The following is a 922,746-nucleotide window of genomic DNA, read 5'->3' as shown; positions in this document are numbered from 1 at the left end:
GAGCGGGGCTGGGAAAAGTACCTTGGTTCGTACGTTGAATCTACTGCAGGTGCCCTCTAGCGGTCAAATTCTGATTGATGGTCAAGACATCACGCAAGCCAAAGGCAAACACTTGCGTGAAGTACGACAAAAAATCGGGATGATCTTTCAGCATTTCAATCTGATCCATAATCGAACCATCAAGGAAAATTTAGCCTTTGCTTTGCGCGCTGGGCATTATCCGAAAGATCAGCAAGAAGCGAGGATCAAGGAACTGTTGGAAATGGTGGATCTGCCTCACAAAATTCACGAGTATCCGAATAATTTGTCTGGGGGAGAAAAGCAACGGATCGGCATTGCACGAGCGATTGCCAACGAACCTGAGATTTTGTTGTGTGACGAAGCTACCAGTGCGTTAGATGTTGAAACGACTGAAGAAATTTTGAAATTATTGATCCGAATCAAGGAACAGACAGGCATCACCATCGTCTTTATCACCCATGAATTGGATGTTGCTCGCAAGTTTTTTGATCGGGTAGCAGTGATGGAAAAGGGTCGCATCGTTGAAGAACAAACGACCTACGGCTTGTTCAGTCAGCCTAAACAGCCTATTACGAAAAAACTGGTAGGTCGCTACTTGGATCTGACGCTTCCCGAGGAGATTCTAGCATCCTTCACGGAAGGCGACTTGCTGGAATTGCGCTATCAAGGTGAGTATACGTTAGAACCGCTGATTTCGACTGTAGCCAAAGCCTATGATGTGTCGATCAATATTATCCACGGAAAAATTGAGTATATCAAAAAAGATGTGATCGGTATTTTGTATATCTATTTGACCGGACCCGCCGAAGAAGCAGCAAAAGCCCAAGAACACCTAGCTGCGAACGTCTTTTCTCTAAGAAAGATAGGTGAAGAAAATGGCTGATACGCTTGAGATTTTAAAAACAAATCTGCCCCAAGCACTATGGGAAACATTCTTCATGGTGGGAACTTCAGCAATTATAGGAGTAGTTTTCGGCTTATTGATTGGATTAGTCCTGTTTTTAGTCGGCAGTAACCTTTTTCATAAAAATGTTTTCTTGCATCATCTGGCCGATTTTGTCGTCAATGCAATCCGTTCGCTACCATTTTTGATCTTATTGATTACGTTGATTCCGTTATCAGCGGTGCTGATCGGTGATCCTTATACCCCGGCGGGCGGAGCGATTGCTTTATCGATTGCCGCGATTCCTTTTTACGCCCGAATCGCTGAATCCGCATTTGCCGAAATCGACTATGGCGTCCTTGAAGCTAGTGTCGCTTCCGGAGCATCGACGGGGCAAGTTATTCGCGAAGTGATTTTACCAGAAAGTCTGCCAGCTTTGATTCGCGGATTTGTGTTAACTTTGATCAGTCTTTTAGGCTACTCGGCGATGGTGGGAACGATTGGCGCAGGCGGCATTGGCGATTTAGCGATTCAGTATGGTTATTATCGCTATGAAACGGCGATTTTGATTGTGGTGATTCTCTTGTTGATCCTTTTGGTACAACTCATCCAATGGATCGGCGATGCTTGTGCAAATTATTTCTCGAAATAAAAATGAATTCTGTGTAGTTCCTTTTCGGATACACTTGAATTATCGCTTCTGTTATTACTCTACAGAAGCGATTTTTTTGCTTATCGGTCACTGATTTTTGGTTGCGCCACTAGTGGTTTTTCGGTATGCTGATGGTGAGTTGTTTTTTACAGCGAAAATTATATTTTAAAGGAGCAACACTATGACTCAAATTCCTAATTGTCCAAATTGCCAATCTGAATACGCTTATGAAGATCGCGGGCTGTTTGTTTGTCCTGAATGCGGAAACGAATGGCAAGAGCAACAAGCGGCGGAAGAAGCACCCGTATACAAAGATGCCAATGGCAATATTTTAGTAGATGGTGATACAGTAACGGTCATCAAAGACTTGAAAGTCAAAGGCGCATCTGGCGCCATCAAACAAGGAACGAAAGTGAAAAACATCAAATTAGTCGAAGGCGACCATAACATTGATTGCAAGATCGATGGCTTCGGCCCAATGAAACTAAAATCAGAATTTGTAAAAAAAGGTTAAAAACAAAATCTTCCAGTCATCTTCATAATTTTTTCACCACTTTAATGGTAAAATAAGGTCAAAGATTAAAAGGGGGAATTTTATCGTGTATGGTATGGGCGGATACGGGTTCGGCTTTTTTTATGACCCGACTTTCATTCTCGTAATTATCGGTATGGTGATTTCGCTAGCAGCGTCAGCGTATGTCAAAAGTACCTTTAACAAATATGACAAAGTCAGAAGTAAAAATAATATTACCGGCACAAAAGCGGCGCAGTACATCTTGCAGAGCCAAGGAATCAATAATGTTGGTGTGCAAGCGATCGCTGGTGATTTGACGGATAATTACAATTCTGGCAACAAAATGTTGAGTTTATCGCAATCCACCGCACAATCAACTTCGGTAGCAGCAATCGGTGTTGCGGCCCATGAGTGTGGTCACGCAGTCCAAGATGCCAAAGGCTATTTTCCTTTGCGCTTGCGTCATGCGATCGTACCGATCGCCAATATCGGAACCAGCATCTCGATCCCGTTGATTTTGATCGGGGTACTATTACGAGGCTCGTTTCTGATCAACTTAGGTTTGTTGGCTTTCTCATTGGCGTTTATTTTCCAATTAGTGACCTTGCCAGTCGAGTTCGATGCCTCAAAACGGGCGATCCGTATTTTGGCAGATGGTGGCTTGTTAACAGAAGAGGAAGTACCACAAGCGAGAAGAGTGCTCTTTGCCGCAGCGTTGACCTATGTCGCAGCTGCCGTAGCAACCTTATTGCAACTCTTACGTTTGATTATTTTATTTGGTAATAACAACCGTCGGAATTAATCGACAGTGTGACAGAAAAAAGACCAGCTCAGCATCCTGAACTGGTCTTTTTTCGTTATTCTACTATTAAGTAAACGTAATAGACATTTTCAACGCTTTTTAAATTTTCTTCAGATAGATTGTTTTCCATTTCAGCATATAGTTTGACGTCACCGCCCTTGGCAATATAAAGCAATGGAATTTCTTGTTTTTTCTCAATGTTAAGCTCGTTATTGGGAATACTAGTGCTAGCTCCAGTGGGAGATAAACTATCTTCTCCAAGGGACGTATAGTGGAATTTAGATAAGTCGGTCATTGTATTTGATGAGGAACCATTTGAAAATAAATCAACGAAGAGGAGAGAATCGCTCTTAGTAATTCCTATGTTCAAATAGCCATTATAATCACTTCTTGGCTCTGTTGTCAGGGAAGCGACTATTTTGTGTTCTTTTATCTCCCCTTTTTGATAACAATCAAAGTAAACCGTCATGGACTCAGCCACTGTGTTAAATTTCAGTTGTGAGCCAAAATCCAACAATAAACTAGAAAGGTCCATAGGGTTCTTTAGCTGAACAAGGTGATTATTGGGAACGCCAGCTACTTTTTTACTAGGGAAAGGACTGTAATTATAGTAATAACAATAAAGCATGGTAGGTAGCCCTATCACGAGCAAGAATGCGAAAAAAATCTGTAAAGGATTTCGAGGCCGGATTAGTGTCTTGACAGTATCTGGTGCTTTTTGGTTTTTAGCAGTCATTGTCTTCTTCCTCCAAAATTGTGGCTTCTATAGAATCTCTTTTGGGAGACAACAGAATTTGATTGTTTCCTTATCGGTAAATGATTACCGGAAGATGCTATAAAAAAATAATTTAAATATATATCTATAATCTCAAAGATAATCAAAAAGCGCAATCAAATTTTGGTATTTATTGAGGGCACTCCTTATTGGGGAATAATCATTCAGAGCACATTACTTGGCAGACAAAAATAGCAGAATAGTTAGCTCTATCCTGCAAAAGAAAAATTATCTTAGCGTAGAAGGCAGGAATCGAACCTGCACCTCGTCTTTGCCAAAAATAACCAGAAATACGTTCCGATCATTTTTACCAAAACGAGTAAAGCGCCAGACTTCATCTACACTTTGTATTATGCCAAAGAGAGTTCAACGATTTCGTAAGAAGCAATGAAAAAATTGCAAAAAGTTGTGCAGAAAACATGAAGGTTGTTTAAGAAAGAATAACCATAGAACTTAGTCGTGAAAAAGAAGAAACCAGCTGCAACGAAGCGTAAAGCGCTTCGTTTGGAAACCTCCGTTTTTTCTGAAAAAATCAGATAAAGTTTTCTTGACATTTGTGAGGTGAGAATGTATCATTCTGTTTGGGCACTCTTTACAAGAGTCAGAAAGTGATTTAGAATTTTCGCTCCCTATTCATTTATGGATAGGGAGCTTTTATTATTTTCTAAATGCTTTTCCTGTAAAATAGATTAAAGGAGTTTTTCAGTTTATGACAAAATATATTTTTGTAACCGGCGGTGTGGTTTCTTCTATTGGTAAAGGGATCGTAGCAGCATCATTAGGACGTTTGTTGAAAAATCGCGGCTTGAAAGTAACCATTCAAAAATTCGATCCGTACATCAACGTCGATCCAGGAACGATGAGCCCATATCAACATGGTGAAGTATTCGTAACCGATGATGGAGCAGAGACCGACTTAGACTTAGGTCACTATGAACGCTTTATCGATATCAATTTGAACAAATACTCAAATGTAACAACTGGAAAAATCTATTCAGAAGTTTTGCGGAAAGAGCGTAAAGGAGAATACTTAGGCGCGACTGTTCAAGTGATCCCGCACATCACCAACGAGATCAAAGAAAAAATCATGCGGGCAGCCAAAATGACTGATTCAGATGTGATCATCACAGAAGTCGGCGGAACAGTAGGGGATATTGAATCATTGCCGTTTCTAGAAGCTTTGCGTCAAATGAAGGCAGACGTAGGTGCGGACAACGTGATGTACATCCATACGACGCTGATTCCTTATTTGAAAGCAGCAGGCGAAATGAAAACAAAGCCGACACAACATAGTGTGAAGGAACTGCGCGGCTTAGGGATTCAACCAAATATCTTGGTCGTTCGGACAGAACAACCCGTAGGACAATCAACGAAAAACAAATTGGCCCAATTCTGTGACGTGGCACCAGAAGCCGTGATTGAATCTCGTGACGTTGAAACACTTTATTCGATCCCATTAGCACTGCAAGCGCAAGGCATGGATCAAATCGTGTGTGATCATTTGAAACTGACTGCACCAGTTGCTGACATGACTGAATGGCAAGCATTGGAAGAAAAGGTACTGAATTTGAAGAAAAAAGTACGCATCGCATTAGTCGGAAAATACGTGGAATTGCCAGATGCTTATCTATCAGTTGTCGAAGCCTTGAAACATTCTGGTTTTGCCTTTGATGCAGACATCGAGATCGATTGGATCAAAGCCCAAGAAATCACACGAGAAAACGTGGATTCTTACTTAGGTGAAGTAGACGGTATTCTTGTTCCTGGTGGATTCGGTGATCGCGGGATTGAAGGAAAAATCGAAGCGATCCGATATGCTCGGGAAAACGATGTGCCATTCTTAGGGATTTGTCTAGGGATGCAAATGGCTTGTGTGGAATATGCCCGCAATGTCGTTGGCTTGGAAAATGCCAATTCCGCAGAAACAGATCCTGAAACAGCCAACAACATCATTGATTTGATGGCTGACCAAGAAAACATCGAAAACTTAGGTGGGACATTGCGCTTAGGCTTGTACCCATGTAAAGTGAAGAAAGGCACCAAAACAGCTGCAGCTTATGACGGAGAAGAAGTTGTTCAAGAACGTCACCGTCATCGTTATGAATTCAACAACAAATACCGTGAAATCTTTGAAGCAAACGGGATGGTTTTCTCAGGTGTGTCACCAGACAATCGTTTGGTTGAGATCGTTGAGATCCCAGAAAACAAATTCTTCGTGGGTTGCCAATTCCACCCAGAATTGATTTCTCGTCCAACTCGCCCACAACGCTTGATCAAAGCCTTTGTTGGAGCTTCATTAGACAACCGCCAAGCATAATAATCGCTAGCGGCAAACCAAGGAATGAATGTGCGAAACTCCTCATCTCAAGATGGGGAGTTTTTTTGAGTTACGCCATCCCAGTAATCCGTAAAAGGTTGAAACTTGTTTGAGCATTGGTAGAAGGTATCTGTTTCTGCACACAAAAAACTTCCGTCAAAACGACCGGAAGTTTCTGGCTGATGCATTATTTTTTTCGCTAGCAGTTTGAATGAAATCCGCCAGCGGTAACGCATGTTGATTTGCTGGTGCCTAGAGAGGATTATTCTTTTAGCTTATACCCTTGATCCAAGAGCATTTCCTCTGTACGTTCCATGCTGATCCCATTTTCGGTGTTTCCTTCGAAACTAACCCCAGGCAATTGTTTCGCTGAATCATAATCCAACTCATCATAATTGATGGTCAAGGATTCAGTCGCTTCACTATCTGTATAGTCGAGGGAATAGTCCAATCCTTTGACTTGCTGATACTGCTCTGCGATCGGATCAAGTACCGTCTGTGCTTCTTCTTTGGTCGTTACCCCAATCGCTGAATACGGCATGACATTGTTCGCAGTCTGGGTTTTTACTTTATCGCCTTCATAAGTGAAGACCAGTTCCATCGAAACCCCATTTTGATCCATTGTGAATGTTTTGGTTTCTTCTTTGGCCCCCGAGCTGCAACTTGCCAAGAAAAGAACCCCGATGACTGCCAAAAATCCAATAAGCGCTTTTTTCATTTTATCCCTCCTTTTTTACATAATAATATAGCCGCTTTCACAAGGCTATTCTTATGCTCAGAGGAGATGAAGGAAGGATTTACTGGAAGATTATGATAAAATGACGAAAAAATATGTGAAATTTTTCTCGAATTTTCACATTCCGATTTGTTATCTAACGACCGCAGACAGAAGAGAAAAACCTTACAGAATCGTAGACTTTCAGAAAAGATGATGAAAATGCTGGATTTTTATATTTGTGCAATCTTTTTTTGAAAAGAGAAATTCCTCTTTTTAGTAGCAAATACCGCAAATCTTTGCTAAAATAGCATTGTCGGTTAAGCATTGCTTAACAAATAAAGTTTTTCAAAACTTAGGAGGAATTTTTTATGCCAGTAGTATCAGGAGCTGAATTCTTAAAAGCTGCTCGTCAAGGCGGATATGCAGTCGGCGGATTCAACACAAACAACTTAGAATGGACACAAGCGATTTTAAAAGCTGCTGAAGCGAAAAAAGCGCCAGTTCTAATCCAAACTTCAATGGGTGCTGCCAAATATATGGGCGGATACAAAGTTGCTAAAGACATCGTTACAAACTTGGTTGATTCAATGAACATCACTGTTCCAGTTGCAATCCACTTAGACCATGGTGATTACGATGCAGCAATGGAATGTATCGAAGTTGGTTACACTTCTGTTATGTTTGATGGCTCTCACTTACCATTTGAAGAAAACTTGAAATTGGCTAAAGAAGTTGTCGAAAAAGCACACGCAAAAGGCGTTTCTGTTGAGTGTGAAGTTGGTTCAATCGGCGGAGAAGAAGATGGAATCATCGGTTCTGGCGAATTAGCTGACATCGAAGAATGTAAACAAATGGTTGCAACTGGTATTGATTACCTAGCTTGCGGAATTGGTAACATTCACGGTCAATACCCTGAAAACTGGAAAGGCCTTGCTTTTGACCACTTACAAGCAATCGCTGATGCAGTAGGTTCTGATGTACCATTAGTATTACACGGTGGTTCTGGTATTCCTCAAGACCAAATCGAAAAAGCAATCTCAATGGGTGTTTCTAAAGTAAACGTAAATACTGAATTCCAATTATCATTTGCTAAAGCAACTCGTGAATACATCGAAGCTGGCAAAGATAAAGAAGGCAAAGGATTCGACCCTCGTAAATTATTAGCACCAGGTGTTGCTGCAATCGTTAAAGATGCAGAAGAACACATCGACTGGTTCGGTTCAGCTGGTAAAGCTTAATCTTAATCAAAGATCAAAACTCTTAGAATCACTGATTCTAAGAGTTTTTTTGTTTTCTAAGAAAATATTCTTGATGCGGGGATCAAAAATATACTGCATCTTTTTTCTTTGTGTAATCTGTGCTAAAATTGGAATGATACACATAAATTAAAAAAGAGTATAGGTGGAATTCAATGAAAAAAATTGTCATCAACGGCAATCGTCCCTTAAAAGGTGAAGTCACCATTAGCGGAGCAAAAAACAGTGCAGTCGCATTGATCCCGGCAGCGATCTTAGCTGATTCACCGGTCATTTTAGAAGGAGTGCCCGACATCCAAGATGTGCACTCATTAATTGAGATTATCGAAATCATGGGCGTGAAGACCCATTTTGAAAACAATACGCTAGAGATCGATCCAACCAATATCGTTTCGATCCCGATGCCTAACGGAAAAATCAATAGTCTACGGGCTTCGTATTATTTCATGGGGGCATTATTGGCGAAGTTTGGTGAAGGTGTCGTTGGGTTGCCTGGCGGCTGTTTCTTAGGCCCGCGACCAATCGATTTGCATATCAAAGGCTTCGAAGCACTTGGCGCAAAAGTCACCAACGAGCATGGCGCCATGTATTTGCGTACCGAAGAAGAAGGCTTGACTGGCGAACGGATTTTCTTAGATATGGTCTCCATCGGAGCAACCATCAATGTAATGCTGGCAGCAGTAAGAGCCAAAGGCAAAACGATCATTGAAAATGCTGCACGGGAACCTGAGATCATTGATGTTGCGACCCTTTTAAATAATATGGGGGCGAAAATCAGAGGTGCAGGTACCAATGAAATTCGTATCGAAGGTGTGGAAGAATTGCACGGTTGTCGCCATTCCATCATTCCAGACCGGATCGAAGCAGGAACCTACCTTTCTTTAGCCGCAGCAGCGGGGGAAGGCATTACTGTCAAAAATGTGATTTATGAGCATCTAGAAAGCTACATTGCGAAATTGGAAGAAATCGGCGTGCGAATGGATATCAGTGAAGATGAAATCTATGTGCATCCCTCAAAAGACTTGAAACCAGCGACTGTGAAAACCTATCCTTATCCGGGATTTGCCACAGACCTGCAACAGCCGATCACACCATTATTGCTAAAAGCAAAGGGAACATCGGAGATTATGGACACGATTTATGCCAAACGGGTCAACCATATTCCTGAATTAGCACGGATGGGCGCACAAGCAACGACAGAAGGCAACATGATTTTTGTCAGCGGACCGAGCCAATTGCACGGAGCAGAAGTTGTCGCTTCTGATTTGCGGGCAGGGGCTTGTCTAGTTATTGCCGGATTGATGGCGACTGGCACGACTAGCGTCTTTAATGTCGAGTACATTTTGCGCGGCTATGATCATATCATCGAAAAACTAACGGCTCTTGGAGCTGATATTCAAATGATAGAGGAGTAATTATGAGCGATTATCTTACGATGGCAGAGTTGGAAAACAAAACCTTAAAAGAGATCTACACCTTTGCCAAAGAGTTTCGAATTCCTTATTACAGCCAAATGAATAAAAAAGAATTGTCATTGGCTGTGATACGGGCGCAGGCGGAAAAACAAGGCTTCTTTTATATGGAAGGAATCTTGGATATCGTAGGCCAAGAAGGCTATGGTTTTTTACGTCCAATCAACTATGGACCGAGTGCAGAAGATATCTATATTTCTTCTTCACAGATTCGTCGGTTTAGTTTGCGTAATGGCGATAAAGTCGCCGGTAAGGCGCGCCCGCCTAAGGAATCTGAACGCTATTATGGATTGATGCACGTTGAGTCTGTTAACGGCAAAGATCCAGAAGATGCCAAAGAGCGCCCGCATTTTCCAGCGCTGACGCCCCTTTATCCGAACCGTCATTTAAAATTAGAAACAACGTCAGGACGTCTTTCGACTCGGATGATCGATATGCTGGCGCCAGTGGGTTTTGGTCAACGGGGACTGATCGTTGCCCCGCCTAAAGCTGGGAAAACCAGTATATTGAAAGAAATTGCCAATGGGATTACGGACAACTATCCTGAGGTGGAATTGATCGTACTTTTGATCGACGAGCGTCCAGAAGAAGTAACTGATCTAGAACGTAGTGTCAAGGGTGACGTGGTTTCTTCAACCTTTGACCTACAGCCTAGCAATCATACCCGTGTTTCAGAATTGGTACTAGAACGGGCGATGCGCTTGGTGGAAGACAAGCGTGATGTCGTGATTTTGATGGATAGTATCACTCGTTTGGCGAGAGCTTATAACTTAGTCGTTCCTCCAAGCGGACGTACACTAAGCGGCGGGATCGATCCAGCTGCTTTGTACAAACCGAAGAAATTCTTTGGCGCTGCCCGCAATATTGAAGAAGGCGGTAGTTTGACGATCCTTGCCACAGCTTTGGTAGATACCGGCAGCCGCATGGATGATGTCATCTATGAAGAGTTTAAAGGAACCGGCAATATGGAGCTGCAGCTTTCTCGCAGCCTCGCAGAACGCCGGGTCTTCCCAGCGATCGACATCAAGAAATCTGGTACCCGTAAAGAAGAATTGCTGATGAGCAGTGAACAATTGGAAGAAACTTGGCGCTTACGCAACAACATGTTGGGGGATTCCTTGGAGTTCACAGAACAATTCATTCAATTCTTGCGCAAAACGAAAAAGAATGAAGAGTTTTTAGCGGCTTTTCATGATGTCCATTTCGGAGACAAGCGGCCAAAAAGAAATATAAAAAGATAATTGCATCTAAAATCCAAACATGGTAAGATAGTCATGTTGTAAAATCGACAAATCAACTCTGGTGAAGCAAATGAGCCAGGGCAAAGGAGAGAAGAAGAAATGAAACAAGATATCCATCCAGATTATCATCCAGTTGTATTCATGGACTCAACTACTGGTTTCAAATTCTTATCAGGTTCTACAAAGAATTCTCAAGAAACTGTTGAGTGGGAAGACGGCAACACGTATCCATTGATCCGTGTCGAAGTAACTTCTGATTCACATCCATTCTACACTGGACGTCAAAAATTCACACAAGCAGACGGACGTGTGGACCGTTTCAACAAAAAATACGGTCTCAAAGACAACAACGCTGCAGAATAAGACAAATAAATGTAAATGTTGTTTCGATAACATTTCTGAGGTTTCCCTTTTACGAGGGAAACCTTTTTTTGTTTTTATAGGTAATAGACACTCAACTGCTAAACCGAAAGAAACCATTCAGAATCTGTTACAAACAAAGTAAAAGGAATCAATAAATCTGTAGGCAAGAATGTTGAAATTAGCACTGTAACGAATCCTATCTAGTAATTTTCGAAATGGAGCAATGATCAAGAGTGGTTTGATTTAATCATCGATTATTATTGAATATTCAAACTTCAATTGACATTTATCTTGAATAAAATTATCATTAAATTAATAATATTCCGTTATAAGTTTCTTATTTTTGACTTATTTTATCGAGTTCACACGATTTTTATTGAGAAAAGTAGATAGTTCTCTCTTTAAGAACCAGTTTCTATTCTACATAATTAAAGACCACTCACTAGCTATGCTTTAACGAATCACATCCAAAACAATCAAGAAAGGAAGAGACATGTTTTCATTTAAGAAAAAGAAGGAAGTCATTAATTTCTCAGAACTAAGCAACCATAATGAACGTACATACCCGAAAAAATTGAAAAAGATTGTGGCTCAATTAGAAACCTGTAAATCAGAGGATTTGAATTATATTGCTGAATGTATTTTACAAAAGATGGGATATACCGTCCAAAACATCGATGGTTACAAAGATGGTGGTATTGATGTGTATGCTTTTTCTAATAATAAAAAGGCAATAGCGGTCCAATGTAAAGCCTGGAATCCGCAAAAGACAACGGAGCGGATCAGTAAGCCACTCGTTGCCGCATTTAAAGGGATTTTTCCAGACAAAGGGTTTCCCAATGGGCTTTTCATCACTACACATTTTTTTACAGATCAAGCATTAGAAATAGCCGGTGATAATCTACTGTTGGTTGATAGAAAAAAACTGATTGAGCTTCTTGCACATTTTTATCCAGAGATGATCAGTGAGTTGTTTTATTATAAAACCTTGACGGAATTAGAAGAATGCAAGAGTTGTAAAAATGGGAAGAAGTTGAAACTCTACAATAAGAAGAAGCGCAATTATTACTATATCTGCGAAACGTGCGGTGAGTATAGCTCTTTTAATTATTCGTCATGAGAAAAAGAACAAGAGAATAAGCAATAAAAAACAGACATTCCATTAATGAATGTCTGTTTTTTATTAAGTGAAAACGCCAAAAAAAGGCGGGAACATAGTTTTATTCCTATTTTCTAAAGCTTTGTTTTTCACCCACCCAGTCACTCAATAAACGATCTGTTTCGGATTTGCATGGGCCAAAATAAATTCTTTGAAATTGCTGACTACAGGTGGTAAGTAAGTCTCTTTATTGTAGGCTAAATAAAAGTATCGCTCCCAACTGATGCCATTAAGTTTGATTCGCTTAAGGGGCAAAGAGTCAAGCATCGTCATATTGGGAATGATAGCAATCCCCAATCCTTGACTGACTAGTCCAGCGATCACTTGATCGATCTTGACTTCGTAGGCTACTTGATAGCTGACGTTGTTACGCTGATAAAGGTCATCGATGATTTCACGTAAGGCACTTTTTTTGCTGAAAATAATCTGGGGATATTCTGCTAAGTCGTCCAAAGAGACTTCATCAAATTGTGCGAGAGGATGATCCAACGCGGTGATCACGACAAGTTCTTGACTTGCAATCGGGACGAATTCAATGGTTGGTTCATTGGTGATGTAGGAACAAATACCGAGATCATAGCGCAAGGTTTTTAGTCCTTGGACTGTTTCGGTACTGACGCTATCTGAGTGAAATTCAAATTGAATCTTTTTTTCAGGATTTGCTTCAAGAAATTGTTTAGTGATTTTTGGTACGTAAGATGTACCGAGGACTTGCAAAAAAGCAAAGCTGATATGCCCAAAGCCTTTGCTGATTTTTGTTACTGTATCGATACCCGAATCTAAGTTTTCTAACGTTCGTATAACATGTTCATGGAAAATTTTTCCAGGCTTGGTTAGGATCACATTTCGTCCGTTTTTTTCAAAGAGTTGTACACCTAGCTCATCTTCTAAAAGTGAAATGGCATTACTGAGACTTGGTTGTGTGATGTTGAGCAATTTACTCGAACGTGTATAGTGTTCTTCTCTAGCAAGGATATCAAAATATTTTAAATGCTGAAGATTCATTGAAACCTCCTCTAAAATCCTTCTTTTTTTATCAGTATATCACAAGACTTATATCTTTTATCTATAGATCCATAAAGAAAAAACAATTAGAAGTACGGAGAGGGAAAAGCTATAATAACGGTAATAAACATTGTGAATAAAAACACAATTACTGCGGCCGCTTTTTAGTTCGTGTTTTTATTTCCAGCTGTAAACCAAGTAGTAGTTGTTTACAGACTTTTAAAGGGGGAAATAACATGAGAAACATTCCATTGACGATTAGTTCTTACACATTAGGGACAGAGATTAATTTTGAAGACAGAGTGAAGATCGCGAAAGAGGCAGGATACGACGGGATCGGTTTACGTGCGGAGACCTATATGCTTGCTGTGAAGCAAGGCTATTCTGATGAGCGGATGCTTGAAATTCTTGCAGAACATGACATGAAAGTAACCGAGGTCGAATATATCACCTTGTGGGCTGATCCAAATAAAACGATGGAAACACCGGAAACACTGCTGCAACAATTTAAAGAGCAAACGATCTATCATATGGCACGTTTGTTTGGTGTTGGGCACATCAATTGTGGCTTAATGGAAAAATACCCAGCAGAGGTTCATATCCAAGCCTTTAAAGAACTATGTACACGAGCAAAAGAATTAGTCATTGGGTTAGAATTCATGCCTTATAGCGGTGTTCCTGATCTAGCTAGTGCATGGAATATTGTCAAAGAGGCAGATTGTGAAAATGGGATGCTGATCCTAGATACATGGCACTGGGCGAGAGCCAACATGACAGCAGCTGACTTGGAAGGGGTCCCAGCGGAGAAAGTTGTTTCGATCCAAATTTGTGATGTTTTAGAAAGACGATATCCTGATACGATCTTACGGGATGAGTCGATGCACGATCGCTTATGTCCAGGAACAGGATGGGGTGATACCGAAGGCTTCTTACGGGCACTAAAAGCACACGGCATCAAGCCTCGTGTTGTAGGCACGGAAGTGATTTCTGATCCGATTTTAAGTCAAGGCTATCAAAAAGCAGCAGAGCAAAATTACAAAACGAGTATTGAAGTGATCCAAAACGCATGGCCAGAATTGCTTGCGTAAAAAAAATCAAATAGAAAAGAGGAAATAGGATGAGCGAAAAAATTTCGGGAAAAACGAAGCTCTTAGGATTGATCGGAACACCTGTTGGGCATTCTGGTTCGCCAGCCATGTATAATTATGGCTTTGACCAGCTTGATATCGATGCAGTTTATTTAGCTTTTGACATTAAAGAAGACCAAGTCGCCCAGGCGATCGAGGCATTTCGAACCTTCAAAATGAGTGGAAATGTCACGATGCCTTGCAAGACGGCAGCGGCAGAATACATGGATGAATTGACACCCGCTGCAAAAATGGTTGGTGCCATCAATACTATCGTCAATGATGAAGGCAAGCTCGTCGGCCATATTACCGATGGTGTCGGCTTTGTTGATAATCTGCAAGCACACGATGTAAAAATGAAAGATCAAAAATTTGTTGTGATCGGAGCTGGTGGAGCTGCCACCGCGATCCAAGTCCAATTGGCGATCGAAGGCGCAGCCTCCATTGCGATATTCAACATCAAAGATGCGTTTTATGAAAAAGGCAAAGAGACCGTTGCTCGCATTAAAGAATATTACCCTGATCTAGTAATTGATATTTATGATCTGACGGATCAAGCGTTACTTGCTGAAAAAATAAAAGGAGCTGATTGTTTAGTGAATGCAACGACTGTTGGAATGGGTGAAGGAAATACAGCGACACCGATTGCAGACACAGAGGTACTGCATGCAGATTTGACGGTGGCTGATGCGATCTATAACCCACCAATGACCCAGTTATTGAAAGATGCCAGCGCAAAAGGTTGTAAGACCGTGGGTGGAAAAGGAATGCTGGTGGGACAAGGAAAAGCCGCCTTTAAACTGTTTACTGGCAAGGAACTGCCTGTCAGAGCAAACTAACTAGGGACCGAGTATCCCTTTCCTACGAAATACCATCAGGGAAATTTTCGTAGGAAAGCTGGATGTTCTTTTATAAGGAGCGTACAAATGAGAGCAAAAAAGTATATTTTGTCACTGGCAACTGTCTATATGTGTTATTTCACTCATGGGATCCAAGCTATTATTTTAAGCCAAAATGCGACTTATTTTTCGGATAAATGGGGCTATACCGATGCTTCTGCAGGAGCCGCTGCGGTATCGTTGGCCATCACTGCGACCGGATTAGGGAAATTCTTGACCGTCTGGATTGGTGGAGAAATTTCGGATAAAGTGGGACGCAAAAAAATGGCGGTCATGGGGGCTGTTTTGTATACGCTATGCTTTTTAGGTCTGTTACTGACGACGAATATGGTGATCGCGTCTGTCTGTGCCTTTATCGCAGGGGTGGCGACTTCTGGTTTCTGGGATGCTGCATTGTATCCCGCTTCTCAAGAAGCAGCACCGAAATATGCGGCTTCAGCAATGATTGGGATCAAGTTTTTTGTTTCTTTGTCAGGGGTTATCTATCCCTTACTTGTGGTAAATTTCATCCGGTCTGGGAATCAGTCGATGGGGATTATTATTCCATTAGTCCTATCGATCGTCTGCACGATTTTAGCAGCTATCGCGCCATTCGCCTATGATGACATGATGAAAGAAAAAGCGGCAACCGTTGATGGAAAAGAAACGAATGCGGTTCAAGAAGAAATTGCGGCGATGAAGGCCAAAATGCTTGTTAAGCCGAATATAATCGTTAACTTCTTCACAATGTTCTTTGGTTTTATCTGTATGTTCATCATGTACGGCGCCCAACAGTATACCAAAGCGTTTGGTTTGACGAATGCTGGTTTGACTGAGATGCAGTCAGCGGGGCTAACATCGATCTATACTTTTGGCTCAATGGTGGCTGTTTTGTTTTGGGCAGTAATGATGGGGAAATTGCGTTGGAATCCCTTAAAAGTCTTATTTATTGATACGGTATTCATCGCTCTTGCGTTAGGGATGGTATTAGTGATCCAACATGTCGTAGTGATTTATATCAGTATCGCCTTCTTGGGTTTCTTTGCTGCCGGAGGGGCGTTGCAAACTGGGCTAGGGGTACGACAAATGTTTTGCCCTGGACCAAAAGGTCGAAATACCGGGATCTACTATACTTGGATGGGCTTAGCAAGTACCTTTTTACCTTACATCGTTGCTTCCATGACTCGGTCAGTAGGAGAAACGCAAGCGATTTTTCTGATGATGGGCTTATTACTCGCAGCTGCGGTTTTAGCGATCGTCATGATGGTTTATTTGTTACTGCAACACAAAAGAGTATTTGGCTACAGCGCATTTGATAAATTAAAGGACTAAACGTCCTGGAGGATAGTGGCCAACCACTTCCTCCTTTTTCGCTTTTGTTAAACGGCGGCTTTCGCGTATCTGGCTGCAGGTTCAAACGGCGTAATTTGTATGGAGGAGAAGAAGAATGGATAGCTTGATTGGCTTATTACTAGTAGTGTCATTTGGTGGCATGGTTTTTTATTGTATCAAAGGATATAACCTGATGATTGGTTTTATCGTTATGGCAACATTATGGGTGTTGTTGCCGCTTATAGGGAATGTCATTTCACCCAATCCGGCATTTGAAAACCTCCCTTTTACCGAGATGCTGGCACAGGTCTATCAACAGGCGCCAGAACGCTGGGGGGCTTCACAAATGAATATTTTTGTAGGAGCATTCTTTGGTAGGATCTTGTTGGAAACGGGCATTGCGGCAACTATCATTCGTAAGAGTGTGGAACTAGGTGGGGATAGCCCAGCGATTATTCTAGTAATTGTCAATTTGATTACCGGCTTTATCTTTTCATCCATGTCAGGTGCCGGATCTGTCATCGCGATCGCCGTGATCGTATTGCCAATTTTATTTTCGATTGGTATTCCTAAAGTCGTGGCATTCTTTAGTTTTTCGGCTTCCGTTGCAGCAGGTGTTTTCTTAAATCCAATCAATTTCACACAGTATCAAGCCTTTTTTGGCAATGTGAATGGTGGGGTTGATTACACCTATAATGATTATTTTTCGTTTGGATTATTGGCTTTCTTTGTGATGATTCTGGTTTCTTCGATTTTTGCTATTGGGTATTTGAGAGTAGAAAGTTTGACCTATGCTTGGGCGGTTGGAGAAGAACCGAAAGTTCAAGACGTTCCTAGTTTGGCGTTACTTACCCCTTTTATACCGGTCGTAGGAGTCATCATCTTTCAATTTCCAGTGATCTTTTGTTTTATTGGTGCGAGTCTTTATGCCTTGTGGATTTGTGGTGTTTTAAAGGATGGGTTTAGAAAAGATTCTCAGATTTTGACACGTATTTTTGCAGATGGGGTCAAAGATACTGCGACCTTAGTTGCCTTTTGGATGACCCTTGCGATGTTCAATGCAGCTGCAACCTTCGCTGCACCTTATTTTGAATCATTGCTAGGAGGAATCATTCCGACGCATCCCTTAGCGCTTTGTTTGCTTTTTGGTTTTTTAGCTCCCTTGACCTGGTTTCGCGGGCCACTTTCTTTGATTGGTTGTGGGGCAGCGTTATTAGCAGTAATCAGCAATCAAACCAATTATCCTGTGACGTTTTTATATCCGTTGTTCATTTCTAATATGATCGGTATGGGTCATTTTGATTTGACCATTTCTTGGAATGCTTGGGGATTAGGCTTCAATAATATCAATACGAAAGATTACATGAAGGTTGCTTTTTTACCAGGAGTCGTCATTTCGCTGGTTCTTGAAATTGCGACGTTCCTGTTATATAGCCCGATTTAAAAAAGTAGGTGAAAAAAATGAGAAGAAGTGTCCGAATTGGCATTGATGTGGGTGGAACCCATACAAAAGCTGTCGCAATCAACAATGACACGCAAGAGGTGATTGGAAAGTCATCTGTAAAAACGACCCACAAAAGTGAGCAAGGGGTTGCAGAAGGTGTAGTGGCCTCTTTTATTAAGTGTTTAGCCGAAAATCAGATCCAGCCAGATGAAGTGGTCTTTGTCGCTCACAGCACAACCCAAGCCACCAATGCACTCTTAGAAGGAGATGTAGCGAAGGTCGGCATTATCAGTACAGCAAAGGGCGGCGTCGAAGGTTGGCTGGCAAAGTGGCAAACGGCATTAAAAGACATTGATTTAGGTACGGGAAGAAGTATTGAAGTCGTTGCTCGCTTTATTCTTAAAAAAGAGCTTTCAGAAGCAACAATCGAAGCGGCATTAGCAGAACTACAACAGGCACAAGCTCAGGTCATCGTGACTTCAGCAGCTTTTGGTGTAGATGATTTACAAACAGAAGAAAGAATCGCTGAAGTAGCCAAACGAAAGGGCATCGAAGTAACCTTGGCGTCGGAGATGACCAAACTATATGGGTTATCCCGGAGAACCCGTACCGCAGCAATCAATGCATCGATTTTGCCAACGATGCTGGAAACGGCAAATTCAACAGAAAATAGTGTTCGCCAAGCAGGTGTGGATGTACCACTGATGATCATGCGGGGCGATGGTGGGTTGATGGACATTGTTGAAATGAAAAAACGACCGGTGCTAACGATGCTTTCTGGTCCAGCAGCCAGCGTGATGGGAGCATTGATGTATCTGCGAACGTCGAACGGTATTTATTTTGAAGTAGGGGGAACTTCGACGAATCTTGGCGTTATCAAAAATGGTCGGCCAGTCATCGATTACTCAGAGATTGCAGGCCATAAGACGTATGTCAATTCATTAGATGTTCGCGTCCTAGGTGTGGCTGGCGGCAGTATGGTTCGAGTGAACAAAAAAGGCGTGATAGACGTCGGCCCAAGAAGTGCCCATATCGCTGGGTTAGAATATAGTACGTATCTGCCAGAAGAAGAGATCGTTGCACCAGAACTGGAGCTTTATGCGCCAAAAGAAGGTGACCCAGCAGATTATGTTGCAATCAAACTTGCTAACGGGAAACGAATTACGATCACGAATTCTTGTGCAGCGAATGTCTTAGGATATGTCACAAAGGATGATTTTTCCTATGGCAATGCCCATTCGGCCAGAAAAGCCATGCAGCCTTTAGCGAAGTACTTAGAAACGACGGTGGAGGATGTCGCACAGCAAATATTGGATCAAGCAGTCCAAAAAATAGCACCTGTGATTCAATCTTTTGCCCGCAAGTATCAATTAGAGCCTAACCAAATGACTTTAGTAGGTGTAGGAGGAGGCGTCTCTTCACTGATCAAACATGCAGCGAAACAATTGTCGTTGAATTATAAAATACCTGAAAATGCTGAAGTGATTTCATCGATCGGTGTGGCGTTATCCGTCGTTCAAGACGTGGTGGAACGAATTGTCCCGAATCCAACAAAAGCGGATATTGCAGCAATCAAGCAAGAAGCAGCTACTTTGGCGATCGAGAGTGGGGCAACGCCTGATAGTATTGAAGTCTATATTGAAATCGATCCTCAGACGCAAAAAATTACTGCGCGAGCCTCCGGTGCCACAGCTGCTCAAGCCGCTGAGCGTCAAAACCAAATTAACCGTGAAGAAGCGCAAGACATTGCCTATGCTGAGCTGCAAGTTGCTAAAGAAAACGTGGTTTCTTGTGCTACGAGTGAACATTTTTATATTTATGGCGCAGCGACAAAAAAAGGCGATCGTGTTTGTGTCATTGATCATCGAGGCTTTATTCGCGTGCAAAGAGACCATGCAGATGTCGTGAAAACGACGATCCAAAGTTATAGTGAACAAATCGCTCGTCTTTGGGAAAGTATGGCGAACTACCAAAGTGATCTAGTCATCCGGCCAGATTTTTATATTTGTGCTGGACCGCGTCTCTTTGATTTTAGTTCGACAGATTATACCCAATTGATGATGTTGATCGATATTGAATTAAGTCAGTTGATTGGTACAGAAGAGATTATTATTATTGCTGCGAACCGCTTGCAGTAGGCCAAGGAAGGAATGAGATCCGTGAAAGTAGAAGAATTTTGCCAACAATTTTTACACCTATGGTCTCGAGCAACCAATCCTCACCTGCAGCTGTTCAAACAAGACCCCCTTCACGCCAAAGTTGATCCTGCGCAGGCAGAGTCCTTTATTGAAACTGCTGAAAGCATAGGTAAGCAAGAAGCCCGCTGGTATCGAGAGCATCCTCAAGAATTGCAAGGAATCATTGATTCATTAAAGATCAATGAACTGCCTGAAGCGCAAGCGCAACAGGAGCGCTATACCTTTGCTGTCTATAAAAAAACAGATCATATTATGATTGATCGCAATTTCTTGGCGCAAGCGCAGCATTTTATCGAAGCACAGCAATTAAGCCGATTACTTCCTGCGACGACACTTACGGAATTGGTTTTCATGCATGAAGTGTTTCATGTATTGGAATATCGTAAAAATCTCTGGACCATTCAAAGACAACTGCACTATCAGATAGGTTTTTTGAAAAAACAGGCACGTCTCTATTCCTTGAGTGAGATCGCTGCTGCATCTTTTGTACAGACGTTTTATCAGCTGGAAAATTCCCCTACATTGCTTGCTAGCTGCATAATCTATTGTAAAAATCCTGAGCTCGCTCAAGCGCTCGTTACGACTGCGTTAAAGGAACAAACCATTCACAGAAGCTATTGATCAATGGAAAAAAAGAATTAGTTTCTCTGCTCATATCAAGGTATATTGTTAGTGAAGAATATAACAATATTAGAGGTGGTATAAATGATGGAGCAATCTTGGTTGAATCTTAAGAATGAAGTCGTAGTTATTACTGGCGCTTTAGGTGGTATGGGGAAAAAAATCGCACAGGACTTTGCTGATCAAGGCGCACAAATTGCATTAGTTGATTTGCATGAGGAAAACCTTGCCAACTATGCTGTACAGCTAGCAGATCAATTCGGTGTGAAAGTAAACAGTTATGTCTGCAATTCGACGATCGAAGCGCAGGTAGATGCATTGGCAGAAAAGGTCAAAGAAGATTTTGGCCGCATTGATGTTTTGGTAAACACAGCGGCTATTTTGAAATTTTCATTGCTTGAAGATCTACCATTTGAAGAATGGAAACAAGTGATCGACGTCAACTTAAACGGCTACTTCTTGGTTTCTCAAAGAATCGGGCGAGTGATGATCGCACAAAAATCAGGGCGGATGGTGCATGTCTCAACGATCGCCTCAATCAGCCCTGAAACATATTCTGGTGCGTATAGCCCAAGTAAGGCTGGAGTTAATATGATGTCGAAACAAATAGCTGCAGAGTGGGGGCAGTACGGCCTTCGCAGCAATTGTGTCTTGCCATGCTTTGTGAAGACACCTTTATCCGCAAGCTTTTATGCAGACCCAGAAGTTGAAGAGGGGCGGAAACGCTTAACTGCCAATAAGCGAATCGGCGATGTGCAAGACATTGCTAATGCAGTCCTTTACTTAGCCAGCGAACGTTCCGATTATACGAACGGGCACGAATTACGTGTTGAAGGCGGTTTTGGGATCATGATGGGGGATCAAGTACCAAAACCTGGTGGGCGTAAACAGTATGCCATCAATTCTCGGCCGGAAAACCAAAAATAAATGGGGAAATGAAGTAAGTAATAACTGAATAGGGGAGACACTCATCTTTTCGACTTGTTCGAAAAAGATGGGTGTCTTTCGTGATGCCTTAATACATGCGGTCTGACGAAGCAAGCTATTTGAAAGGAACTGATTTTTATGAAAAAAGAATTATTTGAACCGATCAAACTATCTTCTGGCGTTGAACTTAAAAATCGACTCGTTATGGCACCTATGACAACTCAATCTGCTTTTTACAATGGTGAAATAACGGAAGAGATCATTGAATACTATCGCTGTCGTGCCGGTGCAGCTGCGGCAGTGATCGTAGAAAGCTGCTTTATCGAAGAACATGGGCGTGGGTTTCCGGGAGCACTCGGGGTAGATACAGACAAGAAAATTGCTGGGCTCACTAGATTAGCAAAAACCATCAAAGAAAAAGGCTCGAAAGCGATCCTGCAAATTTATCATGCTGGACGAATGGCATGGCCTGAGTACAATGGTGGAGTACAACCGATTTGCGCAAGTCCCGTCGCAGCGTTACGACCAAACGCACCTGTTCCGAAAGAAATGAGTAATGATGAGATCCTAACGATGATTCAACGATTTGGAGACGCGACTAGGCGTGCGATCAAAGCTGGTTACGATGGTGTGGAGATACATGGTGCGAATACCTTTTTGATCCAACAATTTTTCTCGCCCCATTCAAATCACAGAAACGACCATTGGGGAGGCAGTCTGGAAAAAAGAGCGCACTTTCCATTAGCCGTATTAAAAGAAGTACAGCGGGTCCGTCAAGAAGAATCGGTTGAAGACTTTGTTATCGGTTATCGTTTTTCGCCAGAAGAAATGGAAAATCCTGGGATTTGTTTTGAAGAAACGATGTACTTGTTGAATCAACTAGCGAAAAGCAAGCCAGAGTACCTTCATTTTTCAATGGGAACGTACCAACGAAGCTCTATTATTGATAACGAGAGCAGCGAGCCATTAATTGTGAAGTTTTTAACAATGCGTTCGCCTGAACTTTCGACTATTCCGATTATAGGAGTGGGCTCTATCTTGCAACGAGAAGACGCAGAAGCAGCACTGAAAATTGGCTACGATTTGCTTGCCATCGGGAAAGGATTTTTAGTCGAACCTAATTGGGTTCAGATGATCGCCGAGAAGAAAGTTGTTCGTCATTTTGCTCTTAGTCATGCGCAAAGTGAGTTGAAAATCCCAACACCATTGTGGCAGTTTATGGAAGATATGGTCATTGATCCAGAAGAGGAGAAACAAAAGCATGAACGCTTGAAAGAACTCCAAAAGCGGAAAGTCGCTTACCAACCAGGGACATATCTTGTACAAGCCCAAGGACACAATAGTCCGATTGAAATGCAAGTGACTTTTTCAAAGGAAACGATTGAAAAGATTACGATTGATAAAGGCAATGAATCTGAAGGTTTATCTGATTTAGTCTTTACGAGAATTCCGGCACAGATCATTGAAGGACAAACGCTGAATGTCGATGCTGTTTCTGGTGCTTCTGCTTCCAGTCAAGGGGTGATCGCAGGGGTGGAAGAAGCGGTAAAACTTGCAGGCGCCGATGTAGAGGTCCTCAAAGCACGGCCAAAGCCAGTCGTGGCTTGGTCAGAAGAAGTGGTTGAAGAAGCAGTTGATGTAGTGATCATTGGCTCAGGCGCTGCTGGGCTTGCTGCTGCATTGCGAGCGGATCAGTTAGAACGAAAGGTCATCTTACTGGAAAAATTAAGTTTTGTGGGTGGAGCGATCTCTATTAGTGGTGGAAACCAAATCGTGACTGGTTCGAAACTACAACAGATTGCTGGTGTAAAAGATGATACACCGACAGCAATGGTGGCTGATTTTCTGGAAAACGGGAATGGGCTGAACGATCGAAACCTTTTGACCCTTTTCGCTGAGAACGTAGGAGAAACCACAGATTGGGTCCATGAATACTTAGGTGTAGCCTACGATATGAAGCAAGGGCTGCACGTCCTACCAGAATATCAAAAAAATCGCGAACTTGCTTATCAAGGGGGCGGCGCTGGATTTGCCCAGACCGTCCGTAAAACACTACAGAATAGTGGGGTTCGGGTCTTGCTCCAAACGAAAGCCCAACAGCTACTAGTAGATGATCAAAATAATGTCATAGGCGTCAAAGCCCTTGAAGAATCAGGGAAAACACATATGATCTATGCCTCAACAGTCATTATGACAACCGGTGGCTATGGGAATAATGCCTCTTTACTCAAGGAAAGATTCAAGCAAATTTTGTATTATGGACTAAAATCTGCCACCGGCGATGGTCTGTTGATGGCAACCATCCCTGCTTTAAAGGCACAAACACGAGCGATGGATCAAGGAAAAATCTATCCCAATGGATTGGAAGTTTCTCAAGGTGTGGCGAAATCAACGATTGGCGGCAATCTGATCGTGTTGAAAGAAAACGGTATTCTAGTGAATCAACTTGGAAAGCGGGTAGTCAACGAACGAGCTAGCAATAAGTTAGTATTAGAAGCATTATTAAGACAACGCTCGCCAATGCTTTATTTATTGCTAGACGGCAAACATTTTGAGCATTTCAGCCAAGGCGTAGCAGAAGGCGGAATCACCAGTGAAGAGCTGGCTTGTTGGATTGCGCAAGAAGGAAAGGCCACGCCTCGCATCCTTAAAGCAGCCACATTAGAACAGTTAGCCATCAAAGCGCAGATGCCTGTAGAAAAATTGATCGAATCAGTGGGTAAATTTAACTACTGGGTAGCGCAAGGAAGAGATGAAGAATTTCACCGTGCACCAGAATACTTGCAAGAACCGATTGGTGCAGGTCCCTATTATCTTATCGAACAAAAGCCTCGGTTTGCGACTACGCTTGGTGGGTTAGCGGTCAATCGTTCGTTGCAAGTTTTGAATCAGCAAAACCAGCCCATTAAAGGGCTCTATGCTGCAGGTGAAGTAGTTGGAGGCGTCATGGGATCAGACTCTCCATCTGGTGCCAATAATGCCTGGGCATTGACTTCTGGGAAATTAGCAGCAGAAGCTGTTTGGGAAGTGACGAAAGGACCGAAAAAAGCGTAGAATCCGCTTTTTCGCTTTATTGTTAAATTGAGAAAACAGCGCCGATGACGGATCAGCTAGGAGAATCCTTCTATAATTATCTTTCAGAAATTTGGCTAGAATCAGAGTGATTTAGGTCGTTTCTCTAGATAATCAAATCAGCAAAAAAACCAGAACGATCCTTTCGGAGGTCCTGGTTTTTTCGTGTGATTTTAATAAACTTGTCGTATACGACTGATTGGTCGCCTGTAGCCACTGTCAATCTACTTTGCAAAAAAACATAAGTGGTACATCGTTCTACCTCGGACTTGGAAGAGTGATCGGCGAACGCACGGCATCCACAAAGGTTGCTGCGAAGATGGGGACGATATCACCGACATCAAAGGTGCATATGTTGCTTTCGCTAGACTTGATAAAGAGCAAAAGAACAGCGATTTGTTTGAAGGTGGACACAAATTGTGTGTGTCCAATAGCTTCTAAATCGGGTGTAATGACTAAAACAGCCTCGTTTGTTTCGGTAGGTTCGTAGCCATCTCCCCGTGTTTTTGACAACTTAAAGTGTATTTGAATAGAAGAAAACGTAAGAAATGGCAATCAAGCAAACCAACAATAAACCAGAGAGTGACAGAAAAAGCAGCATGATTCGTTTCTTCTTCAATCCAAGTACAAGTATCACTACATTCAGTAGAAAGAAAACAAGTAAAATCGCTAAATATTCCATAACTGGTCCTCTTTTACGTTTTTATTTATCTTACCAGAGATTGCTTGCTTTTCCTAGCCAGTTTTTGTCTTTAAGGGGATAAATATTTACAGTATATCGGTGACGTGATTGCTCGAATAAAAAAGCGACTGAGCAATTTTACAATTATCGAAAAGAAAAAGAGCACCAATCATTAGAGGATGCGTCTTCAATGATTGATGTCTATAAGGGCTTCTTGCTTGTTCTACGAACCCGTTGAAATATAATTCTTCAAACCTACTCGCCAAAAGAAGAAGGCGGGAAAGGCAAAGAGCAGACAAACCAACGGTGATAAGATCCACCAAGGATTAGTTACCCGACCAATGACATACAAGAATGGATAATACTGAAACCAAGCCATCGGCACGACGTAGGTCAACAAACGCAAGACGTGTTTTCCGTAGATACTAAATGGGTAGCGGCCAAATTCTCGGGCACCATCGGTAAAAATATTCATAAATTCAAGTCCTTGGATCGTAAAGAAGGAAATGGCGGCATACACTAAGAACAATAGGGCGAAAAAGAGGGCGCCGCAGACGATCATTAGAAAAAGAGTCAGGACATTTCCAAAATGCCAAGTAATTCCACTATTGGGAATCGCATAAGCAAACAACAGCAAGGCTTGAATAAAACGACCGAGACGAGAGAACTCCATTTTGGAAGCTAAGACTTGAAAGATCAAGGAGCGAGGGCGCACGAGTGCCCGATCGAACTCGCCATTACTGATCATTTGTGGAAAAAGATCGAACCCGCGAAAGAAGCATTCCGCAATCGAAAAGGCAAACAAAACCGTCGCAAAGGAAAGCAAGACTTCTTCAAAGGTGAAGCCATCCACTTGATGAAACCGGGTAAACATAAACCAAATGCCTAAAAAAGCGGTAAAGGAACCTAGAAATTGTCCCAAAGCAGTTAACACAAAGGAAACCTTATACTGCATCTGACTTTTGAGATGAATACAAAAATAATGCCAATAAACCATATTCCTTAACCTCCTTGCACAACGACACGTTTGAGTGCCTGCTGCAGCCAAATTTTTCCGATCGCGATCAAAAGTACGAGCCAAAACGCTTGTAAGAGCAATGCTGAAACAAGCGCAAAGCCAGTCAGATCCCCGTTGTAAATTCGCAGCGGGACGTTTTGCATGGAAGCAAAAGGCAATAGTTCCACGAATTGGCGAAAAGGCTGTGGAAAGAAAGGCAGAGGAATGACCCCGCCAGCTAAAAATTCACCGATGGAGCTGATGACGATCCGCACCCCGATGGAGGATAATGTGTAAGAAGTCGAGATATAGACCAGCTGCGACATAGCGATCACTACACCTAAACTCAGCGCCATAGACAAAAGAAACAAGAACAGGGCAACGATGTTTGCTGGCAGAATCAAGCGATAAGGTGCTGGCAGTAAAAAGGCAATCACAAAAATCGGTCCGCAACGCAAGAGCGCTTTTGCTAAGCGATTGGCAGCCGATTGGCAAAACCAGCGGTTGTATAGATCCATCGGCCGCACAAGTTCGTAGGCGATCGTCCCTGTGGTGATGGTATTGAAAATTTCTGCCTCAAAGAACCACAACATAAATAAAGACAAAAAGGCTTGCTGGAGCCAAACATAGGAGACGGTTTGTTGAAAGGTCATGGGAAAGGCACTAGGATCTGCTTGGTAAAAGGCGTGGAATGCCAGAATTTCCATCAAGCCCCAAGCTAGTTGCGTAGCCATCCCGGCAATTGCCGCCGAGCGGTATTGCAAGGTATTGATAAAGCGAATGCGGAAAAATGCCTGATACTTCCTCATATTTGATACTCCTGATACAGCTTAGCGACCATTTCTTCGGCGGTGATACTGGCAACGGCCAAATCGGTGATCTCGACTTGATTGCTGAGCAGACTGAGCAGCTGAGCGACCGACACTTCTTTGGGATTAAGTTTCAGAACAAGGCGACCAACGTCTTTTTGAAGCAGCTGGACGTTTTCTGGCAGATGAGGTTCATTCCCTTGATAGTCGATCTCCAGCGTTTTGACATCAGAAAAACGATGCTTTAGTTCATCGAGGCGACCATCCAGCAAAATTTGTCCTTTGCCGATCAACAGAATTCGCTGTGTCAGCGCCTCGATATCTTGCATATCGTGGGTCGTCAGGATGACTGTGGTGCCTTTTTCTTGGTTTCTTTTTTTAATAAACTGACGCACGGCAATCTTTGATACAGCATCTAAACCGATGGTGGGTTCATCAAGAAATAAGATTTTGGGGTCATGGAGTAAGGAGGCGGCGATCTCACAGCGCATACGCTGACCGAGACTCAAGGACCGAGCAGGGGTTTTTAAGATCTCACCTAAATCTAGTAAGGTGACTAATTCTTCTAGGTTGCGCTGATAACTAGCAGCGTCGACTTTGTAGATATCACGGATCAAATCAAAGCTGTCATTGACGGGGACATCCCACCAGAGTTGACTGCGCTGCCCGAAGACGACGCCGATGTCTTTGACATGTTGAATACGTTCTTGCCAAGGCGTACGACCATTGATGTGACAAATGCCTTGATCAGGGGTCAAAATCCCGCACATGATTTTTATGGTGGTACTTTTTCCAGCACCATTAGGCCCGATGTAGCCAACCATTTCGCCTTCATTGATGGTAAAGCTGATGTCTTGCAACGCATGGACGGTGGTGGTTTCACGAGAAAGAAATGCTTTGGCTGCTTGGCGAAAGCCGCTTTTTCGCTTGGACACTTGGAAGGTCTTGCTGAGGTGTTCTACTTGTATCATTTGGATTCACTCACTTTCTTTTGACAAACGCGACAAAAAGAGCATTCGAAATCGAATACTCGCAACGAGTTGGTCCAAACGAACATGGTTGGGGCAGCGGTTCGTCAGCCAAACAAAAGTAGGAACAGTGTAGCATAAGAGAGCGCTTTTTTCAAACACTACTTATATTTTTTTGAGGGCAGCGAAAGAAAAAACGTGGTTTGTTGGATAAAATACGCAAAATAACTGTTTTTATTTTTTATTTGTTGTAAATACTGAGGAAACTCAGTATCATTAGAAACAAGCCGATAGCGGCTAAGCAGTTTCTGGATATATGGGGAACCAAGTGATGGACTGTGTCATGATTTGTCGTAACCCAATCCTGCAAAATGCAATGAGCAAACAATGGAGGAGAGCATGAAAGCAGTAAAGAACTTATTTATTTTGATTGGCTTATTCTTACTAAGTCAAGTAGGGATGACCGTATTCAGTGTGGTAAAAATCTATTATTTGGAAGCAGGAGAGCCGAGGATTCCTGCGATGATGAGCTACGGGTTGATTGCCTTGCTTTTGGCAAACATTGGCCTACTGATGTATTTGGCTCGGAAGCTAGGACTTGCCACCTTTGACTTTGGGTGGTCAACGAAGCGCAACTGGCTATGGATCATCGGTGGTTTTGTTTTAGGTCGAGTCGTTGCTGTTGGTGGTACCATGTATCTGCAGCATATATCCGATCAAGAGGCGACCGCGAATGATGCATTGTTAGGGGAACTGTTTACAGGCGAAAATCCGCTTTTGATCTTCCTATTGATCGCTGTGGCGGCGCCAATCATGGAAGAAATCGTTTTCCGTGGTGGGTTTATCGGCCTTTTATTCAAGAAATACCCGATAGTCGGGATCATTTCAAGTGTAGCCGTTTTTAGTATCATCCATTCCGTCACCAATCTGGTCGAGTTTTTGATCTACGGTGCTATGGGGCTGATCATGGCGTTGATTTATGTAAAAACCAAGCGCTTAGAAACAGCCATCGCCATGCATTTTCTCAATAATGCCTTGGCGGCGATCGCAATGATCTTGTTAGGTTAAGAAGTCAGCAAAAAACCACCGATCAAAACGATTCGGTGGTTTTTGTTTAATCTGGCAGTTGTCCTTGTTCAAAGGGTAATTGTTCCAGTTCTTCTGCAGTAAAGAGGAGATCGCCTTCGTCTTCGATAGAAAATGCGTCACCTGCTGCAGATTTTTGATAGGCGCGCGCTTTATTCATATTACGAAGATAAAGATCCTTGTTTGCATTTAATTCTGGTGCAGCTAAATTGTCTTCGCGATTGCTGCGAATGACGATTTTGCTTGTTTGCGTGCCAAAATGAAAACCGTGATAACCCGAAACTATTAATTGGCTGGCATTTTCGCTGCTGTATTCTTTATAACCCGACAGACGGCCCGTTTTTACCAGTGGCCGATCGATCGTATAAGTGATCAAGTATTCCGTATCTTCAGGCAGCTGAATCACTTGTCCGGTTTCCTGATTCGTTATCTCAGTGGCAGGCAAGTGGTACTTTTTAATAGAAGTGATCGTTAGGTCTTCTTTTGTGAAAAAGACTGGATCGATCCAAAATCCTGCCAGCAAAATCGTACTTAAGCTAATACTGAGAACAGTCAAAAGGGCGATCAATACGAGGCCAATTCGTTTGCGGTGGGTGGTCAAATTAAGTTCTTGGACCATCTGCTGATCTTCTTTTAATAAATAGTCCAAGGTCAATTCAAAATAGTTGCTCAGCTTGACTACTTGATCTAGATCAGGATAGCTCTTGCCATTTTCCCATTTTGAAATCAGTTGCCGAGTGACAAAAAATTCCTGCGCCAATTGTTCTTGCGTGAGATTTCGTTTGGTGCGTTCTTCTTTAATAATTTTCCCAATATCCATGTGTCTGTTTTGCCTCCATCATTCTTCTCATATTATAGCAAACTCTTTTCTATGCGAACGAGGATCTTTGAAATTAGTGATGCAACAAAGGGTAACATCCTTTATTTATCAATGTTTCTACTTGTTGCACTGTCTTTCTATCCTGGAAGCTTTCAGTGCTGGTCATAAAAAGAAAGGGCCAGTAGAGTGAAGTATGTTTGATCAAATTTGACGGAGAAAGGAGAAACGATCGAATGAAGACAAAACAACCTATGGTTCCAATTGGCTATACCCAATTCTTCGCTTCCTTGCTGGTGATTCTCGTTCACTGTGGTCGACTGGCAGAAAACAACGGGCTTCATTTTTTGTTAAAGAGTCTCTTATGTCGTTTGGCGGTTCCTTTTTTTCTCCTGCTGAATGGCTATTTTTTTCAAAAGAGCACCTGTTCATGGCAGCAATGGTGCAAACGACAACTCAAGCTTTATTTGCGTTGGTCGATCGTGTATCTTCCCTTAGGTTGGTTTTATTTAGGACAGCAAAATCTTGCCGATCCATTACGGGTCATCGGTTTGGCTGCTGGCTTTTTAACAGTAGGGGTCTGGTACCATCTTTGGTATTTTCCAGCGTTGCTCTTTGGCATGTGGTTAGTAAGGAAAACCCGTTTTCTTGGCTATCGGTGGCAGTTTTTACTGGCGATCAGTTTGTATTTGATCGGCTGTCTTGAAACGTACAGCAGTTATTTAAGTGGACCTTTATTGGTATTTTATCAAAATTATCGGACCCTATTTTTTACAACGAGAAACGGTCTTTTTTATGGGTTTCTTTTTTTGCTGTGCGGGTTTTGTTTAGGTGAACACCAGAAACGTCCTTTTTTCACGAAGCATCTTGGCAGAAAATTTGCGGTCTCTCTTTGCTTATTAGGCATTGAAGGTCGACTGGTGTATCTCAATCAGGGGGACGATAAGAATTTCATGCTGTTCTTTGTGCCGACGACTCTTTTTTTCCTTGCTTGGCTGATCAAGCAGCAACCACAAAAGCGGACTTGGCAAGAAAAACAGGCAGCTGAGGCTAGTCGATTGATCTTTCTGAGTCACCCGCTGTTTCTGGAATCCGGGAAAGTCTTTTTTTCACTAGGAGGGTTTCCGTTGTTCTTTTATACGATAGTTTTAACGGGAGCCTTTCTCGGCTTGAGGAAAGTGGGCAGTCATTTCAAATCCTACGCTGTTGGTTTTGCAAAAAAAACAGTTGATGAAAAGAAAAGCGTCTAAAGTATTGCTGTACCAAGGATAATACCAAATTGCGCCTTTTTTAAATAGCAGCAGAGTTCTAAGTTTTTCTTCATTTCAGACCCTAGACGTAGGCTTTGCAAGAAAACCTATAGTACAATAACAGCAGTAAGAGGGAAAAATCCCTGAAAAAGAGATCAACACTTGGAGGATATAGTGATGAAAAAACAGACTCGAAAACCAGCGATGATTTTAGCGACTCTCTTGGTATCTAGCCAAGTTTTATTAGCAGCACCACAAGTTTTTGCTGACGAAACCAATTCAACGACGAGCAGTTCCACTGCAACAAGCAGTTCTACCGCAACGACAGCCACTACCGACAGTCAAACAAGTACCTCTGACAGCAGTTCAGATCGTTTGCAAGTCAATGCCGTGGCGATCGGAAATGCCTTGACGAAAGCACAAGAAGACTACACACTTGAACGTCTGGGCATTCAAGGCGAAACACCGATTTATACGACAAACGGTGCTGACTTGATGAAATACATTCCCGATGGTGGCTTTACCGCAGATTGGGCGGTCTATAGCTCGGTCAGAATGCAGACGCTAGAAAGCGGGGCAGGAATCACTGTCGATATCGCGACACCAGATAACATTACCCGCATCACCGCAGCCCAGTATCAAAATGCGGCGCTGACGGCAGGGATCACTGATGCGAAGTTAACGGTTGCTTCTGCTGTACCGATCGACGGTTCCGGTGCTTTAGCTGGGGTTTACAAAATCGTTGAAGAATCAGGCGGCGTCATCAATCAGAATCGAGTAGCTGTAGCTCAAGATGAGATGGATGTGCTTTCTACGATCACCGAAGAGAACAAAGACAAAGAAGGCTATTCCGATGAAGCTTTGAATGCTGCGCAAGAACAAGCGAAAACCGATTTGGCTGCTCAAACCGCAGATGGTACGGAATTGACTCAAGCAGATATTCAAGAGACAGTAGAAAAAGCCTTGAAGGACAACGGACTGGAAGGAATCGTTACGGAAAATCAAATTTCTGAATTGACCTCTTTAATGAGCGACATGCGAGACAACAATATCTTCGATGACTTCATCAAAGAATTGGATCTGTCAGAAGCTCGCAAGCAAATCGAAGAAACCTCTAAGGGCCTTTGGGAAAATATCAAGAGCTTCTTTAGCGGCATCTGGTCTTCGATCACCGGTGTCTTCGGCAATGACTCAAATGAATCAAATAACAGCAGCGAATCAACGGTTGATTCTGGACAATAAGCATTTTACAAAATAACGTATTTCGCTTGTATTAAGAAAAAAGAGAAGAGCGCAGGGGAAGGAGCAGGGACGCTAGTGCACATCTGAGTGCTAACGATGTCCTCTGCTTTCTTTGCTAAAACAGGAGCAGTCTTTATTAAAAAAGAAGGAGGGCAATCAGATGAATTTTTTAGGCAACGTGATTTGGTTTGTCTTTGGCGGCTTGATCGGTGCGATCTCATGGTTTTTGGCTGGGTGTTTATGGTGTATTACCATCATCGGCATTCCCATTGGTCTGCAATGTTTTAAGTTTGCGACTTTGTCATTAGCACCATTTGGGAAAGACATCGTTTACCGTGGCGGTGGCGTGTCCGTGATTCTCAATATTTTATGGTTGATTTTTTCTGGTATACCACTGGCTTTAGGACATTTAGCTAGCGCAGTCCTTCTAGCCATCACGATCATCGGCATTCCATTTGCGGCGCAATCATTGAAAATGGCGCGCTTAGCGTTGATGCCCTTTGGAGCAGAGATTGTGTCTAGTCGTTATTGATTTACCCCAAAAAATAGTCTTAAAAAACCACATTACAGAGCGGATAGCTTTGTGATGTGGTTTTTTTGCGAATATCAGCAAGAGTAAGGGACAAGATTTTTGGCAGGCTCACCGCAGTTGAATTTCAGAACTGAAAAAGTTGTTAAGAAACCAAAGAAGAGGACAGGAAAAAACACACAAGTTTTTTTGCATATCAACCGTGATTCACAAAAGATTTAGCGAAACACAGAAAAATGTTAAGTTTTTTTCTTCCCTTCTCAGGGTTCTTTGATTTTTGAAATGGAGCGCCGAATTTTGGCAATCGATTGTTGCGCTTTGTCTCGATTAATAAACATTAAGATGACATAAAGGGAATCCATGATGCTCAGTTGAGCGATTCTGGATGCCAATGCCTCTGAGCGAAACTCAGTTTCTTCGGAAATAGAGATGAAAACCACGTCGCCTAGTTTGGCTAAAGGAGAAGCAGCATGGCTAGTAATGACGATAATTTTGGCACCATTGTTTTTGGCAACTTGAGCTAGTTCAATGGTTTCTCTTGATTTTCCAGTATGAGAGATAAAAATGCCGCAATCATTTGGCGTCAACAATGAAGCCTCCATCAGTTGGATGTGATAATCACTGCTGTGGAAAACAGTGATCGGCGAGCGCAAAAATTTGTGATAGGCATCGGTTGCCACGATTTCTGAACCACCAACGCCGAAGAAAAAAAGTCGTTTAGATTTATTGATCATTGCAGCAGCAAGCTTTAAATCTTCTTCTTTTAAAAGATTTTTGGTATCAGTCAGTGTGGTCATATTAGAATCAAATACTTTTTGAGCCATAGTCAATTCATTATCAGACTTCTGGATATTTTCATGGATCGAAATGGCAGAAAAATCATTTTCCTGCATCAGCATTGCCATTTTGAAGTCTTTAAATCCGTTGTAACCGAGTTTTTTTGTGAATTGAAAAAAGGTCGAATCAGCGATGCCTAATTCATTGGATAAATCACTGATTGAACTGTGGCTGACTTTACTAGGATTTTCCAAAATGTAGTCGGCAATCGCTTGTTCTTTGAGACTTAAGTCTTTATAAAGCGTTTTTATTTGCAGTCGAATCGAAACAGTCAAAGACGGTTACCTCCTTTATATGAACATTATCATCTTTGTATTGTTACGTTACCTCTTTTAAAGAAAAAAAGCAAATAAAAATTATTTTTATTTTTATTGTTTACAAAAAAATATTTTTTTGTATAATGAAAGTATGAAATGGAGGCGCTGTCATGGAGGTAGGAATTATCGGACTTGGAAAAATGGGATTGAACTTAGCCCTCAATTTAAAAGATCAAGGTTATCAAGTAAAAGGGCTGGATCTTTCGGTACATGCGCAGAAAACAGCGCAAGAAGCTGGAATCACACTCTATCAAACGCTAGCTGATTTGACGAATTCCTTTAGCGGCCGACGGATTTTATGGTTGATGCTTCCTGCGGGAACGGTGACTGAGGGGGTTCTTGAAGAACTATGGACCCTTGTATCAGCGAAAGATATCGTGATTGAAGGCGGAAATTCTAATTACAAAGATTCGATTCGCCGAGCAGCCTGGTTTAAAGAAAAAGAGGTGCATTACTTTGATTGTGGGACTTCTGGTGGGGTTTCCGGAGCTAGAAAAGATGCATGTTTGATGATTGGCGGGAATGAGATCGCTTTTTTAGAGGTGGAATCTTTGTTTGCAGATGTGGCTGTTTTAGGAGGCTACCTTTACGCAGGGGAATCAGGAAGCGGTCATTTTCTAAAGATGGTCCATAACGGTATCGAATACGGAATGATGCAAGCGATCGGTGAAGGCTTTCAATTGATTGAACAAAGTGCCTATGACTTTGATTTGGCTTCCGTCGCAGAGGTATGGAATCATGGATCGGTTATTCGCAGCTGGCTGATGGAAATCGCAGCGGCCCAATTTAATGAGAGCCCCAAGTTGGAGGAATATCGCGGGGTTGTTGCAGCTTCTGGTGAAGCTAGGTGGACAGTGGAAACGGCTTTGGAGATGAATGTTGCTGTACCGACGATCGCTATGAGTTTGTTTATGAGAAATTTGTCCCAAGAAGAAGACAGTTTCTCAGCAAAAGTCGTCTCTGCGCTAAGGAATGGTTTTGGTGGTCATGAGATTGTTGCAAAAGAGTAAGGAGGAAGAATATGGAACAGTTTAAGATCGCTATAGTGAATTCCAGCAGCTTTGGAAAAATCTTTCCGCAACATATCGAGCGGTTGAAAGCAATCGGAACTGTCAGTCCTTTCACGTTCGATAGCGAAATCAACGGGAAAGAATTGGCAGAAAAGCTTAAGGGATACAACATCATTATAGCAAGTGTTACCCCATTTTTTACCAAAGAATTTTTTGAGTACAAAGATGAATTGCTACTGATCACACGCCACGGGATCGGCTATAACAATATTGATTTAGAAGCAGCGAAGGACCACCAAACGATTGTTTCGATCATTCCAGCTTTGGTCGAGCGTGATGCAGTAGCAGAAAATAATGTGACCAATCTATTGGCGCTTCTGCGCTGTACAGTTGAATCGAATACAAAAGTCCGCGAAGATCAATGGGAAAAACGAGCGAACTTTGTCGGACGCGCACTATTTAACAAGACAGTAGGCGTGATTGGTGTCGGCAATACTGGAAGTTGTGTAGTAGAAATATTGAGAAATGGTTTCCGCTGCGAGATTTTGGCATACGATCCATATAAGTCCGCTTTGCATATTCAAAGCTATGGCGGAAAAAAAGTCGATCTAGACGAGCTGCTAGCAAAATCAGATATTATTTGTCTATGTGCTAACTTGACGGAGGAAAATTATCATATGATTTCCTTTGAAGAAATTTCAAAAATGAAAGATCAAGTGTATCTCTCCAATAGTGCCCGTGGCGCACTTTTGAATGAAGAGGCAATTGTAAGCGGATTAAAAAGTGGGAAAATCGCTGGTCTTGCCACCGATGTCTTAGAGGAAGAGCCTGGTCATAAAGATCATCCGTATTTAGCTTTTGAAAATGTAGTTATGACACCGTATACATCAGCTTATACTATGGAATGCTTAGAAGAGATGGGAAACAAATGTGTAACGGATATTGAACGAATCGTTAAGGGACTGCTGCCAGACCGTGCTGTTCAAGCGGAAAGTCGGTTTTTGGCTGTATAAAGGAGAGTGAAGCTCGTGCTAACGGATTTAAAAGTAAAGATTGGACCGCAAGTTTATCGTTACCATGAAGGCGCGATCGACTATGTGCCGGAAGTATTAAAAGAGTACAAAGTAAAACGACTGCTGCTCGTACATGGAACGGTTTCATGGGAAAAAGCGAAACCAAAATTACCCTTTTTAGAAGATGCGCATTTGGAAATTTTTTATCATCGCTACACAGGAGAATGTAGCTATTATGGCGCTGGACTGATTGCTGATCTTGTTGAAGAACTGGCGATCGATTTTATTCTGGGGGTTGGTGGCGGGAAGTTAGCCGACTTAGTGGGATATGCAGCACATGTAGTCAATCGACCCTTTGGACTGATCCCAACATTGGCCAGTAATTGTGCACCATGGACACCCTTGTCTGTCATGTATAAAGAGTCGGGAGAATCTGAAGGGAAGTCGGAACACTATTTAAGACAGGCTGCTTTTTTGATTACCGATCCGACGTTAGTGATCGATGCACCAGTCTCCTACTTTATCGCCGGTTTAGCGGATACGTTGGCAAAGTGGATTGAATCGGAAGCAATCTTAGCCCAACCACATTTGAAAAATGAGCCTTTCTTGCAAATGGCAGGCTATACAGCAAAATTATGCGAAACAGCTATTTTGACACAATCGAAACAAGCGATTGAAGATATGAAGCGACAGGAAGTGACAGACGCCTTTTGTCATTTGTCGGAGATCGTTATTGCAGTTGCTGGAATGGTAGGCGGGCTAGGCGATAAATATGCCCGCAATGCAGCGGCGCATGCGATGCATGATGCCATCAGTAAATATCTGCCTGAGAGTCATCGTTTTCTTCACGGGGAAAAGGTTGCCTATGGGATGTTTTATCAATTAGCGCTTGAAGAAAAATGGACGGTCATCGATCAGTTGATCCCCTTTTATCAAGAATTGCACTTACCAATGAGTTTACATCAAATGGGTATTTTTCCTGAAGATGCACAAGTCATTGATCAGTTGGTGCAGTTCATAGATTCAAAAGAAAAAGTACACTTGATTCCAGTCTTAATCACCAAAGAACGCTTGAAAGAAGCTGTTCTTGATTTAGAAAACTATTTGAAAGAAGTTTAGGAGGAGGAAAAATGGATACATTAAGTGTTACACAAAGTTTACTGATTGCGCTATGGGTTGCAGCAGTCATGTCTCGTTGGCTCGGCGGAGGCGCCACACTGACTTTACGTTTTTCACCGTTGATGACGGGATTAGTTGTCGGACTGGTGATGGGAAATGTGCCTCAAGCCATGATCGTCACTGCCGCTTTACAAATGATTTACATGGGGGTATTTTCTCCCGGCGGATCCATGCCGGCGGAACCTTCGATTGCAGCGGCGATTGCCGTACCGGTAGCTTTGCTAGGAAATCTGCAACCAGAAGCAGCGATTGCTGTTGCCGTACCTGTTGGTTTGCTAGGGAGTTATTTGTATCAGTTCCGTTTCTTTATCAATACCTTCTTAGGAAAATATACGGATAAAGCAGTGGAAGATCTTAATGACAAAGCAATGACTCGTTCAATTATTTTATACCCAACGCTGGCTTCATTTATTTTATTTGTTCCGCTGGTATTTATTGCACTTTATTTAGGCGCTCCACTGATTGCTGATGTCATCAATGCTCTTGAGGGGACAGTCGTTATCCATATTTTAGAAGTAGTCGGCGGCGGATTGGCAGCGATCGGGATTGCAACTACCGTCTATGTGATCGGTCGAAAAGATTATATGGTCTTTTTCTTCTTGGCCTATTTCATGAGTGTAGTTTTCAGTTCGCTAGAAATTACCATGGTCACCTATGCGATATTTGGTATTTTGATCGCGTTGATTTTTGTTCAGTCACAAAAAGGAAAATTGGCCCCAGCCCCAGAAACGAATACAGCATCACCATCCTTTGATGATGACGATGACTATGATGACGGGTTCTAATCGATAAGGAGGAGCAGTAATGACCGAAATAATTCAAAAAGCGCAAGGCGCACCGGAAGAAATCACGAAGAAAGATGTCACAAAAGCATACCTAAGATGGCATTTCGCCAATGAGATCCCGCATTCGTTTGAACGGTATTTATCACCATCGCTTTTATACGCCATGATGCCGATTTTGCGCAAACTTTACAAAGACGATGAGGCACTGAAAGCTGCCTACAAACGCCAACTGTTGTTTTTCAATACCCAGCTAAGTTGGGGTGGCGGTGTTATTACTGGGCTGATGTCATCAATGGAACAACAGCGAGCCGAGGAAGAGCATGAGAAAAAAGAGATCTTGATGCAGGATGATCTAATGTACAACACGAAAGCTGGTTTGATGGGTGCTTTAGCAGGAATCGGGGATGCCATCGACTCAGGAACCGTTCAATATATCTTTATTGCGATTGCCGTCCCTTGGGCACAGCAAGGAAGTCCGCTAGGTGCGTTGTTTCCGTTCATTTGCTTTGCACTGTATCAAGTTTCTCTAGGAATGTTTTTTGCCCGCCAAGCGTTCTCAATGGGACGCAACGCAACTGGCTTGATGCAGAGTACAGGTGTTCAAACTGCCATTGAAACACTGTCGGTTCTCGGTTTGTTTATGATGGGGGTTCTGGCTGGAAACTATGTCAAAGTCAGTTCTTCGCTGCAGTTTGATATTTCTGGACGAGAATTTATTATCCAAGATATCCTTGATCAGATTGTACCAGGGATCTTGCCGTTAGCAGTTGTAATTGGCGTCTACTGGTTCTATACAAAGAAAGGATTAAAAGTCACGCAAGCATTGCTATGGCTGACTTTGATTCTGATTATTTTAGCCGGTGTCGGTATTTTATAAGAAAAGGAAGTGTCAACAATGGGTGTAGTAAATTTAGCACGAGTAGATGAACGATTGATCCATGGGCAGGTCATGATGACCTTGTCGCAAAAAAGCGGAGTCAACTCGATCTTTGTAGTGGATGAGGTAGTAGCTAAGGATAAGTTCATGCGGGAATTATACAAAAATGCCGGTAGCCGCACAGGGCAAAAAACGATCGTCGTTACACCAGAAAAAGCCAAATTTTACTGGGATGAATACAACTTCAAAGATTACAACTGTATTTTGATCGCTAAAACCGTCAGTGTGATGTACGACTTAGTCAAACACGGCGTGCCAATGAAAGAATTGAACATAGGCGGTATCGCCCAAAAAGATCCCGAGAAAGATCTCTTGGTAACAAAATCTGTTTATTTAAATCAAGCTGATGCGCAAAAACTCAAAGAAATGAACGAAGCGTACGGTGTGGAATCAATCTATTTTCAAGCAACACCTTCTGCACCGAAATCAACCCTTAAAGATGTGTTGAAGCAGTTCAATTTGTAATCATTGAGCCGTTCGTCATCTGTTGAAGAGGAAGGCGGAGGGTCTTATAAAAATAGAGTTCCTCCTTCCTTGTCAGTAATTTGTGAATAGGAGAATCCGCCATGAATCAAACAGAAGCATTTCGTGATTGGCTTTTTCGTTATCGATATGTCTATCGGTCGCGATCAACGGATAAAAGCAAACAAAGATTTTTGAAGGCACTCATCGCGGATATCATTCCATTTCGCAAAGACCTTCAGGTGATCGAGTATGATCACACGAAAAAAAACGCCTCACGCAATTTGTATGTTGGTGATCTGACCAAAGCAAAACGGATCATCTGCACATATTATGATACACCGCCAGAGCATTTTGGCGATTACCATTTTTTTGATCGGCAGGAGCAAGGCCGTAAAACAAATCAATTTATTCTGACTGCTTCAGCAGTGATGATTCTTTTAGGGTTGTTAGGTACCTGGCTTTATATCCACTTTGCCTCAGGGAGATTTCCCTTATTGTCTTGGCAAACAGCGCTTTTTGCTTCAGGGGTCGGTATTTATTTTCTGATATTAAATCGCGTAAGCCGCGGGGCAGGATTTCAGCAAAATCTAACCCGCAATACCTCCTCTATCTTAGCGCTGCTGTCCCTAATCAGTCAAAACAGTCAAACAACGACGGCCTTCGCATTTCTTGATGAAGGAAGTTACGGAGAACGCGGGTTGGAAGTGTTACGTGATTCAGCAGGGCCGAATGCGAAGATTTATTATTTAGATTCTATTGGTGCCGATGCTCCGATTCGAGCTATCGGCAAGCAATTCAATGAAGGGCAACTCCAGCAGTTGTCAATCGAACACAGTAGTGAAGCAATGGGCAGCATCAACTATCTGTTTTGTGCAGAAAAGCAACAGGATCAGACGTATGTGTTGCCTAAAAAACAATTAAAGCAAAAAGAGCTGAATAGTAGGAATATGCAAAAAGTCCTTGCGTTATTTGGTTAGGAAGCGAAAAAGGAGGAACAACATTTGTTAGGAATCGTATTGGCAACTCACGGACAGCTGAGTACTGGTTTTAAAGATGCCGCAGAGGTGATCATGGGCAGTGTCGAAAATATTGCGGTCGTTAATTTGAACCACGGAGAGGATATTCAACTTCTGGGAAACAAAATCCATGAAGCGATCCATGAAACAGATCAAGGGGACGGTGTCGTGGTGTTTGCTGATCTATTGAGTGCCAGTCCCTACAATCAGTCGGTTATAACGATCAATCAATTAGATGAACCACTTCAGGAAAAGACGTATGTGATCGGCGGAGTGAATCTACCGATGGTATTAGAAGCAATCAATCATCAATTTTTGGCGACACCGATTGAACAGGCGGTGGCAGCAGTGATCCAGCAAGGAGAAAACAGTGTAGCGATTTGGCACAATTCTTCAGCAGGTGATAGTAGCGAAGAAACTGATGAGGACGATGATTTTTAAAAACGAAAGGGTGACAGCAAATGCAATGGGGGTTTCGATGGTACGGGGAAGGGGATACGATCCCGTTAACGAATATTCGACAAATTCCAGGAATGCACGGCATTGTAGGAACACTTCTGAATAAAATGCCCGGAGATGTCTGGGAGATTTCCGAAATCAACGCACTAAAAGCATCAATTGAAAAAGAGCATCTTTCGCTATTAGGGATTGAGAGTGTCGCGATCCACGATGCGATCAAAGCTGGAACAGAGGAACGGGATCACTACATCGATCAATATATTCAAACGATTCGGAATTTAGCAGCTTGTGATGTACATATGATCTGCTATAGCTTCAAACCGATCTTCGGCTGGGCAAAAACAAACCTATTTTATCAAAACGAGGATGGCAGCTTCTCCTTGCTCTATGATCAAGCCGTTGTGGATGATATGGAACCTAGTGAGATGTATACGCTGATCCATAGCCAATCAAAAGGCTTTAAATTGCCAGGCTGGGAAGAAGAACGACTGAAAAAGTTCCAGCGTTTGATGGCAACTTATGAAGGGGTCACTCAAGAGATCCTCTTTGATAACTTAAGCTATTTCTTAAAGCGGATCATTCCTGTGTGTGAAGAAGTAGATGTGAAAATGGCGATCCATCCGGACGATCCACCTTGGGAAATTTTTGGTTTGCCACGGATCACCAAAAATTTAGAGGACTTGAAAAAAATCATGGCCATCGTGGATTCGCCTTATAATGGGGTGACGTTGTGCACCGGTTCGTTAGGTGCCGATCCAGAAAACGACATGGTGGAGATCGTTCATGGCTTAAAAGGCCGCATCAACTTTGTTCATTTTCGCAATGTGTTGTTTATGGGGGAACGCAAATTTAAAGAATCTGCCCATCTTTCCACTGAAGGATCGTTAGATATGTATGCCATTATGAAAGCCTTGGTTGAGGTCGGTTTTGATGGTGTCATCCGTCCTGATCACGGGCGGACGATCTGGGGGGAAGTGGCGATGCCAGGCTATGGTCTGTATGATCGCGCGATTGGTATCAGTTATCTTCAAGGGCTTCATGAAGCCGTCTTGAAAGAGCAAATGCAATCGAGGGGAACGAAGGGAGGAGAGAGTGTATGACACTCTATGAACAATTGGCAAAAACAAGGGTGTTGCCCCTTTACACGGCAACAGACCTTACCTATTTGCCAGTAGTAGAATCACTGCTGATTGAGCATGAACTGTATTTTATTGAAGTGACCTTCCGCAGTGCCCTTGCTTTAGAAGCGATTGAAAAACTCTCTCAATCGGGCAAATTGATCGTAGGCGCAGGCACGGTACGCACCTTAGAACAAGCAAAAGCAGCAGTTGAGAAAGGGGCGCGCTTTATTGTTTCCCCTGCTCTTGTACCTGATGTGGTGGAATTTTGTCTTGCCGAAAACATTCCAGTGTTTCCAGGGACAGCTACCCCAAATGACATTCAACGGGCAACGGATTATGGCTTATCAGTTGTGAAATTTTTCCCTGCGGATATCTACGGGGGCTTACCGGCAATCAAAGCCCTCAGCGGTCCGTTTTACGATATTCGATTTGTCCCAACTGGTGGGATCACTCTCGAAAATGTTCAAGACTATTTATCTGATCCGCAAGTATTAGCGGTTGGCGGCTCCTTCATTCTGTCAGAAGCGCTAGTAAAAGAAGGGCGGGAAAAGGCTGACAGCCATTTGGCGCATGTAAAATCATTGCTAAGTTGAGCAGTCAGCTGTAAATAAACAAGATGAAGCAATGGGTGCCAAAGGATTTTGGTACCATTGCTTTTTTATTCGCAGAAAAGCAAAGGAGGCCATAGGATGGAGAAGATAAAACTGGTGATTTTTGATATGGACGGTTTGATGTTTGAAAGAGGTCGGTTAGTTTACCGCGCCTATTTAAGAGCCGCGGAGGAGTATGATTTTGAAGTTTGCCAAGATGTTTATTATTACCTGACTGGCAGAACGGAAGCAGATATTCGTAAAGGGATGCAGGAACTTTATGGCAGTACGGTACCAACGGATCGGTGGCGAGAAGCGATGAATCGTCAGAAAGAAGTGATTTTAGCTGAAGAAAAGCGGGTGTTCAAAAAGCCCGGCCTTCTTGAACTATTGGAAGCATTAAAAAAACAAGATTGCTTGATAGCCGTGGCGTCCTCTTCGTCGAAAGAAAAAATCAAGGCGTATTTTGAAATGGAACAGATGCCAGATTGGTTTGATACGGTGGTTTCTGGGGATCAAGTGCGAAAGGGCAAACCTGATCCAGAAATCTTTCTGACAGCATGCCAACAATTAGGCGTAAAGCCTGAAGCAGCCTTGGTATTAGAAGATTCTCTAGCCGGCATAAGAGCCGCAAAACAAGCCAAGATCCCAGCTTTTCTGATTGCGGATGATTTAAGTGTTTTGCCAGTCAAGAAAAATGGGAAGTATCCTTTGCTTAAACAGCCAAAACTTGAGCAAGAAGTAGCTGCACAGGTGAAAACTTTTTCTGATCTGACGGAAGTCAGAGACTGGCTAGTCGTGAATCATTTTTCTTGGGCTTGATCGATGTTCCAAGAAGCTTCGATAAAGCAAACGGCATTAAGCAAGAACATACGGTGCTGTAAATCAGGCATAGCGTTGCGGAATCGGTAAAACAACAAAGGTTGATTTTGGCAATTGGTTTTTTCCTGCTCATTTCTCTATGAAGAAGGGGAGCGTTAGAACGTTTTTCACTACTTTCTGGGAACGTGGCAAAAGGCTGACTAGAATAACGAGTAAGATTGTAGCAGCTCACTTTATAGGTAAGTGAAGCTGCTTTTTTGTTTTACTATTCCTTCAGCAACGAAAAATGAGCATTGTGTGTTAAGCGGTATTCTTTCGGAGTCAGTGAGGTCAATGCTTTGAAATTTCGATTGAAGGTTCGCACATTTTGAAAGCCAGCCTGTTCTGCTACTTCCGTAATCGGCAAGAGACTATGGGTCAGCAAAAAAGAGGCATGGCGAATTCTTGCTTGATTCAAAAGCCGAGGAAAGGTGCTTTTCAATTTCTCAGTGATCATTCTGGAAACGTAGACGCTACTATAACCGATACTGCTGCTTAGTTTTTCGAGCGTCAGCTCTTTTTTGAAGTGTGACTCGATATAGGCAAGCAGCTGGATCAGGATATCCTCTTGGTTTTTGGCTGGTAGTAAAGTCGTTTGGTGCTCAAAAAGGTAAAGGACTTGATACAGTGCCGATTTTCGTAAATAGAGGGAATCCGTTTCAAATAAAGGATAATACAGCTGATTTGCGACAGACGGATCAATGGTGATAACGGGATCTGACAAAGCGAAATCTTTGGTTTTAGCATAAAAATCTGGAATAAACTCCGGCGAAAAAACCAGAATATGCAGTTGTGATTCCTTAGGGGTTTCGATGGCATGGGTCTGGTAAGGCATGACTAATAACACTTGGCCAGTTGTAAGGACATAGGGACTTTCTTCGATTTTGACAACCGCTTCGCCGTCACTACAAAAAAGCAATTCAAAGGAACGATGAAAATGTTCCATGTAATTAAGCGAGTAGGGATGGTAACTGGAAACGCCTAGGTATTCGCCAAAATGATATTCTTCTAAAATGGTCACGCAATCTTTCCTCCATTTTTTGTCTATCGATGTGTGGAAATCGTCCTGTGAATGATAGCGATTTCATTTTATAATTATGACAGTTCAGCTGAAGAAAGTAAATAGAACAATGATTAGTGAATATTTTTAAAATGGACTGCAGTAACAAGTTTCTTTTTTTAGTTAGGTATATTAGTAAAGAAAACTTACTAACTGAAAGAAGTTCATTCCTACTGACTCTCAGTTGAATCATAAAATGCCAAAAAGGGAAAGAGGAGGAAATTTTTTTGATTACCAATCCGATACTAACAGGCTTTCATCCAGACCCGAGTATTTGTCGTGCAGGAGAAGATTATTACATTGCTACGTCGACCTTTGAATGGTTTCCAGGTGTGCGCATCTTCCATTCGAAGGATTTGAAGAACTGGCGCTTGATCAGTACACCAGTCAATCGTGTCAGTCAGTTGAATATGCTGGGAAATCCTGATTCTGGGGGCGTTTGGGCGCCAAACTTAAGTTACAGTGATGGTCGTTTTTGGTTGATTTATTCAGATGTCAAAACACAATCCAATAGCTGGAAAGATGTGAACAATTATTTGATCACCTGTGAAACCATTGATGGGGATTGGTCAGAACCAATCTATATGAATTCTTCTGGTTTCGATCCCTCTTTATTTCATGACGATGACGGCAAAAAATATTTTCTGAACATGGTCTGGGATTATCGCCCGACAAATCATTCCTTTTATGGGATCGTTCTCCAAGAGTTTGATTGGCAAGCCAAGAAATTGGTGGGGCAGCCCAAAATTATCTTCAAAGGAACAGAGCGCAAATTGACTGAAGCACCGGTCATGTATAAAGTGAACGGCTATTATTATTTATTAACGGCAGAAGGTGGCACCCAGTTTGAACATGCAAGTACCATCGCTCGTGGGACACACATCGAAGGCCCCTATGAAGTTCATCCTCAAAACCCTCTGATTAGTTCATGGGGACAGCCAGAGATCCCGCTACAAAAAGCCGGTCATGGTTCATTTGTGAAAACGCAGACCGATGAATGGTATTTTGTTCACTTAACAGGACGAGCGCTGAAGTATCCAGAAACGCCCCTCTTAGAAAATCGCGGCTATTGCCCGCTCGGACGAGAAACAGCGATCCAGTCTGTTTACTGGGAAAATGATTGGCCGTATATCACAGGCGGAAACTTTCCAAAAGCGGAGGTCCCACAGCCACAGCTGCCCGAACATCCGTGGGAAACAGAATCAGGCTTTGATGATTTTGAAGAGGTGTCGTTGGCACCAGTGTTTCAAACCTTGCGGATTCCTTTTTCTGAGGAGATCGGTAGTTTGACCGCACGACCAGGGTACTTGCGCTTGTATGGCCGAGAGTCATTCAATTCCTTATTCCATCAAGCACTGGTGGCAAGGAGATGGAGCGATTTTCGTTTTGAAGCAACGACTGCCGTCGAATTTTCGCCGACCTCGTTTCTACAGTTGGCAGGCATGACGAATTACTACAATACACAAAATTGGTCGGCGATCTACATCACTCATGATGAGAGGAAAGGAAAAATCATCACTGTATTGGCAAGCGAAAAGGGCCAACTGAAGAGCCAAAAAGTATCAAAAGTTGTGATACCAGCCGATGTACAAACAGTCTACTTCAAAACGATCGTTAATTATGCCCACTATCAATACGCGTACTCCTTTGATCAAAAAGAGTGGCAGGTCATCGATCAGCTATTTGACAGCTTGCAATTGTCTGACGACTATGTGGCAGAACATTACGGTGGGTTCTTTACGGGGGCTTTTGTGGGGATGTTTGCGATCGATACGACTGGCAATCGTTTGGCGGCTGATTTTGATTCATTTGACTATCAAAAAATCGAGGAGGAAGAAAGATGAAAAATTGGAAACGGGTCTTACAAACAGCGTCAGTGGCGGGCTTAGCGGCTTTTATGCTTAGTGGCTGCGGGAATGGTTCAGGAAACAGCGGCTCGGATAACAGCGCATCAGGAAGTAGTGGCAAGGATGAACTCGTGGTTTGGACCTTTACTTCAGAATTGTCAACGATGATCAATGATTACTATTTGCCGGCGCATGACGATTTGGCCTATGACATTCGGATCGTGGAGATTCCTTCTGACCAATTCGAGACCAAGCTCGATCCGATTCTCGGTTCCAAAGATGCACCAGATGTGATTGCTTTAGAATCTGCCTTTGTCAAAAAATATGTGGAATCAGGGATGATGGCAGACCTTGGTTCACTGGGACTTGATGAAGCCGCGGCAGATACGTATCAATATGTCAAAGACGTAGGAACTTCAAAAGACGGGGTTCTTCATGCCTTGGCTTGGCAAGCTGCTCCTGGCGGGTTTTATTACCGGGCGTCGATGGCAGAAGAGCTGCTAGGGGTCGATGATCCAGCGGCTGCGCAAGCGGCCTTGTCAGACTACGACAAGTTCTATGAGGAAGCCAAAGCAGTCAAAGAAAAAAGTGGTGGAACCACCTATATGATCTCTAGTGTCCAAGATTTGGCGAAGCCTTTTTATGGTCAACGCGAACATGGCTGGGTTGAAGACGGTAAATTAGTGATTGACGACAGTTTGTATGATTTGTTGGATATATCACGAAAATTTGTAGAAGAAGGCCTGACACAAGATACAGAAGGACAATCAGAAGCTTGGTTTGCTGGAATGAATAGCGACAATGTATTCGGTTATAGTTTGCCGACATGGGGGCTGCACTATTGGTTAAAACCAAATGCGACAGCTGCCGATAACTCCAGCTCAACAGAAGGGGACTGGCGCATGATCCAAGGACCGTCGTCGTGGTTCTGGGGCGGCACATGGATCGGTGCTACGGCAAATTCTGAGATGCAAGAAGAAGCGGCGCAATTGGTGGCTTACTTGACCACAGATCAAGCATTTTTAAAACAATGGGCCGAAGATACCGGTGATTTTGTATCGAATGAGCGAGTCGTTGAAGAAATTAAAAGCGAATACCAAGAGGAATTTTTAGGCGGTCAAAACCACTATGCAGAATTTGCCGATATGGTTCAAGACATCAACGCGAAAATTCTGACCGAGTATGACCAGACGATTGAAACCCTCTTTACGGATAGTTGTTTGACACCATATTCAAAAGGTGAAGTGGATCAGGAAACGGCGATCCAAAACTTTAAAGATGCGGTCGTCAATGCTTATCCAGATGTTCAAGTAGATTAGGTGTTGTTGAAACCGGCACCGAAGACGGGGTCGGTTTCAATCTTTTCTAGGTACTACGCGCTGCTTAAAGGGCTTGTCTTTACAGGCAGAAGTTGACAGTGGAAGAAAAAAATATCAGGGGGATTACGATGCAGAATAAGAGAAGATTTGAACAGTATCATCGCTATGGGCTATTATTTATCGCACCATTTTTTCTAGCATTCTTGGTTTTTCAGCTTTATCCAATTCTCTATACGATTTACCTGAGCTTTACAGATCTAAAAGGGTGGAATCCAGCTGCCAATCTTGTCGGACTGGATAACTATTTTGCGATTTTTCGCAACCCGTTATTTTTAAAATCGATCAGCAATACCTTTATTTTGTGGGGCGTAAACTTTGTCCCTCAAATTGGCTTGGCTTTGTTGTTGGCGGCATGGTTTACCAATATCAAGCTGCTCTTGCGAGGGAAAGGCTTCTTCAAAGTCGCTTTTTACTTACCCAACATCATTACTGCGGCTTCAGTAGCAATCTTATTTTTTGTTTTGTTCAGTTTTCCGTTAGGTCCGATCAACCTAGTCTTGCAGCATTTCGGTGTTTTGGACCAGCCCTATGACTTTTTCCGTAGTGAAACGGGCACTCGGCTGATCGTTTCCTTTATCCAATTTTGGATGTGGTATGGTCAGACAACGATCGTTTTGGTTTCGGGCATTTTGAGCATTGATGATGCTCTTTTTGAATCAGCAATGGTCGATGGAGCCAATGATGGTCAAATTTTCCGCAAGATCACGCTGCCTTTGTTAAAACCAATCTTGCTTTATACATTGGTGACGTCCTTGATAGGCGGCTTGCAAATGTTCGACATTCCTTTTTTGCTGACAAACGGTAATCCCAACAATAGTGTCTTAACAATCACGATGTTCATCTACAACCAGGCCTTTACCGGGAGTCGGAATTTCAACGTTGCCGCAACCGCGTCGGTACTATTATTGGTACTTTCAATCGTATTAAGCACGTTATTGTTTCAATTTTTCAAAGAAAACAGCAAAGTGGGGCGAAAATAAATGGAAAATAGCTATCGAGCAAAACGATTGTTGATCTATGTCTTTTTGGTGTTGCTGACCATCCTAAGTATTCTGCCCTTTTGGGTCGTCTTAGTCAATGCAACCCGTTCAGCGGACCAGATCCAGCAAGGGCTGTCCTTGTGGCCCGGCGGTAATCTCCAATACAACTGGTCCGTCTTAATGGGCAGAGGCTTCAATGTTTTCAATGGGTTTAAAAATAGTTTCCTGATTGCTGCTGGTGCTACCGTTCTCAATGTGTATTTTTCGGCGCTGACGGCTTATGGCGTGATCGCCTATGAATTTCGTGGCAAGAAAGTCCTGTTTGCTGTCATTCTTGGGCTGATCATGATTCCTCAGCAAATCAGCATGATCGGTTTTTATCAATTTATGAATCGCTTAGGGCTCTTAAATAATTTTCTGCCATTGATTTTACCAGCGATCGCATCACCCGCGACCGTTTTTTTCTTAAAGCAATACTTAGAAACGATCTATCATCCTGATTTGGCAGATTCTGCTCGTCTAGACGGAGCCGGCGAAATCAAAATTTTCCATCGCATCATGTTGCCCTTGATGAAACCGGGCTTAGCTACCATGGCGATTTTCTCGTTCGTGACCTCGTGGAATAATTTCTTGATGCCCTTGATCTTGATCAACGATACGGAAAAGTATACGTTGCCGATGCTGGTCCAATTGTTGAAAACTGATGTTTACCGTACTGAATTTGGCAGTATGTATCTAGGGATCTCATTAAGTATTATTCCTTTACTGCTGATTTACCTGTTTCTATCGAAATACATCGTGGGCGGTGTGACGGCTGGCGGAATCAAAGGATAGCGAGACCCTTTTACCAAAAGAAAACACTGGACTGAGTTTTCAGTCCAGCATTCATTTACATTTAACGGATCGCACGGGAGAGATCAAGTGCCGCAAAGCGCAAATCGTTGATATTCAAGAAATGTTTTGCCACTAGAACGTTGCCGCCAAACAGCGGGGCTTGATCGCCTAATCGACTGTTTTTGATCTTCGTGTTTTTGGTGAACTGACTGGTCAATTTTTGCTGCAGCGCCAGTAATAAATCAGGAATTTTGCGATAGACTGAGCTGTTGATATAGACTTCTTCGGGATCAGAAAAAGTGATGACATTGTTTAGCCCAATACTAAGAAACTCAACATTTTGTTGCGCCAATTCGACTGCTGATTTTTCTCCGGCATGATAGGCTTGTGCAAAGGTATCCGAATTAACGAACGCAGTTTTTGTATAGTGACTGTAGGTGTCAAACAAGACTTTGTTCGACGCATATTGCTCTAAGCAGCCTCGATTGCCGCAAGGGCACAAGTTGCCGTGAGGAAAGAGCGTAGAATGACCAACTTCCCCCGCCATGCCGTGAGTACCGGTTTGCAGCTGCCCATCAACGATGATTCCGACACCGATCCCACTATGGACGCTGACGCTCAGTAAATTCGTGGAATCAGAAGAAAAACAGTACTCGCCTAAAGCCGTCAGATTGGCTTCGTTCTCTATATAGACCGCCGTATTGTATTTTTGGCTCAAAGGGGCGATCAAATCAAAGTGTTCCAAGTCGTAGTAGGGGGCAAAGGTGATCGTCTGATTGTGAACGATACCGTGGATCGCCAAACAGATTCCTACTAATCCATGAGTGGTTTGCGGCATTTGCGGCCAAAATTCTTTCATCATGGAATCGATCGTCGCCAGTACATTTTCTTTGGTGATCAATTCATGGGAATGGTCGGCGGAGGCGATCATCTCGCCATTGATATAAGAAAGCATTCCACGAACATAGTTATAGCCGATGTCAAAGGTAACAGCTAAGCTGCTTCGGTGATTGAATTGCAATTGAATCGGTTTGCGACCACCGATCGAAGTGGAATCCCCAATGCCGACTTCGCGAACGAAGTCCGTGTCGATCAGTTTTTTGGTTATTTGAGAAACAGACGCTTTATTGAGATGGGTCAAATTTGACACTTCCGCTCGTGACACATTTTCATTGTCAATGATCGTCTTCAATACAGCCGCTTCATTTTGTTCGCGTATGCCCATTTTATTGATAATCATGTGTTCTCCTCTTCATAGATGTGATTAGTGTTAGTTTACCGTGCAAATTAATATTGTGCAAGCTGAAGAATAAAGAAAAGAGGAAGAATGCAAGATCAGCAGTTTGAGAACGAAAAACCATGAAAGATTCGTTGAAAGCGCTTGACAGAAATGCGAGAATCGTTTACTATCCAATTAGTTAGTTTTGAATGCTAATTAACCGATTGAGAGGCAATGGTTAACTGCTTCAAACAGAGGAAGGAGAGAAGAGATGGCTTATTTTTTAGGGTTGGATCTAGGAACAAGTGCGTTAAAAGGCTTAGTTTTTGATCAAACCGGGGAACTCCAAGGAACAGCAAGTGTTGACTATCCATTGTCATCCCCTAGACCGGGGTTCAGTGAGCAAGAGCCGGTGCATTGGCAAGAGGCGGCAGATAAGGTAATCAAAACCTTGATCCAGCAGCTTCCAAAGCTGCAGAAGGAATTGATCGGCATCAGCTTTTCCGGGCAAATGCATAGTCTTGTTTTATTGGATGAAGAAAACCGAGTCATTCGCCCGGCAATATTATGGAATGACGTTCGAACCACCAAACAATGTCAAGCGATCATGGCATCCTTTGGAGAGGAAATAAAAGCAATCACCAAGAATGTTGCTTTGGAAGGGTTCACCTTACCCAAAATTTTATGGGTCCAAGAACACGAGCCTGAACATTGGCAACAAGTTCGTCACATGATGCTGCCAAAAGACTACTTGGCTTTTTGGCTGACTGGTAACTATTCGATGGATTATTCTGATGCGGCGGGTACGTTACTGCTGGATATCGAAAAGAAGTGCTGGTCTGAAGCCATTCTAGAAAAATTCGCAATCGCATCGGATATACTGCCGCCGCTTTTTGAATCAGCAGCGCCTGTAGGGCAAATGCGAAAAGAACTGCAAGAAGCCTTTGGCTTTGAACAAGAGGTGACGATCTATGCAGGTGGCGCAGACAATGCCTGTGCTACATTAGGTTCAGGGATCATCGCCGAAGGTGTCGGCATGGTGTCGATAGGCACTAGCGGTGTGTTCTTATCCTTTGAAAAAGCGCAAGAGGTTGATTATCAAGGCGATCTACACCTTTTCCGTCATGCGATCAAAGACAAGTTGTATTCAATGGGGGTCACGTTAGCCGCTGGAAATTCCTTAAGCTGGTATCGTGATACGTTTGCCCCAAACCAATCGTTTCAGGAATTGCTTTCAGCGATCAGTGAGGTAAAACCGGGGGCAGAAGGCCTGCTGTTTACGCCTTATATCGTGGGCGAACGCACACCACATACCGACAGCCAAATCAGGGGAAGTTTTATTGGTATTGACACACGGCATCGCGAAAAGCATTTCAGTCGTGCCGTCTTAGAAGGGATCACCTTCTCTCTGAAAGATTCCCAAATGATCATGGAAGAACGAGCACAGCGGAAATTCACCCAGATCGTTTCTGTGGGGGGCGGTGCGAAAAATGCCGAATGGCTGCAAATGCAAGCCGATATTTTTAATGCAGAAATGCTGACTTTATCTACTGAACAAGGTCCAGGTATGGGCGCAGCAATGCTGGCAGCAATCGGCAGCGGCATTTATCCAGATGCGGCCGCTTGTGTTAACGCCTTTGTCAAATACAGCAAGGCCATTGCACCGATTCCTGAAAATGTCGCCAAATACCAAGAAATCTATGCGATCTACCGGACCGTCTACCAGCAAACCGCGCCTATCTGCCATGCGTTGGCGCAGATCGAATAGCATAATGGCAGCAGAAAATCTGCTTGATCAAAGCGAGGAATCGTTTTTGGTTCTAAATGATTGGAACTAAGTAAGTTAGTTTATTACACTAAAAAACATAAAATGGAGGCAACAACAATGACTTATTTCCCAGAGATCGAAAAAATCCGCTACGAAGGTCCTAAAACAGACAATATGTTTGCATTTCGCCATTACGATGCCGAAGAAGTTGTTTTAGGCAAGAAAATGAAAGATCATCTACGTTTTGCAATCGCCTATTGGCATACGATGACGCAAGACGGCTCTGATCCTTTCGGCGCACCCGTCAACAAACGGACGTGGATCGGTGACACCGAAATGGAAACGGCGAAAAATCGAGTAGAAGCTTTTTTTGAGATTTGCGAAAAATTAGGGGCAGAGTTCTTCTGTTTCCATGATGTTGACGTGGCACCTGCGGGAGAAACGTTAGAAGAATTTTTCCAAAACTTAGACGAAATCACCGATTTGATCAAAGAAAAAATGGAACAAACGGGGATCAAACTATTATGGAATACAGCAAATATGTTCTCACACCCTCGTTTCAACAACGGCGCTGCTTCCACCAATAATGCGGAAGTTTACGCGTATGCAGCAGCCCAAGTTAAAAAAGGCTTAGATATCTCGAAAAAATTAGGCGGTGAAAACTATGTCTTCTGGGGCGGCCGTGAAGGCTATGAAACCTTGTTGAATACAGACATGAAATTTGAACAAGACAACATCGCCCGTCTATTCAAAATGGCGATCGCTTATGGCGAAAAAATCGGTCATAAACCGCAGTTCTTATTAGAGCCGAAACCAAAAGAACCATCAAAGCACCAATATGATTTTGATGCAGCGACAACGATGGCCTTCATTCAGCACTACGGCTTAGAAGGAGATTTCAAATTAAACCTAGAAGCCAATCATGCAACATTAGCTGGCCATACCTTTGAACATGAAATCGCCGTTGCCCGTAGCTATAACGCATTAGGATCACTGGATGCCAACCAAGGAGATATGCTGTTAGGATGGGATACGGATGAATTTCCAACCAACGTTTTTGACTCGACACTCGCTTTATACGAAGTCTTAGAAAACGGCGGCATCGCACCGGGAGGAATCAACTTCGATTCTAAAGTCCGTCGTTCGTCATTTGAAATGGAAGATCTGTTGTTAGCCCACATCGCTGGTATGGATACATATGCCCGAGCGTTAAAAGCAGCAGCGAAGCTGAAAGAAGACCGCTTCTTAGACGAGTTGAAGGAAAAACGGTACGCCTCGTTCCAAGAAGGCATCGGAGCGAAGATCGTTGCTGATGAGGAAAACTTAGAAACACTGACAGATTACGCATTGGCGCATGATCAAATCGAATTAGAATCCAGCCACATTGAATATGTGAAATCTCGTTTGAATGATTACCTGTTTTAATAAGAAACGACTGTCGTTCTGAGGAGCGACAGTTTTTTCACCTAAAAAATATCTTTTGGCAATTGTTACGAATCAACCAAATTATGATACGATAAAATGTAACCGATTTAACTCGGTTTAGGAATTGAAGGAGGCAACTTGATGTTTCACACAAACTTAGATCCTTTCCCAGAAAACTTCTTATGGGGGGCGGCTTCGGCGGCCTATCAAATTGAAGGTGCATGGGCAGAAGACGGCAAAGGTCCGTCGATTTGGGATACCTATGCCCAAATTCCCGGCAATACCTTTGAGGAAACCAACGGCAAAGTGGCGATCGATCACTACCATCGATACAAAGAAGATGTTGCCTTGATGAAGCAAATGGGCTTGAAAGCCTATCGCTTCAGCGTGGCGTGGTCGCGAATCGTGCCTGATGGCGAAGGTGCGGTCAATGAAGCTGGTGTGGCGTTTTACGAAAAGCTGGTGGACGAATTGCTTCGGCAAGGAGTAGAACCGATTTTGACGCTGTATCATTGGGATCTTCCTCAGGCTTTGCAAGACAAATACCAAGGATGGGAGGGACGAGAAACAGCAGCGGCATTTGAACGGTATTGCCGAATCCTTTTTGAACGCTTAGGAAAGAAAGTCACCTATTGGGTCACCATGAATGAACAAAATGTCTTCACTTCTCTTGGGTACCGTTGGGCGGCACATCCACCGGGCTTGAAGGACTTAAAACGGATGTATGCAGCCAATCATATCATCAACCTTGCCAATGCAAAGGCAATTAATTTGTTCCATGAGCTGGTTCCACAGGGCAAGATTGGTCCAAGTTTTGGCTATGGTCCGATGTATCCGTTTAGCTGTGACCCAGAAGATGTGCTGGCTGCAGAAAATGGCGAAGCCTTCAACAACGCGTGGTTTTTAGATGTCTATTGCAAAGGCGAATACCCGAAATTTGTCTACAAGCAATTAGCCAAAGTCGGTCTGGCTCCTGAAGTCACTCCAGAAGATCAAGCACTATTAAAACAGGCAAAACCTGACTTCTTAGGGATCAATTACTATCACGGTGGAACGGCCCAACAAAACAATTTGCAAAAGCAGTCAGCTGAAAAGAAAGAATTTTCTAAAGTCGATCCGTATTTGATGCAAGCGGCAGCTGGCGAGTTCTCACCAGAAGAAACCATGTTTGCGACGGCGGAAAATCCCCACTTGAAAAAAACAGATTGGGGCTGGGAGATCGATCCCGTTGGTTTCCGTGTAGCCTTGCGACGTATCCAAGCCAATTATGACTTGCCGATTTTTATTACTGAAAATGGGTTAGGCGCCATCGATCAATTGACAGAAGACAAACAGATCCATGATCCATACCGCATTACCTATTTGCAGGAACATCTGGTGGAACTGCAAAAGGCTATCACGGATGGGGTTGAGCTGATCGGCTATTGTGCTTGGTCCTTTACAGATCTACTAAGTTGGTTGAATGGATACCAAAAACGCTATGGGTTTGTTTATGTCGATCGCGACAATCAAAACGAACGTCAGTTGGCGCGCATCCCGAAGGATAGTTTTTATTGGTATCAAGAGGTGATTCGCACCAATGGGGCAAGTTTGACAAGTGAAACATGATGTAACGAAGGAGTAGCTGAAAATGGAGGTTGGAAAATGCGTAAAGTGTTGATCGTTGATGATGAAGCATCGATCCGAAATGGACTGCCTCTGATCATCGATTGGGAACGTCTGGGGTATCAAATCGTCGGGTCGGCGGAAAACGGCGAAGCTGGCTTGGCAATGATCCGCGAATTGAAGCCAGACGTTGTGATCGCTGATATCCGTATGCCGGGAAAAAATGGTCTTGAGATGGTGCAAGCAGCATCGGAGGAAGGGCTTTTGTTTTTTGCCATTATTTTGTCCGGCTACTCAGATTTTGACTATGCCAAGCAAGCGTTGCAACTGGGCGCTGTGACCTATTTGCTGAAACCAGTTGATGAAGAAGAGCTGATCGGTATTTTGACGAAAATCGATCAAAAAGCCAAGACCGATCAGCAGAAAAATCAGAAGAGTCAGTTGATGGAGAAATTGTTTGGCGGGGATCAAACGGGGATCAAAGACGCACAAGCCATCAAGCTATTGCGACTTTCCGAGGAGGCAGATGCCCAAAAGCTGGTTGAGAAATTGCAGGAGCAAGTGGCGCAAGTCATCACCTTGATCCATCGGCATCATCGGTATTTGGTTTTGTTAAACGAGGAACGCTTTCCCGACGAGGCGATCGATGCGTGGTGCCGCAAAAAAATGGCTCATCAAGAGATCTTGATCTCCCGCTGGTTTGCGGCGCAAGAGAACTTGAAGCCATTGATGATCGATATCCAGACATTAAGTAAATTGATTTTCTTATTTCCCAATCAAGTCATTTCTCACCATGTTTTGGATACGACCCAAGAAGCAGAAGAACGAAGCGATTTGCGTGAAGAATTAGTAAAAGCGATTTTGGCAAACGATCCGTTGGAACAGCCGTTATTCCGCTATTATCAAACCTTTTATCATTTATTGGCATTGGAAGAAGAGATCAAATGGCAAGTCAATGGCGACATCGAATGGCTGCAGCATCAAATCAGTGAAAAAGTAGCATTAGCGATCGAATGGTCAACAGACGAAGTGCATCAGCAGATTTTTCTCGCCCAAACGTTTCCGATGCTACAAGAGGTGATCACCGAAAAACTAGCAGACTTGCAAGCAACAGTCGCCAGCAGTTTGAACCAAATCGATATCATTGCAGAATTGATCCAATACACAAAAAAGCATTATCAAGAAGATTTGACCTTGAAAAAAATCGGGGAACGTTTCAATTACAATAGTGCCTATCTAGGCAAGAAGTTTCGCAAAGAAACCGGTAAAAATTATTTGGCGTTCTTGGATGAAGTACGAATGGAAAAAGCGGTGGAAATCTTACGTCATTCCAATCTAATGGTCTACGAAGTTGCTGAATTGGTGGGCTACAGCAATGTTGATTATTTCTATAAAAAGTTCAAACAATACCATCGGGTTTCACCGAATGAGTTTCGGAAAAATGAATAACCACAAAGATGTCCGTGATTTTCTACGGACATCTATTTTTTAGGGTAACGATGACTAAATTGCTTGGTAGGCTTTCTTTTTTTTCTTTTATATAATTTAAATGAAACTGTAAGCGCTTTTTGAACGGAGGAGGAGAAATGACAGATGTACGCCTGTGCTTTGATGTAGGCGGGACCTATATCAAATTCGGGGTTTTTACCGAGAAGAATCAATGGCTGGATCGAGGCAAAATCAAAACCCCGAGTAATACGCGGGATGAATTTTTTGCTGCCTTAGCTGCCAAAATACAAGAAGTCGAGCAAGCGCATGTTATCGAAGGGATCGGGCTGAGTTTTCCTGGTTTCATTGATTCAGTCAATGGCCGAGCGATCATGGCGGGGGCGTTGGCTCCTTTACACGGCTGTGCTGTCGTACAAGAGCTACAGCAGCGTTTAACCAAGCCCTATCCGATCTGGATCGAAAATGATGCGAAATGTGCTGCTTTAGCAGAACTTTCGACCGGAAATGCTGCTGACGTACAAGATTTTGTCATGATCACATTAGGCACCGGTATTGGTGGCGCGCTCGTTCATCAGCGCCAGTTGATTCACGGAAATGGGTTTCGGGCAGGAGAATTCGGAATGATGATCACTGATTTTCAAGCATCTTCTTTTGCGACCCTCCATGATCTAGCTTCAACGAGAGGGCTGATTGCTGCCTATCGACGAGCAAAAGCGATTCCTGAATCAGAGGAGATTTTAGGAGAAACCATCATGCAGCAGCGGTCGAGTGATCCTGAAACGCAGGAGATTCTGAAACAGTGGGCACATTATGTCGCACTTGCGATTTACAATCTAGCTGTCACGATGAATCCCGAAAGAATACTGATCGGCGGCGGCATCAGCCAAAACCCTGATCTATTAGCTATAATCAAACAAGCAATCAATGAGAACCCCCATTGGCCGGACTTCCAAGTGCCGATCGAGACTTGTCGTTACTATAATGATTCTGGTCTGTTAGGGGCGTTGACATTGATCCAACAAGGAGGAAAAAAATGAAATTTTCAGATGGCGGTTGGTTATTTCGTGAAGGATTTGATGTGAAATTTGCGGTGCATGTCTACGATGCCCGTAAAGAAGAAAACAAATTGGTCTTATATCTGCCTTATAGCTATGTCGGGCATAAAGGGGCAACACTGGATGGCGGATTGTTAACGATGGAAGTCACTACCCCTAGAACCAATATCATTGGGATCACCCTCTACAATTATAAAGGGGTCCAAGCCAAAGCCCCCAACTTTGAATTGATGACAGAAGAGATCACTCCTGGTATTTCAGAGGATGAGCAATCATATGTTTTTCGCTCGGGAGACTTGCAAGTCGTGATCAGCAAAGAGGAAAATGTGACAGTTTCGTTTTATTACAAAGAACAGCTGATTACCCAAAGCAAACCTCGCAGCAAAGCCTTAGTGATTGATCCGCAAGCAAATACCCATATCAGCGAACAGTTGACCCTGGATGTGGGAGAAACGATCTATGGTTTAGGGGAACGCTTTACTAATTTCGTGAAAAATGGCCAAAGTGTTGATATTTGGAATGCCGACGGGGGCACTGGTACGGAGCAAGCTTACAAAAATATTCCGTTTTATGTAAGTAATAAAGGGTATGGCGTCTTTGTCAATTCACCCGACCGGGTGCAATTTGAAGTGGGGAGTGAAAAAGTTTCTCGTGTTCAATTCAGCAATCCAGGACAAACGCTGCAGTACTTTGTGATCGCCGGTGATGAGTTAAAACAAGTGATCCAGCGCTACACTGATTTGACGGGGAAACCGTCGCTGCCACCTGCGTGGTCCTTTGGGTTGTGGCTAAGTACCTCGTTCTTGACGGATTATGATGAACAAACCGTAACATCTTTTGTAGACGGTATGGCAGAACGTGAGATTCCCCTTGAGGTCTTTCATTTTGACTGCTTATGGATGAAGGAATACGAGTGGTGCAACTTCACGTGGGACGAACGAACTTTCCCAGAACCGGAAAAAATGCTGCAGCGCTTGAAAGCCAAAGGATTGAAAATCTGTGTCTGGATCAATCCTTACATTGGGCAAAAATCACCCTTGTTTGACGAAGGGATGGCCAATGGCTACTTTTTGAAACGCGCCAATGGAGATGTCTGGCAATGGGACAAATGGCAAGCAGGTTTGGCGATCGTCGACTTCACCAACCCTGAAGCGGTCGCTTGGTACAATAGCAAGCTGCGTACCTTATTAGACATGGGTGTGGATTGCTTCAAAACGGATTTTGGTGAACGGATTCCCACCGATGCGGTGTACTATGACGGCTCTGATCCAGAAAAAATGCACAATTATTACGCCTACCTATACAATAAAGTCGTCTTTGACTTGCTGAAAGAAGTCAAGGGAGCAGAAGAAGCCATCGTTTTTGCGCGGGCAGCTTCGGTTGGTTCGCAACGCTTGCCTGTACACTGGGGTGGCGACAGTACCTCAGATTATCCATCAATGGCAGAGTCACTGCGGGCAGGTCTGTCCTTTGGGTTAGGCGGCTTTGGATATTGGAGCCACGATATCTCAGGGTTTGAAGCTGGCTCAACCCCAGACCTTTACAAGCGCTGGACACAATTTGGTCTGCTGTCTTCCCATAGCCGTTACCATGGCAGCTGGGAATACAAAGTGCCTTGGGTTTATGACGACGAAGCCGTGGCGGTAGCCAAAGCCTTTACCAAGTTAAAATTGTCCTTGATGCCTTACTTACAAGCTCAATCGGTGCTAACCGCCCAAACGGGGATTCCGATGATGCGGGCGATGGTCTTAGAGTTTCCTGAAGACGAGATGACCCATCATTTGGATCGCCAATACATGCTGGGGGAACACCTTTTAGTTGCGCCCATTTTTAATGATCAAGGAACGGTCTCCTTTTACGTACCGAAGACGAAGGGGCATTGGATCGACTATTTATCTGGCAAAGCTTACGAGGGCGGACGTTGGTACCAAGAAACCTATGATTATTTCCACTTGCCACTGTTAGTCCGACCAAATCAACTGATTATCGAAGGCCATGAACAAACCAAAGCAGTCTATGACTATGCCGAACATCCAACGATCCATCTCTTTGATCCGCAAGACAAGACCGCTACGGCTATCTATGATCACCACGGTGAGTGGATTGGCGAGGTGGCTGTTGAAAGAGTCGATCAAGAACTGATCGTCAAGCTGACAGGGATCCAGCAAGCATCCTTGCAGATTCACACGACTGCTGGAAAAACGATCCATAAGCTGACGGCTGACCAAACCACGATAAAGGAGTTCTAGATGCCGATGCGAACCATCACGAATCCAATTTTACCTGGATTTCATCCAGATCCCAGTATTTGCCGTGTCGGTGAAGACTTTTATCTGGTGACGAGTACTTTTGAATATTTTCCTGGATTACCAATTTATCACAGTAAAAACTTGGCAGACTGGCAGCTGATTGGTCATGGACTTTCGCGACCTGAGCAGCTGCAGTTATCGACGAAAAATCCCAATGCTTTTGGTCTGTATGCCCCAACCTTGCGTTTTATCAAGGACCGCTTTTACCTCGTTTGTACCAACGTTGGGGCAAACGAAGGAAGAGAAGGCAACTTTCTGATCTGGACAGATGACATCGCCGGTGAATGGTCTGACCCGATTTGGCTGGACACCCCTGGGATCGACCCGACGATTTTCGCAGATGACGATGGGCAGACCTATTACTTAGGCACCCATAAGGAGATCTATCTGCGGACGATCAATTTGGCTTCTGGAGAATTAGGTCCGCGCCAAAACATTTGGACAGGCAGCGGAGCGGCTGATCCAGAAGGCCCCCACTTGTATAAAAAAGACGGCTATTACTACCTGTTGATCTCCGAAGGTGGAACGTCCTATGGTCATATGCTGACCATGGCCCGCAGTCGTTCCTTGACGGGCCCCTATGAAGCATGCCCCAACAATCCAGTGATGACCAATCGCAGCACGAATCTGCCGCTGCAAGCTACAGGGCATGCGGACCTCGTGCAAGATACCCAAGGCAACTGGTGGGCAGTTTGTCTGGCAGTACGCCCCATCAGCTATCCTTTGAGGCATTTGCTAGGTCGGGAAACATGCCTGCTACCGGTGGACTGGTCAAACCCATGGCCGGTGTTTGGCGAGGAAGGTCACTTGCCAGAAATCATTCAGGTAGACACAGCGGCGGCACCAAAGGAAACACAAAAGAAGAGCAGCAAGCCTGATTACGTGACTTTATTCGAATGGGACCCGACGTTGATTGAAGAAGAGCCATATGGCTTCTTGCTGCATCCTAATCAGACGGGTCTGTCCGATCAAGGCAAACTCGCCGCAGTGTTCCAACGGCAAACCGCCTTTGAGCAACAATTTCAGGCAACCTTTGATTGTCGGCAACTAACGGATGGGCAAGCAGGATTGACGGTTTTCTTAAATGCCACCCATCACTATGAGGGATACCTAGAAAAAACGGCGTCCAGTCAGCAGCTAGTTTTCCGCCGACAAATCGGTTCCTTATGGAAAGTGGAAAAGAAACTGCCTTATGCAGCGGATACAGTCACCTTGCAGCTGAGCGCCGATAAAGAAACCTATCGTTTTTCTGTTCTTGATGAACAAGGACAAGCACAGCCTTTAGGCAGTGGAGAAACAAAATATCTGACCACTGAGGTCGGTGGTGTCTTTACTGGAATCATGGTGGGCTGTTACGCCAGTGCTTCTTCACCACAACAAACCGTTCGTGTGCGGGATTTCTAATCAATCAAAAGCCCCCCTTCGATTTCTGAAACAGGAATCGAAGGGGGGCTTTACTGTTTTAGCGAGGAGAAAATGAATCTTGGCTTAGATCGTGGATCCGCAAGGTAACTTGTGTGCCACTGCCCAGCACACTCTCGATCGTCAAGCCGTATTCAGGTCCATAAAACATTTTGACCCGATGATTGACGTTGGCTAGCCCAATGTTCTTTTTGGCATGGGTGGAGGGCGTCTTGATTTTTTGCTGCAAGCCTTCGAGTTTTTCTGGCGGTATCCCGCTGCCGTTGTCTTGTACCACGATCACCAGATCATGGCCGTCTTTGGTGATCGTCAAACGGACAAACCCTGGATAGGTGATGCCTTCCAAGCCATGGGAGATGGCGTTTTCCACCAATGGTTGAATCAGGAGGGGCAATATTTGGACTTCTTTTTGGTCGATCTCATTGGAGACTGAATAGGAAAAGTTGACTCGATCGCCAAAGCGCATCCGCTGGATCTTGACATATACGTGAACGGCATCTAAGGACTCTTCTAAACTCGTTCGCTTGGTTCCGTGGGCTTCTAGCGTATAGCGCATCGATTTTGCCAGTAATTTGATGGCGTAAACGACGTCAGAATTGCCGGAAGTCAGCGCCATCATGCGAATCGTTTCTAACGTGTTGAACAAAAAGTGGGGATTGATCTGCCCCGCTAAGATATTAAATTCCATTTGCTGTTGTTGAGTCAACAGCTCTTGCTGCGCCAGACGCGAACGGTAGATCTCTTCTTCTTTTTTCTTGATTCGTTGAATGATCTTATGGAAATCAAGAGAGATCTGAGAAATTTCGTCTTCGCCACTAATATTTTGAAAGAAATCATAATCCTCGATCGAGGCAAAGTAGACCGCCTGCTGCAGTTGAGAAATTCGTTTGGTAAAGAATCGAGCAAACAGAAAGACGATGATGAAAGTAGTGATCAAAATCACCAAAACGATCGTGCTCCAACGGATCAGATTGGCGCGTAGATTGCTATAGGCATTTGTATCCGCACTATAAATTGTGATGATGTCTTCTTTGTTACTCATGGGTAAGGTGCTTTTGGTGAGCATCACCTTGGTACCATCATCTTTTAAAAAGGCAGCACTCGTTTGCGGCTCAGAAAGAGTCGTAAGCTGTCCCGGTTCACCGACTTGATTGATTTTGTCGCTATAAAAGATGACATCATCATTTAACTGTAATTCCAATTCATAGGATGAATTACGAAGTCGGTTGCTGAGATAATTATAATCGACTTGGATCTCCAAAACGGCAGTTTCTTTTGATAAAGGCAAAGGCAACGTTTTATAAAGACTCAAACGATTTGCTTTGTAATCCTCTGGCATCGTCATCAAAAAAGCATCGGGTTGCTTGAGGGCTCGTTGGTACCAGGCGGTCGCTTGAATTGTGTCATCTGCCTGTTGAAAATATTTATAGTTCGGAATGGTTTGATTCGTCGTATAGATAGTTAATTTCGCAATCGAGGTTTGAAGATTTCTGATCTCATCTAGCTGATCATAGCTATTGATGTCCACGATCGCTTCTTGGTCGTCAAGGTAATTTGCAGTTAAAAGCTGACGTAGATGAGTATCGTTTGATAAGGAACTCGCCGTGTTGGTCAGCGTGTTTGTTGTATCAAAAAGAACAGATTTGACACGCTGAGCATTCAACTCTGCCAAGTGTTGGTAATTGCCTGTCAGCTGCTTGGTTGAATCGTAGACCAATAAGAGACCAATAGTCACTGTGGATAAAAAAACAACAGGCAGATAAAGAATGAATAATTGTCGCCGAATGGAAAACTGACTCAGACGACGAAAAAGTGAGAGATGACTGATTTTTTTCATGCTTGCTGATTACGAAAGATGGAAAGCAACAGGAACGAACTACAATAAATAACGAAAGAAAAACCAAAAATCAACAAGAGGAATTTAAACAACGGAAATAAAACAACAAAACAAAACGCAGCGATAGGAATAAGCGCGAGGGCTAACGAACGGATAGGGTCCGCGATCGGTAACAGAAACGCGTTTTTTAATGTTTGCCTAAAGCTGTTTTCATAACGTCCAATTAACGCGAGGCAATAGACTAACACAATAAACAGATAAATAGCTGTAACAATTAGAACGAAGGCAAAAATACTGGCAAGAATGGTTTTTGAGGAAAACCAAAACAAGCTACTATACAGTAGTGCTACCATGGGCAATCCAAGAAGGAGAAAACTACCGGTGGCTTTCATAAAGTTTGCTCGTAGCGCTCGGACATAGCCCACGATCAATTCACCACGCTCTTCATCCGCATAACGAATCGTCACTTCATAAAGGGCAGCTGTCGCAGCTCCAATCGTAATAATTGGCAAACAGCTAATGATATATAGTAAATTTAACAATGTGAATTGTGAAAAAACGGTGGTTATTTTGTACAGTTGACCATCAGGATTGTACTTCATTTTTATCCCTCCAAAATTGATATATTCCTATAGTACTCGCAAAAAACAAATTTTGAAAGCCTTACCATTTAGGTGTCTTTTATCTGAAACCTTGATATATCAGTATTCTTTATAAATAAAAGAAAAATAAAGTCTAAAATGTACGGATTGACCTCTATTTTTAACAGGTGGCAAATAAGATTTCAGGTGCTAGTATTAAAAATGTAAAAGCGGTTACAAAAAAGGGGGAGGAAAATGGAAAGTAAATTAAGCAGTGTCCCAAGAAAAAATAAGCGGGTGACACGAGAAGGGAAGATTTTGTTTTTATGTATCGTTCCCTTCCTGATTCTCGTGTTTTTGTTCTCTTATTTTCCTTTGCACGGATGGATTTATTCACTTTATGATTACAAACCAGCATTAGGTTTAGCGCGCAGCGAGTTTGTAGGCTTCAAATGGTTTCGACTTCTTGTCTCTAGTCCAACACAAGTGGATCAGATCGTACAAGTAATGAAAAACACCTTTGCCATGAGTTTTTTAGGGATCACCACTTCGATCCTACCAGTAGGCTTCGCCATTTTACTGAACGAAATCAAGTGCAAATGGTTTAAAAACTTGGTCCAAACGCTGACCACGCTGCCAAATTTTATCAGTTGGGTTTTGGTGTATACGATCGCCTTTAGCTTGTTTTCTTCAACAGGGCTGGTAAACACGTTGCTGCAAGAATGGGGCTTCGTTACTGATCCAGTCAAATTTTTGGATAGCGGCAATCATACATGGCTGATGATGTGTCTTTGGAATATTTGGAAAGGCTTGGGCTGGGGTGCCATCATGTATCTGGCAGGCATTTCAGGAATTGACCCCGAATTGTATGAATCGGCACGAATCGATGGGGCGAATCGTTTCCGTCTGATGCGTCATATCACACTACCTGCCTTGATGCCGACGTTCCTTGTGATGCTGATGCTGTCTATCGCCAACTTGCTGAACAACGGGATGGATCAGTACTTTGTTTTCCAAAATGCATTCAATCGAAATACGATCCAAGTCCTCGATTTGTATGTCTACAATTTAGGGATGGGCGGAAATAGTCTATCTCTGGCTACCGCGATCAGTATGCTAAAAAGTGTCATTTCTGTTGCCTTGTTAGCCATCGTCAATATTGCTTCGAAAAAAATTCGGGGGACTTCCATTATTTAGGAGAGGAGGATATCTATGGAACTATCGATTAGTGAAAAGAAAAAGGCGAAAAAAGTACCCAAACGTGAAAACCTGACGTTTAGTATCCTCAATTATACCTTTTTCTTTCTGATTACGTTGATTTGCGCGTATCCTTTTTATTACTTGATTATTAATTCAATCAGTAATAATGAGTTGAGTGCGTTAGGACAAATTCGCTTTTTTCCACAAGAGATCCATTTTGAAAACTACAGTCAAGTGTTACAACTAAAAGGGTTGCCATTAGCCGCAACCGTTTCGGTGGCTAGAACGGTGATCGGAACAGCAGCAACCGTCTTAGCTTCAGCCTTCTTAGGCTTTATGTTTACCCAAGAAAAAATGTGGAAACGAAAATTTTGGTATCGCTTTGTCGTGATTACAATGTATTTCAATGCAGGGCTGATTCCATTATTCATCACGATGAAGACATTAGGTTTAACGAATAATTTTTGGGTCTATATTTTGCCGGCTGTCGTTCAGCCTTTTAACATCATCTTAGTGAAAACCTATATTGAGTCAATCCCCAAATCGTTGCAAGAAGCAGCTGAAATGGATGGAGCTGGCATCATTCAAGTATTCTTTCGGGTAATTTTACCCAACTGTACGCCGATTTTAGCAACAGTCGCGATCTTCTCGGCAGTTGGTCAATGGAATTCTTTCCAAGATACACTGATTTACATTACGGATCAAAGTCTCTACTCCTTGCAATACCTTCTTTATACGTATATCAATCAAGCCAATTCGTTGGCACAAATGGTCAAAAATACATCGGGATCACTTTCCAGTATCGCTTCAGCTGCAACAACGCAGACACCGACTTCGATTCGCATGACCGTTTCAGTCATTGTTGTTTTACCAATCATGTTTATTTATCCGCTTTTCCAGAAATATTTTGTCAAAGGAATTATGTTGGGTGCGGTGAAAGGTTAATAAAAAGAAAGAGGGAAGAAAATGAAAAAAATGTCGAAATATGTAACAACAGGTTTGTTAGGCATGACATTGCTAGGTAGTTTAGCCGGCTGTGGAGGAGCGGCTGACTCTGACACAGACGCTGCTTCCAGCGAAAGTGGCTACGATGAAACGATCACGATCGATGTCTATAATGGGCTAGCCAACTATATGGGGATGCAAGAAGGTTGGTTTGCCAAAATCGTGCGGGATAAATTCAATATGGAATTGAACATCATCGCACCAAACGTTGCTGGAAACGGAGACACTCTTTATCAAACGAGGACGGCAGCAGGTGATTTGGGCGATTTGATCATTGTTGATAATGGCCAACAATACAACGAATTGGTTGAAGCTGGTTTGTTGACCGATGCGAGCGAGTATTATGAAACTATGGAAAATGTTCAGCGCTTCGATGCGGCTGTTCAAAATCTAAACAAAGATGCCGATGGTCTATATGGCTTTCCAACTTCCGTTTCTACATTAAAAGCCACCGATCCTTCAGAAGGATTAGATCCTACATTTGGTGCTTATGTGCGTTGGGATCTTTATGGGGAGCAAGGATATCCAGAAATCGGTACATTGGAAGACCTGCTTCCTGTGATTCAAAAAATGCAAGAAGACAATCCAACAACAGATTCTGGGAAAAAAGTTTATGGGTTTTCTCTATTCAGCGATTGGGACGGCAACATGATGAATGCAGGCAAACAGCTGGTCACCTACTATGGGTACGATGAATCAGGTTTTGTCTTGGCAAAAGCGGATGGTTCTGATTATCAAAGCATTCTCGATAGTGATTCTGAATATATTCGCGCACTTAAGTTTTATTTCCAAGCCAATCAAATGGGCTTAGTGGATCCAGAATCAACGACGCAAAATTACGATACACTTTTTGCCAAATTCCAAGAAGGACAAGTCTTATTCTCATGGTGGCCTTGGTTAGGTCAAGCGGCTTTTAATACGACTACGAACTTGAATGAAGGAAAAGGCTTTATGTTGGCACCGATTCAAGACCAAAAAATCTTCTCTTATGGTGCGGAAGTTTACGGTGGCAAACAATTTATCGGGATCGGTTCAAATGCCGAAGACCCAGAGCGAATCGCAGCCTTCATTGACTGGCTCTACTCTTCAGAAGGCGTGTTAGCAAATTCTTCTCAAACAAGCGGTAGTAGTGGCCCTGAAGGCTTAACTTGGGAAATGAAAGATGGCGAGCCTGTCTTAACTGAGTTTGGGAAACAAGCGTTGCTAGATGGCGATGGGGATGTGCCAGAAGAATATGGTGGCGGAAGTTACAAAGATGGTGTATCCGCGCTAAACGTCAATACGGTATTACCGATCGATATCAATCCTGATACCGGCTTCCCATATGCTTATACGATGTGGGAAAGCTATCAAAATGAAACAACCGATCCTGTAAAAGAAGATTGGTCAAAAAATATGGGTGGTGCAGAATCGACCATTGGCTATTTAGAGGAGAACGACCAATTGTTAGTTGCCCCTGGTGCCAGCTATGTAGCGCCAGAAGATAGTTCGGAGATCTCTACGTTGCGGAACCAAGCCAAAGCGACAATCATCGAGTACTCTTGGCGAATGGTTTTTGCCAAAGATGAAGCAGAATTTGACCAATTGCTAAAAGAAATGCAAGAAACAGCAGACGGCTTAGGCTATCAAACAGTGCTAGAATTTGACATGAATAATGCGAAAGATCAAAACGAAAAACGGGTAGAAGTAGCGAAAGAATTTGGGGACTAATCAAAAACAAAGAATCATAAAAATGGTTGGTCAACGGTTCCTTGACAAAAGTGAGTAAACAGCGTTTGGTTAAGCAATCACTTAAGAAGATTGATCCAGCACCAGCGGATCAGTCTTCTTTCTTTAAGGAGGAAAACAATGATAGTGGATAAAAAAGATCGTCTGCTTTTTATGGGGGATTCGATCACAGATAGTAATCGAAATTATCAAGCGATACCTGCGGGATGGTCGTCATGGGGGGACGGCTATGTTCATCTGATCAACGCCTATACCACAGCATTACTCCCACAAATGGAATTAATGATCGTTAACCGAGGCATCAGTGGAGATACAGTCGTCGATTTGAAGAAGCGTTGGAAGGATGATGTATCGGCATTTCAACCAGATTGGGTAACGATCATGATCGGTGTAAATGATGTGTGGCGGCATTTTGATGGCACATTTGCTCAAACGGAACTGGTGGGGATTGAAAGATTTGAATCAGAGTTGCGTGATTTGATCGCTCAGACATTACCGAGTGTCAAAGGAATGATTCTCTTGACCCCGTTTATGGTTGAAGCCAACAAAGAAGATCCACTAAGAAAAATGCTTACCAACTACCAACACGTGCTTGCTAAAGTAGCGCAAGAGTATGGTATCCTTTTAGGAGATACGCAGGAAAAGTTTGATGATTTTTTGCTTTATCAGTCATCCTATGTCTTAAGCAGTGATCGTGTGCATCCGTCGACTGCAGGACATGTGTTGATTGCAAAAACATGGCTGGAAACAGTCGGTATTTTGGAGGAAAGACCATGATCACAGTAGAAACGATCCACCAAGTCGCGCATCAAGGCCCCTTTTTCCCAAATTGGCAATCTTTGGGCGCTTTTGTTCTACCGGAATGGTTCCCCAAAGCAAAATTTGGGGTCTTCATTCATTGGGGATTGTATAGTGTTCCTGCATTTAATAACGAGTGGTACTCCAGAAATATGTACATCAAAGACCATCCGGAATACGATCACCATATCAACACCTACGGTCCGCAAAAAAACTTCGGCTACAAAGACTTTATTCCCATATTTACTGCAGAAAAATTCGATGCAAATGAGTGGATTCGACTGATCAAACAAGCCGGTGCCAATTATCTTTTTCCCGTTGCAGAACATCACGATGGGTTTCAGATGTACAAAAGCGAGCTTTCTGAATGGAATGCGGCAGTTATGGGACCGAAAAAAGATATTCTTGCGGAATTAAAAGAAGCAGCTGAGGAACAAGGCCTGCATTTTTGCACCTCATCTCATCGTGCCGAACATTGGTTTTTCATGGGACATGGTAAGGAATTTGACAGCGACATCAAGGAACCGTTAGAAAAAGGCGACTTTTATTGGCCTGCTATGCCAGAACCTGATAATCAAGATTTGTATAGCGAGCCATATCCCTCAAAAGAGTTTTTAGATGATTGGCTACTGCGAACCTGTGAACTCGTCGACAACTATCAACCAGAGCTGCTGTATTTTGATTGGTGGATCCAACACGAAGCCTTCAAGGAGCACCTGCAAGTTTTCGCTGCTTACTATTACAATCGTGGGGCTGAATGGGGCAAAAAAGTTGGTATCTGCTACAAACACGATGCCATGATGTTTGGTAGTGGTATTGTGGAGATCGAACGGGGAAAATTTGCCGAACCACAACCTTTTTACTGGCAAACAGATACAGCGATCGCTCGCAATTCATGGTGTTATACCACAACGTTGGATTACAAAACAACGCGTGAGATTTTACAGGATTTGATCGAAGTCGTCAGTAAAAATGGCAATCTTCTTTTGAATATCGGGCCGAAAGGGAATGGTTCGATCCCAGAAAAAGATCAAACGATCTTAAAAGAAATCGGTGCGTGGCTGGATGTAAACGGTGAAGCCATTTATGAAGCGAAACCATGGCGCAAAGCCGGGGAAGGACCCACGACCGTTGTCTCAGGCCAATTTCAAGAGGCACAGGCGACGACATACACGAGCCAGGATTTCCGCTTTACGGTTCAGGGGGATTCGTTGTATGCTATTGGCATGGCAAGTCCTGAGAATGGACACGCAAGGATCCAAGCACTGGCCCAGTCTAAAGATCAAAATTTGCCAGAATTTCACGGCATCATCCAAACCGTGACGATTCTAGGACACGAAGAACAGCCTATTGATTGGCAAGTGACCGATGAAGGCTTGCAACTAACTTTTGAACCAATTGAAACCGACCAACCAATCGTCTATAAAATTACAATGAAATGAGGCGCAATCCGTGATACATGAAAAAAGAACCGCACTTTTACCAGAAAGCCAAGCCAGTTTAACCACGTATGTCATGGAAAATTCTCCTGAAATGGAACCAGATCGTGTTCGACCAGCGGTCATCATCTGTCCTGGCGGCGGCTATGAAATGTTGTCTGATCGCGAAGCGGAACCCATCGCCATCAAAATGATGAGCTTTGGTTTCCAAGCCTTTGTGTTGCATTATAGTATCAAACCGGCTGTCTATCCGTTAGCCTTAAAGGAATTGGCGGCTGCCGTTCGTCTTGTCCGCACCAATCATGAGGTCTGGCACGTCGATCCTGAAAAAATCATTGTTGCCGGTTTTTCAGCTGGCGGTCACTTAGCTGCTAATCTGGGTGTGTCTTGGCAGCAACCTTTTCTAGCAGAGGCTTTACAAGGAGCCAATGAAGAATGGCGACCTAACGGGTTACTGTTGAGTTATCCGGTCTTATCTAGTGGTGAACTTGGGCACCAAGATTCCTTCCGTTCATTATTAGCAGATCGCTATGAAACAGAAAAAGCGGCTTTGTCTTTAGAGACTTTAGTCAATGAACAGACACCGCCGACGTTTCTTTGGCATACGTTAGAAGATGGATTAGTCTTGGCGGAAAACAGCCTCCTTTTTGCCGAACAGCTGCGCAAATTTAATATACCTTATGAGCTGCACATTTTCCCTCGCGGTGGTCATGGACTAAGTTTAGGAACACCGGAAACCGCCAACGGCAATCAACACGGGATCGAAGCATCGGTTGTCCGTTGGCCAGAATTGTTTGCTGATTGGGTGAGGTGGAACATCTAAGAGGAATTCAAAAAAACAGTATAATCTTTAATCAATCATCTTTGTCTAATTCTCAAATCCATTTTTTCAGCAGTATAAAAAGGATTTACTGAAAACACAAGATTGAGTGCTTGGTTCATTTACAAAATTAGGAAAGTGAAAGGAGTATTCAGTGAAAGTCAGATTAAAAGACATTGCAAAAGAAGTAGGTGTATCGATCGCAGCCGTTTCTCAAGTGTTAAATGACAAACCGATTCGGATCACAGAAGAAAAAAAACAGCAAATCAAGCGCTTGGCGGCAGAAAACAATTATACGCCGAATGCTGCGGCTAAAAGCCTGGTTTTGAAAAAAACCAATACGATCGGACTGATCATCCCAGATATCAACAATCCTTTTTTTGCCAACTTGGCCAAGGTCTTAGAAGATTTGCTGCGAAAACAGGGGTATCTGCTGATTTTGGTCAACTCAGATGATAAAGTTGACGTTGAGAAGGAATTGATTCAGCTCCTGATTGACCGCAACGTTGATGCGTTGATCATCGCCCTTTCAACCGAATCCTACGCGGATGAGGTACAAACCAAAGAACGATTGAAGAATCTTTCGGTTCCAATCGTTTTGGTTGATAGAGGAATAGATAACTTTGAGGTCGATCAAGTCTTTTATAATAATCGGCATGGGGGATACATTGCTACCAGTGAGCTAATAAAAAAAGGACACAAAAAGATTGGTACGATGATGAACCCTGATAAAAATATCAATTGTGTGTATCGATACCAAGGCTATTTAGATGCGCTGAAGGAATTCAATCTCCAACGAAAAGACAGTTGGCATGTGGTAACAAAGTTCCAATTTGAAGACGCCTATGAAAAAGCAGACATTCTCTTAAAAAACCGAGATGTAACCGGCATTGTTGCTGGCAACGACTTGATTGCATTGGGAATTATGAAGCGTGCCAAAGAACTAGGAATCAAGGTTCCAGAGGATGTTTCGATCGTAGGATACGACAATCTTGTTTTGAATGATCTTTTAGAAGTATCTCTAACGTCTGTGGAACAAGATGTAAATGATTTAGGTGAAAAAACGGTTCTTGCCTTGATGAATGCAATCAGCGGACAGAAGCCACGTTACGTCCAATTGACACCTAGATTGATAAAAAAGAACAGTGTGACTGAAAGAGTTTCCTAGCGAAACTCTTTTTTTACTATTGACAGCGCTTTAAAACGATGCTATTCTTTGTGTGAACATTAGATAAAACGCTTTATCAGATGTTCGCTTTTTTTAGAAAAATGATAAAACGTTTTATCAAAAGTGAGAGGAGAATACGTATGTCAAAAAAAGAAGTCATTATTGATACGGATCCGGGGATCGATGATGCAGTTGCGTTGGGAATTGCTCTATTTAGTGAAGGCTTGGAGGTCAAGTTGATCACGACAGTGGCCGGAAATGTCGGTATTGAACATGTCACCAATAATTTACTGAAACTGCTTTCCTTTTGGGATTTGTCGATTCCAGCAACACAAGGTGCATCTCAGCCACTAACGCGAGCAGTCAAAGATGCCAGCGATGTTCATGGGGTCACAGGAATGGCCGGCTATTCATTTCCAGAACCAGATCGTTCATTGCTGCTGGAAACTTCAGCTGTGGAAGCGATGTATCAAACGATCAAAAAGAATAAAGAAAAAATCACAATTGTCGCATTAGGTCCTCTAACGAATATTGCTCTTTTGCTTAAGATTTATCCAGAAGTCAAAGAAAAAATCGATGAGATCGTTTTAATGGGCGGAGCCTTAGGCAGAGGAAACTTTGGTGTATTGTCAGAGTTCAATATTGCGATTGACCCCGAGGCTGCAACGATTGTTTTTGAGAGCGGCTTACCACTTTCTGTAGCACCATTAGATGTGGGCGCAAAAGCGCTTGTTTACCCAGAAGACAGCGCAAAAATCAAAGAAATGAATCAAACCGGAGATATGATGGTTCAATTATTCAAAAAATACCGTGGTGGCAGTTTTGGCACGGGGCTGAAAATGTATGACAGTTGTGCGATTGCTTATCTTTTGTGTCCAGAGATGTTCACTGTTCAAGAGACTTTTGTTGCGATCGAAACACAAGGAGCCTACACAGCAGGTGCGACAATTGTCGATCTCAACAATCGTCTGAAGCAGAAAAACAATTGCCGTGTTTGTGTCGATATCGATGAAGCGCTCTTTAAAGAATGGTTTTTACAGGCAATCAGCAAGTGTAAATAGGAGGGGAAAGAAATGATAGAAGCGATTTTAGTACTCGTTGTTTTGGGGATCGTCGGATATTTTATTATTAAGAGTTATAATCCAGCATTGATTTTGATTATTGGGGCACTTGTCTTGCTTTGTGCATCCGTTGCTTTAGGAAATCCGCTTTACCCAGAAGGCGAAGGGACTGGCTTGGCCTTATTCGATATTTTTTTAAAGCTTAAAGATACGATCATCTCTCAAGTAAGTTCTGCTGGTCTAGTGATCATGATCTTATTCGGATATTCAGGTTATATGAATCTCATTGGTGCCAATCAAAAAGCTGTCAATATCCTGGTTCAGCCAATGACCAAAATCAAGTCTAAGGCATTATTTATTCCGATCGTTTTCTTATTAGGGAATTTGATGTCGTTAGTCGTCCCAAGTGCATCTAGTTTGGCAATAATTTTGATGGCAATCCTTTATCCACTGCTTCAAGGGATTGGTATCTCTTCCTTAACAGCAGCCGGTGTTATCGCAATGACTGCCACGATCATGCCGACGCCATTAGGTGCGGATAATGTGATTGCGGCTCAGACATTGAATTACAACATCTTAACTTATGTTCTGTACCATGCGAAAATTTCCATCCCAACATTGCTGATCATGGCCATTGTTCATTACTTTTGGCAAACGTATTGTGATAAAAAAGAAGGCAAAGATGCCTTTGTAGAACTAAAAGAAATTGAAAGTAAGTCAGAAGAAACGGCTGTTCCTGGATTTTATGCAATTTTACCACTCCTTCCTTTGGTGTTGATCATTATCGTTGGTATAATCGGTATATTCAAAGAAGGTGTAACAATGGATATTTTCGTCCTAACGATGATTTCCTTTTTTGTCGCATTACTGATTGAATGTTTGAGAAAGAAATCTTTCAAAATCGCGCAAGAAAGTGCAGTGGAACTATTCAAAGGAATGGGACAAGGGTTTAGTCAAGTAGTCATGTTGGTTGTGGGTGGATCATTATTTACCACAGCTATCCAAAGCTTAGGAGTGATTGATTCACTAATGAGTGCGGTAGAAAATTCTCAATCTGCTGGCGTGTTAACGGCATTGATATTCAGCGGCGCAACCGCATTGTTCGGTATTTTGAGTGGCGGAGGATTGGCGATGTTTTACGCTGTGATTGAACTGATTCCCGATATTGCCGCTAAAGCGGGAATTGACGGGATTTTGATCGCCTTGCCAATGCAGATGATCGCCAATCTTGGCAGAACGATCTCACCAGTTGCCGCTGTAATTATGATTGTGTCTTCTTCAATCGACGTCAGCCCTGTTCGGTTACTGAAACGAACCAGCGTTCCAACGATCGTTGGGATTATAGCAGTGGTCATTTTGTCGTTGGTATTGCTCCCTTACTAGAGTCATGAATGAACTTCAAAGGGCGTCACGACAAGAATTAGCAGAGATTTTTCAAATGTTCATCGAAGCAAAGCAGCAGATGAATAGAAGGAAAATCTACCAGTGGACTGATACTTATCCCTCCCTAGAAATCTTAGCGAAGGATATCGAGAAAAAGGAACTGTTTGTGTTGAAGGATGAAAATAAAAACATTGTAAGTGCCGGTGTTTTGTCAGTTGACTCATTGTCAAATTGTAGCAAAGAATATCATGGGATAAGAACGATTCAGCGACTCGTTGCGAGACCATCTCAAGCGGGGCAAGGCTTTGGCCGCCAGTGGATCAGAAGCTGTTTGGAACAACAGTGTGATGAAGGGGAAACACTTCTTTCAATCACAAATCATACCAATCTGCCCATGCAGCGATTATTTGTAAAAACAGGGTTTTTAAAGGTTGGTGAAACGACCATTGAGGGTCGGGAAGCCTTTGGTCCTTTTTATATATTCAAGAGAAATAGGTGATTTTTTGAGTAAGATAACGATTTTAGGTAGTGTGAACATGGATATCGTGATCACGACAACACGAATGCCGAGGATCGGCGAAACGATCATTGGGGAGCAAATTGATTATTTTGTCGGGGGCAAAGGAGCAAATCAAGCAGTGGCAGCTTCTCGTTACGGTGCATCATCAAAATTTTTAGGGAAAATCGGGGAAGATACTTTTGGGGAAAAGGTTCTTCAGCACCTCAGCAGAGAAGCTCTCGATTTATCGGCTGTTTCCCGTGAAAAAAATATGTTCACAGGAATTGCGAGTATTTTTAAATTAGCAGAGGATAATTGTATCACTGTCGTCCCCGGTGCGAATGGACTGATCGATGAAGCCTACGTTCAGCAAACAATCAGTGAACTTTCACAAGGGGATATCTTACTTACTCAACTGGAAATTCCTGTGGAAACAATCAAACAAGCATTGATTCTTGCCAAGAAAAAAGGAGTTCTAACGATTTTGAATCCTGCTCCTTACAATGAAATCGTACCGGAACTCCTGCCGTATATTGATATTTTGACACCAAATGAAACGGAATTTGCCGCTTTGATCGGTAAAGAGGCCATTTTGGAAGACGAAATTGAGCAGGTCATTGCTGATTGGCAAAAAAAATATGCCACGCGAATCGTTGTCACACGAGGAAGCAAAGGGGTAACATTTGTAGAAAAGTCACAAGTTGTGACGATTCCATCGAACAAAGTTTCAGTTGTAGACACTACCGGTGCGGGGGATACCTTTAATGGCATCTTGGCAGCAGCTTTAGGGGAAGGAGCCGATTTTTATGAAGCCGTTTGTATGGCGAATAATGGAGCTAGTCTGTCCGTTCAAAAGCTGGGGGCTCAAACAGGAATGCCACTAAAAAGTGAAATAGAAGAGTTTATGAAGCAGCAGGTTGATTCATTTACCTGAAAGACTATGTACAATTAGCAAACGACTATTCCTGAAAAAAGGCATCTGCGCCTCTAAAAAGAAGCGCAGATGCCTTTTATATAGGTAAGATTTATGCGGTGAAAACAACTGTTCCTTGATAAAAGCTTTTGCTGACGAAGCCTTTACGGGCAACGAATTCTGCCGTACAAGTAGCTGGTGTCAGTAAGAAATCAGCCGAATCACCAACCTTAGGCCATTGCTGCACACCGTTTTTATCCAACGGGACTTTGCCATCCGTGACTAAACCTAATGCTTGCGTCAAGTCTTCCTGACTTTTGACGGCAAAAATCTCTAAATAGCGGGCCAGTTTTTCTTGTAAAGAACCATCTCCTAGAGAAGACCAAGAATCATAGACGTTGTCGCAACCAATATGAACAGCAACGCCATAGCTTTGCAATTCCTTAAGCGGTGGAATCGTGCCAGGGCTGATGGGAATACTTGAAATGATGTGGATCTCTAAATCTGCTAAGGCTTGAAAGACTTCTTTGCGTTCTGTGCCTTCAAAGTCATTTAGACCAAAGGCGTGACTGATCGCCACATTTCCTTGCATATTGAATTCCTTCGTCAAACGAATCATTTCTTTGACGGTCGCTCTGCCAGCTTCTTGCCGATCGTGAAGATGGAGGTCAATCCCGACATGTCCTTTTTGAGCAAGTTCAAAAGTTGTCCGTAAGGAAGCCTGGTAATCTTGATCGAGTGTATAAGGATCAACACCGCCAATAAAAGATGCTTTGCCCGTTGCTAAGGCTTCTTCAATCAAAGAAGCAGCATTTGAGCGCAATAAGCCATGTTGTGGGAATAAGACCAACTCCGAGCCAAAAGGTTGTTCGGCAACTAATTCGGTAATCGCATCAAAATAACGCAGCTGAGTCATTGGTTCAATATCAATATGTGAGCGGAACATCACCGCACCATGAGGCAGTTCTAAATCGATCAGCGCTTGTCCGCGTTCTTTGATCGATAACGGCAAGGCATCTAATTGGGGAATCTCAGTTTCAAATCGTTCCACCAAGCTAGCTGCCGGCGTTACTGGACGCCAAGGAGTACCTAATTTACTTTTGTCCAAATGACAATGTTTTTCGATCAATCCTGGCAACAATAACTGATTTCCCCCATCAATGATCGTCGCTTCGCTTGATGCCTGCCATTCGGTCATCGGCACGATCTTCGCTATTTTTCCATCATTGATTCCGATTGCTGTATTTTCTGTTTTGGTTCCATAAGACCAATCGCCTTCTTTTAAATAACTCGTCTCAAGTTGTACATTTGTAAGCCATAAATCCAAGAAATCGCCTTCTTTCGTATTTGCTTCATGGTATCACAAGTAAAGCTGGTTCCCAACCAAATCGCTTGCAAAAAAACAGACAATCTAAAACGTTTTAGTATTTACGCGATTTTCCATTAGGAAATCGGAAAAAATAAACATTATTTTTTATGAAAACGCTTGAATAGAGAAAAGATGTCTGGTAATATGTGAATGTAACGAAAAGGTTTTCGAAAAAAGGGGGACAAATATGCTGTTACTAAGATTGCTAGCATTTTTGATTGATTGCATGATCATTTTTTTACCAAGTACCATGCTTAGCTATCTCCTAATGGTACCTGCTGGAGTAACGATTGTCTTGCCACAACTTCTCTTTGTGGTCTACAACATGATTTGTTTGAGTAGTTTTGAGGGGAAAACGATTGGCAAACATTTTGCGAAACTCGTTGTTTTTACGAATCAACGTAATTTATTAACTGTAGGAATGAGGGAAGTAGCAAAATTGCTCTACTTTTTACCAATGATCGGTTGGTTGTTTTTCACTGGTTCTTTCTTCCTCTATCTAGGTACGAAAAAAACGTTACACGACATTTTAGGACAAAGTGTAGTGGGGTTCAATAAGAAACAGGGGAATGATCAGTATGAACGAAACCTCCTTCGATGAGTTGTTAACAGGGAATCCTTTATTGGAGATCAATACACAAGCGCTACTTTTGTTAGTTATTTTTGCTTGGGCTAGTGCTAGTCTTATTGCTTGGAAGTGGCGAAACGAATACCAAGCCGCAAAAATAATTAGAGATTATGCTTACTATGCGCCACTCCACTTGATCGTAGGATGGGTGTTTCTTAACGCAGCAATTGTCCTAGTAATTGGTAGTTATTTCATGGGCTTGATTGTACTTTTGTTTCGGTCCAATAACTATTTTTATAAATAAAAAATTTTTGAAAGAAACTAAAACGTTTTCTGAAGAAATAGGAGGAAAAAATGGAGACAGCGATGCAGTATTTAAAAGAAGACCCTTGGAAAATTACGGAAAAGACCTTTGATACAAAATGGTTAGGCAAAGCAGAAGCCATCATGTGTTTGGGCAACGGGTATCTGGGGATGCGCTCTGTGACAGAAGAGAAATATGTTGGCGAAACGCGTAATCTTTTTGTTGCAGGAACCTTTAATAAATTCGACGAAAATGAAGTGACTGAGCTTCCTAATGTGCCGGATATGATTGGAATGGAGCTCCTTTTTGATGGCGAACGATTAGATTTATCAAAAGGCAAATATTCAAACTATTCACGTGTCTTAAATTTGAGAACTGGGGAACTCACGCGCTCCTTTCAATGGAAACATGGTCAGATTAATGTCGAACTGACCTTTAAGCGATGTGTTTCCTTTGCCCAAAAGCATGTGTTTGCGCAACAAGTGCTGGTCGAAAATTTAGGAAAAGAAGTCACGTTGGAAATTATTTCTGGTATTGACGGACAAAAGACAAATAGCGGCTCACAGCATTTTACTGAAGGTGACAAATCATTAACAGAAAATCGTTTCTTACAAATGATGCCAAAGACCACTCAATCTAAGATCGCCTTTGTTCTTTCGACAGCACATAATCTAGAAAAAACAGAAGATTGCTATGATGGAACCAAGAAGCGGATCGAGATGGGAAGACGGAAAATCTACAATCGTTACTGGCAAACCTTGGCACCTAATGAGACGTTGAAGCTTGAGAAGTTTTCTTCTGTTTATACCACGATCGATAAAGAGCATTTAGGAAAGACACCACAAGATTTGAAGAAGATTGCCCTTGAAGAGCTGAAAGAGATTCGCAAAAACGGCTATCAGGAATTAGCAAAAGCTTCAGCAGCGGCATGGGACAAAGAAGTCTGGTCCGTCTTTCCAATCAAAATCAAGACAGAGAACACACTAGATCAATTAGCGATTCATTTTGCAAAATATCATCTACATGTGATGACACCAGCCCATGACGAACGCATGAACATAGGTGCCAAAGGCCTATCTGGGGAAGGGTACAAAGGACATACCTTTTGGGATACAGAGATTTTTATGCTGCCATATTTTACCTTCACACACCCAGAAATCGCCAAAAAATTAGTGACTTATCGCTATTTAGGTTTGGCTGGTGCCCATAAAAAAGCTACTGAGAACGGCTATCAAGGCGCCCAATTTCCGTGGGAAGCTGCTTGGCCTGAAGATGGTGAGACTACGCCAGTTTGGGGCGCTGCGGATATCCTTACGGGCTTACCAACGAAAATTTGGTCAGGATTTATTGAACAGCATATTACCAGCGATGTCACCTACGGCATCAAACAATTTATTGATGTAACGAATGATCAACAATTTGCATGGGAAAAAGGCTATGAAGTGATTTTTGATACGGCGATCTTCTGGGCGAGTCGTTTAGAGTGGTCCGAAGAAAACCAGCGCTTTGAAATTTTAGACGTAGTCGGACCAGATGAATATAAGGAGCATGTCGATAATAATGCTTTCACGAATCTTACTGCGCACTGGAACATTCAATTAGCTATTTCATTGTATGAAGAGTTGAAAAAGAACCAGCCAGAACAATTTACGAAACTAGCTGAAAAATTACCATTAAATGAAGCTTATCAAGAATGGCAAGCAAAAGTAGCTGCTATTTATTTACCGCAACCGAATGAAGCGGGAATCATCCCGCAAGACGATACCTATTTGACGAAAAAAGAGATCGATCTCACGAAATATAAAAATGATTCGCAAGTAGGCACACTGTTCCATGAGTATAACTTAGAACAGGTCAACGAGATGCAAGTTTCGAAACAAGCGGATGTTCTTTTGCTCTTGTTCTTATTTGAGAACCTTTTTCCAAAAGAAGAGAAACGGTTGAATTGGGATTACTATGAGCCGAAAACGTTGCATGATTCTTCCTTATCCTTATCGACACATGCCATCCTCGCTGCTGATTTAGGGGAAATAGCACTTTCTTATGATTTGTTTCAACAAGCAATCAACATTGATATGGGAGAAAATATGCTGTCTTCCAATGAAGGGATTCATGCAGCATCACTCGGCGGTATTTGGCAAATGACGGTCTTCGGCTATGGTGGTGTCCGTTGTTTAGACGGCCAGTTAAGAATCGAACCACATTTACCAAAGGCTTGGGAAGCACTTGAATTTGGTATTATGTGGCACCAACAGCCATTAAAGATTGAGGTCACACAGGAAGGTTTTACGGTCACCAACCATGGGGAGCAAGCGATTGAGTTTATCGCTTTTGATAAGGTTTATCTGCTTGAAGAACAAATCAAAATCACTTTTTAGGGGGAAATAAAATGACTGGATGGAAAAAAGTAGTAGGAACAGGGCTTCTATTGTCTGCAGCAGTGGTGCTGGCAGCTTGTGGGGGAAACGAAGACACCAGTAGTTCGACAGATCAGACGGATTTCACAGGGGATTCGTTAACGATCGGTGTTTGGGGTGGCAACGAGGCAGAAGAAAAATCGTTGGATGAGATGATCCAATCTTTTGAAGAAGCAACGGGTGCAACAGTTGAAAAGAAAGTATATACCGATTATAATACCCAAATTCAAGCTGACATGGCTGGTAGAACGGCACCAGATGTCTTTTACGTGGATGCCTATATGTTCCCATGGTTCTCAGAGAATGGCACACTTGCAGAACTGGATCCGGCTAATTTTGAAAGTGAGCAGTTTTATGATAGCTTGATCGATGCTTTTACGACTTCGGATGGACAACTGCAGGCTGTTCCCAAAGATATGTCAACTTTAGCACTCTATTTCAATACAGCGATTTTTGAAGAAGCGGGTGTGTCGATCGATGAAGTGCCAGACACACTTGAAGCGTATGTTGAGTGGCTGCCGTCGTTCCAAGAAAAAATCAATGAGGCGTATGGTGACGGAAATGTTTTTGCCATGAGCTATAACCAAGATATGGCTCGCAACTATCATCTTGCAACGCGGGAAAATGCTCAACCAATCAATGAAGATGGGATGGCTAATTTGGCTGATCCAGCAGTAGTTGATAATCTTTCTATTTTAAAAGAGTTGGTCGATACGAAAGCAGCTGTTACACCGCAAGATATCGGAACAGGTTGGAACGGCGAAGCTTTTGGTTCTGGAAAAATTGCGATCATGGATGAAGGAAACTGGGTGTATGAGACACTTAAGACAGAATTTCCTGATATTCCTTTTGTTGTAAAAGAAATGCCAACGTATAAAGGAACGGAAGGGTCAATGATGTTTTCTGTCGGTTGGGGAAAATATGTTGGGACTGAAAAAAGTGCCTTGGCAGATAAATGGATTCAACACGCTACTGGTCAAAGCGGTATGCAAGCATGGGTTGAAGGAACCGGGACATTACCTAGTCGTCAAGATGTAGCAGATGCGGCCAAAATCACAGAAAACAGTGACTTGAATGTTCACCTAGAGGCTTGGGATTATGCAACGATTTGGCAAAAGGGCACCACTTTAGATACGATCAACAAAGCCTATCAAAACTTTTTACCGAATGCTTTAAATGGAAACATGACCTTTGAAGAAGCAATGGAAGCTGCTGATGAACAAGCGAACGCAGATATTACAGCAAACTAGTCTGAATTTGAACGAGGGAGAGGAACTCCTCTCTCTTTTCTTTTGGGAAAGGTGACAACATGATGGAACGAAAAAAAACTAACTATACAAAAAGCCAATGGCAAGAAATCCGACAAGCGTGGCTCTTTCTGGCTCCAGCAATCATTGTCGTAGGAATCTTTTTCGTCTTAGCTGTTCTCTTTGCTTTTTATCTATCTTTCAACGACGTCAATTTGTTTACCAATACATTTTCTTTTAAAGGGATAGAAAACTATTTACGTATCTTCACCGATCAAAAAGCGCGAATCGCTCTTAGAAATACGGCCACGTTTGCCTTGGTCGTCGTTCCGTTACAAACGATTTTTGCTTTGATTATCGCGTATATTTTAAGCAGCAAAGGAATCAAGGGGAAGAAACTGTTTCGGATGGTTTATTTTTTGCCAACTTTAACTTCTAGTTCAGCATTGACGATCATCTTTATGTTTATTTTTAATATTTACGGTCCAGTCAATGACTTATTTATGAATTTAGGATTTTACTCAGAACCAATCAATTTTTTACAAGAACCGGCCTATGCGTTGAAAGTGATTATGGTAATGAATATCTGGTCGACCGTGCCTTATTATATGACGATCTATTTGGCTTCTTTAGTTGATCTGCCTCATTCTTTGTACGAAGCAGCAGAGATCGATGGTGCGACAACCGTGGATAAATTACGGTATATCACGATTCCTTATCTACGCCCAATCACTACCTATGTACTGCTGACGGGGATCATTGGTACCTTTCAGATGTTTGACCAGGCGTATATCTTCTCGAACGGATCAGGGGGACCCAACAATTCGACTCTGACCTTGTCACTAATGATTTACCAATACGCCTTTGGACAAATGAACACGATGGGGTATGCGGCAGCATTAGCGATCGTTTTAGCAATTATTATCTTTATCACGTCACTTTTAGCAGAAAAATTGAACAAAGAAAGAGGGTAACGTCCGTGAGAGGAAAAGAGAAAACAAAAATTTTAAAGATTTTGCTTTATACGATCTTGATTCTTTATGCAGTACTGACCTTTTATCCTTTTGTCTGGGCAATTGCTGCATCTTTCAAACCCTATAGAGAAATTGTTTCTGGGGATATGAGTTTGATCCCCAATGAGTTTACTTTAGACAATTTTCGATATGTCTTGGGGCGCTCTTCTTTGTTTATGCGCTGGTTTCTAAACTCCGTGATTATATCCGTTATTGGAACGACCATCAATATTTTATTAAATACGATGGCAGGTTATGCCTTAGCAAGATTAAATTTTCCGGGGCGTGAACGAATTTACTATGGATTTTTGGCATTGATGATGGTGCCAGCTCAGGTTTTGTTGATTCCAAATTACTTAATCTTGATGAATCTAGGAATGTTAGATAGTTTTTCAGCGTTGATTTTACCAGCTGCGATCAACATCGGGAATATCTTTATGATGCGTCAATTCTTTTTATCTTTTCCAAAAGATGTGGAAGAAGCTGCGGCAATCGATGGTCTCGGCAGATTTCAAACATTCTTTCGTATCGTGATGCCATTAGCAAAACCATCCATCGCAACACAAGCTGTCTTTATTTTTATGGGCTTTTGGAATGAATTCATGAAACCAATGCTCTATTTGACCACACCAAGTAAATATACTTTGACTCTAGGGTTGCAGACTTTCCAAAGTCGAAATGGTGGTGTACGATGGGATCAGACGATGGCGGCAAGTGTGATCACGATCATTCCCATTGTGATCATTTACTTGCTGTTCAACAAATATTTCTTACAAGGAGTGCGAATGGATGGCGAAAAATGATTCATTTAAAGTAAGAGCACAGGAACTTTCTCATCAAACCCCTGAATACTTAGAAACATTGTTTGCAGTTGGCAATGGTCAAATTGGCGTGCGGGCAGGGCATCCTTTAAAAGTTAATGAGCTTTACGGGGGAAATCCGGGCTCCTTTGTTAACGGTTTTTTTGATAGTGAGCCGATTCAATACGGTGAATGGGCATACGGCTATGCCAAAGAGCATCAGACGATCATCAAGCTGCCGAATCTAAGAGGCGTACGTTTACAGATTGGTGACGAGGACTCTAGTGCTTCAGAATGGCAAGTAAAGCCTATACAAATGACTTTGGATTTGGAAAAAGGCGTGTTGGATGAATCCTATAAAGTAGTAACGCCACTAGGTAAAACTTTTGAATTGGTGATGCAGTCGTTTGCCTCTGTGACACGAAGTGAACTTTATGTCTGTCAGTATCAAATTAAGAACACCAATTTCTCAGAGCCAATTTCCATAACACATCCGTTAGAACAAAAAGCAGCAATTGTTCAAACAGATGATCCTCGGGTTTCTAGTAAAGCACATCACTTACGAAAAGCTGATTATCAGGATTATGCGATTTGGACTGCTGAAAATAGTCAACGAAGTATAGCAATTCGAGTGATCAATGGCGAAAAGCAATTACAAGCAGAGGAAACGCTTACGACGGTTTTCCAAATGAAACTACTTGAAGATAATCAAAATCACGAAACACCTTTTAACCAAGAGTTAGCCGATTTTGAAGTTCTCTTGCAAGAGCAGCAACAAAGTTATCAGCAATTTTGGGCGGCAAGTGATATCCAAATCGAAGGAGATCCAGTTCTTCAAAAAGGCATTCGGTTCAATTTGTTTCATTTGAATCAAGGTGCGGGGCGAGACGGCAGAACAAATTTCGCAGCCAAAGGATTGACTGGCGAGGGATATGAAGGGCATTACTTCTGGGATACGGAAATGTATCTGTTGCCGTTTTTTATTTTCACGAACCCTGAAATAGCCAAGGCATTGCTTTCCTATCGCGGGAAGATCTTGCCGCAAGCCAAACAACGGGCGCAGGAGCTAAGCCAAGAGGGTGCTTTGTTTGCTTGGCGAACAATTGATGGAAATGAGACGAGTGCTTATTATCCAGCGGGAACTGCCCAAGTCCATATCAATGCGGATATCGTTTATGCATTCCAATTGTATGAACGAGTGACTGGCGACCAGGCATTCATCGAAACGGTTGGCAGTGAAGTTGTTTTTGAAACGGCGAAATTCTGGTTGAGCTATGGCGATCTAGTAGAAAAAGAGGGCAAACTTGCCTTTTGCATCAATGGAGTGACTGGACCTGATGAGTACAGTGCCCTTGTTAATAATAATTTTTATACGAATAAAATGGTTCAAAATAATCTATATTATGCCATTGAGTTAGCACAGCGGTATGGTAAATACCAAGAAACAATTAGTGCTTGGCAGCAAGCAGCCGACTTAATGTACTTTGGTTACGATGAACAGCGAGGGATTACGAAGCAAGACGATGGATTCTTAGAACAAGCAGTCTGGCCATTTGAGACTACACCTGCTGAAAAGTATCCTCTCCTGCTGCATTATCATCCAATGGTCATCTACAAACATCAAGTCTGTAAGCAAGCCGATACGGTTTTAGCCCAAATGCTCTATACAGGAGACTTCAGTCTTGAGCAATTAAAAAAAGATTATGACTATTACGAACAAGTGACGACGCATGATTCCTCCTTGTCTCGTTCTATTTTTAGCGTGATGGCGAGTCGAATTGGGGATTCTGAAAAAGCCTATCGTTATTTTATGGATACGGCTTTGATGGATTTAACGGATCTCCAAAAAAATGTTGTCGATGGCATTCACGCAGCAAATATGGGGGGAAGTTGGCTGAGCTTGATTTACGGTTTTGCAGGGTTGTATTACGATCAAGGCCTGCGATTAGCGAATCATTTGCCACAGAAAATAAAAGAACTAAAATTTACGCTCTTTTATCAAGGAGAACCTGTTAAAATCAGTTTAAAGGATCGCGATATTGACTGTCAGTTAGCGGAGACAACCCAATTGCTCGCTACGAAGACTGATGGTGGTATTTGGATAAAGGAGAGATAGCAAATGCGAACAACGATTCGCGATGTGGCAAAGGCAGCCGGTGTATCAATAGCGACTGTATCCAAAGTTTTTAACGGGTATAGTGATATCAACCAACAAACCAAGCAAGAAATTTTAAAAATAGCGAAAGAATTAGACTATTCCCCAAACATGGCAGCAAGGACACTGTCTTCGAAGAAACAACAAACCATCGCCTTGATTTTAAATGAGTTGAATTTCAACCGAAAATCAACGATGCCTTTGGAAGTGTTGAATGGGGTCTATCGTTATACGGATCAGTCAGATTTTGAGTTTGTCTTTTATGGGACAAGTACTGAGAAACAAAAGCAAAAGACGTTTAGTCAGTTCTGCAATGAGCACAATATCACTGGTGTAGTGATCCAAGGGTTAAAAACCACCGATCCTTACTACCAGGAAGTACAGCAAACCTCTTTGCCGACAGTTCTGATTGATATGGAAATCGACAATCCTAAGATCGGCTTGGTTTCGATTGACAATGAAAAAGCGGCGCAAGAAGCTGTGGATTTTTTGATTGCCAATAATCATCGACAAATTGGCATGATCAACGGGAGTCGTGATGCCAATGTCAGTGAACTTAGAGAAAAAGGCTACCGCGCTTCTTTGGCAGCGCATGGCTTGTTAGTGAATGAGTCGTATATCCAGTACGCCAACTATGAAGAAGAAATTGCCTATTTGATTTGTAAAAATCTGTTAGAAAACAATCAAGAAATCACTGCACTGTTCTGTGCTAGTGATATTATGGCAATCGGAGCGATACGAGGAATCAAAGACATGGGCTTGCGGGTTCCTGAAGATATTTCGGTCATCGGGTTCGATGATATTATTTTGGCTAGCTACGTAACGCCTGAATTAACAACCGTTGCCCAAGATATGGAACGAATCGGTTATGAAGCAGCTGAATTACTAGCAGACATCATCACCAATCAAGCAGAAACGAGCCATCGAAAAATTAGTCCCCATCAATTAAAAGTGCGACAGTCGGTAGAGAAAATCAGCGAGGTTCGCTAAATAAAAAAGACATGACCTTCATTGAGTGAAGATCATGTCTTTTTTTGGCTCTTTGTCAATAAGGACTGATGAGTTGCGTAAAATCAAATCTGGGTCAGAATGAACCACATTCTGGCTCAGATTTTTTGTTATCTTACATTGATTAATTGATTGATCAAAAAGATTCTAATTCTCATGTTCTCGAATGATTTAAATCCGTAGGATACTCGTTTCATTGTCTTTATGTGGGTATTCTTCGCTTCAATTTTTCCATTGGAATAAGGATAGATCATTGCGTTGGTGATACCTTCTTCATAGGTGAGAAGGTTTTGAAGCTTCTCCCGAAAGCCGTCATCTAACGTTTCAGGAAGTTCTGCCAATAAGGAGAAAAATAAGTCAGGGTCTTTGTCTCGAAAGGCTTCGACTAATTCATGAAAAAAGGGATACGCCTCCTTTAGGGGCGCAGAAAACTCAAGCAATCGATCAATCATCATTGCTTCAGTGAGAAATGGGTATTTTGGTGCTCGGAAACTTTTCCATGTTTTGTACTCATAATGGTTGATGCTTGCACGATTTTTTAGCAAAAAGCGCCAGTTCTTTTTCAGTTTTTCTGCCTGGCTTTTCTGTCCTGCTTTACGAAGTTCATTCATTTCACGGATACGCAACTCATTGAACGCTTGATTCATGTGTTTGACAATATGAAACCGATCAATCACTATTTTCGCATTTGGCAGAACACGTTTGGTGAGCTGGAAGTAGGCAGCGTTCATGTCTGTAACCAAGAATTCTACTTCTTCTGGATTGGTACACCCTAAGAAATAGCTTGTTAATCGGGGTAATTTACGCGTAGGCAAAACATCAATTAATTTTCCTGTTTCGCCATCTGCACAAATAAAGCTCATTTTATCTTCTATGGAAGCGTGCGAACGAAATTCATCAACCATCAATACTCTGGGGAGAATCTTCTTAGATTGCTTTGGCAAATAGCTTTTAAACTCTTTCAACGTACGAATAACGGTGGTCAAAGATACCTGACAGCTTTTCGCAATAAAAGATAAAGATACTTTTTCAGTCAGTAAAGAAGCAATTTTATATCTAACATGATTTGCGATTGAATGTCTGGGTTGGACAAAATAACTTTGAGCCGTCCAATGGGTGCGACAGTTTTTACAGGTATAGCGTTGCTTTTTTAGGCGCATAACCAAAGGCATCTGATTGTATTGTTCAAAACGGACAATCGTTTCCTTTTTTCCATTTTTCACTATAATTGCTTTCCCGCTTCCATCTACCACAGTAGAACCACAACTTCTACAAGCACGAGGAGTAGGCGAGAGAACAGCATCGACGACCAACGTCTTTTTCTTCTGAAGGGTCTCGTAAGAGACCTCTGTAATCATCAAATCTTTCTCTATTATTCTCAGCATTTTTTTGATAGAATCATTCATATAGCATATCGTCCTCTCAGTTGTTTATTTTGTGGTGATTTAATCATACTAGAGAACGATATGTTTTTTAATACCTAAAATGAAAATGGGGCTGAAGAATCAATTCTGATTCATCAGTCCCATAAATTATAGAGCCCTTTTTTTGTGGAGAAGAAAACTCAAACAAATTGGTCGGTCATATGTGGCAACAACAAAGTGAAAGTCACGACCATTCGTTTTTTTGATAAGAAGCAAAGCACAAGGCAAGCAACTTCTTGTAGAAATTTCCCTTAATGAAAGGGAAGATATACCTATGGAGGTTGCTTGGGTTTGACTCTAAACTAGTAAGCGAGGGAGAGAGAGATGGAAAAATTAAGCCTATTGTTGTTAAGAACACTTTCGGAGCATGACGGTTTTATGACGAGTAAAGCGGCTGCTGCCGAGTTGGGTGTTAGCAGAAAAACCGTTCGCCGTTATGCAGAAGAAATCAACCAGCATCAAGAACGATACGGTTGTATGATTCAAGCGAAAAAAGGGAGTGGGTTGTATTTACAAATAACGAACGAAGAAGCTTTTCAGCGAAGGAAAGAACAAGCGTCCCACAATGACGACTTTGTTTCTAGAATTATTGAATTCTTTATTCAAGAAGAAACGTATATTAAATCCGAAATGCTTTGCGAACGCTTATTCATTTCTCAGAGTAAGCTATCTCAAGAATTGAAAAAGCTGCGACGGATACTAAGCCATTACCAGCTCTCCATTCAAACGAAGCCGTATTACGGAATGAAACTTAGCGGTAGCGAATTTGACTTGAGACGGTTTATGGCTAGTAATTATTTGCAAAGAACCCATATCAAGCAGTTAGAAGAGGGCACAATCAGCGAAGATACACCGTCGCTTCTTCACCAGCAGATAAAAGCGATCGTTTCGTCGGAGTTTTCGCAAAAAGCCTACCCCATGTCGGAGGCTATTTTGAACAATCTGGTGAATCATTTAGCGATCGCTGTCTTACGCATGCAAAGCGGCCGCTACTTAGATCGAAACCTACCGATCAGCGGCAGGACCAATGATGAGCAGACATTACTAGGAGAGCGAATCATCGCCAGAATTGAAAAAGAGTGTGCTGTAGATTTTACCGAATACGAGCGAAATTATGTTTTAGGGCAAATCGTTGGCAAACGAGTAGTCCCTAGAAATGAAAAGATGACTGTTTCAGATGAAGCAGCAGAATTGGTCAGCAAAATTTTAAAAGCGATCAAGGAAAGCCGCCAAATCGATTTCAGCAAAGACTTGGATCTGCAAACGATGTTGATGTTGCACTTTGCTCCGCTGATCGATCGGATCGAATTGGGGATCGAGCTGAAAAATCCTTTGTTGAATGAGGTGAAGGTACACTGTAATGTCGCTTATGATTTAGCCATCATTGCCGGTCAAGTCATTGCAAAGCAATTTGAAAAGACCATCAGTGATCATGAACTCAGCTATTTGGCGATGCACTTTGATGTGGCTTTAAATAAGAAAAATTCGCAAACACAGCGCAAGTATATTTTAGTGGTCAATGACCTAGGCCGAGCGGCCAATACCTTCCTTAAAGAGAAATTTGAGTTTTATTTTCGCAATTATATCAAGAAAGTCACGGTATGCAATCAATATGAATTTTTGCAAATGATCGAAGAGCAGGAGTTCGATTTTATCTTTTCTTCGATTCCACTTCCTTACGAAGGAACGATTCCTGTTATGAGTGTTGATTATTTTATGCAACCGGATATGATCAAAAAGATCGAAGCCGCATTGGCCGCTGTCTTCACAGAAGAAGTGCTTTTGAACTACTTTAAGGAATCGTTATTCATCTGTGAACAAGAATTTGAAACAAAAGAAGCGGTGTTGCATTTTTTATGCCAACAAATCAAAGAACAGTATTCAATGCCTGAGAATTTTGAAACGTTGGTTTTTGAACGAGAAGCCTTTTTTGGAACCGATTTCTTACCGTCAGTCGCTTTCCCTCATCCCAATGCGCTGATTGGTGCAGAAACGGTGATTGCCGTTGCAAACTTGAAAAAGCCAGTGTTCTGGTACAAACAGACGGTTCGTCTCGTTTTCTTATTAGTGATTGCTGAACAAGATCACTTAAAAGTGAAACCGCTGAATGATCATTTGATCAAACAATGTTCTTCGTTGGATAAAGTAAACAAACTAGCTGCGACAACGGACTTTATGACGTTCATTAATTATTTAAAGGAGTAGTGTATGACAAATGAAAAAGTAACCTTAGAAGGTGCGTATAATTTTCGCGATTTTGGCGGCTATCGGACCAAAGAGGGCAAATACGTAGTGACTGGAAAACTATACCGCTCAGACGAATTGAGCAAATTGACAGAAGCTGATCAGAAAAAATTAGCAGCTCTGGGAATTGAGAAAATTATTGACTACCGCAATGCCCAAGAAAGAGCAGACAATGAAGACAAACCCATTGGGAATGCTCAGATACTTTATTTGACGCCAATTGCTGATATTGCTGCTTTAGCTTCTTCAGAAGAAGGGGAGCTAATGGCGCTTTCTGCAGAAAAAATCACCGCCGAAGTTGCAAAAGAATTGATGATTCGGCAAAATTATGAATTTGTTGAAAACAGTCAATGCAAGACCGTTTTTAAAGAAGTATTGGCCATTCATTTGGAAGCTGAAGGTGCAGTGGTTCAGCACTGCCGTGGTGGCAAAGACCGCACCGGGTATGGGGTTGCCCTGATTCAGTTACTGTTGGGTGTCAGTTATGAAGAGGTCATGGAAGATTACCTGCTGACCAACGAGTACAAAAGGGAGAAAAATACCAAGAGTCTCAAGCTGATACAAGAAGAAACGAACAACCCCGATTTTGTGGCAGCAATGCGATACTTCAAAGAAGCTGATCGGTGTTTTTTACAAACCGCTTTGGATTTGATTGAGGCTCATGGGGGGATTGAAACGTATGTAAAAGAAGAACTGGGTTTTTCACAGCAGAAAATCCAGCTGCTTAAAGATAAATACTTGCGGGATTAAGTGAAGGAGGACCTTATGAATACACTGAAAGATAAAATACTAGCTGCAGCCGTTCAAGTACAAAACAATATTTATATGAAAGCCATTGCCAATGCAATGATGGGCTTAATGCCCGTCATGATGATCAGTTCCATTGCTTCCTTGATCAATGCGATCGACATTGGGGCAACGCAACAGATAATGGAACAAATTGGTTTGAAAGCATTATTAACCCAAGTCAACGCGATGACGATCGATGTCGTTTCCGTTTATGTCGCCTTTCTAGTTGGCTATAAATTAGCCGAGCATTTAAATGCGGATCAACTAAATGCCGGTATCATGAGTTTGGTATCATTTTTGATCTTGAGTCCGATTTCGACTTTAGAAGAAACCCGTACGATGGAGTTGTCGACCCTTGGCTCCGGTGGGATGTTTGTCGCCATGTTTGGCGGTTTGTTGGGTGCCAGAATTTACATTTTATGTGTACAGAAGAATTTGATGATCAAAATGCCGGATTCGGTACCGCCGATCGTCAACAAATCCTTTGCAGCGATCGTGCCAGCAATTATTGTTTCAGCCATTATGGGCATCATTTATGTGGGCATGGCGGCAACTCCTTACGGCACGCTGACAGATATGATCTATACTTGGGTACAAGCTCCATTGACCTTGCTAGGAGCGAATATTTTTGCTTGTATGATCATTGTGGCGTTTATCGAATTTCTTTGGTTCTTTGGCATTCACGGAGTGTTGGCTGTTTATCCGATCTTGATGTTGGTCTTTTACCAACCAGGGCTTGATAATCTGGCGGCGTACAGTGCCGGCCAAGCATTACCACATTTGTTTACGATTGGGTTTATTTTGAACAATCGCGGGGCTCGTTCATTTGCAGTCGCTTTACTGGCTATTTTTGGTTGCAAATCAGAGCAGCTAAAAGCTGTTGGTAAAATTGGATTGATCCCTTCCATGTTTGGTATTTCTGAGCCAATCAAATTTGGGATTCCTCAGGTGATGAATATCAGAATGCTGCTTCCCTTGATGGTAACACCGGCTGTTTCCGTGTTGTCAGCATATCTCTTAACAATTGTCGGCTTTTTGCCTTATCACAATGGAGTCAATATCCCAACTGGATTTCCGATTATTTTCGGTGGCTTCTTAGTGAATGGCTGGCAAGGGATCATTGCACAATTGATCCAATTTGTCTTATGTGTCATCATCTACATCCCTTTTATGCGTCTGCAAGACAAAGCAGCACTCGCTGAGGAGCAAACTCAAGCGGCAGTCGTTGAGTAACAAATAACGAGAAAATGGAGGAACAATGATGAAAAAAATAGTATTAGTTTGCGCTGGCGGCATGTCTACTGGCGTCTTAGTAAATAATATGAAAAAAGCAGCGCAAGAAAAAGGAGAAGCGGTGGTGATCGATGCGTTCTCCATTGAATCGGTCACGACTGCAGCAAAAGATGCTGATTGCGTACTGTTAGGACCGCAAGTTTCTTACCGATTAAATGAAGTCCAAGGCTTAGTTGCTTGTCCAGCAGCCAGTATCGACATGCGCACCTATGGCATGATGGATGGAAAAAAAGCATTGGAACAAGCACTTGAACTAATAGGAGAGTAGAATGGAAGAAAAAGAACAAATTTGTTTTCAGATTATCTCGCAAGCGGGTATGGCAAGAAGTTGCTTTTTTGAAAGTATTCAAAAAGGAAGAGAAGCCCAGAATCTGGCTGCACTGCAAGCAATCGAAAAAGGAAAAGAACACTATCATGAAGCCCATTTGGCACATCGGAAGTTAGTTCAACAAGAAGCACAAGGGGACAAAGTTTGGATGTCCTTACTATTAAGTCATGCGGAAGATCTTTTGATGAGCGCAGACATCATGAGTGAGCTTGCAAAAGAGTTTCAAGGGTTGTATGAAGAAATTCAGGCAATTAAGCAAACAATTCAGGCTACTGGCTCCTAACCGAAAATCGCAATAAGAAAAAGAAACGAAGTGTCAGTCCTTTGACAACACACTTGGTTTCTTTTTGCTTAAATTTGACACGCAAGTTGACAGGATTGCTTGAAAGTGTAGGATAGAAGAAAGATGGAACTTTAAATCAAGGCAAGGAGTCGGACGATGAAAGCTTTAAAATCCCATACCGCACTTTTGATCATCAGCAATACGATCACGATCATCCCGTATCTTTATTTCTTATCTTTGAGCAAAGAGCAATCGCTAAGTGCAGCATTAGCCTTTGCGCTCTTTTATACCTTTCGCATGACAGGGGTCTTTTTCTTACAGACGCTTACGGCGCTTTTCGCACCATCGCTTTTAGCAGCCAGTGTCTTGATCGGCGGCGCCGGCGCATTGGTAGGTATCTTGAGCACTTGGTGGAGCGCTGCACTCTTGCCAGCTGCTGGTTTGTTGGGGATCAGTGCTTCTTGGTTGCCGCCAGCTGACCTGATGGTACGCCAAAAAGCCAAGCTCACTGAACAGCCGCTGAAAAATGATTGGAAGGAGGCGCTGTTCTTTCTTTTCGTTTTATTGTTTGCCTTACGGTTGCCTGATGACCTTCAAGGCATTGGTCTATTTGGCAGTTATCTTGCACTCTTTGTGCTTGCGGCTAAGAGTAGTCAAACCTTCAAAAACCTACCGAAAAGACCGCTGATGCAGCGCAACCAGTTATTCAACAAGCAATTTTTGTTGTATTTCTTTTTCTTTCTCTTACTGTTTGGCTTGCGAGCAGCCAGGCTGATCAAGTCGAATGCCCTGTTTGAGTGGGCGATTACTGGCTTCTTGTTTCTCTTTGCTTTGCTGCTGATCACTTTAACGAAACGCAGCCGCTCGTGGAAACAGCCGCTTCACTTGAACATCCTCACCTTTATTCGGGGAGTGATCGGTAACTTTCTTTTTCTTTTCGGCTCGGTCTATGTTACCGGTCGATTTGGGGCACAAGCGCTCAGTACTCACGTTTACTTGCCTTATGCACTGGGCCTTTTTGGCGCAATGTTTCTCGGAGAAAAACTCGCACGCTTGCTAGAAAAACAGTTAGTACCGGCGTATTTGCTTGGATTGATGGTTGGTGTTCTTCTATTTAGCAGCGATCTTTTGATCCCAATAAGTTTATTTGTCATTAGTTTCTTTAATGCGGGATTGAATCAATGGCTCACGAAACAGTATTTGGCGGCAAAACCGGAAGCAATTGAACAGCAGAGTTTAGCCAAGTATGCCACACAAAGCAAAGGGAGTCTGGTACATCAATTTCTTTTGATGACACTCCTGTTTGTCATTCTTCGTTTTGAACATCAGCCGTTGGCTTTCTTGTTTCAGCTATCAGGAACGACGGCAACGAATCAGACCTCAAGGATCCAAAGCTTTTTAGAGCCAGCAAAATGGGGCTCGATTGCAGGATTACTGTGTTTGCTAGTAGGTGGATTGGTGGTATTTCGCCGACAATCAAAGAAAACAAAAGAATAAGCGTCTTTAGCAGTCACTATCTTGATTCAAGACAGTGGCTGCTTTTTTTTGAAATCGCATAAAAACCGAACGTTCAGCGTTTTATCTTCCTTTATGATAGTGAATTTTATTGCACTATTTTCGAATAGCGTTAAAATAAGAACATCGTGTTAGTGAAAAAGGAACATTAAATGAACGGCTTTTTCCTGACAATGTCTTAGAGAACGGGGGAAATCAAACAAATGGCAACCATTCACTATTTTAAAGGAGATGTTTTCCATACGCCAACTGATGGAAAACTAGAATATATAGAAGAAGCTTTGATTCAAGTCGATGACGCAGGGATCATCGTAAAAGTGACTGCTAAAACAGATCAAGGGTATGAGTCAGAGCTGGCGAAAGCATCAGAGAATCTGCAGGCATTATCTGCAGGCCAGTGTTTTTTACCTGGGTTTGTTGATCTGCATGTCCATGCACCGCAATGGCCGCAAGCAGGAATCGCGTTAGATGAACCGTTAAATGTTTGGTTAGATGAATGCACGTTTCCGCTGGAAGCAAAATATGCCGATCCGGCATTTGCCAAAGCTGTCTATCAAGATTTGGTGGCACAGCTATTGGCAAGAGGAACGACAACGGTTCTTTATTTTGCAACGATCCATCTAGAAGCGAGCCTTCAATTGGCGAAGACTTGTGCCGCTCTTGGTCAACGGGGATTAGTCGGAAAAGTCGTTATGGACGATCCCAAAGCCAATCCTGTTTTTTATCGGGATGCGTCAACAGAAGAGGCATTAGCGGATACAGAACGTTTTATTCAAGAAGTACAAGCAATCGCAAAGACCGCACCTCAAGGCGTTTATCCTGTGGTCACTCCGCGATTTGTCCCGAGCTGTACCGATGAAGGCTTGGCAGGCTTAGGCGCATTGGCTCAAAAATATGATGTCCATGTTCAGACCCACTGCAGTGAAGGGCAATGGGAACATGACTTTGTTCAAGAACGATTTGGCAAAACGGATACCGAAGTGCTGCAAGATTTCGGCTTGTTGCGTGACAAAGCAGTGATGGCTCATGGCAATTTCATCAGCCCAGCTGACGGCGCCCGTTTTGTCGAAACCGGCGCCGCAGTTGCGCACTGTCCCATCTCAAATGCCTACTTTGCCAATGGCGTGATCCCAATCAAGCGCTTGAAAGAACAAGGAGTCACGATTGGTTTAGGAACGGATATCTCCGGCGGTTTTTCACCGAGTTTGTATGACAACATCAAACAAGCTGTGATGTCTTCGAGAATGTTAGAAGATGGCGTAGATGTCACGCTTCCCCAAAATACACGAGGAGTAGCAGATTCTCGTATATCCGTGATCGATGCGTTCTCATTAGCGACAAAAGGCGGCGGTGAGGCACTGAAATTACCTGTAGGTGTCATCAAAGAAGGCTATGCGTTTGATGTACAAGTGATCGATACGCGACAAAAAGAAAATCCTTTGCCTGACTTCGGTGTGTTCACCTCACCCGAAGCAAGATTACAAAAAATCCTGTACTTAGCAACGATGCAAAATATTCGCCAAGTCTGGGTCCAAGGAAAAAAAGTACACGAAAAACGAGGAGAATGAGACAGTGGAATCAACGAAAAATAAACATTTAACGATCGGAATGAATGAAGACATTCCCTTTGGTCAAGCAGTACTTTTAGGGTTGCAGCATGTGTTGGCAATGGACGTGTATGTGCCGCCATTTATTATCGCAACGGCGGTGGCGATGTCCTCTTCAGATGCATCAGGTTTGATCCAATCGACCTTTTTAGGAGCAGGGATCGCTTCTTTGATCCAAGTCCTCTTTTTCTTGAAATTACCCGTATGTCAAGGGCCATCCTTTGTGCCCGTTGGAGCGATCATCGGTATTTATTTTGGTGCCAACGGCATGGACACGGTGTTAGGTGCCAGCATCGTTGGTGCCGCAGCAGTCATTTTACTAGGTTTTACGGGCATTTATAAGTATATCGTTCGTCATTTTATTCCTACGATCGTCAGTGGAACGATCATTATGATCGTTGGGTTGACATTGCTGCCAACGGCCTTTACCAGCAATATCTATCCTGCCACTGAAACGCTAAGTGCCAATCAAAACATGTTGTTAGCTGCGATTACTGCGGCGATTTTGATTTTGTTTTCCATGCTAGGCGATTATTTTCCGGGAATGGGAAAATATTTCCGAATCAGTTCGGTCATTATTGCTTTGGTTATCGGTACCGTGATTGCTTCCTTTATGGGGGGCGTTGATTTTCAGTCGGTGGCGGATGCTTCTTTCTTTAGTCTGCCAAAACTGGTATTTCTAAACTATGGCCTGCACTTTGATGTTTCAGCGATCTTAACGATGCTAGTGATCTATATGGTACTCCTAGCAGAAACAACAGGTACTTGGTATGCGGTCAGTTCCGTGACAGAAGAACCTGTTACGGATGAACAGATCAATAAAGGCGTGATCGGCGAAGGATTAGGCTGCTTGGTTGCCGCCTTAGTAGGAACGACCCCTGTGACTGGTTATTCTACCAATGCAGGGATCATTTCGATCACCGGGGTTGCTAGTAAAAAAGTCTTTGTGATGGCATCCGTCTGGTTTATCCTATTGTCCTTCATGGGGAAACTTTCAGCCTTGATTCACGCAGTACCTTCTGCTGTCATCGGCGGCGTGTTCGCGGTCGTCTGTGTCATTATTTTGTTGAGCGGCTTTCGGGTCATTAAGAATGAAGAGTTTTCCGAGCGTGAGTTGTATATTATCGGGGTACCATTGATTATTGCCATCGGCTTGTTGTTTATGCCAGCAGAAATCAAAGAATCTGCGCCTCAATTCTTACAATATTTATTAGATTCACCGATTGCTTTAAGCGCTATTGCGGCGATCGTCATGAATAAATTGATCCCAGTGAAGAAAAAATAGGAAGTAAATGAGGAATGAGACCTTGTCTCGTTCCTTCTTTTGTTACAAATCTGTGTAAAAAGAGGGTTTTTTGTAATATAGGAAAGGTTTTCTAAGGTTAACTGGTTTACCTAGAAACAAAATAACTGTAATGTTAAAAATTACAGCAGAGAAAAGCTTGATATGATAGTCTTTTTCAATTCTTACGAAACGTAAGGCAACTGTCGTTTTCGTAATCATCTGTAATGATTTCTTTACCTATGAAATATTCTTCGGTGTTAGACTTGTTTATGCGCTTGAGTCATCTCAAATGACGCAAAATGAGTTTCAAAGAAGGAGATTTAATTATATGAAGTCTTTAAAAACTGTTTTACTTAGTACAGCTGTCCTTGCCGGTTTCGGCCTTTTCTTAGGTGGGAAAGACGCCTTTGCAGACGAACAATACACTGTTCAATCTGGTGATACATTATCAACAATCGCTACTAACTTTTACGGTTATAGCTCTGATGATACGATCAATGCGATCGTTGAAGCAAACGAGATTGCTGATAAAAACTTGATTTTTGTTGGGGAAGCATTGATCATCCCTACAGATGGCACTGCCACTTATACAGAATCTGCAAACACGACTGCTGCAGCAAGTGTACAACAACCAAGTGAACCAGCAGCTTCACAATCAAGCAACACACAATCTGCTGCTGCAAGCACACAAAGCAGCTCAAGCTACAGCTCTTCAGCTAGCGGCTCAGAAGCTTCAGCAAAAGAATGGATCGCAAACAAAGAATCTGGTGGTTCTTACACAGCGACAAACGGACAATACTACGGCCGTTACCAATTAACCAACTCTTACTTAAATGGTGACTATTCAGCTGCTAACCAAGAAAAGGTTGCCGATGAATATGTTGCATCACGTTATGGTTCTTGGTCTGCTGCCAAAGCATTCTGGGAAGCAAATGGTTGGTACTAAGATTCTAAAATGAATCTTGTCCATGACATCTAGTAATCAATTGCCCTTATTGGCGAGTACATCTTACTCGCTGATAAGGGGTTTTTTTGTATCTTCTGAGACAGATGAATGAATGTAACGCCGCATGCAGCTCTCAAGAGTCATTTTCAGGCGACATGTTATTGATAAAAAATCCCTTTTTACACGGCAACCATGTATAATAGTAGGAAATAGAGCAGAAAGCGATTCAATCTGTCAAAATTGAGACAGAAAATGACGGTTTTGATAGTAGAAAGTGAGGGAAACACAATGAGTACATCGATTGAAGAAAAAATTGCACAAAAAATGCAGCGATTTCAAGCATTTGGGGAAGGCTTGCCGGGAGCCAAAGTCTATTACCGCGAAGATTGGGATGCAATCTACTTTGATTTAGTAGGAAAACAGTTTGGGATCATGAGTCCGCAAGCAGAAGAAACAGCATTTTTGACTTTGAAAAATCTGCCCGAGGTCAACGAAACGCTGCGAGAGCAATTTCCTGACGTCATCATTCCGGGGTATTATGCCAATAAGACCCATTGGAATACCATCAAGTTGGCATCTGATGCCTTGATGGAAGAAAACATCGAACAAATGATTTTGGTTTCCTACGATCTAGTCAAACAAAAACTGACAAAAAAACAAAAAAGTGAGCTGGAAAACAGCGAATCGTAAGTCAAAGATTTAGCGACAGAAAATAAGGAAGACCCTCTTGAGGATCATCATAATCCCTTTATTATTCGTTATTTTCGCCAACATTTATGCAATATTTTCAAAGAGCTTTCATGAAAGCTCTTTTTGTTTTATTTGTTCGCTTGTTTCTAGTCGTGATCCATGGTAAATTGTTGTGCAACCGAAATTTTTTGGCAGTCTTTTCTGCTAAACACAAAGGAGTGGTACGTATATGGATCTGGTCTTACGCCATGTCAAAAAGTACAAAGCGGCAACTGGCATTGCCTTATTATCGGTCATTTTAATGGTCGTTGCTGCATTATGGCAGCCAAAGCTCTTGCAGCAAGTGCTAGAATCAATTATTACTGAAAACAATGATGAAATGAAAAAAATTGGTGTGCAGTTGATTGGGCTAGCATTGCTAGGACTTGTTGCAGGGATCATCAACACGGTTTTTTCTGCGAAAGTGGCGCAAGGCGTTAGTGCCGATATTCGAGAAGAGATGTTTCGGAAAATCCAGACATTCTCATTTGGAAATATCGAAACCTTCTCAGCGGGAAATCTTGTGGTGCGCTTGACCAATGACATCACGCAAATTCAAAACTTAGTGATGATCTCGCTACAATCGTTGTTTCGGATCCCGTTCTTATTTATCGGTGCCTTCATTTTGGCGATGACAACCATGCCGCAACTGTGGTGGATCATCGTCTTACTGATTATCGCTGTCCTAGTGATTACGGCACTATCCTTTACACGGATGGGCAAACACTTTATGATCATCCAGAACTTGATCGACAAAATCAATGGGATTGCCAAAGAAAATTTGATGGGGATTCGTGTGGTGAAATCTTTTGTTCAAGAAGACAACCAACTGCAAGGCTTTTCTAAAGTCAGTGAAACGTTAACGAAGCATAACATTATTGTAGGAACCCTGTTCTCTGTAATGATCCCCTCCTTTATGCTGGCGGCCAACTTAGCAGTGGTCGGCGCGATTTTCTTTGTCAGTGATCTAGCGAAAGATGACCCAACCTTGATTGGGGGAATTGCCTCATTCATGAATTATTTGATGCAAATTATGATGGCGATCATTATCGGCGGCATGATGATGATGATGACTTCACGGGCTGCAGTTTCGCTAAAACGGATCAAAGAGATTCTAGATACCGAACCGGATCTGCAATACCAAGATGTCCCAGAACAAGAATTGTCTGGAAGTGTCGCTTTTGAAAACGTCAGCTTCCGTTACCCTGGGGATGAAAAAAATGCCCTAACGGCTATCAGTTTTACCATCAAACCTGGCGAAATGATTGGGATCGTAGGGGCGACTGGTGCCGGCAAATCAACACTGGCGCAACTGATTCCCCGTTTGTTTGACCCAACGGAAGGTGTCGTGCGGGTTGGCGGCGTTGACTTGAAAGAAGTCAATGAACAAAGCTTGCGTAAAACGGTCGCTTTTGTCTTGCAAAAAGCGATCCTCTTTTCAGGAACGATTGCCCAAAACTTGCGGCAAGGGAAAAAAGATGCCTCAGAGTCTGAGATGTCTCGCGCAACAGAAATCGCTCAAGCCAGCGAATTTATTCAAAAATTGACAGCGGGTTTTGAAGCGCCGGTCTCCGAGCGCAGCAGCAATTTTTCTGGAGGACAAAAGCAACGCTTATCGATTTCTCGAGGCGTGATCGGTGAACCGAAAATTTTGATTTTGGATGATAGTACGAGTGCATTAGATGCTCGTTCGGAAAAATTGGTTCGCGAAGCGTTTGAAAAACAATTAAAAGACACGACAACAATCATTATCGCGCAAAAGATTGCCTCTGTTGTGAAAGCCGACCGCATCTTCGTTTTAGATAATGGACGTCTGGTTGGTGAAGGAAGCCATGAATTTTTAGCCAATAACAATGCCATCTATCAAGAAATCTTCGCAACACAGAAAGGAGAGGAGTAACCATGACAGATTTGTTCAAAGCGAGTAAATTTTTCTATCATTACTTAAAACAATACAAGTGGTCGTTTCTATTCATTTTTGTAACGGTGATTCTGGCAACGTATCTGCAAGTGCAAGCACCAGTTTTTGTCGGAGAAGCGTTCCAAGAGTTGGCGAATTATGTTGGTGGTTTGATGCAAGGGGTCGATGATAAATCGGCTTTTCTATCGATCATTTGGAAACTGTTGATTTTTTATGTCTTAGCCAGTGCAGCCAATTTTGTTTATAGTATCTTGTTCACGCAAGTGGTGGGAAAATCAACCAACAGAATGCGGATCGGCTTATTCAATAAACTGGAAAAATTGACGATCAAATTCTTTGATTCCCATCAAGACGGTGATATTTTGAGCCGTTTCACCAGTGACTTGGATAACATTCAAAACAGTCTGAACCAAGCATTGTTGCAAGTGCTGACCAATGTAGTCTTAATGGTGGGAATCTTGATCATGATGTTCCGTCAAAACGTTGAATTGGCATGGGCAACGATTGCTTCTACCCCGATTGCGGTATTAATCGCGGTGATCGTGATCCAAAAAGCCCGCAAATATGTCGATCTACAGCAAGATGAAGTCGGAAACTTAAACGGCTATATCGATGAAAAAATCAGTGGTCAACGAATCATCATCACCAATGGACTGCAAGAAGAAACCATCGATGGTTTTCTGGTCCACAACCAACAAGTCCGCGAAGCTACCTACAAAGGGCAAGTCTACTCTGGGCTGCTTTTCCCCTTGATGCAAGGAATGTCTTTGTTGAACACGGCAATCGTGATTTTCTTTGGTGGCTGGTTAGCATTGAACGGTGACTTAGAACGTTCCGTTGCTTTAGGATTAGTTGTGACCTTTGTCCAGTATTCGCAGCAATATTACCAACCATTGATGCAGATCTCTTCTGGTTACAGCATGATTCAGTTGGCGATCACCGGTGCGCGCAGAATCAATGAAATGTTTGATGAACCCAATGAGGTCAAACCAAAAGACGGGATCAAAGTGAAGGGCATCAAAGAGGCGGTTGCTTTGAATCATGTGGACTTTGGGTATGACAGTCAAAAATTGGTCCTAAAAGATGTCTCGATCACAGTCAACAAAGGCGAAATGGTCGCATTAGTCGGGCCGACGGGTTCAGGAAAAACGACCATCATGAACCTGTTGAATCGCTTCTATGATGTGAATGGTGGTTCTGTGACCTTTGACGGCATCGATATCCGGGAGCTAGATTTGGATCTGCTGCGTTCTCAAGTGGGAATCGTTTTGCAAGAATCCGTGTTGTTCTCAGGGACGATTCGCGAAAACATTGCTTTTGGGAAACCAGAAGCGACTGAAGCCGAAGTCATTGCAGCAGCGAAACAAGCCAATATCCATGAGTTTGTTATGACGTTGGAAAAAGGCTATGACACGGAGATCACCGAAGAGAATAATCTTTTCAGTACTGGTCAAAAACAATTGATGAGTATTGCCCGAACGATTTTGACCAATCCAGAATTGTTGATTTTGGATGAAGCCACCAGTAACGTTGATACCGTGACTGAAGCGAAAATTCAACGAGCAATGGATGAAGCAATCAAAGGACGAACCAGTTTTGTGATCGCCCATCGCTTGAAGACGATTTTGAATGCCGATCGCATCGTTGTTTTGAAGGACGGCGAAGTCATTGAAGAAGGCAATCACCATCAATTGGTGGCGGCTGACGGCTTTTATGCGGAACTATATCACAATCAATTCGTTTTTGAATAAACGCAAACCAACGTAAACTCATTAAGAAGACACTAGCAGGACAGCCCGCAATTTCGTCAGCCAATCGACGAAACAGCGGGCTGTTTTTTAGGTTAAAGCAAGCGCTTCTTATGACGACAATGTCTATGAGCAGTTAGTGGTATAAGAGATCCGTTGATCTGATAACAAAAAAAGACCAGCCTGAAGCATGGTCTTCTTTGGTTTTTTAGTGATACGCAGCGGTTTGAGTCAACCACTCAATAAAATGGTCTGGTTGTTGCGTATCCTGCGCCACGATATTCCATTGCTGGTTTTTGCAGCGGGTGCATTCATGCAGCAGCTGATAGCCTTTTTGGGAATGTTGGCGATAGTCGATGGGACGCATCAGGCCATGGCAAGTATTTTGACGATCACCTGGGCGAATATCCACGTGTAACGAGTAGAGACACTGGGGACAATGGTTGCGGTAAGAACCATTGGTCAAGGGGGCAACAGGCGTACTGCAGTTTTTACAAACAAAGGTCGTGTTTTCTTCTTTTCTCATTTTGCTTTCCTCCAAAAGAATGATTTCTTTTGAGAGAAAAGGGTTCCGTTCGTTCTTCATCAGGCTTCTTTGGCTAGGGACACATTCACCGTCCGTAACGATTACTTCTGCTTCCAGCTTCATGCGATTTCGCAATCCGTACCACGCTTAGTTTTTTTGTTTTGTGCTAAGCACTGTGTTGCGGCAGCCCACAACCCAGCAGTAAGTGTAGTCCAAAGTCACTGTCATTGGCGTCGTCCCCTAGAAAGCAATTGAGGAATGCTTTTTCATAGAGTCCCTCCTATGTGTTTATGAGGGGATTATAGCAGAAATAGAGTTGGAATTCTATGACAGAGAAAATCCGATCGTAATTTACCTCCTTTTTTATCTTTAAAAACAACAAAATGTAGATTATAATGCTGTTTTATGACAAAATGTTCGTATGTAGGTTTCTCTCAATTTTATTTTGGTCACTGAAGAAGAGACACGGAATCACAAAATGGAGGAAGGATGACCTAACGAAAGGAGAACAAAAATGTTTGGTACGAACAAGAAATCTGAAAATTCGAATGGCACACAAGGCAAGAAACGAAAAAAGCGTTTGACTGTAGAAGACCTGATCAACCAGTATATTGTAGAAAAAGAGGTTCATGAATTGAGTGAGGGTCTGTCTGTTCAGATTTTTAATGACTTAGCTGCTCACCGCGGACTGTTCATGGAGATCCCCAAACTCAGTTACAAAGACCTTGGAGCAGCTATCCAAATCGATCAAAACTGGATTAAAATCAAGCAACAAGATACGATCATCAAACAACAGGCACAGATCATTCAGCTTTTGAAAGAAACACGATAGAAGAAAAGTATTTTTTTCTATTGAAAAACCGAAGAACGAGCTGAGCGTTTTTCCTTGAAAAGGAGGGCCGTTAGCTGGTTCTTCGGTTCTTTATTGACGATGAAAGATTAATAATACTCCCCGTGGCGATAGTCCCATGAGTTGAAGTGATCAGAAAGGTACATTTGGATTTTTTCAACATCGAGTCCTTTACGGATCAAGACAGGTGCTGGCGTGATGGAGCGTTGGTCTCCTTGCTCTGGAATCAAGTTGCCGTCTTGGTCAACGAAAGAAACCATGACTCCTTGCTCATAGCGGGTTTCCAGCGTTTTGTCTGGTTGGATCGATGCAACATAGTCGTTGCCTTCGATGATCAGATCGGCTTCTTGCGCGATTTGTTCGCCGATCCCTTCAACAAGTCCGCGATTTCCTTTGCCTGAAGGGTTCGCTGAGCTGGCGAAAAGCAATTTCTTTTTTTGATCCCAAAGTTCTTTTGAGATCTGCTCACCAGGGACACCGAATTTGATCACGAAACAGCTGGTTCCCCGAACGTCCGTCATCAATTCTTCTGAACCATCTTTTGGGATATAGGCTTTTCCTGATTCTTTCCAAGGCAAAATCGCACCGAATAACACGTCATTGTTCCAACACGTTTCATAAACGGCGGCGGTTTCCGCATTTAATTCGGCTAATTCATGTAGCTGCTCCAATGAGCTGCAAAGAACGACGCCTGGTTTGTTACGCTTGCGATTCTTTGCTGAAAACTTGCGTTCCAGCCCTTTTTTATCAGAGACGGCAATGATATAGCCGACTTTGGTTGGGCAGACGATCACTTTGCCTTCTTCATTCAAATAGTTGATCGCTCGTTGGTTTGGTTCTCCTGTCCATGGGACTTGTTTTGCTTCATTCACTCTCTTCATCCTCCCTGTCTTCCAATGAATCGCCGTTATGAAAAATATAGCGGAATATTCTGAAAATTCTGATTGAATATGGTTACCCTTGATGATAAGGGAATCAATCCGCGTAGTCAAGGGGATTTACACCAGAATGTAAAAAGAGTGGAATAGAAAGATCGAATATGCATCACTAGAGAATAGAGTGAATGATTGACAGCAATACTATTTTTTTCCGCTTTGTATGAAAAAATTGACTGTTTTTTATGTTATTTATATGGGAAGATAGGCTTATAGATAGAAGAATGCAATCAAATTGATAGTTTTTTTGAAAAAAAGAAAGAGGAGTATCATGAGTGAAAAGAAAAAAATACGCAAGCTTTTGTTGGCATCGATTGTCGCTGGGAGTATTTATGGCGGCGGTGCCTTGCTTTTTGGGTTACTGGTCAGTTATAACGTCCTCTTGTTAGATGGTGTTTATACATTGATTGGTGCAGTGATGTCACTGATTGCTTTGTATGTGGCAAAATATATCCAAGCCCAAGACTTTGAACGTTTCCCATTCGGCAAAGAAGCGTTGATGCCGTTGGTTGTTTTTATTCAATATAGTATCATCTTGCTGATCTCAATTTATGGAGTCATTGAATCTGCTTTTAGTTTATTACACGTCAGTGATGGCATGATTGATCCAATCGGTTTGTATTTCTCGCTGATTGGTACGATCTACTGTTTCTCTTTTTACTTGTACTTAAAAAAGAAACCACTGACTCATCCCTTTTACTGGGTAGAACTAGAACAATGGCGTTTCGGCTTTTTCTTTAGTCTGGGTGTCGTCGGTTCATTTCTTGTGTCATGGCTGATTCAAGCCAGTCCCTATGGAAATTTCGCGATGTATGTCGACCCAATCATCTCCATCGGGATCACCTTGTTCTTTATTCAGCTTTCGATTAAAGAGTTGAAAGCGGCCATTCTGGAATTGACTTCTTCAACTCCGAAAGAAGAACTACGAGAGTCCATCATGACGATCGTTGAAAAAGAACTGCGCGCAGAAGAAGTGGTGGACTTTGTGTTACGTACCGCCAAAGTCGGCAATCAAGTCATTGTGGAATTAGATGTGGTGATTTTACCTGCAACACCTCTCGATACAGTTGGGCGGCAAGATCCCTTGCGAGAACGATTGAATCAAGCAATCAGCCAACAGATTTCCGGTTATTCCCTCTGGCTAAACATAAATTTTGTCGGTGACATCAAATGGGCGTATAGTGAGGAGTAAGAATGGCTGCAAAGCGGCTTGAATAAACCGTGAAAATGACAGAGAAAAGAGGAAACAAATGACAATTCTGAAAACCTATGGAAAAATCACCGCAGCACTTTTCTTGTTAGCGGCAAGCATCAATTTATTTTTAGGCCCGCATCATGTGGCAGCTGGCGGTGTCAGCGGAATCGGTATTTTATTAGAGTCAGCCCTCGGTTGGGATCGAGCGGCTGTGATCATGGTCTTGAATATTCTCATGCTTATTCTTGCCTATGCCTTTTTAGGGAAGGGGCCTTTTTTGAAAGTCCTCTATGGTAGTTTTGCTTTTCCAGTAGCAATTGCTTTAGTCCCAGAATATATGGTGGCTGAAGATCGGCTGCTTTCCGTGATATTTGGCAGTGCGATTTTTGCTTTAGGAGTAGCGATTTTGTACAAAAATCAATCTTCTAGCGGTGGCACAACGATTCCACCGCTGATTTTCAAGAAATACTTTAATTTGAATCCAGCGATTGGCTTGCTGGCGACCGATGCGATCGTGGTCTCCATGAACTTGTTCGTTTTCGGGTTTGAAGAGTTCTTGTTTGCGATATTATCGATCGTGATCACCTCTGGTGTGATGACCTACATTGAAACGGGCTTTAACCGGAAGAAATCCATCATGATCTTAAGTGAGAACCACGTGAACGAGATTCGAGAAGCAGTCTTTGATAAAACAGCTCGTGGTGCCACACTATTGGCTGCCCAAGGCGGCTACCAGCAAGCAGACAAACAAGTACTGTTGATCGTGGCCAGCGACCAAGAATTTATGCAGATCAGACAAATCATTGAGACCATTGACCCAAAAGCGTTTGTGATCGTCAATAATGTCTCAGAAGTACTGGGCCAAGGCTTTAGTTATCACCCAATCGAATGAGCGTATTCTCGCTTGTTCAGCGTATGAAACCACTCTCGTCAAGTAGGCAATCTACTCGACGAGGGTGGTTTTTAAGGTCCATGATTTTCAAATAGCTTTACTCCGTAAAGTAATCGGGAAAGGCCTTTTCCACAAAAATCAAATCGTTATCAATGACATCAATGTGTTGTCCGACCAAGGGAGCAATTTTGGCTTGGTCTTTTTCTTTTAAAGTGGCTAAGATTTCTTCGTGATCCCGCAAAATAATTTCCCAAGACAATTCCTCCACCTCTAAACGTAAGAAGCGGAAGCGATTTAAAGGCAGATTGATCGTTTGTAGCCAATTCCAGACATTTTCTTTGTCGGCGATTTTATAAATCAACTGATGGAAGGCCTCGTCGAGTTGGAAAAACTCGATTTCATCCTTCAATTGGGCATAGGTCCGCTGCAAAATAACGAGTTTTTCTAGTTCTTTCAGCTGCTCTTCTGTAATGGCTTGGCAGGCCGCTACGAATACTTCTTTTTCAAGCGTCTCTCTGACAAAACGAGCTTCTTCAATTTGTTTGATACTGATTTTAGAAATATAGGTGCCGCTTTGGGGAACGACATGGATCAGTGCTTCACGGCGCAGACGAATAATTGCTTCACGGATCGGCGTCCTGCCAATGGTTAGCCGTTGCTCCAATTCCTTTTCAGATATTTTTTGACCGGGAATCAGTTTGGCGGTTAAAATCAACTCTTTGATTGATTCATAAGCTTGTGATTGAAAATTTGTAGGGTTCAACATAAACGCTTCTTTCTGTATCAGGCATTCAATTACCTTCTAAAGAAAAACTCTGAAGGAAGGTGCCTAGGGATAGTTTTGAGTAATAAAACTAGTATATAAGTTGAATAACCTTTTGTAAAGGCTTGCAATTCAGTATAGAATGAACTAGAATACTAATATATCAGTTTTAAGAAAAAGGAGGAAGTAGGATGTTTGATTTTGCTGCCTTGAAGCAGGCAGGAGTTACGATGCCGATCGTTCCCAAAGAAGTGACGGATCAATCAGATACTCAGTTTCAATGGTTACACTTTGGTGGGGGAAATTTGTATCGGGCATTTCACGCAGAAGTAGCCCAAACGTTGATCGATCAACAAGCGCTGACAAAAGGAATCGTAGTTTGTGAAACCTTTGATGAACAGGTGATTGATCAAGTATATGCCCCTTACGAGAATGATATTTTAGAAGTGGTCATGCATGAAGGGGGACGGTTGGAGAAAAAATTGCTCCAGTCAACGGCGGCTAGTTATTATTGCCATCCTTCCCGTGCTGCGAGTTATGAGCAAATACGCAAAGTATTTCAGGAGCCGTCACTACAGTTGGTTACCGTAACGATCACAGAAAAAGGCTATGGCTTAAAAGACAGTCAGGGGAAATTTTTACCTGTCGTACAAGCGGATCTCGCTGCGGGTCCCCATCAGGTCAACCATACAATGAGCATTTTGGCTAGCTTTTTATGGGATCGTTTTCAATCAGGGGCACTTCCGATCGCTATGGTTTCCACCGATAATTTTTCGCAAAATGGGCTCCGTTTCCAAACGGCGATTGTCACCATTGCAAAAGAATGGCAAAAGCTGGGGCATGTTTCAGAAGCGTTTGTCCGATACTTAGAAAACAACGCGCAGGTGACGTTTCCGTGGTCAATGATCGATCGGATCACGCCAAATCCTTCAACAGCAGTTGCAGAAGAATTAGCAGCAGCTGGGATCGAGCAGCTGCCAGTCATCCGTACCGATAAAGGAACGAATATCGCTCCGTTTGCTAACACAGAGACGACTCATTACCTGGTGATTGAAGATGATTTTCCAAATGGTCGCCCGAATTTGGATAAAGCGGGGGTGATCTTGACGAGTCGAGAGATCGTCGACAAAACCGATAGTATGAAAGTCACAACTTGTTTGAATCCACTGCATACCGCAATGAGTTTGTTCGGCTGTTTACTCGGTTATACATCTATTGCTGCGGAAATGACCGATCCAGATATTGTTGCTTTGATCAAAGGAATCGGCTATCGTGAAGGCTTGCCGGTAGTGGAAGATCCTGAGATCATTCAGCCAAAGAAATTTATCGATGAGGTGGTGGGCCTTCGTTTACCCAATCCCCTGATTCCTGACACTCCACAGCGGATCGCCGCAGATACCTCACAGAAAATCGCCATCCGTTTTGGCGAAACCATCAAAAAGTATGTGAAGAAAGAAGGCTCGGCTTCTGAGCTGACTTTCATTCCCTTAGCGATTGCAGGCTGGTTGCGTTATCTATTAGCGATCGATGATGAAGGCCATCCATTTGGCCCAAGTCCTGATCCCCTCTTAGCAGAATTACAAGAGATTTTACGTGAGTGTCAGTTAGGGACAGCCGCCGATGTTCAAGGGATCATTCGACCAATCTTAGCAAATCCGCAGATTTTTGGTTTGGATCTCTATCAAGCAGGAATCACTGAAAAGGTGGGTCACTTGTTCGCTAAGATGCTGGCAGGAACCGGCGCAGTCCGTAAAACATTACATGAAACAGTAGAAGGGATCGAATAAAAAATGGAAATGACATTTCGTTGGTATGGAAAAGACTACGATAAAATCAAGTTAGCAGATATCCGTCAAATTCCTGGAATGAAAGGCATCGTCGGCACACTCTTTGATTTGCCTGCTGGGGCAGTTTGGCCGAAAGAACGGATCAAGGCGCTCGTGGAAGAAGTCGAAGCAGTTGGCCTTTCCCTGAAGGTGATCGAAAGCGTCAATATTCATGATGACATCAAGATTGGCTTGCCTTCGAGAGACCTGTATATCGAAAACTACAAAAAAACGATTCGTAATTTGGCAGCATATGGGATCGAAGTGATCTGCTATAATTTTATGCCGATTTTCGATTGGATCAAAACGGATCTCGATTATCGCTTAGCCGACGGTTCTTCTACGATGGCATTTGAAAAAGCAGGGATTGACAAAGACCCAGAAGAGATCGTCAAAGAAGTTGAGGAGTCAAGCTCTGGCTATACCTTGCCAGGCTGGGAACCAGAACGTTTGGCACATGTCAAAGAATTGTTTGCTGCGTATAAGGATGTCGATGATGACAAATTAAGAGAAAACTTTGCTTACTTCCTAAAAGCCATTATTCCCACCTGTGAAGAGGTCGGCATCAAGATGGCTGTTCATCCAGATGATCCTCCCTATTCGATTTTTGGTCTGCCGCGTATCGTTAAAAACCGCGATGATTTGGATTGGGTCTGCAACGTGGTCGACAGTCCGTCAAATGGTATCACACTTTGTACTGGCAGTATCGCCGAAGACCCAGCCAATAATGTCTATGAGATTTTGGCTGAGTTTTGTCGCCGGGATCGGATTCCTTTTGCCCATGTTCGTAACATTCAATACTTGGGCAATGACAAAGACTTTTATGAAGCACCGCATCTCTCCTCTGAAGGCTCATTAGACATGTATCAGATCCTAGAAGCGATGTACAAAAATGGCTTTGACGGCTACATTCGACCAGATCATGGGCGAATGATCTGGGGAGAAACGGGACGTCCAGGCTATGGCTTGTATGATCGGGCGATCGGCGCTTCCTACTTATTAGGGTTGTGGGAAGCCATCGACAAGAGCGTGGGGCGTTAAGAAAAGGAGCGAAGAAATGTTTTTAACTGACGATTTTATTTTGAAAAACAGCTTTGCCAAACAGTTGTACCATGAGTATGCAAAAAAGCAGCCGATCATTGATTACCATTGCCATTTAGAGCCGAAAGAGATTTTCGAAAACCAAAACTTCACCAATCTCACCCAAGCGTGGCTGGCGGGGGACCATTACAAATGGCGCTTGATGCGTGCCAATGGTGTTGCAGAATCTTTGATCACTGGCGATGCTGACGACTACGAAAAATTCTGTGCTTGGGCGCAGACCTTGGAGGCTTGCATTGGCAATCCATTATATGTCTGGACCAATTTGGAATTGAAGCGAATCTTTGGTATTGATGAGCGATTGACACCAGCCAATGCAGCAAGCATTTGGGAAAAAGCCAATCAACAGCTGCAAACGAAGGAATTTTCACCACGAGGGCTGATCAAAAAGATGGCTGTTGAGGTGATCTGTACGACGGATGATCCCATTGATTCGTTGACGTATCATCAAAAGCTGGCAGAAGAATCCTTTGACGTGTATCCTACCTTTCGTCCTGACAAAGCAATCAATCTGCAGAATCCAGAATTTCCAGCGTACCTTAAGCAATTGGCTGCAGCTGCGAGCAAAGAAATCACTAGCTATCAAACGCTGGTTGAAGCATTGACAGTGCGTATTTCCTACTTCCAGCAACAAGGTTGTCGTTTAGCAGATCACAGTCTGTCACGTCTTGGAGAGGAAGCTTATGATGGCGCTGCACTTGAAGCGATTTTTCAAAAGCGTTTGACCACTGAGACACTGACTAATGAAGAAATCAGACAGTTTCAAACCGGCTTGCTGATTGACTTGATGCGCCAATATGCGAAACAAGGCTGGACCGCGCAATTGCATCTGATGGCGACTCGCAACAACAGTCAAAAACTTTTCCAACAACGAGGACCTGATAGCGGCGGTGATGCGATGGGGGACGACCGTCTAGCGAACGGCTTAAGTCGGACATTGGCGCAGCTTCAGGCGGAAAGCTTACTGCCGAAGACAATTTTGTATTCACTGAATCCCAAAGATTATCCGGTGTTGACTGCGCTGATGGGGGCGTTCCAAGAAGAAAGCAAAGGTAAGCTGCAATTAGGCTCTGCTTGGTGGTTCAATGATACGTATTCTGGCATGCGGCATCAGTTGACGACCCTAGCAGAAGGCGGGATTCTCGGAAACTTCGTCGGCATGCTGACGGATTCTCGCAGCTTTTTGTCTTATCCACGCCACGAGTATTTCCGGCGGATTTTGTGTCAGGTGATCAGTGAATGGGTAGAAGACGGACAACTGCCAGCAGATGAAATATATTTAGGGCAGATCGTCGCAGACATCTCCTATCACAATGCGAAAACCTACTTTGATTTTCCAAACTAATGACTACTCGATTCGTTCTTGGCTTGCTAGAGAAGGAATCGAGTGTTTGGATGGCTATTGCTAAAGTTGCGTCTGGTCATTTACTATTGGCAGGGAATCCAGTACTATGATAGAAAGAATCAAAGAAGGAGCGAGTAGTATGAATCCATTCTATGAAGAAGTCTATGCGCTGGCGCGGCAGATCCCTTTTGGTAAAGTCGTCTCCTATAGTCAGATTGCGTGGAAATTGGGACAAATCAACGGCGCACGGGCAGTCGGTCGAGCGATGCGCTTGAGCCCTCAGGATGTCCCTGCTCATCGAGTCGTGCGGGCAGATGGCGTCTTAGTTGGTCCCTCCGCCAATGTGCGAAAAGCAGCCCTCGTCGATGAAGGGGTGGTCTTCAAAGCCAGTGGTCGTATCGATATGAAGGCTTGCAGTTGGTCCATGAGCGAGATCGCTCCCGCTCAAATGAAGGAGCCATTATGAAAAAACGTGAATTTATCGTGCAAGATCTGTTGAGTAAAATCTATCAGGAAGAATTTTCTGCCGGCAAACTACCCAACCAAAGAACCCTTGCGCAAACCTATGGCGTTTCTCGGTTTACGATCCAGCAAGCAATCAAAAACCTTGAAGAGATCGGGATCGTCAAAGTGGTTCAAGGTTCAGGGATTTTTATCCATGAAAAATGGGTCAAAAACCCAATGATCTTTAATTCCTTGACCCGCACCCCTTATGACCGCATCCATTCCAAAATGATTTCATTGAGTAAAGCGGCAGCAACGTTGGATGAACAGCAGATTTTCCAAATAGGCCCAGAAGAGGAAGTCTGGACCTTTGAACGAGTGCGGATCGTTAATTACAAAATCGAACAGCTGGAAACCTCTAAATTGCCCGTCAGCCTATTTCCCGAATTGACACAAGAAATCGTGGAGCACTCGATCCAACGCTATGTCGAAAGCTGCGGGTACCGCATTTCCCACTACATCACCAGCTATACCCCCATCACCACATCGACTGCGCAGTCGGGCATTTTATTGTGCAAGCGGGGGACGCCGGCAATGCAGATCAGCAATCGGGCAATTTTAGAAGACGGCCGCGTGTATGAGTTCAGTAATATCGTTGCCATTGATTATGCCGTGACCTACATCCGTCCCTTTGACCGTGAGATCCATCGCTCACGCATCGATTGATTTGGAAAAGCAAATGTGCCAGTTGCGTCGTCTTTATCCACAGAGAACAAAAGACATCCCCTGTCGGTTGGACAGGGGATGTCTTTTGTTGTGTTTAAGGAGTGATCAATGTGCCGTCTGGTGTACGGCTCTGGGTCCATTCATGAGGACGGTAAACCACGGGAAATTCCGCAGCTGCTGCTTCATCGAACGTGATTCCGATCCCACTTTTCTCGATAGGATAAAAATAGCCGTTTTCAGGTTGCGGACTGCCACCAAAGACCGACTGGGTATTTGCTGGGATCGCAATCGTTTCTTGGATCGCGGCATTGTGGAGATGGATATTTAGATGGGTGTTGACGGCTAGGCCGACAGGGCTGATATCAGACGGCGTGTGCCAAGCGATCCGAATGCCCATCGCATCGCAGAAGTGAGCCAATTTCAATGCTGGCGTGATCCCACCGATTTGTGAGACATGGGCACGCATAAAGTCAATCTGTTGATTTTTGACTAGCTCTTGCCATTCCATCGGATTATTGAACAATTCGCCGGTCGCGATCGGGGTCGCCGACTGGCTGCGGAGTTGCTGCAACCACTTGTTTTGATCCGGCGGCAAAATATCTTCTAGGAAAAAGAGATTAAAAGGTTCAGCGGCTTTTGCAAATTGAATCGCTTGGTTTGGATGCAGCCGTTCATGCACGTCATGCAGCATTTGAAATTGATTGCCGTATCGTTCTTGGATCGCAGCAAACATTTTCAGTGTTGTGTCCATGTAGTCTGTTTGATCAAAATAGGAACCAGCGATGGGCTGATCGGGTGTTTGCAGTTGGCTAGGATTTCCACCATAAAAGCCTAATTGGCAACGGATATAGCGATACCCCTCAGCCAAGAAGCGATCGATTTCTTGATAAAGGTCTTCGAGATTATCTGCCACGGCATGGGTATAGGCGGGAATCGCCGTACGCGCTTTTCCACCTAACAGTTGATACAATGGCATATCGGCTAATTGTCCTTTGATGTCCCACAAAGCCATGTCAACTCCTGAGATGGCATTGTTGGTGATTGGACCATTCCGCCAGTAAGAATTGACATTCATCACTTGCCAAAGATCTTCGATTTGATTGGCATCGCGGCCAAGTAAGAGGGGGCGTAAATACTCGTCAACGACGGTTTTTACGGCTAGTGGGCGAAACTGGAAGGTTGCGCAGCCTAACCCAGATACGCCTTTGTTCGTTTCTACTTTAACGACAACAAGGTTATGGCGATCAGGTTTGATCGCAAAGGCTTTGACGTCGGTGATGATCGTTGGTGTCATTTCATTCACTCCAATTTTTGTCTCTAGTTGCTATAGCCATTGAAACATGCTTGGCAACCGCTGTCAATTTGGTCTAATAAAAACTAGATATACACCATAAAACCAGTCCAATTTTTTACTGTTTTATAATGAAACGTTGATATATAGCGTTTTTATTCTGTTTTTATCAAAAAAGGACTGGTTTTACAAGTCTGTGTGAGCATGCTACTATGTGTGTGAAAACGGAAACACCTGAAAGGGCGCCCGTCAAAAGGATCAGGACCGTTAGCAAACAACAGGGGGAAAAAAAGATGACCAAAGAAGACATCGTAAAACAGATTATTAAAGATGTTGGCGGATCAGAAAATATCAACAATGCATGGCACTGTATGACTCGCTTGCGTTTTGATTTAAAGGATGAGAAGAAAGTCGACTATGCGGCGTTAGAAAAAACACCCAAAGTCGTAGGAACAAAATATCAAAGCAATCAGCTGCAAGTAGTGATAGGAACGGATGTTGCTGATTATTATGCACCTTTAGCCAAAGAATTAGGTCTTGATGAAGCGAACCAAGGGGGAACATCAGAGAAAAAAGGGGCTGTTTCCTTATTTATGGATACCGTTTCTGGCGTTTTTGGTCCGATCGTTCCAGCTATCGCTGGCGCAGGAATGATCAAAGGATTAATGGCTGGATTGGTGGCTTTGAATGTCATCTCTAATCAAACAGACACCTATTTAGTGATCGACATGATCGCGAGCGGCGTATTTACATTCTTGCCATTTTTTGTTGCTGCCTCAGCCGCTCGGATTTTTAAAACCAATCAATATTTAGCGATCGCAATCGCGGCAACGCTGCAATTTCCAACGATGACCAATGCGGTAGCCGAAGGAAGTATTTCCGCCTTTCGCTTGTTCGGCATACTGCCAGTACCCGTCTTTAACTATGCAGGAACAGTGATTCCCATTATCTTTGCCGTGCTGGGGCTCAGTTATATTTATCGTTGGGTCGATAAACTCTTACCACAAGTGCTGCGTACCGTGTTTACACCGACGATTTCGTTGTTTGTCGCTGGTATCTTGACATTAACGGTCATTGGCCCAATCAGTATCCATCTAGGAAACTTACTGGCTGCTGGCGTGGCTGGTTTATTCACTATCTCGCCTGTCTTAGCAGGAATTGTGGTAGGGGCGATTCGACCAATTGCAATCTTCACGGGACTGCATCATGCCATGACCCCGATCGCTTTGCAAAACTTCGCCAATCAAGGGTATGACATGTTGATGCCAATGATGTTTATGGCAAATATGGCAATCACCGGCGCAACAGCAGCTATTTATTTCAAAGTCAAAACCAAAGAAGAAAAATCGATCATTCTATCTTCGGCTGTTTCGGGCTTGTTAGGGATCACAGAACCTGCGTTATTCGGGATTTTGTCGAAGTATAAAAAAGCCTTCATCGCAGCAACAGTTGGTAGTTCTGTGGCGTCTGCCTTCATCAGTTTCTTCGGTGTTCGGATTTATGGATATATTCTTTCAAGTATCTTTAGTTTGCCAGCCTATATTGGGGAATACTTTATCTATGCTGTTTTAGGGATCATCTTGGCAATCGGCTTATCCTTTGCAATGAGCTGGTTCTTGGTACCAAATCAAGCAGCCGAAGGCGATCGTTACACCAACGAAGTGGATCTGCATGCCGTGACCCATGGAGAATATGTCCCATTAGAAGATGTACCAGATGAAGTTTTTTCAACGAAAATGATGGGAGAAGGCTATGCCATCGAGTCACAAGATGGGCAAATCTTTGCACCGGTCAGTGGCGAAGTCACCACTGTGTTCCCTTCAAAACATGCCGTCGGGATCAAAACCCAAAACGGCGTTGAAGTTCTTGTGCATATGGGGATTGATACAGTCTCACTTGGCGGACAAGGCTTTGATGTCTTTGTCAAAGCTGGGGAGCAAGTCACTCCGCAAACCAAACTGGCACAAATGGATCTACCTTATATCAAGCAGCAAGGCAAAGAAACCATGGTGATCGTTTTGATCACCAACATGGATCGCGTGCAGCAATTTTCTGGAAGTACTGATTTAGAAGGCAGACACCAAGCCGGTGCATTGCTGGAAAAAGTCGTTTTGAATGCCTAATAAAAGAAAAAAGATGAGCTTCATTAATGAAGTTCATCTTTTTTTTATTGCAATTAACTACGCAGCCCGCGGCCTTTTTGGATCAAGTACCAGCATACGCTGTATAAGACGACAATGAACAAGACCAAAATACCGATGGATAGGAAAATCGGGACATCGATGGTGCCCAAAAAGCCGTAACGGAAACCAGAGATCATATACACAATCGGGTTGACTTTGGAGATCGTTTGCCAAATCGGCGGCAGCATGCTGATGGAGTAAAAGACGCCTCCAAGATAGGTCAATGGTTGTAAAACAAAGGTTGGCACGATGGAAACATCGTCAAAGGATTGGGCGAAGATCCCATTTAGCAACCCTGCTAATGAAAATAAGATGGCGGTCATGACTAGGGTTAAGACAACGATGACCCAAGAATAAACATGTAATGGGACGAAGAAAAGGGAAATGATGGTCACCAATGTGCCCACCAAGATACTACGGCCAAGTCCGCCAAAGACAAAGCCCCAAATAATGACGTGAGTAGGAACCGGTGCCACTAAGAGTTCCTCAATGTTTTTTTGAAACTTCTGTGAAAAGAAGGAAGAAGACACATTGGAGTAAGAGCTGGTGATCGTCGACATCATGATCAACCCAGGAACGATAAATTCCATATAAGAAAAGCCGCCCATTTCGCCGATGCGGCTGCCAATCATTTTCCCAAAGATAATGAAGTATAAGGAAGTAGTGATGACGGGTGGGACGAGGGTCTGCACCCAAATCCGTAGATAGCGGTTGGTCTCTTTGACCGCTAAACTTTTTAAGGCTGTAAAATAAAGACTAAACATGGTTTTCCTCCGCTTCGTGTGCTTCTTCGGTGATTTTCAAAAATAGTTCTTCCAAGCGATTGGATTTGTTGCGCATGGAGAGGACATTGATCCCTTGCTGGCTGAATTGAGCAAAAAGATCGTTGACGCCTTGGTCCCGAGCGACTTCAACGGCAATGGTCTGTTCATCTTCCATTTGGATCGGATACCCATTGATCGTTGGTGCTTGTTTGATCGGTGCGATATCAAAAAGAAAGGTTTCAAATTGCAGTTTTGCCAACAAGGACTTCATGCTGGTGTTTTCGATCAGTTCACCAGATTGGATGATCCCGATGTTGCGACAAAGCATTTCGGCCTCTTCTAAATAATGGGTCGTCAAAATGATCGTTGTGCCATTTTGGTTCAGCTCCCGCAAAAAGCTCCACATTTCCCGACGCAATTCGATATCGACACCTGCCGTCGGTTCATCCAAAATCAATAGCCGTGGTTCATGCATCAGGGCACGAGCAATCATCAAACGGCGTTTCATCCCGCCCGACAGCATCCGCGCACGAACATTGCGTTTTTCCCACAAATTCGACTGCTTCAAGTATTTTTCGCTGCGCTTGATGGCTTCGTTGCGGGGGACACCATAATACCCAGCTTGATTGACAACAATCTGCTGGACCGTTTCAAAGGGATTGAAATTGAATTCTTGGGGAACCAAACCAATCTGTTGTTTGACTTGGACCAATTCTTTGTCTAAATCGTAGCCGAAGACTTTGACGCTTCCGGAAGATTTATTGACAAGAGAGGTGATAATGCCGATGGTGGTGGACTTTCCAGCGCCGTTGGGGCCTAACAAGGCATAAAAGTCGCCTTCTTCCACCGTCAAATTTATGCCCCGCAACGCTTCAACGCCGGTGGCATAGACTTTGCGTAAATCGGTTAGTTCTAGTGCATAGGTCATGTTTGTTTGAACTCCTTCTATGTATGATGGTTTATTCTATCATTTTTTTTCAAGAAGAACCGCATGATTTGATTTTTTTCATTTGATTAGATAACAATTGTTGCTAATCGATGAAAAGTGGGAAAGAGGCAAAAGAAAAAACGACCATTTGATCGTTTTTTCGATAAAGTCGATTGTTAGCATAAATACCGTTCTGGTCGTTCTGTCTGTCCTAATAAGTAATCGACAGAAACATTATAGAGGGAAGCTGCGTGTAGCAGCGTCAATACATCGGGTAAGCGATCGCCTGCTTCGTATAAGGTGTAATCGGGGTAAGACACATCGAGATGCTGGCATACTTCTTTTGGGCTCAATCCGCGTTCTTCTCTTAAAAATTTGAAGCGGCAACGCAAGGTGTCTAATAAAAAAGCTTCTTCTAATGTCACTTTGCGGTCCTCCTTAAAAAATAGCGCTTTTTTTCGCACTGTTCTCTTTTTATTGTACCAACAAAAGCAAAATATGCGAAGTGATTCACATGAAGGGCGATCGGTTTTTGTCAAAAAGTGAAACAAATGACTTGCTCTGAGACGCGTTTCATACAGTATGCTTGATTTATAAAAAGGAAGGCGGGATGGAAACATGAATACATACATGAAAAAAAATGGTGCGGAATGTTGTTATGTGACGTTGGCATTTGATGGACAACAACTGGTATTGACGAAGCCAAAAGGGTTCTTTCAAGAACGGTTAGTAGAAATTCCTGTGGATGAGATCAGTCACTTGACGTGTGATGAACACTTCGGGTCTCAGCGCATCGGATTTATCCATCACAACGATTACTATGAATTTTATACATGTGGGTTAAGTGTGATAGACTATATGAAAGAACAATTATTCGTTTAAGGAGCAGTGAGTCATGGCAAACATTCGGGATATTGCACGCTTGACCGGTTATTCGGTCTCCACAGTTTCACGAGTCATTAACAACAATCCGTATGTCAGTGAAGAAAAGCGTCGCAAGATTCTGGCTGTCATGAAAGAGGTCAACTATATTCCAAATTACACCGCGCGGGCATTGAGTGTTGGCAAAACCCAAAATATTGGTGTGATTCTGCCATTTGTCAATCATCCGTACTTCGATCGCTTGTTGAGCGGCATCACAACAGCAGCGTTTGCTCGGGGTTATAAGGTGACGCTTTTAGCCACGAACTATGATCCGCAAGTAGAGGAAGCGTATTTGCAAGAATTTGCGGCGAAAAGCTTTGATGCCTTGATCATTGCCTCGCGGGCGAATCCGATCGAAACCTTATTGCCCTATCGTTCCTACGGTCGCATCGTCTTTTGTGAGAATATCCCGTATTTGACTGACGGCTGCACCTATATCGATCGAGAGGAATCGATCAAAGAAGTCTTTACGTATTTTAAGGAACAAGGTATCCAGAAAATCGGCGTGACATTGGGACGTAGCCGCAAGCTAAGCAGCAATTCAAAAATCACGGTCCGTTTGGCTCATGACTATTTTCCGACCTTTTCCGAAGACTTGATCTTTTGGGATTGTTTGACGGAAGAAGATGGCAAAGAAGCAGCTGCTTATTTTGCAGATAAAGGGGTCGAAGCGATCTTCACCAATGGGGATCATGTTGCTGCTGGGATCCAATCGCAGGCGCCGGGAGAATGGCTTGTGATTGGACGGGACAATTTATACATCAGCGAGCTGCTGCAGCTTTCAACGATCGATCATCACTTGCAAGCTTGCGGGGAGACTGCCGTCCAATTGGCGATAATGGAAAAAAGCGGCAACTATCGCATGCCCTATGAGTTCATCAAACGATAGCATAGACGAAACGATGCCCAAACAAAGCCCCTGAGTGGGCAGTGCTTGCGCATCGTTTTTTTAAAGGGATTCGGTGTAATGGTCAATGATCTCTTTCAACAGCTGGGCGCTACCGACGCCCGCTTTTTGATCGTAATAGGCGGTAAAACGCTCGTCTTGAACGTACATTTCCCCTAAAGATCGGTGATATTCTACTGAGTAAAAGGGCGCTGCTTGTTTAAGCCATGCTTGATGCGCAGCAAAAGCCATTTGGGCTTTGTCAGAAGGGATTCGTTTCCCTTCCTTTTCATTCAACAGCTCTTTTAATAGCTGCAATAAGCGGTTTTCGTTGTCGGTCAGTGCTTGATAATCGACTTGGGTCATCTGCTGCCACTTTTGGTTGCTTTGTTCGATGATTTCCTCACCGTAGGCTTCTCGTAATTCGGCACCGTAGTTCGCTTCGTTTTCACGAATTTTTTGTTCCTTAAAATAACTGAATTTCTCTTGATCGGTCATCGTCTTTTCTCCTTCATAATAATCAATTGTTTGCGCTAAGGTGGTCAAAAGACTGTCCAGGGCTGCTCGCTCTTGTAAAAGCTGTTGGTAATGCTGCAACAAGACCGTTTGGATCGATGCTTGCGGCTCATCCAAGATCCCGCGGATCGTTTCTAATGACAGCCCAAAAGACTTAAAATATAAAATCTGCTGTAGGCGATCGACTTCCTGCCTCCCGTAGATACGGTAACCAGCTGAGTTGGTGCGTTGCGGTTGTAACAACTTGATCTGATCATAATACCGCAGGGTACGGCTGCTGACTCCTGACAGTTTGGCTAAGGCACTGATCGTATATTCCATCGGCTTTTCCCTCCTTACACCTGTATCCTAAAGGTTGACGTAACGACAAAGTCAAGAAAATTTTTTTGCGTTTTTTAAAATGTGCTATAATTATAACAAAGAAAGGAAGATAAGATGCAAATAGTTTTTTCTGATATTGATGGGACGTTCCAAGAAATGGGGCACCCGATTCATGAGATCAATAAAGAAGCCATCCGTTGTTTGCAAGCCCAAGGGGATCACTTTGTGTTTGTCACAGGGCGAGGATTTGAGCTTGTTCAAGATATGATGGCGGAAGAAGGCCTTTCCTGCGATGTGATTTTCGGAAACGGCGCCGGTCTGATGGTAAAAGGAGAAGCGCCTGTTTTGACGCATACCTTGCCCTATAAGACCTTGGCGCAAGTGATTGGTATCTTAGAAACAGAAGAGGTTTTTTATTTCTTACATACTGACCATGGCATCATTTCCCCACAAGCGCATTTGTATGAAGCGCAATTTCAAGAAAGCCGCAAGCAGTTACTCGCGGATTTAGGGGAGCGAGGGCAAATCATCGCTGACTACAAATACGAGTTCTTCTACAACGAATGCCTTCATAAAGACGACGTGTTGCAGTTTACGAAGGAACATCCAGAGATAAAGGTCATCAAAATCGAACTGATGGAAGCGTCAGACGAAAAAAGAGAACGGCTGCGGGCGATGATCCAATCAGAAACGGCAGCGATTTTTCAATCCTTTGTCCAAACACTGGAGATCGTTGATCCATTGGCGACCAAAGGTGCGGCGATCCGTAGCTTTTTAGAAGCTTTTCCCGCTGCCAAAAGCTACGGGATCGGTGATGGTGAAAATGACCTTGCGATGTTTGAAGCGGTGGATGTTTCTTTGGCGGTAGCAAATGCCAGCCCAGCGATCAAAGCAGTTTGTGATCGAACCATTGAGCGCGCGGAAGACGGCGGTGTTGGCCGCTTTATTTTAACAGAATTAGTTTCGAGAGAGGATGTTGTGCATGAAGTTGATTGAAACCCCAGTAAACCAAAATCTAAATATGGAAACTTTTTACCCGAACATCTCCAAGTACCTATTCGACAAAATAGCGATCAAATACTATAAATTGTACTCGCTTGATCGGACGCAGATTCTCTATGTGGATAGTTTTGATACGATTTCTTTAGTATTGATCAACAATAAAAAGAAAATCAGTCGGGAAGAAGTCGACACAGCGATTCATCGTTTGCTGAAGGTCGATCGCAAAGACGTGACCGTCAACGTTAATATTCGTAAAGAAATGGAAGCAAGAGGCATCACCTTTTCTAAACCGAGAAAAGATGTCATTCTTGTTCAATTGCCTGTGAAAGAACACTAGTTGAAAGAAGTTGGGACATGCACGTTGCAAGAGCAATCAAACGTTGAACAAAGGGGCGACCTTATACGAGCGCGTAAATAATGCGCAATAAGTAGGAGGTTGACCCATGCTTTTGAGCAATTTGTTCTCAGATGGATTGCCTTGTACTGGCAAAAACCCAACTTTTTTTTGAAAAAAACAAGATTTTCTGTCTTTTGTGTTTTTTTTGCTATAATGAGAAGAAGTAAGCTAGAGGGAGTAAGAACATGCAGAAATTATTTAAAGATGACAGCTTGACGCTACACACTGATCTCTACCAAATCAACATGATGCAAACCTATTGGGAGTTAGGCAGAGCCGATCGTAATGCGGTGTTTGAATGCTATTTCCGTGACATGCCTTTTGAAAACGGCTATGCGATCTTTGCCGGTCTGGAACGATTGATCGATTATTTGAACGATTTATCCTTTTCAGAAACGGATATTGCCTACTTGCGAGAAATCGGCGGCTACCCAGAAGCCTTTTTAGAGTATCTAAAGGAGTTCAAGTTTGCTTGTACCGTTCGTTCAGCGTTAGAAGGCGATTTGGTCTTCAACAATGAACCGATCATACAAGTAGAAGGGCCGTTGGCACAAGCGCAGCTGATCGAAACGGCGTTACTAAATATGGTCAATTTCCAAACCTTGATCGCCACGAAAGCTGCCCGCATCAAATCCGTGATCGGCACGGATCCCTTGTTGGAATTTGGTTCACGGCGGGCACAAGAATTGGATGCAGCCATTTGGGGGACTCGAGCGGCCTATATTGGCGGAGCGGATGCGACGAGTAATGTGCGGGCAGGGAAGATTTTTGGCATCCCAGCCAGCGGAACCCACGCCCATTCCCTCGTGCAATCCTACGGCAATGACTATGATGCATTTATGGCATATGCCCAAACCCACAAAGATTGCGTATTCTTAGTCGATACCTATGATACATTGCGTTTAGGTGTGCCAAATGCGATTCGTGTGGCCAAAGAGATGGGGGATAAAATCAATTTCTTAGGTGTGCGGATCGACAGCGGCGATATGGCCTATATCTCGAAAAAAGTCCGTGAACAGTTGGATGAAGCGGGATTCACGGAAGCCAAAGTCTATGCTTCCAATGATCTAGACGAAAATACGATTCTAAGCTTGAAAATGCAAAAGGCGAAAATCGATGTATGGGGTGTCGGCACCAAGCTGATCACCGCTTACGATCAACCGGCATTAGGTGCGGTTTATAAACTGGTTGCCATCGAAAATGAGCAGGGAGAAATGATCGACACCATCAAATTATCCAGCAATGCCGAAAAGGTTTCGACCCCTGGGAAAAAACAAGTCTGGCGGATCACCCGTAAATCGGACGGCAAGTCAGAAGGCGATTATGTCACGCTATGGGAAGAAAATCCGCAAGCAGCAGACGAACTGTTCATGTTCCATCCTGTTCACACTTTTATCAACAAAACAGTGACGAACTTTGATGCGCGACCATTGTTGCAAGATATCTTTGTAGATGGCCAGCAAGTGTATCAAGTACCTGACTTAGAACACGTCAAAGCCTATGCGACGAATTGCTTGGATTCCCTTTGGGATGAGTACAAACGTGATTTGAATCCACAGAAGTACCCAGTTGATCTCTCGCAAGAATGTTGGGATCATAAAATGCGGACGATTGAAAAAGTACGTAAACAAACCAATGGCGCGATTTTGTAATCCGCAACTGCGCTGGTCCTAGGATCAGTCAGCTGCTTCAAAAAATAAGAGGAGGCGTTTCTATGACCATGCAACAAGAAATTATCAAAGAATTAGGAGTCTTACCGACCATCGACCCGAAAGAAGAAGTTCGTAAGAGTATTGATTTTTTAAAGGCGTATCTGCAAAAGAATTCGTTCTTGCATACGTTTGTCTTGGGGATCAGTGGTGGGCAAGATTCGACATTAGCTGGCCGGATCGCGCAATTGACGATGGAGGAAATGCGCAGTGAAACCGGGAATCCCAACTATCAGTTCATAGGGGTACGCTTACCTTATGGGGAACAAGCAGATGAAGAAGATGCAAAAAAAGCCATTGAATTTATCAAACCAGATATTGAGCTGCGGGTAAACATCAAAGCCGCCGTCGATGCCCAAGTGCAAGCGGTGGAAGAAGCAGGCTTAGCGGTTTCTGACTTTAATAAAGGCAATATCAAAGCCCGTCAACGGATGATTACGCAATATGCCATTGCGGGTGAAAAAGCAGGAGCTGTTCTGGGTACGGATCACGCTGCTGAAAATATCACCGGCTTCTTTACGAAATACGGCGATGGCGGTGCCGATATCTTACCACTGTTTCGTTTAAACAAACGCCAAGGCCGCCAACTCTTGCAATACTTAGGCGCACCAGAAGCATTGTATACCAAAGTCCCGACTGCGGACTTGGAAGACGGCAAACCTTTAGTTGCAGATGAAGCAGCTTTAGGAGTGACCTACAACGACATCGATGACTATTTAGAAGGCAAGGAAATTGCGGCTGAAGCCCAACAAACCATTGAAAACTGGTGGAACAAAACGCAACACAAACGCCACTTGCCAGTCACGATTTTTGATGATTTTTGGAAATAAACGAAACCAGTGATTGAGTTCCATTCGGATAGAAAGAAGAGTCTAGGGGGCAAGAAACCTTAGACTCTTTTTTATGAGGGTTGCTTTCTTTAAAAATAACAAAAGCTTCTTACCTCGGCTTTACTTTCTTGCCTCGAAAGCATAAAATACGAGGGTACCTAGAATGTGTAGAAAAGGAGGAATGTTCCTTCGTGAAAATAAATAGCCATCCTTATCTGAAGATCGCATTAAAAGGCATCGCCATCGTCCTGTTGATCATTTTCAGTAATTTATATTTGCAATGGTGTCAAAACAATCTTTCCGTTGAATTAGCTCTGAAATTTGCCTTTTCGTGGCATACAGCAAAGTTTTTCTTGGCTTGTGGGGTGCTACTGCTGGTGTATGGGGTGTTTGCCAGCTTGGCAGGTTCGGTACTGATCGGGGGCATCTTTTATAGTGTCGTCATCGGAATCTTAGGGTATGCCAACCACACGAAGATGGTCTATCGCCAAGAACCAATCTATCCCGATGATTTAAAGATGGTCACTCAATTCGACCTTCTACGAACTATGATCGGCAATGGCGCCTTTTTCTTAGCCATCCTCTTCGCTCTGGTGGCGATCGGAGCGATCGGCTGGAGTATCTATCGCAGCCGCAAATTAAACCGGCGTTTGCAAGTGATGCGAGGAGCGGTGCTGGTCGTATGCTCGCTGGGCTTAGTCTATGTTTCTCACTTCAATGACAGCAACAACCTTTTACGCAAAGCCTACAATCAGACGGCGCTCTGGATTCCGTATTCACAAAAAATGAACTACTACAATACGGGATTTATCGGTGGTTTTTTGTACAACCTGCGGGTAGATGCCATGACGAAGCCTGAGGGGTATTCAAAAGAAGCGATCCAAGCGATTGCGGACACCTACAATGCACAGGCTGCGGAGAAAAATCAAGACCGTGAAAGTGAAGCACCAAATATCGTCTATGTGATGAGCGAGAGTTTTTCCGACCCGAGCCATTTAAATGGCTTATCGATCACCGGCGATCCGTTGAAAGACTATTACCACGTCGCCGATCAAACCATCAGTGGAAAAATGCTTTCGCAAAATTATGGAGGCGGTACGGCAAACATCGAGTTTGAAGCGTTGACTGGTTTTGCCATGGGCCTATTGAATCCACAGATGACAACGCCTTACACGATGCTAGTGCCGAAATTGACGCAACTGCCATCCTTGGTTTCTTTCTTGGAACAATCAGGGTATACGGCAGCGGCGATCCATCCTTACGATACATCGATGTACAAACGCAAGGATGTCTATGGGGTGATGGGGTTTGAACAGTTTATCGATCAAGATACGATGACCTATACCGACAAAATCGAAAATAATCCTTATATCTCTGATGAGGCGGCCTACAAAGAAGTGCTGGCTTTGTTGGAAAACGATCAGCAACCGCAATTTGTCCATTTAGTGACGATGCAGACCCATATGCCTTATGCTGGCAAATACGATACGTTGAATTACCAAGCGAGCGGTCCTGGCAATATGGCTTCTTTGGAAAACTACCTACAGGATATCTCTTATAGCAGTACAGCGTTGAAAAACTTTGTGGCTGAATTAGAGCAGCTGGATCGGCGAACGCTGGTCGTCTTTTGGGGAGATCATTTACCAGGCATTTATGCCGATGAGATCAAGGATCAAAATGAAACGGCTGCCCTGCATGAAACCGAATTTTTGATGGTTGATTCGCAAGGGAATTTTGCGCCAGAAGATGTACCAGTAACAAGTCCTTTTTATTTTGCGCCGAACCTATTAGAAGCCAGTGATCAACCAACCAGCGGGTTTTACCAGTTGTTGTTGGCCTTGCAAGATGAGTTGCCGGCTTTTGAACTGGGTCAATATTATCAAGAGGGACAATGGCAGACGACTCTTGCGTTGGATCAAGAAGCCCAAGAAATCTATGATGCCTACAATTTGATCCAATATGATGTGCTACAAGGAGAGCAATACAGTTTAACGACTGGTTTGTTTGACTAAATGAAACATAAAATAGCGCCTTATCCTGTGACTGACACTGGGATAAGGCGCTTTTGTTTGTGTGAAGTTATAATTCCTGCCATTTACGATTTTGATCAAAATCATTGGCGGCGGCGTAGGCGTCTTGAACGATCGTTTCAGGGTAGCCCATGACTTTTAAGAGGGCGATCGCGTTGCGGCTCAAGGCAGGACCGGATTTGACCTTATAATCAAAGGAGATGCCGTCATCTTCCGTGACTTGTTCAGAAAAATGAATGTTGCGGCAATCATTTTTCAAAATTTCAGTCAGCTCAATATCATGGGTAGCGACAAAGGCCAATGATGGGTAGGCTCGCAACCAATGGATGATGCTAGCAGAAGAAGCGATTCGTTCCACCGTATTTGTTCCTTTTAAAATCTCATCAACAAAACAGTAGCAGCGCTGTTTCGTGGCAACGGTATCTAGCAGGCGTTTGATGGATTTGATCTCCGCCACGAAATAGCTGTCGCCTTCAAATAGATCATCTTCGACAGCCATCGAGGTAATGACGTGACCAGGAACCATCGTAAAGGTTTCAGCTACTGCTGTCTGGATGGTTTGTGCCAAAATACAGTTGATGGCGACACTTTTGACATATGTCGATTTGCCTGAGGCATTGGAGCCAGTTACAAGGGTATTGTGGTTCCAAGTGACATCATTCATGACTGCTTCACTCAGAAGGGGATGATACGTACCCGTTGCTTCTACACCTCCGCTTGTTTGGAAGGTCGGTAGGCAAGTGATGGGCATATACGTGCGAAAATTTAAAATGGCGGCTGCGACTTCCAATTTTCCCAGCAAATTCCACAGATCGATGGCTGCTTGTTGGTGTTTGGCCAGAGTAGTGGTGACCGTTTGATAGGAAATAAACGGCAGCATAAAAATGATATTGATGTATTCAAACAACATGTCTCCTTCGCTGCCGTTTTTGGCACGAAACGAGAAAGCGAAACGAGTGATCTTCTTTAATGGTGACAAAGATTGTTTGATCTCATCTTGGAGGGGCGTGTTGATTTTAGCGATCTGACTGCCACAGGCAATCGTTTGAACCAAATAGCGCATGCTGTTCAGTTCTGTTTCCAGCTTGGCTTTTTTGATGGAGTAATAGATCGTATTGAAAACGACACTAATCAACGTCAACAGGAGACCTTGGACAATCCCCAGCAGGAGCAGCAAGATGCCGACTAATGGCAGCACACCTAAAAAGACAAAGAACGGCAGAGAACCGATCGATTGCGCCGCTTCATTGGCCAAGTAGGCTTTCGAAAAATTATCATCTTGTTTTCCTAAACGAGCAAACGTATATTGGGATTGTTCGCGTGCGGCACTGTCAGCAGCAAAAAAGTCGATCAATTTGGTCAGCTGTTTGTCCGGCTTGAAGTGGAAATTGCGTAATTGCTGGTACAACGCTTCTGAACCAACACTGGAAAACGTCAGATTAATGGACTCAAACAACGAAAAGCCATCCAAGTCATACCAAGTGATGTCATCGACCTCGCTATCAAAATCGTGAAACTTCTTCTCAGTCAGCCAAGCTTTTTTCAAACTCGCTTCTTTATCAAAGCGGGGCTGACGGGGAAGTTTTCCCCAAGCAAGCCGAACGTAACGACGTACTTTGTATCGATTCCAGATATCTAGTGCGGTCAAGATGAGAATGCTGGCGAGTATGATCAAAATGACCATCGTTTGTGGTTCCATATGCAAAAGTCCTCCTAATGGCTAATGAATGCTGGCTAAAGCTAAGTGTTGCTGTGGGCAGGATCGATTTCTTTTAAACAAGCATAGATCCGTTCAATATCTTGGGTCGTGCCTCGCAGCTCGAAATCCGCTAAGAACGGAATCGAAAATTGTTCCGCATATTGCTTTGCGGTCAAGCAATATTGATAATTAAAGTTTTTGTTGCCGCTGCCGATCACGCCTAAGCAAAGAGCGGCGTTGTTTTCATAGTCAATGTATTCCCGCATGGTTTCTGTAAGGATCTCCTGATCGCCGTTATCGACGCCGTTTCCACCTTCTAAATAGGTAGGGACAAAAACCACATAAGGTTCGTCTTCTTGTTCAAAGACACTATTGTCATGAATTTCTTTGGCTTCCCAAGTGCTCGGTGTGTCTTGCTGATCTGCATAGGCCAACAAGCGGTTGACGAATGCACGGGTATTTCCAGAGATTGAAATATAAAGTAGTTTCATTTTTTTATCACCTTCCGCTTTCTAGTATAACAGAAACCATTTATGAAAAGAGGAGAACTTCGGCAGTCTTTTCTAGTAAAATGCAGCCAAAGGCTTTAAACTGAGAGAGGAGTCCAATACAAAGGAGTGGCAATAATGTTTTCAAAAATGCATCATGTGGCGATCATCGCTAGTAATTACCAACAGACCAAAGAGTTTTATGTAGAAAAATTAGGCTTTGAAGTGATTCGTGAACATGCGCGTCCAGAAAAGAAAGATGTAAAAATCGACTTGCGCTTTGGGGAATCAGAAATAGAACTGTTTGTGGTGGAAAACCCACCAGCAAGACCAAGTTTTCCCGAAGCAGCCGGCTTGCGACATTTGGCCTTTGCGGTGGAAAATATTGAAGCAGTCGTAGCGGAGTTAGCCACTAAAGGGATTGTGTGCGAACCGATTCGTTTTGATACCTTCACCAATAAGAAGATGACCTTTTTCCAAGATCCAGACGGCTTGCCGTTGGAATTACATGAATAAACAAGGAAGACTTTGTGTTGATCCTTTGTCGATTCAACTTGGTTTTTCTTGAGAGAATTGTTATTCTATGTATAGAAGCAAGGAGGAAAAAACGTGATAAGATTTGCAAAAGAAGAAGATCGTTTTGTCATGGCTGAACTCGTTTTAGTCATTTTAAAGGACATGGAATTGCCGTTTGTCAAAGAGATCGGAGAAGCCAAGACCTTAGAGATCTTGGCAGATGCCATGCTAGAACCCGATTATCGTTACGGCTTTCGCCGTGCGCTAGTCAATGAGATCGACGGAGAAGTTGCTGGCGTCGCCTTTGGATATCCAGACAAAGAAGAGGCGACGATCGATCAGCCTCTAGATAAAGTGCTGGAACAGTACGGTTTGAGTAAAGACATGAAGCTGTTTATCGATGAAGAGACTTTACCAAATGAATGGTACTTAGATACCATCTGTGTGGCTGAGAAATTTCGGGGCAAAGGCGTCGGCTCAGCCTTGTTAGAAGCATTGCCGAAAATTGCTTCTAGAGATGGTTATGAGGTGATCGGCTTGAGTGTTGACCGAGCAAATCCCCATGCGAAGCGGCTCTATGAAAAGCACGGATTTGAAGTCGTGGCCCAAAGAGAGATCAGTGGCCATCTTTACGACCATATGCAAAAAAGAACCAGCTGATTTTTCAGCTGGTTCCATTTGTTAGTCGAAGCTCAAGAGGATGGTCTTTTTTGCGGTGCCGATTGTACAGCCAGTAATCCATGACGGCCGCAATACAGATGCAGACCGGCGCATCCCGGTCATCGACAACATCCAGTACATAATAATCCCCCGTCAACAAGGTCGCTTTGTCCATCTCCATAATCTTTTTATTGAAATGATGGATCCCATAGCGATGATTATAGATATCGCCGTGGACCGCCCAGTGAAGCTGCTGGATATAGTAGAAATCACCTGGCCAGTTAAAGATTTTTTGCAGTGTACCGACTTTCTCAAAGTCTTTGTAGATCTCAAAGCGTGTACCAAAAGTAAAGCTGATTTGTTTGATACTAGCGACCATTTGCCCATTTAAACGGTAAAGGGAGAGGGCATCGCCCTTGGTTCCCCAACGTCCCACCATCAAAAATAGTGATTTGCCTGTTTCATCTTTGACAATGGTTCGTGTGACTCTGCTAAGTTGCCTATCTTGGATGAAAAATTCTGACATACTTACGCCTCCTCATGTATCCCCAAAAAGCTGCGTGGTTTAAAGATTTTCATCAATTGCCCGAACGATTGCTTTGCCGACACCAGCCTCAATATTGGTGTCCGTCAAATACTTCGCGACTTCTTTTACCTCTAACTCGCCATTTCCCATTGCAAAACTAACGCCTGCCAGTTGCAGCATACTTACATCATTTAAGTTGTCACCGATCGTCATCACTTCCGCCAGTGAGATCATCCGATCTTTGGCGACATGTGCCACTGCGATTCCTTTTTGCGCGTTTCGGTGGTTGATCTCAATATTGTTTTGTCCAGAAGAAGTCACCACTAGATCGCCGTACCCATCGATGATTTTCGTGATAGGACCCAATACCCGGGCACCGTCTTGGTGGAAGCAGATCACTTTCAAAAATTCTAATTCTTCGATCGAAAACAACTCACTGAAATCATCGACATAATTGATCGGTAAAAATTCTAAACGGGCAGCTGTCATAGCAATCGCCATCTTATGGGTTAAATGGGGCATTGCTTCTGCCGTATGGATCGCAAAATTTTCGATCCGACGTGTCTGACTTTCCGAATAGATCCCATTGCTCGTTGAGATCTCAAAATAGATGTCGTTTTCTTTTAGTAGGTCGATCAACGAACGAGTTTGTTCATGGCTGATCGGCACAGTAAATAATGAATTACCCGTTTCGTCATAGACTTGGGCCCCATTCAAGGTGATCATTGCACAGTCGATCCCGGCTTCTTGCAGCGGTGGCAATGCCTCTTTACGGTTACGGCCAGTTGCGACCATAAATTCGATTCCTTTGGATTGGGCATATTTGATTGCTTGGATATTTTCTTCTGAAATCTGCATACTGGCATTTAAAAGCGTACCATCCATATCAGAAGCAATTAATTTGATCATTGTCAGCGTCCTTTCTTAATCGTTTCTACAAATAGTGTACCATAAATCACGGATTTTTTTTCTTTCGAAGAGTAATTCTTGTTTCTAATGGGCGGGATTTGTTATCCTAGAAGAAAACAAAGGAGATTCGCCATGAAACGACTATTGGACAATGATTGGCAAGAGCAATTGCAGGAATCATTTGAGCAACCCTATTACCAACAACTACGGGCTTTCTTGAAACAAGAATATGCCCAGCAAAAGATCCATCCAGCGATGGACCATATTTATGAAGCACTTAAACTGACACCATACCATGACGTAAAAGTTGTCATCTTAGGTCAAGATCCTTATCATGGCCCTCACCAAGCCCACGGACTGTCGTTTTCCGTGCAGCCGGGGGTCAAAATACCGCCTTCCTTACGCAATATTTACAAGGAATTAGCCGATGACTTAGGGATTGCACCTGTGTCCCATGGCTATCTTGTGCCATGGGCGCAGCAAGGGGTCTTATTGTTGAATACCGTATTGACGGTACGTGAGGGACAAGCCTATTCACATCACGGGCATGGCTGGGAGCAGCTGACAGATACGATTATCGAAAAATTGAATCAACGAGAAAAACCGGTCATTTTTGTGCTTTGGGGCAAACCCGCTCAAAAGAAAGCCGCTTTACTAGATACCAGCAAACATATTATTATAACAGCGCCTCATCCAAGTCCGTTGTCGGCACATCGAGGATTCTTTGGTTCAAAGCCTTTTTCTAAGATCAATCAAGCGTTGCTGGCATTAGGGGAAGAACCGATTTCTTGGGCGTTACCGGAAAAAATAACACAGTTGTAAAACTGTGTTATTTAGAACTGATGATTTTGTGAAAAAGGTAACGATATTTAAAATAATCGACTAATACAGGATTTTTATCTGTTCTTTTTTTCGCAGTTATTGTACAATGGAAGGGTATAAAAAAACTGGAGGTCTTTACCCGTGGAATTATTCGAAAGTTTAAAATTTAAAATCGTGCGTCGTCATATCAAAATCGTTTTTCCAGAAGCAACAGATCCTCGTATCTTAGGTGCTGCTAGCCGTCTACGTTCAGAAGAATTGATTGAACCCGTTTTGATCGGTAACCCGGTTGAAATCGAAAAAGCAGCAGAAGCTCGCGGAATCAACGTATCAAACTTTGAAATTTTAGATCCTGAAAATTATGATCGTTGGGATGAAATGGTTGAAGCTTTTGTGGAACGCCGCAACGGCAAAGCAACGAAAGAACAAGCAGAAGAAATCTTAAAAGATGTCAACTATTTCGGTACAATGTTGACTTACATGGGCATTACTGAAGGAATGGTTTCCGGAGCGATCCATTCTACGGGTGATACAGTAAGACCCGCTTTACAAATCATCAAAACAAAACCAGGTGTGAGCCGTACAAGTGGTGCTTTCTTAATGGTTCGTGGTCGTGACCAAGAAAAATACTTGTTCTCAGACTGTGCCATTAATGTAAACCCAAATGCACAAGAACTAGCAGAAATCGCTGTTGACTCAGCGAAAACCGCTGAATTATTTGAAATTGATCCAAAAGTTGCTATGTTAAGCTTCTCAACGAAAGGTTCTGCGAAAGCACCGGAAGTAGATAAAGTCGTTGAAGCAACAAAAATCGCCAAAGAATTGGCACCAGAATATCAAATCGATGGAGAATTGCAATTCGATGCTGCGTATATCTCAGCAGTCGCGCAATTGAAAGCTCCTGAATCTGAAGTAGCAGGTAAAGCAACCGTCTTTGTTTTCCCCGATTTACAATCAGGAAACATTGGCTACAAGATCGCCCAACGTTTCGGTAACTTTGAAGCGATTGGACCAATCTTACAAGGGTTGAACAAACCAATCTCTGATTTGTCCCGTGGTTCAAATGAAGAAGATGTCTACAAATTATCAATCATTACTGCGGCACAAACATTAATGGAAAAATAAGCAGCCAATCGCTGCACTTATGAAAAACTGATCCCTTGAGGGTCAGTTTTTTGTTTTGCTTTTGGAAAGTTGAGGGCAGCAAAGCAGGGGGCGTCCGTATGAATCAACGATCCAGTGGTCGTCGGGAAATTTTCCTTAAGCTCCTTCTTTACAATTCCTTGAAAAACAAGCTATACTAGCAACTAGTAAATTAGATTGATCAAAGGATGGGGACTATGTTTACCATTAACGACTTAGAAGCAACCGCAGCATTTGCAAAAATCATTGGAGAAGTAGCCGAGCCAGGGGATAATCTGGTATTGACGGGCGACTTGGGTGCTGGCAAAACAACATTGACGAAAGGCATCGCCTTGGGGTTAGGGATCGAGCAACTGATCAAAAGTCCGACCTATACGATCATTCGTGAATATACCAATGGGCGGCTACCCCTGTACCATATGGATGTCTATCGGGTGGAATACGGTGCAGAAGATTTAGGACTGGATGATTATTTCGAAGGAGATGGCTTGTGTGTGATCGAGTGGGGCAACCTCTTAGAAGCCTCCCTGCCAGAGGATTATTTAGAACTGATTTTGGAAAAAGATGATACAGATGAACAAAAACGTCTTGTGAAATGTCATGCATATGGCTCCAAAGCAACCGCCTTTTTGCAACGGATCACAACCAAATGGCAGGCAGCCCATGAGTGAGATCCAATTACAGATCAAAGAAGCCACGGGTGCTGATGCGAAAGCCGTGTTAGCAGTCAGTCAACAGCTAGGAGAAGAAACGGATTTTCTCTTAATGGACGAAAGCGGCTTGGCGTTGCCAGAAGCCCTATTGGCAGAACAGTTGGATGCTATCTATGAACGGGAGGACTATTTGCTGTTGTTGGCATTTGATCAAGAACAATTGATCGCCATGGCATCAGTCAAAGGCAACGAAGAGTGGCAATTAGCCCATGTCGGGGAGATCGGTATCTCGATTTTAAAAGACTATTGGGGCTTGGGTTTAGGTTCGCTCCTGATTGAAGAATTACTGGACTGGGTAGTAGAAGTTGGCGAATTGACCCGCATCGAGTTGACCGTCCAAGCGAGAAATCTACGAGCGATCCATCTGTATCAAAAATTTGGTTTTTTAACAGAAGGCTGCATGAAAGAAGCAGTGCAAACCCGCGAGGGGCAAAAAGTTGACGTCTTGATGATGGCACGTCTTTTTGAATCATAAAAAAGGAGTGAAGGAAATGGAGTTTCGGGAACCGACGATCGCAGACTGCGATCAAATCGAAGCGTATCGGCAAGCGTTTGAGAAGAATCAAGAAGTCATCCACGGTGGGGCAGGACTTGTAGAAAGTCCGACAGCCAAAGACTGGCTAGAGGGATTGGCGGATTTTAAAACAGCAGAAACGGTACCAGAAGGATTCGTCCCCGCCCGTACCTATCTGGCTATCCAAGATCAAAAAGTGGTCGGTCTCTTGAATCTGCGTCTGACACTTAATGCGTATTTGCGCCAAATTGGCGGACACATCGGGTATTCGGTGCACCCAGACCATCGAAAGCAAGGCATCGGCTCGGCAATGCTGGCACAGTCATTGGTAAAGGCCAAACAATTTGGCTTGAACAACGTGTTAGTAACCTGTGAAGAAGCCAATCGCGCCTCCGCCAAAGTCATTGAAAACAACGGAGGTAAATTGACAGAAAAAGCCATTGATCCTGAAGATGGCGCTGTAATCTGTCATTATTGGATCGACCTGACCTGAAATGAATGCTTCCTTAAATGAAAACGTGCGTCCTAAAGTCAGCATTGCGCTAGACTTTAGGACGCACGTTCTTATTTATTTGACTAAAACCAATTTTTTTAATGGATCGATGCCAAATTCTTCTTCTTGACGCAATAAGATTTGGGCACATGCCCGGCTATCTTCCAAGGCATCATGGTGGTTTAGTAAAGGAATCTGCAATTGCTCACAAACCGTATTTAATTTGTGGTTCGTAAATTCTGGATACAGTTTGCGGCTTGTTCGTACCGTGCACAAGGAAAGATAGTTTGGTTGTGACAACCCATAATAGTCAAGACACCCCGCCAAAACGCCGGTATCAAAACCAGCATTATGCGCAACGATCAGACTGTTTAATTGATAATATTGTTGGATTTGTTTCCATACGTCAGGAAACTTAGGCGCTTCTTGCACATCTTCTGGACGGATGCCATGAATTTGAATGTTTTTCCAAAAAAATTCCGTTTCCGGTTGGATCAATGTGTAATATTCGCCCACGATTTTGCTGTCTTGTACCATGACTAGTGCAAGGGAACAGGCACTATGCTTTTGATAATTTGCTGTTTCAAAGTCCATTGCGATAAAATTCATCAGACTCACCTCATTGCCATTCTAGCACAAAATCAAAGAATGAAAAGCGAACAAACGTTAAGAAAAACTGAAGTTTTCCTACGGTTAGTTGAGATCCAGTTCCACCGGACAATGGTCACTGCCGATGATATCTGTATGGATCTTGGCGTCTAGCAAGCGCTCATTTAAGTCATCCGAAACGACAAAGTAATCGATGCGCCAGCCGGCATTGTTTTTGCGAGCGTTGAAACGGTAGCTCCACCAAGAATAAATGCCTTCTGCATCTGGATAGAAATAACGGAACGTATCGGTAAAGCCAGCAGCCAAAAGAGTTGAAAACTTTTCCCGTTCTTCAGGTGTAAACCCAGCACTTTTTTGATTGGTTTTCCAGTTTTTGATATCGATATTTTTATGGGCAACATTCAAATCACCACAGAGAATCACTGGCTTTTGTTGTTTCAATTCAGTCAAGTAAGCCAAAAAGGCATCTTCCCAAGTCATGCGATAATCCAAGCGGCGCAATTCATTTTGGGAATTCGGTGTGTAGCAAGTAATCAAGAAAAATTCAGGATACTCCAGCGTGATGACGCGACCTTCCGTATCATGTTCTTCGATTCCTAATCCATAACGGACGGATAGTGCAGGTTCTTTTGCGAAAATCGCCGTGCCAGAATAGCCTTTCTTCTCCGCATAATTCCAGTATTGATGATAGCCTGGTAAATCCAATTCGATCTGACCTTCTTGCAGCTTTGTTTCTTGTAAACAAAAGAAATCAGCATCGAGGGCTTCAAACACTTCAGAAAAATTTTTTTTAACGATGGCCCGTAAACCATTCACATTCCAAGAAATAAATTTCATTAAGACTCCTCCTTATTTTCCACTACGCCTCCCATTTTACCTAAAAAAGCCAGAAGCGCAAAGCAAGTGAGCGGAATAAGGAAAACAAGGAGGAAGAATGAGGATTAAATTTGGATGCTAGAGAAAATTCGTTTGTGGTACGAAAAAGGATTAATAAATCCTTACTTTTCCTTACGTTCTATGTTACAATCATTTTGAAAAGGGGGCAGTTCACATGACGATCAAAGCGCAAGTTTCAGCGAAAATGACTTCGAAAAATCAAATAACTATTCCAAAAAGTGTGCGGCAAAAGTTAGGCTTAAAAGAGAATCAGCGAGTAATTTTTGAATTTACTCCAGAAGGCGAGATCAAGGTAACAGGCGAAAAAGCAGCACCTTCCTTTGAAGATTTTTGGAAACAAGAATTAGCGATCGTAGAAGAAACGGGGAAATTTGATACAGGTGAGATGTTTTTTGGAGAAGATTTAGGTGAGGAGAATATTGAATGGTAAGACAAGGAGATATTCTTTTTATTGACTTAAATCCCACCAAAGGAAATGAAATGGCAAAAAAAAGACTGTGTGTGGTGGTTAGTAATGATTATTATAACAAGAGTTTCAATACCGTCTTAGTGATGCCAATCAGTAGCTCAAAAAAATATGTAGAAGAAAAATTCGCTCGATCGAATGCGTTTCAAACAGTTACCGAAACACAAAAGAGTAAAGTTCAAGGGACGATTCTTTGTCAGCATATTCGCAGTGTGGACCTCTTGCATCGCAGCAACTTAGAAGTAGTCGATAAAGTCACTACGGAGATGAAAGAACGATTATCTGAAATAACAAAACACTTTTTTTGAAGTTTACTCTTTATTAATCAGGTCATTCGATTATTAAGCTTTTCTTTGATTCACCAGAGGTAGCAACTTTTCCTTGAACATGCTAAAATAAGTGAGATGTTTATTGTGAAAGGAAACCTTCTCGTGAATAAAGACTTGATGATTGCGCAATTCCCTGAAATTGCCTTATTAAAAGATGAACCCTTATTGAACTATACGTATACAAAAACTGGTGGACCGGCAGACATTTTGGCTTTTCCCAAAACAGCAGAAGAGGCTAAACAGCTGCTTGATTATTGCCGAGAACAAGCGATTCCTTGGATCGTCTTAGGAAACGCCAGCAACTTGATCGTCCGTGATGGTGGTATTCGTGGCGTGGTGATCATGCTGTCGGAAATGAACCAAATCGTTGTAGACGGCACTTCTTTGATCGTCGATGCTGGAGCAAAGTTGATCGATACGACCTATGTCGCTTTGCATGAATCCTTGACTGGTTTTGAATTTGCCTGCGGGATTCCCGGCAGTGTCGGCGGTGCCGTCTTTATGAATGCAGGCGCCTATGATGGCGAGATCCAAGATGTCTTTGCGTCCTGCGACGTTTTGCTGGCTGATGGTCAAATCGTGACATATACCAATGAAGAAATGGAATTTGCTTATCGTCATAGCAAGTTGCAAGAGCAAAAGATGATCATTTTGAGCAGTCGCTTTGATCTAGCAAAAGGCGATCAAGAGCAAATCAAAAAGCGAATGGATGAACTGACAGAATTGCGGCAATTGAAGCAACCGCTAGAATACCCCTCTTGTGGGAGTGTCTTCAAACGCCCAGTCGGTCATTTTACCGGCAAGCTGATCCAAGATGCAGGCTTACAAGGATTGAAATGGGGCGGTGCCCAAATTTCGGAAAAACATGCGGGCTTTATCGTGAATGTCGATCAAGCGACAGCCACGGATTACGTTGAACTGATCGCTCATATCCAACAAGTCATCAAAGAAACTTTTGATGTCACCTTAGAAACAGAAGTCCGAATCATCGGCGAAGAATAGATTAGCGAAAAGATTGTCCCGCGGGGCAATCTTTTTTTCATGAGAGCTAATAAAAAGAGCTTAGGATTGTAAGCTTTCGCAGTCTTCGGTACAATAAACGAAAAGGAGTGAGCAGGATGAAAAAGTGGGGACGCATCATTTTGTTTGTTGGGTTCGCCTTTCTTTTCGGTGGCTGTACGAAATTACCGCAAGAACAGTTTGCCGAACAGTTGACGAATCAGCAAGCAACGAATGCTGGTGAATTCCAAGCGACGATCGATACCTTTGAGATAGGCAACAGCAGCGAATACGGTCAAGAAGCCGATAGGTATGCCTCTATGTTGATGTCACAGTTAGTCGGCTCGTCATTTAAAGGGGACTTCGTCCAAGACAAGGAAACCAAAGCGATTTTACTCAATCTGGCAGTCGCTTATGGGGGGCAGGAGCTGCCGATCAAGCTGATCGTCGATCCTGAAAAACAAGAAGCGTATGTGTCAGCTGAAATCTATGAAACACTGCAAGGGTATATCAGCGCATTTGGTGATGACAGTTATGGAACAACACCAGACGCTGGGGAATATGAGGGCAAGTACCTGCGCATCGATCAAGAAACCTTAGATTCTTACTTTGAAGGAACTTTTGCAGAGGACGACGAGGAGACAACCGAAGCAGAAAAAGCGCCTGAAAACCTCTTTACCATGAACAGTCTTTTTCATAATGAGACGTTTGCAGACTATTTGAAAACCTTCGAACCGGATGCTTTCAAAAGAGATGGAGATACGATCAGCCATACGTTTACCAAAGAAGAATTGGCAGATTATGCAACCTATGCCCAAGAACACGGTGCCGATCAAAAGCAAGTCGCCGAATTAGAAACGATGCTGGAAGAAGTCGAGCAGTTTGACTTAGCTATGACCGTCAATACGAAAACAAATCAGCAGAAAATGGCTTTTCACTTCGTGCAAGCGGATGAGCTGCAAACGACTATCGGAGCTACGGTGACTTTTACAGGAAAGAAAAGTGATACTGCCGTTGCGATCCCCACAGCGGAAGAATTGATTGACCCAGAAGAATTGTTTTCTCCCTATGATTATGGCTGGGATGACAGCTATGACGATGGGTATGAGAATGATTATGATGATGAGTACTGGGATAGCTATGATGAAGCCGATGATTGGTCTTCTTATATGCTGACGGATGAGGAGTTCGAGGAACTGCTACTGCAAATCAAGCAAGAGCTGCCTTATTTGACCCAAGCAGATATCGATGATTATCTGACATTTTATGAAGAGTATTTGACCCAAGAGCAGTATCAAGAGCTTGTCGAAGCACTCCAGATGACACAAAGTTTATGAGTCACTCAAAAGGGAAGCGACCGCCTAAGTTAGCCAAAAAGCTAACTTTAGGCGGTCGCTATTTTTTAGATTCGATTTTTTTTGCGGTTCATGACTAAGCGCAAAAGAACGGTTCCAACTGCCATCGTGGCGATTCCCGCTACAATGGCTTCAGGCACGCCTTGGGCGAAGATCACACCCAAAATCGCTGCGTAAACAGCATTGCCGGCTTTTCCCACAACCTCCGCATATTCTTGCTGGAACAAGAAGTAGATTAAGTTCATTACCAGGATCGTATTCGTCAAACCTCCGGCAACACCAGCAATCAGTAGCGAAAGACTTTGCTGTTTGTTTTTCCAGATTTTTTGACAGCCTTTATAAACAAAATAAGGAACGACACCAATCAAAATACGGGGAATCAGCGCTACGAGGATCGCTTTCCAACTTCCTTGATCACTCCCATAAATCGGTACGAAAGGAGAGAAGACAAAAGAAAGCGGGGTGATGATCCACGTCGAACGTACCATACTGATGATCCCAAAGGCACCGCCTAAAAAGCCGCCGATCCGAGGGCCCAATACAATGGAAGCAATGATGACAGGAATGTGCATCGTTGTCGCATTGATTGGTCCTAAGGGAATAAATCCAAGAAAGGGTACCGATGCTAAAAGAATCAAGATTCCTAAAAAGAAAGCTGTTAAGACAAGTTCAAAAGTTGATATTTTTTTCATTGTTAGACACTCCGTACTTCCAAAGCAGTCAATGCTTTTTCGAGAATCGTTTCTGTTGCTGCTAATGCGCCTCTGCCGAAATCACCGCAAGCCAGTAACGCTTCACGGGGTTCAATCTCTTGGAAGCCGACTTCTTTCAAAATCCCCAAATTTCTTTGAACAATCGGGTTTTCGTACATGACGGTATTCATGGCTGGTGCAATCAAGCGGGGCACGGATAACGGCAACGCTAAGGCAACTGTTGAGATCAAATCATCGGCTAACCCATGCGCCAGCTTGCCAATACTGTTAGCACTGGCTGGGGCGAGCAAGAAAAGATCGGCTTGTTTGGCTAGTTCAATATGATTGATCCGATCTGGTTGGCGCTCTTGCATAACATCCACATGGATCGGGCGTTTGGATAATGACTGTAGAGTCAAAGGCGTAATAAATTGTGTGCTATTTTGAGTCATTAAGACATCCACTGCATAGCCCTTTTTGGTTAATTCATTGGTTAGGTCGGCTGCTTTGTATGCAGAGATACTGCCGCTGACGCCAAGCAGAACGTGTTTTTGTTTCATGTTTCTTTCTCCTTTTCTAAAAAACATCTAGCTAAGCACGCAGGTCATTGCGTAATGTGTCAACGATCAAGGTTGCGATCTCAGCTTTTGTGCGGCCAGTCCCGATTTGTCCTTCTTGTGTCAAAAGGTGTCCGACATGCTGGTTTCCAGAAATTTGCGTCAAGTCGTTGGCCAACACATAATCCGCTTGGCTAGCCAGCAGACTTTTTCGTGCGACCGCAAACAACTCGGCTTCCGCTACGTCTACTAATAATTTGAATCCGACTAATAAGGTTGTCGGCTGTAATGCTTTGATGGTTTGGATCACTTTCGGGGTTTTCTTCAACACTAAAAACAAATGATCAGTATTGGAAGAAACTTTGCCTGCCGTTGATTCAGATTGTGAGAGCACGTGTGCCATCAATGCCGGAGTGACCTGGTTGTCATAAGCTGGTAGGGCATCGTTGATTGCTTCATAAAACGCTGCTTCTGAAAAATGAGCAGCAGGGGTGAAATCACTGACTGCCATACTGTGGATCACAGCAGCATACGAATGGGTCGTCAATAAATCGGTCAACTGCGTCAATAAGTCCGTGGTCCCTTCAATGAAATGACAGGTAACGCGTGGATCGGTCGGCGGTTGTTTGGCAGTTTTCGTCGTAACGTAATCGATGGCCACCTCAGGGTATTGCAGCCATTCCTTGGCAATGGCTTGACCAAGTGAGCCCGTGGAATGATTCGTGATTGCACGGACATCATCGATTTTTTCGGAAGTACCGCCAGCCGTAATCAAAATTCTCATTGCGCTTGTGACACCTCAACGATCGTCCGTCCTTGGTGCGTACCAGCTAATAAAGCTGCCAATGTTTCTGGCAAGTCTTCCAAAGTGATGGCTTTCGTGTAAAGCTGATCGATCACATTCCACTCACCCGCTAATTTCTCCCATAATGCCGAGCGGATCTCATGGGAAACATTGACCGAATCGATCCCAATTACGCGAATCCCACGCAAAATAAAGGGTAAGACAGTCGTTTCGATTTTGATCCCACCAGCATTGCCGCATAAGAAGGCACCGCCCCCATAAGCGATTTGCGGAAGCACTGCCGCAAGCAATGGACCGCCAACAGTATCGATGACCGCTGCAAACGATTGTTTTGCTAATGGTTTGCCCTTTTCGGGTACCACTTCATCCGGACGGACGATTTTCGCTGCGCCTAGGTCCAACAACCATTGCGCATCGGTTTTCCGAGATAGCGCCACTATATTTGTATAGCCCAGTTTTTTCAATAAAGCAATGCTGACACTGCCGACGCCACCGCTAGCACCTGTCACCAAAATAGCAGCGTCTTTTGCTAAGTGCAGCTGTTCTAATTCTTGCACCGCTAAAGCTGCTGTGAACCCAGCCGTGCCATAGGTCATACTGTCTTTTGCTGAAAAACCAGCAGAACGTTTCACGAGCCACTCGGCTGGGACCCGTTGAAATTGACTGTAACCGCCTGGGTGAGAAACCCCTAAGCCATAACCTGTCACTAAGACTTGGTCGCCTGGGGCAAAATCAGCAGACTGACTGTCCACGACTTCCCCTGCTAAATCGATTCCCGGCGTCATCGGATACGTGCGGATCACGCCGCCATTTTCTTTTGCTGCCAAGGCATCTTTGTAATTGACATCTGAGTAATCAACACGGACAAGCACATCGCCTGCTGGCAGCTCGTCAAGGGTTGCAGTTGTGAGTGAAGCAGTAAAATTTGGTTCATTCATGACACGAAAGGTAGAGAAATTCGTCATTTCAGACACTCCTTTGATGGTTTGTACTCATAATACCATAAGTTTTATTTTTTTAACCAGCGAAGCAAGAAAAGGTAGGTCTTCTTATCAAAAAATCAGCAAAAACAGATCATTATTAAATCTACCTTTTCTTCGTTAAAATAGAAGTTGTTCTTTTAAACCTTTGAAAAGCGAAAATGACGGGACCGCCACTCCTTTCCTTTATAATACAAGCGTTTAGCGTCACTCCTTTTTTTGATCAGAGAGAAAAGATTTCAAAAAAATGAAGAAAAAAGGCTTGTGTTTTTTGCAATTATTTGTATACTAGAAAAAGTGAAATTAAACATGAAGTTTACTTATAGCAAACTTTTTTATTTGAAGTTGTGTCAATCAAAGGGGGAATGAACATGGAGATTGGCGAGAAGCTGCGCAATTTGCGCGTTCAAAAGAATTTGACCCAAGAAGAATTAGGCGAGCGGACCGATTTGACGAAAGGCTATATCTCACAGTTGGAGCGTGATTTGAGTTCGCCTTCTATGGAAACTTTTTTTACGATCTTAGAAGTTTTAGGCGTGACACCAGAGGAATTTTTCCGAGAAGAAAATGCGCAGCATCAAGTGGTTTATCGCGAAGAAGACAGCACGCTTTATTATGATGAAGAAAATGGCTATGAATTGAAGTGGCTGATTCCCGATTCCAATGAAAAAGAAATGGAGCCAGTCTTGCTGACCTTTGATAAAGCGGGCGAATACAAGACCTTTGAACCATCGTTAGCAGAAACATTTATCTATGTCTTAGAGGGCAGTGTGGCCTTGACACTAGGAGAAACGCAGTACAAGGCTCGTAAAGGCCAATCGATTTATTATCAGGCGACTGAGCCGCATCAATTAAAAAATATTGCGGGCAAAAAAAGCCGTGTGCTTGTAGTCGTGACAGATTCTTATTTATAGTACAGGAGGAAAGAGTGTGGGAAAAACAATAATTTCATTCAACAATGTGGTGAAGCGATTTGATGATGATGAAACAGTTTTGAAAAAAGTGAGTTTTGATATTGAAGAAGGTCGCTTTTATACATTGTTAGGTCCTTCAGGTTGTGGAAAAACAACCATCTTACGCATCATTGCGGGTTTTTCGGACGCAACAGAAGGCGACGTTTATTTTGATGGACAAAGAATCAATGACGTTCCTGCCAATCAACGGCAAGTGAATACTGTCTTTCAAGATTACGCCTTATTCCCACATATGAACGTTTTTGAAAATGTGGCATTTGGTCTGCGAATCAAAAAATTACCAAAAGATGAAGTGAATAAAAAAGTCTTAGAAGCGTTGCGGCTAGTGCAGCTTCCTGGTTATGAGAATCGTGAAATCAGCGAAATGTCTGGAGGACAACGCCAACGGGTCGCAATCGCACGAGCGATCGTCAATGAACCCAAAGTATTGCTTCTTGATGAACCATTGTCCGCATTGGATTTGAAATTGCGAACTGACATGCAATACGAACTGCGGGAATTGCAGCAGCGACTAGGCATCACCTTTATTTTTGTCACCCATGACCAAGAAGAAGCGTTGGCGATGAGTGATGAGATTTTCGTTATGAACAAAGGGAAGATCGTCCAAAGCGGCACACCGGTGGATATCTACGATGAACCAATCAACCATTTTGTGGCGGATTTTGTCGGTGAAAGCAACATCGTCACAGGTACGATGATCGAAGACAACTTAGTGGAATTTGTCGGCAAGCAATTTGAATGTGTCGATGGCGGGATGCGGCCGAATGAAGCCGTTGAGATCGTGATCCGTCCAGAAGATTTGAATTTGACGACGGCGGAAAAAGGCAAGCTGGTCGTTGAAGTAGACACGCAATTGTTCCGAGGCGTGCATTACGAGATCATTTGTTACGACGAACAAGGCAACGAGTGGATGGTTCACTCTACAAGAAAAGCCACTGAAGGAAGCAAGATCGGTCTTTCCTTTGAACCAGAAGACATCCACGTCATGCGTTTCAATGAGTCCGAAGAAGATTTTGATGCTCGTTTAGAGAGCTACGAAGATTAGGAGGGAAAGCTAATGACGAAAATGCGTCGTTTTTATGCGATACCCTATGTCTTTTGGTTATTGCTATTTGTTATTGCACCAGTCTTATTGATCATCTACCAATCTTTTTTTGATATGAACGGCAACTTTTCGCTGGTCAATTATCAAAGCTACTTAGGTTCGGGAAAATATTTGATCATGACCTTAAACTCGGTTTGGTATGCCTTTTTGATCACCTTGATTACCTTAGTGATCAGCTACCCGACAGCGTATTTCTTAACTAAGCTGCGCCACAAAGATTTGTGGCTGCTGTTGATCATCTTACCAACGTGGGTCAACTTATTGTTAAAAGCCTATGCGTTTATTGGGATTTTCGGCATTCATGGCAGTGTCAACAACTTCCTAGAAATCATGGGGGTTGGACCAAAGCAGATTTTGTTTACTGACTTCAGCTTTTTGACGGTTGCCGTCTATATCGAACTGCCCTTTATGATCATGCCGATTTTTAATGCCTTAGAAGAAATGAATCCCTCTTTGATCAGTGCCAGTCGCGATCTAGGGGCAAACAGCTATGATACTTTCCGACGAGTGATTTTCCCTCTTTCGTTAAACGGGGTAAAAAGCGGCGTCCAAGCCGTCTTCATTCCATCGCTCTCCCTCTTCATGTTGACCCGTTTGATTGGGGGCAATCGCGTGATCACGCTTGGTACGGCGATCGAGCAGCACTTTCTCGTTACCCAAAATTGGGGCATGGGTTCGACCATCGGCGTCATTTTGATCATCGCCATGTTCCTCGTGATGTTGTTTACGGGAGAAAAGAAAAAAGGAGGGCAACGTAAATGAAAAAATTTCGCTGGTCGAATCTTTATCTGATCGTCGTCTTTATTCTTTTGTACGTGCCGATCTTTTATTTGATTTTCTATTCCTTCAATGAAGGAGGCACCATGAATGCTTTTACGGGTTTCACTTTTGAACATTACCAATCCGTCTTTCAAGATACCCGCTTGATGATCATCGTGTTGAACACCTTTATGCTGGCATTTTTATCAGCATTACTGGCAACGATCATTGGCACATTTGGTGCGATGGGCATCTACTATACCCGCAAGCGCCGAACGAGAACGGCCTTGTTGAGTTTGAATAATATTTTGCTGGTTTCACCAGATGTCATCATTGGCGCCAGTTTCTTGATTTTCTTTACGATGATCGGCAACTTGTTCCGTGGGTTTAGCTTAGGCTTTTTCAGCGTGTTGCTTTCGCATATCGCCTTTAGTATCCCGATCGTGGTATTGATGGTCTTGCCGAAATTGCAAGAGATGAACGATTCAATGATCGATGCTGCCCGTGATTTAGGCGCGAATAATTTTCAAGTCATCAAAAATATCATTTTGCCTTTCTTGACACCGGGCATCATCGCCGGCTATTTCATGGCCTTTACTTATTCACTTGATGATTTTGCCGTGACATTCTTTGTGACGGGCAATGGCTTTAGTACCTTATCAGTAGAGATCTATTCTAGAGCACGTCAAGGAATCAGTTTAGAAATCAATGCATTAAGCACACTTGTCTTCTTATTCTCCATGATTCTGGTGGTAGGCTATTACTTTATCAGTAAAGAAAACGGCTCGAAGAAATTACGTAAAAACCGCCGTGTGGAGGTGGCAAATCTGCGATGAAACGACTACAATCTCTGATTATCGGTATTGTTGCGATCGTCCTGATCTTGCTCTTTGGTGTCCGTGAATTGGAACGCACCTCTGGTATGGCAGGTGCTGAGGTCGTCAACATCTACAACTGGGGCGACTACATCGACCCTGATTTGATCAGTAAGTTTGAAGAAGAGACTGGCTACAAAGTCAATTATGAAACCTTTGACTCAAATGAAGCGATGTTCACGAAGATCCAACAAGGCGGTACGTCCTATGACATCGCCATACCGAGTGAATACATGATTGAGAAAATGATGGAACAAAATCTTTTAAAACCATTGGATCACAGCAAAATCAAAGGGCTAGACAATATCGACCCTCGCTTTTTAGACCTGAGTTTTGATCCGGGCAATCAATATTCGATCCCTTATTTCTGGGGAACACTGGGGATCGTCTATAACGATAAATTCTTTGATGAAGGTGAGATCACCCAATGGGACGATCTTTGGAAACCCGAATTAGCAAACAGCATCATGCTGATCGATGGCGCGCGTGAAGTAATGGGATTAGGTTTGGACAGCTTAGGCTATTCTCTAAACAGCAAAGACGATGATCAGCTGCAAGAGGCATTCAATAAGCTGCGGACCATGACCCCAAACATCAAAGCCATCGTCGCAGATGAAATCAAGATGTACATGGCCAATGAAGAAGCATCGGTTGCGGTCACATTTTCTGGGGAAGCAGCCGACATGATGTACGAAAACGAACACATTCATTATGTGATCCCTTCGGAAGGCTCCAACCTGTGGTTTGATAATATGGTCATTCCTAAGACCTCACAAAACGAAGCCGGTGCTTACGCCTTCTTGAACTTTATGCTAGAACCCGAGAATGCTGCACAAAACGCAGAATACATCGGCTATTCCACACCTAACCAAGAAGCCATGGCCTTACTGCCAGACGAGATCACCGAAGACGAACAATTCTACCCATCCGATGAATTGATGGAACACCTCGAAGTCTATGAAAACTTAGGTGCTGAGTATCTTGGCATCTATAATGATTTGTTCTTGGAATTGAAGATGTATCGGAAATAAGCAAACTGCCATTAAGCAGGGAATGAATCCTGTTTAATGGCAGTTTTTTAGTAATGAATAGTCTATTTCAGCACTATACGAATATAATCATCAAAAAATTAAGTGTCTATTGATCCAAATCATTGGTAAAATATCTTCATTCAAGTTCTATTCCGCAATACTGCTTCCTCCTCCCAAGTTGCCGGATTCAATGGATCGTTAGAAGCTGTTTTCTGGTTGATGAGCTCTTGATAGGTATTGCTTTTCTTTTCTAAATAAGCGACTCGTTTTTGCGCTTCTGTAAGTTTAACGAGCGCTTTTTCTTTTTGCGATTGAATGATGTCGGCTCTTTCTTTGATCGTCGAATCGCCAAGGAGGCAAAGCGAAATATAATGCTTAATGGCTTCTAAAGACATGCCTGTTTCGCGCAAATTCTTGATACCAGTTAACCAATTGATGGAAGTCTGATTAAAAACCCGTCTGTTGTTTTTGTCCCTGATCAAACTAGGAACCAAACCCATATCGGTATAATAGCGAATCGTGTGTTCAGACAATTCAGTGATCGTGGCTGCTTCTTTGATAGAGTAAATGTTGGTCACGCCTTTCATAATTTGCTGAAGTCAAGCAAGTCGTTTGAACGTATTAGTAAAAACTGTTGTAGATCATTTTCTTTTTATATCGCGTATTATAGCACAGATAATTTTGTGGAGAAAAGTAGCTTCCTATTTGAGAGCCTCAAAAAGACAAAAGGTGGAAGAAAAATGATTGTTAGAAACTCCTTGACTTCGAGTGACTCGAAGATGCTAAAGTTTAGCTAGCTTAACGAGTGCATAAGGTATCGATGAAGGAGGGAATTGTAATATGAAGAATAGAAAAATCAGAAGTTTAGCAGTTTCGCCAATCGGAATGGGGTGTATGGGGTTTTCTCACGGATATGGAAAGGTGCCAGAAGAAAAAGAGAGTATTGCATCTATTCGCAAAGCTTACGAATTTGGCTGTACATTTTTTGATACAGCAGAAGCTTATGGAAAAGAAATGTTTTATTCTGGACATAATGAGGAGTTGGTGGGTAAAGCACTGTCGCCTTTTCGAAACAAAGTTGTTCTTGCCACCAAGTATCATCTCGACGAAAAAGAAGTGAATGAAAGCACAACTCTTTACACAGCCATCCGTAACCATTTGATTGCTTCAATGGAAAAATTGCGCACCGATTATGTTGATCTCTATTATCTTCATCGAATCAATGAACAGCTTTCTTTAGAAGAAATAGCTGATGTGATGGGACGATTGATCAAAGAAGGTATGATCAGAGAATGGGGACTCTCACAAGTTTCCGTGGAGACACTTGCTAAAGCACATGGGATTACCCCCGTTGGTGCTGTGCAAAATCTCTATTCAATGGTTGAGCGTGATTGTGAGCGAGAGATTTTCCCCTATTGTCTTGAGAACGAGATCGCCGTCGTTCCTTTTTCACCAATCGCTAGTGGGTTTTTATCTGGAAAAGTCACACCAGATACATCCTTTGAAGGGGATGATGTTCGCAAATTCGTCCCTCAGCTGGCTAAAGAAAACCTCGTAGCCAATCAACCGATTTTAAATATGCTAGCAGAAGTCGCTCAAGCAAAGCAGGCGACAAATGCCCAAATTTCATTGGCGTGGATGCTTCACAAGTACCCGAATGCAGTGCCGATTCCTGGATCAAAAAATCGAGGCAGGATTTTGGAAAATCTAGCTGCTTGGGATGTACAGCTTACAGATACCGAGTTTCAAGTAATTGAAAACCAATTGAATCAAATACCTGTATATGGCCATCGAGGACATATCGAATCACAACAACAATCTTTCGGAAAACAGTGGGACAAACACTAAATTAAGAAAAAGTTGGAAAAGCAGACTGCATGACAAATGTAGTCTGTTTTTTTGCGTATAGTTCATTAACAGAAATTTTTGCCATCTTACTTCTCGCAATAAATGATTCTTGTTTCACCCACTAAAAAAGCTGATCAAAATATTGCGCGATGCTTAAAAAAGAATTATGATGTGCTTATCTATTATATCTATCAAGATCCTTTTATTGCTTGGAATTATACGAAGCAACGTGAAAAAATAGAAGGACGCTTTGTTCCTAAAGAACATTTTATAAATGCTTTTTTTCAATCAAGATATAACTTGATTAAAATGAAGGAATTGTATAAAGAAAATGTGACCGTTAATATTTTTATAAAAGATTTTCAAAATCGCCATTCTCATACGTTGATGGCAGTTGACAATGTATCGTTCGCTTTGCCATTAACATACACAAAGGAAGAATTGGAGGAGAAGCTCAATGACTGAGAAAGAAAAAGTAGAAACAATCATGATAAAATATCATCGAAACTTCTCGATCTTACAGAAAAAGGCAACGCCTAGCGAATTGAAAACAGTTTTAAACTTTGTTGCAGAAGAATCGAACCGTAAACAGCGAGTGCTTGTTGGCTTAGAGAAAGAAGAATAAGTGGTCAATGAAAAAATTTAGGTTTCTTAAGAATGACCATTGAACAAGTAAAATCCGAGATAAGAAGCAAGCGCTTCTTATCTTTTTTTTGTATCATTATGGCGGGCATGCAGTAAAGATAGGATCAAAATAGAATAAATTCACAAAAAGTGCTTGACCTAAAGTGAACTCTAGGTGGTATCTTTTTAGATAGAAGAAATGAGCAGCGATTGTTGAAACTCAAAAAATCACGATTTCCCTTTAGGATAACTTGCTATTTCTAGGTTTGACAGGAATTCTAAAAAGAGCGTCTAGCTCCGATGGCCACGTTTTTCATTCTAGAGAACGATCCACTCATTTCGATTTCGTGTCTTTTTCCTTGTGAGTAAACGCACGAATCATTCGAATATTTTTACAGGAGGTACGTACATGTTATTAGAAAAAATCAAAAGCCCCAAAGCGTTAAAAGAATTGACCAGTGGGCAACTTCAAGAACTGGTAGTAGAAGCACGAACTGCTTTATTGGAAAAAATCAGTCACCATGGGGGGCACAATGGCCCCAATCTGGGGATGGTTGAGATGACGATTGCGTTGCATAAAGTCTTTGATTCCCCCACAGATAAGCTGATTTTTGATGTGTCCCATCAGACCTATATCCATAAAATGTTGACGGGACGCGCCCATGCCTTTCTTGATGCTGCGCAGTATGATGCGGTTTCTGGTTACACGAATCCGAAAGAAAGCGAGCACGATCTCTTTACGGTCGGTCATACCTCCACGTCAGTTTCGTTGGCAAATGGTGTGGCGAAAGCCCGTGACCTAAAAAATGAAACGTATAACGTCGTTGCCGTGATTGGTGATGGTTCTCTATCAGGCGGGTTAGCGTTTGAAGGCTTGAACAATATCGTGGAATTAGGCACCAATACCATCGTGGTCCTCAACGACAATGACCAATCGATCGCAGAAAACCATGGGGGGATGTATCAGAATTTGCGAGTATTGCGGGAAACAAAGGGGCAAGCAGCAGACAATCTGTTCAAAGCGATTGGTTTTGAGTACCACTATTTGGATGAAGGAAATGACCTCGCTGCATTGATTGCTTTATTTGAAAAAGTGAAAGATGTTGATCATCCTGTTTTATTACACATTCATACGATCAAAGGCAAAGGCTTCAAGTTTGCGGAAGAAAATCGTGAAAAGTTTCATGCAGGCGGTCCCTTTCATTTAGAAACCGGCGAATATATTTCTACTGGCGGCAATCAAGTAACGTACAATAGCTTAACGACGGATTATTTATTAGAAAAAATGGCGTCAGATCCTAAAGTCGTGGCAGTAAACGCTGGTACACCGATGCTGCTTTTTTCTCCGGAACAAAGAGAAAAAGCAGGCAAACAATTTGTAGATGTAGGTATTGCAGAAGAACATGCGGTATCGATGGTTGCTGGGTTAGCAAAAAATGGAGCAAAACCTGTCTGGGCCGTTTTTTCTACCTTTATGCAACGTAGTTTTGATCAAATTTCCCATGATTTGGCCTTAAATCATCTGCCTGGAACGATTCTGGTATATGGTGCATCGATTCACGGCATGAATGACGAGAGCCATTTGGGAATTTTTGATATTCCATTTTTGGCACATATTCCCAACCTTATTTATCTTGCGCCAACCTCTAAAGAAGAATATCTGGCAATGTTGGATTGGTCGCTGGAACAAACCAACGCACCAGTTGCGATCCGGGTACCGGTTGGACCTGTCAACGAAATGGCAGTGACAGTCTCTACTGACTACAGTGATCAAAAAAATGAAGTGACTCAAGCTGGCACGCAGGTAGCCATCGTCGGTGTCGGAAACTTTTATGCGCTAGCGGAAGAGATCGCAGAACAATTGAAAATGCAACATGGAATTACGCCAACGGTGATCAATCCTAAGTTTATTTCAGAGGTCGACAAAGAGTTGCTGGATGCTGTGGCACGATCGCACAAACTCGTTGTCACGTTGGAAGACGGCATACGAGAGGGCGGCTATGGACAAATGATTGCCAGCTATCTTGGTGATCGTGAGATTGCCGTCAAAAACTATGGCTTAGAAAAGAAATTTTATGATAATTACCGGGCAGCAGACGTTTTATCTGAACTTGGTATCACTGCTGAGGCAATTACGAAAGACGTTATGGAACAGTTACAGCAATCAATTCACTAAGGCGTTTTTGAGTAATTACAGTCGATTTATGAAAAGAAGGAAACCTAGCAGAAAACATACTGCAAGGTTTCCTTTTTTTAGACAAACATAAATGAGTTCCAGCAATCGCCATAGAAACCTAGCAAAATACAGAAGACCAATGCTTTTCAAGCATAAAGCCCAAGCGCGTTAAGCATTGGTCAACGAGGTTAATCTAGCGAATAATAAGGTAGTGAAAGGATCACTTTGTCATCTTGGACTATTGGGTTCAGATACAAGGAAGAAAAGGTGTTTTTAAGGAAAGGGGTATTTATGAAATTTTTTTCTATGAAGTTGCTGGCACTACTATCGGTGGCAATGGTCGTCTATTCGGCACCGGCGATTTCTGCCAATGTTCCAGCGATTGCGGCAAGCTTTCCAGAAGTTGAAGCGGTCTACATTGGGTTACTGACCACAATTCCGTCATTGTTTCTTTTACTGGGGATTTTTACTACCAGCATGATCGAAAAAAGGATCGGCAAAAAATACACGATGGTCACCGGCTTGGTCATTGTGGCAGTTTTTGGCACGCTGCCGGCATGGTATCAGGGGAGCTTTCCCGTCTTGTTTCTTTCTCGAGGGATTCTTGGCTTCGGGATCGGCTTATTCAATCGTTTGGCGATTCAAATGATTAGTTTGCTGTTTCAAAATGAGCCGCAAAAGAAAGCCAAAGCCCTTGGATTAGAAAGTGCCGTCGGTGGTTTAGGTGGTATCTTTATGACTTTGCTGGTTGGGCAGCTAGTGAAAATCAGTTGGGAAATGTCCTTCTTGGTTTATGGCTTTGCCCTGATCAGTCTCTTCTTTGTCCAGCTATTTATTCCAAACGAAACACAGGCTGTGACTAATGAGATGTTATTGGCGAACGTCACGGTTTCAAAAGAACGGAAACAGCGATCATTCATTCTGGGTGTGCTCTTGTTTCTAATCGTTGTCTTGTTTATCAATTACAATTTACAGATCACACCATTGTTATTGGAAAAAGGAATCGGGGACGCCACCGAAGGCAGTAACATGATCGCCGCCATTGCGACGGGGGCATTTATCGCCGGCAATGCCTTTGGCTTGATATACAGTCGCCTACATCGCTGGTTGCTGCCCATTGCGGCATTGCTTGCAGGAAGCAGCATCTATTTGACCTATCCCTTGCAGACGGTGGGGCTACTCTTGGGTTGTTCTTTACTATTAGGTTTTGCCTTTCGTAGCATCATGCCATTTTTCACTCACTTACTGACAACTGGTGGTGAAGCAGAAGCTAAGTTTGGCACGATCGTTTCGATCGTTGCTTACAATTTAGGGGTCACGTTAGCACCTTATGCATCACGCTTGCTGATACTAGTCAGTGGCAATGAAACAGCAGGGATGCAGATGATCTTATCAGGGGGCATGCTATGTCTGATTGGTATGATCGCCCTTTTAGGAAATAAATTCTTTTTGTATTTTGAACGAGGGTAGGCATACGCTGGCGTGCTCCACGCTTTTTCGTCTTCAATTCATCACCTTCATTGCTTTTAATAGAAAGAAACGTGAATGAATGGGACGTGTAAAACTAACAGCAGCAATCAGAGGGGAGAACCAGATGTATCTTTTTCAAAAAATTGAAGAAGCAGCGTTTAAACAAAATGACGCGAGACGAACGATCGGTGACTTTTTATTAAGCAATCGAGAAAAAGTTAGTGAGTATAGCATGGAAGAAATCGCAAAACTGACCCATACTTCCAAGCCGACGCTGGTCCGTTTTGCAAAATATTTTGGCTTTTCTGGTTGGAAAGAATTTGTATATGCCTTCATGCACGAATTGGCTCATTTTGATGATGGCTCAGCAACGATCGATGTGAACATTCCTTTTGGTGAGGCGGCAGATACATTAGAAATCATTGAAAACTTGGCGAACTTGCGCATACAGACGATTAAAGAAACAGCTTCACTTATGACAGTGAAAGACCTGAATCAAGCCGCTCGGCTCATCAATGGAGCTCAAACCATCGTCATCTATGGGCGCAGTCCAAATTCTTATTTCGGACAGCTGTTTAAACGCAACTTAAACACGATCCATAAAAAAGCCTTTCTTGCAGATGCGGATGAATCTGGCTTGATTTCTAATACGCTGACCCCACAGGATTGTGCCATTCTTATCTCTTATTCTGGTAATAATTCAGAAACGTATCCTATGAAAAATGTGAAAACATTGTTGAAAAATGGTGTGCCGATTATCAGTATTACGAGTGGTGGAGAGAACTATTTGCGGGACTATTCGACGATCGTCTTAACGATTGCTAGCCGAGAAAAACTGTATTCTAAAATCGGAAATTTTTCCACAGAAGAATCGATTCAATTCCTTTTGACAGTTTTGTTTGCTAAGATTTTTTCCCTCGATTATCAGGAAAATATCCAAATGAAAATCACCAATGCTCGTTTTTTAGAGACGAGCCGAAAAACGACGTTTAAAGAGATGGCAGAAGAATAAAAGGACCACACCAAAAACGGTGTGGTCCTTTTTCCCTATTCTAAATTGTTGAAAGTGGTTAATTTCAATTCAATCGGCTCACCGGCAGCGACAAGACGAATCCGCTTTGGATTGACGATCCGATCGTACAAAGCTTCAGGATCCCCATTAAAGGCATCGATATGCGGAGCATCCACTGTACCCCAGTGGGAGAGGATCAAGTCAGCATGAGGATAGGTATTTGCCAGTTTCACGGCGTTTTCAAAGCCGATATGCCAAGCATTGTCGTTAAAGTCGAACAAGATCGCATCTGGTTGAGGCATCTCTAATTGCTCTGGTAAAAGACGAGAATCGCCAGGAATCCATAAGGAACCATCCGGGGTATCGATCCAAAAGCCGCAATAGTCCTCAATTTGGAAGACACGGTCAAATTTTGTCGTCTCATTTTGCCAAAGGTGATACGCCTTTGTTAAAGAAATCTCCAAATTTTTAACGGTGAATGAATCATAGATTTCGTGACCTTGGGCAGCAACTTGAAAGTGCTCTTGCATAAGTTCGGCGACATACTTGGGTCCATGAAAGCTGTCGGTAACAGAAACTAGTTTGTCAATTGTCGGAATGCTGTAATGATCGTTATCCGAATGGGTGATCAATACCGCATCTAAGTGAGGAACTGCCGACGGTTTGGTTGGCAGATCGATCAGTAACGGCAGGTCAAATCCTTCTAGGACCGGATCGACCATGATACAAGTACCACGGCTGTTTAGAAGAATACCAGAGTTTCCTAACCAGCGAATGATCGTTTGATCTGTTTTTTGAAAAGCGTCTTCATGAAAAAAAATCGTTTTTGGAGGCATTGCTTGTTTCGCATTTGTCATTTTCCGTCGTTCCCTTCGCCTGTTTTTTATAAAGCCAACGCAAAATAGCCGTTCATAACCGGTAGATCAAATCGGTGATTCAATAAGGATTGCTTCAATGGTTGGGGGAAGAAGCAGTGGTTTGATCCGTTGTTGCGGGATCATCGGGGTGTTCTTTTTGGTTGGTAGATCCATTACGTTTAAAAGCCTATTATGATCGCAGTAAATCAAAAGTAACACAATCATCTAGTAAATTATATCATTGTTTCTAGTGGCTTCGTCAAGGCGATGTTTGGTCTTTTAATGGAATAAATTTCGAAAAAAGAGCGGTATTTAATGAAAAGGTGAAATCCATTTCGACTTTAGGAAAATGTATTGGAACCGCTATCTAAAAATGGTACATTGCTGGCAGAAAGAACAGTATGTTTTACCGGTGAGCACATACAACATAGATTTTCTTTGAAATTTATCTAGGGGTGGAATGTATGAGTGGAAATTATCAATCATTAGCAAAAAAAATCGTCCAGTATCTGGGGGGACAAGAAAATATCACGGATGCCTATCATTGTCAAACACGATTACGCTTTAAAGTCAAAGATGAAAAGCGGATAGATCAAGGAGAACTAGAGGCACTCGATGGGGTTGCCAAATACATCAATAACGCAGGGGTACATCAAGTCGTGATTGGAACACATGTCAAAGATGTCTATGAAGAAGTCACAAAATTGGTTTCGCTTCAATCATCAGGGGCGTCGGAACCTGGGGAGAAAAAAGGACCGGCAGCTGCAGTGATCGATTTTGTGGCAGGAACGTTTCAACCAATTATTCCGGCATTGTCCGGTGCTGGAATGGTTAAGGCAGTTTTGGCTTTGTTGATTGTCTTTGATGTGATCACCGCTGATTCGCAAACCTATTACATGCTGAATCTTTTTGCAGATGGTGTTTTCTTCTTCTTACCAATGATCCTGGCCTTCACTGTGGCACAAAAATTGCGATGCAATCCGATTTTAGCCGCTTCAGTGGCTGCTATGATGATGCATCCTAATTGGGGTGCCTTGGTCACAGCAGGCGAACCCGTTCACTTTTTTGGGGTTATTCCTTTTACATTAGCAAACTATACGGGATCAGTCATTCCGATCCTGATCGTGATTTTTTTCCAATCGTATGTCGAAAAGTTTTTGAACAAAGTGATTCCAAAATCAGTAGAACTGGTTTTTGTTCCAATGCTAACATTCTTGATAATGGGTACATTAGCCTTCTCGCTATTTGGACCGATCGGTAGTATCTTGGGTGGCTATTTGGCAACTTTCTTTACCTTCTTAAGTGTCCATGCTAGCTGGGTACCAGCGGTTTTGATTGGGGGCTTTTTACCAATCATGGTGATGTTTGGATTGCACAATGGGATTGCTCCTTTAGGGGTGATGCAAATGGCAGAACTTGGGTATGACAGTATTTTTGGTCCAGGGGCATTGGTCTCAAACATTGCTCAAGCAACCGCAGTAGCAGTTGTTGCGTTGCGTACGAAAGAGAAAAAAACTAAGCAGTTGGCGGTATCAGGGGCGATTACTGCCTACATGGGGATTACCGAACCCGCTTTATATGGCATCAATTTGCCCAAAAAATATCCGTTGGTTGCGGCAATGATTGGTGGGGCTTCTGGTGGTTTGTATGCTGGCTTGACCAATACGCATCGCTTTGCGACCGGTTCGTCTGGTCTCCCAGCAGTCTTACTATATATCGGTGATGATACGATGCGCTATTTTTGGAACATCATTCTCGCATTGGTGATTGCTGCTGTGGTGAGTGCGGTCGTTACCTATGCCTTAAGTTTCAAATATGAAACAAAAGTGACAATTGATGTTCCGGAGATGAAAGCAGTAGTCTTAGAAGATACCCAATTGATCAATCCTGTACCAGGAAATGTGATTCCACTGAATCAAGTCAAAGATGACGCATTTGCTTCTGAAGCACTCGGAAAAGGATTTGCGGTCGATGAACCCATCGGTGAAGTCATTGCGCCGTTTGATGGAAAAGTCGCTGCTGTTTTTCCTACCAAACACGCGATTGGCTTGGTTTCAGACACCGGAATTGAATTGTTGATCCATGTCGGTTTAGACACAGTGGAACTAAATGGTCAGTATTTTGATGCGTTAGTAGAAGCAGAGCAAAAAGTTACAAAAGGGCAGCGATTGCTGACGTTTGATGTGCAGCAGATAAAAGCTGCAGGATATCTCACACAAGTACCAATCATCGTTACCAATACACCACAATATACCACAGTCGAACTTGTGAAAGAAGGATTGGTAGCTAAAGAAGAGGAAGTACTTGTAGTCAAAGTCTAGGAGGAAATAACATGGGATTGTCAGATGATTTTTTATGGGGTGGTGCAACGGCTGCCAATCAAGCAGAAGGTGGCGTATTAGCAGGAGGACGTGGCTTATCAAATGTCGACCTCTTACCAATTGGTCCTGATCGCGCAAAGGTCGCTGCGGGTGAACTGGAAATGTTGGAATGGCAGGAAGATTCTTTTTATCCAGCCCAAACGGCCATTGATATGTACCACCATTATATGGAAGATATTGCCCTTTTTGCCGAAATGGGTTTTAACGTGTACCGGATGTCACTTTCTTGGTCACGGATTTTTCCAAATGGCAATGACGAAGAGCCCAACGAAGAAGGATTGCTTTTTTATGAGAAAATCTTCAAAGAATTGAGAAAACATCAAATCGAGCCATTAGTCACGATTGCCCACTTCGATGTTCCGCTGCATTTGATCAAGGAATTTGGGGGCTGGAAAAATCGCCGCCTCATTGATTTCTATGTGACCTATGCGGAAACCGTCTTCCAGCGCTATCGCGGGTTGGTCAAATATTGGCTGACAATCAATGAAATCAATATTTTGCTGCATCAGCCCTTTGTAGGTGGCGGGATCGTCTTTAAAGAAGGGGACAATCGTCAAGAAATCAAATACCAAGCAGCGCATCACCAGTTAGTCGCCAGTGCCTTAGCAACCCAAAAGGCTCATGAGATCGATCCGACCAATCAAGTTGGTTGTATGCTGGCTGGTGGCAGTCATTATCCTTATACTTGCCGACCTGAAGATTACCAAGAAGCAATCAATCGTGATCGCGAAGGCTATTTCTTTATCGATGTGCAAGCCCGAGGCAAATACCCCAATTATGCCTTGAAAAAATTTGAACGAGAAGGCTTAACGATCAAAATAACACCTGAGGACGAGGCGATTTTAGCGGCTTCGCCGGTTGATTTTGTCAGTTTTTCTTATTACTGTTCGCGAACGGTCAGTGCCCATTCAGAAGACTATGCGCAAGCGACAGGGAATCTCTTTCCATCAATTAAAAATGAACATCTACCATCGACTGAGTGGGGGTGGCAGATTGATCCGTTAGGACTGAGAAATTCATTGAATCAATTGTATGATCGCTATCAAAAACCGTTGTTTATCGTAGAAAATGGGTTAGGGGCGATCGATACCCCTGATGAGAATGGGTTTGTCGCAGACGATTATCGAATCGACTATTTAAAAAAACATATTCAAGCCTTTAAAGATGCGGTGACGATCGATGGTGTGGAACTACTTGGTTATACTACTTGGGGTTGTATTGATCTTGTAGCAGCCAGCACCGGTCAAATGAGTAAACGCTACGGCTTTATCTACGTGGATCGAGACGATCAAGGCAAGGGCACCTTGAAACGAACCAAGAAAAAATCCTTTGAGTGGTATAAAAAAGTGATCGCTTCAAATGGGGAAGTTTTATAATATACAAAAAGAATGACACGAGAAAATGTGTCATTCTTTTTGTATTGTGTCATGTAATTTCAGGATAGAGAAGCAGGAACTCTTTTTTTACACGAGCCAATGGTGGACGCTTTTCATCTGCTTGCTATTTTTTTCCTGCAAAATGTGTAAAACGGACAAACTGATTTTGGGCTTCTTCTTGTAAAAACTCTTTAGGTGTCAGCTGAAATTCTTGTTTGAAGCAGCGTAAAAAATGGGTATAGGAGTTGAAGCCGCAAGCTTCGAAGGTGGCGGTGGCGCTTCTGGTTTTACGTAAAATTTCTTTGCTCTTTAAGAGTCGTTTCTTGACGACATAGGCATGAAAGGCGACGCCAGTTTCTTTTTTGAAGGTCCGAGAAAGCGAGTATGGACTCATGAAAAGGGCTTTGGCGACGGTCTCTAAGGAGAGATCAGCGGTCAAATGCTGATTGATATAGGTAATGGCAGCCAAAATATCTTTATTTTTATAGAGTGAGTCGGATAAAAACAGCGGTTCTTTTTCCTGATAGGCAATCGTATTGATGGAAATCAAAAACGCAATCAAATGATTTTGATAAAGTAAGTCGGCACCATAATTGCTATCCATTTTTTTGCGCAAAGGTCGCAGTAGCCGGTCTAGTTGGTCAGCATCGATCGATAAAATACGACTGTTGATGCCGCCGTTGCTACGAAAACAGGCAGTGAGATCTGTTTGGGTAGTGGAGAGGGCAGCGAGATAACTAGGATTGATATACAGGTAGGTTCGCTCGAAAAAATCAGAAGTTTGATGGACGATTCGATGCAAGACGTTTGGAGGAATCAAGATGATCGTACCAGGTTCTAGAGGGAATTCTCCGCCATCGATAAAGAAGACCGCTGATCCTTTTAAGGTACAGTGAATCTCATAAAAACTATGGTAATGATAAAGGGTATTGTTTTCTTCTACGATGTCTCTGATATGAAAGGCCTCAAAGCGATCGTTGATCATCGTATCCGCACTTTGCTTCTCCATGAGTGGCTCCTTTCGTACTCGGTTGTTTTCATCATACAAGAATAGATAGTAAAGTGTCAATAACTGCTATTTTTATGCAAATGTAAGCGTGTTACGATCAATCTATCAAAGAGAAATGAGAGGATGAACCCAATGGTGATTTTAGAACAGTTATTTGTGGAAAAACGTGTCGTAGAAGAAAAAATTGATCGCATGATCGAAAATTTAACGACGATCAAGGATGACAATGGTGAATTTCTATTAGACTTTGACGGCTTGATCGTTGATGATAAAAGCTGGGGGATTTGGAACTGGCCGCAAGGGGTGGGACTATACGGCATTTATAAAAACTACCAAATCACCAAAAATCCCAAAGCGCTCCAAGTTGTGGAAGAATGGTTTGAGCAGCGGATGTTAGAAGGCGCGCCGCCTAAAAATGTCAACACGATGGCGCCGCTTTTGGCAATGGCGTATCTTTATGAAGACACCAAGGATTCTCGTTACTTGTCGTACCTTGAACAATGGGCGGAATGGGTCATGCATGATATGCCGCGAACCGATGAAAATGGTCTGCAGCATGCGACCTATGGACCAGAAAATCGCAACCAGCTTTGGGACGATACCTTGATGATGACCGCTTTGCCTTTGGCGAAAATTGGCATGTTGCTGAATCGTCCGGCTTATATCGAAGAAGCAAAACAACAATTTATGATCCATATCAAATACTTAGTGGATAAAAAAACTGGGCTTTGGTTCCACGGCTGGACCTTTGAAGAACGCCACAATTATGCACAAGCGCTTTGGGCAAGAGGCAACTGCTGGATCACCATTGCGATTCCTGAGATCATTGAAATTCTCGACTTGCGAGAAGGAGATGCGTTACGTAGCTTCTTGATCAATACCCTCTTAGACCAACTAACTGCCTTGCAAGAAATGCAAGATGAAAGTGGCCTGTGGCACACCTTGTTAGACGATCCTAGCTCGTATGTGGAGGCTTCCGCGACGGCTGGTTTTGCCTATGGGATTTTAAAAGCCGTTCATAAGCGTTACATTGACAAAGCTTGGGAAGATGTTGCCTATAAAGCGTTAGCCGGTTTGATCGAACAAGTCGCAGAAGATGGAGAAGTCCAAAATGTTTCCATCGGCACTGGAATGGGAGAAGACTTGGAGTACTACAAAAACATTGCGATTACGGCGATGCCTTACGGGCAATCACTGACAGTCTTAGCATTTACTGAACTATTGGTTTCATTTTGTTAAGTTAAACACCTTACGCAATAAAGAGAGGAGCAAACAAAGATGATCAAAAAAGCGATTCGGATGAAGCTACATCCTGGTTATGAAGCAGAATATGAAAAACGGCATAGCGAACTATGGCCAGAACTAAAAGAGCAGCTCATAGCACACGGGGCGAAAAGCTACCAGATTTTCTTAGATCCAGAAACCCTTGCGTTGTTTGGCTACCTTGAGATTGAAGATGAAACCCGCTGGCAGCAGTTAGCGGCAACCGAGATCAACCAAAAATGGTGGCATTACATGGCAGAACTCATGGAAACAAATTCGGATGATTCGCCAGTGACACAGGAGTTAAAGGAAGTCTTTACGCTGTAAGCTAGACAAAAATGCTCATTCCTTAAAACGAACACGGTCGCATCAGTTGTTTGACATCAATCACTGGTTAGCCAAAGAGGTAGTTCGCTCACATTCGTGAGCGGACTACCTCTTTTGTTGAAATAGCAAAACAATGCTTTCGTTATTGAAGAAACGTTAAGAGAGAAGGGCTTTTTCTTGTTGCTTCAAAAATTTCTTTGGTGTCATACCAGTAATCTTTTTGAACGTTTGAACAAAATATTCAGGCGCATTGCTAAAGCCCGTCATCGCTGCCACTTCGTATACTTTGTAGTTTTTCTTCAGCAGTTCTTGTGCTTTTTGGATGCGGTATTCGGCTAATTTTTGATTGAAGCGAATCCCGGTTTCTTTGTAATAGGTTTTTCCTAAGTATTCAGGATTTAAGTACAAAAGATGGGCTGCGATCCATTTCAATGACAATGCTTCATGGTCATAATATTCTTCGATGATCAGGTTGACCTTTTGGGACAGCTGCATGTTCTCGCTATCATCTAAGCTGCCCCGCATCAAATCGATACAGTGAAGCAGCATAAACTGGAGTTCATGCCAATTATTCAAGAGCATGATCTTTGGGGAATAGTCATCAAAGTAAATGTCTTTTTTGATGCGATGGTTTTCAAAAATTGCCGATAACAAATCGTTGACCTGCAGCCGCAATAGTTGGACAGGGTAAAGCTCCATGCGACAGGTAGAAAAAAAGTTTTCCGTAAGAACTTGGGCTAAAGTCAGTTCGCCTTTGTCGATCAATGCCAAAAGTTTTTCACGGTATTCCATATAGAGACTATTTTCATAGACATTTTCTTGTGAGATTTGGGCTTCTTGGATGACTTCAAAGGTATCAAAATAAAACTCCTTATCCAAGTTCCGCTTGCCTAAATGATAACTGAGTAAAAATTTTTCGGGAGTTTCGACCCAGCAATTGATGGCGATCCCTTTTCCTAGATGCGCAGCCTGTACCTTCGTTTTAAAAAAGAGATTAAAGGTATTTTCCGTACTGAAGTTCAGGATATAGCCAACTTTGTTTTGATGACCGATCACCAACTCGTGATGGTTCTCATAGCTTTCGATCCGCTTAGCGATGGCGTGATAGAATTTCGAATCAAATAAGTACATACAAAATGGAAAAACGAACGATTCAGGCAGCGGTTCTTCTCCGCAGCTATTGATGTATTGTTCAATTTGTTGTTTTAAATAGAGGGTAGATTCCATTTGGCGACGTTCAGAGCGTTCGATCGTCTCAGCCAACGCTTCTGAAAGCTTGCTCGGAAAAACAGGTTTTTCAAGGAAAAATTTGACCCCTAAAGCCATCGCTTCTTTGGCAAAGGAGAAGCTGCCAAAGCCTGTCAAAATAATGATTTGAATCGCAGGATTGATGGCTTTTAATTTTTTGATCAAGGCAAGTCCATTGACTTTAGGCATATTGATGTCGGTAATCACGATGTCGATGGTGTTTTGCTGACAAAATGCCAAGGCTTCTTCACTGTCTGTGTAAATTCCTTTGACCACTAATGGGAAATCAAAAGAAGCAACGAGGTTAGCCACACCATTTGCTATCAAGGGTTCATCGTCAACAACGAGGATATTTTTCATGTTTCACTCACTCCTTTTAAGGGGATCACAAAGCGCACCGTCGTCTTTTTGAAGGGAATCGAGGAGACGATGGCTAACGACGCTTGATCACCATAATGCAGTTGCAATCGTTTTTGAATATTGGTCAATCCGATGCCGCCTTCTTTTTCAATAGAGAAGTTGGCTTTAAAACCAGGGCCATTGTCAGAGACACTGACTTGGAGAAAGGTTGCTTGTTGTTCAATCGTGAGGATGAGTCGACACGTTTCCTTCATATCATTGACGGCGTATTTAAAGACATTTTCAATCAATGGTTGAATTAGTAACTTAGGAATCTTAAAGGACAGGTCATTCACCAAAATTACTTCGATATACTCGATCCGTTTCCCGAAGCGAACGTTTTGAATATTGATATAGGCATGCACGATATCTAACTCATCTTGCAGCGTCGTGAAGTCAGACTTGGTATCGATTTTTTTACGAAACAAATAGGCAAGGGAGGTGACCATCTCTGAGATCTGCCACTGCTGATTTTCAATGGCGATCCAGTTGATCGAGTCTAACGTATTGTAGAGAAAATGTGGATCTAATTGCGCTTGCAATCCCTTAAATTCGATTTCTTGGGACAAAATACGCATTTCATAATTGTCCTTGATCAAGGCATTTAATTCATCGATCATCGTATTGTAGCTTTCGTAAAGGACCATGATCTCTTCTTGACTATTTTCTGGGACAGCGAGGGTCTTTAAAGAGGCCAGTTTTTTCGTTTTCCGCAGAACGGCCATTTGCGAAGCCAAGTCAGCTAAAGGTCGGGTCAGCTGATTGCTTATTTTCCGAATCACAACAATAATCAAACATAAAAAAGGCAAACTCACAGCGATGGAAAGGCCTTGTAGTTTATAAAGATCCGCTAAGACTTGGTTTTCAGGCAGTAAATAAATGAAGGTCATATTCGGCATCGTCTTCCGATCCATTGCATAGTAGTACTGGCGATTATCAAACGTCATGGAGCCGATCGATCGCTGGAAGGTTTCCATTTTCTGCTGCAAGGTATTTTGATCCGCAGCGAGGGTTTGCTCGTCATTTGCGGTACTATAAAATTGGTTCTGATACGCCATGAAAAATTGGTTTTGTTCAGAGACAATGGGAAGACTTTCGATCTCGTTACGAAAGAAGGACGTATTGACTAGAAATATCACCGTACCAATATAGGTCAAAGAAAGATCGGCTGTTGAATAGATTTTTCGCAGGTAGACACCTTGAGAAAGGTCCTTTGCAAAAAACCAACTCCCTTTGGCAGGCTTATCGGGCAAAGTCTCGATCATATCTTTGATGGTTTGGCCATTAAAGATATGGTCGGTCTCGGCTAGAAAGTTGATCATGTTTTCGTTCGTTGGGGTAAAGAGATAGACGTTTTGAATCGTTGATTCATTGCGTACGAGGGCGTTGATTTCTGCACTTAAGGCATTCTTTTGGTCGATCGCCTCTAAGGATTGCAAGGAATCTTGTGCCAAGATCCTTTGTAGGCCATTTTGGATCGGTGCACTATCGATAATGCGAAAAGAGAGGGTTTCGACGGCAGTTAAACGTTTGGCGATATTTGTTGAAATGATCGAGACATCTTTATACGCGGCTTCTTTCAGCTGCGCCATGTAGACTTGTCGCCAAACTAAGGTCAGGAGAACAGCCAATGAGACGATAATTGCCACCGTCGCAAAAAAGACAAAATGTAACTGTCGCTCAAAAGGCTGCTTTTTAAAGTGATTGATCAGCTTCTGGGACTTCATGGACACTGCCTCGCTTTGCTTGCAATTGTTTGGTTTTTTCAATCATCTGACCATGAAAAAATTCAGCGAAAAACAAGAAAATCACTAGTCCAAAGACGAGTAACAAGGAGGTTTTGGCAGTCAATAAGAGAAACAATAAATACCAGGTAAACAACAAGGCAAGGCCTTGCAGTGGGTAGCGAAAGACTAGAAAGATACTGACGTACAAGGTCTGTTTCCAAGCGTGTTGTTCGGCTTTGGCATAGGTCATAAAGCTGATGAATGCAGTGTAAAGGAGGAGAATCGTTAAAAGTAAATAGACAGGACGCAGCCAAGCCATTTCAGTCGGGAAAAAATGAGTAATCCGTAAGTTAAACAACAACAGGAGTACTGTACTTAATAGCTCAATGCCAAAAAGGGAAAAGGTGCGAAAGGCTTGCTTGTAGGCTTGCCAGAAGGCAACAGCTGAATAGTCATGACCAGTTTTACGAAAATCATGTAAACATTTGATCGTGACAGCGGTGGCAGGACCGAAGCCAAAAATCCCCAACCCTAAAAGGGTAAAGAAAAGCCATAAAAGGTTTAATTTAGCAAAATAAGCTGTTACCGTAAAAAGACGAAACAGTCCGGTTTGTATTTTTTTCATTGTTTCCACCTACCTTGTTTTTTGAAAAGTAAGCCTTTTCAACGCTAGTATAGCATAGTATATTGGAAAAAATAGAGCATGTCTGTTTTTTTACATTTTTCATCTGTTTTTCTATTTTTTTCTAGCTATTGCCCGTGAAGGCTTAGCCTTCAGCAAAAACGGCAGTCTAGTTTTTCACATATTTGCTCTTGTTTTTTCATTTTTATTAACGAGGATTTCCATTACAATCACCTTGTAAGCGCAAACAAAAAAGGAGTGTAGAAGAATGAAGAAAACTTTTTTAAAAGCAGCGAGCTTGTTGTTTCTTGGTGCGACCTTAGCAGCTTGTGGCAACAACGGCAATAGTAGCGGAAGCTCAGAAGCTGATGCAGATGGGAAAACGACGATTTCCTTTACCTGGTGGGGCTCAGAAGTCAGACACGAGAAGTATATCGAATCGATCAAAGAATTTGAGAAGCAAAATCCTGACATCAAAGTTGAATATGAATATGGTTCTTGGGATGACCATTGGAAAAAACTAGCAACAAAAGCGGCTTCTGGAGAATTACCTGATGTGATCCAGATGGATGTGCAGTACATTGCGCAATATGGAACGAAAAATCAATTAGCAGATATGTCGGAATTTATCGGCAATGAGATTCAAACCGATGATATCAAAGAATCGATTTTAGCAACTGGCGAGTTAGATGGAAAAGTTTTTGGCATACCAACTTCTGTCAATACGATGGCGATGCTCTACAATCCATCATTGGTAGAACAAGGGGGCACTGGGATCGACTTTAGCAATTATACCTTCGATGACCTTGTAGAAAGTACGGCAGCGATCGCTGAAGCAACCGGTGATTATGGTTGGAATGATAACAATGACAACAGTACGATTTTACAATACTTTTTACGTACTAAAGGCGAAGATCTATACCAATACGATGCAGACGGCAAACCAGAGATCGGTTTTTCCAAAGAAAACTGGGTTGAATTTATGGGGGCTATCGCGGACCTTACGGAAGCCAAAGCAATGCCAACCGCAGAAGTGACTAGCAATGCCAACAGTATGGATCAATATCCGTTTTCACAAGGAAAAGCAGCCTATATGATGACTTGGTCCAATCAATACTTGACCTATAAGGCCTCCGCCGCAGAAGATGTCGAAATCAACTTGGCTCGTCCATTCGACTCAGAAAACGGGGCGATGGCGTATCGACCAGGGTTCTTTTATTCGATCGCGAATGCTTCTGAATCAAAAGAAGCAGCTGCGAAGTTTGTTGACTTTTTAGTGAATAGTGAAGAAGCCAATAAGATCATCGGTACTGAGCGGGGGATTCCTTCCAATGATGCCATCAAAGAATTGCTTTATGCCGACATGACACCAGAAGAACAAGAGTCCTCTGATTTCTTAGATGATATTGCAGATATCGTTGGTGATCCATCCCCAATCCCACCAATTGGGTTTGCTGAAATCAACACGTACTTTAAAGAGCTGTACGCAGAGATCACTTATGGCACGATGACACCAGAAGAAACCTATGATGCCTTTACGCAACGCTGCGAAGAAATTTTTGCAGAAAACTATCAATAAGCATAGCTGCGGCGCCTTTACTGACTTTTTCAGTAAAGGCGTTTTTTTAGGAGAAACAATGGAGGCAAAAAATATAGGTCCTCTAGTTTTTCACATTTCTGTGCTTTTTTTTCTATTCATTCTTAAGAAGCACTTCGTTAAAATCAACTTGTAAGCGTAATCAACTATAGGAGGTAGGAAGTGAAAATTATGGAACTACAATCAAAATCACCCACGGCCAAAGAACCTGGGAAACTCAAAAGCTGGTTTAATCGATTACCAGAATCAAAACAGAATATGGTTACAGGCTACTTATTTATCTCACCCTTCATCATTGGCTTTTTTGCTTTTATTATCGTCCCGATGGGGATTTCTCTTTTTATGTCTTTTCATGACTATGATTTATTGACAGAGGCGCAATTTGTTGGCTGGAATAACTTTAAAACGATTTTTACGAATGATCCCAAGTTTGTTCAGTCACTGACTGTTACGCTGAAATATGTTGTGTTGGCAGTTCCTTTACGGCTGATCGTCGCATTAGCAGTGGCAATGCTGATCAACCGCCCATCGAAATTAAGCGGCGCTTATCGGGTATTATTTTATATCCCTTCGATTTTAGGTGGGAGCGTGGCGGTCTCGATCATGTGGCGGAATCTTTTTGGCGATTCAGGATTGATCAATGGCGTGCTAGCGGCGATCGGCTTAGACCCCATCTACTTCTTTAAAAGTCCTGGCTTAGCGTTGATGACCTTGATTTTATTAGCAGCGTGGCAATTTGGCTCGTCGATGTTGATTTTCTTATCCGGTTTGAAAAATATTCCAAAAGATTATTACGAAGCGGCGGAAATTGATGGGGCAGGAAAAATCAGACAGTTTTTCAATATCACGGTCCCAGTCCTGACACCAATCATCTTTTTTAATCTGATCTATCAAACGATCATGGCCTTTTTGACGTTTACACCTGCGTTTATCATTTCGAATGGGACGGGTTCACCCCGTAACGGCACGTTAGTCTATTCCTTGTACATGTATCAACGAGCCTTTACCGATTTCAAAATGGGCTATGCTTCAGCCTTAGCGTGGATTTTACTGGTCATCGTTGGGTTGATTACGATTCTGTTGTTCGCAACATCGAAATTTTGGGTGTTTAAAGAAAACGAGGAGGTTTGATTGATGCGTGAACAAAAACAAAATTATTTCTTTGATGCCGTGATCTTAGTTGCTGCATTACTGATGCTTTATCCGATTTTCTGGCTGCTGTTTAGTGCCTTTAAACCTAGTAGTGACATTTTTCGAACGGCAACAGAGTTGATCCCCCGAAGCTGGACGTTAGAAAACTTTACCAAAGGGTTTGAAGGGATCGCAGGGATTCCCTTCATTCGCTATATTTTCAACTCGTTGCAAATCGCGTTGATTTCAATGGTAGGGGCGGTCTGTTCTTCGGCTGTCATTTCTTATGGATTTGGTCGGATTCCTTTCAAAGGAAAAGGCTTTTGGTTTGCTTGTATCTTGGTCACGATGATGCTGCCGCAAGAGATCATCATGGTGCCTCAGTATCTTTGGTTTAATCAATTAGGCTGGCTTAACTCGATTCGTCCGGTAACCGTTCCTTCATACTTCGGACAAGCCTTCTTTATTTTCATGATGGTCCAATTCGTCTCTGCGATCCCGACAGATTTAGATGAAGCAGCAAAAATGGACGGCTGTGGACGGGTCGGTATTTTCTTCCGCGTGATTCTACCGTTGATGAAGCCTTCCTTGGCAAACGCTGCGATCTTCTCTTTCTATTGGAAATGGGAAGAACTGATCGGACCGATGCTGTACCTCACACGTCCGCAAAACTACACGGTATCGATTGCCTTGAAGCAGTTCCTGGATGCTAGCAGCACCTCCAATTGGGGAGCGATGTTCGCGATGTCTGTGGTCTCCTTGCTGCCTGTGTTGATCATCTTCTTTATTTTCCAAAAATACATTGTTGAAGGCATCAGCACGACGGGTCTTAAATAAGTGTGGAAAAAGATATTCGCTGTTTTGGAATATCTTTTTTCTATTGAATGAATTCGTTGAAGAAAGGACAAACCGATGGAACCATTTCAAGTAATTGATTTTCATGTCGTACCAAGCACGATCGGCGCTCATCAAGCGACCCTTATTTGGGAGAAGCCGCTGCACGCTCAAGCTATTTTTGGTTATCAATTGTTTTTAGACAACGATTTGATCCAAACCAGACCAACAAACAAGACGCATTGGACGTTGACAAACTTATCTGCCGATCAAACGTATCAAGTAACGATCATCTGCCTCGATCATCAGGGGTGCCTGCTTACAAATACCCCAGCCACGACGACCTTTCGTACAAAGAAAAAAAGTGTTGTGTTAGATGTTACGCAAGCACCCTACCATGCTGATATCAAAGGCAAAGAAGATAGTACCGCCATTCTCCAGCAAGCGATCAACGATTGCCCTAGCAATGGCACTGTCTGGATCCCAACAGGGGCGGTGATCCTTTCTGGTGCGTTGGAGCTAAAAAGCAATATGATTTTTCAAGTAGATGGCACATTGCAAGCAAGCCCCGACATAGAAACGTATCGGGTTGCCCCTCACGAGTATTTAGGAAGCGTGAATCAAGAGGGCTTACCATTAAGCCGTTATGAAGGCTGGGAATTATTTTGCTTTCGTTCATTGATCAACATTGGGTATATCGATCAAGGCGATCGAGGGCGTATCGTTTGTGAAAATGTCCGTCTTTGTGGCAAAGGGACGATCATTGGTGGCGGGAATCCATTAGGACTAGCGATGCGAAACCCTTATGCAGATCGTGAACAGTATCCAGAATATGTTTCTGATGGAAAACCTGGAAGACGAGTAAGGGGACGTTTGATCTGTATGATGCAGGCCAAAAACATCCATTTGACAGAGCTGACGTTGATTGATCCACCATGCTGGACTGTTCATATGATTTACTGTGACACCGTTGTGACCCATGGGGTGACTATTCAGTCCAAAGGCATCGACAATGGCGATGGTTGGGACCCAGATTCTTCGCAAAATTTGCTGATTTTTGACACCGTTTTTGATACGGGCGATGATTGTATCGCAATCAAATCTGGCAAAAATCCAGAAGGAAATCAGATCAATAGACCAGCGAAAAATATTCGGCTGTTTGATTTGGCTATTCGAGGGGGACATGGCATCGCGATTGGTAGTGAGCAATCTGGTGGTGTTGAAAATATCGCTTTTCGAGATTGTCAAATGACCAATACGCTTTATGGGCTAGAATTGAAAGCGCAGAATGATCGTGGTGGCTATATTCGTCAAGTGACGATCACCGATTGCCTGTTGGATCGTTTCATGGCTCATCCTGTTGCTTACAATGCCGATGGTCAGGCAGCACAACAGTTACCGATCATTTCGGATATTTTGGTCAAGAATACCCGTATCGTAGGGCAGAACCCTTTGGTCGAGCTAAAAGGGTTTGTCGATGAACAAACACAGCAGGTTTCACCGATCCAACGCGTTACTTTTGAGTCAGTTGCCTTTGAATCAGCTAAAGGGCAAAAGAAAATGATTTTTGAACAGTGTCAGGAGGTCAGCTTTAAAGAGGCAGCGATCATTGATCGAGCGGCCATAAGTGACGCAATAAGTTGCCAAGAAACAGTCGAACTATCCATGGTGGGGCAAAAGAAACGCACGTAGAACAAGCTTTTGGAAATGATCTGCGTTGGTTTTCCCAATGAGAAACAGTTAGTTAAGCACCTTATTTCCTTCCTTGACAGGTTGCGCCTTTTTGCTTTTGTAGACAAAAAGGCGCATTTTTCTAACAAGAAAGGACGTTACAAAAAAAGACGATCCTCAGAAATCAAAAAGAACTTTCTTTTGCCGCTAAGGGGACTATAGTAAAGAATGTAGGAAAAAAGGACACCAGAAAGCACATGGGAAAAGACAACGAGATGTGGCAAGAGGAACGCTTTACTTGATGGACAGCGCCAGTAAGAAGCACTTAGTTCTATCCAAATAAACGATAGATGAAAAAAGGTTGGCGATGCGCAAATTTTTAAAAGTCATGGATATCGACAAACCTATTTGTAGCGTAAAACAAAAGCGTAGGAGGCAAGCAAGAATGGAAGACATCACGCAATTATTGCAACGAGAAATTGACCAAGCATCAACTGTACAGGGAACAGTGATTACACCACCCGGCGCTTATCAAATCGGCGCATTGTTTTTAAAAAGCAATGTGCACTTGATTGTCTCAGAGGATACGATTCTGTATGGTAGTCAAGAACTGGCCGATTATCCCGAAGTAGATAATCGGGTCGCAGGGATCAATATGAAGTGGCCTGCAGCGATGATCAATGTTTTTCACGCAGAAAATGTCATGATCTCGGGAAAAGGGAAACTTGATGGTCGTGGAGAAACATGGTGGCAAACGTTTTGGGGAACAGATGAAGCCAGCGGGATGATGGCGGATTATGCAAAGAAAGGCTTACGCTGGGCAGCAGATTATGATTGTAAGCGCCCACGAAATATCCTTGTTTATGAAAGTCAGCAAGTAACCATCAAAGATATTTCGTCGCTACAGTCGGGTTTTTGGAATACCCAAATCACATATTCTCACCACATATTGATCGACGGCATCACGGTAGACAATCGAAAAGGGCCTAGTACTGATGGCATCGATATTGATTCCTGTGAAGAAGTCGCGATTCAAAATGCCTACATTTCCTGCAACGATGACAATATCTCGATCAAGGCGGGACGTGGGGCAGAAGTCTTAGCCCAGCAAAGAAGCTGTCGGAAAATCACGATCAAAGACTGTCAGTTAGGGTACGGTTCAGGAATTGCCATTGGTAGTGAAACTTCGGGTGGGATCGAAGAGATCAAAATCCAAAAAGTCGTCTTTGAGCAAACTGGCGCAGGGTTTCGGATCAAATCCGCCAACAATCGAGGTGGATTTATACGCAAGGTCACTGCTTCGGATTTAACGATGAAGGATGTTGGCTTTCCTTTTCTCTTACAAACAAATTGGTACCCAGATTATAGTTATCCAGAACTGCCAGCTGATTATGCGGAAGAGATTCCCGACTATTGGCACAAATTGATGGCACAACCAGCTATTCCAGTAGGTCCAGCAAAGGTCTGCGACATTACTATTGAAAACGTGCAAGCTACCAAAACAGGACAACAAAGCGTGCGTGCTTTTTTCATCGAGGCCAGCCCAGCAGAACCGATCCGCAATCTAACATTGAAAAATCTTTTCATTCATGCCGATGAGTTCGGCAAGATTGCAGGGGTTGAGAACTTAAAGATGGTGGAAACGATCGTCACTGCGTTAGCGCCAACCTTGGATCAAAATGATGTGTATGAGCGGTAGTACTCTTTCTGTCAAATATGAATAAGTGGTGATCCGCTTAGTACTACAAAACTGATGAATTATCAACGAAGACCAATGAGTTGGTCTTTTTTTCATGATAAGGTGTTTCCAAATCTCTCACAAATAAGAACATCAGTACTTAGGCTACCCTTTCTACAATGAGAATTTAAGAATGATAGGAATCAGAAAAACTGCGATAATTAAATTGATTGAGCGAACTAAGAACACGAAGAACTATCTATTCTTTTTTCCTATAATTTACGATACCTGCAAATGTAGAGCAAAACTCCCTACCCAGCCATATATCAACGATTAACAAAAAATGTCAATTGCTGGAAATCCTGCTTTTCGTTATGCTTTTGGTATTGAAAGCGGTTTATTTAATCGAGCTCAACAACAAAATCTAAGGAGGAAAAGTAGTGAAAAAATTAAGTACGATTCTTGGTTTGGGGTTACTATCGGTCGCCTTTTTGTCGGCATGTGGGAAGGAGGAAGCAGGTTCCACAACAGATTATGATACGATTTCGATGTTATCGCCGTACATTGAAACTGAACCACCTGCAAGTGACAATGAGATTTTGAAGCAATTAGAAGCTTACACTGGCAAAAACATTGATATTACCTGGGCACCCAATACATCCTACGAGGATAAAATGAATATTACGTTAGCTTCAGATGATATTCCAGAAGTGATGGTCATTCAAGGAAAATCAGGAGGATTTATCAAGTCAGCAGAAAATGGGGCTTTTTGGGATTTGACCGACTATTTAGCTGATTATCCTAATCTCTCTCAGTCTAACGAGGATGTTTTGCGTAATTCTTCTGTGAATGGCAAAGTGTACGGAATTTATCGGAAACGTGATGCGATGCGGACGGCGGTGATCATCCGAAAAGATTGGTTAGAAAACTTAAACTTAGAGGTACCAGAAACGATCGATGATCTCTATGAGGTTGCCAAAGCATTTACTGAGAACGATCCCGATGGGAATGGTGAAAATGATACGTTTGGTTTGATTATTCCCCAATGGCCTGGCTCGATCAATTCAAATAGTCCTTACGATGTGTTAGCTACTTGGTTTGGGGCAGGAAATGCTTGGAAAGAAATAGACGGCACTTTAGAGCCATCCTTTATGCAACCAGAATACCTAGAATCAATGCAATTTGTTAAAGATATGGTGGAACAAGGCTATGTCAATCGTGATTTTGCAACTATGGCAGCAGATAAATGGGATGAGCCGTTTATCAATGGACGTGGTGGGATCATTATTGATACGTATTCACGAGCAGCACAAATCAGTAATAAATTATTGCAAGCTGGAGAAGAAGACCTCGTCGTCTTTACAGGGAATTTAAAAGATAATAACGGTACGATGAATGCGTTACCGACAGATGGCTATTCTGGTTTCTTGGCGATTCCTAAGTCGAGTGTCCAGACAGAGGAACATCTAAAAGAGGTGTTGACGTTCCTTGATAAATTAAATGATAAAGAAGCACAGGTATTGCTGAACAACGGAATTGAAGGAATCAATTTCGAAGTAGTGGATGGAATGTCCGTCGCACTAGAAGGATCAGAAGCTGAAGCGCTAGCCAATGCGGTCAAAGGGTACTCACAAATTGGGATGAATGTAACGGAAGATACCCTGTACTATATTGCTAAACCTGATACAGAAGCGGCTACTGAAAGCTATGAAAAACGATTGTCACTGATGGAAGCTGATTTAGAGCACGCTGTCTTTAACCCAGCAGCCTCCTATAATACAGATACGTATGTAACAAAAGGGGCACAGCTTGATCAGATCATTAGTGATGCACGGGTTCAATTTATTGCAGGACAAATCGATGAAGCGGGTTGGGAAGCTGCGATCGAACTTTGGAAGAATCAAGGAGGCACGCAGCTGATGGAAGAAACGAATGCCCTTCATCAAGCACAATAACGACAGTCGAAGAAGGTTGAGTGGATCTTGCTCTCAACCTTTTTCTTTTTCAATGATTTTTTTCAGCTAATAAAATGGAGTAATAGTCAAGTGAGACGAGACAGGTAGTAAGAAATCAGAAAAGAAAAAATGGAAACAAGCAAATGAAAACCCTAATCTAACGCTTGATATCAAAGAATTCAAAAAAAGTCAATTGTTAGAAATGTAGGTCAAGTTTACTATGAAAAGAGAAAAGCAGCTCATATACGCATAAAAGGAGAAGAAATGTTAGCGAAATTGATCTATGAAAATCCGCTGAATCAAGCAGCAGATATTCAACACTTTATTGCTGAAGGAGAGCCCAAAATTATTTTCCAAGACGGGATGATTCTGGCAAATACGTATTCTGAAGAATCAAACAAACAACCACATTTTGTTTTATGGCTGCCTCAACAATTTCCAGCGGACCTACGAATCACCTGGCAGTTTCAACCACTGGCTGAACCAGGCTTATGTATGCTCTTTTTTGCAGCAGCCAATCGCAAGGGTGGCTCGATCTTCGATTCTGGAGTACCCAAACGAACCGGGGCATATCCCGAGTATCATTCTGGAGGGATCAATGCTTACCACCTTTCTTATTTTCGAAGAAAGTATGAGGAGGAACGGGCGTTTGAAACGTGTAATTTGCGCAAAAGCCATGGGTTTCATCTGGTCGCCCAAGGCGCAGATCCACTTCCGAGTGTAGCAGATGCCCGAGGGTTTTATCACCTAAGAATCGATAAGGTAGGTGCAACGATCTCCTTTTGGATCAACGACTTATTGGTGTTAAGGTACCTTGATGAGGAACAGTTTGGTCCCGTATTAACCAAAGGAGCGATCGGATTTCGGCAAATGGCGCCAATGAAGGCCCGCTATAAAGACTTAAAGGTATATTCCTTAGAGGAGGAACGGTGATGAATTGGCAGAAAGCATATCAAGCAGCAGATTTTGTCTTTTATTGTTTGCTGATAAATGTAACCGTTATTATAGGTGCGCTAGTAGGTGGGATCATCTTTGGACTGGCGCCTAGCGTACAAGCAGGATTCCACGTAGCAAAGAAAACCCTTAAACAGGAATCGCCGCCTTTTTTTCAAACGTTCTTTGGGCATTACCGCAGGAACTTTTGGCGATCGAATCGCTTGGGCTTACCGATCATTCTCTTTTATTTGTGCCCCATGGTAGTGATCCAGCAAGGATTTTTAGCGGCATTGACTCAAACAGGCTTGATCTTATTGATCGTTAGCCAATGCGTCGCGATCGCTGTGATCAATACATTGCTTAGCATGTACGAATATTATGTGCTCCCAACGAAGAAGTACCTAGGCGCTTCGCTACGCTTTCTTTTTTTTCAACCTATTGGCACCTTTTTAGGCGTCCTTTGGTTTGGGATTTGTAGTACGATCAGTTTTTTTCTCCCCGGTCTCCTGCCATTTTTAAGTATTGGGATGTGGATCATTGGCACAATGGGGATTTACTTGAAATTATTTGATGAAAATGAACAAAAGCTAAAGCAACAAAAAGATGCAGGTCAACCTGTAGAGAGGGAAGAGGAGGAAATCGAACATGGCATTGAAATGGCTCAAAAATAAACCTAAGGGAAAACGTGGGCTGAGTTTTGGGTATCCATGGGAAAAAGGAGCTTTACAACCTGAGGCTCTAAGTGAGGAAATTTTTTTGCTGGGTGAGGAGCCGCTGCAAACGAAAGTACTGGCTTACTGGCCAGATGGCAGTGTGAAATGGACAGGACACAGTGGTCTGGTGGCAGAAACGACGCAGTTACTTTTTCAAAGAAAACAGCGTGTCCAGAAGAAACAGGCGATTGCTAGGGAAGCTTACAACGGTATTTATTTTGACAACGGTACGATCAAAGGCTTCTTCCCGAAACATGGGGAAGGGAAAAATGTATTGGACTGGGTAGCGGTCAATGGGCAGAAAAAATTGCAAGATCTTCACGCAATCCTGCAATACCAAAACAAAAAGGTGCAGTCCAAAGTAACGGACTTGATGTTGGAAGAAAATGGTTCCGAGAAAGCCGTTATCAAAGTATCGGGCGTCATCGAGATCGATCAAGAAGTGGTGCAAGAGTTTATTTTACGGTTCCGCATCTTTCGCAAAATCAGCAAATTGGAAATCATTCATACGGTCATTATCATCAAACCACTTGCTTATGAAGGCATGGGGATAGCATTTGATTATGCGTTGACAGGTGAAAATTGGAATCGACAAGTCAAATTTATTGCAGATGCTGTGTATCATGAAGCGGCGCAATTGTTACTTTCACGTCGACACTATCAGCAAAACATTCCCTATCAAGAACAAGCCAGTGGACAGCTCGTTTCATTGACCCCAGCGGACGAGCCGATGCTGTCTCATGCGGTGGAAAATGCTATTTGGGACAATTTTCGGGTCAATCAAATCAATCATCGGTCATTTGAATTAGAAAAACAGACCGAAGCTGGGTACTGTTGGTTGCCCATTGGGGATGGCGAGCATTATTCAGGTACCTTTTACGCTGGGGGAGAAACCGGCGGCGTTGCTTGCAGCATGGAGAAATTTTGGGAAAAAGCACCATCTGCGATCGAGGTGGCAGGCATCACCCAAAAAGCAACCCAAATCACGATGTGGCAGTGGTCACCGAATGCCAAGCCAATGGATTTTCAGCACTATTCCAAACGGGATCATATGCTTAGCGGATACGAAGGAATGGAAGAGATTCGTTCGACGGCAGTTGGTGTAGCAAATACGACGCGTTGTTGGTTGGATCTTTATGAAGAAGCCCCGTCAGAAGAAGTGTTGCTGGGCTTAGCTCAAGAAAACCAAGAACCTGCCCAGATCGTTTCATTGCCTGAGCGTTATCAAGAGACGAAGGTTTTTGGCAGGATCAGTTTACCAGACGAATCAACGAAAACGAAACAATTGCTGGAGCAACAATTGGCTAAGATGCGGCAATTCTATTTAGCAGAAGTCCAACAAAGAGGTTGGTATGGCTATTGGAACTATGGTGATGTCATGCATACCTATGATCAGTTTCGACACCAATGGCGCTACGATCTTGGTGGGTACGCTTGGCAAAACACTGAATTGGTCCCCAACATGTGGCTTTGGCTAGATTTCTTACGGACTGGTGATCCAAGCGTCTACTATCTGGCTGAAAGCATGACGAGACATACTTCAGAAGTCGATCAGTATCATGCTGGTGAATACAAAGGATTGGGGTCTCGGCATAATGTCGTTCATTGGGGCTGCCAAGCCAAAGAAGTTCGAATTTCAATGGCGGGTCTGCATCGCTACTACTACTATTTGACAGCGGATGAACGTATTGGGGAGGTCATGGAACAAGTCAAAGACAATGAAACCTATGCTTTTGATGCGTTACCACCGATGCGCGAGTTTTATGAACGAGAAACGAAGCGGATACCGATCCGAATCGGACCAGATTGGGCTGCGCTAGTCTCGAACTGGTTTACCCAATGGGAACGGACGAATGATCCTGTTTACCTTGAAAAAATTCGCACAGGAATCACCTGCATCAAAGCCATGCCCCAGCGCCTTTTGTCTGGTCCCACAGTGTTATTTGATCCGCAAGACAAAACCTTGTCTTATATGGGAACAGGGAATTTTGGCGGCTATCACATGGTCATTTCCTTTGGGGCGCCGCAAGTTTGGTTAGAACTTGCTCAAGTGCTGGAAGACCCCGAGTGGACAGAGATGTTAGGGGAGTTTGGCTGGTTTTATAGCTTGAGTCCTGAGAGAAAAGCAGAAGAGTCAAACGAGGTACTGACGGAACCTCATTTTGCCTGGCCAATGTTTGCGTCGACGATGATGGCCTTTGCTGGGCGAGTGCGTAACGATCGAGCAATCAGTCAAAGGGCTTGGCAGTTATTGCTTGATAATGACAAATCGGGTGTTCCATTGCCGATCGAAGCGACCATTGAAGCAGCGACAACGTGGAAAAAAATAAAAGAAATGCCGTGGGTATCGACCAATGTGTTGTCACAGTGGGGACTAAATACGATTTGTTGTTTAGCACTGATCGGAGCGGAATTAGAGGAGGAGAATGAATGGAAACAACAATAAAAAAAGTGCCGAAAACGAAAGAGCAATGGGGGAGTTTTCTCAACCATTTTAAACAAAATAAATGGCTCTATATTTTGACGATTCCCGGGATCATCTATTTTGCAGTATTTCGTTATGCACCGATGTATGGGTTGATCATTGCTTTCAAAGATTATGTACCTTTTTTAGGAATCGCAGATAGTCCATGGGTCGGAACACAAAATTTTATGGATTTCTTCAATAATCCTGATTTCTTTCGGATCTTGTGGAACACGTTGATGATTGCCTTTTTAAACATCTTCTTTTCGTTTCCAGCACCCATCTTTTTGGCACTGTTACTGAATGAATTGCGCAACAAGCTGTTTCAGCGGACCATTCAAACCTTCGTCTATGTACCACATTTTCTTTCATGGACGATCGTCGTTAGTCTTTGGCATATCTTATTCAACATCGATCATGGAGCGATCACTCAATTTATCGCTTCGTTGACAGGCGTTGAAATCGACTTTCTCTCAGACCCGCAATGGTTCCGCCCCATGATCGTGATGCAATCGATTTGGAAAGAGATCGGTTGGGGGACTATTATTTATTTAGCTGCCTTATCAGGTGTGGATCAGGAGCAATACGAAGCCGCAATCATGGATGGTGCAGGACGTTTCCGACGTGTGTGGCACATCACTTTACCTGCGATTCGTTCGACGATCATCATTATGCTGATCATGCGGATCGGGTCGATTTTGTCTACTGGGTTTGATCAGATTTTCTTGATGACCAATCAGTTGAACCGAACAGTAGCAGATGTTTTTGATACGTATGTGTATATGATGGGGATCACCAATGGCGCTTACAGTTACTCAACAGCCGTCGGATTATTTAAATCGATCGTTGGGATCATCCTCGTACTTTGTACCAATAAATTAGCGAAACGCTTTGGCGAAAGCGGCTTATACTAAGGAGGAAAAAGATGGCTACTTTACACAATACGAAAGCAGGGAAAATATTTGATATTTTTAATGCGCTATTTTTGGCATTAATTGGGTTATTCATGGTGATTCCTTTTATTTATGTGATCGCCGGTTCATTTGCTACGGAGTTAGAATTGACCACACGTTCGTTTTTCTTATGGCCAAGCGAGATCAGTCTCGACTCCTATCGCTTTATTTTTTCAACCAACACCTTTATCCGTAGTTTGCTTGTAACGGTCGGCGTTACCATCGTTGGCACGCTGGTGCAGCTTTTCTGTACCTTCACCTTTGCCTATCCTTTATCACGTAAGCACCTAAAAGGACGGAACACCTTGTTGAATCTCGTGATTTTTGCAATGCTCTTTTCAGGTGGGATGATCCCAACGTTTATCGTGGTTAAAAATTTAGGACTGATCAATTCTTATTGGGCATTGATTTTGCCAATCGCGATCAATCCGTTCAACTTAATGATCATCAAAAACTTTTTCCAAGAAATGCCGATCGAATTGGAAGAATCCGCCAAGATGGACGGCTGTACGGAACTAGGGATCTTATGGAAAATCATTTTGCCTTTATCAAAACCAGTGATCGCGACCTTCACCCTTTTTTACGCCGTTGGTATCTGGAACGACTTCATGAGTGGATTGCTCTATATCAACGATTCAGCAAAATGGCCGATTCAGTTATTGTTAAGACAGATCACGATGGCGTCCAGTGGTGCCAATGCGTTAGCAAGTATGGACCCCAACTATGTGCCGCCTGAACAAGGAATCAAATTTGCAGTCATCATTGTGGCTACTTTGCCAATTTTGATCTTCTATCCGTTTTTGCAAAAACATTTTGCCAAAGGAATGCTGATTGGATCCGTCAAAGGATGATACACTTCAATAGTTGTGGATAGGTTGTCATGCATTTTTTCGCATGACAATTTGTCACATAAAATCTATTACAAGGGTGTTTGGGAATGAAGTACTTTAAAACAGGCGGTTTTCATCGAAAACTGCAGCTAGCCAGTCTATGGATCGTCGTGCCGCTATTAGCCGTTGCAATCTTTTTGCATGCCTATTTGATCGGACCATTACAACGATCGTATCAAGAACTAAATAATCGCCAAGTCGAAGGAATCGTTAGTAACATCAACCAACAGTTCTCGCAGCTGGAAGTGACTTTAAGCGTTTGGGGGCAATCGTTTCAAAGACGCTACCAAGAAGATTTACTGGAAACGACAAATTATCAGACGTTGATCCAGCTGTCGGAAGAATTGTTTTACTTAACAAATAGCTCCAATTATGTCAATCGAATCGGTATTTATTCACTAGGCGAGACGCCTTTTGGGATTGAAAGTGGCGGCACGTATGAATTAACGCTCGAGCAAACCAAAACAGCATTTGAACGCTATCGGATCGATAATGGTAGGCAGTATCAGTGGAAGATCATTGAAGAAGAGGATGAATTGATTTTTGTACAAAACATTGATGGCCAAGGCGAAGATCAGCCTAAAATTTTTTTAGTTGCAACGATCGACGAGCAATCATTGTTAAAGTATTTTTATGATACCCAAATTGAAAATGGACTCGCAGCGATTTCCTTTAATCATGAGAGTTTTCGTTTTATTGGCGATCAGAACTTAGCGAATGTTATCCAACCGCTGAGTGAGGAGCATCAAGGAACCTGGGTCGAATCGATCAATGGCAATGATTATAGCATGATCGCCGTAAACAGTACGCGACTCAACCAAATATGGACGTTTTATACCGTCGTTCCCTTAGCATTGATTACCGAGCCAGTCACTCATTTGGCTAGAGTGCTGATCGTCGTAAGTATTCTTTTTATTGCTTGTGTGGCAGTCATGAGTCTCTTTTTGGCAAAAAAACAATACCAACCTTTTGAAAAAACGATGGATCAGCTCTTTGGTAATACCCAATGGAAAAAAGAAAACGATCTGGAGTTTTTGGTGGACCGTTGGCAACAATTAAGTCGTGAAAAAGGATTGCTACAAAATCAGGCGGAACGCTTTCAAGATTCGCTCAAGCGGCAAGTGATCCAACATTTGATGGAAGGGTATTATGGCTATTTATCAGAGGAAGAATCGCAACAATTACTGCAGCAAAAAAACTGGCGCTTAAGTGACCAAGGGTATCGCTTGTTTTATTTCCAACTCAATGATCTATTAAGCAATCAAGCAAATTCACAAGATGAAACCCACATTTTGTTTGCGTTAGAAAACATTATAGCGGATGTCACAGCCATGTTTTTCCCAGAATCAACCATCGTTTCGTCAAATGAAGGACGGATTTTGGTTTTTGTGGTCAATCAAGAGCAACAACTGACAGATTACTTCACGATGGTCACCAAGCAAATCAATTTGATCGTCTGCCGTTATGTCACCATCGTTAGTTCGCAACAAGAAACTGAGATTCGCAAGTTGCCTGAAGTTACCCAACGTCTCAAAAAGCAAATCCATCTGCAACAGTTGATTCCCGAAAATCAAGTGCTTCAAGGAGAGAACATGCGCCCGCTGCCGAAGTATTCTCTTTCGCAAGAAAATTTGATTTTAACAGCGCTGAAAAGTGGCTATCATGAAGAATTGCAACGAAGTGTCCAGCGGTTTTTAGAACAGGTCGTGGCAGAAAACAATCAACAGGCCGCGGTGATCTATGTGGTCAATCGAATGTACGATCAAGTCGATTACCTTTTAAATGAAAATGGGGTCTCACGAACGGATTATGTATCGAAAACGGTTGTGTTAGAGCGAATCGAACGACTTTTGGACATCAATCAGATCCAAGCCTTTTTGTACCATCATTTCTTAAAGCCCGTTTCCATCCTCTGGCAAGAAAATGTCGCTAATTCTTATAGTGAAATGATCCAAAAAGTAGCGGAGTACATCCAATCTGATTTTCGCAATGAACAAATTTCCTTAGAATACGTTGCGGATCGTTTCGAAGTCGACCCAATCTTTTTGAGTAAGGAGTTCAAGCGTGCCAAGCAGGTCAACTTTATTGATTATTTAACTAATGTTCGCATCGTAGAAGCAAAACGGCAGTTGCTCGAAACCGATCACCAAATCAATGAAATCGCCGAAAACCTTGGGTATAATCCCAGCTACTTCAATCGTTTATTTAAAAAGTGCACGGGAATGACCCCAGGACAATATCGAAAAGGTCAGAGCTGATCACTGTTGGTTGCTGCGGAAAAGCTCGTATTTTCGCAGCTTTTGCTCTGATTTTTCCATGTTTTCATCAGCGAATGTTTTGTATAATAGAAAAGAAAGCGATTTCCAATGCAGCTTATGTTCAGCAAGAAAACCAGTGGACTTGTCGAAGCTGTTGGAAATCTGATAGTAAATAGATGGAGGAAGAAAAGAAATGAAAATCGTTCTAGGCGGAGATTCAACCGTGGCGGATTATCCCCTTGATCAACAGCCAATGATGGGCTGGGGACAAGCTTTACCAAGCTATCTGTCCCCAGAAGTAGACGTACACAATTTTGCGAAAAACGGCAGTACGACTCGTTCGTTTATCGAAGAAGGGTTGTTTAAGCAGCTCCTGCAAGAAGTCGAACCGAATACAGTCGTCCTACTGCAATTTGGACATAATGACCAAAAAGAGAAAAATCATGTCACGATGGAGGCGTACATTGCTCATTTGACAGACATGATCCGTCAAATCAAAGAAAAAGCAGGAATCCCGATCCTGTGTACACCTGTTGAACGACGTGTAGGGGAAGAGGGACGACTGGCGCATACGTTGTCAGCATTTTTACCTGTCTTAAGAGAACTTAGTCGAACGGAAGAAGTGGATTTGTTTGATTTAAATCGCTATACCTATCATTATTATGACACATTAGGACTAGAAGCTTCCAAAGCGCTCTTTGTTTGGTTAGCACCGGATGAGCACCCCAATTATCCTGCAGGTCTCGCAGATGATACCCACTTTTCAAAGGTCGGGGCGCATATGATCGCTCGCTATGTAGCGATTCGTTTACAGGCGTTTTTCCATGAGCAACCACTGTTTCCTGATATTTATTACGGCGCCTGCATGTATCCAGAAGTCTGGTCGGAAGAAATCATGCAAAGTGATAGTCAAACGATGAAAACGTTGGGCATGAATTTTGCTAGAATTGGGGAATTCATGTGGCGTGACTTGGAGCCTCAACCTGGAGAATATGATTTTGCGTTGTTGGAACGTGCGCTAGAACAGTACCAAGCAAATGGCATCGATGTTTGCTTATGTATTCCAACGCCAACTCCGCCCCGCTGGTTTACAAAACAGTACCCAGAAGCTTTAATCACTAATCAAGATGGGACGAAGATGCATCATGGCTCAAGACAGCATGTCTGTACCAACAACGAGGACTTTCGCCGCTATGCCTATCGTTTGACGAGAAAAATCGCTGAGATTGCCGAAAAACATGAAAATGTCGTTATGTTGCAATTGGACAATGAGTTTAAATGTCATGTCGATCTATGTTACTGTACGACGTGCCAAACGCGTTGGCATACGTATTTAAAAGACAACTATCAATCCGTGACCAACCTCAACGAGTGTTGGGGCAGGAAGGTGTGGAGTGAGTGGTATGACGCATTTGAGGATGTCGTCTTGCCACTAACGACCCCGTTTTTGCATAATTCTTCCCTGATGAATGCCTTTCGCCGCTTTACCACCGATACGTTGAATGAGTTTGCGCATGATCTTTGTCATTTTATCCGAATGGAGACCGCGTTACCCATTACCCATAACTCCGCTTTTGGTTTTAACTTGCAAAATGATGAGCTATTTGCTGATTTAGATATTGCCGGTTTTGATACGTATGCACCGGCAGACAACTACCCAGCGTATACGATGAACTTGGATCGTTGGCGGAATGTCAAACCGCGCAACAAAGAAATGTTATTGTTAGAAACTTGTACTGCCAATGCTGGTCATATTGAAAATTATGCGACTCCTCGTCCTCATGGGTTTGTCACAAGTGAAGCGTTCATTGGCTATGCTGGTCATTTGAAATCCTTCTGCTTTTGGCATTTTCGTGGACATCGCTATGGTGTGGAGCAACCCCATAGCGCCGTGTTAACTGCTTGGGGAGAGCCAGATCGTGGGTATGAAGAGGTAGTTCGGATTGGTGAACTAAGACAACAGATCGCACCACTTTTAGCGGAAACGAAGTATGTATCTGCAAAAATAGCCATCATCTACTCGGACTACTCGAAACGCTTTTACACGATCGATCATGGGGGGATTTATGATTATCGCAGCCTGTTTACCGAATTTTACGGCAGTCTGATTCGCCAAGGGATTCGTGTAGAAATCATTCAAGAAAATAGTCCGTTAGAAGAGTATGATGTTGTTCTTGCCCCATTTGTTCGTTGGATCAGTCCGACCTTGCTGAAAAAATTTTCCGCCTTTACTGAAGCAGGAGGCAAGCTGATTTTAGGCCCGATGACGGGGGATCGGACAAAAGAGCTGGCTTGGCCAGCGACGAATGGCTTAGATCGTTTAGGAGAATGGCTCGGGTTTGACCAAATCCAGCAGTTTACGGTGAAAGGACTGACTTATCAGCTAATCTATGACGGCCTAAAAGAACCTTTGGATCATTTGGTCACAGTTTTTCACTGCCCAGAAGATTGGGAAACGATCGGACGAGGGAATGACCAAACGCTACTAGCTAAGAAACAACTGGCTCAAGGAGAGATCATCTATTTAGGTGCGCTACCTAGCAATTTACCAGACAGTTTGATATGGCAGTCGTTTTGTCACAAAGAACTTTTCCCTTATGAATCAGAGCGCCAGTTGATCAAATGTTCGGAAGGTGTGATGAAGTATCGCCGAGAGTCAGCGACCCATGTCCAACTTTGGATCAGTAACTTAGGGCTGACGACAGCTGACTTTACCTTGCATCTCCCCGGTTTCGAACGCTTATCAGGGGAAGCGCTGGCGCGGGGTAACCATAGGCTAGAACCTTATGAAAATTTGATTATTGAATGGGAAAAAATAGTAGAAAGCGAGGAGTCAGATGATTCATTTAGCCATCCGAGGGCATGACCTCTCAGGAGAATATACACCCAAGCAGCTAGCACAAGCGGTAGGAGCAAAGAAAATAAGAAACGTTCAGTTTGCCTTGAATGCGTCTTTTCCCGACCTAAGTGCTCCTGAAAAAATGAGTCCAGGTATGGGGACCTTCTTCAAGAATGAATTCCAAGAACAAGGCGTTCAAATCGCTTTGTTAAGTTGTTATAGTAACTTGATTCATCCCGAACCAGAGGAACGAGAGAAAATCTTACAGAAATTTGAGCGCTACTTATTCCATGCCCGTTATTTTGGTGCCAGCATGGTGGCTTCAGAAACAGGCTCAGTCATTGCCGCGCTGGGATATAGCGAAGAGAATTTTTCGGATGAGGTTTTTGAAGACTTGATCCATGTGATCCAGCGACTCGTTCGAGTGGGAGAAAAACATAAAACCATGGTAGGGATCGAAGCAGGACTGAATCATCCGTTGTATTCGAATCAGCGCATCGCCGAGCTGATTGAACGTGTTCCTTCTGATTATCTAGGGATCATTTACGATCCAACGAATTTGATCACCGCAAAAACGGCTGCTGATCAAGTTGCATTGGTAGAAGAAGCGTTTACTCTTTTTGGCGAGAAAATCGTCTGCTTGCACCTAAAGGATTTTCAACTCTCGGGAGAAGAAGTGATCCCTGTCCCATTAGGTGAAGGACAAATACGGTATCCAGAAATTTTACAGCTTCTGATCAAACACAAGCCATACTGTTATGTGGTATTAGAAGAAACAAAAGACGCTGGGATCGATCGTGCGGTGGCGTTGATTGAAGGCTTAGATTTAAAAAATTAGCTGGGTGCTTTTGTAAATGATTGTTTAAGAGAACACGGGAGTGATTTTCTTGTTTTCTTCAAAGACGCTGACATTAATGCAAACTTTTATCGAGCATAGAAAAGTTGTTTATGGTGAGATTTCATCTAAACAGCTTTTTTATTTTCATAAAAACAGAAAATATGATGCAAGGTTTGTTATTATAGAATAAAAAGAAAGCGTTTTAGAGTGTTGCATTCGGATAATAGATCAAATGGAAAAGGATTTAACAATTACGAGACATGTAAAAGAGAGAAAGGAGGGACCAATGGCAAACATGCAAGACGTAGCAAAACTTGCCAATGTATCCGTGACTACCGTCTCACGAGTGATCAACAATAAAAAATACGTGAATGAAGAAACAAAGCAGATTGTGCTAGAAGCAATTCAAGCACTTGATTATGTACCAAATGAATTAGCACGGTCCTTTTATTACAATTCCTCAAAGATGATCGGCTTGCTGATCTATGATTTGAAAAATGATTTTTATAATCAATTTATCACCCGAATCGAGTCGCAACTGATTGAGAAAGGCTATAGTTTGATGATTGGTACCACACAAGGGAATCCTGAAAGAGAAACCTATTTTTTGAACTTGTTTCTCGCAAATAATATTGATGGGGTAATTTTATGTACCAACCTTTGTACGCAAGGTCCATTGTTGCAAAAGGTTCTCAAATTACCTCTAGTGAGTGTGGGTAGAGTCCTTAGCGATGAAGTATCCTCCGTTTCTGCGGATAATACCTCAGGTGGACAGTTGGCAGCACAGATCTTAATCCAAAATCGTTGTCGCGAGATCCTCTTCGTTAATGGACCAAAGACATTACATTCCGTTCAAGAAAAATCAGCTGGTTTTTATCAAGTGATGGACCAATACCCAGAGATCCATGTTCACGAGGTCATACTCGATTTTGTAAATGTCACGCAAACTTCCTTTGATCAACTTTTTCGTCAATGGCCTTCTATCGATGGCATTTTTGCGGCAAGCGATTTTTTGGCAGCCTGCGCTTTACGTTCCCTTCATTCACTGGATAAAAAGGTTGGTGAAGCGATTCAAGTGATTGGTTATGAAAACACCAATGTTTGTCTTTGTACTAACCCTTTGCTTTCGTCCATCGCACGACCTTTAGAGGAGATGGTGGATTGGACGACCCAGCTACTTTTTCAAGAGGTACAAGGAGACAAAACCGCACCAAGACACGTCCTCTTGAAAAATTCATTTGTCCCAAGAGAAACGACTCAATGGAAGTGATGGGAAAAGAAGCAACCGTTTGCAGCTTTCTTTTGATTGTCTTGGGATAGCCGCAATTCTATAATGAAATGGACTGGAATAAATCTAGAATGAGGAAGTTGCTAAGTGATAGGTGTTGATAGCTAGGAATATTTTTTTAAAAAATGGTTCCGCTTACAAAACGTTCTGTAAAATAGCGAACGGCTTGAAGGATAACGCCTCAAGAAGAGCGTACCTAAAATGCGATCACAAGAACAAATTAACCTAAATGTAATATGAAGGAGTGATTAACCATGTGGAAAGCAAACTATCATACCCACACAACTCGATGCAAACATGCACGGGATTCTGATGAAGACTATGTGATCAAAGCCATCCAAGCTGGCTTTAAGGAAATTGGCTTCGCTGATCATTGTCCCTGGCCCTTTGAGGATGGGTATGTCTCCCCCATGCGGATGGATGTTGCGCAATTGGAAGATTACGTTTCATCGGTGAAAAGCTTAAGGGAAAAATACCAAGGACAAATCGATGTGAAATTAGGATTAGAGTGTGAATATTTTGAAACAATGATCCCTTGGCTAGTTGCAGAGAAAGAAAGGCTGTCGATCGACTATTTGATTTTTGGCAATCACTTTCCTGAAATCGAAAGCAATCACTATTACGACCATACACCTGGGGATTCGGTAAAAGCGATCAAAGATTATCTTCGAGTCTCCCTACAAGGGATCGAATCAGGGATCTTTGCTTATATGGCACATCCAGATGTGTTCATGCGGGGCTATAAAACCTTCGATTCTCATTGTGAAGAAGTTGCCTACCGCTTATGTGAAAAAGCCAAAGAGTATCAGCTGCCGTTGGAGTATAATTTGGCAGGCTATACGAACGGTGGCTATCCGCATCCTGAATTTTGGAAGATCGCCAAGGAAGTCGGCTGCTCTTGTATTATTGGGATCGATGCCCACGAGAGTGCGGCTTTCACGAATACAGAAATTTACGAAAGAGCTCTTTTAGAAATCGATGCCTTGGGGTTAACACGGATCGATCGGCTCTTCTTTGCATGAAAGAAAGTTGATCGTTTCGGAAATAAAGAATGGACGCAAGTGGGGATCACTAGCGTCCATGTTTATTAGAATTGCCATTCTTGAATTTTTTTCAAGAGTACCGCTTTGTCGGAAGCTTTCGCAAAGGAATGCTGAGCGGCAGTTACGTTTAAGAAGCGCATCTCTGATTCGGTCATGTCGCAATGATGAGCCATTTGCAGGTATTCATTGGTCAATGTCGTATTTGAGACCGTTCGGTTATCGGTGTTCAAACAAAAAGGGACCTTGGCTTCCAGCCATTCTCTGAATGGGTATGCCGAGTATGTGGGAATCGCACGCGTATGAACATTGCTGGTAGGACAGCCTTCGATACAGCGATTTTGTTCTCGAACAAACGCTTGGGCAGTGTGATCTCCTTTTAAGGCGATGCCGTGGCCAATCCGCTGAGCACCGCTTTCGATAGCTTGATAAATGTTTTGCACACAGCCGCATTCGCCTGCATGTAAGGTCAGCTGGACACTTTGGTTCTTGAGGAACACTTGATAGCTAGCAGCTAAATCAGGGACGTACCCGTCTTCTTCTGGACCTGCTAGATCAATACCGACTACTTTTTCATCGGTAAGAGCGATCGCTTCATCAAAAATCGCCGTAATAGCTGGTAGGTCTTCTTGACGCATCCCAATGACCAAAACATTGCCTTTGATTGGGTAGCGTTTTTCTGCTCGTGCGATGCCTTCGATCACGGCTTGGATGGTCTGGCTGCAAGTGAGTCCTTTGTCCATCGATAAGCTGGGGGCAAAGCGGATCTCAATATAAGCGACCCCATCTTGAGCGGCTTGTTCCATCACGTCATAGGCAGCAGCTGCTAACGCTTCTTGTGTTTGCAAATACGGCCGAACGAAATCAAAGCAGCTAAGATAATCCCTCAGGTCATGACAATCTTTGGGGGCTTGCATCTGTGCTTTCACAGCTTCGATGTCTTGCTCGATCGGTAGTTCTTGCTGATTGGCGATGGCGATCAATGTTTCTGGACGAATGGAACCGTCGAGATGGCAGTGAAGTTCTACTTTGGGAAATGCTTGGATTTGTTGTTGAGTAAGCACAGTGTTCCTCCTGTCTAGGTCGAATTTTTTTAAGTATGAATATAGCATACTTCCAAAGCCCATGCTACCCAAAAAAGGAAATTCTCATAGAAAGCAAAACAGCAACCGCGAATTACTTGTGCGGCTGCTGGTTTTATTGTGGGAGAGTGGCTCAAATCAATTCCGATAGATCGGTAAAAGGCAATGACAGATCGTGCGCAGCTTCTTTTGAAGTAAATGCGCCCTCATAGGCGATGACCCCTTTGGCAAGGGCCTCGTTTTCTCGCAACGCTGCTAAAGGGTTTTTCGCTAGCTGCTGGGCATACGGTAATGTGGCAATGCTCAATGCGATGGTTGCCGTTTGCGGCACAGCTCCCGGCATATTCGCCACTGCATAGTGAATAACTTCTTCCCGGATATAGGTTGGCTCGTCGTGGGTGGTGACTTTGTCTTCAGTCTCGAAAATTCCGCCTTGGTCAATGGCAATATCGACGATCACGGATTTTTCAGGCATCTGTTTCACCATGTCGCGGGTCACTAAGCACGGGGCTTTTTGTCCTGGCAATAAAACTGCTCCTACCACCAAGTCTGCGGATTGGATCGTTCGCTCGATATTCAAACGATTGGAATACAAAGTTTGGACTTGACCAGAAAATTGTCGATCCAGCTCTTGTAAGCGTGGGATTGAAACGTCTAAAATTGTCACTTGTGCGCCTAGACCTACGGCGACTCTCGCGGCATTCTCGCCGGCAACGCCACCACCAATGATCGTTACCCGACCTTGACGGACGCCGGGAACACCCGAGAGCAGGATCCCTTTTCCGCCATAAATTTTTTCGAGAAATTGCGCGCCAATTTGAACAGACATTCTTCCAGCGATCTCACTCATGGGAGACAGTAAAGGCAGGGTGCCGTTCGCCAGCTGGACGTTCTCATAAGCAACAGCGATCACTTTGCTGTCGATCAACGCTTGAGCAAGCTGTTGATTGGCGGCTACGTGGAAATAGGTGAATAAAACCAGTCCCTCATGCAAAAAGGGGTATTCTTCTGGTAAAGGTTCTTTGACTTTCATAACCAATTCAGAGGCCCAAACCTCTTCAACGGTAGCAATCGTAGCGCCGACTTCCTGATACGCTTGATCAGAAAAGGTTGATCCTGCACCAGCGCCTTGTTCAACGAAGACTTCGTGTCCGTCTTGGACTAACTCATAGACTCCGGAGGGCGGCAATGCCACACGATTTTCATTGTTCTTAATTTCTTTGGGGATACCGATTTTCATAGATTTCACACCTTTCTTTCTTCCATTATAATAGAAAGCGGATTCCCAAAGGGAGAAAAAAGGGTTTTTTTATTAAAAAATAAGATCCAGTTGCTGCTTTCGGGACGACAAAGAAAAAAGCCCCACAATGGGACTTTTTTCGAACAATCAGCTGAAGGTCCAAAAGCGTAAGCTTTGATCAGCGATTTCATCTAGTGTGTAGTAAGTAGCGTAGTGGGATTTTTCCGGATCATCATTGGGATCTAAGACAAACACTTGATCGCCCATCATTCCACCTAAGACCATGATATGGCCGCCATCTGTAAATTCCCCTGGGGTCATAGAAACGATGACGGGATGATTTTGTTGCAAGTAGGCTTCAACGCTAGCTAGGTCAGTACTAAGATCATAATAGTTGTAGCCGTTTGCATCGGCAAAGTCAGAAAAAATCCGCCAGTCCGTTCCTTGGCCGTCAACGTAATAATGATCTCCTGCCCAATCAAGGACTTCCGGTGGCGTAATGTAATAGCCTTCAAGATAGGATTGAACCATCGCAAGAGAAGCGATCGCACAGCCGTTTTCTGCTAAGGTTTGGCTGCCGTCATTGCCATAGGATCTATCGGCCCATTCTTCGTTCGTCTGCAGGAAAATCGGTGTTGTGATGTCCATTTCCCCTAAGTAAGCATTGATATCTTCACTAAAAATAGCTTGAGAGTAAATATATTCGTCGTCATAACTCTCATCATAGGCAACGACGGTGTGCACGTGTTCGGACAACTCTCCGTACAACACGTGATGAGAGATTCGATTGAACCCTATCCAAATCAACACCAATCCTGCTAAAACAATCATTGGCCGACGCTTTCGATAAACATCTGTCTGTTTTTGCATTTTTCCCTCCTTGTTTTACGAATCGTACGTATTCATCCTGTTCTTTTAAGTAAAACAAAGGAGGGGGAGCTTGTCATCGGCCTACAGACCGATTCCACGATCAACTTTCAAATGCCTCTAGTTCTAAGCTAGTATTTTCCCATGCTTCTAATAGGGCTTCATGTTCAGTGCGGGCTTGTTCTAACGCTTGATTCAACGCGGTCAATTTTACATGATCATTCAACGCTTCTGGTGCGGTCATGTCTTGTTCCAGTTGCTGGATCGTTTCTTCTATCGTGGCAAGCTCTTCTTCGATTTGGGCGACTTTTCGCTGTAAGGTTCTAACGGCTTTTTGCTGTTCTTTGCTTTGGACAAAGTTTTGCTTGCCCGCTGAGATGGTGGTTTCGGTTGTTTTTGCTTCCAACATTGCTGCGATCTCAGCTTCTTCTTGTTTCTTTTCTAAATAATAATCGTAATCGCCGAGATAGAGCTTGCTGCCGTTTTCAGACAGTTCCACGACCTTGGTGGCGATTCGATTGATAAAGTAGCGGTCATGAGATACGAAGAACAACGTGCCTTCATAATCGATCAGGGCATTTTCTAAGACTTCTTTGCTGTCGATGTCTAAATGGTTGGTTGGTTCATCCAAAATCAAGAAATTGTCATGGTCCATGGCTAATTTTGCCAAAGCGACACGGGCTTTTTCGCCACCGCTTAACAGCGTGATCGGCTTTTCAACATCTTCTCCCGAAAATAAGAAGCTGCCTAATATATTGCGAATCTCGACTTCAGGTGTGGAACTGTGGTCATCCCAAAGCTCATGGAGGATCGTTTTGGTTGAGTGCAGATCGGATTGAGTTTGGTCATAGTACCCGATTGAGACATTGGCGCCAAAATGCACCTTTCCTTGAATAAAGGGGATTTTATGAATCAGTGATTTCAGTAAGGTTGACTTGCCGATCCCATTCGGTCCTACTAAAGCGATCGCATCTTTGCGCCGAACATCTAAGTCGATGGGCGCCGATAAGACTTCTTCTTCAGAATAACCGATAGCGGCATTTTCTACTTGCATTACAACATTTCCTGAAGGTTTTTCAATGGAAAAAAGGAAGTGGGCGGATTTTTCATCTCCTTGCGGGCGATCCAACCGGTCCATTTTCTCCAATTGCTTACGGCGACTTTGCGCGCGTTTGGTGGTAGAGGCACGGACAAGGTTGCGGGCAACAAAGTCTTCCAGTTTATTGATTTCTTCTTGCTGCTTTTCAAAGGCTTTCCATTCACTTTGCAGCTGTTCCGCTTTCAGGGTCAAATAGCGGCTGTAATTGCCTTTGTAGTGGCGCATTTTTTGGCGACTCAGTTCGTAGACTTCGTTGACAACTTTGTCTAAGAAGTACCGGTCATGGGAAACGATCAGCAACGCACCGGCATATCCTTGTAGATAGTTTTCCAACCAAGATAACGTTTCGATGTCTAAATGGTTGGTCGGCTCATCCAGGATCAAGATATCAGGTTTTTGCAGCAGCATTTTTGCTAATGCCAAGCGGGTTTTTTGACCACCGGAAAGTGTATCGATCGGCTGTGTGTAAAAAGAAGGATCAAACTGAAAACCGTGCAAGACGGAGCGAATCTCATTTTCATAGCCATAGCCGTTTTTTTCTGCAAATTCATGCTGCAACTGGTCGTATTCTTTCAGGAGATTGCCAGAGTCAGCAGCAGGATCTGCTTCGGAGATGGCGATCTCTAAGGTACGCATGCGCTGCTCCATCTGTCGAACCGTTGCAAAAGCCCCTAGCATTTCTTCCCAAACGGTGGCCTGACTAGCAAGTCCGGTATCTTGAGCTAAGTAGCCCATCGTAGCGGTCTTGTTTTTAGCGATCGTTCCTTTATCAGGACTTTCGAGTCCAGCAATAATTTTCAGTAGCGTTGATTTACCAGCACCGTTGCGCCCAACAAGCGCGATTCGGGAATTGCTGGCAATCTCTAATTGGATATTTTCAAATAAAACCTCGGCTCCGAAAAGACGGGCGATTTGGTTGGCTTGTAATAAAATCATGTGTATGTCATTCCTATCTTTAAGAAACTTGTCTGTATCAAGGTTGCAATACTACAAGTCTATCATATTTTATGAAAAACAGCGATTGGGAAAAAGTTTGATTTTACCATTATAAAATTTATATTTCAAATTATGAGCATTCAAATTGATTTTTGAACAATGTATTTGTTATGATAGCTTCATCACAAGTGAATTTTTCACAATGGGGGAGTATTCTTTGAAAGATCATCAAATTCCAAAGGCAACAGCGAAGCGATTGCCTTTATATTATCGTTACTTGCGTATTTTGCACCAAGCTGGCAAATTAAAAGTTTCTTCGACCGAACTAAGTGAAGCTGTTCAAGTTGATAGTGCGACGATCCGCCGCGACTTTTCCTACTTTGGTGAATTAGGAAAACGCGGCTACGGCTATGATGTTGAAAGCTTGATGCAGTTCTTTGCGAAGACATTGAACGAAGACCACATGACGAACGTAGCTTTAGTCGGTGTCGGAAACTTGGGGAGCGCCTTGTTGAAATACAAATTTCACCAAAGCAACAGCATTCGGATCAGTGCCGCATTTGATGTCAACGAAGATCTAGTTGGTCGAATCGTAGATGGTGTGCCGGTCTATCCAATGGATGACATGAAGGAACAAGTGAAGATCCAGCAGATCGATGTGGCTATTTTGACGGTTCCCGCACAACATTCACAAGATTTAGTGAACGAGCTTGTGAAAGCTGGCATTAAAGGAATTTTGAACTTTACACCTGCGCGAATCACTGCACCAAAAGGCGTGCTGATTCAAAACGTTGACTTAACCAATGAATTGCAAACATTAATTTATTTCTTGCATTCAGGCAACGTCTTGTCCCATGAAGAACCAGTAGAAGAACCATCACTAAGCGAATAATCGCATCACATAAATAGGAACCAGCAAAACAGCTGCCAGATTGTAGTATATACAAGGATCTGACAGCTGTTTTTTGCTTTCATTCACTGAACTTACTCGTCTAACTGGTCAAAAAGTGATTCGTAGGAATCTTGCTCTTCAACGCTTGTGAGCGCTTCTTGATACCGCAAGATTTGTTGAGTCAAACGTGTGAAATCGATGATGCGGGCTTCGCGATGCACTTCTTTCCCATTTGCGAACAAGAGGACGACGGGAACCGTCAAGACCGAAAATAAACTGGCTGCTTCTGGCTCTGCCAGCGTGTTGATGGTAAATAGTGGGAGTTGTTGGGTTTGTGCCAGTGTTTGGATGCGTGGTTTGTCCGCAACACAAATACTGCAATTTGGTTGAGAGAGATAGAGTAGTGCCAACGGATGTTGGGCGAGCCTCTCTTGGATCGGTTGATTTTTTTGCATAAGTCATTCCTCCATGGAAAATGTACGCTGTTCTTGAGGAAAAGTCAAAATATCTGTTAGTAGCTGATCATTTAGGTGAACAAGAAGGATTTAAAGATAAGGAAAATCTAAAGCAACGATTAAAAAAACAGACTGCTTTAAAAAAAACGTTGTATAAAAAAAGGAAAAAACGTATAGTAATTCCAGCGTTTCGAATTTATTGATAAAGAAGGTTAAAGTTATGTTTCAGGCATTACCGAATTCTGTCCTGCAAATGAGTGTTATTTTTTTATCTATCGTCATTGAAGCCTTGCCCTTTGTCCTATTGGGCTGCTTGATATCAGGTGCTTTACAAGTCTTCTTGACGCCAGAAAGAGTCACGAGACTCTTACCAAAAAACAAATTGGCATCGATCACTGTTGGTTGTGGTCTGGGGGTCTTTTTTCCTTCCTGCGAATGTGGGATCGTACCGATCGTTAATCAGTTCGTAAAAAAAGACGTGCCAGTGTACACGGCATTTGCCTTTATGCTAACTGCGCCGATCATCAATCCTATCGTGATTTTTTCGACATTCATTGCCTTTGGAAATTCCGCGAAGTTCGCCTTTTTGCGTGTGCTGGGCAGCTTATTGGTCGCAATGGTCGTGGGGATCTGGCTGGCGTATTTTAACAAACAAGAGGTCTTAAAAACACGGCTTGCCAATCAATTAAGTGAGGGGAATGAGCAAGCAGCTCATTCACAACATCACGGGCATGACCACGCACACCATCAAACAGAAAAGACCAGTCATCCGCTTCTTCGGCAGATTCGTCATTTGCTGCAGCATAGTTTGGATGAGTTTTTCGATACTGGGCGTTATTTGATCATTGGTGCGTTGATCGCTTCAGCGATGCAGACCTATCTGCCAACTGGCTTGATGCTGACATTAGGCTCCACGAAGCTGTTAGCGGTTTTCGTCATGCTGCTGTTGGCACTGACATTATCCCTATGTTCCGAAGCAGATGCCTTTATCGGCTCTTCGTTGTTGAGTTTATTCGGCACTGGACCAGTCGTCGGTTTCCTGGTTTTTGGTCCAATGGTAGATATTAAAAACCTGTTGATGATGAAGCGGTACTTTTCGGGGCGTTTTATCGCTTCTCTGGTTGGTTTAGTCGCAATCGTCGTTTCAATTTATGCATGGGTGGTGTAAAGAATGATTCGTTTTTTGATCTTATCAGGCTATTTTGAATTAATGATGTATTTGCAAGTGACGGGCAAACTCAATCAGTTTATCAACATTCATTATCGCTATCTCGCTATTTTATCTATGATCATTTCTTTATTGTTGGCTTTGGTCCAGCTGTACTTTTGGGTCAAACAAGAGCCCGAGCATCATCATGACGACGAGCACCAGCATGGATTAGAGAAAAAATACCAACGAGTGATTGCGTATTTTCTATTAGCCTTACCGATCATCGTGGGTCTCTTTTTTCCCACCGTTAGCTTGGATACGACGATCGTTGAAGCAAAAGGGTTTAATTTCCCCCTAAGTGAAGAATCTGTGGGGGATCCAGAAATGACGACCCAATATCTGAAACCCGATACAAGTCTTTATTTTAACAAAGAAGATTATGACACTCAGATGGATGCAGCCTTGGCACGTTACGCCAAAGATGAGACGATTGCGGTAACGGAAGAAAATTACTTGGAAGTCATGGAGTTGATCTATACGTACCCGAGTGAATTCATTGGTAAGAAAATCACCTATGATGGATTTGTGTACCATGCAGATCAAGATGATGCCAATGAAATCTTTTTGTTTCGTTTTGGCATTATCCATTGTGTGGCTGATTCAGGCGTTTTCGGTTTACGGGTGGAATTGCCGCAGCAAGCGACTGCAGAAAATAACCAGTGGCTCCACGTGGAAGGGACGATCCAATCGAAGTACTATCAACCCTTCAAACGAGACTTGCCGATGGTGGTAGCAGACCAAGAGAAGACGATTGAAGCACCAGAAAACCAGTATGTCTATCGCGCTTTCTAGCTTTTTTTAAGAAAGTTCATAGAAACATCATAAACCTTTGTTATAATGAAGAAAATCTAAGCATATGTTTGTAGTTTTATCAAACGTTTAGTACAATAAAGTAGGAACATATGCTAAAATCTATACAAAAGAGAGGTGTCGTGAAATGGGTTTTACAGATGAAACAGTTCGCTTTGATTTTGATGATAGCCGTAAAAAAGAAGTCAGCGAAACATTAGCTATCGTCTACCGAGCATTAGAGGAAAAAGGATACAATCCGATCAATCAAATCGTCGGTTATCTCCTTTCTGGCGACCCGGCTTACATTCCTCGTTATCGGGATGCCCGGAATTTGATTCGTCGTCACGAACGGGATGAGATCATGGAAGTTCTGATCCGTTATTATTTAGGCAATCACGGGATTAACCTATAATGAGAATCATGGGATTGGATGTTGGTTCGCGGACAGTCGGCGTGGCGGTCAGTGACCCAATGGGCTGGACAGCACAAGGGATCGAGATCATTCGCATCAATGAAGATGAAGGCAATTTCGGTTATGATCGACTTGCTGAATTGGTGAAAGAATATGAAGTCTCACGTTTTGTGGTAGGACTACCTAAAAATATGAATAATACGATCGGACCTAGAGCGGAAGCTTCTATGGCTTACGGCGCAGCGATCGAACAGCAATTCGGTTTGCCTGTCGTTTACCAAGACGAACGTCTGACGACCGTTCAAGCAGAACGAATGCTGGTAGAACAGGCGAATACATCGCGTGCCAAACGAAAAAAAGTGATTGATAAATTAGCAGCAGTCATGATTTTGCAGAATTATTTAGATGGTGCTGGGAAACAGCTGTTTTAATTTACAGAAAAGAGGAAAATAAATGTCAGAACATACACACGATCATAACCACGATCACGATCATGAAGGACATGAACACATTACTTTGATCGATGACCAAGGAAATGAAACCTTATACGAAATTCTATTAACGGTTGACGGTACGGAAGAATTCGGCCGCAACTACGTCTTGCTTTATCCAGCAGGCGTACCGGAAGAAGAAGACGTTGAATTACAAGCGTACGCTTATATTGAAAACGAAGACGGTTCTGAAGGTGAATTAGAACAGATCGAAACAGAAGCAGAATGGGATATGATTGAAGAAGTCTTCAACACATTCATGGCGGAAGAAGAAGAATAACAAGCTGCAAGTGCTGATCCTTTCCATAAGGGATCAGCACTTTTTTTGATTTTTAACGACTGTTTATTATAGAAGCAAGCCTGCTTTTTTGAAAGGAATGAGTAAAATGAATCACGTAACGATTTTTGAGCTTGAAAAGATCGCAGAAGAGCAGCTAGTTTTTGCGGTGATCATCAGCAAGTATCAAGAAAAGCTCGTCTATGTCAAACACAAAGAACGAGACACATTAGAAATACCCGGAGGTAAGCGAGAATCAGGAGAAAGCATCACAGCGTGTGCTGCCCATGAATTAAAGGAAGAAACAGGAGCCAAGCACTTTACTCTAGAGCCGTTATTTATCTATGGGGTAGAAAAAGACGGGGAGACCGATTACGGCTTGGTGTTCGAAGCCCAGATCACGGACTTGGAGGATGAGTTGACCTCAGAGATCGAAGCAATCTATGTAAGGGCAAAGCCGCCTGTCAGTTGGACATATCCAACGATTCAGCCGTTGTTATTGGCAGAATATCTTAAACGAACAAAACAATAATTCAGCTAGTTCAAATGGAGGGCTGTCTTGAGTGGAAAAGTAAAGTAAGCCTATTTGACAGGAGTGAGCGAATGAGTTGCGTGATCCTACAATCAGGCGTAGGATAAAAATGTAAACGTTATCTTATCGGAGAGTAGGGAAAGGCATGGAAAAAATCTATCAAGCAAGTACAGCAGAAGGAGCAATTGATTTTATCAATATGCGCGATTTGGAGATCGCCGCAGAGGAAGTGATTCCTAAAGGTGGGTATGGCTATATCAGCAGTGGTGCGGGGGATATTTTTACCTATCAAGAAAATGAACGCGCCTTCAATCACAAATTGATCATTCCTCATGTCTTAAAGGACATTGAATTACCGGACACAACGTTGTCCTTTGGCGGTGACACGTTGTCAGCGCCAATCATTATGGCGCCTGTGGCTGCCCACGGCTTAGCAAATGTTGCGGCAGAGCAAGCGTCAGCCAAAGGTGTGTCACGTTTTGGCACGATCTATACGGCGAGTTCGTATGCCTCTTGTACGTTGGAAGAAATCCGAGCGGCTGGAGGTCAAGAAGCGCCGCAGTGGTTCCAGTTTTATATGAGTAAAGACGATGGTATTAACAAAGACATCTTGGCGATGGCAAAACGCAATGGCGCCAAAGCGATCGTTTTGACCGCAGATGCAACCGTGGGGGGCAATCGAGAAACGGATCGCCGCAATGGCTTCACCTTTCCGTTGGCAATGCCGATCGTTCAGGCTTATCAATCAGGGATCGGACAAACGATGGATGCCGTTTACGGCTCCTCAAAACAAAAATTAAGTCCTCAGGATGTCGCTTTTATCGCCAAAGAATCTGATTTGCCGGTTTATGTCAAAGGGGTGCAATCAGAAGAAGATGTGGAACGAGCATTAGGGGCAGGTGCACAAGGGATTTGGGTCTCAAATCACGGGGGACGCCAATTGGATGGTGGTCCAGCTTCCTTTGATTCCTTGCAGATCGTGGCTGAAGCAGTAGCAGGTCGGGCGCCGATCATCTTCGATAGCGGGGTACGGCGAGGACAGCATGTCTTTAAAGCGATTGCTTGCGGAGCAGATCTGGTGGCAATCGGTCGACCAGTGATTTATGGGTTGGCTCTAGGTGGCGCCACCGGTGTTCAACAAGTCTTTGATTTCTTCAAAAAAGAATTGGAGATGGTCATGCAGCTTGCGGGGACGCAAACGGTGGCAGATATCAAAAAAGCCGTCTTACGGGACAATCATTATTTATAAGCAATCCCTCAAAAAGCACTCGAGTCGTTGACTCAGGTGCTTTTTTCAATGATCCTTTCTGATCCTGAAGAGCAGAGCCAACAGTTCTTTTCGCCGTAAAAAGTGTATATGATTTTGAAACAATTGCAAAATCCGCTACACTTAAAAGAGACCAATAAACTAAAGGAGAGAGATTGATGATTCCAAAAATTATTCATTATTGCTGGTTTGGCGGCAATCCATTAGGTGAACAAGAAAAGAAATACATGGATACCTGGAAAAAATATTGTCCGGATTATGAGATCAAACGTTGGGATGAATCAACGATCGACCTTTCAAAATTCGGTCCTTATCTAAAAGAGGCCTATGACCAAGAAGAATGGGCATTTGTGTCAGATGTGGTTCGTTTGTATGCGTTAGTGACAGAAGGCGGTATTTATATGGATACTGATATCGAGGTGGTCAAACCTTTAGATGAGCTCTTGACACTGGAGGCATTTATGGGCTTTGAGATCGAAACCAAGATTTCTACTGGGATCATTGGAGCGGTTCCGCACCATCCCTTTATGGAAGAATGGTACCACGATTACGATGACCGAAAATTTGTCCGGGCAGAAAAAACGGAAGATGTCGTCACCAATGTGATCCGAGTGACGAAACTGCTGCAAAACCACGGATTAGAATTGAATAATCAACGACAAACCGTTAAGGGCGTAGAGATCTTCCCGCAAATGACGTTTTCACCAAAAAGCTATATCACGGGTGAGGTCGAGGAAGATCCGAGTACGATGGTGATCCATCAGTTTTCTGGCTCTTGGTTATAAAAGAGTAAGTCTATGAAAGGACGGACAGTGGGGAAAGCTGTCCGCCCTTTTTGCTTTTGCAAGGGATAATGGAGATGTGATAGAATAGCTTGATAAAAAAGGAGGCGTTTTGATGGCTATCAAACGATGTACTTTGGCAGATTTAGAAGAATTGGGAGAAATCAGCGTATCCACCTATTACGATACATTTGCTCCTTTCAATACGGAGGAAAATACCCGCATCTATCTAGAAGAAGCCTACAATCTGCCGAAACTGACCCGAGAGTTAGAAAATCCGCAATCGGCGTTTTATTTTTTGCAAGAAAATGATCAAACCGTAGGGTATATCAAACTTAACTGGGGGGAGGCACAGACGGAAGCGATCGCCCCAGAGGGGTTGGAAATTGAACGGATCTATATCAAAAAAGAACATAAGCGGATGGGCTATGGCAAAACACTGCTGCTGTTTGCCCAAGAGACCGCCAAAGAGCTGCAGAAAAAGTCGATCTGGTTAGGCGTTTGGGAATTTAACGACAATGCGTTGGCTTTTTATCATACGATGGGCTTTGAAAGAGTTGGCAGTCATTCCTTTTTTATGGGGGATGATGAGCAGACGGATTTCTTGATGCTGAAAGAGCTTTGAGTGCCGCCTTGTATGAGGAATTAGAAATTACTTTCCATTTTTTTGGCAATCAAGTATAGTTAAAGGGATTGATGAAAAAAGAACGATTGGTGAAAACCATCGCTAAGGAGAGCAATTGTAAATGGAAAAACAGAGAAACGAAAGTATTTTGTCACGTTTTCTTAAAGGCGTGGTGATTGCCTTGGGCTTTATCTTGCCTGGTGTTTCAGGTGGCGTATTGGCAGCCATCTTAGGCATTTATGAGCGGATGCTGCGCTTTATGGCACATCTGACGAAGAATTTTAAAGAGAATTTCCTCTTTTTCCTACCAGTAGGGATCGGGGGAATCGTAGGGATCGGTCTTTTATCGAAGCCATTAGAGTGGTTGCTGCAAAATTATCAAATCATCGTTTTGTGGGGCTTTGCGGGGGCAATTATTGGGACATTACCGGCACTTGCCAAAGAATCTACTTTAAAAAGCAAACGAACAACCGGTGATTTGATTTGGTTCTTCGGCAGTATGGTCATCGGCTTCTTGTTCCTCTATTTTATGGGCGATATCTTAGGAACGATCCCTGCCAATTTCATAGGTTTTGTGATCGCCGGCGGTCTGATCGCGTTAGGTGTTTTGGTTCCCGGCTTGAGTCCTTCAAACCTTTTGCTCGTTCTGGGCCTTTATGATCCGATGTTGAAAGGCTTTAAGAGCTTTGACATCATGGGTGTCTTTCTACCGATCGCCATTGGCGGCTTGGCAGTGATGCTGTTGTTTTCGAAATTGATGGAGTGGCTATTGACGCATTATCATTCAAAAGTCTATCACTTCATTTTAGGGATCGTTATTGCCTCAACGGGTTTGATCGTGATTCCTCCGGTGGCAAACTATAGCGGCTTTACTTGGGTAACGGCCGTCATCGGAATTATCTTGTTTGTCTTGGGGGCTTGGTTAGGTCTTTGGATGAGCAAGCTGGAAGAAAAATACAAGTAAATCAAAACGGCACATCGTTTGGCGATGTGCCGTTTTTGTTAGGTTATGATTCGGGCAGCTAAGAGAAAGCGTTGGTGGACAGCCAGTAGTAAAAAGATGGGAACGTTTGATAACGATGTGATACAGGTTTAAAAACTGTTATATTTTTGTTGAAAGATTTCCTAGTGTTTGGTATATTGTAGTCTATATAAAGAAGAATTTCCCATGTGTTACAGTTTAGATAATTGTTTGAGGTTATTGAGAAAAAGGAGGGACAAGCATGCAAGATGCGACCTATTGGGCGGAACAATTGCGGCAAGGACAAATCAGCTTTGCCGAGCGGGTGGCGATGATCGAAGAAAAAGTCAATCAACAAAATTCGCTTTTGAATGCGCTTGTAACATTTGATCCGCAAGCAGCGATCCAGCATTACGAGCAGCATCTTCAAAAAACGGTTTTTGGTGGACAACCCATGCCGTTAAAAATACTCGGCCAAACCAAAGCAGGGTGGCCAGCAACGTCAGGAGCCAAACTGTTTGCAAAAGCACGAGCCAGCCGCACGGCTCATTTTGTCTCTCGTTTAGAAGAGGCGGGCTTTGTGCCGTTAGGGCAAACCAATGCACCAGAATTTGGATTCAAAAATATCACTGATCCAACATTGTATGGACCTACACGTAATCCGTGGAATCCTGCCTATTCAGCTGGTGGTTCCAGTGGTGGTGCGGCAGCGGCAGTGGCTTCGGGGATGTTTCCGATTGCAGGTGCCAGTGATGGCGGCGGATCGATCCGCATTCCAGCTTCCTTTAGCGGATTGATCGGTTTGAAGCCAACCCGTGGCACGATGCCAGTGGGTCCTAGTGAATGGCGCAGCTGGCAAGGCGCTTCCATCAACTTTGCGTTGACGCTTTCTATGCGTGATACGGAACAGTTGTTTTATGCGTTGCGGACGTCACAGCCGGCAGCCCCTTATCAGGCACCGCAAGTAGAATGGCATCATCAGCAAGCAAGTCAAAAACCGCGGTTGAAGGTTGCTTTTACTACCGCATCGCCGACCGGTGGACAAGTGTCTGAAACTGCCATCCAAGCAGTCCGAAGTGCAGCCGCATTTTTAGAAAAGCAGGGGCACGAAGTCATTGAAGTGGGCTATCCAGTGGATGGTCAGCAAATGATGACCACTTATTACGCCATGAATGGTGGCGAAACAGCTGCGATGTTTGCTGAGATCGATGCTGCTCGTCAGGAACCGGTCAGACGGGAAGAGATGGAATTGATGACCTGGGCACTTTACCAATATGGCAAAAAACTGCCGGTCGCCGATTACGTTCTTGCCTTGCAGTGGTGGGATCAGCTGGCAGAAAAAATGGAAGAAGTCTTTTCGACCTATGATCTCTTTTTAACACCGACGACAGCTTTTCCAGCCCCTTTGATCGAGGAAGACTTACAAAGCGATAGCATACGCCAAAGACTGCATGAGATCGAGACGCTTGGAAAAAGTGCTGCGGGTGAGTTGATCGAAGAAATGTTTGCCAAGAGCTATGCTCTGACACCTTACACTCAATTAGCCAATTTAACCGGGCAGCCAGCCATCAGCTTGCCAACTGCTCTCAGTGAGGAAGGGTTGCCGCTAGGGATCCAATTTATGGCGTCTAAAGGCAGAGAAGATCTGCTTTTCCAAGGCGGCTATATATTTGAAACACAGCAACGATTTCTGTTGCCAAAACAAGGAAACTAAGAGGAGGATATTATGAAACAAGTTAGAAAAGGGAAAATCGTTGCAATGGTTGGCTTTTTAGGTTTATTTACGGGGGTCCTGTTAAGTGCCTGCAGCAAACCAACGGAAGAAGACTCAAGTCTAAGCAAGGTGGAAGAAGCCAAAACATTGGTTGTTGCTACTTCGGGAACCTTGTATCCATCGTCTTACTATAACGATAAAAATGAATTAGTGGGCTATGATGTCGATGTGGCAAAAGAAGTCGCCAAACGATTAGGCGTAGAGATCACATTTAAAGAGTACAATGTCGATGGACAAGTTTCTTCTTTAACACGTGGAGAAGCCGATTTTGCTGCCAACGATTTTGGTTTGACGGATGAACGGGCGGAAAAATTCAGTCTCTCAACGCCTATCAAATACTCGTTCGATAGTATGATCGTGCGTAAAAGTGATGACTCAGGGATTGCTTCTTTAGAAGATTTGGATGGCAAAAAAGCTGCTGGTGAACCGAATACCAGCTACATGCGCTTAGCCGAATCTTATGGGGCAGAATTAGTGACTTACGACAACGCAACGAATGATCAGTATTTGACAGATGTTGCGAATGGTCGAACGGATGTGATCTTGAATGATTACTATTTGCAAAAAATGGCGGTTGCTGCTTTGCCAGATATCCCTGTAAAAATTTTAGAAGATGTCTACTTTAATCCGAATGAAACGGGCTTCTTATTTGTGAAGGATCATAAAGCATTGCAGGAAAAAGTGGATGCTGTTTTAGCAGAAATGAAAGAAGACGGCCGTTTAAAAGAACTTGCAGAAACGTATTTTCAAACCGATATTTCAGTAAAATCTGATCAAGCGATCCAAACGGTTGAAACAGACTAATGTATATTCCAACCCTTGATTTGCCGTTGATGTGGGACTCATTGCCCTATTTGCTGTCGGGCTTGTCCTATACGGTCGGCATTGCTGTCGTTTCTTTTCTAGGTGGCAACCTCTTAGGGATCATGCTCACCTTCTTAGGGATGCTGGAAAACCCCATCATTAGAGGGTTCGTGCGGGGCTATCTCTCATTTCTAAGAGGCGTCCCAGCGTTGGTCTTGTTGTTCCTACTGTATTTTGGCTTGCCCTATCAATTGTCGGCGCTTAGTGCTGCGATCATCTGTTTTACATTGACCAGCAGCGCATTTATCGGGGAAATATACCGAGGATCAATTGCTGGAGTGGATCGTGGGCAATTTGATGCTGCCTATGCGTTAGGGTTATCATTTACGAAAACGATGCGTCTGATTATTTTGCCGCAAGCTTTTCGTATATCTGTACCGGCATTGAGTAATGTGGCAATGGATTTGTTGAAAGGAACCTCCTTGGCAGCAATGATCACGATTCCTGATATTTTTCAAAAAGCCAAGATCGTTGGCGGACGAACTTTTGATTACATGTCCATGTACGTGCTAGTTGCCATCATCTATTGGTTGTTGTGCATTTTGATTGAAGCCGGGCAAAAGCGATTAGAACAACATTTTTCAAAACGCTTTGCTGCTAATGAGGCTGTAAGACAATAAAAAAAGAGCTGAGGCTCGATCACTGCAGAAATCACTCTCTTCTTGAATTGATTTCTGCAGTTTTTGTATTTGAAAAGATAGAAGAAAGGAGATTGCCATAGTAAAACAATGAGCGAAGGCAAGGAAGATAGAGAAATTTCTGTAATGTCAAACTAGTTTCAGTATGAAAATGGTGCTGACCAAGTTATTTTCCTTCACTTAAACAGTCTATATTTCATTCGTTCGGCTCAAGTGATTCATGGTAAAATAAAGAAAAGCAAATCGAGGAGGGTCCTTATGAAGTATGAATGGCGCAAACTAGAAAAAGAGCTCTATCTTCCCAAAAAACCAACAGTGATCGAGGTGCCAACGTATCAATTTATCAGTTTAAGCGGCAGCGGCAATCCGAATCGACCTGAATTCAGCGAAGAGATCGCCGCTTTATATACGATTTCTTATTCACTCAGGATGGGGTTAAAAAAAGGGGCTTTTGGCAATGAACCCTTTGAATACACGGTCTTTCCTTTAGAAGGTGTGTGGACCTCTCTGAAAAAGCCAGACGGTGCCGTCAACAAAGAAGAATTGATCTACAAAATCATGATTCGCCAACCAGAACCAGTCACGGAAACACTGTTTCAAGAACAGCTCTTGGCCGTCAAAGAGAAGAAAGACAATCCAAATCTAGAAAAGCTCATCTTTGAGCGCTATGAAGAAGGATTGTGTCTGCAAGCAATGCATACAGGCTCTTTTGATACTGAAGCGGAAACATTTGCGCAAATGAAGGAGCTGTTAAAACAAGAACAGTTAGTGATCCGTCCAACGATGGACACGTTCCAGCATCGAGAAATCTATTTGTCTGATCCGCGAAAAGTCTCACCAGATAAAGCCAAAACCGTCCTGCGATGGGCAGTAGAAGTAGAAGGTGGGATTCAGTGAATAAAAACTATTTAAGCATCGACATCGGTGGCACGAAAATCAAATCGGCTGTCATTGATCGTTCGGGGAATATTCTGACACGAGGACGGATGGATACGCCGAAAAGTCTTGCGGAATTTTTGACGGGGATTGAAACGATCGTTGAGGACGTTCATGGAAGCATTCGGGGCATTGCGGTTAGTACCCCGGGAAAAGTCAACCCAGAGACAGGGACAATCTCGTTTGGCGGGGCATTGCCTTTTTTAGATGGGGTCTCCTTAAAACAGCTGCTGGCAAAGTATCAAATGCCGCTTGCTGTGACCAACGATGGCAAAGCAGCCGCATTAGCTGAATGGTGGCTAGGAAACCTTAAAGGGATTCAAAACGGAGCTGCCATAACATTAGGTACTGGTTTGGGCGGTGGCGTAATCGTTGAGGGAAAACTGATCCAAGGTGCACATTTTCAAGCCGGGGAATTAAGTTTTCTACTAAATGCCACTAAGAGAAGTGACACTCAAGAAAACGCTGAGCAACCAGTCAATCAGGGATTGACCCTGCAGCAATTGGCAGGTTTTAGCGGTTCAGCGGTCGCCATGATTCGTCGCAGCGCCCAACTGCTAGGCTTAGCTGATCTTGCGGATGGTGAAGCAGTTTTTGACGCCATCAATCAGAAACAACCACAGGTCTGGGCGCTGTTTACAGCGTATTGCCGAGAAATCGCGTGTGTCATGCTCAATGTTCAAGCCGTGATCGACTTAGAGCGCTTCGTGATTGGCGGGGGCATCAGTGCCCAAGCGATCGTGGTGGAAGAAATCGACCGTCAGTATCAGCAACTGCTAGCTAGTTTACCGATTTTGCAGCAGACTTTGACGAAGCCGGAGATCCAAGCGTGCAAATTTCAAAACGATGCCAACTTATTAGGGGCGCTCTATCATTTCTTTTTGGAACATGAGATGAAATAAAATAGACCAAAAAACTGTCGCGAACCAACGATTCGCGACAGTTTTTTTAGGTTTTTTTCTTGGGGTCTTTGTCTTCGTCACCTAGGTAATCTTTGCTAGTGAAGGCACTGTGGAAGTATTTGCCTTCTTGACCGTAATAGCGGTTATAGCGCTGCTTGAATTTGCGGAACACGTAAACGACAAGAACTTTTAGCAGACAATAAATTGGGATCCCGAAAATCACCCCAACGATCCCCATCAAATCACCCATCACTAATAAAACAACCAGAATCGTAATAGGATGAATTTTCAATCGGTCACCCATCACACGGGGCACGACTAAATCCCCATGAAGCAACTGTACAGCAAACCAAGCAATCAAAAATTTAACCAACATCCCGGTGGAGTCTTGTGCGGCAATGAAAAGTCCCGGGAAAAAGACGATAAAAGGACCAATATAGGGGATGATGCAAAGCAGACCAGCGGCGATCGCCAGAATACTGGCATACTCTAAGCCAATCAATAGGAAAACGACCCAATAGATCGCCCCTAAAATCAAGGAAGAAATGATTTGTCCTTTCAAAAAGGCACCGACTTGTATGTCAGAGATCTTGACGATTTCATTAAAGTCTTTGCGAAAACGTGGTGGCACTAACGAGAGAACCGAAAAATAAAACTTGTTGGGGTTGCGCAATAAGAAAAAGGCAATGATCGGTCCCGTAAACAAAGCGATGAACAAGGTCGATATCGTTGAAAACAAACTGCTGAGCCCAGCAGCACCAGTTTCCCAATAGTCCCCAATAAAACTCATGATGTTGTTGGTGATATTTTGCAATGTGTCTGTAATTTGTGCCATCTCATCTTGAAACGGGGTATTTTCTAAAAAGGCGGTCGCGTTTTTCTCAAAGTCACTGACCAAACTTGGTAAGCTGTTGATCAGATCGGTGGTTTGCTGCTCCAAAATCGGGTAAAGCTGGAAACCAGCAAAGACGATCAACAAAAGAATCAAAAGATAGATCCCAGCAATCGAAACACTGCGGGGAATTTTTTTCGATTCCAATTTATCGACCACCGGGTTAAACAGATAGTAAAGGATCAGCCCAAATAAAAAGGGGGGGATAATAGCTGTAAGTATGGCTGAAAAGGGTGTAAATAAAAAAGAAATCTGATTTAGCAAAAAGACAGCAACTGCCGACAAGATAATCAGTCCTAAGACATAATAGCTTGTTTTGCCGCCTAAAAAGTGGATCAATCGGTTATTTTTCATAATAAGCCTCGCTTTCTTAGCTACATTATAACGAAAGACCCCTATTCTGTAAAAAAACAACGTACCTTTTGAAAAAACTACGCTCATATTCTCAATATCTTTATAATGAAAGAATATCTTTGATAAAGGGTTAACTGGTGGCATCTTTCTTCAAAGCAGGCCAAAAATGCTCCCGTGTTTACAACACAGGAGCGAAAAGAATTATTTGCGCACTGTCGTCAAGGTACAGCGACCAACGGCAGTTTTTAACCCGCTAGCTAACCAAATAGTGGCTTGCCAAGTTTGGATACGAGCGCCGATACGATCAGGACTAGCTTCTACGATCAGGGTTCCTTCTTGAGCGGCGGCTAGATGGTTGACTTGTAGGTCAACGCCGGCGGCGAAGGCTTCTTCTTGAGCCAAAGCTTGATTGGCGCCGATGCTGCAGGCAGTCTCGATCAAAACGCCGTTAATGCCACCGTGAACGAGACCAAAAGGCTGTTTGTGCTGTTCTTTGATGGGCATCCGTAAACGAACAAAATCGGCTGTTGCTGCTTCTACTTCGATTTCTAAGGCTTCTAGTAAGTTCATTTTTTGCTCCTTTTTCTAAGAAAGTTACCATGATTATAGCACGAGTTTTGTTAGAAATAGCCGAAGTTCTCAGAAAGTCGGCAACAGGGGGAGAAGTCTTAAGAAATTCCCTTAACCAAAGCAATTTCTAACGAAAAGCGACTAGATATGTGTATAATAGAGCTATGTGAATTGAGGAGGAACAAGTAATGAGAGAATGGAAAACCTTAAAGGAATATGATGAAATTTTATTTGAACAACATGGAAAAGTGGCGAAGATCACGATCAACCGCCCAGAAGTCCACAATGCGTTTACACCAAAAACGGTGTTTGAAATGATTGATGCGTTTTCAATCAGTCGCGATGAACCAGGCATCGGGGTGATTATTTTGACAGGCGCCGGCGACAAAGCCTTTTGTTCAGGCGGAGACCAAAAAGTCCGTGGTCACGGTGGCTATGTTGGGGAAGATCAGGTTCCTCGCTTAAACGTATTGGATCTGCAACGCTTGATCCGAACGTTGCCAAAACCGGTGATCGCCATGGTTAAAGGCTGGTCGATCGGCGGCGGAAATGTTTTACAATTGGTTTGTGATTTAACGATTGCCGCTGACAACGCTAAATTTGGTCAAACAGGACCAAATGTCGGTAGTTTTGATGGTGGCTATGGGTCGGGCTATCTTGCACGGACGATCGGACATAAAAAAGCCAAGGAAGTTTGGTTCATGACAAAACAATATACTGCCGAAGAAGCATTGGCGATGAACTGGATCAATACAGTCGTTCCTCTTGATCGAGTAGAAGATGAAACGATGGAATGGGCCGAAACGATGCTGCAAAAGAGCCCGTTGGCGTTACGTATGATCAAAGCATCAATGAATGCCGATACGGATGGATTAGCTGGCATTCAGCAATTAGCTGGCGATGCGACCTTATTGTATTACACGATGGATGAAGCCAAAGAAGGTCGTGACGCGTTTAAAGAAAAACGTCAACCAGACTTCGACCAATTCCCTAAATTCCCATAATGACTGGGAGTTGGCTGCAAAGGCAAGCACAACTTCATCCAGAACGACCAGCTTTTTATTGGCATGAAAAAAGCTGGTCGTTTGCTGCCTTGCAAAAAGAGGTTTATGCTTATGCTGCTTATTATCAAGCCCAATTCGTTGTTCTGCCAAACCGGGTAGCCCTTTTTAGCAATAACTCCCCTGAATTGGTTTTTACGATCCTTGCGTTGTGGGAGTTGGGGATCGAAGTCCAGCTGTTGAATACGCGATTGACAGCCGCTGAAATCACCTTCCAATTGCAAGATGCCCACTGCGACTGGGTGATCACGGCAGATAAGATTGCGGTCTCGGGTGTTCGCAGCATGACCTTTGGACAAGCGATGGAACAGGCGAAGGCTCTTGCCAGTTCTATTGATCCTTCGTTTGTTCCTAATAAAGCAATCTATCAAGCAGAACAAGTAGCTTCGATTATGTATACATCCGGTACGACGGGCAATCCTAAGGGTGTGCCGCAAACCTTTAGGAATCATCTAGCAAGTGCCGAAGCGACTCAAAAGAACTTAACGATCACTAGTGAGGATTGTTGGCTTTGTGCAGTTCCGCTGTATCATATCAGTGGATTATCAATTCTCTTGCGTTCCTTGCGACTTGGAATGAGTGTTCGTTTGTATGAGCGCTTTGATGCTGGAGAAATGGCGAAAGATCTTGAGGCAGGAAAAGGGACGATCGTTTCTTTGGTGGCGAAAATGTTGACAGATTTGCTGCCATTGGTGCCCCAACAAGGCTTTGATTCGTTGCGTTATGTACTGCTAGGCGGCGGGCCCATTGCCAAAAGTATATTGGAAAAATGCCAGCAAAAACAGCTTTCTGTGATCCAATCCTATGGGATGACAGAAACCTGTTCACAAGTGGTGGCATTGCCGCCAGAAAAAGCTTCAGAAAAAATCGGCTCCTCAGGGGTTCCCCTGCAAGGTGTCCATCTACGAATTGCGGTTGATGCGAAAATGGCAGATCATCGGACTGCTGAAAGTACCCAGTCGATCGGAGAGATACAACTGCAAGGACCGGCGATCACGACCCGTTACTTAAACGATCGCAGTCCACAGCAGTGGGACCAAGAGGGCTGGTTTGCCACAGGAGATCTAGGGTATCTTGATCAAGAGGGCTTTTTGTATGTAGTCAGTCGTGCAAGCGAACTGATCATATCTGGTGGAGAAAACATCTATCCCGCAGAAGTGGAGCAAGCCTTGTTGCAGCATCCAGCGGTCAAAGAGGCAGCTGTGGTGGGGGAACCAGACGAGGAGTGGGGACAATCTGTCGCGGCTTATTTAACGTTAAATGAGTCCGTCCGACTCCAAGCGTTGTTGAATACATTAGAAGGGCAGATCGCCCATTATAAATTTCCGCGCCGTTTTTATCACGTGCGAGAAATGCCGCGCACAGCAAGCGGCAAACTTTTAAAACGGCTATTGCTGAGTGAAGAAAGAGTGAACTACATTGAACAGCAAATCATCAAGTAATTATGAAGCAGCGATCGCTGCCGGGAAAACCTATTTGAGTGAGTATCAGCCTTTAAAAAGGTGTGACTTACTGGCTCTTTATGCAGCGGCACAAGAATATCAAGGGGAACGCTATTTCTGGCGTACCCCTGATGAAACGACTAGTCTGGTAGGGTTGGGTTGGTTAGCCACTTTTTCGCAACCTAAACTTGCAGACTTTTCAGAAGTCCGCTCTCTCTTAAAGCAAGCCCACTATCAACCAGAGGCACCTTTTCAGGCGCAGTTAGTTGGCGGCTTTGCTTTTGATGAACAGGCAGAAGTCAGTCAGGATTGGGCTGAGCTAGGTGCCGGTCTCTTTGCGTTGCCAGAAATACTGGTCAGCAAAACTGATGATCAGTGTGGCGTCGTTTATACAGTAGCCGCTTCTTCCGAGGAACAACGACAACAAAAAGTCGCTGCCTTACAGGAAAAAGTCGCAAGCTGGTTGAATGCCAACCCGGACAAGAGTCTTGTAGCAGAAACGCCTGCTTTTCAGGCACAAGAGGAACTAGAGGTGCCCCAATGGCTGCAAGCGGTCGAAGAGACAGTGGCAGCCATTCGCTCGACTGAAACACCGTTGAAAAAAGTGGTTCTGGCCAGGAGAATGAAGATAGAAACGAAGCAGTCGATCATTAGTGCTGCGGTGTTGCAACGGTTGGCGCAACAGCAGCCGAATACCTATCTTTTTGCCATCGAACATGGGGGACATGTTTTTGCTGGTGCGACGCCAGAACGCTTGCTAAAAGCGACTGTCGATCAATTTGAAACGGTAAGTATCGCAGGTTCCGCGCCAAGAGGCAAAACCAAAGAAGAAGATGAGGCACTGGCACAAGCCCTCTTAGCGGACGCAAAAAATACCCATGAACATCAAGTAGTTGTCGATCGCTTGGAAACGGCATTGGCTACTTTGTTAGCTGACGGTTTTCAATCAGAAGCCCGCTCCGTCATCAAGAATCGTGACATTCAGCATTTGTTTGTTCCTTTAGCAGGGCAAAGAAAAGCAGGAGTCAATTTTCTGAGCGCCGTGCAAAAACTACACCCGACCCCAGCATTGGGGGGAGAACCGAAAGAAGCAGCCGTCTCATGGATTCGTACCCATGAACCAGCCAGCAGAGGGATGTACGGTGGACCGATCGGTTGGTTGGGTATTCAAGAAGATATTGGCGAGTTTGCTGTGGCGATCCGCTCAGGATTCTTTAGCGGCAATCAAGCAACGCTGTATGCAGGCTGTGGGATCGTTGCCGATTCAGATGCGGAATCCGAACGTCAAGAAACACGGTTAAAATTTCAACCGATGAGGAGAGGGATCTTAGGAGATGAATAACCAGACAGTCATGACAGACTATTTATTAGCGGCAATCCAAGGACTAAAAGCAGCGGGTGCGAAGCGAGCGGTTATTAGTCCCGGTTCACGCTCAACGCCATTGGCGCTACTATTGCATCGTGATCCTGAGATCACCTGTATGGTGGCTGTCGATGAACGTTCGGCTGCTTTTTTTGCTTTAGGGATGTCCAAAGTTGATCTCCAACCGACAATCTTACTGTGTACTTCTGGAACTGCAGCAGCCAATTATTATCCAGCAATTTGTGAAGCAGAGGCCACCAACTTGCCATTGATCGTCTTAACGGCTGATCGTCCACCAGAACTGCGGGGCGTTGGGGCGCCACAAGCGATGGACCAACAGAATTTGTATGCCTCTCACGTCAAAAAGATGGTAGAGATGACCGTGCCAGAAAACGATCCTGCTTTGTTGCGTTATAGTTTTTGGCAAGCTGCAACTTGCACGATCGAAGCGCAAAAACAGCCGAAAGGCCCGGTCCAAATCAACTTTCCATTACGGGAGCCGCTGTTGCCTGACTTTAGTCGCCAATGCAGTATTCAGCAAGACGTGAGCTATCTGGCACCACAACAAGAGCTGTCAGCAGAGATGATCACCCAGCTAGCCCCTTACTTTGATAAAAAAGGTATTCTGATTGCTGGAGAAAGCCTTACGATCGAAGAAGCGCAGCAGTTGCTGGCTTTTTCAGAGAAATTAGGCTGGCCGATTGTCGGCGATCCATTGACCAATTTGGCGACAGCCGGTACCAAAGTAGGAACATTTATCAGTCAAGCCGATCTTATTTTCCCGCAATTGACTTCTGCCTTCCAACCAGAGGTGGTCGTGCGTTTTGGTCGCTTACCAGTCACTAAAAATGTCCTGTTATGGTTGAACAAAGCAGCGGATACGACGACGTGGCTCTTTGTTGATCCATCGGGGCAGTGGCAAGACCAGTTGCATCGGGCAAACTATTTGATCGAAGCAGCGATCAGCACTTTCGTGGTGGCCATCACCCAGTTGCCGATCGTCAAACATACGGCGTGGCAACAACAATGGCAAGCACTTCAAGCGCGGGCAGATCAGGTGATTGCTGCAAGTCCGCAGTTGAAACAATGGGATGAGAGCAGCGCTGTGCGCATGCTCCAACAATGTCTACCTGAAGAAGCGCAAATTCTTTTGGCAAACAGCAATGCGATCCGTTTCTTTGATCGCTACGGCAGCAAAACTTCCTCCACTTATCGAGTGTATGGAAATCGGGGCGTCAATGGGATCGACGGCCTTGTCTCGACCGTAGCTGGGATTGCTTCAGCCAGTCAAAAGCCTACCTACTTGTTGATTGGTGATTTAGCGTTGTACCATGATATGAACGGCCTACAACTACTGCGTCAGTATCAATTGCCAGTAACGATCATTTTACTGAATAATAACGGTGGTGGGATCTTTTCCTTTTTGTCACAAAACACCTTAGAACCAAACGACTTTGTCCCGCTCTTTGGCACGCCGTTAGACCTTGAGTTTCAAAAAGTGGCGGCCTTATATGAGGCAGATTGGCACACACCGACCTCTTTGCTAGAGTTTCAAACGATTTTAACGGAAACAAGCCAACAGCCGCGTTTTCAAATAATCGAAGTGAAGGGTGAGCCAAAAGATCCGGTTGATACTTGGCAAGCACTGCAACAGCAGTTTAGCGAGGCGGGAGCACAGCAATGAGGGACACGATAAATGGCGTCAGTTATTTTTATCAGTGGTTGCAACCGTACCGACCAGCCTTACCAACCCTTGTGGCATTGCATGGCTTCACGGGTTCTTCGGAAAGTTTTCGACCGCTTTTTGTAGAGGAAGGTTCTTATAATGTATTGGCAGTCGACTTGATTGGACATGGACGGTCATCGATTTATGTCCATCCCATGCGTTATGAACTTCCTTTACTGGTGAAGGATCTCGCACAGCTTTTAGCGAAGTTAGGGATTGAACGCTATGGTCTTTATGGCTACTCGATGGGGGCACGAATCGCACTTGTCTGGGCAGTCAAGGAACCAGCTGCAGTGACCCATCTTTTGCTTGAGAGTGGTTCCCCCGGGTTGGCTGATCCAGCAGAACGACTCGCTCGTCAGCGGCACGATCGCCGCTTAGGATTGCGCTTACTAAGGGAGCCTTTTGTCGATTTTGTCGATTACTGGCAAGAACTGCCGTTGTTTGCTAGTCAAAAGGAGCTGCCCTTAGTGCAGCAGGCTGCTGTACGCCAAGGACGCTTGCAGCAAAATAAATTTGGCTTGGCAGTAAGCTTGGTTTACGGTGGTACTGGCAAACAGCCAAGCTGTTGGTCGGCACTTCCGCAGCTAGCTTGTGAAATTCTTTATTTAGCGGGGGAAAAAGATTTAAAGTTTCGGAAAATCGCCCACCAAATGAAGCAGCTGCAACCAGAGATGACCATCAAAGTCGTTGCTAATGCTGGACATTGTATCCATTTAGAACAGCCGACACAGGTTCGTCATGAAATCGATCAATGGTTTGTAAAAGGATCGAGGCCACAGTCAGCTGATTGACAAGGAGAGAACGCAATGAAGATTGAGAAAATTGAACGCATCGCCTGTCGCTTGCCCCTCAAACAACCTTTTGTGACAAGTTACGGACAATTAACAGAAAAAGCCTTTGATCTTTATTTGGTGACTGCAGAGGATGGAACGGTTGGCATCGGTGAATTGGTCGCTTTTGAGCAGCCAGATTACATTGAAGAAACCCTCTTTTCTGCTCGACAAGTGATTGAAACAGCACTGATCCCATTATTGATTGACCAAGAGATCGAGCATCCGCAAGAAGTTTGGCAATTGTTTCAAACGGTCCAAGGAAACTACATGGCAAAATCGGCTTTAGAAACAGCAATTTGGGATCTATATGGCAAACAAATAGATAAAAGTGTGAAAGACCTGTATACCGCCACCCGACCGAGTGTCGCTGTTGGCGTTAGTATCGGCATGCAAGACTCTGTCGAAAAACTAATGGCTCTTGTTGCCGCTTATGTCGCCCAAGGGTATCAACGAATCAAGTTAAAAATCAAGCCGGGGCAAGATGTGGCACCCTTGCGAGCGATTCGACAAGCCTTTCCAGAATTGCTTTTGATGGCCGATGCGAACGGGGCCTATCAAAATGAGCCTGAACGCATTTTGGCACTTGATGACTTAGGCTTGGTGATGATCGAGCAACCCCTTAAGGTACGAGATCTGGTGGGGCACAGTCAGCTACAGCGACAGATGAAGACGCCTCTATGTTTGGATGAAGATATTCGAACGGCGGAAGACGTCGATACAGTCGCAGCACTGGACAGCTGCCGTGCGATCAACCTGAAAATCCCCCGTGTCGGTGGAATCACCGAAGCTTTGCGAATCCTTGATCGATGTCAAACCCATGGACTGCTTGTTTGGTTAGGCGGCATGTTTGAGTCTGGTGTAGGACGAGCCATGAATTTGCAATTTGCGAGTCAAGATATTTTCCATTTTCCCGGGGACCTTTCCGCTTCTGACCGTTACTTTTATGATGATGTCATTACACAGCCTGCAACTTTGCATAAAGGAAAGCTGCTGGTACCTGATGGAGAGGGCTTTGGTATCACGTTAGCTGAAACAAAGCTAAGTCAATATGGGCAACCTAAAGAACGTATCTACTCAAGAAAAGGGTCAGCGAAAGAATAACATCAGCCAAAGAAAAACAGCGAAAGCAAAAGAAACGGCCAGCAGGGAAATCTGCTGGCCGTTTCTTTTGTTTTATTCTGCGTTTTTGAATTCTTTTTCAATTTGTAGTCGTTGGACTTTCATGGTTGCTGTTCGTGGGATATCTTCGTAGTCGCGTAAAATTGGCTGATTGAGGTGAGGGAGATCTTCCACCATTTTCCACCAAGCATCCCAATCCATTTCACGATTTGGCGCTAAAGCAATGATAGGTTGTGGTGAGTTCTCTTTGTCGCGAACGATCACAACTTCGGCAAGGAAGTCTAAATGATCCAGCAAAAGGTCTTCCAAAGCAAGATTGCTTTCAATATTTTTGATCAAGTCCACTTGACGGTCTTTTAAGTAAAGATGTCCCTGATCATCCATCATGCCGTAGTCTCCACTGTCCCACCAAGCGCCATAGACATTGTCAGCAAAACGCTGATCTTCTTTATAATAGGTCAACGCGCGTCCTTTTGAAAGGAAATGGATGTGCCCATCGGTATTGGCTGGCAGCTCGTTGCCCTCTGCATCGGCGATCCGTGCTCTCGTTAAGTCCTCGAGACCCACACCCATATCACGGGCATCGTTGGTAGCGATGCTTTCTAAGGTATGTGCTTTTAGGATCATTGGCCCGCATTCACTTTGACCATAGACTTGCAAAAAGATTGCTTCTTTTGTTGCTGAAGTATTTAAAAAAGTGGCCATTGTTTGGTTGTTGATGGCATCAAAGGTTGAATGGTAATAGCGAATATTGGCGAAAGCATCTGGTTGTTCTTTTGCCACAAAGCTCCATTGGACAAAATTGTTTGGATGAGTTTCCAAAGCGATTGGTGGATATTCTTTTAGCATGCCTACGACATGAGCGCCGTTGGCATTGGCTAATGGCATCATCGGAAAGCCCATCGCCATCAAGGATGAGATGCCGATATTGAAGCGGGAGTGCACCGGTGAAATATGGAACGCCACTAAATCAGAGTCTGCATTATCAGAGTCTGCCTTGGTGCGATCAATCTTGGTGAAGATCGTTTTTTGCCATTTTGTCCGCCAGCCCATGGAGTTTGCCGAATGACAAATCAATTTTGGAATACCCGTTGTTCCAGAAGTGTGGGTCATATAGGAAATTTGATCCACCGGTAACTCAGTTTGTGCCACGGGTTCCGCTGGTTGTTGCAGCAGACGACGAACAGCAATCTGTTTGTCAGTACTGCTATTTTTCACTTGTGCGACGCGGCCTTCGGTTTCTTCATCAAATAAGATGAATGGATCTTCTAAGCGATCCACAAACACTTCGATGGTTTCAGCAGGGAAATGATAAGAGATCATAGCAGGCACTGCGCCAAGGTAAGAAGCAGCCGTTGCTAATAAATAGGTATCGAATTTTGAAGATTTATAAAGAATGATTTTATCGCCGGCTTGCACGCCAAGTGCAGCAAGTTGGTAAGCACGTTTTAAAATCATTTCATGGCTCGAACGGTAGGTACTACGATAGCCAAGTTCAGGAAATGCTGGTAGCACTTCATCGTGGATGATGGTTGTGTCAGGAAATGCCTCGGCGGCTTCGCGGTAATTGGTGTAAAGATTTAATGGACGATAGTCTAAAATGGTCAAATAGAACACTCCTTTAAAAGTTCGTGAAAAACTTCATTTGATTTCTCCATTTTAGCACAGGAATTTCTCGATACAATAGATTTTCAGTGTTTTTTATTTATTTCTAAAAAATCCTTCCCTCAAAGACTTTCGAAGAATGAATGACTGTGATGTGTTATCATTCATTCCTCGTACTAAGCGGGAAAAGCGCATAATCAACGGGTGTATTTTACTATAAAATCTTCGATTGGGAGCCGGAAATCCAGATAGCGTGCTTCTAATTCTGCACGACTCCAATTCCACCAAGCGATTTCTTGTAAAGCAGTGATCGTTTCTGGATCAAAGCGGTATTTGATCACTTTTGCTGGAACCCCGCCGACGATCGCATAAGGCGGCACATCTTTGGTTACGACTGCGTTTGAGGCGATCACGGCACCATCACCGACGGTCAAACCAGATTGGATCACGGCACCGTGGCCGATCCAGACATCATTGCCAATGACGGTCGTTTTTGCTTTGCGTTTTTCTAAGAAGGACTCGTCCTTTGGCGCAAATCCATAGCCTTCGCCATTATAGGCAAAAAGATGCTGACTAGGGCGTTCATAGGGATGATTGGTGGGGCCGATGCGGACCATCGCTGCGATACTGATAAAACGTCCTAATTGACTGTTCTGAATAAAGCAATATTGCCCCGTATAGGTATAATTGCCGATGGAAGAATGATCAATGTGATTGGCTTCGCCAATTTCGACATAGTCTCCTAAAGTTGTGTCTTGAAGTTGCGAGTCTTTGCCAACGATCGGCTGTTCATCTGGAAAATTTGTGATCGATAGGTGCATAGTAATCATCCTCTCTTGCGTATTGCTATCATTTTACCGCACTTTTTTGTACTATTTGACTAATACGCACTAAAGACAAAAGGAGGTCTGCTTTATGGAGACGATTTATCAGTTAGATAAGATGACCGAAACGATAGGTAAGCGAGCAATCAAAAAAGGATACTCGTTAAAAAATCAAGCGGCCCCAGAGGCGCTGTTTGTGCGCAGTTCAACGGTTCCTAACGAATTGATCACACCAGAATTAGCTGTGATCGTTCGCTCAGGAACAGGCACCAATACGATCGATTTGGCACGGTGTACTCAAAATGGCACAGTAGTTTTCAATAGTCCTGGTGTCAATGCCAATGCAGTCAAAGAGTTGGTGCTATCCAATTTATTTCTCAGCGTTCGCCCCTTATTCAAAGCGATCCAGACGGTAGCCGATTTGCAAGAAGAGGTAACGTCAGGTCAAATTGAAGCAGAAGAGGTGTTGAAGGTAGCTGAAGAACGGCGAAAAGAAGTGATCGGCGAAGAATTAGCTGGAAAAACCATCGGTATTTTAGGCTTAGGAGAGATCGGTGAACGGGTGGCAAAAGCCTGTCATCAGCTAGGGATGGAAGTCCTCGGCTATGCCCGTACGAAAAAAGCGGCACACGATTACGAACAAGTCAGTGACTTGCACGTACTGTTGGCCGAATCAGATTTTATAGTGGTTTTGCTCCCTTTAAGTCAGGAAACCAAAGGCATGCTGAATCGACAAACGATTCAGCAGATGAAAAAAAATGCAGTGTTAATGAATTTTGGGCGCGGGGAGATCGTGGAAGAAGCAGCCGTCTTAGAAGCACTAGCCAAAAATCAGCTCAAACAATACATCACCGACTTTCCTAGTGCCGGCTTGATCGGACAACAGAAAGTGTTGTGTTATCCGCATATCGGCGGCAGTACTACCAATGCCTTGGAAAAGGGGGATCACGTAGTTTTTGATCGCATGCATGCCTATTTGCGCGCTGGGACGATTCAAGAATCGGTCAATTTTCCTCATGCAGAGTTGCCTTTTTTGGCACCGTATCGCTTGGCGCTGTTTTATCACGACAAGCCTGGTGCTTTTGCCCCGCTATTGCGGATCATTTCTGAAGCAGGCGTAGATATCGATAATTTGGCGAGTGAGAGAAAAGCCGGAGTCGCCTATACCTTGATTGATCTTGATGAGACAAATGAAATACTGCTGCAAGATCTACAGAAGCAGATACAGCAAGAAACAGCGGTCATCCGTGCCCGCTTGATCAAAAATTCGCGAACCAGTGAATAGTTGCCACCAACAATGTTTCTTGTTATGATGAAAAAAAAGTAAAGGAAGTTCATCATGACGAATAAGTTTCAAGATAAAAAGAAGGTCGCTTTGCCTCGTTATCAGCAGATTGCCGTGGCGATCGCGGAACGAATCGTTGAAAATCGCTACCAAGTTGGGCAAAAGATCCATGCGCGCTCAACGTTAGCCAGCAATTTCAATGTCTCTCCTGAAACAGCCCGCAAAGCGATCAATGTATTAGTTGATTTAGAAATCATGGATGTCCGTCATGGCAGCGGCGCCTATATTGCTTCAAAGGAAAAAGCACAGGCCTTTGTTGAACAATACCAAGATGTGCAGTCGATCCAAGAAATCAGACAAGACATTTTAGACAGTGTGGAGCGGCAGCAGCAAGAGCTGGATAATTTTTCTGACTTGTTGAACACGTTAGTGCAGCAGACCAAAAAGGTACACCATATGAGTCCGTTTGTGCCCTTTGAACTTCAGTTGACGGAACAAGCGCAGCATTTGGAAAAAAGTATCAATGAATTGAATATTTGGCAAGCCACAGGGGCGACGATCATCGCAATCCAAACAACCGAAGAATTGTTGTTGTCACCAGGACCTTATGCGAAATTCAGTGCAGGCAATACGATTTATTTTGTCGGAAATGAACTGGCGTTGCAGCGCATGACCAATTTCTTCTATCCAACGGACCATTCAGCGTAATTCTTTTTCCTGATTCCCATGCTTTTTTTGCAAAAGAAAAAGCATTGGGAAATTTTTTTTGACAAAGTGACCACATCTTGTTAAGATAGTATGGTCACTTTCGTGAAATTTTTCAGAAAAAGGAGTATTAATCATTTGAGTAAAGTTAAAGTGGAACACTTAACCAAAATCTTCGGTAAGAAAAAGCAGCAAGCTCTTGCCATGGTCAAAGAACAACGCAGCAAAAACGAGATTTTAGAAAAAACGGGTGCCACCGTCGGGGTCTATGATGTGAACTTTGAAGTCAACGAAGGCGAGATTTTCGTCATCATGGGCCTTTCTGGAAGCGGGAAGTCAACATTGATTCGACTATTGAATCGATTGATCGAGCCGTCTGGCGGAGATATTTACATAGATGGCGTGGATGTTGCCAAAATGAGTAAAGAGGAACTACGAGAAGTTCGCCGTCACAAAATCAACATGGTTTTCCAAAGCTTTGGCCTTTTCCCTCATCGGACAATTTTAGAGAACACAGAATACGGACTAGAAGTCCGTGGGGTCTCGAAAGAAGAACGAACAGCGAAAGCGGAAAAAGCGTTAGAAAACTCAGGATTGCTTTCTTTTAAAGACCAATACCCTGACCAGCTGTCTGGAGGGATGCAACAGCGTGTGGGACTTGCCCGTGCGTTAGCCAATGATCCAGAGATCCTCTTGATGGATGAGGCCTTTTCAGCATTAGATCCGCTGATTCGCCGTGAAATGCAAGATGAACTTTTAGAATTGCAAGCCAATGTTCAAAAAACGATTATCTTTATCACCCATGATTTGAACGAGGCCTTGCGGATCGGTGACCGGATCGCTTTAATGAAAGATGGTCAGATCATGCAGATCGGTACAGGAGAAGATATTTTGACGAATCCTGCCAACCAATACGTGCGTGATTTCGTGGAAGATGTCGATCGTTCCAAAGTCTTGACTGCGCAAAACATCATGGTTCCAGCATTGACGACGAACATCGAGATCGATGGACCAAGCGTAGCATTGAACCGGATGCGGAAAGAAGAAGTCAGCATGCTGTTAGCCGTCGACAAACGTCGTCACCTAAAAGGAAGCTTGACAGCCGAGTCTGCTCGTGAGGCACGGAAAAACAATCTGACCTTGAAGGAAGTTATTGATAAAAATGTTAAAAAGATCGATAAAGATATGCTGGTAACGGATATCTTCAATTTGATCTATGATTCGCCTACACCTTTAGCCGTGGTAGAAAACGATCGTTTGATCGGAGTCGTGATCCGCGGAAGTGTGATTGAAGCATTGGCTGAGACTGATTCAGCCGCTCAAGCAGAGGAAGGGGTAGTGACAAATGGATAATTTCTTACAACATACGATTCCGGTGGCTGATTGGGTCGAAAACTTTACTGATTGGCTAACAGGAACTTTCAGTGGATTGTTTTCAGCCTTACAGTCTTTCGGACAATTTATCATGGACGCTATTACAAATGTATTACTGTTTGTACCACCGTTATTAATGATCGTCTTATTGACGGCTGCTGCCTTTTTCGTTTCACGCAAAAAATTCGGCTTGCCAGCTTTTACTTTTGTCGGGTTGCTGTTCATCTATAACCAAGGGTTATGGACAGACTTGATGAACACCGTCACGTTGGTCTTATTGTCGAGTTTGGTTTCGATCATCATTGGGATTCCACTAGGAATCTTAATGGCGAAAAGCGAAAAAGCGCAAAGTATCGTGACGCCGATCTTAGACTTTATGCAAACGATGCCTGGTTTCGTTTATTTGATTCCTGCGGTTGCTTTCTTCGGGATCGGGATGGTTCCTGGGGTCTTCGCCTCAGTGATCTTCGCTCTACCACCAACCGTTCGGATGACGAACTTAGGGATTCGCCAAATTTCTCGTGAATTGGTGGAAGCCTCTGATTCCTTCGGTGGGACTGGCTGGCAAAAACTGATCAAATTAGAATTGCCACTAGCCAAAAGCACTATTTTGGCTGGGGTCAACCAAACCACGATGCTGGCATTATCAATGGTCGTGATCGCGTCAATGATCGGTGCTCCTGGGTTAGGGCGCGGCGTCTTGTCCGCCTTGCAACGAGCACAAGTCGGTAACGGATTTGTCAGTGGGGTATCCTTAGTTATTTTGGCGATCATCATGGATCGCTTTACCCAGAATTTGAATCGTTCGGCACATCAAAAAGCAGCCAGCAAGACAAGTCGCAAACAAAAACGTCTTTTTGGCGGGATTGCTGCAGCGGCAGTCGTTGCTTTGATTGGCGCATCGTTTGCCTTTGGAAATGTTTCTGACAGCAAAGGCACGGTGAACTTGGCGTATGTCGAATGGGATACGGAAGTCGCATCTACCCATGTGGTGGCAGAAGTCTTGTCGCAAATGGGCTACGAAGTCAACACGACGCCTTTGGATAATGCCATCATGTGGGAATCGGTGGCAAAAGGGGAAGTTGACGGGATGGTTGCTGCTTGGCTGCCATCTACGCATCAATCCCAGTATGAACAGTACCAAGACCAAGTCGAGAACTTAGGTCCTAACTTAGAAGGGGCAAAACTGGGGATCGTTGTACCAAGTTATATGGATGTAGATTCCATCGCAGACCTTTCTGACGAAGCTGGAAAAACCATCACTGGTATCGAACCAGGCGCTGGTGTCGTAAATGCAGCGGAAAATACGGTTGCAACGTATGACAACCTTTCCGATTGGAATGTCGCTACCTCTTCTTCTGGAGCGATGACAGTGGCATTGGGCCAAGCCATCAAGAACCAAGATGAGATCGTTATTACTGGTTGGTCTCCACACTGGATGTTTGCGAAATATGATCTGAAATATCTGGATGATCCAGAAGGAACAATGGGTGAAGCAGAAAGCATCAATACTGTTGTACGTCAAGGATTAGCAGATGACATGCCAGAAGTTTACGAAGTACTTGATCGTTTTAACTGGACACAGGAAGATATGGAAGAAGTCATGTTAGCAATCAATGACGGAACATCAGCCGAAGATGCAGCCAAAGATTGGGTAGCCAATCACCCAGAAGAAGTTGCTGCATGGACGAACTAATGTCTAAAAAAAGAACGACCGCAGATTGAAGCGGTCGTTCTTTTTGTTGTTTAAAATACTTAGGTTCATAACGAAAGACGAGGGGATGATTTTTGCAAAAGACGGAGCTTTTGTGCAGGTTAAGCAAAACGATGAAAAATCGGCTGCATCTGTTCAAACGTACAGAGTTCAGTAAATCCTAATGATCGTAAAAGATCTTGTCCCTCTTTGATTTGAAACCCGAGCTGCTCTGGTTTATGACTATCGCTGCCGATGGTTAGCACGCTTTCCCCCAAGTCACGATAAAGCTTGAGGATCTCGATCGATGGCGTATACCCATTGATTCCGTAACGGTGGGAAGAGGTATTCAGTTCAATGCCTTTGCCATCTTTGATCACGACTTTCAAGATCTCTGCGATTTGTTCTTTCGTTTGTTTAAAAGCGTCCTTCTCTTTATCTAAATAACGACGAATCAAATCCATATGGGCTAAGACGGAATACTCTTTATATGTCGTGACTAGTTGATACATTTCATCATAATAGCGCTCGTAGCATTCCTGTTGGCTACGCCCTTTTTGAAATTCTCCGGTCCAAAATTCTTGATCGTCTACCTGATGAACGGAAAGTAAAATGAAATCAAAGGGATGCGAACGATAAAGACGGGTAAATTGTGGGATCGTGTGCATTTGCATCCCAAATTCCAGCCCAGTTTTTAGCTTGATTTGGTCACTGTATGTTTCCTTTAAGCGTGCCAGTTCGTTCAAATACAAGTCGTAGTAGACATTTTTTACGACTTTATTGGCTCCGACGAGGTACGTATCCGTCGCTTGCCAGTCTTCTTTGACCCCATAATCCACATGATCGGTAAAGCAGATTTCTGCTACGCCTAGTTTAATGGCGTCTTTGACTACATCTTCCATCAAATACCAAGAATCATCGCTGTAATCACTATGAACGTGATAGTCTGTAAAAATCATGGCGTCTCCTTTTGTTTCGTCATTTTTGCTGCTTCTGCCAGTCTGCTCGTTTTTGATGATAGAGCTGGGCGGCAGTCTCCCAATGTTCTTTGTCAGCCGGCTGAATCTCACGGATCACACGGGCTGGATTGCCGCCGACGATCGTATTCGGCGGCACATCTTTTGTGACGACGGATCCAGCAGCGACGATGGCATGTTTGCCGATCGTGACACCTGGTAAAATCGTACTATTACCCCCGATCCAAACGTAATCTTCGACGGTGATCGGTAGGCCAAATTCCAAATCTTGACTGCGGATCACAGAATCGATCGGATGGCCGGCGGTATAGAAGCTGACCCGTGGTCCCACCATCACATAATCACCAATCAGAATCTTATTGACATCTAAAAAAATGCAATCCATATTGGCATAAAAGTGATCACCAATCTCAACATGGCGACCATAATCAACAAAAAGGGGTGGCTGGACAAAGCAATGCTGCCCAAATTTGCCAAAGAGTACTTTTTCTTTGGCGATGATTCCTTCTCGGTTATCGACTGGTAAATGGTTGATTTCCTGGACCCGTTTTTTTCCCTCCGCTGAACTATTCTCAGGGAGAATGCCGGCAGCTTGATACAGTTGACCAGCCAACATCGCTTGATAATCAAAGTCTTCTTTCATTGCAAAATCCTTTCTAAGACGGTAAATCGTCGGTGGTTAATTCAATCAAATTGCCTTCGGGGTCTTGGACAACTGCTTCATAATAGCCATCGCCTGTCGTACGAGGACCATTTAAAAGAGGGTAGCCATCTTCAACAAACCGTTGAGCGTATCGATCAACGTCAGCTTGATCACCTACTGCAATCGCAAGGTGAGTGTAGCCTAAGCTCTCACTGACACGAGGGCTTAAAAATTTCTTGGTCGTTAATTCTAACCGACTTCCAGAATCAAAGGTCAAAAAATAGGACTGAAAGCCTGTTTTCGGATTATGATATTTTTGGTTGCTGACCGCCTGAAAGTAGGTTTCATAAAATGTTCTCATTTTTTCTAAATCATTGACATATAGTGCGATGTGTTCAATTTTCATTATTGACAACTCCTTTAATACGCAACATGCGTCGTTCTTTCTTCGTTCCTTTTTGAACTTAGTAAACTTTGTTTAATAAGTTGCTTCTATTATACCTTTGTTAACAAAATTAATAAAGGTATATTCCCAGCTTTTTATCTGTTAAAATAGGAGCGTTGAGGGGGAGAAAAATGAAAGCTTATCAGCCAACGACCATTAAATTACATAATCAGGCAGTATTGCTGGATTTGCTAAAACAGCAGCAAGCGCCTATGACCAAGCGCCAACTGGCAGATGCCTCTCAATTAAGCGTGGTAACGATCAACAAGCTGCTTCCTGAATTGATAGAAAAGCAGTTGCTTTTGACGACGGATCAACCGCAACGAACGGGAGGACGTCAAGCTGCGGCTTACCAGTACAATGCGCAACGGACACTGTTGTTGATCATTCAGTTTATCGAAGAAGACCAGCAGATCGTGATTCGTTTTTCGGTCGTCGATCTCGTCGGGAACATTTTGCATCATGAGCAGTCAGCAGAGGGCCGATTGCCGCAGTTCTTGCAAGTGATTCGTCAGATAAAACAGGAATACCCGAAAATCAGCTTGGCAGTCGTGGGAATTCCTGGTGTGGAAATTGCTGGAAGACTGAAGATCATGGATGCTCCAGCATTTAAGGACATGGCGCTAGGGGAATTGATTGAAAAGGAGATCGCGGTAAAAACGCTTATTGAGAATGACGTGAATGCAGCGGTATTCCATTTCAAAGAAGAGAAAAAAATCGTGGCTGGCATTTATTTTCCGAAAAATTATCCGCCAGGTGCGGGACTGGTCATCGACCAACAGCTCTTTAAAGGAGCCAACCATTTAAGTGGCGAAATCAAGCATTTGCCGCATCTTTACAAAGTTTCTTACCCTTTGGCAACAGAGGCGATCCAAGAGCAAGTGACTGCCACTCTTCAAGCGATCGTGGCAGTCACGGACCCGCATCAAGTCATTTTGTTTTTGCCCTCTGAGTGGCAGGCGCTTGTGCCGCGCTCTTTTTTGGAAAAGCAGCTGGCAGCAGTGTTTCATTATGGCGTCTTACCAAAGTTACACTTTTCAGATCGGTTTTCAGAAAACTATTTGGCTGGGTTGATCACGATGGGAATCGAAGCAGCGGGCTTAGGGCTTTGATTCGCAGCATTCAACTGGTACTGAGGACAAAAACTGCCACTGCTTCCTTTATCAGAAGCAGTGGCAGTTTTTTTGAAAATACGAGAACTCACAGTTTAGCGAGTTTCTGTGCTTTTTCGGTATTCGCAAAATGCAGTTTGGCATATTTGCCCAATAGTGCTATGCCACCTTGCTGCAGTAATTTTGCGGCAACTTGGTCAGCAGCTGCGTGGGCGCCAGAAGGCAAGCGCAAACCGACTTCTTTAGAGGCTGCATCTAATTCATCCAAAAAGACTGTACGACATAAAATAGAGGCTGCCGCTACTGCTAGATGATATTGTTCACCTTTCGTCGCAAAATAGAGCTTTTCGGTAACCGCTGCTTGTTCCGACTTTAAATAAGTGCGATAATTTTTTTCGCTTGTGAACTGATCGATCAAAATGGCATCTGGTGTCTCAGGAGCAATCTTTTGCAAAAGCAAACGAATGGCTTGATTATGCAAAGCAACTTTCATTCGGACTGTGTTGTATTTTGGTTGGATCTCGTTGTATTTGCTGGGCGTGACGGTGAGCAATTGGTAAGGAACCAATTCTTTGATTTTCGGCGCCATCTTACGGATCTCTGGATCTGTCAGCATTTTTGAGTCCTTGACTCCTAAAGCTTTCAGCTGTGGTAATTGCTCTTTTTTTGCATAGACGGCACAGACCACCAAAGGACCGAAATAACTGCCATTACCGACCTCGTCACTGCCGACGACGCTTTTTTCGCTAAATCCTGCTGGCAACGCAGTGGATGAAACAGTCGCTTTTTTCTTATCTGGTACAGCACTTGCCGTATCGCCCCATAAGGAAGCTTCTTTTTCAGCAGTCGCTCCTTGGAACATGACTTTTCCTGACGTATAAGCAGTGATCGTCGTTGGCCCTTTTTTGGCGACAAACACTGTATAAGGAACTTTCTTAGCTAGCAAATCTCGTTGGTAAAATTGCTGCATCTTTTGGATAGTTGAAGTTGGTACTTTGATAACGATCGTACTCATTTGATTCCTCCTGATTTTTTGTCTTTTTTTAGGTAGACAAAAGGATACATTAAGATTTTACCATACTTCTTATTCTTTTTTACTAAGACGATCAGCAAACAAACGATTGGCATGGAAATTCATAAGAAAATCACGTATAATAGTTAAGAGTTTGCGACACATGTTCAATAAGTGATAGAATAGAGCAGAATGTAAGCAATGGGAGGAAATATTCCTATGACGGAGCAAAAGAAACGTTATAAAGCAGTTATCGCGAATCAAAGTTACACGATTATTGGACGCGAAAGCAAAGAACACATGGATATGGTGACAAGATTGGTCAATGACCAACTGCTTGAGATCATGCAATTATCGCCACAAACCGATCAAGAACAAGCGTCGATCTTATTAGCGATCAACGCTGTTTCCGACCAGCTGAAAAAACAAGAACAGCTTTTGGTCCTACAAAAAAAGGTGGACGAGCTGCGAGGACAAGCCATTAAAGCAACGGAGCTTGAGAATCGCATTAAGCGGATCGAAGCGATTGAATCCGAAGCACGGAAAGTTCTCGATGAGACAGGTCGCAGTGATGTGGAGATCCATAATCATGTGGAAGCACAACAGATCTTAAATGAACAAAGGAAACGAAAAATTCAAGAAAAGACAGCCCATGGGTAGTGCGGCGTAGAAAGGATACCTAAATGATTGGATTATTTGTCTTGGTTTTGTTGTTGGCAGCCTTTTACGGCGGCGCACGGCGCGGAACCAGTTTACAATTGGTCTCAGTTTTGGGCTATTTGATCTCTTTTTTCTTTGCAGTTGCAAATTACCAAGAAATTGCGAAGAAAATTGAGCTCTATGTTCCTTATATGTCAGTAACGGCGGACTCAAAGTTAAAATACTACGATATGGAACTGGCTTTAAATTTAGACAAAGCCTATTATGCAGCCATTGCTTTTGTGATGGTGCTCTTTGCTGGATGGCTGATCACAAAACTAGTGGTGATTTTTGCAGACAGTTTGCGTTACAAACGCCTACGTTTTTTAGGTGGTTATGACTGGGCAGTTGCGGGTGTTTTGAATGTTATCTTGATGTATATCAATTTGTACATGTTTTTCATGATTCTCTCAATGATCCCGTTTGCCACGATTCAAAATCTGTTTGAAACGAGCGGAACTGCGAATTTCATCGTTGATCGGTCGCCGATTCTCTCAGATTACTTCTATCGATTGTGGATCACAGATGTGATTGGGTAAAAAGCAGGCAGATGGTTGCAGAGCCATTCTGCCTTTTTCTTAGGAACAAAAAGTTAAAACAAAGCAGGTGAGAAAAGAATGAATACTAAGATCCTTGATGTTTTAGGATTTGAACAAGTAAAGAGTCAAATCGGTCAGTATATTGTAACAGCCCAAGGAAAAGAAGCCTTAGCAAAGCTTGCGCCATCAAGTGATGCGCAAGTCATTTCCTCTTGGCTAGCAGAAACAGAAGACGCGATCAAGATCCAACGTTTAAGAGGCGGAATCCCTGTACCAAAGATTGAGAATATTCGTCCCCAAATGAAACGGATCGAAATTGGCGCCGATTTAAACGGCATTGAGTTGGCACAAGTTGCCCGTGTCTTATCAACTACGCAGGAATTGAAACGCTTTTTTGCTGATTTGTCTGAAAGCGAGATTGAATTTTCCCGCTTGTATCACTGGGAAGAACAGTTGGTGTCTTTGCCAACCTTGAATCGACGCTTGAAAGAAGCTATCGATGAGGATGGCCGAGTCACAGATGATGCCTCTCCAGCACTACGTGGAATTCGCCAATCGATCCGACGAGCAGAACGGACGATTCGCGAGACATTGGATGGCATCGTCCGAGGTGGCAATGCAAAGTATCTAAGTGATACGATCGTAACCATGCGAAATGAGCGTTATGTGATTCCAGTCAAACAAGAGTACCGAGGTGTTTTCGGCGGGGTAGTCCACGACCAAAGTTCCTCTGGTCAAACCTTGTTTATCGAACCGAAACAAGTAGTGGAACAAAATAACCGTTTGCGCCAGCATCAAATTGCGGAACGGGATGAAATTACACGTATTCTAGCAGAATTGTCAGCAGAGTTAGCCCCATATCAGAGAGAGATTCTCCATAATGCGTATGTGATCGGGATCATGGATTTCATGAATGCCAAGGCTCGTTTTGGAAAAGAGATGAAGGCAATCGTACCAGCGATCAATCAAGACAACCATGTCTTTTTTAAGCAAGCACGTCATCCATTGATCGATCAAGAAAAAGTCGTTCCTAACGATATTACGATTGGAAAAGACTATCAAGCCGTTGTCATTACTGGGCCGAATACCGGTGGGAAAACCATCACCTTAAAAACATTAGGGCTATTGCAGATCATGGGCCAAGCTGGTTTACCAATTCTGGCAGAAGAAGAAAGCCAAATGGGTGTCTTCAATGAGATTTTTGCGGACATTGGGGATGAACAATCCATTGAGCAAAGTCTATCGACCTTTTCTTCTCATATGACAACGATCGTTGAAGTGTTGAAAAAAGTCGACGAGACAAGCTTAGTTCTCTTTGATGAATTAGGCGCAGGAACCGATCCTCAAGAAGGGGCGGCACTAGCGATTGCGATTTTGGACGAACTTGGGGCTAAGTCGGCTTATGTCATGGCGACGACCCATTATCCTGAATTGAAGGTTTATGGCTATAACCGATCCAATACGATCAATGCCTCTATGGAATTTGATGTTGATACCTTAAGTCCGACCTATCGCTTGTTGATCGGGGTTCCAGGACGAAGCAATGCGTTTGAGATTTCGAAAAGACTTGGCTTGCCAGATACGATCATTGATCAAGCCAAAGAGATCATGGATGGAGAAAGCCAAGACCTGAATGAAATGATCGCTGATTTAGAAAATCGAAGAAAAATGACGGAAACCGAGTATCTTGAAGTCCGTCATCATGTAAAAGAAGCGGCCCGCTTGCACCAAGAGCTAGAAGCAGCCTATAGTTATTTCTTTGAAGAACGTGAAAAAGAATTGGCGAAAGCTCGGCAAAAAGCCAATCAGATCGTTGAAGAAGCCAAAGAAGAATCTGAAAAAATCATTGCCGATATTCGTAAAATGCAGTTAGCCGGCGGTCAAACGAAGGTCAAAGAACACGAGCTGATCGACGCGCGCACCAAGTTATCAGGACTGCAACAAGAAGAACATCTGCAAAAAAACAAGGTTCTGCAAAAAGCCAAAGCAGCCAAGACGCTGAAAGAAGGAGACGAAGTGCTTGTAACATCTTATGGGCAGCGCGGGGTCTTATTGAAAAAAGCAGGCAAAAATCAATGGCAAGTCCAAATCGGTATTTTGAAAATGAATTTGCCAGAAACAGATCTCCAACCAGCAGCGCCAGTGAAGGAGCCTACACAGCGTATCGTCAATACGATTCGTTCTGCTGACAGCAGTCCAGTGGTCAATCAGTTGGATTTACGCGGTAAGCGGTACGAAGAAGCCCTCAATGAAGTGGATCAGTATTTAGATGCAGCGATTTTGGCAGGCTATCCGCAAGTGACGATCGTCCACGGAAAAGGAACCGGCGCATTGCGTCAAGGGATCACTGACTACCTAAAAAATCATCGCTCGGTGAAAAGTTTTGAATTTGCGCCAGCAAATCAAGGGGGCAATGGGGCGACCATTGTGAAGTTTAACTAACCTTTAAGAACCCTTACCTTTTGTAAGCAGACGATTTTAAAAAACTTCCGATACGTGGTATACTTTTTTTAGTTTTAAAAATGGAGGGGAAGTACGATGGCAAAAGAAATTACTGATAAAACTTTTTCAGAAGAAACCGATAAAGGCTTAGTCCTTATTGATTTTTGGGCAACTTGGTGTGGTCCATGTCGGATGCAAGCGCCGATCTTGGAACAATTAGCGAATGAATATGAGGAAGACGAATTGAAGATCGTGAAAATGGATGTGGATGAAAATCCTGAAACACCAGCTTCATTCGGGATCATGTCTATTCCAACTTTGTTGTTGAAAAAAGACGGCCAAGTCGTTGATAAAGCAATTGGGGTGCATACAAAAGATCAATTGAAAGCTTTAGTTGCGGAACATATGTAATAGAAGAAACGTTTTTGAAGCAATAGCCGAAAGTGGCTATTGCTTTTTTTATTTTGGGGACGTTTTTTTCAAATTTTCTATTAGGCAGTGGTATACTTAAAGTGGGGAGTGGCACTAAAAAATATCTTGTTAATATAGTAAGAAAGTGATACCAAAATAGGATTAAAGGGGGAATAAAAATGAAAAAGTTGAAACGTGGGTTGCTTCAAGGCGTTGCGATTGTTGGGGTACTGGTCGCACCCATCGTAGGAACGATCACACAAGTCTATGCAGCAAATGAAGGAGATTCGACAACAGCTTCTTTCGCTGCGCAAGAGACTACGTCAGAAAGTTTCTCAGAAGAAAGCGCAGCATCATCTCAAGAGGCCAGCACTGAAAGTATAGAGTCAAGTTCGACAACAGAGTCCTCATCAACGTCTACCTCTTCATCAGAAACAACGTCAAGTACTGGCACGGCTACGACTGAGACCAGTCAGACCGAGGCCACCCAAGACTCATCTACTCAATCGACGGAAGAAACTTCGGAAGAACCAGAACTTGGGAACATTGATGTTGAACCAGTTGCAGATAAAAACCAATATGTAAAAATCAAGCCGGTCGTAGCAACGGATCCAGAAACACACAAAATCCTTTACCGTTTAGAAAATGGCCAATTGATCGAACAAGGAACGATCGATGAACTAGCTGGCAAGGTATACCGTAGTGTCAAACGGTATCAAGATAACGATAAGCAGACCTATCTTGAAATTCGCGACGATCAAAAGGTTATCGGTGTCGTAGCAGAAGCAGCAGTGAAAGTTGCCGGCGGAACCTTCAAAACCGAGAAGAAATATGCAACCATCACAAGTGCGAAAGAACCGATTTGGCAAGATGTGTTTTTAGATAAAAAAACGAGCACCTCTTTAAGCATTAATGGTCAAACCTTTGAAATCAAAGAAATATTCACGACGAATAATAACGTAGCCTATTACGCATTGTATTCAAATAAAAATGTTCTCATCGGTTGGATAAAAGCCGCCGGTGTTAAGTTAGCGACAACTCCTGGTGGTGCATGGCAGTCTGAATCAAAATATGCCACGATCATCAGCGGGAATTATACGCTATGGCAAAATTTTAATTGGACAGCGAAGAAAGGAACGACAGCCGCTTTAAATGGCAAAACAGTCAAAGTTACTGGGAAATATCGTCACTTGAATGGGTCGACGTACTATTCCCTTTATACAAATAACAATAAATGGCTAGGCTATATCAATGCCTCGGGTGTTAAGCTAACGACGGATGCACAAGGTGCCTATCAATCCTACGGAAAATATGTGACATTGACCAAGAAAAATTACACGATTTGGGGGAATTTCCGTTGGTCGAGTAAGAAAAATACTACAACGAAATTAGCGGGAAAAACCTATCTTGCAAAAGGAAGATATAACCATGTCAATGGCGGTGTCTACTTGTCCCTTTATGATGCTAACGGAAAATGGATCGGCTACTTAAATGCCGATGCAGCAACGGTTGCCAACAATCAAGGCGGTACTTGGCAAAGTGAAAAACGCACAGTCCGCCTAAAAAGTAAGAATTATACCTTATGGCAAGATTTAGCTTTTGCGAAGAAAAAAGGCAGCAGCGCTGATTATATGAACAAGAATATTCAAGTTACTGGGAAATATCAACATTTCAACGGCTCCACCTACTATTCACTTTATCTCAATAACAAGTGGCTGGGTTACATCAATGCAAGTGGGGTGACTAATGCCCATACGATCACCTCTCAAAGCAACATTAGCCGCTACGTGGTCGTCAAGAATGGGGATGGCAATTTCTTTGAAAAAGCTGATCCAAATAGTACGAAACTTGGGAAAAAGAGTGCCTACAGAGGGTATATGGCACAAGCGACCAAACTAGCAAAAACGAGTGATGGCAACTACCTGTATCTCGTTTCGCCAGCCGGTCGAATCGGTTGGGTCAAGGAAAATCAAACCACAAATGTAAATAGTAACTTTTGGATGTATACTACTGGAGGAAAATATCCTTCATTAAACGTTCAAAACTTAAATATTGAAGTATCCATCAGCAAACAGCGGGTTTATATCAAATCAGGGAATAAAGTAATTTATACGATGCTTTGCTCGACCGGTGCCTTCAATACACCAACACCTTTAGGGAATTTTCGCATCCAAGCAGAAAAAGGCTTAGCTTTTTCAGGAGCCGCCTACTACCGTTCCTTTAAAGACCATGGGGTCTATTTATTCCATACGATCCCAACGAGTATCGCTTGGTCCACCAATGCTTTTAGTTCCGTTGAAGGACGAAAATTAGGCACTCGGGCTTCTCATGGCTGTATTCGATTAGCAGTGCCGGATGCCAAATGGTTTTACTATAACATGCCTTATAATACGCCTGTCAAAATTGCTAATTAATGATCAAAAGTCGTTTCCGTCAACGGAGACGGCTTTTATTTTCCAAAAAAAAAGATTGACGCTGGCTATATCATTCGATAATATATCATTAAGTGATATAGTTAGTGGGATGGAGGAATCAAATGGATGAGGCATTGACAGATTCAACCTATTTGATTTTATTAGCGCTTTTAAAGCCAAAACATGGGTATGTCATTATGAAACAAATCCATGAGCTAAGCCAAGGAACATTTGAGATTGGCCCCGCGACGATGTATACGATTTTGAAAAAGCTGACGAAAAAGGGGTGGATCGATTTAGAAGAAAGCGTCGATCGAAAAAAAATCTATCAGATTACACCAGAAGGAAGACAGGTTCTGGAGAAAGATATTCAGCGACGCAAACTATTTTATCAAATCGGAGAACAGGTCTTCGAAGCGTTAGGAGGGGAACAAGATGGGCATCAATAAGAAATATCTTCTTTCTCTTGGAGTCGCCTATTATCCGGAAAAGGAAATGGTTCGTTTACAAAAACAAGCGTCAATGGGCTGGCATTTTGTGAAGATGAATCGGTTAGGGTTTTTGAAGTTTATCAAAGGAAAATCGGAAACGACCAAATATGCAGTGGACTTTTTCGAAGGAGATCCTTCTGAGATCGTTGATTACCTAGCGATGTATCAAGCTGGGGGCTGGACCTATATCAGCAATTATAAAGATCGGTATTTTTATTTTAAAGCATCTCCGGATACACCAGCGATTTTCAGCGATCAAGAAAGCTATCAAGAACGAATCGATAATGAGACGCGCTATTTGATGAAAAAATCGATTCTGTTTTCAGTGGTCAGTTTAGCAATTTTAGCAGTGATTTATTTTTCCATTCGTTATTTCAATATTCGTACAAATCCCTTTTGGTCCTTTGGGCTAGGATTGATTACTGGGCTAGTATTTATTCCGATAGGGGTAGGATTGACCACGATTTTGATGAAATTTTTATACAAAAATCGAGCAAGTTATTACAATGAACCAGAGAAACTGGCGAAACGTCAACGGGTGATCCGCGACTCTATCATCTTGATGGTTGCAGGAGCAATCGTTGGTGCCATTATCGGTTTTTTCTTTAGTGACATATTTTATTAGACAGGGAAGGTGAGCATGTGTTAGAAGCAAAACAGCTAGTAAAAACATTTGGGGATTATACAGCAGTCGATCAATTGTCTTTTACCATCAATGATGGTCAGATTATGGGATTAATTGGTCAAAACGGAGCAGGAAAAACGACGACATTCCGATTGATCTTGGATTTTTTGAAAGCCGATCAAGGAGAAGTATTATGGGATGGTCACAAAATTAGTGAAAAAGAATACAATCTTATTGGCTATCTGCCAGAAGAACGCGGCTTGTATCCAAAAGTCACGATTGAAGATCAATTGATCTACTTCGCGCGTTTACGTGGCAAAAAGAAAGAAGACATCGTACCCAAAATCGACTATTGGATGGACAAGTTTAAAGTCAAAGGCAAGAAAACTGATAAAGTCAAATCTTTATCAAAAGGAAATCAGCAAAAAGTTCAGCTAATTTCAACGTTGATCCATGAACCAAAATTAGTGATTCTAGATGAACCGTTTAGTGGCTTAGACCCAGTCAACGCGGAACTGTTGAAAAACGGGATCATTGAACTGAAAAAAAATGGCTCTTGTGTCATCTTCTCCAGTCATAATATGGATAACGTAGAAAAAATCTGTGACCACTTGATTATGCTAAGGGATGGTCAAACTGTCTTAAACGGAAAGGTCCATGAAATTCGTGAATCCTTTGGACGAACGAAAGTTTATTTGGAGTCTAATTTGACGAAAGAACAGCTTTTGGCAGTGGCAGGTGTTGAGGAAGTCATTGCCAGAGAAGACGGCAGCTATGATATTACGATCGCTGATCCTGCAGTAGGAAAAACCTTATTTGATTTAGCGACGGCGGATGGTTATATCCCTATGTTCAATCAACAACCGCCAACGTTAGAAGAAATCTTTAAGCGGAAGGCAGGAAAAACAAATGAATAAGTTTTGGGTAATCGCATTAGATGTTTATAAGAAAAATATCAAATCAATTTCGTTTTTGATTATGATATTGGTTCCATTCATTGCAATGGGCGGATTTTATCTGATTAGTTACTTTGCCGATGGTATGAGCAGTGTGGATAAAATTGTCGTTTATGCGAATGAACCAGCCATTGCGCAGACCTTTGTGGAGCAAAGTAGCGATGATTATGAATTTGAAGTTGTGGAAAGCGAAGAACAAGGACAACAACAGTTGGCTGACAAAGATGCTGATGCCTTGTTAGTTATTACTGCTTCAGGGGATACGCTGCAAGGGGAATTATTAAGCGAGTCCTCAATGGGGCAAGCTTTAGAGCTGACGATCCAACAATTATTGACGGGCTTGCAGTCATCCTTTCGAGCTAGCGAGCTTGGTTTGACTGCTGAGCAAGTGGCAGTTCTTAGTGAAGTTGCACCGCTTGACCGGCAAAAAGTTTCCTTCAGTGAAGGTGGCGAAATGACCTATGGAGAAGATAATACCGCGATGCAAGCAGCAGTTAGTACCATCGCAACAATCGTTCTCTTTTTCTTTATCATCACTTACGCACAAATCATTGCGCAAGAAATTGCTTCTGAAAAAGGAACGCGCATTATGGAAGTCATTTTGTCTAGTACGCGTGCACAAACCCATTACTACGCCAAATTAACTGGGGTGATCATGGTTGCAGCGACCCAGCTAGTTGCGTATGTTGCGATTTTTGGCGGGAGTTATTTCTGGATCAAGGACAACTCCATGGTAAAAGACTTATTGGCAAGTTTTTCATCAGATGGCATTTTTGGTCCTTTCCTCGTGTTTGCGATCGTTTTCGTCTTCTTAGGAATCTTGATCTATTCTGTCTTGTCAGCCCTTTGCGGGTCGTTAGTGAACAAAGCAGAAGATACGGCGAAAGCCATTATTCCAGTGACGTATCTTTCGTTGGGCGGGTATATGCTAGGAATCGTACTAGGCGGTATGGATCCGCATAACGTTGTTTTACGAGTAACTTCTTATATCCCATTCTTGTCCTCGTATATTATGCCAGTACGGCTTGCTAATGATACAGTGGGGATTGGCGGAGCGTTGATTTCAGTAGGGATCCTTGCTGTTACCACGATCGTCCTGATGCTGGTTTCTGCAAAAATGTACAAATCAAATGTCTTGATCTATAACGACAATGGCATCTTGGCAACGTTGAAACAATCACTGGTGTTAATGAAAAATGAGAAATAAAAAAAACGCCCGATCCTTTTTGTGATCGGGCGTTTTTTATTGGCTAGAATCTAGAAAACAAGGTGCAGGCCTTTAGAATTCCTGCACAAAAAAGTCGAAGATCGATTGCTCAGAAGGCAGCTTGTGAGCGGCTAGCTCAGGATGCCACTGAATGCCTAAGATCGGTGCGCCATAGGCGGTGGATTCTATGGCTTCAACAACACCATCAGGAGCGGTGGCGGTCACATTGAAATCATCTGCAACTGTTTTGACTGCTTGGTGATGAAAAGAATTGACTTGATAGGTTGTGCCTAAAAGAGCAGCCAAACGACTGTCTGCCTTGATTTCCACCCGATGTGTAGGGAATTGAAAGAACGTTGGTAATTGCACGTGTTTGATCGTTGGGTGATCGATCAAAGAGAGATCTTGGTACAAACTCCCACCAAATGCGACATTTAGTAACTGCATGCCGCGGCAGATTCCAAAGATGGGTTTGTTTTGAGCCACTGCTTCTTTGATCAATGCCAATTCAAAGACATCACGATCAGGATGAATGCCTTGAATCAAAGGATGAGGATCTTCGCCATAATGATCAGGGGAGACATCATGACCACCGGCTAACAAGAGTTTATCGATTTTGCTGATGTAAGTCGCAGCATCTTCCACGACACCCATTGGTAATATTAGGGGAATGCCTTGGGCTTGTTGGATATGGGTGACAAAATTTTTGGGTGTATAGGACAACCAATGTTCTGCTTCTTCAATCATTGGCCGTTCATTAGCAGCGATGCCGATAATGGGTTTCATTTGATCAAACCTTTCTATAAGTAAATGGAACGAAAAGAAAAAAGGACACGAGGTCCTTTTTTCGAGCATCTTCGCTTTATTTTTCGCGAATAACTTCGATTTTATAACCATCAGGATCTTTCACAAAATAGTAAGATGGAGAAGTCCCTGGTAGTCCTTTCAAGTCAGTGACGTCAAATCCGGCAGCTTGGTGCTTCTCATGAAGCGCTTCTAGATCATCGGTACTGATGGCGATGTGGCCATAGCCGTCGCCTAACTCATAGCCAGGATGGTCATAGTTATATGTCAACTCTAGCTCGTAGTCATCTCCAGGCAATGTTAAGTAAACCAAAGTAAATTGATGTTCAGGAAAATCACGACGGCGAGATTCTTCAAAACCAAAGGCAGTTTGATAAAAATCTAGAGAAGCCGTTAAGTCTTTGACGCGGACACAAGTGTGAGCCATTTTCATGGGTAAATCATCCTTTCGATCTTGATAGTTGTATGATAACATATTTTCTCATTTTATAACGAATAAAAGACAACAGAGCGTTATTTCCAGCTTGTCCAGACTATTGGCATAGGGTAAAATGGAAAGAAAGTGTTGGTGGAGGGAATCATGCCAGAAAAGGAAATTGTGTTCGGGGAAAAAGAAGCGGGGAAACCATACAAATCAAGATATGGCGCGTATGTCGTTCTTCCAAATGAAAAAAATGAAGTGATCTTGGTACAAGCACCCAATGGCGCCTATTTTTTACCAGGCGGTGAAATTGAACCAAATGAGACCAAAGAAGAAGCGATCCAGCGAGAATTAATAGAAGAACTTGGATTTGAAGGGGAGATCGCTGCCTATTTAGGGGAGGCAGTTGAATACTTCTATTCACGCCATCGCGATACATTTTACCATCATCCCGGCTATTTCTATTTAATGACCAAATGGAAAAAAGTCTGTGAACCGACAGAAGAAACCAATCAGTTGTCATGGCATACGCCAGAAGAAGCGATTCAGCGATTGAAACGCGGCAGCCATAAATGGGCAGTTGAACAATGGTTGGCAAAATAAAAAAGGCAGGCTTCCGATAAAAAGGAAACCTGCCTTTTACACTTAGTTATTTGCTAAAACATACTTGTTGATTACTTCTGCCACACCGTCTTCTTCGTTTGATGCAGTTAGGACATCTGCGGCATTTTTCACGTTTTCAGTGGCATTGGCCATCGCCACACCGATACCAGCGTATTCCACCATGGTTAAATCATTTTCGTTATCGCCGATCGCCATGACTTCTTCTTGTTTGATGCCTAAGTGCTCCGCCAATTTTTTGACAGCAGCCCCTTTATGGGCTTGTTTATTTAGAACTTCCAAGAAGTAAGGAGCACTTTTGACCACATTGTAATTGTCCGTCAAACTGCTCGGCAATTGTGGGATGATCTGATCAAGTATTTCGGGATCATCGATCATCATCATTTTGATGATATTCAAGTCAGCAGTCATTTCTTCTGGTGTCCGATATTTCAATGGCATGTTGACTAAGAAGGCTTCATAAATCGTATAAGGACTGATATCGCGGTTAGCGGTATACATGGTATCTTCGGTTTCTACATGAAGATGAACCCCTAATTTTCTCGCAGTCATCTCAACAAAGAGATAGTCATCTTGGGACAAGCCGAATTCAGAGATGATCTCTTGGTTTTTGGTTTTTTGAACCAAAGAGCCATTATAAGTAATAACGAAATCATTGTCCGTAAATAAGTCTAGTTCCTTTAATAAATCTTGGACACCAGTTAAAGGGCGTCCCGTACACAAAACGATGCGTACACCTTGCTTTTCAGCGTCTTTCAATGCCTTGTAAACGGCTGGGGTGATCTTGCGGTCGTTGTTCAACAGGGTACCATCGATATCGATGGCGATCAATTTGATACTCATAAGTTCCTCCTAGTGGCTTGGTTTGATCAAAGCACCATTGCGAATGTGCTTGGCAAACTCTTGATACGTCTCTCCAAATAAATCATAGTGATTTTGGATGTTGGGGTCAATCATTTCTTTTGGAAAATAAAAGCGTTGGTCACCTTGGGTTTGTCCCGCTAAAGCTGCAACTAGCTGACTGGCTTGGGATAATTCCACAAGGGAACCATCTTTTTCCTGTAATTCGATTTGTGTCCGATGTTTGCCTGAAGTCGGCCGATAAAAATCATAAGGCAGATCGAAGCTTGAATTGATGGCAGTATAATAGCGGGGATTGAAGCCGACTTTTTCCACCAGTCCCTGCATTTCTTCAATCATCGGCAACTGCGTCTCATCGTCAAAGCGGGCGGATTTCAACGGTTTACGATTTAAGAACCGCTTGGCCAAATCGCTGAGGATCGGATCATTTTCTTCCGTCCATTGGGTAAAGTAGGTATTCAGAACGCCATCGTCGAGTTTCAAGTATTCATCTAAGGTGAATTCTTGTTTTAAAAATGGGAGAAGCAGCTGCGAATGGCCTTGAAACAATTCTGAATCCACTTGATACAGTTCTGCAGCTCGATCCAGCAAATGGGCTAAGATCACTTCCATCCCTCGAGAACTCGCATGGAAATAAACTTGCACATACATCTGGTAACGACTGACGATGTAGTCCTCCACAGCGTGCATGCCATTCATAGAAAAAGCAATACCGCCTTCGTACGGACGAATCACTCGTAAAATTCGGGTCAGATCAAACGTGCCGTATTCAGTGCCGGTAAAATAAGCATCGCGCAGCAAGTAGTCCATCCGATCAGCATCGATTTGACTAGAAATCATTTGAACGACTTGAGGATTTGGATAAGTTTTAGTGATAACACTTGCGACTTTCTCAGGAAATCCAGCTTCCACTCGGTTCAATATCTGATGAACTTCCGTTTCAGGAGAAGTAATGATCGCCACTGTGATGGCTTCATGGTCTGTATGGAAAATGTGCTCAAAGGTGTGGGAGTATGGTCCGTGGCCCACATCATGAAGCAATGCTGCACACAAGGTCACTAAACGCTCTTTATCATCCCAGCCGTTTGGTCCGACTTTTTCAAGGGAATAATTGCGTTGGAAAATATCGCAAATGCGACGGCTGATTTCATAAACGCCCAAGGAGTGAGAAAAGCGGCTATGTTCTGCTCCGTGAAAGGTAAAGGAAGCAGTTCCCAGCTGTTTGATGCGCCGCAAACGCTGCACTTCTTTGGAATTGATCAAATCTAAAATCACTTGGTGCTGTACATGGACATAGTTATGAACAGGATCACGAAATACTTTTTCTATCGCTAAGGTTTGATATTTATATGGTAGGCTCATCGCTAAACTCCTTTATTGGTTGGTTTCGCTTTTCCATGCCAGCTAAGCGTTGCTGCATTTGTTCGCTAAGGTTATTTTCTGTCAGCCATTGATCCAGTGATTCAAGCGGATATAGGGATTGGTCTGTGATCAAGGAAAGCAGGGCTTTTTGCAAGCGGTCAGTCACCTCGTGTGTGGTAAACTTACGGCCGAGGGCCGCTTCTAAAGTGGTCATGCTCGCAGGATTGACGACTGGATAGCCATCTGTACCAAAGCGCTCTTTCAAACCTGCTTGGTAAAAACGACGAACGAGAGAGCCGCGGGCTGGTTGGTCGCCGTTGACACTCAGATACATCATGACAGCCACGCCGTCTTTGATTCGTCGTTGTGCTGTACCAGCAATTTTTTTCCCATCAATACTCAGGTCATAGGTGCCTGGGCAATACGAGTCAGCAATTTCATAAGCCAAAATTGTCCGCTCAGGAAAGGCGGTTTGCAGCAATGTCGCCATCATTTCATAGGCTGCATCTGTGGTGGCAGCCAAATGTTTAGGGAAGATGAGGGAGACATTCAAAATACCGGCATCATTAATTACGCCAAGCCCCCCTGAGTTGCGGATGATCGTGGCATAGCCAGCTTCTTTCAAAACCTGCAGACCATCTGTCAAAAAAGGCAGCCGGGTATCTTTCATGCCTAAAATCATCGTATCGGACAACTGCCAAAAATGACAATAAACTTGTTCCTGTTTGCCAGCAACTTCGGTGGCAACATCGGTGAAGGCAAACGGCTCATAAGGATTGTGGATACGTGGTAAGGTTTGATCCATTACATAGATAGTCAAATCGGTTAAACTCCTTTAAAATACCTGTTATCCTTATTATATACGATTCTTGGAAAATTACTTGGAGAAAAGAATGAAAACTTGCTATTGTTTTCGTTTTTTATTTTCAATGAAGAAATAGACTAAGGAGAATCAACTGAAATGATTGACAAACGAATGAAAAAAAGCAAGAATGAAACTGAAATCTTCAAAGGAGGCACACGTACATGCAAGAATTATCAAAAGGAATCCCAATCTCGATTCATTTAACAACCAATGTACGTCAAGCAGGGGAAACAGAGAACTTTCTGTTTGATCTGCAAGGACAAGCAGTCAAGATCGGTGATACCTTATATCTCCGTTACAAAGAGATCCAGCCAGACGGCACCGACATTCCCGTTACGATGAAAATTATGCCAGACGGATTGATTCAATTGATTCGCTCAGGGGAAATGCGCATGCGCTTGAAATTTTCTTATAAGGAACGTTTAGAGACGAGTTATCAAACCCCGTATGGCTTGATGATGTTCCACACCTTCACCAATCACTTGCACGTTAGCTTGAAAGACCGTCCATACTCGGGAAAGATCGATATCGATTATGACTTGTTCATGGCTGCTGACAAAGTCGGCGAATACAAACTGTCTTTAGAATTTACCGCTTAATCAAAGGGAAATTGAAAGAAAAAATTGCAATTTGAGACGTAATTTTGTATGATTAGGAGTAGACTGTGAAAGGACGTGTCCCGTTTGGAAATTAATGTATTTGAAGGTGTAAATAAAAACGAATTGTCGATGATTGAAGTTGCCCATGCGATTTTAGAGCAGCGCGGTGACGTGATGGATTTTTCTGATTTGGTCAACCAAATTCAAAACTATCTTGAAACTTCAGACAGCGAGATTCGTGATTCATTGGCGCAGTTTTATACAGACTTGAATATCGACGGTAGTTTTATTTCTTTAGGCGACAATCGTTGGGGCTTACGTTCATGGTACGCCATTGATTCGATCGATGAAGAAGTCAACCATGGCATCGAAGACGAGGATGAAGATACACCACGTCGTCGCAAACGTAAAAAAGTCAATGCCTTTATCAACGATGATGAAGATGCAATCGATTATAACGATGATGATCCTGAGGATACTGATTTGTCAGATGACGAAGAAGATGATCTCTTTGATGATGATGATGACGAGGATGAAGAAATCTCGGCATACAATTCAGACTTGCAAGAAATCGGCGCCGACAATAGCACCGATGATGAAGAAGAATTACCTGACAGCATTGAGGAAGATCTAACCATTATCGATGACGATGATGAAGATGATTTTGCGGATGAAGAGGAAGAAGAGGAGTAATCCTCTTCTTTTTTTCGCCTTATGGCTGTAAGCAGCTTTTAATCGTTGAAGGACGAGTTCGCCTTCTTACATAGATACAAATAAAAAAGGAACCGCATCAGCGGTCCCTAAGTGCTTTTGAATTATTGATTTGAATCGAGTATACTTGTAACGAAAAGAAAAAACGCGCCTTGAGGGAATCGAACCCCCGTCTCAAGAACCGGAATCTTACGTGATATCCACTACACTAAAGGCGCGAAGCACAAATATTAGTTTAACCAATTTCAGTGAAAAAAACAAGAGGTAGAATGATGAAATTTCAACAGCAATTTTCACAACAACAAAAACAGACGCAAAAGCTTGCTATGACGCAGAAATTACAGCAATCGATCCAAGTGCTGCAATTTTCTGCAGATGAATTATTGTCCTTCATAGATAACCAGGCATTAGAAAATCCGTTGATTGATCTGGGGGAATATGATTCGCCCATCACACCAAGCAAGAGCAGCGGCTCGTCAGAACAATTGATGGATTACTTAAGCCAGATCCCTGATCAGCACACGTCTTTATTCGAACACCTCATTGATCAAGTTCATTTAAATTACCGCGACACCTTTTTGCGGACGATCGTTTTATTTTTAGTCGAGTACATTGATTTAAACGGCTTTTTGACGATTAATTTGGAAGAAGCTGGGAAGCTTGTCGGGGGGACGCCGATCCAAATGCTTGATGCTTTAACCTTGATCCAGCAACTGGATCCGGCAGGAGTCGGTGCTCGTGATCTAAGAGAGTGTTTGATGCTGCAAACGGAAAGAGATGACTATGCGCCGCCAATGGCTTATCTCATTTTAGAAGAATTCTTCACGGAAATGGCAGAGCGCAAGTGGGACAAAATCAGCAAAGCGCTGCAGATTCCATTAACTGAGATTCAAAAGGTCTTTGATTATGTTCAAACATTGACCCCCACACCAGGGGCGGCGTTTGGGTCGACCGATGGGCTTTACATCGTTCCTGACCTGCGAGTGACGGTTGAAAAAGGACAACCGATCGTTAAATCAAACAAACGCGCCTTACCAGAGGTTCGCTTTCAGCAGCAGTACTTTGACCAATTGAAGCAAAGCGGTGATCCAGAAGTCTTAAGTTATTTAGACAATAAAGCCCAAGAGTTCGAGTGGTTAAAGAAGACCTTGCTGCAACGAGGGGATACCATCTATCGTGTCGGGGTGCAGATCGTTGCGCGGCAAAAGGAGTTTTTCACTCAACCAGATCGACCATTAAAGCCATTGGTTTTAAGAGAAGTTGCCGAAGAATTAGGAATTCATGAATCAACGGTCAGCCGGGCAGTCAATGGGAAATACTTGGAGACCTCCTTTGGGGTGTTTGAATTAAAACTATTCTTTGGACAGAAAGTTTCGACGCAAGAAAGCGGTGATGACCTGACGACGGCATCGATCAAACAGCAGCTAAAAGCACTGATCGATGAAGAAAATAAAAACAAACCATTGTCAGACCAAAAGTTGACAGATGCCCTCAAAGCCCAAGGCATCGATATTTCTAGACGAACGGTGGCAAAGTATCGTGAAGCCATGAATATCCCTGGTTCTTCCAAGCGGAAACGATTCGAGTAAAGCAAAACTTACTATTAACGATGAGTAGGGAAGGCAGCAAAGCCTTTCCTTTTTTTATCGATCCTTTCCTCTTTTTCAAATTATGACGATTTTATGAAAAGCAAGATTTTGTGACTGAAATAGTTGCGTATCAAGGCGATAAGTGCTACTATTATTGGTGTAGGAAACAGATTTAAATTTTTTTTGCAATCGATGGGTCATTTTAAGTCATTGTAGGACGAAAATTGTCCAACGGGAGGATATAAAATGCTCGATGAATTAAAATTGATTGAGGCAATCACCCCGGATATTCTCGCTGTACTCCAGGAACGTTACCGTATCTTAAGAAATATTTATTGGATGCAGCCCGTTGGCCGCCGGACACTTTCGGAAAGTTTATCAATGACGGAACGCGTGTTGAGGACGGAAACAGATATCCTTAAAAAGCTGAAACTGATCGACTCTTCAAAAAGCGGCATGCAATTGACCGCCTACGGAGAAGAAGTGTACACGAAGATTGGTGCACTGATGGATCAGCTGTTCGGAATGCACCAAATCGAGAAACGATTATCAGAGACCTTTGGCATCGAACGTTGTTTGATTGCGAGCGGCGATGGTGATCGACAACCGAAAGTTATTGCTGAATTTGGCCAGTTGCTGAATGAATCGTTGGATCTCTTATTGCCAGAAGGCAAAAACACCATCGCAGTAATGGGAGGGACGACAATGGCGAAAGTTGCCGAGGAATTGGGTAACTTGGAAACCGCCAAACGTCATAACTTGTTTGTTCCAGCCCGTGGCGGTATCGGAGAATCAGTCAACGTGCAAGCAAACTCTGTCAGCTCAGTGATGGCAATGCAGACAAATGGCGATTATCGCTCCTTGTTTGTACCAGAACAATTAAGCATGAACACCTACGAGTTCCTCTTGAAAGAACCCGCCATCGTTGATGTCTTAAACTTGATAAGTCAAGCAAATTGTGTTATTCATAGTATTGGACGGGCGTTGCATATGGCGGCTCGAAGAAAAATGTCAGAACAAGAAATTCTGATGTTGAAACAAAAAAATGCAGTTGCAGAATCCTTTGGGTATTTCTTTAACGAAGCAGGCGAGGTCGTTTACAAAGTTCCTCGAATCGGACTTCAATTAAAAGATTTACAAAAAGTCCCAATCATTTTTGCGGTCGCTGGCGGACAATCAAAAGCCAAAGCGGTCAATGCATACATGAAAAATGCACCAAAACAAACCTGGCTCATCACCGATGAAGCTTGCGCAAATGAGATTTTAAAAGGGGCAACCCTTTAAAATAAATATTTTTATGATTTTCATAAGGAGGAAATCTTAAATGACAGTTAAAGTAGGTATTAATGGATTTGGACGTATCGGACGCTTAGCATTTCGTCGTATCCAAGAAGTAGAAGGAATCGAAGTTGTGGCTATCAATGACTTAACAGACGCTAAAATGTTAGCTCACTTGTTAAAATATGATACAACACAAGGACGTTTCAACGGTACAGTTGAAGTTCACGAAGGTTCATTCAATGTGAACGGAAACGAAATCAAAGTTTTAGCTAACCGCAACCCTGAAGAATTGCCTTGGGGCGAACTAGGTGTTGAAATCGTGTTAGAATGTACTGGATTCTTCACTTCTAAAGCAGCTGCTGAAAAACATTTAACAGCTGGTGCAAAACGTGTAGTTATCTCAGCTCCTGGTGGAAACGATGTTCCAACAATCGTTTACAACACAAACCATGAAACTTTAACAGGTGAAGAAACAGTTATCTCTGGTGCTTCATGTACAACAAACTGTTTAGCTCCTATGGCGAAAACATTGAACGACAAATTTGGTGTGATTGAAGGATTAATGACTACAATCCACGCTTACACAGGTGACCAAATGACTCTAGACGGACCACACCCTAAAGGTGACTTCCGCCGTGCCCGTGCTGCTGCTGCAAACATCGTGCCTAACTCAACTGGTGCTGCTAAAGCGATCGGCTTAGTAATCCCAGAATTGAACGGCAAATTAGATGGTGCTGCTCAACGTGTTCCTGTTGCAACTGGTTCATTAACTGAATTAGTTACTGTTCTTGACAAAGAAGTAACTGTTGATGAAATCAATGCAGCAATGAAAGAAGCTTCAAACGAATCTTACGGTTACAACACAGACGAAATCGTTTCTTCTGATATCGTTGGTATGACTTTCGGTTCATTATTTGATGCAACTCAAACAAAAGTTATGACTGTTGGCGACAAACAATTAGTTAAAACTGTTGCTTGGTACGACAATGAAATGTCATACACTGCACAATTAGTACGTACTTTAGAATACTTCGCTAACCTATAAGAGTTGCGAACGACTTTAATTTAAACCATCGCAAGAGAAAGCGGGGAAGCATCGCGCTTCTCCGCTTTTTTTAACAATTATGCTAGGAGGAATCTGTTCATGGCTAAAATGACAGTTCAAGATATCGATTTAAAAGATAAAAAAGTTCTTGTACGTGTGGACTTCAACGTTCCATTGAAAGATGGAGTGATCGGAGATGATACACGGATCAAAGCAGCATTACCAACAATCAATTATGTGATCGAAAACGGCGGAAAAGCAATTCTTTTCTCACACTTAGGTCGTGTGAAAGAAGAAGCAGATAAAGCTGGAAAATCTTTAGCGCCAGTTGCGAAACGTCTTGGCGAATTATTAGGCAAAGAAGTAACTTTCATTGATGAAACCCGCGGCGAAAAATTAGAAACAGCGATCAACAACATGCAAGATGGCGATGTCGTTGTTTTTGAAAACACTCGTTTCGAAGACATCGATGGCAAAAAAGAAAGCAAAAACGATCCTGAACTAGGCAAATACTGGGCTTCTTTAGGCGATGTTTTTGTAAATGATGCCTTTGGTACCGCACACCGCGCACACGCTTCAAACGTAGGGATCGCTTCAACAGGTATCCCAACAGTTGCTGGTTTCTTAATGGAAAAAGAAATCAAATTCATCGGGGAAGCAGTCGAAGAACCAAAACGTCCAATGATCGCGATTCTTGGTGGAGCAAAAGTATCTGATAAAATCGGCGTAATCGAAAACTTGATTCCTAAAGCAGACAAAATCTTGATCGGCGGCGGAATGACGTATACGTTCTACAAAGCAAAAGGCATGGAAATCGGTAATTCTCTTGTGGAAGCAGATAAAGTAGAATTAGCAAAAGAATTGATCGAAAAAGCTGGCGATAAATTAGTATTACCAGTTGATTCAATCACTGCTGCTGAATTTTCAAATGATGTCCCAACAGAAGAACATACTGGTGATGTTCCTGAAGGACAAATGGGCTTAGATATCGGACCTGAAACCATCGCTTTGTTTGCTGAAACATTAAAAGGCGCAAAAACAGTCGTTTGGAACGGACCTATGGGTGTGTTTGAAATGTCTAACTTCGCAAACGGTACGATTGGTGTTTGTGAAGCAATTGCCAACCTTGAAGATGCAACAACGATCATCGGTGGCGGTGACTCTGCAGCTGCAGCAGAACAATTAGGGTTTGCTGACAAATTTACCCACATCTCAACAGGTGGCGGTGCCAGCCTTGAATTGCTAGAAGGAAAAACACTTCCTGGCCTAGCTGCGATCAACGATAAATAATCAATGACAAGCCGTGCAAAGAATCTCCTTTGCACGCTTGATAACGAAAAGGAGTGCCAGAACATGCGCAAACCAATTATTGCCGGAAACTGGAAAATGAACAAAACTGCGAAAGAAGCAAAAGAATTTGCTGAAGCAGTCAAAACAAAAATTCCTAGCAACGAGACAGTTGACTCTGTGATCGGTTCGCCAGCTTTATTCTTAGAAACATTAGTGAATGCTGCTGAAGGAACAGAATTAAAAATTGCTGCTCAAAACAGCTACTGGGAAAATGAAGGTGCCTTTACTGGCGAAACTTCACCAGCAGCTTTAGCAGATCTAGGTGTTGACTATGTCATCATCGGCCATTCAGAACGTCGTGAATACTTCCATGAGACAGATGAAGACATCAACAAAAAAGCCAAAGCAATCTTTGCAAACGGCATGATTCCAATCCTATGCTGTGGTGAATCTTTAGAAACCTATGAAGCTGGCAAAACAGCGGAGTGGATCGAAGGACAAATCACTGCTGGCTTAGACGGTTTAACAGACGGTCAAGTAAGTAATCTTGTGATTGCTTACGAACCAATCTGGGCAATCGGTACTGGTAAATCAGCGGATGCAAACATCGCAGACGAAATTTGTGGCGTTGTCCGCAAAACCGTTGAAAAATTATACGGCAAAGAAGTTTCAGATAGCGTGCGTATCCAATACGGCGGTTCTGTAAAACCTGAAAACATTGCTGAATACATGGCAAAAGAAAATGTTGACGGAGCATTAGTTGGCGGCGCAAGCTTGCAAGCTGATTCATTCCTAGCATTATTAGATGCTGTAAAATAATTTCATTTTCATGAAAATAACATTTGCAGAATCGTGATTTTTTCACTACAATTAAGTTGTTCGCAAGGGGTATTCCCCTTAAGATAAAACAAACTCAAAGGAGAGACAAAACATGTCAATTATTACTGATGTTTACGCACGCGAAGTCTTAGACTCACGTGGTAACCCAACTATCGAAGTAGAAGTCTACACAGAATCAGGTGCTTTCGGCCGCGGAATGGTTCCTTCAGGAGCTTCAACAGGTGAACACGAAGCAGTTGAATTACGTGATGGCGACAAAGCTCGTTATGGCGGTAAAGGTGTAACGAAAGCAGTTGACAATGTAAATAACATCATTGCAGAAGCTATCATCGGCTACGATGTCCGTGACCAAATGGCTATCGATAAAGCAATGATCGCTTTAGACGGAACTCCTAACAAAGGCAAATTAGGCGCAAACGCGATTCTTGGTGTTTCTATCGCTGTTGCTCGTGCAGCTGCTGATTACCTAGAAGTACCTTTATACCACTACTTAGGCGGATTCAATACAAAAGTATTGCCAACTCCTATGATGAACATCATCAACGGTGGTTCTCACTCAGACGCACCAATCGCTTTCCAAGAATTCATGATCTTGCCTGTAGGCGCACCTACATTCAAAGAAGGCTTACGTTGGGGTACTGAAGTATTCCACGCTTTGAAATCAATCTTGTCTAAACGTGGTTTAGAAACTTCAGTAGGTGACGAAGGTGGTTTCGCTCCTCGTTTTGAAGGAACTGAAGACGGTGTTGAAACAATCTTAGAAGCAATCAAAGCTGCTGGTTTAGAACCAGGTAAAGATGTATACCTAGGATTTGACTGTGCATCATCAGAATTCTACGAAAACGGTGTTTACGACTACTCTAAATTTGAAGGCGAAAACGGCGTAAAACGTACTGCTGCTGAACAAGTTGACTACTTAGAAGAATTAGTTAACAAATACCCAATCATCACTATCGAAGACGGTATGGATGAAAACGATTGGGATGGTTGGAAACTATTAACTGAACGCTTAGGCGACAAAGTTCAATTAGTAGGGGATGACTTGTTTGTTACAAATACTGAAATCCTTGAAAAAGGAATCAAAAACGGTATCGGTAACTCAATCCTTATCAAAGTTAACCAAATCGGTACATTGACTGAAACATTCAATGCTATCGAAATGGCGAAAGAAGCTGGTTACACTGCAGTAGTTTCTCACCGTTCAGGTGAAACAGAAGATTCAACAATCTCTGATATCGCTGTTGCAACAAACGCTGGCCAAATCAAAACTGGTTCTCTTTCACGTACTGACCGTATTGCAAAATACAACCAATTACTACGTATCGAAGACCAACTTGGTGAAGTTGCTGAATACAAAGGCTTGCAAGCTTTCTACAACTTAAAAAATAAATAATCTTTCGATTATTGCTTTGCTCTGAAAGAGCAGCGGTTGATTTAACAGTCAGCTGCTGCGATTTCAGAGCTTTTTTGTTGTCTCGATTCATTCAGTGCAGACAATGACCAATCATTTAAGATAACAGAAGGTAGTCATTTCTTCTTTATTTTCTTTTTCAAAAAAAAGAAATTATAGTTCTGACTTATCAAAATCCTATAATAGAAGAAAATAGTTTTTAGGAGAAAAAAATGGCTTATGATTATTTGATCGTTGGTACAGGTCTTTTTGGCTCAGTTTTTGCTCATGAAGCAGCGAAACGGGGACATACAGTCAAAATGTTGGAAAAACGGACACATATTGGCGGTAATTGTTATACAGAAAAACAAGCAGGAATCGACGTGCATAAATATGGTGCGCATATTTTTCATACATCGAGTAAAAAAATTTGGGACTATATCAATCAGTTTACTGAATTCTATCCCTACATTCATGCTCCTATTGCAAACTATCAAGGCGAGCTATATAATCTTCCTTTTAATATGAACACATTTTACCAACTATGGGGAACCAAAAATCCTGCTGAAGCTCGTACCAAAATAATGACTCAAATTGAAAAGACAAGAATAAAAAGACCACGAAATTTAGAAGAACAGGCTCTTTCTTTAGTCGGACCAGACATCTATCATAAGCTGATCAAAGGCTACACTGAAAAACAGTGGGGACGAGAATGTGATCTTCTTCCTTCTTTTATTATCAAAAGGCTGCCGATCCGGTATACCTTTAACAACAATTATTTTACGGATATTTTTCAAGGAATACCTAAATTGGGTTATACACAAATGATTCAAAAAATGCTTACACATCCACTGATTGATGTTTCTTTAGAGACTGATTTTTTTGCAGATCGCACACGACATGAAGCCTCTTCTAAGAACATTGTTTATACTGGAATGATTGATCAATATTTCGATTATTGTTATGGCGAGTTGGCCTATCGGTCTTTACATTTTGAAACTGAAGTCTATAACACGGATAATTACCAAGGAACAGCCGTCATGAACTTTACAGACAGTCAAACGCCCTATACGCGAATCATTGAGCATAAACATTTTTGTCCAGTGGTGTCAAAAAGAACAGTTATCACTAAAGAATACCCGAAAGAGTGGAAGAAAGGAGATATTCCTTACTACCCAATTAACGATCAAAGCAATAATGCATTGTATCGCAAATATGAAAAATTAGCGCAACAGCAAAAAAATTGTTTGTTTGGTGGGCGCCTAGCCAGCTATCGCTATTATGATATGGACGATACGATCGCAGCTGCTTTAAAGCTTGTCCAACAGGAATTTCAAGTGGAGTAACCTCTTCTATTGGAGAGGTTGCTTTTTTTTGTCCCGATTCTGGGACAAAACGTAACTTTTTTACTAGCTATGAAATAATTAGTTATCCTATCTTCTAAATAAATAGGACTTGGGGAAGTTTATAAAACATTTTTACGGAAGGGGAGAAAAATAAACGTAATGAGTAAAAAGAATAATTATCGAAAGTTGTTACGCTCCAATAAAAGTGAACGCTACAAGATGTATAAAAGCGGAAAACATTGGGTCTATGCAACGATCACTTCTTTTACTGGCATTGCTGGATTGAGTATCGCGCCAATCGTGGCACATGCTTCAGAAATCACACCGCCATTAGATGCAAGTAAAGAAGCAAATGCCGAGAATGTCTTGGCAAATAAAACGACGACCAAAATACCGGCTTCATCGACACAAGAAAGTGAAGCTACTTCTCAATCTGAAAGCACACAGCCATCGGATAGTTTTTCTGAATCCGAAAGTATTACCCAGTCACAAAGTGCAACAGAGTCAACTAGTTTAACCGAATCACAGAGTGTGAGTGATTCAGAAATTGAAAACAATGTTACCACTATTGAAGAATCCCAAAGCACTTCTGAATCAATGAGCCTTTCCGAGGAGGAGAGTGTGTCTGAATCAGAGAGTTTGAGTATCTCAGAAAGTACCTCGATTTCAGAAAGTGGTTCGTTGTCGTCAAGTGCATCAGAATCGACTAGTCTATCGATGTCACGATCTACCAGCGTCTCTCATTCAACGTCAGTAAGTCAAAAGAACCCACCAAAACAAACAGTCTCCGAAAAAAATAAAGTAGAATCGCAAAAAGCACAAGATCTATTTGATCAATTAGTGCCGAAGAAAGTACAAGCGTCGGTTGACACTACAACGAATTCATTAGAGATAGTAGTCAAAGATGGCAATTCACCAAGTACATCTTTGATACGGGCAGCGCAACAATATGCTAGTGCCAATAATTTGATTGCAAGTTTTGCAATTACCACCCAATCGGGGCAGATCATTAAAATCAATGTTTCTGCAGATCCGGATATGGGTCGAGAAGAATTTGAGCAGGCAATCAATGATGGAAATAAAACCAATTCACCTTCTGGGGTAACAGTTGATGTGCCAGACCAAGTGAAGAATAAAGATTTATATAAGCAAACCGCTATTGCTAATGGCACTTATGCCGCAGTTACTGACTGGGCTACCTTAAAAGCAGCATATGGAAATTCTTCGATTACCTATATCGAGGTAACCGCCAATATTACAGCGGCTACCAATGTGGCAACTCGTGATTTGGGTTGGCGCGAAACGAGTGTGATTATTGACGGGAATGGTTTTACAGTCAATATGGCAGGAGCAGCGTTTAATGTAGGGGCAAGTTCTACGGTTCGCGGTTCTATTTTTACGATCACAAATATTAACTTGATTCATTGGCAGTCAGGCACCAACTCAGGAGACAGTGGGACAGGTACAGCGGACGCTGTGATCGATTCAAGGTCGGCAACAGGTGGTTATGGATACTGGTACTTCAATATCGATAATGTCACTCTCGAAGGACGAGATGGTGTTAGCGGAACAGATACTGCTTATCAACCACGACGACTACTGGATGCTGAGGATAGTCAAGTGACTTTATCAGGCAAAATCGTTGCCAATGTAAAACAAGAATTGATGCAAATTGGGGAAGTAGCTATCGCTAACGGATCCCATGTAGAGTTGAATCGAACAGCTGGTACCACTGGTTATTCCATGTTTTACTATATGGCCATCCGAGGGAACAATGCGAGTGATACAGGATTCAACCATACCTTTAAAGTAGGTGATGGAGCGACAATTATTGGGAACGAACTTAGTACCTATAATAGTAACAACTATCCCCTTGTCTATTATGGATTTAACTCAATCACTGTTGGAGATGACGTAACCTGGAAACAAGACGGCTTCCAAATGCTCCTTGATTTTTCTCGTTATTCAGGAAGTCAATCAAATGACCGAACTGCAACTTTTGGACAAAATTTACAAATGACGGCTACGCGTACAGTAGGTTCTAACTCGCTGAATGTCACAAATAGAGCGGTTGTTACATTTAATGCAGGAACGGTACTTGATTTGCAACAATGGAATGCCAATACTGTTGTAAACGTTGATTCTGGCGCAACCATTCGCTTTATTTCACCGCGAGCATTGCACTTAGCACGTTTAACTTCTTCAGGAGCTGTTTCGGCTGGCCGATTGATTACAGGTTCGGGAACATTTGTCATGAATAATTCTCAGATTAGTACATGGCAAGGCAGCAGTAGCCAAACCGCTGCTCCAGAAGGAAACCGTAACTTAAAATTCGTAGAGATGACTATTTCAGGTACGACAACCACCATTAAAGATACGGCTGGAAATGTTACTACATCTAATATTGTAGATACTTCTACCCGTGAATTAGCGACTGTTGCTATTGCACCAGGAACTGTAACTGTAAACTATGTTGATCAGTATGGCAATATTATCAAAACTGTTGATATGCCAATTGATCCAGACGTTAATTACATTGGTGAGTATCTTGATTTGCAAACGTTGGAGTATGCCAATGATCTAATGCCTGATAATTATATGTGGGCAATTGGTACTCAAGTCGCTAGTTCTGCGAAAAACGATGGCCAAAGTGGCGGAGATAGTACGACTAATGCCGATAATGGGGATAGTTATGGACAAGCGACAGTTGCGATCGTTCCGATGGAAAACACCAATTATACCTATAATATTTATGTATACGGTGTTGCTAATAATTCGGTTCAGTACCAATATGTTGACGTTAAGACAGGTCAAGTGATTTCTTCTGAGTACATGAATGCTGGTACCGAAGCTTCAGGAACAGATAGAGTTCCTGCAAACTACGGGAATGTTATTGATTGGACCAATAGTTACTATACTTCGACGAATTTACCTCCTGGTTACTATTATGCAACAGGTGCAGTATTAAATGGCAATGTACAGCCTGGATCTACTACAGTAGGAACAAGTGCGAGTCTAACCACTATTTACGTTGTAGCAGATACACAAACAGTCAATGTAACATTTGTTAATTCAGATGGTCGTCCATTACAAAACCAAACTGGCACAGTTGCCATCAATGGGACGACCGGCCAAGAAATAAGTTATGAGGATTTAATTGCGGATTACCTCACTCAAACCGGTTATTATGCAGATCAAACAGGGACATTTGTTTTTGATAATACTAGCAATAATGGTAGTACGACAGATAGTGATCAACAGTTTATTACGATCACTCTCTATCCGTCTTATCAAGAAGTCGGTGTCGTTGGAAATAATCAACCGGAATCAGATCCTGCTACAGGGGAAGCATTTGAGCAAATCCCGGGAACAGTCACTGTTGGAAAATATGGTACTTCTGGCGTTTCAAACGAAAGTATCACTCTTGGTGTAACAGATGCAGATTTAGAGAGAAATGGATATATTTATACGGTTACAGGACCAGATGGAGTAGTCTACAATACATTAGCGGAAGCTATGGCTGCCAATCAAACTTTTGATACCACCAGCAATGGAGCATCTCAAATGGATTCTTCACCTCAGATGTTCACGGTCAATTATGGACAAGATCCGGTATCTTTGTCTACTTCAGAGTCTGTTTCGGGAAGTGAATCATTATCAGAATCCATTATTACTTCTACTTCAGAATCAGAAAGTGTTTCTCTTTCTCAATCGATTTCAGAAAGTGACTCTTTATCAGAATCGATCTCTGTTAGTGATTCAGAATCAATGTCTACATCAATGAGTGAGTCTGTTTCAGTTTCAGAATCAGAGAGTGACTCATTGTCATCGTCTATTTCAGAAAGTGAATCTGATATGAATGATTCGACATCTGAATCATTATCAACATCAATCTCTACTTCAACTTTTTTAAGTGATTCAGAATCGGTTTCGATCTCATTGAGTGACTCAGAATCAGCGTCTCTTTCAACAAGTGAATCTATTTCAGTGTCGGACTCAGAGAGTGACTCGTCATCGACCTCTATCTCAGAAAGTGAATCAATGTCTCTTTCAATTTCGCTTAGTGATTCAGAATCTTTATCAGAATCCCTGTCTGAAAGTATTTCAACATCGATTTCATTGTCGGATAGTGATTCAATGTCAGAAAGCCTTTCAGCATCAGAATCGTTATCCATATCAGCTAGTGTTTCTGAGTCAGATTCAGAAAGTGATAGTTCTAGCTTTAGTGCCTCTGTTTCTGGATCATTGAGTAACAGTACAAGTGATTCTGAAAGTTTATCTTTATCTGAGTCAGTATCAGTTTCACTCTCGCAATCACTCAGTGAATCCACTTCACTGTCATTGTCAGAGAGTGATTCAGTATCAGAAAGTATTTCAGCATCAGAATCATTATCGGTCGCAATTAGTGAATCTGATTCTTCTTCGCTTAGTGAGAGCATTAGTTTCAGCGAATCTATTTCTGATTCATTGAGTGCCAGCATGAGTTTATCAGAAAGTTTATCGGAATCAGACTCGATCTCAAATTCAATTAGTACGTCGATGTCATTGAGCATTAGTGAAAGCAATAGTGAGTCTACTAGCGAATCAGCAAGTTTCAGTGGCAGCACAAGTGTAAGTAACAGTGATTCCACAAGTGTAAGTACGTCAGCTAGTGCATCAACATCTGTAAGTATTAGCGAGTCAATCAGTACCAGCACATCAGTTAGCGATTCATTATCATTAAGTAACAGTGAGTCAATGAGTTTGAGTACCTCGCTTAGTGATTCATCCTCATTGAGTGCCAGCATTTCGACATCATTAAGTGCAAGTGACTCTGCAAGTTATAGCGGCAGTACGAGCGTAAGTAATAGCGATTCGGCAAGCGAAAGTATATCTGCAAGTAATTCACTTTCAGTAAGTATTAGTGAGTCAACAAGCCTGAGCACCTCGATTAGTGATTCATCATCATTGAGCACAAGTGTTTCGACATCCCTAAGTGCGAGTGATTCAGCAAGTTATAGCGGCAGTACGAGTGTAAGTAATAGCGATTCGGCAAGCGAAAGTATATCTGCAAGTAATTCACTTTCAGTAAGTATTAGTGAGTCAACAAGTGAAAGTACGTCAATCAGCGATTCTGCATCATTGAGTACAAGCATTTCGACATCCCTAAGTGCGAGTGATTCTGCAAGTTACAGTGGTAGTACAAGTGTAAGCAACAGTGATTCGACAAGTACAAGTATGTCAAGTAGTGAATCAACATCTGTAAGTATTAGTGAATCCACAAGCACAAGCACCTCGATCAGCGATTCATTATCATTGAGTACAAGTATTTCATCTTCCCTAAGTGCGAGTGAATCAGCAAGCTTTAGCGGTAGCACAAGTGTAAGTAACAGTGATTCGACAAGTGCAAGTACGTCAAGTAGTGAATCAACATCTACAAGTATTAGTGAGTCGACAAGCTTAAGCACATCAATTAGTGATTCATCATCATTGAGTACAAGTGTTTCATCTTCCCTAAGTGCGAGTGATTCAGCAAGCTTTAGTGGCAGCACAAGTGTAAGCAACAGTGATTCGACAAGTACAAGTACGTCAAGTAGTGAATCAACATCTACAAGTATTAGTGAGTCAACAAGCACCAGCACATCGATCAGTGATTCAATGTCTGTAAGTACAAGCATCAGTAACAGTGATTTGGCAAGTGCAAGTACGTCAAGTAGTGAATCAACATCTACAAGTATCAGTGAGTCGACAAGCTTGAGCACATCAATTAGTGATTCATCATCATTGAGCACAAGCATTTCGACATCCCTAAGTGCGAGTGAATCAGCAAGCTTCAGTGGTAGTACAAGTGTAAGCAACAGTGATTCCACAAGCGCAAGTACGTCAAGCAGTGAATCAACATCTGCAAGCATTAGTGAGTCAACAAGCACAAGCACCTCGATCAGCGATTCATTATCATTGAGTACAAGTATTTCATCTTCCCTAAGTGCGAGTGAATCAGCAAGCTTTAGCGGTAGCACAAGTGTAAGTAACAGTGATTCGACAAGTGCAAGTACGTCAAGTAGTGAATCAACATCTACAAGTATTAGTGAGTCGACAAGCTTAAGCACATCAATTAGTGATTCATCATCATTGAGTACAAGTGTTTCATCTTCCCTAAGTGCGAGTGATTCAGCAAGCTTTAGTGGCAGCACAAGTGTAAGCAACAGTGATTCGACAAGTACAAGTACGTCAAGTAGTGAATCAACATCTACAAGTATTAGTGAGTCAACAAGCACCAGCACATCGATCAGTGATTCAATGTCTGTAAGTACAAGCATCAGTAACAGTGATTTGGCAAGTGCAAGTACGTCAAGTAGTGAATCAACATCTACAAGTATCAGTGAGTCGACAAGCTTGAGCACATCAATTAGTGATTCATCATCATTGAGCACAAGCATTTCGACATCCCTAAGTGCGAGTGAATCAGCAAGCTTCAGTGGTAGTACAAGTGTAAGCAACAGTGATTCCACAAGCGCAAGTACGTCAAGCAGTGAATCAACATCTGCAAGCATTAGTGAGTCAACAAGCACCAGCACGTCGATCAGCGATTCGTTATCAGTAAGTACAAGTATCAGTAACAGCGAATCAGCAAGTGAAAGTACGTCAATCAGCGATTCTGCATCATTGAGTACAAGCATTTCTGCATCATTAAGTGCGAGTGATTCAGCAAGCTTTAGCGGCAGCACAAGTGTAAGCAACAGTGAGTCAACAAGCCTAAGCACATCGATCAGTGATTCATCATCATTGAGTACAAGTGTTTCTTCTTCCCTAAGTGCGAGTGATTCAGCAAGCTTTAGCGGTAGCACAAGTGTAAGTAACAGTGATTCGACAAGTGCAAGTACGTCAAGTAGTGATTCAACATCTACAAGTATTAGTGAGTCGACAAGCACCAGCACATCGATCAGCGATTCGTTATCAGTAAGTACAAGTATCAGTAACAGCGAATCAGCAAGTGAAAGTACGTCAATCAGCGATTCTGCATCATTGAGTACAAGCATTTCGGCATCATTAAGTGCGAGTGATTCAGCAAGCTTTAGCGGCAGCACAAGTGTAAGCAACAGTGAGTCCACAAGTACGAGCACGTCGATCAGCGATTCATTATCAGTAAGTACAAGCATCAGTAACAGTGAATCAGCAAGCCTGAGCACATCAGTCAGTGATTCATCATCATTGAGCACAAGTATTTCGACATCTCTAAGTGCGAGTGATTCAGCAAGCTTTAGCGGCAGCACAAGTGTAAGCAACAGTGAGTCCACAAGTACGAGCACGTCGATCAGCGATTCATTATCAGTAAGTACAAGCATCAGTAACAGTGAATCAGCAAGCCTGAGCACATCAGTCAGTGATTCATCATCATTGAGCACAAGTATTTCGACATCTCTAAGTGCGAGTGATTCAGCAAGCTTTAGTGGTAGCACAAGTGTAAGTAATAGTGAGTCCACAAGTACGAGCACGTCGATTAGCGATTCATTATCAGTAAGTACAAGCATCAGTAACAGCGAATCAGCAAGCTTTAGTGGTAGCACAAGTGTAAGCAACAGTGATTCCACAAGTACGAGCACGTCGATTAGCGATTCATTATCAGTAAGTACAAGTATTAGTAACAGTGAATCAGCAAGTACAAGCACATCAGTCAGTGATTCATCATCATTGAGCACAAGCATTTCAACATCCCTAAGTGCGAGTGATTCTGCAAGCTTTAGTGGCAGCACAAGTGTAAGCAACAGTGAGTCGACAAGTACAAGTACGTCGATCAGTGATTCACTATCATTGAGTACAAGTATTTCAGCATCCCTAAGTGCGAGTGATTCAGCAAGCTTTAGTGGTAGCACAAGTGTAAGTAATAGTGAGTCCACAAGTACAAGCACGTCGATTAGCGATTCATTATCAGTGAGTACAAGCATCAGTAACAGTGAATCAGCAAGTATAAGCACATCAATCAGTGATTCATCATCATTGAGTACAAGTGTTTCGACATCTCTAAGTGCGAGTGATTCAGCAAGCTTCAGTGGTAGTACAAGTGTAAGCAGCAGTGATTCCACAAGTACGAGCACGTCGATCAGCGATTCATCATCATTGAGCACAAGTATTTCGACATCTCTAAGTGCGAGTGATTCTGCAAGCTTCAGTGGCAGCACAAGTGTAAGTAATAGTGAGTCGACAAGCACCAGCACGTCGATTAGCGATTCAATGTCTGTAAGTACAAGTATCAGTAACAGTGAATCAGCAAGTGAAAGTACGTCAATCAGTGATTCATCATCATTGAGCACAAGTATTTCGACATCTCTAAGTGCGAGTGATTCAGCAAGCTTTAGCGGCAGTACAAGTGTAAGTAACAGTGATTCCACAAGCGCAAGTACGTCATCGAGCGAATCAACATCTACAAGCATTAGTGAATCAACAAGCAACAGCACATCGAACAGTGATTCATCATCATTGAGTACAAGTGTTTCGACATCTCTAAGTGCGAGTGATTCAGCAAGCTTTAGTGGTAGCACAAGTGTAAGTAATAGTGAGTCAACAAGTACAAGTACGTCGATCAGTGATTCACTATCATTGAGTACAAGTATTTCAGCATCCCTAAGTGCGAGTGATTCCGCAAGTTACAGTGGCAGCACAAGCGTAAGCAACAGTGAGTCCACAAGCTCAAGTACGTCAGTGAGCGAATCATCATCTACAAGCGTTAGTGAGTCGACAAGCTTGAGCACATCGATCAGTGACTCATCATCACAAAGTGCAAGCATTTCGACATCATTAAGTGCGAGCGATTCTACAAGCTTTAGTGGCAGCACAAGTCTAAGCAACAGTGATTCCACAAGTACGAGCACGTCGATCAGCGATTCATTATCTGTAAGTACAAGCATTAGTAACAGTGAATCAACAAGCCTAAGCACATCAATCAGTGATTCATTGTCATTGAGTACAAGTATTTCGGCATCCTTAAGTGCGAGTGAATCAGCAAGCTTTAGCGGCAGCACAAGTGTTAGCAGTAGCGATTCCACAAGTGTAAGTACGTCATTAAGTGATTCATCATCGCTAAGTACAAGTGTAAGCAACAGTGACTCGACAAGTGCAAGTACGTCGATCAGCGATTCAATGTCTGTAAGTACAAGTATCAGTAACAGCGAATCAGCAAGCCTGAGCGCATCGATCAGTGATTCATCATCGTTAAGTACCAGTGTGAGTGATAGTGATTCGACAAGTACAAGTGCCTCAATTAGCGATTCAATGTCTGTAAGTACAAGCATCAGTAACAGTGAATCAACAAGCTTGAGTACGTCCATCAGTGCCTCTTCGTCATTGAGCACAAGTATCTCAGTATCACAAAGTGCGAGCGATTCTACAAGCTTTAGTGGTAGCACAAGCGTAAGTACTAGTGAATCAACAAGTGCAAGTACGTCGATCAGTGACTCGTTATCTCTAAGCACAAGTACTTCGTTGTCATTAAGTGCGAGCGATTCTACAAGCTTTAGTGGCAGCACAAGTGTAAGCAACAGTGAGTCAACAAGTACGAGTACGTCATTGAGTGACTCATTATCAGTAAGTACAAGTATTAGTAACAGTGAGTCAGCAAGTATTAGTACTTCACTAAGTGATTCATCATCATTGAGTACTAGTGGTTTAATGTCACAAAGTGCAAGCGACTCTGCAAGCTACAGCGGTAGCACAAGTACAAGTAATAGTGAATCAACAAGCATTAGTACGTCTGTGAGCGATTCACGGACTAGTGAAAGTCAAAGCTATAGCAGCAGTACTTCAGCCAGCTTGAGCATGAGTACTAGTGTCAGTACTTCGGTTAGTGACTCTGCTTCAATTAGTACAAGTAGCAGTAATAGTGAATCGAATAGTTTGAGTACGTCAATTAGTGATTCACGTTCAAGTATGAGTGAAAGCTTTAGCAGCAGTACCTCAGCAAGTATTAGTCTAAGTACTAGTGACAGTACTAGCTACAGTAGCAGCACCTCAGCAAGCATAAGTACAAGTACTAGCGATAGTACAAGTATTAGTAATAGTGCTTCTGAAAGTATGAGTGAAAGCTTGAGTATCAGTACATCAATGAGCGACTCATCGTCAATCAGTGCTAGCTTGAGCAATAGCGATAGTCTTTCAGAAAGCAGATCACTAGCAAGTGAAAGTCAAAGCTACAGTAGTAGTACTTCTGCGAGTCTAAGTCTCAGCACAAGTACTAGCAGTTCATTAAGTGATTCATCGTCAACTAGTGCGAGCGACAGCTACAGTTTGAGTAATAGTTTGAGCCAATTGACAAGTGACTCACTTTCCGAAGGTATTAGTTTAAGTAATAGCCTAAGTAATAGTTTCAGTCAAAGTACTTCAGCTAGCACGAGTTTGAGTTCAAGTACAAGTCTAAGTGAACAATTATCTCAATCAGTCAGTGCCAGCGAGTCACGGAGTGATAGCCTAAGCTATAGTAGCAGCACATCAATTAGTACGAGTGAAAGTAGCAGTACTAGCTTGAGCGAATTACTATCTCGTTCAACCAGTGCCAGTGAATCACGGAGCAATAGCTTGAGCCAAAGCACAAGTACCTCGTTGAGTGGCAGCAACAGCTCTAGCTTAAGTTTAAGTGAAATGAACTCTCAATCTAGCAGTGCGAGCGAATCACTGAGTGATAGTGTAAGCAATAGCATGAGCACATCAACTAGTGACAGCTTAAGTTCTAGTACGAGTGTAAGTGATTTACTTTCTAGATCAGAGAGTGCAAGTGAATCTAGAAGTGATAGCCTAAGCTATAGCGGTAGCACGAGCGTAAGTAACAGCTTAAGTTTAAGCGCGAGTCTAAGTGATTTACTATCTAGATCTGAAAGTGCCAGCGAATCACGTAGTTTCAGTACGAGTGATAGTGCAAGCACATCACTCAGCAATAGCGATAGTGCAAGTGATAGCTTAAGCGATCTATATTCAAGATCGAACAGTTCTAGCCTTTCAACCAGTGACAGTACAAGTACAAATGATTCTGTCTCAGCAAGTGCTAGTGAGAGCACCAGCATTTCACAATCTACTAGTACAAGTCTAAGCGAATCGGCATCAATCAGCACATCGCTTAGCGAAAAACAAGAAGTGATTGAATCTCAAAGTGTGAGTGCTTCGACAAGTGATTCACAAAGCTCTAGCACCAGTGAATCAGTTAGCGTCAGCATCAGTACTAGCGAAAGCGAGCGGAATAGTACGGAAGTTACACCTAGCGAATCAACCTCCATTAGCGAAAGCATTAGTACAAGTGAAAGTGTCCGAGATTCCGAATCGGTTAGTTCAAGTGACAGTACAAGTTTGAGTCAATCTATGAGTACGAGCGATCAAGCCTCCGCTTCTGAAAGTACAAGCAACAGTTCTAGCATTCGTGATTCTGAGTCTGAAAGCGCAAGTATTTCTACGGAAGAAAGCCGCAGCTTCAGTACAAGTGAGTCGATTTTTGCAAGTGAGAGCACATCAATCAGTCAAAGTGACAGTACAAGTATGAGCGAATCAGCTAGTGAAAGTACTAGCATTAGTGACAGTGAACGTGGTTCAATGTCTGATAGTGCAAGTGTAAGTGATTCGACTTCAACCAGTGACAGTACAAGTGTGAGTGAATCTGTTAGCGAAAGTACCAGCATTAGTGACAGTGAACGTGGTTCAATGTCTGATAGTGCAAGTGTAAGTGCTTCGACTTCAACAAGCGAAAGCCTAAGTGTGAGTGAATCTGTTAGCGAAAGCACCAGCATCAGCGATAGTGAACGTGATTCAATGTCTGATAGTGCAAGTGTAAGTGATTCGACTTCAGCAAGCGAAAGCCTAAGTGTGAGTGAATCAGCAAGCGAAAGCACCAGCATCAGCGATAGTGAACGTGATTCAATGTCAAATAGTGCAAGTGTAAGTGATTCGACTTCTATCAGTGACAGTACAAGCGTAAGTGAATCCGCAAGCGAAAGCACCAGCATCAGTGATAGTGAACGTGATTCAGTATCACTTAGCGCCGAATCAAGTGATTCAGGGTCAACAAGCGACAGTCTGAGCGCTAGCAACTCGGCTAGTCAGAGTGAAAGCTTTAGTGCCTCTGATCGAGATTCAGTCTCCATGAGCGCTAGTGAATCAATCAGCGATAGTACCAGCGTGAGTGACTCTGCTTCGCTAAGCACAAGTACAAGTGATATCAACTCTGATATCGTCAGTGAATATCACAGTAATAGCTTGTCTGAGAGTCTATCAGAGCTGCAATCACAATCAACTAGCCAAGATCATTCACTTTCGGCAAGTGAGTCTAACAGCGGCTCTACTTCAACACCATCAAGTTCTGATCAGAACAATGGAGTAAATGGAAATACAATAACGCCAATTGGCAACACAGAAGTAGGAGGTCATACGACCGGTGCAACTGGTTCTACTCTTCCTAAGACTGGCGAATCTGATGCAAGTGGTATTCAAATGTCTCTTGCTGGAATTGCCACGCTGTTAGCTGCTATTGCTTTAATGAAAAAGAAAAAAGATGAAGCAAAGCGTGAAACAGAGTAACTCGTTAGTTTTGTTTTGTGAAGAGCTAGGATAAATTTCCTAGCTCTTCTAAAATGATAAAAGTACTTCTATTAAATAAAAAAGCATCACAGTTAGGCAAACTAACTGTGATGCTTTTTTATTGGCTATAGTTGGCTATGGAAATTCAACATCGAATGAACCATCTTCTGTTTTTACCAACTCGGATAATAATAAATTTCTGACTGCTTCTAGATAAATGGCTTCACGCATTTCAGTAAAAGAACGATGTGCTTCTACTTGAAATTCATAGATGGGGCGATGTTGTCCCCAGTTTCGCCCATTGATGACTGTTTTCAATTGTTGCAGGTTGTCTGATTGTTCGATCCAAAGAGTATCTAAGGCTTTTAAAAGAATGATTCGCTTGAAAAACAGCTGTTGGAAACTATCTGGCATAAATTGTTGAATGTGAATCAAACGCTCTGAAATCAGATCCAATAAAAATTTTTTGACCGTTCGCTTATTAAATTTATCTAGTTTCTCGATTTCAAAAACATCAAAATTATAGTCCAAATTATTAAAGATAAAATCAAGGATCGCTTGTTGATTTAGGTTCTCTTTTTTAGTGGTGAATTGATTGATTGTTTCTTCTATGCATTGATTAATGATGTTTTCTAACTCGACAGGGGTACCTTTCATAATGCTGTTTCTCATGCTGTACATTTTGTCTCTTTGAATGGTAATAATTGAGTCAAATTCTAGCGTCGTTTGACGTCCGGCAATTTCTTGATTTTTGCGATTGCTTTGAGACTGATTGATTAGTTTATTGTATTTTTTCTTTTTTAAGGGCGTGAGATCACTGGATAATTCTTCTTGTTCAGTTAATAATTCTCGTTCGTCGGCGGCCCATTTGGGTGCACTTTCAACCACGATTTTGTCTTCCATAGATACATAGAAAATACTGTCACCCGGATCTCCTTGACGTCCAGAGCGGCCCCGAAGCTGATTGTCAATTCGGTCACTGGTCATCCGCTCAGTTCCTACTACTAATAGACCACCATTTTCCCGTGCGTCTTCTTCCAGTTTAATATCTGTACCACGCCCAGCCATTGAAGTAGCCACAGTTACGGCACCTTTTTTACCAGCTTCTGAGATGATCCAGGATTCCTTGGTCGCTGTTGTAGCGTTTAAAAGATTATGAGGGATTCGATGCTTTAAGAGAATCAGGGAGTATAACGTCGACATTGAGACTGATCCTGTCTCAATCAATACGGGGCGTTCTTGCGTCAAAGCATTTCTTACTGCTTCTAAAGAAGCCATGATTTTCGACTGATTGGTCACATAGACCAGATCCTGATGATCTTTTCGGCGAATGGGTTTATTTGTCGGAATTTCGATTACGTCAATATCATACGTTTCTCGAAATTCGTCGGCGTCTGTTTTGGCAGTACCAGTCATTCCGGACAAAATTTTAAATTTTCGGAATAGGTTTTGGTAGGTAATGGAGCCCATGGAGCGGCTCTCTGTAGTAATCTCTACGCCTTCTTTCGCTTCGATTGCTTGATGAAGGCCAGCTTGTAGTTTTGTTCCAATCAGCTTACGTCCATTTGCTTCATCAAGCAAAAGAATCTCGTTGTCCTCCACAACATAGTCTTTGTTTAAGTGTAAGAGATAATTGGCCCGTAAGGCAATGACTAAATGACGGTAAAGACTTTTCCATTTTTCTGAAAGAATAGTTTCAATACCTAAGTAGTCTTCGGCTTTTTTTATGCCTGCTTCTGTAAACCAAGCGTGACGTTTGTTTTCACTTCTCATAAAGTCTTCACCTTCAATCAAGCTTTTCACAAACCAATCAGATAGCGTAAAAAAATTTGACTGAACTTTGGGTGCTCCTGAAATGATCAATGGCGTTTGCGCCATATCAAGTAATATTGCATCGATTTCATCTATCAGTACATAATTGAAGTGGGTGACATATTGTTCGTCTGGAGAAACAGCCAAGTTGTCAAATAAATAGTCAAAGCCCAGTGCGCTATGCGTCGTATAGACGATGTCTGCTGCATAGACCACCTCTTTATCGATTTCTTCTCCTTCATCTTCATGTTCAGGAACACCTGCAGCCACGGATAGTCCTAGAAAACGATAGACTTTTCCCGTTTCTTCAATATCTCGCAAGGCTAAATACGTATTAGAAGTAATCAAGAAATTGCCTTTGCCTCCCAGACCATGTAAATACATCGGCATGGTTGCGGTCAATGTTTTTCCTTCTCCGGTTTTCATTTCAGCAACATTGCCGTAAAAAAGAGCAATTGCGCCAAGAATTTGAACAAAATAAGGCTCCATTCCCAAGACACGACGGTCTGCTTCGACAACGACAGCATAGGCTTGCGGGAGTAAACTCTCCAGTTTTTTGCCCTGTTCGAGTTGTTGTCGAAAATGAATGGTTTGCATTTGCAATTCTTGATCTGATAATTGCCGATAGTTTTCTGCAAGACTTTGAACTTTTCTCGCCAACCGAATATACTTGCGAAACTTTTTATCTTTCATTTTTTTGTTCCTCCTTTCAAAAACTGATATTGCTTGTGGCTTAAGCTTAATCAGCAATGCTTTCTAATTTAGCACGAATCATGACGTCGTCTAGGTCAAAAAGATATTCCCTCATCAAATCATTGGCTTCTAAAAAAAAGACGATCTTTCCCTTCTGAGTAACTAGTTTCATCTTTCTTGATGCAATAAGTGGTTCTTCGTTTTGATCCAGCAGCGCTTCACCAGAACTTGTTACGAAGTGAAGTGAAAACGTATAGGTTTTGGTGCTATCCATATTATAGTAGGGAAATTCACCGTGATAGATGGACTCTTGATCAACTGCTTCCAAAGAGTCATCAGTCCGCAAAACGACAGCTTTTAGGTTTAACTTAGGCGTCGTTTCATTGTCAGGGACCCTAGATTCTGTAGTCGGTGTTTCGTTGACTGTTAAATTTTCTTTCAAAAAAAAGATACCTCCTAAGAGCAAAACGAGAGGTATGATGACTTCAATTAGTTTTTTCATAGTAAAGACCTTCTTTTGGGGGCTATTTCTCAGGAAATTCTCCCTTTTTTTCTTTTCCAATCCTTGTATTTCTCTGATGACCATTTAAAGTGAGTAGTTTTTACTTATTTGAATTTAAAACGATGATACCACAATGACCAACCTCACCTTTTCCTTTTTTTTTTTTATTTCAACAAAAAACAAGTACAAAAGGCAATTTTAAACCTGTTACTATTTTGTTAAACCTTGCAGATTAAAAAAAAGTAAGAAAATTGGAGATGAAAATGAAGAATCAAAAAGAACTCATTCGAAGAATAATCGCGAGCTTTTTCCTTTTGTTCATTGTTGAGATAGGTAAGCATATCCAGGTTCCTTTTTTTATTTCAGAAAAGATACCAGAGGAATCAACTAGTTTGATTCTGAAATTTTTAGCGACATCAACCGGTGGGAATTTTACTGTTCCAACGCTTTTTTCTTTAGGGATGGGCCCGTATATGACTGCCCTGATCATCTGGACAACGATCAGCATGATTGATACAGAAAGTATCGGAAATCTTTCCACCAAACGAATTGGGTATATTCAACGCAGTTTGACTCTTTTATTTGCTATCCTTCAAAGTTGCGCACTGGTTTTAAAATTTCGTTCCTCAATGATTGATCAAAAAGCAATTGGAGGCTCTATTGTCCTGTTGTTTTTAGGAGCAGTTCTTCTTTTGACGGCTGGGGGATTGTTCGTTGCATGGCTAGCTGATATCAACATTGATAAAGGAATTGGAGGTCAAAGTCTGTTTATTGTTCCAGGTTTACTGATGAATATCCCAGCTATGTTAATTTCGGGACAAACAGAATCCGTTCATTTAAGTCAAAACTTTATTATCGGGTTAGTTATGGTGACCTTAGTTTTTATTTATCTCACACTCTTCCTGTACAATGCAGAATACCGTATCAATATTGAACGGACAGGTATCGACAGTCGCTTTAACAATTCATATATTCCTATTCGACTTTTACCTGCCGGGGCAATGCCTTTCATGTTTGCAGTAACCGTCTTTTCAATGCCACAGCTTTTACTATTGAACGAAAAGTGGGGAGACACAGGCTTTTCAAATTTTATTACGACTTACTTTTCCTTTAATAATGTGCGGGGTATTTTCACTTATGGTCTGATTCTCTATGTTTTAGGTTACGGATTTAGTTTTATAAATGTTCGACCATACGATATAGCCAAAAATCTAAAAGAGACGGGAGATTACATTTTAAATGTTGCTCCTGGCAAACAGACAGAGCGATATATATTGAAGCGTTTATCAACCGTTGCATTACTTGGCAACAGTTATCTTGTGATCGTTTCAATGATTCCCTTGTTGATTGGATTGCAAAATCAAATCATTTCCAACTTAGCTTTTTATTTCGGAAGTATTTTTATGTTGATCATCATTTTAGAAACTATCACAAATGAAATACGGTTCCTCTTTTCCAGACATACTTACCGGATTTTTTAGAGGATGTTAGGAGGCAATTTTTTGAATTATTTTATCCCTGATTGGACGACCAGTAGTGGCAATTTAGAAAGTGATTATATGATGAATATCATTCAGCTTTTCAAGAACAATCGAGAACCGTATCACTTATTGTTATTGGAGCATATACCGTTTTTACGTTATCAGATGCATGCATATGAATTAGAAGTAGCGCAAATGACTTCGCTTTATGATCGCTTGCAAGACATTCAAAAAACCAATGGATTTCCCTTAGATGTCGATGACTTGCCTCTTGCTCAGAATGTTGAGAAGGTCTATACACCTTTTGGAATCACGCTGATTAAGGAAAATCAACCATTTGGTGAAATTCGGTTCAATTCATTTGGTTTTGCAGAACAGATGTCTATAATGACGGAACCTTATCGACAAATCCTCTTTTTCGATGATCGGGGATTTATTTCTGCAAAATCGTTCCAGAATGACAAAGGGGAACAAGTAAAGAAGATTTATTATAACGAATCGGGAATGGAAAAATGTGTGGAATACTTTGGAGAAAATCCACACGTTGAGCTGGTAAATCCTCGGAAAAGTGGACTAAAGAAAAGTCAGTATCGAAGCATGGATGAACTTCTTTTAGAGATGATGAATCAATTTCAACTGAGCCTTGAGCCAGAAGATCAAATCCTCTGTTTGACAAATGAGCGGAGTCTACGATTGGTCAAAACGAACGAGGAACGAAAAAGAGTGATCCAGATCGTTTCTGATGCCCACAGACTTTCAACTTGTGCATCAGATGAAAAAGCAGCATTATGGGCTGGCGAAAATAAAATCATTACGGATTCGACTAGTAATCAAACAGCGCTCTTCTCTTTAATGAAACAGTCCGGTGTCAATGACCTATCTCGGATACAACGCATCCCTATTTACACAACTTCTTTTCAGCTGGGCAATAGCAACTCCATTCCCCAGCTGGTCCTTTATTGGAACGCCGGTGAGCTTAACGAAGACGTTCGGAGAATCCATCATCTATTACTGCAAAAAGTTATTCAGAATGATCGTTATGACTTAATTATCGAAACGACGACATTCCAAAGCGAAGTCGTTTTACGAGAAGCACAAAAAGAACTGGTTGATACTCACTTCGGTGTCGATAGTGAATCTGAGGAGTATCAAAAGGTATTAAAGTATTTCGAAGCAAAAAAGGCGAAAAAGTTATTTAAAACGGATGAAGAGGCGATTGAAGAGATCCGAGAAAGCAAAAATTGGCGAAATCTAGTAGAGGCAGTTGATGTCAATTTTAGGATTCACTTTCGCTTGGATTCTCATCTCACCACGATTCGTCAGGATTTCAATGAGACACGATTGTATATTGATTTGTCTGCTGAAGTTGATGTCCAGAAACAAGCACTAGCTGTTAGTGCAGGGATTCCTCAGCTTGTTAGGAAGAAAACCGATTATGTGGATGACCAAAAGAATGGGCAAATCATTGGTCAAATTAGAGAATTAGATGCAGCAATCGCTTTTTACCTGGACGATTTAAATAATTGGAACCAAGCATTGGTGGAAAATATTAGTTATATTGAGCGTTTTAGTGAGGATAATATTATTAAACAATGGAGGGAGTTGCTAGAGGGTGTCGTCTAAACAGATTCAGGTATTTCATGTTGCAGCTGTTTCTTCTGAGGGGCAAAAGCAGCTTTCTCCTTTGTTTGCCTATCAGTGGCTTCCGTTGGCCTATGATTTCAGAAAAGATGAGCAGGAGCTACAGCTGTTTAAGAAAGACAAATATAATACCAAATACCATCGGGCAATTTTTCTTCTAGAGGAAAATGCCGCGATTCTTGAAAATTTGGAATTTTTAAAACAATTACCAGCCTACCAAATATTTTACGAAGAAAATGGGCAGCTATCTCCAGAAGTTCAAGCGCTATTCACATTAAAAGCAGCGAATCCTTTTGATAAAAAGCAGCTAGAAAATGTTTTTCGTACGATCAATGAGCAATTCTCAGCAAAGCAACAAGGATATAAGCTATCTATGGATCACATGAAATTTAATAAAACTGTCCCGTTGCAGATCGTTAAAGAAGGACATGCAGCCTGTCAGGTAAAGGCACAACTGACATCAGACGATCAGCAAATAACTACTTGGAAAATGACTAACCTGATCCCTAAAAACGAACGCACCTGTTTTTATCCGGAGATCGCAGATGTTCAAGGAGAAGTGACATTAAAAATCAAACTCTTTTTCATTAAAGAAAACACGAATCAAGTCATCCAAGTGATTGAGGTCCTTCACGATCAAATCATAAATGGGGAGCCGGTTTACTTCAAATTAGATCAAAATTCATACATCAATGTTTCATTGTATGCCAAAGGAAATCGAGGGCAATTTACGATCGGGCAGATGCACCTGCGAAGAGCAATGGCAGATGAAAGTGTCATGATTCCAGGAGGTGGTCGGATTCGGGATGAAGAGAATCTGGGGGGAGAAGTGATCTATTACTTTAATCCGGGAGATTTAAAACCTCCATTAGCGGTTTATTTTTCTGGCTATCGTTCAGCGGAAGGATTTGAAGGCCGTGGGATGATGGGAAGTATGGGCTGTCCGTTTCTGCTGATTGGTGACCCTCGTTTAGAAGGTGGGAATTTCTATCTAGGCAGCCAGAAATTCGAACAAGAAATCGTAGCGATCATCTTAGGGAAACTAGCACTGCTAGGTTTTGAAAAGTCAGATCTCATTTTATCCGGATTGTCGATGGGAACGTTTGGCGCGCTATATTTTGCTAGCGATTTAAGCCCAAACAGTGTCATCGTGGGAAAACCGTTGACGAATCTTGGTTCCATTGCTCTAAATGAACGCATCAATCGACCAACTGGATTTCCAACCTCATTGGATATGCTGCTTTACAATATTGGGGTTGTTTCAAAAGAAGCGAGCAGTCAATTGAATGAACGGTTCTGGAGCAAATTCAAAAGTGGCGATTATCGGGAGACAACCTTTGCGATCGCCTATATGAAACAAGACGATTACGACATGGAGGCATTTCCAATGTTGTTTGAATTTTTAAAAAATAATTTCCCCATGACTCGTGTTCTGTATAAAGGCATGATCGGCCGACATAACGATAATAGTCCTGCCATCAATAATTGGTTTTTGAAACAATACAAAAATATTCTCGTGCATACATTTCACCGCGATATCAAGAAAATATTATAGGGAATGAGGGAGTCGATGAATAGTTTATATCGTATCAAGTGGGGGATCGACTTTAATGACAATTATAATTATGGCGCAAAAATAGCTTATATGCCCTCTGGGGATGTCTTGTACTCTTCTCCTTTGATGCCTCCAGGCGTCAGTATTAAATCTTGGTATTCGAAAACAGAATTTCATATTAGTCGGAAATCACCAATGCTACCAATGTTACTGCCTGGATACAAGTACGAGTTAACACTTCATGCTGCATTCGATCGTAAGGAAGCAGTACAGCTATTGGTGGAATTTTTTGATAAGGATGGGTTTTTCCTTGAAAAACTAGTCTTCGAAACAAACCAAGAATGTTTTCTCTTTCCGCAAGGTGCCACTGATTATCAGATTCATATGGTAAACAAAAAGCATCAAGAGATTCATTTTAAGGAATTGGTTTTATCCACTAAGGAGAATCAAGCATTTGAAGTGGTTCCTATAAATGCAAACACTGGAGCAAACCAAGGCTCAAACATAGCAACCAGCGTTGTTGCGGTTACACCGTTGGTTGAGAAACATGCTGCATTATCGGTCGTATTTGAAAAACAGAACAGCTATGTCAAAGAATATTCACTTTCAGATTTTGAAGCAGGATTGTTTGTTGAACCGGATACTAAGGCTGCATCATCGTATTTGGAAGTATTGCTTGAACAAATCTATCAGCGAAGCGACAGTCCTGAAAAAATCAACCTTAAAATGGGACAAAATTTTTCTTTGCTGGAGTCTTGTTACCACGAAGATTTTTCTGTATTAGCTTTATTATTTGCAAAGCCAAATGAAGAAGCCGAAGCACCCGAGCTTATGGATCGTCTGCAAAAAAAGATCGCACTTAATCAAAGGGCACTAAAAGTTTTAGAGAATGTAAAAGAAAACAGGAAAAAATCAACCTAATAAAGAGGGGGACATCATGAATTTTTTTGTAAATAAAGCAATGGGGATTGGTAATTCTGGTGTGGAACATGCACAGTTCTATCGTGCTGCTTGTTTTGATAGAAAAAATATTCCCTATAAGTATATTTTTATGGAGCTAGTGAAGAATCTCCATGAAGCCATGGCGGCTTGGAAAATACCAGATGATAAAGTCATCTCCATGTGGGAATATTTTGCACTAGAAGGTGATTATTTAAGGCAAGGGGCTAAAGCAGTTTTTACTGCACAACAAGATCTCTTAGTAGATGCTACGAACACACATAGAATCAAAGAAACCATCACGTCATCAGGATTAAAAATCGTTGAGCATATGGAAAAATCTCCTAGTCCAAAAAAGGAAGGCTTACTGCTAGTTTCGGATTATCGGGTAGAGATTTTTGACTATCGAACGAATCAAAGAAAAATCATGTACAGTTATCGAAATGATTCGCATCGAGGAAGAGTAATGACGAATATTCATTTGTTTGCTTTCAAAGGCAAACATCGTTTCTTTAGAAATGAAGTCTTATTGCAGCGATTTTTCTTTAAACAACTGATAGAAGAATTCCCAGAAACCAAAAGTATCATCATTGATCGGGGGGAGGAAAGCGAGGCTGCTTTATATGATCATTGTCCTCCGGAAATCAAATTGATTGAGATCGTTCATGCCGATCATTTATCTGATCGTGACGTAGCTAGCGCACCTCTTTGGAACAATTACTATGAATTTGCTTTGACGCATTTGGAACAAGTCGCTCATATCGTTGTTGCGACAGAATTGCAAAGGCAAGATTTGTTGATCGATTTCCCAAACGAGTCCAAAAAAATTGTGACGATCCCGGTGGGAGGGATTCGCGATGTGACAGAAGATTCATTTGAATTAGGCAAACAACAGGCAGAAAAGTTTGTGACAGTCTCTCGTTTGGCATCCGAAAAGCACATTGATCTTGTGATGCGGGCAATTGCTGCAGCAAAAAAAGAACATCCAACGATCTCTTTAGACATCTATGGTCAAGGGGGAGAAGAAGGTAAGTTAAAAGCAGTGATCAAGGAGTTGAATGCAGAAGAGTACATTCGGTTAAAAGGGCATTCTCATGCAATCAATGAAGTATATCCTGATTATGATGCATTTATCTCTGGTTCTTTTTCAGAAGGTTTCGGATTGACTTATATTGAAGCTTTAAATGCAGGATTGCCAATTGTAACCTTCAAGGCTCGTTTTGGGGCCATGGAGTTGATCAAAGAAGGAGTCAATGGTTATTTGAAAGATTTTTCTAGAACTGATGAAGCTTATACTATTCAGCAACTAACAGATGGCATTCGTCAGTTGACTGCTTCTGATCTGAACCAACTTAAAGCCAATACCCGCAAGTCTGTACGAATGTTTCAAGACGCGATAATTGCAGAGAAATGGAGTGAGTTGATCGATGCATTATGAATTAGTCACCGTGATCCGACCAAATGACCGAATTTGGATGGCACAAAAATCACGAATCAAAGAAGGAAGTCAAGTGTTGTCCATCTCACCGAGTCCAAATTTTCAAGCGATGCTCCAAAAAGAAGCATTGCAGGGAATAAATATTTTAGATCAAGTGACACAGCGCAGTCACGATCCAGAAGCCTTTCTGTTTTTTAACCAAGTACCAACAGCTTACTCTACAGAAGTTTATATGAACGAGGACCGGACCATTTCCTTGATCACTGATGGAGATGAAGTAGGTAAAGTGAGCTTGTATCCTATGACTAGAAGACATGTCAAAGAAGTTCGCTACTTTTATCCTGATGGCACGACAGATTTCATTGAAGAATATGCCGCAGATGGGAAATTATTCTCAACTATTTATTACTGCAATGACCAGGTTCAAGAGATTGCTTTTTTCAATGATCAGCAACAAAGTATTCTGAATTACTATTTTTATCAAGGCACCATCAATTTAGTCACGATTCGTGATACAGAAACATTCAAGGTAACTCAAAAATTTAACACAACACTTGATTTCATTCGTGATCAGTTAGCTTTTCGGTTAACAGAAAATGATACAGTTGGCATTTCATATATGGGGTTAGAATTATTTTCTCTAGCAAAATCCAACTCGACAAATACACTTTATCTGGAAGAATCGCCGCTTGATGGCAAAGGGAATATCAAAGGGAACTTAATGAGTATTTTAGATGACCGCGTTCCTTATATTCATAAGGTAGAAGTCGATCAAAAGAATTATCAGTTGTTGGCAAACAAAAATGTATGCATGGACAAAGTTGTGTTGAAAGGATGAAGACAAAATGAAAAAAATGAAAACCACTGAATTGTATGAGCAAATTATGTTGTTAATAAAAGAGAACAGCGGGTCCATGCTCACTTTTGAGAAGGAACAAGAGGAAGCAAAGAAACTTTTTGCTCATCAAAACGCATTGATTGATCAGCTGATTCAAATCAATCAAGAAATGAAAGCAATGATGAACAAGTCAGAAAACGATATCGATCTAAATGTGATCCAAACATTAAAAAAACAATTCAATGCATCTTTTGAGCAGCAACAGGAGGAGCAAAATAAATTACAAATGATTTATGAGAAGCTCTTTTCTGCTTATGAGGTTGAAAAGCAAATGCTTCGAACCTATTTTTTGAATGAAACCGAGCAGATCATTGAACGGTTAACCTCAACCGTCGAAAGACAAGATAACGATGTGAATCAATTGAGTCAAGAGCTGATTGATGAGCTTCGGGCAGTGGAAGTAGCAGAGGTAGTGAATGAGATAGCTACAAACGAAAATGAACCAGTAGAAAATGTTTCAGAACTGAGTGAATCACTACAACTGGCAGACGATCAGAACCAGTAGATAAACCAGTTTTCTTCATAGTTGTTTGCCGAAAATAAACTGGGAAGAGGTGATTTCGTTGGCGAATAATCAGCTAGAAAAAACGATTCAAGCGGGATTTCAAGAAGAACGAGAAAACGTAAGAAATCACTCAGAAGAAAAGAAAAAGGGCAAAGCGATCACCATCGTGCTTTCCTTAGTTATGTCGATCGTGATCCTTGGATCGTTGGTTTATTCTTTATTGGAAGCATTACAGAAGTAAGAATAAAAATAGGTCCTGCATTTTAGAAAAAAGGATTTGAAAAATATGGAAACTAGATTACTAAGCGTTTGTCGATTAATTAGCACGATCAACCCAGACTTAAAGATACCTGATACATCAGTCGTTGCTGTCAATATTGATCGCGAGAAATTAGAAGAGATACGCAAATGTAAAGGACTATCTGTGAAATCTTTTGAAAGAAAGATTGGGTTATCTCGCTCACGGTACTATAGATGGGTACAATATGAGATCGATTTGCCCTTCGAATTGGTTGTTGGCATCAAGAAAATGTTGAGCATTTCAGATACCGAATTGCTAGACATGTTTGCAATGTCAACAGATGAACAACTTCATCTATTGAGTGTATTGATTTATAGCTCTTTATCAACGAAAGAGGACATGTTTGTTACCTTTATGAAAGTTAGAAAAGAGTTAGAAAAGTTTCGCCCCTCAACTGAGGATAATACGATATTTAAACTCATGTTGGCCTATTCCGACCTCGTATTTGGTTGTATGAACCAGAAAGTCCCGGATGCAAGTTTAGAAATGCTTGAAACATTTTTTCTGGGAACTGATTTTTATACATTATTTGACAGCCTTTTATATTTAGCTACATTACGCATCAAACAGCGCTATGGCTTGCACGCTTCATCTTTAGAAAAACAAATTTTTTTGTTAGAGAGCTGCCTTTTAAAGAAAATAAATTCGACTGATTTTACGGAACTGCGGCCAGTCTTAGTAGGCGCCGTATTAGATTTATCAGAATGTTTGGTAGACATCCAACGCTGTGATGATGCGGTTCAATTACTTCAACATGCAAGTCGTTTAATGGAGGAACATTGGCATATTGATGTCTATAATCAGACAGTTCTAAAATTAGTCAAATATTTGCTGCTTACAAGGAATACTGCACAAGAAGATCCTGCTGTACAACTGTTTTCTAAAAATTTGAAGGGTGCAGAATGGTGCTTACCAAAAGATGAAGTGATGTTTGTGCGGGCAATGATGGAAAAGGAGATGGGACAAGCGTGAATCGGTGGGTGACGACGATCATTGAATCGAATGCAGCAGATTCAGTCAAAAAAGCGAAAGTAGATGTTTTTCACATTGCCAATGGGATGGATTATCAACCTTTATATATTTATCGTTATATCGATGAGAATGAAGATGATTATGCACTTATGTCAAGGATTGATGGCATTACAGCTGGTGTCGCTTATGAAGATATCGTGGTCTATCAATATCCAAGTTATAACGGAGCCCATTTTGACCGAATGTTCTTACAAAGAATGAAACAAAGAGGGATTTACACGAGTTTATTCATCCATGACGCTGAGATGTTACGTGGGAAAGTCGATTTTGATGAATCTGCTCTTTTCAATGAAGCAACAGTATTGATCGTTCATAGCCAAGCTATGCAGACAGCCTTAGTCGAAAGAGGCGTGACACGGAGAATGATCCAAAAACCATTTTTCGACTATCAGCATCAAGATGTTAGTGTCAGTCATGAAAGACCAGAAAAACGAGTTGTCTTTGCAGGAAATTTGGCAAAAACCCGTTTTCTACAGCAGTGGCCCAATCGCACGGAAATTCTTGTATACGGCGATAAAAACGACAGTCATTTTGGTCCGAATGTTCATTATTGTGGTGTTTTTGAGCAAGAAGAATTGGTTCGTAGGATGGAGAAAAATGGTTTCGGACTTGCGTGGGATGATAAGTTGCCTGATGGTGGTGACTACCAACAATATACGAAGTATAATGCACCGCACAAAATCTCGTTGTATCTCTCGTTAGGAATCCCTGTCATTGTATGGAAAGAAGCAGCTATAGCAGAGATGGTACAGAAACTGGAACTTGGCATTACTATCAACGCAATTGAAGACATTGATCATCAATTAAGTGAGTTAACAGATGAAGAGCTGCTGCGGATAAAAAATAATGTTCTTTCATTTAGTTGTTTACTGCAATCAGGAATATTTACTAGAACGGCACTGATGGATTCAGAAGTGAAAATACTCCTAGGCAAAGGAGCAAGTCAAGCATGAAACAATCGATGAGTACAAAGAAGTTATCCGCAATCATTCAAATCAGCGAACTAGATCAGATGTTGACTGATTTGAAACAAGCGATCGAACAACGGGATAGTAAAATTGCGCGATTACAACAAATGATTTTAGAAAAACGACAGTCAGCCATTGGTTATCGCGATTTTATTGTCTTAAAGAATAGCCAAGAAGAATTGAGAGAGTTATGCAAAAAAATTGACTTGCAGCTGGTCAAAACCAATGAACTTTTACGGCATATACGTAATACAAAAGTAATTTTCAGCGACTTGTTGCTTTTAGAAGCAGAAGTCAACGAACAAATGAGTAAAATTCAGGAACTGTCCAATGCATTCTTTATCCAAGAAGAGGCAGGAAAATAGAGGATGAAATAGCAATAGTGTTATTAGGGAAGCTGTAAGTCATGATAAATAGGGAAGTTAGGGGGATTAGTGTGAACAAAATCATTGCATTAGACATTGATGAATTTCGAGTAGGCGTTGTTGGCTACGGCTATCAAGATGTCAGAAGTTCTGTTTATTCAGAAGTCAAAAAAAATAATCTACAATATCTTTTAGGAAAGAATAATGAACCGATCTACCTAAAAAACAAAGTAGGGAAACGAATACTTCTCGGGGGCAGCGAGAAAGAAATCACTTGGGGGCTCGACAAGTTGTATAGTCGACGATCAGAAGCCTATCAAACATTTGGCAATCCGTTGGCAATCCTGGGAGACCAAAAATTTAAGACATATATCAAAACGATACTCTCTTATTTAGTAGCGAAAAGACCCTCACTTTTTACTGAAATTGCAGAGGATTACTTTAGCTGTTCATTATGCCTTGGCGTAGCAACAGAAAGTTTTGACCGGCTTGCTGACATTGAGAGACAACTGGCAGATGAATTCGAGACAGTTGTTGATGGCACTCACTATCAGATCCGCATCGAGCGAGTAAAGCTGATCCCGAAATCTCTGGGCGCAATTTTTGAAAGCAAACGAAATGATATTCATTTGATGTTAGGCGTGGAAGAAATTCTTGCTGGGTTGACCTATGTGATTGAAATCAATGATCATTCTCTCACTTGTGATAGCTACGAAAATGGGGAACTGATCAAAAGTTCAAAAGTCACAGACGGCTTGTTTGAATTGGCAGGCAACGTGGTACAAGCTTATCAAGAAAATGAGGGGGATCATCCCGCACCTATCTTTGCGCTAGATCATGGCGTCGTTTACGATATGCTTGTCACAGCTAAGAAAAACAATCCATTTGTCGTGACGATCAATGGAGGTCAGACAATAGATTTAACTGAGATCGTTAAAAAAGAGACGACTGCTTTGACAGATCAATTGATTGATTATGTAAACAGTGATCAAGATATTCAATATGCTGATACAATTCTAATCAGAGATATTCCTTCAGAAACGATCAACGAAAACACAGTAAATCAGGCACTCAACAAGATGGGGTTATCTTGTAAAGTGTTTAACAATAAAAATGCTCTTGGCGTGTATCTCTTCGGAGAGTTGTTTTGGAAAAGTCAACTGAATGCTTCGATAGATCACTTTGAGGATAACAGTCCATTTCCAATGAAGCCAGACGGTTTAGAGTCGAAAGTGAATGCAGAACCTTTACCAGTCGAGAAGTCCCTCGAATCTTCAACTAACCAAATTGATTCTGAGCTACCAGAAGCTACCAAGCAAAAGAGTCATCATAGAAGCTTATCAGTAGAAGCAATCTTTGCGGAACAGTCGGAATTGCTTGATTTCTTGATCAGCAACGACAAAGAATAGTCAATTTGGAGAAGGAAACGCGAATTTCGAGCGGATTGCAATAACCTTTCCCTTTTTCCAATGGCCAGTCTTTTGTACTAGATCAGAACATCGGACTTTGCAATAAAGTCTTGTCGTCAATAAGGATTGATATGTTGTACAAAAAACACACTTGGGACTGAAGAATCAATTATGATTCATCAGTCCCAAAAATGATAAAGACGTTTCTTTGTACAGTAAAAGTTAAGAGAACTTATAAATAAAGCGAAAATAACAGTAAGATTTTAAAGAATCTGCTAAAATTTTTGTAACCGAAAATGAAAATAATATGATTGTTTATGAAAATTTCATTTTCAGTTTACAATTATTTTTTTTTGACAAGTGAAATTTTAGCGAGTAGCCAATCACTCCTGATGTTTAAGAGTTTTTATGGAAAGAACTTTTATCACAAACAAAAGATTCTTTCTGGATTTTGAGTATTTATCATGAAAAAAATATTCTGTTGTTTTTCAAACAAAAGAAATCCTATTTCATTTTCACAAATTCCCTTGAGAGAAGGATCCATTTTTTGGCTTTTGCTCTCATTTTTCTCACAGAATCAAAATTTGGGTCATTTTGCATTTTCTCTTTTTTCCGATTAGGATAATCACCTGAGTAAAATTTGTTGTTTGGAGGAAGAGAAATGCGTACTTATGTGAAAAAAATAGCTTACCCAATGTTCATGCTGTCCTTACTTATTTTATCCTATTTGGCGCCTTTATTATCAGTCATCACAGCCAATGCGGACACCGAGGAGAATCCCAAAACAATCCTATTTCAAAACGAAAAGGGCATAGCGCAAGTGACATCATTACCAGATCCTACCACAGGGGAGATCACTTGGACGATCCAAGTAGAAAAGAATCAACAAGCAGCAAATCAACTGGCATTCAGCTTGAGTGAAGGGGAACAAACGGTTCTGCCGAACTCGATTCAAAGCAGCGGCACGCCATTTACATATGATCCGCAAAGACAGCAGCTGATGGAAGAAACCGCTAGCAGTTCTTTTAGCCAAATGACGCTAACGTTTCAAACAAAAAGTCTTCAAACATTGACAATCAAATCCGCCTTTCTTCAAACAGATGAAAAAAATGGACAAGTGAAAGAAGACATCATCAACACAACAGATGTAGCAGTTGTTCTACCTGAAAATGAATCCACAGAAGCAACGAGTACAGAAGCCGTACTTTCTGATACTCAGGATCAAACAGAGGCTTCTGAAAAAAAGGTTGTATCAACAAGCAGCGAGTCACAACAACAAACGGCGTCAAATACTGCATCAAAAACCATAGAATCAACGCCTGATACCCAAGCAAGTGCGCCAGCAGCTTCACAACTTTCAAGTGGGGGCATTTTTAAAAATGATGTTCCTGAAGTTGATGACGCACTTCTAGGAGAAGCGCAATATTTTCATATTTTTGCTAACCATGCGACGCTAAATACACACACGAACGGAAATTTGGCCGTTGGTGAATTAAACGGAAATGTCAATTTTGGGACCAGTATTCAGGATGGTTCTTTGCCAACAGAAATCAATTATATTCAAAAGGTCAATTCCATCGCAAACTCTTCTTTTGTATCAGGAAGTGATAGTAGAAAAAACAAAGTTGTTTTTGGCCCATCAGTCACAGTAGATTTAGCAGATCAAAATCAGCAACCTGCCGTTTTTGTAAATGGTCAGAGAATGGATCACTTGAAGACTTCCGAAGTTTTTCAAGATCAATCCGTGAGTGAGCCTTATATAGACTTTGAACAGGCATTTTCAACGTTACAGGCGACGTCAGAAAGACTGGGAGCTTATCCGCAGACACCCGGTGTAACCAAGGATTTCACTGATAATAATCAGCGGGTCATCAATACAGCCGATGCCGAAGATGAGACACAAGCGGTTGTTTTGACCTTGACAGACGAACAAGGAAATCCACTTGATGATGGTGTTTACGAACTTCAAAACAACAAGACGCATAAGGAAGTCGATGAAGAAGTCACAAATAATGATGGGCAGGTGATCGAAGCTGGTCTTCCAGAGGGAGAATATTCCTTTGTGGAAACGGAAGCGCCAGACGGCTATCTGATTGATAAAAAACCCATTTCTTTTTCAGAAGATACAATTGCGAAAGAAGATCAAAAGGTTGTTGTTTCTCTTTCAAAAACGGAATTAGAAAAAGATACGCCAATCACCATTAAAGGGCTAACAAGAGGAAATACGCCTGTGATCATCAATGTGGACACTGAGGGAGCCAGCACCGTTAATGTTAAGTCCCAAATCAAACTAGAATATACGGATGGTACGTCTCGTAATAGCCATGAAACAGAAGAGTTTGATGATGCTGTTATCTTATGGAATTTTGTTGACCAATCAGAGGGCCAAACGATTTCGATTAATAGTCCATTCCAAGGAACCATCTTGGCTGTTGGTGATACAGTCGATGTCCATCAAAATGTTGACGGCAGTATCATTGCTGATACAGTGCTGGTCAACGCAGAAACCCATCGCTGGGATCTGCAAGCAAATGAAACAATCGTGCCGACTATTAAACTAGCTGCCATGAATCAATTACTTTCTTTTGATACAACGACAATCAGCGGGACCAAAACGTGGGATGATTATGACAACAAATTCAATACCCGTCCGACAAGCATTATGGTTCAATTATTGCAAAACGGTGAAGTATTCCAAACAAAAACGGTTACCCAAAGTAAAGAGGGGGACTGGCATTATGAATTTACTGATCTACCGAAAACTGACGAATCTGGTCAGACTTATGAATACACAATCCAAGAAACACCTGTTGAAGGGTATTCTACTAAAGTAAACGGTTATGACCTGGTCAACACGTACCGCAATATTGAAACGACAGACGTAGCTGGAACAAAGACATGGAAAGACTACGATAACAAATTCGAAACAAGACCAGAAAGCATCACTGTCAAGCTGATGCAAAATGATAAAGAAATCGACAAGCAAGTCGTAAAAGCAGATAACCAAGGCGACTGGACTTATCACTTTGAGAATCTGCCTAAGTATGATGAAAAAGGTCAAGCATACACGTACACGATCCAAGAAGAAAAAGTTTCAGGTTACACCACTGAAATCAATGGTTATGACCTAGTCAACACCTATCGCAATACTGAAACGACAGACGTAGCTGGAACAAAGACATGGGATGACTATGGCAACAAGTTCAATACCCGCCCTGAAAGCATCACTGTCGACTTAATGCAAAACGGTAAAGAGATTGACAAACAAACCGTAAAAGCTGATAAAGAAAACAACTGGACCTATCACTTCGAGAATCTGCCTAAGTATGATGAAAAAGGTCAAGTGTACACCTACACGATCCAAGAAGAAAAAGTGCCAGGTTACACCACTGAAATCAATGGTTATGATCTAGTCAACACCTACCGCAATACTGAAACGACAGACGTAGCCGGAACAAAGACATGGAATGACTACGATAACAAGTTCAATACCCGCCCTGAAAGCATCAGTGTTGACTTAATGCAAAACGATAAAGAGATTGACAAACAAACCGTAAAAGCTGATAAAGAAAACAACTGGACTTATCACTTTGAGAATCTGCCTAAGTATGATGCCGAAGGAAAAGCGTACACTTACACGATCCAAGAAGAAAAAGTGCCAGGTTACACCACTAAAGTCAACGGCTATGATTTAGTCAACACGTACCATAACACCGATACAACAGACGTAGCTGGAACAAAGACATGGAAAGACTATGATAACAAGTTCAATACCCGCCCTGAAAGCATCACTGTCGAATTAATGCAAAACGGTAAAGAAATCGACAAGCAAACCGTAAAAGCAGATAAAGAAGGCAACTGGACCTATCGTTTTGAAGATCTGCCAAAATATGATGAGAAAGGTCAAGCGTACACCTATAGCATTCAAGAAGTGGCTGTCAAAGGATACAGGTCAGAAGTCCATGACTATGATTTGTTCAATACTTATGTCGAACCAAAAACGCCGAGAACGCCTAAGACACCGAATGATCCTAGCGGTCCCAAAGTACCAACACCTTCTGACAAGTCTGATAAACCGAAAAAAATAGCTGGAAACGCCGAGCAAAAGCTGGATGACAAAAAGAACCAGACAGAGTCATCACAGACAGATAATGAAAAACGATTGCCAAAGACAAATGAGGAATCCTCTTATGAACTAAGTGTTCTTGGAAGTATTTTACTCACCATGATCGCCTTCCTATTCTATAAACAGAAACATATTTAACCAAACAAATCTTTGTACTGCTCCTTCGCTAGAAGTCAGTACAAAGATTTTTTCTTAAAAAAGTATAGGACTTATTTAAGACTTGCGACAAAACTTTGGCTGAAAACCGGTGTAAATGGTAAACTAAAATGAAGGGGGGATCCTATGGTTTGGCTATTGCTACTACTGCTAATTTTTATTTTTTTGGTGTACTATGTATATCGCACGTCTGTGATGAAAAAGGGCGTACGCTATTTTGTTTCGGCAATTATTATGCGTAACAATGAATGGTATGAAAAAGAAGGCAGAAAGAAACTGGGGATTCCATACAAAGAGCGGATCGCGAAAAGCAGTTCGGCTTTTTGGTCACAAGGTTCGGAATGTACGGTAACGACCACCGATGATCTGATCCTGAGAGCAGAAGTCTTTGATCAGTGTGCTAAAACGTGGGTGATCTGCTTGCATGGGTATCGCAGTGATGGGCAAGCAGACTGTCAAGATGCGGCCGAGAAATTCTGGGCTGCGGGTTACAATGTTTTAGTTCCTGATTTGCGTGGACATGGCCGTAGTGAAGGCAAAGAGATCGGCTTAGGGTGGCTAGATCGGATGGATCTGCTTTTGTGGATCGATAAGATTTTGGAAAAAGACCCACAAACCCAAATCTTCCTCTATGGTTTAGGGATGGGAGCGGCGACTTTGCTGCTGGCCAGTGGAGAAGTCATGCCGGTGCAAGTTGCGGGTTTGATCTCAGACAGCAGTTATACGTCCGTTTATAGTGCCATTCGGGCAAGTCTACCACAATTTTCTCGGTTACCCGTCAAGCGCTTTTTGCGATTAGCCAATCGTTACAGTAAACACTTAGTCGGCTACCCCTTCCTACAAATCTCAGTGACCCGACAAGTCGGCAGCAACCATTTACCTGTGCTGTTTTTACAAGGAGAAAAGGATACGTTTCTTTCTGAAAAAGAAATCAATACTTTAATGGAAGCAACGGCTGGTCCGAAACAAAAAGTCCTTTTTCCCAATATGGGACATTTACAGGCAGTTAAAGATGCCCCAGAATATTGGCCAACCGTTTTGCAATTTATTGAGAATATCAAACAAAAAACAGACATTGTCTGATAGAAAGGGCGAAAACAATGGAAATAAAAGAAGAAAACAAGCGTTTTGCTTTATATGATGGAGAAACAGAAATTGGTGAGATTACATGGCAAGAAACACCAGATGATGTACTTGAAGTTGATCACACCTTCGTCAACCCTGATTATCGTGGACAGCAATTGGCGCAAAAATTGCTCAAAGCAGTTGTTGAAAAAGCACGACGGGAAGAGAAAAAAATTATGCCTGTCTGCTCCTTTGCGGTCAAAGAGTTCAAAGAAAAACCAGAATATGATGACGTACTCGTTCGCTGATTTGAACGAAAGCGATCTATGAGAAAAAGGCTGTCAGAAAGGACAGTCTTTTTTTTAAACCGTCACGCAACGAGCAATGACAAAAAGGGAGTAGTAATTTCTAGCGGAAAATGCTAAAATAGAAAGGACGACTTTAGCAAGCAAGGAGGAGCTAACGTGTATAATATCTTATTAACTGCTGTAATTGTTATTTCGATTTTAATGGTCATTACGATCATGATGCAGCCTAGCAAGCAAAATAGTGCAGCTAGTGCCTTTACTGGCGGTGCGGATCAATTGTTTGGTAAGCAAAAAGCCCGTGGATTTGAAGCAGTGATGCAGCGCTCAACGGCCATTTTAGGGTTTGTTTGGATGGTCTTGCTCTTTATTTTGGCTTTTCTTTCATCAAACTAATCATTTTGCTAGTGAACCTCTCGTAAAGAGAGGTTTTTTTCTTTTTAAGGGGAAGATTTTGATCGCATTTGTCGAAGTATTCTTCTTAACTATGGTAGAATTGGACGTGAGGTGAAAGGAAACATGAAAACATTTAATCAACCAAAACCGGTTTTTGCTGAACACGGCAAGCGAGCAGTCATTTTGTTCCATGCCTATTCAGGTAGTCCTAACGATGTGCGTATGCTTTGTCGTTCGTTAGAACAAAAAGACTACACGGTTTATACGCCGATGTTTACTGGACATGGTACGCCCAATCCAGATGATATCTTAAATCAAGGGATGGCTGTTTGGCAGCAGGATGCTGCAGATGCAGTTACTTATGTAAGAGAAAAAGGCTATGAAGAAGTTGCCGTTCTTGGACTTTCGATGGGCGGGATTTTAGCGATGGATCGTTTGACACAAGATCCAACATTGATGGGGGGCGGACTGTTTTGTTCGCCATTATTTGAAACCAAGAATGAAGTGCCAGTCAATTTTGAAAAGTATGCTGAAATGGTCATACCCTATGCTGATTTAGACGAGGCGACCCAAAAAGAAATATTGGCAGAAGTCCCTCGTAAGGTCAGAGAGCAACTGCAAGGAATTGAAACAGTCGGACAAACCACAGCTGGGCATTTAGGGAAAATCGAGCGCCCAGTCTTTCTAGCACAAGCAGGAAAGGATCAAATGATCGAGCCACAGACGGTTTTCAAAACAGCAGGGGCACTGTCCCATGTTCCCTATACGCTTCAATGGTATCCCGAAAGCGGTCATGTGGTGACCGTTGGACCAGAACGGAAAAAATTAGAGCAGGATGTGTTTGCTTTCTTAGAAACACTTGCTTGGAAAGAGTGAGTTATGACAGAAACGATTAAAACAAAAATCATTCAGTTTCTCGAAGAAAGCCGCAAAAAAAGTTTTTCAATGGAAGAAATTGCTGAGGGTCTAGGACTTCAAAAAAGTACAGACTTTAAGAATCTTGTTCAGACAGTAGCGGCGATGGAACGAGAAGGCAGCGTGATTTTTAACAAAAAAGGCAAAGTGAAATTACCCATGAAACGAGTGTTTGTGGAAGGAACCTTCCGTGCCAACGAGCGGGGCTTCGGCTTTGTCACTTTGGATGAAGAAGAAGACGATATTTATATCCCTAAAGAAGCAACAGGCTATGCCATGGACGGCGATACCGTTGCTGTGGACATCGTGCACGTTGCGGATCCTTTCTCAGATCGTGGTGCAGAGGGGAAAGTCGTTGAGATCAAACAACGGGCCATCAGTCAGTTGGTCGGCGAGTTTACATTATTTGATGAAAAAGAGATCGAAGAGTCGGATCTATATGGCGTTGTTCAGCCTAAAGATAAAAAACTAAGTGAATTAAAGGTGTTTATTGGTGCTCAAGGGATTCGACCTGTAGATGGGAGCATTGTGATCGTTGAAATCAGCCATTACCCAGAAAAAGGTTATTCGAAAAGCTTAGAGGGGTTGATCACGAAAGTTGTAGGACATAAAAACGATCCTGGAATGGATATATTATCGATCGTCGTGGCGAACGGGATTCCAACAAAATTCGAGGAAGAAACCTTAGCAGCGGCAGACGCAGTACCAGATACGATCGATCCTGCCGACTTTCCGGAACGGCGGGATTTACGAGATCAACAGATTGTAACAATCGATGGAGCGGATGCCAAAGATTTGGATGATGCGGTGACCGTAAAAGCATTGCCTGACGGTAGCTTCTATTTGGGCGTGCATATCGCCGATGTTTCTTATTATGTGACCGAAAACAGCGCATTGGATAAAGAAGCGTTTGATCGGGGAACGAGTGTCTATCTTACGGATCGTGTGATTCCGATGATCCCACAGCGTTTATCAAACGGGATCTGTTCGTTGAATCCGAATGTCCCAAGGTTGACTATGAGCTGTGAAATGTGGATCAACCAAGAGGGGATCGTCACAGATTACAATATTTTCCAAAGTATTATTCAAACAAGTGCCCGTATGACGTATCAAGCAGTCAATCAAATCATTGAAGACAATGATCCAGAAACCACCAAAGAATATGCGGAATTAGTACCGATGTTCCATGATATGGCCGCCTTGCATCACGTGTTAGAAGCGATGCGCATCAAACGTGGGGCAGTTTCTTTTGAAGACCGAGAAGCAAAAGTCTTGGTCGATGGAGAAGGACACCCGCAAGAAATCGTTCTACGAGCACGGGGCGTCGGCGAACGATTGATCGAATCATTCATGTTGGCAGCCAATGAAACCGTGGCGCGTCATTTCAATCAGAAGCATTTACCATTTATTTACCGGATCCATGAGGAACCAAAAGAAGAGAAAATGCGCCGCTTCTTTGATTTTGCATCTGCTTTAGGGATCGTAGTCAAGCAGACCAATGGCTCGATCTCACCAAAACAATTGCAAAAAGTGGTTGAAGATGTCGCAGATAAGCCAGAGGCAATGGTTGTCAATACGATGCTACTAAGAAGTATGCAACAAGCGAAGTATTCTGAAGAAAACGTCGGTCACTATGGTTTGGCAGCGGAAGATTATACCCACTTCACGTCACCGATCCGTCGTTATCCCGACTTGATCGTGCATCGTTTGATTCGATCTTACAGTGAAGATGTCTCAGAAGCCAACCAAAACAAATGGGCTGAAATCTTGCCGGACATCGCGCTGCACAGCTCCCAAATGGAACGACGAGCAGTCGATGCAGAAAGAGAAGTCGATGCGCTTAAAAAAGCTGAGTATATGGCCGATAAAGTAGGAGAAGAGTTTGACGGTATCATCAGTTCCGTCGTTAAGTTTGGCTTGTTTATTGAATTGCCTAACACGATTGAAGGGTTGATCCATATCAATAATCTGAAGCAAGATTACTTCCATTATTTGGAAAACCATCTGGCACTTGTGGGTGAACGGACAGGCCTGACCTTTAAAATTGGTCAGAAAGTTCGCATCAAAGTCGTAAAGGCTGATCCAGAAACAAGAGAGATCGATTTCGAACTGGTAGCAGCAGAAGAAGTTGAAAAACTGCAAGCACCAAAAGCCAACAAACGTAACAACAATCAAAAAAATGAAGCTAGCCGCCGTGGAAAAAAACAACGAAACCCTGAGAAAAACCAAGGGAAACGCTTTGAGCAATCAGGCAAAGGCAAGCCGAAAAAAGCTGGCAAAGTGAAAAAGAAAAAACCTTTTTACAAAGGAATCAAGAAAAAATAATTGGAGGGATGGCCCGTGCCTAAAGGAGAAGGGAAATTAATCGCCCAAAACAAAAAGGCCCGCCATGATTACACGATCCTCGATACGATCGAAGCGGGGATCGTCTTACAGGGAACAGAGATCAAAGCGATCCGTAACAGCCGGATCAATTTGAAAGACGGCTTTGTACGCATTCGTAACGGTGAGGCATTCTTAGTCAATGTGCATATCAGTCCTTACGAGCAAGGAAACATTTTTAATCACGATCCATTGCGGACGAGAAAACTGTTGCTACACAAAAAGCAGATCGCTCGTCTGATTGGCGAAACAAAAAATACCGGTATGACGATTGTGCCATTAAAGGTGTATATCAAGGATGGTTATGCCAAAGTTTTGATTGGTTTAGCGAAAGGAAAACGCGAATATGACAAGCGGGAATCCTTGAAACGCAAAGATCAAGAAAGACAAATTGACCGAGTTCTTAGAAATTTCTAATTTTCTAAGAACTTCTTTTAGAATCCGATAGAGGTTATTGCTTTGAAAATCACGCTAAATTTGGTAGCATTTAAGGGAAAGCTGTTGATATAACAGGCTTTTTCTTCCACATAGCGACACGAGGATTTTTCAATTAATTTAGGATTTTTGGCATTGTGAGTTTTTTGTCTAATTTTCTTGAAAATGCTTTGAAATTTTCCATTCGTGGTGGTATGATACCGATTGTTATGAGAGGAAACGCATTGTAACACCAGATTTTTTTCTGGAGATGACAGGAAAAGAGGTGAGAAAGATTGGAAGATAAATCGCTTATGTTTCATATCGGTCCTATATGGTTTGATGGAACTGTAGCTATGATGACAATCATTTCTTGTATTATTGTTTTTTTGGTGGTCTTTATTTGTACACGTAACCTGCAAATGAAACCGAAAGGGAAGCAGAACTTCATTGAATGGGTCATTGACTTTGTTCGTGGCATCGTGGCGGACAATCTACCAGGATCTCAAGTGAACAACTTTCATTTGCTCGGTGTAACAATGTTTCTTTTTGTGTTTGTGGCAAATGAGATCGGCTTAGTCACAAAAATCGTGACGACAGATGACATTACCTTATGGAAAAGTCCGACAGCAGACCCGTTTGTTACATTGACACTTGCACTTATGGTTATTTCCTTGACACATTTCTTTGGGATCAAGTCGTTGGGCTTCAAAAATTACTTGATCAATTCGTATCTGAAACCGGTGGGCTTTTTATTGCCGCTAAAAATCATCGAAGAATTTACGAATGTCATCACGTTAGGCTTGCGTTTATATGGAAATATATTCGCTGGTGAAGTGTTATTAGGATTGATTGCCAACATGTTTATTAGTCTTGGTTGGTGGTCATTGCCGATCGTGATGCCGCTAGAAATGATCTGGATTGGCTTCTCGCTCTTTATTGGAGCGATCCAAGCTTATGTATTTGTTACATTGACCATGGTATTTATGAGCCACAAAATCGTGGCAGAACATTAATCGAATCGACATACAATTAGGAGGAAAAAAGAATGAACTTTATTGGAGCAGGATTAGCAATTATCGGAGCAGCAATTGGTGCAGGGTATGGTAACGGACAAGTAATCGCAAAAACAATCGAATCAATGGCACGCCAACCTGAAATGTCAGGTCAACTACGTTCAACAATGTTTATCGGGGTAGCGTTAGTCGAAGCTGTACCGATTCTAGGGGTAGTTATCGCGCTGTTATTAGTCTTCCGATAAGACGAGCACGAAAAGGCAGAAACGAACAATTGCACTCGTTTTTGCTTTTTTCTAATGAAACAATGACTTTCAGAAAGGAAGAATCGTTATGCTAAATCAGTTGGTTATAGCGGAAGTTCAAAATCCAATGCTTGGCAATATTATCGTTGTCAGCGGGTCAATTCTTCTTTTGCTATTCTTATTGAAACATTTTGCATGGGATGCCATCAGCAGCATGATGCAAAAACGGGAAGATAAAATCGCCAATGATTTGGATTCAGCGGAACAATCACGCTTGAATGCAGCAAAATTAGAAAAAGAACGCCAAGAAAAATTGGCACGTTCTCATTCTGAAGCTGCGGAGATCATCAAGAGCGCCAAAGATAGCGGGGAATTGAGTCGGCAAAATATTTTGAGCGAGACCAAAGAAGAAGTGGCTCGTTTGAAAGAAAAAGCAAACTCAGATATCACCCTTGAAAAAGAAACTGCGTTAAAAGAAGTGAAAGATGATGTTGCAGAACTTTCGCTTCAAATCGCAGAAAAAATCTTAGGCCGCGAATTGACTCCCGAAAATCATGAATCCCTAATCAATCAATATATCGAAGGATTGGGTTCAGTTAATGAAACTCGATAAATTCACAGTGGGAAAACGTTATGGAAAAGCGTTGTTCGAATTGGCGATGGAAGAACAGCGCTTGACAGAAGTTTACCAAGAATTATTGACCTTGCGTCAGATTTATCAGGAAATTCCAACATTCGGCCAAATCGTGACCGATAACCGTTTGGATCTTCATGAGAAAAGACAATTAGTCGATCAATTGCTGAAGGGCTTTGAAGGTTTAGTCAGAAATTTCTTGGAGATCGTTTACGAATATGATCGCATGGATGATTTATTGCTGATCATTGATGAATACGAACGTCGTTACGATGAATATCAAGGTCTTGTTCTCGGAACGATCACAACGGCTGTTGCTTTGTCAGCAGAACAAAAAAGCAAAATCGAAAAGCAAATCGCCGATAAGCTTGGGTACAAGCAGGCACAATTGAAAGAAACGATCGATCCAACGATTTTAGGCGGTGTCATCGTTGAAGCAAATCATCAAGTGATCGACGGTAGTATTAAGAGCCAACTGGATTATCTGCGACAAAAAATCGGCAGATAAACAAGAGATAAGAGGTGAATCGGATGGCCATCAAAGCAGAAGAAATTAGTGCCTTGATCAAAGAGCAAATTAAAAATTATCAGAACGAACTTTCTGTAGAAGAAATCGGTACTGTCACATATGTTGGGGACGGGATCGCCCGCGCCCACGGTTTAGAAAATGCCATGAGTGGAGAACTGCTTGAGTTTTCAAACGGTTCTTATGGGATGGCACAAAACTTAGAGTCAAACGATGTCGGAATCATCATCCTAGGTGATTTTGAAACCATTCGTGAAGGGGACAAAGTAAAACGAACCGGTAAAATCATGGAAGTTCCTGTCGGCGATGCATTAATTGGCCGGGTAGTAAATCCATTAGGGCAACCAATCGATGGTTTAGGTCCGATCGAAACAGATAAATCACGCCCAGTCGAAGCAGCTGCACCAGGTGTTATGCAACGGAAATCCGTTTCGGAACCAATGCAAACAGGGTTGAAAGCTATTGATGCTTTAGTACCAATCGGTCGTGGCCAACGGGAATTAGTCATCGGTGACCGGAAAACCGGAAAAACAACGATCGCTATTGATGCGATCATCAACCAAAAAGGGCAAGACATGATCTGTATTTATGTCGCAATTGGCCAAAAAGATTCAACTGTTCGTGCACAAGTGGAAACATTGCGTCGTTACGGGGCCCTTGATTACACGATCGTGGTCTCAGCAGGTGCTTCACAACCAGCACCACTGCTTTATATCGCACCTTATGCGGGGGCTGCGATGGGGGAAGAATTCATGTATAACGGCAAACATGTTTTGATCGTCTTTGATGACTTATCAAAACAAGCGGTCGCTTATCGTGAACTTTCTCTACTTCTACGTCGTCCGCCAGGTCGTGAAGCATACCCAGGGGATGTCTTCTACTTGCATTCTCGTTTATTGGAACGTGCAGCGAAATTAAGTGATGAACTAGGTGGTGGATCGATGACGGCATTGCCGTTTGTTGAAACACAAGCAGGGGATATTTCAGCCTATATCCCAACCAACGTGATTTCTATCACAGATGGACAAATTTTCTTAGAAAACGACCTTTTCTATTCTGGTGTTCGTCCTGCCGTAGCGGCTGGATTATCCGTTTCACGGGTTGGTGGTTCTGCGCAGATCAAAGCAATGAAAAAAGTTGCCGGTACCTTGCGTTTGGACTTGGCTAGCTATCGCGAACTAGAGGCCTTTACGCAGTTTGGGTCTGATCTAGATGCTGCAACACAAGCCAAATTAAACCGCGGTCGTCGAACCGTTGAAATCTTGAAGCAAAAACTGCATGAACCACTGGCAGTAGAAAAACAAGTCGTGATTCTTTATGCCTTGACGCATGGATTCATTGATAGTGTACCAGTCAATAAACTATTGGACTTTGAAGCAGAATTATTTGAATATATCGAAGCAAATGCAGCGACGATTTTTGAAACCATTCGGACAACGAAAGACTTGCCAGAAGAAAGCTTGTTAGATGACACCATTAAAGCATTCAAAGATATTTTCATGGCATCCAACGGTTCTCGGGTGACACCCCAAGATAAAATATCGACAATGCAAAACGCATAAAAAGAGGTGAGAGAAAATGGCTGCTTCATTAAATGAAATCAAGCAACGAATTGCCTCAACAAAAAAAACCAGCCAAATCACAAAGGCCATGCAAATGGTTTCAGCTGCAAAATTAACAAAATCTGAAGCTCATTCGAAACAGTTTCAAGTGTATGCCAACAAAGTACGTGAAATCGTTACGCATTTAACTGCGCAGCAGCTTTCCGATCTTGCAGGTTCTGGTCCAAAAGATGGTGTGAACTATAACAGTATGTTGGTTAGTCGTCCGGTCAAACGCACAGGCTACATCGTCATCACTTCTGATGGCGGTCTAGTGGGCGGCTACAATAGTTCCATCTTGAAGCAAATGATGACCATGCTGGATGAAGACCATGCAAAAGAAGAAGAGTATGTCATGATTGCCATTGGTGCAACTGGCGCTGACTTTTTCAAAGCACGGGGCATCAATTTGGCGTACGAGCTAAGAAACCTTTCGGATCAACCAAGCTTTGACGAGGTGCGTAAAATCGTAACATTGGCGACAACGATGTACCAAAACGAAGTCTTCGATGAATTATATGTGTGTTATAACCATCACATCAACTCATTGACTAGCCAATTTCGTGTGGAGAAAATGTTGCCGATTTCCGATCTAGATCCTGAAGAAGCCGAAAGTTATGAACAAGAATACTTGTTTGAACCTTCCAGAGAAGCAATTTTGAATCAATTACTGCCTCAATACGCTGAAAGCTTGATTTATGGTGCGATTGTTGACGCAAAAACAGCCGAGCATGCTGCCGGAATGACAGCGATGAAAACAGCAACAGATAATGCCAAAAATATTATTGGGGACTTGACGATCTCTTATAACCGAGCGCGCCAAGGAGCGATCACCCAAGAAATTACTGAAATTGTGGCGGGGGCATCCGCGTTAGAATAGTTTCAAGAACGAATGGAGGAATACGAATGAGTTCAGGCAAGATTGTTCAAGTCATTGGTCCCGTTGTTGACGTGGAATTCTCTCTAGACCAATCATTACCAGATATCAACAATGCGTTGATTGTTTACAAAAAAGATGAGCAGAAAACAAAAGTTGTGTTAGAAGCTGCCTTAGAACTTGGCGACGGCGTTATCCGTACGATTGCCATGGAATCAACAGATGGCTTACAACGAGGAATGGAAGTAATCGATACAGGCGCCTCCATTTCTGTTCCAGTTGGGACAGAAACCTTAGGACGGGTGTTTAATGTCTTAGGGGACACCATCGATTTAGAAGCACCGTTTCCTGAAGAAGCACCCCGCAGTGGGATCCACAAAAAAGCTCCTGACTTTGATGAATTGTCAACAAGTACCGAGATCCTTGAGACTGGGATCAAAGTTATCGACTTATTAGCCCCTTATTTAAAAGGGGGGAAAGTTGGTCTTTTCGGTGGTGCCGGTGTTGGTAAAACTGTCTTGATCCAAGAACTGATCCACAACATTGCCCAAGAGCATGGGGGGATCTCTGTCTTCACAGGTGTTGGTGAACGGACACGTGAAGGAAACGACCTTTATAATGAAATGAAAGAATCTGGCGTTATCGAAAAAACAGCCATGGTGTTTGGACAAATGAACGAACCACCAGGTGCCCGGATGCGGGTTGCCTTGACTGGGTTGACCTTAGCGGAGTACTTCCGCGATGTAGAAGGACAAGACGTGCTCTTGTTTATCGATAATATCTTCCGATTTACTCAAGCTGGTTCTGAAGTATCTGCCTTACTAGGTCGGATGCCTTCTGCCGTTGGATATCAACCGACACTAGCAACCGAAATGGGACAATTGCAAGAACGGATCACTTCAACAAAAAAAGGATCGGTTACTTCTATTCAAGCAATCTATGTTCCTGCCGATGACTACACGGACCCGGCACCAGCGACTGCTTTTGCCCATTTGGATGCAACAACCAACTTGGAACGTAAATTGACTGAACAAGGGATCTATCCAGCTGTTGATCCGCTAGCTTCTTCTTCTAGTGCGTTAGCACCTGAAATCGTTGGTGAAAAACACTATGAAGTAGCGACTGAAGTACAGCATGCGTTGCAACGTTATCGCGAACTACAAGACATCATCGCTATCTTAGGGATGGATGAGTTGTCTGATGAAGAAAAAACGTTAGTGGCTCGTGCGCGTCGGATCCAATTCTTCTTGTCGCAAAACTTCCACGTAGCGGAACAGTTTACTGGACAACCTGGTTCTTATGTACCAGTTGAAGAAACGATCAAAGGCTTTGCTGAGATTCTTGAAGGGAAATATGATGATCTTCCAGAAGAAGCCTTCCGTAGTGTAGGACGAATTGAAGACGTCATTGAAAAAGCGAAAAAAATTGGCTATTAATTAACCAGCCTTGAAGAAAGAGGGGAACCTCATGGATCAATTTTTAACAGTCAATGTGGTGACACCTGCTGGTTTGGTTTACGATCATCACGCGAAAATCGTGGTTGCACGTACGACAGATGGTGAGATCGGTATTTTGCCGCATCATGCCCCAATCATCGTTCCTTTGACGATTGATGAAGTCCGGGTCAAACGGATCGATTCAGATACTCACGTCGACTGGGTCGCCGTTAATGGCGGTATCCTTGAAGTGCGGGACAATGTTGTCTCCATCGTAGCCGATAGTGCGGAACGTGATCGTGATATCGACGTTTCACGGGCAGAAAGAGCAAAACAACGTGCAGAACGTCAAATCGAAGAGGCCAAACAAGTCGAAGATATCGACCAGCTTCGTCGCGCAACGGTTGCTTTGCACCGCGCCATTAATCGAATCAACGTGTCAAAACATTCCTGAAAAAACAAGGGCATCTTGCCTTTGTTTTTTTTTATTCGAGAAAACGTTTTAAAAACTTTTTAAAGTCTTTTCATGAAGGTTTCAAGAAAGATTATTTTTTATCTTGACATCTTTGTGGTATGATAGGAATGTTCAATTATGAAAAAGGAGCAGGAAGTATGCAAGTGTATGGAATTGATGCAATCATTCGAATCGTGAGTCATTTAGCGTTCATCTATTTAGCATTTTGGGCATTGCAATCTGTGCGGATCGATGCTTTTTTTAAAGCCTTACGAACGACTCAGATACGAATGGTCATGGTGTTTCTTGCGATTGCATTAGGCTACACCGCCAGTACTTTTTTCCTTGAGTTGATTGCGTTATGTCGTAATTTATTTTTAACAGGTTTTTAAGAATTTCATTAATATATGCAAAAACACCGAATATTATGCTATAATTGGCAAGATTTGTGTGAGTCACTGCATTATTTGGAGGGAACATAAATGGAAGAGATGATCGTTCAAGGTGGTAATCGATTAACTGGAACAGTGAAGATCGAAGGGGCAAAAAATGCTGTTCTACCTATCTTAGCGGCAAGCTTATTAGCGGAAGAAGGAACAACGACATTAACAAATGTACCGATCCTTTCCGATGTATTAACAATGAAAGAAGTGATTCGGCATTTAAATGTCGCAATCGATTTTGAAGAAGAAAACAATACGATGACGATCGATGCATCACAAGAGTTAGCGATCGAAGCACCTTATGAGTATGTAAGCCAAATGCGCGCTTCAATCGTAGTCATGGGGCCTTTGTTAGCCCGTAATGGTCATGCCAAAGTGGCAATGCCTGGCGGCTGTGCAATCGGCAAACGACCAATTGATTTGCATTTGAAGGGATTTCAAGCACTAGGCGCTCAAATCATCCAAAAAGATGGATACATAGAAGCGATCGCCGATGAGTTAAAAGGCAATAGCATTTACTTGGATTTCCCAAGTGTCGGCGCAACGCAAAATATCATGATGGCTGCCGTAAAAGCTAAAGGTATCACCATCATTGAAAACGTCGCTCGTGAACCTGAAATCGTCGATTTAGCAAACATTTTAAACAAAATGGGTGCCAAAGTCTTTGGTGCAGGAACCGAAACGATGCGTATCGAAGGGGTCGATCACCTTCATGCGGTGGAACATTCGATCGTCCAAGACCGTATCGAAGCAGGAACCTTTATGGTTGCAGCAGCGATGACCCAAGGAGACGTCATTATTAAAGATGCGATCTCAGAACACAATCGTCCATTGATCTCAAAATTGATCGAAATGGGCGCAGAAGTGACTGAAGTAGCTGAAGGGATTCGTGTCGTTGGACCTGAACAATTGAAGGCAACAGATGTGAAAACAATGCCTCATCCAGGTTTTCCTACGGACATGCAAGCGCAAATGTCTGCTATTCAACTTTTAGCAGCTGGAACGAGTGTTGTGAACGAAACTGTATTTGAGAACCGTTTCCAACATTTAGAAGAAATGCGTCGGATGAATGCTCATGTCAAAATAGACGGCAACGTAGCAGTGATCGAAGGCGGCCATGAATTGCAAGGTGCGCTGGTCTATGCAACGGATTTACGTGCAGCAGCAGCGTTAATTTTATTAGGTCTACGTTCAACTGGTCGGACACGTGTCCGCAATCTAAAATATTTGGATCGTGGCTATTACAAATTCCATGAAAAATTGCAGCAATTAGGTGCTTCTGTGGAACGAGTTTCTGAAGCAGTTGAAGAAACCGTACCAGTAAACGCATAGTAGGAGTAGGAGAGAACAAAGTGAAGTTGAACCGTTACATTCTAACTAGCTTGATAAAAATTCTAATCGTCATATTATTAGCTATTTTATTGTTCTTAGCCGGAACGATGATTGGCTATGGGGTGATTGGCGACGGTAGTCCTTTTAAAGTCTTCTCTCCAAGTCTTTGGAATCATATCTTTGAGTTTATGAAGTAACCCCAAACTAGGACTTATGCCTCGTGCTGAGTCCTAGTTTTTTCTATCTGTCTTCACTGAATCGTGATCATAAAAAGAAAGGTTGGCAAGAAATGAGTAAACTTTTGATTGGCTTTGTTCGTTTCTATCAACGTTTTATTTCCCCATTATTTCCTCCTAGCTGTCGTTATTATCCGACTTGCTCAGGATACATGATCCAAGCGATCCAAGTCCATGGCGCAGCCAAAGGAGGTTTGATGGGGGTAGCTCGTATCTTACGCTGCCATCCCTTTGTAAAAGGCGGTATAGATTACGTACCCCAGACGTTTACTTTAAAACGAAATACGCAAGACAAAGTCAAACCAACGTACCGTTATCGGAAAAGTTAAAAGGAATCAACAAAAATGTAAAAAAGGAGCCAAAAAGCCATGATTCGTCCAATCGACTCTAATGAAGCGTATCCTTGGGCGTTGCTGCTGGATGCAGATCCTGAAAAAGCAGTCGTAGAAAGCTATCTATATAATAGCCAAACACTTGTTTATGAAGAAGCTGGAGAAATGATTGGTGTGCTAGTTTATCAAAATCAAGGCAACAACTGGGAGATTATGAATGTGGCCGTTTCTCCAGAAAAGCAAGGAATGGGCATTGGTCGTCAATTGCTGCAAGCTGCCGAAGAAGCGATCCTCAGTCAACACCTTGGGGCAAAACGGCCGATTGTAGTGATCAAAACTGGTAGTCTGCCCTCTGCAGCCCTGACTTTGTACCAAACGCAAGGCTATGTTGAAAAAGACCGGATGGAAAATTATTTCACCACTCACTATGCTGAACCGATTTTCGAAAATGGGCAGCAGTTGATCGATCAAGTTATTTTGGAAAAGCAGCTCTAATCCCATAGAGACAGTCTATGGCGATTTTAGGCTGTTTTTTTTTATTGTTCTCGGAAATCGCTTTCTTCAAGCGGGGACTTACGGTAAAATAGATAGTATCAGAATAATAAAGGATTGAGGGAAATAAATGGCGATTTTAGTCTTTGATATGGGTGGTTCAGCAGTAAAATATGGCGTCTGGGCACAGGATTCTTTGGTGAGTAAAGGCAAATTTACTACACCAAGCACGTGGCAAGAAATGAAAGCCCAGTTGCAGCAAGTAAGAGCAAGCGTAAACGAAGAGATCGAAGGGGTCGGGATCAGTGCTCCAGGTGCAGTCAATGCCCAAGAACGTCGAATCGACGGTATCAGTGCGATTCCTTATATCCATGGGTTTGACATCTACTCTGAACTCGAAGGAGTGTTTGGGGTACCAGTAACCATCGAAAATGATGCTAATTGCGCTGGGATGGCTGAATTCTATCAAGGAGCGGGCAAAGAGTATCAGCAAGCAGCTTTCGTTGTGATCGGAACAGGCGTTGGCGGTACCCTGTTTCAAAATGGTGAGCTAGTCCGTGGGGCACATTTATACGGCGGTGAATTTGGGTTGATGATTTTGGATCAAGGCAAAACATTTTCGCAACTAGGGACAGCGGTTCAGATGGCTTGGCGTTATTGTGATCGAATTGGTGTAGATCGAACCACAATTACCGGCGAAGAGGTCTTTCAACGTGCAGAAGATGGGGATGCCATTGCGATCGAGGAAGTCAATAAATTTTACCGCTATTTAGCGCAAGGACTATTCAGTATTCAATTTGCTTTTGATCCTGAAGTGATCATTATCGGTGGCGGTGTCAGTGCCAAAAATGGCTTGTTAGAAGAAGTGAATCAACGGTTGAAAAAAATGTTGGCAGATCAAGCTTTAAATGATTTTGTCCCACTGATCAAGCTATGTGACTATCGCAACGATGCCAATCTAGTTGGGGCGGCAGCCAATTTTCAAGCATTGTATCCACGAAATAGCCGCTAACATCTTGATGTAATGTTTTCAAACGTCCTTTTGACAAAAAATGAAGCAATTCGAAACGATCAAAAAGTAAGCAAAGGAAAAAAAACTTTGCTTGCTTTTCTTTTTGTTCAAAAAAATGAAAAGCGATTCCATTATTGATGGAACAGTGTTTTAAAAACACCATTTTTTCCTAGTAAAAAAAATAAATTCTGAATAGGTGAAATATTCTGATAATTCGTTGACATTTTCCAGATTTTTCAGTATATTGGATAACATATTCAGGGGAAGTGAAGGAGAGGAAAATTATGAAAAAGAAATTTGCGTTTTTGTTTGCGAGTTTGTTTTTGTTGACAGCATGTAGCGCTGGACCAACAGGTGGATCAACGGATGGCAGCGGGGCTGCTGAAGGTGGCAATAAACAAGAGGGAGATACCATCAAGATCGGAACCAACTTAGAGTTGTCAGGAGCCGTAGCTGCTTATGGGACGGCTGAAAAAGAAGGAATCGACTTAGCAGTAGAAGAAATCAATGCTGCCGGCGGTATTCTTGGAAAACAAATTGAAATTATTTCGAAAGATAACAAATCAGATAACAATGAAGCTGCAACGGTAGCAGCCAACTTAGCTACAAATGATAAAGTTGTAGCCATCATTGGTCCAGCAACTTCTGGTGCTACGAAAGCGGCTTTGCCTAACGTGACCAGAGCACAAGTACCAATGGTTACACCTTCAGGTACTGACGATGCGATTACTTATACTAGTGGGAAAGTGCAAGAATTTGCCTTCCGTTCTTGTTTCCAAGATAGCTTCCAAGGAACGATCTTAGCGAAATATGCGGCTGAAAATTTGGATGCATCAAAAGCCGTGATCTTGGGAGACAACTCAAGTGATTACGCAATTGGATTGACGGAAGCATTTAAAGAAAGTTACCCAGGCGAAATTGTCTTAGAAGATAACTTTACTGAAGGCGACAAAGATTTCCAAGCAGTTCTTACAAGAATCAAAGATGTCGACTTCGATGTCTTGTTCATTCCAGGCTACTACACAGAAGCTGGTTTGATCATCAAGCAAGCGCGAGAATTAGGAATTGATCAAGCAATCATTGGTGCCGATGGATTCGGTGATGAAAAAATGGTTCAAACAGCTGGTGCAGAAAATGTCAGCAATGTTTACTATACCGGTCACTTCTCTACCAAAGCACCAGCAAACGACAAAGTTGAGCCGTTTGTGGCAGCTTTCAATGAAAAGTATGGCAAAGAACCTTCTGCTTTTAATGCGTTAGCCTATGATGCAGTTTACATGATCAAACAAGCAATCGAAGATCAAAACTCAGCAGATTCATTGGCAATTGCAGCTGGTTTGTCTGAACTGAAAGACTTTGTCGGCGTGACAGGTGAAATCACAATGGATGAAAATCATAACCCTGAGAAATCAGCAGTTGTTTTAGGATTGACTGACGGGAAGGAAACCTCAGCAGACACTGTGGAACCTTAAAAACCTGTAGTTGTTTGGCAGTGAAAACTGGGACAGACCTGATGTGTTTGTCTCAGTTTCTTTTCTCTAATGAGAAGAACCATAATAAATGATATTGGAAGTGAGTATATGGAAATGATGATCCAACAATTGATCAACGGCTTGTTTCTAGGCAGTATCTACGCCTTGTTAGCGTTGGGTTATACGATGGTGTATGGCATCATCAAGCTGATCAACTTCGCCCACGGAGAAGTTTATATGATTGGTAGTTTTATCGGTTACTTTTTGATCAATCAATGGCAATTGGGCTTTTTCCCAGCGTTATTCATTTCGATGATCGCCAGTGCAGCACTTGGGGTAACGATTGAATTTTTAGCCTATCGTCCTTTGAGAAATTCCACGCGAATTTCGGCATTGATTACGGCAATCGGGGTTTCTTATTTTTTGCAAAATGTCATGATCTTTTTCTTTTCTGCCAATGTGCGCCCGTTTCCGCAAGCAATCGAACGAAAAACCTATTCCATCGGGTTTGTTCAAGTAAGTAATGTCCAGTTATTGATTTTGGCTGTTTCGGTTACCTTAATGATTCTCTTGCAATTGATCGTGAAAAAGACCCGTATGGGAAAAGCGATGCGTGCAGTAAGTGTTGATGCAGATGCAGCGCGTTTGATGGGGATCAATGTTAATCGAACGATTTCCTTTACCTTTGCCTTAGGCTCGGCTTTAGCTGCAGCTGGCGGGATGCTGATCGGTTTGTATTATAATTCCATTGATCCATCAATGGGGGTCGTTCCTGGTCTGAAGTCTTTTGTTGCGGCGGTTCTCGGCGGGATCGGGATCATTCCTGGTGCAGCTTTAGGCGGCTTTGTGATCGGTTTAGTGGAGACAGCAGCGACAGCGCTTGGTTTTTCTGATTACAAGGATGCTTTAGTGTATGTCATTTTAATAATTATATTGTTGGTTCGTCCAGCTGGGATCCTCGGCAAAAATATCAAAGAGAAAGTGTAGGTGGCAGAAATGAAAAAGAATTTACGTTACAACTTAATCTGGCTCGCTCTGGCAGCTATTCTTTATTTTGGATTATTTGCAGCCTACAATGGCGGAATGATTAATTTGTTCTCTGATGCGATCATCGTCAATATCGGAATCAATATCATCTTGGCAGTCAGTTTGAATCTAATCATCGGCTTTTCAGGGCAATTCTCCTTAGGACATGCTGGGTTTATGGCAATCGGTGCTTATGCTGGCGCGATCCTGTCGGCAAGCAATCCAACCTTTGGCGGCTTTTTAACTGGTTTACTGGTGGGGATGCTGGTTTCAGGTGCAGTCGCATTAGTGGTTGGGATTCCGACCCTCCGTTTAAAAGGCGACTATCTAGCGATCGCAACCCTAGGTGTGGCAGAGATCATTCGGATCTTGTTGGTGAACCTACGAGGCTTGACCAATGGTCCTGCTGGAATTTTCGGATTGCCCCAATTCAGTAATTGGCAGATCGTCTTTCTCTTTGCCGTTCTATCGATTCTTGTCGTTTCAAACTTTGTCCATAGCGGACCAGGCAGAGCGACTTTAGCGATTCGGGAAGATGAGATCGCTGCAGAATCGATGGGGGTCAACACAACGAAATACAAGGTAATTGCGTTTGTGATGGGGGCAGTGATGGCAAGCATTGCTGGTACCCTTTATGCCAGCTATCAGCAGTCGGTTTTCCCACGAGATTACGGTTTTATGAAATCGATCGATGTGTTGATCATCGTCGTTTTTGGAGGGCTTGGGAGTACCACAGGAGCGGTTGTTTCGGCAGTAGTGCTAGGAATCTTAAACATGTACTTGCAAGGCTTCTCTGATTTGCGCATGATCATTTATGCATTGGCTTTGATCATCATCATGATCTTTAAACCAAGCGGACTTTTAGGGACCTGGGAATTCTCCGTAAAAGGACTGTTGGACAAATTTAGAAAAAAGGGGGATGACAACGATGCCTCTATTAGAAGTTAAAAGCTTAACGAAAAACTTCGGTGGTTTAGCTGCTGTTTCTCATGTAGACCTCCATCTAGATACCAATGAGCTGGTCGGGTTGATTGGACCAAACGGTGCCGGCAAGACAACGCTCTTTAACCTCCTGACAGGTGTTTATGAGCCTAGTGAAGGCGAAGTGCTTTTTGAGACCCAAGGTAAGCCAAAACGTTTAAATGGCGTGAAGCCTTATAAAATCGCGGATTTAGGCCTTTCAAGAACCTTCCAAAATATTCGCTTGTTTAAAAACTTGACCGTAATGGATAACGTCTTGATCGCTATGAACAGTAAGCATAAAGAAGGACTACTGACGAGCATCTTGCGTTTGCCAAAGTATTACAAAAACGAAGAATCCATGAAGAAAAAAGCCTTAGAGCTGTTACGGATCTTTGATATGGATGGCAAAAGCCAAACGTTAGCGAAAAATTTGCCTTATGGCGAGCAACGCCGTTTAGAGATCGTACGCGCATTGGCTACAGAGCCAAAAATTTTGTTTCTTGACGAGCCGGCAGCGGGGATGAATCCTCAGGAAACAACAGAACTGACAAAGCTGATCTATAAGATCCAAAAAGATTTTCAATTGACGATCCTCTTGATCGAGCATGATATGAGTTTGGTCATGGAAGTGTGCGAACGGATCTATGTACTGGAATACGGACAAGTCATCGCCCACGGTGAACCAGAAGAGATCAAAAACAATCCACGGGTAATCGAAGCCTATCTAGGAGGGGAAATCTGATGCTGGAAATTCAAAATTTAAGTGTTCACTACGGCATGATCCAAGCAGTTCATGATGTTTCCTTCCACGTCAATCAAGGAGAGATCGTTTCGCTGATTGGTGCCAATGGTGCCGGAAAAACCACGATTTTACGGACGATTTCTGGATTGATCCGTCCTTCAAAAGGCTCCGTCACTTTTGAAGGAAAGCAAATTGAGAAAGAAGCACCGCAAAAAATCGTCGCAAACGGTTTGTCGCAGGTGCCAGAAGGGCGGCACGTCTTTTCCGGTTTGACGGTTCAAGAAAACTTAGAGATGGGCGCCTTCTTGCGTAAAGACAGTGGTGTCAAAGAAGACTATGAACAAGTTTACCGCAAGTTTCCTGTATTGAAAGAACGCCTCTCGCAAGATGCGTCGACATTATCTGGCGGTGAGCAGCAGATGTTGGCAATGGGGCGGGCATTGATGTCAAAACCGCGCTTGCTTTTGCTGGATGAGCCATCGATGGGCTTGGCGCCAATTTTTATCAAAGAAATTTTTTCCATCATTCAAGAAATCAAGCAGCAAGGAACGACTGTGCTGCTGATCGAACAAAATGCGAAAATGGCTTTATCGATTGCCGATCGCGGCTATGTATTAGAAACCGGGAAAATCGTTTTAGAAGGTACTGGAGAAGAATTACTAGCAAGTGATGAAGTTAGAAAAGCGTATCTAGGAGGTTAAACAATGAGCGTAAGTGATTTTATGACGAAGACGGTCATCACCGTCGATTCACAAACACCGATCTTTGATGCAATAGATGTGATGAAGCAGCATGATATCCATCGTCTACCTGTCGTTGATGATGGCAAATTAGTAGGGTTGATCACAGAAGGAACGATCGCTGAAGCAACTCCCTCAAAAGCGACCAGCTTAAGCGTTTATGAAATGAACTATCTCTTAAATAAAACGACGGTCGCTGATATCATGTTGAAAAAAGTGACCACGATTGAACCGGAAGCTTTATTAGAGGATGCGATTTCGGTGATGCGAAGTGAAAACGTTGGGGTTTTACCAGTCATGGATGATGATGCCTTAGTGGGAATCATTACCAACAATGATATTTTCGATGCCTTTTTGAAAATCACTGGGTACCACGATGGTGGAACACGAGTGTCCATTGAGATCACGGATGACCATGTGGGTGTTTTAGCAGACGTGACGAAACTCCTTGCGGATCATCAGATGAGTATTTTGACGATTGTGGTAAATCGGATGGCACTAAAAACAGTTGTTGAGATCCAAGTAGAATCACGGCAAGTCGCAGCAATCGAGAAAATTTTGAGCGATGCAGGCTATACCGTGACGAGTGCTGTCTTGACGAACCAGAAGTGATCTAAGAAAAAGTAGCTGATCGTAAAGATTGGCTACTTTTTTTATTTCCAGAAGAGATTTTCTTTTTCTTTTGTTGCTTTTCTGTTAAAATAGGAAGGTGCTGTAAAGAAAGAGGTGCAACCATGTCTAAGAAAAATAAAGATATCGAAGTACGTATTGAAGAAACAACAAAAGCCATTCATGGCAAAGACTATACCGTCAATGAATTATTCATCGGAAAAAAACGCATTGGTGAGATTTTAACAACTGGACCAAAAGAATTTCAAAGCTTTTTAGGGGATGAAGATCTAGGTTCGAGCAGAAGCTTAGAAGCTGCCATCGAGATGATTATTCGTCAATGGAATTTACATGAATAATTTCTAGAAAAATTTACTTTTTGCTCTTGCAATTTGTTATCTTTTTCGGTATTATAACTATTGTCAGGTTTGAGAAAAACCTTTTGGAGGAGTAGCGAAGTGGCTAAACGCGACGGACTGTAAATCCGTTCCTTAGGGTTCAGTGGTTCGAATCCACTCTCCTCCACCATTATTGGGGTATAGCCAAGCGGTAAGGCAACGGACTTTGACTCCGTCATGCGTTGGTTCGAATCCAGCTACCCCAGTCAAAGAGATACGTAGAAAAAAACAGCAAGCACTCTTGCTGTTTTTTTGTTATTTAAAAAGAATCGTGTTTTTTATAAGTACTTAAAGAAACAGGAGACTGATATGGAAGAAGCCACTTTCAACAAGCTAGTTTCTACGAAATTGAAAAAAGCAATGGTTGCTTTGGGGCATTTCTATGAAACAGGCATGGAGTGGAACGGAAAATCACAGTCGATTCTTTCACAGAAATTTCTTTCAGAGAATTTAAAATATTTGGGCATTTTTGGTTCTGTTTGGTATACTTAGGCAAATCAGTTCCTTTGAGAGAACCATTTTATAGCATGAGAAACGAGCGATGACAGGAATATTACCGATTTTCGGAAGTGATAACTTTACTAGATGGGGGCTTAACGAAGATGGGAAATGAAACGACTTGGGAGAACACAGACCGCCTTTATCTGTTGTGTCAACCAATCATGCAGGTAAAATCGCTAAGTCAGCAAGAGGTGAATGGCTATGAAGTCTTGCTACGTAGCGAGAAGAACAACCGATTTCCACAGCAAGAATTCAGCACAATGATTCAAACTGAAAGTGGCAATCAGCAATTGATGAGATGGTATGCCAAGGAATTGCGGCGTTTATGCAAAAAAAAGCCGGAAACCCGCTTTAGTGTCAATATACATCCACAACAGCTGCTGTGGCAGTCTACGTGGTCCTTTTTTGAAACGATGGCTGTTTATAAGGCGCAGTTGCAGATTGAATTGACGGAACACCCCGTACGCATACAGCAAGAGTCATTTGATTTGTCTGTAGCCATTGCAAAAATTAAAGCTTATGGTTATGTGATTGCGGTCGATGATATCGGTTGCGGACAAAATACCCTCTCGTTGGTCTTTGCCAATCTTGCCAGCGTTGATTGTTTGAAATTTTCGTTGTTACCGTTTATTCAGCTTGATGAGGAGATTGGCTTCAGCTTTTTGGCTTGTTGGTTGAAGGTTGCCCAAAAATATCAGCTTGAGCTGATCGTTGAAGGGATCGAGAACCGCGAAAAAATGGTCCAGTTGCTTGAGATGGGGGTGCATTTGCAACAAGGATATTTATGGTCTAAAGGAGAGCGATTGTGATGGAATGTTAGAACGAGGCGTGCTTTTGGCGTTTGGTTTGCCGCTGATGATTGCCAGTTTACTGGTGACCGCAGATGTTTTTGTACGAAGTGTGCAAAAAATATCGGTTTCTCGTCCATTTAAGTATTTTATTATTGGTATTCTGACGTTTACGCATTTGTATTTTATTCTTTCTTTTTCAATGAATTCAGTTGGGTTTATCTGTTATCAATACACAACTGCTTTTATTGCGAGTCATTTTTTCTATGGTGATCGTGGCAAGATCTTGATTTTGATAACGCCGTGTATGGTCGTCTTTTATTTGTGGTTTGTCGGTTTTTCTGATGTGGGTAAAGCTTTTTATCTTCCATTATTCGGAGTGGGGATCTTTGTCCTTGATTTTCTTTTATCAAAAGTCAAGCTGATCCGTCCGCAACAGCAATTTTATATGATGTATTTTTTGACCTGCCTGCTCTCACCGCGTTTTTCGATGCTAGTCCATCATACGACGACCTATGACTGGGAAGCGATGCTGGCAGTATTTGTTGGTTCTTTCGTGCTGCTAGGAAGTTTCATGTGGTTGCATCGATTGATTGAGGGGCAAGAATACCAAGTACTGGCAGAGTTGGCGAATAGTAAGATCGATGCGTTGACCGGCTGCTTCAACTATGGGACCTATAACCACGATCTGCTTCAAGCCGTTTCACAGAAAAAGACTGTGACGATCGCCATGATCGATCTCGATCACTTCAAAAAGGTCAACGACCGTTATGGTCATATCGCTGGAAATGAGCTGTTGAGAACCTTTGCCACACGGACGACTACTTTTTTAGAGGCGCATTTTGCCGAGACCTATTCCTTTTATCGTTATGGCGGCGAAGAGTTCTGTGTCGTGATCGAAGGGGATGTCAAAGAACAGACCGTAGCTGCGATGACGACGCTGTGTCAAACCATTTCCAGCAGTATGTTTCCTGTCGCCAATTTTGAAAAAGGGACGATGTCTTTGTCTTGCGGCGTTGAAGCGAGCACCGTTTGTCATGGGGATATCTTGGCAGCCGTTGAAAGAGCCGATCAAGCACTCTATCTCGCAAAACAAAGTGGTCGAAACCGGGTGTGCACCTTGCCTGAGACGTAAAAAAATAATGGAAAAATAATTTACACAAATTCACAAAGAATTAAATCTTTATGCACAAATTGTTAGTAATAATAAAGAAATAATGTTATTTATTTACAAAATATACATTTTGATTATTTTATTTATCTTGAGAATCTTCGCATATCAACAAAAAGATTGAAACTATGTATAATTTCTGGTAAATTATTCTAAATCAAGAGTGATAAAAACTGTCAATAATTAATAGTGATCCTTACTTGATGCTTTGTCCGCTTTTCCAATGAAATGTCTCTGGAATTGTCCCGTCGAATCAGCAAGTAAGGGTTCTTTTTTTTAGAAAGGAAGCACAGGAAATGGCAAATACGCTGGTTGTCAATACACTCGCAAATTTAGGCGCAATTATCATCAATATTTATTTGTTATTCAAAATCAGTGACGGATTCGTTGGCCAAGGGACGTTCAAAGCGAAACAGATCGCAGCGGCGATTGCTTGTGAAACCGTGGTGGGGATGCTGATGATGAATTTCTCTTATGTCGTATACGAAACGCGATTTGACCTGCGCTTCTTGCTTTACGCTTTTTCCATGAAGTATCTGGGATGGAAGGTGACCGTACCGACGATGGTCAATCTAGCGTTAGGGCGTTTCTTGTTTGAAGTATCAAAATCTTCTTGGTTGAACTTATACCTTACGTGTTTTTTGATAGTGACACTGACATTTCTGCATGCCTGGGCCAAACGGCGATTTACTGACAAACAAGAGTTGTTCCTATCAATTACCTACTTGATCGCTATCTCCTTTCTTTTTGGTTTTTATTTGACGGGCGATATTCAAAAAACGACCCTAATTTATATAGTTTATGGCATTCTCGCCTATACGTTGGCGTTTTTCCTTTACTCGATAGTCAATGATATGCAGCGCATTTTGGCATTGGTCAAAATCGATGATCTTACGCAGTTGAACAACTTTCGTAAATTTCAAGATGACCGTCAACGCCTAGATACGACCGAGGTGGACTTATCGATCGCTTTGATCGATATCGATCATTTCAAAAATTACAATGACCGTTACGGACACCGTGCCGGGGATGTGATTTTGCAAGAAATCGCTCGTATTTTTTCGACCTACTGTACGGCGAGCAATCCGGTCTATCGCATCGGTGGGGAAGAGTTTGCGATCTTGATCCAAGGAGACGCACAGGCTGCTGCTTATCTCCTTGAAAAAATTCAAAAGCGCATCCGTTACCAAGAAATCATCTTGGATGCCGGTGATTCGGTCAGCATCACGTTGTCGATTGGGATCGCACAACGGCAAAGGGGTGAGTTGCTACAGCAAACGCAAGAACGTGCGGATCAAGCATTGTATCGAGCCAAACGCAGCGGTCGCGACCAACTCTGTCTTTACTGATGGGGGTGGCTTCTTTTCTTTTTTTGTTTTCAAAAATACTACCTTAAATGAGGAACGCATATGGAAAATAGTTTAATCATGATTCCTTCGCTAGAACCTGACCACAAACTGCTGGCTCTGGTGGAGAAAATTCGTTTGCATAATCAGCACCTGCCGATTTTGGTCGTGGATGATGGCAGTGGGGCAGCTTATCAGTCCGTCTTTTCGGCATTGGCACAGAAGTTTGGTTGTCAGGTTTTGACCCATCCAAAGAATCAGGGAAAAGGCGCAGCCATCAAAACCGCTCTCACTGAAGTGCTGACAAACCAGCCAGCTGTTGAATTTATGGTGACCATTGATTCGGACGGGCAGCATGAGTATACCGATATGATGGCTTGCTTAGCAAAGGCCCAAGCCCATCCGGACAGCATTATTTTAGGGACCCGATCCTTTGGCAAAGAAGTGCCCTTGCGGAGTAAGTTCGGCAACATTTTGACCCGAAATATCCTGCGTTTAGCGACTGGTCTTGCTATCGAGGATTCGCAGACGGGCTTAAGGGTTTTCCCTCGAAAATTCATGACAGATTTGTTGGCGATCTCAGGTGAGCGTTTTGAATATGAAACGCGGATGCTAATCGAAGCCCAGAAGCGGGGGTGGCCGATTCTTTCACAACCGATCGCCACCATCTATATTGAAGAAAATGCCTCTTCCCATTTTCGGGTCTTGGCAGATTCTGTCGCTATCTATAGCGTCTTTTTGAAGTATTTGTTTTCATCTGTGGTCTCCTTTTTTGTCGATGTGATCGCTTATGCGTTATTGATCCATTTCTTGTCTGTCATCAATCTGTCCTCCATCGTGATCGCTTCGTTGGGTGCCCGATTGATTTCGGCGATCGTCAATTACTACATCAATCGCGAGCTTGTTTTTGGTCAACGGACAAAGAACAGTATGCTGCAGTATTTTTTATTGGTGATCGTACAGATTTTGCTGTCCTCTTTTCTCGTCTACCTGATTTATTTGATCCTACCGATCGGAGATTCTGTGTTGTTAAAAATAGGCGTCGATTGCCTGCTCTTTTTCTTTAGTTACCATGTGCAAAAAAATGTCATCTTTAAGGAGTGATTGAGGTGGAACAAAAACGTTTGCCTTGGGCGAAAAAAGTCGTTTACTTTCTGGCGTTTGTCTTTTCGCTGATCTATTTATCATGGCGGGGGCTGTATACATTGCCATGGCACGAGTCTTGGTTTGCCTTGCTGTTTGGTTTGCTGCTTTGGGGCAGTGAGATCGTATCGAACTTTACGGGCTTGCTGTTGATTTGGAACAAAAACAAAGCAAAGCCCTTTGAAAAACCGGTCGTGCCAGAAGCCGACTATCCGGCGATCGATGTGTTGATTGCTACTCATAATGAAGAAGTGCCGCTTTTATTAAAAACGGTCAATGCGGCAGTTCATATGAAATACCCCGATCCCAAAAAAGTTCACATCTATTTGTCAGATGACACCAACCGTCCAGAGGTCAAAGCACTGGCAGATAAATTTGGCATCGGCTATATCGGATTGATCGGCAATCAGCATGCCAAGTCAGGCAATCTCAATCATGCATTATCAAAAACCAATTCGCCGCTAGTGGCGACCTTTGATGCAGATATGATTCCTTACTCAGATTTTTTGCTGGAAACAGTGCCATATTTTGTGGCAAATCAGCAGGAACGCCGCAATGACCAGACCATCAAACCGTTGGGCTTTGTTCAAACACCGCAAAGTTTTTACAACGCGGATCTTTTTCAGTACAATCTTTTTTCAGAAGCGGCGATCCCTAACGAGCAGGACTTCTTTTCCAGAGAAGTCAATGTTTTGAACAACGCCCATGATACCGCTATTTATACAGGTTCCAATACGGTGATTGCACGAGAAGCGATCGAAGCCGCTGGCGGATTTCCGACGGACACGATCACGGAAGATTTTGAATTAGGCGCCTTGATCAATTGCCAAGGTTATCGCAGTTTATCAACACTGCAGCCAATGGCCAGCGGTCTGTCTCCAATTGATATCCCAAGTGCCTTAAAGCAGCGAATTCGCTGGGGAAGAGGAGTGGTCCAAAGTGTCCACAATCTCCATCTTTTTAAGAATAAGACGTTGTCTTTGGCGCAAAAAATGGTTTTCTTAAACAGCTATTTGTATTGGTGGTCGTTTCTACGACGGCTACTATTTATTTTCGCGCCGATTTTGTACACCGTCTTTAATGTAAGGGTCGTAGAGACAAACTTTTGGGTCTTGCTGCTGTTTTGGCTGCCAAGCTATACGTTCTTGCATTTGGCGATGCAGGATTTGAGCAGTGATATTCGAACGCAGCGTTGGGGCGAGATCCAGGAAACGATTTTTGCACCTTACCTAGTGATTCCTGTCTTTTTGCAAGCCATTGGCATCAAAGAGACCCGCTTCAAGGTGACTAATAAAGCAGCAACTCAGTCTAAAAAAGACTTGTTGTTTGTGGTGCCGCATTTGTTGCTGTTGATTTTGACGATTATCGGCTTAGTGAAGTTTAATTACGGCAAATTCGGCTCAGAGATTTTCTACGGCAGTGTGTTGACCTTCTGGCTGCTGACCCATTTCTTTAACTTAACCTTTGCGGTCTTATTTTATCTCGGTCGCCCGATTTATCGAACGACGGAACGGTTCAGAGCCCATTATCCTGTTGAAGTTTCCGACCAAGACGCCAGCTATTCTTTGATGACAGAAAATATCTCAGAAAATGGCTTGTCCTTCGTTTCTGACGTTCCTCTTTATTTTCCGCCAGATGCGCCGCTGACTTTTAAAATCACCCGTAATGGCTACCAAGCAGAGATGACTGGAAATATTGTCCGCGTCTTTTCTGGAAAAGATCGATGGGTCTATGGCGTTGCTTTAAACCAGTTGACAGAAAAAGATTACTTAGCCTATCTGCAGATCATTTATGATGGCTTCAATCAAAGCCTGCCGGTTCTGCGGGATCCGTGGATGACCTTCTTTGACAGTCTTTTTGAAAATCTCGGTAAGCATCTGCTGCAAGCCAAACAAAAGCCATTGCCGCCTCAAAGAGTGCCCATACTGACCATTGATCAAAAATGGCACTTTGATGAAGGAACCTATGCGGTCACAACATTTGGTTTTGATCAGTTCACGTTGGCAAAAACAGAGGAGGTCGAAATGCCGGTCCATCTAAACTTACCGATCAGTAATCTTGTGCTTCACGCTGAAAAAGCGACGCTTCAGCCAAAAGAAAATCAAGTGATATATCAAGTAAGCAATCTTTCAGAGCTGCGTTCCACAGTAGCCCTCCAAGAATGGGTAGACAGCTTGCTGAGAAAGGAGGCAGACGATGATCGAGATCCTGCTGCGATTTAGTCTATTTGGTTTATCATTAGCTGGCTATGCCTATCTTTTTGTACGAGTTTGTCATTTTACCAAATACATTAGCTGGATCGCTGCCTGCTGTTTGCCGATCCTCGTTCTTTCCTTTGTCGCATATGGTCCCAAAGGATGGTTGATCTGGGGGGCCTGGTTTTTATTTGGTCTTGGCTTACTATTATGCGTTTGGCGTTTTTGGCAGGAGCGCCATCAGGTGCGCTGGGGTTTACAAGAGCCCATCATGCTGTGGTTTTATGGCTATTTTGCTTTGTTCGTTTTAACATTGCTTCACAGTCATTTGACCCACTATGACAACTTCTCTCATTGGGCGACGATCGTTAAATTCCTTTATACGCAGGGACAATTGCCAACGGCAACCGATGCCATCATCAGTTTTACTTCCTATCCTTTAGGCAGCTCACTGTTTGTTACTTATACAGCAATCATCGTTGGCTATCATGAGAATGTCTTGCTGATTGGTCAATTGATTTTGATTTTCTGTAGTCTGTATAGTTTTTTTGCGATTATTCGTGATCCGAAAAGAAAGCTGGCTTTTGTCTTGGTCTTCACCAGCATGGCCGTATTCAATTATTTTAATATTGCGATTCGAATGAATAATTTGCTGGTAGACTTCATTCTTCCCGTTTTAACTTTGGCAGGCATCTCCGGGTTATTTTCTTTAAAAGGCAAAGTGCTGCCTTCAATCAGCTACTTTCTTTTGATTGGCGCCTCTCTTGATTTGGTCAAAAATAGTGCCGTCTTTTTTCTGCTGATTTTAGGTGGCTATTTACTAGTCTGCTTATGGCAGGCATCAATTCGTTGGCGGCAACGGCTAGGCTTGATGATTGTAGGATTAGCTGCCATTGGGCTATCTGTCCTGCCGGCGATTCTTTGGAACCTGCATGTCAAAGCGAATTTTCCTAAATCGAAGCATGAAGTCAGCGTGACCGCTTATAAACAGATTTTTGGTGAAAAGGATTCTCAGATACTGCAGCAGATTACGGATGTTTTTGTCAAAACGATCACGGATGTTACGACGGTTTCCACGCAAGGGATTCTCTTGATCCAGGTCATCCTGTTGGGCAGTTGGCTATTTGTCCGATTTATTATAAAAAAACGCAATCCATTTCTAAAAGAACTGCTGTTGATCGATGGTATTATTGGTCTCTATTACTTGGGTATTTACGCCATGTTCTTGTTCTCGATGCCCACTGATGAAGCACTGTCTTTGGCAGGGTTCGATCGCTATGCTTCGAGTATTGTGATCTTGGCATTAGGTTTGATGACCTTTTTCATGGTCCGGGGCATTGATCATTTGTATCATGAACAAGCGATCGATCGGCGAAACTACCGTAGTTTTGCCAGCTTGACCACAAAAAAAATCTATCAATACAGTACCTTGATTCTGTTATTTTTTGCGACATTGCTGATCCTTTCAGAAAATAATGGCATGCGTTATACCAATCGTGAATATGCTGCTTCGATTCCAGCACAAGTTTCAGCCGTTACTGGCGATCGCTTTGACCTAAACCAGAAAAAATACTTGGTGGTCAGTACCAATAAAGAAGCAGTAGACAGCTACTTAGTTGGCTATGTCGGCAAATATTACTTGTTTTCACCCAATGTCGATGGTCGAGAGAATTTCCTCTTATCAGATGCAGATTTTCGCACGCTATTAAAGCAATACGATGAAGTCGTCGTCTTAGAAGAGCACTATACCTTTAATGCCATGACGAAGAAGCTAACAGGCAAAACCTTTGCCCCTGGTGTTTATTCGGTGGCGGAGGTGTTGGGGCAATAAATGAAGGAATTTCTCAAGCGCGTCTCCTTATTAGAGAATCAATAGTAAAAATACCAATGAAACAGACGTATCGTTTGTTCATTGGTATTTTTTTTCTGTTCCCACTGAGTAATATCCTCTATACTATGAAAATACCAAAGGATATGTAAATAATCTGTATTAAACGAAAGGGTACACATGAATAAAAAACGGCGCAATATTTTCAGTGCCTATGATTTACTGTAATCAATGCAGTAAAAGTAAGTGTTTTCATTTTTTTGAGAAACAGCTACCATTAGAAATGTAGACGAGGTGAAAGTTTCATGATCAGTGAACGGGAAAAAGCAATTATTCGATATCTCTTAGAGAATGGACCAACAACGGTTGCTAAAATTGGGTTGCATATGTCGCTTTCGCAAAAGACAGTTTCGCAATCGCTAAAGAGAATGGATGAATTTTTGCAGGAAACAGCAATAAGGCTTGTTCGCAAACCTAGAGTAGGTGTATTTCTTGATGGTGATTCAGCTGAAATTCTAAAGTATCTTGATGGGCACGAGGAATCAAACTTACCGACGAGCAAAAAAGATCGTATTCAGTTTCTTTGCTTTGAAATACTGAAACAAAAAACGTATTTTACGCGTCAACAACTGCAAGATGCACTCTACATCAGTAAATCAACTTTAGAAAATGACATGGGGCAGGTAAGCGAGATCTTTCGTCATTTTAACGTTACGATTGAAGTTTTACCGGGGAAGGGTTCCTTTTTGAATTTGTCAGAACAAGAAAAACGTCGTTTAGCATTTGATTTGATCTACTATTTCTGGGGTGGAAATTGGAAAATAACACAAGAGCAGCAACGCTATTTGCATTCGATTCAAGGAATTCCTCAGTTTGTTAATGATTTTATTGACCTGACAAAGATTTCTTTAGTTGATACGCTCTTACAAGAGTATTTGAAAAAAGAACAAATTACGCTTAATGATGCTGCCTATCACTCACTATTGCTTCATCTTATCATCATGATTGATCGGGTCAAAGAGAAGAATTATCTGACTTTCGAAGAAAGAAGACATCCTTTGATGGAGAATAGAGCTTTTTATCGTTTTATTGCTTCAATAGAAGAAACGTTTTCTCTGTCGTTGCCAGTTTCGGAAGTTCATTATATTTCGCTTCATATCTATGGGGATTCGTTGATGAAGAAGAATGACTCCGATGATTTGCTTGATGAAACGATACGCAAATTGATTCATGAAACGATCTCCCTACGCAATGAAAGTCTCTTGTTAGGATTGGTATCACATATCAAAGAAGCTATTTATCGCATTCAAAAAGGATTAGTCATTCATAACCCTTTTCTAAATGATGTGAAGAAGAATTTCCCTTTGTCTTTTGAGGAAGCGCTTCGATTAGCTCATGCCTTAAATTGGCAGTTTTCGATTTCGATCCCCGAAGATGAGGTTGCCTTTCTGGCCGTACACATCCAAGTGATGAAAGAACAACGAGAAGAAAAACAACCGAAAAAAGTGAGTGTCTTATTAGTTTGTAGCAGTGGGAAAGGCACTTCACAGCTATTAGCTGCTCGTATTCGGAGGAATTATGAGCAAATCGATATTTCCAGGATTCTTTCAATTCAAGAGTTGATTCAGACCAATATTTATGAGGACTTGATTTTATCGACAGTGGATTTAAAAATCGATTCGATTCCAACAATCCATGTTTCTCCTGTACTGAATAAAGATGAGCAGCGAAAAATAGAAGCCTTTTTAAGAAAAGTCGAAGAAAAACAAAATGGTTCTTTCAGTCAGTTTGCGAAATTGATTCATGAGGACTTGATTTTTTTAGATCATCATTTTGAAGATTATCAAGAGGTGATTACATTTATTGGGGAGCAGTTGATTACTCGTGGGTATGTAAAAGAGGAAATGATTGACTCTTCGCTAAAAAGGGAACAGCTTTCCTTTACTTCTTTTGGACGATTCGCAACACCTCATGGTACACCAGAATACGTGAAAAAATCAGCGATTGTATTTTTACGTCTTAATAATGAGATCCACTGGGGAGAAACAAAGGTGAAATATGTCTTTTTCATCTGTATCAAAGATGAAACTGTACAAGAACTTGAGGAAATCTATGACACGATGCTTAATGTGATGGAATCAGATGAACGAACCTTCCTCCTTAAAGGGACGAAAGAGGAATTAAAAAAGTATTTACAAGGGGGAACATAAAATGAATATAGAAACACTACTACCTTTTGAACATATTGTTCTTGGTCTAGAGGCAACCACTAAAGAAGAAGTGGTCCGTCAGTTAGCAAAAATATTGGTAACTGAAGGAATTGTTCAATCCGAAAATGAGTATGTTCAATCAGTTATGGAAAGAGAAGATCACTCGACCACAGGAATAGGCAATAATATAGCAATCCCCCATGGAAAAAGTCGTGCAGTTTCTGAACCCGCAATCGTTTTTGCTCGGTTAAAGGCACCATTAGAATGGCAATCCTTAGATGATGAACCAGTAACGGTTGTGATTATGCTTGCTATTCCTGAAGAACATCAAGGAGACACCCATTTACGGATCTTATCAGAAATTGCCATGAAATTGATGGATGAAGACATCACAGAAGCGCTGAAAAGCGAAACAGATAAAGAGATTATCGCGAAACTATTAAGCGAATAAAACGGAGAAAAGGAGAAAGAAGAATGAAGAGAAAAATTATTGCAGTAACGGCGTGTGCCACAGGAGTTGCCCATACCTTTATGGCGGCACAGGCGCTAAAAAAAGCAGCAGCGAAACGTGGGGATTTAATCAAGGTTGAGACACAAGGAGCAACAGGTATCGAAAATGAATTGAACGAGCGGGATTGTCAAATTGGGGAAGTTGTGATTTTTGCCGTTGATACGAAAGTGAGAAATGAGGAGCGTTTCAATGGCAAGGAGATCCTTAAAGTCCCGGTAGCAGCCCCTATAAAAAATGCAGAAAAAGTAATTGAAGATGCATTAAAGCTGATTGATCAATAAAGAGGAGGAAAATCAGATGAAAAATTTGGCAAGTGAAATGAAAAATCATGTTTTAACAGGAATATCTTATATGATTCCTCTGGTGATTGCCGGAGCAGTTATCATGGCGATTTCTCGAGTAGGCGGATCAATATTTGGGATCGTCGATATTTGGGATGCCTCTCATGGAGAAAGTGCGAATACGATCATCCGATTACTCCATAGTTTAGATGGATTCGGTGGCATCGCTTTAGGATTGATGTTTCCCGTAATATCGGCATTTATTGCTTATTCGATTTCCGATAAGCTAGGGATAGCCCCTGGTCTTGTTGGAGGTATGTTAGTAAAAGACATTAACGCAGGCTTCTTAGGCGCAATTGTTTCAGGGCTGATCGCTGGGTACATCTGCTTGTGGATCAAAAACCATATAAAGCTGCCAAAATCGATGGCATCGGTAGTTCCAGTGTTCTTAGTTCCTGTTTTAGGTACTTTAGTCACTGTCCTACTTGTGAATTATGTGATCGGTACACCATTTGCAGCTATCAATGTGGGCTTAGAGTCATGGTTGAACGGATTGAGTGGCGGAAATGCGGTCGTGATGGCGGCAGTTGTAGGGGCAATGGTTGGATTTGATCTTGGAGGGCCAGTAAATAAGGCAGCTGTGACAACCGCGATGGCTTTATTGACAAGTAACGTTTATGCACCAAACACTGCAGCACAAGTGGCGATTATCATTCCGCCAATTGGTTTAGGATTAGCGACTGTTTTTGCAAAGAATAAATACAATAACGAACTAAAAGAAGCAGGAAAATCGTCGATCATTATGGGACTAGTAGGTATTTCAGAAGGAGCGATCCCATTTGCGGTGGAAAATCCACTAAAAGTGATCCCAGTGAATATGATTGGTTCAGCGATTGGTTCTGCAATGGCTGTAGGTCTAGGAGCTGTCAATACAGCGCCAATCTCTGGTTTTTATGGTTGGTTCACCGTAGAAAAATGGCCACTGTATGTTTTATCGATTGCTACTGGCTCATTATTTATTGCGAGTTGTACAAGCTTGCTACGTTCAAAAGATGCGGGGAAAGAAACAGATGCCACGATGGAAGAGTTTGACGAAGCGGCTTGGGAAGAGCAGTGGGAAGCATAGCTATGACAAATGTACACATAGTAAACCACACCCATTGGGATCGTGAATGGTATTTTACTTCGATGGACTGTGTCGTTTTGAGTGACCAATTATTTAGTGATGTACTAAAAGAACTAAAGAGGCAACCGACTGCATCTTTCGTGCTAGATGGACAAATGTCTATTCTGGACGATTACTTAGAACTCTATCCTGAGCGCTTGACTGAGGTCAAAGAGTTGATCGCCAATGGTCAATTGTTCATCGGGCCTTGGTACACCCAAACAGATGCCTTTTTCGCTTCTGGTGAGTCCATCATTCGAAATGCCATGATTGGTATATTTGATAGCAAAAAATATGGCAGCTATATGCCGATCGGTTATTTGCCAGATACATTTGGTTTTAATGCTCAAATGCCAACCATATTGAACGAAGTTGGACTTGATAACATTATCTTTTGGCGAGGCATCGATTTAGGGGAACAGGTCAAATCCCCTTACTTTAAATGGACGAGTTTAAGTGGGCGAGGTTCACTGTATGCGGTAAATTTTCCTCAAGGATATGGTGCACAGCAGCAATTGGAGCCAACGAGCAGTTATGTAGATGGCAGACTCGATAGAGGTGTTGATTTTATTAAGAGCTACGCGAATGAACCTGAAATCTTGATTCCAACTGGAAATGATCAGTTAGGCATTGTTTCTGCCATAGAAGAAAAACTAACGAAAATCAATCAGCTTGGAAAATACAAGTATCAATTGAGCACCTATCCAGCATTTATGGAGATCGTCCGTCAAAAAGAACTGGAAGTTTATCAAGGAGAGTTTCGTGCACCGGTTTTTGCACGGGTTCACAAAACGATTGGTTCTGTACGAATGGATCTGAAACGTGAGATTTTTCGATTAGAAAACAAATTAGTTTTAGAAATTGAACCAATGTTAGTTATTGCGAAAGATTTAGGGATCGAATTAAGCAATCGCTTGCTAATGAAAGCTTGGAAAAAGTTATTTGAATGTCAAGCCCATGATAGTTTGGCAGGCTGTGTATCAGATAGTGTTGCACAAGATATCAGTCATCGGTTAAAAGAAATCAGTGAGATTTGTGAGAGCATTGAAAATTTGATTTTAAAAAGAATCAGTGAAGGACTCGCTTTACAAGCCAACCAATTTCTGATTCTTCATCCAACACCAGTGCCATTTCAAGGAGAGAAATTAGTTAAGATCGTATCCAGAACCAACAATATCAAGGTTATTGGAGCTGATTCATCTGTACTTGAAGCAGTGTATATCCCAAGCAGGAAAAATATTATGGAAGAAACTCCGGCTGGCAACCGTTTTATTGAAGAAGAGGGGTATTATCTGTTAACCGTTCAAGTGACCTGTGCCTTTTCAGGCCTTGGTTATCAAGTCCTTACATTTGAAGAGCAAGAGACAACTCCCGAATCGTCTTTAGATCAAAACACATGGATTAGAAATGGAAAATACATGCTTTCCTTTGAAGACGGCCACCTGATTTATTCAGATGGAAAACAACAGATCTTGGATTTCTTGTCGATCATCGATGATAGTAATGCCGGTGATACGTATGACTATTCGCCTATTTTGAATGATCAACCGATCACGCTTCGTTTTGCCAGCTGCAAAGGGAAGCAAGAAACATTGGCTTTGGAAGGAAGTTTACAGCTACCGTATACGATCGAAGAACGGATGAAAGGAATCGCCACCAAAACATTCGCTTATACATTGACCCTCCAACTGACAAAAAATGGTGAGGTAAACGCAAAGCTACGTTTTAAAAATACGCTTTTAAATCATCGGATTCGAGTGAAAGCTCGATTAAACAAGCCGATAGAAAGAGCGGTTGCGGCCATTCAATTTGGCTATCTTGAAAAAAGAAATCAAACACTGGAAAATTGGCAAGAAAAATATGCAGAAAAACCTGTCAATATTGAACCATTTGAAAAACAAGTGGTTGTTTATGATCAAGAGAACGCCCTCGTTTTTTATAGCGAGCAGAGCAAAGAGTATGAATATATCGATGACTCCTTATATGTAACGGTACTAGCTACAACCGACTCCCTTGGAAAACCGGATTTGTTGTATCGACCAGGTCGCGCTTCTGGCGATACAACCAAAAAGGGACATATTATGATGGAAACGCCTCTTGCTCAAATGGAAAACTATGAGATGGTCTTCGATTTTTCCCTGCGAGTTGCATCAACAGCTATTTCTGAAGATTTGTTGGCTACTTGGAAAACTGTTAAAGAACAGCCATCGATTTCTTATCAATTGCAAGATTTGAATTACTTTATTTATCGCATAGATAATAAAATTCAAAAGCGCATTGATCCATTATCTCTGACCGACATGTCTCTTTCTTTGTTGTCCTGCAGCTTAGAACCAGGTGTGGGAGTCAGTGCGCTTCATAATGCGTATTACTCTGAGGGAATCGTTATCCGTTTCGTCAATTCAACGAACAAAGAACGATCTCTTGAGCCAAAAAAATTATTTAATGGGTACGTATATCAACGAATCAATGCATTAGAAGAACCGCTTGAAGCGGATCATATCATCCATGCTTATGGGGTAGCAACCTATTTATTAACTAAAAACTAGGAATAAAGAACACAAAATTTGTCGAGAAGGAATTGCTTTTGTAACGTTTTCCTCTACAAGATTTTGTGTTCTCGCTTTTTTACAATATTTAGAAGGAGTTTTTATGTCCGTACAACTTTTATTGCTTGCCTCACTGCCTGCACTAGGATGGGGCTTAATGCCAATCGTCGCTAAATTGATGGGAGGAAAATCAGAGGAACAACTGCTAGGAACAACAATCGCAGCCTTGATTTTCGGTAGTGTATTTGGTTTCTTGAATCAAGTGAGTTATGCCATGGTGCCATTTTTCATCAGTTTATTATCTGGGGTTTTTTGGGCTTGCGGACAATACTTCCAATTTCTCGCTTTGGAGAAAGCGGAGGTTTCTAAAGTAATGCCCGTCTCCGTCGGGACCCAATTATTATTTGTTACATTAGCATCTGGCTTCTTTCTCAAAGAATGGACAGATTTAACGACTGTAATTTTCTCAATCATGGCATTAGGAGTCATTCTAACAGGTGTTTTCCTTGTAACTAAGACAACTCATCAGCAAACAGGCTTAACACAGCAAGTACTTCTTTATCTATGTTGTTCTTCAGCTTTTTTGATGCTATATGTGACAGTCACTGGTCTGTTTCAGATAAGTGGCGCACAGATTTTCTTGCCTCAGGCAGTAGGGATGTTTCTCGGGGGAAGCGTAATTTCCTTGAAAAGTAAGCAACAGTTGCATTTCCGCAAAATAATCCGCAATTTAGGTACTGGTAGCACATGGGTTATCGCGAATACTTCGTTATTCGCTGTATCGTCTTCTTTAGGTGTAGGCGTAACCTATTCGTTTTCTCAAATGAGCTTACTTGTTGCTACTTATGGAAGTATTATCCTCTTAAAGGAACAAAAAGTTGGCAGAGAAAAGCAATTTGTAGCTCTTGGTAGCTTGCTCTATATTGTTGGTATATTAGGGATGAGTTGGTTGAAATAACTTTGCACCTGAGCAATTTTAGTTAGTGATCAATAAAGTAGCAGATAACAGTTTAACCAATAAATGAAAAGAAACATGAAATCAGTGAATGATTTCATGTTTCTTTTTTACCGTCCATTCTCCGTTTGTCGATAATCACTAGGTGAAATGCCGACTTTTTTCTTGAATAAACGGCTGAAATAGGCGGTGTTTTCGATGCCGATCGCCAATGAGATCTCTTTGATGGAAAGACGAGAATAGCGCAAAAGGTCTTTCGAGTAAGAGATGCGTTTGCTGATCTGGTACTCGATGGGGGGCAAGCCCATGTATTTGGAAAACTCCTTGACGATTTGATACTTATTGATATGGTACCTTTCCTCCAAAGATTCCAATGTGATCCCTTGACGGAAATCCTCTTCTAGCTGGTCACGTATCTGCAAAATATAAGGCGGGATCTCACTATCCGAAAAATCGAGATGATATTTTTGCAGGAGCAGTTCATTGAGTAGCTGATGGATCAAAACAGAGCTTTGGAAGGCAGTTTTCGCATTTGGTTCTGGCTGTAACATCAATAAATCTTGTAAGACCAAATGGATCGGATTTTGGCGGCTGCTGGCAGGATTTGTGTGAAAAACTGGACTGCCATTTTTGAGAAATTCATCATAAAACGCTGCGACGTTGGCGCCATATAGATGGATCCAGTCCATTTCCCAGGGCTCTTGACTAACGGTGCGGTAGTACTGATAGTCTAGGCAGTCGATAAAAAACACATCACCTGCTTTTAATTGATAGCTTTTTCCTTTGTAGCGCAATTCACCGCAACCGGACAATGTATATTTGATCAAATAAGAAGGCAGGTTCTCTCGTTCTGTAAAGTAAGGTTTGCTGGCTTTGAAATAGCCGATTTCTTGAATGTAATAGAAAAGTTCACGCTGCTTTTGGGTTGAAGTATTGATGTAACGCAGTGAATCGGTTGACCATGAGTGGTTGGCTTTTTCCCAGTAATCCATCGGATCCTCCTTTTTACCAAGATTGTGCAAGTCTTTATCAAAATTGTGTGATGAAACTCGTTGATTGTCAAGCTAAAATTGAGGAAACAAGAATGAATCAGTAAATTGTAATCGATTTATTTTTAAACAAGATAATGAAAGGTGGAGACCAGTGAACACATTTATCGCAATCGATATCGGCGCATCAAGCGGTCGTCTGATGTTGAGCCGTTGGGAAAATGAGCAGATCACTTTAGAAGAGATCCATCGCTTTAAAAACGGCTTTCGTCCCCATGAAGGCTTTGACCGCTGGGCGATCGATTATTTGATCCAAGAGATTTTAGTAGGACTGCAAAAAGTGAAACAAGCCGGTATCAATGACTGCTTCGTCGGAATCGACACCTGGGCAGTGGACTACTGTTTGATCGATCAAGCAGGCGAACGTTTAGGCGACCCAGTCGCTTATCGAGATAGTCGCACCAATGATGCGATCGCGGCTTTTGGCCAGCGCTATTCTTTGCAAAAACTGTATGAGAAAACAGGCATTCAGCTGCAGCCCTTCAACACGATTTTTCAATTAGCCACAGAAGAAGCGCAACTGTTGCAAAAAGCCGACAAACTGCTGTTGATTCCAGATTATTTGGGCTACGTTTTTACCGGCAAGATGGTCACGGAAAAAACCAATGCCTCGACGATGCAGCTTCTAAATGCCAATACCCAAACATGGGATGTAGAATTATTAGCTGAGATTGGGGTAACAGAAGGACTGTTCCCACCATTGGTTGATGCTGGGACGGTTTTAGGCGCACTGCAAACTCAGAAGTTTCCAGCCTATGATTTGCCACAAGCGACCTTTGTCACTGTCGCTAGTCATGATACGGCGTCGGCGATCATCGGTACACCCGGAGAAGGGTCAGAGTGGGGCTACATCAGCAGCGGGACATGGTCATTGCTGGGGATCGAAACCAAAGTACCCAATGTTTCCCTTGCCGCCTTCGATGAAAATTATACGAACGAATGGGGTGCCCACAACACGATTCGCTTTTTAAAAAATATCATGGGCATGTGGCTGATCCAAGAAGTGGCTCGGCAGCAAGATTATCAGTATTCCTATGCAGAATTGGCGGAATTGGCGCAAGCAACGCCTGCTTTTCAACAGTTTGTCGATGTCAATGATCCTCGTTTTTTGAATCCAGAAAATATGATTACTGAACTGCAAGCGTATTGTCGAGAAACCCAGCAGAAAGTTCCAGAAACCGCAGGTGAACTGGCTCGCTGTGTGTATGATAACTTAGCGCTTTGTTATGCCAGCGAATTGCAAAAGCTGGAACAGCTGACAGGTACGACGAACAAGCTGCAAAAACTGCATATCGTGGGGGGCGGTTCCAACAATCGCTTTTTAAATCAACTGACGGCTGATGCTGCGCAGCTGACGATCGAAGCTGGCCCAAGTGAAGCAACGGCGATCGGCAATCTTTTAATGCAGATGATGAGTGCTGGCATCTTCACGTCGCTGGTTGAAGCACGCCGCGCGGTCAAACACTCATTTCCTTGCAGTGTTCATGAACCACAGCCTTTTGATCACAAGATTTTAAGCAACTATCAACGTTTTATAGAAGGAGAATGAAAAAATGACAACGATTCAACAGCGTTATGAAGAAGCTAAGACAGCATATGCCAAATTAGGCGTCGACACGGATGCGGTTTTGAAAAAATTAGCCGATGTGAAAATCTCGATGCATGTTTGGCAAGGGGACGATGTGCAAGGATTTTTGAGTGATGAAGCGTTATCTGGTGGGATCTCTGTAACAGGGAATTATCCTGGTGCTGCGCATACCCCTGAGGAGTTGCGCCAAGATTTAGAAAAAGCCTACTCTTTGATTCCTGGAAAACACAAATTGAACCTTCACGCCATCTATTTAGACACCGAGGAAGCAGTGGATCTAAATGAATTGGAGCCGAAGCATTTTGAAAAATGGGTTGCTTGGGCGAAGGAACAAGGCTTAGGTTTAGACTTCAATCCAACCTTTTTCTCTCATCCCATGTTCAAAGATGGCTTTACCCTTGCTTCACCAGATGAAGAAGTTCGTCAGTTTTGGATCGAACACGGCAAACGTTCGCGTCAAATCGCTGCCTATATGGGGAAAGAAACTGGGCAAGTCTGTGTCAATAATTTCTGGGTGCCAGATGGCTACAAAGACAACCCGATCGATCGTTTTACACCACGGGAACGCTTGATGACAGCATTAGATGAGATTTTTGCTGAAGAATTGCCAGCGGAATACACAGTGGATGCCGTGGAAAGCAAGCTGTTTGGTCTTGGTGCCGAAGCCTACACCGTCGGCTCTCATGAATTTTATATGGGCTATGGCTTGACGCGCGATAAATTGATTTGTTTGGATGCTGGACATTTCCATCCAACCGAAGTGATCTCCAATAAATTGTCTTCATTGGCACTATTCAGCAAAGGCATTTTGCTGCATGTCAGCCGTCCTGTACGCTGGGATAGTGATCATGTCGTGATCATGGACGATGAATTGCAAGAGATTGGCCGCGAATTGGTTCGCAATGACTTATTGCCAAAAACCAACATTGGGTTAGATTTCTTTGATGCAACGATCAATCGGGTCGCTGCGTGGGTGATCGGGACGCGCAATACTCAAAAAGCGTTGCTAAAAGCGATGCTAGAACCGATCGAAGAACTAAAAGCAATCGAATTGTCAGGTGATTTCACCACTCGTTTAGCCATGACGGAAGAATTAAAAGACTATCCGTATGCAGATGTTTGGAATTACTTCTGTGAAAGCCAAGGGGTACCAGCAGGTCTGGATTGGCTATCAGAAGTGAAAGCCTATGAAGAAACCGTCTTAAAAGCCAGAAAGTAGGAGAACGATGAAAAAAATTGATATTTTACAAGCGAATTTTGTACAAGAAATGATGGAAACGACAGCAAATCTTTACCGTTTAGGGTGGGATGAGCGCAACGGTGGCAATATTTCTTACTTATTAACAGAAGAAGAGATCTTGCCTTTCATCGATCCGCAAAGCGTCTTGCGGGAAATTCCCATGATTTTTGATGCTACGGCACTAGCCGGCAAGTACTTTATTGTGACAGGTTCAGGAAAATACTTTAAAAATGTAGCCGCACATCCAGCGGAAAACCTTGGTGTGATTCGGGTCAAAGAAGATGGGCAAACATTGGAATTGCTTTGGGGCTTGGAAAATGGTGCGGTGCCAACGAGTGAATTGCCAAGTCATTTCATGAGTCATATCGCTCGCTTGTCGGTCGATCCAGAAAACCGAATCATCATGCATAACCACGCATCGCATCTTTTGGCCATGAGTTTTACCCATGAGTTGGATGAACGCAGTTTCACGAGGACCCTGTGGCAGATGTGTACGGAGTGCTTGGTGGTCTTCCCAGAAGGTGTTTCCATCATTCCTTGGATGGTTCCAGGAACGAACGAGATCGGCGAAGCAACAGCTGCTAAAATGAAAGAAACCCGTTTGGTACTTTGGCCGCAACATGGCATCTACGGTGCTGGCAAAGATATGGATGAAGTCTTTGGCTTGATTGAAACGGCAGAGAAAGCTGCGGAAGTGTACACCTATGTTAAAGCGCAAGGCCCAATCTTACAAACCATTACAGATGAAAATCTGAAAAAATTGGCTGACGCTTTCAAAGTCACTCCCCGAGCAGGCTATCTTGAGGTATAAGTAATGGTAGAAGAATAGAAAAGGCTCTCAGTCTTTTCTATTTAAAATATATTGTGAATAAACAAACAAATGGAGGTAGGAAGAATGGCAAATAGAATGATTTTGAATGAAACATCGTATTTTGGAAAAGGAGCGATCGAGAACGTACCGACCGAATTCAAAGCACGAGGGTTCAAAAAAGCGGCTGTGATCACCGACAAAGATTTGGTGGAATTTGAAGTAGCAACCAAAGTGACGAAATTATTGGATGAAGCAGGTGTCGACTATGCGTTATATGATGGGATCGTGCCCAACCCAACGATCCAAAATGTCAAAGACGGCTTAGCCTTTGTCAAAGAAGCCCAAGCCGATTGTATCATTGCGATTGGCGGTGGTTCACCGATCGATACGGCAAAAGCGATCGCAATCATTGCTACGAATCCTGAATTTTCAGATGTGATTAGTTTGGAAGGCGTGGCAGACACGAAAAATCCATGCTTGCCGATTTTAGCGGTACCGACAACTTCTGGGACTGCAGCCGAAGTAACGATTAACTATGTGATTACAGATGAAGAAAATCATCGGAAATTTGTTTGTGTAGATCCTCACGATATTCCTCTAGTAGCCTTTGTGGACAGCGATATGATGATGGGGATGCCGAAGAGCCTGGCAGCTGCAACGGGGATGGATGCCATGACCCACGCCATCGAAGGCTTCATCACCAAAGGCGCTTGGAAAATGACTGACATGCTGCACATCAAAGCAATCGAGATCATCGGGCGCTCATTGAGAGATTCCGTGAATGGCGATCAAGCAGGACGAGAAGCGATGGCACTAGGGCAATACATTGTCGGTATGGGCTTTTCAAACGTCGGCTTGGGCTTAGTCCACGGCATGGCACATCCATTGTCCGCTTGGTACAACATTCCTCACGGAGTAGCGTGCGCGTCTTTGTTGCCAACCATCATGAAATACAACAAAGACTTTACGGGTGAAAAATACCGTGAGATCGCGATCGTTTTAGGCATTGAAGGGGCAGAAACGATGTCACTTGAAGACGTCCGAGATGCTGCTTGCCAAGCAATCGATCAGTTAAGCAAAGATGTGGGCATTCCAGCGACCATTTCTGAATTAGGCGTCAAAGAAGAAGATATCCCAGCCATCGCCAAAGATGCCTTGAACGATGTCTGCACACCAGGCAACCCGCGGGAAACGACTTTAGAAGAGATTATTGAGCTTTATCGCTCGTTGATGTAAAAGCTCAAATCGTTCCTTTCAATGAGCGTGCTTATTTCGCTTGCTGTATAGGCGCTCAAACCTGGATTGCTCCTTAACGACGGTTGAAGGGTTTCGATAAACGGCGTTTTCCTTCTCGTTTCATGGGAACTAGCAGCTTTTCTTATTCCAACAGTTGAATAATGAACATTGATGATAACACTGACTTTGTTACAGCCATTTTGAAAAATGGCTGTTTTTTTTGTCCTTAACGTTGTATTGTAATTCTTATTATTGATCATCTTTGTCCCATGAAGGGGACAAAGAATGATAGAACGCTTACATTTCCTAGTGCTATGATAAGTGTGTAGAAAGGAGAACGGTTACATGACTGTTATGGAACAACGAAAGAGAAAAATCATCCATATTCTTTCCAATACGAGAGAATTTGTCACGGCCGATGAACTATCCGCAGCGCTCCGACTTTCTACAAAGTCGATTTATCGCATCGTAAAAGCAATCAATGAGGATGCCGCGATTGACTATGTGATTCTCTCAGAAAAAGGGAAAGGCTACCGCTTAAGTTTCCATCATCAAGAAAAGTCCCAGAGTCAGAAAGCGGAAATGCCGAATGCGCTGACACCAGTGGAACGCCGGAACAAGGTGATGGAGGAGCTATTGCTTATTTCCCCAAAAAGAAAGAATATTTTTTCCCTGTATCAGCCTTTTTATGTGAGTGAAACGGTTATCAACAGTGATGAGAAATTAATTTCTGAAGCTTTGCAGCGTTTTGAGCTGACGGTTTCCCGCAAAAATAAAATGATCGGGGTGAACGGTGCAGAAAAAAATATCCGTCGTGCATTGCAGGAGTATATCCAACAAACCCGCAATATCCGCTTGGATGATCTGCATGTGACGAATGAGGCGTTCAACCGCTATGATGCGGAGTTTGTTTTGCGACAGCTGAATTTGATTGAAAATCACCTAGGATTAGTAATCCCACATCCTTATAACATTAATCTTTTTTCTCACCTGTATATCTTATTGCGACGGTTTCGCAAAGTAGGGAATTCATTTAATGAGGATATTTTAGATGAGAAAGAGAAACAGCAAATGCAAGAAAACCCAGAATTAGCCACCATCGCCAAAGAGATCATTGGCAATAGCGAACAGTACTTGCATACGAAATTACCGGAAAACGAAAGCTATTATATGTATCAATACCTCGTCTCCTCACGGATGCAAAAGGCCACGGATGAATTAGAGGATCTGTCAGAACAAGTAAAACTAATTTCTAATGCATTTATAGAAAAAATGAGCACTCAGCTGCAGCGGTCATTTGAAGACGAGGAGTTATTCGGTAAATTGGCTCGCCATATCAAACCAATGATCAATCGGTTGCGACATGGGATCGAAGTCAAAAACAATCTTTTGGAGCAAATCAAATTAGAATATACAGATTTGTTTTTTGCTACCGAAGAGACTGCAAGAGAAATCTGCCAAGTGTACGATTTGCCAGCGCTCACAGAAGATGAAATCGGCTTTGTCACCCTTTACTTTGCTCAAGCGATCGAAGAACATCCTCAACAACTCAAGGTAATGATCGTCTGTACTACAGGAATCGGGACCTCCGAATTATTAAAAGTAAAAGTGCATAAGAAATTTCGTGAGTTAGCAATCACCGCTGTCCTACCTTCTCGTGATGTGGAAGCGGCTTTAAAGCAACACCCGGATACGGAGATGATCATCTCAACCGTTCAATTAACGATCGATAGTCCGATTCCGGTTGTGATCGTGAGCGCCATGCTGACGATGGAAGACCAAAAACGCCTTGAAGTGATGATTGGGAGGGTGAGAAATGACTAAATTCCCTTTGTCCCTTACTTTAGTTTCAACAGAAGCAGGAGAGACGAAAGTCGATGTTTTAAGGAAGATTGCAGGTGTTAGCCAAACAATCGGGCTGACGGAGAGCAAAACCCTGCTATTTGAAGCACTGCAAGCCCGAGAAGCGAGCGGCAATACGATGATTGCTGAAGATTTTGCGCTACCGCACATTGAAAGTGCTGTGGTGAAAAAAAGCGGAATCGTTCTAGTCAGAGGTGAAGAAGTCCTTTGGCAGGGAACGCTGCAAGCAAAAACGATTTTTGCGATCCTGATGAAGACTAACGAAACAACCGCGGTGAAACAAGCAGTCATCCGCTTAATGAAATGTTTCGCCTATGAAGAAAATCTGCAATTCATTGCAGAAAAATCAAAAGAAGAAATCGAAGCCTTCCTTCTCAACCAATGCGGCTGATAGGAATGAATGGTCAATTCAGTAAGGCAAGAGGTACTCAACTAGAGGAGGAAAACGAATGGATATTTCAACAGTGATTGATCCAAAAATAATCAAAACCAACATGGAGGCCGCTTCTAAAGAAGAAGCCCTGCAGCAATTGAGTCAGCTTTTATATACCAATGAGTACTTGACGGATCAGGCAGCATTTTTAAAAGATGTCTATGAGCGGGAAGCAGTTGGTCAAACAGGGATTGGTAATTACATTGCCATTCCCCATGGAAAAAGTGCTCATGTGAAGGAGATCGGCGTAGCAATCGGGGTTTTAAAACAAGAGATCCCTTGGGAAACGTTGGATGGCAAGGGAGTGAAAGGAATTATCTTATTTGCCGTCGGTGATGACACGGAAGGGGCGCAAAAGCATTTGAAACTGCTCTCTTTGTTCGCTCGGAAATTAGGAAATGACGAGGTGACGGCTGCCTTGTTGAAAGCAAAAGAGCCGCAGCAAGTGATTGAAGCATTTCAAGGATAACAGAAAATTTAAGGAGGAATTATTTATGAAAATCGTCGGAGTATGTGCATGTACAGTAGGGATCGCTCACACTTATATTGCTCAAGAAAAGTTAGAAAATGCGGCTAAAAAGGCAGGTTACGAGATCCATGTGGAGACACAAGGAACGATCGGTCGTGAAAATGAATTGTCACCTGAAGCGATTGCGGCTGCAGATGTCGTGATTTTAGCAGTTGACGTCAAAGTAGCAGGACGTGAACGATTTGAAGGGAAACGGATCATTCAAGTGCCGACCGAAGTTGCCATCAAGTCCCCAAGCAAATTGTTGGAAAAAGCCAAAGAGGTCGTTCAACAGCAGGCGGTCTAAGCAAACCGAAGGAGGAAGGAAACTATGGAAAAAATCAAAGCATTGAATTTAAAAGGACATTTGTTGACAGCCATCTCCTATTTGATTCCGATCGTCTGCGGTGCCGGATTCTTGATTGCCATTGGCATGGCTTTCGGCGGCACCAGTCAGGGACAACTGGTGCCAGGTGAATTTACGATTTGGGATGCTTTAGCTACGATGGGAGGCGCAGGACTCGGGTTGCTTCCGGTGGTCATTGCGACAGGAATTTCTTATGCGATTGCCGAAAAACCGGGGATCGCGCCAGGGTTTATTATTGGTTTGACAGCCAATGCCATTGGTGCAGGTTTTATTGGAGGAATCTTGGGCGGCTACTTAGCTGGATATCTTGTAATTGCTATTTTACGATTTATTAAAGTACCAAATTGGGCGAAAGGCTTGATGCCGACATTGATCATTCCCTTTTTGACCTCTTTGATCGGTGGTCTGATCATGGTCTATATTATCGGTACACCGATCACTGCCTTTACGAACTTACTAACGAACGCATTAAATAGCTTAGGCTCCTCTTCATTATTGGTTTTTGGTGCGGTCATCGGCTTGTTGAGTGGCGTTGATTATGGCGGACCAATCAATAAAACGGTCTTTGCTTTTGTTCTGACGATGCAAGCAGAAGGGATCAATGGACCGATCACTGCGTTGCAATTAGTCAATACTGCAACACCAATCGGTTTTGGTTTAGCATTCTTTATTGCAAAATTGTTCGGCAAAAACATCTATACGCCTGTAGAAGTGGAAACGTTAAAATCTGCCGTACCAATGGGTGTGATCAATATCGTTGAAGGGGTGATCCCAATCGTTATGAACGATATCGTCCGAGGGCTGATCGCAACAGCTATCGGTGGCGCTGCTGGAGGTGCTGTTTCAATGGTCTTAGGGGCAGATGCAACGGTACCGTTTGGTGGTGTGCTGATGCTGCCGACTATGACTCGTCCATGGGCTGGGGCAGTAGCTTTGTTGGTAAATATAGTAGTGACTGGGATCACCTTGGCTTTGATCAAGAAAAATGTCACTGAAGAACAAGTAGCCGCGCAAGCAGAAGTGGAAGAAGAAGAAATCGATTTAGATGATATTCAAATTTTCTAAGAAAAGCGATTCAATTGAAAGAAGAATCGTTCCTCTCAGTACAAGACTGATCGAGGAGAAAGGATAAGTCTATGAACAAAGTTGAATTTTCACCGTCACTGATGACGATGGATCTAGATAAATTTAAAGAGCAAATCACTTTTTTGAATGACCAAGTGGACTCCTATCATATTGATATTATGGATGGTCATTACGTACCCAATATTTCCCTATCCCCATGGTTTATTCAAGAGGTCCGCAAAATCAGTACTTTGCCTTTGTCCGCTCATTTGATGGTCACTGAACCTGCCTTTTGGGTGCAGCAGCTGATCGATATCAACTGTGAATGGATTTGCATGCACGCTGAAGTTTTGGATGGGTTAGCATTTCGTCTGATCGATCAAATCCATGATGCCGGATTAAAAGCCGGGATCGTCTTAAATCCTGAAACGCCAGTATCGGTCATTTTGCCTTATATCGATCGTTTGGATAAAGTCACGATCATGACGGTTGATCCAGGGTTTGCTGGCCAACGCTTTATTGAAGGGGCGTTAGATAAAATTGTTGAACTGCGGGAATTACGGGAAGAATACGACTATCACTATGTCATTGAAATGGATGGTTCCTCCAATCGGAAATCCTTCAAACGGATCGATGAAGCCAATCCAGACATCTATATTGTCGGACGCAGTGGATTGTTTGGTTTAGATGATGACATTGCCAAAGCATGGTCGATCATGGTCGCAGATTATCAAGAAATGACTGGAAAAGTTTTGAGTAGCTAAGCAAAGCCGAAAGCAAAATAACCGGACGACTCAAGTTGCGGACTGTTAAAAAGAGGAGCATTCGTTGCCTCCTAGCCTGTAAACTTTGGGTGTCTGGTTCTTTTCTATTGTGAAAAGGCAGTGAATAGAAACATGCTGGCTGAAGAAAGTGAAGGAGGCAATTTAATTGAAAAAATTATTTGATAAAATCGATCAATTAGGAGTGAACACCCTTCGTACATTAAGTATCGAAGCCGTACAAAAAGCCAATTCAGGACATCCAGGATTACCGATGGGGGCAGCACCCATGGCCTATGCCTTGTGGACCAAACACTTGAAAGTCAATCCAACGACTTCTCGCAAGTGGGTGGATCGTGACCGTTTTGTTTTGTCTGCTGGACACGGTTCGGCGTTATTGTACAGCTTGTTGCATGTGTCTGGTTACGATGTGACCATTGAGGATCTAAAAAACTTCCGTCAATGGGATAGCCGCACGCCAGGACATCCAGAAGTCGATCACACAGACGGCGTGGAAGCAACCACTGGACCTTTAGGACAAGGGATCGCCATGGCAGTCGGTATGGCAATGGCCGAAGCCCACTTGGCTGCAACCTACAATCGCGACAAGTATCAAGTCATCGATCACTATACCTATGCCTTATGTGGCGATGGGGATTTGATGGAAGGTGTTTCGCAAGAAGCTGCATCCATGGCGGGTCACATGAAATTAGATAAACTGATCGTCTTGTACGATTCAAACGACATTTCCCTAGATGGTCCGACCTCAAAAGCCTTTACAGAAAATGTCGGTGCGCGTTTTGAGGCGTATGGCTGGCAACACATTCTCGTTGAAGACGGCAATGATTTAGAAGCAATCTCAAAAGCGATCGACGAAGCAAAAGCTGAAAGCGACAAACCAACCTTGATCGAAATCAAGACTGTGATCGGATACGGTGCGCCAAATCAAGGCACCTCTGCCGTTCATGGTGCGCCGATCGGTGCCGAAGGCATTTCTGCAGCTAAAGCGATTTATGGCTGGGAATACCCAGAATTTACCGTACCTGAAGAAGTTGCCGCGCGCTTCAAAGAAACCATGATCGATGAAGGACAAAAAGCTGAAGCCGCTTGGAACGAAACTTTCCATGCCTATGAAGCAGCCTACCCAGAACTTGCGGCGCAATTCAAACAAGCCTTTGCGGGTGAATTGCCAGCAGATTGGGATGCAGCATTACCAAGCTACGAAGTTGGCAGCTCACAAGCTAGCCGGGTATCCAGCAAAGAGATGATCCAAGCCTTATCCAAAGCCGTCCCTGGTCTCTGGGGCGGATCGGCTGACCTTTCTGGTTCCAACAACACGATGGTGGCAGCAGAAAAAGACTTTGAACCTGGCCAATACGAAGGCCGCAACATTTGGTTTGGTGTCCGAGAATTTGCGATGGCGGCAGCCATGAACGGCATCCAATTGCATGGCGGTACGCGAATCTATGGCGGGACCTTCTTCGTCTTCGTTGATTACTTGCGTCCAGCGGTGCGCTTGTCTGCGATCCAGCATGCACCTGTGATCTATGTCTTGACACATGACTCCGTGGCGGTGGGAGAAGATGGACCGACCCACGAGCCGATCGAGCAATTAGCTAGCGTCCGTTGCATGCCAAATGTCCAAGTGATTCGTCCAGCAGACGGCAATGAAACCCGTGCTGCCTGGAAATTGGCCATGACAACAACGGATAAACCAACGGTCTTAGTCTTAAGCCGACAAAATCTACCAGTGATCGAAGGCACGCAAACCGGTGCGGATGAAAATGTCGCAAAAGGTGGTTACGTGATTTCAAAACAAGCTGGTGAAACACCAGCGGGTATTTTGATCGCCACAGGTTCTGAAGTGAATCTTGCGGTCCAAGCACAAGCTAAATTGGCAGAAGAAGGCATCGATGTATCGGTGGTCTCCTTACCAAGCTTTGATTTGTTTGAAGCACAAAGTTCAGAATACAAAGAAAGCGTCTTGCCAAAAGCAGTGAAGAAACGCGTAGCGATCGAAGCGGCTTACCCATTTGGTTGGGAACGTTACACCGGTTGCCATGGAAAAGTGATCGCGATCGATCATTTCGGTGCATCCGCACCTGGTGACAAAGTCTTAGCGGAATTCGGCTTCAGTGTTGAGAATGTCGTGAATACCTTCAACTCACTATAATCAAAAAACAGGCGATCTTTAGAGGGAACATTCCTTTGAAGATCGCCTGTTTTTGTTTACTAAAGAAGCATGGCCAAATCTGCGCTTAATTTTTCTCTATTGTTAAAAGGAGCCATGAAATCATCTCTCGATAGCAGTCATCAGCGATCGCATTTGGTGTCCGATCAAAGTCATGCTGTTCTAAGTCGAGCCAAAGTGTTTTGGCACGGGGGACTTGTGCAGCGAAAGCTTCGGAGGCGCTGAAGGGAACGTCTGGATCTTTTTTGCAATGAACGACAAAGCAAGGAGGAAAGTCTTTGTAAGCGGCAGCAGGAATCGCCAAGGCTGCCAGCTGTTCCCGATTGCCTAAATAACGCTGCCAGTTGCCATATTGACGGGCGGAAAGGTACAAAGGGAATCGTTTTTCTAACGTGCCGTGGGTGATTGGTTGGCTTTCGATCATAGCTTCGGCGTCGAGTGGCGGGACTTTCGGAAATTGCGTGTAAAAGCGTGCCGGCTGCAAAAATTCTTTATAAAACAACTCTTGGTATCCGTAAAATCGGATCAAGCCTTTTTGCTCCGGATGCTTTGTGCGTGCGGTCAGTAAGGTCGCTAAAAAACCGCCGGCGGAGCGACCGAATAGAATGTACTCATTTGCACCAACGCCGCTGAAGTGCCAGCCCTCTGTCAAAAACCATTCCACTGCCTTTTTTGTATGAAGGTAAATGTCGTTCAGCGCTACTTCGGGAGCCAGTGGATAATCAAAGAGATAAAGGCTAACACCGGCAGCCAGCAATTGGTGGACATAATCCTGCGGAAGGTCTTCCCGCTGACCATAGAGGAAGCCACCACCATGAAAATACAAAAGGCTGATCCGAGGCTGCGCTGCTTTTAGGATCGTCACTTCTAACGGCAAAGTGCCGTAGGTGTCAAATTGGATTTTTTCTGTTTGCGCAAAGGCATTTTTAGGATAAACCATTGTTTTCTTCCTTTCTCTTCTTCGATAGTATAAGGAAGAGTATAGGAGAAGGAAGCGGTTTAGAAAACAGCGTTATGACTAAAAATAGAAACGGTTTTGTCGAAAGTGAACAATGATGTCCTTCAGTAACACGCTTACAATAACCGTATAAATCAAAGGAGGCAGAACAATGGAGTTGAAAAAAGAAGTAGCGGCAATGATCGATGCATTATCTCAGATTGGGAATGATCCAACTGGAGGAATGACTAGACTGCTTTATACCGATTCATGGAAAGAAGCGCAATCATTTGTAGAAAAACAATTAAAAAAAACTGGCTTAACGACGTCCTATGATGCAGTCGGCAATCTCTTCGGCAGAATGGAAGGCAGCCAGTATCCAGAAGAAACGATTCTTTCAGGGTCACATATCGATACCGTCGTCAACGGGGGCACATTAGACGGTCAATACGGGGTCGTTGCTGCTGCTTTAGCGATCAAGTATTTAAAAGAGACCTATGGGCAACCTTTACGCTCCTTGGAAGTCATCTCAATGGCAGAAGAAGAAGGCAGTCGTTTTCCAACCGTTTTTTGGGGAAGTAAAAACTTTGTCGGAGAGGCCAAAAAAGCCGATGTTGAAGCGATCGCAGATTTTGAAGGCAATAGCTTCGTGGCAGAGATGCAACGCCAAGGCTTTGACTTTCGCGACCCACAAGAACCGGTTCGATCAGACATCAAAGCCTTCGTGGAAATCCATATCGAACAAGGCAGTGTTTTAGAAAAAGAAAACTTGCAGATCGGTGTCGTCAATAGTATCGCTGGTCAAAAGCGCTACACCTTTGTCTTAAAAGGACAAGCCAATCATGCAGGCACCACACCGATGGGCTATCGTCAAGATGCTGTGTATGGTTTTGCCAAAATGTGTGCCGCAGTGATCGACCGTGGCTTAGATCTTGGGGATCCATTAGTTGTGACATTCGGTAAAGTTGAGCCAAAGCCGAATACGGTCAACGTGGTTCCTGGTGAAGTGTTGTTTACGATGGATTGTCGCCATACTGATGGGCAGCTATTGGATGCCTTTACTGCTGAAGCAGAACAGATCATTCAAGCGATCGCCAAAGAGCACGACCTGACAGTGGAGATGGACCTATGGATGGATGAACGCCCAGTGCCGATGGACGATACGATCGTTGCCACGGTGGAACAAGCGGTGAAGCAAACCGGCAAACGCTACAAAGTGATGCATAGTGGGGCGGGTCATGATTCCCAAATCATTGCACCACATTTTCCAACGGCGATGCTGTTTGTACCAAGTATTGATGGGATTAGCCACAACCCAGCCGAAGCAACAACTATCGAAGATTTAACAGCTGGGGTAGAAGTTTTAGCAGCTTCCCTTTACGAGCTAGCATACAAAGAATAGAAAGCAGGGACACACATGGGATACAAAAATAATAATACGGGCTATTTAGATGGATTGCTGCAATCACGTGCAGTCATTAGAAAAAATAATTTTGCGATCTTGCCGCATGACGGGTTAGTGAATAATGTCATTCCAGGATTCGAAAACTGTGAATGTTCGATACTCGGCACACCAAAATTAGGGGCGTCTTTTGTCGATTACATCATTTCATTCAAAAAAGATGGCGCCAACCAATTGGGCTTCGGCGGACCAGAGATCGAGAGTTTCTTGTATGTCATCTCGGGCAAACTGGAAGTGAGTGATGGTAAAGAAACCCATACATTGACGGACGGAGGCTATATCTATCTGCCTGCTGGAGAAAAACTGTATATGAAAAATCTCCAAGAAGAAGCGACAGAAGTGTTCTTATATAAGAAGCGTTACCAACCGTTAGAAAATCACCAAGCCTACAAAGTAGTGGGGAATCTTTCAGAGTTGATACCGATCCAATACGAAGGGATGGAAGACGTCCTGCTTTGGGATTTCTTACCGAAAGAGTTGGGTTTTGACATGAATATCCATATCCTTTCCTTTGAACCAGGGGCAAGTCATGGCTACATTGAGACCCACTACCAAGAACACGGGGCGTACTTACTGTCAGGTAAAGGGATGTATAACTTAGACAATGAGTGGTTCCCAGTGGAAAAAGGCGACTATATTTTCATGAGTGCCTATGTACAGCAAGCGGCCTATGGTGTCGGTCGTGATGAACCATTGACCTATATTTATTCCAAAGATTGCAACCGCGATCCGGAAATTTAAAGGAGTTTAGAAAATGGAAGAGACGGTTATTGTACAGTCACAAGAGTTACAGCAATTGATCCAAAAAAAATTAGCGGCTGCTGGTTTGTCTGAAGCGCACGCAGCCATCGTTGCAGAGCATTTGGTCTTTGCCGATGCCAGCGGGATCCACTCTCATGGGGCTGTACGGGTAGACTATTACGCAGAGCGGATCGCTAAAGGTGGAATGAATCGCACTCCACAGATCACGTTTGAAGAGACTGGGCCTAGCAGCGGGATCGTTCACGGTCAAAATGGCGCAGGGCAGGTCGTTGTATTAGAAGCGACAAAGCATGCCATTGAGATGGCCAAACGTTCTGGGATCGCGGCGGTTGGTGTACGGAAAACGAGTCATAGTGGGGCGCTATCCTATTATGTCAAAAAAGCTGCAGAAGCTGACTTGATTGCATTATCTATGTGCCAATCAGATTCAATGGTGGTTCCTTTTGGCGGCAAAGAAAATTATTTTGGTACCAATCCAATCGCATTTGCCGCACCAAGAAAACAGGGGGCACCGGTGGTCTTTGACATGGCAACGACGGTCCAAGCGTGGGGCAAAATATTAGACGCTCGCTCCAAAAATAAAGAGATTCCTGCGACATGGGCCGTGGATGCTCATGGCAAGCCAACGACGAATCCACATCATGTCCACGGCTTACTGCCGATCTCAGGGCCAAAAGGCTTTGGGTTGATGATGATGGTGGATATCTTATCAGGAATGCTCCTTGGGCTGCCTTTTGGCAAGCATGTTTCCTCTATGTACAACGATCTGACGAAAGGTCGCGACTTAGGGCAATTTATTTTGCTGATCGATCCGCAACGCTTTACAGATTTAGACACATTTAAAGAGTCGGTGGAGACGATGGTTGCCGAACTGCATGACATACCGGCTGCTGAACAGTTCCAGCAAGTCTATTATCCAGGCGAGATCAATCAACTAACCTATGAAAAATATATGGCAGAAGGCATTCCCATCGAGAAGAACATTTATCGCTATCTCATTAGCGACACGGTTCATTTTGACCAGTATTCTGGGTCAGATGCCTTTGCACAGACAGGAACAGGAGAGTGAGGAGACCCATGTTACACACTATTATTCAAAAAAACAATTACCAAGATTCCATTGTTTTAATGCTTTTGACCAATCGTCTACTGACGATCGAAGGGATCAACAACGCTTCGGTCATGATGGGCACACCTGCCAATAAGGACATTTTCAAGACGGGTGGTCTTTATACCGAGGAGATGAGCAATGCGACATCCAACGATATGGTGCTCGTTTTAGACATCGAAGAGGAAGAAATCATCGAAACAGTCCTGTCAGAAATCGATGCCTTCTTATCGGACCAAAGCAATAGCGCAGGAGAGGAAACCCAAAGCGTCAAAACTTGGGAAAAAGCCTTAGATCTTGGAAAAGATGCGAAGGTCGCTGTCTTATCGATTCCCGGTACTATGGCAGCACCAGAAATTGAAACCGCATTAGCAGCGGGCAAACATGTATTTTGTTTCAGTGATAACGTTTCATTGGAAGAGGAAGTTCGGCTAAAGAAACTGGCGCATGAAAAAGGACTTCTTTTAATGGGACCAGATTGTGGCACAGGGATTCTCAATGGGATACCAGTAGCCTTCACCAATGCCGTCCGTAAAGGGAAAATCGGTGTTGTCGGCGCTTCGGGTACTGGTATCCAAGAAGTCACCACTATTATTCATAAATTGGGTGCCGGTGTAACACAAGCCATCGGAACCGGTGGACGAGATCTCAAAGAAGCCGTCGGTGGGATCACCATGAAAGATAGCATTCTTGCCTTGGAACACGATCCTGATACGGAGGTGATCGTGGTGATCTCCAAACCACCTGCACCACGTGTCCGAGATGAAGTGTTGGCACTTTTAAGAAGAGGAACAAAACCTGCAGTCACGATTTTTCTTGGGGAAGAGCCAACGGACCACGAAGAAAATCTTTACCGAGCCTACACGCTGGAAGAAGCGGCTCAATTAGCCGTGCAGCTGCTACGCCAAGAACAGATTGGACTAGAGCCAGTGAAAGAGGAAACAGCAGCTGCCACTTTTGGACCTGAACAACAAAAAATCAAAGCTTACTATTCTGGCGGAACATTGGCGTACGAAGCAGCGATGCTTGTTAAAGCAGGATTAAATCTGGAACAAGAAGATACCCATCAGGAAGGGTACATCTTAAAAGCAGCTGGCCATGAGATCATCGATTTAGGTGATGACATTTATACTCAAGGCAAGCCCCATCCGATGATCGACCCAACAAAGCGGATCGAACTGTTGAAACAAGCGGGGGAAGATCCTGAAACGGCAGTGATTTTGTTAGATATCGTTTTAGGGTACGGCTCTCATCAAGATATGGCGAGTGAATTGGCACCGACCATCAAATCATTGAAGGAAGAAGCACAAGCAGCTGGTCGGGAGTTAGCGGTGATCGCTACGATCGTTGGAACTGATTTAGACCCCCAAGATAGCAACGAGCAAGCAGAGATTTTAACCGCAGCTGGCGTGATTTTGTGTCAAAGCAATGCCCAAGCAGTCAAAAAAGCTTTAGCAATGCTCGGCCATCCCTTTTCCCCAATTAGTCGTAAGCTGTTGCCAAAAGCAGTGACAACTGCCGATGGGTTGCCAGAGCCATCTGAAAAGAGCCGCGAATTGTTGTCGAATGACGCGTTCATCAATGTAGGATTGCGTAGCTTTGCAGAAGCGATCCAGACGCATCACGGTCAAGTCGTTCAATATGACTGGCAGCCAATTGCTGGTGGGAACGTAACGTTACAAAAAGCCTTACGTTTCTTAGCACAAGTGTCACTATCAGAGTAGGAGGAAGTTATCGTGTACGAAACTATTGAAGAAGCAAACCGAGCCGTTATTGCCAAGATCGTTGCCGGTTCGCCTTTTTTGTTGGATGTCGTTCCAGCAGTCAGTGTCATTCCAGAATTAGGTGAAGGAAAAGTCCTATTGCACGCAGGACCACCGATCCGCTACGACCAGATGATCGATCCGATTCAAGGCGCTTGTGTTGGAGCGGGACTTTTTGAAGGCTGGGGCGAAACGGAAGAAGAGGTACGTCATTTATTAGCATCTGGGGAAGTTCAACTGATTCCTTGTCACCACGTGCAAGCGGTTGGCCCAATGGGGGGCATCACCTCTGCCAATATGCCGGTTCTCGTGGTGGAAAACAAAACAGACGGCAACCGAGCGTACTGTACGATGAACGAAGGGATTGGGGCAGTTTTACGTTTTGGCGCCTATTCTCAAGAAGTCATTGATCGCTTGCATTGGATGAAAAATACGTTAGCACCAGTTTTAAGTGCTGCACTACAAACAAAACCCGATGGCTTGAACATCAATGTCTTAGTCGCAAAAGCAATCGCCATGGGGGATGAGTTCCATCAACGGAATATCGCTGCTTCGTTGGCGTTCTTAAAAGAAGTAGCACCAGCGATCGTTACCCTTGAAGGATTTGAAAAAGAAAAACCAGAAGTCATTCAGTTTCTAGCAGACACGGATCAGTTTTTCTTGAATATCATGATGGCTTCTTCAAAAGCGGTGCTTGATGGCGCCCGGACGATTGAAGAAGGAACGGTTGTGACAGCAATGTGTCGCAACGGGCATGAATTCGGTATCCGTATTTCTGGTATGGGGGACGAGTGGTTTACCGGTCCTGTCAATACACCAAAAGGGTTGTATTTCTCAGGATTCAGTGAAGAAGATGCCTCTCCAGATATGGGCGACAGTGCCATTACGGAAACCTTTGGTGTTGGGGGAATGGCGATGATTGCTGCCCCAGCTGTGACACGCTTCGTTGGTTCCGGCGGATTTCACGATGCGTTGAAAACCAGCAATGAGATGTTAGAGATCTCCATTGATACCAATCCGAATTTTCCCGTTCCTACATGGGACTTCAAAGGGATCTGTTTAGGGATCGATGCTCGGAAAGTCGTGGAAACAGGGATCTTACCGGTGATCAATACAGGGATCGCCAACAAACAAGCTGGACGGGGACAAATTGGGGCCGGGACAGTGACACCACCAATGGATTGCTTTGAAAAAGCTGTCTTGGCTTATGCAAAAAAATTAGGATTTGAAGAATAACTCAGGGTCTGAAAACGTGAAAAGGAGCAACCTAGCGATGATACAGGCAAAATGGATCGACCAAGCTTTATTTGAACCCGCATTTATCAATGGCACCTGGCTCGTTCACAGTGTGTTTCAGCATAGTTTCAATCTGCAAGATCCTCGTCAGGATCAGCTGATCTGTGTCTCCAAACAAGCGGCTCGCGTGCCCAAAGGAATGATTTTAGCTGCCGACGATTATGCAGCGTTGGCGACCGACTTGCTTGCTGGTACCACTCTTTTGGTTCAGCAACGAGTGATCCATTTTCCGCATCATCGTCTGTCTTTTCAAAAGGCAGCCATGTTTACAACCACCTTCCCAGCTGGCACAGTCCCATTTGATCGAGAACTGTTTTGGTCAACCCTCCAACATGTCACGGAAAAGACGGGGATTCAAGAAGCTGTTTCACAAACCATCAGCAGCAATCATCCGTTTTATGACGCAATCGATCAGCTATGCACGCCTTCATTTAAAGAACAACGGCAAGCAGTCGCTTATTTAGTCGGACGGGGTGTCGGATTGACCCCCACAGGCGATGATATGCTAGTTGGCCATTTACTGGCTCGCCGAGTGATGGGGCAAGAAGATACCCGCTTGGTGGCTTATCTACAAAGAAGGCTGTTGACAGTCAATGATTTGACGACTGACGTCAGTAAACATTATCTTCTGCATGCGTTGACAGGCGCATTCAATCAATCGGCGTTATCCTTGACCAGGTGTACCGATTCAGCGGCTTTTTACCAAGTAATCAAAGAGATACTAGCGATCGGTCATACCTCGGGGGCTGACTTTTTGGCAGGGTTTGCTCGCAGTATCAATCAATTTCAAAACAATAGAAATGAGGAATTCATATGGCAAAACGAGTGGTCATCGCTCTAGGGGGCAATGCAATTTTAAAACCGAATCAACCAGCGACCGTAGAGACACAGCTTGCAAATATCCAGTTAAGTGCAGAACAGATCGCTAAAATCGAGAAACTTGACCATCAAATCGTTGTGACGCATGGCAATGGGCCGCAAGTCGGCAATATTTTACGACAAAATGAAGAAGCCAAAGAAGTCGTGCCGCCTTTTCCACTGGATGTCTGCAATGCAGAGTCACAAGGCTTTATCGGTTATTTGATGGAGCAAAGCATCAAAAATAAAATCGATCAAGAAGAACTGACCAGCAATGTCGTGACCTTATTGACTCAAGTGGAAGTGGCAGCGGATGATCCCGCGTTTGAAAAGCCAACGAAGCCGATCGGCTTGTTCTACTCAGAAGAAGAAGCAAAAACAATGGCTGAGGAAAAACATTGGGTGATGGAAGAAGATGCTGGACGTGGGTACCGTCGCGTCGTGCCATCCCCACAACCTGTGACGATCCACGGCGTGGAATCAATGGTTCATTTATTGAATCAAAATACCATCGTGATCGCTGGTGGCGGCGGTGGGATTCCAGTCGTAAAACAAGCGGAAGGCTTGAAAGGGATCGAAGCAGTCATCGATAAAGACCGAACTGGGAAAAAATTGGCAGAACAAGTGGATGCCGATGTATTTATGATGCTGACCGACGTCAGCAACGTTTATATCAATTACGGAACACCGGAGCAAGAAAAATTAACGGGATTATCCGTAAGTGAAGCGCAAGCATATTTTGATGCGGGGCATTTTGCAGAAGGCAGTATGGGGCCGAAAATGGAAGCAGCGATTGCGTTTGCCAAGCAAGGAAAGACGGCAATCATCTGCTCATTGGAAGAAGCAGACTTAGCATTGTTAGGTGAAGCAGGCACAAGGATCGCTGGGTAACACCAGCGATCCAACTGCTTGATTCGCCTATTAGTCGCCTTCTTCGGACAGCTCAAGGGCTAAGCGCAGATCCAGGCTAATGCTAGGATCATGCACGTTTTTTCCTAGTAGCTTTTGGCACTGTTCGATGCGGTATTTGATCGTATTGCGATGAACGAACAAGGCTTTGGCGGTGCGGGTGATCTCACATTGATAATCCAAGTAAGCCCGTAAGGTTTTGCGCAATTCGATGGTGGCATCTTCTTGCGGAAACGCCAATTCTTTGAGGATCGTGCGGCAGAAATAATGGATATCTTCAGGGCTCATTTTTTCAAATAGACTCCGCATTCCCCGTTGATGGTAGAAAGAGACGATGGGAGAATCATGTTGGCCTCTTCGTTCTTCATAAGCAGTCTTTGCTTCAATGTAGGAGCTGGCTAAATCATTGATGCTTTCACAGACACTCCCTACACCAAAGGCCATTCGAAAAGGCAACCGATTGGTCAAAGCATTGGCGGTCTCAATCAAATGGTCTTCTAAGGCATCACACTTATGCTGCACGAAAATCGCAAAGTGATTGCTGCCCTTTAAGCGAAAGAGACAAACATCTTTGATGCGATAAGGCAGTTGTTCACTAAACCACTGATAGACCAAGTCACTTTCTTCTTTTAGGTATTTGTCTTTGTCTTTGGTTTCTTTGGTTGGTTCACAGGCACCATAGATGACACGATAATGGCGGGCTTTGACCAACCCGTAAGTCTTTCCGAGATCTAACCAATCTTTTTGTTCCTGTTTGGAAGATTGCTGGTATTCGATCATCCGTGTTAAAAAGTCACTTTTTAAATCTTCAAAAGATTCTTGCACTTTTTGGTTTTTGTAGAGCATAAACGACAAGACCAATGCTGCTTGTTCCAGCGCAAAATCCGAGACAGGATAAGGAATCGCCTCAGGATTCAAAATGACTAAATAATGGGGGAAATAAGTGGAGGTTTCAATGGCATAATAAGAAATTTGTGACGTTTTTTCATGGAGATCTTTGATAGGGATCGCCCCGCTTTTTTCACCAGTAAAAACCCCTTTCGTTTGTCCTAATTGATGGATGTAGTACTCCGCGGGTTTTGACATGCGGGTGAAATGCTTGGAATGGGCAATCACTTGTTTGAAAGGATTCAACAAAATGATCGGTGTATTGACCATTTGGCCAAAATCAGCGATAAAGCGAGCGATGCTGACATCCTTCATCAAGGAAGCAGAGAACCGTTTTTGGATATCTAAGGCATAACTCAGCTGCTCGGTTTTGGTGTTCCATAGTAAATTCAAAAGCTGGTGCATCAAACGGCCCAGCGGCATCGTGGCAGGTACTTCTACGATGGGGAAACCTAAACTATCGGCGTAGGCGATGACTTCAGGATCGATGACATCCAAAAAACGACCGATCTTGATGCCTAATCCAGCGGCATTTTTGGCTACGAGGGAATCGATCAGTTCAAGCAGTGCTCCTTGATTATCTTTATAAACCATCGCCGTGCTTAAGATAAAGGTATGCTCAGGAATATAGTGTGCGATATCGGGGGTCTCAGTGATTTCGATACTGTCGACGGGAATTTCCGCGGTAATGGGATCTGTCAACAAACGCAAATTGGAAAAGCGTGGTGTAGCAAGCAATTCAGCAACTAACTTCATAGAGAAACTCCTTTTAGAATTGAACAAAACAAACAAAAACATGTCCTTTTTTAGCTTTATTGTACAACAAACTTGGAAACGTTGACAAGGCGTTGGGCAGTGAAATCAAAAAGAGAAATGAGGGGAAAAGATGTATAAAGAGTTAACGATCGCACAACGTACGATCATGACACCTGGGCCTGTAGAAGCACATCCAGCTGTTCTTCAAGCAATGACCAATCGTATTTTGGGACAGTTTGATCCGAATTTTTTGGCGATCATGGATGAGGTCAAAGAAATGATCAAACAACCGTTTGGAACCAAAAACAAAGAGGCATTTGCCATTGATGGGACTTCCCGAGCTGGTTTAGAAGCGGCGCTGATCGCTTTGATCGAACCAGGGGACAAAGTCTTGATCCCCGCCTATGGGCGCTTTGCTTTCTTACTTGGAGAAATCTGTGAACGTGCCCAAGCGCAAGTCAAATATGTAGAAAAAGAATGGACGGCTCCTTTTGCACCCGCAGAGGTCATCAAAGAAATCGACGCATTTCAACCCAAGATCGTGGCGATGGTCCACGGGGAAACTGCCAATGGGCAAATGCAGCCGTTAGCAGAAATCGGGCAGTATTGTCGCGCAAAAGATATTTTCTTTGTCGTTGACATGGTGGCGACTTATGGTGGCGTGGCCCTGTCAGTCGATGATTGGTGTGTCGATTTGGCAATTGCCGGTACACAGAAGTGTTTAAGTGTGCCGTCTGGTCTTTCATTAGTGACCTACAACGATCGAGTCGAAGCCGTCCTTAATGCCCGTTACCAAAAAGAATTAGGCTTGAGCAAAACGGATCGAAACAAGCGGCACATTATGAGTAATTACTTGGATTTGAGTCAATTGCAACGCTACTGGAACAAAGAGCGAATCAACCATCACACAGAAGCGACGAGTATGATCTATGCGCTTCATGAAGGATTACGGATGTTGCTAAACGAAGGCCTCGATGCAGCCTATCAACGTCATTTGACGAATGAAGGGGCGTTGGTCGCTGGACTGGAGGCAATGGGGCTTTCGATTTATGGCGAAAAAGCAACCAAAATGCCGACAGTTACCCCCATCTTTATTCCAGAAGGTGTTGATGGCGAAGCTGTCCGAGAAGAGATGCTTCACTCCTTTGGTGTAGAGATCGCTAGTTCATTTGGTGATCTAAAAGGAAAAATCTGGCGGATTGGAAATATGGGCTACAGCAGCCGCAAAGAAAATATTTTACATGTCCTAGCCGCGTTAGGAGGGGCACTATTGTACCAGCAAGCACCAATTTCTGCCGGCAAAGCGCTCATCGCTGCGTTAAATTACTACCAAAAAACGACTTAAAATTTTAGCACAAATGCACAACGACTGAAAGCGCTTTGTGAAAAATGACAAATGCAATAGTCGGCAAAAAAACGTACACTAAGACTATCTTAAAGCGCTTTCGTTGGCGTGCTTCACAAACTTTACTTGTGTAACTGATGGAGGGAAAAAAATGGAAATCAATAAAGAACGTGGTGGGCTTGCCTACTGGAAACAAATTATTATCTTAATGTGTTCAGGCTGGGTCACTATCTGGATTTATCGCGCTGCGTTATCACCGGTCTATCCGCAAATCAATGAGTCACTTGGCGGCAATATTTCTGATACAGCATTAGGATCGATCGCCAGCTTTTACTTTTTCGGCTATGTGATCATGCAGATCCCTGCCGGCTTTTTAGTGGATAAGATTGGGAAGAAAACAGTTCTGCTTCCGGGATTTGTGGTATTTGCACTGGCAGCTTTACTGATTTCACAAGCCTCTTCAATCTCCATGATCTATACCGGTAGCTTTTTAGCAGGGATCGGCTGTGGATCATTTTATGGTTCCGCGTATTCTTTGACCTCACAGAACATTCCGAAAGAAAAGAAGAGCTTCTCAACAGCGATCGTCAATAGTGGTTCTGCCGTTGGTTCAGGGTTTGGGATGATCTTATCAAGCTTTATCGTTATTCAGATGAATATGCCTTGGCAAACAATGATGTATTTATCCGCTTTCTTGATCGTTTGTATGACGATCGCTTTCGCATTGGTGATCCGCAGCAACAAAGAAGACGTAGCTTTCTTGGAGAGTCAAGCAGCAGCTGAAGAAGAAACAACGGATCAGCCGAAAGAAAAAGTTTCCCTTTCGACCTTGTTCTCCCTGCGGATGCTCTTTACGTATGTGTTATATTTTGCGACGTGTTATGCCTACTATATGACGGTTACTTGGCTACCAAACTTCTTAGGAACAGAACGAGGCTTCCAAGGAGTCGCAATCGGCTTCTCTTCTTCATTGGTGGCATTTGCTTCGATTCCTGGGGCCTTGTTCTTTAGCCGCTTGGCAGACAAATACATGCATAAAAAAGTTACCTTTATCGTTATTTTAGAAGTATTAGCGGCGTTGATGTTATTAGTAACGGTGCAAGCAACAAATTCGACCTTCTTAATGATCGCGTTGATCTTGTACGGGTTCCTTGGAAAACTAGCAGTTGAACCAATCATCATTTCTTGGCTAGGGGAAAATGCACCAAAAGTTGGGGTCGGTACGACATTAGGGGTCTTCAACTTTTTCGGCATGATGTCTTCCGTTATCGCACCAACATTGACCGGATCGATCTCGGATGCAACAGGGTCAAAAGTAATGGGCTTTTATATCGCAATTATTTTGTTGATCGGTGGTACATTCTTATTCTTGACTGTAAACTCTAAGAAAACAGCAAAGTAGAAAAGTGAGGACCAACAGATGAAAAAACGATCCTTAAAAATCAGTTTGACCAACCAAATCATGATTGCAACGGTATTGGGGATTTTTTGGGGCGTTTCCTTTCCCGGTTTAGGTGATCAAATGCAGCTAGTCGGGGACTTCTTCTTGCGACTGATTCAAATGTCTGTGGTCGTGTTGGTCATGGGCTCGGTGATTGAAGCGGTGGGGGGACTTGATCCAAAAGAATTAGGTGGGATCGGCGGGAAAGTCTTCCTCTGGTTTACCGGTTCGACCCTCGTCGCCGCTATTTTCGGTCTCTTGTTCGCCTTGATCCTCAAGCCCGGCGCAGGCCTTGACCAGTCGCTGCTGCAAAGTACAGAAACTGCATTAAGTACCAGCAGCATAGAAGAAGTCATCTTGAACTTTGTTCCACTGAACATTATTCAAGCCATGGTGGAGCAGAATATGATCCAAGTGATTATTTTTTCGCTCTTCTTTGGCCTTGCCTTGAGCTTAATCAAGCATGAAAAAAAGAATCAGCTGTTTCTAGATATGATCGGTAGTTTTAATCATATTTTGTTAAAAATGGTCAGCATGATCATGAAGTTGGCGCCGATCGGGATTTTCGGCCTTGTTGCTTCCTTGGTAGAAGATACCGGCATTCGTGTGTTGGGAATGTTAGCCAGTTTTTTATTGACGTTAGCAGCGGCATCTTTGCTCTTTTTGTTTCTTTGGTTTCTCTTGACGTCGCTCTATTGCAAAGTTTCCTTGTTTCGTTTGATAAAGAATATGTGGCGTCTATCGGTGGTTTCCTTTACGACCACCTCTTCTGCTGTTTCATTGCCGTTTCAAATCGAAGATGGCAAAGAACGATTTGGGATCAGTGATCGAATCAATAAGCTCGTGATGCCTTTAGGCATGACCTTAAATAGCAATGGGCTCTCCTTATTTTTAGCCCTGACAATCGTAACCGTTGCTCAGGCGTACCAGATCCAATTGAGCTGGGGGGATCTTTTGCAAGTGGTCTTGTTGTCCTCGTTGGCATGCTTGGGAACGATCGTCGTTCCAGGCGGCGGATTAGTCACACTGGCTACGGTTTTACCTATGTTAGGACTACCTAATGAAAGCATCGCCTTACTGGCAGGGATCGATTGGTTTTCTGGGATGTTTCGGACCCTCTTGAATGTTGACCCTGACGTCACGGTGGCGTTGATCGTTGCTCATGATGAAGGAGAACTGGATCGTGCAGTCTTCAATGGTGAAAAAGCCCAGGTCAAATTAGCAGAAAAAATCACCGATGGCGTATAAGACCAATCATTCTTGTGATGAAACTTTACTCTTTTTTGAAAACGTGCTACGATTGATTCGTTGATAGACTAAAGAAGCTTCCTGAAATACCGTAAACGGTAAACAGTAGCGGCTGATTTTCCGCTTGTCATTCAACAGACAACTACGACAAAAAGAGGAGGAAAAAACATGACAGCATCGATGAAATTGTGGATTGACCTTTTGAATAGCTAACTTAAATCTATTTCAAAAGTCTAGGCAATCGTGATTTCAAGGGATGAGTGTCCTCTTTTTTCCAATTTCTTATTAAAATCAGGGTATAGCGGTAGGCTATGCCCTTTTTTTGTGCTTGCGTTTTCCTAGACGGGAAGGACAGACTGATGGAACAATTAAGTGTAAAAATAAACAATCTAATCAAAAATTATGGGGCCAAAGAAGTACTGAACATTGAAGAACTGAGTGCCTATCAAACGGATCGTATCGGGATCGTGGGCGCAAACGGGCAAGGCAAGTCTACCTTGCTAAAATTGATTGCGGGAGTGATCGATCCTGATTCAGGAACGATCCAAAGAGAAAATTCGTTTCACTATTTCCCACAAATCGCTGAGGTGACTGAAAAGACGGAGGCCCTTGACTGGGCGCTGTTTGGTCGTTTTTCGATCCCAACAAATGAATTGGCGACACTAAGCGGCGGGGAGGAGACCAAATACCGGTTGGCACAAACGTTATCTTCCTATCAGTTAGGACTTTTGCTCGATGAGCCAACGACCCATTTAGACCAGCAAGGAATTCAAGTCTTGATTGAGGAATTGCAGTATTATTATGGTACCCTGATCGTGGTCAGTCATGATCGGTATCTATTGAATCAGCTAGCAACGAAAATCTGGGAAGTCGATCAAGGCAAAGTCACCGAGTATTCTGGCAATTATGACAGTTACCGACAGCAAAAAGAGCAAGCGGCACAGCGTGTTGCCTGGGAGGCTGCGCAGTATCAGCAACAAAAACAGCAGTTGACCCAAGCAATCCAAAAGAAAAAAGAACAAGCGATCAAGAGCAGTCGTATTTCTGAAAAAAAGCGGCAGCAGAACATCCGACCAGACCGTTTGTCGTCATCAAAACAAAAAGACACGGTGCAAAAGTCATTGCAAAAAACAGTCAAAGCCATGGAAAGCCGCTTGGATCAGTTGGAAGAAGTGAAGGGTGTTGCCCGGCAGCAGGTGATTCGTTTTCCAGTAGTCCCTGCAGTGGAGCTGCATAATAAACGACCGATTCGTGGGGAGCAAGTAACCATTCAAAGAGGGGCGAAACGTTTGCTAGACAGCAGCAGTTTCCAGTTTGCTGCCGGGAAGAAAATCGCTATCGTGGGTCCGAACGGTTCGGGGAAGTCGACTTTACTAAAAGAAATCATCGCAGGTGGAGAGGGAATCTATGTATCACCGAAAATCGTCTTTGCGGTCTACGAGCAAATGGGCTATCGAAAAAACAGCACCACACCGCTTTTGACGGAATTGATGGCTCAAACAGACTATCAGGAACCACTGGTCCGCAGTATTTTACACAATCTGGGATTTAGCCAGATTGACGTGATGAAGCCAGTCAATGTGCTAAGCGGCGGGGAAGCGACACGGGTCGAGCTCGCACGCATCTTTACTCAATCTGCCAATGTCTTGATACTTGATGAACCGACGAACTTTATTGATCTACCGACAATCGCCGTCTTGGAACAATTGATTCGCAGCTATCGAGGCATCGTTTTGTTCACATCTCACGATCAAGCGTTTATCGATGCCGTCGCGGATGATGTGTATCAAATCGATCATGGAAAATTAACATTGGTTTCCAGTAACTAGCAGCATTGTCGCTTTTATACCTGTATAGAGAAAAACAGCGCGGGAAAGGAAGCGACCGCCCAACGTTCGCTCAACAATCGGCCGTTGAGCGGTCACTACAAAACCCGCGCTGTTTTTTTTTGCAATCATCGGTATCGCCTCGCTGTTGCTACATCGCTTAATAAATCTTTTTCGTAAAGTATTTTAAGATCAGGGGAGAGATCAAGGTACTCAACAAGACAACGATCACCAAAGGGGAATACAATGCGGATGAGATCAATTGGTTTTGTTGACCAATCTGCAAAATGATCAATGCCATTTCACCTCGGGAAATCATTCCAGCTCCCACCATCCAAGCACTGTTGTTTGAGAATTTCGCGATTTTCGCCCCGACATAGCCACCGACCAATTTGGTCATGATCGCGACCACGGTAAAGGCAAGAATAAAGAATAATTGCTCATTTAAGCGGGAAAAATCAACTTCTAAGCCAACGCTGACAAAGAACACCGGAATGAAGACGGCGTAACCTAATGCTTCGACACTGTGTTCCACTTCCTCACGAACCTTCGTTTGACTGACAGCGATCCCTGCGAAGAAGGCACCAATGACCGAGCTTAACCCAACGAGGTCAGCAAGATACGCCATTCCTAAGCAGATGATCAGTGACATGATGATCACCGCGGAATTTGCAAATAGCTTTTCTGCAAGTGCCAATAAGAACGGAGCAATCCATTTCACTAATAGAAAAATCAACACAAAATAAATCAATTCTACCAATAAGGTGACCGGCAGTGGTGTTGCTTGGCTGCTTTCGCCGCCTAAAAAGGAAAGGCTAAGACTCAAAACCAACACGACCAAAATATCATCCACGACGGAAGCACCAAGAATCGTCGACCCTTCTTTCGTATTCACCACATTCAACTCTTTCAATACTTCGACAGAAATACTGACTGAGGTGGCAGCTAATACGATCCCGAAAAAGAACGCTTCTGTGGGACTGCTTTGAAAACCGACCCCCGTGGCATACCCGAAGAGCATAGGGAACACGATCCCCAAAAGGGCAACGAGCATCCCTGGACGAAAATAGCGTTTCAATAAAGAAATATCACTTTCCAATCCCGCTAAAAACATCAGCAAAATAACACCAATCTCTGAAAAATCATGAACCAGAATATCTGGATGGACCCAATTGAGTCCTGCGCCTCCTAATAAAACCCCCGCTAACAACTGCCCGATAACAGCAGGAACGCCCATCCGTCTCGCCAGATGCGAGAAGAGGGTCGTCGTGATTAGGATCAAACACAAAATCCCGACAAAATGCATAAAACCTCATCCTTCTTTCCTATAACATACTCCCCTTTAGTATAGCATTCTCTCTTGAATTGAGCCTGTATCAAGCCTTTTTTTATTAAAAGAGTTTCATTAAACCACACGTTTTTTGAGATAAGGAGGAAGCGAAGGCAATCAGAGTTTTTTTGTGCACTCGTCGAAATAAAAAAACATTATTTTCACTTTACTTGTATCAAATTATTGTTTGAGCCAACGGGCGAGCTGCTGAAACACCATTTGGACTTGCGGCTCCTCGACGTTTTTCAAAAAGTCGTGGGGCAAATCATAGACAGGGACAAATTTGCTTTTAGGCACTTTCTTCAAGCCTTTGCTGTAACGAAAAGGAACTTCCTCATCGGTACTGCTGGCACTGCTGAAAATTGGAGGAAATTGAGCAAGCAGCTCAGGATCAATGGCATAGTCAGAAAGAGCTTCAGCTGTTAGACCATAGATCGTGGTGAGTTCTTGCTGTTGAACCCAATAAACATAAGGCAAATAGCGCTGAAACTGCGGATCATCCCAAACGATCTCGGTTTGATCCAAAGAAGGGACTTGCTCTTTGCTTAAGAGCGGCTGCTGCAAGACTCGTTTGTTTTCAATAAAAGAAAGATCGGTATACCCATAAAAATTGACTAGTTTTTCAGGCAATCTCTGTTGTTCCTTCAGTAATTGCTGGGTCAGCGCCAGCATCAAATAACCGCCAGCTGAGCGTCCGCAGAAACAAAACGAATTATCTTTAAGCACAGTTGCTTGCAATTCTTGAAAATTTTGCCAGTTCAGCGCCAAAATCTCCGCTAACGAGGAATTGGGCGCCAGTAAATAATCGACTGTGAGGACGCTGTATTGCTGCTCTTGAAATAGTGCGATCAGTGATGCGGGAATGTCTTGACGGGTTCCATAAACAAAACCGCCGCCGTGAAAGTAAATCACGTATTTCTCCGAAGCAGGATAAAGGGACACCGAAGCACCGGTGGTCAATTGCCATTCTTTTTTCATTTTGCTTGACTCCTTTTCTGAAGCTCTAATAAATAGGTGCCGATCTCGTAATTGACTAATTGGATCGGACTTGTCAGATCGATCTCTAGTAGCTGTTCGATTTTGCTTAGCCGATAACGAATCGTTTTGGCATGAAGAAACAAGGTTTCAGCCGTATTTTTGTAATTGCGATTCGTGATAAAAAAGGTATACAGCGTTTTGAACAGCTCTTCATTTTCTTCCGAGAGTTGATACAGCTTCGGGGGAATGCTTTGCTGCAGCTTTTCCAGTTGGTTCTCCTTGATAAAGGAACTAAAGATACCTAAGTCGCTATAGGCAATGATCGGCGCCAAATAAAACTGCCGATTGAAGCGGATCGCATCCAAACACTCTGGCAGGATCTCTTTGATCTGTTCCTTGCGCAAGACTTCGCTGACCACCAAGCAGCCATGTTCATCGGCTAACAGGGCATCATCAAAATGTGTTTGCAGCATCTGTTTCGTCACCTGATGGGCGACTGTTTGGAAATTATAAAGGATCACCAAATAATTGTGGTGTTCAAAAAAGACGTGGGGTGTTTTCAACGCCCGTAGCTTGTGCAAAACGACGGACTTACGCTCCTTATCTTTAAAGCTGTTGGAAGCAAAGGCAATGCCTTGGTAGAAATCGTAGCGATCCAGTTGCGCTTCTTCTAACAAAAGATCCAGCTCAGCCAAATTACTAGGAGTGTTTTGTAAGATCGCATCGGCAAGATTGTTCATGCGATTGTAGCGCTCTTTCTTCAACAAATACGCCATTTGGAGGCGTTCATAAATGACGTCGATCACATTTTCAATGATCATGACTTTTGCCTCAGGGATCTGCGAATCTTTCTGATAAACGATCAAGGTACACAGATCATTGTAAGGATTGATGATCTCTACTTTTATGGCAGTCACATATTGATTGTTCTCATGAGAAAATAATTCCAAATATTCGTAGTGGTTCTTGGTAAACTCGATGGTTTTCATGGGTTCTTGTTTGGTCACCACGAAATTCTTAAAGGATTGACCGACGGACACATGCACATCTAAATGGGGGATGCGCAACGAACAAGGCTTTTCGATCAATTGATAGAACTCCTGCATGATCTGATCGAAAGAAGAGTGGTTGCGCTCAACTTTCATGAAGCGCTGGCGAACTTCGTAATAGGTACGCAGCAGCTGGGTTTGGTGATTTAGCAATGGTTCGTAAACCGCTAGCATGATGGCTTCATAGCTGACTTCTTGCTGCACTTTGATCAAAGGGATCTGATAAGCAAAGCTAAGCTCGATCACCCAATCTGGGATCATAGGGATCAAGCGATCCACTTTGATCACTAAACCGCTGACACCGATTTGCTGCATTTTTTCAAAAAAAACACGCAGTTCCTCAGGGGATTGGTCTTTAAAGGCATAAAAAGAAGTCAAAATCAATTGATGGGCTTTGCTCCATTTTTCGATATCCATCGCTTCCAACACCATAACGGAACCAACGGAATTTGTTAAACCAATGGAGCCAGTCAGGACTTTACTTTTTTCAAAAAGCGGCAGTTCAACCAATTCTTTTAATTTCATAAAATGCTCCTTTTTTCTCTTTTGGATAAAAAGTATAGCATTTTTTTAGAACTTTATCCAATGAAAACGCAAACAAGGCTCGTTAGAATGAGAGTATAAGAAAAGGAGGAGAACAAATGCTGCACACAGTAATCTTAAAGAATAACTACCAAGATTCCATTAACTTAATGCTGCTGACGAATACGATCAATGATCTAGGCGATGTCGAAATGAGTCAAATCATGATGGGGACGGATGCAAACAAAGACATATTAAATAACACTGGATTGCTTTCTAAAGAGGCAGAAGGTGCTTCACCCAACGATATGATGATCGTGGTCGATAGCCAAAACGAACAGATCATGGATCAAGTAATGCCAGCGATCGATTCATTTTTAGCTGATCTTTCAGCAAAAGATCAAGGCAAAGAAACGCCAGCGGCGGCTTCATGGCAAGAAGCCTTGAGCGCAATGCCAGATGCCAATGTTGCATTATTTAGTATTCCTGGGGAATATGGCGCAGCCGAGATGGAAAAAGCGCTAAAAAATGACTTGCATGTTTTCTCGTTTACGGACAATGTCGCTATCGAAGATGAAGTGCGTTTGAAAAAGCTGGCTCATGAAAAAGGCTTATTGATGATGGGGCCTGACTGTGGGACTGGTATTATTTCTAGCATTCCGATTGCCTTCACGAATGTCGTGGCACCAGGAAACATCGGCGTCGTTGGTGCCTCTGGTACGGGGATTCAAGAAGTGACGACGATCATTGACCGATTAGGCGGTGGTGTCGTTCATGCCATCGGGACCGGCGGACGTGACTTAAGCGACAAAATTGGGGCGATCACTGTCAAAGATGCCATCGTTGCTTTAGAAAATCATGAACCGACAGATGTGATTTGCGTGATCTCGAAACCACCTGCAAAAGAAGTGCGGGATGAAGTCGTTCAATTGCTGCAAAGTATCAGCAAACCTGTGGTAGCGATTTTCTTAGGAGAAAAACCAGAAGCCCATGAAGGAAAAGTCTATTTGGCACATACGCTGGAAGAAACAGCGCGCATCGCTGTTGATCTTGCCAATGAAGAACCCGTCAAAGCGAACTATTTTGAACGCGTGAAATCCCCAGATGTGCCCAAACTCGCTGAAGATAAAGTGGTCAAAGGTCTTTATTCTGGCGGTACATTAGCTGCCGAAGCAGGAATGCTGATCTCCGAAGCCTTGAATTTAGAAGGCCTTGTAAAACAAGAAGGCTATATCTTACATTCCCACGGCTACGATGTGATCGACCTTGGTGATGATATCTATACCCAAGGCAAACCGCATCCAATGATCGATCCTGAAGTGCGCATCAAAAAAATCGAAGACTATGCGCAAGATGAGCAAACCGGGGTCATTTTATTTGATGTGGTGCTAGGTTACGGCGCGCATACAGATATGGTAGGAGCTTTGTTACCAGCTATCGAAGCTGCACAGCAAACAGCCCAAGCAGCTGATCGAGCGTTGTACTTTGTTGCTACCGTCTGCGGAACTGGAAAAGATCCGCAAAACTACCAAGAAGCAGTCAACCGTTTGAAAGCAGCTGGTGTCTATGTGGCACCAAGCAATGCTCAAGCAGTGCAATTAGCCCTAGCTTTAAAAGGGGCGACTCTTTCTGAAGCAGACAAAACAGTCAATGACTATACTGGTAGCAAGGTTGAGGTGCCGACAGTCAGCGAGAAAGTAATGGAGTTGTTGACCACCAAACCACGGATCATCAATGTTGGCTTGCAAAGCTTCAATGAATCGATCCTGCAATATGGCGGGAAAACAGAACAATTCAACTGGCGTCCTCGTGCTAACGGCAACAAGAAAATGATCCGTATTTTAGACGCGTTAGAAGAATTTGACGAAAAAATCACAACTGAAAACCAAGCAGTGACGGATAAAATCAAAAATGCCCAACCATTCTTGATCGATGTCGTTCCGGCTAAATCAGTGATCGCTGAATTAAACGAAAGTCAGAAAACCTTGCTGCATGCAGGACCGCCGATCCAATGGTCGGAAATGACGGGACCGATGCAAGGATCTTGTATCGGCGCTGCCTTGTTTGAACGCTGGGCGAAGGATGAAGACGAAGCCCGCCGCCTACTAGAAAGTGGGGAAGTCCGCTTTATGCCATGTCACCATGTCCAGGCAGTCGGTCCAATGGGCGGGATCACTTCAGGGAATATGCCTGTCTTTGTGGTTGAAAACCGCCTTGTCGGCAACAAAGCCTACTGTATTTTGAACGAAGGGATCGGTAAAGTCTTGCGATTCGGTGCTTATTCACAAGAAGTCATCGATCGTTTGGATTGGATCAAAGACGTCTTAGGACCAACCATTGCCAAGGCATTAAAACTAACTGAAGAAGGCATCAATTTGAATGTATTGATTGCCCGGTCGATCACAATGGGGGATGAATTCCATCAACGAAATATTGCAGCATCATTGAACTTCTTGAAAGAGATCGCGCCGTTGATCATCCAAACAGAAATCGATGAAAAGCAAAAATATGAAGTGATCAAGTTCTTAGCAGATACCGATCAGTTCTTCTTGAATATCATGATGGCAACCGGCAAAGCCATCGTTGACGGTGCCCGTGTCGATGCCAAAGGAACGATCGTGACCACCATGACGAGAAACGGCGTCAATTTTGGGGTTCGTGTCGCCCAAACAGAAGACCAATGGCATACTGCACCAGTCAATACGCCGAAAGGTTTGTACTTTACTGGGTTTACCGAAGCAGATGGCAATCCTGATATTGGGGACAGTGCCATTACTGAAACCGTCGGTGTCGGAGCAATGGCGATGGTAGCCGCTCCAGGTGTAACACGCTTTGTCGGCGCTGGTGGCTTTGAAGATGCGCTAGAAACTTCCAATGAAATGGCAAAAATCTGTTTCGGTCATAATCCGACCTTCTCGATCCCAACATGGGACTTCCAGGGGACTTGTTTGGGGATCGACATCCGGAAAGTCGTTGAAACAGGCATCACCCCAATCATCAATACTGGGATCGCCCATAAAGAAGCAGGTGTCGGTCAAGTCGGTGCAGGGACGGTGCGTGCACCGTTAGGCTGTTTTGAAAATGCCTTGACGGCTTATGCGAAGGATCTGGGGATCGATGTTGACTGAGAAAATCAAAATCAGTGATTATCTAGACCCATTGCAACGATTCGGTCGTACCGGTCGGGTGCATAGCGTGTTTGATCGTTCATTCAATGTGATGATCGGGCAGCAGCTGGTCAATATCAACAACTATCGCAACTATTTGACTGGCTTCGGAGTCTTTTTACCCAATGCATTGTTTGAGCAAGTCCTGCCTTTGATCGAGGTCGGCAATCGCGTGCAAGTCCGAGAGCATGGTCTGATTTTTTACAGCACAAAAGGAACATTTTCTCTTTCATTAGAGGAAAAAGAATTGGTTTCGCTGCAGGTGAAGGAGCTATCCTTCACCTCTGCGGAATTGCAGCTTTTGAAAGAAATCCTGCTTCAACAAAAACTAGAAACCAAGATTGGGTTGCCCGAAGATGAGAAAACCCAAGCAGTGTTTGCGGCATTGCGGCAGCCTGTCTCAGATTGGGAACCAATCATTGCTCACCTGATTGGCCGCGGCAAAGGATTGACACCTAGCGGCGATGATCTTTTAGTTGCCTATCAAGCGATGCTCTATGCCTTGCAGCAGCCGGAAGCTGACGCGTTAGCGCAAGCATTGGCAAAACCGCTGTCTACGACGGATGTCAGCCTTGCTTATATTCAAAGTGCCAGTCAAGGGTATGTCAATTCTCTGATGCTGCAATTATTCAAAGACTTAAAAAAGCAAAACCCACAAGTGATTGAAAAAGATGTGCAGCAGTTGATGTCCGTTGGTCATTCGTCAGGCAAAGATCTTAGTTTTGGGTTGTTGTTAGCGTTGGAGTCATTGTCACTTGAGGAAAAAGAATAGAAATGGGGAGAAATCATGGAAATCAGTAACCAGAAAGATGCGGTCAAAGTAAGCAATTCTTACTGGAAAAAAGTCGTTGCTATTTTCTTTGTCGGCTGGATTTTAATGTACGCCACACGGACGATCTTCAATCCAATCATGGGTGTGATCGGAGAAGAATTCAATTTAAGCAACACACAACTAGGACTTGCCAATAGTATTTTCTTTTTGACATATGCCGTTGCGCAAATTCCTTTTGGCATCATCGGCGACAAAATCGGTCGCAAATTGGTGATCGCCCTAGGTTTTGTTTTATTGGCGGTGACTACGTACTTCAGTGGGCTAGCCACAAGCTTCGTTTTGTTCTTAGTGATTCGTGCCATTGCAGGGATTGGTCAAGGTGCCTATTACGGTCCGCAATACGCATTGTCTACCGAAGCGATTCCCGACAACAAACGGACCGTCGGAAATGCCATTATCAACAGTGGGATGGCGTTTGGAACGTCTGGCGGGTACTTGCTTTCTAGTAAATTGGTCTTGGATAACGGGGGCCATTGGAGCCAACCCTTCTTCCTAATGGCGTTTCCGACCTTGATTGTCGGTGTCTTGTTCTATTTTGTTTTGAAAGAAAAAGTGATTCGTCCAGAAGATGAAGGACAAGAAATAAAAGAAGAGGGGCCAAAAGAAAAGATTTCCTTGAAGCAGATTTTTTCAAACCGCAATCTCGTGGCAGCCTTTGTTCTATGCTTTACCAGCATTTATGCAAACTTTGTGATTATAACTTGGCTGCCGCAATTCTTGATTGCCGAGCGTGGCTTTGAAGGGGCGAGTGTCGGCTTTATTGCTTCCTTAGTCCCATGGGCATCGATTCCAGGTGCGTTGATTTTTGCTCGATTGAATGATAAAACTGGCGCGACGAAAAAATTAGTCTATTTATTGGTCCCATTGGCGACCCTTTCCGTATTTGCCATTGCCTTTGTAACGGATCGTACCTTATTGATCACTGTTTTGATTTTGTATGGATTGACTGGCAAGCTGGCGCTTGATCCAATCGTCGTGACCTTTGTGACGAAAAACGCACCAAAAGGCGCCTTAGGAACGACCTTGAGTGCCTATAACTTTATCGGGATGTCGGGGTCGATCTTAGCACCTTATGTTACTGGCTTTTTAGCCGATTCTTTAGGATCGATGCAGGTCGGGTTTTACCTGTCTTGTCTATTACTGCTGATCGGATTAGGTGTTTTTGCCGTATTAGCAAAGGAAAATCAGAAGGAGAGCATAAAATGAGTTTGAATGTGATCGCGTTAGGCGGCAATGCTATTTTAGATAAAGACCCTAGTGATGAAGGACAAAAAGCAGTTGTTGCGCAAGCAGCACGTTATATTGCCGATTTTGTCGAAAAAGGGGAAAAAGTCATTGTTTGTCACGGCAATGGACCACAAGTCGGCAACTTACTGTTGCAGCAAAAAGCCGGGGAAAGTGAAAAAAATCCCCAATTGAAATTAGACAGCTGCGTGGCAATGACCCAAGGAAGTATCGGTTATTGGCTGCAAAATGCCTTGATCAATGAGTTTGCCACACGACAAGCACATCCATCGGTGATCTCATTAGTCACCCAAGTTCGTGTCGATCCAGCAGATCCATCGTTTGAGAAACCTTCCAAACCAGTCGGACCTTTTTATAGTGAAGAGGAAGCCAATGCTGCGATGGCAGCCAATGGCGGGGTATATCAAGAAGATGCTGGGCGTGGTTACCGGAAAGTGGTTCCATCGCCGAAACCGCAAGAAATCGTTGAAAAAGAAGCCATCAAAACATTGGTCGATACTGGTGTGATCACGATTTGCGCCGGTGGTGGTGGCGTACCTGTCGTTCGCAACGACAATGGGTTTACTGGCGTGGAAGCCGTCAACGACAAGGACTTTACCGCTAGTGTCTTAGCAAAAGACGTGCAGGCCGATCGCCTAATCATTTTGACTGGTGTCGACAATATCTACATCAATTACAACCAGCCGAATCAGCAAGCCTTAGGGGAAATCAGTGTGGCACAAGCCAAGGGCTACATCGAGGAAGGCCATTTTGCAGCGGGCAGTATGTTGCCAAAAATAGAAGCTGCGATTGATTTTGTTGAAGAAGATGCAGCCAGAACCGCGATTATTACCTCAATCGAAAAGTTAGCTGAACTGGATCAGCATACAGGAACCATACTTCGAAAATAAAGAGGGGATCAAAGTGAAAGCAAAAAAACTACCGATGGTGACGCAGATCGTTATTGCCGTTCTTCTAGGGATTCTTTGCGGTTTGTTCTTTGGGCAAGCCGCTTCGTTCCTAAAAATTTTGGGCGATCTTTTCTTGCGCCTGATGCAAATGGCGATCCCATTATTGATCGTTGGCCAAATCATTCAAGCAGTTGGGGGGATTGCCCCGAAAGAACTCACTCGTTTGGGTGGAAAAACGATCGCTGTCTTTGGGATTTCCTCCTTATTCGCTGCTGCATGGGGCGTGCTGATGGCGCTCTTCTTTGCTCCAGGCAAAGGGATCGACTTTTCACAAGCTGCCGGCGAACCTCTGCAAGCACAAGAAATTTCTATATCAGAGACTGTGATCAACTTTATTCCCACGAATATTTTCGATGCGTTGAGTAAAGGGTCAATTGTTCAAATCATCGTTTTTGGGTTGTTCTTTGGTGTTGCTCTCAATCGCTTTATGCAAAAGAAACCTGAGTCATCTCTTTATGGGCTGATCGTGGATCTAAATGAGGTTGTCATCGCTATCATTCGTTACGTGATGATCGTGGCACCAATCGGTATTTTTGCTTTGATCGCTTCAACGATCAGCTCCCTGGGCTTGCAGATCATTTTGCCATTAGGCAGCTATTTGCTCGTCTACGGTCTAGCCACCGTCACGTTCCTTGGGCTGTGGCTAGTCTTATTGACCGTGTATTGTCGGATCAATCCGTTACGATTGATCAAAAATATGAAGAATATGTCGGTCATGGCATTGGCGACGACCTCCTCTGCCATCACGCTGCCGATCGCTATGGAAGAATCCCAGAACAAATTAGGACTCAGTAGCCGCATCACCAATTTGGTATTGCCATTGGGCATGTCTTTGAACAGCAATGGGTCAGCGATGCATATGGCGATTACCGTCATGACAATCGCCCAAATGTATCAAATCAACTTTGACGGGATCCAAATGGAGACGGTAGCTGTAACTGCGACTTTCGTTTCTTTAGCCAATGCAGTTGTTCCCGGAGCGGGGTTAGTTTCCTTGGCAATCATCGTTCCCCAGCTTGGTTTACCAATCGAAAGCATTGCGCTATTTGCTGGTGTCGAATGGTTTGTTGGCATGCTGAGGACAATTTTGAACGTGAACTCAGACGTCTATTCAGCGCTGCTGATCGCTAAGTCAGCCGATGAACTGGATTATCGCGTGTTTAATAAATAAGAGAAGCCGTTGCCAAGCGTGCTTCTCTTTTTCTAAGGAGGAGAAAAGATGGAAGAAATGAGCAGACGTTCTCTGCTGGAATTAGAAGCATTGATGAAAAAGAAACTATTGGCTGCTGGTTTGCCAGAAGCCGCTGCCAGTGAAACAGCGGCGCATTTGACCTTTGCGGATGCTTGCGGGATCCATTCTCATGGTGCCGTGCGGATGGACTACTATGCCGAGCGTTTAGTAAAAGGTGGCATCACGCTGGAACCAAACATGTCTTTTGAAAAAACAGGCGCCGCTACCGGAATTTTCCACGGAGATAACGGCATGGGGCATTATGTGTGCAATGAAGCGATGGCGATCGCCATTCATCTGGCAAAAGAAGCCGGGATCGCTGCAGTAGGAATCGAGCAGACCAGCCATAGCGGGACGATGGCGTATTACGTCAAACAGGCTGCTGAAGCCGACTTAGTAGCGATCGCCATGTGTCAATCGGATCCGATGGCGGTGCCTTTTGGTGGGACCGAAAACTATTTTGGCACCAATCCAATCGCGTTTGCTGCACCACGAGCCAATCATCCACCGGTGGTTTTTGATATGGCGACGACGGTTCAAGCGTGGGGCAAAATTTTGGATGCTCGCTCGAAGAAGCAGCAGATCCCCGATACTTGGGCAGTAGACGAGCATGGCTTGCCTACCACCGATCCCTATGCTGTCCAAGGATTATTGCCAATCGCTGGTGCTAAAGGATATGGCTTGATGATGATGGTGGATATTTTAGCTGGCTCGATGCTAGGCTTGGCTTTTGGTAAACAGGTCACCTCCATGTATGCGGACTTGACGGAAAAACGCCGCTTAGGACAATTCCTTCTTGTGATCGATCCATCTCGTTTTACCAACACCGAAACCTTCAAGCAAAGCATCGATCAGATGGTGACTGAGCTGCATGCAATCCCGCCAGTAGAAGGGCAATCACAAGTCTACTATCCTGGAGAGATCAGCCAAATACACTTTGAAAAAGCCCAGCAAGAAGGGGTCATGATCCCCAAAGCGATCATCGACTACCTCGAAAGCGAAACCCTCCATTTTGATCGCTATGGTAGTCAAGATTCCTTTGCTAAATAAAAATCCGCAAAAGGCAGTTGGTTCATAGGGGGATTGAACCAATTGTTTTTTGCTGTCTGGAGCAAAGAGAAGTTTTCAGTCAGAAAATCGCACATTATTGGCAGGATCAGATGAATTCTTTGAGTTGGTTCATTTTGTTCAAAGCATTTCTTAAGCCATTCGACCTTTGATTGCTTGTTTTTTGGAATGTGGTAGAATAGGTCGCATAAGTTAAGATCACTCAAGAAATGAGAGAAAAGCGAGGATGCAACGTGGCAATGAATAAAGTGGTTCTTACTGGGAAAATCGCAGAGATGCCTAGTAAAGAAGCGTTTGATGCGGCGGACGATCAGGGCGTACGTTTTGATCTTGTCATTGTGTCTCAATGGCAAAACAGTGAAGAAGTGCACCATGAATGGTTTGCTTGCGTCATTCATGGAAAACAGGCAGAGACCTTTTTACGGTATACTCAAAAAGGGGCAAGTATCAAAATCAATGGACACTTGCAAGGCTGTCCTTATGAAACACCAGAAGGTCAGAGACTTTGTGCGGCAGAAGTGGTGGTGGATAGCTTCCAAATCATAGAGTTGGCAGAAGAACCAGCGGCGCCTTTTCCTAAAAAGCGGCCATCGACACTTGATGAAACGACGCAAACAAAGTCGATCCGTAATGAAAAAGATCCCCTAAAAACACAGATGCTGGAGTTTTTAAAAGACAATCGATTATTTTAATGACGAAACATGCGGAAAGCAACGGCTTCTCGCATGTTTTTTTACGTAAAGAAAGCATTGGCAAAATTCAACTATATCTGACTAGCGGTGTTCTTTATTGCTTATCAAAGAGGGGTTAAATAGAATGGTGATTGTAATAAATGATCGCGAAAGTGAAAATAGTGTTTCACAAAAAGTGCGGATTGGTTTAGAATAGTTGAAACATATCTTGAGAAAAAGTGCGGCGCTTGCCTTGTTCAACTGCTAGATACCGCTTTTTTCTGAAAAAATCGTTAATCAGGGAGGGATGTCGATGGGCAAATCAATTATAGGGATCGCTGCGAATGAAGTGCAAGATGCTGGCGATGTGCTGCATCATTTGCCGATCGCCTACACACCATTAGGGTATGTGCGAGCGATCCAGCAAGCGGGCGGACTGCCATTGCTCGTGCCAATCAGTGAGCCAGCTGCAGCCAAGGACTATGTTTCACAGATCGATAAACTGGTATTAGCTGGTGGACAAGATGTTTCACCCAAGTTTTATGGGCAGGAGGCCCATCAGGCAACTGGAAGCGGCTTGTTGGCACGGGATGAGTTTGAACTAGCGCTGATCGATGAAGCGCTGCTGCAAAAGAAACCAATTTTTGCGGTTTGTCGGGGAATGCAGCTGGTCAACGTGGCATTCGGTGGCACGCTGCAGCAAGACATCAGTACCTTCAGTGAGATCATTCATATGCAGGCGCCGATTCCGAAAGAAGTGCCGACCCATGCCATCGTGACGGCTGAAAAAAGCATGTTGGCTCGTGTTTACGGTCAAAAAACAAAGGTTAATTCCTTTCATCATCAAGCGGTGGATCGATTGGCTCGTCCATTGCAAAAGACAGCTTGGAGTCCTGATGGCATCATTGAAGGCATTGAACACGTGGGTCAGCGCTTGTTGGCGGTTCAATGGCATCCTGATTTTGCCTATGATGCGCTTATACAAGAACAAGCGGTTTTCAAGTATGTCGTTGACGTATTGTAAGAAAGAGGATCACGCAAGGAGGAGAAAAATGAAAAAGAAAATGATGGGTATCACTGCTTTCACATTATTGGTTTTAAGTGCCTGCAGTACCACGAGCCCCACGACGGATTCTGGACAGCAAGAGGAGCAAGGAGCCGTTGCGCAAGAAATTCAAGTGTCAACCGCTGGCGCCTTATCAACCCTTGATAGCGGACAATACACGGATGTCAATAGTTCCGATATGATCGGACAAGTGGCAGAAGGGTTATACCGTCTGGATCAAGAGGGGGATCCTGAGCTTGCGATGGCCGCTGAAGAGCCTACGGTATCAGAAGACGGACTGGTTTATACCTTCACCATTCGTGATGCAAAATGGAGCAATGGCGATCCTGTTACTGCGGATGATTTTGTCTACGCCTTTCAATATGTTGCTAATCCAGAGAATGGTTCTAGTAGCAGTAATCAAATGGATGTGTTGAAAAATGGCAGTCAAGTGCGTCAAGGGGACGTTGAGGTGAGTGAGTTAGGTGCAAAAGCATTGGACCAGCAGACGTTAGAGCTGACATTGGCAAGTCCAATCTCGTATCTGGATCAAATTTTGGTCGGGACACCTTTTATGCCAAAAAACCAAGCGTTTGCTGAAGAAAAAGGTGCCGATTATGGGTTATCAGCGGAAAATTTTGTCGGCAATGGCCCATTCTTGATCGAAGGGTGGAACGGGACCAACGAATCATGGACGTTAACGAAAAATCCTGATTATTGGGATGCTGAGAATGTCCAATTGACCAAGATCGACGTGCAAGTAGTGAAGGAAACGGCGACTGGTGTCAGCCTTTTTGAAACAGGAGAACTGGACTACACCACCTTAACGGATACTTACGCGCAGCAATACCAAAACTCAGCTCAAGCCAACTATGTGCCAAAGGCGCTGGTGGGGTATTTAAGTGCCAACCAAAAACGAGAAGTCACAGGCAATGTCAAAGTACGTCAAGCAATTTTACAAGCCATCGACAAAGAGGCATTTGCCGAAAATATCTTAGGTGATGGGTCCACTGCATTGAACGGCTTTGTGCCAAGCAACTTTGCCAAAGATCCTGAAACAGACCAAGATTTTCGTGAAGAAAATGGCGATTTACTGCCGTACGATTTAACAGCCGCACAAGAGCTTTGGGCACAAGCCAAAGAAGAGTTGGGACAAGAGGAAATCACTTTGGAACTGTTGTCAGCAGATACAGCAGCAGCCAAGAAAACCATCGAGTTTGTCCAAGGGCAGTTAGAAACCAATTTGCCGGGATTAACCATCGATGCCAAGTCGATTCCTTTACAAAACCGTTTGGACTTGCAATCCCAAGGTGAATTTGATCTCGTTTTTGGGACTTGGACACCAGATTACGCGGACCCGATCAACTTCTTAGAATTTTATGATTCAACAGGTGGCTTGAATACGTCTGGGTATGCTAGTGAAAGTTACGATCAAGGGTTAGCAGAAGCACGGACGACTTTAGCAAACGACCCAGCTGCCCGTTGGGACTTATTGAAAGAACTGGAAAAACAATTGATCGTTGAAGATACAGCCGTTTTGCCGTTATATCAAGGGGCGGTGGCGTATTTGAAAACAGATCGTTTGCAAGGGGTGCAAGTATTTACTTTTGGACGAACAGTATCCTATCGCCTAGCATCTGTCACAGAATAAACAGGTAGTAAGAAAACAGAGGAACTTTTTTTCAACCAAGTGTGCTGATCAAACAGCGTTTGTTGAAGAGAAGGGCATCTGTTTTTTTATTTTAGCCAAAATCGTTGCAACTCTTGGGGTAAAACAGGAATTCGTTTTCAAAAAAAGGTTGTTAAAAAGGGCTGTTTTCACATCTGTGTTTTTAGAAAAGTCAATCTTTTTTAAAGAAAATTAATAAAAGTTGTTGCATTCTCAGAAACTTATCTGTAAAGTGTTAGGTGTAGTCAGCAAAATAAAAAGAGAAGGAGGGATTACGATGCAAAAAGTATTTGATAAAAAAACAACCAAATTGAATAAAGTGAATCCCTCATTCGGTAACCATTAGTGTACAGATAATGTCTATAATAACGACGTTTATGCTCTGTCCTTTTTCCGAAGGGACAGAGCTTTTTTGTGTGCTTTTTTAGAATGTGAGGGATAAAACATGAAGTATGTATTAAAACAATTAACAACGTATTTTAAAGAACATAAGGTGCGCTATACCTTCGTATTCGTCTTTATGGTGATTGCTAGTGCGATGTATGTCGCACCGATCTATATCTTGCGCTTATTCATTGATGCGCTGATCCAAGATAATTTTGATTATTCGGTACTGGTCCAATACGTGACCCTCTTTGCCGGAGCTATCTTGTTAGGATATCTGGCCGAATTTGTTTGGACGTTTAATTTATTTATTGGTTCCTACGATTTGCAAAAACAATTGCGGGAACAATTGATGAGCCACTTTCTTAAAATGGGGGCGCCGTTTTACCATCGTTTCCGAACAGGCGATTTAATGACTCGTTCCAGTGACGATGTCCAAGTGATGGGGATGACCGTTGGGTATGGACTGATGGTTTTCTTAAATACTAGTTTGTATCTAAGTTTTATCGTGGCGATGATGGCTGGGACGGTTTCTTGGCTATTGACCTTGATTGCCTTGATTCCAATGCCGCTTTTAGCCTATTATATTTTCAAATGGGGCTCGCAAGTCGATAAGGCGTTTACGGAAGCGCAGAATTCTGTTTCTGAGATGAACAGTGAAGTGTTGGAGATCATTGATGGCATTCGGGTCGTCCGAGCTTATGGACTAGAAGGAGCCACCACTGAACAGTTTCAAAAGAAAACACTGGAAACAAGAGCAAAAAACAATATCGTTTCTGAGATCGATTCCCGTTTCGGGCCGCTGATTACCATCATCTTAGCGATCAGTTTTGTGATGAGCTTTGGTGTCGGGGCGTTTCTTGTTGCCAACCAAACGATCACCATCGGTGCGATGGTCTCTTTCCAAGTGTACTTGACAATGGTCGTTTGGCCGATGATCTCAGCAGGAGATCTTGTGAATGTGATGCAACAAGGTGCCGCATCTTGGCGTCGGATCAATGAAGTGCTGCAGACGGGTGATGAATTAGAAACTCCTGGTGAAGCCGACCTGCAAGCCATCAATACGATCCGTTTTGAAGCATACCATTTCCAATACCCACAAGCAGCTCGTTATGTGTTAGAAGGACTGGATTTGACGATCACTCGTGGAGAAGTCTTAGGGATCGTTGGGAAGACCGGTAGCGGAAAAACGACGCTGCTAAGACAATTCGGTCACCGCTATCCATACTCTGATCAAGTACCCTTGATTAACGAGCAGCCGTTGACGACCTATCAAACAACAGCAGTGCGCAACCACTTTGCAGAAGTGCCGCAAGAACATACCTTGTTTTCACGAACAATTCGCGAGAACTTGCTATTCGGACAGCCAGATGCTTCAGAAGAAGTGTTGTGGGAAGCACTGGAAGCCGCTTGCTTTAGTGAAGACATCAAGCGGATGCCAGAAGGGCTCGAAACGGTCGTCGGTGAGAAAGGCGTTTCCCTGTCTGGTGGACAAAAACAACGCTTGTCCTTAGCACGGGCGTTTTTACGAAACAGTGAAGTCCTCTTACTGGATGATGCCCTTTCGGCAGTTGATGCCAAAACGGAACAAGCCATCATCACGAATTTGAAAACGATGAAGCAGGCACCGACCTCCATCATCGTGACCCATCGATTGTCCGCCATCACCGAAGCGGATCAAATCATCGTCTTAGAAGACGGACGGATCACTCAGCGTGGTACCCATCAGGAGTTGATCGAAACGCCAGGCTGGTACCAAGAACAGTATTACCATCAACAGTTAAAGGAGGACGATACAAGTGTTCTCAACGATTAAGCGTTTGCTCACGTATTTGAGCTATTATAAAAAACAATTTACCGTGGGCGCGATCTTGCTGTTGCTAGCAGCAGCGCTCGAACTGACTTCACCACTGATTGCCAAACAGCTGATCGACCGAGTGATGACACCGGCGGTTGACAGCAGAAACCTAAACACGATGCTTTTGATCCAATTACTCGCTGGGTATTTGCTGGTCAATTTGATTGGTTCTCTCTTTCGTTATATCAGCTTGCTGCAATTGCGAAAAATGTCCAACAGTATTGTCAAAAAAATGCGGGATCAGCTTTTTGACCATATGCACAAATTACCGGTTTCTTACTTTGACCAGATTCCAGCCGGCAAGGTCGTCGCACGGATCACGAATGACACCGAAGTCTTGCGGTCTAATTTCTACGTGATCGTGATCAGTAATTTGTTAAGCAACATTATCCAAATCATTGGTGCGTTTATTGCATTATTTCTTTTAAACCGCACCTTAGGAGCAGCGATGCTGATCCTGATCCCGATTTTAGGAATCTGGCAGCATTTTTACACAAAATATGCCTCTCGTTACAATTTAGCAATGCGGGAATACATCTCACAAATCAGTGGGCAGTTAAATGAATTTGTCCAAGGAATGGCGATCATCCAAGCCTTTCAACGAGAAAATCAGTTGCAGAAAGAATTTAATGAGACAGTAGAGAAATGGTTCAAAACCGGACGTAAATACCTCTTACTCGATTCAAGTATCGCTTGGGGATTAGGCAATTTGTTGCGAAATTCAACGATCTTGATTTTGATCACGACCTTGGCTGCCTTTTTCCTTGATGGCCGCTTGGCGATCTCAGCAGGCTTGCTGTATGCTTTTATTGATTACATCAACCGTCTGTATGATCCAATCGAGGGGCTTGTCCAAACCATCACCAATGTGCAGCAATCATTGGCTGCCGGACAGCGGGTCTTTGAGTTTGCTGATCAGCCGGTTGAAAAACAACAAAGTGAGCAGCTGACTGTCACGAATGGCGATGTTTCTTTCCAACAAGTGACCTTTGGCTACGATCCTGAGCAAGCGATCTTGCACGATATCAACTTTGACGTTGCCGCAGGAGAGACCATTGCTCTAGTCGGTCATACTGGTTCTGGAAAATCGAGTATTTTGAACCTGTTGTTCCGTTTTTATGATCCGCAGCACGGAAAAATCGTTGTGGATGGACAAGTGATCGCTGATTTTGATCGTCATAGTTTAAGAGATTCAATGGCGATCGTCATGCAAGATCCCTATCTATTTACTGGAACGATCGCCAGCAACATCGGAATGAACGATCCAACGATCACCGAAGCGATGATTATCGATGCCTTGAAACAAGTCGGCGCTGACTACCTTTTGAGCCGCTACGAAAAAGGCATCCATCATCCAGTCGTTGAAAAAGGCAATGAGTTTTCTAGTGGAGAACGCCAGCTGATCAGTTTTGCCCGTGCATTGGTGTTTGATCCGAAAATCTTGATTCTGGATGAAGCGACGAGCCATGTGGACACTGAAACAGAATCCATCATTCAAAAGGCGATGACCATCTTGCAAAAAGGACGGACGACCTTTATGATCGCTCACCGTTTGTCAACGATCAAACAAGCAGATCAAATCTTGGTCTTGGATCAAGGGAAGATCGTGGAACGGGGAACCCATTCGAGTCTTGTCCAAGGGCAAGGAATCTATCAGCAAATGTATCAAATGCAGGCAGAGCAGCTGTAATCAGCGGTGATTGCCGACAATGTTAACCGTAAAAGAAAATCCTTGAGCCTCCTGCATGGGAAGTGGCTCAAGGATTTTTTATATAATGCGAAGGAGCAGCCAATCATCTATGGGGAGTTGGAAGAGGAGGCCTTCGCTTATATATCACTAGGAAAAGCTGTAAGATGATGCCGTAATTTTGCTAAGAAACGATCGCCGATCACTGATAACGGGCGATCGTTCTTTTTAATGAGGATGATCTCACCCTCGGACGCGTCGATTAAAGGAAGAAAAGCCAAGCCTTGGCGTTCTGGTTGGGCAACGATCCCCGAGCCGGTTCCATAAAGATCCGTCTGTTGTAATAGCTGGACCATCGTGCCTCGATCGCTGACATGCACCACTTGAGGGCTTTGAGCGAAGTCGATCAAATCTTCTGAGAAGAACGAATAGCGTTCATCTTCTTGCAAAAAGCGTACTTGTGGATAAGGGGCGAGATCTCTTAAGGAAAGCTGCCTTTTTTCTGTCAAGGGATGAGCTGCTCGCAAAAAGACATGGGGGCGAAACCGTCCCAACGCCTCGAAGGACAATTGGGCGCCTTGCAGCAGTCGTTCCAATCCTGCTTGGTTTTGCTCATTCAAATAAAGGATCCCAAATTCACTTCGATATTGTTGCACGTCCGTGATCACCTTTAAGGTCGTGGTTTCTAATAAGCGAAACTGGCGGCAGTCGGGAAATTCCTGCAGCAGCTCACTGAAAATTCCAGCCGTGAAATCATAGTGCTGGCTTGCGATAGCGAAGGTTTGACTCGCTGCTTGCTTGCTGGAAAAACGCGTTTGCAGCTGCGCCACTTGACTCAAGATCGGCTGGGCATGGTCTAGAAATTCCGAGCCTTCGGCAGTCAAGCGGGCGCCTTGATTCGTACGCTCGAAAAGCTGGACCTCCAATTCTGTTTCCAACTCTTTCACGGCTTGGGAAAGACTTGGCTGCGAAAGATACAGCCGTTTGGCTGCTTCACGAAAACTTCCATGGTCAGCGATCGCTTGCACGATGCGCATTTGTTGAATATTCAATTTTTGACCTCCTTTACAAAGATTCAGACGGGGAATGGTCCACTAATCAATAGTAGTCATGTCTTTTCCTTCTATAGTAATAGAAGCTTCTTTAAAAAATACGACGACAGTTGCTGCTTATTGCTACTTGTGAAGCGGTCATTGCAATTCTTCAGGAATAAACCAATAACCCGTTTGATTCTCTTCTGCCAGCAGTTCTTTAAAGGCTTCAGAATGATAAGCTGCCACCACTGCCTGTGCCCAGTCACTATCTTTGTTGGCTTTTTTTACCGTTGCCACCAGTTCATACTCTTGCAAAATGTCTTCACTTAATAAGCTTTCCTCTGCAGCGATTCCAGCACTGTAAACGATGCTGCCGGGAATCACCGCATAGTCTAAATCTGCTAAGCTGCGGGGGATTTGGGCAGAATCCATCTCGACGATGTCCAGGTCATAAGGATTGTTAGTAATGTTTCTCAAAGTCGCGTCAATGGGCGCCACTTCGGAGTCAAGCTCGATCCAGCCGGCTTTTTGTAGCAGCAACAGGGCCCGGGCACTATTTGACGGATCATTGGGGATCCCGATGGTATCGTTTGCTTCAATCGCTGTTAAACTGTCCTTTCTGCCAGGATACAAGCCGGCTGGAACGGTAGGAATCGGTGTGATACCCTCTAAATCGGCATCCGTGTTTTCATTGAAGTTTTCTAAATAGGCGGTGTGCTGATCGACGTTTAAGTCGATCTCGCCATCGTTCAATGCAATGTCCGCTTCCAAGACCCCAGTAAAGCCAATATCCGTCACAGTATAGCCAGCTTCTTCTAAAATCGGTTTGATTCCTTTGAGAAACAGTTCGCTGTAAGGCCCTGGTGTCGTCCCCAATCTGATTTCTGTCTGCTGTTCCTCGGCATTTCCCGTTACTTCTTCTTGATTGCCACAACCGGCAAATAAAACTAAGGACAATAAACCAAAGCCCACACCCAATCGAATCTTTCGTTTCATAACTTTTCCTCCTTTTTTATAAAAAAAGCCTTCCCAAAGAATAGTCTTTGGGAAGGACGATCATTTCGCGGTACCACCTTCGTTTGTTTTTTGCTGAAACAAAAAACCTCAGTCAGTTCATCAAATAAACTGCATTGCGCTATCGGGCTTTCTCCGTCGGGGATTGTTCGTCCACGAATGCTCAAAGGTCATTTTCGGATCGTCTTCCTTACTCGTTTCCACCAGTTCCGAGTTCTCTTGAAAGAAAGGGGGGATCGTACTCTTCTTCTCACTGCATGTGTATGAAATTAGTAGTATCTTAGAACAAGATGAGAAAGTTGTCAATTGCTTTCGTGATAGGTGATTCCAATCGCTACGCAGGTAGTAGGGGAACAAATGGACAAGGGCAAGAATAGACCTAAAAAGCAGGAAAAGCAGATGAATGGTCGAAATCGCTTGGTTGGGTTAGAATCGAAACACAAAACAAAAAAAGAGGCGAGCAAATGAAATTACTTTTGATTGGACATACCGGCACACTTGGGCAGCTTTTAGTTGAAGGCTTTCAGCAGCTACCAGAGGTGGAGCTGATCACGGCTAGCCGTAGCAGCGGCGATCATCAAGTCGAAATTGCGGATGCAGACAGTGTCAGCCAGCTATTTACAGCCACTGGGAAAGTGGATGCCATTGTTTCCGCTGCGGGAAGCACAGTGTTTAAACCCTTTGAGGAATTGACGCCAGCAGATATTCAACAGTCGGTGGCTTCGAAGCTGCAAGGACAAGTCAACCTTGCGTTGATTGGCCAGCATTTTCTCAATGAAGGTGGCAGTATCACGCTGACTTCTGGAATTATCAAAGACGAATTTATCCCAATGGGCACGCCTTCAGCACTGGTTAACGGCGGTTTAGAAGCCTTCGTGGCATCGGCATCTTTTGAGATCGGTCAGGGGATACGAATCAATGCAGTCAGTCCCAATGCGCTTGTGGGCTCTTGGGAAACCTTCGCCGATTCTTTCAAAGGCTTTATTCCCGTTGGTGACGCACCCGTTTTTGCAGCGTATCAAAAAGCAGTCTTTGGAATCATGACTGGCAAGACCTTCACCGTTTATTAAGAAAAAGCAGAAGTAGAAAAAAACCGCCAAATCAAAGCTGACTTGGCGGTTTTTGTTCTGCTGAAAAAGAAGTAGCAAGCAGTTAAGAAGAGAGCAATTGGGTTTTCAGCTTGGGCATTTCTGCTTTGAGTTGTTGGCGAGCAAAAGCCAAGTCATTGATCCAAGAAGCAATCGCTTCTTTTTCTAAGAACAGAGGCATTCGATCATGGACTGGTTCAACAGAATCGTTCGCGGCAGTCGTTAGAATGATTGATTCGGTTTCAATCTGATCCTCTTTTTGAAGGATGCGATAAAAACCAGCAGCATAAATCACGTGATCTTGCGAAAAGAGGAACTTTTCCTTTTCATGATTCCATTCATAGAAACCAGACATCGGAAAGACACAGCGATGCTCTTGGAAAGGCTTGCGAAAAGTCGGTTTTTCTTCAACAGTCTCAGAACGCGCATTGATCATCAAATGCCCTTTTTTAAAGCCGGTAAAGCCCCATCTTGTCACACCGGCTACAACTTGTTGTTGTTGATTTACACCGATGGTTACGACGTGATTGGAGGGGAAAACATCATTGATAGCGACAGTCTGTTGGCGCTTGCGGGCTTTCGCCGCGGCTTCTTGATAATATTCTGACAATTCGCCAGTTGATGGATCAAATAAGTATCGGCCGCACATGGACAGGTCACTCCTTTTTTTGGATTGGCTGGTGCCTTTGTTTCAGTATAAAGACTCAAGGCGTCAAAACCAACTAACTTGCTTCACAGCGTGATTCGACAAGGAAAGGATAGGGGCGGTTATGTAAAAAGTTAGTACCGCGAAAAGAGTTAAAAGAAATCAGATAACAAAAAAAGGCAATCACCTACTGAGGTTGACAGCCTTTTTTTATTCTAGTTGGTTAGCCAATTTTTTTAACTCTCCCGCCGATTTTATTTGCGAAACGTTCAGCATCTTCTCTGCAAGTATAGGTCAATGCAATTGTTTTGTCCCGTGTTCTTTTTCCTTCGGCGGTTAGATAACCATGAAAGATTTTAATCGCATACAATCGATAAACACCTCCTTATCCTTCGTAATAATAACAAATTTACCGCTTACATTCAAGAGATATAGTAAAACTTTATTTTTTGTTAGTTATTTTATTAAGAAATTGTTCAAACGCTTAAGAAAAGATTGAGGGATAAAGGGAGGTGTGGAATAGACCAATGCGCATTTGAAAGGAAAGACGAAGGAACCTAGATGTATAAAGTTACTGCTACTTGCTTTCCAGCATAGAAGGACAAAAAATGAAAGCGATTTTGTTTTGAAATTTAAACAAATAAACCAATCGAGGAATAGCTAAGATAGGTGTCAAAAGTAGAGAAGAGAATCTATTTTCGTTTTTGCGTGTTATTGAGACATTTTCCCCTCAAAAAATGGTTTGTAGAAAGAAACGATGATTCAAGCGCTGCATAAGCACGAAAATTGTTGTTTATTGTGCCGGCAAGTTGCTGGTTTGGGGATTAAAAAAACAAAAGTTGTTCTAAAAACACCAGTCTGACAAAAATAGCTTTTGTGAGAAGCTCAACGGGGGCTTAACGATCGTGCGAAAAAATTTAAGGAAGCGATTGACAAGTTTTTTTTGAAGTGCTATGATACCGATGTAATTAGATAACGGTTACAGAAGTGCTGTGACCAAGAGGCGTGTTACTGTAAGAAGGCAAACCTCATATTCCACCAAGGGTGGAGTATGAGGTTTTTTAGTGTTTTTAAGGTGGAGGAAATCATGAAAATAAAGAAGTTTTTAAATAATAATGTTGTCTTACTAAAGAAAGGCAGCAATGAAATTATCGGATTTTCTACAGGCATCAGCTTCAATAAGAAGGTAGGAGATGATGTAGAAGAACAAGATTTTGAAAAGATTTTTGTATTGGATACTCACGCAATGTTGGAACATTTTAGCTATCAATTAGGAAAGTGCGATCCGAAATACGTAGCGATTGTTGCTAAAATCGTGGCTTATGCCAAACAGAATTATCGCTTAGCAGTCAGCGACTATATTTATTTGACTTTGCTGGATCATATTGATTTCACTGTTCATCGTATCAAGCAGCAAATGACTTTTCATAGTCCTTTGCAATGGGATATTCGACGATTTTATCCCGATGAATATGCCATTGGGGTGTATGCTGTCCAACTTATGGAGCAAGAACTAACGATCGATGTACCAACAGAAGAAGCGATCTCCATCGCATTGCATTTTGTAAATGTCCAATCACAAAAGAAGGATATGGCGGTTACCAATCAAATCGCGACATTTATAGAAGACGTACTGACGATCGTAAAGTATGAGTACAAACAAAATTTTGATGAGAATAGTTTCCATTATTCTCGCTTTGTCACGCATCTGCACTATTTTGCACAAAATGTGATCAATCATACACTTCCCAGCTATGAAGCGTCGACGCTCTATGCACAAATTGAGAAGATGTATCCGCAAGCGTTTCACTGTGTGGAAAAAATCAAGGTTTATATCAAAAATACGTATGATATCAACATCTCAGAAAATGAAGAAATTTATCTATCACTCCATATCCAGAAATTGACGGAACAAGGAGAAAGGGAGAAAAACAATGGACTATAAACAACTAGCCAATGAAATTTATGAAAATGTCGGCGGTGGTAAAAATATCCAGCACGTGACCCACTGTGCAACAAGACTGCGTTTCACGCTGGCCGACGACAAAAAAGCTGACAGTGAAGCAATCAAACAGTTAAAAGGAGTGACTGGACTCGTTCAGGGAAATGGTCAATACCAAGTGATTATTGGGCCAGATGTATCGAGTGTATACGCTCAACTACCGACGACAGAAACGACGGCTGATCAAAGCAGTAGCGATCAATCGATCATCTCACGACTCCTTGACTTTATCGCAGGCTGTTTTACACCGATGATTGCAATCATAGCAGCTGGAGGAATGCTGCAAGTGGTCCTTTCACTATTGGAGTTATCAGGAATTTTAGCTGCAACTGACGATACGTATCTCGTATTGTATCAAGTATCGCAAGCAGCCTTCTTTTTCATTCCCGTTTATTTAGGAAATTCTGTGGCCAAACGATTGAAAATTGATCCTTTCTTAGGAAGCTACGTCGGAGCGATTTTTGTGATGCCAGGATTGACGGCCCTTCTTAGCCAAGAAGGAGGAATCACATTATTTGGATTGCTCGTACCGAATGTGAGCTACAATGCCTCCGTTTTGCCAGTTTTATTAAGTGTCTGGGTTATGTCTTATGTCTATCGGTTCGCCGATCGGATTTTACCGAACAGTGTCAAATTTATTCTACGTCCATTGATCGCCATCATCGTGATCACACCGCTGGCTCTATTGCTAATCGGACCATTAGGTGTGACGATCGGCAACTATGTGTCACAGTTTTTGAACTACTTAACAAACAATTTTGGTCCGTTAGCCGTCTTGTTTATGGGTGCCTTTGCTCAATTGCTAGTAATGACGGGCATGCACACGACGCTGACCCCTATTTTATTAACTTCTCTGGCGACCTACGGGTATGATGATTTGATCGTCCCTGGTATGCTGCTTGGATTGGCTGCCGAAGCAGCGATTTGTTTAGCGGCTGGAATCAAAGCTAAGGATACGGAATTTAAACAAGTGAGTTTTTCATCGGCAATTACTGCCTTGATGGGTGTGTCTGAACCTGCTTTGTACGGAGTAACATTACGTCTGAAAAAACCGATTGTCGGAATGATCCTTGGGGGTGCTGCTGGGGGACTTTATTTTGGTTTGATGAAAATCAATACGCCAGTAGTCATTGCTTCATTTGTGGCGCTTCCATCATACAGCAGTGTGTTTCATGCGCTGATCGGCTCGTTGATTACTTTTGCGATTGCCTTTGCTTACACCTGGGCCATGGTCAAAGATGCAGATTTTCCTAATAATAATCAGCCGCAAGCAGTCAAATCTGGAGCGCAAGATGTGACAGCCAAAGCAACTGATGTTTCTTCTGAAACGAAGAAAGAACAATCAGCGATTGAAAAAATTGTATTATCACCTTTAAAAGGAACTGCCGTTCCATTGACAGAAACCAATGATCAGGCGTTTGCTTCATTGGCATTAGGCAAAGGAATTGCTGTTAAGCCACAAGATCAACAGGTGATTGCCCCATTTACGGGACAGGTTTCTGCCGTTTTTCCAGGAAATCATGCGATTGGACTTACCAGTACCGAGGGGATTGAACTACTGATCCACATCGGTATTGATACGGTGAATATGCAAGGAAGTGCCTTTGAACGACTAGTCAATGAAGGTGATCAAATCGCTATGGGAGAAACATTATTGCACTTTGATGCAGAAAAAATCGCTCAGGCAGGGTATGAAGATACCGTTATGATCACTGTTACCAATACGGCAGACTTCTTAGATGTTGTGGCACTTGCCCAACATCAAGAAATTAAAGCTGGCGATCAGTTATTAGCCATTTTTTAACCATTAGAAAGAAGAAAGGATGACAGCAATGAGTTTCCCAAAACATTTTTTATGGGGCGGCGCTTCGGCGGCAAACCAATATGAAGGCGGCTATAATGAGGGCGGAAAAGGGCTCGCTTGTGCTGACTTGATCAGCGGTGGCAGCCATACGACTTCTCGGAAAATCACAGCAAAAATTGAAGAAGAGTTGTTGTATCCAAGCCACGAAGCAACTGATTTTTATCATCATTATCAAGAAGATATTGCATTGTTTGCAGAAGCTGGATTTAAAGCTTTCCGCATGTCTATCAACTGGACCCGGATTTTTCCCAAGGGCAACGACACTGAACCGAATGAAGAAGGCCTGGCCTTTTATGATCGTGTGTTTGACGAGTGTCGGAAGTACGGGATTGAACCAATTGTAACCATTGCTCATTTTGATGTTCCCGCATATTTGAGCCAAGAATACAATGGTTGGGCGAGTCGTGAAGTGATCGACTTTTATGCGAGATATGCGGCGGTGTTGTTTGAACGCTATCACGAAAAAGTAAACTATTGGATCACTTTTAATGAAATCAACACGGCCACCTTAAGTATCGGAAACTTTTTATCACTGGGACTGCAAGTTGGTGAATCTGAATTTATCAATCAGCCGGATAATCTACAGCAACGCTACCAAGCCCTGCATCATCAATTTGTTGCCAGTGCAAAGGTTGTCGCTTACGGACATAAACACTATCCAGATTTGAAAATCGGCTGTATGATTTCTTATATGCCACGCTATCCTTATACTAGCCATCCAAATGATGTATTACTAGCCAAACAAGAAGAAAATATGCATTCGAAATTTTGTGGCGATGTGCAGGTCAAAGGGAAATATCCTTATTATGCAAAGAAATATTTTGCTGATCATGGCTTTGCAATCGAGTTTGCACCAGAAGATCAAGCGATCCTAGCTAAGGGAACAGTGGATTACTACACGTTTAGTTACTATCTAACACTTTGTGTCTCTGCAGATGAGAAAGTTACCAAAAATGGACACAGTATGATTGGCGGCTCTGGCGTAAATAATCCTTATCTAGAGCAGACGGAATGGAATGCGATGATTGATCCAGTAGGATTGAGAATTGCGTTGAATGATATTTATGATCGCTACCAGCTGCCATTGATGATCGTGGAAAATGGGATCGGAATTTCAGAAACTGTTGCTGAAGATGGACAGATTCATGATGATTACCGTATCGATTATTTAGAAAAGCATATTGCTGAAATGGAGAAAGCCATCGATGATGGTGTCGAGTTGATTGGTTACACGATTTGGAGTGCCGTTGATATTGTCAGTGCTTCTACAGGAGAAATGAAAAAAAGGTATGGCATCATTTTTGTGGATAAATATGACGACGGGACAGGGACTTTAGATAGAAAGAAAAAAGACAGTTTCTATTGGTATCAAAAAGTGATTGAACGAAACGGCTTATGATTAAATACTCCAGTACTTGCGGTGTACAAGTGCTGGAGTTTTTTTGCGTATCAATTTCAGCGCGTACAAAACAAAAACCACGCGTAAAACACGCGTGGTCCATATCAGGGGTTCATGTTAGTTGCCCCAATAAACAAATCGTCCATCAAATACGGTGGCTTCAACGGTCGTTTGAAGCAATTCTTCGGCAGTTAAAGGCAAGATGTTTTGTGACAAAATACAAAGATCGGCTAAACAGCCAACTTCTAATTGACCGATATCTTGCCGACTCAAGGCTTTGGCGGCGCCTGCGGTGTGGGCATAGAGGGCATCGGCGATGGTGATTTTTTCCTGTGGCATCAATCCGCCTGCTGGCTGGCCATTTTTTTCTTGCCGAGCAACCGCATAATACAGCGAGTCTAAAGGGGTCACGTCGATCACGACCGGCGTATCAGTCCCAAAAGCCAAGGTGGCACCTTGCTCTAGAAAGGATTGAAAAGGAAACATTTGACTGGCACGCTGAGGTCCTACTTCTTCATCGAGGGTCTCATAACCGACTAATAGATGGCTAGGCTGTACGGAGAGTACTAGTTGTTCTTGGCGAACTAGTGGCAAATCGGCGGCATCCATCACTTCCAAGTGTTCCAAGGTATTGGCTTTGCCTTTAGAAAGCGGGTGAGCAGCAGCACTTTCTTGATAAAAGAGGAGTGCTTGTCGAATCGCTTCATCACCGATGGTATGGATGCGCATCGGCCAGTCTTGCTGGTTAGCTTGTAATATAAAGCGGCGCATCCGTTGAACATCGATCAACGGCATCCCGACATCACCGGCAAAATACGGTGTTTCATATTCCGCTTTTAAAAAAGCCGTGTGCGTACTCGTCACGCCGTCAAAAAATTGTTTGACGCCGCCCATCTGTACTTTTTCGGAGCGATACGTACGGTAAGTTTCTTTTAGTTGCGTGATGTCTTCTCGCATGGCTGGATAAAAGACAGCGCGCAGGGTCGCTTCTGCTTCCGTTTGTCGATAAAGAGTGGGATAGACTAGATCGTCCCAGCTTTCTCCTGTCAAGGCAACATCGCCGATCGTCGTGATGCCGTATTGATTGAGCTGTTTCATATAGGTCAGAAAAGCAGCAGGGCTTTGCGCTTGGAATGACTGTAAGACCTTTGCTAAATAATGAATGGCGATCGCTTCTAAAAAGCAGCCGCTTAATTGTCCGCTGTTTTCGTCAAGCAATGCCTCCCCGCTGATCCCCGTTGGCAAGTTCTCAGGTGTGATCCCTAAAGCAGCGATCCCTTGGCTATTCAACCAAATGCTGTGGGCATCACCGGAAATCAGCATGACAGGCGTGTCGGCACAATAGTTGTCGATCGAATCTTTCGTTGGGTAGACTTGCTGACCGAAATCACTGCTGAACCAGCCGATGCCGATTTTCCATCCATGGGTGATGGGCAGCGCGGGCACTTGCTGGGCAACGGCTTCTTCTGTCACTCCCGTAAGATGGGTCAGTGCCCCTTGATGGAGTAATGCGGAAAGATAAAAATGAACATGAGCATCAATAAAGCCCGGGATGATCATTTGTTCTTTGAGATCAATGACCTGGGTGTCTTCAGCAAGTGTTGGCAGCGCTGAAAGAGGACCCACAGCCGTGATTTTCTGGTCTTCTATCAGGAGAAAGCCCGCAAAAGTCGTTTTCGTTTTGGTATCAAAGATGTGTTCAGATTTTAGTAATAGTGACAATTATAATCCCAACTTCCATTCAAGGAAAAGGTCGTTGTAAAGCTCAACCGCTTCTTTTCCTAAGTATTCATAATGTTCCATTTGTTCCATCGCACTTGGCTCAGGGTAGAAAGCTTTGTCAGCAGTCAGTTCAGCCGGCAGCATGGCTTTGGCCGTTTCACTCGGCGTGGCATAGCCTACGTATTCGGCATTTTGTGCGGCATTTTCTGGGCGGAGCATAAAATTGATGAAGGCGTAGGCTCCTTCAAGATTACCAACGGTTTTCGGAATCGCAAAATTGTCCGTCCAAATCGCACCGCCGTCATTGGGAACGATATAGGTGACGGCAGGATTTTCCGCCATCACATAAGCGGCATCGCCCGAATACCCGATTCCTAAAGGGGCATCGTTGTTGATCATCAAGGTTTTGATCTCGTCGGTCAAAACTGCTTTGACATTGGGACGGATACTTTCAAGCTTCTTCAAGGCTTTGGCGACTTTGGTCGGGTCTTTTTCATTTTGGGAAAGACCGAGCGTCTGTAACGCGATTCCTAAGGTTTCACGAGCACCATCCACCATCAATACATCATTTTTAAATACAGGGTTCCATAAATCCCCCCAGCCATGGATCGAAGAAACATCGACTTCTTCAGTATTTGCCATGATCCCGATCGTGCCCCAAAAATAGGGGATCGAGTAGGTATTGTCCGGATCAAAGGTTTGGTCCATCAAAAAAGGCGACAGATCTTCCGTTCCCGTCAATTTCTGATGATCTAAAGGCACTAACAGTCCTTCTTCGATCATTTTCGGAATGATCGATTCGCTAGGGAAAACCAAATCATAGCGTGAGCCGCCTTGTTTGATTTTTGTTTCCATCGCTTCGTTGGAGTCAAATGTATTATAAATCACTGAGTAACCAGTCTCAGTTTCGAATGTTTTGATCAATTCGGGGTCAATATATTCGCCCCAATTGTAAATAATCACTGTATTTTTGTCGGACGACGTTGCTGCCCCCGATTCTTTCGTTAACACCGAAGCACCGAAAAACAGCAATGCGGTGATGCCGATCACACCGCCAAAAAATACCCACAACCTTTTCAATTCATCAATTCCTTCTTTCTTTACAATTTCGTATTTCTTGAGTAGCGTAATTGATTTTTAAAGAAAAGGCAATAAAAAAATGAAGAAAAAATAAACCCGTTTCTTTCAAGGCTTAGCAGGAGGAATGGCCAGGTGGCTGCGGCAGTTTCCAAACATATCATTTGTCAAATTTCTTCCTTTTGCCTAAGCTAGGGAAGTGAGAAATCAAGGGATGGAAAAACAGGAACCTCTCTTTGATGAAGAATGAATGTAAGGAGTGAAGCATCAATGGAAACACGTGCTGTCGTTATTGAAGCCTATGGTGGAAAAGACCAATTAAAAGAAGCAACGGTCCAATTACCAGAATTAAAAGCAAATCAATTATTAGTCAAAGTTGCCGCAACATCCATCAACCCAATCGATTGGAAATTAAGAGAAGGCTATTTGAAACAAATGTTTCCATGGGACTTCCCAATTATTTTAGGCTGGGATGTCGCAGGGGATATCGTAGAAATAGGCGCTGACGTGACAGAATTCAAAGTTGGTGATGCAATCTATGCCCGCCCTGAAACGACTCGTTTTGGGACGTATGCTGATTATACCATCGTGGATGCTGAGTTAGCAGCGATTAAACCAGAAAACCAAAACTACGCAGAAGCAGCTGCAGTGCCATTAGCTGGTTTGACTGCTTACCAAGCGTTGTTTGAACACGGTCATTTAAAAGAAGGGGAAAAAGTCTTGATCCATGCCGGAGCAGGCGGAGTTGGTACCTATGCGATCCAACTGGCCAAAGCAGTTGGCGCTTACGTCATCACGACGGCTAGTCCACGTAACCATGAGTTATTGCAAAAACTTGGTGCCGATGAGATCATCGATTACCACACGACAGATTTTGAAGAAGTCTTGCAAGACATCGATTTGGTCTTTGATACGATGGGGGGCGACACCCAGAAGAAAAGTTTCACTGTCTTAAAACCTAAGGGCCGTCTGATCTCGATTTTGAGTATTGAAGACGAAGACTTGGCAAAAGAAAAAGACATCTTCGCCAAAGCAGTTTGGTTACGAACCAACGGCAAACAATTGGCAGAATTGACAGAGCTGATCGAAGCAGAAAAAGTCAACAGTGTCATCGGTGCAACCTTCCCATTGACGGCACAAGGAATTTACGATGCCCACACATTGAGTGAGACACATCATGCGGTCGGCAAGATCGTTATTGAAAATCAAGACAATTTCATCAGCCAAGACGCAGAATAAAGGAGGCTGAACCGATGCGCTTATGGCATGAAGCACTGATACCTGCTTTGCCTCGGCAGCAGCTGTTAGGCCAGCATCGTGAAGCAGCAGCCTTACGAGGGTTAGGCTGGGGCAAGAAGCATGCAACCGTCGATTACGTTTTTACTCATCCACCCTATAAATTGTTTCAATACCATCAGTTAGTGCTGGATGAAATGACCTATCGAGGCTATCGGCCAGCACCTGAATGGTACGATCCAGCGTATCGTGGCAAAAATCTGCCGCTGGAACCCTCCGTTCAAGCTGTTCCTTTGACTACGCCGATCTATCCAGAACATGATGAAGCATACTTGGAAGAATGCTTAGTGAATCTCCATCATAAGGGGATCTATCTTTAAAGACCAAACACTTTCCTGAATTTTTGTTCGGGAAAGTGTTTTTTTTCGCTTTAAAATCGTTAACTTACAAAAAGTAAGCATATTGTTCGCAACTTTTTTTGTTCCTTGTTATAGTGAGAAAAGAGAATCAGTAATGAGAAATGAGGAAAAGAAAATGACCATCAATCATAGAAATCTTGAATTTGGGTTAGATACTTTTGGCGATCTAGCCTTTGATGATACAACGAAAGAACGGATCAGTTACAGCGAATCGTTGCGCAATATCGTAGCGGAAGGAAAATTAGCCGATGAAGTCGGCATCGATGTCATTGCCTTAGGGGAGCACCATCGGGAAGAATATTCGATCTCAAGTCCTGATACGGTACTAGCGGCTTTAGCAATGGTTACCAAAACCATCAAATTAGGTACCGGTGTAACTGTCTTGAGTTCGGATGATCCCGTGCGGGTCTACGAACGGTTCGCGACCGTTGATGCGTTGTCGAACGGTCGCGCACAAATCATGCTGGGACGAGGATCTTTTACTGAATCATTCCCTCTATTCGGCTATGACTTGCAAGATTATGAAGAACTATTTGAAGAAAAAACAGCGATGTTCAGTGAATTGAGAAAAGGCAAACCATTAACTTGGGAAGGCAAGTTCACGCAATCCTTAAAAAATGCCGACGTTTTTCCAAAAATCGAGGGACACCAATTAGATACCTATGTGGGTGTCGGTGGAACCCCTGAATCGATCATTCGTGCCGTCCGTTATGGGTTTCCCGTTATGTTAGCGATCATCGGTGGCGAACCTGCTCGTTTTGCGCCCTATGTTGATCTGTATAAGAAGGCAGCGCAGCAATTGGGGCAACCGATTCTGCCAATCGGCATGCACTCCCATGGTGTGATCGCCGACACCGACGAAGAAGCCTATGAAATCGGCTGGAACTACATCAAAAAGAGCATGGACAAAATCGGTCTTGATCGCGGCTGGCCAGCCATGAGCAAAGAGCGCTTTGACTTTGAAGTCGAACATGGATCTTACTATGTAGGCAGTCCAGAAACCGTGGCGCAAAAAATCGCCCGTATGATGCCGCAAGTCGGTGTAGAACGCTTTGATCTGGTTTACGGTACTGGCGGACAGCTGCAAAAAGACCGTTTCAAAACGATTGAATTGTATGGAACCAAAGTGATTCCACGGGTGAAAGAATTGTTGGCAGCAGGTGATGGCAATGCCTAAAACCATCGGTATTTTAGGCGCAGGCAAGTTAGGCTTAGCGCTCGCAAATCTTGGTGCCCAGGCGGGCTATCGGGTCTTGATTGCTAGTACGAAGCCAGCAGAAAAAATCGCCTTGTCCGTTTCTGTGTTGGCTCCGGGAGCAATCGCAAAAAATGCCGCTGAAGTGATGGCGGAAGCTCAAACGATCATTTTGGCCATTCCGTTGAGTAAGTACCAACAGCTGCCGGCAGAAGCTTTGGCTGGTAAGCTAGTGATCGATGCCATGAATTATTGGTGGGAAGTCGATGGCAAAGAAACAGAATACTCATCCATCGAGCAGACTTCTTCGGAACGTGTGCAACGCTATTTTTCCCAAAGTAAAGTAGTCAAAGGATTCAATCATATGGGGTACCACGACATCCAAGAGGAATCCTTGCTGACGAGAACGGCTGCTCAAGGAACTGCCAAAAAAGCCATCGCCATTGCTGGTGATGACCAAACCGCCCTCGATCAGACAGACGAAATCGTTGACGCTTTCGGCTTTGATCCCTTTCCTATCGGTGCTTTAGCTAATGGCATCATGTTGGAACCCGGCAGTCCTTTCTTTGGTGCCAATCAAACCAAAGAGGGATTGACGGCATTGATGAAGGAGTTTTGGAGCAGTGAGAAAGGGCAAGCGTTTCTGGCGCGTCCTTCCGCTGTGAGTAACAAGCAGCAGGCTTCGCAGTAAAAGAGCCGCCTCCATGTACGACTGGATACGATAAAAACAACCCTCTTCTCAAAAAAGAAGAGGGTTTTTCCCATCCAGTCAAATCAGCACGTGGTCGCTAAAAAATACAATGTGATTGTTACGATTGTGATTCGTAAGCAGTGGTTGTTACGTTTACGTCTCTGCCAGACGTTCCATAGTGTACATATCAGCCTGTACCTGCTTTGTGCTCGCCTTTGACACCCACCCATATTGATTAAAGATCGACCAGCCAGTTGGTTTGTTGGATCTTTCCATCTAATTCTCGCAGCTGCTTGGCGGTCGCATTCAATTGCTCCGTTAGCGTTTTTGTATCGATCGTACGCACCAGTCGAATTTCGTTGCGACCTATTCGGGGAGCTGCTTTGGTTTCATCCAGTGCTTGCGTTAGCAGTGCATGCTTGCGGCGCAGCTGTTCTCGCTGTTCTAGTGCTTCCATCAGCAATAACGCACTATCTGCTAAAGAGGCAGTCGCATTTTTCCGATTGATGGCAACGACTAATTCTGAATATTGTTGATTGATCTCATCGTATTCCTTGAACAATTCTGTGATACTACGATCCAAGGTATCGCCTTCTTGGACTAACACACTGCTAGAGATCTCGTTACGTAATTGAAACAGACGATTGTTCAAATCCCGTCTTAAAAGTAACGCTTCTGCTAATTTCATTTTGGCACACTCCTTTTTACAAATGAGAACAGCTTATCTAGTTCTTATCCTAGAGAAGAACGTGATGAAAGGCAAGCAAGATGCAAAAAAAGGTCTGCCAGAAAAATCATAAAAAACTGAATATTCGCAATTCTTGTTGACTTCCAAAAACACCAATAGTATACTTTATAACAATCATGAAATAGACAAAAAAACGTCATTTACCTGTTTTTTAGATAAAAAGAAAGACGATGAAGAGAAGAGTAGCTTTGGAATCTGTTAGAAGAGAACCCGGATGGTGAGAAAGGGCAGCAGAAAAAAAGTGAAGATGAGCTCTGAGTGATCTGATTTGTTCACGCAAATCAGACGGAAAGCAGCCGTTATCGTGCCAAGTATCTTAGCGTACTGTTGAGGTGCCATTTGTGAGGATGGTGCGAAAAAGGGTGGTAACACGAAAATCTCGTCCCTTTGTTTGTCAAAATTGATAAGCAAAGGGATGAGGTTTTTTCTTTTTATCGATGAATGCGTTTTTTTGCCGTCATGAAAAACACTTGCGTTGGTTGCGCAATCACATAGGAGGAAGAATGGAAATGATCTGGAAGAAGCGTTTATTGGTTGCAGCAGGAGTGATTGGGTTGACCCTTTCCGGCTGCACGACAACAGGAAATACCGAGGGATCAGAGGCTGAAACTAACGGAGCGCCGAATCAAGCGATTGCGGTGAGTCTACCGGCTGAGCTGACGACTCTCGATACGACTCAAACGACGGATAAAGCAACATTTACCATCGTTCAACATTTATTCGAAGGGCTTTACCGTTTCGATGAAAACAGTGAACCAGTTCCGGGCTTGGCAGAAGGAGTCGAAATCAGTGAAGATGGCAAAACCTATACCTTTACCTTGCGAGAGGATGCGAAGTGGAGCAATGGCGAAGCGATCACTTCAGCTGACTTTGCTTATTCGTGGAAAAAGTTAGTCGATCCAGCAACGATGGGACCTAACGCCTATTTGTTAGATAATGTAGTTAATAGTAAAGACATTCGTGAAGGCAATGCTGATATAGAAACGATTGGCCTGGAGACCCCAGATGACGCGACCTTTATCGTGCAGTTGGAGCAGCCACAGCCATCCTTTTTATCCTTGATTTCCATCGGCTGGTTGGCACCGCAAAACCAAGCCTTTGTTGAAGAAAAAGGTGATACCTATGCTCGTACAAGTGAAGATTTGCTGTATTCTGGTCCCTTTACCTTGACCGATTGGCGACAGACTGGGGATGAGTGGACATTGGTGAAAAATGACCAATACTATGATGCTGATGTCGTTCAATTGGAGGAGATCAAAGGCTCCACCATCAAAGAAGAAAATACTGGGATCCAATTGTTTGAAAGCGGCGACCTGGATTTGCAAAAAATCAGTGGGATCTACGTTCAACAATATGGAGACAATGAAGAGCTAGTTACGCAAAATGATGTTGCGAACTTTTTCTTAGACTTTAACAAAACGGCCAACGATGCCTTGTCAAATGTTCATGTGCGTAAAGCGATCGCGTTGGCGATCGACAAAGAAAGTCTCGTGGATAATGTGTTGAACGATGGAGCGAAAGTTTTAAACGGGCTGGTCCCCACCGGCTTAGCTACGAATCCAAATACTGGCGAAGATTTTCGAGCATATAGCGGTGATTACAACTTGTATGATTTAGAGGCGGCCAAGGAAGAGTGGGAAAAAGCCCAAGCGGAAATTGGCGAAAGTACGACGTTGCGTTTATTAGTGACAGATGATGACAATGGTCAAAAAATCGGGGAGTACTTGCAAAGCCAACTGCAAGAAAACTTGCCAGGCTTGTCGATCTCCATCAACAAACAGCCACGTGCCAGCTTGAATCAATCAAGAACAAATAGTGATTACGAGCTTTCCGTTTCTGGCTGGATCGCTGGAAGTAGTGACATGGATATGTTCTTTATCTTATACAAAAATGGCGCTTCCTTTAACTACGGCGGCTATGTCAACGAAGAATATACGGCATTGACGGAAGATGCTCGCACCGTTCATGCCAATGACCCCGATCAATATTTTGAAGATTACAAAGCGGCAGAAGAAATATTGTTGGAACAAGATGCTGCGCAAGTCCCTTTATACCAGAGTGCTTCAAATTATCTGATCAAATCAAATGTAAAAGACATCCAATTCCCAGCCTATGGCGCGCATTTCTTTTTCCGCACCGCCTATGTCAGTGAATAAGGAGAAAGATAGCTGAATGAAGAGCGCATGTTTATTCGATGAACATGCGCTTTTTGCAACAAAAAAAGCAGTTCAGAAAGCTGAACTGCTAAATGCGGAAGATGGGAGTTGAACCCACACGAGATAAACTCACACGCGCCTGAAGCGTGCGCGTCTGCCATTCCGCCACTTCCGCATAAGATAAAGATAATCCTTTCTAGGAAGAAATGCAAGTCCAATCTCACAAAAAGGAGCCCGCCAGCGGGGACTGGCGGGATAGGAGTAAAAATGAAAAAGTGTTAGGGTTGTTTGTTGGTATGCATTTATAATAGCGTGTAAATGTGAAAAAAAATTGACGAATCAAACAGAATTCTGAGAAGAAATCGCCAAGAAAAAGTGAAACTAGATAAAACAATCAGAAGACAAAAAGGAGCCCGCCAGCGGGGACTGACGGGATAGGAGTAAAAATGAAAAAGTGTTAGGGTTGTTTGTTGGTATGCATTTATAATAGCGTGAAAATGTGAAAAAAAGTTGACGAATCAAACAGAATTCTGAGAAGAAATCGCCAAGAAAAAGTGAAACCATGTAAAACAGTCAGAAGACAAAAAGGAGCCCGCCAGCGGGGACTGGCGGGAAGGAGTAAAAATGAAAAAGTGTTAGGGTTGTTTGTTGGTATACAAGTATCATACCGAGAAAATATGAAGAATTTTCGAGCGAAATTTAGGAATTGCGTGAATCTTTTGACAAATTATGCCTTCTGTTTGAATTTTTTCTTAAAAGAGAATTGACAAAAGGCACAAGCTTTGATAATTTAAATGAAACAAAATGCAAACGCGATGAAAAAGAAAGTAGAATCAAGGAAGTTGTCTAGCAGAGAGTTCCGGTAGGTGGGAAGGAACGACAACGAATGATTTGAAAATGACTTTGGAGCGGATTTTCTGACTAATTAGGAAAATACGGTTGCCCCGTTAACAAGCGACAGTCTCCGAGTGTTTTCGGGTACTGAATGAGGTGAAGCCTGTGAAGGTTTTGCAGATTAAGGTGGTACCGCAGGTGATGCCCTTAGCTTTGGCTAAGGGCTTTTTTTGTGTCTGCACGGTCAGCTGTTTCAAGCGCAGGTTTTGTTAAAAAGGAGAAAGGTTGTTGGGAGGAGAGAAAAATGCACAAATTAGTGGTTCAAACCGATTTTGGTTTGCAAGATGGAGCGGTTAATGCGATGTACGGGGTAGCTTATCAAGTGGCACCAGAGCTGGTCATTGCTGATTTGACTCATGAGATCGAGCCATACAACATTCATGATGCCAGCTATCGTCTGCTGCAAAGCGTCACCTATTGGCCGGCAGGAACGGTCTTTGTTTCAGTGGTCGATCCTGGCGTAGGGTCTGATCGACGAAGTGTGGTTGCCAAGTTGGCGACCGGACAGTTGGTTTTGACACCAGATAATGGCACACTGACCTATTTAGCGACTTATATCGGAATCACTGAACTACGGGTGATCAATGAGGCAACTGAGCGGTTGGCAGGATCAGCCGAAAGCCATACATTTCATGGTCGGGATGTTTATATGTATAACGCCGCGCGTCTCGCCAGTGGCGCCATCAGCTTTGATGAGCTAGGAACACCCGAACCTAAAGAAGCGATCCAAGTCTTTGCCATTGAAAAGCCAAGCCAAACAGCAGAAACGATCACTGGCACGATCGATATTCTTGATATTCGTTTTGGTTCGTTGTGGACGAATATTCCCCATACGTTCTTTAAGCAATGGCAGGTACAGTACAATGAGCCGCTGCTCGTCAGTATTTATTACCAAGATACGCTGCGTTATCAAGAAGAAGTGCGTTTCGGACGCTCTTTTGCGCAAGTGTCGGAAAATGAACCTGTCTTATATGTCAATTCCCTATTGAATATTGGTTTAGGGCTCAACTTGGCTTCATTTGCTGAAACCTATAAAATCGGGACTGGCACGAATTGGAAAATTACCCTCAAAAAAAGGAGAAATGAAAAATGAATCAATCAAAATTTACAGTAAAACACATTGTTGCTATCGGAATCGGTGCTGCCGTCTTTTTCGTCTTAAAACGTTTCGTCACGATTCCGACTGGTTTTCCAAATACAGATATCGCCACAGCCTATCCTTTCTTGGCATTATTAGGCGTTGTCTACGGTCCAATCGTTGCTGGTTTAGCGGGCTTTATCGGCCATGCCCTAGGAGATTTGACGACTTATGGTCCGTGGTGGTCTTGGATCGCCGCCTCTGGGATCTTAGGGGTGTTCTTCGGACTTTTGACTCGTTGGATTCCAATCCAGCAAGGAACCTTTGGCGCTAAAGAAATTCGGACCTTCTTGATTGGTGAATCGATCGCAAATTTGGTCGTCTGGGTGATCATTGCCCCAATCGGTGATATTTTGATCTATGGCGAACCAGCGAACAAAGTCTTTGCGCAAGGAGTCATTGCGGGATTGACCAACACAGTCGTAACTGGGATAATCGGAGTGATCCTGCTAAAAGCCTATGCCCAAACCAAAACCAAAAAAGGCAGCTTGAGCAAGGAATCCTAAACAAAGAAATGTGTGAAGGCTAAAAAATGAAACAAAAAATCATTCAATTTACGAATTTTTCTTTCCAATATGATGCACAAGCGGAACCGACCTTGAAAAACATCGATCTAACGATCTATGAAGGAGAAAAAGTCCTGATCGTCGGTGCTAGCGGTTCTGGCAAAAGTACATTAGGAAAATGTTTGAACGGTTTGATCCCGCAAAATGACGAAGGTAGTAGTACCGGAGCATTGACGATCGGTACCAATGCCTTTGGGCAAGCTTCCATCTACGAGCTGTCTTTGACCGTCGGCACGGTGCTGCAAGACACCGATAGCCAATTTGTAGGCTTGACCGTAGCAGAAGATATCGTGTTTTCCTTGGAAAACGATCAGCGTAGTCAAGCTGTGATGCAGGAGGCGCTGCGCGTTTGGGCAGAAAAGACCGACTTAATGGATCATTTGGCAAAAAAACCGCAGGAATTATCGGGTGGCCAAAAGCAGCGTGTTTCAATGGCAGGTGTTTTGATCGATGAAACACCGATTCTACTGTTTGATGAGCCGCTAGCCAACTTAGATCCGCAAACAGGTGTGGAAGCCATCAAAATGATCGACCAGCTGTATCAAGAGAAGCGTTTTACCACCATCATCATCGAACATCGCTTAGAAGAAGTGTTAGCCGCCGCTGTCGATCGCATCATCGTGATGGAAGAAGGCCGCATCATTGCCGACAGTACACCGAATGAACTATTAAAAACGGACATGCTGCAGCAAGTCGGCATTCGTGAACCACTGTATTTAGCCGCCTTAAAAAAAGCGGGGGTTCCTGTGACCGATGCTGCTGATTTGGTCGCGGTAGAAGCATTTGCATCACCTGAGATTGCCGAAAAACTGACTAGGTTTCAAAAGGAATATCCGAAATCGGCACTTCCTAGCCAACAGCCGCCGTTGTTGGAAGCGAAGAATTTATCGTTTTCTTACCAAGTGGGCAAACCAATCTTGCAGGCACTGGATTTTACCATCCATCAAGGAGAAATGATTAGTTTGGTTGGGCATAATGGCGCAGGAAAATCGACCTTGTCCCATTTGATTACCGGCTTTTTGACACCGACTTCTGGCAAGTTGCTTTGGCAAGGAACAGACATGGGCAATGATTCCATCAAAGAACGAGCGCAAAAAATCGGGTATGTTTTGCAAAACAGCAATCAAATGCTGTCAAAAAACTTCCTGTTTGACGAAGTTGCCTTAGGCTTGCGCAACCGAAATGTCCCAGAGGCTGAAATCACAGAAAAAGTTCATCAGACCTTGAAAATTTGTGGTCTTTATCCGTTTCGCTCATGGCCATTGTCGGCACTAAGTCATGGGCAAAAACGCCGAGCCGCCATTGCAGCGATCCTCGTCTTAGATCCTGAACTCATTTTATTGGATGAGCCGACAGCGGGACAAGACTATCGCCATTACACCGAAATGATGCAATTTTTACAGGAGTTGAACCTGCGGGGATTAACGATTGTTATGATCACCCACGATATGCACCTGATGTTGGAGTATACACAGCGGACGATCGTTTTGACGCAAGGAACGATTTTGCTGGACGCACCGCCAGAAGTTGTTTTAGCAGACAAACAAGTGGTGAGTGCCGCGAACCTTAAAGAAACTAGCTTGTATATACTGGCGACCCTTAACCAGTTGACAGATCCCGCCGCTTTTACTGCCGCCTTCATTGCCAGCGAGAAGGAGGGACACGATGGAGAGTAATCTAATCGGCTATCTTGACCGCAAAACGTGGATCCACCAATTAAGCGGTGCCGCAAAACTGATTTGTTTTTTGCTGCTATCCGTTATCGGGATGATCTCTTATGATACGCGTTTTCTTATTGGACTGGCATTGTTTTCGGTCTTTCTATTTGCCAGTGCTGGAATTCGCTACCGAGATATCGCTTTTGTATTAAAATTTATCATCTTCTTTTCGATTTTGAATTTGGTGGCGGTCTATCTTTTCGCTCCAGAATACGGGGTGGAGATCTACGGGACGCGCCACGTGATTTTCGAAGGGATCGGTCGGCATACATTGACCCAAGAGCAAGTGTTTTATGAGTTGAATCTGTTGATCAAATATTTTGTCACGATTCCGCCAGGGTTGATTTTCCTGTTTACCACTAATCCAAGCGAGTTGGCGTCCAGTATCAACCGCATCGGGATTTCCTACAAGATCGCCTATGCAGTCGCACTGGCTTTGCGTTACATCCCTGATATTCAAGAGGATTTTCGAACCATTGCCAAAGCGCAGCAAGCACGGGGCGTGGAGCTTTCTAAAAAAGCACCTTTGCGCAAACGAGTGGCAGGCAATGTCGCGATCGCGATTCCTTTGATTTTTTCCAGCTTGGAACGGATCGACCATATTTCTGCTGCCATGGAGCTAAGAAGGTTTGGCAAGCATAAGCAGCGTACCTGGCTGAAAGCTAAGCCGATCCAAGGCAAAGATCTCTTGGCGATTGCTGTCGTTTGTTTGATCGTGGCGCTTGGATTGTTCTTGATGGTCCTTAATGGCGGACGCTTCTACAATCCGTTTCGTTAACAAATCAACACATGAAAACTTAAAAAAACGGACTCATTGTCAATAATGAAAGTGGGACGGATGAATCAACTCTGATTCATCCGGTCCCATAAATGATCGAGACAAAAAACGCAGGACAGTCAGTCAATTGACTTTAGCGAGTGCTACATTTGCTAAAGCCAGTTGCTGCTAGGTCTGCGTTTTTTTGCCGATAAAAAAAAGGAGCCCGCCAGCGGGGACTGGCGGGATAGGAGTAAAAATGAAAAAGTGTTAGGGTTGTTTGTTGGTATGTATTGATAATAGCGGGAAAATGTGAAAAATATCGGAAGAGAAAGTAATAGAAGTGTGTCAATCTTTTGATGATTTTCGTAAAACATTCCAGCGGAACCCTTTTAGATCTTTGATTGACGGAAACACGAAATAAGGCTACACTGATGGCATCAAAGCAGTACAAGGAGGGGACAGGATGGATGCCATTACGATCAACGGATTAAGCAAACAATACAACAAGAAGTACGCCATCGAGAATGTATCATTGCAAGTGGCAGAAGGAGAGATTTTTGGCTTTATCGGACCAAATGGTGCGGGAAAATCAACGACCATCAAAGTATTGTTGAATTTTATTAAACCGGATGCAGGGCATGCGGCGATTTTTGGACGAGATTGCCAACAAGCAGCCAAAGAAATCAAAACGTTTACTGGATATGTTTCCAGTGATGTACGGTTTTATTCAAAAATGACGACAGCAGAATTGCTGGCATTTACGGCAGATTTTCATCAAGTCAAGCAGCCAAAAAAAGAGATTCAGATTTTGATGGAGCTTTTTCAAATTGATCCAAACAAATCGATCGCAGAACTTTCTTTGGGCAACAAGAAAAAAGTCGGGCTTGCGAGCGCCTTGATTGCACAACCGAGAATGTTGATTTTAGATGAACCGACCAATGGCTTAGATCCCTTGATTCAAAAACGGCTGTTTGAAGAGCTCCTTAGAAGAAACAAACAGGGGATGACGATTTTTCTATCTAGCCATGATTTGCATGAAATTCAGACCTATGCCCATCGGACCGCCTTTATTCGTGAAGGACAGATCATCACCGTGAAAGAACTGAGTGAGGAAGAAAATTTCGGCAAAGTTGTAACGCTCACGAATGAGGGGAGCCTCTCATTAGCCGGCTTGGAAAACGTGCAAGTTCTTGCTCAGGAATCACACACCTTGCGTTTTTTCTATCAAGGGGACATGAATCAACTGGCACATTTTTTAACCAATCCTGCCATTAAAGAGTTCACGATCGAACACCCAACCCTTGAACAGCAATTTATGCTGCTCTATGAAGGAGGTTCTCGAAAATGACTTTAATGAAAATCGACCTTAAAAATACCTTCAAAGGCTGGCTGGTCTGGACGATCCTTTTTGCAGCAATCATTTTTGCATTTACGGCTATCTATCCTCAAATGATCACGCCAGAAATGAAAACGTCCTTAGACCAGATGTTGGGCTCTTTCAGCCCAGAATTACTAGGCATCTTTAACATCCAACTGACAGGACCCTCAAGCTTGGTTTCACCGACAGGCTTTTTCGGGTACTACTTTCAATACTTATTTATCGCCGCGTGTATTTATGGGATGCTTTTAGGCTTGAACAGTCTGATCACTGAAGAATCAGAAGGAACGATCGAGTATTTATATGCTCAGCCTATTAGCCGCAGAGAAATCGTTGGGTGGAAGTTCCTCGCCCGATTGTTGCTGCTGACTGGCTTTTGGCTGATTGCCTATGGCAGTAGTCTGGCCTCGTTTGCTCTATTCAAACTACCAGGAGACGACCTGTCCTCTTTTATAGAAGAAATCAGCAAAATCTTCGTTGCCGAGTATGGTGTCTTAGTCTTCTTCCTCTGTCTAGGTTTCTTTTTATCCACGATCTTGCGTTCCAGCAAACAAACCGCAAGTGTCGGCTTAGGCTGCGTGTTCGGTCTGTATTTGCTCGGCATCGTGGGGGAACTCTACGATAAATTGGAATGGCTGGCAGGACTTTCGCCTGTGCGGATGGCATTACCCGTCCAACTCATGGATAACGGCGCCACATCAGTCCTATGGGTACTGCTGATCGGTGTATTGTGTTTCTTTGGCACCTTTTACCGTTACGAGCGCAAAGACTTGCAGGTCTGAGCACAACAATCAAAAGACAAAAAAGAGCCTGTCAGCGGGGACTGACAGGCAAAGGAGTAAAAATGAAAAAGTGTTAGGGTTGTTTGTTGGTATGCTTATATAATAGTCTCGAAATGTGAAAAAAGTATGACGAAGCAGGCACGTTTTTGCGAAAAAATCATTGCGAAAGTTAAGAAAGCGTAAAGCACCCCTTCACCAAAAGGCTTGAAGGGACAACAAGAACCTAAAATCACTCCGAAGCAGCAGGCGGTTCATGCTGTTTCGGAGTGATTTTTTAGTTGAAGCTACTTGCTCAAATCAAGGCTATCGACATTGAAGGTGTCGCCATGTGCTAAGTCACCATAATGATAGCCACGGTTAAACCAGTCCACGCGCTGCTGCGATGTGCCGTGCGTAAAACTATCTGGAACAACATAGCCTTGGTATTCTTTTTGCAGCGTATCATCCCCGATGGCATTGGCAGCCGTGATCGCTTCTTGAATATCGCCAGCTTCTAAAATCGGCTGTCCTTGATAGGTTTCGCCTTGCAAATATTTCGCAAAGGTACCAGCTAAGTAGTCAGCTTGCAACTCCAAGCGAACGCTGTACTGGTTGTACTCCTTCTCTGAAACTTGCTGGCGGATTTTGTCCAATTGTTGGGTGATCCCCAGCTCATTTTGCACATGATGACCGACTTCATGGGCGATGACATAGGCCATTGCAAAGTCGCCGCTTGCGCCATATTTATCAGAAAGCTCATTGGCAAAACTCAGATCAAGGTACACATTCTCATCTGCTGGGCAATAAAACGGACCAACCTGTGACGTGGCATAGCCGCATGCCGACTGGACACTTCCCGTAAATAATACGAGTGTTGGGTCTTGATAGGTTTCTTGCCGCTCTTGAAAAACGTCTTGCCAGTAATCTTCTAAATAGCCGAACACGACTGCGGAAAACTCTTTTTCTTCCGTGTACTCACTGGTGCCCACATTTTCTGTCTGGTAATTGGCTGCTTGTCCGCTGCCACCCAAGACATCCGGCAGCGAATTTAAATCACCACCGCTAAACAGGAAAAATAAAACAGCGATGATCACCGTACCGATCCCGCCACCAGCAGCCAACATCCCACCTGAGCCAGATGATCGCCCCGTTCGATCATCGACATTGCTGCTTTGTCTACCCCCACGCCATTTCATGTTATCTCCTCCTATATAAATCCTAGCTTAATTATAAGAGAAAGGCGGCAGATTGTGAAAAAAAGCGCCTTGAAATTGTTATAAAATGCCTTCAGGAGCCTTAAAAATCAAAGTGTACACTCCTTTTAATCATTCTTTAATCTAACAATTAGCCTTCTAATTTGGTACAGTAGCAATAAAATAGATGTAGAGGGTGAGCGTATGAAAATGAATTATTCGGGGACATCGGAACGAAGGATTTTGATTTTTAAACGGTTGATTGCTGGCGAGCACCTCAGCTATCAGCAGTTAGCAGAGGATTATTTCGTTTCCCGCAGCAGTATTGCCAAAGATATTTCTTATTTAAAAGAGCTGTTTCAAAAAGAAAGCTTACGTCTGAGATTTGATAATTCAGGTACATTTTTTGAAGGAAGTGAATCCCAGATCCATCGAGTGCTCAAACGCTTTTGCTTAATGATGCTGGATCAACCAGCGGCGTTTTCCTTGTTGGTGGAACCTGAGAAATACCAGGAAGTAAATCAGGCCTTTCGTCGAGCGTTAGTGGAAAAACAAGTAGAAATGCCCGACAGCTATATTCAAAGTATCGTCCTTTCCATCGTGCTGCTGATCGAGCGGGCGAGTCATGCGGAAAACTTAGTGATTGAAGAAAACCGCCAAGTGGGGAAGCTGTTTTTGGAGTTCGACAAATATCCGTTAGTCTATGAGCTACTGAAAGAAATCGAAGAACAACACATTTATCAATTTTCACCAAAAGAAGTGCAATATCTAACCTACCTGATTGTCGGTAGCGGCTTGAAATTTTTTATGAAAAGTGAAAAAGTTCCTTTCGTCTTTCGGGGAAAAGTGCGTAACTTGATTCAAAAGATCAGCGAAGGCTTAGGCACCGACTTGACCCAAGACAATCGTTTGGAAGAAGATGTGACGATCCATCTGTATCAACTACTGCTGCGGATCGAAGCGCAAACCACAGTCATCAACCCTTTGTTAGAAGAAATCAAACAAAACTATCCTGCCTTGTATGGCGTGGTCTGGTTCTCGCTTCATGATTTCTTGAAAGCGTATCAAGTGGGGATCTCTGATGATGAGATCGGATTTGTCACAATCCATTTTCAAGCAGCAATCGAACGAATGCGCCGCATGAACAAAATCATTTTTGTCTGTCCCAATGGCGTCGGCACTAGCTCATTTGTCTCTGCGAAAATCCGTCGCATTCTACCTGAGATCGACAGTATCGAAACCGTTTCAGTAGAAAAATTAAAGCAGATGGACATTTCGGCGATCGATTTTATTATTTCAACCATCGATCTCGTAGGGATTCAAAAACCTGTGGTGCGGATCTCGCCTATGGTGACCAATCGCGACATGAAGCGGATCATGAATCACTACATCGATTTAGTCATCGATAATGAGGCGGTGGTCGATCAAAATGGTTTACTTCTTCAAGCCCAATCGATGATCCAGCCAACCGTCTTTTTCGAGCGATTTGCCAGTAAAACAGAAGCCATCAATTTTTTGATCGAACAAACCCCTTTTAGTGATGAAAAACGAAAAGCGCAGTTTCAGCAATCCGTCATTGAAAGAGAGCAGCTACAATCAACCTATTTAGATAATGGCTTTGCCATCCCTCATGGCAATCCGAATTATGTCGAAAAAACAGCGATCTCGATCCTGCTTTTGGATCAGCCAGTAGAATGGGGCAACCAAAAAGCGGACATCATTATTTTATTGATGATCCGAGAGGATGAGACGCAAAAGGTGGAACCAATGATGAAATTGATCATGCAAGGAATCGAAAACAAAGAATGGTTCCTATCAAAAATGTTGGAGGTTAAATCAGAATGAAAGTGAAGGATTATTTGCCTGAGAAGCATATACAGACGGATGAGACAGTGGCAGATTGGCGCTCAGCCGTAAAATTAGCCAGTCAGCCCTTGCTGGATGAAGCGCTGATCACGTCAGAATACATCGAAGCGATGATTCAAAGCGTGGAAGAAAATGGTCCTTACATGGTGTTGGCGGATTACTTTGCGCTGATGCATGCCCGTCCTGGAGAAGGGGTTTTGGAGCAAAGTATGAGCCTTTTAGTAACGAAACAGCCCATCGATCTTGAGGGCAAACCGGTGCGGATATTTCTTGTCTTAGCCGCCGCAGATAGTGAAAGCCATCTAGAAAGCTTGAAAGAGATCATGGCGATCTTTATGGATGAAGAAAAATACAACGTGATATTAAACGGCGATCGGGAACAAATTTGTCAATTATTCCAATAGGAGGAAAAGGATATGAAAATTTTAGCAGTATGTGGATTTGGTGTAGGAAGCTCAATGGTATTGAAGATGACGATCGATAAGGTGATCAAAGAGTTAGGGTTGACGGCAACTGCCGAGAATACTGATTTATCAACGGCAAAAGCGACACCAGCAGATGTTTATTTTACGAGTAATGAATTATTGAATGAGTTAAAAGCATCCGTGAAAGCACCCGTTTATCCAATCAAAAAGTATATGGATAAAGAAGAAGTCAAACAGCAAATGGAAAAATTTTTAGCTGAAAGAGAGGGATAATCATGAATTTTGTCACGGATTATATTTTAAAAAATCCGCCAGTCCTACTGGGGATCATTGCCATGATTGGGTTATTGGTACAAAGAAAGCCCTTCGCAGAAGTCGTCAAAGGAACCTTAACAGCTTCCTTCGGGATGGTGGCATTGACGGCTGGGGTAAACATGTTGGTGGGAACGATCGCACCGATCAATGCTGCGGTTCAAACCCAATTAGGCGTTGCTGTGTCAGATGGACTCTCTGACATCACCTTTACGGCAGAATACGGAGGAACAGTTGGTTTAGCGATGTTTTTCGGCCTGATCATTCATTTATTGATTGCTCGCTTTACACCTGTGAAGACGATTTTCCTCACCGGTCACATGTTGTGGTGGTTCCCATTCGTCATCGTCGCTGGGGGCGTTGAAGGCGGACTTACCGGAATTCCACTGTTGATCTTAGGGGCGGTTCTATCTGCTTGTTACTGGTCCTTCATGCCATGGATCATGCGTAAATATGTGTGGGATGCCACAGGCGATGATTCATTCTTGATCGGTCATCCAACGGGGATCTTGTCATTGGTTTCAGGCTTTGTTGCAAAACGGGTCGGAAACAAAGAAAAATCAACGGAAGATTTGAAAGTGCCAGAAAATCTATCGTTTTTCCGTGAAATATCGATTACTGGCGCGTTAGTGATGTTTTTGATGAATATCGTTATCGGTCTGATTGCGCCCGTATTAGTTCCTGAAGGGGGCAACTTGGTGATGTTTGCGGTTGATGCTGGCTTGAACTTCGGTGCAGGATTATTGATCATGTTGTATGGGGTACGTCTATTGATCAACCAAATCATTCCCGCCTTTCAAGGGATCGCAGAAAAAGTCGTTCCTGGAGCAAAACCAGCTTTTGATGTGCCAATCTTGTTCAACTACCGTCCAAATGCTGTAATCATCGGCTTTATCGTGGCGATGATCACCTCAACGATTTTAGTGGTGATTGCCAATACCACCAACGTCTTTGGCATTTTGATCGTTCCTTTAGTCATCACCAGCTTCTTTGAATGTGGCGGTGCTGCGGTGATCGGTGAAGGACAAGGGGGCTTGCGAGGGGCCATTATTGGTACGATCACAGCTTCTGTCGTTATGGTAGCACTCGTTGGGATCTCTGCAGCGTTATTCTCAACGACGATTCAAAACTGGATCTTGATTTTCGGTGGGAACGATTTATCTCTATGGGGCATCCTTGGTGAATTGATCGGCAAGCTGTTTGGAGGGTTTTAAATGTTTCAATACTTTGAAAAAGCAAAAGAACTATTGTCTATTGTAGAAGAAAAAGAAGCACCAGCGATTGAGCAAGCCATTGAATTGCTGACGCAAGCCAACTTGACCAAAAAAGCCATCTACATTTTTGGCGCTAGTCACGCTGGGATCTTAGCCGAAGAGATGTATTATCGAGCAGGCGGCATGATGACGATCAACGCGATCTTTGGAAGAGAACTGATGCTTGATCGCAGCCCAATCACCTTCACTAGTAAAATGGAGCGCTTAGAAGGCTACGGTAGTGCCTTGGCGGCGACCCAGCCCTTTACAGCAGGCGATGTGCTGATCTTGCATTCGGTGTCTGGGCGAAATCCAGTTATCATCGATATGGCGCTTCATGCCAAAGAAAAAGGGGTCAAGATCATCGCATTAACGAACCTTACCTATTCGAAAACAGTCAGCAGCCGTCATACATCAGGCTTGCGTTTGTTTGAAACGGCGGATATCGTCATCGACAATCATGGGGAGATTGGCGATGCTGCGTGTACGATTCCAGACGTAGAACAAAAAGTCGGACCTACATCCACCGTAGTCGGCGCAACGATCTTAAATGCGATTATCGTTGAAGTTTGCCAAAAACTAAAAGAAGCCGGTGTCGACTATCCGCCGATTTTTTACTCAGCGAACCTAGACGGCGGGGATGAATTGAACCAGTCCCTGTTTGAAAAGTACCAAGAAGCGATCCATTATCAGCTGTGACTGTATAAGTAACTTATCTTTTTATTAGAACGATCAGAACGAAAAATTTGAAAACTACTAATAGAACGAATTTTCTTGGGGGAATCAATTCGTAAATGTAGTGGTCAAATCTCGTTCAGATCGTTTTTTTTGTATTAGAATTTTAGAGCTTAATGAATTTTATTGGTACGATAAGTACCAGGTGTCGACCCTTCAAATTGTTTGAATACCCGAATAAAGGAATTGGTATTTTTAAAGCCGACTTTACTAGCAATTTCATTGATTGAACTTTCTTGTTCGCTCATCAGACGTTTGGCTTTTTCGACACGTAGTTGATTGACGTATGGTTTGAAGGACATGGACAGTCGTTCTTTAATCAACCGGCTTAAATAGGCTTCACTTAGATGAAACTGCTGGGCAATATCTGTTAAACTGAGGTCGCTGCAATAGTTGCTATTAATATATTGAATGATTTCATCTATTTTGGATCCATTATTTTTTTCCATGGTTTCGATCTGAGTGATCAGTGTGTCAAAAAGGGAAAAAATCGTTTTTTTCACATCGGGATCTGAAAAACCTTTTCTTAAATAAAGAAATTGTTTCTTATTTTGATTGTAGAATTCAGGATAGGAAATCTCTTTGATCACAGCAATTCGTTTTATTGTTAAGATCAGAGCGGTTGAAAATTCCTGAAGGAAGCCTAGGGAATGGTTGCTGGAAATATTGATCTCCACGATTTGTTGCAATAATTCTCTGGCATGGACAAAATCATCTACTTTGAAATATTGGATCAATAACTGTTCCTCATCAACGGTATAATTGATTTTATGAAGAGCATTGGATGTTGGAACCGGTATTTGATGGAACTGATCTTCGCCATTGCATTCATCTGACCACTGACAGGTTTCATGAAAGACTTCGATAAAATGTTCAAGAGAATGAAAAGGTTTTGATAGCAAGTAAGTCATTCTTAAGTTCAAACTGTCTTCGATTGTTAGTTTCAATTGATCGATCTCTTTCATGATTTGTGAAAATTCCTGATCATAAAAAAGAATGGCAAGGTGTTTTTCGGAAAAACTGATGATATCATAACACTTGATATGAAGATTTTTCTTGATCAACTGTTTTCGCACATGAATGATCTCTGTTTCATTAAAAGTGGCTTCTTCCGCCATCTCGCCTGAGAAGGTCAGAAAAGCAAAACTCCCACGTTTTTCTATGCCTTCAAGATGGAAAGTGGGCAGTAAACTCTTGCTCATATTGTACGTATATTTTCCGTAAAGCAGATTCTTCAAGAATAGTTCCTTTACTTCTTCTGAGACAGGGGATTGGAGCTGGTTGATCGAACTAGACGACTCGATTATCTGGTGCAAAGCTAAGTTGATATCATCAACTGTTAAAATATCAACATTACTCTTTTTGATTTCATCTAATATTTCTAGATAAGGTTTGTACATCCGCTTACTCAAGAAAATGACGATCAAAGCACCCAGTACGATCAAAACCATTAATGGAAGGAGAAAGGACGAAATTGTAGAGAGTGGAAAACTGCTTTGAATCGCGGTTGTCAATTCATAATTGGCAAAAGGGAGCACCTCTGAATTTTTTATAAAAACGATAGTATCTGATTGGGTCTCTTGCTGAATGGTATTTTGTGTAAAATCAGTAAGTATCGGTGAACTAGTCTTACTAGAAGGATATTGTTGATCGATAACTTGTAGTCCTTGATTCATTGGAGACAGTAGTTCATTTTTTTTCCAGTAGGCAAAGAAGTAGAGGGTCTGATTCTCTACTTGCTCTTTATGAAGCATGATCAGCCGTTGATCAAGGGTTTCGAAGATGGAGGAACTGAAGCTGGCATCTGCCAGCATTTCGGAAAGAAGCCCGGATTTTGTTTCTATATTCAAGAAGGAAAAGAAATCATTGTAAACAAAATAGCCGTCAGAACTTACGATGATATGATTTTCTGGATTCAAGATTCCGATAGAGTATTCAAACTGATTCATTAATAAATAGTTTTCACGAATTTCATCATACATCGCTGAAAACAGCGCATAATCAGATTCAGTACTTTGGGAAAACAGTATAATACTTTCTTTTGTTGCTAAAGATTTCATTGAATTGAGGGCAAATCGAAGTTGCTGATCAATGCGAAAAGCACTGTTTTCTAGCGTCATAATACTTTGGGTAGTTTGTTCAGTTTTCCGCTGATTAACTTCATTATTGATGACAATCACCATAATAAAAATAGTATATGCAATGATTACCGTTAAAAAGGTTAAGAATATTTTTCGATATGTTTTTGATTTCATAAGTGCTCCTTTCTTTTTTTGGTAACGTTTACATTGATTATAGAGATAAATTAGCTTGAGTCAAATCATCATTATTTGTAGTTGTCTACAAAACTTGATATTAAGAGTAAAAAGTGTATATTTCAACGAATAATAATGATATTCAACAATGGCTAAACAGGCTATATTTAAAGCGCTTACTTTAAGCAAGAGAAAATGAAAAAATTTAGGAGGAACGATTATGTCGATGAAAAGAAAAGCTGTATCATTACTGTCTCTACTGACACTACCAATGGTTTTAGCTGCTTGTGGGAACAGCGACGGCTCGTCAAATGGGGACGGGGCAGAGGGGAAAACCGAGATAAAGGTTACTTGGCGCAATACCGGGGAAAACGATAAAATGACCCAATATTTGGAAGAAACATTTATTCCACAATTTGAGAAAGAAAATGAGGACATTAAAATCGTACTTTCTCCGATTACCGCAAGTGAGGGAGACTATTTTTCAAAAGTTGCTCTTTCTATGCAATCGGAGAGCACAGCACCCGATGTAGTGGCAGAGGATTCGTTTATGTTGAATTCTGATGCAAATGCCGGTTACTTAACCAATCTTGATGAATATGTTGCTGACTGGGATCAATGGGATAAATATACAGAAAACTTAAAAGCTGGTGTTATTGCTGAAGATGGTAGTACGTATGCCATTCCAGGAACTTCTGATTCTCGCGGGATTTGGTACAACAAAAATGTCTTTAAGAAAGCCGGTCTGCCTGAAGAATGGCAGCCAACAACTTGGAGGGAGATCATTGAGGCAGCTGAAGCAATCAAAGCTTCCGATGAGAATGTGATCCCCTTAGGATTAGGTGTGGCTAAAGCCAATGGTGAGTCGGTTTCCATGCAGACTTTCCAGATGCTCTTATATGGTACTCAAGATACATTATTTGATAGTGAAACGCGTAAATGGCAAGTAAATACACAAGGAATCATTGATTCATTGGCTTTCATTGATGAAGTGTATAACCAAAAACAATTAGGACCATCATTATCCGTTGCGATCAACAGCAATTACGGATCTGTGATGTTCCAAGATAAATTTCCTAATGACGAAGTTGGTATGCTTCTAGATGGTTTTTGGAGTGCCGGTAACTGGGCCGAAAATGGGGCAACTCCTGTTGAGAATATGACAGAACGCTTTGGTTTTGCAGCCATGCCTACACAAAATGGTGGTGAACCGCCATTTACGACCATGTCCGGAGGTTGGACATGGGCCATTCCTGAAAAAGCACAAAATAAAGAAGCTTCATGGCGAGTAGTTCAAGCACTCGGTGGAAAAGAACAGCAAGCTGCACGAGCAATCGCTGAAGGGAATTTAACCGTCCGAGACGATTCAGCAGAAATAGCTGAATATAAGGAGCAACCTTTTATTGAGCAAGCAACCTCTTTCTTACAATATGCTCATTTCCGTCCGGCAGATGACAAATATCCTAATGTTTCAGTAGAAATCCAAACAATGGTTGAAGCAGTTGCCACTGGCAGCAAGACACCGGAAGAAGCAGCTAGTGATTATGCCGCCAATGTAACAAGGATCGTTGGAGACGATGCCGTTAACTAAATCATTAATAAAGAGAAGGAATTGCAGCAAACAATCCGAATGGAGGCTAACGTTTCTTCTCTTTAAAAAAAGAAAGGAGAAAAGAATGGAAAATTCGCTAAAACGAGAGCAGCAAATGTCCAATAGTAAAAAAGCGTTGATTTTTTTATTTCCCAGTTGGCTCTTGCTGCTGATATTTTTTGTTGGTCCAGTTATCTTAACTTTTATCTTTTCCTTCACGAACTTGGCTCTGACCGGTGCTGAAGCAAGTCAATTGCGGTTCATCGGCTTTGAAAATTTTGTGCGCATGTTCAATGATCCGGCTTTTCAAACTAGTGTCGTACGAACCTTGATTTTTGTCATTTTTTCTGCAGTGATCGGTCAATGTTTCTTAGGTTTTTTGATTGCATTTATGATGCGGGAGAAAAATCGAGCCTTTCGGCGAGTCGTTGGTCTGATCATCATTGCTGCATGGGTTACGCCGGAAGTCGTTGTTTCCTTTTGCTGGGTCGCTTTTTTAGGAGATAGCGGAACAGCTAATTGGTTGATGGGACTGATGGGATTTGAGCCGGTTGCTTGGCTGTTTGCTTTTCCTATGATAAGCGTTGTGGTTGCCAATATTTGGCGAGGAACCGCTTTTTCAATGATGGTGTTTCAATCCGCTTTAGATGAGATCCCTAAGGAAGTAGAGGAAGCTGCAGTTATGGATGGCGCCAGCCGCTGGCAAGTGATTCGAAAAATTACGATACCGATGGTCAAAGGTACCATTGCAACGAATTTGATGCTCGTCACTTTGCAGACATTGGGTGTCTTTACGTTGATTTATACTATGACTGGTGGTGGTCCCGGCAATCAGACTGCAACCCTGCCGGTCTTCATGTACAAACAAGCTTTTGTGAGCTATCAGCTAGGATACGGAACAGCGATTTCGCTGGTCTTGCTACTGATTGGTGCTGCCGCAAGCTTGATTTATATGAAAATGCTGAAAGTGAAAGTGTAGGTGAAAAAAATGGTAAAACGCAGTGAAAAATTGGAGACCATGATTCATTATCTGCTTTTGGCAGTATTAGCCTTATTGTTTTTGCTCCCATTGTTGTGGATGCTGATCGCCTCTATTGATCCGGGCGCTATTCAAACTTTGAAATTACCTGAAGCAGTATCATTTGAAAATTTTGCTTCGATCCTTTCTGATCAAACTATCATTCGGTCATTCGGAATCGGCTTGCTTTTGTCCGGCTGTCAATCGATTTTAGTTGTTGTCTTATGTGTTTTGGCAGCATATCCCTTGTCGAGGTATCAGCTAAGATATAAAAAAAGTTTTTTGATGGCGGTGCTGTTCATGACCTCATTACCGATGACTGCTGTCATCGTGCCGGTCTATCAACTGTTTATCTTTTTGAAGTTTCAAGATTCGTTACTGGCGGTGACGTTCTTCTTGACGGCGTCCTCACTGCCTTATGGGATTTGGATGATGAAGAACTTTATGGATTCGGTACCAATCGACTTAGAAGAGTCCGCTTGGGTCGATGGGGCTTCAACATGGCAAGGGGTGCGAAAAGTCGTAGCGCCGCTGATGGTTCCAGGTATTTGTACGGTTGGTATTTTTACTTTTACTGGAAGCTGGGGCAACTTCTTTGTTCCTTATATTTTGATTCAGTCACCCGAAAAAATGCCGGCATCAGTCTCGATCTTTCAGTTTTTCGGCAACTTTGGTATGGTCAATTATGGCCGTTTAGCCGCTTTTTCGGTGCTATATACCTTACCAGTCGTCATTTTATATGCTTTGTCACAAACGTATATGTCTAAAGGATTTAGCATGGGAGGAGCGACGAAAGGATGAAAGATCCATTTCATACGACAAAAAAATTAACGAAACGAATCGCTGAACTAAAAGCGTATCGTTTTCAAAAAGTACAAGACCTTACAATGTGGTCGGCAAAAGAAGATAAGTCAAAAACGGAAAAACACCCACCAGAAGAGTGGGACTTTACACTTTCAGTTAGCGATTTCTGGCAAGGGAGAGACCGTTATATTTGGGCTCATCATGAATTGACAGTTCCAGAGGAGGAAGACTTATGGTTACTGATCGATTTTGGTCGTACAGGTGGTGGCTATAATTCAGGCTTTGAGTCCTTGCTGTTGATCGATGGTGAACCTTATCAGGGTGTCGATTCGAATCATACAGAGATTTTTCTGGCGGATCATTACCGAGGGAAAACCATCCGACTTGATTTAAAACTATGGTCGGGCTTGGAAGGCGGTGGGTCTGAAGTCATTCAACGGCATGAGTTTCGGCAAGCTTGTTTGGCAAAACGACACTTAGCTGCTGATGACTGTTTCTTTCTCGCTGATATGATGGCGAAAACTATCGATGGGTTACCGGAAAATGAACCGATACGATACAAGCTGTTGAGTCTTTTAGATGATGCCTTTCGTTTGATTCAGTGGCAGGTACCCGGATCTATCTCTTTTTACCATAGCGTTGAGGAAGCTGATCATTATTTAAATCAAGAACTGCAAAAAATACCTAAACTTTCGGAGATCACTGTGACGGCTATCGGCCATACACATATCGATGTTGCTTGGTTGTGGCGGCTGAAGCATACAGGGGAAAAAGCTGTCCGCAGTTTTTCAACGGTTTTACGTTTGATGGAACAATACCCAGAATATATTTTCTTACAAACCCAACCTCAGCTATACAAATATGTCAAAGAAAGCTATCCAGCACTTTATGAGAAAATCAAAAAGAGGATCAAAGAAGGCCGTTGGGAAGTGGACGGAGCCATGTGGCTGGAAGCCGATTGCAATATACCGTCAGGCGAATCATTGGTCCGTCAGATACTCCATGGGAAAAAATTTGTGAAGGAAGAATTTGACAAAGAAATGCATTTCTTGTGGCTTCCGGATGTGTTCGGTTATTCATGGGCACTGCCCCAAATCTTGAAAAAATCCGGTATTGAGACGTTTATGACGACCAAAATCAGCTGGAATCAATATAACCGGATGCCTCATGATACCTTTTATTGGCGGGGAATCGATGGGACAGATATTTTGACGCATTTTATCACCACGCCAGTTGATGGTAAAACGGATGAATGGGCAGAAGAATGGTTTTATACCTACAATGGAACGCTTTCTCCGGAGACCGTTCAAGGAATTTACGACGGATATCAAGACAAGCGTTTGAATCAAGAATTTCTGCTGTCTTACGGTCATGGGGACGGCGGAGGCGGTGTCACTAGAGAGATGCTGGAAAATCGACGACGCCTTGACCAGATTCCAGGATTGCCGCAAGTCAAAACAGGAAAAGCGAAAGCCTTTTTTGAACGACTGCATCAGACAGTAGAACAAAATAAGCCGCTGGTCTCTCGTTGGGATGGCGAATTGTACTTGGAATATCATCGAGGAACCTATACCTCGCAAGCGTTTGTCAAAAAAATGAATCGAAAAGCTGAAATTGCTCTACGGGAACTTGAGATTCTCTATACATGTTTAGCAGCCAGCAAAAAAGACGAGTATCCTAAGGATCCGCTTTTTGAAACATGGGAGATGGTTCTTCGTAATCAATTCCACGATATTATTCCTGGTTCTTCGATCAAAGAAGTTTATCAAGACCATAGAGCAGAGTTTGCCGTCGTGACTCAGACCATTCAACAGTTATTTGAACAATTAGATGGACCTGCTAATCAAAAGTATACAGTCAACAATACAGCTAGCTGGTCAAGGAATGAACTGATTGAACTTCCACTTTTACAAGAAGGTCGCTTTATTGATTCACAAGGAAAAGAACTTCCGGCTTATTTTGATGGAGAAAAACAGTCTGTTCTTGTGACAAATGTTCCGCCAATGAGTCAGGTGATGATAGAGTTTCAACCGATAGCAGAAAATAAAGACATCAAACCGCTCGCTGAGTTCACAGAGGGAGCGCTTGAGACCGATCGTTTGCGAATTTTATGGGAAACATCGGGAAATTTGATCAGCATTTTTGATAAGAAACTAGGTAGAGAAATGTTGGAAGGAAAAGGGAATGTTTTTCAGCTATTTGAAGACAAACCTTTAAATTACGATGCATGGGATATCGATAGTTTTTATCAAGAAAAAGCAACAGTGCTTCAAGCCGATCAAATACGATTACGCTCAAATAATGCGCTTTACGCTTCCGTAGTATTTGAGTATACGTTTGGTAATTCGCAGATACATCAGGAAATGCGGGTCTATGCTCATACACAACGAATCGATTTTTTAACAAACGTGTCATGGCATGAACGCCAACAACTGTTGAAGGTAAACTTTGATGCAGCAATTCGATCAACTGAAGCAGTATTTGATATTCAGTACGGAAATGTAAAACGAGCTACCCATGCTAATACCAGTTGGCAATTGGCTCAGTTTGAAACAGTAGGCCACCAATGGGCAGATCTTTCAGAAAAATATTGTGGGGTAAGTTTATTGAATGACTGTAAATATGGTTATGCTGTTAAGGAAAATCAATTAAGCTTGACCTTGCTTAAAGGCGCTATCTATCCTGATCCACTGGCTGACGATGGCGATCACAAATTTACTTACAGTTTTTATGCCCACGAGCACGATGCCATCGATGGGGGAACAATGGAAGAAGCATGGTCCCTCAACTCGCCATTAACGGTTATTAACGGAGAACATTCTTGGTTGCTTCCGTTGCAAATAGACTGTGAAACCTCAGTTACCATCGACGCCATCAAGCAAGCAGAAACCGGCAAAGGGTGGATTTTACGCTTACATGATCACACGGGAGGAACTAGAAAGGTTACATTGCAGTTGCCAAGCAGTTTTTGGCAAGAAACAGATTTAATGGAGATACCTTTAAATAATGAGCAGTGGAAAGATGAAGTCTCATTTACCTTGTCACCCTTCGAAATAAAAACATTTCATTTTGAGTTGAGATAAACTAAAACCAGCAGATTCTCCATTTATAGCGGAGAATCTGCTGGTTGTGTTTATTCAAATTCTTCATACTCATTTGGGTCTTGACCATCGATGCGGCCGTCTGCTTTGTTTAACTGATTGATTTGATTGATTTCATCTTCAGTCAGTTCAAAGTCGAAGATCGCAAGATTTTCTCGTTGATGGGCGAGGTTTCTTGATTTAGGTAGGGGCAAAATGCCACGTTCCACATGCCAGCGCAAGATGATTTGACCAGCTGATTTTTGGTATTTCTCAGCTAATTCAGTGATCAGTGGTTCTTTCAGGGCATCGCTGCCGCGGCCTAATGGGCTCCAAGCTTCCGTTACGATGCCGCGTTTTTTGTTCTCTGTAACCATTCGTTCTTGGACCCAGTAAGGATGGATCTCAATTTGATTTAGCGCAGGGGTCACACCAGTTGCTTCAATGATGGCATCCAAATGTTCTGGCTCGAAATTGGAAACGCCGATGGAACGGATCAAACCTAATTTCTGGGCGGTCACTAAGGCTTGCCAAGCTTCGACATATTTGCCGCGTTTTGGTAATGGCCAGTGGATCAAAAAGGCATCGAAGTAGTCGAGTCCCATGCGAGCAAGGGATTCTTGAATGCTGGTTAAGGCATCATCATAGCCATGGTATTTTCCCGGTAATTTTGAGGTGATATAAAATTCTGAACGTGGGATACCAGAGCGACGGATCGCTTTGCCGACAATGCCTTCATTGTCATAATTGGTTGAAGAATCGATCAATCGATACCCGTCAGCGATCGCTGCTTGCAGCTGGCTCAACCCTTCGCCACCGCGGATCTGATAGGTACCGATGCCCACGGCGGGGCGTAAATTGCCGTCGTTTAATGTCAGTAAAGGTGCTTTCATAAAATGATTCCTCCTTTTCTTTACATTCTACTCTAACGCTTTTTTGCCAGGAACGTAACCAACTTGCTCAAACAAAGAAAAAAGAGCAACGGTTTCTGTTTCAGAAACAATTGCTCTTTTTGATTAAATTATTTTTCAGGCGGTGTGCCATACATTTTTGGTGTGACTTGATCGAGTTTTGGCGCTTTTCCTTCGATCTTTGGTTCGTCTAGCCATTGGTATTCGCCTTCACCATCAAGGGCTTTGCCTTTCGCCCAAGAGCCTTCTTTACTTTGGTCGCCTTCTGAGAAGTTATAGAAATCATAAGCGATATCTAAGCGTTCGTTTTTGCGGTCAAAGGTAGTCGGCACTAAAATCGAGCCTTCATTTTCTTCCAATTCTTTCACGGCAGCTGCCCAAAGATTTTGGTGGTAGCTATCACGCGCTAATAAGACCGAAAGTAAGTCTTTGACCCCACGGTCATCGATCATTTCATAGATGCGTGCTACTTGCAGACGTCCTTGTGATTCTGCATTTAAGTTGGCACGGAAATCAGCAAGCAAGTTGCCACTAGCAATGATATACGCACCTGACCATGGATTGCCGACGCTATCAGCAGGACGTGGTCCTAAGCCGGCAACGATGGCATGTTGCGGGTTCATTCCGGAAATGATCGCACCGATCGTTGGGTCTTTTTTCATGGCAGCTTCCTGATCTTCCACAGGTGCACCTTCCAGCAGACGTGCAACCATCGTTGCTAACATTTCAACGTGTCCAAGCTCTTCAGTAGCGATATCCATCAACATGTCTTTGTATTTTTCTTCCCCACGGCAGCTCCATCCTTGGAATAAGTATTGCATGGCAACACTCATCTCTCCATATTGTCCACCGATTAATTCTTGAAGGTATTTCGCAACTAACGGATTTGGTTTTTCTGGTTTAGCTTCAAACTGTAGTTCTTTTTGATGACGAAACATACTATTCCTCCTAAAATTTTTTATTGGGCCCATAAAAAGTTTCTCATGAATCGAAAGGTTCGTCTAATAAAATGCACTTAGTTCAAAATGAAAAAAGCTCCAAAAAGAAAAGCCATTTACTTTGACAAAAAGCGAGAAGCGTTAGATAGTTAAATTAAGAGAGAATTAGAAAAGGAGCGAGTCACCATGTTTCAGTATTACAAAATGGGCGACCGAAAAATAAGGGAATCCTCGGGGGAAGATTACAATTGGCTGGTGGTTTCTGGGACAGATCCAGAGGAACAACGCCACTTGTTAGATAAGTATCAACTGCCCGAAGATATTTTTATTGGCGCCAACGAACCGGAAGAAGTCTCACGTTTGGAATACTTACGTAACACTAAGTTAAATCATCCGATTCTTTATACCTTGATCGATTTGTCAGAAGTGACACAAGACCGCATCGAAGATCGTTTAGAACCGGTGACGTTTATTTATACCAAAGATCTTTTAATCACTTATGTCTCTCATCAATCTACACTGATTAAACGCCTGATTGAAAAGCATGAGCAAGATATTCAACGGTATGAAGATATTGTTGCCTACTCGACGCTGATGATCTACACCCATTACATCAAAGGTCTGCAGGAAATGAAGAAACAGATCGATGCACTAGATGAAGCAGCTCGTAAAACGACGGAAAACAACGAATTGTTTAATTTAGCCGATACCGAACGAGACATGGTCTATCTGGATCACACCTTACGGGATCAGAACCATACCGTCGATCGTTTGATGGATCGCAAAGAATTTTTGGATCGTTTGGATAATGAAGCACTCGTTTATGACATTAAGCTACGACAGAAGTTTGCCATGAAAATGGTCACTATCTATCGCGACTTGTTAGAAACCATTGGTGGCTTGTTCTCCGATATGATGGACAACAATCTAAACCATCTGATGAAATACTTAGATTCTGCGGCATTGGTGGTGGCTGTGCCGTCCTTGATCGCGGGGCTATGGGGGATCAACACTGGGGGACTGCCAGGAAAAGACAATGCCATCGGTACGATCATTGTCTTTGGTTTGGCTATTTTAGTTGGGATATTAACCGCCATTTACTTGTCACGGAAAGACTTTTCAAAATAAAAAGCGCCGCTGCTCTGTGGCACCGTTCATCCATAAAAGGAGAATGGTGCGACGAAGCAGTTGGCATTTTTTTATTTTAACCCGCTGTCCAAATTGCTGTCGAGAGTCCAGCGCTGAAAGGCGAGAAAGACCAGCAGCAAAGGCAAAACAGAAATTACCGAGGCAGCAATCAAAATCGTCCAATGGATATTTTCCGCGCCCACCAAGCTGCGGTTCGCCACTTGCAAGGTGTATTTTTTCGGATTATTCAAGACGATCAAGGGCCAGATATAATCATTCCATCGCTACTGGAAGGAGAAGATCTCCAGTGTCATAATGATTGGTCGGGCAATCGGCAGCATGGTGATGGCGATGATAGAGGAAGAAAAAAATGGCATCGTATTTTGTAAGCGCATAGCTGCAGTCGGCACTGACTAGAATCCTCAATAAATCCGCGTAAGGCAAATCAGGAACTTCTACAGTCACACCGTTTTTTTCTGTGTATTTTCCCGTCATTTTCAAATAAGTACCGCCTTCGCTAGGAGCTCTGGAAGCAAACATGGGAATCTGCGAAGATATTTCCAATCGGCAACGATCGAAACGTCCCCTAATGAAAAATAGCTGAAGTGCTGAAAAGATAGCTGTCCTAAAACGCACTGAGGAGTAAAAAGTGCCAATTATCTGACAAAATGAGAGCGGCTCTCCCTCAGTTTAGCGAAGAAGATGCAAAATAAAAAATAAAACGATTTCAAAAAATGCACCAATACTAAAAAAAACGAATTAAAGCTCTTACAACGATAATTAAGAAGTACTGATAAACGTTAATATAACAAGGTTTGAATTTTTTTTTTGCAAATTGAGTGCAAATCTTTTGTCTAAAACGGGGATTAAGCGTAACATAATATGTGTAATAACTACTTAAAAGAAAGAAGGAGAAAAATATGCATTGGTTATGGGTATTAATCGTAGGAGCTATTATCGGTTTGATCGCCGGAGCTATCACAAATAAAGGTGGATCAATGGGTTGGATCGCCAACATCGTTGCAGGTTTAGTAGGTTCAGCTATTGGACAAGCAATCTTAGGTTCTTGGGGTCCATCACTTGCTGGAATGGCAATCGTCCCATCAATTATTGGTGCGGTTATTGTAGTTGCTGTTGTTTCATTCTTCTTAGGACGTTCAAACGGCTAGTCCATTCAGCAATTGTTTCCATTCATTTATTTCGGGTAGTAATTACCTCGAATAGACAGGCAAATCCAGATTTTCTGGGTTTGCCTTTTTTGTTTTTAAGGAAGCATAAGCAATCCTTTTGTCATATCGGGAAATTGTCGTTACACTTGAAGTAGGTCAAAAAAAGAAAGGAAGAGGTTCAATGAAAAAGCAATATGAAACAGCGATGATCAATCGAGGCGGACGTGTCGGAGAGGTCGAAGCACCAAATGGCAGTTTTCACCTGAAAATCGACAAACCGGGTCTTCACAGTGAGGGCACAAACCCAGAACAATTATTTGCCGCTGGCTATGCTTCTTGTTTCAACGGTGCCGTACAGCATATGCTGAAAGAGCATAACATCGAATCCGAATCCGAAGTTAAAGCAAGAGTGTCTTTGTATCAGCACGAGGACGGCAGTTACCAAATCGGCGTGATTTTAGAAGTGTCGTTACCAGGCGTTGAAAAAGCCGAGGCAGAGAAAATCGCAGAAGAAGCCCATGATTTTTGTCCGTATTCTCGGGCAACTCGTGGCAACATTGATGTCGAAGTACAAGTAGTCTAAGCATTATTGCAGCTAGACAAACAATAAGCGGCTGATGAATCAGCCGACAAGAGGGAATTTATCAAGGAGGCCAATCAATGAGACAAACAGAGATCTTGCTGCTTTTGGGCGTGTTTGTGGTTGGCCTTTTTGTGGTGTACTGGCTGAAAAAGCACCGACATGCGCGCCACAATCAAGCACTGGCAGCTCAGCTGAAGCGTTATCCCAGCGTGCGGAAAGCGTGGCTGGCAGCCGGGGTAAAAAGGGAAGCAGTCCTTTTGGTTCCCGGTTTAAAAAAAGCTACTGCCGCAGTTGCAACGACGGCAACGGCGAAAGCAGAAACGAGGCTGTACAAGCATGCGGATCAGTGTCAGGCAATGACTCCACAAGGGTTGGCCGTTTCGGAGGACTATTTGTTCCTCTCTGCGTACTGTTCGCAGCAGGAACATCACTCACAGCTTTATATAATAGAAAGAACGAGCGGACGGCATCTGAAAACGGTGGTTCTGCCAAAACGCCCCCATGTCGGCGGATTAGTCTTTGATCGAGCAACGCAAGTGCTGTGGCTAACCATCACTGGGAAAGGAATGGGACGAGTGGCGTGTGTTTCTTTGCAGACACTGCTGGAAGATGATTCCTTGGCAACCAGTCAGCCGATCGCTTATCAGCAAGTCATCGAATTGGCAGGCATCACTCATAGCTCCTATTTGGCAGCCGATAGCGGTGAACTTGTCTCAGGGACCTTTGCCTTGAAAAACGGTGGCGTGGTGGCGAATTATCCGCTGCCTGTTCTTTCAGACAGCGGTCGCAAAGCATCTCCTTGCATCAAGCCGCGTAAGAGAAGGGTCACCACCACGAAAGTCCAAAGTGTCGCCTTTACCACTGAATACTTGTTGCTGGCACGTTCCTTTGGACCAGGGTCGGCTGAGTTATGGGTCTTTTCAAAGGATGCAACGGTGCTGACCCGCAAACATGCGTTGCGGCGCATCAAGTTTCCCCATTACCTTGAACAGATCGTGGTAGAAAAAGGGCAGCTGTACTGCTTGTTTGAAAGTGGGGCATGGGCGTATCGGCAAAAAGGCGGCAGCATCGATGAAGTCGTGGTATTGGACCTTGCGACCTTACTTCAGTAAGATAACTGCTTAAAAAGAAAAAAGACCAGCCTCTTAAGAAGCTGGTCGTAAGTGCAGTAATTATTCCACGATTGCTCGTTGGATATCTAAGACGGTGCCGGTATGAGCATCTGCCAAAAATTCATAGGTGACAAGCTGTCCGTCTTCGGTGCGGGTGATGCCGCCAGTATATCCTTGGGAAGTGATCGCAAATTTGCGCAAAGGTTGTTTTTCGAAATTGATCCAAGAACCTTCGATCGGTCCTTCTTTGATAAACGCCGCTTTTATATTGTCTAAGACATCATCGGCATTCATGGCTTGCCTTTTCTTCAACCAGATCGTTGAAAAAATCCCTCCTGCAAAGCCAAGACCTAAACCGATGGTCAGTCCATTTTTAAAATAATGCAATGGATGCTCATTCTCCATCTAATGTCCCTCCTAAAGTAAGTTTTCCCGAATGTTTTGATCTCGGTGAAAGCACAGGTTCTCTTAACAATAGTTTACCATAGTTTAGAAATATTCTATAAGAAAAATAACCAACAATAGAAATTTGCGCTATAATAAAGAATATCAGTAGGAATAAGGAGGAAGAGAGCACATCCGTTGTTTCACCCGAAAATTGCTGGAAAACACAGCAACAGCAAGCGTTGCTTTTTCAAAAAAAGCAGCTTTGTTTCTTTGGGGCAGCAAACAACTGATACGTGTTTCTCGAATGATCATGGAAGAAAAAACATTTCAACGTATCAAAGAACTAACGGAGTTACAAGGAACCAGCGGGTTTGAACACGACGTGCGAGCGTATATGCGTGAAGCGATGACTCCATTGGTAGATGAAATTCAACAAGATGGCTTAGGCGGCATCTTCGGTTTGCGTCACCACCAAGAAGCAGATGCACCACGAGTGATGTTAGCTGCTCACATGGACGAAGTTGGTTTCTTATTGACGACGATCACCGATCGCGGCTTATTCAAAGTCACTCCTTTAGGTGGATGGAACCCTTATGTAGTTTCTGCTCAACGGTTTACATTGAAAACAGCGAAGGGCGATTACCCATGCGTTTCTTCTTCAGTACCGCCACATTTGTTGCGAGGAAGCAGCGGTCAAAAAAATGTCGAAGTGACAGATATTTTGTTTGATGCTGGGTTTGAATCAAAAGAAGAAGCAGAAAGCTTTGGCGTACGTCCTGGCGATACGATCGTCCCACAAGTGGAAACCATCAAAACAGCCAATGGGAAAAACATCATCTCGAAAGCTTGGGACAACCGTTACGGCTGTGCTGTCGTATTAGAAGCACTTGAAGCCTTGAAAGAGGAAACATTAGGCCATACGTTGATTGCTGGTGCCAACGTTCAGGAAGAAGTCGGCTTACGGGGTTCTCGTCCGTCTGTGACGAAATTCAAACCAGACTTGTTCTTTGCAGTAGATTGCTCGCCAGCGGATGACACAGTCACGAAAAATGGCACCTTTGGTCATCTAGGAGCCGGGACTTTGATGCGAATCTATGATCCAGGCATGATCATGTTGCCACGGATGAAAGAATTCTTGTTGGATACAGCAGAAAGCAACAACATTCCTTACCAATACTTTGTTTCAAAAGGTGGTACCGATGCTGGTGCAGCACACATGGCAAATGAAGGGATCCCAAGTTCTGTCATCGGTGTTCCTGGACGGTACATCCATACTCACCAAACCTTATTCAGTATCGCTGATTTTGAAGCGGCACGGGAAATGGTGATTCAAGTCTTGAAAGGATTGGATCGTTCAACCGTTGATACGATCTTAGCAGGACAATAAGCGAGAACGAACGAAAGCAAAGAGACAGCCACCCGTTGTCTCTTTTTTTCTGCAGGGCTTTGCAAGATCAGCATGTCAGTTGGTAGTCCCTGAAAGAAAGGTGTATACTTAAAGAAAAGAAAGTGGTGAGTATTTGATTATTCCAAAAGATTTAGCAGAGTTAGCAACATATGTGGAGAAAGGCAAAAATGTCTTCTTTTTCACCGCCGATTGGTGTGGCGATTGTCGATATATCAAACCGCAATTGCCTGAGATCGAAGCGGATTTTCCAGCGCTTCAGTTTATCGAAGTCGACCGTGATGAATACATGGATGTAGCGGTTGAATGGAACATTTTTGGTATTCCTAGCCTCGTCGTTATCGAAGACGGCAAGGAGCTGGGACGGTTAGTCAACAAGGATCGCAAAACCAAAGAAGAGATCGAAGCCTTTTTAACCAGCGTACAATCAGCATAGGAGGGGAAAAAGATGGAAGCACAAAGATATCAAAATATTTTAGTAGGGATCGACGGTTCAGATCAAGCGATGTCAGCCTTCAAAAAAGCAGTGGAAGTCGCTCGTCGAAACCAAGGGAAGGTCTATGCCGCAACGATCATCGATCAGCAAGTGCCGACCATGATGGGCTATGCACCTTTGGATAGTTCCATCTTAGAACAAGAAAAAGATACGGCGAAAAATCTGATCGACGACTGCAAAGCCTACGCAAAATCAGTGGATTTTGATCTAGTAGAAGGCATCGTCGCTTACGGCTCCATCAAAGACGCTCTTGCCACTCAATTACCAGATCAATACGACATCGATTTGATCATGGTGGGGCAATCCGGGCTGAACGCCGTGGAACGCTTCATGATGGGGAGTGTCGCCAGCTTCGTTATCCGTGAAGCCCGGTGCGACGTGCTGATCGTATCTCCTGAAGAAACCAAAGCGTAAGGTCATTTTTGAAAAAATAAGCTTGTCGCTGCCGTGTTCTTTTCCTTAGTTCGCATGGTAGTAACAAGTGACAAAAGGAAGTTCCTGAGAATCAGCGATTTTGCTCGCTAATGAAGCATTGTCTTTAGCAAATGAGCAGTAGCTGGTTTTCAGGCTTTTTTGTCTTTGAAAATAACTAGAATTTCAAGGAAAACAAAGAAATTCCATGACGGATGCCGAAAAATTTGTTAAGATTATGGGCGGAATGTGTAAGTACCTAAGGAGGAAAAAACGTGATTTTTGCTTATAACAAAGAATATGTCAGTGATACACTGCTTGCCATCACAGCAGATGATAAAGGATTAGAACAAACCGTCGAACGCAAAGGCAATGTTGCCCAAATCAAAAATGAAGAAGGCACGATCGTTGGCTGGAACTTTTTTGCGATCTCAGAAGTGATGACGATCGAAGGCCGTGGTCAAGTGACGTTGACGAAAGAACAAATCCAACAATTGAACACCATGATCAAAGAAGCAGGATTCAGCGAAGAACTGCCTGCAGATACGGAACCAAAAATCGTCGTTGGCTATGTGAAATCTTGTGTAGAACATCCAGACAGCGACCATCTTTCTATCACGGAAACAGAAGTTGGAGATGGGAAAGTCTTGCAAATCGTCTGTGGCGCTGCCAATATTCGTAAAGGATTGAAAGTCGTTGTCGCAAAACCTGGCGCAATGATGCCGGATGGCTTGATGATTTGGCCGGGGACACTTCGTGGCGTAGAAAGCTTCGGAATGATCTGTTCTGCTAAAGAACTACATTTAGAAGGTGCCCCAATGAAAAAAGGCATCCTTGAGCTGCCTCAAGATGCCGTTGTAGGTGAAGCTTTTCCAGTCGGTAAAGCCTAAAAAATGAACTGCCGCTTCCTGTTTTTGCGGCAGTTCATTTTTTGATTGTTTCGATTGGTTTTGGTGATTAGTTGCTGCTGTCTGTTGATTGTTCGTTGATCGATGTATCAACGGAAAGTTTTACTTCTGCTGTTTTTTCTTCATCGCCACGATAGAAGGTTACAGTGATCGTGTCACCGACTTTGTGTTTGTACAACGCAGATTGCAGATCCGTTGTGGTGCTGACTTCTGTATCATCGATTTTCGTGATAACGTCATATTGTTGCAATCCTGCTTGTTCTGCTGGTGTTGCATTGTTGACTGAGTAGATCACAACGCCTGAAGTTACAGATGAAGGAACTTTCAAGATTTGTTCTTGTTGTTGTGATGTGATTGAACCTAAATCAATCGTTTGGATCCCTAGTGCAGGGCGAACCACTTTGCCGTCTGCTTCTAGTTGATTGATGATTTCAACGACATCGTTACTTGGGATCGCAAAGCCCATCCCTTCGACACTAACGCCTGAAGCAGAGCCCGAGGTGCTGGCGATTTTACTTGAGTTGATCCCAATCACTTGACCATCAACGTTGATCAGTGGACCACCTGAGTTCCCTGGGTTGATCGCCGCATCCGTTTGGATCGCATTGATACTGATCGTACCACCAGATTCGTTTTGGCTTGTTACTTGACGATTCAAGGAAGACACGATCCCTTGTGTCACAGAGTTTGCATAGTCAGAGCCTAGAGGAGAACCGATCGCGATTGCTGGTTCGCCGACTTTCAAGGCACTTGAATCGCCAAATGTTGCGGCAGTTGTAACTTTTTCAGAAGAGATTTTTAAGACGGCTAAGTCTGTGTAAGAATCGGTACCTACCAATTCAGCTTTGACTTTTGTACCATCTGCTAAGACAACTTCCAAACCATCTTGACCTTCAACTACGTGGTTGTTGGTTACGACATAGGCATCGTCGCCATCGATTTTGTAGATGACACCACTCCCTTCAGAAGAAGCTTCTAAGGCGCTGTCGTCTTCGCTTTGGCTATCGCCTTCACTTTGTCCACCTTGCTGACCAAAGAGGCTGTTCCAGTCGTTGCTTTGACTTTGTTGTAGATTAATGATGGAAACCACCGAATCTTGTACTTTTTCAACTGCCTCAGTGACATCGCTAGTCACATCAAGTTTTACATTGGATACTTGGGTTTGTCCGTTAGAATCTTGGACCCCGCTGTTGGTCGTGGTTTCTGGTGTTGAAGTCAAGGATGAACCCATTGCCAGATACAGACCGCCGAAGGTCAATAATCCGCCGACCATACCGCCTAAAATCCCAATACCTAATCGTTTTAATAAACCAGGAGAAGTTTTCTTACCTGGTGTGACATATTTTCTTGCCATTACTATTTCCCCCTTAATGAATAATTCGTTATAATCAGTATATTCCTTCTATCTGAGATTAGTCTACTAAGAGATTTTGAAAAAAATATGAAGAAGTTGCGTAAGAATCTGTTTCAAACGATGAAATTTTCTTCGCAAGACCCGTTCATTTTTGAATAAAAATAGCAGAGAAATCTGGGGAGGAGCAAAGGTTTTTTTATCCACAGTGTGTGGACAATCTTGATGGGGTTGGTTGGGTGGATGAAGAAATCATTGAATTGTCCCAGTTTTATAGATAAGATAGAAGAATTTCAAAGAAAGTCAAAGTGTGTAAAAGGTTGTGGATAGCATTGTCCACATTTTCATAAAATAAGGGGATAACGAGGAGGAACCTATGAAAATCAAAATCGTCACAGTAGGAAAACTAAAAGAAAAGTACCTCGTTCAAGGAATCAACGAGTACGCCAAACGATTGGGGGCATACGCAAAGCTTGAGTTTGTCGAAGTACCAGATGAAAAAGCGCCAGAAACCTTGAGTGAAGCCCAAATGCTGCAAATCAAAGAAAAAGAAGGCCAGCGCATTTTAGCCAAAATCAAAGACACCGAATATGTCTTTGCCTTAGCAATCGAAGGCACCAATCCCACCAGCGAAGCCTTCGCCAAACAAATCGATCAACTCGGCATCCAAGGAAAAAGCCAACTGACCTTCGTCATCGGCGGCTCCCTAGGCTTAAGCCAAGAAGTCATGACTCGCAGTGATGCCAAAATCTCCTTTGGCAAAATGACCTACCCCCACCAACTCATGAAACTGATCTTATTGGAGCAGATTTATCGCGCGTATCGAATCAATACGGGAGCGCCGTATCATAAGTAAATATCTTAAGCAGTATAATAGAAAAAATTAACCACCGGTACTACCGGTAAAAAGGAGCAACAACCATGCGAAATATCAAATTAACGATTGAATATGACGGCAAGCGCTACTTAGGGTGGCAACGACTAGGAGATTCTGAAAAAACGATCCAAGAAAAAGTTGAAGGGGTCATCAAATTATTGACGGGAGAAGAAATTGAGATCGTGGGTTCTGGTAGAACCGATGCGGGCACGCATGCTCGAGGACAAGTGGCAAATTTCAAGACGACCCATCAAATGAGTTTGCCAGAGATGCAGCAGTTCTTTAACCGCTATTTGCCGCAAGACATCGTTGTCAACAAGATTGAAGAAGTGCCTGAACGATTCCATGCACGCTATCACGCTAAAGGCAAGCAATACAGCTATTATGTTTGGAACAACGCGATCCCATCGGTCTTTGCTCGCAATACCAGTTTTCATTGCCCGCAGCCCCTTGATTTGGAAAAAATGCAGCAAGCGGCTGAGAAGTTGATCGGCACCCATGATTTTATTGGCTTTTCTGCGTTGAAAAAATCAAAAAAATCAACGGTGCGCACAATCGATGAAATCACTATCACACCAGAAGGCGACCTATTGCGGTTTACCTTCAAAGGCAACGGCTTTTTGCATAAAATGGTCCGAATCTTGACAGGCACACTGATTGCCATTGGCGATGGCACGCTACCGCCAGAAGTGATCGATCAAGTGTTAGCCGATAAAGTACGACAAGCAGCTGGTGAAACAGTGCCTTCTCATGGCTTATTTCTAGATGAGGTGTATTATTAAAAGAAACATGGTAATGGCTATTTAAGGAAAGGAGATCATCTATTGATCACATTAAAATCCCCACGAGAGATCGAACAAATGAAAACTTCTGGTCGTATCTTGGCAAGTATTCACGAGCAGCTACGGGAAAAAATCGTTCCCGGTATCACCACGAACCAAATCAACGCCTTTGTCCATCAACAGATAGAAGCTGCAGGGGCAACAGCCGCGCAAATCGGGTTTGAAGGGTATGAATTTGCGACGTGTATCAGTGTCAATGAAGAGATTTGTCATGGTTTCCCTTCAGAATATGTTTTAAAATCAGGCGATGTCGTCAAAGTCGATTTTTGTGTCGATTACAAAGGAGCAATCTCTGACAGCTGTTGGACATATGCTGTAGGAGAGATTTCGCCAGAACATCAAGCACTGATGGAAGTAACGAAAGAAGCCTTGATGAGAGGCATCGAGCAAGCACAGGTTGGCAACCGAGTCGGCGATATTGGTTATGCGATACAAAGCTTCGCTGAAGAAAAAGGGTATGGTGTCGTGCGGGACTTTATTGCTCACGGCATTGGCCCAACCATTCATGAAGAACCATTCTTTCCTCATTTCGGGTTACCTGGTAAAGGAATTCGTTTGAAAGAGGGCATGACGATCACCATCGAACCGATGATCACGACCGGCACTTGGCGCATGAAGATGGACCCAAACGGCTGGACAGCACGCACGATTGACGGGAGCTATTGTGCCCAATATGAACATTCGATCGCCATCACCAAAGAAGGTCCAGTCATCATGACGTTGCAAAAGGAAGAAACGTGAACATCACTTAATGTCTTTGAAAAATAACTGTGTGTAATTTCCGTAACATGAATACTTTCTACTCCCCCTGTGGAGGGTATAGTGTATATGATTTATCTATCGTTGGTTGTCGCACCAATTGTTGTTGGTATAGTCATCGAACTATTTTCTCACTGGTTGGATGAGAAAGACAAAGACGATAACTAAGCAAGTTGCTATCCAACTCACATGCTAGCAGTCGCAACTAGCATAAACAAGGCGCTCCCTTTCGTCGCGGTTAGGGAGCGCCTTTGTGCTGTAGTGCTATAAACTTTCTATCGTTTCGCAAGGTTATTATATCACAGGGAAAATAAAAAACTACCCGTGATATCCACTCGAATAGATAAAGAAAACCTAATAAATTTGAAATTTAATTACCTCTACTTCTATTTTCCGAAATATGGATGGTAACCCCCACTTGAGGTATTACCGTGAAAAAAATAGTCTATAGTGGGAGTTATTGTTTTCTCTTTTTTTTAAATAGAGAAAAATTTAAATTAGGTGTACATGTAAGTGATAAATTCGGATAAAGTAAACGACCCAGTATTTTCTGATAAAGCCATGGGTGACGGTTTTGCAGGTATTCCTATTGAAGAAATTGTTGGCTCCCTGATTAGTGGGAAAGTTAACTATTTTTTCGAACTAGCTATGCTATCGAATATAGAACACATGAAGGAATAAGTAGGGGAGGGACAGCAATCCCTGTTGTTTACTACTTACTTGCATCCAAATATTGTTAATACCTAAAGTGTGTATCAACGTGGTTATAATCAAATCGTTTATGTCAGTCATTGTCCTGCAATTTGACATTTTGGTATACTACAAATTTTTATTAGCACAGCAGTGTAAACTTGTAAGAACAATTCTTTTTAAATGAATTTAGGTGAATCGACCAAAAAGGATAATTATGTATATACTCTGTCGCAATATATGTTATACTATGTATATACAGAAAGAGGTGTCGCGCATGGAAATGCTACCTATAAAAAAATGGGGCAATAGTAACGGTCTTAGATTGCCAAAGTACATTATGGAGTATCTTGGCATTCATACTGATGACAAAGTGAAGATAATACAAGAAGAAGTAAACGGACATAAACGGCTAATCATCGAAGCAGCAAATTTAGAAAACGAGTTAACGATTGAAGAGTTATTTGAAAATTACTCTGCTGAGAAAAATCATGTGGTAATTCAACATTTAGGTGAAGCAGTAGGGAATGAAAAATGGTAAGAAAACCTAGACAAGGGGATATTTTGTTATTGGATACAGCTCCTCGTTCTGGACATGAACAAACGGGAAAAAGACCCTATATTGTTTTAAGTCATGACATGATTGCAAATTATAGTAACGTTGCCACCGTTGCTCCAATTTCTAGTACAAGTAGAAATTATCCGTTATATGTAAGTATTAATCCAGATTATGGAATGAAGACAACAGGAAAAGTATTGTTGGATCAATTAACGACAATTGATTATGAAGCCAGAGCATGTGTTTTTTTGGAAAAAGCGCATGAGCACTTGGTTGATGAGTTATTGATAAAAGTTAGAACAGTATTTCAAAAAGTAAGTAGATAAAAACAGCATGATCATCTAATCGATGTTGACCATGCTGTTTTCTTTTATTCTATAAACGCTTTGTCTCGTAACATTATACTCCATTGCAATCTTTAAGATACTAGCTCTATTCCCGTGATCCTGAACGATACTTTTATAAACAAGGCAATGGGGGCGCTTTTGTGTTTGCACTAGCAGTCTTAATACTTTATGCTTGGCGATGTTTGAATTCGGCACGCTGCTGCTAGGCATCATTGCCAAAATTTCGACGATTGAGTCTTCGATAAATTTATCAAGGAATCTAATGAATGGAGGACTAGCCCACAGCGGCTAACATCAAACATCCCCATGATTGAGTTTGTCAGCCACAAAGGTTTCTACACTATACCTGCCCCATTTTGAGAGACTCTCTATAAATAAAGGGAAGGTTACATCTGTAAAATGACTGACCAAGAGATAACAAGCTTGACCCGAAACTTTATGAAAGACCTCAATTTCTTTGTATTGATTCACGAAGGCTTCAAAAGCTGTATAGCGATTTGAATCCATAAAAAACCGGATGTATTGCGTACTTGGGTAGTTTACTACAATACTAAATCGCTGAATGATTCCCTCATCTTGCAATTTCAAGATCCGATTGCCCATGGCTTGTCCCGTCAGGTGGACCATTTCGCCGATTTCTTTGTTCGATAATTTGCTGTTGTGTTTCAGGATAGCTAGGATTTGTTCATCGATGATGTCCATAAGGGTTCCTCCTTTCATAATGAAAGTAAATTGACTTTATCTTTTTCAAGAGACACTTTGTTGTAGGTTCATATGTATTTATACTGGATTATAACAAATAAGAAAAGAAATGGTGATTCTATGAAAAAAACTTTAGTAATTATTGATGTCCAAAATGATTATTTTAAAGAAGGAAGAATGGCCCTTCATTCCCCTGAACAGGCGCTTGCAAACATAAATAAACTAGAAGCGTCTTTTATCGAAAAGCAACTCCCGATCATCTATATCCAACACATCAACGATCAAGAAGCAGCTGATTTTTTTGAACGAGGGACCGAAGGTGTACTGCTGCATGAACAGTTAAAAACAACGCATTCTTCTATTATTATCGAAAAGCACTTTCCTAACTCCTTCATTGAAACAAATTTAAAAGAGACGTTAGACTCTTTAGGTGTTCAACAAGTTATCATCACTGGGATGATGACGCATATGTGCATCGATTCAACCACAAGAGCTAGTAAAGAACTCGGTTATCAGCCCATACTGATTTCTGATGCCACGGCAACGAAAGCATTAACATTTGAAGCACACGAAATTCCTGCGGAAGCTGTTCAACGAGCGTTTTTATCGGCGTTGGAAACCTTCTCTACGGTGATGAAAACCGATGACTATTTAAACGGATTGTAGAAAAATTGCGTATTTACCAACAAAGGCAAAGGTTCATTTGCATTGAGTGGTTCTTGATCACTCTTTGAAATTGGCAATCCTATCTCATTCCGCTTCAATGTTTCTAAAAAAAATGAATGCCCAGTTGCGTACACACCAATGATACTGAGCTGATTCCTCAGAGGATGCATAAGAACTAACCCATACAAAAGCCAAAAACGTTCGAGGATTTCTCTCGAACGTTTTTTGGGCATCAAATTGGGCGAATCGTCGAAACTATGGTACAGTGCAACCAAACAAGGAGTAAAAGCGGCTCGTTCATGAGGCAAAGGGGCAATGGTGATGAAGCAAACAACGATGGCGTGGCTGTCAGAAATCTATAATTTGATCTTGCATCCTGGCACGAGACAGTGGGAACGAGAACAACTGGTGCAAGCGAAAAATACCTTGGAAACCCAGCTGGCGACCAAACAAAAAGCAGGCAAACACGAAAAGGAATCGTCAAATAGTCTTGAAGACCAACAGACCAGGCGGGTTTTGGAAAAACTAGAAGCGTCGTTGCGTCCTTTGGCACTGAGAAACAATCTGACCCCGAATGTCGCCGAGTTTTATCAAACAATCAGCCAGCCAGCACCGAAAAAGGCAATGAATGAAGAAACAAGCAAAGCCCAACCAGCAGAAGTTTCCGTGGAGCCGACCGAAACAGGTGGAAAAGCACAAGAAGTGGCTATTTTTGCTGGCGGCTGCTTTTGGTGTATGGTAGAGCCTTTTGAAGACCAGCCGGGCATTCTTTCCGTTTTGTCGGGGTATACTGGGGGAACAGTCCCGAATCCGACGTATGATCAAGTACTAAGTGGAACAACAGGGCATGTCGAAGCAGTAGAGATCATTTTTGATCCCAAAATCATCACCTATCAGGACTTGTTGCAGTTGTACTGGCAAGTGACAGACCCGACAGATGCTTTCGGACAATTTCAAGATCGCGGCAATTTTTATCGCCCAATCATTTTCTATACGACTGCTGAACAGGAAGTGTTTGCGCAAGGAGCCAAAAAGGAACTAGCCCAATCTGGTTATTATCAGCAACCCATCGTGACTGAGATCCGCAAGGCCACGCAGTTTTGGCCAGCGGAAAACTACCATCAAGCATTTTACAAGAAGCAGCCCAAGCGCTACCAGCGGATCAAGCGAGCGCGCAAGCAACTGATGCTTTTTTATAAACTGAAACGCTGGACAAACCGAGGGGAAAAACGATCATAGTCAGAAGATACATCAAAAAAGCGGGGCTCCGAGAAAAGGCCAGAGGATCAAATGAAGGCTCTTTTCTCCACAGGCCGCGCTTTTTTCTGCGCGTTTAGCCAATTGGATAAAAAACGAAGATTTATTTTAGAATAATGTCCAAAGAAAGCGTTAACAACAAGAATTATAATAGAGAAAGAAAAAGTGGCGAAAAAGGTCGAAAAAGCAGGTTCCTTTTGCTTGGTTCCTTTCTTCGAGGAAAGAAGGTGGGAAACACCAGAGAAAAATCAGCGGAAAAATCAATCAGCAACACCCCATAGCAACACAACATTTATTATATGAAGATTCATATAAGTTAGGAGAAATGTGATGAAAAAAAAGGGAACGTTCGTCTCACTGTTTATGGCTCTCATTCTTTTTATCTTTTCAGAAAGAACAGTGTTTGCGGCAGAAGCGATCAATGAGATCGTTGCACCAACTGGAGTCAAAGCATTTTTAGTACTGATTCCGTTAGTGTTAGTACTGGTTTTACTCTTTAAAAAAGTAGATATGATCATTGCTGGCTTGATTGCTGGGATATTGGCGATGATTATTGGCGGGATCAGTTTAGCTGAAGCCAATTCGCAACTGTTGGAAGCTATTCCGACGATGTTAAGTATTACGGTGCCAATCATCAATTCCGCTGTAGCGATGGCGGTCTTCAAAGCCGGTAGTTATACGGCAGCCTTAACTTTAGCCAAAAGAGGGACCAAAGGAAAAGTGGAATATGTGGCTGGTTTTATTGTCATCTTATTGGCAGCAGCGACTTATATGTCTGGGATCGGCGGCGGGAGTGCAATGGTGATCGCACCATTAGCATTTGCGGCAGTTGGGGTGGTACCCGAATTGATCGCAGCGATGTCGTTAGCGGCAGCTGTCTCCTTTACGACCTCTCCTGCCTCTTTGGAATCTAGTATCGTGTCTGAACTGGGCGGCTTTAGTGTCGCTTCTTATGTCGATCAAATGCGCCCATTTTGGTTGTTATTCGTTGGTTTGGCGATTTTATTGGCATTCTTCGGGACCAAGCGTCGTCATCTGGGCTTCAAAGAATCAGCCAACCAAGAGTACGAAAACAAAAGCAATGGCGAGTTATTCAAAACGACATTGCCTGCGATCTTCTTGCTTTTTGCGGTCATCTTTGGCCCGTTGATCAATGACCTGATCGGCTTTGTCCTCTTTACGCCGCTAGTTTATATGGTGGTCACGTTGGCGTTGATTTTTGTTTGTACCGACTTTTCGATGAATCAATCGGTGGAAGCGATGGTGGACGGATCCACGTATATTTTGACCCGCTTGTTCCAAGTGGGGATCTTTTTAGCCTTCATCAACGTGATCGCTGAAACTGGGACATTTGCTGTTATTGCTGGTGCGGCACAAAATGCCCCCGCAGCGATCGTCGTTCCCGTGGCGATCTTGACGGGTGTCTTGATTGGGATTCCCGCAGGTGCCTATGTTGGCTCCGTATTAACATTAGTGTTACCAGTTGCCGTTTCATTAGGCTTCCCAGTGTTAGCTCTTGGTTTTGTAACGATGGGGGTTGGACTCGGCAGTCAAATGAGTTTCGTCAACATTACGATGCAAGCTTTATCTTCTGGTTTCCAAATTCCGATTCTAGATGTGGTCAAAGGAAACGTGAAGTGGTTGAGTTTAGCAGCCGTATTATTATTAGTCATCGGCTTAGTGTTTGGCTGATGGATAGGAGGAAAACATGGATTTATTGATCAAGCAAGCACGTCTTGAAGACGATGCAGAATTAGTAGACATTGCCATTTCAGGAGGAAAAATCACCGCAGTTGCACCCAACATTGAAGAATCAGCAGCAAAAACGATTGAGGCGAAAGGCAAAGTGGTGATCCCCGGATTGATCGAAAGCCATATCCACTTAGACAAAGCCTTGATTGCCGATCGTGAACCTAATAATTCAGGTACATTACAAGAAGCGATCCAAGTTACGGCAAAGCTCAAACCGACTTTTACCGAAGAAGATATTTATGATCGAGCGAAACGTGCATTAGAAATGCTGATCGTACATGGTACGACTGCTGTTCGCACCCATGCCGAATTTGATCCGGCGCAAGGCTTCACTGGGTTTGACACCATCATGCGCTTAAAAGAAGAATACCGAGACCTGATCGACATTCAGGTCGTTGCCTTTCCGCAAGAAGGAATTTTTAAAGCACCCGGAACGGATAAAATGATGATTGAAGCGATGGAAAAAGGCGCCGATGTCGTGGGCGGCATTCCTTACAATGATGCGCCAGCCAATGAACACATCGACTTGATCTTTGAGATCGCCAAACAATTTGACAAAGACATTGACTTGCATCAGGATTTTGCTGACGAAGCAGACGATACATCGATCGTCTACCTGTGTGAAAAAACCATCGCAGAAGGCTACCAAGGTCGGGTATCTGTAGGACATTTGACTGCGCTGCACGCTATGGAACCGGATCAGCTGGCAGAAGTTATCGATTTGATGGTCAAAGCCCAAATCAATGTGATGCCGTTGCCTGCGACCGACTTACACTTAGGTGCTAGAAATGATGCCTACAACGTTCGTCGTGCCGTTACGCCGATTCGCAAATTACGTGATGCCGGTGTGAATATTTGCTTAGGCAGCAACAATATTCGTAACGCCTTTACGCCCTATGGCAACGGTGATTTGATTCAAATCGCTATGTTGGCTGTGCCAGTGGCGCATTTAGGCGGCGCCGATGACCTGCCGACAGTCTTGCCAATGATTACGACCAATACCGCCAAAGCATTAAATATCAAAGACTATGGGATCGCTGTTGGCAACCGCGCAGATTTGATTCTTTTAGATACCCAGAGAAAAGCCGATGTGCTGATCGATATTCCTGAACGTTTAGTGGTCATCAAAAATGGCCGCATCACCGTGGAAGTCAAAAAAGAAGTGACGATCCACCGTTAGCAACAGGTCATGTTTTCTTAAGTAGTACGATTTATTCGTGCTACTTTTTTTATCGTAATATAGTTGAAGTAACAAGATCATTTTCTAGTCATTTGTTCTTTTTTCATCTACGATAGAAAGAAAACCGCTATCACGGAGAGTTCGTTTAAGAAAAACCTGTCAAAACTGTTTGACAATGCCGTAATATCAATGGATTTGAGCAGCAATCACAGCAGGTCTGCGTTAAGGTAGAAGAAGGAGGCCAAGATGACGATTGGGGAAGCACTAAAGAACCATCGAGTCACACAACAAATGAGCCAAGAAGAAGTAGCAACAAAAATTTTAGTGACCCGCACATCGATCTCAAATTGGGAAACCGGCAAGACGGTCCCAGACAGTTTGAATTTATTAAAACTGAGTACCCTTTATGGGTGCAGTGTCGATGAGCTATTAAAAAAGGAGCGAGCAGGAATGAAAAAGAACTTTCGTACGATGACCTATGGTGCTGGATTGAAAGATGGAACGATGCGTTTGAAAATCGAGACCGATGCCAGCAAGTTTTTCCCACGAGGGGTTGAAGTCAAAGCATCCGTCGATTTAGAAACAGGAGAAGTGACCTTTTTTGTCGAGCAAGAGGATTTGGAAAAACTGAAAGCAGCTACTGAAGAAAAATAATTTTTTTTATACAGTTTTTTGCTAAATTTTGCTTGGACAAGAGAAAAAAAGTGATGGATAAAAAAACACGAGCCTACCTGCATCGTGTTTTTTTATGTGGGATGAAAGAGGACTGAGGCAATCGATGGAAGCTGATTCTGTTTTTTCTTATCTGCTATTTTCAAAGTTTGTAACGTTTAAGGGAAAGCGAAAAGATGTAAACGGATATATACAATATATAGTGAATAGATCGATTTTTATCTAAATAAAGCACAATATGTAGTATTTACTTTTTTAATAGATTGTGTAAAATAGCAGGTGTAGTGAAGAAGGAGCTGTTGTTTTTGAGAGTAACTGTATTTTGCGGTACCCGTTTAGAAAATGAGGAAAAGTTGGCAAAGACCGCTCGTGCCATCGGCAATGCCTTAGCAAAAAATCACATCGAGTTGATTTATTGCGCCCCTTTGGCTGGCTTGATGAGGGAGATCGTTAATGGGGTCTTTGAAAAAGAAGGCGCAGTGACGGGGATCTATCCATCAGGTTCCTTTGCAGAAGATTTGCCGTCAATCGTCACTGGATCAAGCACATACACCGAGTTCTATACGGATACGAGGGAGGAGCAAACACAACAATTGCTGGAAATGAGCGATGCCTACCTTGTATTACCTGGTGGATTTGGTACACTAGAGGAGTTGTCATCAATATGCTCTTTTATGACTCTTGGGAAATTGCCAGTCAAGCCAATCGGTGTGTTGATGAACGAAGTCTTGAAGGATGGACTGAAGCCACTGCTAAAAATGTTTGAAGCTTCCAGCTTTGCTTGGGCTGAACTGCCGGAAACGCTCTTTTTCCTATCTGACGTTGAGTCGTTGATCCAACGATTGGCGGCGAAGGGGTCAGGAAAGGAGTGCTTGGCAGGATGAAGCATGTCTATTTAGCTGGACCGTTTTTTTCAAACGAACAAGTCGCACGACTCAAACAGGTAGAACGCAGTTTAGCTGAAAACCCACAGCCTTTGGCGGTCTATTCGCCGCGCCTGTATCAAGAAGGTTCATCTGAACCCAATACACCGGAATGGGCGAGAGAAATTTTTGAAAAAGACGTGCTGGAATTGACACGAGCCGACGTCGTCGTTGCCGTTTTGGATTACCATGAAGGAATCACTGATCCGGGAACAGCCTTTGAAATCGGCGCAGCACACGTACTAAATAAACCAGTGATCGCTTTTCAGGAAAAAGCCGCGGCGGTCAATCTGATGTTGACGGAGTCGGTACAAGCGTATTTGACTGATTTGACGGCACTAAGAGCGTATGATTTTGAAGAGATGGCGCACCGAGCATTTGTCGGTGACTATATTTAATAAAGGATGGATGAATGTGTTATTAATCGCAGGTACGATCGGGGCAGGAAAAAGCAGTTTGACTGATTTTTTATCGAAGGAAATGGCGTCGAAGCCTTTTTATGAAAACGTGGAGGACAACGATGTTCTGCCATTGTTTTATTCCAATCCAGAACGATACGCCTTTTTATTGCAGATTTTTTTCTTAAACAAAAGTTTTTTAGGGATGCGAGAAGCTTTGTCGAATGATGACAATGTCATTGATCGCTCCATCTATGAGGACAGTTTGATGTTTCATCTAAATGCGGATCTAGGTCGAATCGCACCGATGGAGGTCGAACAATACGATAACCTGTTGAATACGATGCTTCGGGAATTGGAAGAATCGGCGCCGTTGAAACATCCAGATTTAATGGTTCATATCAAGGTTTCCTTGAATACGATGATCGAACGGATCAATAAACGTGGTCGTTCCTATGAACAAATTGCCAATGATCCGACATTGTACGACTATTACAAAGAATTGAATCAGCGATACGATGAATGGTATGAAAACTTTGACGTTTGTCCGAAAATGCAAATTGATGGAGATCAATTGGACTTTGTTGCCAATGAAGACAACCTCATGGTGATCCTCGAGATGATCCAAGAAAAATTGGCAGAAGTCCGTCAGACCCATGGCAAAGGCCACTATTGTACGGACAAAGCCATCGCAAAAGGTGATTTTTCTAAGAAAAACGCAGCATCTGTGACAAGCTGACCCAGCAGTTGAGGACGGCTTACGAAAAAAAGAAGTGTCTTATCGACAATGGGAGGGAGCAAGGCGATGAATGTTGAACGATTTATTGAGGCGAGGAAACAGGCGGGCTTCTCGCAGCAAGAACTTTCGGAAGGAATCTGTACGCAAGCCACTTTGAGTAAATTTGAAAACAACGGGCAGGCACCGTCCCTCAAAATTTTGATCAAATTGTGTAATCGGATCGGCTTGCCATTGGTCGACTTGTTTTCTTCCATGAATGTCGCAACGACCAAAATCAAAGAAGAATTGGCAAAAGCCGAATTCTACTTGATCACGAGCGAGTATGAACAGTTGGCTGCATTGTTAAGTCAAATCGAAGTGAAGTTGATCGATGAACCAGCATTAAAAGCGCAATATGATTATTTAAAAGGCTTTGAAATGATTTTTAATGAAGCTGCGATTACCGATGTCTTGTTTCAATTCGATCAGTTATTGATGAATGAAACGGCGGAGGAATTGTTTGATCTCTTAGCGTATACTGGGATCGGTTTGGTGTATGCCAGAGAAGAAGAATGGGCAAAGGCTGAATTTTATGTGACGAAGGTCTTTGAGAAAATTTATACCTATCCGATCAAAACGATCGAAGACACGTGGCGGGTGTTGAACATCGTCTTTCATTGCGGCGTCTTTTATGCCAAAGTCGATGATTTGGAAACTAGTGATACCTTGTTGAATTATGTGTTGGCGATTTGTTCCGACAATCATTTGACTTACTACTTGGCTCGCGCGGCAGCCCAACTGACCGAAAATGCCATTCGCGAACAACAGCCGAAAGAAACAATTTTGGAAATGTTACACGATGCACGAGCATATGCCAAAATCAATAAAAATGTAAAATTACTGGCGCATTTAAAAGCGGTCGAAGAAACGATCGAATAAAAATATATTTTCGACAAAAAAGTTTTGTTGCGCAAATGCTTGATAACTAGCAGTCCTTTCGACGAAGGGACTGCTTTTTTCGATTTTTCTTATATAAAAAAATATATAATCTTGTTGACAAAAAAATATATCGAGAGTATTCTTTAATTGTGAAAAAACTAACATAATTTGAGATGCATCGTTTTTAGGAGAAGGGATTCTATGAAGGCAGCAGTGAGAGAAGCCGCTCGCACGATTCAGCGGATGGGCACGTTCATTGAGTTAAAAGTCGCTCATACAAAACCAGAAAGTTTACTGGACGAGCTGGAGACCCAGCTGAAAGTATACGACCATCGCTTTAGTGCCAATAATCCGCAATCGGAATTGAATCAGCTGAATCAGTTGGCAGGACAAAAGGGGCTTGCGCTTGATCCAGAATTGTACCAGCTGATCGAAATCGGCAAACATCATAGCTGTGCTCCCCACAGTCAGTTGAATATTGCCATCGGTCCACTGGTCCAAGCATGGCGTATCGGGTTTGAAGATGCCCGCATCGTATCAGAGACGCAGGTCAAAAAATTGCTTGCGCTAACAGACCCGCAACAGATCCAATTGGCAGCAGGCAAGGTTTTTTTGAAAAAAGCTGGAATGAGGATCGACCTCGGAGCATTAGCAAAAGGCTACATCGCTGATAAGTTACGCACCCTTTGCCAAGCCCGTGGAGTAGCGTATGGATTGATCAACTTAGGCGGAAATATTGTCTGTTTCGGCGCTGCACCAAATCATTCGGACGGACATTGGCGGATCGGGATCCGAGACCCCAAGGGCGGTCGGGCCGACACCTTGGGCATTTTACCGATCAAGGACCAAACCGTCGTCACTTCGGGGATCTATGAGCGGGTCTTGACCACCGCTGAAGGAACGTATCATCATTTGATTGATCCTCAGAGTGGCTTTCCTATCGAATGTGGGTATTTGAGCATCACGATCGTTGCAGCGACATCGTTACTGGGGGAAATCTGGACTTCGCGCTTGTTTGGCAAGCCCATTCCAGTTGTTTTGCAAGAGATTCAGCAGCAGCCAGAAATCGAAGGAATCATCGTAACCAAAGAAAATGAAGTCATTGCCTCTAAAGGCATTCAGGCAAGACTTTTAAGATAGCCCAACCAGAAAGGAAGAGACAGGATGAAATTTATCGGATTCGTGGGAACCAATACCACTCGTTCCACCAATCGTACGTTGTTGCAGTTTATGAAAAAAATGTTTGCCAATGAGGCAGAGATCGAACTAGTCGAGATCAAAGATCTTCCAATGTTCAACAAACCAGAATCAAAGGAGTTGCCCGTACAAGTAACCCAGCTTGCCGAAAAAATCGCAGCAGCAGACGGTGTGATTATCAGTACACCAGAATACGATCATGCCGTACCCGCAGCGTTGATCAATGCCCTGAACTGGTTGTCCTATGGAATTTTCCCTTTTGTTGACAAGCCAGTGATGATCACTGGTGCTTCTTATGGGACGTTAGGTTCTTCTCGTGCCCAAGCCCATCTAAGACAGATTCTGGACTCTCCAGAGTTAAAAGCACGGATCATGCCTAGCTCTGAATTTCTATTAGGTCATTCGCTGCAAGCGTTTGACGAGCAAGGCAACTTGATCGATGAAGAGCAGACCCAAAAACTGCAAGGACTGTTCAACGATTTTCTATTATTTGTAAAAATTACCAGCCAGTTGCAGCACGCCCATGCCGCTAATCAAAAAGAAGCTGCTGAATTTTCATGGGAAACCATCTAATCGCAAAAGATAGGAGCGTAAAGACAATGAAATTGATCGGAATCGTCGGATCAGCCGCTGAAGTCTCCACCAATCGTCAGCTGCTGAACTTTATCAAAAAGCAATACAAAAAGGAATTCACGTTAGAACTTGTAGAGATCAAAGACTTTCCTCTCTTTAATCAAGAGGAAGATCAAACCCAAAGCCCAGCCATCCAGCGTTTGAATCGGCAATTGCTGATGGCAGACGGTGTGATCATTGCTACACCAGAGCACAACCATACCGTGACGGCAGGACTGAAAAGCTTGCTAGAATGGCTTTCATTCAAGATCCATCCTCTGGAAAACAAACCAGTGATGATCGTGGGTGCCTCTTACTACGATCAAGGAACTTCAAGGGCCCAGCTGCATCTGCGCCAGATTTTGGACGCACCGGGAGTCAATGCTTTAGTGATGCCAGGGAATGAGTTTTTGTTGGGCAAAGCCAAAGAAGCTTTCGATGAAGCGGGTGATTTGATCGATGCCCGAACGGTTGCTTTTTTAGATGCGACGATCAACAGCTTCTTGCAATTTATCAAAGTCGTTTCTGCCTTAGCGGGTCCCAAACAATTGCCGCCCGAAGACCTCTACGCCACAGGGAAAATCGCAACCACCGTGGAAGGGGTGGATATGTATGATGATCAATGGCTGGAAAAAGCCGCTGAAGCAGTCGGTGCTGTTTCTGGCAATACCTACGTCAAACTAAATCGCGGCTTGCTGACAGTCGATCAGATCAATTACTTCTTAGATTCGATGCCGATGGAATTGACATTTGCCGATAGCAACAACCAATTCTTGTATTACAATCTGCGCGAAGAAGCCCAAAATATGCTGGCAGCACGTGTGCCAGGACAAGTCGGCAATCCATTAGCAAAATGCCATCCTGAAAAATCCTTCAAAAATGTTGAGTGGGTGATCCAACAGCTGCGCAGTGGGGCAACCGACGCGGTTCGGGTCCATGTGCCGAAACAGGTGCCAGAAAAATACATCGTCCACAATTATCAAGCGATGCACGATGAAAACGGCGAATATGCGGGGATCAACGAATACATCCTTGATTTCAAGCCAATCATCGAATGGTATTTGCAACAAACCGGTCAAAAACTTGTCGGCAATGAAGACGCCATTTCCAGTGCTTCTGTGCACCAAGAACCGACCGATGCGGTCACTAGTGCCAGTACTCATGACGCACCTGCAGCAGATGCGGTCACCAGCGCTTCAGTGAAATAAGGGTTGTCTAAAGGGAGAGAAGGAATCGCTAGAAGCATTCGCTTGCAATCAGTTGCCAAGCGAATGCTTCTCTTTTTGCTGCTTTTTCATGAATAAACGGTTTTCTATGAGCGATTGAGTTGATCAAGGACATCATTGCGAGGATTTCACAAAGTTTCTGAAAAAAATTTGCATATTCATCTTTTGCTTCGTATACTAGTTTAGGACGTTGCTTATAAAACGGCTGTATCATCGTACATATTTTTTGATAGGAGGAATTGCATGAAAGACAAACGAAAAGTCTTGCGTCCGTTAGGATCAGGGTTTGCGATGGCGGTTCCTTTGTTTATAGGGATCCTCGTTCAGGACCCTTTGATAAGTTCTGTGGGGGCGATGGGGGCTTTTTCCTACTTGGCTTTTCAACATCGGTCCCTTTTTTATAATCTGCGCGCCATTTTGACCCACGGCGCTGCGCTGCTGCTGGCATTTATTTTAGGCGCTGGGACAGCACTGATTCCTTGGAGCGCGCCTTTTATCATCGGTGCGTTATCGTTTTCTGCGTTTTTGTTGTCAAAAGTGATGCGGATCCCCAAGCCGGATTATTTCTTCGTGTTGATGCTTTATGCCACCGGCTTTAACTTTCACGCCGTTCATCTTGGAGAAATCTTGCACCACAGTTCCTATTTGCTTTACGGCATCGCAGGCTCATTGCTTGCTGGACTGGTGATTTCGTTAGCTGAACAGCTACCGTTGAAAGAAGAAAAAACGGCCTTTCAACAACTGAGCTTGCACGAGAAATATTCGCTGGCATTATCTCAGCAACCAGAAATGGTCATCAAAGCACTGCACTTTTCTTTGATATTGTTTATTGCGACCTACATTGCCTATCTGTTGCGGGACAGCAACGGGTATTGGATCTTGATTTCCGCTGCTGCCGTATTGGCAGGGGAACATATGGAAAAAATCAAAAATCGCACGATCGGCAGGGTACTGGGAGGAATCGTAGGGCTGCTGCTGGGTTTCTTATTGATGTCCTTGCATATGCCCCTTGAAGCGATCGCAGTTGTCTTGATCATTCTAAACATATTGACGGAGTTTTTTATGCCAGTCAATTATACCGTTGCTAATTTCTTTACCAACCCACAAGTCCTGCTGTTAATGACGATCGGTACTAGTTTTACGCCACTGAAATTGATCCCATTGCGTTTTTCAGGGGCATTGATTGGCAGCGTGCTGGCAATGCTGTTGATCTTTCTAATGGATTGGGCAGTAAAGCAAATGGAGCAAGCGCTGGGAAATAAGCCAGAAGACACGACGGATCAAACACAATAGAATGCACCATCATCGAAAAGCAAGAGCAGCTGCTCTTGCTTTTTTGCATCTGATCCTCTATCTAAACGTTTTCTCCATCGGATAGGAAAAATAAGGGAACTATGAAATAATCGAGCAAAGATTCCTATTTCGAAATAGAAGCGTTTACATTTTTGCAAACTAAAGTGGCAGAAACATCTACTTTTTTTGTTGTAAGCGAAATCATATACTCAAATCAGAGAAGGAGAGAAAGTTGTGAAAAAACGAATCGTAGATGTTTTGCATCGCCTGTTGGTGACTGATTATCCACTATCCATCGAGCAACTGGCAGAAGAGACCGCAGCGAGTGGGCGGACGATCCGCAATGATTTGAATGAGATCAACACGTTTCTCGCTGACTTACACATCGGACCGGTCCAAACCCTTCGAGGAAAGGGCATCCTTTTGAAAATGCCCTCAAAGCAGCAAGCCATCGTTTGGCAGGCATTACAGGCACAACAGTCGGAATATATGACCCGTGAAGAGCGTAGTTTTGATCTGCTACTGCATCTGACATTTTCAAAAGAGATCCTGGTGTTGAATAAAAAAGAAGAAGCGTACCAGATATCGAAAAGCAGCATGGATGAAGACATGCGCCGTTTGCGGGCGGACATCAATAAATATGGCATTGAGATCATTAGTCTAGGAAAAAAAGGACTGCGGTTGAATGGATCGGAACGAGCGATTCGGACGATGATTTTTGACATCATCAATCAGCGGATCGGTAGACTGCCACTTGATAAACAGACCCCAGATTTAGTCTTTACAAAATTGCTTTATCGCTATTTGCCGCAAAAAGAAATCAAACAGATCCAACAAGTGATGCAAGCAGTGTTGCCGCCAAATCAAAATGAGTTGTACAGCAGCCAAATCTTATTATTTACCGCCATTTGGCTGATGCGCATCAGAATGAAGGAATTTATCACTCGCATGAACTGGTCTACTTCCAGCAATCCGCTCCAAGGGTCAGCCTATATCCAGGCGATCGCTGAAACCTTTTCGATCGAGCCACCAGAAATCGAAGTCAACTATCTTTCTTTCATCATCGAATCACTGAATTTTAAAGATTTGTCCAATTCCATCGAATGGGCGCATGCGCAACTCTTGTCGCTGCAGCTGATCCAATTTGTGGAATGCCAAACCAAGATCCCTTTTAGTAAAAAGGAAGAAGAGTTGTTAGAGGGATTGTATAAACATATGGCAGCGCTGATCGTTCGAGCCAAGAGCGGCATTCAAGTACCCAATCCGATCAAAGAGACCGTTCGCAAAAATTATGGACAAATCTACCAAGCCGTCAAGGGATTCGCCCCCACGATCGAAGAGATCGTCGGTCAACCACTATCAGAAGATGAACTGACATTTCTCGTGATTCATTTTTCTACAGCCCTAAGTTCATTGAACCACGAGATTATTACGATCTATAAGGCGGTCGTCGTCTGTAACCATGGAATGGCAACCGGCAATCTGCTGGCAGCCAGCCTCAAGGAGAAGTTTCCAGAAGTAGAAGTTGCGGCAGTCTTGAATTCACAAGAAGTCAATTTGATCACGAAATTCGATGTGGATCTGGTTTTTTCAACCTATGAGATCGATTATCGAGAAAAGCCGGTATTACTGATCCCACCGATCATCAATGAAGAAAATCACCAAGTGATCCGCCGTTTCTTAAAAAACAATGAACAATTCAAGCGGATCGCCTTTGACCAAAAAAATGCCACGCTGTTCTTCAATCAATTGCTTACAGTCATTGAAGAAAGCGGTGGGACGGTCGATGCTGCCGCCTATCGCAAATTGGCACACTTGTTTGAACAAAATCAATTAGCCATTAATGCAAGGGAGATTCAGCCAATGTTAAAAGATGTTTTATCCGCTAGTCATATTCAATTAAACGTTCCTGTTCAAAATTGGGAAGAAGCCATTGAACGCTCTGCGCAGCCGCTACTAAAAGAACAGATCATCGAAAAACGCTATATCGAGGCAATGGTTGCGGCGGTGGAGGAATACGGGCCTTATATCGTCATTGGCAAACATTTGGCGCTGGCGCATGCTCGACCAGAAGATGGCGCCCAGCAGTTGGGTGTGAGTGTCCTCACCTTGGCGCCGCCAGTCGCATTTGGGAACCCAGAAATGGACCCCGTCAAAATCATTTTTTGCTTGGCTGCGGTGGACTCCTACTCTCATCTTGCCATCATGAAGGAATTGATCGAACTGATCAATGATGAAGAAAAAGTCACGCAGTTGCTGGCTTGCTCTACGATTGAAGCGTTTCAATCATTGCTATTTTCATAAAAAACAAGAAAAGGGGAAAAAATCATGAACAAATTATCGATCTTATTCGTATGCGGTGCAGGTCTTGGCAGCAGCTTTGCGGCTCAGATGTCAACAGAAGATGTCTTAACGAAATTAGGAGTGGAGGCGAAATTGGATCATGTCGATATCTCATCAGCGGTATCAATGAAACCAGACATCATCATTACGGCAGAGAATTTCCGAACGCAATTTGAAAAGTTTGCCTTGGACCCGACAACCGCAATCATTTATTTACGCAACATCGTTTCAAAACCAGAAATCGAAGAAAAAATCACCCCAGTATTAACGGAAAAAGGCGCACTGTAAGGAAGAGGCATGACGAAGGGAGTTTGAAAAAATGGGCATCATCAATTTTATCATTGATAATATTTTAACGCAGGCATCGATCACGATCGCTTTGATCGCGATGTTAGGGCTGCTGCTTCAGAAAAAGTCAGCAGGTCAAGTCATTTCAGGAAGTTTGAAGACGCTACTGGGCTTCCAGGTTTTAAGCGCTGGTTCTAGCATCATCGTCGGTAGTTTGACCTATTTCGGCGAGATTTTCACAGAAGGATTCGACATGCAAGGAATAATCCCTTCCATCGAAGCCATCAACGGGCAAGCGATGAATGAGTTGGGCTTGGGTCGGGACATAGCGCTGACATTTTTAGCCATCTTTGTTTTTAATATTTTATTGGCACGCTTTACAAAATGGAAATATATCTTCTTAACGGGTCAAGCCATTTTATGGATGGCGACCATGACGACGGTCTTTGGCTATTTCGCTGGTTTACGGGGCGTTGTCTTGATTCTTATCGGTGGGTTGATTGGGGCGATCTTTGCCGTAGCGATGCCAGCGATGGCTCAGCCCATCATCCGCAAAGTCACTGGGTCAGACGACATTGCTCTCGGACATTTCTGTACGATCGGCTACCTCTTTGAAGCAGGCGTTGCCTATCTGTTTGGGGAAAGAGGCGAGAAGAAAAAATCGATCGAAGACATCAAACTGCCACGTTCTTTTGAATTTTTACAAGACACCTATCTTTCTGTCATGGTCGTGATGGTTCCACTGTATATCGTGACGGTCTTGTTTGCTGGAGAAACCTTTGCTTCTACGCTCTCTGGTGATCAAAACTATATCATGTATGCCTTCTTGCAAGCCATCCAATTCGTGGTTGGGGTCTATGTTTTGTTAGCCGGTGTGCGATTGCTCTTAGGCGAGATTGTCCCGGCGTTTCGTGGGATCGCCATGAAATTGGTGCCCGATGCAAAACCAGCACTCGATTGCCCGGTGTTCTTCCCATATAGCCCAAACGCAGTTATTTTAGGCTTCATTACTACAACGATTGGGACAGTCATCGCCATGTTCGTTTTACCAGTCTTTGGCTTGGCGATGATCTTGCCGGGGATGCTGACGAACTTCTTTGCCGGCGGTACCGCTGGGATCTTCGGCAATGCGGTCGGTGGACGTCGAGGGGCGATCATCGGAGGGATCTTCCACGGTTTCTTCATTACGTTACTACCAGCACTACTTGTGACGATCTTCAATCAAATGGGCTTTGTTAACGCTACGGCAACTGATGTGGATACCGTCACGGCAGCCCTGCTATATGCTTGGATCATCAGTCCATTGTTGAAAAACTTTTAATCGCTAGGAGGAAGACGCATGTTCTCTTTTTTCAAAAAAGAAAAAAAGCCCACAGAAACACCAGCGGTTCCTTTGACCGCTGAAGAAAGCCAAGAGGAAAAAGCGCTTATTAAAACTTTAGAAAGTCAGTTGCAAGCAGAAACCGACATCGACGAACAGGCAAAATTGTATGAAGCGTTAGGCTTAGCCCAGGCAAAACTTTCTCGCACAGAAGAAGCGATCGACGCATTGGAAAAAAGTTTGCAGGCGAAGAAATCGATCGGGGACGGCTACAAAAAACTGATGTCCCTTTACAATGCTCAGCGTGCCACCGCCGCACGAAATGGCGATGATGCAAAGATCGACTATTACATGGATAAAATGGAAGAAATGCGGCAAATCGCCAAACAACTTACGATCAGCGGCAATTAAACTAGACGAGGTGGAATCAAGGATGTATACAACATTAAAAGAAGTAACGAAAACAGCAGAAGCATTGAATTTTACAGTGGGGGCTTTTAATACCCATAATTTAGAAATGCTGCCAAGCATGCTACGGGCAGCCAAAGAGATGGGGGCACCTATCATCATTCAAACAAGTATCGATACGGCGAAATACATCGGCTATGATGTCTTGGTCAATGTCGTCAAAACGATTGCCGATCACGAGCTGGTGGACGCTGTCTTGCATTTGGACCATGCCAGAGATTTCGATGAGATCAAAGCGGCGATTGATAGCGGCTATAGCTCGGTGATGTATGATGGCTCGCATTTGCCCTTCAAAGAAAACATTTTGAAAACGCGCGCAGTCGTAGAATACGCTCATGCCCATGGGGTGTCCGTCGAAGGAGAACTAGGAACGATCGGCGGCACAGAAGAAGGCATTCATGTGGAAGAAGACGATAAAGTCTTCACACGCCCAGAAGATGCGGTAGAGTTTGTCGCTGCTACTGGCGTCGATGCGCTAGCCATCGCTATCGGAACCAATCACGGTCAATTCCGCTCCAAAACCGAAGTGAATGTTGAGTTATTGAAGGAGATCCATGCAGTCGTCGACGTGCCGCTAGTCATTCATGGAGGAACTGGCGTCAAAGAAGAAGATTATCCTGAATTGATCAATAACGGCATTCGTAAGTTTAATGTAGGTACTGAATTGTTGGTGAACTGGACGAAGATTGCGAAAGAAAATTTTGGGGCAACGGAAGTCAACAAATCATTGCGTCACAACGTGATCCCATCCAATGAAGCCATCAAAGAAATCGTCAAGCACAAGATCGGTCTTTTCATGAATACGAAAGCGCCGACTGCGATCGGCAAATAGATGGTACGCAAAAAGATGCTTGTTTTATTGGCAGGCAGCCCTGGAACTGGAAAAAGTTATTTACTGGATCTGTTGAAGACACGTTTTCCTGATCTTTTCGCTCTTACGCCAGATGAAATCAAAGAGTGCTATGCCGAATCCCTCGGCTTTGATTCATTGGCAGAAAAAGCCCAGATCGAAAAGCAGTATGTTTGGCCTTTTTACTATCAGGCATTGGGCTTGTACATGTCTTTAGGAAAACGCTTGGTGGTCTCGGAATACCCTTTTAGTGAAAAACAGAAGCCATTGCTAACTTTTCTCGCCCAAAGCTATGGTTATGAGTGCTTGACCATTCGCTTGACTGCTTCTTTTGAAACCTTATGGGAAAGACGTTTCATACGTGATCGAGCGGATGACCGTCATTTGAGTTTTATCATGGAACGATACCATTACGGGGATGTGCTGGAAGATAGACAAGCTGCAACCAACCATATAACCAAAGAAGCGTTTCGGCAAATCATCAGCGATCGCCGTTACGATGACTTTCAGTTAGGGGAGCTTATCGAAGTCAATGTGGAAGATTACAAGCAAGTGGATTATCGCCCATTGATCGAGAGAATCGCAATTGAGCTAAGTAAATAAGCAAAGCAGTGGGCGTTATACCTGTTCTAGGTACATGCCAACTGCTTTTTTTGAGGAGCTATTTCTCATGATTCAGCTTTTGGGGAAGTTTAGCTGTCAAAGCAAGACGGATTGTTTCTTATGTCTCAGAAGACTTTCTTTTGCAAAACCGCCGATTTCCTCTAGAATAAGAAGCATAACAGAGAAATGGAAAAGGCGGGGAATGGATGAAAGATTATTTTGCGCAATACAAACGCCTGTTATCGATCGCTGAAGCAGGTTTGTACTATGGCAAAGATGTGTACGATAAGGAACGATACCAAGAAATCAAAGAGTTGGCATTGCATTTGATGAGTACCGTCGTGGATCAAGACGCAGCTGCGTTGACCCTTTTAACAGAAAAAAATGAGGGGTATCCTACACCTAAAGTCGACGTACGAGCATTGATCCAAAAAGACGAAAAAATCTTGCTAGTGGAAGACAGCCTGACGAAAGAATGGTCACTGCCGGGTGGCTATGCAGAGATTGGCTTGACGCCTCGGGAAAACATCAAAAAAGAAGTGCTGGAAGAAACCGGTTTGCTAGTAGAGGTGAAGGAGCTGCGAGCAATTTTTGATACGAATCTAAGACAAGACATTCCGCAAGTGTTTCAATACTATAAGTTGGTCTTTGAATGTGAGGTTCTGGCAGGGGACTTTATCAAAAACAGTGAAACTTCCAACAGCGATTACTTTGCGTTGAACGAGTTGCCAAAGCTTTCCATCAAGCGCACCACCAAGGAACAGCTGGAGCAATTGATGAATGAGAAGTCGTTACACGTTGATTAAAAACAGCTAAGGGTAAGATGTTGGAAAAAGCGTTTTATTGGTTTTTTTAACCGGATAATATTTACTTGCAGATAAAGTTGGTTTATGATTGATTTCGTCGTTTTCATTATAAAAAATCAAGCAATTGCGACACCTTTGCTTGATTGCTGGAGGAGTAAAAATGAAGAATCAAATCAATTCCTTTTTTGGGCTAGATACCTTACAAACAACGGTCAAACGAGAAATCTTAGCTGGTTTCACCACCTTTATCTCAATGGCCTATATTTTATTCGTCAATCCAACGGTCCTCGGGGCATCTGGGATGGACGAAGGTGCCGTCTTTACAGCAACGGCGTTAGCCAGTGCATTGGGCTGTATCTTGATGGGGGTTTTAGCAAAATATCCGATCGCTACAGCACCCGCATTAGGGATCAACGCTTTCTTTTCTTATTCAGTCTGTATTGGAATGGGGGTTCCATGGCAAACAGCATTAGCTGGCGTTTTTGTGGCATCACTGATTTTCATCGTGATCACGATCTTCAAATTACGGGAGCTGATCATTGATGCGATCCCTGCTGATTTAAAATACGCCATCTCTGGCGGGATCGGTCTGTTCATCGCCTTTTTGGGACTGAGCGAAGGCGGGATCATCGTTTCCGACGATTCGACCCTTGTGGCACTAGGTTCATTGAGTGTCGGTACGACGTGGCTGATGATTTTTGGTCTAGTGATCACTGCCGTCTTGATGGTTCGCAGAGTTCCTGGTGGAATTTTTATCGGGATGGCCGCAACAACTGTTTTAGGTCTTTTGACTGGCTTGATCCAAGCACCATCCAGTATCGTTTCTGCTGCACCAAGTATTTCTTCCACATTCTTAGTGGCGCTCAACCATGTAGGAGACATCAACTCCCTGCAAATGTGGGTCGTGGTGCTGACTTTCTTACTCGTCACTTTCTTTGATACCGCAGGCACCTTGGTGGGACTTGCCAATCAAGCTGGCTTCATGAAAGACAACAAAATGCCACGAGTCGGCAAAGCACTTGCTTCTGACTCCACTGCCATGCTCGCCGGTTCTTTATTAGGGACCTCACCAGTAGGGGCGTATGTGGAATCTTCCGCTGGGATCGCCGTGGGCGGTCGTTCTGGCTTGACTGCTGTGACGACTGGAATTTTCTTCTTGTTCGGCTTGTTCTTTTCACCATTGCTATCCGTTGTTACTTCCCAAGTGACGGCACCAGCACTGATCGTCGTAGGTGTGCTGATGGCACAATCGCTACGAGAAATCAAATGGCACGAAATGGAAATCGCAATCCCAGCCTTCTTGATTCTACTAGGCATGCCGTTGACCTACAGCATCTCCGATGGGATCGCCTTGGGCTTCATCTTTTACCCAATCACCATGTTAGCAGCCAAACGCGGCAAAGAAGTCTCACCGATCATGTACGGCTTGTTCTTTGTCTTTCTTGGGTTTATGTGGATTTTGAATGTGTGATAGAGGCGTTTTAATGTAAACTTAGGATTGGATTTCTACTAATGAAAAACCAGCTAAGCGTGGCTTAACTGGTTTTTTTCTTATATGTCGCTTGCTATAAAAATGTTCAGAATCCAATAATGGTTTACTATCCGTGGTTTATCTGCTGACGAATCATGGCGGTGTATTGCTTAAAAAATATGCTCAATGATCTGATCGATCTTCGCCATAGCTTGTAAAGGGAGATTTTAGTTTCTCAACCATTCATTGATTGTAAGATTACTTTGAAGTGAAGCTTCATTCCAAAACCGCCCAACCCAACAATTTTTACGCAAAACCTGCGCTTTTCTTTCAGTTATTGTTATAATAAAAGAAAATACAAAGGTGGGAAATCATGACAACGATCAAGGACATTGCTGAAAAGGCGGGAGTAGCGAAAAGTACGGTTTCCCGCTATCTGAACAATGGCTATATCAGTGAAGAAAAGCGCAAAAAAATTGATCAGATCATTGCTGAAACTGGTTATCGCCCCAATACATTTGCTCGATCGCTGAAAGCCCAAGACACGAAATTGCTGGGCGTGATCATTCCTCGATTGAATTCGCCCTCGACAAATGATGTGTTAAAAGGGATCGATACGACGGCTCGGGAAAACGGCTATCAAATGCTGATCACCAACTCTGATCAAAGCGATGAACGGGAACTAGAAAATATCGAAATGCTAGTCAAACAAAAAGTAGCAGGGATGATCCTTTTTGCGCGCAAAATCACGCCGCAGCTGCAAGCGGTGCTGGCAGAGGTTCCTATGCCGGTTTTATTGTTAGGCCAACAGTTAGCTGGCATTCATTCCATCGTCCATGAAGATTATCAAGCGGGCAAAACCATGGCAGAATATGCAGTCAGCGCTGGCCACCGACGTTATTTATTCGTTGGGGTCAGCGAGAATGATTATGCGGTAGGTGTCTTGCGAAAAAAAGGATTTCTTGATGTCTTGGCACAAACCCCCAACGTCAAGGTGGACTTTATCGAAACGTCTTTTTCTAGAAGAGAAACGTACCAAAAAGCTCTTGTGTTCTTGAAAGATCAACCGGCAACGTACATCGCCTGTGCTACGGACAATATCGCTGTTGCTGTATTGAAAGCCGCCCATGAACTAGGGTACCAAGTGCCTCAAGACTTTTCCTTGAACGGATTTGGCGGCTATGATTCGACGGATTATGTCTATCCGACCATCACAACGACCCAATATCCCTATGTCCAATTAGGCATCGATGCCGTCTTAACGATCCAAAAACTGACACAAGGGGAAGAGGTTCCTGAAGTGATCGAATTACCGAATCGATTAGTGGTCAAACAGTCGACTGCCAAGCTTGACAATCAGGAGCGATAAAGCAAATATTTTTCGAGAAAACAGAACGTCCAGTTGCGGCGTTCTGTTTTTTTATTTTCTTTGCTTGCAATTGCAAACGGTTTCTGTTAATCTACAAATGTAGAACCGGTTCCACAAATGGACCGACGATCAAAGGAGTGGGAAAAATGAAGGAACAAAAAACGATCGACCAAGTGTTAGAAGCTGTTGGCGGCAAAGAAAATGTCAAAAACTTTGAACACTGTGCCACACGTTTGCGCTTGATTTTGAAAGACGATCAGTTAGTAGATAAAGACAAAGCGGAAGCAGTTGAGGGCAGCAAGGGCTATTTTTTCAACACGGGACAGCATCAGTTCATTTTTGGAACAGGAAAAGTTAATGAAGTGTATCAAGCCTTCGCTACAGAGATGGGCAATGACGCCTCCGCTGAAAAAGCTGGCTTCAAAGATGATGTTTATTCGAATCTGTCACCCGTCCAAAAAGTTGTCCGCACGTTGTCAGATGTCTTGGTGCCATTGATTCCAGCTTTGGTAACGACGGGGCTTTTGATGGGGATTCGGGGATTATTGACTGAGTTGGGGGTCACCTATAGTGCTGACTGGTTAGCCATGTTTGAAATGTTAACGGATACAGCGTTTGCCTTTTTACCTGTTTTGATCGCCTATAGTGCGACGAAAAAATTCGGCGGTAATCCGATCATCGGAATCGTGGTAGGATTAATGATGGTGGCACCGCAATTGCCGAACGCTTGGGCAGTTGCCAGCGGGGATGCAGATCCATTGCACTTATTCGGTTTATCTATCTCTGGGTATCAAGGGTCGATTTTTCCAGCAATTATTGTCGGGATCTTAGTTTCTAAGCTAGAGAAATGGTTCCGTAAATTTGTTCCACAAATGATGGATTTGATCGTGACACCATTCTTAACGATCGTCATTACTTTAGGTTTGATTTTGTTTGCGTTAGGACCAATCTTGCAAGTAGCTGAAAGAGCAGTCATCAACAGTATCGTCTACTTGGTGCAAGCGCCATTGGGCATCGGTTATATCATTTACGGAGGGGTTCAGCAAGTGATCGTGATCACTGGATTGCACCATTCGTTAAGTATTATTGAGTTAGGGTTATTGAATACGACAGGCGAAAACGTCCTACAAGTCTTAGGTACAGCAAGTATGGCGGGACAATTCGGGGCTGCGATCGCTGCGGCATTTATTTATAAAAACAAAGTCAAACGCTCAAATGCCATCAGTGCGGCGGTTCCAACCTTATTTGGGATCACTGAACCTTTACTATTTGGGGTCAACTTACGCTCGATGCGCATTTTTGGCGCAGGCATGCTGGGAGGCGCAGTCGGCGGGTTTGCGACGTATGTCTTCCAATTAGCTGCCACTGGGATGGGCATCACTTTTATTCCAGGACTATTGTTGTATACTGGAGATTTCGGTGCCATGCTGAAATACGTTGTCGTGATTTTGATTGCCTTTGGTGTCGGTTTTGCTGGTGTCCAATTGCAGCGCAAACCGCTAGCCAAAGAGTTGAATCAATAAATAATCCCTTGCTGTTCATCGGCAAGAGAAAAGAGGTACCGCATTGTTAACGAAGGAATACTGGGCACAGCTTGCCCAAACACAAAACGAATTAGCAGAAAAAATCAGTGCTGATGCGTGGCGCTTGAACTATCATTTGATGCCAGAAACAGGATGGATGAACGACCCGAATGGTCTTTGCCAATTCAAAGGCGTGGTTCATTTTTACCATCAATATGTACCGCAAACGCCCCATGGCGGGGAACCACCTCACTGGGGACACAAAACGTCGACGGATTATGTCACGTTTCAAGAAGAAGCGCTGTTTCTTTCTCCCGAACACGACTATGACAAAGACGGGGTCTACTCGGGTTCTGCCTTTATCGAGAATGACGCGATCCATTTCTTCTATACGGGGAATGTCAAACATCCCGGTGATCATGACTATACCTTTAGCGGACGAGAACAAAACACGGTCCATGTAATCAGTAAAGACGGCTATACCGTCGAAAAGCAAGAAGTCGTGATTCCTCATGAGGACTACCCTGAAGGATTTACCGATCATATTCGTGACCCAAAGGTTTTTGCCCACGAAGACACCTACTATATGCTGCTAGGCGCGCGTACGTTGGAAAACGAAGGCAAAATTTTGATTTATGAATCGACGGATTTAAATGAATGGACCTATCGAGGAATCTTTTTCGGTGAGGACTATGCTCTAGGCTACATGTGGGAATGCCCAGACTACTTCCATTTAGATGGCAAAGATGTGTTGGTCTTCTCACCGCAAGGCTTGGCAGCCAAAGAACATGCCTACCAAAATATTCATCAATCAGGGTATCTGATCGGTGAGGTGGATTGGGAAACCCTGACGTTTAAAGAAACTTCTGCGTTTCGTGAACTTGATTATGGGTTTGACTTCTATGCCCCGCAAACCTTTGAAGATGAGCAGAAACGTCGGATCTTGTGGGGCTGGATGGGGCTAGGAGATACCAGTCCTGAATACAGCAATCCTACGATCCCTCGCGGCTGGCAGCATGCCGCAACGCTGCCAAGACAGCTTTCGGTCAAAAATGACCAGTTGTATCAAGAACCTTTGCCAGAATTCCAAAAATTGCGAGACAAGCAAGTCAGACAAAAAATTGTGCTTTCAGAGAAACCGCAGCACTTGTCTTTCGATGAATTGGCATATGAGTTGCAAGTTACGGCGGAAGCCCCATTGCAGCAGTTCCAGCTTGGACTTTTGCAAGATACGACTTTGGCTTATGAAGCTGGTGTCTTCACGATCCATCATGGCGTTTCTGGCTACGGTCGTAAACAGCGCAGTGTCAAGGTCGATGAACTGATGCAGCTACAGATTTTCGTCGATACGTCTTCCATTGAGATCTTCCTAAATGGCGGGCAATATTGTTTGACCTCTCGCGTGTATCCAAAACGGACCGCGGCGATCGCTCTCAGCGGAACCGGCACGGTTAGTGTCAATGCTTGGGCATTGGCGAAAAAATAAAGCAACGTCCCGAAAACGACAGCAAACAGTTGGTTTTTCTTGTTGCACCCCCAAGAGTCAGCTTTTTCTCTGGCTTTTAGGGGGTGTATCATACCAACTATTTTGCTGTCGTTATTTGCTTGTTACTGCTTTTGTTGGTTTTGGATAAAGGTCTGCAGCGCAGGCGCATCGATCCGATAGCCGTCTTCAGTTTTTGTGACTAGTTTTTGCGTTTTGAAATCTTTTAAGGTATACGTCAAATGGCGATAGCTCACGCCTAAGTATTCGGCGGTCTCCGTCAATTTTTCTTGAAAAAGATCATCGATCGAAGCTTCCAACAGTAGATGAGCAAGGCGCCAAGCTAAGGGATAGGTTTGATTGACGGAAAAATGATCCATACGCAGCAGCAATTTTTCACCGATAGTTTTGCCTAGTGTTTGTACGAAAGCCAGGTCTTGCATGAGCCCGTGAGCTGCTGCTTGCATCGGAATGCCCAGACATGTTGTTTCACCGATCGCAACCACGGTTTTCGGTACTGTTTCGGCGCCAATCAACGTGAGATCGCCAATGCAATCACCAGGATGGAGAAACTGCAGCAAGGCACGTTTGCCGTTTTCTTGCGTTTGAATGATCTTGGCTTTGCCAGTCAATAGGACAAAAAAGACCGACATCGGCACCGTTTCTTTTTGGATCGCTTCTCGATGATCAAAGGTCCAGAGGGCACTTTGTTGTAAAATCTCCTCAGGAATCGGCAAGGGGCAATTTTCTTTGATTGGTACCTGCTTTATTGCCAAGGCATAAGCGGTTTTTTTCACTTTTCCCCTCCGAACTAGGAGAAATCTCCTATTTGTTTTTAGTCAGTATAGCACATACTTAGAAAAGCAAAAACGAAAGTGTGGGAGAAAAAATGAATAAAAAGCAATGGATAGGATCAGGGATTTTTTATGGGCTGAGTGCATTCGGGATCAGCTTGACCATTAAAGCAGGCGTTGGGGTCAGTAGTTTTAATGCCTTGAATGTCACGCTGGCAACGATGTCAGGAATCAAAGTCGGCACCATCACAACAGCCATCAACTTGGGCTTTCTAGCTGCCTGTTGGCTATTGGATCGGCGGCAGACGCCCCTCAAACAAAAAGGCAGTGAGTACTTGATTATGTTTTTCGCTTTGCTGGCTTTCGGCTATTTGATCAATGGCTTTGTTTACTACTTCTTGGCATCGCTGCACTTGACGAATTATTGGAGCCAACTAGCTGCTTTGATCGGTGGGATCTTGATTTCTGGAACGGCGACGGGGCAAGTCCTACGGTTGCAGGTCTTGAAATTTCCAATCGAGCACTGGTGTCATTTGCTGGCGCAACGCAGTCGTTGGACATTTAAGCAGTACCGTTATGGCGTTGATGCAGTCTGTATTTCGGGGGCGCTCTTGCTAGCAATCAGTTTGGGCTTACCGCTAGCGGTGAGGGAAGGGACGGTCATTAGTTTCTTTTTGCTGTCAGGTGCCATCGCTTGGTCGAAGGAACGTGATTTGGCAGGGGCTTTACCCATTTGGCAAAGAAACAGCTAGCCAGCAGTATTCTTGGAATCGGGAAGGCGTCGAGTGTTCTAAAAATGCAGAAAGCGTTTTTTATGCTACTCTTATTAAAAAAGCGAGATATTTAGTAGGAGGAGACAGGATGAATCGGTTGATTGAAGGGTTTCAGGAAAATTTTGCACCAAGATTGGTTAGGATCAGTGAAAATCGATTTTTAGTTGCCGTACGTAACGGAGTCGCCGTTACGATGCCGCTGACGATTATCGGCAGTCTCTTTTTGATTTTAGCCAATCTGCCTTTTCCCGGCTGGACCGAGTTTGTCGGGGAGTTTGGCATCAAACTAGGCGCCGCCAGCAATTTTACATTTGGGATTTTGGGACTGGCCGCTTGTATCGGGATCGCCTACTATTTGGCGGCTTCGTATGAGATCGATCGGATCGGTTCTGTCGTGTTGGCAGTCTGCGCGTTTTTGCTGCTGCAGGCGGGGGAAGAATGGACGATCGATCCAGCTTCTTTGGGGGCGTCTGGTCTGTTTACAGGAATCGTCACAGCGATTGCGACAGTAGTGATCCATCGCTTTTTTCTCAAGCACCGCTTAGTGATTCGGATGCCAGCAGAAGTGCCGCCCGCAGTTGCCAAGAGTTTTTCGGTCTTGCTTCCCGGAGCTGCCATCATCACTGGTGCCTGGGTGATTCGGGTCTTGTTGGAATTTAATGTCAATCAATTCGTGCAAGCCATCTTTTCACCGCTGGCAGTTGGTCTAAACACATTGCCTGGGATGCTGTTGTATACCTTTTTGATTTTGTTGCTTTGGTGTTTAGGGATTCATGGCAGCAATGTGATGGGGAGTATCGGCGATCCGATTTTTCTAGCTTTATTAGCAGCCAATACCGAAGCCTACACTGCAGGCGAACCGTTACCGAACATTTTTGCAGGCGGGTTTTATATCATGTTTTTGTGCTATGGAGGCACTGGTTCAACACTGGGGCTGATCATCAACATGTTAGTTTCAAAGAAAAAAGCCTATCGTTCCCTAGGGAAGATGGCTTTGCCCTCTGCTATTTTTTGTATCAATGAGCCAATCATTTTTGGGTTTCCGATCGTGATGAACCCTATTATGATGATTCCTTTCATCCTGACACCCCTTGTATTATGTGTCGGAACGTATTTCTTGTCGGTCACCAATGTCATTGGGCGAATCATGTTCAATCCACCGTGGACCACACCGCCCTTTATCAATACTTACCTTGCAACCGGCGGCAATATCCCTGCTGTTCTTTGGAGTATCGCTTCCTTACTGATTAGTGTGGCGATCTACTATCCATTCTTTAAAATCAGCGAACGAAGTTTAACGGAAGAAGAAAAAGGCGTTACTGACGCAGTTGCCGCGAAGGGGGAGAACTAAACGCTTATGATTGGCACGTGGTGCGTTGTTTTGTCTGGCAAAGAAAACAGTGGCTGCTACTCATCAAATTGCACAGTGATCCCAGATTTCGTCAATTGTTCCCATTCACGGATCGTTGGCAAGCGACCTTGGCAAAATAGCTGATCGTCGACATAAACGAGTGGCAGACAGCTGCGGCCATTGCTTGCTAATTGCTGCTTGACGGCTTGATTCGTATGAAAAGGGGCAGGATCTTCTGTAAAGAAGTATTCGTCGATCGTTAAAGGTTCGTTATGGAATGTTTGATGAGCCTGGGTCCTTTCTTCATTTATTTTTAACTGGTGAGTCAAGTGTGCTTCCCAAGTATCTTCTTTCTGGTCGGCATAAACAGCGATCGTTGGCATTAAATCAAATCCTTTCATGGCAGCTGATTTGTCAAAAGTATACCTGAATTTCTTGCCACGAGCAAAAAAGAGTGTCAAAAAGAAGTGAAAAGACAAAAAAAGACGCAAATGCGTCTTTTTTGTTGTTTCTTATTCGTCAGCGGGTAAAAAATCGAAATTGGTCAACTCGTTGTAGGAATATGCTTGGTCGATTTGTCCTTTGTCTTTCGTCCAAGCAATGATCGCGTCGTATTGCTCTTGCGGTACAGCTTGGGCATAAGGATAGTCTTCCTGGCTGTCTAAGTAAGTACTCATAGCATCTGGGAATTGATAGTCTGCCAAGATGTCGGCATAGTCTTTTGCTGAATGAGCATTCATATAATCGATGGCTTCGTTGTAAGCAGTATAAAATGCTGTTAGGTCTTGCGGGCGATTTTGGATGACTTCGTCCATAAATTGCAGTGTGCCGCCTTTGATGCCAGCTTCTTTAGAGCTGCCTAAAACAATCGCCCCTTGGGCAGCCAACATGCTGGCTTGCGGTTCCGTATAAACAGCGCCATCGACTTGGTCATTGAGCAATGCTTCGGAACGGGCAGAAAAAGAAGCGATATCCACGATGTCATAAGTAAAATCATTTTCTTGTGCAAATTGATCCATGATGTATTCTAAAATGAAATTCGGTACAAGGGTGATTTTTTTATCCGCTAACCCTTTCATCTCAGTAATCCCTGAATTCGGTGAAGCGAGAATCTTGAAGTTTTCCAAAATATCAGAAGTGATCGTCATATCGATGCCGTTTTGCTTGAAGGTCGCTTCTGTCATGACATCGCTGATCGTACCATCCAGCTCGCCTGCCTGCACCGCCACATTGCGGTCATTCGGGGAAGTGAAGGATTTGAGTTCCACAGTCAATCCTTGCTTTTCGAAAAAGCCTTCTTCTTTTGCTAGAATGATCGGAATCGCTGATTCTGCTGGTAACACCCCGATCGTCAATGTTTGATCCGTGACCGCAGCTTCTGTACTGCTAGTGCTTGAATTGCTGGTACTTGCTGTTTCGCCAGTGTTGCCGCATGCGGCAGCGCCAACAGCGAATAGTGCTAGGATACTTGCTAAAATCGTTTTTTTCATTGGTTCATTTCCTCGTTTCTAAATCGTTGTTCAAAAGCAGCCATTGGTAGTGAGAACGGGATGACTGCCCGATGGAGTTCCATTGGCTTGGTTTTTGTCGTATTGATGCCTGGTTTGGTTGTAAATGCCAGAACAAAGCCTTCATTTTCTAGTGTTGCGATCGTCTGCTGATCATAAAAGCCAAAGGGATAGGCAAAAACATCCTTGATGGCCACGTGCTGATTGCAGCTTCGTAAGTCTTGCGCAAAGGCTGCCGGTGTTTCCCACATTGACCGCCCTTGCTGGTTCTTGCGTTCGTGAAAATGAGCGGTATGATTGGCATATTCGAAGACATCGCTCATTTCGGCTAATTCGGCACTGCTCAATGTCCGCGAAAGTTCTGGTTCGTAAGGCTGAGGGGCATCAAAAAGCCAGCCGGTCACGACAAAGGCAGTGGCCTTGAAACCAGCTTCCTTCAACAGTGGGTAGGCATATTCTTTCATTGATTGATAACAGTCGTCAAAGGTCAGCAACACGGATTTTTCTGGTAGCGGCTGCTGCCGGAAATAAAAATCTTTGACTTCTGCAAGGGTCAACGTATGGTAATTTTCTGCTTTCAAAAAGTCGATTTGTTGTTTAAAATGAGAAGTGCTATTGAATAAGGGCAGAGGCAAGGCATCTTGATAGCCGTCTGCGACTTTGATCGGGCGCACCTGATCATAAAGTTCTGCTTCGGGACGTATTTCATGAAATACGAGGGTCTGAAACATCATAAACCATCCTTTCTTGTCAATCACGCAAAAAATAGTATAGCATAAAATGTGAAAACCAACACAAATAATTTTAAGAAAGAAGTTTATTCTCTGATGAGTATTCGATTCGATTCCGTTTCCTTTACGTATGGGGAAACCGTCATTTTTAAGGATCTTTCGTTTTGTTTTGAACAAGGAACGACCTATGTGCTGCTGGGAGAATCGGGGATTGGCAAAAGCACGCTTTTATCCTTGATCAAAGGGTTGCAGCGACCGCAATCAGGCACGATCACTTACCAAGGCTGTTCCCCTGACAACATCGAGGTCGTTTTCCAAGAACTGCATTTGTTTCCTTGGCAAACAGTTTACCAAGTACTGGAAATGCCGCTGCTTATCAATCAAACACCCAGTGAGAGCCGTAAAAAACGGGTCACAAGCTGTTTGGCGGAGTTGGGATTGACGCAGGTGCAGGACCGCTATCCACATCAGCTTAGCGGCGGTCAAAAACAGCGGGCTGCCATGGGGCGGGGACTGATCACACAGCCCGATGTTTTATTATTGGATGAGCCGACTGCTTCACTGGACCAAGAAACCAAAGCAAACGCACAAGCCATGATCGCTGCTCAACAGCAGCGCAGACAAAACAGCTTAATCGTGGTGACCCACGATCCAGAAGAGGCAGTGTTTTTGGGGCAGACGATTTTGTTGCTAAAAGATCAGGACGTTACGCCGATCAGTAATCCATTTTACGGCAGCCAGCTGGAACGAGACTCGTTGGCTTTTTATGAAGTCGTCTTGCAGTTGAAAGAACAAATGAGGGAGGCGAGGCAATGAAACCCATCAAATCTTTTGTTTGGGGCTTCTGTTCGTTTGTCGTGGTTTGGTGGGGTGTAAGCTGGGTGACCAACAATCGCTCGTTGCCTAATCCTTTAGAAACCGCTGAACGTTTTTGGGCATTACGAGAAGTCTTACTGATCCACGCAGGTGCCAGTTTGCTGCGGGTATTTGCGGCGTTGAGTGGGGCGTTGCTAGTCGGGGTGCCGTTAGGAATCTTGATTGGGCGATCCCAAAGAGTGGATCGGCTGCTTGGTCCACTGCTTTACTTTTTATATCCGATTCCTAAAGTTGCGTTTTTACCCGTCTTTATGATTTTCTTTGGCTTAGGCAATCTCTCAAAAGTTCTCTTGATTTTTGCGGTAATCGTCATTCAAGTGATCGTCTCGATTCGTGATGCAGTCACAAAGATCCCGTCAGCTTACTTTCAGGTCATGAAAAATTATACCAATCAATGGCGCCATGTCTTGCGCTTCGTTATTTTGCCCGCACTCATGCCCGCACTTTTTGCCAGTGTGCGGGTCAGTATCGGGATTGCGTTGGCTTCCCTCTTTTTTGCCGAAAACTACAACACGACGTATGGTGTCGGCTATCTGATCTTAAGTGCGTGGTCAAAAATGGACTACCCGCAAATGCTTTCCGGGATCCTTCTGATTGCTTTGATGGGCTATCTGCTTTTTGCCAGTATCGATTGGTTGGAAAGAGTGGTTTGCCGTTACCGGCAATCTTAGAAAAAAATAATCGATTGATGAATGTTTGCGGGAGTTCGTGTATTTTTGAACAAAATGATTTATACTAAGGATACCTTATTGAGAATCATTCTCACTGAAAGGAAGACCTTACTATGAAAGAAATCGATCTGTCAAAAACGCTCTATGAACTTGTGGCACAATATCCTGAAATACTAGAAATCATGAGTCAACTAGGGTTTACGGCGATCAATCAACCAGGGATGCTACAAACTGCTGGACGTTATATGACGATTCCCAAAGGCGCTCAGATGAAGAAGATCCCCTTGGAAAGGGTTTGTCTCGCTTTCGAAAAACAAGGGTTTCTTGTGAAAGGAGCGACGAAATGAAAACCAACAGTCAAAGACAAGAACGGATCGTCGAAATACTGAGTTTGCTTCACCAAGGCGGTTCCTTTGGAGAAGCTAAACGCTTGTTTAACGAAGAATTTGATGGTGTGGATGTGACGGAGATCACTGCTGCTGAAAAAGCTTTGATCCAAACGGGGTTGGACCCTTCTGAGATTCAGCGTTTGTGCAATATTCATGCTGCTGTTTTCAAAGGTTCGATCAACGAGATCCATCACTCCAATGAAGAATATGGGCAACCAGGCCATCCTGTGCATACCCTGAAATTGGAGAACCAAGTCCTGCAATCCCTGTTGGCCGATGAGATCGACAGCCTCTTAGCCAAAATCAAAACCGGTGATTGGACGCCTAAAAAGCGTCTACAAGCTGCCTGCAATGATTTAATGCAGATCGACAAACACTATGCGCGAAAAGAAACGTTGATTTTTTCTTACATGGAGAAGTACGGCATCACTGCGCCGCCAAAAGTGATGTGGGGTGTTGATGATGATATTCGGGTTATGATCAAAGCGCTCAATGAGCTTTTGGCATCCGAAAAAGCTGCCTATAATCCAATCGCTGTCCAATGGGAAGCAGTCAAAAACGAGATTGAAGAGATGATTTTCAAAGAAGAAGAAATCATGGTGCCTATGACGCTGGATGTCTTCAGTCTTAAAGATTGGGAACAAATTGCGGCTGACAGCTTTGACATCGGCTTTGCCTTTATCCCAGAACCGCTTCCTTGGAAACCGAGCCAAGAAGCCCTTGAAAAGGAACAGGCGGCAGAACCCGCACGGCAAGCGGCGATCAAACAAGCCCAAGAAACAACCGCTGGCATCGCAGCCGGTTTAGGATTCAATGACTTTCAAGTCACAGAATCGGAAGATTCGCCGCAAATTGCTGAACAGCCGACCGTTTCATTGCCTACTGGTAATCTGCAATTTGAGCAATTGGTGGCGATTTTTCAAACGTTGCCAGTGGACTTGACCTTTGTAGATAGTGAAGAGCGGGTGCGCTTTTATTCAGAAGGCAAGAGTCGCGTCTTTCCACGAACGAATTCGGTTTTAGGCCGTGAAGTCGTCAACTGCCATCCACCGAAAAGCATGCATCTCGTGCAGCAGATTTTGGATGATTTTCGAGCGGGCACACGGGAGACTGCTGAATTTTGGATCGATATGCGAGGCCGTAAAATCTATATTCGCTATTTTGCATTAAAAAACGAAGCAGGCATCTATTTAGGTTGTCTAGAAGTCACGCAAGACATTACGGAGATCCAAAAAATCGAAGGGCAAAGCCGTTTGCTGGATCAGTGAACAGTTTGGAGAAAGGCTGATCTGCGTCTATTCAAAACGAAGCGAAAAAAAGAAAAATCAATAAAACGCTTGCAACGTTTCTAGAAAAATAGTATAGTAAAGGCAATCAAATGGGTAGTTACTGATAATGCAGGCTATACCTTTTTACGTGTGTATGGATCCTACACATGTATTAAGGTATCGCCTTTTTTCATTTTAAGGAGGTGAGAAGCGTCTTGAAGATCAAAAAAATCTTAAACAACAATGCAGTTTTGGTCGGACAAGATGGCAAAGATTTTATCTGGATCGGTACCGGCCTTGGCTTCAAAATGAAACCAGGACAAACCGCCGATGAATCAAAAATTGAAAAAGTGTTTGTGCTTCATAAGAACAAAGTTTCCGAGCGATTTTTAAGTTTATTGTCATCCATTCCGACAAAATATGTGTCTTTAGCGGATGATATTATCTCACTTGCGAAAGCAGAAATAAAACAGGAGTTAAGCGAGACGCTGTATGTATCACTTACCGATCATTTGTATAATCTGTTCAAACTGCATGAACAAGGAATCACAGTTACGAACCGATTATCATGGGAATTAAAGAAGTTTTATCCGCAGGAATTTGAAGTTGGTAAAAAAGCATTGGAACGGATCGGACAAGAAACAGGGGTCGTCTTTGAGGAAGAAGAAGCAGGAAATATAGCAATGCATTTGATCAATGCACAAGTAACAGATGAGATTGATCAGCCAAAAGATGTCCAATCGATTGCAAAAAAGATTCGCGATATTATTTCACTTATTCGATTTTCTAACAAGATACAAATTGATGAAAACTCTTTGGCATTCGATCGATTTATCACCCATTTGCGCTTTTTTTTCCAGCGATTGAAGGCTCGACCAGATGTGGTAAAAGCAAATCCGCTATTGGGACACGTGAGCGGACAGTATGCAGACGCGTATAAGACGATGCTTTTGATTGAAAAGTATTTAGGTGTTCCCTTGAACGATGATGAAAAGCTGTACTTAACGTTACACATTCAAAAATTAATAGAGAACGAATAAAGGTTGTTACTGATAATGCAGGCAAGACTGATAATTATTCCATCAAGGAATAGTTATTTGTCTTGCTTTTTATTTTTACATTGAAAGGATGAGAACGATGGCATATCAAGAATTGGTCGATGAAATTTTAAAAGGAGTCGGCGGAAAAGAAAATATCAATGGGGTGACCCACTGCATCACAAGACTGCGTTTTGATTTAAAACATGAGGAGCAAGCAGACACAGAAACACTGAAAAAGACGAAAGGAATCGTGACAGTCGTTCAAAGCGGCGGTCAATACCAAGTCGTGATCGGCAATCATGTGCCAGAGGTGTACCAAGAATTTGTTCAACATGCAGGATTGGCAGGAAATGATGAGGCACCTTCGGGAGAAAAGAAAGGACCGCTGGATGCTTTTATCGATGTGATCTCCAGTATCTTTACACCTGTATTGGGTCTTCTAGCTGCCACAGGAATGATCAAAGGATTAAATGCGCTATTTGTTTCTTTGGGATGGATTGAGAATACGTCAGGAACCTATGCGATTTTGCAAGCAGCAGGTGATTGTTTCTTCTACTTCTTTCCAATCTTTTTAGGATATACCGCAGCGAAAAAATTTGGTTTAAAGCAATTTGTCGGTATGGCGATCGGTGCTGCCCTTGTTTATCCAGCCTTGTCTGGCTTGACGGCAAATGCCGAACCGTTGTATACCTTGTTTGCAGGAACCGTTTTTGAATCGCCTGTTTATGTCACTTTTTTAGGAATACCAGTCATTTTAATGAGTTATAGTTCCAGTGTTATTCCAATCGTCATTGCTACCTATTTTGGTGCCAGATTAGAAAAAGGCATTACAAAAATCATTCCTAGTATTGTACGGAGTTTCTTAGTTCCGTTTCTAACTGTCTTGATCATGGTTCCGCTGACTTTCATTGTCATTGGTCCGATCGCGACATGGATCGGCAATTTGTTGGGTGCGGCTGTGTTGGCGATCTATAACTTCAGCCCAATTATTGCAGGGATTGCAGTTGGTGCTGTTTGGCAAGTGTTGGTCATGTTTGGTCTTCACTGGGGGATCATTCCGATCGCAATCAACAATATTGGTGTTCTTGGTTACGACCCAGTGATGGTCTTAGGACAAGCGACTCCTTTTGCGACCGCAGGAGCTGTGCTGGCAGTTATTATTAAGTCTAGAAATAATTCTATTCGGGCAATCGGGATTCCCGCATTTATTTCCAGTCTGTTTGGGGTATCGGAGCCATCCTTGTACGGTATCACGTTGCCTAGAAAAAAACCATTTATTGCGACCTTGATTTCAGCATCGATCGGCGGATTGATCATGGGTGCAATGGGAACAAAATCCTTTATTATAGGTGGGATGGGTATCTTCAGTTTACCCAACTACATTGATCCGACAGAAGGCATTGGAAGCGGCTTTTATGGGTATGTATTAGCAATCACTGTAGCATTCGTCTTATCATTTATTTTAACGATTACTTTCTTGTATGATCCGCAAGAGGATCGGCAAGAAGCAACAGCTAGTAATAACGAAGCCTCGCCTTTGATCCCAGAAGAAAGAGCAGCGAAAGAAATCACTTTTTCGTTACCATTAACAGGCATCGTTTTGCCTTTGTCGGCAGTAGAAGATCAAGCATTTGCAAATGGACTATTAGGAAAAGGCTTAGCAGTTTCACCAGATGAAGGACTGGTTCGAGCACCTTTTGACGGAGTAGTTGAAACACTGTTTCCAACGAAGCATGCGATTGGCTTGAAGTCGGACGATGGCGTGGAAGTGTTGATTCACATCGGCATGGATACAGTGAACTTAGATGGTCGTTTTTTTGAAACAAAAGTCAAGCAAGGGGATCAGGTCAAGCAAGGAGAGGTATTGCTTACATTTGATAAAGAAGAAATTGAAGAGGCAGGATACTCGTTAGTGACGCCGATCGTCGTTACGAATACTTCCGCATACTTAGATGTGATCGCTGATGATAATCGAGGGGCGATAACGATCGTCAAGTAGTCGCAACGACCAAGAAAAGGAAAGAAAAGAAAGAAGGAAAGAATGCTATGCGAGCAATTATGCTGATGTTTGATACTCTGGCTAGAGATTTTTTATCAAACTACGGAAACGATTGGATCAACACGCCAAATTTTGAACGGTTAAGAGAAAAAACGATTACGTTTGACAACTTTTATGGTGGCAGCATGCCTTGTATGCCAGCGAGAAGAGAAATTCATACAGGTCGTTACAATTTTATGCATCGTTCGTGGGGACAATTAGAACCGTTTGATTCGTCAATTTTTGATACGCTGCAGCAAAATGGTGTCTATTGTCATTTGGTAACCGACCATTCCCATTACTTTGAAGATGGCGGTGCCACGTATCATAACCGTTATTCCACATGGGAAGGATTTAGAGGACAAGAAGGCGACCGATGGGTTCCAAGAAAACAGGCAGAGAATCATCCACCGCTGAATCCGTTAAATAAGAGTGGTATTTCTGTGGAACAGCATTTTGCGAATCGAACACGGCAAGCAGTAGAAGAAGACCTGTCCACGGTTCAAACGATCCAAGCCGGTTTGGATTTTTTGGAACAGTACAAAAATGAAGATCAATGGTTTTTGCAAGTCGAATGTTTTGACCCCCATGAACCATTTTATGTGCCAGAAACCTATCGCAAATTGTACCAGGAGACACCAAATGAATCACCTTACTTTTGGCCAAAATATGGTCGTGTAACAAAAGACGTTGGCGAGCAGGATTTGATTGAGCTGCAAAAAGAATACGCAGCGTTGATCAGTATGTGTGACCATCACTTAGGACGAGTGCTGGACTTTATAGAAAAAAATAATATGTGGGAGGATACCTTGATCATTGTGAATACCGACCATGGCTTTTTGTTAGGGGAACATGACTGGTTAGGAAAAAACGTAGCACCGATGTATGAAGAAATCATTCATCTGCCCTTTTTCATCAGTTACCCACAAGCTGAATCGGGAACCCATACTCCAGTATTGAGTCAAACCATCGATATTCCAGCAACTTTATTGGATTATTTTGAAATTGAGAACACCTTAGATATGGATGGCAAATCTTTGTTGCCTGTGTTGAAAAAACAGCATTCGCAACCGCTTCATCAAGAAATTATTTTTGGTACAAACGGCGGTCATGTCAATATCTACGATGGTCGTTATGTGTATATGCGTGCATCGGTTCACCCTTCGAATGGACCAATCACAATGCAGACGCTTAGTTATGCTTCATTGCGTGGTTTTTTGAATAAAGAGGTCTTAGACAGCATGGTCTTGAAAAAGGGCAATCGATTTACAAATCATTTTCCTTACACAGAAGTCGAAGTTTCCACCTATATCGATTCTTATTCGGTAGGCCACTTGTTGTTTGATTTAAAGAATGATCCAAAGCAGTTAACACCGTTTCATGACCCACTGATTGAACAAGAAATGATTCAGAAATTGATTAAAGTAATGAATCAGATTGAAGCTCCTGAAAGCGAGTATCAGCGCTTAGGTTTAAGCAATAGTCAGAGGCAGACAATCGCACAAAAGAAATAAAGAAGTGAGGAACAACAAATGAAACACATCTCCGTATTGATCAAGCCAGCATCCTCTCTTTGCAATCTGCGCTGCACCTATTGCTTTTATGCCAACGTCAGTTCCTTGCGCGAAGTGCGTTCCTTTGGCAAAATGAAAGAGGATATAATGGAAAAGATGATTGCAAACATCTATGCAGACTTAGAAGCTGGCGATCATTTGACGTTGGCATTTCAAGGCGGAGAGCCGACGATGGCAGGGCTGAGTTATTTTAGAAAACTAACGACTTATGTTGCGGCGCAAAAAAAGCGAGTGACAGTACACTATGCGATCCAGACCAACGGCATGGTGATCAATGATAAATGGTGTCGTTTTTTGAAAGAGCATCGCTTTTTAGTCGGGCTGTCGATCGATGGGCATCCGCTTGCTCACGATCGGCATCGATTAGACGCCAAAGGGCGGGGGACCTTTGCGCGGGTTTTGCAGACCAAGCGATTATTGGACGCCTATCAGATTGAGTACAATGTCTTGTGCGTGTTGACTAATCCCTTAGCAAAGGAAGCCCAGCGTGTGTTTGATTTTCTCAAGGAAGAGCAGATTGCATTTGTGCAGTTCATTCCTTGTTTGGCTGATTTGGATGCCACATCAACCAACAACTATGCCTTGACACCAAGAAGCTTTGCGCACTTTTATCAGCAGCTATTGGCGTTTTGGCTGCAGGAATTGACACAAGGGCGCTACTTAAGTATCAAGCTGTTCGATGATTTACTGAATCTATTGGTGCGGCAGCAAGTAACTGCCTGTGGGATTCTAGGCAACTGCCAAGTGCAGTATGTGATCGAAGCCGACGGCAGTGTCTATCCTTGTGACTTCTATGTATTAGATGAGTTTCGCATGGGCTATATCCAAGAGCAAACGTTGCGGGAATTGTTTTCTCAAGACTGTTCGCAGCAGTTTTTGTGCCAGAAAAAAGACATGCCTTCGAAGTGTACGCAATGTCCTTTCCAAAAAATGTGCCGAGGAGGCTGTAAACGAATGAAAGATGCAATGTACGTGGATAGTGAGGGGTTTTGCGGCTATCAGGAGCTGTTAAAAGACTTCACACCCAGAATCAATGTGATATTGGGGCTGTTGCAAGGGGTGAGACAATGATCGGACTGATTTATTTTCTCGTGATCGTCTTAGCAAATACCGTAGGGGCAGTTTCGGGCATGGGGGGCGGCGTGCTGATCAAACCGATTTTCGATTTTATCGGCGCCCATTCTGTTGCTGCGATCTCTTTTTACTCGGCGACAGCTGTCTTCACGATGTCTATCGTTTCGACAGCTAGACAATTAGCCAGTGGACGGAAAATCAATTGGTCGATTGCCTTGTGGGTTTCTGGTGGTGCTGTGTTAGGCGGTGTTTTAGGCAATGTTGCCTTTGAACAGCTATTGCTGGTTTTTCGAGACGACAAGATGGTTCAGCTGATCCAAATCCTTGTGACCGTGCTGACACTATTGTTCGCTTTTTTGTATACAAAATATAACTGGCGCGGGTTTGCGTTGGAAAAAGTCGGCTGGTATGCAGCTTGTGGCTTGATTCTCGGTTTTCTAGCCAGTTTGCTGGGGATCGGCGGCGGACCCATCAATGTTTCTTTATTGATGTTGCTGTTTGCCATGCCGATCAAAGAGGCGACGATTTATTCAATTTGTACGATTTTTTTCTCGCAGCTGGCAAAAATTTTGACGATCGCTTTTTCGACAGGTTTTGGTGCGTATGATCTGCAAATTTTGTGGTTTGTTATTCCAGCCGCGATCGTGGGGGGACTATTAGGCGCCAAGGCCAGCAACGTCCTGTCACCACAGCGAGTGACACTGGTATTCCAAACCGTGATCGTGCTGGTGTTACTGATCAATCTGTACAATGGCTATCAATTATTGTAAAAAGGAGGCAAGCAGATGCCCACGATTCCAGCAGGAACTTACCGAATTGGCACGAATACGATGGACGGCTTTGCCGGGGATCTTGAGGGACCGCAAATCAGCCTCGACAGCCCAGCATTTGCCATTGATGCCACGACAGTAACGAACCAAGCTTTCCAAGTTTTTGAGGAAGCAACAGGATATGTCACAGAAGCCGAGCGTTTTGGCTGGTCGTTCGTTTTTCACTATTTTTTAAGTGAGCAAACGAAACACCGCAGTCAAAAGGTACCGAATATGGCTTGGTGGTACGCGGTTAGCGGCGCAGATTGGCGTCATCCTGAAGGACCTGATTCAACGATTGCCCAGCGGATGGATCACCCAGTGGTTCAAGTGTCTCGCAACGATGCGATCGCCTATTGCCAATGGGCAAAAAAACGCCTCCCGACAGAAGCAGAGTGGGAGATCGCTGCAAAAGGCGGGACAAGTTTTGAAAAATATCCTTGGGGAAGGGAATTTTTGACAGAAAATACCTATCATTGCAATATTTGGCAAGGCGAGTTTCCAAAAAGCAACACGCGAGCAGACGGCTTTGCCAATACAGCGCCCGCGAAATGGTATGAGCCCAATGGCTTTGGTCTTTATCAAGTGATCGGCAACGTCTGGGAATGGTGCGTCAATCCTGCCCGCATCCCGTTGACGCAGTTTCAACAACAGACGGGACAAACCTTTTGGATAAGGAATCAAACACAAGATGATCAACTGTATGCGACTCGCGGCGGTTCATTTTTGTGCCATGAATCCTATTGCAAACGATACCGAATTGCCGCTAGAAATGGTAATTCTGGGATGTCGGCAGCCAATAATTTAGGGTTTCGGTGTGTCAAAGACTTGGATCAGTAAACCGATAAAAGCAAAAGTGGCACCTATTCACAGGGATAGGTGCCGCTTGTTTTATTGCCATTCGGATTGATAATTTCCTTTGAGATCATAGACATAATTGATCTCGGTTCGATTACGAATCCCATTTAAACCAACGGTCCAAGTCCATTCACCTTGGAAGCCGTTTAAAATGACGATGCTGACGCCAGGAACATAGTGATCTAGCTGAGCTGCTCGCGCCTCAGAATCCTTGATGATCTTGGGAATGACGCCCCAGTCGATGGCATCAAAGGCAATGGTATCTTCCATCGAAAGCTCGATCGTATCGTCGTCTTTTTTCCATTTGGTCAACAGATTTTCTGGGTAATACCAATACTCGTCTTGTAGGCCTGTGTTTGGATTGATCACTCGCGCAACTGCATAAATGCCGCTTTTTAGCGGGACATTGCGGATGTGAAAACTATAGCTGACCAGTTGCAGCTCTTTGTCCTTGAATGAAGATTGATTTGGCAGCGCCGCCATAATTTCTTTGGCACTGGTTTCTTCTCGAAAGAGTTGGCGGTCTACAGGTAAAAAGGTGGAAACTACGCCAATACAAAAGAGAATCGCTGGTAGCAAGAGCAATGAGAATAACCAGTAAAATGGCGATTTTTTGTGTTTTTTGAGGCCGATGATCAGACCGATCAAAAAGACCAGCAGGATCCCTGCTACCCAAAAGTAGGGGAACAAACGAATGATCTGATGCCTGGTTTCAACGACTTGGTATTCATTCAGACCAAACCAGTTTTCCGCGATGGTGAGGTTATTTAAAACAATAATTCCGCCAATAATACCTAGAATAAATAAGAAAATCAATAGCAAAAGCATCCGACCGAGTATCCGACGTATCAGCGAGGGTCTAGTAGGTGGGGTCATGAGTCACGTCCTTTTTATATTTTCGAAAATAGTAGGTTAAATACAAGAGTAGTACAACTGGTGTTTTTTTTCAATGATTGTAGACAAAAAAACTACATCCACAGATGCGACCTCAAAAAGTTAGACCAAAAATCTAACTTTTTTGGGGTCAGGACACCGCAGATGCAGGTTTTATTTTCAATTAGTCGAGGGTTTGTTGGCGGGCGATAGCTGGAAAGAATTTCAGGCTATACAATGCACTGATCCCAACTAGAATATAAATGACGCGGGCAATGATTGACGTGCTGCCGCCGGTGATCGCTGCGACAAGGTCAAACTCGAAGGCGCCGACCAGCAGCCAATTGATCCCACCGATGATCAATAGTGTCAGTGCGATCCCATCAAATGTTTTTAACATAGGAAACTCCTCTCTAGTTGTCGCCCCATCAACGTTCATCGTCGGTGATGGTGACATCTTTTTCTTTCTCACCTTCTTGATTGCGATCATTATAGATATAGACATGGCGAACGATTTTAATCAGCGGACGAATGGTCAAAAAGACACCGCCGATCAAATAGGCGATCGTTCCGTAAATCGCAGGCAAGCTAGTTAATGAAACGATACTCCCGAAAATATAAAACAAGCCCGTCAAAATATCATTCGTAAGTGAGATCAACATGTAGCGATTTTGAAAGTAGATGCGAAAGCGACTTGCCTTGATGATCACATCTTCTTCTTTTCCCGGATCGAATTGATGTTCACTCCGTTTGATTTTTGGCATAGGTGCCATCACTGCTCCTTTGTTTGTGCTAAGGTTTCAAGACAACTTTGATGTTCTTGTCTTCTTTTTTGTCAAAAATCTCATACGCTTTGGCAGCATCTGCTAAAGGCATCGTGTGGGTGATGATCTGTGACGGGTCAAACAAACCGTCCGCGATCATATCATAAATTTTTGGCATCAAATGGATCACAGGTGCTTGCCCGTGTTTGACATCAATGTTGCGCATAAAGAATTCTTGCAATGGATAAGAAGAAGCAGGTGTCATGTAAACGCCAGTGATTTGGACGGTACCAAATTTTTTGACTGCCTTGGCGGCCATCTGGATCGGTGAGATTGTTCCACTTTGCAAGCTGACTAGATTTTTGGCTTTTTCTTTTACGGGTTCTAAACCATCCATCCCAACACAGTCGATGATCACATCAGCGCCACCTTTGGTCAGTTCATACAATTCATCGGCACTAGTAGCCAGATCATCCAATTGGAATGTTTCGACTTGATTGTAGCTGCTGGCTTTTTCTAAGCGATGAGCAACAGGGTCCACGGCAATCACCCGCTTAGCGCCTGCCATCACAGCAAATTTTTGCGCAAACAAGCCAACTGGTCCTGAGCCTAAGACGATCACGGTATCATCTTTTTTGACGCCGGCATTTTGGACGCTCCAAAATGCTGTAGGTAAGATGTCAGATAAAAACAATACTTTTTCATCAGGGATCGTTGATTCAGGTACGATAAACGAGGTGAAATCTGCGAACGGTACGCGCAAGAATTCGGCTTGACCGCCCCAGTGGTTGCCGTTCATTTTTCCAAAACCGAATAAGCCGCCATACAATGTATCTTCTGAAGAATTGTCGCATTGACTTTCCATCTCATTTTGACAAAAGTGGCAATGGCCGCAACCGATATTGAAAGGGATGACGACGCGGTCGCCTTTTTTTAGTTTCTGTACTTGACTGCCGACTTCTTCGACAATACCCATTGGTTCGTGACCAACGACATAGCCTTCTTCCAAAACCGAGCCGCCATGGTGGTAAAGGTGGAGATCAGAGCCGCAGATTGCAGTTGCGGTGATTCGGATGATCGCATCCGTCGGTTCTAAAATCGTTGGATCTTCTACACGGCGAACGTCCATTTTTTGATTTCCTTGCCAGGTTACTGCTTGCATCATTTTTCCTCCTTGTTTGTTCAGATAAGTTCGGACAATCACTAATTTTTCCAACAACATGTTTTTACTTTTCAGTAACAGATAAGTTAATTCTGCAAGGATTTTAACGATTTGACAACGAAAACGCTCAAAACGGTTGATTAGGATTTTTCTTCATCAATGGTTTAAAAAAAGAAAAACAGATGATTTGCTAAAAAAGTGAAAGCGTGACACTATTAAAGTGAAGCATACATGTGTTACGAGTATCTATTGGAACCTGCATCAACCAGTGACAAGAAATGAGGAGGGATGATCATGGATCTAACGATTCGAGGAAAAGCTTCTTGCACCAATTGCAATGAAAACTTTGATGGGAAGCTGGTCGTTCATTTACAAGAAGACAGCGAGGGGCAATTAACCATGGTACCACCGTTGGAAACGAATGAATTGGCAGAAGATGAAATCGCTATTCATTATACTTACGGGGAAGTGAAGGAAGCCATTGAAGGAACCTTCGTATGTCCAAACTGTCAGACTGAAAATGAGGTTCGGATTGAAATTCCGACCGAGCTATTAGATGGCTCAATGAATTGAATGAATAATTAAATTGAAAAAGCTCCCTGTTCCTTGAACAGGGAGCTTTCGTTATTTATTGGTCATTGGTTTATTTTGTCCCATCAATGATTTGGACATTGAAGTCTCGTAAGATGTCGAGTCCTTGCGACTCGTGATTTTTACCGGCGACTAATGTTTTATTGATGGTGAAATCAGCGTCAGGAAAGGCGCTTTGGATCTCGATCGTATTGGAAAGGACACAGATGTTGGTTTCAACACCGGTGATTTCGATTTTCTTTTTTTCCTCGGGTTCAAATAGATTTTTCTTGATGTCGATCAAGACTTCAGGTGGAATACTGTAATAGTATTTCTTGACGACTTTTTCATTTTCGAGAGGCTTAAGTTCTGGGATAAGCTGCAGGGCAGCGGCTTCTTCATCAGGCGTTCCTTTGACTTCGATTGGGATGTCGCGGGTGTGTAAGATGTACTCCCCATTCGCCCGCGCTTGTTCTAGGCGCTTGGCGATTCGTTTGACGAGAGCGGCGCTATCTGGCACATACGCTTCGTTCTCTTCATCGAGAATTTGGTTTTGCATATCGACAATGACTAGCATGTGGTTACTCCCTTTCTATAAACATCGTTTTTCAAATGATCTAACGAGAGGTTGAAAAATAGGTGCTATTTCTATGATGCCCCACTTTTTTTAAATTTTCAAAGAAAACGCTCTTCTTATCGTGAAACGGTAAAAATGTTATTTTTTTATTCGAATAACGATGCTTTTTGTTTGCTGAAAAGAAGAAGTAGTGATAGCTTTTAAATAGTACATTAAAAATAAATGAAAGTAGGTTAGGTTAAATGAGAAAGTTATTTTATATGGGGACTTTGCTTTTTTCAGTTGGTGTACTGGCGGCAGGATGTGGCAATAGCGAAACCGCTGATTCCTCGGGGAATGAGTCAGCAGATGGCAAAACGACGTTGGATTTTTGGTCCTTCTGGGGGTCTGGTGCAAGACAAGAAGTAATTGAAGAAATTATTGATGATTTTAATGAGTCACAAGATAAAATCGAGGTCAAATACAGCTACCAGCCTTGGGGCGATATTTGGACAAAATCACTGTCGTCGATCACTGCTGGTAATCCGCCTGATGTTATTGTACAAGATATTAATTCTGTTGCTCAGCGGGCAGAAGCGCAGCAAGCAACAAATTTAAGCGAGTATATCGAAGAAGGCTTTTCTGATGAATTTTATCCGCAATTATGGGATACGGTGGAGTATGAAGGGGATGCGTATGCTGTTCCTTTCAATACAGATACGCAAGTGATTTTCTACAACAAGACACTCTTTAAAGAGGCAGGTATCAGTGAAGAGCAACTGCCCCAAACGTGGGAGGAGTTAGAAACAGTTGCTCGTAAATTAGATGTCAAAAACGGTGATGACTTTGAGCGGATCGGTTTTTACCCATTGTGGAATTTAGGCGCCGATGTGTGGGCCTTGAATGCCGACGATGGCGTCAGCTGGTTTGACAAGGATGAGAACGTCAAAATCGATACAGACAACAAAGTGGAAGCGTTGGAATGGATCTTAGACTGGCAAGAGTATTATGGTCAAGATACCATCAATCGGTTAGAAGCTGAATTTGGTTCAGGTGTTGCCGATCCATTCATTTCTGGATTAGTGGCGATGCGTGCGCAAAACATCAACTACTACTCAAGTTTAGCGGAAAATGCACCGGATGACTTTGAATTTGGGGTCATTCAAATTCCTGAAAAAGAAAGTGGTTCTGGTCACTGGTCATGGGGTGGCGGGTTCGTCTTAGAAGTGCCATACGGAGCCAAAGATCCTGAAGCGTCCTATGAGTTTATCAAATACTTGTCGACACCAGAAGTTCAAGAGAAATTTGGTGAGAAAAGCTTTGATATCATGGCGAATCGAACAGCCAACGAAAACTTGGTCAACAACGACAATCTAGATGAAAACGGCCAAATGATCTACCAAATGGCAGATGAAAACTTTGCCAATACGGTGATCACACCTGTACCATTGACAGCGCCTGATTTCAGCAGTCTTGTCAATGAACAGATCGACCAAATCATGCTGGGCAGCAAAACACCGGCTGAAGGGTTGGCAGATGCGCAAAAAGCGGTGGAAGATCTTGTTGAGCAAAACAAATAAACCTCAAAACGAGCGTTTTTAAAAAAGAAGGAAAGTCCAGTCGGTTAGCGGACTGGGCTTTGCTTTCTGCTTTGCGAAGCGGACATGTTTTCTTGAACAAACAATGAGTAAAAATAGAATGGAGTGGAAGGAATGCCAAAGAAGCGTTCAAAAAGTAAACGGCAAGAAGCTCTTTGGGGCTACTTCTTCGTAGCACCATTTTTGCTTGGGTTCGTGGTGTTTATGTTAGGGCCCATGCTGTTTTCCTTCGTAGGAAGCTTTACCGATTACAATCTGACTTCAAAAATGAATTTTATCGGCTTTAAGAACTTTACCCGCATGTTCACGCAAGATACCCTGTTTTGGAAATCTCTTTATAACACGGCGTATTTTGTACTCTTCAATGTTCCCTTAACAACGTTATTCAGTGTTTTTCTAGCCACTTTACTGAATCAAAAAATCCGCGGAATCAGTTTTTTCCGAACGACCTTTTACTTACCAGCGATCCTTTCAGGGGTTGCCGTCTACGTCTTATGGATGCAATTATTATCTCCTTCCGCAGGATTGATCAATACCTTCTTGAGCTGGTTCAATATCAAAGGTCCGGCATGGCTGTTTGATCCAGAATGGACGAAACCAGCGTTGATTTTGATGAAGATTTGGAGTTCAGGGGGCGCGATGCTCTTGTATCTAGCTACCTTGCAAAATATTTCGCCGACGCTGTACGAATCGGCTGAGATCGATGGAGCGGGGGTTTGGGCGAAATTCAAAAATATTACGATTCCTTTGATCACGCCGATCATCTTCTATGATGTGATTACTTCAACGATCGGTTCTTTTCAAATTTTCCAAGAAGCATACGTGATGACCAAAAATGGTACCGGCGGTCCGGCGAATTCGTTGCTATTCTATAATTTGCATATGTGGAACAAAGCATTTGTTGCCTTTGATATGGGTTATGCGATGGCAATGTCGATGATCTTGTTCTTGATCGTCTTAGTCTTGACCTTTATCAATCTCAAGCTGGCACCACGCTGGGTTCACTATACCGGAGGTGGCAGCTAATGGAAATGACGACAAAAACGCGAAGCAAATCAAGCCAACAGCGAGTCAAGAAAATCATCAGCTATGTGGTGATGTCGATCATCGGGATCGTGCTGCTGATTCCGTTGCTGTGGATGGTCTTTACGTCATTGAAACCGATGGAGGAGATCGTGCGTTACCCGCCGACCTTTTTCCCAGAAGAAATCAATCTTGGCAATTATTTGGAGACCATCAACGCCTTTCCTTTTTGGCAGTATGCAAAAAATACGTTATTCATTACTGTCTTAGTGGTCTTCGGGAATATCTTATCAAATTCCTTCATTGCTTATGGTTTTGCAAAATTAGCCTTTCCAGGAAAAAATCTGATCTTTGCCCTCGTCTTGTCTACCATGATGATTCCTGGCTTTGTGACGATGATCCCGCAGTATGTTTTGTTTTCCAAAATCGGCTGGGTCGGCACCTATCTGCCGCTGATCGTTCCAGCGTTTTTCGGCAACGCCTTTAACATTTTCTTGATGCGGCAGTTTTACTTGTCCGTCAACAATGAATTGATCGAAGCCGCTAAGATCGATGGCGCCAATCATCTTTATATTTGGAGCCATCTAATGATCCCATTGACGAAACCCGCACTGATCACCATCGCCATCAACTCCTTCAATGGGGCGTGGAATGATTTCTTAGGGCCGTTACTGTATATTCAAAACCAAGAAAAGTACACGCTGCAGATTGGCTTGCAAGTCTTCCAAAACCAATCAACGACCCAGTGGAACTACTTGATGGCAGGAGCAACGCTTGTGTTATTGCCGACGATCTTGCTGTTCTTCCTCGCACAACGCTACTTTATTGAAGGAATGGATCTGACGGGAGGTTCCAAAGGATGAGAACAAAAGTTACCCCGCAACGCTTGAACCAAGCGCTGTTGACTGGCATCAACTGGCTTCCGCATTTACTGGTTTTACAAGGCATGTGGCTGTTGTTTTCCTTGCCTTTGATCACCAGTACCACCGCTAGTCGAGCATTGATCGAGACGTTGACGGAACTGCGGAACGATGGCTTGGAGGCAAGCAGCAAAGCTCGTTTTCAGCAGGCATTTCATCAACAGTGGACAACAAGAAAAGGGCAAGACCGTTTGCTCAGTCTATTCTTCCTGCTGCTTTTGGCGGACAGCTTTATCTTTAGCCGTTTGCAGCACCCGCTGTTTCAGATCGCTAGTTACGCGTTAGCGTTCACCTTTGGCTTGTTTTGCTTGGTCTTACTTTATCAAACGAGGCTGCTTCACACCTATCCGCAGCAGCCCAGCTCATTGTTTTATAGTTTTTATCAGTTTGCTCGTTCACCCAAACGAGTACTGGCGCATCTTTTAGCAACAGTGACGCTTGTCTTGACCTTTTTGCTGTTTGGTCCAGTCTACTTATTGGTCTTAGGAATCAGCACCTTGTATTTAGTCAATGTCGTGCTCTGTGACCAAGCGCTCAAATAGAAAACAAATGGGTATCCCGAAACTTCCTTAGTGAAAAGCTAAGGAGTTTCGGTTTTTTTGTGAAAAGAAGGTTGACAGGGCCAAAAATTATGCCTATGCTGAATGTAAATTTAGTAAACAGTAAACAGATGAGGTGCAGCTATGGCAAGTATGAGAGATATCGCGAAATTAGCCGGGGTGTCGGTAGCAAGTGTTTCTAGAATCCTTAACAATGATGAAACCTTCAGTATCAATGAACACACGCGTCAACGAGTCATTGAGATCGCCAACCAAATGAATTATTCAAAAGAAAAAAATCAACCCCATTCCCGTGAAGTCGGCGACCAAAACACGATTGCCATTATTACCCGCCACGATCGAGAGTCGGAAAGAAACGATCCGTATTTTATGATGATCCGCAATGGGATCGAAAAGGAAGCGGCGAAGTGGCGCTTAAAAACGATTCGGGCCTTTTCCATGCGGGAGCCTCAAAAAGATTTGGCACAATTGGCGAAGTATGGCGCAGTCATTATTATTGGAGAGATGACCAGCGATGCTTTGGCAGAGATCAGTCAGCAAAATGCCAATATTATCCTGGTGGATAATTATAGTGAAGCACCCAGCTACGATTGCATCCAAACCGATTTTGCCCAAAAGACCCACCAGATCCTCACGATGTTAAAAGAGAAGGGTCATGAGCATATCGCCTTTGTGGGTGGTGTTGCCAGCCGAGTCACGATTTCTGGCGAAGTCGTTTACGATGAACAAGAGATTCGAGCAGAAAACTACCGCCAATGGATGCTGCTCAACAAATTGGAAAAGTTCACAACCGTGCTTCAGGGGAAGTGGTCACCGGAGACCGGTTTGCATTTTGGTCAGCAGATTGCGCAAATGAATCCTCGCCCCACAGCGATCGTCGTTGCCAGCGATCCTATGGCAGTCGGGGTTTACAAGGCACTCGCTGAAGCGGGGCTATCGATTCCTAAAGATGTGTCAGTCGTTAGTTTTGATGATATCGAAATGGCGCAATTTATGACGCCCGCACTGTCCTCCGTCAAGATGAAAGCCGAAGAGATGGGGCAGATGAGTGTCGAATTAGCGAAAAATAAAATCCTAGGGGTGCGGACGATGCCGGTTCGCGTCGTTTGTGGCAGTGAATTGATCATTAGAGAATCGATTGCCGAAAAAGATCAGTGACGTCTGATCTTTTTTATTTTAGGGGTTGTGTAAACATTAACTAAACAACTATACTGATTGTAGTAAACGTTTACAGTTAAAAATAAAGGAGAAAACGAAATGAAGTTTATTGATAAATTAGCCGAAAAGATGGTGCCTTTTGCTCAGATCATTGCCAACAACAAATACTTGTTAAGTCTGCGTGATGGGTTTATGGTCGCTTTTCCTGCGACAATGTTTGCGTCAATTATGATTATTATTCAAAATCTGCCTGCTACTTTCGGACTCTCGGAAAAACTTCCAGAGGGATTCATCACGTTTCTAAACGACTTTTTTGGTCCTATCGGAAATGCGACCATGAGTATCACCGCTATTTTCGTTGTTTTTGGGATCGGCTATCAGTTGGCTGGCAAATATGGACAAGCCAAATTATTTGCGGGTGCCATCTCACTGTCTTCGTTTTTGATGCTGCTGCCTTTTGGCTCATCCGAAGAGTTAGGTACAGTGATCCCCTTGTCGAAATTAGGGGCTGAGGGAATGTTTGTCGGAATCATCACGGCCATTATCGCTACGCAGATCTATTGCAAAATCAGTGCGGCTGGGCTGACGATCAAAATGCCAGATTCGGTTCCGCCAATGATCGCAGAATCATTTGTCGCCATCATTCCTGGGGCGGCACCGTTGTTCCTTTTCAATTTGATCCGCTACTTGTTCACCTTTACTTCATGGGGCAATGCCGTTGATTTCGTTTATGAAATTCTGCAAAAACCATTGATGGGCTTGGGCGGTACGTTGCCAGCAGTACTGATCGCCGTCTTGTTCACCCAATTCTTCTGGTGGTTTGGGATTCACGGTACCTTGGTGGTCAATGCGGTGATCGATCCAATCATGAATGCGTTAGCGATCGAAAACTATGAAGCCTACAAAGCAGGGGCTGAACAACTGCCTCATATCATTAACACTACGTTTATGGGCGTGTTCGTCAATCAAGGAATGCAGTTGGGGATCTCGATTACAATGGCCTTCTTTATCGCTCGTTCGATTCGGATGAAAAAATTAATGAAGACAGTGATCGCTCCATCTGTTTTCAACGTATCTGAACCGATGACCTTTGGTTTGCCGATCGTCTTGAACCCAATCGCTTTTGTCCCATGGATCTTAGCGCCATTAGCCAGTACGACGATCTCTTACTTTGCGATTGCCGCAGGTTTGGTTCCGCGGCCAATCGGAGCAACGGTTGTTTGGACGACCCCGGTCTTCTTATCTGGTTGGTTAGGCACGGGTTCTGTTGCCGGCGCAATCTTACAGTTAGTGACGGTTGCCGTAATGACCTTGATCTGGGTGCCATTCTTGATCGTAATGGATCGTGGGTACTTGAAAGAAGAAAAAGCGGAAGCGGCATTAAATGAACAAGCGGCATCTGAGACGATCAATCAAAGGGTAGAAGAAAGATAAGCCCAGAAACGTAAAGGAATGCAATAAGCGCATCCTTTAGAAAGGAATTTGTGATGAGAACCGATACATTGTCTTGCAGTTATCAAATGAATACCACACCTACGGACTTTTCCCGTGTGTTATTGGCGGAACAAGAGAAATTCTTTCTAGCCAAACAAGCCCAAGAACCGTTCGGGGAAGGTTGCCGTATTGAAACGATGATTCAAACCAAAACCGCTCCGCGGATGGTACCAGCCGTTATGACGGTCAAAAAAATTGCCGCTGATGAGCTGTGGCTTCGTACGACCCATGAAGAAGGAGTGATCGATCAACGGTATAGTTTTGCTCCAGGACGAAAAGGGAAGCTGCAAGTCACGTATTCGGAACAAAGCCGTTTTGAGCAGCAGAAAACAACCTACAGCTTTATGTTGGCGGCGCTGTTTTACAAATTCTTTTTCAATCGTGGTGTCAAAAAACGCTTGCGTTATCTTGAAGCAGCTTGTCAACGAGCAGGGACAAATGAAAAAAATGGGGAAAATTGAGGATAGCAATGATAGAAATAAAGAACGAACAACTCTTTCACTTATACAATGAAAAAATCAGTTATATCATAAATGTGTTACCAAATCAGCAACTGGGTCATGTCTATTTTGGGCCATCTCTAGGCACACTGGCGCCGTTTGATCAAGCGTACCTTGAGAAAAAAGAGAATAAATCGGCAGGAACCGTCAAATTTTTTGAAGCAGACAATCTTTTTACCTTGGCAGACCGTTTTCAAGAATTGCCAACGTATGGGACTTCTGATTTTCGAGAAGGGGTAGTGTCGGTTTTTGAGGAAGAAACCCCACTTTATGTTGATTTTAAACTTGTGGCTTTTCACTGTTTTGAGGGCAAAGAACGAAAGCTGGCGCAACCAGCCAGCTTCGCGGCTGCCGATGAAAGCCAAAGCATCGTCTTTGAATTAGTAGATCAAGAGCGACAGCTGGAAATGGCGATCACCTATACGATCTTCAAAGGATCAGGAACCATCACGAGGCAGCAGACACTGACCAATACGGGAAGCAAGCCTAGAACCATCCAGCGCTTTTTGAGTGGTGTCTTGGAGCTGAAAAATCGCGATTTTGAACTGCTGCATCTTTCAGGCGCATGGCTGAAAGAACGGCATATCAAGACGGTCCCTTTGACCCAAGGGACGATCAGTGTTGGCTCGTTAAAAGGAGCGTCTGGTCATCAGCACAATCCTTTTGTCGCCTTAAAAGAACAGCAAGCCACCAATGACACTGGTCACGTCTACGGTGCCAACCTGATTTATTCTGGTAACTTTTTGGCGCAAGCAGAAATGGATGAATGGGACAACGTTCGATTGATGTTGGGGATACATCCTGAACATTTCAGCTGGCAGCTTTCACAAGGAGAAACCTTTGAAGCGCCGGAATGTCTCTTCACCTTCACCGCTGCTGGCCTGAATGGTTTGAGTCAAGAATCCGCCCAATTTATCGAAAAGCATGTGATTGCCCCTTATTGGCAAAAGCGGCAGCGGCCGATCGTCTTTAATAACTGGGAAGCGACTTATTTTGATTTTAATGAAGAGAAGCTGTTGACCTTAGCCCAAGAAAGCAAGGCGTTAGGGATGGAGTGCTTTGTGCTGGATGATGGTTGGTTTGGAAAACGTAACAACGACCGCAGTTCATTAGGCGATTGGGTGGCGGACCCTGCCAAATTTCCAAAAGGAATCGGCTCTTTTGCTGAGAAAATTCATGCCATGCAGCTGCAGCTGGGGATCTGGTTTGAACCGGAAATGGTTTCGCCAGATAGTCAGTTGTACCAAGAGCATCCTGAGTGGGTAGTCAAGCATCCTTATGAGCGGATCTCTGTGGGGCGCGGGCAATACGTGTTGGATTTTGCCAATCCAGCAGTGGTCGAGGCAATTTTCGAAGCGATGCAAAAAGTGATCCTTGAAACCAAGCTGGATTACATCAAATGGGATATGAACCGCAATATCACGGAAGCTTACTCTCCTTACTTAGCGGAACAGGGAATTTCTCAGACGGAGTTTTATCATCGTTATATTTTAGGCCTTTATCGCTTATATGAAAAAATCTTAGCGGCGTTTCCGACCCTTTTGCTTGAAGGCTGTGCTGGCGGCGGGGGCAGATACGATTTGGGGATCTTGTTTTACAGTCCGCAGATTTGGCCTAGTGATGATAGTGATGCAGTGGAACGTTTAGCCATCCAAAGCGGAACGTTGCTAGGGTATCCGTTGTCCTCCTTCAGCAATCACGTGTCGGCGGTACCAAACCACCAAGTCGGCCGGGCAACTTCTTTAGCCTTTCGGCAAACCGTCGCAATGTTTGGGCCATTGGGGTATGAACTCGATCTCTTTCACTTGTCTGAAGCTGAAAAGCAGGCGATCAAATCCCAAATCGTTTTTTATAAAAAGCAGCGGCAATTGCTGACCTTTGGTACTTTTTATCAGCTGCAGCAGTTGGAACATGCCAATGAAAAAACTTGGGCGGTGTATGATCCGCAAAACGAAGAAGCATTGGTTGCTTTCTTTCGCGTGTTGGCACAAGCCAATCCGACGGCGGAAGACTTTTTGCCCGCAGCCTTTCTCGATGGCCAACAGGTGTACCAGGTCAATGGCGAACCCGTCTCTGGTCAGCTGTTAAGACAATTAGGGTTGCGTAAACCTTATCAGTTTAATGCCGTCAACCATGGAACGGCGCAAGTCACTGGCGATTTTCAATCATTTGTATACCATTTACAAGCCAAAAAAGGAGCAGAATGATGAGCAATCAATTGTTTGATCAGCAGTTTATGCATGGCGGGGATTACAACCCCGATCAATGGCTGGCTTATCCAGAAATCTTGCAAAAGGATCTTGCTTATATGCAGCAAGCCCATGTCAACACCGTCACATTAGGGGTGTTTGCTTGGAGTGCCTTAGAGCCGCAAGAAGGCGTTTATCAGTTTGACTGGTTGGATCGTGTGTTTGATCAGATCCATGACATCGGCGGCAAAGTCATTTTGGCCACTCCTAGCGGTGGGCGTCCTCAATGGTTGAGCCAAAAGTATCCCGAAGTCAATCGGACCAACGCCCAAGGACAAAAACATACCCATGGGTTTCGCCACAATCACTGTTACTCTTCACCGATCTATCGGGAAAAGGTGACGCAAATCAATCAACAGTTGGCAAAACGTTACGGCAAGCATCCGGCATTAGCCATGTGGCATATCTCCAATGAGTACTCTGGGGAATGCTTTTGCTCCTATTGTCAGGAAAACTGGCGCAGCTGGCTGCAAAAAAAATATGGTGATTTAGCCACGTTGAATCATGCCTGGTGGACTTCTTTTTGGGGCGGTACGTACTCTGATTGGTCGCAGGTTTTACCGCCTTCACCTTTAGGGGAACACAAAGTGCATGGCATGGATCTTGATTGGAAACGATTTGTCACAGATAGGACGATCGATTTTTATTTGCATGAATGTGCGCCGATCCGTCAGCTGACACCGGACATTCCTGTGACGACGAATTTTATGGCGGAAGGACATGCTACCCAAGACTTTATTCCTTTGGAAGGCATTGACTACAGCAAGTTTGCTCGTCATGTGGACATCGTTAGCTGGGATAGTTACCCTGATTGGAACAACAACTTTGAATCTTTGGCAGCGACAGCAATGAAATCTGCCTATGTGCATGACCAGTACTGGTCTTTGAAGAAACAGCCCTTTTTAGTGATGGAATGCACGCCGAGTTTTGTTAACTGGCATTCCTTCAATAAAGCGAAAAAGCCTGGTGTCCATCAGTTGAGTGCCATGCAGCAGATCGCTCACGGCTCAGATAGTACCTTGTATTTTCAATGGCGCCAATCCCGCGGCAATTCAGAAAAATTCCATGGGGCAGTCGTGGGACATGATGATTCCACGGAGAATAGGGTCTTCAAAGAAGTTGCGGCTTACGGCAAGCGCTTGGAAAAAATCAAAGAGATTCAAGGAACCACAAGAAAAAAAGCAGTGGCGATCCTTTTTGACTGGGAAAGCAACTGGGCATTGAAGCGAGGCGGCGGGTTTGGTCGACCAACCAGACGGTATCCGCAAACGTTGCAGGAGCATTATCGTTATTTCTGGGAACAAGACATCGCTGTCGATATTTTGACGCCAGAGCAAGATTTTTCTGACTATCGGTTGGTGATCGCTCCGATGCTTTACTTGATGACCTCGGAGACGATGGCAAAACTTTGCCAGTACACGGAAGCTGGTGGTACCTTGATTTCCAGTTACTTTAGCGGCATGGTCAATGAAACCGACCTGTTGTATCTGGGGGGCTTGCCACAGCCGTTGCGAGGGTTATTAGGCATCAACGTGCTGGAGCTGGAAACTCTTTTTGACACTGAACACAATCAAGTGGTTTTTCAAGGACAGCCCTTTGAAACACGGGACTATTCTGCAATCATCGAAGCCGAAACAGCGGAGGTACTAGGGGTGTATCAAACGGATTTTTACCAAGGAACACCTGCGATCACCAAACATACCTTTGGTGCAGGCACCGCCTACTATCTGGCGGCTCGCACCAACTATGACTTTTTCGAACAGTTTTATGCCTCTTTGGTCCGTGAGCTGTCCTTGGCAGAGGAAAGGATCGCGCATGCCAATCCTGCAGTCTCGATCCAAGGCAGGATCAGTCCAGAACGAACGTACTTTTTCATCATGAATTTTTCTGAGAAAGAGCAGACACTACACTTGATCAAAGAAGTCGTTGATTTAGAGACCAATCAAGCAGTCCCTCAAACAGCAACCTTGGCGCCGTATGAAGTGCGAGTGGTTTATTTTAACAATTAGCTGACCATTGGAAAAAACGTCCCTTTCGACAAATGCAGAAAGGGACGTTTTTTTGATGAATGGTTTATCAGAAATCATTCTGGATCGGCTGCTTGGTGCTTTTTCATCCATTGAGGCAATGCGGCACTGATTTGTGTCGGCAACACGACATAGTGCTCTTCTGCCAATGCTTCGCCAATCAGGCTATGGAGATAGACAGCCGCGTGGATCGTTTCCTCTGTTTTTTCAAACTGTGCCAAAAAGCTGGTAATCATGCCTGCCAGCGTATCACCCATCCCACCAGTCGCCATTGCGGGTGTTCCGAGGGGATTTTGGGCGATGCTGCTACCGTAAATTTGCGTGCGATGGCTTTTTAAGACCACCAGACTTCCGAGTTTTTGTTGGGCTTGCTGATTGTTTTCTTCGGTCTGGTCGGCAATTGCCAGTCCGCTGAGCCGTTGCCATTCCATCTGATGCGGCGTGAAGACGACTTGTTCAGGAAAGGGGATGATCAGCGGATATTTGGCAGCCAAATTGATCGCCGAACCATCGATCACCAACCATTGGTGTTCTTTTTGGGCAGAAACGATCCGCTGCAGCAGATCAAAATTGCTTTTTCCTTCTCCTAATCCGGGACCAATCAGTAGGACGTCCGCCGATTCGGTGACCGTATCGATCAGTTCTGTTTGCTGCCAATCGACAAACATCGCTTCAGGCAAGCGGGCGTGCAGGGCGGTTCGATTGACGCCATCGGAGATCACAGTGGTCAAACCAGTTCCCCCATATACACAGGCTTGCGCCGCCATTAAGATCGCCCCACCGAATTGGCGGTTGCCCCCTACTAAAACGGCCCGGCCAAAGGTACCTTTGTGGCTTTTTGTCGGGCGCTGTTGGATCACTTTGGATAAAATCGCAGAATCAAGTTGCACCATGCAATGACTCCTTTCGTTAATCAAAATCGAGTTATATTTATTATACCTGTTTCCTAGAAATTTCATAGAAAAGACCCGTGGAAAAAGGCGCAATTTTTTTTCCTTTTTTGGTTTAAGAGTGTTATCATAAATAGCGAGAACAGAAATGGAGGGAACACTATGACAATCGATTGGAAAAAAGAGGTCGAAGCCCGCAAAGACGATTTGCTGAACGACTTGATTGATCTATTGAAAGTGAAAAGTGAAAGAGAAGATGATAAAGTGACTGCGGACGCGCCATTTGGTCCTGGACCTCGTGATGCGTTGCTACACATGCTAGCTTATGGTGAACGTGATGGCTTCACAGTCAAAAACGTCGATAATTACGCTGGTCACATCGAATTTGGTGAAGGAGACGAAACATTAGGGATCTTCGGTCACATGGATGTTGTTCCTGCAGGTGACGGCTGGTCAACCGATCCTTATGATCCAGTCATCAATGACAACAAAATCTATGCTCGTGGTTCTTCTGATGATAAAGGTCCTTCAATGGCCGCCTATTATGGGATGAAAATCATTAAAGAATTGGGCTTGCCATTATCGAAAAAAATCCGTTTTGTCGTTGGTTCTGATGAAGAAAGCGGCTGGGCAGATATGGATTACTACTTTGAGCATGAAGAAAAGCCTGATTTTGGCTTCTCGCCAGATGCCAATTTCCCAATCATCAATGGGGAAAAAGGGAATGTGACATTAGGGATCCATTTCCAAGGCAACAATGAAGGAGACTTCACGCTACAAAGCTTTACTGCTGGCTTGCGGGAAAATATGGTACCAGGAACGGCAACGGCAAGCTTCATTGCTCCATCAACAGAAGAAGCATTAGCGATCGAAAAAGCCTTTTTCGATTACGTCGAAGCCAATCCAGTGACGGGCACGATTGAAACAGAAAATGAACAAGTGACGATCGAATTAGTCGGTAAAGGTGCTCATGGTGCCAGCCCACAATCAGGAATCAATGCGGGGACTTTCTTAGCAGTCTTCTTAGATAACTATGCCTTTGGCGGCGGCGCAAAACAATTCATCCATGCAGCAGCAGCCTATGTCCATGAAGATTTCTACGGTGAAAAATTAGGTGTGGCGTACGAAGACGAAAAAATGGGTAAATTGACTATGAATGCTGGCTTGTTTGCTTTTAAAGCGAACCAAGCAGGAACGCAAGCAGACAACTTTATCGCATTGAACTTCCGTTATCCTAAAGGGGTAACTGCGGAAGGACTTGAAATCGGTGTGGAACGCACCGTCGGTATGGAAGGGGCCACCGTTACTCGAAATGACCGCAACATGGAACCTCACTACGTGCCAGCAGATGATCCATTGGTAGAAACTTTATTGGCGGTTTATGAAGAACATACCGGCGAAAAAGGCTTTGAACAAATCATCGGCGGCGGCACATACGGCCGTCTATTGAAACGCGGCGTTGCCTATGGCGCAATGTTCCCAGGCTATGTTGATACCATGCACCAAGCCAATGAATTCATGAGCTTGGATGACCTATTCAACGCAGCGGTGATCTATGCAGATGCTATCTACCGTTTGGCGAAATAAAGAGATATTGATACCGTCTATTCTTTTTTAGCGGAGTCGATTTATTGATACTTAGATGAATAGAGGCAATAAAGGAATAGCAGTACGACTGATTGTTTTAATCATTGTCGTACTGTTATTTTATTACTTTAGAAAATAAATATTTTATTTTCGTTGGGTTATTTTATTATTGACATCAAATCATCCGAATGATTTACTTTTTGTAAGGAGTTGAAAAGTGATGCCTGATTTGGTGAAATTTATTTTGGTTATTCTGGCGATTTGGGTGGTTTATCAAATATTTACGACGGTTTTATTTACCCTTTCCCAAAAAGCAGTTGCCAAACGAATCAAAAGCGGGAAGATGTCTGATCAGCAATTGGCGAATTTGTACCACGCTGTAGCACGAGCAAATCAAGGAAGCAATTTCCAAGCGATTTTCTCTTATGGGCTCTTTTACCGCAGCCATGCAAAGCAAAGTGATGCGGTCTATGAACTGTATCGCGCGGAAATGGCGAAAAGAAATCTGCTGTAACCAACTGTGAAGCAACTGTTTTCGAGAATATTGCTCGAAGTAGCAAAAAAGCCTAGGTCCTGTACAACAAGTGCAGAACCTAGGCTTTTTGGGTATTTACTGGGCAGCAAGCTGTGACAGATAAACACAGCTCTTTGCTTCAGCTATTTCTTGTCTTTGTTGCTTTTTTGATCCATACCGGCACCGATCGCTACACCTAGTGCGATGCCTAAACCCATGCCTAATGCCAGGTTGTCAAAAAACAGCATCCCAAATGCAGCACCTAAGGCCATTCCGACACCGATCCCCAATCCCATATTGTTAGAAGCGGCTTCTTTTTCTTCAGACGTTTGCGGCGGTTTTTTCGTCATTGTGAAAAACCCCTTTCTTTTTAGTATAGAGGGGTTTTGTTTTGATGACAAACATTCGAACTGCTGCTCAGTGATTTTCATGAGGAGAGAGCAGCCGCTTGGTACAGTAAACGGGGGTGGGGACCATTGGTCTATCTTCCGCCGGGCAAATAGTTACGTTCGGGGTTGTAGCGGCGAATGATCTTATTTTCAGCAAGTACGTGCTCATAATAATAAACAGGCGCATCCTTAGTCTCTAGTCGAAAAACAAAGACGAGCGGAACCTTTAAGACGGAATAGCGCGCGGGGATCGCAATATATGATTTTTGATTGCGCTCCATCGTCAATGCGAATTCATCAAACAAAAGCGCCACTGGTGTGGGAAAGTTTACCAATTCATAATAGTGTTTTTCAAATGCATAGGTTTCTTGTTTTGCATAAGCGATTTTTGCAGCTGGCATACGCATTCACCTCACTTGAATTATACGAACGTTTGTTCTGTTTGTAAAGTGGAAAATCACCAAACGAGGAAAAAGGGGGAGTTCTCTATGAAAAAGATGTTTTGCTAACAAGAAATTTGCTACACTAGAGGAAAGAAGGAATCAAAAAGGAGCAGATACCATGGATTATGAACGCTTTGCACGATTACAGGCACGCTTTACCGATGAAAAACTGCTGACCAATGAAGGGGTCTATCGGTTGCGCTTGTCAGGGAAGGCGCAGTTCGAACTAGCCTTTATCAAAACTGGACCTTGTGGCGAGTCTGTCTACCAGCCGCTGATCAAGGGCACTTTTTCTGAAAAAGAAGCAATCCCTACCTATTTGCTGGATCTTGCGGCGCAACCTATGACGCAAATCAGTCAGCGAACCTCCGAAAATGCAGCCGTGTTAGATAAAGCATTCGTAGAATTAATGGAAAAATGTGAGCAGGCAGTTGCCGTCAACGAAACCGCACAAGAAGCCGCACGTTAATTAGCGCGACAAAGATACAAGAGCAGCCTGAACCTGATTTTTTACACCAAGCAAAAAAACGATCCTGACAAGATTCCTTGCCAAAGATCGTTTTTTATTTTCCCATGGTGATTAGTGTCCTCATTCGCCGAAGTGGTCTGAGAAGCCTTGTTGCTTCATAAAGGCAGCGACATCTGGACGTCGCGGTTCACGGAAAAATTCCGTCATTTTCATTTGCCAATTGGTTTGCTGTTGATTGCTGCTGCGCTGTGCATAATAGGCTTCCGTCGTTTGGTTGTACTGGGCTGTTTGCTCCTGCGTCAGCGGTTGATACTGATCGACACTTACGATCGCTTCTTGAGGCAAGCGGACTTTCGGCTCATTTCTATGTTGCGGATAACCGATCGTCAAGCCGAATAACGGAAACGTCAATTTTGGTAAGCCGACAAGTTCTGCGATACGAGGCAAATCATTGCGGATGCCGCCGATGTAGCAAATTCCTAAGTCTTGTGCTTCAGCATATGCTACCATATTTTGGGCAGCGATCGTCGTATCAACGACAGACACAATAAACGGTTCCATCGTGGTTAAGTGGGTATCCGGCAACCCTGCTTGGGTCAGCAGCTGCTGATGCTTATGTAAGTCGGCGACAAAAAGATAGAAGACCCCCGTTCGAGTGATGTAATTTGGGGCACCGGCAATTTTTTCGATGGCAGCCAGTTTTTCAGGATCACTGACCTCAATGATCGAATAAGCTTGAACAAAGTTCGAACTGGAACCACTTTGGGCAACCGTCACTAATTTTTGCTTGAGTTCCTTTGATAGTGGCCGGGGTTGAAAATCTCTGACAGAGCTGTGGCGGGTAAAAGTATCAAAAAGATCCATCGTTTTTCCTCCTGTAACGTACAAATTTCTTTCTTCTTTAGTGTAACAGAAAAAAAGGAATGGGAACAAAAAGAATGTTTTCAAAAAATTTTCAAATTGATGTTTTATAGTTGCCAAGAACAACAGTTTCCGTTATGATAATGATACATTCTTATTATTATTCCTTAGGGGAGTAACCGGTGGCGCAAGCTGCGATAATATCAACAGTAAGTAAGCTGGCGACAGCTTTCTGGTATTATTTGAAATGGTGAGACCTAAGACAAGCGTATACTTGTCTTAGGTCTCTTTTTTTCTAGCAGAGTGCCTAAGGAAAATAAAATTAAAAGGGGCAAAAAAATTGGCGAAAGAAATGTATCAAAAAGAAATCTCGGAAATTATGGCAGAGGTCCAGAGCAGTCCAGAGGGGTTGACGCAGCAAGAGGCAGCCAAGCGGTTAGAAAATGGCCTGAACCAGCTGAAGGAAGCACCTAAGAAATCAAGCTTTGCCTTATTCTTAGATACCTTCAAAGATGCGATGGTGATCGTCTTGTTGATTGTGGCAATCATCCAAATGGTTATGGGTGCCCACGTTGAGTCGATCGTTATCTTCGCAGTACTCTTGTTGAATTCCGTCGTCAGTGTGATACAAACGAAAAAAGCCGAAGGATCGTTAGACGCTTTGAAAAGCTTGTCAGCACCAGATGCTAACGTCATTCGGGATGGCAAAGAACAAAGTGTGCTGGCGAAAGAATTGGTTGTCGGCGATATCGTTATTTTAGAAGCTGGGGACTATGTACCAGCAGATGGTCGATTGATCGAAGAGGGTTCTTTGAAGGTCGATGAAGGAATGCTGACTGGGGAATCAACGCCAGCGGAAAAAGAATTAGGTGTGATCGATCGTACCGCACCGATCGGCGACCGTGACAACATGGTCTTCAGTGGAACGATCGTCACTTATGGGCGTGGTCGGTTTATCGTAACCGCGACTGGTAATGTGACGGAAATCGGTCAAGTGGCTGGCTTATTGGAAAGTACGGTTGAACACAAAACGCCATTGCAAAGAGGACTGGACAGCTTCAGTAAAAAACTTAGCTTAGCGATCTTGGTCCTTTCATTGATTATTTTAGGGGTTCAAGTAGCACGGTTGTTCTTAGGTGACGGAACAGGTGATATGACGGAAGACTTAGTCAACGCCTTTATGTTTGCGGTAGCCGTAGCCGTTGCAGCGATTCCAGAAGCATTGCAATCGATCGTGACGATCGTCCTTTCGATCGGAACAAAACAAATGGCGAAGCGTCATGCCATCATTCGAAAACTACCAGCGGTTGAAACATTGGGTTCAACGAGTATCGTTTGTACAGATAAGACAGGGACCTTGACCCAAAACAAAATGACCGTTGTTGACTACTATTTACCAAATGGGCAAACGGGCACGTTCCCCGATGAGCCAACTACCTGGACATTGCCTGAAAAACGCTTAGTAGAGATCAGTGTCTTGGCAAATGATGCTGCCATCAGTGAAGATGGGGCGAAGCTAGGAGACCCTACTGAAATTGCGTTTCTGGATTACAGTGAGAAACTAAATCAGCCATATCGGGCGATTCGTCAACAGTTTCCTCGTTTGCAAGAATTGCCTTTCGATTCTGATCGTAAATTGATGTCCACCTTACATGAGATCGATGGCGAACATTTGTTGTTGACCAAAGGTGGTCCAGACATCGTCTTTGGCCGCAGTACCAAAGTCTTGATCGATGATCAAGTCGTGCCTTTAACAGATGAAATTAGAAATAAATTGCAGCATCAAAACGAAGAATTCTCAAAACGGGCATTACGGGTCTTGGCGTTTGCTTACCGTCCATTGACTGATGCCCAATCACGAGAATTGACACTTGAGGATGAAAACGAGTTGATTTTGGTTGGTTTGATGGCGATGATCGATCCTCCTCGTAAAGAAGTCAAACAAGCCGTAGCGGATGCTAAATCTGCTGGTATCAAAACAGTGATGATCACAGGGGACCACAAAACGACAGCCGTGGCGATCGCACAAGAGATCGGTATTTCAGCCGAGGGCGACTTAGCTTTGACTGGTACGGAATTGGATGCTCTTTCTGAAACCGAACTAGCGGATCAATTAGACAAAATCACAGTCTATGCTCGTGTTTCGCCAGAAAACAAAATCCGTATCGTGCGGGCTTGGCAAGACAAAGGCAAGATCTCTGCCATGACCGGAGATGGGGTCAATGATGCCCCCGCCTTGAAACAAGCGGATATCGGGATCGCAATGGGAACCGGAACGGACGTTGCCAAAGATGCAGCGGCGATGGTCTTGACGGATGATAACTTTGCCTCGATCATTCGTGCCGTAGAAGTTGGCCGAAACGTCTTTGACAACATCAAAAAAGCCATTTCGTATTTGTTTGCTGGAAACCTAGGTGCGATCATTGCGATCGTCTTTGCCTTAGTGATGGGTTGGGACAATCCATTTACTGCCTTGCAGCTACTCTTTATCAACTTAGTCAACGACTCATTACCAGCAATTGCTCTGGGAATGGAAAAAGCCGAACCAACCATCATGCAACGTCAGCCTAGAGATCCAAATGCTGGTATCTTCACTGGAAAAACATTGATCTCAGTAACGTATCGCGGTATTTTGATTGCCGCTGTCGTGATTTTGGCACAATGGTTAGGGATGAGCCAATCACCTGAGTTAGGTGTAGCGATGGCCTTCTCAACACTTATCTGGAGCCGGACATTGCAAACATTGCCAGCACGCTCAAATACCGAGACTGCTTGGCAAGCTGGCCTTTTTGCCAATAAAATGGTGTGGTTGGCGATCGTCGTTTGTGGTGGACTATACAGCATTACCTTGATTCCTGGCATCCGTGAAGTCTTTGCGATTCCAGCAACCTTCACTTTAGGACATGTCGGTCTATGTATCGCAATGGCTGCTGTGGCAGTTGTTTTGATGGAAATCACAAAGCTGATTATTATTGCCGTTCAAAAACGTCGAGGAAACGCCTAAAGCAAAAAACGTATCGATCCTTTGATCGATACGTTTTTTTGTCGTTTCTCCTCACTGCTTAGTTGATTTTTTTCAGCTGACTGATTTGGGCAGCGACTTGCTTCAAGAAGGCTTCTTGACCAGCCGGCTGTTCCTGGCTGTAAAGGTAGGCTTCGTATTGCTGCGTCAAGCGGATAAAATCACCATGAAACAGTGGATAGAATGCTTCGAGTCGTTGGGCATAATCGATCAACGGCTCCGCCTCGTTACGGTACAAAACTTTCGTCGTTTGCCTTAAAAACAAAGGATAGGCAGTAACTAGCGGCTGTTTGTTAAAGCGGCAGATCAACCATAAATGAATACGGAAAAACGAATGGCGGAAATAGAAAAGTAGGCCAAGTCCTAGGAGAGCTAAGCCTCCAAAGAAGCCATTACGCAGCGTTTGTTTCAGCTCCTCAGTCAACCAAACATCATCGGTAACCGCGGCTGTTGCCGAACTGCTGGTCGTGGTTTCACTACTTTCTGTTTCCGTGCTGCTCGTTGGTATTGTCTCGCTGCTAGCGGTCGGCGTTTCTTCGGAGCTAGTAGATTCTTGAGTCAACACGGGACGATCTGGATTTTGGAAACTAGGTGTCGGTTCAAAAGGCACCCAACCGTATCCGTCAAAGTAGACTTCCACCCACGAGTGGGCATTCAAGTTGCGAACGGTATAGGTAGTGATGCCGTTTTCTGTTGTAGGAGAGCCGGGAGAAAAGCCTTTTGCCCAGCGAGCAGGGATCTCTAAACTCCGTAGTAGAACGACCATTGCCGTGGAAAAATTGTCGCAGTAGCCGACTTGTGATTCAAATAAAAATTGATCAACGTAATCTTGCTCTTCTGCAGGCACGACGGCATCGGTCTTGGAATAGCGAAATACTAGCGGATCTTTCAAATAGCTTTCAATTGCGGTGACTCGGTCAAACAGACTGTTGCTGTCAGCAGTGATCTCAACAGCGAGGTCTTGCACTCGTTGCGGTAAGGAGTCAGGCAGTTGGATATAATTGATCGGTGTATCCGGATAAATCAAGGGCAGATTCTGAAGATTTTCAGCGGCAAAATCGGGATGGTCCCAATCGAGGGTCAAGGCCGTGTCTGGTAGCGAATCAATCAAATCGACCCGTTGAATAGCGTCGCTGATTTGAAAGCCACGTGCGCCGCTTTCAAGGGATAACCTACTGCGGCCATAGGGCAATGCCACATAGTCTCCATGGTTTTGGAATTGGATCCGCACTTGTTCATTCTCAGGATAGGTTTGTTGATAGCTCTGGTCAGCGATGGTGACATCGTCTGCTTCCAAGCGAACGTCTTCGCGGCTCGTACTGATCCAGCCTTTACCAGAATAAAAGTCTTTGCTTTCCACCCGCCAGTAATGCGGGGTTTCTTGTTGCGCTTCAAATAAAATCGTCGCATCATCAAGTAGTGGTCCGCCTAATTGACGATCATTTTCACTGAAACCCGTGCGAGAACCAGTGGGGGTGCCATGTTCTTCAATAAATTGATAAAAACCCAGCTGATTCAGATTTGTCCGTATAGGCGTGGAACGGGCTGCCAACTGATCCCGCACGCTCGTTTGCGGCAAGTAGACAGCAGTGACGGCTAAGCCACCAATCAATAGCATCACACCAAACCAAGGGGCGATCGTTTGACTGGATCGAAAGGTGCTGCGCTGGATCAGTGAAGAAGCCAGTGCGCAAAGAAAAATACCAATCAAATGCCACGTCAAGTCAAATTGATTAAAAATAACGACTGTCAGCAAGTAGCCGATCATGGTGGCGTAAATCAAGAAAAAGCGCTGATAAGCAATCGGCAAGATCGCTAAAAACAAGACCCAACTAACGATCAATGTCACCGCCGCCAGTTCGGTGATATAGCCGACCTCACCACTGAGGATCTCTTGAAAGGCACGGTGCAGGTCTAGCCAAAAACGCAGTAGCCAATCAAAAGAAAAGGCAGTCCCATAAGGAAAGATCCGATACAAGACGATCAGCCAAGCGGCTGCCAGCAAAGGCAAACTGTAACGGACTTTCGGCACGATGGTCAAAATCAAACAGACACTAAAGGCATAAGTTAAAAGGGTGAACTGATTGCCAAGGTCATAAACTGCGATAAACGGCAAGATCACCAGTGATAGACTGAGAAAGGTCAAAAGACCAATCAGTGCTTTCTTAATAAATCTCATCCTACCACCTCCTCAAGTTCATTCAACTGCCTCATTAAATCAGCGTAGGTAAACACTTGACAGCTGTTTTTTGCTTCCAACTGACTGAGGTAGTTTTCCAGTTGTGGGGTGAAAACCGGGGTAATGAAGATAAGATGGCTGCCAGTCAAGAGCGGTACTCCTTCAGGAACTTTCTCGAAGGGAAGGATCTGGGCATAGGCAGCGGCATCCGTTTGGTAAGGGGAAGTCAATCCGTCACCAATCAAGAGCGGCTGAAAAAGTCGTTGATTTTGTGAGAAATGGTGGATCGAATAAAACAGTGTCAAGGTCTCTTCAAAAGCAGGATGATCTTCTCCCCAAAAGAGCAGAAAGATGTCTTGTTCTTCTTCGTATTCTCGTTCGCGATAGATCAATTCCTGTTGTTTGCTGGATAATTTCCAATCGATATTTTTTAATGAATCCCCTAACTGGTATTGACGGAACTGTCGAATAGAAAAATTGGGTTCCCCGTGGGTTTGGCTGCGGACTTGCTGTTTAAAAAATGGCAATAGGGCAACGGCTTCTAGCTTCAATTTCGGTAGGATCAAAATCGATTGTTTCGCACCTGCAGCGTAGCTTTTTTCAAAAAAGCCAAAGAGATCATGGCTGTACAATTGAACGGGCAATTCTTCATAGCTGCCGCGCTCCTTTGGGGTCCAAGGCAGATGGAGCCGAATCAGATTGCCTCGATAAAAGGCGCTGTGATGACTTTCCTTGAAACGATCGTCAAACTGCAAGGTGAAATCGACTAGCGGCAGCAGCGTCGGGCGATACTTGAAGACTTGCAGCGGTAAGGTGATCGCTGTCTGTGTTTCAGCTTGGATCGATTCTTCTAAAACGATTTGGACCTTCTTGAGGGAGGGCAGCAAGAATACTGCGTCAAGCAACAATAACAGAGTCAGTAAAAACCAGAGGCTCCAACCGGCATTATTATTAAAGATCACACAGTAAGCCAGCAGCAAAAAATAGGCAGCGCTAAACAACAGGAGGCGCAGCACGCGTTCAAGCTTTTTTTTCTTCATCGCTATTTCCTCGTAGGGACAGGCACCCGTTGGATCATCTGTTTCATCAAATCTGAAAGGGTCTCCGCGCTAGTATGAACGCCGCCTTTCAGTAATAAACGATGACCGAAGACTGCTGGTAAAATTCGCTGCAAGTCTTGCGGCGTGACAAAGGTCCGTCCTTCCGTCAACGCTAACGCTTTTGCCCCTTTTAAGAAGGCGATCCCACCACGAGGACTGATACCAAGGTCAATGGCATTATGCTGGCGGCTCGCTTGAACCAGCTGCAATGCGTAACGGGCGACCCGCTCATCGACATACACGTCGTCCACCATCGCTTTCAAAGCGGTCACTTCATCAGCATGTAAAATGGTTTGGATCTGATCCAAGCTTTGCTGTCGTTTTCCAGTCAAGAGGGCGAGCTCATCTTGAAAATCTGGGTAACCGATATGCAGGCGGAACAAAAAACGATCCAATTGGGCTTCAGGCAAAGGATACGTTCCTTCATATTCGATTGGGTTTTGGGTAGCTAACACAAAAAAGTGGGGACTCAATGGGTACGTTTGATTGTCGATGGTGACATGATTTTCTGACATGGCTTCTAAGAGCGAGGCTTGCGTCCTTGGTGTGGTTCGGTTGATCTCATCTGCCAAGAGGACGGAGGTGAAGATCGGGCCGGGACGAAACTCGAACTGGTGGCTTTGGGAATTAAAAATCGACACACCTAACACATCGTTAGGCAAAAGGTCTGGGGTAAACTGTACCCGTTTGTAGTCACTTTGAATGGCTTTGGCTAATGATTTGACCAACATCGTTTTCCCAACACCGGGGATATCTTCGAATAAAACGTGTCCACCAGCAAGCAGCGCAGCCACGGTAAATTGGATCACATCTCGTTTGCCTAAAATCACTTTTTCCACTTCTGCGATCAAGGCATCAATTTTTTGTAATTCAGCGGTCATGAAACAACCTCCTTGCGTTCTTTTCTTCTATTGTAACGGTTTTCTAGGACTGTCGCAATTTTCGTGTAACAATTAAAGAAAATTTCAAGAATATTCAAAAAAAGGAAAATCCTGCCTGCGGGTTTGCGGAAGAAAAGCAAAAAACTTCCGAAGCGGTTCGTCGGAAGTTTGCGTTTGATAGAAAAGAAGCGACTAGAAGATGTGGTGTAAGAGGTCAGCGGCGATCTGGTCCGCCTGCCGTAAATTCCAAGCATCGGTTCCTGGCTGAGCAGTGGCAGCCGTCAGCCAGTGGATGCCTTCTGTGGGAATCCCGAAACAATAGAGGGCAGTGTAGGGGCGTTCATCTGGTCCAAGGACCTGATTGGTCTCAGGATCGATGGCGATAGCACCCGTCTCAAAAGGCACCTCATTGGGTATCGTCAACCGGTGCGGGTGAATGATCCGATCGTTTAGCAGTTGCCGCAACAAGGAATTGTTGGTTCGACGAATCGCTGTCGATGGAATGCGAGCCTCAATTAGTTGCGTCGCGTGATAGCGTGTGTCGGGAAATCGCTTTGAATACGTACAATAAGCCTCCTCGATCTCAACAGTCATGTCAGGACCTAGTAAGGTCACCACTCCGGCTTCCAACAAGGCGACCAGTTCCTGCAGTCGTTGAACCGGCGGACCGATCGATAAAAAGCTGTTAAAGGGAACGAAAGACTGCCAAAAGAGTGTTTTCAGGTCTTTTGCTGGCATTAGCTGATGATCGAGAACAAACCGAATCGGGTCACGCAGATCTTTGAAGACTTCCAAGGCACTGCTGATAGGTCCCGCTAGATTGCCTTTTTCGGCATCTTGGATTTGGGTACGTAATAGCGCAATGAAAAAGTCTTGCAAGGACTGCTGCTCTTTCTGAGCAAAGGGATCGGCTAGTTGGTGCCATGACCACCATTCCCTCTTAGGAAGCTGCCATTTTTTTAGCAAGTCTTCAGATCCTTCCGTGGCAACAAAGGCGGTGGTAAAAGCGTCAAGCTGATCTTTGTCAAGCCGCTGTTTTTCTAAAAGCAGCGTCTGATAATAGACGAGTTCTGCCTCTTTCTTTAAATAGAAGAGCAGTGTCTTGCCAGCAACCGTTTTGGCTGCTTGCCAAGCAGCTAGGCGTTCAGGGGTCAAAAAAACGGGCTTTCGCTGCTGCGTTGGTGTTTTTTGATTGCGGCCACGAGGATGATACGGGACACCCCGACGAGAACCGGCGATGATTTGCGGTTCTTCACCAGAAGGTTGATAGACGAGGGATTCATTGACTTTGACGAAGGTTCCGCCCCGACCACTGGTCAAGCGGGTGACGTAATCGTAAAAGGCAAGTCCTAGTCCCCGTAAAATCACAGGTTCGCCAGCTTTCACAGCCGTTAGATCCGTATCTGCCGCATTGGCTGGTGGTGCATAAAACCAGCCATTATTTTCTGCGGCAGCCGCCAATTGTTGTTCCCCTGATGACAGTTGGGCTTGTGAATGGCCTGTAGCTAAGACGACGGCATCAACAAGGAATGTTTGGTGAGCCGTCGTCAACTGGTAGCGATTTTTGGAAAGAGGGGTCAAAGAGCTGACACTATCTGACAGATGGTTGACGGTAATGGATTCAGGTAGCTCTATTAACAACTGCTGATAAAACCACTGTTGATAGAGTCCATATAACGCCCGCGAGCAATGCCCGTTAGGATCAAGTGAATCAAGTGCTGTGCATTCCGCAACGAGCTCAGGGGCATGGATGGCTGCGAAATGTTTCCCTTCTGTCACTGCCCATTCGTACAAGGTAGGTCCTTTGACCACGGGGCCGCCGGTGCTTAATGTGTCATCCGTGAAAAGGGTGACTTGGCTGGTCACAGAATTCAATAGCAAATCTGCCGATTGGTCCGTGCGCCAAACTGCCCCAGGAAGAAAAGGATCAAACAGCAGCAAGTCGATGGCTTGTTTGTTTTGTTTGCTATGAGCAATCAGCCGTTCTGAAAGTGAAAGTCCACGAGGACCAGCACCAATGATCGCTATTTTCATATCACACCACCTCAATTATTCTATGGTCTTTGTGTCATCAACGGGCTAAGTCAAAAGGTGTCTTGCGGAAAATCAGCCAGTGCATGCCTAGCACCATGGCTTCCTCGATAGCATCGATATAATGGAAAGCGGGCTGATTGGGTTGTTGCTGCAGCAATGGATTTTTTTGGATCGCGTCTAGGAGATCGGTTTTTACTGCATCACTGCTGGCTAAAATGATACAGTGGGGGGCAAAAGCTGCATTGTAAAATGGCAGTATGCTTGTCAGGCGCTGGACCAAAGCCGTGCGGTCTTGCGGTGCACCTTGATCCAAGTAGCCGGGTAAAAATTTTGCCTCTCCCGCTAGGGCATCTTTTCCTTCTAAAAGCGCACCATTGACTAGGAGCGTGATACCGGGCATGCTTTTTTCAGGATTGTACATGCCAACGATGGTTTGCTGCAAGGAGATCTGTTGGGCGATGCAATAGCCGATCGTTAAAATATGGGCATCGTTTTGACAGTAGAAGGGCAGTGCAGTGACCTCTGCCACGAGGGCTGCCAGCTGCCAGCCGTTAAATTTTTCATACCAGCTGGAAGTCACGGTTCCTCCACTGATTTTTCCTGGTAAAAAGAGGGCGATCTGTTCCACAGAAGGAAATAATGCCAGCTCGTTCGTTACACATTCTTGAAAGCGATGAGGGGCAACATCAGGAAAGGGCTGGTCGTGTTTTGCCAAAACCTTCCCCTTGCGGTCGATCAGCATGGACCAAAGAGCCAAGGAGCCATCGTGATCGATAAAGCTAAGCAAAAGAGAATGACCTCGGTCTTGATTTAGCTGATAGGTCACTGCTGGTCGTCCTAGCTCTTTTTGCTCCAGCGGACCTTTCGTGATTTCCCCCTCTGTTAACAATTCTTTTAATAATGAGTTAGTGGTGACCATGCTGATGCCGGTTTTCTTCACTAAATCGGAGGCGAATAATGCCCCGTTTTGAAACAAAGTTTTTAAAACCAGCTGTTTGTTTTGCTGGCGAATGGTATGGGTGGTAGAAGCCATAAATGTTCTCCTTAATGAAGTGATTTAATTAAGTATACCGACGGGATGAAACGATGTAAAGTTTTTAAAAGACTGACTTGACGGAAAACTTGAAAATAAGTATACTTAATTAATAACGTTAATTAAGTGATTTGGAATGAAGAGGACACGAGGTAGAGGGGAAGAGAAACGTATGATCAAATTAGTCATCACAGATTTAGACGGTACATTTTTGAACAGCCAAGGCAGTTTTGATCGGCCTTATTATGAACAAGTCAGCCAACAAATGAAAGAAGCGGGTGTTGCTTTTGCTGCGTGTACCGGCAAACAGTGTGAACGAGTGGAAGAACTGTTTGGTGAAGCAGCAGCGGATGTTTGGATTCTTGGGGATAGCGCGACCCGCATCAAACATCAAGGAGAGTACATCTTTGAATCGCTGCTGCCAAACGAATTAGGGCGGCGGATCATTGCGAAGCTCGCTGCGATTGCGCAAGATCATGTGATCATCGCTTGTACACCGACTGCGGCGTACATTGCTGACACAACCAATGAAGCGGATGCGCAGAAAGTGCGTGGCTCTTATCGGGTGGTCAAAACGGTGGCGGATTATCAAACTATCACAGAAGATTTTGTGAAGCTCACTATTTTTGATCCCAAACTACGTTGTTTTGAGCATGTCCAACAGTTAAGCGAATTTACCAATGAAGCGTACATCGTGGCTTCGGAAGCCGCTTGGATCGATATCACCAATCAAGGCGTCCACAAAGGAACGACTGTGGCACACTTGCAAGAATTGCTGCACGTCACACCCGAGGAGACAATGGTTTTCGGCGATGGCTTGAACGATTTGGAGTTGATGGCAGCTGGCACGTTTAGTTTCGCCATGAGCAATGCCTTTGAGGAAGTCAAGGCAGCGGCAGCGTTTGTGACCAAATCAAACGATGAAAATGGCGTGCTGAAAACTATCGAACGTCTGTTACCGCTACAAATGAAACAATAAAAAAATCGCTCCCTGGCAGGGACAGCGTGCACTTTCAATTGACTGAAAGTAGACTGCTGCCTGTTGCTAAGGAGCGGTTTTTTCGTTATGCATGTGGTTGACTGACGCTATAAGGATAGGCATCGGCTGACCACTCTTTGCTGCGAGGGACGATACCTAGCTGGAAGTTCAATGTACCACCGGCAGTCAATTCTTGGTGGGTGAAAAATAATCGCTCGAAGGGTTCTTCGTTCAATGTAATTTTATCCACGAAGAGCTGTTGCGGCGCATTGGGCGTGCTCTTGATCACTAAGTCTTTGCCTGAAGCAAGATGCAGTGTTGCTTGATCAAATAAGGGCATGCCAATGACATATTCGCCTGTCCCCGGTGTGACTGGATAAAAGCCCAAGGCATTGAAGATGTACCAACCAGCCATGCTGCCGTTGTCTTCATCGCCAGGAAAGCCTTTTGGTGAGTCATTGAAGCACTGTGTCAGTAGCTGCTTGATCAAGGGCTGTGCCATTTCTGGTTTGCCCAAATAGCTGAATAGATACGGATAGTGGAAGCTTGGCTGATTGGAGATCGCCAGCTGACCAAAATCGAGTGCGGCCATCTCACTCATTTCATGGATCTCGAACCCGTAACCTTCTGTCGTATAGCGAGGTTCTTGATTGCACAAGTCAATCAGTTTTGCTTCAAAGGCCGCTTTGCCGCCGTGTGCAGTGATCAAGCCAGCGAAATCATGGTAAACAGCAAAACTACTTTGCCACGCACTGCCTTCTGCATAATCCAAGCCCCAGCGTGTGTCACTAAACTCTGGACGAAAAGCGCCATCTGGGTCTTTTGCCCGCATAAAGCCGGTCTCCTGATCGAAAATGTTGCGGTAATTTTGCGATTGCTGCTGATAATAGTCTGCTTGCTCGTCACCCAGCTGTTGCGCGACTTGTGAGATACAAAAATCACTGTAACAATAATCAAGGGTGTGATTGACCGATTCATGATGCGTCAATGGCACATACCCGTAAGTCAAATAGTCCGTCGTGCCGCGCCGACCATAATTGGGATTTTCACTTTGGACGGTGGCACCTTTTTTCATCGCTGCTAAAAATTTGGGCATCAAATCGGGACGGATACCTTTTACTGCGGCATCAGCGATCACGGCATCGATCAGCGTCCCGGGCATCAACCCCCGCTCATCAGGTGATAGCCATTTTGGTAAAAAGCCGCTTTCGCGATAACTGTTCAAAAAGCCTTCCAGCATGTCTTCCAATTGTTCGACAGCCAAGAGTGAAAAGAGCGGGTAGACAGTTTTATACGTATCCCAAAAGCCGTTGTTTGTGTACAGTGGTCCTGGTTTGATCGCTTTTGCCAAGGTATCCCAGTGCACTTTGCAACCCTCTTGATCGATTTCGAAGAAGGTTTGAGGAAACAAGAATAAGCGATAAAAATTATGATAAAAAGTAGAAACTTGTGCTTGATCGTGATGCTCGATCTCGATTTTTTGCAAAAAATGATTCCATTGCTGTTGGACAGAAGCCAGATAATCGGCAGGAGCCCATTGCTGTTCCCGCTGCAAGTTCAAACAAGCTTGTTCGCGACTGAGAAACGAGGTTGCAAAACGGATCGTCTGTGTTTGGCAATCATCAAAGCGGAGAACGACGAAGGCTTCTTTGCCTGTCAAGGCACCTTCGATCGCCGTGATGGGTGTTTCAAAACGATAGACGAAATGGATGGTGAAGCTTTCGTCTTCGCATCCTGAAAATACGATCAGTTGACCAGCCACTGTCTGTTCATCCAACTGTTCTAAGACATAGTCACCCGGCAGTGACAAGCCAAGACCCGGCTGATCCCCGCAGTTTTCAATAGACAGCACACCGCCATACATACTGGGAATCAACGTCGTTGTTGTTAAATACCGCTGCGTCTTGATTTTAAGAAAGGCTGGATTAAAGGTGCTTTCTTCCGGACGATACGAGCTTTGCGCATGGAAAAGGGTATTTTCAGAAAGCGTGCCGTTTATCGGCAGCATCGTCAGATGGCTGAAATCACCCATCCAAGGGCTAGGCTGATGGGTGATGCGAAAGCCCTGAAAGGTTCGATCTTCTGGATGAAACCACCAACTGCCTCGTTGATCGCTGGTTTGCGGGGCAAAGTAGTTCATGCCAAAAGGAACCCCTGTATAAGGCAGGCAGTTGCCATGGGAAAAACTATATTGGTTGTCTGTTCCGTGTCGTGTGTCGATCATTGATACGTTCACTTGGTTCACTCCTTTAATTGGGTTGATTCTCTTTTGATCAAAGAAACAGCCACTAAATGGGTGGTCGTCTCCGTTGGTACTGGGGGTGCTGCCTTCGCAGCGTTGATTTTCTCAATCACTTGGTTTCCTGCCAAGCGCCCCATCTCCGCAAAATTCTGCCCGATGGTCGTTAGTGCTGGATCAACGAGGGCAGCGGCTTGGATATTATCGAAACCAACCAGGGAAATGTTGGCAGGGACGTGCAAATCTGCTTGACGCAGTGCACGCATCAATTCGATGGCGATCAAGTCATTTTCACAGACGGCTGCCGTGACCTGATGTTCTTCCAGGTAGGCAAGCGCATTTGCGATACTGGCAGTAGCGTCGTCTAGCTTGGTGCGAAAGGTTCTTTGGTTTTTTTTCAGCGCATCGATGTAACCTAGATAACGCTGACGGACGGATTGTGGATGGTGGGTATCACCAAAAATATAAGCGATCCGTTGATGCCCCAACGCAAGTAAATGCTCCGTAGCTAGCTGTCCACCTTGAAAGTTATCTGGCATGACCGCTGGAAAATCAAACTCATGCAGCTTTTTATCTAAGGTCACGATAGGAAAGTGTTTTTCAGCACATTCGAACAGCAAGTCATAGTAAGAAAACGTATTGCTGGCGTAATAGATCAGGCCGTCGAATTCTTGCATCAGCTCAGCTGCCGTCGTTTTTTCCAAATAATCCACTGGTGTCATCAAAAGTTCAAAGCCGTGTTCTTGCATCACGGGGTAAATGCCTTCGGTAAAGTTTCCTAAAGAGAGATCATTGGCAAAGGGCAAGACAAACAAAATTCGTCCAGTCGCTTTTTTTTCCTTCAATTCTCGGACAAAGCTGCCGCTGCCTTGCACGCGATAGATCAGCTGATTTTGTTCCAGTTCCGTCAAGGCTCTTTTAGAGGTGATCCGACTGACTTGGTATTGTTCAGATAGTTCTTTTTCAGTAGGGACACGACTGCCCGGAGCTAATCGCCCTTCAACGATGGCTTCGTGAAGCTCCGAGTAAATTTTTTTATATAATGGTTGTTTCATAAGAAAACCCCTCTTGATATATCATATTTGTTAGCATACCATAAACCGATAAAAATGAAAACCCTTTAATTATTTTGAAAAAGCGCTAGACATTCACATGATTCATGATATACTAGGTTCGTAAATTGATATATCAAATCAGGGAAGGTGATGGAATGGTTTATAAAGAAATACCAACTTCAGTAGCAACATTTATGGAAACGATTACGGATCTATGCGGAGAAACGCATGCCGATTGGGCGAAAAATTTTAATGCAGCTTTTGCCAATACACTATTAACGACGGTCAAGCGTCATGAGGATGGCACGACCTTTTTACTGACGGGGGATATTCCAGCCATGTGGCTGCGAGATTCCACTGCGCAAGTTCGTCCGTATTTAGTGATCGCCAAAGAAGATGAAGACTTAGCAAGTATGATCAGCGGGTTGGTCAAGAAGCAATTCTACTATATTACGATCGATCCTTACGCAAATGCCTTTAACGAATCAGCCAATGGCGCTGGCCACCAAACAGACGATACAGAAATGAACGATTGGATCTGGGAACGCAAATATGAGATCGATTCTTTGTGTTATCCGATCCAACTGGCCTATCTGCTATATAAAAACACAGGTAGAACAGATCAGTTCAATGATGATTTTGTAACAGGCATCAAAAAAGCCTTGGAGGTGTTTGTAACAGAACAAAACCATGAGGAATCCCCGTATCGCTTTGAACGGGATACCTGGCGAAAAGAAGATACCTTGACTCATGACGGCAAAGGCGCGCCGGTGAAACCCGTTGGCTTGACTTGGTCAGGTTTTCGACCAAGTGATGATGCCTGCAAATACGGCTATTTGATTCCCTCCAATATGTTTGCGGTGGTGGTCTTAGGCTATATCCAAGAAATCTTTACGACGGTTTTAAAAGACACAGCGATCGTGGCACAAGCGAAAAAATTGCAAGCAGAGATCGAAGCAGGGATTAAAGCATACGGGTTGACCAAAAATCAAGCTGGCGAAGAAGTCTACGCGTATGAAGTGGATGGATTCGGCAATGGCACACTGATGGATGACAGCAACGTGCCGAATTTGATCGCCGCCCCTTACTTGGGGTATGGCAGTATGGAAGATCCCCTTTATCTTCAGACCCGTAAAACGTTGTTAAGCAGTGAAAATCCGTATTTCTATGAAGGCAAATACGCTAAAGGCATTGGCAGCTCTCATACGCCAGAAAATTATGTGTGGCCGATCGCCATGGCAATGGAAGGCATGACCACCACTGACAAAGAAGAAAAGAAACGAATTTTGGATCAGTTAGTGGCGACAGATGCGGGTACAAATTTGATGCATGAAGGGTTCGATGTCGATGATCCTTCGCAATACACGAGAGAATGGTTCTCTTGGGCGAACATGATGTTTTGTGAATTGGTCATGGATTATTTCGATATCCGAGTGGAAAAATAAGCAGCACGACCCACGACCGTTCGAGTGACACAAAAAGCAGTCCAACGACGCAAACAGCGAGGAGTAAAAATCAATGAAGAAACAAGTTTATATCATCTCTCACAGCCACTGGGATCGGGAATGGTACATGCCTTACGAACAGCATCACATGCGGCTAGTTGAATTGATGGATGATCTTTTAGAGTTAATTGAAAATGACCCTGAGTTCCACAGCTTCCATCTAGATGGGCAGACGATCATCTTGGATGACTATTTAGAAGTGCGACCTGAAAAACGCGAAGCGGTCAAAGCGGCCATCAAACAAGGGAAATTACAGATCGGTCCGTTTTATATTTTGCAAGATGACTTTTTGATCAGTGCTGAATCAAACACCCGTAATATGCTGATTGGAATGGCAGAAAGCAAAAAGTGGGGCACCCCTGTTATGTTGGGGTATTTCCCAGATACTTTCGGCAATATGGGGCAAACCCCGCAAATGATGCTGCAAGCCAATCTTGAAAGTGCTGCATTTGGGCGTGGCGTCAAACCAATCGGCTTTGACAACGAAGTTTTACCCGATGATCAATTTACTTCCCAATATTCTGAAATGCATTGGGAAGGTCCAGATGGCAGTCAAATCTTTGGTCTACTTTTTGCCAACTGGTACTCCAATGGCAATGAGATTCCAGTGGATAAAGCAGAAGCCAAAGCTTTTTGGACACAAAAACTGCAAGATGTAGAGAAATTTGGTGCCACCAATCATTACTTAATGATGAATGGGGTCGATCATCAACCTGTCCAAAAAGACATTTCGGCAGCGATTCGTACAGCTAACGAGCTTTTCCCAGAGTATGAATTCAAACACGCCAGCTTTACCGAATACCTTGAAGCGGTGCAAGCAGATCTGCCAGATGACCTAGGAACTGTCACAGGTGAATTGACCAGTCAAGAAACCGATGGTTGGTATACTCTAGCCAATACCGCCTCTTCCCGAGTCTATCTGAAACAATGGAATACAAAGGTTTCCCGCCAATTAGAAAATGTCGCTGAACCATTAGCAACTATGGCTTATGAAGCAAGCGGCAGCTATCCTCACGATATGTTGGATCATGCGTGGAAAACACTGATGCAAAATCATCCTCACGACAGTATCTGCGGCTGTTCAGTGGACGAAGTACACCGAGAAATGATGCCGCGGTTTGAAAAAGCCAATGAAATTGGTAAGTTCGTGGCAGATGAAGCGTTACGCAATTTAGTAGCCGCCATCGACACGAGCAGGTTTCCTGAGGAGAGTCGTCCCTTTGTGGTCTTCAACACCACTGGCAGCACCCGTTCTGGTTTAGTGGAAGTCGTGATCGAACTTGAGCGTAAAACATTCCGTGAAGGATTGCCAAGCAAGCTTTACCACGAATTATTGGCGAAGCCAAAAGGTTCTTATTCGGTGATCGATGAACAGGGGAAACCTGTTGCTGCGATCATCAGTGAAGAAGAGGTCCTTTTTGACTATGAATTGCCTAAAGATGCCTTTCGGATTCCTTTCATGAAACGCTTTGTCACGGTTCAAGTAGAAGCAAACCAGTTGCCGGAATTTTCATGGCAGACCTTTGCCCTAGTGGAAAAAGCCGCTACGCCAGTAGAGAGCGCACCGATCGTTTCAGAAGGAGGGCGTAAACTTGCCAACGCACATTTGGAAGCCGTCATTACTGAAAACGGCAGCTTGACGATTACAGACAAAGCAACCCAAAAAACGTATCGCAATTTACTGATTTTCGAGGATGTGGGGGATATCGCCAATGAGTACATCTTCAAACAACCAGAAGGGGATCAAGCAATCTTATCGACGCAATTTCCGCATCAGGTGACGATCGAACAAAACGATCCGCTGGTGGGAATTGTGCGACTGACACAAGAATTACAGATTCCTGTTTCAGCAGATGACCGTTTGTTAGAAGAACAAAAAGCTGTCGTCGATTTCCGTTTCCGTAAAGCACAGCGGAGTCAAGAATTGGTTGCTTTCAAGATCGAGACGGAGATTCGCTTAGAACGAACCAGCAACCGCCTGGCATTTAAAACCACCGTCAACAACCAAAGCAAAGATCACCGACTGCGGGTTTTATTCCCAACAGGGATCATCACGGATTTCCATGAAGCTGACAGCATTTATGAAGTCGTAAAACGGCCGAATCAGGTTTCCAGTCATTGGGAAAACCCAACGAATCCGCAGCATCAACACGCCTTTGTCAACTTGCATGATGAAACAGGCGGCATGACGGTTTCTAATTTTGGTTTGAACGAATATGAAATCGTGAAGGATCAGATCTGCTTGACCTTGTTGCGCTGTACGGGAGAGCTAGGCGATTGGGGCTACTTCCCAACACCAGAAGCGCAATGCTTAGGCAGCCACACCTTTGAATATGGCGTAGCCTGTCATGGGGCTCCTGAAGAACGTTATGAAACGTATCGCCAAGCACAAGCTGCCCAAGTTCCTTGGACGGCAAGCCAGACCGACAAGCATCAAGGCAAGCTAGCCAGCAGCAACCAATACATGGAAGCTCATGGAACGACGGTAGCTATCACCGCCTTAAAACGCAATCGCCAAGACCAGCAGATCGTTTTGCGGGGCTATAATTTGGCGGATCAAGCCACTGCCTTTCATGTGCAAAAAGAGCAGGCGACACTCTGTCTGTTGAACCTATTAGAGGAAGAACAAGCATCGTCCGTCAATGAGCAATTACACCCATATGAAATTCGAACCATTGGAGTAAAGGAGTGAGAAATGATGGTTTACGGAGGAATTGAAGCCGGCGGCACAAAAATGATTTGTGCCGTTGCCGATGAACAGCTGACGATCATCGCCCAAGAGTCGATCCCAACGACAACGCCAGAGGAAACGTTAGCGGCGATCTTTGCCTTTTTCGATCCCTACGATCTCGTGTCATTAGGGGTCGGTTCCTTTGGTCCGATCGGGATCGATCCAACCCAAGCGACCTATGGCCACATACTAGCCACGCCGAAACAGGGCTGGCAGCAGTTCGATTTTCTCGGTGCGTTGAAGAAGCGCTACCCAGAGACAGCATTTGCTTGGACAACAGATGTCAATGCTGCCGCTTATGGAGAATTACGCCAAGGAGCGGCACAAGGCAAAGACAGCTGTGTCTATTTGACGGTAGGGACCGGCATTGGCGCCGGGGTCGTTCGTGAAGGAAAGATTTTCGAAGGGATCGGTCATCCAGAAATCGGTCATACCTATGTCAAACGCCACAGTGAAGATATGTATGCTGGTACATGCCCGTATCACGGCGACTGTTTGGAAGGATTAGCCGCAGGGCCTTCTTTGGAAGGACGTACGGGGATCAAAGGACAAGACTTGCCGCAAGCGCACGAGATTTGGGGGTTGCAGGCCTTTTATCTTGGGCAAGCGCTGGTCAATATCACGTTAACTTTAGCACCTGAGATAATCATTTTAGGCGGTGGGGTCATGAATCAGCCGCATTTACTCGCTCAAATCCAACAAGCCTTCCTGAAACAAATGGCAGGCTATATGGAGACACCACCAGTGGAAGACTACATCGTCACTTGGGGCTTGCCGAACAAAAGTGGCATTATCGGCTGTCTCTTGTTAGGCAAAGAGCAGGTGACTGCCCATGACTAACCTGCATTTTCCTAAAGATTTTTGGTGGGGAGCCGCTGCCAGCGGTCCGCAAACTGAAGGACGAACGGCCGATGATGGCAAAGGCGATTCGATTTGGGACTATTGGTACGCAACGGAGCCAGAACGTTTTTATCAAAAACGGGGACCCAAAGATACCGTCCAGCTGCTACAGCGTTACCCAGAAGATGTGGCGCTGATGAAAGAGATCGGTTTTAATTCTTTTCGAACCTCGATCCAGTGGAGTCGCTTGCTGCCAGAAGGAAGAGGGGCGGTCAATCAACAAGCGGTGACGTTTTATCGCGAGTACTTCGCCACTTTGATCGATCATGGCATCGAGCCCTTCATCAATTTGTATCATTTTGATATGCCGATGGCACTGCAAAAAGAAGGCGGCTGGCTCAATCGCGAGACTGTCACAGCATTTGCAGATTATGCCGCTTTGTGTTTTGAATTGTTCGGTGATCAAGTCCGCCGTTGGTTCACGCAAAATGAACCGATCGTGCCAGTGGAGATGGGGTATTTGTATCAGCAGCATTACCCAGCAGAAATCAATTTGGCTCACGCGGTGCAAGTTGGCTACCATGAAGCACTCGCCAGCGCCTTAGCGATCCAACGCTTCCGTCAGTCTCAGCAACCAGGCGAAATCGGCATCATCTTGAATTTGACACCGACTTATCCGAAAGATCCGAACGATGAAAAAGATGTCCAAGCGGCGCAACTGGCAGATGCCTTTTTTAACCGATCCTTCTTAGATCCAGCGGTCAAAGGCACCTTTCCTGAAGAATTGATCTCTGTCTTAAACGAGTTGGCGATCATGCCAGAAACCAGAGCCGAAGATTTGCAGATCATTAAAGAAAACACGGTCGATCTCTTGGGGGTCAACTATTATCAGCCGCGGCGGGTGCAGCAAAAGCGTTCTGCCAAAACAGCGGACACTCCAATGCCAGAAGATTACTTCGATGTTTATGATTGGCCAGAAAAGAAAATCAATCCCCATCGAGGCTGGGAGATTTATGAGCGAGGCATTTATGATACCTTGATCAACCTACGAGACAACTACGGCAATATCCCCTGTTATATTTCAGAAAACGGCATGGGAGTCGAAGATGAAACACGCTTTATCGATGCCAGCGGTCAGATCCAAGATGAGTACCGCATCACCTTTATCAAAGATCATTTGCGGTATGTACACCAAGCGATCCAAGAAGGCAGCCAGTGCCGCGGGTATCACATGTGGACCTGCATGGACAATTGGTCTTGGCTGAATGAATTCAAAAATCGTTACGGGTTTATTGCCGTTGATTTGGCTACCCAAAAACGCACCATCAAAAAGTCAGGTGAGTGGTTCCGCGAAGTGATTCAGCAAAACGGCTTTGTCGACTGAACATTCATAAAAAACAAATCAATGAAGCGTCCTATCTTGCAAAAGGTAGGACGTTTTTCTGGTTTTTAGAGAATAAAAACAAAATATAAACAAAGACCTTTAATTTGTTTCATTTTATCTTTAGTTTGTTCCTTATTTTTTAGGGATGAAAGCGTTATTCTAGTAGCATGAAGGAGATGATGAGATGTGAAGAAAAAGGGGTTTTGGAGGAATGTCTGGCAATACAAAGCGTTAATATTGATGGCTTTGCCAGGTGTTGTCTGGTTTATCTTTTTTTTCTATATACCTGTATTCGCAAATGTGGTGGCGTTCAAAGATTTCCACATTTCACCAGACGGCTTTTTTGCCAGTTTGAAACAAAGCCCGTGGGTCGGCTTTGATAACTTTAAATTTTTATTTGCATCCAATGATGCTTGGCTGATCACTAGAAATACGTTACTCTACAATATCGTATTTTTAGCATTCAACCTATTCTTTGCGATTGCCTTTGCCATTATAATGAGTGAGCTACGCAATAAGCGTTTGGTAAAAGTTTATCACACGATGTCCCTGTTGCCGTACTTCCTTTCTTGGGTGGTTATTTCGTACTTTGTCTATGCCTTTTTGAGTCCAGACAAAGGGATCATCAACCAATGGATCACGGGTATGGGCGGTGAAGGAATCAACTGGTATGCTGATCCGAAATGGTGGCCGTTTATTTTCGTCTTTATGAATGTCTGGAAGAGCTTAGGCTACAACAGCATCATCTATTATGCGTCAGTGGTCGGGATCGATCAAACGTATTACGAAGCCGCGATGGTCGATGGCGCCAGCAAATGGCAGCAGATTAAAAATGTGACGTTGCCACAACTGATTCCAATGATTTCCGTCTTGTTGATTTTGAACATCGGTGGGATCTTCCGTGCCGACTTCGGACTTTTCTATCAAGTCCCACGAAACTCTGGGGCGTTGTACCAAGTCACCTCCGTTTTAGATACGTACATTTATAATGGACTGACTGCCACAGGCGACTTCGGGATGACCGCAGCTGCCGGCCTTTATCAATCAGTGGTTGGGGCATTATTATTACTAACAGCGAATTTGGTTGTTCGTAAACTAGAACCAGATTCAGCATTATTCTAAGGAGGATGGATAAATGAAGAAAAAAGTAACGAAAGTCGAGATCCGCTCCTTTAACCCAACGGTCAACCTGATTTTTAATATCGTGATCGGTCTGTTCGCGATTTCCTGTGTCTTGCCGTTTCTCTTTGTGATCGCGATCTCATTGACCAGTGAAACCTCTTTGGCAGAAAACGGCTATCGCTTTTGGCCACAAGAATTTTCGTTCGCAGCATATACCTACCTGTTTAGCGGACAAATGAGCAGCAAAATTTTCCAAGCATTTGGCGTATCTATTTTTATCACTGTTTTTGGTACCTTCGTCAATGCAACGATGACTTCGCTATATGCCTATGTCATCTCTCGCTCAAATTTTCCATTCCGTCGGTTCTTTACGATCTTCGCTTTGATCACCATGTTATTTGCGCCAGGGATGGTTGCCAATTACTTAGTGATGGTCAACTTGATCCAATTGAAAGACACGATTTGGGCATTGATCTTACCCCTTGCCTTAGGGCCTTTTAATATCCTTGTTATGCGGACCTTCTTTAAAAAGACGGTACCAGATAGTATTATAGAATCTGCGCGGATCGACGGTGCCAGCGAAATGAAGATTTTTCTGTCCATCGTGTTGCCGTTAGCGGTTCCAGGGATCGCAACGATCAGTCTATTTGCCGCTCTTGGCTATTGGAACGACTGGTTCAATGCATTGTTGTATATTCAAAAAGACTCTTTAGTGCCGTTACAAGCACTTTTGATGCGGATTCAAAGCAATTTGGACTATCTAGCCAAAAGCTCCGGCATGGCTGCCCAGATCCAAGGCGGTTTGGCCGCTTTGCCAAGCGAAACTGCTCGCATGGCAATCGTTGTTGTTGCAACCTTACCGATTGCGATCACCTATCCATTCTTCCAACGGTATTTTGTCGGTGGTCTGACAATTGGTGGCGTCAAAGAATAATCAAATAAGTATAGGGAGGAAACAAAAATGAATTTGTGGAAAAAAACAGCTTTTGCTGGGATGGCCGCAGCGGCAACTTTGGGAATGGCTGCCTGTGGGTCGAACGGCGCAACATCCGATTCAGAAAACAATGCAGACGGCGTAACGACTTTATTGATGTATCAAGTCGGGGACAAGCCAGAAAACTTTGATCAATTGATGGAGATCGCCAATAAACGCATTGAAGAAAAAACCAACGCTCGCATCGATCTGCAGTATATCGGCTGGGGTGATTGGGATCAAAAAATGAGTACCATCATTTCATCGGGTGAAAACTACGATATTTCCTTTGCCTCAAATTACGTTGCGAATGCGCAAAAAGGCGCGTATGCAGATTTGACGGAGTTAGCACCAAAATATGCCAAAGAAGCGTATGATCAATTAGACGAATCTTATATCAAAGGCAATACGATCGACGGAAAATTATATGCCTTTCCAGTCAATGGCAATATTTATGCCCAACAAGTCTTGACCTTCAATAAACAATATATAGACAAATATGATTTGGATATCAGCGGGATCGAATCATATGCAGATGCCGAAGACGTGTTGAAGAAGTTCAAAGAGGAAGAACCAAACATCGCACCGTTTGCGATCGGACAAACCTTTAATGTTTCTGGAAACTATGATTATGTGATTGGGAAAGATTACCCATTTGCTGTCAAATTGGACGGCGATACAACGAAGATCATCAATCAATACGAAGATGATGAACAAATGGAAAACTTGAAATGGATGCACAAATGGTACAACGAAGGCTTGATCCCAACTGATGCAGCCACCAATACGACTGGTTACCCATTAGAAGGCAACACATGGTTCATGCGTGAAGAAACCCAAGGACCAATGGATTACGGCGATACGATCTTAAGCAATGCCGCAGGTCATGAATTGGTTTCACGTCCAATCACGAAACAATTAAAATCAACTGGACAAGCGCAAATGGCAAACTTTGTCGTAGCGAATGTTTCGAAAAACAAAGAAAAAGCAGTGGAAGTGTTGGGCTTGTTGAACAGCGATCCTGAATTGTTGAATGGATTGGTTTGGGGTGTCGAAGGCGAAGCATGGGAAAAAATCGAAGGCCAAGACAACAAGATCCGTCTCCTTGATGGCTACTTGCCAAATACCCGGATGGCTGCTTGGAACACTGGAAACAACATGATCCTTTACACACAAGAATCCATCACAGACGATATGATTAAAGAGCGTGATGAAAACATCGCTAACGCGGAAGCATCACCAATCTTAGGCTTCAACTTCAAGACTGATAACGTGAAAACAGAAATCACGAATATCGCCAATGTCATGAACCGTTACAAAGCAAGTTTAGCAACCGGAACGATCGATCCAGAAGAAAATGTTCCGAAACTAAACGAAGAATTAAAAACCGCTGGCTGGGAGAAGGTCCGCGATGAAATGCAAAAACAATTTGATGAGTACCGCGCAAGCCAAGAATAAGCAACAGGTGGTTCTCATAAATCAATAGATCAAGCAAGCCGGAGGCTAAACGCATCAGGAGCAATGGTTCCCACGTCTAGCTTTTGGCTGCTTTTTCTTTTAAAGTAAATAGCAAAATCTTTGATAAAAAACGTTACTTTTGTTTTTAACGTTCAAACAGCAAGCATGTTGCATCTAAAACGTACATAGCATTAAAAGATTCTCAGGTAGCTTGAGTAGGAAGCTGGAATCATGCTACATTTTCGGTAGGGAACAAATAAGGGAGGAATTTTAAATGGAAGAAACAGCAAATAGCGGGTTGGTCAAGGGCTTTCGCTTGATTTGGGCGATCGTGAAGTTGAATTTGTTTTTTGTCGTATTGACGCTTGCCGGTGGGGGAATCTTAGGGATTGGTCCAGCGTTTCATACCATCAGTGCTTTGATCCACGAAGATGGACTAAATTATGAGAATCAAAGTTTTCGTAGCGCATGGCGCATTTGGCGCAACGTCTTTGTCAAGGCCAATAAGCAGTTTTATCTGTTCTTCCTACTGACAGGGTTCTTAGTGTATAACCTGTATTTAGCTACCCAGATCCAAGGCTTGATTTGGTTGATGATCTCTTTTGTTTTAGTTGTTGTCAGTGGATTGAGTATTTTACTGTACCTGTTAAGTGTGGTTTTTGACACGTCTTATGAGATATCCTTGTGGAATAACCTGAAATTGTCCTTTGTGTGTCTGTTTCTTCATATGGCGACCTTTCTAAAATTGCTGGTTGGGATCGCTAGTATTCTAGTTTTTACTTGGATGATGAAAGGGCTCTTGCTCTTTGGAACCTTCAGCTTACTGATTTTATGGTGCCATGTGGCGATCAGTCAGGAAAAAAACGTCATTGATCGGGATTTGGCACATGACTAAGTGGCGTTTTCGTTTGTTCAAACACGATTTTTTGATCAATCAGTTGATGCAGCTGTACAGTGTACTCTTGGTGATCATCTCCATCATTATTATGTTGGTCCTGACCGCTTATACCGGAGCGGATCGTTTTACTACGAGTGAACGTTTAGTGGAGAGCACAAGCTTGCAGCTGGATGCTTACGTGCAAGATCAAAATACCGTTGTTTCAACGGTACTTGGCGAATTTACTAGTTCAGATACCGCCTTTGAATCATTACGCAACTATTTGCAGCTTTCATTGCCAGATTATTTTTCCTATAGTAATGATATTTTTCGCCAGACGGGACAGAGTGTATACTTGCCCAATATTCTCTATCGTTTGATTCGTAATCATCCTAGTATCGAAGAGATCATCATTCAATTGGATGAAAGCAATGAGACATTAGTGGCAACGCCGGATACACCTTATGGAGAAAAACACAGCGGCAAACAGATTGATTTAAAAAATCGTCTGTTTTTTGTTCGTTCGATCGCCCAACCAAGTAATTATGCCCAGCCCTTAGGCCAAGTCTACGTGATCTTTCGTTCAGACGATGTTTTAGCCAATCGACAAGAAGACAACCAAATTCATGGAATCAACAGTTTTTTGTATACCTCAAATGGTCAGCGGCTGTACAAGGATGCCACGAACCTCAGCAAGGAAACTTTAGCCAAAATTGATCAGGCGGTTGCTCACGGAACCATTCACGACACTCTTTCCAAAGACTTTTATATCAAAAAACAAACCACTGTCAGCGGAGAAGTGTCCCTGGTTTTGTTGTCAAAAAGGGTGATTTGGCGGGATATTTTTTCCAGCGCCATTTGGATCTTTAGTTTTGGGATTGGGATTCTATTATTGGTCCTATGGGTGCTTCATCGCACCTTTAAGCGCTATACATCGCAAGTAGAGCAGATCGTCTATGCGACGAAAGAAGTCAGCCAAGGGAATTTTGACAAACGGATCGATACCGCCAATGTCCAACAAGAACTGAAAGAAATCGCAGAAGCCATTAATCAAATGACTTACAGTATCAACGAGTACATCAAAGATATTTACACACTGGAGATCAAACAACGGGATGCCGACATGCGGGCATTGCAAGCCCAGATCAATCCGCATTTTCTCTATAACACCTTAGAATACATTCGAATGTATGCCTTGAGCCGCAACCAAGAAGAGCTGGCAGATGTCGTCTATGCCTTTTCGGCACTGCTACGGAACAATACGACGCAAGAAAAGACGAAGACCTTAAAAGAAGAAATCGATTTTTGTGAAAAATATGTCTACTTGTTTCAGATGCGCTACCCAGATAAGATCGCCTATCATGTAACTATCGATCCGACATTAGAACAGTTGGAATTGCCGAAGTTCACGCTGCAGCCGCTTGTCGAAAACTATTTTGTTCACGGTATCGATTATCAGCGCAATGATAACGCCATCAGTATCAAAGCTTATAAAGAAGCCGATCAGATCGTGATTGAAGTCAAAGACAATGGCAAAGGCGCAGATCCGCAGCAGTTAGCGATGATTCATGAAGAACTGCAAAATCAGGAGATCGGAGCCCAAACCTCGATCGGGATCAAAAATGTTCACGAACGGTTGCGGGGGATGTTCAACGGCGCCTATCAAATGGATGTTACGTCTCAAGCAGCCGCTGGGTTTACGGTCAAGATCCGTCTAGATGAAAACAGTTTGCAAAGGGGGCATGAGGCAGATGTATAAAGCAATGTTCGTTGACGATGAATACATGATCTTGCAAGGGCTGCAGATGATCTTGCCTTGGCAAGAGCTGGGCTTTGAGGTGGTGCATACAGCGAAAAGTGCTAGTGAGGCTCTCGAGTATCTACAAGAACATTCCGTTGATTTGCTGATCACGGATATTCGGATGCCAGAAATGAACGGCATCGATATGATCCGCCAAGCGCAAGCGTTTGGGAATCGATTCTTCTCGATCATTCTCTCAGGCTATCAAGAGTTTGCCTTTGTCAAACAAGGCATGGCGTTAGGTGTGCGTAATTATCTGGTCAAACCTGTTAACAAAGAAGAACTGCGTAGCAGTGTTCAAGCAATTGCAGCTGAGTTAGAGGAGCAGCAAAAACTGTTGGCAGAAAAAGAACTTTATCAAGAATCAAGCCTGTTGCTTTGGTTGAATGATGAATTGAACGAAAGCGAGTACCTCCATTTGCTGGCGCAACAGCGGGTGCCGCTAGCAGCACCCTTTACCGTTTTGCAGTTCAATGGGACTGCCGAGATCTTACAAAAAATCACGACGTTTTTTCAGCAAAACGATCAGCCATTGATCTTACCAGGACGATTAGATGAAAACCAAGTGATCATTACCGCAGCCGGACCAAGACAGCAAATCAACGCTGACCTAAAAGCACTGGCACAGCAGCTTGATAGTAAAGACTGGCAGTTGATCATGAGCGAAACCATCAACGAGTGGGAGAATTTGTATAAAGCCTATGAAAAAATCAAACAGGTTCAGTCACTGCAAGCCTTCTACCCAGATCTGTTCTTACAAGAACAGACGATCCACGTGGATATATTAGAGCGAAACGAAGAACTCCCGTTTCTATCTTTTAACAAAGCACTGACCATCGGGGATGTTAAAACGATCCAACATGAGTTGGATAAAATGTTCGCTATTTTGGAACAAACCCAAGCAGACCCTGAGCATGTTCGTTATGTTTCTTTTTTATTGTTCAATGATATTTATCGGCAACTGCCGGTGCTTTCCCAAGAAAACCATGAGCAGATTTTAGCACGAATCCGCGAGTCCAATACATTGGCAGATTTGCGGCAACTCTTTGATGATGTGCTGGAATTGGCTAAATCACAACCGCCGCAAAAACGTTATTCAGAGATCGTTCAAAAGACGATCCAGCTGATTGAAGAAGGTTATACCCATGATTTGACGGTCAAATCAGCGGCAGAAGAACTGCACGTTAGCGTTGTTTATTTGGGGCAACTCTTTAAGAAAGAAACGGAAATGAGCTTTAATCAGTACGTCAATCTGGTGCGAATCAAGCAAGCCCAACAGCTGCTGCTTCATTCGAAAGCCACGATCAGTGAGATCGGCGATCGTATTGGTTACAACAATACCAACTATTTTTCGAAGATGTTTAAGAAGTTAAATGGCTTGACCCCCAAAGAGTTTCGCGATACCTATGAACAGCATTATGAATCCCTTGATTGAATTTAGATTTCTTCAAAAAAAATCCGGTTTTTGTGATTAAATGATAGTAATTGTGACGCTTTCACGGTAAACTAAGAGAGGAAAAATAAAGAAGAGAGCGTGATGTTGTGAAAGAAACCAAAAAATTTGCACAAGTTTTGATAGGTACCGGGCTGATTGCGTTAGCCATATCCTTATTGATCACTGCCCATCAAGGATATGATACGATCAGTACGTTTTTGTTAGGAATTTTGAATTTTATCGATGTCCCCTTTTGGATAGCCAGTTTGTGTTTTAACATTGTTGTTTTGTTGGTCGTTGCAGTCTTTGATCGTGCCGAATTAGGCATTGGCAGTTTTATCAACGGGATCGGCTTAGGCTTGTTGATTGGGATCTTTGAACCAGTGATGGACAAAGTATCAATTCATTTGCCTTTCTACCCATGGATCGCTATTTTCGCGGCACCGATCTTATTTGGCATCGGCGCCGGCGTTTACGTTTCTTCCAACAAAGGTTCAGCGGCGTTAGAAGCCTTGACGGCCTTGATCTACAAACGAAGCAAATTGACCCAAAAAACGATCCGTATCGGCTTGGATGCTGCGATGGTCTTGATCGGTTTTGCGTTAGGCGCCAGTGTTGGGTTAGGTACTCTCTTGTGTATCGTCTTTATTGGCCCAATCTTTGAAGCCACCATGAAAACCATCGCTGCCCGAAGGAAAAACGCATAGCCTTGAGAATAAGTCGGAAAAAGCTGTCTGTGAGGGCAGCTTTTTTGCTGCTTCCATTTAAGGAAATCATCTGAAGAAAGAGGAATCCTGATTTCCTTAAGATTCTCTGGGTAAAAAAAGTGTTTTCTCCATGGTTCCCGACTGATTGGACTTGGTATACTGATAAGACGAGTAAAGGAGAAGTGAAAATGAAAAGTTATCGTTCGACGATTGCGGCTTGCTTTGTAGGGTACATCGTTCAAGCCGTGATCAATAATTTTGCCCCCTTATTATTTTTGACCTTTCAAAGCCAATACCAGCTACCAATCAGCCAGATAACTTTGTTGGTCAGTTTTAACTTTTTGACTCAGTTAGCCGTCGATTTTGCAGCAATCTTTTTTGTAGACCGTATCGGCTATCGTATTTCGATCGTAGCGGCGCATTTTTTTGCAGCGATCGGCTTGATTGGTTTAGCCATTTTTCCCTTATGGTTTCCGACCCCGTTTAGCGGATTATTAGCAGCGGTTTTGTTGTATGCCATTGGCGGTGGCTTGCTGGAAGTGTTAGTCAGTCCCATCGTTGAAGCCTGTCCAACGGAACATAAGGAAAAAACGATGAGCATGCTGCACTCGTTTTATTGCTGGGGGTACGTGGGGGTCGTTTTGTTCTCAACGGCGTTCTTCATGGTGTTCGGTATTCAGCAGTGGCCGATTTTGGCGATCATCTGGGCGCTGATCCCATTGCTCAATTTGTTCTTCTTCACCAAAGTCCCGTTGGCGCCAATCGTTGCCGAAGGAGAACGAGGGTTGACCACTCGGCAGCTCTTTTCCTTGAAAAGCTTTTGGCTGTTTCTGGTGATGATGGTCTGTGCTGGAGCCAGCGAACAAGCAGTCAGCCAATGGGCATCGACCTTTGCTGAACAGGGCTTAGGTGTTAGTAAGACACTAGGCGATTTGGCAGGACCGATGGTTTTTGCCTTGATGATGGGGATCTCCCGCTTGCTTTACGGCAAATTTGGAGAACGAATCGATTTGAAACGCTTTATGTTTTTGAGTGTTTTGCTTTGCCTACTGGCGTATATGATGATCGGCTTTGCTTCATTGCCATTGATCGGGTTCCTTGGCTGCGGCTTAAGCGGTTTTGCCGTAGGGATCATGTGGCCGGGGGTCTTTAGTCTTTCTGCGCAATACATTCGCAACGGCGGGACGGCGCTATTTGCTTATTTGGCATTAGCGGGAGATCTAGGATGTTCAATCGGACCCGCTGTCGTCGGTAGCATCGTCGAATGGACGGGACAACAGCTGCAGGTTGGGATTTTAGGTGCGATCATTTTCCCGATCATCTTGCTGGCAGGAATTTATTTGGTTCAACAAATGCACAAAAAACGACAGCTTCCGTTGCTGGTTTTTCAAGAATCCACAAAAGAATAAAAAAATTTTGGAGCAAATGCCGTCTTTTCATGGTATTTGCTTTTTGTTTTCTGAAATTCCTCTAGTCAAGATAGTTTCTATCCGCTATACTTTGACTTATTCATTTAAAAAGGAAGTGATGTTGTGAAAAGTCAATTGAAAAAAGAAATCAGTTTTTTTGGGGCATTATCGACAGTAATGGGAACGGTGATTGGCGCCGGCGTGTTTTTCAAAGCAGCGGCTGTGGTCCAGCAGACCCAATCGACTGGATTGACCTTGTTGGTTTGGCTGCTTGCCGGCTTTCTAACGATTTGCGGCGGCTTGACCGTGGCAGAGTTAGCGACGGCGATTCCTGAGACCGGCGGACCTATTCGATATATCGAAAGAATTTATGGGAAATTACCCTCCTTTTTATTAGGCTGGGCACAAAGTATCATTTACTTTCCAGCGAACGTGGCGGCTTTAAGTATTATTTTCGCAACACAATGTTTGAACTTATTTCATCTACCTAGCAATTATTTGCTTCCTTTATCGATTTTGACCGGAACGAGTGTGACCTTGATTAATCTTTTGGGAACAAAAGCTGCAGCTCAAGTCCAGTCCGTCACCTTAGCAGTCAAGCTGATTCCGATTGCGGTGATTATCGTGGCTGGCCTGATGACACCAGGGCAAGTATCGGTCTCATTGGTGGATTTTTCTTCCAATACTCAAGGCTCCCTTGCAGCTGGTATCAGTAGTGCCCTCTTAGCAACCCTTTTTGCTTATGATGGCTGGATGGGGGTCGGCAATGTCGCTGGAGAAATGAAGCGACCCGAAAAAGATTTGCCTAAAGCCATCATCTTTGGGTTGAGTTTTGTCACCTTGGTGTACGTGTTGATCAATGTTGCGTTTTTAAAAACATTGCCGATCGATCAAATCGCTGGTAATTTGAACAGTGCCTCAGAAACTGCGATGGCCTTGTTCGGCAGTTTTGGCGGAAAACTGGTCACGATCGGTATCTTGATCTCTGTTTATGGCGCATTGAACGGCTATACAATGACTGGCTTGCGGGTCCCATATGCGATGGCGTTGGAAGATGAGATTCCTTTCAGTAAGACCTTTGCGACCCTAAGCAAAACCACCAATGCACCCTATGCGGCGGCCTTTTTACAATTAGGGATCGCTTGTATCATGATGCTTTTAGGCACCTTTGATCTTTTGACCGATATGCTGGTTTTTGTTATGTGGTTCTTTAGTGTATTATTGTTTGTAGGAGTTTTTCGTTTGCGAAAAACAGAACCGCAGATGAAGCGTCCGTATAAAGTTCCCTTCTATCCAATCATTCCCTTGATTGCGATTTTAGGTGGCTGTTTTATCTTGATCATGACCTTGATCACTGACACGTGGTTAGCAGTCGTGGGAATCGGCGTGACGTTACTAGGAATTCCCGTTTTTTATGGAAAAGCAAAAGGAAAAGCGAGAGGGGCGAAAGAATGAAGATCGTTGTACTTGATGGCTATGCGTTGAATCCAGGGGATTTGGCTTGGCAAGGGTTTGAAGAATTAGGAGAGGTGACGGTGTATGATCGTACCTCATATACAGATAAACAAGAAATAATTGATCGAATCGGTGATGCCGAAGCGATTTTGACAAATAAAACTCCGATCACCGCTGATGTGCTCAAAGCATGTCCGCAATTGACCTACATTGGGGTATTAGCAACTGGATACAATGTCGTTGATTTGGCAGCAGCAAATGAACAAGGAATCACCGTGACCAATATTCCTAGCTACAGTACCAATGCAGTGGCACAAGCGACCTTTGCTTTGCTGCTGGAAGTGACGAACCAAGTGGGACACCATAATCGTTCCGTGCATCAGGGTGACTGGCAAACCAGCAAAGATTTTTCTTATTGGCAGACACCATTGATGGAATTGGCAGGCAAAACGATTGGGCTGATTGGATATGGTGCGATCGCTCAAGCAGTTGCCACGATCGCACATGCGTTTCAATTGAAAGTAATCTACTTTAATCATCGACCAAAACCAGCACAAGCTACTTGGGCAAAACAAGTGTCGTTGGCGGAACTGTATCAAGAAGCAGATATCATTAGCCTTCATGTTCCACAGTTTCCTGAGACAGAAAAAATGATCGATCGCACAGCTTTGGCGCAAATGAAACCTTCTGCGATCCTGATCAATACCTCGCGTGGCGGCTTGATTGATGAAGCAGCAGTTGCTGAAGCGCTGAAAACCGGGCAGATTGCAGCCTTGGCGGCAGATGTCGTCTCGAAAGAACCGATTGCAGCGGACAATCCCTTGTTGCAAGCACCAAATTGCTATTTGACGCCGCATATCGCTTGGGCGCCCGTCGAAACCCGACGTCGTTTGATGGGGATCGCTGTGGCGAACTTAAGCGGCTTTAAAGCAGGGACGCCACAAAACGTCGTGTAAGCAAAACGAGCAAAAGGACTTTGACAAAGCAGGCGACTAGCAAAGCAGTTAGTCTCGCCAACACAGTAACCATTTCGACCAGTCAGCCAGCTTCACAAGGTGATTGGTCGTAGGACTGGTGGTTTGTCTAAGTTCTTTTTTTGCTGAAAAAGAAAGGAGACGGTCTTGAAAAAGTATTATTATCTAGCGGCCTTTGTTAGCTTGGTTGTCTTGAGCTGGCTGATCCAAACCCAAAGCAGCCGCTTTTATGCACAGCCGATCATAGAAGTACAAACGGTTCAAGTCACCGCCGACCAGCAGCAGATTCAAGGGATCCTTCGTAACGGAGAAGAAGCTGGGGTACTGCGGACAGTCATTACAGAATACACGCCCAACGGTGCGATTCATCCGTTGTATCAGACCGGACAACAGCTGCTTTTGCAAAAAGAAGGGGATGGCTGGCAGGTACAAGCACAAAAACGGGATGGGTATCTCTTTTTCTTCCTTGCCTTATTCCTGATGGCAGTAGTCGCAATTGGTGGCAAAAAGGGCTTACGGGCTTTGCTTAGTATCTTTGTGAATACTGGCTTGCTGCTCCTTTTTCTTTGGTTTCACAAAGGCAACAGCTCCTTTTCATTGGTCTTTTTGATGATCGTTTTTACGATCGTCTCGTTGGTTTTGACGATGGGGATTTCCTATGGCTTTCGTACGATCGACAGCCGCAAAATCATTGCCTCGTTAGCCAGCGTCCTCTTGGCGTTTTTTCTCTGTCGGTTCGCCATGGATCTTTTGCAAGATCATGGGTTGCGCTATGAAGAAATGTCGTTTCTGACCCGTCCGTATCGCAGTGTCTATCTAGGGAGTCTGCTGATTGGCGCGATTGGTGCCAGCATGGACAATATTGTCATGCTGATTGCCAGTCTAGATGAGATCCAGCGCATCAATCCCCAGACTAGCCGCAAGGAACGATTAGCGATCGGTCGGTCCATCGCGCAAGATACGACTTCTTCGATGATCAATGTCTTGTTGTTTGCTTATTTAAGTGGGAGTATGCCAGTGCTATTGTTTTACCTAGCAAATGGCTGGCTGCTGTCGCAAGCATTGCCGATGCATCTTTCTTTAGAAATAGTGCGTACAGTATGCGGCGGCTTTGCGCTGGTTTTATCGGTACCGTTGACGCTCCTTTGTTTTGAAGTGCAAAGGAGGAAAGCAAAATGACTGTTTTGTTTGTGTTGATCTTGCTTTTTCTCTTGCTGACTTTCGCTGTTTTTCGGATCGAAGGGCTGTTTCAAGTCACTGGTCTGTTTATGAATGTGGCTGTCTTTCTAGCGCTTCTGGTCCTGATTAACCGAGGGGCACCGATCATACCAGCGGCTTGTGTTGCCTTTTTAGCCGTGGCGGCGATCACCTTGTTTTTCGTGAACGGCGTCAATCAGAAAACCAAAATTGCCTTTGTCTGTGTGTTGGTCTTTCTAGGGCTTTTTCTACTATTATTTCCTCTTGTGCTCTCTGCAATGAATCTTCATGGGTTTTCGGCAGAGGAACTCGATGAGTTGGCGATGTATTCCTTTGATGTAGCCATCGATTTTAAGACATTGATGACTGCGATCATTTTGATGAGTTTTTCGGGGGCGGTGGCAGATGGGAGTATGGCGATCAGCACTGCGACCTATGAACTTTTTCAAGCAAACCCGCAAGTCTCAATCAAGGCATTAAGTAAAAGTAGTATGACAGTGGTATCAGACGTATTGTCTTCGACGATCAATACCTTATTGTTTGCCTTTATGGGAAGTAATCTGGCGTTGATTGCGTGGTTTCAAGATTTGTCGATCTCCTTTGGTGAAATGATCAATTCAAAGGCGTTCGTCTCAGAATTGATCGTTTGTTTGATCACGGGTCTGGCAGCGGTGATTATTTTACCCATCACCGCATGGTCAGCGAGTTGGTATTTTTGGAAAAGGAACCGAATGGAATAGAAGGGAGCTAAACCACCATGGAACCACCAATTGAAACCAAGCGATTAGTGCTGCGAGAAATGAGTCATGACGATCGTCCAGCGATTGAAAAGATTTTGCAAGATCCAGAAGTCATGATTGCCTATGAAGGACCCTTCAGTGAGCAAGAAGTCACTGTTTGGATCGACAAACAGCTGCAACACTATCAAAACGATCACATTGGCTTGTGGCTAGTGATTGAGAAAGCATCCGGGCAAGCGATCGGTCAATGCGGCTTGACGTGGCAAGACGTCAAGGGAGAAGCTGTTTTAGAAATTGGGTACTTGTTTCAAAAGAACTTCTGGCATCATGGGTTTGCCACAGAAGCCGCCCAGGCTTGTAAAGACTATGCGTTTGCAACGCTGAATGCCGATATTGTTTATTCGATCATTCGTGAGTCCAATCAAGCCTCCATAAATGTGGCATTGCGCAATGGAATGAAGCTGGTGGATCGCTTTGTTAAACACTATCGACAAGTGGACATGCCGCATCTTGTGTATGCTGTGGCGAAAGAGATGTGAAAAACGAAAGAATGCTTTTTTCGATTTAGACAATGAAACGCCCCTAGAAAGTTAGCTTTTTCTAACTTTCTAGGGGCGTTTTTTAAGCTTGCGTAAAGCTTTTTCGCTCGATGAGTTCAGCCCCTAAAAGGACTGTTTTGGTGATCGCTCGAGGATGAACGATCTGATCCACCAGCAAATCGATCGCGGTTTTGGCGATTTCCTCCACATCGATGTTAAACGTTGTTAGTGGGGGAGCCACAAATTTTGCGATCTCATTGTCATTGACACTGATTAATTCCAAGCGATCAGGAATGATGATAGATCGTTCATTTAACGCTTGGAGCACACCAACTGCGACGGTGTCAGAAGCCACAAAGAGCGCCTCTGGCAAATTGTCACCAAGGGATTCCACCATTTTTTTCGCCAAACGATAGCCGGTTTCAACGGAAAAATTGCCACCACTAAATAAGAACGCCTCATCGAACGCATCTCGACGAGCCAGCGTTTGACGGAAGATGATCTCGCGACTATCCATTTCTGCACGTTGAGTATCAGGATTTAGATAAGCGCCACCAATAAAGCCGATCTTTCGGTATCCTTTTGTTAAAAACAGATCGATCGCCAGTTGCGTCATTCGATCAGTATCGGGTTTGACCGTATCGAACAGCTCTGGACAGGGGTTGATTTCCAAAAGGACACCATAGGGGCAAACGGATTTGAACTGCTGCGTTTCTTTCTCAGTGAAAGAGCCAATCCCAATAAACCCCGCGACCTCTTGCAATGTTTCTAAAACATCATCTTCATGGGTGATCAGTTGAATTTCCAAATTGTTGATTTTCGCATATTTTTCTAAAGAGATTCGCAATTGTCGAAAATAGACATCTTGAAGCTCTTCTTGTTCTGTCAGCCAGAAAAGGACGGCGATTTTTTCTAGTGTTGTTTTTATTTTTGAGCGATCATAACCTAGTGATAAAGCGGTATGAATAATTTTTTGACGCGTATCGGCTGCGATCGACAACGATTCGTCGCCTTTCAATAATCGGGAAACAGTCGCTTGTGAAAAGCCTGATTGCTCGGCAATTTTTTTTATTGTAACCAATCTTCTTCACCTCTTTCTTCTAGTATACGCTAACAACTTTACCAAGTAAATGAATTTACTAAATATATTTACTGAATAGTGGAAGTTAGTAACATAGAGGTATTTCGAAAAAAAATTTGTGTGATAAACCTTGATTTTATCCGTTTATTTACTCCATTGAAGAAATTAATTTAGTAAAACTATTTACATATTAAGTAAAACAATTTATTATAAACGAGAAGATAGCGTTTGCAAAATAAAGAAAAGGTGGAGAAATGATGATGAAAAAAATGTCTCGAGTTCTTTTTTTAAGTGTAGCAGCTTTAGGATTAGGTGCTTGCGGTCCACAAAGTGAAGGGACAGATAGTACTGCAGCAAATAGTGGCAGCGAAAATGACTATGATCTATTGGTCTGGGAAGACCAAGCAAAATCAGCTGGGATTGAAGAGGCAGTCAAACAATTTGAAGAAGAACACGATGTGACGATCAAAGTGGTCGAAAAAGCCTATGGTGGACAGATTGAAGATTTACGATTGGATGGACCCGCTGGTACAGGTGCGGATGTCATCACAATTCCTGGTGATCAAATCGGTACAGCAGTTACCGAAGGGTTGTTGAAAGAATTAACAGTCGATCAAACGCTACAAGATCTGTATACGGAATCAGCAATGCAATCGCAAATCGTTGACGGCAAAGTCTATGGTTTACCGAAAGCGGTTGAAACACAAATTTTGTATTATAACAAAGAACTAATTTCTGAAGAAGACTTGCCACAAACAACGGATGAGTGGCTGGAGTATTCCGAGTCTGTTTTAGGTGCTGACAGTTATGGGTTACTGGCATTGTGGGATCAAATTTATTACGCACAAGGTGTATTGAGCGGTTATGGTGGTTATGTTTTTGGCGAGAAAGCCGATGGATCCTATGACCCTGAAGATATTGGATTAGCTAATGAAGGCGCGATCGAAGGGGCAGACTATATCCAACAGTTTTATGATGCCGGTGTTTTTCCATCCGGATTGGTCGGTGAACAAGGAATCAATGTGTTGGACTCTTTATTTACGGAAGGAAAAGCTGCAGCTGTCGTCTCTGGTCCATGGAACTTGTCTCCTTATAAAGAAGCGGGCATCGACTATGGTGTGAAAGAATTGCCATTATTAGGCAATGGTGAACATATGGGCTCCTTTATCGGTGTCAAAAGCTACAACGTAAGCAGTTATTCCCAAAACCCTGAATTAGCTGAAGCGTTCGTGAAATTCATCAGCAATGAGGAAAATTCAAAAGTCCGTTATGAAAAAACGCAAGAAGTACCAGCGGTTGCTTCATTGGCAGATGATCCAGCAGTTCAAGAAAGCGAAAGTGCTGCAGCCATTGCTGCTCAGTCCCAATACGCAGAACTAACGCCTGGGATCACTGAAATGAATTCAGTATGGGAACCAATGGATGCCGCATTGCAGACCATTGCTACTGGAAAGGCTGAACCGAAAACAGCTCTACCACAGGCAGTCGATCAGATCAAATCAGCCATTGCAGCAATTCAAAACTAAAAAGTCGTTACGAGGACAAACGTTTCGGATGGTGATTCAGTACTAGGAATCAAGTAATGCCGAACGAAACGTTTGTCAGCGGCTTTTTCTTACAGGGGGCGAAAATGTGAAAAACACGCAGTCGTATGCAAAACGAGCAATGCTATTCTCGATAATACCAGGATTCGGTCAATTTTATAATCGGCAAAAAATCAAAGGCGCTTTATTTTTCTTCTTTTTTGCTATGTATCTTGTCGTCTTTAAAGATTTATTTAATATGGGACTTTGGGGCATCGTGACATTAGGCGTGGAAGTGCCGAGAGACAATTCCATCTTTTTATTAGCAGAAGGATTAGTTGCCTTGATCGTCATCGGTTTTGGTCTGTTGTTCTATTATTTAAACATCCGTGATGCCTATAAAAACGGCGAATTAAGAGACAATGAGCTACCAGTCAACTCTATCCGTGAAAGCTACCAGGCACTATTAAGAGAAGGCTATCCTTATTTAATGAGTAGCCCAGCATTTTTCTTACTCGTGTTTTCTGTTATTTTTCCGATTCTCTTTAGTATCGCGTTAGCTTTTACGAACTATGATCTCTATCATTCTGCACCTGCCAATTTAGCAGATTGGGTGGGATTAGAGACCTTTAAGAAGATTTTTACTGTCGATATTTGGCGTAGTACCTTCTTCAATGTTCTAGGCTGGACAGTTATCTGGACCTTGATCGCCTCAACGTTACAAGTTTCTATCGGAATATTTTTAGCGGTGCTGGTGCATCAAAAAGAACTACGATTCAAAAAGTTCTTTCGAACGACTTTGATCCTCCCATGGGCAGTTCCGGGATTTGTTACGATCTTGGTATTTTCAGGAATGTTCAATGATTCCTTTGGTGCGATCAATAATACGATTTTGAATTTCTTCCAGATTTCACCGATTCCTTGGCTAACGAGTGCGAATTGGACCCGTTTAGCTTTGTTACTGATTCAAGGCTGGCTAGGCTTTCCGTATATTTTTATCGTGACTACAGGGACGCTGCAATCCATTCCTGATGATTTGTATGAGGCGGCGACCATCGATGGTGCTTCAGCTATGCAAAAATTCCGACGAATCACATTGCCATTACTGCTTTATGCAATGGCACCAATTTTGATTACGCAATATACGTTTAACTTCAACAATTTCAATATCATTTATCTGTTTAATTCTGGCGGACCGGCAGTTCCTGGTTCGACCGCTGGTGGTACCGATATTTTGGTTTCATGGATCTATAAGCTCACGATGCAAAATAGTCAATATGCACTAGCAGCAGCATTGACGATTCTCTTATCGATCGTCGTGATCGCGATTGCTTTATGGCAATTCCGCCGAACAAGTTCATTCAAGGAGGTTGGATAACATGAAGGCAGCAAGTATGAAAAAACAAAAATTTGTCCGCCTATCCTTGACATATCTTGTACTGATTTTTACGGTAGTGGTGATCGTCTACCCTTTACTATGGACGATCGGGGCTAGTTTTAATCCTGGGAACAGTTTAATAAGTACGAGTCTGATTCCGACGAGTCCGACATTAAGTCACTACACGAAATTGTTTGCTGGTGACAACTCGCTATATTATAGTCAATGGTATTTGAATTCATTGAAAATCAGTGTATGCACTATGTTCCTGTCACTGATCTTTGTCTCCATGACGGCTTATTCCTTTTCACGGTTTCGTTTTACAGGCCGTAAAAATGGATTGATGCTGTTCTTACTACTACAAATGATCCCGCAGTTCTCTGCCTTGATCGCAATTTTTGTACTGGCGCAAATGCTCGGCTTGATCAATAGTCATTGGTTGCTGATCTTGATTTACGTTGGGGGTCAGATTCCCATGAACACGTACTTATTGAAAGGATATTTTGACTCGATTCCGTTAGATTTAGACGAGAGTGCCAAGATAGATGGTGCAAGCAATACGCGAATATTCTGGCAAATTTTGATTCCATTATCTCGACCAATGCTCGCAGTGGTTGCCATGAATGGTTTCACCGGACCACTGGGAGACTTTGCCCTGTCTTCAGTGATTTTACGTAATCCTGAGTACTATACATTACCCATCGGGTTATACAAATTAGTCACGGATAAAATGGGTGCCAGCTATACGACTTTTGCGGCAGGGGCCATTTTGATCAGTATTCCGATCGCGCTCGTCTTTATTGCATTACAAAAACATTTTGTCACCGGTTTGACCGCTGGCGGCACAAAAGGATAGGAAGAGAAGATGACAAGATATAACTTAGAAGAACGCTTTTTACATGGTGGGGATTATAATCCTGACCAGTGGCTAAATTATCCCGAGATCTTAGCCAAAGATTTAGAACTAATGGAAAAAGCTCATGCTAATACATTTTCCCTTGGTATTTTTGCTTGGAGTGCCTTAGAGCCAGCAGAAGGGGTGTTTCAATTTGAATGGTTAGACAAAATCATGGATCAGCTCGCCGAACGAAACAGTAACGTCATTTTAGCGACGCCAAGCGGTGCGCGTCCTGCCTGGTTGTCTAAAGCATACCCTGAAGTTCTCCGGACCAATGAAAAACGGGAAAAAATGTTACACGGTGGGCGACACAATCACTGTTTTTCTTCGCCAATCTATCGTGAGAAAGTGGCGATCATCAATCGGAAATTAGCTGAACGCTACCACGATCACCCAGCACTATTGATGTGGCATATTTCCAATGAGTATTCTGGAGATTGTCATTGTCCTATTTGCCAAGAAAACTTTCGTCAGTGGGTCAAGCAGAAGTATCAAACGCTAGCAGCCTTGAATGAGGCCTGGTGGGGACCGTTCTGGAGCCATACGATCACCGATTGGTCGCAAATCGAATCTCCTTCACCGATCGGCGAAATGCAAGTTCATGGACTAAATCTAGACTGGCATCGTTTTGTAACCGATCAGACTATTGATTTCTATGAACATGAGATCAAAGACATTCGTCGTTTGTCTCCAGATGTGCCGATCACAACGAATTTCATGGCAGATACCCGTGATTTGATTCCCTTTTATAGTCTTGATTATGGAAAATTTGCCCAGCATGTGGATGTCATTAGTTGGGACTGTTATCCTGCTTGGCATAATGATTGGGGAACGACAGCCGATTTGGCAAGTAAGGTTGGGTTTATCAATGATCAATATCGTAGCTTGAAAAAGCAACCATTTTTGATCATGGAATCAACCCCTAGTGGTGTGAATTGGCATCCAGTCAACCGCACGAAACGCCCCGGGATGCATCTGTTGTCTTCTATGCAATTTATTGCTCACGGTTCAGATAGTAATCTTTATTTTCAATGGCGAAAATCTCGAGGCTCATCTGAGAAGTTCCATGGGGCCGTCGTGGACCATGACAACGACGAGCAAAATCGTGTTTTTCAAGATGTAGCAGAAGTGGGGAAAGCCTTAGAAGAAATCAAAGAAATCAAAGGATTGCACAAAAAAGCCAAAGTGGCGATCATCTATGATTGGGATAACAATTGGGCGCTCAATGATGCGCAAGGTTTTGGTTTAGAGAGCAAACGCTACCCACAAACGTTGCAAGAGCATTACCGCTATTTTTGGGATCATGACATCGCGGTTGATGTCATCACGAAAGATCATGACTTTGATGCTTATCAATTGATCATCGCTCCGATGCTTTACCTCTTACCAAAAGAAACTATGAAAAAATTTCAACAGTATACGAAAAATGGCGGGACACTGGTTTCCACTTATTTGACGGGGATCGTGAATGAAACGGACTTGACCTATTTAGGAGGATGGCCCCAAGAGTTAGAAGAACTGTTTGGTGTGTCTGTGAAAGAAATCGATACGTTATATCCGAAACAAAAAAATATGCTTTTAATGAAGGAACAGCAGTACCGAATTCATGATTATTGTAGTATTGTCCAAACAAACACCGCCCAAACGTTAGGGGTGTACGGTGCAGATTTTTATCAAGGTCAAGCTGCAGTGACCGTAAATGATTATGGTGAAGGAAGTGCCTACTATCTCGGGGGACGGACGGATCAAGCCTTTTTGGAAGACTTCTATCAAGAAGTAACACAACAGCTTCGCTTACAAAATGAGTGGGTCCGCCAAGGTTCAACGAACGTGTCGATTCAAAGTAGAGAAAGTCAGCAAGAGCAGCTCGCTCCGACCACCTATTATTTTGTGATGAATTTTTCCGAAGAAAATCAAGAAATAGAGGTAGCAACTTCAGGAATCGATTTGCTTACTGGAAAAACGACAAGCCAACTTCTTCAGTTGGTGCCTTATGAGGTGCAGATCATCAAAGTGACAGCACCAAATCAATAAAAACTATTGTGTCAATTATATGAGAAAAAAGAAGTATTAACGCTGATGAAAAGCGTTAGTACTTCTTTTTTATAGAGAATGGTTTAATTTTCTTGCGCAAATTCGGCAGCTTTTGTTCCTGCTTGGCGTCCGAAGATGATGATATCGGCAACTGCATTTCCGCCAATTCGGTTTTCACCATGCAACCCACCAGTTACTTCACCGGCTGCAAAGAGACCTGGAATGATCTCGTTATCCGTAGCGATCACTTCTGTGTTCGTGTTGATCTTCACGCCGCCCATCGTGTGGTGGATACCAGGAGCGATAGCGATGGCATAGTAAGGTCCTGTTGACAAATCGTTGTCCATTGCTGTGCTGCGTCCAAAGGCTTCGTCTTCACCAGCAGCCACACTGCTGTTCCAGGTAGCGATCGTTTCAGCAAGCGCTGCTTCTGGCATGTCCAATTCTTTTGCCAATTCTTCGATCGTGTCAGCGGATTTGACTAATCCTTGTTGCTCGTAAAAATCAATGGCTGTTACGCGTTCTTTGACACCTGCATCAAAAACTAACGTTGCTGATTTTTCAGGCAGGGCAATGATCGCTTCAGAGACTTTGTCTCGTGTTTCCATTTCATTGAAGAACCGTTCGCCTTCTTGATTGACCAAGATCGCGCCTTCTCCACGGACAGCTTCAGTGATCAACAGTGATTTAGACTGATCCACTGTTGGGTGAATTTGGATTTGTTCTAAATCAACCGTTTGTCCGCCTAATGCTTCGATCATTTTGATTCCATCACCAGTCGAACCCTCTTGGTTCGTTGTCACGTAGTCTGCCAATTCTGGTTTGTACTCGGTGATCATGTCGAAATTGGCACCGAAACCGCCTGTTGTAACGACAACTGCTTTGGCATCAATGGTTTGTTCGGTTCCTTCTACTTCAACGGTCACCCCGTTGACTTGACCATCTTCTTCATTGATTTCTTTGACATCGGCATTCACAAAAATTGGGATTTCCAATTCATGGATGTTGCGCATCAAGCCATCAACTAAGTATTCCCCAACCGCGGAACCATCAGATGGACGGTGCGTTCTTTTTTCACTCATCCCGCCAGTCGTTGTTAAGTTGTCTAAGGTGATACCCATTGAATCTAACCAATCGATCGCTTCTGCTGAATGATCCACAAAGTAGCGCAACAATTCTTCATCATTGGTGTTGTGACCGCCAGCTAATGTTTCTTCATAGAATAGATCATTTGAATCTTCGATGCCTTCTGCTTCTTGGAATTTGGTTTCTGAAGCGTTCATTCCTGCAGAAGATTTCAATGTATTCCCACCAGAAATTGGCATTTTTTCTAAAATAACTGGGTTTGCGCCAGCTTCCTTTGCTTGGATCGCAGCGGCCATTCCAGCGCCACCCGCACCGACGATCACGACATCGTAGCTGTCTGCAAGTTCGCTAGGGTCTGTGTATTCTTGACCAGATGCAGCTGAAGTTGCATCTGTTTCTTCATTAGCAGATGAACCAGTACTTGTGCTGCTGCTTGTTTGTGAATCAGCGCCACAAGCACTCAAAGTTGCTAACGAGGTTAGGACTAATAGTGTTTGGAAAATTTTCTTCATTGTTTTTATTCCTCCTAAAACTTTTTCCAAATCAAAGACTAACATAGTTGTCATGTTATTTTTAGGTTTTGTTCGAAAAATCACATAATAATTAGAAAAGTTTAATTTATAAAGCGTTTTAGTCGAGGTGAAAGGGTTTCTTGGTCATCATAAAAAAGAGTAGATTCGTGAATTTGTGGAAATAGAAGAATTACTGATTCTTTGATTTGTTTGGTATTAATCATGAAGGGAGTATGAAATGAGATTTGATTGGTCTCTTTTCTGTTATTGAAAAAAAGTACGTCACTGAGGTGCCGAGGAACGATCTCTTTTATTGAAAATAAATTAACCGCTTTGCGATCAAAAGATAGAAAGAAATTAGTGGAATCAGTATTTGTGGTCGCCAATTTTTATTCAATAAATAGAGATAGAATCTTGGGTTTCAAGAACCATTGCCAAGAAATTGCGGTGTTTCTTAAAAAAATCAAGAGAACTGTCTTGCAAAACCAATCCTTTCTTGTATAATAAAAATAAGTTAGGTCTACCTAAAAAATAAATAAACTATCCTTAACTATGGAAATGGAGTGAAAATAATGATTACTTTTTCAGAAATATCCGCAGCCTATGATGGCAATCATCAAGTGATCTCGGATTTGTCGTTTCAAGTAGAGAAACCAGCGATCGTAGGGATCATCGGACCAAATGGGGCAGGGAAGTCAACGCTGATCAAAGCGGCGTTGAAGTTGATCCCTTCCAGTGGGAACATGAGTGTCAACAAAAAAGCGTTAAAAGACTTTCAAAAGGAAATTGCCTATGTCGAACAAAAGACCGCGGTTGATTACACGTTTCCGATCACAGTCAAAGAAGTCGTATCTTTAGGCTTGTATCCTAAGATGCGCATGTTCCAAAGAATGTCGGCCAATGATTGGCAGAAAGTGACAGCCGCTCTGGCAGCGGTAGAAATGGAATCCTTTGCGGAACGTCAGATTGGGGAATTGTCCGGTGGGCAGTTTCAGCGGGTCTTGATTGCTCGAACGTTGGTGCAAGATGCCAACTATATTTTCCTTGATGAGCCCTTTGTAGGGATCGATGCCACCAGTGAAGCGATCATCGTCGGCCTGTTGCGTAACTTGCGAGATGCTGGCAAGACGATTTTTATCGTTCACCATGATCTGGGGAAAATCACCGAATACTTTGATTACTTGGTTCTGCTCAATCAAACCCTGATCGCTGCGGGCCCAGTGAGTGAAGTCTTTACCGAAAGCAATTTGAAGCAAACATTTGGCGATGCGATCATCGTGAAAGGAGGCGTTTAACATGTTGACAAGCTTTTTTACCAGTTTAAGTAACTATCATTTCTTGCAAAATGCCTTGATCACGGCAGTCGCGATCGGAATCGTCGCAGGGGTGATCGGTTGTTTTATTATCTTACGAGGGATGTCCTTGATGGGGGATGCAATCTCTCATGCGGTCTTACCAGGGGTAGCCTTGTCTTATATCTTCGGCGTTCATTTTTTTGTCGGGGCGATCTTCTTTGGGATCTTGGCTTCCATGATTATTACCTATATCGCCAATAACAGCCTGATCAAAAGTGATACGGCGATCGGTATCACCTTTAGTTCGTTTCTAGCTTTAGGGGTTATCTTGATTGGGGTAGCAAACAGTTCGACTGATTTGTTTCACATTTTGTTTGGGAATGTGCTAGCGGTGCAAGATAGTGACAAATGGCTGACGATCGCTATCGCTATCCTTGTGCTGGCAGTGATCATCCTCTTCTTCCGTCCGCTGCTGATCACTTCTTTTGATCCGATGATGGCAAAGGCCTTTGGGATGAAAGTGCAAGCCTATCACTACTTATTAATGTTCTTATTAACTTTGGTTTCAGTGACAGCGATGCAAAGCGTCGGAACGATCTTGATCGTGGCTTTATTAGTCACTCCGGCAGCAACGGCTTATTTATATACAAAACAATTGAAGCATATGATGATCATCGCAGGGGTTTTAGGTGGTCTCGCCTCATTTATCGGCTTATTTATCGGGTACAGCTTTAATATTGCCGCAGGATCAAGTATCGTTTTGACCGCAGGAGCCTTTTTCGTGATCGGTTTCTTGTTCTCACCAAAACAAAAGACCAGTCCAGTCAAGCGCTGGTCAGCGACAGCGGTTTTAGCGACGGCAGCTGTAGCTGGTGGCTTCTTTTTGGCACAGCAAAACGGACAGATGGCCCAAACAGAAGGGAAACTTTCAGTAGTAGCGACCAATTCGATCATTGCTGATATTACGGAAAACATTGCCGGTGATCGAATCGATCTTCACAGTATCGTACCAGTGGGGCGTGATCCCCATGAATATGAACCTTTAGTGGAAGATGTTCGAAAAGCGACCGATGCTGATCTTATCCTTTACAACGGCTTGAATCTAGAAACTGGCGGCAATGGCTGGTTTACCAAATTGATGAACAATGCCAATAAGGTAGAAAATGAAGATTACTTTGCCGTCAGTGATGGCGTGGATGTGCTTTATTTATCTGATGATGAAGACCACAGCAAAGCCGATCCTCATGCATGGTTAAATCTAGAAAACGGCATGATCTATGCCCGTAACATCGCTCAACGCCTGAGTGAAAAGGACCCTGACAATCGCTCTTTCTATGAAGAAAACCTTGAACGCTACTTGGCTTCATTAGAAGAACTGGATCAGCAAGCGAAGGAAAACTTCCAATCGATTCCTGAAGAGAAGAAATTGATCGTCACCAGTGAGGGAGCCTTCAAATACTTCTCTAAAGCCTATGGTGTACCGTCTGCCTATATTTGGGAAATCAATACCGAAGAAGAAGGTACCCCTGCGCAAATCAAAAACTTAGTGGATCAGCTGCAAAACTCAGCCGTCGCTTCCTTGTTTGTCGAAAGCAGCGTCAATACTCGTCCAATGCAAAGTGTTTCTCGTGATGCGGGCATTCCGATTTTCGGAACCGTCTTTACCGATTCGATTGCAGAATCGGGAGAAGAAGGCGACAGCTACTATAACATGATGAAGTGGAATCTCGAGACGATTTATCAAGGCTTGAATCAATAATACAAAAACATCCTTAGCTCGTTCTGGCTAAGGATGTTTTTTCGTCGTATTTTTGTGCTGGAGAAAAGCAAAGAGATAAAATCCGCAGCCCATCAAGGCAGCAAGAAATGCGATGACAGGAAAGTACAACCCCTGACCGTAAACATAGGCTGTATAAGCAAAGAAGGCGATCAAAAACCAGAGTGTTCCTGAGATGACCATTTTTTGGTTCCTCCTAATTGTTTAAAAGTATTTATTTGGTATATTTTAACACGATAGGGGCAAAAAGAAAATCAGCGAATCGAACGTTTGCTGAAACGATTTGCTGATTTTTTCCCAATTACAACGATGAACAGTTAAGAAACGTTCAATTGCTGTTGCGGTTCTAAATGGTAATAAAGGATCTCTGGCGGGACGCCGAGTCGGGCGGGAATCTTGGTCATACCGACCCCACTGGAAACACTCAATAAGGTCTCATTTCCTAAAAGGTAGAGCCCATCGGTATATTTCAACGCGCCCTTTGTTTTCGCATAATAAAAAGGCAAGCGAATCTGCCCGCCATGGCTATGGCCAGAAAGAATCAAGTCGTAGTTTGGCAGATTGGTGATCCGAGAAACATAATCGGGTTCATGGAGCAAAAGCAACTGCCATTCTGCTAAGGTTGCTTCATAGGTAAAACTGACTTTCGGACTTTCTATATCGATACCGACAATATTCATCGACGTCTTGTCATCAGAACCAAAAACCGACTCATTATCAAGTAAGGTAAACCCTGCATGCTGGTATATTTCCTTAACAAAGTAATGACCGTCATTCAAATGGTCATGGTTCCCCATAACTGCGATCTTACCCAGAGGCGCTTGCAATTTTTTCAGCTTTTCGATCAGTCGCTTGGTTGAACGATGCGGCCATTTTTTATAATTATCGATCAGATCCCCCGTGATGATGATCAGATCCGGCTTGTTTTGGATCGTTGATCGAATGATGCGATTCATTCGTCTTGGTTTAAACCAACGAGAAAAATGGAGATCACTGATATGGGCAATCACGATATTGCTTTCTGCTTGGTAAAGGTCATAAGCTTTTGAAATATCTAAGACGGTGCGCTTGTCTTTTTTTATGAGATAATGCCGTTGTTTGAGAAGATGCGGTTCAATAATAAAGGAGTAAACTAGCAAGCCCGTAAGGAGGAATGCAATAAGAATGAGGGTGTACATGGCGTGGCTCCTTTTTTGATTTGCTAGTTTCTAGCATAGTAGATTCTTACAAAAAAAGCAATCATACGGAAGCAAAAATAACAAAAAATATCCATCGTATTTCGCTTGATTTTTCCATTAAAAAAGATACAAAAGAAGCTGCAACAGCCTATCTTTTGTATCCTAGATCGCAATTATTTGATTTTCACCAATCGTTTGAAGCGTGCCTTGTGCTTGACAGGGATCAAAGCCATGACACAATCATAAGGGACAGAGATGATCGCCCATGCGAGACTTTTACTTGAAGCAAAGGGATAGTTTTGCTGTAAGACAAAATGGCCACTGATCAAGGCAAAACCGATACTACCGACCCACAGCCATTGCGGGTCCCAATTCGTGAAGTGCTGGAGGGCTGTGATGACAAACGGATAGCCGTAAAAGTACAATGCAGTCAAAACGAAAGTGACATTTTTGGTTAATTGACGCAAGGTCAGTAAGAAAAACAAGCCAGAAAGAACGATACCCAATGGAGGAAACAGACTAACTAAGAAGGAATAAACGATGCCCCATAAGATCATGCCTGGGCCTTTGACGAGAGCAGCTATGACAAAGACAAAAAGTAGGAATAAGAGCTGTTGCGAAAAACTTGCTGCCGTCAAAAGTCCGAAGAAACCAACCAATAACCAGTGAGAAAAAGTCGCTGTTTGATTCTTTTGTGGCGTCTGCTGCTGCAGTTTTAGCCATGTAGCAAAATTGGGGAAATCTTGCTGGAAATTTCGCTGAAAATCGCTATTGAATGCTTGATGGGCATTTTGCTGCCGATAGTAGTGATATTGATTTTTTAACGTGCCTTTAGCTGCTGCTTTTTGGCCAGAAAAAAAGCGGCCGGGATCAATTTTTGATCGTTCCATATTTCCACCTCCATACGATTTCGTTACACTCAGTATAGAGAAAATCAGCTTCGGCGTCCTCCAACTTTGGGCGGATTTTTTTTGCTTGCTGAAAGTTTTCTTAAACTGCTGAAAAAAGCGAAGAGGATTCGTTTCTTAAACCGTCAAAATATGCTAGAGTATAGAAGGACTAAGGAGGAGATTTCATGATTTTTGATTCTCATACACATTTGAATGCAGAACAGTTTAACGAAGACATTCCCGAAACCGTCGCCCGTGCGCATGAACTAGGAGTAACGGAGATGGCGGTCGTCGGTTTCGATCAGCCAACGATTGAAAAATCGTTAGCATTAAGCAAAGAATATCCTGGCATTTACAGCATTATCGGTTGGCATCCCACCGAAGCTGGTTCTTATACCCCACACGTAGAAACCTATTTGCAAGAGCGCTTGGAACGACCAAAAGTCGTTGCCCTAGGTGAAATCGGTTTAGACTACCACTGGATGGAAGATCCGAAAGAAGTTCAAGAAAAGGTCTTTCGTCGGCAAATGGCAATCGCTCGTGAACATCAGCTGCCCATCAGTATTCATACCCGTGAAGCCTTAGAAGATACCTATGCGATCTTAAAGGATGAAAAAGTCCAAACAATCGGTGGTATTATGCACAGCTTTAGTGGAGACGGAGAATGGGCGAAAAAGTTCTTGGATCTAGGAATGTACATTTCCTTTAGTGGTGTCGTGACCTTCAAAAAGGCTACGGAGGTACAAGAAGCTGCACTAATCGTGCCACAAGATCGGCTACTCGTTGAGACTGACGCGCCGTATTTAGCCCCTGTTCCTTATCGCGGCAAACGCAATGAACCCGGCTATACCCATTATGTGGTGGATAAAATCGCGGAGCTGCGGGAAGAAGCGGTCGCTGATGTTGCGGCCTACACGACAAAAAATGCCCACCGATTGTTTAGGATCAATGACTGATAAACCGAAAATCGAAGAAATCATTGTCGTCGAAGGCAAAGACGACACCCGTCGATTGCAAGAAGTGTTCGAAGTAGATACGATCGAAACGATCGGTTCAGCGATCGATGATACGATCCTTGATCAAATCGAGCATGCCCAAGAGACACGAGGGGTCATCGTGTTTACCGATCCCGATTTTTCGGGAGAAAAGATCCGCAAAATCATTATGGAAGTGGTTCCGGATGCCAAGCATGCCTTTTTACCGCGCAGTCAGGCAGCACCGAAAAGCAAAGGCAGTTTGGGCGTGGAACACGCCAGCCATGAAGCATTGAAAGAAGCCTTGCGAAAAGTCGTAACCCCGATTGCTTCAAATGAAGTCAGTGAAGGAACCATTGATCGCCAACAGTTATTAGCGTATGGCTTGATCGCAGGCGCTGGAGCAAAAGAGAAACGAGAGCGGCTAGGAGATCTTTTACGCATCGGCTATACGAACGGCAAACAATTAGAGAAGCGGCTGGCAATGTTTCGTATCACCGATGCAGAGTTGGCAGAAGCTATGAAAACAGTGGAGGAAGAATTGTGAAGGAAGAACGGGATATAGCAACCCCCTCAAGAACCAAAGAGATTTTAGCGAAACATGGCTTTACCTTTAAAAAAAGTTTAGGACAAAACTTCTTAACAGAACCGAATATTTTACGGAAAATCGTAGAAACAGCAGGCATCGACGAAACGACAAACGTCATTGAGGTTGGACCTGGAATCGGTGCGCTGACCGAACAGTTGGCAAAACAGGCCAAGCAAGTGTTGGCGTTTGAAATCGATGATCGGTTGATCCCTGTATTAGCTGATACGATGCAGCCTTACGCAAACGTAAAGATCATTCATCAAGATGTCTTGCAAGCAGACCTATCAACGACCATTCGGTCAGAATTCAGCGATACGGCTGCTTCATTAAAAGTTGTCGCAAATCTGCCTTATTATATTACTACGCCTATCATGATGCACTTTTTAGAGTCTCAGGTACCAGTAGATGAAATGGTCGTGATGATGCAAAAAGAAGTGGCTGATCGAATCTCAGCAGTTCCCGGGACCAAAGCCTATGGCTCGTTGTCGATCGCTGTGCAATACTACATGGAAGCAAAACTGGCATTCATCGTCCCGAAAACCGTTTTTGTACCCCAACCGAATGTTGATTCGGCTATTTTGAAATTGACGCGCCGTCCACAACCAGCGGTCGCAGTCACCGATGAAAAAGAGTTCTTTAAATTAACGAAAGCAGCCTTTCAGTTGCGTCGTAAAACCCTTTGGAACAATTTGCAAAATAGCTATGGAAAAGATGAAGAAACCAAACAGTGGTTGGCAGACAGTTTAGAAGCAAGTGGGATCGATCCGAAACGTCGTGGAGAAACGCTGTCGTTAGCGGAATTTGCCAAATTAAGCAATGAAATGCAAGCGCGCAAAGGATAACTTCTATAAAAACGGATGTTGAATAAACATTCGTTTTTTTGTGTCTTGACACCTTGTGGAAATACCAGTAGAATAAGCAAGACAGAACTGTCATGACACATTGAAGGGGAGAGTATAAATGAAAAATCATTCCATCCGCCATTTAACGATCGCTGCATTGTTAATAGGCATGGGGATCGTCATTCCCATGGTAATGCCCAAAATCGTCATCGGACCTGCATCTTTTACCTTAGCTAGCCATGTTCCCGTATTTGTGGCGATGTTCTTTTCACCAGCGATGGCGATCGCTGTAGCTTTAGGAACGACCTTTGGCTTTTTCTTAACACTACCACCAATCATTGCATTACGGGCATTGTCCCATGTTGTTTTTGCAGTCATCGGTGCCTTTTATTTACAGAAGCACCCAGATATTTTACTGAAAAATGGCAAACCCTCTTTATTGAATATCAAATTTCAGAGCTTTAACTTGATTATCGGACTGATTCATTCTGCCGTTGAAATGGCAGTCGTTGCCGCCTTTTACTTCACAGGAAATGTACCAGGGACAGCATTCGATGGCAATTTCTACTATTTCTTGTTCGTTTTGATGGGGATCGGTGGCTTGATCCATAGCTTGATCGATTTCAATTTGGCTTATTTTGTTGCAGGTGCCTTAAGCAAACAATTTGATATTCGTTCGTTTTCAAAAGCAAAAGGACGCTTTATTCAGAAACAGAAGAAAGCGGCATAAGCGCCAGTTTGAATAGACCCGCTGCGTAAACGGGTCTATTTTTTTGTGTTTAGATTAAGAAAATACTCCCTCTTAAAACGTTTATTATAGTGAAATAATAAACAGAAATAAGTTATAATATAAAAGAGGAGGAAGTAGATGAAGAAGAAAAAGTTAAAACGGTTACTTTTAGGTATGTTCGTCTTGATGCTCTTCTTTCTGCTGATTTTTTATGACAGTAAGAATGGGCAGTCCCCCTTTGAAAAGATAGAGGATGAATTGACACTAGCACTTTCGGATGAAGAACAAACACCAGAGCCTGAATACAGTGACGTTATTCAATTGGACGTTCCGTTAGAAAATCAATTCGATGAAGTTACGTTAGGAAATGGTTGTGAAGTAACGGCTTTATCGATGCTCTTGAATTTTTACGGATTTGATACCAATAAAAATCAATTGGCAGAAGAATTAGTGTATGTCCCACTTTATGAGGATTATAATCACCATGGAGATCCGCGAGAAGGCTTTGTTGGAAACATCTATGGCGGCGATAGCGCGATGGGTGTTGACGTAGAACCGATCACTGATGTCGCCGAAAGTATTGTAAAAGAGCAATATGAAGTCGTTAGTGGACGAGACAAAAGTTTTGATGAGATCGTCAAAGTCCTGCAATCTGGGAAACCAGTTTGGATGATCGCGACGTTAGAATTACAAGTACCTACCGATGCTGATTTCTTTCAATGGAATACCCAAAATGGCGAAATCCTTGTGACTGCATTGATCCATTCGGTAGTGATCACTGGCATCGATGGTGATACGATGTATGTCAACGACCCTTATGGGCATAAGGATCGCGAAGTCAGCAAAGAAGACTTAGCAGCGATCTATGAAAAAATGGGTCAGCAATACTTATATTTAGAAGAAATCTAAGAAAAAGTCTCAACTTGCCGTTGACAGTAAATGGAAAAACAATTATAATTTTTTAAAATTAAACAAAGAATTCGATAACGTTGAAGAGAAGAGTAGCAGATCAACAAAGGTACAGAGACTCCGGTTGGTGAAAAAGGAGACATGCGGTGATCAGTGAAGATGAGCTCTGAGTTTTTTTGTTGGTTCACGCCAGCAAAACGGCATGCGCCCGTTACAGCGCCAAGTATCATAGTGTACTGTTGAGGTGTTATTTGTGAGAATAGCACGAATTAGGGTGGTAACGCGCATCAAGTCGTCCCTTTTATCCATAAGGATAAAAGGGCGGCTTTTTTTGTTTTTCACAGCCGAAACTGTTCGCTTTCTCTTCAACAAGAAATTTATCTGTAAGGGGTTGAAGCAATGCCAATCATTATTCCCAAAGAATTACCCGCTGCAGCGGTCCTGCAAAAAGAAAATGTCTTTGCCTTACTGCAGCATAAAGCGGCGAAGCAAGAGATCCGTCCCTTGAAAATCGCGATCGTCAATTTGATGCCGAAAAAGATCGCTACAGAAAATCAGTTGTTGCGTTTACTTTCCCAAAGTCCACTGCAAATTGAGGCGACTTTACTAAAAATGAAATACCACGAAAGCAAAAACACCTCTGTCGATCACATGGAAAAGTTTTATCAAGAATTTTCAGTGATCCAGCCGCAACGATTCGATGGCTTGATCATCACCGGAGCCCCAGTTGAAAAAATGGCATTCGAAGCCATTGACTATTGGCAAGAACTACAAGAAATCATGGATTGGAGTCAGACGAATTGCACTTCAGTCCTACATATTTGCTGGGGGGCACAAGCGGGGCTTTATTACCATTACGGTATCGACAAAGTGTTGTACCAAAGCAAATTGTTCGGTGTCTTCGAACAAACAGTCACGCATTTTCATCCACTGGTTCGGGGCTTTGACGACGTCTTTTATACACCGCATTCGCGCTATACCGGCATCGATGAAGTCCAGCTCGTCCAAGCACCTTTAGAAATATTGGCAGCAGGTGTTGAAACAGGGCCTTCCATCTTCGTATCAGAAGATCATAAAAATGTTTTCTTGCTAGGACATTTTGAATACCATTCAACGACCTTGAATGAAGAGTACTTGCGAGACATGGAACGGGGCTTAGATACCGCATTGCCCAAAAATTACTTTGCCTATGACCGCTTAGGCGGAAAAATCACCAACCGTTGGCGAGGACATGCCTCTTTGTTTTTCAGCAATTGGATCAATGAAACCTATTTGCGAACGCCGTATGACCTGTCCGTCACGCCCACGAAAGAAGGCTATCGGATCGGTAGCGAGCCAGAAGGTCGGGTGAGTATCAATGACGATTGAGCATTTTCTCTCCCACTATGCCAGGCAGCGAAAAGGCACCAATTCTTTAAAATGGGATCTTGTCGATCAACGGTTCCAAGGAGAAAAGCTTTTGCCTTTATGGGTAGCTGATATGGATTTTGCGGTGCCAAAGGCAGTGGAAGAAGCCTTGCAGCAACTGGTTGCTCAAGGAACCTTTGGCTATGCGATTCCCCCCTCAGGCTATTTTTTAGCCTATCAAGCTTGGCAAGATCGCCACTGGGGGACGAAATTCGAAGAAAAATGGCTCTCGTTTTCCACAGGGGTCGTCCAATCTTTGGTTGATTTGCTTCATTGTTTCACAGAACGAGACGATGGCATCTTGATCCAGCCGCCCGTCTATTATCCCTTTTTTGACAGCATCAAAGAGACGAAAAGGCGCTTGATAGAAGCACCCTTGCAAAAGGTGAAGAATTCCTATCAAATCGATTTTGCTGCTTTTGAAGCCAAAATCATTGAAGAAAAAGTGAAACTATTTATTCTCTGCTCCCCCCACAATCCAGTAGGGCGGGTCTGGCAAGAGAAAGAACTGCATCAGTTATTGGCCATTTGCCAAAAACGTGAGGTTGTCGTGATCGCCGACGAGATCCATCGTGAACTGATACTCGGTGAGCAGCAATTTGTTTCAGCCGTGACAGTGGCACAGGGGTTCGGCTTTGAGAAGCTGATCGTTCTGGATTCGCCCTCAAAAACCTTCAACTTAGCAGGATTATTACTCTCTCATGTTTGGATTCCTGATTTAGAGATGCGCAGAGCCTATCAGGCTTGGTGCCGACAATACAAGCAGACGGAAGTCAATCGTTTGGGATTGGTGGCTGCGAAAGCCGCGTATGAATCGGGGGATCAATGGCTAGATGACCTGCTTTTGGTGGTTGCTGCCAATGAACAAATGGTCCGCCAGCAACTGCAAGAAGCATTTCCCAAAATTGAGCTCCTGCCATTAGAAGGAACCTATCTTCTCTGGGTCGATCTGCGGCAAGTCATCGCCAAAGAACGAACCAAGCACGTGATCCAAGATACTGCCGGTCTGGCAGTCGACTATGGGGAATGGTTTTCACAAGACGGTCAGGGCTTGATTCGTCTGAATCTTGCGACAACACCAACGATCATTCAAAAAGCCCTTGATCGTTTGATTGAGGCAATCAAAAAGGAGGAACGACATGACCATTGATACAGCAACTTTTCTCGCCCAATTAGGCAATCATTCGGATCAGCAAACCGGGGCGATCAGTCCGCCAATTTATCTTTCCACGACCTTTGCACATCCTGAATTGGGGCAAAGTACCGGCTATGATTATACTAGGACCAAAAATCCGACCCGGGATATTTTAGAAGCAGGCCTTGCCGAATTAGAAAAAGGGGCTCGGGCAGTAGTGACCAGTTCTGGCATGAGTGCGATCGCTTTGATTTTTGATTTATTTGCCAGCGGCAGCCGCTTTTTGGTTTCTCGTGACTTGTACGGCGGTAGCTTTCGCTATTTTGCGGAACTGGAAAAAAGCCAGCGGGCCTTTTTCCATACCTTCAGTACTTTAGCCGAATTAAGTGAAAAATTAACTGACGAGGTAACGGCTGTCTTCTTAGAGACCCCGACGAATCCTTTGATGACCGTGACGGATATTGCTGAAACCGCCAAGCTTGCTCACGAACAGGGGGCGCTATTGATCGTAGATAATACCTTTTTGACGCCCTTACGGCAGTTGCCCTTAGAAGATGGCGCGGATCTAGTGATCCATTCAGGTACCAAGTTCTTATCTGGTCACAATGATATTTTGGCAGGCGTCGTCATCGCAAAAGATGCGCAGCTGGGGGAGCGTTTGAACTATTTAGCCAATACTTCTGGCCCTACCTTGAGCAGCTTTGATACGTGGTTATTTATTCGTAGTTTAAAGACGCTGCCATTGCGCTTTGAACGGCAGGAAGCCAACGCCAAGGAAGTCGGCCGCTTTTTACGAGCCCATCCGGCGATCAAAGAGGTGCTTTATCCGAACGCCGGCGCGATGATCAGTATTCGGGTGCTTGATGAAACCAAAATCAGCGGCTTTTTAGCAGCATTACAGGTCTTTACCTTTGCGGAAAGCCTAGGTGGTGTGGAAAGTCTCATCACGTATCCAACGACACAGACCCACGCGGATATTCCTCAAGAGGTACGAGAATCTTATGGGTTGACGCCGGATCTTTTACGGATCTCCATTGGGATCGAAAGTAGTAAAGATTTGATCGATGACTTAGAAAATGCACTGAAGATATTCAAATAACCCGACCACAGATCAGTTAGTTAAAAACTTACTTTTGTAGAGTAATTTTATTGACAGTTTTAGTTGTATAGGATAAAGTTACACTACATATGAATAGTGAGTCCGATGTTTTCGGTTGACGGCAACAGGCATTTGCCATTTCTCCTTTGAAAAAACAATTTGTTTTGAGAAACAGAGGTGAAATTGGTCTAGTTGAGCAATACGTCAAGAAAATGGGACGATTGATCTGAGGAGGGAACAAAAGGGGAAAAAGGGATGAAAAGAAACGTAGTAAAGGGATTGGCAACAGGGGCTCTTGGATTGCTGGCATTGTTCAGCTTCGCCGCTTGCGGCAGCAGTCAAGCAGATGAGGAAGCCACCGTTGTCAAATTGGGTGTCGTGGGTGAGCAAAACGAAGCCTGGGAACATGTGCAGGAAGAATTGAAGGAAAACGAAAATATCGACTTGCAATTGGTGAAATTCACCGATTATCGTCAGCCAATCGTGGCGCTTGAGGATGGCTCAATTGACCTTCACGCAGCATTGACGGAGATTTTTATGGACAATGTCAACGAAGAAAGTGGTTATTCCAACACGACGATTGCCTATACGACATTAAACCCACTTGGTATTTATTCCGATAAAATCACCGATGTCAACGAATTGGCAGATGGTGCTACGGTGGCTTTACCCAATGATGTCTCAAATGAGAGCCGTGCACTATTACTCTTACAGACCGCCGGTTTGATCACTTTGGATGAATCAAAAGGTTTACTGCCAACAACCAGTGATGTCATTGACAATCCCAAAGCCCTGAAATTTGAGCTACTTGACTCCAATCAAACTGCTCGGGCAATGACCGATGTCGACATTTCTTTGATCAATAATGGCATGGCCGTCGATGCTGGTTTGGTTCCTACAGAAGATGCGATTTTCTTAGAACCTGTGGCTGATTCCTCCAAGCCTTATTATAATGTGATCGCTGCGCGAGCAGACGAAGCAGACAATGACGTTTACCAAACGGTCGTTCGATATTATCAGACCGATGAAGTAAAAGCAATCATCGAGGAAGTAACAAAGAAATCTAGTATACCTGTGTGGGAATAGAAAGTTAAAAACGACTATTACTATATAGGAACAGGAAGTAGGATGGAAAAATGATAAATTGGAAAAAAGGTTTAGCAAGTGTTGCCGTCGTTGGACTAGGATTTGTTCTAGCAGCCTGCGGTGGATCAAATACAGAAGAAACGTCAACCAGTAGTGCAGCTGGAGCTGGGGATGATTCAACATTCACTTATGCGATCAGCGGGGACCCATCGTCCACTAACCCGATCAACACCAGTGATCGTTGGGGATTGACAGTGACAAACATGATCTATTCTCCACTAGTTACAGTGGAAGCAGACGGAACAACAAAAAATGCGTTGGCAGAATCAGTGGAACCAGCTGAAGACGGCCTTTCATTGACAGTACATTTGAAACAAGATGTGAAATGGTCAGATGGCGAAGACTTTACCGCCGATGACGTTGTTTTCACATATGAACAAAAAGTCAAAAAAGAAAATGGCAATGCCGATTCCCTTTGGGTCGACGACCAACCAATCGCGATCGAAAAAGTGGATGAATACACCGTCAAATTCGTGTTGCCGACACCGAGTGCGGCAGCGATCAGCAATATTGCAACCGAAACATACATCATTCCCGAGCATATCTTTAAAGATGTTACCGACTTCTCTGTCAGTGAACTGCCTGAAAAACCAGTCGGCACTGGTCCGTATCAACTGAAAGAATACAAACGTGGTGAGTACTTTACTTTTGAAGCCAATGAAAACTATTATGGCGGCAAGCCTTCGATTCAAAATGTGACGTTGCGCATCATCGAAAGTACCGATACTGCGAAAGTCGCTTTGCAAAAAGGGGAAGTGGATGCAGCCGTTGTCTTGCCTTCAGATATTGAAGACTTAGATGATGAGCAGATCTCTGTTTATCCTTATACTGAAAACCGTGTTGGTTATCTAGGCTTGAACACTCACTCAGATGCTTTGCAAGATGTGAAAGTTCGACAAGCAGTTCTCTATGCGTTGAACAAAGATGAATTAAATCAAGCAGCATATTTAGATGAAGAGTATTATGCAACACCATATTCATTCTTGCCACCGAACAACCCATACGTCACTGATGATGTTGAAAAATATGAGACGAATGCTGAAAAAGCAAAAGAACTTTTACAAGAAGCTGGTGTGACTGATTTGTCATTGAATTTGGCTTTCAACTCAACCGATCCAGCCCAAACGATCCAAGCTACGTTGATCCAACAACAATTGCAACAAGCAGGCATAACGGTTACACTTGAAGGTGGCGATGGTACAGCGATCTTTACCGAGTTGAAGAAACCTGATTCAACGAAGTACAACTTATTCCTTGGCGGGTATATCATGGGAAATGACCCTGACTTATATGGCAGTCTATTTGAAACTGGCGGTAGTGCCAACTACTTCCAAAGCAATAGCGAAACCATTGACAATTTGTTTGCCCAAGCAGCAGTTGAATTAGACACGGACAAACGTGAAGCATTGTATGATGATTTGCAAAAGGCCATTGCTGACGAAGCGATCATTTACCCAATCGTTGACAACAAGAAAATCCTAGCGGTCAATAACCGAATTGGTAATGTAGAAGATGCAGGTTTGATCCCAATCTATACATTCGAAGATATGTCTAAATTGACAATCAAGTAAATCCATTGGCTGTGATAAAGAGGAATCTTTTTTATCACAGCTTTTTTCTATGAAAAAGAAAGTAGGTCAGTTATGTTTCGATACATTGCAAAACGAGTATTGCAAGCAATCCCTTTGCTGTTTGTGATCTCTTTTATCGTTTTTTCACTTATACATATCGCACCGTATGATGTGATCGACTCCATCACGACACCCAATATGTCGCAAGAGCAAATCGATCTTTTGCGGCAGCGCTATGGCTTGGATCAACCCTTTTTGGTTCAATATTTTCTTTGGATCAGAAATATTCTTACCGGTAATCTTGGATTTTCTTTGGTGTCTCAAAGTAGTATTTCACAAGAACTTGCGACTCGGATTCCCAATACCATGCGCCTAGTGATCCCCGCTTATTTGACTGCCTTGTTGTTGGCCATCATTTTGGGCCTGTTGGCTGCTGCCAACAAAGGAAAGATTTGGGATCGGATCATTGACGCTGTGGCATCTCTAGGAATCGCTGTGCCGACCTTCTGGTTTGCGATGATCTTGATTTATGTGTTTGGTTACTTATTAAATATGTTTCCAATCATTGGCATGTATACGGTCGGTAAAGAAGGGGATTTCGGCGATTTTCTGCAGCATTTTATTTTGCCTTATACCACATTGACAGTCGCCTTCTTTCCAGATTTGACGCGGTATATCCGCGCATCAGCGACACAACAAGTTTCAGAAGACTACGTGATGGTGCAACGGGCATTTCATGCCAGCAAATGGCAGATTTTCAGCCGTCATATTAGTCGAAATATTTTGATTCCCGTTGTCACCCAAATCGGCTTGGCGTTGCCAATGTTAGTTACCGGTGCGATCATTACAGAAACGATCTACGGCTGGCCGGGCGTCGGCCCTTACTTGATGAGTGCGACGAAAAGCCTCGATTATCCTGTGATCATGGCCATCATGCTGTTGTCAGCAACACTGGTCATCTTAGGGAATTTGTTAGCGGATGTATTATACTCCGTGGTTGATCCACGTATCCGTAAAGGAGGGAGTAAGTAATGAAACGTTTCAAAAAAATCAGTGAAGTCATGCTTGCTTCGCCCATCTATACCTTTTCTGTCGTTTTCCTGACGTTATTGATTATTTTGTCGCTTGTTGCACCTTTGATCCCCATCGATCCTAATGCAACGGATGTCAGCAACATGTCACAGCCGCCGAGTTGGTCTCATTTATTTGGAACCGATGAAGTGGGGCGAGATTACTTTATTCGGGTCGTCTACGGCGGTCGGGTATCATTGTTTGTAGGTGTTTTGGCAATGATCACAGCGACGTTTATTGGGACTCTTGTCGGTCTTGTTTCTGGCTACTTTGGCGGTTGGATCGACAACCTGCTGATGCGGCTCGTCGATGTATTGTCATCGATTCCTTGGTTGGTGTTAGTGATCGTTTTGAGCGTCTTTTTACGTCCCGGACTAACCACGATTATTATTGTGATCGGTGGCTTCTCCTGGATGAACATCGCTCGTTTGATTCGTGGTGAAACGTTAGCGGTGAAAGAACGGGAATATGTCGCTTACGGGAAATTTATCGGACGTTCTTCATTTAGTATTATCGTGAAGCATGTTTTCCCAGCAGTGCTTCCTACCTTGATCGTTGCGGCATCTGCAAGTATTTCAGGAGCGATCATGACCGAATCGGCTTTGAGTTTTCTAGGCTTAGGAATACAGCAACCGATGGCTTCGTGGGGCAGTCTGTTGCAAAACGCGCAAAACAGCTTGCAGCGGGCACCATACATGGCGATTCTTCCAGGGCTCTTTGTTATTTTCACCATCTATTCCTTTAACAATATCGGCGACATGATCAAACATGTCTTGCAGAGAGAGGTGTGACCGATGAAGACAGAGTTATTAGCGATCGAAGCGTTGAATGTGACATTTCAAAGCAAAACCGGTCCGAAACCGTTAGTAAAAAATCTTGATCTGGTAATTCCTAAGGGCAAAGTCGTTGGGATCGTTGGCGAATCTGGCAGCGGCAAAAGTATGACCATGAAAAGCGTCATGGATCTTTTGCCTGATAAAGTGACCGATCACTATACCAGTTATACATTTGAAGGAACAGCAGTGACCGATCGTCGAACATTACCGATCGCCATGATTTTTCAAGACCCGATGACTTCGTTAAATCCTTTGCGCACGATTGGCTATCATTTGATCGAAGTGATTCGCCGCTCACAAAAAGTATCGAAAAAAGCAGCACAAGAAATCGCCGTCAAAGAGTTAGAAAAAGTCGGCATACCTTTTCCAGCACAACGCATGAAACAATATCCTCATGAGCTATCTGGGGGGATGCGTCAGCGGGTGATGATTGCCATGGCTTTGTTGGCGCAACCGAAATTGCTGATCGCAGATGAACCGACAACGGCTTTAGATGTGACGATCCAAGCACAGATTTTGGCATTGATCAAAAACCTGCAAAGAGAGAACCAGCTTTCCGTCGTCCTTGTGACCCATGACTTTGGGGTCGTTGCAGGAATGTGCGACTTTATTAAAGTGATGTATCAAGGCCGAGTCGTGGAAGAAGGAACTACGGAAGAAATTTTTTATCAGCCGGAACATCCTTATACGAAACAATTATTGCAGGCGGCCCATTTAGGCGACAAGCATGCCGAATTAAAAGTCTTTGACTATCATGAGACATTGGCAGATGAACTGCAAGAAACGCAACTATCTAAGACACATCGCGTCTGGCGCAATCAGGAGGTGACAGAATAATGGAAGAACTGATTCGCGTAGAACATGCGACGAAAATCTTTCGCAGTAAAAACTGGCGCGGCACTGTCAGTGAAGTCCGAGCGGTCGAAGATGTCAGCCTTACGATCCATCGGGGCGAGACATTGGGGCTAGTGGGGGAATCTGGGAGTGGGAAAACCACTTTAGGACGCAGTATTTTAAATTTAGAGACCTTAACAAGCGGGGAGATTTTCTTTGAAGGCAAAGAGATAACAGCATTGACGGCAGAAGATCGCAAAGCAGCGTATCAGCAAATGCAGATCATTTTCCAAGATCCGTATTCATCATTGAATCCCCGTATGACAGCACTTGAACTGGTGATGGAGCCGTTGTATCATGAAACGAAAGATGCTGCTCGAGCGAAAGCCAAAGAAATCTTAGCGATCGTCGGGATCACCGGTGATGATGTTCATAAACTGCCTCGCAGTTTCAGCGGCGGACAACGGCAACGGATCGGTATCGCTCGTGCGGTGGTCAATCGCCCGGCGTTCGTCTTGTGTGACGAACCGACTTCGGCATTAGATGTCTCCATTCAGGCTCAGATCATCCAATTGCTGCTGCGTCTACAAAAAGAGTTTTCATTGTCTTATTTATTCATTTCCCATGACTTGTCCGTGATTCGTCATATCAGTGATCGAACAGCCGTCATGTATCAAGGGAAATTAGTTGAATTGGCACCTACCGATCGTTTGTTTGAAAATCCGCTGCATCCTTACACGAAGAAATTATTAGCAGCAGCTCCGATCGCTGATCCTGTGTTAGCAAGAGGTGCGATGGAACAAACGGAAATTCAAAGCACGATTACTTTGACACCATTGTATGAATGGGTCGAAGTTGAACCAGATCATTTTGTGAGGAGAGAAAAACGATGACAGTAGAAACATTGACGATCCATCAAGGAAGCGACAAATTTGAAATGACGACCCCAACTGGCAATTGGGTGTTAGCACGGGAAAAAGGCTATTCGCCAGTCCAAATGCTTGTGAGTGCGGTAGCTGCTTGCGGCGGCTATGTATACGCATCCGTCTTAGAGAATTCAAAGGTTGAAGCAGAAATCGAAAAGATCGAAGTCAGCTATGACCGAGACGACAATAAAAAAGCCCAACCAGTCAGTGCTATCCAAATTCAGTTTTATGCGAAAATCGCCGAAGCTGATCATGACAAAGCGACCCGTTGCCTAAAACTCGTTTCACCAAATTGCCCCGTGATCCAATCGTTAGATCCAACGATCGAAGTGACGGAAACGGTGACGTTTATTTAATCGAAAAAAGACTTTGTGTGCCTGAAACCAAAAGGCGTACAAAGTCTTTTTTGATCAATAAATAATATTCTCCCGAATAAAGTCGATATCTGTCACTAATAGTTTGCGATCGACACTTTTTAGGGCGCCAGATTCTCGTAATTTTTGCATCATTCGATTGACACTGCTGGCAGAGGTAATGCCGCAAAAGCGAGCGATCTCCTCATTGGTGACTTCAAAGTCAATCAAGACACCATCTGTTGTCTGGATTCCGAACGTTTCATACAGCTCATTGATTTGGGTACAGACAGCACCAAATTTGCCGTTCATCAGCATTTGCTGCATCTTTTTCATCGTATCCATCAAGTTTCTCCGATAATACTCTTTGACATAATCCTGTAGCAGACGGTCACGATTGACATCTGCCCAAAATTGATCCCGCACGATTTTGTATAATTCGGCTTCTTCTGATTCAACCCGCACATTAAAAGGGGCTTCGACTTCTTGAGAGGATTCGTCTTTAAACAAAGAGACGATCTCGAAATCCGTCAAATAGCGCAAGTTGAATTCGCGCCCTTCATGGGTCACTACGCTAGTTTTGATGATGCCTTTTTTTAAAATATAGACGTACCGATCCGGGATCCCCTCATACGTCAAGTAACTCTTTTTCTTACGGATAACGATCGGTATTGCTTGTTTTTCTAAATAATCACGTAATATCTGTTTTTCCACCCGCGTTACTCCTTCACTTGATGCCAACCCAACATTTTCTGAAAAAAAGATGAAATATCCTCTATTCAAGCTTCATTAAAAGACATTTCTAGTGAAAAAGCAATAACAAATGTTAATGTTTCTTGTTAATGCTCTTTTTTAACAGCAAAAGCGCATTTCAAGTAGAGGAAGTTTCGGTATAGTAAAACGCATCACAGCACAAACAGGAGGAATGGAAGAAACATGTCAGACAGGGAAACCAATCAAGAAGGAATCGTCAGCTCGACGCCGTCAACCAAAAATGAAAAACTATGGAACAAAGGGTTTATCACGATTACCTTGATCAATTTTATCGTCTTTCTCGTGTATTATTGTTTTGTCGTCATCACTGCGAAATTTGCCACTCAGGAGCTAGGGGCATCCACCGCACAAGCTGGCTTGGCAGCGGGGATCTACATTATCGGGACCTTGATCGCTCGCTTGTATGTTGGAAAAATTTTAGAATTAGTTGGTCGTAAAGCTGTTTTGCGCTGGGGGATATTGTTTTATGTCATTACCACCGCTGCTTATTTGGTCTCAGTCAACATTTATATTTTAGATACTGTGCGCTTTTTCAATGGCTTTGCTTATGGTGCTGTCTCAACTGCGGCTAATGCGATCGTCACAGCATATATCCCAGCTTCCAAACATGGCGAAGGGATCAATTACTATGGATTAAGTACCAGTTTAGCAGCGGCAGTCGGGCCTTTTATTGGCATGCTATTATTACCGACCGTCGGCTTTGATTTCATTATTTGGTTAGCAACCATCTTATCAATCGCAACAGCCATCGCGTGTTTCTGGTTCCCAGTCAAAAACATCCCATTAACAGAAGAACACAGAGCACAACTAAAAAAATGGTCCATCAAAAGTTTTGTCGAACCAAAAGTCTTTTTCATTTCCGGGATTGCCTTTTTGATCGGGTTGGCTTATTCCAGTGTTCTCGGCTTCTTGTCGATCTACGCCAGTGACCTTGGGTTAGAAACGGCCGGTGCCTTTTTCTTCATCGTCTATGCACTTTCCGTGACCTTCACACGGCCAATGACTGGCAAACTATTTGACCGCCATGGCGCAGATGCGGTCATGTATCCCAGCTTTCTTTTCTTGACCCTTGGTCTTTTCCTATTGAGTATTACCGGCAACAGCTGGATGTTGTTGCTTGCGGGTTGCTTTGTCGGCTTGGGCTATGGCACCTTCATGTCGAATGGCCAAGCCGTTTGTCTAAAAGAGGTCGATCCTCACCGTGTCGGCGTAGCGCTCTCCACCTATTTCATCGGGCTGGACCTCGGCTTAGGCGTAGGTCCCTATGCATTAGGAAGCTTGCACGGTCTGTTTGATTATTCGCAAATCTACATCTTATGCGGACTGATCCCAGTCGTCGTCCTTGTTTTATACAAATTGTTTTATAAAACGAAACGCGCAGTTGCCGCCGTTGGTACGATGAAGCAGCCAATCAACGAAGAAGACTAACCTCAACCATTACAAAAAGGAGTGTTTCACCATGGATAACAATCAACTGATTATTGAAGCATTGAACAAATTAGTAACGAATATCAACGAATTGAATGAAGAAATGCATGCCATGAAAGAGGTCACCGCAACGATGACCCATGAACAGCTTGCTATCGATCATCAATTACGCGACATCAAATCGGTATTGATCAATGACAATCTGATTGGATAATTTGTCATAAAGCATGAAAGGAAACAAGAAACAGGAATGAACGCTTTTTTTGAGAATGTTTCCTGCTCACTTACTGGTGGTAGAAAGATTCACATGAGAAAAGCGTTTTTTTGATGCACAAAAAAAGAAAAGCGAACATTGGCAGAGTTTGTACAAGAAAATAAGCAAGAAAAATTGTAGCAGTCCGCGCTTGTATGCTATAGTGTGTCTGGGTAGCAATACCTAAAAAAAATCAGAGTAGGAAATAAAGCGTTAAGTGCTGAAAGGATGGGATGTTGCCTTTCGGACGAAGAACGATCATTCGTTCGCGGTTTTATTTTCGCATTCGCTGCATGAATTTGTAGCAACTCTAAAAGGAGATGCTCGCTATGAAAAGAAAAGTCGATGCACACATGATTGCGGTCATGGGACTTTTGATTGCCTTAATGGTGGTCTTGTCGCAAATCTTGGGGTTTGAAACCTCCTATATCAAAATCACATTTTCCTTTGTACCACAGCTGATCATGGGTATGCTGTTTGGTCCGTTTTGGACAGCAGTTGGCTCCTCATTAGCCGATATCGCAGGAATGGTGATTTTTCCAAAATCAGCCTACTTTTTCGGCTTTACCATCAATGCCTTTGTTGGTGGACTGATTTATGGCTACTTCTTCTATCGGAAAGAAGTCACATTAAAACGAGCGGCGATGGTCGTCTTGTTAAATACACTTTTAATAACCTTGATCTTAACACCGATCTGGTTAGCTATGATGCTGAATATTCCTTTGACAAGCTGGGCCATCTGGTCGGTCCGCTTGCTAAAAGCAGTCATCATGTTCCCGATACAAACTGCGTTGATTTACATCGTAGGGCGTGCGGTACCATACAAACGGCTGATCCGACGGTTCGTTTAACGAGTAAAAAAGAACGATAACATCCATTGAAGTGAATCATCTGCGAATATTTCGTCAGTGGTTCACTTTTTTCTTTCTAAGGATGGGCTTAGTCATTCTCAATAACTTGTTTAGAGGGGAAGGGTAACCTATGAATAAAAAAGGACTCGCTATGGGACTGTTTCTTTTCTTGGTCTTAGCAGCAATGGGAGGGATGAAGTGGGTGATAGAACAGCAAAAACAGCAAACGGAGGAGTCATCCGTGATCCAGCAAAGCAGCTCGAGAGACGAAACAAAGGAAGAAAGCAGTGCAAGCCAAGAAACCACCTCAGTTTCCACGTCACCTTCTGTTTCAACTTCCACGCAAGAACAGTCAGAAGAGGCAATAGCAGAAAAAATCGCCACGATGAGTTTGGAGGAGAAGGTCGGGCAATTGTTTTTTGTCCGTGTACCTGAAAGCAATCAAATCGAAGAACTTCAAAACTATCACTTTGGCGGCTATCTGTTATTCGGCCGTGATACCGAAAATGAGACGGCGGAGAGCTTGAAACAGAAAATTTCAGATTACCAAGCAGCCAGCGCCATTCCGCTGTTGATCGGTATGGATGAAGAAGGGGGCACGGTGACTCGCATCAGCCGCAATCCGAACCTTACGGATCAGCGTTTTCTCTCACCACAACAGCTATATGCCCAAGGTGGATGGTCGGCGATCGAAGAAGATACAGCAAAGAAAGCGGAAATTTTAAAAGCGTATGGCATCAATGCCGGGCTGTTTCCCGTTGCCGATGTTTCCACTGATCCGCAGTCCTTTATCTACGACCGAACCATTGGCATGGATGCGCAGGGCACGAGTGCGTTTGTAGAACGTGTGGTTCATGTTTTGCAGAAACACCACGTGGGGTCAACCTTGAAGCATTTTCCCGGCTATGGCAACAATCGTGACTCGCATGTCGCCATCGTCACCGATGACCGCCCGCTATCTGCACTGCGGGAAACGGATTTTCTGCCTTTTGCCGCAGGGATCAAGGCTGGTGCCGATAGTATTTTGGTGGCCCATACGATTGTCAATAGTATCGATAACACTGTACCCGCCTCTATTTCAAAACCCGTGCATGAGTTGCTCCGAAATGAATTGCATTTTGAAGGGGTCATCATGACGGATGACTTGGATATGGCAGGACTTTCTGAGTTCATTCCGCAAAATGAAGCCGCATTACAGGCGTTGCAGGCGGGAAATGATCTAGTGATCTCATCTACCTACCAAGAACAGATCCCCTTTGTCGTACAAGCGGTTGAAGATGGCCGCTATTTGGAAGCTGATTTGAATGCTTCCGTCAAACGAGTTTTGCTCTGGAAAGAAGCATTGCATTTACTTTAAGAAAAAATAAACCTGCTGTTTCCTCCGTGTAAGAGAGTCGTTCTCTTACTGAGAGGAAGCAGCAGGTTTTTTTAGATACTATGAGCCAGTACCTCTAATTCTTTGGCAAAGGCTTCTTGTCCAATAAATCGCAGATAGTCCAAGGCTTTTTCAATCGTGGCCATTCCCAGCGTACGATCTCCTTGGAACAAGGCGTAAATGCCTTCGAAATAACGAATCATCAGGCGGATACGATCATTGTCCGGCGGCAGGTGATCGGCTAGATACGTCAGCACATGCGCCAACTCGGCAGGTTTTTTGCGATCGATAAACAAGAAAGCCGCATTCGTCAGCAATTTTGTGTAGATTTGATAATTGATACTTAGCGTATTGCTGTAAAAAATTTTTTTATTCAGGTGTTTCATTTGATACAAGATGTACTCGTCAGAAAAAAGGAAAAGCAGATTGGTAAATAAGGAGATTTCAAATTTTCCCCACGTGTCGATTCGTTCCAAGTATTTCTTGATGGTCGCTTCGATGATGCAACGTTCTTCCTCGTCGGTAACTACGCCTTTTTTCTCTAAAATCAAAAAGAATTGACTATACAATACATAATAGAAAAAATCCTTCGTGGTTTTATACAGTGCTTGGGCTTTGTTGATCAAAGAGAGTACTTCAGAATAATTGCTTTCATAGTAAGCGGTGGTCAACTGTTTGGATAGCTGTTTTTTCTCGCTGACTTGATTGTCATCCAAGCGATACTCAAATTCCTCTAAGGTAACATTTAAGCGGTCCAAATATTGGTGCAAAATATCAAAGGCGATGCGATGCCCTTTTTGTTCAAAGGTTGCCAGTGTACTGCGTTCTGAAATGTTCTCAACCAATTTTCGCTGTGAGATATTTCGTTCCGTTCGTAACTCTTTTAACAAGTCATTGGCCTTCAAAAAATCCCTCCTAAAAAAAGTGGACGGAAAAATAGTCCAAATATGTTACAGCTTTATTTTGCGGGTAAACTTGAAGAAAGTCAATTAAAGGAGGAGAAATGGATGTTTGATTTTTTTAGTTTTCCCTGGGAAGTTGTAGAACTAATGGCTAACGTTTTTTCTTTCTTCAAATAATCGATCCTTTGTGATTGGTTAGCAATTGATTTTTTAACAGGAAAAAAGTATAAGTGGTTTCACGTAATAAGTTACTGTTCATTCGCGCATTCAAACGCCCTCTCCCCAAACAGCTTACCCTGTCAAGGTGCGTAGGTTTGCCGAATCCCTTTTAAAAAAGGAGCAAACACAACAGCGAGTGATTGCTCTTTTTTTGTTGGTCAAAAAAACTGCATACGGCATCGCAACAGTCAGTTTTGCTTTTTCTTAAACATTGGTTCATTCGGATCAGAATAGTAATCAGGATTGAATTCATCATCGATCGATACCCCGAAAAGAGAAACGAGACTGGGAAGAAACCCAATCACGCCGAGGACGACGGCAACTGGAAGGTAGAATTTTTTACGCTTGTACCACGGAAGCTGCGATTTCTTTTCCATAGGAAATCCCCCTTTTCGCTTAGTGTAACATGTTCTGAGTTAGGTGTGTTAATAATTACCTTCAATACTTAAAAATATACTAAAGCGGTGTATTGGTACATCTGATGGGGCAAAAAGTTTCGCTAGGTAAATCTAGGAAAGGGTCGTTTTTTTGTCATTGCTGCCAGAATCAAGTTTTTATATAAAAAAGGAACCGAGTAAGAAAGCAATTCTTCTTACTCGGTTCCTTTTATTGAAAATAATCCTTGGCTTGGTCCATCAAGGTTTGAAAGTCTGATTCGTTTTTTCTTATTGCCTCTGTTAGGGTAAACAAATAACCGTTGGGGTCTTTGATGGTCATTTCAAGGGCATTCCAAGGCTTTTCCATCAAAGGTTCCACGATCCACTTTGAGGGAATTTTCTGAGCGATATTCTGAAGATTATTCATCGCTACATTCAAAATTGCCCCATCGCCAACAGTGAACGCTTCTGCTGCAATCAGCATCAAATCTTGGTAGTCAGCAAGACGCAGGTGGTCCATCATCACTTGATTTTCTTGATTGCGAAACTGATACAATGACTGGAAACCCAAGATTTCTGTGAACCATTTCGATGATTGCACAATATCTTTTGTCTTCATTTGGTAAAACATTGGCATAACATAAACTTTCATTTTGACACCTCCTCTTGATTAGAGGATACCGCTTGACGCAGCGTCAAAGTCAATAGACATTTTCGTATTGAAGCAAAGCTTGATAATGGCGTTTCTTTGGCACTTAAGTCAAGGAAAAATGGGCAATAATTTTTTGACTCACTTCATCAGGTGACAAGTGGGTATTGTTGATTTTCAGCAAAGGAATCGTTGGGAAAAGGGTAGTTAATTCCTGTGGCAGGCTTTCTAAGCGATAGTTTTCAAACGAAGACAAAAGCTCATTTCTAGAAAAAGCCAGCGCTCTTTTTGACGGCTTTACGGCTAAACGGTCCTCATGGCAATTGCGTTTTAAGCGTTCTTCAATATCAGCCACTAATTCGATAAAATAGACCTCTTGTCGGGCATCGGTAAATAGTTGGGCGATCTCTTGTAAAAAAGCTAAGTCTCCCGCTTGATCGAAATCAATCAAGACCGTAAAGATGATTGATTTTGTCGTATTATTGGCTTCATTATGAACAAAGGCTTTGAAGAGTTCGATCCGCGTTTGATTAGACAAAGCAAATGCTGCTGGGCTATAGCCAAGAAAATTCGCAAAAAGATCAATGGTCTGGTGATTGAATAATAGTTTTGCATCCAATCGTTTTTCCAGTTCTTTCCCCACAGTCATTTTTCCTACCGCTTGCGCGCCAATCAAGACGATCAATGACATCACAACACATCCTTTTTATCAATCGTAACAAAGGTGGGCTATCGCGTAAATCCGTTCTTAGAAAGAAACGATTGAGAAGCTTGATTTTTTATGTGGAAACCAAGGATGCTCTTTTTTTAGGTAAAAAGGAATGAGCGAAATTTCTCCGAGACAGGAAAAAAGATCATACAGCATAGTAGCACGGTTTGGAACAACAAAATGACTAGTAGATTGATCGTTTCAAATCGTGAATAAAGATAGAAGTGGATCAGCCATTCGAAGACATTGACAAAGACTAAATAAAGGTAGTGCGCTTTTTTGACCTTGCAGTTTTTCAACCAATAATAGCTTAAGTAATAATCCAGCAAGATCATCAATAATAGAAAAAGTTTGCTAAAAGCCGTCAGATTGTCATGCTGGGAGGCAAGTTTTTGAAAAAATAGCAAAAGTGTGGGTGTCGGAATATAAATAATCAATAAGGATAGAAAAAAATAGACAATAAAGGGCATAGTCATTCCTCCAAAATATTGATAAAAAAAGCATAGATAAATTAGCAAATTTGACCGTGCACGTCAATTGGTTTTGTTATCGAAATTTTCGATAATGGATGTTTGGTATTGATTGAAGGAAAAAGGACTATAGGAAAGTCGATGGCTATTGATTCAGCAAAGCGCTGATAGCGAAGGAGTAATTAAGGGACAGGAAAAAAGAAATACTCCCTTTCTTTAATCGAGAAGGGAGTGCTTGATTGATCCGACGGAAACATCTAACCCCATGTCTCATTGAGTTTATCCGCATAAAACAAAAGTGCCTGTCGGTAAGACTGGATGTCTGGATCGCTAGAGGTTTCGGCAAGCAGGGTCAATAATCGTTCAGCGGCTTGCTCATACTCGGCTAGATTAAACAGTGTCATGGCATAGAAGGTTTGCAAAGCATGATTTTTTGGAAACAGCTGTATCGCGTGTAAAAACACTTCTTCGGCTTTTTGATACTTGCCGAGGGCACGATAGGTGCTGCCTAGACCTAGGTAGGCATCTGGCAAGTCGTTTTCTGATAAACCTAACGCGATTGCTTGTTCATAATAAGGAATTGCCTGTTGTTCTTCCCCTAAAAGATCATAACTCCAAGCCGTTTGGTAGTGGACAAAGGCATCTTGGGGATTTTCGGCAGCTAATTGAATCAATTGTTCATTTGATTGTTGCAGCTTTTTTTCAGCCCGCAGTTGGATCGCAGCAGCTAGTCGTTCATTCATTGGTTCGAAGCTCCTTTTCAAATAGTAGAAAATGACACGGATAACTTGCGAGCCTAGCTAAGGGGAAAGATCAGCCCAGCTTTCACCTGCAAAGGAAAAACCGCATGCTTCATACAGCTTGTAGGCTGGCTGATTTTCAACCGTCACTACCAGATAAAGGTGAGTGAGTCCCATGGCTTTTGCTCGTTGGATCACTTCATTCATCATTAGCTTGGATAAGCCTTTGCCTTTATAGGCTGCGCTCATAACAACAAATAATAGCAGGGGAAGCTCTTGAAACGTGCTGGTTACTACGGCACCGATAGGATAATTATCCATTTGCAACCGAAAAGAAAGCTCTGGACTCAAGGGACCGTATTTTCCGTCAGCAGTCTCTCTCAGCTCTCTTTGCTAGTCAGCAATCGATTCCCCTTCGTCATCCGTCGTTTCATGATAGGCCGAATAAAAAAGTTCTGCGACACTTCGAGAATCCGGGATAAAGGGGTCAAAAGAAAGGGCGGATTCTTGTAAAGCTTTGGGGGTATGTTGTAAGTCACAAGCCATAATGATTCGTTTCATAGAAGCACTCCTCTCTGCTCGTTTCATTTATTATAGCAGAGCAAAGCTTTCTCAAGATCGTTTTTTTCTAATGAAAGCCCAGATACAACGAATTCCTTCGTAGATTGCAGTAAAGACAGCAACCAGAAACAAAAACGACATGTAATGAATCAAAAAAGCCAGTTGAAACCATAAGCCATAGACCATCGGCAGGACGACGAGCAAACAAATTCCCAATTCGATGTTTCGCTTTCTTCTTATTTGAAACCAACGTTCATCTGACATCCTTTTTTCCTCCTGTTCATTCTTTACACACGCTCTCGGATAAATCTCCATCTTTTTATAAAATATTCAATATAGTTGCGATATTTTGATTAAAAACTAGAAAATTAGTTTATTTTTTGGTAATCTTGAAGATAAGATTAGAAATAGCTGTTGTTTTTTATTTTGACTTATTATCCCACGAAAGACAAGGTGAGCTCAATGGAAAGAAAACCGATGTATTTAAAAAATGGGCTTCCCCTAACAATGGAGCCCGGTAAGATTTATACATGCCTTTACCGAGGCGGTTATTTCATTTGTGAAGAAAAGGGCCAACCGCTGCCATCGATAAAAAGAGAAGCGAAATAAGCGAACTTCTCACTTAAGATTTGTCAGGGATCGAACGGGTTGTTGGAATTGTTATCTCCTTTTTGGTACCAATCAAATGATGTCTAGCATTTTCAAAAAATCTCAACGTTCTTCATTCAGACCATTCTAAGGCTTAAATTGATTTTGACCGATTTCAATTTAGTAAGAACAATCCGATCACTGACAAATGTTAGGTGAAAAGTCCCCAAGAGACTGAACGAATAGTAATGGTTATTCGGACAGCCAAGAGCTGTGGAATTACGAGCGAACATACAATAGTAGAAATCGTCTTTTTCTCATAAAAAACGATTCTACTTGAAGGAAACATTTTTTTTTGCTATAATAGTTCAGGAATTGAAAAATAAAATAGACAAAGGTTGAGCATTTTTTATGCTTCAAGGATCAGGTTTGCCAAGGGGTGAGGCAAACATTCTTGGAGGAATGCTGGCCTTTTTTTTGTTATCAGCATACTTCTTCGTGAGGTATGCTTTTTTTGTTTATTTTTCAGTTGAGAATATAAATCACTATGGGAGGGAAATCGATGAGAGAAGCTTTGACTCGTTTACGAGAAGCAGAAGAAGCCAATGAACAGCAATTGCTCGCTTTGAAAAAAGAACTGCAGTCGGAAGAAGCGCAGCAGCAACAAGCATTGCAAGAGCGGGCTTCCGCTTTGGAAGAAGCCCTTGCTCAGGAACAAGCAACAGTCGAAGACCAGTTGCAACAGTCACTAGAAGCACAAAAGCAGCAGCTGGCAAAAGAGACCCAGCAAGTGTTAGATCGTTACCAAAAAAATATGCAAAGCTTCCAAGAGCAAGCGGTTCAACAGATCGTTGAAGGAGTGATCGGAACTTATGGCAGTAACCAAACTAAATAAACTAACGTTGATCACCCCGAAGCACTACCAAGAAAGGGTATTGACGAAGCTGCAAACGATGCAGTTTGTTGAAATCGAGAACGTATTTGAGCAGGAAGCGAACGAAACTTGGCTACGGGAATTTTTTGCAGGAGCCACCCCAGAAGGTGCTTCTCACCAACCAATGATTCGTCGACTGCAAGAAGCAATCCGCTTTATTCGCCAAAATGGTGATGCGAAAAAAGGCATAGAATGGCAACGAGATGCCTTGCGGCTGTCGGACTTTGAAACAAGCTTCGATGAAGCAGCAGCATTGACGGAGCTGGTTGAAGTCGAGAAGTTGCAAGAGCGCTGGGTAGAGACGATCGAAGCGATCGAAGCAGCGACGCAGACGGAAGAATGGGCGACACAATGGCAAAATCTTGACGTACCCTTGGAGATCGAAGCGCCTGCACATACAAGTTTTTTTGCTGGGAGTGTCGAAGGTCCACGCTGGGAAGATCTAGCTGAAGCCTTGCGTCAATTGGAAGAGATTCATATCGAAGTGATCTATTCTGAACCCAAAAAAGTCAATTTCAGCTGCCTGTTTTTAACAGCGATCGAAGAGCGAGTGTTCCAATTGTTTCACCGATATGGGGTGAAGAAAGAAACTGGACTGACATCCGAATCACCAAAAGTGGTTTTGCAAAATGCGAAACAAGCCTTGACTTCCTTGACGCAACAGCGCAAAGAACTGATTACAGAAATCAGTCAGCACAAACAACGGCTGATCCTGCTGCAGCAAGCGGAAGAACTGTTTTTGACTCGTGAGAATCGGGCAATGATGCAACAGCGCTTAGCAGCTGGTCAGACCTTTGCCCTCTTGCGCGGCTGGATCGAAGAAAAGGATCAGCCGTTAGTGGCGGAAATGGTCCAAGAATCCTTTGCCAACGAGATTTACTATTCATTTGAAGAACCCACTGCAGAGGAGATCGCTGCCAATCAAGTGCCAACGAAGCTAAAAAACGCCTCGTTTATTCAACCCTTTGAAATGTTGACGGAAATGTACAGCTTGCCAAAATACGATGAGATCGATCCAACCCCATGGATGACGCCTTTTTACTATGTTTTCTTTGGTATGATGGTGGCTGACTTAGGTTATGGTGCATTAATGGCTGTCGCGACCACGATTGGGCTACACGCCTTGCGTTTGCCCAAAGGGACCAAACGGTTTCTGAAATTGTTCCAGATTTTGTCTGTGCCAACTATGATTTGGGGCGCAATCTACGGCTCCTTCTTTGGTGCTACATTGCCCTTCCAACTTTTATCGCCCTCCGAAGATTTTATGGCGATCTTTGGTCTATCCATGATTTTTGGTGGGATCCAACTGTTTACAGGCCTTTATTTAGCAGCCAAAGAAAATATCCGCAAAAAGGATCTTTTAGGTGCAGTCAACGAAGGCTTTGCGTGGCTAGGATTTTTGAGTGGTCTTTTAGTGGCAGCCGCTGGCAATCTTTTGATCGATGTCCCAGCACTAACAACCGTCGGCTTGATTTTAGCAGGCTTTAGTGCTTTATTGATCATCGTGGTACCGATTCTGAAAGGGAAAACCAAAGTGGGCGGCTTCTTTTTAGGCTTGTATGACTTATACGGTGTGACCAGTTACATCGGCGACTTTGTCAGCTATAGCCGCTTGATGGCATTAGGGATCTCTGGTGGGAGTATCGCAGCAGCCTTCAACTTATTGGTGGGCTATTTGCCGCCAGCCGCTCGTTTTTCTGTGGGCATTCTTTTATTGGTTGTCCTACAAGCTTTAAACATCTTTTTATCGTTACTGAGTGCGTATGTGCATGCCGCTCGTTTACAATATGTAGAGTTTTTCGGAAAATTTTTCACTGGTGGGGGGCGCCAATTTGAAACCTTTAAGCCAAGTGAGAAATACGTTGATTTTGATAAAGAAAATGGAGGAGACAATAAATGATTGATTACTTAATTAATAATAATGGTGGTATGGTGTTTGCAATTATCGGAATGGGGATCGCTACGATCTTTTCTGGGATCGGTTCAGCCAAAGGGGTGGGCCAAACTGGTGAAGCAGCGGCAGCCTTAACGACGAATCAGCCGGAGAAGTTTGGACAAGCCTTGATTTTACAATTGCTTCCCGGAACGCAAGGACTATACGGATTCGTTATTGCGTTTATGATCTATGGTAGCTTAAGTGGTGAAATGTCGACAGTGACTGGTATGGCGTACTTGATGGCATCACTGCCAGTTGCCTTTACTGGCTTATTCTCAGGAATGGCCCAAGGGAAGGTCGCTGCAGCTGGGATTCAAATTTTAGCGAAGAAACCAGAGCATTTCTTTAAAGGGGTCATGTTCTCGGTAATGGTTGAGATGTATGCCATCTTAGGCTTTGTTATTTCTTTCTTACTTTTAGGAACGATTTAAAGGGGGCGAAGGTATGGATGCAATCGACAAAATGATTGCTGAACTAGACCAAGAAGCGCAGACAAAACGGGAACGTTTGGCTGCCGCTGAACGTGCTAGGATCAGTGAAACGATGGCACGTGACTGGGCGAAAAAAGAGTCGGACTTGCAGCTTCGTGCCCAGCAAGCAAAAAAGCAAGCCGAAAAACATTATCAGCAAGCCCTGAATCGCCAAGCAAGTGCCGCTAAGCAGCAGCAAATGGTGAAACAAAACGAATACTTGACACAACTTTTTGAGCAAGCGTATCAAAAAATGGTTGCCTGGACGCCAGAAGAGCTGCAGTCATTTGCTGAAAATGTGCTGCAGCAGTTGCCGATCAGTGGGACGGTGACCTTCCAAGCTGGTCCTGAGCAAGCAGCCCATCTAGATGCCGCTTGGCTTACGTCTTGTCAATCAAAACTACCGTATCAAATCAAAGCAGGCGCACCATTGACAGAAGCGGGCTTTTTGGTAGATGACAACGGCATTCAATACAATTTTACCTATCAGGTACTGCTTGATGAATACAAGAAAGAAACCCGAGAACGGTGGTTGCAGATCATACAACAAGGAGGTTGATCCATGAGGAACTATCATCAATTGAATCCAATCATTCGGCTGAAAGAGATGACGTTGTTAAAGTCGCAAGAAGTCGAGCAAATGATTGCGGCAAAAGGGTTTGCTGAAGTCGAAGCTGTCTTGCAGCAGACCCATTATCAACGCTATTTGAAGCCAGATTTTCATGAACGATTCGAAACCTATCTCGATGAAGAATTGTTAAAGACGATCAAAGAATTGGCCGAGCTGGTTCCTGATCAAGAGATCCTCCGACTGTATATGATGCCTTTTACTTTCCATAATCTAAAAGTCTTGACCAAAGAGTCAGTCACTAAAAAAGATTATAATCATCTACTGATCGAAGATGGTTTTTACACGATCGATGAGTGTCGGACCGCCATCAAAACGGGAACCTCAGAGGTATTGCCTGAGAAAATCGTGACTACGATCCAAGAGGTGCGGGAGTACTTAGAAGGCGGCGCCGTGCTGCAAGGCATCGATATCATTTACGATCGCCGGTATTTACATGAACAACGGCGACTGGCAGATGAAATCAAGATCCCTGAGCTACAAGAAGCTGTCATCAAGATGATCGATCTGACCAATATGACGATCGCCGCTCGTTGTGTACTTCAAAAACGATCGCGCAGTTTTATGGAGGCAGTCCTAGTGAGTGTCGGCAGTATCCCGAAAGAAGAATTTTTAGCGTTTGCGGATGCGTCCTATAGCGACTTTTTAGCCTTCTTATTAGAAAGTGATTATCAGGAAGTGTTGCGGCCTTTGATTCATGAACAGGTGATCGACTTTGCTGGCTTGGCACTTTTACAAGACAATTTGATCACAGAAAGCTATGGTCAAGCTCAAACGGATGCTTTAGGACCACTGCCTTTACTCGCATTTTTGAATGCTAAGGTTTTGGAACTGCAAAATCTGCGTATCTTGCTGGTAGGCAAACGCAGCGGCTTTACGGAAGAACAAATCAGAGAAAGGATGCGGCACTATGACTCATAAAATCGGCGTGATCGGCGAGAAAGAATCCGTCATTCCTTTTCAACTATTTGGCTTTCAGGTCTGCTATGCCTCGGAAGAAAAAGAAGTGAAGCAGGCGCTGGCAAAATTAATGAAGAACAGTACGATCATCTACCTGACTGAAAAATGTGCAGAGCTGATTCCCGATGAATTAGCAAAAGTCCAACAAAAAATGACACCTGCAGTCATCTTGATCCCTGATTACGATGGTTCCCGAGGAATCGGCAAACGAATGATTCAAGAAAATGTCGAAAAAGCAGTTGGGCAAAACATACTATAGAGAGGAGCCGATGTTGTGGAAAAAGGAACAATTATTAAAGTATCCGGTCCATTGGTGTTAGCCAAAAATATGGGCCATGCAAGTTTAGAAGATATCTGTTATGTAGGAGATTTAGGCGTGGTCGGTGAGATCATCGAAATGCGCGGCGACGTCGCTTCGATCCAAGTCTATGAAGAAACGTCCGGGATCGGACCTGGTGAAACAGTCGAAACCACCGGTGAACCGCTATCCGTAGAATTGGCGCCTGGGATCATGTCACAAATGTTTGATGGCATCCAACGTCCCTTAGAAACCTTCATGTCTGTCACCCAAAGTAACTTCTTGACGCGTGGGGTGCAATTGCCTGCGTTGGATCATGAGAAAAAGTGGCCTTTTGTACCGACTGTGGAAGTCGGCGCGGCAGTCAGTACCGGGATGGTCATCGGCACCGTGCAAGAAACACCATTGATCAATCACAAGATCATGGTTCCTCATGGCGTTTCAGGAACAGTCAAGGCTGTTTATGCGGGGGAATTTACGATCGATGAAACGATTTATGTTTTAGATACACCCAAAGGAGAACGGTCTTTCACGATGCTGCAAAAATGGCCCGTTCGTCATAGTCGTCCTGTAAAGCAAAAACTGAATCCAGTCGAACCAATGATTACTGGCCAGCGAGTGATCGACACCTTCTTTCCAATCGCTAAAGGCGGGGCGTCAGCCGTTCCAGGACCTTTTGGTGCAGGGAAGACTGTCGTTCAGCACCAAATCGCCAAATGGGCGGATGTCGACCTAGTCGTCTATGTCGGCTGCGGCGAACGCGGCAATGAAATGACCGATGTAATGAACGAGTTCCCAGAGTTGATCGACCCTCGCAGTGGTGAATCTTTAATGGCGAGAACCGTGTTGATCGCTAACACCTCCAATATGCCGGTAGCCGCTCGGGAAGCGTCGATTTATACTGGGATCACGATTGCGGAATACTTCCGAGACATGGGGTATTCCGTGGCGATCATGGCGGATTCCACCTCACGTTGGGCAGAAGCACTGCGGGAAATGTCTGGTCGTCTGGAAGAAATGCCCGGGGATGAAGGGTATCCGGCTTACTTAGGCAGCCGCTTGGCAGAGTATTATGAGCGTTCTGGAAAAGCGATTTGCTTAGGTTCTGATCAAGAAGGCAGCATCACTGCCATCAGCGCTGTTTCACCATCAGGCGGTGATATTTCAGAACCAGTTACCCAAAATACGTTGCGGGTCGTTAAAGTCTTTTGGGGCTTAGATGCCACCTTAGCGCAAAAGCGTCATTTTCCATCGATCGATTGGTTGAAGAGCTATTCTTTATACGAAAACGAATTGGGTGCCTTTTTGGACCAACAAATGCAAGTAGATTGGTCCAAACAAGTAACAGAAGCCATGCGGATGCTGCAAAAAGAATCTGAGTTGTCAGAGATCGTTCGACTTGTCGGCATCGACGCTTTATCCGAAAAAGATCAGTTATTGCTAGAAACCACCAAGTCTTTGCGAGAAGATTTCTTGCAGCAAAACGCTTTTGACGACGTTGATACGTTTACCTCTCGTGAAAAGCAGTTCAAAATGCTGGAAACGATCTTGCTGCTCCACAAAGAAGCGGAAGATGCGTTGACACTTGGTGCGTATCTTTCAGAAATCTATGCAGGGACCGAAGAATTGCGAGACAAAGTGGCACGTATGAAGTACCTGCCTGAAGCAGAATTAGCAAAAATTCCTGCTTTGCATCAAGAGATCAAAGCAACGATGAAAGAAATTTTACAGAAAGGAGACCGCACTGATGATCAAGGAATATAAAACGATTGGAGAAGTCGTCGGACCATTGATGGCCGTCGATCGCGTCTCCGGTGTCAAATACGAAGAGTTGATCGAAGTCCGCATGCAAAACGGCGAAACGCGGCAAGGACAAGTACTTGAGATCCAAGAAGACAAAGCGTTGGTCCAAATTTTTGAAGGAACCGGCGGGATCAATTTGCGGGAATCTGCGGTCCGCTTTTTAGGACATCCTTTGGAATTAGGCGTTTCCGAGCAAATGATCGGGCGAGTCTTTGACGGCTTAGGTCGGGTCAAGGATGGCGGAGTAGAGATCGTCCCAGAAAAATTTATGGACATCAACGGCGAAGTGATTAATCCAGCAGCGCGGGATTATCCTGATGAGTTTATTCAAACGGGGATCTCATCGATCGACCACTTGAATACGCTCGTTCGGGGACAAAAGCTACCGATTTTTTCTGGATCTGGTCTGCCTCATAAAGAATTGGCTTCGCAAATTGCGCGTCAAGCACAAGTGTTGAATTCAGAAGATGATTTCGCTGTTGTGTTTGCTGGCATCGGGATCACCTTTGAAGAAGCTGAATATTTCATGGAAGATTTTCGTCAAACGGGCGCCATCGACCATTCTGTCGTCTTTATGAATCTAGCCAATGACCCAGCGATCGAGCGGATCGCTACTCCCCGAATGGCACTGACGGCGGCCGAATACTTGGCTTATGAAAAGGGCATGCATGTCTTGGTGATCATGACGGATATGACCAACTACTGTGAAGCTTTGCGGGAGATCTCCTCTGCTCGTCGTGAAGTGCCAGGACGTCGCGGCTATCCTGGGTATCTATATACCAATCTATCCACGTTATATGAACGTGCTGGACGGATTCGCGGCTTGAAAGGTTCAGTGACCCAGCTGCCGATTTTGACCATGCCAGAAGATGACAAAACCCATCCGATTCCCGATTTGACCGGCTATATCACCGAAGGACAAATCATCTTGTCTCGTGATTTGTATAAAAACGGCATCCAGCCGCCCATCGATGTCTTGCCGTCATTGTCACGGTTAAAAGATAAAGGGACCGGCGAAGGCAAGACACGCAAAGACCATGCCGCAACGATGAACCAGTTGTTTTCTGCGTATGCTCAAGGAAAGCAAGCCAAGGAATTGGCAGTCGTTTTAGGAGAATCGGCATTGTCGGAAGTAGATAAAACCTATGCCAAATTTGCAGAACGCTTCGAAAATGAATACTTGAACCAAGGGTACCGCACCAACCGTTCGATTATCGAAACCTTGGAATTAGGGTGGGACTTGTTGGCGATGCTGCCAAAAGTCGAACTGAAGCGGATCAGCGATGCCTTACTGGCGGAATACTTACCGGGAGAGGAGAACAATGGCGCAAAAAACCGTTAATCCAACCCGCATGGAGCTGTCGCGCCTCAGCAAACAATTGGCGACGGCCAAACGCGGACATAAATTATTAAAAGACAAACAAGACGAACTCATGCGTCAATTTATTGAATTGATCAAAAAGAATGACCACTTGCGTAAAGAAGTAGAAGAACAATTGCAGCGTGCCATGAAGGCATTTCGCTTAGCCAATGCCACGATCAATGAAAAATACATTGAAGAAATGTTTATTTTACCAGCAACTGAGGTCTCCCTTGAGTTATCCACGAAAAATATCATGAGTGTGGAAGTGCCAGTGATGCATTTTGATTATGACGATACGGTGATGCAAGCGCCGATCGAATATGGCTTTTTGAATTCCAATGTTCCGTTAGATAATGCGGTCGCCCGTTTTACCGACGCCATGCCGAAGCTGTTGGAGCTAACGGAAATCGAAAAGACCTGTCAATTGATGGCAGGGGAAATCGAACGTACTCGCCGACGCGTCAATGCCCTAGAATATTTGACGATTCCCGAGCTGGAAGAAGCCATTTATGGAATCAAAATGCGGCTGGAAGAAAATGAACGAGCAAACGTAACAAGAATGATCAAAGTGAAGAATAAATCAAAATAAAATGGTATGATAAGTGAAAAACAACTGCAATAAACTAGGATTACCAAGCCATTGGTTTTTGCAAAAGGTCAAAGGAAATGAAAATGAAAAAAAGAAATCGTTTGAAAAAAAAGCTGGCATCGCAACGCTTTTTGATTCCGCAGATCGTCACACTGGTCTTCGTTTTGTTGATATTGGCAGGAACTGGCTTACTGATGCTGCCGGCTGTCACCCAAAGTGGTGAAGGTACCAACTTTTTAGATGCACTGTTTACTGCCACATCGGCTGTTTGCGTGACGGGTCTTTCGACCTTGACAGTAGCCGACCATTACAATCTCTGGGGCCAAGGGGTCTTGCTGATGTTGATTGAGATCGGTGGGATCGGCTTCATGTCGATTCCCGTCTTCTTTTACATCTTGGCGAGAAAAAGAGTCCATCTTAGTACCAGGATGATTTTGCGGGAATCATTGAATCTGGATCGGATGTCTGGAGAGATCCATTTGGCATGGTACCTGATTCGGATCGCCTTTTTGATCCAAGTCAGCGGGATTATCTTGCTGGCTTTTGCATTCGTGCCCCGTTTTGGTTGGGAGCAAGGCCTTTGGTACAGTGTTTTTCATGCGATCTCGGCCTTTTGTAATGCTGGGTTTGATTTGTTCGGAAACAGCATGGTAGGGTTTCAAAATGACCCGTTTGTGCTGGGGATTATCAGTTTCTTGATCATTGCCGGCGGTCTTGGGTTTCTCGTTTGGTTCGATCTCCTGCATACGGCGTCCAAAAAACGGTCCCTGCATAGCCGCTTGGCATGGATCGCTATGATCGTTTTGGTGGTTTTTGGAACGGCAGGGTTCTTTTTGACCGAAGCCAATTCACAGTTGATCACGGGTGACTCGGTCATCGAACGTTTTTTCCAATACCTCTTCTTAGCGGTCACCCCAAGAACCGCGGGATTTTTCAGTATTGATTACGGACAAATGAGTCAAGCAGGCTTGATGCTGACGATGATTTTAATGTATATCGGCGGGACCTCGGGATCAACGGCTGGGGGATTGAAGACAACGACGTTTGCAGTCTTGATCATCAAGATCCGCAGTTTATTGAAAGGGCGCAGTCGAGCGGAAGTGTTCGGTCGCACGATCAAAGAATCTGCTGTATCGCGTGCCTTTACGTTGTTCTTCCTTACCTTGACGTTATGCTTCGTAGCGATTTTCTTATTGTCGATCACTGAGCGTATGCCGCAAACCCCAAACTTTGGGTTGCCAACCATTGCCTTTGAAGTTTTTTCCGCTTTTGGAACCGTGGGGTTGACCATGGGGTTGACGCCTTACTTGTCGGTTTTTGGCAAACTACTGATCATTTTTTTGATGTTCATTGGTCGAGTCGGCATCATGACCGTTGCTTTTTCATTGATGAAAAACGCCAACAAACAAGAAGCTGGCTACAAATATCCTGATGAAACCGTGATGATCGGGTAACGAAACAGGGAAACGAAGCACGCTTCGTTTCCCTGTTTTTCGTTTATTGAAGTACTTCTAACATCACATCTCGTTGGTCATCGCTGACATTCCCCGCATAATTTGGTGTGATTAAAGATAGACCACCCTCTTTATTTGTAAATAGGTACAGGTTTTGGTTAAAATCAGGATTTCCATTGGAAGTGATCCCTTTCGAAAAGGTCAACTGAGTGTTCACTTTTACTGTGCGAATCTCATTGTTTTTCGCAGAAAACACGCGAATCTCTTTTGTTGCGATCGTATCGACTTGTGCTTCATAGCTTGCGCTGTCGCCGATCGAAATGATCAAAGGACTCGTGTTTTGAATCGTGACAGCATCTGGTACATTGACGCCATGGAAATAAAAAGTCAGTGAAGGGCCATATTGGGAAAGATCAACGGCATATGGAAACTCATTGGCGGATACTGAGCTTGCTGTTGTTTGCGTTGCGTCAGAGTGATCCGTCGATTGCTGGCTTGTGGTTGAAGTTTTTGAAGTGGAGCTTGACGCTAAGGAGCTGCTTTCAGTCGTTTGCGTCGTCGTGCTTTGTTTGCTTTCAGTAGACACACGACTCTGACTTAGCTCGCTTGTTGATTGCGCGGTATCTTTTTCGTTGTTACAGCCTGTCAAAAGCCCCAAACTGACGAGCGTCAGTGTCCCAATCAAAGAAAATGTTTTTTTCATTGTTTACTTCATCCTTTCCTTAGAATACTAAAGCATCTAAAATAAGCAAACTATTGTGTCGAAATGCACAATTTTGCTGACATAGCGTTTAAATATTCTTTAATGTTAAAGATATTGTAAACCAGAACACTGAAAAAGAATAGGAAGTTTTTGCTGAATTTTTCGTCAATTCTATCATAAAATATTCATTAACGTCCGCAGCAGCTGGCTAGTTTTGTATAATAAAGTATCAGTCATACTGGCGAAGCTTTCTGGCGGCTTGCGTAACGCAGGGATCTAGATTAAAATACCTTGGTATAGGAGAATGGGGTGGTGAAGAGGATGGAAAAAGAACGGATGGGCCAATGGTTAGCCTTCACGAATCAGCATCAAGCGATCGAAGCTCGCTTGGAACAAGCCCTCAAAGCAGAAAGCAATCTGTCTTTGAATGAGTATTACGTGCTTTATTACTTAGAAAAGACCCCCAATCATAGCATGCGCCTCAACGATTTGATCGCCCATTTTGATTTGAGTCAAAGTGCGATGTCACGCATGATCATGCGCATGGAAGACAATTTGTGTGGTGTGATCGAACGGCATTCTTGTCAAGAGGATAAGCGGGGGATCTATATTGATTTGACCCAATCAGGGGAAAAGAAACTGCAGCGTTCTAAAGTCGTTTTTGAAAAAGTCTTAGAGGAAATGCTAGACTAAAGATGTTTTCACTTGTTTTCTCCTAGATTCTTTTGTAATATAGATGCATGTGCATGTATATTTTGGTAAAAGAGAAAAAAATGCACCGATTTGCTTTAAGGATCTCCTTAGGTAACCAAGCCAGTCAGATTTACAAAGCGAAATGAATCCAATGGAAAAGGTGGGAAACCCATGCGAAATGTAACAGACAAAGCAACATTTAAGCGCGGATTACAGTTGAAAAATCGAATCATTATGGCACCAATGACGACCAAGATGTCCTTCTTTGATGGGGTGATTACGAAAGATGAGTTGGCTTACTATGGCTTACGCTCTGGGGAAGTCGGAGCAGTCATCACAGCGGCAGCCAATGTCCAAGAAGATGGCAAGGGCTGGGAAGGGGAATTAGGCGCTTATGACGATGCCTTTTTACCTGGATTAAGCAAATTAGCCAGCACCATCAAAACAAATGGGACCAAAGCCATTTTACAGATTTTTCATGCCGGTCGGATGACGGATGACTCAGTTTTACGAGGCACACAACCCATATCCGCCAGCGCGGTTGCAGCTGAACGACCAAATGCCCAAGTTCCCCGGGAAGTTACGGTGGATGAGATATTAGCGATTATTGAAAACTTTAAAAAAGCTACCGAACGGGCGATCAAGGCGGGGTTTGATGGCGTAGAACTCCACGGAGCCAATACGTATTTGATCCAACAATTCTTTTCTCCTCACTCAAATCGTCGATCCGATGAATGGGGTGGCTCACTAGAGAACCGTTATCGTTTTATCGAGAAGCTCGTCGATGAAGTATTGGAAACAGTAGACCAATCAGGTGTGAAGGAGTTTATCGTCGGTTATCGGTTTTCACCGGAAGAATTCGAAGAACCAGGGATTCGCTTTGAAGATACGTTGTTCTTAGTGGACCAACTGGCAGAAAAAGGATTAGACTATCTGCACATTTCTCTTGCGGATTATACCCGTAAATCGATTTCAAAAGCGTATCAAGAAAAATCAATGTTGGCGTATGTCTATGAAAAAATCGCTCAGCGGGTTCCTTTGATTGGTGTAGGGGATGTCCGAACGTCGAAAGATGCCGCGGGCTTGCTAGAACATGCAGATTTTGTTGCAGTGGGGCGGGCATTGTTGATCGATCCTCATTGGGGACAAAAAGTCTTAGACGGTCAAGATGAGTTGATCCGCACCACGGTTTCTACTTACGAACGTGAGGAACTCGTATTACAAAATGGCGTTTGGGGTTTTATGGAAAACATGATGCCAGATCGACTAAATGAAGAATAATAAGCAGACAACCACCTTTGCCTTGGGCAAAGGTGGTTTTTCGCGATTGCCACTCATTTGGGTCACGTTGAGAAAAGCTGTTTTTTTCTCTAATGAAACCTTGTTAGCTTCAAAATAGCGAATCAAGAGAAGAATTTGAGAAACAAGCCTGTAATCGGAAGAAAGAGCGTGGAAAGATTTTTTTAGTTAAAATACACGAATGAATTTTTGTTTTATTTTAATAAATAGTCAAACAATTCAGAATCATTCATTTTTCTTACAAAAAGATAGCGCAAGTCGAGTTGATTGATAAAAAAACAATCAGTTGTTAGACTGAATACAGGTTAAAAAAACAAAAAGGGGATGTAATGATGAAAAAAGGATTCAGAAATTATTTAGGTTCAGATGAGCGGGAGGCAGGCTATAATTTGTCTTGGGGTTCTATCTTTGCAGGGGTCGTAACATTTATCGCATTGTTCATGACACTGTCAATGATCGGCTCAGCAATCGGTTTTGGTTTGGTGGAACCAACATCAAATAATCCATTAGATGGTGTGGGTACAGGATTATTGATTTGGACAGTCATTACCTTTGTCTTGGCATTATTCGGTGCTGGTTTTGTTTCAGGTGTGGCGGCTCGACGTGTTGGATTGGTTCATGGTTTCTTAACATGGGCAACTAGTATGATCGTGATGATGGTTATGCTCTCTTACTTAACGATCGGTGCATTTTCTGTAGTCGGTTCACTTTTAGGAAACGTTGCTTCTGCTGTTGGCAGTGGCGTTGAAACAGTTGCCTCAGGTGCTGGCGATGTCGCTTCAAAAGCCTTCGATGAAATAACAGGAAACATGGAAGACGTCAATACAGATGAATTACAAGCGAATGTCAATGATGTTTTACAAGATACCGATGTTCCTGAATTGCAACCAGACTACTTGCAAAATCAATTGTCTGATGCGACGAACGACATCAAAGATGCCGGCAAAGACATTGCAACCAATCCAAATGATGCGGATAAAATCATTGATGATTTAGCAAGCAAATTACAAGATCGTGCTACAACGATCGGTGATTCAGTCGATAAAGAAGCAATCACAAATGCAGTGGCTCAAAACACAGATCTAAGCCAACAAGAAGCGGAAGAAGCAACGAACAATATCGTGAACGGCTTACAAGATGCTTCTGATGAAGCACAAAAACAAATCGAAAATGCACAACAAAATCTTGAACAAGCCAAACAAGACATTGACCAAGCAGTGGAAGACGCTCGTCAAAAAGCGGAAGAAGCAAGTGATGCAACAGCCAAAGCGTCTATTTGGGGCTTTGTGGCAATGGTCTTAGGACTCGCTCTTACGTCAATCGGTGGTATGGTGGGAGCAAACTTAGTTAAAACTGCTGACCACGAAAACCGTATCTAATTTTACCTCTCATCAAGAGAGCTAGTGATTTATAAACCAGTGAACAGCGTTCTGCCAAAGAGTCAAATGGCAGCAGCGCTGTTTTCTGCTTTTAAACAAGCGGTTGAAAATCCCCATTGACGAGTGATTTTTCTCATGCTACACTGGCTCTGAGGATTGTTACCGCTTTAGGCGGGCTATACCTATTTTTTTGTGTGAAGAAATCTAAAGAAGAATAGGGTCGTTAAAATGAACGTAACAAAAGTGATCAATAACAACATTGTGATTTCTGAGAATGAGGAAAAACAAGAATTGGTCGTCATGGGCAAAGGCTTAGGCTTTAAGAAAAAGCCGGGCGATGCGATCGACGATACCAAGATTGAAAAAGTCTATCTCAGTACACAAGAGTGGAATGTCACAAAACTAACCCAATTACTTTCTTCTATCCCTATCGAACATATTCAAGCAGCGAATGAGATCATCAGTTTTGCAAAAGTTTCCCTTGGGAAAAAGTTGAGCGAAAAATTGTTTCTGACGCTGACCGATCATATCAATTATGCTATCGAGCGCTATCAAAACGGCATGGAAATTAAAAATGCCTTGCTATGGGAGATCAAGCGGTTTTATAACCATGAATACCTCATTGGCAAAGAAGCGTTATCGATCATTAAAAATCGCTTGGCGATCGAGCTGCCGGAAGATGAAGCCGGCTTCATTGCTCTGCACATTGTCAATGCTGAGTTGGATATGGCGCAGGTCAGTCAAGTATCGGAAATGGCGAAGATCATTCAGCATATCCTAAACATCGTCAAATATCATTTTTCAATGGAGCTTGATGAGTATTCATTGAACTACGAACGCTTTGTGACCCATTTGAAATTTTTTGTCCAGCGCTTATTCAGCGGTACAAAGCTCGATGATGCAGGAACCGGCAGTTTTATTTTTATGTTGAAAGACCGCTACATGAAGGAATATGCGTGTGCGTTGAAAATCAGTGACTACATCAACAAAGAATTCGGTAGACCGTTAGAAGAAGACGAATTGATCTATTTAACTATACACATCAAACGAATAACAAGTGCTTAGGATTGTTACTGGATTGGCAGGCTATACCTAAATGAACTCCCAAGGGGTTTGTTTAGGTATTTTTTTATGGTTTGACACACAAAAAACAAGCGAAAGACCAAAATAGGAGGAACGACATGAATTACAAAGAGTTAGCAAAAACGATCATCACCAATGTTGGTGGGGAAGAAAATATCCAAAGCTTGACCCATTGTGCGACACGCTTGCGCTTCAACTTGAAAGATGATAGCAAACCCCAAGAAAGTACTTTAAAACATACACCAGGGATCATGGGTGTGGTCAATAAAGGTGGGCAATACCAAGTAATCATCGGCAGTGATGTTGGCAATGTCTACAACGAAATCACTGCCCAAACCAATTTAAACAGTGACCAAGAAACAGCAGAAGACGATCGCGGACGTGTTGCGAAAGTCATCGATACGATCACCGGGATCTTCACTCCAATATTACCAGCCATCACGGCAGCTGGGATGCTAAAAGCGGTTCTTTCATTGCTAGTGGTCTTCAATGTCTTGACGGCAGAGAGTCAAAGTTACCAAATATTAAACTTTATGGCGGATGCGGCGTTCTACTTCTTGCCGATTTTGCTGGCTGCTTCTTCTGCACAAAAATTCAAAGCCAATATGTATTTAGCTATGATGGTAGGGGGGATTTTACTCCATCCGAACTTTATCGCGATGGTGACAGCAGTCAATGAGGCAGGCGGCGGCATCCATTTATTCGGCTTGCCGATTTCACCAGTGAGTTATTCATCATCGGTTATCCCAATCATCTTGAGTGTTTGGTTTATGTCTTACGTTGAACCGATCGCCGATAAAGTCTCGCCAAAAGCAATCAAATTCTTCAGCAAACCGTTGCTAACGATCTTCGTCGTAGGGACAGTAGCATTAGTTGCTTTAGGCCCTCTAGGCTACATGATCAGTGAAGCGATCTCTACAGGGATCCAAGCCTTAGAAACGGTTAGCCCATGGATCGTTCCATTACTGATTGGCGCCTTCACACCATTGTTCGTGGCAACTGGTACCCACTATGGATTGGTTCCTATCGGTATCAACAACCGGATGACCACAGGTTATGACACAGTGATCTACCCTGGCATGCTGGCTTCAAACGTCAGTCAGGGAGCTGCAGCTATCGGCGTTGGTTTTAAATCAAAAGATTCTACGATCAAACAACTGGCATTTTCTGCTGGTCTGACTGGGCTATTCGGCATTACTGAACCGGCGTTGTATGGGGTCAATTTGCGGTTTAAAACACCCTTGTATGCAGCAATGATCGGTGGCGGATTTGGTGGTCTATTTATGGGGATCATGCGTGTCCGCAATTTCTCAGGCGGATCACCAGGCCTGTTGACTTTGCCAAGCTATATCGGCGATGACACCTTACGTCATTTGACCAATGCTTGTATCGGTGCGGCAATCAGTATCGTGATCACATTTATTGCGACATTATTCTTATACAAAGACCCTGTCACAGAAGAAGCACCTGAAGCAACACCGGCAGACAAAGAGCAAGAACCCGCACATCAAATCAGCGGCGCAGAGATCAAAGCACCTTTAAAAGGGGAACTAAAAAGCTTGCAAGCAGTCAATGACGGCATGTTTTCGGAAGAGATTCTTGGCCAAGGGGTAGCGATTGAGCCAACCGTCGGAGAAGTGCTAGCTCCAGTAAACGGGACTGTCACAGCAGTCTTTGATTCAAAACATGCCATTGGCTTGACTAGTGAGGAAGGCATTGAGCTGTTGATCCACGTGGGGATCGATACGGTGCAATTGAATGGCGAAGGCTATGCCTATCAAGCAGAAAAAGGGCAAAAAGTATCAGTCGGGGATCCATTGATTACGTTTGATATTGAATTTATCAAAGAAAAAGGCTATCCAGTAATCACGCCGATCGTTATCACCAACAGTACTGAAGTGGGGGACATTTTGACGGCTAACAGTGGCCCGATTACGTTTGGCGATCAAATCATCAAAGTGATCGGCTAAAAAAGGAGAATAAGACATGGGATTTCCAAAAAACTTTTTATGGGGCGGTGCAACAGCCGCCAATCAATGTGAAGGCGGGTTTGATCAAGGCGGGCGTGGGCTTGCCAATGTCGATGTAATTCCGACTGGCAAGGACCGCCGAGCAGTTATTACCGGAAAGCGTGAGATGCTTGCCTTTGAAGAAGGGTATTTCTATCCAGCCAAAGAAGCGATCGATATGTACCATCATTTCAGAGAAGATATCGCCTTGTTTGCGGAGATGGGCTTTAAAACCTATCGTTTATCGATTGCTTGGTCAAGAATTTTTCCGAAGGGGGATGAAGAAACCCCTAATGAAGAAGGCTTGCGCTTTTATGAAGAACTTTTTTTAGAGTGCCGTAAATACCAAATCGAACCCTTGGTGACGATCACGCATTTTGACTGTCCGATCCATTTGATCAAAGAATATGGCGGTTGGCGCAACCGTAAGATGATCACCTTTTATGAAAACCTTTGTCGAGCGATCTTCACTCGATACAAAGGATTGGTGAAGTACTGGCTGACCTTTAACGAAATCAATATGATCTTGCATGCCCCGTTTCTCGGTGCAGGGCTGACCTTTGCTGAAGGCGAAAATGAAGAACAAGTCAAATACCAGGCTGCTCATCATGAGTTAGTCGCAAGTGCGTTGGCAACAAAAATCGCCCACGAGATCGATCCAGAAAATAAAGTTGGCTGTATGCTGGCTGCGGCTAGTTATTATCCTTACAGCTGCAATCCGAAAGATGTCTGGGAAAGCAAAAAAAGCGATCGCGGCAACTATTTCTTTATCGATGTGCAATCGCGAGGAGAATATCCAAATTATGGTTTGAAGATGCTAGCTGATAAAGGAATCACTTTGGAACGAACCGCCGAAGATGCGGCTTTATTAAAAGCCCATACCGTCGATTTTATTTCCTTTTCATACTATGCCTCTCGGGTTGCTGCTTCAGAAGATTCCGGTGTTGAGAAAACGGAAGGCAACTTGTTCCCGACCATTAAAAACCCGTATTTAGAAGCGTCAGAATGGGGCTGGCAGATTGATCCGCTTGGTTTGCGAATCACGATGAATGATCTCTATGATCGTTACCAAAAGCCGCTTTTCATCGTCGAAAACGGTCTAGGAGCGGTGGATACGCCAAACGAAGATGGAAAAATCAATGATGTGTATCGCATCGACTATCTACGTGCGCATATCGCTGCGATGAAAGAAGCGATTGACCAAGACGGTGTGGAACTGTTGGGCTATACTTCATGGGGCTGTATCGATTTGGTTTCTGCAGGAACCGGAGAAATGAAGAAACGCTATGGCTATATCTATGTCGATCGCGACAATGAAGGCAATGGCACATTAGCCCGCAGCAAAAAGCAATCCTTTTATTGGTACAAAAAAGTGATTGCCTCAAATGGGGAAGACTTGGCTTAAGCCAGTTAACTAACGATTATCATTAAGGAAAGAAACGCCAGCGGAACAGAACTGCTCATGGAAGCAGCCTGGTTCTGTTGGCGTTTTTCTTATTTAACGAAAGAAATTATTCTGCTTCCTCCCGCTGGATCGGCAGCAGCAAGCGAACGGTGGTTCCTTCGTTGATGCGTGATTCTACAGTCAATCCGTATTTTTCCCCATAGAGCAGCTTGATACGCTGATCAATATTGTCCAAGCCAATACCCGAATAGTGTTCAAAATGGTTGGCGGAGCTGGTTGGGTGCTCTTCATTGAACCCGATGCCCGTATCGATGATCTCAATTTTCAGGCCTTCCTTACTGACACGAGAAAAAATCTGGATCAATCCTGAATCCTCTTCGGGAAAGGCATGCAAGTAGGCATTTTCAATAATCGGTTGCAAAATCATTTTCGGTACGAGAATATCTTCACAGCCATCTTCAGAAAAAATCGTCGATTGGATGCGATTGCCATAACGCACGTTCATTAAAACGAGGTATTCTTCCACGATCGCTAGCTCATCCTTTAAAGGGACGATCTCTTTGCGGTTAAAGGTATGCCGCAACAATTGGACAAAACTTTCAATCGCTTGGGTGGCGGCCTCTTGCTCGTTTTGCCAGATCAAAAACTTGATAGCAGTCAAGGTGTTGTAGACAAAATGCGGTTGGATCTGCATTTGCAGTGAACGAATCTCGAACTTGCGTTTTTCAGCTTCTGTAACCATTAAATGATCGACATAAGATTCCAAGTCCTCCAGCATCAAGTTATAGGCACGCCCCAATTCTCGCGTTTCATACGTCCCGTTGATGGTGACTTTATCGCTGAAATCGCCTTGCGTGACCGCCGGCAGCTTGGCGATCAGCTGATAAATCGGTTGGGTGATGTTGCGGATGATCCAAAATGCCAGCAGACTAAAGAGTAAAATACTGACGACAGAAATCAAAAGAGCTGGCTTGATCAGATTCATATTGCGTACCAGATGCGATTCATCCAAAACATCATAAAAAGTAAAGTGATACGAATAAAGGGGCAGCTGATTGATGCTAGTATCTCTTTTGACCGTGACGAGACGATCCTCAAACGGCATGCCTAAAAGGCTCGGATCAGAAGTGGAGAGAATTTGATTCTGCTCATTGACGATATAGATCGAGTGAAGACTGGTATCTAAGAGTTGACGATAGATCGAAGAAAAATCAGATTCCTTTAAGAAAATCAGGGCATAGCCGAAAATCGTTTCTTCTTTCATCAATTTGCGCACGTACATCAAGCCGGGGGAGTCGCTGGTGGAGGTACTTAAGCCTTGGTCCAAGAAATAATACTGACTGATGGCGTCATTGTCATTGATTTGCTGGATAAAGGTACTGGCGAGAAAATCATCCACCGATTGATTGCGAACCGCATCGTTTTGGAAAAAAGTACCCCCGTTGACCCCAATCAACACTAAATTTGAGGGGATGTCTTGAAACAAAGAGCGGGTGTCTTTTAATTGCTCGTTTAATTCTAAAATCGTACGGCCTTGATTCATGTCGCCTTCTAAGTATGTTTCAACGGCTTTGCTTTCATCGACGATGTCAAAAATCCGATGGATATTCTCGTTCAGACGCTCATAATCTTCTTGGATTTTTTCCAGAAGTAGCTGATTGGAGCTTTGGTACGAAGCAACATAGGCATCTTTCGAGCGACCATAGATCACGACGACGGTTAGCAGACAAACACTAATGACCCCGACGACAACAAAGAGGAAGATCCGACTGAATAATTCATTTTTCTGAATCCATTGGTTGATTTTCATAATTGATTCAACCGCCGATACTTCGATGGAGTGACCTGACATTCTTTCTTAAAGATACGAGAAAAATAGCTGATATCCGAATACCCGACCGCTTCACTGATTTCAGATAGATTCAGATCAGATTGTGTCAGCAGTTCTTTGGCTTTATCCAAGCGGGTTTTCTTTACATACTCAGAAAAGCTCATTTTCAGTTTCGCAGAAAGAAAAGCCGAAAGATAGGTGTAACTAAAATGAAAGGTTTCAGCCAGTTCAGACAAAGACAGACTTTTGGTGTAGTTGTCTTGAATAAAGCGCTGGATCGCAACGAGTAGATCATCTTCATCCAGCGGTGATAAGGTCGTCAGCTGTTGACGAATATCATCGATGGTCGCCAACAATAAATCAGAAAAATCTTCCAAATACTGCACGTGACCGATAGCATGCAAAAATTCAGCTTTTAAGCGGCTAAAGCGGGGAGCAGTGGGAAATTCTTCTTCCAAGCGGGAGAGTAACGTGTAAAAAATACTGCTGGCCTGCTGTTTTAAAAATGTCGGATCGACATTGGATAAAATCATGTCATTAAAATATTCCTCGATTCTGGTGATTCCTAGCAAAAAGTTGTTGTCTAACAAAGCCCGTAAGAACTTCTTAGTATCAAAGCGATCACTTTCGATGTACAAAAAGAGTTCGTGTTCTTGCACCAACCGTTGGCGTTTATAAAAAAACGATTGTCCTTGGCTTTTGGCTTTAAGGGTCACAAAATGATCCCGTAACTGCTCAATCTTTCGAAAGGGCACACTGAAAGTAAAGAAGGCATCTGGCTCGGTAAAACGCAATTGCTCCAGCGTTTCTTTCAAGGAGGAATAAACATCCGTTCCTTCTGGATAACTGATCACTAAGCCGGCATCTTTATTACTGGTTTGAAAAAAGAGCGTCTTTACCTGCGGTTGTGATTGAGTAAATTCTGTCAACGCATGTAGCAGCTGATTATTGGCACGAAAGCCGCTAAAATTGGTGGTCAAAATTTGGGCTTGCTGTTGCGGCTGACCCAATGCAAGAGAGTCCGCTAAAGGAGCCAACGGTTCTTCATACCCTGCTAAATAGCGATTCAACGATTCTTGCAGCTGCGTTTCCTCAGTCACGGAGCCTTTTGTATGTGACAGCTTTTGTGAGATGTTGTGCAGCGTCTTCAACAAGAGTGTCGGTGTCAGTGTCGGTTTTAAAAGATAATCTATGGCACCATTTCTAAAAGACTGACTGACGTATTGGAAATCATCGTAGCTGCTCAAGACCAAAAAATGGACTTCTGGATATTGTTGTTGAATGATCGTTGTGAGTTGAAGACCATCCATTTGTGGCATTTTCAAATCCGTGATCACGATGTCGGGATTTAACTCATGGATCAGCGCCAATGCTTCTTGCCCGTTCGCTGCATCGCCTAAGAGACGGAACCCTTCTTGCTCCCAACGTATCATATGTTTCAATCCATCTCGGATCGTTGCCTCATCATCAACGACTAAGACCGTGCGTAAAATAGTCATGGTATCCCCCCTATATCTCTTCTTTATTATAAACGCTTTCAAAAAAGAAAGGTATTGTAACTTTTTTCTATTTTTGGACAAATTTAGTAAGCTCTTTCATAATCATTGAATACGGTTACAAAATCAGTGTATAGTTAGCCTTGTAAATAAAAGGAAAGAGGGATAAAAATGAAAAAACTACTTGCATCGATGGTAACGGCGGCTGCAGTGCTGACTTTGGCGGCTTGCGGAAACAGCAACACAAGCTCTGGGGATTCCGGCGAGTCCTCAAACAAAGTCACGGTCTGGGCATGGGATGAGACCTTCAACATCAAGGCAGTCAATGAAGCCAAAAAAGTGTATGAAAATCAAGATGTCGATGTGGAAGTTGTGACGATGTCGCAAGATGATATCGTCCAAAAATTAAATACTAGTCTGGCATCAGGAAATACGGACGGACTGCCAAATATCGTCTTGATCGAAGACTACCGCATCCAAGGGTACCTTTCTTCTTATCCAGATGCGTTTAGTGATCTAACGGATATCGTGAATGAGGAGGATTTCTCCAGCTATAAATTTGCGGTCAATAAAGTCGACGATGTCATTTATGGGGTGCCATTTGACAGTGGCGTCGCAGGACTATTTTACCGCACAGATTATTTGACCGATGCAGGCTATGAGCAAGCGGATCTCCAAGATATTACCTGGGATGATTTTATCAGCATTGCCAAAGATGTCAAAGAAAAAACGGGTCACGCTATGATGTCGTTAGACCCAAGCGATCTTGGCTTGGCACGAATCATTATGCAATCGGCAGGCGAATGGTATACCGGTGAAGATGGCTCCACCGTGACCATCAAAGACAATGAATCCTTCAAAGCCGGTCTAAATGTCTTGGCAACATTGTTGAATGAAGGCTTAGTTGAACAAGTTTCCGATTGGGATGGCGGGGTCAATGCTGTTCAATCGGGGAATGTTGCGTCTGCGCCAACCGGTGCGTGGTATTCTAGCACAATTCAAGGCGCTGAAGATCAAAGCGGAAAATGGGCGATCGCTCCGATCCCATCCATCGCTGGCGATAGCAATTCAGTCAATGCTTCCAGCATCGGCGGAGCAGGCTGGTACGTGATCAAAGGGGTTGACGGCGAAGAAAATGCCAAAGACTTTTTAGCCAATACCTTTGCTTCAAACAAAGAATTGATGGGTACATTAGCTACCGAGATCGGTCTAGTTTCAACCATGAATGCTGCAGAAGAAACGGAAGAATATACGTCGGGTCTTGATTTCTATGGCGGTCAAAAAGTCTTCCAAGATTTCTCACAATGGTCACAAGAAATTCCAGCCGTGAACTACGGCAATCACACCTATGCCATTGAATCCGTCTTGACTGAAAGCTTGCAACGAGTGATCAACGGTGAAGACATCGATAAAGTATTAGAAGAAGCACAATCACAAGTGGAAGCACAAATTGCAAACTAATCGAACAACTTTACAGAAACTCGTGAGCGATCGCGAGTTTCTGTGTTAAGGGGGAATTACAATGAAAAACAAAACAAAAAATTGGTTTGCAAACGGCAATGCCTTTATTACCTTACCCGTCATTTTGATCACGATGCTGGTCTTTATCCCGATGGTCTCGGCATTGTTCACGTCATTCCAATCAGGACCACCGACAGCGATGACCTTTAACGGTCTTGGCAACTATCAGCGGATGTTGAGCGACTCAACCTTTAAAAAAGCCTTTGGCAATACGTTTTTATACTTATTAGTCCAAGTTCCGATCATGCTCTTTTTGGCGCTGATCGTATCGAACATATTGAATGACAAAAAATTGAAATTTAAAGGGCTGTTCCGCACCGCCTTGTTTTTACCATGTATCACATCCTTGGTTTCTTATTCCTTGATCATGAAAAGTCTCTTTTCGGCAAACGGGTTAGTCAATAACTTTTTGACGCAGCTACACCTGATCGATGCGCCGATCCAATGGTTGACAGATCCTTTTTGGGCAAAAGTACTGATTATTTTTGCCATCACGTGGCGTTGGACCGGCTACAATATGATCTTTTTCATCTCAGGCATGCAGAACATCGATCCAAGTATTTATGAAGCGGCAGAGATCGATGGCGCTTCAAAATGGGATCAATTCTTCAAAATCACGATTCCCAACTTGCGTCCAATCATCCTATTTACCACGATCACTTCAACGATCGGTACGCTGCAATTATTCGATGAAGTTCAAAATATTACTGGCGGTGGACCAGCCAATGCTACGACGACCTTGTCACAATACATCTACAATTTAAGTTACAAATTCACGCCAAACTTTGGGTATGCCGCTGCGGTCTCCTTTGTTATCGTGATTGCAATCGTGATTTTATCGATCATCCAAACGAAAATAGGAGGAAAAGAAAATTGAAAACAATCTCACTCACTTTAAAATACGTCTTTCTTGCGATTTTGGCTTTCATCTCTATTTTTCCATTTGTTTGGATGATCCTAGGGATGACCAATCAAACCTTTGATATCGTTGCCGGGAAAATCATGATTGGGGATCAGTTGGTCATCAACTTCCAAAATCTTTTTTCTTCCGATTTGAATTTTACTCGGGCATTAGGAAACTCAGCGGTGATTGCCGTGATTACTACCTTCTTTGCACTGTTGTTCTCCTCCATGGCAGGGTATGGCTTTGAGATCTATCGGACGAAAACCAAAGACCGTATCTTTAATATTCTATTGCTGTCGATGATGGTACCTTTTGCCGCTCTAATGATCCCGTTATATCGGATGTTCAGCAAGCTTAGCGGCACACCAATCGGGATCAATACCTTCGCTGTCGTGATTTTGCCCTCGGTCTGTACCGCCTTTTTGATTTTCTTTTTCCGCCAAAACATCAAGGCATTCCCTAGAGAATTAGTCGAAGCTGCTCGGATCGATGGCTTGAATGAACTGAGTATTTTCTTTAGAGTCTACATGCCGACGGCTAAAAATACTTATGCAGCTGCCGCGATCATTACGTTTATGGGCAGCTGGAACAATTATTTGTGGCCATTAGTTGCCTTGCAATCACCAGACAAACGGACCGTTCCACTGGTTCTTTCGGCTATGGGTGCTTCTTATACACCTGATTATGGCATGATGATGTGCGGCATTGTGATCGCCACACTGCCAACGGCCATCATTTTCTTCGTTTTACAAAAACAATTCGTCCAAGGGATGCTGGGATCCGTGAAATAAGCGGGGCATCAGCGAACAATTATAAAGTAGAGGGTACGATATGATTCTTTTTGACAAACAATTAAACGTCTTTCATTTAAGCAACGATCAAATCAGCTATCTCATACAAATAGAAGAAGGGGGCAATGTGGCACACCTTTATTTTGGAAAAAAAATCGCTCATTATTCTGGCGGCTATCGTTATCCACGTCTTGATCGGTCCTTTTCGCCCAATCCCCCAGACAGCAGCGACCGACTTTTCTCATTAGACACCTTGATGATGGAATTTCCTGGCAACGGCTTCGGAGATTTTCGAGAAGCAGCTTATAGGATTCGCCAGTCTAACGGTAGCCGAGTCATCCATTTTGTCTTTAGTGATTACCAGATTCAACAAGGCAAACCCGCCCTAGCAGGATTGCCTCAGACCCATGGTGCCGACGACGGGATCGAAACACTGATTCTGTCCTTAAAAGATGATGTGGCGGGACTCGAACTGCAGCTGTTTTACACGATTTTTGAGGATGCGGCAGTGATCGTTCGCTCAAGTAAAATAATCAACCACGGAATCCAGCCTGTTACGATCGAGCAGCTGGCGAGTCAAGCGCTCGATTTTCCTAACCGTCCCTTTGATTTGATCCACTTGCCGGGGGCGTGGGCGAAGGAACGCCAAGTCACCCGAGAACCAATCAATCGCGGCATCAAGCGTTTGGACAGCAAGCGTGGTTCCAGTAGCCATCAGCAAAATCCCTTTGCCGTCTTGCTGGAACCTAATGCTACGGAGTTTGCTGGGGAGTGTTTTGGTTTTAGTTTGCTGTATAGTGGCAACCATGAAATCATCATCGAAAAAGATCCTTACCATCAGACTCGTGTGATCATGGGGATCAACAGCCATCAATTTGCCTGGCAATTGCCGCCAACTGAAAGCTTTCAAGCCCCAGAAGCCGTGATTGCTTATAGTGAGGCTGGCTTGAACCAGCTGTCAGCCACCTATCATGACTTTTATGATGAGCATTTGATTCGGGGCAAATACAAAAAGCAAGAACGGCCGATCCTGATCAATAACTGGGAAGCAACGTACTTTGATTTCAATGAAGAAAAACTGGATGCCCTCGTTGATGAAGCGAAGGAGCTGGGAATCGAACTGTTTGTTTTGGATGACGGCTGGTTTGGTCAGCGAGAAGATGACCAAACCTCATTAGGCGATTGGTTTGAAAACGAAGGCAAGCTAGCTTCTGGCTTGGCAGGATTTGCCCAAAAAGTCCATGACAAAGGGCTGCAATTCGGGCTTTGGCTGGAACCAGAAATGGTTTCGGGCGACAGTGAACTGAACCGACAACACCCCGATTGGCTGTTACAAGTACCAAATCGCAAGCCAGCGCTTAGCCGCAGTCAGTATGTGTTGGACTTTTCTCGACAAGATGTCAGAGACCATCTCTATCAGCAATTATCCCAACTGTTTGATACGGTTGCCATCGACTATATCAAATGGGACATGAACCGCAGTCTGTCGGATGTCTATTCCTTGCTCCTCGATCCTGCCCAGCAAGGGGAGGTCGCGCATCGCTATCTGCTGGGCTTGTATGAGTTCCTAGAGAAACTGACCACTGCCTATCCGACGATCCTGTTTGAAGGCTGTTCTGGCGGTGGCGGGCGCTTTGATGCCGGTTTCTTGTATTATATGCCGCAGATTTGGACCAGCGACAACACCGACGCCATCGCCCGCTTGAAGATCCAGTATGGTACCAGTCTGGTCTATCCGCCATCCACCATGGGGGCACATGTCTCGGCGATCCCGAACCATCAGACCCAACGGGCAACGGATCTAGCGATTCGCGGCAATGCTGCGATGTCTGGCTTGCTGGGCTATGAGCTTGACTTAACACAGCTGACAGAAGAAGAAAAAGCGCAAATCAAAGAACAAATCACTTTTTATAAAAAACATCGGCGCCTGCTGCAGTTGGGCCGCTTTGTTCGACTGCTCAGCCCTTATGAAGGCAATGACGCCGCCTGGCTGTATGTTTCTCAGGATAAAAAAGAAGCGATCGTCTTTTACTTCCGAGTTTTAGCTGAAGCCTCTGCACCATTGGTTACTTTAAAGCTGGCTGGTCTTGATCCTGACCTCACCTATCAAAGTGGGGGAGAGAACTTCGGTGGCGATGAATTGATGCAACTCGGGTTATATATCGATCCTCATTTAGCAGGGGATTACGCCACGCAGCGGTTTCATTTTGTTGCAAAAGTGCCCCACGAATGAAAAAAGCGTTCCGTCAAAACATGCTGTTTTGACGGAACGCTTTTTTGTGCTGCCGTAAGCTTTTGGCTAATGATCGGCAACTGAGAGGCTATTTTAGAACAAATGATTTATTTTTTTCTCGAGAAGTCGTATGATGAAGGAGGAGGCAGGCAGTTTGCTTCTGACAATCAGTAAGAGGAGGGTGTTCAACATGGACGAACAGCCACTAGCGAATGAAACAGAAGAAGGGTTGATTGCTGCAGGATATCGGAAGTATCGTGGTGAAGCGATCGATATTTATTACAACAAAGAGATCTGCACCCACAGCGGTAATTGTGTGCGGGGCAATCCCGCCATTTTTGAAGTTGGACGGCGTCCCTGGGTGATTCCTGATAATGGGGAAGCAGCCCAAGCGGCACAAGTGATCCATACCTGTCCAAGCGGTGCATTAAAGTATGTGTTAAAGGAGGAACAATCATGGAAATCTTAGAAGAAAATGCTCGATTTGTGTTAAAAGACGGTGACAAAGAAATTGGTGAAATGACGTGGTCAAAAGCCGGTGAAACGCGTATGATCATTGATCATACCTTTGTCGATCCTGCTTATCGGGGACAAGGACTCGCCGAAAAATTAGTGGCAAAAGGGGTGGAAAAAGCCCGCAAAGAACAAAAGAAAATCATTCCTTTGTGTCCCTTTGCCAAAAAAGAATTTGAACGCAAACCAGAATATGCCGATGTTTGGAACCAATAAATCAACCAAAACAACCCCCGCCAACTCAAGAGTCTCTCTTTGAGGTGGTGGGGGTTGTTGTATGACTGATCAATGTTGGAATTGAGCATGGTACAGGCGATAGTAATAGCCTTGTTCTGCCAGTAATTCTTCATGGGTTCCTTGCTCCACGATTTGACCGGCATCCATTACAAGGATCTTGTCTGCTGCTCGAATCGTTGATAACCGATGGGCGATCACAAAGCTGGTTTTGCCTTCCATCATTTTCAAAAAGGCATCTTGGATTTTTTTCTCAGTCAGAGTATCAACCGAACTGGTTGCTTCATCCAAAATCAGCATTGGTGGGTTACTGATCATCGTGCGGGCAATCGTCAATAGCTGTCGTTGTCCGTCAGAGATCTTGATGCCTTGATGACCGATCGGTGTATCTAGTGTTTCTGGTAAGCGCATCACATATTCATACATATAGGCATGCTTTAGGGCATCATAGATTTCTTCATCTGTGGCAGTGTCATTTCCGTATTGCAAGTTTTCTCGTAAAGAGGCATCAAAGAGCCATGTATCTTGCAAGACCATTCCGAAGCTTTGCCGTAATTCTTCTCGTTTCAACTGACGAATATCGGTGCCATCGATCTTGATCGCGCCTTTATCGACATCATAGAAACGCATCAACAAATTGACCAACGTCGATTTACCGGCACCGGTTTTTCCGACGATTGCGACGGTTTCTCCAGGTTTTGCAGTAAAAGTGAAATCTTCGATCAATTTTTGACCAGGATCATAAGCAAAAGACACCTCCTCAAAGGCAATCTCGCCTTTGATCTCTCCCAGTGATTGAGATTCTTGATCATCGGCTGTTTCTGGCTCTTGATCCAACAGCTCAAAGGTTCTTGAAAGTCCAGCCAATGCCGTTTGGATCTGGGTCGTAATTCCTGACAATTCAATGAATGGTTTCGAAAACTGACTGGAGTAGATCGTAAAGCTGGAAATCATCCCAACCGTGACAGCACCTGAACCAGAAAAGTAAAGCAGACCGCCGACAAAGCCGACTGACAGATACGCCAAATGATCGACGAATCGTGAAAGGGGATTGGTCAAAGAAGAAGAAAACTGTGCCTTTTGCCCCCGGACATTCAATTCTTGGTTGATCGTTTCAAAACGGTTTTGGTTGATGGTTTCTCGATCAAAGGCTTTGACGATTTTTTGATTGCCGATCATTTCCGTAACAAAGCCAGAAATTTCGCCGACGATTTCTTGTTGCCGAGCAAAATGCGATTGTGACGTTCGTGCCACGATCCAGTTGACCAAAAAGATGATCGGGGTCGAAACCAATACGACCAACGTTAAGGGCACACTCATTTGCAGCATGACGACTAAGGCGATCAAGACGACCGAAATACCAGAAAACAGCTGGTTGAAGACTGCAGCGACGGCAATGGAAATATTATCCATGTCATTGGTAAAACGACTGACGATGTTGCCGTGGGAGTTTTGGTCATAATAGCGCAAAGGCAATGTATTGAGATGCGCAAAACCTTTTTTGCGCAAATCGGCGACAGATAAATACGCCACGCGGTTACCCAGTCGCTGGATCAACCATTGACTGACCACAGTCACTAAAACCACTCCGGCAAACAGAAGCAAAATACGATAGAGAGTGCTAAATTGCACTTGATCAGCACCTATCAGCTGATCGACGGCTTGACCAATCTGATACGTCATATAAACCGAGGAGACGCCAGCAGCAATCCCGAGGACAACTGCTGCCCAAGTTTCCTTCGCATAGGCAGTCAAATAAGGGAGGTAGCGACGAAAGGCCGACCAATCGAATGATTTCTTTTTCATGCTTCTTCCTCCTCTGCCTGTGATGCGACGATTTCTTGGTATTCTTTTGAAGATGCCAACAGCTCTTCATGGGTCCCTTTGCCTACCAAATTCCCTTGGTCTAAGACTAAGATCTGCTGCGCATCTTGAATGGAGCGAACCCGTTGAGAGATAATGATGACCGTGCCACGAATGCTTTCTTTTAAAGCCATCCGCAAATCAAGATCGGTTTGATAGTCAAGGGCACTTAGAGAATCATCCAAAATCAAGATATCTGGTTTAGCGATCAATGCTCTGGCAATCGTTAACCGTTGTTTTTGTCCCCCAGAAAAGTTCTTGCCCCCTTCAAAAATCGGGGTATCCAGTTGCTGCGGCAAGGCTTCAACGAAGTCGCGGCTTTGAGCGATTTCGAGTGCTCGCCAACACTCTTCATCGGTGGCATCTTTTTTGCCCCATTGCAAGTTTTCTCGAATCGTTCCCGTAAACAGCACGGCGGTTTGAGTCACCATGGCGATTTTTTGGCGTAATTGCTGTAAAGGCCATTTCCGCACATCGTGTCCGTCAACGATCACTTTGCCATCTGCCACATCGTAGAAGCGGGGGATCAATTGGGTCAAGGCAGATTTCCCACTCCCGGTTGGTCCAGTGATACCTAAAATAGACCCCGGCGCGACTTGGAAATCAATGTTTTTCAAGGCTAATCCGTATTCTTTTGAAAAGCGGAAATCAACATGTTCAAAGCGAATCGCTCCGACGTTGTTTTTCGGCTGATCCATAAAGACTTCTGAAAGTTCATCGCCGATCGATGGCTCAGTGGTTAAAACTTCGTTGATCCGTGAACCTGATGCTGCCGCACGGGTAAAGATGATCACTAAGTTGGAAACCACGATCAATGCTAAGAGCATTTGATTCATGTAATTGACCAGTGCCAGCACTTGTCCTTGCTGCAAATTGCCTATATTGACTTTGAATCCACCGATATAAAACAACGCGATAATGCCGACATTCATGATTAAGGTGGTGGCAGGCGTCAATAAAGCAGACAGGTTTGTCACCCGTAAATAGACATCACTTAAATCATCAGTTGCCTTATCAAAGCGTTTCGTTTCCGTTTTTGTGCGGGCAAAGGCACGAATCACCCGAATCCCGCTTAAATTTTGACTAACTAGCTCATTCAACTCATCTAAATGGACTTGAACTTTCTTATACAATGGCACGGTTTTGGCGATGATCCAGAATAAGACGATACAAAAGAGCGGTAAAACGAGTAGGAAAATCAAGCCAGCTTGCCAATCAATGACAAAGGCCATAATCACAGAACCGATGCTTAAGAAGGGCGCCCGGACAACCAGCCGAATCAGCATCGCCAAAGCAATCTGCATCTGATTGATGTCGTTTGTCATTCGAGTAATCAACGTATCAGTACCGAATAAGTTCAGTTCGCTATGGGAAAGGGTGTTGATTTTTTTCATCAAGCGATTGCGTAATTCTGTCCCGAATCCTTGAGAAGCGACGGAAGCATAATACTGACAGATGACGGCACAGATCATCCCCACCACGGACATCACGATCATCCAGATCGTCATTTCAACGACCTTCGACCAATTGTTTTGCCGTAGGCCCTCATCGACTAAAGCGGCCATCTGCAAAGGCAGAACCAATTCAAACACCGCTTCTAAAAATTTGAAAAACGGACCAAGAATAATCTGTTTGCGATAATCCTTGGCGTAGCGTAACAAGCTTATCATAAAAAACCTCCTAAATTATTTCGGATGAGCAGGATATTCACTAGCTAAACAGGCAAAAACCAAACTATCGGTCCATTTCCCCTTGTTCCACCAGTCTTGGATAAAATGTGCTTCTTGGCGCAATCCAATCCGTTGGCAAAGCTTGGCTGAGGCCTGATTGCGGGCATCTAGCGTCGCTTGGACCCGATGGATCTTCTGACTGGCAAACAACCAGTCCAACAACTCTTTCAAGGCTTCTTGAGCAAACCCTTGTCCGCCAAATGACGGATGGAAGGCATAGCCGATTTCAACGGAAGACGGCTGACCAGTAGACCACACCGACAAATCGCCGATGACCGTTTGATCGTGTAGTACCGCCAAAGAAAGACCTGCTTGGTCCGTCAAGGTGTGCTGTTGACATTTTTTGGCAAAAGACGCCGCTGCCGTTTCTGTCTGCCAAGGCTCATGAAGTAAGAAACGGCAAACTTCCGCTTGCTGATAAATAGCAAAGGTATCGGCAAAATCACTTTCTTGAAACGGACGGATCGTTAACCGTTCACTTTCCATACATACCATAGACAGCCTCCATTTCTTTAGGGACATCTTACCATAGAACGAAATAGCCGAAAACATTATCAGAAAAATACAACAACTTTCTTGTAAAAGAGTGTAAATTTCATGAAAATTCTTTCTTTTACAATTAGAACTTGCCAGTTGCTGCCTATTTACCACGCCTGCCAGCGGGCAAGAAAGGTTTTTTGCCAATCCCCCAAGGGCAAAATCACTCGCTGCATTTGAAAACGGTAGGTTTCCCCTTTATAAGTAAAGCGAATCGGGACGAGCATCCCTACAACAGGATCTTTGTGCTGTTTTTTTAGCTCAGCAAGCGGCACGATTTTGTGCTGCAGGACTTTTGTCGAGAAAAGATTCAATGCCAAAATCGTCAATTGCTGATCATCTAAGACGAGCAGGGTACGGCTGGTGATGGCATTGAAGGACTGCCATTTTGCATAGCCGATCACAGCTCCTTCCGTCAAATAGGGGGCTGCCAACGCTAGGAAGGTTTTTTTATTTAAAAGAAACATGGGTAGAAAACTCCTTATAAGTAAGAATCGTTTTAGGCAGAGTGTCAACCATCATCGAACAGCGTGAAGACGCTTAGTCAGTTGTAAATGGCTGCAGCATCCGCCAAACTTTTTCAGTATACGCCTGTTTGAGGGCTAACGGTTCGATTTCTTTGATGGTTGGCCCAAATTGCAAGAGAAAGTCAGCTAGAAAATCAAGCTCATTGTCGGCAATGTGTCCTTCTAAGCAAAGCTCACTAGGACGTTCCACCACTGCCATATCAGGATATTTTTCTTGCCACAAGCGTTCCTTTGCCGATAGATCAAAGCGGATGTGATAGCCCAGTGTTTGTGTCAACACTTGTTGCTGCAGCTGTTTTTCATCTAACTGCTGCAAGGTATAGCCTGTTTTTTCAGTCGGAGCAAGTCCCTGCATTGCATCACAGCGATAGCGGCGAAAGACCTGCTTTTGACAATCAAAGGCCAAACAATACCAGTAACCAGCACGAAAATCCAGCTGATAGGGTTGTACGGTCTTGTTCGTTTTTTGATAACGCTGATAGGTAAATTGGATGACCTGTTCTTGTACGATCGCTGAAAAAAGCGCTGAGAGGATCGGTGCACTCGTCAATTGAGGCACCCCTTGAAACGAAACCGCCGTCTCCATTTTTTCTAACCAGTCGGTATCTCCTTGATAAAAAGACTGCAAAAGTTTTCGCCGCAGCCCTTGATAGCTCCGATCAAAAGGAGAATCGGACAGTTTTTGTAAGAGCTGTAAAGCAAAGAAAAGGGTATAACGTTCATTTTTGTCAAAGTACAAGGGGGTCAGTTGATTTTTTAAGATCTGATAGCCGCCATAACGACCGGTTTCTACCACGAGAGGCAAGCCCAGCTCTTCCAACGATTGGACATCGCGGACGGCTGTGCGTTTTGAAATCGCAAAGGTTTTCATCAAATCAGCTAGATGAAAAGTGGTTTTTCCTTGTAAATACAATAGCTCCTGAGTTAAACGTTCTGATTTTTTCATTTCTTTCTCCAATGGTGCCAAGTTTTGGCAATATTCACAGTTACACTTATGGTAACAAGAAAAGGAGGAACCAACAAATGATCGAACCAAAAATCGCTTTATTTTTAACCTTAGACGGCAAAGCCCAAGAAGCCATCCACTTTTATCAGGAAACATTAGACGCGACCCTCTTATTCGCCATCACCAACCAAGAATATCAAGAAAAACTTGATCCAACGCTGGAAATTCTTGCAGGTCAAGAACAGTATCTTTCTCATTCCATCCTACAAATCGGAGATTTCCAGTTGCAGCTGGCTGACAATCCATTGATCGAAGGGGAGCCCATTCAAGCAGGGAATCACTTATCCTTGAGTTTGACGATAGACGACACCAAAACAGCTCAAAAGCTTTATCAACGACTAGTGGAAAAGGGCAGTCAGGTGATCCAGGCACCTAGTGAAAATCCGTTTGCGTTTTTTTATGCAAGTGTTCGCGATCCATTTGGTGTAATTATTCAGCTTACTGTCGAAAAAGAAGTTGATCCATCAAAAAAGGGTGAATGAAAAAAATCGTTTTTTAATAAAATATCCATAGAAGTTGACTAATTATCCAGCTTTCTTTCATCATCAGAATTATTTTTAAGGAATGTTTAAAGGACTTCACAGAAAAAGAATAAAACTTCTTAAAAAAATAGGCGGATCGCAAAAATTCTGGTACAATCGGGGAGAGCAATTCAGGAGAAATGAAGGAGGCACTATGGATAGAAAGACGAGATATAAACAGCAAAGAGCCCACAAAGCGCGCAACAAACGCGTGATTATTGGAGGAATCTTTCTTTTCGCCATTGCAGGCATCGTTTTATTTGCCGGCTATACGTATTATGCAGCAAAAAATTCAGTGGATAAAATGTTTAAAGAATCCGCTGTAATCAGTTCCAATAAAAGTAAAGAAGACAACTCATTGAAAGCTTCTGACGTGAATTCAAAGTTTGGGATCTTGCTGATGGGTGTCGATAATGACGCGGAACGTGAAAAGACAGAACATTTGGACAGTGCCCGTACCGACAGTTTGATTTACATGGTATATGATGGCGAAAACAAGAAAATCGATATGGTTAGTCTCCCTAGAGATATTTGGACCAATATTTATGATGGAACAGGAACTGGGACAATTGCTACTACAGCCAAGATCAATAGTGCATTCACGATTGGTGAGGAAGACGCAACGATTGAAACAGTCCAAAACTACCTGCAATTGCCAATTGACTATTACGTAAACATCAATTTTACAAGTTTTGAAAAAATAATCGATGCGATTGGCGGAATCACTGTTGATGTGCCTTACGACATCAACAAGAAATATACTTCAGACAACACGGGAGAAACGTTGATTCCAGAAGGACGTCAATTGTTGAACGGTGAACAAGCCTTGATTTTTGCCCGTATCCGGAAAATGGATACTGATGTGGATCGAGGAAACCGTCAGCAAGAAGTTATTGAAGCAGCGATCCACCAAGCTTTGAAAATCAATAATGTCACCAAGTACCAAGAAATTTTAGATTCTGTCAGCGAAGATGTGAATACAAACTTTAAGTTTGAAGACTTAGTATCTTTAGCGGGCAATATGTTGTCTGGGTTCGATATTCAAAAACATACCTTTGAATGGTACGATGGGGAATCTTATGATGGACAATCGATCGTATATATTCAAGACTATTCTTACAATGAAATCCGTAATGATATGTTGAAAGCATTAGGTCAAGCACCAGCAGATTCGCAAGCAGATGCCAATACAGAAACACAAACCGGTGTTGGAAACGAGACAGGTGCAGGAACTGGTGACGGATACGGCTCGGATGTCGTTGATGACGGAACCGGCTACTAATCAAGAGAAAAAAGTCAGGAACATTCCTGACTTTTTTTGTACCCTCAGACCTTTAAAAATCGATTGAAAACAAGTTCAGTCTCTCAAGCCGCTTTCGTTTGCATCTAAGAAGTGCAGTGCTATTCTTAAGAAAAGAGACAGCTTGTTGCAGCAAGTCATACACTGGGGGAGGAACCATGATGGAAAAACAGCAAGAACAAAAAGCCCGAAGAATCGTCTTGTTGACCCATGTCTTAGGGTTGCTCATGAAAGCCATCGGGTACTTCCTTAGCGGCAGTGCTGTCTTGATGAACGAAAGTATCCATAGTCTGATCGATTGCATCAATCAAGGACTTCTAGCCATCGGTGAAAACCGAGCACAGCGAGGACGCAGTGAACTGCATCAGTTTGGTGAAGGACGAGCGACCTATTTTTTTAGTACCGTAGTTGCCATGACAGTTTTTTTAGGCGGCGGCATTTTAGCGGTTGTTGAAGCCAGCCGTGATCTACTAGACCCAACCCACGAAGTGGAACAGCTCCAGCTGGTGGCAGCGATCTTATTTGTCAGTTTGTTTATTGAAGTGACTGCAGTTCAAGATGGTTGGCAAGAAGTCAAAGAACAAAATAAACAAAAACAACCCCTCGTCCGTTTTTTGAAAGAAAGCCGGGATTCTGATTTACTATTAGGTTTTACGGAAAATTTGTTTGCCTTAGGCAGTGTGACGATCGCCATCGTAGGAATCTCATTGACTGCTTTGACAGGCAATCCGGTATTTGATTCCCTCGGGGGCATTTTAGGTGGATTGTTGTTGATTGCTGCGGCTGTCTTTTTAGCCAAAGAATTTTATAGCCTTTTGATTGGCGAAGGGGCATCCGCATCGGATTTAATGGCGATCAAACAAATTTTAGCTGACCCTGCAATCATTCAAATCAAAGATTTACGAACCCTCCATCTAAGCCCAGAGGAACTTTTGATCGTCGCCGACCTTAGCTTGAGACTAGCGCCGGATGAAGAACCAAGCACGTTTATTGATACCATTGAGCAGCAAATAAAGCAGGCTTTGCCTGAACTGAGGGTTTATTGCTATATCGAGAGTGAGGAAATTACCTCTTAAAGTAGAATAAATACGAAGCATTCATCGGCTGGTGATTCATCAATCAACCGATGAATGCTTGTTTTGGGTAGTGGTGAGCTCGTGTTGAATGAACACAAAGGATCAATGGCTTGTTTTAACTTTAGGCTTTTCTGACGATCAGGAATTAGATTGTAAGCGGAAAGATCCAGTGATTTATCTATTTTTTTAGCAGTAAACAGTTTTTTTGTTCAAAAGTTTGTGTTTTTTTGTTAAAATAAAGTAAGGACAGCGAGTGTTCTCTTTTTAAAGTTATTTTTTTGCTAGAGTTGTAACATTGTAAATCACAACATAGCAAAAGCTCAGGTTATTAAGAAAACGCCGAAACGAGTGCCTGTTTGCCATTACTGGCATGCTGCCCAATCGTCACCAAAAGCGGTGGTGCTAATTTTGTTACGACTGTTTTTTTACACCACTTGTGAAGCAAAATCCTTTGCGAACATCTTCATCCATGATAGGTTAGAAATAGGCCGAATGGTTTTTTCACAAAGTACGTACATAGAAAGATCACTTGCGACTACCAAAAAAAGTTACTTCACTACTCGCAAAATGATCGATGCTCATCACACATACCTTTTCCCTCAGCCAGTCAATCTGCGCTTGCTTTTCTTATTGGTTATATTCCCTTCAATCAGCAATTGCCTGAACCGATTCAAAATCAAAAAATGACTGTGCAAGGTATCTGTACCGCTTTATCCCTTCAGAAACGTGGAAACCCTCGGCAAGAAGTTTACAATTAAAAGGAGGAATTTGATGGAAAAATTTTACCAGCAAAAGACTGAAGAGACCTTGAAACATTTTGAAAGTGACCGCAAGCAAGGCCTAAGCGGGAAAGAAACCGACAAACGCTTAGATAAATACGGAGAAAACACGATCCAGCAACAAGAATCCCTTTCTGTATGGGAATTGCTGTGGCATAACTTGAACAACTTGATTGTTTATCTCTTGCTAGCAGCTGCGTTACTCTCTTTTGCGATGGGGGAAACGGTTGAAGGAATTGCAGTATTGATTGCCGTGGTGATTGCTGTAATGACCGGTTTCATTACAGAATTACGAGCACAAAAATCAATTGATTCACTTCAAAGCATGATTTACACTACCGCAAAAGTGATTCGTGATGGAGAAGTAATGGAGATCGAGTCGGCAAAAATCGTTCCAGGCGATATTCTCGTTCTGGAAGAAGGGGATGCTATTGCCGCAGATGCCCGCTTACTTGAAACGAGCAACTTTGCCTGCATCGAATCAGCGCTGACCGGTGAGTCAGAAGCTGTTGAAAAAGATGCACGAGAAACTTATGAAGAAGATGTTCCATTAGGCGATCGCCGCAATGTCGTTTTCGCAGGAACTGCGGCAACTCGGGGAAATGCCTATGCAGTAGTGACAGAAACCGGCATGAAGACCGAGGTTGGAAAAATCAGTGACATGCTGACGGGGGATAAAAAGCGTCAAACGCCATTAGATATCGAATTGGACAAGCTTGGAAAAGCAATCATTATTGCAGCACTCTTTGCTGCGGTGGCAGTTTTGATCGCTGGGGTCTTGACGAATCAACCATTTGTCGAAATGATCCATATCTCGATTATTTTAGCGGTCGCAGCGATACCTGAAGCAATGCCAGCCGTTTCGACAATCACATTGTCTCGAGGCATGCGGACGATGGCCGAGCACAAAGCACTCGTCAAATCGTTATCAGCCGTAGAGACTCTTGGCGCCACCAGTATCATTGCCAGTGATAAAACGGGGACGCTGACAGAAAACCAAATGACGGTTGCCGAGATCATTTTAGGTTCTGGGGAAATGTTCAAAGTGACAGGAAATGGGTATGAACCCAACGGAAAATTCTATAAGGCAGACTCGGATGATAATTCCGAGATCGACGCAACCAATCATGATGCACTGCAAGGGATGGTTGCAAATGGCGCTTTATGTACCACCGCCACTTTACGTGAAAACGAAGGGCAATACGAGATCCTCGGTGATCCAACGGATGGGGCGTTTGTTGTTTTAGGTCAAAAGATCGGCATCGATCGGCAAAAAGAGCAGGACAGCGGGCTGAAGAAAATCGCAGAAATGCCCTTTGATTCCGACAACAAATACATGGTGACCGTGTATGAAGGAGAGCAACGGACATTGATCATCAAAGGGGCACCAGATGTCTTAATTGATTTAGCTGATGCTGATGCCACTGAAAAAGAACAACTTCATGAATACAATGACACGTTAGCCAGTCATGGGCAGCGGGTGATCGCTGTCGGTTGCATCAAGGATTATCAAGGTGGGACGGACGAAGCAGAGCTGAAAGCAGCATTACAGGAAATCAAGATCCAAGGCTTTGCGGGCATCGTCGATCCGCCACGAACAGATGTCAAAGAGGCAGTGAAGGTCGCCCAAGAAGCGGGGATCCGAGTGAAGATGATCACGGGGGACCATCCGAAGACCGCATCAATGATCGCCAAAGAAATTGGCTTAAAAGATCATGAAAAAACCATGACAGGTCGCGAGATCGATGAATTGGCAGGGCAGGAAGGCTTTAACGAAAAAATCGAAGAAGTCGCTGTCTTTGCTCGAGTCTCTCCAAAAAACAAATTACAACTTGTGGAAGCCTTGCGTGAAGAAGGCGATATCGTTTCTATGACTGGCGATGGCGTTAACGATGCGCCGGCACTCAACGGCGCCGATATCGGGATCGCCATGGGGATTCGTGGGACAGAAGTAGCCAAAGAATCTTCCGATATGATTTTAACGGATGACCGTTTTGGAACAATCGTCGATGCCATCAAAGAAGGACGCATCATTTTTGACAACATCAAAAAATATGTTTCTTTCTTATTCTCATGTAATATGGTTGAGATCGTGACGATCTTTTTAAGTGTCATCTTCTTGATGCCAATGCCGATCCAACCGCTGCATATCCTTTTCTTAAATCTAGTCATCGATATTGCGCCAGCAATGGCGTTAGCCTTTGAACCAGCAGAAGACGATATCATGAAACGTCAGCCACGGTCGAAAGCTGATGGCCTCGTCAACAAACGCTTCTTAGGACGCATCATTTTAAGTGGTGTTGTGATTGGTTTGGTGGCGTTTGGCTTCTTCAATTTCTTGATGTTGACGGATCACGAGTTGCTTTATGCACAAACAGCGACCTTTACCTTTATGGCAGTAGCACAATTGATGCATATTTTCAACGTTCGTAAGAGCAGCGGTTTTGGCTTAGACAAAACTCTCTTGAAAAACAAACCGTTGATGGGGGCATTGCTCCTTTCCGTAGGTTTGCAGCTTTCAGCAGTCTATGTACCGTTTATGAATGAGCTATTAGACACGATGCCAATTCAAGCCGGCACGTGGGGGATCATCTTCGCTGCTGCAGCGATCTCTACACTGATTGTGATGGGCTTGAAGAAACTCTTCCAATTAAAATAAAATAAATTCTCCAGTATTTTCTCAATACCGGAGTAACGAAGACCCGCAGCCTAATGGCGCAACTTCGCCAAAGGATTCTTGATTCGATCCTTGATGAAGTTCGCCTAGCTGCGGGTCTTTTTTGCTTACTCTTTACAAGCAAAAGAAAATGATTTATACTTGACTAGTCAACAGTTGACAAGTCAATGATGAAAGGAGCGATTTCTGCAATGAATTTACGTGAGCTAAGCGGATTGCTGTATCGGATGAAAATCGTGAATCAAGAATTAACGGCGATCTTTGAAAAAGAGACTGGCTTTAGTCTGACCCGTTATCAGTTGCTGCAGTTTTTGAATGAGCAAGGACGCTGTACCCAAAATCAAGTACAGAATGAATTGAAGATCGATAGTGCAGCGGTCACTCGGCATTTGAAGATTCTCGAAGAAAAACAATTTGTGACACGGGAACGAAACAAAGACAATAACCGCGAGATTTTTGTTTCTTTGACACCGAAAGCACAAGCCGATTTGGCTAGTTGTGCTTCAAAGCATGCCAGCTCTGAGGAGTCGTTAGGCATCAATTTGACCGAAGAAGAAGAAGCACAGCTTCTAACATTACTTATGAAATTAGTTCCATGAAAGAAGGCAAACCCATGACAGAATACAGCAATAACAATTTTTCAGAGATTACCTTTGGCCGAAAATCGGTCCGTGTCTATGATGAAACCTACAAAATCCCTCATGAAGAAATGTTGACCATGATCCAAGAGTCAACGACAGCACCTTCCTCAGTCAATATGCAGCCTTGGCGCTTTGTCGTTGTGGAAAGCGATGAGCAAAAAGCAAAATTGAAACCGTTGATTCGTTTCAACGTCCGACAAAATGATACATCTTCTGCAATGGTCTTGATTTTTGGCGATATGCTTTGTCATGAACTAGGAGAAGAAATTTATAACAAAGCAGTAGCAGAAGGCAAAATGCCAGCGGAAGTACGTGACCAACAATTAGCAGCGATCATTCCTCATTACGAAAATCTTACAAAAGAACAAATGAATGATGTGGTGAAGATCGACGCTAGTTTAGCAGCGATGCAATTTATGTTAGTTGCGCGGGCGCATGGCTATGAAACCAACCCAATCGGCGGTTTTGAAGCAGATCAATTAGCAGAAGCTTTTGGCTTAGACAAAGAACGTTATGTTCCTGTCATGATCCTTTCAGTCGGAAAAGCCAAAGAATTAGGCTATGAATCCGTTCGGTTAGACGCAGAACAAATTACGACATTTCTATAAGAGGAGGGAAAACGATGGAAATCATCAATGCAACGTTTTACATCAAAGAAGAAAAGCGGGCAGATTTTTTAGCCGCTGTTACCCCATTAATAGCATCGGCAAGAACTGAGGATGGCTGCCACGGCTATCATCTCTATGAATCATTGGAAGAGAACAATCGGTTTGTCATGGTCGAAAAATGGGCGAATCAAGAAGCGATCACCGCTCACAATCAAAACCCGCTGCTGCAACAATTATTCCAACAAATGCCTGACTTTGCAACCAAACCGAGCGAGATCGTTGTCGCTCATCAAGGAGAATAAAGATGACGATTTTATCGACGATTTTGATTGTACTGGTTGCCTTAGAGTTTTTCTATATTCTCTATTTAGAAACATTTGCCACTACGTCCAAAGCAACGGCGCGGGTCTTCAACGTGACGAAAGCAGAACTTGAACGACCGATCGTTGTGACCTTGTTCAAAAACCAAGGGGTTTACAATGGACTCATTGGTTTGGGGTTACTGTATAGTATTACCTTTGCTTCAGCACCATTGGAAATCAGTCGCTTGTTGCTGATCTACATTATCTTAGTAGCTGCATATGGCAGTGTGACTAGCGACAAGAAAATTATTTTGACCCAAGGCGGTCTAGCGATCCTTGCCTTGCTGTCCACCTTTTTTTAACCAATAAAAGAAGAAGCCCCCTAATCTAAGAAAGCCTTTCTATACAATAGAAGCTTTCTTAAATCGGGGGCTTTTAATGTTTGGGCAAAGAGTACTCAGAACGTGAAAAAAATGATAGGATAAGAGAAGGGACTAACGATTTTCTGGACGTAAACTGGTTGCCGCAAATAAGGCTTTTACTAGAATGGGTGTTAAGATCGCAGCTGTGATCACCTCAGAGATTCCATTCGTTATAGCAATTCCACCGAGGGTCACGAATAAAGCCGAAGCATCGACACCATAGGTATTGGCAACTAACCCAGTATATAAGGTTCCCATTAGGGTTAAGACCAAAACTGTATTTGTGATGGTCCCAAAGATCGCTGCAACAATCGAAGCAGCGACGACTTTTTTGGTCTTTTTGTAAATGATCGTAAATAAGAGACCAGCCACTAAGCCAACCAACACACGGGGGACCACCGAGATGATTGGGTTGGTGAAAACGGCAATGTCCAAGGGCGTTGTCGGGGAGGTAAACGCACGGATCATGGTAAAAATGCCCCAGACTAAGCCAATGAACATCCCGTCTTTTGTCCCTAAAACGATGGCAGCGACGATTACCGTGATATGGATGATCGTCAAACTAGTGATACCGATCGGAATAAATCCAAGGAAAGGCACCATCGTCTGTAAAATAATAATAGCAGTCAAAATGGCACGAATGACAAGGCGATAGGTTTTGCTTTTTGTATTCATTGTAAAAACTCCTTTTTTATAATGACACTCGTGTCATTTTTAAGTTAGGTTGATTATACAACAAAATGACACGAGTGTCATTAATAATGTGATGAAAGGAGCCAAAAAAATGGCGAAGAAGCAGCAGAGCGAATTGACTACAGCTGAAAAGAAAAAACAACAAAAGCGTGATTTGATTCTTGAAAGTGCCAAAGTCGTCTTTAGTAAGAAAGGTTTGATTGATGCGACAATGAAGGACATTATCGAAGAGTGCGGCATTAGTCGCGGCGGCATTTATTTGTACTTTCGTTCGGTGGATGAGATTTTTTTGGCAGTGTTAGAGCAGCGTTCCAAACGAAAATTTGATGATGTACGAGAGATGATCATGGAGCAAGTACCCTTTGAAACGATTTTAAACAAATATTTTTCCGACCATCGCAAGCGTCTACTCCACAGCATTTCTGACGGTATGCTGCGAGCCGTCTATGAGTATTACTATACGCATAAAACCGAAGCCTCCAGTTCACTGCAGCAAGCTCAACTCGCTGAGACGAAACGGACGATCCATGAGATTTTTCAAGTGGGCGTTCAGCAAGGTGTATTAAAAGATGAAAACTTGGCAGTGATTGCAGAAAACTATATGTTCGTGATTGAAGGATTAGGGATTTTGGCTCTGACCGGTCACATCACAGAACAGACCATTGATGACCAAATCGCCGTAATGAGACAACTACTCCCTTATCGTGAATAACACAGACAAAAAAACTCGCTCTTTTCTAGAAAACACTAGGAAGGAGCTTTTTTCGTCTGTTTATAACTTTGTGAATCAAGCATATTTTGCAGAAAATTAATGTAATAAAAGTGAAATCTACAACATTATTTATTTTTTCTTAAGAAAAAGGACTTTTTCTATGAAGTTTTCTTGAACAGTTGATACATAGGGATTCACTCGGCGTGTCGGCGGGATAGGAGTGGGGAACATGTAATAAAAAAACAGAGCTTATTTATGTAACTAAAATGTAAATCGCTTACGGATTGGGTTTGTTGCTGAACTATGGTAAAATGAAAATGGTCAAATAAATGAAAAAAAAGTTTTAAAATTGAATTTGGAGGATCAGATGAAGAAGAAAATCTTTGCAACAGTGTGTATGTGCGGCATTGTATTGTCATCATTCGGCGGACCTGTGACCGTTTTTGCTACGAATCACGATCAATTGATCGAACAAAAAAATAACGAAATTGATCAGTTGAGACAGCAACGTCAAAGCGTACAAGGGGAAATTGACGGATTGTCTGCAGAAATTGATTCGTTAAATCAAGAAGCAGCAATCATTTTAGCGCAGCAAAGTGATTTGTTGCAAGCGATCGAAGGATTGGATCAGGAAATCAGTCAGTTAGAAGAGCGCATTGCCAAACGCTCAGAAAACATTGAAAAGCAAGCCAGAGAAACACAAGTTAATGGAAAAGGCGACCATTTTCTAACAGCGGTACTAGAGGCGGACTCTGTCAGTGATCTAGTCGGTCGTTTGCATGCGATGACGACGATCATTCGAGCGAATAATGAAGTGATCGAACAGCAAAAAGCCGACCAACAAGCTGTTGAACAAAAGCGTGCGGAATCACAAGAAAAAGTGGCAGAATTGCAAGCAGCACAGAGCCATCTGGAAGCACAAAAAGGTGTTTTGGAAGCAAGCCAAGCAGAATTAAATGTCTTAGTTAGTAATTTAGCCTACGAAGAAGCAACGAAAGAAGAAGAAAAAGAACAGCTGCGTGCGGAAAAAGAAGCCTATGAAGCGGAGCAAGCGAGAATTCGTGAAGAAGCTGCCCGAGTAGCTGCTTTACAAGCCCAAGCGGAACAAGCGGCGCAACAGCAGGCAGAACAAGCTGCAGCGGAAGAAGCAGCCTTGAATGAAGCAGCTGTTCATGTAGAGAGCACAGAACCTGACGCAGAAACAGAGAGCCCAGCGCCAGTGGAAGAGCCAGAAGCACCAGCAGAAACGCAACCAGAGGAAACGCAAGAATCTGAACCGGTTGAAACACCAGAGGTTCCAGAGGAAACACCAGTAGATACACCAGAAATTCATGAGCCAGAAACACCAGTGACACCTGCAGCACCGGAGACGCCAGCGGACAGTGCACCTGCAGTTCCTGCACCAACGCCAGCACCGACGCCAGTTACACCAACACCGGCGCCAACGCCTGCTCCGTCACCTGCACCGATCGTGACGCCGCCAGCACCTTCTGCACCAGCATCAACAAATGGTGCTGCAATCGTGGCAGAAGCCTATAAGCATATCGGAAAACCCTATGTGTGGGGTGCCAAAGGACCGGACAGCTTTGACTGTTCTGGGTTTACTCGCTATGTCTTTTTACAAGTAACAGGGAGAGATATTGGTGGATGGACGGTGCCACAAGAAACAGCCGGTACAGTGATTTCCGTTAGCCAAGCACAACCAGGAGATCTTTTATTCTGGGGTTCATCAGGTAGCACCTATCATGTAGCCATTGCTTTAGGTGGCGGACAATACATTCATGCACCACGCCCAGGACAAAATGTTTCTGTTGGCAGCACCGCTCATTTTACACCTAGCTTTGCAGTAAGAATGTAAGAAGTAGCTAGCTGTAGTTTTAAGGAGAGACAAATGGAAGAAAGAAAACAACTTCGTTATCGTGCGAAGAAACAAAAAAGAGGGCTTCTTTACCGTAAAAGTGCGGCGGCAACCGCTGCACTTGTTAGTACGGTGAATATTTTGCCGATGAATGTTTTAGCAGATACACTCGAGTCAGCAGAAGCCCAAAATGGTGTTCAAGTAGTTGAAACAGCAGAGTCAACCCAAGACACATCGACGCATGATTCAGTGAGCATTGTAGAAGATCAAGAAGTGAACGAGGGATCACCAGCAACTCAAGATAGTACCGATCCATCAGAAGCTGAAAGTGCGGATGGAGTAGACATCCAAGAGGTACCCGAAAATGCACCAGCAGATGATGCTTCTGAACAGAATGAAGCAGAAACCGATAGTGATATTCCTGTTCTGTCAGAAGAAGAGCGGATCGCCATTGAAACGAAGGTCATGCCCAACTATAACAATCCAATGGCACGTTCCAACAATCAGCAAGCATTTATTCAGCAAGTAGGACCAATGGCACAAGAAGTTGCCGGGGCAAATGACCTCTACGCTTCGGTCATGATTGCCCAAGCGATCTTAGAATCGGGTTGGGGGCAATCCACGCTGACCACTCTTGCAAATAATATGTTTGGTATCAAGGGATCTTACAATGGACAATTTGTAGAGATGCAAACCATGGAAGATGACGGGAATGGCAATCTCTATCCGATTATTGCTAGGTTTCGTAAATACCCCTCATTAAAAGAATCTTTTCAAGACAATGCGCATGTTTTGAGAACTACCTCATTTTCGCCGGGTGTTTTCTTCTACCATGGGGCATGGAAGTCTAATACAAATTCTTATCGTGACGCGACTCAATGGCTGCAAGGACGTTATGCCACCGATACTTCTTATGCAAGTAAGCTAAACAACTTGATTGAAACGCACAATTTGACCCAGTACGATACATCAAGTGGTGGCGGTTCAAATGATAACAACAATAACAATTCTGAGCAGGCGATCAATAAGCAATTCAGAACAAATGCAGCACTCAATATCCGTTCGGATGCTTCCACTAGCGCCTCGATCGTTGGTTCATTGGCTGCCAATGCAACATTTGAAGCAGTAGCGCAAAAAACTGGTACCAGTGTGAACGGCAATACGACGTGGTATCGAATTCAAGGACGTGGCTGGGTAAGTGCTGCTCACGTGACGGAGATCTCATCGAATACGGGTGGGAATGATAACAACAATAATAATGGTAACAACAACAATAACAACAATGCCGAACAAAGCATCAACAAAGAGTTCCGCACAACTGCTGCCTTGAACATCCGTTCAGATGCATCGACTAGCGCTTCTGTTGTTGGCTCCTTGGCAAGTAATGCGACATTTCGAGCAGTCGCTCAAAAGACGGGATCGAGTGTCAACGGAAACAATGTGTGGTATCGAATTCAAGGACGCGGCTGGGTGAGTGCTACGTACGTGACAGAAGTGAACGCTGGAAGTAATAGCTCTGAGCAAAGCATCAACAAAGAGTTTCGTACAACCGCAACATTGAATATTCGCTCTGATGCGTCTACCAGTGCCAGAATTGTTGGTTCTTTGTTAAACAACTCCTCTTTTCGCGCGGTTGCGCAAAAGACCGGAACCAGTGTGAATGGCAACAACGTCTGGTATCGAATTGAAGGGCGTGGCTGGGTAAGTGCAGCATATGTTCAAGAAACGAACACTTCCTCATCAAACAGCACCACCTATACCGTACGTTCGGGAGACACTCTATGGGGCATTTCGCAACGCTACAGTGTGACTGTGAATCAGTTGATGCAGTGGAATAATCTTTCTGGCTCATTGATTCTTGTAGGACAGCGTCTTGTAGTCCGTAGATAAAATGAAAAAACATCTGGAACCATTTTTGCGGCTATTTGCCAAAATGGTTCCAGATGTTTTGTTTATTCTTCTTTGAAGCTGTTCATGATCGCTGTTAACTCGTCTTTTGAAGAGTCGTATAAGCTTTCTAACGTCCAACCATACAACTGAACATAATTATTGTCGGTTTCAAGTACATAATAAATATAGTGGATATTTAGCCCTTCAACTGTCGCTGGGAAATCAACGAAATAGGCCTTCGTGTCAGGAATTGGTAAAAAGGTGGCGGTCGTATCGAAGCTTGTTGCCAAATTTTCTTGAACCAATCCGAGATAAGTTTCTAAATCGGCAAAATCTTGTTTCGATTCAACGACTGCAGCTAAGTATTTCGTTTCTAACGCATCTGACAACATGAAATCATTGTCAGGATTCAATGAAGTGAAATCGGGTACCTCTTGCCAATTACTAGGCAAATCGATGGTATAGTTTGTTCCACTCTCGCCTGTGATGGTTTGTTCCGAACTCGGTAAAGCCGCTTCGCTGGAAGAGCCCGTCGATTCTTGCGCGACTTCTGTTGACGAAGTCATAGATAAGCTTGTAGCGCTTGCATTTTCCGTGCTTTCTGAAGCTGGTTTCTCCTCTTTTGGCGTACAGCCAGCAAAAAGAAGTGTGAACCCCAATAAACTAAAAACAACACTTTTTCTCATTATTCTCACGTTCCCCTTTGTTTTCTATTTTCAAATAACCAACATTATTTAGTTAATCGTATAATAGGAAAGGAAATAACGCAATAAAATATTCTCAGTTACTGCATGAAAAGAAAAAAATAAAGGATTGTTAAATAATAAATTTAAAAAAATGAAGCCGAAATAACTGACTGTTACCGCTTATTTTCACTTTTTTCTTAGATTGATGCAAAAGTTGATTATAAATACGGGGCGACTTTTGCTATGCTTTAGAAAAGAAAGGAAGCATTAAAAGAATAGTGAAGTTAAAAATTGTGTCGGTTATATCTATAAAATAATAGTGTGTTTTTTATTTATCTATTTGTTTTGAATAATTGTCAGAATTTTGTTGCGAAATACTATGGCTTCTTTCGATACAAAAAGTAGGGCGACATCAGCGACAGCCGGATAGAGAAAGATAGCTCAAAGCGGCGAGGAATAGAAGAAACATAAGATCTACGTTTAAAAATAATGGAACTAGGGGGAAGGAAATTGTTTTATCAATCAGTAAATGAGTATCTAGTAAAAATGAGAGAAGGATTATCTGCTGAAACCATTAAAGGTGAAATGCCATCAGTCTATGCGTACTGGTTAGCACAGGAAGCAGAATTGAAAAAAATATTGAAAAACAAAGACATGGCATTTTGGATGGATATCCAAAGAGTTCTCTTGATCGATGCAAAATTAGTATTACTTCGCAGTTATATCAATGACTACGATTTTCACGGATTTTCCGAAGATGAGATCATTGCAAATGTGGAACAAGATCATTTTACCTTTAACAAAGAACTGTGTGGCTATAGTTTGAAAGAACAAGTGCACCCATCAATTATTTTTGGTGATCAATAAGCAACGAAAAAAGAACGTTCAAACAGGGAATAAGCTACTGCACTGATTCAAAATAAGACTGATTGATTTGTGGTATGATTGTGATGACAAGTACGATTGCACAGATCATTGTGACAGTTTGAAAAGGAGCGGATAGGTATGGTTCAATTTGAACGGATCATTTTATTATTTTTCTTGTACTCATTTATCGGTTGGCTTTGGGAAACCATTTATTGCTCACTAAAAGCCAAGCACTTTGTTTATCGGGGCTTCCTTGTTGGTCCCATCACACCCATCTACGGCTTTGGGATTCTTGGCGTTGTCTATTTATTGCGGCCATTGCATGAGCAAGTGATTCCACTGTTCTTTGCGGCAGCGTTGTTGGTTACCGTGCTTGAATATGTGACAAGTTATTTACTTGAGCGTTTTTTTCATGCCTCATGGTGGGATTATAAAGAAGTCCCATTAAATATCAATGGACGGGTGGCATTGCCGATTTCTCTTTTTTGGGGCGTGTGCTGTGTGCTCATTGTTCGATTTGTTCATCCGCAAATGCTGGAGATTGTTCAAACATTGAGTGCTCGCGTAGGATTCTTATTGCCAGTTTTCTTATTGATGGTTCTCTCTTTTGATATGGGCTATACCCTAGCTAACTTGGTTGCCTTTCAGAAAGCGGTGCAACAGGTCAATCAAGCCTTTGAACAGCACAAAAAAGAATTGGCTGAAAATATTGAGCAATATAAAAACGATTGGCAAGGGCGCTTCGCAGCGTTTCCAGAAGAATGGCGCGTATTAAAACAGAATCTACCGAGATTGAATTTCCATCAAAGAAGACTCTTAAAAAACTTTCAAAAGTTAGAAATCAATCAGATAAAAAGCAGTCAGGAATTGTCTCGATTTATTGAAGCGATCCGTAAGAAAAAATAGGTTTGTTACGGTAAGGTTACAAAAAATAAACCCTTATCAATGCTGATTCTTCCCACTTCTGACTGATTTCAGTTGAAAAAGACGATTAAAACACCCACTTTTACGATAATTTGTAACAAATTGTAAAGGTCCTGCAATAAAATTCTTCTTAAGAATTTGTATAATAGGATATGTTGGAAAACATAGTGAGAAGTGAGGGAATTTTTTGAAGGCAAAGAAACTACGAACAATCGTTGTCGCTGTCTTTGCGGCAGGAATCGTTTCTCCAATCTTTGCGCAGGCTGAGTCACTTGAATCATTGCAAGAGCAAGAAAGTGCCGTCATGCAGCAAAGTCAGGAAATCAGTACGGAAGTACAGATTGCATTGACTGATGTGAATGCGAAATACAGTGAGGTAGAAGAGCTAAAAGCTCAAATCGCTGAAAATGAAGAATCATTAGCAACAACCAAAGCAGAAATCAAAACTGCACAAGAAACAATTGAAAAGCGTGAAGCAGTCGTTGCGGAACGTATGAAAGACATCCAAGTCAATGGCGGGGCTACCAGAGACTGGACGGTACTGTTAGAATCATCAAACATCCAAGATTTTATCAATCGTGCCTATGCGATGACGATGTTACAAAACTTGGAAAAAGAAAAGATCGATTCATTAACAGCTGAAAAAGAAAAGCTAGAAGCTTTAGAAGAAAAAGCACAGTCAACACAGCAATCATTGAAAGAAAATCAAACCGCATTAGAATCAGAAGCCAAAACACTGGATTCAAAAATTGCGAATCTACAAGCCCAATTGAAAGAAAACGAATCAACCTTGGCACAAATCGCTTCAAGCAAAGAAGCTGAAACAGCTCGCTTAGCTGCTGAAAAAGCAGCAGAAGAACGAGCAGCCAAAGAAGCGGCAGAACAAGCAGCGAAAGAAAAAGCAGAAAAAGAAGCAGCCCAAGCTGCCGAACGTTCAAGCGCTTCTGAATCACAAGCGGCTGCTTCATCGAGCAGCAATACGACTGAAAGCAGCACCTCATCATCGAGCAGCTCTTCAAGCAGTAACAATAGCTCAAATAGCAGCTCAAGCAATAACAACAACAATAACAATAGCAACAATAGCAACAACAGCAATACAAGTAGTGGTCGGACATTGATGATGGAATCAACTGCCTACTCTTATAAAGAAGCTGGCTCCAGTTTCTTTACAGCAAGCGGTACAGACTTACGTAAAAATCCAATGGCAGTTGCCGTGGATCCAAGCGTGATTCCGTTAGGCACCTTAGTCAATGTTGAAGGCTATGGCGTAGCACTAGCGCTTGATACTGGTGGCGCGATCAAAGGAAATATCATTGATGTTCACTTTGATAACGTAGCACAATGTATCCAATGGGGACGTCGTCAAGTAAAAGTAACGATTCTTGATTAATCAATCAACTAGCAAGAAGCAGCTCACTGAATGAAGTGGCTGCTTCTTTTTTTGCTTTTAATAGAATAAGGCATAAGTAGAGAGCGTATCGCTGTGTCAGTGCCGACCCTAACGGATACGCTCTGTTTTGATTTAAATTGCCCATAAGTCCTTACAATCGTTCTCTCAGTTATTTATTTTGTGGTGATCTAATCATACTAGAGAACGATATATTTTTAATACCTAAAATGAAAATGGGGCTGAAGAATCAGTTATGATTCCTCAGTCCCATAAATTAAAGAGCCAAGATTTTCATTTATCAAGGATTGAAGTTGGCATTCAGTTTTTCTTCTAAAGCTTCCCAGTCGTGCTCATCGGGAAAAGTTTTGAATAGCAAATAATCAATGTCTTGGGCATATTCGGTGATGTATTCCGTATAGTTGGTGACGATCAAGTCAATTTGATTTTTTTCCAAATAGCCTGCCGACAATTCATTGGAGTCTGGAAAATAAAATGTCCGAGAGCTGCGCAAATAACGAACAGATTTGCATTTTAATAATTGGCATAAATAAAAGGGGCCTTCAAACAAAAAAGCGATATTCTTCTTTGCTTGCCAGTACAAAGATTTAATAGAGGTAACGTACATCGTAAGACTCGTTCCTAAGTGTTCCAGTGTGATACTGTCCCAAATTTCTCTGGCTAATGGTTGCGTCAACAGATAGTTTTTAAATAGATGGTAATCATCCATATACGCCTCTTCGACAAAATGAACGGTATCCGAAATCATATGGTTTAATAAGGGGGATAATAATTGCTTGATTTTTGCTACCGTAAAAAAGGATTCTACTAAGAGCCGGTCACGAGCGCTATCTTGAGTATCTGGCAAACAATCCTTGACAAAGGCTGCAGCAAGCTGCTTAATTTCAGGCCAATGATTATACTCTTTACAAAAGGTTTGTTCGATCGCCAAGTTGCTGATCGAACGACGGGTTTTCACCAATAAGAACAAATAAAGAACTTCCTCATAGGGAAGTTCTTTTTGGTATTGTTCACTCATTGCCTCGTTGATTTCAGAAAATAGCCGAAAATCATTATATTGCTCAAATATTTTTTTTATTTGCTTAGGCAACTCGATACCTTGACCCGCACAATGGCGCTCAAAGGTGATATACAAGTAATAATTGAATTCACCAAACGAACAAGCATGCTGGTCAAGTTGATAACATCTAGAAAAAGCGCTAGCAGTGATATTTTGGATGGCGATCGGCGGAAAAATCGTATGGGCAGTAATTTCCGATTCGTAATAGAAATCATGGAAAAACTTGCGAATATTGATCTCCTCACCAATAAAGCAAATAGGATTGGTTTGGATCTCCAAACGATAGAAAGAAAAAATCGGTTGCACTTTCCGCAAATAGCGAAGAACAGTGCTTTCTGATATATGGTATTTCTCAGCCCATTCAGATGAGCTATAAAGATCATTGTGGAAAATACTTTCGATGATATGGAACAGAATCTCATTGGCAATCAGTGCACGTTTTTTCGTTAAATAAACAGCTGAATGTTTGATCGAAAAAATATACCCCTTGTGAGAAGAGTCGATCGATAAACAATCGCCAAAGTACTCTTTTAGATCCGTCACATCCGTAACGATCGTTCGCGTGGTACTTCCTGAAATTTTTGCCAAACCTTGAGTCGAACATTGATAATTTTTCTCGAATGCCCTCAAAATTTTCAGCCATCGAATCGTTGCAGTGTTAGTAATAAAATTTATTTGAAAATTTCTCAAGACGTGGCTCCTTTCATGAACAAAATCGCAAATCTTACTTATTCATCTTAAAGAAGATAGGGAAGAAAAAACAAATCACGTATTTCATCGATTGGTGAAATCTATACCTGAGTCTATGCGAGATTTTTTGCATTTTCTATAAATCAACTGACGATCGGTATATATATAGGTAGAAACACGTTTTTTCCAGCATGTCGAAGAAGATTGATTGAAATTGAATAGCCAGAGAGGAGGCGAGACGATAAGTTTTTAGTGGTGGAATAAAAATTAAATGATTATTGTTTTTCGGGGGGCGATTGAATATTAAGGGGAACAGAATTGAAGAAAAAAGTCACTTTGCGAAAGACAACTTATAATTTTAACAGGAACGATTGACGTAAATAAATAGCAGCCGCAAAGGAAACCCTAAGTGCGCCAAGAAAAGAATTCAGCTTTGCCAAATTAATTTATAATAACAAGAAAAGTGTATAAAAATACTTTCTGAATTTCTTATCTTTTCTATTTATAATGAAAAGATGTTGAGAAAGTGAACGAATATAATCTCTTAAGGTTATTTTTCTATGATGTGACAACCTTCAAAGGTGATGAGAACAACGATTATAACTGAATTATTCATTATTTAAAATGAGGGTTTAAAAAAACTGTCAAGTAAAGTAGACGTTATTTATGATTTTTTAAAATAACTGATGTTTGGCATTATATAAGTCTTTTATTGACGAAAAATATACCTTAATAAATAAAAAACGGGAATTTCCTTTATTTAATGATACATTTCTCTTATAATAAACTAGAATTGCCTTTATTATGTGAGAAGAAGGCAGAATGCTTAAACAAGCACAATTGAAGTAGGGAGTGTGTTCATGGGAAAGCCGTTAATAAAGACTTTGACTGTTTTAGCCGTTGGTATTGGCGCCGTTGCAATTTGTTTTATTGGTTACCGACAAAATAACCAAAGGCAATATCAGCAGCGAGTCGAATATGCACAGACAGCGATTGCCAGCGAAAAAGATCGCATCAATGAGTTGTCAAATGAAATTGCTGAATTTTACAGCAACGAAGATCAAACGTTTTTGCGAAAAGATCTTAAAGAAGAAGACGTTCTTAAAACAGTCGCAAAACTTTCTGCAGTGAAAGTATCTGCAGACGATTATGGGATCGATGATGATGCACTGCCAAGTGAGTCAGTGGAGATCCAACAAGAAAAAACCGCCCTTGATGATCAGCTAAAAGACATCGAGGCAAAATTAAAAGTACAAGCGGATACGGAAGCCTTATTTACTGAAGGTGTTTCAAATTGGCAAAGTGCTGAAAATGATGTCACCATTAGAGCTGATCTAAAAGAAAAGGATGTCGGGAATGTCCGTGAAAATCTGAGCTTTTTTGAGGATAGTAAATGGAAAGAGTTAGTTGTTTCCTATTTAGAATATGCGGATACTCAATTGGACCGCATTGCAAAATTACAAGAAACTTTTGATGAAATGCTTGATGGGGATGAGGTGACAAGTGAAGTCACCTTAGAAAAATATCTGAGTGCAGTCGACAGTATCAGCAAAGTTCGCAACGAAGAATTGAAAGAGAAATTCACCGAATTAGCAGATAAAGTCGCTACCCAAATGGGGTACACAGGATACAGCACGTATACACCCCCCGCTTCAACGGAAAGTTATTCAGAGGATACATCCGCAGGAGATGGCACCTGGACAGACCAAAGTTCAGACACTGTTTACTAATTTAAAGATGTATCGAAGAAAATAGAGATAACTGGAGGAAAGCAAATGTCAAAAGGAAAAAAAATCTTTTTAATCATCTTTTCAATCGTTGCAGTGTTAGTCATCGGAATGATCGGTGTCGCTGCAAAATTATATTTTGATGTATCAAACTCAATTCAAGAAACCTATCAATCAGTCGAACGTGATCGAGAAGATCGTCTACGTGAAAATGATGTCGACCTATCCCAAAAAGATTCCTTCTCGGTTTTACTGATGGGGATCGATACCGGTGATTTAGGAAGAGTCGAACAAGGACGTTCTGATACCATGATGGTGGCGACCATCAGCCCACAAGACAATCAGACGACGGTGGTGAGTATTGGAAGAGATTCCTATGTTGATATCGTTGGACATGGGACGACAGATAAAATTAATCATGCCTATGCTTTTGGTGGACCAGCGATGGCAATGAATACCGTAGAAAAATTCTTGGATATTCCGATCGATCATTATGTATCAATCAATATGGCTGGTTTGAAAGAATTAGTCGATGCGGTTGGCGGCATTGAAGTTGATAATGAAATCACCTTTTCGCAAGATGGCTTTGATTTTGCTATCGGACGTACATCACTAAATGGCGAACAAGCCCTTGCCTATTCAAGAATGCGTTATGAAGATCCAAACGGCGATTATGGACGTCAAGAACGCCAACGTAAAATCGTTGAAGGAATCGTTAAGAAAGTCTTGAGTCTTGATGGAATCACCCAATATCAAACGATCTTAAATGCCGTTGAGCAAAACATGAAGACAGATATGAGTTTCGATGACATGCGAACCTTAGCATTTAATTATCACAGTGCCTTTCAAACGATCAAACAAGATCAGTTGCAAGGGGAAGGATTCATGCAAGACGGCATCTCATATCAGCGTGTGAGCGACGAAGAACTAGCAAGAGTTCAAAAAGAGTTGAAAGCTCAACTAAATCTAGAGAATGAATAGGAAAGTGGAGAAAAGATGGAAGAAACAATTAGCTTAAAAGAAATATTCGCAATTCTACGGAAACACTTAGCTGCTATTTTTATTTCAATGTTTGCTGGTTTAGCTTTAGCAGGGATATTCACCTTCTTTGTCATTACACCGAAATACAGTTCACAAGCTCAGTTGATTGTGACATTGCCTCAATCCGAAACTACCAATGCCAACGATGTGAATACAAACTTGCAAATGATCAATACGTATAAAGATATGATTGTCAGTGACTTGGTTATGACACAAGTAAAGGATCGTTTGGAGTCTGAAAATAACCTTGACTTGACTGTCGGACAATTGAAAGAATCCATTTCGATCAACCAGTCACAGAACTCACAAATGTTTTCCATTCAGGCAACTAGTACAAATGCAGTGTCAGCGCAAAATATTGCCAACACAACAGCATTGGTCTTTCAAGAAAATGCTCAAGATGTTATGAATGTTGATAAAATCTCAATCATTTCAAGTGCGGTAGCTAGTACTACACCCGTTTCACCTAACAACAAACTAAATCTAGCTATTGGTCTGGTATTAGGGATCATGGTCGGTGTCGGTTTAGCCTTCTTATTGGAGCTACTAGATCGAACTGTCAAAGATGATAAATTTGTAACCGAAACATTAGGCTTTACCGTATTGGGTACTGTACCCCAAATGTCACCAAAAGAATTGGCTGCGACCATTCAGAAAAAGCCAAGCGCACCATTTGTTAAGAAACCGCAAGGCGACAAAACGGCAGAATCACGCCGTAGTCGTAGCCGGGTCTAGGAGGGAACAATGATGGCAAAAAAACAAGAACGTACTGGGACACAGACACATGCAGTAAGTTTGATCACGCTAATTGATCCTTCTTCACCAATCTCAGAGCAATATCGTACGATCCGTACAAATATTCAATTTGCGTCTTCAGCAGATAAACAAATCAAGACCATTGTTGTTACTTCTTCTGGTCCAGGTGAAGGGAAATCGACAACTTCAGCTAATTTAGCGGTTGTTTTTGCAAAATCAGGACAACGAGTATTGTTAGTTGATGCCGATATGCGAAAGCCTACTGTATACAAAACATTCAGCTTAAACAATGCGAGTGGATTGAGTACCGTATTAAGTACCTCAACGAGCGTCCTTGAAGCAGCTCAAAAAACGGTGATTGATAATTTATCTGTCTTAACTAGCGGACCAAAACCACCAAATCCATCTGAGCTACTTGGGTCAGCACGAATGAACCAAGTGATGGAAGAAGCGAAAAACCTTTACGATGTGGTTATCTTTGATATGCCACCAGTTGTAGCAGTCACCGATGCACAAATCATGGCATCTAAAGCAGATGGGACGATCTTAGTGGTTCGAGAAAATGTTGCACGTAAAGAATCCTTAACAAAAGCGAGAGATCTTTTGAATATGGTTCAAGCAAGAATCATTGGGGTGGTCTATAACGGTGCCGAACACTCGAAAGATTCAGGTTACTACTATTATTATGGAAATTAATTAATTTGAAGGAGACGAGAGAAATGATTGATTTACATTGCCACATTTTACCAGGAATTGATGATGGTGCAGAAGACATCAATGCGAGCATTGATATGGCTGAAAAAGCGATTAGCCAAGGAATTACGCATATCCTTTGTACCCCACATCATAACAATGGAAAATACCGCAATCCGAAGTCAGAGGTCATTTCTCTCGTTACCTCTTTACAAGAAGAATTAGACGCACGGAACCTGCCCTTGACAGTTCTTGAGGGGCAAGAGGTTAGGATAACAGGAGATTTAATTGAGGATATACAGAAAAATGACATCCTTTTTACAGATCTTGATGATACGTATATCTTGATAGAATTTCCTACGATTGAAGTGCCTACGTATACAGAACAAATATTCTTCGATTTACTACAGCTGGGAAAGATTCCAGTCATTGTCCACCCCGAGCGGAATGCTCATTTTAGAAAAGACCCTAACAATCTCATCCCTTTTTTGGATATGGGCTGTTTGGCACAGTTAACTGCGCCAAGTTATGTCGGCGTATTTGGAAAAGAAATCCAAAAAACAGCAAAAACAATGGTTGAACATAATCTTGTTCAGATGGTCGCTTCGGATGCTCATGGCGTTACAAAACGCACCTTTAATTTAAAAGAAGCTTATGAGCAAATTGAGCAAGATTTTGGCATGCTCAAAGTAACCTTGATGAAACAAGTAGCAAAAGATTTGATAAACGGGGATCAAATCAGTTTTCCAGCTTTTACAGAAGTGAAAAAAAAGAAATTCGGGTTATTTTAGGGGGCAACTGGGTTGTTTGAATTAACGAGAAGAAGAAAAATTGTAACTTTGATAGTTGTAGATAGTTTATTGATCATAGCAGCGAATATAGCAGCAGTTTATTTTATGAAACCCTTTGTGGCGATTCCAAAAGAATTTACATTGATGTCGGTGAGCCTTTCTGTCGGTTTCTATCTTTTTTATGGTTCCGTATTTCGTGTTTTTTCTCGGATCAATCGTTACACGAACTTGAAAGAAATGATCGCTATCTTCTTGGCTGTATCATGCAGCGCTTTTACCTGTAACGTGATCTTGTTTTTCGGTGATGAAACCTATAGCATGCGCTTAGTGATCTTTACGTACTTTCTTTCACTCTTTTTGATCATTGCTAGTCGATTGATATGGCGGATCTATGTTGAAAGAAAAAACATGAGAGTGTCATCCAATGAGGTTGTTAAGAATACCTTAATCGTCGGCGCAGGTGAGGGCGGCAGAATTCTTTATAATAGCTTTGTAGGTTCGAAAACGGCAAGTGACATTAATATTCTCGGATTTGTCGATGATGATCCGAATAAACGAAACACTTATCTTTCTGGAAAAAAAGTCTTGGGTTGTATCAGTGATTTACCTGATTTGATTCAAAAGTATGAGATCAATATGGTCACTATCGCCATTCCTTCTTTGTCACGAAAAAAATTGCGGAGTATTTTTGGCATAATTGAACCTTTGCATGTCAAAGTCAACACGATGCCATCAATGGAAGAAATCGCCTCTGGAAAAATCAGTACCTCACGTTTGAAGAAAATCGATGTCATTGATTTGTTAGGGAGAGATGAAGTCAAATTGGATATCGACTCCATCAAAGATCAAATTACTGGAAAGACGATATTAGTGACTGGTGCTGGTGGATCGATCGGTTCCGAAATCTGTCGCCAAGTGATTCAATTCAATCCTAAAAAACTAGTTTTGTTAGGACATGGCGAAAACTCGATTTACTTAATTGACCGTGAGTTGAAAATCAATTTTAAAGATAATATTACCGAAATCGTTCCTGTTATAGCCGATATACAAGATCGAGAAAAGATGTTTGAAATCATGAAGGAAGTCAAACCGGATATCGTTTATCATGCGGCAGCACATAAACACGTACCGTTGATGGAATACAATCCTAAAGAAGCAGTTAAAAACAATATTTACGGAACGAAAAATACCGCTGAAGCTGCCAAAGCTGCGAAAGTGAAAAACTTTGTAATGGTGTCTACGGATAAAGCCAATAATCCACCAAACGTTATGGGGGCAACAAAGCGCATCTCCGAGATGATTGTTACTGGCTTAAATGAAAAAGGTTGCACGAAATTTTCTGCTGTACGCTTTGGTAATGTCTTAGGATCAAGAGGCAGTGTGATTCCAGTATTCCGTGAGCAAATAGCAAAAGGCGGACCAATCACAGTGACTGATTTTCGTATGACTCGCTACTTCATGACGATTCCAGAAGCAAGCCGCTTGGTTATTCAGTCAGGTGCACTTGCTAAAGGTGGAGAAATCTTCATTTTAGATATGGGCGAACCGGTGAAAATCGTTGATCTTGCGAAGAATATGATTCGTCTAAGTGGTTATAGCGAAGAAGAGATTGAGATTATTGAAACCGGGATTCGACCTGGGGAAAAATTATACGAAGAACTATTATTGGATAAAGAACGAAATGATGAAGCAGTTTTTGAGAAAATTTTTGTTGGGAATATCAAAGGATATCCATTGGAAGAGGTACTTTGTTTTGTAGATGCACTTCCTAAAGATAGTGCTACATTGGCTAAGGAAATCGTGAAATTTGCAAATGCTTCAAACAAATAGGAGTGGGTTTTGTTGTATAAGGATGGATTGAAACGAATCATTGATTTTATTTTATCGCTAATGGGGATCGTTGTTTTATCACCAGTTTTATTACTTTTATGTTTAGCTATAAAACTAGATTCTAAGGGACCAATTATTTTCAAGCAAAAACGGGTTGGTAAAAATAAAACCCATTTTAATATTTATAAATTTCGGACAATGAAGATTGATACACCGAAAGAAATGCCGACACATCTATTAGCAGACCCAGAATTTTACATCACCAAGGTCGGAAAATTTTTAAGAAAAACTAGTTTGGATGAGCTGCCTCAATTGTTCAACATTATCAAAGGAGATATGGCTGTCATTGGTCCTCGTCCAGCGCTATGGAATCAATATGATTTGATCGAAGAACGAGATAAGTATGGGGCAAATGATATTCGACCAGGATTGACTGGGTTGGCTCAGATTAGTGGTAGAGATGAGTTGGAAATTAAACAAAAAGCTCTTTTAGATGGGAATTATACTGAAAGCATTTCACCCTCTATGGATCTGAAGTGTTTTCTTGGAACGATTGTTTCTGTTTTTAAAAGTGAGGGTGTTATAGAAGGCGGAACAAGTAGTATTAAGAAGGAGGATGGGCAATGAAGCGTATCCTCATCACAGGAGAAAATAGCTATATTGGTACATCATTTAAAACATGGATAGAGCAATATAAAGAATATTATCAAGTTGAAACGATTAGTGTTAGGGAGAGTATTTGGAAAGATGTTGATTTTTCTGTATATGATGTTTTGATTCATCTTGCAGCTATTGTTCACGTCAAAGAAACGAATGAAGAATTGTATTACAAAGTAAATCGTGATTTAGCTATTAAAGTAGCAGAAAAAGCAAAGAAAGAACATGTACAGCATTTTATTTTTTTTAGCACGATGTCTGTTTTCGGAGTAGAGAGCGGAGCTATTTCTGCAGAGACTAAAATAAATCCTACAACACCGTATGGTAAATCTAAGAGAGAAGCTGAGATACAGATTGAAAGGTTAGCAACTGATTCTTTCAATGTAGCGATAATCAGACCTCCTATGATTTACGGTCCGCAATGTGTTGGAAATTACCAAAGATTATCAAATGTGGCAAAAAAAATTATTGTATTTCCCAAAGTAGACAATAAAAGAAGTATGCTGTTTATAAATAATATGAATCTTTTTTTAAAAACCATTATAGATTACAAGCTAGTAGGAATACTACATCCTCAAAATTCAAAATATGTTAATACAACAGAAATGGTATCATTAATAGCTGCAATAAATAAGTCTAATATTTTTTTTGTTAAAGGATTTTCGCCGCTTATAAAATTATGTGCGAAAAATAGTACATTATTCTCCAAAGTTTTTGGTGATTTATTTTATGATCATTCGCTTTTAGGTTCGCCAGGTTCGTATGTTGATGGAATCAAAATGGATTATTCCTATATAAATTTTGATACTAGCATAAAACTTACAGAAAAATCAGGAGAATTATTATGACCAAAGTGTTGCTTATTGCAAATCACCCAAAATATGTATATAACCTTAGAAGAGAATTGATAGAAGAACTAATTAAAAAAGGTTATTCTGTAGGAATCTGTTGTCCCTACGGAAAAGAAGTAGATTATTTTATTAGTTTAGGATGTGTATTTTTTAACAGTAAATTAGACAGACATGGAAAAAATATTTTCACTGAACTTAAATTAAAAAAAGAATACGGTAAAGTAATGGACTCCTTTACGCCTGATATTGTTTTGTTGTATACAATAAAACCTAATGTTTACGCTGGTCTTGAAGCAAGTAAAAGGAATATTCCAAGCATTGCAAATGTTACTGGGTTAGGTTCCCCGTTTCAAAATGATGGTTTACTAAAAAAAATTCTAATAAGAATGTATCGTTTAACTTTCAAAAAAATCAATACAGTTGTATTTCAAAATGAAGAAAATAAAAAATTTTTCTATCTTAATAAGATAAAAATAAATAACAGTATTTTATTACCAGGATCAGGAATCAATCTTGAGCATTTTAAGTACTTGGAATACAAATATGACAATTTAATCAAGTTTGTTTTTATTTCGAGAGTGATGAAAGAAAAAGGTATTGATGAGTTTATTCTTGTAGCAGAAAAAATTTTGCAAAGCTACCAAAATGTAGAATTCCATATTGCTGGTTTTATTGATGGTGATTACCAAAAGATAATTAGTGAAAAAGAATCACAGGGCATTATAACTTATCATGGTATGGTTGATAATATTCAAGAATTGTTAAAAGAGATAGATTGTGTAATTTTACCTAGTTATCATGAAGGGATGTCAAACGTACTTTTAGAAGCTAGCGCGTCTGGGAGAGTTTCAATTGCTTCCAATATTCCGGGCTGTAAAGAAATAATTGAGGATGGCGTTACCGGTTTTCTTTGTAAACCAAAAGATGAAGATAGTTTATTTAAATCAGTTGAAAAGTATTTAACATTAAATTATGAAATTCGTAAAAAAATGGGTCTTGCATCAAGAGAAAAAGTTTCACAATATTTTGATCGTCAAATTGTTGTCAATAAATATGTTGAAAGAATTGAGGAGATTTGTAATGGATAATTTATATGATGCAATAGTAAGCAAAAAAGAAAAAATTTCTGTGATAGGTTTAGGATATGTTGGAATGCCTATCGCTGTAGCTTTTGCAAAAAAAGCTCGAGTAATAGGATTTGATTTAAGTAAAGAGAAAATAAAACTATACAAAAATGGCATTGATCCAACTAAAGAAGTTGGAGACGATGTTATTAAAAATACTGCAGTAGAATTCACTTCTGAAGCTATTGACTTAAAAAATGCGAAATTTCATATTGTAGCTGTTCCTACACCAGTTAATGAAGACCATACACCTGATTTAACACCAGTAGAATCAGCAAGTAAAATTGTTGGTCAAAATTTGACTAAAGGTTCTATTGTGGTTTTTGAATCTACTGTTTATCCAGGAGTTACAGAAGAAATTTGTATACCTATTTTAGAAAAAGAGTCAGGTTTGATTTGTGGGAAAGACTTTAAAGTAGGTTATTCTCCAGAAAGAATTAATCCAGGAGATAAAGTCCATCGACTTGAGACAATCGTAAAAGTTGTTTCAGGAATGGATCAAGAGTCTTTGGAGATTATCGCAAAAACATATGAACTTGTTGTTGAAGTTGGGGTGTATAGAGCTGCCAGTATTAAAGTTGCTGAAGCAGCAAAAGTTATTGAAAATTCGCAAAGAGACATAAATATCGCTTTTATGAACGAACTTTCTCTAATTTTTCATAAGATGGGAATAGATACTAAAGAAGTACTTGAAGCAGCTGGTACAAAATGGAATTTTCTTAAATTTTCTCCTGGACTTGTTGGTGGCCATTGCATCGGAGTAGATCCATATTACCTGACTCATAAAGCAGAGCAATTAGGATATCATTCACAGATTATCCTAGCAGGAAGACAAATTAATGATGATATGGGAAGAGTCGTTGCTGAAAGTGCTATAAAACTAATGATCAAAAATAAAAAAGATGTTTCCCATGCCAAAGTCGGGATCTTCGGTTTTACATTTAAAGAGAACTGTCCGGATACTAGAAATACAAAAGTTATTGATATCATAAATGAATTAAAAGAATTTAATATTGAACCTCTAGTTTTTGATTCAGAGGCAGATGCTGAAGAAGCTGATCAAATATATGGACTGAAATTTGTAAAAGAAGAAGAGATGAATGAATTAGATTTAATGATTATTGCTGTTAATCACGATAGCTTTGTTAATCAAACTATAAATTATTGGTTAGACCGAATTAAAAGTAAAAAAGTTATTATGGATTTAAAAGGTATGTTGGATAAAGACGAAGTAGAAGCATTAGATGTCGCTTACTGGAGGTTATAAAATTGAGTTATAGCGAAGTTGTTTTCCCGAAAAATAGTCAATTTTTAGTTACAGGCGGTGCCGGTTTTATCGGAAGTAATTTATGTGAAGTATTATTAAACATGGGATATAAAGTAAGATGTTTAGATAACTTATCAAATGGTTTTTACGAGAATATCAAACCATTTATCAATAATATGAATTTTGAATTTATTAATGGCACTATTACCGATTATGATGTATGTAATCATGCGTGTAAAGATGTTGACTATGTTTTGCACCAGGCTGCATGGGGAAGTGTGCCTAGAAGTATTGAAATGCCTGTATTTTATGAAGAAGTAAATATCAAAGGTACTGTAAATATGATGGATGCGGCACTAAAAAATAAAGTCAAGAAATTTGTCTATGCATCTAGCTCATCTGTATATGGTGATAGCCCTATCCTGCCTAAGGTGGAAGGGATTGAAGGGAACGTTCTCTCACCCTATGCACTAACAAAAAAAGTTGCAGAAGAATACGGTAAAATATATTCTGATATATATGGATTAGAAACTATAGGATTAAGGTATTTCAATGTTTTTGGATATAAGCAAAACCCGAATGGAGCATATGCTGCTGTGATTCCAAGATTTATTCTCTCTTTACTAAATGACAAGGCACCAATTATTAATGGAGATGGAAATCAATCTAGGGATTTCACTTTTATTGAGAATGTTATTGAAGCTAATTTGAAAGCAGCATCTTCTGATTCGTCCGTTAGTGGAGAAGCTTTTAACATTGCTTATGGTGGAAGAGTCTCATTAAATAATTTGTATGAAGAAATTTCAAATATTCTTTCAAAGAAACACATTAAACCTGTATTTGAGAATGATAGAAAAGGCGATATTAAGCATTCTAATGCAGATATTTCAAAAGCGGCTAAAATGTTAAATTATAGTCCTTCATATGACTTCAGTGCAGGTCTAAAGAAAACGATTGAATGGTATAAAAATAATGAAGAAGGTATGTAATTATTTATGAAAAAAATTCTTTATGTTGGAGGTTTTGAACTTCCAGAAGGAAATGCTGCAGCCCAAAGAGTACTTCAAATAAGTAAAATTTTACGTGATTTAAACAATGAAGTTATTTTTTATAATAGAAAAAATTTATATGAATCTGAAGATAATAGTCTTATTGAAACTGAATATTTTGGATTTAAATGTTATGAAGAAAAGAAAATAACTTCTTCACGTGAGTTACTGAACCAATATACCAATATTAAAATAATAAAAGAAATAATTGTAAAAGAGAAGATTGATTTGATTATTGCCTACAATTTTCCGTCGATAGCCACTCTTAAATTAATTAAGTATTGTAGAAAAAGAAATATAAAAGTTGTGGGGGACATTACTGAGTGGTATGGAACTAAGGGATTACCCTTACGAAGAAAAATTATAAAAGGTTTTGATTCCAATTTGCGAATGTTATTTACGAATAAAAAATTGGATGGTTTAATCGTTATAAGTGATTTTTTAGAGAATTATTATTATAAATCTCTAAAAGTAAAGCTTCCTCCAATGGTTGATTTAAATGATAGTAAGTGGGAGGCAGTCTCTAAATTAAAAAATGGCAAGAATAAAGTGAGTTTTATCTATGCAGGATCACCCAGCTCAGAAAAAGAAAATCTAGATTTAATAGTTGAAGTAATGGATAAAGTAAGTCTCGACTATAATATTCATCTTAAGATAATTGGAATAACTAAGAACGAATATTTTAAAATGTATAAAAGAAAAATATACGCGAATAATTTGGCTCATGTTGAGTTTAAAGGGAGAATTGAACATTCTAAAGTAATAGAAAACATAACTAAAGCCGATTATTCAATTATTATCAGACCAATTAACAGGGTTACCCAAGCAGGATTTCCAACAAAACTTGCCGAAAGTATAACAGCTAGAACGCCTGTGCTAATCAATCAAGAAATGGAAGTAACTGAGTTTGTTGAAAATAATTATAATGGTTTTTATGTGAATCAGAATGACTTAGAAAAGGAAATAGAAAGTATAATTTTAAAAAGAAAATCTATGATTTTTGATAATACAATTTTTAGTTATACAAATTTTTATCATAAAACAGAAAAATTTATAGACGAGGTTTTTAATGAAAAAAGTAATGCTACATCAAATTATGCCGGATCAAGTAAGCGGTCCTAATATAGCTGCTGAAAGAATCTCTAAATCCTATTTGAGAGATAAGTATAAGTTTGAATTTTTGACTCAGAGCACATTGGCTGGTGGTAAAATAAACTTAAAGCTAATAATGGATTTAAAAAAACAAATCAAACAATTTGATCCGGATGTAATTCATATATCTGGAATGCAATCTTCTGGATTTCACGCCGTGATAGCGTCCAGACTAGCAGGTTATCGAAATATATTACTAACTGTCAGAGGGTTCGCCTTTGATGATAGCCAAGTTTCTTTCATAAAAAAAATTGTTTTTAAATATATTATTGAACCTTTAACTTTGAAACTTTCAAGAAAGGTTTACGTTGTTTCTAAAGAATCTGAGAATAAAGAAATGATAAAAAAACTAAATAAGAAGAAATATTTAGGTGTTATTCATAATGCAGCTCCAGAAATAAAATACTCTAGTACAGAATACGCGAATTATAGGCAAGATTTCAGGGGGAAATTAGGCTATAATGAAGATGATTTTGTTGTTATTGTGGTAGGTAGAATAGTTATAGATAAAGGAATATTGGACATATGTGAGGCAGCTAGAAAGAGTGACGTTGAAAATATAAAATTTCTTATAGTTGGAGATGGTCCCTTAAAAGAAGAATTGCAAGAAGAATATTCTACAGAAATTAGTAATCATAAATTATTATTTTTTGGAAAAACAAGTAATGTTCTATCCTTACTTTGTGCTTCAGATGTGTTTCTTTTTGGAACTTATCATGAGAATCTGTCTAATGCGCTTTTAGAAGCTATGACAGTCGGTCTTCCAGTAGTAGTGACAAATGTAGGTGGGAATATGGAGGTTGTCGAAGAAAATTATAATGGATATTTTATTAGTCCGAATGATCCGGATGATATCAATGCCAAAATCAATTCTTTAAATGAAAACAAAAAATTATGCAAATATTTTTCTGAAAATTCCAGAAACGTTATTGAAAATAAATTTTCTCAGAAGGTAATTTATGAAAAAATTGATAGAATATATAAATCTCTTATGTAAGAATAAAACTTCAAGGCAGTACTCATTATTATTATTTTCAAATTTTTGCAGTATTGCTATTTCTTTTATATTAAACTTAGTTATAACAAGACTTTTAAATGTTTCACAATTTGGAGAATATAAATATATTGTGAGTATTATTTCCATGTTTACAGCCTTTTTTAATTTTGGAATTTACTATTCCAGCGCAAGATTGTTGATTTCTAAAAAAAATAATAGTCAAATTTATGGTGCGACTTTATTACTGAATTTTTTTATCTATGTCACTGTTGTTATCTTAGTTTTCCTAATGAAATTACTTTTAGGGGATGCTATGAATGATTCATTTATGTATGGAGCCGTTCTTTTATTTACTCTATTCTTTCAAAGAACTTTTACATATATGCTTAGAGGCACTAATAAAATAAAAGATATTGCTTTTCAAACTTTGGCACCTAATGCTATAGCCGTAATAATCTATTTCTTCTTGTTAATTTTTTATAGCAATACTGCATCACTTTTTATTGTCTTGTTAATTTACGGAGCATCATACTTACTAGCAGATTTGCTAACAATCAAAAGGATTAAAGCTGTACTTAATAAAGACTCATTAGACTATGTTAAGTTAATTTTAAAGGAACAAAGAGATAATGGTTTTCAGATTTATAAAGGCTCTCTGTTTTCTGTATTTACAGGTGATTTAATGAATGTAATTGTTGGATCATTAGTGGGAAGTATGGAATATGCTTTTTATTCATTGGCAGTAAGTCTAAGTACAATGATAACTCAGATTCCAAGCATCATGGGTGTGATTAGTTTTAAAAAAAATGCTGAACTTTCATATATAGAAAAAAAAGATATCAAAGTAACTTTTTTGTTAACAGGATTTTTTCTTATTTGCATTTTTATTACAATACACGTTCTTTTTCCATTTGTATATGATAAAGAATACTTACCTGCATTGTCGTATTTGTTTTGGCTATTATTAACATATTCTTTTTATGGATTAGGTGACTATTTTAATAGCTTCCTAAGTGCACATGGAGAGGGTGTTAGAATAAAACGTTGTGCATATTATTCTGGGATTGTTCTTATAGTTTTAGCAGTATGTCTAGTACCTACTTTTAAAATTTGGGGCTTAACAATGACTCGATTAATTTCTAGCATAGTATATTGTGGTTTATTAATTATTGAATATAGGAAGTATATTAGGAGAGAGCTAAATAATGACGAAATTAAATAATTGGCCCATAAAAATCATTATAATTTATCTAGTAACCACTCTTATGATGTTTGGTTTTTCTTATCCTATAACTAGTGATCGATTTTTTACTTTATTATATGTATTAATAAATTTTTTAGCCCTTCTTTTAGGCTATGTCACAACTTATCAGAAGAGTGTAAACTTGAAAAGTAAATTCAATTGGAATCAAAATCAAAAATATATAATTTGGATTTGTTTAATTCTGACTTTAATGACTAGCATACAAGCTATTTTAACTTATTTTCCAAATATTAATACAATAATGGAATATATTACTCGACCTGGAGAGAGTTATGATTATGTAAAGCATATGCGGAACAATAATTTAGTCCCAAATCCTATAGTTTTTGGAAGGACAATAAGTTTATTACTTAACATTTTAAGTTTTTCTCGAACTCTCTTTTTTATTATGTCAATCCTTTATTGGAAACATATGTCTAAATTGCTCAAAATAATTTCCATCGTGACCTATTTTGTTTATCTTATACAGTCATTTTTAATTGGTGCGATGATAAATATTGGAGTAGTAATTTTTTTGCTATTACCTTTGCTTTATTTTATATGGAATAATAATAATAATAAGAAAGTTAAGCTTATGTTGTTAATATTCATTACACTTGGATTTTTAGGGATATTATTTTTTATGGGGAGCAGAGAGTCACAGTTTGGAACAAGTGAGACAAGCTGGATAATAAAAGGGTTCATTGGAATTAGTTTTTATATTTCTCATGGATATGAGGGATTAAGTCAAATGATTACCATGCCCTTTCAGTTTACCTATTTTCAAACCACTTTTAGAGGATTAGTAGAAACAATTGGACCATATTTTAACTACACAGATTACTTTAATAATAGTTATTTAATGAGGAATCAACTTACAAACGGGCGACCTGCTTTACAGTTATGGAGTACAATTTTTCCATGGATTGCATCCGATTTTACGTTTTATTTTATCCCAGTAATTATGTATTTAGTTGGAAAAATGTTAAAGAAAGTTTGGATAAACGCTATTTTCAGAGAAAACCCCTATTCTTTTGCTCTAGTAGGCCAATTATTTATATTTTGCTTTATGATACCAGCAAATAATCAACTCTTTCATACATTTGGTAATAGTATGTCGTTTTTATTTATCTTGATTTTTTATTTCATTTCGAATAACTTTACTTTAAGGGAGAATAATAATGGAAAATAATAAGACACTTTTAATTACAGGTGGAACTGGCTCATTTGGTAATGCCGTTATGAAAAAATTTTTTAATAGCAGTATAAAAGAAATTCGTATATTTTCTCGCGATGAAAAAAAGCAAGATGATATGCGGAAAAAATATAATAGCGACAAACTAAAATTTTATATTGGAGATGTTCGTGATATAAATAGTGTGAAAAATGCAATGCATGGTGTAGATTACGTGTTTCACGCCGCTGCATTAAAACAAGTTCCTTCATGCGAATTCTTTCCAATGGAAGCTGTTAAAACAAATGTAATGGGCACGGATAACGTTGTTACAGCTGCTGTTGAGATGGGGGTAAAAAAAGTTATTTGTCTTTCAACTGATAAAGCAGCTTATCCAATCAACGCAATGGGGATTTCAAAGGCAATGATGGAGAAGGTATTTGTAGCAAAAGCAAAAACTGTGGCAGATGAAAACACAATGATTTGCGGAACTCGTTATGGTAATGTCATGGCATCCAGAGGTTCTGTGATTCCATTATTTATTGAGCAAATAAAAGCCGGAAAACCTTTAACTGTAACGGACCCGGGCATGACTAGATTCTTGATGAGTTTAGAAGAAGCAGTTGAATTAGTTGTTTTTGCATTTCAAAATGCAAAAGCAGGAGACATCATGGTTCAAAAATCTCCTGCGTCAACGGTCGGTGATCTAGCACAAGCAGTGAAAGAACTTTTTAAAGTCGAAAATGAGATTCAAATTATAGGTACACGTCATGGTGAAAAAAGATATGAAACGCTTCTTACGAAAGAAGAATATCTCGTTGCGAAAGATATGGGCGGCTTCTATCGTGTTCCAGCCGATACTAGAGATCTTAACTACGAGAAATATTTTAGTGAAGGCAGTACCGAGTTGACACACGAAGGTGAATACAATTCTGATAACACGGAACGACTATCTGTAGAACAAATCAAGGAAAAATTATTAGCATTAGATTATGTTCAAGAAGAGTTGAAAGAGTGGAAAAGTCGATGAATATTTTAGTTACAGGAGCCAATGGATTTGTAGGTAAAAATTTAATTGCAGAGCTTCGAAATGAAGGTTATGGAAATATTTTTGAATATGATATAGATACTCCTCCACATTTATTAGATGAATATTGCTTAAAAGCAGATTTTGTTTTCCATTTAGCGGGCGTGAATCGTCCTAAGGAAGAAGAAGCGTTTATGGAAGGAAATTTCGGTTTCACCTCAGTTCTTCTAGATAAACTAAAGGAATACAACAATACCTGTCCAGTAATGATATCATCCTCTATTCAAGCTACTCTTAACAATGCTTATGGTCGTAGTAAGAAAGCTGGAGAAGATCTTTTACGAAAATATCAAAGTGAAACTGGAGCGAAAGTCTACATTTACCGATTCTCTAATTTGTATGGAAAATGGTCGAAACCAAATTATAATACGGTAGTAGCGACTTTTTGTTATAAAGTAGCTCGAGGTGAAGAAATAACCGTTAATGATAAAAATGCAGTAATTGAACTTTGCTATATTGATGATGTTGTTAAGGAATTGCTGCATTGCCTTCAAGCAAAACCATTTATTGTCGATGACTTTTGTTCAGTAAGAGAAACTGATACAGTGACTGTGGGCGCTTTGAGAGACATGATTCTTTCTTTTAAAGAAAGTAGAATAAATCTATCTGTACCTCAATTGAATCGTAGAATAGAAAAAAATCTGTATAGTACATTTCTTAGCTTTTTACCAGAGGATGAGTTTTCATATCCTTTAAAGATGAATATCGATGATCGCGGATCATTCACCGAATTTTTGAGGACTGAAGATCGCGGACAAGTCTCAATTAATATTTCAAAGCCGGGGATTGTTAAAGGAAATCACTGGCATCATACCAAAAATGAGAAATTTCTGGTAGTAAGTGGAAAAGGCGTTATCCGCTTTAGAAAGATTGGTTCTGAAGAAATTATCGAGTATTTTGTTTCTGGTGAGAAATTAGAAGTAGTCGATATACCTGTTGGTTATACTCATAATATTGAGAACCTAGGTAATACTGACATGGTCACTGTTATGTGGGTAAACGAAACGTTTGACCCTGAAAATCCTGATACTTATTACGTGGAGGTCTAGCATTGAAAAAATTAAAAGTTATGACAGTCGTTGGGACTCGTCCAGAAATCATTCGCTTATCTGCAGTTATTAATCGTTTAGAGAGTTCTGAAGCGATTGACCATGTACTTGTACATACTGGTCAAAACTATGATTATGAACTAAATGAAGTTTTCTTTGAAGACTTTAAATTAAAGAAGCCAGATTATTTTTTGAATGCAGCAACAGGTACAGCCATTGAAACCGTTGGGAATATACTGATCAAAATAGATCCAATTCTTGAAGAAGTAAAACCAGATGCATTTTTGGTCTTGGGAGATACCAACAGTTGTTTATGTGCCATTGCCGCGAAGCGAAGACACATTCCTATTTTTCATATGGAAGCTGGAAATCGCTGTTTTGATCAAAGAGTACCAGAAGAAACAAATCGAAAAATTGTTGACCATACAGCTGATATTAATTTAACGTATAGTGATATCGCCAGAGAATATTTATTGAGAGAAGGGCTTCCAGCGGATCGAATCATTAAAACCGGTAGTCCCATGTTTGAAGTGTTGAATTCTAGAAAAAAAGATATTGAGCACTCACCTATTTTGGAAAAACTAAGCCTTAAGCAAAATGAGTACTTTTTAGTATCGGCACATAGGGAAGAAAATATCAGTTCAAAAGAAAATTTTCATGATCTAGTGGATTCACTAAACTCAATTGCTGAAGAGTATCAATATCCAATCATTATTAGTACCCATCCACGGACAATGAAAATGATAGAAGCAGAGGGAGTTCAATTCCATAAATTGATTCAAACTATGAAACCTATGGGTTTTAATGATTATAATAAACTTCAAATGAACGCTAAAGCTGTTTTAAGTGATAGTGGTACGATTAGTGAAGAAGCATCGATCCTCGGGTTTAAAGCTTTAAATATCCGTCAGGCCCATGAAAGACCAGAAGCTATGGAAGAAGCTAGTGTAATGATGGTAGGCTTGAAGAAAAATAGAATTCTCGAAGGATTAGAAGTTTTAGAAACACAAGAAAATGATACTCTCCGACAAGTATCAGATTATTCAATGCCAAATGTATCTGAGAAGGTGTTAAGGATTATTGTTTCTTATACAGATTATGTGAAACGTAAGGTATGGTATGAATAAATAAGACTGCTTATGGGTTTAATATTTGTAGAAGAATCAATTTTATTAAAATATCATTTTTAGTGATCCGAACAATGTTATGAAGATTATTAAAAAATTGTTGTTACTAATTAAGAATTGTATTCTAAAAATACAAATAAGCAATTACTCTATTAATTATATAGTAAAATTTAAGATAAAAGAAGATGGGGAAAAATCTTTTTGATTAAGTATATTTAGAAATTTTACTTGAGTGATCTTTAAATTGGTCAACTATCAATTTAATATGCTACATCTCAAACTTCCGCCAATCAAACAAATAAATCACCCCAATTGCTTTGAACATCAAATAGACAAAATGACCATAATTATGGCCGATCAGATGTAATGCATCAGCGGAAGCTCATTTATTCGACCAAAGAGTAAAACCTAATATAATGGCTAAGATCAGCAGGCCTTTTCCTAATGCAAAGACAATTGTTTTTGCAGGGAGGGGTCTTTTTTTTGTGAGGAAAAAGCCGAATAAAAGGACAAAGTTAACTAGCAACAAAAAATGTGCAGCAGCTGTCCATAGGGTCGTTGTTCCTGTAGGTGTTAAGAAGTCGGTGAAAACGCAAGCGACGACTGCAGTCAAATTGAGCAAGTATAGAGGAAGGCGGAAGGTTGGTTTCTTCTCCTCACTCATTCTTTCTGGTTCGTCTGCTAATTGTTCTGGTTTTAGCAGTGACTCTAAATCAATTTGATAGAGATCACTTAATTTGATCAATGTATCGATGTCTGGGATGCTTCGATTGTTTTCCCAATTGGAGATCGTTTGTCTGGTAACAAATAATTTCTCGGAAACTTCTTGTTGGGTGAGTCCTAATTTCAAGCGACTCTCTTTTATTTTTTCAGCTATAGTCATTTCAATGCTCCTTCTGACATATCCTATCATAAAGCGGTTCAAAGAAACAATTGTAAAGCTCGATTTAACGAAGAAATGCACAAGTGTATTTCTTCGTTTTCAAAAAATGAAAATAAAATGAGTTTAGCTTAGAATTTCGCATTGGATATTCACGGCAACTCGATTATTTTTAGTGTTTTTTTCTTTTAAATAATACCTAATTCTATTGTTCTGAGCTGGAAACTTGAAAAAATATCTCTTTTGAAAATTAGGAGGTATTTTTATATGAGTCATTCAAAAAAGAAAGGAAATCTTAGGTGAAAATAGTGTCCTGTTTTAGGAAAACGGAAATCGTTGATAAAACAAGGATGCAAAGAAGCTTTGCGCTGATTTGCACTGGATTTGCTTGAAGGGAAGGGTACTTGAATTATAAAATTCTGAAGAGGTGATGTAGTGCAATGATAAATGAATCAGGTATACACAAGATAAAGGGCATTTCATGAGTCCGCATAAAAATTTCAGCTAGGAGTGGAGCATACAATAAATAAAAAAATGTTTGTAAATTAAAATTTAATAAATTATAATGATTTTCAGGCGTGAAAAAAGCTTGAATAAAAAAGTCTAAATTTTGAAAAAGAAGGTTAAGGTGAAAGTTTGTGAAAAAGAAATTTAAACATATTATGTCTTTAATAATCCTATTAAGTGCTGCGGTGGTAACACCAGCATTTCAGGTAATGGCGGAAAGCGAAGGTTTTTCAGATTCCCAACAGTTGGAGCAAGACGAAAAGATAGCTACACCATCTAATGATACAAATGATTCAACGGAAGCAGATAATGCTGCGATGACATCAATGACCTCATCGAGTGTGGATGCTAAAAACGAGCAAACGCAAGTCAACAGTGATAATGAAAAAAATATTTCTGAATCAGATATTAAAGAAGATTCTGCTGTAAGCACTGTAGATAAGGTCCCCTCATCTGTTAATGCTTCAGCTGCAAGAGTTGTCAATGGGCAACTGACGGTTCAAGTGTTAGATGGTAATTCAAACCAACCGATCCAAGGAGCTTATTTCACATTGACCTCCTCGACATCTGGTGAAGTGACATTGTTAGTCACGGACAGTTCAGGAAAGGTTACAATTCAACTTCCTTCAGGTGGCTATTTTATTAAGCAAGTTGGTACCACGAATCAAAGACAAAACTATGCATTCACGTCGGTTGGAAATTCCATCACCTTGCAGCCTGGGGAAACGAAAACACTTGAACTCTACGAGCGTTTAATTACGGGTGAGTATGCTTTTGGAAACAGTCCCGATACGATTCATATTCCTGTAAACAGTACGTTTGATTTCTCAACCAAAGCATTAGGCATTGAGGCGTTTAAACTAAATTTTAGCGGCAATATAGAAAAAAGCATTTCTGACTCGCAAATCTATCCTTACTACACCAATGTTGACCCAAGCAACCCAGGTTCCTATGTAGCAATTTTTATGGCTCGACAAGCCTCCTATAGCGTGAATACCACACATATGGTCAATGTCATTGTCGATCCGGAGCAAATTGGAGAGGTAAATGTCCGATACCTTGATGGTCAAGGGCAAGAAATCCATGAGATGCAGACCTTGACCGGTACCATTGGTGAACCATATGATGTCAGCAACGAAGAATATAAGTTAACAATTGATGGCTACACGTTAGATGAAACTAAGTTACCAGAAAACAGTAAAGGTATCTTGGGAGAAACAGCACAGACGGTCACCTATGTGTATACAAAAAATCCCGTACCAGCAGCAGATGTAACAGTCGAGTACGTAGATACAGAAGGCAAAGAAGTTCATCCTTCTCAAACGATCAGTGGAAATGTAGGGGACCCATACGATGCTAGCACAGAACAATATCAATTAAAAATCGAAGGCTACACTTTAGACGAAACTAAACTACCAGAAAATAGTATCGGTGTATTTGGCGAAACGGTGCAAACAGTCACTTATGTCTACACAAAAAATGCCGTACCAGCTGCGGATATCACGGTCGAATATATAGATACCGAAGGCAACGAAATCCACGCTTCTCAGACGATTAGCGGTATTGTGGGCAATCCATACGATGCCAGTACAGAGAACTATCAATTAACGATCGACGGCTATACACTGGATGAAAGCCAACTGCCAGAAAATACCACAGGAGTATTTAGTGAAACCGTACAAACAGTCACTTATGTGTATACAAAAAATCCCGTGCCAGCAGCGGATGTAACGATTGAGTATGTGGATACAGAAGGCAATGAAATACACGCTAGCCAAACGATTAGCGGTAATGTAGGTGAATCATACGATGCCAACGTAGAAAAATATCAATTAAAAATCGAAGGCTACACTTTAGACGAAACTAAGCTACCAGAAAATGGTATCGGTGTATTCAGCGAAACGGCCCAAACTGTTACCTACATTTACATAAAAAATCCGATACTAGCAGCGGATATAACAGTAAAATACCTTGATACAGAGGGCAATGAAATTCATGACTCCCAAACGATTAGCGGAAGTATAGGTGATTCATACGATGCCAGCACACATCGATATAAATTAACGATCGAAGGCTATACTCTAGATGAAACCCAGTTGCCAGAAAATAGTAAAGGTATTTTTAGCGAAACAGCGGAAACAGTTGCGTATATCTATATAAAAAATCCGGTACCAGCAGCTGATGTAACAGTGGAGTACGTGGATACAGAAGGAAAAGAGATTCACTCCTCTCAAACGATCAGTGGAAATGTAGGGGACCCATACGATGCTAGCACAGAACAATATCAATTAAAAATCGAAGGCTACACCTTAATTCAAAGTCAATTACCAGAAAATAGTAAAGGTTTGTTTAGCGAAACAGCACAAACAGTCACATACATCTACACAAAAAATTCTTTACCAGCAGCGGATATAACGGTCGAGTATGTGGATACAGAAGGCAAAGAAATTCACCCTTCTCAAATCATAACTGGAAACGTAGGCGAGTCTTATGATGCCAGCACAGAAAAATACCAAGTAACAATCGACGGATACACCTTAGATCAAAGTCAATTACCAGAAAATAGTAAAGGTTTGTTTAGCGAAACAGCACAAACAGTCACATACATCTACACAAAAAATTCTGTACCAGCAGCGGATATAACGGTCGAGTATGTGGACACAGAAGGCAAAGAAATTCACCCTCCACAAAGGATCAGTGGAAACGTAGGCGAGTCTTACGATGCCAGCACAGAAAAATATCAACTAGCAATCGAAGGCTACACGTTAGACGGAAGTCAGCTGCCGCAAAATGCCAAAGGCACATTCGGTAAGCAGGAGGCAACTGTGACGTATGTTTATACAAAAGAAAACGTAGCAACAGTGGATAGTTCTGATAAAAAAGAAAAAGACCCAACAGCGACTGTTACTTCGAAAAAAAGCACTTCTGCGCAAAGATTGCCGCAAACCGATGAGCAGGGGAGGTTGTTCCCATTTGTAGTTGGTTTGTGCTTCGTCGCCACAGCAAGCTGGCTTTATTTCAGAAAGCAAAAATAGCGATCAAGTAAGTCATTGGGGAAAGGCGTTACTGACTATCAAAAAAGGACAGCTACGATTCAGCTGTCCTTTTTTTGATTATTTAACGAAAGAATGAAATAAAACCGAGTCCATCATAAAGAAAATGGCAGATCCAGCTGACCCAAACACTATTGGATTTTTTCCAGACGTAGTTGAGTGCCAATCTTGCGGGCATCAAGGTGATCAATAATTGTGCTGGATGAAAACCGTACGCTGGGATATGCCACAAAGCGAACAGCACACTGCAAATGATGGAAGACCAGAGGAAAGAGAATCCTTTTTTCTGTAAAGCTAACAAGAGATTGGTACTAAGCAACTCTTCTCCCATCAACATGAAGGGTACTTGTAAAAAGACCATTTGGACAGTGATGGTTTCGCCGATCGAGTTAGTTGTTGGTTGTCCAAAAATAGCGGCATAAATAAAGGAAAAGAACACGCCAGTCAAAATGACGAAAGGCACACCCCATAATAAAACGATGAAACGAAAATGTTTGAATTGTTCCAAAAAGGTCCTTCGTAAGAGAAAGTACCCTGCGCCAAATGCCAAAATCACATTCCATACAGTACCAATGATGGATAAAACGGAATCGCTTAGGGGTGTATAGGGAAGCATTTGATAGGTTAAACCGATGACTAATGTAAGAATAAATAAATACGTTGCTGACTTGTGTTTCATTTTGAACACATCCTTTAAAGTAATTGCCACACGCTGAATTATAAACAGAAAAAACATCAAAGTACAAAAAGATCTCTCTCATTATTTTTAAACGAAAATAAAACGGAGTGAATACGATATCATGGCTGATAGGCTTGCTTTTATTAGTATCAGAATAAAAGATTTCTTAGAACAATTCTCAAAAATTGTGAACAAAAAGAGAAGTTTATAAGAATCTCTGTAACACTGTTGAAATATTATTACTCTTATGTTACATTTTGTTTACGTTATTATGTTTTAGGGAGAATGTTTATGAAGAAATCAAGTAATTATTCAAATAATTCACAACATAAAGAAGCGACGTCTGAAAAACAAGCACCTTTTTCAAGGGTCGAATCACATCAAAAGCAAACAACGGGAACGGCAAGACGCACGCAAATCAACGATCGTCAAGTTTCTAAAAAGAAGCCAACCCATCGTAAGTATCTCTTTTCATTGATGACGCTTCTGACAATTGTCATTATCGCCACTGGCGGCTATATCGCCTTTACGTTGAAGCAGCAAGAAGCCTTGGCACGGGAAAAATATGAGGCTGCTGCTGAAAAGTTATTGGCATCGATCCAAGAAGAACAAGTTAAAGAGGGAATCCCAGCAAAACTCGAAACATTGTCTAATGGGGACAAGAAAGAATTAATTTTCCGACCAAAAGAAGAAAGTACGATTCCTGTCAAAGATGCAAGCAAGAAATTGTCGACCATGGCAAACAAATTATGCAAAAAACACACCGACAAAGAGACAGTCACCGTTGCTCGGATTGAAGCACAAGCGGTCGCATCGAAAGTGTCAACCTATTCTTTAAAAGCGGACAGCTATGTTTGGAATCGGGAAACTGGTCGCTTTGAAGATGCGGATAGCGTGGTTGCCGATCCAATTTTTATTTCCGAGAAAACCGGCAATGAATTATCCTTGAAAGACTTGGTTCCAGACGAGGGCAGCTTGCTAGGAATACAACAAGTCATTCAGCAAAAGATTTTAGACCAAGCCAAGGAACCTGATAAAGTCATTGATGCGGTCTTGGCGATGGATCGAATCACCTATGAGTCGAAATTTACGTATGATCCTGAAAAATTAACGATCCAGTTGCCCCAAAATCAAACTGGCGTATCTGAGATCACGTTGGCGTACAAAGAGATTGCACCGTTTATTGATCCGGAACTTGTTAATGCGGATCAATTGAAAGAGCAACAATCGACATTGGACGAAAACAAAAAATATGTTGCACTGACTTTCGATGATGGCCCTAACGACACAACCACATTAGATCTTTTGAAGATTTTAAAGGACAACGATGTCAAAGCAACGTTTTTTGAATTAGGACAAATGGTGGATCGGTATCCTGAAGTATCGAGAAAAGTCCATGAGGAAGGGCATGAAATTGCCAGTCACTCCTATTCACATCCGCAATTAAATACGTTGTCGCCGGAGGATGTCAAAGCTGAAATAACTAAGACCGACAAAGCAATCTATCAGGCAACAGGAGTCTTACCTAAGAATTTGCGCCCGCCGTATGGGGCGATTGATCAACAGAGCGCCCAAGCGGCAGGAAAATCGATCATTCAATGGAGTGTTGATACCGAGGATTGGAAGCTAAAAGATCCGAACAAAATTTTGAAGGTCGTACAAAATAATGTCTACGATGGTTCAATAATTCTGCTCCATGATATTCATCCGAAATCCGTTCAAGCCGTACCTGGTATTATTCAAACGCTGAAAGCGCAAGGCTATGAATTTGTGACGGTGGATCAGTTGCTCAATGGCAAACAAAAACCAATGTATCAATACTTTGGTGCCACAGATGAACGCAGTGTTAGCTAATAGCTCAAAAAGGAAGTGATGGCAATCATCGCTTCCTTTTTTCAAAAACGAACGCTGCAGTTGCCGCTTTATCACTCGGAGGAGGCAAATGCTCGGAGATAATCTTCATCCAATAGTAAAGCAAAATCATCGGCAAGGGCTTCTTGATCCAGTTCTCGCATAATAGCCAACATCTTTTGTGTGATCGTTTCACCAGCTTTTTGATCGCCGGTTCTTATGAGCAACACGCCTTGGAAAAACTTGCAGACGGTTTGGTGGAAAAATTCTTTGTAGTCTGTCGCTAAAAGTTTCAATTGGACAACGAGAACTTCCGTCGCATCGTATTGCTGGTGTTTTAGCGTATATTCAATCAAATTGATCAGCAAGGCGCAGTAGATTTCTCGACCTTTTTCCAGATCGATGTAGTACTCGAGCATCTTGGATACTTTTTTGAAAAAGAAGAAATTATGGTCGTTGTCCAAAAGATCGATGGTGTTGCCAAATAGTTGGATTTCTTGTAACGTCCAGCTCTCAACATCAATGAGGTAAGAAGTGATCGTTTGGCGATCGCATTCTAAAACAGCACTTTGTCGATAGACCCCATGCTCTGCCAAGCATTGTAGCATGCGAATTCGCGAGCGAACCTCTGCAATACGGATATTGTTCAGTCTACTAGTGGTTTGTTGTAGTTCCTGTAACAGCTTTTGTAAATTTGGCAGATCGTGTTTGTTTGAATATTGATTATACCGATGATTATAGCTGTTTTGCTCATCCAGGCGATAGCCATTCGCGATATAGAGAAATTCATCGATATCCATTGAGAGATTTTCTAAAATTTGCAACAGCAGGTTGGCAGCAATTTGATGCTTGCCTTTTTCGAACTCGATGGCATAAGACTTTGAAATAATCGTGCCATAGACTTCTTTTTGGGTGAAGCCTTTTTTCAATCGGATTTGTCTGATCGTTTCGCCATACATAAGAAAGCCTCCGCTCTCGTTGAATTAATGAGATCTTGTATCCCCATTATAGTAAAGTAAAGCCAATAGAGGAATCTAAAAGGTCTTTTATTTCAGACTTTCCTTGATTTGGTGGAAGAAATCGTTCAGTAATCTTTGTGATAGAGGATCCTCAGAGGGGGATCGTAGAAAAGCGTGAGAACATTCGGTTCTCACGCTTTTTTTAGACAAAACTAAGGCAGATCAATAGAAAAATCATTACTAGCCAATGCATCGTTTGTTGCTCCTTAAGTCGTATTAGAAGAAGCCAATTTGGCAGCGGTGTTTCCTTCTTACCAACAAGTATAACCGCTTCGAGTAGAATGAACGTTTACGTCCGAAATGTAGGACCAAATAACTAGGTGAGGATGAAAAGCAGCGAAGAGCAACTGAAGAAATAATCGTTCATAATAGTGCAACGTTGATTTTGATAGAATAGTTTCATTCTTTTTTCACAGAACTTTCTGCGAGCGTTTCGATTCCTTTTTTTTGTTAGCAAGAGTTATTTTAGGTGATATCGTGAAAAAACGTCTAAATTATTTTTGTTTTTTTATTTGCGGAGGTAAAAAACGAGGTTAAAATCATAAAAAAACACAATCATCATTTTTCTCTATCCAGATGTATAAACATGCAATTGAAATCGTATTCATTATATTGATTAAACATAAAAAAAAGAAAGGTTAACTGACGAAAAAAGGCAATATTTTATCATTATACATTTGTTTATAAGATAAATATAAATAATTTCTGCTTGTTTATAAAATAAACCTTTTGTGTTTTGAAAGGTGAAATTCAGTGTTTTTTTAATTATTTATCGTGTTTATAATTTGTTGGAAAGAAATAAATTTGCTAGAATTTTGGTACACAGTGTGTTCGTTTAGTTATTTTATTTTTTAGTTTCACAAGAGTGAGCTAATGTGCTTCTAAACTATTTGAACAAAAATCACTGGGTTTTTCAGAAAGCATGCGAAAAAATCTTCGCTTTGCGATCGGTTACTTTTTGTTTTCTCTCTATGCCTTTAGGTGTTGGGTTGAAATAGATTTTCATCTGGTTTTAAAGGGGGAAAGAAGGATTCCAGAGATCATCAGTTTTATCTTTTGTCGGTTAAATTTTTTTCGAACAGGAGGAGAATGAATGAAAGGCATTAATTATAAAAAGCTCATGGATTCAAAGAAAAACACACGCGTTCGAACAAAGAAAAATATTATTGCGAATTTAACTGTCAGTGGAATGTTGTTGACAAGTACGGTGGTCGTGCCAGCAAGTTTGTTATGGGCACCAACGACGGTTGAAGCTGCTTTGGTTTCAGCTGAACTTTTCTCAGATATCACAGCGTCTAATAACTCAGGCACGAGTGCGTCTGCACCTTATGCAACTCCTGGTGCAACGAACCAAGTCAATTTCTCGATTTCTGGATCGAATGCAGTAACGGTTGATGTCTTGAATGGGGATAAAGTCGCGGTTGTTGGGGTTCCTCAAGGCCTTACTGGTTTGGTTCAACCGGCAGGGAATGCATCGATTTCCACCAATGTGATACTCCAACTGGGGAATTTCCCAGCCTTGCAAACACTGATCGGTACAGTCACACCAGCAGTCAATACCTTGATCAGCACGGTGGATGGAATCGTCAATCAAAATTTAGCTGATGCACTTGATATTCCGCCAACAATCGTTGGCGGCTTGCCAAATCCGTTGTATACGGCGGCTTCAATCGTGGATGTTAGCCAAGTGATATCCGTCAACTTAGATGAAATCACTACCCAGTTAGACTTATTAAATCAACTTGGACAATTTGGCCAAGCGAATTTTGAAGTTCCAGCTGGACTAACCGATAACGAACGTGCCCTGATTGCCAATGTGGATGATGGTTTATTTATCGTTATCAATCAACGCATCAATCAAATTCTCGATAATTTACAAGCAGCCCAGATTCAAGTCAGTATTTTGGATGGTGCAAGTGGGATTCCAGGCATCGGTACCTTGATCGGTCAAATCAATACGTTGGTACAAAGTACCGTTAATACAGCTAAAGCCACTTTAAACGCAACGGTTGAAACAGCACAAACAGTCTTCAATGCAACGACAGATTTAGCAGATCAAATCGCTTCTGCATCTGTTTTAGGTCAAACCAATGTGGTCATTCCAACGAATGTCACCAGTCCGACCTATGCACAATTGGTTGAAAACGGCGTGGCGAATCCATCTAATCCTTACGAAGCCCGCTTCGAAGGAACGATGTCTCAACTTGATTTGATCACCATTGATTTATTTACGGATGCTGACGGCAATAACTCGATTTGGTTTGCGCCAGATACACCAGAAGATCAAACCGATACACCAACAATCAATCCATTGACAGCAGGGGAAACGACGATCAGCGGAACAGCTGAGCCAGGCGCAGCCATCACATTGGCGATCAACGGCGGTGCACCTATTACAACAACCGCAGATGGTGACGGCAATTGGACGGCGGATGTCCCTGAATTGGTGGAAGGCGATACAGTCACAGCAGTAGCGGAAGCTGAGGGGGAATCGGCGAGTGAGCCTGCAACGGCAACGGTAGCAGCACCAGTGGTTAATGCACCAACGGCTTCGATTACAGGAAATAGTACCGATGGGTACCCTGTGACGGGGACAGCCGCAGCAAATGCAGCCATTGAAATCACCAATGCCGAAGGTGAAGTCGTTGGCTCTGGTACGGCAAATGAGAACGGCAACTACAGTATCACGTTGAACCCAGCAGATGTAGCAGAAAATGAAAACTTGAATGTTGCCGCAATCGTCACTGCCGGTGGGCAAACTTACCGTAGTGGTAATACGCCAATCGTCGTTCCAGCAGACGATGCGGAGCAACAAACGGGAACACCAACGATTCAACCGGTGACTGCCGGGGATACAAGCGTCAGCGGAACTGCTGAGCCTGGTGCCTCGATTACTGTGACCGTCAACGGTGCAGATCCGATCGTGACGGAAGCCGATGAAGAGGGCAATTGGCGTGTTGATGTGGACGAAGTGTCAGAGGGCGATACGGTTTCAGCTATCGCCGAACTAGCAGGACAAACGCCAAGCCAACCGGCTAGCACCACCGTGTCCGCCTTAACAGTCAACGCACCAACGGCTTCGATCACAGGAAATAGTCAAGAGGGCTATCCAGTGACTGGAACCGCAGCACCAAATGCGGCCATTGAGATCACCAATGCGGATGGCGAAATTGTCGGAACAGGTACCGCCAATGAGAATGGTATTTATACAGTCACGTTAGATCCAGCGGATGTTGACGCGGAAGAAACCCTGAATGTGACAGCGGTTGTGACCGCTGGCGGCGAAACCTATCGAAGCAACCCAACACCTGTTGTGGTGCCTGCAGATATCCTGCAGACGGAAACACCAACGATCGATCCAGTCAGTGCTGGAGATACGACCGTTAGTGGGACAGCGGAACCGGGGGCAACGGTAACGATCACGCTTCCTGAAGGCGATCCAATCACGGCTGAAGCCGATGATGAAGGCAACTGGGAAGCAACGGTTCCTGAATTATCAGAAGGCGATTCCGTGACCGTCGTAGCTGAGTCTGAAGGCAAAGATCCGAGTGCACCAATCACCGTGAGTGTAAACGGTTTAACCGTGGCGGCGCCAACGGCTACGATCACCGGAAATAGCACAGATGGGTATCCAGTAACGGGAACAGCGACTGCCAATGCAGCAATTGAAATTTTGAATGAAGTAGGAGATGTCGTTGGTAGCGGAACAGCTGATGAGGATGGCAACTTCACGATCACCCTTGATCCTCAAGAGGTGACAGCTGGCGACAACTTACGAGTGGAAGCGATCGTGACGGCTGGTGGTGAAGACTATCGCAGTACAGGCACACCGCTTGTAGTTCCTGCAGATGATGTCGAAAATTTAACTGAAACACCAACGATCGACCCAGTAACAGCTGGGGATACGACCGTCAGCGGAACGGCTGAACCAGGGGCAACTGTGACGATCACGTTGCCTGAAGGCGATCCGATCACGGCAGAAGCCGATGACGAAGGCAATTGGGAAGCGACGGTACCAGAATTAACGGAAGGTGATACGGTAACAGTCGTTGCCGAAGTAGAAGGCAAAGAGCCAAGTGCACCGATTACCGTGACCGTTGATGGTGTGACTGTCAGTGCACCGAGCGCTTCCATCACAGGCAATAGTACGGATGGCTATCCGGTCAGTGGAACAACCACGCCGAATGCGGCAATTGAGATTTTGAATGAAGCAGGAGATGTCGTTGGTAGCACGACGGCGGATGACACGGGTGTTTATACCGTCATCTTAGATCCAGCTGATGTGACGCCAGAAGAAGCCTTGCAGGTGGTGGCAGTTGTGACAGCGGGCGGTCAAGACTACCGCAGTAATGCCACGCCAATCACGGTACCAGCAGACATTGAACAAACAGGGACACCAACGATCGATCCGGTCACAGCAGGTGATACCACGATTAGCGGAACGGCAGAACCAGGTTCGACGGTTACTGTTACGATTACCGGTCAAGAACCAGTAACGGCTGAAACGGATGACGAAGGAAACTGGCTTGCGGAAGTGCCAGCAGTCTCTGGTGATGATACAGTCACAGTCGTTGCGGAAGCCGAAGGCAAAGAGCCAAGCGCGCCAGTCAGCGTTGGAGTCAATGGAGTCACCGTTGCAGCACCAACAGCGATCATCAGCGGCAATAGTACCGATGGCTATCCAATCACGGGGACTGCTCCAGCGAACGCAGCGATCGAAGTGTTGAATGAGTCAGGCGATGTGATCGGTACTGGGACAGCCGATGGGGATGGAAACTATACGGTAACCATCGCACCATCCGATGCAGCACCAGAAGAAACCTTGTCTGTCGTTGCGATCGTTACAGCAGGCGGAGATCAGTACCGCAGTCCTGCCACACCGGTGACGGTCCCAGCAGATGAGCTTGAACAAACAGCATCACCAACCATCGATCCAATCAATGCCGGGGATACGACGATCAGTGGGACCGCAGAACCAGGCGCTACGGTGACGGTAACGATCCCAGGTGAAGAACCTGTTACTGGTGAAGCCGATGACGAGGGGAACTGGACAGTTGAAGTTCCTGAAGTTTCTGAAGGAGAAACCGTCACAGTGGTCGCACAAGCACCAGACAAAGACCCAAGTGCACCGATCAGTGTTGGAGTCAATGGGTTGACGATCGCTACACCAACCGCGACGATCAGCGGCAATAGTACCGCAGGTTACCCAGTAACGGGGACGGCACCAGCCAATGCAGCCATCGAAATCTTGAATGCCGATGACGAGGTCATAGGTACTGGCACCGCCAATGACGAAGGCCAATATACGATCACGTTAACGAGTAATGACGCGTCTCCAGCTGAAGCCTTACGGGTGGTGGCGGTAGTCACAGCCGGTGGTCAAGAGTACCGCAGTGCGGCTGCACCAATCACAGTACCTTTGGATCAAACTGCAGTCCCAACGATTGAATCGGTGACAGCCGGCGACACGACCATCAGTGGTACGGCTGAACCTGGCGCGACAGTCTCAGTCACGATTGGTGACGCAGAGCCAGTCACTGCCGAAGCGGATGACGAAGGCAATTGGACGGCAACTGTGCCCGAGGTTTCTCAAGGAGAAATTGTTTCTGTGGTAGCGACCCTTGATGGGGAAACACCAAGTGATGCAGCTACGGTCGTCGTAAATCCACTCAGTGTGGCGACACCGACAGCAGCGATCAGCGGCAATAGTTCGGAGGGGTATCCAGTAACCGGAACGGCCACGCCAAATGCAGCGATTGAGATCTTAAATGCAGCCGGTGAGGTTGTTGGTAGCGGTGAAGCAAATGAGGAAGGTGCTTACAGCATCACATTGAGCAGCGACGATGTTGATCCTTCAGAAGCACTTCAGGTGGTGGCAGTGGTAACAGCTGGCGGCGATGAGTACCGCAGTACGCCGCTCTCCATCGTGGTACCAGCAGACCAAACGACCACCCCAACGATCGATCCAGTGCAAGCAGGTGATACATCCGTCGGAGGAACTGCCGAACCTGGTTCAACGGTGACGGTAACGATTCCTGGAGAAGATCCAGTGACTGCCGAAACGGATGAGGAAGGCAATTGGACAGTCACCGTACCAGAACTTTCAGAAGGCGACACGGTCACAGTGGTTGCTGAAGCTGAAGGCAAAGACCCAAGTGCACCAATCAATGTTGGTGTCGGTGCCTTGAACGTGGCTGCACCAACCGCAACGATCACGGGCAACAGTACTGACGGCTATCCAGTCACAGGAACAGCACCAGCCAACGCAACCATTGAAATCTTAAATGCTGCCAATGAAGTGGTAGGCAGTGGTACTGCCAATGGAGACGGTGAGTATACGATCACTTTGACAGAAGGTGTTTCACCAGCAGAAACCTTGCGAGTGGTGGCTATCGTATCAGCCGGCGGTCAAGACTATCGCAGTCCGGCAACTACTATCGTGGTGCCAGAAGATAACGCAGAAGACCAAACAGCGGCACCGACTGTCGCACCAGTGATTGCTGGGGCTACAACCGTTAGCGGAACGGCTGAACCTGGGGCAGATGTAACGGTTGAACTACCAAACGGCGATACTGTTACAGTAGCAGCGAATGACGAAGGTGAGTGGACGGCAACTGTGCCGACGGTTTCTCTGGATGATGTCTTGACAGTTACTGCCTTGGCAGACGGCAAAACAGAAAGTTTACCAGTAACAGTGACGGTGCAAGGGCTGATCGTGGCAGCACCAACGGCAACGATTTCTGGCAATAGTGCAGATGGCTATCCAGTAACTGGTACAGCACCAGCTAATGCGTCAATCGAAATCTTAAATGCTGATGATCAAGTGATTGGCACAGGGATGGCCAATGAGAATGGTGTTTACACCGTTACCTTGACCAGTGAAGAGGCATCAGCAGGAGAAACGGTCCGTGTCATTGCCATCGTTTCAGCAGGTGGGGATGACTTCCGTAGTCAACCAACGGCTGTCGTGGTACCTGCGGATCAAACGGCGACACCAACGATCAATCCAGCAGTTGCCGGCGCAACAGAAATCAGCGGGACAGCCGAACCAGGAGCAATAGTCAACGTGACGGTCGGTGAGCAAGACCCAATCTCAGCCGAAGTTGACGAAGAGGGCAATTGGCAAGTTGATGTGCCAGAGCTTTCCGAAGGGACGACTGTTACGGCAGTAGCAGAAGTAGAAAATGAAACACCAAGTACACCAGCAACGATCACAGTCGGTGCATTAACGGTGGCGGCTCCTAGTGCGTCCATCAGTGGCAATGCAGCCGATGGTTATCCAGTGACCGGAACAGGACCAGCGAATGCGACCATCGAAATCTTGAACGAAGCTGGCGAGACAGTTGGAACGGGTACGACCAATGATGCAGGGCTTTACACGATCGATTTGACCAGTGAAAATGTCTCTCCTGAAGAAAACTTGACGGTAGTTGCGGTGGTCACAGCTGGTGGTACAGATTATCGTAGTCCAGCGACACCAATCATGGTGCCAGCTGAACCGGGTGAAAATCAAACAACGGCACCAACGGTTGATCCAATCAAAGCAGGCGATGAAACAGTTAGCGGAACGGCAGAACCAGGCTCAACTGTGACTGTGACACTACCTGACGGCACAGAAGAAACCGCCGAAACAGATGATGAGGGCAACTGGAGTGTCGATGTGCCTGAATTGTCTGAAGGGGATACCATCACAGTCGTCGCAGACAGTGACGGCAAAGACCCAAGTGATCCAATCACTGTCATCGTTGAAGGAGTGACTGTCGCAGCACCAACAGCTTCCATCAGCGGCAACAGCACGGATGGCTACCCAGTGACTGGTACAGCACCAGCCAATGCAGCGATCGAGATCTTGAACGCAGACAATGAAGTCGTTGGAACAGGCACTGCCGATGGAGACGGCAACTATACAGTGGACTTAACTGCTGAAACTGTCGATCCAGAAGAAAACTTAAATGTCGTTGCCATCGTAACAGCTAGTGGGAAAGAGTATCGCAGTAATCCAACAGCGGTCATCGTACCAGCAGATACGGTAGTGGATCAGACAGCTGCACCAACGATCGATCCAATCACGGCAGGAGATACCAGCATCAGTGGGACCGCAGAACCAGGTTCAACCGTGACGATCATTGTACCAGATGCGGAACCAATCACGGCTGAAACGGATGACGAAGGCAATTGGACAGCAGAAGTACCAGAAGTTTCTGAAGGCGATGCAGTCACTGTTGTGGCTCAATCACCTGACAAAGAGCCAAGCGCTCCAGTAACAGTTGGTGTGGGGGCGTTGACGGTCACTGCTCCTAGTGCAACCATCACAGGCAATAGCACGGATGGCTATCCAGTAACTGGAACGGCACCAGCCAATGCCACCATACAAATCTTGAATAGCGATGGACAAATCGTCGGTTCAGGAACCGCAGACGCGGAAGGAAACTACAGTATCACTCTTGAACCAACAGCTGTTGCACCAGCGGAAAGCCTAACAGTCGTCGCAGTTCTGACAGCTGGCGGCAAAGAATACCGCAGTAATGCGACACCAATCGTGGTACCTTTGGATCAAGAAGAGCAACAAACTGCAACACCAACGATCGATCCAGTCAAAGCTGGCGATACGACGATCAGCGGGACTGCCGAACCAGGTTCGACGGTGACGGTAACGATTGGTGAAAATGAACCGATCACAACTGAAACGGACGAAGAGGGCAATTGGACAGTCGAGGTACCTGAAGTTGCGGAGGGTGATACCGTCACTGTTGTGGCACAATCCCCTGAAAAAGACCCTAGTGCACCAATCACAGTGAGTGTGGATGGCATCACGGTTTCAGCACCGACCGCTTCCATCACTGGCAATCCAGAGGATGGTTACCCAGTAACGGGGATGGCAGCACCAAATGCGGCGATTGAAATCGTGAATGAAGCGGGGGATGTCGTTGGATCAGGCAATACTGATGAAAATGGCAACTACACCATCACGCTCTCTGGTGAAGATGTTTCTCCTGAAGAATCATTGAACGTCGTTGCGATCATTACAGCCGGCGGCAAAGACTACCGTAGTAATGCGACACCAATTGTAGTGCCCGTTGAGAATACGATTGATCAAACCGCTACACCAATCATCGAACCAGTCACAGCTGGTGACACGACCATCACTGGTACTGCTGTACCGGGATCAATGGTCACCGTGACGGTAACGGGCGAAGAAGCGGTTGAAACCGAAGCAGATGAAGCAGGAAATTGGTCAGTGGACGTTGCCGAAGTTTCTCGAGATGAAATCGTAACAGCAGTGGCGCAAAGCGAAGGAGAAACCGCCAGTGAACCAGCAACGACCGTTGTTAATGGCATCACGGTCAACGCCCCTTCAGCATCCATTACTGGTAATTCCCAAGAAGGCTATCCAGTAACTGGGAACGGTCCTGCCAATGCCGCGATTGAAATTTTGAATGAAGCGGGGGATGTCGTAGGAACAGGCACGACCGATGAAAATGGTGACTATACGATCACATTGACTAGTGAGGATGTCGCACCAGAAGAAAACTTAACGGTTGTGGCGATCGTCACTGCTGGTGGGGATGACTACCGCAGTAATCCGACACCAATCGTCGTACCTGTCGATGATGAAAGCATCAAGACAGATACACCAACCATTGACCCAGTTACGGCTGGTGATACAACGATCAGCGGAACGAGTGAGCCAGGTGCTACGATCACCGTTACCATCAGCGATCCGTTAACAAGTAGATTCCTGACCATCTTCGCGGCTGAAGGTCCAATCACAACGATCGCCGATCAAAATGGTGACTGGGATGTTGAGTTATCCGCGGAAGCGACGGAAGGCGAAACTGTTACGGTTCTTGCTTTAGCCGAAGGCGAAACCTTAAGTGATCCGACGACGACCGTAGTCAGTGCCTTGACGGTTGACGCACCGGTTGCCACGATCACTGGCAATCCTACCGATGGCTATCCAGTCTTCGGGAATGGTCCAGCCAATGCGACGATCGAAATCTTGAATGAAGCGGGTGACGTTGTCGGAACTGGAACGACCAATGGGAATGGTGCCTTCAGCATCACATTAGACCCAGAGGATGTTTCACCAGAAGAAACCCTTAACGTTGTGGCTATCGTTACAGCAGGTGGCAGAGAATACCGCAGTGCAGCAACACCAATCGTGGTACCAACGGGTGACAATGGTACGGATGGTACCGAAGGCACGGACGGAAGCAATGGCACGGACGGTACCAATGGAACGAATGGTACCGACGGAAGCAACGGCGCTTGGGGCAACTGGGGCAGTTGGGGGAACAACAACGGCAACGGTAGCAATAACAACCAAAGCTGGTGGGGAAGTAAGTACCTACCGAAAACGGGATCTGAAGGAACTTGGTATGCTTCACTGATTGGGGCAGCAGTCTTCGTTGTAGGAGGAATTGGTTTGTTCTTCAAAGCAAGAAAGAAAAAAGACCAACAAAAATAGCATGACTTTACCAGCGGAGTGGACATCCTCCGCTGGTATCTCTAGTGAACAATAGTTTTGAAGCAATGATCATCGTTTCGTAAAGAAAGGGTTAGAAATGGTATGAAAAGCAGAAGGAGGGAAAAACGTCTTTACAAATGGACGATCGGCCAATTAATTCTCTTTTTGACCAGCATCAGTTTCGTCAATTTGTATCTTTTAACAACGACAATAAAAGCCGAAGCAGCAGTGAATGTTTTAGATGTGGAGATTTTAAGCAATTTAACGAGTGCCAATACAAGTGGCACCTCAGTAAGCGTTCCATGGCCAGGCAGCGTGACAAATCGACCAGTGACTTTTTCTATTAAAGGCAACGGCGGGTTGAACGCTTCTGTCAATGTCAGTGGGGAAGATAAATTTGCTTTATTAGCGATCCCAGCAGAATTGAGAACTAGCATTAGTGCCAATGGATCAGCATCGATCAAGACGTCGACCACAGTCAATATTGCCAATGTCCCACTTTTGAATGCGATCTTAACAGCGCTTGATTCCTTGACCAGTTCACTAAATCTCAACCTTGGGATTGTTCAAATCGATTTGACAGCGATCAATCAGCAGATTTCTTTACTAAAGACTGTCGGAAATATTGGGAATGTTGAATTTACCAGTCCGTTGCAGTTTACGACCCAGAAAGAAGCTTTATATGCCAATATGAGTTCGAACCTTGGTGTCGTCTTAGGAACCAATGTCCCGCAAATTCTACGGAATTTAAGTACCGCGATTCAAAATACCCAGATCCGAGTGATCGGCATCGATATTGGCGGCGTCGTGCGCGCATTGCTGCAAGGGTTGCTCAATACTCTGCTTAGCACCGTGAACTCAGCGTTGAATGATTTGACAACTGTCCAAGAACAGCTGGCGGATGCAGCTGTTTTAGGAGCAACGGATGTTCAAATTCCGACGTTACTTTCAGGTCCGGGTCAGTTGACTGCAAATTGGACCGCTAATTTTTCCGCTTCTGTTTTGAAAGCAAAGCCGACGGACATCAATCTCTTGAACTTTAGTGCGCTAAATATCAGCAGTCGCCAAACCATGATTTATTTCATGGTCGAAGCATTGACGATGGATCGGGCGAATCTACCGACTCAGCTGAATTTTGGCCGACATGCCATTCAAACGAAAAAGAGTGAGACGTGGCGGGCAACCGCCAACGGCGATCAAAGCGCAGCTGCTACAACTGGGATTTTACGGATCAATGATACCCGCAATCGGCAGAAAAAATGGCAAGTAAAGGTCAGACAATCCACCAATTGGGTCAATGGTACACGCACATTGCCAGCCGCCGAATTAAGGGTTCAGCTTGGCACTGTCAATTCAACCTTTACGGATGGTCGAGTGGTTTTACCTGATAATGCAACGATTGCCCTGCAGCAAAATGTCGAAAAAAATGTGGTGGCGTTGGAAAATGCGGCATCGACTGGTGGACTGACCGTTAATTTTTCCCAGTTCAATTTATTTGTACCTGAGAAAACACCTAAATTTCAAGGTCAGTATCGCGCCACCGTCGTGTGGACCGTTTCCGATACACCTTGAAAAGGAAGAGCAGAATGAAAAAGAATTCCCTTGTGCTGCTTCTGATTTTGATGATCGGCAGTTTCTGCAGTTTCGTTCCATCAGCAGTAGCCAATACGACGACCGGCAACATTGAGTTTTATGAAGGACCAACGGAAACATCTAGCAGTGATTCAATTGATGAAGAAATTGAACCACCGCCCAGTCAAGAAACGGTCACTAACGTAGAAGAACCACTGCCGCAGCTTGCTGAAACCAATCACTTTTGGCTGCCCTTAATAGGTGGATTCTTCATTAGTCTGACATTGATCATTTGCATCAAAAAAAGGAGGATGGCAAAATGATTTCAAAGAAATCGGTAATAGGCGCATTGGGGGTATTGACCGCCCTTAGTATTGTGACCACGGTGCAAGCGGACGATACGACCGGTGTCGTAGAATATACCTCTGGTGGCATCGTGTTTGACCCGGATAAAGGCGGGAGTGATCCCAATACGCAGCTACCAACGAATTTAGATTTTGGGGCCCATGAGATCCAAACAGAAAATGCCGAAACGTGGGTGGCTACTACGGATGGGACTGGACTACCTGGCGATGGGTCCACGCTGCAAAGAGGGGCAGTTGCAGTCAGTGATAACCGGGGACAGGCGAACTCTTCTTGGGCAATTAAAGTACGGCAAGCAACCCAATTTACGGCAGGAGACAGTACGTTGGACGGTGCGGTATTAACGGTAGATACGGGTACATTGACCAACAACTTAAGTTCGCCGCCAACCGGAACCAGTGATATTGCCAATGGCGAGCTTGATTTTGCGGCGATCAACAATGAATATGCTTTCTTGACCGCCAATGCTGGTGAAGGGATCGGTGAAACGTCGATGCCTCTAGAACAATTTACCCTTTCGATCCCAGCCAATACGGAAAAACAATCGGCAACCTATCAAACGACCCTCGTTTGGACGATCAGCAGTGCTCCGACGACCCCATAGGTTAGTAGTCATTGCTTAACAGTTAGCAGAAAAAAAGCAGCTTGCCTAAGCGGCTGCTTTTTATGCTAGCTGATTTTTCTTTCCTATTTTGTGTAGAAAGGATCTGACAGGATGCATCAGAACAAACTTCGAGGCAAAGGATTTCAGTATTGGGTAGTAAGTATTCTAACGGTCTTATTTTTCATTGGTACTAGTAGTACGGGGGCAGCAGATTCACTTGATACCTTCGATGTTCAAATCAAATTGCCGGAGTCACAGCGGGACAAAGAGTTAATGTACTATGATTTGTTGCTGGAGCCCAAGGCAGAAGAAAAGCTAGCAGTCATGGTTTCCAATAAAAGCGAGCAACCAATCAATCTACAGCTATCGTTTAATCGAGCGGTCACGAACATGACTGGCGTCGTTGAGTACTCTGGGGCAAATGAGGAAGCAACGCCTTCTGCTCCGTACGCGATCGAAGAACTCGTTACTTTGAGTGATGAAACACTTTCATTAGCCCCTAATGAACAAAAAGAAATCACCTTGACAGTCCGGATGCCATCTAAATCATTTGATGGGATTTTGGCAGGGGGACTATACGTACAGCAAACCGGCAGTGAAGAATTTCAAGGGAATGTTCAAAACCTATTAGCAAGAGAAGTGGCGGTATTGCTCCGAAATAAAGAGTCAGACATCCCGCCAGCGGTCCGAATTGAAGAAGCCCATTTGGAAGAGATCAACCGCCGCAATGTCATCATCGTAGCGGTGGAAAATGCAGCAGCCGATTATCTCAGTAAAGCCACGCTTGCTTATGAAGTGTTCCATGAAGGAAAAGCAACAGCCATCAAAGGGGAAAAAGAAATCCAATTAGCGCCCAATGCATTAATGAATTACGCACTTCCGCTGGATGGAAAGGAACTGCTATCAGGAGAGTATGAAATAAAAGCGACCCTTAAAGCAGCCGATCAAGAATGGCAGGGAGAGCCGACCTTCCAAGTTGCAAGGCAAGAAGCGCAAGAAAGAAACGAGCAAGATGTCAGTATTGAAGAAACCGCTTCGCCGATCCTTCTCTATCTATCGATTGGTGGTGTTTTATGTTTGATCATCGCTTATCTGATTTGGCATAATCGAAAACTAAAACGAGCATTAAAAAAAACAGATGATAAAACCCCATGAGCACTTGTAAGAAATTCCTTATTAATATAGAAGGAAAAAAAGAAAACAATTAAAATTCACGGGATGCATGTAAATCAGAAGCATAATAAAAGCAGCAAACAGGCCATTTATTGTTCGAAATAAATGGTTTTTTGTCGTGTCCATGAAGATTCGATATGGTAAATTAAGTAGAAAATTTTTTTTGATTGCATCTTGCAGCAGCGAACGATCTCTTTTATTTTGATGGAAAATCTTCAGAGGAAACAGTTGATTACCCTTAACCGGACTGCCCAAAGAGAAGGGTAGCTTTTTTTTGCGAAAAAACGAAGAATAAATAACGATTAATATTTTATTTGAACGAAGGTTATTTTTTTGGAAATCATTAGAAAGGTTGGGCAGTAGTCGGTAAGTTTTGGAATTGTTAATTAGTTAAACTACTTAAAAAAACATAAGTTTTTATTGTTGTTTGCGCTTTCTGTCTTATAAATGTGTTAAGAAAGCAGTACGACGGGAACTCCTTTACTATAATAGGTTTAGACCAATTATAAAGTCTTTTCTTACTTTGTTTTTAATTTAAACTACCTTTTTTGCATAAACGTTTCGCTAATTCGTTTGAAAGTGCAAGCAGGCATTTTTAATTAAGAATACAATTAGAAATGATGTGAAAAGGAGAATTAAGATGTCTGCAAATTTGAGCAATTTCGCTGTTTATATAGTAGATGACAACTTTTTTAATGGAAATTTGATGAAAAAAATGATCACTGAAAGTCATGTTCCTTATTCTATGGTGGAGATCATTTCACCGGAAGAACTAGATTCTTTTCTTGAAGGGTACTTAACAGATGTTAACGATTTATTTTTATTTTCCATTGAAATGATGGGCTTTGATCGAAGTTTTCAATTAGCAGGGCGATTGAGGGAGCAGTGCAAAAAGTGTCAAATTGCTTTTTATGGTGCCTATGCGTCCAAAATCGAAATCAAGAAACTGAATCTTATCTGTCCTTTAGGAATCATCGATACAGAAGAAAAGGATGTGGCAATGCAGTTAAGAAATTTGTTAACAGAAGCAATTGAAGTGAAACGATCATTGCTGGGAAAAAAACACTTATTAAAAATTGTTAGTAAACGAGAGTTGATGATCGTTGATGCAGAAGCAATCAACTACATAACAACGATCAAAGGTGAGCGAAACCGAATCGTATTCCATCAAAAGAAATCAGTTGAGTGCATTGAAACTTCGTTAAAGGTCATCAAACAGCTAGATTTGCCTGAGTATTATAAAGTATTCAAATCGTACATTATTAATGCGCGACAAATCAAAATGATTGATCGAACAAACAATGTTCTTTGCTTTTTTAATGGGGAAGAATTAGAAGTTGGAAAAAAAATCCGTAAAGCAATCAGTTAAAACTACATATATTTAATGGAGGAAAAAAATGAAAAAGAGAAATAAACGAATTCGTCATGGCATTGTTGTTACCGCTTTAGGTCTGTCCCAAGTGATCACTCCGGTCATGGCGCTTGCGGAAACCACGGAACAGGAACAGACCATTCGTACTTTAGATAACTCAAATCATCTGCTGGAATCAACCAGCGGCGTTGCCAATGAAACAAACACAAGCGACGCGCAAACAACTGAGACTACTCAAACGGATCGTTCTTCAGAAGAAAGCGGCGAAGCAACCTCCAAGACGGATGCAGCAACAACGAGTCAAAGTGAAACGCCTGCTACAACTTCATCAACGCATACAGCAGATACTACAGATTCGACGCAAACAAGTTCTTCAGAAACTGAATCGAAAGAGGCAAAAGGAGCCGAAAAGAGTTCCCGTGTCAGCACCCGCATCAATGGACAAGAGCTTTTAGAAAAAGGCACATTACTGACGATTGCTGGTGAGGAGTTCAGTCAAACGGAAGAAACGCGGATTTTAAACAATAGTCCGGTGAAACTGAAATTAGACTTTGAAGTCAATGACGAAGACTATTTAGCCGGCACCACTGCTGTTTTTGACCTGCCGGAAGGCCTTGGTTTTAGTGATATGCAAGGAACAAATGAAGCAATCAATGCTTCGTGGGCAGTAGATAGTGCCGCCCATCAATTAACGATCACCTTTAACCAATCCATTCATGATGCATCGTTTTCGATCGAGTTGACCAGTTATCTTTATTCAGAAGACAAGCCTCAGCTAACCATTGAGATGGGCGATCAAAACCAGACAAGCTACGCCATTGATTTGTATGAAGAAGTTGACCCGATTCAATATGTGTCAGAAAAAAATGTCTTTGGGATGCAAGGAATGGTTTACTACAATACCGATCGGACATTATCTGGAACGGAAACTCTTTCACTGCATTTGGTTGATACGCCGGGTGCGTCCTTCAAAAAGATTGAGACCCAACCGTTAAAAGTCTTCAGCTATGAAGTGGATATCAAAGGAAAGATCAAGCCAGAAACACAAACAGCATTGACTGAAGGGACGGACTACACAATCACCTCAAATAGTCTCTACAATACTGCTGTTGAAGTCAAACAAATGGACAAGCAAAAGGCCTATGGTGTTTCTTATCAATTCACGATGAGTTTGACCGCGTTGACGGATTATACTTCTTCTTTTTCAAAAGGGTATCCGACGACCGGATTTGGTTCGGTACAGCTAAAACAAACAGCTGCCCAAAACAGAGGGTTTTCCTTCACGGCAGCAACCAGTAAAGATGAAAAAGAAGTCGATTCTAGGTATTATATGGGGGTTGCTTCTGCCAGTTTTATGAATGGCCTTTCTAAAGGAAACTACTATGTATCAATTCATCAAATGCCGACGGAGATGAAAGCAGGTCAACAAATCATTCTTTCGAGTCAAAACGGACAGCCGATCACGGCGAAACAGTTAACAGCAAGAGACGCCTTCTATCAAAATGTGACTTTTACGGATTATTTTTCTGTCGAAAATAATGGGGACAAACTGATTGTGACGGCCACAAAAGACAGCAATCTCACTCTTGGTTCCACGAACATAACCGTACCCTTTGATCAGAAAGATATCATCCTCAATGTCTCGACACCGTTAATTGCTAATAAAGAATTCAAAATCGTTGAAGACAACTACGTCGAACCAATCAGTGTTCTTAATCCCAATAACGCTGAAACTGCTTGGGGAAATTATGATCAAAATGGTGCCTATGCCAGTGACACTTCAGTCAATATCGAAGGCAGCACCTCACAACCGATCGAAAATTTACAAATGTTTATTGAACATCCCGAGTATCTTTCTTTAAGAAAGGTACCAAAAGTCGGCTTCTATTATACTTTAGGAACTGATTATACGATTGAAGAAGTAGCAGGCGGAACGATGGTCACCTTTACGTCGCCCATTACCTATTCTGTTCAATTTGATATTGGCTTCAATTATGTGCCAGATAGTTTAGCACCGACAAAATCAATTCCTAACGATACAATTCCAATCACGATTTCCGCGACAGGACTTGACACGGTTCATACCTCCGTCTATACCGGAAGAAAACTGTATTCTGAACGCACGCTCCAAAGCAGTAAGAATCAGTTTTTAGTCAACGCTCGTCAAGATACCATCAGTGATTTGACTGTTGAGACCCATGTTCCGAAAAATACGGATGTTGTGTTTTCGATCATCGATGTTTCCAATGAACAAGTCAGTGGCATTTATCCACAGTACTGGGATCGTGGTTATTATGATAATCAAGCCATGAAAGAAAGCGATCCGAATTATCCAACGATCACCCATGATGAGGCAACCAACTATTATACCTTTGATTTTGGGACGACTAACCATCGCTACATCATTTCCTATCAGTACGCCAATGGTTGGCAGGAAATGAGTACGATTTATGTACCTGGTTTTGCAAAAGAGCCGCTATCAAATAATCAGCAAGGCTCAACTACCGTTTCGGTTTCCAATACAGCGACGGATATTATTGGGATTACTCAAAATACCGTGAATAATACAAAAAACATGACTCAGGTCAAGGTCACAACAAAAAATATCGATGATGGCTCGAAAAAAGTAGCAAATCCAACGATCCTTCTAAAATCATTGGGAAATACCAATGGTGAAATCGATCTTAGGTCAATCAATGTTTCAAATGTGCTAGACGATAGCTACGAAATCAAAGAAGTTGACGGAGACGTACAGCTTGTCTTTTCAAACTATGTTTTAACGAAAAATATCGAAATCAGTTACAACGTACTTTCACAAAACGCCGGCCAAATCTCAGCTTCAGCAACGATCGTTTCTGATACGATTGATACCTTGTCGGAAGCCAAACGGACGGCTACTTCGACGGTGACTAACCTGCAATTTTCGGCAGGTGATTCAAACGGGATCATTTACAAAACTAGTGCGTCACTTGATGTTTATAATACTGAAGAACCAACTCAGAAAATTGCAGGCGTTACATTGATGCTTTGGAATCAGTTGACTGGAGATGTTATTTCTGTTGTAACGGATGAGAAGGGAGAGTATCAATTAGCTGATATTTATACAGGGACCTATATGCTTTATGTTTCCTACGTCCCAGAAGGTTACGTCATACCACAGGAACTTCAGCTTGGTAAAGAGGTGCAAGTGAACCGGACGGGCAATCATCTTTCTGTCGGCATCACACCAGAAGAAGACTTGTCGACGATCGACGCCAAAGATAGCACGATCTACGTGGGAGATGAATGGCATGCTGAAGACAACTTTGTTTCAGCGACAGACAAGCATGGCAATGCGTTGACCTTCTCGGAAATTACCGTCAACGGTGAGGTCGACACATCTAAAGTCGGCACTTATGAAGTCAAATACATGAATGGCAACGTGAGCGAGACAGCGACGATCACTGTGGTGGCCAACCAAGAAACGGTGGCAGCCAAAGACAGCACGTTATATGTGGGCGATGCATGGACACCAGCTGATAATTTTCTAGCGGCAACGGATAAAGACGGTAACACAGTGGCAATCACAGAAGTGACCATCACCGGTGAAGTTGACACGGATACACCTGGAGAATACCAAGTAATCTATCGTAACGGCAAAGCCGAAGCAACAGCGACGATCACGGTCTTAGCAGACCAAACTTCGGTTAAAGCCAAAGACAGCACCTTATACATCGGGGACGACTGGCATGCGGTTGATAACTTTGTTTCGGCAACGGACAAAACAGGAGCGAACGTTCCATTTTCAAATGTGACAGTTAGTGGAGCCGTGGATACTTCCAAAGAAGGCCAATATTTAGTGGTTTATCAAAATGGCAATCAAAAAGCAGTCGCCACGATCACCGTGGTTGCCAATCAAGAAACAGTCGTTGCCAAGGATAGTACACTTTATGTTGGAGATGCGTGGGAGCTTGCGGATAATTTTGTTTCAGCAACGGATAAGAAGGGACAACCGTTAAGCTTGGCAGAAGTCACCACCAGTGGTGACGTGGATACGAAAGTACCAGGAGAATACCAAGTAATCTATCGTAACGGCAAAGCTGAGGCGAAAGCGACGATCACCGTGATAGCTGATCAAACATCAATTAAAGCTAAAGATAGCACCTTATATGTTGGTGACGACTGGCAAGCAATCGACAACTTTGTTTCGGCAACGGATAAAGCAGGAGCAAACCTACCATTTTCAGCAGTGACCGTTAGTGGATTAGTTGATACGAGCAAAGAAGGTCAGTACAAAGTTACTTATAGCAATGGTAAAACAGAAGCTATTGCTACGATCACGGTTGTTGCGAACCAAGAAACGGTGGCAGCTAAAGATAGTACGTTGTATGTAGGTGACTCATGGGAAGCCGCGGATAATTTTCTTTCCGCAACAGACAAAGACGGCAAGGCATTGCCGCTAACAGAAGTAACCGTTGATGGCACAGTTGACACCTCTAAAGCAGGCAGATATGAAGTGGTTTATCGCAATGGCAAAGCCGAAGCGACTGCCACGATCACCGTGTTAGCTGATCAAACGAGTGTCAAAGCCAAAGACAGTACCCTATACGTCGGCGATGACTGGCAAGCTGCCGACAACTTTGTCTCAGCCACAGACAAAACGGGAGCAAACCTACCATTTTCAGGAGTAACCGTTAGTGGCTCAGTCGATACCTCCAAAGCAGGCGAGTACCCAGTGGTTTACCAAAATGGTCATGTCAAAGCAACGGCGACGATTACAGTCGTTGCGAACCAAGAAACCGTAGTCGCTAAGGACAGTACGATTTATGTGGATGATAACTGGCAAGCTGCCGACAACTTCGTGTCAGCCAAAGACAAGGACGGTAATGAGCTAAAACTTGCAGATATCACAACAGTAGGTACAGTCGATAGCGCCACACCAGGGAAATATGAAGTGATTTATCGCAACGGCAAAGCCGAAGCGACTGCCACGATTACCGTGTTGGCAGATCAAACGAGTGTCAAAGCCAAAGACAGTACCCTGTATGTCGGCGATGACTGGCAAGCTGCCGACAACTTTGTCTCAGCCACAGACAAAACGGGAGTAACGGTTGAATTATCAGGAGTAATGGTTACTGGTACCGTCGATACCAATCAAGAAGGCACATACGAAGTCACTTATACGAATGGAAAAGTCAGCGACATAGCGACAATCACTGTGGTTGCTCACCAAGAAACGGTCGTAGCAAAAGATAGTACAATCTATGAAGGAGAGAAGTGGCAAGCCGTCGATAATTTTGTCTCGGCAACAGATAAAAGCGGACAAGCAGTCGATTATGATCAAGTATTGATTAGCGGTACAGTCAATACTGATGTGCCTGGAAAATACCAAGTCATCTATCGCAATGGCAAAGCCGAAGCCACTGCCACAATTACCGTGTTGGCAGACCAGACCTCTGTGACTGTGAAAGATAGCGTGATTTATGTTGGTGACAACTGGACAGCTGCCGACAATTTTGTCTCCGCTACAGATCGTGATGGTAAGACACTTACGTTGGAGCAACTGTTGGTGGACGGTTCGGTTGATACCAAAAAAACCGGAACCTATCAAGTCACCTATTCAATCGTAACCGATGAAGCAGCAACTCCTAACTTTTTCGCACGCTTATTTGGTACTCGCTCACAAGAAGCAGTCACCGCCACAGCGAAGATCAAAGTCGTTGAAAAAGCAGAAGAACCAGAGGAAAATGATAAGCAGCCAGAGAAAGATGATTCTAATAAAGGGCAAGAAAAACCAACGGATGCAGGGCAGCCTGGTAAACAAAGCAAAGCGACCGCAAAGGACAAGCGGGTGTTACCAAAGACCGGTACAGCCATCACTCAAGGCTATTCGATTGCAGGAGTGAGCCTTATTGCACTAGCGGGGATCGTCTTCTTTCGTAAGAAACACACGAACAAAAGCAGAAAAACAAAATAAGTCTCAATGACTCTAACAGCGGATATCCTTCACGATATCCGCTGTTTTTGTTTTTTTTCTAAAAAAAACCTGCTGTATTGCGGTTTTCTTGTCCGATAAGCAGCCGTATAAAGAAGATATAAAGATGCTAGCAGAAGATTTACACTATTTTTATTTCTTTTTGCGTATGCTTACGTCATGAAGGAGTGAAGAATATGAATCTTGTTTTAGGAATAATCGGAGTGATCGTAATGATCTATCTCTTTTGGTACTTGTTTGAGGGGGGAGAACGATGAGTAGCTATTTTGTGCAAGGCTTTTTATTTTTACTGATCTTACTAGCAGTAGCGGTTCCTTTGGGCTGGTATATCAAAGAAATCATGCAAGGAAAAACACCGCGGTTTGTCCGCTTTATTCAACCCATTGAACGGTTGACCTATCGAGTGATTGGTTCGGTCAGCAAAAAAGAAATGACCGCCAAAACTTATCTATTTTCAGTCTTGGCCGTCAGCGTCTTTTCCATCATCGGATTGACCGGATTATTGATGGTCCAGCACTGGTTACCGCAAGGGGCGGCCGTTGAGAATTTGTCCTTTGACTTAGCATTGAACACAGCCGTCAGTTTTGTGACGAACACGAACTGGCAAGCTTACGCTGGGGAAGAAGCACTGACCAATCTTTCCCAAGCATTAGGATTAACGGTGCAAAATTTCTTATCTGCGGCAGTAGGACTAGCTGTACTGTGTGCCTTGATTCGTGGGCTGCAGCAAAAACAAAAACGAACGGTAGGGAATTTTTGGCAAGACATCACCCGTTCCTTACTGTATATCCTTTTACCACTCTCATTGATTTTAGCGATCTTGCTCCTGTCTCAAGGCGTCGTTCAAACGTTGAGCAGCGGCGTGGAAGTCAATGGATTTGAAGGGAAATCCTTTTGGATGGCGCTCGGGCCGGTAGCGAGTCAAATCGCCATCAAGCAATTAGGGACCAACGGCGGCGGTTTTTTTGGCGCCAACGCCGCCCATCCATTTGAAAACCCAACGATGTTCAGTAATTTTTTAGAAAACTTAGCGATCTTGTTGCTGCCAGCTGCTGTGATTTTTGCCTTTGGCTTTTGGATCAAAGAGTGGAAACAAGGACGTACGATCTTGATCACCGCAACCGTCTTTTTGATCCTGGCCTTTATTGGCGTAGTGATCAGTGAAGCTTATGGGCCGCAATTCAGTCAAGTGCTTGGGAATGCCAACCTAGAAGGCAAAGAAGTACGTTTCGGTATCGGTTGGTCGAGTCTCTGGGCAGTGAGTACCACCGCCGCTTCCAGTGGATCAGTCAATGCCATGCTGGATAGTTTCACACCACTCGGGGGTGCGATCCCAATGTTCTTGATGCAGCTGGGGGAAATCATCTTTGGCGGTGTCGGTAGCGGACTTTATGGCATGATCGCTTTTCTATTATTGACGGTCTTTATCGCTGGTTTACTCGTGGGACGAACACCAGAATATATCGGCAAAAAAATCGAAGCCTTTGACATTAAAATGACGAGTATCGTTATTTTGACGCCATTGCTACTGACGCTTTTCGGGGCTATGTTGATGACCTTGCATCCTGACATCATGAGCTGGCTAACCAACCAAGGCGCCCATGGCTTTAGCGAACTGTTGTATGCAGCAACTTCGTTCAGCAACAACAACGGGAGTGCCTTTGGCGGCTTGACCGCAGATACTGTTTTCCTGAATAGTTTGGGTAGTATCTTGATGTTCGTTTCACGTTTCGTTCCCATCGCAGCCATCTTGTATCTGGCAGAAAACATGGGTGCCAAAAAGAAAACCGTTCGTAATGAAGGAACCTTATCAACCATGAGTCCAGTCTTTGTCACGATGCTAATCATTGTGATCATCGTGATCGGTGCACTGAGCTTTTTACCAGCGATGGCTTTAGGACCAATCGCAGACTTTTTTACAACGAAATAGGAGAGAGAAAAAATGAAAAAAATCTATCAATGGGCGATCGGCGAATCCTTTAAGAAATTGGACCCTCGCCAACAAATCAAAAACCCCGTGATGTTTGTGGTTTACCTAGGGGCGATCTTGACAACGATTTTATGTTTTCAAGAACAAACGGTCCCGTTGTGGTTTAGCATCAGTGTGACCGTCTTCTTATGGTTGACTATATTGTTTGCCAATTTTGCCGAAGCAGTAGCAGAAGGGCGCGGCAAAGCACAAGCGGATAGTTTGAAGCAAGCCAAAAAAGACATCATGACCTACAAAGTCATGTCCTTGGAAGATGTCGCCAAAGAGGCTTTTATCGAAGTCCGTTCCTCCGATTTGAAAAAAGGCGACTTGGTTTATGTTCCTTCTGGCGAACAAATTCCTGCCGATGGGGATGTCGTGGAAGGTGCTGCTTCGGTGGACGAAAGTGCCATCACAGGAGAATCAGCACCTGTCATTCGTGAATCTGGTGGCGACCGTAGTGCAGTCACGGGAGGAACCTTAGTCGTTTCCGATTACTTGGTCATTAAAGTGACCGCTGAAAATGGTCATTCTTTTTTGGATAAGATGATTGCGATGGTGGAGGGGACACAGCGGAAAAAAACACCCAATGAGATTGGCTTGCAGCTGTTCTTAGTGACACTGACCATCATCTTCTTGGCTGTTTCCATCACATTGATTCCCTTTACTGATTTTAGCAGTCAGTTATCTGGTCGGGGAATGGCGATTTCCAGTGTGATCGTGATCGCTTTACTGATTTGTCTCGCACCAACCACGATCGGCGCCTTGATTTCCTCGATTGGGATCGCTGGAATGAGCCGTTTGACCAAAGAAAACGTCATCGCCATGAGTGGACGCGCGATTGAAGCTGCAGGAGATGTGGATGTTTTGCTGCTGGATAAAACAGGAACCATTACTCTGGGAAACCGCCGTGCCAGCGAGTTCTTACCGGTACCGGGGGTCACCGCCAAAGAGTTAGCAGATGCAGCGCAGTTGGCATCTTTTGCCGATGAAACGGCAGAAGGACGCAGTATCGTAATTTTAGCCAAAGAAGCCTTCAATATTCGTGAACGGGTATTTCAGCAAGCTGATGTCCATTGGATCGATTTTAGTGCCAAAACCCGGATGTCTGGGATCGACTATCGTGGTGATGAGATCCGTAAAGGAGCTGCTGATACGATCAAGCAATATGTGACGGCAAAAGGGCAGACCTATCCCACTGCATGTGACGAGATCGTGGAAAAAGTCGCTAAAGCTGGTGGAACCCCATTGGTCGTAGTGAAAAATGGCCAGGTACTCGGGGTCGTTTATTTAAAAGACATCGTGAAAAACGGCGTCAAAGAAAAATTTGCCGACATGCGAAAGATGGGCATCAAGACGATCATGATCACCGGGGACAACCCCTTGACGGCAGCTGCTATTGCCGCCGAAGCGGGCGTCGATGATTTCTTAGCCGAAGCAACACCAGAAAACAAAATGAACCTGATTCGCGAATATCAGGAAAAAGGGCATTTGGTGGCGATGACGGGGGATGGAACCAACGATGCACCCGCACTCGCCCAAGCCGATGTGGCAATGGCGATGAACACTGGTACACAAGCAGCCAAAGAAGCGGGCAATATGATCGACCTTGATTCCAGCCCAACCAAATTACTGCAAGTGGTGCAGATCGGTAAACAGCTGCTGATGACCCGTGGGGCATTGACGACCTTTAGTATCGCGAATGATATCGCCAAATATTTCGCAGTGATCCCTGTCCTGTTTTATGCGATTTATCCAGAACTTGCAGCGCTGAATATCATGAATCTTGGTAGTCCCTTGACGGCGATTTTGTCCGCAGTCATTTACAATGCAGTCGTGATCATCGCCTTGATCCCTCTGGCGTTAAAAGGGGTCAAATACCAAGAAAAACCAGCCAGCCAAATGCTGCGGCACAATCTTGTCGTCTACGGCCTAGGCGGCATCATCGCACCATTCATTTGTATCAAGCTAGTAGATTTGCTTTTGTCAGCTGTTCTACTATAAGAGAAGTCCATCAGAGTCAAAGAGTCATTTAGGAGGAAAACATGATGAAGAACACCCTCTTTGCCAGTATCAAATTTTTACTATTTAGTACCGTGCTATTTGGCGGTCTCTATACATTGTTGGTCACCGGTGTCGGACAAGTCTTTTTTGCCCATCAAGCCAATGGCAGTCAAATCGTGGAAGGTGGAGAGGTCAAAGGGTCTGAGCTGCTTGCGCAACCCTTTGACCAAGCAGGTTACTTCCAAGGCCGTGATCAAACTGTTTCACAATTGTCGCCCTATGATCCGACCCAAAAAAAGACTGTAGCTGAGCGGACAGCGGCGTTACTGGCAGAAAACCCAACCCAAACCAGTGTGCCGATCGATCTCGTGACCGCTTCGGGTAGTGGCGTTGATCCTGATATCAGTGTCGAAGCGGCACTTTTTCAACTGCCGCGGATCGCTGACACAAGAGGCATCGATGAACAAACAATTCATGATATAATAAACAGAAATAAAGTAGCTGATCTGTTCTCCACGAGAGAATATGTCAATATCATGACCTTGAATCAGCAGCTCGATCAATTACCCGAAGAATAGGGGGAAGCATCTATGAGTGAAAACAACCAGCAGACAATCCCAGAAGAGATGCTGCTGCAAGCCGGCTTTGGACCTAAACGTGGCAAACTACGGGTGTTTTTCGGTTTTGCTGCCGGTGTCGGAAAAACCTATACGATGTTAACCGAAGCCCATGAGTGTTTGCTCATGGGCAAAAATGTGGTGATCGGCTATATCGAACCCCACAAACGTCCTGATACCAATCGATTGCTTGAAGGGTTACCACAAGTACCATTAAAGCAATACCAGCACAAGCAATTGACCCTATATGAGCCGGATATCGATCGACTGATCCAACTAAAACCAGATATCGTCTTGATCGATGAGTTAGCACATACCAATCCCATTGGTGCGCGAAACAAAAAACGTTACCAAGATGTTGATGAACTTTTGCATGCAGGAATCACTGTCTATACGACCATCAATGTCCAGCATATCGAAAGTCTGAATGACATCGTGGAAAAGGTCACGGAAGTGGAAGTCAGAGAAACGGTGCCTGACACCTTTTTCCAACACGCCAGTTTGCGGGTAGTGGATGTTGAACCAGACGAACTGATCGATCGATTGGAACAAGGAAAAATCTATGCTGATGAAAATGCCAAACGAGCGCTAAAAAATTTTTTTACGCCAGAAAAACTTGATCATCTGCGGGGATTAGCGATCCAAAAAGCTTCCAATCATATCAATCAAATGAACGGCGGTCGAAAACGAGTTCAAAGCAAGCTTTTGACCATCATTGATGATCGCTTGCCGAAAATGGCAGAAAAATGCATTCGTTGGACCGCTCGCTTAGCCCAAGGAGTCGGTGCCGAATGGACGGTCATCCAAGTTCGATCGTTAGATGATACACCTACCGAAGTGCCGTTGGCAGAGCGTTTGGGTGCAGAAGTCATCAACATTGAAGCGGATGACAGTTTTGAAACCATCGTAGAGTATGCCAAAATGACGGGTGCCAGTGACATTATCATGGGGAAACAGGTTTCTCAAAAGTGGTTTCAAAAATTGTTTGTCGAGGATTTAGAAGACCGCTTGATTCGGCGCCTTGATGACATTGAGATCCATTTGATTCCTTTTAAAGAAAAAATGCAGCGACCACGGCTGACGTTTTCGCAATTATTTGAAGGCGGCGGTCGAGATTTCACCTTGACCTTTGGGCTGATCATGCTCGCCACCTTAGTGACAGAAGGCATGCAGTATCTGCATTTCGGCGAGCAGAACTTGATGCTGGTCTACATCTTTTTTGTTCTCTTAGTGGCCCGTTACACGAGTGGCTATCTATGGAGTGCCATGGCATCAATTATTAGTGTCCTTTCTTACAACTGGTTCTTTGTCGAACCCTTGTATTCCTTGACGGTCTATAAAGCAGGTTATCCAATCACATTAGTGATTATGCTGATCGTTGCCTTGATGATCAGTAACTTGATGGTTCGATTGAAGACCCAAGCAGAAAATGCCAAGGAAAAAGAGCATCAAATGGAGATATTGTATGAACTGAACAAACAATACATGGAAACGCGGAATGAGCAAGAAATCTATGAAAGTACGACCACCTATTTGGCACGCTTACTCCAGCGAGAAGTGGCGTTATATGACAGAGAAGGCCACTTGAGAAGTCTGCATTCTTCAAGAGAAACACTGTCTCAACTGACTGGCAAGGATGAGAAAGCCGTCGCTTTTTGGGTCGTGAAAAATCAAAAAGAAGCCGGTCGCGGCACAGATACTCTGATTGGTGCCAATGGATTTTACTTGCCGATCGTTTTAAACGGCAAACCACTAGGCGCCCTTGGGGTAGAACGCAACGAGGAGCATCAGTTGGCCAATAGTCAATTGAATTACTTGCGCCTTGTGATCACCCAAATTGCTACCGTGTTGGAGCAAGTCTCTCTGGCGAGTGAGAAAGAACAGATCCAATTAGAAAACGAACGGGAAAAAGTCCGCAGCAATCTACTGCGTGCGGTTTCTCATGACTTGCGGACGCCACTGACGACGATTTCTGGCATTGCCGAAACATTGAGCGAAACCGAAGGCGCGATCAAAAAGGAAACGAAACAAAAGCTGCTAGGAGATATCCAAAGTGAATCCCAGTGGTTGATCCGCATGGTCGAAAACTTACTGTCGGTGACCCGCATCAATTTGACTAACATGGCGGTCAAGCGCAGTGAAGAACCAATCGAAGAAATTATCGAAGCGGTTTTAACGCACCTAAAAAAAGTCTATCCGCAACAAAAAATCATCGTGAAGATGCCCGATCAGCTGATTTTTGTCCAAGTCGATCCCATCTTGATCGAACAAGCCTTGTTTAATTTGATTGAAAATGGCGTACGCCATGGAACCGCCGATACACCGATTTTCTTGCGAGTTTTTCAGGAGCAAGAAGTGGTCATTGAAATCGAGAATCAAGGGGAGATCCCCCTAGGGCAATACCAAAAAATCCAAGCGAATTTGACTAATGACACCGAAGTGCCGGTGGATTCCAAAAATGGACTAGGCATCGGACTGAGTATCGTTAAAACCATCATCCATGCCCATGAAGGCAAATTGGCGATCGAAACGAAAGCCGGCAGTACCATCTTTCGTATTTATTTAAAGCAGTAAGGAGGAAGAACATGCAGCGACATTTTTTATTGATTGAAGATGATTCGAATATCGTTGATTTTATGGAGGTCGTCTTGCAAAGAGAACACTACAACTTTACGTCAGTTGGTACAGGCATGGAGGCATTGATGCTCTTGCAGGAAGAAACTATCGACTTCATCTTACTGGATCTGGGCTTACCGGACATTGATGGCATGGAGCTGTTAAAAATCATTCGTAAGCGCATGAACACACCGATCATCGTGATCTCTGCCCGCAAAGATGAACAAGACAAAGTGCAAGCGTTAGACCTCGGTGCCGATGATTATGTAACAAAGCCCTTCAGTACCAATGAATTATTTGCCCGTATCCGCACGGCATTGCGGCACAAGGAGTCAGCTGCCTTTAGCAGCAGCCCGATTCTCGTAAACAAGGAGTTAACGATCGATTTTGAGAAGAAAATCCTGTACAAGAATCAAAATGAGATCCATTTGACCAAAAACGAATACCGTATCATGGCAGTAATGTTCAAGAATTTAGGCAAAGTCGTCACTTACGATACGCTGACCAGTGAAGTCTGGGGACCTTTTGCAGCGGATGCACAAACCTTACGAGTCAATATCTCAAACATTCGCAAAAAAATCGAAACCAATACGCTGCAGCCAGAATATTTGATCACTGAAATCGGCGTCGGGTATCGCTTGCGGGAGTATCCAGCAGAATCTTCTGTATAAGTTCGATTCAATCCTAAACAGCCTCCTCCTAAAATTTAGGAGGAGGCTGTTTACTTTCATTGCATCAATGACCATAGTATCCACTGCTTTATACCATTTGACAGTGCCAATCCAAGGGAAGATGGGACTGCACGAAGGGGAAAATGTCGCTCATTCAAATTTTGTATATTTGTCCTATATGTATTGCTGGGAAATATGATGTTTGATCAGTCAATTTTTTTTTATTAAACAGTTTCCAAAGGGTTCGTTAACTAACAGGTAGAAAAAAATAGGAAAAAGAGCAGCATCAACGATGCCACTCCATGGTGTTTTCGATTTCATTGGTATCAGAATCCAGTTGTTCAGAAACGATGGTAAAGCCGTTTTTGAGATAAAACGCAATAGCAGCTGTATTTTTTTGGTAGACATTCAGAGTCAGCTTCTCGTGTTCTGCTTGTGCTTTTTGTAAAAGCTGCTTGCCAATGCCGTGGGCACGATAGTCTTTCAAAACGAAAATACCAGCGATATAATCACCCAACATCCCGATGAAGCCGACGGGCTGATCATCCACCGAATAGGTGTAAATAAGGGCATCAGAGAAGGCTTTTTTCACAAAATCATAGTTATCTTGCCAATGGGCAGCCGAAATAAAGTCATGGGCATCCAAATTACTTTGCAGCCAAATCTGGGCGATGGTTTCTAATTCAGAATCAGTAAATTGGGTCACTTGTTGTATCATGAGAACCTCCGTTTTTATTCAGTATAGCATAGGTATATTGCTGATTGCTGCGAATCGCGGCACTTTTGTAGGCAATTGGTCAGGAGACGAACCGCTTGATAAGTAACGAAGGTTAAATGACGAAGAAAAGCAATCTTTTTCGTTGAAATATTCTAACAATTTTGTTTCAGCTAGATGTCAATTTCTTGCAGCCAGATGTTATTTGTGTGAAAACAGCCCCAAGAATGAAATCTTTCGGTATGCTAGAGAAAGCGATAAGACACATCTAGTTAAGGAGAAAAAATGAAAAAGACACTTTTGGTTGCAAGTTCACTTGTTTTGCTGACGCTGCCTGTCGTGACGGTATCCGCAGACAGCTTTGATCAGAAGATCCAGCAGCAAAATGAAAAAATCAATGACATAAAAAATGAATCTACCTCATTAGAATCACTGAAACGATCCACAGAGGCAGAGATTCAATCGATTGAAGGAGAAATCCAAGCAATCCTACAAAAGAAAACGACGACGGAAGAAGAAGTCAATGCCTTGGCACAAGAGATCCAAGTCCTTGAAGAAAAAATCATCAAGCGCACAGAGGTACTGGCGAATCAAGCGCGTGACATTCAAACGTCGGAACCTTCCAATCGGTTGTTCCAAAAAATCGTTGATGCTGAATCCATCGGAGAAGCCATTCAACGGGCGATTGCTTCAGTAACGATCATGAATGCCAGCAATAGCATCGTCGAACAACAGCAAGAAGATATCGCAATGAGCCAGCAATTGGAAAAAGAGTTGCAGGAACAATTGGTTGCGATCGAAGAGCAGTCAAGCGCATTGCAAGGAAAACAAGCGGAATTAGCTGATGTCAAATTGAATCAAGAAGTTGAACTAGCGGACCTTGCCTTGGCATTGAACACCGAAGAAGAGAAAAAAGACCGATTGGAAGCGGACCAAGCAGAAGCAAAACGGCAACGAGAAGCAGCGTTGAAGCAACTGGCTGAGCAAGAAGCACAAGAAGCAAAAGCGCGCAAAGAAGCAGAAGAAGCAGCAAAACGCCAGCAAGCAGCAGAAGCCGAGTCAGCTAAAACTGCTGAAAATCCTGCCGTTCAACAAGCAGCAGTGACAGCAGCACAGCCGAAGACGGAAGCCGCAGTGTCGTCAGAAACATCGGTGTCGTCAGAAAAACCTGCAGCTACGCCTGCACCTGTGCAGCAAGCAACTGAGCCAAAAGAACAAGCAAGCACAGGTGGATGGCAAATGCCAGTCGATTCGGTTCATATTTCGAGTCGTTTTGGGTATCGAACAGATCCAACAGGGGCATCAGGAAATCAACATAATGGCATCGACTTTACCGGGGGGACAGGAACACCGATCTATGCGATTCAAGCAGGCGAAGTTGTCGAAGCGGGCTATGGTCCGTCAACTGGTAACTATGTGATCATCAAACATGCCAATGGCATTTACAGCTACTACATGCACTTTAGTACACTGCCAGCTGTCTCGGTCGGACAAAGCGTCTCAGCTAGACAATATGTAGGCGGTATGGGAACGACTGGAAATTCAACTGGCGTCCATCTACATTTAGGGATGTCAACAAGCTTATGGTCAGGATTCTTTGATCCGGCACCAGAATTGGGCTTATAATAGTCAGAAAATCCGCAGAAGCGAACAGGCTTCTGCGGATTTTTTGGTTGCTATTCTTTTACGAAGTCTCAATTGGCTCAGCGCCAAAAGCGGGTCATCTCCGCTTTGTCTTTCAGGTTGAAAGCGATCATGTCTTCAATCAATGCTTGATCGATCGGCTCAGTCCACTTGATGCGAAAAATGTTATCCGTATGGCTGTAGCCAGCTTTTTCAATGGCATCGGTAAACTGTTCAAGACACTTGGTTTCTGGAGAGACAGAAAAGTGCGGTTTTGAAACGCTGAAACCGATAATAAAGGTTTCATGGGCGGTGAACATCGGCTGTTTCCATTTAATGACTGGAACGAGGTCAGGAAATTTCTTGGTAATAGCGGCAAATAAGGCACGCAGTTTTTCTTGTTTTACTGGATCTTCAATGCTGGTTAAGTAAGTTTCTAATACATCCATTGGGAGATCTCCTTTCGTTTTAAGGAACGAGTACAGGCAATGTCGATTAATAAAAATAACGCATGTTTGAAATCAACTATTTTGTTACTTAGAGTGTACTGTAAAGTTAGTAAGTTGACAAACCTGTTGCCTTGCATGGGGGATAAAGCCTTCAGAAACAAACATTTTTTGCAAAAAGTAACGCTAAAAACAACTTTTTTTCTGCTCGAACAAAAGCCAAACATCAGGAACATTCCAGTATTATCTGCACGGTTCCTTGAGATCAGCTTAACTTTTCAGAAATAACAAATGAAAAAGCAGATTATTTTCAGAGGAAACTTTCAAAAAGAAATCGGTTGCATTCAACAAGAATTCTGCTAGAATATAACTTGTTCGAACAAGTTGTTGAGCGAAAGCAAAAAGAAAGGAGGAGGACTTGTGACCAAAAGGAAACCGGTAACCCAAGCAGCCAAGAAAGAATATGCAAACAAAAGTATGCGGTTTAATCGTTTTTTACTTTTTCGTTATATGACTGCGATCTTTTTCTTTGTCAATCTTTATTGGACCCTATTGAGTCTGTCTCAATGGACATGGGCTGGTTTGATTCCCATTGCCTTATTGATCGTTGATGGACTTATACTTATTGAACAAACTCAAAAATATTGGCAGCAATCGAATCGTTTACTGGTGACAAAAATCGGATATTGGCTCCAATTCGGTGTCAATCTGATTGCAATTCTATTTATTTTGATCGGACAGCAAGCAACATTGATTTCTTTTTTGAATCAATCGGGTAGAGGCATCTTACTTGCCTTGTTTACTGTCGGCATGATCGCGTGCCTGTTCATCCAGCGTAAAGCGTGGTTGATCGAGCATGACCGCGACAAATATTTCACGTATTTGACTACATTTGAAACTCAAGGAGGAACAGTCAATGGATTCAGAAAATAACAAAATGTTTGCCTTCTTGGACCGCTACTTAATGGGTCCAATGGGGAAAATCTCACAATTACGGATCGTTCGTGGGGTCATGGCAGCCGGGATGGCGTCGATTCCTTTCACTATTGTAGGATCTATGTTCTTGATCATCAGTGTTTTGCCACAAAGCTTCCCTGCATTAGAGGGCATTTGGAGTGCTTCATTCGATAAGATCCAAAATCTTTACATGTTAGGTAATACCGCAACGATGGGGATTTTAGCACTTTACTTCTGTGTCGTGTTTGGTTACGAGTACACCAAAATCCAAGCACAAGAAGAAAAAATCGTTCTTAGCCCAGTCAATGGCGCGTTGCTTTCAATGATGGCGTTCTTTATGTGCTTGCCACAATTAGTTTTTGAAGGCGGTATGGCAACATTAGTCAATGTCATTTCTGATGACCAAAAAATCATCGATGGTTGGGAAATGGCTGGCGGGGTGACTCGTTTAGGAACAACTGGGATCTTTACAGCGATCATCATGGCGATTATTGCCGTAAAAATCTACGCATTCTGTGTGAAACGCAATATTGTCATCAAAATGCCTGACACAGTGCCAACAGGAGTATCTTCCTCTTTTACAGCATTGATCCCAACGGCACTGACTTCATTAGCTGTAATCGTCATCAATGGTGCATTAGTCGCAATGGGCACAGATATTTTCAAAGTCATTGCGATTCCTTTTAGTTTCGTGACGCAATTGACCAGTACCTGGGTCGGACTACTTGTTATCTACTTCTTCATGCATGCGCTCTGGATCGTGGGTATTCATGGGGCAACGATCGTGACCTCATTCTTGACGCCAATCGTATTGTCGAATATGGTGGAAAACCAAAATGGTGCCAACATTGCCTTCGCGGGTGAGTTTAACAATAGTTTCGTAACGATCGGTGGTTCAGGAGCGACGTTAGGAATGGTGATTTTCATCGCCTTTTTTGCAAAATCAGCGCAGTTAAGTGCTTTAGGAAAAGCAGCGATCGTGCCATCCTTCTTCAATATCAATGAACCGATTTTGTTCGGGATGCCAGTGGTATACAACCCGTACACAGCGATCCCATTCTTCTTAGCACCGATGGTTTCAATGTCCGTTGCTTATTTTGGCATCAACTTAGGCTTTGTTAACCCACCGATTGCCCAAGTAGCGTGGCCGACCCCAATTGGCTTATCCGGCTTTATTGGTTCAGGTGGTGACTGGCGTGCCTTTGTCTTAGCAATCATCTGTGCAGTCGTTGCTTTCTTGATTTGGTTCCCATTCATCAAAATGTATGATGGCAAATTATACAAGGACGAACAAGCAAACGCAACGAAGGCATAATCTTTCCGTTTTTTTGATAAGCCGGCTATGAAAAATAGCTGGCTTTTTTTACGCCAAAGACGATAATAGTAGTAGAGAATCGCAAGGAAAGGAGTAGGCAGATGACGAAACTCAGTATTGAAGACTTAGCAGCAGAATTGATCAGAAAGATCGAAGCTGGTGACATTGGAAATGAGCAGGGGAAGATGCCTAGTGAACGAGAGCTTTTGGCAATTTATCCAGTTTCTCGTTATACGTTACGCCAAGCCCTCAATAAGTTGAGCAAGATGGGCTGGATCTACCAGATGCAAGGCCGCGGCTCGTATATTCGTTTTCATAACAACCAAAAACCGACCATTGAACAAGGAGATCTTGGCTTCAATGAAGACTTGACCCGGGGCGAGAAAAACATTCGAACGGTCAAAGCCTCAAAGCGACTGGTCAAAGTATCAGAGGCGTTGTTTCTCCCAAGTCAAAAACAATTTGCGAAAGAACAGCACTTTATCGAAGTCCAACGGTTTCGCACGCTAGATGACAAACCGTATTTGATTGAACGTTCCTATTATATACCTGAAATCGTAGGGGAGATCTCCGAAACAATGATGGAGGGGTCAATGTTCCAAGCTTTGGCAGAAGAAAAACAACTGACAGTCGCCTTCATCGACAAGTTCATTCAAAGCAAACCGTTATCACAGGAACAAGCTGCGTTCTTTCATCTAGAAGAAGGCATGCCCGCATTGATCGTACGAGATGACAGCTATCTGAGAAATGGGGAGCTATTAGCCTTTTCGATGATCCATTATGATTATCGGATGGCGACATTATACATGCATAAAAAGTTATTCGTTTAAAGCAAACTGATTTTCAAGAAACGGTTCTTTCTTTTTTTGAAGGCAAGAGAAAAGCAGCCCATCAGGGAGAAAAAAGACTTACAGTTGCAGATCGGTAGACAGGAACCGGCTTTCAAACTGAGAGAAAAGGGATCGCTTCCAATGGATGAAAGATGACTGAGCAGTAAAACTATATAATAGGTAAAGAATCGATCAGCGACCTTGGCTTATAAGGTCGCTGTTTTTTTTGAGGGGATTGATCGGCGGTTAGGAAGGCGTGATTGTTGATTTAAGATAAAGATCGTTTAAAGAAGACCATTCGTTTCCTTAATACGAGGATATTTTGCTCAATTTTTAACAATATCATGTGGATAACCGACTTGCTCTGACAGATATTTCATCAAGTGAAGAAATATCTGATTTTTCAATCTGTTTTTGCTTTGATACTATCAAATAGACAACAGATGTTCTGCGAACGGAAGCCGTCTTTTCGTTTAATGGCTATTTTATTGAGAAACAGGCCGATTCACTGACTTGATTTCTATCCTCCAAAATAAATGGAGGTCGTGGAAATCAAGGGGTGTGGTGGTTTTTGCTTTCTTTTTTTGAACGAATGATGGCAAGAAGGAAACGGACATCACTGCTCAAAAGGTCACAGCAGAAACGTCAGCTCGTTTGAAAGAACGACCGCGGATAGAACAGCGAAAGTGCAACTTTTCACGAAAGCAGACGAACAAGCAGACCAATTTGTAGACACACTAAATTGTTAACGAATCAAATCATCGATGAGTGAGGAATCAGGAGGGGTAACATGGCATTATTTCGCAAAAAGAAAGATGAAGAAACTTACGAAGGCGTTCATGTCTACGACGAGGAATATGATGAAGAAGAGTACGACGAAGACGAGTACGATGATGAAGAATATGATGACGATGAGTATGACGATGAAGAATATGAGGACGACGAGTACGAGGACGATGAGTACGAGGATGAAGAATACGAGGAAGACGAGTATGACGATGATGCCCAAGAAGAGCTGCTGGCATTAGAAAATACCGTTTCACAACTGACCAAGACCGTCGAACATTTGACCAAGCAATTGGAAAACAAACAAGAATCCATCAATCGGATGGCTTCGCAAGCGACGCAACAAGAAAGTATCATTTATGAAAACAAGCAGCTGCAAATGCGTTACAACGAGTTACAGCAGCAGTTAAAAGAAGCAGAACGTCAACAAGAAGCCCTCAAAACCAATTATGAGCAGGAAATTGAGCAGTTGACGAGTCAAGAAGACGAATTGATCGAAGTAGAAGAAGAGCTCGAACAATTGCGTCAAAGAGAAGATGAACTGCTAAAAGAATTAGAAGAAAAAAGCAAGCAAGTCCAGGCTTTTGAAGAAAAAGCGATTCATTTAGAAGAAAAAGCGGCGATAATCGAAAACTACAAATTAAAAGAAGTCGAAAGCATGCGCCGGATCACTTCGCTTGAAAATGAAAATCAACAGTTGAACTTGCGCTTGCAAGAAGCGGAAGCGAAATATCGGGATCTCGAACGTTCAAGAGTCGAACAATTGGCAGATAAGAATGTCTTACAGCGTGACTTGGAACGTGAGCTGGCAAAAGTCGAACAAATGAAGGACGAGCTGGCGACGATTTTGATCGAAGCAAAAGAAAAAGCACGGGAAACCGCTGCTGAAGCAGAACTGGAAGCCGACAGAAGACGTCAGATGGCGGAAAATGAAGCCCACAAGATCATTTCAGAAGCATCGATGGAAGTGATGAAAATCCGTCAAGAGATCAAGCAATACCAAGAACGACTTACGACGTTTCATCATGAATCGAAAGGGTTGTTTGAGCAGTTGATCCAGCATAGCAAAGTGTTGAATCTGCCAGACTAAAAAGAAGGTTATGAGTCGGAATAGACGAAAAGGTCTGCTAAATAATTTCCGAGAGCGACACGACAAAGGAGGGAAACCCACTAGGACCATATATGCTGTATAAGAAATCACAGGCAACAACTACGACTTGATTTCTTATGAGAATGTTGGTCATTGGGACGAATGTGACGAATGATATTTTAAAAATTGCCATCTATCCAACCTTGAGTCCAAATCTTGAGGAATTATTTTACAAACAAGAGGCACTTCCATCAGTAATCACTGCCTGTGACAACCTCTATCAAAAAAAGTGGCCGCTCAAATCGTCGATTCGCAAACAAGTGACGCATTACTTTGAGCAATTTTATTCCATCGAAGCCTTCACCCATCATATCGAGATGGAGATCTTACGGAAAAAAATCGATTACTCAAAATTACGCATTCCCTTGGAACAGCAATTTCCTCAGTTTGTGTGGACGCAAATTGGCATCAATCATGTGTCCGATGAGAAAAGCAATTTGTTTTTGGAGTTTGTACCAATCGCATACACAGAAGAAGAGTTTCCCTTTACGATGCAGTTGCATGCTAGCTTGCAGCAGCAAGCCCCCGCTGGTGTAAGTGATGCGAACGACTTTAAAGAGCAACTGGTAAAAATCGTACAAAGCGTGATCGACGAACAAAATGTCACGTTTGTGAGTCGCCCGAAAGCGCAAGTCCATGAAGAAAAACGTCAGGGCAAAACCAATGCAATGAAAAAAGAACTGGAAGACACGCTCGAGTTCCAAAAGGTCAGTGCGGATGAGCCACCAAAGTTCAAAAAGAAAGTTCGAAAAAAAAGCAGCAAAAAAAAACAGTCAAAAAAAGCCAAGCAATTGTCCAAAGTCAACGCCAATGAATTAGCGTTGGAGGAAGAGGCGAAACGAGAACGAGCAAGCAAAGAGCGCTTGCGCTTGGCCAATCAAAAGCTTGAGATCTACATCGAAAACTTAGAAGCCTCTTTGATCAAAAATAGTATCCACTATTTAAACAGCTTGACCGATGAAGAAGACGAGAACTGGCATACGCAATTGAAAATCAGCTTACGAGAATATACCTATCTTTTTCAAAAAGCCAAATACCTCGAACAGGTTTGGCGCATCAATGACAATCTCGTACAAAAGATCGAAAAAATGACGTTGAACGAAAAAGAATTGACCTATGAGAGAGGGCAAGTGCAGCAAGTGGTCGACAACAACCTATCTGCTAAAGATATCAGTTTAGTTTTTTATGAATGCAGCGTGATTGAATCACGAGTCAAATTGTATGAGCGACCATGGTTTAGAAAACCTTACGCACGCATTATGAAGATGGACTATGACAATCTTTTACGAAAAGCCGCTTACTTTGATCTTCTCCAAAGCGAAAGCTATCTATTAGAAAAAAAAGCATTGATCGAAGGCAATACAGACGTTAGGAGCAGTCTATGAGAACCCAAAAGCAAAAACAACGATTCTTATTCTTATACCGCATCTACTTTATTGCTTCTTTGATCCCATTAGCGGTATTTTTGCAGCTGACCGCCTATTTTTATCTCTCTGCCTTTCGAGAATATGTCACTATCAGTCACTTGTTTTTACTCGCTCTTTTGCTAGGTTTTACGATGTATTTGCGGAACAATGCCTTTCATTATCAATTGCTGCTTGTGCAGCTTGAGAAAAATGAAAGCAAAGACCATGAACGACCAAAAAAAGGCACCAGCAAGAACAGCCCCAAGGAGGAGGATCAAGAAGATGAAAAAGCCCAGAAGAAACGTAAAAAGTCTGTTAGCGATCGGAGCATTTATCGGAATCATCAATAATCAAACGATTTCTGAAGCCATGGTTCGATCGATCTTAGGTGTAGAACCATCTACTTATATGGAAACCATCGATGCACAACGAGAAAGTCGTGGGCAATCGATAACGGATGCCCTCCGACCGGTCTCTTACGAAGGAGCTGACAGGATAACGGAGCAACTTGATACTCCTCCAGAACAAACAAAAGAAACCCTTCCAGAAGAAGCGGAGCAGGCCGAAAAAGGAACGGAAGTCCAAGTCGTAAATGATGTGGAACGACCGGCAGACGAGGGACAGACAGACGAGGAAGAGATGGAGAGCGGCTCGGATGAAACAGAAGACCAAGAGGCCGAAAACGTTCCGTCGACGCCAGATCCTTCAGAAGGCGATCAACAGCCGAATCAGCCTGCTGGACCTGAAACGAATGAGCAAGAAACCAACGATACTAACAGCAGCAACAATAGCGGAAACAACCAATCAAATGGGAATCAAACCAATCAGGACAAAGAAAAAGAGCCCGATCCAATCACTGAAGAACCCGAATCGCCGATCGATGAAGAAGAGCGGGAAAGCAACTTTCAATTTTCGGTTTCTCGTAATCTAACGACACAACAATTCATCAATGAGATTGGTTCTGACGCGCAGGATGTTGCCTATAACAATGATCTCTATGCCTCAGTGATGATCGCACAAGCCATCTTGGAGACTGGCTCAGGAAATAGTGCCTTATCCAGTCCGCCAAACCACAATCTCTTTGGCATCAAGGGCAGCTTTCGTGGGCAAAAAGTGACTTTCAATACGCAAGAAGATGATGGAAGTGGTGCGTGGTATACGATCTCTTCCAATTTCCGTAAATACCCAAGTTACCGTGAATCCATCGAAGATTACGCTCGCTTACTAAGAGGAGGCATCACAGGCAACCCGCGCTTTTATGCCCCCGTTTGGAAAGAAAATGCCCCAACCTATCGGGAAGCAACTGCGTGGTTGACCGGTCGCTATGCCACGGATATTCATTATGACCAAAAGCTGAATGCGTTGATCGAGGCCTATGATCTAACCATTTATGATAATGAGCCGACCGAAGAGATTTTGGAAGAGATTGAACGCACACGTGCACAAGCAATCGAAGCAGCCCGCAAGGAAGAAGCGGAGACGACCCGTTCCTTGTTTGAAGACTTGCAAAGAAGCGCGGCAAATCGTCGAGGCTCAGGGAATTTGCCAGCATCCATTCGGACCGTCAAGGATCGCTTGCAGGAAAATGCCAATGCCAATACTTATGCAAACCAATTAAGAGGGATGGAACGAGCGGGCAGCGAGGTAGATGCCAATGAGTAATCAGTCGCAAGCACCTAGAAGAAAAAAACGTCCGCCACAGCCTGCCAAACGTGAAAAAAAACGAGACCAATCAGAGGATACACCGAGAAATCCCCGAATCGAAAAGTTTCAAGCGCAAGGCAAGCAAGCCAGTCCTTCAAGTGGCAAGAAACGACCAAAAAAGCCACCTCAAAAAGAACCGACAGGACAGGCGCCTGCGAAAAAGAAACGAAAAAAAGCGGCTGGTACAGCGAATCGCCCCAAATTACCGACCGAAAAGCAGCGTCCTAGCAAGCAAAAAGAAAGAGCAGCTGCCAGTACGACCAGTGAAGCACCACGCAAAAAGAAAAAGCGTCCACCGCAGCAAGCACGTCCAAGTCAGCACAACGAGCAGGGGAAAATCAAAAAATCAAGTCATCCTAATGCCAAATCAAAAGGGACCCACAAGCACGGCAAAAAACCAGCGGAAGTTTCCCAGAAACGACGTCCCCCGCAAAAAGGCAAAGCCGCGACGAAGAAACCAACAGCCAAAAAGAAATCTGGCAATCTCGTACTGAAAATCATCTATCTGATTTTCTTGGTTTGTAGCATGACTGTCCTATTTACGTTTATCGGCTTATATGTGACTGATCAAAACGAAATGACAGTTTTTAATCATCGGGTGGTGCGTTTATCAGATAATGGGATGGCGAATCTTGACAGCTCCGCATTACGCACACAAGATTTGATCATTTTAAGAGAACAAGCCTTCACTCAAGTACAGCCAAACGGGCTCGCGGTCTTTACAAATGGCTCAGGAACCGGCTATATTGCTCGCCGAGTACTATCGATCGAGGCTGACGAAGAGCAGGGCTATCATTTATCCGTCATTGGTGATGGACAGGCATTTGGGGAAGAAGCCATCGAAGCAGACCGTTTCGTTGGAGAAGTCTCAATGAGTATCAACCATGTAGCAGATGTGTTTCGTTTTATTGATCAAAACTTGATATTATCCATCATCTTCTGTGTATCATTGATCGCCTTATTCATTCTATTAGGCATTTATCTCTTTACTTGAGAGCCGTCATTACTTGAGAAAAGAGGAAACAAGGGTGCAAAAAAAAATAGTGTTAAGAAATAGTATCGCGGGTCTGCTTTTCTTTCTTTTGTTGCTTAGCATCTTGATTTGGCAGAATAATCAGTCTATTCATATTCGTCGATTAGCGGATGAAAATGAAGTGTTCGAAAAAATCGAGATTTTGGAAGAATGGCAGGAACGAATGACCCTTACAGGGACGACGATCCAACGATCCGTTCGGGTAATGAACGCTAGTGAAGTGCCAGTCTTTGTCCGAGCAAGTTTTGAAGAAGTGCTGCGCTATATCGCGCCAGACAGTGAGGAAGCAGCTTTTGAGCAGGCGGCAGATGCGAGTGATGCGCCAGACTTATTACCAGTACTGTCTCGCTTTGATGAAAACGAAATTTTAGCAAGAGGGTATCAGAACGTGACCCAGCAGATCCCAGAACTCATTGGAAATGCTCTTGATGGTCAAGTGATGGTTTGGATCAGCGATGAGACGATCGAAGAGTTGGCACCCACGCCTCCCTTGGATGCCTTCGATAGTGAAGAGATGCAGGAGTTATTGGGGGAATTAGACGCTGAAGAACAGGAAAATCCTGAGAACTTCTACGATCGCACCGAAGGCAATGAAGAAATGGAGGAGCCACCGTCATCAGACTTGATCGATGGTCCACCAGATCTCTGGCAAGAACCGGTCCTTGTCGAAGCTCACTTCAGCTATTCCTTTCGACGAAACCAACAACCGGTCATGCAGAAAATGAGTGGGGAACTGCTGCTGCTCAATCCTGCTGATCCGGTTGCTGAGTGGACCTTTGAAGCAGCCAACTTGACCTATAGTTATTATCTTGAAGGGTATCGTTATTTTGTTCGAAACTGGGCGGAGTCACAGCTAGCCAGCCCCTTTTCCACCGGTGAGGAACCTACGGGATTCACGTATCTCGGAGAACAGGGAACGATTGACCAGTCGTCATTTGATTACACGACGACAGAATCTGGGTTAGGCAGTGCCTTTCAATTGCCAGAGATGATCAGTGCGTTTCCCGATGCTGCTGGCTTGTATCCGACCCAATCGGTGAAAACGCTAAGCAGCTTTGTCTCTGAAAGTCCCGCCCAGATCGACTCAGAAGCCATCATGATCGAATTCGGGTCTTTGAGCGATTACCGTCAGATCGATCGAAATACTTGGATCTATAATCCCGATGATGGCTGGTTTTATTATAGTTTTCCTTTGGACCGATCCTATCAAAGTGAAGACGGTTATGGCGTCACCCGTTCACTGATCGAACAAGTGATGATCGATACAAGTATCGCAGACGATAGCCATCTTGCCTACGAACTTTTACCAAAAGTCGAAGTCATTCAGGCTTCTGATCGACAATCACTAAAGGAGGTCTTTCAGTTAGACAATGATCGGCCAGAGAGTGCCACAGCGATCATCTATCGGCATTTGCACTCACTTCAATAAGTTGCTAGAAAATAAGTCAAGGAGAGATTCACGTGAAAATGGTCATTGAAGAAATTGAATACCGTTATTTTCTTCAATACGGGAAGTATTTGGATTATTTCTACCAACAATACATGCAAGCGAATGTCGAAGATCCTGATGTTGAAAAAGGGATCGCCGAGATTCAGCGACTGGTTGAAGAAGAAAGGTATCATTACATCAGGGAACGAATCCGCATTACACGCAAAGCCAAAAAAAGTATCCCATTAGCTGACTACCCTGATTTCAATAAACTGATTCATTGGGGGTTTACCCTTAGCAAATTATCTTTTCTTGACCCAGATACAAGTATCAACCACCTAGAAGAAAAGGATTCTCTTTGATCGGGACTAGGCAAAAAGCAGGTGATAAAACTGAAAAATGGCAGACATGCACATAGTGTACTTGATGAATCAGGGTTCAGCCTGGTTGAGATCCTTGGAGCGATCGTCATTCTCGGGATCGCAATGGTCATGATCGCCATGCTGATCATCCAAAACAACCTGATCCTTAGCTACAATACCCGAATGGAAGAGGCCATCGCAGCACGAGATGATGTCAAGGAATGGCTAATCTACCGGGCACAGACTCAAGACTTGGCGGATTTGAATATCGGGATCTTTACGGCTAGACCTTCTTGGATGATGGTCGATCCAGATGATCCCTCAGAAGTTCGCCGACACCATTTGGTCCTCGATAATTCAGGAATTCAATACAATGCGCAAGGGCAACCGATGTATGAAGAAATCCCGATTGCTGTAGATGATCTCAATCGGGGCCGATTTATTCGCAAGGTGGTATACGATCATTCTGGCGCTCATTTGCCGCAGCCCTTGGTAAATTCGGAAGAAAATCGCCTCTATATGGGAACGTACTTGTCGGAGAATGAAGAAACCACCAACTATTTGGTCAAGGTCTCCATTCGCGAAGACCCCAGACATGGACTGCGAGAAGACAGTTACGACCGTCGTCAGCTCGGGCTCGGACTTATTATTCAGGTCTTCGATAAACAAACGGGCGCATTTTTGACAGAAACGTATCTGCATTGGGTAGTAGACTATTGAAAGGGCTGGCTGTTCTTGCGGAAGTTGCAAAGGAGGGGCGCAGATGAAGCATCGATTACAGGATGAGCAAGGAATCACGCTTGTCGAATTGTTAGGGGCGATGGTCATATTCGGCATCATCATTGCACTCTTTTCTGGGACACTCTTTTTGATCGTCCAAGCCTCTGTTCGTCAAGGTCGAATTGCTGCCTTTCAAGGGATAGCGAATGAAATCTTGGCGCAAGCAGACCAAATCGCCAAAATTGATGGTATCTATGAACATGCGGGGTATTTAGGAAAATATGATAGTCTTCTTTTCCACGAGGAACATATTGTCAAAACAATGCCCGAAGGAACCTTAGGGGCAACGATTACGGAAGAGGGCAGTCCGCGAATGGTTGTGACGGATATCACAGATACCAACAATATTCGTGCCAGAGTCTATGATACGAAAGATCCTACGATTAAGTTAAAGATCATTCAACAAAAAAATGAGAATGAAGCGACGTTGACCCATCACTATACGCCAAATTATCGCGATACGTTCAGTATCCAGACCAAGTTTTTCGTTTTATTTTACACGGAAACGATCAACTTTGCGGATTATTATGATGATTTGACTGGCTGGTGGCAGATGGAGGAGCTGGTCACTGATTACCACAAGCAGATTATCTATAAACGAGAATTTACGATCAATTATCGTGACAATGAGAAAGCAAGAGGGGGGGTACCCGGGAATGGACGATGGTAGACAAAATGAAGCTGGTTTTGCGCTGATTTATGCCCTCGCGGCGATCATTCTTTCCTCTTTGATGATTGGCTTGGTCTTCCTTGTTGCTCGAAATGTCAATTCACAAATTCGAACGATAGATAGCTTCCGTCGAGTGGAAGATGTACACGAATATTCCTTTCAACTCGCTTCTCAGGAGCTAAAACTGAGAATAGATGATTTCATCACTCGAACCATGCAGAATGGCGGCTTCTATTCTAATAATAATGACTGGCAAGACCATCTAGATAACGAATTGAGATTTGTGCTGGACGAAGTCGATGTGAATGAGACCATCGATGATAAATTTTCTTTTACCTCCTCTGTCGTTGACTATGAATATAATGAGATCGCCCCTTATGTAATGACCAAATCTGGTGGGGAGCAAGGATGGATCCAATCCGCCTCCATGCTGCCAGATAAAACCAATCTTCAAATCATTATTCAAATTCAATCGCAAGTCACGGATCAGACGCAATTGGCTGAAGGGCAACCGCGAGTACATACAGCTTCTGCCGAATATATCTATGAAATGCAGCTTGAAGAAGAAGACCTCGAACAAAGACAAACACAGCTGGATATTTGGCGAAACATTTTTTATCCCTATTACTTACCCTCTACAGCAGGGCAAGCTGTATCCGCCGATACTTGGGTTCGAAAATTGTTTGAAGTCGCCGATTTTCAACGCGTACGTCCATCGTTTGATTATCTCGCTTTTGAATCGGATGACTTCTTGCAATTCGGGTTTGCCAACAATGTCCTGCAAGATTTTCAAGACGGCAGATTTTTAGATTTTCGAACAAAGCCGATTCTTAATTGGCTGCATTTCGATGGTTCCTTTTTCTTTAATCATGGGGTCCAGATGGAAGGACAGGGAAGCGGGCAATTTTCGTCAAAAAGTCTGCTTGCGATCCAGAATGATGGCGGACAGCCTAGTAACGGGTTGAACGTGATCAAAGACATCTTCTTGCAAGCCGGTTTAGGAATGTATATCGATTTGGGCAGTCGAGCTGGCAGTCGCTTGGTCCTCTCACAAGCATATACGGATATCCTTGCTGGAAACGTATGGATCAACAACACCAATAGTTCGGCTTCGAGAGTTGAGCAAGAAGGGGTTCTCTTTGCTGAAGGCCATCTAAATGTTTCCGTAAATTCACCGGATGCGGGCACTGGGTTAGGCGAATTAAATACCAATTATTTTAATTTTTATCATCGAGAAGCCACGAAACAGAACCCTGCGGCAGATGGTAGTTTGACGTTTATGAAGCCGTCGATGGTTCTGACGAGCAGCAATTTTTATGCGGGACCAGTCACGGAAGGCTCGATCGTGCATAGTACCGAAGATACGGAACGACGGATTACTGTTTATGGTGATTTTATGCTGACGAATACGATGATGCCTAGTGGTGGAACGATCGATGATTTCTCGTATTTTCAGAATCAAAATCAATTCACAGTGCCCCATGACCCGTCAAGAATCACATTGGATGGCAGCAATACCACAATGGAGGTTCACGGGCTTTCATTTATCGATGCGCCGAAAACTGCTCGTAGATTGGCATTAGCAGAAGCCGGCAGTTCCGCGGTTTTTGATTCTTATTATGAAGATCCAGCGTATTGGAATCAAATCACCTTAAAAAATGGTGCCCAGCTGATCTTGGGTCATACAGGCGTTGAACCCTTTCATTTAGCTGTGGATAGAGAGTCGACCTTTGTCATGGAAATACTGCCAGATTTGGCATTATTTGACCCGACTTTTTTAGCAACAGGGGCTCATAACCGTCGTCTTGAAGGGACGGTCGTTCTCGTACCTTACTATATGGATGACCAGGTGGAACTAGAAAATCAACTGCAACAATTAGGCGTCAATTATCGCGTCCGCGACTTTGAAAGTCAGGCGCAATCGGGGGAGGTAACGATCCTCAGAAGTTTTTTGGATCGAAACATGTGGTCTGATGATGAAGCATATTTAACCGTTACACGAATGTTTGACTATATCAACAAACTCGATTATTGAAAGGAGGGCGCCAGTTGCCGCAATCAAGTGAAAGAACGCCACGTAGAAAACCTAGAAGGCCTCTCAAAAAGTCAGAGAACACCACAAGTTCAACCACTGCTGAGAAAACACAAACAGGCAACCTGTTTGACTTAGAGATCAGCTCAGAGGTTTTGTCCTTGATCCCCCGCTCGTTTGCCAAACAGCACAGCGTCTTTCCATTAGAAAAAAAAGGCAACCGCTTGACCGTTGCGATGGCAAACCCTGGGGATTATGCGGCGATCAATGAAATGCGTTTGATCACTGGGTTATTGATTCGTCCGCAAAAAGCCCACAATGCCGATATCCAACAACTGATCGTTCGCGATTACCCTTCTGAGATCAGTTTGGATGGCTTGAGCGACTCTCTCGTTGAAACCATCGACCCAGAAGGCGACTCAAAATTAGATGATTCGCCGATTGTCAAATTGGTCAATACCCTGCTGCAAGATGCGGTGGATCGGGGCGCCAGTGATATCCATTTCGATCCCCAAGAAAAAGGATTAGTCGTCCGCTTACGGGTCGATGGGGAGCTTCGTACCCATGAAAACTTGCCTAAGAGTATTCAGACTGGTGTTACTTCACGACTGAAAATCATTTCCTCCTTGGATATCACCGAAACACGTGTGCCACAAGATGGTCGGGCAATGATTCGTAACGGGGGCAACGTGGTTGATTTGCGGGTCTCGGTTTTGCCTGTCATTCATGGGGAGAAAGTCGTGATTCGGGTGTTGGATCGCTCCAGTGGCATTCGGCGCCTAGATGAGTTTCGCTTTGAACCGAAGGTATTGGCGACCTTTAAAGCGATTTTGCATAAACCCCATGGAATCATTCTTGTCACAGGACCGACAGGATCAGGGAAATCATCTTCCTTGTATGCGGCGCTGCAAGAGTTGAACACGCCGGAGATCAATATTATCACCGTCGAAGACCCAGTAGAGTTTCAGCTGCAAGGTATCAACCAAGTGGCAGTCAACAGCAATGTCGGTTTGACCTTTTCCGCTGGGTTACGGTCGATCTTGCGACAAGACCCCAATGTCGTGATGGTGGGAGAGATTCGAGATGGCGAAACGGCGGAGATTGCGATTCGGGCTTCCATGACCGGGCACTTGGTATTATCCACCCTGCATACCAATGATTCCGTCAGCACCATCAATCGCTTAGTCGACATGGGGGTAGAACCGTTTCTGGTCGCTAATGCGTTAGAAGGCATCTTAGCTCAACGGCTCGTCCGAACCCTTTGTTCTTCTTGTAAGACACTAGGACCAGCCAGCGACAAGGACAAGCAGTTATTTGAATCCTATGGCATCACGGTTACGGAACTGGCACAGCCTGTGGGCTGTCCAAAGTGTGGCAATACGGGATTCAAAGGGCGAATGGCCGTCCAAGAGCTGTTGACGATCGATGCCAAGCTGCGTCGTATGATCACGAACAAAGCGACTAACGACCAGCTGATGGATTATGTTCAGGAACGAAAGATGCGCTTTTTGTTGGATGATGGGTTAGACAAAGTGCAACAAGGCTTTTCCACCATCGAAGAAGTCTTGAAGGTGGTCGCCGCAGAAGAGTGAGGCGCGGATTGATTTATCGGTGATCTAGGGATCACCGAAGAACTACATACATTGTTTTAAAAGGAAATGCACATAGAAAGGGGCTGGTTTAATGGATCAAACGAGAGTGGCAACACAAGAGCGAGCAACCAAAAGGGCGACGAGAGAAAAAACAGCTCCGACCCGTACCCGCATTCGGGAAAATCGTGAACTGAGAGAAAAAAAACGTGCCCACAGTCGCCAGAGCGATCAAGACCGATCTGTCTCGACGCGGGAGATCATTCAAAAAGCAGAACGGCAAGCAGTGACAAAAACGACGACTGCCAGCAGTACACAGGGCGTCAATCGCAACGAAGCGGCGCAATTTGCTGCCATGTCACCTAAAGAGCGGATCGATCATTGGTTGATGATCGCCGTCGAACAAAAAGCATCGGATATCCATTTAGTCGAAGGCGTACCGCCGATTTTTCGTCGCCACGGCGACTTGCTACCGATCGAAGGGGTTCCGACCATCGACACTAAGGACATCGAAGCCATTGCCGAAATCCTTTGCAACCAACGGCAATGGGAGGAATTCAAGGGAAAAGGCGAGACCGACTTGGCCTACGAACTAGGCGACATCTGCCGCTTTCGGGTCAATATTTTCCGTCAAAAAGATACCGTTTCGATCGCCTTGCGGCAGATCCCCATCGAGATCCCGAAGTTAAGCAAACTCGGTATGCCGACCGTCTTGCGGACCCTGATCCATAAAAGCCAAGGCTTGTTCTTAGTTACAGGGCCGACCGGTTCAGGGAAATCAACGACACTGGCTGCGATGCTGGACTATTTGAATGATACCAAAAAGACGCATATTTTGACGTTGGAAGACCCGATCGAGTACATCCATAACCACAAAAAAAGCATCGTTGCCCAGCGGGAAGTCGGCAGCGACACCATGTCCTTTGGCAATGGCTTACGAGCAGCCCTGCGGCAAGATCCAGACGTCATCTTAGTAGGGGAGCTGCGGGATTTTGAAACGATCTCGATTGCCTTGACGGCAGCGGAAACGGGACACTTGGTATTAGGAACCTTGCATACGTCAAGTGCCCCAGCGACTATTGAACGGATCGTCGATGTCTTTCCTGCCGATCAGCAGACTCAGATTCGTACACAGCTTGCTGGCGCATTACTGGGGATCTTGTCCCAGCGCTTGCTGCCAACGATCGATGGCAACGGACGTGTAGCAGCAACCGAAATGATGCTCAATACCCGAGGGATCGCCAGCTTGATCCGTCAAGGGAAAACCCACCAGATCCATAATATGTTGCAGATGGGGAAAAACGAAGGCATGCATACCATGAGCGCCTCTTTAGAAGAACTCGTTGTTGCGGAACGGGTCGATGCCGATGTGGCAGATAACTTGATGGAGGAAGGGGGCGAATAGCCGATGGCACTCTTTGCCTATCAAGGCACCAATGTCCGAGGCGAAACGTTTTCTGGCAGCTTGCGTGCCAATTCCTCCGTCGAAGCCCGTCAAAAACTGCGCCAAAAGCACATCAAAGTCAGCAGCTTGATCGAACAGCCAGAAACCTTGGCGAATAAAGAGATTCAATTGTTCAACAAAGTATCTCTAAAATTATTAGTTGCATACTTACGCCAGTTTTCGACATTGATCGCTTCGGGGATTACGATTGTTGATGCTTCACGAATGCTGGAAGAGCAGCAAAAAAATCCGAATTTCAAGAAAATTCTTGGTGAAGTTCGGGATGAGATTGATGGCGGACGACCACTTTCAGAAGCCTATAAAGCCCATCCTAATGCTTTTCCAGTTTTGTTGACAAGTGTTATTGCCGTATCGGAAATGTCAGGGTCTTTGGAAAAAAACTTAAAGGATATGGCGGATTATTATGAAAAAAGTGCTGAGAATCGAAGTGGTCTTATCACAGCGATGGTCTACCCAATCATTTTGATCTTGATGACGTTTGTCGTAGGTATCATTTTACTAGTCATGATCGTCCCGATGTTTGTCGAAGTATTTGAAAGTTTTGATACAGATTTGCCAGCTATTACCGTGGCTACCATGGCAATCAGCGACTTTCTTCAAACTAAAGGATGGGTTTTAGCAGTCTTTATTGTAGGCATTATGATCGGCTTTTGGCTCATTCGTCGAAATGAAAAAATCGATTTTGCTGTTCATCGTTTCATTTTAAAAATACCGTTGTTCGGTGAATTAGCGATAAAAAATAATTATTCACTGTTTATGACAACTTTGTCGACTTTACTGGGTAGTTCGGTTGGTATGGTCACGGCATTGAATATGAGTCGGGATGTTGTGTCCAATAAATCAATCAAGCGAGTCATTGACGATTGTGCCTTTCAAATAGAAGAAGGGGGCAAAATGAGTGATGTTTTTCGTGGGAACCTAACCGTTCCTTTATTAGTCACTCAGATGGTAGAAATCGGTGAAAGTACTGGATCCCTTGAAGATATGCTAAAAAGACTAAGCATTATCTTTCAAAAAGAAGTGGACGAATCCAGTAAACGAATCAAAACAGTCCTTGAACCGACAGTGATATTAGTTATTTGTGTCATTGTTGGATTGATCGTCGCTGCGATCATGGTACCAATGTTTGATCTTTTTGGTGCCGTACAGGGGTAATCATTTGTGATATTAACAGAATTCCTAGACGTTCTGTTTGATATATATTTTTTAGGAAAAGTAGGAGGAGTAAATAACATATGCTTGATGCAATTTTAGTAGAAGAAAAAACAGAAAATCGTTTTAACAAATTAATGAAAGATGAGACAGGTTTGTCGCTGGTTGAGTTACTTGCTGTTGTTGTTATCATTGCAATCATTGCAGGTATCGGGGTAATTGCTATTGGAAATATCATCCAAAATGCACGTGAAGATGCGGCTATTTCAGATGTTCAAACAGCATACTCTGCAGCGGTACTGTATCAGTCGACGGAAGTAACACCTAACAGCGGTTCTGGAGCTAACCCGAATCCGAATGAATTCACACTGGAGGATGTTATAAATGCTAATCTTTATAGTGGTGGAGGATTTGCTGATGTAGACGAAGTTGAGTTTGAAATTCAGGATGACGGAACTCTGCTCATTACATTAGAAGACGGTGCTTTGACTGCCGGAACAAAACGCTCCGTAGGAATGACGTTAACACAGACACAAGTTAGTGATCTAGGTCGTAAAACATTATTCCCAGATCCGCCAGCTGGCGGTGGCGGCGGCAACTAAAAACACCTCAAGTCACTAACCTGACCTAAGGTGTACGGCAACTCAACCCCCAGGAAAAAAGGAGTTTTTTATGAACGAAATTTTGCAACAGATCCCAATGGGCCTAATCATTGGTTATCTTTTCATCATAGGAATGTGTCTAGGTTCTTTTTTCCTAGTGGTTGGTTGGCGGGTTCCCAAAAAGGAATCCCTGCTGACTCGCTCGCACTGTGATGACTGCCAACAGACATTAGGTGCAAGGGACCTCATTCCAGTTTTATCATACCTTATTTTAAAAGGCAAGTGCCGTAAGTGTCAAAAAAAGATCCCGCTGATTGCTTTTCTTTATGAAGTGTTGATCGGCATGCTATTTACGGGTACGACCTTGCTGTTTTGGGGCACTGCTGAAGTGATTGCCGCTTGGTGTTTATTAGCCTTATTAGCCATTATTTCTGCCAGCGACATCTTCTATCAGCTGATCCCCAATAAAGTGTTAGCCCCTTTTTTCGCCGGAGGGATCGGTTTACGGTTGATCCAACCGCAAAATGAATTTTGGTGGTATTGGCTCGTTGGCTTCTTTGCTGGCTTCTTGCCATTGTATCTCTTAGCGGAGCTCAGTAAAAAAGGCATGGGTGGCGGCGATATCAAATTATTTGCCGTCTTAGGCGTGTATATCGGCCCAGTGCAAGTCTTGACGGTTTTATTTGTCGCTTCTTGCTTGGCAGTGATCTTTTACGTGATCCAAATGCTACGGGGCAAAGTCAAAAGCCGCTACATTGCTTTTGGTCCCTTTATAGCCATTGCTACCGGCATGGTTTATCTTGGCAGCGGCTGGTTCCTTTGAATTGGGTTGCTGACCTTGGCGTTTGCTTGATTTGCTAAGCAAGCGTTGTACATAGAAATAACGTTGGTTCCTTCATATAAAACCAACAAGAAGAAAGCAGGTCCTCGTATGTTTGGCAAAAAAACAATTCCCCGCTTAGTAGGGATCGACATCCAAAAAAACTGCATCCGTTACTGTACCAAAAAAGGTGACCGTCTCAAATACGGCGAGCTGGTTGTGAATGGTACGATTTTTAAAGATGATAAGCTGCGCAATCCTGATAGTCTTGAAGCCGCCTTCAATGAGATTGCCAAACGCTTGGGATTACGCACGATGAGTGTGGTGATCACGGCACTAAATTCTCGTCTGCTGATCAAACAGATCCCAATCGGTAAGATGAACTCGGAAAAAGAGATTCGCGAGTACTTGTATTTAGAATTGGGGGAGTCCATCTCTTTGCCTTTTGAAAACCCGATTTTTGATCTACTGATCCTAGGTAAAGGTAACAAGGAAAAAGTACCAAAAGCACAAAAGAAAAAAGCCAGCAAGAAGGAAGAAAAAGCAGAGCCGCAAGCTGTGGTCATCCAGCGGAATCGGTTTACCATCAATGGCAATGTGCCAGTCGTGGTCACATCAGAGCCGATTTTGATTCAACTAGGCGATACATTGAAAAAAGGCGGCCATCAGTTGATGGGCGTCGATTGCAGTTTTCTGGCGTATAGTCGCATGTTTCAGCGACAGATCAACTGGAGTGAAAATTTCGTGCTGGTTGAGTTAGATGCTGGCATCGCCAATATCACCTTTTTTGAAGAATTGGTGCCGACTTACCTGCAGTATGAAGATTATAATCAAGCCAACTGGAAATATATTGAAAAAGCCCAATCTGTGCAAGTGAAATTTAGGGAAAGTGCGGAGATCCAAGCACTGGAAGGGTTAGCAGAAACCTTGAATTCGGTGATTGCTTACTATTATCAGGAAATCTCGCCTGATTGTGAATTGAAAAAAATCTACTTAGTCGGCGGTCATCCAATGCTGCGGAAAGAAGTCCAAGAAATATTTCATGAGGTGTCTTCTTTGCCGGTCAAAACGATTTCCGCAAAAGTAAGTGAAACCAGCAAGAAAAAAATTCCCGACCGCTATATCTTGGCTGCGGGATTAGCGACGAAAGAGGTGTAACCATGAACATCAATCTATTGCCTAATAAATTTATCCGTAATCGGGCGTTTGAAGTCATTCTTTCGGTTTCGCTTCTCCTTTCGTTAGTAGTCGTTGGGGTTTGTGGGTTAGGCTTTTGGTATTATCAAAGGCTGGTGACCAATAATCAAAGCAATATCATGTCTAGTCAAGCAGAGCGCATCGTTTTCCAGCGCCAGTTAGAAGAGATGCTAGCGTCAAAATCTCAAGACCTGCAAGAATTCATTGCCTTGCAAAAGCAAGAGAAATATTTCACAGCGCCTATTATGGAAACCTTTGAGGAGGCGGCATCAGGAATCGATGTGACCATCAATTCGTATAATTTGCTGCTAAATGGCGATGGGGGAATGTCCGAAACAGCCCAAGACGGCACACCATTGTTTCCTTTGGTGAACATGGCAGTCCAGGGGGATGTTTATGAAAGTCTGATTCGCCTTAAATCAGCTTTTGAAGCAATCGATTGGGTACATTATGTGACCTATCAATCCTTCTCTCATAGTTCAACGCCGCAAGATGGGCGCATCACTGTTTACCTTTCACGAATCGCTGCACCGCAAGTGATCAGTGAAGACAGCGAAGAAGAAAGCGAGGTGGAAGTTGATGACTAGAGTCTTTTTCTCAAAAAAACACATCATCATCTCCGCGGTGATTGCATTAGTTCTCGCTACCTCCGTACTTATTTTCTGGCTATTTTTACTGAATCCCAAACGTGCCGAAGGGATCGAATTGGCTCAGGAATTAGCTGGGATCGAAGCAGAGATCCGCGACATTCAGGAACAGCTGGTTTACCTACAAGGGGAACCAGACCTTCTTTCCTCAGAGACGGTCAATGAGGTGCCGATCATTCCCAATGGCATGGCGATCGAGTCTTATTTTACCGATCTCGCTGCCCTTGAAACGGAATTGCCGATCACGATTTTGCAATCGACCTTTAATGAAGAGATGCTTTACCCTACACCAGAACAACTGGCGGATCAGACCGGTGACAATCCTTTGGCTACGCAATTTCGGGTCACAAGGATCGGCTTTGACCTCCTGAGTGAGACGAATGAAGGAATCGTGCGTTTTATTGATCGGATGGAAAACCTGAATCGCTTTTTAAAAGTGGAATCAGTCGAATATCGGCAAGGAAGTAATACGTCAGGAGCAGATGCGTTTTCGGCAAGTGTCGTTATCAAGCTGTATTATCTATCGAGCTTTGAAACGGGACAAGAACTGTTGGAGTAATCAAAGGAAAGGGGTGCCTAGATGAAATCATTTACTGTTCTGGCGACTGTCTCGAAAATCAAACTGGCTGCCGCTGCATTAGGGGGCTTTATCGTAATTTCTATCTTGTATGCGGTCTTTGCTATCCATGGTGGCAATTCCTATGAAGTGTCCGGTCACTTTGACCCAGAAACAGGACAATATGTAGTGACGATCGAATCGGAACAAGCCGCAGGCGAGACGCTTTTCTTGATGGCGAATCATGAAGCGCTGGTGTCATTAGAAATGTTTGAAATGCTTGAGCTTGAGGAAGCGACCTTGCATCCAGCTGAACAAGAGGGTGTTTATGGTGTGGCAATCGAAGTGGCGCCTACGGAAGAAACGTTGTCCTTGGCATTACCGGTCTCTTTAGGAGAAGAAGACGCCATCGAATTTGTTCTTAAACGGGGAAACCGAACGCTGCAAAAAATCGCTCCGCCTTCACTCGAGGAACGACATGCCTTGCGATTGGAAGCCGACAAGGCTGTAGAAGAAGCAGCCTTTCTTGACATTCAGCAGCAGGAAACCAATGAGTCAGCGGCAGTCGAACTACTTTCAGAACGGGCGATGCAAGGAGAGCGTGCCGAAGTTTCGGACTATCAAGAGCTGCGGGCTGCTTTTAGTGATTCCTCGATCTCTGAAATCGTGTTTCTCGCTGACATTACCGCTGATTATACGAATGAGGCCAACAATCGCTTAACTGCGTTGAATCGTTCGGTGTCCATCGATGGGAATGGCTTTACCTTAACCACACCGAAGCGTTTCAACACGAACGGGACACCAAACTATAGCACGAATCCTACTGGACGTTTCTTTGAACTGACGACTACCCATGATCGTCAACCAGCGGTCTTTGAGTTAAAAAATATGACGATCGATTTTCAGGGGAACAATCTAGGATTAAACGCGTTGATCTATCAACAATCGCTGGCAGCTTCGGCTTTTTGGACGGTCAAAATAGAAAATATCGAGGCAAAAAGTGGTGTGCTAGAGGGAAGTACGGGCAATGATTTCCTTTATTTGCAGCAAGGAAATCTCGAGATTCGAGGAACGTTCCATTGGGTGGCTCACAAGAATCCAACCGCAGGTACTAATAATGATAATGGCAGCTTTAATGTCAAAAGTGTCTTGATCACGGATGAGGCGGATGTCAAGATCTCAAATACTCGGCCAATTTTTCGACTTCATCCAAATAACAACAACATTTCAACCTCGTTTCGAGTCAATAAGGGTTCCAAAGTAGATCTCTATAGTGTCCAGTGGCAAGCAATTTGGGCAAATCTCGAAGGACGTACTAACGAGGTGATTTTTGAAGTGGATGGAGAAGGTACCGTCTTAAATGCCTCCTCACAAATGGACTTAGCGGGAGCAAACGGTGCAATCATTTCCTTGATTGGACGTCGGGATGAGACGCAAAATAAGTTTTCTCGTACGATTATTTCTGGTGGGGCGGTCGTAAACTCGTATTCTAGAGCCCCCAGTCCCACGAATGGTGTACCGAAAGGAACCACTGCTTTTGTCAATCAAATCTCTAAAGCGGGATCGACCACCAAACTCGGCGGCAATGTGACGGTAACTGGGGAAGGGTCGCAATTTAATTTGTTTGGCGAAGGTCAACATCATGAGTATGGTTCAGTTATGCGGTTTCGCTTAGTAGGGGAACAGACTTTTCTGCTTGCCGACCAAGGGAAAATGAATATCGTCAAATACCATGGCAATGCGGCTGCAGTGCGGATGTACGGGCGGAACAACGAGTTCTATGTGGAGTCAGCCGGTCAGTTGAATATCTTTAACCATGCCGGCACCAGGACTGCGGCAGATGATGGCATCTATATTGATGAAGCAGGCTTTGCCGTATTCGATCAATACAATGATGAAGAACGAGAATTTGACCCATCTGCTGATTCCACCATTACTGCCAGTAATGGCTCAGATACGGCTGGTCGACAAGGCATTCAATTTCCTCTTGATGGCAGTGGAACTTCGGTTTTTCATGCACAAGGTGAAAACAGTCGAATCCATATCTATGCACATCGTGGACCTGCTGTTTGGATGCAAGGCGGAGAAGCCGAGTTCTTAGCTGGAAAAGACGCGACCTTTCGAATGGAAGGTCGGACCCTAGGTGCAAATAATGGAATAATCAGTTCGGTTGCCAGAAGCAATTTTGTGATTGATGAACCACTGTTTTATGACTTCCGAAATAATCGTCCGAATGGCGGACAAGCTTTTTCTAATTCGAACCGTAACAGTACCTTTATGTCTAATCGTGTTGGACTAGCGGTTTGGGAAAAGCGCAACGACGTGAATCTAGATGGTGATCCGGACAATTTCTGGAATCCACTGAGCTATCAACTAGGCAATGTCAATTTTGCACAAATCGTTAGTCCGCAGCCGGGAGAGCCTTTTTCAAATGAATTCAACAGTACGACTTTTAGGGGCGGGAATGCCTATACGCGATTTTCTGCCAATAATTATCCGCCAATGATCCAGCACTTAGTGACCCCGACCAATGCCGACAAAACCTTTTATGCCAAAGCGGTCGTTCCGTATGAATACACGGGGGCGATTCGCGATGCCTGGGATGATGAGGTCTGGGTGGAAGTTGCTTTGAAGGACGAAGCAGGCAACCAGCTTGAAACGCAATGGCTTTCCTCCAAATCAACTGTCGATGTTTTTGGTGAGGTGCATAATGGTGTGATCGCATGGACGCGGGACGACTTTTTCAAGACAGGTCAACGTTTTGAAGTGCTGCGTGCCCACCGAGGATTAGACCCCACGATGGAGGGTGTTGACGATTCGATTTTCATTCATGCAACAGAAGAGAGTATTGCCGCTTTGCCTGATGCGGTCGTCGTGGATGTACGACCACCGACTGGTCTGCAAGTGGCAGAGGATCAGGTCTTTAATGAACGGACGACAACAGTTTCGGGGATCATGGATTTTCATTCTCCGCAAGACGACCAGCCAAAAGAGCGCGTCGCCATTTATGCGAGTACCGCGCAAGGATTGATCCGTGATGCTTCAGGTGACCCATATGTCATTACGCTTGATGCCGAACAAGGCAACTCCGTGCCATGGCAGTATCAATTACCACGTCGCCTTGATCCTGAAGAGGATGTGTATATCGAATTTTACGCGAAAGATTTTGCAAATGATCGTTACGACGATTTCGTAGGAACCTTACCAGATACGACCACGACGGAACCCAATGGTCAGTTGGGGAGCACGAATCCGTCCGCCAGCGATTATGAGGACTATTTAGGGTATCGTGATGCCATTGGCGATGAACGTTTCCCACCAGCGCTCTCCTTTGAAGTCACCAGTATTCGACCTTCTGACCCATCGATTACGTTGCGAGTACCGCAAAGCTTTGATCGTGATGAAGAAGGCAATCCGATTATCACCGTCGGCAATCAATTGATCTTGCGGACGATCGTAGAAAGCAACGATGCGCGAAATTCTGGGAAAGACGATATTGAGAATGCTGTCGTGACACTAGATATCTCGCCGAATTTATTGACGTTCTTAAATGTCGATGCGCTCGTGTACCAAGACAATATAGCCTCGTCTAGTCTTTCTGGCGATCGTATCACGATCCACTTAGAACGACCAATCGCACCGGGGGATCGCATGGAATGGAACTTGACTGCTCGAGTGGATGAACAGGCAGCTGCTGGTAATGTTCTGACCCCGGTAACGATCAACGGTAGAGTTTCGGGGAATCAGCCAGAGACGGAAAACATTTTGATAGGGGAAGACAGTCTCACGCTTCAGACCGGCACACGCGCTGTCACTGGTGAGTTGATCAATCTTGCTGTTCATAACAATCAGCTGCAAATTTTTTATTCCAATCTTAGTACCTTTGACGTCTATATGGATGGCACCTTTTATCGAACATACAACGTGCAACAAAGACCCGTAACGGATTCTGTCACCCTTGACATTCCTGTTCATGACATCCGTAATTTGATTTCTGTGCGCTACAAAGATGAAAATGGCGCAGACCGTGTTTCTTATTGGAACAATATCTGGGACTTCATCGATTAAACGTGAACAACCTTTTTTAAAACAAACAGAAGAAGAACAGTCTTTCACTGCTGGATCCGCTTGTTGCTGACCGAATTGCCTTGGTCAACAAGCGGGGAGCTATGTAGGAAAGACTGTTTTTTTGTGGGGAAATGACTGGAGGAAAAGCCGAAAGCAGGGTTTTTGTTCCGCAGGTTTTTTCGTGCTAGACTAAAAAGCAGAAGCACGTGAAGCAACAGCAAAACGAAGGGAACAAAGAAAGGACGTGCCGCAATGGCAACAACAGCCAAAGAAACCAAAGTACATGATGTATTTGAATCGATCGCTTCCCGTTATGATCGAATGAACGGTATTATCTCCTTTCAGCTGCACAAACGGTGGCGCAAGGATACCATGAAACGAATGGCAGTACCAATGGGTGCGGAGATATTAGATTTATGCTGCGGGACCGGGGATTGGGCGTTTGCTTTAAATGAAGCGGTCGGTCCGACGGGGCAAGTGACCGGCGTTGATTTTAGCGAAGAAATGTTAACGGTTGCCAAAGCAAAGGCACAGAAAAAGCAACAAACGCAGATCCAGTGGCAGACCGGCAATGCGATGGCATTAAGTTTTCCAGACGCGCACTTTGATTATGTGACGATCGGGTTCGGGTTGAGAAATGTCGCGGATCGCCAACAAGTCTTGGCGGAAATCCATCGGGTGCTGCGCCCAGGCGGGAAAATCGTTTGTCTCGAAACATCACAGCCCGCACTGATCGGCTGGCGGCAACTGTTTACTTTTTATTTTCACCATGTCATGCCGTTATTTGGCAAATTGTTCGCCAAAAGCTATCAAGAATATTCCTGGCTCCAGGAGTCTGCGCGGGATTTTCCTGACAAGGAGGCATTGAAACGGGAGTTTCAGGCAGCTGGCTTTGATGTGTTGCAAGTCAAAAGCTATGCAGGAGGTGCGGCCGCGATGCATATGGGCGTTAAACCTCAAAGCTAACGGCGTTTTTTTTCGATAGAAGAGCGACGAAATGAAAGAGACCATCAAGCGGATTGATGGTCTCTTTGCGTTGAGCAATTCAGAAAGTCTGTACGAGTTATTTTTTGTTTGGTCGTAAAACGATGTTGGTGTATAACCAGATGGTCACCACGTAATAAATGGCATAGAGAGCAATAAAGATGCCAAAGGGCAGCCATAGATCGTGGTACGGATCGATCATCAATGTTGTGAACATTTGTAATCCGAACAAGACATGGATCATCCCTAAGATACCAGGAACTAGGAAGAGCACACCAATCTCTTTGCGGATCGATCCTTTCAATAAGCTAGTCCGGGTTCCGATTTTTTTCAACATCGTATAGCGTTGAATGTCGCTGTTGGCCCCAGAAAGAATTTTAAACATCAAGCAGCTTGCTAACATCGTCAAGAAGGCGATCCCCAAGAAAAAGCCCATAAATTCAAAACCGGAGAAGAGACCATTATACGTGTCATAGACGAAGACCCGTTGCGAAAAATTCGTATCGGCAGTTTCAGTAGTATTGGTTTCTTGGTTTGTTTGCGCCAATTCATGTAATGCATCGTAACTTGCTTGAAAGTCTTTGACTTGCACCATTCGCAAGCTGGATTCAGGGGCATTGATTGTGTCAAAAGCGGTTTGATCGACAACTTGGATCTCTTTGCCTCGTTGTTCTGGCAAGAGGTAGCTACGCAATTGGTCCTGCGCGGTGATATCTTTGGCTAATTGGTCTCCCGACAGCTTGTTGTAGGTAACGTCGATACTCATCTGATTCGTACTGGTGCTGAGCAAGTTGTTCTTGTTGAATTGATCTTTATTGTAATAAAGGGTGTCGTCTGTTTCCTTCAGACTATATGTGACATCAAGAGTCGGCTTTAAGGCTGCAACTTTTTCGTCAGAAGCATTTTGGGCATTATTCAAATACAAGTCATAAGGGGCAACGGATTTTGCCATAATTGGGATCTCGTTTTTGAAGCCCAGACCAACAGTCAAAGCACCTAATGCTAGAGCAAAGAGCATGGCTACCATCGATAGCATCTGCGTATAATCACGAATCCGAAAGCTTAGCTGAGACAAGGTGAAATTGTTTAACCTTTTCAAAGCAATGGCATCGGTCCTCTTCAGCAAAGATAAAATCGTGATGATCACGGAACGAAAGACGAGGTAGGTCCCTAAAATAATAGTAACTAGGGCAACACCGATCCCCACCAATTGGAATTTCATCAAGTCGCTCATCATATAATAACCGACTGCTAAAGAACAAATCCCTAAGACAGTTTGCAAAAAGAGCATGAAAGGACGTTGCTTGACTTGCGCCGGTGTGCTGGTTTCTCGTAACAAGGCTAAAATTGATTTTTTGGCAATTGCCCGTGCATTAAAGATAGCAGCGATCAAAAAGAGAATCGAGAAGAATGCAAGTGTCACGACTAATGCTTGTAGATTAAAGGCCGCATAATGGCTGATCTGTAAATTTAATTGGTTCACTAGTAAGGTATTGACACCACTGGCTAATCCAATACCTAGTAATGAACCAACAGCAGTGGCGGCGATCCCGACCAAGAATGTTTCAATGAAAATCATTTGGGCGATCTTACGTCCTTTGGCTCCTAGCATCATAAACATGGCATAGTCTTTTTGCCGCATCGCCATTAAGAAAGAATTGGCGTATAAAATGTAGGCAAAGGTGATGATCCCCAATAAGACAGAACCAAAGCGAAAGATAAAGACCACCATACTGATGATCGAGTTGCTTTTTAAAAAGGCTTCATTGCTGGCCATTGATTCGAACATATAGAAGATGGCTGAGGCCATGACTAAACCAGAAAAGAGGACGATATAATCCTTCAACCGGCCTTTGATTCCGGTAAGTGATAATTTCCAAAGCATGTGTTCTTCCTCCTTATTGTTCCAAGTTTCCTAGAATGACAAGGATCTTGCGGTAAAATTCTTCCCGGCTTTGATCCTCACGTTTCACTTCTTGATGGATCTTCCCGTCCTTGATAAATAAAATACGTTGGCAATAGCTGGCAGAAAGGGGATCATGAGTGACTAATAAAATCGATACTTGGTCATTGGTATTCAAGTCGTCCATCATATTTAATAAGTCTTTGGCACTTTTTGAATCCAAGGCACCTGTCGGTTCATCTGCAAAAAGAATCGTTGGTTCCGTGATCAAGGCTCGAGCGGCTGCCACCCGTTGTTTTTGTCCACCTGAGATTGCTGCCGGATAGTTGTCGAGGATATGCGTGATAGACAAACGTTCTGCGACTCGTTTGATCCGTTGTTGGATGATCTTTGGTTTGACCCCTTGTAAAGAAAGGGGCACCGCAATGTTTTCAGAAGCTGTTAAGTTTTCTAGGAGATTGAAATCTTGGAAGATGAAGCCAATTTCACGGCTGCGAAAATCTGCCAAGGCATCGCCTTTTAGTTTGGTGATGTCGCTGTTGTTGATGCGGATCGTACCTTTGGTTGGATGATCCAAGGTTGAAAGAATGTTCAACAAGGTAGACTTACCGGAGCCTGAAGCTCCCATGATTCCGATAAATTCACCTTTTTCAATATCAAAGCTGATGCCTTTCAAGGCTTCGGTTTGTTTTTCGTTAGCTTTTCCGTAAACTTTAGTAAGTTCACTTGCTTGAATAATTTTTTCCATGATTAAGTTACGCTCCTTTTAATTGAGTTAGTGCTTTTGCGGGAATGTCTTTTTCTTTGACCTCTTCATAGCTGGTCACGCCTTTTTTCTCATTCCAAGTAAGTTTCAAATAGGCTTCTTTACGCAAAGGCCGCTCTTGGAAACCATTGAAATCCAGGGTTTTGCTTTTGCCATTTTCGTCATAAGCCGGTAGTTCATAGTGGTATTGAGTATAGACATTGCCACTGTCATCTTTAGAAGTCGTCTTTTCGCCATCTGTCGTGATTTGGACATAATAGCTGTCGCCCCCCATGATGACTGATTCAGCAATTTGCAATGCACCAAATCCCACAAGCACGACAACTGCTAGTCCAATCAAAAATTTTTTCATAAATAGGTCACCTCGTTTTTTATTATGATGAAAGTATAACGCTAGTTTTCTGAAAAGGAGTGTGAAAAATCTATCAATAAACTTTCAATTTTGTCACGAGGAACGAACAAAAAAACGTTTCTGAATTGTGTGATCCACAAATCAGAAACGTCGTTTGCTTGTTACTCTTCAGTCATATTTTTTGCGAAACAGTTCAACGACTAGTTGTCCCTCATCATACATAATGGCGGCTTCATCGATCATTAATCCCAATAAATAGTAATCTTTTTCTTCATGGATCGTTTGATGACCGCCCAACAGTTCAACGTAATAGTTTTCCAAGGTACTGTCTCTTGGTGTATTGAGCATGTTGATAAAATGTTCTAGATCAGAGGGCTGTTCAGGGAAAGGGCCCTGCACGACTGCTTTGAAACCTTCTGCTTCAAAGGCCATCTCGCTCGTTATCTTTTGACAGTCATGGGACAAAAAGTAGGTGACTACTTCATCGACGATTCGTCGTGCCCGTTCTTTTTCAATCATTTTTTTCGCCGCCTTCTGATTTGTTGGTATTCATCTAACAATGGTACCATTGCCGCCGCGACAAATCCACTGGAAAAACCGTTATTGTATAAGTTCAATCCTCCATGTAAATAAGTGATATTTGTGACCAGTGCTGCATGGACGATGCCTGCTAAGATACCAGCTACAGGACCATAATACCCACTGATCGGAGCTAAACTTGTTCCAAAGATCGCTGTGAGTAATAAGCTGAAGGTGGATACATCAGAAGTCAAACCGACTTTGGTGGCTAAGACCACCCCAATCATCACGGGCAAACTATTTTTCCAATGGTTTCCAAAGGCACTGAAACCAATCACGGTCAATACAGCCCCTAAAAGTGGACCGGAAAGCTCGCCTTGCAGCAGGAAAATAAAGACTAACATCAAGAGCCCCATCATTGCCATGTTCATCATGGTGATTCCTAGTGAAAAAATTGTGACATAATCGGTCATCAGTTTCCCAGAAGTTTTAAAAAGATCCGTTAAACCTTTTATCGATCGTTTATTTAAAAAATAACCAATAAAAAACAAGAAAAAACAAAGGATGAGCAAGAAAGCCGTCAGATAATAGTGATAGTCAGTCGTCAATTGCTTGTTCGAATAGACTTCCATGTCGAATAATCGTAAAAAGCTAGTGAAAAACATGGTGATAATACCGGTGGCAAAGCCAATATTGTACAAAGAAAATCCTTGATGGAATTGTAAAAATTGTGCTGCCAGTGGGGGGAGTGTTAAGCCAATCAAAATGCCGATTCCATAACCTAACGCGATTCCTAGGGGCAAAGGTAAGCCTAAGCCAAATGCTAAGTAACTAATGACGGGTGAGGCAGCACTGCCAAATAAAGCGACAAGTGAGTACTGGGTTGAGGGCCGTTGCTGTATGTAAGAGTATAGATAGACACCCAAGGGAATGGGGATTGAGTTAAAGATGTTTTTTCCAAAAAAAGAAAAGCCGGATATGGTAAAGAAAGCGGCGATCATCGGACCACTAATAATGGTTCCTTGCTTTTTAGCAAGCAGGATACTAATCAAAGTCAATAAGCCGCTATTCAAAAAGGCGCTTCCGAGATTGCCGATTGCAAAATAATCAGAAATCAAATTGCTAGGGGCATTCAAAATAGCCAACGATCCTTGCCACAATGCCTGAGGCGGCGAGGTGAACAAGCCGAGTAGAATCAACACACAGCTGTAAGCCAGAAGCAACCGCTGAGTTAAGAGCTGTGAGATCGGTGCAAAAGGTTTCGATTTCGTTTGTAAGAAAATTCGTTTGTCTGACATAGTTTCACTGAACGCTCCTTTTTTTCATAGTATCACATCTTTTCTCGTCTAAGAAGGTTTTTTTGACAGTTTCCACAAGGCGTTTTTCGAAAAATATGAGAGAAAAGGAACGTCATAAAAGAAAAACTTAAGAATATTTGAAAAAAAGCAATAGCGATTTATCAATGATTTTCGTCTTATTTTCAATAATTTCATAGATTGATGAAATTATTGACGGAAAGAGTTTTGAGAAAATTGTTATAATTTAGTTAATCTCGTTCAGATTTTCTAATAAAAAAGCCATTTTAAGATAAAAAAACTGTTTGCTTGGTTTTTTTATCAGTGAATCATAAATGAGGGGATTTAATAAGGAGGAAGAGTATGAAGAAAACGAAGTTTGGCATGATTACTTTATTGGCAGCGCTTGTTTTAGGGGCTTGCGGACAAAGTAACGGAGGTGGAACAGGTTCGACAGATACAGGAGAGTCGTCATCAGACGCTGCAGCATCCGATATCAGCACATTACCGTTAGCGGTAGTCAATGATGATGAAGTGATTGAAGGTGGAGTTTTAGACGTTGCTGTAGTAATGGACACCCAGTTCCAAGGATTATTCCAGTGGGAGTTCTATCAGGATGCCTATGACCGTGACTTTATGTTACCAAGTCATGAATATCTATTCTTACAAGATGAGGATTTTAAGATTATTGATGGTGGACCTGCAGACTTAGACTTGGATGTCGAAAACAATAAAGCGACGATCACATTACGTGATGAACTAAAATGGTCGGACGGGGTAGATGTTACAGCCGAAGATGTCATTTTTTCTTATGAAGTCATTGGTCATCAAGACTATGATGGCGTTCGCTACAATAATGACTTTACTAATATTGTTGGAATGGAAGAATACCATAGCGGTGAAGCAGATACGATTTCTGGGATCACAGCAGTTAGCGATAAAGTAGTTGAGATCGAATTTAAGGAAATGCATCCTGGAATGCAGCAATCCGGTGGAGCAATTTGGAACGCGGCATTACCAAAACATACCTTTGAAGGTATTGAAGTAGCAGATATGCCATCCAGTGATCCTGTACGGACGAACCCAATTGGTTTTGGTCCTTACAAGATGACGAATATCGTACCTGGGGAAACCGTAGAGTATGTTCCGAATGAACATTATTATAGGGGAACACCAACATTAGAAAAAATTGTGATGCGTAATGTTCCATCTGCATCGATCAATGAAGCACTAAATGCAAAACAATATGATTTAGTATTGAAAATGCCAACAGATACGTTCGATACGTATCAAGATATGGATGGCTACCAAATGTTAGGACGACCAGAACAATCTTACACCTATCTTGGTTTTAATTTAGGAACATGGAATGACGAAACAAATAGTGTTGATTTTGATCCAAACGCAAAAATGGCCAACAAAGCATTGCGTCAAGCAATGGGCTATGCTATCGATAATGATGCGATTGGTGAGCGTTTCTACCATGGCTTGCGTTCAAATGGTACAACATTGATCCCACCGGTTTATGGTAGTTTGCACAGCACTGATGTGGAAGGCTACCACTTAGATATGGATAAAGCAAATCAACTCCTAGATGATGCTGGCTTTATCGATGTTGATGGTGATGGCTTCCGGGAAGATCCAGATGGCAATAAATTAACCATCAATTTTGCTTCAATGTCAGGTGGAGAAGTGGCACAACCACTGGCAGATTACTATGTCCAACAATGGCAAGAAATCGGTTTGGATGTCCAATACTCTACAGGACGTTTGATCGACTTCCAAGCATTCTATGACAAGTTGAAAAATGATGATCCAGATATCGATGTTTTCCAAGCTGCTTGGTCTACTGGATCAGATCCATCACCAACTAGCTTATGGGGACCAAATTCAGCCTTTAACTACACTCGTTACGAGTCTGAACGCAATACAGAATTGTTAGCAGCCATCGATTCAAATGATTCCTTCGATGAAGAAAAACGTAAAGAAGCATTTGATGCATGGCAAGAATATGCATTTGAAGAAGCGTTTGCTATTCCGACATTGTACCGTAACCAAGTTTTGCCGGTCTCTGATCGTGTCGCAAACTTTACGTGGGCATATGATCCAGATCATAATCCATGGGCGACTATCGGAGTGACTTCAGAATCTCGCTAATCGATTTGTTGAATCACTGAAATCAAAAGAGAACAACGCTTTTGTCGTTTTCTGAAAAGCCAGCTCAGTTTACTTCTATAGTTAACCGGAGGGATGAGTTGTGTAAAATCAAATCTGGGTCAGGATAAACCAGATACGTTTTAAGATTTTAGCCCGAAAACCAGTTAGGTCTACGTACCTAACTGGTTTTTTGCGTACAAGTTAGGCTAGCATTTGGCTGAAAAACGCCTGTCCTTCAATAAGCAGACAGGCGTTTACGAAAAAGATAAATCATGTTTGTAAGGATATAGGATGATTCAAAGGGAAGAATGTTAAATGGAGATATTCGTCACGGTATGAATCAAGTTTTGCAGGTCATTTTTATGGTTCTGGTAACCGGCTTGTTCGATAACGATTAAGCTGTTTCTTAACACTTCTTTGTTTAATTGAGAAGATTGCAAATAGGAGTAAATTTCTTGATACAAGACTTGATGGATTTTCAAATAAAAATACAGAGGTGTATTAGGCAAGGGATGAGACAAAAGCAGAAACTTGTTAAGCAGATAGGAATCCTTACTTTCACTGGCAAAGGCGCAGCCATTTAAGATCACAACACTTAACAAATTTGCATAAAAGGGATCATTGGCGTAGTGAAGGATTTTTTTGATCCCATGATCTAAGTAATAACTGATGGTTTCTTGGTCAAAAATAAATAACAAATTTGAGAATAAGTTCAACTCAAAGCGCCCCCATGTTTCGATATCAAACAAGTATTGCTTTACCAGTTCAACTTCTTGGGTGTAAGCTCCTCGATTCATCAGAAATGATTCACGGTTGAGCAGCAGCAGGCCTTGGACATACAAAGAATGATAAAAAAAATTTTGTGTCTCAAAGTAGCGTTCCTCAAGGCTAGTCAAGTAGTCGATAGTCAGTGTTCGATCATAGTATCGGGTATAGAAATCTTGCACCAGCTGACGTTTTTGACCTGTGGCTTCGCTGTCGATCAACAGACTGAACTCATGAACCGTGATATTCATTTTGTCTAAGTAGTCAAACAAGGTTTGTGAAGAGAGATTTGTTTTGCGATTTTCGAAAGAAGAAAGGGTGGTGCGAGAGGAAATACCTTCGGCAAGCTTGGCTTGCGAGATTTTGCGATCTGTGCGCAGTTTTTTGATTAAAGAGCCTTGCTGTTTCATGGGGGACCTCCTTAATTGTGACGCATTTCTGAACAATGTGATTTTAATAACATGTTATCAAATATAATAGGGTATAGCAAATAATAAAGGAGGTCGTTTTTTCATGGAATTTGAACCATTTGGTCCTTGGGAAATCAACCCATTTAAAAACTAGTACAGGCTTTCATTTAGATACTTGTCATTGAAGGATCAGTGACAGATTGATAAATGAAATTTAGTTTACGTCCTGCTTTTTTCGCGGCGAACTGCGAACATTCTAAGCAGGAAAGAGAAGATCTTGAAGAATCGAAAGGTTATTTGGTTGATTCCCCCACTCAAAGAGACCTTTTCGTTTGTGGAAGTCATGAAACGCATGAATCGCGCAAGGTGGTCAGTCCCGTTGAATGTCTGTCATGCACCAGACCTTCCCCAATTTTCTGATTCTTTGTGATTGATCGTCTTTCAAGCATCATACTTCCAGCTATGACCGTAATGCACGAAGATTACGGTTTTTTGTGGTCTTATTGTGCTACACAGTAAACCTTGTATTTCAAGTGAACTAAAAGACCAAAGCTAGAAAAGAAATTCAGTGAGAACGATAGTGAAAAAAAGTCAAAAACAAAAAAGAAAAACGTTTGCAAAAAAAGTGTTGACATTTTTTCTCAGAATGAGTACTATTATCTCAACGGAACACGAGAGTGTTCTCATTACTGGATTCGTTACTGTTCGGCAGGCAAGACCAGAGGAAAAAAGTGCATTGATTACCCAAAGTTTCTTGGGTTGTACACTTTTTTGCTTTGGTCTTCTTTTTTTGCTCCATTATTTCTATTCGCTAAAAAAGAACCGGTTCCAAGGTAAGGTCCAGTCATTGATCATCAAAGGAGGGGAGAAGTAAAACGCAATGAAGTGCCAGCTAGGTTTGACGATATCCTGCAGTACTGCCTGGAGCAGACATTCACCTCGTCACTTAATGGCAAGTCAGAGAAAGAAAAAAATACAAGACCTTCTGCATAGACGTCAAACGATGCAAAGCTGTGTATGCGCTATGCTGATCAAGGAGGATCGTTCGTGAAGATTATCAAGAGGATCAACAACAATGTTGTACTTTCAAAAGAAGATGAAGTTGAAGTGATCCTAATGGGAAAAGGGATCGGCTTTCAAACGAAACCGGGTGACCTGATTCCGGCTGAGCGAATCGAAAAAAAATACTACCCAGAAGATGACTTGACAGTGGAACATATGTCGAAAGTCATGACGAAGGCTGACGAGAAACAAATGGCCGTCATTTATGAAATCGTGCGTCTTTTTCGGGAAAGTGTTGGAACCGATTTCAATCCAAACGTTTATTTCACACTGATGGATCATATCTTGTTTGCCATCAGTCGTCAAAAGCAAGAAATTGTTTTGACCAATCCCATGCATTGGGAAATCAAGAAAATCTATGCCAAGGAATATGCGGTCAGTGTCCAAGCGGTCGAGTTGATCCGCAAAGAGCTGTATCCCGATTTTTCGCAAGAAGAAGCTGCGTTTATCACTTTGCATTTCGTCAATGCGCAAATTGAAAAAAGCGCCAATCAAAGTGCCTATGAGCACACCGAGTTGACCAACAATATTTTACGGATCGTTAAGTATAGCATGAACATCGAGTACGATGAGAATTCTTCCTACTTCCAACGGTTTGTGACCCACATTCGCTATTATTTAATTCGACAAAGTCAAGAAAAAGAAGAGCCAGTATTGGCTAATCCGATGATTGCCTTGGCTTTCAGCAGCTATCCGAAAGAAAAAGAAACCGCAGATTCGATCAAAGAATACTTATTTGAACAAAAGGGCTGGCATGTCAACGATATGGAATTGATGTATTTGATTCTGCATATCGGTAACTTAGCCGCTCACTCAAAATTAACCTAAGAATGGAAATGGATTCGTTACAGTTCGGCTGGCAAGACCTGCACTTTCTTACAATACTCGTTGAGGAGACCCGTCTCGTTTTTTATGGGTGATACTCCTGCTTGTTTATTGTAGAAATGGCCGGTCTTTTTATTTTTATTAAATGATCTATTAAAAAGGAGAAATCAAAATGGCAAAATATACTGAATTAGCACAAGACATTTTGGCCCACGTTGGCGGCAAAGAAAATGTCTCTTCTGTAAAACACTGTGTGACTCGCTTACGTTTCCACTTAAAAGACGAAAGCAAAGCAGACACAGATTATTTGCAAAAACGTGACGGTGTCGTGACCGTTGTCAAAGCAGGCGGACAATACCAAGTGGTTATCGGTAATCATGTGCCAGATGTTTACGATGAAGTGCTGAAAGTCGGCGGATTAGCCGATGGCGGCAGTCTTGATATCGACGAAGGCGACGAAAAGAAAGGCAGTTTGTTTGACCGCTTTATCGATGTCATCTCAAGCTTGTTTCAACCGTTCTTAGGTCCATTAGCGGCAGCCGGTATTTTAAAAGGGATCACGGCGCTACTTGCAGCAACTGGGATGGAAGCGACCAATGGAATCTATGTAGTAATGAATACCCTAGGCGATGGTTTGTTCCAATACTTACCTATGATCTTAGCCGTAACTGCTGCAAAGAAATTCAAGATGAATACCTATACAGCATTAGCGATTGCAGGTGCGATGGTCTATCCTGGTTTAGCAGAAAGCGTTGCTGAAGCGAGCAAAGTCTTTGGTCTAACCTTGACCTTACCAGCAGGTGGCTACTTTAATAGCGTACTGCCGATTATTTTAGCGATTTTTGTCGCTTCGAAAATTGAACAGTTTATGCGCAAAGTTACACCTGATGTAGTCAAAATGTTTGTGGTTCCTTTTGTAACGATTTTGATCACTGTGCCGTTGACCTTCTTTGTGGTAGGTCCAGTCGCAAATACAGCATCTAGCTGGATCGGTATTGCTTTCCAAGCGGTTTATGATTTCAGCCCAATCATTTATGGATTTGCTTTAGGGGCATTATGGCAAGTATTGGTAATGTTTGGTCTTCACTGGGGTCTTGTGCCATTGGCGATCATGGATATGGCGCAAAACGGCTCTTCGATTATTTTGACCGCCGCAGTGCTACCATGTTTCACACAAACGGGTGTGCTAGCAGCGATTTGGTTGAAAACGAAAGAACCAAAAGTCAAACAAGGCGCAATGCCAGCATTGATCTCATCGATCTTCGGTGTGACTGAACCTGCGATCTACGGTTATACTTTGCCAATGAAAACACCATTTATCGTTTCTTGTTTAGTTTCAGGTTTCGTTGGTATCTACTTGTCAATCTTTAACGTTACTGGTTACGCAATGGGCGGTATGGGTATCTTCTTGTACCCTGCATATATCGATCCAGCAACAGGCAGCTTCCATAGCGTGATCCACTTAGCCATCGGTACAGTTATTGCAATCGTAGCGTCATTTATCATCATGATGTTATTGAAAGTACCAACTTTGTATACAACTGTTGATTCACCAGTCGACGGTCAAGCAACACCAGCAGCACCAGCACCAGAAGCGAAAACCGTTTCTGCCAGCGTCAAAGATGAAACAGTCAAAAGCCCAGTAACCGGTCAAGTGGTTGCTTTAGCAGATGTGGAAGACAAAGTCTTTTCTTCAGGTGCTATGGGAAAAGGGATCGCCGTTGAACCAGCGATCGGTGAAATCACTGCTCCAGCAGATGCAGAAGTCAAAATCTTGTTTCCAACAAAACATGCCATCGGCTTAGTCACTGAGGATGGGACAGAATTATTGATCCACATCGGCATGAATACGGTGGAACTTGAAGGCAATCACTTTACTGCCTACATCAACCAAGGAGACAAAGTCAAAGCCGGTCAAAAATTGATCTCTTTTGATACTGAAGCGATTCGTGCGGAAGGCTATTCCTTACTGACACCAGTCATCGTCACAAACTCTAACGACTACAGTGACATCCAAACGACACAGTCAAAAGAAGTAACAGCGAACGACAATTTGATCGAAGTCGTAAAATAAATGCGTTTATCGGCACGTCGTAGGATCAGTAAGAATGCTTTCTTACTGATCCGCTGTGTCGATCAATAAAGAAAAAGAAAGTAGGCTAATCATGACAGAAAAACAATTTCCAAAAGGCTTTTTATGGGGCGGCGCCACTGCAGCCAACCAATTTGAAGGAGCATGGAACGAAGGCGGACGTGGCCCAGCGACATCCGATACGGCGATCGCTGTCAAACCAGAAGACCGTAAAAACATGGCAGAATTTGCTGCACCAATGACTCGGGAAAAAGTCTTGTTTGCCTTAAATGACAAAGAAGGCTTGTATCCAAAACGTTGGGGATCAGATTTCTACCATCGTTACAAAGAAGATATCGCCTTGTACGCAGAGATGGGCTTTAAAACGTTCCGTCTGTCCATCGCTTGGTCAAGAATTTTTCCAAATGGTGACGATGTTCAGCCAAATGAAGAAGGCTTGCAATTTTATGACAACGTGTTTGATGAGTGTGCAAAATACGGGATCGAACCCTTAGTGACCCTCTCTCACTACGAAACACCTATCGGGATCGCGTTAAACTATGGCGGCTGGAAAAATCGCCAAGTGATCGATTTGTTCGTCAAATACGCAGAAACTGTGTTGACCCGCTACAAAGACAAAGTCAAATATTGGTTGACCTTCAATGAAATCAATATCATGGGGATCTCTGGCTATGTTGGCGGTGCCTTGTTATCCGAAGATGGCACGCAAAACCTTTCTGACATGTATCAAGCTGTGCATCATCAATTTGTGGCTTCTAGTTTAGCAACAAAATTTGCCCACGAAATCAATCCTGATATCAAAGTAGGGATGATGTTGGCACGGATGCAAGCCTACCCAGCTACACCAAATCCAGCAGATGTGATGGAAGAAATCAAGCGTGACCACGAGAATCTCTTCTTCTCTGATGTCCAAGTTCGTGGGAAGTATCCAGCGTATACGAAGCGCTTCTTTAAAGAAAACGGCATCGAAGTGACCTTCGAAGATGGCGATTTAGACATTCTTGCGCAATACCCTGTCGACTTCATGTCCTTTTCTTACTACATGAGTTCTATTGCCCGCCACAATCCTGAAGAAGGCGGCGAAGCAACGGCCGGCAACTTTTCTTTAGGCGAATCAAACCCATACTTGGAAGCCTCTGACTGGGGGTGGCAAATCGATCCAATCGGCTTGCGTGTGACTTTGAATAACTTGTACGACCGCTACCAAGTACCATTGTTTATCGTTGAAAACGGCTTAGGTGCCTTGGATACGGTGGAAGAGGATGGTTCGATCCATGACAGCTATCGAATCGATTATTTGAAGGCGCATATCGAACAAATGTATGAAGCGATCGAAGATGGTGTGGAATTGATGGGCTATACGCCTTGGGGTTGTACCGACTTAGTTTCGGCTTCAACGTCAGAAATGTCGAAACGCTACGGCTTTGTCTATGTAGACGCGGATGATGAAGGAAACGGTAGCTTTGACCGTTCCCGTAAAGATAGTTTTTACTGGTACAAAGAAGTCATTGCTACCAATGGCGGTAGTTTGTTACAGGATTAAAAATAAACCAAAGCGGCTCTCAAAAAAGAGAGCCGCTTTTTTGTTGTGCTCAGTAAAAAAAGAAGAGAAAGGGGGTTAGCAGCTGCCATGCTAGAAAGATCAATGAAACAGTCAACGCCCATTTTTTCATTTTGGGCTTAGGCACAAGGGATTCGGGCATCAAATAGACGAGAGAGAATACTGTAAGAAAAAACAGCAGGGTCAGTGGTTGGACGACAAAGGTCAGCCAGTTCATAGGGTAAGCTCCTTTTATGAGGATAGATGATTTGTTCTTTTGTGTTATTATTTTGCAAATTCATTATATATTTAGTTCGTTAAAAAGGCAAGGAGCTCATGGAATAACGATCGTGTGCAGGAAGGGGGGAGAAAAACGAGTGGCACATCCTTGTATTTTGATTCGAATCTTTCTAGAGTAACACAGTAAGCTTGAGGTTAGAATCAGAACTAGCAATAAAAAAGCCCCTTTTCAGGGGAGGGGAGTTCTTTAAAAAGATAGGAAGAAACCCGTGTATTTGATGGAGCTATTGGTCCCTAGTTGCTGGGGACCTGACTAATTTACGTGGAAAACCCGCCACTGTCATTCACCGTTTTCTGATCCTCAAGTAGAAAATAAAACAAAGAAGACTAGCCGAAATCAAGAAACCCATAAAATAGAAAGTTAGCTGCATGTCAGGCATCGTATAGGAATACTCTAAAATCTTACAAACAAAGATCACTAAAGAAACCGTGATGGATAAGGAAACCCATGTGAAACGCGGCAATCGTTTCGTTACGATGATCAATCCTAACGAAAAAAAGATGACTGGTACCCAAAAGATCAAGCGAGCAAGTTGGATCATTTTATCTCTCCTCATTCAAATTGATTTGAGTAAAAGGATAGCTTACAACGTTTGTTATTAAAAATAATAACCATTGTTTCTGAGCATTTTTTCGGAAATTGTGTCTTTAACTTAAAGCATGAGCGTAATGTTTCTCTTTAAATTCTTTTGGTGTTTGCCCGGTAACGGCTTTGAAATTGCGGATAAAATGGCTTTGATTGGCGAATGCCAACTGGGTGCTGATTTTTTCGGAGGAAAAATCTGTGAACAGCAATAGATGCTTGGCTTCGCTGATCTTTCGTTCCTGAATGTAGCTGTGGATCGTTTTGTTCATTTCTTTTTTGAACTGATTACATAGATGGGTCTTATGTTTTTGAGTGATGGCTGCGAGGTCATCAATGGTCACTTTTTCATAGAGATGGCTGTCGACATAATTAACAATCGTCTTGACCAACAGTGATTTTTGCGCCAGCGGATAGCTATGCAGAAGCTCCATAAAGCGGTAGGTGGCTTCTTTGATATAGCGGAGGCACTCCTCGGCAGAATGAATATAAACCAGACCTTGGATCAATGAATCAGATAAGCCGAATGCTTGGTTGACTGGTACTCCTTCATCAATGCTCATGCGGGTCACGACAGCGACAAAGGCCGAAAACTTTAGTTTTAAGCCTTCCAGTTCATGAGGGGAAAGGGAAACACTGTAGGTCTCTCTCATTTTGTTAAATACCCAGACTACTTTTTCCGGCTCGTTTCGTTTGATGTAGTCAAGATAGCGCAATTCAAAATGATAGGAATCAAAGGTAGCTTCATGCACACGGCGTTCATAAAGATTGGTTTCCAAGCTAAGATCTGTTTGCATGGATCGGTCGTGGGATTCAGTTTGGTAATGCCAATGGATTTGGTCTTTTGCCAACGGCTGCTCCGCAAACAGCGTATAAAGCAGCTGGATGTATTCTTCAATGGAGTATTTGTCTTCTTTGGAATAGTGCACATTGTAGTGGTATTCATGTTCAAGAAATAGGTAAGACGTATCTGGTGTACCAATCACTCCACAGGGTCCGATGACCATATAACAGGTTTTTTCAGCTAACTGAAACGCAAAACAACCAAGCATATATTTGCCGAAATGATAGAGATTTGCAACTGGGCCGTTCGTTTCTTCCAAATAGTGTTTCAGAGGATTCTTGGCTGTTAAGGTGAGTGGGGGATACAGTGGAGTCCCTTCTTGATCCAAGAGAATCATCGGGATCAAATATTTGCGATAAAGCAGATCCATGGCGGTCGTAAGTGTTGTTTTGTTCATGAGACACCTCAAAGTCCAAACATTGTTTTTTCTTTTAGTATAACGTAAATTTTTTAGCATTCAATAAACAATTTATTATAAACACTAGATTTTTAGTATATCTAAGGAAGGATTCTTTCTATAATTCAGATAAATAAAACGGTTACAGGAAGGAGCAAACATGGATAGTAAAAAATTGAAAGAATTGTTTCAGCAATTGACGCCAGAAGAAAAAATCGCTCAGACGATTCAATTGAATGGCAGTTTAGTCATTGAAAATGAGGTGATGACTACTGGCCCGATGCACGATTTAGGGCTTCCGCCAAATTTGAAAATTCACGAGATTGGTTCGATTTATAATGTGAACGATTACCAAAAATTAATTCAGTTACAGAGGGAAACGTTAGCACACAGCCGACTCAAGATTCCTATGCTGTTTATGTCGGACGTCATCTACGGGTTTCGGACCATTTTTCCGATTCCCCTTGCCCAAGCAGGTTCCTACGATTTTAATTTGATCGAGCAAGCCGCTGAGATGACCGCCAAAGAATGTTACCAAAATGGCCTTCATGTGATCTTTTCACCCATGCTGGATCTTGTTCGCGATCCTCGCTGGGGCAGAGTGATGGAGTCGCCAGGAGAGGATGTGTATACGGCAAAACGTTTTGCTAAAAGCGTCGTGACCGGCTACCAAGGCAATCTTGATCAAGGAGTGGCAGAAAATCACGTTGCTGCTTGCATCAAACATTTTGCTGGTTATGGTGCACCCGAAGCGGGCAGAGAATACAATACGGTCGATATGTCCAATCAGCGCTTATTCAATGAATATTTGCAACCCTATCAAGCGGCGATCGAAGCCCAAGCACTGCTAGTGATGACGGCCTTCAACCTATTGAATGGTGAACCTGCAACGGGTAGCCGCTGGCTGAACCGAGAGATTTTGCGAGAACGTTTCGGTTTTGATGGGGTACTGGTCTCCGATCATGCCGCCATCAAAGAATTGGTCCCCCACGGTTTTGTCAAAGATGAACGGGAGGCCGCTCAGAAAGGTTTGGAAGCGGGCGTTGATTTTGATATGATGACATCGGTCTATGCGACGCATTTGCCAGAACTGATTAAACAACCCGAATTAGCCGCGTTGCTGGATGAAGCAGTCTGGCGAATTCTCGTACTAAAAAATCAATTAGGTTTGTTTGAGGAACCCTATCGAGGGTTGAAAACGCAACAAACTGGAGAGGTTTTGTCGGATAAAGCCAAAGAGCTAGCCGTTAAGCTAGTAGAAAAAAGCTGTGTGCTTTTAAAAAATGAGGGCAGCTTACCTTTGAAAAAGGACCAAACCGTCGCTGTGATCGGTCCTTATGGAGAAAGCCGGTTGACCTTAGGTTTTTGGGCGTCAGTCAGCGGCAAGCCACAAGACACGATTCCTTTAAAAACCGGTTTGCTGCAGCATTTCGCACCCGAAAACTTGATCTTTGCTCGTGGATACAATCTATTCGACTCGTATGAGCAATTTGGTCCTTTAAAAGCCGGGATCGAACAGCTGAATGGACCGATCGAACCAGAAGATCAGTTGCTTTTGGAAGCCATGGAAGCCGCCGAAGCCGCCGAAGTTATCGTCTTGACTTTTGGAGAGCAGTTTTTGGAGAGCGGCGAAGGGGCATCAAAAGCTCATTTGCAGCTGCCACTGAAACAAATTCGTTTGATCCAAGCGTTGAAAAAGACTGGTAAGCCTTTGATCGGCGTGCTTTACACTGGCAGACCGTTAGTCTTAACGCAAGTGGAAGCATTATTTGATAGCCTGTTGCTGGTTTGGTATCCGGGAACGATGGGCGGGATCGGAATCGCCAATCTGCTGAGTGGACAGGCTTCTCCGACAGCAAAACTGTCCATGACCTTTCCTCGCAGTGAAGGACAGATCCCACTATACAGTGCCCAGCTGCCAACGGGCAGACCTTTGACAGATAGTGAGCATTCTGATCGCTTTTTGTCAAAATACCGAGATGAATCCAATGAACCCTTATTCGCATTTGGGACAGGTCTCAGTTATGGTACGTTTACTGGTGAATGGCTTGGTAGTGAAGTATCTAGTGAGACGATCCAATTGGCTTATCGAGTGAAAAACCAATCAGCAACAGCTGCAGAAACCGTCATTCAACTTTATCTCATGCAGCGTCCAGCGGCAGTGGTTCGTCCAAGTCGCCAATTAATCGCAAGTGACCTCATCTCATTCGCGCCCCAGGAAGAAAAAGAGCGCAGATTGTCATTGCCGTTGTCAGAACTTGTTTTCTATGACAATCAAGGGAAGAAACACATAACCAAAGGTACTTATCGATTTCTAATGCGGATCGATCAAAAAGAAACGATGCTTAGTGTAACGATTTAAACTAAAGGAGTGAGAGAAAATGGAAAAATTAGAAGCATTTTTAAGTAGCAAACTATTACCAATGTCACAAAAATTACAACAAAACAAAGTATTGGCCGCTTTGATGGAAGGTTTTATTCGAACGAGTCCCATCACTTTAGGGATTGCGTTTATCACGATCGTGGGAAATTTTCCGATTCCCGGTTGGACGGACTATTTGACGAAAATTGGCATCTTCCAGCATGTTGAAGCAATCACTAATGGAGCAACTGGTGTCTTTGCATTGTATGTCGTTTACAGTTTGGCGTATTCTTACGCAAAACAGTTAGGAAGCAACGAACGCAATTCGGCGATTATTTCTTTAGCTAGTTTCATTATGTTGATGCCACAAACCGTCGCAACGACTGTTATGCAAGATGGTCAAGCAGTGGAACAAACGATTGGAGCTTTGAAGCTTGATTTCTTAGGCGGACAAGGACTGTTTATCGGCATGCTGACCGCTTTGTTGGTCACTCGCTTTTATGCTTTCTTATCGAGAAAAAACATTATGATCAAGCTACCGGATAGTGTTCCCCCAATGGTAACCCAATCTTTAGCACCAGTGTTTGTTGTCACGATCATTTTTGCAGTCGTCTTTGTCTTACGTGTCTTATTTGGGTTTACTTCATCCGGTTCGATTTTCCAATTCTTTATCGATGTGATCAATGCGCCGTTGAACTCCTTAGTTGCTAGCCCGCTATCGATCATCATCATTATGGAAGTATTAGCTGTTTTATGGTTTTTCGGAATTCATAATGCAGTTTTACAAGGACCGCTCGGGGCGATTAGTATGACCATGGTCGTTTCAAATATTGCTGCTTACCAACAAGGACAAGCGCTGCCTTATCTGATTCCTTCAGTGATTTATATGGGCATGTATGCTGCTGGCTTCATGGGCTTTGTGACCTTCTTTATGATCCGCAGCAAATCGGCAAAAATGAAACAATTAGGAAAATTGTCGTTTATCCCGTCGATCTTTAACATCACAGAGCCAATCATGTTCGGGATGCCGATTATTTTGAATCCGTTGTTCTTTATTCCGCAAGTCTTTACACAATTGATCGCTGGCTTTGTGACCTGGGGATTGGCAACAACGATCCTCCCAATCAGCTTGAATCCAACCATGAGTCTATTGCCATGGACCACACCGACTTTTATCAAAATGCCTTTTTCAGGAGGACTTAACTACACGATCTTAATGATCATCTGTATGCTGATCGGTATTGTTATGTGGTATCCGTTTCTAAAAATTGCGGATAAAAAAGAGTACGAATTAGAAATGGCTGCTGAAAAAAAGCAAGCAAGTGAAGCAACAAAAATGACAGAAAAAGTCGTGGAAGAAATTCAAGCGTAAACAAAGGAAGTGGCACATTTGGTTTATTTAGGAATTGATATCGGTGGGACGCACATCAAAACGGGATGGGTCGAACACGACGAGGTCAGTAAACGACGCACCATTTTAACCCCTGTAGCTTTGGAACCCTTTAAAGAAGCTATCAAAGGGCTATTGCAAAGCTATGCCCGTCAAGTTTCTTTCACGAAAGTGGCTATCGCAGTCCCTGGTTCAGTTAATGAAACAGGGACGGTCTTCTTTGGTGGTGCCTTGCCATACCTTGATGGGGTAAATTTGCCAGAATTGATCTGCCAGTTAAGCGATGACATGGTGACAGAGGTTACGGTCGAAAACGACGCAAAGGCCGCTGCGCTAGGGGAAATGAAAGCCGGTAATCTGCAAGGGATCCAAAATGGTGCGGCAATCATTTTAGGAACAGGTGTTGGTGTTGGTCTTTGTCTCAATGGAAAACTCTATCGTGGGCATCATGGACAAGCTGGTGAAGTCAGTTTTATGATTCGTGACCGACAAATGAGAGGCGCGGACTCTTTTGTGGGAATCGGTCTTTCGGCTGTCGGATTAATTGAGCGTTTGGCTGCTAGTATGGCTATCGTGCCTGATGGTCCTTTGGTCTTTGATACCCTTACGAAAACTGCTGATCCTGAGGCAGAGGCTTTATTTTTAGCTTATACCAAAGAAATCGCTGTCTTGTGTTTCGATCTTCAGTGTCTTTTAGCTCTGGAGAAAATCGTTATCGGTGGCGGGATAAGTCGTCAGCCATGCTTGATCGAAGCCATAGCTAGCAGCTATCAAGCTATTTTTAAAACCGCACCAATCATTGAGAAAACGCTGCAGCCAGTTGCGATCCAAGCCGCTTATTTTCAAGCGGACGCCAACTTGATCGGCGCAGCCAAGGAGGAACCGTGGGATGAGTAAATTTCCGGAAGCATTTTTGTGGGGAGCATCCACTAGTGCTTATCAAGTAGAGGGCGCATGGGCAGAAGACGGCAAAGGTCCCTCAGTGCAAGATATCAAAGAGATTCCGCAAGGGACCACTAATTTTAAAGTAGCATCAGATCACTATCATCGATATGAAGAAGATGTGAAATTGTTTAAAGAATTAGGGTTAAAAGCCTATCGTTTTTCCATATCATGGAGTCGAGTCATGCCCGATGGTCAGGTCAACCCAGCAGGATTGGCGTTTTATCAAAACCTGATCGATCTGCTACTAGAAAACGAGATTCAACCAATCGTCACCGTTTTCCATTTTGACCTGCCCGTTGCGATCGCGAAGCAAGGTGGGTGGGAAAACCGAGAGACGATCCAAGCATTTGCTGATTACTGCCAAGTACTGTTCGAAAACTTTGGTCATCAAGTCCCGCTATGGCAAACCATCAACGAGCAAAATGTGATGGCACTTGCTGGTTCGGTCATTGGGACGAGTCAAAAATCCATGAAAGAAAAATTTCAAGAAAATCACCATATGCTAGTGGCCCAAGCATTGGTGACCCAACAGTTTCATGCCGGTAATTTTAGCGGCAAGATTGGCCCAGCACCGAATATCGCCAGTGTCTATCCAGCTTCTGAAAAACCAGCCGATCAGCTGGCAGCTCTTTCTATGAGTGCGCTGAGAAATTGGTTATTCCTAGATGCGGCTGTTTTCGGCACATACAACCATAACGCATGGCATTTGTTAGAGACGATTGGTGCAGCACCGACAGTCACTGAAGCAGATCGAAAGATTTTGGCGGCTGGAACATGTGATTACATCGCATTGAATTATTATAATACGATGACCGTCAGCAGCTATTTTCAAAAAGAGACAAAACTCGATCAACAGTCTGGTTTCGGGATTCCCGGCTTTTTCCAAGCAGTAGAAAACACCCATTTGCCCATGACTGAATTCGGCTGGCCGATTGATCCAGAGGGCTTTCGTTTTACGTTGAACGAAATCTATTCCCGTTATCGTCTGCCTCTTTTGATCACGGAAAACGGCATCGGTGCCAAGGATGTTTTGACAACTGATGGTAAAATCCACGATGATTATCGGATCGACTACTTGCAACAGCACATCGAACAAATGGCGCTCGCAATCGAAGACGGCGTCGATGTGATCGGCTATTGTCCATGGAGTGCGATTGACCTAGTCAGTACTCATGAAGGCATCGCTAAACGCTACGGGTTTATCTATGTCAATCGTACGGACGAGCAGCTGTTGGACTTGGCGCGATACAAGAAAGATAGTTTTTATTGGTATCAAAACGTCATCGATAAAAACGGGTTAGGAGAGTAAGCGATGTTTTTTCAGGAATATCTATTTGATCCAGAAGCGCAAGCCGGTTTGACAGTGTACCTGCATGAGGAAAAAGCCGAGTATGAACGGGTGGGCGATCGTCCGTTTGTCTTGGTGATTCCCGGTGGCGGCTACTCCTTTTGTAGTGAGCGGGAAGCTGAGCCGATTGCTTTAAATTTTGCTGCCCAAGGTTTTCACGCCGGGGTCTTACGCTATCATGTAGGGACACATCGCAGTTTCAGCCATTCCTTAGCAGATGCCGAAAAAGCGATTGTCAAAATCCAAGAACTTGCAAGTGAATGGGGAATCGATGCCGAAAAAATCGCTGTGATCGGCTTTTCTGCCGGCGGCCATTTGGCAGCGGCGTTATCAACACTCTCCTCAATGAAACCGAGCTTATGTATTTTAGGCTACCCAGCGATATTGTCTTCATTTGCTACTGTGATGAAGATCGATGCCCCTTCATTAGAGGAATGTGTCACAAAAGATACGCCGCCCACCTTTTTGTTTTCAACCTTTGAAGACAATGTCGTTCCTATCGAAAATTCATTGGCGTATCTGCAGGCCCTAGAAGATCACGAGGTTCCCTTTGAAAGTCATATTTTCCAAAAAGGACGTCACGGTCTTTCTTTGGCGACCGAACGCTTCGGTAATCGTAAAGAAATGGTTGATCCACGTTTTGCCCGTTGGTTTGATGAATGCGTCGAATGGCTAGAGTTGAACTGGGCAGATAAAGTTGCCCAGCCAGCTTTGTTTCCTGATTTAGGGCAGTGGCCAATTCGGGCATTACTCGAGTCAGGTGAAAACAAACGCTTGCTGTTGCAGGCTTTTCCATCATGGGCAGACAATAGCCGCTTAAAAATCGTAAAAAACATCAGCTTGCAGCAACTACTAACGATCATGCCAGAAGCTTTTGAGAATGTTTCTTATCAAGCGCTTGTTTTGCAGCTGATTGATCCTAGAAAGGAAGAGTAAAAATGAAAGCAATCCTGGTCCATGAAAGCTATAAGGCTTCAACAGAATTGATCACCCAAGAGCCACAAGCGATTGAACAGTTATCAGCTGTTCGTAACAGTACTGCTGCTTGTCAGTTGCTGCTGCACGATGGCAACCGCAATCATTATATTATTGGCGACGAGTTTTCGATCCCCGATGAAATCGAGATTCCCATGATACGCGTTGAGATTTTTAGCGAATTGCCGGTCAAAGCGCAATTCGTCGACTATTATGTCGGTCAGCAGGAATTGGCGTACGCCGATAAATTACTTGAACGAACTGCCAAAACCTATCCTGGCGATCGCTTTGCGCCTCTTTATTTGGAGTGGCAGATCGATGAGACAATCAAACCGAAAGTTTATCCCGTGAAAATCAAGGTCTATCGGGCACACTTGACTAGCCAAGAGGAGTGCTTGTTAGAAAAGAACCTAACGATTGAAGTGGGCACTTTTACTTTTCCAAAAGAATATTTAGAAACGTTCCACTTAAATATGTGGCAGCAGCCCAGCAATTTGGCTCGCACCTTTGACGTTCCGTTATGGAGCGATGCCCACTTTGACTTGATCAAGGAAATGGCTGAGAGTCTCGCTGCGATCGGACAAAAAGCGATCACAGTGATCGCCGGAGAGATCCCTTGGAAGGGCTGGTTCAATTACATCGTCAAAGATTATCCCGCCAATTTATATGAGTATTCGATGGTCAAAGTTAAAAAGGCTCAAGACGGACAGTTGCATTGTGATTTTTCTGTCCTAACTCGTTACCTCGAATGTTTTTTTGAAGCGGGTATCTCTGAAGAAATCGATGTATTTGGCTTACTCGGTGTCTGGGAACCGCCGTTTTTCCCACTGGTCGACTTGGACCATCCAGAAAAATTGGTGATTCGCTTTTACGATGAGGGAAAAGGCACCTTCGGTTTTATTCATCAAAAGGCCGAGTTGCAGGAATATCTACGTCAAGTATTTGTTTATTTTAAAGAGAAGAATCTGTGGGAGAAGGTTCGGATCGTTTCTGACGAACCGAAGAAACATCAAATCGACAGTTTCCGAGCCTCGTTAGCTGTTTTAAAAGAAATTGATCCGTCGATCCAGATCAAAGCTGCTTTTGATAAAGAAGACGTGTTATTTGAGCTGCTGCCAGTGATCGATCATCCTGTGACTTCCTATTACTGTACTTGCAACCATTACGAAACACTAGCACAAAGCCATCCGGGCAAGATGCAGTACTATGTCTGCAATTATCCCGACAAACCAAATACCTTTTTGCATAGTCCCCTGTTAGAGACGCGAATGCAAGGAATCTTATCGTATCAGTTCAAAACAGACGGCTTTCTGCGTTGGGCCTACAATTGCTGGCCAGAACATGCTCGGTCCGATATTCGGTACAATACGAGCTCACTACCGATCGGTGATCTTTGTTTCGTCTATCCTGGCAATCACGGACATTTATTGTTGTCCCTAAGGTATAAACAACTACAGCGGGGGATTGAAGATTTCTATCTCTTGAAGACCGCTCAAGCTGCACAACCGCAGCAAACCGACGCCGTAGTAGCAGATTTTCTTAAAGTTACAGACACGAAACACTGGATGATCGACAGCCATCACAGTCATCCCGATGTTTTTCTACAGACCGCGGAGGAGATGGAGGCCTTTCATCGGGCCCTCCTCGAACTGCTAGAAAAGTAGCAAAATCAAACACTGCACCCAGAAATTTCACTACGATTTTCCAGAAGAATAGTGAGATACCTGTGGGCGTTTTCACTACTGATTCACGCAGCTTTTTCGTTTTACTAGGCATCTGTTTTCTTACAGATGCTTTTTTTCTGGTGAGCGTTTCGTTTTTCATTCCCTCCATCTTCCTTTACACTTTTAAGTAAGGTCATAACAAACTATGACAAATAGAAGTAGAAATAATCAAGGAGGAAACGAGCATGTCAGAAAAAATCAACAATCCGTTAACGAAGTATTATGATGGCAAATTTGAAAAACAGGTGCAAGAAGCACCGGCAATTCAAGGAAAGATGCAGCCAGTACCTGATTGCGGGGAAGAAAGCTACGCAGGTTCAGGCAAATTAGCTGGACGCAAAGCATTAGTGACCGGTGGTGATTCTGGTATTGGTCGAGCAGCAGCGATTGCTTTTGCCAAAGAAGGCGCCGATGTTGCAATCAACTATCTTCCTTTTGAAGAAGAAGACGCGCAAGAAGTCAAAGCAGTCATTGAAAAAGCTGGACGCAAAGCAGTTTTGATCCCAGGAGACTTGAAAGATGAAACTTTCGCTCGTCAATTGGTTCATGAAGCAGCCAAAGAATTAGGCGGGTTAGATACGTTGGTTCTAAATGCTGGGATGCAACAAGCGGTGAAGGACATCAAAGAGTTGACTACACAACAAATTCAATATACCTTTACAACGAATATCATCTCGATGTATTGGACAGTCCAAGAAGCGTTGGATTATCTGCCAGCTGGTGGGAGCATCATCACGACCACTTCGATCCAAAGTGCGGAGCCTAGTGCCCATCTTTTAGACTATGCAGCCACGAAAGGTGCTATTACTTCCTTTAGTAAAGGGCTAGCTGCTCAATTAAGTGAAAAAGGCATTCGGGTCAATACGGTGGCTCCTGGTCCAATCTGGACACCACTTCAAATTTCGGGTGGACAGCCACAATCTGCGATCCCAGAATTTGGTCAAAAAGAACTGATGAAACGTGCTGGACAACCAGTCGAATTAGCACCAGTCTATGTTTTCTTAGCCTCTGATGAAGCAAGTTATGTAACTGGTCAAGTTTACAGTGTAACTGGCGGTAGCTTCTTCGCTTAAAATTCCTAGGACTAAAATAGTAGAAAAAAGCTCGAGCAAAGAGGCTCGGGCTTTTTTGCGGATGAAAATGGAATCGGCAACTTATTTTCCTTGTTCGGCAAACATCTTGGTCATCATCAGTTGATTGATCTTTGCAAAAACGGCTGCCCACTCTTGCTCGGCTTGCAGGTTAGACAGTAAGACTAATTTTTCGGAAAACATCACTTCTTCATAATTATCCGTGATCAATAAATCTGCGGCTTCCATTTGTTTGACGAAAGTCACAGAAGCTTTAGAATAAATCGAACGAATCCTCGTCTCAATCATTTGCTTTGTGCGGTATTGAATCGTCGTTTGAATATAGATCGACACGGTCGGGGGCGTATTCATCTGTGTTTCCAAATACAAGAGATGAGCCAGATAAGGCAACTGTGTCTGTTCAAAATACTCTTTATCCAAGTCAGCAAATGGATACTTTTCAACATGGGTCAGTAAAAGTGTGCAGATTGCTTCATAGGTTCTGTCTTTAGAAGGAGCATTTTCAGTCAACAGTTGGTGTTCTAGCTGCCACACTTCCAGAAGATCGATGCCGATAATGATCGATAGATTGAAGACCAGTAGACAGCTGCTTAATAATTTTTCGAATTCGGCGGCTTCCTGACTTGGAGCAAAGGTATCGTGCCAATCTTTGATCATTGCAGTGAAAAAGCGCACAAGATCAGTATCAGAATGTTTGATCTCTTGGATGATCGTTTGATTCTTTTCTTGGGGAACAACCCCTGGCAAAAAGACATGCAAAAAGAAATTCAAGTAAAGATACTCTGACTGAAGCATCTTTTCTGAGGCATAATCGGCACTCAAAAAAAGTGATTCGAGAATTTCTTCTGGTAAAAAACAATAGAAATTCATCAATCCCATGTATTTTTCAGGAATCGGCGGCAAATATTTTTTCTGGATCGTTCGGCTGACCACTGCTTGCCAAAATGCAGCGAGTTTATTTTTCGTCAACGGATCAAAGTGAGAAACAGCAAAGAATGCCGTAAATTCTTCGACATTTTTATGGGAAACACTCGGCAAAAGCCACAAATCAGCAGGCGCACTTTGGGTCAAGAAACTGTAGGTGAAAATACGGATATCAAGCTCTTTTCCAGCAAGAACGATGCGATTATTCAGGTCTGTTCGAATTCGGATTTGAAATTTTTCCAATAGTTGGTTGATTTTCTTGATCAACCGATACATATGCGATTGGCTGACATGCAAATCCAAACATACTTGAGTCAAGGTCATTTGCGGGCGCCCAATCAAGTAATGAATCAGGTTGTATTGTGTGGAGTTGAGCAAGTAATGATACATCAATTGTGCATAAAAAGGTTCATCATCCTCTGTTCGATCAAGAAAATACTGATTGTAATGATTTTTTGATAGAAGCAGGTGAGGTGAGAGCAGCTGCAAATCTTCATTTAAAAAATAGATATATTTTTGCAGGCTTTTTTGCGGGATATTCAAAACTTCTGACAGTTGGACCAATGTCACTCCGTTGGAATTGCAGACAACTTTGAAAATCTCTAATTTCTTTTCTTCTGCGGGAGAAATGAATTCTCGATACATAAGGGATTCTCCTTTTTGGCGTTTTTTTTACGCTAAATCTGTGAACCGTATGATAACCATGATGGATTATACTTATGATAGATGAGAATAGAATGAAAAAACACCAATTAAATTATTATTTTTTAAGGCTGTTTTTTCGATGACCCTCGGTTTCTCATTAAAAAAAGTGAAGGAAGAGATGAAAATGAACAAAAAGGTACGAATGTTAGGTTTGGTCGGAATGGGTTTAGGAATGGCGCCCACTGCGGCAGCTGCAGCAGAAGCGAATCCAACGGCTTCAATGACGAGTCAAGCAACACTAACGATCGAACAAGGAATCTTGTCACTGGATCAGGTGACCAATTTTAACTTCGGTACAAGCAGTATCCAAGATATCGCTACCGATGAACAAGTGATTCAAACAACGTCGGATGAAGTGACATCGATCACGGATTACCGTGGACCAAATCAAGCTGGCTGGCAGTTGACTGCGCAATTATCGAAAATGACGAATGCCAGCGATAACGAGCTAGCAAATGCCAAAGTCACTTTAAATGGTTCAACGGCTTCGGGCGATGCAACGCTAGTATCGGGCACCGAATTGATGGTAGGAGCAACAGAACCTACATTGATCGCTTCTGCTAATGGGACGACCGGCTTAGCAACCAATGACTTTAACTTTTCCAATGCTTCATTAACCGTACCAAAACAAAATGTGAACAGCGGCACTTATAGTGGAACGATCACTTGGACATTATCAAACACCTATCAAGCAGAATAGCAAGGAAAGGGCGACAATGAAAAAACAAATCAAGTGCTTCGTACTCATTAGTTTCTTTATCAGTTTGTGTTGCTTTACGAAAGTCACCGGTCATGCACAGACCACACGGTTCACTGTAACCCCTGAACTTCCCCAAAATCAAGTCAGTGACGTCACTTATTTCGACTTACTGGTAAATCATGAGACCGAACAGAACTTGACCGTTGCCCTTCATAATACAAGTTCAGAGCCGTTGACCATTAAAGCAGCAGCACTAAATAGTTATACGGCCTCTACTGGGATCATCGCGTACCAAGCAGAACAGACCGCCGAAGAGAACCAAGGAATCTCGTTTAGTCAATTGATTGAAAATCCGAGACAGACGATCCAGCTTGACCCTGGAGAAAGTCGTCAGGTCCATTTTACCCTTTCAATGAAGGCAAAAGAATTTGCAGGAGAAATACTTGGTGTGTTTGACTTTGAAGAAGAACCGGCGGAAACAACTGAAAGTCAGCAAACAAATCTGCAAGCCAACTATAAAATTCAACAAGGGATCCGCTTGCGTCAGAATGTAGCAACCATGCCTGACCCCCAGTTGTCTTTGGTCAATTCTGAGGCGGTGGAAAGATATGGTTCTACAGCTCTCAAAAGTAGGATCCGCAATGATCAGCCCACAGCCTTTGGCAACATCACTGTCAAAACAGTGATACGTGAGCAAGATAGCGGCAACAAGGTCGGTGGGTTTTCTGCAGAGAATTTTCAAATAGCTCCGAATTCGGTTTTGGAGCTGTTTAGTGCCTTTGATCAGAACATTCTCGAACCGGGGACCTATCTATTACGGATTGAGTTGAATGCGCCTAAAGGAACATGGGTGTTTGAGGATTCGGTGGTGGTTGATCGCAAGCAAGCCAACCTTATCAACCGTCAGACAACGTTAGGTGCAGCGTATCTTCAAAAACAGTACTGGCTCTATGCAGGAGGGCTACTTCTCTTCCTGTTTGTCCTACTTCTCTTGTTCATTTTATATAGGAGACGTAAAAAAGCAGAAGCAGATGTTAGGCTGTCAGTGCAAGAAGAATCAGAATGAAGAAAGCGGAGGACAGTGATGAAAAAGTTTGGCATTATCCGATGGGGCTATGTGTTCTTTTTTAGCATTTTGCTGCTATGTGGGAAACAAGAAATCGTCCATGCTGCGGTATCTGCGCCAGATTTTCCTACGTTAGCGATTGACGATTCTCTGATCACTCCTGTGGGACAAGCGGGGTCGCCACAAGGAGAACCGGGCGTCAATTATGTTCAGATTAATGATGGAGCTACCACCAACTCCAGTGGTGGTGTCTGGTTCAATAAGCCGGTTTCTTTTACTCGCTCTTTTCGGTTAGAAATGGCATTTTGTATCGATAATACAGCAACGGACAGCGATGGGCTCGCTTTTGTGATGCAAAGCAGTGGCTTAAATGCGCTGGCAGAACAAGCAGGACCGACGATTGGCGTCTGGTCAAATACAGGAGGAACGACTCCTTTAAATACGGGGGCAATCCCGCAAAGTTTTGCGATTGAATTCGATACGTTCTATAATAATGCCGGTTTGACTGGGGACGGTATGATGGATCGCGATGTTCCTTCCGGCCATCATATCGCATGGAATTTTCCCGGCTCAAATGACGCATATACCACCGATGGCTGGCTGATTATCGACAAAGTCTTAAATCATCGTGATACGGTATCAGTGAGTGATATTTCCGATGGGGTGTGGCATAGTTTTACAGTAGTTTTTGATCAGCCAACGCAAACGTTGCGTTACACCGTACCAGATTTCGGTGTTGATGTGACGGTACCTGTTGATGACACCTTCAAATCAAATTTGAACCTGACTAATAGTGCACCGGTCTATTTTGGTTTTACTGGTGCAAACGGGGGCTATGTTCAAGAAAAAGCAGTGGCGTTTGTCGATGTTGAAGGATTAGTAGAACTTGAGATGCGAACCGGTGTTTTTGAAAAAGACCCAGTCAAACTATTGTTGGATACTGGTACGACACTTTCCCAGCCAGCCACTGTCGACAATAGCAAAACCATTACTTATGCGACCTATCTCTCCTATAAAAGCACCAGTGATCTAGCTGACTTGGAATCGGGAATCTTGCTCTCATCGCTTTTTCCAGAAGGACTATCATTAGTTCCTGAGGCGGTTTATTTTGGGAAAGCCAGTGAAATCATGATTAATGGCATGCCTGAAGGCGGAACTGCCTTGCCCTTTGCCATTGAAAATGGACAATTGGTTGTGACACTGCCCGACATGGTCAAAGGGAATGAATACATCGTTCACTTTTCCGTCAATTACACAGAAGCGCCGCTCAATCAGAATTTAGATATAGCCATCCCTGTCCAAACTGTTTTTAATGGAAATGCTTTTGTTTCCAGTATGACGTCAGGTGATCCAGAAATTCATTATTATCAAATGACTGGAATCTTTCCACCAACGCTTACAACAGGTTCGGCGTCATTGGCAGAATCAAAAGCAGACCTGCAGATCGTGCGGCAAAAGCGCAATTCCTATATACCGATCACGATTGATGACCAAAACTCGACCCAAGCCAAAATATATGTCACGGAGTTCTTTACGGAGGATGTGACAATCACCGAAACGGATTTCTCTGAAGCAGCGTTGGTTGAACGGGGAACATTGTCGGAGCCATTGTCGGATACATTGGCACTAGACACCTCAGATCTTGAACCGGGCACAACCTATTATCTTGCGTCTTATGTGATCGATACAGAAGGCAATCGATCGGCGACACGTTATTATGGCATTGACTTTCGAGGGATCGTGGTATTTGAGCGTGCGCCTGCTTCAATCAACGCAGCGGCAGTGACCTTGAATGAACTCGCACGATCCATCAGAGACGATGGCTTTGCTTATTTAACGATTTCTTTTGATCAAGAAGCTCTTTTGTCTGTCAGCAATACCAGCGAAGGGACCTGGCAGTTAAGTGGACAGATAAAGGATTTTATGCAAGAGCAGCAACTATTGGCAGAGGAAATTCAGTTGGTACTCTATGATCCGGTGACCAATCAGCTGGTGGCTTCTGTCACTTCTGAAGAACAAGTGATTTTCCAGCAGGAGCCAACAGGAGCAACGGACTTAACCTTGGATCTTCAGGAATATGATTGCTACTTTCGCTTTGTCCCCAAGTTAGATTTGATTTTACCAGGTACCTATACAGGCACAGTCAACTGGCTGTTGGAGAGTACAATCATTAATGAATAGCAAAAAAAAACGCCTAGTAGGCGTTTTTTTCGTCTAAAAGTTTATGTCGGTCCCTTTAACTTTGGCGGCTTTTCGCAATTTTTAAAACTAATGATAGGCCTGCTAAAGCAAAACTGCCGTATTTAACGAATTTTTCCAAGGATTCTAAGGTTTGCTGTTTTTTGTGTTTGCAGTCTGGACAGCTTTTTTCATGGGCATTCATTTTTTTTCCACATTTACAATGACTCTTCATCTGTGATCCACTCCTCGTTTCGTTTTATTTTGATGACTTTCTATAATTTAATTATACATGTTGTATAAGGTTCTGTCTGAAATTATGCTGTGTAAGACGTTTGTTAAAATGAGAAAAAACCTACGTTTATTGGGGGGCATGGAAGTGTGTAATTGCGAGGCTATTGGCAGTTACAGAGCCCGATGGGTAGGAATCGCTATAGATAAAAAAGGAAGGAAATCTGACAATTTTCTCATTTTCGATAGGTGCTGAATCGCTTTGCTTATCAGTTTAGCAAAATTTTGCTATTGTGGAGTAAGATTAGGGGACAAGAAAAGACGCTTCTCTTTTTTTTCTATATTCTATCCTTAATCTGAGAACGAAAATCACCGATAGTATGCTATATATAAGAACAAGGAGCCATCCTTGACAATGTCGAATATGGCATTTGAATGAAAGGATTGATGAAATAAGTGATTTCTTCAATAATTTATACCGATACAAAGGCTTATTTAGATAAAGTGCTAGACCAAGCACTGTTGGATCTACTAAAATCTGATTATCCTAAAGTCTATGAACACGTGCAAAACTTGATTGTTGCTATGGAACAAACGATCCAAAAAATTGACAGCACAAATTTTTGGCGGTTGATGCCGGAAATTTTAGGCTATGATTCTCGCTTTGTTTTGTTGAACTCGCTGCAATTGTCAGAAGACAAACTGTTGACGGAAATCGAGATTATTCAGATGATCGAACGTGATTTTCCGAATTTGAATAAAGAATTTTGTGGCTATTCCTTAAAAGAACAAGAGCATGAGAGTTTGATCTTCAGTGTTCAATAAACACTTCTCGTAGGAATATCAAGTAGAGTAAGAAAACGACTAGCTGATCTAGTCGTTTTTTTTTATCAAGAAAAAGAATAATTAAACATGTTATTTATCATTAAAATAAAAATTATTTTGAAATTATGAATAAAATAGATTATTATTGGTATATAATCCTTTTAGTGAAAGAAAAAACAATCGAAAAAAGGAAGAGGAAAGCCAGCTGACTGAAATAGCTGCGATTGTTTTAATTTAGAAAATAAGAACCAGCCTCATCGGCATGGAAAGGAGCAATTATGGATTACTTGAGTTTTTCAAAAAAAGAGTGGGAAGTCTTAGTTTGTTTTTGGGCTGTGGATGAACCTCTGTGCTGTACAGAATTTAGTGAACGTTTCGGCTTAAACCGTAACACATCACTGTCCGTGATTCGCAAGTTAGTAAACAAAGGAGTTCTGGAGATTGCAAGTATCAAAATGAGCGGATCAGTCTTGGCTCGTCGCTTTCAGCCAGCTGTAAGTGAATTGGAGATATTACAGACAGGCCTAACCGATGACCAGATTTTTGAATTAGTGAAAATCGCCATCAGAAAAATCGAAGATCCTGAACAATTAACCCAGTTGCTAAATGTGATTGGTGAATTGAAAACTAAAGCTTCTTAAAGAATACTCGTTTGCATGATAAAAAAATGATCCGCTATGAAAACAGCGGATCATTTTTCTTGTTCTTGAAATCTTTGTACCATTTTTGTCGTCAATTGATGGAGCACGGACAGTTCTTCCGGTTCAAGAGGCAAGAATTCGGTCACTTTGTAGGGGATCTCTAACGCTTGTTCATGAAGCGCTTTGCCTGAGTCAGTCAATGTGACCCGCAAAGAACGTTCATCGTCTTGATTTCGATTTCTTGCTAGGTAGCCTTTTGCTTCAAGCTTTTTTAAAACCGGTGTCAGTGTGCCAGAGTCGAGACATAATTGCTTCCCCAATGCTTTGACACTGATCGCTTCATCTTCCCATAACACCAACATCACTAAATATTGGGTATAGGTCAAATTCAACGGGTCCAGTAAGTCTTTGTACTGTTTGATAATTTCTTTTGAAGCGGCGTATAGAGGAAAACACAATTGGTTTTCTAACGCTAAGACATTCATGTTTTCACCCCTTTTTCTAATATCCGCCTCTTATCATAGCTGTTTTTTCAACGAAAGTCTACTCGCTAACGGCTTTGACAGTCACTTCAATGTTGCCAGCTGTGGCTTTTGAATAAGGACATACGGTATGAGCGATCTCAAGCAATTCTTGTGTTTCTTCTGTTGACAATCCTTCGATTTGACCTTCGATCTCAACACCCAAGACAAAACTGGATTCGCTTTCTGCGTATAAGGTCACTTGTGCGCTCACCGTAGAAGCACCATCGATTCCTTTGCTGCTTTTCACCAATTCAAGGGCACTGTTGAAGCAAGCACTAAAACCAGCTGCAAAAAGTTGTTCTGGATTGGTAGCATTTTCGACACGTTTGCCAGGTGCAGTGATGTTTAGCTCAAATGAATGATCGGGACTGTGTACTTCTCCTGAACGGCCACCAGTGTTGATCATTTTAGTCGAATACATTTTTTTCATCATTTCTTCACTCCTGATTTTTATATTTTGTACAATTAAATTGTATGCAATTTAATTGAAAAATGCAAGGAATTGGTTTTCGTTCTATGTTTTTTTTCTAAAAAAAACCGGAATCAGCATAAGTTTACTGTTCTCTTGGGTGAAACGTGCTATCATAGTTAGTAACACTTGTAATAGATTAACAAATGAGTTTGAAGCTTCAAATTTACTGCATGAAGGCAAAGAGGGTGAAAATCATCGTAGATTATATGGAAAAACGAGCGGTAGGGCGCTATTTTCGATCGTTGACGGATCATTATTCAGGCTATATACGGCTTTATGGCACCTATACAGAATATCGGGTGATTGCAGGGATTCCTGCTGAAAATGTCATGTTAGAGATTATCGGGGTTGAAAACGGTGTCTTATTGACCCGTGTAAACAATACATTATTTGAAAATGGAAGAGGGTTTTTACAATGATCATTATCCAAATTATTTTAGTTATTTTAGTATTAGTGATTCTGATTTGGCTGATTGCAAGCACTGCTGTGATCGTTCGTCAAGGGGAAGTCAAAGTTGTCGAAAGTTTTGGGAAGTACGTTCGAACGTTGGAACCAGGGCTTCATTTTCTTGTTCCGATTTTGTATACAGTTAGAGAAAGAGTGTCCTTGAAACAGATTCCTTTGGAGATCGAACCCCAAAGTGCAATCACAAAAGATAATGTAATCGTTCAAATTGATGAAGCAATCAAATACCATGTCACAGATGTGCGTGCCTTTGTCTACGAAAATGAAAACTCCGTTGTTTCAATGATCCAAGATGCCCAGTCGAACTTGCGGGGAATCATCGGGAAAATGGATTTAAATGAAGTTTTAAATGGGACTGAAGAAATCAACGTAGCATTGTTTACTTCAATCAAAGATATCACGGCAGGCTATGGGTTAGCGATCGACCGAATCAACATTGGGGAAATCAAAGTTTCGCAAGAAATCATTGAATCAATGAACAAATTGATCACTGCCTCTAGAGACAAAGAATCGATGATCACAAGAGCCCAAGGTGAGAAATCTTCTTCAGTCTTGAGTGCAGAAGCCAAAGCTTCTCAAATGACGATCGACGCCGAAGCCCGAGCGGAACAAACTCAAATCGATGCCGAGGCGCGGGCAAAGCGTGTACGGATTGATGCCGAGGCGGAAGCAGAACGAATCGCGAAAATCACTGAAGCTGAACGCAAACGGATTTTAGCCATCAATGAAGCAATCAAAGAAAGCCAGCTCGACGAGCGCTCACTATCATATCTAGGGATCGAAGCCTTCAGAGATGTGGTGAATAGCAATACCAATACGGTCATTCTGCCATCAAATATGACGGAACTGGGAAATATTCCAGTCGTCAAACAACTTTGGGAAAATGCACCATCTAAATCGGCTGAATAAGTTAAGCACAACAATTGAAAAAGGTTCCCATACTCCGAAAAGAAAGAGGAGTATGGGAACCTTTTTTACTTCGTTTTTTCCGCCGATTGATTATCGACGATCAAGAGGGCCATCATGACATACCCGATCCAACTATCCCGAGAGTATAAAATGTAGCGAGGGGACCAAGAAGCGGCATATTTCTGTTTGTATTCGCGTAACCCTTCAAAAGAATAGAAACGAGAACCAAAGGTGTAAACGAGATAGGCGATCCGCTCTTGCAAGAAACTGCTGCGGAAAGTACCAACGTTGGCTAATGGTGCCATGCCTAAATCAAATTGTTGGTAGCCTTGTTCTTTAAAATAGTCGAATAGCTGAATAAACAAGAAATCCATCGTTCCATTCGGCGCTTTTTCAGGATCGTGGCGCATCAAATCAATGGATGCTAGGCCTGTTTGATAGGTGGGCATAAAGGAAGCGAATGCGACGATCTCCTGTTGCTGATTTCGGACGACAGCAATTGGTGCGGTGCTTAGATAGGATTCTGAAAAGAACCCAAGGGAGAACCCTTTTTCTTTCCGTCCATCTAGCCAGTTGTCAGAAATTTCCTTAAGCGTTGCAAATGTTTCGGCTGAAAAGGGTGGGGTGAGCACATCAAAAGTAAAGCCTTCTTTAGTAATCTTATTGTTCAATGCTCGCTGTCCCTTCATTTTCTTTCCTGAGAGGGTGAAGCTAGGTAGATCCACATAAGCTTTCTCACCGAATTTGATAAAGTCATACCCAAATTCATGCAGCAGCATCACCATTTCTTCACTACTTTCATAAAAGACCGGCAGATAATTCCATTGATCCATTTCTGTTAAGAAAGTTTCCAGTGCCTGTGGAAAGTCTGCTTGCTTCCCAGAAGGATCCCCCATGACTAAACATTTGTTATTAAAGGTCGTAAATTGAAAAAAGACCGTCGGCTCGCCAATTTCTGGATACACGTATACTTTCTTGTCTTTTAGATACACCAGATGGCTGTCGCTGTTGCCACCGTAAGTATTTAAAACATGTTTCACTTTATCAGTGGCAGCACTGACGCCTAATTGGTGTTTTGGTCCCATCAAGTACCGGGCAAACAGCAGCATCGCAATGGCGACGAATAAAATCGCAACGAACCCTTGCAGCCATAATTTTTCAGAAGGGAAAAGCAAAAAATCCATCGAATGGTGATGCGTTGGATGTCGATTGATATGAGGCATATTGTAGACCCCGATAATGACATAGAGGATCGTCAACGAACCAATTAACAAACCATCGATCGTCAGCCATTCCCACGAGAAGACGAGTTGTTTACGGAACAACTCGCTTTTTGAAAAAATCATGATTGCTAATAATAATAGAAGAAACAGCATGGTCGAAAAACGGAAGCCAGCAAAAATAGCATAACCGATTGTTGCTGCAATCAACAAAAGCGTCGGCACGTACGCGCGACTGACACGGGCAGATATCCCTCGACCGGCAATTAAAAAGAGGTAACCGAGAAAAATACTCGGGTACTGCATCACAAAATTCAAGCGAATCGGATTGAGGTGGGCTAACCATTTGATTTGATCAAAGGCTTCTGGAATCGTGGCGGAGAGCACCAACATCGTTCCCGTCAAATAAAGCAGCAACACTTCGATCTTGTGGAACACTTCCAACAACAAGCTTTTTGGAATACCAGAAAAGCGCTGGTTGAGGGAGACGCCGACATTTTTTGAGAAAAAAAGCAAACCGATCAAAAAGGGAATGATGTAATAAAACAGGCGGAAAAGCAACAGCCAAGCAATGACACTTTCACGGGGAATCTGCAGTGAGCCCATTCCCATGATCATCATTACATCAAAGGTTCCAAGTTCTCCGGGAATCATCGAAACGATCCCAATCACGGAGGCAGCGATGAAAAGTGGCAACAATTGAAACACATCCACCGAGATGCCCATCAAGAGACCAGTTGTAAAGAAGGCTGCAAAAACACCTAGCCATTCTAATAAGGAAGCGGCGATCAACTGCAGACGATCACGCCGTTGCAGTCCACCTAAGTAAGCATTTTTTTTGGAAAAACTAAGGGCATAGACAACTGGAAAATAAAGACTACCGCCTAAAAGCCAGATCCAATACTGTTGCAGATAATCTGTCGTTGGACCAAATAAGACGAAGGCTAGTGCAGCAAGGGATAAAATCGAAAGACCAGACATCAGGTAAATAAAAATCTTCGAAATTGCTTGGGCAACTTCTTTGCCTTTTTTTCCTTTGCCGTAAAATTCCGAGCGTAATCCGATGCTGATGAAGCCGCCGAAGCCGATTAAGTTGTTCATAGTGTTGATGATCCAGCTGGTTTCCAGCAAATAACGGCGATCAGGTTTGTCCCCTAATAGGCGGTTCAAGACAATGTCATATAAGACCATTGGCAAGACACATAATAACCCAATGACAGCCATTAATGCCACTCGCCAAAGTGCCAGTTGCGCAAACAACTCTTTTAATTGATCAATGGAGATCGTCTTGCTTAATGAAAGCAGTTCGCCCAACACGATCACGGCTACTGCAATCAAGAAGAGTGTTTTAAACAGTGAGCGGTGGTCGCGGAGCCAAGTAAAGATTCTCATAGTTATTCACCGACCTTTTCTAAAAAAGATAATACTTTCGTGTTAAATACCTCTGGATTCTTTCGTGCAAAACTATGTCCTTGTCCTTTGACGACGATAAAATTGGACTGAGGGATACTGTTTGCAATATAAAATGAATGGGAAAGCTTGATCGAATCACGTTTGCCGACCAAAATCAATGTCGGCACACTGAGGTGATTCAAATCGGCTGTAGATAAACCGATTGGACGAAACAACAATCCCAAAATAGGGAGAAAGCCCCGCATTCCTTTTGAGAATGGGGAACAAAGCCAAACGATCAGATATTGCAAGACACTCCCCATTCGAGAAAAGAGTCTAACTCCCCGTGGCTCAGTATTGCCCGAGTTTAAAATCATACAACTAACATACTCAGGGTAAAGATGACAAAAGACCATTGCTAGATTAGCCCCATCACTAAATCCTAATAGGGCGATTTTAGACAAATTTTCTTGCTGAATGATTGCTAAAAGATCCGTTGCCATTTTAAAAAAATCGATCTTTTTCTGTGTGTTAGTGGACTTGCCATGCCCACGGCTATCGATTAAGTACAATTGATGTTTTTGTCGCAATGCGTCGACCTGCTTTGAGAAATAGGCACTGCTACCGCCGTTTCCGTGCAATAAAAAAAGAGGGCATCCTGAACCGGTTTTTTCATAATAGAGGACAGACCCATCCGGTAAGGGTGCGTAACATTTTTCAACTTCCATTTTTTCACCTACTTTCTAAGAGTATACCTTGAAGTCAGTAGCTATCACAAACATATCACTAGATAAAATGAGAAAAAATAACATTCTACTCATTTTTTCTTTAGCAGATATTTAGGAAAAGGCTTTTTTCTTTACAATGTAAATAAAAATAATCGACTAAGTGAATTAATTTGTTTTCAGAAAATTCTTTACAAGCACGGTTTCGTTGACTATAATCGAACTAACTAATTGAGAATGATTTTCATTTATGAGAGGGAGGCTAGCCAATGACCACTATAGCAGATGTTCTGATTATCGGAGGAGGGCCCACGGGGCTCTATGCGAGTTTTTATGCTGGATTACGTGATCTATCGGTCGTATTGTTTGAAGCACAAGCCGAATTAGGCGGGAAGATCAATTTTTATCCTGAAAAAATGGTCTGGGATGTGGGTGCATTGCCGCCAACCAAGGGGAAGAAAGTCAAAGAACACTTGATTGAACAGGCTAAGTTGTTTGATCCAACGATCTATCTGAAAACGAAAATCATCGAATTGACCAAGGAAGACGATCTTTTTTATGCAGTGGATGACCAAGGGAGGACCCATGTTGGACGCACCGTTTTAGTTTGTATTGGCGGCGGTGTCGTTTCTCCGCAAAAATTGCCTTGTTTCATCCATAATAATGTCGACAACTATATCCACTATCAGTTTCCTGACCAGCAAGCGATCCAAGGCAAACATCTTGTGATCTCTGGCGGCGGGGATGCAGCAGTTGATTATGCGATTGAAGCGGCGTCTTATGGGGCAAAAGTTTCGCTTTGTTATCGGGGCGAGAAATTGAAGGCCCATGAAGCACAAGTAAAGAAGATGAAAGCAGAAGGGATTCAAGTGCTGATGAATCACACGATTGACGGGGTGAATCAAGCCGAAACCTTCAATATGGTTCTAAGATTAAAAAACAGTGCTAACCAAGAAACGATCGATTTTTTATGCGATCATTTGTTGATCCAACATGGCTATGACCGGGACAGTGCCTTGTTAGATAAAGTTTCCTTTGATCTCGCACGTCATGAAGATTTTTATTTGAACTGTGAGATTCCAACAAAAACCAGCCATCCCGGTGTGTTTGCAGCTGGTGACATCCATTACTTCAAAGGCAAAGTGAATCTTTTGGCAGGCGCCTTTCAAGATGCTGCGCAAGCAGTTAACCAGATCAAACAGTATTTAGAGCCCGCTAGTGTCCCACAAGCGATGGTTTCTTCCCATAACGAGAAATTTAGTGAAAGAAATCGACAGTTGCTGGTGAACGAGTAGCAGCGATTCTTTGTGAAAGAAAAAAAGCAAAAAACAGGATTCCCTTGGGAGTCCTGTTTTTTTGGTAGCCTCAGAACAGAAATTCGTTTCACTAGAAGTGAATGTTTGCCACTCCTAAAAAATAAAATCTCTCAAATAAATGATGCAATTGATGAAAATTTCAGCTATTATTTTCAAGTTGACTAATTGGAGGGGATGACATGAATCAAACAAGATATGCAGAATTAAAACAAGCAGAAAGAGGCGCTATCTTAAGTATCGTTGCCTACATTTTTGTTTCCATCGCCAAACTAGTTATTGGTCGTTTGGCAAACTCTGAAGGATTATGGGCGGATGGATTAAACAATGCGACGGATATCGTAGCTTCTATCGCTGTTTTGATCGGTTTGCGTTTGGCTCAAAAGCCAGCAGATGAAGACCATAAATATGGTCATTGGAAAGCAGAAAATGTGGCGAGTCTCGTAACATCCTTGATTATGCTGGCGGTCGGTCTGCAGGTTTTATGGTCCTCCATTCAAACGATTCTACTCGGTGAAACGCAAAGTCCCGATATGATTGCGGCAGTCGTCGGTATCATTTCAGCTATTTTGATGTATAGTATGTATTACTACAATAAGCGATTATCCGCTCGCGTAAAAAGCTCCGCTTTGCTAGCAGCTGCTAAAGACAACCGCAGCGATGCGTGGACGAGTATTGGAACGGCGATCGCTATTTTTGCCGCCTCATTTGGTATCGGTTGGTTAGACAGTTTGACTGCGATCGTGGTAGCTCTTTTGATTATCAAAACCGCCGTTGACATTTTTCGCGAGAGTGCCTTTTCACTTTCTGATGGGTTTGATGAATCGTTAGTCGTGGAGTATGAAGCGGCAATCGCTGGTTTTTCTGAAGTGAAATCTGTTAAATCGATTCGAGGAAGAATGTATGGTGCCAATGTTTTTCTCGATGTCGTCGTGACGATGGACAAATCTTTGACGGTTGAAAAGAGTCATAACGTGGCAGATGCTATTGAAGATCTCTTAGCTGATCGTTTTCAGGTGTTTGATACTGACATCCACATTGAGCCAGCTACCGAATAAATTTTCTGGCAAAACCTTGGTAGGACAAGGATGTAAACCACCCGTTTCCTGTTTGTAAACTGAAAAGTTCTTACGGAACCTGCTCATTCATGGCAAACTAGAGGTAACAAAGGAAGAAAGTAGGGAGCCCTATGAATAATAAGCAGGTAGTAGAAAATGAATTAGTTATTTCTTTAGATAAAATGGATGAAACAGAAATGTTGGCAATTTGCCAACAATATATTGCGGCTATCGATGATAGCCAAGTCCTCTTCGCTTTACTGAAAAAAGTTCAAGCCTCTAAAGCAGCAGTAAGCAAATAAAAAAAACCGGCATCTTATGCATTGATGTTCCCCGCAGCGAAAGCGAAGGAGCATTGATCAACAGGAAAAGATGCCGGTTATTTTTCGATTTGTTCAAGTCTTTTTAAAAACTTTTAAAGGACGTTTAATAGTGCGGTTAATCCATAGACGAGCAAAGAGGCTATACCTAAAGGAATAATGCGTCGAAATATAATCTCTTTCAAGCGCTTGCCTGCTTGTCGTTCTTTTTCATAGTTAGAATCATGAGCGTGTGCTTTAAATTGCTGAGGAGAACGAGAAAAGATCAAGCCATTGGTCATCGATAAAACCCATCCAATCAACACCATGAAGAAAGAAACAAAAATGATTGCCAGTAAAAGTAGTTGTAAGAGTTGCATCGTGTTGCTACCTCCTTTTCGTCACCTTTTTTTCACTTCTAGTTTACCATCTTTTGAAACTTTTAGGGACCTTTATTCAACGTGCCCTTTCTTTTTTTGGTTCTTCCCTTATAATAGAGATATTTATAAGCGAGTTTCTGTTTCGCACAGCAACAGAGAGAAGGGATTCTTATGGCAATTACACAAAAAATCATTCAATCACCAGAAGACTTCCAAACGTTGGATCGTTTGATCAAAGAAATCTGGCCAGAAGTGTTTACACCAATCATTGGTTCGGATCAAGTCGCGTATATGCTGGCTCATTATCAATCACCAGCAGCGATTCAAAACGAAGTCCAGCAAGGAGCCGTCTATCTTTTACTAATGGCAGGTGACCAAGCAGTGGGGTATACAGCGTATGAAGAAACGCCGCAGCAGATTTATTTAAGTAAATTGTATCTCGACCTATCCACAAGAGGCAAAGGCTATGCCAGCCAAGTCTTTGATTGGTATGAGGAAATCGCCTCAGGCAAAACGTTGCATTTAAACGTCAACAAACAAAATCAGCAAGCGATCGCTGTTTATGAACATCGTGGCTTTGAACGCGTTTCTGAACGCACCGTTACGATTGGTTCGGGATTTGTTATGGATGATTTTATTTATGAGAAGAAGATTGCTGGAGACGAAGGGGCGTAACAAGGAGAAAACGAATGGAACTCACTGCCAAGAATAAGTCGTTCAGTAAGAAAGAATGGCAACTATTTCAATACGTTTTAAATCAGCAAGCAGAAGTCTGTTCGATGTCTATTCGTGAACTGGCTGATACAACAAAAACTAGCTCAACGACTGTTCTGCGGTTTTGTCGAAAATTTGATTGCGAAGGTTTTTCAGAATTTAAAATCAAATTGAAAAAGACGTTACAGAAACAAGGAAAGACTAATCGATTATTCAAACAAGATAAAAAAGCCCTGCACTATTTTTTTGAACGTATGGATGAATCCTTCTATCGAGAAACATTATTAACGATCGCCAAACGAATAAGTAAAGCAAAACTTTTGATCTTAGCCAGTGATAGGGAATCGACACTTGCTTTGAGCTATGCCCAACAAAAGTTTGCACGTTTAGATAAGATCGTGAGCGTAGAGGAAGAAGCAACATCGATTAAATCCGTTTGGCGAACCTTAAGTAGCGAAACCACGTTGCTAGTCTTTTCTAATAAAGGCGCCGATCCATTCCTTGAATCTTTGATCACTGAATGTAGCCTCGCTGGAATTTCAACCATTTCACTGACAAATCGTTCAACAACGTCAATTGCTAAACTATCTGAGCGAAATTTTGCTTATTATTATTCCGATAATCAAGAAGCTGATTCATTGTCCTCACAAATTCCAGCCATTTATTTGGTGGAACTTTTATTTGATTTAGTTACTGATTGTGAAGGCCGCTGAATAATTAAAACTACCTACGCCTATCAGAGAAGTTCTTCTGATAGGCGTATTCTTTTGGCAATTTTTTCAATTAAATAGATTGCTGGTAGCTGAGAAGTCAGTTCAATGGTTTTCTCTTTTTTTTGACTAGCTTTAAAAATGGTCTCTCTTTCAATGTAATAGGGCACCGTTAAGTCGGATAACTGGCTGATGGTTGAATCTTCCGTATTCGTGATGGCAATTATCTGACAATCTTTTTGATTTAACTTTTGTAAGTATCGAATCATTTCTTGTGTTTCCCCAGAAATCGACAAAACAATGATACCGGTTTTGCACAATATGTCTTCTGGAAACCAGTCGATAGGATAATTTGAGGGATCGTCAACTTTTAATGCCGTTTTTCCCAAGTCAGTAAAATAGAGTGCGCCATATTCCGCAATCGTTTCAGATAAGCCTGATCCAATAAATAGCACGAAGCTTTTGTTCTTAAGAATCTCTGTTGCTCGATTGATTCTCTCAGATAAAAAGGGCTGGTTTACTCGCTTTAAGAAATCAATTGTTTGAGATTCATCACTATCGGATATTTTGGATTTTACGAGAGAATCTAAGTAAAAGCGCAAATTGATCTTAAATTCGGTAAACGTATCACATTCAAATTTCTTGCAAAAGCGACTAATACTAGCAGTACTGGTATGGGTCTCTTTGGCAAGTTCTTTCATCTTCATTTTAGACACTGAAGCCAAGTTTTTTGATACAAATCGGTAAACCTCGTATTCTAGTGCAGTAAGTTCAGGATTGTAGTCAAGAAAAAGCATGATGCACCTCCGTAGCAAAGTGTTTTTTTTGTGGAACAAATGACAAGGGATGAAAACGTTCTCTATTTTGGATTATAACATTATATTGATTTTACTTCATGCTATACTTTCGTTGTTCAATAATGTAAGCGGATGCTTCGCTTAGTAAAAAAGGAATTGTAGGAGGGCGACATGGCGTATAATTTTTCGAAGGACTTTTTCTGGGGTGCAGCAACAAGTGCGACACAATCAGAAGGAACGATTGCTGGAGACAATAAAGGAGAAAACATTTGGGATTATGCATCAAAAAACTATAACCATCGGTTTTTTGAAGGAGTTACAACAGAACATACATCAAAGTTTTATCAGGAAATGGAAGCGGATTTGGATCGAATGGCGGCACTTTCTTTTAATTCTTTTCGGACTTCGATCTCTTGGTCACGTCTTATTCCCGAAGGTACAGGGGAAGTTAATCCAGAAGCTGTTGACTTTTATACCAGAATGCTTGATGGGTTAAATCAAAGAGGCATCAAACCGTTTATCAATCTTTATCACTTTGACATGCCAATGAAATTACAAGAAATCGGCGGATTTGAAAATCGTGAGGTCATCGAAGCGTATCGGGCGTATGCAAAAATTTGTTTTGATCTATTTCATGAGAAAGTTGCGTACTGGTTTACCTTTAATGAGCCGATGATTCCAGCAGAAGCCGGCTATTTGCATGACCGACACTATCCTTATGTAGTTGATTTTAAACGAGCGGCGCAAGTACTTCACCATATCATCCTTGCTCACTGTGAGGCAGTTAAGGTCTTTCGACAAGGAACATATCAAGGAAAAATCGGTATCATTATGGATGTGATTCCAGTTTACCCAAGAAGCCAGCATCCTGCCGACTTAAAAGCAGCGGAAATGGCAGACCTCTTCTATACTCGCTCGCTTAATGAAGCGATTTTAAAGGGTCGTTACCCCCAGGAGTTAAAGGCTATTTTAACGCGCTACGACCAAATGCCACGAGTGGAGGAACAAGATCTTGCTTTGATTGCTGAAACAACGATTGATCTGTTAGGAATCAATTATTACCGTCCACGGCGAGTGAAAGCCAAAGAATCTTTGCCTAATCCCGAGGGAGTTTTCTCGCCAGAATGGTTTTACGATGATTACGAGATGCCCGGCAGAAGGATGAATACTTCAAGGGGGATTGAGATTTATCCTCATGGCTTGTATGATATCGCCAAAAAAATCCAGTTAGAATACGGGAATATTGATTGGTTTGTTTCAGAAAATGGCATCGGGATTCAGGGAGAAGAAACATTTATCGAAGGGGGGCAAGTACAAGACAACTATCGGATTGCTTTTTTAAAAGAGCATTTAATTGAGCTTCACCAAGCAATGACGGAGGGTAGTAACTGTCTGGGGTATCACATGTGGACATTTGTGGACTGTTGGAGTTGGCAAAATGCGTTCAAAAATCGCTATGGCTTTTATCGCTTAGATTTAGAAACAGGAGAAAAAACGGTGAAAAAGTCTGGTCTATGGTTTAAAGAAGTGATTCAAAGAAATGGTTTTTCAAACGAATTTTAGGAGGTTTTTATAATGAAAGTTTTAGACTCGGTTGCAATGAAGTTATTACCGATTGCCAATGCTATTGGACAGCAGCGGCACTTGCAGGCAATTCGAAATGGGTTGATTTCTATTTTGCCGCTCACGATCGTTGGCTCTTTTTTCACCATTATTTTAAATTTGCCGATTCCTGGTTATACCGAATGGGTCGCTCCTTATTTACCGGCACTTGACATTCCTTTTCGATTTACGGTGGGGCTAATGTCTCTCTATGCCTCATTTACGATCGGCTCCAACTTAGGTGCAAGTTACAAACTCGATCGGATAACAAGTGGGTTTTTATCCATGTTAGCGACGATTTTAATGGTCGTTCCAATCAATTTGGCGGAAGGCATCAGCACGACAGGAGATGCCGTACTTGCAGGAAGGTATTTACCCATCGCTTCACTTGGATCACAAGGATTATTCGGTGCGATCATTGCGGCGCTAGTTTCAGTAGAGATTTATCATTTTACAAAAGCAAAAAACTTGGAAATCAAGATGCCAGAAGGCGTACCGCCTGTTGTAGGCGAATCCTTTGCGGCACTCCTACCAACCTTGCTGGTTATCTTAGTCTTTTGGATTCCGCGCCACTTTTTCGGCTTCGATTTAAATGGATTACTGACGATCGCCATCTCTCCTTTAAAAGGGTTCTTAACGGGAAATAATTTGATTGGTGGGATCATCACACAATTTGTTATCTGCGTTTTCTGGGTATTGGGTATTCATGGCCATGCCGTTTTAGGACCCATCATTCGTCCATTTTGGGATCAAGCAATTTTAGAAAATGCGGAATTATTCCAAAATGGGATGTCTGCCTTTGATCTACCAAATCTTTTTACCGAACAATTTTATCAATGGTATGCGCAAATGGGTGGTACTGGATCAACGCTTGCATTGGTTGTTTTGTTTATGTTCTCTCGTTCAAACTATTTAAAACAATTGGGTCGTCTTTCCATTTTACCAGGGATTTTTAATATTAATGAACCGATGATCTTTGGGACGCCAATTGTGATGAATCCACTGTTGGCAATTCCGTTTATTCTTGTGCCAATCGCTAATACTATCTTAGTCTATATCGTTACCGCTTTAGATTGGATGCCTAAGATGATGGTCAAACCACCATTTTCGATTCCCGCACCTCTTGGCGCATTGATTACCTCAAATTGGAATTGGGTTGCTTGTTTGATGGTCTTCGTCTGTTTCTTCGTTTCGTTAGCGATTTATTATCCATTCTTCAAAGCATTTGAGAAACTTCAAGTGGCGCAAGAGCTAGAAACAGTTAAAGAAGGTGAGTAGAATGGTTCTAGTAGTGAGTTGTTTGCTCTTGATTTTTCTGACCCATCTTCTTTTAGAAAAAAATAATGCTAGAATCACGCTGTCTTTTTGGAAACTATTACTTGTTTCCTTACTTTTTTTACTCAGTTTGTTTTTCCTGTTGATCCGCACTCCTTTGGCGCCAGTTTTCATTTTGTTACTTATCATCAATTGTACCGTCATCCAAAATCGATTTATGTATCAGTATCGACCGAAAGGACAACGATAGGACGCTTGATGGTTACTGTAAGAAATGTTATTGCGAAAAGATTATTCTATCTACTGTTTAAAAAACTATTTACGAACCTTGATCCTCTGTGCTATTATCCTTGTATAAACATTATAATGTTATAAACTAAGGAGGCAATTATGAAAGGGTTTGTAGAATTTATTGAACAGAAATTGATGCCGATTGCAAATAAAGTGGGGATGCAACGGCACATGGTAGCGATTCGAAAGGGGATCATCGCTACTTTACCATTAACGATCGTTGGGTCGTTCTTTACGATTTTGCTGAATTTCCCCATTGAATCGGTCGCTGCGGTGATCGAACCGTATCGGGAAGTTTTGGATATTCCATTTCGTTATACAGTAGGATTATTGGCATTATATGCAACGTATGGGATTGCTTCATCGCTAGCCAAAAGCTACAAGCTGGATTCATTGACTGCGGGTATCTTAGCAACGATGTCCTTTCTTGTAACCGCTGCACCACCGTTGCGAGTCTTTGATTCTGTGGAAGGTATCATTGATGCCGGGCGTTATATCAATGTGGCCAACCTAGGTTCCGGCTCTTTGTTTGGTGCGATCGTCACGGCAATCTTGTCCGTTGAAATCTATCGTTTCTTTATCGTAAAAAACATTACCATCAAAATGCCAGATGGCGTGCCACCAGAAGTGACGAATTCATTCATGGCGTTGATTCCCGGTGGAGCGATCCTGATTTTATTCTGGGTGATCCGTCATATGCTTGGTTTTGATATCAATGGCTTTTTAAGTAATTTGTTGATGCCGTTAAAAGACGTGCTAGCGGGTAACAGCTTGTTTGGTGGTTTATTGACTGTCTTCTTGATCTGTTTCTTCTGGGTACTGGGGATTCATGGACCAGCCATCATGGGTCCTGTCATTCGTCCATTTTGGGATATTTCCATTGCTGAAAATATGGAAGCCTTCCAAGCATCTGGCAATGCGCATGAATTGCCTAATATTTTTACAGAACAATTTTTACAATGGTTCGTATGGATCGGTGGAGCCGGTACGACCTTAGCGTTGGTCGTTTTGTTCTTCTTCTCCAAATCAAAATACTTGAAACAATTGGGCCGTTTGTCCATCTTGCCAGGCCTATTCAATATCAATGAACCAGTGATTTTCGGTGCACCGATCGTAATGAACCCAATCTTAGGTATTCCTTTCTTGGTGGCACCGTTGATTACGACAACGATTTCTTACTTCGCTACCATTACCGGTGTTGTACCGATGATGGCTGCCAGACTTGGGTTTGCCATTCCAGCACCAATCGCCGCCTGGATGAGTACGGACTGGAGTATCGCAGCAGCGATTTTAGTGATCGTCAACTTCTTTATCACACTCGCAATCTATTACCCATTCTTTAAAGTCTTTGAGAAACAGCAGATTGCTCGAGAGCAAGAAGAAGAAACAGCCGCTTAAGCAAAACAAAAAAGAGTGAGGTGCAAACATGGGGATTTATGCCATTTGTTTATTTTTTGGTTGTCAAATTTGGTTAACAAAATCAGCACAAGGGAAAAAAATTCAAGAAGTGCCGTTTTGGCGGATGCTTTTGTTCGGGATTCTTGGCGTTGCTGCAGCGATCCTACTGAGCCGTCAGTTTCCGTGGGGACCATTTTTGACGATGACGGCGACGATTGTTTGCAGTTCGCTTTTACTGACACGTTTTACTGCTTTTTATGAAGAAATGAGGATGAGATAAGTTGAAAAGAAAACTAGGAGTATCGGTGTATCCCGATCACAGTGATTTTGAAACAGATAAAGCCTATCTGCAATTAGCCCATGATTATGGCTTTAGCCGCATTTTTATGAGTATGTTGGAAGTGAGTGACGGCAAAGAAAACGTGCAGAAAAAATTTAAAGCGTTGATTGATTTTGCCAAAGGATTAGGCTATGAATCGATTTTAGACGTGGCACCAGCCATCTTTTCTGAACTAGGCATCTCCTATGATGATTTGACCTTTTTCCATGAACTAGGTGCCGATGGAATTCGTTTAGATTTAGGTTTTGACGGCAACAAAGAAGCGATGTTGACCTATAATCCCTTTGGTTTAGCTGTTGAATTGAATATAAGCAATGATGTGGCGTATTTAGACAATATTTTGACCTATCAAGCCAACATTCCTTACTTATACGGCTGCCACAATTTCTATCCGCAAGAAGGGACTGCCTTACCCTATGATTTCTTTGAAAAATGCAGTCGTCGTTTCAAGGAAAAAGGCATTCGAACCGCCGCATTTATCTCTTCTCAAACGGGAACGATCGGACCTTGGGATATCAATGATGGCTTACCGACCTTAGAAATGCACCGAAGAATGCCTGTAGAAACTGCCGCAAAGCATTTGTTTGCCACAGGCTTGATTGATGATGTCATTATCGGCAATGCTTATGCTTCGGAAGCAGAATTGGCGGCACTAGGAGCGATTGATCGCTACCAGACCGCATTTGCTATTGAATTTGTGCCTGAAATCAATGAAGTTGAACGCCAAATCGCCCTGGACGAGCAGCATTACCGTCGAGGCGACATCACCGATCGGATGATCCGTTCCACAGAAGTTCGTAAAAAGTATAAGAACCATGACAATCCTGCTCATGACCACGAAGGAGTCTTTCAACGAGGGGATGTTGTGATCGGCAATGATCGTTTTGGCAAGTACAAAAACGAGCTGCAAGTAGTGCTAGAGCCTCACTCAGACCCACGAAAAAATAAAATCGGTTCGATCGTCGAACAAGAGTTAGTTCTGCTGCCCTTTATCCATCCTTGGTCGAAATTCACTTTCACAGAGAGGAAGGTGTAACGAAATGTTTGATTTGATTATTCGTCAAGCCCGCACGATCGATGAAGAAGTATTTGATATTGGGGTTCAAGACGGCAAAATCACTGCTTTGGCACCCACGTTGAAGGAGCAGGCGAAACAAGAGCTGACCTTAGCAGAAGGGGAGTTCTTGTCAGCTGGTTGGATCGATGACCATGTCCATTGTTTCGAGGAAATGACGCTCTATTATGATTATCCAGACGAGATCGGTGTCAAACAAGGCGTCACGACCGTTATCGATGCGGGGACGACTGGCGCCGAAAATATCCATCGGTTTTATGATTTAGCCAAAGAAGCCAAAACCAATGTCTTTGCTTTAGTCAATATTTCCAAATGGGGGATCGTAGAGCAGGATGAACTTGCGGATCTGTCAAAAGTCAAAAAAGAATTGGTCAAAGAAGCGTTGCAGAAGTTTCCTGACTTTATCGTCGGGATCAAAGCCCGAATGAGTAAAACGGTGATCGGCGAAAATGGCATCACGCCGTTGAAATTAGCCAAAGCGATCCAAGCTGAAAATCAACCGTTGCCTCTGATGGTCCATATTGGTTCAGCACCACCGAATTTAGCAGAGATTCTCGCTGAATTGGAAGCAGGTGATGTGGTGACCCATTGCTTTAACGGCAAAGCCAATGGGATTTTGGATCAGACGAACCAAACCATCAAGCCTTTCGTCTTTGCTGCCTATAAAAAAGGCTTGGTCTTCGATATTGGTCATGGGACAGACAGTTTCAATTTTGATGTGGCGGAGACGGCCTTTGCCAATCAGCTAAAGGCTTCTTCCATTAGTACGGATATCTACATCCGCAATCGTACCAATGGACCTGTTTTTGATTTAGCGACGACTATGGAAAAATTAGCGGTCGTAGGGTATGATTGGCGTGAGATCATCGAGAAGGTGACCAGTGCCCCTGCGAAGCAATTTCATTTACAGAACAAAGGCGAGATCGCATTGGGATATGATGCTGATTTTACGATTTTCCGCTTTGAAGAGGGCGAAAAGGAATTGACGGATTCTAACGGCAATCGCCGAATCACGACACAACAGATCGTGCCGCAAAAAGCGGTGATAGGAGGGGAACTTTTTGACACTGAATATTGAAGAACTAGGCTTGAAAGAAGTCATCAATGCTTCTGGCAAAATGACGATTCTAGGTGTCTCGAAAGTCAGCGAAGGCGTGCTTGCAGCCCAGCGCTATGGCGGGGAGCATTTCTTTGAAATGGCAGATCTAGCAGAAAAAACCGGTGCCTATTTAGCAAAATTGTTGAAAACGGAAGATGCGCAAATCGTTTCTTCCGCTTCGGCGGGAATCGCCCAATCAGTGGCGGCACTCATCGGTCAAGGAGACAGCTATCATTTGTACCACCCATATAGTGAGAAAATCAGCAAGCGGGAGATCATTTTGCCCAAAGGCCACAACGTAGATTATGGCACACCGGTGGAAGTGATGGTGGCGCAAGGGGGCGGAAAAGTCGTGGAAGCAGGCTATGCCAATATGTGCACACCCGAGCACATTGAACAGATGATCACGCCCGAAACAGCGGCAATCCTCTACATAAAGAGTCATCACACCGTTCAAAAAAGTATGCTGACGGTAGCAGAAACTGCCCAAGTTGCCAAGGCACACGATCTTCCATTGATCGTTGATGCGGCTGCTGAGGAAGATTTGTTTGCCTATGCCCAAGCAGGTGCTGATTTAGTGATCTATTCAGGTGCGAAAGCACTGTCAGGACCAAGTGCTGGCTTAGTGATCGGCAAGCAGCCCTATGTCTCTTGGGTGCGCCTGCAATCCAAAGGTATTGGTCGAGCAATGAAAATCGGTAAAGACAATATTCTCGGATTTACCCAAGCCGTGACGGATTATCTAGCGGAGGGAACAGAATCTGGCGCTTCGATGCAAGAGCGCCTACAACCATTTATTGCGGCAATCAATGAAATCACTGGTTTCGAAGCAAAAATCGTTCAAGATAGCGCTGGCAGAGACATTTATCGAGCGAGTGTCAAAGTGAAAGAACCAAGTGCCAAAGCAGTGATCGACGCGCTAAAAGCGGGAGAACCAGCGATTTATACCCGTGAATACCAAGCCAATAACGGCATTATTGAATTTGATATCCGAGCAGTCAATGAACAAGAAATGGCAGTGATCACCGATCGCTTACAAGAAATTATGTTAGGAGCAACCCAAAAATGAAAACTTCACCCAATTATTTCGCTGACCGTATCTGTCTGAATGTGTTAGCAAACTCTATTGAAAATGCGAAAGCTTGTTATGAAGCAGCAGAGGGCAACATCGTCCTAGGTGTTTTATCAAAAAATTATGCTAGCGATGAGGCAGCTATCGCTGACATGAAGAACTATCAAGCGGCAACAAATAATGCCCTTTCTGTAGGGCTTGGTGCTGGCGACCCCAACCAAAGTGAAATGGTCTCCCGAATTTCCGCTGTTCTACAGCCACAGCATGTCAACCAAGTATTCACGGGGGCAGGGACCTCACGAGCTTTGTTAGGACAATCTGAAACGATCGTCAATGCCCTTGTTTCACCAACCGGAAAAGTCGGCTATGTCAATATTGCTACTGGACCATTGAGTTCACAAACTCCAGCTGCAGAAGTCCCCGTCGAAACAGCGATCGCTTTATTAAAAGACATGGGGGCTAGTTCTATCAAGTATTTTCCAATGAAAGGGTTGGCTCATAAAGCAGAGTATCAAGCAGTAGCAGAGGCTTGTGCTGCGAATGATTTTTATTTGGAACCGACCGGCGGCATCGATTTAGAAAACTTTGAAGAAATCTTGCAGATCGCTGTTGATGCAGGAGTAAAAAAAATCATTCCACATATTTACAGCTCGATCATCGATGGCGAAACAGGGGACACACGCCCTGAAGATGTACAGACATTAGCAGAAATGACGAAAAAGGTGTTGGCAGCAGCCAAATAGGGAGGGATCAATGATGCGGATCGGTGCTTACGGTGAGGTAATGATGCGATTGACGCCACCAGAATATCGAACACTGGAACAGACCCACTCTTTGCGGATGGATTTTACAGGAACAGGGGTCAATCTGTTAGGCAATTTGGCGCATTTCGGCTTAACGACGTCGATGCTGACACAAGTGCCAGCCAACCGTTTAGGGGATACGGCGAAAGCCAGCTTGCGTTCCTATGGGATTCAAACAGCATTTGTTGGCAAAAAATACAGCCATATCGGCAGTTATTTCGCCGAGATCGGCTACGGCGCTCGTCCGACTTACGTGACTTATCAAAATCGCCATCATAGTTCCTTTGGTGTTTCAGGTCCAGAAGAATATGCCATCGATGGATTTCTAGAAACAGTCGATCTCATTCATATTTGCGGGATCTCTCTTAGTTTGACTGAGAAAACCTGGCAAACTGCATTGGCTTTGGCGAAACAGGCCCATGTAAAGCAGATTCGCGTCTGCTTTGATTTTAACTTCCGCCCAAGCTTGAATGAAGAATTAAATCGGGAGGTACTAAAACAACGGTATGAAACGATTCTACCTTATTGTGATCTAGTTTTCGGCTCTGTCCGTGACTTGGAGGAGCTGCTGGCATATCCCTTAGAGGAAACAGAAGGCGCCGAGCTTGCGTTGATCCAATCCTTTATTGACCAGTATCAACTAGAATGGTTCTGCGGGACACGCCGTCTATCCGTGGAAGACAAGCAGTTTATCAGTGGAAGAATCATTACGGCGCAGGATGCCTATGAAACGGCACCGCAGCTGCTGCAAGTCTTGGATCGGATCGGGGCAGGGGATGCCTATGCCGCTGGTGTATTATTAGGCTATGCCGAAAAATGGTCGCTCCAACGCACCGCTGATTTTGCAATCACGAATGCTGTATTGGCTCATACGATGCTGGGAGATGTCCCCTTAACCACCAAAGAACAAGTGGAACAAGTCTTACAGGCACCAGGGAAAGACTTGATTCGCTAGAAAAAACACTTGCATCCTTCTCCTAAAAGCGATGGATGATTGCGCAAAAGCAGCCGATTGTTCTGCTTTTGCGCAGTTATCCATCAGGAGAAGGACGCAAGTGTTTTTATTGTTTTAAAAAGGTTTCTACTTTTTTCTCAGGGATCACCCACAACAATAGCACGAGACTATCCAGCGTGATGATAAGTAGTGGATGGACCAGCCAGCCGAGGAGCAATGCCAGCACGTTGATAAACAACGTAAAGTAGAGTTTCTTGTATCCGCGAAACAGTTCTACGATGGCTTGATTGTCAGGGTTGGCACGCACCAAGGACTTTCCTACAAGGAAATAGCTGAAATCCGTCAATAAAATGACAGCTCCGTAAAGCAGTTGAGGGGCAAGAGCGACTGGATAACGACTGACCCATGACGTTACAAAAGGAAAGAGGGTTAGTGCCAGGATCAATAAATGATTCGCCCACAAGGTCCAACCGTCGATTTTAGATACTACTTGAAATAGATGATGGTGATTGTTCCAGTAGATCGCTAACATCACAAAGCTGATCAAATAAATAATAAATTGCTGTTCCACTCCTAAAAAAGAAGCAAAGGTATCGCCTTCGGGCTGGTGCAATTCCAATACTAATAAGGTCATTACGATCGCAATGACCGCATCCGTAAAGGCTTCGATTCGATTTTTTGACATGTACATCCATCCTTTTAAGTTTCTGTTTACTGGATCAGTGTACGCGATTGTCAGAAATTCGTCGAATGATTATTCTCGGGACAAAAGCCAACGTTCCAGCTATTTCGCAATTGGCCCATTGCCTAGTGCACCGAATAAAAACAAATCGATCGCTTCTGGCATCTTGTCTTCTTTTTCTGGTGAGTCCAAATGAGCCGCCATCAGTACTAACAACTGACTGGTGACAAATTCTGGGTCGACATCCGAACGGAGATTGGAATCACTGCGACGAAACAAGTCAAGAAACGGTTCTTTGTAATTTTTCCGCCAAAGCAAGTACAGTTTTTTTGAAGTGTCCTCAGAAACGGTATGCTGAATGTCGTGCATCATCATATAAAAATTGATGCGATGCCGACTTCTTAAAAAAAGAAACATGTTTAAGATTTTTTCAGAGATCGTCAAGGAAGTATCTTCAACAGTCTGATTTAGTTTTCCAGAAACCTCTTGTGCCAAAGAGACCATCACTTCATAGTAGATGGCTTCTTTGCCTTCGAAGTGATAATAAAGATTGGGCTGGGTGATGCCGACGGCTTCTGCGATCTGTCTAGTAGAAGTTGCTTGATACCCCTGCTGCATAAACAGGTTTTCTGCGACTCGTAATATTTTTTCTCGCAAGTTCAAAGTCAGCCCTCCCAACGTTCCTGACGAAGCATTTTTTTCGCGGTAAACAAAAGTTGGATTTTCCGTTGTTTCGGTACCGCTGTTTTTTCAGCAAATACTTGATAGTTGTTTTTGCGGATCACAGTCAAGATTTCCCGATAGATCAAAGCAGCTGCTAATAGAGCTTCACGGCAATCTTCATCGATTTGCGGCATCATTACAAAAGATTCCTGATAAAGCGTCTCAGCAAGTTGCGCTTCGTGTTCCCACATCTCGATAAACTGCTGGTTTTGATTGCCAGCTGCTAATGCCTCTCGCGAAAGGTTGAATTGCGCCAAGACCGTTTGTGGCAAATAGATGCGGCCCATTCGCAGATCCTCGCCAATATCACGTAAAATATTGGTGCGTTGCATCGCTTCACCCAATTTTATGGCGGGCTCTTGAATCGCAGCGGCTGTTTGTGAGAGAATCGGCAAGAGCATCAGACCCACACTGCCGGCTACGTAGTAACTATAGTCGGAAAGCTCTTTTTCAGAGGTGGGCTGCTGGAAGTCAAGGTCTTGTTTTTGTCCCACCAATAGATCGAAAAAGGGTTGAAACTGTAGGTCAAACTGTTGGAAAGAAAGGGTCAATGCCCGCCAAATGGCTTCATCAGGATCTTCTTCCTTGATGGCTTGCGGCAAGTCGATCGCATCGCCGGTTAATAGTTCTTGTATTTCTTCCAAGCGTTTTTTCATGGCTTCGATCAACAATGGGTCTTGCTTTTCATCGACGGCATCATCGGCACGTCGGCAAAAGGCGTAGACGGCATAGACGGCGCGTGCTTTGTCTTTTGGCAATTGAGAAAAGGCGGTATGAAAGTTTTTCGAATGCTTTTTTATGATGGCCTCACAGTATAAAAAATCGTTGTCGTATTCATCAAAGACGCTTAATGATTTAACGGTCATCTTTTAACAACTCCTCCACAGCTAACTTGGCACTTTGCATCACGATTGGCACACCCGCTCCCGGATGCGTACTGCTGCCGCAGAAGTATAGGCCTTCTGCATAATCAAATTTATTATGGGGACGATAGTAATTGCTTTGCGACAAGGTTGGTTTCAAGCCAAATGTCGCACCGTTGTAGGCATTGAACCGATCATTGAACGTATCTGGCGTATACATTTTTTCATACACGATGTGTTCATCGATATCCGTAAAGATCGTTTTTTCTTTTAATAATCCAATGATCTGCTGGCGGTAGCTTTGGATCGTTTCATCCGTCCATTGATCAAATTTAGATAATTCAGGTACTGGGACTAATACATAAAGACCTTCTTGACCATCAGGTGCTAAGGAAGCATCTTTCAGGGTTGGACGATACAAGTAGAAGGAAGGATCTTCTGGCAGCTTGCCAGCCTCGAAAAGATCGTCTACATTGCGTTTGAAATCATTGGCAAAATAAATGCTATGGAGTGCGCTATCTTCATATTTTTTGTCCAGTCCTAAATAAAGCAAGAAACAAGAACAAGAGTAATCCATCGAAGCGATTTTTTGATTGGTGTATTTGCCGCGTTTTGATTCATCAGGAATCAAGCTTTCCATAGCATAAGGAAAATCAGCCGCACAAATCACGGCATCTGCGGTGATCGTTTCTCCATTGACACGAACGCCTTTGGTTTGCTTGTTTTCGATCAATAATTCATCGATTGGGGTATTGTAATTGATCGTTCCGCCTAATTCTTGGAACAAACGTGCCATACCAGTGGCTAATGTATACATGCCGCCTTTGATGAAATAGACCCCATACATCAACTCGATCATAGGGATGATGGTATAAAGGGACGGCCCTTGGTAAGGGGAGACACCGATATACAAGGTTTGAAACGCCAATGATTTTCGCAGGCGATCATCTTTGACAAATTTAGAAATGGAAGAGTAGGCGTCACTAAACGTTCGCAGCTTTAACCCTGCCCATAATGATTTGGGATTGTAAAAGTCTCGCCATGTCCGAAACGACTTGGTGATGAAGGACTCTTTGGCGATCACATAGCGTTTGTAAATATCTGCTAAAAAGGCAAAATAGCCTTGAGCATCTTCTTCCGAGATCGCTTCTAGCGTTTTGGTCAATTCTACTAAGTCGTTTGAGAAGGTCAGCGGTTCGTCTTGAGCAAAATACAGCTGCAGCATCGGATCGACTTTCTCCATAGGAATATAGTCATTCGGATCAACGCCAGCAAATTCAAACACTTCACGATAAATTTCAGGCATCATCACGATGGTGGGGCCCACATCAAAGGTAAAGCCGTTTTCCTTGATCTGATTCATTTTGCCCCCAGGTTGACCTTCTTTTTCGTAGAGGGTGACGTCATAGCCAAGTTTTTGCAAACGGACAGCAGCAGCTAATCCTGACACGCCCGCACCGACAACAATAATTTTTTTCATGCTTGCTCCTTCTGCGAATCACTTGATTCGGCTTCTTTTTTCGTGTGTTCTTTTTCTTCTAAAACGCCATCCTTCATGACGAGGACCCGATCACAATAATCTGTCAAACGGGTATCATGGGTCACCATAATGGTGGCTTTTTGTTTTTCTTTGGTTTCTTTTGCTAAGATTTTGACGACTTCGACGGCTTTTTTTGAATCAAGACTCGCCGTTGGTTCATCTGCCAAAATGATGGTGGGATCATGATAGAGCGCTCGGGCAATAGCCACACGCTGCCTTTCACCACCAGATAGTTCATCGGGGTATTTGTTCTGCAGCTTTTCAATCCCTAGTTGTTCAAACAATTCAGTAGCTGATTGCTCTTGGGGTTCTTTGCTGACCTTATCCACCAATTGAAGTTGCTTTTTGACCGTCAAAAAAGGGACAAGGTTGGAAGCTTGTAAAATAAAGCCGATCTTTTTGAATCGAGTTTTTGCCCGTTGCTTTTCTTTTTGTTTACTAAAGGGTTCGTCATTGATAAATACTTCGCCTTCAGAGGGAGCTTGTAGACCACCGGCAATCGTCAGAAAGGTACTTTTCCCAGAGCCGGAAGGACCGATGATGGCGACAAATTCGCCTTTTTCTACCGAAAAGTTGGTTTCTTTCAAGGCTTCAATCGTCGCGTCCCCATCTTTAAATGATTTTTTGACTTGTTTGAATTCAATGGCACTCATGTTTTTTCCTCCTATCCGATTGCTTTCAATGGGTCGATTTTTACAATCGTTCGCACCGAGAAGAAAGCACCTAGCATCGCGATCAGAATCATCATTACACTGATACTAGCAAAGAATAATAGATTGATTTGGAATGGCACTGCCGCAGGTAACACGAGGGCGGTACCGATCGTTGCCAACCCACCGATCAAAACACCCGAGGTTGCCAATAAGAACGTTTGGGCAATCACCGAAAAAGCAATGTAGTGGCTAGAGATCCCTTGGGCTTTCATGACACCGAAAATTTCTGATTTTTGCATCGTTAACACATAGATAAAAATACCGATAACGATGGCAGCGATCACGATCAAGAACCCGATCATAAAGCCAAAGGTCAGCACTTGTGCGTTGTAACCAGGCAATTCATTAATAAATTTGCTGATATCCGTAGCGACTAGATCATCTGGCACTTCTTTGATTTTGCCACGAGTTACGATCGCGTTGATACGGGCATTTTCTGAATCATCTTCTTTTTCAAAACGAATTTCTTGATAGGCACCGATCGAGGTGTAGAGGACCGGAGCAACACTGAAGCGGGCGTTATCTGTAAAACCGACGATTTTCAATTTTTTGTCACTGCCGGCTAATTTGATGGTGTCACCAATGGAAATCCCGTATTCTTCCTCAATGCTGCTGTCTGCGACCGCTTCATCATCTGACGCAAACATCTCGCCATCGATAATATTTGGTGCTAGAAATTGATCTGGATCAATGCCGAAAAAGGTGACATCGACTTTTTCACCGTTATCTTCTTTAGTCACTACCCCAGCGGTTTGCGCCAAAACAGCTTTTTCTGGTGCATCGACTTCGTCATAAAGACTGCGAGGAAGCATCGACATGTTTAAATTATCATTTGCTTCTTCAGTCAACAAAATTTGATCTGCCTCCCATTTGTCGACCGCCATCCGATTATCTTGAGCCAACCCATACGCTAAGCCAGTTAAAAAAAAGACCAGATAGGCGATTAAAAACATGACCCCTGTGACTAGGGCGTAACGCAATTTGGAATGGCGTATTTCATTGATTGCCAAAAACATAACGATTCCTCCTATTATTTTATCACTTGATAAAATAAAAATACCATTTTTTTTATTTTCAGCAAACTATCTTGCTTACAAAGAGTAAATTCGGTGAAAAAAGGAAGGTTATTTAGAAGGGCGTCTGTCGATTGAAGAAAACCAATTACTGCTCTTTTATTTCGATAGAATCGTTTGAGCAATGAAGGAGAGGGGCGACTTCCGTGAAAAAAGAACTAGAATAACAATAAAAGCCCTCTGATTCAGCGCACGCAAACACTTGGCGTATTTTGAAATCAGAGGGTTTCTATTTAAAGTCTGGTGCTGGATCAAAGTGTCAATCGTCAGTTTCTTTGCTTGTAGCGATAACTAACGGCACGATTTTTTCAAAGGAGTGACGAAAGCTTTCAGGTTGTGCTAACTTTTGATAAATGATCGCCAAACCGTCTTGGTTTTTGCGATAATCCAAACAAACCTTCAGCTCACTTTGAGGACCATATTTCTTTGAAATGTACTGATACGCTTCTTGGTGCAATTGTTCTAGATCTGTGAGTTGCTTTTTCTCATAAGCAAAAAGCAAGGTTCGCTTGAGGATTCGCTCAAAATCTAAGTCACGATCGGCTTCGGAAATAATTTTGCCATAAAGCGAGCGAGGCTCATAGGGCAGCGAGGCGCGATGGTCTTCTACTGCTTCGCCGATCATTGAAATGACTGGAGGAGAGAAAAAGCGTGGCAACACAGCATCTTGTTCAACGATCTTGCGGGAATTGCTTTCGTGGTTTTTGCGGCCATAGAGCAAGCCGATATCATGGTAGGCAGCTACCGTATAGACGATATTCAGGTCAACAGGCAATGTTTCAGCAATCTCAAAACTATTTTGGATCACTTGGTGGACGTGCGCTGGGGAGTGACTGCTATCCAATTGGTTGTATTGTGGGATGATGGAGCTTTCAATATAGTGCTTTAGTTGTGGATCAATCTTCATTTATCTGGTTCTCCTGCCTTTCTTATGCTAGATGAGGAGGAATTGAGCCAGTGCTAAACCGATCACTCGTTTCTAGACCTAGCGGCTGACGACAAAAGCCAAAGGGCTGTCCATCAATGGTGATTTGCTGCTTGAGCCACGGAAGATAGCTGATGGTATCTGTTGGATCGCCGGCAGCTGCTTGTTCCATTTTCTGCCATTCATTCGACGTAGAAATCGTTGCAGCACCTTTGAGTAACCCTTGCCAAATCACCTGGATCTCCTCGGGACAAAGGTTTCCTGCCATTGATGACAGCCCGTTAAACCCTAGTGCGACCTTTTCCGCCAAGTCCGCTTCACCACCAGCATAAAAACGAAAATCGGCAGCCGTCTTTGTTTTTAGTTGAGGCACTCGCTCCTTACTGCCAGCTTCTTTTGAGCCGATCACCCGAGGGTCAGCGATCAAGGTCAAGAGACTTTCTGCAGATAAATCAAAGCCCGTGCGGCGGGGATTGTTGTATAAAATAACTGGTTTTTCGCAAGTATGGATCAATCCCTGAGCATAGAGGACGGCTTCCTTTTGGGTCAGGCAAAGATAAGGGGGAAAGCCTAAAACCACACCATCGATTCGGGGATTTTTGCTGATTGTTTCTGCCAACGCGAGCGTTTCATGAAATACAATGCCAGCTAAACCGAAGAGGACTTCGAAATCGGCTGCCCAGCTGGTTTCTTGCGCTAAGGCATGTAGAAGCTGTTTTTTTTCTGTTAAAGTCAATGAATGCTGTTCACCGGTGGAGCCACACACCAAAACCGATTTGATCCCTTGCTTTTGCAGTTGCAAGATATGAGCGATCGTCCTTTTCGTGTCAAGTCTTTCTGCATGATCAAATGCTGTTGGGACGGCAACATGCAGTGAGTGATTCAATGAAGTCATCCGATTCATCCTTTCTTGTGATACGTTTAGCCAGCGATGTTCTTCTTGCTTCTGGTGCAAGCCAAGGAAGACGAAATAACTGATTATCCACTAAGTGTAGCAAACTTCTCGTTTCAGCAAAAGGCTTAGCAAAATATTTTTAAAACGGTGGTTGCGTTTTCAAATAAAGCATGGTATTATGCAAGTAATAAAACAGGCATGTGACTGGTAATGCAGGCAGGACCTATAAAAAACATGGAAGGGATCGTTGGATTCCGTTCAATGTTTTTGTAGGTGCTGCCTGCTTTTTTCTTTGTTTGGCCAACAAAGGAAAACTAATTAAAGGAGAAGAAAATTATGAATGTAAAAGAAACGGCAACTGCCATCGTTGAGTTGATTGGCGGAAAAGAAAATATCGCACATTTGGAACATTGCTCCACACGCTTGCGCTTTACCTTAAAAGACAATAGCCTCGTACAAAAAGATGCCTTGGAAAAAGTCGATGGCGTGATTGGGGTGCGACAAAATGTCCAATGCCAAGTCATCATCGGCAATGATGTCGTCGAAGTGTATGATGAGGTTATGAACGTGTTAGGTCATGAGCTAACAGCGGATGGAGGAAGTGAAGGCAAACAAAAACAATCGTGGGGTGCGGTCCTGCTTGATTTTATTATCTCGATTTTTCAACCGTTGATTCCAGCGGTCGCTGGTGGGGGCGTCTTGAAATCCTTACTGCTACTTGCTTCTGTCACTGGATTGATGGACAATACCAGCCAAACGTATCAAATTTTGAATCTGATCGGTGGCGCACCATTGTATTTCTTACCGATTTTAGTGGCGATCACCACGGCAAATAAATTAAAGGTCAACCATTTGGTGGCGGTTTCCGCTGTCGGTGCCTTGATTTTGCCTGAACTAACAACACTATTGACAGATGGCGCAGCTTTCATGGGCTTCGGTTTACAAAATATCGCTTATGCGTCACAAGTATTTCCAGCCATTTTAACGGTTTTATTTTACGCTCAAATTGAAAAACTGTTTACCCGAATCTCACCAAAACCGATCCGTATCTTCTTTGTTCCAATGATGAGCTTAGTTATTACGGTTCCAGTTGCTTTATTGATTTTAGGCCCATTAGGCTTTGAAGTCGGAACGATTTTCTCAGCAGCGATTATTTGGCTGTATGCCCATTTAGGTTGGGTGGCAACGGGGATCTTAGCCGCTGTTTTACCATTGATGGTGGTTACCGGTATGCACAAAGCTATGATTCCTTATGCTGTTTCGTCTATGAGTGAGATGGGGGCAGAGCTGTTATACTTACCTGCCTCATTGGCACATAACATCGCAGAAGCCGGTGCTTGTTTTGCGGTGAGTGTTCGGACCAAAGACCAAAAACTTCGTTCAACCGCTGTTTCTGCAGGCATCTCCGCCCTTTTTGGCATAACCGAGCCTGCTTTGTATGGGGTGACGATCCTGCACAAACGAGTGCTTTACGGCGTGATGGCTTCCAGCCTAGTTGGTGGTGCAGTGGCTGGGTTATTTGCCATCAAGGCCTTCGCATTAGTTGGTCCCGGTCTAGCAAGTATCACTATGTTCGTCGATGAAGCCAACCCGATGAATCTTGTGTGGGCATTAGTCACGTTAGGGGTATCCTTTGCTGTTTCCTTCGTCCTTGTCCTTTTCTTATTCAAAGACAAAACAGTGGAAAATAAGACGACAGTTGCCGATCTGAAAGCCGAAGTATTGAGTAAACCAGTAGAAGGCCAAGTGGTAGCCCTATCTGAAGTCAACGATGAAGTCTTTTCAAGCGGTATGATTGGAGAAGGTTTCGGGATCATCCCGACGTCTGGCGAATTGATCGCACCGGAAGATGGCGAAATCACGATGTTGTTTGAAACCAACCATGCGATCGGGTTAAAAACTCGTAATGGCGCAGAATTGCTCTTTCATATCGGCTTGGATACCGTTCAATTAGAAGGCAAACACTTTACCCCTTACGTGAAAGCGGGGGATCAAGTGAAACAAGGGCAACCCCTGATTCAATTTGATCTAGATGCCATCAAAGCAGCTGGGTTTGATCCAATCGTGATCTGTGTGGTCACCAATCAAGAAAACTTTACTGTCAAACCGATCGAATCAACCGATGAGCGCAACGAACAAGGTGTTTTATCGATTGCACCGATCGTCTAAACCAATGAGCAATGCAACAAAAACAATGTAAAAGGGGATTGAAAAAATGACTGAAACAATTTTTCCAAAGGACTTCTTATGGGGTGGCGCTATCGCCGCAAATCAAGTAGAAGGGGGATGGAATCTTGGCGGCAAAGGCTTGTCGGTAGCGGATGTGGCTACTTACAAACCTCATGTCGACGTGAAAAACTTTGCAGCACATATGAGCGTGACTGTTGAAGCCGTCAAAGAAGCAATGGCGGATTCAACGGATACCATCTATCCAAAACGCCGAGGGATCGACTTCTATCATCGCTATCCAGAAGATTTGGCTTTATTTGCGGAGATAGGTTTTAAAGTATTGCGTTTATCGATTGCATGGACCCGATTGTTCCCAACTGGGGAAGAAACGACACCCAATCCAGAAGGGATCGCTTTTTACCGCAATGTCTTCCAAGAAATGCAGCGTTTGGGAATCAAACCGATCGTAACGTTGTCTCACTATGAGATGCCGTTAGCGCTTAGCTTGAAGTACAATGGCTGGGTGGAACGTAAAGTGATCGATGACTTTGTCCGTTTTGCGACCGTTTGCTTTGAAGAATTTGGGGAGTATGTGGAGTATTGGCTGACCTTTAACGAAATCGACAGTATCCATCGTCATCCCTTTACAACAGCAGGTCTCATTCCTGAGCAATCAGAAGCTGGTAAGGAAGAGCAAGACGTGTATCAAGCCCTCCATCACCAATTTGTGGCCAGCTCATTAGTGACAAAAATCGCCCATGAAATAAATCCCGACAACAAAGTCGGCTGTATGATCACGAAGTTGATGACGTATCCATTGACTTGTGACCCATTGGATGTTGAATTAACTTTAAAGAAAAACTTGGAAAATGATTTTTATGCGGACGTTCAAGTCAAAGGTGCTTATCCGCGAATGATTGAAAAAGATCTGGAAAAACGGGGCATCAAGATTGAAATGGCACCAGAAGACCGCCAAATCTTAAAAGATCACACCGTTGATTTTCTTTCTTTCAGTTATTATATGTCTATGGCTGAATCAGGCGACCCACATGCGGAACGGACACCGGGCAATACGGTTTTAGGGGTAAAAAATCCCAAGCTGCCGTCAACTGAATGGGGCTGGCAGATCGATCCTAAAGGCTTGAAAATCTCCTTGCTTTCATTGTATGATCGGTATCAAATGCCATTGATGATCGTTGAAAATGGTATGGGTGCCGTGGATGTCCTTGAAGACGGTCAAGTGCATGATCCGTATCGGGTCGATTATTTCAAGGCACACTTCAAACAAATGAAGGAAGCCATCGATGAAGGAGTCGATTTGATTGGTTATACTTCATGGGCACCGATCGATCTGGTCAGTGCTGGGACGTCACAAGTGACGAAACGCTACGGCTTCATTTATGTGGATGCCGATGATGAAGGAAACGGCAGTTATGACCGTTTGAAAAAAGATTCCTTCGATTGGTACAAAGAAGTGATCGCTACCAATGGCGCAAGTTTGGCAGAATAAACAGTGAGGAGCGAGAGTGCATGATTTACATCAAGAAAGTCTTAAATTCAAGTGTCGTACTTGTTGATAAGGAAGGCCAGGAAATGATTGCACTTGGGAAGGGGATCGGCTATGGAAAGAAAGTCGGCGACAGCATAGCCGATACCCAGATCGATCAAGTTTTTCTGCCAATCGATGAAAAAAAATCGGGTCAGTTTGCCGATTTGGTGGATGAGATTCCGTTGTACTATTTTGAAATGACCAAAGAAATCGTTCAGCTGGCGCAAAAAATGCTGCCCTATCCGCTAAATTCAACGATTTACCTTACCTTATCGGATCACTTGCACTTTGCTGTGGAACGTCAGCAAAAAGGCTTGAGTGTGACGAATCGACTCTATTGGGAAATCAAGAATTACTATACGGAGGAATTTCGAGCCGCCGAACAGGCACTACGCTTGTTGAAAGAGAAGTATCAAATTGATCTGCCGGAAGAAGAAGCCTCCAATATCGCGTTTCATTTGATCAATGCCCAGTCGAACACCGAGGAAAATCAAGATGGGTTGAAAAAAGCCAAATTGATCGGGTTGATCGTCAATATGGTACGCTACTCGATCCAGCAAGACGTCAACACCAATTCGATCCATTATAATCGCTTTATCACCCACGTGCGTTTCTTCGTTGACCGGTTCTTTTTGGATGGTCTGCTGCAAGAAGAAGACGAAGGACTATACCGTCAAATGTGGGCTCTTTATCCAAATGCTATGGAGATCGCGACAAAAGTCAAAGCCTATATCGATAAAGAATATCAAACGAAGATCCCTGTCAATGAAATCGTCTATCTAGGCGTTCATATCAATCGGTTGATGAACCATTCAGCGATCAATTCCTAAGCGTCCTCATTTTTAACAAACACAAACAAGCCGTTTCCCTTTGCTGGAAGAAACGGCTTGTTTGTATTTAGTAGGCTTGCTTGTCAGGAATCACGCCTCGAACGCCGCCTTTTGGTTCCTCCACGTCGCCTTGGTAGCGTGGGATCAAATGACAATGGCAATGAAAGACCGTCTGTCCGGCAGCCTCCCCGCAATTGAAGCCGATGTTGAAGCCGTCTGGTCGATAGGTTTCCAACAAATAGGCTTTGCCTTCCTGCAACAAAGCCTGCAAGTCTTGTAATTCCTTTTGGGTGAGGGCAAAATAATCCCTTCGATGTTCTTTGGGGATCAATAGCAGGTGTCCAGGGGTGACGGGAAACTTATCAAAGATCGCATAAAAGCGTTCGTTTTCAAAGATCGCATGTTTTGAGGCAGTACAAAAAATACAAGTCAAAATCTTCCGCTCCTTTTTCTCAGCTAGATAGCGTATCGATACTTATCTTTAGTGTACCAAAAGCTGATTCGAAATGAAACGCACGACAAAAAGCATGTCATTATGAGTCATTTGCGAGTAAAATGAAAAAAAGTTTGCTGATTCGCTTGACTTAGAGTGCACTTCAACCTGTATGCTTAGTGTAACTTAAAAAACAGGAGGACGAGCAAATGAACTATGTAAAATTTGGCAATACGGGACTTGATGTGTCACCATTATGTTTAGGGACAATGGGATTTGGCGATCCCAATAGTGGCTTTCATGAGTGGGTGTTAGAAGAAGCAGATAGTCGCGAAGTCATCAAAAAAGCCTTGGATCTAGGCATCAACTTTTTTGATACGGCAAATGTCTATTCTTATGGAGCGAGCGAAGAAATCGTCGGTCGAGCATTGAATGATTTTGCTCCGCGGGATGAGATCGTGGTTGCCACAAAACTGTATTCAAAAATGAAGCAACGGCCAAACAGTGGAGGGCTGTCTCGAAAAGCGATCTTTTATCAAGTCGAACAAAGCTTAAAACGCCTACAAATGGACTACATTGATTTGTATATCATCCATCGTTGGGATTACCACACGCCAATTGAAGAAACCATGAAGGCCTTACATGATTTGGTGGTTTCTGGAAAAGTGCGCTATATTGGTGCATCCGCGATGTACGCTTGGCAATTTGCCAAAGCACAAGCAGTTGCAGAGAAAAATGGCTGGACCAAATTTGTTTCGATGCAAAATCACTTAAACTTGCTTTATCGAGAAGAAGAGCGAGAAATGATGCCCTTGTGTGCCGATCAAAAAATTGCCGTGACGCCATATAGTCCTTTGGCTGCTGGACGTTTAACAAGAGATTGGGGTGCAGAGACCAAACGGTACTTAACGGATAAAACCGCCAATCAAAAGTACGACAAAACGATGGAACAAGACCGGGAGATCGTGGCACGAGTCGCAAAGATCGCTGACAATCACCAAAGCAAACGGTCGCAAATCGCCTTGGCTTGGTTATTGCAAAAAGAACAAGTGGTCGCACCAATTATTGGCGCAACAAAAGAAAGCCACTTATTGGATGCTTTACCTGCCCTTGATCTAAAGCTGACTGCCGAAGAGATTGCTTATTTGGAAGAGCCTTACTTGCCTCATGCAGTGGTAGGAGCGGAATAACGAGTAACAAAAGGGCTTCTGGCTCGTAGCATACAAAACGATCTAGGAAAAAATGCAAAACAAGGAAGTGAAGTCATGAATATCAAAAAAGTCAGTGAACTGAGCGGTGTCTCAGCTGATACCATCCGTTACTATGAAAAAATTGGGCTGATTCCGCCGGTCAAACGCAATAAAAACGGTGTTCGTGAATTTGATGATGACGACTTAAAATGGATCACCTTTACTAGGCAAATGCGTAATGCTGGACTATCGATTGATGGGTTGAGTCATTACCTGGCTTTATTTGAAGAAGGGCGAGGGACGGTTCCTGAGCGCAAGCAGCTCTTAGCAGAACAAATTGCGGTACTCAGGGAGAAAATCTCAGATATGACGGAAGCTGTTGAACGTTTAGAATACAAACTAGAACATTACGACGAGCATGTTCTGCCGACAGAAGAACGATTGCGTCAACGAAAAGCCAATTTGGTCACTAAGTCTTAATGACTGAATTCGCTACTATGGAAATTGAAACGTTCTGCTCAATGGAATCCAATAGAAAGGAAGCTTATGAAACGACTTGCGATTTTAGGTGCTGCTGGAACGATTGGGCAGCTGACACGCCAAACACTTTTAGAAAGCACCAATTTCTCCCTAGTACTCTATGCCCGCCAGGCAACGGAGCGTTTACAACAGATTGATGCTGCGCGTGAGACGATCATTGATGGTGACTTTCTCGATTTAGGACGACTCGTTCGGGCATTGCAAGGTTGCCAGTCGGTTTTTTTGACGGATATCCATGATTCGCGGGCAACGCTGCGGGTGATCGAGGCGATGAAATTAGCAGAGGTCAGCCAATTGATCAGTGTCGCACCAGAAAGAAACCTTTGTCATCCAGAGGCATTAAAGCAATTGGTGTCCGCAACTGATCTTTCCCTTTCCCCGAAAAAGCATCAGCTGTTATTGCAGCAAAAAAATCGCTTGATGTCCTATCAATTGATTAAAGGATCAGAATTGTCGGTTTACTTTGTTCATTTGCCGTCAGAGAAGAAACGTATGGCGAATAGAAGAGCATGGCGGGAATCTGTTGTAGAAGAAATCCTTTCCGCTTGTGATTGCTGTGCAGCTTAACAGCAATCTTAAAGGAATGAAAAAATAGCAGAATACTTTCTTGAAGGTCAGAATCAATTTTTTCATGTTTTCATGAAAAAATTGGTTCTTTCTTTTACGATTTTTTTGATAGAATAGACAGAAGCTTTTATACATAAAAATAGTTGCCAGATCGAAAGGAGAACGTTGATGGAAACACTTATCAAAAAAAATCTTGCTTTATTGCTTGGGGTGCTATGGATCTGCATCGCATTAAACTTCTTCCTTTTACCTCACAGCATTGCTTCTGCCGGCGTCGGGTCGATTGGCTACCTCATCGAAACTGGCTGGTCGATCAATCGCCATATCGTTGTCTGGGGTATAAATTTATTGATGCTGGCCCTTGCGTTTTTACTTTTGAAACGAGAGGTCTTTGTCAATACGGTTATCGGTAGTTTGGCATTTCCCGTTCTTCTAGCACTTTTACCAGAAATTATGCTGCTGCGCTTTTATTCCATCTCATTGATTTTAGGTAGTTTCTTCTTTAGCTTCGGCATCTTTTCGCTCTACAAAATTGGTGCGTCTAATGGCGGCGTGACGATTCCGCCACTAATTTTGGAAAAATACTATGGCATTCGCAGATCTAGTGGGGTTTTCTTAACCAATTTGATCATCATCTTATTGAACCTTCTGATCTTTTCTTGGCAAGAAGCACTTATTTCTGCCTTTTCAATCTACTTGATTGCCTTCTTCATGCGCCTCTTCATGAGAATCGAACAAAAAATGCAGGCCAAGAAATCTGTGAAAGTCCAAGGAACAGCAAAATAGAGTAACATTTCAGAAGCAAAACATCGGTGCAAAAAATCTGCACCGATGTTTTTTAATATTTTCTTTTTCTTAGAACAGCTATGGAACCAGTCAAACAAGCGATGATCAAAAAGCAAGTTAACAACAGTGCTGGCAGCAGTTCCCCTAGTTTGATTTGGTCGGTTAAGTAGTTAGGAAATTGGCTGGAAAGGGAATATGGATTCCAGTTTGTTACTTGACTCCATAGGTTGCCTAACATGCCCATCAGATAACAGACGCCAATAAACAACAAACCTTGATAGATACTTTTAGCAAAGCTGGAACCTAGCAGCAGGATGCTGATTGCTAGTAAACCGAAAAGCCAATAGCTGACCAAAGCGCTAGGGACTTGAGCAGCGCTGGAATCATCGAAATAAATCATCGTATAAAAAGCACTGACACTGGCACTTATGAGGTAACTCAAAGACCAAAGAATCATTAAATAGCAAGCTTTTGCTATGACGATCGTGGTTTTTGGTAAGCCTCTGGTGATCAGCTGAATAAAGGTACCCTGATTTATTTCGGCTGAGAGCGTATCGGTAAAAAGAATCACAAATACTAGCAGGCCAATCGTGCCGATGTTGCTGTAAAACTGAAGCCACGCATCGATCGATGTCGGATCAGCAATCGTGATTTCAATCGATTCCGGCATCATACTGGCCATCAGTTCTGGCATGATTTTGGCAGTAAAGGGAGAAAGCATACCAATCAGGGCAAACAGGATCAAGCAAATCAGTAGTTTTTTGCTGCGAAGACCGCCGAGAAACTCTTTCTTTAAGAAAACAAGAAACGCATTCATTTGATCACCTCCAAATAAATCGACTCTAACGATGGTTCGATTCTTTGAAAGGATTCTGGGACAATGTGTTGTTCGTTCAGCAATTGTAGCAGCTGTGAACCGATATTGGTTCCAGTTTGTTCATCGATCAGTAATTGATTGTTCTTTCTTTTCGCCGAAATACCGTGGATTGCTAACACTTTGGCAAATTTTAAATGGTCACCTTCGTCGGTAAAGACAATCCCAAAGACGGTTTTTCGATAACGGTTTTTCAAGGAATCCATCGTTTCGAACGCACGGATCTGACCTTTGTGCAAAATCGCAATATAATCTGACAGCTGTTCGACATCTGCGAGAATATGAGAGGAAAAAAGCACTGTCGTTTCTTCTTTGATTTTTTCCAATACATCAAGAAATGCTTTGCGTCCTAGAGGGTCTAGTGCGGATGTTGGTTCATCACAAATCAAGATGGCGGGGCGGTTGATCAGAGCTTGGGCTAACCCTAGACGTTGCTTCATGCCGCGAGAAAAGCCAGCGATTTTTTGTTTCGAAGCTTCCAGGCCTACCAACTCTAAGACTTCCATCACTCGCTGAGGCTGAAAAGATTCTTTATTTGGCTGAATTTTTCCGCAGAAAGTCAAATATTCTACAGCTGTCATAAAAGAGTAAAACTGCGGCACATCTGGCAAATAGCCGATCCAGCGATTGGTCTTGGTTGAGCCAAATTGTACTGGTTCGCCACAGACAGTGATTTCGCCTTCATCAATAGGGAGTAACCCTAAAATCGCTTTCATGGTGGTTGTTTTGCCGGCGCCGTTTTCCCCTACAAATCCCACGACACTCCCTTTGGGGACCGAAAAGGATAGGTCTTGTAGCACTTGTTTGTGCCCAAAACGTTTGGATAAGTGATTGATCTCGATCATCTTCATTGTTGATCCCCTTTTCCAAAAGCAAAATAAAGGATAGGACCGATCAGGCTAACAAAACAGGCGATGAAGAGCCAAAGAATACGAGAGCCAAACTTAAATTGTTCTTGTTTTAAAATATCTCGAACTGCCAAAACGATCAAGATCAATTGCAAAAGAATCAGAGGGATCAGTATGGGCAAATAATCAGATATATTTTCTGGTACGTTTAGTGAAAAACTATTCATGTGAGTCACTCCTTTGCGAATTAGATACTTGTTCAGCCAGATTGCTCAAGCGCTGAAACAACTCTTTAAATGGGGGTTTTTCTTGATACGGTTCAAACAAGGGTGTCAGCTGTGCTATTGCAAGAAATTGTTTTTTGACACTACCTGAGTTACGCGGGATCTGACTCCCTAATTCTAATTCACTGATCCACTCATCGATGCTGTTGAAATAATCATCTCCTTTCAAAACGATTTCCTCTGGAGTAGCTTCTAATGTTTTGACATACAGCGTTAATGCTTGTAACAATAAGCTTTCTTTTCCTAAAGCAGCAAACGAAACCATCCCAGCGGCTAGAAAATTCAGTAAAGAGAGGGGATGCAATTCGGCCAGTTGGAAGCTCTCGCTGAGTGCCAGTCCACGTGCATAGGTTTTTTCCAGTTGCTCCTCGTCTTGTGTGAGCATTGCTAAATAATTCGTTAGCAAACTCATAAAAATAATTAAGTACTGGTAAATCGCACTTTGCGTAACGATCTCAGCTTGTTGCAACTGATTTTTTTGCTGAAATGCTGCGGCAATCAACGGTTCGCTAGGTAAAAAAGAGAGAGTTTTCGTGCCAAGGATCGCCAAGACTTCTTCTGGCTTGTTTCTCATCAGAAGACAATAAGCATCGATCTGTTTCGCTTGTTGTGCCAGCTCACTGTCTCCTTGGTCCATGATCCGTTGGTACAGGGTTTCTGCTTCCTTCAAATAGGTATTTTTCTTTGCTTCCATCAAAGCGTCTTCGTAAGTTTGCCCTTTCGGGACGCCTTCTACGGGGACATCCGGCAACAGATCCCAATGATTCAAGTAAAAGGACCCCATTTGTAATAAGAATGGATAACAAGAGTAATACCGTTTGGTAAAACTTTGAGCAAGAGCGAGAACTTCCGTTGGTGTTTTTGTTTGGAAGGCGTCTTTTAATAATTGGTAGATTCGCTGGATCTCTTTAGGTGATAGCTGCGAATCTAAAATCAACAATTCATCGACGCTGCAATCAAAATACGCCGCTAATAAGGGCAGTGAAGTGATATCTGGATACGTCTGTCCCGTTTCCCATTTTGAAACGGATGCTTTTGACACGTTCATAAATGCTGCTAATTCTTGCTGCGTAACGCCTCTGTGTTTTCTTCTCCGGGCGATTTCCTCGCCAATTGGTAAGTCCATAGTACACCTCCGATAGGTTTGTTTGATATACTTCTATCATAAGAGGAGAAGGGATAACTTACAATGGATTACTAGTTAACTTTTGGTTGATTTGATTAACCATAGGTTGATTATTAACGTAGGTGCCCCCATCTCTGGCAAAGAGATGATCTAGAAGGAGAGGCAGAATGATGAAAATTGTAGCAGCGATTGATTCCTTCAAAGGAAGCGCCACTTCCGCAGAATTAAATCAAGCGGTCTTAAGCGGGTTTTCAGACCAGTGGGAAAAATGTAGTATTCCCATCGCTGATGGGGGAGAAGGCTCAATGGCAGCAGTCTTTGCTGCGTTTGGAGGCAATTACGAAACGGTTCCAGTGACCGACCCATTAGGTGGTAAGTTGCAAGCCCGTCTGTTGGTCACAAAAATCAATGAAGAAAAAATCGCTTTGATTGAATCTGCGGAAGTGATCGGATTGCAACTCGTGGAACCTAGTGACGAGACCACCCGCAATAGCTCTTCTTTTGGTTTAGGCCAAATGGTCTTAGCAGCTTGCAGACAAGGAGTGAAAAAGATTTACCTGACCCTTGGCGGTAGCGGCACTTCTGATGGGGGCGTAGGCTTTTTACTTGCGTTAGGAGCAACCATTCAAAGAAACGAGCGAATGGAAAACAATCCTTTGCTGCAGGCAGAATCTCTGGAGCTCAGCCAGTTGAACCCTCTGCTTGCACAAATTGACCTGTTTGCTTTAGCCGATGTAACAAATCCTTATTCAGGTGAACAAGGATTTGCGTCAGTTTTTGGTTCACAGAAAGGGGCAACCAAAGAAACGATCCAGCAGTTGGATCAACAAGCAAAGCGTTTGGCTGAACACATCAAGCGGACCACGGGGATCGATTTGGAAGTCCCTGGTTCTGGTGCAGCTGGGGGCCTTGGTGGTGCGGTTTATTTGGCAGGTGGTCAGTTGGTTCCGGGATTTTCGACGATTGCTTCCTTGATTGGATTTGAGGAAAAAATCAAAGGAGCAGACTTATTGATCACCGGTGAAGGTCGTATCGATGGCCAAACAGCTAGGGGGAAAGTACCCTATGGTGTCGCTTTGCTCGCTCAAAAACGCCAACTCCCAATTGTTGCAATCTGTGGCTCCCGAACCGAACGTCTCGGCGAACTGTCGCAATTGCTTCCAACAGTCTTCAGTATCCAACAAGGACCAGTTTCCTTGGCAGAAGCGATGGAAAAAAAGCGAACCTTGATTAATGCTCAACAGACTGCTCAAGCCATCGCCGGCTTTGTGGAGCAGTGGCAAAAAAAGACCGGATCAGTTCCTTCAGAAGGCACTGATTTTCCAACCAAATAAGAAGCAAACACCAAAAAACTTCGTAGGGAAGGCAATCGCCACTACGAAGTTTTTTGGTGTTGCGCCTTTTTTAAGCCAAGGTGGCTTGTGCTTCAATTTCCACTTTAAATTCAGGGGCAACCAAGCCGGCAACGATGACGAGACTCATGGCTGGTTTGTTTTCTGCTAAAATAGTTGTAAACGCCGTACGGACAGCAGCTAAGTATGCAGCATCCGTTAAAAAGACGGTCATTTTAACCACTGATGACCAAGACAGTTGATTGGCTGATAAATGCTCTTCGATTTTCTTCAAAACGATGGTTGTTTGCTCTTGCGGGTCCTCAGGTGTGGCTCCGTCTTGTGACGGCGATTGACCAGAAATGAAAAGAAAAGGTCCTTGAGCGATTTTTGTATCGGTATAGATTGCCATTTATTTGGCTCCTTTCTTCTATCTTACCTTTGGATGATGGGGACAGATAGCAATTGATTGGGTGTGTCTTAGTTTACTTGATTACACCTGCAAAAACAATCAACAAATGTTTTCTGTTGGTTTTGTGAAACCACGGGACGAAGCCGCCCTTCCCCTTTAATAAAAACACTCATTTTTTTCAGGCTCCACTGAAATTATCGCCAGAATTTTATGGTTTTAATGTCTTATACTATGTTCAGATCAAATAAATAAACAAGGAGGAAAAAAATATGAATTGGTACAAAAACACAACAGAAGAACTATTACATACGTTGCAAACAACACGGCAGGGCCTTTCCTCCGAAGAACGCAACCAGCGTTTAGCAAAGCAAGGTGAAAATAAAATTACTGAGGCTGCGCAGATCCCTACATGGAAGAAAGTCGGCAAGCATTTTACAGACTTACTGATGTTGGTCTTAATCGTCGCAGCCGTCTTAAAAGGGGTTTCGGGTGATTATATCGAAAGCGGCATTATTATGGCGGTCGTCGTCATCAATGGATTAGTCGGCTACTGGCAAGAGCGTAAAGCCCAAGAGTCACTGGATGGGTTGAAGCAATTCATGGGGCAAGAAGCAACAATTTATGTTCATGGCCGCAAGAAGAAAATTGCTGTTTCTTCCTTAGTAAACGGAGATTTAGTCGTTTTAGGACCAGGAGATGTCGTACCAGCAGATATGCGCTTGATCGAAACCCATGATCTTGTGATTGAAGAGTCTATCTTAACCGGCGAATCTGAGCCAGTTCAAAAAAAGACCGAACCCATTACTCAAGAAAGTACGATTGGTGACCAGCGGAACATGGCGTTTTCTGGTACCCATGTAGAAAGCGGAACTGCCAGCGGGATCGTCGTTGAAACAGGAGACGATACACAAATCGGCCAGATCAATCAAGCAATTCAGTCTGTGAAAGCGCAAGAAACCCCGTTGATCAAAAAAATGAAGCAATTGAATCACCAAATCTTTAAAGGCATTATCGGATTAGTGATTTTCTTGATCTTCTTTACTACCTTCCGCTACGGCTTTGATCTTGATCTCTTGTTCTCATCAGGTATCGCATTAGTTGTAGCAATGATTCCTGAGGGCTTGCCAGCCGTGCTGACCATGATTTTATCGATGGGTGTCAAGGAAATGTCTGAGGAGCAAGCAATCATCAAAACGATGCCATCAGTGGAGACACTAGGTGCCATGACGGTGATTTGTTCAGACAAAACAGGAACCTTGACCAAAAATGAAATGACGGTCGTCGATGTCTTAGTTGAGTCAAACGTGGATAAAGCAACGGTGCTTGATATCATGGCAAATTGTCAAGATTTGAAGCAAGACGAAGGACAAAAGGCGGCTGAACTCGTTGGAAACCCAACCGAAAAAGCCTTGTTACAATACGCAGAATTAGCGCAGCAACCATTGCGTAAAACAGTCGATAAAATTCCTTTTAGTTCCTCTTACAAGTACATGGCAACACGCCATCAAAATCAAGAAGAGCCGAATGACTCGGTAGTGTTTGTCAAAGGTGCGCCCGAAGTGTTGCTTGAGAAAAGCCAACTGACTTCAGATCAAAAGCAATGGTGGTTTGATGAAAGTGCAAAATTAGCAGCGAAAGGGCAGCGACTGATCGGCTTTGCGCATCTGACGCTGTCGGCACAGGAGTCCTTGTCCCACGAAGCACTCATCAATTTAACCTTTGTTGGGATCGCTGGCATCATTGATCCTCCGAAAGACAGTGCCATCAAAGCAGTAAAAGAGTGCTTGCAAGCGGGCATCCAAGTCAAAATGATCACAGGAGATCATGGCAAGACCGCTCAAGCTATCGGCAAGCAAATTGGATTGAAGCACACGAATCACGTGTTGGAAGGGCTGGAAATCGATCTGCTGTCTGAGGAGGAGTTGCAGCAAGCAGTCCAAAAGACAGATATCTTTGCTCGAACGACCCCAGAGCATAAATTACGGATCGTTAGTGCTTTGCAGGCGAATGAAGAGATTGTCGGAATGACCGGCGATGGTGTAAACGATGCACCAGCTCTGAAAAAAGCCGACATTGGGATCGCTATGGGGATCAAAGGCAGTGAAGTAACGAAGCAAGCAGCCGATATGGTTTTGGCAGACGATAATTTTCATACGATCGCCAATGCCGTCCGAGTGGGTCGACGGATCTACGATAATTTGAAGAAAACCATCAACTTCTTCTTACCAACGGCTGTTGCACAAGGATTGATCGTTATTGCGGCACTCTTGTTGAACCGACCACTGCCACTGACACCTGTACAAATTTTATGGGTAAATATGGTGACAACCATCACGCTTTCTTACGCACTCGGTTTTGAAAAGGCAAGTGCGGATGTCATGAATCGACCACCACGGCCAATCAAAGAAGGTATCTTATCTTGGTACAGTCTGTTCCGCATCTTCTATGTCTCGCTGTTAATCATGATTCCTTCCTACGTCTTAGCGATTCAGTTTGAAGGAACGGTCCTTCAACAAAGCATGCTACTGCAAAGTATCGTCTTTGCTCAAGCAGTCTACTTACTGAACTGTCGTGAGCTGGTAAAGCCGGCGTTGAATCGCCAACTCTTTGCCAATAAAGCACTCTTAGTCTCCCTGGCACTACTGATTGTATTGCAGGCAGCGATTTTCCTAACACCTATCGGACACCAGCTTTTAGGGATCGGTTCTTTGACGCTGATGCAGCAGTTGAGTATTGCAGCCAACGGGGCACTTCTTTTCACAGTCGTCGAAGGTGAGAAATTTATTACAAACAAGCTGCAAGGACGTCAAAAAGCTGCCCCAGTGAAACAATAAAGGCAGCTTGATGATTCTAGTGATAACTTAAATAATAGGTTTGAATGAGCTCAGTCACTTGATTGAGCTCATTTTTGGTCGGTACCATCGATAAATAAAAGACTGGGACAGGGGCATCATCTAATGGGAAGTTTGACAAAACAAAATCAACGTCGGTTGCCGATAGCCCTTCTAGTTGACCTGGTTCGATCGCCGATAGCAGAATACGTGCTCCGAGAAAGTCATTCAATTCTTGCATAAGGTAAGCTTTCCATGCTGGCTCCCCTTGAAAGATAAAGTATCCCTTTGCCCGGATAGGGTTGATTTGTAAAATAGCCTGTTGGATCAACAAGGTGGTGGTTGACCATAAAGGAAAACTCGTTTCCCTTTGACTGTTTGTCTGTTCTTCTAAAAAGTCATGGATCGTTGCTTCTATCGGTAGCGAATAGGGCTGATTCAAGCGCTGGATCTCGTGAAATTCTAACCCAAACCATTCTGAGAGTTTGGCAGACTCTTGCGTTTTGATCAAGAGCAGCAACAGATTCTCAATCAGCTGCGTCCCGCTAGCGAGAGGTAGCTGCAACGAGCGGGCTAATTGTTCGACAAAATGGGTCGTTTTATCGTGAATGGTTTGATACGTTTCAAGAGTCGCTTGAATCGTTTGGGACCAATCGTTATTGTAGTTCCAGCTTTCTAAAAAACAGTAGAAGCTAAAGAAGTGTTCGCTGCATTCTAAATATACGCCTTCTTTTTGGTAGAGATAACTTAATGGCTGTTGGAAAAGACCGTAGAGGGGATCATCCCCATTAAATTCGAAGGAATCCATGCGGCAATTGGCCTTGATACGGATTGTATTGATAAAAAACCAGCAAGTACCGAAGATTTGTTCTACGTCGATTTGGAGTTTATCTTTGCCCAGACGCTGTAAAAAATGTTGATAGTGGGTCTCATGAATTGTATATTCCTCAAAAAAGTAATTGTTATGGGTATAAGGCAGTAAAAGTCGATGGAAAAAGACCCGAATATTGATCTCACTTCCTTCAAAGCGGATCACGCGATTTGTGATGCGAATCCGTAAGGAAAAATCCGTCAAACTTTTATTTAATTTTGTAATATGCCGCCGCAAAGTTTCATAGGAAGTTCCCGCTTGGCCAAGAATTTCTTGCGTGCTAAGTTCGCTGGAAAAAAGCAATGCTTTCATTAAAGAAACACCGATCGATTGAGGGAAAAACGTTTCCCATAGCTGACTCATCAACAATGGCCCATCATGGGTCAAAGCAAAGCCATTACTGGCGGCTTCAATCTGCCAACCTTCGGGTAATTGTTGACGAATATAGGTTATATCAGAAAAAACCGTTCGTTCCGTCGTATCGATCAATTTTGCTAGTTGCTTGGCAGTGATCATTTTGTGATTCGCCAGTTGTTCCAAGAGAAGGATCTGACGTAATAAATCCTTCTCGGTAATGATTTTTTTCATCATCCCATCCATGACAAAAACTTCCTTTCTGAGTCTTTCGTGTTCTTTTTGATTTTATACGAAAAAGGCAAGTTTTGCTATTTCCAATTCACCGAATGATGTTTTTCTATTAAAAAAGATGGAATGGGTATCCTTCTGAGTAACTGTCTAAAGGAATGAGGTTTTTTATGTGTTTTAACGGTTAGAGGTCTATCATATGTTCGTATTTCTTCATTCGCAAATACAAAGAATAACTTTCTTTCGATAATTTTATTTTTGAGGAAAAAAGACTCTTTTTGCGAGAGGCGTAGAGTTTTCGATGGAGAGCAGAGTCGATGATCCATTCAATTTCTGCTTGTTCTTCCTCTGATAAATCGGCATTTTTCTCATTGGATTGAATGAGAGAGTAAGTAAATTCTAAGCAGCTCATTTTATAAATAAAGGTGGAGAAATATAATTTGTCTATGTGCATTTAATCACCCTTTCTTATATCCGGTTCAATCATATAGAATAATATTTTGAATAACAATTCTGTTTTTTCATGATGTCATGAAAATTTTGGGTAAATGTCGATTTATTGGTAAAAGATAGCGAATATTTCGTAGCTTGATCTTCACGTAAGGTTTATAAAAAAACAAATATTATTTAAATGGATCAGCAACTATAATTAAGTAATCTGAAAGAAGTGAAGGGCATTTTTGGCCTAAAGAATGTGTCGTTATTTTGGTTAAGACAAACCGTTGCAGGATGTTTTCTTGTTTTGTCAAAAGGAGTCAAAAAAATAAAATTCGCTTTTTCCTGTTGACAGATCAACAAAAGCCGCGTAATATAGCTACCAATAACTCATTAAGACTAAACAAAAGAGAAGTATGAGGACGTTCGTCTTGCAGAGAGCTGATGGTGGTGCAAATCAGCAGATTGACGCTTCAGAAATGGACTTTTGTGTCGAAAGGCTGAAATCAGTAGGCTTTTTCCGGGAACTCCCGTTACAGAGAACGATCGTTGATAGACGATCTAGAGAACCAATTGAGGTGGCACCGTGAGTAATCGCCCTCAGGCAGACAAGTTTGTTTGCCTGAGGGCTTTTTTGTTTTTCTTGCCTTTCAACCAATAAAAAAATAAACGTAAAATCAAACTAAGAGAAGTACTTGAGTCTTTTTTGGTTACAGAAAGTCGGCGGTGATGAGAGTCCGGCACCAAGAAATCAAGGAAATGGCCTTAGCCGATCATTTTTTGAACCCTTTTTTGGCAGTAGGAAAATGCGGGAACTCCCGTTATAGAGGAAGACCGTTGTTAGACGGTTGATAGAGAAGAAGTTGTTTATTTGGGCAACTTCAATTGAGGTGGTACCGCGATCATTCGCCCTCAAGCAGACGTTTTTATGGCGTTTGCTTGAGGGCTTTTTGTTTACAAAGAAAGGAGCAGCTTATGTATCGAATGGAACGAATCAACAGCGATTGTTTGACACCTGTCTCAGTTTTTTTACGGATTCAAGGGGCGCATAAATGTTTATTGGAAAGTATTCCCAGAGAAGAAGATACCGGACGCTATTCGATCCTTACCTTTGATCCCGTTCAGAAAATGACCTTTAAGGATGGTGTTTTTCAAGTGGAGGATCTTTTGAAAAAAACGGTCAACAAGTACCCGTGTCAGGATCCTTTAAAAGAAATGGAAGGGTATGTAGTCAAAAAGGAAATTAGCGCTTTACCGAATCTACCGCTGCAAAGTGGGGCTATCGGGTATGCGGGCTATGATATCGCCGCTTGCTATGAAGACATCGGACAACTGCCCGCAGATGAATTGCAAGTGCCTGATATGGCCTTTTGGCTTTTCGAAACTTTTCTCGTTTTTGACCATCAGACGGAAACTTTAACGATCATTCTTGAAAATTGCTATAGCCAAAGAGGAACCGTCGAGATGGAGCAGGTAATGCAAGCAGTGAAGCAGCAGTTAAGGACACCAGTCGCCGCTGAGACCCGTGTATTGTCAAATGAAAAACTGCATTTTACCAGCAATGTTACTCAACATGCCTATGAAGCGATCGTTCAAGAGGCGAAAGCCCGAATTACGGCGGGAGACATGTTCCAAGTCGTTCCTTCGCAACGTCTGAAAGCGTCATTTAAACAAGAGCCCTTTGACTATTACCGCAAACTACGAGTGACAAATCCTTCCGCGTATCTCTATTATCTTGATTTCGATCACGGATTTAAAGTGATTGGTAGCTCACCTGAAAGCCTGATTCGCGTTCAAGGCGACGAAATCACCACGAATCCGATCGCTGGTACCCGCAAACGAGGTGCAACCAAAGCAGAAGACGAAGCTTTGGCAAATGAACTATTGGCAGATGAAAAAGAACGTGCAGAGCATCAGATGCTGATCGATCTTGGGCGCAATGATTTAGGGCGGATCGCTGAACATGGGACGGTTCATGTTCCTTTATACATGGTGATCGAGAAATACCGCTATGTCATGCACATCGTTTCGGTAGTGGCTGCCAAGCGCAGAGCAGGTGTGACGGCAATGGATGCCTTGAAAGCAACCCTGCCAGCAGGCACGGTCAGCGGGGCACCAAAGATTCGTGCCATGACTCGCATCTATCAGTGGGAAGCTGTTCGAAGAGGGGTCTATGCTGGTGCAGTTGGTTATTTTTCACGAAATGATCAAGCGGATTTTGCCATCGGGATTCGGACATTGGTATTGAAAGACGAGATCGCATATGTCCAAGCAGGGGCGGGGATCGTTTATGATTCTGATCCTTCATCTGAATACCAAGAAACATTACACAAAGCCAAAGCACTATTGGAGGTGTCAGCCAATGATTTTACTCGTCGATAATTATGATTCCTTTACGTATAACTTAGTCCAGCAATGTCCAGCGGATACGATCGTCTTGCGAAATGACGATCCAGAGCTTTTTATTGTTGCAAAAGAAGCAGATGGCATCATTTTTTCCCCGGGACCAGGCCGTCCCGAAGAGGCAGGATTCATGATTTCTTTGATCAAAACATACCATGATAGCAAGCCGCTTTTAGGCATCTGCTTAGGTCATCAAGCCATTGGTGAAGCGTTTGGTGCCAAAGTGGTCCAAGCACCAGCTATTATGCATGGCAAGCAATCGACCCTTACGTATCAGAAAAAAGGCGTATTCGAAACCTACCTAGGAGATATGACTGTCATGCGCTATCACTCGCTTGTCATTGAGCCAGCGACACTTTCAGCGGAATTTGAGGTGTTGGCTGAAACAGAAGGGATCATCATGGCGATTCAGCATCGCGAAAAACCAATCGTAGGACTCCAATTCCATCCAGAATCAATGGGAACAAACGAGGGGGCATTTTTCATAGAACAGTTTCTTAAACTCGTCTCGGATAATACAGAAAAAACACAAGATGAAAAAAGGAGGAATCTTTAATGCAAGCACTAAAAAAGCAGCCGCCGCAACAAATCACTCAGCAATTATTTAATGGCCGTCATTTAAGTTATCAGGAGATGCGTCACTTTGCTCAAGGAATTTTAAGCGGGGTGTTTTCAGAAAGTCAATTGGGCGCAGCATTAGTTGCGATGAAGATCAACGGCATCACAGCTGCCGAATTGACTGCTTTAGCAGAAATTATGTTAGAGCATGCCGTGACCATTCCTTATGAAGGAGGAGACACCATGGACAATTGCGGCACTGGTGGTGACCACGCCAATAGTTTTAATGTCTCCACTACGGCGGCTTTCGTGTTAGCAGCCGGGGGAATCACGATGGCAAAACACGGCAATCGCAGTATCTCTAGTCGTTCAGGCAGTGCCGATGTCTTAGCCTGCTTGGGGGTATCGATCCAAGCATCACCAGAAAAAATCGCCGATCTATTAGCGACAGTCGGCATCGCTTTTCTCTTCGCCCCGTCGTTGCATCCGGGCATGAAAGCAGTGATGAAAATACGGCAAGAATTAGCGACACCAACGATTTTTAATCTATTAGGCCCTTTGATCAATCCTGTGCCATTGACTACGCAACTGATCGGTACCTACGCAGGCGAGAGCTTGGCCGACACCGCTCAGGCGTTAGGCAGTCTTGGTCGACAACGAGCAATGGTGATCCATGGATGCAATGGAATGGATGAAGCCAATTTGGCAGGTGAAACGGCGATCAGTTTTTATCACGAAGGAAAGGTGACGAATTTTTCTTTGGATCCGCAAGCGTATGGCTTTACGCCAGCACCGATCGAGGCGATCGTCGGCGGAGATGCGGCTCAAAACGCCGCGATCTTAACTGCGGTGTTGAAAAATCAACCCTCCGTTTATCTAGAAACGGTGGTCTTAAATGCAGGGTTAGGTTTTTACGCTAACGGCAAAGCCGCCACGATAGCGGAAGGGTTTGCGATGGCACGGGCGTGTATCGCTTCGGGCGCCGCCTATGACAAACTGCAGGAGTTGATCCGCCAGTCAAATAGTCAATAATTACGAAAGCTGTAAGGAGGAGAATCATGGATTTTTTAGAAACGATCATCCAGAAAAAAGTTGAAGAAGTTGCCGCGATGTCACAAGAAACCGAAAAGGTCGTAGCGAAACGCCCATCATTTTATCAGCAAGTCAAGGACCGACCACAAAAGATGCACCTCATTGCTGAAATCAAGCGTGCTTCACCCTCAAAAGGAGACATTAACCAAGCGATCGACCCAGTCACACAAGCGGAAGCTTATGAAGCCGCGGGTGTCAGCGGAATTTCCGTTTTGACCGACCAGCAGTTTTTCAAAGGCTCGCTGGCAGATCTTGAAGCAGTCAGTAAGGCTGTTTCGGTGCCTATACTATGCAAAGACTTCATTATCGACAAAAAACAATTGATTCGCGCCAAGAATGCAGGTGCCAGTATCGTTTTATTGATCGTGGCTGCGTTAGAGCCAGCCCGTTTCGTCGCGCTGTATCAAGAAGCCGAAGCACTAGGGTTGGAAGTACTCGTTGAGACTCATAATGCGGCTGAATTTCTACAAGCCCAAGCATTAGGTGCCAAAATCATCGGCGTCAACAATCGTGACCTAAAAACTTTTGACGTTTCCTTGGATGTCAGTGTTGCTTTAGCACCTCAGCCATCAGAGGCGGTTTATATCAGTGAATCTGGTATTCGAACTGCCGCAGATGTGCTGCAGCTTGCACCGTTTTATCATGGAGTCCTCGTTGGAGAAACGTTGATGAGAAGCAATCGAATTGCTGAAACAGCTGCAGATTTGCAGGTGAGCCGCCGATGACCAAAGTGAAAATTTGTGGACTCACCGAACGGCTGCATGTCGAAACTGCCATCAGTGCAGGAGCAGATTACCTTGGCTTTGTTTTTGCCGAAAGCCGTCGGAGAATCGATCCGACACAAGTCCGCAAGATAACGGAGCAAGTACCCCAAAATGTAGGGAAAGTCGGGGTTTTCGTTTCTCCAAGTTTTGAAGAAGTGCAAGCGGCAATTCAAGCCGCCCAGCTGACAGCGATTCAGCTCCATGGAAAGGTTCTGCCATCTTTGCAAACAGCCATCCAGACAGGCATTTTTGCGCATCAAAAGATCGCAGTGATCCAAGCCTTTGATGGAGAAGCAGAGACTTTAGAACAAGATTTCCTAAGCTGCGATGCAGATTTTGGGTTATTGGACGCTCCAGTAAGAGATCACCCTTATGCTGGCGGCAACGGCCAATCCTTTGATTGGCAAAAAGCGGCGAGAAAACCGTTGCCGTTGTCTGAGCGATTTTTTATTGCTGGCGGTTTGCACGCGGAAAATGTAGAAGAGGCGATCCAACTTTTTAGGCCTTATGCTGTCGATGTTTCTTCAGGCGTTGAAACCCAGGGGAAGAAATACAGTCGGAAAATCGAACAATTTATTTACTTAGTAAAGGAGAAGATAAAATGACCCAATACCCCACAGAAGCAGGTTTTTATGGTTCTTTTGGCGGGCTGTTTGTGCCAGAGACATTGATGTATGCAGTCAAGCAATTGGAAACTGTCTATCGTGAAGCACAAGCGGACGCAAGTTTTCAAGCAGAATTACAGGAATATTTGCAAGAGTATGTAGGAAGAGAGACCCCCCTTTATCATGCACAGCGCTTGTCACAACACTTAGGCGGTGCCAAAATTTATCTGAAGCGAGAAGATTTGAATCATACGGGCGCCCATAAAATCAATAATGCGCTAGGGCAAGTGTTATTAGCAAAGCGGATGGGGAAAAAGAAAGTGGTAGCGGAGACCGGTGCTGGACAGCATGGCGTCGCCACAGCGACTGCGGCCGCGTTGTTCGGTATGGAATGCACGATTTTTATGGGTGCGGTAGATGTTCAGCGGCAAGCACTAAACGTCTTTCGAATGGAATTGTTGGGAGCAAAAGTGGTTTCAGTCACTTCAGGCAATCAGACATTGAAAGATGCTGTCAATGAAGCGCTGCGTTACTGGGTCGCAACCGTCGAGGACACCCATTACGTGATGGGTTCCGTACTCGGTCCGCATCCTTTTCCAGAGATCGTTCGAGATTTTCAAAGTGTGATTGGCAGTGAGACACGACGGCAACTATTAGAAAAAGAAGGACGACTACCGACGACAGTCGTTGCTTGTGTTGGCGGCGGCAGCAATGCGATGGGAATGTTTTACCCTTTTATCGATGATCAGACCGTTCGTTTGATTGGCGTTGAAGCAGCTGGGAAAGGTGTGGATACTACTGAGCATGCGGCGACCTTGACGAAAGGCAGTATCGGTATTTTACATGGTACCAAAATGTATCTGCTGCAAGACGATGATGGGCAAGTGATCGAACCTTATTCGATTTCAGCTGGTTTGGATTATCCAGGGGTCGGTCCCGAGCATTCTTACTTGAAGGAGATTGAGCGAGCGGAGTATTTCGCTGTCACTGATGAAGAAGCCGTTGACGCCTTTTATCTCTTGTCTCAAATCGAAGGCATTATTCCTGCTTTGGAAAGTGCTCATGCCGTTGCCTATGCCCTAAAGCTAGCCCCAATCATGACACCCGAAGAACGCTTAGTGATCTGCTTGTCTGGGCGAGGGGACAAAGATGTTCAACAAATCAAAGACCGGAAAGGAGCAGCGAAATGACCAGCAAAACATTGACGATGAAACTAAAGGAGCGCCAAAAACAAGGCAAGCCACTATTTGTTCCTTATATTATGGCGGGTGCCAACGGACTGGAACGCCTGCCAGCAGAAATCGAGCTGTTGACGACACATGGCGCAGCGGCCATTGAAATCGGCGTGCCCTTTTCAGACCCAGTCGCAGATGGACCCGTCATCCAAGCAGCTGGAATGCAGGCATTAGCCAATGGGACCACTTTAAAAAAGATCATTGCTTTGCTGCAAACCATCCATTCCGAGGTTCCACTGGTATTGATGGGGTATGCCAATTCATTCTTTCATTATGGGATTGAACAGTTAGCAAATGAGTTAAAAGCGACAAATGTGAAAGGGTTGATTATTCCAGATTTACCTTTTGAACATCGATCACTAGTAACGCCTACTTTTGATGCGGCGGATCTCGCGCTGATCACACTGGTCTCTTTGACCAGTCCTCCAGACAGAATTCAGACGCTGATCGAAGACGCAGAAGGATTCGTTTATGCTGTGACAGTGAACGGTGTCACTGGAGAAGATCGCCAATACAACGAACAGCTGGATCAGCATTTGCAAGCCATTTCGGAAAAAAGTCCGATTCCAGTATTAGCTGGTTTCGGGGTCTCGACCCACGCAGATGTGCAGCGCTTTGCCAGTGTGTGTGAGGGGGTAGTGATCGGTTCAAAAATCGTAGCAGCGCTACAAAACGAGCCACTGCCTAAAGTCAGTGAGCTGTTAGCAGAACTCGTTGGTAAGCCATAGAAAACAATGTGAAGGAAAGAACCCGAATTGGGTTCTTTTTTTATGAGAAAACTAGTATTCGAGGTACTGATGGGCTGCTATGGAAAAAAGAAAGTGATGTGTGAAGAGGAAAAGAAAAAAGGCTGATTGAAGATCAGCCCCAAATTGTCGTGATTATGCCAGTGTATCGGTGTCGATGGTTACTGTCTCGCAAAAATGCCCTCTGCCCCCAACGTAAACATGTTGGATTTCCTTTCGCGAAGTCGTAACGAGTTTGACAAAGATTTCAGAAGGTTCACCTAAATTGCTGCCTTGTTCAAAGCGATACACTTCTTTTTCGAGGGCACACTTTTGATACAAGAAGCAAGCCAAGGCGGCATTGGAAGTGCCTGTGGCAGATTCTTCATTGATGTCAAACAATGGAGCAAAGTTACGACAAACGATTCGTTCTTTTTCCATTGCATATAAGTGCATGCCAACTACTTGTTGAAGCGCACTTACTTTTTTTATTTCCTCAAAATTAGGTGCAACTGGGCCGTTGTTTTGATTGGAATAAGGATATCCTTTAATCCAGTAGAAACGATTTGAATAGGAATTTGATCATTGATAGCATTGGTATCAAAACAGTCAGTTAATTGTTCTAGTGAAAGCACATCTGAAAACAGTGGTTTGTTCTGTTCCATGAAAATGACACCGTCTTTGATGGTGATCGACAAACGTCCGGCGTTGGTGTCGATGCGATACTGTTGCCTGGAAAGTTTGTTTAGATACGATAATAGTGCAAAGGAGGCAATTGTTGCATGTCCGCATAAGTCAACTTCTTCTTTTGGCGTAAAATAGTCAAATCGGAAATCGGCCTGCGGGGATTTCGATAAAAAAGCTGTTTCTGAAAAGCCTAACTCTTTTGCGACGGCTAACTTTTGTTGTGGCGTAAGAGGCTGTTCCAACAAGACGACTCCAGCCTTGTTGCCACCCGTTTGATTTTTACTAAACCCACTTGCGATATGTACCGTTATCTCCATAGGACACCTGCTTTCTTTGTTCTTGTTAAGCATAGCATAATTTTTGCAGGAGGAGGATATGAAAACGGATTGGGTAAGCGTGTTATACTGAAGGTACGACAGAGGAGGGACTTTATGAAGAGAGGGAAAGTAGTTGTAGTGAGTGGCGTTACAGCGTCGGGCAAAACGACATTGGTTCGTGAATTGAGTAGATTGGCAGATGGAATAGTGATCTCCTTTGATGATTATAGTATCGATGCATTGCCCTCAGCACCATCTTTTGATTATTTTTTACAAGATCCCCGCGCAGCGATCAATCAATATGACATCAGTCTGCTACTGAAAGATTTGAAGAGAGCGATGAGCATTCAACCAATCATTTTTGTGGACTTTCCCTTCGGATATGAGCACCAAGATTTGCGTCAGTTGATCGATACGGTGATTTATTTGAAAACACCACTAGATATTGCTTTTGCTCGTCAGATTAAACGGGATTATACGAACGAATCAAAAGAAGCGATTTTGACTTGGGCAGATACTTATCTTTCCTATGCAAGGGAGCTATTTGTTTTACACGAACAGATCATTGCTGAAACAGCCGACTATGTACTGGATGGTGCTCTACCAGCTGATCAGCTAGCAGAACAAGTCAAGTATTATCAAGTATTTTAAGAAGCGCTTTTAAGCAAGATTTAGTCTACTGAGTTTTGTTTAATCTCCCTTACTATCTGTTTCAGAGGTCAAAAATGCCGCTGCTTCCTCTAAAGAGAGCGCTGCTCCATTGAATGTGGGCCACGCATTGATACCGTCACATTTTTTTCTCGGAATCAAGTGAAGATGAAAGTGAGGGACTGATTGACCCGCTGCTTGATTTGCTGCGCTTAGCAAATTAATCCCATCAAATCCTAAGCGAGTGACACAATGATCTGCTATTTTTTGAACCGTTTGAATGAGGTGAGCAAGAAGAACGGGGTCGCAATCTAAAATACTGGTGTAATGTTTTTTAGGAATAACCAGCATATGATAATCCACGTCTTTGGCATGATCAAGGAAGGCGCAAACACTGTCATCTTCATAGATTACATGGCTTTTTATTTTTCCAGAGACGATGCGGCAAAAAGGACATTCTTCCATCAAAATTCCTCCTATGGAATAAATTTTGTTAGTTGTGTTCGAGAAGTATAATATCTAAAAATGTGAAGCTACGGGATTATGGGAAACCATAAACGATCTTTGTAATTAAGCCGCTCTTTGAGAGGATAATATCATATTTATTTAGCAGTTAAAACTATATGTGATAATTAATGATGTTTTAGATAATTAGTTAATAGGTTGTTTGCAAAAGAAAAGCACCGTGCTGCTGATTTGTGGTAAAAGTGACGTTTGAAAAAAGTGGTTTTTAAAAATTTATCAAAAAAAATCGCTAGGAATCAAGATTCCTAACGATCTGCTAGTGCAATGCACGATAATATAACGTTCCAGGAGGGATTCGAACCCCCGACCGTTCGCTTAGAAGGCGAATGCTCTATCCGGCTGAGCTACTGGAACAAATAATTTTCAGCGAATGCTCACTTCGCCTAAGCTGTTGAAATCAATCAGCAACAAATAACATTATAGAAAAAGGGCGCAGCAATGTCAATCGCTTTTCGCCCTTTTCTTATTTTTTCTTTGAAAAAAGGAAGCGCAGCTGCCCTCAACCTTTCTCAGGTTCCTCAAGAATTACGCTATCTGCTTCTTTCGTAATGAGAATCACACCATCTCCTAAAGGGACAAGCGTGGAGGTCAGCTGAGGATGGTTCATCACGGTATCCAAGAAAAGATTCAATTTGCGATGGATCGCTCGCTGGTTACGAGGGATTTCTTCGATGGGGTGTAGAATCGTTCCAGCTTGAAATACGTCATCCACCATCAGCACACCGCCTTTGCGTAATAGACGCAGACATTCTGGTAAAAATTCAATGTATTTTGATTTGGCGCTGTCCATGAAGATAAAATCATAAGGGCCACTCAATGTAGGTAGAACGTCTGCCGCTTGTCCTTCTAATAGCGTGATTTTTTCTTCATTTCCTAAGCGAGCGTAAGTTTCTTTGGCTTTGCGGATCATGACGTCAAAGCGATCGATCGTTGTGACATGACCATCTTTCACACATTGCGCCATCAAGCTTGAAGAAAAACCGATCGCTGTGCCGATCTCAAGGATTTCTTTTGGCTGGAGTTGTCCTAATAAAAACTGCAAAAAGACCACTGTTTCATGTGGGATGATTGGCACTTCTTTTTCATGAGCGGCTTGCTCGATTTCACCAAGTTCGCCGGGTAATTGCTTTTGTTTTTCACGCATAAACGCCACTAGTTCTGGTTTGACTACTGGACGATGCATCATTTCGTTGCGCATCTTCATCCTCCTAATTTATCGCTGCCCCTTATTATACGAATAACTCACCTTAAGTTCAATCTTTTCGAGTCTTTGGAACAACAAAAAAAACCAGTCATAAGACTGGCAGGATAAAGGGGTGAAAAATATTTTTGGGATATTTCTATCATAACGGTGTTATGTGGAGGTTTGGTTAAAATCCTGTGAAGATCTCGTCAGGTTCTGCTTAAATTTTCATCAAGAAGAAAAGCAACCCATCAACAGGGCAAAAACGAACTTTTTATCGAAATATTCAGAAAATTCAGGGAAAAGTGTTGACAGAGGAACCTGCTGTTTGGTATCTTCATAACAAGATAAAAAAAGTGATAGGTGACGACGATGGATAAACGATTGAAACAAACAGCTGCATTTTTATTATTATTATCGTAAGGACTCTTTTTCTATGACCCGCCTTTTTTAAGGCATCATTTGAAGAGTCCTATTCGCATTGCATGAAGGAAACCCTTTATGGAGTGCTTTTTTTATACCATTTTTTCAATTGTGTTTGAATGAGGTCGCGCCAAGCGTGCTCCTACCACTGCTAAGGAGGAAATAGTGATGAGAAAAATCCAGTTTTTTGATACGACATTGCGAGACGGTGAACAGACCCCGGGAGTCAACTTTAATACGAAAGAGAAGGTTCAACTGGCGCTGCAATTAGAAAAATGGGGCATCGATACGATCGAAGCAGGTTTTCCGATTGCATCAGAAGGAGATTTTCAAGCAGTCAAAGCGATTGCTGGGGCGGTGACGAAAATGACCGTTGCAGGACTTGCCCGTTGTCAGAAAAAAGACATTGATCGTGCCTATGAAGCTCTTTATCAAGCCGTCGATCCACAGATCCATGTCTTTCTAGCAACGAGTAAGGTGCATCGCCAGTACAAGCTGAATATGACGAAAGCAGAAGTACTCGCTTCCATCAAAGAACATGTGGCTTATGCGCGTGAACGCTTTGAAAAAGTTCAATTCTCGCCAGAAGATGCCACCCGCACCGATAAAGCCTTCTTGCTTGAGGCGGTTCAAACAGCGATTGATGCCGGCGCGACGATCATCAATGTGCCCGATACAGTAGGGTTTACCAATCCTACGGAATATGGAGCGCTTTTTGCCTATTTGATCGCCAATATCAAAAGCGAGCAGCAGATCACTTTTTCTTCCCATTGTCATGATGACTTGGGAATGGCGACAGCCAATGCGCTGGCGGCTATTGAAAATGGTGCTGATCGGGTGGAAGGAACGATCAACGGGATCGGCGAACGAGCTGGCAATACTGCATTAGAAGAAGTGGCCTTGGCGTTGCATATTCGCAATGATTTCTATCAGGCTACCTCCAACATCAAATTAAACGAAACAAAACGAACCAGCGATCTGGTGGCACGTTTGTCAGGAATCACGGTACCGAAAAACAAAGCGATCGTCGGAGGCAATGCTTATGCCCATGAATCAGGGATTCATCAAGATGGCGTCTTGAAAAATCCTGAGACCTACGAAATTATTACCCCACAGTTGGTGGGGGTAGAAACCAACTCGTTGCCTTTAGGCAAACTTTCTGGCCGCCATGCGTTTGTCGATAAAATGCAGCAACTGGGCTACCAGTTTGACCAAGAAGAAACCAACGAATTGTTTAAACGCTTCAAAGAATTGGCAGATAAAAAGAAGCAAGTGACCGAACAAGATTTGCTGGCTTTGGTGGCCGATCAAGGCCGCAGCCAAGAAGGCGGCTGCGAGTTGGACGCCGTTCAGCTACAATACGTGTCCAATGGCCATCAAGGAGCAGTGGTTTCTATCATCAAAGACGAGGAAAAACAAGTGGCATCAGCCATCGGTGCCGGCAGTATCCAAGCTATCTACAACTCGATCGATCAGATTTTCCAGCAGCAGCCGAAGTTGTTGAATTATGAGATCACTGCCTTGACCAGTGGGGAAGATGCGCAAGCGGAAGTGCACGTGGTCATTGAATGCCAGGAAACCAATGAAAAAATCAGCGGGATCGGCTTAGACTTTGATGTCTTGCAGGCGTCAGCCAAAGCATATGTACAGGCTAGCGCAGCTCTAAAGAATCGAGGTGTCCTTGTTTGAAAAAGATCGTGGTTTTAGCAGGAGATGGCATCGGACCAGAAATTATGGACAGTGCCCTTGCGGTATTGAAAGCGGCTTGTCCTGACCATCTCCAGCACTTTCATTTTGACCAGCGGCCATTTGGTGGAGCGGCGCTGGCACTTACTGGAGAGCCATTGCCGCAAGAAACACTACAAGCTTGCCAGCAGGCGGATGCGGTCCTTTTAGGAGCCATTGGTGATCCAGCTTGGGAAAACGCACCGACAACACCCGAGAAAGGACTTTTGAATCTGCGTCAAGCGTTAGGTCTATACGCCAATATTCGACCCATCAAAGTAGTTGATGCGGTGATTGCTTTGTCTCCCATCAAAGAAACGATCCTTCGAGGGACAGATTTTGTCATCGTTCGTGAGTTGACTGGCGGTATCTATTTTGGCGAAAAAGCAGAAAAACCTGAAGAAGCCTACGACATCAATCATTATCACCAAGCAGAGATTCGACGGATTTTGCGTAAAGCCTTTGAGATCGCCCGTACGCGGAAGAAGCGGGTTCTCTCTGTCGATAAAGCAAATGTGTTGGCGACTAGCCGGCTTTGGCGCCGATTAGCGGAAGAAACGGCACAGGAATTCCCGGATTGTCAGTTGACTCATCAATATGTTGATTCCGCCGCTATGAAAATCATCCAAAATCCCAAAGACTTTGATGTAATCGTGACCGAAAATCTCTTTGGCGACATTTTAAGTGATGAAGCCTCGGTTTTGCCGGGGTCATTAGGGGTGCTACCAAGCGCAAGCCATGGCGCAGAAGGGGTTTCTTTATATGAACCGATCCATGGCTCGGCACCGGATATTGCTAGGCAAAATTGTGCCAATCCGGTTTCCATGATTTTGTCTGTCGTGATGATGCTAAGAGAGTCCTTTCAAGAGGAACAGCTGGCAGATACCATCGAAAGTGCGTGTTATGAGGTAATGAATGCGGGGATCTTGACGCGTGATTTAGGTGGGACGGCAACGACAACTGCCTTTACAGAAGCGGTTATTGCACAGTTAGGAGTGAGCAATTATGGGGAAAACGCTGTTTGATAAACTATGGGATCGGCATGTGATCACAGGAGAAGAAGGGCAGGCGCAGCTGCTTTATGTCGATCTGCATATGATCCATGAAGTGACGACGCCGCAAGCCTTCGAAGGCTTGCGGCAAGCGGGACGGACAGTTCGCTGTCCCGAAAAAACCTTCGCAACAATGGATCATAATGTGCCTACCAAAGATATTTTTACCATCACCGATCTGGTTGCAAAAAAGCAAATGGATACGTTACGTAAAAACTGTCATGATTTTGGGATCGAATTGTGTGACAATGGCTCTGCCAACCAAGGAATTGTCCATATGGTTGGCCCAGAAGTAGGCTTGACCCAACCAGGAAAAACGATCGTTTGCGGTGATTCCCATACTGCCACCCATGGTGCTTTCGGCGCGATCGCATTTGGGATCGGTACGAGTGAAGTGGAGCATGTCTTTGCGACACAGACGATTTGGCAGACAAAACCGAAACGCATGGGAGTTGAGATCACCGGTCATCTGCAGCCGGGGGTGTACGCCAAAGATATTATTTTGGCATTGATCGCGACGCATGGCACAGATTTTGGTGGTGGCTATGCCGTAGAATTCTTTGGCGAAACGATCCGCAACCTGACGATGGAAGAGCGCATGACCATTTGCAATATGTCGATCGAAGGTGGGGCGAAAATGGGCTTGATCGCACCTGATGAAACGACCTTTGCTTATGTGAAGGATCGACGCTTTGCGCCACAAGCGTTTGCCAGTGCGGTGACGGATTGGGAAACCCTGTATACCGATGAAGGTGCTAACTATGATGCCCTGATCACCTTAGACGCAGCAACCTTAGAACCTTACATCACTTGGGGCACCAATCCAGAAATGGGAGTACCGGTCAGCGAAACGTTTCCTGAAGTGCGAGATCACAATGATCAGCAAGCCTATGAATATATGGCACTGCACCCCGGACAGACGGCTGCCGATATCCCCATCGAATACATCTTTATCGGATCGTGTACCAATGGTCGTTTGTCTGATCTGCAAGAAGCAGCGGCGATTTTGAAAGGTCAGACCATCAAAGAAGGGGTCACTGGCATTATCGTTCCTGGTTCACGCCCTGTTCGTAAAGCAGCGGAAGCTATCGGTTTAGACAAAGTCTTTATTGAGGCTGGTTTTGAATGGCGGGAGCCTGGCTGTTCCATGTGCCTAGGAATGAATCCTGATAAAGTACCAGAAGGCGTCCACTGTGCCTCCACGTCAAACCGCAATTTTGTTGGACGGCAAGGGAAAAACGCTCGGACGCACCTTTGTAGTCCAGCAATGGCGGCAGCAGCTGCGATCCATGGGCGTTTTGTCGATGTACGAGAAGTGGTTGGAGGTGTTGGTTAATGGAAGCTTTTACGCAATTTGAAGGTACGACGCTGCCTTTGATGAATGACAATATCGATACCGATCAAATCCTACCGAAAAATTATTTGAAGCGCGTTGAAAAAACGGGGTTTGGCGAATTTTTATTTGACGATTGGCGCTATTTGCCGCAACGCAAGCCTAATCCAGCATTTATCTTGAATGATCCAGCATATCAGACCGCTCAAGTCCTCGTCACTGGTGATAATTTTGGTTCTGGCTCTTCTCGAGAGCATGCGGCATGGGCGCTGTTGGATTACGGCTTTAAAGCCGTGATTGCTGGCAGCTTCGGTGATATTTTCTATATGAATGCCACCAAAAACGGGCTGCTACCCATCGAGCTGCCTTTGACTGTTCGCCAAAGGATCGCCTCGCTGCCTGCTTCTGAAAAAATCAGCATCGACTTGCCGAGGCAATGTGTGATCGTTGCCGGGGAGGAGCATTTCTTTGCAATCGATGCTACCTGGAAACACAAATTGATCCACGGTCTCGATGAGATCAGTATCACCTTGCAGGAAGAGGCGAAAATCACCGCCTATGAGCAGACGATTCCAGCGTATTGGCAGTAGGGCTAGGGGACTGGTCGTTATTCGTCGGCTGGTATTTGTGAAAGAATGTTTCTTAACCCTCGCCAATCAGCTTCGATTTGCGGAGTCAACGTCCGATTATAAAAGATCGCAGCGGGATGATACATCGGCACGATCAGATATTCTTTTTCCGACCATTGATAGCCATCCTTTGTCGGATTGCTTTCTTGAATTTTGGAACGGATCACTTCGCCATGGTGGTCTTTGATATAATAGGCGTTGCCTAATAATCGCTGTAGTCCGATATTGCCAACAGTTGCAATGACGGGCGGATCCACGATGGACAACTCGTAGTCAAGCAGTGGTGCGTGTAGCAAGACTTCCTTTTTGGTAGGTGTCCGATTGGGATGGACGATCTCATGGGCACCGCTGCGCTTGTTGATTCGTTCTTTGACGGAATATGGACGGCTGCGGACAGCGCTGGTGATGTAGACATCCTCACGGGTCAAACCGGCTAAAGCCAACGATTTCATCAATTCTTTTCCTGCTTGTCCGCTAAAAGGAATAAAATTCTCGATTTCGGTTCGACCAGGGGCTTCACCAACGATCATCAATTTGGGCTGCAGCGGTCCTTGACCTGGAACAAATCCTTCCAACGGATAACTGCGGGATGCCTGTTGAACGGCAGTGGCTAATTCTTTGGGGTATTGCATGAAAACTCCTCCCATTCTGTTTCGCTTGTGCTCTTTCTTCTATAGTAATAGAAAATAAAAAATGCACAAAAGGAAATGACTAGTAGCAAAAGAATTCTGTCTTTTCCTTAATTAGTGATTGACTTTAGGAAAACATTTTGATAAAGTTAATCTGTTGTAATTGTGGACTCCACAGCTACAACCGCACAGAACAAGTAGTAAGTACGAAAGTCACTTGGGATGGCGAGTCTAAGTATATTATAAGGAGGTGCTGTAGAGCATGTACGCAATTATCAAAACTGGTGGGAAACAAGTAAAAGTTGAAGTGGGTCAAGCAATCTACGTTGAAAAATTAGACGTTGAAGCTGGGCAAAAGGTTACTTTTGATGAAGTTATCTTAGTAGGTGGCGAATCAACAAAAGTGGGTGCCCCAATCGTTGCAGGAGCAACTGTTGAAGGAACTGTTGAAAAACACGGCAAACAAAAGAAAGTCGTAACTTTCAAATACAAACCTAAAAAACATTCACACCGTAAACAAGGTCACCGTCAACCTTACACAAAAGTTGTTATTGACGCGATCAACGCTTAATTCTTACGAAAAGCAGGGTAACGAATATGATCAAAGGGACATTCAAACGAAATGACTCTGGTCGGATTGTTTCTTTTGAACTAGCTGGACACGCACAAGCAGGAGAATACGGCAAAGACATCGTCTGTGCTGCAGCATCCGCTTTAGCGATCAGTGCAGTCAATGGGATCGATGCTTTGGCTGGCGTTGCGCCAAAAGTTGAAGCAGATAACGAAAATGGTGGGTACTTATTAGTCACGCTGCCTTCTCGTTTGACCCAAGAGCAGTCGAATATCGCACAAATTCTTTTAGAAAATTTGTTGATCGGCTTGCAATCAGTTCAAGAAGAGTACAACGATTATATCCAAATCAAAACTACTAAAGAAAACTAGGAGGTGCATCTCATGTTGATGAAAATGAATTTGCAATTCTTCGCTCACAAAAAAGGTGGGGGTTCTACTTCTAACGGACGTGACTCTCAATCAAAACGTTTAGGTGCGAAACGTGCTGACGGTCAAACCGTTTCAGGCGGATCAATCCTTTATCGCCAACGCGGTACTAAAATTTACCCAGGGGTAAACGTAGGTATCGGTGGAGATGATACATTGTTTGCAAAAGTTGACGGCGTTGTTCGTTTCGAACGTAAAGGCCGCGACAAAAAACAAGTATCTGTTTATCCAGTAGCGCAAGAAGCATAAGAAAATGACATCCAGATTACGTAAAAGTAACCTGGGTGTTTTTTTATACACCGATGAAACCGTTTTAACGAAATAGTTATTTATAATAGCTTAGATAAGGAGTGAAGCAATGATTCAATTAAAAGAAATCACGAAGGAAAACTATCGTGCGTGCATGAATTTGAAGACAACGAAGGAGCAAGAAGATTTTGTTGCGCCCAATTGGTACTCAATGTTAGAGGCGATCTATGAGGAACCACGTCAGGCATTTGCCCTCTACAATGGTGAGGATATGGTCGGCTTTCTCTTATTTAGTTTTTACGAAGCGGATGAGGATTATCCAAAAGCTTCGTGGTGGATCGAGCGGTTTATGATCGCAGAAAAATTCCAAAATCAAGGGTTAGGCAGTCAGGCGTTTCTTGCTGGGTTAGATTGGTTCAAAACCCATATCCAAGCGCAAGAATTAAGGATCTCCGCTGTAGATGGCAACGAGATCGCAACAAAGCTTTACGAACGAAACGGCTTTGTCTTGACAGGTGAAATGATTGATAACGAGCATGTACTCTTGTTGCAGCTGCCAACGGATCAAGGGTAAATGACTCTTTCTACAGTAAAAAATGAGGTCAAAAGCAGAAGTTCTTAAGGGGATTCTCTGCTTTTTTTATTGGTGTTTTTCCGGTCAAAAAAGTGTGCCGTCATTTTCTGGCTAGATTTTTCAAGAAATTTTGTGCACTTAGGGTAAGAATTACGAGTATATCCATGCTTTGTTGTTCACAAAGTTCCTTTTGCTATTAACGAAATCTTTACACGTTGACAACACAAACCTTATATTCATTTGATACTCTGAGGAAGTAGAACAAATGGAAAGAAACTTTCGAAAAACGTTGATTATTGAGAATGTGCTCACGAATGATTTTGGTCGAAACACGAACATTATCAAAAAAGAAAACGTTCGTAATTCGAAAAAGATTGTTTTTGATTCGTTGGTTTTTTATAATCAAAAAGGAAAGTTCGGAATTCCGTGAGTTCGATTTTTTTAATGAAAAGGAGAAAAAGTGATGAAAGTTTGGAAGAAAACGGCAATGTTTGGTTTAGGTTTGGTGGCAGCAGTTACGCTGGCGGCATGTGGCTCAGGTGGAGCAAGTACTGACTCGGCGGCTGAAGAAGCAGGATATGTACCAGAAAAGTTGACCGTTCAATTTGTTCCATCACAAGCAGCAGAAACATTAGAAGCAAAAGCAAAACCACTTGAGCAATTATTAAGTGATGAATTGGGGATTCCAGTCACTGTGAGTGTTTCCACTGACTACAATACAATCGTCGAAGCAATGGCTTCGAAACAAGTAGATGTAGGCTTTTTACCGCCGAATGCCTATGTTTTAGCAAATGAACAAAGCAATGTTAAGGTGCTATTACAAGCACAGCGTTATGGCATCAAGCAGCCTGGTGGGGAATCAACGGATGAATTGGTTGATAGCTATCGCTCAATGATCGTCGTAAAAAGCGGCAGCGATATCAAAGAGTTGGAAGATTTAAAAGGCAAAACGATTGCCACGCAAGATGTTACTTCTTCTGCCGGTTATGTTTGGCCAGTAGCAGAAATGAAAAAAGCAGGCATCGATATCAATACGGATGTGACGACTGTTCAAGTCAAAGGCCATGACCAAGCGGTCTTATCTGTCTTGAATGGCGACGTTGACGCAGCGTTCGTTTTTGAAGATGCCCGCAACACGGTCAAAAATGATTACCCAGAAATCATGGATGAGGTAGAACCAATGTACTTTACCGAACCGATCCCGAACGATACGATAAGTGTCCGCAGCGACATGAGTGAAGAGTGGGACAAAAAAATCCAAGATGCCTTTATCGCGATCGGTAAAGATGAAGAAGGAAAACAAATCATCTCTGATATTTACTCTCATGAAGGATACGTTGTTTCACAAGACAGCAATTTCGACATCGTAAGAGAGTATGCGGAACAAGTCGGACAATAACTAATAGATGAATAGATCGGGAGGGTACCGGTAGTTGAGGTACCCTTTTCGAATGGAAAGCAATTTTTACCTAATGGAAAGAAAGTAGGAGAATCATGGCTCTAGAGAACGAAACGATTATTTCATTTCAGAATGTGACCAAGCAATACCCAAATGGGGTATTAGGTTTGAAGGACTTAAACATCGATATCAAAAAAGGGGAATTTGTCATCGTAGTGGGTTTATCAGGAGCAGGAAAATCAACGATGCTGCGCTCCATCAATCGGCTGCACGAGATCACGAGTGGCGAGATTTTAATCGATAGCAAGTCGATCACAAAAGCAAAAGGAAGAGAGCTACGCTTGATTCGTCGAGACATTGGCATGATTTTCCAAAGCTTTAATTTGGTGAAACGTTCGAGTGTCTTGCGAAATGTCTTAACTGGGCGAGTAGCTTATCACCCAACGATCAAAATGTTGCTTGGTTTGTTCCCGCAAGCGGATAAAGAGCTGGCTTATCAATCGCTGCAGCGGGTCAATTTAGCAGAAAAAGTCTATACTCGAGCCGATGAATTGTCTGGCGGTCAGCAGCAGCGGGTTTCGATTGCCCGTGCTTTGACGCAAGAGCCGAAGATTATTTTAGCGGATGAACCGGTTGCTTCCTTAGATCCTTTAACCACTGAAAAAGTCATGAATGACTTAAAACGGATCAATCAAGATCTGGGGATTACCATCGTAGTCAATTTGCATTCTGTCCAATTGGCAAGAGAGTACGGCACGCGGATCATCGGGTTGCGAGACGGAGGCTTGGTTTTTGATGGCCCTGTCAGTGAAGCGACCGATCAGCGATTGAAACAGATTTATGGCAGCGAGATCATAGAAGAGCAGGAAGGGGCAGGACAATGACGACAAATACGTTGCCGAAACGCAGCGGACTATGGAAAAATGTTCTTTGGCTCGTCATTTTTTTAGTGGTATTGTTCGTTAGCGGCTCTATTTCAGGCGTTGATTTGGCACGGTTCTTTAGCAATAGCAGTCAAATGAATGTCATTTTACAAAAGATGGCTCATCCTGATTGGGCATATGCCAAAATCATTGTAGAGCCGATTTTACAAACGATCCAAATGGCGATCATCGGCACGACCTTTGGTGCACTGGCGGCTTTTCCGTTTTCACTTTTAGCAGCACGAAATATCATGACGAATCATTGGATCAGCGGTTGTTTCCGTTTTGTTTTAAATATCATTCGGACAGTACCTGATTTGATGCTGGCGGCTTTATTTGTTGCCATTGTCGGAATCGGTCCCGTTGCCGGGGTGATCTCCATCTCTGTGTTTTCTTTTGGGATGATCACCAAATTGTTTTATGAATCGATTGAAACGATTGATGAAGGTCCGATCGAAGCAATCACGGCTTCTGGAGGATCGAAGTTTGACATCATCCGCTATGCAGTCGTACCGCAAGTCATGAGCCATTTTCTTAGTTACTTGCTTTATGCCTTTGAGATCAATGTGCGGGCATCGACGATTCTTGGGTATATCGGCGCAGGCGGAATCGGTGTTTTCTTACAACGATCTTTAAGCCAATTTCGATATGACCAGACGTCGATTATCGTCTTAGTGATTTTTGCAGTTGTTTTGGTGATTGATACCATCAGTAATAGATTAAGGGAGCGATTGTTATGATGTTGCCAGCAGAACCGAAAAAGAAAAAAATACGGAATTGGCTGATCGCAGTAGTCGTTATCCTCCTTTATATTTGGGCTTTTGCTGGCGTGCCTTTTGCGGGTGTTAAAGAAAATGTCGGTCAAATTGTCGGCTCAATCTTTTATGGCTTGATCCATCCTGATTGGGGCTATGTTTATACCGGTGATGGCGAAGATTTGATCAGCTTGATGATCGAAACCGTTGCGATCGCCTTTGTGGGTACGTTTTTATCCTCAATATTAAGTATTCCTTTTGCCTTTTGGGCGGCGCGCAGCAAAAACAGCCCTCGCTGGCTATCAGGTTTCGGTAAAATCGTGCTGACGGCGATTCGAACGTTTCCAGAAATCGTCTTAGCGATCATGTTCATCAAAACAGTGGGTCCCGGATCCTTTGCTGGTGTTTTGGCAGTTAGTGTCCATTCCATTGGGATGTTGGCGAAACTCTATAGCGAAGCGATCGAGAACATGGATCACGGTCCTTCAGAATCGGTCGTTAGTGCGGGAGGAAATCGTTGGGATGTGTTAGGCTTTGCGACATTGCCACAACTGATTCCAGAATTTCTTTCTTTTACCTTGTATCGTTTTGAACTGGCTGTCCGTTCAGCTTCGATCTTAGGGATCGTAGGGGCAGGTGGGATCGGTACGCCGATGATCTTTGCCATCAATGCGCGATCATGGAGCCGTGTAGGAATCATTTTATTAGGGATCGTTGTGACGGTCACGATCATTGATTTTATTTCTGGGCGCTTGCGTAAACGATTGGTTTAATAAAAGGAAGTGCGTACTCGAAAAAACACAGTCTGCATAGGCTGTGTTTTTTTGCAGCGGATAGGCGGATGTCGTTTAAGACAGGTTTCGTGAAACTTGTTATACTGGATTCATAGAAAATGAATCCAAACAAGGAGGCTGTTTTATGAAAGCATTATTGATCGTCAATCCAAGTTCTGGTGGTGAACAAGCGAAAGAATTTGAGGAGATGGCAGAAGAAAAGCTGCGGGAAGCTTTTTCAGAAGTCGTTGTCAAACATACCGAAAAAGAAGGAGATGCTACACGTTTTGCCTCTGAGGCAGCAGCAGAATTTGACAGTGTCTTCGCAATGGGCGGTGATGGTACCGTCAATGAAGCGGTCAATGGCTTAGCCCCTCATGACAAACGACCAAATTTCGGTTTCTTCCCGCTGGGCACAGTAAATGATTTAGCCAGAGCATTAGCGATTCCACTAGATCCCAAGGAAGCCATCGAATCATTTGCAGTGGATCACACCCGCAAAATCGATATTGGGCAGGTTAATCAAGACTATTTTACCAATGTAGTGGCGATTGGTATGATTCCAGCGGCGATCAACAATGTGGAAGTTGAAGAAAAAACCAAGCTGGGAAAAATGGCCTATTTTGTTTCTGGTCTACGGGAAGTGCGGAAAAATGAAAGTCATCCGTTTGAAGTGACCGCCGAAAATAATGGCGAAAAAACGACGATCGCTGTGGAAAGCAGTACGATGATCGTCGGTTCATCCAATACGATCGGCGGTTTCGAATCTCTTTTGCCTAAAGCGAGTACCGATGACGGCAAATTACATCTGATCTACTTAAAGGATACGAATCTTTGGGAAACTGTCAAAAGCGTGCCTGAGCTTCTCAAAGGAGTTACGGAATCAAATGATGTTCTTGGTTATCAAACTTTTGATAAAGCAACGATTCGTTTGGCGGATGGGGCAACGATCGAAACGAATGTCGATGGTGATCCAGGGCCGGAATTGCCAATCACAGTAACAGTGCTGCCCCAGCATCTCACCGTGTATTGCGGAGTTGAAAAAGCCCGCTAAATCATTCATAACTAGGAAACGATCCGTCAAAAGCGGATTGTTTTTTTTATTCAGAAAGAGTATACTGGGAAAAAATTTACTGAAAGAAGGGGTTCTATGACGATACGTTCTGCCACGATTGCAGATGCCCAAGCCTTGACAGCAATCTATGCTTATTATGTAGAAAATACACCGATTACCTTTGAAACGGAGGTGCCATCGGTTCAAGAATTCGCGGAACGCATCGCCAAGACCTTGAAACGCTACCCGTATCTCGTTGCAGAAGAGGCTGGTGAAATTGTCGGTTATGCCTATGCGTCAGCCTATAAAGAACGGGCGGCGTATGATTGGACCGTTGAAGTAACCGTTTATTTAGCGCCGGATGCCAAAGCAAAAGGGCTCGGCACCGCTCTTTATCAAGCGCTTGAAGAAAAATTAAAAGCGCAAAACGTGGTCAATCTGACTGCGTGTATTACAGGAGGCAATCAACAAAGCGAGGCTTTTCATGAGAAGCTTGGGTATCGGAAAGTTGCTGATTTTGCGCAGGTCGGCTATAAGTTCAATCAATGGCACGATGTGATTTGGATGCAAAAAGAACTGCAATGGTTTCCTGATCAGGTGCCAACGTTCATTCCCAATGAAAAAGCCTAACACATCCTGACTTTTGAATATCTTTTTTTGGCAAAATGCTTTATGCTGAGAGTAGCATGTGAAAGGACGTTCTATTGTTCTTTCGAACAAAGTATTTTGCTTTTTCTGTGTGGAAAAAAAGTTGCTTTTTTATAGAAAAATGAGTAAAGTATTCAAGTGGAAAAAACAAGGAGGCGAAGCTGTTGGGCAAGCGAATCGAACGGATTTATCAATATATCGTCGAAAATACGATGAGCGGCTTAGGGGAAAAGAAGGGGTTGTCTACTTCAGAAGTTGCCGATCATTTAGCCATTCAGCGCAGTAATGCCAGTAAGGATTTAAATAAGCTTGTTAAAGAAGGGCGCGTCGAAAAAAGCGACTCGCGGCCTGTTCGTTATTGGGCGGCAGGGGTCGATCCCAGCAGTAAGGAAAAGTATGTCCCAAGCTACAAAGAAAGTCGCCCGCAAAGAGAAAAAGCCTTCCCTCAACGAGTACAAGGAAAACCCTCTGACCGAGATATTTTTGCGACGATCATCGGTGCCAACGGAAGTATGAAAAACGCTGTTGAGCAGGCGAAAGCAGCGATCTTGTATCCGCCGAAAGGGCTAAACTGCTTGATCACAGGGCCTACTGGTTCTGGGAAAACGTACTTTGCCCATGCGATGTTCCAGTTTGCCAAAAGCAATCAAGTAATTGCCGATGACAAAGAATTGATCGTCTTTAACTGTGCGGACTATGCAAATAACCCAGAGCTTTTGATGAGCCATTTGTTTGGTTATGTACGGGGGGCATTTACGGGTGCCGATCAAGAGAAGATTGGTATTATTGATCAAGCGGATGAGAGTATGTTGTTTCTCGATGAGATCCATCGATTGCCGCCAGAAGGGCAAGAAATGATTTTTTACTTTATGGATCATGGTACCTTTAGCCGTCTAGGAGAGACGGGCAAAAATCATCAAGCGAATGTCCGAATCGTTGGTGCTACTACCGAAGACCCCAACTCAACGCTATTAGATACCTTTACCCGACGCATTCCCATCAATATTCAACTGCCCTTTTTTGAGAAACGACCCGCATCAGAAAAAGTCGATCTCGTTCGGGTATTAGTCGGGCAAGAGGCGACCCGTATTCAGCGGACGATCTCCTTGACAGAAGATGTGGTCAAAGCGTTGATCGGCAGTGTCAGTTTTGGGAATATCGGTCAATTGAAATCCAATGTCCAGCTAGTCTGTGCACGGGGCTTTTTGAATCATATGCAACAAGATGAGATTGAAATCGATTTGATCGATTTGCCAGAAGGGATTCGTTCAGGATTGATCGTTTTGGGGAATCGCCGCAATGAGCTGGCAGAGCTCTCTAAGATCCTTGAACCGAAGATCAGCATTCAACCGAATCAAAACTTAAACAATATTCAATCAGATTCCTATGAATTGCCTTATAATCTTTACGATATTATCGGCGACAAGGCTGCTCTGCTAAAAGCAGATGGGTTAGATCAAGAAGCGATCAATCATTTTATCTCAACAGATATCAATGTTCACTTAAAGTCTTTTTATAAAGATCACGGGTTTTCCTTTAACTCGGTCAATAAACTAAGTGAATTTGTCGATCAGAAAGTGATCAGTGTAACAAATCAAATCTATGAGCTGGTTCGACAACGCTTAAATTATGATTTTCAGCAAAATTTCATCTATGCCATGAGCTTACACATCAGCTCGTTTTTGAAAAAAATCCATTTGGGAGAAGAACGACAAACCAATGACAATATTCGTCAGATGGTAGCTGATTATCCTCAAGAGTTTGAAGTCGCCAAAGAAGTCCGCGATTTTATTGGTGATAGTTTCCAAGTGGCGATTCCTGAGAGCGAATCTTATTATTTAGCGGTTCTTCTGGTTTCTCTTAGAACCTCTCATTCCTCTGGGAAAATCGGCGTCGTCGTTGCAGCCCACGGCAACAGCACAGCCAGTAGCATGGTACAAGTGGTCAAACAATTGCTGGAAGTCGATCAAGTGACAGCGGTGGACATGCCGTTAGATATGCCCCCGGCTGTGGCGTTGAAAAAAATCGTGGATAGTGTACGGGCAGTCAATGATGGCAGTGGGGTGATCCTCTTAGTCGATATGGGGTCCTTAGCGACCTTTAATAATGAAATCCAACGAGAAACGGGTGTGGCTGTTCGAACAGTCGATATGGTGACCACCTCCATCGTCCTAGAGACGGTCCGTAAAGCGTCAGTGATCGGCACGGACCTCGATCAGCTCTATGATTCATTACGGAAGTTCCGCGGGTATGGAGCGGTCACTGTGGAAGAACCAGTGACACAAAACCACCATCCTAAAGCGATTCTAGCGGTCTGCGCTTCGGGAAAGGGAACGGCGCAGCGCATCAAAGAATTGATCCAAAGCTCATTGTCAAAACGTCAAAGCCAAAATGTCGAAGTGGTGACGTTATCGGTGGCGGATCTGAGGACGGACTTGGATCAGATTCAACAGCGCTACCGTCTGATTGCCGCAACAGGGATCATCGATCCCCATATCGACGCACCGTTTATTTCATTAGAACGTTTTATTGATCAAGATGTTGATCTACTGTTGGATGATATCCTATTAGAGAATGATTTGAGTTTTGAAGATGAAGTACAGCTAGATGATCGGCAGGCGAAAGAAATCTGTGTCCGGTATTTAGAGGAAAACTTTACCTATGTCAATGCGAAAAAAGTAGTAGAGCCGTTGTGGAAATTTGGCGAAGAGATCATTCACGATTTGGATTTGGTAGGGGCGCAGCAAGGCTTTCAGATCAATTTTGTGATGCATGGCGCAGGTATGCTGGAGCGGATCTTACTGCGGCAGCCATTGACTGTTTCTGAAATTGATTTAGCAGCGATGGAGGAGAATCCGCTTTATGGCCAATTGCATGTGCATGTCCAATCGTTTTCACGCTTGATGAATATCGAAGTGCCCAAGACTGAAGAGTACTATCTGCTAGAGCTGATCAAAAACCATCACGAAAAAGAAATGTATTTTTAATTCTTACAAATAATACAGATACACTAAAAAAGATACAGTATTTTTTAGTGTATCTTTTTTAGTGTATTATCTGAATGCTGATTTTTAAGGTTTTTTCAAGAATAGTGTATCGGAAAAACTTGGCACGCTTCTTGCTTCTATATAAGTGGATACAGGAGGTGATTGAAAAAAGAACAGATCCTCAATATGAAAAGCGGATCGATGGATGTAGGAGGCTTGCACAATGGGAATGGATATACGTCTTGCCCGAATCGACGATCGGTTGATTCATGGTCAGGTCGCCACAGCTTGGTCGAAAATGACTGGTATCAATCGAATCATCGTGGTCAGTGATGAAGTCGCAAATGACCAATTACGAAAGTTTCTCTTGAAAGAAGCTGCTCCACCAGGGATCAAATCCAATGTGGTGACAGTAGCGAAAATGCTTGAGGTGGCGCATAACACATTATTTAATACGCAAAAAGTCATGTTATTATTTACCAACCCTCAAGATGTCGTGACTCTGGTTAAAGGAGGCATTGACATTCGTTCCGTCAATATCGGCGGTATGAGTTTTTCAATGGGAAAACGAATGATCACTAATTTCGTGTCAGTCAATGATCAAGATCTTGCTTCATTGCTTTACTTGCAAAACCAAGGCATTGAAGTGGAGATACGCAAAGTTCCAGCTGATCGTAAAATCTTTTTGAAGGATATTTTGGAAAAAGAAGGTAGTCACCCTTAGTTTTTCGATGTTGTTTTTTCTTTCGTATTCGTGTCACATTTTTCAATTTTGATATAGGAGGTAAAAAGATGGTAGGAATTATCCTAGCAAGTCATGGAGAATTTGCTAACGGCATTTTGCAATCTGGTTCAATGATCTTCGGCGAACAAGAAAATGTTAAAGCTGTTACATTGATGCCAAGTGAAGGTCCAGATGACATCAAGGCAAAAATGCAAGAAGCAATTGCTACATTTGACGATCAAGAAGAAGTATTATTCTTAGTTGATCTTTGGGGTGGTACTCCTTTCAACCAAGCGAACAGCTTGTTTGAAGATCACAAAGACAAATGGGCAATCGTTGCTGGTATGAATTTACCAATGGTGATCGAAGCCTATGCTTCACGTTTTTCAATGAATACAGCGCATGAAATTGCTGCGCATATCGTTGAAACAGCTAAAGAAGGGGTCAAGGTCAAACCAGAAGAACTTGAACCAGAAGAAGCTTCAGCACCAAAAGCAGTGCAAGACGATCAACCTAAAGGATCACTTCCTCCGGGAACTGTTCTAGGCGATGGCAAAATCAAAATCGTACTTGCTCGTGTCGATTCACGTTTGTTGCATGGTCAAGTTGCTACAGCTTGGACAAAATCAGTGAATCCATCTCGGATCATCGTTGTTTCTGACGCGGTGGCAAAAGATGACTTGCGTAAAAAACTGATCGAACAAGCAGCTCCTCCAGGAGTAAAAGCGAACGTCATTCCAGTGGACAAAATGATTGAAGTTTCTAAAGACCCTCGTTTCGGGAATACGAAAGCTTTACTATTATTTGAAAACCCACAAGATGTATTACGTGCTGTTGAAGGTGGCGTTGATATTACTGAAGTGAACGTTGGTTCAATGGCTCACTCTGTTGGGAAAGTTGTTGTAAGTAAAGTATTGTCGATGGGTACAGATGATGTGAATACATTTGAAGATCTGAAAGAACGCGGCATCAAATTCGATGTGCGTAAAGTACCAAATGACTCTCGAGACAACATGGACGAAATCTTACGCAAAGCCAAAAATGAATTGGCAAATAAATAGAAACGTATTCAACTAAATAGGAGGTCTATCATGACTATTATATCTATGGTATTAGTAGTACTCGTTGCCTTTTTAGCTGGTATGGAAGGGATCTTGGATGAATTCCAATTCCATCAACCGCTAATCGCGTGTACTTTGATCGGTTTAGTGACCGGTAATTTGGAAGCATGTATCATTTTGGGCGGATCATTACAAATGATCGCACTTGGATGGGCAAATATCGGTGCCGCTGTTGCACCTGATGCTGCATTGGCGTCTGTCGCATCTGCAATTATTTTAGTTTTAGGTGGACAAGGAACTGCTGGTGTTGATACAGCGATTGCCGTTGCGATCCCTCTAGCTGTTGCTGGGTTGTTCTTGACAATGATCGTTCGTACATTGGCTGTGCCAATCGTTCACTTTATGGATGCTGCTGCTGAAGAAGGCAACATTCGTAAAATCGAAATGTGGCACGTGATCGCTGTATGTATGCAAGGGGTTCGTATTGCGATTCCTGCAGCTGCATTGTTGGCTATCCCTGCTGCAACTGTTCAAAACTTCTTAGAATCAATGCCTGCATGGTTAACTGATGGTATGGCTATCGGTGGTGGTATGGTTGTTGCCGTTGGTTACGCAATGGTTATCAACATGATGGCAACTCGCGAAGTATGGCCATTCTTTATTATCGGTTTCGTAATCGCAGCTATCTCTCAATTGACATTGATCGCTATCGGTGCCTTGGCAGTAGCAATCGCATTGATCTACTTGAACCTAACTAAAATGGGCGGATCATCAAATGGAGGCGGCGGCAGCAACACTGGCGACCCTCTAGGCGATATCTTGAATGACTATTAGAATCGAAGGAGGAGAAAAAAATGGCAGAAAAAATTCAATTAAATAAAAAAGATCGTTTAGCCGTAGCATGGCGCTCTACCTTCATTCAAGGTTCATGGAACTATGAACGTATGCAAAATGGTGGTTGGGCATTCTCAATGATTCCAGCAATCAAAAAATTATACAAAACAAAAGAAGACCGTGCCGCTGCTTTGAAGCGTCACTTAGAATTCTTTAATACTCACCCATATATCGCATCACCAATCTTAGGTGTAACTTTAGCGTTAGAAGAAGAACGTGCCAATGGCGCGCCTGTCGATGACGTAGCGATCCAAGGGGTAAAAGTTGGGATGATGGGTCCTTTAGCCGGTGTCGGTGACCCTGTGTTCTGGTTTACTGTACGTCCGATGTTAGGTGCATTAGGTGCTTCTCTTGCTTTAGGCGGAAACATCTTAGGCCCAATCATCTTCTTCGTTGCTTGGAACATCATCCGTTGGGCATTTATGTGGTACACACAAGAATTCGGCTACCGTGCTGGTTCTAAAATCACAGATGACCTTTCAGGTGGTTTGCTACAAGATGTAACAAAAGGTGCTTCTATTTTAGGGATGTTCGTATTAGGGTCACTTGTTCAACGTTGGGTATCGATTTCCTTTGCACCAGTTGTCTCAAGCGTACCGCTTGATGAAGGTGCTTATGTCGACTGGGCGAACTTGCCTTCTGGTTCAGCTGGTTTGCAACAAGCCTTCCAACAAGTAGCTGAAGGCCGTGCATTGACTGATACAAAAGTAACAACATTGCAAAACAACTTGGATCAATTGATTCCTGGTTTAGCTGCACTATTGCTTACTTTGTTATGTATGTGGTTATTGAAGAAAAAAGTTTCTCCAATCGTCATTATTATCGGTCTATTCTTAGTCGGTATCGGTGGACACTTGATCGGATTGTTATAATCTTTTCAATGATAGGTGCTTGGGGAGACCCAAGCATCTTTTTATTTATTCGCCAAACATGCCGCAAACACGTATAATAGGTAACGATAAGACGATATAGAATGGAGTAAGCGCAAATGGTACAATCCCTTAATACAAAAGTTGATTTGACGATCGATGCTACGTCTTTTTTAGGTATCAATGAATACGGCAAAATAATGATCGGCGATAATGCCTTTGAGTTTTATAATGATCGTGACAAACGCAAGTTTATTCAAATTCCTTGGGAAGATGTCGACTATGTGATCGCTTCGGTCTTGTTCAAAGGACGCTGGATCCCGCGGTATGCGATTCGGACCAAAAAGAATGGGACATATACCTTCTCATCAAAAGAACCAAAAAAAGTTCTGCGGGCAATTCGCGAATACGTTGACCCAGATCATATGGTCCATTCTCTTGGCTTTTTCGATATCTTGAAACGGGCAATTACCCGTAGAAAATAACAAGAGAGCATATGTTTTTCCAATTGATTCTCAATATGTTACCCTTTTTATAAGAAAGTTTAGGAGGGGTTATTATGCACTTTTTATGGACATTGATCGTGGGAGCGGTCATCGGTTCAATCGGTGGCGCCATCGCAGGAGAAAAACGCGGTTGCATTTTTGATATCGTGGCAGGACTTGTGGGCGCATCAATCGGACAAGGTTTATTCGGCACTTGGGGACCGCAAGTGGCAGGAATGGCAATCGTGCCAGCAATCATTGGGGCAGTCATTTTCGTGGCTGTCGTATCATTCTTTTTGGGACGTAAAAGATAATTATCAAAGAAGCAATCCGTTGATTGGGTTGCTTTTTTTGTGGATTAAAGTTATCTAGAAAAGAACAACGAGAGAGCCAACTAGAGTCTTTTTAAAACACCATTCTTTAGGTTCGTATTGTTTGATTTTTTAGAAAACTTTTCGCTTACTTTCCGCTTTTTCTGGAAGTTTGTTATAATACTATCGTATAGAACAAGAAGGTAGGGAACGATACATGTTAAGAGTTGAAAAATTACGTGAAGCAATGAGAAAAGATTCGATTGATGGGTTCTTGATCACCAGCCCATACAATTTGCGTTACTTGACAAACTTTACTGGTACAACTGGTTTAGCAGTCATTACGTTGGACAAAGCTTTTTTTGTAACAGATTTCCGATATACAGAGCAAGCAGCTGCCCAAGCCCAAGGATTTGAGATCGTAAAAAATAGTGGACCGATTTTTGAAGAAGTTGCAACTATCTGCCAAAAGGAAGAAATCAATGTCTTAGCATTTGAAGAAAGTTTCGTCAGCTTTGCTGAATACTCCGTCTTAGAAGACTTGATTGAGGAATCCTCATTAGCTCCTGTATCTGGTATGATCGAGGCATTGCGGGAAGTCAAAGATGAGGAAGAGATCGCATTGATCCAACAAGCCTGCCATATCGCCGATCAAGGGTTCGAACATATTTTGAAAATGATCCGCCCAGGGATGACCGAAATCGAAGTGGCGAATCAGTTAGATTTCTTTATGCGTTCATTAGGTGCCACAAGCGTATCTTTTGAAACGATCGTGGCCAGTGGTCTTCGTTCAGCAATGCCCCATGGGGTTGCCAGTGAAAAAGTGATTGAACAAGGCGATCTGATCACGTTAGACTTTGGCTGTTACTATCAAGGCTATGTGTCTGATATGACCAGAACTTTTGCTGTGGGGGATCCTGGCGATAAATTGAAAGAAATCTATCAAATCGTGCTAGAAGCACAAGAAAAAGTCTTGGCAGCAGCAAAACCTGGAATGACCGGAATTGAGCTAGATGCGATCGCCCGGGATCACATAGCTTCCTTTGGCTACGGGGATGCTTTTGGTCATTCAACAGGCCATGGGATTGGTTTAGAAATCCACGAAGGACCAAATGTCTCCTTCCGTGCTGATAAAGCATTTGTTGTCGGAAACGTCATTACAGATGAACCAGGCATCTATCTTCCAGGAATTGGCGGCGTTCGTATCGAGGATGATCTTTTGATCACTGAAACTGGTAATAAAGTGTTGACACATTCACCGAAAGAATTGATCATTCTCTGATTCATCGACCTTGTTTTTCAGAAAATTCATTGAGAATAGTGGGTTATTATAGATTCTCAGTGCAGAAAATGATAAACTTAGAGCGAGAAGAAACACTGTGCCATGGATGTTATTGATTGAATCAAGCGCTGGCTTGCTTCAAACGGAAAAAACGAGCGATTTTTTTACAAACAATACGGTACAGCTGTTTAGAATGGAGGCAAAAACGTATGAATGAAGATAAAAACCTTGTATTAAATGCAAGTCCTGAATTAGGCGAAATCGTCATCGCGCCAGAAGTGATCGAGATCATTATTGGGATCGCTGCTTCTAAAGTGGAAGGTGTCTATGGGATGCGAGGAACACTGGCAAACAGTGTCACTGAATTACTAGGCCGCGCAGCTCATGGCAAAGGAGTCTACTTAACGATCGATGAAACAGGGATCAAAGTGGATATCTACTGCTATATCACTTATGGGATGTCAGTGCCTAAAGTGGCAATGGAGATCCAAGAACGGGTCAAACAGCAAGTCTTATTTATGACAGATGTGCAACTGGCTGAAGTAAATGTTCATGTTGTGGCAGTCGTGCCAGAAAAAGTAGATTTACCAGACATCGAAGAATTATTTGGAAACGACGAGGAAGAAAATGAGTAAAGAATTATCACGGCATGAAATACGGAAAATGGCGTTACAAGCTTTATTTCCACTAGACTTTAACAAAGATTTAACGAAACAAGATGCCATCATGCATGCCATCGAGTTGGAACACCATGAATTGATTGATGAAGAACAAGAGCATTTTGTCCCTGTTTATTTAGATCAATTAGTGGCAGGTGTCTGTCATTACAAAGAAGCCTTGGATGAAGTCATTCAAAGTCATCTAAAAGCCGGTTGGAAAATCCAGCGTTTATCAAAAATGGACGTGACGATTTTACGAATCGCTTTGTATGAAATGATCTATGTGGATAATGTGCCGAATCGTGTGGCTTTGAATGAAGCGATCGAATTAGCGAAAACCTTTAGTGACGATCAGTCAAGAAAGTTTGTCAACGGTATTTTATCGACTGTCAATCAAGAGCTAGAAACAAAAAACAACCAAGTAAGTGAGTAATTTTTAGCCTTAACACTATCGATCAAAAGAAAACAGCCTTTTTTCGATCGAGGCAGAAACCGAACGATTTGTGAGCAACCGCCTTGTTTTGACGGTCCTGCTTGATCGTTCGGTTTTTTTGCATACACTTTGTCGGTTTGCCCTCGTTTTTTCCGAAAAAAGGGAGCGTTAGACGGTGTTTTTCTTTTCAGAAAATGCTATGATAGAAAACATGAAGAAGCAGATCGACAAACGATTGGTGCGTTTCTTTTTACGAAATAAGTCAGTATAATCAGGTTGGAGGAGTTGTCAGAATGGGTACATTGATCAATGGAAAAGAATTGGCTGAAAAAATGCAAGCAGCGTTTCTTTCAGAGACAGAAACACTAAAAGAGCAGGGTGTGACACCGGGATTAGTTGTTTTACTTGTTGGAGAAGACAAAGCAAGCCAGACTTATGTGAAAAATAAAGAACTAGCTGCGGCGAAAATCGGCATCAATTCCCGTGTTGCCCGCTATCCTGAATCCATTACTGAGGCAGAATTATTAGCAGAAATCGAACAGTTCAATAACGATGATGCCTTTCACGGCATTTTGGTTCAACTTCCTTTGCCAAAACATATCAATGAAGAAAAAGTGCTGTTAGCCATCAAACCGGAAAAAGATGTCGACGGTTTTCATCCAATCAATTTAGGAAAATTATTTGCCGGTGTACCTGACCGAATTCCTTGTACCCCTTATGGCATCATGAAAATGTTTGCTGCGTATGGGATCGAATTGGAAGGGAAAAATGCTTTAGTTATCGGCCGCAGCAACATTGTCGGAAAACCGATGGCGCACTTGCTCTTAGGGGCAAATGCCACCGTGACTATTGCTCATTCAAAAACCAAAAATCTGCCTGAGTTAGCGAAGCAAGCGGACATTTTAGTCGTGGCGATCGGCCGCGGTCATTTTGTCACAAAAGACTTCGTAAAAGAAGGGGCCGTGGTGATCGATGTAGGAATGAATCGGGATGCCAATGGCAAGTTGATCGGCGATGTGAAATTTGATGAAGTCGAACCGATCGCTAGCTATATCACCCCGGTACCTAGAGGTGTAGGACCAATGACGATCACGATGTTGATGGCCCAAACGATCGAGGCAGCAAAGGAGACAATGAAAAACTAAATGGCGCAAGAATATTTAACGGTGACCGCATTAACAAAATATATCAAGCGTAAGTTTGACGTCGATCCGTATCTAGAGCGGGTTTATTTGACGGGGGAGATCTCCAATTTTCGTCGTCGCCCCAATCACCAATACTTTAGTTTGAAGGATGATGGTGCAAAAATTTCGACCGTCATGTTCAAAGGCGCTTTTGACAAGTTGCGCTTTCAACCAGAAGAGGGCATGAAAGTCATGGCGGTTGGACGTATCACCTTGTATGAGGCAAGCGGAAATTACCAAATGGTGATCGATCACATGGAACCAGATGGTGTCGGTGCCCTTTATCAAGCCTATGAACAATTAAAGCAGAAATTGGCAGCGGAAGGATTATTTTCTGCACCGAAGCAGTCGTTGCCGAAATACCCGAAACGCATCGCAGTCTTGACCAGTCCTAGTGGGGCGGTGATCAGAGATATCATCACGACGACCCAGCGGCGTTATCCCATTGCTCAGATCGTTTTGTATCCAACCGTGGTACAAGGCAACAAAGCCGCGGATGATGTGGTGAAAAATATCCAACGAGTCGAAGCCGATGGTACCTTTGATACTATGATCATCGGACGTGGGGGTGGGTCGATTGAGGACCTCTGGCCTTTCAATGAAGAACGAGTGGCAAGAGCCATTTTTGACGCAAAAACCCCCGTTATTTCTTCAGTGGGGCATGAAACCGATACGACGATTGCCGATTTAGTGGCGGATGTGCGGGCGGCAACTCCGACCGCAGCTGCCGAATTAGCAGTGCCCGTCCTATCAGAAGAGATTTTGCGGATCGAAGAAAGACAAGCCCGATTAGAGCAAGCTTTTATGCACCAGATCCAGTACAAACAAGAACGCTATCAGCGAGTGATTGGATCATATGTTTTTCGACAACCAGAGCGCTTGTATGAGGCACAGTCCATCAAACTCGATCAGTTGCAGCAGCGGATGCAGCAAGGTCTGCAAACCTTGCTTTATGACAAGGATCGCCATGCACAGCAATTGATTTCACGGTTAGCACAACAACAACCAAAAGCGCGATTGCAAGCTAGTAACCAAGAGGTCAGTTATCTTTCCCAACGCTTAATGAAAGCCATGAAAGATATTTATGCAGCAAAAGAAAATCAATTTGCAAATGCAGTCCAATCTCTTGATTTGCTAAGCCCACTGAAAATCATGGGTCGGGGCTACAGCTATACCACGAAAAATGAGCAGGTGATCAAATCGATTGATACGATCGAGCCAGAAGACCAGCTGACGATCCATTACCAAGATGGCCAAGCACTTGTCGAAGTTATTAGTACAGAAGGAGTTAATCATGGCAAATCCAACATTTGAAGAATCATTACAAGAATTAGAACAAATTGTAACCCGTTTGGAACAAGGGGATGTTCCCTTAGAAGAGGCACTAGATGCTTTTCAAAAAGGGATGGTTTTGAGTAAGCAATGCAAGGACACTTTGAGTAAAGCAGAAAAGTCCTTAACAAAAATGATGACAGAATCTAACGAAGAAGTGCCTTTTGAAGAGGAAAACCAATGAGTGCTTTAACAGAATTCACAAAAGAACACGCCCCATTGATTGAAGAAGTCATGGAGCGCTTTGTCAAAGAACACACCTCTGATCAACGATTGTTTAAAAGCATGCAGTATTCGATCCAAGCTGGCGGCAAACGTATTCGCCCGCTTTTATTGGCAGCAACAGTCGCCGCTTTTCACAAACCCGTCAATACCTCGGTGTACCAGTGTGCGGCAGCCCTAGAAATGGTGCATACGTATTCGCTGATCCATGATGATCTGCCAGCAATGGACAACGATGATCTGCGTCGAGGCAAACCTACCAACCATAAGGTTTTTGGTGAAGCTTTAGCGATTTTAGCTGGAGATGGTCTTTTGACGGCTGCATTTCAATTAGTCGCTATGGCGGAGATCGAAGCCAATCAAAAAGTCTTGCTGCTGCAGCAATTGAGTAAAGCGGCGGGAACACAAGGCATGGTCGCCGGCCAAGCAGCTGATATTCAAGGAGAAAACCAAGCCCTTAGTCTTGAGGAACTGATGTCCATTCATGAACGGAAAACTGGAGAATTGATCCGCTTTGCGGTGATTGCTGGAGGTGTCTTAGCCGACCAGACGGAAGAAGTTCTGCATGAATTGGATCGCTTTGCCCAGCATATTGGGTTAGCCTTTCAAATTCGCGACGATCTGCTGGATGCCACTAGTACGACCGAAGAGCTAGGCAAAGTTGTCCGTCGAGATGACGAATTGGCGAAAAGTACCTATCCTGCTTTACTTGGCTTAGCAGGCGCGCAGCAAGCCTTGACAGAAGAATTAGGCAAGGCCAAAGAAATTCTGGCGCAATTAAGTCAATACGGTCAATTTACGCCGGATGTTTTATTGGCATTTGTGGAACGATTTGAGATTCGAGGGAACGCATGAAGAAAGAACGAGTAGATGTTTTAGCTGTCCAGCAAGGCCTGTTTGAGACCCGAGAGCAAGCCAAACGGGGAGTGATGGCTGGATTGGTGTACAAAGAAAAAAATAATGAGCGCCTAGATAAGCCGGGAGAAAAAATTGCCGCAGATACGCTGCTGCAGATCAAAGGCAAAAAGCTGCCTTATGTTTCTCGTGGTGGTCTCAAGTTAGAAAAAGCACTCAAAGTCTTTGATTTTGACGTAACCGATAAAATCATGTTAGACATCGGCGCATCCACCGGTGGTTTTACTGATGCGGCATTGCAAAATGGTGCCAAAAAAAGCTATGCATTGGATGTCGGTTACAATCAGTTAGCCTGGAAGCTGCGGCAAGATGAGCGAGTGATCGTAATGGAGCGGGTCAACTTCCGTTATGCAAAACCAACTGATTTTTTAGACGGTCTTCCAGATGCCGCTACGATCGATGTTTCTTTTATTTCACTTAAACTGATTTTACCCCCGCTATATGATATTTTGGTAGCGGATGGCGAAGTGATGGCGCTGATTAAACCGCAATTTGAAGCGGGCAAAGAAGCAGTCGGGAAAAATGGGATCGTTCGTGATCCCAAAACCCATGAACGAGTTTTGGAGGAAGTACTAGCATTTGCTAAGAAAACAAACTTCGATGTCTTAAACCTAAGTTTTTCACCAATCACTGGTGGCGAAGGGAATATCGAGTTTATCGTACATTTAAAGAAAAGCCTGCAAGAAGGTACCGCAGCAGGGATCGATATCCCGAAAGTTGTTGCATCAGCACATGAGACCTTTCATCAACCAAAATAAAGAATGGAAGAGAGTGGACATTTTACTTGTCGGCTCTCTTTCTTTCTTGCGCAAAATAGGATAAAATTAGTAGGAATTCATTCAGGAGGAACAAGAGATGAGAAAAAAAGAACGGCATCGCTTGATTACACGATTGTTAAGTGAACAAGATATTCAGAAACAAGAAGATTTTGTCGAGTTGTTAAAAGATCGCGGCGTCTCAGTCACACAAGCAACCATATCAAGAGATATCAAGGAATTGAAGTTAGTGAAAGTTCCTTCCCAAAAAGGTGGCTATCGCTACAGTATCCCGCAAGAGACAACGGAAGACGTGAGTGGTAAACTAGATAAAATCCTAAAAACGGCTTTTGTTTCTGTCGATCGAATGGACAAATTTGTGATCCTGCGCACACTGCCCGGCAATGCCTCGGCTTTGGCGAATTTAATCGATAAACGTTATGCCAAGGAATTATTTGGCACGTTAAACGATGATGACAACGTCTTGATGATCACTAGAACAGAAGCAGATACCGAGAACCTATTCAGGGATTTCCAACGTTACGTTTAGAAGAGGAGGCAAGGGATGCTTTTAGAATTGTCGATCCAAAATTTTGCGATTATTTCCAACTTGCACTTATCTTTCCATGAGGGAATGACGGCACTGACAGGTGAGACAGGTGCCGGGAAATCAATTATTATCGATGCGATGGGTTTGCTAGCAGGCGGTAGAGGTTCCAGCGACTATTTGCGTCAAGGAGCAGAGAAATGCCGTTTAGAAGGGATCTTCGAATGGCCGAATCAGCAGGAGTTCAAAGACTTGACCGCAGATTTAGGTATTGATGAAGAAGAAGTTTTGATCGTACAACGAGATATCTCTCAATCGGGGAAAAATATTTGTCGTGTCAATGGTCGAACCGTTACCTTGTCGGTTTTGCGTCAAATCGGTTTATTCTTGGTCGATATCCAAGGACAAAATGAGCATCAAGAGCTGCTGCAGCCAGAAAAACATTTGACCTTGATGGATGGGTTTGGGGATGATAGCTTTAAAGCGGAGCTTGCGGATTACCGTCAAGCCTATCAAAGCTATCGCTCTTTAGAAAAACACGTCAGGACCATTCAAGAAAATGAACAGCTATATGTCCAGCGAATGGACATGTTGCGTTTTCAACAAGAAGAAATCGCCCAAGCAGAATTGATGGAAAATGAAGAAGAACTGCTGATCGATGAACGAGAAAAACTGACCAATTATCAAAAAATCGTGGATGCTCTAGGGCAAAGCTATGGTGCCTTATCTGCCGAAGAAGTCAATAGCCTAGATGGGGTCAGTGTAGCTTTATCCGAGATCCAGTCAATCGCCCATCTTGATCCGGCTTACGAAAAAATCAGTGAAGTGATCCAAAGTGCGTATTACTTGTTGCAAGATGCAGCTACTGATATTTCGCGGCAAGTCGACAATCTTGAATTAGATGAAGGCCGACTGGAAGAAGTCATTTCGCGGCTGGAAACGATTCGTCAATTGAAGCGCAAATACGGGGAGTCGATTCCTGTGATTCTTGCTTACTATGATGAGATCAGTAAAGAAATCAGCGAGTCTGCCTATACAGAAGGTCAGTTGGAGCAATTAGAAGAAGAGCTTGCCCAAAAAGCTGAAGCAGTTTGGCAGCTGGCGGAAGCCTTGCACGTCAAACGACGTGAACTGGCTCATCGTTTAGAAAAAGAAATCGTTCAAGAGTTAAAAGAGCTGTATATGGAGCACGCACAATTTGAAGTACGGTTTGCACCTGGCTCAAAACAATTGAGTAGCAGCGGATTTGACACCGTAGAATTTTATTTGACCACAAATCCTGGTGAAGGCATGAAGCCGTTGGTGCGGGTTGCTTCTGGGGGAGAACTTTCACGGATCTTACTGGCCCTCAAATCAATTTTCTCTCGGAAACAAGGAATCACCAGTATTGTTTTTGACGAAGTTGATACTGGGGTCAGTGGCCGAGTAGCCCAAGCAATTGCTGAAAAAATCGCCAAGATCGCAGCCAATTCGCAAGTTTTGTGTATCACTCACTTGCCGCAAGTAGCTGCTGTAGCGGATAATCAATATTTTATTGAAAAAGCAATTCAAGAAGGACGGACAGAAACCCACGTCCGTAAACTATCTAAAGAAGAACGGGTGGCAGAGATCGCCCGTATGCTCTCAGGTGCAGAAATCACCGATTTAACGGTCGAACATGCACGAGAACTATTGGCCCTTGCACACCGATAAAAATTGGGAAACATTCGTAGAAAGATTCAGGAGATGATGGACCAGCAAGTTTCGTCTGCCATCCTTTCCTGATCTTCTTTTTTGCAGGAGGATATGATGAGAAAAAGAACAAAATTTTTGATTGGTGTATTGGTCACCGTTGTTATTTTAACTATTGCCGGTTGGATCGGTTGGCAACAACTACACTACCCAGCAGTTGATGCTGCAGTCACAGCTGCGAAAGAGGCAGAAGATGAGGGGAATGTCCTTTATTTTGCTGGAGATGAAGAAAAGCCATTGGTCATTTTCTATCCCGGCGCCCTTGTCGATGCGGAAAGCTATAGTGTATGGGCAGCAGGTTTAGCGGAAAAAGGCTATCCTGTCGCGATCGTTAAAATGCCCTTTAACATGGCTGTTTTATCAGGCAATCGTGCAGAAGAGGTCTTGAAAGAAATTCCCCATAACTCCTATGTCATTGGTGGTCATTCATTAGGTGGGGTAATGGCGAGCCGTTTTGCAGCGAATCAATTGGCTGCAAACGACAAGGATTTAAAAGGGGTCTTTTTCTTCGCAAGCTATCCCGATGAAAAAGGGTCTTTGGCTGATCAGTCGATTTCTGTGCTATCGTTGACAGGGAGTCAAGATCAGGTGGTCAATCAAGAAAATTGGCAAGCTGCCCGCAGCTTCCTTCCAGAATCTACCACGTTCCAAACGATCGAAGGCGGCAATCATGCTGGCTTTGGTACCTATGGGTTACAAAAAGGAGAAGCCGCCGCTGATTTATCAAATGAAGCACAGCAAAAAGCCATCGTTGAGCAGATGGCTGCGTGGCTAAGTGAATTAGAGTAAAAAAAGACGGCAGAAGATGCATAGAAATGCTTCTTTCTGCCGTTTCGATTCAACAGACATTTTGGGGAAATGTTGATGAAATCGTGAAAACGCTGAACATAACAACATATTGTACTTGATTGGGGAAGCAAGATTAATAATTATGTTCTTTTAAAATACGTTTCCTCTCACAGTATAGCATAGCATACCTTCTGGATGCACGTAATTTAATTAAGAAATTCTGTCATTTTTTTTACGAAACAGTTATTTTGAAAAAGAAAAAAAGCGTTTTAAATAAACGAACGGACGCTGTTCCAGAAAAAAAAGCAAATAATAATTTTCATTAAATTCAACTAATGGTAAAATGAAAATAATTGATTTTTAAGATCAATGACTTACGAAAGTACAAGGAGCGTTATGATGAAAAAATTTAAACTTCTAAGTCCTATTATCGGATTGGTTATTTTACTCTCAGGATGTGCAAGCTGGGCAGATAGAGGAGAATCGATCACCGCAGTCGGTTCCTCTGCTTTGCAGCCGCTAGTAGAAACAGTTGCAGAAGAATTTCAAAACTCAAATCCAGGACGGTTCATCAATGTCCAAGGAGGCGGAAGCGGAACCGGACTAAGTCAAGTCCAAGCCGGTGCAGTCGATATCGGAAATTCTGATTTGTTTGCGGAAGAAAAGCCAGGAATCGATGCTGATGCCCTTGTTGATCATCGGGTGGCAACGGTGGGAATCACACCAATCGTTAACAAAGGAGTTGGTATCACAGACATTTCCGCAGAAGATCTAAAAAATATCTTCTTAGGAAAGATCACCAATTGGAGCGAAGTCGGTGGAAATGATCTGCCGATCGTTTTATTGAACCGGGCGACAGGTAGTGGTACGAGAAGCACGTTTGAAAAATGGATCATGGATGGCGAAACCGCTATTCCTTCTCAAGAGCAAGATTCTAGTGGGATGGTACGCTCGATCGTTTCTGATACACCAGGGGCTATTAGCTACGTTGCATTTTCTTATGTGACTGATGAAGTCAATGTCCTTTCAATTGATGGCGTTGAACCTACGATTGAAAATGTGACGACGAATGATTGGAAAGTTTGGGCGTATGAGCATATGTATACAAAAGGAGAACCAACCGGATTAACTGCTGAGTTTTTAGAATATATGCTTTCTGACGAAGTCCAAGAGCATATCGTTGGGGATCTAGGCTATATTCCAATTTCCATCATGCAGGTGGAAAGAGACTGGGAAGGCAACATTGTTGAATAATCTTTACACAAAATTTACACAAGCTTTAACAGAAATTGATGTTGAACCGATAAACTAATGGTTATGAGTTTAGTTTGATTTTTGAGGAGGAACCCTCGTGGAAAATGTAAAAGAAGTGTTAACAAAAAAATCTAAGCGCGCAAGAATGGAACAAAGAGGAAAACTAATCAGTTTTCTTTGTATCGCGTTGATTGTTTTGGTTGTGATCTCCATTTTTTATTTCGTTGCTAGCCGAGGATTAGCGACATTCTTTGTAGACAAAGTCAATGTGTTTGACTTTTTGTTTGGTACCCAATGGAATCCGAGTGCTGTGGGACCTGATGGACAACCGTTAGTTGGTGCCTTGCCGATGATTCTAGGATCGTTCTTCGTAACGTTCTTATCAGCGATCGTGGCAACACCTTTTGCCATCGGTGCAGCCGTCTTTATGGTAGAAATCTCACCTCGTAATGGAGAGAAGATCTTGCAGCCGGTCATCGAACTTTTAGTCGGTATCCCTTCAGTTGTTTATGGATTCATCGGTTTGTCTGTCGTTGTACCAGCAGTCCGCTCCGTTTTTGGCGGTACTGGTTTTGGGATCTTGGCAGGGACGTTTGTCCTGTTTATCATGATCTTACCGACAGTGACTACGATGACTGTCGACGCTTTGCGGGCAGTTCCACGGCATTATCGTGAAGCTTCGTTAGCTTTAGGTGCGACTCGCTGGCAAACGATTTACAAAGTTGTTTTACGAGCAGCTGTTCCTGGTATTTTAACAGCGGTTGTTTTTGGAATGGCGCGGGCGTTTGGTGAAGCATTGGCGATTCAAATGGTTATTGGTAATGCGGCATTGATGCCAACTAGCTTAGTGACACCAGCTTCAACATTGACTTCTATCCTAACGATGGGTATCGGAAATACGATCATGGGGACAGTCCAAAATAATGTTTTATGGTCATTAGCCTTGATCTTGTTATTGATGTCCTTACTATTTAACATTGTTATTCGCTTTATTGGGAAGAAAGGAGCCTTGAAATAATGAATGCAAAACGTTCAGATAAAATTGCTACCGGCGTCTTGTATGCCGTTGCTGGAATCATTGTTTTGATTTTGGCTTCCTTATTACTGTACATTTTGGTTCGGGGGGTTCCTCACATTAGCTGGGAATTTCTGACCTCTTCTTCAAAAGCGTATCAAGAAGGCGGCGGGATCGGCATCCAATTGTTCAATTCCCTTTATTTGCTTTTAGTAACAATGATCATTAGCTTCCCGATTTCTTTAGGAGCGGGGATCTACTTATCAGAGTATGCAAAGAAAAACTGGTTGACGGATATCATTCGGACATCGATCGAGATCTTGAGCTCACTGCCTTCAGTGGTTGTCGGTCTCTTTGGTTTCTTAGTCTTTGTTATTCAGTTTGGTTATGGCTTTTCAATTATTTCTGGTGCCTTGGCATTGACCTTCTTCAATTTGCCACTATTGACGAGAAATGTAGAAGAATCACTTCAAGCGATTCATTACACGCAACGTGAAGCAGGCTTGTCTCTTGGTTTGTCACGTTGGGAAACGGTCACACGCATCATTGTTCCAGAAGCAACACCAGGGATTTTGACTGGGGTCATTCTAAGTTCTGGTCGGATTTTTGGTGAAGCAGCAGCGCTGATCTATACTGCAGGACAAAGTGCACCGGCCCTTGATTTTACAAACTGGAATCCATTGAGTGTTTCCAGCCCGATCGGTCTTTTCCGACAAGCGGAGACGCTGGCAGTCCATATTTGGAAAATCAATACAGAGGGCACGATGCCTGATGGCGCACAAGTTTCAGCTGGAGCTTCGGCAGTATTGATCATTGCCGTCTTGCTATTTAACTTTGGCGCCCGTGCAGCTGGCAAACGGTTGTACAAGAAAATGACGTCAGCATAAGGAGAATGACAGTATGAACGATTACAATTGGGATGATCGAAATATCATTACCTTCGATAAACCAGAAGATGTGGCGCTTTATACCACTGACTTGCATGTATGGTATGGATCAAATGAAGCCATCAAAGGCATTGATCTACAATTTGAAAAGAATAAAATCACCGCATTGATCGGTCCCTCTGGTTGCGGAAAATCAACGTATCTGCGTTCCTTGAATCGAATGAATGACGGAATCGCAAATACGAGAGTCACAGGAAACATCATGTACAAAGGGGTCGACGTGAACACGAAAGAAGTCGATGTCTTCGAAATGCGTAAGCGGATCGGCATGGTTTTCCAACGACCAAACCCTTTCAGTAAATCGATCTATGACAACATCGCCTTTGCTTTGCGACGTCATGGAGAAAGAAACAAAAAGAAATTGGATGAAGCAGTCGAAACCAGCTTGAAACAAGCCGCACTTTGGGATCAAGTAAAGGACAGCTTAGACAAAAGTGCTTTGGCATTGTCCGGTGGACAGCAGCAACGTCTGTGTATCGCTCGAGCAATTGCGATGAAACCAGATATTTTGCTTCTAGATGAACCAGCTAGTGCCCTTGACCCCATCTCAACCGGGACAGTGGAAGAAACTCTTATCAACTTGAAAAACGACTATTCAATCATCATCGTGACCCACAACATGCAGCAAGCTGCTCGGATCAGCGATTATACCGCCTTTTTCTACTTAGGAAATGCGATCGAGTACGATGAGACCCGTAAGATATTTACTCGTCCAAAAATTAAAGCAACAGAAGATTACGTATCCGGTCATTTTGGCTGAGCCGATTCGATCAGTAAACGGAGGCAAAACAATGGCAGAAGAAATTATTACATCGAAAGATCTGCATTTATACTACGGAAAAAAAGAAGCATTAAAAGGAATCGACCTTTCCATCAAAAAAGGCGAGATCACTGCGATGATCGGTCCTTCAGGTTGTGGGAAATCGACCTACTTGCGTTCTCTTAATCGAATGAATGATTTGATCCCTGGTGTGACAATTACAGGAAGTGTTGTCTATAAAGGGAAAGACATTTATAGTCCGAAGCAAGACATCGTTGATTTGCGTAAAGAAATCGGGATGGTTTTTCAACAACCGAATCCATTTCCCTTTTCAATTTACGAAAATGTGATTTATGGGTTAAAATTAAAAGGAGTCACGGACAAGGCGATTCTTGATAAGACGGTAGAGGAAAGCTTGAAAGCAGCGTCTGTCTGGGAAGATGTCAAAGACAAACTTCACCAAAGTGCGCTATCTTTATCCGGTGGACAACAGCAGCGGGTATGCATCGCTCGGGTATTGGCTGTCGATCCAGAAATCATTTTGCTGGATGAACCAACCAGTGCGTTAGACCCAATTTCATCTGGGAAAATCGAGAATACCCTTTTGGCACTGAAAGAACGCTATACCATGATCATCGTGACTCACAACATGTCACAAGCTTCAAGAATCTCAGATAAAACCGCGTTCTTTTTGGACGGCAACTTGATCGAGTTCAATGACACGAAAAAAGTGTTCCTAAGTCCAAGCAAAAAAGAAACAGAAGATTATATCTCAGGAAGATTTGGTTAGGAGGAAAAGGGATGTTGCGTACACAGTTTGAAGAAGAATTATTAAATCTACACAATCAATTTTATGAGATGGGGATGCTAGTCAGCAGCGCGATCCACAAATCCGTACGAGCATATGTCAGACATGATAAAGCAATTGCTCAAGAAGTGATTGAAAATGATTTGGCGATCAACAATATGGAAGTTCGTTTGGAGAAAAAGAGCTTTGAAATGATTGCTTTGCAACAACCAGTAACCACCGATCTGCGAATGATCATTACTGTAATGAAAGCCAGCTCTGACTTGGAACGAATGGGAGACCATGCAGTATCGATCGCGAAGTCAACGATTCGGGTCAAAGGTGAAACACGGATCGCCGAAATCGAAAAAGAAATTTCTGATATGTCGGATTATGTGAAGAAAATGGTCGATAATGTTTTAGTTGCCTATGTAAAAACTGACCAAGAAGATGCCCGTATGATTGCCCAAATGGATGATCGGGTCAATGAGTATTACAAAGACATCTATTACAAAACGATCGAGAGTATGAAAGAAAATCCGGAAACCGTTGTTAGTGGAACCGATTATTTATCTGTTGCACAGTACTTAGAACGTATCGGTGACTACGTAACGAATATTTGTGAATGGATCGTGTATCTTGCTACTGGGAAAATCAGTGAATTGAATACAAACCGTACGGAAATGATTTAAGAAACCAGCTTAGGTTCTTGATCACTTATCTCTTTTAAAAGAGATGGGACAGACCGCCGAAAGAAGTTGACCTTTAAGGAGTAACTTCTCTCGGCGGTCTTTTTGATTTGGAAGAATCACCGAAATAGATGACGTGAACAAGATAGACAAATTATAAAATGGCTTCCCTAAAGATGGACAATGGAAATCGATTCTATCGTACCCGAATTTTTCAAGTTGAACCTTCTGCTCTTTTCATCCCCGACCCGCAGTGAAATGAACAATAGATCATTTACTCTAGCAGGCCTATTCCTCAAGGTTGCTATTAGCTGAAACTTTTGTTTCCAATGGTTTTTCGTGGTACTGTTAAGATAAGGAAGATCGTTTTGTGCCTAAAGTAATGAAGAAAAGTGCCGGTTCTGCTTGCCAATCTGCAGATTGAGAAAAACTTGGTACTTAAGACCTATGACACTTTTGCAAAAACAAGGCATAATAGGTTCGTAAGCTAAACTTGCAATCACACATTTGCTGAAGGAGGCAATTTCCATGAACGAAAGAGAACGTATATTGGATCTAGTAAAAAAAGGTGTGCTTTCTACAGAAGAAGCCTTAGATTTACTAGAAGGTATGGCAAAAGCCAAAGACGAAAAACAAATTAACAAAGCTGCTGCTGAGGTAACCGCGGATAAGAATGCGACAAGCCCATTTGATGATACTGAAAATGACGATGAGATGTTCACGTTTGACGGCGAAGAAAAACTTCGTCAAAACGAAGCGCAAGACAAAGAAAATCTTGAAAAGATTCTTGATGGCTTAGCAACGGAAGCCAACCAAGCATCTGCTGAGTTGGACGAAATCAATGCTGAAATTCTTGGCGTCAAAGAAGAATTAAAAGAAGCGCAAGAAACTCTGATGCAATTGAATACCAAAGAAGAATTGGATCAATTGTCAGAAGAGGAATTGGCAACACGTCATGAAACAGAAGCGACCATTACTGGCTTAGAAGAAACGTTAGATGGCTTAACCGAAGAAAAAGCAGAATTGGAAGCAAAACTAAAAAATATTCGCAAAGACCAATGGTCTCAAACGAAAGAGAAAATCTCTCAAAAATTAGATATTCCAGAAGATTGGAAAGAGCAAGCGACCGATACTATCAATCAAGTAAGTGAAAAAATGGTCGATGCCAGCACCCACTTCGGACACTTCTTGAAGAAAACGGTTCGAGCAGTAACGGATTCTGTTAACGACAACATGGAATGGAAAGATATCAACTTGAAAGTTCCCGGTGTTGCAGCGACGAAATTTGAACACACATTCAGCTATGACGAAACGGCAGCGACATTGATCGATGTGAAGTTAGCCAACGGCAATGTTTCCTTCCAATTATGGGATGAACCAGGTGTCAAAGTAGATGCCAAAATCAAACTATATGGTAAAATGGATGCGGCGGAGCCTTTCGATGCTTTTGAAGCAAGAAGCCAAATCAATGTCGATGATGAACGCATCTCCTTCCAAATTCCAAACAAACGCATTCGTGCCGATCTGGTTTTCTATTTACCAAAACGTACCTATGATCATGTAGCAGTAAAACTATTGAACGGAAATGTTACATTCAATGAATTGGATGCAAAAGATGTTTATACAAAATCAACAAATGGCAATATCGATTTCCGCAAAGTAAACGCATCGATGTTAGAGATTGAAGGCGTGAATGGAACGATCACTGTTCAAGAGGGTGAGATTTTAGATGCCATCATCGAAACAGTGAATGGCGACGTGACGTTGACAGCCACACCACAAAACACCGGTATTTCTTTAGTAAACGGCAATATCCGTGTGACCTACAAAGAAGAAACGGTCCAAAAATTAAACGCCAGCTCTGTAAATGGCAATGTTAAAGTAGCATTACCTGCAGGGATCGGTTTTGAAGGGATCGCCAAAACAAGTTTAGGTAGCATTAACAATCGCTTAAGTGAGATGGAAGTTGTACGGGAGAAAAAAGAACGCCTAAACCAACTATTGCAATTCCGTCGGGTTGCCGATAAAGTCGCACAAATCGATCTATCCACAACAACAGGAAATGTCTTTATCAAAGATACAGATAAATAAGAATAGTTGAGTATACACTCATTAAAGAAAAGAAGGAAGGTGTAGATAAATGAACAAAAAATTAACAAAATCAGCCAATAACGTCGTCATTACAGGGACTCTAGGGGGTCTGGCAGAATACTTGCGAATCGATCCAACTATCGTTCGCGTGATCTATGTCTTTCTATCTTTAGTGACTGCTGGGTTCCCTGGAATCACTTTATATATCATCATGGCGGTCTTGATTCCTTCAGGACGCAAGAGCACCTCAGGATATGGTCATGACAATCGATATTACAAACAAAACAAATACAATGAAGCAAATCGTCCCCGTAAAGAAGCGGAAAAGGTAGAGGATGAGGACTGGAGTGACTTCTAGTGTCTTATTTTCAACGGCTTATCATGAATACACTGACGTTTGTCACATTGGCGGTTCTATTACCAAATATGATCCACGTTCAAAGCATTATGACTGCAGTGATCGCCAGTTTTGTACTGTCGATCCTGAATGCTTTGATTAAACCAATTCTGATCGTCATTTCATTTCCATTGACTTTACTGACGCTTGGGTTTTTCACCTTTGTGATCAATGCGCTCATGCTGAATTTGACTTCGTATTTTGTTGGGTCAGCCAACTTCGGCTTTTCCTCGTTTGGGGCTGCTTTATTAGTGGCACTGATCATGTCAGTGATCAATATGATCGTGACCGAACACCATATCGAAAAATATTCACGTTAAAAAGACGTTTCACGTTTTCTCCTACTAGCTACGAAGCTAGTGGAGAAACGGAAACGTCTTTTTTTAGTTTAACTGTTCTTCTTTGATGGCTGACAGATACGTATCTACTGCCTGTAACGTTTCATCAAGCGCTCCTTTTTCAAAAGGTGAACGTAGATGAGCCAGAGCCAGGATCTCAAGAAATGTTTTCGTGCCGCCGACTTCGCAAATGGCCAAATAATCTTGCCAAGCGGTTTCGTCTTTTGCCACGATGAATCGATACCAAAATTGGAACGCACACACTTGTGCCAATGTGTAATCGATATAGTAGAAAGGTGATTCAAAAATATGCCCCTGTCTGAACCAATACAAGCCACGATCAAGGTCAGGATATTCTGAATAATCCCGTTCTGGGCAATACTGGCGCTCTAATTCCCGCCAACGGGCTTTGCGCTGTGCTGGTGACCACTCAGGATGCTCATAAACCTCTTGTTGGAAGTGATCCACTAAAACGCCATAAGGCAGAAATTGCAGGCTGCTAGCAAGATGCGCAAATTTGTATTTTTCTGTTTCTTCTTCGAAAAAGGCATCCATCCATGGCCAGGCGATAAACTCCATCGACATTGAATGGATCTCGCAAGATTCATAATTGGGAAAGAGAATTTCCGGTTCTTTGATCCAACGAGAGCGAAAGGCTTGAAAGGCGTGGCCAGCTTCGTGGGTCAAAACATCGACATCGCCCGAAGTACCGTTAAAGTTGGCAAAGATAAATGGCGATTGATAGTCTTGGATAAACGTACAGTAGCCGCCAGATTGTTTGCCTTTTTTGCTTAGTAGATCAAGTAGGTCATGCTCGACCATAAAATCAAAAAATTCGCCAGTTTCAGGGGATAGTTCCTGATACATCACACGGGCTTTTTCTACTAGTTCTTCAGGAGTTCCTTTAGGCTCTGCGTTACCACTAGGATAAAAAAGTGGCAAGTCGGTAAAGGTTGCCTGAGTCAATTGATTACGCTGCGCCTGTCTTTGGTACAGCTTTTGGGTAATTGGGACGACTTTTTCTAAAATTTCCCGACGATAGGTCTCGATCATTGAACGATCATAGTCCCAACGATTCATTTGGGTATCCGCAAAGGCAACATAATTTTCAAAGCCGAGCTTGTGGGCGATCTCGGTACGAACCTTGACCATCTCGTCATAAATTTGATCAAAACGGTCTTCATTTTCCGTGAAGAAAGCCGTTTGTTTTTCAAACGCTTCTTTTCGAACACCGCGATCTTTGTTTTCGGTAAATGGTCGCAGTTGTGCGAGGGTATAGGTTTCTCCTTGGAAGTCGATTTGGGCAGAAGCGACCAATTTGCTGTAATCAGAAGCCAATTGGTTTTCTTTTTGAAACAATTCGATCAAGGCCTCATCAAAAAGCTTCACACGGCTTTCGGCATATAAAAAAAGTGTTTCTGGATATTCGGCTTTTAATTCATCTAAGACAGGTGAAGCCAGGAGTGCTTGATAGAATTGAAAATCCAGAGCTTCAAAATGAGGCTGGTATTCATTCCAAAAGGTGTCTTCTGCTTCATAAAAGGCATCGTTGGTATCGATCGAATAGCGGATCGAAGCCAAGTTCATTGCGGTATCGATCGTTCCTCTTAGTTCGTTCAAAGCATCAAGGGCTTGCTTCGCCTCCGAGAAGGTATCGGCTGACTGAAGGTTTGCTAATGCTTTTTTGAATGTTTCTTGATAAACTGGAAAATCAGGGCGTTGATACTTGTATGCTGAAAATTTCATTAAAAATCCCTCCTTAGTAAAATAATAACACAAACGAAAAAGAATGAGGACTTCTATTGGCGAAGGTAGTAACTTTACTGATAGAATGATAAAATAGAACCAGAGTGTCGTTTACAAGAAGCAGCGGCAAGAATCATTGAGAAAAGAGGGAAAACCTATGGCAGAAACCGTCAAAGTCAGCGAGCTGGCGGAGGCTTTAAATTTAGAGATAGTTGAAGGAACTGAAAACAGTTTAGAAAGAGAAATCATTACCGGTGATATTTCCCGACCTGGTTTGGAATTGACGGGTTATTTTAATTACTATTCCCATGATCGTCTGCAATTATTCGGCAGCAAAGAGATCACCTTTGCGGAACGAATGATGCCAGAAGAACGCTTGATGGTGATGCGCAAAATGTGTGCCGATGATACACCGGGATTTATTGTTTCTCGCGGCTTGGAAGTACCAGCAGAAATGATTCAAGCCTGCAAAGAACATGAGATTACGATTCTACGTTCGCCCATCTCAACGTCACGTCTGCAAGGAGAGCTTTCTAGTTTTCTCGATGGGCGTTTAGCAACAAGAACCAGTGTCCATGGGGTATTAGTGGATGTCTATGGCTTGGGCGTTTTGATCCAAGGCGATAGCGGAATTGGTAAAAGCGAAACAGCATTAGAGTTGATCAAACGTGGGCATCGGTTGATCGCTGATGACCGTGTGGATGTGTATAAGCAAGATGAGTTGACTTTGGTGGGGGAACCGCCGAAAATCTTGCAACACTTGATCGAGATCCGGGGAATCGGGATCATCGATGTCATGAATCTTTTTGGTGCCAGTGCCGTACGAGGGTATATGCAGGTTCAAGTAGCGGTGTATTTAGAAGCTTGGGCGAAAGACAAAAAGTATGATCGACTAGGAACCGATGATACGACGGTTGAAATTGGTGGCGTTGATGTACCACAAATCAAAATCCCCGTGAAAACTGGTCGAAATGTTGCGATCATTATCGAAGTTGCTGCCATGAATTTCCGGGCGAAAACGATGGGTTATGATGCAACGAAGACCTTTGAAAATCGATTGACGCAATTGATCGAAGAAAATTCTGGAAACTAGAGAGGATAAGATAGATGTTAGGTTTAGTAAATCGAGTCGCATTTGAACTATTTGGTTTGCCGATTTATTGGTATGCGATCATTATCGTATCAGGCGTGATCATTGCTATGTGGTTAAGCACGAGAGAGGCGGTTCGTGTCGGGCTCAAGCCAGATGATGTGACTGATTTTATGTTGATTGGATTGCCAGTATCGATCATAGGTGCACGGCTTTATTATATTCTATTTGACTTGCAATACTATATTGATGACCCAAGTCAAATTTTCAATATTCGGTCTGGTGGGATCGCTATCTATGGTGCATTGATCGCCGGGGGGATTTGGCTGTACTTTTTCTGCCAACGAAATTTTATTTCTCCCTGGACCTTTTTAGATATCGCCGCACCAAGTGTCCTATTGGCACAAGGCATCGGGCGTTGGGGCAACTTTATGAACCATGAAGCATTTGGAGCAGAAGTCAGCCGCTCCTTCTTAGAAAGTTTGTATATACCGAAATTTATTATCGATAATATGTATATCGACGAAGCGTATCGGCAGCCGACGTTTCTTTATGAATCGGTTTGGAATGTGATCGGATTTATCGTTTTGATTTTCTTGCGCAAGAAAACTGGGTTATTAAAAGAAGGCGAAGTTTTCTTGAGCTACTTAATTTGGTATGGGTTCGGACGCTTCTTTATTGAAGGAATGCGCACCGATAGTTTATACTTATTTGGGGATATCCGTGTGTCACAAGCACTTTCCGCTTTATTATTCTTTGGAGCGATTGGGCTATTGATCTGGCGTCGGAAAAACCAAACTTTAAAAGACTACAATCGCAGCTTTGGCAAAAACCAAACGATTATCTAAACAGTTATTTTATCGAAATTATGGTAAAATGATAAAGTGCATGAATTTGCGAAAAGGATAGAGGAGGTTTCCATAGTGAAACAGAAAATCGCCGTTTTAGGTCCCGGATCATGGGGGACTGCTTTGGCACAAGTCTTGTCTGAAAACGGACATGAAGTGACTATTTGGGGCAACAATCCCGCCCAAATCGATGAAATCAATACGTATCATACCAATCGGCATTATTTGCCTGATTTGAAATTACCTGAAAATATTTTAGGCTGCAAAAATCTAGAAGAGGCGATCCAAGGGGCAGATGCTGTCTTGTTTGTAGTACCAACCAAAGCGATTCGTGCCGTGGCACAAGAATTCACTAAGAAGACAACCGGTAAACCAGTCATCATCCATGCCTCAAAAGGATTAGAACAAGGCAGTCATAAACGAATCTCAGAAGTACTTGCCGAAGAGATCCCAGCCGATAAACGGCAAGAAATCGTTGTCCTGTCAGGACCATCACATGCCGAAGAAGTCGCTGTCCATGATATTACCACGATCACGGCAGCTTCAGAAAATGAATCGGCTGCTAAATATGTACAAGAGCTATTTATGAATGATTACTTTAGAATCTACACCAATAACGATGTGATCGGTGTCGAAACTGGCGCCGCGCTGAAAAACATCATCGCTATTGGTGCCGGAGCGATTGCTGGACTGGGCTTTGGGGATGATGCGAAGGCTGCGATCATGACCCGTGGGTTAGCAGAAATCAGTCGTCTCGGTGTGGCAATGGGTGCAAATCCATTAACCTTTATCGGATTGAGTGGTGTTGGCGATTTGATCGTCACGTGTACCAGTGTCCATTCGCGGAATTGGCGTGCCGGAAACCTATTAGGAAAAGGCCATAGCTTAGACGAAGTGTTAGACAATATGGGCATGATCGTTGAAGGAGTTTCAACCACCAAAGCTGCCCGCGAATTAGCAGAAGCTTTGTCAGTGGAAATGCCAATCACAGAAACGATTTATTCGGTCTTGTATGAAGGCAAAGACATCAAGCAAGCAGCTAAAGATATTATGCTGCGAGACGGCAAAGAAGAAAACGAATTTACGGTAGATCAATCATTATGATTAAAGGAGCGAGTCACATGAATGTCAAAAAAGCAGTTATCCCAGCAGCCGGTCTAGGTACCCGATTTTTACCAGCTACAAAGGCAATGGCAAAGGAAATGTTGCCGATCGTTGACAAACCAACGATCCAATTTATCGTGGAAGAAGCTTTACAATCAGGGATCGAAGATATTTTGATCGTAACAGGAAAAGCAAAGCGTCCGATCGAAGACCATTTCGATGCCAATTTAGAATTAGAGATGAATCTAAAAGAAAAAGGCAAGACAGAGCTTTTGAAATTAGTGGAAGAAACAACTGACGTAAATCTGCATTTCATTCGCCAATCTCATCCGAAAGGATTAGGCCATGCCGTATTACAGGCGCGGGCATTTGTCGGAAATGAACCGTTTGTAGTCATGCTAGGTGATGATTTGATGGAAGATCAAGTGCCATTGACGAAACAGCTGATCGATAATTATGAAAAAACGCATGCATCAACGATCGCTGTCATGGATGTTCCTCATGAAGATACATCAAAATACGGAATCATTGATCCTGGTATGGAAGTTGAAAAAGGTTTGTTCAATGTCAAAAACTTTGTTGAAAAACCAGCGCCAGAAAATGCGCCAAGTGATTTAGCAATTATTGGCCGCTACTTGCTGACCCCTGAAATTTTTGATATTTTAGCCAATCAGGAACCTGGTGCTGGCGGCGAGATCCAATTGACGGATGCCATCGATACATTAAACAAAACCCAACGCGTGTTTGCTCATCAATTTACCGGCAAGCGTTACGATGTAGGAGACAAATTTGGTTTCTTAAAAACAAGTATTGAGTATGGTTTAGTACACCCTGAAGTCAAAGACAACTTGAAAGAGTATTTGATCGAGTTAGGAAAAGAACTAGCTCCGGCTCAAAAAGAAGTCAAAGAAGCACCGAAAGAGTCAAAAAAATAACAAAAACTCCTAAACAAGGCAATTTCTGATGAAATTGCTTTGTTTTTTTATTATTTCCTGTTGAAAGCGGATAATTTTCTTAAAAATGCAGTCTTTTATTTGTAGAAAGTGCAGTGAAATGCTATTCTTAATATAAGTAAATGGGGAAAGGAGCCATTCTATGTCAGGAGGAGAACTAGCTGCATTGATTGCTGCGATCGCATTTGTCGTATTGGTCATTTTCGTCGTTCGTTTGTTGATGCAAGTCAGCAAGACAATGACCAAAGTAGACAAAACGGTCGAAGAAGCAAACACAACCATCCGTGTCATTACCAAAGACGTTGATATTCTTTCAAAAGAGGTTGAAGGTCTTTTGGTAAAAACGAATGAGCTTTTACAAGATGTGAACGGAAAAGTCGCAACCATCGATCCTTTGTTCACAGCAGTTGCAGATCTAAGTACCAGTGTTTCAGAACTAAATGTTTCTGGAAAAAATTTAATTACGCGCGTGGGTAGTCTTGGCCGGACCACTGCCAAAGCAACGGTAGCTGGAAAAGTCGGTCAAACAGCCATGAAATTTTTCAAAGACAAAAATAACCAAAAATAAAAGGAGGACTTTCAATGAGTAAAAAAGGCGGATTTTTATTAGGAGCAATCATCGGAGGAACAGCGGCAGCAGCAGCAGCACTTTTGTTGGCGCCAGAATCTGGTAAAACATTAAGAAATAAATTAGCAAAACAAGCAGACGATTTATTAGATAAAGCATCTGATTATGGTGATTTAGCCAAAGAAAGAAGTACGGATCTTGTCGATATCGCTAAAGATAAAGCAGCAAAATTAAGCGAGCAAGCATCTGACTTTACCGGTTCTTTAACAGCGAAAGTCGATGACTTAAAAGAAACAGCAGCTGGTTCATCAGAAGAAACCGTTGAAGAGTTAAAGAAACAAGCAGGTGATCTATCAGAACGCTTCAAAAAATCAGCAAGCGATGTGAAAGAAACAGCGAAAGATGCCAAAGAAGATGCAGATGATACAGTCCAAGATATCATCATTGATGCAAAATCTTCTGCAGCGGATATGAAACAAACCGTCAAAGAAGGGGCACAAGAAGCAAAACCTGTAGTTGAAGAAGCCAAAAAAGACGGTCAAGCAGCCGCAGCTGATTTGAAAAAAGAAGCTGGAAAAGCAGCGGATGATGCCAAAAAAACAGCGAAAGCAGAAACAAAAGAAGCTAAAGCTGACTTGGAAGATGCAAAAGAAGAATTAAAAGATACATTAGAAAAAAACAATCCTGAAGCATAAGCAAGGATACAAAATTTGATTACTTTAAAAGATAAAAACGTTCGCCAGTTAAATCGGCGAACGTTTTTTGTGACTTCAGTAGCTATTCGTTTGATGCTTGGGTGATTTCCCAATCGCAAAGTTGATAGATCCAATCCCGCAGTTGACTGAATGGAAACCCAATTCCCTCAGCGAGAGCAACATTGATCGAATAAACAGGTGTACCATTGTAAGGGCCTTGATCACCTGTTTCTGAAAAGAGAGGGGAAAGACCGGTTTTTTCCGTTACGTATTGCAGCACTTCTTCTAAAGAAATCGTGCCTTTTGACGCACCGTTGATGGGTCCTGTGAAAGAGCTGGTACCTAAAAACGCTAAAAATTGGCCAGCTTCTTCAGCATCGACAAAGCCCATTTGATGCGTTAGATTATCGACAGCCATTGGCTTTTGCTTTATCAGATGGTCGATGTAAAAGGCAAAACGTTTTGTATAATCATCTGCACCGATCACGTAAGGAAAGCGGACAAAAACGGACGGAATCTGACTGTAGTTTTGGGTAAGAATCTCTTCAACGGTTCGTTTGCCTTCAGCATAATTGACTTCCTCAGAGCAAACAATTTTGACCGCTTCTTTGGCAGGATCAAAATCCGCTTCTTTCAAATCGAAGTGCAGTTCATGATAGGCAGACATCGAACTAGTGACAATGTAGCGTTTGGGTGTGACATGACGCAACAGAATCTCAATATCATTTGAAGTATAAGCAATATTGTCGTAAATAACATCATAGGTTTCTTGTGTCAACGTCGTTTTGATACTTTGTTCATCCGTGCGATCAAAGACAAGTCGGTTGACTTGATCCCCAAAAGAATCAGTCGTCTTCCCTCTGGTAGCGATCGTGACATCACAGCCTTGATCCACTAAAGATTGAACCAAATATTTACCGAAAAAACGCGTGCCGCCTAAAACCAACACTTTTTTACTCATAAGAACACTCCTTTTCATGTAATTCCAACATGTTGTGCCGATTCATTAGAAAATCAAGATAAAACCAGCAATTCTTTTGCAGTTTTGGTAAAAGGTACACAGCCATCTGCAGTGACATAGATGCAATCTTCAATACGAACACCGACTTGATCTGGCAAATAAATCCCCGGTTCGATAGAGAAGCACATGCCTTCTTCAATCACTAAATCATTGCCAGTGATCAAAGAGGGGAACTCATGAACCGTGGTCCCGATGCCATGACCTAAACGATGGTTGAAGTAGTCGCCATAGCCATAACCCGTAATCACATCACGAGCGATCTTATCTAATTCTCCTGCAGTGATCCCAGGTTTAACTGCTGCTTGAGCGGCCAATTCCGCCTCTAAGACGATGTCATAAATTTTTCTTTGTAATGCAGTCGGTTCTTTATAGGCAACCGTTCTGGTTGCATCGCTGCAATACCCTTTCCAGATGACTCCTAAATCAAATAAGACGAGTTCATTAGCAGTCACTTTGCGATCCCCAGGTACGCCATGAGGACTTGCTGCATTGGCACCAGCTAATACGGTCGTATCGAAGGACATATGGGAAACCCCACGTTTTTTCAACTCGTACTCAATTTCTGCCACGATTGCCATTTCGCTGACGCCTTCTTTGATGGCAGCAAACCCAATCTCAAAAGCAACATCTGCCCAGTTGCCGGCTTCTAGCAAGGTGTCAATCTCAGACGCGGTTTTTGTTAATTGCATTTTTTGAATCACCGGGGTCACATCTAAAGAAAAATCGGTTTTTGGCAAGAACCGTTTCAATGCTTCATAGCGCTCGACGGAAAGGTCATTTTTTTCTAGTGCCAAGGATGAAACCTCGTAACGAGAGGTCAATTCCTGACAGATTTTCGCCCAAGGGTCTTCACTATCGAGATAGCCGATAATGTCAAAGGGCCAACCGCTATTTTTTGCTTCTTCTACTTCCAGAGCTGGTGTGAAAAGAAAGGGATCTTTTCCAGGTGCGACAAACAAAGCAAGAACCCGTTCATGAGGTTCACTTTTAAAACCGGAAAAATAAGCGATCGTTGCTGGATTAGAAATATAGGCAACATCGGCGCCAGTGGTTTTCAGCCAGCCATTTAACTCATTGATTTTTTTATCATTCATTTGAAAAAACCTTCTTTCAAGTATTCTTTTTCTATTTTATCATGCTTTCGAAGAGAATAGGGGTGGGGAAAGTAGGAAATTGCTAAGTTTTCATGAAAACAAAATTAAAACGGTTGCAAATACGGAAAAAATTTGCTATCCTAACAAAGAAATGTAAATAAGATTTTCTGAAAATAGAATAAGGGAGATATATCATGGAAAAACAAACAATTACGATTTATGATGTTGCACGGGAAGCGAATGTATCGATGGCAACTGTTTCACGGGTAGTCAACGGAAATCCAAATGTAAAACCAGCAACTCGTAAGAAAGTGCTGGAAGTGATCGACCGCTTGGATTATCGTCCAAACGCAGTTGCTCGAGGGTTGGCAAGTAAAAAGACCACAACTGTTGGTGTTATCATTCCTGATGTCAGCAATATGTTCTTCTCATCACTTGCTCGTGGGATCGATGATGTAGCGACCATGTATAAATACAATATCATCTTAGCCAACTCTGATGGCGATACGATGAAAGAAGTCAACGTATTGAACAACTTGTTAGCAAAACAAGTGGACGGCGTTATCTTCATGGGTCATCGCATCACGGATGAAATTCGCGGGGAATTCTCTCGCTCAAAAACACCAGTCGTTTTAGCTGGTTCGATCGATCCTGATGAACAAGTAGGAAGTGTCAATATCGATTACACAGCAGCTGCCAAAGATGCTGTTTCATTATTGGCGAAAAACAATCAAAAAATCGCTTTTGTCAGCGGTGCTTTGATCGATCCAATCAATGGCCAAAACCGCTTGAAAGGCTATAAAGAAGCCTTGAAAGAAAACAACCTTGACTATTCTGAAGGGTTGATCTTTGAATCACCATACAGCTTTAAAGAAGGCTTAGCATTAGTTGATCGCATCATCAACAGTGGTGCAACAGCAGCTTATGTTACAGACGATGAGTTAGCGATCGGCGTCTTAGATGGTTTGTTAGACAAAGGCGTTAAAGTTCCTGAGGATTTCGAGATCATCACCAGCAACAACTCATTATTGGCTGAAGCAGCTCGTCCACGCTTATCAAGTGTGACGCAACCATTGTATGATATGGGTGCCGTTGCGATGCGTCTATTAACTAAAATGATGAACAAAGAAGATGTAGAACAAAAAACGATCGTCTTGCCTTACGGTATTTCAGAAAAAAGCTCTACGAAATAAGCAGCGATTTAATAAAAAGACTAGTGGAGCAACGCTTTGTTGTTCCACTTTTTGCTTCAACGATCGTTCGTGTGGGTAGAAAATCTATGGATTTTCTACCCACACTTTTTTTGTATAAAAAAACTGATCAGCACAAGGCTGATCAGTCATCATCATCATTTGTATTAGGTTGGTTATTTTCTTGCTCGTCCTCGTCGTCATCATTTGCAGTAGGTGTAACATTGTTGGATGCGTTATTCGATGATGTATTCGACGAACGATTTGTTGAACGGCTAGAAGATGCTTTTTTCCAATAGTCAGCATAGTTTGCATCTGAACCACCGAGTCCAAATTTGAAATTGACCGTATCTGGTCCGCCAGTTGCCCAATAAGAAGTAACGGTACTACTTGGATTCGTATAGGTTCGATTATCGACTCGCACGGTTCCTCCTGGTTGGGTACCAGTAAACTTGGAAACTTGAGCTTTTTTGACATCACTAGAAAGTTCAAACTTCTGATTTACACCAAAGACTTCTTGGTTTGTTTGATAGATACGATTGATCAAGTAAGCCATGTAATTGGCTGTCCGAGTTCCTGCTGCACTATCGGTAGCTTTATTGTCATCCCGCCCTGACCAGCTGCTGATGGTGATCGATGGGGTGGAAACGACTAGCCAAGAGTCAGACCAATTATTGGTAGACCCAGTTTTACCGACCCAATCGGCATTCCCGAGGTTCCAATCTAATCCGCTGATAACCGATTTAAAGGAACTGGTTTTTTGCTCATCGATAACACTACGCATCATGTCGGTCATGATGGAAGCTGTCGCTTCAGAAAAGACTTGGACCGGTTTGGCTTCATGCTGATAAAGCACTTCGCCTTCATTATCCTTGATTGATTCGATGATGTAGCCTTGCTGATAGACACCGTTATTGGCAAATGTTTGGAAGCCATTTGTTTGATTCAACACTGTGACATCGGTAACCCCTAATGGCGCTGATTCATATGCCCAGCTGTTATCTTCAGGATAGCCCATTTTGCTCAAATAATTTGAATAGGCATAAAAATGATCGCCTTCTTTTTCCCACAGATCTTGGAAAATATTTGTCGCTGCGATATTACTGGAAACTTCCAATGATTCGCGAATCGACATAAAAGTATTGGTTCCACGGTTTGTGGCATTGACGATCGGCTCACCGGCGTTTTCTCCTGTCCGCCATTTTGCGGCATAATCAGAAACCATTGATTCAGAGCCCATCAAGCCACTTTCGATCGCCGGTCCGTAAACCAACATTGGTTTGATACTTGAACCTGCTTGGCGTTTTGCATCAAAGGCATGGTTGAATTGATTGTCAGCATAGTTACGACCACCAATAAAGCCTAATACTTTCCCGGTGGCATTGTCCATCATGACGTTGCCGACTTCGATGGTGGAGTCGCCCCAGTTGTCTAACATATAGCCGTATTTATCGACGGCATCTTGCATTGCATTATAAATATCTTTATCGATCGTTGATGTGACGGTATAGCCACCATTAACTAGTTTTTGCTGCGCCAATTCGAAGTATTTTTGGTAGGTTTCGTCTTTGGCATATTCTTCGTCACTAACATCATCTTCATCTGCCAGCTGTTTGGCAATAATGTCTTTTGCTTCATTTAACACAGTGTAATAAAGGAAGCTTTGATCCGTTTGTTCAATGGCTTCTTGTTTTTTGAAGTCTTGCTTCAAGTCATAATTAAGCGCCTCTTCGTATTCTTCTTTCGTAATATCGTGGTTACGATACATACTGAAGAGCACGAAGTCTTTCCGCTCTAAGCCAGCGGTCAAGTTTTCCTTGATCTCGCCCGTATTTGTATAAGGGCTGTAGACGATCGGGCTTTGTGGCAGACCCGCAATAAAGGCTGCTTGCGGTAAAGACAGGTCAGCTGCGTTAACGCCAAAAATTCCTTGCGCCGCTTCTTGCACACCTGCGATATTTTGCCCTTTATTGTTCCGGCCAAAAGGGGAGATGTTTAGATACATGGTGACGATCTCATCTTTATCGAAAAATTTCTCCACTTCCATGGCTAATAAAATCTCATTGGCTTTGCGTTTGAAGGTCGTTTCACTGGAAAGGATTTGTTGTTTCACCAGCTGCTGGGTCAAAGTGGAACCCCCGCTGCCGCCAAAGCCTGTCGCTTCGGATAATAACGCCCGCACGACTGCTTTTGGTACGACGCCATTATGAATATTAAAATATTCGTCCTCTGTTGCGATGATCGCTTTTTTCAAGTAGTCTGAAATTTGATCGGAATTAACCGACGTTCGCATCAGATCTGAGCGAATCGTTGCGATTTTACTGCCATCAGCGTATGCGAGTTGAGAAGTCTCTGTGATGTCGGTCAGTTCTTTCTGCAACTCATCTTTAGAAGGAGCTGCGGTATCTTCCACAAGAAAAGCAAAGTAGCCGGCACCGATCCCTAAAGCTAAAGAACCGCCTAGCACCAGTAAAGAAATAGCCACTAAGAACAAGGCATGTAAAACCCTAAGACTGATATTGAAATAGAACCAGCCTCTATTTTTGTTTTCTGTATTCTTTTGATTTTTCGTTTTCTGGGACAAAAAGAGTCACCTCAATAAATTAGAATAGATTCCGTGTAATTATAGCAAAAAACAAGGCGCTTGGGTAGCACCCTATCTGTTATCGAAAGAAGTGTGCTAGAAAATGCCAGTTGGTATTTGTATTGAACCAGCGATAATAAGGGAAAACGAACTGATTTGCCTAAAAGTTTCTTTTTTGGTAAAGGACTTTGAGAGAAAGACTTTTCATTGCCCTCTTTTTCAGTTAAGATGAACAATGAAGCAATTATTAGGAGGAGAAAGAATGAGTACAGACTTTTTTGAAGAACTAAAGCAACGCGGATTAGTTCATCAGACCACAGACGAAGCAGCCTTGACCAAACAATTAAATGAAGAGTCTGTGAAACTATATATCGGCTTTGATCCTACCGCAGATAGCCTGCATATTGGTCATTTATTGCCTATTTTGATGTTGCGCCGTTTCCAACAAAACGGACATGTGCCGATCGCATTAGTTGGTGGCGGTACAGGAATGATCGGTGACCCATCCTTTAAAGATCAAGAACGTCAATTAAACACATTGGATACCGTTTTGGAATGGTCACAAAGTATCAAAAGCCAATTATCTCGCTTTATTGATTTTGATGACCAAGAAAATCCTGCCATCATTGCCAATAACTATGAATGGTTAGGGGAATTGAAACTGATCGATTTCTTACGGGACACGGGGAAAAACTTTACCATCAACTACATGATGAGCAAAGAAAGTGTCAAACGTCGGATCGAAACAGGAATTTCCTACACCGAATTTGCATACCAGCTTTTACAAGCCTATGACTTTTTGAACCTTTACGACAACCACGGTTGCTTGTTGCAATTAGGTGGTAGCGATCAATGGGGGAATATCACCTCTGGAATCGAATTATTGCGTCGTGAGCGTGAAGTCCAAGGGTTCGGTTTGACTATGCCATTGATCACAAAAGCAGATGGAACGAAATTTGGGAAAACAGAAGGCAATGCGGTTTGGCTAGATGCCAAGAAAACAACGCCTTACGAGTTCTACCAATTCTGGATCAATACGGATGATCGTGATGCAGTCAAATTCTTGAAATATTTCACCTTCTTATCATTAGAAGAAATCGCTGCGATCGAAGCTGAATTTAACGCTGCACCAGAATCTCGAGCAGCACAAAAAGCTTTGGCAAAAGAAGTCACTACTTTGGTTCATGGGGCAGAGGCTTATGAACAAGCCGTACGCATCTCAGCAAGTTTATTCAGTGGCAATATCAAAGAATTGAACGCTGAAGAGATCGAACAAGGCTTTAAAGGGGTTCCTAGTCATCAGGTAACAGCGGATGATTCTTTGAACATCGTTGAAGTGTTGACGACTGCTAAAATCGAACCATCAAAACGTCAAGCAAGAGAAGACGTACAAAATGGGGCCATCTACATCAATGGGGAACGCGTCCAAGACCTAACGTACGAGATCCAAGCAAGTGATCGGATCGGTGGAAAATACGTCGTGATTCGTCGTGGCAAGAAAAAATATTTCTTATTAACATTTTAATCGCAAAAAGCGAACCGACCTGTTGGTTCGCTTTTTTTCAAATTTTTGTAGAGGAAGGGTCTTTGTTGGAATGGGAAATATAGTGTTGAATGCCGCCGGTTTATTTGCCATGATCTTCTTAGGGTATTTTCTTAAACGGCTAAATGTCCTTTCAAAAGCGGATGGCTCGATCTTATCCAAAATTATTTTGAATGTGACGTTACCGGCAGCAATCATTTTGAATTTAGCTTCAATGCAAGTACAAGTCAGTGCGCTTAGTTTGATTGTGATCGCTTTGATCATTACGATCGTCCAGATCCTCTTCGCATTTTTCTTGACCAAAAAAGAATCGAACACGCTGCAACAGTTTGCTATGTACTGCGGGTCAGGCTTTAATATCGGCAATTTTGCAATTCCTTTTGCCCAAAGTTTTTATCCTTTAGGGATTCCACTGATTTCGCTGTTTGATATGGGGAACAGTATCATGTTGGCAGGGGGAACGACGATTTTCATCGAGTTCTTGATTGGAAAGCGGACGACGTTTGAACCAGGAAAAATCTTTTTGAATCTCCTGCGCTCGCCAACATTTACCATTTATCTAGTGATGCTGATTATCCGCAGTGCGGATTGGAGGATTCCCGAGTCAGCCTTGGCGCTCGTTCAGCCAATCGGGATCGCAAATACGTTTCTGTCCATGTTTATGATTGGCTTATTTTTGGATTTCCGCTTACCGAAGCACACTACGCCAACGGTAATCAAAATTTTAAGCTTACGCTACGGACTGGCTTTCGTGCTGTTCGCGGCTTTCTATGTTTTACCGATCCCAGTTTTATTAAAACCAGTACTTTGTTTGTTAGTGTTTGCTCCGATCCCTTTATTTGGGGTCATTAATTCCGTGATTGCTGGGATGGAGGAAGAGGCGGTGGGATTTGTTTCTTCCATTAGCTTTTTGATAAGTATGCCGCTAATGACGGGTGTCCTGATGTTATTTGGACTCGCTTGATAAAAAAATACGGCAATGAGCAAAATAATCGCTTTACAAGGTGCTTTTATCGATAATAGAGAAGACTAGATTTAGGAGGAAAAGAAAAATGTTGATTGGTTCACACGTTTCAATGAGCGGCAAAAAAATGCTTTTAGGAGCAGCAGAAGAGGCGGCTAGCTATCAAGCTACTACGTTTATGATCTATACCGGAGCTCCGCAAAACACGCGGCGCAAACCGATCGAAGAGATGCAGATCGCAGCTGGACAAGATTTTATGACGGAAAAGGGAATTTCGAATATCGTTGTCCATGCCCCTTACATCATTAATTTAGGTAATACCATCAAACCAGAAAACTTTGGCTTTGCCGTTTCGTTCTTACAAGAAGAAATCCAACGAGCCCAAGCTTTAGGTGCAACTCAAATCACGTTGCACCCTGGTGCCCATGTCGGTGCAGGACCCGAAGCTGGGATCAAGCAGATCATTAAAGGCTTGAACGAGGTCCTTGAAAAAAATCAAACCGCCCAGATCGCATTAGAAACAATGGCAGGTAAAGGCACCGAGATTGGTCGCAGCTTTGAAGAATTGGCAGCAATTATCGATGGCGTTACCTTAAATGAAAAATTATCCGTTACACTAGATACTTGTCACACGAATGATGCCGGCTACAATGTCAAAGAAGACTTTGACGGCGTGTTAAACGAGTTTGACAAAATCATCGGGTTGGATCGCTTGAAGGTCATCCATGTCAATGATTCAAAAAATCCACAGGGCAGCCACAAAGACCGACATGCGAATATTGGTTTTGGCACGATCGGCTTTGAAGCCTTGAATAAGATCGTTCATCATGAGCAATTATCAGCGTTACCGAAAATTTTGGAAACACCCTATGTTGGCGAAGACAAAAAGAATAAAAAAGCCCCTTATGGCTATGAAATCGCGATGCTGCGGGAAAAGACCTTTGATCCTGAGCTATTGACGAAAATCATGGCGGGTGCTTAAACGGTTCATTTAACCATGAGCCAGCTTATTATTGGAGGAAGAAAAATGGACTTTCAGTTGCTGATCGATGCCGCGAAACAAAAACTGGGATTCAGACAGCTCTCTCAATTTGCAGAAGCAGGGAGTGTTGCGGCAGCTCTGACTACTGCAGATGGACAGATTTATACAGGGATCTGTATCGATACCAGCTGTTCCATGGGTTTTTGCGCCGAACAGGCTGCGGCTGCGCAAATGATCACCGATGGGCAGCAGCGGGTGTTACAGATGGTTGCAATCAATTCGGCAGGTGAGCCGATCCCACCTTGTGGTCGTTGCCGTGAATTCATCAGCCAGCTGGATCCTGCCAACCACAACACGCAGGTCATGATCGCAGCAGGAAAAATCATGACGATAGAAGAGCTGTTGCCTTTTGATTGGAAAGCATCAAAATAAAAAGAGATTTAGCCCCTTAGACCGCTCTGTTCTAAGGGGCATCTTTGTTTTATCGATCCAATGGACGATCAACATGTTTAGATAAAAAAACTCCTCAACCAGCAATAGTGCTTTGTTGAGGAGTTGATCGATAGCAATGATTAGAATTTTTTCGCAGCTGCTGCTACGCGTTCTAAACCTTCAGCAATGATTTCTGCTGTTTTAGAAGGATCTGCATTGTGACCTTCGATGATTACTTCTTCTGTGATGTTCATGCCGAACATACCACCGAAAACTTTTTCCATAAAGGTTACAGCGTTTTCCATTGCGCTCATTTCGCCTGAGTAAACACCACCACGGGCATTCAATAGAACGATTTCTTTGTCTTTCAACAATTGGTTCATTGAACCATCTTCGTTATAAGAGAAAGTAAAGCCAGCTTGGAAGATATAGTCGATGAATGTGTGCAAAGCTGCTGGGATCGTTAGGTTCCACATTGGGAAAGCGAAAACGATGGTATCTGCTGCTGCGAATTTGTTCATCACGTCTTGACGGACAGTCATCAATTCTTGTTCTTCTTGGTTTAATTCTTGTTCTTGTGAAAGTTTGCCAAATGCTTCAAATAACGTTTGACCGATATAAGGCATTGGTTGTGCGTACACATCAAAGGTTACAACGTCCACATTGTTCGTATCAAGATTTTCAACGAACGTATCAAACATTTTTGCAGATACTCCATCAGGACGGTTATTGGCTTTAACAACTAAAATATTTTTCATTTTTTTCCACCTTTACTTTAAGTAAGTTTTAATCACAAAACGTAGTATACTATAAAATAATTTTGCTTACAATAAATAAGTGTACTTTTTTTAAAAAAGCTGGAATTTTGCAGTATTTTTCACGTAGTTTTGGTAAACTTTAGAGAAAACAGGAGGGGTTCTATGAAAATATTCGTGGTCGAAGATGACAAATCGTTAGTCAAAATGATGGAAAATCAATTATCCCGCTATGCGTATCAAACCTTTGTTCCAGAAAATTTCGCTGCGGTTTTAGCTGAATTCTTGATGATCCAACCTGATTTGGTTTTGTTAGATGTCAATCTGCCTTATTATGATGGGTTTTATTGGTGCCAAAAAATCAGGGAACATTCATTGGTTCCAATTCTCTTCATCTCCGCACGTGACGGCAATATGGACCAAGTGATGGCATTAGAATACGGTGCTGATGATTATCTGGTCAAACCTTTTTCTTATGACTTGCTGCTGGCTAAAGTGAAGAGCCATATTCGCAGAGTCTATGGGGATTATGCACAGTCTGATCGGGCGAGAAGCTTGAAAGCTGGCGAATTGACCTATTATCCGGAAGCGTTGAAGATGGTCTATCGTGAAGCCAGTGAATGGTTGACTGTTCGAGAAGGAGAATTATTGACCCTTTTAATGTCAGCGCACCCAGAAATGGTCAAACGGGAACGGATTTTAAATCTATTATGGGATGATGAGCGTTTTGTTGATGACAATACGCTTTCTGTCAATGTTGGCCGTTTGCGAAAAAAATTGGCGGCAATGGGCATCAATGATCCGATCCAAACGATTCGCGGAAAGGGTTACGCCTTATCGGTAGTAGGTACAGAAGAATGAGAGCATATGTAAGTGTTCATTTACCTAAACTACTCGTTACCTTCCTAGCCATTTCATTGTTCGTTTTAGTGATTTGGTTGGATGGCTATCGAAATTACCTCGTGATTGGTTATGGTCTGCTTCTATTCGGGCTGTTCATTGTTCTTGTTTATTTGGCAGATTACCTTTCCAATACTACGTTTTATCATTATATCAAGCATGGAAGAGCGACACACCGAAGCAATGGCTACCTTTCCAGGCAATGGCGCAAGCAGTTCGATGGACAAGAGCAGCATGAGCAAGAGCGGCTGACAGAATTAGATCAGCACCATCAAAATCATATTCGTTTCATGAATATCTGGGTTCATCAAATGAAAACACCTGTCTCAGTTTTGGCGCTAATGGCTGAAAGTGAAGAAGTCGATAGCTATGATCTTTTGGCTGAAACAGATCGCTTAAAAAGTGGCTTGGCGACTGCGCTGAATTTTGTGCGCTTGGAAGATTTCACGGAGGACTTCGTTATCGAGTCAGCCTCACTGTTGGAATTGTTAAAACACAGTATCGGTGACCAGAAGCGGAATTTCATTCGCAGTGAAGTCTATCCGAAGCTGATGAGTGAAGCAGATATCACGGTGACAACAGATAAAAAATGGCTAGGTATTTTGCTCTTTCAGCTCATCAGCAACGCCGTCAAGTACTCAAAGCCAGACAGTAAGGTCTATTTTGAGATCGATCCTTTTTCTAGAAAATTGACGATCTCAGATGAAGGGTGCGGAATTGCAGAAGCGGATCTGCCAAGGGTTTTTCGCCCCTTTTATACAGGTCAGAATGGTCGGCAAACAGGCGAGGCAACTGGAATCGGACTTTACTTAGTCGAAACGATCAGCAAGCAATTGGATATCGATATCGCTTTGGTCTCTAAGGAGAATCTAGGCACGACGGTTACATTAACGTTTCGGACGTAAAGACTTTCTTACAATTTTGTAAGCTTTCTATCATGAAATCGATAACTGATTGCGGTGCCGCCTGCTAAACTGGTAGCAAAGGAGTGAAGATGATGGCTTTACTAGAATTGAAAAATGTATCGAAAACCTATACAGGGGAAGTGTCTGTTGAGGTTTTACAGCAAATCGATCTCAAAGTGCCAGAAGGAGAATTTATCAGCATTATGGGTCCATCTGGCAGTGGCAAGACCACCATGCTGAATTTGGTGGCAACATTGGATAAACCGACTTCAGGTTCGGTGATCATCAAGGGCGAGCAGCCCCTAGAATTATCTAAGCAAAAACTCGCGGAGTTTCGTCGTCGGCAACTAGGTTTTGTTTTTCAAAACTACAATTTACTTTCGCCATTGAGCGTGCTTGAGAATGTGATTTTACCACTGACATTGGATCGGGTGCCGGTTCTTGAGATGAAAGAACGTTCGGAACAGCTATTACGTGAGCTTGGGATCTATGAGAAAAAAGACAAACGCATCTATCAGCTTTCCGGTGGAGAGCAGCAGAGAGTTGCGATTGCTAGAGCTTTGATCCATCAACCGGAATTGCTTTTAGCAGATGAACCGACGGGCAATCTTGATTCAAAGGCAGCACGAGATGTCATGGAAATACTAAGTCAGATGAACAAGCAACTTAAGGTCACCACCATGATGGTCACCCATGATCCTTATTCTGCCAGCTTTTCTGATCGGGTCGTTTTCATCAAAGATGGAAAGCTGTATAACGAAGTCTATCGCGGGGCTGATCAACAGCAATTTTATCAAAAAATTCTTGAAGTCCTAGCACATTTAGGAGGTCGCCGTCATGAATTTCAGACAGTTGATCATTCGTAATCTGCGGGGGAATTTTCGAACCTATGCGGCCTACTTCGTCAGTAGCGCCTTTGCGGCGATGGTGTTTTATATCTTTAGTCTTTTGCTCTTTCATCCGCAATTGGAAGAAAATTTGTCCAATAGCGGTACACTTTCAGAATTGGCGAAGGTCGGTCTATCCGTCGCACTTGCAGTGATCGCTTTACTGTCGCTGTTGTTTTTATGGTATACATTTGTGGTCTTTTTAAAACGACGCAAACGTGATCTGGCAATCTACTTGATTTTGGGGATCGAAGAAAAAGATCTGCGAAAGATTTTGTTTGTCGAAAATGCCCTTTTAGGAACCTGTGCCACAGTGACCGGTATTGGGTTAGGGATTTTATTGACGAAATTATTGCTGCTGATTGCGCAAAATGTCATGTATCTAACAGAAGGACTGAAATTTATGGTTCCTATGGAAGGTTTAGGATTGACCTTTGGGATCTATGTCTTTATTTTTCTCTTGATCTCCTTTTTCAGTACCCGCGCCTTGCAAGGAGAACAGATCATCTCATTGATCAAGGAAAATGAAAAGCCACGTCCTGAACCAAAAAGCCATTGGGCATTGGCTTTTTCAGGAATTGTGCTGTTACTAATTGGCTATGGATCGGTCTTTTATTTTAGCTACCAAACGTACTCGATGCTGCCGCTTATGCTAGGAGTCTTGTTGACTGTTGCGGGCACGATTTTGTCATTCCATCAGTTCAGCGTATTTCTATTGAAACGATTAAAGAAACGCCCGACCTTCTTACGAGGGACTCGGATGCTGACTATCAGCGAATGGATTTTTCGCATGCGAGACAATGCGGCGATGTATAGTCTGATTGCTATTAGTACCTCCGTGGCATTCGTTGGGATTTCCGTGATGCTGGCGATTGGCAGTTCTTCTTTTTCTTCGATCCAAGGAATTAGTGTAGCCTATGTATTTCCGTGGTCTGGGCCAGAAGACCTCGATCATACCGAGGGAAAAGTAAACGAAATTAAAACTGCTATAGAAGAAAAAGGGTATGCGCCTGTAACGGATAGTGTTTCCTTACTATGGGCATATGCGAATCTTGATGAATCTGCAGTTACGAATGATTCATTCTATACGACGAATGGCTTTTCAATTATGCGAGAAAGCGACTATCAGAAAATGATGAAACAAATTGGTGAGGAAGCTGATTCTGTTGCAGATAATCAAATAATGACACTTAGTGCTAATTATTCACGTCGAAAACAGCTTCTAGAAGTCCCTGAGAACGAACGTACAAGTATCTATCCAATCGAATTGGAATCAGAGACCGGTATAAAAAAAGATGTTACGATTGTCCACAGTCCCTCAATGCTTTCTCTGGATTACTTTGGACTGTCAGTTGTGACAGATAAAACCTTTGAGGAGTGGCAAGCCCTCTTGCAAAAATCCACCGACGATATGGAATCTGGTTTTATTTGGTTAGACTATCCAGAATGGGCTGAAACACCTGAATTGGTATCTGATTTCAATGGGGATTTAGATAAAGAAAATGCCTTGATCGATCAGCAATACGAAGAGCTCAGTCAGGAGTTTGAAGCCAAAGGTGACTATACGGATGAAGAGTGGGCAGAAGCAGCAAAAGACATTCCGATGCGTACGTCTTATACCTCGAAATACCAAGCTTTCCAAGAAAATCGTCAAGGAAATGGCATCATCTTAATGATCACGGTATTACTGGGTTCGGTTTTCTTTATTTTCTCCGCTTCAATTATCTATTTCCGTTTATTTGCAGATTTAGATAAAGATGGGGCGTACCACCGTTCCTTGCATATCTTAGGTGTGTCGCCGAAGGAGCGTCACAAAGTTCTGCGACGCCAACTGCAAGTGATGTACTTCTTGCCAACAGTCGTGGCAATGATCCATTTTGCGGTGGCAATGACCGCTTTGCGTATTTTAGTAGAATTGCCTGTATGGCAATACTATGGTGTGATTGTTAGTCTCTTTTTGATTTTCCAAATCGTTTTTTACTTTGTTTGTCAGTATCGGTACTTGCAGCAAATTGATAGGATCGCCGATCCTACAGAGTAATTTATTCTTCAAGCCAAATCTCTTTCAGTTTGTACTGATTGGGATTTGGCTTTTTATTAGCTAGTTTGTCTAAATTTCTATCCATGAAGCCTTTTAATTGTGCAAATCATTGAAAAGCAGATAAAATTAAGTAACGCTCATTTTGTCAAACAAACGAAGAGACACTGTTAGAACACGACAACTGTCAGATGCAAAATTCATTTCGAGTACAGTGAAGGCTGCGGTCGATGGATTTAGGGAAGCACTTATTTGAGGGAGGAGACCAATGATCACACGACTTGGAAAAGCATTTGCAGTCTTACTGTTGCTGATTCCTTTATTTGCTGGTATCCGGATTGTTTATGGAGAAACCGATGTGGGCGCCAAGCTGATCACAAATGTGTCGATCGTCAATAGCCACAATGAGGTCATTACAAGTATCGAAAAAGATGACTCGTTTAAAATAGATATGACGTGGAGTTTAGAAAATCTGGGTGACTTAAAAGCCGGTGACAAAGCAACAGTCACCTTGCCAGTTGAGATTGAAGGCGTCAATAATACGTATGCTTTATACGATGAAAATAACAACTTAGTGGTCAATGTTACCCAAGTTGGCAATCAGCTGACCTTTGTTTTCACGGAATTTGTCGAACAAAATACCAATGTACACGGGGACTTTTATTTTTGGACAAAGTTCAGCGATGAAGTGACAGAGAACCAAATCAACAACATCAACTTCGAAACAGTAAATGGAACGCAATCGGTGCCTATTTTTATTCAAGCAGTGGATGATACAGGGGAGGGAGCCTTACTCACCAAACAAGGACTGTATTTAGGTACGCAAGAACCCAAACGGATTATTGATTGGCGTGTGTATATCAACTCGTTTGATACAAATCAAGTGACGATCAAAGATGGAACGTTTATTGATATTTTAGGTCCCCATCAGATACTCATCAGTACGACTGCCCGAGTGGTTTACGGCCCCAGCGTTTCCAACCCAACGTATGTTGAGCAAGTACCGATCGTTTTAAATAGTGATGGCTCCTTTGAAATTCCTTTGCGGGATACGGAGGAACGGATCTACATTACCTATAAAACAGAAACTGATGGATCATTGGAACAATATACCAATCGGGGCATCCTTGATGCCGTGGTCAATGATGTGCCAAGAACAAGCAGTATTACTGGCTATACGCCACGCTATGGTGGCGGTGGTGGCGGAACCGGTGAACCAGGGGAGTCCAGCAGCACGGAACCAAGTAGTGGAAGCAGTACTAGTAGTACTACCGAACCAAGTAGTGAAAGCAGTACAAGTAGTAGCACGGAATCAAGTAGTGAAAGCAGCACCAGCAGTAGCACAGAACCAAGTAGTTAAAGCATCACTAGTAATAGCACGGAACCAAGTAGCGACAGTAGCACCAGTGAATCCACCGAATCAACTAACAGGAGTAGTTCTAGTAATACTGGGGCGGTGTCACCTGAAAATTCATCCTCTGGGATCAATAAGTCATCCAAAACAAATAATTTGCATAATCAATCAGAAAAACAGCACTTTCCTCAAACGAATGAAGTGTCTAATCATTTATGGATTGCAATAGGAATGGTTTTAACAGGATGCGCATTGAAGTTAGGTTGGAGTAAATTTATCAGGTAGATAGAAACTGAAATTTTGGAGGCAGTTTTATTACTTGGAAGAAAAATTAATAAAGACTTATTTAAAGGAAAGATGCCATTTTATGGCCACTTTCCTTTTTTTTTCGGCGCATGTTTTCTCTGAGATTTTATTATAATTTCTTTATCAAGTTATCTTGAAATATACATTTAGGAAGTGAGGAAATGAGAAAACTGGTTGGTGTATTAATCACAATACTGCTAATAGGGTTATTGATTCTTGTGTTTGGTTTCGATCATACTTCAGCAAAAGAACGTTCCAGAGGAAATCTGTCGTTTTCTGTACAAACGAACCGAGTGATTTATGACGAAGCCTTGAAAATGATCACGGTTCCGGTACGTCCGAACAAAACACTGACTTCACAAAAGGTTCGTGTCTTACTAACTTATGGTTGGGATGGGAACGGACACAGTGAAAAAGTGATCGGCGAAACAGTTTTAACGAAAGTCGATTGGTTTTCAGGTGTTGAAAACTACTTAAGGATCCATGCGGAGATGGCTATTGATGAGATAAAAAGTATGGATAAAGTTGATTTAGTTGTTATATATGATGGTGAAACAACAATAACTGAAAACCTGAAGCCCGGTCATTGGCAAGTAACCGCGCCGCCAAGCAGTAATGAGAGTACGACAGCTGAGACAAGTAAAAGCTCAAACGAAACGGTAGCAACAAGCGCTTCCTCTAGTAGTATCGAGCCGAAATTTAGCGAGTCTCAATCGACGAATCCAACGACTTCTGAGGCTGAAATTACCAGTGAAGACATCCAAAGCACACAAAGCACTATCGATATCAGTGATTCGGAAACCGTCAGCACCCAACCAGTCACTAAAAGCGAGCCAAGTCAGACAGAGAGCTGTCAAGAAAACGCAGCGACAGCCATAACGTCTACCGAGAAGGAATCTGCTTCGACAAAGCATTCAGATTCACAAAAGAAAACCAAAGGATTGCCAGCCAATCAATCCCAGAAAAGTCAGGCGAGCGTTTCATCTAGTGTCCGTACAGAAGAGCACCAAGCGACAACATCTTCTCAAGACAAAAAGGAACAACTTCAACCCACGGAGATAAGCAGTGGCAAGGAGGTCAATGCAGCCGTACTACCGAAAACCGGCAGCAAAACTACCAATCTTCGCTATCTACTCTTTGGTCTAGTAGTGGTTTTGACTGTGTTTCTTTACTGGCTGAAGCGAAAGTTATTTTATGATGAGAAGCTGTAACGAACATACCCAAAAATCATGAGAAAATTGATAACCCACGATTGGAAATTTCTTCCCCAGAATGCACAATCACGTGTTGTTTTGCCGTAATTCATAATTAGTCTGACGATCGTTTTGAGGCGTCAGACTTTTTTTATGAAAATACACAGATAACGAAAGGAAAATTTGTTAAAAGTGATTTGACAGAAAAGAGCGCACGGTGGTACGATCACCAAACATTGACAGCTTACAATTTTGTAAGATGACAAATTTAAGGTAAAAACAGCGTTTGCTGATTATACAAGCGAGGGAAATTTCATGTTACAGGCACTTTTGGATACGACAGAAAAACAAATTTATGCGTTTCTAAGTTATTGTTACGAAACGAACAAGAAAGACTATACAATGAAAGAGCTCTCAAGTGTTTTCGATAGGAAAACCAACAAAATGCAGTCGATCGTTCAGCAAGTAGAGGTGTTTCGTGCACGCTATCCTCAGTTTACTTTGACCTATGATCGGCTGGAGAAAGAAGTGTCCATTGCTTTTTCTCCACGATTCCTATTGAGTCAAGCCTATAGTGTATTGTTGCGGGGAACCGTTGGATTTATCTTGCTGGATGCACTCTTTCAGGGGGACTATCATTCCCTTGAACAACTCAGTCAAAAAACCTTTAGCAGTCCCCGCACGATTCAACGAAAATTGCAGGAGTTAAATCATGTTTTGGCGAACTATCATTTGTCCTATAGTTTAAAAAAAGGTGATCCTTTAGCAGGTGCTGAATATGCGATCCGCTATTTTTATCATCTTACCTATTGGCAAATTTTTGATGAGAAGGACTCACGAGTCTTGGCATCGCTCAAGGAGAAAGAGCAGGCTGTAGCGTTGTTTGAAACCCATGCTTCTTATATGAGAAAAATCGATATCGAGAAATTTCTTCATCTATTCGCTATCTCCGTGCAAAGAATCCATCAAAAGCATCCGCTTTCGTTTTTACCAAAAGAAGTACTGACGTTTGAGCACCCATTAATTGAAAAAAATCAGTTTGATCAGGTCTTTTTGAAACCATTGTTTAACAGGAATCATCTGTCGTTTTCTGATATTTCGGAGGATGAACGCAGCTTCTTGTATTATATGTTTGGCGTAATGAACACCTATCTTGAGGAGGATCTCGATGCTGCTAACATCTCGTGGCTGACTCAGCCAACGTACCAGCAAGAAGCGCAGCTCGTTGAAAAACTAGCCGTGTATTTTCGGTTGACGTTTACAGAAGCCGAAAAAAACTATTTACTGGTTAATCTGGTAATGATCCATTCCGCCTCTGGCTGTTTTGGTACGCGACAAAAAAGCGATAGTTTTGGCAAAACAACCGACGAGCAAGACCTGCAAGGCGCTTTTCCGGTGCTCTATCCAACCATGAAACGGTTTTTTTTGGAAGCGACTGTTTCTTTACCAGCGTTGCGTAGATTACTGCAAATGAATGATCGCTTGATTTTCCAATACTGTATGTTACTGAGAGTTATTTTTATAAAATATGAACAGCCGGTCACGTTCTCGATCCATTCGAAATACGGAAAAACGCAAGAGCTTTGGATCAAGAACCGCTTAATGAATGCCACGCATCGAGCGATGGCCCATTATTCGCTGTCTCAAAAGCCAGATTTGGTGATCAGCGATTATCCGATCCATCAGGAATTTTCTGAGGAAGAACAGCCGTACCTCTTTTATTGGAATGGTCACCCAAGCGCAAAGGAGTGGAAACAGCTCAAGCAAGTGATCAAACAGATCAGAAGTGCCAAGAACAAGGCAGCGTTTGCCCAGCTGGCATTCACCCAAACGGAGTGATCCCGCTATAAGATCGATCAGATAGAACTTATAATTTTGCCAAGCTTTTGACCAGTAGCAATAGGTCAAACGTTAAAAGTAACAGTGTTAAACGAAGAGGTCAAGAAGCAAAAACAGGAACATCGTCGTTCCTTTTTCGCTTCTTGACTTTTTTTTACAGAGATGGCATGGTATACATATTATCATAACGTTTTTTATTTAAAATCGTTGCAGAAATGGTGTTAGGAAGAAGGGGTAACTTTGACAGAAGTATTAGCACTGCAAAATGTTTCCAAATTGATTGGAACCAAACGAATCATTGATGATGTTTCCTTTGTGGTGGACCAAGGACAAGTCGTTGGTTTATTAGGGCCTAATGGGGCTGGGAAGACGACGATCATTCGGATGATCGTTGGCTTGATGAAGCACAACACAGGATCGATTGCCATTATGGGAAATTTACTGGATTCTTCTTTTAAAACCGCGATTGCCTCAGTCGGAGCGATCGTTGAGAATCCTGAGTTTTATAATTATATGACCGGTTATGAGAATTTGATGCAATATCAGCGCATGGCGAAGAAAAAAAGTACGACAGCAGAATTAGAAGCACTTATTCGTCAGGTACATTTAGAAGGACATATCCATCAAAAAGTCAAAACCTATTCATTAGGGATGCGTCAGCGTTTAGGTGTTGCCCAGGCATTGGTCCATCAACCAGACTTATTAGTTTTAGATGAACCGATGAATGGCCTGGATCCTAAAGGCATGCGGGAGTTTCGAGAAATGATTCTTTCTTTGAGAGAAAAAGGAGTTTCTGTCTTAGTTTCCAGTCATCAATTAAGCGATATCGAACAAATTGCCGATCATTTGATCGTGGTGCAAAAAGGAAAAGTCACTCATCAAGTAGCAATGGCAGAGTTGAAAGCAGAGAAAAATGTACTGATTATTAAAACAGATGATAATGCGGAAACAGAAGCACTGTTAAAAGCTTCCTTTGAGGTCGAGGTCTTGCAGGTTGCAGATGAATTGCAAGTCACTCTAGCAACAGATCAGCGTTCGGCAATCGCTGCAGCGATCGTGACGGCTGGGATCGGCTTGAAAGAACTACGGACAAAGCAATCTTCTCTAGAAGATACATTCTTGGCTTGGACCGAAGAAGGAGGTTTGTAAGCATGCTGACATTGATTAAAAATGAATGGATCAAATTAACCAAAAAACGTTCTACTTGGATCATGCTGCTTTTATTGGTTCTAATGACTTTTGGGTTGACCTATGTGGTTCGCTTAGGTAGTCCCGAGATTGGTGCCAATGATTTATTCGCTTCTTTGAGCGACATGACTTCCTTTTTAAACTTATTTGTGGTGATTGTGGCAGCTTCTTCAGTGGCGGAAGAGTTCAGTCGTGGAACAATCAAGTTCTTATTGATTCGGCCTTTTTCCAGAAGCCAAATCTTAGCAGCAAAAGCCATCAACACGTTTTTATTTGCGCTTTTTGGGACTGCTGTTTTACTAATCAGTAGTTTAGCAGCCGCCAATTTATTTTTAGCAGCTGAATCACCTTTTGCTGCTACTGGCTACAACGGGCTAGCGGCGATTTTCGTTGCCCTTGTTTTTGCGGGAACCAACTTGCTATTGATTGTCTTTTATATTGCATTGACCATCTTTATCTCAGCCGTCATTCGCTCTCAAAGCCTGGCGGTTGGCTTAGGCTTGGGTATGTTGTTTGGAAGCAGCATCATCAACTCGATCATGCTTTTTGCTCAAGAAAAATACCCATGGCTGAAGTGGAACCCGTTTAATTTTATGAATATCAAAGAGCAGATACCGAGTTTATTAAATAGTCCTGACATGCAGATGACTGGCTTTGATCCGGGATTGGGCTATTGGGAAATGGCGATCGGGATCCTTGTTTATAGTGTTTTAATCTACCTTTTAACAAATTGGTTATTCAATAAAAGAGATGTCGCATTAAGTTGAGGAAACGAGTGAAAGTTTTTGGATAAATCCAGCTTTCACTCTTTCTTTTTGTGTTTTTTTCTAGTAAAATGATTCATTGAGAGTACAAGAGAAAGGAGAGTTTTCAAATGGTTAGTGTAGGAATCGTAATCGTGATCGCTGTTGTTGCAGCATTACTAGGCGCTGTCGGCGGCTTCTTTTTGGCGCGTAAATATATGCAAGATTATCTAAAGAAAAATCCTCCCGTTAATGAGGATATGCTTCGCTCGATGATGATGTCAATGGGTCAAAAACCTTCTGAGAAAAAGATTCGTCAGATGATGCAGCAAATGAAAAACCAAAAGTAGGTTTTTTTCTAAGAAGCGGGCTGATTTTATCAGCTCGCTTTTTATTGCGGCAAAATGCAGAAACTAATAGAATGTCCCCAGGCTGCTTTTTCTATTTACGTTCTGTGAATAGCGGGGTAGCAATCGAATCTGAATCTAATAAATATTCGGAAAAATCGCAAAATTTAGGCAACAGGTCACAAAGAAATGGAGAGTGTTATGTCAATATTTAGGAAGTTAGGTTGGTTTTTTAAACAAGAAAAGAAACATTATTTGTTAGGCGTAGGCTCTTTAGTCCTAGTCGCCTTGGTACAGTTGGCCCCTCCCAAAGTTATCGGGATCATCATCGATGAAATTGCGGAAAAAGAGATCTCGATGCAGACGATCTTTTTTTGGGTCATGATCTTGATTGCTTCAGCTATCGCTCAATATGTGTTTCGTTTTGTCTGGCGAACGCATATCTGGGGCAGTGCCGCTCGGCTAGAAAAAACGTTACGCAGACAGTTATTTGCACATTTTACAAGGATGGATCAGTTGTTTTATCAAAAGCATCGGACAGGTGATTTGATGGCCCATGCCACCAATGACTTGAATGCCATCCAGAATGTGGCAGGGGCGGGGATCTTGACCTTTGCTGATTCCTTCATCTCTGGTGGAGCTACCATCATTGCGATGGTTCTCTTTATCGATTGGCGGTTAACGATCATTGCTCTATTGCCGCTGCCTTTCTTAGCAGTCATGGCACGGGTTCTTGGTAGCAAATTGCATGATGCGTTTCGTGACTCGCAAGAAGCATTTTCTTCCATCAACGACAAAGCCCAAGAAAGTATTACTGGGATGAAAGTCATCAAAACCTTTGGACAGGAAAAAGAGGACATCGCTGATTTTCAAACCAAAATCGACCATGCCATCATCAAAAACCGCAAAGTCAATTTTCTGGATGCCTTATTTGATCCGTTTATTACGATCATCATTGGAATCTCCTATGTGCTGACGATCATCGTCGGCGGCAATTATGTTATGGACGGTACCATATCGATCGGTCAATTGGTATCCTTCATCAGTTATATCGGTATGTTAGTTTGGCCGATGTTTGCCATTGGACGTCTGTTTAATGTGCTGGAACGAGGCAATGCTAGTTATGATCGGGTTGCCGAATTGTTGGCGGCAAAGACCCATATCATTGAAGCCAAAGATGCGGTCGATGCCCCAGCTCAAGGAACGGTGAACGTTCAAATCAATGATTTTCACTATCAAGGAGATGATTTTGCCCTGCAAGACATCCACTTTACTTTGCCTGCCGGACAAACACTTGGTGTCGTCGGGAAAACCGGTGCAGGAAAAACCTCTTTGATGAAGCTTTTGTTGCGAGAGTATGATTCATTTGATGGAGCGATCACCTTCGGGGGCATCGATAGCAAGCAATACTCTTTGAATGCTCTTTTGGGATCAATCGGTTATGTTCCGCAAGATCATTTCTTATTTTCCATGACGATTCGAGACAATATCCGCTTTGCGCAACCACGGGCTTCTCAAGCAGAAGTTGAAGCGGCTGCTGGATTGGCAGTGATCCACGAGGATATCAGTCAGTTTCCGGAAGGGTATGAAACGATGGTGGGGGAACGTGGTGTTTCTCTTTCTGGCGGACAAAAACAGCGTTTATCCATTGCCCGTGCTTTGATCACTGATCCAGAATTATTGATTTTAGATGACGCCCTTTCAGCAGTAGATGCCAAAACGGAAGAAGCTATTTTACAACAATTACGGACGTTCCGTCAGAATAAAACAACGATCATTGCTGCCCACCGCCTAAGCAGTGTCAAGCACGCAGAAGAAATTCTCGTGATCGACAATGGGAAAATCAGTGAACGCGGGACCCATGAACAATTATTGGCTGCAAATGGCTGGTATAAAAAAATGTGGGACAAACAGCAACTAGAAGCCAAAATCGAAGGGAGTGAAGCCTAATGCAAGAATCAGAATGGAGTAAATCGATTCCCTTTAAAGAACAAAAAAACATCATCAAGCGAATGTTTCTTTTTGCCAAGCCATTTCGAAAAACCTTCTATGCAGCGATCTTTTTTGCTTTTGTGCTATCGATCGTCAATATCCTGTTGCCTTTGATCATTCAAACCTTTATGGATAATTATTTGACCAATCAAACGGCGACCCAGCAAGTCATTTATTTCTTTGCTGCGTTGTATTTCTTTGGGGTGTTGGTAAAAGCCGTGATTTGGTTTTTCCAATGGTTCCTTTATTCGATGGGTTCTTTAAAAACCTATCAATATATTCGAGCAAAATTATTTGAAAAATTGCATAGTCTTGGGATGCGCTATTTCGATCAGACGCCAGCGGGTTCAATCGTTTCACGGGTCAGCAACGACACAGAAACGTTGTATGAATTTTGGTATGTCTTCTTGATGGTATTGACAGGGATTTTTGCGGTGGTTTCTTCTTTTGCCGCCATGTTTCGCATCAACGTCAAAATTGCTTTACTGAACTTGATTTTTCTGCCAATCCTAATGGTAGTCATCTGGTATTATCAAAAATTCAGCTCTCGTATCTATCGTCAAATGCGGGAAAAACTGAGTCAGCTGAATACGAAATTGAATGAATCGATTTCTGGCATGCAGATCATTCAGCAATTCCGCCAAGAGGCGCGGCTGAATGAAGAATTCGAAGCGACCAACGATGATTATTTGAAAACTAGATACGCCATGATCCGCACGAATGCGCTGCTACTATCACCAATCATTAGTTTGTTGTATGCCTTAGCGATTGCCTTGTCATTGACGCTCTTTGGGTTTGATGCCTTAGAATCGCCCATTGAAGTTGGGTTGATTTTCGCCTTTACGACCTATATTCAAGGATTCTTTAATCCCATGACACAGATGATGGATTTTCTCAGCGTCTTTACTGATGGGATGGTAGCCGGCAGCCGGATTTTGAAGATTATGGATAACGAAGAATATACGCCGCAGCAAAACTCCGATGCCAGTCAAACCATCACCAAAGGAAAAATTGAATTTCGCGATGTCAGTTTTTCCTATGATGGAAAAAACAACGTATTGAATCATATTTCTTTCATCGCCTATCCAGGTGAGACCGTGGCTCTAGTCGGTCACACAGGAAGTGGCAAGAGCTCGATCATCAATGTGTTGATGCGTTTTTACGAATTTGGGGAAGGGCAAATTTTGATCGATGATCAAGATATCCGCGACTTCACGATGGAAGAGCTTCGGAAAAAAGTTGGACTCGTATTGCAAGATGCTTTCATGTTTTATGGGGACATCGCTGACAATATCCGCTTATTGAATCAGGACATTCGTGAAGAACAGATCGAAGCAGCAGCAAAATTTGTTCAAGCAGATGCCTTTATTCAAAAACTACCTGGTAAATACCACGCCAAAGTGATTGAACGGGGTGCCAGTTATTCAAGCGGGCAACGGCAATTGATTTCTTTTGCCCGAACGATGGTGACCGATCCGAAAGTGCTGGTCTTGGATGAGGCGACTGCCAATATCGATACTGAAACAGAAGGACTGATCCAAGAAGGCTTGGCAAATATGCGTCAAGGGCGAACCACGATCGCGATCGCCCATCGCTTATCTACCATCCGCGATGCCGAGTTGATTTTGGTGCTTGATAAAGGCTCGATCGTCGAACGAGGCACCCATGATGAACTTTTGGCTCAAAAAGGGTTGTATGCCGATATGTACCGTTTGCAGGCAAGTGAAGTTTAATAGCTTTGATAGTAATGCTAACCTTAAAGACTCTCGTTTTTAAGGTTTTTTTGTACGAAAAAAAGAAGGAAGGGATGAAAAATAAAAATAACGAACAACGATTGACAGCGCTTTCTACCTTTGCTATGATAAAGATAATAGAACTGGTTCTAATGGATAGTGATTGTTGATTTTTAACAAGCTAAACCTGATGAAGCTGCGGTATTTGCGCTGCTTTCATGAGGTTTTTTCTGTGTTGACTGTTGGCTAAACAATAAAGACAAGCAATGAACCATATCCGCAATGATAAAGTAAGTGGGGGTAGGACATGAAAATCAGTAAAGTGTTAAACAATAATGTTGTGATCACTACCGATCAAAGTCAAAACGAGATTATTGTTATGGGGCGGGGGATTGCCTTTAAGAAAAAAGTGGGAGATGACATTTCTTCAGAAACGGTCGATAAAGTATATCGCTTAGAAAATCAGACGATCTTATCTCAATTTCAAGAGCTGCTTGCTGACTTACCACTGGAATATCTTGAATTATCCAATGAGATCATTGAGTATGCTCGGCGACAATTGTCATCCCCCATCAATGATTCCATCTACATCTCGCTGACAGATCATATGCACTGTGCCATTGAACGATCGGAAAAAGGAATGACGGTCAAAAATGTCTTATTGTGGGATATCAAGCGTTTTTTCCCCGATGAGTACCAAATAGGCTGCAAAACAGTAGAAAAAATCAAAGAACATTACGGGATTCAGCTGCCAGATGATGAAGCTGGCTTTATTGCTCTGCATCTGGTCAATGCGCAAACCGAAAATGGTGACCAAGGCAATATTGCTGAGCTAACCCAAACGATGCAAGACATCATTAACATTGTTAAATATTTTTTCAAAACCACCTTTGATGAAGAGTCCGTTTATTTTTATCGCTTCACTACGCATTTGAAATTTTTTGTCTCAAGAATGCAAAACCATACCCCTCATACGGATGAAACCGATGAAGATCTTTTGGCTATGGTCAAAGTGAAGTACCGAAATGCGTATCAATGCGTACAAAAAATCGCTGAACTATTAGAAAATCAATATCAGTATCAAATGTCCAGTGACGAAAGTTTGTATTTAACGATTCATATTGCCAGACTTGTGCAAAAAAATCGTTGATTGAAATAAAGAAGAAAGGAGAAGGAGTTTTACTCAGTGCAAGATATAGAAGAAAGAATAATTTTTTGGCAATGATTTTTATTAAAACGTATTTTTAGGACCGCTAGTTAAGAAGCAGCATATCAAAGACGAAACATTTTGGATAGTGACATTCAGTTGGCTAAACCTTCAATACAAAAAAATTGGAGGAATCAAAAATGGGAAAATATCGTGAATTAGCAGAAAAAATTGTCGCAAATGTCGGTGGGAAAGAGAACATCAATAGCTTGACGCATTGTATCACACGCCTGCGTTTTAAATTAAAGGATGAAGGCGTCGCAAATGATGAAGTCTTAAAGAACATGGAAGGTGTCGTGACGGTCATGAAGAGTGGCGGTCAATACCAGGTGGTTATCGGAAACCATGTGCCAGATGTCTATGCAGAAGTGATCGATGTTGCAGGAATCAGTGGTGATGCTGAAGAAACAGCCTCAGGTGGCAACTTGTTTGATCGTTTGATCGATATTTTGAGCGGCTGCTTCCAACCCTTCTTAGGTGCTTTGTGTGCGGCCGGGATGATCAAAGGTCTAAATGCACTGTTGCTTTTTATTGGTACAACAGGCTTGATCGATTATACAACGACGACTGGGACGTACGTTATGTTCAATGCGATCGGCGATTCGATCTTCATGTTTATGCCGGTGATTTTAGGGTATACGTCAGCGAAAAAGTTTCGCTTAAATCCAATGGTGGGAATCGTGATCGGGTCGGCGCTTTGCTATCCGACAATTCAAGGATCAGCCTTGCAAGCGGCATTTGTTGCCGGAGCTGGCGAGGGAGCTGCTGCACCTTATAGCTTGTTAGGCTTGCCAGCGTATGAAACCTTCTTAGGGATTCCGTGGGTTGGTGCGACATATACTAGTAGTGTGGTTCCAGTAATCTTTATCATCGCATTCGCTGCACAAGTTCAAAAATTGGCGAAGAAAATCATTCCGTCTGTTGTCCAAACATTTTTAGTGCCTTTCTTGGTTTTATTGATTGCATTGCCAATTGGCTTTTTGGTGATTGGACCTGTGATCAGTATGTTGACGGATCTTTTAAGCTCAGGATTTGAAGCATTGATGGACTTCTCTCCAGCGATTTATGGTTTGTTATTAGGCTTCTTCTGGCAAGTCTTGGTTATTTTCGGCTTGCATTGGTCAGTTGTGCCACTACACATTATGCAAGTGACACAGCTCGGCTACAGTCAAATTTTGGTAGCATCATTTGGTGCCAGCTTTGCCCAAACAGCGGTAGTGATGGCTATGTACTTTAAACTTAAAGACAAAAAACTAAAAGCTCTATGTCCGCCAGCCATTATCTCAGGACTTTTCGGTGTAACAGAACCAGCAATTTATGGGATCACGTTACCGAAAAAAATGCCGTTTTTCTTCTCAATGATTGGTGGGGCGGTCGCAGGTGCCTTCTTAATGATCAATGGCACAACGAGCTATACCTCTGGTGGTTTAGGCGTCTTTGGAATCTTTAACTATATCACTCCAGAAGGAGATGCCAGTGGCATGTGGTTCTCGGTCATCGGAATCTTGATCGCTGCTGCAATTGGCTTTGGTTTGACGATGGCTTTCTGGAAAGATGATGCGGTGGAAGAAGAAATCGCTGAAGGACAACCAGCGATGACTGTTCGGAAAGAAGTAATCACTTCCCCTGTTGAAGGAACGATCGCACCACTAAGCAGTGCAAAAGATGAAGCCTTCGCACAAGGGATTCTAGGAAAAGGCATCTTGATCCATCCCTCAAAAGGCGAAGTTGTGGCTCCTTTTGACGGAACAGTAATGACCTTGTTCCCAACCAAACATGCCATTGGGTTGATCTCTGAGAACGGCTTAGAGCTTTTGATCCATATTGGTTTAGATACTGTTCAATTAAACGGTGAATACTTTGAAGCCCATGTGAAGCAAGGAGACACGGTGACTCGCGGACAAAAATTGATCACCTTTGATAAGGATGCATTGATCAAAGCTGGATTTAATATTGAGACCCCAGTGTTAGTCACCAACTCCGCCGATTATTTGGATATCATCGAGTCAGACAAACGTGAGGTAGGCTGTTCCGATGATTTGATCACGGCTTTAGTTTAGCCAAAAACTTTCTAACAAGTTCTACGTAAGGTTAAAAGCGATCGCCCATGTGAAGCGATCGCTTTTTGTCAGTCATTTAATTGGGAAACAGTGAGTCTTTATAATGAAGATTTTTATCGTAGGTTGGCTCAGCGATTATCGTCGATGATGTAGGGCGCTTGTCATAAGCCATGCCAATATCGATCAAATGCTGCAAGTTTTTTTCATAATGCTCCGAAAAGACGACTGCGTACAACAAATCCAGCAAGTAGCAAACGGACGTATTGATCGTAAAGTTGGCGATCTTTGAGTAGAGCCGTTCTCTTGTCGTGATATTCAAAACACAATTACTTAATTTCGCCAAGGAGTTCTCCCCGATACTCGTCATGCCAATGATGGAAACCTGCCGCTCGGCAAGGATCTTACCGATTTCTTTGACCATTTTGTTTTCACCGGTGTAAGAAATCAAGATCGCGGTCGTATCGGAGGTACAGTTAGATGCCTCGTAAGTACTCTCGCCGAAGGTGTCGCAGACGTGAATGTTTTTTCCTAAACGCCGCATCTTCAAAACAAAGTCTTGAGAAATCAAGGTATTGGCATTACTGGCGAAGATCTTGATATGGACGGCGTTGAGCAACGATTGTTTCGCTTTTTGTAATTCATCATGATGGATCAAGGAAAGCGTATCTTCAATCGTTGTTTGTTCAAGCTTTGCCAACTTTTTGGCGATGGTCATAATGCCGTCATGGGAGGAAAAAGGGAAGTTCGCATCTACATCGGTAAAATGGCTGCTCATATAAGTTTGCTCTTCCACAAAGGCCGTTTTTAAGTCGAGCCAACCATTGAAGCCTAATTTTTTTGCAATCCGAATAAAAGTAGAAGGATGAACGTAGGTCTTTTCTGACAATTCCTTAATGGTTTGATCCGCCATCGCAGTCGGGTTGGCTAATAAATAATCAATCAACGATCGTTCGGCGGGGGCTAGCTTGATTTGGCGCATTTTTTCTTGTAGTAACATGGTATGTATGCTCCTTTTTACATTTTATTGTTATTATTTGTAAATAGTGTTTACAGAATTTCTTCTTTGTTAAGTACCTGGTTAATCGTTTGTATCCTAATTCTTCCTTATTATATGCTCTTTGTAAATCTTTTTTACAAATCAACTGTTAGAAGAAGTGATATTTGCAAACGCTTTTTCTAAATAAGCTATTTACATTGAATCAAATGTTTTTATGAATGATAATAAGAATGTAAATAAAATAGCAAAGGAGCAATACAATGACAAAAGGAATCAAAATTGCAACCATTGGTGGCGGCAGCAGCTATACCCCGGAGTTAATGGAAGGCTTTATCAAACGCTATGAAGAATTGCCGATTCGTGAAATTTGGCTAGTAGATATCGAAGCAGGAAAAGAAAAATTAGCAATCGTTGGTGCGATGGCACAACGAATGTGGGATGCATCACCCTATGATGTAAAAATCCACATGACGCTAGATCGAGAAGAAGCGTTAAAGGATGCCGATTTCGTTACGACCCAATTTCGAGTAGGGTTGCTGAATGCTCGCATTAAAGATGAACGAATTCCTGCTTATTATGGCATGATTGGTCAAGAAACCAATGGCCCTGGCGGAATGTTCAAAGCGTTCCGTACGGTTCCAATCATTCTTGAAATTGTTGAAGACATGAAACGCTTGTGTCCCGATGCCTGGTTGATCAATTTTGCGAATCCAAGCGGCATGGTGACTGAAGCAATCGTGCGTTACGGAAAATGGGACAAAGTGATCGGGTTGTGTAATGTGCCAGTCATGGCAACCATGATTGAGCCAGCCTTGATCGGTAAAGAACCGGACGAATTGATCTACAAATTTGCAGGATTGAATCACTTCCATTGGCACAAAGTTGCTGATTCACACGGCAACGATGTAACGATGGATATTATTGATAAAATGTATGAAGAAGACAATGGCTTACCGAAGAATATCTTTGATATTCCATTTTACAAAGAACAGCTAGAACAAATGAAGATGATCCCTTGCGGTTATCATCGTTACTACTATCGTCAAGAAGAAATGCTGAATCATGCGATCGAAGAATACAAGACTGTTGGGACCCGTGCACAGCAAGTGAAACAAACCGAAGCCGAATTGTTTGAGTTGTACAAAGACCCTGAATTGGATCATAAACCTGAACAGCTGCAAAAACGTGGTGGTGCGTATTACTCAGATGCAGCGTGTGAAACGATTGCTTCCATTTATGCCAATAAAAATACCCAAATCGTTGTTTCAACAAAAAATGAAGGCGCCGTTCCAGATCTTCCTGCCGATTGCGTAGTTGAAGTAACAGCTTACGTTGGCGGACAAGGTGCTAGAAATGTTGCCTTTGGTGAGTTACCGACAGCTGAAAAAGGTTGGTTACAGGTAATGAAAGCAATGGAATTATTAACGATCGAAGCAGCTGTGACTGGGGATTACAATATCGCATTACAAGCCTTCACCATCAACCCATTGGTTCCATCAGGTGATACGGCAAAACGTGTCATGGACGAACTGTTTATTGCCCACAAAGATCACTTGCCTAAATTTAAGGAAACGATCGCACGTCTTGAAAAAGAAGGCGTAGAAGTACAAGATGAAGTAGCCCGCGAACTTGATCGCGAACTAGTTAAATAAAGAGAAAGTAGGAAAGAAACATGGCATTTAGAAAAGACTTTTTATGGGGCGGCGCAACAGCTGCCAATCAATGTGAAGGAGGCTACCAAGAAGGCGGACGCGGCTTGGCAAACGTTGACGTGGTACCGATCGGCAAAGATCGTTTTCCAGTCATTACTGGTCAAATGAAAATGTTCGATTTTGATGACGAACATTTCTACCCAGCAAAAGAAGCGATCGATATGTATCATCGCTACAAAGAAGACATCGCGCTATTTGGCGAAATGGGCTTTAAAACCTACCGTTTGTCGATCGCTTGGAGTCGGATTTTCCCTAAAGGGGATGAAACAGAACCAAATGAAGACGGCTTGAAGTTCTATGAAGATCTTTTCAAAGAATGCCACAAATATGGGATCGAACCATTAGTAACGATCACTCACTTTGATTGCCCAATGCATTTAGTTGAAAAATACGGAGCATGGCGTTCTCGTGAATTAGTCGGATTCTATGAAAACTTGTGTAACGTGATTTTCAACCGCTACAAAGGATTAGTAAAATACTGGTTGACCTTCAACGAAATCAACATGATTCTACATGCGCCATTTATGGGAGCGGGACTTTATTTTGAAGAAGGCGATAACGTTGAGCAAGTGAAATATCAAGCGGCTCATCACGAGTTGTTGGCATCCGCAATCGCAACGAAAATCGCTCACGAAGTTGATCCTGAAAACAAAGTAGGTTGTATGCTGGCTGCTGGCGCGTACTATCCATATACAAGCAAACCAGAAGATGTCTGGGAATCACGCAAAGCAGATCGCGAAAACTATTTCTTTATTGATGTTCAATCACGTGGGGAATATCCACAATATGCGCTGAAAGAAATGGAACGCAATGGGATCGAAATCAAAATGGAAGAAGGCGACCTTGAGCTGTTGAAAGCTCACACCGTAGACTTTATTTCTTTCTCTTACTATTCTTCACGCGTATCAACAACGGACGCTGAATTGTTAGAACAAACGGCTGGCAATATTTTTGCCTCTGTGAAAAACCCATACTTGGAAGCAAGTGAGTGGGGTTGGCAAATTGATCCACTTGGTTTGCGGATTACAATGAATGACATTTATGACCGTTACCAAAAACCATTGTTTATCGTTGAAAATGGTCTAGGCGCTGTGGATACACCAGATGCAGATGGCTATGTGGAAGATGATTACCGCATCCAATATTTGGCAGAGCATATCCAAGCAATGAAAGATGCGGTTGAACAAGATGGTGTCGACTTATTGGGTTACACGACTTGGGGTTGTATCGATTTAGTTTCAGCTGGAACAGGTGAAATGAAAAAACGCTATGGTTTCATTTATGTGGACCGTGACAATGAAGGAAACGGCACCTTGAAACGAACAAAGAAAAAATCATTTGATTGGTACAAACAAGTGATTGCTTCAAATGGTGAAGATTTATCGAATAACTAATCAAAAGAAGCTGCAGTTGATCACGTTGAGAAATCAAAGGGGATCAACTGCAGTTTTTTTAAAGTCTTTTTGAAATCTTTGTAACGAATGGTTTCTTTAAGAAGAAATAGACATTCAGATATTTTGACAAGCGCCAATGTGATTGTTGTATAATGTGTATGTTGTAGCAATCACAAAAAGGTGACCTTAAGGATGACATGTTTTGTCCTCATAATCGCCTTTCTCTGTTTTTTAAAGAACTTTTTCAATTTCTGGAATCATTTTTTGAGGATTTGTCTGGGGAGCGAAACGCTCAACGACTTTACCTTGGCGATCCACCAAGAATTTCGTGAAATTCCATTTAATGGCTTTTCCTAGCGTGCCAGGTGCTTCTTCTTCCAAATAGCGAAACAAGGGATCCGCGTCTTTTCCATTGATCACTGTTAACTTGTGCATCGGAAAGTCGACACCATAGGTGGTTCGGCAAGAGGTTGCGGCTTCTTCGGCTGACCCGACTTCTTGTTTGAACTGATCAGAAGGAAACCCTAAAACGACCAATCCTTGGTCTTTATAAGTTTCATAAAGACCTTGTAATTCTTTGAACTGCGGGCTCAAACCACACTTCGTAGCTGTATTGACGATCACTAGCGGTTGACCTTCGTATTTTGCTAGCGAATAAGTTTCGCCATTTTCCAATGTTGCTTGGTAGTCATAGATTGACATAGCAAACGCTCCTTTTAATGTAAATCGTAGTCGATAGCTTCTGAGACAAGTATAGAGCAAAGACTTCAAAAAAACCAAGCAAACTTCTTGGCGCATTTTATTTTTTATGGAAAACAAAAAAGACCAGCAGTCACCGAGACCGCTGGACTTTAATTATGCTTCTGGCAATACTTCGGGTTCTGTTTCTTGTGGATGAACGACAGATTTAGTTTTCCATACACCGGAGTGCCAACGATAAATCATTAAGACGCTGCGCAATGCTTCGTCAATGGCATAAGCGATCCAAACGCCGATCAAGCCGAATTTAAAGACGATCGCCAGTGAATAGGAAAACGGTAAGCTGATGACCCATAGAACAACTAGACTACAGATCAATGGGAACTTCACATCGCCACTTGCATTTAAGGAACCCACAAGGATCATATTGACTGCACGCGCCGTTTCTAAAACGATCTCTACCAAAAAGACACCTTTGGCAATCTCGATCACTTCCGCGTTGGTGGTAAAGATTCCCATGATTGGCTCAATAAACAAGTAAGTCAATAAACAGATCGTTACCGAGGCAATGATCCCGATCACCATCGTGCGCATGCCTCGCTGATGCGCGCGATCGTATTCTCCAGCACCGACATTGCGGCCAATCATGATTTGATTCCCTTGACTCAATGCGGAGGCAATCAAATAAACAAATTGGGTGATAGCTGTTACGTAAGATTTTGCAATCAAGACGCTGGCACCAAGTTGAGCCACGATCATCGTCACTACGACTTGCGCTCCTTGATAGGAAAGAGACTCGCCAGAAGAAGGCAATCCGTAAGTCAAAATGTTTTTCATCACACCCCAAGAGACATTCGAGAAACGGGCAGATAAAACAGAAAAATTCACATGCTTCTTCAGCAACATTGCGGCAATTATTAAACCAATCGAATTACCAAAGACGCTAGAAAATGCCAATCCGGTCACACCAAAATTCGGTAAACCAAAGGGGCTATATAAGACAAAGTAATTCCCAATGACGGCTAGGATACTAGCAAACATCGGCACCAATAACGCAGGTTTTGTGAAACTGTGGCTACGCATGACAGCAATTATGACCGCCGTGATCGATGAAAGGAACAGACTTCCCCCATACACTTGTAAGTATCCATGACCTAAAGCAACTAATTCAGCATCCAATCCCATGAAACGAAGGAGATAGGTTGAGCCGAAAAGGAACATTAAGCTGATCAAAATCCCGATGAACAATGAGCCAAAAAGAGCGGTATTGATGACTTTCGGTATCTGGTCGCGTTTTTTCGCACCAATCAATTGTGCGATAATGATCTGAGTACCCACGGTGATGAAACCGTAAATAAAGACCGTTAAATTCAATAGTTGATTGGCAGCACTGACGGCCGCTACTGCTGGCTCGGAGTAATGAGAAATCATCCAAACGTTGACATTCCCAATAACGACCCGCAAAAATAGCTCAACAAAAATCGGCCAGCTGAGGAAAAGCAGTTCACGGTCTGATTTTCCTAAAAGTTTTTTCTTATTCAATTGTAAGGACTCCTTATTTTCTATATAATAGACGTATCGTGAAAATTTTACAAAAATTGAAAAGAAAGTCAATGTAATTTTCAAAAGTAAAAGCAGGAATATCTTATTATTTTTTGTAAGCAGATGAGTTGAAAGAATTTGCTTTTGAAAGTAAAGTATGGGTAGTCCAAATTGGAGGGAAATATATGTATGATGTAATTATCATCGGCGCAGGCCCTGCGGGGATGACAGCAGCGCTTTATGCGTCAAGATCGAATTTATCAGTACTAATGATTGAACGAGGCGCACCTGGCGGTCAAATGAACAATACGGCTGAAGTTGAAAACTACCCAGGATACGAATCAATCTTAGGCCCTGAATTAGCATTTAAAATGTATGAAGGTGCCATTAAATTTGGTGTTGAAAATGCCTATGGGATCGTTCAGAGCATCACGGATCAAGGTGAATTCAAAGAAGTTGCCACCGAAGACAAAACCTATCAAGGGAAAACAATCATCATTGCCACAGGATGCGTACATAGAAAGTTAGGCGTCAAAGGCGAAGAAGAATTCGCGGGACGCGGTGTTTCATACTGTGCGGTTTGTGACGGTGCCTTTTTCCGTAACAAACGCTTGATTGTTGTTGGCGGAGGCGACTCGGCAGTCGAAGAAGCTATCTACTTAACACAATTTGCTTCCGAAGTAACGATCGTTCACCGTCGTGACGAATTACGAGCACAAAAAATCATTCAAGATCGCGCATTTGCCAACGAGAAAATCTCTTTTATTTGGGATTCTGTTGTTGAAGAAATCAAAGGCAATGAGATGGTCGTGACTGGCGTGCAAATCAGAAACGTAAAAACGGATGAAGTGACAGAAGAAGCTGCTGGCGGTGTCTTTATCTATGTTGGTTTAGATCCGTTGACAGAACCATTCAAAGCCAGCGGTATCACGAATGATGCTGGCTGGATTTTAACCAATGAGCAGATGGAAACTTCAATTCCTGGTGTTTACGCGGTTGGCGATGTTCGTGAAAAAGGCTTGCGTCAAATCACGACGGCAGTCGGCGATGGCAGTATTGCTGGTCAACAAGTGTTTGATTTTATTGAAACACAAAAGGATGCTCAATCAACGAAATAGTTTAATGGAATCAGCTGTTATTTTTAAAGTGTCAATCACTTTTGATAGCAGCTGTTTTTATTTTTCGTTTGGTTATTCTTTGAGAAATCTGTAAGTAGTGTTATACTAATTTTAGAGCATTTTAACGGAAAAAGGAGAGGTTATTTTATGGCATGGGAACAAACATTTAATCAATGGAAAAACAGTGAACACTTAGATCCACAATTAAAAGAACAATTGACCGCATTAGAAGCAGATCCTGCGATGTTAGAAGACGCTTTTTATATGCCTTTGGAATTTGGGACTGCCGGTATGCGAGGAATTTTAGGACCTGGTATCAATCGGATGAACATTTATACGATTCGTCAAGCAACCGAAGGATTGGCTCGCTTTATGGATACACAAGATCCTGAAACAAGACGTCGTGGCGTAGCGATCGCCTATGATTCCCGTCATTTTTCACCTGAGTTCGCGATGGAAGCGGCAAAAACATTGGCAAAACACGATATTCCAGCCTTCGTCTTTGAAAGCTTACGTCCGACGCCAGAATTATCTTTTGCTGTGCGTTACTTAAAAACCTTTACTGGAATCATGATCACAGCTTCTCACAATCCAGCCGAATACAATGGCTACAAAGTATATGGGGAAGATGGTGGACAAATGCCACCAGCAGATGCGGATGCATTGACAAAATTCGTTCGGGAAATTGAAAATCCGTTAGAGATCCCTGTATTAAGTGAAGAAGAAGCCAAAAACAGCGGCTTGATCTCTATTATTGGCGAAGAAATCGATACTGCCTATCTGAAAGAGATCAAAGAAGTCACGATCGATCAAGAATTGATCGATACGGTGGGCAAAGATTTGAAACTTGTCTATACACCACTTCACGGAACAGGGCGGATGCTTGGGGAGAAAGCGTTGAAACAAGCTGGTTTCCAACAATTCATTATTGAACCTTCTCAAGCGGTTGCCGATCCAAATTTCAGTACAGTGAAATCACCGAATCCAGAAGAGCACTCTGCCTTTGAATATGCGATTGCTTTAGGAGAAAAAGAAGGTGCTGACCTGTTGATCGCAACAGATCCAGATGCCGATCGCTTAGGAGCTGCAGTAAGAATGCCAGATGGCAACTACCAAGTGTTGACAGGTAACCAGTTAGGCGCATTGATGATCCGTTACATTTTAGAAGCCCATAAAACAGCTGGGACATTGCCAGAAAATGCAGCAGTCTTAAAATCGATCGTTTCTAGTGAATTGCCAACAGCGATCGCTAAATCCTACGATGTGGATATGATCAACGTATTGACCGGCTTTAAATTTATTGCCGAAAAAATCCAACAATTTGAAAAAGACCATTCTCAAACCTTTATGTTTGGCTTTGAAGAAAGCTATGGCTACTTAGTAAAACCATTCGTACGGGACAAGGACGCGATCCAAGCGCTCGTTTTATTAGCAGAAGTGGCTGCTTTTTACAAACAATCAGACAAAACATTGTATGACGGTCTGCAAGATATTTTTGAAGAGTACGGTTATTATGCAGAAAAAACGATTTCTGTAACGATGAGCGGCATGGAAGGGGCAACTAAGATTGCTGCCTTGATGAAGACTTTCCGTGAAAAAGCACCTTCTGTCTTCGCAGGAACCCCTGTCGTACAAACAGAAGACTTTAAACTGTTGACTCGTGTGGGCTTAGATGGTCACCAACAAAAAATGACCACACCGCCTTCTGATGTTTTGAAATACACCTTGGAAGATGAAAGCTGGATTGCGGTTCGTCCTTCTGGGACCGAACCGAAAATCAAGTTTTATATTGGTGTAAAAGGCGAAACGGCAGAAGCAGCAGAACAAAAAATTGCTGATCTGCAAGCAGCGATTGAAGAAATCACAGGTGAATAAAGTCATCTGCTGCCTTCATAATCAAAAAATTGCAATTTGATTGAATGATCCGAGTGGTAGAAAAAGAAGCATTTGTTTCGCCAACGAACAGTTGTTGAGGGACCTAGGCTTCTAAAGGGAATTTTCTGACACTTGGATCTATTCTTGTCTTTTATCTAATTACTTCTCCTTGTTTGGCGGCCGCTGATTGACAAGCCGTCTATCAAGGGCTAAAATGCAAAAGGAAATAAGAGAGGATGTGGCGCGATGACTCCGCCTAAATTAGAGGAAATTCAGCAAGTAACGCAGATTTTTAAGATGCTTAGTGATCCGACCAGATTAAAAATTTTGTTGTCCCTTCAAGAGGGTGAACGCAATGTCACTTCAATCGCGGAACAAGTACATATGGAACAATCAGCAGTCTCTCATCAGTTGAAACTATTGAAAGATAATCGGATCGTAAAGTCGGAAAGACAAGGAAAAACCATCCTTTATAGTCTTGATGACAAACATGTTGTGGATATTTTGCAAAAAACATTCGAACATATCCATCACCGTTAAAACTAGGGCGAGAATTTCTCAAAAGTCCTAGTTTTTTCTTATTGTTTTTGGTATGCTAGTGGAAATATTAAAATTGGATGAACGGTTTTTAATAACGTTTTCAGTTAGGGGGCATTATGGGTAAGCAATTGAACATTGGATTATTAGGAATGGGTGTTGTTGGCAGCGGGGTATGCCAAGTGTTGGCAGAGCAAAAAGAAGCCATTCTGGCACGCACAGGAGTCAGTGTGCAAATCACGAAAGCATTAGCTTCGCCTTATGAGGATAAGTCTGCGTTAGCAGCTAAGTATGGGTTTGCTTTGACGAATGAGGCAAATGAGTTGTTTGAAGATGAGACCATCGACGTAATTGTGGAATTGATCGGGAAGATCGATCCGGCAAAAGCGTTTATTTCAGCTGCTTTAGAAAATAAAAAGCATGTTGTGACGGCAAATAAAGATTTGATTGCCACCCATGGACCTGAACTGCTGGCAATTGCTGAAAAAGCCGGTGTTTCTCTTTATTATGAAGCCAGTGTGGGGGGAGGAATTCCGATTTTGCGCACATTGAGCACCCACTATCTACCTGATACCATCACAGGAATTTTTGGTATCGTCAATGGGACGACCAATTACATGTTGACGAAAATGACGGAAGATGGCCTGACCTATGAAGATGCGTTGTCGCAAGCTCAAGCAAAAGGCTTTGCCGAATCAGATCCTACCAATGATGTTGACGGTATCGATGCGGCTTATAAAATGGTGATCCTGACCAAATTTGCTTTTGGGAAAACAATCGACGTTGCTGATGTTGCAACAAAAGGTATTCGCGGATTAGCTGTAGAAGATATTAAGCAGGCACAAGCTTTTGGCTATGAAGTGAAATTGATTGGCGCAGCTCAAAAGACTGATGACGGTTCCCTTACTGTATCGGTTGGGCCGGTGTTAGTGCCAAAAAACCACGCCTTGGCGACGATCCAAAATGAGTTCAATGGTATTTTTATCAAAAGCGACGGAATTGATCAGTCGATGGTTTATGGACCAGGGGCTGGATCGCGTCCGACAGCCACTAGTGTGGTTGCCGATTTGACGGTATTGGCTAAAAACAAAACATTCGGGATCGTTGAACCTTTTTTAACCTTTGAAAAAGAAACTGCATTGGCTTCGGTACAAGAAGTTCCTGTGCAACACTATGTTTCCTTTTCAAGTAAAGACCTTAATGCAGCTTCTTTCCCAGAATGGTTTGAATCAAAGCACACAGCATTTGATGAAGCAAGCCAACGAATAGCTGGAATCACGAAGCCAATCAGTGAAAAGGAACTAACAGTAGCACTCAAGGCATACGCGAATACGCAAAACGTGCAAATAATGAAAGTGATGGAGGAATAAACATGTATCAAGGATTATTGCATCAATACAAGGAATATCTCCCAGTTAATGAAAATACCCCAGCATTGTCGCTGGCTGAAGGAAATACACCTCTGATTCCATTACCAAGTCTTTCAAATGAATTAGGGATCCAATTGTATGGAAAATACGAAGGCCTGAATCCGACAGGCTCATTTAAAGACCGCGGCATGGTGATGGCGGTGGCAAAAGCAGTGGAAGAAGGCGCGAAAGCGATCGTTTGTGCCTCGACAGGAAATACTAGTGCAGCCGCAGCCGCTTATGCGACCAGAGCAGGAATCAAAGCTTATGTCGTCATTCCAGAAGGCAAGATCGCTATGGGGAAACTGGCGCAAGCGATCGTTTATGGAGCGGACATCATTTCGATTCCAGGAAACTTTGATGAAGCGTTAAAAGCAGTCCGGGATATTGCGAAAACAGAAGCTGTAGCATTAGTGAACTCTGTCAATCCTTATCGTTTAGAAGGACAAAAAACAGCTGCCTTTGAAGTATGCGAACAGCTAGGACAGGCGCCTGATGTTCTTGCAATTCCAGTTGGTAATGCTGGGAATATCTCGGCTTATTGGAAAGGATTCAAAGAATGGCATGAGAAAAAAGGCACCACGTTGCCAAGAATGCATGGGTTTGAAGCTGAAGGTGCTGCTGCGATCGTCCGTGGGGAAGTCATCGAACAGCCAGAAACGATCGCTACAGCGATTCGGATCGGCAATCCAGCCAGCTGGCAGTTGGCAGAAGCCGCTCGTGATGAATCAAATGGACACATCGATGCAGTAACCGATGAGGAAATTTTGAATGCTTACCGTAAAATTGCTGCGCAAGATGGTGTGTTTATTGAACCAGGCTCAGCTGCATCGCTGGCTGGTGTCATCCAGCACGTGAAAGCAGGGAAAATCAAACCAGGTGAGACTGTCGTTGCCGTCTTTACTGGAAATGGTCTGAAGGATCCTGATACAGCTATCAAAGCGACAGAAGTAACCATCAATAAGATGAGTGATTTAGAAGAAATGCGCCAGCATCTTCGTGAAGGAGTTGCCAAGTTATGAAGATCCGCGTTCCTGCAACCAGTGCGAATTTAGGGCCTGGCTTTGATTCCTGCGGGATTGCCCTGTCAAAGTATTTGTTCATCGAAGTTTTAAAAGAAAACGATACATGGGAAATCATCCATGAGCTAGGCTCAGAGATCCCAAACGATGAAACTAACTTACTTTTGCGTGTGGCACTAAAATTAGCACCAGACATGAATCCCCTGAAGATCCGTATGAGTTCGGATATTCCTTTGGCACGAGGCTTAGGCAGTAGTTCCTCGGTGATCGTCGCTGGTATTGAACTAGCCAACCGAATGGCACACATGAATCTGAGTGCAGCACAAAAGCTTGAGATCGCAACTGCCATTGAAGGGCATCCTGACAATGTTGGACCAGCGATCTATGGAGATTTTGCAGTTGCTGCTTATGACCATCAGCACAAGCATACGTATTTAGTAAAGCATCATTTTCCAGAGTGCGAGATCATTGCCTATATTCCTCATGAAGAACTTTTGACTGAAGCAAGTCGTCAAGTCTTGCCGCAAACACTTTCTCACGAGCAAGCAGTTGAGGCCAGTGCGATCGCCAACGTGATGATCGCAGCGGTCATCAATGGCAATCTGCCTCTTGCAGGGAAATTGATGCAGCAGGATCGTTTCCATGAAGCCTATCGGGAAAAGCTTGTGCCACACTTGTCGACCATTCGCCAAATCTGCGAAGAAGAAGGCGGCTATGGTTGTTTCTTAAGCGGCGCTGGACCAACGGTCTTAGCGATCGTCCCAGAGGAACGGGCAGAACGAATCTCAAAACTTTTACATGCCTTGGAGAGCAATGCGTATATCGAACAATTACAAATCGATCGTGAAGGGCTGCAAGTTTTTTAAAAAACTTTGAAATGATAGATATTCTAAAAAAGATGAGCAGACGGCAGTCTGTTCATCTTTTTTTATTGCTTTATCGTTGTCAGTCTTTTGTCTCTGAAGTGTAATAGCTATGGTCTTCTAAGTTTAATGCATTTAAAATCATTGAGGCGGTTTCTTCGATGGAAAGGGAAGCGACATTGATCACGACACAACCTAATTTCTCATAAAGATCATTAGCAAACGTCAGCTCTGCTTTGATTTTTTCAATATCGGAATATGCAGAGTCAGGGTTCAGGCCATAAGAACGCATCCGTTCTTTGCGGATACTGTTTAACACATTCGGATCATTTGTTAACCCGACGATTTTTTTCGGATCGATTTCCCAGAGCTGTTTCGGGATGTGGGCTTGTGGAACCAAAGGCAAATTAGCGACTTTTAAGTTTTTGTTCGCTAAAAATAGACTCAACGGTGTTTTTGAGGTTCGAGAAACCCCTAGTAACACGACATCTGCTTCCAAGAAGCCACGAGGGTCTTTTCCGTCATCGTACATGACCGCAAATTCCATGGCTTTGATGCGTTTGAAATAATTTTCGTTCAGGTGGTGCAAAGCCCCTGGCTCTCGCGAAGGTGCTACTCCAGTGCGGCGTGCCACTTCACTGACAGGCGGTGTTAATACGTCGAAATGATAGAGATCCGCTTCTTCACAAAAATGATTCGTCAAATCCACGAGTTCTTCTTTGATCAAAGTGTGAAGAATAATGGCATTGTGTTTCTTAGCATCTGATAATGCTTTGATCAAGTGCTCTTTCGTGTGGATAAACGTGCGTCTAAAAAGGTTAAATTCGACGCTGGGGTACTGTGCCATTGTCGCTTGGGCAAGCTTCGATGCTGTTTCACCGGCAGAGTCCGACAAAACGAACATCGTCACTGCAGCACTGGTTTGCAATTTTTCTTGCAAGTCTAGTTGTTCTGGTTCATTTGGCTTCATAAGAAAAATCCTCTCTTGCTTTTTTATTGATTTCATTATACCATACTTAAGATTGATAGAATCGGAATGATTTTGATTTATCAGGAGGGTCTACGATGAAAAATCAAACGCTCATAGAGCATGCCATGACAACGTTGAAAGAAAATGGCTTTAAAAATACGAAAAAAAGAGAAGCGATCATTACCTATTTAGTGAAACGCAATCGCTATTTACCGGCAAAAGAAATTCACGAATACATGTCGGAAAAGTACCCTGGCTTGAGTTATGATACGATCTACCGGAATTTGCACGATTTTTCTGAGATCGGTATTTTAGAAGAAACAGAACTGAACGGTGAGATGAAGTTTCGCTATAACTGTTGTGCAGAATTAGAAGACCATCATCACCATCACTTTATTTGCACGGTTTGTGGCAAAACAAAAGAACTGCATATTTGCCCAATGGACTTCTTTCAAGAACAGCTTCCCGGTTGTTTGATCGAGGGTCATCGCTTCGAGATTTTGGGTCGTTGTGAAGAATGTCAATGAAAACCCAAACAAACTTGACAGTATCGAAGACTTTTTTAACAGAATGCCTTGACACTTTTTCAGGGGTTAGCTATAATTTTTAAAGGACAGTCGTGTTTTTTGGGATTTTATTTCAATAACAACTACGGTTACTTTTTAAGCTCGGAGGGAGGGAATTTACATGTCAAAAACAGTCGTTCGCAAAAACGAATCACTTGACGATGCTCTTCGTCGCTTCAAACGTTCCGTGTCAAAAGCGGGTACTTTACAGGAATCTCGTAAACGTGAATTTTACGAAAAACCTAGCGTAAAGCGTAAGAAAAAATCTGAAGCAGCTAGAAAACGCAAAAAATTCTAATTTTCTACTGTTTTGAGAATTGGAGCTGGTAGTGTGACACTACTAAGTACACTGAATGATGACATGAAGACAGCGATGAAAGCCAAAGACAAGGAAACCTTGCAGGTGATCCGCATGTTGAAAGCATCAATTCAAAATGAGCAGATCAAAAAAGGTTCTGACTTGAATGAAGAAGAAGAGTTGACCGTTTTATCTCGTGAGATGAAGCAACGTCGGGACTCTTTACATGAGTTTGAGAAAGCTGACCGAAATGATCTAGCTGAGAAAGTCAAAGTTGAAATTGCAGTTGTTGAAAAATATTTGCCAGCACAACTTGATGAAGCGGAAATCCGCCAAATCGTTGCTGGAGCGATTGAAAAGACTGGTGCTTCTTCTTCCAAAGAATTTGGAAAAGTGATGGGTGCTGTAATGCCACAAGTCAAAGGCAAAGCAGACGGCAATCAAGTCAATGCGATCGTTAAAGAATTATTGGATCAAATGTAAGCTCACGCCGCGAGTATGGATGACATGCTCGCGGCTTTTTTTCTGATTTCAAAAACTTAAAAAAAGCATAAGGACAAAAAGGAAACTACCCTTGGACTTTATAAGTAATTTTTCTTTTTTCCATCTTATGTTATTATTAATAAGAACGCCAAAAAAGGAGCTGTAACATATTTGACAGACAAAACTATGACGATCGAGATAACACTTAGTGAGAACGATGACGTTCGTTTACTCTTAGGTGCTCACGATAAGAACATTAAAATCATTGAAGACTCGACGGGGACGGTCATTCACACTCGTGGGGAGCTGATCCAAATCGTCGGCGAAGCGGAAGCTACAGAAAAAGCACAATCCGTGATCCGAGCGTTGCAAGAGTTGATCAAACGAGGCATCAATATCAGTACTCCTGATGTGATCACAGCTTTGAACATGGTAAACAAAGGCAGTCTTGATTATTTCAAAGATATGTATGAAGAAGAAATCATCAAGGACCGTAATGGGAAACCGATTCGGGCAAAAAATGCCGGTCAAAAGAAATATATCGAAGCTGTCCGTAAACATGATGTGGTCTTTGGGGTCGGACCAGCCGGAACCGGAAAAACCTTTCTGGCCGTCGTAATGGCGATCGCTGCTTTAAAGAAAGGTCAAGTGCAAAAGATTATTTTGACACGGCCCGCGGTTGAAGCAGGAGAGAATCTTGGCTTTCTGCCAGGCGATTTGAAAGAAAAAGTCGATCCTTACTTGCGACCGGTTTATGATGCGTTGTATCAAATTTTCGGGATGGATCATACCAATCGTTTGATGGAACGAGGCGTCATAGAGATCGCCCCATTGGCATATATGCGTGGACGTACGCTAGAAGATGCCTTTGTCATTTTAGATGAAGCGCAAAATACGACGATCGCTCAAATGAAAATGTTTCTGACGCGTTTAGGATTCAACTCCAAAATGATCGTCAATGGCGATACGAGTCAGATCGACTTGCCAAAAGGGACTTTAAGCGGTTTGATCCATGCGGAGCGAACGTTGCAGGAGATCCCTAAAATTGCTTTTGCTAATTTTGAAGCAGGAGATGTGGTGCGGCACCCAGTTGTGGCCGATATCATTCGAGCTTATGAAGAAGCAGATCTTAAAGACAAGCGCTGATCGTCTTTCAGGAGGAGAACTATGATCATTCAACCACTACGGAAACTTAGAGAAAGACTTGGGAAGTTTTATTTACCAGTTTTGATGTTTCTCTTCTTTCTTTTTTCGATTGGTATCATGTACACCAGTGTCAAACAGAATAATGTCGATTATAGCGAAGGCCAGGTGGCGGAAGAAAACATTCGTGCCAATAAAACGATCGAAAACACTACTGCAACGGAACAAAAACGCAAATTGGCAGCAGAAGCGGTTCCGCCAGAGTACACCTATCAGGATACTCTAGCGCAGACACAGCACGATCGCATCGACCACCTTTTTGACTTAGTTGATTCAGTCAAAAAATCAACGGATGAGGCACATGCAAAAGAAGTTGCTGAGGCGGATGAGGATGAAAATATCCCTAAACCGAGTACGGATGAATACATCGCAGCCTTAAAAAAAGAGTTTGAAAAAATGAGTGATGATGAACTTGATTTCTATCAGTCATTGACGAATAATTTTTTGTCGACATTGTTTTCATTAAGTGCCGATGAATTGAATACGGTACGAACCTATGCGTTGCAGCTAGTAGACGAGCAAATGGCCAAACAGATCCGTCAAACAGAACTCAGTACTTTCCGCTCAGAGGCGGAAGACAAGATCCAATTTCTAGATGTTACTTCGGATATGGCGTCCGTTTTACGCTTCATTGTCAATCAAGGAATCGTCGTCAATGATATTCCCAATGAAAAGCGGACGGAAGAAGCGAGACAAACCGCCATGGATGCTGTTCCACCGGTAATGATCTATCAAGGGGAGATCATTGTTCGTGAAGGATCACAGATCGATGCCAACGCATTGGAAAAGCTGCAGCTTTTAGGAATGACCAATCAGACCTTCTCAGTTTTTCCATTAATCGCCTTAGTTTTAGCGACCTGCTTACAAATGCTCATGCTGTTTTATTATACAAGACAGACAAAAGATGTTGAAAAGCGAATGAACGCCGTCACTTTTTATATTTTGGCGATGGCATTCAGTATCTTGATCATGAAATTTTTCCAACTGTTCCAATCAGAATTAGTGACCTTTATCCCGCTCTTTTTCCCAGCAGCCTTTACACCGCTGATTCTAAGCATTTTCTCCAGCAGACGTTTAGGGATATTAGCCGCGATTTTCCAAGTGGTCAGTGCACTCTTCATTTACTTTGATTCCAGTGGGACCAACTTGTTGACGACTGTTTTAGTGACCTATCTCTTCTCTGGGTTGATGGGAACGATGATCAAACGAGCACGTATCGCCAGTCAAGGGAAAATCGCAGTCATGTGGGTGATCGTTTTCCCATTACTCTTAAGCATCATGTTGGTCATTTTCCAAGGAATGGATTTGGCCCGCGGCAATACGTGGACAACACTCGTCTGTGGATTGGCCGGCTCGCTTCTTAGCTATTTGCTGACGATGGGGCTGCATCCATATATCGAATTATTGGTAACGGATGAAAGTATGATCGTGTTGAATGAATTGAGTAACCCGAACCACCCGTTATTGAAGCAGTTGCTGGAAGAAGCACCAGGGACCTATCATCACAGTATGATGGTTGCTAATCTTAGCGCCAATGCCGTCGCCGAGATCGGTGGGCAAAGCTTACTGACCCGCGTGGCTTGTTATTACCATGATATTGGCAAAGTCAAACATGCCAATTTCTTCGTAGAAAATTTACCTGCTGGTGCCGAAAACCCGCATAATTTTTTGCTGCCGGAAGACAGCAAACAAATCATCTTCGGTCACGTGATCGACGGAGCGGAAATTCTCGAAGAAGCCAAAATGCCGCGGATGGTGATCGATATTTGCCGTCAACACCATGGCACAACTCTGATGCGTTATTTCTATGTAAAAGCTCAAGAGCGTAATCCCGAGGTGACGGAAGAAGATTTCCGTTATCCTGGGCCAAAACCGCAAACAAGAGAAGCGGGTGTCGTGAGTATCGCTGACAGTTGTGAAGCAGCTGTTCGAGCGATGGAAAATCCGACCAATCAAAAAATTCAAGAATTTGTTGCGAATCTCATCAATGATCGGATCTTAGACGGTCAATTAGATGAAACGGGACTAACGTTGAAAGAAATCCGGATGATTGAAAAATCACTGGTCAACGGACTATGCAGTACCTTCCATTCACGGATCAAATACCCAAAAATGAAATCGGAAGCAGAGAAAATGAAAGAAGAACAAGAAAGAAGAGAGCGCTAATGGAGATTACCTTTTTAGATGAGACAAATTCAGTGGGGGAAACGAAGATCAAAGAGATCGAAGGACTTCTGCAATTTGCTGCAGGACATTTAGACCTTCCAGAGGATACGGAAATGTCCGTCACGTTTATGGACAATGCAGCCATCCAAGAAATCAATCGGGAGTATCGCGGCAAAGATATGCCGACAGATGTCATCAGTTTTGCCTTCGAAGAAGAAACGGCGGAGGAGATGCCGATTATTTTTGACGAAGCCCTTGAAGAGATGCCTCGTGATCTAGGAGACATTATGATCTCCATTGAACGGGCAAAGGAACAAGCTGCTGAATATGGGCATACTTATGATCGGGAACTTGGTTTCTTGGCGCTGCATGGTTTCTTGCATATCAACGGCTATGATCATATGACACCAGAAGATGAAAAGGAAATGTTTGGATTGCAAAAGGAAATACTGGATGCCTATGGACTCAAAAGATAAGAATATTGGGAAAAATAAACAGTTTATCTCGTCAATCGAATTTGCTTTCACCGGTATAAAAACCGTCTTTAAAGAGGAACGTAATATGCGTAAACATGTTGGGTTAGGCATCGTTGCGATCATTGCAGGCTTTATTTTCCGTTTGAATCAAATGGAATGGCTTTGGCTGCTGTTAGCCGTTTTCTTGGTCTGGATCGTGGAGATCATCAATACAGTCTTTGAGAATGTCGTTGACATGTTTACGGACTTTCATTTCCATCCAATCGGGAAAAAAATCAAAGATATGGCAGCTGGTGCTGTGCTGATGACCGCAGTTTTTGCATTAGTGGTCGCAGCGATCATCTTCTTGCCAAAATTACTGCAGCTCTTCTGATACGCACTAAAACCACAAGATAAAGGGGAACAACAATGACAACACACAAATCAGGCTTCGTTGCGATCGTCGGACGGCCAAATGTTGGAAAATCCACACTACTAAATCGAGTTGTAGGACAAAAAATCGCTATCATGAGTGACAAGGCGCAAACGACTCGTAATAAAATCCAAGGGGTCTATACGACAGATGACGCACAGCTGATCTTTATCGATACACCAGGGATCCATAAACCCAAACACCGTCTAGGCGATTTTATGGTGGAAACCGCCTATAGCGCTCTTCGTGAAGTTGACGTGACACTATTTATGATCAGTGCCGATCAAAAGCGCGGCAAGGGTGATGATTTTATCATCGAACGGTTGCGTCAAAGCCAGACGCCGGTTTTCCTAGTGATCAATAAAATTGATAAAGTCCATCCGGATGCTTTATTGGCAATCATTGAAGATTACTCCTCACAAATGGACTTTGCCGAGATCGTACCGATTTCTGCAACGGAAGGCAATAATTTCGAAACGCTAATGAAACTATTGGTCGATGAAATGCCTGAAGGTCCTCAGTATTTCCCAGAAGATCAAATCACTGACCATCCGGAATACTTTATCGTTTCCGAGTTGGTACGGGAAAAAGTCTTGCTGCTGACCAGAGATGAAGTGCCTCACTCGGTAGCGGTCGTCGTTGACTCCATGAAACGAGATCATAATGACAAGGTGCATATTCAAGCGACGATCATTGTCGAACGTGACAGCCAAAAAGGCATTATCATCGGTAAAGGCGGTAAAATGCTGAAGCAGATCGGGACGAAAGCCCGTCTAGATATTGAACACTTACTAGATGACAAAGTCTTCTTGGAATTATGGGTGAAAGTTCAAAAAGATTGGCGCGACAAGCAAACCTTCTTAACGGATTACGGCTATCGTAAAGATGAGTATTAAGGAAAGGCAGATCCATCACGGTCTGCTTTAAAGAGGAAAAACTGATGCAGTTAGCGAACTGGATCAGTTTTTTTCAAGAAATGAGGTGCGACGATGAATCTTGTTGAAACAAAAGGAATTTTGCTTTTTTCAAAGGACCATAAAGAAAAAGACAAGCTAGTCAAAATCTTTACGGAATCTGCCGGGAAGCAAATGTTTTATGTCAAGGGTGCTCATCGGAAAAATAACCCCTTGGCACCAGCGTTGCTCTCCTATACTGAAGCCACCTACATGGGAACCATCAAAGCGGAAGGCTTGTCCTTTTTAAACAATGCCAAAGACATCCATCCATTTCGTACGATTCAAAGCGATATTTTTATCGCTGGCTATGCGACTTATCTGTTGAATCTGGCTGATTCTGCTATTGATGATCGGGTCTATGACCCGCATCTTTACCAATTTTTACACGAGGCGTTACAATTGATGGATCAAGGGAACGACGCAGAGATCATCACCAATATCTTTGAGATCCAGATTTTACACCGTTTCGGGATCACCCCGAATTGGACCCATTGTGCCATCTGCGGAAAAACCGACGGTCGGTTTGACTATTCCTCAAAATATAGTGGCATTTTATGCGAACAACACTGGGGGATGGACGAACGTCGCTATCATGCGGATTCTCGTGCGATCCATTTTATTCGCTTGTTTTCGCAAATATCCTATGAGCAGATTGCTTCGATAAAATTAAAGCCAGAAACGAAAACAGCGATTCGACAAGTGATCGATCTATTGTATGATGAATATGTGGGCATTCATTTAAAAAGTAAGAAGTTTATCGATCAGATGGGGCAATGGCAAGACGTCTTAAAACCGAAAAATCAATGATAGAGTTGGCGAAACTTCAATGGAGTTAGGCCGACTCTTTTTTTGAACAATGCGGTAAAGTGACTTGCATCTTGAAACCCTACAGCAAAAGCGGCTTGTTGAATGGGCAGATCCGGCTGTGCCACCAAAAGCTCTTTGGCACGAGCCATGCGATAGTTTAATAAGTATTGGGCGGTGGATTGTCCTAAAAAACGCTGGAACAACCGAGAGAGATATTGAGGAGAAACATAGACTAAACCAGCCAAGTCTTTGATCGTGATCGCCTGATCATAATTGGTTTCGATTTCTTGTATAACAGGGACCAGATATTGTTGAAACAAGGGGTGTTTTTCGGTTGGATTCCCAGAGCGCTCTTGCATGATCGCCAGCAAAAAACGATAACACTCACTAGAAGCCCGTAACGGATCCCAGCTTATTTTTTGGTCTTCTTTAATGCGTTGTTTGATCCAAGTCATATAGGAAAAAGTTTCAGACTCTTCAACTAAAAGATAAGGTTGACTTGTAAATTGTTTTAATATCTCAGTTGCCAAAGGTCCTTGAAAGGTAGCGAAGGAGGTTTTCCAATCTGATAAGGGATAGTAGCGATGAGGAGTGAAAGGGAAAATCAAGATGCCTTCACTGGGACGTAAAATAAAGGATTCTTGACCAAAGGTGACGCGACCTTCTCCTTGTTCTGTCTGCAGCCAATGAAAGTAAGGGTAGCCATCGAGACGAACAACGTCATCTTGTGGCCAATCGTTTCCGATACTTTCAAGCGACAAAGGCAACTGCTGGTTTGTTTGATAAAAATAAATAGGCATGTTCAACCTCCATGTTTCGAAAAGTTATAAAATAGTGTTTCATGTATTATACTACAACAAAATGAAAAGCCTTACAATAAGAGAGTAGAAATCATTTTATTTTAAAGGAGCGTTCACTTATATGACAAAATTTTTTGATCGAATTCTATTCGGCGGCGATTATAATCCAAATCAGTGGCCGAAAGAGATTTGGGAAGAAGACATTCGGATCTTTAAAAAAGCAAGTATCAATAGCGCGACCGTCAATGTTTTTTCATGGGCAAAGATCCAACCCTCTGAAAATTGTTATGATTTTGAGGAATTGGATCAAATCATCGAAAAATTAAGTACGGAGGGCTTCGACATCGTCTTAGCCACTTCCACAGCCGCTTTGCCAGCTTGGATGTTTAAGAAGTATCCGGAAGTCGCTCGCACCGATTATGATGGACGCCATCATAAGTTTGGGCAACGGCATAATGCCTGTCCCAATAGTTTGGTTTATCAAAAATACGCAGAACGTCTGGCAACGAAATTAGCCGAACGTTACGGCGAAAATCCACAAGTGACTTGTTGGCACATCAATAATGAATACGGCGGCGAATGTTATTGCGACAACTGTGAAAAAGCGTTTCGTGTTTGGCTAAAGGATAAATATCAAACGATCGAAGCACTGAATAAAGCCTGGAATATGGAATTTTGGGGTCATACTGTATATGAATGGGATGAAATCGTTCTGCCAAATGCGCTGTCAGAAGGAATCGGCTATGACAAGACGGCATTTGCAGGAATTTCTATTGACTACCGACGCTTCAACTCGGATAGCCTTTTAAAAAACTATATGATGGAGCGGGACGCTATTCGGAAAATCGATCCCACGACACCGATTACAACGAATTTGATGGGAACTTTTAAAGGACTGGATTATTTCAAGTGGGCGAAGGAAATGGACCTTATTTCGTGGGATAATTATCCAGCGTATAATACGCCATGGAGTTTAGTAGCCATGACACATGATCTAATGCGCGGCTTGAAACAACAGCCCTTTATGCTGATGGAACAAACACCCTCCCAACAAAACTGGCAACCCTATAACTCATTAAAAAAACCGGGACAAATGCGGGCGCAAAGCTACCAAACGATCGCTCATGGGGCGGACACGATCCAATATTTCCAATTGCGACGTTCCATCGGTGCTTGTGAGAAATTCCATGGAGCTGTTATCGAACATGTCGGTCATGAAGACACGCGAGTTTTCCGAGAAACAGCAGCTCTTGGTGCTGAATTAGCGCAGCTTTCAGACATTATTGGGACGCAAACTCAAGCACAGGTTGCCGTGATTTTCGATTGGGACAATTATTGGGCATTAGAATATACGAGTGGTCCGACCGTTGATCTGAAGTATGTAGAACAGATCCATCGCTACTATCGCTATTTTCATGAACAAAATATTGCCGTCGACTTGGTTCCCGTGGATGCTGACTTATCAAAATACAAATTAGTCGCAGCACCTGTTCTCTACATGATCAAAGAAGGAATGCAAGAGCGGCTCACTGATTTCGTCAAACAAGGTGGTGCTTTACTTACCACGTATATGAGCGGTATCGTTGATCAATCTGACAACGTTCACTTAGGGGGCTATCCTGGGCAATTGCGGGAGTTAGCTGGCATCTGGGTGGAAGAAATCGATGCATTAGCCCCAGAACAATCAAACGGGGTTTCGTTAGTCAATGAAGAACTGACAGGAACCAGTAATTTAGTCAGCGATTTGATCCATTTAGAAACCGCCGAAGCGCTAGCGCATTACACGAGCAATTTCTATGCAGGAATGCCGGCAGTGACCAAAAATACATTTGGCGATGGAACCGTCTATTACTTTGGTGGACAGTTGGAAGATCAGCTGCAAGATCAGCTTTTCAAAACGATCGTCGAAGAGTCCGATATCACCCCAGTGATTGAGGAAGCAACAAAACTAGAAGTTGCCTGTCGTGAAAATGCAGAGGCGAAATTCTTCGTTATCATCAATTTCCACGAAGAAGCACAACCGTTGCCAGCAATGTTTGTTGGAAAGACGGATCTTCTGACGGGTGAGGTTCTTTCTTCAGAAATGATGCTGACACAATACACCACCTATATCGTCAAAGAGGAGCGTAACTGATGCGAACTTTTGCTATCGAAGATGACTTTTATCTAGACAAAAAGCCGTTCAAAGTGATCTCTGGAGCGATCCATTATTTTCGGGTCGTTCCTGAATATTGGCAAGATCGATTAGAGAAACTACGCTTGATGGGTTGTAATACTGTGGAAACCTATGTTCCGTGGAATCTCCATGAAGCACAGGAAGGCGTCTATCAATTTGAGGGGATCCTTGATTTGCGGCGATTTATCCAAACGGCACAAGAAGTAGGGCTTTATGTCATTTTGCGACCAGCACCTTATATTTGTGCAGAATGGGAATTTGGGGGACTGCCTTATTGGCTTTTGCAAGATCCCATGATGAAGCTTCGGTTTGATTATCCACCATTTATGGAAAAAATCACTCGTTATTTCGCCCATTTGTTTCCACAAGTGCGGGATCTGCAGATCACCCAAGGCGGTCCGATTTTAATGATGCAAGTAGAAAATGAATACGGCAGCTACGCCAATGATAAAGAGTATTTGCGGAAAATGGTGGCTGCGATGCGGCAACAGGGTGTAGAAACGCCGTTAGTGACCTCTGACGGACCTTGGCACGATATGTTAGAAAACGGCAGTATTAAAGACTTGGCATTGCCTACGATCAACTGCGGCTCCAACATCAAGGAAAACTTTGAAAAACTTCGAAGATTTCACGGAGAAAAACGGCCACTGATGGTCATGGAATTTTGGATCGGCTGGTTTGATGCTTGGGGTGATGACCATCATCATACAACATCAACGGCTGATGCAGTAAAGGAACTTCAGGATTGCTTGGCAGAAGGTTCTGTCAATATTTATATGTTCCATGGCGGGACCAATTTTGGCTTTATGAGCGGGTCAAACTATTACGAGCGTTTAGCGCCGGATGTCACTAGCTATGATTATGATGCCTTGTTGACAGAATGGGGAGAACCTACTGCCAAATACCAAGCCTTCAAAAAAGTGATCGCTGACTATGCGGAAATTCCTGAGTTTCCCTTGAGTATGAAACTTGAGCGAAAAGCTTATGGAACATTCTCAGTGAAAGAACGAGTCTCCTTGTTTTCGACGATCGACACGATCAGTCAACCGATCATAAGGAATTACCCTTTATCGATGGAAGCCTGCAATCAAGCGACAGGTTATATCTATTATCGCTCACTGATTGGGCCTGCTCGGAAGATTGCCGACTACCGTCTGATCAATACGATGGATCGTGCCCATACGTTTATCAACCAGAAACTTTTGCGCATCGATTATGATCGAGAAATCGGTCAATCCTATAGTTTCGATCTATCAGAATCAGAAAACGAGTTGGGGATCTTGGTGGAGAATATGGGGCGGGTCAATTATTCCGTTAAAATGAACCATCAGCACAAAGGCATTAAAGACGGTGTGATCATTAATGGCGCATTCCAAAGCAACTGGGAAATCTATCCCTTGCCGATGGATAATTTGCATGCCATTGATTTCCAAGGGAAATGGCAAAAAGGCCAACCAAGTTTCTCACGCTTTGAATGTGTTTTTGATGAATGTGCAGATACCTTTATCGAATTGCCGGGCTGGGGCAAAGGGTTTGTCCAAGTCAATGGTCATATGATCGGCCGTTTCTGGGAAAAAGGACCGCAGCAGCGCTTGTACGTCCCGGCGCCGTTTTTAAATACTGGAATGAATGAGATCATTGTTTTTGAAAGTGATGGGAAAATCGCTGATGAGATCGTCTTTCATGATCAGGCGGATTTAGGTCCAGAAGGATAAAAGTTCAAATTAATCATTGACAAACCCTAGCTTCAACTACTATCATAAGGGTAATCGAATCCGTGCTATGACCGGAAGAAAGAAAGAAGACCATTCCATGAAGCGAACTTGGGAGAGTGAAAGCCAAGTTGGAACCTTATTTCGCAGGCGTCCGTGAGCATGATCAATGAAGCTGCCGACTTGTCGGAAGTAGGGTGGAACCGCGAATGTATCGTCCCTATATCTATACACTTTGTATAGATATAGGGACTTTTTTATGTTTCACACCAAGAATAGCCAAAAACAAAGGAGGTTTTTTTATGTTATTTGATATGACGATTCCAGCAAGTGCGTTTACCGAAAAAAAGCTCAAAGTATTAGCAAGTATTCCACTGCAGGTTCGCCTTTTAAAGGATGAACAGCTTTTACATGAATTTACAACGAGTCCAGACCAAATGCTTTACGACTTATCTGATATTTTAGAAGCAGATGCCGTGGTCGAAGTAAAATTGATCCCCGGATCAGTTGTCGAGTTTTATCCTGTCGTCAATGCGTTATAAGAAAGGAAGAAAAAGATGAGTAAACTAACTGTGCAAGAGATGATTTTGACTTTGCAAAAATTCTGGTCTGAAAACGGCTGTATGCTGATGCAGGCCTATGATACAGAAAAAGGGGCTGGAACCATGAGCCCATACACATTTTTACGTGCAATCGGTCCAGAACCATGGAACGCCGCTTACGTAGAACCTTCTCGCCGTCCAGCTGATGGCCGCTACGGGGAAAACCCAAATCGTTTGTATCAGCACCACCAGTTCCAAGTCGTGATGAAGCCCTCTCCTGAAAATATCCAAGAGCTTTATTTAGAAAGCTTGCGTCTTTTAGGGATCGATCCATTAGAACATGATATTCGTTTCGTCGAAGATAACTGGGAAAACCCCTCAATGGGTTGTGCAGGTCTTGGTTGGGAAGTTTGGTTAGATGGGATGGAGATCACCCAGTTTACTTACTTCCAACAAGTTGGTGGCTTAGCGTGTAAGCCAGTGACATCAGAGATCACTTACGGCTTAGAACGTCTAGCATCTTATATTCAAGAAGTTGAAAGTGTCTACGATCTTGAATGGTCTGCAGGTGTCAAATATGGTGAGATTTTCCGCCAACCTGAGTATGAACATTCAAAATACTCCTTTGAAGTCAGTGACCAAGACTTGCTTTTAGGGAACTTCGATCGTTTTGAAAAAGAAGCAAAACGCTGTATCGATGAACGCTTAGTTCATCCAGCTTACGACTATATCTTAAAATGCAGCCATACCTTCAACCTGTTGGATGCTCGTGGCGCAGTCTCCGTCACTGAACGTGCTGGGTACCTCGCACGTATCCGTAATATGGCCCGTCAAGTAGCAAAACTATTTGTAGCAGAACGGGAAAACCTCGGTTATCCATTGCTTGATCCAGAAGTGGCGCAAAAACTGATTGAGGAGGGAAAATAAGATGGCACAAAACCTATTATTAGAAATCGGCTTAGAGGAATTACCTGCGCATGTCGTAACCCCAAGTATGAAACAATTACAAGAAAAAACGGCAGCTTTCTTAGATGCTCATGCATTACCTTATACAGCGATTGAAGCTTATTCGACACCTCGTCGTTTGGCAGTCTATGTCACCGGTCTTCCTGAAAAACAAGCCGATACACAAGAAGACGTCAAAGGGCCAGCGAAAAAAATCGCCTTAGACGAAGCAGGCAATTGGTCGAAAGCAGCTCAAGGATTTGTTCGGGGGCAAGGATTGACAACCGATGACATCACCTTCCGTGAATTAAAAGGTGTTGAGTATGTCTATGTAACGAAACATACTCAAGGTCAACCAACCGTTGAGGTATTGAAAGGATTGCAGGAAGTAATTACGAGTTTGACTTTCCCAGTAACGATGCACTGGGCAGACTACGATTTTGAATATATCCGACCAATTCATTGGATCGTCGCACTCTTTGGTGAGCAAGTCATTCCTTTCCAAATCCTTGATATTGTTACCGGACGCGAGTCAAAAGGTCATCGTTTCTTAGGTGAGGCAGTCACGTTTGATCATGCGGATGACTATTTGGAGAAAATGAAGCATCAGTTTGTCATTGCTGATCCAAGCGAACGTCAACAAATGATCACCGCACAAATCAATGCGATCGCTCAAGAAAACAACTGGCGGATCGATTTAGATGAAGACCTACTCGAAGAAGTGACAAATCTGGTTGAATACCCAACAGCTTTTGTAGGGGACTTTGAAGAAAAATATCTTTCTGTACCTGAAGAAGTGTTAGTTACTTCTATGAAAGAACATCAACGCTACTTCGATGTCCGCACCCTTGATGGAGAATTGCTGCCGCATTTCATCTCTGCCCGCAACGGGGATGCCGTGAAAATTGATAATGTCATCAAAGGAAACCAAAAAGTACTGACCGCCCGTCTAGAAGATGCTGAGTTTTTCTATAATGAGGACAAAAAATTGACCATCGACCATTGCGTGGAAAAGCTTAAGCAAGTCACCTTCCACGAAAAAATTGGCAGTTTGTATGAAAAAATGCAGCGTGTTGGATTAGCTGCACAAATCATCGGGAATACTGTTGGTTTAACACAAGAAGAACTGACTGATCTCCAACGGGCAGCTCAAATCTATAAATTTGATTTAGTGACAAATATGGTGGGAGAATTCCCTGAATTGCAAGGAATCATGGGGGAAAAGTATGCCTTGATACAAGGAGAAAAACCAACAGTTGCCCAAGCGATTCGTGAACACTACATGCCGATCTCAGCAGAAGGTGAACTGCCGCAATCGAAAATCGGGGCTGTTTTAGCCATTGCGGATAAATTGGACAGCTTGCTTGCGTTCTTCGCTGTCGATATGGTTCCAAGTGGTTCAAACGATCCTTACGCACTCCGCCGGCAAACGTACGGAATTATCCGCATCCTAGCTGAAAAACGCTGGTATTTCCCATTTGCTCAGTTACAAGAAGAGATTCGTGAAGCTATTAATGCCCAACCGGAAATTTTTGGTATTCAACTTGCCGCAGGTCAAGAACAAGTGACCGATTTTGTGAAAGGCCGTCTGCGTCAATTCTTACTCAGCAAAAATACGCGTCATGATGTCATTGAAGCTGTTTTAGGCGCACGCCAAGCAGATATCAGTACGCTATTTGAAACGGCTCAAATGTTAAGAGAACATTTGCAAGACACCGACTTCAAACCATCGATGGAAGCCTTGACCCGAGTAATCAATTTAGCGAAAAAAGCCGAATTGGAACAAGTAGCAATTGATCCTGCCTTGTTTGAAAACGACTCTGAAACTGCCTTGTATGAAGCGGTCTTAACAGTAGAGAACAAGTTCCCACATCAAACGATGGAAGAAAACTACCAAAGCTTAGTGGCACTGCGCCCATTGATCGAAGCTTATTTTGATCAAACAATGGTCATGGTGGAAGATGAACAGATTCGCCGCAACCGTTTTGCCTTGTTGGATAAAATCGCGAATATGAGTCTGGCAGTGGCTAGTTTAGATGCTTTGATTACAAAATAAAAAGCAGCTTGCAGTTGCACATTTCTGAATAAAAAAGCTGGAACTGAAAGAATCAGTTCTGGCTTTTTTTCTATGTTTCTCGATTTTTTTTGTACTTAGAATTGCTTTCTTGCAGTGTTAAATATTATATAATAAAAAACATTTTGACCCATTACTTTTCAAGGGATCGAACGATTCTTCGGCTTTAATGATTGGGGATTTGATGATGCTTATAATGATACAAAGATTCTCATCATACAGACCGATTCATTTTTCCATTGAAAATACGCTGAAACGATAGGTGCAATAAAATAGCCTGACAGATCACAAAATGATTTGTCAGGCGAATGTTTATTTGCGGGTCAATTTTACCACCACTTCGCAGCGTGCGGTTTGTGGAAACATATCTACTGATTGCAGATATTCTACGTGAAACACTTTGGCTAATTGGACTAAGTCTCTTGCTAAAGTAGAAACATTACAAGATATATAGACCATCTTCTTCGGTGGTTGTTTCAGCAAAGCTTGCAATAATCGTTCATCCAAGCCTGTCCTTGGCGGATCAACAATGATGCTATCAGGTTTGAAGCCTTCATTGAACCATTTTGGTAAGAGCTCCTCAGCAGTTCCCGTTTCATAATGGGTATTTTGGGCACCAATACGGTGGGCATTTTCTTGGGCATTTTCGATCGCTTGAGGAATAATGTCCATGCCGCGGACTTCTTTGGCATAAGGTGCCACACTCAACCCAATCGTCCCCACACCACAGTAAGCATCAACAACTGTTTCATTTTTGCTCAAGTCAAGGGCTTTTAACCCTTCTTGATACAAGACGCTGGTTTGCTGCGGATTCAGCTGGAAGAATGCGCGGGCGGACAAATCGAAGGTAAGTTCATTCAACCGTTCTTCGATTGCTTCTTTGCCCCAAAGATGAATCGTTTCCTCTCCCATGACGACGGACGTTTTTTTGTTTTGCACATTTTGCATGATGGAAACGACTTGCGGCAAGCGCTGATTGATCTCGCGAATCAGCGCATTTTTTTGCGGCAGTTTGACAGAATTGGTAATGAAAACAACTTGGACTTCGCCAGTGGCGATCCCGATGCGAACCATCAATGTTCGTAAAATCCCGCTATTTTTTCGTTCATCGTAAATCGGGATCTGGTATTTGTTCAACAATTGGACGATGCCGTTGATCACTTTTTGCGTATCTTGTTCTTGTACGAGGCAATCATCAATGGCGACTAAGCGATGAGACTCCATTTCGTATAAACCCGCTTCGATTCGTTTGGTTTGACTGTTGTAACGCAATTGAAATTGTGCTTTGTTGCGGTAATGCCAAGGAACATCCATGCCTAAAGTATCCCTTAGTTCAAACTGTTGGTAACCTTTTGGCTTAAATTTTTCAAGTGCTTGTTTCAATAGGTCTTTTTTGAAGTCTAATTGTTTGTCGTAGACTAAGTGCTGCAATTGGCAGCCGCCGCACCGGTCGTAAAACTTGCAGGGTGGTTGGATGCGATCGCTGCTTGGCTTGATGATTTTGGTCATCTTAGCTTCAGCAAAGCGGGGAGAGGCTTTGGTGACTTCGGCAATGACCTGTTCCCCCGGTAGAACACGGGGAACAAAGATGATCAGCTTTTTGTAATACCCGATGCCTTCTCCGTTGATCCCCAAGCGTTTGATCGTTAGTTGTAGTTTTTGTCCAAGCTGGACTTGTGTATTTGCCATGTGAACTCCTTAAATAAAATAGTCAGTTCATTTTACCACATTTTTTCAGCTTGATTAGAAGGAATTTCATCGTAGTTGTGGTAAAATAGAATGTACGTTCGCGAGGTGAAGAAGATGAATACAATTATTCGTATCAATAAAGGAAAAGGACCATTTTATGAAGTGGCGACATCAGAAGGTGAAACGCTGCGGGTCTCAGAAGATCTTTTGGTCCGTTTTCGGCTATTAAAAGGCAAGGAACTGAGTGAAGAAGAATTAAAAGAAATCAAAAAAAGTGCGGGGTTTGATTTAGGATTGCAGCAAGCCATGAACTATATCAGCTATCAGCTGCGTTCTGAAATGGAAGTCCGTACCTATTTGAAAGACAAAGAAATCGAAAAACAAGACCGAGACTTAGTCGTTGAACGTCTGAAAGAGTTGAATTTGATCGATGACAAAAACTACGGAGAAAGCTACATTCGCACCCAAGTCCGCATGAGTGATAAAGGACCCGTGGTCATCAGTCAGCAATTGAGAAAAAAAGGATTAAAAGATCCCGTGATTCAGGAAGTATTGCCTTTGTATACCGAGGAAATGCAGTTTGAAGTCGGGTATCATACGGCTGAAAAAGCGATGCGTCGTTTTCACAACAAAAGCCATAAAGAAATGATCCAAAAGATAAAAATGCATTTGATGCAAAAAGGTTTTCATCAAGGAGTCATTCAGATGATTTTGGATGAATTACCGATGGAAAAAGATGAGGACCAAGAAAATGAAGCGCTCCAAAGAGAAGGGGCCCGACTTATGCGGCGGCATCAGCGGTTACCATTGATGAAACGAAAAATGAAAATCAAGCAAGGCCTTTATCAAAAAGGGTTTGCCATCGATGATATACAACGATTCTTAGATGAGGAAGTAATGGATGAGTAAGCAATGGGAAACTTGGGATGAAGAAAAAATCAAGACGTTCCAAGAAACATTTTTAACTTGGTATCATAAAGAAAAACGCAATCTGCCTTGGCGGGCGACCAACGATCCGTATGCAATCTGGATCTCAGAGATCATGCTTCAACAAACACGAGTGGAAACAGTGATTGGCTATTTCTATCGTTTTATGGAACAATTCCCGACGATCCAAGACTTGGCGGCAGCCGAAGAACAAAAGCTTTTAAAGGTTTGGGAAGGTTTAGGTTATTACTCTCGTGCCCGTAACCTTAAGGCTGCTGCACAGCAAATCGTTGCCGAATTCGACGGAGAAATGCCCCAATCAATTGAAGAGATTCGCTCATTAAAAGGAATTGGTCCCTACACAGCTGGAGCCATTGGCAGTATTGCTTTTGGCTTGCCAGAACCGGCAATCGATGGAAATGTGATGCGGGTCGTCAGTCGGTTATTTTGTATCGAAGCAGATATTGCGAAAGCCAGCAGCCGAAGACCATTTGACGAGGCGATGAGAACAATCATTTCCCCCGATGAACCTGGTGAGTTTAATCAAGCCTTGATGGATCTTGGCTCACGAATCTGTACACCCACTACCCCGAAATGTGAAGAGTGTCCCATCAGTCAGTATTGTCTTGCTTATGCGGAGAATCGACAAACAGACTTTCCAGTGAAATCGAAAAAAGCAAAGCCAAAAGATGTCTATTACATCGCAGGCGCCATCGAAGATCAAGGCTCGTTTTTACTCGTGCAGCGACCTGAAACAGGCTTATTAGCTTCTATGTGGCATTTTCCTTTGGTAGAAGTGACGAAAGAACAGTACGAGGCTCTGCAGCGAACATGGGCAAAAGAGGAGCAGCTGCAGTTGGATTTGATTGCCGAAGATGATGCGCTCGAAATTTTTCCTGATCTGCCTGTCGTTTGGCAAAAACGACATTTTGGCGAGATCACTCATATCTTTAGTCATTTGAAATGGCACGTCCTTTTATTTTACGGCAGAAAACGTGGAGAGCTCACGTTACAAGACAGCGAATGGGCAGCAAAAGAATCCTTTCAAAACTATGTTTTCCCAAAACCCCAGCAGAAATTGGTAGATCAATTAAAGAAATATCAGAAACTCGATAAAGATTTCTAGGCAAAGCTTTCTTTTATTGCTATAATATTAACGATGTCGGTGTAATGAACACCCAAACAAAACGCAAGTTTTCTTGCTGAGGGAAGGGTTGCTATGCGAGTTCCAAAAGAAGGAGAGTTTGTCAGCATTCAAAGCTACAAACATGACGGCAATTTGCATCGAACGTGGCGGGATACGATGGTCTTAAAGACCAGTGAATTCTCAGTGATAGGGGTCAACGATCATACATTAGTGACCGAATCAGATGGAAGACGCTGGGTTACCCGTGAACCAGCAATTGTATATTTTCATAAAAAATACTGGTTTAATGTTATTGCAATGATTCGAGAAAAGGGGGTTTCCTATTATTGTAATCTTGCTTCACCGTATTTACTTGATGAAGAGGCATTGAAATATATCGATTATGACCTTGATATCAAAGTATTTCCTGATGGCGAGAAACGTTTACTAGATGTGGATGAGTATGAATTGCACAGTAAGATTATGCAATATCCGCAAGACATTGATTTTATCTTGAAAGAAAATGTCAAAATTTTAGTAGATTGGATCAATAATGGCAAAGGACCCTTTTCGCAAGGGTATGTGGACATTTGGTATGATCGCTACAAGCAGTTGTCTCAAAAATAAGTAAAATGGGTCGAATCGCTCATTTTCCCTAAGAAACTTCAACCAAGTTGGTTGGAGTTTTTTTGTGTTTCTATTGGATTGCTTCAATCAGCAGGTTTTAAGTTCTGTTTAAGCTGACAGTCCCATGATAGAGAGACCAAGAAAATTAGTGGGGGAAGCACATGAAGAAAAAAGGGAAGCTTGTTATCGGGACCACCATGATTCTGCTTTTTGCAGCGGGGTTTGCTGTGTTGAGAAACGACCAATCCGCTCGTGAGGAGAGTCAAGAAAGTACTTCTCAAACTGAGCTTAACGCTCAAACTGAAGAGACCGCTCAGACTGCCAGTATGGTTCAAATTTATGTAGATCCCTCAGAATACGATGCAGCGATTGAAAGTGAGAACGATTATGTACCGATTTATCAGTCAACAAGTCAAGAGACAGTCATTGGGAAAATCCATCGGGGAAGTTGGGCAACCTTCATCAGTCAAACAGAAGACATGGTTGAAATTCAAACAGACGATGGGTTAACTGGTTATATTGAAAAGCAATCAGCATCGATTCAAGAAGTCGCGCTTTCGGCAATCCCAAAAGATCTATCGAACTTCAAAGTCGTCCTTGATGCAGGTCACGGCGGCGAAGATTCTGGGGCACTGTCAACGGATCAAATGATCATGGAAAAAGACTTGACGCTAGCAACGGTCCAAACGATCGGCGAAGTGTTGACAGAAGCAGGTATTCAAGTCAGTTATACACGCACTGAAGATCGTTATCTCTCGCTGTCTGATATCACCGCTGCTTCGCTTTCAGAAGAACCAGATTTATTTATTAGCATTCATTACGATAATTCAGAAATACCAAACAGCAATCAAGGACTGACAACTTACTATTACTATACTGGGTCAAAAGAGATGGCAGAAACGATCACTGCCAATTTGAGTTCTTCGGTGGCATTGATTTCCAACGGCACTCGTTTTGGTAACTATTATGTGTTGCGAGAACAATATCTTCCAGCAGTATTATTGGAGTTAGGCTATTTGAACAGTGACAATGATTTGGCAATGATTACAAGTGAAGGGTATGATCAAAGGGTGGCGCAAGCGTTGCTGACAGCGATTGAAGAGATCGTTGAAGCAGAGGAATAAAAAAACGGCGACTACAAAACAGAGGAAGGATCTGTTTTGTGGTCGCTATTTTAAGGAATCACTTCTCGTTAAAGATTTTGCTCATTTTGATATGGGGCATATCTGCGTCTAAAAAAACATCGCCTTGAGGCTGATAGCCTAACTTCAAGTAAAACTCTTTGGCGGTTATTTGTGCCCCTAAAGTGACTTTTTTGATTCCTTGTTTTTGAATGAAGGCTTCCGCACCTTCGATCAGTTGTCTGCCATAACCTGAACCTCGATGAGCAGCGGGGACCGCCATTCGCTGCAACTTCACTTCATGATCAGAGATAGGTAAGAAACGCAAGGTTGCGACTGCTTCATTATCGTCGTCATATAAGACAAAGTGGACTGCCAATGCTTCATTTTCATCTACTTCCAATGCTAATGGAACACCTTGCTCTTTCACGAATACTTGATTTCGTATTTTCAATGACGCCAAATAAATGTCACTCAGCGTATCTTTTGTTTGTGCAATATGCATAAAAAATTCACCTCAGCTAAGATTTCTCCGTTATTTTTAATAGTATACCACTTTCTTTACAAATTTTTTTTGTTTGCGGCTAAAGTCGCAAGCTTTTTTTTTCAAAATCATCTATAATGTTATAAAAAAGGGAGGGAATCTTTTGTTCGACAAATTCAAACAATCAAAACTGTTCTTTTGGTCATTGGAAGCATTGGTTTTAGTGACACTCGTGTTTGTGTTAAGTAAAGTCAATTTTCTATTTGCACCGATTGGCACGTTTTTTTCTACTTTATTTGCACCAGTATTGATTGCTGGCTTTCTGTATTACCTGCTAAATCCAATCGTCTTATTTTTGATGAAAACCACAAAAATAAAACGACTGTTTGCTGTCATATTGGTTCTGTTGTTATTAGTAGCAGCAATCATCTTGATTTTCGTCAGCGTTATTCCTAATCTAGTGAGTCAGATTACTTCACTGGCGGAAAATATTCCAACATTTGCCAAAAATATGGAAAGCTGGATCTCAAGAATCGCAGATGATCCATTTTTCAAACAAATCGATATCGCGCAGCAGTTAGAAAACCTAAATCTTTCTTATGGTTCTTTGCTGCAGCAGTTTCTTAGTGGGTTATCCACTAGCTTAGGATCGATCGTCAGTACGATTGCTTCCGCGACGATGATCATCGTTACAGTACCATTCATCCTTTTTTACATGTTGAAGGATGGAGAAAAGCTAGTTCCTAATCTGAAAACTGTCTTTCCAGAAAGAAGACGAGATCAGATTGTTGGGTTGCTAGGTGACTTAAACAAGACATTATCCAATTACATTAGTGGGCAAGCGATCGAATGTATTTTTGTCGCTACCTTCACGTTTATTGGTTACTGGATGATCGGCGTTAACTATGCCTTTCTTTTTGGGGTAATTGCAGGCGTCACAAACTTGATCCCTTATTTAGGCCCATATCTTGGTTTGATTCCGGCGGTGTTAGTGACGGTCTTTGATGAACCATTTCGCGCATTATTATGCTGTATCGTGGTTCTGGTCGTCCAACAATTAGACGGAAATGTTATTTACCCGAATGTAATCGGAAAATCATTGGCGATCCATCCGTTAACGATCATTTTGGTCTTATTAGTTGCTGGAAATCTAGCTGGCTTGCTGGGGATTTTCCTAGGTGTGCCATTTTATGCGATTTGCCGAACGATCGTCGTCTTTATTGTTCGCCTGATCAAAGACGACAAAATCAAGAAAAATCAGGAACGGTTGATCGAATAATCAATGACTGGTGTTTTTTATTGCAAAGAAAAAAACTTTGTGATAGGATTTTATCGTGGGCTAAGCCCACGATTTTTTTTAGAAAATGAAAAAATAAGGAGAGAATGCTATTATGAATGCTGACCCCGAGAGTCAGTCGCTTCTAGCGCAAATTTTATTATTGATCGTTTTGACATTGATCAACGCTTTTCTAGCGGCCTCTGAGATCGCAGTTGTCTCAGTTAACAAAAACCGTGTGGAGCAAAAAGCGGAAGAAGGAAATGTCAAATCACAAAAATTATTGAAAATCATTGATAATCCAACAAATTTCTTGTCAACGATCCAAGTTGGGATTACCTTGGTGAATATTTTATCTGGGGCATCTCTGGCAGATACCTTGTCGACCCGTTTGGCACCTTTATTAGGTGGAGGGACGGCGGCTAAAAGCTTAGCGAACATTATTGTTTTAGCGATCTTGACGTATGTGTCGATCGTTTTCGGTGAGTTGTATCCAAAACGGATCGCCATGAACAAATCAGAAGAAGTTGCCCAGTTCACTTCTGGTGTCATTCGAACGATCGGGATTATTGCAAAACCTTTCGTCTGGTTCTTATCTGCTTCGACAAGTTTATTGGCGCGCATCACTCCAATGGAATTTGACGATGAAGACACGAAGATGACCCGTGATGAAATGCGGTATATGTTGGAAACAGAAGGGGTCTTTGAAGAAGATGAATTAGAGATGCTGCAAGGGATCTTTTCATTAGACACGAAAGTCGCCCGGGAAGTCATGGTTCCTAGAACCTCAGCCTTTATGGTGGACATCAATGACTCAGTAGAAGAAATTTTGACTGAAATTTTAGCAGAAAATTATTCTCGTATTCCTGTATATAATGAAGATAAAGACAAAGTCGTAGGGATTTTACATACCAAAAATCTTTTGAAATGTGCGTACAAATACGGCTTTGATACGATGGACATCAAACAAATCCTGCAGGAACCATTGTTTGTGCCAGAAACGGTCTTTATCGATGATTTGCTTTATGAATTAAAGAAAACCCAAAACCAAATGGCGATTTTACTTGATGAATATGGCGGCGTCGTTGGGTTGGTTACACTAGAAGACTTGCTAGAAGAAATCGTCGGCGAGATCGATGATGAATCAGATGAAGTCGAAGAGCTTTATGAAAAAATCTCTGATAAAGAATATGTCATCCAAGGACGCATGTTGATCGATGATTTTAATGAAGCCTTCAACATGAGCTTGCATATGAGTGATGTGGATACGATGGCAGGATATTTGATCACTGCTTTAGGATTAATCCCCGATGAAGGAGAAAAACTATCCTTCGAAGTGGACAATGTGAAGCTGATCTCTGAAGAAATGGAAGGATCACGCGTCTTGAAGATCCGGGTGATTTTCCACGACCCAGAAGAAGGGGAAGTGGAACCAGAGGAAGAGCGGCGCTATTTCCGTAAAGATTTTGAGGAAGATGAGCCTCGCCGTTAAAGTTCCGTATAAATGAAATGAGAAAGACCAAGGCAGTTGCTTTGGTCTTTTTTGTCCGTTTTTTTACGTATTCCCCTTGATTTGTATGGAAGAAACGGTTACGATAAATTTATTGAATAATACAGTTTAAAAACAGATAAAAAAACACATGTATCTTATCGTTAAGCAGTTTGATTGCAATTTTCCGTAAGAAAAGCGAGAATATCCATAGAAATATAATGAGAATGAGGGGCTTGAAATGAAATTTTACCGTATGCTTAGTGAAGATATCCGTTACAATTTGGCGACTGAAGAGTATTTGATGAATAACGTAGATGTTTCGGAGCCTTGTCTTCTGTTATACATACAAAAACCATGTGTTATAATCGGCAGAAATCAAAATGCGTATCAAGAGATTGATTTTGACTATCTAAGAAGCCGTAAGATCGTTTTGACTCGCAGAACGTCTGGTGGTGGAGCGGTTTATGACGATCTAGGCAATATGAGTTTTAGTTTTGTCACCAAAAAAGATGCCACGAGCTTTGGTGACTATCAAAGTGCAACACAACCTATCATGAAAGGCTTAGCGGCAATGGGAGCCAAGGATGTTGAAGTACATGGCCGTAATGATCTGTTCATTGATGGGAAAAAGTTTTCTGGCAATGCGATGTATACAAAAAAAGGCCGGACGTATTCCCATGGCACATTGATGTATGATGTGGATCTAGAAGAATTGACGAAAGTTCTACATGTTGCCCAAGAAAAAATTGCTTCTAAAGCCACGAAATCAGTTCGGAAAAGTGTGACGAATATCAAGCCCTTTTTGGCAGAGCAATACCAATCAATGGATACCAAGGAATTTCGAGATACACTCCTTTGCCGAATCTATGAAGTAGAATCGATTGATGAAATCAGTGAGCAAGAGATCGTCTTAACGGAAACCGATCGACAAGCGATCCAAACACTGTTTGAAGAACGATATGCCAATAATGAGTGGATTTTTAATGAAGCGCCTGCTTTCGAATGGCAAAAAAGAAAGCGGTTTGAGCAGGTTGGGATTGTTGAAGTCGATTTTACTGTCAACAAAGGCAAGATTGCAGCGATTCAAATTACCGGTGATTTTTTTGGACAAAAAGAGATCAGTGAACTTGAAGCGATGTTGCAAGGTATTGATTTTGAAAAAAGCACCATTAGCCGCTTGCTAGAGGGAATCGCCATCGATCAGTTTATCCATCAGATGACCGCTTCTGAATTTTTAGCATTGCTGTTTGATTAGGAGGAAAAAGATGTTAGAAGCGATCAATCTCACAAAGCGTTACGATCGAAAGGTTCTCGATGGTTTGTCTTTTTCTGTTCAGGCAGGAGAAATCGTTGGGGTCGTCGGCAAAAGCGGCTCAGGAAAATCGACGTTGTTGCGGCTTTTAAACTTGATTGAAACCCCAGACAGCGGGGAATTACTTTTTGATGGCAAAAAAATCGATACATCGAATAAAAAGCATCTGCTACGTGCACAACAAGAAATCGGCATGATTTTTCAAAATTACAATCTGTTACACAATCGAACCGTTTTCGAAAATGTCTATTTGCCCTTGAAGTTAATGGGAAAGTCAGCAGATATGGTACTTGAGATGCTTTCGTTTGTTGGCATGGAAGATAAGGCCCACATCTATCCGGCCAAGTTAAGCGGCGGAGAGAAACAACGAGTGGCTATTGCACGGGCTTTGATCCGTGAGCCAAAAATCTTGCTGTGTGACGAGCCCACTAGTGCGCTGGACGAAGATACGAAAGCCGATGTTCTTGCTTTGCTGCAAAAAGTTCAACAGACGTTTCAACCAGCTGTCGTCTTTGTCAGTCATGAGCTATCGGCCGTCCGACAAATTTGTCAACGTGTGTTTGTATTGGAGGATGCCGTCTTTGAGGCGGAGTTTGCCAATCAGCCACAACCAATCGTCCGCATTGAAAGCTCTTATGTGAACAAAGTGGAGAGGAGTCTGCTGCATGACGATCAGTGAGAGTATTTTGTATTATCTGCCTGAATTGCTGCAATCTTTGAAAGAAACAGCGATCATGATGGGCATTTCGATGCTCGCAGCCATTGTCTTAGGTCTACCGTTAGGTGTCTGGCTTTTTCTCAGTCGCAGCCGAGGGAAAAAAATCTCATTTCTTTATGAGTGTTTGAATCTCGTCGTGACGATCATCCGCTCGTTTCCTTTTTTATTATTTGTTGTAGCTTTGATCCCGTTGACTCGGATGCTTTTAGGCAGCTCATTTGGACCGATTCCCGCCAGTTTTCCTTTGAGCATCGTTGCAATGAGTATTTTTGCTCGTTTGACGGAGCAAGTGCTGTTGGATGTTCCAGAAGAAGTTTCTTATTTGGCGAAATCTCTTGGTGTCAGTCAATGGCAGTATGTTTGGTCGTTTTTACTAGTGGAAGCTAGAAGCGGCTTGATTTTATCTTTAACGACGACAGCAGTCAGCATGGTTTCTTATTCGACGGTGATGGGGATCGTTGGTGGCGGCGGTATCGGCGATTTTGCGATCCGTTATGGGTACCAGCGTTATGAGTATGGCGTGATGTATTTTGCAATTATCATCATGATTCTTTTGGTCTTTATCCTGCAAGGGATTGGCAATCAAGCAGCAAGAAAACTTGATAAACGAAAATAGGAGGAATGAAAGTGAAAAAAGGATTTGTTTTAGGATTGAGTGTATTGGCATTAGGTGTATTGGGGGCTTGCGGTACAGGTTCTGATGAAGTGAGCGAAGAGAAAATCATCAAGGTCGCTTCGCAAACGACGCCAATGACCGATGTCGTAAAGGTTGCAGCTGAAGCAGTGGAAGATGGCTGGGAAATCCAATTGGTCCAAGTCAATGACAATATCCAGTACAATGAGTTGCTGAATAATGACGAGGTTGATGCTAACTTTGCGCAACATGAACCATATATGCAAATGTATAATGAAGAAAAAGATGCAAACCTAGTGGCACTAGATAAAATCTACAACGCAAAAGTCGGTTTTTATTCCAAAGAGTATACGGATATCAATGATATTCCAGAAGGAACGAAAGTCGCATTGCCAAATGATGTGTCCAATGAAGGTCGAGCGTTAGCGATTTTAGCAGAAGAAGGATTGATTACCCTTAAAGAAGGCGTTGGTGTCAATGGGACATTAAAAGACATTACCGAAAATCCGAAAAATTTTGAGTGGTTATCTGTCGATTTACTGAATCTTGCGGAAGCCTATGATGAACCAAACGTATCTTTGGTATATAATTACCCAACCTATATCGCGAAAATCGGTTTGAAACCAGCAGATGCCCTTTTCTTAGAAAAAACCATCGATGATCGCTTTGCTATCTCATTGGTTGCTCGAGAAGACAATCAAGATTCTGAAAAAATCGCTGTATTGCGCCGTGCCATGACTAGCGATAAAGTTCGTGAGTTTTTAGAAAACGAGCATAGCGATACCTTATTGCCAGCATTTTAATTTATTTCTATCAAAATGGAAGGAGCGCCCTTTGCCTAACTCTCTAAAAGAGAGTAGTCAAAGGGGTTTCTTGTCTTTTTTTGCTTTTTTATCACCCTTATCCATGATATACTGATTTGGTCAGAAAACTAGCGACAGTCTAAAATAGACACTGTTCGCATTGTAAATACAAGAAATGGAGCAATAGAATCAATGGATAATCCAAAATTAAAACAACAAGTCGATAGTCGCCGTACCTTTGCGATTATTTCCCATCCGGATGCGGGGAAAACAACCATTACAGAACAATTATTATTATTCGGTGGCGCGATTCGCCAAGCTGGTACGGTCAAAGGGAAAAAGACTGGTAATTTCGCAAAGTCCGACTGGATGGAAATCGAAAAACAACGGGGGATCTCCGTTACCAGTTCCGTTATGCAGTTTGATTACCAAGGCAAACGGGTCAATATTTTAGATACCCCTGGGCATGAGGACTTTTCTGAAGATACCTACCGTACCTTGATGGCGGTGGATAGTGCTGTCATGGTGATCGATAGCGCAAAAGGGATCGAAGCACAAACGAAAAAACTCTTCCAGGTCGTTAAAAAACGTGGTATTCCGATTTTTACTTTTATCAATAAACTCGATCGTGATGGCCGCGAACCATTAGAATTATTAGAAGAACTAGAAGATCTTTTAGAGATCGAATCATTTCCAATGAATTGGCCGATCGGCATGGGGAAAGGCTTGGAAGGACTGTATGATATCCACAACCAACGGGTCGAATTTTACCGTCCTGACAATCACGGTGGGGAACGTTTAGTTGCCCTAGATGAAAATGGTCAATTCCCAGCAGATCATCCATTTGCCGAAGATGGGCTGTTCCAACAAGTTTTAGAAGAAGTGGAATTGCTGCAAGAAGCTGGCGACGCCTTTGATACAGAAAAAATCGCTCGGGGCGATCAAACCCCTGTATTCTTTGGTTCTGCTCTCACAAATTTTGGCGTACAGACCTTTTTAGAAACCTTCTTGACTTTTGCACCAGCACCTTACGGACATAAAACACTAGCTGGTGAGGAAGTCAGTCCTTATGAACCAGAAATGTCTGGGTTTGTATTCAAGATCCAAGCAAACATGAATCCTGCCCATCGTGACCGGATCGCCTTTGTCCGCATTTGTTCAGGAACCTTTGAACGAGGCATGGACGTTACTTTAGAACGTACTGGCAAAAAAATGAAACTCAGCAATGTGACTCAATTTATGGCTGATACCCGTGAAAATATTGAAGAAGCTGTCGCCGGAGATATTATTGGTGTCTATGACACGGGGAATTATCAAATCGGTGACACGATCTATGAAGGAAAACTAAAAGTTGCTTACGAAGAGCTGCCATCGTTTACTCCGGAACTCTTTATGAAAGTTACTGCGAAAAATGTGATGAAGCAAAAATCTTTCCATAAAGGAATCTATCAGTTGGTCCAAGAAGGGGCTATCCAGTTGTACAAGACGTATCTTAGTGATGAGTATATCATCGGTGCTGTCGGGCAACTGCAATTTGAAGTTTTCCAATATCGCATGATGAATGAGTACAATGCGGAAGTCATCATGACCCCAATGGGCCACAAGATCGCCCGTTGGATAGATCCGAAAGACTTGGATGAGCGTATGAGCTCCAGTCGTAACATTTTAGCGAAAGACCGTTTCGACCAGCCATTGTTCTTGTTTGAGAATCAATTTGCGATGCGTTGGTTCGCAGATAAGTACCCAGATGTCGAATTGAAGAGTTTGATGTAAGAGCCGTTTCCCGCGAGCCTGTCTAGGTATGCGCAACTCTGTACGTAAGGCTGATCTTTTTGAATTGAACGATCGTAGAAAGTCCTTTCTTATCAAAATGGATAAGAAGGGGCTTTTTTTTGCTGAAAACGTGCTTTTGATACAGAAAGAAGGCTGTGTGATTGGGGCAATGGTCCAATGATCAGACAATTATCCTAATTTATAAACATTCTTTTAAAAGAAGATAAAAAGAGTTGGAAAAAGAGCGTAGTATTAAAGATGACCGCAAGGAAGTGCACTTGAAATGAATAGAAAAATATCATAGGCACATTTGGTGATTCAGGAAATTTTCACTTGTTTGAAAGTAGAGGGAAAGCAGAGAATAGATTGCCAGTGATAGAGGTCATTTAATCATTTGATCGAGGGACAAGTTCTTTTTGTCAGATGCTACTAGTGAAGACTAAACTTTCTTTATCTGAGCATGATTCGGTTATAGCCCTTAAAACTTCATTTGAAGCACTTCTAACAGATGGCTTAAGTTTTCAGTTGGTGAACCATGGCTTCATAACTCCAAAATGAATTAGTCTCATTGCTAGTCTACTAGTTATCTATAGATCGATTTTGCTAAAGCGAATGATTATTTGTTAAATAAAAGTGATTTCTGAAAGAAGAAAGGGGACCATGTAGTGCTAAAAAGCTTGTTATTTATATTTTCGGCGATATTTTTCTTTCCAACAGTAGAGGCTGCGGCTGATGAGGTTTCCGAAACGTTGATTTTTGATTTGAACACGATTGACTTTAAGGACGAACACTATTATTTGTTGAAAACCACACAAGATCTTCAGCTGACCGTCGATAGCAACGGCAGTGAAGGTGCTTTTGGCGTAGAGATCACAGCTGTCGGGAAGGCATTTTCAGCAGAACTAAACAGCGTGAACGGTTCGGAAGAGAAAATCATTCAGATTGAGGATACTGATGAAGCATCAATGATTCTTAACGTAGCTGCAACATTGAACATAAAGGAATATCTTGATTCCAACTCTGAGTACTACCTATCAGTCACTTTTACAGCAATTGATGATTCAGAGACCTTTACGAAAGATATAAAAATGAATCAGACGGATGAGGAAAAAGAAGAGATATCGGATGAGAATTTAATGACTGAAGACCAAGACGATGAAAAGCAAGAAGACAATGGCATCGAAGATGATTCTGAGAGCCAAAAGGAAGAAGCAGAATCTATTTACGACGAGCAAGCAAACTTGGAAGAAGACTCGCTTGATAAGGATTCTACCAAACTAGAAGATTCAATCAGTGATGTTGAGGATGAGGCTGGTACTGAGTTTTTTTTAGGGAAGAAAAGCCAATGTGAGACAGCAACATTTTTTTCAAAAGAAGTGATCATTGAAAAAAATATGTTTAGATTTATATTAGGAAAAACCGCTTATTTGATATGAGCGGTTTTTCTTGTCTCACTTCTTCTATTTCTTCCTAAAGAGGAAACCATGGAGAGAAGATACGCAACATTTCTTTAAAAAGGAATCTCTCAATAATTGATGACCAATGGAATAAGTAGAAGCAGAACAAAAGAGAGGAACTAGGCCTCTCTTTTTCTTTTTGATTTTAAAATGTAGATGACTGCAGTTGCTAGCGCTGCAATGAGAACAAAGATGATCCAGATAAGGATTTGATTATTTGTCTGAACGTTGGCAGCGTTCGTTGGACGGTTCTCTTTTTTGAAGTTATCCAAGTCCTCTTTCTCATAAGAAAAAGTAGTGGTGATCGCTTTTCTAGTTGTTTCTATTGTTAAACGGTATTCGCCTTCAATAAGCTCACTATCGTCTATTAAAGGAATCTGCATTCTTGATTTGGTTAACGGCGTTAAAAGAACGGAATCTGCTAACTCTCCAGAGGCAATTGTTTCTCCATTTGGGTTTATTAGTTCGTAGAGCGCATTGTTTAAGTTGCCTAAAATAGGATTATAGTTGAGGGCATAAAATTGTAGGTTTACCGTGTCCTGAAGAGCAACAAATGAGAAATCTTGATAAATAATATCTTGAATATCCTCATATTTGCTAAAAATTAAGTTGATGAAAATGATAGACTCGTAGGCAGACGCAATACTAATAGAATCTTCAGCTGTTTGAACACCTAATATTTGCTTAAAATTAATTCCACCCATTACAGTACCTTCAAGCTCTATGTCGTCTGGAACATTTATGGTAATGCTGACACCAACAGATTCATTAGGGGCAATTTCTATTTGATTCTCTTCGTCTATAGCTTCTGAAGCGATAGTAACATAATTTGAAAAGTCGTATTTATCATCGAGAAGGTTCTCTGTATTCGAAGTGTACAAAATAGAGGATTCTCTTGAAATAGCAGTTGAAGCAAAGGGAGTGACCACTATTGATGAATCACCAGCTCCGATGTTTTCCAATTTAATTTCAAATGTATACTTTTTATCAACATCAGAAGGAAGAGTAATAGTATTTCTTGATGTTTCATATTCGGTATCGCTAAGCGATAGTTTTAAAGTATTCGTTGTCTCATTCGCTGTTGCAATACTTATATTTATATTTGCGATTATTGTCAATATGAGGAAGAACACAGAAACTCTTAGAAAGGAGTCTCTGTGTTTTGATATTTTATCCATAGGCTATCCTTTTTAAGAATTAAAGGTCTTGGCCATTGTCTGAGTCAGTAGTATCTGATGCAGTAACTGTGATAGTGGGTGTGCCATCTAGCATAGCAGTTTGACGATTGAATGTGAAAGTTGTATCTACGCTGGTAGCTACTGATTGGGAAATAGCTTCTGCTTCAACGGCAACATCACCATTTTCGGTGATAACGATTCCTTCAGAATCAGAAGAAACTGTAATTGTAACTTTATTAACTGAACGAGTTAAGTTTGTTAATGTTCCGCCAACGTTTTCAATAGTTCCTGTCATTGTTCCGTTGACAAATAATGCTGGACTTATTTCGAACGTTTCGTTTAAATTCATATCATTAAATGCAAAACTAGATGTTCCTTCTGTTATAGTAACAGCAAATGGAACAGAGGGAACCTCTGGCATAGCAACATCTGCTGACGCAGTGATTCCTCCTACTAGTAGTAAAGATGTTGCCAATGTAGTACCCAAAATAACTTTTTTCATAATAAAACCTCACTTTAATTTTTGCAGATGATTTACTGCTTAAATAAAGTATACAATGATGATGTATTAAGTTATTATCCGTTTTTGCGCTATTTTTAATGAAAAAGTAGAAAGTATTTTATTAATCTGATTTTTTATAAAATAATTTAATCAAATTTTCTAGTAGTCCAGTGATGTTGATTATCAAGTCAACATATCTTTCTGTGTAGCAATTGTCCGTGCGGTAATGATTTATATGAAAATAATTTTGTTGCAATGTTACAATTTGGCTAATATTTTAAGTCAAGATCTTCTCAGAGTTAAAAGAATTGTCATTCCAACTAGGATTGGACCTAGCAAAGTAATTATATTGTTATTCGTAGTCTCTGAGAATTTGCTCTGAATCAGTCGCTGTCAGGGGAATCAGTTCTGAAGATTCATATCTGTTATTTCTTTCGTGAACATCTGCAATTCAGTAGAATACAATCTTCTATCATTTTTAAGATACTATTTATAGAAGTAGTTTTACGAGTATGAACTATTGCATAGGTGGGGCTTGAACGTATTGTTCTATTTATGCATTTCTATTGAATAGGCAATCAAAGTCATAGATTTGAAAATTATCAATTAATGTTTTTATTCAATTTGTAATCTGTACCTACAAATCTTCTACCTTAACGGGACAGAAATATTAAAGGTTGCTTCAAGCTTAAAATTATAAATCCGTACTTGTTTCATTTTAAAAACATCTCAAAAAAATTAGCTGTTTAGAATCACTATCTCATTAATACTAGATTTTAGTAGGATTCATAATATTAGGAGAATATACAATACGACTCTTTGAAGAAACCTTAGAGTTTTTTTGTCTCTTTTATTTTTATGAAGTTGCTACTCGTTTCTAATTAACAGGTCTTTAAGTCAGTAGAAAGAAAAATGAGGAACAATGATTATTTTATTTGTAGTTTTTTTGAAAAAAAGACGATAAAAATCGGCTGGTTCTTACTATATCCTTAATAGCAGAGGATCAAAGTTCTTTTAAGGAGTGAATCAAAATGCTGCAAACCAGAATAAATTTCAGTCGACAAAAGAATGCTACCATGTTGACTGTGCGCTTTTTCAGCAACAAGACGAATACGATTTTAGAGAGAAATTTAATTGTGGATCAAGAAGATGATCGCCAATCGGTTCTTGACTATTTAGCACAATCACTAGGGGAAATCAACATCTTGCAATACTCTTCGAAAAACGTTTTGTGTATCGCTGAACGTTCAAGGTTAGAAAAAGCAGGCGGCACTCATCGATTGGAACATTTTTGGGGAGATGTGATCAGCTATATCGTTGAGTGCGTGGATAAATCTGGTGTTCATTATGATTTGCATGTCATTGGCAATGTTGATTCGGATGATGAAGAAATCATGCGGTCAATCAATCAAGTGAGTGATGAATTGTCGATCATCAACATTTATGAATACAAAGATTGCTGGCTAAAAAGAGAAGATATTTTATTACAAGCTCTTTGAAATGAACTTGATTCCTCAAAGAAGTTTGTCCAGCTAGAAAATGATTTTACTCTCCAAGTCACTTACCAATCAATGAAAGAATACGAATTTTTTCTAAGTTTATGGAAACAGCTAATTCACAGGTTCTTTTTCAGGGTTTCCAACACTTTTTTGTTACAAAAAATAAGAATTGTTTCACAAGTTTTTCTCACCCGTACTGTTTTAAAGAAGAGGGGATTTTTCTGAAGTTTTTATTAAAATTGTCCGTTTAATGAAAAAAGAGGCTTGAATTTAAGTTTATTTTACTATAATTGGATACTGGGATACTTTTTAAATAAGGCGGGTAAAAAATTTTGGAGTATATAGAAAAATTGTATAGGTTTTATTTAACCAAAAAACAGGTAGATAAATTAACTATTGTTAGAAATATCATTTTGGAGAAGCAGCTATCTCTCGATAAAATATGTGAAACGACAAACAAATCTTTGTATCAGGTGAAAATATTGATCAATGAAATCGCCGAAGATATGAGAGAGTTTACGACTTTTGACGAGTCAATTTTTTTGCTGAAAAAGAGAACTGTTTATTTGTCACGAGAATTAAATGAAGAACAAAGCCTGCATATTTTTGTGAATCTAAAGAAAAAATATTTCTTAGAATCTCCTTATTATCGTCTATTATCCTATTTGTTAAGAAAAAGAAAGACCCGTATGGTGGACATCTCGGAAGAATTGATTTTTAGTATTTCTTATTGTTATAAATTGATCAGCTATCTTAAGAAAATGCTGGTTATCCAAAATGTTCCGATTACTATCAATAACAATACAGATTCCATTGATTTGACAGGGGCAGAGCCGTGTGTGAGGATGTACCATTATTTAGTTGAGATCATGGCTTGTAATGTATACATCAATCAGCGAACCCGTGCCAGCGTTGAATTAGCAGCTAAAGAATATGAGCCGTTAAAAACCACAAAAGTGAAGCACGACATTATGTTTTCAATCATTGAAAATGCGGTGTTGAGAGGCTATATTGTCAATGAGTTAGACGATGCTTCCATCACTATTTATGAGCAAATCAAGCAACTAGATGGGGAAAAGCAAGTGATCAAGCTGCTGCCGATCAGAAGTCAGCAAGATATTGAGAAAGAACAGATTTTTTATCATTTCTGGGTTTTTCTTTTCATACCTGAAACGATCTCGGATCAAGAAAAACTACTTTTGGGCCAAAAGCTGAGAAATCTTTTAGGAAATCCGCTGGTCGAATTTTCTGCCGATGTTGTAGCTGTCTTGTCGCAAAAGTATAATCTTTCTAAAGAGATCGAAGAATTCATTACCTATGAATTAGTGATGAATACATGGGGCTGTCTTCATCTCTTTTTGGATAGTTTTGTGTCTACTGAAGATTTGTCCTCTACGAACGAACGAGTATTAGAGGTGGAAGAGCTGATTGCAGCTGCCTTGCAGCGCCATTCGTTTGTAATAGAAAAAGAAGCCCTCTTCTTAAGGAAAATCGCTCAGATCACAGCGTCTTATTTACCTATCCAGGAAGAGGAACCGATTCGCATTGGTATTTCTCTTTTGAACCATCCAGAATATATTCCGGTCATTAAAAACAAACTGTTGAAAATTTACAATGAAAATGTGATTCACTTTAGTTCGAATTTAGGAGACTCAGATATATTGGTTTCTGATGGCGTGCTAATCCATAATGAGTCGCAGAAATTCACATTTTTTGGCAATGTTCATAGTACCAAGGATTGGCACAATCTAAATGTGATGATCCAGTCGATGATTTCTAATAAATATACTTGAAAAGAGAGCGTATGGCTCTCTTTTTTTACTTGAACATCAGGTATCGTTGATCGAAGTACTAACCAATAGAAGGAAGAGAGAAGACAAAAAAAGATATCTATAAAAGAGGGCTGCGACAGTCACCTTTTATAGATATTTTTTAAACCCGTGATCAGGCAAAGCTAACGTGATGAGGATAACGTTTTTTTGATGGAGATTTCCACCACTTCGGGCATTTGGATCACAGAGATCGTTGCAGGATCATAAGAGCCATCAGGTAATTTTTTCAAGAAGTAATTTTTGATTTCTTCAACTTCCGTCGGGCGAATAGTTCTTTTTTTATTGATCAGCAAAATTTCATTGTGGTTCGGCGCTGAGGTAAAGATCACGGTTGTATCTCCGGCTGTGTAAACCTTTACAAGTTCCGCGTCGGTATTTTCAAGTTGATTCAATACTAGTCGAGAATGGCTGTTCGTAACATTGATTAATTTCACCAGACTCACCTCACATTCTATGTATTTATTAATAACATTATAGGGCGTTTTTTTTCAAAAGAAAAGCCAGACAACTCGGAATTACCCAATTTTTTGGCAAAACATGGTTGTCTGGCAAAGGAAACGTTTCGTTACACGTTTTGGCAGCTTGTTACTCGTTTGTTTCCGATGCTTCTTCTTCAGAAGCCGGATTGGCTTCTTCAAGAAGTGCAGGGGACTCAGCGGAGGTCACAATGATTTTATCTGCATCTTCTAATTGTGCTTTTAGTTGATGTACTTGTGGATGCTCAAGATAAAATTCTGCAATGCCGTCTTCGATTTGATCTTGGATGGTTCTACGCAATGGGCGAGCCCCCATCGTTGCACTGTAACCAAGATCCACCAATTTTTCTTGCACGTCTTGTGGAACGTCGATAT

At 43.0% G+C, this 922,746-nt stretch carries 822 protein-coding genes, 5 tRNA genes, 4 pseudogenes, 1 riboswitch and 6 other annotated features (2 of these 838 cut by a window edge); of the genes and pseudogenes, 643 read left to right on the top strand and 188 right to left on the bottom strand.

Annotated elements, in window-relative coordinates; translation table 11 throughout:
* From IGJ17_RS13765 to IGJ17_RS13750, 4 genes are all read left to right on the top strand, one after another.
* Positions 1 to 904: the 3' portion of a methionine ABC transporter ATP-binding protein gene (locus IGJ17_RS13765; protein WP_086316559.1), read on the top strand. 122 nt of this gene lie to the left of the window's left edge; 904 of the gene's 1,026 nt are visible here — the last part of the coding sequence; the start codon falls outside the window, past its left edge; its stop codon occupies positions 902 to 904.
* Positions 897 to 1,556, top strand: coding sequence for a methionine ABC transporter permease (locus tag IGJ17_RS13760; RefSeq protein WP_005233963.1), 660 nt, complete (start codon positions 897 to 899; stop codon positions 1,554 to 1,556). The genes IGJ17_RS13765 and IGJ17_RS13760 overlap by 8 nt, the downstream gene beginning before the upstream one ends.
* A gap of 181 nt (positions 1,557 to 1,737) precedes the next feature.
* Positions 1,738 to 2,070 (top strand): zinc ribbon domain-containing protein YjdM, encoded by a 333-nt coding sequence (locus tag IGJ17_RS13755; protein WP_005233964.1) that lies wholly within the window; start codon positions 1,738 to 1,740, stop codon positions 2,068 to 2,070.
* A 94-nt stretch (positions 2,071 to 2,164) separates the two neighbouring features.
* Positions 2,165 to 2,872 carry a zinc metallopeptidase gene (locus IGJ17_RS13750; RefSeq protein ID WP_016612795.1) on the top strand — a complete coding sequence of 236 codons (708 nt, stop codon included), beginning with the start codon at positions 2,165 to 2,167 and terminating at the stop codon, positions 2,870 to 2,872.
* Positions 2,873 to 2,927: 55 nt separating this feature from the next.
* Here the strand turns inward: IGJ17_RS13750 and IGJ17_RS13745 are convergent, their stop codons facing one another.
* Positions 2,928 to 3,608, bottom strand: coding sequence for a hypothetical protein (locus tag IGJ17_RS13745; RefSeq protein ID WP_429961536.1), 681 nt, complete (start codon positions 3,606 to 3,608; stop codon positions 2,928 to 2,930).
* Positions 3,609 to 4,356: 748 nt separating this feature from the next.
* On the opposite strand from IGJ17_RS13745, the gene IGJ17_RS13740 reads away from it, so the two are divergent.
* Complete coding sequence (locus IGJ17_RS13740) at positions 4,357 to 5,964, top strand: CTP synthase (RefSeq protein ID WP_008380521.1); 1,608 nt, start codon at positions 4,357 to 4,359, stop codon at positions 5,962 to 5,964.
* A gap of 262 nt (positions 5,965 to 6,226) precedes the next feature.
* On the opposite strand, the gene IGJ17_RS13735 is transcribed toward IGJ17_RS13740, so the two are convergent.
* Positions 6,227 to 6,682: a YehR family lipoprotein gene (locus tag IGJ17_RS13735; protein WP_005233973.1), complete on the bottom strand. Its 456-nt coding sequence runs from the start codon at positions 6,680 to 6,682 to the stop codon at positions 6,227 to 6,229.
* Between the two features lie 368 nt (positions 6,683 to 7,050).
* On the opposite strand from IGJ17_RS13735, the gene IGJ17_RS13730 reads away from it, so the two are divergent.
* From IGJ17_RS13730 to IGJ17_RS13710, 5 genes are all read left to right on the top strand, one after another.
* Positions 7,051 to 7,920 (top strand): class II fructose-bisphosphate aldolase, encoded by an 870-nt coding sequence (locus IGJ17_RS13730; RefSeq protein ID WP_005228297.1) that lies wholly within the window; start codon positions 7,051 to 7,053, stop codon positions 7,918 to 7,920.
* A 173-nt stretch (positions 7,921 to 8,093) separates the two neighbouring features.
* Positions 8,094 to 9,353 (top strand): UDP-N-acetylglucosamine 1-carboxyvinyltransferase, encoded by a 1,260-nt coding sequence (locus IGJ17_RS13725; protein ID WP_244353070.1) that lies wholly within the window; start codon positions 8,094 to 8,096, stop codon positions 9,351 to 9,353.
* 2 nt (positions 9,354 to 9,355) lie between these two features.
* Entirely contained in the window at positions 9,356 to 10,651 is a 1,296-nt protein-coding gene (gene rho, locus IGJ17_RS13720) for a transcription termination factor Rho (RefSeq protein ID WP_005233978.1), read from the top strand.
* A gap of 99 nt (positions 10,652 to 10,750) precedes the next feature.
* Positions 10,751 to 11,014: a type B 50S ribosomal protein L31 gene (locus IGJ17_RS13715; RefSeq protein ID WP_008380527.1), complete on the top strand. Its 264-nt coding sequence runs from the start codon at positions 10,751 to 10,753 to the stop codon at positions 11,012 to 11,014.
* A 493-nt stretch (positions 11,015 to 11,507) separates the two neighbouring features.
* Positions 11,508 to 12,134 carry a restriction endonuclease gene (locus tag IGJ17_RS13710; protein WP_429961535.1) on the top strand — a complete coding sequence of 209 codons (627 nt, stop codon included), beginning with the start codon at positions 11,508 to 11,510 and terminating at the stop codon, positions 12,132 to 12,134.
* 144 nt (positions 12,135 to 12,278) lie between these two features.
* Here IGJ17_RS13710 and IGJ17_RS13705 read toward each other — a convergent pair whose 3' ends face one another.
* On the bottom strand, positions 12,279 to 13,178 hold the full coding sequence (locus IGJ17_RS13705) for a LysR family transcriptional regulator (RefSeq protein ID WP_005234023.1): 900 nt from the start codon (positions 13,176 to 13,178) through the stop codon (positions 12,279 to 12,281).
* A 236-nt stretch (positions 13,179 to 13,414) separates the two neighbouring features.
* Between IGJ17_RS13705 and IGJ17_RS13700 the strand changes: the two genes are divergently transcribed.
* The 8 genes from IGJ17_RS13700 to IGJ17_RS13665 all read left to right on the top strand — a co-directional run bounded on the left by IGJ17_RS13700 (position 13,415) and on the right by IGJ17_RS13665 (position 24,759).
* On the top strand, positions 13,415 to 14,266 hold the full coding sequence (locus IGJ17_RS13700) for a sugar phosphate isomerase/epimerase family protein (protein ID WP_005234024.1): 852 nt from the start codon (positions 13,415 to 13,417) through the stop codon (positions 14,264 to 14,266).
* A 29-nt stretch (positions 14,267 to 14,295) separates the two neighbouring features.
* A complete protein-coding gene (aroE, locus tag IGJ17_RS13695) occupies positions 14,296 to 15,144 on the top strand; it encodes a shikimate dehydrogenase (RefSeq protein WP_008380533.1) in 849 nt (282 codons plus the stop codon).
* 87 nt (positions 15,145 to 15,231) lie between these two features.
* Positions 15,232 to 16,515 carry an MFS transporter gene (locus IGJ17_RS13690; RefSeq protein ID WP_139960244.1) on the top strand — a complete coding sequence of 428 codons (1,284 nt, stop codon included), beginning with the start codon at positions 15,232 to 15,234 and terminating at the stop codon, positions 16,513 to 16,515.
* A gap of 115 nt (positions 16,516 to 16,630) precedes the next feature.
* Positions 16,631 to 17,959, top strand: coding sequence for a hypothetical protein (locus IGJ17_RS13685; RefSeq protein ID WP_005234027.1), 1,329 nt, complete (start codon positions 16,631 to 16,633; stop codon positions 17,957 to 17,959).
* Between the two features lie 17 nt (positions 17,960 to 17,976).
* Positions 17,977 to 20,097 (top strand): hydantoinase/oxoprolinase family protein, encoded by a 2,121-nt coding sequence (locus tag IGJ17_RS13680; RefSeq protein ID WP_429961534.1) that lies wholly within the window; start codon positions 17,977 to 17,979, stop codon positions 20,095 to 20,097.
* A gap of 12 nt (positions 20,098 to 20,109) precedes the next feature.
* On the top strand, positions 20,110 to 20,778 hold the full coding sequence (locus IGJ17_RS13675; protein ID WP_086332675.1) for a hypothetical protein: 669 nt from the start codon (positions 20,110 to 20,112) through the stop codon (positions 20,776 to 20,778).
* A gap of 87 nt (positions 20,779 to 20,865) precedes the next feature.
* Positions 20,866 to 21,705, top strand: a complete 840-nt coding sequence (locus IGJ17_RS13670) for an SDR family NAD(P)-dependent oxidoreductase (RefSeq protein WP_429961633.1) — start codon at positions 20,866 to 20,868, stop codon at positions 21,703 to 21,705.
* A 138-nt stretch (positions 21,706 to 21,843) separates the two neighbouring features.
* Positions 21,844 to 24,759 carry an FAD-dependent oxidoreductase gene (locus IGJ17_RS13665; RefSeq protein ID WP_429961533.1) on the top strand — a complete coding sequence of 972 codons (2,916 nt, stop codon included), beginning with the start codon at positions 21,844 to 21,846 and terminating at the stop codon, positions 24,757 to 24,759.
* Between the two features lie 532 nt (positions 24,760 to 25,291).
* Here IGJ17_RS13665 and IGJ17_RS13660 read toward each other — a convergent pair.
* The 4 genes from IGJ17_RS13660 to IGJ17_RS13645 form a co-directional block, all read right to left on the bottom strand.
* Positions 25,292 to 25,459 (bottom strand): hypothetical protein, encoded by a 168-nt coding sequence (locus IGJ17_RS13660; protein WP_005234033.1) that lies wholly within the window; start codon positions 25,457 to 25,459, stop codon positions 25,292 to 25,294.
* A gap of 223 nt (positions 25,460 to 25,682) precedes the next feature.
* Positions 25,683 to 26,456: an ABC transporter permease gene (locus IGJ17_RS13655; protein ID WP_086298045.1), complete on the bottom strand. Its 774-nt coding sequence runs from the start codon at positions 26,454 to 26,456 to the stop codon at positions 25,683 to 25,685.
* 5 nt (positions 26,457 to 26,461) lie between these two features.
* Entirely contained in the window at positions 26,462 to 27,265 is an 804-nt protein-coding gene (locus tag IGJ17_RS13650; RefSeq protein ID WP_429961532.1) for an ABC transporter permease, read from the bottom strand.
* Positions 27,262 to 28,236 carry an ABC transporter ATP-binding protein gene (locus tag IGJ17_RS13645; protein ID WP_016612782.1) on the bottom strand — a complete coding sequence of 325 codons (975 nt, stop codon included), beginning with the start codon at positions 28,234 to 28,236 and terminating at the stop codon, positions 27,262 to 27,264. Before IGJ17_RS13645 ends, IGJ17_RS13650 begins: the two co-directional genes overlap by 4 nt.
* Positions 28,237 to 28,632: 396 nt before the next feature.
* On the opposite strand from IGJ17_RS13645, the gene IGJ17_RS13640 reads away from it, so the two are divergent.
* Positions 28,633 to 29,301 (top strand): CPBP family intramembrane glutamic endopeptidase, encoded by a 669-nt coding sequence (locus IGJ17_RS13640; RefSeq protein ID WP_034872126.1) that lies wholly within the window; start codon positions 28,633 to 28,635, stop codon positions 29,299 to 29,301.
* 46 nt (positions 29,302 to 29,347) lie between these two features.
* Here the strand turns inward: IGJ17_RS13640 and IGJ17_RS13635 are convergent, their stop codons facing one another.
* Positions 29,348 to 30,139: a helix-turn-helix domain-containing protein gene (locus IGJ17_RS13635; protein ID WP_429961531.1), complete on the bottom strand. Its 792-nt coding sequence runs from the start codon at positions 30,137 to 30,139 to the stop codon at positions 29,348 to 29,350.
* Positions 30,140 to 30,372: 233 nt separating this feature from the next.
* Here IGJ17_RS13635 and IGJ17_RS13630 point away from each other — a divergent pair, with 233 nt between their 5' ends.
* From IGJ17_RS13630 to IGJ17_RS13620, 3 genes are all read left to right on the top strand, one after another.
* Positions 30,373 to 31,386 (top strand): acyltransferase family protein, encoded by a 1,014-nt coding sequence (locus IGJ17_RS13630; protein WP_244732407.1) that lies wholly within the window; start codon positions 30,373 to 30,375, stop codon positions 31,384 to 31,386.
* Between the two features lie 177 nt (positions 31,387 to 31,563).
* Positions 31,564 to 32,628 (top strand): DUF1002 domain-containing protein, encoded by a 1,065-nt coding sequence (locus tag IGJ17_RS13625; protein ID WP_244732405.1) that lies wholly within the window; start codon positions 31,564 to 31,566, stop codon positions 32,626 to 32,628.
* Positions 32,629 to 32,788: 160 nt separating this feature from the next.
* On the top strand, positions 32,789 to 33,160 hold the full coding sequence (locus tag IGJ17_RS13620) for a YccF domain-containing protein (protein WP_008380564.1): 372 nt from the start codon (positions 32,789 to 32,791) through the stop codon (positions 33,158 to 33,160).
* 257 nt (positions 33,161 to 33,417) lie between these two features.
* On the opposite strand, the gene IGJ17_RS13615 is transcribed toward IGJ17_RS13620, so the two are convergent.
* Positions 33,418 to 34,269, bottom strand: coding sequence for a MurR/RpiR family transcriptional regulator (locus tag IGJ17_RS13615; RefSeq protein WP_429961530.1), 852 nt, complete (start codon positions 34,267 to 34,269; stop codon positions 33,418 to 33,420).
* 152 nt (positions 34,270 to 34,421) lie between these two features.
* Here IGJ17_RS13615 and gnd point away from each other — a divergent pair, with 152 nt between their 5' ends.
* The 11 genes from gnd to IGJ17_RS13560 all read left to right on the top strand — a co-directional run bounded on the left by gnd (position 34,422) and on the right by IGJ17_RS13560 (position 43,708).
* The gene (gene gnd / locus IGJ17_RS13610; RefSeq protein WP_196043973.1) at positions 34,422 to 35,321 is read left to right on the top strand and encodes a phosphogluconate dehydrogenase (NAD(+)-dependent, decarboxylating); all 900 of its coding nucleotides are present in this window, start codon (positions 34,422 to 34,424) and stop codon (positions 35,319 to 35,321) included.
* An 11-nt stretch (positions 35,322 to 35,332) separates the two neighbouring features.
* The gene (locus tag IGJ17_RS13605) at positions 35,333 to 36,334 is read left to right on the top strand and encodes a D-isomer specific 2-hydroxyacid dehydrogenase family protein (protein ID WP_429961529.1); all 1,002 of its coding nucleotides are present in this window, start codon (positions 35,333 to 35,335) and stop codon (positions 36,332 to 36,334) included.
* Positions 36,335 to 36,349: 15 nt separating this feature from the next.
* Positions 36,350 to 37,453: an iron-containing alcohol dehydrogenase family protein gene (locus IGJ17_RS13600; RefSeq protein ID WP_429961528.1), complete on the top strand. Its 1,104-nt coding sequence runs from the start codon at positions 36,350 to 36,352 to the stop codon at positions 37,451 to 37,453.
* 11 nt (positions 37,454 to 37,464) lie between these two features.
* On the top strand, positions 37,465 to 38,298 hold the full coding sequence (locus IGJ17_RS13595) for a PTS mannose/fructose/sorbose/N-acetylgalactosamine transporter subunit IIC (RefSeq protein WP_008380575.1): 834 nt from the start codon (positions 37,465 to 37,467) through the stop codon (positions 38,296 to 38,298).
* A gap of 19 nt (positions 38,299 to 38,317) precedes the next feature.
* The gene (locus IGJ17_RS13590) at positions 38,318 to 39,175 is read left to right on the top strand and encodes a PTS system mannose/fructose/sorbose family transporter subunit IID (RefSeq protein WP_429961527.1); all 858 of its coding nucleotides are present in this window, start codon (positions 38,318 to 38,320) and stop codon (positions 39,173 to 39,175) included.
* A gap of 18 nt (positions 39,176 to 39,193) precedes the next feature.
* Positions 39,194 to 39,700 carry a PTS system mannose/fructose/N-acetylgalactosamine-transporter subunit IIB gene (locus IGJ17_RS13585; protein WP_005228434.1) on the top strand — a complete coding sequence of 169 codons (507 nt, stop codon included), beginning with the start codon at positions 39,194 to 39,196 and terminating at the stop codon, positions 39,698 to 39,700.
* 101 nt (positions 39,701 to 39,801) lie between these two features.
* On the top strand, positions 39,802 to 40,677 hold the full coding sequence (locus IGJ17_RS13580) for a hypothetical protein (RefSeq protein ID WP_429961526.1): 876 nt from the start codon (positions 39,802 to 39,804) through the stop codon (positions 40,675 to 40,677).
* A gap of 24 nt (positions 40,678 to 40,701) precedes the next feature.
* The gene (locus IGJ17_RS13575; RefSeq protein ID WP_429961525.1) at positions 40,702 to 41,157 is read left to right on the top strand and encodes a PTS sugar transporter subunit IIA; all 456 of its coding nucleotides are present in this window, start codon (positions 40,702 to 40,704) and stop codon (positions 41,155 to 41,157) included.
* Positions 41,158 to 41,177: 20 nt separating this feature from the next.
* Entirely contained in the window at positions 41,178 to 42,275 is a 1,098-nt protein-coding gene (uxuA, locus tag IGJ17_RS13570; RefSeq protein ID WP_005234052.1) for a mannonate dehydratase, read from the top strand.
* On the top strand, positions 42,272 to 42,889 hold the full coding sequence (locus IGJ17_RS13565) for a bifunctional 4-hydroxy-2-oxoglutarate aldolase/2-dehydro-3-deoxy-phosphogluconate aldolase (protein ID WP_008380585.1): 618 nt from the start codon (positions 42,272 to 42,274) through the stop codon (positions 42,887 to 42,889). Before uxuA (IGJ17_RS13570) ends, IGJ17_RS13565 begins: the two co-directional genes overlap by 4 nt.
* A 96-nt stretch (positions 42,890 to 42,985) precedes the next feature.
* Positions 42,986 to 43,708: an HAD family hydrolase gene (locus IGJ17_RS13560; RefSeq protein ID WP_429961524.1), complete on the top strand. Its 723-nt coding sequence runs from the start codon at positions 42,986 to 42,988 to the stop codon at positions 43,706 to 43,708.
* Between the two features lie 265 nt (positions 43,709 to 43,973).
* Here the strand turns inward: IGJ17_RS13560 and IGJ17_RS13555 are convergent, their stop codons facing one another.
* Positions 43,974 to 44,768: a helix-turn-helix domain-containing protein gene (locus tag IGJ17_RS13555; protein ID WP_429961523.1), complete on the bottom strand. Its 795-nt coding sequence runs from the start codon at positions 44,766 to 44,768 to the stop codon at positions 43,974 to 43,976.
* Between the two features lie 266 nt (positions 44,769 to 45,034).
* Between IGJ17_RS13555 and IGJ17_RS13550 the strand changes: the two genes are divergently transcribed.
* The 4 genes from IGJ17_RS13550 to IGJ17_RS13535 all read left to right on the top strand — a co-directional run bounded on the left by IGJ17_RS13550 (position 45,035) and on the right by IGJ17_RS13535 (position 49,847).
* Positions 45,035 to 46,651, top strand: coding sequence for a glycoside hydrolase family 43 protein (locus IGJ17_RS13550; RefSeq protein WP_042890502.1), 1,617 nt, complete (start codon positions 45,035 to 45,037; stop codon positions 46,649 to 46,651).
* Entirely contained in the window at positions 46,648 to 47,973 is a 1,326-nt protein-coding gene (locus IGJ17_RS13545; RefSeq protein WP_429961522.1) for an ABC transporter substrate-binding protein, read from the top strand. The genes IGJ17_RS13550 and IGJ17_RS13545 overlap by 4 nt, the downstream gene beginning before the upstream one ends.
* A 128-nt stretch (positions 47,974 to 48,101) precedes the next feature.
* Complete coding sequence (locus tag IGJ17_RS13540) at positions 48,102 to 49,013, top strand: carbohydrate ABC transporter permease (protein WP_429961521.1); 912 nt, start codon at positions 48,102 to 48,104, stop codon at positions 49,011 to 49,013.
* The gene (locus tag IGJ17_RS13535; protein WP_429961520.1) at positions 49,014 to 49,847 is read left to right on the top strand and encodes a carbohydrate ABC transporter permease; all 834 of its coding nucleotides are present in this window, start codon (positions 49,014 to 49,016) and stop codon (positions 49,845 to 49,847) included. It begins immediately after the preceding gene.
* 61 nt (positions 49,848 to 49,908) lie between these two features.
* On the opposite strand, the gene IGJ17_RS13530 is transcribed toward IGJ17_RS13535, so the two are convergent.
* The gene (locus IGJ17_RS13530) at positions 49,909 to 51,087 is read right to left on the bottom strand and encodes an ROK family transcriptional regulator (RefSeq protein ID WP_086332668.1); all 1,179 of its coding nucleotides are present in this window, start codon (positions 51,085 to 51,087) and stop codon (positions 49,909 to 49,911) included.
* Positions 51,088 to 51,337: 250 nt separating this feature from the next.
* Here IGJ17_RS13530 and xylB point away from each other — a divergent pair, with 250 nt between their 5' ends.
* From xylB to IGJ17_RS13495, 7 genes are all read left to right on the top strand, one after another.
* On the top strand, positions 51,338 to 52,834 hold the full coding sequence (gene xylB, locus IGJ17_RS13525; RefSeq protein WP_429961519.1) for a xylulokinase: 1,497 nt from the start codon (positions 51,338 to 51,340) through the stop codon (positions 52,832 to 52,834).
* Positions 52,835 to 52,951: 117 nt separating this feature from the next.
* Positions 52,952 to 54,259 (top strand): xylose isomerase, encoded by a 1,308-nt coding sequence (gene xylA / locus IGJ17_RS13520; RefSeq protein WP_008380597.1) that lies wholly within the window; start codon positions 52,952 to 52,954, stop codon positions 54,257 to 54,259.
* A gap of 141 nt (positions 54,260 to 54,400) precedes the next feature.
* Entirely contained in the window at positions 54,401 to 55,867 is a 1,467-nt protein-coding gene (locus IGJ17_RS13515; protein ID WP_008380598.1) for a glycoside hydrolase family 1 protein, read from the top strand.
* Between the two features lie 36 nt (positions 55,868 to 55,903).
* Positions 55,904 to 57,313 (top strand): response regulator, encoded by a 1,410-nt coding sequence (locus IGJ17_RS13510; protein ID WP_005234063.1) that lies wholly within the window; start codon positions 55,904 to 55,906, stop codon positions 57,311 to 57,313.
* A gap of 137 nt (positions 57,314 to 57,450) precedes the next feature.
* Entirely contained in the window at positions 57,451 to 58,350 is a 900-nt protein-coding gene (locus IGJ17_RS13505) for an ROK family protein (protein ID WP_016612767.1), read from the top strand.
* Positions 58,347 to 60,617, top strand: a complete 2,271-nt coding sequence (gene yicI, locus IGJ17_RS13500) for an alpha-xylosidase (RefSeq protein ID WP_429961518.1) — start codon at positions 58,347 to 58,349, stop codon at positions 60,615 to 60,617. Before IGJ17_RS13505 ends, yicI begins: the two co-directional genes overlap by 4 nt.
* Positions 60,618 to 62,081 (top strand): family 43 glycosylhydrolase, encoded by a 1,464-nt coding sequence (locus IGJ17_RS13495; RefSeq protein ID WP_429961517.1) that lies wholly within the window; start codon positions 60,618 to 60,620, stop codon positions 62,079 to 62,081. It abuts the gene before it with no gap.
* 58 nt (positions 62,082 to 62,139) lie between these two features.
* Here the strand turns inward: IGJ17_RS13495 and IGJ17_RS13490 are convergent, their stop codons facing one another.
* Together IGJ17_RS13490 and IGJ17_RS13485 are read right to left on the bottom strand one after the other, a co-directional pair.
* On the bottom strand, positions 62,140 to 63,936 hold the full coding sequence (locus IGJ17_RS13490) for a sensor histidine kinase (protein ID WP_429961516.1): 1,797 nt from the start codon (positions 63,934 to 63,936) through the stop codon (positions 62,140 to 62,142).
* A complete protein-coding gene (locus IGJ17_RS13485) occupies positions 63,933 to 64,538 on the bottom strand; it encodes a YesL family protein (protein WP_005234068.1) in 606 nt (201 codons plus the stop codon). Before IGJ17_RS13485 ends, IGJ17_RS13490 begins: the two co-directional genes overlap by 4 nt.
* 234 nt (positions 64,539 to 64,772) lie before the next feature.
* On the opposite strand from IGJ17_RS13485, the gene IGJ17_RS13480 reads away from it, so the two are divergent.
* From IGJ17_RS13480 to rbsK, 11 genes are all read left to right on the top strand, one after another.
* Complete coding sequence (locus tag IGJ17_RS13480; protein WP_429961515.1) at positions 64,773 to 65,714, top strand: ABC transporter permease; 942 nt, start codon at positions 64,773 to 64,775, stop codon at positions 65,712 to 65,714.
* A 15-nt stretch (positions 65,715 to 65,729) separates the two neighbouring features.
* A complete protein-coding gene (locus IGJ17_RS13475; protein ID WP_005234069.1) occupies positions 65,730 to 66,662 on the top strand; it encodes a carbohydrate ABC transporter permease in 933 nt (310 codons plus the stop codon).
* A gap of 21 nt (positions 66,663 to 66,683) precedes the next feature.
* A complete protein-coding gene (locus IGJ17_RS13470) occupies positions 66,684 to 68,432 on the top strand; it encodes an ABC transporter solute-binding protein (protein ID WP_016612762.1) in 1,749 nt (582 codons plus the stop codon).
* Positions 68,433 to 68,570: 138 nt separating this feature from the next.
* Complete coding sequence (locus IGJ17_RS13465; protein ID WP_086316534.1) at positions 68,571 to 69,227, top strand: SGNH/GDSL hydrolase family protein; 657 nt, start codon at positions 68,571 to 68,573, stop codon at positions 69,225 to 69,227.
* On the top strand, positions 69,224 to 70,690 hold the full coding sequence (locus IGJ17_RS13460; protein ID WP_016612761.1) for an alpha-L-fucosidase: 1,467 nt from the start codon (positions 69,224 to 69,226) through the stop codon (positions 70,688 to 70,690). The genes IGJ17_RS13465 and IGJ17_RS13460 overlap by 4 nt, the downstream gene beginning before the upstream one ends.
* A 10-nt stretch (positions 70,691 to 70,700) precedes the next feature.
* Positions 70,701 to 71,510 (top strand): alpha/beta hydrolase, encoded by an 810-nt coding sequence (locus tag IGJ17_RS13455; RefSeq protein WP_008380605.1) that lies wholly within the window; start codon positions 70,701 to 70,703, stop codon positions 71,508 to 71,510.
* A gap of 151 nt (positions 71,511 to 71,661) precedes the next feature.
* Positions 71,662 to 72,675: a LacI family DNA-binding transcriptional regulator gene (locus tag IGJ17_RS13450; protein WP_008380606.1), complete on the top strand. Its 1,014-nt coding sequence runs from the start codon at positions 71,662 to 71,664 to the stop codon at positions 72,673 to 72,675.
* Between the two features lie 140 nt (positions 72,676 to 72,815).
* Positions 72,816 to 73,736, top strand: a complete 921-nt coding sequence (gene rihC, locus IGJ17_RS13445) for a ribonucleoside hydrolase RihC (protein ID WP_429961514.1) — start codon at positions 72,816 to 72,818, stop codon at positions 73,734 to 73,736.
* 12 nt (positions 73,737 to 73,748) lie between these two features.
* Complete coding sequence (dcuC, locus tag IGJ17_RS13440) at positions 73,749 to 75,119, top strand: C4-dicarboxylate transporter DcuC (protein ID WP_005234077.1); 1,371 nt, start codon at positions 73,749 to 73,751, stop codon at positions 75,117 to 75,119.
* 4 nt (positions 75,120 to 75,123) lie between these two features.
* Entirely contained in the window at positions 75,124 to 75,618 is a 495-nt protein-coding gene (locus tag IGJ17_RS13435; RefSeq protein ID WP_086332659.1) for a GNAT family N-acetyltransferase, read from the top strand.
* Between the two features lie 4 nt (positions 75,619 to 75,622).
* Positions 75,623 to 76,552, top strand: coding sequence for a ribokinase (gene rbsK, locus IGJ17_RS13430; protein WP_429961513.1), 930 nt, complete (start codon positions 75,623 to 75,625; stop codon positions 76,550 to 76,552).
* A gap of 91 nt (positions 76,553 to 76,643) precedes the next feature.
* Here rbsK and IGJ17_RS13425 read toward each other — a convergent pair whose 3' ends face one another.
* Positions 76,644 to 77,858, bottom strand: a complete 1,215-nt coding sequence (locus IGJ17_RS13425) for an amidohydrolase family protein (RefSeq protein ID WP_429961512.1) — start codon at positions 77,856 to 77,858, stop codon at positions 76,644 to 76,646.
* 229 nt (positions 77,859 to 78,087) lie between these two features.
* Between IGJ17_RS13425 and IGJ17_RS13420 the strand changes: the two genes are divergently transcribed.
* The 8 genes from IGJ17_RS13420 (at position 78,088) to IGJ17_RS13385 (ending at position 87,394) form a co-directional block, all read left to right on the top strand.
* Entirely contained in the window at positions 78,088 to 78,501 is a 414-nt protein-coding gene (locus tag IGJ17_RS13420) for an RDD family protein (protein ID WP_005234081.1), read from the top strand.
* Entirely contained in the window at positions 78,479 to 78,772 is a 294-nt protein-coding gene (locus IGJ17_RS13415; RefSeq protein WP_005234082.1) for a hypothetical protein, read from the top strand. Before IGJ17_RS13420 ends, IGJ17_RS13415 begins: the two co-directional genes overlap by 23 nt.
* Before the next feature lie 50 nt (positions 78,773 to 78,822).
* A complete protein-coding gene (locus tag IGJ17_RS13410; protein WP_429961511.1) occupies positions 78,823 to 81,150 on the top strand; it encodes a glycoside hydrolase family 65 protein in 2,328 nt (775 codons plus the stop codon).
* A gap of 11 nt (positions 81,151 to 81,161) precedes the next feature.
* A complete protein-coding gene (locus IGJ17_RS13405; protein WP_429961510.1) occupies positions 81,162 to 82,439 on the top strand; it encodes a sugar ABC transporter substrate-binding protein in 1,278 nt (425 codons plus the stop codon).
* A gap of 62 nt (positions 82,440 to 82,501) precedes the next feature.
* Positions 82,502 to 83,410 carry a carbohydrate ABC transporter permease gene (locus tag IGJ17_RS13400; protein WP_008380619.1) on the top strand — a complete coding sequence of 303 codons (909 nt, stop codon included), beginning with the start codon at positions 82,502 to 82,504 and terminating at the stop codon, positions 83,408 to 83,410.
* Between the two features lie 5 nt (positions 83,411 to 83,415).
* On the top strand, positions 83,416 to 84,252 hold the full coding sequence (locus IGJ17_RS13395) for a carbohydrate ABC transporter permease (RefSeq protein WP_016612747.1): 837 nt from the start codon (positions 83,416 to 83,418) through the stop codon (positions 84,250 to 84,252).
* The gene (locus IGJ17_RS13390; protein ID WP_429961509.1) at positions 84,239 to 86,365 is read left to right on the top strand and encodes a glycoside hydrolase family 65 protein; all 2,127 of its coding nucleotides are present in this window, start codon (positions 84,239 to 84,241) and stop codon (positions 86,363 to 86,365) included. The genes IGJ17_RS13395 and IGJ17_RS13390 overlap by 14 nt, the downstream gene beginning before the upstream one ends.
* 3 nt (positions 86,366 to 86,368) lie before the next feature.
* Positions 86,369 to 87,394, top strand: coding sequence for a LacI family DNA-binding transcriptional regulator (locus tag IGJ17_RS13385; RefSeq protein ID WP_005234088.1), 1,026 nt, complete (start codon positions 86,369 to 86,371; stop codon positions 87,392 to 87,394).
* Positions 87,395 to 87,522: 128 nt separating this feature from the next.
* Here IGJ17_RS13385 and IGJ17_RS13380 read toward each other — a convergent pair whose 3' ends face one another.
* Positions 87,523 to 88,818, bottom strand: coding sequence for an ISL3-like element ISEfa11 family transposase (locus IGJ17_RS13380; protein ID WP_422705353.1), 1,296 nt, complete (start codon positions 88,816 to 88,818; stop codon positions 87,523 to 87,525).
* Between the two features lie 342 nt (positions 88,819 to 89,160).
* Between IGJ17_RS13380 and IGJ17_RS13375 the strand changes: the two genes are divergently transcribed.
* The 12 genes from IGJ17_RS13375 (at position 89,161) to IGJ17_RS13320 (ending at position 103,527) form a co-directional block, all read left to right on the top strand.
* Positions 89,161 to 91,041, top strand: coding sequence for a BglG family transcription antiterminator (locus IGJ17_RS13375; RefSeq protein WP_429961508.1), 1,881 nt, complete (start codon positions 89,161 to 89,163; stop codon positions 91,039 to 91,041).
* Positions 91,042 to 91,044: 3 nt separating this feature from the next.
* A complete protein-coding gene (locus IGJ17_RS13370; protein WP_429961507.1) occupies positions 91,045 to 91,830 on the top strand; it encodes a tyrosine-protein phosphatase in 786 nt (261 codons plus the stop codon).
* 15 nt (positions 91,831 to 91,845) lie between these two features.
* A complete protein-coding gene (locus IGJ17_RS13365; RefSeq protein WP_086316523.1) occupies positions 91,846 to 93,102 on the top strand; it encodes a PTS sugar transporter subunit IIC in 1,257 nt (418 codons plus the stop codon).
* Positions 93,103 to 93,130: 28 nt separating this feature from the next.
* On the top strand, positions 93,131 to 93,430 hold the full coding sequence (locus IGJ17_RS13360; protein WP_008380633.1) for a PTS sugar transporter subunit IIB: 300 nt from the start codon (positions 93,131 to 93,133) through the stop codon (positions 93,428 to 93,430).
* 1 nt (position 93,431) lies between these two features.
* Positions 93,432 to 93,773, top strand: a complete 342-nt coding sequence (locus tag IGJ17_RS13355; RefSeq protein ID WP_429961506.1) for a PTS lactose/cellobiose transporter subunit IIA — start codon at positions 93,432 to 93,434, stop codon at positions 93,771 to 93,773.
* A gap of 156 nt (positions 93,774 to 93,929) precedes the next feature.
* A complete protein-coding gene (locus tag IGJ17_RS13350) occupies positions 93,930 to 95,270 on the top strand; it encodes a hypothetical protein (RefSeq protein ID WP_429961505.1) in 1,341 nt (446 codons plus the stop codon).
* A gap of 221 nt (positions 95,271 to 95,491) precedes the next feature.
* Complete coding sequence (guaD, locus tag IGJ17_RS13345) at positions 95,492 to 96,856, top strand: guanine deaminase (protein WP_429961504.1); 1,365 nt, start codon at positions 95,492 to 95,494, stop codon at positions 96,854 to 96,856.
* Between the two features lie 40 nt (positions 96,857 to 96,896).
* Entirely contained in the window at positions 96,897 to 98,180 is a 1,284-nt protein-coding gene (locus IGJ17_RS13340; RefSeq protein ID WP_016612741.1) for a uracil-xanthine permease family protein, read from the top strand.
* A gap of 328 nt (positions 98,181 to 98,508) precedes the next feature.
* Positions 98,509 to 99,126, top strand: coding sequence for a LysM peptidoglycan-binding domain-containing protein (locus IGJ17_RS13335; RefSeq protein ID WP_008380639.1), 618 nt, complete (start codon positions 98,509 to 98,511; stop codon positions 99,124 to 99,126).
* Between the two features lie 288 nt (positions 99,127 to 99,414).
* Complete coding sequence (locus IGJ17_RS13330; RefSeq protein WP_008380641.1) at positions 99,415 to 99,816, top strand: MmcQ/YjbR family DNA-binding protein; 402 nt, start codon at positions 99,415 to 99,417, stop codon at positions 99,814 to 99,816.
* 229 nt (positions 99,817 to 100,045) lie between these two features.
* Positions 100,046 to 101,755: an ABC transporter ATP-binding protein gene (locus tag IGJ17_RS13325; RefSeq protein ID WP_077451992.1), complete on the top strand. Its 1,710-nt coding sequence runs from the start codon at positions 100,046 to 100,048 to the stop codon at positions 101,753 to 101,755.
* Between the two features lie 2 nt (positions 101,756 to 101,757).
* Positions 101,758 to 103,527 (top strand): ABC transporter ATP-binding protein, encoded by a 1,770-nt coding sequence (locus IGJ17_RS13320; protein WP_429961503.1) that lies wholly within the window; start codon positions 101,758 to 101,760, stop codon positions 103,525 to 103,527.
* 205 nt (positions 103,528 to 103,732) lie between these two features.
* Here IGJ17_RS13320 and IGJ17_RS13315 read toward each other — a convergent pair whose 3' ends face one another.
* Positions 103,733 to 104,050 carry an RNHCP domain-containing protein gene (locus IGJ17_RS13315; RefSeq protein WP_185938614.1) on the bottom strand — a complete coding sequence of 106 codons (318 nt, stop codon included), beginning with the start codon at positions 104,048 to 104,050 and terminating at the stop codon, positions 103,733 to 103,735.
* A gap of 514 nt (positions 104,051 to 104,564) precedes the next feature.
* On the opposite strand from IGJ17_RS13315, the gene IGJ17_RS13310 reads away from it, so the two are divergent.
* Positions 104,565 to 104,882, top strand: coding sequence for a hypothetical protein (locus IGJ17_RS13310; protein ID WP_086316521.1), 318 nt, complete (start codon positions 104,565 to 104,567; stop codon positions 104,880 to 104,882).
* Positions 104,883 to 104,989: 107 nt separating this feature from the next.
* Here the strand turns inward: IGJ17_RS13310 and IGJ17_RS13305 are convergent, their stop codons facing one another.
* Positions 104,990 to 105,781, bottom strand: coding sequence for an L-threonylcarbamoyladenylate synthase (locus IGJ17_RS13305; protein WP_176273425.1), 792 nt, complete (start codon positions 105,779 to 105,781; stop codon positions 104,990 to 104,992).
* Between the two features lie 325 nt (positions 105,782 to 106,106).
* Between IGJ17_RS13305 and IGJ17_RS13300 the strand changes: the two genes are divergently transcribed.
* Both IGJ17_RS13300 and IGJ17_RS13295 read left to right on the top strand, forming a co-directional pair.
* Entirely contained in the window at positions 106,107 to 107,027 is a 921-nt protein-coding gene (locus tag IGJ17_RS13300) for a cation transporter (protein ID WP_008380653.1), read from the top strand.
* 58 nt (positions 107,028 to 107,085) lie between these two features.
* On the top strand, positions 107,086 to 107,922 hold the full coding sequence (locus IGJ17_RS13295; protein ID WP_005234105.1) for a YitT family protein: 837 nt from the start codon (positions 107,086 to 107,088) through the stop codon (positions 107,920 to 107,922).
* 97 nt (positions 107,923 to 108,019) lie between these two features.
* Here IGJ17_RS13295 and IGJ17_RS13290 read toward each other — a convergent pair whose 3' ends face one another.
* Positions 108,020 to 108,688, bottom strand: coding sequence for a GntR family transcriptional regulator (locus IGJ17_RS13290; protein WP_005234106.1), 669 nt, complete (start codon positions 108,686 to 108,688; stop codon positions 108,020 to 108,022).
* Between the two features lie 188 nt (positions 108,689 to 108,876).
* On the opposite strand from IGJ17_RS13290, the gene IGJ17_RS13285 reads away from it, so the two are divergent.
* The 5 genes from IGJ17_RS13285 (at position 108,877) to IGJ17_RS13265 (ending at position 114,127) form a co-directional block, all read left to right on the top strand.
* Positions 108,877 to 110,472 carry a mannitol dehydrogenase family protein gene (locus IGJ17_RS13285; protein ID WP_086316519.1) on the top strand — a complete coding sequence of 532 codons (1,596 nt, stop codon included), beginning with the start codon at positions 108,877 to 108,879 and terminating at the stop codon, positions 110,470 to 110,472.
* 3 nt (positions 110,473 to 110,475) lie between these two features.
* Positions 110,476 to 111,552, top strand: coding sequence for a mannonate dehydratase (uxuA, locus tag IGJ17_RS13280; protein ID WP_061053189.1), 1,077 nt, complete (start codon positions 110,476 to 110,478; stop codon positions 111,550 to 111,552).
* A gap of 16 nt (positions 111,553 to 111,568) precedes the next feature.
* Positions 111,569 to 112,957, top strand: a complete 1,389-nt coding sequence (gene uxaC / locus IGJ17_RS13275) for a glucuronate isomerase (protein ID WP_086316518.1) — start codon at positions 111,569 to 111,571, stop codon at positions 112,955 to 112,957.
* A gap of 139 nt (positions 112,958 to 113,096) precedes the next feature.
* Positions 113,097 to 113,423 (top strand): MGMT family protein, encoded by a 327-nt coding sequence (locus tag IGJ17_RS13270; protein ID WP_005228493.1) that lies wholly within the window; start codon positions 113,097 to 113,099, stop codon positions 113,421 to 113,423.
* On the top strand, positions 113,420 to 114,127 hold the full coding sequence (locus tag IGJ17_RS13265) for a GntR family transcriptional regulator (RefSeq protein ID WP_086316517.1): 708 nt from the start codon (positions 113,420 to 113,422) through the stop codon (positions 114,125 to 114,127). Before IGJ17_RS13270 ends, IGJ17_RS13265 begins: the two co-directional genes overlap by 4 nt.
* Positions 114,128 to 114,221: 94 nt before the next feature.
* Here IGJ17_RS13265 and IGJ17_RS13260 read toward each other — a convergent pair whose 3' ends face one another.
* Positions 114,222 to 115,421 (bottom strand): enolase C-terminal domain-like protein, encoded by a 1,200-nt coding sequence (locus tag IGJ17_RS13260; protein WP_005234111.1) that lies wholly within the window; start codon positions 115,419 to 115,421, stop codon positions 114,222 to 114,224.
* A gap of 290 nt (positions 115,422 to 115,711) precedes the next feature.
* Between IGJ17_RS13260 and IGJ17_RS13255 the strand changes: the two genes are divergently transcribed.
* Positions 115,712 to 117,541, top strand: coding sequence for a glucose PTS transporter subunit IIA (locus IGJ17_RS13255; RefSeq protein WP_086316516.1), 1,830 nt, complete (start codon positions 115,712 to 115,714; stop codon positions 117,539 to 117,541).
* Positions 117,542 to 117,594: 53 nt separating this feature from the next.
* On the opposite strand, the gene IGJ17_RS13250 is transcribed toward IGJ17_RS13255, so the two are convergent.
* The 3 genes from IGJ17_RS13250 to IGJ17_RS13240 all read right to left on the bottom strand — a co-directional run bounded on the left by IGJ17_RS13250 (position 117,595) and on the right by IGJ17_RS13240 (position 119,718).
* Entirely contained in the window at positions 117,595 to 118,365 is a 771-nt protein-coding gene (locus IGJ17_RS13250) for an ABC transporter permease (protein WP_005228499.1), read from the bottom strand.
* A complete protein-coding gene (locus tag IGJ17_RS13245; RefSeq protein WP_428206642.1) occupies positions 118,358 to 119,293 on the bottom strand; it encodes an ABC transporter ATP-binding protein in 936 nt (311 codons plus the stop codon). Before IGJ17_RS13245 ends, IGJ17_RS13250 begins: the two co-directional genes overlap by 8 nt.
* Before the next feature lie 176 nt (positions 119,294 to 119,469).
* Positions 119,470 to 119,718 carry a helix-turn-helix domain-containing protein gene (locus IGJ17_RS13240; protein WP_005234115.1) on the bottom strand — a complete coding sequence of 83 codons (249 nt, stop codon included), beginning with the start codon at positions 119,716 to 119,718 and terminating at the stop codon, positions 119,470 to 119,472.
* Positions 119,719 to 119,911: 193 nt separating this feature from the next.
* On the opposite strand from IGJ17_RS13240, the gene IGJ17_RS13235 reads away from it, so the two are divergent.
* On the top strand, positions 119,912 to 120,175 hold the full coding sequence (locus IGJ17_RS13235) for a hypothetical protein (RefSeq protein ID WP_005228502.1): 264 nt from the start codon (positions 119,912 to 119,914) through the stop codon (positions 120,173 to 120,175).
* A gap of 13 nt (positions 120,176 to 120,188) precedes the next feature.
* Positions 120,189 to 121,106 carry a LacI family DNA-binding transcriptional regulator gene (locus IGJ17_RS13230; protein WP_429961502.1) on the top strand — a complete coding sequence of 306 codons (918 nt, stop codon included), beginning with the start codon at positions 120,189 to 120,191 and terminating at the stop codon, positions 121,104 to 121,106.
* 60 nt (positions 121,107 to 121,166) lie between these two features.
* On the opposite strand, the gene IGJ17_RS13225 is transcribed toward IGJ17_RS13230, so the two are convergent.
* Positions 121,167 to 121,940, bottom strand: coding sequence for a MerR family transcriptional regulator (locus IGJ17_RS13225; RefSeq protein ID WP_142437415.1), 774 nt, complete (start codon positions 121,938 to 121,940; stop codon positions 121,167 to 121,169).
* A 114-nt stretch (positions 121,941 to 122,054) separates the two neighbouring features.
* On the opposite strand from IGJ17_RS13225, the gene IGJ17_RS13220 reads away from it, so the two are divergent.
* The 5 genes from IGJ17_RS13220 (at position 122,055) to IGJ17_RS13200 (ending at position 127,890) form a co-directional block, all read left to right on the top strand.
* A complete protein-coding gene (locus tag IGJ17_RS13220; RefSeq protein WP_429961501.1) occupies positions 122,055 to 122,936 on the top strand; it encodes an HAD-IIB family hydrolase in 882 nt (293 codons plus the stop codon).
* The gene (locus IGJ17_RS13215) at positions 122,923 to 123,279 is read left to right on the top strand and encodes a DUF1827 family protein (protein ID WP_077451954.1); all 357 of its coding nucleotides are present in this window, start codon (positions 122,923 to 122,925) and stop codon (positions 123,277 to 123,279) included. Before IGJ17_RS13220 ends, IGJ17_RS13215 begins: the two co-directional genes overlap by 14 nt.
* A 245-nt stretch (positions 123,280 to 123,524) precedes the next feature.
* Positions 123,525 to 124,991 (top strand): nicotinate phosphoribosyltransferase, encoded by a 1,467-nt coding sequence (locus IGJ17_RS13210; RefSeq protein WP_005234120.1) that lies wholly within the window; start codon positions 123,525 to 123,527, stop codon positions 124,989 to 124,991.
* 62 nt (positions 124,992 to 125,053) lie between these two features.
* Positions 125,054 to 125,878 carry an ammonia-dependent NAD(+) synthetase gene (gene nadE, locus IGJ17_RS13205; protein WP_016612726.1) on the top strand — a complete coding sequence of 275 codons (825 nt, stop codon included), beginning with the start codon at positions 125,054 to 125,056 and terminating at the stop codon, positions 125,876 to 125,878.
* Between the two features lie 191 nt (positions 125,879 to 126,069).
* Entirely contained in the window at positions 126,070 to 127,890 is a 1,821-nt protein-coding gene (locus IGJ17_RS13200) for an LTA synthase family protein (RefSeq protein ID WP_429961500.1), read from the top strand.
* A 67-nt stretch (positions 127,891 to 127,957) separates the two neighbouring features.
* Here the strand turns inward: IGJ17_RS13200 and IGJ17_RS13195 are convergent, their stop codons facing one another.
* A complete protein-coding gene (locus IGJ17_RS13195; RefSeq protein ID WP_086316512.1) occupies positions 127,958 to 129,607 on the bottom strand; it encodes a MutS-related protein in 1,650 nt (549 codons plus the stop codon).
* A gap of 41 nt (positions 129,608 to 129,648) precedes the next feature.
* Positions 129,649 to 130,098 carry a class Ib ribonucleoside-diphosphate reductase assembly flavoprotein NrdI gene (gene nrdI, locus IGJ17_RS13190; protein WP_005228511.1) on the bottom strand — a complete coding sequence of 150 codons (450 nt, stop codon included), beginning with the start codon at positions 130,096 to 130,098 and terminating at the stop codon, positions 129,649 to 129,651.
* A gap of 135 nt (positions 130,099 to 130,233) precedes the next feature.
* Here nrdI and gloA2 point away from each other — a divergent pair, with 135 nt between their 5' ends.
* Positions 130,234 to 130,611 carry an SMU1112c/YaeR family gloxylase I-like metalloprotein gene (gene gloA2, locus IGJ17_RS13185; RefSeq protein WP_005234127.1) on the top strand — a complete coding sequence of 126 codons (378 nt, stop codon included), beginning with the start codon at positions 130,234 to 130,236 and terminating at the stop codon, positions 130,609 to 130,611.
* A 93-nt stretch (positions 130,612 to 130,704) separates the two neighbouring features.
* A complete protein-coding gene (locus IGJ17_RS13180) occupies positions 130,705 to 131,271 on the top strand; it encodes a GNAT family N-acetyltransferase (protein WP_005234129.1) in 567 nt (188 codons plus the stop codon).
* A 4-nt stretch (positions 131,272 to 131,275) separates the two neighbouring features.
* On the opposite strand, the gene IGJ17_RS13175 is transcribed toward IGJ17_RS13180, so the two are convergent.
* The gene (locus IGJ17_RS13175; RefSeq protein WP_005228514.1) at positions 131,276 to 131,797 is read right to left on the bottom strand and encodes an LURP-one-related/scramblase family protein; all 522 of its coding nucleotides are present in this window, start codon (positions 131,795 to 131,797) and stop codon (positions 131,276 to 131,278) included.
* 39 nt (positions 131,798 to 131,836) lie between these two features.
* A complete protein-coding gene (locus IGJ17_RS13170) occupies positions 131,837 to 132,706 on the bottom strand; it encodes a Cof-type HAD-IIB family hydrolase (RefSeq protein WP_005234136.1) in 870 nt (289 codons plus the stop codon).
* 132 nt (positions 132,707 to 132,838) lie between these two features.
* On the opposite strand from IGJ17_RS13170, the gene IGJ17_RS13165 reads away from it, so the two are divergent.
* The 5 genes from IGJ17_RS13165 to IGJ17_RS13145 all read left to right on the top strand — a co-directional run bounded on the left by IGJ17_RS13165 (position 132,839) and on the right by IGJ17_RS13145 (position 136,391).
* Positions 132,839 to 133,528, top strand: coding sequence for a uracil-DNA glycosylase (locus IGJ17_RS13165; protein WP_005234138.1), 690 nt, complete (start codon positions 132,839 to 132,841; stop codon positions 133,526 to 133,528).
* Positions 133,529 to 133,669: 141 nt separating this feature from the next.
* Positions 133,670 to 134,653, top strand: coding sequence for a phosphate acetyltransferase (gene pta / locus IGJ17_RS13160; protein ID WP_008380699.1), 984 nt, complete (start codon positions 133,670 to 133,672; stop codon positions 134,651 to 134,653).
* A gap of 215 nt (positions 134,654 to 134,868) precedes the next feature.
* The gene (tsaE, locus tag IGJ17_RS13155) at positions 134,869 to 135,342 is read left to right on the top strand and encodes a tRNA (adenosine(37)-N6)-threonylcarbamoyltransferase complex ATPase subunit type 1 TsaE (protein ID WP_101699304.1); all 474 of its coding nucleotides are present in this window, start codon (positions 134,869 to 134,871) and stop codon (positions 135,340 to 135,342) included.
* Positions 135,335 to 135,859, top strand: coding sequence for a GNAT family N-acetyltransferase (locus IGJ17_RS13150; RefSeq protein ID WP_008380704.1), 525 nt, complete (start codon positions 135,335 to 135,337; stop codon positions 135,857 to 135,859). The genes tsaE and IGJ17_RS13150 overlap by 8 nt, the downstream gene beginning before the upstream one ends.
* Before the next feature lie 16 nt (positions 135,860 to 135,875).
* Positions 135,876 to 136,391, top strand: a complete 516-nt coding sequence (locus IGJ17_RS13145) for a GNAT family N-acetyltransferase (protein WP_101699303.1) — start codon at positions 135,876 to 135,878, stop codon at positions 136,389 to 136,391.
* A 75-nt stretch (positions 136,392 to 136,466) separates the two neighbouring features.
* Here the strand turns inward: IGJ17_RS13145 and IGJ17_RS13140 are convergent, their stop codons facing one another.
* Positions 136,467 to 137,000: a 3'-5' exonuclease gene (locus IGJ17_RS13140; protein WP_010749886.1), complete on the bottom strand. Its 534-nt coding sequence runs from the start codon at positions 136,998 to 137,000 to the stop codon at positions 136,467 to 136,469.
* An 84-nt stretch (positions 137,001 to 137,084) separates the two neighbouring features.
* A complete protein-coding gene (locus IGJ17_RS13135) occupies positions 137,085 to 137,837 on the bottom strand; it encodes an exodeoxyribonuclease III (protein WP_005234144.1) in 753 nt (250 codons plus the stop codon).
* A 214-nt stretch (positions 137,838 to 138,051) separates the two neighbouring features.
* On the opposite strand from IGJ17_RS13135, the gene IGJ17_RS13130 reads away from it, so the two are divergent.
* The 4 genes from IGJ17_RS13130 (at position 138,052) to IGJ17_RS13115 (ending at position 141,028) form a co-directional block, all read left to right on the top strand.
* The gene (locus tag IGJ17_RS13130; RefSeq protein ID WP_005234145.1) at positions 138,052 to 138,327 is read left to right on the top strand and encodes an AbrB/MazE/SpoVT family DNA-binding domain-containing protein; all 276 of its coding nucleotides are present in this window, start codon (positions 138,052 to 138,054) and stop codon (positions 138,325 to 138,327) included.
* Complete coding sequence (locus IGJ17_RS13125; RefSeq protein ID WP_005234146.1) at positions 138,321 to 138,671, top strand: type II toxin-antitoxin system PemK/MazF family toxin; 351 nt, start codon at positions 138,321 to 138,323, stop codon at positions 138,669 to 138,671. The genes IGJ17_RS13130 and IGJ17_RS13125 overlap by 7 nt, the downstream gene beginning before the upstream one ends.
* 138 nt (positions 138,672 to 138,809) lie before the next feature.
* The gene (gene murB, locus IGJ17_RS13120) at positions 138,810 to 139,694 is read left to right on the top strand and encodes a UDP-N-acetylmuramate dehydrogenase (RefSeq protein ID WP_429961632.1); all 885 of its coding nucleotides are present in this window, start codon (positions 138,810 to 138,812) and stop codon (positions 139,692 to 139,694) included.
* Between the two features lie 116 nt (positions 139,695 to 139,810).
* Positions 139,811 to 141,028: a hypothetical protein gene (locus IGJ17_RS13115; protein WP_101699301.1), complete on the top strand. Its 1,218-nt coding sequence runs from the start codon at positions 139,811 to 139,813 to the stop codon at positions 141,026 to 141,028.
* Positions 141,029 to 141,093: 65 nt separating this feature from the next.
* On the opposite strand, the gene IGJ17_RS13110 is transcribed toward IGJ17_RS13115, so the two are convergent.
* From IGJ17_RS13110 to IGJ17_RS13095, 4 genes are read right to left on the bottom strand one after another with little or no spacing between them, the layout of a single operon-like run.
* Entirely contained in the window at positions 141,094 to 141,738 is a 645-nt protein-coding gene (locus IGJ17_RS13110; RefSeq protein WP_005228527.1) for an ECF transporter S component, read from the bottom strand.
* Positions 141,739 to 141,740: 2 nt separating this feature from the next.
* Positions 141,741 to 142,298, bottom strand: coding sequence for a phosphopantothenoylcysteine decarboxylase (gene coaC, locus IGJ17_RS13105; RefSeq protein WP_008380717.1), 558 nt, complete (start codon positions 142,296 to 142,298; stop codon positions 141,741 to 141,743).
* Between the two features lie 31 nt (positions 142,299 to 142,329).
* Positions 142,330 to 143,079: a phosphopantothenate--cysteine ligase gene (gene coaB / locus IGJ17_RS13100; protein WP_087664694.1), complete on the bottom strand. Its 750-nt coding sequence runs from the start codon at positions 143,077 to 143,079 to the stop codon at positions 142,330 to 142,332.
* On the bottom strand, positions 143,076 to 144,065 hold the full coding sequence (locus IGJ17_RS13095) for an acryloyl-CoA reductase (RefSeq protein ID WP_429961499.1): 990 nt from the start codon (positions 144,063 to 144,065) through the stop codon (positions 143,076 to 143,078). Before IGJ17_RS13095 ends, coaB begins: the two co-directional genes overlap by 4 nt.
* Positions 144,066 to 144,451: 386 nt before the next feature.
* Here IGJ17_RS13095 and IGJ17_RS13090 point away from each other — a divergent pair, with 386 nt between their 5' ends.
* From IGJ17_RS13090 to IGJ17_RS13070, 5 genes are read left to right on the top strand one after another with little or no spacing between them, the layout of a single operon-like run.
* Entirely contained in the window at positions 144,452 to 144,994 is a 543-nt protein-coding gene (locus IGJ17_RS13090; RefSeq protein WP_015510239.1) for a helix-turn-helix domain-containing protein, read from the top strand.
* Positions 144,995 to 145,010: 16 nt separating this feature from the next.
* A complete protein-coding gene (locus IGJ17_RS13085; protein WP_005228533.1) occupies positions 145,011 to 146,099 on the top strand; it encodes an ABC transporter ATP-binding protein in 1,089 nt (362 codons plus the stop codon).
* 12 nt (positions 146,100 to 146,111) lie between these two features.
* Positions 146,112 to 146,921: an ABC transporter permease gene (locus IGJ17_RS13080; protein ID WP_005234157.1), complete on the top strand. Its 810-nt coding sequence runs from the start codon at positions 146,112 to 146,114 to the stop codon at positions 146,919 to 146,921.
* Positions 146,918 to 147,754 (top strand): ABC transporter permease, encoded by an 837-nt coding sequence (locus IGJ17_RS13075; protein ID WP_087664696.1) that lies wholly within the window; start codon positions 146,918 to 146,920, stop codon positions 147,752 to 147,754. The genes IGJ17_RS13080 and IGJ17_RS13075 overlap by 4 nt, the downstream gene beginning before the upstream one ends.
* Positions 147,751 to 148,824, top strand: a complete 1,074-nt coding sequence (locus IGJ17_RS13070) for an ABC transporter substrate-binding protein (protein WP_005234158.1) — start codon at positions 147,751 to 147,753, stop codon at positions 148,822 to 148,824. The genes IGJ17_RS13075 and IGJ17_RS13070 overlap by 4 nt, the downstream gene beginning before the upstream one ends.
* A gap of 140 nt (positions 148,825 to 148,964) precedes the next feature.
* Here IGJ17_RS13070 and IGJ17_RS13065 read toward each other — a convergent pair whose 3' ends face one another.
* Positions 148,965 to 149,411, bottom strand: a complete 447-nt coding sequence (locus IGJ17_RS13065; RefSeq protein WP_016612709.1) for a MerR family transcriptional regulator — start codon at positions 149,409 to 149,411, stop codon at positions 148,965 to 148,967.
* A 253-nt stretch (positions 149,412 to 149,664) separates the two neighbouring features.
* On the opposite strand from IGJ17_RS13065, the gene IGJ17_RS13060 reads away from it, so the two are divergent.
* The 6 genes from IGJ17_RS13060 to IGJ17_RS13035 all read left to right on the top strand — a co-directional run bounded on the left by IGJ17_RS13060 (position 149,665) and on the right by IGJ17_RS13035 (position 155,954).
* Positions 149,665 to 150,672 (top strand): aldo/keto reductase, encoded by a 1,008-nt coding sequence (locus IGJ17_RS13060; RefSeq protein WP_429961498.1) that lies wholly within the window; start codon positions 149,665 to 149,667, stop codon positions 150,670 to 150,672.
* Between the two features lie 171 nt (positions 150,673 to 150,843).
* On the top strand, positions 150,844 to 151,137 hold the full coding sequence (locus IGJ17_RS13055; protein WP_231472762.1) for a zeta toxin family protein: 294 nt from the start codon (positions 150,844 to 150,846) through the stop codon (positions 151,135 to 151,137).
* Positions 151,130 to 151,297 carry a hypothetical protein gene (locus IGJ17_RS13050; protein ID WP_005234163.1) on the top strand — a complete coding sequence of 56 codons (168 nt, stop codon included), beginning with the start codon at positions 151,130 to 151,132 and terminating at the stop codon, positions 151,295 to 151,297. Before IGJ17_RS13055 ends, IGJ17_RS13050 begins: the two co-directional genes overlap by 8 nt.
* Positions 151,298 to 151,705: 408 nt before the next feature.
* Positions 151,706 to 153,472, top strand: coding sequence for a 1-deoxy-D-xylulose-5-phosphate synthase (locus tag IGJ17_RS13045; RefSeq protein WP_429961497.1), 1,767 nt, complete (start codon positions 151,706 to 151,708; stop codon positions 153,470 to 153,472).
* 291 nt (positions 153,473 to 153,763) lie between these two features.
* The gene (locus tag IGJ17_RS13040) at positions 153,764 to 154,942 is read left to right on the top strand and encodes an MFS transporter (protein WP_086291856.1); all 1,179 of its coding nucleotides are present in this window, start codon (positions 153,764 to 153,766) and stop codon (positions 154,940 to 154,942) included.
* 124 nt (positions 154,943 to 155,066) lie between these two features.
* Positions 155,067 to 155,954 carry a MurR/RpiR family transcriptional regulator gene (locus tag IGJ17_RS13035; protein WP_242596050.1) on the top strand — a complete coding sequence of 296 codons (888 nt, stop codon included), beginning with the start codon at positions 155,067 to 155,069 and terminating at the stop codon, positions 155,952 to 155,954.
* Between the two features lie 35 nt (positions 155,955 to 155,989).
* Here IGJ17_RS13035 and IGJ17_RS13030 read toward each other — a convergent pair whose 3' ends face one another.
* Positions 155,990 to 156,811 carry an MBL fold metallo-hydrolase gene (locus tag IGJ17_RS13030; RefSeq protein WP_429961496.1) on the bottom strand — a complete coding sequence of 274 codons (822 nt, stop codon included), beginning with the start codon at positions 156,809 to 156,811 and terminating at the stop codon, positions 155,990 to 155,992.
* 464 nt (positions 156,812 to 157,275) lie between these two features.
* Here IGJ17_RS13030 and IGJ17_RS13025 point away from each other — a divergent pair, with 464 nt between their 5' ends.
* Together IGJ17_RS13025 and IGJ17_RS13020 are read left to right on the top strand one after the other, a co-directional pair.
* Positions 157,276 to 159,132, top strand: a complete 1,857-nt coding sequence (locus IGJ17_RS13025) for a beta-glucoside-specific PTS transporter subunit IIABC (protein ID WP_429961495.1) — start codon at positions 157,276 to 157,278, stop codon at positions 159,130 to 159,132.
* Between the two features lie 11 nt (positions 159,133 to 159,143).
* Entirely contained in the window at positions 159,144 to 160,568 is a 1,425-nt protein-coding gene (locus IGJ17_RS13020) for a 6-phospho-beta-glucosidase (RefSeq protein ID WP_086291860.1), read from the top strand.
* 124 nt (positions 160,569 to 160,692) lie between these two features.
* Here the strand turns inward: IGJ17_RS13020 and IGJ17_RS13015 are convergent, their stop codons facing one another.
* Positions 160,693 to 161,577, bottom strand: coding sequence for a helix-turn-helix domain-containing protein (locus IGJ17_RS13015; RefSeq protein ID WP_429961494.1), 885 nt, complete (start codon positions 161,575 to 161,577; stop codon positions 160,693 to 160,695).
* A 132-nt stretch (positions 161,578 to 161,709) separates the two neighbouring features.
* Here IGJ17_RS13015 and IGJ17_RS13010 point away from each other — a divergent pair, with 132 nt between their 5' ends.
* Positions 161,710 to 162,816 carry a glycoside hydrolase family 88/105 protein gene (locus IGJ17_RS13010; protein ID WP_429961493.1) on the top strand — a complete coding sequence of 369 codons (1,107 nt, stop codon included), beginning with the start codon at positions 161,710 to 161,712 and terminating at the stop codon, positions 162,814 to 162,816.
* 39 nt (positions 162,817 to 162,855) lie between these two features.
* Positions 162,856 to 163,167 carry an L-rhamnose mutarotase gene (gene rhaM / locus IGJ17_RS13005; RefSeq protein WP_429961492.1) on the top strand — a complete coding sequence of 104 codons (312 nt, stop codon included), beginning with the start codon at positions 162,856 to 162,858 and terminating at the stop codon, positions 163,165 to 163,167.
* A gap of 156 nt (positions 163,168 to 163,323) precedes the next feature.
* On the opposite strand, the gene IGJ17_RS13000 is transcribed toward rhaM, so the two are convergent.
* Genes IGJ17_RS13000 through IGJ17_RS12990 form a run of 3 tightly spaced genes read right to left on the bottom strand, consistent with a single transcriptional unit; the run spans position 163,324 to position 167,166 of the window.
* Positions 163,324 to 164,775, bottom strand: coding sequence for a response regulator (locus tag IGJ17_RS13000; protein ID WP_005234181.1), 1,452 nt, complete (start codon positions 164,773 to 164,775; stop codon positions 163,324 to 163,326).
* Positions 164,772 to 166,541, bottom strand: a complete 1,770-nt coding sequence (locus IGJ17_RS12995; protein ID WP_429961491.1) for a sensor histidine kinase — start codon at positions 166,539 to 166,541, stop codon at positions 164,772 to 164,774. The genes IGJ17_RS13000 and IGJ17_RS12995 overlap by 4 nt, the downstream gene beginning before the upstream one ends.
* Positions 166,510 to 167,166: a DUF624 domain-containing protein gene (locus IGJ17_RS12990; protein WP_429961490.1), complete on the bottom strand. Its 657-nt coding sequence runs from the start codon at positions 167,164 to 167,166 to the stop codon at positions 166,510 to 166,512. The genes IGJ17_RS12995 and IGJ17_RS12990 overlap by 32 nt, the downstream gene beginning before the upstream one ends.
* Positions 167,167 to 167,431: 265 nt before the next feature.
* Here IGJ17_RS12990 and IGJ17_RS12985 point away from each other — a divergent pair, with 265 nt between their 5' ends.
* From IGJ17_RS12985 to IGJ17_RS12910, 16 genes are all read left to right on the top strand, one after another.
* Positions 167,432 to 168,742 (top strand): ABC transporter substrate-binding protein, encoded by a 1,311-nt coding sequence (locus tag IGJ17_RS12985; protein ID WP_060791387.1) that lies wholly within the window; start codon positions 167,432 to 167,434, stop codon positions 168,740 to 168,742.
* A gap of 189 nt (positions 168,743 to 168,931) precedes the next feature.
* Positions 168,932 to 169,891: a carbohydrate ABC transporter permease gene (locus IGJ17_RS12980; RefSeq protein WP_016608843.1), complete on the top strand. Its 960-nt coding sequence runs from the start codon at positions 168,932 to 168,934 to the stop codon at positions 169,889 to 169,891.
* 3 nt (positions 169,892 to 169,894) lie between these two features.
* The gene (locus IGJ17_RS12975; RefSeq protein WP_005234188.1) at positions 169,895 to 170,728 is read left to right on the top strand and encodes a carbohydrate ABC transporter permease; all 834 of its coding nucleotides are present in this window, start codon (positions 169,895 to 169,897) and stop codon (positions 170,726 to 170,728) included.
* Positions 170,729 to 170,803: 75 nt separating this feature from the next.
* Complete coding sequence (locus IGJ17_RS12970) at positions 170,804 to 172,417, top strand: glycosyl hydrolase family 28 protein (RefSeq protein WP_429961489.1); 1,614 nt, start codon at positions 170,804 to 170,806, stop codon at positions 172,415 to 172,417.
* A 424-nt stretch (positions 172,418 to 172,841) separates the two neighbouring features.
* Positions 172,842 to 174,095, top strand: coding sequence for a glycoside hydrolase family 28 protein (locus IGJ17_RS12965; RefSeq protein WP_429961488.1), 1,254 nt, complete (start codon positions 172,842 to 172,844; stop codon positions 174,093 to 174,095).
* 419 nt (positions 174,096 to 174,514) lie between these two features.
* Complete coding sequence (locus IGJ17_RS12960) at positions 174,515 to 176,029, top strand: extracellular solute-binding protein (protein ID WP_429961487.1); 1,515 nt, start codon at positions 174,515 to 174,517, stop codon at positions 176,027 to 176,029.
* Between the two features lie 264 nt (positions 176,030 to 176,293).
* Positions 176,294 to 176,962: a DUF1961 family protein gene (locus tag IGJ17_RS12955; protein WP_429961486.1), complete on the top strand. Its 669-nt coding sequence runs from the start codon at positions 176,294 to 176,296 to the stop codon at positions 176,960 to 176,962.
* Positions 176,962 to 177,636 carry a YesL family protein gene (locus IGJ17_RS12950; protein WP_429961485.1) on the top strand — a complete coding sequence of 225 codons (675 nt, stop codon included), beginning with the start codon at positions 176,962 to 176,964 and terminating at the stop codon, positions 177,634 to 177,636. The genes IGJ17_RS12955 and IGJ17_RS12950 overlap by 1 nt, the downstream gene beginning before the upstream one ends.
* Positions 177,611 to 180,124, top strand: coding sequence for a hypothetical protein (locus tag IGJ17_RS12945; RefSeq protein WP_429961484.1), 2,514 nt, complete (start codon positions 177,611 to 177,613; stop codon positions 180,122 to 180,124). Before IGJ17_RS12950 ends, IGJ17_RS12945 begins: the two co-directional genes overlap by 26 nt.
* Positions 180,109 to 181,056: an ABC transporter permease gene (locus IGJ17_RS12940; protein WP_005234199.1), complete on the top strand. Its 948-nt coding sequence runs from the start codon at positions 180,109 to 180,111 to the stop codon at positions 181,054 to 181,056. The genes IGJ17_RS12945 and IGJ17_RS12940 overlap by 16 nt, the downstream gene beginning before the upstream one ends.
* Before the next feature lie 11 nt (positions 181,057 to 181,067).
* Positions 181,068 to 181,946, top strand: a complete 879-nt coding sequence (locus IGJ17_RS12935) for a carbohydrate ABC transporter permease (RefSeq protein ID WP_195266568.1) — start codon at positions 181,068 to 181,070, stop codon at positions 181,944 to 181,946.
* An 86-nt stretch (positions 181,947 to 182,032) separates the two neighbouring features.
* Positions 182,033 to 184,243, top strand: a complete 2,211-nt coding sequence (locus IGJ17_RS12930; RefSeq protein ID WP_429961483.1) for a helix-turn-helix transcriptional regulator — start codon at positions 182,033 to 182,035, stop codon at positions 184,241 to 184,243.
* Positions 184,244 to 184,436: 193 nt separating this feature from the next.
* On the top strand, positions 184,437 to 187,109 hold the full coding sequence (locus tag IGJ17_RS12925; protein WP_429961482.1) for a beta-galactosidase: 2,673 nt from the start codon (positions 184,437 to 184,439) through the stop codon (positions 187,107 to 187,109).
* Complete coding sequence (locus IGJ17_RS12920) at positions 187,081 to 187,920, top strand: sugar phosphate isomerase/epimerase family protein (RefSeq protein ID WP_429961481.1); 840 nt, start codon at positions 187,081 to 187,083, stop codon at positions 187,918 to 187,920. Before IGJ17_RS12925 ends, IGJ17_RS12920 begins: the two co-directional genes overlap by 29 nt.
* A 286-nt stretch (positions 187,921 to 188,206) precedes the next feature.
* Positions 188,207 to 189,190 carry a LacI family DNA-binding transcriptional regulator gene (locus IGJ17_RS12915; protein ID WP_074933365.1) on the top strand — a complete coding sequence of 328 codons (984 nt, stop codon included), beginning with the start codon at positions 188,207 to 188,209 and terminating at the stop codon, positions 189,188 to 189,190.
* 272 nt (positions 189,191 to 189,462) lie between these two features.
* Positions 189,463 to 190,230: a histidinol-phosphatase gene (locus tag IGJ17_RS12910; RefSeq protein ID WP_016619818.1), complete on the top strand. Its 768-nt coding sequence runs from the start codon at positions 189,463 to 189,465 to the stop codon at positions 190,228 to 190,230.
* Positions 190,231 to 190,295: 65 nt separating this feature from the next.
* Here the strand turns inward: IGJ17_RS12910 and add are convergent, their stop codons facing one another.
* The 4 genes from add to IGJ17_RS12890 all read right to left on the bottom strand — a co-directional run bounded on the left by add (position 190,296) and on the right by IGJ17_RS12890 (position 195,472).
* Positions 190,296 to 191,312 (bottom strand): adenosine deaminase, encoded by a 1,017-nt coding sequence (gene add, locus IGJ17_RS12905; RefSeq protein WP_042890230.1) that lies wholly within the window; start codon positions 191,310 to 191,312, stop codon positions 190,296 to 190,298.
* A 151-nt stretch (positions 191,313 to 191,463) separates the two neighbouring features.
* Positions 191,464 to 192,570, bottom strand: a complete 1,107-nt coding sequence (ald, locus tag IGJ17_RS12900) for an alanine dehydrogenase (protein WP_008380781.1) — start codon at positions 192,568 to 192,570, stop codon at positions 191,464 to 191,466.
* Positions 192,571 to 192,717: 147 nt separating this feature from the next.
* A complete protein-coding gene (locus IGJ17_RS12895) occupies positions 192,718 to 193,440 on the bottom strand; it encodes a C39 family peptidase (RefSeq protein ID WP_008380783.1) in 723 nt (240 codons plus the stop codon).
* A gap of 100 nt (positions 193,441 to 193,540) precedes the next feature.
* Positions 193,541 to 195,472, bottom strand: a complete 1,932-nt coding sequence (locus tag IGJ17_RS12890; protein ID WP_429961480.1) for an ABC-F family ATP-binding cassette domain-containing protein — start codon at positions 195,470 to 195,472, stop codon at positions 193,541 to 193,543.
* A 217-nt stretch (positions 195,473 to 195,689) separates the two neighbouring features.
* Between IGJ17_RS12890 and IGJ17_RS12885 the strand changes: the two genes are divergently transcribed.
* Positions 195,690 to 196,364 (top strand): redox-sensing transcriptional repressor Rex, encoded by a 675-nt coding sequence (locus IGJ17_RS12885; RefSeq protein ID WP_005228549.1) that lies wholly within the window; start codon positions 195,690 to 195,692, stop codon positions 196,362 to 196,364.
* 92 nt (positions 196,365 to 196,456) lie between these two features.
* On the opposite strand, the gene IGJ17_RS12880 is transcribed toward IGJ17_RS12885, so the two are convergent.
* Complete coding sequence (locus IGJ17_RS12880) at positions 196,457 to 196,819, bottom strand: thioredoxin family protein (RefSeq protein WP_005234233.1); 363 nt, start codon at positions 196,817 to 196,819, stop codon at positions 196,457 to 196,459.
* Between the two features lie 220 nt (positions 196,820 to 197,039).
* Between IGJ17_RS12880 and IGJ17_RS12875 the strand changes: the two genes are divergently transcribed.
* The 15 genes from IGJ17_RS12875 to IGJ17_RS12805 all read left to right on the top strand — a co-directional run bounded on the left by IGJ17_RS12875 (position 197,040) and on the right by IGJ17_RS12805 (position 209,282).
* A complete protein-coding gene (locus IGJ17_RS12875) occupies positions 197,040 to 197,987 on the top strand; it encodes a permease (RefSeq protein ID WP_244732330.1) in 948 nt (315 codons plus the stop codon).
* 3 nt (positions 197,988 to 197,990) lie between these two features.
* Positions 197,991 to 198,821 carry a TIGR03943 family putative permease subunit gene (locus IGJ17_RS12870; protein WP_008380795.1) on the top strand — a complete coding sequence of 277 codons (831 nt, stop codon included), beginning with the start codon at positions 197,991 to 197,993 and terminating at the stop codon, positions 198,819 to 198,821.
* Between the two features lie 145 nt (positions 198,822 to 198,966).
* Positions 198,967 to 199,233, top strand: coding sequence for an IreB family regulatory phosphoprotein (locus IGJ17_RS12865; RefSeq protein ID WP_005228556.1), 267 nt, complete (start codon positions 198,967 to 198,969; stop codon positions 199,231 to 199,233).
* Positions 199,233 to 199,664: a Holliday junction resolvase RuvX gene (ruvX, locus tag IGJ17_RS12860; protein ID WP_005234242.1), complete on the top strand. Its 432-nt coding sequence runs from the start codon at positions 199,233 to 199,235 to the stop codon at positions 199,662 to 199,664. The genes IGJ17_RS12865 and ruvX overlap by 1 nt, the downstream gene beginning before the upstream one ends.
* Before the next feature lie 22 nt (positions 199,665 to 199,686).
* Positions 199,687 to 200,004 (top strand): DUF1292 domain-containing protein, encoded by a 318-nt coding sequence (locus tag IGJ17_RS12855; protein ID WP_005228559.1) that lies wholly within the window; start codon positions 199,687 to 199,689, stop codon positions 200,002 to 200,004.
* A gap of 106 nt (positions 200,005 to 200,110) precedes the next feature.
* Positions 200,111 to 200,533: an NUDIX hydrolase gene (locus IGJ17_RS12850; RefSeq protein ID WP_429961479.1), complete on the top strand. Its 423-nt coding sequence runs from the start codon at positions 200,111 to 200,113 to the stop codon at positions 200,531 to 200,533.
* A 145-nt stretch (positions 200,534 to 200,678) separates the two neighbouring features.
* Entirely contained in the window at positions 200,679 to 201,782 is a 1,104-nt protein-coding gene (locus IGJ17_RS12845; protein WP_429961478.1) for an alpha-hydroxy-acid oxidizing protein, read from the top strand.
* Between the two features lie 176 nt (positions 201,783 to 201,958).
* Positions 201,959 to 202,585: a glycosyltransferase family 32 protein gene (locus IGJ17_RS12840; protein ID WP_429961477.1), complete on the top strand. Its 627-nt coding sequence runs from the start codon at positions 201,959 to 201,961 to the stop codon at positions 202,583 to 202,585.
* A 112-nt stretch (positions 202,586 to 202,697) separates the two neighbouring features.
* Complete coding sequence (locus tag IGJ17_RS12835; RefSeq protein ID WP_086297857.1) at positions 202,698 to 203,207, top strand: GNAT family N-acetyltransferase; 510 nt, start codon at positions 202,698 to 202,700, stop codon at positions 203,205 to 203,207.
* Between the two features lie 121 nt (positions 203,208 to 203,328).
* Positions 203,329 to 204,171 carry a DUF368 domain-containing protein gene (locus IGJ17_RS12830; RefSeq protein WP_005234267.1) on the top strand — a complete coding sequence of 281 codons (843 nt, stop codon included), beginning with the start codon at positions 203,329 to 203,331 and terminating at the stop codon, positions 204,169 to 204,171.
* Positions 204,172 to 204,430: 259 nt separating this feature from the next.
* Entirely contained in the window at positions 204,431 to 205,882 is a 1,452-nt protein-coding gene (locus IGJ17_RS12825; RefSeq protein ID WP_429961476.1) for an amidase, read from the top strand.
* A gap of 12 nt (positions 205,883 to 205,894) precedes the next feature.
* A complete protein-coding gene (locus tag IGJ17_RS12820; RefSeq protein WP_086297847.1) occupies positions 205,895 to 206,746 on the top strand; it encodes a transporter substrate-binding domain-containing protein in 852 nt (283 codons plus the stop codon).
* The gene (locus IGJ17_RS12815; RefSeq protein WP_005234278.1) at positions 206,746 to 207,426 is read left to right on the top strand and encodes an amino acid ABC transporter permease; all 681 of its coding nucleotides are present in this window, start codon (positions 206,746 to 206,748) and stop codon (positions 207,424 to 207,426) included. Before IGJ17_RS12820 ends, IGJ17_RS12815 begins: the two co-directional genes overlap by 1 nt.
* Positions 207,427 to 207,702: 276 nt before the next feature.
* Positions 207,703 to 208,341 (top strand): GyrI-like domain-containing protein, encoded by a 639-nt coding sequence (locus IGJ17_RS12810; protein WP_060792813.1) that lies wholly within the window; start codon positions 207,703 to 207,705, stop codon positions 208,339 to 208,341.
* A complete protein-coding gene (locus IGJ17_RS12805) occupies positions 208,338 to 209,282 on the top strand; it encodes an ROK family protein (protein ID WP_005234281.1) in 945 nt (314 codons plus the stop codon). The genes IGJ17_RS12810 and IGJ17_RS12805 overlap by 4 nt, the downstream gene beginning before the upstream one ends.
* Before the next feature lie 46 nt (positions 209,283 to 209,328).
* Here the strand turns inward: IGJ17_RS12805 and IGJ17_RS12800 are convergent, their stop codons facing one another.
* Positions 209,329 to 210,528 (bottom strand): AI-2E family transporter, encoded by a 1,200-nt coding sequence (locus tag IGJ17_RS12800; protein WP_301388765.1) that lies wholly within the window; start codon positions 210,526 to 210,528, stop codon positions 209,329 to 209,331.
* Between the two features lie 201 nt (positions 210,529 to 210,729).
* Complete coding sequence (locus tag IGJ17_RS12795; protein ID WP_005234285.1) at positions 210,730 to 211,098, bottom strand: PaaI family thioesterase; 369 nt, start codon at positions 211,096 to 211,098, stop codon at positions 210,730 to 210,732.
* A 188-nt stretch (positions 211,099 to 211,286) separates the two neighbouring features.
* On the opposite strand from IGJ17_RS12795, the gene menB reads away from it, so the two are divergent.
* From menB to menC, 6 genes are read left to right on the top strand one after another with little or no spacing between them, the layout of a single operon-like run.
* Positions 211,287 to 212,102, top strand: coding sequence for a 1,4-dihydroxy-2-naphthoyl-CoA synthase (gene menB / locus IGJ17_RS12790; RefSeq protein WP_005228595.1), 816 nt, complete (start codon positions 211,287 to 211,289; stop codon positions 212,100 to 212,102).
* A complete protein-coding gene (gene menE / locus IGJ17_RS12785) occupies positions 212,102 to 213,601 on the top strand; it encodes an o-succinylbenzoate--CoA ligase (RefSeq protein ID WP_301388762.1) in 1,500 nt (499 codons plus the stop codon). The genes menB and menE overlap by 1 nt, the downstream gene beginning before the upstream one ends.
* Positions 213,579 to 214,943, top strand: coding sequence for an isochorismate synthase (locus IGJ17_RS12780; RefSeq protein ID WP_429961475.1), 1,365 nt, complete (start codon positions 213,579 to 213,581; stop codon positions 214,941 to 214,943). The genes menE and IGJ17_RS12780 overlap by 23 nt, the downstream gene beginning before the upstream one ends.
* On the top strand, positions 214,936 to 216,648 hold the full coding sequence (gene menD / locus IGJ17_RS12775; RefSeq protein WP_429961474.1) for a 2-succinyl-5-enolpyruvyl-6-hydroxy-3-cyclohexene-1-carboxylic-acid synthase: 1,713 nt from the start codon (positions 214,936 to 214,938) through the stop codon (positions 216,646 to 216,648). The genes IGJ17_RS12780 and menD overlap by 8 nt, the downstream gene beginning before the upstream one ends.
* The gene (gene menH, locus IGJ17_RS12770; protein WP_429961473.1) at positions 216,645 to 217,484 is read left to right on the top strand and encodes a 2-succinyl-6-hydroxy-2,4-cyclohexadiene-1-carboxylate synthase; all 840 of its coding nucleotides are present in this window, start codon (positions 216,645 to 216,647) and stop codon (positions 217,482 to 217,484) included. Before menD ends, menH begins: the two co-directional genes overlap by 4 nt.
* A 15-nt stretch (positions 217,485 to 217,499) precedes the next feature.
* Positions 217,500 to 218,627 carry an o-succinylbenzoate synthase gene (gene menC / locus IGJ17_RS12765; protein ID WP_429961472.1) on the top strand — a complete coding sequence of 376 codons (1,128 nt, stop codon included), beginning with the start codon at positions 217,500 to 217,502 and terminating at the stop codon, positions 218,625 to 218,627.
* 72 nt (positions 218,628 to 218,699) lie between these two features.
* On the opposite strand, the gene IGJ17_RS12760 is transcribed toward menC, so the two are convergent.
* Positions 218,700 to 220,253, bottom strand: a complete 1,554-nt coding sequence (locus IGJ17_RS12760) for an AMP-binding protein (protein ID WP_429961471.1) — start codon at positions 220,251 to 220,253, stop codon at positions 218,700 to 218,702.
* 194 nt (positions 220,254 to 220,447) lie between these two features.
* The gene (locus IGJ17_RS12755) at positions 220,448 to 221,071 is read right to left on the bottom strand and encodes a DapH/DapD/GlmU-related protein (protein ID WP_008380829.1); all 624 of its coding nucleotides are present in this window, start codon (positions 221,069 to 221,071) and stop codon (positions 220,448 to 220,450) included.
* A 94-nt stretch (positions 221,072 to 221,165) separates the two neighbouring features.
* On the opposite strand from IGJ17_RS12755, the gene IGJ17_RS12750 reads away from it, so the two are divergent.
* From IGJ17_RS12750 to IGJ17_RS12735, 4 genes are all read left to right on the top strand, one after another.
* Positions 221,166 to 222,359, top strand: a complete 1,194-nt coding sequence (locus IGJ17_RS12750; RefSeq protein ID WP_016612666.1) for an NAD(P)-dependent oxidoreductase — start codon at positions 221,166 to 221,168, stop codon at positions 222,357 to 222,359.
* A gap of 54 nt (positions 222,360 to 222,413) precedes the next feature.
* Positions 222,414 to 223,067, top strand: a complete 654-nt coding sequence (locus IGJ17_RS12745; protein ID WP_005234303.1) for a GntR family transcriptional regulator — start codon at positions 222,414 to 222,416, stop codon at positions 223,065 to 223,067.
* Between the two features lie 135 nt (positions 223,068 to 223,202).
* Positions 223,203 to 224,417: a quaternary amine ABC transporter ATP-binding protein gene (locus tag IGJ17_RS12740; RefSeq protein ID WP_005228609.1), complete on the top strand. Its 1,215-nt coding sequence runs from the start codon at positions 223,203 to 223,205 to the stop codon at positions 224,415 to 224,417.
* Complete coding sequence (locus tag IGJ17_RS12735) at positions 224,410 to 226,134, top strand: ABC transporter permease/substrate binding protein (protein WP_005228611.1); 1,725 nt, start codon at positions 224,410 to 224,412, stop codon at positions 226,132 to 226,134. The genes IGJ17_RS12740 and IGJ17_RS12735 overlap by 8 nt, the downstream gene beginning before the upstream one ends.
* A gap of 119 nt (positions 226,135 to 226,253) precedes the next feature.
* Here the strand turns inward: IGJ17_RS12735 and IGJ17_RS12730 are convergent, their stop codons facing one another.
* From IGJ17_RS12730 to IGJ17_RS12720, 3 genes are read right to left on the bottom strand one after another with little or no spacing between them, the layout of a single operon-like run.
* Positions 226,254 to 227,090: a histidinol-phosphatase HisJ family protein gene (locus tag IGJ17_RS12730; RefSeq protein WP_429961470.1), complete on the bottom strand. Its 837-nt coding sequence runs from the start codon at positions 227,088 to 227,090 to the stop codon at positions 226,254 to 226,256.
* A gap of 19 nt (positions 227,091 to 227,109) precedes the next feature.
* A complete protein-coding gene (locus tag IGJ17_RS12725; RefSeq protein WP_429961469.1) occupies positions 227,110 to 227,751 on the bottom strand; it encodes a sugar O-acetyltransferase in 642 nt (213 codons plus the stop codon).
* A 13-nt stretch (positions 227,752 to 227,764) separates the two neighbouring features.
* Complete coding sequence (locus tag IGJ17_RS12720) at positions 227,765 to 228,157, bottom strand: VOC family protein (protein WP_008380837.1); 393 nt, start codon at positions 228,155 to 228,157, stop codon at positions 227,765 to 227,767.
* Between the two features lie 170 nt (positions 228,158 to 228,327).
* On the opposite strand from IGJ17_RS12720, the gene IGJ17_RS12715 reads away from it, so the two are divergent.
* Positions 228,328 to 229,308, top strand: a complete 981-nt coding sequence (locus IGJ17_RS12715; protein WP_086297807.1) for an ROK family protein — start codon at positions 228,328 to 228,330, stop codon at positions 229,306 to 229,308.
* An 88-nt stretch (positions 229,309 to 229,396) separates the two neighbouring features.
* On the opposite strand, the gene rnhC is transcribed toward IGJ17_RS12715, so the two are convergent.
* Complete coding sequence (rnhC, locus tag IGJ17_RS12710) at positions 229,397 to 230,323, bottom strand: ribonuclease HIII (RefSeq protein WP_429961468.1); 927 nt, start codon at positions 230,321 to 230,323, stop codon at positions 229,397 to 229,399.
* A 216-nt stretch (positions 230,324 to 230,539) separates the two neighbouring features.
* On the opposite strand from rnhC, the gene zapA reads away from it, so the two are divergent.
* The 9 genes from zapA to IGJ17_RS12665 all read left to right on the top strand — a co-directional run bounded on the left by zapA (position 230,540) and on the right by IGJ17_RS12665 (position 240,104).
* A complete protein-coding gene (zapA, locus tag IGJ17_RS12705; RefSeq protein ID WP_005228634.1) occupies positions 230,540 to 230,980 on the top strand; it encodes a cell division protein ZapA in 441 nt (146 codons plus the stop codon).
* Positions 230,981 to 231,003: 23 nt separating this feature from the next.
* The gene (locus IGJ17_RS12700) at positions 231,004 to 231,558 is read left to right on the top strand and encodes a CvpA family protein (RefSeq protein WP_429961467.1); all 555 of its coding nucleotides are present in this window, start codon (positions 231,004 to 231,006) and stop codon (positions 231,556 to 231,558) included.
* Positions 231,559 to 231,636: 78 nt separating this feature from the next.
* Positions 231,637 to 234,000 carry an endonuclease MutS2 gene (locus IGJ17_RS12695; RefSeq protein ID WP_074933413.1) on the top strand — a complete coding sequence of 788 codons (2,364 nt, stop codon included), beginning with the start codon at positions 231,637 to 231,639 and terminating at the stop codon, positions 233,998 to 234,000.
* A gap of 96 nt (positions 234,001 to 234,096) precedes the next feature.
* Positions 234,097 to 234,411, top strand: coding sequence for a thioredoxin (gene trxA / locus IGJ17_RS12690; RefSeq protein ID WP_005228645.1), 315 nt, complete (start codon positions 234,097 to 234,099; stop codon positions 234,409 to 234,411).
* Between the two features lie 179 nt (positions 234,412 to 234,590).
* Positions 234,591 to 236,825 carry a L,D-transpeptidase gene (locus IGJ17_RS12685; RefSeq protein WP_429961466.1) on the top strand — a complete coding sequence of 745 codons (2,235 nt, stop codon included), beginning with the start codon at positions 234,591 to 234,593 and terminating at the stop codon, positions 236,823 to 236,825.
* Positions 236,826 to 236,947: 122 nt separating this feature from the next.
* Positions 236,948 to 237,274 (top strand): PadR family transcriptional regulator, encoded by a 327-nt coding sequence (locus IGJ17_RS12680; RefSeq protein ID WP_005234324.1) that lies wholly within the window; start codon positions 236,948 to 236,950, stop codon positions 237,272 to 237,274.
* Positions 237,261 to 237,941 carry a DUF2812 domain-containing protein gene (locus tag IGJ17_RS12675; protein WP_005234326.1) on the top strand — a complete coding sequence of 227 codons (681 nt, stop codon included), beginning with the start codon at positions 237,261 to 237,263 and terminating at the stop codon, positions 237,939 to 237,941. Before IGJ17_RS12680 ends, IGJ17_RS12675 begins: the two co-directional genes overlap by 14 nt.
* 17 nt (positions 237,942 to 237,958) lie before the next feature.
* On the top strand, positions 237,959 to 238,858 hold the full coding sequence (locus IGJ17_RS12670; protein WP_005234329.1) for an ABC transporter ATP-binding protein: 900 nt from the start codon (positions 237,959 to 237,961) through the stop codon (positions 238,856 to 238,858).
* Positions 238,851 to 240,104 carry an ABC transporter permease gene (locus tag IGJ17_RS12665; RefSeq protein WP_008380850.1) on the top strand — a complete coding sequence of 418 codons (1,254 nt, stop codon included), beginning with the start codon at positions 238,851 to 238,853 and terminating at the stop codon, positions 240,102 to 240,104. Before IGJ17_RS12670 ends, IGJ17_RS12665 begins: the two co-directional genes overlap by 8 nt.
* A gap of 72 nt (positions 240,105 to 240,176) precedes the next feature.
* Here the strand turns inward: IGJ17_RS12665 and IGJ17_RS12660 are convergent, their stop codons facing one another.
* On the bottom strand, positions 240,177 to 240,890 hold the full coding sequence (locus IGJ17_RS12660) for a gamma-glutamyl-gamma-aminobutyrate hydrolase family protein (protein ID WP_008380852.1): 714 nt from the start codon (positions 240,888 to 240,890) through the stop codon (positions 240,177 to 240,179).
* Between the two features lie 76 nt (positions 240,891 to 240,966).
* Complete coding sequence (gene gloA / locus IGJ17_RS12655) at positions 240,967 to 241,341, bottom strand: lactoylglutathione lyase (protein WP_005234340.1); 375 nt, start codon at positions 241,339 to 241,341, stop codon at positions 240,967 to 240,969.
* Between the two features lie 147 nt (positions 241,342 to 241,488).
* Between gloA and IGJ17_RS12650 the strand changes: the two genes are divergently transcribed.
* Positions 241,489 to 241,932: an NUDIX hydrolase gene (locus tag IGJ17_RS12650; RefSeq protein WP_005234342.1), complete on the top strand. Its 444-nt coding sequence runs from the start codon at positions 241,489 to 241,491 to the stop codon at positions 241,930 to 241,932.
* Positions 241,933 to 241,974: 42 nt separating this feature from the next.
* Here IGJ17_RS12650 and yidA read toward each other — a convergent pair whose 3' ends face one another.
* From yidA to IGJ17_RS12635, 3 genes are read right to left on the bottom strand one after another with little or no spacing between them, the layout of a single operon-like run.
* Positions 241,975 to 242,793, bottom strand: a complete 819-nt coding sequence (gene yidA / locus IGJ17_RS12645) for a sugar-phosphatase (RefSeq protein WP_016619757.1) — start codon at positions 242,791 to 242,793, stop codon at positions 241,975 to 241,977.
* 9 nt (positions 242,794 to 242,802) lie between these two features.
* Entirely contained in the window at positions 242,803 to 244,173 is a 1,371-nt protein-coding gene (locus IGJ17_RS12640; protein ID WP_008380856.1) for an HD domain-containing protein, read from the bottom strand.
* Positions 244,157 to 244,978: a lipoate--protein ligase family protein gene (locus tag IGJ17_RS12635; RefSeq protein WP_420315335.1), complete on the bottom strand. Its 822-nt coding sequence runs from the start codon at positions 244,976 to 244,978 to the stop codon at positions 244,157 to 244,159. The genes IGJ17_RS12640 and IGJ17_RS12635 overlap by 17 nt, the downstream gene beginning before the upstream one ends.
* Positions 244,979 to 245,199: 221 nt before the next feature.
* Here IGJ17_RS12635 and IGJ17_RS12630 point away from each other — a divergent pair, with 221 nt between their 5' ends.
* Complete coding sequence (locus IGJ17_RS12630) at positions 245,200 to 245,637, top strand: DUF1934 domain-containing protein (RefSeq protein WP_005234346.1); 438 nt, start codon at positions 245,200 to 245,202, stop codon at positions 245,635 to 245,637.
* Between the two features lie 84 nt (positions 245,638 to 245,721).
* Entirely contained in the window at positions 245,722 to 246,330 is a 609-nt protein-coding gene (rpoE, locus tag IGJ17_RS12625; RefSeq protein WP_005234347.1) for a DNA-directed RNA polymerase subunit delta, read from the top strand.
* A gap of 164 nt (positions 246,331 to 246,494) precedes the next feature.
* On the opposite strand, the gene IGJ17_RS12620 is transcribed toward rpoE, so the two are convergent.
* Positions 246,495 to 246,566, bottom strand: a tRNA-Arg gene (locus tag IGJ17_RS12620).
* 51 nt (positions 246,567 to 246,617) lie between these two features.
* Between IGJ17_RS12620 and rpoN the strand changes: the two genes are divergently transcribed.
* The 8 genes from rpoN (at position 246,618) to IGJ17_RS12580 (ending at position 267,660) form a co-directional block, all read left to right on the top strand.
* Positions 246,618 to 247,937, top strand: coding sequence for an RNA polymerase factor sigma-54 (gene rpoN / locus IGJ17_RS12615; RefSeq protein ID WP_420694340.1), 1,320 nt, complete (start codon positions 246,618 to 246,620; stop codon positions 247,935 to 247,937).
* Positions 247,938 to 248,183: 246 nt separating this feature from the next.
* Positions 248,184 to 249,221, top strand: coding sequence for a sugar-binding transcriptional regulator (locus IGJ17_RS12610; protein ID WP_005228675.1), 1,038 nt, complete (start codon positions 248,184 to 248,186; stop codon positions 249,219 to 249,221).
* A 40-nt stretch (positions 249,222 to 249,261) separates the two neighbouring features.
* The gene (gene gap, locus IGJ17_RS12605; RefSeq protein ID WP_420694341.1) at positions 249,262 to 250,263 is read left to right on the top strand and encodes a type I glyceraldehyde-3-phosphate dehydrogenase; all 1,002 of its coding nucleotides are present in this window, start codon (positions 249,262 to 249,264) and stop codon (positions 250,261 to 250,263) included.
* 99 nt (positions 250,264 to 250,362) lie between these two features.
* Positions 250,363 to 251,553, top strand: a complete 1,191-nt coding sequence (locus IGJ17_RS12600) for a phosphoglycerate kinase (protein ID WP_008380859.1) — start codon at positions 250,363 to 250,365, stop codon at positions 251,551 to 251,553.
* A 63-nt stretch (positions 251,554 to 251,616) separates the two neighbouring features.
* Positions 251,617 to 252,372: a triose-phosphate isomerase gene (gene tpiA, locus IGJ17_RS12595; protein WP_008380860.1), complete on the top strand. Its 756-nt coding sequence runs from the start codon at positions 251,617 to 251,619 to the stop codon at positions 252,370 to 252,372.
* Positions 252,373 to 252,484: 112 nt separating this feature from the next.
* Positions 252,485 to 253,786: a surface-displayed alpha-enolase gene (gene eno / locus IGJ17_RS12590; protein ID WP_005234360.1), complete on the top strand. Its 1,302-nt coding sequence runs from the start codon at positions 252,485 to 252,487 to the stop codon at positions 253,784 to 253,786.
* 230 nt (positions 253,787 to 254,016) lie between these two features.
* Positions 254,017 to 255,129: a UDP-galactopyranose mutase gene (glf, locus tag IGJ17_RS12585; RefSeq protein ID WP_005234362.1), complete on the top strand. Its 1,113-nt coding sequence runs from the start codon at positions 254,017 to 254,019 to the stop codon at positions 255,127 to 255,129.
* A 159-nt stretch (positions 255,130 to 255,288) separates the two neighbouring features.
* Positions 255,289 to 267,660: a KxYKxGKxW signal peptide domain-containing protein gene (locus IGJ17_RS12580; protein WP_429961465.1), complete on the top strand. Its 12,372-nt coding sequence runs from the start codon at positions 255,289 to 255,291 to the stop codon at positions 267,658 to 267,660.
* A 135-nt stretch (positions 267,661 to 267,795) separates the two neighbouring features.
* Here IGJ17_RS12580 and secA2 read toward each other — a convergent pair whose 3' ends face one another.
* Positions 267,796 to 270,165, bottom strand: coding sequence for an accessory Sec system translocase SecA2 (gene secA2 / locus IGJ17_RS12575; protein ID WP_244732301.1), 2,370 nt, complete (start codon positions 270,163 to 270,165; stop codon positions 267,796 to 267,798).
* 46 nt (positions 270,166 to 270,211) lie between these two features.
* On the bottom strand, positions 270,212 to 270,607 hold the full coding sequence (locus IGJ17_RS12570) for a hypothetical protein (protein WP_244732300.1): 396 nt from the start codon (positions 270,605 to 270,607) through the stop codon (positions 270,212 to 270,214).
* Between the two features lie 323 nt (positions 270,608 to 270,930).
* On the opposite strand from IGJ17_RS12570, the gene IGJ17_RS12565 reads away from it, so the two are divergent.
* From IGJ17_RS12565 to IGJ17_RS12295, 55 genes are all read left to right on the top strand, one after another.
* On the top strand, positions 270,931 to 272,148 hold the full coding sequence (locus tag IGJ17_RS12565; protein ID WP_034872023.1) for a preprotein translocase subunit SecY: 1,218 nt from the start codon (positions 270,931 to 270,933) through the stop codon (positions 272,146 to 272,148).
* Positions 272,149 to 272,169: 21 nt separating this feature from the next.
* Positions 272,170 to 273,771: an accessory Sec system protein Asp1 gene (gene asp1, locus IGJ17_RS12560; RefSeq protein WP_429961464.1), complete on the top strand. Its 1,602-nt coding sequence runs from the start codon at positions 272,170 to 272,172 to the stop codon at positions 273,769 to 273,771.
* Entirely contained in the window at positions 273,761 to 275,344 is a 1,584-nt protein-coding gene (asp2, locus tag IGJ17_RS12555; RefSeq protein ID WP_061053140.1) for an accessory Sec system protein Asp2, read from the top strand. Before asp1 ends, asp2 begins: the two co-directional genes overlap by 11 nt.
* 15 nt (positions 275,345 to 275,359) lie before the next feature.
* A complete protein-coding gene (gene asp3, locus IGJ17_RS12550; RefSeq protein ID WP_034872025.1) occupies positions 275,360 to 276,265 on the top strand; it encodes an accessory Sec system protein Asp3 in 906 nt (301 codons plus the stop codon).
* 16 nt (positions 276,266 to 276,281) lie between these two features.
* Complete coding sequence (locus IGJ17_RS12545) at positions 276,282 to 277,721, top strand: glycosyltransferase (RefSeq protein ID WP_016612576.1); 1,440 nt, start codon at positions 276,282 to 276,284, stop codon at positions 277,719 to 277,721.
* On the top strand, positions 277,711 to 278,559 hold the full coding sequence (locus IGJ17_RS12540; protein WP_086372295.1) for a hypothetical protein: 849 nt from the start codon (positions 277,711 to 277,713) through the stop codon (positions 278,557 to 278,559). The genes IGJ17_RS12545 and IGJ17_RS12540 overlap by 11 nt, the downstream gene beginning before the upstream one ends.
* Before the next feature lie 7 nt (positions 278,560 to 278,566).
* Positions 278,567 to 279,124 (top strand): hypothetical protein, encoded by a 558-nt coding sequence (locus IGJ17_RS12535; protein WP_016612578.1) that lies wholly within the window; start codon positions 278,567 to 278,569, stop codon positions 279,122 to 279,124.
* A 49-nt stretch (positions 279,125 to 279,173) separates the two neighbouring features.
* A complete protein-coding gene (locus IGJ17_RS12530; RefSeq protein ID WP_077452924.1) occupies positions 279,174 to 279,365 on the top strand; it encodes a hypothetical protein in 192 nt (63 codons plus the stop codon).
* Positions 279,366 to 279,410: 45 nt separating this feature from the next.
* Positions 279,411 to 280,397 (top strand): helix-turn-helix domain-containing protein, encoded by a 987-nt coding sequence (locus IGJ17_RS12525; protein ID WP_016612580.1) that lies wholly within the window; start codon positions 279,411 to 279,413, stop codon positions 280,395 to 280,397.
* Positions 280,394 to 281,410, top strand: coding sequence for a sugar transferase (locus tag IGJ17_RS12520; protein WP_016612581.1), 1,017 nt, complete (start codon positions 280,394 to 280,396; stop codon positions 281,408 to 281,410). The genes IGJ17_RS12525 and IGJ17_RS12520 overlap by 4 nt, the downstream gene beginning before the upstream one ends.
* The gene (locus tag IGJ17_RS12515) at positions 281,407 to 281,790 is read left to right on the top strand and encodes a hypothetical protein (protein WP_016612582.1); all 384 of its coding nucleotides are present in this window, start codon (positions 281,407 to 281,409) and stop codon (positions 281,788 to 281,790) included. The genes IGJ17_RS12520 and IGJ17_RS12515 overlap by 4 nt, the downstream gene beginning before the upstream one ends.
* Before the next feature lie 71 nt (positions 281,791 to 281,861).
* A complete protein-coding gene (locus IGJ17_RS12510) occupies positions 281,862 to 283,199 on the top strand; it encodes a hypothetical protein (RefSeq protein ID WP_225869307.1) in 1,338 nt (445 codons plus the stop codon).
* Positions 283,200 to 283,860: 661 nt separating this feature from the next.
* The gene (locus IGJ17_RS12505; RefSeq protein ID WP_429961463.1) at positions 283,861 to 287,463 is read left to right on the top strand and encodes a Cna B-type domain-containing protein; all 3,603 of its coding nucleotides are present in this window, start codon (positions 283,861 to 283,863) and stop codon (positions 287,461 to 287,463) included.
* A gap of 144 nt (positions 287,464 to 287,607) precedes the next feature.
* Positions 287,608 to 288,564 (top strand): alpha/beta hydrolase, encoded by a 957-nt coding sequence (locus tag IGJ17_RS12500; RefSeq protein ID WP_005234368.1) that lies wholly within the window; start codon positions 287,608 to 287,610, stop codon positions 288,562 to 288,564.
* A gap of 17 nt (positions 288,565 to 288,581) precedes the next feature.
* Complete coding sequence (locus IGJ17_RS12495; protein WP_005234370.1) at positions 288,582 to 288,854, top strand: GNAT family N-acetyltransferase; 273 nt, start codon at positions 288,582 to 288,584, stop codon at positions 288,852 to 288,854.
* A gap of 156 nt (positions 288,855 to 289,010) precedes the next feature.
* Positions 289,011 to 289,247 (top strand): preprotein translocase subunit SecG, encoded by a 237-nt coding sequence (gene secG, locus IGJ17_RS12490; RefSeq protein WP_005228700.1) that lies wholly within the window; start codon positions 289,011 to 289,013, stop codon positions 289,245 to 289,247.
* A gap of 123 nt (positions 289,248 to 289,370) precedes the next feature.
* On the top strand, positions 289,371 to 290,123 hold the full coding sequence (locus IGJ17_RS12485) for an alpha/beta hydrolase (protein ID WP_429961462.1): 753 nt from the start codon (positions 289,371 to 289,373) through the stop codon (positions 290,121 to 290,123).
* 3 nt (positions 290,124 to 290,126) lie between these two features.
* Positions 290,127 to 292,487 carry a ribonuclease R gene (gene rnr / locus IGJ17_RS12480; RefSeq protein WP_005234372.1) on the top strand — a complete coding sequence of 787 codons (2,361 nt, stop codon included), beginning with the start codon at positions 290,127 to 290,129 and terminating at the stop codon, positions 292,485 to 292,487.
* Between the two features lie 15 nt (positions 292,488 to 292,502).
* Complete coding sequence (gene smpB / locus IGJ17_RS12475; RefSeq protein WP_008380870.1) at positions 292,503 to 292,961, top strand: SsrA-binding protein SmpB; 459 nt, start codon at positions 292,503 to 292,505, stop codon at positions 292,959 to 292,961.
* Positions 292,962 to 293,254: 293 nt separating this feature from the next.
* Positions 293,255 to 293,974 (top strand): F0F1 ATP synthase subunit A, encoded by a 720-nt coding sequence (gene atpB, locus IGJ17_RS12470; RefSeq protein WP_008380872.1) that lies wholly within the window; start codon positions 293,255 to 293,257, stop codon positions 293,972 to 293,974.
* Positions 293,975 to 294,006: 32 nt separating this feature from the next.
* Positions 294,007 to 294,219: an ATP synthase F0 subunit C gene (gene atpE, locus IGJ17_RS12465; protein ID WP_005228705.1), complete on the top strand. Its 213-nt coding sequence runs from the start codon at positions 294,007 to 294,009 to the stop codon at positions 294,217 to 294,219.
* An 88-nt stretch (positions 294,220 to 294,307) separates the two neighbouring features.
* Positions 294,308 to 294,832, top strand: a complete 525-nt coding sequence (atpF, locus tag IGJ17_RS12460; RefSeq protein ID WP_005228706.1) for a F0F1 ATP synthase subunit B — start codon at positions 294,308 to 294,310, stop codon at positions 294,830 to 294,832.
* Entirely contained in the window at positions 294,819 to 295,361 is a 543-nt protein-coding gene (locus IGJ17_RS12455; protein ID WP_005234375.1) for a F0F1 ATP synthase subunit delta, read from the top strand. Before atpF ends, IGJ17_RS12455 begins: the two co-directional genes overlap by 14 nt.
* Positions 295,362 to 295,384: 23 nt before the next feature.
* Positions 295,385 to 296,941: a F0F1 ATP synthase subunit alpha gene (gene atpA, locus IGJ17_RS12450; protein ID WP_008380876.1), complete on the top strand. Its 1,557-nt coding sequence runs from the start codon at positions 295,385 to 295,387 to the stop codon at positions 296,939 to 296,941.
* A 16-nt stretch (positions 296,942 to 296,957) separates the two neighbouring features.
* Complete coding sequence (locus IGJ17_RS12445) at positions 296,958 to 297,860, top strand: F0F1 ATP synthase subunit gamma (RefSeq protein WP_005228710.1); 903 nt, start codon at positions 296,958 to 296,960, stop codon at positions 297,858 to 297,860.
* 26 nt (positions 297,861 to 297,886) lie between these two features.
* Positions 297,887 to 299,293, top strand: a complete 1,407-nt coding sequence (atpD, locus tag IGJ17_RS12440; RefSeq protein WP_005234377.1) for a F0F1 ATP synthase subunit beta — start codon at positions 297,887 to 297,889, stop codon at positions 299,291 to 299,293.
* Positions 299,294 to 299,324: 31 nt separating this feature from the next.
* Entirely contained in the window at positions 299,325 to 299,747 is a 423-nt protein-coding gene (locus IGJ17_RS12435) for a F0F1 ATP synthase subunit epsilon (protein WP_005228716.1), read from the top strand.
* A 158-nt stretch (positions 299,748 to 299,905) separates the two neighbouring features.
* Complete coding sequence (locus IGJ17_RS12430) at positions 299,906 to 300,139, top strand: DUF1146 family protein (RefSeq protein ID WP_008380880.1); 234 nt, start codon at positions 299,906 to 299,908, stop codon at positions 300,137 to 300,139.
* A gap of 90 nt (positions 300,140 to 300,229) precedes the next feature.
* A complete protein-coding gene (gene murA, locus IGJ17_RS12425; protein WP_008380882.1) occupies positions 300,230 to 301,522 on the top strand; it encodes a UDP-N-acetylglucosamine 1-carboxyvinyltransferase in 1,293 nt (430 codons plus the stop codon).
* Positions 301,523 to 301,542: 20 nt separating this feature from the next.
* On the top strand, positions 301,543 to 301,719 hold the full coding sequence (locus IGJ17_RS12420; RefSeq protein WP_005228723.1) for a DNA-directed RNA polymerase subunit beta: 177 nt from the start codon (positions 301,543 to 301,545) through the stop codon (positions 301,717 to 301,719).
* Positions 301,720 to 301,811: 92 nt separating this feature from the next.
* The gene (yidD, locus tag IGJ17_RS12415; protein WP_008380886.1) at positions 301,812 to 302,087 is read left to right on the top strand and encodes a membrane protein insertion efficiency factor YidD; all 276 of its coding nucleotides are present in this window, start codon (positions 301,812 to 301,814) and stop codon (positions 302,085 to 302,087) included.
* 39 nt (positions 302,088 to 302,126) lie between these two features.
* Positions 302,127 to 302,585 (top strand): GNAT family N-acetyltransferase, encoded by a 459-nt coding sequence (locus tag IGJ17_RS12410; protein WP_005234382.1) that lies wholly within the window; start codon positions 302,127 to 302,129, stop codon positions 302,583 to 302,585.
* A gap of 127 nt (positions 302,586 to 302,712) precedes the next feature.
* On the top strand, positions 302,713 to 303,594 hold the full coding sequence (locus IGJ17_RS12405; protein WP_005234383.1) for an ROK family protein: 882 nt from the start codon (positions 302,713 to 302,715) through the stop codon (positions 303,592 to 303,594).
* A 284-nt stretch (positions 303,595 to 303,878) separates the two neighbouring features.
* Positions 303,879 to 305,066 (top strand): ABC transporter substrate-binding protein, encoded by a 1,188-nt coding sequence (locus tag IGJ17_RS12400; RefSeq protein WP_008380891.1) that lies wholly within the window; start codon positions 303,879 to 303,881, stop codon positions 305,064 to 305,066.
* Positions 305,067 to 305,174: 108 nt separating this feature from the next.
* Positions 305,175 to 306,053 carry a branched-chain amino acid ABC transporter permease gene (locus tag IGJ17_RS12395; protein ID WP_008380893.1) on the top strand — a complete coding sequence of 293 codons (879 nt, stop codon included), beginning with the start codon at positions 305,175 to 305,177 and terminating at the stop codon, positions 306,051 to 306,053.
* A 9-nt stretch (positions 306,054 to 306,062) separates the two neighbouring features.
* A complete protein-coding gene (locus IGJ17_RS12390) occupies positions 306,063 to 307,040 on the top strand; it encodes a branched-chain amino acid ABC transporter permease (RefSeq protein ID WP_142437616.1) in 978 nt (325 codons plus the stop codon).
* Positions 307,021 to 307,797: an ABC transporter ATP-binding protein gene (locus tag IGJ17_RS12385; RefSeq protein ID WP_008380898.1), complete on the top strand. Its 777-nt coding sequence runs from the start codon at positions 307,021 to 307,023 to the stop codon at positions 307,795 to 307,797. The genes IGJ17_RS12390 and IGJ17_RS12385 overlap by 20 nt, the downstream gene beginning before the upstream one ends.
* Entirely contained in the window at positions 307,797 to 308,498 is a 702-nt protein-coding gene (locus IGJ17_RS12380; RefSeq protein ID WP_005234392.1) for an ABC transporter ATP-binding protein, read from the top strand. Before IGJ17_RS12385 ends, IGJ17_RS12380 begins: the two co-directional genes overlap by 1 nt.
* Positions 308,499 to 308,501: 3 nt before the next feature.
* Positions 308,502 to 309,149, top strand: a complete 648-nt coding sequence (locus tag IGJ17_RS12375; RefSeq protein ID WP_005234394.1) for a CBS and ACT domain-containing protein — start codon at positions 308,502 to 308,504, stop codon at positions 309,147 to 309,149.
* Positions 309,150 to 309,271: 122 nt separating this feature from the next.
* The gene (locus IGJ17_RS12370) at positions 309,272 to 309,505 is read left to right on the top strand and encodes a DUF2969 domain-containing protein (RefSeq protein WP_005228752.1); all 234 of its coding nucleotides are present in this window, start codon (positions 309,272 to 309,274) and stop codon (positions 309,503 to 309,505) included.
* Positions 309,506 to 309,590: 85 nt separating this feature from the next.
* Positions 309,591 to 309,674, top strand: a tRNA-Tyr gene (locus tag IGJ17_RS12365).
* Between the two features lie 4 nt (positions 309,675 to 309,678).
* Positions 309,679 to 309,750, top strand: a tRNA-Gln gene (locus IGJ17_RS12360).
* A 103-nt stretch (positions 309,751 to 309,853) separates the two neighbouring features.
* Positions 309,854 to 310,036, top strand: coding sequence for a hypothetical protein (locus IGJ17_RS12355; RefSeq protein WP_086297747.1), 183 nt, complete (start codon positions 309,854 to 309,856; stop codon positions 310,034 to 310,036).
* Between the two features lie 110 nt (positions 310,037 to 310,146).
* Positions 310,147 to 310,854 carry an EAL domain-containing protein gene (locus IGJ17_RS12350; RefSeq protein ID WP_005234399.1) on the top strand — a complete coding sequence of 236 codons (708 nt, stop codon included), beginning with the start codon at positions 310,147 to 310,149 and terminating at the stop codon, positions 310,852 to 310,854.
* Between the two features lie 4 nt (positions 310,855 to 310,858).
* On the top strand, positions 310,859 to 311,968 hold the full coding sequence (locus IGJ17_RS12345; protein ID WP_429961461.1) for a GGDEF domain-containing protein: 1,110 nt from the start codon (positions 310,859 to 310,861) through the stop codon (positions 311,966 to 311,968).
* A gap of 332 nt (positions 311,969 to 312,300) precedes the next feature.
* On the top strand, positions 312,301 to 313,353 hold the full coding sequence (locus IGJ17_RS12340; RefSeq protein WP_086297738.1) for a GGDEF domain-containing protein: 1,053 nt from the start codon (positions 312,301 to 312,303) through the stop codon (positions 313,351 to 313,353).
* Positions 313,354 to 313,413: 60 nt separating this feature from the next.
* Complete coding sequence (locus tag IGJ17_RS12335; protein ID WP_086297735.1) at positions 313,414 to 314,454, top strand: bifunctional glycosyltransferase family 2/GtrA family protein; 1,041 nt, start codon at positions 313,414 to 313,416, stop codon at positions 314,452 to 314,454.
* On the top strand, positions 314,451 to 316,715 hold the full coding sequence (locus IGJ17_RS12330) for a glycosyltransferase family 2 protein (RefSeq protein ID WP_086297732.1): 2,265 nt from the start codon (positions 314,451 to 314,453) through the stop codon (positions 316,713 to 316,715). The genes IGJ17_RS12335 and IGJ17_RS12330 overlap by 4 nt, the downstream gene beginning before the upstream one ends.
* On the top strand, positions 316,690 to 318,519 hold the full coding sequence (locus IGJ17_RS12325) for a lantibiotic ABC transporter permease (protein ID WP_086316460.1): 1,830 nt from the start codon (positions 316,690 to 316,692) through the stop codon (positions 318,517 to 318,519). The genes IGJ17_RS12330 and IGJ17_RS12325 overlap by 26 nt, the downstream gene beginning before the upstream one ends.
* A 302-nt stretch (positions 318,520 to 318,821) precedes the next feature.
* The gene (locus IGJ17_RS12320; RefSeq protein WP_086297727.1) at positions 318,822 to 320,726 is read left to right on the top strand and encodes a BglG family transcription antiterminator; all 1,905 of its coding nucleotides are present in this window, start codon (positions 318,822 to 318,824) and stop codon (positions 320,724 to 320,726) included.
* A gap of 1 nt (position 320,727) precedes the next feature.
* On the top strand, positions 320,728 to 321,177 hold the full coding sequence (locus IGJ17_RS12315) for a PTS sugar transporter subunit IIA (RefSeq protein ID WP_086297724.1): 450 nt from the start codon (positions 320,728 to 320,730) through the stop codon (positions 321,175 to 321,177).
* Positions 321,178 to 321,200: 23 nt separating this feature from the next.
* Complete coding sequence (locus tag IGJ17_RS12310; protein WP_008380922.1) at positions 321,201 to 321,518, top strand: PTS fructose transporter subunit IIB; 318 nt, start codon at positions 321,201 to 321,203, stop codon at positions 321,516 to 321,518.
* Entirely contained in the window at positions 321,508 to 322,644 is a 1,137-nt protein-coding gene (locus IGJ17_RS12305) for a PTS fructose transporter subunit IIC (protein ID WP_429961460.1), read from the top strand. The genes IGJ17_RS12310 and IGJ17_RS12305 overlap by 11 nt, the downstream gene beginning before the upstream one ends.
* A 2-nt stretch (positions 322,645 to 322,646) precedes the next feature.
* Complete coding sequence (locus IGJ17_RS12300; RefSeq protein ID WP_429961459.1) at positions 322,647 to 325,232, top strand: alpha-mannosidase; 2,586 nt, start codon at positions 322,647 to 322,649, stop codon at positions 325,230 to 325,232.
* Positions 325,233 to 325,335: 103 nt separating this feature from the next.
* Positions 325,336 to 326,190 (top strand): GRP family sugar transporter, encoded by an 855-nt coding sequence (locus tag IGJ17_RS12295; RefSeq protein ID WP_429961458.1) that lies wholly within the window; start codon positions 325,336 to 325,338, stop codon positions 326,188 to 326,190.
* 107 nt (positions 326,191 to 326,297) lie between these two features.
* Here IGJ17_RS12295 and IGJ17_RS12290 read toward each other — a convergent pair whose 3' ends face one another.
* Entirely contained in the window at positions 326,298 to 327,179 is an 882-nt protein-coding gene (locus tag IGJ17_RS12290; protein WP_034872044.1) for an AraC family transcriptional regulator, read from the bottom strand.
* A gap of 151 nt (positions 327,180 to 327,330) precedes the next feature.
* Between IGJ17_RS12290 and rhaB the strand changes: the two genes are divergently transcribed.
* The 11 genes from rhaB (at position 327,331) to tkt (ending at position 339,281) form a co-directional block, all read left to right on the top strand.
* Positions 327,331 to 328,785, top strand: a complete 1,455-nt coding sequence (gene rhaB, locus IGJ17_RS12285; RefSeq protein ID WP_429961457.1) for a rhamnulokinase — start codon at positions 327,331 to 327,333, stop codon at positions 328,783 to 328,785.
* A 4-nt stretch (positions 328,786 to 328,789) separates the two neighbouring features.
* Positions 328,790 to 330,043 carry an L-rhamnose isomerase gene (rhaA, locus tag IGJ17_RS12280; RefSeq protein WP_016612607.1) on the top strand — a complete coding sequence of 418 codons (1,254 nt, stop codon included), beginning with the start codon at positions 328,790 to 328,792 and terminating at the stop codon, positions 330,041 to 330,043.
* A 7-nt stretch (positions 330,044 to 330,050) separates the two neighbouring features.
* Positions 330,051 to 330,875: a rhamnulose-1-phosphate aldolase gene (rhaD, locus tag IGJ17_RS12275; RefSeq protein ID WP_005234418.1), complete on the top strand. Its 825-nt coding sequence runs from the start codon at positions 330,051 to 330,053 to the stop codon at positions 330,873 to 330,875.
* A gap of 84 nt (positions 330,876 to 330,959) precedes the next feature.
* Positions 330,960 to 332,111, top strand: a complete 1,152-nt coding sequence (gene fucO, locus IGJ17_RS12270) for a lactaldehyde reductase (protein ID WP_429961456.1) — start codon at positions 330,960 to 330,962, stop codon at positions 332,109 to 332,111.
* Positions 332,112 to 332,456: 345 nt separating this feature from the next.
* Positions 332,457 to 333,935: a BglG family transcription antiterminator gene (locus IGJ17_RS12265; protein WP_086316452.1), complete on the top strand. Its 1,479-nt coding sequence runs from the start codon at positions 332,457 to 332,459 to the stop codon at positions 333,933 to 333,935.
* Positions 333,928 to 334,365: a PTS sugar transporter subunit IIA gene (locus IGJ17_RS12260; RefSeq protein WP_086316451.1), complete on the top strand. Its 438-nt coding sequence runs from the start codon at positions 333,928 to 333,930 to the stop codon at positions 334,363 to 334,365. The genes IGJ17_RS12265 and IGJ17_RS12260 overlap by 8 nt, the downstream gene beginning before the upstream one ends.
* 58 nt (positions 334,366 to 334,423) lie before the next feature.
* Entirely contained in the window at positions 334,424 to 334,876 is a 453-nt protein-coding gene (locus IGJ17_RS12255) for a PTS sugar transporter subunit IIA (protein WP_016612612.1), read from the top strand.
* 25 nt (positions 334,877 to 334,901) lie between these two features.
* Positions 334,902 to 335,222 (top strand): PTS fructose transporter subunit IIB, encoded by a 321-nt coding sequence (locus IGJ17_RS12250; RefSeq protein ID WP_008380953.1) that lies wholly within the window; start codon positions 334,902 to 334,904, stop codon positions 335,220 to 335,222.
* Positions 335,223 to 335,246: 24 nt separating this feature from the next.
* Positions 335,247 to 336,347, top strand: a complete 1,101-nt coding sequence (locus IGJ17_RS12245) for a PTS fructose transporter subunit IIC (protein ID WP_005234436.1) — start codon at positions 335,247 to 335,249, stop codon at positions 336,345 to 336,347.
* A gap of 71 nt (positions 336,348 to 336,418) precedes the next feature.
* On the top strand, positions 336,419 to 337,111 hold the full coding sequence (gene alsE, locus IGJ17_RS12240) for a D-allulose 6-phosphate 3-epimerase (RefSeq protein ID WP_008380955.1): 693 nt from the start codon (positions 336,419 to 336,421) through the stop codon (positions 337,109 to 337,111).
* A 166-nt stretch (positions 337,112 to 337,277) separates the two neighbouring features.
* Positions 337,278 to 339,281, top strand: coding sequence for a transketolase (tkt, locus tag IGJ17_RS12235; protein WP_429961455.1), 2,004 nt, complete (start codon positions 337,278 to 337,280; stop codon positions 339,279 to 339,281).
* A gap of 85 nt (positions 339,282 to 339,366) precedes the next feature.
* Here the strand turns inward: tkt and IGJ17_RS12230 are convergent, their stop codons facing one another.
* Positions 339,367 to 340,239, bottom strand: coding sequence for an alpha/beta hydrolase (locus tag IGJ17_RS12230; protein WP_016613703.1), 873 nt, complete (start codon positions 340,237 to 340,239; stop codon positions 339,367 to 339,369).
* Between the two features lie 169 nt (positions 340,240 to 340,408).
* On the opposite strand from IGJ17_RS12230, the gene allC reads away from it, so the two are divergent.
* Genes allC through arcC (IGJ17_RS12195) form a run of 7 tightly spaced genes read left to right on the top strand, consistent with a single transcriptional unit; the run spans position 340,409 to position 348,376 of the window.
* Positions 340,409 to 341,638 (top strand): allantoate deiminase, encoded by a 1,230-nt coding sequence (allC, locus tag IGJ17_RS12225; RefSeq protein WP_086316448.1) that lies wholly within the window; start codon positions 340,409 to 340,411, stop codon positions 341,636 to 341,638.
* Between the two features lie 15 nt (positions 341,639 to 341,653).
* On the top strand, positions 341,654 to 342,439 hold the full coding sequence (gene allE / locus IGJ17_RS12220; protein WP_086297689.1) for a (S)-ureidoglycine aminohydrolase: 786 nt from the start codon (positions 341,654 to 341,656) through the stop codon (positions 342,437 to 342,439).
* Between the two features lie 13 nt (positions 342,440 to 342,452).
* The gene (gene allD / locus IGJ17_RS12215; RefSeq protein WP_005234452.1) at positions 342,453 to 343,529 is read left to right on the top strand and encodes an ureidoglycolate dehydrogenase; all 1,077 of its coding nucleotides are present in this window, start codon (positions 342,453 to 342,455) and stop codon (positions 343,527 to 343,529) included.
* An 8-nt stretch (positions 343,530 to 343,537) separates the two neighbouring features.
* Positions 343,538 to 345,292 carry an acyl-CoA synthetase FdrA gene (gene fdrA / locus IGJ17_RS12210; RefSeq protein ID WP_008379230.1) on the top strand — a complete coding sequence of 585 codons (1,755 nt, stop codon included), beginning with the start codon at positions 343,538 to 343,540 and terminating at the stop codon, positions 345,290 to 345,292.
* A gap of 12 nt (positions 345,293 to 345,304) precedes the next feature.
* On the top strand, positions 345,305 to 346,567 hold the full coding sequence (locus IGJ17_RS12205) for a DUF1116 domain-containing protein (RefSeq protein ID WP_429961454.1): 1,263 nt from the start codon (positions 345,305 to 345,307) through the stop codon (positions 346,565 to 346,567).
* 37 nt (positions 346,568 to 346,604) lie between these two features.
* The gene (locus IGJ17_RS12200) at positions 346,605 to 347,468 is read left to right on the top strand and encodes a DUF2877 domain-containing protein (RefSeq protein ID WP_086332612.1); all 864 of its coding nucleotides are present in this window, start codon (positions 346,605 to 346,607) and stop codon (positions 347,466 to 347,468) included.
* Positions 347,441 to 348,376 carry a carbamate kinase gene (arcC, locus tag IGJ17_RS12195; protein ID WP_008379225.1) on the top strand — a complete coding sequence of 312 codons (936 nt, stop codon included), beginning with the start codon at positions 347,441 to 347,443 and terminating at the stop codon, positions 348,374 to 348,376. The genes IGJ17_RS12200 and arcC (IGJ17_RS12195) overlap by 28 nt, the downstream gene beginning before the upstream one ends.
* 30 nt (positions 348,377 to 348,406) lie before the next feature.
* Here arcC (IGJ17_RS12195) and IGJ17_RS12190 read toward each other — a convergent pair whose 3' ends face one another.
* Positions 348,407 to 350,038 (bottom strand): PucR family transcriptional regulator, encoded by a 1,632-nt coding sequence (locus IGJ17_RS12190; RefSeq protein WP_016613699.1) that lies wholly within the window; start codon positions 350,036 to 350,038, stop codon positions 348,407 to 348,409.
* A gap of 130 nt (positions 350,039 to 350,168) precedes the next feature.
* Between IGJ17_RS12190 and IGJ17_RS12185 the strand changes: the two genes are divergently transcribed.
* From IGJ17_RS12185 to abc-f, 4 genes are all read left to right on the top strand, one after another.
* Positions 350,169 to 351,383, top strand: coding sequence for a pyridoxal-phosphate-dependent aminotransferase family protein (locus IGJ17_RS12185; RefSeq protein WP_429961453.1), 1,215 nt, complete (start codon positions 350,169 to 350,171; stop codon positions 351,381 to 351,383).
* Between the two features lie 151 nt (positions 351,384 to 351,534).
* Positions 351,535 to 352,785 carry an MFS transporter gene (locus IGJ17_RS12180; protein ID WP_005225368.1) on the top strand — a complete coding sequence of 417 codons (1,251 nt, stop codon included), beginning with the start codon at positions 351,535 to 351,537 and terminating at the stop codon, positions 352,783 to 352,785.
* An 18-nt stretch (positions 352,786 to 352,803) separates the two neighbouring features.
* Positions 352,804 to 354,072 carry a dicarboxylate/amino acid:cation symporter gene (locus IGJ17_RS12175; protein WP_429961452.1) on the top strand — a complete coding sequence of 423 codons (1,269 nt, stop codon included), beginning with the start codon at positions 352,804 to 352,806 and terminating at the stop codon, positions 354,070 to 354,072.
* Between the two features lie 359 nt (positions 354,073 to 354,431).
* A complete protein-coding gene (abc-f, locus tag IGJ17_RS12170) occupies positions 354,432 to 355,901 on the top strand; it encodes a ribosomal protection-like ABC-F family protein (RefSeq protein ID WP_429961451.1) in 1,470 nt (489 codons plus the stop codon).
* Between the two features lie 157 nt (positions 355,902 to 356,058).
* Here the strand turns inward: abc-f and IGJ17_RS12165 are convergent, their stop codons facing one another.
* From IGJ17_RS12165 to IGJ17_RS12155, 3 genes are all read right to left on the bottom strand, one after another.
* Positions 356,059 to 357,204, bottom strand: coding sequence for a cation:proton antiporter (locus IGJ17_RS12165; RefSeq protein ID WP_005234488.1), 1,146 nt, complete (start codon positions 357,202 to 357,204; stop codon positions 356,059 to 356,061).
* 204 nt (positions 357,205 to 357,408) lie between these two features.
* The gene (locus IGJ17_RS12160) at positions 357,409 to 358,206 is read right to left on the bottom strand and encodes an alpha/beta hydrolase (RefSeq protein WP_429961450.1); all 798 of its coding nucleotides are present in this window, start codon (positions 358,204 to 358,206) and stop codon (positions 357,409 to 357,411) included.
* Positions 358,203 to 359,780 carry a PucR family transcriptional regulator gene (locus IGJ17_RS12155; protein ID WP_005234492.1) on the bottom strand — a complete coding sequence of 526 codons (1,578 nt, stop codon included), beginning with the start codon at positions 359,778 to 359,780 and terminating at the stop codon, positions 358,203 to 358,205. Before IGJ17_RS12155 ends, IGJ17_RS12160 begins: the two co-directional genes overlap by 4 nt.
* A gap of 116 nt (positions 359,781 to 359,896) precedes the next feature.
* Between IGJ17_RS12155 and fdrA (IGJ17_RS12150) the strand changes: the two genes are divergently transcribed.
* The 11 genes from fdrA (IGJ17_RS12150) to IGJ17_RS12100 all read left to right on the top strand — a co-directional run bounded on the left by fdrA (IGJ17_RS12150) (position 359,897) and on the right by IGJ17_RS12100 (position 375,587).
* Positions 359,897 to 362,905, top strand: coding sequence for an acyl-CoA synthetase FdrA (gene fdrA / locus IGJ17_RS12150; RefSeq protein ID WP_429961449.1), 3,009 nt, complete (start codon positions 359,897 to 359,899; stop codon positions 362,903 to 362,905).
* Entirely contained in the window at positions 362,895 to 363,716 is an 822-nt protein-coding gene (locus IGJ17_RS12145; RefSeq protein ID WP_422705777.1) for a DUF2877 domain-containing protein, read from the top strand. The genes fdrA (IGJ17_RS12150) and IGJ17_RS12145 overlap by 11 nt, the downstream gene beginning before the upstream one ends.
* A gap of 15 nt (positions 363,717 to 363,731) precedes the next feature.
* Positions 363,732 to 364,982, top strand: coding sequence for an MFS transporter (locus tag IGJ17_RS12140; RefSeq protein WP_008379204.1), 1,251 nt, complete (start codon positions 363,732 to 363,734; stop codon positions 364,980 to 364,982).
* Positions 364,979 to 365,911, top strand: a complete 933-nt coding sequence (arcC, locus tag IGJ17_RS12135) for a carbamate kinase (protein ID WP_429961448.1) — start codon at positions 364,979 to 364,981, stop codon at positions 365,909 to 365,911. The genes IGJ17_RS12140 and arcC (IGJ17_RS12135) overlap by 4 nt, the downstream gene beginning before the upstream one ends.
* Before the next feature lie 13 nt (positions 365,912 to 365,924).
* On the top strand, positions 365,925 to 367,142 hold the full coding sequence (locus IGJ17_RS12130) for a dicarboxylate/amino acid:cation symporter (RefSeq protein ID WP_429961447.1): 1,218 nt from the start codon (positions 365,925 to 365,927) through the stop codon (positions 367,140 to 367,142).
* A 48-nt stretch (positions 367,143 to 367,190) separates the two neighbouring features.
* Entirely contained in the window at positions 367,191 to 368,252 is a 1,062-nt protein-coding gene (gene allD / locus IGJ17_RS12125; protein ID WP_086297667.1) for an ureidoglycolate dehydrogenase, read from the top strand.
* Between the two features lie 227 nt (positions 368,253 to 368,479).
* Positions 368,480 to 368,962: a single-stranded DNA-binding protein gene (gene ssb / locus IGJ17_RS12120; protein ID WP_086332609.1), complete on the top strand. Its 483-nt coding sequence runs from the start codon at positions 368,480 to 368,482 to the stop codon at positions 368,960 to 368,962.
* 292 nt (positions 368,963 to 369,254) lie between these two features.
* Positions 369,255 to 369,965 carry a gamma-glutamyl-gamma-aminobutyrate hydrolase family protein gene (locus IGJ17_RS12115; protein ID WP_008379192.1) on the top strand — a complete coding sequence of 237 codons (711 nt, stop codon included), beginning with the start codon at positions 369,255 to 369,257 and terminating at the stop codon, positions 369,963 to 369,965.
* 28 nt (positions 369,966 to 369,993) lie between these two features.
* Positions 369,994 to 371,637: a peptide ABC transporter substrate-binding protein gene (locus IGJ17_RS12110; protein ID WP_429961446.1), complete on the top strand. Its 1,644-nt coding sequence runs from the start codon at positions 369,994 to 369,996 to the stop codon at positions 371,635 to 371,637.
* 463 nt (positions 371,638 to 372,100) lie between these two features.
* A complete protein-coding gene (locus IGJ17_RS12105; RefSeq protein WP_005234510.1) occupies positions 372,101 to 373,855 on the top strand; it encodes an ABC transporter ATP-binding protein in 1,755 nt (584 codons plus the stop codon).
* A complete protein-coding gene (locus tag IGJ17_RS12100; RefSeq protein WP_016621448.1) occupies positions 373,839 to 375,587 on the top strand; it encodes an ABC transporter ATP-binding protein in 1,749 nt (582 codons plus the stop codon). Before IGJ17_RS12105 ends, IGJ17_RS12100 begins: the two co-directional genes overlap by 17 nt.
* Before the next feature lie 137 nt (positions 375,588 to 375,724).
* On the opposite strand, the gene IGJ17_RS12095 is transcribed toward IGJ17_RS12100, so the two are convergent.
* Both IGJ17_RS12095 and IGJ17_RS12090 read right to left on the bottom strand, forming a co-directional pair.
* Complete coding sequence (locus tag IGJ17_RS12095) at positions 375,725 to 376,636, bottom strand: LysR family transcriptional regulator (protein WP_429961445.1); 912 nt, start codon at positions 376,634 to 376,636, stop codon at positions 375,725 to 375,727.
* Between the two features lie 138 nt (positions 376,637 to 376,774).
* On the bottom strand, positions 376,775 to 377,614 hold the full coding sequence (locus tag IGJ17_RS12090) for a MetQ/NlpA family ABC transporter substrate-binding protein (RefSeq protein WP_429961444.1): 840 nt from the start codon (positions 377,612 to 377,614) through the stop codon (positions 376,775 to 376,777).
* A 49-nt stretch (positions 377,615 to 377,663) separates the two neighbouring features.
* Positions 377,664 to 377,895, bottom strand: a binding site (T-box leader).
* A gap of 201 nt (positions 377,896 to 378,096) precedes the next feature.
* On the opposite strand from IGJ17_RS12090, the gene IGJ17_RS12085 reads away from it, so the two are divergent.
* The gene (locus IGJ17_RS12085) at positions 378,097 to 378,702 is read left to right on the top strand and encodes a short chain dehydrogenase (RefSeq protein ID WP_429961443.1); all 606 of its coding nucleotides are present in this window, start codon (positions 378,097 to 378,099) and stop codon (positions 378,700 to 378,702) included.
* Positions 378,703 to 378,784: 82 nt separating this feature from the next.
* Here the strand turns inward: IGJ17_RS12085 and IGJ17_RS12080 are convergent, their stop codons facing one another.
* Both IGJ17_RS12080 and IGJ17_RS12075 read right to left on the bottom strand, forming a co-directional pair.
* Positions 378,785 to 379,369, bottom strand: a complete 585-nt coding sequence (locus IGJ17_RS12080; RefSeq protein ID WP_429961442.1) for an SOS response-associated peptidase — start codon at positions 379,367 to 379,369, stop codon at positions 378,785 to 378,787.
* A gap of 220 nt (positions 379,370 to 379,589) precedes the next feature.
* The gene (locus IGJ17_RS12075) at positions 379,590 to 379,736 is read right to left on the bottom strand and encodes a hypothetical protein (protein ID WP_005234527.1); all 147 of its coding nucleotides are present in this window, start codon (positions 379,734 to 379,736) and stop codon (positions 379,590 to 379,592) included.
* A 717-nt stretch (positions 379,737 to 380,453) separates the two neighbouring features.
* Between IGJ17_RS12075 and IGJ17_RS12070 the strand changes: the two genes are divergently transcribed.
* The 3 genes from IGJ17_RS12070 to IGJ17_RS12060 are packed head-to-tail and all read left to right on the top strand — an operon-like array spanning position 380,454 to position 384,631.
* Entirely contained in the window at positions 380,454 to 381,311 is an 858-nt protein-coding gene (locus tag IGJ17_RS12070; RefSeq protein WP_429961441.1) for a PRD domain-containing protein, read from the top strand.
* Positions 381,301 to 383,172, top strand: a complete 1,872-nt coding sequence (locus IGJ17_RS12065) for a beta-glucoside-specific PTS transporter subunit IIABC (RefSeq protein ID WP_429961440.1) — start codon at positions 381,301 to 381,303, stop codon at positions 383,170 to 383,172. The genes IGJ17_RS12070 and IGJ17_RS12065 overlap by 11 nt, the downstream gene beginning before the upstream one ends.
* A 28-nt stretch (positions 383,173 to 383,200) precedes the next feature.
* Complete coding sequence (locus IGJ17_RS12060; protein ID WP_086297652.1) at positions 383,201 to 384,631, top strand: glycoside hydrolase family 1 protein; 1,431 nt, start codon at positions 383,201 to 383,203, stop codon at positions 384,629 to 384,631.
* Between the two features lie 117 nt (positions 384,632 to 384,748).
* On the opposite strand, the gene IGJ17_RS12055 is transcribed toward IGJ17_RS12060, so the two are convergent.
* Complete coding sequence (locus IGJ17_RS12055) at positions 384,749 to 386,353, bottom strand: amidohydrolase (protein ID WP_086297649.1); 1,605 nt, start codon at positions 386,351 to 386,353, stop codon at positions 384,749 to 384,751.
* Complete coding sequence (locus tag IGJ17_RS12050) at positions 386,354 to 387,433, bottom strand: ABC transporter substrate-binding protein (protein WP_429961439.1); 1,080 nt, start codon at positions 387,431 to 387,433, stop codon at positions 386,354 to 386,356.
* A gap of 267 nt (positions 387,434 to 387,700) precedes the next feature.
* Here IGJ17_RS12050 and IGJ17_RS12045 point away from each other — a divergent pair, with 267 nt between their 5' ends.
* The 4 genes from IGJ17_RS12045 to IGJ17_RS12030 all read left to right on the top strand — a co-directional run bounded on the left by IGJ17_RS12045 (position 387,701) and on the right by IGJ17_RS12030 (position 390,971).
* Positions 387,701 to 388,669, top strand: a complete 969-nt coding sequence (locus tag IGJ17_RS12045) for an NADP-dependent oxidoreductase (protein WP_042890454.1) — start codon at positions 387,701 to 387,703, stop codon at positions 388,667 to 388,669.
* Between the two features lie 14 nt (positions 388,670 to 388,683).
* Positions 388,684 to 389,046 carry a TIGR02328 family protein gene (locus IGJ17_RS12040; protein WP_016621441.1) on the top strand — a complete coding sequence of 121 codons (363 nt, stop codon included), beginning with the start codon at positions 388,684 to 388,686 and terminating at the stop codon, positions 389,044 to 389,046.
* Between the two features lie 154 nt (positions 389,047 to 389,200).
* A complete protein-coding gene (locus IGJ17_RS12035; RefSeq protein WP_015509212.1) occupies positions 389,201 to 390,262 on the top strand; it encodes an LLM class flavin-dependent oxidoreductase in 1,062 nt (353 codons plus the stop codon).
* Positions 390,255 to 390,971 (top strand): NADPH-dependent F420 reductase, encoded by a 717-nt coding sequence (locus IGJ17_RS12030; RefSeq protein ID WP_042890453.1) that lies wholly within the window; start codon positions 390,255 to 390,257, stop codon positions 390,969 to 390,971. The genes IGJ17_RS12035 and IGJ17_RS12030 overlap by 8 nt, the downstream gene beginning before the upstream one ends.
* A gap of 235 nt (positions 390,972 to 391,206) precedes the next feature.
* On the opposite strand, the gene IGJ17_RS12025 is transcribed toward IGJ17_RS12030, so the two are convergent.
* On the bottom strand, positions 391,207 to 391,659 hold the full coding sequence (locus IGJ17_RS12025; RefSeq protein ID WP_005234539.1) for a DIP1984 family protein: 453 nt from the start codon (positions 391,657 to 391,659) through the stop codon (positions 391,207 to 391,209).
* A gap of 563 nt (positions 391,660 to 392,222) precedes the next feature.
* Here IGJ17_RS12025 and IGJ17_RS12020 point away from each other — a divergent pair.
* Positions 392,223 to 393,875 (top strand): peptide ABC transporter substrate-binding protein, encoded by a 1,653-nt coding sequence (locus IGJ17_RS12020; RefSeq protein WP_429961438.1) that lies wholly within the window; start codon positions 392,223 to 392,225, stop codon positions 393,873 to 393,875.
* Between the two features lie 93 nt (positions 393,876 to 393,968).
* Here the strand turns inward: IGJ17_RS12020 and IGJ17_RS12015 are convergent.
* Positions 393,969 to 394,050: transfer RNA gene (locus IGJ17_RS12015), tRNA-Leu, on the bottom strand.
* Between the two features lie 631 nt (positions 394,051 to 394,681).
* Positions 394,682 to 394,921, top strand: a binding site (T-box leader).
* A 92-nt stretch (positions 394,922 to 395,013) separates the two neighbouring features.
* On the opposite strand from IGJ17_RS12015, the gene IGJ17_RS12010 reads away from it, so the two are divergent.
* The 6 genes from IGJ17_RS12010 (at position 395,014) to IGJ17_RS11985 (ending at position 401,111) form a co-directional block, all read left to right on the top strand.
* On the top strand, positions 395,014 to 395,862 hold the full coding sequence (locus IGJ17_RS12010) for an SAM hydrolase/SAM-dependent halogenase family protein (RefSeq protein ID WP_042890452.1): 849 nt from the start codon (positions 395,014 to 395,016) through the stop codon (positions 395,860 to 395,862).
* Complete coding sequence (locus tag IGJ17_RS12005) at positions 395,859 to 396,413, top strand: ECF-type riboflavin transporter substrate-binding protein (RefSeq protein ID WP_008379155.1); 555 nt, start codon at positions 395,859 to 395,861, stop codon at positions 396,411 to 396,413. Before IGJ17_RS12010 ends, IGJ17_RS12005 begins: the two co-directional genes overlap by 4 nt.
* Positions 396,414 to 396,439: 26 nt before the next feature.
* On the top strand, positions 396,440 to 398,149 hold the full coding sequence (locus tag IGJ17_RS12000; protein ID WP_429961437.1) for an ABC transporter ATP-binding protein: 1,710 nt from the start codon (positions 396,440 to 396,442) through the stop codon (positions 398,147 to 398,149).
* Positions 398,139 to 398,969 (top strand): energy-coupling factor transporter transmembrane component T family protein, encoded by an 831-nt coding sequence (locus tag IGJ17_RS11995; protein ID WP_086316429.1) that lies wholly within the window; start codon positions 398,139 to 398,141, stop codon positions 398,967 to 398,969. The genes IGJ17_RS12000 and IGJ17_RS11995 overlap by 11 nt, the downstream gene beginning before the upstream one ends.
* 445 nt (positions 398,970 to 399,414) lie before the next feature.
* Positions 399,415 to 400,299, top strand: coding sequence for an ABC transporter ATP-binding protein (locus IGJ17_RS11990; protein WP_429961436.1), 885 nt, complete (start codon positions 399,415 to 399,417; stop codon positions 400,297 to 400,299).
* Positions 400,296 to 401,111 carry an ABC transporter permease subunit gene (locus IGJ17_RS11985; protein WP_244732254.1) on the top strand — a complete coding sequence of 272 codons (816 nt, stop codon included), beginning with the start codon at positions 400,296 to 400,298 and terminating at the stop codon, positions 401,109 to 401,111. The genes IGJ17_RS11990 and IGJ17_RS11985 overlap by 4 nt, the downstream gene beginning before the upstream one ends.
* Positions 401,112 to 401,395: 284 nt before the next feature.
* Here the strand turns inward: IGJ17_RS11985 and ypfJ are convergent, their stop codons facing one another.
* Positions 401,396 to 402,286 carry a KPN_02809 family neutral zinc metallopeptidase gene (gene ypfJ / locus IGJ17_RS11980; protein WP_008379150.1) on the bottom strand — a complete coding sequence of 297 codons (891 nt, stop codon included), beginning with the start codon at positions 402,284 to 402,286 and terminating at the stop codon, positions 401,396 to 401,398.
* Between the two features lie 201 nt (positions 402,287 to 402,487).
* Here ypfJ and IGJ17_RS11975 point away from each other — a divergent pair, with 201 nt between their 5' ends.
* From IGJ17_RS11975 to IGJ17_RS11955, 5 genes are read left to right on the top strand one after another with little or no spacing between them, the layout of a single operon-like run.
* A complete protein-coding gene (locus IGJ17_RS11975) occupies positions 402,488 to 404,128 on the top strand; it encodes a BglG family transcription antiterminator (RefSeq protein WP_008379149.1) in 1,641 nt (546 codons plus the stop codon).
* Positions 404,125 to 404,553 carry a PTS sugar transporter subunit IIA gene (locus tag IGJ17_RS11970; protein WP_081117417.1) on the top strand — a complete coding sequence of 143 codons (429 nt, stop codon included), beginning with the start codon at positions 404,125 to 404,127 and terminating at the stop codon, positions 404,551 to 404,553. The genes IGJ17_RS11975 and IGJ17_RS11970 overlap by 4 nt, the downstream gene beginning before the upstream one ends.
* A gap of 12 nt (positions 404,554 to 404,565) precedes the next feature.
* Positions 404,566 to 404,847, top strand: a complete 282-nt coding sequence (locus tag IGJ17_RS11965) for a PTS sugar transporter subunit IIB (protein WP_005225413.1) — start codon at positions 404,566 to 404,568, stop codon at positions 404,845 to 404,847.
* Between the two features lie 2 nt (positions 404,848 to 404,849).
* Positions 404,850 to 406,100 carry a PTS ascorbate transporter subunit IIC gene (locus IGJ17_RS11960; protein WP_005234555.1) on the top strand — a complete coding sequence of 417 codons (1,251 nt, stop codon included), beginning with the start codon at positions 404,850 to 404,852 and terminating at the stop codon, positions 406,098 to 406,100.
* Positions 406,101 to 406,838 carry an SIS domain-containing protein gene (locus IGJ17_RS11955; RefSeq protein WP_005234557.1) on the top strand — a complete coding sequence of 246 codons (738 nt, stop codon included), beginning with the start codon at positions 406,101 to 406,103 and terminating at the stop codon, positions 406,836 to 406,838.
* A gap of 149 nt (positions 406,839 to 406,987) precedes the next feature.
* Here IGJ17_RS11955 and IGJ17_RS11950 read toward each other — a convergent pair whose 3' ends face one another.
* On the bottom strand, positions 406,988 to 409,129 hold the full coding sequence (locus IGJ17_RS11950) for a helix-turn-helix transcriptional regulator (protein WP_301388620.1): 2,142 nt from the start codon (positions 409,127 to 409,129) through the stop codon (positions 406,988 to 406,990).
* Between the two features lie 220 nt (positions 409,130 to 409,349).
* On the opposite strand from IGJ17_RS11950, the gene IGJ17_RS11945 reads away from it, so the two are divergent.
* The 4 genes from IGJ17_RS11945 to IGJ17_RS11930 all read left to right on the top strand — a co-directional run bounded on the left by IGJ17_RS11945 (position 409,350) and on the right by IGJ17_RS11930 (position 415,625).
* The gene (locus IGJ17_RS11945) at positions 409,350 to 410,720 is read left to right on the top strand and encodes an extracellular solute-binding protein (RefSeq protein ID WP_086332595.1); all 1,371 of its coding nucleotides are present in this window, start codon (positions 409,350 to 409,352) and stop codon (positions 410,718 to 410,720) included.
* 85 nt (positions 410,721 to 410,805) lie between these two features.
* The gene (locus IGJ17_RS11940) at positions 410,806 to 411,699 is read left to right on the top strand and encodes a carbohydrate ABC transporter permease (RefSeq protein ID WP_008379138.1); all 894 of its coding nucleotides are present in this window, start codon (positions 410,806 to 410,808) and stop codon (positions 411,697 to 411,699) included.
* Positions 411,700 to 411,708: 9 nt separating this feature from the next.
* The gene (locus IGJ17_RS11935) at positions 411,709 to 412,539 is read left to right on the top strand and encodes a carbohydrate ABC transporter permease (RefSeq protein WP_008379135.1); all 831 of its coding nucleotides are present in this window, start codon (positions 411,709 to 411,711) and stop codon (positions 412,537 to 412,539) included.
* Entirely contained in the window at positions 412,536 to 415,625 is a 3,090-nt protein-coding gene (locus IGJ17_RS11930) for an alpha-mannosidase (RefSeq protein WP_429961435.1), read from the top strand. Before IGJ17_RS11935 ends, IGJ17_RS11930 begins: the two co-directional genes overlap by 4 nt.
* Positions 415,626 to 415,675: 50 nt before the next feature.
* Here the strand turns inward: IGJ17_RS11930 and IGJ17_RS11925 are convergent, their stop codons facing one another.
* A complete protein-coding gene (locus tag IGJ17_RS11925; protein ID WP_016621425.1) occupies positions 415,676 to 416,515 on the bottom strand; it encodes an aldo/keto reductase in 840 nt (279 codons plus the stop codon).
* 128 nt (positions 416,516 to 416,643) lie between these two features.
* Entirely contained in the window at positions 416,644 to 417,471 is an 828-nt protein-coding gene (locus IGJ17_RS11920) for a manganese catalase family protein (RefSeq protein ID WP_034872349.1), read from the bottom strand.
* 186 nt (positions 417,472 to 417,657) lie between these two features.
* Between IGJ17_RS11920 and IGJ17_RS11915 the strand changes: the two genes are divergently transcribed.
* On the top strand, positions 417,658 to 418,599 hold the full coding sequence (locus IGJ17_RS11915) for a magnesium transporter CorA family protein (protein ID WP_429961434.1): 942 nt from the start codon (positions 417,658 to 417,660) through the stop codon (positions 418,597 to 418,599).
* Positions 418,600 to 418,670: 71 nt separating this feature from the next.
* Here the strand turns inward: IGJ17_RS11915 and IGJ17_RS11910 are convergent, their stop codons facing one another.
* Both IGJ17_RS11910 and IGJ17_RS11905 read right to left on the bottom strand, forming a co-directional pair.
* Positions 418,671 to 418,859: a hypothetical protein gene (locus IGJ17_RS11910; protein WP_034872345.1), complete on the bottom strand. Its 189-nt coding sequence runs from the start codon at positions 418,857 to 418,859 to the stop codon at positions 418,671 to 418,673.
* Between the two features lie 13 nt (positions 418,860 to 418,872).
* Entirely contained in the window at positions 418,873 to 419,094 is a 222-nt protein-coding gene (locus IGJ17_RS11905; RefSeq protein WP_237714956.1) for a hypothetical protein, read from the bottom strand.
* Positions 419,095 to 419,519: 425 nt separating this feature from the next.
* Here IGJ17_RS11905 and IGJ17_RS11900 point away from each other — a divergent pair, with 425 nt between their 5' ends.
* The 3 genes from IGJ17_RS11900 to IGJ17_RS11890 all read left to right on the top strand — a co-directional run bounded on the left by IGJ17_RS11900 (position 419,520) and on the right by IGJ17_RS11890 (position 421,463).
* The gene (locus tag IGJ17_RS11900) at positions 419,520 to 419,768 is read left to right on the top strand and encodes a GlsB/YeaQ/YmgE family stress response membrane protein (protein WP_005225422.1); all 249 of its coding nucleotides are present in this window, start codon (positions 419,520 to 419,522) and stop codon (positions 419,766 to 419,768) included.
* A 181-nt stretch (positions 419,769 to 419,949) separates the two neighbouring features.
* Positions 419,950 to 420,351 (top strand): Ohr family peroxiredoxin, encoded by a 402-nt coding sequence (locus tag IGJ17_RS11895; RefSeq protein ID WP_005225423.1) that lies wholly within the window; start codon positions 419,950 to 419,952, stop codon positions 420,349 to 420,351.
* A 77-nt stretch (positions 420,352 to 420,428) separates the two neighbouring features.
* Positions 420,429 to 421,463 carry a hypothetical protein gene (locus tag IGJ17_RS11890; protein WP_086316422.1) on the top strand — a complete coding sequence of 345 codons (1,035 nt, stop codon included), beginning with the start codon at positions 420,429 to 420,431 and terminating at the stop codon, positions 421,461 to 421,463.
* A gap of 60 nt (positions 421,464 to 421,523) precedes the next feature.
* Here IGJ17_RS11890 and IGJ17_RS11885 read toward each other — a convergent pair whose 3' ends face one another.
* The gene (locus IGJ17_RS11885) at positions 421,524 to 421,868 is read right to left on the bottom strand and encodes a peptidase (RefSeq protein WP_005234590.1); all 345 of its coding nucleotides are present in this window, start codon (positions 421,866 to 421,868) and stop codon (positions 421,524 to 421,526) included.
* Between the two features lie 292 nt (positions 421,869 to 422,160).
* Here IGJ17_RS11885 and pepA point away from each other — a divergent pair, with 292 nt between their 5' ends.
* From pepA to ytpR, 4 genes are all read left to right on the top strand, one after another.
* Positions 422,161 to 423,237: a glutamyl aminopeptidase gene (gene pepA / locus IGJ17_RS11880; RefSeq protein WP_034872382.1), complete on the top strand. Its 1,077-nt coding sequence runs from the start codon at positions 422,161 to 422,163 to the stop codon at positions 423,235 to 423,237.
* Between the two features lie 133 nt (positions 423,238 to 423,370).
* Positions 423,371 to 423,691 (top strand): thioredoxin family protein, encoded by a 321-nt coding sequence (locus IGJ17_RS11875; RefSeq protein ID WP_008379116.1) that lies wholly within the window; start codon positions 423,371 to 423,373, stop codon positions 423,689 to 423,691.
* 12 nt (positions 423,692 to 423,703) lie between these two features.
* Positions 423,704 to 424,165 carry a universal stress protein gene (locus IGJ17_RS11870; RefSeq protein ID WP_005225429.1) on the top strand — a complete coding sequence of 154 codons (462 nt, stop codon included), beginning with the start codon at positions 423,704 to 423,706 and terminating at the stop codon, positions 424,163 to 424,165.
* Positions 424,166 to 424,437: 272 nt separating this feature from the next.
* Positions 424,438 to 425,052: a YtpR family tRNA-binding protein gene (gene ytpR / locus IGJ17_RS11865; RefSeq protein WP_005234600.1), complete on the top strand. Its 615-nt coding sequence runs from the start codon at positions 424,438 to 424,440 to the stop codon at positions 425,050 to 425,052.
* A 67-nt stretch (positions 425,053 to 425,119) separates the two neighbouring features.
* On the opposite strand, the gene IGJ17_RS11860 is transcribed toward ytpR, so the two are convergent.
* Positions 425,120 to 426,424 carry a S1C family serine protease gene (locus tag IGJ17_RS11860; protein ID WP_008379110.1) on the bottom strand — a complete coding sequence of 435 codons (1,305 nt, stop codon included), beginning with the start codon at positions 426,422 to 426,424 and terminating at the stop codon, positions 425,120 to 425,122.
* A gap of 373 nt (positions 426,425 to 426,797) precedes the next feature.
* On the opposite strand from IGJ17_RS11860, the gene rlmH reads away from it, so the two are divergent.
* The 7 genes from rlmH (at position 426,798) to IGJ17_RS11825 (ending at position 430,474) form a co-directional block, all read left to right on the top strand.
* Complete coding sequence (gene rlmH / locus IGJ17_RS11855) at positions 426,798 to 427,277, top strand: 23S rRNA (pseudouridine(1915)-N(3))-methyltransferase RlmH (protein WP_008379108.1); 480 nt, start codon at positions 426,798 to 426,800, stop codon at positions 427,275 to 427,277.
* Between the two features lie 65 nt (positions 427,278 to 427,342).
* Positions 427,343 to 428,080, top strand: a complete 738-nt coding sequence (gene truA, locus IGJ17_RS11850; RefSeq protein ID WP_005225435.1) for a tRNA pseudouridine(38-40) synthase TruA — start codon at positions 427,343 to 427,345, stop codon at positions 428,078 to 428,080.
* A gap of 42 nt (positions 428,081 to 428,122) precedes the next feature.
* Positions 428,123 to 428,881 (top strand): type I methionyl aminopeptidase, encoded by a 759-nt coding sequence (gene map / locus IGJ17_RS11845; RefSeq protein ID WP_005234612.1) that lies wholly within the window; start codon positions 428,123 to 428,125, stop codon positions 428,879 to 428,881.
* Positions 428,882 to 428,968: 87 nt separating this feature from the next.
* Positions 428,969 to 429,067 carry a type I toxin-antitoxin system Fst family toxin gene (locus IGJ17_RS11840; RefSeq protein ID WP_074534955.1) on the top strand — a complete coding sequence of 33 codons (99 nt, stop codon included), beginning with the start codon at positions 428,969 to 428,971 and terminating at the stop codon, positions 429,065 to 429,067.
* 345 nt (positions 429,068 to 429,412) lie between these two features.
* Positions 429,413 to 429,580, top strand: a complete 168-nt coding sequence (locus IGJ17_RS11835; protein WP_016621416.1) for a PTS glucose transporter subunit IIA — start codon at positions 429,413 to 429,415, stop codon at positions 429,578 to 429,580.
* 259 nt (positions 429,581 to 429,839) lie between these two features.
* Positions 429,840 to 430,130, top strand: coding sequence for an AbrB/MazE/SpoVT family DNA-binding domain-containing protein (locus IGJ17_RS11830; RefSeq protein WP_016621415.1), 291 nt, complete (start codon positions 429,840 to 429,842; stop codon positions 430,128 to 430,130).
* Complete coding sequence (locus IGJ17_RS11825; protein ID WP_008379101.1) at positions 430,124 to 430,474, top strand: type II toxin-antitoxin system PemK/MazF family toxin; 351 nt, start codon at positions 430,124 to 430,126, stop codon at positions 430,472 to 430,474. Before IGJ17_RS11830 ends, IGJ17_RS11825 begins: the two co-directional genes overlap by 7 nt.
* A 15-nt stretch (positions 430,475 to 430,489) precedes the next feature.
* Here the strand turns inward: IGJ17_RS11825 and IGJ17_RS11820 are convergent.
* Positions 430,490 to 430,750, bottom strand: a pseudogene (locus tag IGJ17_RS11820) (hypothetical protein); the annotation flags it as partial.
* 39 nt (positions 430,751 to 430,789) lie between these two features.
* Positions 430,790 to 431,215: an Lrp/AsnC family transcriptional regulator gene (locus tag IGJ17_RS11815; RefSeq protein WP_429961433.1), complete on the bottom strand. Its 426-nt coding sequence runs from the start codon at positions 431,213 to 431,215 to the stop codon at positions 430,790 to 430,792.
* A 102-nt stretch (positions 431,216 to 431,317) separates the two neighbouring features.
* On the opposite strand from IGJ17_RS11815, the gene IGJ17_RS11810 reads away from it, so the two are divergent.
* From IGJ17_RS11810 to IGJ17_RS11695, 24 genes are all read left to right on the top strand, one after another.
* The gene (locus tag IGJ17_RS11810) at positions 431,318 to 431,863 is read left to right on the top strand and encodes a cysteine hydrolase family protein (RefSeq protein WP_429961432.1); all 546 of its coding nucleotides are present in this window, start codon (positions 431,318 to 431,320) and stop codon (positions 431,861 to 431,863) included.
* Positions 431,864 to 432,178: 315 nt separating this feature from the next.
* A complete protein-coding gene (gene msrA / locus IGJ17_RS11805; protein WP_429961431.1) occupies positions 432,179 to 433,102 on the top strand; it encodes a peptide-methionine (S)-S-oxide reductase MsrA in 924 nt (307 codons plus the stop codon).
* A gap of 348 nt (positions 433,103 to 433,450) precedes the next feature.
* Complete coding sequence (locus IGJ17_RS11800; RefSeq protein WP_005225442.1) at positions 433,451 to 434,812, top strand: hypothetical protein; 1,362 nt, start codon at positions 433,451 to 433,453, stop codon at positions 434,810 to 434,812.
* Positions 434,813 to 434,828: 16 nt separating this feature from the next.
* The gene (locus IGJ17_RS11795; RefSeq protein ID WP_005234642.1) at positions 434,829 to 436,052 is read left to right on the top strand and encodes an amidohydrolase family protein; all 1,224 of its coding nucleotides are present in this window, start codon (positions 434,829 to 434,831) and stop codon (positions 436,050 to 436,052) included.
* Between the two features lie 246 nt (positions 436,053 to 436,298).
* A complete protein-coding gene (locus IGJ17_RS11790; RefSeq protein WP_008379091.1) occupies positions 436,299 to 436,706 on the top strand; it encodes a helix-turn-helix domain-containing protein in 408 nt (135 codons plus the stop codon).
* 323 nt (positions 436,707 to 437,029) lie between these two features.
* Complete coding sequence (locus IGJ17_RS11785; protein ID WP_101699226.1) at positions 437,030 to 437,608, top strand: LOG family protein; 579 nt, start codon at positions 437,030 to 437,032, stop codon at positions 437,606 to 437,608.
* A complete protein-coding gene (locus tag IGJ17_RS11780) occupies positions 437,605 to 438,045 on the top strand; it encodes a nucleoside 2-deoxyribosyltransferase (RefSeq protein ID WP_016621407.1) in 441 nt (146 codons plus the stop codon). Before IGJ17_RS11785 ends, IGJ17_RS11780 begins: the two co-directional genes overlap by 4 nt.
* A 16-nt stretch (positions 438,046 to 438,061) precedes the next feature.
* Entirely contained in the window at positions 438,062 to 438,784 is a 723-nt protein-coding gene (locus tag IGJ17_RS11775) for a deoxynucleoside kinase (RefSeq protein WP_139960047.1), read from the top strand.
* A gap of 66 nt (positions 438,785 to 438,850) precedes the next feature.
* Positions 438,851 to 439,702 (top strand): helix-turn-helix domain-containing protein, encoded by an 852-nt coding sequence (locus IGJ17_RS11770; protein ID WP_015509261.1) that lies wholly within the window; start codon positions 438,851 to 438,853, stop codon positions 439,700 to 439,702.
* 201 nt (positions 439,703 to 439,903) lie between these two features.
* Complete coding sequence (locus tag IGJ17_RS11765) at positions 439,904 to 440,842, top strand: FAD:protein FMN transferase (protein WP_252708488.1); 939 nt, start codon at positions 439,904 to 439,906, stop codon at positions 440,840 to 440,842.
* A 24-nt stretch (positions 440,843 to 440,866) separates the two neighbouring features.
* Positions 440,867 to 441,472 (top strand): NADPH-dependent FMN reductase, encoded by a 606-nt coding sequence (locus tag IGJ17_RS11760; protein ID WP_086297474.1) that lies wholly within the window; start codon positions 440,867 to 440,869, stop codon positions 441,470 to 441,472.
* A gap of 26 nt (positions 441,473 to 441,498) precedes the next feature.
* Complete coding sequence (locus IGJ17_RS11755; RefSeq protein WP_042890446.1) at positions 441,499 to 442,719, top strand: NAD(P)H-dependent oxidoreductase; 1,221 nt, start codon at positions 441,499 to 441,501, stop codon at positions 442,717 to 442,719.
* Positions 442,720 to 442,980: 261 nt separating this feature from the next.
* Entirely contained in the window at positions 442,981 to 444,030 is a 1,050-nt protein-coding gene (locus tag IGJ17_RS11750) for an FUSC family protein (RefSeq protein ID WP_196044221.1), read from the top strand.
* Positions 444,031 to 444,264: 234 nt separating this feature from the next.
* Positions 444,265 to 446,334, top strand: a complete 2,070-nt coding sequence (locus IGJ17_RS11745) for a BglG family transcription antiterminator (protein ID WP_429961430.1) — start codon at positions 444,265 to 444,267, stop codon at positions 446,332 to 446,334.
* Between the two features lie 24 nt (positions 446,335 to 446,358).
* Positions 446,359 to 446,661: a PTS sugar transporter subunit IIB gene (locus IGJ17_RS11740; RefSeq protein WP_005225455.1), complete on the top strand. Its 303-nt coding sequence runs from the start codon at positions 446,359 to 446,361 to the stop codon at positions 446,659 to 446,661.
* A gap of 31 nt (positions 446,662 to 446,692) precedes the next feature.
* Positions 446,693 to 447,982, top strand: a complete 1,290-nt coding sequence (locus tag IGJ17_RS11735) for a PTS sugar transporter subunit IIC (RefSeq protein ID WP_005234662.1) — start codon at positions 446,693 to 446,695, stop codon at positions 447,980 to 447,982.
* A gap of 18 nt (positions 447,983 to 448,000) precedes the next feature.
* Positions 448,001 to 448,393, top strand: a complete 393-nt coding sequence (locus IGJ17_RS11730) for a hypothetical protein (RefSeq protein WP_086316412.1) — start codon at positions 448,001 to 448,003, stop codon at positions 448,391 to 448,393.
* 22 nt (positions 448,394 to 448,415) lie between these two features.
* Positions 448,416 to 449,282 (top strand): class II fructose-bisphosphate aldolase, encoded by an 867-nt coding sequence (locus IGJ17_RS11725; RefSeq protein WP_010747730.1) that lies wholly within the window; start codon positions 448,416 to 448,418, stop codon positions 449,280 to 449,282.
* The gene (locus IGJ17_RS11720) at positions 449,283 to 449,903 is read left to right on the top strand and encodes a zeta toxin family protein (protein ID WP_086316411.1); all 621 of its coding nucleotides are present in this window, start codon (positions 449,283 to 449,285) and stop codon (positions 449,901 to 449,903) included.
* Positions 449,904 to 450,109: 206 nt separating this feature from the next.
* Positions 450,110 to 450,709, top strand: a complete 600-nt coding sequence (locus IGJ17_RS11715; RefSeq protein WP_086316410.1) for an NUDIX hydrolase N-terminal domain-containing protein — start codon at positions 450,110 to 450,112, stop codon at positions 450,707 to 450,709.
* A 160-nt stretch (positions 450,710 to 450,869) separates the two neighbouring features.
* Positions 450,870 to 452,180, top strand: a complete 1,311-nt coding sequence (locus IGJ17_RS11710) for an NCS2 family permease (RefSeq protein WP_429961429.1) — start codon at positions 450,870 to 450,872, stop codon at positions 452,178 to 452,180.
* 373 nt (positions 452,181 to 452,553) lie between these two features.
* Positions 452,554 to 453,549: a LacI family DNA-binding transcriptional regulator gene (locus IGJ17_RS11705; protein ID WP_195264709.1), complete on the top strand. Its 996-nt coding sequence runs from the start codon at positions 452,554 to 452,556 to the stop codon at positions 453,547 to 453,549.
* Positions 453,550 to 453,695: 146 nt separating this feature from the next.
* Positions 453,696 to 455,072, top strand: a complete 1,377-nt coding sequence (locus IGJ17_RS11700) for a PTS transporter subunit EIIC (protein ID WP_429961428.1) — start codon at positions 453,696 to 453,698, stop codon at positions 455,070 to 455,072.
* 43 nt (positions 455,073 to 455,115) lie between these two features.
* On the top strand, positions 455,116 to 456,558 hold the full coding sequence (locus IGJ17_RS11695) for a glycoside hydrolase family 32 protein (protein ID WP_429961427.1): 1,443 nt from the start codon (positions 455,116 to 455,118) through the stop codon (positions 456,556 to 456,558).
* A gap of 122 nt (positions 456,559 to 456,680) precedes the next feature.
* Here IGJ17_RS11695 and IGJ17_RS11690 read toward each other — a convergent pair whose 3' ends face one another.
* Positions 456,681 to 457,352 (bottom strand): cyclic nucleotide-binding domain-containing protein, encoded by a 672-nt coding sequence (locus tag IGJ17_RS11690; RefSeq protein WP_429961426.1) that lies wholly within the window; start codon positions 457,350 to 457,352, stop codon positions 456,681 to 456,683.
* A gap of 92 nt (positions 457,353 to 457,444) precedes the next feature.
* Here IGJ17_RS11690 and IGJ17_RS11685 point away from each other — a divergent pair, with 92 nt between their 5' ends.
* Together IGJ17_RS11685 and IGJ17_RS11680 are read left to right on the top strand one after the other, a co-directional pair.
* Positions 457,445 to 458,101, top strand: a complete 657-nt coding sequence (locus IGJ17_RS11685) for a YczE/YyaS/YitT family protein (protein ID WP_429961425.1) — start codon at positions 457,445 to 457,447, stop codon at positions 458,099 to 458,101.
* Between the two features lie 109 nt (positions 458,102 to 458,210).
* Entirely contained in the window at positions 458,211 to 459,473 is a 1,263-nt protein-coding gene (locus tag IGJ17_RS11680) for a PTS sugar transporter subunit IIC (RefSeq protein ID WP_429961424.1), read from the top strand.
* Between the two features lie 56 nt (positions 459,474 to 459,529).
* Here IGJ17_RS11680 and IGJ17_RS11675 read toward each other — a convergent pair whose 3' ends face one another.
* The 3 genes from IGJ17_RS11675 to IGJ17_RS11665 are packed head-to-tail and all read right to left on the bottom strand — an operon-like array spanning position 459,530 to position 461,712.
* Positions 459,530 to 459,934: an arsenic metallochaperone ArsD family protein gene (locus IGJ17_RS11675; RefSeq protein ID WP_086317419.1), complete on the bottom strand. Its 405-nt coding sequence runs from the start codon at positions 459,932 to 459,934 to the stop codon at positions 459,530 to 459,532.
* Between the two features lie 51 nt (positions 459,935 to 459,985).
* On the bottom strand, positions 459,986 to 460,963 hold the full coding sequence (locus IGJ17_RS11670) for an ABC transporter substrate-binding protein (RefSeq protein WP_429961423.1): 978 nt from the start codon (positions 460,961 to 460,963) through the stop codon (positions 459,986 to 459,988).
* The gene (locus tag IGJ17_RS11665) at positions 460,960 to 461,712 is read right to left on the bottom strand and encodes a polysaccharide deacetylase family protein (protein ID WP_429961422.1); all 753 of its coding nucleotides are present in this window, start codon (positions 461,710 to 461,712) and stop codon (positions 460,960 to 460,962) included. The genes IGJ17_RS11670 and IGJ17_RS11665 overlap by 4 nt, the downstream gene beginning before the upstream one ends.
* 96 nt (positions 461,713 to 461,808) lie before the next feature.
* On the opposite strand from IGJ17_RS11665, the gene IGJ17_RS11660 reads away from it, so the two are divergent.
* From IGJ17_RS11660 to IGJ17_RS11615, 10 genes are all read left to right on the top strand, one after another.
* The gene (locus tag IGJ17_RS11660; protein WP_034872330.1) at positions 461,809 to 462,528 is read left to right on the top strand and encodes an ABC transporter ATP-binding protein; all 720 of its coding nucleotides are present in this window, start codon (positions 461,809 to 461,811) and stop codon (positions 462,526 to 462,528) included.
* On the top strand, positions 462,525 to 463,259 hold the full coding sequence (locus tag IGJ17_RS11655; RefSeq protein WP_429961421.1) for an ABC transporter permease: 735 nt from the start codon (positions 462,525 to 462,527) through the stop codon (positions 463,257 to 463,259). The genes IGJ17_RS11660 and IGJ17_RS11655 overlap by 4 nt, the downstream gene beginning before the upstream one ends.
* A gap of 113 nt (positions 463,260 to 463,372) precedes the next feature.
* A complete protein-coding gene (locus IGJ17_RS11650; RefSeq protein WP_005234687.1) occupies positions 463,373 to 463,606 on the top strand; it encodes a DUF1858 domain-containing protein in 234 nt (77 codons plus the stop codon).
* Entirely contained in the window at positions 463,603 to 464,916 is a 1,314-nt protein-coding gene (locus IGJ17_RS11645) for a DUF438 domain-containing protein (protein ID WP_429961420.1), read from the top strand. Before IGJ17_RS11650 ends, IGJ17_RS11645 begins: the two co-directional genes overlap by 4 nt.
* 215 nt (positions 464,917 to 465,131) lie before the next feature.
* Positions 465,132 to 465,956 carry a PRD domain-containing protein gene (locus tag IGJ17_RS11640; protein WP_225869304.1) on the top strand — a complete coding sequence of 275 codons (825 nt, stop codon included), beginning with the start codon at positions 465,132 to 465,134 and terminating at the stop codon, positions 465,954 to 465,956.
* A 97-nt stretch (positions 465,957 to 466,053) separates the two neighbouring features.
* Positions 466,054 to 467,955, top strand: coding sequence for a beta-glucoside-specific PTS transporter subunit IIABC (locus IGJ17_RS11635; RefSeq protein WP_429960599.1), 1,902 nt, complete (start codon positions 466,054 to 466,056; stop codon positions 467,953 to 467,955).
* Between the two features lie 47 nt (positions 467,956 to 468,002).
* Positions 468,003 to 469,508, top strand: a complete 1,506-nt coding sequence (locus IGJ17_RS11630) for a sulfatase-like hydrolase/transferase (RefSeq protein WP_429961419.1) — start codon at positions 468,003 to 468,005, stop codon at positions 469,506 to 469,508.
* Between the two features lie 18 nt (positions 469,509 to 469,526).
* Positions 469,527 to 470,639: an SPASM domain-containing protein gene (locus tag IGJ17_RS11625; RefSeq protein ID WP_429961418.1), complete on the top strand. Its 1,113-nt coding sequence runs from the start codon at positions 469,527 to 469,529 to the stop codon at positions 470,637 to 470,639.
* Complete coding sequence (locus IGJ17_RS11620; protein WP_016613609.1) at positions 470,636 to 471,412, top strand: sulfite exporter TauE/SafE family protein; 777 nt, start codon at positions 470,636 to 470,638, stop codon at positions 471,410 to 471,412. Before IGJ17_RS11625 ends, IGJ17_RS11620 begins: the two co-directional genes overlap by 4 nt.
* A gap of 15 nt (positions 471,413 to 471,427) precedes the next feature.
* Positions 471,428 to 472,291, top strand: a complete 864-nt coding sequence (locus IGJ17_RS11615; protein ID WP_016613608.1) for a formylglycine-generating enzyme family protein — start codon at positions 471,428 to 471,430, stop codon at positions 472,289 to 472,291.
* A gap of 51 nt (positions 472,292 to 472,342) precedes the next feature.
* Here IGJ17_RS11615 and IGJ17_RS11610 read toward each other — a convergent pair whose 3' ends face one another.
* From IGJ17_RS11610 to IGJ17_RS11595, 4 genes are all read right to left on the bottom strand, one after another.
* On the bottom strand, positions 472,343 to 473,185 hold the full coding sequence (locus IGJ17_RS11610; RefSeq protein WP_008379024.1) for a hypothetical protein: 843 nt from the start codon (positions 473,183 to 473,185) through the stop codon (positions 472,343 to 472,345).
* Positions 473,186 to 473,366: 181 nt separating this feature from the next.
* Positions 473,367 to 473,582, bottom strand: a complete 216-nt coding sequence (locus tag IGJ17_RS11605; RefSeq protein WP_008379021.1) for a DUF378 domain-containing protein — start codon at positions 473,580 to 473,582, stop codon at positions 473,367 to 473,369.
* 28 nt (positions 473,583 to 473,610) lie between these two features.
* Entirely contained in the window at positions 473,611 to 473,955 is a 345-nt protein-coding gene (locus IGJ17_RS11600) for a YrhK family protein (RefSeq protein WP_005234707.1), read from the bottom strand.
* Between the two features lie 19 nt (positions 473,956 to 473,974).
* A complete protein-coding gene (locus tag IGJ17_RS11595; RefSeq protein ID WP_034872378.1) occupies positions 473,975 to 475,108 on the bottom strand; it encodes an alcohol dehydrogenase catalytic domain-containing protein in 1,134 nt (377 codons plus the stop codon).
* A 288-nt stretch (positions 475,109 to 475,396) separates the two neighbouring features.
* On the opposite strand from IGJ17_RS11595, the gene IGJ17_RS11590 reads away from it, so the two are divergent.
* The gene (locus IGJ17_RS11590) at positions 475,397 to 475,681 is read left to right on the top strand and encodes a hypothetical protein (protein ID WP_005234711.1); all 285 of its coding nucleotides are present in this window, start codon (positions 475,397 to 475,399) and stop codon (positions 475,679 to 475,681) included.
* A gap of 70 nt (positions 475,682 to 475,751) precedes the next feature.
* On the opposite strand, the gene IGJ17_RS11585 is transcribed toward IGJ17_RS11590, so the two are convergent.
* Positions 475,752 to 476,255, bottom strand: coding sequence for an isochorismatase family cysteine hydrolase (locus IGJ17_RS11585; RefSeq protein WP_016613606.1), 504 nt, complete (start codon positions 476,253 to 476,255; stop codon positions 475,752 to 475,754).
* Positions 476,256 to 476,497: 242 nt separating this feature from the next.
* On the opposite strand from IGJ17_RS11585, the gene IGJ17_RS11580 reads away from it, so the two are divergent.
* From IGJ17_RS11580 to IGJ17_RS11540, 9 genes are all read left to right on the top strand, one after another.
* Complete coding sequence (locus IGJ17_RS11580) at positions 476,498 to 477,814, top strand: ABC transporter substrate-binding protein (protein ID WP_429961417.1); 1,317 nt, start codon at positions 476,498 to 476,500, stop codon at positions 477,812 to 477,814.
* 132 nt (positions 477,815 to 477,946) lie between these two features.
* Positions 477,947 to 478,858, top strand: a complete 912-nt coding sequence (locus tag IGJ17_RS11575) for a carbohydrate ABC transporter permease (RefSeq protein ID WP_005234717.1) — start codon at positions 477,947 to 477,949, stop codon at positions 478,856 to 478,858.
* Positions 478,858 to 479,718, top strand: coding sequence for a carbohydrate ABC transporter permease (locus tag IGJ17_RS11570; protein ID WP_086373181.1), 861 nt, complete (start codon positions 478,858 to 478,860; stop codon positions 479,716 to 479,718). The genes IGJ17_RS11575 and IGJ17_RS11570 overlap by 1 nt, the downstream gene beginning before the upstream one ends.
* On the top strand, positions 479,715 to 480,317 hold the full coding sequence (locus tag IGJ17_RS11565) for a hypothetical protein (RefSeq protein WP_016613603.1): 603 nt from the start codon (positions 479,715 to 479,717) through the stop codon (positions 480,315 to 480,317). The genes IGJ17_RS11570 and IGJ17_RS11565 overlap by 4 nt, the downstream gene beginning before the upstream one ends.
* Before the next feature lie 141 nt (positions 480,318 to 480,458).
* On the top strand, positions 480,459 to 481,493 hold the full coding sequence (locus IGJ17_RS11560; protein ID WP_016613602.1) for a LacI family DNA-binding transcriptional regulator: 1,035 nt from the start codon (positions 480,459 to 480,461) through the stop codon (positions 481,491 to 481,493).
* Between the two features lie 99 nt (positions 481,494 to 481,592).
* Positions 481,593 to 482,927, top strand: coding sequence for a PTS sugar transporter subunit IIC (locus IGJ17_RS11555; RefSeq protein WP_008379001.1), 1,335 nt, complete (start codon positions 481,593 to 481,595; stop codon positions 482,925 to 482,927).
* Between the two features lie 53 nt (positions 482,928 to 482,980).
* Entirely contained in the window at positions 482,981 to 483,448 is a 468-nt protein-coding gene (locus IGJ17_RS11550; protein WP_034872321.1) for a hypothetical protein, read from the top strand.
* Positions 483,449 to 483,456: 8 nt separating this feature from the next.
* The gene (locus IGJ17_RS11545; RefSeq protein ID WP_016613599.1) at positions 483,457 to 485,694 is read left to right on the top strand and encodes an alpha-galactosidase; all 2,238 of its coding nucleotides are present in this window, start codon (positions 483,457 to 483,459) and stop codon (positions 485,692 to 485,694) included.
* Complete coding sequence (locus tag IGJ17_RS11540; protein WP_016613598.1) at positions 485,691 to 487,745, top strand: beta-galactosidase; 2,055 nt, start codon at positions 485,691 to 485,693, stop codon at positions 487,743 to 487,745. Before IGJ17_RS11545 ends, IGJ17_RS11540 begins: the two co-directional genes overlap by 4 nt.
* 74 nt (positions 487,746 to 487,819) lie before the next feature.
* Here IGJ17_RS11540 and IGJ17_RS11535 read toward each other — a convergent pair whose 3' ends face one another.
* Positions 487,820 to 488,656, bottom strand: a complete 837-nt coding sequence (locus tag IGJ17_RS11535; RefSeq protein ID WP_034872317.1) for an NAD(P)H-hydrate dehydratase — start codon at positions 488,654 to 488,656, stop codon at positions 487,820 to 487,822.
* A 159-nt stretch (positions 488,657 to 488,815) separates the two neighbouring features.
* On the opposite strand from IGJ17_RS11535, the gene pepV reads away from it, so the two are divergent.
* Both pepV and IGJ17_RS11525 read left to right on the top strand, forming a co-directional pair.
* A complete protein-coding gene (pepV, locus tag IGJ17_RS11530; RefSeq protein WP_008378990.1) occupies positions 488,816 to 490,240 on the top strand; it encodes a dipeptidase PepV in 1,425 nt (474 codons plus the stop codon).
* A gap of 220 nt (positions 490,241 to 490,460) precedes the next feature.
* Positions 490,461 to 490,754, top strand: coding sequence for a hypothetical protein (locus IGJ17_RS11525; RefSeq protein ID WP_016613595.1), 294 nt, complete (start codon positions 490,461 to 490,463; stop codon positions 490,752 to 490,754).
* Positions 490,755 to 490,897: 143 nt separating this feature from the next.
* Here the strand turns inward: IGJ17_RS11525 and IGJ17_RS11520 are convergent, their stop codons facing one another.
* Complete coding sequence (locus IGJ17_RS11520) at positions 490,898 to 491,104, bottom strand: hypothetical protein (RefSeq protein ID WP_008378986.1); 207 nt, start codon at positions 491,102 to 491,104, stop codon at positions 490,898 to 490,900.
* 131 nt (positions 491,105 to 491,235) lie between these two features.
* Positions 491,236 to 491,544, bottom strand: coding sequence for a DUF5960 family protein (locus IGJ17_RS11515; RefSeq protein WP_008378984.1), 309 nt, complete (start codon positions 491,542 to 491,544; stop codon positions 491,236 to 491,238).
* A gap of 160 nt (positions 491,545 to 491,704) precedes the next feature.
* On the opposite strand from IGJ17_RS11515, the gene IGJ17_RS11510 reads away from it, so the two are divergent.
* Positions 491,705 to 492,055: a hypothetical protein gene (locus IGJ17_RS11510; RefSeq protein ID WP_142971541.1), complete on the top strand. Its 351-nt coding sequence runs from the start codon at positions 491,705 to 491,707 to the stop codon at positions 492,053 to 492,055.
* A 120-nt stretch (positions 492,056 to 492,175) separates the two neighbouring features.
* Here IGJ17_RS11510 and IGJ17_RS11505 read toward each other — a convergent pair whose 3' ends face one another.
* Positions 492,176 to 492,919, bottom strand: coding sequence for an NADPH-dependent oxidoreductase (locus IGJ17_RS11505; protein WP_429961416.1), 744 nt, complete (start codon positions 492,917 to 492,919; stop codon positions 492,176 to 492,178).
* 349 nt (positions 492,920 to 493,268) lie between these two features.
* Between IGJ17_RS11505 and IGJ17_RS11500 the strand changes: the two genes are divergently transcribed.
* Positions 493,269 to 495,920 carry a cation-translocating P-type ATPase gene (locus IGJ17_RS11500; RefSeq protein ID WP_429961631.1) on the top strand — a complete coding sequence of 884 codons (2,652 nt, stop codon included), beginning with the start codon at positions 493,269 to 493,271 and terminating at the stop codon, positions 495,918 to 495,920.
* A gap of 58 nt (positions 495,921 to 495,978) precedes the next feature.
* Here the strand turns inward: IGJ17_RS11500 and IGJ17_RS11495 are convergent, their stop codons facing one another.
* From IGJ17_RS11495 to IGJ17_RS11475, 5 genes are all read right to left on the bottom strand, one after another.
* On the bottom strand, positions 495,979 to 498,117 hold the full coding sequence (locus IGJ17_RS11495; protein WP_429961415.1) for a transglutaminase domain-containing protein: 2,139 nt from the start codon (positions 498,115 to 498,117) through the stop codon (positions 495,979 to 495,981).
* Complete coding sequence (locus tag IGJ17_RS11490) at positions 498,114 to 499,157, bottom strand: DUF58 domain-containing protein (RefSeq protein WP_008378975.1); 1,044 nt, start codon at positions 499,155 to 499,157, stop codon at positions 498,114 to 498,116. Before IGJ17_RS11490 ends, IGJ17_RS11495 begins: the two co-directional genes overlap by 4 nt.
* A 2-nt stretch (positions 499,158 to 499,159) precedes the next feature.
* Positions 499,160 to 500,098: an AAA family ATPase gene (locus IGJ17_RS11485; RefSeq protein ID WP_429961414.1), complete on the bottom strand. Its 939-nt coding sequence runs from the start codon at positions 500,096 to 500,098 to the stop codon at positions 499,160 to 499,162.
* A 192-nt stretch (positions 500,099 to 500,290) separates the two neighbouring features.
* The gene (locus tag IGJ17_RS11480) at positions 500,291 to 502,132 is read right to left on the bottom strand and encodes an FAD/NAD(P)-binding protein (protein ID WP_400449675.1); all 1,842 of its coding nucleotides are present in this window, start codon (positions 502,130 to 502,132) and stop codon (positions 500,291 to 500,293) included.
* A gap of 37 nt (positions 502,133 to 502,169) precedes the next feature.
* On the bottom strand, positions 502,170 to 503,165 hold the full coding sequence (locus tag IGJ17_RS11475) for an ROK family protein (RefSeq protein ID WP_016621584.1): 996 nt from the start codon (positions 503,163 to 503,165) through the stop codon (positions 502,170 to 502,172).
* A 172-nt stretch (positions 503,166 to 503,337) separates the two neighbouring features.
* Here IGJ17_RS11475 and IGJ17_RS11470 point away from each other — a divergent pair, with 172 nt between their 5' ends.
* A complete protein-coding gene (locus IGJ17_RS11470; RefSeq protein WP_042890481.1) occupies positions 503,338 to 504,144 on the top strand; it encodes a Cof-type HAD-IIB family hydrolase in 807 nt (268 codons plus the stop codon).
* 85 nt (positions 504,145 to 504,229) lie between these two features.
* Here IGJ17_RS11470 and IGJ17_RS11465 read toward each other — a convergent pair whose 3' ends face one another.
* Entirely contained in the window at positions 504,230 to 506,380 is a 2,151-nt protein-coding gene (locus tag IGJ17_RS11465; RefSeq protein ID WP_087664951.1) for a GH92 family glycosyl hydrolase, read from the bottom strand.
* Between the two features lie 5 nt (positions 506,381 to 506,385).
* Positions 506,386 to 507,438, bottom strand: coding sequence for a GntR family transcriptional regulator (locus IGJ17_RS11460; protein ID WP_016613583.1), 1,053 nt, complete (start codon positions 507,436 to 507,438; stop codon positions 506,386 to 506,388).
* A 155-nt stretch (positions 507,439 to 507,593) separates the two neighbouring features.
* Between IGJ17_RS11460 and IGJ17_RS11455 the strand changes: the two genes are divergently transcribed.
* The 17 genes from IGJ17_RS11455 (at position 507,594) to IGJ17_RS11375 (ending at position 528,585) form a co-directional block, all read left to right on the top strand.
* Positions 507,594 to 508,883, top strand: a complete 1,290-nt coding sequence (locus tag IGJ17_RS11455) for a glycoside hydrolase family 125 protein (protein ID WP_400449667.1) — start codon at positions 507,594 to 507,596, stop codon at positions 508,881 to 508,883.
* Positions 508,884 to 508,956: 73 nt separating this feature from the next.
* Entirely contained in the window at positions 508,957 to 511,635 is a 2,679-nt protein-coding gene (locus tag IGJ17_RS11450) for an alpha-mannosidase (RefSeq protein WP_429961413.1), read from the top strand.
* 3 nt (positions 511,636 to 511,638) lie between these two features.
* On the top strand, positions 511,639 to 512,514 hold the full coding sequence (locus IGJ17_RS11445; protein WP_005234751.1) for an ROK family protein: 876 nt from the start codon (positions 511,639 to 511,641) through the stop codon (positions 512,512 to 512,514).
* Positions 512,507 to 513,898: a glycoside hydrolase family 1 protein gene (locus IGJ17_RS11440; RefSeq protein ID WP_400449663.1), complete on the top strand. Its 1,392-nt coding sequence runs from the start codon at positions 512,507 to 512,509 to the stop codon at positions 513,896 to 513,898. The genes IGJ17_RS11445 and IGJ17_RS11440 overlap by 8 nt, the downstream gene beginning before the upstream one ends.
* A gap of 240 nt (positions 513,899 to 514,138) precedes the next feature.
* Entirely contained in the window at positions 514,139 to 515,020 is an 882-nt protein-coding gene (locus IGJ17_RS11435; RefSeq protein ID WP_086294872.1) for an ABC transporter permease, read from the top strand.
* Between the two features lie 13 nt (positions 515,021 to 515,033).
* Positions 515,034 to 515,954, top strand: coding sequence for a carbohydrate ABC transporter permease (locus IGJ17_RS11430; protein WP_005225516.1), 921 nt, complete (start codon positions 515,034 to 515,036; stop codon positions 515,952 to 515,954).
* 27 nt (positions 515,955 to 515,981) lie between these two features.
* Positions 515,982 to 517,451, top strand: a complete 1,470-nt coding sequence (locus tag IGJ17_RS11425) for an ABC transporter substrate-binding protein (RefSeq protein ID WP_429961412.1) — start codon at positions 515,982 to 515,984, stop codon at positions 517,449 to 517,451.
* Positions 517,452 to 517,725: 274 nt separating this feature from the next.
* Positions 517,726 to 518,346: a DUF624 domain-containing protein gene (locus IGJ17_RS11420; RefSeq protein ID WP_016613577.1), complete on the top strand. Its 621-nt coding sequence runs from the start codon at positions 517,726 to 517,728 to the stop codon at positions 518,344 to 518,346.
* Positions 518,339 to 520,087 carry a sensor histidine kinase gene (locus IGJ17_RS11415; protein WP_139960070.1) on the top strand — a complete coding sequence of 583 codons (1,749 nt, stop codon included), beginning with the start codon at positions 518,339 to 518,341 and terminating at the stop codon, positions 520,085 to 520,087. Before IGJ17_RS11420 ends, IGJ17_RS11415 begins: the two co-directional genes overlap by 8 nt.
* Positions 520,080 to 521,564, top strand: coding sequence for a response regulator transcription factor (locus tag IGJ17_RS11410; RefSeq protein ID WP_005234772.1), 1,485 nt, complete (start codon positions 520,080 to 520,082; stop codon positions 521,562 to 521,564). Before IGJ17_RS11415 ends, IGJ17_RS11410 begins: the two co-directional genes overlap by 8 nt.
* Positions 521,565 to 521,671: 107 nt before the next feature.
* Positions 521,672 to 522,271, top strand: a complete 600-nt coding sequence (locus tag IGJ17_RS11405; protein WP_429961411.1) for a YczE/YyaS/YitT family protein — start codon at positions 521,672 to 521,674, stop codon at positions 522,269 to 522,271.
* 188 nt (positions 522,272 to 522,459) lie between these two features.
* Entirely contained in the window at positions 522,460 to 523,680 is a 1,221-nt protein-coding gene (locus tag IGJ17_RS11400; protein WP_429961410.1) for an MFS transporter, read from the top strand.
* A gap of 123 nt (positions 523,681 to 523,803) precedes the next feature.
* Positions 523,804 to 525,135, top strand: a complete 1,332-nt coding sequence (locus IGJ17_RS11395) for an APC family permease (protein WP_008378950.1) — start codon at positions 523,804 to 523,806, stop codon at positions 525,133 to 525,135.
* Positions 525,132 to 526,091 (top strand): D-2-hydroxyacid dehydrogenase, encoded by a 960-nt coding sequence (locus tag IGJ17_RS11390; protein WP_429961409.1) that lies wholly within the window; start codon positions 525,132 to 525,134, stop codon positions 526,089 to 526,091. Before IGJ17_RS11395 ends, IGJ17_RS11390 begins: the two co-directional genes overlap by 4 nt.
* Positions 526,092 to 526,256: 165 nt before the next feature.
* Positions 526,257 to 527,288, top strand: a complete 1,032-nt coding sequence (locus tag IGJ17_RS11385) for a YibE/F family protein (protein WP_429961408.1) — start codon at positions 526,257 to 526,259, stop codon at positions 527,286 to 527,288.
* Positions 527,285 to 528,046 carry a YibE/F family protein gene (locus IGJ17_RS11380; protein ID WP_429961407.1) on the top strand — a complete coding sequence of 254 codons (762 nt, stop codon included), beginning with the start codon at positions 527,285 to 527,287 and terminating at the stop codon, positions 528,044 to 528,046. Before IGJ17_RS11385 ends, IGJ17_RS11380 begins: the two co-directional genes overlap by 4 nt.
* 17 nt (positions 528,047 to 528,063) lie before the next feature.
* Complete coding sequence (locus tag IGJ17_RS11375) at positions 528,064 to 528,585, top strand: GNAT family N-acetyltransferase (protein ID WP_429961406.1); 522 nt, start codon at positions 528,064 to 528,066, stop codon at positions 528,583 to 528,585.
* 82 nt (positions 528,586 to 528,667) lie between these two features.
* On the opposite strand, the gene IGJ17_RS11370 is transcribed toward IGJ17_RS11375, so the two are convergent.
* Positions 528,668 to 529,666: a LacI family DNA-binding transcriptional regulator gene (locus IGJ17_RS11370; protein ID WP_429961405.1), complete on the bottom strand. Its 999-nt coding sequence runs from the start codon at positions 529,664 to 529,666 to the stop codon at positions 528,668 to 528,670.
* A 254-nt stretch (positions 529,667 to 529,920) separates the two neighbouring features.
* Here IGJ17_RS11370 and IGJ17_RS11365 point away from each other — a divergent pair, with 254 nt between their 5' ends.
* The 4 genes from IGJ17_RS11365 to IGJ17_RS11350 all read left to right on the top strand — a co-directional run bounded on the left by IGJ17_RS11365 (position 529,921) and on the right by IGJ17_RS11350 (position 535,499).
* Positions 529,921 to 531,192 (top strand): extracellular solute-binding protein, encoded by a 1,272-nt coding sequence (locus IGJ17_RS11365; protein WP_429961404.1) that lies wholly within the window; start codon positions 529,921 to 529,923, stop codon positions 531,190 to 531,192.
* A 139-nt stretch (positions 531,193 to 531,331) separates the two neighbouring features.
* Entirely contained in the window at positions 531,332 to 532,567 is a 1,236-nt protein-coding gene (locus IGJ17_RS11360; protein ID WP_429961630.1) for an ABC transporter permease subunit, read from the top strand.
* A 1-nt stretch (position 532,568) separates the two neighbouring features.
* Entirely contained in the window at positions 532,569 to 533,423 is an 855-nt protein-coding gene (locus IGJ17_RS11355) for a sugar ABC transporter permease (RefSeq protein ID WP_008378938.1), read from the top strand.
* Between the two features lie 9 nt (positions 533,424 to 533,432).
* Positions 533,433 to 535,499: a beta-galactosidase gene (locus tag IGJ17_RS11350; protein ID WP_429961403.1), complete on the top strand. Its 2,067-nt coding sequence runs from the start codon at positions 533,433 to 533,435 to the stop codon at positions 535,497 to 535,499.
* Between the two features lie 83 nt (positions 535,500 to 535,582).
* Here IGJ17_RS11350 and IGJ17_RS11345 read toward each other — a convergent pair whose 3' ends face one another.
* Positions 535,583 to 537,097: a flavocytochrome c gene (locus IGJ17_RS11345; protein ID WP_061054396.1), complete on the bottom strand. Its 1,515-nt coding sequence runs from the start codon at positions 537,095 to 537,097 to the stop codon at positions 535,583 to 535,585.
* Positions 537,098 to 537,669: 572 nt separating this feature from the next.
* Here IGJ17_RS11345 and IGJ17_RS11340 point away from each other — a divergent pair.
* Positions 537,670 to 538,392 (top strand): metal ABC transporter ATP-binding protein, encoded by a 723-nt coding sequence (locus IGJ17_RS11340; protein WP_429961402.1) that lies wholly within the window; start codon positions 537,670 to 537,672, stop codon positions 538,390 to 538,392.
* 1 nt (position 538,393) lies between these two features.
* Positions 538,394 to 540,151 (top strand): metal ABC transporter permease subunit, encoded by a 1,758-nt coding sequence (locus IGJ17_RS11335; protein WP_429961401.1) that lies wholly within the window; start codon positions 538,394 to 538,396, stop codon positions 540,149 to 540,151.
* A gap of 27 nt (positions 540,152 to 540,178) precedes the next feature.
* Here IGJ17_RS11335 and IGJ17_RS11330 read toward each other — a convergent pair whose 3' ends face one another.
* The 3 genes from IGJ17_RS11330 to IGJ17_RS11320 all read right to left on the bottom strand — a co-directional run bounded on the left by IGJ17_RS11330 (position 540,179) and on the right by IGJ17_RS11320 (position 542,237).
* Positions 540,179 to 540,352, bottom strand: coding sequence for a hypothetical protein (locus IGJ17_RS11330; protein WP_005234804.1), 174 nt, complete (start codon positions 540,350 to 540,352; stop codon positions 540,179 to 540,181).
* Positions 540,353 to 540,486: 134 nt separating this feature from the next.
* Positions 540,487 to 541,347, bottom strand: a complete 861-nt coding sequence (locus tag IGJ17_RS11325; protein WP_005234806.1) for a metallophosphoesterase — start codon at positions 541,345 to 541,347, stop codon at positions 540,487 to 540,489.
* A gap of 173 nt (positions 541,348 to 541,520) precedes the next feature.
* Positions 541,521 to 542,237, bottom strand: a complete 717-nt coding sequence (locus tag IGJ17_RS11320) for a hypothetical protein (RefSeq protein WP_087664935.1) — start codon at positions 542,235 to 542,237, stop codon at positions 541,521 to 541,523.
* A gap of 185 nt (positions 542,238 to 542,422) precedes the next feature.
* Between IGJ17_RS11320 and IGJ17_RS11315 the strand changes: the two genes are divergently transcribed.
* From IGJ17_RS11315 to IGJ17_RS11245, 15 genes are all read left to right on the top strand, one after another.
* Positions 542,423 to 543,193, top strand: coding sequence for a TatD family hydrolase (locus IGJ17_RS11315; protein ID WP_429961400.1), 771 nt, complete (start codon positions 542,423 to 542,425; stop codon positions 543,191 to 543,193).
* Positions 543,186 to 543,758: a ribonuclease M5 gene (gene rnmV / locus IGJ17_RS11310; protein ID WP_005234813.1), complete on the top strand. Its 573-nt coding sequence runs from the start codon at positions 543,186 to 543,188 to the stop codon at positions 543,756 to 543,758. Before IGJ17_RS11315 ends, rnmV begins: the two co-directional genes overlap by 8 nt.
* Positions 543,755 to 544,642: a 16S rRNA (adenine(1518)-N(6)/adenine(1519)-N(6))-dimethyltransferase RsmA gene (gene rsmA / locus IGJ17_RS11305; protein ID WP_005234815.1), complete on the top strand. Its 888-nt coding sequence runs from the start codon at positions 543,755 to 543,757 to the stop codon at positions 544,640 to 544,642. The genes rnmV and rsmA overlap by 4 nt, the downstream gene beginning before the upstream one ends.
* A 118-nt stretch (positions 544,643 to 544,760) precedes the next feature.
* Entirely contained in the window at positions 544,761 to 545,372 is a 612-nt protein-coding gene (locus IGJ17_RS11300; RefSeq protein ID WP_005225537.1) for a hypothetical protein, read from the top strand.
* A gap of 138 nt (positions 545,373 to 545,510) precedes the next feature.
* Positions 545,511 to 546,281, top strand: a complete 771-nt coding sequence (locus IGJ17_RS11295) for a C39 family peptidase (RefSeq protein WP_016613561.1) — start codon at positions 545,511 to 545,513, stop codon at positions 546,279 to 546,281.
* A 399-nt stretch (positions 546,282 to 546,680) separates the two neighbouring features.
* Positions 546,681 to 547,649 (top strand): homoserine O-succinyltransferase, encoded by a 969-nt coding sequence (locus IGJ17_RS11290; RefSeq protein WP_429961399.1) that lies wholly within the window; start codon positions 546,681 to 546,683, stop codon positions 547,647 to 547,649.
* On the top strand, positions 547,639 to 548,838 hold the full coding sequence (locus IGJ17_RS11285; protein ID WP_429961398.1) for a MalY/PatB family protein: 1,200 nt from the start codon (positions 547,639 to 547,641) through the stop codon (positions 548,836 to 548,838). Before IGJ17_RS11290 ends, IGJ17_RS11285 begins: the two co-directional genes overlap by 11 nt.
* Positions 548,828 to 549,922, top strand: coding sequence for an aminotransferase class I/II-fold pyridoxal phosphate-dependent enzyme (locus IGJ17_RS11280; protein ID WP_429961397.1), 1,095 nt, complete (start codon positions 548,828 to 548,830; stop codon positions 549,920 to 549,922). The genes IGJ17_RS11285 and IGJ17_RS11280 overlap by 11 nt, the downstream gene beginning before the upstream one ends.
* A gap of 255 nt (positions 549,923 to 550,177) precedes the next feature.
* Positions 550,178 to 551,008 (top strand): MetQ/NlpA family ABC transporter substrate-binding protein, encoded by an 831-nt coding sequence (locus tag IGJ17_RS11275; RefSeq protein ID WP_005234826.1) that lies wholly within the window; start codon positions 550,178 to 550,180, stop codon positions 551,006 to 551,008.
* A 50-nt stretch (positions 551,009 to 551,058) separates the two neighbouring features.
* Positions 551,059 to 552,639 (top strand): ABC transporter substrate-binding protein, encoded by a 1,581-nt coding sequence (locus tag IGJ17_RS11270; protein ID WP_275626584.1) that lies wholly within the window; start codon positions 551,059 to 551,061, stop codon positions 552,637 to 552,639.
* Positions 552,640 to 552,711: 72 nt separating this feature from the next.
* A complete protein-coding gene (locus IGJ17_RS11265; RefSeq protein ID WP_005234830.1) occupies positions 552,712 to 553,671 on the top strand; it encodes an ABC transporter permease in 960 nt (319 codons plus the stop codon).
* Positions 553,671 to 554,501: an ABC transporter permease gene (locus IGJ17_RS11260; RefSeq protein WP_429961396.1), complete on the top strand. Its 831-nt coding sequence runs from the start codon at positions 553,671 to 553,673 to the stop codon at positions 554,499 to 554,501. Before IGJ17_RS11265 ends, IGJ17_RS11260 begins: the two co-directional genes overlap by 1 nt.
* A 3-nt stretch (positions 554,502 to 554,504) precedes the next feature.
* A complete protein-coding gene (locus IGJ17_RS11255) occupies positions 554,505 to 555,383 on the top strand; it encodes an ABC transporter ATP-binding protein (RefSeq protein ID WP_061054391.1) in 879 nt (292 codons plus the stop codon).
* Positions 555,383 to 556,273 carry an ATP-binding cassette domain-containing protein gene (locus tag IGJ17_RS11250; protein ID WP_008378908.1) on the top strand — a complete coding sequence of 297 codons (891 nt, stop codon included), beginning with the start codon at positions 555,383 to 555,385 and terminating at the stop codon, positions 556,271 to 556,273. Before IGJ17_RS11255 ends, IGJ17_RS11250 begins: the two co-directional genes overlap by 1 nt.
* Positions 556,270 to 556,662 carry an OsmC family protein gene (locus IGJ17_RS11245; RefSeq protein WP_016621556.1) on the top strand — a complete coding sequence of 131 codons (393 nt, stop codon included), beginning with the start codon at positions 556,270 to 556,272 and terminating at the stop codon, positions 556,660 to 556,662. Before IGJ17_RS11250 ends, IGJ17_RS11245 begins: the two co-directional genes overlap by 4 nt.
* 54 nt (positions 556,663 to 556,716) lie before the next feature.
* On the opposite strand, the gene IGJ17_RS11240 is transcribed toward IGJ17_RS11245, so the two are convergent.
* A complete protein-coding gene (locus IGJ17_RS11240; protein WP_086338474.1) occupies positions 556,717 to 557,373 on the bottom strand; it encodes a Crp/Fnr family transcriptional regulator in 657 nt (218 codons plus the stop codon).
* Positions 557,374 to 557,595: 222 nt separating this feature from the next.
* Between IGJ17_RS11240 and IGJ17_RS11235 the strand changes: the two genes are divergently transcribed.
* From IGJ17_RS11235 to IGJ17_RS11220, 4 genes are all read left to right on the top strand, one after another.
* Complete coding sequence (locus tag IGJ17_RS11235; RefSeq protein ID WP_086316382.1) at positions 557,596 to 558,861, top strand: MFS transporter; 1,266 nt, start codon at positions 557,596 to 557,598, stop codon at positions 558,859 to 558,861.
* Between the two features lie 31 nt (positions 558,862 to 558,892).
* Positions 558,893 to 559,075, top strand: a complete 183-nt coding sequence (locus IGJ17_RS11230) for a hypothetical protein (RefSeq protein WP_005225550.1) — start codon at positions 558,893 to 558,895, stop codon at positions 559,073 to 559,075.
* Between the two features lie 231 nt (positions 559,076 to 559,306).
* Positions 559,307 to 559,408, top strand: a riboswitch (THF riboswitch).
* 26 nt (positions 559,409 to 559,434) lie between these two features.
* The gene (locus IGJ17_RS11225; RefSeq protein WP_005225551.1) at positions 559,435 to 559,965 is read left to right on the top strand and encodes a folate family ECF transporter S component; all 531 of its coding nucleotides are present in this window, start codon (positions 559,435 to 559,437) and stop codon (positions 559,963 to 559,965) included.
* A gap of 130 nt (positions 559,966 to 560,095) precedes the next feature.
* Positions 560,096 to 561,322 carry a glycoside hydrolase family 3 protein gene (locus IGJ17_RS11220; RefSeq protein ID WP_086316381.1) on the top strand — a complete coding sequence of 409 codons (1,227 nt, stop codon included), beginning with the start codon at positions 560,096 to 560,098 and terminating at the stop codon, positions 561,320 to 561,322.
* 71 nt (positions 561,323 to 561,393) lie between these two features.
* On the opposite strand, the gene IGJ17_RS11215 is transcribed toward IGJ17_RS11220, so the two are convergent.
* The 9 genes from IGJ17_RS11215 to IGJ17_RS11175 all read right to left on the bottom strand — a co-directional run bounded on the left by IGJ17_RS11215 (position 561,394) and on the right by IGJ17_RS11175 (position 566,231).
* Positions 561,394 to 562,245, bottom strand: a complete 852-nt coding sequence (locus tag IGJ17_RS11215) for an Rgg/GadR/MutR family transcriptional regulator (RefSeq protein ID WP_008378897.1) — start codon at positions 562,243 to 562,245, stop codon at positions 561,394 to 561,396.
* Between the two features lie 404 nt (positions 562,246 to 562,649).
* Positions 562,650 to 562,838 carry a hypothetical protein gene (locus IGJ17_RS11210; protein ID WP_005234854.1) on the bottom strand — a complete coding sequence of 63 codons (189 nt, stop codon included), beginning with the start codon at positions 562,836 to 562,838 and terminating at the stop codon, positions 562,650 to 562,652.
* A 229-nt stretch (positions 562,839 to 563,067) separates the two neighbouring features.
* Positions 563,068 to 563,490 carry a VOC family protein gene (locus IGJ17_RS11205; protein WP_429961395.1) on the bottom strand — a complete coding sequence of 141 codons (423 nt, stop codon included), beginning with the start codon at positions 563,488 to 563,490 and terminating at the stop codon, positions 563,068 to 563,070.
* A 103-nt stretch (positions 563,491 to 563,593) separates the two neighbouring features.
* Positions 563,594 to 564,178 carry a hypothetical protein gene (locus tag IGJ17_RS11200; RefSeq protein WP_420657655.1) on the bottom strand — a complete coding sequence of 195 codons (585 nt, stop codon included), beginning with the start codon at positions 564,176 to 564,178 and terminating at the stop codon, positions 563,594 to 563,596.
* 116 nt (positions 564,179 to 564,294) lie between these two features.
* Positions 564,295 to 564,666 carry a hypothetical protein gene (locus IGJ17_RS11195; RefSeq protein ID WP_008378891.1) on the bottom strand — a complete coding sequence of 124 codons (372 nt, stop codon included), beginning with the start codon at positions 564,664 to 564,666 and terminating at the stop codon, positions 564,295 to 564,297.
* A 257-nt stretch (positions 564,667 to 564,923) separates the two neighbouring features.
* The gene (locus IGJ17_RS11190; RefSeq protein WP_008378889.1) at positions 564,924 to 565,409 is read right to left on the bottom strand and encodes a tetratricopeptide repeat protein; all 486 of its coding nucleotides are present in this window, start codon (positions 565,407 to 565,409) and stop codon (positions 564,924 to 564,926) included.
* Positions 565,410 to 565,466: 57 nt separating this feature from the next.
* On the bottom strand, positions 565,467 to 565,727 hold the full coding sequence (locus IGJ17_RS11185) for a GNAT family N-acetyltransferase (RefSeq protein ID WP_429961394.1): 261 nt from the start codon (positions 565,725 to 565,727) through the stop codon (positions 565,467 to 565,469).
* A gap of 72 nt (positions 565,728 to 565,799) precedes the next feature.
* Positions 565,800 to 565,967, bottom strand: a complete 168-nt coding sequence (locus IGJ17_RS11180) for a hypothetical protein (RefSeq protein WP_429961393.1) — start codon at positions 565,965 to 565,967, stop codon at positions 565,800 to 565,802.
* A 51-nt stretch (positions 565,968 to 566,018) separates the two neighbouring features.
* Positions 566,019 to 566,231, bottom strand: a complete 213-nt coding sequence (locus IGJ17_RS11175; RefSeq protein WP_008378885.1) for a hypothetical protein — start codon at positions 566,229 to 566,231, stop codon at positions 566,019 to 566,021.
* 720 nt (positions 566,232 to 566,951) lie between these two features.
* Positions 566,952 to 567,005: a sequence feature (sodium ion sensor (DUF1646 type); this cis-regulatory element may regulate processes involved in with the transportation of sodium ions), on the top strand.
* Positions 567,006 to 567,117: 112 nt separating this feature from the next.
* Here IGJ17_RS11175 and IGJ17_RS11170 point away from each other — a divergent pair.
* From IGJ17_RS11170 to IGJ17_RS11125, 10 genes are all read left to right on the top strand, one after another.
* Positions 567,118 to 567,450: a hypothetical protein gene (locus IGJ17_RS11170; RefSeq protein ID WP_008378883.1), complete on the top strand. Its 333-nt coding sequence runs from the start codon at positions 567,118 to 567,120 to the stop codon at positions 567,448 to 567,450.
* Positions 567,428 to 569,389 (top strand): V-type ATP synthase subunit I, encoded by a 1,962-nt coding sequence (locus tag IGJ17_RS11165; protein WP_429961392.1) that lies wholly within the window; start codon positions 567,428 to 567,430, stop codon positions 569,387 to 569,389. The genes IGJ17_RS11170 and IGJ17_RS11165 overlap by 23 nt, the downstream gene beginning before the upstream one ends.
* Positions 569,386 to 569,856, top strand: a complete 471-nt coding sequence (locus tag IGJ17_RS11160; protein WP_005225567.1) for a V-type ATP synthase subunit K — start codon at positions 569,386 to 569,388, stop codon at positions 569,854 to 569,856. The genes IGJ17_RS11165 and IGJ17_RS11160 overlap by 4 nt, the downstream gene beginning before the upstream one ends.
* A 13-nt stretch (positions 569,857 to 569,869) precedes the next feature.
* Complete coding sequence (locus IGJ17_RS11155; RefSeq protein ID WP_061054383.1) at positions 569,870 to 570,454, top strand: hypothetical protein; 585 nt, start codon at positions 569,870 to 569,872, stop codon at positions 570,452 to 570,454.
* Positions 570,455 to 570,457: 3 nt separating this feature from the next.
* A complete protein-coding gene (locus IGJ17_RS11150) occupies positions 570,458 to 571,444 on the top strand; it encodes a V-type ATPase subunit (protein WP_061054382.1) in 987 nt (328 codons plus the stop codon).
* Positions 571,434 to 571,742 (top strand): V-type ATP synthase subunit F, encoded by a 309-nt coding sequence (locus IGJ17_RS11145; RefSeq protein WP_005225570.1) that lies wholly within the window; start codon positions 571,434 to 571,436, stop codon positions 571,740 to 571,742. The genes IGJ17_RS11150 and IGJ17_RS11145 overlap by 11 nt, the downstream gene beginning before the upstream one ends.
* A 15-nt stretch (positions 571,743 to 571,757) precedes the next feature.
* Complete coding sequence (locus tag IGJ17_RS11140; RefSeq protein ID WP_429961391.1) at positions 571,758 to 573,545, top strand: V-type ATP synthase subunit A; 1,788 nt, start codon at positions 571,758 to 571,760, stop codon at positions 573,543 to 573,545.
* Positions 573,529 to 574,926 carry a V-type ATP synthase subunit B gene (locus IGJ17_RS11135; RefSeq protein WP_061054381.1) on the top strand — a complete coding sequence of 466 codons (1,398 nt, stop codon included), beginning with the start codon at positions 573,529 to 573,531 and terminating at the stop codon, positions 574,924 to 574,926. Before IGJ17_RS11140 ends, IGJ17_RS11135 begins: the two co-directional genes overlap by 17 nt.
* Positions 574,907 to 575,536, top strand: a complete 630-nt coding sequence (locus IGJ17_RS11130) for a V-type ATP synthase subunit D (protein ID WP_008378868.1) — start codon at positions 574,907 to 574,909, stop codon at positions 575,534 to 575,536. The genes IGJ17_RS11135 and IGJ17_RS11130 overlap by 20 nt, the downstream gene beginning before the upstream one ends.
* A 77-nt stretch (positions 575,537 to 575,613) precedes the next feature.
* Complete coding sequence (locus IGJ17_RS11125; protein WP_196044075.1) at positions 575,614 to 576,990, top strand: TrkH family potassium uptake protein; 1,377 nt, start codon at positions 575,614 to 575,616, stop codon at positions 576,988 to 576,990.
* Between the two features lie 43 nt (positions 576,991 to 577,033).
* On the opposite strand, the gene IGJ17_RS11120 is transcribed toward IGJ17_RS11125, so the two are convergent.
* A complete protein-coding gene (locus IGJ17_RS11120) occupies positions 577,034 to 577,693 on the bottom strand; it encodes a hypothetical protein (protein WP_016613535.1) in 660 nt (219 codons plus the stop codon).
* Positions 577,694 to 578,014: 321 nt separating this feature from the next.
* On the opposite strand from IGJ17_RS11120, the gene IGJ17_RS11115 reads away from it, so the two are divergent.
* The 6 genes from IGJ17_RS11115 (at position 578,015) to IGJ17_RS11090 (ending at position 585,561) form a co-directional block, all read left to right on the top strand.
* Positions 578,015 to 578,386, top strand: coding sequence for a MarR family winged helix-turn-helix transcriptional regulator (locus tag IGJ17_RS11115; protein WP_016613534.1), 372 nt, complete (start codon positions 578,015 to 578,017; stop codon positions 578,384 to 578,386).
* A 171-nt stretch (positions 578,387 to 578,557) separates the two neighbouring features.
* Positions 578,558 to 579,667, top strand: a complete 1,110-nt coding sequence (locus IGJ17_RS11110; protein WP_086296968.1) for an NADH-dependent flavin oxidoreductase — start codon at positions 578,558 to 578,560, stop codon at positions 579,665 to 579,667.
* A gap of 350 nt (positions 579,668 to 580,017) precedes the next feature.
* A complete protein-coding gene (locus IGJ17_RS11105; RefSeq protein ID WP_181154896.1) occupies positions 580,018 to 581,064 on the top strand; it encodes a hypothetical protein in 1,047 nt (348 codons plus the stop codon).
* A 228-nt stretch (positions 581,065 to 581,292) separates the two neighbouring features.
* On the top strand, positions 581,293 to 582,129 hold the full coding sequence (gene licT, locus IGJ17_RS11100; protein ID WP_005234912.1) for a BglG family transcription antiterminator LicT: 837 nt from the start codon (positions 581,293 to 581,295) through the stop codon (positions 582,127 to 582,129).
* A 116-nt stretch (positions 582,130 to 582,245) separates the two neighbouring features.
* Positions 582,246 to 584,117, top strand: coding sequence for a beta-glucoside-specific PTS transporter subunit IIABC (locus IGJ17_RS11095; RefSeq protein WP_429961390.1), 1,872 nt, complete (start codon positions 582,246 to 582,248; stop codon positions 584,115 to 584,117).
* Positions 584,118 to 584,133: 16 nt separating this feature from the next.
* Positions 584,134 to 585,561, top strand: coding sequence for a 6-phospho-beta-glucosidase (locus tag IGJ17_RS11090; protein WP_016613531.1), 1,428 nt, complete (start codon positions 584,134 to 584,136; stop codon positions 585,559 to 585,561).
* A gap of 106 nt (positions 585,562 to 585,667) precedes the next feature.
* On the opposite strand, the gene IGJ17_RS11085 is transcribed toward IGJ17_RS11090, so the two are convergent.
* The gene (locus IGJ17_RS11085; protein ID WP_429961389.1) at positions 585,668 to 587,371 is read right to left on the bottom strand and encodes a sensor histidine kinase; all 1,704 of its coding nucleotides are present in this window, start codon (positions 587,369 to 587,371) and stop codon (positions 585,668 to 585,670) included.
* Complete coding sequence (locus IGJ17_RS11080; RefSeq protein ID WP_086332547.1) at positions 587,368 to 588,891, bottom strand: response regulator transcription factor; 1,524 nt, start codon at positions 588,889 to 588,891, stop codon at positions 587,368 to 587,370. The genes IGJ17_RS11085 and IGJ17_RS11080 overlap by 4 nt, the downstream gene beginning before the upstream one ends.
* Positions 588,892 to 589,059: 168 nt before the next feature.
* Between IGJ17_RS11080 and IGJ17_RS11075 the strand changes: the two genes are divergently transcribed.
* The 6 genes from IGJ17_RS11075 to IGJ17_RS11050 all read left to right on the top strand — a co-directional run bounded on the left by IGJ17_RS11075 (position 589,060) and on the right by IGJ17_RS11050 (position 595,066).
* Positions 589,060 to 590,349: an ABC transporter substrate-binding protein gene (locus IGJ17_RS11075; protein WP_008378836.1), complete on the top strand. Its 1,290-nt coding sequence runs from the start codon at positions 589,060 to 589,062 to the stop codon at positions 590,347 to 590,349.
* Between the two features lie 61 nt (positions 590,350 to 590,410).
* Positions 590,411 to 591,286, top strand: a complete 876-nt coding sequence (locus tag IGJ17_RS11070) for a carbohydrate ABC transporter permease (RefSeq protein ID WP_005225588.1) — start codon at positions 590,411 to 590,413, stop codon at positions 591,284 to 591,286.
* Positions 591,283 to 592,104 carry a carbohydrate ABC transporter permease gene (locus tag IGJ17_RS11065; protein ID WP_008378833.1) on the top strand — a complete coding sequence of 274 codons (822 nt, stop codon included), beginning with the start codon at positions 591,283 to 591,285 and terminating at the stop codon, positions 592,102 to 592,104. Before IGJ17_RS11070 ends, IGJ17_RS11065 begins: the two co-directional genes overlap by 4 nt.
* A 40-nt stretch (positions 592,105 to 592,144) precedes the next feature.
* The gene (locus IGJ17_RS11060; protein WP_429961388.1) at positions 592,145 to 594,337 is read left to right on the top strand and encodes an alpha-galactosidase; all 2,193 of its coding nucleotides are present in this window, start codon (positions 592,145 to 592,147) and stop codon (positions 594,335 to 594,337) included.
* Positions 594,338 to 594,527: 190 nt separating this feature from the next.
* Positions 594,528 to 594,806, top strand: coding sequence for a (4Fe-4S)-binding protein (locus IGJ17_RS11055; protein ID WP_008378829.1), 279 nt, complete (start codon positions 594,528 to 594,530; stop codon positions 594,804 to 594,806).
* A complete protein-coding gene (locus tag IGJ17_RS11050; RefSeq protein ID WP_005234932.1) occupies positions 594,794 to 595,066 on the top strand; it encodes a GNAT family N-acetyltransferase in 273 nt (90 codons plus the stop codon). The genes IGJ17_RS11055 and IGJ17_RS11050 overlap by 13 nt, the downstream gene beginning before the upstream one ends.
* Before the next feature lie 69 nt (positions 595,067 to 595,135).
* On the opposite strand, the gene IGJ17_RS11045 is transcribed toward IGJ17_RS11050, so the two are convergent.
* From IGJ17_RS11045 to IGJ17_RS11025, 5 genes are all read right to left on the bottom strand, one after another.
* Positions 595,136 to 596,890, bottom strand: a complete 1,755-nt coding sequence (locus IGJ17_RS11045; RefSeq protein WP_061054371.1) for an ABC transporter ATP-binding protein — start codon at positions 596,888 to 596,890, stop codon at positions 595,136 to 595,138.
* Positions 596,887 to 598,617 carry an ABC transporter ATP-binding protein gene (locus tag IGJ17_RS11040; RefSeq protein WP_429961387.1) on the bottom strand — a complete coding sequence of 577 codons (1,731 nt, stop codon included), beginning with the start codon at positions 598,615 to 598,617 and terminating at the stop codon, positions 596,887 to 596,889. The genes IGJ17_RS11045 and IGJ17_RS11040 overlap by 4 nt, the downstream gene beginning before the upstream one ends.
* A gap of 15 nt (positions 598,618 to 598,632) precedes the next feature.
* Positions 598,633 to 599,172, bottom strand: a complete 540-nt coding sequence (locus IGJ17_RS11035) for a GNAT family N-acetyltransferase (protein ID WP_429961386.1) — start codon at positions 599,170 to 599,172, stop codon at positions 598,633 to 598,635.
* Positions 599,173 to 599,321: 149 nt separating this feature from the next.
* Complete coding sequence (locus IGJ17_RS11030; RefSeq protein WP_429961385.1) at positions 599,322 to 599,681, bottom strand: hypothetical protein; 360 nt, start codon at positions 599,679 to 599,681, stop codon at positions 599,322 to 599,324.
* Between the two features lie 73 nt (positions 599,682 to 599,754).
* A complete protein-coding gene (locus tag IGJ17_RS11025; RefSeq protein WP_429961384.1) occupies positions 599,755 to 600,687 on the bottom strand; it encodes a helix-turn-helix transcriptional regulator in 933 nt (310 codons plus the stop codon).
* A gap of 77 nt (positions 600,688 to 600,764) precedes the next feature.
* Here IGJ17_RS11025 and IGJ17_RS11020 point away from each other — a divergent pair, with 77 nt between their 5' ends.
* The 8 genes from IGJ17_RS11020 to IGJ17_RS10985 all read left to right on the top strand — a co-directional run bounded on the left by IGJ17_RS11020 (position 600,765) and on the right by IGJ17_RS10985 (position 609,013).
* A complete protein-coding gene (locus IGJ17_RS11020) occupies positions 600,765 to 601,229 on the top strand; it encodes a VOC family protein (protein WP_086373142.1) in 465 nt (154 codons plus the stop codon).
* A 193-nt stretch (positions 601,230 to 601,422) separates the two neighbouring features.
* Positions 601,423 to 602,550 (top strand): LCP family protein, encoded by a 1,128-nt coding sequence (locus tag IGJ17_RS11015; RefSeq protein WP_008378814.1) that lies wholly within the window; start codon positions 601,423 to 601,425, stop codon positions 602,548 to 602,550.
* A gap of 176 nt (positions 602,551 to 602,726) precedes the next feature.
* Positions 602,727 to 603,644: a cation diffusion facilitator family transporter gene (locus tag IGJ17_RS11010; RefSeq protein ID WP_429961383.1), complete on the top strand. Its 918-nt coding sequence runs from the start codon at positions 602,727 to 602,729 to the stop codon at positions 603,642 to 603,644.
* A 771-nt stretch (positions 603,645 to 604,415) separates the two neighbouring features.
* Positions 604,416 to 607,082 (top strand): cation-translocating P-type ATPase, encoded by a 2,667-nt coding sequence (locus IGJ17_RS11005; protein WP_429961382.1) that lies wholly within the window; start codon positions 604,416 to 604,418, stop codon positions 607,080 to 607,082.
* Positions 607,083 to 607,291: 209 nt separating this feature from the next.
* Entirely contained in the window at positions 607,292 to 607,699 is a 408-nt protein-coding gene (locus IGJ17_RS11000) for a MarR family winged helix-turn-helix transcriptional regulator (RefSeq protein WP_008378808.1), read from the top strand.
* 14 nt (positions 607,700 to 607,713) lie between these two features.
* Entirely contained in the window at positions 607,714 to 608,349 is a 636-nt protein-coding gene (locus tag IGJ17_RS10995; RefSeq protein WP_008378805.1) for a nitroreductase family protein, read from the top strand.
* Between the two features lie 14 nt (positions 608,350 to 608,363).
* Complete coding sequence (locus tag IGJ17_RS10990) at positions 608,364 to 608,651, top strand: putative quinol monooxygenase (protein ID WP_429961381.1); 288 nt, start codon at positions 608,364 to 608,366, stop codon at positions 608,649 to 608,651.
* Positions 608,652 to 608,653: 2 nt separating this feature from the next.
* Positions 608,654 to 609,013, top strand: coding sequence for a DUF1304 domain-containing protein (locus IGJ17_RS10985; protein WP_016613516.1), 360 nt, complete (start codon positions 608,654 to 608,656; stop codon positions 609,011 to 609,013).
* Between the two features lie 132 nt (positions 609,014 to 609,145).
* Here the strand turns inward: IGJ17_RS10985 and IGJ17_RS10980 are convergent, their stop codons facing one another.
* Complete coding sequence (locus IGJ17_RS10980) at positions 609,146 to 609,748, bottom strand: ECF transporter S component (RefSeq protein WP_005234954.1); 603 nt, start codon at positions 609,746 to 609,748, stop codon at positions 609,146 to 609,148.
* 109 nt (positions 609,749 to 609,857) lie between these two features.
* Here IGJ17_RS10980 and IGJ17_RS10975 point away from each other — a divergent pair, with 109 nt between their 5' ends.
* The 3 genes from IGJ17_RS10975 to IGJ17_RS10965 all read left to right on the top strand — a co-directional run bounded on the left by IGJ17_RS10975 (position 609,858) and on the right by IGJ17_RS10965 (position 614,226).
* The gene (locus tag IGJ17_RS10975; protein WP_005225615.1) at positions 609,858 to 610,478 is read left to right on the top strand and encodes a TetR/AcrR family transcriptional regulator; all 621 of its coding nucleotides are present in this window, start codon (positions 609,858 to 609,860) and stop codon (positions 610,476 to 610,478) included.
* Between the two features lie 367 nt (positions 610,479 to 610,845).
* A complete protein-coding gene (locus IGJ17_RS10970; protein ID WP_429961380.1) occupies positions 610,846 to 612,336 on the top strand; it encodes an NlpC/P60 family protein in 1,491 nt (496 codons plus the stop codon).
* Between the two features lie 33 nt (positions 612,337 to 612,369).
* Positions 612,370 to 614,226, top strand: a complete 1,857-nt coding sequence (locus IGJ17_RS10965) for a glucosaminidase domain-containing protein (RefSeq protein WP_086316356.1) — start codon at positions 612,370 to 612,372, stop codon at positions 614,224 to 614,226.
* A 62-nt stretch (positions 614,227 to 614,288) separates the two neighbouring features.
* Here the strand turns inward: IGJ17_RS10965 and IGJ17_RS10960 are convergent, their stop codons facing one another.
* A complete protein-coding gene (locus tag IGJ17_RS10960) occupies positions 614,289 to 614,912 on the bottom strand; it encodes a hypothetical protein (protein ID WP_429961379.1) in 624 nt (207 codons plus the stop codon).
* Between the two features lie 489 nt (positions 614,913 to 615,401).
* Between IGJ17_RS10960 and IGJ17_RS10955 the strand changes: the two genes are divergently transcribed.
* The 3 genes from IGJ17_RS10955 (at position 615,402) to IGJ17_RS10945 (ending at position 618,093) form a co-directional block, all read left to right on the top strand.
* Positions 615,402 to 615,779, top strand: a complete 378-nt coding sequence (locus tag IGJ17_RS10955) for a DUF7006 family protein (RefSeq protein WP_005234961.1) — start codon at positions 615,402 to 615,404, stop codon at positions 615,777 to 615,779.
* Positions 615,780 to 615,917: 138 nt separating this feature from the next.
* Positions 615,918 to 616,685: a putative ABC transporter permease gene (locus IGJ17_RS10950; protein WP_005234965.1), complete on the top strand. Its 768-nt coding sequence runs from the start codon at positions 615,918 to 615,920 to the stop codon at positions 616,683 to 616,685.
* A gap of 205 nt (positions 616,686 to 616,890) precedes the next feature.
* Positions 616,891 to 618,093 carry a 3D domain-containing protein gene (locus tag IGJ17_RS10945; RefSeq protein WP_429961378.1) on the top strand — a complete coding sequence of 401 codons (1,203 nt, stop codon included), beginning with the start codon at positions 616,891 to 616,893 and terminating at the stop codon, positions 618,091 to 618,093.
* Between the two features lie 298 nt (positions 618,094 to 618,391).
* Here IGJ17_RS10945 and IGJ17_RS10940 read toward each other — a convergent pair whose 3' ends face one another.
* Positions 618,392 to 619,861: a helix-turn-helix domain-containing protein gene (locus IGJ17_RS10940; protein WP_016621502.1), complete on the bottom strand. Its 1,470-nt coding sequence runs from the start codon at positions 619,859 to 619,861 to the stop codon at positions 618,392 to 618,394.
* 860 nt (positions 619,862 to 620,721) lie between these two features.
* On the opposite strand from IGJ17_RS10940, the gene IGJ17_RS10935 reads away from it, so the two are divergent.
* From IGJ17_RS10935 to wecB, 18 genes are read left to right on the top strand one after another with little or no spacing between them, the layout of a single operon-like run.
* A complete protein-coding gene (locus IGJ17_RS10935; protein WP_429961377.1) occupies positions 620,722 to 621,591 on the top strand; it encodes a hypothetical protein in 870 nt (289 codons plus the stop codon).
* Positions 621,592 to 621,636: 45 nt separating this feature from the next.
* Positions 621,637 to 622,569 carry an LCP family protein gene (locus IGJ17_RS10930; RefSeq protein WP_429961376.1) on the top strand — a complete coding sequence of 311 codons (933 nt, stop codon included), beginning with the start codon at positions 621,637 to 621,639 and terminating at the stop codon, positions 622,567 to 622,569.
* Between the two features lie 15 nt (positions 622,570 to 622,584).
* The gene (locus tag IGJ17_RS10925; RefSeq protein ID WP_429961375.1) at positions 622,585 to 623,364 is read left to right on the top strand and encodes a YveK family protein; all 780 of its coding nucleotides are present in this window, start codon (positions 622,585 to 622,587) and stop codon (positions 623,362 to 623,364) included.
* A gap of 9 nt (positions 623,365 to 623,373) precedes the next feature.
* Complete coding sequence (locus tag IGJ17_RS10920; protein ID WP_005234973.1) at positions 623,374 to 624,081, top strand: CpsD/CapB family tyrosine-protein kinase; 708 nt, start codon at positions 623,374 to 623,376, stop codon at positions 624,079 to 624,081.
* A 23-nt stretch (positions 624,082 to 624,104) separates the two neighbouring features.
* Positions 624,105 to 624,869, top strand: coding sequence for a tyrosine-protein phosphatase (locus IGJ17_RS10915; RefSeq protein ID WP_429961374.1), 765 nt, complete (start codon positions 624,105 to 624,107; stop codon positions 624,867 to 624,869).
* Between the two features lie 12 nt (positions 624,870 to 624,881).
* Positions 624,882 to 626,699 carry a polysaccharide biosynthesis protein gene (locus IGJ17_RS10910; RefSeq protein ID WP_008378780.1) on the top strand — a complete coding sequence of 606 codons (1,818 nt, stop codon included), beginning with the start codon at positions 624,882 to 624,884 and terminating at the stop codon, positions 626,697 to 626,699.
* Between the two features lie 12 nt (positions 626,700 to 626,711).
* The gene (locus tag IGJ17_RS10905) at positions 626,712 to 627,326 is read left to right on the top strand and encodes a sugar transferase (RefSeq protein WP_192810775.1); all 615 of its coding nucleotides are present in this window, start codon (positions 626,712 to 626,714) and stop codon (positions 627,324 to 627,326) included.
* Entirely contained in the window at positions 627,323 to 628,204 is an 882-nt protein-coding gene (locus IGJ17_RS10900) for an NAD-dependent epimerase/dehydratase family protein (protein ID WP_008378776.1), read from the top strand. Before IGJ17_RS10905 ends, IGJ17_RS10900 begins: the two co-directional genes overlap by 4 nt.
* Entirely contained in the window at positions 628,201 to 629,295 is a 1,095-nt protein-coding gene (locus IGJ17_RS10895) for a glycosyltransferase family 4 protein (protein ID WP_008378772.1), read from the top strand. The genes IGJ17_RS10900 and IGJ17_RS10895 overlap by 4 nt, the downstream gene beginning before the upstream one ends.
* Positions 629,288 to 630,598, top strand: a complete 1,311-nt coding sequence (locus IGJ17_RS10890; RefSeq protein ID WP_008378770.1) for a nucleotide sugar dehydrogenase — start codon at positions 629,288 to 629,290, stop codon at positions 630,596 to 630,598. The genes IGJ17_RS10895 and IGJ17_RS10890 overlap by 8 nt, the downstream gene beginning before the upstream one ends.
* A 2-nt stretch (positions 630,599 to 630,600) precedes the next feature.
* Positions 630,601 to 631,587 carry an SDR family oxidoreductase gene (locus tag IGJ17_RS10885; RefSeq protein ID WP_008378769.1) on the top strand — a complete coding sequence of 329 codons (987 nt, stop codon included), beginning with the start codon at positions 630,601 to 630,603 and terminating at the stop codon, positions 631,585 to 631,587.
* 6 nt (positions 631,588 to 631,593) lie between these two features.
* On the top strand, positions 631,594 to 632,769 hold the full coding sequence (locus tag IGJ17_RS10880) for a glycosyltransferase (RefSeq protein ID WP_429961373.1): 1,176 nt from the start codon (positions 631,594 to 631,596) through the stop codon (positions 632,767 to 632,769).
* The gene (locus IGJ17_RS10875) at positions 632,717 to 633,796 is read left to right on the top strand and encodes a glycosyltransferase (protein ID WP_429961372.1); all 1,080 of its coding nucleotides are present in this window, start codon (positions 632,717 to 632,719) and stop codon (positions 633,794 to 633,796) included. Before IGJ17_RS10880 ends, IGJ17_RS10875 begins: the two co-directional genes overlap by 53 nt.
* Positions 633,759 to 635,018 (top strand): lipopolysaccharide biosynthesis protein, encoded by a 1,260-nt coding sequence (locus IGJ17_RS10870; RefSeq protein WP_429961371.1) that lies wholly within the window; start codon positions 633,759 to 633,761, stop codon positions 635,016 to 635,018. The genes IGJ17_RS10875 and IGJ17_RS10870 overlap by 38 nt, the downstream gene beginning before the upstream one ends.
* A complete protein-coding gene (locus tag IGJ17_RS10865; protein ID WP_008378760.1) occupies positions 635,002 to 636,231 on the top strand; it encodes a hypothetical protein in 1,230 nt (409 codons plus the stop codon). Before IGJ17_RS10870 ends, IGJ17_RS10865 begins: the two co-directional genes overlap by 17 nt.
* Positions 636,221 to 637,243: a polysaccharide biosynthesis protein gene (locus IGJ17_RS10860; protein ID WP_008378758.1), complete on the top strand. Its 1,023-nt coding sequence runs from the start codon at positions 636,221 to 636,223 to the stop codon at positions 637,241 to 637,243. Before IGJ17_RS10865 ends, IGJ17_RS10860 begins: the two co-directional genes overlap by 11 nt.
* Positions 637,240 to 638,349, top strand: coding sequence for a capsular polysaccharide biosynthesis protein CapF (locus IGJ17_RS10855; RefSeq protein ID WP_008378756.1), 1,110 nt, complete (start codon positions 637,240 to 637,242; stop codon positions 638,347 to 638,349). Before IGJ17_RS10860 ends, IGJ17_RS10855 begins: the two co-directional genes overlap by 4 nt.
* A 2-nt stretch (positions 638,350 to 638,351) precedes the next feature.
* Positions 638,352 to 639,476 carry a non-hydrolyzing UDP-N-acetylglucosamine 2-epimerase gene (gene wecB, locus IGJ17_RS10850; protein WP_008378753.1) on the top strand — a complete coding sequence of 375 codons (1,125 nt, stop codon included), beginning with the start codon at positions 638,352 to 638,354 and terminating at the stop codon, positions 639,474 to 639,476.
* A gap of 268 nt (positions 639,477 to 639,744) precedes the next feature.
* Here wecB and IGJ17_RS10845 read toward each other — a convergent pair.
* Positions 639,745 to 640,359, bottom strand: a pseudogene (locus IGJ17_RS10845) (helix-turn-helix domain-containing protein).
* A 635-nt stretch (positions 640,360 to 640,994) separates the two neighbouring features.
* Between IGJ17_RS10845 and IGJ17_RS10840 the strand changes: the two are divergent.
* The gene (locus tag IGJ17_RS10840; protein ID WP_429961370.1) at positions 640,995 to 643,898 is read left to right on the top strand and encodes a MucBP domain-containing protein; all 2,904 of its coding nucleotides are present in this window, start codon (positions 640,995 to 640,997) and stop codon (positions 643,896 to 643,898) included.
* 82 nt (positions 643,899 to 643,980) lie between these two features.
* Here IGJ17_RS10840 and IGJ17_RS10835 read toward each other — a convergent pair whose 3' ends face one another.
* Positions 643,981 to 644,652 carry a CPBP family intramembrane glutamic endopeptidase gene (locus IGJ17_RS10835; protein WP_016613494.1) on the bottom strand — a complete coding sequence of 224 codons (672 nt, stop codon included), beginning with the start codon at positions 644,650 to 644,652 and terminating at the stop codon, positions 643,981 to 643,983.
* 234 nt (positions 644,653 to 644,886) lie between these two features.
* On the opposite strand from IGJ17_RS10835, the gene IGJ17_RS10830 reads away from it, so the two are divergent.
* Entirely contained in the window at positions 644,887 to 646,449 is a 1,563-nt protein-coding gene (locus IGJ17_RS10830) for a polysaccharide deacetylase family protein (protein WP_176273399.1), read from the top strand.
* 71 nt (positions 646,450 to 646,520) lie between these two features.
* Here the strand turns inward: IGJ17_RS10830 and IGJ17_RS10825 are convergent, their stop codons facing one another.
* Positions 646,521 to 647,405, bottom strand: coding sequence for a helix-turn-helix domain-containing protein (locus tag IGJ17_RS10825; RefSeq protein WP_429961369.1), 885 nt, complete (start codon positions 647,403 to 647,405; stop codon positions 646,521 to 646,523).
* A 1,153-nt stretch (positions 647,406 to 648,558) separates the two neighbouring features.
* On the opposite strand from IGJ17_RS10825, the gene IGJ17_RS10820 reads away from it, so the two are divergent.
* From IGJ17_RS10820 to IGJ17_RS10765, 12 genes are all read left to right on the top strand, one after another.
* Positions 648,559 to 657,933, top strand: coding sequence for an Ig-like domain-containing protein (locus IGJ17_RS10820; RefSeq protein WP_429961368.1), 9,375 nt, complete (start codon positions 648,559 to 648,561; stop codon positions 657,931 to 657,933).
* 102 nt (positions 657,934 to 658,035) lie between these two features.
* Positions 658,036 to 659,505, top strand: coding sequence for an adhesive domain-containing protein (locus IGJ17_RS10815; protein ID WP_016620540.1), 1,470 nt, complete (start codon positions 658,036 to 658,038; stop codon positions 659,503 to 659,505).
* 14 nt (positions 659,506 to 659,519) lie between these two features.
* Entirely contained in the window at positions 659,520 to 659,828 is a 309-nt protein-coding gene (locus IGJ17_RS10810; protein WP_429961367.1) for a hypothetical protein, read from the top strand.
* Entirely contained in the window at positions 659,825 to 660,472 is a 648-nt protein-coding gene (locus tag IGJ17_RS10805) for a WxL domain-containing protein (RefSeq protein ID WP_005235021.1), read from the top strand. The genes IGJ17_RS10810 and IGJ17_RS10805 overlap by 4 nt, the downstream gene beginning before the upstream one ends.
* 111 nt (positions 660,473 to 660,583) lie before the next feature.
* Positions 660,584 to 661,627, top strand: a complete 1,044-nt coding sequence (locus IGJ17_RS10800) for a DUF916 and DUF3324 domain-containing protein (protein WP_005235023.1) — start codon at positions 660,584 to 660,586, stop codon at positions 661,625 to 661,627.
* A gap of 658 nt (positions 661,628 to 662,285) precedes the next feature.
* Positions 662,286 to 663,014 carry a LytTR family DNA-binding domain-containing protein gene (locus IGJ17_RS10795; protein ID WP_005235024.1) on the top strand — a complete coding sequence of 243 codons (729 nt, stop codon included), beginning with the start codon at positions 662,286 to 662,288 and terminating at the stop codon, positions 663,012 to 663,014.
* Positions 663,015 to 663,042: 28 nt separating this feature from the next.
* Positions 663,043 to 668,973 (top strand): bacterial Ig-like domain-containing protein, encoded by a 5,931-nt coding sequence (locus tag IGJ17_RS10790; protein ID WP_429961366.1) that lies wholly within the window; start codon positions 663,043 to 663,045, stop codon positions 668,971 to 668,973.
* Between the two features lie 271 nt (positions 668,974 to 669,244).
* Complete coding sequence (gene kdpA / locus IGJ17_RS10785; RefSeq protein WP_429961365.1) at positions 669,245 to 670,921, top strand: potassium-transporting ATPase subunit KdpA; 1,677 nt, start codon at positions 669,245 to 669,247, stop codon at positions 670,919 to 670,921.
* 12 nt (positions 670,922 to 670,933) lie between these two features.
* The gene (kdpB, locus tag IGJ17_RS10780) at positions 670,934 to 672,964 is read left to right on the top strand and encodes a potassium-transporting ATPase subunit KdpB (protein ID WP_016620534.1); all 2,031 of its coding nucleotides are present in this window, start codon (positions 670,934 to 670,936) and stop codon (positions 672,962 to 672,964) included.
* Positions 672,965 to 673,005: 41 nt separating this feature from the next.
* A complete protein-coding gene (locus IGJ17_RS10775; RefSeq protein WP_008378732.1) occupies positions 673,006 to 673,542 on the top strand; it encodes a potassium-transporting ATPase subunit C in 537 nt (178 codons plus the stop codon).
* Between the two features lie 12 nt (positions 673,543 to 673,554).
* Positions 673,555 to 676,155 (top strand): DUF4118 domain-containing protein, encoded by a 2,601-nt coding sequence (locus IGJ17_RS10770; RefSeq protein WP_429961364.1) that lies wholly within the window; start codon positions 673,555 to 673,557, stop codon positions 676,153 to 676,155.
* 11 nt (positions 676,156 to 676,166) lie between these two features.
* The gene (locus IGJ17_RS10765; protein WP_016613477.1) at positions 676,167 to 676,868 is read left to right on the top strand and encodes a response regulator transcription factor; all 702 of its coding nucleotides are present in this window, start codon (positions 676,167 to 676,169) and stop codon (positions 676,866 to 676,868) included.
* A gap of 286 nt (positions 676,869 to 677,154) precedes the next feature.
* Here IGJ17_RS10765 and IGJ17_RS10760 read toward each other — a convergent pair whose 3' ends face one another.
* Positions 677,155 to 677,586, bottom strand: a complete 432-nt coding sequence (locus IGJ17_RS10760; RefSeq protein WP_016613476.1) for a GNAT family N-acetyltransferase — start codon at positions 677,584 to 677,586, stop codon at positions 677,155 to 677,157.
* Positions 677,587 to 677,868: 282 nt separating this feature from the next.
* On the opposite strand from IGJ17_RS10760, the gene IGJ17_RS10755 reads away from it, so the two are divergent.
* Positions 677,869 to 679,209, top strand: coding sequence for a peptidoglycan DD-metalloendopeptidase family protein (locus IGJ17_RS10755; protein ID WP_139960141.1), 1,341 nt, complete (start codon positions 677,869 to 677,871; stop codon positions 679,207 to 679,209).
* Between the two features lie 77 nt (positions 679,210 to 679,286).
* Here the strand turns inward: IGJ17_RS10755 and IGJ17_RS10750 are convergent, their stop codons facing one another.
* Complete coding sequence (locus IGJ17_RS10750) at positions 679,287 to 679,655, bottom strand: iron chaperone (RefSeq protein WP_373192201.1); 369 nt, start codon at positions 679,653 to 679,655, stop codon at positions 679,287 to 679,289.
* 417 nt (positions 679,656 to 680,072) lie between these two features.
* On the opposite strand from IGJ17_RS10750, the gene IGJ17_RS10745 reads away from it, so the two are divergent.
* From IGJ17_RS10745 to IGJ17_RS10635, 23 genes are all read left to right on the top strand, one after another.
* Positions 680,073 to 680,585, top strand: coding sequence for a hypothetical protein (locus IGJ17_RS10745; protein ID WP_429961363.1), 513 nt, complete (start codon positions 680,073 to 680,075; stop codon positions 680,583 to 680,585).
* A complete protein-coding gene (celB, locus tag IGJ17_RS10740) occupies positions 680,569 to 681,924 on the top strand; it encodes a PTS cellobiose transporter subunit IIC (protein ID WP_086316330.1) in 1,356 nt (451 codons plus the stop codon). The genes IGJ17_RS10745 and celB overlap by 17 nt, the downstream gene beginning before the upstream one ends.
* A 101-nt stretch (positions 681,925 to 682,025) precedes the next feature.
* Positions 682,026 to 682,754 carry a GntR family transcriptional regulator gene (locus tag IGJ17_RS10735; protein WP_429961362.1) on the top strand — a complete coding sequence of 243 codons (729 nt, stop codon included), beginning with the start codon at positions 682,026 to 682,028 and terminating at the stop codon, positions 682,752 to 682,754.
* 790 nt (positions 682,755 to 683,544) lie between these two features.
* Entirely contained in the window at positions 683,545 to 684,630 is a 1,086-nt protein-coding gene (locus tag IGJ17_RS10730) for a DivIVA domain-containing protein (protein WP_086316329.1), read from the top strand.
* Between the two features lie 137 nt (positions 684,631 to 684,767).
* Positions 684,768 to 686,075 carry a hypothetical protein gene (locus IGJ17_RS10725; protein WP_101699187.1) on the top strand — a complete coding sequence of 436 codons (1,308 nt, stop codon included), beginning with the start codon at positions 684,768 to 684,770 and terminating at the stop codon, positions 686,073 to 686,075.
* Positions 686,072 to 686,446, top strand: a complete 375-nt coding sequence (locus IGJ17_RS10720) for a hypothetical protein (protein ID WP_005235091.1) — start codon at positions 686,072 to 686,074, stop codon at positions 686,444 to 686,446. The genes IGJ17_RS10725 and IGJ17_RS10720 overlap by 4 nt, the downstream gene beginning before the upstream one ends.
* Entirely contained in the window at positions 686,379 to 687,758 is a 1,380-nt protein-coding gene (locus IGJ17_RS10715; protein WP_005235093.1) for a glucosaminidase domain-containing protein, read from the top strand. The genes IGJ17_RS10720 and IGJ17_RS10715 overlap by 68 nt, the downstream gene beginning before the upstream one ends.
* Positions 687,751 to 688,794: a hypothetical protein gene (locus tag IGJ17_RS10710; protein ID WP_139960146.1), complete on the top strand. Its 1,044-nt coding sequence runs from the start codon at positions 687,751 to 687,753 to the stop codon at positions 688,792 to 688,794. The genes IGJ17_RS10715 and IGJ17_RS10710 overlap by 8 nt, the downstream gene beginning before the upstream one ends.
* A gap of 13 nt (positions 688,795 to 688,807) precedes the next feature.
* Positions 688,808 to 690,262, top strand: coding sequence for a hypothetical protein (locus IGJ17_RS10705; RefSeq protein WP_429961361.1), 1,455 nt, complete (start codon positions 688,808 to 688,810; stop codon positions 690,260 to 690,262).
* 38 nt (positions 690,263 to 690,300) lie between these two features.
* Positions 690,301 to 690,624: a hypothetical protein gene (locus IGJ17_RS10700; RefSeq protein WP_218213115.1), complete on the top strand. Its 324-nt coding sequence runs from the start codon at positions 690,301 to 690,303 to the stop codon at positions 690,622 to 690,624.
* Positions 690,625 to 690,645: 21 nt separating this feature from the next.
* Positions 690,646 to 691,344 (top strand): type IV pilus modification PilV family protein, encoded by a 699-nt coding sequence (locus tag IGJ17_RS10695; protein ID WP_244732034.1) that lies wholly within the window; start codon positions 690,646 to 690,648, stop codon positions 691,342 to 691,344.
* A gap of 43 nt (positions 691,345 to 691,387) precedes the next feature.
* Positions 691,388 to 692,074, top strand: coding sequence for a PulJ/GspJ family protein (locus IGJ17_RS10690; RefSeq protein ID WP_016613462.1), 687 nt, complete (start codon positions 691,388 to 691,390; stop codon positions 692,072 to 692,074).
* A complete protein-coding gene (locus IGJ17_RS10685) occupies positions 692,061 to 694,109 on the top strand; it encodes a type II secretion system protein (protein WP_429961360.1) in 2,049 nt (682 codons plus the stop codon). The genes IGJ17_RS10690 and IGJ17_RS10685 overlap by 14 nt, the downstream gene beginning before the upstream one ends.
* Positions 694,110 to 694,123: 14 nt before the next feature.
* Positions 694,124 to 695,698: a GspE/PulE family protein gene (locus tag IGJ17_RS10680; RefSeq protein WP_429961359.1), complete on the top strand. Its 1,575-nt coding sequence runs from the start codon at positions 694,124 to 694,126 to the stop codon at positions 695,696 to 695,698.
* A 91-nt stretch (positions 695,699 to 695,789) separates the two neighbouring features.
* Complete coding sequence (locus IGJ17_RS10675) at positions 695,790 to 697,100, top strand: type IV pilus twitching motility protein PilT (RefSeq protein WP_429961358.1); 1,311 nt, start codon at positions 695,790 to 695,792, stop codon at positions 697,098 to 697,100.
* A 3-nt stretch (positions 697,101 to 697,103) separates the two neighbouring features.
* Positions 697,104 to 698,315 carry a type II secretion system F family protein gene (locus tag IGJ17_RS10670; protein WP_074536890.1) on the top strand — a complete coding sequence of 404 codons (1,212 nt, stop codon included), beginning with the start codon at positions 697,104 to 697,106 and terminating at the stop codon, positions 698,313 to 698,315.
* 80 nt (positions 698,316 to 698,395) lie between these two features.
* Positions 698,396 to 698,914 (top strand): prepilin-type N-terminal cleavage/methylation domain-containing protein, encoded by a 519-nt coding sequence (locus IGJ17_RS10665; RefSeq protein ID WP_016620512.1) that lies wholly within the window; start codon positions 698,396 to 698,398, stop codon positions 698,912 to 698,914.
* Between the two features lie 70 nt (positions 698,915 to 698,984).
* Positions 698,985 to 699,737 (top strand): prepilin peptidase, encoded by a 753-nt coding sequence (locus tag IGJ17_RS10660; RefSeq protein WP_008378680.1) that lies wholly within the window; start codon positions 698,985 to 698,987, stop codon positions 699,735 to 699,737.
* Positions 699,738 to 699,845: 108 nt separating this feature from the next.
* The gene (gene pilM / locus IGJ17_RS10655; RefSeq protein ID WP_429961357.1) at positions 699,846 to 700,892 is read left to right on the top strand and encodes a type IV pilus biogenesis protein PilM; all 1,047 of its coding nucleotides are present in this window, start codon (positions 699,846 to 699,848) and stop codon (positions 700,890 to 700,892) included.
* Between the two features lie 2 nt (positions 700,893 to 700,894).
* Complete coding sequence (locus IGJ17_RS10650; protein WP_429961356.1) at positions 700,895 to 701,518, top strand: hypothetical protein; 624 nt, start codon at positions 700,895 to 700,897, stop codon at positions 701,516 to 701,518.
* A complete protein-coding gene (locus IGJ17_RS10645) occupies positions 701,511 to 702,137 on the top strand; it encodes a hypothetical protein (RefSeq protein ID WP_016613452.1) in 627 nt (208 codons plus the stop codon). The genes IGJ17_RS10650 and IGJ17_RS10645 overlap by 8 nt, the downstream gene beginning before the upstream one ends.
* 21 nt (positions 702,138 to 702,158) lie before the next feature.
* Entirely contained in the window at positions 702,159 to 706,202 is a 4,044-nt protein-coding gene (locus IGJ17_RS10640; RefSeq protein WP_429961355.1) for a pectate lyase-like adhesive domain-containing protein, read from the top strand.
* Positions 706,203 to 706,454: 252 nt separating this feature from the next.
* Positions 706,455 to 707,168 carry a demethylmenaquinone methyltransferase gene (locus IGJ17_RS10635; RefSeq protein ID WP_008378674.1) on the top strand — a complete coding sequence of 238 codons (714 nt, stop codon included), beginning with the start codon at positions 706,455 to 706,457 and terminating at the stop codon, positions 707,166 to 707,168.
* 97 nt (positions 707,169 to 707,265) lie between these two features.
* On the opposite strand, the gene IGJ17_RS10630 is transcribed toward IGJ17_RS10635, so the two are convergent.
* From IGJ17_RS10630 to IGJ17_RS10610, 5 genes are all read right to left on the bottom strand, one after another.
* Positions 707,266 to 709,071, bottom strand: coding sequence for an ABC transporter permease (locus IGJ17_RS10630; protein WP_429961354.1), 1,806 nt, complete (start codon positions 709,069 to 709,071; stop codon positions 707,266 to 707,268).
* 13 nt (positions 709,072 to 709,084) lie between these two features.
* On the bottom strand, positions 709,085 to 709,837 hold the full coding sequence (locus IGJ17_RS10625; RefSeq protein WP_005235131.1) for an ABC transporter ATP-binding protein: 753 nt from the start codon (positions 709,835 to 709,837) through the stop codon (positions 709,085 to 709,087).
* A gap of 7 nt (positions 709,838 to 709,844) precedes the next feature.
* Positions 709,845 to 710,207, bottom strand: a complete 363-nt coding sequence (locus IGJ17_RS10620; protein WP_005235132.1) for a YxeA family protein — start codon at positions 710,205 to 710,207, stop codon at positions 709,845 to 709,847.
* 168 nt (positions 710,208 to 710,375) lie between these two features.
* Positions 710,376 to 710,726: a hypothetical protein gene (locus IGJ17_RS10615; RefSeq protein WP_008378669.1), complete on the bottom strand. Its 351-nt coding sequence runs from the start codon at positions 710,724 to 710,726 to the stop codon at positions 710,376 to 710,378.
* Positions 710,723 to 712,024 carry a DUF1576 domain-containing protein gene (locus tag IGJ17_RS10610; RefSeq protein WP_005235137.1) on the bottom strand — a complete coding sequence of 434 codons (1,302 nt, stop codon included), beginning with the start codon at positions 712,022 to 712,024 and terminating at the stop codon, positions 710,723 to 710,725. The genes IGJ17_RS10615 and IGJ17_RS10610 overlap by 4 nt, the downstream gene beginning before the upstream one ends.
* A 360-nt stretch (positions 712,025 to 712,384) precedes the next feature.
* Between IGJ17_RS10610 and IGJ17_RS10605 the strand changes: the two genes are divergently transcribed.
* Entirely contained in the window at positions 712,385 to 714,178 is a 1,794-nt protein-coding gene (locus IGJ17_RS10605; RefSeq protein WP_429961353.1) for an oligopeptide ABC transporter substrate-binding protein, read from the top strand.
* Between the two features lie 311 nt (positions 714,179 to 714,489).
* Here the strand turns inward: IGJ17_RS10605 and IGJ17_RS10600 are convergent, their stop codons facing one another.
* Positions 714,490 to 715,353, bottom strand: coding sequence for a helix-turn-helix domain-containing protein (locus IGJ17_RS10600; protein WP_429961352.1), 864 nt, complete (start codon positions 715,351 to 715,353; stop codon positions 714,490 to 714,492).
* Positions 715,354 to 716,400: 1,047 nt separating this feature from the next.
* Here IGJ17_RS10600 and IGJ17_RS10595 point away from each other — a divergent pair.
* The 3 genes from IGJ17_RS10595 (at position 716,401) to IGJ17_RS10585 (ending at position 720,875) form a co-directional block, all read left to right on the top strand.
* The gene (locus tag IGJ17_RS10595) at positions 716,401 to 717,243 is read left to right on the top strand and encodes a PRD domain-containing protein (RefSeq protein ID WP_008378663.1); all 843 of its coding nucleotides are present in this window, start codon (positions 716,401 to 716,403) and stop codon (positions 717,241 to 717,243) included.
* 169 nt (positions 717,244 to 717,412) lie between these two features.
* Positions 717,413 to 719,314 carry a beta-glucoside-specific PTS transporter subunit IIABC gene (locus tag IGJ17_RS10590; protein WP_005235158.1) on the top strand — a complete coding sequence of 634 codons (1,902 nt, stop codon included), beginning with the start codon at positions 717,413 to 717,415 and terminating at the stop codon, positions 719,312 to 719,314.
* Between the two features lie 91 nt (positions 719,315 to 719,405).
* Entirely contained in the window at positions 719,406 to 720,875 is a 1,470-nt protein-coding gene (locus IGJ17_RS10585) for a glycoside hydrolase family 1 protein (RefSeq protein WP_008378658.1), read from the top strand.
* Between the two features lie 49 nt (positions 720,876 to 720,924).
* Here IGJ17_RS10585 and IGJ17_RS10580 read toward each other — a convergent pair whose 3' ends face one another.
* The 3 genes from IGJ17_RS10580 to IGJ17_RS10570 all read right to left on the bottom strand — a co-directional run bounded on the left by IGJ17_RS10580 (position 720,925) and on the right by IGJ17_RS10570 (position 723,056).
* Positions 720,925 to 721,110 carry a hypothetical protein gene (locus IGJ17_RS10580; RefSeq protein WP_008378656.1) on the bottom strand — a complete coding sequence of 62 codons (186 nt, stop codon included), beginning with the start codon at positions 721,108 to 721,110 and terminating at the stop codon, positions 720,925 to 720,927.
* A 346-nt stretch (positions 721,111 to 721,456) separates the two neighbouring features.
* Positions 721,457 to 721,714 (bottom strand): hypothetical protein, encoded by a 258-nt coding sequence (locus IGJ17_RS10575; RefSeq protein WP_005235163.1) that lies wholly within the window; start codon positions 721,712 to 721,714, stop codon positions 721,457 to 721,459.
* 106 nt (positions 721,715 to 721,820) lie between these two features.
* The gene (locus IGJ17_RS10570) at positions 721,821 to 723,056 is read right to left on the bottom strand and encodes a helix-turn-helix domain-containing protein (protein ID WP_429961351.1); all 1,236 of its coding nucleotides are present in this window, start codon (positions 723,054 to 723,056) and stop codon (positions 721,821 to 721,823) included.
* A gap of 100 nt (positions 723,057 to 723,156) precedes the next feature.
* Between IGJ17_RS10570 and IGJ17_RS10565 the strand changes: the two genes are divergently transcribed.
* From IGJ17_RS10565 to IGJ17_RS10535, 7 genes are all read left to right on the top strand, one after another.
* On the top strand, positions 723,157 to 725,358 hold the full coding sequence (locus IGJ17_RS10565) for a glycoside hydrolase family 3 N-terminal domain-containing protein (protein WP_429961350.1): 2,202 nt from the start codon (positions 723,157 to 723,159) through the stop codon (positions 725,356 to 725,358).
* A 19-nt stretch (positions 725,359 to 725,377) separates the two neighbouring features.
* Positions 725,378 to 726,730: a PTS sugar transporter subunit IIC gene (locus IGJ17_RS10560; RefSeq protein WP_429961349.1), complete on the top strand. Its 1,353-nt coding sequence runs from the start codon at positions 725,378 to 725,380 to the stop codon at positions 726,728 to 726,730.
* A gap of 9 nt (positions 726,731 to 726,739) precedes the next feature.
* On the top strand, positions 726,740 to 727,645 hold the full coding sequence (locus IGJ17_RS10555; protein WP_429961348.1) for an ROK family protein: 906 nt from the start codon (positions 726,740 to 726,742) through the stop codon (positions 727,643 to 727,645).
* Entirely contained in the window at positions 727,638 to 729,002 is a 1,365-nt protein-coding gene (locus IGJ17_RS10550) for a glycoside hydrolase family 1 protein (protein ID WP_429961347.1), read from the top strand. The genes IGJ17_RS10555 and IGJ17_RS10550 overlap by 8 nt, the downstream gene beginning before the upstream one ends.
* Before the next feature lie 3 nt (positions 729,003 to 729,005).
* The gene (locus tag IGJ17_RS10545; protein ID WP_429961346.1) at positions 729,006 to 729,977 is read left to right on the top strand and encodes an alpha/beta hydrolase; all 972 of its coding nucleotides are present in this window, start codon (positions 729,006 to 729,008) and stop codon (positions 729,975 to 729,977) included.
* A 2-nt stretch (positions 729,978 to 729,979) separates the two neighbouring features.
* The gene (locus IGJ17_RS10540; protein WP_429961345.1) at positions 729,980 to 731,680 is read left to right on the top strand and encodes a DUF4091 domain-containing protein; all 1,701 of its coding nucleotides are present in this window, start codon (positions 729,980 to 729,982) and stop codon (positions 731,678 to 731,680) included.
* A 245-nt stretch (positions 731,681 to 731,925) separates the two neighbouring features.
* On the top strand, positions 731,926 to 732,813 hold the full coding sequence (locus tag IGJ17_RS10535; protein ID WP_429961344.1) for an SDR family oxidoreductase: 888 nt from the start codon (positions 731,926 to 731,928) through the stop codon (positions 732,811 to 732,813).
* Between the two features lie 81 nt (positions 732,814 to 732,894).
* Here the strand turns inward: IGJ17_RS10535 and IGJ17_RS10530 are convergent, their stop codons facing one another.
* The gene (locus tag IGJ17_RS10530; RefSeq protein WP_218192949.1) at positions 732,895 to 734,400 is read right to left on the bottom strand and encodes a helix-turn-helix domain-containing protein; all 1,506 of its coding nucleotides are present in this window, start codon (positions 734,398 to 734,400) and stop codon (positions 732,895 to 732,897) included.
* Positions 734,401 to 734,539: 139 nt separating this feature from the next.
* Between IGJ17_RS10530 and IGJ17_RS10525 the strand changes: the two genes are divergently transcribed.
* From IGJ17_RS10525 to IGJ17_RS10515, 3 genes are read left to right on the top strand one after another with little or no spacing between them, the layout of a single operon-like run.
* A complete protein-coding gene (locus tag IGJ17_RS10525) occupies positions 734,540 to 735,160 on the top strand; it encodes a WxL domain-containing protein (protein ID WP_005235179.1) in 621 nt (206 codons plus the stop codon).
* 16 nt (positions 735,161 to 735,176) lie between these two features.
* Positions 735,177 to 736,226 (top strand): DUF916 and DUF3324 domain-containing protein, encoded by a 1,050-nt coding sequence (locus IGJ17_RS10520; protein WP_429961343.1) that lies wholly within the window; start codon positions 735,177 to 735,179, stop codon positions 736,224 to 736,226.
* Between the two features lie 18 nt (positions 736,227 to 736,244).
* The gene (locus IGJ17_RS10515) at positions 736,245 to 738,407 is read left to right on the top strand and encodes a lectin-like domain-containing protein (protein ID WP_429961342.1); all 2,163 of its coding nucleotides are present in this window, start codon (positions 736,245 to 736,247) and stop codon (positions 738,405 to 738,407) included.
* 55 nt (positions 738,408 to 738,462) lie between these two features.
* Here IGJ17_RS10515 and IGJ17_RS10510 read toward each other — a convergent pair whose 3' ends face one another.
* A complete protein-coding gene (locus IGJ17_RS10510) occupies positions 738,463 to 738,639 on the bottom strand; it encodes a hypothetical protein (RefSeq protein ID WP_005235184.1) in 177 nt (58 codons plus the stop codon).
* A gap of 452 nt (positions 738,640 to 739,091) precedes the next feature.
* On the opposite strand from IGJ17_RS10510, the gene IGJ17_RS10505 reads away from it, so the two are divergent.
* The gene (locus IGJ17_RS10505; RefSeq protein WP_429961341.1) at positions 739,092 to 739,460 is read left to right on the top strand and encodes a DUF7006 family protein; all 369 of its coding nucleotides are present in this window, start codon (positions 739,092 to 739,094) and stop codon (positions 739,458 to 739,460) included.
* A gap of 278 nt (positions 739,461 to 739,738) precedes the next feature.
* Positions 739,739 to 740,101, top strand: a complete 363-nt coding sequence (locus IGJ17_RS10500; protein WP_008378626.1) for a hypothetical protein — start codon at positions 739,739 to 739,741, stop codon at positions 740,099 to 740,101.
* Between the two features lie 50 nt (positions 740,102 to 740,151).
* On the opposite strand, the gene IGJ17_RS10495 is transcribed toward IGJ17_RS10500, so the two are convergent.
* Together IGJ17_RS10495 and IGJ17_RS10490 are read right to left on the bottom strand one after the other, a co-directional pair.
* Positions 740,152 to 740,586, bottom strand: a complete 435-nt coding sequence (locus IGJ17_RS10495; protein WP_061054296.1) for a MarR family winged helix-turn-helix transcriptional regulator — start codon at positions 740,584 to 740,586, stop codon at positions 740,152 to 740,154.
* 58 nt (positions 740,587 to 740,644) lie between these two features.
* Positions 740,645 to 741,055 carry an organic hydroperoxide resistance protein gene (locus tag IGJ17_RS10490; RefSeq protein WP_034872372.1) on the bottom strand — a complete coding sequence of 137 codons (411 nt, stop codon included), beginning with the start codon at positions 741,053 to 741,055 and terminating at the stop codon, positions 740,645 to 740,647.
* A 185-nt stretch (positions 741,056 to 741,240) separates the two neighbouring features.
* Here IGJ17_RS10490 and IGJ17_RS10485 point away from each other — a divergent pair, with 185 nt between their 5' ends.
* Positions 741,241 to 741,516, top strand: a complete 276-nt coding sequence (locus IGJ17_RS10485; protein ID WP_016620494.1) for a hypothetical protein — start codon at positions 741,241 to 741,243, stop codon at positions 741,514 to 741,516.
* Entirely contained in the window at positions 741,513 to 742,472 is a 960-nt protein-coding gene (locus IGJ17_RS10480) for an SPFH domain-containing protein (protein ID WP_005235198.1), read from the top strand. Before IGJ17_RS10485 ends, IGJ17_RS10480 begins: the two co-directional genes overlap by 4 nt.
* Before the next feature lie 65 nt (positions 742,473 to 742,537).
* On the opposite strand, the gene mprF is transcribed toward IGJ17_RS10480, so the two are convergent.
* Both mprF and IGJ17_RS10470 read right to left on the bottom strand, forming a co-directional pair.
* Complete coding sequence (gene mprF / locus IGJ17_RS10475) at positions 742,538 to 745,084, bottom strand: bifunctional lysylphosphatidylglycerol flippase/synthetase MprF (protein ID WP_005235200.1); 2,547 nt, start codon at positions 745,082 to 745,084, stop codon at positions 742,538 to 742,540.
* A 2-nt stretch (positions 745,085 to 745,086) separates the two neighbouring features.
* Positions 745,087 to 745,812, bottom strand: coding sequence for an alpha/beta fold hydrolase (locus tag IGJ17_RS10470; RefSeq protein WP_008378615.1), 726 nt, complete (start codon positions 745,810 to 745,812; stop codon positions 745,087 to 745,089).
* A gap of 266 nt (positions 745,813 to 746,078) precedes the next feature.
* Between IGJ17_RS10470 and IGJ17_RS10465 the strand changes: the two genes are divergently transcribed.
* The 3 genes from IGJ17_RS10465 (at position 746,079) to IGJ17_RS10455 (ending at position 748,482) form a co-directional block, all read left to right on the top strand.
* The gene (locus IGJ17_RS10465) at positions 746,079 to 747,104 is read left to right on the top strand and encodes an NAD(P)/FAD-dependent oxidoreductase (RefSeq protein ID WP_086299335.1); all 1,026 of its coding nucleotides are present in this window, start codon (positions 746,079 to 746,081) and stop codon (positions 747,102 to 747,104) included.
* A gap of 200 nt (positions 747,105 to 747,304) precedes the next feature.
* Positions 747,305 to 748,180 carry a cation diffusion facilitator family transporter gene (locus tag IGJ17_RS10460; protein ID WP_086332491.1) on the top strand — a complete coding sequence of 292 codons (876 nt, stop codon included), beginning with the start codon at positions 747,305 to 747,307 and terminating at the stop codon, positions 748,178 to 748,180.
* 131 nt (positions 748,181 to 748,311) lie between these two features.
* Complete coding sequence (locus IGJ17_RS10455; protein ID WP_429961340.1) at positions 748,312 to 748,482, top strand: hypothetical protein; 171 nt, start codon at positions 748,312 to 748,314, stop codon at positions 748,480 to 748,482.
* Between the two features lie 113 nt (positions 748,483 to 748,595).
* On the opposite strand, the gene IGJ17_RS10450 is transcribed toward IGJ17_RS10455, so the two are convergent.
* Positions 748,596 to 748,859: a hypothetical protein gene (locus IGJ17_RS10450; protein WP_275626638.1), complete on the bottom strand. Its 264-nt coding sequence runs from the start codon at positions 748,857 to 748,859 to the stop codon at positions 748,596 to 748,598.
* A 171-nt stretch (positions 748,860 to 749,030) separates the two neighbouring features.
* On the opposite strand from IGJ17_RS10450, the gene IGJ17_RS10445 reads away from it, so the two are divergent.
* On the top strand, positions 749,031 to 749,534 hold the full coding sequence (locus tag IGJ17_RS10445) for a GNAT family N-acetyltransferase (protein WP_429961339.1): 504 nt from the start codon (positions 749,031 to 749,033) through the stop codon (positions 749,532 to 749,534).
* A 14-nt stretch (positions 749,535 to 749,548) separates the two neighbouring features.
* Positions 749,549 to 750,286 (top strand): MurR/RpiR family transcriptional regulator, encoded by a 738-nt coding sequence (locus IGJ17_RS10440; protein WP_429961338.1) that lies wholly within the window; start codon positions 749,549 to 749,551, stop codon positions 750,284 to 750,286.
* A gap of 23 nt (positions 750,287 to 750,309) precedes the next feature.
* On the opposite strand, the gene IGJ17_RS10435 is transcribed toward IGJ17_RS10440, so the two are convergent.
* On the bottom strand, positions 750,310 to 751,080 hold the full coding sequence (locus tag IGJ17_RS10435; protein WP_086299339.1) for a MurR/RpiR family transcriptional regulator: 771 nt from the start codon (positions 751,078 to 751,080) through the stop codon (positions 750,310 to 750,312).
* Positions 751,081 to 751,251: 171 nt separating this feature from the next.
* Between IGJ17_RS10435 and IGJ17_RS10430 the strand changes: the two genes are divergently transcribed.
* The 9 genes from IGJ17_RS10430 (at position 751,252) to IGJ17_RS10390 (ending at position 760,990) form a co-directional block, all read left to right on the top strand.
* Positions 751,252 to 752,643, top strand: coding sequence for a glycoside hydrolase family 1 protein (locus IGJ17_RS10430; protein ID WP_429961337.1), 1,392 nt, complete (start codon positions 751,252 to 751,254; stop codon positions 752,641 to 752,643).
* A gap of 12 nt (positions 752,644 to 752,655) precedes the next feature.
* On the top strand, positions 752,656 to 753,960 hold the full coding sequence (locus tag IGJ17_RS10425; RefSeq protein WP_016620486.1) for a PTS sugar transporter subunit IIC: 1,305 nt from the start codon (positions 752,656 to 752,658) through the stop codon (positions 753,958 to 753,960).
* A 387-nt stretch (positions 753,961 to 754,347) separates the two neighbouring features.
* Positions 754,348 to 755,646, top strand: coding sequence for a PTS sugar transporter subunit IIC (locus IGJ17_RS10420; protein ID WP_005225702.1), 1,299 nt, complete (start codon positions 754,348 to 754,350; stop codon positions 755,644 to 755,646).
* 28 nt (positions 755,647 to 755,674) lie between these two features.
* A complete protein-coding gene (locus tag IGJ17_RS10415; RefSeq protein ID WP_005235223.1) occupies positions 755,675 to 755,926 on the top strand; it encodes a hypothetical protein in 252 nt (83 codons plus the stop codon).
* Position 755,927: 1 nt separating this feature from the next.
* A complete protein-coding gene (locus tag IGJ17_RS10410) occupies positions 755,928 to 757,022 on the top strand; it encodes a DUF871 domain-containing protein (RefSeq protein ID WP_429961336.1) in 1,095 nt (364 codons plus the stop codon).
* Between the two features lie 4 nt (positions 757,023 to 757,026).
* Positions 757,027 to 758,139, top strand: a complete 1,113-nt coding sequence (locus IGJ17_RS10405; RefSeq protein ID WP_429961335.1) for an amidohydrolase/deacetylase family metallohydrolase — start codon at positions 757,027 to 757,029, stop codon at positions 758,137 to 758,139.
* Entirely contained in the window at positions 758,123 to 759,229 is a 1,107-nt protein-coding gene (locus tag IGJ17_RS10400; protein WP_194188319.1) for a DgaE family pyridoxal phosphate-dependent ammonia lyase, read from the top strand. The genes IGJ17_RS10405 and IGJ17_RS10400 overlap by 17 nt, the downstream gene beginning before the upstream one ends.
* Complete coding sequence (gene dagF, locus IGJ17_RS10395; protein ID WP_194188318.1) at positions 759,226 to 759,975, top strand: 2-dehydro-3-deoxy-phosphogluconate aldolase; 750 nt, start codon at positions 759,226 to 759,228, stop codon at positions 759,973 to 759,975. The genes IGJ17_RS10400 and dagF overlap by 4 nt, the downstream gene beginning before the upstream one ends.
* Before the next feature lie 10 nt (positions 759,976 to 759,985).
* Entirely contained in the window at positions 759,986 to 760,990 is a 1,005-nt protein-coding gene (locus IGJ17_RS10390; protein ID WP_429961334.1) for a sugar kinase, read from the top strand.
* A gap of 106 nt (positions 760,991 to 761,096) precedes the next feature.
* On the opposite strand, the gene IGJ17_RS10385 is transcribed toward IGJ17_RS10390, so the two are convergent.
* The 8 genes from IGJ17_RS10385 to IGJ17_RS10350 all read right to left on the bottom strand — a co-directional run bounded on the left by IGJ17_RS10385 (position 761,097) and on the right by IGJ17_RS10350 (position 768,404).
* On the bottom strand, positions 761,097 to 761,675 hold the full coding sequence (locus IGJ17_RS10385) for a TMEM175 family protein (RefSeq protein WP_034872253.1): 579 nt from the start codon (positions 761,673 to 761,675) through the stop codon (positions 761,097 to 761,099).
* Positions 761,676 to 761,774: 99 nt separating this feature from the next.
* Complete coding sequence (locus IGJ17_RS10380; RefSeq protein WP_429961333.1) at positions 761,775 to 762,335, bottom strand: TetR/AcrR family transcriptional regulator; 561 nt, start codon at positions 762,333 to 762,335, stop codon at positions 761,775 to 761,777.
* 2 nt (positions 762,336 to 762,337) lie between these two features.
* A complete protein-coding gene (locus tag IGJ17_RS10375) occupies positions 762,338 to 763,261 on the bottom strand; it encodes a phytoene/squalene synthase family protein (protein ID WP_086332483.1) in 924 nt (307 codons plus the stop codon).
* Positions 763,251 to 764,738 (bottom strand): phytoene desaturase family protein, encoded by a 1,488-nt coding sequence (locus IGJ17_RS10370; RefSeq protein WP_429961332.1) that lies wholly within the window; start codon positions 764,736 to 764,738, stop codon positions 763,251 to 763,253. Before IGJ17_RS10370 ends, IGJ17_RS10375 begins: the two co-directional genes overlap by 11 nt.
* The gene (locus tag IGJ17_RS10365; protein WP_005235241.1) at positions 764,735 to 765,451 is read right to left on the bottom strand and encodes an ABC transporter ATP-binding protein; all 717 of its coding nucleotides are present in this window, start codon (positions 765,449 to 765,451) and stop codon (positions 764,735 to 764,737) included. The genes IGJ17_RS10370 and IGJ17_RS10365 overlap by 4 nt, the downstream gene beginning before the upstream one ends.
* Before the next feature lie 11 nt (positions 765,452 to 765,462).
* Complete coding sequence (locus IGJ17_RS10360) at positions 765,463 to 766,527, bottom strand: ABC transporter permease (protein WP_008378576.1); 1,065 nt, start codon at positions 766,525 to 766,527, stop codon at positions 765,463 to 765,465.
* A 316-nt stretch (positions 766,528 to 766,843) separates the two neighbouring features.
* On the bottom strand, positions 766,844 to 767,491 hold the full coding sequence (locus IGJ17_RS10355; protein ID WP_086299345.1) for an HD domain-containing protein: 648 nt from the start codon (positions 767,489 to 767,491) through the stop codon (positions 766,844 to 766,846).
* Positions 767,492 to 767,513: 22 nt separating this feature from the next.
* A complete protein-coding gene (locus IGJ17_RS10350) occupies positions 767,514 to 768,404 on the bottom strand; it encodes a dihydrodipicolinate synthase family protein (protein ID WP_429961331.1) in 891 nt (296 codons plus the stop codon).
* Positions 768,405 to 768,740: 336 nt separating this feature from the next.
* Here IGJ17_RS10350 and IGJ17_RS10345 point away from each other — a divergent pair, with 336 nt between their 5' ends.
* From IGJ17_RS10345 to IGJ17_RS10335, 3 genes are read left to right on the top strand one after another with little or no spacing between them, the layout of a single operon-like run.
* Positions 768,741 to 770,573 (top strand): beta-glucoside-specific PTS transporter subunit IIABC, encoded by a 1,833-nt coding sequence (locus tag IGJ17_RS10345; protein WP_429961330.1) that lies wholly within the window; start codon positions 768,741 to 768,743, stop codon positions 770,571 to 770,573.
* A gap of 46 nt (positions 770,574 to 770,619) precedes the next feature.
* Complete coding sequence (locus IGJ17_RS10340) at positions 770,620 to 772,083, top strand: glycoside hydrolase family 1 protein (RefSeq protein ID WP_429961329.1); 1,464 nt, start codon at positions 770,620 to 770,622, stop codon at positions 772,081 to 772,083.
* Between the two features lie 20 nt (positions 772,084 to 772,103).
* Positions 772,104 to 772,952: a PRD domain-containing protein gene (locus tag IGJ17_RS10335; RefSeq protein ID WP_005235258.1), complete on the top strand. Its 849-nt coding sequence runs from the start codon at positions 772,104 to 772,106 to the stop codon at positions 772,950 to 772,952.
* 67 nt (positions 772,953 to 773,019) lie between these two features.
* On the opposite strand, the gene IGJ17_RS10330 is transcribed toward IGJ17_RS10335, so the two are convergent.
* Positions 773,020 to 773,385 (bottom strand): HIT family protein, encoded by a 366-nt coding sequence (locus IGJ17_RS10330; RefSeq protein ID WP_005235259.1) that lies wholly within the window; start codon positions 773,383 to 773,385, stop codon positions 773,020 to 773,022.
* A 209-nt stretch (positions 773,386 to 773,594) separates the two neighbouring features.
* On the opposite strand from IGJ17_RS10330, the gene IGJ17_RS10325 reads away from it, so the two are divergent.
* From IGJ17_RS10325 to IGJ17_RS10310, 4 genes are all read left to right on the top strand, one after another.
* Positions 773,595 to 774,575, top strand: coding sequence for an aldo/keto reductase (locus IGJ17_RS10325; protein WP_005235260.1), 981 nt, complete (start codon positions 773,595 to 773,597; stop codon positions 774,573 to 774,575).
* A gap of 75 nt (positions 774,576 to 774,650) precedes the next feature.
* Complete coding sequence (locus tag IGJ17_RS10320) at positions 774,651 to 775,055, top strand: MerR family transcriptional regulator (RefSeq protein WP_005235261.1); 405 nt, start codon at positions 774,651 to 774,653, stop codon at positions 775,053 to 775,055.
* Between the two features lie 66 nt (positions 775,056 to 775,121).
* Positions 775,122 to 775,682: an NAD(P)H-binding protein gene (locus tag IGJ17_RS10315; RefSeq protein WP_429961328.1), complete on the top strand. Its 561-nt coding sequence runs from the start codon at positions 775,122 to 775,124 to the stop codon at positions 775,680 to 775,682.
* Positions 775,683 to 775,850: 168 nt separating this feature from the next.
* Entirely contained in the window at positions 775,851 to 776,468 is a 618-nt protein-coding gene (locus IGJ17_RS10310; protein ID WP_008378566.1) for a YitT family protein, read from the top strand.
* A 52-nt stretch (positions 776,469 to 776,520) separates the two neighbouring features.
* Here IGJ17_RS10310 and IGJ17_RS10305 read toward each other — a convergent pair whose 3' ends face one another.
* Genes IGJ17_RS10305 through IGJ17_RS10290 form a run of 4 tightly spaced genes read right to left on the bottom strand, consistent with a single transcriptional unit; the run spans position 776,521 to position 779,600 of the window.
* A complete protein-coding gene (locus tag IGJ17_RS10305) occupies positions 776,521 to 777,285 on the bottom strand; it encodes an ABC transporter permease (RefSeq protein ID WP_005235271.1) in 765 nt (254 codons plus the stop codon).
* A complete protein-coding gene (locus tag IGJ17_RS10300; protein WP_008378547.1) occupies positions 777,282 to 778,193 on the bottom strand; it encodes an ABC transporter ATP-binding protein in 912 nt (303 codons plus the stop codon). The genes IGJ17_RS10305 and IGJ17_RS10300 overlap by 4 nt, the downstream gene beginning before the upstream one ends.
* Positions 778,190 to 778,417 (bottom strand): PLD nuclease N-terminal domain-containing protein, encoded by a 228-nt coding sequence (locus IGJ17_RS10295; protein ID WP_005235274.1) that lies wholly within the window; start codon positions 778,415 to 778,417, stop codon positions 778,190 to 778,192. The genes IGJ17_RS10300 and IGJ17_RS10295 overlap by 4 nt, the downstream gene beginning before the upstream one ends.
* Complete coding sequence (locus IGJ17_RS10290) at positions 778,410 to 779,600, bottom strand: helix-turn-helix domain-containing protein (protein ID WP_061054280.1); 1,191 nt, start codon at positions 779,598 to 779,600, stop codon at positions 778,410 to 778,412. Before IGJ17_RS10290 ends, IGJ17_RS10295 begins: the two co-directional genes overlap by 8 nt.
* 167 nt (positions 779,601 to 779,767) lie before the next feature.
* On the opposite strand from IGJ17_RS10290, the gene IGJ17_RS10285 reads away from it, so the two are divergent.
* Entirely contained in the window at positions 779,768 to 780,934 is a 1,167-nt protein-coding gene (locus IGJ17_RS10285; RefSeq protein ID WP_082741588.1) for a glycerate kinase family protein, read from the top strand.
* Positions 780,935 to 781,004: 70 nt separating this feature from the next.
* On the opposite strand, the gene IGJ17_RS10280 is transcribed toward IGJ17_RS10285, so the two are convergent.
* Entirely contained in the window at positions 781,005 to 781,343 is a 339-nt protein-coding gene (locus IGJ17_RS10280) for a RidA family protein (protein WP_429961327.1), read from the bottom strand.
* A 269-nt stretch (positions 781,344 to 781,612) separates the two neighbouring features.
* Here IGJ17_RS10280 and IGJ17_RS10275 point away from each other — a divergent pair, with 269 nt between their 5' ends.
* The gene (locus tag IGJ17_RS10275; RefSeq protein ID WP_429960687.1) at positions 781,613 to 784,177 is read left to right on the top strand and encodes an HAD-IC family P-type ATPase; all 2,565 of its coding nucleotides are present in this window, start codon (positions 781,613 to 781,615) and stop codon (positions 784,175 to 784,177) included.
* A gap of 16 nt (positions 784,178 to 784,193) precedes the next feature.
* Here the strand turns inward: IGJ17_RS10275 and IGJ17_RS10270 are convergent, their stop codons facing one another.
* A complete protein-coding gene (locus tag IGJ17_RS10270; RefSeq protein WP_144330565.1) occupies positions 784,194 to 785,645 on the bottom strand; it encodes a helix-turn-helix domain-containing protein in 1,452 nt (483 codons plus the stop codon).
* An 812-nt stretch (positions 785,646 to 786,457) separates the two neighbouring features.
* Positions 786,458 to 786,670: a binding site (T-box leader), on the top strand.
* 66 nt (positions 786,671 to 786,736) lie between these two features.
* Positions 786,737 to 786,982: a binding site (T-box leader), on the top strand.
* Positions 786,983 to 787,040: 58 nt separating this feature from the next.
* On the opposite strand from IGJ17_RS10270, the gene trpE reads away from it, so the two are divergent.
* From trpE to trpA, 7 genes are read left to right on the top strand one after another with little or no spacing between them, the layout of a single operon-like run.
* A complete protein-coding gene (gene trpE, locus IGJ17_RS10265) occupies positions 787,041 to 788,447 on the top strand; it encodes an anthranilate synthase component I (RefSeq protein ID WP_429961326.1) in 1,407 nt (468 codons plus the stop codon).
* Positions 788,428 to 789,024, top strand: coding sequence for an aminodeoxychorismate/anthranilate synthase component II (locus tag IGJ17_RS10260; RefSeq protein ID WP_005235288.1), 597 nt, complete (start codon positions 788,428 to 788,430; stop codon positions 789,022 to 789,024). The genes trpE and IGJ17_RS10260 overlap by 20 nt, the downstream gene beginning before the upstream one ends.
* Entirely contained in the window at positions 789,024 to 790,058 is a 1,035-nt protein-coding gene (gene trpD / locus IGJ17_RS10255) for an anthranilate phosphoribosyltransferase (protein WP_429961325.1), read from the top strand. Before IGJ17_RS10260 ends, trpD begins: the two co-directional genes overlap by 1 nt.
* 26 nt (positions 790,059 to 790,084) lie before the next feature.
* Positions 790,085 to 790,843 carry an indole-3-glycerol phosphate synthase TrpC gene (gene trpC, locus IGJ17_RS10250; protein WP_429961324.1) on the top strand — a complete coding sequence of 253 codons (759 nt, stop codon included), beginning with the start codon at positions 790,085 to 790,087 and terminating at the stop codon, positions 790,841 to 790,843.
* The gene (locus IGJ17_RS10245; RefSeq protein WP_429961323.1) at positions 790,840 to 791,487 is read left to right on the top strand and encodes a phosphoribosylanthranilate isomerase; all 648 of its coding nucleotides are present in this window, start codon (positions 790,840 to 790,842) and stop codon (positions 791,485 to 791,487) included. Before trpC ends, IGJ17_RS10245 begins: the two co-directional genes overlap by 4 nt.
* Positions 791,484 to 792,677 (top strand): tryptophan synthase subunit beta, encoded by a 1,194-nt coding sequence (trpB, locus tag IGJ17_RS10240; RefSeq protein WP_315040054.1) that lies wholly within the window; start codon positions 791,484 to 791,486, stop codon positions 792,675 to 792,677. The genes IGJ17_RS10245 and trpB overlap by 4 nt, the downstream gene beginning before the upstream one ends.
* Positions 792,674 to 793,450: a tryptophan synthase subunit alpha gene (gene trpA / locus IGJ17_RS10235; RefSeq protein WP_429961322.1), complete on the top strand. Its 777-nt coding sequence runs from the start codon at positions 792,674 to 792,676 to the stop codon at positions 793,448 to 793,450. Before trpB ends, trpA begins: the two co-directional genes overlap by 4 nt.
* Before the next feature lie 153 nt (positions 793,451 to 793,603).
* Here the strand turns inward: trpA and IGJ17_RS10230 are convergent.
* A pseudogene (locus IGJ17_RS10230) lies at positions 793,604 to 794,451 on the bottom strand (PhzF family phenazine biosynthesis protein).
* A 114-nt stretch (positions 794,452 to 794,565) separates the two neighbouring features.
* Between IGJ17_RS10230 and IGJ17_RS10225 the strand changes: the two are divergent.
* Positions 794,566 to 795,102: an AAA family ATPase gene (locus tag IGJ17_RS10225; RefSeq protein ID WP_016620458.1), complete on the top strand. Its 537-nt coding sequence runs from the start codon at positions 794,566 to 794,568 to the stop codon at positions 795,100 to 795,102.
* Between the two features lie 39 nt (positions 795,103 to 795,141).
* Here IGJ17_RS10225 and IGJ17_RS10220 read toward each other — a convergent pair whose 3' ends face one another.
* The 3 genes from IGJ17_RS10220 to IGJ17_RS10210 form a co-directional block, all read right to left on the bottom strand.
* Positions 795,142 to 795,564, bottom strand: coding sequence for an HIT family protein (locus IGJ17_RS10220; protein WP_194188722.1), 423 nt, complete (start codon positions 795,562 to 795,564; stop codon positions 795,142 to 795,144).
* A gap of 340 nt (positions 795,565 to 795,904) precedes the next feature.
* Positions 795,905 to 795,978, bottom strand: a tRNA-Arg gene (locus tag IGJ17_RS10215).
* Positions 795,979 to 796,123: 145 nt separating this feature from the next.
* Positions 796,124 to 796,822: an O-methyltransferase gene (locus IGJ17_RS10210; protein WP_034872576.1), complete on the bottom strand. Its 699-nt coding sequence runs from the start codon at positions 796,820 to 796,822 to the stop codon at positions 796,124 to 796,126.
* A 576-nt stretch (positions 796,823 to 797,398) separates the two neighbouring features.
* On the opposite strand from IGJ17_RS10210, the gene IGJ17_RS10205 reads away from it, so the two are divergent.
* Genes IGJ17_RS10205 through leuD form a run of 4 tightly spaced genes read left to right on the top strand, consistent with a single transcriptional unit; the run spans position 797,399 to position 801,930 of the window.
* Complete coding sequence (locus tag IGJ17_RS10205; protein WP_016612263.1) at positions 797,399 to 798,919, top strand: 2-isopropylmalate synthase; 1,521 nt, start codon at positions 797,399 to 797,401, stop codon at positions 798,917 to 798,919.
* The gene (gene leuB, locus IGJ17_RS10200; RefSeq protein ID WP_005235314.1) at positions 798,916 to 799,980 is read left to right on the top strand and encodes a 3-isopropylmalate dehydrogenase; all 1,065 of its coding nucleotides are present in this window, start codon (positions 798,916 to 798,918) and stop codon (positions 799,978 to 799,980) included. Before IGJ17_RS10205 ends, leuB begins: the two co-directional genes overlap by 4 nt.
* Positions 799,961 to 801,343, top strand: a complete 1,383-nt coding sequence (gene leuC, locus IGJ17_RS10195) for a 3-isopropylmalate dehydratase large subunit (RefSeq protein ID WP_086373056.1) — start codon at positions 799,961 to 799,963, stop codon at positions 801,341 to 801,343. The genes leuB and leuC overlap by 20 nt, the downstream gene beginning before the upstream one ends.
* Entirely contained in the window at positions 801,343 to 801,930 is a 588-nt protein-coding gene (leuD, locus tag IGJ17_RS10190; protein ID WP_016612252.1) for a 3-isopropylmalate dehydratase small subunit, read from the top strand. The genes leuC and leuD overlap by 1 nt, the downstream gene beginning before the upstream one ends.
* A gap of 17 nt (positions 801,931 to 801,947) precedes the next feature.
* Here the strand turns inward: leuD and IGJ17_RS10185 are convergent, their stop codons facing one another.
* Positions 801,948 to 802,601, bottom strand: coding sequence for a uracil-DNA glycosylase (locus IGJ17_RS10185; RefSeq protein ID WP_034872574.1), 654 nt, complete (start codon positions 802,599 to 802,601; stop codon positions 801,948 to 801,950).
* A gap of 169 nt (positions 802,602 to 802,770) precedes the next feature.
* Positions 802,771 to 802,841 (top strand) — a sequence feature (ribosomal protein L21 leader region).
* Between the two features lie 19 nt (positions 802,842 to 802,860).
* On the opposite strand from IGJ17_RS10185, the gene rplU reads away from it, so the two are divergent.
* The 37 genes from rplU to IGJ17_RS10000 all read left to right on the top strand — a co-directional run bounded on the left by rplU (position 802,861) and on the right by IGJ17_RS10000 (position 835,412).
* Complete coding sequence (gene rplU / locus IGJ17_RS10180; protein WP_005225751.1) at positions 802,861 to 803,169, top strand: 50S ribosomal protein L21; 309 nt, start codon at positions 802,861 to 802,863, stop codon at positions 803,167 to 803,169.
* A 26-nt stretch (positions 803,170 to 803,195) separates the two neighbouring features.
* Complete coding sequence (locus IGJ17_RS10175) at positions 803,196 to 803,540, top strand: ribosomal-processing cysteine protease Prp (protein WP_005225752.1); 345 nt, start codon at positions 803,196 to 803,198, stop codon at positions 803,538 to 803,540.
* Between the two features lie 12 nt (positions 803,541 to 803,552).
* On the top strand, positions 803,553 to 803,846 hold the full coding sequence (gene rpmA, locus IGJ17_RS10170; RefSeq protein WP_003126181.1) for a 50S ribosomal protein L27: 294 nt from the start codon (positions 803,553 to 803,555) through the stop codon (positions 803,844 to 803,846).
* A 109-nt stretch (positions 803,847 to 803,955) separates the two neighbouring features.
* Positions 803,956 to 804,420 (top strand): GNAT family N-acetyltransferase, encoded by a 465-nt coding sequence (locus IGJ17_RS10165; protein ID WP_005235322.1) that lies wholly within the window; start codon positions 803,956 to 803,958, stop codon positions 804,418 to 804,420.
* A 463-nt stretch (positions 804,421 to 804,883) separates the two neighbouring features.
* Complete coding sequence (gene phnD / locus IGJ17_RS10160) at positions 804,884 to 805,819, top strand: phosphate/phosphite/phosphonate ABC transporter substrate-binding protein (protein WP_005235326.1); 936 nt, start codon at positions 804,884 to 804,886, stop codon at positions 805,817 to 805,819.
* Positions 805,820 to 805,914: 95 nt separating this feature from the next.
* Positions 805,915 to 806,703: a phosphonate ABC transporter ATP-binding protein gene (gene phnC, locus IGJ17_RS10155; RefSeq protein WP_005235328.1), complete on the top strand. Its 789-nt coding sequence runs from the start codon at positions 805,915 to 805,917 to the stop codon at positions 806,701 to 806,703.
* Positions 806,700 to 807,482 (top strand): phosphonate ABC transporter, permease protein PhnE, encoded by a 783-nt coding sequence (gene phnE / locus IGJ17_RS10150; protein ID WP_005235330.1) that lies wholly within the window; start codon positions 806,700 to 806,702, stop codon positions 807,480 to 807,482. The genes phnC and phnE (IGJ17_RS10150) overlap by 4 nt, the downstream gene beginning before the upstream one ends.
* Entirely contained in the window at positions 807,479 to 808,270 is a 792-nt protein-coding gene (gene phnE, locus IGJ17_RS10145) for a phosphonate ABC transporter, permease protein PhnE (protein ID WP_008378503.1), read from the top strand. The genes phnE (IGJ17_RS10150) and phnE (IGJ17_RS10145) overlap by 4 nt, the downstream gene beginning before the upstream one ends.
* Positions 808,271 to 808,415: 145 nt before the next feature.
* On the top strand, positions 808,416 to 809,324 hold the full coding sequence (locus IGJ17_RS10140) for a diacylglycerol/lipid kinase family protein (RefSeq protein WP_086299363.1): 909 nt from the start codon (positions 808,416 to 808,418) through the stop codon (positions 809,322 to 809,324).
* A gap of 96 nt (positions 809,325 to 809,420) precedes the next feature.
* On the top strand, positions 809,421 to 809,954 hold the full coding sequence (locus tag IGJ17_RS10135) for an N-acetyltransferase family protein (protein WP_429961321.1): 534 nt from the start codon (positions 809,421 to 809,423) through the stop codon (positions 809,952 to 809,954).
* A gap of 230 nt (positions 809,955 to 810,184) precedes the next feature.
* Complete coding sequence (locus IGJ17_RS10130; protein WP_016612246.1) at positions 810,185 to 812,959, top strand: sigma-54-dependent transcriptional regulator; 2,775 nt, start codon at positions 810,185 to 810,187, stop codon at positions 812,957 to 812,959.
* Between the two features lie 229 nt (positions 812,960 to 813,188).
* Positions 813,189 to 813,683, top strand: coding sequence for a PTS system mannose/fructose/N-acetylgalactosamine-transporter subunit IIB (locus tag IGJ17_RS10125; protein ID WP_026008065.1), 495 nt, complete (start codon positions 813,189 to 813,191; stop codon positions 813,681 to 813,683).
* A 68-nt stretch (positions 813,684 to 813,751) separates the two neighbouring features.
* A complete protein-coding gene (locus tag IGJ17_RS10120; RefSeq protein ID WP_008378493.1) occupies positions 813,752 to 814,744 on the top strand; it encodes a mannose/fructose/sorbose PTS transporter subunit IIA in 993 nt (330 codons plus the stop codon).
* 30 nt (positions 814,745 to 814,774) lie between these two features.
* Entirely contained in the window at positions 814,775 to 815,578 is an 804-nt protein-coding gene (locus tag IGJ17_RS10115; protein ID WP_008378492.1) for a PTS mannose/fructose/sorbose transporter subunit IIC, read from the top strand.
* Between the two features lie 20 nt (positions 815,579 to 815,598).
* Positions 815,599 to 816,510 (top strand): PTS system mannose/fructose/sorbose family transporter subunit IID, encoded by a 912-nt coding sequence (locus tag IGJ17_RS10110; protein WP_005235347.1) that lies wholly within the window; start codon positions 815,599 to 815,601, stop codon positions 816,508 to 816,510.
* 116 nt (positions 816,511 to 816,626) lie between these two features.
* Positions 816,627 to 816,992: a DUF956 family protein gene (locus tag IGJ17_RS10105; RefSeq protein WP_005235348.1), complete on the top strand. Its 366-nt coding sequence runs from the start codon at positions 816,627 to 816,629 to the stop codon at positions 816,990 to 816,992.
* A 74-nt stretch (positions 816,993 to 817,066) separates the two neighbouring features.
* Positions 817,067 to 817,306 carry a GlsB/YeaQ/YmgE family stress response membrane protein gene (locus tag IGJ17_RS10100; RefSeq protein WP_005225767.1) on the top strand — a complete coding sequence of 80 codons (240 nt, stop codon included), beginning with the start codon at positions 817,067 to 817,069 and terminating at the stop codon, positions 817,304 to 817,306.
* A gap of 214 nt (positions 817,307 to 817,520) precedes the next feature.
* A complete protein-coding gene (locus IGJ17_RS10095) occupies positions 817,521 to 818,585 on the top strand; it encodes a M24 family metallopeptidase (RefSeq protein ID WP_005235349.1) in 1,065 nt (354 codons plus the stop codon).
* A 209-nt stretch (positions 818,586 to 818,794) separates the two neighbouring features.
* Positions 818,795 to 819,220 (top strand): Asp23/Gls24 family envelope stress response protein, encoded by a 426-nt coding sequence (locus IGJ17_RS10090; RefSeq protein ID WP_005225770.1) that lies wholly within the window; start codon positions 818,795 to 818,797, stop codon positions 819,218 to 819,220.
* The gene (nusB, locus tag IGJ17_RS10085) at positions 819,213 to 819,677 is read left to right on the top strand and encodes a transcription antitermination factor NusB (RefSeq protein ID WP_005235350.1); all 465 of its coding nucleotides are present in this window, start codon (positions 819,213 to 819,215) and stop codon (positions 819,675 to 819,677) included. Before IGJ17_RS10090 ends, nusB begins: the two co-directional genes overlap by 8 nt.
* Positions 819,678 to 819,970: 293 nt before the next feature.
* On the top strand, positions 819,971 to 820,822 hold the full coding sequence (locus IGJ17_RS10080; RefSeq protein WP_144330573.1) for a bifunctional methylenetetrahydrofolate dehydrogenase/methenyltetrahydrofolate cyclohydrolase: 852 nt from the start codon (positions 819,971 to 819,973) through the stop codon (positions 820,820 to 820,822).
* Positions 820,823 to 822,175, top strand: coding sequence for an exodeoxyribonuclease VII large subunit (gene xseA / locus IGJ17_RS10075; protein ID WP_005235354.1), 1,353 nt, complete (start codon positions 820,823 to 820,825; stop codon positions 822,173 to 822,175). It abuts the gene before it with no gap.
* The gene (locus tag IGJ17_RS10070; protein WP_005235356.1) at positions 822,156 to 822,377 is read left to right on the top strand and encodes an exodeoxyribonuclease VII small subunit; all 222 of its coding nucleotides are present in this window, start codon (positions 822,156 to 822,158) and stop codon (positions 822,375 to 822,377) included. Before xseA ends, IGJ17_RS10070 begins: the two co-directional genes overlap by 20 nt.
* A complete protein-coding gene (locus IGJ17_RS10065) occupies positions 822,374 to 823,270 on the top strand; it encodes a polyprenyl synthetase family protein (RefSeq protein ID WP_429961320.1) in 897 nt (298 codons plus the stop codon). Before IGJ17_RS10070 ends, IGJ17_RS10065 begins: the two co-directional genes overlap by 4 nt.
* Positions 823,267 to 824,088 (top strand): TlyA family RNA methyltransferase, encoded by an 822-nt coding sequence (locus IGJ17_RS10060; protein ID WP_016620449.1) that lies wholly within the window; start codon positions 823,267 to 823,269, stop codon positions 824,086 to 824,088. The genes IGJ17_RS10065 and IGJ17_RS10060 overlap by 4 nt, the downstream gene beginning before the upstream one ends.
* 97 nt (positions 824,089 to 824,185) lie before the next feature.
* Positions 824,186 to 824,635, top strand: coding sequence for an arginine repressor (gene argR, locus IGJ17_RS10055; protein WP_005235362.1), 450 nt, complete (start codon positions 824,186 to 824,188; stop codon positions 824,633 to 824,635).
* Between the two features lie 15 nt (positions 824,636 to 824,650).
* Positions 824,651 to 826,324, top strand: coding sequence for a DNA repair protein RecN (gene recN / locus IGJ17_RS10050; RefSeq protein WP_086299368.1), 1,674 nt, complete (start codon positions 824,651 to 824,653; stop codon positions 826,322 to 826,324).
* Between the two features lie 96 nt (positions 826,325 to 826,420).
* Positions 826,421 to 827,152: an alpha/beta hydrolase gene (locus IGJ17_RS10045; protein ID WP_176285413.1), complete on the top strand. Its 732-nt coding sequence runs from the start codon at positions 826,421 to 826,423 to the stop codon at positions 827,150 to 827,152.
* Between the two features lie 399 nt (positions 827,153 to 827,551).
* Positions 827,552 to 828,406: a phosphate ABC transporter substrate-binding protein PstS gene (locus IGJ17_RS10040; protein ID WP_429961319.1), complete on the top strand. Its 855-nt coding sequence runs from the start codon at positions 827,552 to 827,554 to the stop codon at positions 828,404 to 828,406.
* A gap of 97 nt (positions 828,407 to 828,503) precedes the next feature.
* Entirely contained in the window at positions 828,504 to 829,424 is a 921-nt protein-coding gene (gene pstC, locus IGJ17_RS10035) for a phosphate ABC transporter permease subunit PstC (RefSeq protein ID WP_005235375.1), read from the top strand.
* Positions 829,424 to 830,308: a phosphate ABC transporter permease PstA gene (gene pstA / locus IGJ17_RS10030; protein ID WP_008378478.1), complete on the top strand. Its 885-nt coding sequence runs from the start codon at positions 829,424 to 829,426 to the stop codon at positions 830,306 to 830,308. Before pstC ends, pstA begins: the two co-directional genes overlap by 1 nt.
* Before the next feature lie 13 nt (positions 830,309 to 830,321).
* Positions 830,322 to 831,128, top strand: a complete 807-nt coding sequence (pstB, locus tag IGJ17_RS10025) for a phosphate ABC transporter ATP-binding protein PstB (protein ID WP_005225783.1) — start codon at positions 830,322 to 830,324, stop codon at positions 831,126 to 831,128.
* A gap of 31 nt (positions 831,129 to 831,159) precedes the next feature.
* Entirely contained in the window at positions 831,160 to 831,918 is a 759-nt protein-coding gene (pstB, locus tag IGJ17_RS10020; protein ID WP_005235379.1) for a phosphate ABC transporter ATP-binding protein PstB, read from the top strand.
* Between the two features lie 11 nt (positions 831,919 to 831,929).
* A complete protein-coding gene (gene phoU / locus IGJ17_RS10015; protein ID WP_008378477.1) occupies positions 831,930 to 832,607 on the top strand; it encodes a phosphate signaling complex protein PhoU in 678 nt (225 codons plus the stop codon).
* A 525-nt stretch (positions 832,608 to 833,132) separates the two neighbouring features.
* Positions 833,133 to 834,695, top strand: a complete 1,563-nt coding sequence (gene liaX / locus IGJ17_RS10010) for a daptomycin-sensing surface protein LiaX (protein ID WP_016612240.1) — start codon at positions 833,133 to 833,135, stop codon at positions 834,693 to 834,695.
* Between the two features lie 49 nt (positions 834,696 to 834,744).
* Positions 834,745 to 835,053, top strand: coding sequence for a PspC domain-containing protein (locus IGJ17_RS10005; protein ID WP_005235384.1), 309 nt, complete (start codon positions 834,745 to 834,747; stop codon positions 835,051 to 835,053).
* Complete coding sequence (locus IGJ17_RS10000) at positions 835,053 to 835,412, top strand: phage holin family protein (RefSeq protein WP_005225788.1); 360 nt, start codon at positions 835,053 to 835,055, stop codon at positions 835,410 to 835,412. The genes IGJ17_RS10005 and IGJ17_RS10000 overlap by 1 nt, the downstream gene beginning before the upstream one ends.
* Before the next feature lie 63 nt (positions 835,413 to 835,475).
* Here the strand turns inward: IGJ17_RS10000 and IGJ17_RS09995 are convergent, their stop codons facing one another.
* Positions 835,476 to 837,176, bottom strand: coding sequence for a M3 family oligoendopeptidase (locus IGJ17_RS09995; RefSeq protein ID WP_429961318.1), 1,701 nt, complete (start codon positions 837,174 to 837,176; stop codon positions 835,476 to 835,478).
* A 157-nt stretch (positions 837,177 to 837,333) separates the two neighbouring features.
* Here IGJ17_RS09995 and hprK point away from each other — a divergent pair, with 157 nt between their 5' ends.
* The 6 genes from hprK (at position 837,334) to IGJ17_RS09965 (ending at position 842,434) form a co-directional block, all read left to right on the top strand.
* Complete coding sequence (hprK, locus tag IGJ17_RS09990) at positions 837,334 to 838,269, top strand: HPr(Ser) kinase/phosphatase (RefSeq protein WP_005235388.1); 936 nt, start codon at positions 837,334 to 837,336, stop codon at positions 838,267 to 838,269.
* Positions 838,270 to 838,283: 14 nt separating this feature from the next.
* Positions 838,284 to 839,114: a prolipoprotein diacylglyceryl transferase gene (lgt, locus tag IGJ17_RS09985; RefSeq protein ID WP_005235390.1), complete on the top strand. Its 831-nt coding sequence runs from the start codon at positions 838,284 to 838,286 to the stop codon at positions 839,112 to 839,114.
* A 75-nt stretch (positions 839,115 to 839,189) separates the two neighbouring features.
* Positions 839,190 to 840,218, top strand: coding sequence for an NAD(P)H-dependent glycerol-3-phosphate dehydrogenase (locus IGJ17_RS09980; RefSeq protein WP_008378474.1), 1,029 nt, complete (start codon positions 839,190 to 839,192; stop codon positions 840,216 to 840,218).
* A 17-nt stretch (positions 840,219 to 840,235) separates the two neighbouring features.
* Positions 840,236 to 841,153, top strand: a complete 918-nt coding sequence (galU, locus tag IGJ17_RS09975) for a UTP--glucose-1-phosphate uridylyltransferase GalU (RefSeq protein ID WP_008378473.1) — start codon at positions 840,236 to 840,238, stop codon at positions 841,151 to 841,153.
* A 160-nt stretch (positions 841,154 to 841,313) separates the two neighbouring features.
* Positions 841,314 to 841,739, top strand: coding sequence for a DUF948 domain-containing protein (locus IGJ17_RS09970; RefSeq protein WP_005235398.1), 426 nt, complete (start codon positions 841,314 to 841,316; stop codon positions 841,737 to 841,739).
* Between the two features lie 14 nt (positions 841,740 to 841,753).
* Positions 841,754 to 842,434 carry a YtxH domain-containing protein gene (locus IGJ17_RS09965; protein WP_005235400.1) on the top strand — a complete coding sequence of 227 codons (681 nt, stop codon included), beginning with the start codon at positions 841,754 to 841,756 and terminating at the stop codon, positions 842,432 to 842,434.
* A gap of 82 nt (positions 842,435 to 842,516) precedes the next feature.
* On the opposite strand, the gene IGJ17_RS09960 is transcribed toward IGJ17_RS09965, so the two are convergent.
* Together IGJ17_RS09960 and IGJ17_RS09955 are read right to left on the bottom strand one after the other, a co-directional pair.
* Positions 842,517 to 843,395, bottom strand: a complete 879-nt coding sequence (locus IGJ17_RS09960) for an NAD-dependent epimerase/dehydratase family protein (protein ID WP_034872569.1) — start codon at positions 843,393 to 843,395, stop codon at positions 842,517 to 842,519.
* Positions 843,396 to 843,448: 53 nt separating this feature from the next.
* The gene (locus IGJ17_RS09955; RefSeq protein WP_429961317.1) at positions 843,449 to 844,549 is read right to left on the bottom strand and encodes an aminopeptidase P family protein; all 1,101 of its coding nucleotides are present in this window, start codon (positions 844,547 to 844,549) and stop codon (positions 843,449 to 843,451) included.
* Between the two features lie 194 nt (positions 844,550 to 844,743).
* On the opposite strand from IGJ17_RS09955, the gene ccpA reads away from it, so the two are divergent.
* Positions 844,744 to 845,742 (top strand): catabolite control protein A, encoded by a 999-nt coding sequence (ccpA, locus tag IGJ17_RS09950; protein WP_008378470.1) that lies wholly within the window; start codon positions 844,744 to 844,746, stop codon positions 845,740 to 845,742.
* 142 nt (positions 845,743 to 845,884) lie between these two features.
* On the opposite strand, the gene IGJ17_RS09945 is transcribed toward ccpA, so the two are convergent.
* Positions 845,885 to 848,323 (bottom strand): transglycosylase domain-containing protein, encoded by a 2,439-nt coding sequence (locus tag IGJ17_RS09945; protein WP_429961316.1) that lies wholly within the window; start codon positions 848,321 to 848,323, stop codon positions 845,885 to 845,887.
* A 262-nt stretch (positions 848,324 to 848,585) separates the two neighbouring features.
* Between IGJ17_RS09945 and tyrS the strand changes: the two genes are divergently transcribed.
* The 4 genes from tyrS (at position 848,586) to IGJ17_RS09925 (ending at position 852,244) form a co-directional block, all read left to right on the top strand.
* Positions 848,586 to 849,848, top strand: a complete 1,263-nt coding sequence (tyrS, locus tag IGJ17_RS09940; protein ID WP_008378466.1) for a tyrosine--tRNA ligase — start codon at positions 848,586 to 848,588, stop codon at positions 849,846 to 849,848.
* 70 nt (positions 849,849 to 849,918) lie between these two features.
* Positions 849,919 to 850,830, top strand: coding sequence for an AEC family transporter (locus IGJ17_RS09935; RefSeq protein ID WP_016612232.1), 912 nt, complete (start codon positions 849,919 to 849,921; stop codon positions 850,828 to 850,830).
* A gap of 88 nt (positions 850,831 to 850,918) precedes the next feature.
* On the top strand, positions 850,919 to 851,812 hold the full coding sequence (locus IGJ17_RS09930) for a deoxyribonuclease IV (protein WP_005225802.1): 894 nt from the start codon (positions 850,919 to 850,921) through the stop codon (positions 851,810 to 851,812).
* Between the two features lie 45 nt (positions 851,813 to 851,857).
* Entirely contained in the window at positions 851,858 to 852,244 is a 387-nt protein-coding gene (locus IGJ17_RS09925; RefSeq protein WP_086332454.1) for a cytidine deaminase family protein, read from the top strand.
* Positions 852,245 to 852,384: 140 nt separating this feature from the next.
* On the opposite strand, the gene IGJ17_RS09920 is transcribed toward IGJ17_RS09925, so the two are convergent.
* Entirely contained in the window at positions 852,385 to 853,002 is a 618-nt protein-coding gene (locus IGJ17_RS09920) for an FMN-dependent NADH-azoreductase (protein WP_005225804.1), read from the bottom strand.
* 162 nt (positions 853,003 to 853,164) lie between these two features.
* Here IGJ17_RS09920 and IGJ17_RS09915 point away from each other — a divergent pair, with 162 nt between their 5' ends.
* The 14 genes and pseudogenes from IGJ17_RS09915 (at position 853,165) to IGJ17_RS09850 (ending at position 871,691) form a co-directional block, all read left to right on the top strand.
* A complete protein-coding gene (locus IGJ17_RS09915; RefSeq protein ID WP_005235415.1) occupies positions 853,165 to 853,860 on the top strand; it encodes a response regulator transcription factor in 696 nt (231 codons plus the stop codon).
* A complete protein-coding gene (locus tag IGJ17_RS09910; protein WP_086332453.1) occupies positions 853,857 to 854,804 on the top strand; it encodes a sensor histidine kinase in 948 nt (315 codons plus the stop codon). The genes IGJ17_RS09915 and IGJ17_RS09910 overlap by 4 nt, the downstream gene beginning before the upstream one ends.
* Before the next feature lie 89 nt (positions 854,805 to 854,893).
* Entirely contained in the window at positions 854,894 to 855,670 is a 777-nt protein-coding gene (locus tag IGJ17_RS09905; protein WP_008378452.1) for an ABC transporter ATP-binding protein, read from the top strand.
* Positions 855,642 to 857,732: an ABC transporter permease gene (locus IGJ17_RS09900; RefSeq protein ID WP_429961315.1), complete on the top strand. Its 2,091-nt coding sequence runs from the start codon at positions 855,642 to 855,644 to the stop codon at positions 857,730 to 857,732. The genes IGJ17_RS09905 and IGJ17_RS09900 overlap by 29 nt, the downstream gene beginning before the upstream one ends.
* Positions 857,733 to 857,997: 265 nt before the next feature.
* Positions 857,998 to 859,368, top strand: a pseudogene (locus IGJ17_RS09895) (Ig-like domain-containing protein).
* Positions 859,369 to 859,550: 182 nt separating this feature from the next.
* The gene (locus tag IGJ17_RS09890; RefSeq protein WP_008378446.1) at positions 859,551 to 860,600 is read left to right on the top strand and encodes an LPXTG cell wall anchor domain-containing protein; all 1,050 of its coding nucleotides are present in this window, start codon (positions 859,551 to 859,553) and stop codon (positions 860,598 to 860,600) included.
* Positions 860,601 to 860,897: 297 nt separating this feature from the next.
* Positions 860,898 to 862,421 (top strand): helix-turn-helix domain-containing protein, encoded by a 1,524-nt coding sequence (locus IGJ17_RS09885; protein ID WP_144330585.1) that lies wholly within the window; start codon positions 860,898 to 860,900, stop codon positions 862,419 to 862,421.
* Between the two features lie 240 nt (positions 862,422 to 862,661).
* A complete protein-coding gene (locus IGJ17_RS09880) occupies positions 862,662 to 863,570 on the top strand; it encodes an ABC transporter ATP-binding protein (RefSeq protein ID WP_144330586.1) in 909 nt (302 codons plus the stop codon).
* Between the two features lie 2 nt (positions 863,571 to 863,572).
* Positions 863,573 to 864,376: an ABC transporter permease gene (locus IGJ17_RS09875; RefSeq protein WP_429961314.1), complete on the top strand. Its 804-nt coding sequence runs from the start codon at positions 863,573 to 863,575 to the stop codon at positions 864,374 to 864,376.
* A 107-nt stretch (positions 864,377 to 864,483) separates the two neighbouring features.
* Complete coding sequence (locus IGJ17_RS09870) at positions 864,484 to 864,702, top strand: YneF family protein (RefSeq protein WP_005235432.1); 219 nt, start codon at positions 864,484 to 864,486, stop codon at positions 864,700 to 864,702.
* A gap of 198 nt (positions 864,703 to 864,900) precedes the next feature.
* On the top strand, positions 864,901 to 866,649 hold the full coding sequence (locus IGJ17_RS09865) for an ABC transporter ATP-binding protein (RefSeq protein WP_042890950.1): 1,749 nt from the start codon (positions 864,901 to 864,903) through the stop codon (positions 866,647 to 866,649).
* Positions 866,649 to 868,424 carry an ABC transporter ATP-binding protein gene (locus IGJ17_RS09860; RefSeq protein ID WP_008378435.1) on the top strand — a complete coding sequence of 592 codons (1,776 nt, stop codon included), beginning with the start codon at positions 866,649 to 866,651 and terminating at the stop codon, positions 868,422 to 868,424. Before IGJ17_RS09865 ends, IGJ17_RS09860 begins: the two co-directional genes overlap by 1 nt.
* Positions 868,425 to 868,731: 307 nt before the next feature.
* Positions 868,732 to 869,574 (top strand): BglG family transcription antiterminator LicT, encoded by an 843-nt coding sequence (licT, locus tag IGJ17_RS09855; protein ID WP_429961313.1) that lies wholly within the window; start codon positions 868,732 to 868,734, stop codon positions 869,572 to 869,574.
* Between the two features lie 197 nt (positions 869,575 to 869,771).
* Positions 869,772 to 871,691, top strand: coding sequence for a beta-glucoside-specific PTS transporter subunit IIABC (locus IGJ17_RS09850; RefSeq protein ID WP_005235453.1), 1,920 nt, complete (start codon positions 869,772 to 869,774; stop codon positions 871,689 to 871,691).
* A gap of 76 nt (positions 871,692 to 871,767) precedes the next feature.
* Here the strand turns inward: IGJ17_RS09850 and IGJ17_RS09845 are convergent, their stop codons facing one another.
* Positions 871,768 to 872,688, bottom strand: a complete 921-nt coding sequence (locus IGJ17_RS09845) for a MurR/RpiR family transcriptional regulator (protein ID WP_429961312.1) — start codon at positions 872,686 to 872,688, stop codon at positions 871,768 to 871,770.
* A 260-nt stretch (positions 872,689 to 872,948) separates the two neighbouring features.
* On the opposite strand from IGJ17_RS09845, the gene IGJ17_RS09840 reads away from it, so the two are divergent.
* Together IGJ17_RS09840 and IGJ17_RS09835 are read left to right on the top strand one after the other, a co-directional pair.
* Positions 872,949 to 874,340 (top strand): 6-phospho-beta-glucosidase, encoded by a 1,392-nt coding sequence (locus IGJ17_RS09840; protein ID WP_008378426.1) that lies wholly within the window; start codon positions 872,949 to 872,951, stop codon positions 874,338 to 874,340.
* A 20-nt stretch (positions 874,341 to 874,360) separates the two neighbouring features.
* The gene (locus IGJ17_RS09835) at positions 874,361 to 875,794 is read left to right on the top strand and encodes a 6-phospho-beta-glucosidase (protein ID WP_008378424.1); all 1,434 of its coding nucleotides are present in this window, start codon (positions 874,361 to 874,363) and stop codon (positions 875,792 to 875,794) included.
* A 231-nt stretch (positions 875,795 to 876,025) separates the two neighbouring features.
* On the opposite strand, the gene IGJ17_RS09830 is transcribed toward IGJ17_RS09835, so the two are convergent.
* Together IGJ17_RS09830 and IGJ17_RS09825 are read right to left on the bottom strand one after the other, a co-directional pair.
* Positions 876,026 to 876,496, bottom strand: coding sequence for a glutathione peroxidase (locus IGJ17_RS09830; protein ID WP_429961311.1), 471 nt, complete (start codon positions 876,494 to 876,496; stop codon positions 876,026 to 876,028).
* Positions 876,497 to 876,649: 153 nt separating this feature from the next.
* Positions 876,650 to 878,035, bottom strand: a complete 1,386-nt coding sequence (locus IGJ17_RS09825; RefSeq protein WP_008378420.1) for an MATE family efflux transporter — start codon at positions 878,033 to 878,035, stop codon at positions 876,650 to 876,652.
* Positions 878,036 to 878,220: 185 nt separating this feature from the next.
* On the opposite strand from IGJ17_RS09825, the gene trxB reads away from it, so the two are divergent.
* From trxB to thrB, 6 genes are all read left to right on the top strand, one after another.
* Positions 878,221 to 879,153, top strand: a complete 933-nt coding sequence (gene trxB, locus IGJ17_RS09820; RefSeq protein WP_429961310.1) for a thioredoxin-disulfide reductase — start codon at positions 878,221 to 878,223, stop codon at positions 879,151 to 879,153.
* A gap of 147 nt (positions 879,154 to 879,300) precedes the next feature.
* Positions 879,301 to 881,028: a phospho-sugar mutase gene (locus IGJ17_RS09815; RefSeq protein ID WP_086332447.1), complete on the top strand. Its 1,728-nt coding sequence runs from the start codon at positions 879,301 to 879,303 to the stop codon at positions 881,026 to 881,028.
* 246 nt (positions 881,029 to 881,274) lie between these two features.
* The gene (locus tag IGJ17_RS09810; protein WP_005235473.1) at positions 881,275 to 881,568 is read left to right on the top strand and encodes an ArsR/SmtB family transcription factor; all 294 of its coding nucleotides are present in this window, start codon (positions 881,275 to 881,277) and stop codon (positions 881,566 to 881,568) included.
* A 116-nt stretch (positions 881,569 to 881,684) separates the two neighbouring features.
* Positions 881,685 to 882,935 (top strand): homoserine dehydrogenase, encoded by a 1,251-nt coding sequence (locus IGJ17_RS09805; protein ID WP_429961309.1) that lies wholly within the window; start codon positions 881,685 to 881,687, stop codon positions 882,933 to 882,935.
* 2 nt (positions 882,936 to 882,937) lie between these two features.
* Positions 882,938 to 883,996, top strand: a complete 1,059-nt coding sequence (gene thrC, locus IGJ17_RS09800) for a threonine synthase (RefSeq protein ID WP_005235476.1) — start codon at positions 882,938 to 882,940, stop codon at positions 883,994 to 883,996.
* A complete protein-coding gene (gene thrB / locus IGJ17_RS09795) occupies positions 883,993 to 884,862 on the top strand; it encodes a homoserine kinase (protein WP_429961308.1) in 870 nt (289 codons plus the stop codon). The genes thrC and thrB overlap by 4 nt, the downstream gene beginning before the upstream one ends.
* A gap of 79 nt (positions 884,863 to 884,941) precedes the next feature.
* On the opposite strand, the gene IGJ17_RS09790 is transcribed toward thrB, so the two are convergent.
* Complete coding sequence (locus tag IGJ17_RS09790) at positions 884,942 to 885,829, bottom strand: pyruvate, water dikinase regulatory protein (RefSeq protein WP_008378409.1); 888 nt, start codon at positions 885,827 to 885,829, stop codon at positions 884,942 to 884,944.
* Between the two features lie 95 nt (positions 885,830 to 885,924).
* Here IGJ17_RS09790 and IGJ17_RS09785 point away from each other — a divergent pair, with 95 nt between their 5' ends.
* The 9 genes from IGJ17_RS09785 (at position 885,925) to recO (ending at position 893,196) form a co-directional block, all read left to right on the top strand.
* A complete protein-coding gene (locus tag IGJ17_RS09785; RefSeq protein WP_008378408.1) occupies positions 885,925 to 886,356 on the top strand; it encodes a Fur family transcriptional regulator in 432 nt (143 codons plus the stop codon).
* A 160-nt stretch (positions 886,357 to 886,516) separates the two neighbouring features.
* A complete protein-coding gene (gene rpsU / locus IGJ17_RS09780; protein WP_002356740.1) occupies positions 886,517 to 886,693 on the top strand; it encodes a 30S ribosomal protein S21 in 177 nt (58 codons plus the stop codon).
* 33 nt (positions 886,694 to 886,726) lie between these two features.
* Positions 886,727 to 887,176: a GatB/YqeY domain-containing protein gene (locus IGJ17_RS09775; protein WP_005235483.1), complete on the top strand. Its 450-nt coding sequence runs from the start codon at positions 886,727 to 886,729 to the stop codon at positions 887,174 to 887,176.
* Positions 887,177 to 887,362: 186 nt separating this feature from the next.
* Entirely contained in the window at positions 887,363 to 888,322 is a 960-nt protein-coding gene (locus IGJ17_RS09770) for a PhoH family protein (RefSeq protein WP_016612213.1), read from the top strand.
* 21 nt (positions 888,323 to 888,343) lie between these two features.
* Positions 888,344 to 890,545: an HD family phosphohydrolase gene (locus IGJ17_RS09765; RefSeq protein WP_005235486.1), complete on the top strand. Its 2,202-nt coding sequence runs from the start codon at positions 888,344 to 888,346 to the stop codon at positions 890,543 to 890,545.
* Positions 890,545 to 891,021, top strand: coding sequence for an rRNA maturation RNase YbeY (gene ybeY, locus IGJ17_RS09760; RefSeq protein ID WP_008378268.1), 477 nt, complete (start codon positions 890,545 to 890,547; stop codon positions 891,019 to 891,021). The genes IGJ17_RS09765 and ybeY overlap by 1 nt, the downstream gene beginning before the upstream one ends.
* Positions 891,005 to 891,394, top strand: coding sequence for a diacylglycerol kinase family protein (locus IGJ17_RS09755; RefSeq protein ID WP_016612211.1), 390 nt, complete (start codon positions 891,005 to 891,007; stop codon positions 891,392 to 891,394). Before ybeY ends, IGJ17_RS09755 begins: the two co-directional genes overlap by 17 nt.
* Before the next feature lie 35 nt (positions 891,395 to 891,429).
* Positions 891,430 to 892,329 (top strand): GTPase Era, encoded by a 900-nt coding sequence (gene era, locus IGJ17_RS09750; RefSeq protein WP_008378264.1) that lies wholly within the window; start codon positions 891,430 to 891,432, stop codon positions 892,327 to 892,329.
* Positions 892,330 to 892,422: 93 nt separating this feature from the next.
* Complete coding sequence (gene recO / locus IGJ17_RS09745) at positions 892,423 to 893,196, top strand: DNA repair protein RecO (RefSeq protein WP_429961307.1); 774 nt, start codon at positions 892,423 to 892,425, stop codon at positions 893,194 to 893,196.
* On the opposite strand, the gene IGJ17_RS09740 is transcribed toward recO, so the two are convergent.
* Positions 893,190 to 893,996 carry an AraC family transcriptional regulator gene (locus IGJ17_RS09740; RefSeq protein ID WP_429961306.1) on the bottom strand — a complete coding sequence of 269 codons (807 nt, stop codon included), beginning with the start codon at positions 893,994 to 893,996 and terminating at the stop codon, positions 893,190 to 893,192. The genes recO and IGJ17_RS09740 overlap by 7 nt on opposite strands.
* A gap of 121 nt (positions 893,997 to 894,117) precedes the next feature.
* On the opposite strand from IGJ17_RS09740, the gene IGJ17_RS09735 reads away from it, so the two are divergent.
* The 5 genes from IGJ17_RS09735 (at position 894,118) to glyS (ending at position 901,427) form a co-directional block, all read left to right on the top strand.
* A complete protein-coding gene (locus IGJ17_RS09735) occupies positions 894,118 to 896,130 on the top strand; it encodes a beta-galactosidase (protein WP_429961305.1) in 2,013 nt (670 codons plus the stop codon).
* Positions 896,130 to 897,887, top strand: coding sequence for a glycoside hydrolase family 35 protein (locus IGJ17_RS09730; protein ID WP_429961304.1), 1,758 nt, complete (start codon positions 896,130 to 896,132; stop codon positions 897,885 to 897,887). The genes IGJ17_RS09735 and IGJ17_RS09730 overlap by 1 nt, the downstream gene beginning before the upstream one ends.
* A gap of 299 nt (positions 897,888 to 898,186) precedes the next feature.
* Positions 898,187 to 898,426 (top strand): hypothetical protein, encoded by a 240-nt coding sequence (locus IGJ17_RS09725; RefSeq protein ID WP_008378255.1) that lies wholly within the window; start codon positions 898,187 to 898,189, stop codon positions 898,424 to 898,426.
* A gap of 15 nt (positions 898,427 to 898,441) precedes the next feature.
* Positions 898,442 to 899,353 (top strand): glycine--tRNA ligase subunit alpha, encoded by a 912-nt coding sequence (glyQ, locus tag IGJ17_RS09720; RefSeq protein WP_005225852.1) that lies wholly within the window; start codon positions 898,442 to 898,444, stop codon positions 899,351 to 899,353.
* Between the two features lies 1 nt (position 899,354).
* A complete protein-coding gene (gene glyS / locus IGJ17_RS09715; RefSeq protein WP_429961303.1) occupies positions 899,355 to 901,427 on the top strand; it encodes a glycine--tRNA ligase subunit beta in 2,073 nt (690 codons plus the stop codon).
* A gap of 330 nt (positions 901,428 to 901,757) precedes the next feature.
* On the opposite strand, the gene rlmD is transcribed toward glyS, so the two are convergent.
* Positions 901,758 to 903,134: a 23S rRNA (uracil(1939)-C(5))-methyltransferase RlmD gene (gene rlmD, locus IGJ17_RS09710; RefSeq protein WP_008378249.1), complete on the bottom strand. Its 1,377-nt coding sequence runs from the start codon at positions 903,132 to 903,134 to the stop codon at positions 901,758 to 901,760.
* 114 nt (positions 903,135 to 903,248) lie between these two features.
* Between rlmD and recX the strand changes: the two genes are divergently transcribed.
* The 4 genes from recX (at position 903,249) to IGJ17_RS09690 (ending at position 906,938) form a co-directional block, all read left to right on the top strand.
* Positions 903,249 to 904,043 carry a recombination regulator RecX gene (recX, locus tag IGJ17_RS09705; RefSeq protein ID WP_008378247.1) on the top strand — a complete coding sequence of 265 codons (795 nt, stop codon included), beginning with the start codon at positions 903,249 to 903,251 and terminating at the stop codon, positions 904,041 to 904,043.
* Positions 904,036 to 905,187, top strand: coding sequence for an A/G-specific adenine glycosylase (gene mutY / locus IGJ17_RS09700; RefSeq protein WP_016610228.1), 1,152 nt, complete (start codon positions 904,036 to 904,038; stop codon positions 905,185 to 905,187). Before recX ends, mutY begins: the two co-directional genes overlap by 8 nt.
* A gap of 93 nt (positions 905,188 to 905,280) precedes the next feature.
* Positions 905,281 to 905,814: a nucleoside tri-diphosphate phosphatase gene (ntdP, locus tag IGJ17_RS09695; RefSeq protein ID WP_005225863.1), complete on the top strand. Its 534-nt coding sequence runs from the start codon at positions 905,281 to 905,283 to the stop codon at positions 905,812 to 905,814.
* A 161-nt stretch (positions 905,815 to 905,975) separates the two neighbouring features.
* Positions 905,976 to 906,938 carry an N-acetylmuramoyl-L-alanine amidase family protein gene (locus IGJ17_RS09690; protein ID WP_429961302.1) on the top strand — a complete coding sequence of 321 codons (963 nt, stop codon included), beginning with the start codon at positions 905,976 to 905,978 and terminating at the stop codon, positions 906,936 to 906,938.
* A 58-nt stretch (positions 906,939 to 906,996) separates the two neighbouring features.
* Here the strand turns inward: IGJ17_RS09690 and IGJ17_RS09685 are convergent, their stop codons facing one another.
* Entirely contained in the window at positions 906,997 to 907,440 is a 444-nt protein-coding gene (locus tag IGJ17_RS09685; RefSeq protein WP_016620420.1) for a GNAT family N-acetyltransferase, read from the bottom strand.
* Positions 907,441 to 907,582: 142 nt separating this feature from the next.
* Here IGJ17_RS09685 and IGJ17_RS09680 point away from each other — a divergent pair, with 142 nt between their 5' ends.
* The 8 genes from IGJ17_RS09680 to IGJ17_RS09645 all read left to right on the top strand — a co-directional run bounded on the left by IGJ17_RS09680 (position 907,583) and on the right by IGJ17_RS09645 (position 916,863).
* Complete coding sequence (locus IGJ17_RS09680; RefSeq protein ID WP_008378242.1) at positions 907,583 to 908,698, top strand: AI-2E family transporter; 1,116 nt, start codon at positions 907,583 to 907,585, stop codon at positions 908,696 to 908,698.
* Between the two features lie 112 nt (positions 908,699 to 908,810).
* Positions 908,811 to 910,187, top strand: coding sequence for a hemolysin family protein (locus tag IGJ17_RS09675; RefSeq protein ID WP_005235523.1), 1,377 nt, complete (start codon positions 908,811 to 908,813; stop codon positions 910,185 to 910,187).
* Positions 910,188 to 910,425: 238 nt separating this feature from the next.
* On the top strand, positions 910,426 to 911,442 hold the full coding sequence (locus tag IGJ17_RS09670) for a lipoate--protein ligase (protein WP_005235525.1): 1,017 nt from the start codon (positions 910,426 to 910,428) through the stop codon (positions 911,440 to 911,442).
* Positions 911,443 to 911,452: 10 nt separating this feature from the next.
* Entirely contained in the window at positions 911,453 to 912,178 is a 726-nt protein-coding gene (locus IGJ17_RS09665) for a methionine ABC transporter ATP-binding protein (protein WP_101699142.1), read from the top strand.
* A complete protein-coding gene (locus tag IGJ17_RS09660) occupies positions 912,165 to 912,833 on the top strand; it encodes a methionine ABC transporter permease (RefSeq protein ID WP_086332439.1) in 669 nt (222 codons plus the stop codon). Before IGJ17_RS09665 ends, IGJ17_RS09660 begins: the two co-directional genes overlap by 14 nt.
* A 5-nt stretch (positions 912,834 to 912,838) precedes the next feature.
* Positions 912,839 to 913,654, top strand: coding sequence for a MetQ/NlpA family ABC transporter substrate-binding protein (locus tag IGJ17_RS09655; protein WP_429961301.1), 816 nt, complete (start codon positions 912,839 to 912,841; stop codon positions 913,652 to 913,654).
* A 192-nt stretch (positions 913,655 to 913,846) separates the two neighbouring features.
* Complete coding sequence (locus IGJ17_RS09650) at positions 913,847 to 915,427, top strand: peptide chain release factor 3 (RefSeq protein WP_008378231.1); 1,581 nt, start codon at positions 913,847 to 913,849, stop codon at positions 915,425 to 915,427.
* 665 nt (positions 915,428 to 916,092) lie between these two features.
* Positions 916,093 to 916,863 (top strand): hypothetical protein, encoded by a 771-nt coding sequence (locus IGJ17_RS09645; protein WP_016620417.1) that lies wholly within the window; start codon positions 916,093 to 916,095, stop codon positions 916,861 to 916,863.
* 140 nt (positions 916,864 to 917,003) lie between these two features.
* On the opposite strand, the gene IGJ17_RS09640 is transcribed toward IGJ17_RS09645, so the two are convergent.
* Both IGJ17_RS09640 and IGJ17_RS09635 read right to left on the bottom strand, forming a co-directional pair.
* A complete protein-coding gene (locus tag IGJ17_RS09640) occupies positions 917,004 to 918,062 on the bottom strand; it encodes a WxL protein peptidoglycan domain-containing protein (protein ID WP_429961300.1) in 1,059 nt (352 codons plus the stop codon).
* Positions 918,063 to 918,081: 19 nt separating this feature from the next.
* A complete protein-coding gene (locus tag IGJ17_RS09635; protein WP_086332437.1) occupies positions 918,082 to 918,564 on the bottom strand; it encodes a hypothetical protein in 483 nt (160 codons plus the stop codon).
* Positions 918,565 to 919,595: 1,031 nt separating this feature from the next.
* Here IGJ17_RS09635 and IGJ17_RS09630 point away from each other — a divergent pair.
* Entirely contained in the window at positions 919,596 to 920,063 is a 468-nt protein-coding gene (locus tag IGJ17_RS09630; protein WP_086332436.1) for a hypothetical protein, read from the top strand.
* 566 nt (positions 920,064 to 920,629) lie between these two features.
* Entirely contained in the window at positions 920,630 to 921,856 is a 1,227-nt protein-coding gene (locus IGJ17_RS09625; protein WP_429961299.1) for a helix-turn-helix domain-containing protein, read from the top strand.
* Between the two features lie 161 nt (positions 921,857 to 922,017).
* On the opposite strand, the gene IGJ17_RS09620 is transcribed toward IGJ17_RS09625, so the two are convergent.
* Together IGJ17_RS09620 and IGJ17_RS09615 are read right to left on the bottom strand one after the other, a co-directional pair.
* Positions 922,018 to 922,329 (bottom strand): DUF1827 family protein, encoded by a 312-nt coding sequence (locus tag IGJ17_RS09620; RefSeq protein WP_008378223.1) that lies wholly within the window; start codon positions 922,327 to 922,329, stop codon positions 922,018 to 922,020.
* A 151-nt stretch (positions 922,330 to 922,480) separates the two neighbouring features.
* Positions 922,481 to 922,746: the final stretch of an AAA family ATPase gene (locus IGJ17_RS09615; RefSeq protein WP_429961298.1), read on the bottom strand. It continues 1,996 nt past the right edge of the window; 266 of the gene's 2,262 nt are visible here — the last part of the coding sequence; its start codon lies beyond the right edge, outside the window; its stop codon occupies positions 922,481 to 922,483.

The organism is Enterococcus sp. DIV1096b (assembly GCF_050498765.1).
Taxonomy (GTDB): Bacteria; Bacillota; Bacilli; order Lactobacillales; family Enterococcaceae; genus Enterococcus_D; species Enterococcus_D entomosocium.
Note: the sequence above shows the minus strand (reverse complement) of the source record. Positions and strands in the feature narration are given on the sequence as shown.

What these genes read in the sequence shown, in the direction of transcription:
- IGJ17_RS13760 (WP_005233963.1), top strand. Translation starts at nt 897, where the DNA reads ATGGCTGATACGCTTGAGATTTTAAAAACAAATCTGCCCCAAGCACTA.
- IGJ17_RS13755 (WP_005233964.1), top strand. Translation starts at nt 1,738, where the DNA reads ATGACTCAAATTCCTAATTGTCCAAATTGCCAATCTGAATACGCTTAT.
- IGJ17_RS13750 (WP_016612795.1), top strand. Translation starts at nt 2,165, where the DNA reads ATGGGCGGATACGGGTTCGGCTTTTTTTATGACCCGACTTTCATTCTC.
- IGJ17_RS13745 (WP_429961536.1), bottom strand. Translation starts at nt 3,608, where the DNA reads ATGACTGCTAAAAACCAAAAAGCACCAGATACTGTCAAGACACTAATC.
- IGJ17_RS13740 (WP_008380521.1), top strand. Translation starts at nt 4,357, where the DNA reads ATGACAAAATATATTTTTGTAACCGGCGGTGTGGTTTCTTCTATTGGT.
- IGJ17_RS13735 (WP_005233973.1), bottom strand. Translation starts at nt 6,682, where the DNA reads ATGAAAAAAGCGCTTATTGGATTTTTGGCAGTCATCGGGGTTCTTTTC.
- IGJ17_RS13730 (WP_005228297.1), top strand. Translation starts at nt 7,051, where the DNA reads ATGCCAGTAGTATCAGGAGCTGAATTCTTAAAAGCTGCTCGTCAAGGC.
- IGJ17_RS13725 (WP_244353070.1), top strand. Translation starts at nt 8,094, where the DNA reads ATGAAAAAAATTGTCATCAACGGCAATCGTCCCTTAAAAGGTGAAGTC.
- rho (WP_005233978.1), top strand. Translation starts at nt 9,356, where the DNA reads ATGAGCGATTATCTTACGATGGCAGAGTTGGAAAACAAAACCTTAAAA.
- IGJ17_RS13715 (WP_008380527.1), top strand. Translation starts at nt 10,751, where the DNA reads ATGAAACAAGATATCCATCCAGATTATCATCCAGTTGTATTCATGGAC.
- IGJ17_RS13710 (WP_429961535.1), top strand. Translation starts at nt 11,508, where the DNA reads ATGTTTTCATTTAAGAAAAAGAAGGAAGTCATTAATTTCTCAGAACTA.
- IGJ17_RS13705 (WP_005234023.1), bottom strand. Translation starts at nt 13,178, where the DNA reads ATGAATCTTCAGCATTTAAAATATTTTGATATCCTTGCTAGAGAAGAA.
- IGJ17_RS13700 (WP_005234024.1), top strand. Translation starts at nt 13,415, where the DNA reads ATGAGAAACATTCCATTGACGATTAGTTCTTACACATTAGGGACAGAG.
- aroE (WP_008380533.1), top strand. Translation starts at nt 14,296, where the DNA reads ATGAGCGAAAAAATTTCGGGAAAAACGAAGCTCTTAGGATTGATCGGA.
- IGJ17_RS13690 (WP_139960244.1), top strand. Translation starts at nt 15,232, where the DNA reads ATGAGAGCAAAAAAGTATATTTTGTCACTGGCAACTGTCTATATGTGT.
- IGJ17_RS13685 (WP_005234027.1), top strand. Translation starts at nt 16,631, where the DNA reads ATGGATAGCTTGATTGGCTTATTACTAGTAGTGTCATTTGGTGGCATG.
- IGJ17_RS13680 (WP_429961534.1), top strand. Translation starts at nt 17,977, where the DNA reads ATGAGAAGAAGTGTCCGAATTGGCATTGATGTGGGTGGAACCCATACA.
- IGJ17_RS13675 (WP_086332675.1), top strand. Translation starts at nt 20,110, where the DNA reads ATGAGATCCGTGAAAGTAGAAGAATTTTGCCAACAATTTTTACACCTA.
- IGJ17_RS13670 (WP_429961633.1), top strand. Translation starts at nt 20,866, where the DNA reads ATGGAGCAATCTTGGTTGAATCTTAAGAATGAAGTCGTAGTTATTACT.
- IGJ17_RS13665 (WP_429961533.1), top strand. Translation starts at nt 21,844, where the DNA reads ATGAAAAAAGAATTATTTGAACCGATCAAACTATCTTCTGGCGTTGAA.
- IGJ17_RS13660 (WP_005234033.1), bottom strand. Translation starts at nt 25,459, where the DNA reads ATGGAATATTTAGCGATTTTACTTGTTTTCTTTCTACTGAATGTAGTG.
- IGJ17_RS13655 (WP_086298045.1), bottom strand. Translation starts at nt 26,456, where the DNA reads ATGGTTTATTGGCATTATTTTTGTATTCATCTCAAAAGTCAGATGCAG.
- IGJ17_RS13650 (WP_429961532.1), bottom strand. Translation starts at nt 27,265, where the DNA reads ATGAGGAAGTATCAGGCATTTTTCCGCATTCGCTTTATCAATACCTTG.
- IGJ17_RS13645 (WP_016612782.1), bottom strand. Translation starts at nt 28,236, where the DNA reads ATGATACAAGTAGAACACCTCAGCAAGACCTTCCAAGTGTCCAAGCGA.
- IGJ17_RS13640 (WP_034872126.1), top strand. Translation starts at nt 28,633, where the DNA reads ATGAAAGCAGTAAAGAACTTATTTATTTTGATTGGCTTATTCTTACTA.
- IGJ17_RS13635 (WP_429961531.1), bottom strand. Translation starts at nt 30,139, where the DNA reads ATGGATATTGGGAAAATTATTAAAGAAGAACGCACCAAACGAAATCTC.
- IGJ17_RS13630 (WP_244732407.1), top strand. Translation starts at nt 30,373, where the DNA reads ATGAAGACAAAACAACCTATGGTTCCAATTGGCTATACCCAATTCTTC.
- IGJ17_RS13625 (WP_244732405.1), top strand. Translation starts at nt 31,564, where the DNA reads ATGAAAAAACAGACTCGAAAACCAGCGATGATTTTAGCGACTCTCTTG.
- IGJ17_RS13620 (WP_008380564.1), top strand. Translation starts at nt 32,789, where the DNA reads ATGAATTTTTTAGGCAACGTGATTTGGTTTGTCTTTGGCGGCTTGATC.
- gnd (WP_196043973.1), top strand. Translation starts at nt 34,422, where the DNA reads ATGGAGGTAGGAATTATCGGACTTGGAAAAATGGGATTGAACTTAGCC.
- IGJ17_RS13605 (WP_429961529.1), top strand. Translation starts at nt 35,333, where the DNA reads ATGGAACAGTTTAAGATCGCTATAGTGAATTCCAGCAGCTTTGGAAAA.
- IGJ17_RS13595 (WP_008380575.1), top strand. Translation starts at nt 37,465, where the DNA reads ATGGATACATTAAGTGTTACACAAAGTTTACTGATTGCGCTATGGGTT.
- IGJ17_RS13590 (WP_429961527.1), top strand. Translation starts at nt 38,318, where the DNA reads ATGACCGAAATAATTCAAAAAGCGCAAGGCGCACCGGAAGAAATCACG.
- IGJ17_RS13585 (WP_005228434.1), top strand. Translation starts at nt 39,194, where the DNA reads ATGGGTGTAGTAAATTTAGCACGAGTAGATGAACGATTGATCCATGGG.
- IGJ17_RS13580 (WP_429961526.1), top strand. Translation starts at nt 39,802, where the DNA reads ATGAATCAAACAGAAGCATTTCGTGATTGGCTTTTTCGTTATCGATAT.
- uxuA (WP_005234052.1), top strand. Translation starts at nt 41,178, where the DNA reads ATGCAATGGGGGTTTCGATGGTACGGGGAAGGGGATACGATCCCGTTA.
- IGJ17_RS13565 (WP_008380585.1), top strand. Translation starts at nt 42,272, where the DNA reads ATGACACTCTATGAACAATTGGCAAAAACAAGGGTGTTGCCCCTTTAC.
- IGJ17_RS13560 (WP_429961524.1), top strand. Translation starts at nt 42,986, where the DNA reads ATGGAGAAGATAAAACTGGTGATTTTTGATATGGACGGTTTGATGTTT.
- IGJ17_RS13545 (WP_429961522.1), top strand. Translation starts at nt 46,648, where the DNA reads ATGAAAAATTGGAAACGGGTCTTACAAACAGCGTCAGTGGCGGGCTTA.
- IGJ17_RS13540 (WP_429961521.1), top strand. Translation starts at nt 48,102, where the DNA reads ATGCAGAATAAGAGAAGATTTGAACAGTATCATCGCTATGGGCTATTA.
- IGJ17_RS13535 (WP_429961520.1), top strand. Translation starts at nt 49,014, where the DNA reads ATGGAAAATAGCTATCGAGCAAAACGATTGTTGATCTATGTCTTTTTG.
- IGJ17_RS13530 (WP_086332668.1), bottom strand. Translation starts at nt 51,087, where the DNA reads ATGATTATCAATAAAATGGGCATACGCGAACAAAATGAAGCGGCTGTA.
- xylB (WP_429961519.1), top strand. Translation starts at nt 51,338, where the DNA reads ATGGCTTATTTTTTAGGGTTGGATCTAGGAACAAGTGCGTTAAAAGGC.
- xylA (WP_008380597.1), top strand. Translation starts at nt 52,952, where the DNA reads ATGACTTATTTCCCAGAGATCGAAAAAATCCGCTACGAAGGTCCTAAA.
- IGJ17_RS13515 (WP_008380598.1), top strand. Translation starts at nt 54,401, where the DNA reads ATGTTTCACACAAACTTAGATCCTTTCCCAGAAAACTTCTTATGGGGG.
- IGJ17_RS13510 (WP_005234063.1), top strand. Translation starts at nt 55,904, where the DNA reads ATGCGTAAAGTGTTGATCGTTGATGATGAAGCATCGATCCGAAATGGA.
- IGJ17_RS13505 (WP_016612767.1), top strand. Translation starts at nt 57,451, where the DNA reads ATGACAGATGTACGCCTGTGCTTTGATGTAGGCGGGACCTATATCAAA.
- yicI (WP_429961518.1), top strand. Translation starts at nt 58,347, where the DNA reads ATGAAATTTTCAGATGGCGGTTGGTTATTTCGTGAAGGATTTGATGTG.
- IGJ17_RS13495 (WP_429961517.1), top strand. Translation starts at nt 60,618, where the DNA reads ATGCCGATGCGAACCATCACGAATCCAATTTTACCTGGATTTCATCCA.
- IGJ17_RS13490 (WP_429961516.1), bottom strand. Translation starts at nt 63,936, where the DNA reads ATGAAAAAAATCAGTCATCTCTCACTTTTTCGTCGTCTGAGTCAGTTT.
- IGJ17_RS13485 (WP_005234068.1), bottom strand. Translation starts at nt 64,538, where the DNA reads ATGAAGTACAATCCTGATGGTCAACTGTACAAAATAACCACCGTTTTT.
- IGJ17_RS13480 (WP_429961515.1), top strand. Translation starts at nt 64,773, where the DNA reads ATGGAAAGTAAATTAAGCAGTGTCCCAAGAAAAAATAAGCGGGTGACA.
- IGJ17_RS13475 (WP_005234069.1), top strand. Translation starts at nt 65,730, where the DNA reads ATGGAACTATCGATTAGTGAAAAGAAAAAGGCGAAAAAAGTACCCAAA.
- IGJ17_RS13470 (WP_016612762.1), top strand. Translation starts at nt 66,684, where the DNA reads ATGAAAAAAATGTCGAAATATGTAACAACAGGTTTGTTAGGCATGACA.
- IGJ17_RS13465 (WP_086316534.1), top strand. Translation starts at nt 68,571, where the DNA reads ATGATAGTGGATAAAAAAGATCGTCTGCTTTTTATGGGGGATTCGATC.
- IGJ17_RS13460 (WP_016612761.1), top strand. Translation starts at nt 69,224, where the DNA reads ATGATCACAGTAGAAACGATCCACCAAGTCGCGCATCAAGGCCCCTTT.
- rihC (WP_429961514.1), top strand. Translation starts at nt 72,816, where the DNA reads ATGTCAAAAAAAGAAGTCATTATTGATACGGATCCGGGGATCGATGAT.
- dcuC (WP_005234077.1), top strand. Translation starts at nt 73,749, where the DNA reads ATGATAGAAGCGATTTTAGTACTCGTTGTTTTGGGGATCGTCGGATAT.
- IGJ17_RS13435 (WP_086332659.1), top strand. Translation starts at nt 75,124, where the DNA reads ATGAATGAACTTCAAAGGGCGTCACGACAAGAATTAGCAGAGATTTTT.
- IGJ17_RS13420 (WP_005234081.1), top strand. Translation starts at nt 78,088, where the DNA reads ATGCTGTTACTAAGATTGCTAGCATTTTTGATTGATTGCATGATCATT.
- IGJ17_RS13415 (WP_005234082.1), top strand. Translation starts at nt 78,479, where the DNA reads ATGAACGAAACCTCCTTCGATGAGTTGTTAACAGGGAATCCTTTATTG.
- IGJ17_RS13410 (WP_429961511.1), top strand. Translation starts at nt 78,823, where the DNA reads ATGGAGACAGCGATGCAGTATTTAAAAGAAGACCCTTGGAAAATTACG.
- IGJ17_RS13405 (WP_429961510.1), top strand. Translation starts at nt 81,162, where the DNA reads ATGACTGGATGGAAAAAAGTAGTAGGAACAGGGCTTCTATTGTCTGCA.
- IGJ17_RS13400 (WP_008380619.1), top strand. Translation starts at nt 82,502, where the DNA reads ATGGAACGAAAAAAAACTAACTATACAAAAAGCCAATGGCAAGAAATC.
- IGJ17_RS13390 (WP_429961509.1), top strand. Translation starts at nt 84,239, where the DNA reads ATGGCGAAAAATGATTCATTTAAAGTAAGAGCACAGGAACTTTCTCAT.
- IGJ17_RS13385 (WP_005234088.1), top strand. Translation starts at nt 86,369, where the DNA reads ATGCGAACAACGATTCGCGATGTGGCAAAGGCAGCCGGTGTATCAATA.
- IGJ17_RS13380 (WP_422705353.1), bottom strand. Translation starts at nt 88,818, where the DNA reads ATGAATGATTCTATCAAAAAAATGCTGAGAATAATAGAGAAAGATTTG.
- IGJ17_RS13375 (WP_429961508.1), top strand. Translation starts at nt 89,161, where the DNA reads ATGGAAAAATTAAGCCTATTGTTGTTAAGAACACTTTCGGAGCATGAC.
- IGJ17_RS13370 (WP_429961507.1), top strand. Translation starts at nt 91,045, where the DNA reads ATGACAAATGAAAAAGTAACCTTAGAAGGTGCGTATAATTTTCGCGAT.
- IGJ17_RS13365 (WP_086316523.1), top strand. Translation starts at nt 91,846, where the DNA reads ATGAATACACTGAAAGATAAAATACTAGCTGCAGCCGTTCAAGTACAA.
- IGJ17_RS13360 (WP_008380633.1), top strand. Translation starts at nt 93,131, where the DNA reads ATGAAAAAAATAGTATTAGTTTGCGCTGGCGGCATGTCTACTGGCGTC.
- IGJ17_RS13355 (WP_429961506.1), top strand. Translation starts at nt 93,432, where the DNA reads ATGGAAGAAAAAGAACAAATTTGTTTTCAGATTATCTCGCAAGCGGGT.
- IGJ17_RS13350 (WP_429961505.1), top strand. Translation starts at nt 93,930, where the DNA reads ATGAAAGCTTTAAAATCCCATACCGCACTTTTGATCATCAGCAATACG.
- guaD (WP_429961504.1), top strand. Translation starts at nt 95,492, where the DNA reads ATGGCAACCATTCACTATTTTAAAGGAGATGTTTTCCATACGCCAACT.
- IGJ17_RS13340 (WP_016612741.1), top strand. Translation starts at nt 96,897, where the DNA reads ATGAATGAAGACATTCCCTTTGGTCAAGCAGTACTTTTAGGGTTGCAG.
- IGJ17_RS13335 (WP_008380639.1), top strand. Translation starts at nt 98,509, where the DNA reads ATGAAGTCTTTAAAAACTGTTTTACTTAGTACAGCTGTCCTTGCCGGT.
- IGJ17_RS13330 (WP_008380641.1), top strand. Translation starts at nt 99,415, where the DNA reads ATGAGTACATCGATTGAAGAAAAAATTGCACAAAAAATGCAGCGATTT.
- IGJ17_RS13325 (WP_077451992.1), top strand. Translation starts at nt 100,046, where the DNA reads ATGGATCTGGTCTTACGCCATGTCAAAAAGTACAAAGCGGCAACTGGC.
- IGJ17_RS13320 (WP_429961503.1), top strand. Translation starts at nt 101,758, where the DNA reads ATGACAGATTTGTTCAAAGCGAGTAAATTTTTCTATCATTACTTAAAA.
- IGJ17_RS13315 (WP_185938614.1), bottom strand. Translation starts at nt 104,050, where the DNA reads ATGAGAAAAGAAGAAAACACGACCTTTGTTTGTAAAAACTGCAGTACG.
- IGJ17_RS13310 (WP_086316521.1), top strand. Translation starts at nt 104,565, where the DNA reads ATGTTTGGTACGAACAAGAAATCTGAAAATTCGAATGGCACACAAGGC.
- IGJ17_RS13305 (WP_176273425.1), bottom strand. Translation starts at nt 105,781, where the DNA reads ATGAAGAGAGTGAATGAAGCAAAACAAGTCCCATGGACAGGAGAACCA.
- IGJ17_RS13300 (WP_008380653.1), top strand. Translation starts at nt 106,107, where the DNA reads ATGAGTGAAAAGAAAAAAATACGCAAGCTTTTGTTGGCATCGATTGTC.
- IGJ17_RS13295 (WP_005234105.1), top strand. Translation starts at nt 107,086, where the DNA reads ATGACAATTCTGAAAACCTATGGAAAAATCACCGCAGCACTTTTCTTG.
- IGJ17_RS13290 (WP_005234106.1), bottom strand. Translation starts at nt 108,688, where the DNA reads ATGTTGAACCCTACAAATTTTCAATCACAAGCTTATGAATCAATCAAA.
- IGJ17_RS13285 (WP_086316519.1), top strand. Translation starts at nt 108,877, where the DNA reads ATGTTTGATTTTGCTGCCTTGAAGCAGGCAGGAGTTACGATGCCGATC.
- uxuA (WP_061053189.1), top strand. Translation starts at nt 110,476, where the DNA reads ATGGAAATGACATTTCGTTGGTATGGAAAAGACTACGATAAAATCAAG.
- uxaC (WP_086316518.1), top strand. Translation starts at nt 111,569, where the DNA reads ATGTTTTTAACTGACGATTTTATTTTGAAAAACAGCTTTGCCAAACAG.
- IGJ17_RS13270 (WP_005228493.1), top strand. Translation starts at nt 113,097, where the DNA reads ATGAATCCATTCTATGAAGAAGTCTATGCGCTGGCGCGGCAGATCCCT.
- IGJ17_RS13265 (WP_086316517.1), top strand. Translation starts at nt 113,420, where the DNA reads ATGAAAAAACGTGAATTTATCGTGCAAGATCTGTTGAGTAAAATCTAT.
- IGJ17_RS13260 (WP_005234111.1), bottom strand. Translation starts at nt 115,421, where the DNA reads ATGACACCAACGATCATCACCGACGTCAAAGCCTTTGCGATCAAACCT.
- IGJ17_RS13255 (WP_086316516.1), top strand. Translation starts at nt 115,712, where the DNA reads ATGACCAAAGAAGACATCGTAAAACAGATTATTAAAGATGTTGGCGGA.
- IGJ17_RS13250 (WP_005228499.1), bottom strand. Translation starts at nt 118,365, where the DNA reads ATGTTTAGTCTTTATTTTACAGCCTTAAAAAGTTTAGCGGTCAAAGAG.
- IGJ17_RS13245 (WP_428206642.1), bottom strand. Translation starts at nt 119,293, where the DNA reads ATGACCTATGCACTAGAACTAACCGATTTACGCAAAGTCTATGCCACC.
- IGJ17_RS13235 (WP_005228502.1), top strand. Translation starts at nt 119,912, where the DNA reads ATGAATACATACATGAAAAAAAATGGTGCGGAATGTTGTTATGTGACG.
- IGJ17_RS13230 (WP_429961502.1), top strand. Translation starts at nt 120,189, where the DNA reads ATGGCAAACATTCGGGATATTGCACGCTTGACCGGTTATTCGGTCTCC.
- IGJ17_RS13225 (WP_142437415.1), bottom strand. Translation starts at nt 121,940, where the DNA reads ATGGAATATACGATCAGTGCCTTAGCCAAACTGTCAGGAGTCAGCAGC.
- IGJ17_RS13220 (WP_429961501.1), top strand. Translation starts at nt 122,055, where the DNA reads ATGCAAATAGTTTTTTCTGATATTGATGGGACGTTCCAAGAAATGGGG.
- IGJ17_RS13215 (WP_077451954.1), top strand. Translation starts at nt 122,923, where the DNA reads ATGAAGTTGATTGAAACCCCAGTAAACCAAAATCTAAATATGGAAACT.
- IGJ17_RS13210 (WP_005234120.1), top strand. Translation starts at nt 123,525, where the DNA reads ATGCAGAAATTATTTAAAGATGACAGCTTGACGCTACACACTGATCTC.
- nadE (WP_016612726.1), top strand. Translation starts at nt 125,054, where the DNA reads ATGACCATGCAACAAGAAATTATCAAAGAATTAGGAGTCTTACCGACC.
- IGJ17_RS13195 (WP_086316512.1), bottom strand. Translation starts at nt 129,607, where the DNA reads ATGGAACCACAAACGATGGTCATTTTGATCATACTCGCCAGCATTCTC.
- nrdI (WP_005228511.1), bottom strand. Translation starts at nt 130,098, where the DNA reads ATGAAACTACTTTATATTTCAATCTCTGGAAATACCCGTGCATTCGTC.
- gloA2 (WP_005234127.1), top strand. Translation starts at nt 130,234, where the DNA reads ATGTTTTCAAAAATGCATCATGTGGCGATCATCGCTAGTAATTACCAA.
- IGJ17_RS13175 (WP_005228514.1), bottom strand. Translation starts at nt 131,797, where the DNA reads ATGTCAGAATTTTTCATCCAAGATAGGCAACTTAGCAGAGTCACACGA.
- IGJ17_RS13170 (WP_005234136.1), bottom strand. Translation starts at nt 132,706, where the DNA reads ATGATCAAATTAATTGCTTCTGATATGGATGGTACGCTTTTAAATGCC.
- IGJ17_RS13165 (WP_005234138.1), top strand. Translation starts at nt 132,839, where the DNA reads ATGAAACGACTATTGGACAATGATTGGCAAGAGCAATTGCAGGAATCA.
- tsaE (WP_101699304.1), top strand. Translation starts at nt 134,869, where the DNA reads ATGTTTACCATTAACGACTTAGAAGCAACCGCAGCATTTGCAAAAATC.
- IGJ17_RS13150 (WP_008380704.1), top strand. Translation starts at nt 135,335, where the DNA reads ATGAGTGAGATCCAATTACAGATCAAAGAAGCCACGGGTGCTGATGCG.
- IGJ17_RS13145 (WP_101699303.1), top strand. Translation starts at nt 135,876, where the DNA reads ATGGAGTTTCGGGAACCGACGATCGCAGACTGCGATCAAATCGAAGCG.
- IGJ17_RS13140 (WP_010749886.1), bottom strand. Translation starts at nt 137,000, where the DNA reads ATGAATTTTATCGCAATGGACTTTGAAACAGCAAATTATCAAAAGCAT.
- IGJ17_RS13135 (WP_005234144.1), bottom strand. Translation starts at nt 137,837, where the DNA reads ATGAAATTTATTTCTTGGAATGTGAATGGTTTACGGGCCATCGTTAAA.
- IGJ17_RS13130 (WP_005234145.1), top strand. Translation starts at nt 138,052, where the DNA reads ATGACGATCAAAGCGCAAGTTTCAGCGAAAATGACTTCGAAAAATCAA.
- IGJ17_RS13125 (WP_005234146.1), top strand. Translation starts at nt 138,321, where the DNA reads ATGGTAAGACAAGGAGATATTCTTTTTATTGACTTAAATCCCACCAAA.
- murB (WP_429961632.1), top strand. Translation starts at nt 138,810, where the DNA reads ATGATTGCGCAATTCCCTGAAATTGCCTTATTAAAAGATGAACCCTTA.
- IGJ17_RS13115 (WP_101699301.1), top strand. Translation starts at nt 139,811, where the DNA reads ATGAAAAAGTGGGGACGCATCATTTTGTTTGTTGGGTTCGCCTTTCTT.
- IGJ17_RS13110 (WP_005228527.1), bottom strand. Translation starts at nt 141,738, where the DNA reads ATGAAAAAAATATCAACTTTTGAACTTGTCTTAACAGCTTTCTTTTTA.
- coaC (WP_008380717.1), bottom strand. Translation starts at nt 142,298, where the DNA reads ATGAAACAAAAACACGTTCTGCTTGGCGTCAGCGGCAGTATCTCTGCA.
- coaB (WP_087664694.1), bottom strand. Translation starts at nt 143,079, where the DNA reads ATGAGAATTTTGATTACGGCTGGCGGTACTTCCGAAAAAATCGATGAT.
- IGJ17_RS13095 (WP_429961499.1), bottom strand. Translation starts at nt 144,065, where the DNA reads ATGACGAATTTCTCTACCTTTCGTGTCATGAATGAACCAAATTTTACT.
- IGJ17_RS13090 (WP_015510239.1), top strand. Translation starts at nt 144,452, where the DNA reads ATGGAGATTGGCGAGAAGCTGCGCAATTTGCGCGTTCAAAAGAATTTG.
- IGJ17_RS13080 (WP_005234157.1), top strand. Translation starts at nt 146,112, where the DNA reads ATGACGAAAATGCGTCGTTTTTATGCGATACCCTATGTCTTTTGGTTA.
- IGJ17_RS13075 (WP_087664696.1), top strand. Translation starts at nt 146,918, where the DNA reads ATGAAAAAATTTCGCTGGTCGAATCTTTATCTGATCGTCGTCTTTATT.
- IGJ17_RS13070 (WP_005234158.1), top strand. Translation starts at nt 147,751, where the DNA reads ATGAAACGACTACAATCTCTGATTATCGGTATTGTTGCGATCGTCCTG.
- IGJ17_RS13065 (WP_016612709.1), bottom strand. Translation starts at nt 149,411, where the DNA reads ATGAAAGGCGTGACCAACATTTACTCTATCAAAGAAGCAGCCACGATC.
- IGJ17_RS13060 (WP_429961498.1), top strand. Translation starts at nt 149,665, where the DNA reads ATGAAGAATAGAAAAATCAGAAGTTTAGCAGTTTCGCCAATCGGAATG.
- IGJ17_RS13050 (WP_005234163.1), top strand. Translation starts at nt 151,130, where the DNA reads ATGACTGAGAAAGAAAAAGTAGAAACAATCATGATAAAATATCATCGA.
- IGJ17_RS13045 (WP_429961497.1), top strand. Translation starts at nt 151,706, where the DNA reads ATGTTATTAGAAAAAATCAAAAGCCCCAAAGCGTTAAAAGAATTGACC.
- IGJ17_RS13040 (WP_086291856.1), top strand. Translation starts at nt 153,764, where the DNA reads ATGAAATTTTTTTCTATGAAGTTGCTGGCACTACTATCGGTGGCAATG.
- IGJ17_RS13035 (WP_242596050.1), top strand. Translation starts at nt 155,067, where the DNA reads ATGTATCTTTTTCAAAAAATTGAAGAAGCAGCGTTTAAACAAAATGAC.
- IGJ17_RS13030 (WP_429961496.1), bottom strand. Translation starts at nt 156,811, where the DNA reads ATGACAAATGCGAAACAAGCAATGCCTCCAAAAACGATTTTTTTTCAT.
- IGJ17_RS13025 (WP_429961495.1), top strand. Translation starts at nt 157,276, where the DNA reads ATGAGTGGAAATTATCAATCATTAGCAAAAAAAATCGTCCAGTATCTG.
- IGJ17_RS13020 (WP_086291860.1), top strand. Translation starts at nt 159,144, where the DNA reads ATGGGATTGTCAGATGATTTTTTATGGGGTGGTGCAACGGCTGCCAAT.
- IGJ17_RS13015 (WP_429961494.1), bottom strand. Translation starts at nt 161,577, where the DNA reads ATGGAGAAGCAAAGTGCGGATACGATGATCAACGATCGCTTTGAGGCC.
- IGJ17_RS13010 (WP_429961493.1), top strand. Translation starts at nt 161,710, where the DNA reads ATGGTGATTTTAGAACAGTTATTTGTGGAAAAACGTGTCGTAGAAGAA.
- rhaM (WP_429961492.1), top strand. Translation starts at nt 162,856, where the DNA reads ATGATCAAAAAAGCGATTCGGATGAAGCTACATCCTGGTTATGAAGCA.
- IGJ17_RS13000 (WP_005234181.1), bottom strand. Translation starts at nt 164,775, where the DNA reads ATGAAAAATATCCTCGTTGTTGACGATGAACCCTTGATAGCAAATGGT.
- IGJ17_RS12995 (WP_429961491.1), bottom strand. Translation starts at nt 166,541, where the DNA reads ATGAAGTCCCAGAAGCTGATCAATCACTTTAAAAAGCAGCCTTTTGAG.
- IGJ17_RS12990 (WP_429961490.1), bottom strand. Translation starts at nt 167,166, where the DNA reads ATGAAAAAAATACAAACCGGACTGTTTCGTCTTTTTACGGTAACAGCT.
- IGJ17_RS12985 (WP_060791387.1), top strand. Translation starts at nt 167,432, where the DNA reads ATGAAGAAAACTTTTTTAAAAGCAGCGAGCTTGTTGTTTCTTGGTGCG.
- IGJ17_RS12980 (WP_016608843.1), top strand. Translation starts at nt 168,932, where the DNA reads ATGGAACTACAATCAAAATCACCCACGGCCAAAGAACCTGGGAAACTC.
- IGJ17_RS12975 (WP_005234188.1), top strand. Translation starts at nt 169,895, where the DNA reads ATGCGTGAACAAAAACAAAATTATTTCTTTGATGCCGTGATCTTAGTT.
- IGJ17_RS12970 (WP_429961489.1), top strand. Translation starts at nt 170,804, where the DNA reads ATGGAACCATTTCAAGTAATTGATTTTCATGTCGTACCAAGCACGATC.
- IGJ17_RS12965 (WP_429961488.1), top strand. Translation starts at nt 172,842, where the DNA reads ATGGAAGACATCACGCAATTATTGCAACGAGAAATTGACCAAGCATCA.
- IGJ17_RS12955 (WP_429961486.1), top strand. Translation starts at nt 176,294, where the DNA reads ATGTTAGCGAAATTGATCTATGAAAATCCGCTGAATCAAGCAGCAGAT.
- IGJ17_RS12950 (WP_429961485.1), top strand. Translation starts at nt 176,962, where the DNA reads ATGAATTGGCAGAAAGCATATCAAGCAGCAGATTTTGTCTTTTATTGT.
- IGJ17_RS12945 (WP_429961484.1), top strand. Translation starts at nt 177,611, where the DNA reads ATGGCATTGAAATGGCTCAAAAATAAACCTAAGGGAAAACGTGGGCTG.
- IGJ17_RS12940 (WP_005234199.1), top strand. Translation starts at nt 180,109, where the DNA reads ATGGAAACAACAATAAAAAAAGTGCCGAAAACGAAAGAGCAATGGGGG.
- IGJ17_RS12935 (WP_195266568.1), top strand. Translation starts at nt 181,068, where the DNA reads ATGGCTACTTTACACAATACGAAAGCAGGGAAAATATTTGATATTTTT.
- IGJ17_RS12930 (WP_429961483.1), top strand. Translation starts at nt 182,033, where the DNA reads ATGAAGTACTTTAAAACAGGCGGTTTTCATCGAAAACTGCAGCTAGCC.
- IGJ17_RS12925 (WP_429961482.1), top strand. Translation starts at nt 184,437, where the DNA reads ATGAAAATCGTTCTAGGCGGAGATTCAACCGTGGCGGATTATCCCCTT.
- IGJ17_RS12920 (WP_429961481.1), top strand. Translation starts at nt 187,081, where the DNA reads ATGATTCATTTAGCCATCCGAGGGCATGACCTCTCAGGAGAATATACA.
- IGJ17_RS12915 (WP_074933365.1), top strand. Translation starts at nt 188,207, where the DNA reads ATGGCAAACATGCAAGACGTAGCAAAACTTGCCAATGTATCCGTGACT.
- IGJ17_RS12910 (WP_016619818.1), top strand. Translation starts at nt 189,463, where the DNA reads ATGTGGAAAGCAAACTATCATACCCACACAACTCGATGCAAACATGCA.
- ald (WP_008380781.1), bottom strand. Translation starts at nt 192,570, where the DNA reads ATGAAAATCGGTATCCCCAAAGAAATTAAGAACAATGAAAATCGTGTG.
- IGJ17_RS12895 (WP_008380783.1), bottom strand. Translation starts at nt 193,440, where the DNA reads ATGCAAAAACAGACAGATGTTTATCGAAAGCGTCGGCCAATGATTGTT.
- IGJ17_RS12890 (WP_429961480.1), bottom strand. Translation starts at nt 195,472, where the DNA reads ATGATTTTATTACAAGCCAACCAAATCGCCCGTCTTTTCGGAGCCGAG.
- IGJ17_RS12880 (WP_005234233.1), bottom strand. Translation starts at nt 196,819, where the DNA reads ATGCAAAAAAATCAACCGATCCAAGAGAGGCTCGCCCAACATCCGTTG.
- IGJ17_RS12875 (WP_244732330.1), top strand. Translation starts at nt 197,040, where the DNA reads ATGTTTCAGGCATTACCGAATTCTGTCCTGCAAATGAGTGTTATTTTT.
- IGJ17_RS12870 (WP_008380795.1), top strand. Translation starts at nt 197,991, where the DNA reads ATGATTCGTTTTTTGATCTTATCAGGCTATTTTGAATTAATGATGTAT.
- IGJ17_RS12865 (WP_005228556.1), top strand. Translation starts at nt 198,967, where the DNA reads ATGGGTTTTACAGATGAAACAGTTCGCTTTGATTTTGATGATAGCCGT.
- ruvX (WP_005234242.1), top strand. Translation starts at nt 199,233, where the DNA reads ATGAGAATCATGGGATTGGATGTTGGTTCGCGGACAGTCGGCGTGGCG.
- IGJ17_RS12855 (WP_005228559.1), top strand. Translation starts at nt 199,687, where the DNA reads ATGTCAGAACATACACACGATCATAACCACGATCACGATCATGAAGGA.
- IGJ17_RS12850 (WP_429961479.1), top strand. Translation starts at nt 200,111, where the DNA reads ATGAATCACGTAACGATTTTTGAGCTTGAAAAGATCGCAGAAGAGCAG.
- IGJ17_RS12845 (WP_429961478.1), top strand. Translation starts at nt 200,679, where the DNA reads ATGGAAAAAATCTATCAAGCAAGTACAGCAGAAGGAGCAATTGATTTT.
- IGJ17_RS12840 (WP_429961477.1), top strand. Translation starts at nt 201,959, where the DNA reads ATGATTCCAAAAATTATTCATTATTGCTGGTTTGGCGGCAATCCATTA.
- IGJ17_RS12835 (WP_086297857.1), top strand. Translation starts at nt 202,698, where the DNA reads ATGGCTATCAAACGATGTACTTTGGCAGATTTAGAAGAATTGGGAGAA.
- IGJ17_RS12830 (WP_005234267.1), top strand. Translation starts at nt 203,329, where the DNA reads ATGGAAAAACAGAGAAACGAAAGTATTTTGTCACGTTTTCTTAAAGGC.
- IGJ17_RS12825 (WP_429961476.1), top strand. Translation starts at nt 204,431, where the DNA reads ATGCAAGATGCGACCTATTGGGCGGAACAATTGCGGCAAGGACAAATC.
- IGJ17_RS12820 (WP_086297847.1), top strand. Translation starts at nt 205,895, where the DNA reads ATGAAACAAGTTAGAAAAGGGAAAATCGTTGCAATGGTTGGCTTTTTA.
- IGJ17_RS12815 (WP_005234278.1), top strand. Translation starts at nt 206,746, where the DNA reads ATGTATATTCCAACCCTTGATTTGCCGTTGATGTGGGACTCATTGCCC.
- IGJ17_RS12810 (WP_060792813.1), top strand. Translation starts at nt 207,703, where the DNA reads ATGAAGTATGAATGGCGCAAACTAGAAAAAGAGCTCTATCTTCCCAAA.
- IGJ17_RS12800 (WP_301388765.1), bottom strand. Translation starts at nt 210,528, where the DNA reads ATGAAAAATAACCGATTGATCCACTTTTTAGGCGGCAAAACAAGCTAT.
- IGJ17_RS12795 (WP_005234285.1), bottom strand. Translation starts at nt 211,098, where the DNA reads ATGAACTTACTAGAAGCCTTAGAAATCGAAGTAGAAGCAGCAACAGCC.
- menB (WP_005228595.1), top strand. Translation starts at nt 211,287, where the DNA reads ATGAGAGAATGGAAAACCTTAAAGGAATATGATGAAATTTTATTTGAA.
- menE (WP_301388762.1), top strand. Translation starts at nt 212,102, where the DNA reads ATGACTGGGAGTTGGCTGCAAAGGCAAGCACAACTTCATCCAGAACGA.
- menD (WP_429961474.1), top strand. Translation starts at nt 214,936, where the DNA reads ATGAATAACCAGACAGTCATGACAGACTATTTATTAGCGGCAATCCAA.
- menH (WP_429961473.1), top strand. Translation starts at nt 216,645, where the DNA reads ATGAGGGACACGATAAATGGCGTCAGTTATTTTTATCAGTGGTTGCAA.
- menC (WP_429961472.1), top strand. Translation starts at nt 217,500, where the DNA reads ATGAAGATTGAGAAAATTGAACGCATCGCCTGTCGCTTGCCCCTCAAA.
- IGJ17_RS12755 (WP_008380829.1), bottom strand. Translation starts at nt 221,071, where the DNA reads ATGCACCTATCGATCACAAATTTTCCAGATGAACAGCCGATCGTTGGC.
- IGJ17_RS12750 (WP_016612666.1), top strand. Translation starts at nt 221,166, where the DNA reads ATGGAGACGATTTATCAGTTAGATAAGATGACCGAAACGATAGGTAAG.
- IGJ17_RS12745 (WP_005234303.1), top strand. Translation starts at nt 222,414, where the DNA reads ATGACGAATAAGTTTCAAGATAAAAAGAAGGTCGCTTTGCCTCGTTAT.
- IGJ17_RS12735 (WP_005228611.1), top strand. Translation starts at nt 224,410, where the DNA reads ATGGATAATTTCTTACAACATACGATTCCGGTGGCTGATTGGGTCGAA.
- IGJ17_RS12730 (WP_429961470.1), bottom strand. Translation starts at nt 227,090, where the DNA reads ATGATTTTTACAGACTATCACGTTCATAGTGATTACAGCGATGATTCT.
- IGJ17_RS12725 (WP_429961469.1), bottom strand. Translation starts at nt 227,751, where the DNA reads ATGAAAGAAGACTTTGATTATCAAGCGATGTTGGCTGGTCAACTGTAT.
- IGJ17_RS12720 (WP_008380837.1), bottom strand. Translation starts at nt 228,157, where the DNA reads ATGAAAATTGAACACATCGCACTATATGTCAATGATTTAGAAAAAATG.
- IGJ17_RS12715 (WP_086297807.1), top strand. Translation starts at nt 228,328, where the DNA reads ATGAAAGCTTATCAGCCAACGACCATTAAATTACATAATCAGGCAGTA.
- rnhC (WP_429961468.1), bottom strand. Translation starts at nt 230,323, where the DNA reads ATGAGTACGATCGTTATCAAAGTACCAACTTCAACTATCCAAAAGATG.
- zapA (WP_005228634.1), top strand. Translation starts at nt 230,540, where the DNA reads ATGACGGAGCAAAAGAAACGTTATAAAGCAGTTATCGCGAATCAAAGT.
- IGJ17_RS12700 (WP_429961467.1), top strand. Translation starts at nt 231,004, where the DNA reads ATGATTGGATTATTTGTCTTGGTTTTGTTGTTGGCAGCCTTTTACGGC.
- IGJ17_RS12695 (WP_074933413.1), top strand. Translation starts at nt 231,637, where the DNA reads ATGAATACTAAGATCCTTGATGTTTTAGGATTTGAACAAGTAAAGAGT.
- trxA (WP_005228645.1), top strand. Translation starts at nt 234,097, where the DNA reads ATGGCAAAAGAAATTACTGATAAAACTTTTTCAGAAGAAACCGATAAA.
- IGJ17_RS12685 (WP_429961466.1), top strand. Translation starts at nt 234,591, where the DNA reads ATGAAAAAGTTGAAACGTGGGTTGCTTCAAGGCGTTGCGATTGTTGGG.
- IGJ17_RS12680 (WP_005234324.1), top strand. Translation starts at nt 236,948, where the DNA reads ATGGATGAGGCATTGACAGATTCAACCTATTTGATTTTATTAGCGCTT.
- IGJ17_RS12675 (WP_005234326.1), top strand. Translation starts at nt 237,261, where the DNA reads ATGGGCATCAATAAGAAATATCTTCTTTCTCTTGGAGTCGCCTATTAT.
- IGJ17_RS12665 (WP_008380850.1), top strand. Translation starts at nt 238,851, where the DNA reads ATGAATAAGTTTTGGGTAATCGCATTAGATGTTTATAAGAAAAATATC.
- IGJ17_RS12660 (WP_008380852.1), bottom strand. Translation starts at nt 240,890, where the DNA reads ATGAAACCCATTATCGGCATCGCTGCTAATGAACGGCCAATGATTGAA.
- gloA (WP_005234340.1), bottom strand. Translation starts at nt 241,341, where the DNA reads ATGAAAATGGCTCACACTTGTGTCCGCGTCAAAGACTTAACGGCTTCT.
- IGJ17_RS12650 (WP_005234342.1), top strand. Translation starts at nt 241,489, where the DNA reads ATGCCAGAAAAGGAAATTGTGTTCGGGGAAAAAGAAGCGGGGAAACCA.
- yidA (WP_016619757.1), bottom strand. Translation starts at nt 242,793, where the DNA reads ATGAGTATCAAATTGATCGCCATCGATATCGATGGTACCCTGTTGAAC.
- IGJ17_RS12640 (WP_008380856.1), bottom strand. Translation starts at nt 244,173, where the DNA reads ATGAGCCTACCATATAAATATCAAACCTTAGCGATAGAAAAAGTATTT.
- IGJ17_RS12635 (WP_420315335.1), bottom strand. Translation starts at nt 244,978, where the DNA reads ATGGATCAAACCTTACCACGTATCCACAATCCTTATGAGCCGTTTGCC.
- IGJ17_RS12630 (WP_005234346.1), top strand. Translation starts at nt 245,200, where the DNA reads ATGCAAGAATTATCAAAAGGAATCCCAATCTCGATTCATTTAACAACC.
- rpoN (WP_420694340.1), top strand. Translation starts at nt 246,618, where the DNA reads ATGATGAAATTTCAACAGCAATTTTCACAACAACAAAAACAGACGCAA.
- IGJ17_RS12610 (WP_005228675.1), top strand. Translation starts at nt 248,184, where the DNA reads ATGCTCGATGAATTAAAATTGATTGAGGCAATCACCCCGGATATTCTC.
- gap (WP_420694341.1), top strand. Translation starts at nt 249,262, where the DNA reads ATGACAGTTAAAGTAGGTATTAATGGATTTGGACGTATCGGACGCTTA.
- IGJ17_RS12600 (WP_008380859.1), top strand. Translation starts at nt 250,363, where the DNA reads ATGGCTAAAATGACAGTTCAAGATATCGATTTAAAAGATAAAAAAGTT.
- tpiA (WP_008380860.1), top strand. Translation starts at nt 251,617, where the DNA reads ATGCGCAAACCAATTATTGCCGGAAACTGGAAAATGAACAAAACTGCG.
- eno (WP_005234360.1), top strand. Translation starts at nt 252,485, where the DNA reads ATGTCAATTATTACTGATGTTTACGCACGCGAAGTCTTAGACTCACGT.
- glf (WP_005234362.1), top strand. Translation starts at nt 254,017, where the DNA reads ATGGCTTATGATTATTTGATCGTTGGTACAGGTCTTTTTGGCTCAGTT.
- IGJ17_RS12580 (WP_429961465.1), top strand. Translation starts at nt 255,289, where the DNA reads ATGAGTAAAAAGAATAATTATCGAAAGTTGTTACGCTCCAATAAAAGT.
- secA2 (WP_244732301.1), bottom strand. Translation starts at nt 270,165, where the DNA reads ATGAAAGATAAAAAGTTTCGCAAGTATATTCGGTTGGCGAGAAAAGTT.
- IGJ17_RS12565 (WP_034872023.1), top strand. Translation starts at nt 270,931, where the DNA reads ATGAAGAATCAAAAAGAACTCATTCGAAGAATAATCGCGAGCTTTTTC.
- asp3 (WP_034872025.1), top strand. Translation starts at nt 275,360, where the DNA reads ATGAATAGTTTATATCGTATCAAGTGGGGGATCGACTTTAATGACAAT.
- IGJ17_RS12545 (WP_016612576.1), top strand. Translation starts at nt 276,282, where the DNA reads ATGAATTTTTTTGTAAATAAAGCAATGGGGATTGGTAATTCTGGTGTG.
- IGJ17_RS12540 (WP_086372295.1), top strand. Translation starts at nt 277,711, where the DNA reads ATGCATTATGAATTAGTCACCGTGATCCGACCAAATGACCGAATTTGG.
- IGJ17_RS12535 (WP_016612578.1), top strand. Translation starts at nt 278,567, where the DNA reads ATGAAAAAAATGAAAACCACTGAATTGTATGAGCAAATTATGTTGTTA.
- IGJ17_RS12525 (WP_016612580.1), top strand. Translation starts at nt 279,411, where the DNA reads ATGGAAACTAGATTACTAAGCGTTTGTCGATTAATTAGCACGATCAAC.
- IGJ17_RS12515 (WP_016612582.1), top strand. Translation starts at nt 281,407, where the DNA reads ATGAAACAATCGATGAGTACAAAGAAGTTATCCGCAATCATTCAAATC.
- IGJ17_RS12505 (WP_429961463.1), top strand. Translation starts at nt 283,861, where the DNA reads ATGCGTACTTATGTGAAAAAAATAGCTTACCCAATGTTCATGCTGTCC.
- IGJ17_RS12500 (WP_005234368.1), top strand. Translation starts at nt 287,608, where the DNA reads ATGGTTTGGCTATTGCTACTACTGCTAATTTTTATTTTTTTGGTGTAC.
- IGJ17_RS12495 (WP_005234370.1), top strand. Translation starts at nt 288,582, where the DNA reads ATGGAAATAAAAGAAGAAAACAAGCGTTTTGCTTTATATGATGGAGAA.
- IGJ17_RS12485 (WP_429961462.1), top strand. Translation starts at nt 289,371, where the DNA reads ATGAAAACATTTAATCAACCAAAACCGGTTTTTGCTGAACACGGCAAG.
- rnr (WP_005234372.1), top strand. Translation starts at nt 290,127, where the DNA reads ATGACAGAAACGATTAAAACAAAAATCATTCAGTTTCTCGAAGAAAGC.
- atpE (WP_005228705.1), top strand. Translation starts at nt 294,007, where the DNA reads ATGAACTTTATTGGAGCAGGATTAGCAATTATCGGAGCAGCAATTGGT.
- atpF (WP_005228706.1), top strand. Translation starts at nt 294,308, where the DNA reads ATGCTAAATCAGTTGGTTATAGCGGAAGTTCAAAATCCAATGCTTGGC.
- IGJ17_RS12455 (WP_005234375.1), top strand. Translation starts at nt 294,819, where the DNA reads ATGAAACTCGATAAATTCACAGTGGGAAAACGTTATGGAAAAGCGTTG.
- atpA (WP_008380876.1), top strand. Translation starts at nt 295,385, where the DNA reads ATGGCCATCAAAGCAGAAGAAATTAGTGCCTTGATCAAAGAGCAAATT.
- IGJ17_RS12445 (WP_005228710.1), top strand. Translation starts at nt 296,958, where the DNA reads ATGGCTGCTTCATTAAATGAAATCAAGCAACGAATTGCCTCAACAAAA.
- atpD (WP_005234377.1), top strand. Translation starts at nt 297,887, where the DNA reads ATGAGTTCAGGCAAGATTGTTCAAGTCATTGGTCCCGTTGTTGACGTG.
- IGJ17_RS12435 (WP_005228716.1), top strand. Translation starts at nt 299,325, where the DNA reads ATGGATCAATTTTTAACAGTCAATGTGGTGACACCTGCTGGTTTGGTT.
- IGJ17_RS12430 (WP_008380880.1), top strand. Translation starts at nt 299,906, where the DNA reads ATGCAAGTGTATGGAATTGATGCAATCATTCGAATCGTGAGTCATTTA.
- murA (WP_008380882.1), top strand. Translation starts at nt 300,230, where the DNA reads ATGGAAGAGATGATCGTTCAAGGTGGTAATCGATTAACTGGAACAGTG.
- yidD (WP_008380886.1), top strand. Translation starts at nt 301,812, where the DNA reads ATGAGTAAACTTTTGATTGGCTTTGTTCGTTTCTATCAACGTTTTATT.
- IGJ17_RS12410 (WP_005234382.1), top strand. Translation starts at nt 302,127, where the DNA reads ATGATTCGTCCAATCGACTCTAATGAAGCGTATCCTTGGGCGTTGCTG.
- IGJ17_RS12405 (WP_005234383.1), top strand. Translation starts at nt 302,713, where the DNA reads ATGGCGATTTTAGTCTTTGATATGGGTGGTTCAGCAGTAAAATATGGC.
- IGJ17_RS12400 (WP_008380891.1), top strand. Translation starts at nt 303,879, where the DNA reads ATGAAAAAGAAATTTGCGTTTTTGTTTGCGAGTTTGTTTTTGTTGACA.
- IGJ17_RS12395 (WP_008380893.1), top strand. Translation starts at nt 305,175, where the DNA reads ATGGAAATGATGATCCAACAATTGATCAACGGCTTGTTTCTAGGCAGT.
- IGJ17_RS12390 (WP_142437616.1), top strand. Translation starts at nt 306,063, where the DNA reads ATGAAAAAGAATTTACGTTACAACTTAATCTGGCTCGCTCTGGCAGCT.
- IGJ17_RS12385 (WP_008380898.1), top strand. Translation starts at nt 307,021, where the DNA reads ATGCCTCTATTAGAAGTTAAAAGCTTAACGAAAAACTTCGGTGGTTTA.
- IGJ17_RS12380 (WP_005234392.1), top strand. Translation starts at nt 307,797, where the DNA reads ATGCTGGAAATTCAAAATTTAAGTGTTCACTACGGCATGATCCAAGCA.
- IGJ17_RS12375 (WP_005234394.1), top strand. Translation starts at nt 308,502, where the DNA reads ATGAGCGTAAGTGATTTTATGACGAAGACGGTCATCACCGTCGATTCA.
- IGJ17_RS12370 (WP_005228752.1), top strand. Translation starts at nt 309,272, where the DNA reads ATGTCTAAGAAAAATAAAGATATCGAAGTACGTATTGAAGAAACAACA.
- IGJ17_RS12355 (WP_086297747.1), top strand. Translation starts at nt 309,854, where the DNA reads ATGGAAGAAGCCACTTTCAACAAGCTAGTTTCTACGAAATTGAAAAAA.
- IGJ17_RS12350 (WP_005234399.1), top strand. Translation starts at nt 310,147, where the DNA reads ATGGGAAATGAAACGACTTGGGAGAACACAGACCGCCTTTATCTGTTG.
- IGJ17_RS12345 (WP_429961461.1), top strand. Translation starts at nt 310,859, where the DNA reads ATGTTAGAACGAGGCGTGCTTTTGGCGTTTGGTTTGCCGCTGATGATT.
- IGJ17_RS12340 (WP_086297738.1), top strand. Translation starts at nt 312,301, where the DNA reads ATGGCAAATACGCTGGTTGTCAATACACTCGCAAATTTAGGCGCAATT.
- IGJ17_RS12335 (WP_086297735.1), top strand. Translation starts at nt 313,414, where the DNA reads ATGGAAAATAGTTTAATCATGATTCCTTCGCTAGAACCTGACCACAAA.
- IGJ17_RS12325 (WP_086316460.1), top strand. Translation starts at nt 316,690, where the DNA reads ATGATCGAGATCCTGCTGCGATTTAGTCTATTTGGTTTATCATTAGCT.
- IGJ17_RS12320 (WP_086297727.1), top strand. Translation starts at nt 318,822, where the DNA reads ATGATCAGTGAACGGGAAAAAGCAATTATTCGATATCTCTTAGAGAAT.
- IGJ17_RS12315 (WP_086297724.1), top strand. Translation starts at nt 320,728, where the DNA reads ATGAATATAGAAACACTACTACCTTTTGAACATATTGTTCTTGGTCTA.
- IGJ17_RS12310 (WP_008380922.1), top strand. Translation starts at nt 321,201, where the DNA reads ATGAAGAGAAAAATTATTGCAGTAACGGCGTGTGCCACAGGAGTTGCC.
- IGJ17_RS12300 (WP_429961459.1), top strand. Translation starts at nt 322,647, where the DNA reads ATGACAAATGTACACATAGTAAACCACACCCATTGGGATCGTGAATGG.
- IGJ17_RS12295 (WP_429961458.1), top strand. Translation starts at nt 325,336, where the DNA reads ATGTCCGTACAACTTTTATTGCTTGCCTCACTGCCTGCACTAGGATGG.
- IGJ17_RS12290 (WP_034872044.1), bottom strand. Translation starts at nt 327,179, where the DNA reads ATGGATTACTGGGAAAAAGCCAACCACTCATGGTCAACCGATTCACTG.
- rhaA (WP_016612607.1), top strand. Translation starts at nt 328,790, where the DNA reads ATGACAACGATTCAACAGCGTTATGAAGAAGCTAAGACAGCATATGCC.
- rhaD (WP_005234418.1), top strand. Translation starts at nt 330,051, where the DNA reads ATGAAAAAAATTGATATTTTACAAGCGAATTTTGTACAAGAAATGATG.
- fucO (WP_429961456.1), top strand. Translation starts at nt 330,960, where the DNA reads ATGGCAAATAGAATGATTTTGAATGAAACATCGTATTTTGGAAAAGGA.
- IGJ17_RS12265 (WP_086316452.1), top strand. Translation starts at nt 332,457, where the DNA reads ATGACTGTTATGGAACAACGAAAGAGAAAAATCATCCATATTCTTTCC.
- IGJ17_RS12260 (WP_086316451.1), top strand. Translation starts at nt 333,928, where the DNA reads ATGACTAAATTCCCTTTGTCCCTTACTTTAGTTTCAACAGAAGCAGGA.
- IGJ17_RS12255 (WP_016612612.1), top strand. Translation starts at nt 334,424, where the DNA reads ATGGATATTTCAACAGTGATTGATCCAAAAATAATCAAAACCAACATG.
- IGJ17_RS12250 (WP_008380953.1), top strand. Translation starts at nt 334,902, where the DNA reads ATGAAAATCGTCGGAGTATGTGCATGTACAGTAGGGATCGCTCACACT.
- IGJ17_RS12245 (WP_005234436.1), top strand. Translation starts at nt 335,247, where the DNA reads ATGGAAAAAATCAAAGCATTGAATTTAAAAGGACATTTGTTGACAGCC.
- alsE (WP_008380955.1), top strand. Translation starts at nt 336,419, where the DNA reads ATGAACAAAGTTGAATTTTCACCGTCACTGATGACGATGGATCTAGAT.
- IGJ17_RS12230 (WP_016613703.1), bottom strand. Translation starts at nt 340,239, where the DNA reads ATGGTTTATCCTAAAAATGCCTTTGCGCAAACAGAAAAAATCCAATTT.
- allC (WP_086316448.1), top strand. Translation starts at nt 340,409, where the DNA reads ATGGAGTTGAAAAAAGAAGTAGCGGCAATGATCGATGCATTATCTCAG.
- allE (WP_086297689.1), top strand. Translation starts at nt 341,654, where the DNA reads ATGGGATACAAAAATAATAATACGGGCTATTTAGATGGATTGCTGCAA.
- allD (WP_005234452.1), top strand. Translation starts at nt 342,453, where the DNA reads ATGGAAGAGACGGTTATTGTACAGTCACAAGAGTTACAGCAATTGATC.
- fdrA (WP_008379230.1), top strand. Translation starts at nt 343,538, where the DNA reads ATGTTACACACTATTATTCAAAAAAACAATTACCAAGATTCCATTGTT.
- IGJ17_RS12200 (WP_086332612.1), top strand. Translation starts at nt 346,605, where the DNA reads ATGATACAGGCAAAATGGATCGACCAAGCTTTATTTGAACCCGCATTT.
- arcC (WP_008379225.1), top strand. Translation starts at nt 347,441, where the DNA reads ATGGCAAAACGAGTGGTCATCGCTCTAGGGGGCAATGCAATTTTAAAA.
- IGJ17_RS12190 (WP_016613699.1), bottom strand. Translation starts at nt 350,038, where the DNA reads ATGAAGTTAGTTGCTGAATTGCTTGCTACACCACGCTTTTCCAATTTG.
- IGJ17_RS12185 (WP_429961453.1), top strand. Translation starts at nt 350,169, where the DNA reads ATGTATAAAGAGTTAACGATCGCACAACGTACGATCATGACACCTGGG.
- IGJ17_RS12180 (WP_005225368.1), top strand. Translation starts at nt 351,535, where the DNA reads ATGGAAATCAATAAAGAACGTGGTGGGCTTGCCTACTGGAAACAAATT.
- IGJ17_RS12175 (WP_429961452.1), top strand. Translation starts at nt 352,804, where the DNA reads ATGAAAAAACGATCCTTAAAAATCAGTTTGACCAACCAAATCATGATT.
- abc-f (WP_429961451.1), top strand. Translation starts at nt 354,432, where the DNA reads ATGGAACAATTAAGTGTAAAAATAAACAATCTAATCAAAAATTATGGG.
- IGJ17_RS12165 (WP_005234488.1), bottom strand. Translation starts at nt 357,204, where the DNA reads ATGCATTTTGTCGGGATTTTGTGTTTGATCCTAATCACGACGACCCTC.
- IGJ17_RS12160 (WP_429961450.1), bottom strand. Translation starts at nt 358,206, where the DNA reads ATGAAAAAAGAATGGCAATTGACCACCGGTGCTTCGGTGTCCCTTTAT.
- IGJ17_RS12155 (WP_005234492.1), bottom strand. Translation starts at nt 359,780, where the DNA reads ATGAAATTAAAAGAATTGGTTGAACTGCCGCTTTTTGAAAAAAGTAAA.
- fdrA (WP_429961449.1), top strand. Translation starts at nt 359,897, where the DNA reads ATGCTGCACACAGTAATCTTAAAGAATAACTACCAAGATTCCATTAAC.
- IGJ17_RS12145 (WP_422705777.1), top strand. Translation starts at nt 362,895, where the DNA reads ATGTTGACTGAGAAAATCAAAATCAGTGATTATCTAGACCCATTGCAA.
- IGJ17_RS12140 (WP_008379204.1), top strand. Translation starts at nt 363,732, where the DNA reads ATGGAAATCAGTAACCAGAAAGATGCGGTCAAAGTAAGCAATTCTTAC.
- arcC (WP_429961448.1), top strand. Translation starts at nt 364,979, where the DNA reads ATGAGTTTGAATGTGATCGCGTTAGGCGGCAATGCTATTTTAGATAAA.
- allD (WP_086297667.1), top strand. Translation starts at nt 367,191, where the DNA reads ATGGAAGAAATGAGCAGACGTTCTCTGCTGGAATTAGAAGCATTGATG.
- ssb (WP_086332609.1), top strand. Translation starts at nt 368,480, where the DNA reads ATGAGAGAAAAGCGAGGATGCAACGTGGCAATGAATAAAGTGGTTCTT.
- IGJ17_RS12115 (WP_008379192.1), top strand. Translation starts at nt 369,255, where the DNA reads ATGGGCAAATCAATTATAGGGATCGCTGCGAATGAAGTGCAAGATGCT.
- IGJ17_RS12110 (WP_429961446.1), top strand. Translation starts at nt 369,994, where the DNA reads ATGAAAAAGAAAATGATGGGTATCACTGCTTTCACATTATTGGTTTTA.
- IGJ17_RS12105 (WP_005234510.1), top strand. Translation starts at nt 372,101, where the DNA reads ATGAAGTATGTATTAAAACAATTAACAACGTATTTTAAAGAACATAAG.
- IGJ17_RS12090 (WP_429961444.1), bottom strand. Translation starts at nt 377,614, where the DNA reads ATGAAACGAAAGATTCGATTGGGTGTGGGCTTTGGTTTATTGTCCTTA.
- IGJ17_RS12085 (WP_429961443.1), top strand. Translation starts at nt 378,097, where the DNA reads ATGAAATTACTTTTGATTGGACATACCGGCACACTTGGGCAGCTTTTA.
- IGJ17_RS12080 (WP_429961442.1), bottom strand. Translation starts at nt 379,369, where the DNA reads ATGTGCGGCCGATACTTATTTGATCCATCAACTGGCGAATTGTCAGAA.
- IGJ17_RS12070 (WP_429961441.1), top strand. Translation starts at nt 380,454, where the DNA reads ATGAAAATAAAGAAGTTTTTAAATAATAATGTTGTCTTACTAAAGAAA.
- IGJ17_RS12065 (WP_429961440.1), top strand. Translation starts at nt 381,301, where the DNA reads ATGGACTATAAACAACTAGCCAATGAAATTTATGAAAATGTCGGCGGT.
- IGJ17_RS12060 (WP_086297652.1), top strand. Translation starts at nt 383,201, where the DNA reads ATGAGTTTCCCAAAACATTTTTTATGGGGCGGCGCTTCGGCGGCAAAC.
- IGJ17_RS12045 (WP_042890454.1), top strand. Translation starts at nt 387,701, where the DNA reads ATGGAAACACGTGCTGTCGTTATTGAAGCCTATGGTGGAAAAGACCAA.
- IGJ17_RS12040 (WP_016621441.1), top strand. Translation starts at nt 388,684, where the DNA reads ATGCGCTTATGGCATGAAGCACTGATACCTGCTTTGCCTCGGCAGCAG.
- IGJ17_RS12035 (WP_015509212.1), top strand. Translation starts at nt 389,201, where the DNA reads ATGACCATCAATCATAGAAATCTTGAATTTGGGTTAGATACTTTTGGC.
- IGJ17_RS12030 (WP_042890453.1), top strand. Translation starts at nt 390,255, where the DNA reads ATGCCTAAAACCATCGGTATTTTAGGCGCAGGCAAGTTAGGCTTAGCG.
- IGJ17_RS12025 (WP_005234539.1), bottom strand. Translation starts at nt 391,659, where the DNA reads ATGAAATTAGCAGAAGCGTTACTTTTAAGACGGGATTTGAACAATCGT.
- IGJ17_RS12020 (WP_429961438.1), top strand. Translation starts at nt 392,223, where the DNA reads ATGGAAATGATCTGGAAGAAGCGTTTATTGGTTGCAGCAGGAGTGATT.
- IGJ17_RS12010 (WP_042890452.1), top strand. Translation starts at nt 395,014, where the DNA reads ATGCACAAATTAGTGGTTCAAACCGATTTTGGTTTGCAAGATGGAGCG.
- IGJ17_RS12005 (WP_008379155.1), top strand. Translation starts at nt 395,859, where the DNA reads ATGAATCAATCAAAATTTACAGTAAAACACATTGTTGCTATCGGAATC.
- IGJ17_RS12000 (WP_429961437.1), top strand. Translation starts at nt 396,440, where the DNA reads ATGAAACAAAAAATCATTCAATTTACGAATTTTTCTTTCCAATATGAT.
- IGJ17_RS11995 (WP_086316429.1), top strand. Translation starts at nt 398,139, where the DNA reads ATGGAGAGTAATCTAATCGGCTATCTTGACCGCAAAACGTGGATCCAC.
- IGJ17_RS11990 (WP_429961436.1), top strand. Translation starts at nt 399,415, where the DNA reads ATGGATGCCATTACGATCAACGGATTAAGCAAACAATACAACAAGAAG.
- IGJ17_RS11985 (WP_244732254.1), top strand. Translation starts at nt 400,296, where the DNA reads ATGACTTTAATGAAAATCGACCTTAAAAATACCTTCAAAGGCTGGCTG.
- ypfJ (WP_008379150.1), bottom strand. Translation starts at nt 402,286, where the DNA reads ATGAAATGGCGTGGGGGTAGACAAAGCAGCAATGTCGATGATCGAACG.
- IGJ17_RS11975 (WP_008379149.1), top strand. Translation starts at nt 402,488, where the DNA reads ATGAAAATGAATTATTCGGGGACATCGGAACGAAGGATTTTGATTTTT.
- IGJ17_RS11970 (WP_081117417.1), top strand. Translation starts at nt 404,125, where the DNA reads ATGAAAGTGAAGGATTATTTGCCTGAGAAGCATATACAGACGGATGAG.
- IGJ17_RS11965 (WP_005225413.1), top strand. Translation starts at nt 404,566, where the DNA reads ATGAAAATTTTAGCAGTATGTGGATTTGGTGTAGGAAGCTCAATGGTA.
- IGJ17_RS11960 (WP_005234555.1), top strand. Translation starts at nt 404,850, where the DNA reads ATGAATTTTGTCACGGATTATATTTTAAAAAATCCGCCAGTCCTACTG.
- IGJ17_RS11955 (WP_005234557.1), top strand. Translation starts at nt 406,101, where the DNA reads ATGTTTCAATACTTTGAAAAAGCAAAAGAACTATTGTCTATTGTAGAA.
- IGJ17_RS11950 (WP_301388620.1), bottom strand. Translation starts at nt 409,129, where the DNA reads ATGAAATCAAAAACATATCGAAAAATATTCTTAACCTTTTTAACGGTA.
- IGJ17_RS11945 (WP_086332595.1), top strand. Translation starts at nt 409,350, where the DNA reads ATGTCGATGAAAAGAAAAGCTGTATCATTACTGTCTCTACTGACACTA.
- IGJ17_RS11940 (WP_008379138.1), top strand. Translation starts at nt 410,806, where the DNA reads ATGGAAAATTCGCTAAAACGAGAGCAGCAAATGTCCAATAGTAAAAAA.
- IGJ17_RS11935 (WP_008379135.1), top strand. Translation starts at nt 411,709, where the DNA reads ATGGTAAAACGCAGTGAAAAATTGGAGACCATGATTCATTATCTGCTT.
- IGJ17_RS11930 (WP_429961435.1), top strand. Translation starts at nt 412,536, where the DNA reads ATGAAAGATCCATTTCATACGACAAAAAAATTAACGAAACGAATCGCT.
- IGJ17_RS11925 (WP_016621425.1), bottom strand. Translation starts at nt 416,515, where the DNA reads ATGAAAGCACCTTTACTGACATTAAACGACGGCAATTTACGCCCCGCC.
- IGJ17_RS11920 (WP_034872349.1), bottom strand. Translation starts at nt 417,471, where the DNA reads ATGTTTCGTCATCAAAAAGAACTACAGTTTGAAGCTAAACCAGAAAAA.
- IGJ17_RS11915 (WP_429961434.1), top strand. Translation starts at nt 417,658, where the DNA reads ATGTTTCAGTATTACAAAATGGGCGACCGAAAAATAAGGGAATCCTCG.
- IGJ17_RS11905 (WP_237714956.1), bottom strand. Translation starts at nt 419,094, where the DNA reads ATGACGGGAAAATACACAGAAAAAAACGGTGTGACTGTAGAAGTTCCT.
- IGJ17_RS11900 (WP_005225422.1), top strand. Translation starts at nt 419,520, where the DNA reads ATGCATTGGTTATGGGTATTAATCGTAGGAGCTATTATCGGTTTGATC.
- IGJ17_RS11895 (WP_005225423.1), top strand. Translation starts at nt 419,950, where the DNA reads ATGAAAAAGCAATATGAAACAGCGATGATCAATCGAGGCGGACGTGTC.
- IGJ17_RS11890 (WP_086316422.1), top strand. Translation starts at nt 420,429, where the DNA reads ATGAGACAAACAGAGATCTTGCTGCTTTTGGGCGTGTTTGTGGTTGGC.
- IGJ17_RS11885 (WP_005234590.1), bottom strand. Translation starts at nt 421,868, where the DNA reads ATGGAGAATGAGCATCCATTGCATTATTTTAAAAATGGACTGACCATC.
- pepA (WP_034872382.1), top strand. Translation starts at nt 422,161, where the DNA reads ATGGAAGAAAAAACATTTCAACGTATCAAAGAACTAACGGAGTTACAA.
- IGJ17_RS11870 (WP_005225429.1), top strand. Translation starts at nt 423,704, where the DNA reads ATGGAAGCACAAAGATATCAAAATATTTTAGTAGGGATCGACGGTTCA.
- IGJ17_RS11860 (WP_008379110.1), bottom strand. Translation starts at nt 426,424, where the DNA reads ATGGCAAGAAAATATGTCACACCAGGTAAGAAAACTTCTCCTGGTTTA.
- rlmH (WP_008379108.1), top strand. Translation starts at nt 426,798, where the DNA reads ATGAAAATCAAAATCGTCACAGTAGGAAAACTAAAAGAAAAGTACCTC.
- truA (WP_005225435.1), top strand. Translation starts at nt 427,343, where the DNA reads ATGCGAAATATCAAATTAACGATTGAATATGACGGCAAGCGCTACTTA.
- IGJ17_RS11840 (WP_074534955.1), top strand. Translation starts at nt 428,969, where the DNA reads ATGATTTATCTATCGTTGGTTGTCGCACCAATTGTTGTTGGTATAGTC.
- IGJ17_RS11830 (WP_016621415.1), top strand. Translation starts at nt 429,840, where the DNA reads ATGTATATACAGAAAGAGGTGTCGCGCATGGAAATGCTACCTATAAAA.
- IGJ17_RS11825 (WP_008379101.1), top strand. Translation starts at nt 430,124, where the DNA reads ATGGTAAGAAAACCTAGACAAGGGGATATTTTGTTATTGGATACAGCT.
- IGJ17_RS11815 (WP_429961433.1), bottom strand. Translation starts at nt 431,215, where the DNA reads ATGAAAGGAGGAACCCTTATGGACATCATCGATGAACAAATCCTAGCT.
- IGJ17_RS11810 (WP_429961432.1), top strand. Translation starts at nt 431,318, where the DNA reads ATGAAAAAAACTTTAGTAATTATTGATGTCCAAAATGATTATTTTAAA.
- msrA (WP_429961431.1), top strand. Translation starts at nt 432,179, where the DNA reads ATGGTGATGAAGCAAACAACGATGGCGTGGCTGTCAGAAATCTATAAT.
- IGJ17_RS11800 (WP_005225442.1), top strand. Translation starts at nt 433,451, where the DNA reads ATGAAAAAAAAGGGAACGTTCGTCTCACTGTTTATGGCTCTCATTCTT.
- IGJ17_RS11795 (WP_005234642.1), top strand. Translation starts at nt 434,829, where the DNA reads ATGGATTTATTGATCAAGCAAGCACGTCTTGAAGACGATGCAGAATTA.
- IGJ17_RS11790 (WP_008379091.1), top strand. Translation starts at nt 436,299, where the DNA reads ATGACGATTGGGGAAGCACTAAAGAACCATCGAGTCACACAACAAATG.
- IGJ17_RS11780 (WP_016621407.1), top strand. Translation starts at nt 437,605, where the DNA reads ATGAAGCATGTCTATTTAGCTGGACCGTTTTTTTCAAACGAACAAGTC.
- IGJ17_RS11770 (WP_015509261.1), top strand. Translation starts at nt 438,851, where the DNA reads ATGAATGTTGAACGATTTATTGAGGCGAGGAAACAGGCGGGCTTCTCG.
- IGJ17_RS11765 (WP_252708488.1), top strand. Translation starts at nt 439,904, where the DNA reads ATGAAGGCAGCAGTGAGAGAAGCCGCTCGCACGATTCAGCGGATGGGC.
- IGJ17_RS11760 (WP_086297474.1), top strand. Translation starts at nt 440,867, where the DNA reads ATGAAATTTATCGGATTCGTGGGAACCAATACCACTCGTTCCACCAAT.
- IGJ17_RS11755 (WP_042890446.1), top strand. Translation starts at nt 441,499, where the DNA reads ATGAAATTGATCGGAATCGTCGGATCAGCCGCTGAAGTCTCCACCAAT.
- IGJ17_RS11750 (WP_196044221.1), top strand. Translation starts at nt 442,981, where the DNA reads ATGAAAGACAAACGAAAAGTCTTGCGTCCGTTAGGATCAGGGTTTGCG.
- IGJ17_RS11740 (WP_005225455.1), top strand. Translation starts at nt 446,359, where the DNA reads ATGAACAAATTATCGATCTTATTCGTATGCGGTGCAGGTCTTGGCAGC.
- IGJ17_RS11735 (WP_005234662.1), top strand. Translation starts at nt 446,693, where the DNA reads ATGGGCATCATCAATTTTATCATTGATAATATTTTAACGCAGGCATCG.
- IGJ17_RS11730 (WP_086316412.1), top strand. Translation starts at nt 448,001, where the DNA reads ATGTTCTCTTTTTTCAAAAAAGAAAAAAAGCCCACAGAAACACCAGCG.
- IGJ17_RS11725 (WP_010747730.1), top strand. Translation starts at nt 448,416, where the DNA reads ATGTATACAACATTAAAAGAAGTAACGAAAACAGCAGAAGCATTGAAT.
- IGJ17_RS11720 (WP_086316411.1), top strand. Translation starts at nt 449,283, where the DNA reads ATGGTACGCAAAAAGATGCTTGTTTTATTGGCAGGCAGCCCTGGAACT.
- IGJ17_RS11715 (WP_086316410.1), top strand. Translation starts at nt 450,110, where the DNA reads ATGAAAGATTATTTTGCGCAATACAAACGCCTGTTATCGATCGCTGAA.
- IGJ17_RS11710 (WP_429961429.1), top strand. Translation starts at nt 450,870, where the DNA reads ATGAAGAATCAAATCAATTCCTTTTTTGGGCTAGATACCTTACAAACA.
- IGJ17_RS11705 (WP_195264709.1), top strand. Translation starts at nt 452,554, where the DNA reads ATGACAACGATCAAGGACATTGCTGAAAAGGCGGGAGTAGCGAAAAGT.
- IGJ17_RS11700 (WP_429961428.1), top strand. Translation starts at nt 453,696, where the DNA reads ATGAAGGAACAAAAAACGATCGACCAAGTGTTAGAAGCTGTTGGCGGC.
- IGJ17_RS11685 (WP_429961425.1), top strand. Translation starts at nt 457,445, where the DNA reads ATGAATAAAAAGCAATGGATAGGATCAGGGATTTTTTATGGGCTGAGT.
- IGJ17_RS11680 (WP_429961424.1), top strand. Translation starts at nt 458,211, where the DNA reads ATGAATCGGTTGATTGAAGGGTTTCAGGAAAATTTTGCACCAAGATTG.
- IGJ17_RS11670 (WP_429961423.1), bottom strand. Translation starts at nt 460,963, where the DNA reads ATGAAAAAAACGATTTTAGCAAGTATCCTAGCACTATTCGCTGTTGGC.
- IGJ17_RS11665 (WP_429961422.1), bottom strand. Translation starts at nt 461,712, where the DNA reads ATGTTTCAGACCCTCGTATTTCATGAAATACGTCCCGAAGCAGAACTT.
- IGJ17_RS11660 (WP_034872330.1), top strand. Translation starts at nt 461,809, where the DNA reads ATGAGTATTCGATTCGATTCCGTTTCCTTTACGTATGGGGAAACCGTC.
- IGJ17_RS11655 (WP_429961421.1), top strand. Translation starts at nt 462,525, where the DNA reads ATGAAACCCATCAAATCTTTTGTTTGGGGCTTCTGTTCGTTTGTCGTG.
- IGJ17_RS11650 (WP_005234687.1), top strand. Translation starts at nt 463,373, where the DNA reads ATGAAAGAAATCGATCTGTCAAAAACGCTCTATGAACTTGTGGCACAA.
- IGJ17_RS11645 (WP_429961420.1), top strand. Translation starts at nt 463,603, where the DNA reads ATGAAAACCAACAGTCAAAGACAAGAACGGATCGTCGAAATACTGAGT.
- IGJ17_RS11635 (WP_429960599.1), top strand. Translation starts at nt 466,054, where the DNA reads ATGGCATATCAAGAATTGGTCGATGAAATTTTAAAAGGAGTCGGCGGA.
- IGJ17_RS11630 (WP_429961419.1), top strand. Translation starts at nt 468,003, where the DNA reads ATGCGAGCAATTATGCTGATGTTTGATACTCTGGCTAGAGATTTTTTA.
- IGJ17_RS11625 (WP_429961418.1), top strand. Translation starts at nt 469,527, where the DNA reads ATGAAACACATCTCCGTATTGATCAAGCCAGCATCCTCTCTTTGCAAT.
- IGJ17_RS11620 (WP_016613609.1), top strand. Translation starts at nt 470,636, where the DNA reads ATGATCGGACTGATTTATTTTCTCGTGATCGTCTTAGCAAATACCGTA.
- IGJ17_RS11615 (WP_016613608.1), top strand. Translation starts at nt 471,428, where the DNA reads ATGCCCACGATTCCAGCAGGAACTTACCGAATTGGCACGAATACGATG.
- IGJ17_RS11610 (WP_008379024.1), bottom strand. Translation starts at nt 473,185, where the DNA reads ATGACCCCACCTACTAGACCCTCGCTGATACGTCGGATACTCGGTCGG.
- IGJ17_RS11605 (WP_008379021.1), bottom strand. Translation starts at nt 473,582, where the DNA reads ATGTTAAAAACATTTGATGGGATCGCACTGACACTATTGATCATCGGT.
- IGJ17_RS11600 (WP_005234707.1), bottom strand. Translation starts at nt 473,955, where the DNA reads ATGGCACCTATGCCAAAAATCAAACGGAGTGAACATCAATTCGATCCG.
- IGJ17_RS11595 (WP_034872378.1), bottom strand. Translation starts at nt 475,108, where the DNA reads ATGCAAGCAGTAACCTGGCAAGGAAATCAAAAAATGGACGTTCGCCGT.
- IGJ17_RS11590 (WP_005234711.1), top strand. Translation starts at nt 475,397, where the DNA reads ATGATCATGGATCTAACGATTCGAGGAAAAGCTTCTTGCACCAATTGC.
- IGJ17_RS11585 (WP_016613606.1), bottom strand. Translation starts at nt 476,255, where the DNA reads ATGCTAGTCATTGTCGATATGCAAAACCAAATTCTCGATGAAGAGAAC.
- IGJ17_RS11580 (WP_429961417.1), top strand. Translation starts at nt 476,498, where the DNA reads ATGAGAAAGTTATTTTATATGGGGACTTTGCTTTTTTCAGTTGGTGTA.
- IGJ17_RS11575 (WP_005234717.1), top strand. Translation starts at nt 477,947, where the DNA reads ATGCCAAAGAAGCGTTCAAAAAGTAAACGGCAAGAAGCTCTTTGGGGC.
- IGJ17_RS11570 (WP_086373181.1), top strand. Translation starts at nt 478,858, where the DNA reads ATGGAAATGACGACAAAAACGCGAAGCAAATCAAGCCAACAGCGAGTC.
- IGJ17_RS11565 (WP_016613603.1), top strand. Translation starts at nt 479,715, where the DNA reads ATGAGAACAAAAGTTACCCCGCAACGCTTGAACCAAGCGCTGTTGACT.
- IGJ17_RS11560 (WP_016613602.1), top strand. Translation starts at nt 480,459, where the DNA reads ATGGCAAGTATGAGAGATATCGCGAAATTAGCCGGGGTGTCGGTAGCA.
- IGJ17_RS11555 (WP_008379001.1), top strand. Translation starts at nt 481,593, where the DNA reads ATGAAGTTTATTGATAAATTAGCCGAAAAGATGGTGCCTTTTGCTCAG.
- IGJ17_RS11550 (WP_034872321.1), top strand. Translation starts at nt 482,981, where the DNA reads ATGAGAACCGATACATTGTCTTGCAGTTATCAAATGAATACCACACCT.
- IGJ17_RS11545 (WP_016613599.1), top strand. Translation starts at nt 483,457, where the DNA reads ATGATAGAAATAAAGAACGAACAACTCTTTCACTTATACAATGAAAAA.
- IGJ17_RS11540 (WP_016613598.1), top strand. Translation starts at nt 485,691, where the DNA reads ATGATGAGCAATCAATTGTTTGATCAGCAGTTTATGCATGGCGGGGAT.
- IGJ17_RS11535 (WP_034872317.1), bottom strand. Translation starts at nt 488,656, where the DNA reads ATGGTGCAACTTGATTCTGCGATTTTATCCAAAGTGATCCAACAGCGC.
- pepV (WP_008378990.1), top strand. Translation starts at nt 488,816, where the DNA reads ATGACAATCGATTGGAAAAAAGAGGTCGAAGCCCGCAAAGACGATTTG.
- IGJ17_RS11525 (WP_016613595.1), top strand. Translation starts at nt 490,461, where the DNA reads ATGCCTGATTTGGTGAAATTTATTTTGGTTATTCTGGCGATTTGGGTG.
- IGJ17_RS11520 (WP_008378986.1), bottom strand. Translation starts at nt 491,104, where the DNA reads ATGACGAAAAAACCGCCGCAAACGTCTGAAGAAAAAGAAGCCGCTTCT.
- IGJ17_RS11515 (WP_008378984.1), bottom strand. Translation starts at nt 491,544, where the DNA reads ATGCCAGCTGCAAAAATCGCTTATGCAAAACAAGAAACCTATGCATTT.
- IGJ17_RS11510 (WP_142971541.1), top strand. Translation starts at nt 491,705, where the DNA reads ATGGATTATGAACGCTTTGCACGATTACAGGCACGCTTTACCGATGAA.
- IGJ17_RS11505 (WP_429961416.1), bottom strand. Translation starts at nt 492,919, where the DNA reads ATGGATCTTTTTGATACTTTTACCCGCCACAGCTCTGTCAGAGATTTT.
- IGJ17_RS11500 (WP_429961631.1), top strand. Translation starts at nt 493,269, where the DNA reads ATGTATCAAAAAGAAATCTCGGAAATTATGGCAGAGGTCCAGAGCAGT.
- IGJ17_RS11495 (WP_429961415.1), bottom strand. Translation starts at nt 498,117, where the DNA reads ATGAGATTTATTAAGAAAGCACTGATTGGTCTTTTGACCTTTCTCAGT.
- IGJ17_RS11490 (WP_008378975.1), bottom strand. Translation starts at nt 499,157, where the DNA reads ATGAAGAAAAAAAAGCTTGAACGCGTGCTGCGCCTCCTGTTGTTTAGC.
- IGJ17_RS11485 (WP_429961414.1), bottom strand. Translation starts at nt 500,098, where the DNA reads ATGACCGCTGAATTACAAAAAATTGATGCCTTGATCGCAGAAGTGGAA.
- IGJ17_RS11480 (WP_400449675.1), bottom strand. Translation starts at nt 502,132, where the DNA reads ATGAAAATAGCGATCATTGGTGCTGGTCCTCGTGGACTTTCACTTTCA.
- IGJ17_RS11475 (WP_016621584.1), bottom strand. Translation starts at nt 503,165, where the DNA reads ATGGCTTCTACCACCCATACCATTCGCCAGCAAAACAAACAGCTGGTT.
- IGJ17_RS11470 (WP_042890481.1), top strand. Translation starts at nt 503,338, where the DNA reads ATGATCAAATTAGTCATCACAGATTTAGACGGTACATTTTTGAACAGC.
- IGJ17_RS11460 (WP_016613583.1), bottom strand. Translation starts at nt 507,438, where the DNA reads ATGAAACAACCATTATATAAAAAAATTTACTCGGAGCTTCACGAAGCC.
- IGJ17_RS11455 (WP_400449667.1), top strand. Translation starts at nt 507,594, where the DNA reads ATGGTTTATAAAGAAATACCAACTTCAGTAGCAACATTTATGGAAACG.
- IGJ17_RS11450 (WP_429961413.1), top strand. Translation starts at nt 508,957, where the DNA reads ATGAAGAAACAAGTTTATATCATCTCTCACAGCCACTGGGATCGGGAA.
- IGJ17_RS11445 (WP_005234751.1), top strand. Translation starts at nt 511,639, where the DNA reads ATGATGGTTTACGGAGGAATTGAAGCCGGCGGCACAAAAATGATTTGT.
- IGJ17_RS11440 (WP_400449663.1), top strand. Translation starts at nt 512,507, where the DNA reads ATGACTAACCTGCATTTTCCTAAAGATTTTTGGTGGGGAGCCGCTGCC.
- IGJ17_RS11435 (WP_086294872.1), top strand. Translation starts at nt 514,139, where the DNA reads ATGGCTTTGCCAGGTGTTGTCTGGTTTATCTTTTTTTTCTATATACCT.
- IGJ17_RS11430 (WP_005225516.1), top strand. Translation starts at nt 515,034, where the DNA reads ATGAAGAAAAAAGTAACGAAAGTCGAGATCCGCTCCTTTAACCCAACG.
- IGJ17_RS11425 (WP_429961412.1), top strand. Translation starts at nt 515,982, where the DNA reads ATGAATTTGTGGAAAAAAACAGCTTTTGCTGGGATGGCCGCAGCGGCA.
- IGJ17_RS11420 (WP_016613577.1), top strand. Translation starts at nt 517,726, where the DNA reads ATGGAAGAAACAGCAAATAGCGGGTTGGTCAAGGGCTTTCGCTTGATT.
- IGJ17_RS11415 (WP_139960070.1), top strand. Translation starts at nt 518,339, where the DNA reads ATGACTAAGTGGCGTTTTCGTTTGTTCAAACACGATTTTTTGATCAAT.
- IGJ17_RS11410 (WP_005234772.1), top strand. Translation starts at nt 520,080, where the DNA reads ATGTATAAAGCAATGTTCGTTGACGATGAATACATGATCTTGCAAGGG.
- IGJ17_RS11400 (WP_429961410.1), top strand. Translation starts at nt 522,460, where the DNA reads ATGAAAAGTTATCGTTCGACGATTGCGGCTTGCTTTGTAGGGTACATC.
- IGJ17_RS11390 (WP_429961409.1), top strand. Translation starts at nt 525,132, where the DNA reads ATGAAGATCGTTGTACTTGATGGCTATGCGTTGAATCCAGGGGATTTG.
- IGJ17_RS11380 (WP_429961407.1), top strand. Translation starts at nt 527,285, where the DNA reads ATGACTGTTTTGTTTGTGTTGATCTTGCTTTTTCTCTTGCTGACTTTC.
- IGJ17_RS11375 (WP_429961406.1), top strand. Translation starts at nt 528,064, where the DNA reads ATGGAACCACCAATTGAAACCAAGCGATTAGTGCTGCGAGAAATGAGT.
- IGJ17_RS11365 (WP_429961404.1), top strand. Translation starts at nt 529,921, where the DNA reads ATGATGATGAAAAAAATGTCTCGAGTTCTTTTTTTAAGTGTAGCAGCT.
- IGJ17_RS11360 (WP_429961630.1), top strand. Translation starts at nt 531,332, where the DNA reads ATGCTATTCTCGATAATACCAGGATTCGGTCAATTTTATAATCGGCAA.
- IGJ17_RS11355 (WP_008378938.1), top strand. Translation starts at nt 532,569, where the DNA reads ATGAAGGCAGCAAGTATGAAAAAACAAAAATTTGTCCGCCTATCCTTG.
- IGJ17_RS11350 (WP_429961403.1), top strand. Translation starts at nt 533,433, where the DNA reads ATGACAAGATATAACTTAGAAGAACGCTTTTTACATGGTGGGGATTAT.
- IGJ17_RS11345 (WP_061054396.1), bottom strand. Translation starts at nt 537,097, where the DNA reads ATGAAGAAAATTTTCCAAACACTATTAGTCCTAACCTCGTTAGCAACT.
- IGJ17_RS11340 (WP_429961402.1), top strand. Translation starts at nt 537,670, where the DNA reads ATGATTACTTTTTCAGAAATATCCGCAGCCTATGATGGCAATCATCAA.
- IGJ17_RS11335 (WP_429961401.1), top strand. Translation starts at nt 538,394, where the DNA reads ATGTTGACAAGCTTTTTTACCAGTTTAAGTAACTATCATTTCTTGCAA.
- IGJ17_RS11330 (WP_005234804.1), bottom strand. Translation starts at nt 540,352, where the DNA reads ATGGTCATCTCAGGAACACTCTGGTTTTTGATCGCCTTCTTTGCTTAT.
- IGJ17_RS11325 (WP_005234806.1), bottom strand. Translation starts at nt 541,347, where the DNA reads ATGTACACCCTCATTCTTATTGCATTCCTCCTTACGGGCTTGCTAGTT.
- IGJ17_RS11320 (WP_087664935.1), bottom strand. Translation starts at nt 542,237, where the DNA reads ATGGAACGATCAAAAATTGATCCCGGCCGCTTTTTTTCTGGCCAAAAA.
- IGJ17_RS11315 (WP_429961400.1), top strand. Translation starts at nt 542,423, where the DNA reads ATGATTTTTGATTCTCATACACATTTGAATGCAGAACAGTTTAACGAA.
- rnmV (WP_005234813.1), top strand. Translation starts at nt 543,186, where the DNA reads ATGACTGATAAACCGAAAATCGAAGAAATCATTGTCGTCGAAGGCAAA.
- IGJ17_RS11300 (WP_005225537.1), top strand. Translation starts at nt 544,761, where the DNA reads ATGAAAAATCATTCCATCCGCCATTTAACGATCGCTGCATTGTTAATA.
- IGJ17_RS11295 (WP_016613561.1), top strand. Translation starts at nt 545,511, where the DNA reads ATGAAGAAGAAAAAGTTAAAACGGTTACTTTTAGGTATGTTCGTCTTG.
- IGJ17_RS11290 (WP_429961399.1), top strand. Translation starts at nt 546,681, where the DNA reads ATGCCAATCATTATTCCCAAAGAATTACCCGCTGCAGCGGTCCTGCAA.
- IGJ17_RS11285 (WP_429961398.1), top strand. Translation starts at nt 547,639, where the DNA reads ATGACGATTGAGCATTTTCTCTCCCACTATGCCAGGCAGCGAAAAGGC.
- IGJ17_RS11280 (WP_429961397.1), top strand. Translation starts at nt 548,828, where the DNA reads ATGACCATTGATACAGCAACTTTTCTCGCCCAATTAGGCAATCATTCG.
- IGJ17_RS11275 (WP_005234826.1), top strand. Translation starts at nt 550,178, where the DNA reads ATGAAAAGAAACGTAGTAAAGGGATTGGCAACAGGGGCTCTTGGATTG.
- IGJ17_RS11270 (WP_275626584.1), top strand. Translation starts at nt 551,059, where the DNA reads ATGATAAATTGGAAAAAAGGTTTAGCAAGTGTTGCCGTCGTTGGACTA.
- IGJ17_RS11265 (WP_005234830.1), top strand. Translation starts at nt 552,712, where the DNA reads ATGTTTCGATACATTGCAAAACGAGTATTGCAAGCAATCCCTTTGCTG.
- IGJ17_RS11260 (WP_429961396.1), top strand. Translation starts at nt 553,671, where the DNA reads ATGAAACGTTTCAAAAAAATCAGTGAAGTCATGCTTGCTTCGCCCATC.
- IGJ17_RS11255 (WP_061054391.1), top strand. Translation starts at nt 554,505, where the DNA reads ATGAAGACAGAGTTATTAGCGATCGAAGCGTTGAATGTGACATTTCAA.
- IGJ17_RS11250 (WP_008378908.1), top strand. Translation starts at nt 555,383, where the DNA reads ATGGAAGAACTGATTCGCGTAGAACATGCGACGAAAATCTTTCGCAGT.
- IGJ17_RS11245 (WP_016621556.1), top strand. Translation starts at nt 556,270, where the DNA reads ATGACAGTAGAAACATTGACGATCCATCAAGGAAGCGACAAATTTGAA.
- IGJ17_RS11235 (WP_086316382.1), top strand. Translation starts at nt 557,596, where the DNA reads ATGTCAGACAGGGAAACCAATCAAGAAGGAATCGTCAGCTCGACGCCG.
- IGJ17_RS11230 (WP_005225550.1), top strand. Translation starts at nt 558,893, where the DNA reads ATGGATAACAATCAACTGATTATTGAAGCATTGAACAAATTAGTAACG.
- IGJ17_RS11225 (WP_005225551.1), top strand. Translation starts at nt 559,435, where the DNA reads ATGCTCGCTATGAAAAGAAAAGTCGATGCACACATGATTGCGGTCATG.
- IGJ17_RS11220 (WP_086316381.1), top strand. Translation starts at nt 560,096, where the DNA reads ATGAATAAAAAAGGACTCGCTATGGGACTGTTTCTTTTCTTGGTCTTA.
- IGJ17_RS11210 (WP_005234854.1), bottom strand. Translation starts at nt 562,838, where the DNA reads ATGGAAAAGAAATCGCAGCTTCCGTGGTACAAGCGTAAAAAATTCTAC.
- IGJ17_RS11205 (WP_429961395.1), bottom strand. Translation starts at nt 563,490, where the DNA reads ATGAAAGTTTATGTTATGCCAATGTTTTACCAAATGAAGACAAAAGAT.
- IGJ17_RS11200 (WP_420657655.1), bottom strand. Translation starts at nt 564,178, where the DNA reads ATGTCATTGATCGTCTTGATTGGCGCGCAAGCGGTAGGAAAAATGACT.
- IGJ17_RS11195 (WP_008378891.1), bottom strand. Translation starts at nt 564,666, where the DNA reads ATGCCCTTTATTGTCTATTTTTTTCTATCCTTATTGATTATTTATATT.
- IGJ17_RS11190 (WP_008378889.1), bottom strand. Translation starts at nt 565,409, where the DNA reads ATGAATGAACGACTAGCTGCTGCGATCCAACTGCGGGCTGAAAAAAAG.
- IGJ17_RS11185 (WP_429961394.1), bottom strand. Translation starts at nt 565,727, where the DNA reads ATGGATAATTATCCTATCGGTGCCGTAGTAACCAGCACGTTTCAAGAG.
- IGJ17_RS11180 (WP_429961393.1), bottom strand. Translation starts at nt 565,967, where the DNA reads ATGAAACGAATCATTATGGCTTGTGACTTACAACATACCCCCAAAGCT.
- IGJ17_RS11175 (WP_008378885.1), bottom strand. Translation starts at nt 566,231, where the DNA reads ATGTCAGATGAACGTTGGTTTCAAATAAGAAGAAAGCGAAACATCGAA.
- IGJ17_RS11170 (WP_008378883.1), top strand. Translation starts at nt 567,118, where the DNA reads ATGAGAGAAGCTTTGACTCGTTTACGAGAAGCAGAAGAAGCCAATGAA.
- IGJ17_RS11165 (WP_429961392.1), top strand. Translation starts at nt 567,428, where the DNA reads ATGGCAGTAACCAAACTAAATAAACTAACGTTGATCACCCCGAAGCAC.
- IGJ17_RS11160 (WP_005225567.1), top strand. Translation starts at nt 569,386, where the DNA reads ATGATTGATTACTTAATTAATAATAATGGTGGTATGGTGTTTGCAATT.
- IGJ17_RS11155 (WP_061054383.1), top strand. Translation starts at nt 569,870, where the DNA reads ATGGATGCAATCGACAAAATGATTGCTGAACTAGACCAAGAAGCGCAG.
- IGJ17_RS11150 (WP_061054382.1), top strand. Translation starts at nt 570,458, where the DNA reads ATGAGGAACTATCATCAATTGAATCCAATCATTCGGCTGAAAGAGATG.
- IGJ17_RS11145 (WP_005225570.1), top strand. Translation starts at nt 571,434, where the DNA reads ATGACTCATAAAATCGGCGTGATCGGCGAGAAAGAATCCGTCATTCCT.
- IGJ17_RS11135 (WP_061054381.1), top strand. Translation starts at nt 573,529, where the DNA reads ATGATCAAGGAATATAAAACGATTGGAGAAGTCGTCGGACCATTGATG.
- IGJ17_RS11130 (WP_008378868.1), top strand. Translation starts at nt 574,907, where the DNA reads ATGGCGCAAAAAACCGTTAATCCAACCCGCATGGAGCTGTCGCGCCTC.
- IGJ17_RS11125 (WP_196044075.1), top strand. Translation starts at nt 575,614, where the DNA reads ATGAAAATGAAAAAAAGAAATCGTTTGAAAAAAAAGCTGGCATCGCAA.
- IGJ17_RS11120 (WP_016613535.1), bottom strand. Translation starts at nt 577,693, where the DNA reads ATGAAAAAAACATTTTCTTTGATTGGGACACTGACGCTCGTCAGTTTG.
- IGJ17_RS11115 (WP_016613534.1), top strand. Translation starts at nt 578,015, where the DNA reads ATGGAAAAAGAACGGATGGGCCAATGGTTAGCCTTCACGAATCAGCAT.
- IGJ17_RS11110 (WP_086296968.1), top strand. Translation starts at nt 578,558, where the DNA reads ATGCGAAATGTAACAGACAAAGCAACATTTAAGCGCGGATTACAGTTG.
- IGJ17_RS11105 (WP_181154896.1), top strand. Translation starts at nt 580,018, where the DNA reads ATGAAAAAAGGATTCAGAAATTATTTAGGTTCAGATGAGCGGGAGGCA.
- licT (WP_005234912.1), top strand. Translation starts at nt 581,293, where the DNA reads ATGAACGTAACAAAAGTGATCAATAACAACATTGTGATTTCTGAGAAT.
- IGJ17_RS11095 (WP_429961390.1), top strand. Translation starts at nt 582,246, where the DNA reads ATGAATTACAAAGAGTTAGCAAAAACGATCATCACCAATGTTGGTGGG.
- IGJ17_RS11090 (WP_016613531.1), top strand. Translation starts at nt 584,134, where the DNA reads ATGGGATTTCCAAAAAACTTTTTATGGGGCGGTGCAACAGCCGCCAAT.
- IGJ17_RS11085 (WP_429961389.1), bottom strand. Translation starts at nt 587,371, where the DNA reads ATGAAAATCAACCAATGGATTCAGAAAAATGAATTATTCAGTCGGATC.
- IGJ17_RS11080 (WP_086332547.1), bottom strand. Translation starts at nt 588,891, where the DNA reads ATGACTATTTTACGCACGGTCTTAGTCGTTGATGATGAGGCAACGATC.
- IGJ17_RS11075 (WP_008378836.1), top strand. Translation starts at nt 589,060, where the DNA reads ATGAAAAAACTACTTGCATCGATGGTAACGGCGGCTGCAGTGCTGACT.
- IGJ17_RS11070 (WP_005225588.1), top strand. Translation starts at nt 590,411, where the DNA reads ATGAAAAACAAAACAAAAAATTGGTTTGCAAACGGCAATGCCTTTATT.
- IGJ17_RS11060 (WP_429961388.1), top strand. Translation starts at nt 592,145, where the DNA reads ATGATTCTTTTTGACAAACAATTAAACGTCTTTCATTTAAGCAACGAT.
- IGJ17_RS11055 (WP_008378829.1), top strand. Translation starts at nt 594,528, where the DNA reads ATGGACGAACAGCCACTAGCGAATGAAACAGAAGAAGGGTTGATTGCT.
- IGJ17_RS11050 (WP_005234932.1), top strand. Translation starts at nt 594,794, where the DNA reads ATGGAAATCTTAGAAGAAAATGCTCGATTTGTGTTAAAAGACGGTGAC.
- IGJ17_RS11045 (WP_061054371.1), bottom strand. Translation starts at nt 596,890, where the DNA reads ATGAAAAAGAAATCATTCGATTGGTCGGCCTTTCGTCGCTACCTCCCT.
- IGJ17_RS11040 (WP_429961387.1), bottom strand. Translation starts at nt 598,617, where the DNA reads ATGATAAGCTTGTTACGCTACGCCAAGGATTATCGCAAACAGATTATT.
- IGJ17_RS11035 (WP_429961386.1), bottom strand. Translation starts at nt 599,172, where the DNA reads ATGGTATGTATGGAAAGTGAACGGTTAACGATCCGTCCGTTTCAAGAA.
- IGJ17_RS11030 (WP_429961385.1), bottom strand. Translation starts at nt 599,681, where the DNA reads ATGTTTCTTTTAAATAAAAAAACCTTCCTAGCGTTGGCAGCCCCCTAT.
- IGJ17_RS11025 (WP_429961384.1), bottom strand. Translation starts at nt 600,687, where the DNA reads ATGAAAAAATCAGAACGTTTAACTCAGGAGCTATTGTATTTACAAGGA.
- IGJ17_RS11020 (WP_086373142.1), top strand. Translation starts at nt 600,765, where the DNA reads ATGATCGAACCAAAAATCGCTTTATTTTTAACCTTAGACGGCAAAGCC.
- IGJ17_RS11015 (WP_008378814.1), top strand. Translation starts at nt 601,423, where the DNA reads ATGGATAGAAAGACGAGATATAAACAGCAAAGAGCCCACAAAGCGCGC.
- IGJ17_RS11010 (WP_429961383.1), top strand. Translation starts at nt 602,727, where the DNA reads ATGATGGAAAAACAGCAAGAACAAAAAGCCCGAAGAATCGTCTTGTTG.
- IGJ17_RS11005 (WP_429961382.1), top strand. Translation starts at nt 604,416, where the DNA reads ATGGAAAAATTTTACCAGCAAAAGACTGAAGAGACCTTGAAACATTTT.
- IGJ17_RS11000 (WP_008378808.1), top strand. Translation starts at nt 607,292, where the DNA reads ATGAATTTACGTGAGCTAAGCGGATTGCTGTATCGGATGAAAATCGTG.
- IGJ17_RS10995 (WP_008378805.1), top strand. Translation starts at nt 607,714, where the DNA reads ATGACAGAATACAGCAATAACAATTTTTCAGAGATTACCTTTGGCCGA.
- IGJ17_RS10990 (WP_429961381.1), top strand. Translation starts at nt 608,364, where the DNA reads ATGGAAATCATCAATGCAACGTTTTACATCAAAGAAGAAAAGCGGGCA.
- IGJ17_RS10985 (WP_016613516.1), top strand. Translation starts at nt 608,654, where the DNA reads ATGACGATTTTATCGACGATTTTGATTGTACTGGTTGCCTTAGAGTTT.
- IGJ17_RS10980 (WP_005234954.1), bottom strand. Translation starts at nt 609,748, where the DNA reads ATGAATACAAAAAGCAAAACCTATCGCCTTGTCATTCGTGCCATTTTG.
- IGJ17_RS10975 (WP_005225615.1), top strand. Translation starts at nt 609,858, where the DNA reads ATGGCGAAGAAGCAGCAGAGCGAATTGACTACAGCTGAAAAGAAAAAA.
- IGJ17_RS10970 (WP_429961380.1), top strand. Translation starts at nt 610,846, where the DNA reads ATGAAGAAGAAAATCTTTGCAACAGTGTGTATGTGCGGCATTGTATTG.
- IGJ17_RS10965 (WP_086316356.1), top strand. Translation starts at nt 612,370, where the DNA reads ATGGAAGAAAGAAAACAACTTCGTTATCGTGCGAAGAAACAAAAAAGA.
- IGJ17_RS10960 (WP_429961379.1), bottom strand. Translation starts at nt 614,912, where the DNA reads ATGAGAAAAAGTGTTGTTTTTAGTTTATTGGGGTTCACACTTCTTTTT.
- IGJ17_RS10955 (WP_005234961.1), top strand. Translation starts at nt 615,402, where the DNA reads ATGGAACTAGGGGGAAGGAAATTGTTTTATCAATCAGTAAATGAGTAT.
- IGJ17_RS10950 (WP_005234965.1), top strand. Translation starts at nt 615,918, where the DNA reads ATGGTTCAATTTGAACGGATCATTTTATTATTTTTCTTGTACTCATTT.
- IGJ17_RS10935 (WP_429961377.1), top strand. Translation starts at nt 620,722, where the DNA reads ATGGGAAAGCCGTTAATAAAGACTTTGACTGTTTTAGCCGTTGGTATT.
- IGJ17_RS10930 (WP_429961376.1), top strand. Translation starts at nt 621,637, where the DNA reads ATGTCAAAAGGAAAAAAAATCTTTTTAATCATCTTTTCAATCGTTGCA.
- IGJ17_RS10925 (WP_429961375.1), top strand. Translation starts at nt 622,585, where the DNA reads ATGGAAGAAACAATTAGCTTAAAAGAAATATTCGCAATTCTACGGAAA.
- IGJ17_RS10920 (WP_005234973.1), top strand. Translation starts at nt 623,374, where the DNA reads ATGATGGCAAAAAAACAAGAACGTACTGGGACACAGACACATGCAGTA.
- IGJ17_RS10915 (WP_429961374.1), top strand. Translation starts at nt 624,105, where the DNA reads ATGATTGATTTACATTGCCACATTTTACCAGGAATTGATGATGGTGCA.
- IGJ17_RS10900 (WP_008378776.1), top strand. Translation starts at nt 627,323, where the DNA reads ATGAAGCGTATCCTCATCACAGGAGAAAATAGCTATATTGGTACATCA.
- IGJ17_RS10895 (WP_008378772.1), top strand. Translation starts at nt 628,201, where the DNA reads ATGACCAAAGTGTTGCTTATTGCAAATCACCCAAAATATGTATATAAC.
- IGJ17_RS10890 (WP_008378770.1), top strand. Translation starts at nt 629,288, where the DNA reads ATGGATAATTTATATGATGCAATAGTAAGCAAAAAAGAAAAAATTTCT.
- IGJ17_RS10880 (WP_429961373.1), top strand. Translation starts at nt 631,594, where the DNA reads ATGAAAAAAATTCTTTATGTTGGAGGTTTTGAACTTCCAGAAGGAAAT.
- IGJ17_RS10875 (WP_429961372.1), top strand. Translation starts at nt 632,717, where the DNA reads ATGAAAAAAGTAATGCTACATCAAATTATGCCGGATCAAGTAAGCGGT.
- IGJ17_RS10870 (WP_429961371.1), top strand. Translation starts at nt 633,759, where the DNA reads ATGAAAAAATTGATAGAATATATAAATCTCTTATGTAAGAATAAAACT.
- IGJ17_RS10865 (WP_008378760.1), top strand. Translation starts at nt 635,002, where the DNA reads ATGACGAAATTAAATAATTGGCCCATAAAAATCATTATAATTTATCTA.
- IGJ17_RS10860 (WP_008378758.1), top strand. Translation starts at nt 636,221, where the DNA reads ATGGAAAATAATAAGACACTTTTAATTACAGGTGGAACTGGCTCATTT.
- IGJ17_RS10855 (WP_008378756.1), top strand. Translation starts at nt 637,240, where the DNA reads ATGAATATTTTAGTTACAGGAGCCAATGGATTTGTAGGTAAAAATTTA.
- IGJ17_RS10835 (WP_016613494.1), bottom strand. Translation starts at nt 644,652, where the DNA reads ATGTTTTTTCTGTTTATAATTCAGCGTGTGGCAATTACTTTAAAGGAT.
- IGJ17_RS10830 (WP_176273399.1), top strand. Translation starts at nt 644,887, where the DNA reads ATGAAGAAATCAAGTAATTATTCAAATAATTCACAACATAAAGAAGCG.
- IGJ17_RS10825 (WP_429961369.1), bottom strand. Translation starts at nt 647,405, where the DNA reads ATGTATGGCGAAACGATCAGACAAATCCGATTGAAAAAAGGCTTCACC.
- IGJ17_RS10820 (WP_429961368.1), top strand. Translation starts at nt 648,559, where the DNA reads ATGAAAGGCATTAATTATAAAAAGCTCATGGATTCAAAGAAAAACACA.
- IGJ17_RS10815 (WP_016620540.1), top strand. Translation starts at nt 658,036, where the DNA reads ATGAAAAGCAGAAGGAGGGAAAAACGTCTTTACAAATGGACGATCGGC.
- IGJ17_RS10810 (WP_429961367.1), top strand. Translation starts at nt 659,520, where the DNA reads ATGAAAAAGAATTCCCTTGTGCTGCTTCTGATTTTGATGATCGGCAGT.
- IGJ17_RS10805 (WP_005235021.1), top strand. Translation starts at nt 659,825, where the DNA reads ATGATTTCAAAGAAATCGGTAATAGGCGCATTGGGGGTATTGACCGCC.
- IGJ17_RS10800 (WP_005235023.1), top strand. Translation starts at nt 660,584, where the DNA reads ATGCATCAGAACAAACTTCGAGGCAAAGGATTTCAGTATTGGGTAGTA.
- IGJ17_RS10795 (WP_005235024.1), top strand. Translation starts at nt 662,286, where the DNA reads ATGTCTGCAAATTTGAGCAATTTCGCTGTTTATATAGTAGATGACAAC.
- IGJ17_RS10790 (WP_429961366.1), top strand. Translation starts at nt 663,043, where the DNA reads ATGAAAAAGAGAAATAAACGAATTCGTCATGGCATTGTTGTTACCGCT.
- kdpA (WP_429961365.1), top strand. Translation starts at nt 669,245, where the DNA reads ATGAGTAGCTATTTTGTGCAAGGCTTTTTATTTTTACTGATCTTACTA.
- kdpB (WP_016620534.1), top strand. Translation starts at nt 670,934, where the DNA reads ATGAAAAAAATCTATCAATGGGCGATCGGCGAATCCTTTAAGAAATTG.
- IGJ17_RS10775 (WP_008378732.1), top strand. Translation starts at nt 673,006, where the DNA reads ATGATGAAGAACACCCTCTTTGCCAGTATCAAATTTTTACTATTTAGT.
- IGJ17_RS10770 (WP_429961364.1), top strand. Translation starts at nt 673,555, where the DNA reads ATGAGTGAAAACAACCAGCAGACAATCCCAGAAGAGATGCTGCTGCAA.
- IGJ17_RS10765 (WP_016613477.1), top strand. Translation starts at nt 676,167, where the DNA reads ATGCAGCGACATTTTTTATTGATTGAAGATGATTCGAATATCGTTGAT.
- IGJ17_RS10760 (WP_016613476.1), bottom strand. Translation starts at nt 677,586, where the DNA reads ATGATACAACAAGTGACCCAATTTACTGATTCTGAATTAGAAACCATC.
- IGJ17_RS10755 (WP_139960141.1), top strand. Translation starts at nt 677,869, where the DNA reads ATGAAAAAGACACTTTTGGTTGCAAGTTCACTTGTTTTGCTGACGCTG.
- IGJ17_RS10750 (WP_373192201.1), bottom strand. Translation starts at nt 679,655, where the DNA reads ATGGATGTATTAGAAACTTACTTAACCAGCATTGAAGATCCAGTAAAA.
- celB (WP_086316330.1), top strand. Translation starts at nt 680,569, where the DNA reads ATGGATTCAGAAAATAACAAAATGTTTGCCTTCTTGGACCGCTACTTA.
- IGJ17_RS10735 (WP_429961362.1), top strand. Translation starts at nt 682,026, where the DNA reads ATGACGAAACTCAGTATTGAAGACTTAGCAGCAGAATTGATCAGAAAG.
- IGJ17_RS10730 (WP_086316329.1), top strand. Translation starts at nt 683,545, where the DNA reads ATGGCATTATTTCGCAAAAAGAAAGATGAAGAAACTTACGAAGGCGTT.
- IGJ17_RS10725 (WP_101699187.1), top strand. Translation starts at nt 684,768, where the DNA reads ATGAGAATGTTGGTCATTGGGACGAATGTGACGAATGATATTTTAAAA.
- IGJ17_RS10720 (WP_005235091.1), top strand. Translation starts at nt 686,072, where the DNA reads ATGAGAACCCAAAAGCAAAAACAACGATTCTTATTCTTATACCGCATC.
- IGJ17_RS10715 (WP_005235093.1), top strand. Translation starts at nt 686,379, where the DNA reads ATGAAAAAGCCCAGAAGAAACGTAAAAAGTCTGTTAGCGATCGGAGCA.
- IGJ17_RS10710 (WP_139960146.1), top strand. Translation starts at nt 687,751, where the DNA reads ATGAGTAATCAGTCGCAAGCACCTAGAAGAAAAAAACGTCCGCCACAG.
- IGJ17_RS10700 (WP_218213115.1), top strand. Translation starts at nt 690,301, where the DNA reads ATGGTCATTGAAGAAATTGAATACCGTTATTTTCTTCAATACGGGAAG.
- IGJ17_RS10690 (WP_016613462.1), top strand. Translation starts at nt 691,388, where the DNA reads ATGAAGCATCGATTACAGGATGAGCAAGGAATCACGCTTGTCGAATTG.
- IGJ17_RS10685 (WP_429961360.1), top strand. Translation starts at nt 692,061, where the DNA reads ATGGACGATGGTAGACAAAATGAAGCTGGTTTTGCGCTGATTTATGCC.
- IGJ17_RS10675 (WP_429961358.1), top strand. Translation starts at nt 695,790, where the DNA reads ATGGATCAAACGAGAGTGGCAACACAAGAGCGAGCAACCAAAAGGGCG.
- IGJ17_RS10670 (WP_074536890.1), top strand. Translation starts at nt 697,104, where the DNA reads ATGGCACTCTTTGCCTATCAAGGCACCAATGTCCGAGGCGAAACGTTT.
- IGJ17_RS10665 (WP_016620512.1), top strand. Translation starts at nt 698,396, where the DNA reads ATGCTTGATGCAATTTTAGTAGAAGAAAAAACAGAAAATCGTTTTAAC.
- IGJ17_RS10660 (WP_008378680.1), top strand. Translation starts at nt 698,985, where the DNA reads ATGAACGAAATTTTGCAACAGATCCCAATGGGCCTAATCATTGGTTAT.
- pilM (WP_429961357.1), top strand. Translation starts at nt 699,846, where the DNA reads ATGTTTGGCAAAAAAACAATTCCCCGCTTAGTAGGGATCGACATCCAA.
- IGJ17_RS10650 (WP_429961356.1), top strand. Translation starts at nt 700,895, where the DNA reads ATGAACATCAATCTATTGCCTAATAAATTTATCCGTAATCGGGCGTTT.
- IGJ17_RS10645 (WP_016613452.1), top strand. Translation starts at nt 701,511, where the DNA reads ATGACTAGAGTCTTTTTCTCAAAAAAACACATCATCATCTCCGCGGTG.
- IGJ17_RS10640 (WP_429961355.1), top strand. Translation starts at nt 702,159, where the DNA reads ATGAAATCATTTACTGTTCTGGCGACTGTCTCGAAAATCAAACTGGCT.
- IGJ17_RS10635 (WP_008378674.1), top strand. Translation starts at nt 706,455, where the DNA reads ATGGCAACAACAGCCAAAGAAACCAAAGTACATGATGTATTTGAATCG.
- IGJ17_RS10630 (WP_429961354.1), bottom strand. Translation starts at nt 709,071, where the DNA reads ATGCTTTGGAAATTATCACTTACCGGAATCAAAGGCCGGTTGAAGGAT.
- IGJ17_RS10625 (WP_005235131.1), bottom strand. Translation starts at nt 709,837, where the DNA reads ATGGAAAAAATTATTCAAGCAAGTGAACTTACTAAAGTTTACGGAAAA.
- IGJ17_RS10620 (WP_005235132.1), bottom strand. Translation starts at nt 710,207, where the DNA reads ATGAAAAAATTTTTGATTGGACTAGCAGTTGTCGTGCTTGTGGGATTT.
- IGJ17_RS10615 (WP_008378669.1), bottom strand. Translation starts at nt 710,726, where the DNA reads ATGATTGAAAAAGAACGGGCACGACGAATCGTCGATGAAGTAGTCACC.
- IGJ17_RS10610 (WP_005235137.1), bottom strand. Translation starts at nt 712,024, where the DNA reads ATGTCAGACAAACGAATTTTCTTACAAACGAAATCGAAACCTTTTGCA.
- IGJ17_RS10605 (WP_429961353.1), top strand. Translation starts at nt 712,385, where the DNA reads ATGAAGAAAACGAAGTTTGGCATGATTACTTTATTGGCAGCGCTTGTT.
- IGJ17_RS10600 (WP_429961352.1), bottom strand. Translation starts at nt 715,353, where the DNA reads ATGAAACAGCAAGGCTCTTTAATCAAAAAACTGCGCACAGATCGCAAA.
- IGJ17_RS10590 (WP_005235158.1), top strand. Translation starts at nt 717,413, where the DNA reads ATGGCAAAATATACTGAATTAGCACAAGACATTTTGGCCCACGTTGGC.
- IGJ17_RS10585 (WP_008378658.1), top strand. Translation starts at nt 719,406, where the DNA reads ATGACAGAAAAACAATTTCCAAAAGGCTTTTTATGGGGCGGCGCCACT.
- IGJ17_RS10580 (WP_008378656.1), bottom strand. Translation starts at nt 721,110, where the DNA reads ATGAACTGGCTGACCTTTGTCGTCCAACCACTGACCCTGCTGTTTTTT.
- IGJ17_RS10575 (WP_005235163.1), bottom strand. Translation starts at nt 721,714, where the DNA reads ATGATCCAACTTGCTCGCTTGATCTTTTGGGTACCAGTCATCTTTTTT.
- IGJ17_RS10570 (WP_429961351.1), bottom strand. Translation starts at nt 723,056, where the DNA reads ATGCTAAAAAATTTACGTTATACTAAAAGAAAAAACAATGTTTGGACT.
- IGJ17_RS10565 (WP_429961350.1), top strand. Translation starts at nt 723,157, where the DNA reads ATGGATAGTAAAAAATTGAAAGAATTGTTTCAGCAATTGACGCCAGAA.
- IGJ17_RS10560 (WP_429961349.1), top strand. Translation starts at nt 725,378, where the DNA reads ATGGAAAAATTAGAAGCATTTTTAAGTAGCAAACTATTACCAATGTCA.
- IGJ17_RS10550 (WP_429961347.1), top strand. Translation starts at nt 727,638, where the DNA reads ATGAGTAAATTTCCGGAAGCATTTTTGTGGGGAGCATCCACTAGTGCT.
- IGJ17_RS10545 (WP_429961346.1), top strand. Translation starts at nt 729,006, where the DNA reads ATGTTTTTTCAGGAATATCTATTTGATCCAGAAGCGCAAGCCGGTTTG.
- IGJ17_RS10540 (WP_429961345.1), top strand. Translation starts at nt 729,980, where the DNA reads ATGAAAGCAATCCTGGTCCATGAAAGCTATAAGGCTTCAACAGAATTG.
- IGJ17_RS10535 (WP_429961344.1), top strand. Translation starts at nt 731,926, where the DNA reads ATGTCAGAAAAAATCAACAATCCGTTAACGAAGTATTATGATGGCAAA.
- IGJ17_RS10530 (WP_218192949.1), bottom strand. Translation starts at nt 734,400, where the DNA reads ATGTATCGAGAATTCATTTCTCCCGCAGAAGAAAAGAAATTAGAGATT.
- IGJ17_RS10525 (WP_005235179.1), top strand. Translation starts at nt 734,540, where the DNA reads ATGACCCTCGGTTTCTCATTAAAAAAAGTGAAGGAAGAGATGAAAATG.
- IGJ17_RS10520 (WP_429961343.1), top strand. Translation starts at nt 735,177, where the DNA reads ATGAAAAAACAAATCAAGTGCTTCGTACTCATTAGTTTCTTTATCAGT.
- IGJ17_RS10515 (WP_429961342.1), top strand. Translation starts at nt 736,245, where the DNA reads ATGAAAAAGTTTGGCATTATCCGATGGGGCTATGTGTTCTTTTTTAGC.
- IGJ17_RS10510 (WP_005235184.1), bottom strand. Translation starts at nt 738,639, where the DNA reads ATGAAGAGTCATTGTAAATGTGGAAAAAAAATGAATGCCCATGAAAAA.
- IGJ17_RS10500 (WP_008378626.1), top strand. Translation starts at nt 739,739, where the DNA reads ATGGATTACTTGAGTTTTTCAAAAAAAGAGTGGGAAGTCTTAGTTTGT.
- IGJ17_RS10495 (WP_061054296.1), bottom strand. Translation starts at nt 740,586, where the DNA reads ATGAATGTCTTAGCGTTAGAAAACCAATTGTGTTTTCCTCTATACGCC.
- IGJ17_RS10490 (WP_034872372.1), bottom strand. Translation starts at nt 741,055, where the DNA reads ATGAAAAAAATGTATTCGACTAAAATGATCAACACTGGTGGCCGTTCA.
- IGJ17_RS10485 (WP_016620494.1), top strand. Translation starts at nt 741,241, where the DNA reads ATGAGTTTGAAGCTTCAAATTTACTGCATGAAGGCAAAGAGGGTGAAA.
- IGJ17_RS10480 (WP_005235198.1), top strand. Translation starts at nt 741,513, where the DNA reads ATGATCATTATCCAAATTATTTTAGTTATTTTAGTATTAGTGATTCTG.
- mprF (WP_005235200.1), bottom strand. Translation starts at nt 745,084, where the DNA reads ATGAGAATCTTTACTTGGCTCCGCGACCACCGCTCACTGTTTAAAACA.
- IGJ17_RS10470 (WP_008378615.1), bottom strand. Translation starts at nt 745,812, where the DNA reads ATGGAAGTTGAAAAATGTTACGCACCCTTACCGGATGGGTCTGTCCTC.
- IGJ17_RS10465 (WP_086299335.1), top strand. Translation starts at nt 746,079, where the DNA reads ATGACCACTATAGCAGATGTTCTGATTATCGGAGGAGGGCCCACGGGG.
- IGJ17_RS10460 (WP_086332491.1), top strand. Translation starts at nt 747,305, where the DNA reads ATGAATCAAACAAGATATGCAGAATTAAAACAAGCAGAAAGAGGCGCT.
- IGJ17_RS10455 (WP_429961340.1), top strand. Translation starts at nt 748,312, where the DNA reads ATGAATAATAAGCAGGTAGTAGAAAATGAATTAGTTATTTCTTTAGAT.
- IGJ17_RS10450 (WP_275626638.1), bottom strand. Translation starts at nt 748,859, where the DNA reads ATGCAACTCTTACAACTACTTTTACTGGCAATCATTTTTGTTTCTTTC.
- IGJ17_RS10445 (WP_429961339.1), top strand. Translation starts at nt 749,031, where the DNA reads ATGGCAATTACACAAAAAATCATTCAATCACCAGAAGACTTCCAAACG.
- IGJ17_RS10440 (WP_429961338.1), top strand. Translation starts at nt 749,549, where the DNA reads ATGGAACTCACTGCCAAGAATAAGTCGTTCAGTAAGAAAGAATGGCAA.
- IGJ17_RS10435 (WP_086299339.1), bottom strand. Translation starts at nt 751,080, where the DNA reads ATGCTTTTTCTTGACTACAATCCTGAACTTACTGCACTAGAATACGAG.
- IGJ17_RS10430 (WP_429961337.1), top strand. Translation starts at nt 751,252, where the DNA reads ATGGCGTATAATTTTTCGAAGGACTTTTTCTGGGGTGCAGCAACAAGT.
- IGJ17_RS10425 (WP_016620486.1), top strand. Translation starts at nt 752,656, where the DNA reads ATGAAAGTTTTAGACTCGGTTGCAATGAAGTTATTACCGATTGCCAAT.
- IGJ17_RS10420 (WP_005225702.1), top strand. Translation starts at nt 754,348, where the DNA reads ATGAAAGGGTTTGTAGAATTTATTGAACAGAAATTGATGCCGATTGCA.
- IGJ17_RS10415 (WP_005235223.1), top strand. Translation starts at nt 755,675, where the DNA reads ATGGGGATTTATGCCATTTGTTTATTTTTTGGTTGTCAAATTTGGTTA.
- IGJ17_RS10405 (WP_429961335.1), top strand. Translation starts at nt 757,027, where the DNA reads ATGTTTGATTTGATTATTCGTCAAGCCCGCACGATCGATGAAGAAGTA.
- dagF (WP_194188318.1), top strand. Translation starts at nt 759,226, where the DNA reads ATGAAAACTTCACCCAATTATTTCGCTGACCGTATCTGTCTGAATGTG.
- IGJ17_RS10390 (WP_429961334.1), top strand. Translation starts at nt 759,986, where the DNA reads ATGATGCGGATCGGTGCTTACGGTGAGGTAATGATGCGATTGACGCCA.
- IGJ17_RS10385 (WP_034872253.1), bottom strand. Translation starts at nt 761,675, where the DNA reads ATGTCAAAAAATCGAATCGAAGCCTTTACGGATGCGGTCATTGCGATC.
- IGJ17_RS10375 (WP_086332483.1), bottom strand. Translation starts at nt 763,261, where the DNA reads ATGACCGTTAAATCATTAAGCGTCTTTGATGAATACGACAACGATTTT.
- IGJ17_RS10370 (WP_429961332.1), bottom strand. Translation starts at nt 764,738, where the DNA reads ATGAAAAAAATTATTGTTGTCGGTGCGGGCGTGTCAGGATTAGCTGCT.
- IGJ17_RS10365 (WP_005235241.1), bottom strand. Translation starts at nt 765,451, where the DNA reads ATGAGTGCCATTGAATTCAAACAAGTCAAAAAATCATTTAAAGATGGG.
- IGJ17_RS10360 (WP_008378576.1), bottom strand. Translation starts at nt 766,527, where the DNA reads ATGTTTTTGGCAATCAATGAAATACGCCATTCCAAATTGCGTTACGCC.
- IGJ17_RS10355 (WP_086299345.1), bottom strand. Translation starts at nt 767,491, where the DNA reads ATGAAGATTGATCCACAACTAAAGCACTATATTGAAAGCTCCATCATC.
- IGJ17_RS10350 (WP_429961331.1), bottom strand. Translation starts at nt 768,404, where the DNA reads ATGACTTCATTGAATCACTCACTGCATGTTGCCGTCCCAACAGCATTT.
- IGJ17_RS10345 (WP_429961330.1), top strand. Translation starts at nt 768,741, where the DNA reads ATGAATGTAAAAGAAACGGCAACTGCCATCGTTGAGTTGATTGGCGGA.
- IGJ17_RS10340 (WP_429961329.1), top strand. Translation starts at nt 770,620, where the DNA reads ATGACTGAAACAATTTTTCCAAAGGACTTCTTATGGGGTGGCGCTATC.
- IGJ17_RS10335 (WP_005235258.1), top strand. Translation starts at nt 772,104, where the DNA reads ATGATTTACATCAAGAAAGTCTTAAATTCAAGTGTCGTACTTGTTGAT.
- IGJ17_RS10325 (WP_005235260.1), top strand. Translation starts at nt 773,595, where the DNA reads ATGAACTATGTAAAATTTGGCAATACGGGACTTGATGTGTCACCATTA.
- IGJ17_RS10320 (WP_005235261.1), top strand. Translation starts at nt 774,651, where the DNA reads ATGAATATCAAAAAAGTCAGTGAACTGAGCGGTGTCTCAGCTGATACC.
- IGJ17_RS10315 (WP_429961328.1), top strand. Translation starts at nt 775,122, where the DNA reads ATGAAACGACTTGCGATTTTAGGTGCTGCTGGAACGATTGGGCAGCTG.
- IGJ17_RS10310 (WP_008378566.1), top strand. Translation starts at nt 775,851, where the DNA reads ATGGAAACACTTATCAAAAAAAATCTTGCTTTATTGCTTGGGGTGCTA.
- IGJ17_RS10305 (WP_005235271.1), bottom strand. Translation starts at nt 777,285, where the DNA reads ATGAATGCGTTTCTTGTTTTCTTAAAGAAAGAGTTTCTCGGCGGTCTT.
- IGJ17_RS10300 (WP_008378547.1), bottom strand. Translation starts at nt 778,193, where the DNA reads ATGAAGATGATCGAGATCAATCACTTATCCAAACGTTTTGGGCACAAA.
- IGJ17_RS10295 (WP_005235274.1), bottom strand. Translation starts at nt 778,417, where the DNA reads ATGAATAGTTTTTCACTAAACGTACCAGAAAATATATCTGATTATTTG.
- IGJ17_RS10290 (WP_061054280.1), bottom strand. Translation starts at nt 779,600, where the DNA reads ATGGACTTACCAATTGGCGAGGAAATCGCCCGGAGAAGAAAACACAGA.
- IGJ17_RS10285 (WP_082741588.1), top strand. Translation starts at nt 779,768, where the DNA reads ATGATGAAAATTGTAGCAGCGATTGATTCCTTCAAAGGAAGCGCCACT.
- IGJ17_RS10280 (WP_429961327.1), bottom strand. Translation starts at nt 781,343, where the DNA reads ATGGCAATCTATACCGATACAAAAATCGCTCAAGGACCTTTTCTTTTC.
- IGJ17_RS10275 (WP_429960687.1), top strand. Translation starts at nt 781,613, where the DNA reads ATGAATTGGTACAAAAACACAACAGAAGAACTATTACATACGTTGCAA.
- IGJ17_RS10270 (WP_144330565.1), bottom strand. Translation starts at nt 785,645, where the DNA reads ATGGATGGGATGATGAAAAAAATCATTACCGAGAAGGATTTATTACGT.
- trpE (WP_429961326.1), top strand. Translation starts at nt 787,041, where the DNA reads ATGTATCGAATGGAACGAATCAACAGCGATTGTTTGACACCTGTCTCA.
- IGJ17_RS10260 (WP_005235288.1), top strand. Translation starts at nt 788,428, where the DNA reads ATGATTTTACTCGTCGATAATTATGATTCCTTTACGTATAACTTAGTC.
- trpD (WP_429961325.1), top strand. Translation starts at nt 789,024, where the DNA reads ATGCAAGCACTAAAAAAGCAGCCGCCGCAACAAATCACTCAGCAATTA.
- trpC (WP_429961324.1), top strand. Translation starts at nt 790,085, where the DNA reads ATGGATTTTTTAGAAACGATCATCCAGAAAAAAGTTGAAGAAGTTGCC.
- IGJ17_RS10245 (WP_429961323.1), top strand. Translation starts at nt 790,840, where the DNA reads ATGACCAAAGTGAAAATTTGTGGACTCACCGAACGGCTGCATGTCGAA.
- trpB (WP_315040054.1), top strand. Translation starts at nt 791,484, where the DNA reads ATGACCCAATACCCCACAGAAGCAGGTTTTTATGGTTCTTTTGGCGGG.
- trpA (WP_429961322.1), top strand. Translation starts at nt 792,674, where the DNA reads ATGACCAGCAAAACATTGACGATGAAACTAAAGGAGCGCCAAAAACAA.
- IGJ17_RS10225 (WP_016620458.1), top strand. Translation starts at nt 794,566, where the DNA reads ATGAAGAGAGGGAAAGTAGTTGTAGTGAGTGGCGTTACAGCGTCGGGC.
- IGJ17_RS10220 (WP_194188722.1), bottom strand. Translation starts at nt 795,564, where the DNA reads ATGGAAGAATGTCCTTTTTGCCGCATCGTCTCTGGAAAAATAAAAAGC.
- IGJ17_RS10210 (WP_034872576.1), bottom strand. Translation starts at nt 796,822, where the DNA reads ATGCGCAACGAAATGATGCATCGTCCAGTAGTCAAACCAGAACTAGTG.
- IGJ17_RS10205 (WP_016612263.1), top strand. Translation starts at nt 797,399, where the DNA reads ATGAGAAAAATCCAGTTTTTTGATACGACATTGCGAGACGGTGAACAG.
- leuC (WP_086373056.1), top strand. Translation starts at nt 799,961, where the DNA reads ATGGGGAAAACGCTGTTTGATAAACTATGGGATCGGCATGTGATCACA.
- leuD (WP_016612252.1), top strand. Translation starts at nt 801,343, where the DNA reads ATGGAAGCTTTTACGCAATTTGAAGGTACGACGCTGCCTTTGATGAAT.
- IGJ17_RS10185 (WP_034872574.1), bottom strand. Translation starts at nt 802,601, where the DNA reads ATGCAATACCCCAAAGAATTAGCCACTGCCGTTCAACAGGCATCCCGC.
- rplU (WP_005225751.1), top strand. Translation starts at nt 802,861, where the DNA reads ATGTACGCAATTATCAAAACTGGTGGGAAACAAGTAAAAGTTGAAGTG.
- IGJ17_RS10175 (WP_005225752.1), top strand. Translation starts at nt 803,196, where the DNA reads ATGATCAAAGGGACATTCAAACGAAATGACTCTGGTCGGATTGTTTCT.
- rpmA (WP_003126181.1), top strand. Translation starts at nt 803,553, where the DNA reads ATGTTGATGAAAATGAATTTGCAATTCTTCGCTCACAAAAAAGGTGGG.
- IGJ17_RS10165 (WP_005235322.1), top strand. Translation starts at nt 803,956, where the DNA reads ATGATTCAATTAAAAGAAATCACGAAGGAAAACTATCGTGCGTGCATG.
- phnD (WP_005235326.1), top strand. Translation starts at nt 804,884, where the DNA reads ATGAAAGTTTGGAAGAAAACGGCAATGTTTGGTTTAGGTTTGGTGGCA.
- phnC (WP_005235328.1), top strand. Translation starts at nt 805,915, where the DNA reads ATGGCTCTAGAGAACGAAACGATTATTTCATTTCAGAATGTGACCAAG.
- phnE (WP_005235330.1), top strand. Translation starts at nt 806,700, where the DNA reads ATGACGACAAATACGTTGCCGAAACGCAGCGGACTATGGAAAAATGTT.
- phnE (WP_008378503.1), top strand. Translation starts at nt 807,479, where the DNA reads ATGATGTTGCCAGCAGAACCGAAAAAGAAAAAAATACGGAATTGGCTG.
- IGJ17_RS10140 (WP_086299363.1), top strand. Translation starts at nt 808,416, where the DNA reads ATGAAAGCATTATTGATCGTCAATCCAAGTTCTGGTGGTGAACAAGCG.
- IGJ17_RS10135 (WP_429961321.1), top strand. Translation starts at nt 809,421, where the DNA reads ATGACGATACGTTCTGCCACGATTGCAGATGCCCAAGCCTTGACAGCA.
- IGJ17_RS10130 (WP_016612246.1), top strand. Translation starts at nt 810,185, where the DNA reads ATGAGCGGCTTAGGGGAAAAGAAGGGGTTGTCTACTTCAGAAGTTGCC.
- IGJ17_RS10125 (WP_026008065.1), top strand. Translation starts at nt 813,189, where the DNA reads ATGGATATACGTCTTGCCCGAATCGACGATCGGTTGATTCATGGTCAG.
- IGJ17_RS10120 (WP_008378493.1), top strand. Translation starts at nt 813,752, where the DNA reads ATGGTAGGAATTATCCTAGCAAGTCATGGAGAATTTGCTAACGGCATT.
- IGJ17_RS10115 (WP_008378492.1), top strand. Translation starts at nt 814,775, where the DNA reads ATGACTATTATATCTATGGTATTAGTAGTACTCGTTGCCTTTTTAGCT.
- IGJ17_RS10110 (WP_005235347.1), top strand. Translation starts at nt 815,599, where the DNA reads ATGGCAGAAAAAATTCAATTAAATAAAAAAGATCGTTTAGCCGTAGCA.
- IGJ17_RS10105 (WP_005235348.1), top strand. Translation starts at nt 816,627, where the DNA reads ATGGTACAATCCCTTAATACAAAAGTTGATTTGACGATCGATGCTACG.
- IGJ17_RS10100 (WP_005225767.1), top strand. Translation starts at nt 817,067, where the DNA reads ATGCACTTTTTATGGACATTGATCGTGGGAGCGGTCATCGGTTCAATC.
- IGJ17_RS10095 (WP_005235349.1), top strand. Translation starts at nt 817,521, where the DNA reads ATGTTAAGAGTTGAAAAATTACGTGAAGCAATGAGAAAAGATTCGATT.
- IGJ17_RS10090 (WP_005225770.1), top strand. Translation starts at nt 818,795, where the DNA reads ATGAATGAAGATAAAAACCTTGTATTAAATGCAAGTCCTGAATTAGGC.
- nusB (WP_005235350.1), top strand. Translation starts at nt 819,213, where the DNA reads ATGAGTAAAGAATTATCACGGCATGAAATACGGAAAATGGCGTTACAA.
- IGJ17_RS10080 (WP_144330573.1), top strand. Translation starts at nt 819,971, where the DNA reads ATGGGTACATTGATCAATGGAAAAGAATTGGCTGAAAAAATGCAAGCA.
- xseA (WP_005235354.1), top strand. Translation starts at nt 820,823, where the DNA reads ATGGCGCAAGAATATTTAACGGTGACCGCATTAACAAAATATATCAAG.
- IGJ17_RS10070 (WP_005235356.1), top strand. Translation starts at nt 822,156, where the DNA reads ATGGCAAATCCAACATTTGAAGAATCATTACAAGAATTAGAACAAATT.
- IGJ17_RS10065 (WP_429961320.1), top strand. Translation starts at nt 822,374, where the DNA reads ATGAGTGCTTTAACAGAATTCACAAAAGAACACGCCCCATTGATTGAA.
- IGJ17_RS10060 (WP_016620449.1), top strand. Translation starts at nt 823,267, where the DNA reads ATGAAGAAAGAACGAGTAGATGTTTTAGCTGTCCAGCAAGGCCTGTTT.
- argR (WP_005235362.1), top strand. Translation starts at nt 824,186, where the DNA reads ATGAGAAAAAAAGAACGGCATCGCTTGATTACACGATTGTTAAGTGAA.
- recN (WP_086299368.1), top strand. Translation starts at nt 824,651, where the DNA reads ATGCTTTTAGAATTGTCGATCCAAAATTTTGCGATTATTTCCAACTTG.
- IGJ17_RS10045 (WP_176285413.1), top strand. Translation starts at nt 826,421, where the DNA reads ATGAGAAAAAGAACAAAATTTTTGATTGGTGTATTGGTCACCGTTGTT.
- IGJ17_RS10040 (WP_429961319.1), top strand. Translation starts at nt 827,552, where the DNA reads ATGAAAAAATTTAAACTTCTAAGTCCTATTATCGGATTGGTTATTTTA.
- pstA (WP_008378478.1), top strand. Translation starts at nt 829,424, where the DNA reads ATGAATGCAAAACGTTCAGATAAAATTGCTACCGGCGTCTTGTATGCC.
- pstB (WP_005225783.1), top strand. Translation starts at nt 830,322, where the DNA reads ATGAACGATTACAATTGGGATGATCGAAATATCATTACCTTCGATAAA.
- pstB (WP_005235379.1), top strand. Translation starts at nt 831,160, where the DNA reads ATGGCAGAAGAAATTATTACATCGAAAGATCTGCATTTATACTACGGA.
- phoU (WP_008378477.1), top strand. Translation starts at nt 831,930, where the DNA reads ATGTTGCGTACACAGTTTGAAGAAGAATTATTAAATCTACACAATCAA.
- liaX (WP_016612240.1), top strand. Translation starts at nt 833,133, where the DNA reads ATGAACGAAAGAGAACGTATATTGGATCTAGTAAAAAAAGGTGTGCTT.
- IGJ17_RS10005 (WP_005235384.1), top strand. Translation starts at nt 834,745, where the DNA reads ATGAACAAAAAATTAACAAAATCAGCCAATAACGTCGTCATTACAGGG.
- IGJ17_RS09995 (WP_429961318.1), bottom strand. Translation starts at nt 837,176, where the DNA reads ATGAAATTTTCAGCATACAAGTATCAACGCCCTGATTTTCCAGTTTAT.
- hprK (WP_005235388.1), top strand. Translation starts at nt 837,334, where the DNA reads ATGGCAGAAACCGTCAAAGTCAGCGAGCTGGCGGAGGCTTTAAATTTA.
- lgt (WP_005235390.1), top strand. Translation starts at nt 838,284, where the DNA reads ATGTTAGGTTTAGTAAATCGAGTCGCATTTGAACTATTTGGTTTGCCG.
- galU (WP_008378473.1), top strand. Translation starts at nt 840,236, where the DNA reads ATGAATGTCAAAAAAGCAGTTATCCCAGCAGCCGGTCTAGGTACCCGA.
- IGJ17_RS09970 (WP_005235398.1), top strand. Translation starts at nt 841,314, where the DNA reads ATGTCAGGAGGAGAACTAGCTGCATTGATTGCTGCGATCGCATTTGTC.
- IGJ17_RS09965 (WP_005235400.1), top strand. Translation starts at nt 841,754, where the DNA reads ATGAGTAAAAAAGGCGGATTTTTATTAGGAGCAATCATCGGAGGAACA.
- IGJ17_RS09960 (WP_034872569.1), bottom strand. Translation starts at nt 843,395, where the DNA reads ATGAGTAAAAAAGTGTTGGTTTTAGGCGGCACGCGTTTTTTCGGTAAA.
- IGJ17_RS09955 (WP_429961317.1), bottom strand. Translation starts at nt 844,549, where the DNA reads ATGAATGATAAAAAAATCAATGAGTTAAATGGCTGGCTGAAAACCACT.
- ccpA (WP_008378470.1), top strand. Translation starts at nt 844,744, where the DNA reads ATGGAAAAACAAACAATTACGATTTATGATGTTGCACGGGAAGCGAAT.
- tyrS (WP_008378466.1), top strand. Translation starts at nt 848,586, where the DNA reads ATGAGTACAGACTTTTTTGAAGAACTAAAGCAACGCGGATTAGTTCAT.
- IGJ17_RS09935 (WP_016612232.1), top strand. Translation starts at nt 849,919, where the DNA reads ATGGGAAATATAGTGTTGAATGCCGCCGGTTTATTTGCCATGATCTTC.
- IGJ17_RS09930 (WP_005225802.1), top strand. Translation starts at nt 850,919, where the DNA reads ATGTTGATTGGTTCACACGTTTCAATGAGCGGCAAAAAAATGCTTTTA.
- IGJ17_RS09925 (WP_086332454.1), top strand. Translation starts at nt 851,858, where the DNA reads ATGGACTTTCAGTTGCTGATCGATGCCGCGAAACAAAAACTGGGATTC.
- IGJ17_RS09920 (WP_005225804.1), bottom strand. Translation starts at nt 853,002, where the DNA reads ATGAAAAATATTTTAGTTGTTAAAGCCAATAACCGTCCTGATGGAGTA.
- IGJ17_RS09915 (WP_005235415.1), top strand. Translation starts at nt 853,165, where the DNA reads ATGAAAATATTCGTGGTCGAAGATGACAAATCGTTAGTCAAAATGATG.
- IGJ17_RS09910 (WP_086332453.1), top strand. Translation starts at nt 853,857, where the DNA reads ATGAGAGCATATGTAAGTGTTCATTTACCTAAACTACTCGTTACCTTC.
- IGJ17_RS09905 (WP_008378452.1), top strand. Translation starts at nt 854,894, where the DNA reads ATGATGGCTTTACTAGAATTGAAAAATGTATCGAAAACCTATACAGGG.
- IGJ17_RS09900 (WP_429961315.1), top strand. Translation starts at nt 855,642, where the DNA reads ATGAATTTCAGACAGTTGATCATTCGTAATCTGCGGGGGAATTTTCGA.
- IGJ17_RS09890 (WP_008378446.1), top strand. Translation starts at nt 859,551, where the DNA reads ATGAGAAAACTGGTTGGTGTATTAATCACAATACTGCTAATAGGGTTA.
- IGJ17_RS09885 (WP_144330585.1), top strand. Translation starts at nt 860,898, where the DNA reads ATGTTACAGGCACTTTTGGATACGACAGAAAAACAAATTTATGCGTTT.
- IGJ17_RS09875 (WP_429961314.1), top strand. Translation starts at nt 863,573, where the DNA reads ATGCTGACATTGATTAAAAATGAATGGATCAAATTAACCAAAAAACGT.
- IGJ17_RS09870 (WP_005235432.1), top strand. Translation starts at nt 864,484, where the DNA reads ATGGTTAGTGTAGGAATCGTAATCGTGATCGCTGTTGTTGCAGCATTA.
- IGJ17_RS09865 (WP_042890950.1), top strand. Translation starts at nt 864,901, where the DNA reads ATGTCAATATTTAGGAAGTTAGGTTGGTTTTTTAAACAAGAAAAGAAA.
- IGJ17_RS09860 (WP_008378435.1), top strand. Translation starts at nt 866,649, where the DNA reads ATGCAAGAATCAGAATGGAGTAAATCGATTCCCTTTAAAGAACAAAAA.
- licT (WP_429961313.1), top strand. Translation starts at nt 868,732, where the DNA reads ATGAAAATCAGTAAAGTGTTAAACAATAATGTTGTGATCACTACCGAT.
- IGJ17_RS09850 (WP_005235453.1), top strand. Translation starts at nt 869,772, where the DNA reads ATGGGAAAATATCGTGAATTAGCAGAAAAAATTGTCGCAAATGTCGGT.
- IGJ17_RS09845 (WP_429961312.1), bottom strand. Translation starts at nt 872,688, where the DNA reads ATGTTACTACAAGAAAAAATGCGCCAAATCAAGCTAGCCCCCGCCGAA.
- IGJ17_RS09840 (WP_008378426.1), top strand. Translation starts at nt 872,949, where the DNA reads ATGACAAAAGGAATCAAAATTGCAACCATTGGTGGCGGCAGCAGCTAT.
- IGJ17_RS09835 (WP_008378424.1), top strand. Translation starts at nt 874,361, where the DNA reads ATGGCATTTAGAAAAGACTTTTTATGGGGCGGCGCAACAGCTGCCAAT.
- IGJ17_RS09830 (WP_429961311.1), bottom strand. Translation starts at nt 876,496, where the DNA reads ATGTCAATCTATGACTACCAAGCAACATTGGAAAATGGCGAAACTTAT.
- trxB (WP_429961310.1), top strand. Translation starts at nt 878,221, where the DNA reads ATGTATGATGTAATTATCATCGGCGCAGGCCCTGCGGGGATGACAGCA.
- IGJ17_RS09815 (WP_086332447.1), top strand. Translation starts at nt 879,301, where the DNA reads ATGGCATGGGAACAAACATTTAATCAATGGAAAAACAGTGAACACTTA.
- IGJ17_RS09810 (WP_005235473.1), top strand. Translation starts at nt 881,275, where the DNA reads ATGACTCCGCCTAAATTAGAGGAAATTCAGCAAGTAACGCAGATTTTT.
- IGJ17_RS09805 (WP_429961309.1), top strand. Translation starts at nt 881,685, where the DNA reads ATGGGTAAGCAATTGAACATTGGATTATTAGGAATGGGTGTTGTTGGC.
- thrC (WP_005235476.1), top strand. Translation starts at nt 882,938, where the DNA reads ATGTATCAAGGATTATTGCATCAATACAAGGAATATCTCCCAGTTAAT.
- thrB (WP_429961308.1), top strand. Translation starts at nt 883,993, where the DNA reads ATGAAGATCCGCGTTCCTGCAACCAGTGCGAATTTAGGGCCTGGCTTT.
- IGJ17_RS09790 (WP_008378409.1), bottom strand. Translation starts at nt 885,829, where the DNA reads ATGAAGCCAAATGAACCAGAACAACTAGACTTGCAAGAAAAATTGCAA.
- IGJ17_RS09785 (WP_008378408.1), top strand. Translation starts at nt 885,925, where the DNA reads ATGAAAAATCAAACGCTCATAGAGCATGCCATGACAACGTTGAAAGAA.
- rpsU (WP_002356740.1), top strand. Translation starts at nt 886,517, where the DNA reads ATGTCAAAAACAGTCGTTCGCAAAAACGAATCACTTGACGATGCTCTT.
- IGJ17_RS09770 (WP_016612213.1), top strand. Translation starts at nt 887,363, where the DNA reads ATGACGATCGAGATAACACTTAGTGAGAACGATGACGTTCGTTTACTC.
- IGJ17_RS09765 (WP_005235486.1), top strand. Translation starts at nt 888,344, where the DNA reads ATGATCATTCAACCACTACGGAAACTTAGAGAAAGACTTGGGAAGTTT.
- ybeY (WP_008378268.1), top strand. Translation starts at nt 890,545, where the DNA reads ATGGAGATTACCTTTTTAGATGAGACAAATTCAGTGGGGGAAACGAAG.
- IGJ17_RS09755 (WP_016612211.1), top strand. Translation starts at nt 891,005, where the DNA reads ATGGACTCAAAAGATAAGAATATTGGGAAAAATAAACAGTTTATCTCG.
- era (WP_008378264.1), top strand. Translation starts at nt 891,430, where the DNA reads ATGACAACACACAAATCAGGCTTCGTTGCGATCGTCGGACGGCCAAAT.
- recO (WP_429961307.1), top strand. Translation starts at nt 892,423, where the DNA reads ATGAATCTTGTTGAAACAAAAGGAATTTTGCTTTTTTCAAAGGACCAT.
- IGJ17_RS09740 (WP_429961306.1), bottom strand. Translation starts at nt 893,996, where the DNA reads ATGCCTATTTATTTTTATCAAACAAACCAGCAGTTGCCTTTGTCGCTT.
- IGJ17_RS09735 (WP_429961305.1), top strand. Translation starts at nt 894,118, where the DNA reads ATGACAAAATTTTTTGATCGAATTCTATTCGGCGGCGATTATAATCCA.
- IGJ17_RS09730 (WP_429961304.1), top strand. Translation starts at nt 896,130, where the DNA reads ATGCGAACTTTTGCTATCGAAGATGACTTTTATCTAGACAAAAAGCCG.
- IGJ17_RS09725 (WP_008378255.1), top strand. Translation starts at nt 898,187, where the DNA reads ATGTTATTTGATATGACGATTCCAGCAAGTGCGTTTACCGAAAAAAAG.
- glyQ (WP_005225852.1), top strand. Translation starts at nt 898,442, where the DNA reads ATGAGTAAACTAACTGTGCAAGAGATGATTTTGACTTTGCAAAAATTC.
- glyS (WP_429961303.1), top strand. Translation starts at nt 899,355, where the DNA reads ATGGCACAAAACCTATTATTAGAAATCGGCTTAGAGGAATTACCTGCG.
- rlmD (WP_008378249.1), bottom strand. Translation starts at nt 903,134, where the DNA reads ATGGCAAATACACAAGTCCAGCTTGGACAAAAACTACAACTAACGATC.
- recX (WP_008378247.1), top strand. Translation starts at nt 903,249, where the DNA reads ATGAATACAATTATTCGTATCAATAAAGGAAAAGGACCATTTTATGAA.
- mutY (WP_016610228.1), top strand. Translation starts at nt 904,036, where the DNA reads ATGAGTAAGCAATGGGAAACTTGGGATGAAGAAAAAATCAAGACGTTC.
- ntdP (WP_005225863.1), top strand. Translation starts at nt 905,281, where the DNA reads ATGCGAGTTCCAAAAGAAGGAGAGTTTGTCAGCATTCAAAGCTACAAA.
- IGJ17_RS09690 (WP_429961302.1), top strand. Translation starts at nt 905,976, where the DNA reads ATGAAGAAAAAAGGGAAGCTTGTTATCGGGACCACCATGATTCTGCTT.
- IGJ17_RS09685 (WP_016620420.1), bottom strand. Translation starts at nt 907,440, where the DNA reads ATGCATATTGCACAAACAAAAGATACGCTGAGTGACATTTATTTGGCG.
- IGJ17_RS09675 (WP_005235523.1), top strand. Translation starts at nt 908,811, where the DNA reads ATGAATGCTGACCCCGAGAGTCAGTCGCTTCTAGCGCAAATTTTATTA.
- IGJ17_RS09670 (WP_005235525.1), top strand. Translation starts at nt 910,426, where the DNA reads ATGAAATTTTACCGTATGCTTAGTGAAGATATCCGTTACAATTTGGCG.
- IGJ17_RS09665 (WP_101699142.1), top strand. Translation starts at nt 911,453, where the DNA reads ATGTTAGAAGCGATCAATCTCACAAAGCGTTACGATCGAAAGGTTCTC.
- IGJ17_RS09660 (WP_086332439.1), top strand. Translation starts at nt 912,165, where the DNA reads ATGACGATCAGTGAGAGTATTTTGTATTATCTGCCTGAATTGCTGCAA.
- IGJ17_RS09655 (WP_429961301.1), top strand. Translation starts at nt 912,839, where the DNA reads ATGAAAGTGAAAAAAGGATTTGTTTTAGGATTGAGTGTATTGGCATTA.
- IGJ17_RS09650 (WP_008378231.1), top strand. Translation starts at nt 913,847, where the DNA reads ATGGATAATCCAAAATTAAAACAACAAGTCGATAGTCGCCGTACCTTT.
- IGJ17_RS09640 (WP_429961300.1), bottom strand. Translation starts at nt 918,062, where the DNA reads ATGGATAAAATATCAAAACACAGAGACTCCTTTCTAAGAGTTTCTGTG.
- IGJ17_RS09635 (WP_086332437.1), bottom strand. Translation starts at nt 918,564, where the DNA reads ATGAAAAAAGTTATTTTGGGTACTACATTGGCAACATCTTTACTACTA.
- IGJ17_RS09630 (WP_086332436.1), top strand. Translation starts at nt 919,596, where the DNA reads ATGCTGCAAACCAGAATAAATTTCAGTCGACAAAAGAATGCTACCATG.